The organism is Halomonas elongata DSM 2581, from assembly GCF_000196875.2.
Taxonomy (GTDB): domain Bacteria; phylum Pseudomonadota; class Gammaproteobacteria; order Pseudomonadales; family Halomonadaceae; genus Halomonas; species Halomonas elongata.
Map to the genome: position 1 here is coordinate 2,555,834 of NC_014532.2, position 922,746 is coordinate 3,478,579.

Here is a 922,746-nt window from a genome sequence, read left to right on the forward strand (position 1 = left end):
CCACCGCCTGCCCATCGGCAAGGTCGACCACGGCATAACAAAGCAACTCGCGGTCCTCACCCATGCGCGCCAACCAGGCCCGACAGCCGGCCTCGTCGTCGAACGGGCGGCCACCGAGATAGGTCCAGCGGGCACACGCTTCATGGTCGTTGTCGAGCGCCGGGGCCGGCTCCCGCCATGCTTGCCACAGCGACTCGGCATGGCGGCCGGCATCCAGTGGTTCCAGTCGGCAGAAGCGCCCTTCCAGACACTCGGCCTCGAGCGCCGACGGCGCTTTCCAGTGAGCGAGTTCGGGGCCGACCGGCTGACCGTAGTCATTGATGTCATGCGTCATGCCATCGCACTCTCAGACCGCCAGCAGGTAGGTATCGAAGGCCTCGTCGCGCTGCCAGCCAAGCGCATGATAACGGGCCTTGGCCGTCGCATTCTCGACCTGGGTGCGCAGCATCAATTGCGGCACGCCATGCTGGCGGGCCAGCTCGCGAGACGCCTCCAGCAAGGCGCTGCCGGCCCCCCGGCAACGCGCGTCGGGCATGACGAACAGATCGTTGAGAATCCAGCGCGATGCCAGGCCGGTCGTCGAAGGCACCGGAAAGAGTTGCGCGAACCCGACGGCATGGTCGTCTTCGTCGAGGGCCAGCAGCACATGCGCATCGCCCTTTGCGAAGCGTTCGTTCATGAAGCGGCGGGCGCCGTCGACATCGCCGGGTTGGCGATAAAACTGGCGATAACCGTCGACCAGGGGGACCAGGTCGTCGAGATGGGCCTCGGTGGCAGGGCAAATCGTGATCATGGCAAGACTCGCTTTCGAACATGACGAAGCCTCAGTCTGGCGACATAATGGTTCCCCAAGAAGAACCAATTCTGGCGACATATGGGGAACCAGTGGCCGACTCGAACCCGAATGCCCATCGACTCTGGATCCAGGAAGCGCTGAACCTTCAACTGGCCGAGCCGGACGAGCGAACGCTCGGCCAGCGCCTCTACGACGCCCTGCGCGGCGGCATCCAGCAGGACCGCTTTCCCCCGGGAAGCGCCTTGCCCTCGTCCCGCCAGCTGGCGAGCGAACTCGGCATCGGACGCAACACCGTGCTCGGCGCAATCGACCGGCTCATTGCCGAGGGTTTTCTGGTATCGCGTCCGGGGGCCGGCGTCTTCGTCGCCAACTGGCAATGGGAACCACGGCAGCGCCCCGCGGTTCAAGCGACACCGCCCGTGGCCCTCTCTCGCCGCGGCGAGCGCCTTCTCGATTTCGCGACTGCTGCACCGAGTGCGCAGTACACGGCCTTCGCCCCCGGTGTTCCGGCACTGGACCGCTTCCCGCGTGAACGCTGGCAACGCCTGCTGCGCCGTCACCAGCAGCGGGCACCCGTCGACTGGTTCGATTACCGGAATGAAGGCGGCGTGAGCGCTCTGCGCGAGGCGCTGTGCGATTATCTGCGGCTGTCGCGTTCAGTGCGCTGCCAGCCGGAGCAGATCCTGATCACCCAGGGCGCACAGCAGGGCTTCGAGTTGATCGCGCGCCTGCTCGCCGACGCCGGAGACAACGTCTGGCTGGAGGAACCTGGCTACGGCGGCGCCCAGGCCTGCTTCGCCTCGGCGGGGCTGACCCTGCAGCCGGTGACGGTCGACGACGAAGGCCTGAACGTCGCCTCGCTGCCCGCCGGGACGCCGCCACCCAAGCTGATCTATGTGACGCCGTCGCACCAGTATCCGTGTGGCGCGACCCTGCCGCTGTCGCGCCGCACGGCGCTGCTGGGGCTCGCCCGGCAGCATGGCGCCTGGATCATCGAAGACGACTACGACAGCGAATTCCGCTACACCAGCGCGCCGATCGCCTCGCTCCAGGGGCTGATGGACAACGCCCCGGTGATCTATGTCGGCACCTTCAGCAAGGTGCTCTATCCGGGGTTGAGACTGGGCTATCTGGTCCTGCCGCCATCGCTGGTGGCCACCTTCCAGCGCGTCAACGCCCGCCTGCACCGGGAGGGCCAGTACGTGGCCCAGGCGGCGCTGGCCGACTTCATCGACGAAGGGCACTTTTCCCGTCACGTGGCGCGCATGCGCAAGTGCTACCGAAGCCGCCAGACGGCACTACGCCGCGCGCTGGCACCGGCGGTTGCCCGGGGGCTCGAGCTCTCGTCCGGTCACGCGGGAATGCACCTGGTCGCCTACCTGGCCAGCCATGAAATGGAAGATGAACTGGTCCGGCGAGGACAGCAAGCCGGACTGCGCTTGTCGCCGCTCTCCGGCTATTATCTGCGTGCTCCCGGCCGGCCCGGGCTGGTCCTCGGCTATGCCGGCGCCACGGAAGCCGAGATCGAACACGCCGGCCGCTGGCTCAGCGACACCTGGCTCGCCCTGGCATGAGCGACATGCTCACCGCCGAGGATTATCGACCGGCACCGCGTAATGCGGCCAGGGAAGCGGCCAGCCGCTCGGTGCCCAGCGCCTGCATACGGGCTTCGTTACGCGCGGGGATGCCTTCGGGATCGGGATAATGGGCCAGGGCGCGCTCGAGCCCGGCCTCACGAATCAGATGCCACATCGGCCAGGGCGAGCGATTGGTGAAGTTGCGCGGTGCATCTTCGGTCTCGCCCTCGAACTGATAGTCGGGATGAAAGCTCGCCAGTTGATAGACGCCCTCATAGCCCTGTTCCGCCAGCAGCGTCTCGGCCAGGCCCAGCGCATCCAGATAATCGTCGAAGTCCGCCAGTCCTTCGCTCAACACCAGCAGGGTCGTCTCGGTTTCGGGATGCGCGTCGAGATGCCAGCACTCCTCCATCAGCCGCAGCAGGGCCGCGTCGAGCCGATTGGCCTCCAGCACCACGTAGCGAATGCTGTCGCGGGCCACCTCACGCCCGGCAAAGGGGCAGACCTCATGGCCGACCACGAAGGACTCGACCCAATGGCGGGTGGCGGCAAGCGGATCGTCGATATGTTCGGTCATTGGTCGGCTCATCAGGAAAATCGGGCCGCAGTATAGCCCGTTCGTCCAGCGATGGGGGATCAAGTGCTCATCCGTCTCCGGGATGATCGATTCGCCGGTAACGATATCCCACTCCGGCGACCGTCTCGATGCAGCTCGCGTCCTCTCCCAGCTTGCGCCGAAGCCCGACCACCACGGCATCGACCTTGTTGCTGAATCCCGTGTAACGGCTACCCCAGACATCGCTGAGCAGTCGTTCACGCGTGACCGCCTCGCCCTCGCGGTCCACCAGATAGGCGAGCACCCCGAACTCCAGCGGCGTCAGGGCGATGCGTCGATCCTGGAGGATCAGTTCATGTGCCTGTCGATCCAGCCACGGACTCTCGCCGGTCACCCCCAGCTCCATGGCCGCCAGCCACGCCAGCCAACCATCCACCGAACGAGGCCCGAAATCGAGTACCGCCGTAGTGTACTTGCGGCCGTCCAGAGATACGCCGCACTGCGGCAGTGGCTGGAAACCCAGGGTCTCGGCCACCGCTGCATAGGGAGAAAGATCGGCAAGCACCAGGTAGACACGACGCAGCGCCGGACGCATCTCCATGTAATCCCGCTTGAGGGCCAGCCAACAGGCAGCCTGGACCTCGCCCGGTCGTTCGCCGTCGTCGCGCCCCAGCCAGCGACGGATGAACAGCACCCGCTGCCCTTCAGGCACGGGGGAGGCCTTCAGAGCTTCGCACCAGGCCAAGCTGACAGGGTCTTCGGCCAAGCACCCGGCTGGGGCCTGTCGTGGATCGAAACGGCAACACAAGCCCTGGCATTGCCCAACGGCATCCCGCACCACGCAGAAAGATTCGGGCATCGCCTGCCACCAGCGCCACAGGATGCGTATCCCTTCGGGGCCTTCGTGGCGCTCGAGAATCTCCCGCAAGCTGTCGGCATCCGATGGTTGGGCCGGCTCCACCACCAGCTCGGAACGATCGCTGGGAAAGAAGGCCTCGCGCACGACAGGATTCTCGACCAGATAAAGGAGATCGGCGGTGTAACGCCACAGCTCGCTGCGTCCCGAGCCAGTCGTCTGGGCCGCCAGCGCCTGCCAGGCCCGACGACGATAGCTACCGTGACGCTGCGGGTCACGCGCCAACAGACTCCTGCCGAGCGCCTCGCGTACCATCTCGTGCAGACCCAACCCATCCGGCAGGGCCTCGACGACATCGAGCCGGCGCAGGCGGGCATAGGCATCGGCAGGCGAGGTCTCGGGGAACATCGCCTGCAGCAGCGGTTCGGTGATGCGACGCACCACACAGGCGCCTTCCAGCAGTCGACGCTGGAGAGCATCCGGGATATCCGCCAGATAGAGATCGGAGAGCTCATCCATGACGCGTTGCAGGGAAGCCTCGGGCAAGTGGAATTCTGGCCTTGCCGGCAGCGTCGCGGCCGCCATCCGGATCGCCATGGGATGACCATGCAACCGCCTGGCCAGAACGCTGGCCTGGGCATCGCTGAACTTCAGATGCTCCAGCCAGCGCTGCGCATCTCCCTTGTCCAGCGGACCCAAGGGCACCACGCGCACCTCGAGCCCCCTGGAGCCGACGAGCCAGCCCGTCGTCGGCCGATGGCGCCCACCGAACAGCAAACGCACGCCCTCGGGCAACCGGGGCACCAACGATGAACGCAGCCAGGTATCCAGCAGGCGAAGCGCCTCGACGGAGTCCAGGACGACGATCAGAGGCGCCGACTCCCGCCCCTCCAGAATCCCGGCCAGATCCCCGGAGGCCTGGATGCCGACCTGAGCCGCCTCACCCAGTGCCACCAGAAAACCCTCGGGCGTCGGTTCGACCTCCCGGCCGTCCAGATACAGGCAGCGTGCCCCGCACCGCTCGGCATCGTGGACGAAGCGCTGCAATAGAGCGCTCTTGCCGATACCCGCCACCCCATGTACCCACATCACCTTCGGCCCTGCCTCGTCGAGCAGGGTCGCCAGTTGCTCACGTTCCGCGTCCCGGCCCACCAAGTCACCGGCGAGACACGGGCCCGACCTTTCCAGCCCAGCCATCGTTTCCGCCCATATGCCATGCACCTTCAGCCTAGCAAGACCGTCTCATCGTCGTTCCACGCCGATTCTCATGGAATTCTCATCGTCTCCTAGCCCGCACTTCCAGCCGGGACGCTATAAGTGAGGGGCACGGCATCCCGCGATGCCTGTCACGCACCCAACGAAGAGGAGGCAAGATCATGACCCAGCAATGGCAAGTCGAGGGCACCTTCTTCGAGGCCTGTAGCTGCAAGGGAGCCTGCCCCTGCCTGTTCGCCGGAGACCCCACGGAAGGTACCTGCGATGCCCTGGTGGCATGGCACATCGAGCGTGGTGGCATGGGCGAGATTTCCCTAGACGGCTTGAATCTGGCCATGGCCCTGCACGCGCCGGGCAACATGACCGCCGGCGACTGGAAGGTGGTGGTCTACATCGATGACAGTGCCAGCCAGCAACAGCACGATGCTCTGGTGGAGATCTTCGGCGGATCCGCCGGAGGACATCCGGCCACCCTGGCCGATTTCGTCGGCGAGATTCTGGGCGTCGAGTCGACCCCGATGCGCTATGACATCGAGGGACGACACCATCGACTCGAGGTCGGCGAGATCGCCGAGGCATCGCTGACCGCCATCGAGGGCCAGAACGGCGAGGATGTCACCATCAGCGGCCATCCTGTCGCGGTGGCACCGGGCAATACCGGCACGGTCGCGCGTTCGGAGCGCATCGCGCACAGTGGCTACGGCCTGGACTGGCGCTTCGAGGGGCGTACCGCCTTCTATTCACCGTTCCAGTATCAGGCGGCGTAACGCTGCCGGGAGTCGCCCGGGATGCCAACCGTTCCTCTCCAGGCACTGCGCCACAGCCAAGCCCTGCTGCTCGCCTGCCTGATCCTGGCTAGCCTGCTGAGCTGGTGGTATCTGGTGCGCATGGCCGAAGGCATGCCGACACTGGATACCCCCATGGCCTTCCAGCCCTGGGCGACGTTCAGCATGTGGATGGTGATGATGGTCGGCATGATGCTACCCGGCGCGACACCCGGCATCCTGATGTTCGCCACTGCCAGGCCCCGCAGCGGCACGGGCGGAGCGCTGCCCTATCTGTTCACGCTCGGTTATCTGCTCGTCTGGGCGGGCTATGCGGCACTGGCCACGGCTGCCCAATGGGGCCTTCATGCATTGGGCCTGCTGACGCCCTCCCAGGCACTGAGCGGCCACCTTCTCGCCGGCGTGCTGCTGATGGCTGCCGGCATCTTTCAGTGGACGCCATGGAAGCAAGCCTGCCTGCGCTACTGTCGCAGCCCGCTGGGCATGCTCGCTGAAGGTTTCCCCGACAAACGGCATCGCGCCCTGCTCGCCGGCCTCCGGCTCGGCTTCTACTGCGCGGGCTGCTGCTGGGCATTGATGGCGCTGATGTTCGTCGGCGGCGTGATGAGCCTGGCGTGCATGGCGCTGCTGACGTTGGTCATCCTGCTGGAAAAGGTCATCGCCCCCTGGAAGCGACTGGACGACACGCTCGGCCTGGTGCTGGTGGCTGGCGGCGGCTGGCTGTTGTTCATGTAGGCCAGGCAAACGGATGCTGACGTCCTGAGACCGTTGTGCAGGGTATTCGCCGCTGGCCGATGATCGTCCCCGGATCTACCCTGACAGGATCGCCATGAACCGATGACCCACGCAATGAGCCCTCTCGAGTCCAAAGCCGCCATCTCCACCGGTGTCGTGCACGATATCCCCGAAGACTTGCGACAGAGCCTCGTCGATGACGAATCGGCGTTGGAACGATGGGAGGACATTACGCCCATCGCGCGCAATGAATGGATCTGCTGGGTCGAAGACGCCAAGAAACACGAGACGCGGCTCCGCCGCATCTCAAGGGTGAGTTCCGACCTCAAGGCGGGAAAGCGCCGCCCATGCTGCTGGCCCGGCTGCCCTCACCGGAACAAGGGGAAATAGCCTCAATCCAGGTGCCTTTGACGTCCCATGCCGCAGCGGAACCACCCGCCGAAAGCAGCCTCATCTAGCCTCGCCGCGACGCCAGCCGATCCGCCAGCCGGGTCGGTTCGGGCAGCTTGGTGCGTCCCAGGCAGGCCGTCGCCCAGTCCAGGGCCGTGGGCAGCGAGAGGCGGTGTCCCGGCGAGACGAACACCGGCTTGACGTTGGTGCGCGAACGCAGCACCGCGCCAATGGTGTCCTCGCCGTGCTTGAGTGGCGTCCAGTCGCCCTTCTCGTTGCCCGGCTCGGCATGGCGGCCACACAAGCGCGACTTGGCGATACCGAGAGTCGGCAGGTCGAGCCATAGCCCCAGGTGGCTGGCCACACCCAACCGGCGCGGGTGAGCGATGCCCTGGCCATCCACCATTATCAGTTCCGGCTGCGTCGTCAGCCTTGCGAAGGCGGCCAGGGCCGCCGGTACCTCGCGAAACGACAACAGTCCGGGAATATAGGGCATGCGCGTCGGCTCGCGATGCACCACCTGCTCCACCACCTCGAAGTCACCGGTGGCGATAGGCGGCCAGGCCAGCACGACCACCGCCGCCCGCGTGATCTCACCGCCCTCCTCGAAGCCGATGTCCACACCGGCGATCCGGCTCACCGGATCCAGACGATCCTCGAGCTCCACCCGACCGGCCAGCCGCTTCTGCAACTCGATGGCCGCCTGTGGCGCGAGGTTCCAGTCATGCAAGGGAGAGGTGGACATTCGAGCTTCCTGATTCATGGCCGTCACTCGGGTTAGACTACGACTCTTGATATGCGATGAGCCACCGGGGCGCCGATGCTGAAATTGATCCACACCGCCGACTGGCACCTGGGCCAGAGCTTCCACGGCCAGGAGCGCCACACCGAGCATCGTGCCTTCCTCGACTGGCTGCTCGAGACCCTGGTCGAGCGCGAGGCCGATGCCCTGCTGGTCGCCGGTGATATCTTCGACGTGGTCAATCCCTCGTTGCGCGCCCAGGAGCTCCTGTACGACTTCATCGTCGCCGCTCATGAGCGCCTGCCGCAACTGGATATCGTGCTGATCGCCGGCAACCACGACAGCGGCAACCGCATCGAGTTGCCCGCTCCGTTGATGCGCCGCCTGCGTACCCATGCACTGGGCCGCGTCGTGTGGCGGGAAGACGGCGAACTCGACGCCGACCGCCTGCTGGTGCCGCTCACCGACGCCACCGGCGCGACACAGGCCTGGTGCCTGGCGCTGCCCTTCCTGCGGCCTGCCGAGGTCACCGGTGGCGACGCCGACGACTATGTCAGCGGCATCTCGAGCGTCCATGAACGACTGATCGACACCGCCCGCCGGCGTCGCGAACCCGGCCAGGCGCTGGTCGCCATGAGCCACGCCCACCTGCATGGCGCCACCGTCTCCGAGGCCAGCGAACGGCCCATCGTGATCGGCGGCGAAGAGTCGATTTCCGCGGCCCTCTTTCCCGACGACATCGCCTATGTGGCGCTCGGCCACCTGCACCGTGCCCAGCAGGTCGGCGAGCCGCGTATTCGCTACAGCGGCAGCCCCCTACCGCTGGATTTCAGCGAGGTCGACTATCCCCACCAGGTGGTGGAGGTCAGCCTCGACGGCGAACGACTGGCCGGCAGCGAGACGCTCCGCGTACCGCGTCCAGTGGCCATGCACCGCCTCGGCCCGGCACCGCTGGACGAGGTACTCGCCGAACTGGATGCCCTGGCCGATGACCCGACCCTGCCCCGCGAACGCTGGCCATGGCTGGAAGTCACGGTCGCGCTCGATACCCCGGTGCCCGACCTCCGCGCCCGTGTGGAGTCGGCCCTGGAAGGCAAGGCCCTGCGCCTGCTGCGGCTCTCGCGCCGCCTGCCCCACAGCGAAGCCGACACCGCCTCGAAGCGCGTCGACCTGCAGACGCTCGGTCCGCGCAAGCTCTTCGAGCGCACCTGGCGCGAACGCTGGGACTCCCCGCCCGACGACGACGTCCTGGCCGACTTCGACCGCCTGCACCAGGAAGTGCTCGACGACCCGGAGGCCGGCGCATGAAGATCCTCGCCCTGCGACTCGCCAACCTGGCCTCGCTGCCCGGCCCGCTGGAGCTCGACTTCGCTACCGAGCCGCTGGCCTCGGCCGGCCTGTTCGCCATCACCGGACCCACCGGCGCCGGCAAGAGCACCCTGCTCGATGCCCTGTGCCTGGCGCTCTACGGCAACACGCCACGCCTGCGCCAGGCTCCCAACCGTGACAGCCAGGTCGACGATCCCTCGGGCCAGGCTCTCACCACCAGCGACCCGCGCACCCTGCTGCGCCGGGGCACCGCCAGCGGCCATGCCGAGGTCGACTTCGTCGGCCGCGACGGTCACCGCTACCGTGCCCGCTGGGCGGTGCGTCGCGCCCGCGACAAGGCCGACGGCCGCCTGCAAGGCGCCGATCAGTCGCTGCGCGATCTCGACGACGACCGCCTGCTGACCACCCAGAAGCGCGAATTCGAGCGCCTGCTGCCCGAGCGCCTGGGCCTGACCTTCGAGCAATTCACCCGCGCCGTGCTGCTCGCGCAAAGCGAGTTCGCCGCCTTCCTCAAGGCCGACGACAACGAACGCAGCGACCTGCTGGAGCGCCTGACCGGCACCGCCGAGTACTCGGCGATCTCACGCGCCGCCTACCGCCGGGCCAGCGAGGCCAGAAAAGGCGTCGAGACGCTCGAGGCCAAGCTCGCCGACGACCTGCCCGCCGAGACGGAGGCCCGCGCGGCGCTCGAGCAACAGGCCGAGACCGCCCGTCAGGCCCTGGCCGACCTCCAGCAACAGCAAGCCCGGCTGGACGACCGCCAACGCTGGCACGACACCGACACTCGCTTGCGCGAGGCACTCATCGAAGGCCAGCGACAGCACAAGGATGCCGAGGCCGACTGGCAGGCGCTGGCCGATGCCCGCGCCGACCGACAGTGGCGCCGCTTGATCCTGCCGCAGCGTCACCGCCTCGAGCGCCAGGCCGCCCTGCCCGACGAGATCGCCACGCTGGACGCCCGCCACCACGAGACCCTCAAGGCCCTCGAGGCGGCGGAAGCGACACACCACCAGGCCAGCCAGACTCATACTGAAACCGAGCAAGCGCTCAATGCAGCCCAGGAAGCGCGTCGTCAGGCCGAGCCGGCGCTGCGCGAGGCCCGGGAACAGGCCCAGCAGCTCGCCGGCATCGAGCAGCAACTCAAGCGAGACGAGGCAACCCAGGCCGAACGCCAAAGGCAAGGCACCGAGCTCGACAGCCAGTACCGGAACGCCAGGGCCGCACATGACGAGCGCCGCCGGCAACGCGACGCCTGGCAGGCAACGCTCGCGCAGTTGATGGGCGATCACCAGCACCTGGAAGATGCCCGTCAGGCCGCCCAGCAGCTTCTCGACCGGGCCGCCCGACGCCGCCTGGCCCTGGACGAGTTGACCAGCCGCTGGCAACAGGTCAGCCACGCCGCCGAGGCGCATCGACGACTGACCGAACAGCGACACGACGACGAACGCCGCCTGGCGAGCCTGCTGGAACAGGGCCAAAGCGCCCGCCGACAGCTCGACGAAAAGCACAGCCACTACATCAGCGTCGCCGCCGTCATCGAACGCAGTCGCGCCGTGCGCAGCGAAAGCGTGGCGATGCTGCGCGAGGGCCTGCAAGAGAACGAACCCTGCCCCGTCTGCGGCGGCCTCGATCATCCCTGGCGCCATCAACCGCCGCCGACGCCGGAAGCCGCACAACTGGCCGCCCAGCAACAGGAGGAAGACCGCCAGTTGAGCGAAGCGCAGGAAGAACGTGACCGGGCACAACAGCAACGCGACCATCTGGTCGGCGAATATCGCGCCCTCGAGGCTGCCCTCAAGCAGCGCCAGCAAGACGCTCGCGCGGCCGAGCAACAGCTCGACGAGGCGCGCCAGGCCCTGCACGAACATCCCCTTCATGCGGAACTCGCGGCCATCGACGAGACCCGGCGCGACGCCTGGCTGGCAGAGCAACGCGCTGACAGCGAAACCCGCCGGGCGCATCACCAACAGGTGCTGGACGACCTGACCAGGGCCGAAACCGAACTGGCGCCTCTCGACAAGGCGTTGCAGCAGGACGAACTCGTCCTCGCCCGCCTCGGGACCCAGCAAGAAGCGCTCGACAAGGAACTGGCCGAGCTGGCCGAACGGCTGCCGCCGCTACAGGCGCAACGCGACGACCTCGCGCGTCGACTCCAGGCCCGTCTCGGCGAACACGCCTCGCCGGACGCCTGGCAGCAACACCTCGACAATCGGCAGGCCCAGGCTCATCAAGCCCGCGATACCGCGCTGAGTCAATTGCATGACGCCAGGCAGGAAGTGCAACGCCTCACCCAGCAGCGCGACCATGAACGCCAGCGCCTCGACGCCTTGCTCCGGGAGCGTGACAGCCTGGACGGCGAGTTGGCTGAATGGCGTCGGGCCCACCCCGAACTGGACGACGCCACCCTCGCCCGCTTGCTGGATCAATCCGACGACGAGGTGAAGCGCCAGGAGCAACAACTGGACGCCGCCGAGCGAACGCTCCAGCAGGCCGACGCCGCCCTCGCCGAGCGCCGCCAGGCACTGCTCGCCCACCGCCGCGACCAGGCGCTGGGCACGGACGACGCAACCGATGAAGACGACACGCCCCTGCTGGGCGACAGCATCGAGACAAGGATTCGCGAACGACGCGCGGCGCTGGCCAGCGAACGTGAGGCCCTCGCCCCCGCTCTGGAGGCCGCCCAGCAGCATCGCGACGAGACCCAGCATGCCCTGCGCGACGACGACCGCAAGCGAGCACGCCAGCAGCAAGGTCAGGCCGAACTGGAAACGGCCCGCGCCGAATATCGCCGCTGGGGACGGATCAGCGAGTTGATCGGCTCCGCCGACGGCAAGACATTCCGACGCATCGCCCAGGCCTACAACCTCGAACAGTTGCTGGAACACGCCAATGCGCACCTGACCGGCCTCAGCCGACGCTATTGCCTGGTGCGCGGCGGCAGCGAACTCGGCCTGCTGGTCGTCGACCGCGACATGGGCGACGAACGCCGCTCGGTCCACTCCCTCTCCGGCGGCGAGACCTTCCTGGTCTCGCTGGCCCTCGCCCTGGGGCTGGCCTCGATGGCCTCCGGCGAGCTGACCATCGAATCGCTGTTCATTGACGAAGGCTTCGGCAGCCTCGATCCCGAATCCCTGGCCCTGGCCATGGAAGCGCTGGACGGCCTTCAAGCCCTGGGCCGGCGCGTCGGCGTGATCTCCCACGTCCAGGAAATGCACGAACGCATCCCGGTGCAGATTCACGTCGCCCCCATCGGCAACGGCACCAGTCGCGCCAGGCTGGTCAGCGGATGAGTGCAGCCACCGGAAGGTGGAATCCAGATCGACACACGGAGGCACAAGGATGCCAGACACCCCAGAGACGACGGCACGCAGCCTGCTGATCACCGGCTGCTCGAGCGGTATCGGCCATGCCGCGGCCCATGCAATGGCGGCGCGCGGCTGGCGGGTCTTCGCCACCGCCAGGAAGGACAACGACGTCGCACGGCTCGAAGAAGAAGGCCTCGAGGCACTATGGCTGGATCTCGCCGACAGCGCCTCGATCGAGACCGCGGTGGCGGAAGTGAGCCAGCGCACCGGCGGCGCGCTGACGGCCCTTTTCAACAACGGCGCCTACGGCCAGCCCGGCGCGGTGGAAGACCTGACCCGCGACGTGCTCCGGGCACAGCTGGAGACCAATCTGCTCGGTACCCACGAGCTGACCACCCGCGTATTGCCGATGATGCGCGCCCAGGGCCATGGTCGCATCGTGCACAACAGCTCGGTGCTGGGCTTTGCCGCCTTGCCCTATCGCGGCGCCTATGTGTGCTCCAAGTTCGCCCTCGAAGGCCTGACCGACACCCTGCGCCAGGAGCTGATGGGCAGTGGTATCCACGTCAGCCTGATCCAGCCCGGCCCGATCACCAGCCGCTTCCGCGAGAACGCCCACCGCGCCTTCAAGGCGAATATCGACACCGCCCACAGCGCCCATGCCGACACCTACGAGAAAGTGGAAGCCCGGCTGGCCAATCCGGACGGCAAGACGCCTTTCGCGCTTGGTCCCGACGCCGTGGTGGAAAAACTCATCCACGCCCTGGAACACCCGCGCCCCAGGCCCCGTTACGCGGTAACGCTGCCCACCCACCTGTTCGCCGCACTCAAGCGAGTGCTCAGCACCCGAGGCATGGATCGAGTATTACTGCGCTCGACGAAAAGCGAGCGAGAGTGAGTGCTGAAAACCGGGCCTTCTTGCGTGCTGGTGCTCGACCTGAGCGAACGTGATCCGTGTCATCGAGTGGCATTGCCTGTTTCGAGTACAGGCCCCACTGATGGGTCGATGACGTCGTTCAAAGCCCGAGCTCTGGGCGGGATGATGGGCGAGCACGATGTCATGGATGATCGGCAGCAGCCACGGGGCCAGAGCCGAGCCGCTCAGCGCTGAAACAGCATGGCGATTCGGGCCGCGACGAGCTTTCCGATGAGCTTGAAGGGGTAGGCCGAGTAGCTCGGTGCGTCGTCGGGGAGCGTGCTGCCTTCAGGCTTGAAACGGGTTTGAATGCGCACCTGCAACGGCCAGTCATCCTCGACGAACCGGTCTCGGCTCATGGACAACCAGTGCCCCCTCTGGAAGTCGAGGTACATGAAGGTATTGCAACAGCTCGCCACGACACGGCTCGTGGGTGACGTGCTCTTCAGCTTGTGGTCGCTCAAATGCTCGTCTCCCCTGGGGCATCTGACACGATCTTTCCGATAGAGCAGGTAGGCGGTCCCACCTGCCGAGTCCAGGATCTTCGGCGCATTGGGCAGTCGTTCGAGCTGCTCGGACCCTGCCTGACAATCATCGCAGTGACAGGCGGCACTCAAGATGGGGTGGCCGGTCATTTCAAGCTCGACTTCTCCGCATGTGCAGCGCGCAACGGTCCGCGACTCGGCCATGAGAATCTCCTGTTTCTGTAGTGCTCGACATGTGTGCCCGGCTTTATTCGCCACCGGCAAAACGGGACGAATCCGCTCACTCGACACTCGGTCCAGCATGGCCCCGCAGCAGCCTCCACAATCGCCCCAGACCGACAGAAAAGACGAACAGGGCGAGGCCGACGACTACCGATACACCACCTTGCCAGAGAACGGCATGGCTGGCCGAGGCCATTTGCGTGGCCAGCGTGACCACGCCACCGGCGAGATGATAGATACCGACAATGGCCGCTCCCACTGCGACCAGTGTTTCGGTGGATGCCGAGGCATCGGTCGGCGCGGGCGACAGCCAGGCGGCGAGCGGCTTGCGTGCCAGGATCAGCGCCAGCCCCAGCAGCACACCGACCAGAAAATGCACGCTTTGCAGGAACAGGATGTTCGGGCCATCGGCAGCTTGTCCCGGTATCGAATTCGACCACGTTACATACAACGAAGCGGCATAATCCGGCATGCGCCTGACCACCAGCCAGATACCCAGCACGGCCAGCAACACTTCGGCCAACTGACGGGAATGATAACGGGGCATTTGCTGTCCTCGAGCCGCTTGATGAGGCCTCTCTGACACCCGGAAGATCCCCGAGTGACTTCATCATCATGCCACACCGCCTTGACACATAAAGCCCGGCACGCTGGCCGGGCTGATGAACGAACCTGAACGGAGATTAGGTCACTGCCTTCAGGCAGTTTGGTCATGGCCGTTGTCGAGGAAGGGATAGTCTGTGTAGCCCTGCTCGTTGCCGCCGTAAAAGGTGTCCTGATCCGGCTCGTTGAGCGCGGCACCGGTGCGCAGGCGCTCGGGCAGATCGGGATTGGCGATGAACGGGCGACCGAAGGCGATGAGATCAGCGGTGTTTTCTGCCAGGCGCTGTTGAGCACGTTCAGCGTCGTAATGGCCGCAATAGATGAGCCCGCCACTGAAATGCTCACGCATCCGCCCGCGGAAGCCCTCCGGGAAGGTGGTATCGCCACCGGCCCAGTTGGGCTCGTTGAGGTGGATGTACGCCAGGCCACGTCGATCGAGTTGCTCGGCCAGATAGAGGGCCATCGCCTCGGGCTCATCGTCGCTGAGACCGAAAATCTCGATGAAAGGCGTGAGGCGAATGCCCACACGATCGGCGCCGAACACCTCGGTCACGGCATCGATCACCTCCAGCGGGAAGCGCGCACGATTCTCTATCGAGCCGCCATAGCGATCGGTTCGCAGGTTGGTGCCGGTGGCGAGGAACTGGTTGAGCAGGTACGCATTGGCCGCATGCACTTCCAGCATGTCGAAACCGGCGCGCTTGGCCCGCACGGCGGCTTGCCGATAGTCCTCGACGATCCCCGGGATCTCGTCGGTCTCCAGCGCCCGCGGGGTACTGGTGGGGTGACGTCCGGCAGTGCCATCCTCGAACTCGACGAAGCACTGGGCGCCCTCGCCCTTGAGAGCGCTGGGTGCCACGGGTTGCTGGCCATCGGGCTGAACCATCTCATGCGAGACACGACCCACGTGCCAGAGTTGCAGGGCGATGCGCCCGCCCTTGGCATGCACGGCGTCGACGACCTGCCGCCACCCCGCTTCCTGCTCGTCGGTCCAGATGCCGGGGGTGTAAACATAGCCACGAGCCGTCGGCGAGATGTTGGTGGCTTCGCTGATGATCAACCCGGCCCCCGCACGCTGCTCGTAGTAGACCTGCTGCAGCTTGCCGGGCACGCTGTCGGGCGTTCTCGCCCGAGTCAAAGGCGCCATGATGACGCGGTTGGGCAGGCTAAGACTGCCCAGTTGAAAGGGGGTGAAAAGTGTCGTGTCGGTCATCGATTCGACTCCTGTGGCGAACGGGCGTTGGCTGTTATGGCGACGCCCGGGTCGGAAAACAAGTGATGCGCACAATAAGCTTGTTAATTATTTTCGCAAAGGTCAGTGTGACCATTGACCCGATAGTCGGGGTTTATCATGACGACCCCAAGTGCCCCATCGCGCAGCGCTCGCACACCAGACACTGCGGCAGGCCCGGCCCTCGTGATAATCTCCCACCAACCCTTGAGACGAACACTTGACCAGGAGTGCGCCGTGACCGCTGTCGAGATACTGGAACGCCTGGTGGGCTTTGCCACCGTGTCACGAGATTCCAACCTGGCCCTGATCGAATGGGTCGAGGCCTGGCTCGACGACCATGACGTCGAACATTGGCGCATCGAGAGTGACGATGGCGGCAAGGCCAACCTGCTGGCCCGCATCGGGCCGGCGGTGGAAGGTGGTGTGGTGCTTTCCGGACACACCGACGTGGTGCCGGTGGTCGGCCAGCCGTGGTCGAGCGATCCCTTCGTGCTGCGCGACGGCAACGACGGCCGCCTCTACGGCCGCGGCACCTGCGACATGAAGGGCTTCATCGCCTGCGTCCTGGCGGAAGTGCCCAATTGGGTGGAAATGACGCTCGAACGCCCCCTGTGGCTGGCCTTCTCCTACGACGAGGAGATCGGCTGCGTCGGGGCGCCGCGCATGATCGAGCGACTGATGTCCGACCACCCTCGCCCCTCGACGGTGATCGTCGGCGAGCCGACCCTGATGCAGCCGGTGGTGGCGCAAAAAGGTGCGACCAACCTGCGCACCACGGTCACCGGCCGTGCGGCGCACTCCAGTCAGGTCTATCAGGGCGTGTCGGCCATCCATGTGGCGGCCCGACTGGTGACGAAGATCGAGGACGTGATGGCCGAACTCAAGGCCGAGGGGCGCGTCGACGAGGCCTTCAATGTGGTGCACTCCAGCCTGCATGTCGGTCGCATCGAAGGCGGCACCGCGATCAATATCATGGCCCGGGAATGCACCTTCGAGTGGGAGGTGCGTCACCTGCCGAGCGACAACGTCGATGAACTGCTCGGGCGCATCGATGCCTACGCCGCCGAGCTGCAGGCCGAGATGCAGCAAACCGCGCCCGAGGCCGGCATTGCCACCGAAGCGCTCAACGTTACGGTGCCCGCCCTGGCCGACCGCGACAACGATGAGGTGCTGACCCTCTGCCGCTCCCTGTTGGGCGACGACATCGACACCTCGGCCGTCGCCTACGCCACCGAGGCCGGTCAGTTCCAGCGCCAGGGACTGTCCACGCTCATCTGCGGCCCTGGCAGCATCAGCCAGGCCCATCAACCGGATGAATACATCGAGCGTGAACAGCTCGAGGCGGGACAGCGCTTCATGGCGGCACTCGGTGCACGCCTGTCGAGTGGGGCGAGCGCATAAAGCTCTGGATCATCAAGACCGGCGACACCGAAACGCCCGATGCCGCCGCCCTGCTGGCTCGATTTACCGGCCTGGTGGTGTCTGGTGAGCGGACAACACCAGCCGACTAGTCGGCGTTCTCCGCCTCGCGCATGGCCTCTTCCTGGAGTAGGCGCTCGTCCGGGGCGCCGGCGGCAGCCTTGCGGCGTTGCCGATGGAGATCGCGCAGCCCGCTGGTCAGCATGGCAGCGACGATCATGCCGCCGCCCACGAAGGCCAGCGGTGGTGGCACCTCGTCCAGCCACCACCACACCAGCAAAGCGCCGACCAGGGTTTCCAGCAGCATCACCAGGCTGACCTCGGCGCCGGGCAGATAGCGCGGGCCCGTCTGGATCAGGAAATAGGCGGCCGGCAGGAACAGTGCCAGCAGTGCCAGGCGCGACACGTCCTCGGGCGGCGGCAGTTGCACGCCTCCCAGCAACACCGCCGGCACCAGCATCGCCAGGCAGCCCAGTGGCAGCACGACGGTGGTATCCACCCCACGCTGGCGGTCGCCGCGCTGCACACTCGCCACCGTGGTATTGACGGCAATGGAGATCGGCACGAACAGGGCGATCGCCAGTCCCAGCGGACTCCCCTGGCCGATTTCGCCCGCCGCCATCAGGCAGGCGCCGGTCACGCACACGGCGATCACCACCCAGGTCTGACGTCGCAACCGCTGCCCGAAGACGACCATGCCGATCAGCCCTGCCACGAGCGGCGCCAGGTTCATCATTACCAGTACGTTGCCGGCGGCGGTCAGGCGCGCGGCACCGACGAAGGCCCAGGCGCTGCCGGCGAACGCCAGCGGACACCACCAGGCAGCGGCGCCGCAGGCACGAATGGCACCCGGCAGTCGCGAGCGATAGCGCAAGGTCGCGATCAACAGCAGTACGCTCCCCAGCAGCAGGCCGCGCCAGAACATGAAGGTCGCCACCCCGGCCTGGGTGTCCTTGATCAACAGGGCATCCGGCGACAGCAGCAGCACGCCGGTCATGGTGATCAGATAACCCCGAAGGCGGAACGGCAGTCGCTTCCACATGGCTGGTCCCTCAGCGTTGTTTACCCGACATCATCTCTAATGGGCACATAAAAACAGGCAGGCCGGGGAATGCCCCGGCCTGCCTGGATGCCTTTCAGCGACCGCCCTTGTCGGGCGGTGCCATCATCAGGCCCGTGCGCGACGGTCCGAATCGTCATCGCGCTGGCGACGCGGTGCGCGATCCTCGCTGATCTCCAGCGGACGACCGCCAACCCGGGCGCGTGCCATCTTGGTCAGAATGCTGGATGGCAGACCACTCGGCAACTCGACGACGGAAAACGCATTGCGGATGTCGATCCGGCCAATCCGGTTGCCCTCGATACCGCCTTCGTTGGCCAGGGCACCGACCAGTTGGCCCGGCTTGATGCCATCCTTGTGGCCCACGGCGACGCGGTAGCGCGTCATGCCCTCGCTGGGTCCACGCTCGCGGCGCGGCTTGCTTTCGCGGGGGGCACGCTCCTTGCGCGGCGCCTGCAGGCGACCGATGGGCGCTTCGTCGGCACGCGCCAGGGCAGCGAAGGCACAGGCCAGCTCGATCGGATCGTAACCTTCCTCGACCAGGCGCTCGACCAGGTCACGCTGGGAATCGGCGTCCTTGGTCAGCGAGCCGATCACGCGCTGCTGGAAGATCTCGTCGCGATGGGCGCGGATGGCAGCCTCGTCGGGCAGTTCCATGTCGTCCATCTTGCGGCCGGTGGCACGCTCGAGCCAGCCGACCTTGCGCCCTTCGCGGTTGCCGGCGAAGGTGATGGCCACCCCGGCACGACCGGCACGACCGGTCCGGCCGATACGGTGGGTATAGGCCTCGGCGTCCTGGGGCAGGTCATAGTTGATGACGTGGGTGATACGCGGCACGTCCAGGCCACGCGCGGCCACGTCGGTGGCGATCAGCACATCGATCTTGCCGCGCTTGAGACGCGTGATGGTGCGTTCGCGCAGGCTCTGATCCAGGTCGCCGGACAGGCTCGCCACATTCAGGCCACGCGCCGAGAGCTGCTCCATCAGGGTGGTGCAGGCCGCCCGGGTGCGCACGAAGACGATCGCGGCATCGACGGGCTCCACTTCGAGGATACGTGCCAGGGCTTCGAGCTTGGCACCGCCATCGATGCGCACCCGGCGCTGTTCGATGTTGTCGCCGCTGGAAGCGCGCGACTCGATGGTCACCTTGACCGGCTCCACCAGGTACTGGTTGACGATGCGCTCGATCTCGGTGGGCAGGGTCGCGGAGAAGAAGACGCGCTGAGCGTCCACCGGGGTATCGGCGACCACGCGCTTGACGTCGTCGATGAAGCCCATGCGCAGCATCTCGTCGGCCTCGTCCAGCACCAGGGCCGAGAGCCCGCCGAGCTTGAGGCTGCCGCGATCCAGGTGGTCGATGATCCGACCGGGCGTACCGACCACGACCTGGGCGCCACGGCGCAGGGCCTGCATCTGGTCACGGTATTCCATACCGCCACACAGGATCGCCACTTCCAGGCCCTTGAGGTTCTGGCCGTATTTGGAGAAGGACGCGGCTACCTGCTGCGCCAGCTCACGGGTCGGCGCCAGTACCAGCACCTGGGGCTCGCGACGATCGAGTTCGAGACGCGAGAGAATCGGCAGGGCAAAGGCAGCGGTCTTGCCGGTACCGGTCTGGGCCTGGCCCAGCATGTCGCGGCCTTCCAGCAGTGCCGGAATGGTCTGTGCCTGGATCGGTGACGGCGTTTCGTAACCGAGTGTCTCAACAGCGGAGAGAACGGCGGGCAGCAGGGCCAGATCGCCGAAACTCGGCGAGGCGACGGAAGTCGAGGTCATGAATCACACCTTGGTAGGCCGGGATCACCGGCAAAAAACATCAGTCATGGCGTCCCGTACACCTGGCATACAGTCAAGATCCCGAACATTGCGGGCATCTTAAGCGGAGTCGGGGACGCCGGTCGCACCTAGCATCCGATACTTACCCGCCAGCTCGGCGAGTGCATCGTCGTGGCGACCGTCTGCGCCGAATTCGCCCGGGTGGCGAACTCTCGTCGGCGCTCCATCTACACAGTTCAAACGCTTTGGGCCTCGGCCCGGCGTTGTCGACCACCGCGTTCACGTCGGTGAACGGGTCGCGTCGTCATGATGGTGGGGTCAGCACATGCGAGGAGCGCGCATGCTACCATCGTCGCGCCACCCTGGCCAACCTTTTTCCTCGAGGTACCCTGATATGCCCAACCTGTGGGTCGATGCCGACGCCTGCCCCCGAATCGCCCGCGAGATCATCGTGCGCGCCGCCGAACGGACCGCCACCCCGACCACCTTCGTGGCGAATCATCAAGTGCCGCTCCCTCCCTCGAAGTGGGTCAAGGGGCTGACGGTGAGCCACGGCTTCGATGCAGCCGATGACGAAATCGTCGACCGTCTCGCCGAGAAGGATCTGGTCATCACCTCCGATCTGCCCTTGGCCATGGCCGCCATCGAACGCGGCGCCAGCGTCATGACCAGCCGGGGGGAAGCCCTGAACGAGAGCAACATCCGCGCCCGGGTCCAGATGCGGGATTTCATGGAGACTCTAAGGGCCAGCGGTGAACACACCGGCGGCCCCAAGGGTTATTCGGACGTGGACCGACGCGAATTCGCCAACGCGCTGGATCGTTGGTTGGCGCGTAACGCGCCCTGAGAACGCGGCTACGCCGCTGGAAGGGATAAGGACGGTGCTTCACGCCTTTTACGCTTTGTAAGAGGGAAGAGAAAACCTTTGGCCTCTTCCCTCCTGCGATTTGCGCGGTCTCAGCCGCGCTGGCGTATCCCCTGCCCCGGCAAGCGTTCGCGATCGTGAGGGCGCTCGAGATCCAATAGCGGGCCGGCGGGAACGATGCGCGTCGGATTGATGTTGCCGTGACTGACGTAGTAATGACGCTTGATGTGATCGAAGTTCACCGTCTCGGCGATCCCCGGCCACTGGTAGAGCTCGCGCAGATAGTGGGAAAGGTTCGGGTAATCTTCCAGGCGGCGCAGGTTGCACTTGAAGTGCCCGTGGTAGACCGCATCGAAGCGCACCAGGGTGGTGAACAGCCGAATGTCCGCCTCGGTCAGCCATTCGCCGGCCAGGTAGCGGTGCTCGGCAAGACGCGCCTCGAGACGGTCCAGCGACTGGAATAGCGCGCTGACGTGCTTCTCGTAGACCGACTGCTCGGTGGCGAATCCCGCCTTGTAGACGCCGTTGTTGACGTGATCGTAGACCTCGGCGTTGACGGCATCGATGGTCTCGCGCAGATCCTCGGGATAAAGGTCCAGGCGATTGCCGGTCAGGTCGTCGAAGGCGCCGTTGAACATGCGTACCAGCTCCGCCGACTCATTGTTGACGATGCGCCCCTCATGCTTGTCCCACAGCGCCGGTACGGTCACGCGGCCGGTGTACCGGGGATCGGTCAGGGTATAGAGCTGGTGGTGGAATTCGACATCGTTGAGCGGGTCGCCGCTCGAGCCCTCGTCGCGATGATAGCTCCAGCCCTGGTCCAGCATCAGCGGACTGGTCACGGACACGTCGATCAGCGACGTCAATCCCTTGAGGCGACGCATGATCAGGGTGCGATGCGCCCAGGGGCAGGCCAGCGATACATAAAGATGGTAGCGCCCCGCCTCGGCGGGCAAGCCGGGTTGTCCATCCGGCCCCGGGCTGCCATCGGCCGTCACCCAGTCGCGCAGCTTGGCGGATTCACGGACGAACTCTCCGCCATGCCGCTCGGTGTCGTACCACTGGTCATGCCAGCGCCCCTCGATCAGAAGGCCCATGTCGCCACTCCTCTCTCATAGTCAATATGACCTCAGCTTAATCCGAAATTATTGACGCTCAAGCGCAGTTTTTGGCGACATTCATTCGATTTTATCGATTCGAATGGAAGCGCGGATTTATGTCGTGAGCGATGAGAGGCTGGTCGTCGCCGGAACGGAAGAACCGCAGTTTACATGACGGTAAATGAGGATTTGACCGGGCTCGCGCACGAGTACCGCCGGCGACCAGGATCTCGAGCGCAGCAATAAATCAGAGGTTCCTTCTTGCGTCGGGGCAGACCGCCACTTCATCACGCAAATGCTGCGCCATGGCACGGGTCGCCGGTCCGGCGCGATCACGATCGCGATGGATCAGCTGCATGGGCGCTTCCCGTATGCCACCGGCCGATAGCGGCAATGGCTTGAGCCGGCCACTTGCCAATGAGGTCTCGATCAGCGTCTCCGGTACCCAGGCGAATCCCAGGTTGCGTTCGAGCATGTCGATGGAGGTGCTGAGATGGCTGACCGTCCAGCGCTGTTCGGCCTTCAACCAGCCCGCATCCAGCGACTGGCGCTGCGCCGAGTCCCTTACCACCAGTTGGCGGTGCTGCTCCAAGTCACGCAGGTCCAGCATGCGATCCAGCTTGTGCAGGGAATGCTCGGGATGCGCCACGGCGATGAAACGCACCGACACCAGCGGCTCCCCCAGAAACCCCTGGGCGGCGAGCCCCGAGACGACAAGATCGGCGGAGCCGTCATACAACATCTCGACCCCGCCATTGAGCACCGACTCGTGAAGCTGCACCCGCACATGCGGATAGTCGCGGGAAAAGGCCTCCATGGCACGTGCCAGGACAACGGGAGGAAAGATCTGATCGACACTCAGCACGATCTCGGCTTCCAGCCCCTCGCCAAGCCGTTCGGCGACATCCTCCAGGGCCTCGGCCCCCTCCAGGAGCTGACGGGCGCGGCGCAGCAGCAGCTCTCCCGCCTCGGTCAGGCGCACCTGCCGCCCCACCGGCTCGAGCACCTCGACACCCAACTGCTCCTCCAGCTTGTGAACCGCATGGTTGAGCGTGGAAGGACTCTTGTGAATGGCCTCGGCGGCACGGGCGAAGCCCCCATGATCGACCACCGCAGCAAGCATCTGCCATTGCGCAAGCGTGACACGCGACATTTTCGATTCCCTCGAATGCTAAGTCCAAAACTATGCGCTTAATTTTCGAAAATATCGGCCTAAAATGCCAGTCATAACCTCCACTATTCAGGAGATGCCTTCATGAACACCCCAACTCCACGCCACGTGACCCGCCGCCAGCGCAGTCAGCCCAGCCGCGACGGTGATGGCGTCGACATCCTGCGCCTGCACGATTTCGGCGGCGGCCTCGACCCTTTCCTGATGCTCGATGAACTCATCGCGGCACCGGGAGACGATACCATCGGCGGCTTTCCGCCCCATCCGCATCGCGGCATCCAGACGCTCACCTATGTGGTGCATGGCGGTCTGCGTCACGAGGACCACCTCGGCCATCACAGTAGCATCGGTGCCGGCGGCGCCCAGTGGATGCATACCGGACACGGCATCATCCACGGCGAAACGCCTTTCACCGATACCGAAGGGCTGCATGCCTTCCAGCTGTGGATCAATCTGGCGGCCCGCGACAAGCTGAGCGAGCCCACCTATCGCGATGTGCACGCCGAGGACATGCCTCGCCTCACGACGCCCGGCACGGAGCTGATCGCTCTGGGCGGTACCTGGCAAACCACCGATGGCCACACCCTCGAGGGGCCCCTGGATGCCCTGGCCGGCCAGGGCGCTGTGGCCCATCTTCGCCTCGACGCGGGCGCTTCCCTGTCGCTGGAAAGCCACGCCACGCAATTGCTGGCATTCGTCTTCGACGGCAGCCTGACGGCAAACGGCGACGATTTGACGCATGGTGAACTGGCCAGCTTCGGCGCGGGCGATATCCTGGAACTGCATGGCACCGAAAACGCCCAGCTCCTGTTACTCGCCGGCGAACCTCATCACGAACCGATCGCCCATCACGGCCCTTTCGTCATGAATCACCGACACGAGCTGGAACAGGCCATGCGGGATTATCGCGATGGAACCCTGGCGGTTTCCCCGACCGAGAAAGGGCTTGCCAAGGATCGTTGAGACATGGCATCGTCGCTCTTAACAAACAGCGTTCGATTTCCTTTGCGCTGCTCGCCCCGCCTGATAACGGGGCGAGACGGCCGTCTACTGTATAAACGTATAGACTAGGCACTCCCAGTTTCATGGGTTATGGTTCTCATGCCTTTTTATATGTCATTTATGTTTATTCATTCAGTCACGACGGCCCAAATTCATGATGCGAATCCTCCATTCGCTGCCCCGCACGCACAAGTTACTATTGTTACCCGTTGCCACCATGGTTACCGTGCTGGGCGCTCACAAGATAGTCTCCACCCTGGACGACACCCGATACGAGCATGACGCGGCACAAACCGACACTCTGCTCGTCCCTCTCGACCCCGACACCAGCCCGGGCGTCCCCTCGCTGACCCTGGACCGCACGCCCGTTTCCCAGGCGATCGATGTCGCCTCCCGCGCCGTGGACGCCACTCGCGAACATGTGCCGCTCTCGCAATTGACCGCCAGTGAAGTCGTCGACATCGACTTCATCGATGCCGCCAAGGCCGGCCGCGACAGTCTCGTTTCGATGACCGATACGCCCGACAGCGAATCGACGCCGCCCATCGACGAAGGCGCGCGCCACATCGCCGTCGTACTCGGCACGGTAGCCAGCGGCATGCTGGCATCCAACAGGCGCCTGCTGGACGACGCCACCTCCTACGAGGACGTCAGCGAGGCCGAGCTCGAGCTGTTCGATGAAGGCCCGATCATCCTCGAGGAAGAGATCGCCGCCAACGAACCCTTCGTGCCCGAATGGCAGACCTATACCGTGCAGCCCGGCGATACCTTCACGGTCCTGGCGCAGGAACGCTTCGGCATGGGTTACAGCGAGGTCATGGCCCTGCTGGATGAAATGCCGGAACCCAAGCTGCTGACCCAATGGAATGTCGGCACTCGCTTCGATTACCAGCTCAATGCCGAGGGCAAGCTCGCGACATTGCGCATCATGAGCAACCCGCGCGACGGGTATCTGGTCAAGCGTGAGGATGGCGACACCGAGGTATCGACCATCGAACGCGCCGGGGAGGCGACCCAGCGCTTGTTCGCCGGCACCGTCAGCGGCAGTTTCGCCCGCTCGGCACAGGCGACCGGCCTGACCAGCTCCGAGGTCAGCGAACTCTCCCATGTGCTGGAAAAGAAACTCGACTTTCGCCGCGACACACGTCGCGGCGATCGTTTCGAGGTCCTGGTGGAATCCGACATCATCGACGGCGAGAGCCTCGACCCGCGCATCCAGGCCGTCAGATACGACGGCTCGCGCATGGATCTCACCCTGATACGCAATCCTCAGGACAACCAGTTCTACACGCCGGATGGCCAGGGCCTCAATCCTTCGTTCAACCGCTACCCGTTCGAAGGCCATTACCGGATCAGCTCGCCGTTCAACCCGCGCCGCCATCATCCGGTGACCGGCCGTATCAGCCCTCACAAGGGCACCGACTTCGCCATGCCCGTCGGCACCGCCGTGAAGGCGCCGGCCAACGGCCGCGTCGAGAAGGTCGGCAATCACCCGGCGGCGGGACGGTACATCGTCATTCGCCACGACAACGGCTACAAGACGCGCTACCTGCACCTCTCGAAGCCGCTGGTCAGTCGCGGGGATCGCGTCACCATGGGCGAACGCATCGCCCTGTCCGGCAATACCGGGCGCAGCACGGGGCCGCACCTGCACTACGAAGTACTGGTCGACAACAACCAGGTCAATGCCATGAAGGTCGCCCTGCCCGAAGGCGGCAGTCTGAGCGGCCAGGCCCTGGCCAGTTTCAAGCAACAGGCCGAGCCGGTACTCGCAGCCCTGGACAGCGGCCAGACCGGCACGGTCGTGGCCAGCACACAGGCCAAGGACGAAGACGACGACGAAGGTTGACGCGTCTCGCTTCGCCAGGCCTATGAACTCGCCGCCCCACCCTTTTCACGGTGGGGCGGCGTCGTTTCCGAGGCAACGATGTCACCCAGTTCCGCCAGACGCCGTTCGAGAAAGGCGCGCTCGGGGAGCTGTTCGCTGAGTTCCAGTGCCTGCCGGTAGGCAACCCGGGCACGCGCATTGTCGCCGAGCCGGCGACACAGGTCGGCGCGTGCCGCGTAGGCCAGGTGATAATCGGCCAGTTCCCCGCGAGCCAACAGCGCGTCGACCAGGGCCAGCCCCGCCTCGGCACCATCACGCATGGCCACGGCCACGGCCCGGTTGAGCTCGATGATCGGCGATGGCGAAGCCTGAGCCAGGACATCGTAGAGACTGGCGATACGCGCCCAGTTGGTCTGCTCGGCACTGGCGGCCTGGGCATGAACCGCCGCGATGGCGGCCTGAAGGGTGTAGGCTCCGACTTCCCCGGAAGCGAAGGCGCGCTCGATCAGCGCCCGCCCCTCGGCAATCATGGGGCGATTCCAGAGGCGTCGATCCTGGTCGGCGAGCAGTACCGGCTCACCTGCCACATCGGTGCGCGACACACGACGCGCTTCGTGCAACAGCATCAACGCCAGCAACCCCATGACTTCCGAGTCCGGCAGCAAGTCCAGCAGCAGGCGGCCCAGCCGTATGCCTTCCTCGGCCAGCTCGCCTTGCGTCATCCGCTCTCCGGTCGAGGCGGCATAACCTTCGTTGAACACCAGATAGATCACGCTGAGCACGCTTTCCAGGCGTTCTGCCAGCTCACTGGCCTCGGGTACCTGATAGGGGATTCCGGCATCGCGGATCTTGGCCTTGGCCCGCACGATGCGTTGCGCCACGGTGGCCGGTCGGGTCAGGAAGGCGTGGGCGATCTGCTCGGTGGTCAGGCCGCAGATTTCGCGCAAGGTGAGCGCCACCTGCGCGGACGCCGGCAAGGCAGGATGGCAACAGGTGAAGATCAACCGCAGCCGATCATCCTCCACGGCATCGATATCGGCGGGATCTCCCATGCCTCGCGGGGCCTCATCGAGCCGCTCCGCCAGCGCTCCCTGCGATGCATCGAAGCGGGCCCGCCGGCGCAGGCGGTCGATGGCCTTGAAACGTCCTGCCGACACCAGCCAGGCGCGAGGACTGTCGGGAACGCCCTCCCGCGGCCACTGGTCCACCGCCGCCATGAAGGCATCGTGCAACGCCTCCTCGGCGAGATCGAAGTCCCCCAGGTAGCGAATCAGGGTCGCCAGCACGCGGCGCGACTCGTGGCGGTAGATTCGCTCGACCAGAGCGTGCACCCGGGCACTCATGTCCGCCTTCTTCCGGGCACTTCCATCGACCACCAACGCCCATGACAACTTCGTTGCATGCTTTCCTCCCCTCGCGTCTCGGCAACGCTTCGGCATGGCGTCATCAATCAGCAGGGAACGGCGATCGCCAGGCATCCAGCGCGTTCAACTGGTCATGCCAAGGTTGCACATCGGGAAATTCTTCCAGCGGAAGCCTCGCCTGATCAGCGTAGGGGAGCGTCACCGCCACGGCAAAGTCCGCCCCGCCGAGCGCCTCTCCCACGCCCCCGCAAATGCGCGTCGAGAACGGCCGCGTGGCGCCTGACATCCGCCAGCGCGGACTCGACTTCCCTTCAGCCAGCCGCCTCGCAATTGATCATCCAGGGCGTGCCGAAGCGATCGACCAGCATGCCAAAGCGTATGGCCCAGTGGGTCTGTTGCAGGGGCATCTCGACCTGGCCGCCGGCGGACAGAACGCTGAACAGGCGCTCGGCCTCCTCGATATCCTCGACGTGCACTGCGACCGAGAATCCCTGTGGCGTCTTCATGTAGGCAGGAGGACAATCCGAGCCCATCAGCATCCAGCCATCCGCCACCAGTCGCGCATGCATGATCTTTTCGGGATCCAGGGACATCTCGCCGTCACACTGCGGGCCGTTGCCGTAACGCTCCATCGCCTCGATGCGACCGCCGAAGCATTCCGCATAAAAGGTCATGGCAGTCTCACAGTCGCCATCGAACATCAAATAGGCATTCATGTGCATGCCGCGCCCTCCTCATCCACGCTCGCCGGCAGCCGAGCGTGCCGGTACTTCCAGCTCGCGCACCGGACGCACCTCGATGCTGCCCACCCGCGCCGCCGGAATGCCGGCCGCGATGTTCAACGCCTCGTTCAGGTCCCGCGCCTCCACCATGTAGAAACCGGCAAGCTGCTCCTTGGTCTCGGCGAAGGGGCCATCGGTGATGGTCGTCTTGCCGGTGCGCACCCGTACGGTGGTCGCGGTCTGCACCGGGGCCAGGGCCTCACCGGCGATCAGGCGGCCACTTTCCTGGACACTCTCGGCATAGGCCAGGCATTCCTCGTCCCTGGGGCTCTCCGGCAGGCTGTGCAGGAGTTCCTCGTCGCTGTAGACCAGACATAGATACTTCATGACGTTTCCCCTTTCCGGTGGCTATCACGTACCGCTCGGTCATGAGTCGTCTGGCGGGACGCAAAATCGACATGCATCGCCGAGGACTGATCCCGAAGCTCGTGACGCGCCGAGCGAGAAGATGACTAACGCATGCCCCGGAAAGTATCGACCACATGCCCGGCCAGCACATCCGTGGCTTCTCCGCCACGCCCGGAGCGCAGCAACAGTACATGGTAATCGCCCAGCGGCGGCAGTCCCGATTCGTCGCCGAGAACGCTCAACGGCGCACGCACCAGGTTGCGTGGCAAGGGCGCCACGGCCAGATCCGCCAGCAACGCGGCCTCCTGACCGGAGCAGTTCTCGCTGATATAGGCGATACGGTACGCCAGGCCGGCATCGTCCAGTGCCGACAAGGCCATGCGTCGCCAGGCACAGCCGTGATTGGCCATCGCCAGCGGCAGCGGCGAACGCTCCAGCGCCACGCCACCTTCGCGCCCCGCCCAGACCAGCGGTTCGGTATGCACGACCTCGCCGCGGTCGGCGGGAAAACCTTCGTTGCCTGCCGTGGCCAGCACCAGGTCGAGCTCGCCCTTGTCCAGACGTTCCAGCAGCTCGATGCTGCGCCCGACCATGACATCCACCTGTACGGCGGGATGCGAACGCGCGAACTGCGACAGTACCCGGGGCAGAATCCGCGACCCCACGTCATCGGGAGTGCCGAAGCGCACCGTGCCTTCCAGGGACGGTGTCAGGAACTGCGTCACCGCTTCCTCGTTGAGTCGCAGCAACCGACGGCTGTATCCCAGCAGCATCTCCCCCTCGGGCGTCAACCGCACCTGACGCGCCTCCCGCACGAACAGGGACTGCCCCAGCGTCTCCTCGAGACGCTTGATCTGCATGCTGAGCGCGGATGGCGTACGAAAGACATGATTGGCCGCCCGCGTGAAGCTGCCACTCTCGGCAATGGCGACGAAGGAACGCAGCACATCGGTATCGAGCAGTGGCAAGGCCGTGGGACGCGAGGTAGAGGGAGCGGTGTCCATGACATATCACCTTTCAGAATTTCTGAATCGTGAATGTAGACCTTTTCGTTGGATTGAACAAACTCCACCGACCATCCTGAGCACCGAGGTCGCGACCCCTGGAATCTTTCCATCGACCCATGCCCCGCACTGGGGATATACGCGAGAGGTGCTGTCATGAACGCTTTCAACACGCCGCAATGCCGCGACGCACACCATGCGCCCGACATCGAGGTGCCACCACATGCCGAAGGCGGCAAGCGGCCACGCAACCAGCCACCGTCACTCTACATGCCGGCAATGCCGCCTCTGGGGCTGATCGACGCTCTGGAAGGCTGGATCGTCGACCGTGCACGCCAATGGCGACGCCGCCGTGAATTCCGTCGTCAGGTCGCCAACCTGCTGGCCCACGACGACCGAATACTGGCTGATCTCGGTCTCGAACGTGACGAGATAGAGCAGATTTCGCGCCTGCCGCTCAAGGAAGATGCCTGCCGGGCACTGCTCGATCGTCAGGCGGATCGCCGCCCCGACTCGGCATGAAGAGGAAGGAACATGCAGGGCCGACATCCTCCGTCGGTCCTGCGCTGTCTCGTGGCCCTAGGGTCAGACGACGCGCCCGGTACTCTCCCGCACCACCAGTTCGAAGGGCATGATGCGGTGCCGGTCCGCTGCGCCATCCCGGTCATCGATGATATCGAGCAGCAGGGAAACGGCCTCGTGGCCGAATTCCTCGGCGGGCTGGGCGATGGTCGTCAGGGAAGGATCGCAGAAGGAAGCGAAGGCGATATCGTCGAATCCCGCCACCGAGATATCCTCGGGCACGCGCAGCCCCGCCTCCCTGATGCGCCGCATGGCGCCCATGGCCATTTCGTCGTTCTCGCAGAAGATCGCCGTGGGCGGGTCGGTCCGTGCCAGCAGGTCTCCAGCCGCTCGATGGCCCGAAGGCGGTGTGAAGTCACCGGGACACCACAGGCTCTTGTCCGGCGTCAGGCCGGCGGCCGCCAGGGCATCCTGGAAGCCCAGCAGACGATCCCGGGTCAAGGGGCTGTTGCGCGGCCCCTTGATCATGCCGATACGACGATGCCCCAGCGACAGCAGATGCTCGGTCACCGTTCGGGCTGCCGCACGGTTGTCGAGCTTGACGGTGGGGCACGGGGCCTCGTCGAGCACCTCGCAGGCATTGACCATCGGCGGGCGCGACTCGCCGTTCAATGACGTGAAGGGATCGTAGGCGCGCAACTGGATGAGGCCATCGGCCTGCCGGGTCGACACCATGCCGGCATAGGCCTGCTCGGTGCGTTCGTCGCCCAGGGTGTTGCACAGCAGGATGCCGTATCCCCTGCGTTGCGCCGCTTCCTGGATGCCGCCGATCACCCGGGCAAAGAAGGTATTGGCAATGGTCGGCACCAGCACCACCAGATTGCGCGTCCGCTGGGAGCGAAACTGCACCGCCATCATGTTCGGCCGATAACCGGCCTGCTCGACGGCGGCCAGCACCCTGTCGCGCGTTTCCGGCGACACGATATCGGGCGTTTTCAGGGTACGTGACACCGTCGCCACCGAGACATCGGCCAGTTCGGCCACCTTGCGAATGTTGGTCATGCCGGGTTGTGATCCTCCTCGATCTCGTCGCACGCCTCGGCGTCGCCATGCCGGCCAGTCTACTGCATCGTCGCATCACGCTCATTGCCCGATTGCCATGCACCTCTGCGACCTAGGTCGCATTGATCCCGAACGCTTGGCTGACTAGTTTGCAATGTAATGTAACCGGTTACATCAATGCAAAGAGCGACTCGAGACGAGTCAGGGAAACGCGGCATCAATCAGCGAGCGTCGTGCGGCTCCTGGCGCACGACGCGCATCCCCGTGGAGGACAAATGACGACGGCAAAACGACGCGTGCGAATGGGCATGATCGGTGGCGGTGAAGGCGCCTTCATCGGCCAGGTCCATCGCCTGGCCGCCGCCCTGGATGGCGAGCTGGAGCTGGTCTGCGCCAGCTTCAGCCGCGATCCGGACAACAACGCCCGCACCGGCGAGGCCTGTGGCCTGCCGGAACGACGCCTTTACCCGGACTGGCAGTCGCTGATCGACGGTGAACGCCAGCTTGCCGATGACGAGCGCATGGACGTGCTGGTCGTGGTCACGCCCAATCACCTGCACGTGCCCATCAGCCAGGCGGCGCTCGAGGCGGGCTTCCATGTCTTCTGCGAGAAGCCGGCAGCGACCACCCTGGCCGACGCACGACGACTCGCCGCCACCCTCGACGCCGGCGACTGCCTCTACGGCCTCGCCCACACCTACCTCGGCTACCCCATGGTCTGGCAGGCACGCCGCCTGGTACGCGATGGCGAGCTCGGCCGCCTGCGCAAGATTCACGTCGAGTATCCCCAGGGCTGGCTCGGTACTCGCCTCGAGGCCACCGGCAACAAGCAGGCCGGCTGGCGCACCGACCCCGATATCGCCGGGGCCAGCGGCTGCATGGCGGATATCGGCACTCACGCCTTCGGCCTGGCCGAATTCATCTCGGGCCACCATGTCAGCGAGCTGTGCGCTTCACTCGGCGTTCATAACGAACAGCGGCGCCTCGATGATGACGGCGACGCCCTGTTCCGCACGGCCGAGGGCGCCAGCGGCACCCTGACGGCCAGCCAGGTCTGCACCGGCGAGGAGAATGCCTTGAAGATCCGCCTGTATGGCGACCAAGGTGCGCTGGAATGGCGGCAGATGGAACCCAACACCCTGGTGCAGCGGCGCCTCGATGAACCCATGCGCGTGCTGCGTGCGGGCATCGACCAGCCCGGCCTGGCACCGGAAACCCTGGAGCGCCTGCGCCTGCCCGGCGGCCATCCCGAAGGCTATCTGGAAGCCCTGGCCAACCTTTACCGCGACTTCGCCTGCGCCATTCGACGTGGCGAGCGCGGTGCCGCCGTGGGCGTGCCCGGCATGACCGAAGGCCTGCGTGGCATGGCCTTCATCGAAGCGTTGCTGAAAAGCCAGGCCAGCACCGCCAAGTGGACACCGCTCGACGAACAGCCTCGCCAGGATGATGCGGAGACGACGACATGACGAATGCGCACGACCATGGCATCAAGGGACCGGCGCTCTTTCTCGCCCAGTTTCTCGACGATCGCCCGCCCTTCAACGATCTCGACTCGATCACCCGCTGGGCCGCCTCGCTGGGGTATCGCGGCGTGCAAATGCCGACCGTGGACCCGCGCCTGATCGACCTCGAACTCGCCGCCGAAAGCCAGGATTACTGTGACGAGCTGAACGGACGCTGCGCCGAGGCAGGCGTGGCGATCAGCGAGCTTTCCACCCACCTTCAGGGGCAACTGGTGGCGGTGCACCCCGCCTTCGACGAACTGTTCGACGGCTTCGCTCCCGCTCACCTGCATGGCCGCCCCGATGCACGGCGCCACTGGGCCGAGGAGCAGCTCAAGCTCGCCGCCCGCGCCAGCCGACGCCTGGGCCTCAGGGCGCACGGCACCTTCTCCGGCGCCCTGCTGTGGCCCTACTTCTATCCCTGGCCGCAGCGCCCGTCGGGGCTGATCGAGGAAGGCTTCGCCGAGCTGGCCCGTCGCTGGCGGCCGATCCTCGATGTCTTCGACGAACAGGGCGTCGACCTGTGCTTCGAGATTCATCCGGGCGAGGACCTGCACGACGGCGCCACCTTCGAGCGTTTCCTCGAAGCCGTGGACGACCACCCCCGGGCAAAGATCCTCTTCGATCCCAGCCACATGGTGCTGCAACAGCTCGATTACCTGGGCTTCATCGATCGCTACCACGAGCGGATCGGCATGTTCCACGTCAAGGATGCCGAATTCACGCCCAGCGCCCGCAGCGGGGTCTACGGCGGCTATCAGGGCTGGGTCGATCGCCCCGGTCGCTTCCGCTCGCTGGGCGATGGCCAGGTCGATTTCAAGGGCATCTTCTCGCGGCTCACCCAGTACGGCTACGACGGCTGGGCGGTGCTCGAATGGGAGTGCTGTCTCAAGGACGCCGCCCAGGGGGCCGCCGAGGGCGCTCCCTTCATTGCCCAGCACCTGATCCAGCGCGCCGACAAGGCCTTCGACGACTTCGCCGACACCGGCTCGGACCCCGGGCGCAACCGGCGCCTGCTGGGACTCGGCGACCCTAGCTAGCCACCAACACGACACAACAACGGGAGCACGCCATGCTACGCACTCGGCTCGGCATCATGATGTTTCTGCAGTTCTTCATCTGGGGTGGCTGGTTCGTCACCCTGGGCACCTTTCTCTCCCAGAACCTGGACGCCACCGGAGGCCAGATCGGCATGGCCTTCTCGACCCAGTCATGGGGCGCGATCATCGCACCCTTCATCATCGGCCTGATCGCCGATCGCTACTTCAATGCCGAACGCATTCTCGCCATTCTGCACCTGGCCGGGGCCGCCCTGATGTTCGGCCTGTACCGTTCCCAGGACTTCGCGTCCTTCTATCCGCTGGTCCTGGTCTACATGATCCTCTACATGCCCACCCTGGCTCTGGTGAATTCGGTCTCCTTTCGCCAGATGCGCGACCCCTCGCAGGAATTCGCCAAGATTCGGGTCTGGGGCACCATCGGCTGGATTCTCGCCGGCCTGGCGATCAGCTACCTGTTCTCCTGGGACGGCGCCGAGGCCATCGCCGGCGGCGCACTGCGCAATACCTTCCTGATGTGCGCCATCGCCTCGCTGGCACTGGGCGTCTACTGCTTTACCCTGCCCGCCACGCCCCCCAAGGCGGACACCCGCAAGGGCGGCCTGAAGGAGATTCTCGGGCTTGATGCTCTGCAACTGCTCAGGGACCGCAACTACGCGATCTTCTTCATCGCCTCGGTGCTGATCTGCATCCCGCTGGCCTTCTATTATCAGAACGCCAACCCCTTCCTGGCGGAGATCGGCGTGGCCAACCCCACCGGCAAGATGACCCTGGGGCAGATCTCGGAAGTCCTGTTCATGCTGTTGTTGCCGGTGTTCATCCACCGCTTCGGCATCAAGATTACCCTGATCGTCGGCATGCTGGCCTGGGCGGTGCGCTATGCCCTCTTCGCCTTCGGTGATGCCGGTGAAGGCGTTTACATGCTGTTGATCGGCATTGCCCTGCACGGCGTCTGCTACGACTTCTTCTTCGTCTCGGGGCAGATCTACACCGATGCGCGCGCCGGCGAACGCTTCCAGAGCGCGGCCCAGGGCATGATCACCCTGGCCACCTACGGCGTCGGCATGCTGATCGGCTTCTGGGTCGCCGGCCTGGTCACCGACCACTACGTCACCGCCGAGGGCCACGACTGGTACGGCATCTGGCTGTTCCCCGCCCTTTTCGCCCTCGCCGTCCTGTTGCTGTTCCTGGTGGCCTTCAAGGACAAGGACTCCACCAGCACGAAGCCCGAGGCCAGCCGCACCTGAGAATGCCCGGTCAGTTCGCCGGTGCCATGACGGAAGACTCGACCGGGGTTTCACGAATCGGCCAGTGCAACACAACTGCCACCACACCGAGTGCTACGCCGGTCCACCAAAGACCGGCGTAGCTCCCAGTAGCCTCGAACAGCCAGCCCCCTAGCCATACTCCCCAGAAGCTGCCCAACTGGTGACCGAGAAATACCACTCCATACAGGGTGGCCATATAGCGCGTGCCGAACATCGCCACAACCAATCCCGTGGTCGGAGGCACGGTAGCCAACCAGAGGAATCCCATCACACAGCTGAAGATCAACACCGACGGCAGACTGAGCGGCACCAGCATGAATAGGGTAATAGCGATAACTCTCGTGGCATAAATGCCGATCAGTACACTGCGCATGGCCATTCGACCTGACAGTACGCCGGCCAGGAAGGCGCCTATCACGTTGCACAGCCCAATCAAGCTGATCGACCAAGCAGCAACCTCGGAGGAGAACCCCGCATCCGTCAAGAACGCCGGCATGTGCACCGTAATGAACGCAACGTGAAAGCCGCAGACGAAAAACCCCAGGGTCAGTAGCCAGTAGGAGCCATGGCCGCGAGCCATTCTCAAGACCTCGCTCATTCTGAGCCCGTAGTCGACACTCTCGGTAGGGGCGCTGGTTCGCGCCAATGGCATGGCCAATAGCGCCATGAACAGCGCCATCACCGCCATCGCGTTCAAGGCACCGATCCAACCGAAGGCCTCGACCAATTGTTGGATTACCGGCACGAGGACGAACTGGCCCATCGAGCCTGCCGCTGTACCAATTCCCAGCACCGCCTGCCGCTGTGACGGCGAAACCGCTCGCGCCATGGCCGGCAATACCAGACCAAAAGCGGTGCCCGCTATCCCCGCTCCCACCAGGAATCCGACGCCGGTGTGCAGCACCCAAACCTGCTCGACACCGCCGACAAGCCAGATACCTAGTGCATAGAACAAGGCACCGGCGACGATGACTTTGACGGTGCCGAAACGATCGGCAAGCCCACCCGCCAACACGGCGACCAGGCCCCAGACCAGATTCTGGATGGCCAACGCCAGACCGATGACATCACGCCCCCAACCATTGAGCTCATCGAGAGGCTCGACGAATAACCCAAAACTCGAACGCAATCCAAAGGAGAACATCAGTAAGACGCAGCCACTGGCGATCAAAAAGAGACTGGCAGCAGGTGGACGATGTGCGAAAAGTGATGACGACATCTGGAAACTCCTCTGTTGAAACGCTATGAATGTCGCCATCATCGTGAATCAGGAATGCTATCGACAAACCTGTTATTCCACCCACTTGAATGAGAATTTCTCTTTCATGAACCAGCCCCCTCTCAAGGCCATGCAGTGTTTCTGCCTCTCCGCCCACCATCTCAGCCTCAAGCGGGCCGCCCATGAGCTGTCGGTGACGCCTGGTGCGGTCAGCCAGCAGGTCAAACTGTTGGAACACTGGCTGGGCTTCGCACTATTCCATCGGCGGGCTCGTTCCATCACTCTGACCGAGGCCGGCAATTCTTACTTTCGACGCATCGCGCCCCAGATGGACGAGTTGGTCAACATCAGTCATTCGGTGAAACAGGTCGACCGCATCCAGGTCGTGCGCCTGAGCCTGCCGCCGAGCTTCGCCATGCAGTGCATGCGCCGGTACCTGCCTGCGCTGCGCCGCGACCATCCCGATATCGATCTGCGCTTGCACGCCTCAGCGATACCACAGGCAGTACAGGAATCCGGGGAGGATATTGCACTGCGCTACCTGGCCTGCGCTGATCCGGCACTGGACTGCACACGTCTTTTCCACTTCGAGGTCTTTCCCGTATGCAGCCCGGCTTATCTGGACGCACACCCGTCACTCGCCTCGGGAAGGCTGGACGGTATCACGCTGATCCACGACATCCTGCACCAGGACTGGCATCGCCTGATTCAAGCCCAGGGCCTCTCCGACACAGGGACCGATAGCCTGCATTGCGACCAGGCGATGCTGGCCCTACAGGCGGCGGAGAGTGGCCTGGGCATCGCCCTCTGCGATCCATTACTGGCCCGCGAGGCGCTACAGGAACAACGACTCGTTATCCCCTTCGAGGCCAGGTTGGAAGCCCGGCGCCACTTGTTCCTGGTACATCGCCGCCATCCACCGATCAGTCCCGCTGCCAGTCAGGTCAAAGACTGGCTCGTGACAGCCTTGATGCAGGGTGGCAACAGCGCACCGCTAGATACTTCAAAGCGTCACTGACCGATCCAGTGCCTCGATCAAGGCATCGTCGCGATCATAGATATCCGGCCGGAAGGCAAGCTCTCCATCGGGCTCGGGCTGCACGGTCCAGTAATGCAGCACGACCGGCACGTGACGCGCCAGCAGCACGTTGCGGGTCTTGCCATCGGCGATCAAGCGACGGACATTGGCCTGGGTGCCGGTATCGTCGAACAGCAGCTGAGCCAGCTCCAGCACCCCCTCCACGCGAATGCAGCCGGAACTGAGCGCCCGCTGTGAGCGACTGAACAACCCCCGCGATGGCGTATCGTGCAGATAGACCAGGTGGTCGTTGGGGAAACGCACCACCAGTTGCCCGAGCGGATTGTTCGGCCCGGCCTGCTGGCGCAGCATCACTCCGCCGGGATTCGACCAGTCGACGCTGGCCGGGTCCAGTTGTTTGCCCGAGGGGCTGAGTACCGAGAGGTTCTTGGTCGCCAGATACCCGGGATCGCGCCGCACCTTGGGCAGCACGTCCTCGCGCATGATGGTCGGCGGCACCGTCCAGGTCGGATTGATGGTCAGGTGGGTGATCTCGGAGCGCAGCGACGGCGTTCGCCGATAGGGTTGCCCCACCACGATTCTGGCCCGCCAGGTGTCACCGTTGGGGCGAAAATAGCGCAGGTCATAGCCCGCGATGTCGACCAGCACGAAGGATTCCGGCAGCCCGTGCAGCAACCATCGGGCACGCTCCATGTTGGCGCGAATCTGGTCGATGCGACGCTCGACGCTCATGTTCAAGGCCTTGAGCGTGCGCGGTCCCACCACCCCGTCATCGGCCAGCAGGTGGTGACGCTGAAAACGTCGCACGGCCTCGACCAGGGCCTCGTCATAGACCCTCGGTTCGGGAGCCTGCAACTCGATGGTCGGATAATAGCCCTCGTCGGCAGCCACCAACTGATCATTGCCGATCGCCGCCAGACGCTCGCGCAATGCTGTCACCTCCGTGCCCGTGTCACCGGGGCGCAGCGGGTCCTCGACGTTCATCAGTGCCGGCCAGCCGCCCTGACGTTTGATCTCCCGGTAATGGGCCAGGCCCTCGCGCAATTGCTCATAGGGTTCATAGGGAGGTCGCGCCAGGTCGATCGCCGCGGACACGTCACCGTCGTCCAGTGCCCGCGAGATAGCGGCCAGATCGAGCGAGGGCGGCTCGATGGATAGATCCCATTCGTCATTGATGCGCTGCGGGTCGACCTTGCCGCGCTGCAGGTGCGTCAGGGCCGTCAGCAGGGTACGGCTGGCCCGCAGCTCGAAGCGGGCCCGTGTCCCGGCGTCGGCCCCCTCCATGAGGGCCGCCCGGGACGCCGCCTGGAGATCGTCGGGCCGATAGTCGCTCGGTACGAGGCCGTCGGCGTCCAATCCTTTCAGCGCCTCGACCAGGGCATCCACGCTATCGGCATCCTGCCAGATCGGACGATCGCCCCGCACCGCATAGAGGTTGCGCAACCGGGAGGAGGACTCGCTCAGGAGTTCACTCACTTCCGGGCCAATGCCCGAGGGCTCGGTGGCCTCCGACTGAGCCATGGCAGGGCCGCTCAGTGCCAGCCAGGCTCCGAGGATCCAGGCGCCTCGATGAAAACGTGTATACCGAACCTCGGTGGCGAACATGACGTGACCTCCCTGCGAATCGTCGACAAAATTGGCCATCCAGGCCAGTATCGTCATAATAATGCCAGACGGCGCACGATGGGAAAGCGTCGCAGGAAATACAAACGGGGCCCTGGACGATCTTCTACCGATCGATACCGGTCCTGAATATCATCGACGGGAACTCGCGGGATGCCAAATTGCAAGCTCCGCCGATCGATCGGCTTCTTACTGACCGGCGCCTTGATGTTACTCGCTTCCCCGCTGCAGGCGGGGGACTTCATGGTCCGGGCCTTCACGCCCCAGCAACTCAACCAGCCTCCCCTGGCACAGCAGCTGACCCGCATGGCGCCCCGCGCCAACCCTGGCGTTCTCCATCTGGCTGCTCGAGCGCTCAACTGCGCCGACCCGGGCGCCGACCGCCTGGCCGTGATCGACTTCTCGCTGCCCTCCACCGAGCCCAGGCTGTGGGTTTTCGACCTGCGCCACGACCGCCTGCTGTTCCGCGAACTTGTCTCGCATGGCCAGGGATCCGGCGACAACATGGCCACGGCCTTCTCCAACATTCCCGAGAGTCACCAATCCAGCATCGGGCTGTTCCGTACTCTCAACAGCTATGAAGGCAGCAACGGCTATTCCCTGCGTCTCAAGGGGCTGGAGCCGGGCGTCAACGACCAGGCCTACAAGCGCGCCATCGTGATGCACGGCGCCGACTACGTCAGTGAAGACTTCATCGAAAAGGTCGGCCGCCTGGGCCGCAGCCACGGCTGCCCGGCCGTACGCGAGGAGGTCGCCGTCCCGTTGATCAACAGCCTCAAGGACCATCAATACCTCTTCACCTACTACCCCGACCAGGAATGGCTCAGCCAGTCCACCTACCTGCGCTGCCCCGGCAGCGATTCACGGCTCGCCATGCAATGAGTCGAACGCCCCGCCCAACGGCACCAGGGCGGGGCGCTGTCACGCCCCTGCGCACTCTCTTGCACCATGAACCCCCGCCCCAAGCCGAACCACCTCACCACAGAACCTTCATAACTACCTGAATATAAACGCCATATAAAATCATGGCAGGCCATGTGCTTGGTTCACACCACAGAAGCGGTGGACGTGGACCAGGCCCCTCGCGGTACGAGTGCGTCGAACCCGACCTTCAACGATGAAGGCCCGGCTCGTGTTGTTCGACCATCACTCGACGAGGCACTCCATGGAAATCCGCAACAAGGCCAACAGAATTCGCCTGTTCACCCTCAAGACACCGCAGATGCGCGCCTTCCACTTTTCGTGGTTCGCCTTCCACATCTGCTTCTTCGGCTGGTTCGGCATCGCACCGCTGATGGCAGTGGTCCGCGACGACCTCGGCCTGACCAAGACCCAGATCGGCAACACCATCATCGCTTCGGTGGCCATCACCGTGATCGTGCGGCTGGCCATTGGCGTGCTCTGCGACCGCATCGGCCCGCGTCGCGCCTACACCTGGCTACTGTGTCTGGGCTCGCTGCCGGTGATGAGCATCGCCCTGGCCGACAGCTTCGAGGCCTTCTTCCTCGCCAGGCTGGCCATCGGCGCCATCGGCGCTTCCTTCGTGATCACCCAGTATCACACCTCGATCATGTTCGCCCCCAATGTGGTCGGTACCGCCAACGCCACATCGGCGGGCTGGGGTAATCTGGGCGGCGGTACCACCCAGATCCTGATGCCGTTGATCTTCTCCGGCATGCTGATGCTAGGCGTCAACGAGGCCCTGGGCTGGCGCCTGGCCATGGTGGTGCCCGGCGTGGTGCTGTTCCTCTGCGGTATCGCCTATTACTTTTTTACCCAGGACGCTCCCGACGGCAATTTCGACGAGCTTCGCGCACGCGGCGAACTGCCGCCGGTCAGCGGCGAGAACGGCATGGGCCGCAGCTTCGCCGCTGCCGCCAAGGACGTCCGCGTCTGGGCACTGTTCGTGGTCTATGCCGCCTGCTTCGGGGTCGAGCTGACCATCAACAACATCGCCGCCATCTATTACTTCGACAACTTCGACCTGACACTGGCCACCGCCGGCTTGATCGCCGGTCTGTTCGGCCTGATGAATATCTTCGCCCGCACCCTGGGTGGCATCTTCTCCGATCTGTTCGCCCGCAACGGCGGCCTCAAGGGTCGGGTTCGCTGGTTGTTCATCGCCATGCTCTGCGAGGGCGTGGCCCTGATGTTCTTCTCGCAGATGCAGATCCTGGCGCTGGCCATCGCCATCATGCTGGTGTTCAGCCTCTTCGTGCAGATGGCCGAGGGCGCCACCTTCGGCATCGTGCCCTTCGTCAACAAGAAGGCGCTCGGCGCCGTGGCCGGCATCGTCGGCGCGGGTGGCAACGCCGGTGCCGTGGCGGCCGGTTTCCTGTTCCGCTCCGAATCGCTCAGCTACCAGCAGGGGCTCTTCTACCTCGGCATCGCCGTGGTGATCGCCGCCCTCTGTACCCTGGTGGTGCGCTTCTCTCCCGAAGTCGAAGCCGAGGAAACCGCCGCCTATCGCGACGCCGCCGGCGACAGCGGCTCCGGCGCCCTCTCGCTGCGCTGATAGCGCCCTTCCCGGAAACGCCCTCGCTGCGGCAACGCATCGGGGGCGTTTTATGCTTTCTAACCCCATGCGACGTCACCACTAACTATCTGGGAAGCGCTACACAAATCGGCGAGCGGGGCAAAGCACAAGGCGCATGGAGCGCAGGAACCGGAGCCTATAGGGTATAGGTGAGGATTCCGAGCACCACGCAACATAGTGATTTGCCCGCGCAGTCATTTATGCAGTGTTTCCCCTCACGTTGCAGAGCCACTCATATACGCCCATGCTGGAACCTGCAATACGGCGGCTTATCGCCGTCTCCATCCAATCCGAAAGGAGCCTGAAATGACGATCGCCATCGGTGACCGCATCCCCGACATCACACTCAAGACCAACGGCGAGCAAGGGCCGGAGGACATCTCCACCGGCGAGCTGTTCGCCGGCAAGCGCGTGGTGCTGTTCGCGGTGCCGGGCGCCTTCACCCCCGGCTGCTCCAACACGCACATGCCGGGTTTCGTGGTCAACGCCGACAAGCTGCTCGACAAGGTGGATGTCGTGGCCTGCATGGCCGTCAACGACGCCTTCGTGATGGATGCCTGGCAGAAGGACCAGAATGCCGAACGCATCACCATGCTGGCCGACGGCAACGCCGAGTTCGCCCGCGCCCTGGGCCTGGAAATGGATGTCAGCGCAGGCGGCATGGGCACGCGCAGCAAGCGCTTTGCCCTGATCGCCAATGACGGCGTGGTGGAATATCTCGGCGTCGACGCCAAGGGCGTGGAGCAGAGCAGTGCCGAAACGGTCCTGGCACAGCTCTGAGAGAACGTAGCAACATCATAATGGCCGACACTCGGCCACCAAGGAGATGACCATGAACGATGCCATGACCCTGCGCGGCAGTTGTCTGTGCGGCGCCGTGACGCTCTCCGTCGAGGCCGAGCGCCAGAATGTCGCCGCCTGCCATTGCCAGATGTGCCGCACCTGGGGCGGCGGCCCCCTGCTGGCCATGGAGTCGGTGGGCCGCGTCACCCTCGAGGGCGAGGATCAAGTCAGTATCTACGCCTCATCCGACTGGGCGGAACGCGGTTTCTGCCGACACTGCGGCACCCACCTCTTCTACCGGCTCAGGACCGGCGAACACTACGCCGTCCCGGTGGGCCTGGTCGACAGTGGAGAGGCCTGGACCTTCGACTCGCAGATCTTCATCGACGAGAAGCCCGGCTGGTATCACTTCGGCAACGCCACCAAGGATCTCACCGGCCAGCAGGTCTTCGAGGCCTTTCAGGCCGGCGAGGAGTAGCCCCGGCCATTCGAGCGGGGAGCCCCTCCCCGCTCGCTCCCGCCAGTCATGCCTGAACCATTGAGCCCTTTCCCTCTCCGAACGACATGCAGGATCACATCACCGCTGCCATATCACGGGGATCCCATGAACCTTCTTATCAATATCGATGTTCCGGAACTCGGCCCGGCCGTCGATTTCTATCGTGATGCCCTGGGGTTTACGCTCAACCGCTTTCTCGATGACGATGTCGCCGAACTTACCGGGGCCTCGTCGCGCCTCTATCTGCTGAAAAATGAGGCCGGCACGTCCTCCTCGACGCCAGGATCGGCGCCTCGTCACTACACACGACACTGGACGCCGATACACTTCGACGTTGTGGTCGATGACCTGGAAGCGGCTGCGCGGCGTGCGGAACACGCCGGTGCTCTCCGTGAGGGCGAATGCCGGGAATGGCTCGGGTCACGTTGCATGACCTTTTCCGACCCTTTCGGGCATGGCTTCTGCCTGATCGAGTTTACAAATGATACCTATGCCTGAGGCGAAACTTCCTCCCCTCATGATCGACGCGCCAATGCATGCGAGACTGTAGCACCGGACACACTCGACAGCCGACGATCATGACACCGAGAAAATACACCGAAGACGATGAACCCAGAGTCGCGGCCCTCTGGCGGGCCAACTTTCCCGACTACACGGGCTACAACACCCCCGAAGCAGTGCTCCGCGCCAAGCGCCTGGTGGACGACCACATCTATGTGCTCGAGGACGACGGCGAGATCATTGCCACCTGCATGGCCGGTTACGACGGTCATCGCGGCTGGCTGTATTCGGTTGCAGTAGCGGCTTCACGACAAGGAGAAGGCCTCGGCAGGCGCATGGTCGAGTTCGCCATCGAGCGACTGCGCGAACTCGGCTGCGTCAAGGTCAACCTGCAGATACGAGGTGGCAATGAGGAGGTGGCGGACTTCTACCGCCGCCTCGGCTTCAACACCGAGGACCGGATCAGCATGGGGCTGATCCTCGACCCCTGACGCAAGAAGCCCCCGGTGACGCATCACCGGGGGCTTACTTTCAGCGCTTTTCAGGCAGGTACGACGCAGGACCTAGGTCTTGTACGAAAAGTCTTGCAGGCACTTTTCATACGGACCTTAGACTGCGATCTCGCCACCATCCTCCCTCTGAATCACCACCGTCGAGGCCCGCGGACGAACGGTCCCCTGCGTCTCGGCAGTGGCATCTTCCGCGGAAGGCCAATTGCTCGGGTGCTGGATGTTGATGAACATCGCGGTCCTGTCCGGCGTGAAGAAGATACCGGTCACCTCGCAACCGTTGGGGCCGACGGCGAAACGCTTGAGCTGCGCCTGATCGCCACCGCCGATCACGGCGGCGTCGCCCTGGGCCTGGCTGACGTTCTGGGGCACCACCGCCAGCACCTGGTCGTTGGTGTAGTCCGTCACGTTGTCATAGCCATTGTCGGTCTGGATCCACAGGATGCCCTGCTCATCACCGCGATCATCGTAGTGCAGGCCATCGGGGCTGGCGAACTGGTTGAGCTCGGTCAGGCCGGAGTAATTATCGGCATCGTTGACGGCGGCACCGAACACGAACACTTCCCAGTCGAAACGTGTCGCATCGCCGCCTTCACGCCAGCGAATCACCTGCCCGGCGCTGTTATCGGCACGCGGGTTGGGCGCATTGGTCGGCGCCGTGCCATATCCCACACCCAATTCGTCGATATCGCTGCCGCCATTGGTGTAGGTCGCGGCCGTGTCCTCGGCGGTCCGGTCGGAATTGTTGGTCAGGGTCATGTAGACATCGCCGGAGGCCGGGTCAACGGCGCCCCACTCCGGGCGGTCCATGGGCGTGGCGCCCATCAGGTCGGCGGCATCGCAGGTATTGATGATGACGCCGGCCAGATCGTTGGCGGACAGATTCAGCGCCTGAGCCAGGGTACGGCCGTCCTGTGTCTGCGCATCCGGGGTCAGCGGCAGCCACTCGCCAGAGCCATCGGCATTGAAGCGGGCCACGTAGAGCGTGCCCTTGTCCATGTACTTGGCGCCGATCGCCAGGCGATCATAGTTGGCACCCGGACGATTGGCATCCGCCGGATCCCAGACGGCATCCGAAACGAACTTGTAGATGTACTCGTTGCGCGAGTCGTGCCCGGAATAGAACACCACCGGCTCGCCCTCGACCAGCTTGCCCGGCCAGCAGCCTTCGTGGCGGAAGCGTCCCAGCGCCGTACGCTTGACGGCACGCGCCCCGGTATAGGGATCGATCTCGACGATGTAACCAAAGGTGCGCGGCTCATTGCGGTAGTCGTCGGTGGCCGAGTTGCCCGTCGGTGTGGCGTTGAAGCGAGTGAATTCATCGTCCACTTCACTGGCATCGCCGGCGGCGGTTTCCCAGCCGTAACGACCGCGTCCCTCGGAAATGCCGATGCGATTGTCATCCATTTCGCGACCGGCATCCTTGATGAAATAGCCCGGCCAGTTTTCCTCACAGGTCAGGTAAGTGCCCCAGGGCGTATAGCCATTGGCACAGTTGTTGTTGGTGCCACGGGTCCTGGTGCCATCCGGCGAGTACTTGGTCTTGACATAGTCGCTGCCGGCCACCGGACCGCCCAGCTCCATCTCGGTGGCACTGGTATAGCGGCGGTTGTAGGACGAGTTGGGCATGTGACGCCAGCGGCCATTTCCAGCCTTCTTCATCTCGACGATGGTGACACCGTGCGCATTGATCTCGGTGCGCACTTCATCGGCCGGGCGAGCCCCGTCGGAGGCATTGGTCGCCCCCCCCTGCGGTGCCCAGAGCGCTCCCTGGTCGATGTATTCGTTGTTCAGCGCCAGCAGGAAGTTTCTGGAAGCATTTTTCTCGTCGAGGGCGAAATTGTGCATGCCGTCGTGATGCATGCCGACACTGTTGGCCTGGATCTCCGGGGTGAAGCCCAGGTCTTCACTCCATGACGGAGCCTGGCTGTTCAGCGGAGTCCCCCAGGGAATCAGTACCTGAGCGGTATAGCCGGCCGGCACGGCCACGGCATCCGTCAATGAACCGCGAATGGCATCGAAGGCCAGCGACAGCGGTGTCTTCTCGGAACCCGGGGTGGAGGTATCGCCGTCGCTGGAATCACAGCCGGCCAGGCCGAATCCGCCCAGCACCGTCATGGCTGCCATGCCAAGCCCCCCCTGCATGACACGGCGCCGCGATACATGCTTCTCCAGTACCGAGGAGAATGGCTCGTTATCGCTCGGATTCAACAGGCGATGGTCCTCGATTTCCTTGCTCATTCCGGTCTCCTCATCGTCATTTTTTTCGATAGATCTAGGTGCGATTACAAACTTTCAGCAGCGACTCATTTGTTTCGGCCACAGTAGGCTGCTGGTTATAAATGACAGGAGAATGACGAAAAAATGGATACCCGATCACGACTCCCCTCTGGCAGCTTGATTTAATAATTCTGAAATAACAGTGCCGCAATATACGCCGACCAAGAAAATGCAGGCATCCAGGCGGTGTTTCCCCATGGATCTCATACGAAAAGCTGCCGAACGAAGGTGCATTTCGTGCAGACCCCAAAGCTGGCAACGGACAGGCACGCCAGACCGCTACAGCGGCGAGGCTTCGATTGATCACCACTATGACCGACTCTTCTCCGGAACATCGCACGTCCCTCCATCGACCGGCCCCGGCAGATATCGACTCCACGACACTGAGTGACCACGGCCGATACCGACGGCGTTTCCTGGGATTCGGCGGGGTACTTGCCGCCACCGGATTGAGCGGTTGCGCCACGGGGTTCTCCCGCTCCACAGCCGAGGCGCCCCGCCACGGACTGCCGGACCAGAGCGGCCCAACCCTGCTGCTCTATGCCGATGTGCTCGATGCCCATCAGCCGGAATATCCGGCCACGCCCGCGACCCGCCTCGGCCCGGCCGCCGCCCTGGGCCGGGCACCCTGGGCCACGGGCCGCAGCCTGGAGACTCTGTCGGGCGTCACCACCGAGGCCACGCGCGCGTTGATCGGCTCGCCACTCGGTCAGCGACCTATCGGCGGCAGCAGCGCCCTGGCCACCACGCTCTGGGACTTGCGTCGCCGCCTCCCGGCGGACGCCACCCTGACACTGGAAAACGGGCAATGCTGGAACGGCGGCGGCCTGGGTTATCTGACCCAGGGCGACTCGGGCGTCACCCTGAGCCAATGGCTGAACGCCGACGTGCGGGTCAGCAGCGACGAGCGCCACCTCTGGCCGGAGCGCACCGCCAGCCTGTATCGCCGCTTCGCGCGACCGGTCGTCGGCTGCCTGGATGAACGCCGCAACCCCGAAAGCCTGGTTGCCGACTTCGAACTTTTCGAGCGCGGCGGCGCACGGCTGGCCGTGGTCGGCGCCACCGACCCGCATGCCACGGATGAGCCCCGCCAGCTCGACGACTGGTTCCATGCCATCCAGGCCGCCAGCCAGTCGGCCCGTGACCAGGCCGACCTGGTGATCATCCTGGCCGACACCGGCAGTGGCCCGGCCCGCTGGCTTGCCGAACGGCTCGATGCCGCCGACCTGATCGTCGCCGCCCGCGGCCAGGATTTCTGGCCGACCCTGGTCGAGGTGGAGCGACGTCGCGGCGACACTGTGCCGCTCTGTTTTCCCGGCAGCCGGGCGACCGGCGTCTTCCAGATCGCCTGTCGCGCCCGACACGGCCGATGGCGTTTCGAGTCCCGATTCGTGCTCGCCGACCCGGCACCACGCGACGCCGGCATGGCCGACCGACTCGCCGAACACCAGCGCCAGTTGGATGCCCTGCGCGCGCCTTACAGCGACTGGCTGGATCGGCCCCTGGCCGTGGCCCCCGACTGGTTATGGCGACGCGACACCACCGGCGGTAGCTGGGACGCCCTGATCGTCGCGGCGCTGCGCGAGAGCGCCGGCGACCAGGCCATCGCCCTGGCGCCGGGCCTGCGCCATGACCGCCGAGTGGCGCCGGGCGAAACCATCACCCGCGATCACCTGCTGACCCTGAGTGGCGGGCATCCGGGCGCCGTCACGCGCCGCGACGCCGACAGCACCGCCCTGCGCGGCCTGCTCGAGCGGGCGGCCGACGCCTGTTTCGGCACGCCCATGCTGCTCGACACCAGCCAGGACCTGCCACGCCTGGCCGGCATCGGCTGGCGCTGCCGCTACAGCCGCGAGACCGGACAGCGCGTCGATCTGCAAGGCAGTGTCCCGGGCACGGTGGTGACCTGGAATCCCGATATTGCGTCTCAGGCCGGGCCGCCACTCTGGCAGTTACTGGAGGATTACCTGTCGAGCATGGGCCTTGCCAGCCTGCCGCCACGGCCCGAGGCCGAGCTCAGTTTCGTCGAGGGCCATCCCGGCTGGCATCCCGAGGACCGGCCGAGCCGATGAGCGCCGTCACCGCTCAAGAGCGCTTCCGCCGGTGGGCCGGCGTGCTCGGCAACATGCTGCTGGCCTGGCTCGCCGCGCTGGTCATCGCCGATCTGGTCGCACTGAACCAGCCAGCGCCAGGCGTGCGAGGTCAGGACACGCCGCTCGCCTCGTCGGCACCTCTGCCGATCGTCGCCTCGCGGCTCTGGCAGGCCGAGCGCCAGCCCACCAGCGGGCTGAACGATACCCAACTGCCCCTGAGCCTCGTCGGCAGCTTCCGCGCCGACCCGCTCAGCCGCAGCCTGGTGGTGATGGCCACGCCGCACGGGCAGGTCGCCGTCCGCCCCGGCGACGTCATCATGAACGGAGTGAGGCTGGCCGGAATCGACGAGCAAGGGCTGATCCTCGACAACGAAGGTCGTCGCGAACGCCTGCGTGCATCAGGCGACGACGACGCCACGATCATCGGCATCCGGCGCCTGAATGCGCCTTGATGCCCCATCCGGAGCTTTTTCATGACCGCCACGACGCCCTCCCGGCACAGTTCGTTGTCCGCCCCGGCCATACGCCTGGCCCTGCTGCTGTGCACGGCGTTGCCCTCGGCTTCCCTGCTGGCCCAGAGCGACCCGGCTCCGGTCTATGGCGTCAGCTTCAAGGAGGTCAGCGTCGCCGAGTTCGCGGCCGGCGTCAGCGACATTACGGGCACCGATTTCGTCATCGATCCCCGGGTGCGCGGCACCCTTTCGGTGGAAAGTCCCAAGCCGGTCACCGCCGATGAGCTCTACGGGCTCTTCCAGGACACCCTGCAGAACCACGGCTACGCCACCGTGCGGCTGCCCGACAATCGCGTGCGCATCGTGCCGGAGCAGGTGGCACGCACCCAGCCCTTGCCGGTCGGCCTGGATGACGCCCAGGGCAACGAGATCGCCACCGAAGTCCTGCACACCGAGAACCTCGCCGCGGCAGAGCTCGCCGGCATCCTCGAGCCGCTCATCGATGCCAATGTCGGTACCCTGACGCCCAACCCCGGCAGCAACTCCGTGGTCGTGACCGATTGGAAGGCCAATCTCGGGCGCCTGAAGCGGCTCACCGAACGACTCGACGGTTACCGCCAGGCCGACACCGAGGTCTTTCCGGTCACCCATGCCAATGCCAAGCGCCTGGTCCAGACACTCAAGGACGTGTTGAGCGACGACGGCAGCACGGCCACCGTGGTCGCTGATGCCCGCGCCAATGCGGTGGTGGCTTTCGGCACCCCGAGCCAACGGCGCCAGGTATCGACCCTGATCGCGCGCCTGGATGCTCCCCAGGACCACGACACCACCACGGCGGTCATTCCCCTCAGCCATGCCGATGCCGCCGATGTGGCCAAGGTTCTGGGCGACCTGGCCAATAGCGTCTCCGGCGCCCGGGCGGTCCCGACCCGGAGCGGCAGCGACGGCGCCGACGCTACCGAAAGCCAGGCCGGGAGCCAGTCGCTGGCGGCGACGTCATCGGGCAGCGGGCTCGATGGCGTCGCCTTCGCCGTGCATCCCTCGACCAACGCCCTGGTCCTGAGCGGCCCGCCCAGCGCCCTGGAGGGCTATCGCGAACTCGTTTCCCGCCTCGACATGCGCCGCGCCCAGGTGGCGGTCGAAGCGATCATCGCCGAAATCACCGAAAGCCGCGCCAAGGAACTCGGCGTGCAGTGGCTGTTCGGCGACATCAGCGGCGAGGGCACGGTCCCGGCGGGCGGCGTCAACTTCCCCTCCGCCTCGACGCCAGGCATCAACCAGATCGCCGCCGCCGCGGCCAGTCAGGACGCTTCCGCCCTGGGCTCCCTGCTCGGCAACCTCAACGGCGTCACCGCCGGCGTGGGCCGGCTTTCCTCGGGGGGCGTGAGCTTCGCCATGCTGCTCAATGCGCTGCGCAGCGATACCCAGACCAACCTGCTGTCGACACCCTCGCTGACGACCCTGGACAACGCCGAGGCCTCGATCCTGGTCGGCCAGGAAGTGCCCTTCGTCACCGGCTCCACCACCGTCGACAACACCAACCCCTTCCAGACCATTCAGCGCGAGGATGTCGGCGTCAAGCTGAACATCCGCCCCACCATCGGCGCCGACAACAGCATCCGCCTGGAAATCGTCCAGGAAGTCTCCTCCATCGATGAAGGCGTCAAGGCCAGCGATGTGGTCACCAACAAGCGCGAGATCGAAACCACGGTCCTGACCCAGGATGGCGGCATCATCGTGCTGGGTGGATTGATCAGCGACGAGAATGCCAATGCCGAACAGAAGGTGCCGCTGCTGGGCGACATCCCCGGCGTCGGTCGCCTCTTCCGTTACGACCGCGATACCCAGGACAAGCGCAACCTGATGGTCTTCATCCGCGCCCGGGTACTGCGCGATGCGCCGCAGACCCAGCAGATGGCCCACCAGCAATACACCCGCATGCGCCAGCACATGCTCAAGGCCGACCTGCCGGGCGATCAGACCCTGCCGGAATTGCCTTCGGCATCTGCCACCTCGGCGAGTGGCATGTCGGGTACGTCGGTATCGGGAGCCTCGGCGTCCGGCAACAGCCTGCAGGCGCTTTATCCATCGGCACGCAGCCGCCTGGGGAGCCTGGCGCAATGAACGCCCCGCAGCCCGCGACCACCGCCAGTCTCATGCCGTATCGACTGGCCCAGCGCAGCGGCGTGGCCATCGACTGGCAGGCCGAGGGCTATCACCTGCTGGCCCGCCGCGATGCCGATCCCTTGATTCTCCAGGAGCTGAGGCGCAGCCATGGCCCCCCGGCAGAGATCGAATGGCTCGACAGCGAGGCCTACACCAGCCGTCTGGGGCGTCTCTATGACGCCCAGCGCGAGACCAACAACCGCTTGATCGAGGGGCTCGCCGAACACGTCGACCTCGACGGCCTGATGCAGGAGCTGCCGCGCACCGAAGACTTGATGGACGCCGAGAACGAGGCGCCGGTGATCCGGCTGATCAACGGCATCTTTTCCGAGGCGCTGCGCCTGAGCGCCTCGGACATTCACATCGAACCCTTCGAACGCGAGCTGATCGTGCGCCTGAGGGTCGACGGCGCCATGCGCGAGATCCTCGACCCGCCACGCGTGCTGGCGCCGATGCTGATCTCGCGCATCAAGGTCATGGCCGGGCTGGACATCGCCGAGAAACGCCAGCCCCAGGATGGCCGCATCACCGTTCGCGCCGCCGGGCGCCCGGTGGACATTCGCGTCTCGACCCTGCCCGGCATCCACGGCGAGCGGGTCGTGATGCGCCTGCTCGACAAGCAGGCCGCGCAATTGACGCTCGACGCCATCGGCATGCCGCCCGACACCCTGGCGGCCTACCGCCGCGCCCTGGCCCGCCCCAATGGCATCCTGCTCAATACCGGCCCCACCGGCTCAGGCAAGACCACCACCCTCTACGCCAGCCTGACCGCGCTCAACGATCGCCGGCGCAACATCCTCACCGTCGAGGACCCGGTCGAATATGCCCTGCCCGGCATCGGGCAGACGCCGGTCAACCCGCATGCCGGCGTCACCTTCGCCCGCGGTCTGCGCGCCATCCTGCGCCAGGATCCCGACGTCATCATGATCGGCGAGATCCGCGACCTGGAAACCGCCGCGACCGCCGTGCAGTCGAGCCTGACGGGCCACCTCGTGCTCTCGACGCTGCACACCAACAGCGCCCTGGGCGCCATCGCCCGGCTGCGCGACATGGGCATCGAACCCTTCCTGCTGGCCACCAGCCTCAAGGGCGTCATGGCCCAGCGCCTGGTGCGCCGCCTGTGTCCCGACTGCCACCGCTGGCGCGCCCCCAGCGACGCCGAGTGCCGACAGTTCCAGGGGCTCGAGTCCCTCTCGCGCATCGCCGAGCCGCTCGGCTGCGACGCCTGCGACCACACCGGCTACCGAGGGCGCCTGGGGCTCTACGAGTTCATCGCCATCGACGACACCCTGGCGGCCATGATCCACGACGGCGCCAGCGAAGCGGCACTCGCCGCCCATGCCTTCCAGCAGACCGGCTCGCTGAGCGATGCGGCCCTGGAACGGCTCGCCGATGGTGAAACCAGCCTCGAGGAGGTGCTGCGTGCCATTCACCAGTGATCCACTCGTCCGTGACCCGGGAGCCACCCGCTGATGCCGACCTATCGCTATCTGGCGCTGGATCTCGAAGGCCGTCGCCGTCGCGACGTCATCCAGGCCGAGAACGAGCGCCATGCCCGAGAACTGCTCAGCGACCGGGGCCTGTTCGCGCGCCGCCTGGAGGAGATACGAGGCGCCCGGCAACGCCGCCGCGGCCAGCGTCTCGATGCCGAACGCCTGACGCTGCTGACCCGTCAACTGGCGACCTTGATCGATGCCGGCATCCCCATCGGCCAGGCCCTGGAGGCGCTGGCCAGCCAGGCCGACCGGGAAGCCGCCCGCGCCCTGTTGCTGTCGCTGGTCAATCGGGTCCGCGAGGGTTACAGCCTGGCCGATAGCCTCAAGGCCCACCCCGCCAGCTTCGACCGTCTCTACGTGGCCCTGGTCGCCGCCGGCGAGCGCGCCGGTCAACTACCCCAGGTGCTCGAACGCCTGGCCGACCATCTCGAACGCAGCCAGCGGCAGCGCCAGAAGGCCAAGGGCGCGCTGGTCTACCCGCTGGTGCTGGTGCTGGTCTCGGTCGGCGTGGTCAGCGGCCTGATGACCTATGTCGTGCCGCGCCTCGCCGCCCAGTTCGAGCGTTCCGACATGACCCTGCCCTGGCTGACGCGCGGCCTGATCGCCCTGGCCGACGCCATGCAGAGCCTGGGGCCCTGGCTGCTCGCCACGCTTCTGCTGCTGGGGCTGGCCGCCGCCCGCTCACTGCGTCGGCCCGCCATCCGGCTGAAGGTCGACCGCCGCCTGCTGACGCTGCCGCGCCTGGGCGAGCTCCTGCTGCTGCTCGACAGCGCCCGCCTGACGCGCACCCTGGCGATTCTCACCCTGAGCGGCATTCCGCTGGTCGATGCCCTGCGAGTCAGCCGCGACACCCTGGCCAACGCCTGCCTGCGCCATCATCTCGGCGAGGTCGAAGAAGCCGTCACCAGCGGCGTCAGCCTGCACCGCGCCCTGGCCGATACCGGGCGTTTTTCTCCGACCCTGCTGCACATGGTGGCCAGCGGCGAATCCAGCGGCCGCCTCGGCGAAATGCTCGAACGCGTCGCCGCCACCCAGGAAAGCGCCTTCTCGCGACGCGTCGACATGGCGCTGGCGCTCTTCGAACCGCTGATCATCCTGGCCATGGGCGGCGTGGTACTGACCATCGTCCTGGCCATCCTGCTGCCGATCATGAGCCTCAACAGCGCCATGGCGCTCTAGCCACCGTTTCATCATCCACCAGGAGGAATTCCATGACAGCTCCGCACCGCTCACCCAAGACCCAGGCCGGCTTCACCCTGCTCGAGGTCATGGTCGTGATCTTCATCCTCGGGCTGCTGGTCGCCATCGTCGCGCCCAACGTGCTCAGCAACCAGGACAAGGCCATGCAACAGAAGGCCAGGGCCGACATCGCCACCCTGGAGCAGGCCCTCGACATGTATCGGCTCGACAACCATCGCTATCCCACCAGCGAGCAAGGGCTCCAGGCGCTGGTCGAGGCGCCGCGCCAGGAACCACTGGCCACCAATTACCGCCAGGAAGGCTATGTGCGTCGCCTGCCGGATGATCCCTGGGGCAACCCCTACGACTATCGCAATCCCGGCGAGCATGGCCGCATCGATGTCTTCAGCCTGGGCGCCGACCGCCAGGCCGGCGGCGAGGGCAACGATGCCGACATCGGCAACTGGATGCTGTAAGCCCCACAGATGGAGTCATTCCTGCGTTCGCTCGCCATCCTCGAGAGCCCCGAGCAGTCCGGCCGAGCCGGAGCCCAGTCGGGCTTCAGCCTGCTGGAGCTGTTGATCGTGCTGACGATCGTCGCCGCGCTGACCGGACTCAGCGTGGCCTGGCTGGAAGGCGGCAGCGCACCGAGCCTGGACAGCGCCCGGGAGCGGCTGCGCACCGACCTCGAACGGGCCGCCATCCAGGCCATGGAACAACAGCAGGTCATCGGGATGCGACCCAACGAGACGGGATACGAGTTCGTGACCCGCGACACCGGCAGCGCCGAATGGCGGACGCTCGAAACGAGCGACCTGCCCGCCCGCCGCTGGCCACTCGATATCCACCTGCAACGCGCCCCGGCCGCCCCCGAGGACCAGGCGACGCCCTGGCTGGTCTGGTGGCCCGATGGCGAGGTGCTGGGCGGGCGCCTGAGCCTGACGACCGGCAACCGCCAACGCCACCTGCTCATCGACGCCCTGGGGGTACGGGAAGCAAGGGAGCGAGACGATGCCTGAGCCCCGCAAGGCCGACGGATTCACGCTGCTCGAGGTCATGGTGGCGTTGTTCATCTTGGCGGTGATCGCCGCCATGGTCAGCCAGGCCGTGCATCAGCGGAGCCGCACGGCCCAGTTGGAACGCGAGCGGCTACCGCTGGTGATGTGCGCCCGCGCCCTGAACAACGAGTTCAGTCTCGCCGGTTACTGGCCGAGCGTCGGTCGCCACGAGGGGCAACGCCAGTCGAGCGGGCACGACTGCCATTGGCGCCTGGAGGTCGTGAGCACGCCGGTCAAGCAGTTGCGTCGCGGCACCCTGAGCGTGGCCGGCGAACCCTTGCCGGCACCGCACAGCCTCGACTTCACGGTGTTCCTGGCGCCATGAGCTTGAGACCGACCTTGAGAAAGCCCATGAACGAGCATCGCCAGGCCGGCTTCACCCTGCTCGAGGTGGTCATCGCCATCGCCCTGACGGCCCTGATCGGCGTCGCCGTGGCGGGACTGGTCAATGGCCTGGTCAGTGCCGAGGAACGCTTCGCCACGCCACCCGACGAGCGCCAGGACATGCGCTTCGCGCGCCGCCTGGAAGACCGCCTCCAGGCTCTGGTCGAGCGTTCCCTGCATGAAGGCGGGCAGCCGCTGCTCAACCCTCGTCTCGACTACCGCCCCGAGCCGGGCCTGCTGGAATGGGTCGCGCTGGTCGGCGCGCCCGTCGCGCTGGGCGACCGCGTCAGTCGTCTGCGCCGCCAGCGCCTGAGCTGGAATCTCGAGCGCGGCGAACTGCAACTGGCCTCCACCGGCCTGCTCGATGCCGCAGACGCGCCTGAGTGGCAGCAGGATGCCCGGCTGACCGGCATCGAGACCCTCGAGATCGCCTTTTATGAACACGGCCAATGGCGCCAGACACCGGCCACCGCCAACGCTCGGACAGTGCGTGGACTGCGCCTGCGCTGGCAGCGTCATGGCCGGGCACACGACATCGTCGTGCGACTGCCGGAGGTTCAACCATGAATCGCCCGTTGCCCCCCGGCACGCGCCAGGACGGCGCCGCCCTGCTGATGGTGCTGCTGTGCCTGGCACTGGTCAGCCTGACCCTGACGAGCCTGAGCGAACAGGGCCGCCGGGACCTGGCCCGCCTGAGCGAGCTCCAGGCGCAGACCCAGGCCGACTTCTATGCGCAAGGCGCCGAGGTGATCGCCCGTCGCGCCCTGACCGACGCCGCCGTACGCCAGGCGGGGCTGTGGTGGCAGAGCCTGCGCGGGCGCTCGCTGTCCTACCCCACCGACCATGGCCGGATTCACCTCAATGTCGAGGATCTGCGAGGCTGCCTCAACCTCAATGCCCTGGCAGGCCCCGACGCCGACCTGGCCCGGCGCCAGTTGACCCACTACATCGATCACCATCTCCAGGGACGTCCCGTGGCGGGCCTCTCGACCGACGCCTTGCTTGCGCGGCTGATGGACTGGATGGATGCCGACGGCGTGGCCCGCTCCGGCAGCCTCGACGGCCCGGACTATGCCAACGATGTCCGCGCCGGCCTCGGGCCACGCACCACCGCCAATGCCCCCCTCGCCGACATCAGCGAGATCAACTGGCTGGCCCCGCTGGACAGCCGACGCTCCCGTCGCCTGCCCGAAGGGCTGTGCGCCTATCCCGACACCGGGCCGCTTGCGCTCAACCTCAACAGCCTGCCCGTCGAGCGGGTCGCGCTGCTCGATTCCCTGCTCGAAGGCCGGGTGCCGCGTGGCCGGCTCGAACGCCTGCTGAGATCGCGCCCCGCCGCCGGCTACCAGAACGTCGACGCGGTGCGCAGCGCCCTGGGCGATCCCGATGACTTCAACGAGCTCGCCCGCCGCCTGACCCTGACCCCGGACCTGCTGCGCCTGCATATCCGGATCGAGATCGGCGACCGCCAATACCGCTATGTGCGCCTGCTTCAAGCCGAGGGGGTGAGCCCCTGGCAACCTCGAGTGCCCGCTGCCCGGGTGCGAATTCTCCAGCGCTATCGCGGTGAAGCGCCCCATTCGCCCTTCCCGACATCTTCCCCCGAGGAGGCTTCATGACATCGCTGCCGATTCGACTGCCTCGACATCAAGGCGGCCGCAGGATGCCTCGGCCCCGGCTGCTGCTGATGCCGCCAGCCGCGCCCCACGATCATGCGGCCCCCTGGAACTGGACGCTGCTCGACGCAACGACGACACCGCCGGGCGGCACCTGGACACCCGGCGAGCCCTTGCCCGAGGCCTTCCAGTCGGCCGGCCACGAAACGATCCTCGTGTTGCCGCCGGCCTCGACGACCCGCTTCGAGCTCACCGCCCCCAAGGGGCTCAAGCGCGACGAGTGGCCACTGCTCGTCGCTCGGTACCGCTGCGACGAGGGCAACGGCGAGCCGCTGACACTGGCCCGGCTCGACCATGTCCAGGGCCGCCTGGTGCTGGTCGGCGTGGCACGTTCGCGACTGCAGGACTGGCAGGCCACGCTGGCCCGGGCCGGGCTCTCTCCGACGGCCTGGGCTCCGGCCTTCATGGGCCAGCCCGCCCCTCCCGAGCGCGCCCTCTGCGCCCTGCCCGCCGGCGACGACTGGATGCTGCGCTGGCATGACGACGCGGAGGATCAGGCGCCAGGCCGTTGCCACTGGCTGAGCTGGCCACGCAACACCGCCCTGCCCCCCGCCCTGGCCGAGCGCGAGTGGTATCAGCCGCTCGCCGACGAAGGCGAACTGGCCTGTCTGGCCTTTCTCGGCCGCCATCTGCCACGTCGCTTGCCGCGTCCCGAGGCGGGACCGGCCAAGCCCGGATCACGCCGTCGCCTGCCGATCTCGCTGGCAGGCGCCAGGGCCTGGCTGCCGCTGCGCCGCTGTGGGCTGATCGTGGCACTGCTCCTGCTGCATGGCGGGCTCGTCGCCTGGCAAGGCCATCAATCCACCCGTGAAGCGGCCGAGCGGCAACTGGCCGCCCGCTTCGTTTCGCAACCCGCCAGCGCGAACGATGCCGGCCAGCGCCTGGCGGAGCGGGTTTCGGCCCTGGCCGATCTGGCCCAGCGCCGCGCGCGCATCGAGGAACATCTGGCCGCCCTGAGCGACCTTCCCGACCAAGCCAGGCTGCAACAGCTTGAGGTCTCGGGGCAGCGGATGCGCCTGGGCTGGGCCCCGGAGGCGCTGAGCGCCGCCGAGCTGGAGGCCCTGCGCACCCGGCTCGACGCTCTCGGCCGAGTCACCGACACCCCGACCCGGCTCACGCTGGAGATCGACCTTGCCTCCGCATCCAATGGAGGACAGACGCCATGAGCTCGTTGACGTCCTTGCTCTCGCCGCTGCAACGGGCCTGGCAGGCTCGCGATCCCAGGGAACGCCGCACCCTGGCCATCGGCGCCGGCATCATCGTCCTGCTGCTCGGCTATCTGGCCATCTCGCGGCTGGCCGCTATCGACGTTACCGACGACGCCGCTCCACCGCCGGCGGCCGCCTCCCGTCTTCCGGCCATCCAGCCACTGACGCAGCAGCGCTGGCTGGCCGCCGCCGAGCGGCACGGTATCGACGCGCCGCGCCTGGAATCGCAGGCCCATGGCCTGCGCCTGCAAGGGCGAGTGCCACAGCCGCAGAACGTCACGACCTTCGCCCGCTGGGCGGCGCAGCATGGCTGGTGGACCACCGAGTGGTCGCTGGCACGGGAATCGGACGGCGGCCTGGCGCTGGACATGACCCTGGTGGCGGAGCTCGAGCGCCAGCCCATCGCCGAACATGACGAGGCCACGCCATGAAGCGCTACATCGGCCGGGCGGCCCAGGCCATCCTCCTCGTCGGCATTTTCTGTCTGACCCTGCTGTTCACCCTGCCGCTCGGCGCCCTGTCGGGCCTCATCGCGGCCAATCTGCCCGAAGGAGTCGACCTGGAAGAGCCCCACGGTCGGCTGCTGGATGGTCGGGCCACGGCGTTGATCGTCGAGCCCCGCCCCGGCTGGCCCCTGAGATTCGAACCGCTGAACTGGCACCTGGGACTGGATGGCTGGCGCCCTGAACTGCACCTGGGCATCGGCGATGGCTGGTCGCTCGGCGCACGACTGGAGGGCCTGAACGTAGCCTGGCAGCTCGAAGGCGGAGACCTGGCCGCCCTCGACACTTCGGCATTGCCCCTGGGGGGTGGCATCGGCCTCGACGGCAAGCTGGAAGGACAATTGGAAGGCCGGATGGGACCGAGCGGTTGCCTGGCAGCCAAGGGGCAGCTCACCAGTCCATCCCTGCAACTGAAAGCGCCCGAGATCGTCCCCCTGGAAAGGGCGACCTTGAGCCTCGCCTGCGCCCAGGGCCAGGACGCGTGGCAATTCACGCTCGGCGAACCAGATGATGCGCGGCTGCGTGCGACTCACTCGCTGCTCGGCGGCCATGGCGAACTGAACGCCCGGCTTCCGGCCGATCATCCCTTGCTCACCTACTGGCGACTGCTCGACCCGAGCGTGACGCCCGGTGGGCAATCGCGTCAGTGGTAGGCGGCATCCTCGCGGTACATCACCGCCGTGTCGACCAGCCGGCGCGCCTCGGCGAGGCGTACCACGCTGCCCACGATGATCAGGCAGGGCGACGGCAGCGGATGGTCGGCAAGCCGCTCGGGCATGTCGGCCAGGGTGCCGACGAGCGCCTCCTGTCCGGGCAGGCTGGCATTGGCGACCAGCATGATCGGCCATTCATCGGGCAGCCCGGCGCCGCGCAGACCGTTGCAGATGACCTCGACGCGGGACAGCCCCATATAGAACACCAGGGTCTCGTCGCGACGCGCCAGGGCGGGCCAGTCCGGCTCGCCTCCCTCGCGACACTGCTGGGCGGTGATCAGGCGAAGCTGCTGGGCATGGCCGCGATCGGTAAGCGGAATGCCCATGCTCGCGCAGGCCGCCGAAGCGGCGGTAATGCCGGGCACGATCTCGCTGTCGATCCCCGCGGCGTCCAGCGCGGCCAGTTCCTCGCCCATGCGCCCGAAGACGCCAGGGTCGCCGCCCTTCAGCCTGACGACCCGCTTGCCCTCGCCGGCCAGGCGCACCATCAGCGCACCGATCTCGGCCTGGGCGACACTGTGCTGCCCCCGCGCCTTGCCCACGTAGTAGCGCTCGCGTCCGGCGGGAATCAGGGCCAGGATCTCGTCACCCACCAGGCGATCGTAGACCACGGCATCGGCGTCGCGCAGCAGGCGGGCGGCCTTGAGGGTCAGCAGTTCGACATCGCCGCTGCCGGCACCGACCAGAAACACCCGGCCGGCCCGCTGGCCATGACAACGCCCCGCAGCGTTGTGCGCCTCCCGCCATGGGCGCCGCGCCTCCCACCATGAGAGGGCGACGCGCGCCAGCGAGTCCACGGGGCGCAGGATGCCCTCAAGCCGGCTCGACATCAGGGATGGGATGAGACGCATGGGCCCTCTCCTCTTCGATGAGTGATTTCAATTCGGGAATGCAACTGCCACATTGGGTGCCGCAGGCCAGCCGGGCGCCCAGCGCCTCGACACTGGTATCGCCTTCGCGGATCGCCGAGGTGATGGCGCCCTGCCCGACCTGATGACAACTGCACACCAGGGGGCCATCGTCGGCGGCGCCGTCCTCGCAGGCGGCCAGAATCCGCCGCCGTTGGCCCGCTTCCAGGGCGATGCCCTCGGCGGCTTCGGCGAAGCGCTCATCCAGCCAGGCCAGTCCCGGCAGCTCGGCCGGCGGACCGACCATCAACCACCAGCGCAGGCGACCCGCCTCGATTCCCGCGGCACGCAGCCGGCCGTCGGCCGGATCGTCGCACCACAGCGAGGCCGCTACCGGCAGGGTCTCGGCCAGCCAGGCCAGCCAGTCGCGCCCGGCGGCGGCAGGGTCGCCGGCCAGTTGCCAGCGTTCGGCATGGGCCATGGGAATCCGCGCCCAGTAGCCGGTCTCCCGGCGCACCCGCGCGTCCACGTCGAGGTCCTCGGCGACCACCAGGGTGGCCTCCCAGGTGCTGGGTAATGCCGCCAGGGCCACGGCGCCGTGCTTAGACTCGGGCTGGCCGGACAGCGGATCGACATGCGACGCCAGCAGTGCGCCGGCCAGCGCCGAGGCGCTGAAGCGATCGCTCCAGTGGATGGGCACGAACAGCTCGCCGCGCCGCTGCGCTGGCGAGATGCGGACCCGGCCCCGATAGTCGCCGCCCTCGCCCTCGAGTCGCGCCAGCGCCTGATCGGCCAGGCCCAGCTCTCGGGCATCCTCGGGATGCACCTCGATGAAGGGTTCGCTGCGGTGGTTCATCAGCCGCGGCGCCCGGGCGGTGCGCGTCATGGTGTGCCACTGGTCGCGCACCCGGCCGGTGTTGAGGCGGAAGCGGCGGCGCTCGCCGAGCGCCTGGACGGGGCCGCGCGGCGACACCGGCAACAGTCGGGCGCGTCCATCGGGCGTGGCGAAATGACCATCCTCGAACAGCCGTGGCGTTCCCCGCGGCGCCTGGCGGGTCACCGGCCACTGGATCGGCGCCAGGGCGTCATACCCCTGGCGATCGAGCCCGGCCAGCGCCGAGATGTCGAAGCAGCGCCGCCCTTCTCCCTCGTTCTCGAAGCCGGACAGGCGCGCATGTTCGACGAAGATATCGGCCGGATGCCCATAGTCGAAGGCCTCGCCGAAGCCCAGGCGCCGCGCCACCTCGCTGATGATCCACCAGTCGTGGCGGGCCTCGCCCGGCGGCGCCATCAGGCCGCGCTGACGCGAGATGCGGCGCTCGGAATTGGTCACGGTGCCGTCCTTTTCCGACCAGCCGGAAGCCGGCAGCACGATGTCGGCCACCTCCAGCAGGTCGGTATCGGCCATGCACTCCGAGACGATCACCAACGGGCAGTTGGCCAGCGCCGCGCGCACGCGATGGGCCTCGGGCAGGCTGACCGTGGGATTGGTGGCCATGATCCACACCGCCCGGATCTCGCCGCGCTCGATGGCCTCGAACAGCTCCACCGCCTTGTGCCCCGGCCCTTCCGGGAGACGCGGAACGAGCGAGTCGGTACTCCAGAAGCGCGTCACCCGGTCCAGGGCGCCGGGGCTTTGGTAATCCATGTGGGCGGCCAACTGGTTGGCCAGGCCGCCCACCTCGCGCCCGCCCATGGCATTGGGCTGGCCGGTGATGGAGAAGGGACCGGCGCCGGGCAAACCGATCTTGCCACCCGCCAGGTGGCAATTGATGATCGCCTGGCACTTGTCGGTACCGCTGCTCGACTGGTTGATGCCCTGGGAATATAGCGTCACCACGTGGAGCTGGCTGGCGAACCAGTAGAAGAAGGTCTCCAGGCGCTCGGGGTCGACATCGCAGTCGGCGGCGATGGCCTCGATCGAGACATCGTCCTGACGGGCCTCGGCCAGGGTTTCCTCCAGCCCTTGGGTGTGGCGTTCCAGATAGACGCGATCGAGCTTGCCGCGTGCGGCCATCCAGGCCAGCAGCCCGGTGAACAGGCGGGCATCGCTGCCGGGACGCACGCCCAGGTAGAGATCAGCCAGCTCGCAGGTGTCGGTGACGCGCGGGTCGATCACCACCACCCGCAGCAGGGGATTGCGCGTCTTGGCGACGCGCAGCCGCTGGAACAGCACCGGGTGATTCCAGGCCAGGTTCGAGCCCGCCAGCACCACCAGCTCGGCGTCCTCCAGGTCCTCGTAGTTGCAGGGCACGGCATCGGCCCCCAGCGAGCGCTTGTAGGCGGCCACCGCCGAGGCCATGCAAAGCCGCGAGTTGGTATCCAGATGCGGCGTGCCGAGAAAGCCCTTGAACAGCTTGTTGGCGACGTAATAGTCCTCGGTGAGCAGCTGCCCGGAGAGATAACCGGCCACCGCCCCGGGGCCATGTTGGCGCTGCGTCTCGGCCAGGCGCCCGGCCACGGCGTCCAGGGCGGTGTCCCAGTCGACCTCGGCGCCATCCAGCCGCGGCTGTGTCAGCCGCCCCTGTTCACCCAGCGTTTCGTGCAGTGCCGAGCCCTTGACGCACAAACGGCCATGATTGGCCGGGTGCTCGGTGTCGCCCTCGACGCCGACGATGCGGCCCTGCTGCATCTCGGCCCGCACGCCGCAACCAACCCCGCAATAGGGGCATGTGGTGCGTGCGTCTTGCGTTGAGGCCCTGGACATGACGCTTTCCTCCCGTCGTGAACGACTTGCCGAAACGACGACGCCCACCGCCTCACGGCAGCCGAAGCTGCGGAGAAGCGGTGGGCGTCTTTGCCGATGAATGGATCACCCTTGATCCATCCTGGTCATTTGTTATCTAGCAAGCCCCGTGCCAGGAATGCCCGGTCCCCGGGATGCCGCGCTCCGTGACGATCTCGCCACAGGTAAACGGGAAGCTTGCCGCACAGGTCGGGCGCATCTCACCAACCCGCTCGCACCGACTCGGTGCAATACCAGGCCGTTGCGCTTCCTGCCGCTGCCTCCGGGAAAGCACATAGCTGCCATTCATGGGGATTTCCGACAACTGGAACGCATCTTGCAAAAGATCGGGCAACGCCCCTATGCAACGAGCTACGCCACCATGCCTCAGCCCTTGAAAGTCCTCCTGGTCGACGACGAGATCGTGCGGGCCGCCATGGTCGAGGAAGCCCTCGCCAACGAGGGCCACGAGGTCATCTGCCGCCTGCAGGCCCCGACGAGCCTCAACGAGATGGTCGCCCGCCATCAGCCCGATGTGGTGATCATCGACATGGAATCCCCCGATCGCGACACCCTCGACAGCATGTCGCTGCTCAACCGCGAGAATCCACGTCCGGTGGTGTTCTTCGCCGACCAGCATGACCCCGAGACCATGCATGCCGCCCTCAAGTCCGGCGTCAGCGCCTATGTGGTGGACGGCCTGGTGCCGGGCCGGGTCAAGGCGGTCATGGAAGTCGCCATCGCCCGCTTCGAATCCTTCCAGTCGATGCGCCGCGAACTGGACCAGGCCCGCACCCAACTGGCCGAACGCAAGCGCATCGAACGCGCCAAGGGCCTGTTGATGAAACATCAGGACTGCGACGAGCCCCAGGCCTATCGCATGCTGCGCAAGCTGGCCATGGATCGCGGCCAGCGTATCGGCGATGTGGCCAGCAACGTGATCGACATCCTCGAACAACTGGAGAAGGGACGATGAGCACGCCCGAACTCGAACGACTGACGCTGGGATTCATCCCCCTGCTCGACGCTGCCCTGCCGATCATCGCCCGCGAGGCCGGCTTCTTCGCCGACGAAGGGCTCGAGGTCGCCCTTTCGCGCGAAAATGCCTGGTCGACGCTGCGCGACAAAGTCGCCTCCGGCCTGCTCGACGGCGCCCACATGCTCTCGCCCCTGCCATTGGCCATGAGTCTCGGCCTGTCACGTGCCCCCTGCGAGACCCTGGCGCCGTTCATCCTCGGCCGTGGCGGCAACACCATCGTGCTGTCGCGGCGCTGGTCCGAGGACATGGACGACATCGGCGAGGATCGCGACCCACGCGACAATGCCCGACGCTTCGCCGCCCGACTGCACGACCACCGCGGCGATCCCCCCAGGCTGGCGATGGTCTACCCCTACTCCTGCCAGCACTATCAACTGCGCGAATGGCTGGCCAGTGCCGATATCGACATCGATCGCCAGGTGGCACTGGGCGCCCTCCCCCCGCCCCGCATGGTCGAGGCGCTGGAAAGCGGCGAGATCGACGGCTTCTGCGTCGGCGAGCCCTGGGGCAGCCTGGCCCGGCATCGCGACGTCGGGCGTATCGTCGCCAGCGGCGCCCAGCTATGGCCGGCGCATCCCGAGAAGGTTCTGGGCGTGACGGCCTCCTGGGCGCTGCGCTATCCCACTACCCTGGCGGCAATGATTCGTGCGCTGCACAAGGCCAGCCAGTGGCTCGACGCCTCGCCGGAGCATGCCCGACGCGCCCTGGGCTGGCTGGCGTTGCCGCCCTACCTGGATCGCAGCGTCGAGCACCTCGAGACCCTGGCGCCCGATGCCCCGCCGGCGTGGCAGAGCCTGGTCGGCGATCCCCGCCCGACCGCCGAGATCATGTCCCATGTCGCCGAGCACCTCGACCAGCACATGCGCGAGAGCGGTCGCGTGCTCGACATGCGCACCCTCTCGACCTGCTACAGCCCCGCGCATTTCGATGCCGCCACGCACCAATGACGTGCACGAGACACGACCTGAAACAGGTAAAGGATCCCCACAGTCACTTGTAACCAGATGATATAAAAGCACTCTCAAGAACATGGCGTAGAACTTGAAAGACGCTTGAGCGAACAACGCCGATCCGCGAGCTTCTTTGCCCCGGACCGGCACCCGGCGATCAACGGCGATCGCCACGCTTTCGGACAAAGACGTCTCAGCGCCCCCGATGTCGGGGAGCGCAGGGACGTCTTTTTGCGTTTTCAGGAGGTTGCGATATGCGACCCGATGCCACCACAAGCACCGACAACCGGGGCCCCATCGATCATCTGGTGATCGTCGGCAACGGCATGGCCGCCCACCGTCTGGTCGCGACACTCTGCGACAAGCCCCGGGCGCCCCGCCGAATCACCGTCATCGGCGAGGAAACCAGCGACGCCTACAACCGTATCCTGCTGTCACCCTGGCTGGCCGGCGAAATGCAGCGCGATGCCCTGCACCTGCCCGAGCACGCCGCGACCACGCAGACCGGCACACGCATCGAGACCCGGCTGGGCGAGCGCGTCACCGCCATCGACCGCAAGGCACGACGGGTGACCACCGACCGGGGCGCGAGCCTCGACTACGATCGGCTGGTGCTGGCCACCGGCTCGCGTTCCGCCATGCCGCCGGTGCCCGGGATGACCCTCGACGGCGTGCATGGTTTTCGCGATCTGGGCGACGCCGAGGCCCTGGCCCGGGCCGCCCGACACGGTGGCCGCGCCGTGGTCATCGGCGGCGGCCTGCTCGGCCTGGAAGCCGCCGAGGGGCTGCGCAAGCGCGGCATGCGGGTCCGGGTGATCCAGCGCAGTTCCCGCTTGATGAACCGCCAGCTCGACGCCACCGCTGCCGGGCTGCTGCGCGATGAACTCGAGGCGCGAGGCCTGGAAGTGATCACCGAAGGCCACCTGAGCGAGCTGGAAGACAACGGCCAGGGCCGGGTGCGTGCCGTGATTCTCGACGATGGCACCCGGCTGGCCGCCGATCATGTGGTGATCGCCACCGGCATCGCCCCCAATGTCGAACCGGGGCGTGCCGCCGGGCTCGACTGCGACCGCGCCATCCGCGTCGACGAGTGGCTGACCACTTCGGACGCCGCCATTCATGCCCTGGGCGAATGCTGTCAGTTCGGGTCGAGCACCTTCGGGCTGGTGGAACCGATCTGGCAGCAGGTCGAGGTGCTCGCCGCCCGCCTGGCCGGCGAGGCCGGCCCCGGCTATCGCGACCGTCCGACCGCCACCAAGCTCAAGATCAGCGGCGTGTCGCTGTACGCCTTCGGGCCCATCGAGGCCACGCCGGAGCACGACGTGCTCACCTATCACGACCCCGAGCAGGGCGAGTATCGCCGCCTGTTGCTGCGCGACGGCCGCATCGAGGGTGCCGTGCTCTACGGCGATACCGCCATGGGGCCCTGGCTGTTCGACCGTTCCCGGGACGGCATGCGCTTCGGCAGCGCGCGCCGCGCCCTGCTGCTCGGCCAGGTCGATACCGAGACCCTGCTCGACGACCAGGCAAGCGCCCCCCAAGCCACCGACACATTCGACCAGGAGGCCGCATGAAGGCATCGAACTCCGCTCCCCAGGACCTGATCATCGTCGGCAACGGCATGGTCGGCCATCATCTCGTCGAACAGCTCGTCGAACGCGACGCCCATCGGCACTATCGAATCCGGGTGTTCGGCGAAGAGCGCCACCTGGCCTACGACCGGGTGCACCTTTCCGAGTACTTCAGCGGTCGTGACGCCGACGACCTGGCGCTTTCAACCGCCGACTACTACGCCGAGCACGGCATCGAGCTGCACCTGCATGAAGCGGTCACCGACATCGACCGTGACGCCCGCGAACTGGTCACGCCCCAGGGGCGGTATGCGTACGATCGCCTGGTGCTGGCCACCGGCTCCTACCCTTTCGTGCCGCCGATCCCCGGCGGCGACCGGGACGGCTGTCTGGTCTACCGCACCCTGGACGATCTCGACGCCATCCGCGAGGCCGCCCGCTCGGCTACCACCGGCGTGGTGGTCGGTGGCGGCCTGCTGGGCCTGGAAGCCGCCAACGCCCTGCGCGGGCTCGACCTGGACACCGCCGTGGTGGAATTCGCGCCGCGCCTGATGCCCATGCAGGTCGATAACGAAGGCGGCGAGCTGCTGCGCGAGAAGATCGAGGCACTGGGCGTGCAGGTACTGACCGACCGGGCGACCCAGCACATCGAGGATGGCGACACCAGCCGCCACCGCATGGTGTTCCAGGACGACAAGCTGCTGGAGACCGACCTGATCGTCTTCTCGGCGGGCATTCGCCCGAGGGACGAACTGGCCCGCAATGCCGGCCTGGAAATGGGCGAACGCGGCGGCGTGGTCATCGACGATCGCTGCCTGACCAGCGATCCGGCGATTCTCGCCGTCGGCGAGGTCGCACTCTGGCGGGGCAGCATCTTCGGCCTGGTGGCACCGGGTTACCAGATGGCCAAGGCCGCCGCCGACACCCTGAGCGGTGGCGAGCTGACCTTCGAGGGTGCCGACATGAGCACCAAGCTGAAGCTGCTCGGCGTCGATGTCGGCGCCATCGGCGATGCCCACGGCGACCGCTCGCCCGGCGCCCGCCAGTTCCGCTACTGCGACCAGATCAAGCAGGAGTACCGCAAGCTGGTCGTCTCCAGCGACGGCAAGAAGCTGCTCGGCGCCATGCTGGTCGGCGACAACGCCACCTACGACACCCTGATGCAGTACTACGCCAATGGCCTGGAGCTGCCGGAAGATCCCGCCTCGCTGATCCTGCCCAATGTCGAAGGCGCCCCGACCCTGGGCCCCGACGCCCTGCCCGACACCGCCTCGATCTGCTCCTGCCATAACGTCACCAAGGGCGCGATCTGCGAGGCCATCGACGCCGGCTGCAACGACCTCGGTGCGGTCAAGGGTGCCACCAAGGCAAGTACCGGCTGCGGCGGCTGCGCGGCGCTGCTCAAGAGCGTGGTCGACAGCGAACTGGAGGCGCGCGGCGTCGAGGTCGACCAGTCGATCTGCGAGCACTTCGCCCATACCCGCCAGGAGCTCTATTCGATCGTGCGGATCGAAGGCATCAAGACCTTCGGCGAGTTGATCGAAAAGCACGGCCATGGCCTGGGCTGCGACATCTGCAAGCCGGCGGTGGCCTCGATCCTGGCGTCCTGCTTCAACGAACCGATCACCGATGCCGCCCACGTGCCCCTGCAGGACACCAATGACACCTTCATGGCCAACATGCAGAAGAACGGCACCTATTCGGTGGTGCCGCGCGTGCCCGGCGGCGAGATCACGCCCGACAAGCTGATCGTGCTCGGCCAGGTCGGCGAGAAGTACGGCCTGTACACCAAGGTCACCGGCGGCCAGCGCATCGACCTGTTCGGCGCGCGCCTGGAGGATCTGCCCAGTATCTGGGGCGAGCTTCTCGAGGCAGGCTTCGAGACCGGTCACGCCTACGCCAAGTCGTTGCGCACGGTGAAGTCCTGCGTGGGCAGCACCTGGTGCCGCTACGGCGTGCAGGACAGCGTGGGCATGGCGATCCGCCTCGAGAATCGCTACAAGGGGCTGCGTTCGCCGCACAAGCTCAAGTTGGCCGTCTCCGGCTGCACCCGGGAGTGCGCCGAGGCGCAGAGCAAGGATGTCGGCGTGATCGCCACCGAGCACGGCTGGAACCTCTACGTGTGCGGCAACGGCGGCATGCGTCCGCGCCATGCCGAGCTGTTCGCCACCGACCTCGACGACGACACCCTGATCCGTTACATCGACCGCTTCCTGATGTTCTACGTGCGTACCGCCGACCGGCTGCAGCGCACCTCGGTGTGGCGCGAAAACCTCGAAGGCGGGCTCGACTATCTCAAGGAGATCGTGATCGACGACAGCTTGGGGCTCGGCGATGAACTCGAGCGCCAGATGCAGACGGTGATCGACAACTACGAGTGCGAGTGGGCCGGCGCCCTTTCCGACCCCGAGAAACTCAAGCGCTTCCGCAGCTTCGTCAACGACGAGCGGCCGGACCCGGACATCATCGTGACCGAGGAGCGTGGCCAACTCAGACCCGCCTGAACGACGCTTTCGCTACGGTTGGTCCTCATGCCAACGAGGGGCGCCGGGGACAGGTCGAAGAGGAGGTCCTACGCCATGAATGGCGTAGGTAGCGCCCAGGGATGGGTTCACAGCGCCTCCTCGAAGACCTGTCGACGGATCAGCCCCGAGAGAGCAAGTCGCCGCCGGCTCCCTCAGGCCCGCAAGTCCTGGCCACCGGCCTGTCTCCTGAACAACCGGGATTTCCAGAACAACCAAGGAGCTCTCCCATGACCACCGCCACCGCAGAAGACCTGACCACCTCCAACGACTGGCAGTCCCTGTGCACCAGGGACGACCTGGTCGCCCACTCCGGCATCGCCGCCCGTATCGAGACCCGTGACGGCCCCGCCCAGGTGGCGATCTTCTACCTGCCCGGCCATTCCCCGGAACTCTACGCCATCGACCATCACGACCCCTTCTCCGGCGCCAACGTCATCGCCCGGGGCATCGTCGGCGACGTGGTGGGCGAGCCTGTCGTGGCCTCGCCGCTCTACAAGCAGCACTTCAGGTTGCGCGACGGGCAGTGCATCGAAGACGAGCAAGTGAAACTGCGCACCTGGCGCGTCGCCCTGCGCGACGGACACGTTCTCGTGCAAGGCTGACACCGCGGCCTCGCCAACCGGCGGGGCCGTTTCGTTGGCGCTTGCGTGGAGGCCCTCTACTTGCAGACTTGACGATATGGTCCATGCTAAGAAAGTGCTGACGGCAATGCCGACTTTGCACCCTTTGGTAGCATCCAATGTCCAACGCAATAGAAAGGAGGCCAACACACCGTACGATCAGGGAGACACGTCACGCCCTGTCACAGATCTGACATTTTGCGCTGACAGTGTCGACATCGAGGCGTCATGTTGGTGACGCCGATCCGGTGACAATCAGGAGAGCTGCGCCGATGGTACGCATCGACAAGAAAGCCACCCGGCTTTACGTGCTGGACACCAATGTCCTGATCCACGACCCCGCCGCCCTCTACCAGTTCGATGAGCACGAAGTGGTGATCCCGATGACCGTGCTCGAGGAGTTGGACAAGCACAAGAACGGAATCCGCGAGATCGCTCGCACCGCCCGGCAAGTCAGCCGCACCCTGTCGGACCTCACCGCCAACGTCGATATCGACCAGATTCGCGACGGCATCCCCATCCCTCGTCTCATCGGCCCCGAAGGCCGTCTCCGCCTGCTCTGCTACAACGACCTCAAGCCCATCGACCCGCTCGAGGACAGTCCCGACAACCGACTGCTCACCGAAACCTGCCGGCTGCGCGACGAGCGTCCCGACGCCTCGGTCGTGCTGGTCACCAAGGACATCAACCTGAGGGTCAAGGCGGCAGCGCTCGGCGTGCCGGTGGAGGACTACCTCACCGATCGTGCCTTCGACGACAGCGACGCCATGATCAGCGGCGCGCATATCTATCCCGAGGCCGGTCACGACGGCAGCGGCCTGTGGGAAACCCTGCGTGCCGACGTCAAGGTCGACCGTGAAGAAGACCGCGTGGTCTATCGCCTCAACGGCGAGATCCCGGAGGACTGGCACCTGGGCATGCTGGTCTCGGACAACGACAACGGCGCCAGCTTCGAGGCCGTGGTGCGTGAAGTGAGCCCCCGGAGCGCCCAGCTCGAGCTGCTCACGGACTATCGCCACGGCGCCAGCGTGTGGGGCGTCCACGCCCACGACAGCCGCCAGAACTTCACGCTCAACCTGCTGATGGACGACGACATCGACCTGGTCACCATCGCCGGCAGCGCCGGTACCGGCAAGACCTTCATGACGCTCGCCGCCGCCTTCCAGCAGACGCTGGACACCAAGCGCTTCGAGCGAGTGGTGTTCACCCGGGCGCCGATCTCGATGAGCGAGGACATCGGCTACCTGCCCGGCACCGAGGAAGAGAAGATGTCGCCCTGGATGGGTGCCTTTCACGACAACATGGACAACCTGCTGCGCGACGAGCACGACGGCAGCACCACCTGGAACCAGGAGGCCACTCGCCAGTTGCTCGGCTCGAGAGTGCAGATTCGCGCCCCCGGCTTCATGCGCGGCCGTACCCTCAACGACACCTTCCTGATCATCGACGAGGCACAGAACTTCACGCCCAAGCAGCTCAAGTCACTGATCACCCGCGCCGGGCGCAACACCAAGATCGTCTGCCTGGGCAACGTGGGGCAGATCGATACGCCTTATCTCACCGCCAACACCTGCGGCATGGCCGCCGTGGTGCAGCATTTCCGCGACTGGGCCCACGCCGGCCACGTCACCCTGATGAGCGTCGAGCGTTCGCGCCTGGCACTCGCCGGCGAGGAACTGCTCTAGCCGCGATACGGCCATGAGGCCTGCAACGCAAGGGGCCGGCGTCCAGACGCCGGCCCCTCGTTCATCTGACGGGCAACACGATCCCCCGGTGGAGAGGATACTGCGACTCAACCGCCGCGATTCACCGCCTTCTCGATCAACGCCTCGCTGTCGCTGCCCGGCCCTTGTTTCAACACCGTGCAGGCCTCGTGGTAGAGACACACGAAACGCTGACAGGAAGCACAGTGCACCTTGTCGTCGGGATTCTTGACGCTGGGAATCCGCATCAGATGGCTGCCGCAATTCGGACAGGCCACGGGTAAACGTAAATCCTCCGATAACGCCATGTGCGTCTCCTCCATGCCGGTTCACGCTGGTGCCAGTCAAGCAGCCCCATGTCGCCAGGGTCTTCGATAGACCTTACCGGGCCGGGTTGCGTTCGCCAAGTCACCCATCAAGCGAGCCGGGCGGACAGCCAGCGACCGATATCAGCGACCTGTTGCGGGCAGACGGCATGGGCCATGGGGTATTGCCGATACTCGACCGGATATCCCATGTCGCGCAGGCGGTCGTGGGCAGCACGACCCAGCGACTCGGGCACCACGGGATCGAGATTGCCGTGATGCACCTCGATGGGCAGGTCGCGATTGGCCTCGGCGTACTCGAGGCTGTCGGCGGTGGCCAGGTAGGTCGACATGGCCAGTAATCCGCCCAGGCGCTTCGGGAAGCTCAGGGCCGCGTGATAGGCCACCGCACCTCCCTGGGAAAAGCCGGCAACGATGATGCGCTCGGGAGCGATGCCATGCTCGATCTGCTCATCGATCAGACCCTGAAGACGTTCCGCGGACGCCTTGAGCTGGGTCTCGTCGACCTGACGATCCAGGCTCATCTCGGTGATGTCGTACCAGGCGGGCATCACCATGCCACCATTGATGGTGACCGGCAGCCGAGGCGCATGGGGCAGGATGAAGCGCACACTGGCGTCGGCGGGCAATTCAAGGGCCGGCACCAGGGGTTCGAAGTCATGGCCGTCGGCACCCAGGCCATGCAGGATGAAAACGCAGGCATCGGCAACCTTGCCGTTGGCCGGCTCGATGATCAACTCGTCGGGTGCGCTCATGGCGACATCATCTCCACAGACAAAAGCCACACCCTAGCGTAACGGCGCTACCGAATAAATCGCGGCAGGCTCCGGGCGCGGCATTCCTTCCCACAAACGAAAGCGGGGCCCGCTTTCGCGGGCCCCGCCAACCAACCACCCCGAAGGTGGTCTATCCTGCATCAGGACAATCGACGATCAGTCGACAACCTTGATGTTGGACGCCTGCAGGCCTTTCTTGCCCTGGGTGACGTCGAAGGAGACCTTCTGGCCGTCCTGCAGGGACTTGAAGCCTTCAGCCTGAATCTCGGAGAAGTGAGCGAACAGGTCGTCACCGTTGTCGTCCGGAGAGATGAAGCCAAAGCCTTTAGTGTCGTTGAACCACTTGACAGTACCGGTAGCCATTTTTCGAATTCCTCAAATAGCATTGATTTGCCGGGAAATACCCGAGTTGCAGTGGGTAAAACAAGAAACGTTTCACCGGGAAATCGATGCCTGAGCGTTTCGATGACCACTTGCGATGTTCGACTTGCCAACCTACTGCTACCTAGCATGCGCCTGTGCGGGGCGCAGGTCAAACACTATTTGCCATGTATGACGAGATCATGACGTCTCGTCGAGAATCCAGCCCGCCGCCTTCTCGGCGATCATCAGGGTCGGCGCGTTGGTATTGCCGCTGGTGATGGTCGGCATCACGCTGGCGTCCACCACCCTGAGCCCCGAGACGCCACGCACCCTGAGGTGCGAGTCGACCACCGCCGACGGATCATCGACACGCCCCATGGCAGCGGTTCCCACCGGGTGAAAGATGGTCGTGCCGATATCGCCGGCCAGGCGCGCCAGTTCCTCGTCGCTTTGATAGCGCTCGCCCGGCTTGATCTCCTCCGGCCGATACTTGGCGAAGGCCGACTGGGCGACGATACGCCGGGTGACGCGCAGCGAATCCGCCGCGACCCGTCGATCCTGCTCGCTGGCCAGGTAATTCGGCGAAATGAGCGGCGCCAGGGAAGGATCCCGGCCGGCGATGCGCACCTGGCCCCGGCTGGTCGGATTGAGATTGCACACGCTGGCGGTGATCGCCGGGAAGTCGTGCAGCGGTTGCCCGAACGCCTCCAGGCTCAGCGGTTGCACGTGATATTCGAGGTTGGCGTACGGCTGATCGGGATCACTGCGCGTGAAGGCACCGAGCTGGGAGGGCGCCATGCTCATCGGCCCGGAACGCCGCAGCAGGTATTCCAGACCGATGCGCGCCTTGCCGAGCCAGGAACCGGCGCGGGTGTTCAGGGTATCGGCGCCGTCGACGCGATATATCGAACGAAGCTGCAGATGATCCTGCAGGTTCTCGCCCACGCCCGGCAGGTCGGCAATCAGCGGAATGTCGTGCCTGGCGAGCAGTTCGGCCGGGCCGATGCCCGACAATTGCAGCAACTGCGGCGAGCCGATGGCGCCGGCGCACAGCACCACTTCCCGCGCCGCTTCCGCATCGACGATCTCGCCGCCCCGCCGCACACGCACACCGGCGCAACGCGGCCGCTCGGACTCTTCCTCGTCGAATCCCAGGCGCTGCACCTGGCTCGAATGCCACAAAGTCAGGTTGTCGCGCCCCTCGATACCGCGCAGGAAGGCCTTGGCGGTATTCCATCGCCAACCGCCACGCTGGTTGACCTCGAAGTAATCCACGCCCTCGTTGTCGCCGCGATTGAAGTCGTCGATGCGGGGAATCCCGGCCTGCTCGGCGGCCAGGGCAAAGTCGTCGAGCACCGCCCAGTGCAGCCGCTGACGCTCCACCCGCCATTCGCCGCCGTGGCCGTGAAAGTCACGGTGTGCGGCATCGGCGCCGGCCTCGTCATCGAGCCGATGATGATCCTCGTGGCGCATGAAATCGGGCAGGCAGTTCGCCCAGCGCCAGGCATCGTCGCCGGTCACCTCCGCCCAGTGATCGTAATCCCGGGCCTGGCCGCGCATGTAGATCATGCCGTTGATGCTGGAGCAGCCTCCCAGCGTCTTGCCGCGCGGATAGACCAGTCGCCGCCCGTTGAGCCCGGGCGACGGCTCGGTGCGAAAACGCCAGTCGGTACGCGGGTTGTCGATGCAGTAGAGATAACCGACGGGAATGTGAATCCAGGGGTAGGTGTCGCGTCCGCCCGCCTCGATCAACAGCACGCGCCGTTCGCCGTCCTCGGTCAGGCGCTTGGCGAGCAGGCAACCGGCGGTGCCGGCGCCGACGATGATGGTGTCGAAACGATGGCGCTGCGTCATGACTCTGCTCTCCCGACCGGACGATGACTGCCTGACACGCTAGCGCTCGACGGTACTGATTGACAGTCGACCTTCCGCGACATGCAATAGCCGGACCCTCATCGCAAGGAGAGCGTATCCATGTATCGCCTGCCGAGCCGCTACGGCGCCTATGCCATCAGCCTCGCCGGCCTCGTCGTCTGTCTGCTGGGGCTGGCCTTGCTCCATGCCTGGCCCTGGGGGCTCGGTGTTCTGGCCTTCGGCCTGCTGGCCGCCCTGGGTACCCACGACCTGTTCCAGCATCATCACACCGTCAGCCGCAACTACCCGATCCTGGCTCACCTGCGCTACTGGCTGGAGTCCATCGGCCCCGAGATCCGCCAGTATTTCATCCAGTCGGACACCGAAGAACGCCCCTTCTCCCGGGAACAGCGCAGCCTGGTCTATCGACGCGCCAAGAACACCATCGACAAGCAACCGTTCGGCTCCCAGCGCGACATGCAGGCCCCGGGCTATGAATGGATGAATCATTCCCTGGCGCCGACGCGCATCGAGGATCACGACTTCCGGATCGTCATCGGCGCCGACCGGCCCCGCCCCTACTCCGCCAGCGTCTTCAACATCTCGGCGATGAGCTTCGGCGCGCTCTCGGCCAACGCCATCCGCGCCCTGAACGAAGGCGCGCGGGACGGCGGCTTCTATCACGACACCGGCGAAGGCGGCCTGTCGCCCCATCATCGCCAGGGCGGCGACCTCGTCTGGGAACTCGGCTCCGGCTACTTCGGCTGCCGCGACGCCGAGGGTCGCTTCGATCCCGAGCGATTCGCCGAGACCGCCGGGCTCGAGGCGGTGAAGATGATCGAGATCAAGCTTTCCCAGGGCGCCAAACCCGGTCATGGCGGCGTGCTGCCCGGCCCCAAGGTGACGCCCGAGATCGCCGCGACCCGCGGCGTGCCGGAAGGTCTCGACGTGATATCGCCGGCGGCCCACAGCGCCTTCAGCACACCGCGCGAGATGATCGCCTTCATCCAGCGGCTACGCGAGCTTTCCGGCGGCAAGCCGGTAGGCATCAAGCTGGCCATCGGCCATCCCTGGGAATGGTTCGCCATGGTCAAGGCCATGCGCGAGGAAGGCGACCATCCGGACTTCGTGGTGGTGGATGGCGGCCAGGGCGGCACCGGCGCCGCGCCGCTGGAATTCGTCAACCGCCTCGGCATGCCGCTCACCGAGGCCCTGTTGCTGGTGCACAACACCCTGGTCGGCGCCGGCCTGCGCGACAAGGTCCGCGTGGGGGCCGCCGGCAAGGTCATCAGCGCCTTCGACATCGCCCGCACCATGGCGCTCGGCGCCGACTGGTGCAACGCTGCGCGGGGTTACATGTTTGCCCTGGGCTGCATCCAGGCCCAGAGCTGCCACACCGACCGCTGTCCGAGCGGCGTAGCGACCCAGAACCCGCAACGCGGCGGCCGACTGGACGTGCCCCTCAAGGCCGAGCGGGTGCGGCACTTCCACGCCAACACTTTGAAGGCACTGGCCGAAATGCTGGCCGCCGCCGGTCTCAATCACCCCGGGGAGCTGGGTCCCGAGCATGTGATTCGCCGGATCTCCCGCCATGAGGTTCGCAATCTCGCCACCCTGTTCGACTTCGTGCCACCAAACGCCTTGCTCTCGGGCGGCGCGGCACAGCATCCGGTCTTTCGCGACTACTGGGAACTGGCCGACCCCGACAGCTTTGCCCCACCAGCCAGCGTATGGCAACTGCGCCAGAGCAAGCTGGTATAGCAACGCCGTCACCGGGCGCGTACTACTTCTGGTGCCGAATACGACGATTGCAGATCATGAAAAAACGGCAGGCGCGATGCCTGCCGTTTTTCTGTGGCGTGCTGCAATAAAGAGCGTCAAGCAACGACTCAGTCGCGCTCCACGCCAAGCACGCCGTCCTGGCCCTGACGCGTGGTGATCTCGAGCTCACGACCGTTCTGACCGCGCCCTTCGATCTCGATGTAGCCCGCTTCATTGATCTGCAGGGTCTCGAACTCCGTCATACCCTCGGCGCTTGCGGCCGCGAGGGCCTGACGCACATCGTCGGCAGTCATGCCCCAGGCACTGGTGACCAGACGCTTGCGCTCTTCGCGCAGAACCTCGTCACTGTTCAGGGCAAGCCAGGCGTCGGCATACCACTCGTCGTCCAGCCAGCCTTCAACCTCGATGGCATCGCGACCCTTGGCCTCGATCTCCTCGATGTGGGTGAAACCGAAGGCCTGGGCCCGCTCGAGTATCGCGTCTACGCGATCCAGGCCGAGGCTACCATCGGCCTGGGCACTTCCGGCGACCAGGGTCAGGGCGGTGGCGGATGCGATCATCAGGGTCTTGAATGTCATGGCAACGTCCTCTCTGTTGGTTCAATCATCGTGACGACAGGGACTTTATATCAGCGCCTACCTTGCCGAGAGCTGACAGCACCGTTCATGCTGCATTCATGTCATGACTGGCAACCTCTGGGCCATGATGATCACGCGCGCGTTTTCCATTGTTCACCAAAACCGAGCGCTTCGCCGCTTGTACCGCACGTCGTGCGGTGCTCTGCTGTGCATCGCATTCTCGACACCCGCCCTCGGCGACGAGCACTGGCAGAGTCTGCACGACGATGTGCGCCGTGGAGAACTGGTCGAACTGCCGGTGATCCTCGACTGGCTACAGGCGCATTACGCCGGCGAGATACTGGAAGTCGAGCTCGAGCGCGACGACGGCTCGCCGACCTACGAGATCGAGATGCTGGGCCCCCAGGGCCAGGTGGTAGAATTCGAGTTCGATGCCGGTAATGGAGAATTGGTCGGCATGGAAGGCGTGAACATCAATGCCATGAGGAAGGCGCAATGAAGGTCTTGCTGGTAGAGGACGATGAGCCGCTCGCCGAGGCGCTGAGCGCAGCACTGGCCGAAGCCGGGGTACTGATCGAGGCAACCGCCAGCGGCACCGAGGCCGACTTCCTGGTACAGACCGAACGCTACGACGCCGTCATCCTCGACCTGGGGCTGCCCGACGGCGACGGTACCCGCTGGCTGGCCCAGTGGCGGGAAGCAGGCATCGATCTGCCCGTGCTGGTGCTCACCGCGCGCGAACGCTGGGCGGACAAGGCCGCCGGTTTCTCCGCCGGCGCCGACGATTATGTCACCAAGCCCTTCGAGACAGCCGAGGTGCTGTTTCGACTGCGAGCCCTGGTGCGCCGCAGCCACGGCCACGCCCATCCGATACTGCGCGTCGGCGACCTGGCCCTGGACACCCACACCGGCAGCGTGACGCTCGCCGGCCGTCCGATCAGCCTGACGTCCCAGGAATCCCGGCTGCTGGCTTACCTGGTGCACACCGCTCCTCGGGTGGTCAGCCGCGCCGAACTCGCCGAGCACGTCTACGATCGCGACCACGAACCGGATTCCAACGTCATCGACGTGCAGATCAGCCGACTGCGCCGCAAGCTCGGTAGCCAACGCATCGAGACGTTGCGTGGCCAGGGATACCGGCTGATCGACCTCGACGAGGCTTCATGAGCCGGCGCTGGCGCGATAGCCTGGCCCGGGCCTCGGTCGCCACTCGCCTGCTGCTGGGCGCACTGCTGCTCATCGGCCTGTTGTTGCCGCTCGCCGGCCTGGGTCTGGCCCATCACTTTCGCGACTCGGTCACCACCGTCTTCGACGAGCGCCTCGAGTCCCTGCTCAATGTGGTAATCGCCGGCGTCCGCTTTGATGAGGTCGAGCAGCGGCTGATCCATGAACGCACCCTGGACGACCCGCGCTTCCGTCAGGTCTTCTCGGGCTGGTACTGGCAGGTCAGTGACGGTGACGCCCGGGTACTGACCTCGCGCTCGCTGTGGGACCAGCGCCTGACGCTCGATGACGCCACCGCGCCCCGCGATATCGTCGGCCCCCGAAACAAGCCGCTGCGCGTGGTTTCGCGAGAGATCCGGCTGGCGTCGCTGAATACCCCGTTGCGGGTCAGCGTGGCCGCCCCTCGCAACACCATCGACCTCGAAGCGTCACGCTTCAATCGACTGCTGGGCTTCTCGCTGGCCGGGCTCGGCCTGCTGATACTGCTCGGCCTGGCGGTGCAGATCCGCTGGGGCCTGGCGCCCCTGCGTCGTCTGCGCGACGATCTCGGTGCCGTGGAGAACGGTGACGCCGAGCGGCTCGGTACCCGGCTGCCCGCCGAACTGGGCCGGCTGGCCGGCGCCATGAACGCCGTCCTCGAGCGTGACCGGCGCCGTCTCGAACGCGCCCGCCACGCCGCCGGCAACCTCGCCCATGCGCTGAAGACCCCGGTCAGCGTGCTGACCACCCTGGCCGATGGCTTTCCCGAGGACTCGCGGCGTCGGCTCAAGGGCGAGTTGACCCGTATCGACGACGCGGTACGCCACCATCTCGCCCGCGCCTCGGCCGCCGGCGACGGCCCCCTGAACCGACCGATTCGCTGCCGCGATACTCTCCAGCCGGTGCTGGAGGGCCTGACACGTCTGGCCGAGCGGCGCGGCCTGCACCTGGAACACGACCTTCCCGAGTCGCTGAGCGTGCGCCTGGACCCGCAGGACCTGCAGGAAGTGGTCGGCAACCTGCTGGACAATGCCCTGCGCTGGGCCGAACAGCGTGTGCGCTTGAGCGGCGACGCCGATGCCAGTGGCGCCTGGCTGCTGGTCGAGGATGATGGCCCCGGCATGAGCGAGGCCGACTGCCAGGCCGCCCTGGCGCGAGGCGCGAAACTCGACGAACAGCGCTCCGGCAGCGGGCTCGGGCTGGCCATCGTCAACGACCTGGTCACCCTATACGATGGCACCCTGACTCTGGAGCGCGCCGCCTGGGGCGGTCTGGCAGCCAGGGTGTGGCTGCCCGCTCATCCCTGGTGAAGGGTCGAGGGCCGCAGCATAAGCACATGACGAATAGTGCTTTGCCATGCGGTATCGCCGCTGGCAGAATCTGCCGCCCTCTCTCGTGAAAATCATTTCTGCAAATGAAATCGTATCTTGCCAAGATGCGTGGATCCCGCGCGTCCCGACGTGATATCGACTGGCACGATGCCGCCTGGTCCTGGCTTGGCGCCTTCGTCGGCATGGGAGCCGTGACCATGCTCGGCGAACGCTGGCTCACCGACCAGCTACTCGTCGTCGGCTCGTTCGGCGCAACCTCCGTGCTTCTGTATGCCGCGCCGGAGAGTCCCTTCGCCCAGCCCCGCAACGTGTTGCTCGGCAGTCTTCTCTCGGCACTGGTCGGCGTCGCCTGCTTCGAGTGGTTCGGCGCCACGGCCCTGGCCGTGGCACTGGCCGTCTCGCTATCGGTCCTGGTGATGCAGCTCACCCACAGCGTGCATCCTCCCGGCGCCGCTGCCGCCTTGATCGCCGTCATCGGCGGCGCAGACGTGCATGCCCTGGGCTGGTGGTTCCCGATCATTCCGATCGCGCTCGGCTGCAGTGTCATGCTCATTGTCGCCATGCTGGTCAACAACCTCGCTCGCCACCGGCGCTATCCCCATTATTGGTAGCGCGGGTGATCGTGAATTCCACGACGCCCCATCGTGATATCCTTTGACTCGCGGGTGCCTTCAAGGGTCGCCCGATGACTGCGACGAGAAGGGATTCACGACATGACGACAGCGGAAGACGCATCCCGGCCCCTACCTTCCGTACTGGCAGGCCCCCTGCTGAGGCGCCTGTCGAGCGAGCGGCTACTGTTCTGGCTGGTGGGCAGCCGCCCCCTCGACATGCAGCTTGTCCTGCAGCCCGATGGCCAGCCTCCGCGTCGCCTGGCGCTCAACGACAAGCGGGTGCACTGCCTGCCTCTGGGGCGTCATGCCTATCTGCACCTGATCGACGTCTCGCTGGGCACGCCCCTGCCCCAGGACGTGCGCATCGATTACGACCTGCGCCTGCCCGACGAAGGCGGCATCGCCGACTGGGCGCCCCACCTGCTCCATGAAGGCGCCCGGCGCCCCGGCTTCGTTCTCGCCTCCACCCAGCGCCGGCTGCTCCATGGCTCCTGTCGACGCCCGCACCATGACGGGCCGGACGGCCTGGCACGCGCCGACGCCTGGCTCGCCGAGCGGCGCGACGACACCCAGCAATGGCCCGCCTGGCTGTTGATGACCGGCGATCAGGTCTACGCCGATGATGTGGCCGGTCCCATGCTGGTAGCGATCCACCAGTTGATCCAGCGCCTGGGGCTGTTCGACGAACCTCTGGACGGCGCCACCGTCACCGATAGCCGCGCCCTTTATACCACCGACACCGCCTACTACCGTCGCGACTCCCTGCTGCCGGATGTCACCGAGAGCGGCGAGTTGCGCAAGCGCTTCTTCGGCGGAGCGAAGAAACCGATCTTCACCTCGGCCAACGCCTACAACCACCTGATCAGCTTCGGCGAGATCATCGCCATGTATCTGCTCGTCTGGTCGCCCACCCCATGGCGCCTGGTGGAGATGACACGGCCCGCCCTCGACGAAGCCAACAGCGAGATCTTCGACAACGAACTCGGCATCATCGAACGTTTCGTCGACGAGCTGCCCGCCGCGGCACGCCTGATGGCTCACCTGCCGACTCTGATGATCTTCGATGACCACGACGTCACCGACGACTGGAACCTGACCGCCGCCTGGGAAGAAACCGCCTACGGCCACCCTTTCTCGCGGCGCATCATCGGCAACGCCCTGATGGGCTATCTGCTCTGCCAGGGCTGGGGCAACGACCCGGACCGTCTGGCCGGCCCCATGCAGGAAGTCACGACACTGCTAGAAACTGCCGCGCGCGAAGACGGCTGGCTGCCCGCCGAGCCGCACGATGCTTTCCTGCGCTACCTGCAGCGTTTCGAGGGCTGGGAATACCAGGTGCCCGGCACTCCCAAGCTCGTGGTACTGGATACCCGCACGCGCCGCTGGCGCAGCGAGCGCCAGCTCGGGCGCCCTTCCGGGCTCATGGACTGGGAAGCGCTCTCCGAACTGCAGCAGCAGATCCTCGACGCTCCTTCGGTGGTGATCGTCTCGCCGACACCGATGTTCGGCGTCAAGCTCATCGAGGTGGTGCAGAAACTCTTCACCCTGGCCGGCAAGCCATTGCTGGTGGACGCCGAAAACTGGATGGCCCATCGCGGCGCGGCCAGCGTGATGCTCAACATCTTCCGCCACTCGCGCACGCCCGGCCACTACGTGGTGCTCTCCGGCGATGTGCACTATTCCTTCGCCTACGATATCCAGATCCGCCATCGGCGGCATGGCTCGCGAATCTGGCAGATCACCTCCAGCGGCGTGAAGAACGCCTTCCCCGACACCCTGCTGGATGCCTTCGACCGGGCCAATCGCTGGCTCTACGCTCCGCGTTCGCCGCTCAACTGGTTCACCAAGCGGCGCCCCATGCGCATTCGCCCGCGCGACCCGGATCGCGCCAAGGCCGGCGAACGGCTGTGGAACGGCGCCGGCATCGGCCTGGTCGTGCTGGACGAACAGGGCCGCCCCGAGGACATCCGTGAACTCGATGCCCGGGGCTTCGACGTGGTCTTTCCGCCGCCCCGGGGCGACGCCTAGCGCCGGCCCCGATGACGACCGCTCAGGACTCGCGCAGCACGTGCTCGAGGATCTTCACCACCTGATCGGTCGTACGGGCCCAGGCCATGGCCTCGGCGTCGACCTCCTTGAGCGGGTGGACGATCTCCTCGCTGTGCAGCGTCACATAGGGCTTGCCCAAAGCCGCGCAGTAACCGGCGTCGAAGGCGGCGTTCCACTGCTTGTACTTGTCACCGAAGCGCACCACCACCAGGTCGCTGGCAGCAATCAGCGTGCGGGTACGAATGGCGTTGACCTTGGATGAGCGGTGATCGCGCCAGAAGCCTTCGCGCTCTTCACCGAGATGGTCGCCGGCTGCATCGCTGGCGTCATGATCGGTCACCGGCGAGGTCAGCACCACATCCAGGCCAGCCGCCTCGACACCGCGACGAATCTCGTCGCGCCAGTCGGTGTGAATCTCGCCGGACAAATAAACCTGAAAGCTCATAATCGCTCCTCATTGTCATGATTATCGTGTCATGGTCGGCGCCCTCACCGACCTTCCTTCATTCTAACCGCGCCAATTTTGTATACAACAAAGGCCCACATTGAATACGCATCACTTCCCTTTCGACAAGGGCTCATGAACATCGCATGATGGAATGCACTGCGCCCGACAAGTCAGGCGCGCCACTCTCGTCATCGACACGATACTCGACATGGTTCTCGACACCACTCAACAGAATCGACGCATGACCCAATTCGATGGTCACGAATCCATCTGGCTGTTCGGCTACGGCTCGCTGATCTGGAAGGCCGGTTTCGATTATCTGGAACGCCGCCCGGCCTATATTCACGGCTGGACGCGACGCTTCTGGCAGGGCTCCCACGATCATCGCGGCACCCCGGCGGCACCGGGTCGGGTCGCGACCCTGCTGCCCGCCCCCGAGGCCATCTGCCATGGCATGGCCTACCGCATCACGCCGGACACCCTGGGTCCGCTCGATGTGCGCGAGAAGAATGGCTACCTGCGCGAGGTCGTCACCCTGCACTTCGCCGACGGCGACACCGACCAGGGGCTGGTCTATGTCGCCACCGAGGACAACGCCGCCTTCCTCGGCGATGCGCCGCTGGAATCGATCGCCCGGCAGATCGCCGAGTCGCATGGGCCCAGCGGCCCCAATCGCGATTATCTGCTGAACCTGGACGAGGCCCTGCGCGCACTCGAGGTGGAAGATGCGCATGTCGCCGAGCTGGCCCGGTATGTCCGCCACCTCGACGGCGAGGCCGCCGAGACGATGTCCGATGACACCCTGACGCCATGACCGACTTTCTGGAGAACTCCCCGCATGACCGTCAATCTGGATGACGTACAACGCGCTGCCGAGCGCACCCGAGACCATCTCGTACGCACGCCCTGCCTGCACTCGGCCACGCTCTCGAAGCTGACCGGCTGCGAGCTCTACATCAAGTTCGAGAATCACCAGTTCACCGCCGCCTTCAAGGAACGCGGCGCCCTGAACCGCCTCCTGCAGCTCTCCGAAGACGAGCGTCGCCGGGGCGTCATTGCGATGTCGGCGGGCAACCATGCCCAGGCCGTGGCCTATCACGCCGCGCGCCTGGGCATCCACGCCACCATCGTCATGCCGCGCCACACGCCCAATCTCAAGGTTCGCAACACCCGCAACTTCGGTGCCGAGGTGCACCTGGAAGGCAACGGCGTCGACGAGGCCGGCGCCTATGCCCAGCGCCTGGCCGAGCAGCGCGACCTGGTCTTCGTACATCCCTACGACGACGAGCACATCATCGCCGGCCAGGGCACCATCGCCCTGGAGATGCTCGAGGAAATACCCGACCTGGAGAGCCTGGTGATCCCGATCGGTGGTGGTGGCCTGATCAGCGGCAATGCCGTGGCCGCCAAGGCGCTGCGTCCCGACATCGAGATCGTGGGCGTGCAGACCCAGCGCTTTCCCGCCATGAAGCAGGCCCTGGCCGGCGAGCCGGTCCATTGCGGCCTGGCCACCCTGGCCGAGGGCATCGCCGTCAAGCAGCCGGGCGAGCTGACCCGGGAACTGGTGCGCGAGCTGGTCAGCGACATCACCCTGGTGGACGAGCCGGAAATCGAGCGCGCCATCCTGATGCTGCTGGAAATCGAGAAAACCGTTGCCGAGGGCGCTGGCGCCGCCGGCCTCGCCGCCCTGCTCACCGAGCCGGAACGCTATCGTGGCCGCAAGGTGGGGCTGGTGCTGTGCGGCGGCAACATCGACATGCTGGCCCTGTCGTCGGTGATCCAGCGCGGCCTGGTGCGCTCCGGGCGCATCGTGCGGGTGCGGGTCGGCATCTCCGACGTGCCCGGCGCCCTGTCCGAGCTCACCAACCTGCTCGCCGAACAGCGGGCCAACGTCATCACCATCGCCCACCAGCGCACCTTCACCGACCTGTCGCTGCGCGCCACCGAGGTCGAGGCCACCCTCGAGACCCTCGGCCGCGAGCATACCCGGGATGTCATCGAAGCGTTGCGTGCCGAAGGCTACGATCCCGTCCTGCCGGCCAATGAAGTGCACCCCGATGAGCGTTGGGCCGACGACCCCGAAGGCCATGGATAGTATAATGGCCCGTGAATGAAGCGACGCGTGCTTTGCTCGCGGGCCCTCGACGCCCATACCGCACTTGGCGTCACCCGCCCAGGCCAGGCCCGTCCATGATGACGGTGCGTCGCCGGTGAATCGTGACAACTCTCGCGACGACCGGCTGACGCAAAACGCCAACCCATCGCAATACGAGACGCGCAATGAGCAGAAAGATCAACGTGGCCTCCCCGCTTGTCATCCTGCATGGCGACGAGATGGCCCAGGTGGCCTTCGAACGCATCCTCGAGACCTTCGTGACCGCTCCGCTGGACATCGATCTTGTCGAAATCGACCTGACCGCGGAAAACCGCCTCGCCACCAACGGCCAGGCGGTGATCGATGCCATCGAGGCCCTCAATCGCCATGGTGTGGGCGTCAAGAACGCCGGCATGACGGTCAACCGCGAACAGCTCGATGCGCTGCTGGCCGAGCGTCCGGAACTGGACCGTGCCAGCCTCCATCCGCTGGCCACCAAGTCGCCCAACGGCGCCATTCGCAAGGGTATCGGCGGCAACATCACCCGCGAGGACATCGAGTTTCGCAACCTCCGGGTCGAGCGTCCCGACTGGATCGGCCGCGACATCGAAGTCGACACCATGGATGACGGCGGCATCAAGGACAGCCACAATGCCCTGGCCGACGCCACCGGCATGGTCAAGCTGCTGTTCGTGGGCGAAAGCGGCGACCCGGTGGAGCTGCACCGCCGCGAGGTCCACAAGGGCGATCCCTGGCTACTCGCCACCAATGATCTCGAGGACGTCAAGGCCTGGGCGCACCGCTTCTTCCAGCGCGCCATCGACGAAAAACGCGACATCTACCTGGGACTGAAGGACACGGTGATCGCCGGCTATGACGGCGTGATGCGCGCCGCCATCGAGGACATCTTCCGTGCCGATTACCAGGCCAAGGCCGAGGAGCTGGGGCTCGAGTACCATTACGAGCTGATCGACGCCCAGGCGGCACGCATCGTCTCCAATCCACCGGAGCGGGCTCTCTGGGGCGTGCCGGACAACACTTCCGGTCGCAAGCTCTACAAGCTGGTGGAGCAGCTCAAGCGCCATGGCATCCCCGACCGCAAGGCGCAGGTCTCGATCTCGCGCATGAGCGCCGGCGGCGGCGACCAGTACGGCAGCTACAACGCCCCGGCCGAAGAGGATGGCATCCTCAAGGTGGTCGTCGACGGCGAGGAAAAGCACGCCCGCCACGTGAAGAAGGGCGACCCCATCCTGCTGATGTCCAACGACCGCGCCGCCATCAAGGATTGGGTCCTGCAGGTATTCCGCGATGCCTCGCGCAAGGACAAGGAGGTCTACTTCGGCCTCAAGCGCGAATACATGGATTACGACGAGGTGTTCAGCGACGTCATCACCGAGGCGCGTCGTGAACTCGCCAAGGCCGACACTCCGCCGCCCTCGTTCATGATCATGCGGCCCTCCCGCCAGCTGATCAAGATGATCACCGATCCGCCCAGGAACGCCCTCTACCCGGCGCAGAACCTGGACGGCGACATCTTCTCCGACATCTCCGCCGCGCTCGGCGGCAGCCTGGCCACCGCCAGCTCCATCATCGAGAGCAAGAACGGCACCATGCTGTTCGAGGCGCCCCACGGAACCGCCCACGATCTCTATCTCAAGTACCTCGAGAGCGACGGCAAGGAGGCCCACTTCAACTCCTCCGCACTGATCTATGCCGTGGGCAACGCCCTGGAGACCCTGGCGGAACGCGAGAACAACGCCGAACTCGGCGACTACGCCACCCGCCTCAAGGCCGCGCTGATCGACACCATCGGCGACGGCATCGTCACCGGCGACCTCAAGGGCAAGACCACCGAGCCGGACAAGGAAACCGTGGTCGACATGCAGGGCTTCCTCGACGCCGTGGCGCAGCGCCTGGCCGCGTAAGCGCGATATGCAGGCAATGGAACGCACGCCCCCGGCCCGTGGCCGGGGCACGCCGAGAGGCAATGAGCGACCATGACCACCCTGGCCCTCTACCTCGCCGCCGCCCTGGCCGAGATCGCTGGCTGCTTCAGCGTCTGGGCCTGGTGGCGACTCGACAAGTCCATTCTCTGGCTGCTGCCCGGCGTGGCCAGCCTGCTGCTGTTCGCCTGGCTGCTCAGCCTGAGTTCCGCCGACTACGCCGGTCGGGCCTACGCGGCCTACGGCGGCGTCTACATCGTCGCCTCGCTGGGCTGGCTATGGCTCGTCGAGCAACGCCTCCCCGACCGCTGGGACCTGATCGGCGCCACCATCTGCCTGGCCGGCGCCGGCATCATCCTGCTCGCCCCCCGGGGCGGATGACCCCCTGGCATGCCTCGGCATGCTCTGCTACTCCTCCCCTTGACCCTGACACTAGTGTCAATGCGTCAGCCTTGTCCGGGTAAAGGAGGGAGTCATCCATGCAGACCCATGAAGCCGCCGAACGTCTGGGCATCAGCGCCCGCCGCCTTCGTCATTACGAGAAGGCGGGGCTTCTGGAAATCGACCGCGACGCCAACGGCTATCGCCGCTTCTCACCGTCGGACCTGCGTCGGGCCGGCCGCATTCGTGACCTGATCGCCACGGGGTTCTCCACCCGGGAGATACAGGCCATGGCCCCCTGCCTCAGCGACGAAGGGGCGGGTCCCTGCGAGGCGGGTCTGGCCGATCTCACCCATAAGCTGGAACAGATCGATCGTCTGCTGGAGGAGCTGCAACAACGCCGCGCCTCCACCCTGGCGCGCATCGAGCACTTCCGTGACTCCCTTTCGCCACACCCCGAAACGGAGTCTCCCGGACATGAGAGCGCAAACGATCCTTCTGTTTCTGATCGCCTTTCTGGTCGGCAGTGACGAGTTCCTGCTGGGCCCCATCCTGACACCGATCGGTGCGGACCTTGGTGTCGCCCCGGAACGCATTTCACTATTCGTCGGCGCCTATGCAGTGCCCCTGGCGCTGCTGGCCCCCTTCTTCGGTGCCCTGTCAGACCGCCATGGCAGACGCGCCGTACTGCTGCCGGCATCGCTCGTCTTTGCCCTGGGTTCGCTCGCCACGGCGCTGGCACCGACCTATTCGCTGGCCCTGGCCTCTCGTATCGTGACCGGCGCCGGCGCGGCAGGCATGCTGCCCGTCGCCTTCTCGCTGGCTGCCGATGGCGGTGACAAACGTGCCGACCGGGACATCGCCGCCGTACAGGCCGGATTGACCCTGGGCATCATTGCCAGTCCGGCGTTCGGTGCCTGGGTGACCGAGGCATTCGGCTGGCAGGCAGCCTTCGCTACACTGGGGACCCTCGCCCTGCTGCCCCTGGCTGGCACCCTTCGACTTGGCCAAAGCACGCCCGCTGCCACAGGACATCCAGAAGCAGGAGAGGGGGTCTGGCCACCCGGGGCACCGAGCGCCATCCTGAGCATGGGACTCGGCCTGGGAGGTGCCGTCGGCATCTACGTTCTGGTCGGCGAGCGACTCCGCGATCTTCATCAGCCGGACACCGAATCTCTCGGCCTCATCTATGCGGGCTTCGGCCTGGTCACCCTCGCCGGCAACCTGATCATGCCTCGCCTCATGACACAATTCGGCAGTGGCCGACGCGTGATGCGCCTGTGCCTGATTGGCGTGCTGGCGGCCATCATGGCCCTATTCGCCATCCCGCTCAGCATGGTAGCGGCCTGTATCATGCTCGGCCTGTGGGCTCTACTGGGTGGCATCGGTGCACCAGCGCTGCAGGCCCACCTGGCGAGCCTCTCCGATGCCCGGCGTGGCACCTTGATGGCGCTCGGCGCCAGCGCCATGAACCTGGGCGTAGCGACATGGTCGGCAACGGCCTCCACCCTGTTCTCGCACAGCGCGACCCTCGTTGCCCTGTTGGCACTGACGATCATAGGCACAGCCATCTGCCTGCTCGGACCGACACGCTCGAAGTTCCTGACGACCTGAAAGGAGGCGGCCGGCGCAGGTAGCGCTGGCCAACGTCCTCTGCCAGCCAAGAGGACATGTCGTCTCACCGACCAAGATCTCATCTGTGCTCGCCGATCACTCCGGCCCCAGGGTATTGGACTCGGCGATCTCGATCAGGCGTCGTACCGCGGGTAGCCCGGCGTCACGCCGCCACACCAGCATCAGCGGCAACACCATGTCCAGATCCTCGATGCGATGACTCACGACGCCTTCGGGAGATCCTGCCATGGTCATGGCGGGCAGGATGCTGCAGCCCATGCCGGCGGCTACCAGGCACAGCATCGTGGCATTGTCGGCGCCCTCCTGTACCACGTTGGGCGTGAAGCCGACCCGCTGGAACGCATGGATCAGCTTGTCGTGGTACGTCGGCGTGGCGCTGCGGTCGAACCAGATGAAGTCCTCGCCGTTCAGCTCAGCGAGCCGGCGCGGCGGATGTCGGGCGAGGGGCGATGAGGCGCTGGTGACCAGCACCAGGTGATCTTCGTACAGGCAGTGGTGACAGAGGCTGTCGTCCTCCTCGGGAGGGAAGTACAGCATTCCCGCATCAAGCTGCCCCTGACGCAGGGCCTCGACCTGGGGGCCGGAGAGCAGTGACACCACCTGCAGCGTGACGCCGGGATAGCGCTCACGGAACCGATTGAGCAGGCGCGTGATCTGCGGGACCCAGAGGTGCATGACCGTCACCCCCAAGCGTAACCGGCCCAGGTGACCGTCGGCGATGCGGCGGGCATTCTGCTTGGCCTGCTCGAAGTCGGCGAGCAGGCGTCGGGTATCCCGCGAGAAGGCCTCGCCGGCAGCGGTCAGGCGGACGCCGTGCCGAGAGCGACTCAGCAGTGGCGCACCCACATCTTCCTCCAGCAGCTGCAACTGTCGGCTCAGGGCCGGTTGGGCCAGGGGAATCCGACGAGCCGCCGACGAGATCGCTCCCTCTTCCACCACTGTCAGGAAATACTTCAACTGCTTGAAATCCATACATCCCCTGGAGCGCCGACATTTCATCCAATAATAGTATGGAAAGGGCAAAAAAATACTATTTTCTCTATGTGAAACACGGGACCAAGATGAAACCTGTCCTTCACAACCATCCAGGCCGCCATGACACATCATATCGACCCACGCTTCTTCGACAGGATCCATGCCGAGCTGACGAGCCTGCGCCATGACCTGCATCGCCATCCGGAACTCGGCTTCCAGGAACATGCCACGGCCCGGCGCATCGCCGCTGAACTCGAACGTCTGGAACTGCCCTTCGAGACGGGCATCGGCCAGACCGGCATCGTGGCCACCGTACACGGCCAGAACGCCGACAACGGCCGCCGCATCGGCCTGCGCGCCGACATGGACGCTCTGCCGATCCAGGAGTTGAGCGATCACGCTCATGCCTCTCAGGCACCGGGCCGCATGCATGCCTGCGGCCACGACGGACATACCACCATGCTGCTCGGCGTGGCCCGCTATCTCGCCGCACACCGCGACTTCGCCGGGACTCTCTACCTGGTATTCCAGCCCGCCGAGGAAGGATTGGGTGGCGGGCGCGCGATGGTCGAGGACGGGCTCTTCACCCGCTTCCCCATGGACGAAATCTACGCTCTGCACAACTGGCCGGCAATGCCCGCCGGACAGGTCGCGGTGCGCCCGGGCCCGATCATGGCGGCGACCGACCGGCTGGACATCACCGTGCGCGGCAAGGGCGGCCACGGCGGGGTCAACCCGCATCTGTCGACGGATCCGGTACGTATGGCCGGAGCCCTGATCCAGGCCCTGCATAGCATCGTCTCGCGGGACATCGACCCGCTCTCCCCCGCGGCCCTGAGCCTGTGCGGCTTGCAGGGCGGCGATCTCGACGGCTTTGCGATCATTCCCGACGAGGTCCGGATCAGCGGCACGGCACGCACCCTCGACGCCGAAAGCCGAGACCGCATGGAGCAGGCCGTGCGTCGCGTCTGCGATGGCATTGCCACGACCCATGGCGGCGAGATCGAGCTGGCCTACCAGCGCATCTTCCCGGCCACGGTCAATGCCGAAGCGCCGACCCGCCATGTCGAGACCACGGTCGTCGAGACGCTCGGCGAAGCGGCCCTGGTGCGCAACGTACCACCGAGCCTCGGTGGCGAGGATTTCTCCTTCATGCTCGAACAATGCCCGGGAGCCTATTGCTTCCTCGGCACTGCCGAGGACGAGGGAACCCCGCCGCTGCACAACGCTCGCTTCGACTTCAACGACGCCGTCATCCCCACCGGCTGTCGGCTCCTGCTGGCGCTCGGCCTCCGGGCACTGGAAACCACACCGGCGTCCGCTTCATGACCTTCTGAGACGGACCACCGGCAACGCCCATTCCCCAACAACAAAAGAGGTATGCCATGAACGCCCCACCCAAGCTTCCCTCCGTCGGGATGCTCATCTACTTCGCGATCTGCGCCCTGGCCCTGGTCTGGCCTGGCGCCCTGTTGGCCAATCGCATCGAACCCCTGGTGATGGGCCTGCCCTTCTTCATTTTCTGGTATGTCGCCTGGGTCTTCGCCCTGTTCGTCGGCCTGGTGATCGCCTACCGCCGCGAATCGATGGAGGAGGCCGATGATGACTGACTCACTGCTGATCACCGGCATCACGCTGGGCTACCTGCTGGTCGTGCTGGCCGTCGGCCTGCGCGCCCGACGCGGCCAAGGCTCGTCGCTGGAGGGCTATGTCGCCGGGGGGCGTCATATAGGCCTGCTGGTGCTGTTCTTCATCCTCGGGGCCGAGATCTTCTCCGCCTTCGCCTTTCTCGGCGCGCCCGGCTGGGCCTACAGCAAGGGGGCCCCGGCGCTCTACATCATCGCCTACCTGGCCCTGGCGGTGATTGTCTGGTGGCTGATCGCCCCCTACATCTCGCGACTGGGACGTCGGCACGGTTTTCTCACCCAGGCCGAATTCCTCACGGCCTGCTACCCGACCCGCGGCAACCTGCTGGGACTGTTCATCGGCATCGTCAGCGTTCTGGCGATGATCCCGTACCTGACCATCCAGATCGCCGGCGCCGGCATGCTGTTCGAGGCCGCCACCTCGGGAACCATTCCCTTCTGGCTCGGCAGCCTGCTGGCCTGCGGCGTGGTCGCGGCCTACGTCTACGCCAGCGGCCTGCAGGGCATCGGCTGGACCAACCTGCTGCAGGGCGTGATGATGGTCGTCGTCGCCTGGTTCCTCGGGCTCGCCACTGCCGACCAGTTCTTCGGCGGGGTTGGCGAAATGTTCCGGGAGATCCAGCGTGAGGCACCGGAATACCTGACCATGCCGGGGGCCAGCGGCATGGGATGGGGCGCCTTCTCCACGGCCATCCTGGTCAGCGCCCTGGGCTGCGTGATGTGGCCGCACATCTTCATGAAGTTCTACAGCGCCCGCAGCGAGCGGACCCTCAAGCGGGTCTTCGTGCTTTACCCGCTTTACAGCTACCTGCTGATCCCGCTGTTGATCATCGGCTTCGCTGGCGTCGTGCTGCTCAAGGATCGCCCCCTCGACTCACCCGACCAGGTTCTGCTGACACTGGTGGTGGAAATGGCCGACTTCCCGGCATGGCTGATCGGCCTGGCCTTGTCCGGTGCCCTGGCAGCAGCAATGTCCACGGCGGCCAACCTGGCCCACACCTCGGCCACCATCCTGATCCGCGACGTTGGCCAGCACTTGCCATCGCTGCGCGGCATGGACGATGGCAAGGCACTCCGGCTGACCCGTTATGGCGTGGTGGTAGTCTCGCTTGCCGCCTACCTGTTGGCCCTGGTCAATCCCGGCTCCCTGGTCGCCCTGCTGCTCGGCGCCTATGGCATCGTGGTGCAACTCTTGCCGATGCTGCTCGGCGCACTGTTCTGGCGGCGCGCTTCGCGCATCGGCGCCTTCGCCGGCCTGGCCATCGGCGCCGTTCTGACCCTGTACTTCCAGTTCAGCGGCAGCACTCCCTTCGACTGGCATGCCGGCTTCTGCGGCCTGGTGGTCAATGCCCTGGTGTTCGTGGGCGTGAGTCTCTCCGTGAGCCCCGTGACACAGCACACACCGGCCGAAGCCCTCGGCCCCCAACCCTGACCCGCCCGACGGCGCCTTCACCCCGTGAGCGGTGAGGGCGCCATCAACACTCCACTGTTCACCCGACCGCCACGTCGGGAAGCCAGCCAGAGGCGTTCTCGCCAGGCAGCTAACGCGCTATCCCATAGCGCTTGATGCGCCGCATCAACCACGACTGGGAAACGCCCAGCGCTCGGGCGGTGCGACGCGTGCTTCCCTCCCGCTCCAGCGTTTCGATGACGAGTCGGCGCTCCAGCTCGGTCATGCGTTCGGGCAGGGTCTCGCCATCTTGCAGTCCCTCTTCTACCGGGAATGGCGAAGCCTGCTCGTGAGATACCTCGAGCTCCAGGTCGTCGGCGGTAATCGTGGTCGCATCGCACACCACCGTCATGCGCTCGAGCAGGTTCTCCAACTCGCGCACGTTGCCCGGCCAGGAATATTTCAGCAAGGCACGCAGGGCACTGCGATCCAGTTGCATCGGTCGCTGCAGACGCTCCCCGACACGCATCAGGAGATAGCGCGCCAACGCCAGGATATCCTCGCGTCGTTCGCGCAGGGGCGGCACTCGGACGGGGATGATGTTGAGGCGATAGTAGAGGTCGGAGCGGAAGCTGCCCTCCCGAACTTTCCCGGCCAGATCGGCATTGGTAGCGGCCACGATGCGCACATCGGCATGGGTCGGTTTACCGCCCAGGGGATGGTAGACACGTTCCTGCAGCAACTGCAGCAGCTTGGGCTGCAGAGTGGCAGGCAGGTCACCGATCTCATCGAGAAACAGGGTGCCACCCTCGGCCAGCGCCACATAGCCCTCCCGTCCCTCGCGACTCGCGCCGGTAAAGGCTCCCTTGACGTGTCCGAAGAGCTCGGCCTCGAGCAACGCCTCGGGAATGGCCGCGCAATTGACATGGATCAACGGCTTGTCGTGCCGAGCACTCAGCTGATGCAGGCGACTCACCAGCCAGCTCTTGCCCACCCCGGTCTCGCCGGTCAGCAATACCGTGGTATCGGCAGCAGCAGCTCGCTCGATCAGATCGAGGCAGCGCCGATAGACAGGGCTCCTGCTGAGACGCGCATCCTTGTCGAGGGGACGCACCTGCTCCTGACGAACCTTCCTGAGTTGACGCAGAGCATAATCCAGCAACGCCTGAGTTTCGTTCGGCGCTCGCGTGGCCAGCACATCCTCACCGAGGTTGCGAGTCTGTACGAGCACGGCATCCGGTTCCCCGCCATAGAGCGAGAACAGCCGGCCATTGACCAGATAATCCTTGCCCCGATATCGGTGCACGACACTCACCGGGCGACGCTCGTCGATGACGAAGCGGGTGACCGAAGGCGAGAAGATCCCCTCTTCTTCCAGGCGATAAACATCGCTCGCAAAAAGGTGTGTCTCGCTGCAAGCCAGCTGGTCGAGGCTGGCCCGGTTCACCCAAAGCGGTCGGCCCATGAGGTCGGTGATGAAGATCCCGTCCTCCAGGGCATTGAGAATCGACAGTAACTGGTCCTGCATGGGAAATCGCTCGGCGGGCATCGGCGCATTCCGGGTCGGAAGATGGGCATGGCGCCCATCTTCCGTTGCCCCTCGCACCCTGTCCAGAACCCTCAGAGGCCCAGCTTGACGAACAGATACCCCCACAACGCCAGGGCAATCAGCACGAACAACAGCATGATGCCCCATACCCGCCGATACTCGCGCACCAACTGACGAGCGCCGCCTTCGCGGGCCAGGAAGTCACGCATGGTGGAATCGGAAAGACGCTGGGCCCGCAGCGCCTCGAAGCTGGCCACTTCGTGTTCGGAAGGGCTGCACGTCAGGCCAACGACGACCAGAGCCAGAGTCCCGAGCACGATGGCGATCATCAGGTTGTCGATGTGGGCAGGCAGGGTGATCCAGTCATGGCGCTGCAGTTCGCCGATGACAATGAAACTGATCGACCCGACCAGCATGCAGGCCAGAGCCGCCCGAGCGCTCATGCGACGCCATTGCAAGGCCGCCACGATGGTCGGCAGCCAGGCAACGGCGAAGATCGCCCCGGCATAGATGGAGATCCAGTAGATGCCCGCCGGACGCGAGATGGCCACCACGCATACGATGATCGCCACCAGCGCCTGGGAGATCCGTCCCAGCATGACGCCGCGACGCTCGCTGACCTGGCGGTCGAACAGCTTCTCGTACAGATCCCGAGCCAGGGCGAAGCCGGTCAGCACGAACAGCGTCGATGCCGTCGACATGATGGACGCCATCAGCCCTGCCAGACCGACGCCTGCCAGAGCGGGGTTGGTATGCTCCATGAAACCGACCACCATCGCTCGATCGGCCGGCTCGATCCCGGGCTCCAGCACCTGCATGGCCCCTGCCGCCAGGAACACCAGCAACTGCATGGCCGGCGCGAAGAAGACGCCGATGACCGCGACCTTGAGAATCACGAAATCATTCTTGGCAGGAAACACGCGGGACACCAGCGCCGGCGTACAGGCGAAGAACAGGATCCACACCAGGAACTGGGAGATCGACCATCCCAACGGGCGGTCATTTGCTCCGCCCAGCGTCCAGAAACCCGGCAGCTTCTCGCTCAGACCGCGCATGGCCTCGAAACCGGCATCGTCGATCAGCATGGGAGCGATCACAAAGGCGATCGCCAGCATGGTGAAGAACATCATGGTGTCGGTGTAGACGACGCCATACATTCCCGAGAGGCTGCAGAACACCAGCAGTGCCAGGGTGAAGGCGACGATGATCACCGGAAAGGGAATATCGATGATCTCGGCCAGCACCAGGCCGGCACCGATCAGCTGGATGATGCCGTACCCGAGCAGGCCGATGACCATCAGGATCAGGGCGACCACGCTGACCCACTTGTTGTCGAAACGATTGTCGAAGAAATCCATCATCGTGCGGCAACCCATGGCCTTCAGCTTGCGGCCGATGAATACCACAGCGATCAAGGTGCCCACCCAGGCGCCGAACGATCCCAGAGCTCCGATCACCAGTGGCCCTTCGCTGTAGGAGATACCGGCAATGCCCATCAGTGTCACGGCACTCAGGAAAGTGGCCGCCAGAGTGCCGACGATCAACAGGGTCGAGCCTTGCTGGCCCATGACGTAGAAGTCGTCCTTGTTCTTGATGAAACGCGCCAGGGATGCCGCCACTACCACGTAAGCGGTCAGCACCAGGCCAAAGATCCACAGTGTCATAGCGATGTATCCTGATTGTTGGAAGTATTGGTCATTCGCGATGCGGCAAGGCATCGGCACCCTGAGCGGGCTGCTCCGATTCCCGTGATGACTCGTTTTCCCGGGTCAACCGCTTGATCGTCGGCCGATATTCGCGGACCAGGATCCAGGCCACGATGGCGACCGACAGAACGGTGGTCAGAAAGGCGTTGCCGAACAGCAGCAGCAGATGAGGATTGAAATTCACGCTTTCACCTTTTTGTCGTTTGTCTTCATGGGTGTCTTGTTGTCAGGGCATGCCTCGAGTCATTCGTCGTGCCCGCACCAGCGCAGCACGGCCAGGGCAATGATCTCGGCGACATCGAAGACATCGTCCAGCCGGATATGCTCATTGGGAAAATGTGCCAGCCGGGTGATGCCGGGGCCGAACACCAGGGCAGGTATGCCGTACTGCGTCATCAGCCCGCCGTCGGTGCCCCAGGGCGACGCCTGAATGCGTGGTGACTCGCCATGGACCTCGCGATAGGCGGTGGACAGCATGTCCAGCAACGGATCGTCCGTCGCGATGCCTCCTGGCTGCCAGCAAGCGCCGAACCACTCGATGTCCACCGGATGCTCGCCAAACCAGGAGTCTCGCTCCGCCAGGGCGGCAAGGGCCGATTCGACATCACGCTGGGCGTCGGCCACGGTCTCGCCGGGGCCGACACCGACCCGCCCCTCCAGGGTGATCTCGTCGGGCACGCTGGAAGGCCAGTCCCCCCCTGCGATGCGCCCGACGTTGATCGGCAACGGAATCGGCACGCCATCGTAGAGCGGATCCTCCAGCTCATCGTTGCGCCGCTTCTCGAGTTCCTGCAGTGCCTCGAGTACCGACATCGCTTTCTCCAGGGCGCTGACCCCCTCATAGCGTGTCCCGCCATGCGCCTTGATGCCGACGACCCTGAGCCGAAACCAGCGGGAGCCCTGCTGGCGGGGGAAGATCATCTGCTCGCTGGGCTCGGGGATCAGTGCCGCATCGGCACGATAACCGCGCTCCAGCGCGGCCAGGGTGCCGGCGCCCCCTGCTTCCTCTTCGATCACGCTCTGCAGAATGACGTCACCCTTGAGCTTCACGCCCAACGACTTGAGCGTGGACACGGCGATGAAGGAAGCCATATTGCCTCCCTTCATGTCGGTCACGCCGCGCCCGTAAAGGCAACCGTCGAGGATTTCGCCCGAATAGGGAGGCTGCTCCCACTGGGCATGATCGCCCTCCGGCACGACATCCACGTGCCCATTGAGAATCAGCGAGCGACCGCCCCCGCTGCCCTTCCAGGTACCCACCACATTGGGACTGCCCGTGAAGTCTTGACGATGGCTGTTGAACAGCGGGTTGTCGCGCAATGCGGCAATATCCACTTCCCAGTAGTCCGTATCGAGGCCCAGCGACTGGTAGAGGTCGCGTATCTTGGCCTGATGTGCCGCTTCCTGGCCGGATAGCGTGGCATCGCGCACCCAGTCCTGGAGCAGGCGTGTGTAATCGTCGCGATGCGCGCGAATGAAGGTGCGGATCTCATCTGGCAAGGACATGCTCATCGCCTCCCGAGTTGGTTTCGATTCATTGTGAGTCTATTCCGGTTCAAGCACGGTTCGCCCGGGCCAGGATCGCATCGCACAGTACCTGGGCTCCCAGAGCACAGTGCTCGGGTTCGGCGAATTCGGCCTCGTTGTGACTGATGCCGTCACGGCAGGGGGTGAACAGCATGACCGTGGGGGCGACATGGGAGACGTTCACGGCATCGTGCCCCGCCCCGCTCATCATGTGAGGAAGCGACAGGCCACGCTCCCTGGCAGCGGTATCCAGCGAGGCGATCAGGTCGGGATCGAAAGGCGTCACCGGGGACCGCCAACGCCGCTCGATGTCGACCGATACACCGGCCTTCGAGGCCGCTGCATCGAGCCGCCGATACAGCATGGCCTCCAGCTCATCGAGTCGGGTGTCGTCGACATGACGCAGGTCGATCGTCAGGTTGACCTCGGCGGGAATCACGTTGCGGGAAGGTTCCGTCACCTTCAGCTCACCGATCGTCAGTCGAGCGTCCCCGGACGGGTCCGCCTCGACGTCATCGCGTATCGCCACGAGGCCATCGGCGGCAGCCAGCAACGGGTCGCGTCGATGCGACATCGGCGTCGGGCCGGCATGCGCCGACTGCCCCGAGATGCGCACGTCAAACCAGCGAATGCCCTGTACGCCGGTCACCACCCCGAGAGGATCACCGCTCTGTTCAAGTGCGGGACCCTGCTCGATATGCAGTTCGAAATAGGCATCCAGCACCGGTGTGCCGAGGGGCAGATCGCCGCGCTGGGCACTCGCCTCCAGGGCATCCGCCAGACGGATGCCATCGGCATCTTCCGCACGAAAGAAGTCGGACGTCTCGAGTCGCCCCGCATAGACTCCGCTGCCCCCCATGGCCGGTGCAAAGCGGCTACCCTCTTCGTTGGTCCAGACCACCAGTTCCAGAGGGCGCCGGGTCCGAACGTCGCGCTCATGCAGACTACGCAGAATCTCCAGCCCGGCCAGGACGCCCAACACACCGTCGAACCGGCCGCCCAGAGGCTGGGTGTCCAGATGGCTGCCGAAAGCCACGGGCGCCAGGCTCGTGTCACGGCCCTCGCGTCGCACGAACAGATTGCCCGCTTCATCGAGACGACAGCGACAGCCCAGGGCCTCGACCCACTGCCGAAACTGAAGCCGACCGGCGATGTCTTCCTCGGTAAGAGCAAGGCGACGGCTCCCTCCATTCGGCGAGGGGCCGATTGCCGCCATGTCCATCAACGAGCGCCAGAGCCGCTCGCCATCAATGTTGATCCGCGTCGATGCGGTTGTCGTTGGTTGCATCATGATCTCCGCAGGTATGCCGGGAGATCATTGAGCACATTTCATGCCATTAATAAGAAATTTTTGTTTATCATCATGTTATAAAAAAAGCCGCCGGGAGAGATGTCCTCTCTCGGCGGCTTTTGAGTCACAATCGACTCAAGCCAGAGCCTGTTTCGTCCCCCGCCTCCTGACCAGGGCGTCCACCACGGCCATGACGATCATCGAGGCGCCGACCAGCGGGAAGATCACGCCGCCGATGGCGAGCAGCGCCAGCACGCCCCTCAGACGACGCGGGTCACTGGGGGCCGGAGGTACGCCCAGACGACCCGCGGGGCGGCGCTTCCACCACATCACACCCGAGGACACGCACAGCAGCACGATGCCGGCGCAGGCCAGGGCCAGGATGAGTTGATTGGCCAGGCCGTATTGCTGCCCCATGTGCACATTGATGCTCCATTCGAGACCGCGCCCCAGCGGGCCATAATCGGCATAGCGCATGTCCAGCAGCGGCTCGCCGCTGTACTGGTCGAGATGCACGACCCGCTGACGGCTCAGGTCGTCCGGGTAGATGGAGCCTGTGTAGACGCCCTCCGGCCCGCTCGGCAGGCTGACCGCATAGCCCGGCGCCAGCCCCATGTCATCGAAGGTGGCCACGGCCCGGTCGAGCCCGATGGAGGGCGACGCGGAATCGGCCGATGTCGGCAGTTGCGCCTGTTCCAGCGACCAGGGCGTCTTGGTGTTCGCGGCCAGCCGCTGCTCGGACATCGGCACATTGACGCGCACGCCGTCGGGATAGCCGAAGTTGTGGCCATTGGCCAGTTCGTTAACCTTGCTGCCCCATACCGTCGACCAGGGCATGCCGGTGACGGCCAGAAACAGGATGAAGCCACCGACGAAGATACCGGTCACGGCATGCAGGTCGCGCCAGAACACGCGCTTGCGCGGTCTTCCGCGTACCGACATCACGCCACCGCGTCGCCTTCTCGGCCACCACAGGTAGAGACCGGTCAGTACCAGCAGGATCGACCAACCGGCGACGATCTCGATGATCATGCTGGCATTGGCACCAAAGAAATTGAGGCTGTGAAGCTGGCGGATCGTCCACATGACGCTGCCCTGATAGGGCATGTCGCCGGTCACCTCGCCGCTGTAGGGGTCGACGAACACGGCGACCCGAGTGCCATCCGGACGACGCACGTCGACCTCGCCGGCCAGCTCCGCGGCGGGCGGCGGCACATAGCGAAACGCCTCGCCGTCGACCGATGCCAGGGCAGCCTCTCTCTGCGCCTGCGGCGACACCATGACGCCCTCCTGCGCTTCCACACGCATCAGGTCGGCGTACAGCCAGCGGTCGATCTCGTCCTTGAACAGGTAGAGTCCACCGGTCACCGCCAGCGAAATCAGAAAAGGAATGGCGATCAGCCCGGCATAGAAATGCCAGCGCCAGACGGCGCGATAGATATCGTTGCTCTTGTCGCTCATGCAGGCCCCTCGGAAGCAGAAAATCTCGATGCCTGTCCAGCGACAGGCCCGGCGCACGAACGGCCGCCCCGTCGATTGGTGCAACGAAAGCGAAGCAGCGTGCGCGATGGTCTTGATGGATCAGCTCAGAGCGGGAGGAGCCCGGGTCAGCGCCTGGGGAAAGACTGCCGGCCCACCATGCGCAGTACGCGTGGCAACCACCGGGGCCGTGATGGCATGCGATGCCATCGGCACGACGCGCGGCAGCATCGCCATGAGCACAGGCATCTGCTGGAAGAGCGAGCAGTAGCCGCATTGCACCTGCCAGTGAAGCACCGCCGCATGATGCGGCGTGCCATGGTCGGTCTCGCCCGATGCCGACATCGCCATGTGCGGCGACGTCTCCATGGTGTGTCCGACATGCGTGGTGTGCCCGGCATGATCATGCACACCGGCCGCGCTCACCTGCCCGATCAACGGGCCGATGACCAGCAGCAGCATCGCCAGCAGCGCGAAACGTGCGAACAGGCGGGAACGATGATGCTGGAAGCGATGCAGCATGGGCAATCTTCAGGAAATCGGCACAGAGCAACGTGCCATGATAACGCACTTCATGCCGCGAGGGTCGGCGCCCGACGCGGTGCCTTGTCGCACTCGGCCCGCGACGTCATCGATTCAGGACGCCATCCTCCGGGGCCGTATCGCCGCCGCTGAACCGATCGCGGCAACCGCGAGCAGAACCAGCAGCAAGAAGGCCTCACCATGGCCACCGCTCCCAGGGCCACTTTCGCCTGCCCGCTCCGCCTGGGCAAGCAACACCACCATCGCGATGGCCCCCAGGGCTCCGCCGGTTCGCTGCACGACGTTGACGATGGTCGTGGCGTCGCCCATCTGCGCTCGCGTCACCGACGTATAGGCCGCGGTCATCGCCGGCATCTGGGCCAGCGCCAGCCCGGCACCGCGCACGACCAGCAACATGGCCAACTCCCCCCGGGTCAACGCTACCCCCAGTGCCAATGGCAAGGTCGCCAGGGCCAGCAGTGCGGCCCCCACCATGGCAACACGGCAGGCATCCAGACGATCAGTGAGCGCGCCGGCCACCGGCAGCATCAGGGCACTGCCCAGCCCCATCGCCAACAACTGCATACCGGTACTTGCCGCACTCTGGTGGGCGGCCGTCTGCAGATACAGCGGCAACACCAATAGCCCGCCATACATGTTGGCCCCGGCCAGGCCGGCGGTCAGTGTGGCGGCGGCGAAGCGCCTGCCGTGCAGCAAACGTACATCGATCAGCGGATGACGCTGGCGACCGGCATGCCATACGAAGACCACCGCCAGGACGATGCCCAGCGTCACGGAAGATAACGACACCACTTCCACATCTCGTTCGCCCAATCGCATCGCCCCGTAGAGCAACGCCGGCAGTCCCGCCACGATCAGCAACAGTCCACGGCCATCGAGGGGGCTATGCGGGTCGGTATCACCACCCGGCACCAGGGGCCGGGCAATCAGCAGTGCGGCGATGCCGACCGGCACGTTGATCCAGAACAGCCAGCGCCATGAGGCGATTTCCAGCAGCAGACCACCCAGGCCAGGGCCCACGGCCGGTCCCAGGGCGACGACCAGCCCGAGCGTGCCCATCAGGCGACCCAACTGCCGTGAATCGGCCATCGAGCCGATGACCGCCTGCCCGGCCGGCACCATCAGTCCGGCCGCCAGTCCTTGCAACACGCGAGCGCCGATCAGATTCCAAGGCCCCGGTGCCAGGGCGCATCCCACCGATCCGAACACGAACAAGACCATGGCGGCACTCCACAGCCGGCCGTAGCCATGACGACGCCCCAGCCAGCCCGCCACCGGCAGCGACACGGCCAGGGCGACCAAATAGCCCGTCGCCACCCACTGCACCAGGGCCAATGACACACCGAAGTCACGTCGGATGGCCTCGATGGCGAGATTGGCCACCGTGGCATCGAGCATCGCCATGAAGGCACCGGCACCGGTGACGGCAGCGATCTTCCAGGTGCGCCCGGAAATCCCGGGCAGGCTGTCTGCCCGCATTCTCCCTCCTTGCTCCCCGCGCCCTCGTTCATTTCGAGCGCCCCGGCCGCTGGCTCAGACCGTTCGGCCCCTTGGCCACGGATTCTTGTACTATCGATGCATCAGGGTGCAGCGATTCTTGCTGCCTTTATGGCAAACGAAAGTCTCACCTCCTGCCACCGCATACAATGTTAGACTGCCGCGCATTCGGCAGGCGTCTAGTCCGCGCGCTCTGGCATGGTGCGTATCACTGGCCTCTCCTTCCAATGTCACTCCCGTGTCGGCAAGCCGGGGCGTCCGCCGTCGTGATTCCCGTTCATCCATCCCAGCTCGAAACTCCCGAGAGACCTTTCATGATCGCAACTGTCAACGCCCTGTTCCGCCCCATCCGGCGGCTGGGCCTGATCCCTCAGATCGCCATCGGCATCGTCTGCGGCGTCCTGCTCGCCTCCCTGTCGCCGGAACTGGCCCAGTCGGTCTCGCTGCTCGGCCAGTTGTTCATCTCCGCGCTGAAGGCGGTCGCGCCGATCCTGGTGTTCATCCTGGTGGCGGCCGCCATCGCCGGCCATCGGCAGGGCCAACCCACCCACATTCGCTCGGTGCTGGTGCTCTATCTGATCGGCACCCTGGTGGCCGCCCTGGTCGCCGTGGCAGCGAGCTTCGCCTTCCCCACGACGCTGATCCTGGATGCTCCCGAAGTCAGCGGCAATCCGCCGGGAGGCATCGTGGAGATTCTCCGGAACCTGCTGATGAACGCGGTCGCCAACCCGGTCAGCGCACTGATGGAAGCCAACTTCATCGCCATCCTGGCCTGGGCGGTCGGACTCGGCATCATGCTGCGCCACGCCAGCGACACCACTCGGACCCTGATGGGCGATCTCTCCGACGCCGTGTCGCGAATCGTCAAGGTCGTGATTCGCTTCGCCCCGCTGGGCATCTTCGGGCTGGTCGCCGGCACCCTGGCCGAAGCCGGCATGGACGCCCTGCTCGACTATGCCCACCTGCTGATGGTGATCATCGGCTGCATGCTGTTCGTCGCCCTGGTCACCAACCCGTTGATCGTCTTCTGGAAGACGGGCCGCAATCCCTATCCGCTGGTCTTCGCCTGCCTGCGCGGCAGCGCCATCACGGCCTTCTTCACGCGCAGTTCGGCGGCCAACATCCCGATCAACCTTGAGCTTTGCCGTCGCCTCAAGCTGCACGCCGACACCTATTCCATCTCGATCCCGCTGGGCGCGACCATCAACATGTGCGGCGCTGCCATCACCATCACGGTGATCACGCTCTCCGCCGCTCATACCCTGGGCATCGGCGTCGACTTCCCGACCGCGCTGCTGCTGTGCATCGTCTCCGCCCTGGCGGCCTGCGGCGTCTCAGGGGTGGCCGGCGGCTCGCTGCTGCTGATTCCCATGGCCGCGAGCCTGTTCGGCATCTCCACCGACGTGGCCATGCAGGTGGTGGCGATCGGCTTCGTGATCAGCGTGGTGCAGGACTCCACCGAGACGGCGCTCAATTCCTCCACCGATGTACTCTTCACCGCGGCAGCCTGCCGCGCCAAAGGTGCCGACCTCGACGACGACTGAACAGATCGTCGCCGCCATGGCCCGTACGTGCACACTGCCCGGGCCATGGCGTCATACCCACCTTTCGCTCATCAGCGCTCCGACGAGGCGGCCCACAGATTGATGCCGCCTTCCACCGCGTGACGATCGATCTCGCGCAACTCCTCTTCGGTGAAGTCCCGCCGCTCCAGGGCGCCCAGGCAGTCGACGACCTGCTCCGGACGGCTGGCACCGATCAGCGCCGAGGTTACCCGGCCGCCGCGCAACACCCAGGCAATGGCCATCTGCGCCAGGCTCTGGCCGCGTTGCCGGGCGATCTCGTTGAGAGCCCTCACGTGTTCCAGGTTTTCCGGGGACAGGTGCGAGTCCTTGAGGGTCGCGCCGCGCGAAGCACGACTGTCGTCGGGTACTCCTGTCAGGTACTTGTCGGTCAGCAGCCCCTGAGCCAGCGGAGAGAAGACGATCGAGCCGGTACCGAACTCCTCCAGGGTGTGCAGCAGGCCGTCGTCCTCGATCCAGCGATTGAGCATCGAATAGCTGGGCTGGTGGATCAGGCAGGGCGTGCCCAGCGACTTCAGGATCTCGATGGCCTCACGAGTGCGTTGGGCGTTGTAGGAGGAGATGCCTGCATACAGCGCCTTGCCCTGACGCACCGCCTGGTCGAGGGCCATCATGGTCTCCTCGAGTGGGGTCTCCGGGTCGAAACGGTGCGAATAGAAGATGTCGACGTAATCGATGCCCAGCCGCTCGAGGCTTCGATCGAGGCTGGAGAGCAGATACTTGCGGCTGCCCCACTCGCCATAGGGCCCCGGTTGCATCCGGTAACCCGCCTTGGTCGAGATCACCAGCTCATCGCGATAACCGGCGAAGTCCTGCTTGAGGATGCGACCGAACAGCTCCTCGGCACTGCCCGGCGGCGGCCCATAGTTGTTGGCCAGGTCGAAGTGGGTGATGCCACGGTCGAAGGCCGTGCGACAGATCGCCCGGGCGTTGTCGGGATTGGCGTTCTCGCCGAAGTTCTGCCACAGGCCCAGTGATATGGCCGGTAGTTTCAGGCCGCTGCGTCCGCAGCGATGGTACGACATGCGCTCATAGCGATGCTCCGAGGGCATATAGCTCATGGTGGCTCCATCACGTTGAGAGACAAGGCTGGCCCGGGACAGCACCGGCCCGGACCGCAGTTGCGTTCTCCATTATGCGAACTCCTGGCGCAGAAGAAAGCGGCGCCTTCCCGTGCCACGTCATTTGACAGGTGACTGTTCGTTATATAGAACGTTCCATATAACGAACGAAATGGGAAGACGCCATGAGCGACATGGACAAGCTCTCGCTCAGCACCCTGGGCCAGCACCTGCAGACACTGCGGCGTGCCCGGGGCTGGTCGTTATCGCAACTGGCCACCGCCGCCGGCATCGCCAAGTCGAACCTTTCACGCCTCGAACAGGGCGACGGCAACCCCACGCTGGATACGATCTGGCGCCTGGCGGTACAGCTGAATGTTCCCTTCGGCACCCTGGTCGCGCCGATCAAGGTGCCGCTGGGCGAAGACGGCGTGGAAGTGCGCCTGCTCGATCAGGGCCAGGACGCGCCCCGCGTCGACGCCTACTGGATGCGCTGCGCACCGCACATCACCCGCCACGCCGAGGCACACTCGCCGGGCGCCCGGGAATCGCTCACCGTCGTCAGCGGCCGGCTCGAGGCCGGCCCCGAGAACGAGGCTCGAGCGCTCTCGGCAGGCGACACCCTGAGTTTCGAGGCCGACCAGCCCCACCTCTACCGCACGCATGACACCTGGGCGACCTTGCTCATGACCATCGTGTACACCGACACCGAGGCCGTACCATGACCACACGCACCCATCCGCTGCGCGCCACACCCTGGCTGACCGGCATGCGCGAAGCGATTCCCCTGCTGGGTGGCTACATCCCGGTCGCCATCTCCTTCGGGCTGATCGCCATCCAGGCCGGCTTCACCGCCTGGGAGGCCACGCTCATCTCGGTGCTGGTCTATGCCGGCGCCTCTCAGTTCCTGTTCATCGGTATGGCCGCCGCCGGCGCGCCACTATGGCTCGTCGTCGCCATGACCCTGCTGATCAACGCGCGCCACGTGGTCTATGCCCCGAACCTGGCTCCCTGGCTCACCGCGAGCCGGCACTGGCCCTGGCTGATGCACGGCCTCACCGATCAGGTCTTCGCCCTGGCCCACAGCCGCCTGCCGCAGTTACCGGAACATCAGCGCCTCGGCTGGTACACCGGCGCCGCCTTGCTGGCCTGGGCGAGCTGGATCGCCGGCACGCTACTCGGCGCCGTCGCCGGGGACTGGTTGATGTCGCAATGGCCACTGCTGGGCGAGGTCATGCCATTCGCGCTACCGGCCCTGTTCCTCGTGCTGGTCATGCCCCGCTTCACCTCGCGGCGCTGGGCGCTGGCCCTGTGCCTGACCATCGTCACGGCCATGATCTGCACCCTGGCCGGCTTCACCAACCTGGGCATTCCACTGGCCGCCCTGTGCGGGGCGCTCTGCTTCTACCTGGTGAAGTTCGATTCACGACAAGCAGGAGGCTCTCATGAGTAGCGCCCTCTGGCTGGCCGTACTGGCCTCCGCCCTCGGCACCTACCTGATACGCGTACTGCCTCTGCTCTGGATGCGACGCCGCCTGCGGCGTCTCGGGGAAGACGACAAGGTGGACGCCATGCCCCAATGGCTCGGCATCCTGGGCCCATTGATGATCGCCGCCCTGCTCGGCGTCTCGCTGGTACCGCGCCACCCTGACGCCACGGCCTGGCTCGCCACGGCCGTCGGTGTCGCCATCACCCTGCTCGTCTGGTATCGCAAGCGCTCGCTGGGCTGGCCCGTCGCGGCCGGCGTGGCGACTTATGGTGTCGTGATCGTACTGGTGGGAATGTAGCGCCCGGGTACGCTTTCAATACCCCGGGACACTACGGGGCCGGCATGTCGGGGCGAGGCCGGCCCGTGTGCGGGAATCGCTATGAACGGTTGCTCTTGTTCAGGGGCAAACTGCTCTCCAGACGCTTGAGCCCTGCCGTCACGGATGCCGACATGCGCGATGCCAGGGGCGTGCACAGCACCCAGGGCAGCAGCAGCAGACAGATCGACAACGACCCGACGAGCACGTCGCTGAGCCAATGTGCGCCCACCATGATGCGTGGCACGATGGCGAGAAGGGTCAAGGCGATACTGGCCAGGCGCGTCAAACGGTCGCCAAAGGTCAGCATGAATCCTGCGAAGATCATGGACATGATGCCGTGATCCCCCGGGAAGCTATTCCCCGCCTGATCTTTCGTGACAAATTCCACGAAGGAAGAGGTCAGGTTGACCTCGTCGAACGTCACGGTCGGGCTGGGGTGGCCATAGGTGATGACATGACGAACCATCTCACTGATCAGCCCGGCGGTGATCAACATGGTGACGCCGATCCCGAACCAGCGCCGCCACCCGCCTTGACGATCGCGATAGCTGGCCCAGCCCATGATGCCCAGCATGCAGAGAATGGTGAAAATATCATAACGGCGGCTGTTGAGCGCCGCCAGAATCTCGGTCCAGCGGAGGTGGTCGTCGCCGATGGTCTGGTTGAACCACCAGAACACGGCATCATCGAGCGTCGACCAGAATGTGAAATACGGCACCCACCAGCTGGTGATGAGCAATACGCCAAGGGCGTTGAGAAGCAGGATTCGGGAAAAGTTCATCGTTGATACTCTCAAGAACATTTATCTTCCAGAACGTTCAGCGAGGTGATCCCCCGCCCTGGCGTCTCGCTGCCAACGCCAGTAATGGGTAACCAGCCCCCCCACCACCAGGTTATGCACGTAGACGCCCGTCCAGAAGGAATTGTATGACTCGAACTGGTTGACCACTATCCAATAAAGGAAAAAGCCGGCGCCGAACAACGCCATGTCGCCCGGGAGTACGCCGCCACGCCAGGCCCGCCATGTCGCCATGCCGACCCATGAGGCCAGCGCCGCGATCAAGGCCAAGCCAATCAAGCCGTAGGCCACCCATATCTCGAGGAAGTAGTTGTGCAGGTGGCCAAACACCTCCTTGACCGACTCCGGCAGCCAGGGGGTATGCTCGATGACCAGACTGCGCCCCGTGCCTCCCCAGCCGACGAGCGGGCGTTCCTGTATCCATTCGAGCGCGGCCTGCCAGGTATGGATACGAATGCCGATGCTGGTATAAGGCATCTCCTCGACATCGCCTTCGAGCAGCATGTTGATGACCTGGGATTCCTTGCCCACCCGCTCGACGATCGGGCCCTTGAGCAAGCTGCCGGCGCCCAGCACGACGAGTAGCGCCATGCCGCCGCCCACCAGCAGGCATCGACGGTTGGGACGACGCCCATCTCCCAGCAAGCGCGTGTTCAACAACCAGACGACGAGCATGAATGGCAAGGCCAACGCCAGCGCCAGCCACACCGCTCGCGTCTGACCGATCAAGACCGCGATGACCGTCAGCAGGAACATTAGGCACCAGCCACTGATCCGTGCGGCACGCCAGCGACCGGGCGCCACGATACGAGGCGCGAATACTGCCAATCCCAGCAGTGCCACCCCGAACAGCATGGCGCCATGCTGGTAATTGCGGACACCAAACCCGACACGGTGGCCTTCGAGGCCACGGAGCCACTCCTGGAGCCCATCTCCCTGGACGACACTGGACAGCAGCAAGGCGATGACCGCCAGCCCCCAGACCAGCAAGGTATTGCGGGTGCTGCCTCCCAGCCACCACGCCACGGCAATGAAGATGAACAACTTGGCGAGACGATCGACTTCTGGATTATCCGCCACCCACTGAGGATGATGGAAATAGCCCAGCGTCCAGGACAACACCTGCACCATCACCGCGGCGAGCAGCAGCCAGAGCGCCGCACTGCTGCGGATGCCCTGCCCCTGGACCAGCACCATCACCAGCCCGAGCAGCGCCATGGTCGTTTCCGCAGACGACCCCACATCCGGCCAGAGTATCCGCCCACCCGCATAGAGCATCAGAGCGATGACACCCAGCGCCCAGATCCCCCGCGAGCATGACCACCCGATGGGAGGCTCCCAGATGTGTTGCGGTTTCACAATATTTTACCTTACGTGTTCGGAGGCGCGTACCTTACCGAAGCGAGCAGGTCGAGTACATAGGCACGACAGTCGCCCCGAACAAGCTTCAAGGGGGACCGTCACAGGGCAGCATCACAGGCCTCGTCGTCGGGTGGCATACCGAGCGAGAGACAAAACGGGTAGTATATGCCCCGGGTGCCTCCCGGCGTCGGCGACGACCGTTCGAAGGTTCCATTCGCCAGGTGGTTAGTCCATTGCAATCCCGGTTTTCTCCCTCCATGCGAATCCTGATTACCCTGCGCCGTCTCGGTACCGGCGGTATCGAACAAGCCACTCTGACCTTGGCCAATGCCATGGCAGCGTCAGGGCATGAGGTCCACCTGCTGGTCCTGAAAGGACAGCCGACCCACCATCCTCACCCCGATGTGATCGTCCACTGCCGAGATCTCGACAGGGAACAGCGCGGCAGCATCACAGGCATGGCCTGGCATCTGCTCAGCCGCCTGGTACTCGCCCCGCTCCTGCCCCGCTCGGGATTCGTCTGGCAGGGATGGCGCTGCAGTCGAGCCTTCGATGCCTTCGTCGCCGACACCGAGCGTCAATACGGCGCTCTGGATCTCATCCTGCTGCGTGGCCAGGGCGCCTTCGAGATGCTGTGGCGGGTGCGCGACCCCCGCGCCTGGCGGGTCGTGGAAGCGGTAACCGGACGCTTCTCCCGGAATGCCCTGGGCCGCTGGCTGACGCGCCGTCTCTTTCAGGACAAGCGCGTGGTCTGCGTATCGGAAGGCGTACGCGAGAGCCTGCATGCCTATCTGGCCGAACAAGGAGTGACGCTCGACGCCACCCGGGTCATCTACAACGCCGTGCCCATCGACGAGTTGCGCCGCAAGGCACAGGAGACACCGTCTCCAGTCATCCCGGAACCTTTCCTGGTGCATGTGGCACGCCTGGTCCCCGTGAAGCAGCAGTCTCTCCTGCTCGAGGCCTTCGCCAAGGCACGCCACCAGGGAATGACGCATCGGCTGGTGATCATCGGCGATGGCTCGGAGCGCCCCAGGCTGGAAGCCCTGACCCGGCAGTTGGGCCTCGGGGAAGTCGTCCACTTCCTCGGGCAACAGGCCAATCCCTACCCCTGGGTGGCGCGCGCTGACGCCTTCGTGCTCAGCTCTCGCTTCGAGGGGCTGGGCATCGTCCTGATCGAGGCCCTGGCTCTCGGCACCCCCTGCGTGGCCGCCCAGGCACCGGGAGGCATCGCGGAAGTGCTGATCGACGAACAACGGGATTTCATAACCGAGCCCACCGCCGCCGCGTTGGCCGAGGGCATGCTCAAGGCGGTAGCATCGCCCATCACGATTCGGCCCGCCTGGGTGGAACGCTTCGCCGAGCCCCGAATCGTGGGCGAATTTCTCGACCTCATCGACAACCGAAGCGAGTCAGCCGATGCCCCGAGTTCATGATCACTACCTGCCGCTGGCCCCTGAACGCGACATGGAAGCCAGCATCGACGACCAGGGGCAACTGCGAACGGATTCCACCGGGCTGACTGCGCAGGGCTGGACATGGATGCTGGAGGTCCACTACACGGCTCGCGGGTACTGGCGGCTCCCCGGCATCACGGTGAAAGAAGGCGGTCAGCCACGTTTCACCCAATACCTTGAGACGCGACAATCCGGCAAGCGTCTGCTCAATCTCAACGGCATCGAGGATCTGGCGAACGTCACTCTCGATCTCCAGAACTGCCGTCTGTCCTCCCGGGCACGCCTGCTCGGCTTTCCTCGTCCCCCGCTGGATGACGGCCCCCTGGTGATCATTGCGCCTCACCCGGACGACGCCGAACTCGCGGCCTATGGCCTCTATCGCCAGCATGCCGAACGCGCCTGGATCCTGACCCTGACGGCCGGCGAGCGGCACAAGCGTCTCGATCGGCAATACCTGCCCTTCCTCGACCCTGACCTGCAAAGCGCCAGCCGCCGCAAAGGCTGGATCCGCGCCTGGAACAGTGCCACCACGCCCATGCTGGCCGGCCTGGCGCAGCAACGGCTGTACATGCTCGGTTACTTCAATGACACCCTCGGCGCCCTGTTGAAGGCACCGACCGAGCACCAGCCATCGTTCGGCGACGAGACGCTCACTCCCGCCGATTTCCGGGAATGGAACCTGCACCCGCTGGCCTCCGACGAACAAGCGAACGGCGCTGCCAATCGCGGGGTCGACCTGCTGGCCGATCTCGAGCGGCTGCTCGACGAGATCCGCCCCAGCACCGTGGTAACGCCACATCCCGAGATCGACTCCCACCCCGACCACCGGGCGGCCTCCCAGGCGCTGGCCATGGCCATGCAAAACACCCGCCACCGCCCGCAACGCGTGCTGCTGTACGTCAACCACCTGAAGAGCCAACGGGGCTTCCCTCGCGGCCCGGCCCATGCCGCCGCTGGCGTCTGGCCGGTGCAGTATGCCCAGTCTCGTTTGGGGCCCGCCCCTCTCTACAGCCAGCCACTCGACCTGGAAACCCAACGCGAGAAGGCCGTGGCCATGGACAGCATGCACGACCTCAGGGACAAGCCGGGGTTGGAACGCCGCCTGAAACGCGCCGTGAAACGCCGACTGAGCGGGATTTCACCTCGCCAGTGGCCACGCTATGGACAGCACGACTACTTCCAGACCCACATCAAGGCACATGAAGTCTTCGTCCAGGTGGACGCCGAGGCGTTCCAGGCATCGTTCGACGAGCCGTGAGCCCGACGGCAAGACCTGGCCGCTGACGCCTCGCCTCGAGGGCCCGGGGAGGAGTACTCCCCTCCCCGGGTCGAGCTAGCCTTCATCCCACGGCCTCGTAAAAGCTTCCAAGTCGCACGATCAAGCGCGCGACATCAGCGGCCCCGGGTTCTTCAGGTAATCCTCCTTGATCTTCTTGGCCGACCAGTAGGTCAACGCAGCGATCAGATCGGTCGGATTGGCCTGGAAGTTCTGCGGGAAAGCATTGCCACCGGGCACGAAAACGTTGTGCACGTCCCAGCTCTGCAGATAACGGTTGAGCGCGGAATTACTCGGATCGGTTCCCATGACGGCGCCACCGACATTGTGCGTCGAAACATAGCTGGTCACCTTGAAGTGATCGCCGCTCAACCGGAAGCTTTCCTCCATGTGGTTCGGTTTGAGCACATCAGCAATCTCGCGCAACCGATCACGCATGAAGCGCGACAACTTCAGCTCGTTTTCCTTCCAGTCGAAGGTCATGCGCAGCAGCGGCATGCCATAAGGATCCTTCCAGGTCGGGTCGAGATCGAGCATGTTGGTGCGATAGGACATCACGCTGCCGGTCATCGACAGCTTCATGTGATGCCCATAATACTTCTGCAGCGCATCCTTGTAGCCTTGCCCCCAGCTCGGCGTGTCCTTGGGTAACGGCGTATTGATCGGCGTACCGCTGGCCTGCGAGGAGTGCATCTTGGCACCGCCGATGAAACCGTGCGACGCACTGTCGAAATTGCCCGGCGAGAAGTCATTGAACATCCTGCCGGTAGCACCCGCAGTGGCGAAGGGGTTGAACTCGATATCATCGAAGTACATGTGGATACCCCCGCCGATCTGGTAGGAGTAATTGCGCCCTACCGTACCGGTGCGCGACACGGGATCATACATCTGGCCGATGCCGGAATTGAGCATCAGACGCACGTTGTTCAGCGCGTAGGAAGCCAGAACAACCATATCCGCTGGCTGGAAAACTTCCTCGCCATTCTCGTCGATATAAGTCACGCCGGTCGCGGTCTTGCCGTCCGCGGCCAGCTCGACACGAGTCACATTGGCATGGGTGCGATAGGCAAAATTGCTGCGCTGCTTGAGCGCATTCAAGATGCATGTCTGCGGCGAGGCCTTGGAGTAGTTCACGCAACCGTAGCGGGAACAGAAGCCGCAATAGTTGCATGGGCCCAGTTGCATGCCATAGGGATTGGTCCAGGCACGCGAGACGTTGGCCGAGGGATTGGGGAATGGGTGATACCCCAACTGGCGCGCGGCCTTGTCGAACATCTCGGTATTCTGGGTGTCCTGCAACGCCGGTAGCGGATAGGGCTCGCTGCGCGGCCCTTCGAACGGGTCACCGCCCTCCTGGATCTCGCCGCGCAAGTTGCCGGTGGTACCGGACTGGCCACAGACTTTCTCGAAGAAAGTGAAGTGCGGCTCCAGTTCGTCCCAGGTCACACCGAAGTCCTGAATCTGCATGTCGTCCTGCAGCACGCCGGGCTCGAAGGCCTGGTCGGCGAAGCTTTTCAGTTGCAGGTCGGTCGGCGTTGGGCGAATCAGTACGCCGGTCCAGTGCGCGCCGGCACCGCCCACGCCGTCACCAGGCAGAAAGGCTCCCAGCTTGCGCTGCGGAAGCGCCCGCTCGTCGAGATTGCGACGAATGGTGACCGCCGATTGCTTCGGCTTCTGCATCATGGTGTGACGGATACCGTACTGCAGTTCGTCTGCCGCCTTGGGATAGGCAAAATCGGCGTTGCTGCGATCGGCACCGCGTTCCAGCGCCAACACATTGAGCCCCGCATCGGTCAGCTCCATGCCCATGATGGAACCGGTCCAGCCCAGGCCGACAATGACGGCATCGACACGTGGTTGTTGCTTAGCCATGCGTTAACTCCTCAATTCATTCGGCGTGTACAGCGACACGCCAGCATGGCCGCCTCTCCGGGCGACCCGCCCTTCGTTACTGGTCGCCATCTTCATGGTTGAGCGAGCCGTTCGGATCCGGAGCCCGGCTCAGCGGGGTGTCCCCGAGTGCGTCGCGCACCTCGTCAACCTGCTCGGCTGTCACCGGACCGGCGTCGTTACTCCAGGCGCCGCGCACGAAGGTAGCCAACGAGGCGATTTCCTCGTCCGACAGACGCCAACTGAAACCAGGCATCGGCAGTTGGGCAGGAATCTTCGACGTCGCCGGTGGCCGGGCGCCAGCCAAGATGGTGTGAATCAAACCAGCGGGATTCTCGGCATTGGTCAGCGAGTTGCCATCGAGCTGCGGGAAGACGCGGTCGGCGCCCTCGCCGGCGTTGAAGTGGCATGCCGCACAATTGTCTACATAAAGACGCTCGCCCTCGCTCAGATTCTTGGCTGCAGTGAGGTGAGCGGCGGTCTCGTCGGTGGCCTGTTCACGCACTTCGGTCGAAGCGGCATCGTCGCTGGCCGGGTTGGCCGGCAGTGACTTGAGATACTGGGCAATGCCCATCAGGTCCCGTTCGCTCAGGTACGAGGTGCTGTGGGCAATGACAGAGGTCATCTCGCCACCCACGGTGGCGTGAACGTTGCGACCGGTCTCGAGGTAATCGACGATCGCCTGGGTATCCCAGCTCTCGATGCCTTGACCGTCGCCGCCGTCGCCAGCGCGCAGCGAGGGCGCCCACCAGCCATTGAGATTGGCACCGGCAAGATACGCCTCGCTGTCGCCACCCAACGCCTTTTCCTGCTGAGCAATACCGCGCGGCGTATGGCAACTGCCACAGTGGCCGAGCCCCTCGACCAGATAGCGACCGCGCTCGGTCAGCTCGTCATGACTGGCCTGCGGTGTGAAGGGCTCCGCATCGGCGAACAGCCAGTTCCAGGCAGAAATTCCCCAACGCTGGTTGAACGGAAAACCGAGCGATGTCTTCGGTGGCTGGGAAGCCACGGGCTCTACACCCTGCATGAAGTAGGCGTAGAGCGCGTGAACATCCTCATCGGTCAGGTTCGCATAGGAGGGATACGGCATCGCCGGATACAGGTTTGCGCCATCAGCACGCTTGCCTTCACGCAGGGCAGCGGCGAACTGTTCCTCGGTATAGCTACCGATGCCGTTTTCCTTGTCCGGGGTGATATTGGTCGAATAAATGGTACCGAAGGGGCTTTCGATTCTCAGACCTCCGGCAAATGGCTTGCCCTGCGGCGAGGAGTGGCAAGCGACGCAATCGCCGGCACGCGCCAGGTAAGCGCCCCGTTTGACGATGTCATCGTTGTCGGCGAATGCAGGCATGGCGGACAGCAGTGTGCCTCCCGCCAACAGCGGAATCAGATATCTTGTAGTCACGATGGAAGTCCTTTTTCTACCCGGGAGACGAGCGATGGCATGCTGTTATGCATCCCTCGTTCAGCCGCGCTCACCGTTGAGGCTGACGGGGCCCAGCGGATACTCGACGTCGTGCTGGTCGACCCAGTCACGGTAGCTGGCACGAGCACCGGGGAAGCCGACCATCTTCCACGCCGCCATGTGTTTATTGCCGCCATGGATAGGATCGGAGAGGTAACCCTCCTTGGTGTTCTCCAGAAGGTGCGAGAAAAAGTCCGATGCCTGCATCTGACGTTCGCCCAAGCTCGCGAAATCGATATCATTGGCTTCCAGCCCTTTCAGAACGGCGTCCTGCGTATCACCGTCGAGCTGCTCGAAACGCTTTCCATGCTCCTGCCGGCAGTACTGCTGCGTCATCGCGATGCCTTTCTGATAGACCTCACGCGGCGAATAGGAATACTGAAAGCCCAGATCGGGCGAGCCATCGAGATCGAAGGGACCTTCCATGTACCAGCGCTCGGCATGGCCATAGGGAGAATCCATCTGCCGATCGAGAAAGATCGGCACATTGGTATCCAGAGCTCCGGGGCCCGAACCAGCGTGTTCGCCAGGGATCAGGCGGTCACAGGCGGCGAGCAGAAAGGACCACTCGTCTTCGCCGAAGAACACGGGCTGATATTCGCTGAGATTGGGAGCGGGCTCGTCTGCCTGGACGGTGAGACTGACGCCGCCGGCCAAGCCGACAGTCGGGATGAGAGTCGCGGAACCGCGCAGGAAAGCGCGTCGCGACATGTTATCGGGCTGAGACGCCATAGGCACTGTATCCTTTTCGTCGACGGTCTTTATGTGGTGATAGCTCAGCAACGGGTCCTGCCGGAGCATCGTCAGCGACCCCGAAAACCACCCAGACAGACGGTTTTCGACAGCGAGATGACATCACATACCAAAGCGTACAAATTAATAGCAAGCTACTATATTTTAATCGAATTCGTGCCGGGTGTAGAGCCCTGGAATGGGCATTGCCGATAGCGACAACAGGCAGGGCCGCATGGCGTTCGGCCACGAGGCGATGGCCCGGAGCCATGGTGGCGCCGGAGAAGGCAGGAGGCATCGCGTGCTTGCCCCACAGAGACTGGCAACGCAACTGGGCAACCAAACCAAGGGGCCGCCCACAGAGGCGATCCCTTTCGTTTTCCATGACAGTCGGAGATACGGGAAACCGTGGTCGCCCCGAGATCAGGACATTGTCTCTTCGCCCTCCTCTTCCCTCCCTTCACGCTGGGTAACGTGCGTCACGGAAGAGGCTTGTCGAACATCCCGGGATGCTGAATTCAGTCGGTTATCGATTTGACCCAGCACCAGAAGCTGTACCACCAGAAACGCAAAGCAGATAACGATACCTTTTATCATTTGAATGCCTGCGAAATGAGCCATGAGAGGGAACAGAAAAGCAGCACAACCTATAATACCGCCTCGCGCTGCCGATAGTTCAGGAAATTATCAAAGCAAAGCGCCCCCGGCTCGGAGCCATCCGAACAGAACGGCAGCAAACAGGGAAGAAAACGAATGAGGCCGAGAAAGCCCCATCCGGGAAAGCCCCACGCTCGATCATCACAGGACATCGCCTACAGCATGGTCTCCGCCAATTCCAGCACTGTCGGCTATACCGACTTGATTGGAGTGGCTACCGCCAAAGGGGGAGTCGATATGATGGCTCGCAACCTTGCGGTTAAATGGGGGAAAGACGGCATCAGAGTCAATACGCTCAATCCGGGCTTTACTGAACATGTTCCCGAAGATGGGATCAACGTCGCTGCAGGTGACGGCGACCTGGAAGAGGATATTCGAACCGCTACCCCATTGGAGCGCCGAGGGCGTGTCGAGGAATTTGCCAATCCTGCCATCTTCTTGGCCAGTGATGCCTCAAGCTATGTCACCGGACACAATTTAGTTGTCGACGGTGGTTACTCGGTTAAGTGACCCCAAGAAGCCCGCAATAGCTGGCCCTTTCCATTTTGTCCTCAAGGCCACCACTCGGTGGCCTTTTCTGTTTCAAGGCAATCAACAGACATATCGGTGACTCGGATATAACCAGACAAGACATCCAACAGAAATAAAAAAGGCCACACATTTTCACAAGCATTGTTACAAATCCACGACCTCATCCATATCCTCAAATAATTCAGCATCTTACCCAACAACATCACATTTCGTTTCTAACATTAATGGAACATGAACGCTGATGTCAGCTTACCGACAGAAGCCTCCTCCCACACTATTTTTCGATCGCTGACGATAGATAGTTGATACAAGTGCGCGCCATCAAGGACCGATCACCCAAGGAATCGACGTCATGAAAACACCTCTGACGCCCGGATGTTCGATCCAGATCAGTGCAGTTCCCACTTCAATTGCTGACGATCGAAAGGCCGACTGCATCCATCTCTTCAAACACCAGGTCAGTGGCGTATCAATGGAGCTTGTCTCAGCCCCATGCCTGCCATGGCCATTTCGTCCGTCCCATCAGCAAGGAAGCATCACCATGCAGGAACCTGAAAGGAAGCTCATTCATCGGCCTCAAGGCCCCGATGCAACACTGATGCTCCCCATAGCAGACTTCCAGTGCTCTCGCCGGGACGTTGATCCGCCGCAACAGGCGTTATTCAAACGTCAGGCCACTACCCAGCAATCTCACTCCTTATTCATTGCCAGTGCCGATTCGCGCATGACGCTGGAGTGGATCGAGCAGAATCTTCCAAAAATGCTGCTCGTTTCCCGCAGCTTGGTGCAGCCCCACTGTCACTGCACCAGCCACGTAGCCCCGGGCATCCACTACCACTGATTTACCTTGGCTGGAGAGAGCCTTATGACTGTATCCCGCCTATTGTCACGCGATGCCCTGGCATCCGTGGTGGTCTTTCTTGTCGCCCTGCCTCTCTGCATGGGGATCGCCATTGCATCAGGCATGCCACCTGCCAAGGGCCTGATTACCGGCATCATCGGCGGTCTCATCGTCGGTTTCCTGTCAGGGTCGCCACTGCAGGTGAGCGGCCCGGCTGCTGGTCTGGCAGTGCTCGTGTTCGAGTTGGTCCGCACCCACGGCATGGCCGCTCTCGGGCCGGTGCTGTTGCTGGCTGGCCTCATCCAGTTGCTGGCGGGCATGCTACGGCTGGGGGGCTGGTTCCGTGTCACGGCTCCGGCCGTCGTGTCCGGCATGCTGGCCGGCATCGGTATCCTCATCGTACTGTCACAGCTCCATGTCATGATCGATTCCTCGCCTCTGGCCTCCGGACTGGATAATCTGCTCGCCTTCCCTGGCGCGCTAATGGACGCCTTCAGCCAGGCCAACGGAGGTAGTGCATCAGCGGCCGGCGTGACAGGTATTGGCACCATCGTCTGCATGTGGCTATGGGATCACCATCACCCCAAAGCGCTGAATTTCCTGCCTGGCGCCCTGATCGGCGTAACCCTGGCCACACTGGCCAGCATGTGGCTGGCATTACCGATCAAGCGCGTCGAACTGCCCACCAACCTGAGCCATGCCATCGACTGGACCACCCCGCATTCCCTGAGCTCGCTGGCCGACCCGCAACTACTGATCGCCGCCCTGGCCATCGCCTTCATCGCCAGCGCCGAGACTTTGCTGTCGGCAGCCGCCGTGGATCGGATGCACACGGGCCCACGCTCGCAGTTCAATCGCGAACTCTCGGCACAAGGGGTCGGTAACATGCTCTGTGGCGCCTTGGGTGCCTTACCGATGACCGGTGTCATCGTGCGCAGCTCTGCCAATGTCCAGGCCGGCGCACGCGGACGCACCTCCACGATTCTTCACGGCCTCTGGCTATTGGCACTGGTCAGCCTGTTCCCAGAGATCCTGCAGAACATTCCGATTGCCAGCCTCGGCGGCGTACTGGTCTATACCGGCTTCAAGCTGGTCGACCCAAAAGCGATACGCAACCTCGCCCAATACGGACGCATCCCGCCTCTGATCTACATCATTACTGCGCTGAGTATCGTGCTCACCGACCTGCTCACTGGAGTACTGACAGGCTTTGTACTGACCCTGCTGAAACTGCTCTGGAGTGCCTCGAGGCTGCACATAACGCTGGCGACTACCGGGCCCGGACAGGCCAGGTTACATTTGCATGGTGCAGCTACCTTCCTGCGTGTGCCCCAACTGGCCAAGGCCCTTGCCGACATCGAGCCGGGCACTCACCTGCGGGTCTGCATGGATCGACTCAGCTACATTGACCACGCCTGCATGGAGTTGCTGGAAGACTGGGGACGATCTGCCCGCACCCAAGGTGGAGAACTGGAAATCGCCATAGACGAGCCCCTGAAGCATCGAGTGGAAGGCCGGCAGCGGACAGTTCTGGTATAGGTTCATAAAGTGCATGACAGAGGCCGGTGAGGGTCGTTCGAACCCTCACCGGCCCTGAGCAAGACCTCCACTTCCTTCATTGCACATGCACTTCTCTTGCGCAAATCGTTCGAGAAGGCAAGAAGCTCTTCATCGACCCGACCTCTACCTACATGGCTTGTGACACTGCTACTAGCCAGTAAGGGAGCAGCCTTTTGGTCCGTATCCGGGAATGCTCAACCCGGAACGCCAGTGGCCAATATCCGCCTGGCCACCTCCATGGAACAACAAGAACAACAGCACTGCTGGATAGTACAGGAGGGGCATTGACCAGCATCCCAAGCTCCATGAGGCACACTTCTGCATACGTAATCACTCCATAATACTAAAGTCTATTCAGTTAATTATCAGATAGTTACTCTGAATATCACAAGCAACATCCAGCCGCATAATTGCATACGTATTCATACTTCACTAGAAATAGTAGGTGTTCATGAAACGTAATGCTCATACGCCTAACCCAATTACAAATCGAACAGCCCTAAAGCTGGGCCTACATCAGGAGTCAGCAATGCCGTCATCGATCAGGAACTTCCACTTAGCAGCTCTCACTGGTGCCATCGCCTTGGCAACATCAACGAGCATCCTTGCGGAACCAGAGCGTGTTATCGATGTGAGCCTCCCGCTCGGCCCCGAATCGCAGCAAGGTGTCGGGGTGCTCAAATTCGGCGAAGAGCTCGAGCGCCTATCTGACGGTCGTCTGGCTATCGAGCCCCACTACGACAACGCTCTGGGTGCCGAGCGTGAGGTCATCGAGGGCATGGGCTTCGGCACCATTGATGCTGGCATCGCCTCCACCGGCCCCATGGGCGGCTTCGTCGACCAATTCTTGCTCTTCGACCTGCCCTATATCTTCGAAAACCATGAGCATGCCTATGCTTTCCTGGATAGCGAATATGGCGACGGGCTCGCCCAATTGGCCGAAGAGCAAATGAACGTCAAATTCCTGGCGTGGATGGAGAATGGTTTTCGGCACGAAACCAACTCGGTACGCCCTATCGAAACGCCAAGTGACCTGGAGGGAATCAACCACCGTACACAGGAGAGCCGCGTCCAGGTGGATACTTGGGAAGCGCTGGGAGCCAATGCAACCCCCATGGCATGGACTGAAGTCTACACCGCCCTCCAGCAGGGCGTGATGGATAGCCAGGAGAACCCCTTGGCCACCATCTATGACGTGAACTTCTATGAAGTTCAGGACTACCTGAACATGACCCAGCACGTCTACTCCCCGGCACCACTGATGATGGGCCTGGATCTCTTCAACTCATTCAGCGAAGAAGATCAAGCGATCATCATGGAAGCAGCTCAAATCGCCCTGCCGGTGCAGCGTAAAGCCAGCCAAGAGCTGGAGCAGCGCTACCTCGATGAACTCGAGAAACTGGGCATGACAGTGACACACCCAGACCTCGCCCCCTTCCGCGAAGCGGTCAAGCCCGTCATCGACGAGTGGGCCCCCACCGTCGGTAAGGACTTGGTCGACGCTGCCATCAACTACGAGTACTGAGCCTACGACGCCCGCAGGTGGCACGACCTCCTGCGGGTTCTCTACCAACGCATGAGGCAGCCATGAAGACTTATCTATTGCTAGCCAACAGGGCTATCGATCAGTTCAACCGTCTGATCGGCTGGGTGCTTGCCGCCCTCTTGCTACTGATGACCGTGCTCATCTTCTGGCAGGTTTTTGCCCGATTCGTGGTGGGTAGCCCGTTATTCTTCTCCGATGAGATAGCCCGCTTCTCAATGCTCTGGCTGACATTCCTCGGGACCGGTTACGCCTATCGCAAAGGCATGCTGATATCAGTGGATATTGCCTTGGAGTATGCCAATAAAACGCTGAGTAGCCTTCTGCGAATTGTCATTATTCTGAGCTCACTTTTGTTCGCTTTCATCATGGTCAAGTACGGCTTCGATCTAGTGGATCGCGTCTCCCGTCAAACAGCTCCCAGTACCCGTATTTCCATGATGTGGCCCTACATGGCCGTTCCCGCAGGCGGCGTGGTCATCATGGTCAACAGTCTGGGGCTATTGCTCGATGAAGCTCTTGGCACCCTTCCCCACACGAAACAGGAGACGAACTGACCATGGCACTGCTCCTGTTCCTGTTACTTATCTCGCTGTTCATCATTGGTGTACCCATTGCCTTCTCTCTCGGACTGGCCTCCGCCGTGACCGTATGGCATGGCGACCTGATGCCGATGCTGATTGTCGCTCAGCAACTCATCGCCTCAGTAAATTCGTTCCCGTTGATGGCGATCCCCTTCTTCATCCTCGCGGGATTTCTAATGCAGGGCGGCGGCATTTCCCAGCGCCTAGTCGACTTCTCCAACACCCTGGTCGGTAGCATGACGGGGGGACTGGCAATGGTGGCTATCGTCACCTCGCTGTTCTTCGCAGCTATCTCGGGCTCGGGGGCAGCCACCACCGCAGCGATCGGCTCGATTCTTATCCCGGCAATGCTCTCCAAAGGCTACCCCGGGGGGTACGCGGCCGCCAACCAGGCCGCTTCCGGGGCCCTTGGCGTGATCATCCCGCCCAGCATCCCTCTCATCCTCTATGGTATTGCCGCTAACGTATCCGTGGGGGATATGTTCATTGCCGGCATCTTGCCTGGTGTCCTGGTCACCCTGACACTGCTGGTCTTCGCCTACTTTTTCGCCAAGGCCAACGGTCTGGGTGGAAACGAGAAGAGCTCCCCAATGGACGTCCTGCGCGCCGGGCGCAAGGCCATTCTGGCGATACTCATGCCGATCATTATTCTGGGCGGCATTTACGGCGGCATTTTCACCCCGACCGAAGCTGCGGTGATTGCCGTGGCCTACTCCTTCCTTATCGGCTTTGTCATCTATCGAGAAATCAAGCTGAGCAGCCTGGTCGATATTCTCAAGCAGTCAGCGGTTACGACCGCCGTGGTGCTCAGTATCATCGGCGCAGCAGGACTCTATGGCCGCATCCTACAAAGCCTGCGAGTGCCGGATATGATCTCCCAGTTTGTGATCTCGGCCATCGACAGCCCGCTGCTGTTCATCATCCTGGCCAACCTCCTCCTGCTGGTGGCCGGCATGTTCATCGAGGCGGCTGCAGCGATCCTGATTTTCGTGCCGATTTTGCTGCCTATTGCGGTCAGTTACGGCTTCGACCCGATCCACTTCGGCATCATCATGGTGGTCAACTTGGCCATGGGTATGTTCACCCCGCCAGTCGGCCTCAACCTCTTCGTGGCCTCCCAGATCACCCACATCGGCATCGCACGCCTCACCTGGGCCGTGATGCCCTTTGTGGCCATCGTACTCATCAATCTGCTGATCATCAGCCTGCTGCCCTTCCTGTCTACTTGGCTGCCTTCGCTGTAACCCCCGCAAGGAGAGACGCTCATGACCGTTGTAGAAAGCCTGGCACCACGCCACGGACTCCGAGTACTGATCACCGCCGGCGCTAATGGCATTGGCCTGGCGATCGCCAAGGCCTTCCAGGAAGCAGGAGCCCGTGTACACGTCTGCGATATCGACACCCAGGCTCTGGCTGCCCTTCCCGAGGGCATTACCCACACCCAGGCTGACGTCAGCCAGGCAGCAGACGTCGACCGGCTCTTCCAGGATGCCACCGCCCTGGGTGGGCTCGACGTGGTGATCAACAACGCTGGCATTGCCGGGCCCACTGCCAGCATCGATGAAATCGATAACGAGAGCTGGAGCCGCACCATAGACATCAATCTCAACGGTCAGTATCGGGTTGCCCATCACGCCACACCGCTGCTGCGCGAGAGCCAGGGGCTGCTGATCAACCTGGCCTCGGTGGCCGGCCGCCTGGGCTTTGCCTATCGCACCCCCTATGCCGCCAGCAAGTGGGCGATCGTCGGCCTGACCAAGAGCTTGGCCTGCGAGCTCGGCCCCGAGGGGGTAAGGGTCAACGCCATCCTGCCCGGCATCGTGAGAGGGCCACGCATCGAGAAGGTCATCGAGGATCGCGCCGCCAAGCGCGGGATCAGCTATGCCGAGATGGAGCAGGAGAACCTCGCCAAGATCTCCATGCGTCGCATGGTGGCTCCCACCGATATCGCGGCCATGGCGCTTTTTCTGTCCGCCCCCGGCGGCGCCAACATCTCGGGCCAGGCGCTGAGTGTTTGCGCCAACGTCGAATCCCTGTGACTGGCACAGGAGCCTCCTTATGACAACTCGCATAGGTATCCTCGGTGCTGGCCTGATCGGCCGCGCTTGGGCCATCGTCTTCGCCCGGGCCGGCATGCCCGTTACCCTCTACGATGTGGATGACGATGCCCTGGACACTGCCCGAGAGGCCATCCGCCAATCCCTGACCAACCTTCAGTTGGCCGGCCTGATTGAAGACGCAGAACCCCCTCTGGCACTTATCAGGACGGAGAACGATCTGGCACGTGCCATGGCCGATACAGCCTACATCCAGGAGTGTGGCCCCGAGAACGTCGAAGCCAAGCGACGCATCTACACCGACCTGGAGACAGTGGCTGCCAAGGACACCGTACTGGCCAGCTCTACCTCGGGTATCGCCGCCTCGCAGTTCACCGAACACCTGCACCATCCCGAGCGCTGTCTGGTCGTACATCCGGTAAACCCGCCCTACCTGATCCCGCTGGTCGAGGTCGCCCCATCACCACTCACCTGGAAGACAGTGGTGGACCGCACCATGCACCTCATGGAGCAGGTCCAACAGGCGCCAATTCTGGTGCGAAAAGAGATTCAGGGCTTCATCCTCAATCGCCTGCAGGGTGCCCTACTCAACGAGGCATTGCGCCTGTTCCGCGACGGCTATGTCTCCGCCGAGGATCTCGACAAGACCGTCAAGCACGGGCTAGGCCTGCGCTGGTCCTTCATGGGGCCTCTCGAGACCATCGATCTCAACGCACCAGGTGGCGTAGTCGACTATGGCCAGCGTTATGCTCCCCTCTACCACGATATCGACCACCAGCGCGGCGATGACGAACCCTGGGCTCCCGCGACTCTGGCTGCACTGGACGAAGAACGTCGGGAGCAGCTTCCGACAGCCGACCTCGCCGACCGACAGGCCTGGCGCGACCGTCGGCTCATGGCACTAATCGCACATCAGCGCAGCTTCTCCATTTCCTGATCCGACACCTACCACCAGGAGAGATATTCCCATGGCTACTCAACGCAAGGTCATCATCACTTGCGCCGTGACCGGCGCCATCCACACCCCCTCCATGTCACCACATCTGCCGGTCACCCCGGAGGAAATCGCCGAGGCAGGCATCGCCGCCGCCGAGGCGGGCGCCTCCATACTGCATCTTCACGCACGTGATCCCGATACCGGCAAGCCCACTCAGGATCCATCGGTCTTCGAGCGTTTCCTGCCGCGTATCAAGGCCTCCACTGATGCGGTCATCAATCTCACCACCGGCGGTAGCCCACATATGACGGTGGAGGAACGCATGCGCCCGGCCATGGAATTCAAGCCGGAGCTCGCCTCGATGAACATGGGATCGATAAACTTCGGTCTGTTTCCCATGCTCAATCGCTACGACAGCTTCCAGCATGAGTGGGAACGCGCCCATCTCGAGAACAGTCGTGATCTGGTGTTCAAGAATACCTTCGCCGACATCGAGACGGCGTTGACGCTCGGCGGCAAGAACGGGACCCGCTTCGAATGCGAGTGCTACGATATCGGCCATCTCTACAGCCTGCGCCACCTGATGGAACGCGACATCATCAGCGGGCGCATCTTCGTGCAAAGCGTGTTTGGCATCCTAGGCGGCATCGGTCCCCATCCAGAAGACGTAATGCACATGCGCCGCACCGCCAACCGGCTGTTCGGCGATGACTACGAGTGGTCCGTGCTAGGTGCCGGCAGCGGACAGATGCGCATAGCCGCGCAAGCGGCAGCCATGGGTGGCCATGTCCGCGTGGGTCTCGAGGACTCGTTGTGGCTTGCGCCGGGTAAGCTAGCCGAGAGTAATGCCAGCCAGGTAGCCAAGGTCCGTGAGATTCTCGAAGGCCTCTCCTTCGAGGTGGCGACGCCCGACGAGGCACGCGAAATGCTGCAGCTCAAGGGTGCCGACCAGGTCGGCTTCTAAGGAGACCTATCCATGCCTGTCTATCGACTCGAGGGGCACGCGCCCCACATCGACCCTACTGCCATGGTGCTGGATGAGGCCACGTTGATCGGTCGCATCCATCTGGCCCCCAAGGTCACCGTCTGGCCCGGGGCAGTCCTTCGCGGTGACAATGAACCGATCACGGTGGGAGAAGGCAGCAACCTGCAGGATGGCTGTGTCGTGCACACCGACCCCAGTTACCCGGTCACTCTAGGCCGTCAGGTAACCGTTGGTCACTTGGCCATGCTGCACGGTTGCCACATCGGTGACGGCACGCTAGTGGGCATGAATGCGACCTTGTTGAACGGCGCCGAGATCGGTGATTTCTGTATCATCGGTGCCGGCGCGCTGATCACCTCCGGTAAACGCTTCCCACCACGCTCACTGATCGTCGGCGCCCCCGCCAAGGTGGTCAGGGAATTAACCGACGAGGAGGTGCAATCGGCTCTAGACAACAGTCGTGTTTATGTGAAAAAGATCGACACCTACCGCTCTCTGGAGCGTGTTGAGCCCTTCTCATCATAAACCCAGTCTCCCTATAATCCTGGCAACTAGCGAATCGATGAAAAGAAAATCCGTTACCTCACGTGATGTCGCCCAACTGGCCGGTGTCTCACAGTCTGCCGTTAGCCGTAGCTTCTCTCCGAATGCGAAAGTCTCGGAGAAGACGCGAAAGAAGGTAATGGATGCCTCCCGTGAACTGGGCTATCGCCCCAACACGATAGCCCGATCACTTATCACCCGCTCGAGCCGCACCATCGCTGTAGTGACTTATAGTCTGGAGAATCCCTTCTACAGTTCCGTGCTGGAACAAGCCTCTCGCTTCTTCCAGGCACAGGGGTACCACCTACTGATGTTCTTCGCCCCACCAGGTGGCAGTTTCGACGCTGTACTCGATGACATCATTCGTAGCCAGGTCGAGGGGGTGCTGATGCTGGCCATCACCATGACTCAACGTCAGGCTGGACTAGTGGACGACTTCGGTATTCCGGTCGTCATTATCAACCGCACGGTGGACTATGCCGGTATAAGCCAGGTAAGCAGCGACAACGTTCAAGGAGGCTACTGGGCCGGTCGCCACTTGGCGTCTCTCGGCCACCAACGTATTGCGTACTTGGGCGGCCTGCCGGATTCCTCAACCCATCAGCAGCGTGAGGCTGGCTTCCTTGAGGGCCTGCACAGCATGGAGCAGGCCTGCTCAGCGATTGAGATTGGTAACTATCGCTATGAGGACGCCTGTGAGGCAACTCGCCGCCTATTCAGCGCACCCATGCCACCAGACGCCCTCTTCGCTGCTAATGACTTGATGGCACTCGCCGCGATGGAGGTCCTGCGCCACGAATTCAACCTCCGGGTACCTCGTGATGTCTCGATTATCGGCTTCGACGATGTCCCCATGGCTGCCTGGCCCAGCCACTCGCTTACCACTGTCAGACAACCCGTCGACCTGATGATCCAAAAAGCCACTGAACTGTTAATGAAACAGGTGGCCCAGGAGGAGACGCAGCCTGAACATCTCATCCTTCCTGTCACGCCCATGTTACGGAAAAGTACGCGGCATCATGCAGACCACAACTAGAGTCCTCTGACAAGGAGATAAGCCGTGCGTATTCTGCTCGCACCAGATAGTTACAAAGATTCTCTTTCGGCCAGTGAAGCAGCCGCTGCTTTGGCTAAAGGAGTAATGCGTGCGGCGCCTCAAGCCGAAATAGATGAATGTCCGATGGGTGATGGAGGTGAAGGAACACTCGATGCCTTATTAACGGCAACATTAGCCGAGCAACGTATAGCCATCGTCAATGATGCATTAGGAAGGGCTTGCAAGGCACGTTGGGGATGGGACCCAGAAAGCCAGACAGCTTTCATCGAATTGGCGGAGGCTTGTGGCCTACAAAGACTCTCAACGGAAGAACGAACTGCATTATACAGTTCCAGTTATGGATTTGGCGAACTCATAAAAATCGCTCTCGATCATGGTGCCAAACGGCTTGTACTGTTACTTGGCGGTAGTGCAACCAATGATGCTGGCGCCGGCATGTTGCAGGCACTAGGTGTACAACTGGTGAATAATGAAGGAACTTCATTGTCAGCCGGTGGTATCAATTTATCAGATTTGAAGCAAATTGGTTGGGATAAGTTAGATACCAGACTACATGAAGTCATCATCGAAGCCATCCTAGATGTAGACAACCCTCTGGTTGGAAAGCAAGGCGCCAGTGCCGTCTTTGGCCCTCAAAAGGGAGCGACCCCAGAGGAAGTAGAGCGGCTAGACAAAGCCTTTTGTCACTTTGCTGACGTCGTCAGTGACAACCTTGGCCATGACTATCGAGACATCGCCGGTGTTGGCGCAGCAGGTGGTTTGGGGTTTTCTGCAGTTGCTTTCCTGAAGGCCAAGCTCTGCCCGGGTATTGAACGGGTAATGTCACATGTAGGATTTGAGGACAGGCTGTCTAATGCAGACTTGGTCATCACGGGTGAGGGGCGCTTAGATATACAAAGTCTCTCAGGAAAAACGCCGATTGGCATTGCTCGTCAGGCAAAGCAAGTTGGCGTACCTGCCGTTGTGATAGCCGGGCACCTTGGTGCCGGATGGGAAAAAGCTTATGAAGAAGGGGTAACATCTGCCTTTTCGCTTGCTGATGGCCCTATAACCTTAAACGATGCAACTTCCAGATGTGGTGAGCTACTAACCACTCAGGCAGAGAGCATCACAAGGCTATTTATTAAGAGAAAATAAAATCCCATATAACTTTATCACCAAAAATCGGTCCGCCGTCAATGAGGGATTTCCACCACGTTTACTCTGATAGCAAAACCTCGCACGGGAAGTGTAACCGACGTACCGAAAAGCAGAGCATCAGCATCCTGAAAGCCAACGAGAACAGTGTATCGATCACCAAGCTGGCCTAGTATGGTCAATGACTCATCAGGTCGTCGGTGGTTTGGGGATCGGAGAGCGTGCCCAGGGCGAGCGCCGAGGCCCATCAAAGGGACGAAATCTCTAGAGACGACCTTTTGCTGGTTGCGCGGCGCGGGCGATGAATGGAGTCAAAGCATGAGCCAGCCGACATGCCGGTCGGCTCACTGCGAACGTCGCATACAGAAGCGCCACAATCGCTACGTGACGATTGCGGCGCTTTCGTCCGGCAGCGGCTTAGCCAGACGTCACATTCAATGCGTTTTCCCTAGGCTTGCGAATCACCATGAAGTAGAAGAAGACGGCTGTCAGGGCGATAAAGAACAGGCTATCCAGACTGGTCAGGAAGACCATCGGATTACCATCGTTGATCGACAGTGCGCGACGGCAGTATTCCTCCAGGCTCGGCCCGAGAACAAAGCCCAGCAGCAGGCAGACGGTGGGATATTTCTGCTTGCGCAGGAAGTAGGCCAACACGCCAAACACCAGTGCCAGTGCCATCTGGAAGGTCGAATAGGTAGCGACGTAGCTGCCTACCAGCGCCACCACGGCGATGCTCGAATAGAGAACGTCACGGCGAATCGACACGATCTTCAGGAAGTACGGCCCCAGCAGGTAGAGCGTCAGAGGCACAAGGATCAGTGCACTGACAAATAGCGAGGCAAACATCGGAGCGACCAGGTCGAGTTGCTGGGTCATGAACTGTGGCCCGGGCTGCAGACCATTGATCACCAGCACGCCGAGAACGATGGCCGTGGTGGGATCACCGGGAATTCCGAAGGTGAGCATGGGGACGAATGCACCGCCACACATGGAGTTGTTGGCACATTCGGAAGATGCGATGCCTTCTGGATTCCCTTTGCCATACCGCTCCGGATGCTTCGAGGAACGCATGGATTCTGCGTAGGAGACGAAAGCCGCCATCGAGCCGCCAGCGCCAGGCAGGATACCAACCGAATAACCGATGAGCGCGCTCTTCAGATAGCGCAGAATGCCGATTTCCCGGACTTCCGACAGCGGTGGAATGAAGTCGCGGCGGCGTACCTTTGCAGCCTGCAGTTTGCTGGGATCCACGGTACGGGCACTACGACTGTCGGCCTGAATCAGCAGCTCGCTAATGGCGAACGTACCGATGATCAGCGGCATCATGTCGATCCCCTGAACCAGCACGCTGCTACCGAAGGTGAAACGCGCCACCGGCTGCACCACATCGATACCAATAGTGGCCACCATCACACCAAGCAGGGTGGCAATCATTCCCTTTGTGATCGACCCTCGCTGGGAGATGATGATCACGACGAGAGCGAAGGCGATCAGGGAAAACTTGCCAGGCGTGCGGATCAGCAAGGCAATATCGGCGGCCAAGGGCGACATTACCATCAACAGCAGAGCACCCACGGAACCACCGATCATCGACCCGAGAGCGGCATGCCCCAATGCCTTGGCACCTTCGCCACGCTGCTGCATCGGATAGCCTTCAAGCGCTGTCATCATCGATGAAGGCGCGCCAGGGATATTGATCGTCGTCGCCGTGATGCTCCCGCTGCACATGCCCGCCATGAAGATACTAGCGCAAGCGACCAGTGCCGTGGTGACATCAAGGCTGTAGGTCAGAGGAAGCAGAAGTGCGATAGCCAGCACTGACGTCAGCCCCGGCACGGCCCCGAACAGGGTGCCAATCAGAAATCCGCCTATCATGTAGAGCAATGTTTCAGGGTTAGCTAGGGCAGAGAACCCGCCCAGTAGTCCATATAAAGATTCCATGATCCTTAACCCCATAACGTCGGAAGACGAACCTGGAAAAAGACTTCGAAAAGCAAGAACCCAGCACCAGTAACAATGAACGTGGCGATCAGTTTCATTGGCAAACTTTTCACCGAGAAACTACCGAACTGAAACATCAACAGCAGAACATAGAGAAAGGTCGAGACGAAATATCCGATCAGATCGAAAGCCAGAAGATATCCGGCCGTCAGCAGAGCGACGCAGATCGCACCCAATGAGATCCCAGCAGCATTTTTTCCTTCTTTCTCGCCCTCTTCACTGCCAGACGCCTCGCCTTTTTTCTCAGTATCAATACTGCGAGCCCGGCGAATCTCCTGGACCATTGCACAGACCAGAGCAATCAGCATGATTGCCGCTGCTGTTATAGGAAAGAAAGAAGGTGTCATATTTCCATCTTTCATCGGCGTGCCGATCTGCATCGCAGAGACAAGGTAGACTAGTGTGATGATTGCCAGGACTGCAGGAACATAGAACCCACCATCCAGCGAAAGCCGTTTCGAAGACATATGAGAACCCCTTATAAAACCACTACGCCATGCAATGTGCACGGCGCAGCGACAGTATGATCATGAAGAGGACACCTACTTTTCTAGCACGCCTTTTTCAACCAGGTTATCCATGGTGTTAAAGAGCTGCTGCTGAGTGTCACGCGACCATTCCGTGACATCTTCCGACCCTAGCCATGCCGGCGTCACACCGATCTGAGTCAGCCACTGCTGGAATTCATCGGTTTCGTAGGCCTCATGATAGGTGGTCTCCAGCTTATCAATCACATCGTCCGGTGTACGTGCAGGGGCAACCAGGGTGATAAAGCTGCCCATCTGAAGATCCAGCCCGGTATCTGTCTCTGTCACCGGCGGAACATTGGGAAAGCCTTCGTTCTGAGTATCAGAGAACTCGACCAGACCACGAGCCTGACCGGACTCGATCAAAGGCGCGAGATCCCCCAGGCTGGTCACGACAGCATCGACCTCACCGTTGAGAAGCGCCTCTTTCTGAGTGGCGGCGCTGTTGTCGTAGGAAACGATCTTGAATTCTGCACCGGTCTGATCCTGAAGCTGCAGCAATGTCAGGTGGGTTCTGGCCCCCATATTCTGGATGCCGATCCGTATACTTCCGGGATTCTCCTTGGCGGCGGCAATCATATCGCCAAGAGACTGATAAGGCGCATCTTCCGCCACGGTGATGGCATCGGCTTCCTGAGTGATACGCGCGATCATCCGCATACGGTCCATACCAAAGCCCGGCAACATATCCTTCCAGGGAATGGTAATGATGCTGTCATAGGTGATGGCAGCAATCGTCTGCCCGTCCGGGCGCGCATCCATTAACTGCAACAGGCCGGTGGCTGTCATTCCGCCCGCGACGTTTTCTACATACATCGAGACCGGCATGGATTCTTCAGCAAGATTGGTAATCTTTCTCACGATAGCGTCTGTACCACCGCCAGCGGCCGCAGGCACGATGACACGAATATCGCGATTCGGATAATCCGCTTGGGCGGCACCAGCAGCAAGTGCCGACATACAGGCCATTCCCAGCAGTGTTTTTTGTAATTTCATCCCGAACTCCTTGCTGTGTTAATCGTATTACCGACTTCTTCATGGTGAAGCATCGGTATCACCTTCGAACTTGTTTCAATCAGACATGACGGTCAGAAGCTGAAACAGCAATACTCAGCCCTTATCTTCTACTGGCTTGATTCGTTAGCTCATCAGCCGAGCGAATAGGACTTTTAAGAAAGAAAAGGACCTTCATGTAATACATCATACAAATAAAGGTAGGGGCCAAGCTCCCGATGATCAATACACCAAAGGTCTCATATGGACGAAATTAATGCGTGCGAGGAAGTTCTCCCCCCGGAGCCGGTGAGAGGCGCCATGCTGGGGCTAACAAGGTTCGAGAAACACGGCCACCGATATGGCACGGCTTAGGTGGCATTGGTTCGGAGCTGGTGCACGAGAGCCATCGCTACCCTATCAGTTTCCGCCACGTTGCGGGGCTCAAGGGCATGACAGGGAGAAATTTCAGAGGAGCAACCAAGCTTGATCGCGAGGTGAAAGCTGGTGGGCCCAAGCGGACTCGAACCGCCGACCTTGGGATTATGAGTTGGCTTTTAAAGCCATAAACTACTGACACACAAGGAAAACCAACCGTAATCGAGCGAAAGGTACAGTTCTTTGAAATCAGTAGCTTAGCGAAGGTTGAAGATAGCACAGGAAGCTAGTGTGTGTACCGCTGCTGCACCGCTCAAGGGCCTCCCCCCTCTTAAGCAGCATGCCTATGAGGGGCGCATGGGCGCAAGATCGCTTCTCTCAGAGGCATGCTGACCGCCTACGGCCAGAAGCTGCCTTTAAGGAGATTCTGATATAGCGCTATGCTCAGGTGCATTGGACGCCGGGTAGAGCCTTATCGAAGAAAAAATGCGAATCGGGTCCAACGCCACTTTCTACGTATTGTTATATTTCATTTTTCGCAAACTTTTTCCAAGCTTCATTCTCTACCAAAGTTGATCTGTAGATCTTTATCTTACTGCATCCTCGTATGGCTCGAAGGGCCGACTTAACCTGATTTGCGACTTCCTTAGGGAGCCAAGGGCTTAACATGATTCGACTGATTGTGTCGAGGCCAACTGGAATCTTGAGTGAGACCGTCTCGTGATTGGTGCGAGCAACGAAAAGACGATACTCCATTTCATCGCCAAAAGCATGTCGCTTAATAAATGGAAGTTCCTCGGTTTCTGGCGGCTTTGAACGCATATCATCTAACGTTCTGTATATGACTGGTTCTGCTCGTAAGCCTTCCACTCGCCTCACGCGATCCAAAAACATTCCTTTATGAAACTCGATGCAAACGCCACTGGCTCCATGTGAAAAAACCCTCCAGTGATGATAAGTTTCGTTAGTTTCAGTTAGGCACAGTGAATAGATTGAGCTAAGCCCAGTAGCTACCCCATATTGCTGCAAATAATATGAGTCATTACGATCATCCCAATACTTCGGATTGAGAAGTGTGATATTTTTTGTTTCGAGAAAGTCGATCAGAAACGGTAGCTCAGTGTACCGGCGAAGGAACCTCCCCTTGGAACTGTCTTTCATAACGCATAAATCCTTAAATAAAAAGCAAAGTAGCGATGAGCTGGATAGATAGGGGTACACTCCCTACTACCCCGCTGATTTGGGGCATCAGCTGCCACACCAGTTCCATCAGCGTGATCTAAAGTTCGACATCCGGCCAAGAGTGGTCGTTCAGAAAAGCTTGATTTAGGTGCGCCGTAGGCGTCATCCTGAACCACTTGTTATGCATTTTTAGCCTGTGCAACTGGAAAGTATCTGGTTGTTTCCAAAAACCGTTTAGAGCTAAAGCTTGTATTCAACCTACTTACGCAAAAACCAGAAACTTGGCGGAATAGGTAATCGGTAATGTCTGCACGCAGTCAAGAACATAGGAATCAAACCAGTCCTAACTGCACTAACATCACTTATGGCAGCACAAGTTTCTATAGCTTTGTTTAATGTTTCCACCAATGCTTCATGGCCATTATGAGGCGATACATCGGTCACGCAAATGCCGTGATGCGTCTCACCACACCACATTAAATCATCGGACTCCTCATCTGGAAACCATGCTTGATGAGTACAGTTTGGTATCTTCTTCTTTAGACGTTCAGTGAATTCTTTTATCTCCCTCTCATCGGCTACGTACTGCATCCAAAAATAGATATAGGGATATAAAATACTGCCCACACATGCTTCATCAAGGTACGATTGATCCGCACTTTCCGGATGCGCTAGAAGATCGGCGTAGTCTCTCAGACATGTGGGGTACTGAGAGTTCGTGATAAGAGCGAAAGTTGTTCGGTGAGAAATGGATTTCAACCATGGCAGAAAGCGAGACTCTGACTGCGTTAACTGAGCAAGATACAGAACTAACGCAATTTCAATCATGTGGTCATCTCGAATCGGCGAACTGAGAGCCGGATTAGAATTGATCACCGAAACCAATGTATCCAATGTTCGGTTAGTACTCTCTGTCAAAGATTTCAAGAAATATGGATCGGCATCTGGTAAACGTTTTGATAATAGATCAGTCCAAATTCCACGCGTAGCCAATCTGCCCAAGAGCTCAAACATTGCCAGATTAACATCAACCGACTCCCGTGATCGTACAGCTACAGAGAGTGCGTGCGGCGTCCCGCCATGGGCATATGCCGTTTTTTCTAAGTACATCTCCGATGTTGTCAGATACAGCTTTAAAAACTGATCAAAAATAAACGTTAAGGTCTCTTCATGTTTAGTTGGCCTTTTCTTTGGCTCTCTCTTCCGAATTAAATTCCAGCAGAACAGCATACCAAGTTCGGAAACCCTGTATGTGCTTTCTAAGTTATTTGCCTCAATCGCCCAAGATATCACTGCATGTAAGCAGATAAACGATTGGCGCAAGCGAAGAAGTTGATCTTTCTGAGATGAGTGCTCTTCTAGTAGAAGGTTTCCGAGAAAGGCACGCGTGTACTCATAACAAACATTAGGTTCATTGACCATTGCCACTGCTTTTTGGAAGTTACGACGTGGTTCCTCTTCTAAAAGCTCACGGGCCAAGAGGCATCGCATCATGAGATCGGCTAGTCGATCTCCATTCCACTCTTCGTAGCTTATTTTGTCCGTCGTGTACCGGTCAGTGTATCCTGCCCAGTTCATAAGAGCTGTTTCCTCTAGCTCTCCTCCGCAGCACAGGCAGATTTTAATCGGAAGATCTGCGTGCTCTCGGGCCACGTTGCTCCGCAGATAAACGTCTCTAATTTCATCCAATTCCGGGCGGACAGCCTGAACTCCCGCTGACCAGTCGCTACGAGAAATGTTTCCCGCCTTGATACAGAATAGGTATAGATATCTCTGCTTTTCCTCGCCTTTTATTTTTCCAACAGCTGCTATGTCTACACCATTCTGCCTCGTCCCTATCATTGGCGTGTTCAGTACGCGCAGTCCGATTTCAGAGAGCAGGTTGGGCAAAACAGATTTATCTAGATCTCCACGCTCCTTAAGCGACGCGAGGTACTCTTTCAAAATAATCTTCATTGCGAAACCTTTTTCTCAATTCGAAATATTGTGAGCATCTCGTTAAAACCCACGGGGTCAACCACAGAAAGTCGTGGAAATTCGGCACTATAGGAAAACTCTGACAATGGCGTGACGCTGGGTACTTTCTTGCCACCCTCCCCGTGTATTAGGGAAAAGCTTTTCTTTCCGTAAAGAAGGGTTTGGCAAGAAACTAATTGGAAAAATACCGATCTCTCATGTGCTTGTTTTTGAATTTCTTTATTGCGCTCACGATCCTTAATCGCTGCGGTACGTCGTTGCTCAATAGTGGGGCAAAATTCGACCAAGTGTTCCGTTGACTTAAGACCTTCTAGGTAAGCATCATGTCTTTTTATAAGGCGCTTAATACAACCAGAGATGCGCTTTGATGGTTTTTTGCTTTGTTCGTCAAGGAAGCTTCGAAGAGCACCACTATAGCTAAGTAGCAGAGGGTTATATAACAATTCTTCGGCCTCTTCTCGCGCTAACTTCTTCCCGTTTTTTACGATACTCAACAGAATGGACGCGGCGGTAACTTCATGATGCCATAGAAAACCAACGCACTTTCGTGCCAAGAAAACCTGATCGTTCAAATCATTCGGCAACCTGGCCCTAGAAATTTCAAAAATGTTGTTTTTCTTGCCGCCTTCTCCAACCATATCCGCGAGAAATTTGCATAAATCAAACTGACCGCTAACAAGCCAACTCGAAAAAAGTTGGGCTGCATTGTCAGGACCTCTCCATATCCACTGGCAAAAATTGTGAAGCTGACTGGGTTCGATTGAGTTTTCCAGCTTCGGAATTTGAGCGGCGAAGACATCTATGACTTTAGTTAGGTCCCATCCTTCGTCTTTCGCATGTAAGGCATGGTCCAGCCAATGAAGGGTTGCCTGTGGATTTGAAACTTCTCCAGCGAGAGCCTCCAAAATAATATCGATACTCTCAGCCACAACGCCCTTTGAGTGATAAAATAGAGCAGCTGATAACTGAACTAATTCGTCACCCTCCTTTGCATTGATAATAGCTTCAAGGAACTCCTGTTGTCGGTATGGCTCCAACGAACCAAATTTCCCCCAGGTATTGAAAGCAGTTTCGATAGCGGAAGATCTTACGTCCTGATCTTTTTCAATAGCGATGACTTTGCAGCACTCGTCTATGACGCGTTTAGCAATTGTTTCACTGCCCACCTCAAGCCTCCCAAGAGAACGCAGCCCCACCGCGACAACAGCTTTATCTGAGTGCCCTAGCAACTCGAACGCAAGCTCTATGCTCCCAAGAGCTTGAACCGCAAAAACACAATGCGAAAGGCATAATTTATCGAGAGATATAGCCCCATCGACGATCAGTTTAGCCTTTTCAGGATTGACTTTGCACCATTTAACCAGCGAAATATTTGGCATGCCTGCCGCGCCGTCAGATCCAGCTTTACTAACAAGAGTGTGGACCAACCTCAGTACGTCTCGAATCGAACAATCCAGTTCGGGGATCGCCTGGTCAAATAAATGTACAATCGACCAAAACTCGTTGTGATCAAGGTCCTCAACAACGGCCAGGTTATGATCTGACACCAGCGAAATTTTCCCTGAATTATGAAGCTCGCATAATACTGGGCCGTATTCCTGCCTACGAATACGACTCTCAAGCGAAAGAAGGCAAGGAATCAAATCACCACGACGATCAGCATATTCCAGTTGCTTGTGAATAGGGGATTTGGTTTTCACTGATTAATCACCTTAGAAGGCTATTTCTCGCGGCTAACACGGTGGCAAACTAATCATCCCGCCAGCTACATAACACGAATCGACGTGCCCACTGGACCTACCAGCATGTCGGCTTTGGGTCATCAGGCGCCGCAAAAGCACCTTCAGCATAGCCTGAAATTCAGCATCCGGCCAGAAGCTGCCTGTTAGGCGTCTCTGATATAACGCTGAGGTAACCGGCGCCGGAGCGACAGCGGAGGGAACCAAAAAGCGGGACGCTTTTGGCGTCCGGTTGACCGTATGGTTAGGCATCTTCGCCGCCGGAATCCCGAGCGTTTACGGCCACGCACTTCGTCTTTATATCTAATTGGCGCGCTCGCTCTTGGAGCTCTGACGGCAGCTTTCTCTCAGTCACGAGAATCGCCTCTATGTCCGCTTCATACGGATATGTCTCTGCTCGCTTAACTTCCCGGTATTTAACGCATTGATAGATGCCCCGCCGTAAATCATCGTCACTTGAGCGTATTGATTTCACCTCGACAGCCCGAAATGTCCCCTGGTGAGTGAACATCACATCAACCTCATCTCCTGAAAGCAATCGAAGCTCAGGCTCACCGACACCGTAGGCTTGCTGCAACCCGATCTGTTTTGGGTTATTTGACACCCACTCTTTCAACTTCTTATGTTCTTCGCTTTCAGCAGCCCCGCCCCATCGTGTAGTAACGAAATCACTTTCGGCTTCGGGGGGGCGGCACAACTTTTTCCGCGCTGAATCACCAAAAAGCTCACTGTTTAATTTTTTCCACTTCCGGTAGCGAAAGACCTTTTTTCTCTCACGATCTACCAACTCTAACTTCTTTTTTTTACTGATATTATTCCAATCTTTCAGGGAGGCTTCCCCATACCGTTCTGCGAGATACCAACCAGCACCTATACCCGGGATTCCATCCGCTCTTGTGATGAGAACGTTAATTAGTGGAGCCTTCGGGTCGAGTTGGAGAATTTGATCCATCATCGACCCAGCTACGTGACCAATCTGTGTTGGAAAAATCCTCTCGATATTCAGTTGATGCTCTAGCTCAGCTCGAATTTCTCCGTAGGTGACGAACAGTTTACCGTGGCTAATGGACTCCATTAGCAAAGCCATTGCGAAAGGCGGGCCGTCATCGGCGAGCTGCTGGATCGAATAATTTGCCATCGAGTTATCCAGGTTTGATGCCTAACGTTTGCAGCAGGGGCGCGACGTCAGGAGCGTCCCTTGCCTGCACTTGTTAGGCTTATAGTCCATCTAAATTTATTTCTACACTATCGCCTAGCCAATAGGCATATTTCGTATGATCTGCCAGATCATCACCCGTTAAAGCGTGAACCAATACACTTAAACTCCCTCTATTCTCATCCAGCCAGGGAATGAACTCATCAAAGGACTTGTGGCTAAAAGTAATCTGACAACTCCACTTAGCATGAGGCCCAACTAACTTCTGATGAACGCGCCCGACCTTCAACCCAAACCCATCTCCTGCTTCTTTACAAAGTTTAGAGGCAAAATCCAATGTTTCTTGGTCAAAATAGACATGAGCATGATACCCTTTGTGTATATTGATTGGCCTTTTGGGATTACTCACTTTAACTTCACCTTAGAATAAAATTGTATGGAAGCCTAACGGTCAAGCTCAGGCGCCGGGTGCGAGCGCAGCGAGTAGCCGGTCGGCTGGAGCGCCTTGTTGGGCAACATAGTCATCAAATTATCAATCGTTTGTAGGACAGGGGGATTGGAAGTCCCTTGTTCAAGGCGTGCAAATACGCGCGGCCCGATTCATCAAGCTCCGGCTCTCCAACTATGACAAGTTCCGTTGGTAATTTCGCACCGGGCCATAGTGAATACTCCAGGAGCTGGCCGACCGCTTCCCTGATGACGCCCTGAACAGAGAGCCCTACCTTAATCTCGTAGAAAGTATAACTATGCCCTTCGCACGAAACGACATCGATCCGGCCTCCAGTACCACTGGGCACTTCGGTGCCGACATTGCTTGAACCAAATCTCTTGCATAGCTCTCGATACAGGGCATCCTGCATATCGTTGTGCCTGAGATCAATGGAAAGCGCCCGCTCAATCGTGCTTCCGATAGCTAGGGATTTCTTCGAAGCATTGCCAGGACGGAAGGCGAAGTCACTCGTCGTGTGGGCGTGCACACCACCACCTTCCACGAAGCGATAAAGCGGGAGCAGCCTGTCAAACGCTGAAAGAACCTCGCTTGCGCTGACCGTACCGGACGGCGAATATGCACCGAGGAAAAAAAACGTACCAACGTCTACTAAATCGGCCGATATGGGTGTAGGCGTCCGATTAGCCGACCGAACTCCATTGTGGAAGTGCCACATCTCGAAGCCGGACAGCACATCAAGATTGGTCCTCACGTACTCATTGAACAAGATTACCTTCGGTACCAATACATCGATCGTTGGGAGAGAGCGGCTTGTCTCAAAGGAGAAAGCTACTCCATATCGAGTAATAGCAACATCCCCAACCTGTTCGGCACCAATGTTGAATTGAAGCTCAGATCGACCGCCATGGTGGAAGGCCCAATCATCGAACGTAGTCTGGGAGCTGAAGATTGCTGAGCCAGGAATCCGTTTCAAGCCTTTGAGTTCCGCCCGTAGCTCCTGTAACCCGCCCACCGAATATGCGCTGGACTCTGAGTTGACAGCTTGTGCAAGAGTCGTTATATCCATTGTGCGAACATTGCCTCTGGTGTTGCCCAACGCTCCGGTTCAGCGGCGGCGGAGCGCCGTCCGCTGCAACCGATTGTTATACAAATTATTGCTCAACTCCTCGCAGGGTCTCTTCAATGTCATCACCCAACTCATCACGAATGGCCCGCTCTCCTCTCGCCAAATCATAGTCGGGAGCCTCTCGCACCCCAACTCTCCGGCGATCTTCGTCTGTTTTCCAAAACTCCACATGATCAATGTTTCGCAAACGCGGCTCCATGAACAAGGAAAAATCTAGAGTGTACGCCTCAAATCGACCTTTTCGCCCCGAAGCAGCCGATGTGTCAGGTTCGATGACATGAATTAGCTTAAAGTCCATCAACTGCAATATGAGCTCATGGATACTAGGCTTTTCCTGCGCAGCCTCTTGAGAAACAAGAAACCCTGTTTTCCTCTTTTCTTTCAGACAAAACTTAACTAGATCTCTGTATACTTTCTCTAAAGGCGAGGCGTCGGAAACCGCCTCATCTCTTAAATTAGTTAGCTTAGTCCTATACGATAACCGACTCGCACCTTTCCAAATATACGTTGGCGTTAACCAGCGCACATTGTTTTCAGATACCGAAGCTGATATTGCTTCCACAAAGATGTTTAAGAAATCTCTCGGGACGCCCCCTGACGCCAAAACAAGAGCATGAAATGCATCAGGGTTAAATAGCTTCTCCTTTGAGTCATCAAGGCCTGCGGTAGAAGCCAGGGCTTCCAGCATGCGACCCAGATATTCACTGGTCGACTCGACATCTTCTAGGGTTCTATCTAGATTTATTTCCTCAACATCCTGATGAAGCTCTACACCAATCGTGTGCTCATCATTTCGTATGATCGTGGTCCTGTGCCTTACCGTTCCAATCTTTAGGTAAAAATCAGTTCCTCGCAGCAGGCGATGCAGATAGTCGATTACGTCAGGTTGACGGGTTCTTGGGATAAGATAGAAATCATCTAGCAGTATAAATGAAAAGTCATAACCAGATTTTTTCAGCTCATCATCAATAGCGTTTTTGTAATCGGATAAACTACGCTCCAGTTGATCTAATTTTGCTTCCCTAAACTCGCTCTGACGTTCCTGGCTCTTGGACCGTTTACCCCCTGCTCCAATGTAATCATTCCCAGCGTTTCCGCTAGCTTCCGACGTCGTCCCGTCAGTGGCTCGAACATCGGCCTCATCAGCTTGTGAGAGAAGATGCCTGAGCTCATCGATATGGTGCTGCACAGCGCTTGGCCTTCTAATCCATTTCCTCCACCATTGATCAGAAGATGGCATATTTTCGAAGATCTTAAGCAACAATCGGATTAAAAGGTTTGGATAAGACAGTCGCTTAAATTCATCACCTTCTATGTATATAGGAAGCACGCCATTCCGTGCGTGTTCATCATGCAAGAAGTGTACAAACAAACATGACTTACCTGACCCTCGTCGGCCAAAAACGATCTGGTGCTGGTGAGATCGCAACCGGGCTAGATGGTCAGCAACATCCACATAAGCCGGGTTATGATTGGGTCTAATTCGGAACGAATCTTTGATATTATTTGTCAGAATCCCGACTTCTTTTGAATCAAGCACATGATCCTCCATTTGTATAACGCCGGAGCGCACCGGCGCATTTTAGTGCGTCCGCGTGGCGCGATTTGTTAGGTGTAACATAAACCTATGCCTGATTATTTTCAACAAATGCTCGCATTCCGCCAATGGAGTCTTGAAGTTCTTCGTTTGAAAATCTCTGGTTGTGAGTATTCTCAGGGTGATGAATTTGGTGTCGAATATATTCACTAATAACTTTGTGTTCGTTTACCGTGTCTCCATTCGGCCGCAACCTTATATATGGAATCGTTGGCTTTCCATCTTTGTAATCGTTTAGCCACCCCTCACTCTCTATAAAGCCATATAACTCATTATGGTATTCCTCATTAGATTCGCCGAAAGCCAAATAGTTGACTTCGTTTAAAGATGGATAGGGCAAATCTCCCCGCTCAACATCCACAACCTCTTTTGCAGCCCCCCCTTTCACTAGCTTAATGTGCTCGAAGTCCAATAGCTTTACGATAGAAGGGCTGTGAGTGGTGAGAAGAATCTGGGTATTATCGGAACCTGCTAGCTCAATAAACGCCTCTATTAACGCTCTTTGGTGACTAGGGTGTTGTGACGTTTCTGGCTCCTCAACGGCATAGATTATTGAGGGAATATTTTCGTCATCTCGCCTCCTTTCTGCTTCCGCTCTAAAAAAATTTAGCAGAACCAACCTCTTTACACCACTTCCCCGTTTGTTAATGGGAATATCATCATCACCACTTATCGATACATTCTTAAAAACATCTGGCCATTTTAGGCTGGCTGCTGGCGGTATAACTGGTGACAAACTATTTGCCACCTCCGGATTCATTTCTCTGAGCTTTTCTAGGGTCTTACCGGAAACTTCTTTTAGCTTTTCCTCAACACTCTCTGCTACGCTATCAAGCGCTCGCCGTAAATCCTCATCTTTCAATATCTCCTGAACTGCGAGTTTCATTGGATCTTGAATCTCGTTATCACCATCGCTGTTCTTTCGATCCGATTGAAAAAGAGTATAGAGTGGAAGGTAGTTTTTTACCCGTTCCCATGTATTTTTCGCTTCAAGCTTTGCGAGCTCGATCTCAATCTCAGCAAGCTGCAGGTCAGCAGAGTAGTTCTCCCAAAGAGATTTTCTGATCTCAGCGCTTTTTGACCGGTTTTCACAGGCCATGTCTTCGGTCAGTAATTTTTTAAGATCGGCATGTTTTTTCAACAACAAGTTCGAACACTCAGGGTTCGTAGGATGATAAGCCCTTACGAATACCTTTTCTTTTCCTGCATTGGGATACTTTTTAACGACCTCTAAGAGACCATCTTGGTTCAATAGGTATTCTTCTCGAAAGGTGGTTGGATTGGTTGAGTCGATCGTGAGAGAATCTGGCAATTCGCTAAAAATAACACTTATCTTAATTTCTGTGTCATCGACATCGATCCCTGCCTTGTTGATATCATCTTTATCGATCTTTACAACGCCTTTGTTTTCATTGAAAAAAATATCTAGGGCTTCAAGAATCGTAGACTTTCCTATGTCATTCTTACCAACAAAAACATTCAAGTCATTGAAGTCGACTGAAATTTCTTCACGATAAGACCTGAAGTTTTGGATTTTTATTTTTTCTATCTTCATTTTTGCAGCTCCTTGCGAAAGCCCAGCATTTAGTCACCTAACAGGTATTAGATAGCCCGCTCGTTTATTGACTTGAACGAGCGGGCGCGTTCAACATTCTTATGCCGCCACATCAAACCATTGTTTTTTCGATGTTTTTCCGCTGGCGTGGCTATATAATACCAATAAACGAGCATGCTGCCTTTGCCAGCAGGGCCGCTTTGGGTCGTTATCAGCCATAATAGGCCTCTTCTGTAGCTTGCATTGCTCGACCTCCCCGCCAGCAGCTTCAGTATCAACAACGCAAACCGCCTACCAGTCTCTTCATCCCCCAGCTGCGGCATGCTTTGCTTCTCGTGGTCGCTGAGGACGTAGAGCACGGCGTCAGGGACCTTCTCGGGGAAGAGGCCGTGCATCACCTGGCCTTCGCTTTGGTTGCGCACCTGGGCCATCACCGCTTCGTCACGTTCAATGCGGTCGGCGATACCGTTGGCAAACGCTGACCTCAGCGCTGTAGAGGTCGTTGAGTCGGTCAATGATATCGGCCAGGCGCTGCTTCTCGGGGTCGTGGGGCTTGCCTGAGCGGACATCGCTGACTGAGGTAAGGCCGTAGTCCTCCCCGGCCACTTCCAGGCGCAAGCGTTCTTCCTCACGCTTGATGAGGAGATAGTGGGGCAATTCCAACCAGCTGACGTACTCCCAGCCGCCGGCAGACATGGCCTTGGTGATGTTCCACTGGAACAGAGCTTCCCTGCTGTTCGCCATGTCATCCCCTGCACGTAGCGCAATTATGCGTAACAGCCTAGCGTTTAAAGGATATAAGGAGAAGTCTACTTAAGAAGGTACGTCGTAGGGCTATTGAGCATTAGCTCCGAAGACTACCCAGAGCCTGCTCCAAGAGCCCCAGAGACTGACGATGCTTGTCAGCCCCCATCTTCTGGATGTTAGCGAGCTTCCAGCGCACGGCAGGCAGTCGATCGACGCCCGTCAGCGGAAGCAGCGCCCAGTCAGGCGCCCCCTGCTTGAAGGACAGAAAGAAGCGAACGTCTTCATCCGTCATCAGCTGGCCCAGCCGCGTCAGAAGTTCGTGCCGGACGTCCTCGAGCTGCTGCAACGGGATATCGGCCCTGGCCATCCCGACAAACTCCTGTCGGTAGACGTCGTCCAGCGGTTTTTGTCGCGGGTTGATCACTTCGTTCAAGGGTCTGGGATGTCCCAGCAGATAGACCAGGAAGCCTTCGAATACGCTTCGATCCAGGCCGCCCTGGTTCAGCAGCAGCTTCACATCGAAGAGATCTCTGGGGTGCTGGCGATCCAGCGCGGCGCAGATCTTGCCGCCATACAGGTCCGGCAGTGACACCACCTGCACCGCAGCAAAGCCGTAATCGTCTTCCACGGCCTCAACGACATCGCGCTCCTGGGGCGGGTGCAGAGTGCCACGCAGTACTGGCGATACCTCCACCTTCACCTGGCTACGCCCCCGGCGCACCAGGATTCTCAGCTCGTCTCGGCGATTAACCTGAAGCTCGGCGCGTACGCCTGGCAGCCGAGAGTTGAAGGCCTCTGCGAGGCGCTTCAGCGCCTCGCGACAGCGTCGTAGTGCCTCGTCACGGGGCTCCAACAGCAGGTAGGCCAGGTCGATATCGACCGATAGACGGGGTAATGGCTGCACGAAGAGGTTGATGGCCGTACCACCCTTCAGGGCGAAGCACGGCTCATCATTGAGAAACGGCAGCAGCGAGACCAGCAGCCTGACCTGTTCGTGGTAGCGAGCTTCAATCGGCATGCAGGAACGCCTCCGGCACCGTCACGTGATATTCCCTATCCAACTTGCCGCCCTGGCAGAGCTGCCGCTTGCCTTTGCCGAGGTCCAGCCGGCGTGGTTCCAGACGACCGTACCAGGCATGCCCGGCGTGGCGAGCCAGCACCAGGAAGGCACGCTTCGTTCTCACCGAACGGCATCCCTCCAGCAATGCCTGCAGCCGGCGCGGACGCAGCGTATTGAGCCCGCCGAAGGTGTCGACCAGCTCACTGTTGAACAGCAGCTCGTTCGGCGTCACGGCGACCCACTCCAGGACAGCTCGCTCGGGGGTTGATACCTGCAAGCTGAAGGCCCTGCCATCCGGCGCGTAGTCCGTGAAGCTGCCGGGAATCTGCACCGGCAGGCCCTTTTCGGAGTGGAGCACCATCCGCCCTGCCCACTCGGCATCACTCAACCACCGGGGCAACCGAACGGCTTCCTTGCCATACAGGTGCGTTGTGCTCTCCCCCATGGGCAGATAGTGGGCAAAGCCATGCAGTGCCAGGGCCGTTTGGCCACCCGGCCAAAGCGGTGGTAAGCCCGTGTCGTCGCTCGCCTGCAAGGCGAAAACAGCGCTCTCCCAGGTAAGAGGCTCCCCCGCTTGGCAGTAGGCGCCGTGCCCCACGCGTTGCAGCCAGCCACTGCCAGCCAGCTTACGCGCCTGATCAGAGGTGACGCCGTGTGACGCCAGCCAGGCGGTCGTCACGACGGCGCCATACGGGATCTTGTGCAGCAGCTGGTTTATTTTCACGTTAAAAAGCGGCCTTAAATTCCGTCTTCAGAGTGAATAATAAACCACGTTGGTTTATCTTCAAGCACAAACTCGCCATTCATGGCCGCTTTTAGCGCAGCTTTTAAACCGAAAGCTGAGTATCCGGCCCTGCTTGAGCCCGAATTCAGCGGGAGGTAGCTTGAGGGACGAAGCTAGCAGAGAAGGCCGCTACAGGGGACAAAGCGGCCACACATCACATTAATCCTGATAGTGCGTGTACTTTTTTGCACTTCCCTTCACCTGGCCGGCGGGATATTTCTCCGCATTCTTCTCCATCTTCGCCCGGCATGCCGCTTCGATATCCACGTCCAGCTTGCCCGCCAGCCGGATCAGGTAGAGCTGAACATCGGCAATTTCATCGCGCACGGCGGCCAGTTGCTGCTCATCCAGCTCCCTGGACTGCGCCTCGGTCAGCCACTGGAAGCACTCCTGCAGTTCAGCTGCCTCCACCGTCAGCGCCATGGCCAGGTTCTTGGGCGAGTGGAACTGGTCCCAGTCGCGCTCGGTGGCGAACTGGTCCATGGCGTCACGAAGCTGCTTGAACGGGTCTGACATCTAGGGCTCACCTGGTTCTTCGGTATCGGATAGCGGTGAGCATGCCTGCTCTGCCGCTCGCTATCCAGCCAGCATCGGCATAGGCGGCTATCCGGCCGCCTGCTTGCTCACAGCACGGAGAGGAATTCGCCGATGACCTTCAGGTCCTCAAGCTCGTCCTCGAGCACAATGTCCTTGTAGCCGAAGGCGTTGGTCTGGGGCTTCAGCACGATGCGCTGGTTCACGAACTCGCCGTACTCCTCGACCTTCTCGCTCTGATACTGCTTCACCGTGAAGCTGCCGCCGTGGTCCGGGTCCTCGATGGCGCGATGCTGCACCACGACGACCTTGCCTTGCCGAGTGCCGCCGGGGTTGGTACGAAACAGGCACCAGGCGCCATTGGGGATGCGCCGGTTCATCGACTCCCCCACTACCCGGCTGACGAACAGATCGGGGCTCGCACGCATGACGTCCGGCAGCTCGACCCAGTGCTCGGCGTCGGCGATTTGCATCTCGCTGAACTCGCCGGCGGCGATGCTCAAATCGTACACGGGCACATGACGCTCGAACGGCACTGCCTCATCACGCGTCACGATGGGAAGATGCAAGCCATCCAGCGTCTCGGCCTCTTCAGCCAGATCGGCATGCTCGGTGGCCGCCTGCGCACGAGCGAAGGCCGCAAAGTACTCTCGGGTCTCGGGGTCTGTGGCATAGACGTAACAGCCCTTCTGGCCCCGCGTCATCAGCGTGCGATAGGTGTTCTTGATGATCTGGTCCGCCAGGGCACGGGCATGCTCAGGCAGCTCCTTGAGCATCTTCTTGTAGCCATGCACCGAGCGGTCCTGCCCTGCCCGCTTGGCCGCGTCCGTCACCACGCGGCCGTCACGAATCACGAAGTCGTCGCCGATGATGACGCCGACGTAGTCGAATTCGAGCCCCTGGCAGGTGTGGATACAGCCGACCTGCTCTGCTGATCCATCGGCGATCGCCCACAGCATGCCGTCGTCATCGAGGTTCCACTGGGCCGCGAAGCCATGTTCGGGAAACACGATGTCCATGGCCTGCTTGTCCTTCTTGCTCGCCCATGGCCAGCAGTAGCCCGCCACCATGCGCGCCTTGTTGGCCTTGCGGTTCTTCTCGAGAATCGCCCGACGCATGGCACTCGGGTCATCGAACACCTGGAAGTCGTAGTCGATGTCCTCCAGGTCGGTGTTGGCCGTGGTGCGAATCTGCAGCGCATGATCGAGCCAGGCCAGGTAGCCATCCGAGCCGTTGCAGCGAAACTGCGATGCTAGCTCAAGCTCCTGAACCTCGGCGCCACACTCGGCCGCACGCCGCCGGATCTCCTCGACCGTCCCCACATCCTTCAGCGTCACACGCTGCGCCTCATCGATGAAGAAGATCGAGAAGCGTGACGCAGCGATCACCTCCATGATCTGGCTCTCGCCCAGGTTTTGATACATGCCGGACTTCTCGTTCAGGCGGTGCGCCTCATCGACGATCAGCGCATGGAAGGTATCCGGCTCGGCGCTGACGTAGCTGCCCGAGCCTTTGAACAGGTTGTCGATGTGGGTCTTCTTGCGCGTCCCGGTCAGCTTCTTCTTGAAGACCTCCCGAGGGGCCGAGTTGCGCGACACGTACTGGGTCATCATCTCGCGCTTCGTCAGCTCCACCAGCAGGTTGATGGCCACCACCGACTTGCCGGTACCCGGCCCGCCCTGCACGATCAGGCACTGCTTGCTGCCGCTGCCTGCACGATGCGCAAGATCGAGCGCGGTTTCATAGACTAGCTTCTGCTCGTCGATCATCAGGAACTCGGCGTTGCCCTGCATCATCGATGCCAGCGCATCCGCCAGGTTCTTGCTCGGCTTGATCACACCGTGCTCGATGCGATACATGATGGCGTTGCTGTCGCCGTACTTGATGTGCTGGCTCAGAAACTTCGAGAGCTTCAAGGCATCCTGCGAGATGAAGACCGGGGCACGGCTTGTGTGGTGCTCGTAGAAGGGATCATTGATGGCGTGCCCCTGCTTCATGTTGTGCAGGTAGGCGCAAGGCACCAGGCGGATCGACTCGGAGCGTACCGTCTCGTTGTAGTCCTCTATCAGCGCGCCATAGGACCACGCCTGATACGACGGATGGTTGGTCTCGCGCACGCCGCCGCCCAGCTGGGTGCGCACGATGGCATCCTTCTTCGTCACCTCGACGGACTGCCACTGTTTCAGTTCCACGATGACCGCCGCATCGTCCCGCTGGTGGTTCTTGCCAGTCAGGATGAAGTCCACACGGCGATTGGTCAGCGGAATGTTGTACTCAATGGCCACTCCCGCCGATGCGGGAATGCCCTCGTCGAGCAGAACGCTCATCATGAAGCGCAGGGAGTTCTCCCACGACGTCACCTCACTGCGCGGCGAGTTGCGGTTCAGCCTGCGTGCCACCTCGTTCTCGATGGCGTCGGTGATGACGTTGGCTCGCACATCGTCGATAAACTGCTGCTTGGTGGCGTTATAGACCAGCATTCCCTATAAACTTCCCTTTATAAACAGACGGTTATGAATTTTTCATACTCATACATCTAGCAATTATGCACGCTTGGGGGCAGCAACAGCACAGATCAGAGTCAAAGAAGACTTGAGTCTGTGCCCGCTGGCTTCAGCGACCAGCCTATCTACCTGCTATCTTAGCCAGCTCAACAGCCGTTCCTGTCGCCAGAGAGGCTGTCCGGCTATATCTGCCACTCCCCCGCCACCCAACGAGCCAGAACTGGAAAAGCCTGCTGCCTAGGCAGACGAGGTGTCACCTGTGCCAGCGTTGTCGCCGCCAGAACGGCTACCACTCCAGCTACCACTATTATCACCTCCACTGCCGCCAAAGCCAGGCATTGACCTCCCGGACGTGGCCGCCTAGGCCTTCTCAAAGGCCGCTTTGACGGTGCTAACTTCACCAGCCATATTGGTTGTTCTAGCCATTTCGGAGCCTCTCAGTGCGGCACCACCCGACGCGATAACTGATTCCTAAGCCACTAGGAAGAGAACAGCCAAGCCTTGCCTTAATATTGATGCTCAGGGAGATCTCTCGATGAAAAATATTCTACACCAACACCAAATTTAGTTTCCTCTCCTTTCATTGTTCCTAAGATGCTTCCAACACCATATGTATTGGGGTGTGTAGTATCACGAAAGTCTTCCAGCACCTCTCTTGACGGAATTGGGGTTTGATCAAATGGGAGAGGGCTAATATCTCCATAGCTCACACCCAGAGGATTGTATGCCAAATAAATATTGCGATAATTCCCTGGATTACCCAAATAGACTCCCTCACTATATTGAAAATACTTTGATGAAAGCGCTGCCTCTGGAGCTTCATAAGCTTCCGAAATTTCAGAAAACTTCATGCCTAGGCTACCATTCACGTATGGAACCCTCGGTTTAAAACCAGAATCCTTAGAAGTCACTGCATAAAAAACCACTTGATTATAAATTTCATTAAACACAACCTGCAGATAAAACCTTTTAAATGAATATACGTATTCAGCAAGATCTCCACTCTCATCATGACTCTCTAAAACAGGGGCACCAAAAACAGACTCTACATGTTTAATAGAAACCCCAGAATTCATCATCTTCAAGCCATCCTCCGCCCTCTTCTGCTTTAAAAAATCCTTATAAAAACCCAAGAAATCTTTCATCCCTCCCACAACTAAAAAAGCACCGAGCAATACTGGCCAAAACCATTTAAAAAACTTTTTAAAAAATCTAAAAAACAACATATCACTCCTCATAAAAGCACCACAAAACCATCCGAAATCACCAGACCACTTTAGTTCTGGCCACTCGATTCTTATTCTCCGTTTCAGCTCATCCCGCGGCAAAGATGATATCTTGGACATACCCCCACAACACAGTTATTTCATCTGAGGCCATACGACGTGGAGGGGATGCGCTCCCAGTTGTGTTGCAGAGACAGGTGTCCACCAAGACTCGCCTATCGTTCGTCTTGATAATCCTGAGCTCTACCTTCCACTTTCCCCTGGCACGTTTGAGCACTCCGTTGTAGCCGCTCCACAATCTTCTCCTGAAGTTCGTGTCGTTTGGTCTTCATAGAAGGCATGGAGCCTACAAAAGCCGTGATGCATTTGGCCAGTTCCTGGTCATCGGAGTCGTGGCTCTGAGCCAAATCTTGGGCCGCCGTCAGCCAGGCCTTGCGAACATAGGTCTGGCGCTCCTTAATACGGTCCTCCCAAGGGCGTGGCTTCGGTGCTTGACCGGCTCGCTGGTCGCGGAAGTCTTCAAGGACCTCCCGGACCTTCGCCTGGTCCACCTGTGGCGTCTGGCCTTTCTCGCGAATGTGGTGCACCACTTGGCTAACGCCCTTCTTGATCACGCCACGGGTGGCACGCGGTGTGGCCTCGGCCTCAACCCCTCGGCGCTCCAGCTCAGTGGCGAAGGCCTCTCGCCACTTCTGCGGGTCGCCCTTCTTCACGTTCAACCGACGGCCGTCATAGCCCAGGCTCTTCACCGTCAGGTGGATGTGGGGGCTATCCGTGTCGGTGTGCAGCGCCATGACATACTGATGATTCTGGCCAAACTGTCGTTTGGCGAATGCTCGGACGGCATTCTTCACGTCACGCGGCTCAGTGCCGGCCGGCATGGACATGATGATGTTGGTCGTGTCGCGGGTGTTCTTCCGGCGTTTGCCCTGGTCCTGCGCCCAATCCTTGGCCAGGGCGCGAACCTCGTCTTTCCCTTTGATCACATCGCCATGTTCGTCCTCGAGCTCCAGGTTGCCATTGCGGCTGATGTAGTCCAAGTGGGATTGGACATGATCGGCTCCCTTGGCATTACCGGTGATCTTCACCATGACCTCGGGCGCATAGTTCACAACTCGCCGGGCACGCGCATGATTGCCGGTTCGTCCGCCCTTGCTCTTGACCGGGCCTTCCAGCAGGTCAGCAATCGTGTCGTCAGCCAGACTACCCATCTTTCCTCCTTCGGGTGGCCTTTAATGTGGCTTTCGCTTCCACCCCGCACCGTTCCAGCTCGTCTGCAAAGACCTCCCGCCACTTCTGCGGGTCGCCCTTCGCCACATGCAACCGACGCCCATCATTGCCAAGATTCCGCACCGTAAGTTGGACATGCGGATTGTCGGTGTCCGTGTGCAGGGCCATGGCATACTGATAATTCTGACCAAATTGCCGCTTGGCGAACGCCTGGGAGGCCCTTTTTAGCGCCTGCGGGTCGGTTCCGGCCGGCATCGACAGAACGATATTGGTGGTATAACGAGAGTTCTTGCGCTGCAGACCTTGAAACCTCGACCAGTCTCTAGCCAAGTCACGGACCATATCTTCCGTGAAAGAGAACTGGCCGCTTTCGTCCTCAAGCTCCACTGCTCCGTTCTTACTGATGCGAAGCAAATCGCTCTCAACTTGGTCCGCATCGTATGCATTACTGACTATCCGCACGACGACTTCCGGCTTATCCATCATCCCTCCATCGATTCATGTTCCTGGACAGCAGACTGGCCACCCGGTCCTTGTGCTGCTCAATTCTCTCGGCCAGCGCCTCGATGGCCTCTCGCTTGAGCTTGTCGCTCTCACGAAATTCGATGTTCAAAACCTTGGCGACCTGGTTCAGGTTTTTACCAATGGCACGCAATTCCCTGTTTGACTCCCGCAAGACGGCCACCTCGGCGTCCGTCAGCACGGGCTCTTGATACAGTTCAGCCATGACCATCGACGTGACCCAACTGGTACGGCTGGGATAGCCCTCCTCTTGAGCACGTTGTGTTAGCCAGCGTTCCTGAGTGGGTGATAGGCGGATGGTGAGCTTTCGGGACCTAGCTTCGTCCTCTTGGTCGTCCGCCATTACAGTCACAGCCCTGCCGGCAACGCGCTGAATCATTCGCCGCAGCATGTCCGACTCGCGTAGGCCGTTGGCCTTGCAGAACTGCGCCCAGGCGTTCTTCTCGATTTCTGTCAGGCGTGCTTCAACTCTCGGCATAGTCCAGTTTTCTCCACCGCTGAGAGGTGGGCTAGGCAAGTTTGCCGGCATACGCCAGCACTTGCCGAATCCTGCCCTAGCTCTAAATCCATACATTCTTTTCGTACGCACGAAAAATGGCTGGCATTCCAAATGGGATAAACAGCAACAGGTAAGAGCGCTAGGCTTCGCCATTAGTAATACGGACGGACCTGTCTCAAACCTACTCGTTGCCTGGGGCTGATCCAGAGGCTCCGCCATTAGACATAGGGGAGGGACTTTGAACACTCTCGGTTGATCCGGCTCCCGGTGGTGAAGCTTCAGTTTCAGTACGCACGCGCCGACGCCTGGCCATTTCAGCTTTCATCCAATGGCCAGCGGCACGCATCTCAGCCCGCAGGTCCTCGATCTCCTCGGGTGTCAAACGATGGTAGCTCACTGGGTCTCCTCCTAAGATGTATCACGCCGGAGCTGCGGATATATCGCTGCCCTAGCCCTAGGTCTCAAGTCCCCCAATCTTTTCGTACGCACGAAAAACATTACAGCCCAGCGACCGCAAGTACTCCCCATTAGTCGTTGTTTCTGGGGCCCACAAAAGTCCCGCTCCTTGCGAGACTCGATCCAGCCGGTGGCTCAGCATGTTCGCGCCGACGCTTGGCTAGTTCGGCCTTTGCCCACTGCCCGTCCTGTCGCATCTCTTGCCGCAGAGCCTCAATCTCGGCCGGGGTCAGCCGCCGCCACCCAGGATCCTCATTCGGCGTCATGAGCGTTTCCCCCGCGCATCGCGGCGAAGATGGGGATAAACCGCATTGCGCCATCGCCACTGGAGAACGCACACGGCCACGCCAGCTCCACCGACGAACAAGGTTCGGACGGCCTCGCCATCGCCGGTCAATGCATTCCAGATCATGTCAGGCAGTCCAGGGAGCAGGGCCACGAATAGCGTGACTCCCATGACCAGCAACAGGCCAGAAAACACCAGGTCCCACCCACGTTGAATGCGTGCCCAACGGGCGCGCCAGATACCCTTTTTCCCCTCCATGCCGTTATCCTCCCGTGATGGTGTTCGCACCGAAGCGTTTCTGGTATGCCCGATGGGCAGCTTTGCCGGCCTTGTAGGCGCCTTTGGCAGGGGCAGCAGCAGCACTTCCCGCCAGACGGGCGTCATGGCTAACACGGCGAGCCTGACGACGCATCGTGGTAGGCCGCATGGAGCTCATCGCAGACGACAACGCTCCCTGCGTTGCCAGGGCGACCCCACCGCCTAGACCTGACGCGATGGCCGGTACCTGTTTGATGACCAGGCCGGCGAGGAAAAAAAATGCGCACAGATATGCGGCTGAGGTCATGCTGGTCATATCGCTGGTAGACGACTCAACCAGGGTCATGAATGCCTCACTGGTGTCGACAGCCATCCGGCCAATAGATGAACCCAGGATCAGGATCATGCCGAAATTCATGACCTGGGCCAGCCAGGCCTCGAAAAATTTCTGAGTTGCATTGAACAGCAGGCCGATGATGAACAACGGCCCGACAGCGAGCAGGCCAGCCGTCACAATTTTGCTGGCTAGGATCAAGAATGCCACGATGACGGTGACGGCGGCACCAAATACCATAATCAGGGCGCCGACCAGGTACATGCCAAAGTCCCCATCGAGGACCCCGGCTTCCTCCCATGCTTCATCTGCCAGCCCCAGTACGCGGGAGAATAGCTGATCCAGGAGCTGGGCAGATCCCCCATCGGTGCCAGTCACAACAGCAGCGACGGTCCCCGGACCTTGGGCCAACATATCCACGACGACATCCATATAGGTGCCGACAGTCAGGCCCAGGGCCATGATAAAGCCGATGCGTAGAATCCGAAAAACCCCTTCCTGTAGGGGCTCAGCGACCTTGCCGAACATCATTGCGTAGCCCCAGATGGCGATCCAAATGATCAACATGGAGGTGAAAATGGGGCTGAGGAAGGCGATCAAATCACCTACGGTGCTGTAGACATAGCCGTCCAGTGTATTGTCTACAATCCGAAAAATGCCCTCGAACACATTCATGGCTAATCCTCCCCGTCTTCCAGGGTCGACAGATCGAGTTCAAATTCCTCGCCGCTACTCAGCAACTTCATCGCCTGCCGAGCGTTAATGCAGTTGGAATCGTCTTTCAGTTCGCCTGGATTATTACCGCATTTTTCCAGCATCACTTGACGCTCGGCGTCATGCGCTTTGTACCAGTCCACGGGCTTGATTGTTCCGGTATCCGGGGTGTCGTCGAAGCACCCGGTCAACGCGACGCTGACCAGGGCCACAGCGGCAAAATTTCGTGCGCACGAAAAACCCATCATTTGTCTCCTTACCATTTTAGCTCGAACGGCTCGCCCGAGTTCTGGATACGCATTTGCCGTGCTCGTCGTTGCTGAACGGCCTGGTTGGCCGTAGCCACGGAGCGCAGCATGGTCAGCTTGGCCATCTCGTTTTGCAGCAGCACTTCCTCGGCGCCAATGCGTGCCTGAAGGTCCAGAATGTCCTTCTGGTCCGGGCTGTTGTTGACCTGGGCCACCAGGCCGGTCAGCTCGCTGAAGCGTTCCTGGGCCTGTTCCAGGCTTTTTTGGGACTGAGCCAGCCACTCGGCCGCATGATTGTTGCCGGCGTCGTAAAGCTCGCCAGCATCACCCGACAAGCCGAGATCGCCGCTACCTTGAATGCCGTAGCGGTTCAGGACGTCTTCCGGGTCGACCTTCACTGTTCGGTCGTAAACGGAATCAATGACATTCGCCAGGCCGCGAGACCCGCTCATGTTGTCCAGTTGCCGGTTAGCCGTCGCGAGTTGGCGTTTCATCTTGTCGATTTGGTTCAGCATGTGCTGGACCTGTGCAATCGACTGAGTCAGGTTCGACACATCGATGACCGGAATCCCGCCGGCCATCATCGGCTGGGACAGGCCGATGGAGGTCGCCAGGGCCAAACCGGCGACCATTTTTCGTGCGCACGAAAAATTTATGTTCATGATTCGGTCTCCTAGTGGTGCGCGGGCTTGTCTCGCAGGCGGCTACGTTTCCGCTGGAGCGTCAGCGCCCTTTTCTCATACTGCAATGATTTCGTATCAATGGATTCCATTACCTCGGTCAGTTCCTCGACGCAGGTTGTGAAATCCTTGGGGGGCAGGATGGCTCCCTCATCCAGGTAGTCGCGAGCATGACTAGCGATGGCTATCAGCGTTCTGATCTCGTTATCAAGATAGAGACGCTCGACTTCCTGGTCCCGCACCAATCGGGAAAGGTCGTTGTCTGTGATACACTCTTAATTAGCCATAATTGCCTCCTGGTCAGGCAGTTGTGGTTAGGTGCGGTTGCCGGGGCCGTCATCCCCGTTGCCGCGCCGTCTCATCTCGTCATTGCTCATGGTCGAGTCCCTTCAATGTTTCGCGCATCGCCTCCACCGCAGCGGTGCCAACTAGATCACTCCCGTAACGCCTGGCGATGAGGTCGGCTTGCTGCTGGCCCAAAAGCTCCGCCAACTCTGCTCGTGTCAGACCCGAACTTTTTTTATCTGTAGTCTTCTCTGTAGTCATCTCTGTAATAGTTCCAACCTTTGGTCGCACCAAGGGCATCCTACAAAGAGAATCAAGGTTCTCCGTAAGGGAGCTTCTAGATTCTCCCTTTGGGAGAGTCTGGGAAATCCCAGAACCCTCAGGCCCATTATCATCCAGTGCCTCAGCTAAAAGCTGGGCGAGGCGGTCACAATTGATCCGATACCATGTCCTTGCCGGAACACCTCTGCGATCTTCTTCCAACACGCCAATAGCCGATAGTGAGCGGCGCGCTGACACCTGCTGTTTTGGTGATAACCCAGTCTCGGATTCCCAGCTGTCCTCATTCCCAGACTGACTCTTATAAAACCATCCATTGCGTTTCTGGACAGTGGGGGTTCTCGTCCAAAAAAACGCTTGACTGAGAAAAACGGCCCCGGTTACCGTCACTCCTGGAAGGAGAGTAAAAACAGCATGATACGCAACAGTACGCCCCAGCAACGCCGGCAATAGGGATGCATCTATCGCTGCCATGGCATACCTCGTCCCATGTCGATGACAGTATCGTCCATAGTGGCCCTCAAGATTCGTCAATAAGCTCAGCAACGTCACTTGCGCGGAAATAAACACGCCTTCCCACCTTCCGCTTGGCGGAATTCCATTTCACAGCGAACTCAGATTGACTACTCAAAGCTATTCGGAGACCATCTGGACTACGCTTAAGCAATTCAGATAGTTCGACCAAAGAGAGCAACGGTCCGTAACGCTCGAGAAGTTGTTCTTCGGTAGTCATCAGCTTCCTCCTGGTTACCACGTCTCGAGTTTCTAATGATACGATAGGCTTCGGTAACCACCATTTAACGAAAGGTTTCACCATGGATAAAGGCATAAAAACCTCGAGTTTCACGCAAAAGGAAACCAAGCCGTGCCGAAACCGTGGGCGTCCACAACGCCATGAGTGCGAGAGAATGAAGACAATCGCTTGGTACCACTTCTTGGCAGGAGAAATGAGCCCCAGAGAAATGTGCGAGTGCTGGCTACCATTGAGCGACCTTGATCAAGCCACGATATATCGATATCGACGTGGAGATATCTCACCAGGGCAAGACATTCTGGAAGCGGAGGACGAAATATTCCAAGCAGCACGACACGTGTACAACATCGGGCCACTCGAAATGCCACTATGGGACGCCCTGTGGGGTAGTATTACACCATCTGACTTTCGGCTGGCTGATCGCATGATGCCAAGCGGGGACTGGCCAAAAGAAGATACATTAAGTAAAATTTTCTTTGACGACGTAACCCTCGCACGAGTCATCAGCTTTCAAAATACATACCTCTTTGGGCGCTCCAAAAGCCATTCTCCTGGATTAGAAACGCTTATTGCTTCAATACGAGTGTGCCGTTCCTGGATATTACAGGGAGAAGGTAACTCCGCTGCTTTACGAGTGCTCATGGAGGGCTGCATGTCACTACCTGACACGCGGGAACTGCTGAAGCGTCATGGATTGATAAGACCGCTCCAGAACTGGATTTCTTCCCAATTCAGAGCACCTAAGTCTTCGAAACAAGGTTTTTCTTATTGGGCACCATGGATGAGCGACGATGAAGAATTTATGCAGCAATTGGTGATCGCAGATGAGCGAAAGCTTCAGGTCAAGAATACTCTTTTACAAGACTTATTCTCATACGATACATCGAGACTAGGTCAGGATGAATTTTAAACACCTAGCAATAAAATACTAATATAAACAAAAATATGACTCCAGCGCCCTAATAAAAAACACCAATATCATGCATCAAGACTACCAATCCTTATCAAAACATCAAAAAAACCTTTGTTAAATTTATATATGGCTTTTGTCCATTCACAGGTTCAATTTGTTCACACAACCCATCAATTTTTCTGTCGCCATAAATTAAAAAAAGCATTATTTTTGGTTCCTATCCAGTAATATTATCCAATTTCCCAACCAAATCTTCCGCCCTTAGATGTGTATACCGCCGCAGCATCTGCATGGACTTGTGACCACTGATCGTGGCGACCTCCTGATCGGATAGCCCCGCCTCCACCAGCCGGCTGACGGCTTCATGACGTAGGTCATGAAAGCGAAAGTCATCGAGCCCAGCCTGCTTCTTTGCTTGGTTCCAGAGCTTGGTGTAGGCATAGGGGCCGCGCTTGCCGTCCTTTCCAGGTTCGCCGAAGAACACCAGGTCGCAGTCGAATGGCCGCACGGGGTTGTTGAGCGCCTGCTTGAACACTTCCGTGGCAGCCTGAGTCAGCGGCACCAAGCGAGCTTCGTTGTTCTTGGTGTCCGTGAGGCGCACCACGCGGCGCTTCACGTCGACCTGGGAGCGAGTGAGGGTCAGGATCTCTGAGGAGCGCATGCCCGTCTCCAGGGCGATTCTGGCGATCCAGGCCAGCATGGGGTTGCTGTGCTGCCGGAGCACGGCGAACAGGCGCTTCTCCTCGTCGGCGCTCAGGCGCCGGTCGCGCCCTTCTCCAGGGCTGGGTTTGCGGATGTTTTGGACGGGGTTGTAGGTCAGGCCCAGACCCCATTCCTGGATGGCCACAGTATAGAGATGGCCAAGCAGAGCGAGCTCCAGCCGCACGGTATTGGCGCTGATGGGCTGCCCCCGGCGCCCCAGGCTGTTGAGCCGCGTGTCACGGAAGTTGGCGATCAACTCCGGCGTCAGGGCCGCGAGGGAATACTTGCCCAGGTGCTCAATCAGCGTATTGGCCTTGTGGCGTTCGCTCTTCTGGGTGCTGGGCTTCTTGGTAGGGGTAACGTCCGCTAGGTAGCGCTTGAGCGCGGCCTCGAGCGTCATGCGCTCCGAGGCACTGCGCTGGATATAGACGCCACGCACCATTTCATCTTCGGTGCGGCGTGCCCAGTCCTGGGCGTCGCGCTTGGTGCGGAAGGTCTTGGCGGTGGTGGGCCAGCCGGTCTTGCGGATGACGGCTTTCCAGCTACCAGAAGGGGTCTTGACGATGGTGGCCATGAAAATCTCCAGGGGACTGAAGAATCGGTACTGTACCGAAACTGTACCCTTGGACTATGGGACTCACCAGAGAGAATTCGTAAAATGCTGATTTTATTGGTGGGCCCAGCTGGACTCGAACCAGCGACCAAGGGATTATGAGTCCCCTGCTCTAACCAACTGAGCTATAGGCCCGCATCAGCGGTGACGCATGATATCGAAAGCCGCCGGCCGAGGCCAGCGGCGATTCGTTCAAACGAGGCCGAGGATGGTGTAGGGAGCTTCGCAGGCGTGGCGCTCGTCGCGTTCATCGACGCTGCCGAGTTCCATGTTGCGGTCGTTGTCGTAGGCCACGAACAGGCGCTCACGATCGAGTACCGCCAGGCCTTCGGCCTTGTGTTCGAACTCCAGCGGCGCGCCGTCGGGCGTGGTCACCATTTCGGGCGCCCGGCCCTCGCGGAAGTCATCGAGTTCCACCACCCACAGATAGCCGCCGATGCGCTCCTCGCCCGCTTCCTCGGTCTCGAAGCTGGTCAGCAGGTAAAGCCGCGCGTGATAGGGATCGTACTCCAGGCTGGAGAGGCCACACGCGAAGCGCACGCCATCATGCTGGTCGGGATCGAACTGGTAATGCTCGCGTACCGCATCGATGAACTCGATGTTGCCCTGATCGTTGATCTGATAATGGGCGCCCACCAGGCGGCTCACGTATTCGAAATCGTCATGGGCATTGCCCTGCTCGCGCACGCCGAACAACAGCAGGCCGTCGCCTCGTTCGCCCGGCACCGCGGCGAGCCCCTCGATCTTGTAATACGGATGACCGATGGCGCCATTCAGCTTGCGGCGCAGCTCCAGCGACCCTTCCACGCCATCGCGTGGGTCCGGATCCACGACCTGCACCTCATCGGGGCGCCCCAAGGGCCAGATCAGCAGGTGATTGTAATCGTTGAGATCGTTGGTCACCGCATCGATGCGATCGAAACCGGTGGTGGCCAGCACATGGCGGCCGTCGGTAGTCAGCGCCAGATCCTCGTACTTCACGGCCTGCCTGAGCCGTTCGGTGGTCAGGTACTCGAGCCGGGAGTCATCGGGGCCATCGGCGTTCAGCGACAGGGCGAAGATGGCGGAACGCCCTTCCCCGGGAATCGGCTTGTCGCTGGCCAGCAGCAGCCGCGAGCCGTCATAGAGCACGGCAGATACCTCGGCGTTGACCAGCTTGCCCGCCTCGTCACGCAAGCCGGCGGGGAAACAGTGAATGGTGCCTTGCTGTTGAATGCGGGCGTGCGTCATGCGGCCTCCTGGCGAACATAGTGAATCCTCAGTCGCCTACGAGGCCCAAAGGTGCAAAAAGTTCCCCGACCCGCCGTTGATAATGCTTATCAAAGTCATGTTCATTCATTATAATCCCGCCCGTCCCGAAACATTCCGTTCCGTTCTGCTCAACACAAATTACAAGGCACGACATGCATTCCATACGCTTGACAGCCGGGCTCACGGCACTGGTCGGCACCCTGCCCGGCCTGGCACTGGCCCAGGAGACCACCGAACAAGACACCATGGTCGTGGTCGGCTCGCGCACACCTTCCGAAATCAGCCAGATCCCCGGTGCCGTCTGGGTGATCGGCCAGGAGGAACTGCAGGACCAGGTACGCGCCGGCGCCGATCTGAAGACCGCACTCGGCAAGCTGGTGCCGGGGCTGGATCTCGCCCCGCAAGGTCGCACCAACTACGGCCAGAACATGCGCGGTCGCACCGTCCAGGTCCTGATCGACGGCGTCTCGCTGAACAGCTCGCGTGGCATCTCGCGGCAGTTCGATTCCATCGATCCGTTCAATATCGAGCGTGTCGAGGTGCTCTCCGGTGCCAGCAGCCTGTACGGTGGCGGCGCGACCGGTGGTCTGATCAACATCATCACCAAGAAGGGCGAGCGCGAGGGCTTTCACCTGGCCACCGAGACCAGCGTGACCTCCGGCTTCAACGATGATAACGACCTGCGCTACCGCCTCGCCCAATCGATCAGTGGCGGCACCGAGAAGGTCAAGGGCCGCATCGCCGCTGCCTACGAAGACAATGGCCGCCACTACGACGCCAACGGCCAGGAAATCTTCCCCGACATCGCCCAGACCGATCTGCAGGACAACCGCAGCATCGATGTAATGGGCAGCCTTGATATCCGCCTGGCCGAGCAGCAGACCCTGCAATTCACTGCTCAGATCTACGAGTCCGGCTACGAGGGGGATCGCGGCGTCTACTTCCCCAACCTGGACGCCCCCACGCCGAATCTCGACGATGCCGAGATCCGCGACGGCTACGACTCCGACCGCGACCCGGCCACCGACCGCAAGATGGTCAACCTGCAGTACCACCATGGTGACCTGCTGGGCCAGGACTTCTATCTGCAGGCCTATCATCGTGAGGAGGAAGCCAGCTTCCAGGCCTTCCCCTATCCGGTCGATGGTGGCTATCAGTTCAAGGTCTCCAAGCAGAACACCGATCTTTCCGGGCTCAAGGCACTGTTCGATGCCGACCTGACCGACAACCTGTCGCTGACCTACGGAATGGACCTGGACCGCGAAACCTTCGACGCCAACCAGATGTCGTTCAGCAAGGCGGCCTCCGACGCCAGCGGCGGCCTGGTACAACGGGATGCCGGGACAGAGCCGCGTTATCCGAGCTACCAGGTCGACGGCATCTCCGCCTTTGCCCAGAGCGAATGGCAGGTCACCGAAGGGCTTAAGCTCTCCGCCGGCGTGCGCCAGCAGCACATGGACGTCGAGGTCGAGGACTTCAAGGGCATTCCCGGCGGCAAGAATGACTATGACGCCACCCTGGTCAACGCCAGCGCCCTCTACGACTATGGCAATGGCCACCAGAACTGGCTGCAGTTCAGCCAGGGCTTCGAGCTGCCCGACCCGGCCAAGTACTATGGCAAGAGCGCCGAGGTGAACGTGGCCGAAAACCCGCTTTCCGCCATCAAGACCGATCAGGTCGAGATCGGCTGGCGCTATCGCGGAGCCGACTGGATGACCCAGGCGGCCCTCTATTACGCCTGGTCGGACAAGGCCGTGGAGAACGCCGAGGACCTCAGCGTCAGCGTGATCGATCAGAAGAAGCGTGACTACGGCTTCGAAGGCTCGGTGACCCGTTATTTCGATAATGGCCTCGAGGTCGGCAGCACCCTGCACATGGTCCGTTCCGAGCAGAAGAACGACGATGGCGACTGGGAAAAGCGCGACGCCCGCTATGCCTCGCTCTCCTCCGCCACGGCCTACGTCGGCTGGCATGATCCGAATGGCGAGCGTTCCGCGCGTCTCCAGGCCAACCATGCTTTCGACCTGGAGGATGCCGAAGACCGCGAGATCGAGGGCTACACCACCCTGGATCTGTCGTTGAGCCAGCGCCTGCCGGTGGGCGAACTCAGCCTCGGCGTCTCCAACCTGCTCGACAAGCAGTACTCCACGGTCTGGGGCCAGCGCGCGGCGATGTTCTACTCGCCCTACTACGGCCCGGAATACCTCTACGACTATCAGGGACGCGGGCGCACCTTCACGCTCGGCTGGTCGATGGCTTACTGAACCACGACCTGCCAGCACCCACCGCCAAGTATCCCGCGTGGCGGCAATATTCGGGGACGACACCAGTCGTCCCTTTTTTGCACCTGGCCATCACGCAAGCACGCCGTTATTTTGATAACGATTCCCATTTGTTTTAGTATTCCGACACCTTCATCTTCGACGGTGTCCCATGTCCTTCGCGCTGTCATCGCTGTACATCGGCCCCATGGAGCAGTTGACGCCACCGCGCGTATCGACTCGCGCCACGCCCGATACCATTGCGGCCGCCGAGCTTCTGGACCCGGCCCGCCTCGAAGCGTTGATGGCCGATTTCAGCGCCCGCTACCCCGGTGGTGACCGCCGAGCCCTGGTCTCGCTATGGACGAAGTGGCATTTCGCCACCCTGGCCGCCACGACACTGGCCGCCAACCTGATCCTGGAGCGCGACCTACCCCTGGGGCTGGACGACCTGCGCCTGATCCTGGCGCCGGAAGGCCATATCGCAGGCCTGTGCCTGAAGAATGAGGGCCGCCCCCTGGCCGAGCTGGACGGCACCGCACGTTTCACCACCCTGATCGATGATCACCTGACACCCTTGATCGAAGGCCTGGCAGCCTATTCCGGGGCCTCGCCCAAGGTGTTCTGGAGCAATGCCGGCAACTACTTCGAGTATTTCGTCAGCGCCCTGCCGACTCACCCAATGGCCTCGGAGGCGATGACTGAACCGGCCCAGCGGCTGATGGCATCCCGCACCCTGGCCGATGGACGCCGCAACCCGCTGTACCAGCCGGTGCGTTATGTCGATACAGACCATGTCGAAACGGACCATGTCGACGCGAACGACGAGGCCGCTCCCAGGCGGGTGCGCCGGCTGTGCTGCATCCGCTACCTGATCGACGAACTCGGTTACTGCGGCAACTGTCCGCTGGAGTGCCGGCGTCGCCCGGTGGAGGCGACATGACGAGCCTCTCTGCCGAGTGCCAGCGCGTCCGGGCGCATACCTCGCAGGATCTCAGGGCCTATGGACGGCACTACGGCATCGATTACCACTTCCCCCATCTGGACGACCGGCCACGGACCGTGCTGCACGGCCGGGTGCAGGAACTGACTCCCGGTCCCGGCATGCAGTTGGTGGCTTCCGACATCGAAGTGCTGGAACGCTACGACTCTCGCTCCCGAGTCCCGGCGCCGCTGTCGATCATCGTCATGCTGGAAGGTGAGGCTGAGGTCAGCCTGGCGCAGCATCGCCTGACACTGCGCCCCGGCATGGCGCTCAGCGTCCAGCTCGACGACCGGCACGGTCTAGGCGCCGTGCAACCTGCCGGACAACGCATCCGCGCCCTGACCCTGGGGCTCGACGAATCCCGGCTGACCGCCCTGGTCGGTGAATCCGTTCCCTATCAGGGCTCGCGCATGCGTGCCTGGCGCCTGCCGGCGACACTGCGCAGCGCCCTCGATGAGGCCATCGACACGCCCCTGGGCGACACCGCGCAACGCCTGCAGCTCGAGGGCCTGAGCCTGCAACTGCTGGCCCATGGACTGCCCGACACCCGCCAAGCATCGCCACCCGCCACGGCCCCGCCCCCGGGCGAACGACAACGTCTCGAGCGGGTCCGCGAGGCCCTGCGAGCCGACCCGACCCGGGAACACCGCCTCGAGTCCCTGGCCAGGCTCGCCGCCATGAGCCCCGCCAGCCTGAGACGCAAGTACCGCGCCGCCTTCGGCAAGAGCGTCTTCGACGACCTGCGCGAATACCGGCTCAGCCTGGCACGCGACTACCTGACCCGAGGCTTCAGCGTGCAGCAGGCCGCCCATTTCTGTGGTTATCGCCACGCCAGCAACTTCGCCACCGCCTTCCGACGCCATTACGGCGTCGCGCCGAGTTCCCTCGCCGAGCATCTCTGAGCACCGCGCATAAGCAGGTGAGCGCCCTGCATACTCATGACGGCCCATTAAAGGCAATAATTCTCATTATATTCAACCTCCTTGGTCCGACAACAGCATAACCCCACAGGATACCCTGCATGTTCCGACCCACTCCCCTGGCGCTTGCCATCGCCCTGGCAACCTCCGGTACCACCCTGATCGCCCAGGCCCAGCAGGCCGAACAGCTCGACACCGTGACCGTCACCGGCACGGCGGCGACCAAGACCGAAACGCCCTTCAACGAGACGCCCCAGGCCACCTCTCGGGTCGAACGCGAAGACTGGGAGGAAAAAGGCGCCGAGACAGTACAACGCGCCCTGAACTATACGGCGGGGGTCTACGCCAACCAGGTCGGCGCCTCCAATCGCTACGACTACATCGTGATGCGCGGCTTCTCCGACGGTAGCCTGAGCAACACCTTCCTCGACGGCCTCAAGCTGATGGGCGATGCCAATTCCTACAGCTCGCTGGTCATCGATCCCTACTTCCTCGACAACCTCGAGGTGGTCAAGGGACCGGCCTCGGTACTCTATGGTCGCGCATCTCCCGGCGGCCTGGTCTCGATGACCAGCAAGCGGCCCGAGTTCGAGGACAGCGGGGAGATCCGTGTCGGCGTGGGCAACAATGCCCAGCGCAGTGCCGCCTTCGATCTCACCGGACCGCTGGACGACGAACGCCGCCTCGCCTTCCGCCTGACCGGCAAGGCCAGCGCCGCCGACACCCAGTTCGGCCCGGTCGAGGAAAAGCGCTATGCCATCGCCCCTCAACTGACCTGGGACATCACCGATGCCACCAGCCTGACCCTGCACGCCTATCTGCAAAAGGATCCCGAGGGCGGCTATCACTCCGGCGTGCCCTATGAAGGCGCGGTGAAAAGTCGTAACGGCCGGAAGATCGACAACAACTTCTTCGACGGCGAGGACGACTACGACAAGTTCGAGCGCACCCAGCGCCTGATCGGCTACGACCTGGAACACCGCTTCAACGACGACTGGACAGCGCGCCAGAAGCTGCTCTACCTGAATACCGATGTTCATATGGATCAGGTCGCGCAGTTGGGCTGGATCGATGAAACCAATGAGCTTTCCCGCGCTTATTACGGCGCCGAGGAGTCACTCCAGGCATGGACACTGGATAACCAAGTCGAAGCCAACCTCAACAGTGGCTTCATCGACCATACCGTGCTGCTCGGAGTGGATTATCAGAAGCGCAAGAACGATGTGGTGCATTCCACCACTGGGGCTTCCTCCATCAATCCGTTCGACCCGCAGTACAGCGGCAGTCTCACCGGCGATGCTTCCGTTTATGCCGACGAGCGTCACGAACTGAGCCAGACCGGGGTCTATATCCAGGACCAGATGGCCATCGGCAACTGGCGCCTGTCTCTCGGCGGCCGCTACGACTGGGTCGACATCGAGAACACCGACAAGGACAGCGGCGCCACCAGCAACCTGGACGACACCCAGTTCAGTGGCCGCGCCGGCCTGCTCTATGCGTTCGACAATGGCGTCTCGCCCTACATCAGCTACTCGACCGCCTTCACGCCGACCAGCTTCGTCGACGAAAACGGCGACCTGCTCAAGCCCATGGAAGGCCAGCAGCTCGAGGCCGGGGTGAAGTACCAGCCCAACGGCACCCAGGACCGTTACAGCCTGGCGCTGTTCCATATCGATCAGGAGAACGTGGCCACCAAGGAGCAGCCCGCCGATCCCTACGAGGCCATCGGCGAGATCGAGTCTCAGGGCGTCGAGCTCGAGGCCCACACCCAACTGACCGACAACCTGCGCCTGCAGGCCAGCTACAGCTTCACCGACATCACCTATGCCAAGAGCGACGACGGCAACGAAGGCAACCGCGCCATCTATGCGCCGCGTCACCAGGCATCGGTCTGGGGCCATTACCGCTTCCACGGCGGCACGCTCGCCGGTCTCGGTGCCGGCCTCGGCGTTCGCTACCGCGCCGATATCCAGGCCGACCGTGCCAACACCGAGACAGTGCCGGACTACACCCTGGTCGACGCCGCCCTGAGCTACGACTTCGCCAATGTCGGCCTGAAGGGCGTTACCGGTCGTATCAACGTCAACAACCTGCTGGACAAGGAATACGTGGCCTCCTGCAACTCGCTGCAGTACTGCTACTTCGGCGCCGAACGCAGCGTGAAGGCCACCGTCAGCTACGCCTTTTAATTGCTGCGCTCCCTGAGCGTTGAGTCGTCGTCCGCCAGTTGGAATCATCCAACACCTTGACCTGATACCCCGGTGTGGCCTCCTCCCACCGGGGTTGATCTCTTCCCGGCCCTGGCAATACTGGGGAAAATGGACTTTCTCCATTTCCAGCCAACCGGTGAACGCCATGATCGACACGATATTGATGCATGAACCGGCGATCCGGCTCGGCGTCTTCACCGGCGTCCTGGCGGCGATGGCACTCTGGGAAATCGCCGCACCGCGTCGGCCCCAGCACTACTCCCGCCGGCAGCGCTGGCCACACAACTTGATGATCGTGGCACTCGACACCCTGGCGGTACGCCTGGTCTTCCCGCTGGCAGCCGTCGGAGCCGCCCATGTCGCGGCCGAGCGTGGCTGGGGGCTGTTCAACACCCTGGCGTCTCCGGGCTGGCTGGCAGTCGTGGTGTCGTTCGTGGCGCTGGACATGGCCATCTACTTCCAGCATCGGCTGTTCCATGCCGTGCCCTGGTTCTGGCGACTGCATCGCATGCACCATGCCGATCTCGAATTCGACGTGACCACCGGACTCCGCTTTCATCCCCTGGAGATTCTGCTCTCGATGGTCATCAAGCTTGCCGCGGTTACAGCGCTGGGCGCACCGGTGCTCGCGGTGCTGATCTTCGAGGTCGTGCTCAATGCCACCTCGATGTTCAACCATGGCAATGTGCGCCTGCCCGGCTGGCTCGACCGGCACCTGCGGCGGTTCGTGGTCACTCCGGAGATGCACCGTGTGCATCACTCGATCATCCCCCGGGAGACCGACAGCAACTTCGGCTTCAACCTGCCCTGGTGGGACCACCTGTTCGGCACCTACCGCGCCCAACCCGCTGCCGGCCACCTCGGCATGACGATCGGCCTCGAGGCGTTCCGGAACGCCCGCGCCCTCAGGCTGGATCGCCTGTTGATCCAGCCGTTTGTCGACACGTCTCGTCACGAGAGCGAGAGCAAGCCGCGGTCCTGAACAGGTACCGGGCACGACCATCGGACAACGGGAGGCAACGGCATGGTAGAGTGCCGGCAGCCCCCGAGAATCGGGATGCAATCCGCAATGGTTGGCAATGCCTGATGTCCTTTTACGAGAATCGTGTTCTGCCTCACCTCCTTCACCTGGCATGTGGCAACAAGGTGATCGAGCGACAGCGAGCGGCCCTGGTGCCGGAAGCACAAGGGCGAGTCCTCGAGGTCGGCATGGGGTCCGGGCTCAACCTGCCCCACTACGATCCCCGGCGAGTCGAACTGGTGTGGGGACTCGAACCCTCCGCGGGCATGCGCCGCAAGGCCCGCCGCGGCGTCGCCGACGCGCCGTTCGAGGTACGCTGGCTGGACCTGCCGGGCGAGGAAATCCCGCTGGAAACCGACAGCGTGGACACTGTGGTACTCACCTATACCCTGTGCACGATTCCGGACTGGCATCGCGCTCTCGAGCAGATACGCCGAGTGCTCAAGCCGAACGGTCGGCTGCTGTTCTGCGAGCACGGCATGGCGCCCGATGAGGCCGTGCGACAGTGGCAGGATCGCGCCGATCCCTGGTGGGGCCGGATGGCCGGCGGATGCCATCTCAACCGCGCCATCCCCGACCTCATCGAGCGTACCGGCTTCGGCATTCAAGACCTGGAAGCGGGCTACCTGCCAAAGGTTCCGAAATTCGTCGGCTTCCATTTCCGGGGCGTCGCCATTCCCCGCTGACGCCGCCGACCACGCCATAGGCCGGGCGGACACCCTCCCTGGGCGTTACCGCCCCCCGAACGTGTTCGCCCCGATGCACGCGACCGCGCTCGCGTCAGGCCGACAGCGCCGCCCCGATCTCGCCGGTCTGCACCCGCCACTGGGCGGCATAGCGCCCCTCCTGCGCCAGCAGCTCGTCATGACATCCACGCTCGACGACGCGCCCGGCCTCGATCACCGCGATCTGGTCGGCATGCACGATGGTCGAGAGCCGATGGGCGATCATGATCACCGTGCGACCGTGGCCGATCCGCGCCAGCGAACGTTGGATCGCCGCCTCGGTCTCGTTGTCCACGGCACTGGTCGCCTCGTCCAGCACCAGGATCGGCGGATCCTTGAGCAACGCCCGGGCCAGCGACAACCGCTGGCGCTGCCCCCCGGAAAGCCGCACGCCGCGTTCGCCGACCGGCGTATCGAGCCCTTGCGGCAAGGTCTGGATGAAGCCCCAGGCCTCGGCGGTGCGCGCCGCCTTGATCACCTCGTCCTCGCTGGCCTCGGGGCGGCCGTAGGCGATGTTGTCGCGCACCGAGCCCTCGAAGAGATAGACATCCTGGCTGACCAGGCCGATGGCCTCGCGCAACGAGGCCAGGGTAAGCGACTCGACCGGCTGGTCGTCGATCAGCACCCGGCCCTCGGCCGGATCGTGGAAGCGCAGCAGCAGCTTGATCAGCGTCGACTTGCCCGACCCGGTGGCCCCCACCAGCGCCAGGGTATGACCGGATGGCACCTCGAGGTCGACAGCCTCGACACCGGCACCGGACTCGGCATATCGAAAGCTCACCCCGTCGAAACGCACCGCACCGCGCACCGGTCGCGCCAGCTCGGTACCGCCGGCGTCATGCACCTGGATCGGCGTGGCCAGCAGATCGAGGATGCGCCGGGTACTGGCCATGGCCCGCTCGAACAGGTCGATCACCTGGGCCAGCCCGGTCAGCGGCCACAGCAGCCGCTGGGTCAGGAACACCAGCACGCCGTAGGCGCCGACATTGAGGTCGCCACGCAGGGCCATCATGCCGCCCACCGTGAAGGTCGCCAGGAAGCCGGTGAGGATCGCCATGCGGATCACCGGGATGAAGGCCGAACTGATGCGGATCGCACGCCGATTGGCGTCCACGTAGGCCTCGCTGGCCCGACGCAGGCGTTCGGCCTCGCGCGCCTCGGCGGTGAAGCTCTTGATGGTGGCGATGCCCGCCAGGTTGTTGGACAAGCGACTGGCCAGCTCGCCGACCCGCTCGCGCACCTCGGCGTACAGCGGCCCGGCCTTGCGCTGGAAGAAGAAGGCACCCCACACGATCAGCGGAATCGGCGTGAAGGCCAACAGCGCGATCAGCGGCGACAACACGAAGAACACTGCCCCCACCGCCACCACGGTGACGACGACCTGGACCATGGAATTGGCGCCACCGTCCAGGAACCGCTCGAGCTGGTTGACGTCGTCGTTCATGATCGCCACCAGGCGCCCCGAACTCTGCGACTCGAAGAACCCCATGTCGAGACGCTGCACGTGCTCGTAGGCATCCTGGCGCAACTCGGCCTGCAAGCGCTGGGCCAGGTTGCGCCACAGGATCTGGTAGAGATACTCGAACAGCGACTCGCCGGCCCAGATCAGGAAGGTCAGCACGCCGAGCACCAGAATCTGCTCCCGAGCCGAGGTGAAACCCAGCCCGGCAACGAAGCTGTCTTCCTGATTGACCACCACGTCGATGGCCACCCCGATGAGAATCTCCGGGGCGATATCGAATAGCTTGTTGATCACCGAGCAGACCGTGGCGGCGACGATGTGCCGCCGATGCCCTCGGGCATAACGCAAAAGGCGGCCCAGGGCCTGGAAACTACTCCGGCTCGACATGCATGGCTCTCCTTGATGGCATGGGGGCGAATCGACGTAACGAAAAACGCCAGGGCCGGCGCAATGCCGACCCTGGCGAATCTGCTGTCACCACGCCCGGCAAGGGCGCGGGTTCAGGCGATGCCTCAGGCAGTGGCGGCCTGGTAACGACGCTCGACTTCGTCCCAGTCGACCACGTTGAAGAAGGCCGCGATGTAATCGGGACGCTTGTTCTGATACTTCAGGTAATAAGCGTGCTCCCACACGTCCAGGCCCAGCACCGGGGTGTTGCCGTGCATCAGCGGGCTGTCCTGGTTCAGGGTGTTCTCGACCACCAGCTTGCCTTGCGGGTCGACACTGAGCCAGGCCCAGCCGCTGCCGAAGCGACCCAGGGCCGCCTTGGTGAAGGCATCCTTGAAGGCGTCGAAACCGCCCAGCTCGCTGTCGATGGCCTCGGCCACCTTGCCCTTGGGCTGACCGCCGCCCTGCGGCGACATCATCTGCCAGAACATGGAGTGATTGGAGTGGCCGCCGCCGTTGTTGATCACGGCCTGACGCTTGTCGTCGGGCACGCGATCGAGATTGGCGACCAGCTCGTCCACCGGCACTTCCTCGAGGCCAGTGCCCTCGAGTGCGGCATTCAGATTATTGACATAAGTCTGATGGTGCCGCGTGTGGTGGATCTCCATGGTCAGAGCATCGATATGGGGTTCCAGGGCATCGTACTGGTACGCAATCTCGGGCAGTGAATGCGGCATGATGAAGCATCCTCCTCGTTGATGAATGGTCGCGGGACCGCGACTCGGCGCATACAAGAGTATGGCAAATCAGGATCCTAGACACTAACGCAAAATGATTATCAATTTTCCATAGAATTTCTTCATCGACCTCATTGGACGAATATTGATAACCATTCTTATCTGCTTTAGGCTAGCCAGGCGCGAGGCGGTCGACGACGCTCTCACGCTCCCCAAGAGATGTGGAGTCCATCATGTTCGAAGTCAAGGCCGCGACCTTCGAGGTCAACGGCAGCCGACTGTTGCACCCCACCGACCTGAGCTTCCGCGAGGGCCAGGTCTACGGGCTGATTGGCCACAATGGCTCCGGCAAGTCGACCCTGCTCAAGCTGCTGGCCCAGCAGCAGCCCGCCAGTTGCGGCGAGGTGCGCTTCGATGATCGCCCCCTGTCCCATTGGGGGAACCGGGAATTCGCCCGTCAGGTCGCCTATCTGCCCCAGCACCTGCCCGGTGCCGAGAACCTGACCGGCCGCGAATTGATCGGCTTCGGCCGCTACCCCTGGCACGGACTGCTCGGACGGCACACCCGCGAGGACCGTGACCAGGTCGAGCGTGCCATCGAACTCACCCACACCCAGGCATTCGCCGACCGCCTCGTCGACACACTCTCCGGCGGCGAGCGCCAGCGCGTCTGGCTGGCCATGCTGCTGGCCCAGGGCAGTCGTTTCCTGCTGCTCGACGAGCCCCTGGCGGCGCTGGATATCGCCCATCAGGTCGAGGTCCTGGCACTGGTGCGCCAGCTGTGTCGCGAGCTCGGCCTGGGCGTGGTCATCGTGCTGCATGACGTCAACATGGCCGCCCGTTACTGCGATCACCTGGTGGCACTGCACAGTGGCCGAATACTTGCCCAGGGCAGCCCCGGGGAGATGATGGACGATGCCACCCTGGAGGCCATCTACGGCATTCCCATGCGTGTCATGCCCCACCCCGCCGGGCAGCATCCCATCGCCGTCGTTCATTGAACCCAAGCCATGCCTTCATGACCGAGAGACCCGGCCCAACACTCCGCATTCCGGCACCCCGTCGCGCCGCCTCGCGCTGGCTGGCTGCCCTGCTGACCCTCTGCTGCCTGGTCGGCGCATCGACTGCCCTGGCCGCCGATCCGCCGCGCATCGCGACCCTCGACTGGACCCTGGCCGAGACCCTTCAGGCACTGGGTACGCCGCCCGAAGCGGTCGCCCAGGTCGATGCCTATCATGCCTGGGTCGGCGAGCCCCACCTGCCCGGTAGCGTGACCGACCTCGGCCTGCGTACCCAGCCCAATCTCGAGCTACTGTCGGATCTCGCCCCCGACCAGATCCTGATCTCGCCGATGTTCGCCAACCTGAAACCACGCCTGTCGCGCATCGCGCCGGTGCAGAACTTCACGCTCTACACGCCCGGGCGTGACACCTGGCAGGAAATGCGCGAACTGACACACGGCGTCGCTGAACTCGTGGGTCGCCCCGAGGCCGCCGACCGGCTGATCGAAAGCACCGAGGCACGCATCGACGAGCTGCGTCGACAACTGCCCGATGACGTTCCGCCGCTGCTGGTCGTCCAGTTCATGGACGCGCGCCACGTTCGCGTTTTCGGTGACAACGGTCTGTATCAGGCGGTGCTGGAACGCCTCGGCCTCGACAATGCCTGGCCCGGCAAGACGAACGCCTGGGGCTTCTCGCTGACCGGCATCGAGGCACTGGCGAATCTCGACGCCCGCCTGGTGGTGGTCGAGCCCTACCCCGCCGGCGTCCACGAGACGCTCGAGAAAAGCGGGCTCTGGCAGGGGCTGATTCGCGATAGCCGAGGCGAGCCTCTGGTACTGCCGCCGGTCTGGAGCTTCGGCGCTCTGCCCTCGGCACAGCGCTTCGCCGAGCAACTCACCGCCGCGCTGGAGTCGCCTCATGCTCGCTAGGCCAGCCTTCCGCCTGACCCCGGGCGTCGCCTGCATCCTGCTCTGCCTGGCCCTCGTGGCGCTGGCCTCGACGAGCCTGAACGATGGCGCGGGGCTCACCGCCGGTCTGCAGGCCCTGTTCGGCAGCGCCAATCCCACGATGGACACCCTGGTGCTGCATTTCAGCTGGTGGCCGCGGCTGGTCATGTCGCTGCTGGCCGGCGGCGGCCTGGCGCTGGCCGGCGTGCTGATGCAGCAGGTATTGCGCAATCCGCTGGCGGCGCCCACCACCCTGGGCGTGGCCAGCGGCGCCAACCTGGCACTGATGACCGCTACCCTGTTGGCCCCCGGACTGCTGGGGCTGGGGCGCGAATGGGTCGCGCTGGTCGGCGGCGGGCTGGCCATGGCGCTGGTGTTCGCCCTGGCCTGGCGACGCGGGCTGGCCCCGGTGGTCGTGGTGCTCGGCGGTCTGGTGGTCAACCTCTACCTGGGGGCGCTGGGCATCGTGCTGCTGCTCTTCCATCAGGAGGAACTCAAGGGGTTGCTGATCTGGGGCGCCGGCTCGCTGGCCCAGAACGACTGGAGCGGCGCGGCCTTCCTGGCGCCCCGTCTGGCCATCGGCGCCCTGGCGGCCTGGTTGCTGCTGCGCCCCCTGGCGGTGCTCGAACTCGACGACGCCAGCGCCCGCAGCCTGGGCGTCTCGCTGCGTGCCCTGCGACTGGCCGGCCTCGGCCTGGCGGTCTTCCTCACCGGCTGCGTGGTCAGCGTGGTCGGCGTGATCGGCTTCATCGGCCTGGCCGCCCCCAATATCGTCCGCCTGGCCGGCGCTCGTCGTCTCGGCCAGCGCCTGCTCTGGTCGACGCTACTGGGTGCCCTGCTGCTGGCCACCACCGACCAGTTGCTCCAGCGTTTCACCGGCCAGGTATCGGGCCTGATCCCCACCGGCGCCGTCACCGCCGCCCTGGGCGCGCCCCTGTTGATCTGGCTGATTCCACGCCTGAAACTGCGTGGCGACCAGCCTCCCGGTACGGCCTCCGCGCCGGCCGGCCGCCACCCCGCGCCCAATCGCCTGGCGGGCGGGCTGGTTCTGGGATTGCTCGGCGTGACGCTGGTAGCGCTGCTCGTCGGCCAGACCGCCAACGGCTGGTCCTGGCTCTCGCCCGGCAACTGGGAGGTACTGCAGTGGCGGCTGCCCCGGGTCCTCGCCTCGGCCGGCTGCGGCGTGATGCTGGCACTGGCCGGCACCCTGATCCAGCGCGTTACCGCCAACCCCATGGCCAGCCCCGAGGTACTGGGCATCAGCGGGGGCAGCGCCATCGCCCTGATCCTGGCCATCTTCCTGCTGCCCGCGCCCGACAACCTGACGCTGGTCGGCGTGGGTACCCTGGGGGCATTGGCCAGTCTCGGCGTGCTGCTCCTGATCAACGGTCGCAGCGGCCTGTTGCCCGAGCGACTGCTGTTGACCGGGGTGGCGATCACCGCCGCCTTCGACGCCGTACGCGCCATCGTGCTGGCCGGCGGCGACCCGCGCGGCCAGCAGGTCATCGCCTGGCTGTCGGGCTCCACCTACTACGTCGACCTGACCAGCGCCCTGATCGTCGTCGCGCTGGCCCTGGTGCTCGGTCTGATGACCGGCCCGCTGGCCCGCTGGCTGGATATCCTGCCGCTGGGCGCCGCCACCTCCCGGGCACTGGGCATCGGCCTGAAGCGCTCTCGCCTGGTGCTGTTGCTGCTGGTCGCCCTGCTCACCGCCGCTGCCACCCTGGTGGTCGGTCCGCTTTCCTTCGTCGGCCTGCTCGCCCCGCACCTGGCCCGCCTGCTGGGTTTCTCCCGGGCAAGCATGCATCTGCTGGGCGCGGCCCTGGCCGGCGCCCTGTTGATGGTGCTGGCCGACTGGGTGGGACGCCAGTTACTGTTCCCGCAGGAGATTCCCGCCGGCATCGTCGCCTCCCTGCTGGGCGGGGCCTATTTCATGTGGGGGCTGCGCCGGCTCTAGTTACCGGGGCAACCGAGGTGGACGGAGGCCATGCCATGACAACGGAAGATATCCGATATCACAGCAGCCATTGGGGCACCTTTTCGGCCCGGCATCGCAATGGCACGCTGGAAATCACGCCGTTCGCCAAGGATCCCGATCCCTCCCCCGTTCTCGATAACATTCCTGCCGCGTTGAACCACCCGGCACGCTTGAGCAAGCCCCTGATACGTCGTGGATGGCTGGAAAACGGCCCGGGCCCGGACAGGCGTCGGGGCGAGGATGACTTCGTCGAAGTCGAGTGGGACGAGGCCCTCGACCTGGCGGCGAAGGAACTCAGGCGACTGGGTGCCGGGCCCGAGCAGTGCCAGGATGGCCCTGTCGCCGGCGCCCAGGTTTTCGGTGGTTCCTATGGCTGGGCCTCGGCCGGTCGCTTTCATCATGTCCAGAGCCAAATCCACCGCTTTCTGAATTCCGTCTTCGGCGGTTACGTCGGCTCGGTCGACAGCTATTCATCGGCGGCTGGGGGCGTCATCCTGGACCTCGTCTGGGGCAACCCGCTGAACCACCCTCCCAGTTGGCGAGAGATCGCGGAAGATACCGAACTGCTGATCGCCTTTGGCGGCCTGGCCCTGCGCAACCATTCTTCCAGCCCCGGCGGCACGAGCCAGCACGTTGCCCGGTCGGCACTCGAAGCCGCCTCCGCCCGGGGCTGTCAATTCGTCTCGGTCAGCCCGCTGCGCGACGATTTCGCCGACCTGCCCGAGGTCACCCGCCTGGCCCCGCGTCCGGCGACCGACGTCGCCCTCATGCTGGGGATGGCCTGGCATCTGCATGCCAGCGGCCGGGTCGACCACGACTATCTGGCCCGATACACCCGAGGCTATGAACATTTTGAGGCCTACCTGACAGGCAGGGCCGATGGTATTGCGAAAACCCCGGAATGGGCAGCGGAGATCTGCGACCTGCCTGCCGGGCAGATCGTCGACCTGGCCGAACGCGCCGCCAGCAAGCGCACCCATATCACCGTTGCCTACTCGCTGCAGCGCTCGCGCTACGGCGAAGAGCCGATCTGGATGGCCCTGACACTGTCCGCGATGCTCGGCCAGTACCCAAGCCCCGGCGCCGGTTTCTCCTACGGGCTCGCCTCGATCGGCAACCTGGGCAAGCCGCCTCTGGATGTGCCGCTGCCTGTCCTGCCGCAGGGTCGCAATCGGGTGGATGACGTCATCCCGGTAGCGCGCATCGCCGAGCTATTGCTGAATCCGGGCGAGCCCTACACCTACAAGGGTGAAACGCGCCACTACGCGGACATTCGGCTGGTCTACTGGGCGGGCGGCAATCCCTTCCATCATCATCAGGACCTGGAAAAACTGCGCGAGGGCTTCACCAGGCCGGACACGGTCATCATCCACGAAAGCGTCTCCACCGCCTCCACTCGCTACGCCGACATCATCTTTCCGGCCACGCTGAGCGCGGAACGCGAAGACATCGGTGCCAGCAGCCGCGATCCTTTCATGGTCCCGATGCAACAATTGGCGCCGCCACGCCACGAGGCCCGCGATGACTACGCCATCTTCACCGAGCTGGCCACCAGGCTGGATTGCCAGGAGTCCTTCACCGAGGGGCGAACCAGCCGGGAATGGCTGCGCCATATGTACGAGCCCACCCGGCGGGCACTGAGCCAACGTGGCCTGCCGGCCCCCGATTTCGATGAGTTCATGCAAGGTGAGCCGCTTGAGCTGCCGGTTGCACCGGCCCAGGGGCGCATGACGCGCTTCCACGAGGATCCGGATGCCAACCCTCTGGACACCCCCAGCGGCAAGCTCGAGATCTGGTCGGACATCGTCGCGAGCAGCGACTTGCCGGGGCATCCCGCCTGGATCGAACCGGAAGAGTGGCTCGGCGGAAAACTCGCCCGCACCCATCGTTTCCAGTTGGTGGCCAACCAGCCGAAAGGACGCCTGCACAGTCAGTTGGATTTTGGCGCGACCAGCATGTCACTCAAGCAGGATGGCCGGGAGTGCGCCCGCCTGAATCCACAGGATGCCGCACGCATGGGCATTCAGGATGGCGATGTCATCCGCTTGTGGAACCAGCGGGGCGCAACCCTTGCCGCAGCGCGCATCAGCGACGACCTGCCGCCCAGCATCGTCCAGCTCTCCACGGGCGCCTGGTATGCACCACGGAATCTCCAGGGCTCGGGCATGACCTGCGTCAACGGCAACCCGAACATCCTGACATCGGATATCGGCGCATCCGGGCTCAGCCAGGGCTGCGCCGGACAACTGACCCTGGTCTCGATCGCCAGGTGGGACGCGCCGCTACCCGATGCTGTCCCCCACGAGGCGATGCTCGAGATTGCCCGTCGGCGCCCCCGTGAAGCATCGCCGGACGTTACTCCGTCCGGCGATGCGTGATGCCTCCTACCAACGATAGCTCAGGCTGCCGATGACACTGCGCGATTCGCCGTAGTAGCACCAGAAGTCGCAACTGGCCACATACTCCTTGTCGGTCAGGTTGTTGACGTTGACCTGGGCACGCCAGTGATCGGCGAAGTCGTAGCTGGCCATGGCATCGACCAGGGTGTAATCCGGCACCGTGATGTCGCCATCGACGCTCTCGCCGACATAGCGTACCCCGCCACCAAGCTTGAGCCCTCGCAGGGCACCCTGCTGGAAGCCGTAATCCAACCAGGCCGAGGCCTGATGACGCGGGATCAAGGCGGCACGATTATCGTCGGCGTCACGGGCATCGGTGTAGGTGTAGGACGCCGTGAGCTGGAGTTGATCGGTCAGATACCCCACGCTTTCGATCTCCAGGCCCGTGGCACTGCGTTCGCCGGCCTGAGCCTGATAGCCAGCCGGGGTGGTTTGGAAGGAATTGGACTCCTCGATGTCGAACACCGCCGCGCTGACATAGCCATCCCAGGAGAGCGGCGCGTACTTGATGCCGGCTTCCCACTGTTTGCCTTCGATTTCCTCGAAGATCGCGCCGTCCACATTGGTCTCGGCCTGCGGGCTGAACGACTCGGTATAGCTCAGGTAAGGGCTGATCCCATTGTCAGCCAGATACATCACACCGCCGGAATAGGAAGTGTGCGACTGGGTCTCATCGACGGTGACATCGAGGGACTGATTGGTATTTTCCACATCGGCACTGTCGTGACGAACGCTACCCAGCAGCACCCAACGATCATCGATGCGCAACTGATCCTGCACATAGATGCCAAGCTGCTGCTTGTCGATCTGTCGACCGAAGAGCTGGCTCCGATCCACCGGCGTGATGGAGGTATCGGGATCGAAGATATCGACGGTGTCATAGGTGAAGTCGTCGAATTCCTTGCCGTCGAGGCTCAGTTCCTGATAGTCGACCCCGAACAGCAAGGTGTTTTCCGTGCGTTCGGTGTACCACTTGCCGATCATGCGGTTGTCGACCGTCAGGTTGTCGATCTCCCCATCGCGCTGCAGATGCCCACGATAGGCCGTGCGGCCATCGCCGGTGGCGAAATCCATGTAGGTGCTGCGCAGATCCAGATCGAGATGGCTGTAGCGGAAGTTCTGTTCGAACTTCCAGGTGTCATCAAGCCGATGGCTCAGCTCATAGCCGAGGCTCACCTGGGTGCGCTCGTCCTTGTCGTAGTCCGGCGCCCCATAGTTGGTCTCGGGGTCGACCTTGCCGAAAGGCGTATCCTGAATCGTGCCATAGGCCAGCTTGAAGGGGTTTTCCGGGACACCGTCGTCCTTCTGGATACTGGCCAGCAGGGTCAGCTCGGTGTCATCCGAGATGTCCCACTCAAGGCTCGGCGCGAAGTAGTAGCGCTCGTTGTCGGTACCGTCCAGGTCACCATCGCGCTCCTTGTAGAGCCCGACCATGCGGTAGCGGACATCGCCGCTCTCGGTGACCGGCCCAGAAGTGTCGAAGGCCAGTTGACGATGCTGCCGATTGCCGGCCTGGATGTTGATTTCACCGCGTGGCTCGGCCGTCGGTCGCTTGCTGACGGCGTTGATCAGGCCACCCGAAGGCGCCTCGCCGTAGAGGATCGACGCCGGCCCCTTGAACACATCGACGCTTGCCAGACCATAGGGCTCCGGCGTCCACTCGTAATACCCCGGATCGAACAGGCGCAGGCCGTTCATGTAGGTTGCCTGATCGAAGCCGCGCACCTTGAACCAGTCGGTATTGTTATCCGCGCCATAATGCCCCGACAGCACACCGGCGCGATAACGGAAGCTCTCGTCGAGGCTCTGGACATTGCGCTCGTCCAGTTCCTCCCGCTGCACGCTGGATACCGAGCGCGGCGTCTCGGCAAGCGGCACCGCCACCTTCAAGGCCGTGGCGGTAACCACCACAGTCTCGGACTCGACGCCATCATCCTGAGCCAGGGCACTCATCGGCAACCCCAGCAGTGCGCCGGACAAGGACAGTCCCAGCGCACGCCGAACGGCAATCGCCATCGGTGAGCGGGATGGAGCGGAAGAACGTGAATGTGGCATCGGCAGGCCTCGGTGGTAAGAATGGCAGCACAAGAGTGACATCGTGCCGATATCGACGACATTCGGCACACGGATGTAGATGATAATTATTGTTACCTAGATTCACAATTATTGCCACATTCCACCACCGGTTCGATATCCCCACATCGCGAGCCCGATGGCCGGCACGGCGAGGAAATGATGATGCGGCGATGGGACAGAGACGCATTCCTTGCTACGCTCATTTTCTTTTCAAGGGTGCTGGTCAATGCAACGCATCATGATGGGCGCCGGGATTCGGCGCCTGGGGCTTGGAATGGCCCTGCTCCTGCTGCCCTCGATGGTCTCGGCACACCCGCATGTATGGGCGGACCTCAGCGTGAAGGTGATCCTCGATGATCAGGGCCGCGTCGAGGCATTGCGTCAGCGCTGGCGACTCGACCCCTTCTACAGTCTGGTGCTGATGGAGGAATTGAAGGCGGCCGAGGGAGACGCCCCCATGGAGGCCCGCCTCGACCAGTTGGGCTCGGAGATTCACGACAACCTGGCACCCCGGGGCTACTTCACCGAAATAACCCACGACGGCGAGCCGGTCGAGACGGACGACGTCAGGGAGTACACCACCATGGCCCACAATGACCGGGTGGAGTTCATGTTCCTGCTGCCCCTGGCCCATCCCCTGGCACTGGGCGAAGCCCCTCTGCGTTACCGGATCTATGATCCGAGCTACTACATCGAGATGGTCCACGAGGTCAACGACGACCAGACGCCCCGGGCGGATGCCCTGGTGGTGACGGGAGCCGAGTGTACGACCCGCATCATCGCCGCCGATCCCGATCCGGAGCAGGTCGCCAAGGCCTCCCGCCTGGACCGCACCGACGAAGCCCCGGATGGCCTGGGCCGCTTCTTCGCCGAAACGGGAGAAGTGCAATGTACGTCGCCATGATGCCCGACCAAGAACCCCACCGTTCCACCGCAACCTGGAGACGATACGATGCGCGACGCCTCCGATAAGCCGCCACGCTTCTCCGGATGGTGGATCGGAGCCCTGCTGCTGGCCGCGCTTCTCTGGCTACTGTGGCAGTATGGCCAGCCTCTCGGCCTGCAACTGGTGGCCTGGCAGCGCGATCTGCATCGCGCCCTGACCCTCTCGATCAGCGAGCTTTCGGGAGCGCCCTCTCCACAGACCTGGAGCCTGCTGCTCGCCCTCAGCTTCGGCTACGGCGTTTTCCATGCCGCCGGTCCCGGCCACGGCAAGGCAGTGCTCAGCACCTACCTGCTCACCCAGGGCGGGGCCCTGCGACGCGCTCTCACCCTCTCGTGCGCGGCCGCCCTGCTGCAGGCGCTGGTGGCGATTGCGCTGGTAGCAGTACTGGTACACGGTCTTGGCTGGTTGACGCGCCAGGCCCTTGGCTCGGTGGTCTGGGTCGAACGCGCCAGCTACCTGACGATCAGCCTGCTGGGTGCCTGGCTGTGCTGGCGGGCCATCCGGCAACTGCGCCACGCCCATCACCACCATGCCACTCATGACCACTCATCATGCGATTGCGCCCATCACATCACCCCGAATCAGGCAACCGACTGGCGCACCGCCCTGCTCACGGTGATCTCCATCGGCATTCGCCCCTGTAGCGGTGCCGTTCTGCTGGTGGGAGCCGCCTCGCTGCTCGACCATTTCTGGGTCGGCGTGCTGGCGGCCTTGACCATGGCGGCCGGCACCGCACTGACGGTTTCGACCCTCGCCCTGGCCAGCGTCACGGCGCGAGGCTGGGCGGAACGCCGCCTGGCCCGGCAATCCCGTTCCGGGCACCTCCAGCGGCGACTCGGCTGGGCTGCCCTGGCCGGCGGCCTGCTCATCCTGCTGCTGGGCATCGGTCTGCTCCTGGTCGACGGAACGAGCGACCGGGGCTCACTGCCCCTGCTGGAGACACCGCATGCAGGGTCACAAACGGCCACGCCGCGTTCGCCTCTGGGCGGCTGATCCGCGAACAATATCTCGCGATCCATGATGCGGCGCGGCTGACCGCTGCCAATACCAAGTCCTCCCTCACCCTGGAGAACTGCCATGAGCAAACCCGACACCGCGGCACCGGCCAGAGACTTCGGCAAGGCGCGACGCTCCTCGCTGATCGCCGCGATCTTCCTGATGGCCACATCGGCGACGGGACCGGGCTTCATTACCCAGACGGCCACTTTCACCGCGACACTGGGTGCGGCATTCGCCTTCGGCATTCTCGTCTCGATCCTCATCGACTTCGTGGTGCAACTGAATATCTGGAACATCGTCGCCATCACCCGCATGCGCGCCTCGGACTTGGCCAATGCCGCGGTGCCCGGCAGCGGCTATCTGCTTGCCGTACTGGTGATCTTCGGTGGCCTGGTGTTCAACGTCGGCAACATCGCCGGGGCGGGTCTCGGGCTCAACGCCTTGCTGGGGCTCGACGTCAAGCTGGGCGGCGCACTGAGTGCCATGATCGCCATCGGCATCTTTCTGTCCCGCCGTGCCGGCATGGCACTGGATCGCCTGATCGTGGCACTCGGCATCCTGATGATGGGATTGGTGGTGTTCGTCGCCTTCGCCTCCCAGCCACCGGTGGGTGAGGCGCTGCGCCAGACGGTGCTGCCGGATACGCTCAACTTCGCGGCCATCACCACCATCGTCGGCGGCACGGTCGGCGGTTACATCACCTACGCCGGTGCGCACCGCATCCTCGACCAGGGGCTGGGCGGCGCCGAGAACGTCGCCAGCGTCACCAAGGGCGCCCTCAGTGGCATCCTGGTCACGAGCATCATGCGCTTCATTCTGTTTCTCGCGGTGCTCGGCGTCGTCGCCAGCGGCGTGACCATCGACATTTCCAGCCATGCCGCCAATCCGGCCGCCCAGGCCTTCCAGGCCGCGGCCGGTGAATTCGGCCTGCGCGCCTTCGGGCTGATCCTGTGGGCTGCGGGCATTACCAGCGTGATCGGCGCAGCCTACACCTCGGTGTCATTCGCGCCGGTCTTCAAGCGCGACCTCTCCGATGCCGGCCGCAATCGCATCACCGTCATTTTCATTGCCATCTCCCTGGCGGTCTTCCTGTTGCTGGGCACACCGCCCGCCGCCCTGCTGGTCTTCGCCGGTGGCTTCAACGGCCTGATCCTGCCGCTAGGTTTGACCATCTTCATGTATGTGGGCTGGTGCCGCCGGGACCTGATGGACCACTATGCCTACCCACGCTGGCTGCTGGTGCTCGGCTCGATCACCTGCCTGCTGACCTGGTACATGGGCATCGAGTCCATCGGCCCCATCTTTGCCTTCCTGAGCGCCTGAGGGGCAACGACCACACCGCACCCGGGCTTTCAACGAACGGAGTCCTCGCGATATATAGAGGAAACGATTTCATTGCACGTGCTCGAGCAGCAGGTACGTGATTCGCCCATCCCTCCTCGCCTGATACGCCGAGGCATCTCGGCGTCGAACAACGAGGAAACTGGCGGCAACCGATGTTAATCGACGGCGCCAGCACCGGACGGGTCTCCCGACACCTCGTCACAGGCCCCGGGCTCAGCGATGGCACCTGCGAGCCGACAGAGCGCAATGGCAGCCAGGCCACACAAGGCCAGCACCAGGGGCATGACATGAGGCCCTTGCACGACCAGGCTGGCGAGGTAGCCCACCATGGCTGCTACCAGGTAGTGCAGGGTGCCCATCAGGGCCGATGCCACGCCGGCCCTGACGCCGCCGGCGTTCATGGTCAGCGCCGTCAGGTTGCCGAACACCAGGCCGAGCGCGCCGATCGCCACGGCCAGCAGGGCGGCATAGGCCTCGAGGGTGGCCATGCCCGTCATCACGGCCAGGAACAGCAGCGTACCGGCCAGGGCATGCAGGCCGAGCCCGATGAAGGTGATCCGCGCGGGCGTCATGCCGCCCGCAGCCAGCTTGTTGGCCAGGGTGCCGCCGATGATCAGCCCCACCGAGTTGGCGGCGAACAGATAGCTGAAGTGGGTCGGCGTCATGCCGAAATGCTCGGTGAACACGAAGGCAGCGGCACTGATGTAGGTAAACAGCGACCCCAGCACGAAGCCGCCGGCCAGCGTATAGGCCATGAAGACTCGGCGGCGTGATTGGGCAAGATAGCCGCGCATCACGCTGCCGGCGTTCAACGGAGTGCGCCGCTCCGGGGCCAGAGATTCGGGGATGGCCACCAGGCTCCACACCAGGCCGATACCGCCGAACGCCGCCAGCACCCAGAAGATACCGCGCCAGCCACCATGCTCGAGCAGGAAGCCGCCCATCATGGGCGCCAGCACCGGCGCGACCATCATCACCTGCATCAGCAGCGAAAAGATCCTGGCAGAGCTTTTCACGTCGCAGAGGTCGGCCACGATCGCGCGCGGTGCCACCAGGCCGGCGGCCGCACCGATGGCCTGGGCGAAGCGGGCGACCAGCAGCCACTCGAGGGTCGGCGCCAGCGCCGCGCCCACCGAGCCCGCCACGAAGATCACCAGCCCCACCATGAGCGGCATCCGGCGCCCGAAGCGCTCCAGTAGCGGGCCATACAGGCACTGCCCCAGTGCCAGTCCGGCCAGGAACACGGACAGCGTCTGCTGGACGCTGCCGGCCGAGACACCGTAGGTCTGCGCGATCATCGGCATGCCGGGCAGGTACATGTCGATGGCCATGGCATCGAGTGCCGTCAGCAGGGCGAGCAGCACCACCAAGGCCATGCCCACGGTGCCCGGACGCGTCGTCGCTTCAGTCATGGCGCGCTCCAGCTACGAGACGTTCGATACTTTCGTTCATGAGACGCTCCAGAGCATCGACGCGCGCCTCGAAGCGCTCCTGGCCGATATAGATCAGCGCCACGTGCAGGCTGTCGACCAGTCCCATGTAGGCATGGCCCATGACCTCGGCGTCCTGATCGGCGAGCCCCCCTCCGACGTGGCGACGCAGCGCCGCTGTAAAATCCATCAACAGCTGCTGCATGTAACCTTCATAGCCCTCTTGCAGCTCATGAAAGAGCGACTCGGGAGGGATATAGGAAGTGCGCAGTAAAAAGCGGAAATGGTCGGAGTCGGCATAGCGGGCCAGCAAGGACTCGCAGTAACGGAGTCCCGGCAAAGTGGGCTCGGGCGCTTCGAAGCACTCATGAGCAAAACGTGCTTCGACCTCCAGGGCGTCTTCGAAGACCGCCAGAAACAGCTCATCCTTGCTTTTTACATGCGAATAAAGCGATGCCTTTCGAATGCCGGCATCGGCCGCGATGCGGGACAGCGAGGCCCCCTCATAGCCATGCCGGGCGAACTGCACGACGGCGGCATTGAGTACCCGTCGCAGCGCAGGCGTCGTGGTGGATGACATCACGTTGCTCCAGTAAATCCAGGCCTTGATGACGCTCGCCTGAGGGGCTCTTGGCGTCGGGGTGGTATCCTAACCCAAAAAGGCTACCGACCGGTAGGTAGTTTTTGTGTTCATCAAAAAATGGCCTTTCCGCCCGTCGGCCAGCCGGTCACGCTCGATACGATCGTGACCGGCGCCTTGCGACATTATTCTTTTCAAAACATGGTGTTGTCGTTGGCAGAATCTTCCGGCACCGGCTGGATCACGTCCCAGTGCTCGACGATCTTGCCCTCCTCGACGCGGAAGATATCGACCACGGCCTCGCCGCGATCCTCATCGCCGTTGGTCGAGTGGACGTGCAGCCAGACCAGGTCACCATCGGCGGCACTGCGCACGATCTCGCTTTGGTAGTCGGGGTTTTCCTTGAAGTAGCCGGCAAAGTAATCCACGAAGGGCGCCTTGCCGTCAGGCACTCCCGGATTGTGCTGAATGTAGTCCTGCGCCAGCACGCGTGAGCTCTGCTCGGTCTCGTGCTCGTTGAAGAACTGATTGTAGAACTCGGTGACCAGCGCCCGATTGGCCTCTTCGGTCTTTACGTCACGCTCGGGTTGAGCAAAGGACGTGACAGGCATGGCGAGTAACAGCGCGGCGGTGGCCACGCTCAGGGATTTCAGGGCCGACATGGGAATACTCCAGTGTTGGTTGAGTCGATCAATAGCCGACGGTGAAGCGCTGGCGCGAATGGGCGGGCGTTTCCAGCTCATCCACCATCGCGATGGCATAGTCTTCGAAAGAGATGCTGGAGCCGGCATCATGGGTCAGCAGCTGGTCCTGCCCGAGACGAAACTTTCCGGTACGCTCGCCGGGCACGAACTCGGCCGAGGGAGACAGGAACGTCCAGTCGAGATCATCGACGCCGCGCAAAAAGTCCAGAAACTCGCCACCGGCATGCGCTTCGGGCTTGTAGGCGTCGGGGAAGCCCGGCTGGTCGATGACCTTCTCGCCGGGCGCCACTTCAAGGCTGCCGGCCCCGCCCACCACCAGATAGCGTGCCACGCCGGCATCACGCACGGCTCCCACCAGCGTTCCGACATCGCTTGCCGTGAAGGGTACGGCGCTGATAACGGCGTCGTGTCCCTTGAGCAGTGCTGCCAATGCCTGCCGGTCGTTGGCATCGCCCTGCTTCGGCGTGACGCCGGACAAGGGGGCAATCCTGTCCGTATTGCGAGCAATGGCGGTCACCTGATGCCCCCGATCGGACAGTTCGGCGAGAATACGCGAGCCTGCATCGCCCGACGCCCCGATAAGCGCAACTTTTGCCATTAGGAATCTCCTTGAGTTCATTTCTGACACATGGTCTACAAGGCAGACCATGGGATAAACTTATGGGAGTTCCTGTAATGGCACAAGAAGTCATCTTCACCTGACACGGTCACCTCAATGTGACCACTGAACGACCATCCATGGAGAGATCATGACGACCAAGCCTGACGGCGAAGAGGTGATTTTCGAACAGCCCTGTCCGATTCGCGACGTACTCGACCGCATCGGCAACCAGTGGAGCCTGCTGATTCTGGAAGCCCTGGCGCCCGGCACCCTGCGCTTCAATGCTCTGATGCGCGAGATCGGTGACATCTCGAAGCAGATGCTCTCCCGTACGCTCAAGCAGCTGGAACAGGATGGCTTCATCACGCGTACGCTCTACCCCGAGGTTCCCCCGCGGGTGGAATACACGCTGACCCCGCTGGGGCATTCCTTTCTCGAGCCGATGCAGCGGCTCGTGAACTGGGCGGATACCCATCACCACGCCATCGTGGCCGCTCGGGCCCGGTATCAAGCCGAGAACGATCAGGCCTGATAGCAGCGGGTACAGTTCTCGGCTTACCCCACCGTTCAGACGCTATCGAGGCTTCCCACCGCATCCTGGCTGGCCCGCTGGCGCTGCTGGCCGGTCAGTTCACGGAGCTGGCCATCGCGCATCTCGAGCAGGCGATCGGCGTGACCGAAGTAGACATCGTCGTGACTGACGGCCAGCACCGTCTTGCCCAGTTCGCGAAGCCGAGGCAGCAAGGCCTGGTAGAAGGTGCGGCGGAACTGTGGATCCTGGTCGGCGGCCCACTCGTCCAGCAGCAGGAAATCACGCTGCTCGGCCACGGCCAGCAACAGCGCCAGGCGCTTGCGCTGTCCCTGGGAGAGTTGCGGGTTGGTGACGCGATCGCCGTCGAAATGCAGCTTTTCCTCCATGGCCAGCCGCTCCAGCCAATCCTCCACCAGGTCGGGATCGGGCGACGCACCCTCCCGCCCTATCAGGCGATCGAAGAGATGGAAGTCGGTGAATACCGCCGAAAAGCTGCTGCGGTAGGCCTCCCACTGATCCGGCTCGAGCGGGTGGCCATCGAGCAGGATCTGACCGTCATGGGGACGATAGAGCCCGGTCAACAAGCGGGCCAGGGTCGACTTTCCGCTGCCGTTGCCTCCGATCAGGAACACCTGCTCGCCGCGTTTCAGGGTCAGGTCGATGGGCCCGACCGCGAAGCCCCGGCCCTGCTCGCCGTCAGCGTAGCGGAAGGTCACGCCGCGCAGTTCCAGGGTCTGCCAGTCCGACAGGGGCTCTCCGCTGGCGAAGGCCTCCCGGTAATCGGCCAGTTGCAGGCTTTCGAGCTTGTCGAAGGCGACCTGGGCGCCCAACAGGGTCGGCAACGCGCCCACCGCCTGGATCAGGGGCGTGCGTAGAAACAGCAGCGTCAGGGAATAGGTCGCCGCCACATTGGTGTTGGCCCAGCCGAGCCCGTTGGCCAGGAAGAACGCCAGGCCGATGGCCCCCAGCATCATGATGTTGGACCAGTTGACGGCGCTCAGGTGGAAGGTGTCGGAGCGGATGATGTGGTGGCGATACTCGCGGGCATTGCGGGTGTAGACCTCGTCGAACAGCCGGCGCGCACGATCACGGTTGAGCGCGAGTTCCTTGCGCCCTTCGATCACCGCCGCGTAATCCTGATAGAGGCGATCCTCGGTCTCACGCACCCGCCCGAGATGCCGATAGACCCGTGAGACCAGCAGCCAGCCGACGATCACGGTCACCGCCACCCAGACAGCGGTGACCGCCAGCATGCCGGGCGACAGCCAGGCCAGGTACAGGGCCGACCCCAGCGTCAGGATCACGCCCTGCACCAGTTCGGGCAAGCGCACGAAGGCAATGGTGATCTGGCGCACATCGCTGGAGAGACTGGCCATGAGGTTGGCGCCGCCCAGCCGCTCGACACGCTCGATGTCGGTATCGAGGATCCGCTTGATCAGCCGGCCGCGCAGCCGGTAGACGAAATGGTGCCCCAGGGTGGTCAGAGCCAGCTGCGCCCCGAGGGTGATGCCCAGCAACAGCACGATCAGCCCGATGAACTGCGGCAGCACCACCAGCGGGTCGCCATGGGCCTCGATCAACCGTCGGTTGATGAAGGCGATGACGCCGATCCCCAGGCCGGCGCTCGCCAGGCTGAGCGCCATGACGGCGATGAACGGCCAGCGGTAGTGGCGAAAGACGACGCGCAAGAGTTCCACGGGCGATCCTCGTCGGGACAATGGCGGGGCATTGTGGCGCATTGTCTCGGCAAGTCAACGGCGCCCCGGCGGTCTGGCATACCAGATTCGCCACTGAAGACAGTCAATCATTTGCACAAGAAAATGCAAAACATTATCATTCGCCCCGCGTATCGGGTAACGCAACGCTGCGTACTGCCCAGCACAACAACCACCGATAATTTTTGCCCTGAGGGGAGCGCTGATTTATATCGCGAGCGATGAGAGGCTGGTCGTCGCCGGAACGTGACACCGAGTGAAGCGACAAACATCCGAAGGATGGCCCCGTAGGGGTGAGGAACCAAAGGTTCCGAATAAACCGGAGTTTACGTTTCTGTAAATGAGGATTCGACCGGGCTCGCGCACGAGTACCGCCGTCGGCCAGGATATCGAGCGCAGCAATAAATCAGTGTTTCCCTGGATCGATCAAGGAACGCTTGCCGTATGTCCATCACCTCCCAGCCTCGTCCAGCGCGACTGCGACTGCTCCTGCTGTGTACCGCCCTGCCCGCTTCCGCTGTCGCCCAGACAACCACGAGCGATGCCAACGCGCCGTCGGGCGCCGATGACCTCTCCCCGGTGGTCGTCACTGCAACCCGCAACAAGAGCGTCGCAGGCAAGACCCCACAGAAGGTCACCATCATCACCCGCGAGCAGATCGAGCAGCAGCTGGCGATCACCCAGGACCCCAGCCAGGTACTCAGCAACCTGGTTCCTTCCTACTCGCCCAGCCGCCAGAAGCTCAACAATACCGGCGAGACCTTCCGCGGCCGCTCGGTGCTGTTCATGATCGACGGCGTGCCCCAGTCCAACCCTCTGCGCGATGGCGGGCGGGACAGTTACGCCATCGATCTCTCCATGGTCGAGCGCATCGAGGTCATCCATGGCGCCAGCGCCGAGCATGGCCTGGGTGCCACCGGTGGCATCATCAATTACGTGACCAAAGGCTCCGAGGGCGCCGGCGTCCATCAGCATGCCGGCATCAGCCTGACCAGCGATGATGACTTCAAGTCGGACGGCCTCGGTCACAAGCTGAATTACCGGCTCAGCGGCCAGCAAGGCGACTGGGACTATCAGTTTGCCGCCAGCCGCGAGGAACGCGGCGTCTTCTACGACGGCAACGACGAAATCGTCGGCATGGCCTACCACGGTGAAATCCAGAACTCCACCAGCTACGACCTGATGGCCAAGGCGGGGTACTGGTTCGACGACAACCAGAACCTCGAGTTCTCCCTCAACCATTTCGACCTCGATATCGGCGACGACTATGTGCCGGTGTCCGGCGATCGTGACGCCGGCATACCGACCACGGCTCGCAAGGGCAGCCCCGATAGCGACCCGGGCTACAACGAGGTCACCACCGCCCGGCTGTCGTACTCCCACGCCGACTGGCTGGGCAACGATGTCGACGCCCAGCTCTATACCCAGCGCTTCCGCGCCCAGTTCGGTGCCACCGGCCTCGGCTCCTTTCCCTACCAGGATGACGCCGGCAACACCCTTTATGACTACACGCGCAACGAGTCCGACAAGGTTGGCGCCAAATTCACCCTGAGCCGCGACGGCCTGCTGGATGACCGCCTGACCCTGACCACCGGCCTCGACCTGCTGCAGGACGAGACCCAGCAGGTTCTGGTGGAAACCAACCGCAACTATGTGCCCGAGAGCCAGTTCCGCAATTATGCGGCCTTCCTGCAGGGCGACTACGACCTGACCGAGGCGCTGAGCCTGCATGCCGGGGTCCGTCAGGAGCATGCCAAGCTGAACGTCGACGACTACTCGACCGTGGATCGCAGCACCAGCGTCGAGAACGACCTGGTCTCGGTGAACGGCGGCTCCCCCAGCTTCGACGAGACGCTGTTCAACGCCGGCATCGTCTATCAGGCCACCGACTGGGCCCAGCTCTACGCCAACTATTCCGAGGGCTTCGGCATGCCCGACGTGGGCCGGGTGCTGCGAGGCGTCAGCACGCCTGGCCAGGACGTCGACACCCTGATCGATCTTTCGCCCATCGTCACCGACAACCGCGAGATCGGCGCACGCTTCAACTGGGATCGCTACGGGCTCGAACTGAGCTACTACGAGTCGAATTCCGACCTCGGCCAGCGCATCCAGCCCGATGCCCAGGGCAACTATCGCGTCCAGCGGGAGAAGACCGAGATCCAGGGCATCGAGATCACCGGCGAGGCCCGGTTGAACGATGCCCACGACCTGCGCCTCTCCTATACCCATGCCGAGGGCAAGTCCGACACCGACGGCGATGGCAGCGTCGATACCAAGCTGACGGGCCGCGACCTGGCGCCGGATACCCTGAAGCTGGCCTGGAGCGCGTCCTGGAACGACAAGCTGTCCACTCACCTGCAGTACAGCCGCTACTTCGACCGCAGCTTCGACGATCCGGCGATCGAGTTCGACGGCTATGGCCTGCTCGATGCTTCGCTGGCCTATCGGCTGCCGGTGGGCCGCGCCAGCCTGGGCATCGAAAACCTCACCGACGAGGACTACTTCACCTACTACTCGCAGTCATTCCCCCAGTCGTCCGCGCTCGAAGATGATCTGTACTTCAAGGGCCGGGGGCGCACCCTCACCCTGAGCTACCAGCTCGATTTCTAAGACGACCTTCCCATTGATCTAGCTTGTTGAGCGGTGCCCTTCGGCACCGCTTTTTTTGGCTCCTGGCATGCCGGTCATCGAGGGAAGGTTCACCCTTCCACGCAATTGATAATGTTTTGCATTTGACTTTTCGCCATGTCATCATCCTGCCCCCATGACGCACGTAACAGCGGCGTTCCGTCAGGCCAACGCCGTCTGTGTTCCCGCTGAGTGAGAGTCCATGCCGAATGCCCCCGGGCATGGCGGAAAGGTACTGGTCAGTGTGCTGCTGGGAACCTTTACCGTCAGCCTCAACAACAGTGCCTTGAACCTGGCGGTGGCCGATCTGATGGCAACCTTCGAGGCCAGTGCCACGGATGTCAGCTGGGTGGTAACCCTGTTCATGATCACCATGGGCATGACCATGCCGCTCACCGGCTACCTGGCCGACCGTTTCGGCCGCAGACGCATCTACCTGCTCGGCCTGTGGGGCTTTCTGGCCGGCTCCGCGCTCGGCGCCCTGGCACAGAGCCTGGCCGGCATCATTTTTGCCCGCGGGCTGCAGGGCGTGGCCGCAGGGCTGATGATTCCCTTGTCCTTGTCATTGATCTTCTCGGCCTACCCCGCCGACCAGCGGGGTCGCGCCAGCGGAATCTGGGGATTCGCGGTGATGATCGCCCCGGCCATCGGCCCGAGCGTCGGCGGGCTGTTGCTCGAGATCAGCCACTGGCGGGCGCTGTTCCTGATGAACATGCCATGCGCGCTGCTGGGGCTGCTGTGCAGCTATCGATACCTGCCGGCGGAAGCCGCCAACCGTCGGCGCCGGTTCGACCTGCCTGGCTTCGCGCTGATCACTCTGGGCATGGGCGCGATATTGTCCTCGCTCGGCCAGGTGGACACGCTGGCGGACCTTCTGGGCATGCGAACCCTGCTCCCGCTCACCGCCGGTCTTCTGGCACTGTTGCTCTTCGTGCGCGTCGAGCGAAGCGCCGACACCCCCCTGCTCGACCTTTCCCTGTTTTCCTACCCGGGATACCGCCTCAGCGTCATCCTGGCCTGCCTGCAGTCGATCATCCTGTTCGGCTGCATCCTGCTGGTGCCGCTGTGGATGCAGAATGCGCTGGGCTTCCGTCCGTTGACCACGGGGCTGGTGTTCCTGGCCACCGCGCTGGCCGCCTCCGCCTGCTCGCCCATCGCAGGACGCCTGATCGACCGCTATCCACCGCAATGGTGCATCGGTGCCGGACTGTTGATCACCATGGCCAGCCTGCTGGGGCTCGCCACTCTGACGGAGGCCACCCCGGTCTGGATGATCGGTACCTGGATGGGCCTGCGTGGCCTCGGCCTCGGCTGCGCCTATCTGCCCTCCACCACGGTGGGCATGCGGGACCTGCCCGAGTCACAGGTCGCCCAGGCCTCGGCCATGAACAACATGTCCCGGCGCCTGATCTCGTCGCTCGGCATCGTCGCGCTGTCCATTCACTACGACACGGCCGTGCAGGTTGCGCTGCAAGAGGGCGTTCCCTATACCGAGGCGAGCGCCACCGCCCTCCACCATGCCTTCCTGGCACTGGCGGCACTCGCCGTGCTCTGCCTGCCATTGAGCTGGCAGCTTGGTCGCGCCGTGACACGGCAAACGCCAGCGTCGACGGACAAGGCGTCATTCCCCATCCATACCCACGAGCATTCCCTGAAGACTGCATCCTCCAGGAGGCCGGAATGAAGACTCGCTCCCGGATCCAGTGCCTGTGGCAGACGCTATTGCTGGCCTCCCTCATGTCGCTGGGGACCAGCGCCGATGCCCGAGACGGGCACACCATCGCCAATGCCTTCGGCGACACCCGGATCCCCGATGCCCCGCAGCGCGTCGTCACCCTCTACCAGGGGGCGACGGACAGTGCGGTCGCGCTCGGCATCACGCCGGTCGGTGTCGTCGACTCCTGGCTGGAAAAACCCATGTATCGCTACCTGCGTGACGCCCTCGACGGCGTGGAGCACGTCGGCCTGGAAACCCAGCCCAACCTGGAGAAGGTCGCCTGGCTGGACCCGGACCTGATCGTGGCCACGCGTTTTCGGCACGAGCGGGTCCGACCGCTGCTGGAACGCATTGCGCCGACGATCGCCACCGGCAGCGTCTTCGACTTCAAGGCCACCCTGTCGCTGGTGGCCGAGGCCACGGGGCGGGAGTCCCGCGCCCGCGAACTGCTGCAGGCCTGGGACACTCGCGTGGCGGACTTTCGCCGCAAGATCGCCGATCGACTGGGCGACGATTGGCCGCAGAAGGCCGCCGTGGTGCGTTTCAAGAGCGATCATCTGCGTATCTATTCGACGGGATTCGCCGGCTCGATCCTCGATGAACTGGGCTTCGAACAGCCGGCATCCGTCCAGGACCAGGGCTGGGGAATGAAGCTGACCAGCGAGGAAAACATCCCGGTCATCAATGCCGACGTGATCTTCGTGTTGCTCGAACCGGACGACCCCGCCATCGCCCGGAACTACCGGCACTGGACGTCGCACCCCCTCTGGCAGCGACTGGATGCCGTGCAGAACAACCGCGTCTTCGAGGTGGACGCGGTGAACTGGATCATGGGCGGCGGCATCCTGGCCGCCAATGCCATGCTGGATGACCTCTACGCCCATTACCGGCTGGACAACCCCGGCGGGGCCGCAACACTCACCGCCGCCTGCTCCATGGATAGCACCGCGGGGCCCCGCGCCCGGGACGAGGAGCCCGACGCATGCTGAACCAGCGTGTTTCACGGATCGCGGGGCTGCTGCTGGGGCTGGTGCTGGTCGCGGCAGCCTTCACGGCCAGCGTCATGCTGGGCACCACGGAGATTGCCCCGCCGACCTTCGTCCAGGCGCTGATGCACTACGACCCCGCTCGGGTCGCGCATATCATCATCGTCACGGAACGCCTGCCACGCGCGGTCATCGCCGCCCTGGTCGGCGCCAGCCTGGCCATCGCCGGCGCCCTGATGCAGACCATGACCCGTAATCCCCTGGCCTCGCCGGGTATTCTGGGGATCAACGCCGGAGCCATGTTCTTCGTGGTCATCGCCGTCTCGCTACTGCCCCTCCACACGCCGGCCGAGTATGTCTGGGCGGCGCTGCTGGGAGCCCTGGTCGCGGCCTGTCTGGTGGTGATGCTGAGCCGCGGTCGCCAGGGCGAGCTGTCGCCGCTGCGGGTCGTTTTGGCGGGCGTGGCCATCACCGCCATGTTCGTCTCGTTCAGCCAGGGCCTGCTGATCATCGACCGCCAGAGCTTCGAGAGCGTGCTGTACTGGCTGGCCGGCTCTGTCTCCGGGCGCGAGCTGTCGCTGGTGGTGCCGCTGCTGCCGCTGTTCGGCGGCGCCCTGCTGCTTTGTGCGCTGCTCGTCCGCCACGCCAATGCCCTGCTGCTGGGCGACGACATGGCCGAGGGCCTGGGCATGCGTGCCGGCACCATCAAGCTGCTGCTCGGCCTGGTGGTGATCCTGCTCGCCGGCAGTTCGGTCGCACTGGCCGGCATGATCGGCTTCGTCGGGCTGATCGTGCCCCACATGGCCCGGGGGCTCTTCGGCGTCGACCACCGCTGGCTGCTGCCGGCCTGTGCCCTGCTGGGCGCCAGCCTGCTGCTGCTGGCCGATGTGGCCTCGCGCTTCCTGATGCCCCCGCAGGATGTACCGGTGGGCGTGATGACCGCCCTGATCGGCACGCCCTTTTTCATCTACCTGGCACGCAGGAAGCAGGCCTGACCATGACTCATTCCGCTTCCCTGAAACAGCAGGGCGATGGCACCGTCGATGCCCGCGCGACCCGCTATCCGGGTATCGCCGCCCTGCTCGTGCTGGTCCTGCTGGCCAGCATGGGCCTGTCACTGAGCCTGGGCAGTTTCCCCACCCCGTTCGGCAGGGTGCTGGACGCGCTGGTCGAGCCCCGGGCAAGCGACATCGCCTTCATCGTCTGGGAACTACGCCTGCCGCGCATCCTGCTGGCCGTGCTGGTGGGTGCGGCCCTGGCCGTGGCCGGTGCCATCCTCCAGGGCATCGTGCGCAATCCGCTGGCCTCCCCGGACGTGATCGGCATCACCAGCGGCGCCGCCCTGGCCGCCGTGGCCTTCATGGCATCGTTCGGCGCCGGCCTGAGCCTTCATTGGCTGCCGGCCTCCGCGCTGCTCGGCGCGCTGCTGTCCGCCCTGCTGGTATTCCTGCTGGCCTGGCAGCGGGGCATTGCGCCCTCGCGCATGGTGCTGGTCGGTATCGGGCTCTCCGCCGCCATGGGAGCCGTGACCACCCTGCTGATCGTGGTCAGCGACGATGCCGCCGCCATGACAGCCTATGTATGGCTGACCGGCAGCCTCTATGCCGCCCAATGGCAGGACGTGCTCGGCATGCTGCCCTGGCTGCTGATCGCCATCCCCCTGTGCCTGACCCGGGCGCGGCACATGGATGCCATGGCGCTCGGCGATCACGTGGCCCTGGGACTGGGCGTGAACGTCCTGCGCAGCCGGCTGCTGCTGATGGCCTGCAGCGTGGCACTGGCGGGGGCGGCCGTGGCTTTCGCCGGAGGACTCAGCTTCGTGGGTCTGATCGCTCCCCACATCGCCGCCCGCCTGGTGGGGCGGGGCTTCGCCAGGCTGGTCCCCACCGCCGCCCTGGTCGGCGCCCTGATCGTGCTCTACGCCGATCTCCTCGGCCGGGTGGCCTTCCTGCCCGAGGACCTGCCCGCCGGCATCTTCGTCTCGGGCGTGGGCGCGCCCTTCTTCGTCTATCTCCTGCATCGAACCCGGCACCGCCGTTACTGAATCGGCCCGTTCCTCATCACTAGGGTTTGTACGAAAAGTCGCCGAGCGATGGCCAGACAAGGCAAAAATCAGCGAAGAAGCGGAGTTTACAAGGGCTAAATGAGCATTTTGAGCTGATTTTTAACGCCGTATGGGCGCGCGCAGGCATTTTTCGGACAAAGCCTAAAATCCATGGCAAGAGCAGGGAAAGTCCATGTTTCATATCGCACCCCGTCAGGACACCATCACGGCACAGCAACGGCAACGCTATCGAACCCTTGCCACCTCCACCCTGGGACATTTCACCGACTTCGGCGCCATCACCTCCCTCTCCCCCATCCAGCGGCCTGTCCGACTTCTCGGCACGGCCGTGACGGTCAGGATTCCCCATGTCGACGGCAGTATCATCCGCGAGGCCCTGAAGATGGCCTGCCCGGGTGATGTGCTGGTGATCGATGTGTCCGGCGACCACCGGCGTGCCTGCTGGGGCGAGTTCCGGGCCTATGCGGCGTTGCGCAAGCAGCTCGCGGGTGTCGTCACCAACGGCGCCATCACCGACTGGGACGCCCTTTCCCGGTTGAACCTGCCCATCTACTCACGGACGACCAGCCCGCTGACCACCAGAGCATTGGAACTGGAAGGCGAGATCAATACCCCGGTCGCGATCGACGGCGTCACGATCAATCCGGGCGACCTGGTGGTAGGCGACGACGATGGGCTCTTCATCATTCCGCCGCAGCGTGCCGACGCACTGGCCGACGCCGCAGAGAACAAACAGGTACAGGAAGAGGAAAAGCGAAACGCCGTCGAGGCCGAATTCCCCGAGTGGTTCCGCTGAAAACACCGCCCGACCTATCGTCGGGCGGTGTGTGCATCAGGCCGTAGACGCTGTACGTTTCAGGCCTCGTTCAGCGCCTCGGCTGGCATTGCCGCATCGGGCAGCCCCACCCGAACGAACGGATTGCAGGTCGCACTGGTACCGAAGGGCATGCTGCCCGGGCCCCCGGCGCGCTCGATGATCGGCGTGATGAGACGCTTGTAGGGCCATTGTTCCCTCTCGAAGAGCTGCGCCTTGAGCATCCCGCGGTCGCGGTCGTCGAAGGGGATCGCATCGATCCGGGCCTCGAGGCGAGTCGCCATCTCCCGCCAGAGATTCCGGGCCGGCAGCGCGTAATGATCCGCCAGCGTCTCGATGATCGCCCGCAGGTTGACCTGTATCGCCAGGGTCTGAAGCCAGAACAGCAGGGCCTCGAGACTGTCGTGGTAAAGGGTGTTGGAGTGACCGGGCTTGATGCAGTAGCACGGATCCTGCATGCCGTACCGCTCCAGGCGCGCGACACTGATCCGCAGCGAGTCATGATCGCGCAGCAGCAACCCGTCACAGCGACCTTCCCTGAACACCAGAACGGCATTCTGGCCATGCACTTCCGCCAGCATGCCGAGCCGGAACATGCGCAGGTTGATGTCGAAGAACGTATCGCACAGCTCGCCCAACAGCGCCTGAACCGAGTCGGGGCTGGCCGTCATGCCACGCTGTGCCAGCCAGTCGTCGAACACATGGTGCTCGCCGCCCGGCAGCGGCGTTCCCAGGGTGGCCATGGGCACCAGGCGCACGCTCGAGTCCTCCAGCAACGCGCTGGGGTAGCTGCGCACCATGGCGGACAAGTGTCGCGGGGCTTCGTCGAACAGCGTCGCTCCCTCCGGCATGTAGGCCCACCACTTGCCTTCATCGCACAGGTAGAGCCCTTCGGCGAGCCGGGTATCCTTCTCCCTGGCCTGGTGCAACAGGCGGGCGCTTAGATCGCCATTGAACATCTTGACCGCCGGCAGGTAGCGCGAGGCACCCAGGGAATGGATGGCCATCGGCAGCTTCAGGTAATGCGGACTCGCCGTGGTCGGGGCCAGCGAACGCAGCGAGGACGTCGCGAGCCAGGGCTCGGTGACCGAGGCCAGCGAGACGCAGTCGCCCGCCGCGAAGGCCGATTCCAGCCAGTGGGGCAGCGCATGCTCGTGCTGCCAGGGATGCACGGGAATGGCGATGTGGGTCCGAGCCAGCCCCCGCGAGTTCATCTCCTGCTCCAGCGCTTGACGGCCCTCGTCGCCGACGAGCCATGCCACCGGCACCGGGCCGTCTTCCTCGACACCGGCGCCGGTCATCACCCGGTCGCGGGCGATCGCGACCCAGCGCAGCGTGATGGGCGCATTGAACTCGGCCATATAGGCTCGATACTCGTCCTCGCTGAGCCCCTGCTTGGCCTTCGCCGTGGGGTGGTAGGGTCGGTCGAGCAACGACGCCCACTGCTCCATGATCGCAAAATGCTCGGCCGTATCGCGGCGCAGCAGGTCGCGTGTCTCCACCCGGTGCTCCACCGAGCTTTCCGCCTGCCAGAGGCTGTCGGACAGCGCCTCGAGAAACACCTTCTGTCCCTGCTCCAGGGCCTGATCGTCGTCGGCACCGAAGACACGGCGCATGAAGGCGACCGGATCGAGTGGCGTCCACTCCCCGCTCTCATGATCCACCAGGATCACCGGGGTCCGGGGCACCTTTTCCCATGCCTGGACGATACCGGGCTGCAGCAGCATGACCACGCCTTGGTGCCGATCCTGCGGCCAGATCCAGAACCACCGTGAGCAATGGCCTCCATCCAGGGCCTGGAACACCGGCAACCGGATGAGCCAGTCGTCGGCCCTGGAGGCGTCCTGCCAGACTGCGCCAAGGTCATCCAGCATGCCCTCTACCAGCAGACCATCCACCAGCGACTGCATGATCTGCGCCTGGGCATGGTGCTGGGCATTAAAAGGTTCCATGGTCGTGAACTCCGCAACGGTGTCAGTACGCTCGAGCGAGGCAAGCTGGCTCGCCTCGCGAGAAGAAAGGGAACAAGTCGTCATCGGTGAACTCATGAACGGGAGGTCCCGTGCTGTTCAGGCGCCCTGGCCTCGCCGAGCGCCTTCTGCAGGGCGCGAAAGGCGATGCCGCGCTCGTCGCCCAGCATGAAGGCGTTGACGCCGCACGCCTGCCATCGGGCCTTGGCGTCCGGGTGACGCAGGAAGGCGCAATAGGGAAGCTGCCGTGCACTCGCCGTGCGCTGGACCTCCTCCAGCGCCTGGACGACATCGGGGTGTCCGGGCTGCCAGGTCACGCCCATGGACTGGGACAGGTCCGCCGCCCCCTCCAGTACCATGTCGAGGCCCGGCACCCCGCAAATCGCCTCGATTCTCGCCACACCCTGGCGGCTCTCGATCATGGCGACCACCATGATCTCCCGATTCGCCTGCACGACGTATTCCGCCAGGGAGGATTTGCCGAAGGAGCCGGGACGCCCGGCATTGAGGCTGCGCTCGCCTTCCGGCGCATACTTGCACGCGGCCACGGCCCGCTCGAGGGTCTCGGGGTCTTCCACCCTGGGCAACACGATTCCCTGGGCTCCGCCGTCGAGCAGACGCAGCAGCGTCTTGGGATCGGCGTCGGCTACCCGCACCAGCGGCGTCAGCCGGTAGCTCTCGGCGGTACGAATCATGTGCTCGACGGTTTCCGGGTTGATCAGCACGTGTTCGGTATCGATCACCACGAAGTCGAAGCCCGCCTCGGCGATCAGCTCGATGGAGGCGGCCGTGGGCAGGGAGGCCATGACACCATGGACTTCCCGCCCTTCGGCCAGCGCCCGCTTCAATCGATTGGTCCTCAGCATGACGCCGCCTCCCCTGGCGCGTAACTGGCCAGCGGATTGGGTACATGCTTGACTTGGGGGACGTCATCGCCGAAGAGACGACGACGCGTCAGGGCTTCCACTTCCCAGCGAGGCGCGAAGACATCGAAGCAGCGATAGCGCTCGCCGTGCTGCGGATTGGCACGCTGATAGTCCTTGATCACGTCCGCCGTCATGGCCCAGAAACGCGATTCCTCCAGCCCGAAATGCCGATGCAGGAAGACGGCCATCTCCGCCAGGGCGATGAAGAAAAAGGCATCACAGGAATAGTCGCGCACCGCGTCCAGGTCATCGGTGACGATGAAGGAATTGCGGTTGAGGGCGGCATGGCGTTCGGGCACGGGTTCCAGGACAGGGGCCAGCTCGGGTCGTGCCAGATGCGAGCTGCTGAAGCGCACGCCGTCATGGAAATCCTTCAACGCCACCCTGAGCGGCCAGCCGTCACGATGAATGACCACGATATTCTGGCCATGGGACTCCATCCCCACGCCCTCGGCGAACAGCATGTGGATGATCGGCAAGGTGGCGACTTTCACGAGCTGCCGGGTCCAGGCTTCCAGCCCATGACGTTCCACCCAGGGGGCGATGAAGGGGCTGACGGGCTCCCCTTCGGCATTACGCATGAGCTGGCTCAGCCCATTGAAGGGCACGGCCCGCTCGCCATCCTGCAGGAACTCGCCGACGTTCTGCCGCCAGATGGCACCGACCTTGCCATAGACGTCGTTGTATCGGGCCTCGGGAAAGGCGCGCTCGTCCAGCGCCACGCCGGCCACCTCGCCCAGGATCACGAACCCCGCCGCCCTGGCGGTCGCATCCGTGTCGATGAGCCGTTGAAGCCACTGGGTAATGATCGGCCCATTGGTCACGGTATGGCGCGCCAGGATGCGCGTGCTGGATGTATTGGTGATGCTCATCGCCAGCTTGAGATACGGCTTGCCCGTATCCTGCGGGGCCAGGGTGCGGATCGACTGCTGAGCGGTATAGGTCGTCTCCCCTTCGCCCAGCAGGGCGATCTCGCCGCTGGCAAGCTCGGGGTAGAGCACCGGAACCAGCGCGTTTTCCCACTGCCAGGGATGCACCGGCATCAGCACGACCTCGTCCCGCGCCAGTCCCCGCCGCTCGAGGTAGTCGTCCAGACTCGCCAGTACTCGCGGCCCGGCATCCTCCGCTATCCGGTCGGCCAGCGCCATCCCGCCGACTGCGCCCTGATGTGCCAGGCATACCGGCACGGCAAGCCACCAGACCTGAAGCGGCTGGGCGAACTCCGGCCCATAACGCTGGTTGTCCCGCAGGGAAAAGCCTAGCCGCGACTTGTAGCAGGGGTGATAGCTGTGCGCGTCGGTGAAGTACTGCTCCAGGGCATCGGCATCCAATGCCTGCGGTGTCTCATGGAAGGGCATCGGCCAGGCGGATGACTGCACGTCCTTGATCAGCGTCTGCGTCAATTCGTTGACGAAGCCAGGCTGAATCGCAAGATCTCCCAGCGCCGCCTCGAGGTCCCCGAGAAACCGCTGCAGGCTCAACGGCTCCGGGGTCCCCTCATGGTCCTCGACCACCAGAGTGGAATGCTCGAGACGGATCAACCGGAAGCTGTGGCATTGCCAGCCGCTCACCCGGTAGTGACGCGCGCCCAGGGTCAGCGAGAACGACGTGGCACCGGAATCACCGGACGCCGGCTCGGCGATGGCCTCGTGGGAAAGCACGTCTTCATAGAGCAGGGTCTGCAATAGCTGACCGACGACGCGTTGCTCGACACGGGCGTGATGCCGCCAGTGCTCCGGGAAGGCGAAGGGCATGGAGACACAACCCAAGGCGTCCGAGGCGCCCACCGTTGCCGCGGCCTGCGGCAGAACACGTTCATGTGATGACATGATGTACCTTCAAAACCTGATAAATGGACCAGCGGTTCCCTCGGTCAGTCCACCGGCTCGGCGCGCCGGTGACCTCCCGTTTCGGGGACGCTGCTCTCGCGACTTTCGCGAACGAAGACCTGATCGGGGCGTGGGTGGCACAGGAAGTCCGCGTGAGAAATGTTGTAGCCATAGGCACCGGCCAGCGGCAGCACCAGCAGGTCTCCCGCCTCGACCCCTTGCAGCTCCTGCCGGCGACTCAACACATCCTTCGGGGTACACAGCTGCCCCACTACGGTCCAGGGTCGGCTCTCACCTCCGAGCGCCCGCCGAGGGGTGCGTGGCAGGTGAATGACCGGGTGGTCGTGCCCCTGGGCCGCGGGCAGGCGAAACTGGTGAGTGCCGCCCCGGCAGACGAGAAAGCCTTCCCCATGGCTGACTTTGGTATCGATCACCTCAATCGCGTAGTAGCCACAGAAGGCCGAGAGGAAACGCCCGATCTCGAAGCGCACCAGCGGGGGCTCGTGCATGGCCGCCAGACGTTGCTCCAGGGCCCGGCACAGGCCAGGCCAATCGAACTGCTCGGACGGCTGGAGGTAGTTCACGCCGATACCGCCCCCCACATTGAGCTGGATCACCTGCTCGGGATGACGGGCCAGCGCTCGCCACCGGGGCCAGCGCTCCAGATAGGACGCCAGGAGCCGCTGGTGCCGCCGCTCGCATTTCTGGTGCGACATGGCATGCACGTGGAAGCCGACGAGCGCCAGGTTCGGAGCGTCATCCACCGCCCGCACGGCGTCGGCCAACTGGGCCTCATCGATACCGAAAGGCGTGGCGGTGCCGGCCATTCTCAGACGACTGGAGAGATCCTCGGGAAGCGAGGGGTTGATGCGCACGAGCACGGGCTGCACGCGATCCAGGGATGCCGCGATCGTCTGCAGCCGAGCCACTTCGCCGAGACTTTCGACATGAAAGGCCTCGACCCCTCGCGTCATGGCCGCACGCATGTCGGAATCGAGCTTGCCCGGTCCGGAGAGCACCCAGGGGCGCGGCGTCGAACAGGCGCAGGCACGTTCGATCTCGCCGCCGGACGACAGCTCGAGCCCATCCACCACAGGCGCCAGCGTATCGATGATGGCCGCCTCGCTGTTGGCCTTGATCGCATAGTAAAGCTCGACGCCCGGCGGCAATGCCGCCTTCATGGCGCTTCCCTGCGCCGCAAGCGCCGGCAGGTCATAGAAGAACGCCGCCATGGGATCGTGGCACGCCTGCCGATACGCCTCGATGGCGTCGCGGATGTGTTCGGGGATCCCGAAGTGCTCAGCCATAGGCCACCTCCCTGTCCACCGCCCGGGCGACCTGCCAGGGGCTGGGCAATGCCACGTACTGGGCCTGCCGGTCCGCCTGTGCCATGAGCCTCAACTTGAAGTTGGTCTTGCAGGGCAAGTCCCCTCCCGCCAGCAACGCATCCAGCTCGGGAGTCGGCATCTCCAGGGTCTGCCGAACGCGCCGCAACTCGTCCAGGGTGTCCTGCCATAGCGCATCGCCCAGGTCGGGGCGCTGCCAGCTCAGCGCCAGGATCGCCTCGGCGACATGATTGACGAGCAGGCAATAGGCGATACGGTTCCACCCCTGCTCGCGGCGGTAGGTCATCGATTTCCTGACGCGGGGATGCAGTGACTCCCCCGCGAGCCAGTCCACGCCCTTGTCGTCGGTCAGTTTGACCCCTTCGAAGTCACGCAGCAGCATCTTCCGGGGCATGCCCTCGTCGTGGATCAGCACGCAATTCTGCAAATGGGGCTCCATGACGATGCCATGGCGGAAGAACAGTCCCATGACCGGCGCCACCAGCGTGCGCAGATAGGCCTGGAACCACTGTCGAACCCGGTGTTCCGACGGCAGTGCACGATCTCCATCACTGGGCGTCGTACCCTCGATGAAGGGCAGTACCATGGGAACCAACTGAGTATCACGGGCGAACAGCGTCGCGCTGAGCAGGCAGCGGTCGGGCGAGAACCGCTGACAGAAGTTCTCCCGCAGGATCATGCCGGTCTGCTCCCGGAACCAGCGCTTCAGGTCATCGTCACCCTCGGTTGGCGCCCAGTGCACCGTCGCCGGTTCCTGTGCCACGCACAACGCCTCCAGTACCGAATCCTTCTTCTGGGCGAGCCGATGCATGATGCGGTCGATGACCAGCGTACTTTCCAGCTCGTACCAGGCGTTCTTGCGCACGCAATTGGTGATGCGCACATTGAGTGATCCCTTGAGGAACCAGGGATGACCCTCGATGTACCAGGTACGCATGGAAGCGGTGGGCACGGCAGGCCAGCCGCTCTGCCCGAGATCGCCGATGATGCCTTCCCGAATCATCTCCGCCACCCGGGCATCCCGCCGGAAGAGGTCGGCCTGCACCGGGTGCATGCTGAGCACCCCTCGCTCGTCACCCTCGGCATGGGTCTGGTCCGCCACGTTCGACAGCACATCCAGGTCACTCAACCGATTGGCCTGGACGCTCAGCCCCTCCATCGGAAAGGAAAACTGGTGCAGGGCCGTCGTGGCACTGAATTCCGGGGCATAGGCGGGTCTGTCCTGCAACAGATGGGGCGGCCATTGCCTGGCCTTGGGCGTGGGATGGTTGGGATGGCCAAACCATAGTCCCTGCTCACTGCAACGATAATCCGTCAATGGATGAAGTCTGGGCTGCTCGACGGCATGCGTGACGATCGCCGTCATGATGTCCTGGCTTTGCACGACCTGATCGCACAGCTCCCGATTGAGCGTCCCGTCATGCCACTGGCAGTGCTCCAGCAGTGAGGAGATCAACTCCGCCATCCCGGGGGCATGCCAACCGGCAGCTCCCGCTTCCCGAAGATAGGTGTCGGAGAGGTAGAAGTGGCTCCCGATCACCGAACGCCGGTCCACCATCACGAACAGCGACAAGGATGCCGACCATTCGATCAGCAGAGGCGTGCCATGCAGGTGCTCCGGCAGGCCCTCCCGTCGGTCCGGCCATCGATAGGTCATGGCGTCATGAGGAATCGCCACTTCCTTGATAATGCAATTCAGCAACGCATGTGTGGATGCATGTCGGCTCGTCTCGCCAGGCAGGCGAGAGAAACGGGCATAGCTCATATGGCCTCCGCAAGAATGCCGTCCTTTAAAAAAACCACCTGCCTTGCCGTCTGCCGTGCCGGCAGCGGAAGCCCCGCCCTCTCTTCGTCGGGATGCTCCGCCACCAGCCTCCGGCACCCGCTGGCAGGTCAGTCAGCGCGTCCCTCGCTAGCCACGTTGCGAAGTTGTCTTGGAATGGTTGTGCTTGTTTTGTGTCGATCGAATCAGTGAGAGCCACCGCTTCCCTGACACAAGGAGGCTCCCGGCGCCTTAGCGTCGCGAATGAGAACAATTAATATAATCGTTCAGGAAAACAGTGTCCATGAGGCCCGAACGTTCCGTTCGCTATATGCTGACACCACATCATGCAGGAAGGGTCGGGCAAGCAAGCCCGATTCATTGAAAATGAGAACTTTTTGTCTTACGGTCTTGTCCCCGCTACCACACCGACGAGTCGCCCCATGCCCTCGATCCCTGCCAAGCCACCGCGACTGACGGGCGAAGCCCTGTGTGCCGGCTACGATTCCCGGCGCGTGCTGGACGGTGTCGATCTGACGGTGGCCGAGGGCAAGCTGACGATATTGCTCGGCCCGAACGGCAGCGGGAAGTCGACGCTGCTGAAGACACTGGCGCGCACCCTGACGCCCAGCGCCGGTCGTGTGTACCTCGATGGCCAGGACATCCATCGCCGCAACACGCGGGAGGTGGCCCAGCGCCTGGGCATCCTGCCGCAAGGCCCCTCCGCACCGGAGGGGCTGACGGTCAGGCAACTGGTCGGCATGGGCCGCTTCCCCCACCGGCGGCTCTGGCGACAGGATGCCGAGCGCGATGCCCGCGCCATTCGCGAGGCCATGGCCCATGCCGACGTCACCGAGTTCGCCGAGCGCAGCGTCGACGCGCTCTCCGGCGGCCAGCGCCAGCGTTGCTGGATCGCCATGGTACTGGCCCAGGAGACGGACCTGATCCTGCTCGACGAGCCCACCACCTTTCTCGATCTCAAGGTGCAGGTGGACCTGCTGGAACTGCTCTCGCGCCTGGCCCACGAGCACGGCCGAACCCTGCTGGTGGTGCTGCACGACCTCAACCTGGCCGCCGCCTACGCCGACACCCTGGTGATGATGCGCGACGGCGCCATTCTCCGGCAGGGCGCCCCTAGGGACGTTTTCACCGCCGCCAATCTCAAGGCGGTCTTCGATCTCGATGCCAACGTCATCCGCGATCCACACTCCCGCCGCTTGGTGTGCGTGCCCACGCCGGGCGTGCACGCAGCCGCGACGTCCTCGCCGGCCATTGAAGGGGTCGCGCCATGAACCAACGCTTCTGCGCCGTGGAAAGCCGCGCCATCGACGACCCGCTGGTCGGCAGCGGCGCCCATCTCGAACGCAACCTGCTGCTAAGTTGGCCGCGCCCCAAGTGGCAACGCAACCTGCGTCAGGCCAGCGACATGCCCGAGGCCCTCTTGGCGGCCCTGCACGCCCTCCCCGACGAGGGGCGGCGCGTCAATCTGATCCACCGGCGGGAGCAGCCCGAACGACACCATCGCGTCTTCCTGATGCCGGAACGCCAGGCCTTCGATGTTCCCCGCGAGGCGCTGGTCGACTTCATCGCGGCGCTGCGACGCGGCGACGACCTGACCGCCTGGCGACCCGAGCCGGTCGACCGTTCCCTGGTGCTCTGCTGCACTCACGGCAAGAAGGACAAGTGCTGCGCCAAGTTCGGTTTCGCCACCTACAAGGCCATGGCCGAGGCGGTGCGCCACCACGACCTGCCCTTCGATGTCTGGGAAAGCACCCACCTGGGCGGCTGTCGGCTGGCGGCCAGCGCCCTGGTGCTGCCGCAGTTGCGCAAGTATGGACGTATCGGCGACGACGACATCCTGCCGCTGCTGGAAAGCGAGGCCAGGGGGCGTCCTTATCTGCCCTGCTATCGCGGCGACTCGCGCCTGACGCCGCGACGCCAGTGCGCCCAGGTCGCCGCCCTGGAATGGCTGTCGGCCCAGGGTCTGGAAGCGGACATCGAGGTCGACGACGCCGAAGAAACCGACGCCCCCCATCATGAGGTGGCGGTGAAATGGCAGGCTGCACACCGGCAAGGCTGGCTGACCGTCACCTGCCACGCCCTCGAGCTGCTGCGCTACGACACCTGTTCCGACCTGGCGGATGGCCCCTCGCCGAGCCGGGTATGGCGTGCCGTCGAGGTCCGCGAGAGCACCCCGACCCCGGCGTGATCCGGATGGCGGCTCAAGGAGCCGTCGTGGTCAGCGATCCGGTGCCGTTGCGCGTCGGTTCGAGAATTTCCCGGGCCATCTCGCGGCCCGCAGCGGTGAGCATGAGCGTCTCGCCCCGGCGTTCGATCAGGCCTTCGGCACAACTGCGCTCGACCACCCGATTCGCCTTGGCGACATCCCACAGCAGGTGCTCACTCAGCGCCCGGGTGACATTCTCCACCCACTGCTCCGGGCCGTCCTCATGATTGTAGAGATGCACCGCCAGGGTGCGGATCTCGTTGACCCGACGCTGGCCGCGCCGCCGCAGCACCTGGGCGACCATGCCGTAGCGCGGCCCGACCAGGAAGGCCAGCAGCAAGAAGACGCCTGTCATCACCGCCATCATGCCGCCGATGGAAACGTTCCAGGCCACGGCCAGGAAGTAGCCCGAGACACTGGAGGCGATCGAGACCAGGGCGCCATGGATGAACATCATCCACAGACGGTCCGTGAGCAGATAGGCCGTCGAGGGCGGCACGATGACGAAGGCCACGAAGAGCACCGCCCCTACCGCGTCGAAGGCGGCCACGGCAGTGCCGCTGGTCAACAGCAGCAACAGGTAGAACAGCACGCCGGGAGCCAGCCCCAACGCCTTGGCCAGGGCCTCGTCGAAGGTGGCGAGCTTGAGTTCCTTGTAGAAAAGCGTGACGAAGGCACCGTTGATCAGCGTCATGGCACCCATCCACACCAGCGACTGGGGCACCCGGTAGTCGCCGATCGTCAGGGTATCGAGCCACACGAAGCCGATCTCGCCGAGCAGCACCGTGTGAGTGTCGATATGCACGTCCCGTGCGTACAGGTTGAGCAGCAACACCCCCGCCGAGAACAGCACCGGAAACACCAGGCCGATGGCGGCGTCCTTCTTGACTCGCCGCGTGCTGACCAGCAGCTCGGTGAGAAAGACGGTGAGCAGTCCCGTCAGGGCGGCGCCGACGATCTGCACCGGCCCGCTCTGCTGGTGGGTCAGCAGCCAGACGACGACGATGCCGAAGACGATGGAGTGGCCGATGGCATCGGACAGCATGCTGACGCCACGCAGCACCAGGAAGGTACCCACCAGCGAAGAGGCGATGCCGACCAGGGAGCCGACCAGCATGATCATCAAGGGGGCGTTGTCGAACAATGATGCCAGCATCAGAATTCCTCCCGACCCAGGGAGTCGAGGATGCGCTTGGCTTCTTCATGGCCCCTTGCCGTCAACACCCAGTGCTTGGCCCCGCCGGGCTCGTCGGGTGGTGCCGATCGCCACTCGACCAGGCCGCGCTTCTGCAACTGACGCAGCGCCGTCCGGGTACGATGCCCATGGTAGGTATCCAGCATGCCCTGTTCGGAACGGAACACCGGGTCGGCGTGATGCATGGCGAGGCGATAGAGCGTGGTCAGCACCTGCTGGTAGCGCAGTCGGCGCCGACCGCGCCACAGTCGCACGCCTTCCCAGACGAACCCGCGCCCCGGCGCCAGCAGCAACGACACCATCACCACGCTGGACACGCTGAGAATGATCAGGGGGCCGGTGGCCAGCCCGCGCGACAAGGCACTCAGCACGGCGCCGAATACCCCGCCCGACACACCGATCACGGCGGCAAGCATCACCATGCCCTCGAGTCGCCGGCTCCACTGCCGTGCCGCCACCGCCGGGGCGATGATCATCGCCGCCATCAGCACCACACCGACCATCTGCAAGCCGACCACCACGGCCAGGGCGATCATCACCGTGAGTACCACCTCGAGCCACATCACCGGCATGCCGAGCGAGGCGGCGAACTCGGGATCGAAGGACACCAGCTTGAATTCCTTCCACAGTGCGCTCACCAGCACCAGGGCCACCAGCGTGATGCCGCCCATGATCCACAGGTCGCTGCGCAGCGTCGCCGCGGCCTGGCCGAACAGGAAGGCGTCGAGACCACCCTGGGCGGCATTGTTCATGTTCTGGATATGGGTCAGCAGCACGACCCCCAGGGCGAAGGAGGTGCTCAGGGTGATGCCCAGCCCGGCATCGGTCTTGAGCCGGCTGTTTCGCGTCAGCAGCAGCATCACCAGGGCGGCCAGTGCGCCGGTGGTCAGCGCGCCCAGCAGGATAATGCCCATCTCCCGGGCACCGGCGATGATGAAGCCAATGCACACGCCGGGCAGAGCCGCATGGGACATGGTGTCGCCGAGCAGGCTCTGCTTGCGCAGCACGGCGAAACTGCCCAGCACGCCGCTGATCAGCCCCAGCAGCGCCGCGCCGATGGCCACGTTGCGAATGGTGTAGTCGTGCAACAGTTCGAGCGGCGACATCGTTACGTCTCCGCGGTCTTGTCGGCAGGCATGAAGGCCGCCTCGTCGAGCAGGGCGATCTGCCCGCCGTAGGCGCGGCGCAGATTCTCGGCCGTGTAGACGTCTTCCACATGCCCCTGGGCGATGACCCGGATATTGAGGATCAGCAGCCAATCGAAATAACTGCGTACCGTCTGCAGGTCATGGTGGACGACGATCACCGTCTTGCCGTCGTCGCGCAGGCGACGAAGGATATCCACGATGGCCCGTTCGGTGGTGGCATCGACCCCTGCCATGGGTTCGTCGAGGAAATAGACATCGGCCTGCTGCACCAGGGCCCGGGCCAGGAAGACCCGTTGCTGCTGCCCGCCCGAAAGCTGGCTGATCTGGCGATCGGCGAAGTCCTGCATGCCGACCATCTCCAGTGCCTGCATGGCTTCCCGACGCTCGCCCCGGCCCGGTCGCTTGAGCCAGCCGAGCCGGCCATATAACCCCATGGTGACCACATCCAGAGCGGTGGTCGGAAAATCCCAGTCGACACTGGAGCGTTGCGGCACATAGCCCACCCGCCGGCGACGCGACCGGTAGGGCCGGCCGAACAGGGTGACATGGCCCGCCACCGCAGGCACCAGGCCCAGCACGCTCTTGATCAGGGTACTCTTGCCGGCGCCGTTCGGGCCGACGATGGCCGCCATCACACCGGGCGGCACGTCGAAGTCGATGTCCCACAGCACCGGCTTGCTGTGGTAGCTGACGGTCAGATCCTCGACGTGCAGGGCCAGATCCGGTTCATGCAGCGGCGTTATCATGGGCGAAGCGGACTCTCGTATAACAGTGGTAATGTCGGGGAAGCGCCGAAGGCCTCATGAGGAGGCGATGTCCCAGCGCGCGGCCCAGTCGTCGAGGGCCTCGGGCAGTGCCGGCGTCTCGCCGCCGAGTGCCTCGACGATGTGCTGGGTATTACGATACAGCATGCCGATGTAGGTGCCATCGGCGGTGCCCGCTTCGCCCATGGCATCCGAATAGAGTTGCCCGCCGACGGACACCTCCTGCCCCTTCTCGCGCGCAGCTTCGATGACGGCCTGCACGGTTCGGGGATTGATGGTGCTTTCGACGAACACCGCCGGCACGTCGCGATCCACGACCACCTGCGCCATCTCGCGGATGTCCGCCACGCCGGTCTCGGTCTCGGTACTGATGCCCTGGATACCGGCTACCTCGATGCCGTAGGCACGCCCGAAATAGTTGAAGGCATCATGCGCGGTGACCAGGATGCGCTGCTGTTCGGGAATCGACGCGATGCTCTCCTTCACCCACTGGTGCAGGGCCTCGAGCTGCTCGGTGTAGCGCGACGCATTGTCCTGAATCCGCGATTGGCAATCGGGTCGGGCCTCGCTCAGCGACTCGGCGATGGTCGGCACGATCTGCGACCACAGGGCGACATCCATCCACAGGTGGGGGTCGATGCCATAGACATCCTGGACGGTGATCAGGCTGCCCGTGTCGATGGATGACGGCGCCACCGCCACCGTCGGCTTGATCTCGGAGAAACGCTCCAGTACATCGCCGAGCTGGCCTTCCAGGGAATAGCCGGAATAGAAGATCATCTCGGCCTGCTGGAAGGTGGAAACGTCACGGGCGCTGGCCTGGTAGAGGTGAGGGTCGACACCCGGCCCCATCAAGGTCGTGACTTCGACGCACTCACCGCCGACCTGGCCGATCACGTCTCCCACCATGCCGGTGGTGGCCACCGCCTGCACCGGCGCCGATTGCTGCGCCATGGCCGGCGCGGCAACCAATGCCGCCGCCATCGAAAGTCCTGCTGCCATCAGCCGAATTGCCATCCTGTCCTCCCATGCGTGAGCGCGAGCACGCAGGTATAGCATTGGCCAGGCACTCGAGTAAAAGCCGTTGCATCAATCGGTGCGATATATGATCTTAAGGAGGTCGCCTGGACGGAACTTCCCGCGACAATGCCACACCCATCGGTCGTCGATTGTTCGGCGCCAAGGATCAAGGAGAGACCCTAATGACCTCACGCACCCCTCTCAGCACCGCCATTCGCCCCGTCCTGTTCGGTGCCGGCCTGCTGCTGTCGGCCAGCGCGATCGCCGCACCCCAGGGCCTGTATTCCGCCAACGAACTGCTCGATGCGGATGTCTACGCCAAGTCCGACAGCGCCAAGGCCATCGGCGAGGTGGAAGATGTGCTGCTCGACAATGACATGCGCGTCCACTCCCTGGTCATCGATACCGGCGATCTGCTCGATCTGGGCGACAAGCAGTACGTGGTCGACGCCGAGCACTTCACCGTCGAAACCCGCAACGGCGACAGCCTCGAAAACATCGAGTACAGCGTCCACCTCGATCTCGATGCCCAGGCCCTCGGCGAGCAGCCCGAATACACCGATACCTGGTGGAACCAGGCCAAGGACAACCTCCAGCAGGCCTGGAGCGACACCAAGGAAGGCGCCGCCAGCGCCTGGGAAACCACCCGCTCGGCCACCAGCGGCGCCCTCGACAAGGCCGGCGAGGCCCTGAAATCCGTCGGCGAGAAGACCCAGCAGGCCGCCGACGACGCCGCGCAGTAAGTCACACGCTCACCGCCCGGACCCGGCAGCCAGCCGGGTCCGGGCGTCGGCACCGCTGGCCCCGTTTGCTTAGCGAATCCGCCGCAACCCCGTCAATATCGGCGCTCCGCTCTGCGGATCATGCATCAGGGTGCAGTCCACGCCGTAAAGCTCGCGGACCAGCTCACGCGTGACCACTTCATCGGGCGGTCCCGCCGCCACCACCCTGCCCTCGCGCATTGCCACCAGGTGATCGGCATAGCGACAGGCAATGGGCAGGTCATGCAGCACCATCGCCAGGGTTCGTCCCTCCTCGGCCAATTGTCGCACCAGCTCGAAGACTTCCAGTTGATGCCCCAGGTCGAGGGCCGATGTCGGCTCGTCGAGCAACAGCAATGACGTCTGCTGGGCGATGATCATGGCGATCCAGGCACGCTGGCGCTGTCCGCCGGAAAGCGAGTCCAGCGGGCGATCGGCCAGGGCGTGCAGGTCCGCCGCGGCCAACGCCTCATCCACCACCCGGCGATCCTCGGCCGACCATTGCCGCAACCAGCTCTGATGCGGCTGGCGACCGAAGCCGATCAACTCGGCAACGGTCAGCCCTTCCGGCGCTCGGGCCTCCTGGGGCAGCAACGCCAGCCGCCGAGCCAGCTCCCGGGCCGGTAGCCGGACAATTTCGTTGCCGTCGAGCAGCACATGACCGCCCCGCGGCGTGTGCAGACGCGCCAGCCCCGCCAGCAGGGTCGACTTGCCGCACCCATTGGGACCGACGATGGCGGTCACCTTGCCTGTGGGCAGGCAGAGGTCCAGGTCGACGACGACCGGCGTGCGGTCGTGGGCGAGCGTCAGTTTGCGAGCCTCCAGGGAACAAGCCACGGCATTCATCTCAGGCGACTCCTTGTGAACGAGGACGAATCAGGATCCACAACAGCCAGGGGCCACCGACCACGGCGGTGACGATGCCCACCGGAATCTCGAGCGGCGACAGCATCAGGCGCCCGGCCAGATCGGCCAGCACCATGATCAGGGCGCCGGCCAGTGCCGATGCCAGCACCGGCACGCAACGCCGCGAGGCCAGGTGCCGGGCCAGCTCCGGGCCGAGCAGGCCGACCATTCCCACCGGGCCAGCCACGGCTACGGCCAGGGCGGTCAGCGCGACCGAGGTGATCAGGACCTGGGCTCGACGCCGCCCCAGACGGCTGCCCAGGCTACGGGCCACGGATTCGGAAAAGCTCATCAGGCTCAGGGAACGGCCCAGGGCCAGTGCCGCCGGCAGGCCCAGCACCAGCCCGATGGTCAACGTCCACACCGCGCCCTCGGGTCGGGCGCTGAGCGAGCCCACCGTCCAGGGATAGGCGGCATTGGCCACATCGATGGCGACCCGTGCCAGCAGCAGGTTGGTGAGGGCCCCGAACACCGCCCCGACGCCGATGCCGGCGACGATGAAGCGATAGCCCCGCGTGCCGCCCCCAAGCACCAGGCCGAAGGTCAACGTCGTGGCGGTAGCAGCACCGGCCAGCGCCATGGCCGGCGGCGCCAGGCCGAAACCGAGCCCCACCACCGAGGCCACGGCGAACGCCGTGGCACCGTTGTCGATACCGATGATGCCCGGCGTGGCCAGGCGATTGGCGGCCAGGGTCTGCATCAGGCAGCCCGCCAGGGCGAAGGCCGCGCCAGTGGCGAGCGCCGCCCCGAGACGCGGCAGGCGCAACGCCGAGACCAGAAAGGTCGACAGACCATCCCCCGTGCCATGCAGGGCCGCCAGCACTTCGACCGGCGACAGCGTACGCTCGCCGAAACACAGATAAGCCAGCGATGCCGCCAGCACCAGCAACAACAACAACAGGTTGGCGGCCAGGGTGCGCCGATCCAGCAGTACACTGAAACCGCCCCAGGCCAGCCGTCGGGTTCCCCTGGGCGGTACGACGGCATCCTCGGTTTCGACCCGACCCAGACGGGGCGACGATTGAACGAGCAGACTCATGCGTTTCCTATAACGTCGGCAGCCGGCGGCGTCTCACCACGGCGACCAGCACCGGCGCACCGCACAGCGCGGTCAGCACGCCGAGCGGCAGTTCCGAAGGCGCCACCACCCGCCGCGAGATGACATCGGCGACGAGCACCATCAGCGGCCCCAGCAACAGGCACAGCCAGAGGCTGCGGCGAATGTCCGGCCCCGCCAGGGCCCGAGCGGCGAAGGGCACCACCAGGCCGACGAAGGCAATGGGGCCGGCAATGGCCGTGGCGCCGCCCACCAGCAGCGCGACCACCAGGATCGCCAACAGGCGAACCCGGCCGGGATGATGGCCGAGTCCGGCGGCGAGCCGCTCACCCAAGGCCAGCGCAGCCAGCGGCCGAGCGATCAGCAGGGTGATCGCCGCGGCCACCGCGAAGCTCGGCAATATCGCCAGCAGATCCGCCAGTTGTCGACCAGACAGGCTGCCGACCACCCAGAAGCGTATCTCGTCGGCGGCGCGTTGATCGAACAGCAGCAGCAAGGTCGTCAGCGCCGCCAGCAGGCCCGAGAAGGCTGCGCCGGCCAGGACCAGGCGCACCGGATCGTGCCCGAGGCCACGAAAGCGCGCCACGCCCAGCACGCAGAGGCAACCGAGCAAGGCACCGAGCTGGGCCACACCGACCCTCAGCGTGGCCGCCGAGGTTCCCAGCAGCAGGGCAATGGCCACCGCGAAGGCACTGCCGGCGCTGACGCCGAGCAAGCCGGGCTCGGCCAGCGGATTGCGCGACACCGCCTGCAGCAAGGCACCGGCAACACCCAGTGCCATGCCCACGGCCAGGCCGACCAGGGTCCGCGAACCACGCAGGGTGCCGACCACGAAACGCGCCTCGGCATCGCCGTGCCCCATCAGGACCGCCAGAGCGCGTTCCGCCCCCACATCACCCGCGCCCCACAGCAGGCTGGCCAGGCAGGCCAACAACAGCAAGCCGGCCAGGAGCATGCCCTGGCCGGCCAGACGCCGATGAACGGCACTCGCGATCATTGCCCGTCGGACAGCAGGGCCGCCTCGATGTCGTCGAGGACGGCCTGAGCGGCCAGGGGTCCGGAAGCGCTGGTCCAGAGCTGGCCGTCCACCGGGATCACGTGGTCGCGCTTGGCCACCTCGAGCTGGGAGAAGGCCGGCGACTGGCGCGCAGCCTCCAGAGCCTCACGGCCATCCTCGTTGAGCGTGGCCATGAACAGCAGGTCCTCATCGACCTTGCCCAGGTTCTCCAGGCTCAGCGGATCGCTGTGCGGCCGCCCTTGCTTGACCAGGCCGGCATCGGTGACATCGAAACCGGAGGCCGCGAGCATCCCCGTGGAAAACAGCTCGGTCGACATCACCAGCGGCCCTTGCGGCATCCAGCGCACCAGTGCCACTGACGTGCCCTCGTTATCCAGGCGCGCGGCGAGATCGGCGGCCCGGGTCTCCACGGCCTCGATGGCGGCATCCACCTCCTCGGCATGGCCGAGCGCTTCGCCATACAGGCGTGCCTCGCTTTTCCAGCCATCCGTCGAGAAGCCTTCGCTCTCGGGTACCACAGTGGGCGCCAGCTGTGAGATCAGCGCGTACTGCTCATCGCTCAGGGTCGGCGAGGCGAGGATCAGATCCGGGTTCTGGGTGGCGATCGCCTCGAGATTGAATTCCCGGCTGGTACCCACCATGGCGATGTCCGGCACCTGCTCGCTCAGATAATCGGCCACGCCCTCGCCGCCGCGCGTGGCCACGGCGGCCAGCGGCGTGACGCCGGCCGCCAGGGCGGTATCCAGCGCCCCTTCGTAGAGCGTGACGACACGCGACGGCTGACCGTCGATTTCCACCTCGCCATGGGCGGTGTCGAGGGTCCTGGCCTGGACGGGGCCGGCGGCAACGGCGAGCGCCGCCATCAGGCAAGCGCCCAACAGGGGAGTTGTCTTGGGCAGGGAAAGTGACATGATGCCTCCTCGGCTCACCGGGCCCACCCGCCACGGCAGCGTGGTGCCCCAGTGTTGATGGGTCTCGAAGGGTAAGGTGTTACGGCGTCGACAGCGCCTGGGTGATCTCGTCCATCTGAGCCCGCACGCTCTTGAGGCCGTCACCGGAGAGATACCAGAGCGTCGGGGACAGCACCTCGACGCGGATCGCCTCGCCTCCCGCACTGCCAAGTGCCTCTTTCAGCGTCGCCGGGTCCAACGGGGTATCGCCGATGGCTGCGCTGCGATCGACGACGAACAGCACATCCGGCGACATCTCGGCGATGGCCGCCGGTTTCAGCGGATAGAAGGTGCGGGAGCCATGGCTCACCGGCTCGACGGAGTCCGGCAGCGCCGGTTGCGGGATCTGCAGCAGCTCGCGGACCACCGGCTCCTGGCGCAGTGAATAATGGCCATCGTTGTGCGTCACCACCACCGCTTCGGTACCTTCCGCCAGGCTCGCGCGTGCCGATTCGATATCGGCGTGCAGCGTCTCGAGCCGCTCTTGTGCCTGAGCTTCGGCGCCATACAACGCGGCCAGCCCCATCACCTTGTCACTCAGCGCATCGAAGTAATCGCCCTCGCCCAGGGTAACGTCACGCGTCTCGGCCACGGCTTGCAGGTCTTCCTGCGACGCCGACTGGCGACCGGTGATCAGAATCATCTCTGGCGACAGTTCAGCGATGGCGTCGAGATCCGGGGACTTGAGCCCTCCGACATCGGCGCGCCCTTCCAGAAGGTGCGAGATATAGTCCGGCGCGGCCTGGTACGGCACGCCAATGATATGCGACTCGAGCCCCAGTGCTTCCAGGGTATCCACGGCCCCCCAGTCGAAGCTGACCACGCTGGGGCCATGCTCCGCCGATGAGGATTCAGCCTGGGCACCCAGGGGCAGAACCGATACCAGCAGCGCGGCTGCAGGCAGAACCCATCCAGAACCTCGCATCGAAACCTCCTGGAAAAATAATGCGAATCACTCCTATGAAGGTCCGCACACTACCACGCCGTCCTAACTACCGGCCGCAACGCTGAGTTGCATGATACGCAACCCTGCCGAACGACCGCGCCCTCAGGCAGTTGCCATCCACGCAACGACGCATTCCAGTAATAGCACTTCCCAAGGCAAATGCGAATCTTTATCGTTTTTAGTCGATGAAGCACGCCCTGTCAGGCAGCCATCAAAATAACGCAACGAGATCGATACCCCACCATATCCTGGGGAAATGCTGATAAAGAGTCGCGTGTCGCCGCTGAAGCGCAAGGCAGATGTCAAAAGAATGCCGAGCATGACAGTCGGTTGGATGCGCGTTTCCCTGAGCCGCGCCCGGCTTCGCCAGAAGCAAATGTGAACCGTCGACAGAACGGGCCTGCAGAATGGCTGCCAGGGATGGCGGTGATGGCTCGGCGATTTACTCGCCCCGGCAATTCGGCAGTGTTTCCCCAGAGCAAGGAGCTAGGAACATGCAGGATTCGTCCCCTCTTCCCTTCGCCCGTACGGCGCTGGCCTTCGGCATCGCTTGCGCCAGCACCACGGCGCTGGCCGATGAAACCGCCGAACTGGAACCGGTGGTGGTCACGGCGTCGGGTTACGAACAGGTGCTTTCCGACGCACCGGCCAGCATCTCGGTGATCAGCGGCGAGGAATTGAACAAGCAGTCCTACTCCGACATCACCGACGCGATGGACAACATTCCTGGTGTCTATGTCACTGGAGGGGGTGGCTCCAAGGACATCAGCATCCGCGGCATGGACAGCAGCTACACGCTCTACCTGGTCGACGGTCGCCCGATCTCCGACGGCCGCTCGGTCAACACCAACGGCAGCGACGGCGGCAAGCAGATCGGCCTGCCGCCGATCTCGATGATCGACCGCGTCGAGGTGATTCGCGGGCCCATGTCCTCGCTGTACGGTTCCAGCGCCATGGGCGGGGTCATCAATATCATCACCAAGAAGACCACGGATGAGTGGTCGGGCTCGGTGACCACCGAGTACACCCACTCCCTCAACGACATCAACAACGATGGCCAGCAGGTCAGCTTCGTCACCGGCGGCCCGCTGATCGAGGGACTGCTGGGCGTCAGGGTGCACGGCAGCTGGATCGGCACCGAGGAAAGCGACCTCATCGGCGGGTCCGACAACGCCGAGAGCACCCCCGATAGCGATACCCGCCAGGGCGGCGCGGAATTCACCCTGACCCCCGATGACCGGAACGAGTACACCCTGGGCTACACCTCGTCGACCAAGGAATACACCCACACGCCGGGCAAGAGCATCGGCCTGCTCGATGCCCGCGGGAATCCCAATACCTCGAACACCAGCCGCTACGACAAGGACGTCTACACGCTCGGCCACAAGGGCAGCTACGGCGCCCTGCTGACCGACACCTACCTGCGCCACGACGTTTCCGAACGCGTACTGGACACCGACGACGAGAAGCGCGAGAAAGTCACCACCTTCAACAACCAGAACACCTACTTCTGGGGCGACCACATGCTGACCTTCGGCGGTCAGTACAAGCTGGAGGATTTCACCGACGAAACCAACGGCCTGCTGGACGCCGACGTACCCGGCGCCGTGAGCAATGTCGACCGCTGGATCGGCGCGCTGTTCGTCGAGATGGAGTGGAGCGTCACTGACGACCTCAACGTGACCACCGGCCTGCGTTACGACGACGACGAAAATTTCGGTGGCCATTTCTCGCCGCGCGTCTATGCCAACTACCATCTCGATCCGCAGTGGACCCTCAAGGGCGGCGTCTCCACCGGCTACAAACAGCCCGGCCTGGCGGCCGCCACCGAAGGATTCGGACGTCCGACCGGCCGCGGCAGCGCCGTGATCATCGGCAACGAGAATCTGGATCCGGAGACCAGCACCAACTACGAGCTGGGCTTCGTGTTCGACAACGCGCAGAACGATTTCACCGCCAGCGCGATGCTCTTCCACACCAAGTTCGATGACAAGATCGCCGAGGAGCGGCTCTGCCAGGGGCCCAGCGAAGGTTTCTCCGATCCTTCCTATCGGGAGTGCAACTACGCCGGTACCGATTACTACTTCGTGAGCACCTATCGCAATATCGCCGAAGCCGAAATGCAGGGCGCGGAGCTGACGCTCGACTACGACATCACGCCGCGCCTGGGGCTGAGCTCCAGCTACACCTACACCGAGTCCGAGCAGAAGAGCGGCGAGTTCGAGGGCGAGCCGCTGAACAAGACCCCCAAGCACATGGTCAACGTCGCGCTGGACTGGGCGGCCAGCAAGAGCCTCGACCTCTGGGTGCAGGGCAATTACCGCGGCAAGACCAGCGACTACCTGAGCCGCAACAGCATGGGCGACGGCACGCCAGGCTATGGCTTCGTCGATGCCGGCCTGGTCTATGCCCTCAACGACAATGCCCGCGTCAAGGCCGGCATCTACAACATCGCCGACAAGGAAGTCACTTCCGACGACTACGGCGTGGTGCTGGACGGCCGCCAGGTCAACCTGGGACTGACCGTGGATTTCTGACGTCGTCCCTTCTCCGAGACGATGCGTTTCGATCCTCCTGTGCCCCGGCTCTGCCGGGGCTTTTTCATGCCTCATCATGTCTCGACGTTTGCGCCTCGAGGCCCAACACAAACAACAATGATTTTTATCTGCATGATGATCTGGCACAATAGCCTGCTAATTTCCGATGCCGGGGCCGCCACCATGCACGATGCCGATGAACTGGTCGCCTTCGCCGACGTCATGGACAGCGGCAGCCTGACACTCAGCGCTCGCCGGTTGGGCGTGGCGAAATCGACCCTGAGCCGCCGCCTGCAGCAGCTCGAATCGCGCCTCGGCCAGCCGCTGATGCGTCGCCAATCCAACCGCTTGCTGCCCACCGAGGCCGGCCGTGTCTTCCATGACTATTGCCTGCGCATCCTCGACCTGGCGGATCAGGGACACAAGGCACTGGAAGAGTTGCGCGAAGAGATCAGCGGCGAATTGACCCTCGAGGTGCACGACGCCCTCGGACGTTCCTGGATTGCCCTGGCCATCGAAACCTTCATGCAGCGCCATCCCGGCGTGCATGTCAGCCTGATGATCCGCGAGAACCTGCCCGAACGCCTGGATCCGCAGTCGGTCGTGGTCTGGTTCGGCGAAACCGGCGAGGTCGGCCTGCGCCAGGAGCCCCTGGCACTGTTGTCGTGCGGGCTCTACGCGCACCCCGAGTACCTGGCCAGGCACGGTCGCCCGACACATCCCCACGAGTTGGAACGCCATGACTGGATCGATCTGCTCGGCGAAGCCGAGCACGGCCTGGTATTGCGTCATCCGCACCACGGCCAGGTCGATATCCGCCCGCCCGGATCGCGCCTGCGGGTCAATCGGCTGGTGCTGCAGTCCGATGCCATCGCGCGTGGCCAGGGTCTCGGCGTGATGCCCAACTGGATGGCCGAGCGACGCAACGCGGCACACCCCGGTCAGCTCGAACGCTGTCTGCCCGACTGGCAAATCCCGCCCACGCCGGTCAACCTGCTCTATGCGCACGGTCACCAGCCGCGCAAGATATCGGCGCTGCTCGATTTCCTGCGCGGTGCGCGTCCCGCCGAATGGCAGCACAGTACCCAGCGGCACGCCAGCTGACGCTTCCTCCCCCGTTCAAGCCGTACCCGAGAGTCCGTCGTGCCCGCGCCGCCGGAAATTGCTACCATGAGGTACTTCGCTAGCGACTGATACAGGGGCGGCCATGGGCCTTCGTGAAATCGCCTTCGGTGGGATCTATCTTTCCCCCATGCTGCTGTACGCCCTGCTCGGGTTTACCTCGGCATTGCTGATCCGTGTCGTCTTGCACCGACTGGTCGGCTCGATGCGGCCCTGGTTCGAAGCCTGGTTCGACACCGCCCTGTTCGTCGTCTGTACCGCCGCCATCGCCTATCTGGCCTCCGCGTCCGTGGAGATTCTCTGAACATGATGCGAACCTTCCTCCGCAGCCTCGTCACCCTGGCCATCGTGGTCCTGGCCATCGCCGCCGGCCTGTGGCTCTGGCACTACTACCTCTACACGCCCTGGACACGCGATGGCCGGGTTCGCGCCGATGTCATCACCATCGCCCCGGACGTTTCGGGACGGGTCGTCGACCTGCCGATCACCGACAATCAGCAGGTCGCCAAGGGCGATCTCTTGTTCCGCATCGACGATACCCGCTATCAGGCCGCTCTGGAGAAGGCCAAGGCCGTGGTCCAGCAACGTCAGGCCGAGCTGGAGTTGAGCCAGCACGAAGCCTCGCGCCGTAACCGCCTGAGCCGTCAGGCGATCAGCGCCGAGAGTCAGGAGACGGCGCAGATCAACAGTCGTGTCGCCTCCGCCCAGTTGGGACAGGCGAAGAGCGCGCTGAACAGCGCACAGATCGACCTTGAACGTACCACCGTCCAGGCGCCCGCCGCCGGCCATGTCCTCAATCTGCAACTGGCCGAAGGCAATTACGTCAACACCGGCACCCCGGTGATGGCGCTGGTCAAGGCCGATTCCTTCTACGTCACCGGTTATTTCGAGGAGACCAAGACGCCGCACATCCGGGTCGGCGATCCGGCACGCGTCATCCTGATGAGCGGCGATGTCGAGCTGGAGGGTCATGTCGCCAGCATCGGACGCGGCATCGCCGACAGCAACACCTCGACCGACAACCAGTTGCTGCCGCAGGTACAGCCCACCTTCAGTTGGGTCAGGCTCGCCCAGCGCATCCCGGTGCGCATCGAGCTCGACGAGATCCCCGAGGAGGTCACCCTCAGTGCCGGCATGACGGCCACCGTACGCATCATCGAGAACGCGGAGTAACGGCGCATGTCGCCCTGGCTGCAAGCCTACCTGACCCCCAGCAAGCAGGCCGTCCAGTTCGCCGTCAAGGCAACCCTGGCCATGCTGCTGGCGCTGTACGTGGCGCTATGGTGCGATCTGGAACGCCCCTACTGGGCGCTGATCTCGGCGGCCTTCCTGCAGATTCGACCGATGAGCGGCATGGTGGTCGAAAAAGGCCTGAGCCAGATCGTCGGTACGGTGATCGGCTGCGCCGCCGGCATTGCCATCATGGCGCTGTTCGTCCAGGCCCCGGTGCCCGCCCTGGTGGTCCTGACACTGTGGATCATGCTGTGCACCTACGGCAGTTCCCTGCTGCGCAACAATGCCTCCTATGGCTGCATCATGGGCGCCGTCACGGCCATGCTGATCGTGGTCATCGGGGCCTCCCAGCCCAGCGGCATCTTCGGCATCGCCGTGGCACGCCTCTCCGAACTGGCGCTGGGCGCTCTCTGCGCCACCCTGGTCAGCTCGCTGCTGTGGCCGATCAAGGTCCGCGATCACCTCGGTCAGCAGGCCGACGCGGTCGTCAACCAGGCCTTCCAGCACGCCGCACGCCGGCTGACGGACTCCTCCGATCTCGGTGAACTGCAGACCACCCTCACCGGCAGCCTGGAGCCGCTCACCCAGCTCGAGATCGACAGCCAGGCCGCCCGCTACGAGGGCCCCGAAGGCGCCGGGCGCATCCGCGCCAGCCATGTGCTGACACGCCATACGCTACGCCTGATGGCGACCCTGCACGCCCTGCAGCAACTCCTGCACCACTACGGCGACCGGCTCGACCCCGCCATCCACGAGCTGGCCGACGAGATCGCCGAGGGATTTCGCCTGTCTGCGGAAGCCAGCGGTATCGGTCAGGCGCACCGCCGCCTGCACGACCTGCGTCATCGCATCCTGGAATGCCCGGACGAGAATGCCTCGCCGCTGCAGTTGCGGGTCATCATCGGGCTACGCGAGGCGCTCGGCCATGCCCTGGTGATGCTCGACGCCCGCGACGCCATTTCCCGACCCGGACGCAAGCGCCTGCGCGGCGGTGCCCTGGCCTGGCACCGCGATCACCTGGCCGCGGGGCTGAACGCCGTGCGTGCCGGTATCATCTTCGCCACTCTCGCCAGCTTCTGGATGGCCACCGCCTGGAACAACGGTCAGGTGGCCATGCTGCTGGGCACGCTGTTCTCGGCCTTCTTCGCCAGCCGCGACAACCCCGTCATGATCTGCATGATGTTCGCCAAGGGCATGCTGGCAGCCATCCCCAGCGCCTTCCTGTTCGGCCATGTGCTGCTTTCCCAGGCCAGCGGTTTCCCGATGCTGGCGATGATCTTTCTCCCTCCCCTGTTCCTGGGGCTGCTGGGCGCCGCCAATCCACGCCTGATGGGCTACTGCCTGGCCTTCACCATCGGCAACATCCTGCTGACCATGCCCGGCAACGGCATGGATTTTTCCTTCGACAGCTTCATCAACCGGGCCATCGCCGTGATGATCGGGCTGGCCACGGTGGTGACGGGCTTCCGGCTGATACCCGGTTTCGGCCCCACCCTGCGCAAGAAGCGTCTGGTCGGTGCTATCGTCCGCGACCTCCGGAATCTCCCGAACCGCCCCATTCACGAGGCGGAGACCCGCTTCATCGGCAGCATGGCCGACCGCCTGCTGCATCTGGCCAAGCACGATGACATGCTGCCCGAGGACCAGCGGCACCTGTTCACCCTGGGGCTGACCGGCCTGGACATCGGCTACGCCTGCCTGCAGTTGCGTCGGCGGCTCGACGACCTGCCGAACACGGAACTGCACCGCGCACAGCGGGATTTCTTCGCGGCGCTGGCCCGGGCCTATGCCGCCAGCGCCAAGGGGCACGCCTCCGACGAGGTACGCCGGGCCGGCGATGCTCTGATCGAGACGCTGCACGACCAGCCATCGCTCAGCGAGCGACGTCGTACCCTGCTCGCCGGCCTGGTGGAGCGCCTGGATCTGTCGTTGCAGCGCCAGGCCGAGCGCGCCCGCACGTCGCGAATGCCCAGCAGAGCGGCACAGGCCGGCCCGGCCTGATTCCTGCCCCACCCGACACCCGCCGCATGGAGGATGAACCTTGTTCGCCGAACTCTTCGCCGTGATGGCGCCCGTTCTGGCCGGTGCCGGCCTCGGCTTCACCTGGATTCGCCTCGGTCACGATTATCCCGTCGCCTTCGTGACCCGCCTGGTCTTCAACATCGGCACGCCGGCCCTGGTCATCGCCTCGCTCTCCGGTGCCGACATCGATGCCAGCAGCTTCGGTCGCACCATGCTGGCCGCCGCGCTGGTGATCACCCTCATGGCCGGCGTGTCCTTCATACTGGCACGCCTGCTGCGCAAGGACTGGCGCGTCATGCTGGCCCCGTCGATGTACCCCAACACCGGCAACATGGGGCTGCCGGTAGTGCTCTACGCCTTCGGCGAGTCGGGCTTCGCCTTCGGTATCACCGTGATGGTGACCGTGTCGCTGTTCCAGTTCACCCTGGGCACGGTGCTCGCCAGCCGCGGCAATCCACTGAAGTCGCTGGCCAAGACGCCGACGGTCTACGCCATCCTGATCGCCCTGACGCTGCTGCTCACCGACACCGAGCTGCCGCTCTGGCTGGCCAACAGCGTCGACCTGATCTCCGGCTTCACCGTTCCCCTGATGCTGATCACCCTGGGCGTCTCGCTGGCCAGCATCCAGGTCCGCAGCCTGCGCTCGGGCATCGGCTTCAGCCTGCTGCGCATCCCGCTGGCCGCCCTGGCCGCCTGGGGCATCGGCAGCCTGCTGGCGCTACCGCCCATGGCGCATGGCATCCTGATCCTGCAGATGAGCATGCCGGTCGCGGTATTCAACTACCTGTTCGCCCAGCGCTCCCGGCGCGAACCGGAATACGTCGCCAGCCTGGTGTTCTGCTCGACCCTGCTGTCGCTGATCTATCTGCCCATATTGCTGGCGATATTGATGTAGGGAACCGACCGGGAAGGGAACACGGCGCCTTACCGGCAGTCTCTATGGCGAGCCAGCCTTCACGCCAAGGAGGATCGGATGCGCTGCACGCCTCTGTTGCCCGCCATGCTGTTGAGTACGACAACATTGTTTTTCGGTTCGGCCCAGGCCGACGATGCCCGTATCGAACACGTGGCCACCGCACACCACGAATTGCGCCTGGAACGCCTGGCCACGGGGCTGGAGCATCCCTGGGCCGTGACCGAGATGCCCGATGGACGCTACCTGGTCAGTGAGCGACCAGGCCGGCTGCAACTGGTGACCCCTGAGGGCGAAAAGACCCGGGTGACAGGAGTCCCGGAGGTCTCGACCCGCGGCCAGGGTGGCCTGCTCGATGTCTCGCTGCACCCCCGGTTCGGAGACGGCGAGCACGACTGGATCTATTTCACCTGGAGCCGGGCCGGTGACGGCGGCACCGCCACCAGTCTCTCCCGCGCCAGGCTGGCAGGTGAACGTCTCGAGGACATCGAACACCTCTTCACCCAGGATCGCTTTTCCGCACCGGGACGCCACTATGGCTCGCGGCTGGCCTGGCTCGATGACGGCACCCTGCTGATGAGCATCGGCGACCGCGGCGTCGATGCCGAACGCGCCCAGGACGGTGGCGATCACGCCGGCAGCCTGCTGCGCCTGACCGACGAAGGCGGGATTCCCGACGACAACCCCTTCGTCGGCGATCCCGATGTCGATGACGCGATTTTCAGCCTGGGCAACCGCAACCCTCAGGGCCTGATCGTTGCCGAGGATGGCACGCCCTGGTCGACGGAACATGGGCCCCGCACCGGCGATGAACTCAACCGAATCGTTGCCGGCGACAACTATGGCTGGCCACAGGTCACCCGAGGTCGCGACTACGCCACCAACCTGCCCCTCGGCGAGGACAGCGCCCCGGGCATGCGCGACCCCGTGCATGTCTTTGCGGGCCGCTTCGCACCCTCCGGGCTGAGCGAAGTCACCGGCGATGCCTTTCCCGGCTGGCGAGGCAACCTGCTGGCCGGCGGACTCGCCAGCGAGAAGCTGGTCCGGCTCGCGCTGGAAGGCGACAACGTGACGGCCCGCGAGGTGATCCTCGACGGCGAGATCGGCCGAATCCGCGATATCCATCAAGCTCGCGACGGCTCGCTCCTGCTGCTCAACGATGCTTCCGATGCCGGCCTGTATCGCCTGACACGTAGCGACTAGGCTCGCTTCTCTCTTGGCTCGGCGGGCGCGCGGATCGACCCGGCCCGTCGTCCTGCACCATCGACTATCCTTTTCAGGGTTTGCTCTTCAGGCATTCCACTCACTGATCAGGATCCAAGCGATGAACGAGAACTCGACAACCTCCCCCCGCGGCCTCACCGAACGCCGCCGGCAACCTGCTGCACGAATTCTGAGCAGGCTCGAAATCAGCCGAATCCTCGCTGTCCACCGGGAATCCGGCGGTGGCCCGGACTTGCTCAATGACGCTGCCAACGGTAGCCTCCTTCGGCTGTTGCCGATGGCACCGGCAATGGGAGGCGCGCCGTATCCTGCTATTCCCGAGCGTTCATGGGTCCCCTGCGAATTTGAATCATCGTTCAAGCAACGCTAGGGTATGCCGCCTCGTGCCGCGTCAACACTGCCGTCTGGCATCCTGATGCGATCCCTCATCCCAACCAGGCACCGACCACGGCGTGCGCGCCATGGTCAGGGGCTACTAAGGCACAGCAATGAGTGACAACCGAAACGTCAAGATTCGGGTCCGCAACCTCAGCAAGGTCTTCGGCAGCCAGCCGAAGAAGGCGCTCGAGTTGCGCGACCAGGGCCTGAAGCGGCCCGAGATCCTCGACAAGACCGGCCAGACCCTGGGCCTATCCAATATCGATTTCGATGTTCACGAGGGTGAACTTCTGGTGATCATGGGGCTTTCCGGTTCGGGCAAGTCGACCCTGATCCGCTGCCTCAACCGGCTGATCGAGCCCACCGAAGGCGAGATCGTCATCGACGGCGAGAACATTCCCGATCTCAAGGAAAAGGAACTGCTGGAATGCCGCCGTCGCCATTTTTCCATGGTGTTCCAGAACTTCGCCCTCTTCCCCAACCGCACCGTGCGCCAGAACGCCGAGTTCGGCCTGGAAGTGCGCGGCATCGACATGGCAACGCGTCGGGAAGCAGCGGACAAGGCCCTCAAGCAGGTCGGCCTGGACGGCTGGGAAGACGCCTATCCCAACCAGCTCTCCGGCGGCATGCAGCAGCGCGTCGGCCTGGCACGCGCCCTGGCCAACGACGCCACCGTGCTGCTGATGGACGAGGCCTTCTCGGCACTCGACCCGCTGATCCGCGGCGACATGCAGCAGGAACTGCTGGCCCTGCAGCACCGCATGCAGAAGACCACCGTCTTCATCACCCACGATCTCGACGAGGCGCTGACCATCGGTGATCGCATCGTGCTGCTCAAGGACGGTGAAGTAGTGCAGATCGGCACGCCCGAGGAGATTCTCACCAAGCCGGCGGACGACTATGTGCGGCGCTTCATCGAAGGCGTCGATAAGTCGCGCATCCTCACCGCCGAGAGCGCCATGCGCAAGGTGCGCTCCACGGTTCGCGAGAGCGACGGACCGCGTACCGCACTGCGCAAGATGCGCGAGCACAGCCTCGACTCCATCTACATCCTCGACCGTGAACGCCGCCTGATCGGCCTGATCGATGCCGACGCCGCCAGCGAAGCGCTGGAGCAGGGCAAGGACAAGGTCACCGAGGCCATGACCCAGGACTTCCGCAGCGTGACGCGGGAAGAGCCGCTGCACAACCTGTTCGCCATGTTCAGCGAGAACCGCTTCCCCATCGCCGTGGTGGACGACGACAAGGTGCTTCAGGGCGTGGTGGTCAAGGGCGCCGTCCTGGATGAACTCGCACAGGCAGGAGAAGACTGATGGCTATCGAAATCCCGCGTATTCCGCTGGGCGACTGGATCGAGGGTGCCCTGAACTGGTTGACCAGTGAATACTCCATCGTGACCCGCGGTATCTCCCGAGTGACGCAGACCGGTATCGATGGCCTCAACGATGCGCTGATGTGGCTGCCCGACTGGTCGCTGCTGGCGATCATCGTGGCCTTGTGCTGGTGGCTGGCCAACTCCCGCCTGGCCATCGGTGCCGCTGCCGGCCTGGCGCTGATCTGGAACCTGGGTCTTTGGGATCCGATGATCGAGACCCTGACCCTGGTGGTGATCGCCACCCTGGTGGCAGTGGTCATCGCCTTGCCGGTCGGCATCGCCGCTGCGCTCTCCGAACGTCTGTATCGCACCATCATGCCGATACTGGACTTCATGCAGACCATGCCGGCCTTCGTCTATCTGATTCCGGCGATTCCGTTCTTCGGCATCGGCTCGGTGTCGGCGATCTTCGCTACCGTGATCTTCTCCATGCCGCCCGCCATCCGCTTCACCACCCTGGGCATCCGCCAGGTGCCGGTGGAGCTGGTCGAAGCCGCCGACGCCTATGGCGCCACCCGTAGCCAGAAGCTGATCAAGGTCCAGCTTCCCATGTCGCTGCCCACGGTCATGGCCGGCATCAACCAGACGATCATGCTGGCACTCTCCATGGTGGTGATCGCGGCCATGATCGGCGCCGATGGTCTGGGCAGCGAAGTCTGGCGCGCCATCCAGCGCCTGCGTCCCGGCGACGGCTTCGAGGCCGGCATCGCAGTGGTCATCCTCGCCATGATCCTCGACCGCGTCACCCAGTCGCTGCGCAAGCAACGCAAGTCCTGATCCCGCGGCAACAGTGCGTGGAACACGAATCGGGGAGGCGCCTTTCGGTGCCTCCCCTTCGACATGGTCACCCGAACGATCATGAACGCGACATGACATGGCTATTCCCGCCCTGAGGTGTTGCCAAACGCAGACGATGCGCATGAGATGGTGTACGGTAGGCTGCGATTCGTGGCGAAACAGTCCGTTGAAAACGATGACCGACGCAATCATCATCAAACGGCCACACTTGTCGTGTACTCGACAGGCGGGGTACCAGAAAGGAGCACTGCGTATGTTAAAGCGGATCATGAGGCCCACGGATCCAGCACTTGCGGAACCCATCGACGTGGTCGGTAGCCACCGGCCGCCGCCGGGTTCCCGTTGTCGAGCCTGTCCCTCGCCCGACGGCTATCTCATCGCCACTCATGCCGAGGTGTCGGAAGCCCTCGCGCCCCGAGCGCGCGACTGAGGCTCGCTTCCCACCCGTTCATCGACGCCAACAAGGAGAAGTCCCGTGACGAACGACGATAAAGCCCCAGAGGCCAACGCGGGATCCGAGGGCATTCCCGCCCCGGACGGACCCGCCAACCTCATCGATACCGATTACGTCATTGGTCAGGACAACATCACCACCAACAAGTTCGGCCTGGATGTGGACCTGCATGGCAAGGTCTTCACCGTGTCGTCCTTGGTGATCCTGGTATTCGTAATCATCACCCTGGCACTGCAATCCGAGATCGAACCCGTCTTCGATGCCATCTTCAGTTTCTTGACCAGTAACCTGAGCTGGGTCTTCCTGCTCGGTGGCAACGTTTTCGTGCTGGTCTGCCTGGCGCTGGTCGTCTCGCCACTCGGCAAGGTGCGTATCGGCGGCGCCAAGGCTACGCCGGACTTCAGCTATGCAGGCTGGTTTGCCATGCTGTTCGCCGCCGGCATGGGCATCGGCCTGATGTTCTACGGCGTCTCCGAGCCGCTGACGCACTTCGGCACCGCCGTGGGCGGTACCAGCATGGAGAATGGCGTACGAACCGACTGGGCGCCTCTCGGCGGTGCCGCAGGCGATGAAGCCGGCGCCCTGAGACTCGGCATGGCCGCCACCATCTTCCACTGGGGCCTGCACCCCTGGGGGGCCTACGCCGTCGTCGGCCTGGCGCTGGCGATCTTCGCCTTCAACAAGGGCCTGCCGCTGACCATGCGCTCGATCTTCTACCCGATCCTGGGTGAGCGCGTCTGGGGTTGGCCGGGGCACCTGATCGACATCCTCGCCGTCTTCGCCACTCTGTTCGGTCTGGCGACCTCGCTGGGTCTCGGCGCCTCCCAGGCGGCGGCAGGGCTCAGTTACCTGTTCGGCCTGCCGGAAAGCAACGTGACGATGATCCTGCTGATCGTCGGCATCACCGCCGTGGCGATGTGCTCGATCCTGCTCGGCGTCGACAAGGGCGTGCAACGCCTCTCGCAGCTCAACATGGCGCTGGCCTTCCTGTTGCTGCTGTTCGTGATCATCGTCGGCCCGACCCTGCTGATCGCCACCGGCTTCTTCAAGTACCTGGGCGCCTACATCATGGAGCTCCCGGCCCTGTCGAACCCCTTCGGCCGTGAAGACGCCAACTTCTCCCAGGGCTGGACCGCCTTCTACTGGGCCTGGTGGATTTCCTGGTCACCGTTCGTCGGCATGTTCATCGCGCGGGTCAGCCGTGGCCGTACCGTGCGCGAGTTCCTGATCGCCGTGCTGCTGGTGCCGACCATAGTATCGGTGCTGTGGATGACCGCCTTTGGTGGCACCGCCATCGACCAGGTCATCAGCAATGGCTTCGAGGGCGTGCAGGACGCCGCACTCGAACTCAAGCTGTTCGCCATGCTCGGCCAGTTGCCGCTTGCTTCCATCACTTCCTTCGTCGGTATCGTGCTGGTCATCGTGTTCTTCGTGACCTCTTCCGACTCGGGTTCGCTGGTGATCGACTCGATCACCGCCGGCGGCAAGGTCGACGCTCCCAAGCCGCAGCGCATCTTCTGGGCCATCATCGAAGGGGCCATCGCCATCGCCCTGCTGCTGGGCGGCGGCCTGACGGCCCTGCAGACGGCTTCCGTCTCCACTGGCCTGCCCTTCACCATCGTGCTGCTGGTCGGCTGCTACGGCCTGGTCAAGGCACTGATGAGTGAACCCAAGAGCGTCTGATCGGCACCCGGCGCTACGGCGCTGATGCCTTCAAGGCCCGATCGCCCCGCCTCGCGCGGGGCGATCGCGTTTTCGGCCCCACCAACGAAAACGCCGCCCACCGAATACCGGTGGGCGGCGTTTTTTGCCGTCGAGGGCGACGTTATTCGGCGAAGGGATTGCGCAGGACGATGGTCTCGTTGCGATCCGGACCGGTCGAGATGATATCGATCGGCGTGCCCACCTGCTCCTCGAGGAAGTGGATGTAGGCACGGGCATTGGCGGGAAGCTCGTCGACGCTCTTCACGCCGATCGTCGACTCGTTCCAGCCCGGCAGGTCCTCGTAGACCGGCTCGATCGCTTCATAGCCCTCGGAGTCCACCGGCGCGTCGAGGACATCGCCATCCTTGCTGCGGTAACCGACACAGACACGGATGTTCTCCAGACCGTCGAGCACGTCCAGCTTGGTGAGGCAGAGCCCCGACACCGAGTTGATCTGCACGGCATGGCGCAGCGCCACGGCATCGAACCAGCCACAACGACGGGCGCGACCGGTGGTGGCACCGAACTCGTGGCCCTTCTCGGCCAGGTGGCGGCCATGCTCGTCGAACAGCTCGGTGGGGAAGGGACCGGAGCCGACCCGAGTGGTGTAGGCCTTGGTGATGCCCAGCACATAGTCGAGATACAGCGGCCCCACGCCGGAGCCGGTCGCGGTGCCGCCGGCCGTGGTGTTGGAGCTGGTCACGAAGGGATAGGTGCCGTGGTCGATATCCAGCAGCGACCCCTGGGCCCCCTCGAAGAGGATGTTCTCGCCGGCCTTGCGCACATTGTGCACCAGGGTCACGGTGTCGCAGACCATGTCACGCAGCTCGTCGGCCATGCGCATGGCATCGTCGAGCACCTGCTGGAAATCCACCGCCGGCTCACCGTGGTACTTGGTCAGCACGAAGTTGTGGTAATCCAGCACCTCGCCGAGCTTGGAGGCAAAGCGTTCACGGTGCAGCATGTCGCCGAGACGCAGGCCACGACGCGCCACCTTGTCCTCGTAGGCCGGCCCGATGCCCCGGCCGGTGGTGCCGATCTTGGCCACGCCACGCGCCTTCTCGCGCGCCTGGTCGAGACGCACATGGTAAGGCAGGATCAAGGGGCAAGCCGGCGACAGGCGCAGACGTTCGCGGACCGGCACGCCCTTGGCCTCCAGCTCGCGGATCTCCTCGATCAGCGCTTCCGGCGACAGCACCACGCCATTGCCGATCACGCAGGTCTTGTCGTCACGCAGGATGCCGGAGGGAATCAGGTGCAGCACCGTCTTCTCGCCATCGATGACCAGGGTATGGCCGGCATTGTGCCCACCCTGGAAACGCACCACGGCATCGGCGGATTCGGTCAGCAGGTCGACCACCTTGCCCTTGCCCTCGTCACCCCACTGGGTGCCCAGTACGACTACGTTCTTGCCCATAGTGTCTCGTCTCTCGTTGCAGCACACCGGCGGTCGGCCGGAATCGAATAAAGCGGTTCGCCTGGCATCAGGTCGGGTCGTCGGAGGCCGGCAGGGCCTCAACTCGCCAGCCGTCGTCGGCCGGCACCAGATGTCGCTGACAGTCATGTTGCTCGGGGCCGGTCCGCTGTCCCGGCAGCGCCTGGACGACGCGTTCGCCTCGCTGGCGCAGCGCCTTCACGGCCTCGGCCAGCCCCTCGCCCTCGGCCGGTGCCCAGATGCCATCACCACGCGGCTCTCTCGGCGTCAACGTGGCCAGCAGCTTGAGCTCCAGGGAAAAGCCGGTGGCAGGCCGGGCCCGTCCGAAGGCGCGCCCGGTATCGTCGTAACGCCCGCCCTTGGCCAGGGCCTGGCCGTAACCGGGCACATAGGCGGAGAACATCATGCCGGTGTGGTACTGATACCCGCGCAGCTCGGCCAGGTCGAAATAGAATTCGACCTCCGGATGCTCGGCCATCACGCCACGGTGCAGCGCCCGCAACTGATCGAGGGCGGCCCCTACCGCCTGAGGCGCTTCGGCGAACGCTTCTCGCGCCTCGTCGAGCACTTCGGGGCCACCGTGGAGCCTTACCAGGGCGCGGAACATGTCGGCCAGGGCCGGGTCGGCGACGCACTCTTCGACTCGGCTCGACAAGGCACCCGGTGATTTCAGCTCGAGGGCCTCGAATACCGCGCGCTCCTGCTCCGATGACAGTTCGGCGGCTTCCACCAGGCTACGATAGATGCCGATGTGTCCGAGCGCCAGGTGGACCTCACCGGCACCGGCAACGGACAGGCTGGTCAACGCCAGTCGCAGGATCTCGAGATCGGCCTCAAGGCCGGCGTGGCCGAAGAGTTCCAGCCCGACCTGGACCGGGCTGCGGCCGCCCTGATACTGGTCGGCCTTGGCACGCAGCACATTGGCGCAATAGCACAGCCGCACAGGTCCCTGCCGCTTGAGGGAGTGGGCGTCCATGCGCGCCACCTGGGGAGTGACATCGGCACTGGCCCCCATCATGCGGCCGGTCATCTGATCGGTGAGCTTGAAGGTCTGCAGATCCAGCTCGGTGCCGGTACCGGTAAGCAGGGAGTCGAGAAACTCCACGGGAGGCGGCATTACCTGGTCGTAGCCCCAGCCGTGGTAGAGATCGAGCAGCGCCCGGCGCAACTCCTCCATGCGACTGGCCTGGGGCGGCAGCACTTCGTCCATGCCGTCGGGCAAGAGCCAGCGGTCAGCGATGGTCATGTCGTTCTTCCTGCAAGACAGTGGTTGGCCTGTGGCAAGCCTCGCGGCCTGGCGGAACATAAGCATGGCGGGAAGCCGGAGGAAGCTCGCCGGATGAGGAGAGGCCACAAAAAAACCGGGCCACGCCCGGTTTACCGATTCTAGCACGTTTGGCGCCTGGATGAACCCTGGCGCCGATGCCCGATTGGCACCGGCGCCCATCTCGGTTCACCGCCGACATCAGCCGGCCTGTCGGTTCATTCGCTGATCGGCGTCGGACTCTTGAGATACTGGAAGAAGTCGCTGGAGGGATCCAGCACCAGCATGTCGCCGTCACCCTTGAAGCTGTCGCGATAGGCATCGAGGCTGCGCCAGAAGGAGAAGAACTCTTCATCCTTGCCGTAAGCCTGCGAGAAGATCCCCGCCGCTTCGGCGTCGCCCTCACCACGCAGGGTTTCGGAGCGCTCCTGAGCCTGAGCCAGCAGCACCTGGCGGCGGCGGTCAGCATTGGCGCGGATACGCTCGGCTTCCTCCTGACCCTGGGCACGCCATTCGCGCGCCTCACGCTCGCGCTCCGAGCGCATGCGATCGTACACCGCCGAGGAGACATCCTCGGGCAGGTCGATGCGCTTGACGCGGATGTCGAGCACGGCCACACCCAGCTCGTCACGCATCAGCTCGTCGAGATCCTGGGTCGGGCCGGTCATCAGTTCATCGCGTTGCTCGGAGATGATCTGCTGCAGGTTCAAACGGCCGAACTCGTTACGCAGACTCTCGTCGACCCGCGGCTGGATCAGGCGCACGGCCTGCAACTCGTCGCCGGCGGTGGCCTCGTAGTAACGGGTCGGATTGACCACCTGCCACTTGACGTAGGAGTCGACGATCACCGCCTTCTGCTCCAGCGTCAGGTAACGGCTGGCATCGGTATCCAGGGTCAGCACCCGGGTATCGAACTTGCGGATCGTCTGGGTGATCGGGATCTTGAAGTGCAGTCCCGGCTGGATGTTTTCCTCAATGATCTCGCCGAAGCGCAGCTTCACCGCGCGCTCGGTCTCGTCGACCACATACAGGCTGCTGCTGGCCAGCCAGGCAACGGCGGCCAGGCCGCCGACAATGAGCAGGGAACGATTATTGATCATTTCAGCGACCCTCCCTGCGAACGCTGCTACTGCTGTTGCTGCTGTTCGAGCTGGATGAGGACTGGGTGGAACGCAGACGCTCAAGCAGTTGCGGGTCCACCTCGGCCTCGCCGTCGCTCGACTTGCTGTCCGTGCCGCTGCGCTTGAGGCGATCCATCGGCAGGACCATCAGAGGACTCTGCTCGCTGACGTCGACCATGACTTTCGGCGTCTCGCTGTAGACATCGGACAAGGTATCCAGATAGAGGCGTTCACGCATGATCGCCGGTGCATCCTGATACTGGGTCAAGAGAGCATTGAAGCGGTTGGCCTGACCGCGCGCCTCGGCCACCACCGATTCGCGATAGCCCTGGCCCTGCTCGACGATACGCTGGGCCTGGCCCTGGGCGGCGGGAATCACCGCATTGGCATAGGCCATGGCCTGGTTGATGGTGCGCTGACGGTCCTCGCGGGCCCGGATCACGTCATCGAAGGCATCCTGCACGGCGTCGGGGGGCGAGGTGGACTCGACGTTCAACGTCTGCAGCACGATGCCGGTGCCATAGCTGTCCAGATAGGACTGCAGGCGGCTGTTGACCGAGCTGCCGAGAATCTCGCGGCCCGAGGTCAGGATATCGATCATGTCGGTGCCGCCCACCACGTGGCGCAGCGCGGAGTCCAGCGCATTTTCCAGGCTGAGCTCGGGGTCGCGCACATTGAGCACGTAACCACGCGGGTCGGAGACCTGATACTGGGCCGAGATCTCGACGGAGACGATGTTCTCGTCCTGGGTCAGCATCGACTGGGTCTGGCTGACCGAACGCACCCGGGTCACATTGACCATGCGGACGTCATCGATCAACGGCGGATTCCATTGCAGACCCGGCGTCACGGTTTCCTGGTACTTGCCGAAACGCAGCACCACGCCACGCTCGGACTGGTCGACCAGGTAGAAGCCCGAGGCGGCCCAGACGGCCAGCGCCACGATCAGCAGCAGCCCCGGCAAGGCGAAGGTATTGCGCGGCTTGCCACCACCGCCGGAACCGCCGCCATTGCCGCCGCGCTTGCCGCGACCGCCCAGCATGCCGTTGAGCTTGTTCTGAAATTTCTTCAGGGCCTCATCGAGATCCGGGGGGCCCTGATTGCCGCCCCCCTTGCCTCCATTGCCGTTGCCACCACGGCGGCCCCCACCACTCCAGGGGTCATGCTGGTTGCCGCCACCAGGCTCATTCCAGGCCATACGTCGTCTCCACTATGCGTTGCGTGCCGTCGCATCGCGACGGGCATCGTTGCGATCCTTGTAGCGTCATCGATGTGGGTGGACACCGATCGACGCCCGAAGGCGACTCACTGTTCCCAGACGGGACCTTCCTGCAATTCCTCCGGCAGGTAATCGTTGGCGCTCTCGCCAAGACGTGCCATCAATTGCAGGAAATCACGTCGCGGCAGCCGTATCTCGAGCAGGGTCCGCCCCTGCTCGTCGAAGCGTTCTTCGCGCACCGCCCCCAATTCGTGAAGGCTGGCCCGCAGCTTGCCCTGGGCAGGTGCCAGGGTGATGTCGAAGTCGATGATATCGTCGGCCAGGCACTCCGAAAGAGCCTGTTCGAACAATTCCAGCCCGCGACCGTCGCGGGCCGACAGCCACACCGCCTCGGGTCGTCCCTCGGCATTGCGCTCGATGCGCGGCGCGCTGTCGAACAGATCGACCTTGTTCATCACCTTGAGCGTCGGCACGTCCAGCGCACCGATCTCATCCAGCACCTCTTCCACCTGGGTCACGTTGAGGTCGCGATCCGGGTCCGCGGCGTCGATCACGTGAACCAGCAGGCTCGCCTCGGCGGCTTCCTGAAGGGTTGCCTGGAAGGCTTCCACCAGCTTGTGCGGCAGATGCCGGATGAACCCCACGGTATCGGCCAGCACCACCGGCCCCACGTCTTCGACCTCGAGACGCCTCAAGGTGGGGTCGAGGGTAGCGAACAGCTGGTCCGCCGCATAGACCCTCGACTCGGTCAGAGCGTTGAACAGCGTCGACTTGCCGGCATTGGTATAGCCGACCAGCGACACGCTGGGAATCTCGGCACGCGAGCGGGCACGGCGATTCTGACCACGCTGGCTACGCACCTTGTCCAGGCGCTTGTGAATGGCCTTGATGCGGCCACGCAGCAAGCGACGGTCGGTCTCGAGCTGGGTTTCCCCCGGGCCGCGCAGACCGATACCGCCCTTCTGACGCTCCAGGTGGGTCCAGCCACGCACCAGCCGGGTCGACATGTACTCCAGCTGGGCCAGCTCCACCTGCAGCTTGCCCTCATGGGTCCGCGCCCGCTGCGCGAAGATATCCAGGATCAGCCCGGTGCGATCCAGCACACGGCACTTGAGCGCCTGCTCGACATTACGCTCCTGGGAGGGGCTGAGGGCGTGATTGAAGATCACCAGCTCGGCCTGGTGGACCGCCAACGCTTCGCGAACCTCTTCCAGCTTGCCCGAACCGATGAAGAAACGCGGATCGGGCCGGCCGCGACTGCCGGTCAGCAGCGTGGCCGGCTCCGCGCCGGCCGAGCGCACGAGTTCGAGAAATTCCCCGGAATCCTCGCGCTCGTTTTCGTCCTGGAAGTCCACATGGACGAGTACCGCCGTCTCACCGGCGTCGGGACGTTCGAAAAACAATCAATACCTCACGCGTTGCTATCCGACTGCTCGGACACGTCGCTCGCCGGCAGGCGCACGTTACGCGACGGCACCACCGTGGAGATGGCATGCTTGTAGACCATCTGGCTGACCGTGTTGCGCAGCAGGATGACGAACTGGTCGAAGGACTCGATCTGGCCCTGCAGCTTGATGCCGTTGACCAGGAAGATCGACACCGGAATGCGCTCCTTGCGCAGTACGTTCAGGTATGGATCTTGAAGGGACTGTCCTTTGGACATGTTGCTCTCCCTAATTATCTCTTATGGGGTTGATAGTGTTATTGGGTGCCCACCTCATTTCCCGAGGTGGCACTCTTGCCCGGTGGAGCCCGATCGACCGGTCTCATGGAACGCTCATCTTACGCTAACTGCTGAATTCACGCACCAATTTCAAGACACGATCGAGTGGTTCGCCGGCCAGGATGTCGACCCAATGCAGTTCTGGCCAGCCACGCATCCAGGTCAACTGGCGCTTGGCCAGCTGCCGCGTGGCAACGATCCCCCGGCGCCGAAACGCCTCTCGGTCGCCCTGTCCTTCCAGGTACTCCCAAGCCTGACGATAGCCCACGCTCTTCATCGCCGGTAGTCTCGCATGCAGGTCGTCCCGAGCCTTCAGGCCGGCCACCTCATCGAGAAATCCCGCCTCGAGCATGGCGTCGAAACGTGCCGCTATCCGTGAGTGCAGCACACTTCGATCAGCCGGAGCGAGCCCTATCGACAGCACTCGCCAGGGAAAGGTTTCCGGCTGTTGTTCATCCCAGTGCTCGGTGAGCGGGCGCCCGCTGATTCGATAGACCTCCAGCGCCCGCGTCAGGCGCTGGGGATCGTTGGGATGAATGCGTCGCGCGGCGCGCGGATCGACACGTGCCAATTCTTCATGCAGCTCGCTCAGTCCGCGCCTTTCGACTTCCCGGTCCAGCTCGGCCCGGATCTCCGGATCCCCCGATGGCAGATTGGGCTCCCCCACCCAGAGTCGCTGGTAGTACATCATGGTGCCACCCACCAGCAAGGGTACACGACCGGCGTCGGTGATGCGGCGCATCTCGCGACGTGCATCCTCGCGAAACGCCGCCGCCGAATAAGGATCGGCCGGATCGCGGATATCGATCAGGCGGTGCGGGGCCCGCGCCAGCTCCGTCGGCGACGGCTTGGCACTGCCGATGTCCATGCCACGATAGACCATCGCCGAGTCGACGCTGATCAACTCGCAGCCCAGTCGTTCGTGCAGGGCGATGGCCATGTCGGTCTTGCCCACGGCAGTCGGCCCCATCAGGAAGATGGCCGGCGGGCGAGTGTCGCTCATGAAGTCTCCGTCGGATCACTGGCCTCTCAGGAACAATCGATCCAGTTCCTTGAGACTCATCTCGGTCCAGGTGGGACGGCCATGGTTGCATTGGCCGCTGCGCTCGGTGCGCTCCATGTCACGCAGCAGCGCGTTCATCTCCGCCGTCGTCAGCTGGCGGTTGGCCCGCACGCTGCCATGGCAAGCCATGGTCGACAGCAGTTCGTTGATATGAGCCTCGAGCCGGTCGGAACGCCCGTAACGCTCGAGATCGCCCAGCATGTCGCGCACCAGCGGCTCGACATCGGCATCGACCAGCAGGGCCGGTACCTGGCGCACCAGCAGCGTCTCCGGGCCGGCCACGTCGAGCTCCACACCCAGACGCGAGAAGGCCTCGCGCTCGGCCTCGGCGGTGGCCACTTCGGCGGCGCTGGCTGCCAGGGAAACCGGCACCAGCAGTGGCTGGGCCTGCAGGCCGCCTCCATTGCCGGCCTCGCCATGCACCTGTGCCTTCATGCGTTCGTAGACGATACGTTCATGGGCGGCGTGCATGTCCACCACCACCAGGCCACGCTCGGTCTGGGAGAGGATGTAGATGCCGTGCAGCTGGGCCACGGCATAGCCCAGGGGCGGCGCCTTGGTGGCATCTTCCTCTGGCATCGCCGGGGCGGGGGCCGGGCTGGATGTCGCCGCCGCAGGCGATGCCTCGCGTTCGGCCAGCGCCACCTCGGCGGCATTGCCGCCCGCTCCCGGCGCGGACGGCTGCGGGGTCAGCAGGCTCTCTTCATGCTCCGGGTGCAAGGCGCGATAGCCTTCCATGAAGGCCCGCACCCGATCCGGCGTCACCTTCTGCCCGTCACTCTCGTCACGCCCGTGCAAGGCCATCGGCTGCTGCTGCCAGCGTCCGGCGGACTCGGCCACCTCGCTGGCCGCTGGCGCTGAGGCTTGCGACGCACTCTCCCCGGCCGGCGACTCTTCCGTCACCCGTCCCTCTCCCGGCTGGCCGGCGCGTGCCTCGCCTAGTGCCCGATGCAAGCTGGAAAACAGGAAGTCGTGCACCATGCGGCCATCGCGGAACCGCACCTCATGCTTGGTCGGGTGCACGTTGACGTCCACCACCGTGGGGTCGACCTCCAGATACAGCACGAATACCGGATGCCGGCCGTGGAAGAGCACATCGCGATAGGCCTGACGAATGGCATGAGCCACCAGTCGGTCGCGCACGACCCGGCCATTGACGAAGAAGTATTGCTGGTCGGCCTGGGCCCGGGAATGGGTCGGCAGGCCGACCCAACCCCAGAGGCGCAGGCCACCGGTCTCGATGTCCAGGTGCAGGGCGTTTTCCAGGAAGGCCTTGCCGAGCAGCGCCTGCAGGCGACGCTCGTGACCGACCAGATCACCGCCCGGGCTCAGTTGGTGGATGGTCTTCTGGTTGTGGCGCAGCACCCAGCCGAGGTCCAGGCGTGACAAGGCCTGGCGGCGAAACGCCTCCTCCACGTGACCGAACTCGGTCTTCTCGGTGCGCAGGAACTTGCGGCGTGCCGGCGTATTGAAGAACAGGTCGCGCACCGTCACCGAGGTGCCGCGCGGGTGCGGTGAAGGGGTGACCCGAGGCTCCATTCGGCGCCCTTCCACCACCACTCGCCAGCCGCTGGTCGGGTCGTCATCGACATTGGACATCAACTCCAGGCGCGACACCGAACTGATCGAGGCCAGCGCCTCGCCCCGAAAGCCCAGGCTCGCCACGCCCTCGAGATCATCCAGGGAGGCGATCTTGCTGGTGGCATGGCGCGACAGGGCCAGCGGCAAGTCCTCCTCGCCGATACCGACACCGTCATCGCGCACCCGGATCAGCCGCGCCCCGCCAGACTCCAGCTCCACCTCGATGCGTCGGCTACCGGCGTCGATGGCGTTCTCGACCAGCTCCTTGACCACCGAGGACGGCCGCTCGACCACCTCACCCGCGGCGATCTGGTTGGCCAACCGCGGATCGAGAACCTGGATATGCTGTCTGTCTGTCATATTACTCCACTCGATCCGTAAGCCGGATGCTCAATCCACCTTGTCTTGATGCAAGAGGTTCTCTTATAGCTTGAAGCTTACGGCTTCACGCTCTCCAAAGGGATCAAGAACTCGGTATCCTCAGCACCTGCCCGACCCGAATGACATCGCCATTGAGCTCGTTGGCCTGGCGAAGCTGGCCTACCGGCACGTTGTGTCGGGCAGCGATCTCGGACAGGGTATCACCGGGCTGAATCCGATACTCGTCTCCGGCACCTCCTCTGCCCTGATCACGCTGCCATGCCAGCAGGCTGGCCGGCGGCGGGTTGCGCTCGAAATGCGCCCGAATGCCACCGAAGACCGCCTGCATCATGCGCTGCTGATAGCCACCATCACGCAGCCGTTTCTCTTCCTGTGGATTGGAGATGAACCCCGTCTCGACCAGCAGCGAGGGAATGTCCGGCGACTTGAGTACCACGAAACCGGCCTGCTCGACCCGGGACTTGTGCAGATCGTTGATGCGTCCCAGGCGATCCAGCACCTGTCCTCCGATGGTCAAGGAATCGTTGAGGGTTGCGGTCATCGTCAAGTCGAGCAGCACGCCGCGCAGCACCTCATCCTTGTCGTCCAGCGACAGGTTGCCATCCACGCCACCGATCAGGTCCGAGCGATTCTCCGTTGCCGCCAGCCACTTGGCGGTCTCCGAAGTCGCACCACTCTGGGAAAGCGCGAATACCGAGCTGCCATGCGGTCGCGGGCTGTTGAAGGCGTCAGCATGGAGCGAGACGAAGAAGTCGGCCTTCTGCTCCCTGGCAATATGCGTACGCTGACGCAGCCCGACATAATAGTCGCCGTCGCGGATCATCACGGCCTTGAAGCCTTCGGCGGCATTGATCAGTCGCGACAGGCGCTTGGCCATCTCCAGCACCACGTCCTTCTCGCGGGTGCCGCTGGGTCCGGTGGCACCGGGATCCTCGCCGCCATGCCCGGCATCCACGGCGATGATGATATCGCGCTTGGGATGCGGCTGGGCCTTCTCGACCACCGGCGTCACGGTATCCGGGTCGCGCCCCTCGGCCACGGCCTCGGTCTGGGCACGTGAAGCGGCAATCTCCTGCTCGCGGATCTTGGCCTCGATGGGATCGATGGGGTCCTCCACGGCGCTCTCGCCGGGGTACTCCAGATCCACCACCAGGCGATGGCCATACTGTTCGTTGGGCTCCAGGGTGAAGTGGCGCGGCTCGATCGGCCGCGACAGCTCCAGCACCACCCGCAGGTCATCGCCATTGCGCACCCCAGAGCGCACCTCGCTGATGGCGCTGCCGGACAGATCCAGGTGATCGATATCGGCCTCGAGATGACTGTCCTGCAGGTCGATGACCAGCCGACGCGGATCGTCCAGCGTGAACACCTCCGCCGAGGCCGGTGCCGACAGGTCGAAGACCAGGCGCGAGTGGTCGGGCGCCGCCCAGAGGCGCAGGTTGTCGACACTGGCGGCCTCGGCGCACAACGGCACCAACAGCGCCAGCGACACCAGCCAGCGAAGCATGTTACGACGCAATATCCTTTTCCTCATGAAACGTCTTCGTCCGTGCCGGCAATGGAACCATCGATCCGGGCGACATCCGCCGCCAGCCGCTCAAGCACTTCGCGCCCTTTCTCGGTCTCGGCCGACAGGCTCGCCAGGCGCCCCTGCCCTTCCAGCGTCAAGTGCACCCGCAGGTCGGGCGCGGGCAGCCAGCCCTCTCCCCTGCCGGGCCACTCGATCACGCACAACGCGTCTTCGCCGAGCAGGTCACGCCCGCCGATAAACTCCAGTTCCTCGGGGTCACCGAGGCGATAGAGATCGAAGTGGTGCACTCGCGCCTGGGCCAGCTCATAGGGCTCCACCAGCGTGTAGGTGGGACTCTTGACCGCGCCCTGGTGACCATAGGCACGCAGGATGCCACGAGTCAGCGTCGTTTTCCCGGCGCCGAGCTCCCCTTCCAGGTAGACCCGCCCCCGGCCGGCCAGCGCCCGACCGAGGCATTCGCCCAGCGCGACCTGGCGGTCTTCATCAGCGAGTTGCAACCGCATCGTCTTCGTCCATCGTCGGGTTGACCAGAATTCGCGCACAGGATGCCAGATCGCCGGCCAGCAGGCCACGCTCACCGCCTTGCCGGGCCGCCATGTCGGCGGCCAGGGCATGCACCAGCACACCAAGACGGGCAGCCATCTCCAGCGACAGCCCCTGGGCGACCAGGGCCCCGAGCATGCCGGAGAGCGCATCGCCCATGCCGCCACTGGCCATGCCCGGATTGCCGCAGGGGCACACCGCCAGTCCGGCGGGGCCGGCCACCAGGCTCCCGGCGCCCTTGAGCACCACCACGCCACCGAAACGCTGTTGCAATGCCTGGGCCGCCGCCGGTCGGTCCGCCTCCACGTCGGCCGTGCCGATGCCCAGCAGGCGAGCCGCCTCGCCGGGGTGCGGCGTGAGGATCCAGTCATCGCGCCACTGCCCGGCCAAACGCTCGGCGAGCAGGTTGAGAGCATCGGCATCCACCACCAGGGGGCGTTCGGCGGCCAGGGCCGCCTGCAGCATGGCCTGCCCCCAGCTGCCGCGCCCAAGGCCCGGGCCGACGACCAGCACATCCGCCTTTTGCGGCAGCTCACCGAGATCGGCGAGACCACGCACTCCATGCGCCATGACCTCGGGCCGGCGAATCAGGCTCGCGGCGACATGGGCGGGATCGGTGGCCAGGCTCACCTTGCCGGCGCCGAGCCGGGCGCATGCCTCGGCGGCCAGCAGGCCCGCACCGCCCATGCCGGTCGCACCGCCGAGCACCAGGGCGTGTCCCATCGCGCCCTTGTGGGCATTGCGCTCGCGAGGCGGCAACAGCGCCGCGATCAGGGCCCGGCCGAGCCGCCATGCCGCCGGTGTCATACCCTCGAATGCCTCGCGGGGTGCCGCCAGATCATCCACGACCAGTTTGCCGACCCGGGCCGGCCCCCGTCCGGTATGCAAGCCGAGCTTGTCGCCGATGAAGGTGATGGTATGGGTGGCGCGCACCGCCTCGCCCAGTTCGGCCCCGGTGTCGGCATGCAGTCCGGAGGGAATGTCGATGGCCAGCACCGGCCGACCGCTGGCATTGATGGCCGCGATGGCCGAACGGGATGCCCCGCGTACCTCGCCGGCCAGCCCCGTGCCGAGCAGGGCATCCACCACCAGCTCGCCGCTCAGCGTCGTGCCGTCCTTCCATGGCTGACGACCGACACCGGCGGCATCGGCCATCTCGGCGGCCCGGCGGGCATCGCCCTCGAGCGACTCCACGGGCTTGACGAGGATGCGTTGTACCGAGAGCCCTTCGGCGGCCGCCAGGGCGGCCAGCACATGACCATCACCGCCATTGTTGCCGCCACCGCACAGCACGCTCAGGTGGCGCACCTCCGGCCAGGTGGCGCGCAGGTAGCGCCAGGCCGACGCCGCGGCACGCTGCATCAGCGCGAACCCCGCCACGCCGGAGGCGATGACGCGCCGATCCAGCTCGCGCACCTGCTCGGCACGATACAGCGCTCGGCCCCTGTGATCTTCCGGTGGCGCTTGTGTCATTCGCTATTCCCCCAGCACACGATGCTTTACCATGTGAAGTGTGTCTTTTCCCCCGCCGGACGCCAAGCGTCGTGGCGCCATTCTGCGTGGTGTTTGCTCGATCATGTCCCAGCCGTCTGCTCAAGGCGACGCCTCTCCCGACCTCCAGGCCCTGGCCGAGTCGATCAAGACCTGGGGCCGTGAACTCGGTTTCCAGCAAGTCGGCATCACCGATGTCGACCTGGCCGAGGACGAGGCCCGCCTGCAACGCTGGCTGGACGCAGGCCACCATGGCGAGATGCACTTCATGGCCAAGCACGGCACCAAGCGCACCCGCCCCGAGGAGCTGGTGCCCGGCACGGTGCGGGTGATCAGCGTGCGGCTCGACTACCTGCCGCCCGAGGTCGAAACGACCCGAATGCTGGCCCGCCCGGAGAAGGCCTACGTCTCGCGCTATGCCGTGGGGCGCGACTACCACAAGCTGATGCGCAAGCGTCTGGCCACGCTGGCCAAGCAGATCCAGGACGAGATCGGTCCCTTCGGCTATCGCGCCTTCGTCGACTCGGCGCCGGTGATGGAACGCGCGCTGGCGCGCAAGGCGGGCCTGGGCTGGGTCGGCAAGAACGCCATGATCCTCAACCCCAAAGCGGGCTCGCTGTTCTTTCTCGGCGAACTCTACACCGACCTGCCCCTGCCGGTGGATCCGCCCTATGAAGGCGCCCACTGCGGCAGCTGCAACGCCTGCCGCACGGGCTGCCCCACCGATGCCATCGTCGAGGATGGCGTCGTCGACTCACGCCGTTGCATCTCCTATCTCACCATCGAGCTGCATGGGGCGATTCCCGAAGAATTCCGCGCCGCCATGGGCAATCGCGTCTTCGGCTGCGACGACTGCCAACTGGTGTGCCCCTTCACCCGCTTCACCCGGGTCAGCCGCGAGCGTGACTTCGCGCCCCGCCACGACCTCGACCGCGCCGACCTGGTCAGCCTGTTCGCCTGGAGCGAGGAAGAGTTTCTCGACAAGACCGCCGGCAGCCCCATTCGGCGCATCGGCTACGAGCGCTGGCTACGCAACCTGGCGGTGGGCCTGGGCAACGCGCCCTGGAGCGAAAGCGTCGAATCCGCCCTGCGGGCGCGTCTGGCCTATCCGTCGGACCTGGTGCGCGAGCACGTCCGCTGGGCCCTGGAGCGCCAGCGGGAGAAGCGTAATGATGTGATCGCCGTCGAGGCTTCACCCCTCACGCAACATTGATCGTTTCCATGCCGCCCATGTAGGCGCGCAGCGCTTCGGGCACGCTGATCGAGCCATCGGCGTTCTGGTGATTCTCCATCACGGCGATCAGGCAGCGCCCCACCGCCAGCCCGGAACCGTTCAGGGTGTGCAGCAGCTGCGGCTTCTTCTCGTCGGGATGACGGAAGCGCGCCTGCATGCGGCGGGCCTGGAAGTCTTCGCAGTTGGACACCGAGGAGATCTCGCGGTAGGTCTCCTGGCTCGGCAGCCAGACTTCCAGGTCATAGGTCTTGGCGGCACCCGCGCCCATGTCGCCGGTGCACAGTGTCACGACACGATACGGCAGATCGAGCGCCTGGAGGATCGCCTCGGCGTGACCGCGCATTTCCTCGAGGGTGTCATAACTGGTCGACGGCTCGACCAGTTGCACCATCTCGACCTTGTCGAACTGGTGCTGGCGAATCATGCCCCGGGTATCGCGCCCGTGGGATCCGGCCTCGCTGCGGAAACACGGCGTATGGGCGGTCAGCCGCACCGGCAACGCCTTGTGCTCGATGATCTCGTCGCGCGCGAAATTGGTCAGCGGCACCTCGGCGGTGGGAATCAGGCGATAGCCGCGCTCGTCCTCGAGGCGGAACAGGTCCTCGCCGAACTTGGGCAGCTGGCCGGTTCCGTACAGCGAGTCGTCGTTGACCATGTAAGGGACATAGCACTCCTCGTAGCCATGCTCGAGGGTCTGCTTGTCAAGCATGAACTGGGTGAGAGCGCGATGCAGGCGGGCGATGGTGCCTCGCATCACCGCGAAGCGCGCGCCAGTCAGCTTGGATGCCAGGTCAAAGTCGAGCTGGCCGGTCTGGGCGCCCAGGTCGACGTGATCGCGAATCTCGAAGTCGAAGGTGCGCGGCGTGCCCCAGCGATGCAGTTCGACGTTGTCATCCTCGCTCTGCCCCTCCGGCACGCTCTCGTGGGGCAGGTTGGGCAGGCCGCTGACCTGCTCGTCCCACTCCGCCTGTACCTCGGCGAGACGCGTCTTGGCCGCGTCGAGGCGATCGCCGAGATCGCTCACCTCGTCGAGCAGCGGCTGAATGTCCTCGCCATTGGCCTTGGCCTTGCCGATCGACTTGGAGCGCGTGTTGCGCTCGTTCTGCAACCGCTCGGTCTCGGCCTGCAGTTCACGGCGCCGGGACTCCAGCGCGGCAAGTCGTTCGGTATCGAGAGCGAAACCTCGCTTGGCCAGTCGTTGGGCAACGCCCTCGAGGTCGCTGCGCAGCAGTTTGGGATCGAGCATGGAATCCTGTCCGTCGATGAAGTAAAGCGGCAAACACAAGGCGCCCATTGTAGGCAAAAGCCCGCCCTCGCGCCACGCCGCCGGGGCTCAGGCACGGCAGCATGGCACTCGATCAAGATACTTCATCGCGCCGATGGATTGCATGTCGGAGTCGACGACGCTAGGCTGCGCGGCCCCTTGTTCTCCCCGACTTGTTTCCCGAACTGATGGAGCGCGACACTCATGGAGCATGCCGGCTTCGACCTGGCAATGATCGGCCTGCTGGCGCTGGTCTGCCAATGGCTTGCCTGGCAGCTTAAGCTGCCGGCCATTCTGATGTTGCTGGTCGCCGGCATCGCCGCCGGTCCCGTTACGGGTCTGCTCGATCCCGACGCCATGTTCGGCGATCTGCTGTTTCCGCTGGTCTCGCTGGCGGTGGCAGTGATCCTCTTCGAGGGCAGCCTGACGCTGGACTTCCGCGAACTTGGCGGCCATGGCCGCACGGTACGGCGCCTGGTCACCTGGGGCGCCCTGATCACCGCGGTGATCGGTACCGTCGCCGCCCACCTGCTGCTGTCGCTGTCATGGGAGATGGCCAGCGTGCTGGGTGCGCTGCTGGTGGTCACCGGACCGACCGTGGTCCTGCCCATGCTGCAGACCCTGGGGGCCCGCCAGCACCTGACCCAGATCCTGCGCTGGGAAGGCATCCTGATCGACCCGGTGGGCGCCATCGGCGCCGTGCTGGTCTATGAGTACGTCGCCCTGGGCTCGGGGTCGACGGGGGCCGCCACCCACACCCTGGTGCTGTTCGGCAAGACGGCCCTGATCGGCTTCGGCCTGGGGGTCGGTGGCGGCTATCTCTGGGGACTGGTACTGCGCCGCCACTGGCTGCCGCGTCAGTTGCACAGCTTCGGCACCCTGATGATGATGCTGACGCTGTTCTCGATCTCCAACCTGCTGTTCCATGAGTCGGGCCTGCTCACGGTCACGGTCATGGGCGCCTGGCTGGCCAATATGCGCGGCGTGCCGACCCGCCCCATCATCGAGTTCAAGGAAACGCTCTCGGTGCTGCTGATCTCGGGCCTGTTCATCCTGCTGGCCGCGCGACTCACCGTGGAGCAATTGGCACTGCTGGGCTGGCCGGCCTGGGCCTTCCTGTTCGTGCTGGTCGGCGTGGCGCGCCCGCTGATGGTCTGGGTCTGTACCCTGGGCAGCCACCTGAATCTTCGCGAGAAGGCCCTGCTGGCATTCATCTCGCCGCGCGGCATCGTGGCCGCCGCCACCGCTTCGCTGTTCTCCCTGCGCCTGGAAGAGATCGGCATGCCCGGCGCGGAAATGCTGGTGCCGGTGACCTTTCTGGTGATCATCAGCACGGTGGTCGGCCAGAGCCTGCTCTCCCGGCCGCTGGCGGACTGGCTGGGCGTACGTCGCCCGTCGCCGGATGGCGTGCTGATCATCGGGGCCAACCCGGTGGCGCGACAGGTCGGCCAGCAGTTGCGCGCCTCGGGTGTCAGCGTGGTGCTCACCGACAGCAACTGGGACGCCATCCAGGAAGCCAAGGCGCTGGGGCTGACCACCTACTACGGCGATCCGCTGTCGGAACACGCCGCCCAGCACCTGGAGCTCAGCAACATCGGCTACCTGCTGCCCTTGTCGCCCTATCGGGAGCTCAACGACCTGGCGGCCCTGCACTTCGAGCATCTGCTGGGGCGCGATCGGGTATTCCGGCTGGCTGTGGATGAAGGACGCAGCGCCAACCGTCCTCACGGTCAGGCCCTGAGTCACCTGCCGCTGCTGTTCGGTCGCGACGTGACGTTCGCCCGTCTCTCGCGACTGGTCGCCGAGGGCGGCGAAGTGCAACGCATCCACTTCGGCGAAAAGTGTCGCCTGGACAAGCAGCGGCGCCGGCATGCCGGACGCTGGCTGCCACTGCTCAGCATCGGCCAATCGGGGCGGGTACGCCTGGCCACCGCCGAAAGCGGGGTAGCCCCCAAGCGCGGCGATACCCTGGTCAGCCTGATCTTCGCCGACTCGCCGGCACTCGATGAACCCCTGATGTCCTGACCCGCGATGACCGGCCGCCGCTGGCGGCCGGCTCGCTCGACAAGACCTGGCGGTTCAGAAGAACAACCGGCGCAGCGACTCTCCCGGATCCTCCTCGCGCATGAAGGCCTCGCCCACCAGGAAGCCGTGCACATCGTGCTCGCGCATGCGCAGGACATCGTCCCGGGTGTGGATGCCCGACTCGGTGACCACCGTGACATCGGCCGGAATCCGCCCGAGCAGCTCCAGGGTCGTTTCCAGCCGGGTCTCGAAGGTGTGCAGGTCGCGGTTGTTGATGCCCACCAGCGACAAATCCAGCGCCAGCGCCCGCTCCAGCTCATGGACGTCGTGCACCTCGACCAGCACGTCCATGCCGAGCTCGCTGGCCTGGCGGTGCAAGTCGGCCAGACGGGCATCGTCCAGCGCGGCGACGATCAGCAGGATACAGTCGGCACCGATGGCGCGGGCCTCGCTGACCTGATAGCCGTGGGTGATGAAGTCCTTGCGGATCACCGGCAGCGAGCAGGCCTCGCGGGCCGCGATGAGGTCGTCCTCGTGGCCCTGGAAGAAATCGGCGTCGGTGAGCACGGAAAGGCAGGCGGCGCCCCCTGCCTCATAGCGCGCAGCGATCTCGTCGGGCCGAAAGTCCTCACGAATCACGCCACGCGAGGGCGAGGCCTTCTTGATCTCGGCGATCACGGCCGGGTCGCCGTCGAGCATGCGCGCTTCCAGGGCGCCGATGAAGCCGCGCGGCGCGCTCATCTCACGTGCCAGGGACAGCAGCTCGGGCTCGGATACCGCGCGACGGCGCTCGGCAACTTCCTCGTCCTTGCGGGCCAGGATGCGGGTCAGAATGGTGGGTGTGGTCATATCATGCTCCGGGGAAACGGCCCTACTGGGCGAAGACGCGCGTGAAGTTGGCCAGTTCCTTGAGTTTCTCCAGGGGCAACTTGGAAGCCTGGGCATCCTGGGCCATGGCCACCCCTTCCTTGAGGGTATCGGACACGCCGGCGGCATAGAGCGCCGCGCCGGCATTCAGTGCAACGATATCCGCCGCCGGGCCATCGCCCACCAGGGCCTTCTCGACCAGGCGCAGGCTGTCCTCGGCCGTCTGCACCTTAAGCGCTTCCAGCGACTGGCGCTCGATGCCGAAGTCCTCGGGGGCGATAGTGTACTCTTTGATCTCGCCGTCCTTGAGCTCGGCGATCCGCGTCGGCGCGGCCAGCGAGATCTCGTCCAGCCCGTCCTCGGCCCACGCCACCAGCACGTGCTCACTGCCCAGGCGTCGCATGACGTCCGCCATCAGCGGCACCAGCTCGGCTGAATACACGCCCAGCAACTGATTGGGCGCTCCGGCCGGGTTGGTCAGCGGCCCGAGGATATTGAACAGGGTGCGCACCCCCATCTCGCGACGCGGCCCCACGGCATGGCGCATGGCCGGATGGTGATTGGGCGCGAACATGAAGCCGACACCGACCTCTTCGATGCAGCGCCCCACCTGGACGGGATCCAGATCCAGCCCGATGCCCGCCACGGAGAACAGATCGGCACTGCCCGAGGATGAGGAAACGCCCCGATTGCCGTGCTTGGCGACATGGGCACCGCCGGCGGCAGCCACGAAGCTGGAGGCGGTGGAAACGTTGAACAGGTTGGCGCCATCGCCGCCGGTACCGACGATGTCCACCACGTTCTCGACGTTCAGCGTCACCGGCTTCATCAGCTCGCGCATCACCTGAGCGGCGGCGCTGATCTCTTCGGCGGACTCGCCCTTCATCGCCATGCCCATCAGGAAGGCGGCGACCTGAGCGTCCGAAGCCTCACCGGTCATGATCGCCATCATCACCCGATGGGTCGCGTCATAGCTCAGATCTTCCCGGCGCATCACCGCGCCGATGGCATCTCGCATCTGCATGGCAGGTTCTCCTTGCCTTTCCTTGATCCGACGTATCTCGGAGGATAGTCAGATTGGTCGCTCCCCAGAGAAAGCGCTGATTCATGTCGTGAGCGATGAGAGGCTGGTCGCCGCCGGAACGCAAAAGCCGCAGTTTACATACCAGAAAATGAGGACATTGAGTACCGCCGGCGGCCAGGATCTCAAGCGCAACAATAAATCGGTGTTTTCCTAACCGCGCTCGAGAAAATTCATCAACAACTCATGGCCCTGGCGGGTCAGGATCGATTCGGGATGAAACTGCACGCCTTCGATGTCCAGCTCGCGATGGCGCAGCCCCATGATCAGCCCCGGCGTGACGTCGTCTTCATCGGTCCAGGCCGTCACTTCCAGGCAATCCGGCAGGCCGTCGCGCCCCACCACCAGGGAGTGGTAACGCGTGACCTCCAGGGGATTCTCGAGTCCGGCGAACACGCCGCGGCCATCGTGGCGAATGCGCGATGTCTTGCCATGCATGACCTGGGGCGCCCGCTGCACCTCGCCACCATACACCTGGCCAATGGCCTGGTGGCCAAGGCAGATGCCGAGGATCGGCAGCCGGCCGGCGAAGTGGCGCACGGCCTCCATGGAGATTCCCGCCTCGTTGGGCGTGCAGGGACCGGGCGAGATCACCAGATGGCTGGGCGCCAGCGCCTCGATCTCCGCCACGCTGATGGCATCGTTGCGATGGGTGACCACCTCCGCCCCCAGCTCACCGAGGTACTGGACGATGTTGAAGGTGAAGCTGTCGTAGTTATCGATCATCACGATCATGTCGGGCATAAGCTCCTGATTCTAATAAGCCATTCGGCTCGATCACTGGGATCTTACTCACATTCTTACCCATATGCCCGAATCATCCTTTCCGCGAGCCGACAGATACAAAAATGCCGCCTCGCGGGCGGCACTGATGTTCAGACACGCGAAAGCCGCCCCTTCAATCGTAGAGGCGCCACTGCTTTGAGCTTGCTGTAGTGGATATAGTCATGGCGATATACTGTGGCGCTGGACAGGTGCTGTCAAGACGATCTGCCTCGATGGCAGCTATCCACTTCCCGCCCTCTGTCTCACGAGTCGCCAACTGTTTCACGCTAACGCCGGGTGGTATCGGGCCCTTTCTCTCCCCCAACCACACCCGAGCCCAAGAGCAAAATTGTGAAGCCATACATCGACGGCTCGATACCACGCCCTTTAGCAGTCCATCGATGCACTCGCAGGCACCGCCCCCAGGCATAGGCACTCTGGTGCCTTGATCACTCAGGACCAGCAGGGCAACACAGGACCCAGAGCAGCGATGACCTTGTCATTATGAGCCGGCCGGGCCGCACATTTCGTTCCGAGACGTTGACAGTCAACCTTCAAACACCGATGAAAACATGAACTTTTTTGGCCATTACAGCGACCCAAGCCTTCGATAGGCTACTGGCCAATGGGAATGAATGCATCCAAGGTGATGAGATGAGGGGTGTTCGGCACCCCTCCATCTTCTGGCACATCGATCGTCTGTTTTTTCGGCAACAACACACCCATTTCCTGAGCTTTTCCTCGACATTGAGGCTGGTGATGCGCATAGCTCGAATAGGCTCTGAATAGCGTAATAAAACGAAGAACTACATTAGGGGCGGGGGAGATAATGTCAATCGCAAATGATCTTTTTGAGCAACTTCTAGCAGATAATTGGCAGGAAGTCATGCCAGGCGGGGAGAGAGGTCCTAACACGAAGACCCCCATGACCATTGAAGTGGCATTACTACGAGAGCTCAGGTCATTACGACTACATGGCAAGCTCATTCTGGATAAATATGTGATTACGTGGCCAACAGATGCCTCCGATCAACGCAATCTTTCATCCTTTCTCGAAACGGGGCCGCAGGGGGTGATTCGCCGCGTCGCATGGCGAAGACACATCAAATACTACTAAAGTCATTGACGAGACTGCGAATCGGTCATCACAAGGCTCTCATGACATGTCGTCTTGGCGGCAGACCTGGCCCGGCCATATGACGCAGGCATCACACTCCGAGCATCGCATCCCCCATGTGAGCCACTCAGGATGCCTGAACCGTCGTGTACAAAATTTCGACACTCCGAACTTCGGGCATTTCTGCGTATCCAGACCTCATGAATATCGTTTCCGCTCCCGAAGCGACCCTCCCTCCCAGATCTTCTGATCCTTTCAACAGCGGGCTCCAGCTATAGTCGGGGATATCACCAACGAGCGCGTAGTGGATTTGGCCAGCTATCGGTCTCAGGTGAACCAGCTGAACACTTCACAATGACCAGGCTGTGAGACTGGACAGTTCGGGACGTTCGGTCTTCTCAGGCAATTTCCGTCGCCAGCTGTACCGCCACTGTCTGCATACGACGAGCTTCACCCGCCCTCCATCTTCCGCGCCCGCGTTACCCAAGATCGAAAAGAAACGCTTCAGGGCAGGCGGTCGATGTCACATCTCCCCCTGAAGCGATAGATACAAAAATGCCGCCTCGCAGGCGGCACTGATGTTCAGACACGTGCAATTAGAGGTCTGTAGTGGAGATAGCAGTCAAGGCGCTCACGAGAGGTTGTCCAGGCCGCGCTCGGCCATGGCCACGGCGCGGAACAAGGCACGACGCTTATTGATGGTTTCCTGCCATTCGTCATCGGGGTCGGAGTCGGCAACGATGCCGCCGCCGGCCTGGACGTGCAGTTCGCCATCCTTGATCACTGCGGTGCGGATGGCGATGGCGGTATCCATGTTGCCATGCCAGGAGAGATAGCCCACCGCGCCGGAATAGATGCCGCGCTTGACCGGCTCCAGCTCGTCGATGATCTCCATGGCACGCACCTTGGAGGCCCCGGACAGGGTTCCCGCCGGGAAGGTGGCACGCAGGGCGTCCATGGCCGTCATGCCTGGCCGCAGGCGGCCGGTGACCTGGGAGACGATGTGCATGACATGGGAGTAGCGCTCGATGGCCATGTTGTCGGTGACCGTTACCGACCCTGGCTCGCAGATGCGCCCCACGTCGTTGCGGCCGAGGTCGATCAGCATGACGTGCTCGGCGATCTCCTTGGGGTCGTTCAGCAGGTCGGCCTCCAGGGCCCTGTCCTGCTCCTCGGTGGCGCCGCGCGGCCGGGTGCCGGCGATGGGCCGCACCGTGACCTCGCCTTCCTCGAGTCGCGTCAGGATCTCCGGCGACGAACCGACCACATGATGGTCGCCGAGGTTGAGGAAGAACATGTAGGGCGACGGATTGAGACTGCGCAGGGCGCGGTAGAGATCCAGGGGCGGCGCCTGATAGGGAATGGACATGCGCTGCGACGGCACGCACTGCATCACGTCGCCGGCTTTCACATATTCCTTGATGCGCTCCACCGCCGCCTTGTAGCCCGCCTCGCTGAAGCTGGCGTGGAAGTCGTCCTCCGAGATGTCATGACGGCCGGTACCGGGGCTGCGGCCCTCCAGCACCACGCCACGCAGCCGCTCCTCCAGCGCCTCGAGCCGCTCGACCGCCCGGGCATGGGCGTTCGGCTCGGCGGGGTCGGCGTGAGTCCACAGTGTCAGGCGCCCCGAGAGGTTGTCGAAGACCACCAGATCGTCGCAGACCATCAGCAGGATATCCGGCACGCCGAGCGGGTCGGGCTTCTCCACGCCGCGCAGCCGCGGCTCGATGTAGCGGATGGTGTCGTAGCCGAAGTAGCCCACCAGGCCGCCGTCGAAACGCGGCGTATCATCCAGTTGAGGCACCTTGAAGCGTGCCTGGAACTCCTCGATCCAGGTCAGCGGGTCCTCGACCTCGACGGCACCGCTACCCTGCCCATCGACGATGTGCTCGACGCTGAAGCCGCGCACCTCGATGCGTTCGCGGCACGGCAGGCCGATGAACGAATAGCGCCCCCACTTCTCGCCGCCCTGGACGGACTCCATCAGGAAGGTCCAGGGCGCGTCGGCGAGCTTGAGATAGGTGGAGAGCGGCGTATCGAGATCCGCCAGGACCTCGCGGGTGACGGGGATGCGGTTATAGCCGGCGTCGGCCAGCTCTTGAAAACGTTCGGGGGTCATCATCTGCCCTGTGCCTCACGGTGGCGAAAAACTCGCGGTGAAGAGAAACGTGACGGGTCGAGTGACGGCAGAGCCGCCTCAGCGTGCGAGCGTCACCATCGCCAAGCGCCCTTCAGCATGCAGGGCTCGAGAGATCTTGCGGCGTCACGGAGGGCAAAGGCATCCAGCGTCATGCGGGTGTCCATACGGGCAGGTAATCCGGAAAACCCGGGGCATAATGGTTGGGCCCAAGGGCTCGTGGCAGGGGCCAGAATCACCCTAAACGAGTTCCTTCAGCGATTCAACCACGCCATCCGGCCCGCTGGCAGCCACCGGTTCACCGTGATTGTAACCGTAAGGTACCGCCAGGGTGCGAAAGCCTGCCGCCCGTCCGGCGGCGATATCGTGTCGCGAGTCGCCGACCATCAGACAGCTCGAGGGCGGCACCGCGAAGCGCTCGGCGGCATGGGTCAACGGCAGAGGATCGGGCTTGCGGCGCACCAGGCTGTCGCCGCCCAGGCAGAGCGAGAAATGCCCGCCCAGCTCGAAATGCTCGAGGATCGGCGCGATGAAGGCCTCGGGCTTGTTGGTCACCAGCACCAGAATCCTCCCCGTGCCGCGCAAGGCATCCAGCGCCTCGCGCACGCCGGGATAGAGCCGGGTGGCGCTGCAGGGCCGTTGTGCATAGTGCACCAGGAAACGGTCATGGGCCTGCCGGCAAAGTTCGGGATCGGCATCCCGCCCCTGGGTATCGCGCAGGGCCCGCTCGATCAGCACCATCGAGCCATTGCCGACCCAGTCCCGCACCTTCCGCTCTCCCGGTGCGGGCATTTCCAGATCACCCAGGGCGTCATCCACCGCTGCCGCCAGATCGGGTACGGAGTCCACCAGAGTTCCGTCGAGGTCGAAGGCGACGAGTCGAATCCCGTCGAGCAGTGGGTGCATGCCAATGTCTCCTTTCATTCGGCTATATCCCGGATGGGGAATGGGCAGGACCCGTCCGGGCGCTTATGCTGGTACTCCCATTTTCGCAGGAGCTTATCAAGATGAGCATACCAAGAATCGTGGTCGTCGGCGGTGGTGCCGGTGGTCTGGAGCTGGTGACCCGCCTGGGGCGCCGCCTGGGTCGTCGCGGACGCGCCGAGATCGTGCTGGTGGATCGCCACGCCACGCACATCTGGAAGCCCTTGTTGCATGAAGTGGCTACCGGCGTCCTGGATTCCGGGCTGGACGAGATATCCTACCAGGGCCATGCCCGCGCCAACGGTTACCGCTTTCAGCGTGGCACTCTGGAGGGGCTGGATCGGGAAGCGCGCACCCTCACCCTGGCCCCGATTCTCGATGACGACGGTCAGGAAGTGCTTCCGTCACGTACCCTGCCCTACGACGAGCTGGTCATGTCGGTGGGCAGCGTCAGCAACGACTTCGGCACGCCGGGCGTCAGCGAACACTGCCACTTCCTCGACAGTCCCGGCCAGGCCGAGGCATTCCGCAAGGACATGCTCAATGTATTCTTGCGCTACAACGCCCCGCAGCAGGACACCCAGACCCGCATGGTGGTGGGCATCGTCGGCGCCGGCGCCACCGGAGTGGAGCTTGCCGCCGAGCTCTACGACGCCTCCCAGATGCTGCACAGCTACGGCTTTACTCCCCTGGAGAGCGAACACCTCGAAGTCCACCTGATCGAGGCCGCACCGGGCATCCTGCCCGCCCTGCCAGACCGCATCAGCCAGGCAGTGCACACCGAGCTCGAGCGCCTGGGCGTGCAGGTCCATGTGTCGACCCGCGTGACCCGGGTCGAGCCCTCGGCCATCATCACCGCCGACGATCAGCGTATCGAGACGGACCTGAGCGTCTGGGCTGCCGGCATCAAGGCACCCGCCTTCCTGTCCGAGTTGGGGCTCTCCACCGAGCGCAACCACCGCATCAAGGTCGAATCGACGCTGCAGAGCATCGACGATCCGCACATCTTCGCCTTCGGCGATTGCGCAAGTTGCCCCCAGGAGGATGGTTCCCAGGTGCCGCCGCGCGCCCAGGCCGCCCACCAGCAGGCCAACCGGCTGTACAAGAACCTGCTCGCCCGACTCGACGGCAAGCCGCTCAAGCCCTTCGTGTTCCGTGATCGCGGTTCGCTGATCTCGCTGGCACACTTCGACGCCGTCGGCAGCCTGATGCGCGGCGCCTCAGCGCGCAGCCTGTTCATCGAGGGCCACCTGGCGAAGTTCTTCTATGCCTCGCTGTACCGGATGCACCAGCGCGCCATCCACGGCTCCCTGAAGACCGGGCTGATGGTCGTGGTGGACGGCCTCAACCGCTTCTTGAAGCCGCGCATGAAACTCCACTGAGCGCGACGCTCGGCATCATACGAAAAGGGCCGCCGGCATAGCCGGCGGCCCTTGTCATTGGGACCACGGTGGAAGGCGGCGGCCGGCGACAGGCCTTTGCGAGGGCGCTGTGAACCCTTCCCTGGGCACTATATCCGCCATCCTTGGCGGATGACCCTCGCATCGCCCTGTCCCCGGCGCCGATTGGCACCGAGAGTCTGAAATGCTGCTTAGCCGATCACGTCGGTGCCGTTCTTGTTTTCCCCGTGGTGATAGACATGCACGTCGCGCTGGGGAAAGGGAATATTGATGCCTTCGCGATCGAAGCGGCGCTTGATCTCCTCGGTCATCTCCCAGTAGACATCCCAGTAGTCGGCGGCCTTGACCCAGGGACGCACGATCCAGTTGACGCTGGAATCCCCCAGCGAGCCGATACGAATGTTCGGCGCCGGGTCGGCCAGGACCCGTGCATCGTCGGCGACCACGCCTTCCAGCACGCGCCGCACGGTATCGATGTCGTCGCCATAACCGACCCCGACGACCAGATCCACGCGCCGGGTGGCATGCGCCGAATAGTTGGTGATGGCGTCCGACAGCATCTGACCGTTGGGCACGATGATCTTGCGGTTGTCGGGCGTGCTGAGTTCGGTGGTGAAGATCTGCACCTCCTCGACGGTGCCGGATACTCCGCCGCCCTCAATATAGTCACCGACCCGGTAGGGCCGGAACAGCACCACCATGACGCCGGCGGCAAAGTTGGCGAGCGAGCCCTGCAGCGCCAGCCCGATCGCCAGGCCGGCGGCACCGAGTACCGCGATCAGCGAGGTGGTCTGGATACCGAGCTGACCGATCGCCGCCAGCACCACGGCGAACATCAGCAACACATAGAAGATGTTGCCCGCGAACGTCACGATCAACGGATCGGTCTTGGCCCGCTTCATGGCCTTGGTCACCAGGCGATGCAACAACTTGGCAACCCAGCGCCCGATCACGAAGATCGCGATGGCCGCCACCAGGTTGATCGCGAAGCTCGTTCCCTGCACCTGCAGGAACTCCACTGCCTGCTGCAATTCCATATCGCCTCCCTTGCTTCTGCCTCAATGAAAGAATGGTTCCTGCGGATGGCATGTTCTCAGGCGTCCACGCGGCGCTCCGCCACCCAGCGCCGCTTGCCCTGTGCCGACATCCGCTTGACGCCGGCTTCGAGTCGCAGCGCTTCGCCGCGATTCCCCACAACCTGCTGATATACCAGATGCAAGGGGCCCTTGCCACGCAGCGCCTTGGCGCCACGTCCCGTTCGATGCTCGGCGAGACGCCGCTCGACATCGGTGGTGATGCCGGTGTAGAGCGCGCCACTGGCCGTCTCGATCATGTAGAGATGCCACTGCCGAGAGGCTGCACTCTCCACACTCTCGGCATCCTCCACACTCCCGCTCTTCACGCTCACGCCTCGGCCAGTGCCCGACGGAAGTCCTCGATCACGCCATCATAACGATGCGGATCCTCGGGATTGCGCGCCTTGAAGACCGCCGATCCGGCAACGAAGGTATCGGCGCCAGCCCGGGCGATCTCGGCGATGTTGTCGATCTTGACGCCGCCATCGATCTCCAGGCGGATATCACGCCCCGAGGCGTCGATGCGGCGGCGCGCCTCGCGCAGCTTGTCGAGGGTGCCGGGCAGGAACGACTGGCCGCCGAAGCCGGGATTGACGCTCATCAGCAGGATCATGTCGACCTTGTCCATCACATGATCCAGAAAGCTCAGGGGCGTGGCCGGATTGAACACCAGGCCCGACTTGCAACCGCCATCGCGGATCAACTGCAGCGAGCGGTCGATATGTTCGGAAGCTTCCGGATGGAAGGTGACATAACTGGCGCCGGCATCGATGAAGTCACCGATCAGACGATCCACCGGCTTGACCATGAGGTGCGCGTCGATCGGCGCGGTCACGCCATGGCGCCGCAGCGCTTCGCAGACCATCGGCCCGATGGTCAGGTTGGGCACGTAATGATTGTCCATCACGTCGAAGTGCACGATATCCGCCCCCGAGGCAAGCACATCATCTACCTCTTCGCCCAGTCGGGCGAAATCGGCGGAAAGAATCGAGGGGGCGATCAGGTAGTCAGGCTTCGTAGCGGTCATGGGGCTCCCTGGCAGACGATCAAATGTCACGATGGCGCCCATTCTAGCAGGATCGGCGATACAACTCGTGACTTGCAGGATCGTCGCACACCATCAATAGTGAATTGCCGTCATACACAACAACGCGACAAGGAACCGTCATGATTCCAAACTGGCTACGACACCCCCTCAACGCCGGCCTGCTGGCCGGTACCCTGCTGGCCACCCCCATGGCCCTGGGCCAATCGGCGATCCTCGAGGGCGAACGCTTCCATCCCGAGGAAAGTACCGACGGCATGGTGGCGACCAGCCATTTCCTCGCTTCCCGGGTGGCGCGCGATGTCATGGCCGAAGGCGGCAACGCCGTGGATGCCGCCGTCACCGCCGGCTTCGCCCTGGCCGTCACCCAGCCCCGCTCCGGCAATATCGGCGGCGGCGGTTTCATGCTGATCTCCGACGAGAACAGCGGCGAGGTCATCGCCATCGATTATCGCGAGACCGCACCGGCCGCCGCCACCGAGACCATGTTCCAGGACGAAGACGGCAATGCCGTCGCTGAGTGGTCGCGCTTCACGCATCGCGCCGCCGGGGTACCCGGTACCGTGGCCGGCCTGGCCCTGGCGCTCGAGAAATACGGCACCATGAGCCTGGCCGATGCCCTGGCACCGGCGATCCGGCTCGCCGAAGAGGGCTTCGAGGTGCCGCCACGCTTCGTCGCCGGGGTCAACGATGCCCGCGAACGCCTCGAGAAGTGGGAATCGAGTCGCAAGATGTTCTTCAAGGAGGACGGCAGCGCCTACGAGGTCGGCGACACCTTTCGCCAACCGGAACTGGCCGCGACGCTCAAGCGCATCGCCGAGCAGGGCGCCCGGGAATTCTATGAAGGCGAGACTGCCGAGCTGATCGCCGCCGAGATGCAGCGCCACGATGGCCTGATCACCCTGGAGGACCTGGCCGGCTACCAGCCAGAGATCCGCGAACCCAGCCACGGTACCTACCGGGGGCATGACATCTACGCCATGAGCCCGCCCTCCTCGGGTGGCGCCCACATCGTGCAGATGCTCAACATTCTCGAGGACTACCCGATCTCGGAGATGGGCTTCAATTCCGCCGATACCATCCATGTGATGGCCGAGGCGATGAAGCGTGCCTATGCCGACCGTTCGGAGTATCTGGGCGATACCGACTTCGTCGACGTGCCGCTCGAGGGCATCACCTCCAAGGCCTATGCCGACGAACTGCGCGAGCAGATCAACATGGACAGCGCCACGCCGAGCAGCGAGATTGCCCCCGGCAAGCCGCTGCCCTATGAGTCCAACGAAACCACACACTTCTCCATCGCCGATGGCGACGGCCTGGCGGTCTCCAACACCTACACCATCAACTTCAGCTACGGTTCCGGTATCGCCGTGGAGGGAGCCGGCTTTCTGCTCAACAACGAGATGGACGACTTCTCCGCCAAACCGGGCGTGCCCAACGCCTATGGTCTGATCGGTGGAGAAGCCAACAAGATCGAGCCCGGCAAGCGCATGCTGTCGTCGATGACGCCGACCATCGTCAAGCGCGACGGCAAGAACTTCCTGATCACCGGCAGTCCGGGGGGCTCGCGTATCATCACCACCACGCTGCAGGTGTTGATGAACGTCATCGACCACGACATGAATATCCAGTCGGCGGTCAGCGCCCCGCGCATCCATCACCAGTGGCTGCCCGACGAGATCCGCATCGAGGCCGGCATCAGCCCGGACACCCTCGAACTGCTGGAAGACAAGGGCCATACCATCAGCCAGCAAGCCGCCATGGGCGCCGCCCAGTCGATCATGATCGACGACGGGCTTTTCTTCGGCGGCGCCGATCCCCGCCGTTCCACGTCATCAGCCATCGGGCTTTGACGCTCCCCGCCCCCGGCCCGCGCCGGGGGCTCGGTCATCGTCCCGGTGCCGCATTGCCGCAACTCGCTCTCCCCCCCCTCACACTCATAGCTCGTCCACTCGTAGCTCGCACCCTAGGCTCCCCCTTCGATATTAATAGTCCAAAAAAGAATAACCCAAACACTTGTAATTCCATTTGGCGATTACTACCTTAGCGATCCAAGTAAATCCATCAAGGATCCAAGGAGTCGTCATGTCGCCGCTGCCCTTCGTACGTCGCACCTTTACCGCCTCCATCGTCGCCGCCGGCCTGGGCATCGGTCTCGTCACCCCGGCCATGGCGGCCGAGCGCGAGCTGCTCAACTCCTCCTATGACATCGCCCGCGAGCTGTTCGCCGAGATCAACCCGGCCTTCAAGGAACACTGGGAGGCGAACCACGACGATACCCTGACCATCAAGCAGTCCCACGGCGGCTCGTCGGCACAGGCCCGCGCCATTCTCCAGGGGCTCGGCGCCGATGTGGTGACCTACAACCAGGTCACCGACGTTCAGGTGCTCGCCGATGCCGGCCTGGTGGCCGAGGACTGGCAAGCTCAACTGCCCAACAATGCCTCGCCCTACTACTCCACCACCGCCTTCCTGGTGCGCAAGGACAACCCCAAGGGCATCGAGAGCTGGGCCGACCTGGCCAGGGAAGACGTGGAACTGGTCTTCCCCAACCCCAAGACCTCGGGCAACGGCCGCTACACCTACCTGGCCGCCTGGGGGGCCGCTGAGCGCGCCTTCGACGGCGACGAGCAGAAGGTCAAGGACTTCATGCGCACCTTCCTCGGCAACGTCAAGGTGTTCGATACCGGCGGTCGCGGCGCCACCACCAGCTTCATCGAGCGGGGCATCGGCGACGTGCTGATCAGCTTCGAATCCGAGGTCAACAACATCCGCCAGGAGTACGGCAGCGACGATTACGAGGTGATCGTGCCGCCGGTCAGCATCCTCGCCGAATTCCCGGTGGCGGTGGTCGGAGAGAATGCCGAGAAGCACGGCAACACCGAGCTGGCGCAGGATTACCTGGACTACCTCTATAGCGAAGAGGCTCAGCGTATTCTTGCCGGCTTCAACTACCGCGTGCATGACGAAGCCGTGGTCGAGGAATTCAGCGATCAGTTCCCCGAGACCGAGTTGTTCGAGGTCCAGGATGTCTTCGGCGGCTGGGACCAGGCCATGGAGACACATTTCGAGAGCGGTGGGATGCTCGATCAGTTGCAGCGCCGCTGAGTAACCGGATGAACGAGAACCCTTCATGAAAGCAGCAGCTTTCTCCTTGCCCCTTCCCCGGGCCCGGCAGCGTGTGCTGCCGGGCTTCGGCCTGTCTCTGGGCATCAGCCTGACCTTCGTGTCACTGGTTCTGCTGCTGCCGTTGACCGGCCTGGTCGGCCAGCTCTCCGGCCTGTCGCTGGCCGAGTACTGGGCGATCATCAGCGAAGGCCGAGTCGTCGCCAGCTATGTGACCACGATCGGTGCAGCGGCGGTCGCCGCGGTGATCAACGCCATCTTCGGGCTGCTGCTGGCCTGGGTGCTGGTGCGCTACGACTTCCCGGGCAAGCGCCTGCTCGACGCCCTGATGGATCTGCCCTTTGCGCTGCCCACGGCGGTGGCCGGCATCACCCTGGCCACGCTCTACTCCAGCAGCGGCTGGATGGGCAAGGCACTGGCCCCACTGGGCATCGAGGTCGCCTATACCTGGGTCGGCATTGCACTGGCCATGGCCTTTACCAGCATTCCCTTCGTGGTGCGCACCGTACAGCCGATCCTCGAGGATCTGCCGGGAGAGATCGACGAGGCGGCCATGGCACTGGGCGCCCGCGATGGCGTGGCCTTCCGCCGCGTGATCCTGCCTCACCTGTGGCCGGCGCTGGTCACCGGCACGGGGCTGGCCTTCGTGCGCTCGCTCGGCGAGTTCGGCGCGGTGATCTTCATCGCCGGCAACATGCCTTACGAGACCGAGATCACCTCGCTGATGATCTTCGTCAAGCTGCAGGAGTACGACTATGTCGGCGCCTCGGCCATCGCCTCGGTAGTGCTCGCCACCTCGCTGATCCTGCTGCTGGCCATCAACCTGTGGCAGGGCCGCTTCATCCGTCGCCTGCACGGAGGTAGCTGATGCAACGAATCGGAGATGCCCCCGTCCTGCGCCGCGTTCTCATCGGTGCCGCCGTGGCACTGGCCGCGCTCTTTCTGCTGCTGCCACTGGTGGCGATCTTCGCCCAGGCCTTCGCCCAGGGCCTCGGCGGCTTCTGGAGCAATGTCAGCGACACCTACACCCTGTCCGCCATCGGCCTGACCTTGTTCATCACGGCCCTGACCATTCCGGTGAACCTGGTGTTCGGGGTGATGCTGGCCTGGCTGGTGACGCGTTTCCAGTTCCCGGGACGCCGCCTGCTGCAGACGCTGATCGACATTCCCTTTGCCATCTCGCCGGTGGTGGCGGGCCTGGTCTATCTGCTGCTGTACGGCCGCAATGGCTGGATCGGCGGCTGGCTCAATGCCCATGACATCCAGTTGATGTTCGCCTGGCCGGGCATCCTGATGGTCACCATCTTCGTCACCTGTCCCTTCGTGGCCAGGGAGCTGATTCCATTGATGCAGGCCCAGGGCTCGCGGGAAGAAGAAGCGGCGGTCACCCTGGGCGCTTCGGGCTTCACGCTGTTTCGCCGGGTCACCCTGCCGAACATCCGCTGGGCATTGCTGTACGGGGTGATCTTGACCAACGCCCGGGCGGTGGGAGAATTCGGCGCCGTCTCCGTGGTCTCCGGCGCGATTCGCGGCGAGACCAATACCCTGCCGCTGCACGTCGAACTGCTGTATCAGGACTACAACACCGTGGGCGCCTTCGCCAGCGCCGCCCTGCTGGCCCTCATCGCCCTGTTCACGCTGGCCGCCAAGGCCGGCCTGGAGTGGCGCGCCACGCGCCGGGAGGCTTCCGCATGAGCATTCATCTCGAGAACATCGCCAAGCACTATGGTCGCGGAGGGCGCCATCAGGCCCTGGCGCCGCTGGATCTCGATATCCAGCAGGGCGAGCTGATCGGGCTGCTCGGCCCCTCCGGCTCCGGCAAGACCACCTTGCTGCGCATCATCGCCGGGCTCGAGGCCCCCGACCACAAGCCCGCCGGTCGCATCCTGTTTGGCGAGCGCGATGTCACCCAACTGCACGTGCGTGACCGGCGCATCGGCTTCGTCTTCCAGCACTATGCGCTGTTCCGGCACATGACGGTCTACGACAACGTGGCCTTCGGCCTGACGGTGATGCCGCGTCGCCAGCGGCCCTCCAGCGGCGAGATTCGCGCTCGGGTGCACCGCCTGCTGGAAATGGTCCAGCTCGAGAAGCTGGCGGGGCGCTACCCGGCCCAGCTGTCCGGCGGCCAGCAACAGCGCGTCTCCCTGGCGCGCTCCCTGGCCCTGCGCCCCGACGTCCTGCTGCTCGACGAGCCCTTCGGCGCGCTGGATGCCAAGGTTCGCCAGGAGCTGCGCCGCTGGTTGCGGCACCTGCACGACGAGTTGAACTTCACCAGCGTCTTCGTCACCCACGACCAGGAAGAGGCGCTGGAACTCTCCGACCGCGTGGTGGTGATGAGCGATGGCCGCATCGAGCAGATCGACACGCCTGAGGCCTTGTATCGCGCCCCGGCCAACCGCTTCGTGTTCGAGTTCCTGGGCGATGCCAACCATCTCGAGGGCGAGGTGCGCGACGGCGTACTCACCTGTGGCGACGCTCGGCTCGATGTCGACCTGCCCGACGGCCCGGAGGACCTGCTGCTGCGCCCCCATGAAGTGGCGCTGGACACCGCACCGCGCGAGTCGGCCCATCTGCCGGTGACCGTGACCGCCATCTCGCCGGTCGGCGCCGAGGTGCGCGTGGAACTGGCCGCCGACTGGCTGCCCGGCCCCTGGCTTGCCACCGTGCGTCACGCCGATTTCGAGCGCCTCGCGCTCGCCCGTGGCCAGCGGCTGTTCGCCCTGCCGCGCCGCTGGCATCGCTTCGCGGACAGCGCACCGGCGACACGCGACACCTCGGCCCTGCTCACCGGCTGAATCGAATGCACGAGCTTCGGTGACGGGGCTATACTCGGTCCCCGTCGCCATTTCAGGAAGGAAGTGCCATGCAACGTCGACGTTTTCTGAAGCTCACGGCCCTGATGCTGACCCTCACCTGGCTCGCCGGCTGCTCGTCTCCCCAGTACCTGCAACCGACGCCCGAGCGCACCGCCACGGTGCCTCACATCGGCCAGGGCCAGGCAGTGACCGTGTCGGTGGTGGATGGTCGGGACAGCCCGCAGATCGGTACCCGCAGCGGCAACGCCATGTCGACCTCGGTGATCACCGTGGAAGCCGAGCCCTTGATGCCGAAGCTGCAGGCAGAGGCCGAACGCGCCCTGCGCGACATGGGCTTCCAGCCGACCAGGGAGGCCGCCCAGGGACGCCCTCGCCTGACGCTGACCCTGCAGCGCCTCGCCTACGGGAGCGGCCAGAGCCAACCGCTGATCGACGAAGCGCGCCTCGAGTCCGTGCTGGTCGCCAAAGCCGAAAACGACGGCGCGACCTACACCGGGACCTACACCTCACGGCGCACCCAGGGTTATGCCGTTCGTCCGGGCTTCGAAGCCAACACGAACATGGTCGCCGAGCTGCTCTCGGACGGGTTGAACCGTGTCTTCAAAGATCCCGAGCTGGGGCATTTCCTGGCACGCTGAGCCCACATAGCAGGACACTGCCCGAGCAGTGTCCTGCCGGTGTCGACAGGCAGCCTGGCTTCAGCGTCCGGGCCCCCGCCGCACCAGCTTCCAGATGCTCTCCCGGAAACCGCTGCCAGGCTCGCGCTCCCCATCCTCCAGATGGGTCACCTCGAAGTTGGGCGAGAAGCGTTCGTGCACCTCGTCGGCCGTCACCTCATACGGTGGACCTCCCGAATCGCCCGGTGCCCGGGTCAGGGTGATCAACAGCCCCCGGGCGCCGGGCGGCAGCAGTTGAGCCAGATGGAAGGCATAGCGCTGGCGCGCGGCCTCGGGCAGGGCAATCAAGGCCGCCCGGTCATAGAAGGCACCAATCTCCGCCGCCTCGTCGATGTGCAAGTGGAAGAAATCCCCGCACCATAGCTCCACGTTCCCCTGGCGGCTGACGGCAAAGTGCGCGTGATGGTAGCGGGATACCTCGCCTGCGCCTTCCGCCAGGAACTGCTCGATGGCCTCCTCGGCCAGTTCGATGCCCAGCACCGGATGGCCGCGATCGGCCAACCAGCGCATGTCCAGGCTCTTGCCGCACAAGGGCACCAGCACCTTGGCCCCCTCGTCGACACCGAGACCGGGCCAATGACGCTCGAGCGCGGGATGCACCGCCTCGCGATGAAAGCCGATACGACCTTGCTGCCAGCGCTGTCGCCAATCCTCGACCATGCCGCCCTCGCTCAGAACCAGCGGTCGCGCTTGCGTCGACGGCGCGGCAGGTGCGGTACGATCAGCCCGACCAGCAAACCGGCGCCCGCCACGCCTCCGCCATACATGAAGTAGCGCATCAGCAGGTCCTCTTCCTGGGTTTCCAGGCGAGCCTGCAGGTTGCGAATGGTGTCGCGGGACTGTTCGGCCTCGCTGGAGAGCTTCTGATTGCGGCTCTCCAGCTCGGCGATGCGCTGCTCGCGCACCGCGAGCGTCTCGCTGAGCGCATTGATGCGACCTTCCCAGGTGTCATTGATGCCGGACAGTTCCGCGCTCAACTCCTCGACCCGGGACTCCAGTGCTGGCAACTGCACCCGGGCACTGGGCGTATCCTGGAGCTGGTCGCTCGGCACCCAGACTTCATCGCCGCTTTCGCTGCGCACCTCGGTATAGTCGCCCTCGGTATCGAGCACTTCCACCGGCTCGCCGGCCGTCAGGCTACCGACGATGCGATAGCCATCGGTAGGACCGCTGCGGACATAGGTGGTCAAGTCATCGGAAACCCAGCGCGAGGCGTCGTCTCCACCCTCCTGCTGGGCGAGCGCCGGCAGGGCCAGGGCCCCGAGCAGCACGCCCAGTGTCACTTTCTTGCTTCGTTGCATCATGCCGTCATCCTGGCTATCCAAGGCTCTGTGTGCGGTGTACCAAGGCAATGGTGACCGTGCCGATCTCCCTTCCGACCCGATCCGCGATGAGAGCGACCTTCCCGAGACATCATCCACAGTTGCTGTGGACAAGTGTCGGGAAAACCGCTGGAAACCACCGGCCAGGCGGCGTGCTGTCGGCATGGTCGCGGTATCGATCACATCATGACCAATCGCGCAGGCCGCCGGGACCGGCACAAGCGCCAAAGGTACCATAGACATGCCACCGCCGGCAGCGCACGACGCTGGCCCCCGGCGTCAAGCGCGCGTATAATTACGGCCTCGGAAGACAGCACGTCTCCCCCCACGAACACTCAACGTTTCCCTCATCCACCGGTGCAATCCGTCGGGCCTCGACGCCACGACCAGACTCTTATGGCGAAGAAACTCTTCATCAAGACGCACGGCTGCCAGATGAACGAGTACGACTCCGCACGCATGGCGGATCTGCTCGGCGAATCCCATCAGCTGGAGCTCACCGACGACGAGCATGATGCCGACGTCATCCTTCTCAATACCTGCTCGATCCGCGAGAAGGCCCAGGAGAAGGTCTTCCACCAGCTCGGCCGCTGGAAGAAGCTCAAGGACGCCAATCCAGACCTGGTGATCGGCGTCGGCGGCTGCGTGGCCAGCCAGGAAGGCGAGGCATTGCGCAAGCGCGCGCCCCAGGTGGACATGGTGTTCGGTCCCCAGACCCTGCACCGTGTGCCGGCCATGCTCGACGCACGCCAGGACGACAAGATCTCGGTGGTCGATGTCACCTTCCCGGAAATCGAGAAGTTCGACCACCTGCCGAAACCGACCTCCGACGGCGCCACCGCCTTCGTCTCGGTCATGGAAGGCTGCTCCAAGTACTGCACCTTCTGCGTGGTCCCCTATACCCGGGGCGAGGAAGTCTCGCGTCCCTTCGAAGCGGTGATGGATGAAGTGATCCATCTGGCCGACCAGGGCGTCCGCGAGATCAACCTGCTGGGGCAGAACGTCAACGCCTATCGCGGCGAGAACCAGCTCGGCGACGAGATCGACCTGGCCGAGCTGATCAGCTGCGTGGCCGCCGTCGACGGCATCGACCGCATCCGCTTCACCACCTCGCATCCGGTAGAGTTCTCCGACAGCCTGATCGAGGCCTATGGCGAGATTCCGGAACTGGTCAGCCACCTTCACCTGCCCGTACAGGCCGGCTCCGACAACGTCCTGGCGGCCATGAAGCGCGGCCATACCGTCGAGGAATACGTCGACAAGCTGGAACGCATCCGCGCCCTGCGCCCGGACATCAGCTTTTCCTCGGACTTCATCATCGGCTTCCCCGGCGAGACCGAGGCGGACTTCGAATCGACCATGGATCTGATCCATCGCATCGGCTTCGATGTTTCCTTCAGTTTCGTCTACTCGGCGCGCCCCGGTACGCCGGCAGCGGCGCTGCCCGACGAAACACCGGAAGCGGTCAAGAAGCAGCGCCTGGCGATCCTGCAGGAACGCATCAACCAGCAGGCCATGCAGATCAGCCGACGCATGGTGGGCACGACCCAGCGCATCCTGGTCACCGGCTTCTCGCCCAAGGATCCGGGCCAGCTATCCGGACGCACCGAGAACAACCGGGTGGTCAACTTCCGCGCGCCCAATCCCACCGAGCTGATCGGCTACTTCGTCGACGTGGAAATCACCGAGGCGCTACCCAACTCCCTGCGGGGCGATCTGGCCTCTCCGGAGCGCTTCTGATTCCTTCCGCGGCCGGGGACGGCTCATGAATTTGCAGGCCCGCATCGGGCACTCTCGTGACACGGCGTGTCGTTCAGCATGCTGAATGAACACGCCGATCACGTTTTCAACGCTGCATGGCCGACGCCCGGCCCTTCATGGACCGTCTCCCGCGCATTGCTCCGCCCCCCAAGGTGGCAGTAAGCTGACGACGACATTCATCAACCCATGGACCCGCCTGTCTTGAGCCAGTCATCCACACCGGCCAATCGCATCATCACGCTCAATCTCGAGCCCAACGACCCGCGCCGCCTGGCCAACCTCTGCGGGCAACGCGACGAGCACCTCAAGCTGATCGAGGCGCGGCTCGGCATCACGCTGCGCAATCGCGGCAACACCTTCCAGCTGGCCGGCCCGGGAAATCGGGTCAAGGCCGCGTCCAATGTCGTCGAACACCTCTATCGCGAAACCGAGGCCAGTGATCTGACCCCGGACACCGTTCACCTGTTCCTGCAGGAATCGGGACTCGAGGCGCTGGAAGAAGAGGAAGAAGCGCAGGGCGGCGAGGACGAGGGACTGATCCGCACGCCCAAGTCTCTGATCAAGCCGCGCGGTTTCAACCAGCAGGGCTACGTCTCGAGCATCCGGGCCCATGACATCAACTTCGGCATCGGCCCGGCCGGCACCGGCAAGACCTACCTGGCCGTCGCCGCCGCCGTGGAAGCGCTCAACCAGCAGGAAGTGCGTCGCATCCTGCTGGTACGCCCGGCCGTCGAGGCCGGCGAGAAGCTCGGCTTTCTGCCCGGCGACCTGGCCCAGAAGATCGACCCCTACCTGCGCCCGCTCTACGACGCCCTCTACGAGATGATCGGCTTCGAACAGGTGGCCAAGCTCATCGAGCGCCAGATCATCGAGATCGCGCCGCTGGCCTACATGCGCGGCCGCACGCTCAACAATGCCTTCATCATCCTCGACGAGAGCCAGAACACCACTCGCGAGCAGATGAAGATGTTCCTGACGCGCATCGGCTTCGGTTCCACGGCAGTGATCACCGGCGACATCACCCAGGTCGACCTGCCCCGCGGCCAGACCTCGGGACTGATCCAGGTCCTCGATGTACTCAAGGATACCCCCGGTATCGGCGTGACCCACTTCGCCGCCAAGGACGTGGTACGCCATCCCCTGGTACAACGCATCATCGAGGCCTACGATGTCTTCGAGGCCGAACAGGAAGCCGAGGCCAGGGCCAAGCGGGAAGCCCGCGAGCAGGAACGCGAGGCACAGCGCCAACAGCGACAGGAGCGCCGTGACGACGGCGGCACCGGAAACTCATGAGCTGCTCACCGGATATCGATCGCCAGGTCGCCCTGGAAGTCGAGGATCTGCCACGACAGGCGGACCTCGAGGCCTGGGTGACCGGCGTGCTGTCTCGTCACCCCGACGAGACGCGTCACGAGCTGACGATCCGCTTCGTCGATGCCGAGGAAAGCCGGCACCTGAATCGCGACTATCGCGATCGCGACCGCCCGACCAATGTGCTCTCCTTCCCCTTCGAGAGCCCGCCGACGGTCGCCCTTCCCTTGCTCGGCGATCTGGTGATCTGCCATCCGGTGGTCGTCGACGAGGCCGAGACGCAGCACAAGTCCCTGCTCGATCACTATGCCCATATGGTCGTGCATGGCACGCTGCACCTTCTGGGCTACGATCATATCGAGGACGATGAGGCAGAGGTCATGGAAGCCCTCGAACGCGAGATTCTCGCCGAACTGGGCATCGCCGATCCCTACGCAACCTCTAGCCCTCCCCCGCGTGACATCGATACCGAGGACGAGAGAGCCGACGCATGAGCGAAGACCGATCGAGTAGCCAGGGCAACAGGTCCTGGCTCGATAAATTGTTCAGCGCACTTACCAGCGACAGCGACGAACCCAGCTCCCGGGACGAACTCTTGGAGTTCCTCCGCCAGGCAGCGACCCGGCTCAAGCTCGAGCAGGACGCCATGATGATCATCGAGGGCGCCCTGAACATCAGCGACCAACAGGTTCGCGAAGTGCTCATCCCGCGCTCTCAGGTCAACGCCATCGACCTCGATCAACCGCTGGAAGAATACCTGCCGGTGATTCTCGAGACCGGCCATTCGCGTTATCCGGTCATCGGCGAGAACCTCGACGAGGTCAAGGGCATCCTGCTGGTCAAGGACCTGCTGCCATTGCTGCAAGGCAGCCAGGACAACGGCCATGCCTTCCAGCTCGAGGAGGTACTGCGCCCGGCGATGTTCGTGCCGGAATCCAAACGGCTCAACAGCCTGCTCAAGGAATTTCGCGACACCCACAATCACATGGCCGTGGTGGTGGACGAATACGGCGGCACCGCCGGCATCGTGACCATCGAGGACATCCTCGAGGAAATCGTCGGCGACATCGAGGACGAACACGACACCGACGAGGAAGCGGACATCCGCGACCTGGGCGACGGCCGCTTCGCCATCCGCGCCCTGACGCCCATCGAGGAGTTCAACGAACACTTCGGCACGCGGCTTTCCGACGAGGAATTCGACACCCTGGGCGGCCTGATCATGCAGCGTTTCGGCCACCTGCCTGGACGCGGCGAACACACCAGGATCGGCGACTGGCGCTTCACCGTACTCAACGCCGACAATCGTCGCATCCGCCTGCTGGAAGCCGAGCGGCCTACCGACGACGACCAGTGACGCTCCCGCTCTCCCGAACCTGACGACCATGGACGGAACCATGCCCGCCTTTCGCTCCAGCCCCCTGCTCGGTTGCCTGGCCGCCCTGGCGGCCGGGGTACTGACCACGCTCTCTGCCGCCCCCTTCATGCTGTGGTGGCTCGCCCCGGTGGCCGCCGGCCTGCTCTATGCGGGCCTGCCGGCCCTGTCGCCACGTCAGGCGGCCTGGCGTGGCTGGTGCTATGGCCTGGGCCTGTTCGGTACCGGTGTTTCCTGGGTCTATGTCTCGATCCACGACTACGGCTACACCGGCGTTCCCCTGGCCGTCTTCCTGACGACGCTGTTCGTGGCCACCCTCGCCTTGTTCTTCGCCGTCACGCTCTGGCTCTATCGACGTCTTGCCGGCCCCCGCTTCGCCGTGCTCACCTTCGCCGGCGCCTGGGTGCTGGGCGAAGCCCTGCGCACCTGGCTGTTCACCGGTTTTCCCTGGCTGCTGCTGGGCAGCGGTCAGGTGGATTCCCCCCTGGCGCCGTGGGCGCCGGTGGGCGGTGTCTACCTGCTGTCGCTGATCACCGCCCTGAGCGGCGCACTCGGCGTGGAGCTGCTGCGCCGTCGCTGGTGGGCCGCCCTGCCCCTCGCCGGCCTCTGGCTGATACCCCTGGCACTGCCGCTGCAATGGACCCATCCCGCCGGCGACCCGGTGCGCGTCGCCCTGTTGCAGGGCAACCTCTCGCAGTTGATCAAGTGGACTCCGGAAGGCCAGCGCACCGCCATCGATACCTATCGGCGCCTGACCCGGGAACTGGGCGACACACCGCTCGACCTGGTGATCTGGCCGGAAGCGGCGCTGCCGATGTTCGAGGACCAGGCCCGGCCAGTGCTGGAGCGCGCCCAGGCGAGCCTGCCGGACGATACCCAGTTGCTCACCGGCATTCTCCAGCGTGATGAGCAGGGCAACTTCTACAATAGCGTGGTCGGCCTGAACGGCGTGCAGGGTGAATATCGCAAGCACCATCTGGTGCCCTTCGGCGAGTACTTGCCACTGGAAAGCCTGTTGCGCGGCGCCATCGCCTTCTTCGACCTGCCGATGCCGGCCATGACGCCAGGCCCCGACGGCCAGCAACCCATGGTCGCCGCCGGCACCCGCATCGGCAATGCCATCTGCTACGAGATCATCTACGCCGATCTGGTGGCCAAGCAGGCACGTCACGCCAACGTACTCCTGACGCTTTCCAACGATACCTGGTTCGGCGATTCCCTGGGCCCTCAGCAACACCTGCAGATGGCCCGCCTGCGCGCCCTGGAAAACGGCCGCTACGTGGTCAGGGCCACCAGCAATGGCGTCACCGCCATCGTCGACCCACAGGGACGCATCACCGGCCGCCTGCCCCAGTTCGAAGCCGCCACCCTGGTCGGGGAATACGTTCCCATGGAAGGCCTCACCCCCTTCACCCGCACCGGCAGCTGGCCGATCTGGCTCCTCGCGGCGCTGATGGTACTGCCCGGCATCCGGCTAAGCGCCGCCGTAAGCCGTAAGCCGTAAGCCGTAAGCCGTAAGCCGTAAGCCAGCATGCTGCCACCAGACCAACGAGAAGGGTCTTTCTTGAAGCTTGCAGCTCTCCACTTACGGCTCCGGGCGCAGTCCGGGGTAGTTTTTTCTTAAAACTTAAAGCTTATAGCTTACAGCTAACTCCCGGCTTCGCCGGGAGCCAGCACCTCGGGAATCGTCATCTTCACGTACCGCCCCGGTGCCGGCTCGAGGATATCGAGCTGGCCTTCGCCGGGTTGGCGGGCCGGTACCAGCTTGTCGGGATCGGCGTAGCCGTTCTCGGTCATCCAGGCCTGCCAGTGCGGCCACCAGGAGCCTTCATGCGCCTCGGCTCCCTCGAGCCAGGCTTCATGATCGTCCGGCAGTTCCTCGTTAGTCCAGAAACCGTACTTGTTCTTGTGGGGCGGATTGACGATGCCGGCAATATGCCCGGACCCGGCCAGCACGAAGGTGACCGGCCCCTTGGGCAGCAAGGCACCATAATAGGTGCTGTTCCACTTGGCGATATGGTCCTCGCGGGTGGAGACGAAGTAGCTGGGAACCGAGATCTTGCGCAGGTCGATCTTCACGCCGTCGAGTTCGATGCCACCCGGCTCGACCAGGCGGTTCTCGCGATACAGGTGCCGCAGGTACCAGCCGTGGGTGCCCGCCGGCAGGTTGGTGCCGTCGGTGTTCCAGTACAGCAGGTCGAAGGGAGCCGGCGCGTCGCCTTTCAGATAGTTGTTGATGTAGAACGACCAGAACAGATCGTTCTCGCGCAGCAGGTTGAAGGAATAGGCCATGACTCGGCCATCCAGATAGCCGTCCTGCTCGAGTTTTTCTTCTATGCCCCTGAGCACCGGCTCGGCAAGGAAGACGCCCAGCTCGCCGGGATCGCGGAAGTCCTGCAGAGTCGCCATGTAGGTGACCGAGCGCACCTTGCGGCCGCGCCGGGTGCTGGTCAGGTAGGCCACTGTCGAGGCCGTCAGAGTCCCGCCGACACAGTAGCTCAGCAGGTTGACCGACTTTTCGCCCACGGCCTGCTCGATGGCTTCCATGGCCGCAATGGGCCCCATCTGCATGTAATCGGCCCAGGTCAGATCACGCTGCTCGGGACCGGGATTGCGCCAGGAGATCAGGAAGACGCTGTGGCCCTGATCCACCAGCCACTTGACCAGCGAGTTCTCCTGACGAAGGTCGAGCACGTAATACTTGTTGATCCAGGGCGGCACCACCAGCAACGGCGTCTTGAAGACCTTCTCGGTGCTGGGAGTGTACTGGATCAGCTGCATCAGCTCGTTCTCGAAGATCACTGCTCCAGGGGTGACGGCGATGTTCTCGCCGACCTCGAAGGCCTCGCGGTCCGTCATGGTGACATTGAGCCCCTCGACGGAATTGGCGAGATCCTCGCGCAACCGGGCCAGGCCATCCACCAGATTCTGGCCTCGCGTTTCCAGGGTACGCCGCATCACTTCGGGGTTGGTGGTGACGAAGTTGGTCGGCGACATGGCATTGACCAGTTGCCGCGCGTAGAAGGCGAGGTTGCGTCGATGGTCGTCCGACAGTCCCTCGAGGCTGTCCACCAGGGACTCGACGCGACGTGCGAACAGCAGGTACTGCTGCATGATCGACATGTAGAAGGGATCGCTGTGCCAGGCCTCGTCCTGGAAACGCCGATCCCCCTTGCCGGGCGTGACCAGCGGTGCCACCGACTCACCGGACAATGCCTTGAGCCCGTTCTGCCAAAGCTGGTATTGATCCTCCATCAAGCGTGCCTGGGTCTGCCACAGCAGGGAAGGATCGCGATTCAGCGCCTCGGCGCCGGCCCGAAAGCTGTCGTGCATGTCGGCATAGACGGACTCGGCGGCGGTATCGGGCACCAGGCGCGGCAGTACGTCCTCGATCAAGGCGCGATATTGCTCGCCGATCAGCCTGGCCTGCTCGCCCCACGCCTCGAGCTCCTCCTGTGACGGTGCATGATTCCCTGGCTGCATCACTCCCTCCCATGACCTCGACGCACGGTCGCCGCCCGCTCGTCACGAGCCGACAGCGACCCGGGTGTTACATGGAGAACGCTCAGCTACGCTTGCGCGCCGCCTGGCTGGTGGCCTTGGCCGGCCCTTCAGGCTCTTTGGCCGGTCCTTCAGACTCCTTGGTCGGCTCGGGCTCGGCGGCGGACGCCGCCTGCTCGGCCATCGCCTGGCCGGACTCGCCATAAAGCGCCTCCAGCTCGCTCTTGAAGCGCAGGCTCATCTCGCTCATGGCCCGGGCATCCTCGAGCATCTGGTTGGACAGCTCGGTCATCATCTCGACCTGCCGGGTGCCAAAATCGCGAACCCCTTCGACATCGCTGATATCGGTGGCATCCCGCAGGCGCGAGGTGCCCATCTGGCTGTAACGCTTCATGGCCTCCAGCTGGTACTGGGTCACACGTTCCATGTTGTCCAGCATCAAGGCATTGAACTTGCGCATCGGCGTGAAGAATTCCCGCGCCTGCTCGTTGAACGCATCGATCATCTTGTCCTGCATGGCCTGATCCTCCTCGAGGAATGCGGATAACACTCGTGCTGCACTGCACAAAGACTAGTCTGGCACGCCGACCGTTGCAAGATAATGACGATACGCTCCAACCAGAGAGCAGCGACTCAGCTCTTGCGCCGGCTGCGAGACTGGGCGCTGGCCGAGGAGGCCTTGCCGGCGCCTTGCCCGGACGCCCCGGAGGGCGGCTCATCCGGATCGTTTTCCTGGCTCCGGGTGGCCCCGGACGCAGCACGGCTCAGCATATCCATCATCATCTGCTGATAGTTGCCGAAGTTGGCCATGCCCTGCTGGAAGAGCGGTTGCTGGAGGAAGGGCTGCATCAGGCTCATGGGGTCATAGCCCTCGACACCGGATTCCATCTGCTTCTGGATGCGCTCCAGCAAATCCTGCTGAAAGGCTTCCACATCGGGCAGTCCGAGTGCCCGGCGGAATTCATCTGGCGTCAAATCGAACTCGACGTTGATCTTCATGGGGGCGCCTCACCTGGCCGAAGTGAATGAGATGATACGCCCCAAGTGTAGCAGTCCGACCGTTGAGGACGGTTCGCTCAGGCCGTTTTCAGGACAGTCTTGGCGTCGATACCTCAACGTCCTGATTCTGGCCTCGATGCCGCAGCAGATGATCCATCAGGGTCAGCGCCATCATCGCCTCGGCGATGGGCGTGGCGCGAATGCCGACACAGGGATCATGACGCCCGCGGGTGACGACCTCCACCGGTGCGCCAGCGACGTCAATCGAGCGCCCCGGGATGGTGATGCTGGAGGTCGGCTTGAGCGCCAGATGTGCAATGATCGTCTGGCCGCTGGAGATGCCGCCCAGGACGCCACCGGCATGATTGGACAGAAAGCCCTCGGGCGTCATTTCATCGCGGTGCTCACTGCCCCGCTGGGCCACCGAGGCGAAACCGTCGCCGATCTCCACGCCCTTCACGGCGTTGATGCTCATCAGGCCATGCGCCAGCTCGGCGTCGAGGCGATCGAAGACCGGCTCGCCAAGGCCAGGCGGCACGCCCTCGGCGACCACCGAAATGCGCGCGCCCACCGAGTCCTGATCGCGCCGCAGCTGATCCATGAAGGCTTCGAGCTCGGGCACTTTTTCCGGGTCGGGACAGAAGAAGGGATTGTCGTCCACCGCCGCCCAGTCGCGAAACTCGATGGCAATGGGCCCGAGCTGGCTCATGTAGCCACGCACCCGGATGCCCTGACTGGCCAGATACTGCTTGGCAATGGCGCCGGCGGCCACCCGCATGGCGGTTTCGCGGGCACTGGAGCGACCGCCGCCCCGATAGTCGCGAATCCCGTACTTGTGGTGATAGGTGTAGTCGGCGTGGGCCGGGCGAAACTGGTCCTTGATCCGCGAATAGTCCTTGGAGCGCTGGTCGGTGTTCTCGATCAGCAGCCCGATGGACGTTCCGGTGGTCACGCCCTCGAAGACGCCGGACAACAACCGCACCCGGTCGGGCTCGCGACGCTGGGTGGTATGCCGCGAGGAGCCCGGTCGACGCCGGTCCAGATCACGTTGCAGGGTTTCCTCGTCGATCGGCACGCCCGGCGGACAGCCATCGACGATGGCGCCGAGCGCCGGGCCATGGCTCTCGCCGAAGGTGGTGACGGTGAACAGCTTGCCGAAGGTGTTGCCGGACATGGGCGTTCCTCAATGACGAATCAGGCGAAGGACGCCGCATGGGCGTCGAGTTCCGCGGCGGTCAGCGCGAACACGCCCTGACCGCCGCGCTCGAATTCCAGCCACATGAAGGGAACCTCGGGGAAGGCGGCCTCCAGGTGACGATCAGAGTTGCCGACCTCGACGATCAACACGCCGTCGTCGGTCAGGTGCTCGCGGGCCTCGCGCAGGATACGACGCACGATGTCCAGGCCATCGGCCCCGGCGCCCAGCGCCAGTCCCGGCTCGTGACGGAACTCGGCGGGCATGGTGGCCAGATCCCGGGCATCGACATAGGGCGGGTTGGAGACGATCAACTCATAGCGCCGCCCCTCGAGGCCGTCGAAGAGGTCCGAGGCGACGGCTCGCACGCGATCGCCGACATCGTGGCGCGTGATGTTGAGACGCGACACCTCCAGAGCCTCGGCGCTGACATCGGCCAGGTCGACCTCGCAGGTGGGCAGGTGCAGGGCGGTGGCGATGCCGATGCAGCCGGAGCCGGCGCACAGGTCCAGCACTCGCGCCGGCGGTTCGACGGGGAACCAGGCGCCGAAGCCATGCTCGATCAGCTCGGCGATGGGCGAGCGCGGGATCAGCACCCGCTCGTCGACACTGAAGGGCACGCCGGCGAAGAAGGCCTCGCCCAGCAGGTAGGGCAAGGGACGACGGCTGCCGATTCGCTCCCTGGCGAGCCCGACGATACGGCGGCGCTCCATGGGCAGCAGGCGCGCATCGAGCACGCCGGGATCGACGTTCCAGGGCAGGTGCAGGGCACCCAGCGTCAGGGCCACTGCCTCGTCCCAGGCGGAATCGGTACCATGACCATAATGCAGGCCGGCCAGATGGAACTCGCTGGTGGCCCAGCGCAGGCAGTCACGCAGGGTGATCAGCCCCTCGGCCAACTCGGCGTCGTCGAGGGTCAGGGTGGAAGTCGATGAAGAGCAGACGGAATCGGCCACGGGGCATCCTGTTCGACGTTTGCATGGGAAAGCGGCTGAACCCCGATTGTACCCTCGGCAGCGGTTCACAGCCACGTCAGGGCCGGTATACTGGCCCCCTTTCAGGAGCATGCGAGTCACGACATGAGCCGACGCCGCCACCAGCCGGACGCCGATGACGTCAGTGCCTTCCGCCGGGCACTGAGCGAGGCCGGTGTGCGCCCGCTGCAGCACAACCGCGCCGATCCCGGTCGCCCGCGCCGAGAGGACGAAGCCGCCCGGGCACGACGCGCGGCGGCCGCCGACGCCGGCTCGGACAACGTCACCGGCCGCACTTCCGACGGCCGCGTCGAGGCAGTCCGGCCTTCGGCGTATCTCGATTTCGCGCTGCCCGACCTGCCCTATCGCACCCGCAGCCAGCTCAAGCGCGGCCAGATCGCCTGGGAAGCGGGGCTGGATCTGCATGGCTATACCGTCGACGAGGCCCGACTGGAACTCGAGACCTTCCTGCACGATGCCGAAGCCGAGCGCGCCCGTTGCGTGCTGGTCGTGCATGGCAAGGCCTGGGGCGCCACCTCCGATTACCCGGTGATCAAGAGCCACGTCAACGCCTGGCTGCGCGAATGGCCAAGCGTACTGGCCTTCTGCTCGGCCACCGATGCCGATGGCGGCACCGGTGCGGTGTATGTGCTGTTACGGCGGCAGCGTTAGGTTTTCCCCCGCATATCGAGTTCACGCTCGCGGCGGTCCAACGCGTCCTTGGCCAGATGCCTCCCCAGGCATATCAGGGCCTCGGCGCGGTGGAACTCGTAGGCGCCGCAGACCGTCTTGGGAATCTCGACCAGCACGTCCGGCGGATAGCCCGCCAACCGGTAGTTGGCAATCGCGCCCTGGGCGATGTCGAAGGATGCCAGCATCATGTCGAGGCGCCCCCAGGCATGACGATCGCGTTCCTGCTTGCCCTTTTCGGCGTCGTCCTCGTCACCGCTACCGAGACCATCGAAGAGCCGGCGCGTGGCGCCCCGCACGCCTTCCATCCAGCCGGTAAAATCGACCGCCCCCGCTCGATCGCGTTCCGCCTCACGAGCCTGTTCCTCGGCGGCCTCCTCGGGCGGCAGCAGGGATTCCAGTGTCACCGGCCGTGAGGTGTGGGCAGTGGCATTGACCGCCATGAGGAAATCCGCACGCGCGCCCACTGCCGGCATCACCGGCAAGGGGTTGAGCAGGCCGCCATCCACCAGCACCTGGGCGCCCCGGTAGACTGGCGTGATGACGCCCGGCACCGCGATGGAGGCCCGAATGGCCTGCAACAGGCTCCCCGACTGGAACCACACTTCGCGTTGGCGAGTCAGGTCGGTGGCCACGGTGGTCACCGGGACCGGCAGGTCCTCGATCAGGGTGTCGCCGACCAGTTCCTCGAGCTTGCTCATCACCTTGCTGGCCTTCATTGCCCCCATCGGGCTCCAGGTGACATCCACCAGGCGCAGAACATCGAAGTAATCCAGGCGACAGACCCAGTCACGATAGGCATCCAGCTCACCCGCCGCGTAAATACCGGCCACCAGAGCGCCCATGGAGCAGCCCGACAGCGCCACGATCTCGTAACCGCGCGCCTCCAGCTCCTCGATGATCCCGATGTGCGCATAACCCCGCGCACCGCCGCTGCCCAGCGCCAATACCACACGCCGGCCGGTATCCTCGTCGGGAGATCGTTCGGCCATGGTCATCTCCTCCCTCAGGTTCGATCAGTTCCCCGGACATGCGCCACAATCGTCTCGGCAACGGCATCCACCCGTTCCGACTCCAGATGCAGGTGGTGGCCACCCGCCAGCACCCGCCTCGTCAGCTCGGCGACCGCAGCCCTTCTCGACGTCATGCCCTCGCGCTCTCCCAGGATGCCTTCCTGACCCTCGACCAGCAGAACATCGCAGCTCATGGCGCCCAGTGCGGCCAGCACCTGATCGGGCGTCAGGCGAACCGGCGAGGCCCAGCGCAGGCGCGGGTCGCTGCGCAGCCGCCACTCGCCCCATGCCAGCGCCTCCAGATTTCGCTCGACCAGGGGCCTGGCGGTTTCCGCGTCGATCGGCGAGGCACTGCCGGCCACCCGCGCCGCCACGGCGCTCTCGATATCAGCATAGCGAGGCGCCGACGCGCAGGGCCGTCGACGGGCTTGCAGCCCCTTGCGCAACTGGCGTGGCAACGCCGACGGCGCAGTGGTCACGGCACCGAGGCCATCGATCAGGACCAGCCGCTCGACGCGTTCCGGCAGGCCGGCGGCAAGCAGGCAGGCCACCCCGGCACCCATGGAATGCGCCAGCAGCGGGGCACGCTCGAGGCCCAGCGCATCGAGGGCATCGAGCACGTCATGACAGTAGTCCCAGAGGGCATAGCCCCCGTCCCCGACCAGATAACGCGAGTGCCCATGGCCCGCGAAATCGAGCGCCACCACCCGGATGCCCAAGCTCGATGCGAGGCGCGGCGCCAGGCGCGAGAAACTGGCGGCATTGTCCAGCCAGCCATGCAGGGCGAGCCAGGTCGGCGCCCGGGCCTCGCCCCAGGACAGGGCAGCCAGGCGACCGTCGGCAAGACGCATGGGCTCTCCCTGTGTCATCGTTCACCTCCATCCAGCAGGGTATCGAGCATGGCCAGCAGGGCCTCGCGAGTCGCTTCGGGGTGTTCCATGGGGAACATGTGGCCGCCGGGCACCTCGGCGACCCTGACACCTCGACGCCTCAAGCGACGTCGCCGACGCGACGTGAGCAGATCGGACTCATCACCGGCCAGCACGCCCAGCGGCACCCTGGCACGCTCGGGGAGAGCGTTCAGGTGATCGGGCAGGTGGCGGAAGATGTCGACTTCGATATCGGGGTCATAGCGCAGAACCACCCCACCCTCCTCGAGCTCCCGGGTACCGCCCTCGATGTAATCATCCAGGGCCTGGTCGGTGAAACGACGAAACAGGCTGCGGCGACGCAGATAGTCGCGCATCGCCGAACGGTCCGACCAACGGGAACGGCGCCCCAGGGTCCGCCCCGCCGGGGTGACCCGATCGACGAAACCGAGGCGCTTGGCCAGCTTCATGGCCATGGCGTCGACGCCCAGCATCAAGGGAGGATCGAGCATCACCACACAGCGGAAGCGTTCCGGCGCCTGCTCGGCGGCCATGGCCGTCAGCACGCCGCCCATGGAATGCCCGACGCCGATCACCGGTTCGGAGAACGCCTGTAACTGCTCCAGCAGTTCGTCGCGCAGCGCCAGCCAGTTGTGGCCCACGGGAAAGTCGGGATGATGACCGAGCTGCTCCACGGGATGCATGTCGAAACGCGCCTCGAGCGGCGCCAGGAAACTGCGGTAGCTTCGGCCGGGAAAGCCGTTGGCATGGGCGAAGACAAGAGGCGTGGCGGTAGCAGGCTGGGGCATGGCATCTTCCGGTTTGGCGGGCCGTCTGGTGATAGCAGGCTAACGGGAATACCATGGTGCGCCAAGTCGCCTTTCGCCCCATTCATCCGCTACCAGGAGTCAACGTGACGCACCGCCCCGACAAGCCCCGCCGAGACACCCGCCTGCGCAACCGGGTCTTTTTCGCCACCGTGGCCATTGCCGTGGTCGTCGGACTCTGGCTGGCACGCTAGGGTCTATTCCTCGAGATAGCGCGCGTACATCTCCTTCGAACGGTTGAGATGGTCATGCATCGCCGTGCGCGCCGCCGGACCGTCCCGCTCGAGAATCGCCTCCAGGATCCGGGCATGTTCCTGCTGCACCAGTTCGAGGTAACGTGCCGAGGAACTGGGATCGATGTCGATGCTGAGCAGCTTGGAGCGAGGGATCATGCTTTCGCTGAGCGGCTCGTAGAAGCGGTCGAAGAATACGTTGTGCGTCGCCTTGACGATGGCGTGGTGGAAGGCAAAATCCTCCCGGCGCGCCTGAGACTGACTGGCCTGAACCGCCGAGAATTCCGCATGTCGCGCCTCCAGGCGCGCCCGGTCTTCCGCGTCATGGCGTAACGCGGCCAGCTCGGCGGCGCTGGGTTCCAGCGTCAACCGCAGCTCCAGGACCTGGAGAATGTCCTCGACGGTTGTGGGGCTGATGTGCACGGCCGGCCGCGGCTCGACCACATCGGTACGCAGCACCGTCGTCCCGACGCCACGTCGAGTCTCGACCAGGCCGAGCGACTTGAGATGCGTGATGGCCTCGCGAATCACCGTGCGACTCACCCCGAAGGCGTCACACAGCTCGCTCTCGGTGGGCAGCTTGCTGCCCACCGGCGTGTCCCCCGAGGTGATCCGTCGCTCGAGTTGCTCCAGGACCGCCTTGGACAAGCTGCCCTCGCGAGTAATGCGCTTGACGCCCCATGAATTCGACACCGCCATCTCACATCCTTTTGCCATTGAACCACCGCGTCATATCACGCACGCAGTGCAGTCAAATCATCGTCCGGGCCAGCGATCGGTCCTTTCCGTATCGTATCATCGAAACAGCGCAGGACCATTGCCCCTTACCTCTTTTTCATCATACATCACACTCAAAAATGTTACCGACCATGCCGCCATGATCACGTGCCGGGGCCCTTCGGCTGGCGCAGTCGATCCAGCTCCTGATACAGCGTTGCCGGGATCGTCACGCCAATCTCCCGGCTACGGCGGCGCGCCTCGTGGCGACGCTGCGAAGGAAGTCGCGCCCCCTGTGCCAGCACGCCCTCGAACAGCGCCTCGGCATGCTGCATATGCCGCTCCCGATCCGTGCCCAGCAAGGTAGCGGGATCGATGGCCAGCAGCAGTTCTCCGTGAAAGGGCTTCCCCTGACCATCGGCATTGGCCGGTTGGGTCTCATGGCCCAATAGATCACCGATCAGCGGGCCGGCCAGCAGTTCGATCATGATCGAGAGCGCCGAGCCCTTGTAGCCTCCGAACGTCAGCATCGCACCTTCCAGCGCCGTCGCGGGATCCGTCGTCGGCTCTCCCTGCCGATCGACCGCCCAGCCCTCGGGGATCGCCTCGCCGGCACGACGATGCAGCTCGATTTCGCCGCGCGCCACTACGCTGGTGGCGAAATCGAAGGTATAGGGGAAAGTACCGGGGCGCGGCCAGGAAAAGGCAATGGGATTGGTGCCGAGCAAGGGCGCCTGGCCACCCGCCGGCGCCACGAAGGCATGACTCGGCGTCATCGCCAGCGCAACGAGTCCCTCTTCCGCGAGGGACTCCACTTCAGGCCACAGGGCCGAAAAATGAAAGGCGTTGTTGAGCGCCAGCATGGCGATCCCGTTGGTTCTCGCCTTGTCGATCAGCGCAGGACGCGCCTGCTCGAAGGCCAGCAAGGAACATCCCTGTCGAGCATCGGCACGCACCACGCCAGGGGCGATATCGATGATCTCGGGCGTCGCATCGGGGCTGACACCACCATGATGCAACGTATCGACACAGCCGATCAGCCGATACAGCCCATGGGAATGGCATTCATCGCGCTGTGCCGCGACCACGCTGCGGGTGATGGCACCGGCATGCGCCTCGTCGAAGCCATGCCGGGTAAGCACTTCCCGACTCAGCGCCTCCGCCTCATCCAGCGTCAGAGTGACCGTATCGTCCATTTGGCACCTCTTCTGAAAGGCCGGCTCCCTCAATCGTCCGGGTGACCCTGAGCCGCGAATTTACCGCCCTGATAGACGACCGTCGGATCATCGGGATCGATGGCCCCGGCCTTGGCTTCGACCTCGGCACGCCATGGCTCGGAAGTGTCGCGCGGCGCCCAGCCGAGAAACGAGGACTTGCTGTTGTCCCACCAGGTCTCGTTATTGGCAGAGGCGCCATAGACCACGGTATGGGCCAGTTTGGGAGCCACGAAGGCACGCTCGAGCAGCGCGACGAAGTCCTCGACACTCAGCCAGGTTGCCATCATGCGCGTGTCCGCCGGCTTGGGAAAACATGAGCCGATGCGCACGCTCAGTGTCTCGACGCCGAACTTGTCGTGGTACAGGCTCGCCAGATCCTCCCCGAAACACTTCGAGACCCCATACAGTGAATCGGGACGATGGGGCACTTCGGTGTCGATCTTGGTGGTACGCGAATAGAAGCCGATCGTGTGGTTCGAGCTGGCAAACACGATACGCGGCTTGCCCAGCTTGCGGGCCGCCTCATAGAGGTTGTAGACCCCGATGATGTTCGACTGGAGAATGCCCTCCCAGGGCTTCTCCACCGAGACGCCGCCCAGATGAATGACACCATCACAACCATCGACCAGTTCCTTGACGGCCTGCGCATCGGCCAGATCGCACGGCACGATCTCCTCGTGCTCGGCCGCCTCGCCCAGATCGGCGACATCCGATAACCGCACCTGATGGGCCAGGCGCTCGAGATGCGGACGAATGGCCTTGCCGACACCACCGGCCGCCCCGGTAACCAGAATCCGATTCAGCATCATGTTGCTCCTTTGGTCTCGTCGCGCGATTCCTCTGCTCGGGAATCGTTCTATAGGTTGATGAAAGACTCTCTCCGACAGCCGACGCGCCGTCAGGCCGCCTCGAACCCGTACAACGCCGCCGGATTGTCGACCAGGATCTTGTGCCGCACATCCGGACTGGCCCACTCGACCAGTACATCGAGCTGTTCGGCATCATCCGGGTATTGGGAGCGCGGCACGCCGACATGGGGCCAGTTGCTCCCCCACAGGATGCGCTCCGGGGCATGCTCGATGACACGCCTGGCAATGGCACCGACATCAGCGTAATGGGGGCCACCCTCCAGGCTCGCCTCGTATCCCGCACAGATCTTGAACCAGGCATTGCCGCGATCGAGCAAGCGCAGAAGCTCGTCGACACGCGGATCGTCGGCCGGCACCGGATCCATGAACTTGCCGATATGATCGATGATGTAATCGCCCTCGATGCGGCGCAGCTCATCTCGATAGTCGTCGAGATGGCGGCCATTGAACTGCACCATCAGATGCCACCCCAGCGAGCGGATCCGTCGCTCGACATCGAGCATCCGGTCAATCTTCACGGCACCGCCCGGCAACTGCATGATGCGTGCGCCACGCACGCCGCGTTCATGCCAGGCCTCGAGCTCATGGTCCGGCGTATCCGGCGTCACCACCGCAACGCCTCGGGCCGTCTCGGGCCCCAACTGCGACAGGGCATCGAGCAAGGCGCTGTTATCACACTGGTAAGCATTGGACTGGGTCACCACGACCCGCTCCAGCGACAGGCGACGCTGAACCTGCCGGTAGTCTTCCACTGTGGCCAGTTCGGGGATCGGCGGGCCACCCGGCTGGGCCTGATAGCCCGGCAGATAGAGATGGATATGGCAATCGGTGGCCCCGGGCGGTGCCTGCAAGGCCGGCGCCGCTCCATCCAGCGGTCGAGTGTTGACGGGAATCCCGGACACGATCAGTCCTCCTTCAGCGCATGGTGACGCAGGGCGTCACGATCGATGGCAATACCCAGCCCCGGCCCGTCGGGAATGCGCACGACGCCCGCCTGATGCTCGATGGGCGTTGTAACGACGGCCTGACGGAAAGGATTCTTGGTACGGTCGAACTCCATGATGGGTTCGATCGGCCGACGCCGCGGCGGGTTGGGCGGCAAGGCCGCCATGAACTGCAGGCTGGCGGCGATGCACACCGCCGTTCCCCAGACATGGGGCACCAGGCGCACACCGAACATGGCCGCCATGTCCGCGACACGCCGCATCTCGGAGAAACCGCCCACCCCGCATACATCGGGCTGGGCGATATCCACCGCCCGAGTGGAAAGCGGCTCGAGCATGGCGTAGCGACCATGCCAGTTCTCGCCGCTGGCAACGGGAATCGGCTGTCCTTGTCGAACGGCTCGATAGGTATCGATCTGCTCGGGTAGCACCGGCTCCTCGAACCAGTCGACCCGATACGGCTCGGCACGCCTGCCGACCTCGAGCGCCTCGAGCAGGTCATAACCATGATTGGCGTCGATCATCAGGCGGCGCTCCGGGCCGATCGCTTCCCGGGCGGCGGCGATCGCACGCAGATCCTCCTCGACATCGAAACCGATCTTGATCTTGACGCCATGAAAGCCCTCCCGGGCATATCCGGCGACCTCTTCGGCGACATCCTGGACCCGATCGACGCCATCGCGACGAAACGAGCCAGTGGCATAGGCCCGAACTTCCTCGCGAAAACGACCACCGAGCAGCTCACTGATCGAAGCACCGTAGTGCTTGCCCTTGATGTCCCAGAGTGCGATGTCGATACCGCTCAGGGCCGTCATCGTCAGGCCACGCTGCCCTTGATCGCGCAACCGGTTATAGAGATCGAGCCAGAGCTTTTCGGTCTCCAGGGGGTTGGCCCCTACCAGGGCACCGGCATAAAGCCCTACCACCGTGGCATTGGCCTTGGCCGGCCCCAGGCACTCTCCCCAGCCCACGGTGCCGTCGTCACAGACCACCTCGACCAGGCAATGCTGGCGTCGTTCGAAACGCATCGATGCGCTCTCGAAGGCCTGCTCGAGCTGGTAGTCGAGAATATGCGTATGCACGCTTGCGATCTTCATCGTTGCATCCTGATTGACCGTTATATGAAGAAGCGTTACTCGAAAAAGGACGGCAGCATCAGCGATACCGCGGGCACGTAAGTCACCAGCATCAGCACAGCGAACAAGGCCAGATAGAAAGGCCAGATGGTGCGCACGGCCTGCTCGATCTTGATCTTGCCGATCACGCTACCGACGAACAGGCAGGAACCGACCGGAGGCGTGCACAGCCCCAGCCCCAGATTGATCATCAGAATGATGCCGAACTGGATGGGGTCCATGCCGAACTGGGTCGCTACCGGCAGGAAAATCGGCGTACAGATCAGGATCAACGCCGCCATGTCCATGATCATTCCCAGGCCGAGCAGCAGCAGGTTGAGCATCAATAGAATGACGTAGGGATTGTCCGAGATCGCCAACAGCGCCTCGCTCAACAGCTCCGGCACGCTGTACAGGGCGAGCAGGTAGGAAAAGGCCGAGGCACAGCCCACCAGTATCATCACCAGCGAGGTCGTACGCACCGACTGATAGACGGCCTGCTTGAAGGACTCCCAGCGCAGCTCACGATAGACCAGCCCCGTGACCACGATGGCATAAATGGCACCGAAGGCACCGGACTCCGTCACGGTCAGGATGCCCGACAGGACACCGCCGACGATGATCACGGCCGTCAAAAGACCTGGCAGTGCCGCCGCGAAGCTGATGATCAAAACGTGCCAACCCGGGAACTCTTCACCGGCATAACCGCGCTTCACGGCGACCACATAAGCCGCGACGGCCAGCGCCAGACACATCAGGATGCCGGGCACGATCCCCGCGATGAACAGTTGGGTCACCGAAATGCCCCCGCCTGCGGCCACGGCATAGAGAATCATGTTGTGGCTGGGCGGAATCACCACCCCGGCGACCGATGACGTCACGGTCACATTGACCGCATAGTCGGCGTCATAGCCTTTCTCCTTCATCACCGGCACCAGAATCGACCCCAATGCCGAGGTATCGGCGACCGCCGAGCCGGAAATGCCGCCGAACAGCATCGAAGAAGAGACGTTGACCAGCCCGAGCCCTCCTCGCACGCGACCCACGGCAGCCGATGCCAGGCGCACCAGACGATTGGAAATGCCCCCGTGGAGCATCAGCTCGCCGGCGAGGATGAAGAAGGGAATCGCCAGCAGCGAAAACACGGAAATACCCGACAGGATTCGCTGAAAGCCGACGAAGAGAGGCAAACCTTCATAGATAAAGGTGACGACCGATGCCAGCCCCACGGCAAAAGCCACCGGTGCACCGACGATCAGGCCAAGGAAAAAGACACCAAACAGAATCAGCAGCCCCATGATGTTACCTCCCCAGGTGCGTCACGAGACGCTGAACGATAGTGACGATCGAAAACAGCATCATCAGCAGGCCGCTGACCACCAGAGGGGCAGCACGCCAGCTTTCGGAAAGGCCAATCATCGGAATGGGACGACCGAGATTTTCCAGCACCATGACACCGCCCTGCCAAGCCATGAAGGCACCGAAAAGCATCACGAAGATATCGGCGACATAGCGCATCGCATCTCGCGGCAAGACCGGCAGTCCTTCTCTAATGAACTCGATACTCAGATGTGTCTTGTTACGCACCCCGGCGGCCGCCCCGAGACAGGTGACATAAACGACGATCAACAGCGATGACTGCTCCACCCAGGTCGGTGTGTCGTTGAGGACATAACGACCGAAGACGAGCCATCCGAAGGATGCAATCAGAAAGACCAGCAGTACACCCGAGAAGACGATACAAGCTTGAGCGATCCCATCCAGCAAGGCATCGAAAGAGGATCGTTCCCCAGTATCATCGCTTGCCAAACCGTGGGTATCGTCAGAATAATTGCTCACGAACTGTCATCCTTTAAAGGGCGCCCCGGCGCCATAACCGGCACCGGGGTTTCCGAGAAAATTCACAGGATCATTCCTGAGCGGCCTGTATATCCTTCACCAGGGTTTCTAGCTCCGGGTTTTCCTCGACGAAATCGTCATAGATAGGCTGCATCTTGTCCTGGAAAGCCGCCTTATCGTCGACCTCGTTGATTTCCACACCGGACTCCAGCACCAGCTCGCGACTCTTCTGGGCACGTTCTTCCCACAACTTGCGCTGCTCCTGGGCAGCATTCTCGGCGGCCTCGCGCACGATACCCTGGTCTTCCTCGGACATTTCATCCCAGGTTGACTTGGCAACACACAGGCACTCGGGAAGAATCAGATGCTCGGTCAGCGAGTAATATTTCGCCACTTCATAGTGGCCGCTTGACTCATAGGAGGGATAGTTGTTCTCGGCACCGTCGATGACGCCGGTCTTGAGAGACTGATAGACCTCACTGTAGGCCATGGGAGTGGCATTGCCGCCCAGTTCATCGATCATCTGCACATAGAGATCGTTGTTCATGACACGGAACTTGAGACCATCGACGTCATCGGGCGTCTTCACAGGATGATCGGTGTTGTAAAGACTTCTGGCCCCGGAGCCGAACCAGGAAAGCGCGACAAGATTCTTCTCGGCCAGTGCCTCGGCGAAGCGCCCTCCAATATCCCCATCCATGATCCGATACATATCTTCCGTACTATTGAAGATAAACGGCAACGACAGGATATTGGTCGCCGGAACGATCGGCCCCATCGGTCCCATGTTGAAATTGGCGAAATCCAGGGCACCGCTTCTCGTCTGCTCGATGGCATCCGGCTGAGCCCCCAAGACAGCATTGTGATAAACCTTGGGCTCGATACGGCCCTCGGTTTTCTCGGCGACTTCTTCGGCAAAACTCTCCAGCGCGACGCTATTGGGATAGCTCGGCGGATGAATATTCCAGCCGCGCCATTGTTCCGCCTGTGCAGGCAACGAAACAACCGCCAGTATTCCGGATACCGCTGTCAGTTTCAGGCAGTTGCTGATGATTGTCTTGTTGGTCAGCATGACATTCTCCATCTTAGTGGGACTGGCAGATCTTGTGCTTCTATTGGCCAGCGAGCTGCATTTCAGCGCTCAGGAGTCCAAAAATTCTCTTATAATACATCATATGAATGACAAGCTAGCCATCCCCTTGACGACTGGCAAGTACTCATCGGCCGATTCATACTAAAGTGTTATCAATCCAGAACGGCGACCAGCAAATGGATTGCATGATCGGTACCACTCGACGCCTTGAAAATCGCATAAAAAAGGCGGCCCGAAGGCCGCCGAATACTTACTGCTTGCCAAGTTGAATGTCTTGCTCTCAGGCTTCGCGCTTGCCGTCGACCAGGCGGCTGACGCCGGCCGGGCTGCCATCCTTGAGTGCTTCGGGCAACAGGGCCTCGGGCAGGTTCTGATAGCACACCGGACGCAGGAAGCGGTGGATGGCGGCACTGCCCACCGAGGTGGTGCGTGAGTCCGAAGTGGCCGGATACGGGCCGCCGTGGACCATGGCGTGACACACCTCGACCCCGGTGGGCCAGCCATTGGCCATCACGCGGCCGGCGCGACGCTCGAGGATCGGCAGCAGGCCACGGGCCGTTTCGGCATCGGCATCATCCATCTGCAAGGTGGCGGTCAGCTGACCTTCCAGGTGTTCGGCCACGCGCTTGACCTCGTCCTGATCGGCACACTCGACGACCAGCGAGGTGGCACCGAAGACCTCGGCCTGCAGGGCCTCGTCGGCTAGGAAGTCCTTGGCGGAGGCCACGAACAGACCGGCCTGGCACTGGTTGGCGCCCTCGCCGACCGGCCCGCGGGCCACTTCGCGAGCCTTGTCGCTGGCCACCAGGCTATCGACCCCCTTGTTATAGGCTTCATGAATCCCCGGGGTGAGCATGGTCTGGGCCGCCGCCCCCTTCACCGCCTCGCCGGCGGCTGCCACGAAGGCGTCGAGGCCCTCGCCCTTCTCGGCGATGACCAGGCCGGGGTTGGTGCAGAACTGGCCGGCGCCCATGGTCAGCGAGCCGACGAAGGCCTCACCCAGCGCCGCGGCCCGGGATTTCAGCGCTTCAGGCAGCAGGAACACGGGGTTGATCGAGCTCATTTCGGCATAGACCGGGATCGGCTCGGGACGCGCCTGGGCGGCGGCCATCAGCGCGGTGCCGCCGGAACGCGAACCGGTGAAGCCCACGGCCTTGATGCGGGAATCCTTCACCAGGCCCTGCCCCACTTCGCGCCCAGAGCCATACAGCAGGGAGAAGACACCTTCCGGCAGCTCGCACTTCTGCACCGCGCGCTGAATGGCACGGCCGACCAGCTCGGAAGTTCCCGGATGTGCGGAGTGGGCCTTGACCACGACCGGGCAACCGGCGGCCAGCGCCGAGGCGGTGTCGCCACCGGCCACCGAGAACGCCAGCGGGAAGTTCGAGGCACCGAACACCGCGACAGGGCCCAGGGCGACGTGGCGTTGGCGCAGGTCGACCCTCGGCATCGGCTGGCGATCCGGCAGCGCCGGGTCGATACGCACGTCGAGCCATTCACCGGCACGCACGACGCTGGCGAACAGGCGCAGTTGGCCGCATGTCCGACCGCGCTCGCCCTGGATACGCGCTTGCGGCAGCCCCGATTCCGCCACGGCACGCTCGATCAGCGGCTCACCGATGGCCTCGATCTCATCGGCAATGGTTTCGAGGAAGGTCGCACGGGCTTCGAGGCCGGTCTCGCGATAGGCATCAAAGGCCGCCCAGGCCAGTTCGCAGGCCCGCTCGACTTCGGCCTTGCCACCGGCGGGATAGCCCGGGTCGAGACGCTCGTTGGTGGCGGGGTTCACTGCCTGGATCACAGCGCCTTCAGCCGAGACGGCCTGGGCACCAATCAGTTGCTTGCCTTCGAGTGTCATCATTTCTCTCCTGTCGAGGGAAGCAGTGATACCGCCGGTATGGCCGTATCACTGGAAGTGAGCCGGCGAAGAGGGGGCACCCCGCTCCGCCGGATGGCACGGTGCTGCTTCAGCGCACCAGCGCCGGGCGCTTGGGATCGAATTCCCAGCCCTTGATCAGATACTGCATGGCCATGGCATCGTTGCGCTGGGTGACATCGAGGCGCTTGTACTTTTCGTGAGCCTCCATCAGCTTGTCGTCGTCCAGCTCGACACCAAGGCCCGGCGTGGACGGCACCTTGAGCTTGCCGTCGCGGATCTGGAAAGGATCGGTGGTGATGCGCTGGCCGTCCTGCCAGATCCAGTGGGTATCGATGGCCGTGATCTCGCCCGGGCAGGCGGCGGCCACGTGGGTCATCATGGCCAGCGAGATATCGAAGTGATTGTTGCTGTGCGAGCCCCAGGTCATGCCCCACTCGTTACACAATTCGCCTACCGCCACGGCGCCCTGCATGGTCCAGAAGTGGCAGTCGGCCAGAGGGATATCCACCGAGTTGAGCTGCACCGCCAACTGCAACTGCTTGTAATCGGTCGCAATCATGTTAGTCGCGGTGGGCAGCCCGGTACGCTTCTTGAACTCGGCCATGGTCTCGCGACCGGAGAAGCCGCCTTCCTGGCCACAGGGGTCCTCGGCGTAGCTCAGCAAGTGCTTGATCGGCTCCAGCACGCGCACTGCCTCGTCCAGCTTCCAGGCTCCATTGGGGTCCAGCGTCAGGCGGGCTTCGGGGAAGGCCTCGTGGAGCGCGCGGATGCAATCGGCTTCTTCTTCACCGCGCAGCACGCCACCCTTGAGCTTGAAGTCACGGAAGCCATAGCGCTCATAGGCGGCCTTGGCCAGATTGGCAACGGCCTCGGGCGTCATGGCTTCGCGATAACGCACTTCGTCCCAGGCATCGACCGGGTCGGTGGCCTTCGGATACGGCAGATCGGTCTTGTCGGGATCGCCGAGCAGGAACAGATAACCGAGCGCCTCGACCTCATCGCGCTGGCGACCGTACTGGCCCAGCAGGTCGGCGACCGGCATGCCCAGCGCCTGGCCGAAGAGATCGAACAGCGCCGACTCGATGGCCGTGATGACGTGCACCGCCACCCGCAGATCGAACGTCTGCTGGCCACGCTCTTCCGGCCCTCCCTGAGCCAGCAGGTTGCGTGTCCGGCTCAGCACCTGCTTGACCTCGTTGACCCGCGCGCCTTCTACCAGCGGTCGGCACTTTTCCAGTCCCTTCAGGATTCCGTCACTGGAGGGAATCTCACCGACCCCGCGATTGCCGGACTCGTCTTCCAGCACCAGCACGCAACGGATGAACCAGGGAGCGTGACCACCGCTCAGGTTGAGCAGGAAACCGTCTTCGCCGGCCACCGGCACAATGTTCATCTTGGTGATCTTGGGGAACATGGACTTTGCCTCTTGTGAGAATCGAACGGGTTCAGGTCACCGGCGCCGGATTGAACAGCACCAGGTCGTTGTACAGGCCGAGTCGGTCGGCGGCGACCTGGCGACGGCCACTGGCCACCTCGAGGATCAAGTGGAAGAGTTCCCAGCCCAGTTCCTCGATACTCGCCTCGCCGGTGGCAATACGCCCGGCATCGAGGTCAATCAGGTCATGCCAGCGGCGCGCCAGGGTGGAATTGCTCGACACTTTGATCACCGGCGTCATCGGCAGGTTGTAGGGCGTGCCGCGCCCGGTGGTGAAAACCTGCAGGTTCATGCCGGCAGCGGCCTGCAGGGTGCCACAGATGAAGTCACTGGCCGGGGTGGCAGCGAAGGTCAGGCCCCGCTTGCGCAGCCGCTCTCCCGGGCCGATGACATCGACGATCGGCGAGTCGCCGGACTTGATGACCGAGCCCAACGCTTTCTCGACGATGTTGGAAAGCCCGCCTTTCTTGTTACCGGGCGAGGTATTGGCGCTACGGTCCGCCTGCCCCTGGGAGAGATAGTCGTCGTACCAGGCCATTTGATCGACCAGCGCCTGGCCGACCGAGCGGTCCACCGCTCGCGGCGTCAGCAAGTGGATGGCATCGCGTACCTCGGTGACCTCGGAGAACATCACGCTGCCCCCGGCACGCACGATCAGATCGGTGGCGAAGCCCACGGCCGGATTGGCGGTCAACCCGGAAAAGGCGTCGCTACCGCCACATTGCATGCCCACCCTCAGCTCGGACACCGGACAGGTCTCGCGACGACGACGATCGAGACGCTCGAGGTGACGCTCGGCCATGGCCATGATGCCATCGATCATTTCCTCGAACCCCTGGAAGGATTCGTCCTGCAGGCTCAACACATTGGCCTCGGGATCGGCAGACTCGGTGTTCTCGTACACCTTCACCGGCCGATCCTCGACCAGGGTCGAGGGCTGCAGTTTCTCGCAACCGAGCCCGATGACCATGACCTCATCGCCGAAATTGGGGTTCTGGGCCAGGTGCTTGAGAGTGCGGATCGGGATCACCGCGGCCGGTGCATTGATTGCCACGCCGCAGCCATAGCTGTGGTTGAGCCCCACCACGTCATCGACGTTGGGGAAGCGCGGCAGCAGCTCGCGCTTGATACGCTGGACCACATGGTCGATGGTGCCCGCCACGCACTGCACGCTGGTGGTGATGCCCAGCACGTTCTTGGTGCCAACGCTGCCATCAGCATTGCGGAAGCCCTCGAAGGTGTAGCCCTCCAGCGGAGCCACTTCTGGGGCGGAGCGCGTCGCCAGCGGCAAGTCCTCCAGCGCCGGCGGCGTGGGCATGTGCAGATTGGTCTCGTTGACGTGGCCGCCCTGCGGGATGGCCGTGGCTGCCGTACCGATGACCTCGCCGTAGCGGATCACCTCGTCGCCCTCAGCCAGCGCCACCAATGCCACCTTGTGGCCCTGAGGCACCTTGGCCTTCAACTCGATGCCATCGTCGAGGCGCTCGCCAGCGGCCAGGCCACCCTGGCCGACGACCACCGCGACGTTGTCACGCGGATGGATGCGGATTACCCGAGGAGCCGATGTTGAATGTGTCATGACCAGGCCTCGTGGTTGTGCGGATGACAGGAATTCATGAGGAAGTCTCCAGGCGACGCTTGGCGCGGCTCTTCATCCCCATCACCAGGGAGAAGGCCACAGACGCGGCGATCAGCAGCCAGAGCACCACGGCAATGGGGCTCTTGGTGAAGAAGATCGAGTAGGTGCCGAAGGACTCCAGACTCTTCACGAAGTAGACTTCCGCCTGACCACCGAGAATGAAGCCGATGATAAGCGGCGCGACCTCGAGCCCAACCTTCTGGATCAGGTAGCCCAGCACGCCGAAGATCAGCAGGGTCCAGACGTCGAACATGATGCCGTAATTGATCGCGTAGGCGCCGACCACACACATCATCACGATGATCGGGTAGAGGATGTACTTGGGCACCAGCACCACCTTGGCGATGTGCTTGATGGCATAGAACATCAGGAAGAACATCACGAAATTGGCGAACACCAGGGCGATCATCATCACGTACCAGGTGTCGGCGTTCTCCGGGATGAACAGCGGGCCAACCTGAATGCCCTGCAGGGTGAAGGCGCCGATCAGGATCGCGGTGGTGGAATCGCCCGGGATGCCGAGCGACAGCAGCGGGATCAGCGCGCCGCCGGTCAGGGCATTGTTGGCGGACTCGGAGGCAATCAGGCCCTGGGGTGCGCCCTTGCCCATCTCGCTGGAATCGCGGGAGAGGTTACGCTCCTGGGTGTAGGCCAGCACCGAGGCAGCGCTGCCGCCGACGCCCGGCAGCATGCCGACGAAGGTACCGATGAAGGACGAGCGTACCAAATTGGTCAGCCGTCCCCTGAAGATACCGAAGGAGAAGCCGCTCCCCTTGCCGAATTTGATGTTCTTGCCGGCCAGGCCGCTCTTCACGCCCTCCTCGGCCTCCAGCAGGATGGTAGCGATGCCGAAGATACCGATCAGCACCGGCAGCAGGGAGAAGCCCTCGAACAGGTACGGCTCGAGGAAATCGAACATCAAGCGGGTATGGCCGTTGCCGCCGTCCGAGATGCTGTAGGTGCCGATCAGGCTCAGCCAGATGCCCAACACGCCGCTGAAGATACCCACCAGCATGTTGCGTGACATGGAGGCGATGACGGTCAGGGCCAGCAGGATGATCAGAAACTTCTCGACGTAGGAGAACTTGATCGAGAACTCGGCCAGCATCGGCGCGAACAGGAACAGCACGATGGCGCTGATGAGGCCACCGATCAGCGAAGCCACCACACAGACCCTCAAGGCACGCTCGCCCTCGCCCCTCTGGGCCATGGGAAAACCATCGAAGGTGGTGGTGATCGAGGATGGCGTGCCAGGGATGTTGAGCAGCACCGCCGGCACCATGCCGCCGGAGATGCCCCCCACATAGAGCCCCAGCAACAGAGCCAGACCATGATTGAGACCGAGCGCGTAGGTCAGCGGCAGACACACCGCCACGGCCATGGTAGCGGTCATCCCGGGGATAGCCCCGAAGATGATCCCGACCAGGGCCCCCAGGGCTGCCAGCAGGAAGAAGGTGATATCGAGTAATGACAGGATATCGAACATGAAAATATGTCTCCGCTACGGCAGGGTGATCTGGAACAGCTTGGCGAGGATGAACCACGCCAGGCTCGGCGCCACGAGTGCGTTGATGGCAGCCGTGATGACCTTGCGCTTGGTCCTGGTGTGCATGTACATCAGCGACATCAGGAAAAGGAAAGCCATCGATACAAACAGGAAGCCGTAGCCCGTATAGGGAAAGAGGTTGCCGACCACCGACATCAGATAGAAGTAGACGACGATCAGCACCAGGGTTCCGAAAAAACGGAACTTGTCCATGGACTCGCCCAGGATCGGCAGCGTCCGCTCCCCTCGCCTTACGGCGGCAAGGAAAGGCGCCACGTTAAACACCAGGATCACGGCGAACAGCCCACCCATCAGCCAGTGAATGATATGGGGAAAGAACAGATGGGAGGTCTCGAAGTCGATCGAGACGCTCAACAGGGATGACAGTCCTGATTCCATGGCGGCTCCGGTAAAGGCTCTCGTCAGGCGGCCTTTCGATCGTTATGGGGACAAAGCAATAGCCGCGAGCGCCAGCGGGTCTCCCCGCCGGCGATACCGCCTTACTGGATGTTGGTGATGATGTCCTCGTAGACGGACATCTTGGTCTCCAGGTATTCAGCGGCTTCATCAGACGGCTTGAAGTTGGGGATGAAGAAGGAGTTCTTCTGGGTTTCCTGGATCTCGCCCTCGGCATAGATCTCGGTGAGCGCCTGATCGATCTGGTCGACGATGGCCTGATCCATGTCCTTGTTGTAGAGGAAGAAGAATTCCTTATCGAAAGTGAAATTGTCGCCGTTGCCCATGGGTACGGAGACATTGGGCTCGACGTACTGCAGCAGCTGCTCACGAGTGGTCTGGCCGAGGCCGTCTTCCGGCGCCTGCTCGATGGTGCTGTTGCGTGCCGTGAGCCAGAGGAAGCGCATGGCCTTCTGATCATCTTCGGGCAGGCGAGTGTACTGTTCGTTGGCCTGTACGGTGCCGTTGATCATGTCAGCCTGGTCGTCAAAGAGCTGCTGGTTCTTGTCAGCCTGAGAACCCGTGTTGACGGCCACCAGGTTGTCCTCCATGCCCGGATGCTCGATGGCGATGGCGTTCTTCAGCGCACTGAAGCCGATCTCCGAGACTCCCCCAGGCTGGATGGCGACGCGTACCTCTTCGCCGTTACCCACCGCCTCGATCACGTCATTCAGGGTCTGGTAAGGCGAGTCCTTGGGTACCAGATAAGCGTTACCGGGGTTGATGGCGACGGTCGGCCCGATGGTGTACTTCTCGAAGATGTCGTCATACCCCTGAACACCGTACAGGTGCCCGAGGTAGGACTGATCGTGGAAGATCATCAGGGTGTTGCCGCGGGAATCGCGATCCAGGAAGCGGAACGCCGAGCTCGCGCCGACGGCATCCACCTTCATGTTGATATCGAGGTGTTCGGCCAGGGCATCGGCGACGATACTGGAGTTCTGATAGGTATCGCCCCCGGTGGAGGTCGAGCCGATCACCACGCGGACGTTGCCGCGCAGCGGGCCATCAGCGGCCATGGCGGCGGCGCTGCCGAAGGCCATACCGGCCATTAGCACAGAGGTTCCAAGTGTCTTGTAGATGCTGGGCATGCTCATGAAATTCACCTCTTCGCTGTCATTGTTGAGTTGGGTGAAGGTGGACTCTCAGAAGCCCTTGGCGACTTCGACCAGAGATTCCAGTCGAGCTCGCTCCTCGGCACTGGGCATCTCGAGTGGCGCGCGTACGCTACCGGAGGGACGCCCAATGATCTCGGTGCCGGCCTTGATCAGGCTGACCGCATAGCCGGCCTTGTTGTCGCGCAGATCGACGAAAGGCAGGAAGAACTCGCGTGAGATGCGTCGCACCGTATCGCTATCGCCAGCCCGCAGTGCCTTGTAGAAGGTCACCGCCATATCCGGCACGAAGTTGAACACCGCGCTGGAGTAAGTATTCACTCCGACGGCCAGGTACGCTTCGGCCATGATCTCGGCGGTGGGCACGCCGCCCACGTAGGCAAGTCGATCGCCGACGGTCTTGATGATCCGGTTCAGGGCCTGCATGTCGCCCTTGCCGTCCTTGAGACCGATCAGGTTGGGGCAGGCATCGGCCAGACGCTGCACCGAGGCTGGTTTCATCACGCCATTGCCGCGGTTGTAATAGATCACGCTGATGGAGATCGAGTCACAAATCTGGCGTGCATACTCGACCAGGCCGTCCTGGGGGCATTCCGTCAGATAAGGCGGCATCAGCAGGATACCGTCGGCGCCCTCCTCCTCGGCGATCCTGGCGAAGGCGCTGCCCGTGGCCACGCTGAGGCCAGCGCTGGCGATCACCGGCAGCTTGCCGTCGACCACCTTCACCGCCAGGCGTACGATCTCCCGGAACTCGTCCTGGGAGAGGTTGAAGAACTCCCCGGTCCCCCCGGCGACGAACACCGCCGAGATCTCGTGGCTGATGAACCACTCCAGTCGCCGGCTGTAGCTCTCGGCATCGAAGCGCCCCTCGGCATCGAAATCGGTGACCGGGAAGGACAGCAACCCGTCGCTGATCGCCTGTTTGACATCTTCGCGTGTAAAGTTCACCTGATCGTCCCCTTGTTCTGCCTCACGGTGACATGAGGCACTCAAGACCTCATGTAATACATCATACAAATGACAAGCTAAACGGCACTGCAATGACTGACAAGCAATCACATGGTAAAATTAAACTAAAGTTTTAGCTCTTGAGTATCCCCGAGGACGGGGTCAGAACCGACACAGGATGTCCGCATGTCCCTGATCGATATTTTCCTCGGCACTCTCGGCATCACCCTTCCCGTCTTCGCCATGGTGTTCATCGGCATCGGTCTCAAGCGCCTGGGCTGGATCGATCAGGCCTTCGTCAACACCGCTTCCAGGCTGGTCTTCCGGGGCACTCTGCCGACTCTCATCTTCCTGAGCCTGATCGGCGCGGATCTGGAAAACACCTTCAACCCCTGGTTGCTCGTCTTCTTCGCCCTGGCGACCCTGGCCAGTTTCCTGTTGTCCTGGGCGTGGTCGACTTGGCGCCATCCCCGTCACCTGCGCGGTGTCTACGTCCAGGGGGCGTTTCGTGGCAACTGCGGCATCGTCGGCATGGCCCTGGCCAGTGGCATGTACGGCGAGGCCGGGCTGTCCATTGGCGGGCTGCTGCTGGGCGTAGTGATCCTGACCTATAACGTTCTGTCGGTGGTCGTGCTCAGCTTCTACCGACCGAGGGAAAACGGTGCACGGCAAGTCCAGTGGCGAAGCATCGCCAAGCATATCCTGACCAATCCCTTGATCCTGGCCGTCCTGCTGGCCACGCCCCTGGCACTGCTCGAGGTTCGGTTACCGCACTGGCTGGCCACCACCGGGGACTATTTCGCCTCGCTGACGCTCCCGCTGGCCCTGATCTGCATTGGTGCCACCCTATCGACCCGCGCCCTGAAGAAGGGATATGGACCCGCACTGGGCGCCAGCACCTGGAAGATGGTCGGCATTCCCTTCATGGCCACAGCGGCGGCCTGGTCACTTGGCTTCGAAGGGCGCGAACTGGGCGTGATGTTCCTGTTCTTCGCCAGCCCCACAGCGGCGGCGGCTTTCGTCATGGCCAAGGCGATGGGCGGCGACGAAACGCTCACCGCCAACATCATCGCCCTCACCACACTGATGGCGAGCATCACGATCACGGCCGGCGTCTTTGTCCTGCGCGTGGCGGGGTTGATCTAGACGTTCGCGGCAGTATCAGTGCCCTCCACCACCTCGAATTGCTCGAGGCCACCGCCCTCAGCTGTCGCCTCGGGCGGCATCGGGTTGGCGTGGGCTCGCTTGAAGTCGTCGCTGCCCACCCAGGTACGAAAGGCCTCCTGGCTTTCCCACTCGGTCTCGACGACATAGGGAGCCTGGTTGCCCTGCGGGCGCAGCACCCGCATGGCAACGAAGCCGGGCTGCTTGTCGATCTCGCCGGCACGGGCGCGAAAACGAGCCTCGAATTCGGCCTCGTAGCCAGGATTCACATGGACACGGTTATTGACGATGAAGCTCATGATCGAATGACTCCGGATCGTGGGAGATCGTCGGGCATGGTGAGGCGAGTCAGGCGTGCGCAGCCGGCCGCCGGCACGTCGGCGACCAGTTCGGCGATACCGGCGGTGGGCAGGCCAAGGCCATGGTCGCTGCGGCCTTCCACCAGCAACCCGGCCAGGGCGCCGACCAGCGGCATGTGACTGACCAGCATGATGGGCGTTTCGGGCGGCGACTCCAGCAGCCAGTCAAGCACCGCGCCGGGCGGATCGTCGGGGGTAATCAGCGACAGGGACTACGCGGTCACTCCCAAGGCGTCGGCAATGTGCTCAGCGGTCTGCTGGGCACGACGATACGGGCTCGTCAGCAAGCGCAACCGAGACAGATCCAGGTCATCGCGTCCGGCCAGCCAGGCCGCCATGCGGGCCGCCTCGCGATGGCCCCGGTCCGTCAGTTCACGCGCAGGGTCGGGACTTCCCGCTCTCGCCTCGCCATGGCGCATGATCAACAGGGTTTCAGCCATTCTCGTCTCCGGAATCTCGGTGATCGCGCTGCACATTCTCCCTGGATAAGACGAATTCCACGTCGCTGCTCTGTTCGCCCAGCATCAGCAGACGCGCCATGTCCCTGGCCGGCACATCCCGGAACAGCACTTGATAAAGTCCTTCGGCAAGCGGCATGTAGACGCCTTCCTGCCGAGCCATGTCACGCACCAGTCGTACCGTGTTGACGCCCTCGGCCACCTGGCCGAGCGATTCGATTGCCTCGTCGAGGTTGCGCCCCTCGCCCAGGGCGAAGCCTACGCGATAGTTGCGCGACAGGTTCGACGAGCAGGTAACGATGAGATCGCCCACGCCGGCGAGTCCCAGAAAGGTCATGGGGTTGGCGCCCTGGGCCACGGCGAAGCGGCTCATCTCGGCCAGCGCCCGCGTCATCAGCATGCTGCGGGTGTTCTCCCCCATGCCCAGTGCTGCCGCCATCCCCGCGGCGATGGCATAGATGTTCTTCAGGGCACCGCCAAGCTCCACGCCATAGCGGTCGTTGCTGGCATAGACGCGAAAATAGTCGCATCCCAGCGCGGTCTGGACGCGGGTTCGGGTCAAGGGATCATGGCTGGCGATCACCGTGGCGGTCAGTTGGCGCTCGGCGACCTCGGAGGCCAGGTTGGGCCCCGAGAGCACCCCGATATGCCGGCCGCCAGTTTCCTCCTCCAGGATCTGGCTCATCAGCTTGAAGCCCTCTTCCTGGATGCCCTTGGTAGTACTGACCAGAATGCATTCCGGATCCAGCCAGGGGCGCGCCTGGCGTACCACGTCGCGAAATCCCTTGGAAGGAATCGCCACCAGCACCAGGCCCGAGCCCTCGAGCGCTTCACTCAGTTGAGTATATGCCGATACAGCGGGGTTGATGGCGTAATCGGGGAGATAACGGCCATTGCGGTGTTCACGATTGATCTGTGCGGCGAGTTCGGGATCGCGCAGCCACTGACGCACCTCGAAGCCATTGTCGGCGGCGATACTGGCGAGCGCGGTACCGAAACTGCCACCGCCAAGCACCGTCACCCTGTTGCACTCGTCAGACATGGTCATCCCAGGCAGAAAATGATGCTGGGATTGTAACGAAAAACGCCCCGGGACGGGGCGTTGAAAATACGCTGAAACGGGCCGACACCTGCCGGCCCGATCGCTCACTCGATCAGCGGCACCAGGGTATCGATGCTCGAACGGGCGTCGCCGTAGAGCATGCGCGTGTTCTCCTTGAAGAACAGCGGGTTCTCGATACCGGAGTAACCGGTTCCCTGACCTCGCTTGCAGACGAAGACCTGCTTGGCTTCCCAGACCCGCAGCACCGGCATGCCGGCGATGGGGCTGTTGGGGTCCTCCTGGGCAGCCGGATTGACGATATCGTTGGAGCCGATGACGATCACCACATCGGTATCGGCGAAGTCGTCGTTGATCTCGTCCATTTCCAGCACGATGTCGTAAGGCACCTTGGCCTCGGCCAGCAGCACGTTCATGTGCCCCGGCAAGCGCCCCGCCACGGGATGGATGCCGAAGCGCACGTCCTTACCGGCGCTGCGCAGCTTGCGGGTCAGTTCGCTCACGGCGTTCTGCGCCTGGGCCACCGCCATGCCATAGCCCGGCACGATGATCACGCGGTCGGCATCGTTCAGAGCGCTGGCCACGCCACCGGTATCGATGGCCACCTGTTCGCCTTCGATCTCCGCGGCCGGTCCCTGACTGCCGCCGAAGCCTCCCAGAATCACGTTGATGAAGTTGCGGTTCATCGCCTTGCACATGATGTAGGAGAGGATGGCACCCGAGGAACCCACCAGAGCACCGGTGACGATCAGCAGGTCATTGGAGAGCGTGAAGCCGATGGCTGCCGCCGCCCAACCGGAATAGCTGTTGAGCATCGACACCACCACCGGCATGTCGGCGCCGCCGATGCCCATGATCAGGTGATAACCGATGAACAAGGCCAATGCGGCCAGCAGCAACAGCGTCCAGAAACCGGCGCCGTTCAGGTAGAGAATGGCCAGCAGCAGTGCCAGCACCGCCGCACCGGCATTGAGCAGATGCCCACCGGGCAGCTGACGCGGCTTGCCATCGACCTTGCCGGCCAGCTTGCCGAAGGCGATTACCGAACCGGTAAAGGTCACCGCGCCGATGAAGACCCCCAGTACCACCTCGATCTGCAGGAAGGTCAGCTCTGCCGGCGTCTTTTCGGCAACCAGGGCGGCAAAGGCCGAGAAGCCCTCGCTGGCGCCATCGGCGGCCAGTACGCGACGACGTTCCAGATCGGCATTGAAGCCGACGAACACCGCCGCCAGGCCGACGAAACTGTGCAGCGCCGCCACCAGCTGCGGCATCTCGGTCATGTCGACCTTCTTCGCCACATAGACGCCGATACCGGCCCCGATGATCATCATCGGTACCATCCACCAGTAGCCGCCGATCCCTGGCCCGAAGGCGGTGAACAGCACGGCCACGGCCATACCGACGATGCCGTACCACACCGCGCGCTTGGCCTTTTCCTGGTTACTCAACCCCCCGAGCGAGAGGATGAACAATACACTCGCCGCGATCGCCGCGGCGGACACGAATCCTTGACTCAACATGGTGTCTCCCCGCGGCTTATGATTTCTGGAACATGGCCAGCATCCGGCGTGTCACCAGGAAGCCGCCCACGATATTGATGGTCGCGATCAGTACCGAAATCGCCGCCAGCAGCCCCACCAGGACGCTGCCCGAACCGATCTGCAGTATCGCCCCCAGCACGATGATGCCGGAGATCGCATTGGTCACTGCCATCAACGGGGTATGCAGGGAATGGCTCACGCCCCAGATGACCTGGAAGCCGACGAAACAAGCCAGCACGAAGACGATGAAGTGCTGCATGAAGGAGGTCGGCGCCACCTGGCCGAGCAGCAGCATCAGCGCACCACCAACGGCGAGCATGCCCACCTGACGCTTGGTCTGGGTGACGAAGGCGGCGTGCTCGGCGGCCTTCTTCTCCTCCGGGGTCGGCTCCTTCTCCTTGGGCTTCGGCTTGGCCGCCCCGATGGCCTGCACCTTGGGCGGCGGCGGCGGGAAGGTGATCTCGCCCTCGTACGCCACCGTGGAGCCGCGGATGACATCGTCCTCCATGTCGTGATGGAGCTGGCCATCCTTCTCCGGAGTGAGGTCGGTGAGCATGTGACGGACGTTGGTGGCATACAGCAGCGAGGCCTGCGTCGCCATCCGCGAGGGAAAGTCGGTGTAGCCGACGATGACCACGCCGTTGTCGGTCACGATGCGCTGGTCGGGCTCGGTGAGATCGCAGTTGCCGCCCCGCTCGGCGGCCAGGTCGACGATCACGGAACCCGGCTTCATGGCCTTGACCATGTCCTCCAGCCACAGCTTGGGTGCCGGCTTGCCCGGAATCAGGGCCGTGGTGATGACGATGTCCACGTCCGGAGCCTGCTCGCGGAACAGCGCGAGCTGCTTCTCGCGGAACTCGGGGCTGGAAGGCTTGGCATAACCACCGCTTTCCGAGCCATCCTCGGCATCATCGAAGTCGAGGAACAGGAATTCGGCGCCCATCGACTCGATCTGCTCGGCCACCTCGGGCCGCACGTCGAAGGCGCGCACCACCGCCCCCAGGCTGGTGGCGGTACCGATAGCGGCCAGCCCGGCCACCCCGGCGCCAACCACCAGCACCTTGGCCGGCGGCACCTTGCCCGCTGCGGTCACCTGGCCGGTGAAGAAACGCCCGAACTGATTGCCCGCCTCGATCACCGCCCGATAACCGGCAATATTGGCGGTGGAAGACAGGGCGTCCATCTTCTGGGCCCGGGAAATGCGCGGCACCATGTCCATGGCGATGACATTGGCACCGGTGGCACGGCAACGCTCCAGCAGTTCCTCGTTCTGGGCCGGCCAGAAGAAGGAAATCAGCGTCTTGCCCTGCCGCAGGCGCCCGGCCTCTGCATCGGAAGGCTCGCGCACCTTGATGACGACATCGGCCGCTTCCCACAGCGCCTCGGCACCTTCGATCACTTCGACGCCGGCCTCGCGATAGGCCGTGTCGTCGAATCCGGCCGCCGCTCCGGCGCCGGTTTCCACCAAGCATGTGTGTCCAAGCTTCTGGAGATGCTGGGCGCTCTCCGGGGTCAGCGCGACACGCGCTTCCCCTTCAGCGCACTCCTTGGGTGCACCAATCTTCACGTTGGATCTCCCCTTTCAGGTTTATCGTTATTCACGACTCGAGCCGGCTATCATTACCTGAGACGGGATCCTTTCTCAAGGCGATGACGTCGATGCCATCGTCGACGACGTTCCTGAAGGGCCGGTCGAACCACCGCCCAGACACGACACGACCCCGCCTTGGCGGGGTCGTGCGTGTTACTGAAGTTTTTTCGACTTGACGTCTACGTCAAGCACTCAGCAACGTATTGAGGCGCTTGACGTACGCTGCAGGATCGTCGAGGTGACCACCCTCGGCGATGACGGCCTGGTCGAGCAGGATCCGCGCCAGGTCCTCGAAGCCTTCGCCCTCGGCCGATTCGAGTCGGGTCACCAGGGCATGCTCGGGATTGAGCTCGAGGATCGGCTTGACCTCGGGCAGCGGCTGACCGGCGGCTTCCATGATGCGACGCATCTGATAGCCCATTTCGTGTTCGGGCAGCACCACACAGGCCGGGGAATCGGTAAGGCGATGGGTCACCTTGACCTCCTGCACCGCCTCGCCCAGCGCTTCCTTGACGCGCTTGACCAGATCTTCCTTGGCCTTGGCGGTCTCTTCCTGGGCCTTCTTCTCTTCCTCGTCCTCGACCTCGCCGAGATCGAGGTCGCCCTTGGCCACATCGACGAAGGACTTGCCTTCGAACTCGGTGAGGTGGCTCATCAGCCACTCATCGATACGGTCGTGGAGCAGCAGGACCTCGATGCCCTTCTTGCGGAAAATCTCCAGGTGCGGGCTGTTCTTGGTCGCATTGAAGCCATCGGCAACGATGTAGTAGATCTTCTCCTGGCCTTCCTTCATGCGCCCGATGTAATCGGCCAGTGACTGGTCCTGGGTGGCGCTGTCGGTATGGGTGGTGGAGAAGCGCAGCAGGCCGGCGATCTTCTCGCGGTTGGCGTGATCCTCCGCCGGACCCTCCTTGAGCACGCTGCCGAAGGTATTCCAGAACGTCTGGTAGGCTTCGTCGTCCTTGGCCAGCTTCTTGAGCATGTCCAGGGAACGCTTGGTCAGCGCCGACTTGATCTTGTCGACCTGCGGGTCCTGCTGGAGCAGCTCGCGGGAGACGTTGAGCGACAGGTCGCGCGTATCCAGCACGCCCTTGATGAAGCGCAGGTAAAGCGGCAGGAACTGCTCGGCATCGTCCATGATGAAGACGCGCTGCACATAGAGCTTCACGCCACGGGCGCCATCACGCTCGTACAGGTCGAAGGGCGCGCGGCTCGGCACGTACAGCAGGCTGGTGTACTCCAGCTTGCCCTCGACCTTGTTGTGGCTCCAGGTCAGCGGATCGGAGAAGTCATGGGCCACATGCTTGTAGAAGGCCTTGTACTCCTCGTCATCGATCTCCGACTTGGGCCGGACCCAGAGCGCAGTGGCCTCGTTGACGGTTTCCCAGGTCGTGGTCTCGCTGCCCTCGATCTCGTTGCCCTCTTCGTCGCGGGCCTTCTCGACCTTGGGCATGCGCACCGGCACGTCGATGTGATCGGAGTACTTGCGCACCAGACTCTTGAGCCGGAAGTCATCGGCGAACTCGCGGGCATCCTCCTTGAGGTGCAGCACGATCTCGGTGCCATGACGCTCGAGCTCGATATCCGCCACGCTGAACTCGCCCTCGCCCTGAGAGCGCCACTCGACACCGTCGCCAGCGTCGGTGCCCGCCTTGCGGGTACGCACCGTGATGTCGTCGGCGACGATGAAGCCGGAGTAGAAGCCGACACCGAACTGGCCGATCAGCTTGGCGTCCTTCTGCTGCTCGCCGGACAGCTGCTTGAGGAACTCGGAAGTGCCACTGCGGGCAATGGTGCCGAGATTCTCGATCACCTCGTCGCGGGTCATGCCGATGCCATTGTCGCGCAGCGTGATGGTCCCGGCATCCTGATCATGCTCGATCTCGATGCGCAGGTCGCTGTCGCCTTCGAAGATGGCATCGTTGTCCAGCGCCTCGTAGCGCAGCTTGTCGCAAGCATCGGCGGCGTTGGAGATCAACTCGCGCAAAAAGATTTCCCTGTTGGAGTACAGGGAGTGAATCATCAGGTGCAACAGCTGTTTGACTTCGGTCTGGAAGCCAAGCGTTTCCTCATGGGTGGCAGTGGTCATCGATCTCGGACCCCTTTCTCGACATGACAGTGGTGGCGGTGGCAACGGCCACCAGTGGATAACTGTCGTCGATATGGGGCTTGCCGAGTGTTTTTCAAGCGTCTGGCGTCGTCACCCCGCCCAATGCGAAATGCAGCCGCGCAGTGGCAACCGGGGCACTCTCTTCTTCCTGCCAGGCCCAGACCCGCACATTGGCCATGCGACGCCCCTCGCGCAGCAGCTCGCAACGCGCCAGTGTCGGCACCACCCTGGCCGTGCGCAGATAATCGATCGAGACATCGACGACACGCGGCAGGCGTGGCTCGCGTACTGCCAGCATCAAATCCAGGGTCGCGGCGGTTTCCATGAAGGCTGCGACCACACCGCCATGCAGGGCTGGCAACAGCACGTTGCCGATGTTGTCCTCGCACGGCGCCAGACGAAACAGCAAACCGTCGCCATCCGTTGCGTTCTCGACCGACACGCCGATACGGCGGGCATAGGGAATCCGTGCCAGCCAGGCCGCCACATCGCCCCGTTGCCGGGTACGCGCCAGCCACTCGATATCCTGGTCATTCATGGTCGTGCTCCGCCGCGAACAGGGCCTGCTTGAATCCCGGAGGCGTATTGCGCGCCCCGAGCCGCATGAAATTGGCGATACCCCGCGCTACCGGCCGCTCGGCGCATTGCCACAGCCGCCCCTCGGTGAACACCACCGAGGCGGTGACCGAGACCACACGGGCCTCGACATGCAGATCCCGACCTGCCACACCGGGGCGATAATGGTCGACTCGCAGGTCGAGGGTCGGACACACCTCCGGCTCGGGCAATGCCGGCAGTACCGCCGAGCCGCAGGCCGTATCCAGCAGCATGGTCGCCACACCGCCATGCAGCAGGCCACGCGTCGAGTCGCCTAGCAGATCGTCATCCCAGGGCAGGCGCAGCAACACCCTTTCGGGGCCCGCCTCGAGCACCGTCAGGCCGAACCCTCGCGTGTGGGGAATCACCGTGACGAAACGTGTGATGGCACGCCGCCAGGCGGCGGCGTCGGGAGTATCGGAAGACATGGTTGACCCGTAGCAAACGAACGTTTGATCAAAACTAGCGCATCACGCTCCCGCCTGCCAATGCATCATACCCGCTCGACATTCTCACCTTCCCTCCAGAGCCGATACTCTTCGAGCGCGCGGTCGACCTTCGTCAGCAGCCAGCCGACCACGACCACATCGTCGGCCAGGCCCAGCAGCATCACGAAATCAGGAATCAAATCCAGCGGTGACACCAGATAGGCCAGCGCCAGCAGCATCCATCCCATAGCCGACCAGGGCACGGGGCGGTAGCGGCCACGCACCACGTCGACTAGCATCGGAGCGAACAGCGTCAGGGCTCGTCGCATCCGCCCCAAGACTCGGGAGCGGTGCCTCAAGCGCTGGAACAGCGACAATCCTTTGAATCGAGCCATCATGATCTCCTGAGACGCAGCACACTGCCAGACGATAGGATATCCTCACCGGGACGCCCCGGTCTTGTCGACGACATCGACCCAGAGCCAAATCGTCTGTTTCATTCACCCTCGGCTCATGCCGGCGAACCAACGAGAGACCCCGATGCTCCGGACCCCGTCCTTCGCCTCCTGGAAAGCCTTGCTGACCACCGCCCTGCTGTGGCTGCCGATGGCCGCTTCGGCCGATGACCGTGCCATGCACGACGCCCTCCAGGCGGCACGCGACCAGCGCTGGCACGCCATCGACCAGGCCGCCATCGAACACCACGTGCTGGCCGGCTACGTCGATTATCATCGCCTCAAGGCGCGCCTCCCCGCGGCCAGTCCCGAGCGCGTGCTGCACTTCATCGATGCGCACGCGGACTCGCCACTGGCGGGCTGGATGCGTGGCCAGGCCATCTCGGCCTACGGTGAAGCCGGACGCTACGGCGATCTCCTCGCGGTGGCCGATGGCGTGCCCGGCAGTACCGAACGTCAATGTCACTATTATACCGCCCTGCTGGGCAGTGCACCCGCGAAGGCGGCGCAAGGCGGACGCGAACTATGGCACGAAGGCCGCTCCCAGCCGGACGCCTGCGATCCGCTGTTCGATACGCTGCGCGCCCGCGGCGATATCGGCTCCCTGGAAATCTGGGAGCGCATGATGCTGGCCTGGCGCAACGGAGAAACGGGGCTCGCCAAGTATCTGGGCCGCATGCTCGGTCCCGACTGGGGCGACGGCAAGGCCGCCATGGGTCGCCTGCAGGCCGACTACTCGGCCATCACCACGATTCCCACCTGCATCGGCCCCGGTTGCCAAGGCAGTGGCGCGCTGTTCGAGGCCGCCATGCACGGTTTCACGCGGGCCGATACCGAGGCCGCCCTGGAAGCCTGGCGCAAGATATCGCCGCACCTGTCGATCGACACAGCCCATCGCCACTCGATCGAACACGACCTGGTCTTCTACTCGCTGGTTCGCGATATCCGCCAGAACCGAGCCTGGGTGGATGACGCCATACCACGTCTGGCCGACGACGACCTGCTCGTATTGCGTACTCGGGTCGCGCTGGCAGACCGTGACTGGCACAGCGTGATCGGCTGGATCGACAGGATGACAGCGGAGCAGCGCGACAAGGCGCGCTGGCAGTACTGGCTGGGTCGCGCCCACGAACAGCTCGGCGACGACGCCACGGCCCGCTCCGCCTATTCGCGCGCCGCCACCGAGCGCGATTTCTATGGTTTCGCCGCCGCCGACCGCCTGGGCCAGCCCTATGCCCTCGACATGGCTCCCACCCAGGTCGATCCGGCAGTGCGCCAGCGCGTCGCCGACTGGCCGGCAGTACGCCGCACCGAGGCCCTGCTGCGCATCGATGAACCCGGCCTGGCCAACAGCGAATGGTTCGCCGCCGCCGCACGCGCCTCGACCGAGGAAGCTCGCGCCCTGGCCGACTACGCACAACGCCGCGGCTGGCATGCACGCCTGGTGCAGACCACCATCGCCGCCAAGTTGTGGGACTCGCTGCCGTGGCGGTTCCCCGAAGCCTATCGTGCCGATTTCATGCGCTGGGGAGAGCGCACCGGCGTCGACCCTTATCTACTGATGGGCATTGCCCGCCGCGAGAGCGCCTACAATCCAGAGGCCCTGTCGCCGGCCGGCGCCCGAGGCCTGATGCAGCTGATGCCGGGCACCGCCGCCACCGTCAGTCGCAAGCTGGGCCTGTCGGACCCCGGCCCTTACGGCGTGCTCGACCCGGCTCTCAACATCCGCCTGGGCAGCGCCTACATCGACGAGATGCTCGACCGCTACCGCGGCAATCGCCTGGCCGCCACGGCGGCCTACAACGCCGGTCCACACCGTGTCGACCGCTGGCTGCGCGATGCCCCTCAGGCCTTCGACCTCTTCGTCGAGAGCATCCCGTTCCGCGAGACCCGACATTATGTCCAGGCCGTGATGACCTACCGGGTGATCTTTGAAAGCCTCGCACGGGGCGGAGACACGCGCGGCGTCGCCCTGCTGACTCCCGCGGAACGACAAGGGCAGTATGACGGATCGCTGCTGGCGAGGAATTGAGAGAAAGAAGGAAGAAGGAAGAAGGAAGAAGGAAGAAGGAAGAAGGAAGAAGACAGGCTAGTCCCGGGGATGGGAGGTCAAGGTTTACTCTTCTCTCTTAAAGGCCCGGGGCGCCGCTCTTCCTTCTTCCAACGGCACAGCCGCGTTCTTCACACTCCCGGCGAAGCCGGGGGCGTCAGCCGGGGGTTCGCGTCAAGGCAAGCTTGACGCCGAACCCGATCAACACGCCGCCGGTCACTCCGTTCAACCAGCGCGAGAAGGCGGGGCTCGCCAGCCAGCGACTGGCACTGCCCACCATCAACACCACGCCGATCTGCCACAGGTTGGCGACGATGAAGTGGACGCCCGCCAGCCACAGCGACTTGACGAGCGCGGGGTCGCCCGGCGAGATGAACTGCGGCAGGAAGGCCATGTAAAAGACCACCGTCTTGGGATTGAGGACGTTGGACAGCAGCCCTTCGCGCAGTGGACGCCAGACAGGCACCGCCCGGCTTTCCTCCTCGATACTAGCTACCGGCAACCCCTGGCCTCGCCGTGCCGCCATCAGGCCGTTAAAGCCCAGCCAGATCAGATAGGCCGCCCCCACCAGCTTGAGCACCCCGAACGCCCAGGCCGACTGCAACAGGATCAGCGAAATGCCCAGGGCCGAGACGGTGGCATGCACGAAGAGTCCGCTGCAGATCGCCAGGCTGGTCAGGATGCCGTCCCGAACCCCACCACGGCTGGTATTGCGAATGACCAGCAGGGTATCGACTCCCGGCGTGATGCTGAGCAGGGTGATCGCTACCAGAAAGGGCCAGAACTGAGAGTCGAAGAACATTGCCATGCCTCAGCCGTTGAAGATGCCCCGTTCAGTATGGCGCATGGAGATCTGGTCGTTGAGCGTCCAGAAATCGTACAACACGCCAAGGCCGAGCAGCCCCAGGGTACAGAGATAGAGGATGCCGGTGAGCCACTTGCCCTGATAGAAGCGGTGAACCCCCAGGGCCCCCAGAAAGGTCAGCAACAGCCAGGCCAGGGAGTAATTGATCGGGCCGGCCTGGAAGCGCAGGTCCGCCTGGCGGTCCATGGAGGGGATCAGAAACAGGTCGATCAACCAGCCAATGCCCAGCAGTCCGAAGGTGAAGAACCAGATCGTACCGGTGACCGGCTTGCCATAGTAGAAACGGTGGGCACCGAGAAAGCCGAACAGCCAGAGCAGATAGCCGATCAGCTTGCTGTGTGTGCCTTCCGAGGAAATGTTCGTGTGGTCCATGAGCCTGTCTCTCAATAAGCCTTGCAGTCAGCCCCGGGCCGCTGGACGACCGGGGTCTTTCGATCTACAGTGACCAAGGGTGGAGGTACCAGTCTCCCTGCGCCACTCTGTTGACGCAACCTTGGTGCTGGTGCACCATCCAAGGCGTTGGTCAGCAAGTAGAAAAGTCGTCAGTTGTACGTCGATCCCTTCGATACACCCAGTGCGCACTTCTTTCTTGTCTTGCCCACGCATTTGGGTCACGGCGCGGTAAATGGTCGTCCGACCCAGCATCATCATCTAGTTAGTTAAGGAAATCGACAATGGCAACTGGCACTGTCAAGTGGTTCAACGACACCAAGGGCTATGGCTTCATCTCTCCGGAAGACGGCGGCGATGACCTCTTTGTCCACTTCTCCGAAATTCAGGCTGAAGGCTTCAAGTCTCTGCAGGATGGCCAGAAGGTCTCCTTCGAAGTCACCCAGGGCAAGAAAGGCCTTCAGGCCTCCAACGTCCGGGTCACCGACTGAGGTCTACGACCTCTGATCCGGAGTCGCCGTCATTCGACGCGATCTCTTTGCGAAGGCCCACCCCTCAGGTGGGCCTTTTTCATGCCCCTATCGTCGTCACGGCGACTCTTCCGGCTCCAGGGTCGAATCGCTTATCTCGTCGGGCACCTGACGCTCGGCCTGTTCGAACTGCTGGTCGATTTTCTTGCTGGCCTCCTCGAAGCGCCGTTCCGTTTCCTCCAGGATCGCCTGTACTTCCGGATCGGAACTGCCCTCTTCCAGGGTGGTGGCATCTTCGGGCAGCTCGGACGGTGACTCCAGAGCGGCGTCGAGATCCGTGGATGCCTCGGATTCCGGCGTCGTCGTCGGCTCGGGAATATCCTGTTCGGCTTCCTTGAACTGCTCGTCGACTTTCTTGCTGGCCTCCTCGAAGCGCCGTTCGGTCTCCTCGATGATGGCGTCGACATCGTCGCTGCTGGTCTCGCCCGGCATGGCCTCCGATTCATTCAGGACCTCGCCCTCATCCGGAGGTTCGATGGCCGAAGGCTCATCGGCGATGTCGGCGACTTCGCCCTGCGACGCTGCGGAGTCCGGCTCGGACGCCGATGCATCCGCGGTGTCATCCGCCGTCTGCTGCGAGTCGCCATCCTCGGCATCACGCGCGACCCGTTCGCTCTGTGTCGCGCTTTCCTCCGTGGTGGACGTCTGTGTCTCTTGCTGTTGCGTGTCGGTGCCCTGTGACACACTCTCTTCACTCGATGGGGCGCTCTCGTCATCTCCACACCCGGCAAGCGCCAAGGTGGCAGCCAGTGCGAGCGGTCCCCAGAATTTCATCGCCATCGTTACCTCCCAAGAAACGAAGCGACATTGCACCAGAGCCCCCGAACCATCGCAAGCGGCGTCGCGAAAGCCATGGTCACCAAGCGCCATGTCGCCTGGTGCTATGTCGCGAACAGCTGTCCCTGAATATCCCGGAACGCCTTGAACTCGATGGCATTGCCACTGGGGTCACGGAAGAACATCGTGGCCTGTTCGCCGGGCTCTCCCTGAAAACGCACGCAAGGGGCGATATCGAAGCGGATGCCCGCCGTGGTCAAGCGATCGACCAGGGCCTCCCAATCCTCCATTTCCAGCACCACACCGAAATGTGGCACCGGAACGCCATGCCCATCCACGGGGTTGCGATGATTCTCGACCCCCGCTTCGCCCAGGGCGGGATTTAGGTGGCAGACGAACTGATGACCATAGAGGTTGAAATCGGCCCAGGTGTCGCTGGATCGGCCCTCGTCGCATCCCAGCAGCTCACCATAGAAACGCCGGGCCTCGGCCAGGTCACGCACCTGAACGGCGAGGTGGAAAGGTGTCAGCATGATGGCTCCTCCGTGAATGGCAACATCGCCACCTTCATGATGCCGCGCGGGACCAGGACTCGCCAGCCCCGTTCGAGCGATGAGAGAACAAGGGACAGTCCTCGGGCACCACGAGTTCCAGTGCGCCCGAGTTGATCTCGGCATGGAAGCCAGTACGACTCATGGGCTCACCATCCAGGGTCAATGGCAGATCGTCGGCACCCTCGAAGCTCAGCCAGGGGGTACGGAAGGTCTCGACGAATTCCCCTTTCCGGGGGCGTTCCAGCAGCTCCCGACGCATCGCCAGCATTTCCCGCAGCGAGTTGAAATCGCGTACCAGCAGAATATCCAGCAGACCGTCATCGAGACGAGCCTCGGGCGTCAGTCGCTGGCCGCCACCGGCCTGAGTGCCATTGCCCATGGCCAGCACGAACAGCGAGGCATCGCTCTGCCCTTCCGCCCAACTCAGACGCCCGGCATAGGGGTGATGCTGCCAGGCCTTGAGCGCGCCGATCAGCGAATAGGCGCCGCCACCCAGCAATCGCTTGAGACTCTTGGGCGTGGAGGAGGTTACCTCGGCCCCGAAGCCGCCAGTGGTCATGTTGAGGAAATAGCGATCATCCAGGCGTGCCACGTCGACGGGACGCGACGACAGGTGGAGCGCCGCTTCCAGGGCCGCGCCGGGCATCAACGGCAAGCCCAGCGACGTCGCCAGGTCGTTGGCGCTGCCCAACGGCAGGATGCCCAGTGCCGGGCGCCGCTCCGGCGACAGGCGCATCAGGCCATTGACCACCTCGTTGACGGTGCCATCACCACCGCCGGCGATCACCCGCGACCGGCCGGCATATCCTGCCTGTTCGGCCAGCAGGGCGGCATCTCCCTGCTCCCAGGTCACCAGTACTTCCAGCTCGGCGCCGGCATTCCGGTGGGCGAAGACGGCCTCACGCACCTGGGGCAATTGCGCTACCTGGCCATTGAGAATCAGTCGGATCATGCCCTCCCTGCCTCCTTGAAGACTCCCGGATGCGTCACTCCCGTTTCACGGCGCTGCGATACAGTGCAATGATGAATGCCATTCACTTTACGACTTCCTTACACTATCTGTCTGCATGCCCTCGGTACAGCGGAGCCTTCATGATCGACCCGGCCATCATCATCGCCGCCTTCCTCGGCGGCCTCGTCGCCCTGAGCCTGCATCTGCCTCCTCTGGTAGGCTTCCTGGCCGGTGGCTTCGTGCTCAATTTCCTGGGCGTCGAGCCGTCTCCCCTTCTCGGTGCGCTGGCCGATATAGGCGTGACTCTGCTGCTGTTCACCATCGGCCTAAAGCTGGACATACGCACCCTGTTACGCCGTGATGTGTGGGGCGGCGCCAGCCTGCACATGCTCGTCTCGACACTGACCCTGGTGGCCATCTTCGCGATTCTCAAGGCAGCGGGACTGCCACTGCTGGCCAGTGTCGCCCCGAGCACCCTGCTGCTGCTGGCCTTCGCGCTGTCCTTTTCGAGCACGGTGTTCGTGGTCAAGGTGCTGGAGAAACGCAGCGAGACCCAGGCTGCCTATGGGCGCCTGGCCATCGGGGTGCTGATCATGCAGGACATCTTCGCGGTGGCCTTCCTGACCGTCTCCAGCGGCACCCTGCCCAGCCCCTGGGCGCTGGGACTGGTGCTGCTGATTCCTCTGGCACCGGCGCTGCGCGCCTTGCTCGACCGGCTGGGCCACGGCGAGATGCAGATGCTGTTCGGCATCCTGCTGGCTCTGGTACTGGGCTATGCGCTGTTCGAGGCCGTCGGCATCAAGGGCGACCTCGGCGCGCTGCTCATCGGCTTGCTGCTGTCTCCTCATCCGGCGGGCCAAACGCTGGCACGCTCGATGTTCAGCCTCAAGGAGCTCCTGCTGGTGGGCTTCTTCCTGAGTCTTGGCCTGACGGCACTGCCAAGTTGGGAACAGTTGGGGGTAGCGACGCTGCTGGTCCTGTTGCTGCCCTTGAAAGGCCTCCTCTACCAATTGGTCTTCATGCGCTTTCGCATGCGTCACCGCACCTCCCTGCTGGCGTCGCTGAGCCTGACCAACTATTCGGAATTCGGCTTGATCGTCGGCGCCATCGCCGTCAGTGCCGGCTGGCTGCCCGCCAGGTGGCTGGTGATCCTGTCCCTGGCAGTGGCCATGAGCTTTGCCGCCTCTTCCCTGCTCAATGCCTTCAGCGAGCGGCTCTACCGTCGCCTCGAGCCCCTCCTGCCGGCCATCGATACCGCCGCTCTCACGCCCAGCGATCGCCCCATCGAAGTCGGCGATGCCGAGGCCGTCGTGCTCGGCATGGGGCGTATCGGGCGCAGCGCCTATCGACGCCTGCAGAAGGAATACGGACTCCAGGTACTGGGCATCGACAGCAATCCCAAGAGCGTTGCCCGACTGAGCGAACGAGGCTTCAACATCCTGGAGGGGGACGCCGTGGACTCCGACTTCTGGGACAAGCTGCTGATGTCCCCCGAAGTACGCGTGGTGGTGCTGGCCATGCCGCACCACGCCGGTAACCTGGCGGCGCTGAAGCAACTCCGTCGGCGCCACTTCCCCGGCCACATCACCGCCGTGGTGGAATATCCCGAGGAAATCGAACCGATACGCGAGCTCGGCGCCCATGCCGTCTTCCACGTTTATGACGAAGCAGGCCGGGCACTGGCCGACAGCGCCGCCGAGGAGGCCGGCATCGATTCGAAGATCGGCCAACTCGGCTGAGCCTTGCCCCCGTTGCCCATGAGCCGCGATACTGACGGCCGATTCAGCCCAGCGACGGACGCTTCGCTCATGGAAGATCTCTTCGCCTTCATCAGCAATGCCCTCGGCGAGGGCATTCGCCTGATCGTCGACCTCTTGACCGGCCTTTTCACGCATCTCGACGATGCCGTCGACGGCCTGTTGAACGGCCTGTCCGGCTCGCTCGGCATCTCGCCCTCTTTGCTCAGCCTGGCCATCCTGGTGTTCGGGCTCTGGCTGCTGTGGCGCGGCTTTCGCGCCCTGATGCAACGCGCCATCATCGCCGCTCTACTCTGGTGGTTGGTGGGGTTGCTGGTGCTTGGCTGGCTGATCAACTAGGCACGCGACGCTGGGCATCATGCCCCGTTCGGCGGTTTCCCGATAAAACGAAGGCGCCGCTCCAGCAGGGGCGGCGCCTTTCAGTGACGAACGATCACGAAGGAAGCGCTGGACGTCAGGCCAGGGCTTTCTCGACCACCTCATACACATTCGGCGAGAGATCCTCGGCGCGAATGCGCTCCAGTTCGGCCTTCATCAGTTCCTGACGGGTTTCGTCATAGCGCGCCCAGCGGGTCAGCGGCGTGATCAGGCGCGCGGCGATCTCCGGGTTCAGGCGATTGAGCTTGATGACCACATCGGCCAGCAGCTTGTAGCCCTCGCCGTCGAGACGATGGAAGTTGACCCGGTTCTGGGCGAAGGCGCCGATCAATGCCCGCACCTTGTTGGGATTGGTCAGCGAGAAGGCCGGATGATCCATCAGGAACTTGACCCGCTCCAGGGCATCCTCCTGGGGACGCGAGACCTGGATGCTGAACCACTGGTCCATGACCAGCGGGTCATGCGCCCACTTCTGACCGAAGGCCTTGAGCGCGGGGTCAGCAAGGTCGTCGCGGCTGCTGTGCGTCAGCAGGGTAAGCGCATGACGCACATCGGTCATGTTGTGCTCGGCCTCGAACTGGCGCTGCGCCAGTGCCACGCCCTCTTCGTCCTCGATGCTCATCAGGTAGGACAGCGCCACGTTCTTCAGGCTGCGCGCGGCGATCTGGTCGGGCTCGGGGGCGTAGGGCGAGTCATCGCGGTTGGCCTGGTAGACCGCCAGGAATTCATCGCGCAGGGACCTCGCCAGGGACTGCTTGACGAACTGCCGGGCGGCGTGGATGGCATCCACATCGACCAGCGGCTGCTGTTCGGCGATATAGGCCTCGGAGGGCAAGGTCAGCATCTCCGCCAGCACCGCCTTGTCGTCGGTATCGCTGGTCAACAGGGTCCGGAAGGCATCGACGACGCGATTGTCCATGACCTTCTCGACACCATTGCGATGCGCGGCGATCAGATCGTCGAGCGCCAGCAGCGCCAGACGCTGGCCGGCATCCCAGCGATTGAAGCCATCGCTGTCGTTGGCCAGCAGGAAGGCCAGATCCTCGCGGGAATACGGGAAGTTCAGCTTGACCGGCGCCGAGAATCCGCGCGCCAGCGACGGCACGGGCGCCTCGGCGAGATCGGTGAAGACGAACTCCTGCTCTTCCTCGCGCAGATGGATCACCGCGTCACGACCCAGCGACTCGCCATCCAGGGTCAGCGCCAGGTCGCGGCCGGACTTGGTGCCCACCAGCCCCAGCCGTACCGGGATGTGCAGGGCCTGCTTGTCGGGCTGGCCCGGCGTGGCCGGAGTGCGCTGGCGCAGGATCAACCGATACTCGGCGCGCGCATAGTCGTACTCGCCGTGGGCATCGATTTCCGGCGTGCCGGCCTGGGAGTACCACAGCATGAACTGATCCAGGTCTTGGCCGGAAGCCTCCGCCATGCAGGCCACGAAGTCCTCGATGGTCACCGCCTGGCCATCGAAGCGCGAGAAGTAGAGATCCGAACCGCGCCGGAAGGCCTCCCAGCCCACCAGGTTGCGCAGCATGCGCACGATCTCGGCGCCCTTCTCGTAGATGGTCAGGGTGTAGAAGTTGCCGATCTCGATGTAGTGATCCGGACGCACCGGATGCGCGGTGGGACCGGCATCCTCGGCGAACTGAGCGGTGCGGAAGAAGGAAACGTCCTCGATGCGCTTGACCGGCGCCGAGTTCACGTCGGCGGAAAAACTCTGGTCACGGAAGACGGTGAAGCCTTCCTTGAGCGACAACTGGAACCAGTCACGGCAGGTCACCCGGTTGCCGGACCAGTTGTGGAAATACTCGTGGGCAACGATGCCTTCGACCCGCTGGAAGGCAGCGTCGGTGGCGGTATCCGGGTGGGTCAGCACCGCCGCCGAATTGAAGATGTTGAGCCCCTTGTTCTCCATGGCGCCCATGTTGAAATCGTTGACCGCCACGATCATGAACAGATCGAGGTCGTATTCGCGACCGTAGGTCTCCTCGTCCCAGCGCATGGCGCGCTTGAGCGAGGCCATGGCGTGATCGGTCTTGCCGAGGTTTTCCTTTTCGACCCAGATCTGCAGGGTGACGTCACGACCGCTCATGGTGGTGAAGCGATCCTCGACCTGCTTCAGGTCGCCGGCGACCAGGGCGAACAAGTAGCAGGGCTTGGGATGCGGGTCTTCCCAGGTGACGAAGTGTCGCCCGTTCGGCAGCTCGCCCCGCTCCACCGGATTGCCGTTGGAGAGCAGCACCGGCAGGCTGGCGGCATCGCCGACCACCGTGGTCGAGAAGGTCGCCATGACATCCGGCCGATCCGGGTAGAAGGTGATGCGACGAAAGCCTTCCGCCTCGCACTGGGTACAGAACATGCCGCCGGAGCGATAGAGCCCTTCCAGGGCGGTGTTCTCCTCGGGCGAGATTTCCACCTCGGTGTCCAGCGAAAAGCTCGCTGGCACGTTCTCGATCCGCAGCCCCTGCTCGGTGAGTCGGTACTCGTCCTCGCCCAGCGCCTGGCCATCGATAGCGATGGACTTGAGCGTCAGTTGCTCGCCGTCGAGTTCCAGTGCCTCGCCGGCCTCGCGCTCGGGATGGCGTTCGAGGTGCAATCGCGCCTTGACGCGCGTGGCGGAAGGATCGAGCTCGAAGGTCAGCTCGGTATGGGTGACACGGTAGGCGGGCGGACGATAGTCGCTCAGGTGAATCGCTTGGGGTTTGGACATCGAGGATGGCTCCTGTCGAAAATTGCCATCCATTGTACGGCTCGGCGAGCCCGAACCTCAAAGCGTGATATGCATTGCCCTGTTCAGGATTCCGTGGCCGGCTCCGGCCGCGTCAAAATCCAGACACCCAGCAGCGCCAGCCCTAGGATCAACGACAGCTTGAGCCACACCAGGCTGACGGTGAAAGCCAGCACCACCATCGACATGGCCAGCATGATACCGGCCAGCCACTTGGCATGGCGGGGAATCGCCCGCTCGGCTTCCCAGGCCGTGACCGTGGGGCCGAAACGCGGGTGGCGACGAATCCAGGCGGCGAATCGTGGAGAGCTGCGGGAGGCAAGCCAGACTGCCAGCAGCATGAAACAGGTCGTCGGCATGAGCGGCAGGAAGGCGCCGATCAGCCCCAGCACGAAACAGATACCGGCCAGGGCCATGAAAACGACACGGCGAGCATGTGACATGTGGCGCTCACTCCCTGTGGCGGTAAAGAAGGTGCTTCCCATTGAAGCGCATCGCCGTGTGGACTGCCAATCGGCATCGTCAATGAGGGCGGCAAAGGACGGCTATGACCATTGTTTCATCCGGCCCGGGTCATGGCCAGTTCCTTGATCATCCGCCAGGCGGCACAACCATCCTCATAGTAATCCGTCAGCCAGGCGTCGGGTCTGAATCCTTCGCTGTGATACAGCCCCAGGGCCACCGGATTGTCGACCCGCACTTCCAGTACCAGCCGATCACAGCCGCGCTCCATCGCCGCGGCGGTCAGCCATTGCAGCATCCCCCGCCCTACACCATGCCCCCGGGCTCCGGGGTGCACGCAAAAGGAATAGAGCCTGGCCTGGGTGCTGTTACGCCGCAGCAACAGGGTACCGTAACCCAGCAGATGCCTGGCATCCCCTTCCGCCACCAGGGTCAGGGCATGGGCACGGTGCAGCAGATGGTGGAACTGGCGCCGACTGAAGCGATCGCCATTCAGGGCGATCTGCTCGAGATGGCACAGAGAATGAAGGTCATGGCTCGCGGCGAGACGCAAGTTCGGTGTCATGATGCGGCACCCAGTGGCTCCGACACGATTGTGGCGGGCCACGATGCCCTTGTCAGCCATGCGCACGTGAAGGTTGCTCATGCATTACCTGACCGAGCATGAAGCCATCGACGTTGTCTGCCGGGTCACGTAACCTGCCCGTCACCCTCTACCTCCATGCCAAGCACGGATACCGCGCATGACAGATCGTGACGCCCGCCACCGTCGGGCCATGCAGAAACTCAAGTCCCATGTCGACGAGCGTATTGCCGAGGCCAGCGAACAACGCGGTCAATTGCTGGTCTTCACCGGCAACGGCAAGGGCAAGACCACCGCTGCCTGGGGCACCGTGACCCGCGCGCTCGGCTACGGCTATCGTGTCGGCGTGGTGCAGTTCATCAAGGGCACCTGGGAATGCGGTGAACGCGAGCGCCTCATCGATGATGCCAACCTCGAGGTGGCGATCATGGGGACCGGTTTCACCTGGGAGACCCAGAATCGCGATGCCGACACGCGCGCCTGCCAGACGGTATGGAGCGAAGCGAAGCGCCTGCTCGACGATCCGAACGTCTATCTCGTGGTGCTCGACGAAATCACCTACATGCTCAAGTTCGGTTACCTGGACGTCGACGAGGTCCTGGAAGCCCTGAACGGCCGCCCGGCGGAACAGACGGTGATCGTCACCGGGCGCAACGCCCACCGTCGACTCCTCGAGGTCGCCGACACCATCAGCGAGATGCAGGAAGTGCGCCACGCCTTCAACGCCGGGCTGCAGGCCCGGCGCGGTATCGACTACTGAGGCGTCACGTCCAGAGCTGGCCGATCGGCATCTCCGGCTGATAATGATTGGCGATCTGGGCCTGCAGCAGCTCCGCCGTGGCCAGGGCGTCGGTCAGGGCGTGGTGGCCCTGGTAGAGCGGCAGGCCATAGCGGGTTCGACTGTCATAGAGGCGAATCGAGGCAGGCGGCCGCCCTATCCAGCGCTTGAACCTCGCCAGCCACGACTGGCGATGAAAGCGAGCTTCCACGGCCATGGTATCGATCATGGGAAACATCAGCCCCTCGCCCAGGCGCGCTTTCACCGAATCGTCGAGGAACAGGCGCTCGATGTGTCGATAGTGCACCACCACCAGCCGACCGGCCAGCACCTCCAGCAGGTCGCCGAGGATCTCTCCGAACTCGGGGGCCTGTTCGATATCGGTATGGGTGATGTGGTGAAACGTCACCGACTCGGCATGCAGGGTGCGCTGCGGCCTGACGATCCAGTAACGCCGCTCGCGCAGGGCAATGCGCCCCAGCGTGAAGGGCACCACCCCGATACTGACGATGGCATGACGGCGTGCATCCAGCCCCGTGGTTTCCATGTCCAGGGCCACCATCGGCGTCTCGCCGATCGGCGTATCGGGCCCGGGGATACCGGCGGAGAAGAATTGCGCGAGGCGCGGATCCTTTGCCTTTTCGGCATGCCGCGCCAGATAGGCCGGCCAATCGGGAACCTGAGGTCGACGAGGAACGAGCATCGTCATCTAGCGTGGCCTCGACGACGGCATTGGATAACGGAACTTGAGGAACTTCTGGGCGTGGCTCAACGCCTGGAAGGCCTCCTTGAGATTGTGGCGCTCTCGGCTCGACACGTTCTCCGGCTCGATGTTGTTGTCCGGGGGCTGCTCATGCTCGAGGTCGATGACCTGATGGCGAATGCGTGACATCGACATCAGCTCCAGGGAGTAGCGCAGCCGGTCGCTGACACCAGGCGCCAGCAGCGAGGTCCGATCGATGTCGTCGAGACGATCGAAACTGTTCTGGGAGCGGGAACCACAGGCCAGGGCATGCACCCGGATCAGGTCGACCAGGGGCGCGGTACCGCGACGCTTGAGGTTGATCGAGTTGTTGTGCTTGCCGTCCTTCTCCATCACGAAGGTGCGGAAGAACCCCAGCGGCGGCGTGCGGTTCAGGGCGTTGCGCGCCATGGCCGCCAGAAAGAACGGGCTCTGGGCGGCCTTTTCGGCCACCAGGTCCTGCAGTTGCTCGACCATGACGTTCTCGCCATACACGCTGTCCAGATCGAAGAATATCGAACTGTGCAGCAAGCGTTCGGGGTTCGGCTGCTCGATCCACTCGGTGAAATAGCGCTTCCAGACCGCCAGCGGCTGCCGCCATTGCTCGTTGGTGGCCATGACGTCGCCCTTGCAGTAGGGATAGCCGCAGGCATCCAGGCCATCGCTGACGATACTCGCCATCTCGCGGAAATACTCGTCGTGCTGCTCGGGAACGAAGTCGTCCGACAGGACCAGGGCGTTGTCCTGGTCGGTGACGATTGATTGCTCGTTACGCGCCATGGAGCCCAGAGCCATGAAGCAGTACGGCACCGGCGGCGGTCCGAGCGTTTCCTCGGCCAGCTCCAGCAGGCGGCGGGTGAAACTGCGACCGATGGTCGACAGGGCACTGCCGACCATGCGTGAGTCCGCCCCCTCCTCGACCATCCGCACGAAGGCAGCGCTGACATCCGGTGCCAGACGTGCCAGCCCCTCCACACTGGGCTGGTGAAAGATATTGCTGACCAGATAGAGGCTGCTCTGGGTCTCGTAGCGGATGATATCCGACAGATGCACGATACCCACCGGCCGCCGCCGGTGCATGACCGGCAAGTGATGAATATTGTTGCGCAGCATGCACAACATGGCCTCATGGACCGACTCATCGGACTGGATGGCGATCACCTTGTTGGCGACCACATCCCCCACCGGCGTATCCGGTGGACGTCCTTCGGCCACGACACGGGTACGAAAATCGCTGTCGGTAAGGATGCCCCGCACTTGCCAGGCACGATCCTCGCTGTCGCGAAAGGTATAACGGGGATTGTCGCCGGGCTCGTCCAGAACCAGCACCGCCGATGCCTGGAAGTCACCGATCTGGCGGGCGGCTTCCTGAACCGTGGTGGAAGCTTCGACCATCACCGGATAGCGGGTCAGCAGCTTGCGCACCCGTGTGACGATCATGTCGTTGTTCTTCTTCTGCTGCTCTACCGCACTTTCCATGCGCGGCCGCTGCAGCTCGACGAAATCGGCGAACTCGTCATCGACCTCGCAGAGTCGCTGGAACATCGCTTCGGGGATGAAATAGATCAGAGTATCTTCCATCGCCGTGGCGGGATAACGCACTCGATGGTGGCGCAACAGGCTCAACTGGCCGAAGATATCACCCTCGCCGAGCCGATTGTGAAGCTCCCCACCGCGACGGAACACCTCCACCGCACCACTGCGGATGTAGCACAGCTCGTGCAGCTCCTGGTCCAGAGAGAGAATTTCTTCGCCGGCCTTGAAGTACGCCACCTCGACGCTGTCGACCACCTCATCGAGCATGGCGTCGGACAGTGTCTCGAAAGGCGGGAAACGCCCCATGTGCTGGCGAATCTCCAGCAGTTCCACATCCATGTCCCGACTCCGATCGAGAAAGATTGGCTTCAGTTTGAAAGGCTCGTCATGGGCTGTAAAGCGCCAGCCTTCAACCCTACGAAAATGGGCCACCCGAAGGTGGCCCATTCGCTGGTCCCCGCCGTTGCGGGAAGGAGGTCATGCGGTTCACTGACTCTGGGTCATATCCTGAACCTGCTTCATCAGCTCGGGATCCTGCTGGATCGCCTGACCGATGGAATTGAAGGTCTCCACGTCGAGGCCACTACCTTCGACCGCCTCGACCATCTTGCCGTTGGCTTCCTCGCGGATGGACTGCTGGGCCTCTTCGCCCTCGGCACCCTGCAGCTTCTTGGTGTAATCCTGAGAAATCACGGCGATTTCCTGAGAGGCATCGGCAAACTTCTGCAGCTGCTCATCGGAGAAGTTCTGTGTCTGGGCCTGAGCCTGGGTCTGCGCCTGATCGCTCGCAGTGGTCGACTCCTGAGCCTGGGCAACGCCTGCCATCAACCCGGTGGTAAGTACAGCGGCAGACAGCAAGGTAGTGAATCGTTGCATGAAGATCTCCAGTCATTCATTGGGTGCGTTTTCTGATTGCGCTTCCCTGTGACGCCCATGGGAAGTCCGAGTTCAGCAAAAAATGTAACAGTTTGTAACCGGACCTCACAACAAGTCTGCCACCATGCCGTCGCAAGTGCCACGCCGCACGTCAACGAGTGAAGACCACCGTTCGCTGATCATTGAGGAAGACGCGGCGCTCGACATGATAGGCGACGGCCCTCGCCAGGGTCAGACGCTCGATATCACGCCCCTTCTCGACCAGATCCTCCGGATAGTCGACATGGCTGACCGACTCCACGCCTTGGGTGATGATCGGCCCCTCGTCCAGGTCATCGTTGATGTAATGGGCGGTGGCGCCAACCAGCTTGACCCCCTTGGCATAGGCCTGGTGATAGGGCTTGGCCCCCTTGAAGCCAGGCAGCAGCGAATGGTGGATGTTGATCGCCCGCCCCGCGAGCCGCTCGCATAGCTCGCTCGAGAGCACCTGCATGTAGCGCGCCAGGATGACCAGTTCTGCTCCGGTTTCCTCGATCACGCCCCAGACACGGGCTTCCTGCTCCGCCTTGGTCTCCGCTGTGACCGGGAAATGGTGGTAAGGCAGGCCGTGCCAGTCGGCGAGGGGTTTCAGGTCAGGATGGTTGGACACCACCGCGCGGATCTCGATGGGCAACTGCCCGGTGCGGTAGCGATACAACAGGTCGTTCAGGCAATGATCCGCCTTGGAGACCATGATCACCACCGGTACGCGGCTATCCGGAGCGGTCAGGTCGAACGCCATCCCGAACTCCGCCGCCCGGGGCGCAAAGCGGGCATGGAAGTCCTCGGGGTCGAAATCGGCATCCAGCGGCCGAAACTCGGTGCGAATGAAGAAGTGTTCGGCCAAGCTGTCGTCGAAGGACTGCTGCTCGGTGATATAGCAACGGCTTTCCTTGAGAAAGCGCGTGACCACGTCCACGGTGCCCAGTCGACTGGGGCACTGGGCGGTCATGATCCAGGTATCGGCGCTACGACTCATGGCGAAATCTCCTGATAAAAGCGGGCCGGGGCATGCCCCGGCCCTTGGCGGAAGATACTCCGCGACGGATCAACGCACGACGCCGATGGCGTATTCTTCCCCGGCATCCAGCAACCATCGATAGATGTAATCGGCGAAGCTGCGCCGTACCACCAGTTCCCAGCGTGTCTCGGAGGAGCGCCGCAGGATCACCGAGGTCTTGGCGAAGATCGTGGTCACACCCTTGCCCACCGGAAAATGGTTGGGATCGGCGTCATAGATCACCGACTTCATCAGCAGCTCACTGACCGCGTCCCCTTCCAGTTCGAGCAGGGTCTGGCCACCGCCGATGTTGGAGATGGCGAAATGCGCATCCCCCAGCGCCTCGCGCAGACGATTCTCCAGCTCGAACTCCTCGCCACCGGGCACGATCAGCAGCCACTCATCGGGCGATATCCACTGCACACTGCGCTCGCCGCTGGCATCAAAGACCAACGCCTGGGGCTCACCCGGCAGGGAAATGTCGAGCACCTCGCGCAGCGCCTCGTCGAGGACGATAGCTCCGCCGCGCAGCACCAGGTGACCGAGGAACGGCCGTTCGCGCACGGTCACGCCACTGTCCTTGCCGGGCGCCGGAGCGCCCGAACGTCGATAGGAATAGGCCAGCGGCGACTCCACCGGCACCTTGGCCTCGGTGCGGGTATCGAAGGTTTTGACCTTGTCATCAACAGTGTTAGACATTCTGGCGCTCTCCCTTGGGATCGACGAAGATCGGGCTGACGATCTCGGCTTCATGGACCTGGCCGTCGGCCATCGGTAGATAGACGGTCTCGCCCATCCGCTGCTGACCGCCCTTGACCACGGCCAGGGCGAATCCGCTGTCCAGGGTCGGGCTGTAATAGCTGGACGTCACATGCCCCTTCATGGGCATGGGGATCGCATGGTCGGGATCGAAGACGATCTGCGCACCTTCCTCGAACACCACCTTGGGATCGCGGGGCTTGAGTCCCACCAGCTGCTTGCGATCGGTACGCGCGGTATCGGGGCGCGTCAGGGCACGCTTGCCGATCCACGAGAACGGCTTGTCATAACCGATCGCCCAGTGCATGCCCAGATCCTCGGGCGTCACCGATCCATCGGTGTCCTGGCCGGCGATGATGAAGCCCTTCTCGGCCCGCAGCACGTGCATGGTCTCGGTGCCGTAGGGCGTCAGATCGTACTTCTCGCCATGGGCGAACAGCGTCTCCCAGACATGCAGCGCATAGTTGGCCTGGACGTTGATCTCGTAGGCCAGCTCGCCGGTGAAGGAGATGCGGAACACCCGCGCCGGCACATCGGCCACCCTGCCCTCGCGCCAGTCCATGAACTTGAAGGCCTCGCGATCGAGATCGATATCGGTGATCTCGGCCAGCAGCTTGCGCGCTTCCGGACCGGTCACGGTCATGGTCGCCCAGTGATCGGTCACCGAGTTGAAGTAGACCTCGAGCTCGGGCCATTCGGTCTGATGCCACACCTCGAGCCACTCCAGCACAGTCGCGGCGCCGCCGGTACTGGTGGTCATCAGGAAGTGGTTCTCGGCCAGACAGCTGGTGGTGCCGTCGTCCATCACCATACCGTCGTCCTTGCACATCAAGCCGTAACGCACCCGGCCGGGCGCCAGCTTGGCCCACTTGTTGGTATAGACCCGCCCCAGGAACTCACGGGCGTCCGGGCCCTGGATGTCGATCTTGCCGAGCGTCGAGGCATCGAGGATACCGACCTTCTCGCGTACCGCGCGGCATTCCCGGGCCACCGCCTCGCGCATGGTTTCCATGCGACCTTCGACGCGGCGCGGGAAGTACCAGGGGCGCTTCCATTGACCGACATCCTCGAACTCGGCGCCATGTTCCACATGCCACTGATGCATGGCGGTATAGCGCTCGGGGTCGAACAGCTCGCGGCAATGGCGACCGACCACGGCACCGAAGGTCACCGGCGTGTAGTTGGGACGGAACACCGTGGTGCCGACCTCCGGGATCGAGCGTCCCAGAAAGCGTGCGGCGATGGCCATGCCGTTGATGTTGCCGAGCTTGCCCTGGTCGGTACCGAAGCCCATGGCGGTGTAGCGCTTGACGTGCTCGATGGACTCGAAGCCCTCGCGAGTCGCCACCTCGATGGCGGCCGCCGTCACGTCGTTCTGCAGATCGACGAACTGTTTCGGCCCGCGCAGGGTCGGCTTCTCGTGAGGCACCTGGTAGAGCGCCACCGGCTTGCCGTCATGGCGTGTCCCGACATTCGGCAGACGCGCCTCGACGGTATCGAAGCCAACCTCACCGGCGGCCCGGCTGCCCGCTTCCCAGCCATCGGCCAGCACCTCGCCAGTGGCATAGACGCCCTGGGCGCCGCCGGCCGCCAGCACTCCTTCCACCAGGTTCGGCACGAACCCGAGGATGTCGTCGCGCCAGGTGGGACGCGCACCGGTATGCGACGCCAGGTGAATCACCGGGCTGTAGCCGCCGGAGCTGGCGATGGTGTCGCAATCGAGCGATTCGGCGTCGCCGCTCACCCGGAAGCCTTCGAGGTCCACTCGCGCCACTCGGGCGCCGGTCACGCGGCTCTGTCCTCGCGCCTCGAGCACCGCCGAGCCGGGGATGATGCGAATGCCCTTGGCACGGGCCTGCTCGACCAACTCGCCGTGGGGCTCGGTCCGCGCATCGGCAATGGCCACCACCTCGCGGCCGCTTTCCACCCAGTCGAGTGCGGCGCGGTAGGCATGATCGTTGCTGGTGGAAAGCACCAGCTTGTTGCCGGGCACGACCCCGTAGCGACGGATGTAGGTGGAGACGGCACCGGCCTGCAGGTTGCCCGGCACATCGTTGTTGCCGTAGACCAGCGGACGCTCATGGGCGCCGGTGGCCAGCACCACCCGTCCGGCCCGGACGCGATGCAGGCGGGAACGCGCCTGGCGGCGACCGTTCTCGCGTGGAGCTGTTTCGGCCAGATGCTCTGTACGCCGCTCATGCAGCGTCACGAAGTTGTGATCGTGATAACCGTTGGCGGTGGTACGCGGCAGCAGCAGGACATTATCGAGTCCGGCAAGCTCCTCGAGTGCCTCGGCCACCCACTGATCCGCCGGCCGCTCATCGAGCAGCTCGCGGGAGTCGAGCAGTGAACCGCCCATCTCCTCCTGCTCGTCGGCCAGGATGACCCGAGCACCGCTGCGAGCGGCCGCCAGCGCTGCCGCCAGCCCCGCCGGTCCGGCGCCGATCACCAGCACCTCGCAATGGCGATTGAAGTGATCGTAGATGTCCGGGTCCTTTTCCATCGGGCTGCGCCCGAGTCCGGCGCTCTTGCGGATGTACTTCTCGTAGGTCATCCACATCGAGGCCGGCGCCATGAAGGTCTTGTAGTAGAACCCCGGCGGCATGAACTGGCCGCCCAGCTTGCCGATCACGCCCATCAGGTCGCGCTGCACATTGGGCCAGCCGTTGGTGCTGCGCGCCTCGAGGCCATCGAACAACGCCTGTTGCGTGGCCCGCACATTGGGTACCTGGGCCGCTTCGGTGCTGCCCAGTTGGATCACCGCATTGGGCTCCTCGGCACCGGCGGCGACGATGCCCCGAGGCCGGGAATACTTGAAGCTGCGGTTGACGATATCCACGCCGTTGGCCAGCAGGGCCGAAGCCAGGGTATCGCCGGGATGCCCCCGGTAGGACTTGCCGTTGAAGGTGAAGCTCAGCTCACGGGAACGGTCGATGCGCCCGCCCTGGGCGAGTCTGTTGGACTGGCTCATGCGCGGACTCCTTCCTGTTTCTCGGCGGTTTCAGCCTCGGCCGCGGCCCGATCATCACGGGATTCGGCCGTGATGGACGGCGCTTCACCCATCTTGTACGTCTCGAGGATCTCGTAGGTCGCCGTGTTGCGGGTGATGTTGAAGAACTTGCGGCAGCCCACGGCGTGCACCCACATCTCATGGTGGATACCGCGCGGATTGTGGCGGAAGAACAGGTAATCGCCCCACTCCTCGTCGCTGCACGTCTCGGGATCCTCAGGACGCACGATATGAGCCTCGCCCTTGGGGTGAAACTCTTCTTCTTCCCGGTACTCGCCGCAATAGGGGCAGTAGATATGAAACATTTTTCTCGTCCCTCCATCACTCAGGATGAAAGCGAAGCATTCTTTCTGTGCTCCAGGCGCTGAACGACGATCCTCGAGCACAGACCATTTTTGTAGGGCCTAGTGAGCCACCCCGGCTGCCCCATGCTCATCGATCAACGCCCCAGTATTGAAGCGGTCGATGGAGAACGGCGCTGCGAGCGGATGCATCTCCCCCTTGGCGAGGCTGGCGGCGAATACATGGGCCGAGCCCGGCGTGGCCTTGAAGCCGCCGGTTCCCCAGCCGCAGTTGAAGTAGAGCCCTTTCACCTTGGTCTTGGAGATGAGCGGGCAGGCATCCGGGCAGGTATCGACGATGCCGCCCCACTGCCGGTTCATGCGCACCCGGGAGAAGATCGGGAACATCTCGACGACGGCCTGCAGGGTGTGCTCCACGGTCGGGTAGCTGCCTCGCTGACCATAGCCGTTGTAGCCATCGATACCGGCGCCGATGACCAGGTCGCCCTTGTCCGACTGACTGATATAGCCGTGCACATGGTTGGACATCACCACGGTATCGAGCACCGGCTTGAGCGGCTCGGAAACAAGCGCCTGCAACGGATGCGACTCCAGCGGCAGCTTGAGCCCGGCCATCTTCGCCAGCACCCCGGAGTTGCCGGCGGCCACGCAGCCGACGGTCTTGGCCTCGATGTCGCCGCGAGTGGTGTGCACTCCATAGACCTGGCCATCGCGAATCTTGAAGCCGGTGACCTCGGTCTGCTGCAGGATGTCCACGCCGAGAGCATCGGCGCCTCGGGCATAGCCCCAGGCCACGGCATCGTGGCGCGCCACTCCGGCGCGGGGTTGCCAGGAGGCCCCCATCACCGGATACCGGGCGTTCTTGGAGCAATCCATGATCGGCACCAGCTCCTGCACGCCCTTGGCGTCGAGCACCTCGCCATCGATGCCGTTCAAGCGATTGGCGTTGACCCGGCGCTGGATATCACGCATGTCCTGCAGGGTATGCCCGAGGTTGAGCACGCCGCGCTGGGAGAACATGACGTTGTAGTTGAGGTCCTGGGACAGCCCTTCCCAGCGTTTCATGGAATGCTCGTAGAGCGCGGCGGCCTCGTCCCACAGATAGTTGGAACGCACGATGGTGGTGTTGCGCGCCGTGTTGCCGCCACCCAGCCAGCCTTTCTCGATCACCGCCACATTGCGGATACCGAATTCCTTGGCCAGGTAATAGGCGGTGCCGAGGCCATGGCCACCCCCGCCGATGATGATCACGTCGTACGCCTTCTTGGGCGTGGGGTTACGCCACTGGCGCTGCCAGTTCTCGTGGTGGCTCAGTGCGTGCTTGACCAGCCCGAAGCCTGAATAACGTTGCATGGGATCTCTCCTACTGGACTCCCGCCCGAATCGGGCGGGAAGGCTTCACGCGATGGACGCGGCGTCGGCCTGACTTTCCTGACCAGCGCCATAGACCGGATGGCGGGCGCACAGCTCGGCGACCTTGCCCCGCACCTCGGCTTCAATCTCGGTGGTGTCCTCTTCCTTGGCCAGCACATCGAGGATGTCGCAGATCCAGCCGGCCAGGGCCTCGCAATCCGCCTGATCGAAGCCTCGAGTGGTCACCGCCGGGGTACCGATGCGCAGGCCAGAGGTCACGAAGGGGCTCTGGGGGTCATTGGGTACCGCGTTCTTGTTGACGGTGATGTGCGCGCGCCCCAGGGCAGCATCCGCGTCCTTGCCGGTCACGCCGAGCTTGATCAGCGACACCAGGAAGAGGTGATCGTCAGTGCCACCGGAGACCACATCGCAGCCGCGCTCGATGAAGACCTCGGCCATGGCGCGGGCGTTGTCGATGACCCGTGCCTGATAGCGCACGAAGTCCTGGCTCATGGCCTCGCGGAAGGCCACCGCCTTGGCGGCGATGACATGCATCAGCGGGCCGCCCTGCTGGCCGGGGAAGACTGCGCCGTTGAGCTTCTTGTAGAGCGCCTCGTCGCCGCTGGCGGACAGGATCAGGCCGCCGCGCGGGCCACGCAGGGTCTTGTGGGTGGTGGTGGTCACCACATGGGCATGGGGCAGCGGGCTCGGATAATGTCCGGCGGCCACCAGGCCGGCGATGTGCGCCATGTCGACCAACAGCCAGGCTCCCACGCGATCGGCGATATCGCGGAAGCGGCGCCAGTTGATCACCCGGGAATAGGCCGAGAAGCCGGCGATGATCAGCTTGGGCTGGTGCTCCTCCGCCAGGCGCTCGACCTCGTCATAGTCGATCTCGCCGGTCTCGGGATTCAGGCCATACTGCACGGCGTTGTAGTACTTGCCGGAGAAGTTCGGCGCTGCACCGTGGGTCAGGTGGCCACCATGGGCCAAGCTCATGCCCAGCACGGTATCGCCCGGCGAGACCAGGGCCATGAAGGCCGCGGCATTGGCCTGGGCGCCCGAATGTGGCTGGACGTTGGCGTAGTCGGCGCCGAACAGTGCACAGGCACGCTCGATGGCCAGGCGCTCGACCACATCGACATGCTCGCAGCCGCCGTAGTAACGCTTGCCGGGATAGCCCTCGGCATACTTGTTGGTCAGCTGAGTGCCCTGGGCCGCCATGACCTGCGGACTGGCGTAGTTCTCCGAGGCGATCAGCTCGATATGGGCTTCCTGGCGCGCCACTTCGTCAGCGATAGCGGCAGCGATCTGCGGATCGGTCTGGGTAAGGTTGTTGTCGTTCATGGCATCACCTGAGGGTTGGCTTCACAACGTTAAGAAAAAGTGGATCGCACAGCATTCTGCAAACGACACCACCGTCTCCATCAAAGACACCGGCCCTCGACGGCATCGAGGAGCGTCCAGCGAATAGGGGTATTAATAGCCAAGCCCGCCCGGCAAAACTTGAACAAATGCGACAAATTTACCGACATGTTCGCGACAAAATATATAAGATGCTGTTTTTAAATGAATTTAAATGCGCGTCGTTTTTGTACTTATCCTCTGAAACACAAAGGGCTGGCCTACCGAGCCAGCCCTTCGTTTGCGGGATGATCGCCTACCCCGCCGCCTGGGTACGCGGCCCGACATGCAAAAAGAAGGGATCCACCGGGGCCGCGCCCTCCCCGGCCGTCTTGCGCACCGCTGTGGGCGTAGTCCCGAAGGCATCACGAAAGTGGCGGGAGAAATGGGCGGTATCGGCGAAGCCACAGCGCTCGCCGATCTCGGTGACGCTCTTGGCGGTGTAGTGCAACAACCAGAGGCCATAACGCAGCCGCAGGTCGCGGGCGAATTTCTGGGGGCCGACGCCCAGCTCCTCGCGGAACTTGCGCTCGATGTTGCGCCGCGAGGTGCCGATGCGCCTGGCCAATTCATCCACCGTTATCGTCTGGCCCAGGTGTTGTTCGATGATGTCGATGGCCCGACGCACCAGCCGATCGGCCACCTTGTCGAAGATCACCGGCTGGGGCTGTGGATGGTCCCCACGGCGCGCCTCGTCGATGAGCATGATGTGCAGGCTCTTCATGGCCCAGGCCTTGCCCAGGTGACGTTCCACCAGATAGGCCGCCAGGTCGGCGGCGGCGGTGCCTCCGGCGCACGTCAATCGATTGCCGTCATCGATGAACAGGCGATCCGCCACCGGCTCGATATCGGGGAAGCGCCGCGTCAGATCGCCATGGTGATACCAACTGACACAGCAGCGGCGCCCGCCCATCACCCCTGCCTTGATCAGCGCGAACACGCCGGTGCACACGCCGACGAGCGGCACGCCCGCCTGGGCAGCCCGACGCAGGTAGGCAATCGCCGTTTCGTCCACATCGTCATGTTCGTCCTGCACGCCGCCGATGGTCACGATGTAGTCGAATTCCGTCGGGTCACGGAAGGCCGTACAGGGCGTGATCGCCGCCCCGCAACTGGAGATGGCATCCTGACCGGCACTGGTCATGAACACCCAGTGGCAGCGTAGCTGCCGACTGCGGTCGCCCTCGTCCGCGGCCAGCCGCAGGCAATCGACGAAGGCTGCGAAGGGCAGCATCGTGAAACGGCGCAACAGCACGAAGCCGACCGAAAGCGGCGGCGCGAGAGAATCGGTCATGATGGCCTCTTGAACGTATACGACCGGGCACTTTTCAGTGTCCCGGTCGTTGGACGATGGCGCAATCCCTTGGGCGAGAGTCGACTCAGAAGTCTACTACCACATTGCCCAGGGGCTTGCTGCAGCAGGAGAGGATGTAACCTTCCTCGATATCCTCCTCGGTGATCCCGCCATTGTGCTCCATCTCCACCTGGCCGGCGGACAGCCCCACCCGACATGTGCCGCAGATCCCCATGCCGCACGCCTTGGGAATGTGCAGGCCAAGCTTTGAGGCAGCGGCATGCACGGTTTCGCTTGGCAGGATCTTCACGCTCTTGCCGGTGGAGCTGAACTCGACGGTGACCAGGTCGGCGGCATCGACTTCTTCCGCCTCGGCCTCGGCCTGCTCGACGTTCTCGATGACCTCTTCCTGGACATCCATCGGCGTGGCACCGAAGGACTCCTCATGGTAGTGGTCCATGTTGAAGCCGTTGGCCTTCAGCAACTGCTTGACGGCATTCATGTAAGGCGTGGGACCACAACAGAAGATCTCCCGGTCCATGAAGTCCGGCGCCATCAGCTCGAGCATCGCCTGATTCAGGTAACCGCGGAAACCCGACCAGGCCTCGCCCAGCTCGTCGCCCCGCTCACAGACGATATGCAGCTTGAATTCGGGGATCCGCGAGAAGATGTGCTCCAGCTCACGATGGAAGATCAGATCCTTGGGCGTGCGCGCGCTGTGCACGAACTGCAGATCGACGGCAGCGTTGGTATCGAACAGCCAGCGCACCATGGACATCAGCGGCGTGATACCGACGCCGCCGGAAAGCATCAGTATCTTGTCGGTCGGATAGTCGATGATGTTGAAGTTGCCGACCGGGCCGTGCACCGCCAGTTCGTCGTTGATGCTCAGGTTGTCGTGCAGCCAGTTGGATACCACGCCGCCCGGCATACGCTTGACGGTGATCGAGAAGCTATAGGGAACCGACGGGGAACTGGAAATGGTGTAGGAGCGCATGATCGGCTCGCCATTGATCTCCAGTTCCAGGGTGACGAACTGCCCCGGTTTGAAGAAGAACATGACCGGCTGTTCGGCCATGAAACAGAAGGTACGGGTATCCCAGGTCTCCTGGATCACCTTGACGCAACGCACCAGATGGCGGCCATTGGTCCAGGTCTGGGTGGTGACGGGGTTGAGAAAGTTCATTGTCATCGTCGCGTCGCCTAGGCTGCAGCATGGAGGTGTCCGACCGCGGTGCCCGCCTGCCGTTGAGCGAATTCTGCGCAGCCCCTCGCTTGTCGGCTTGCCTGTCAGCGACACAGGCATATCCGTGGCATCCAGAGGCATCAATTTTTCTCGCATCCGGCGTCGCAACTGCATCGACTGGCGTCGTCGGTGGACAACTCCCGCATCCTGCGCTGTTCCACACTCGCTTCCAATCCGCCACGACCTACACCGTCGCGCGGCCCACACGACCCTGACCGGCTCCCAACCCTACAATCCCGAGGTCACGCGAGTGGCCCTGCAATGAGGAAGTGCTTCCATGGATTCCCTGTCCCTCGCCCGTCTGGATGATCCCCTGGCTGCGGCTCGCGATGCCACAGCCGAGATGTTGACGCAGCGCCGTCGCCACTTCTCGTTGCCACAGCCGTTCTACAACGACGAACGGTTGTTCCAGCTGGATATCCAGGAGATCTTCTCGAAAGAGTGGCTGTTCGCCGGCCTGACCTGCGAGCTTCCCTCCAAGGGTAATTTCATCACCCTTGAGATCGGGGACAATCCGGTGGTCATCGTGCGCGGCAACAACGGCGAGATACATGCGTTCCACAACGTCTGCCGGCACCGTGGTTCGCGGCTGTGCGTGAAGGAAAGCGGCAAGGTCGCCAAGCTGGTCTGCCCCTATCACCAGTGGACCTATGAACTCGATGGGCGCCTGCTGTTCGCCGGTACCGACATGGGATCGGACTTCGACCTTTCCGCCTATGGCCTGAAACCCGTGCATGTCAGGACCGCCGGCGGCTACATCTTCATCAGCCTGGCCGAACAACCACCGGCCATCGATGAGCTGCTGGAGACTATGGAGAATTACCTCGACCTCTACGACATGGACAACGTCAAGGTGGCCGTGGAATCCAGCATCGTCGAGCAGGCCAACTGGAAACTGGTGATCGAGAACAACCGGGAATGCTACCACTGCAACGGCGCGCACCCGGAACTGCTCAACTCCCTGCAGGAATTCGACGACAGCGAGGATCCTCGCGCCACACCGGCCTACAAGGAACTGGTGGCGCGCAAGCAAGGGGAATGGCAAGCCATGGGCGTGCCTTGGGAGCTCAAGCGGCTAGGCCGGCGCAACCGTCTGACCCGCACTCCCCTGCTGGACGGCACCGTCTCGATGACCATGGATGGCAAGCAGGCCTGCAAGAAGCTGATGGGAAGGTTGCCGAGCCCCGACCTCGGCGTGTTGCGCATCCTGCACCTGCCTAATTCCTGGAACCATTTCATGGGCGATCACGCCGTGGTCTTCCGGGTCCTGCCGCTGGGACCGCAGAAAACGGTGGTGACCACCAAGTGGCTGGTGCACAAGGATGCTGTCGAGGGCGTCGATTACGATCCCGAGCGGATGCGTCGCGTCTGGGACGCCACCAACGACCAGGATCGTCGACTCGCCGAGGAGAACCAGCGCGGCATCAACTCCTCCGCCTATGAGCCGGGCCCCTACTCCGAGACTTTCGAATTCGGCGTGATCGACTTCGTCGACTGGTACAGCGAACGCATGCTGGAAAATCTGGGCTACACCTCCCACCTGAGCCTGGCGGAAGGATGATCGCAGCCTGACGCTATCGTCGGCCCCGTTTCTCGGGGCCGGCGGATTCAGGGCCGAATCAACTCAACGCAGTCCGGGCAGAAGAAAGCGCTCGATGGCCGCTCTCACCGAGGGCAGCAACACATCCGTCTTGCCCATCATTTCGCGCACCAGTTCCTGCAGCCCCGGCACTCCCACTTCCATATGCTTGCGCAGCGCCATCCGCGCACAGGTCTCGGGACAGGCGTGCTCCGGGATGCGAATGCCCAACGCGACCAGCCGGTCGCGAAAGTCGTCCCCATCGATCAGCTCAACGATCATCATCGCGTCATCCTCCCTTCGGCCATCGCCGCACCGACGTATCCCGGCACGATGCCGGGCCGCGATGCGCGTGACGCTTTGCTATTGACGAAGATTGGCATCGTCCCGCGGGACAGGCAATGCCAAAAGAGGTCCACCCGGAAAACCGGGTGGACCTCGTCGAGCCACCATATCGTCGCCTTCGATCTCAGGCAGCGACACTGCCATGAGGATCCATGACGAATTTCTTCGCCGCGCCACCGTCGAAGTCGGCATAGCCCTTGGGCGCATCATCCAGAGTGATCATCTGGACATTGACCGCGTCAGCGATCTTGACCTTGTCGAACAGGATCGCCTGCATCAGCGGACGGTGATATTTCATGACCGGGCACTGACCGGTATGGAAGGAATGGGATTTCGCCCAGCCCTGACCGAAGCGCATGCTCAGAGAGCCTTGCTTGGCCGCTTCGTCAGCGGCGCCGGGATCCTCGGTCACGTACAGACCCGGAATACCGATCTGCCCGCCGGCACGAGTCAGCGACATGGCGGAGTTCAGCACGGCCGCGGGCGCCTCCTTGCCGTGATTGCAGCCACAGGCATGGGCCTCGAAACCGACACAGTCGACGAAGGCATCAACCTCGCGCTCGCCCAGGATCACCTCGATCTTGTCGGCCATGTCGCCATCCTGGGTCAGGTCGATGGTCTCGCAACCGAAGCTGCGGGCCTGAGCCAGGCGCTCCTCGATCATGTCGCCGACGATGACGCAGGCCGCGCCCAGCAACTGCGCGGATACCGCCGCGGCCAGACCGACCGGACCGGCGCCAGCGACATAGACGGTGCTGCCCGGACCAACGCCAGCGGTGACACAGCCATGGAAGCCGGTGGGGAAGATATCGGACAGCAGGGTCAGGTCACGGATCTTCTCCATCGCCTGATCGGCATCCGGGAATTTCAGCAGGTTGAAGTCGGCATAGGGCACCATGACGTAGTCGGTCTGGCCACCGACCCAACCGCCCATGTCGACGTAACCGTAGGCGGCACCGGGACGAGCCGGATTGACGTTCAGGCAGATACCGGTCTGGCCTTCCTTGCAGTTACGGCAGCGACCGCAGGCGATATTGAAGGGTACCGAGACCATATCGCCCGGCTTGAGGAACTCGACATCACGTCCGGTTTCAATGACGATTCCAGTGATTTCATGGCCGAGAACCAACCCCTCGGGGGCCGTGGTGCGGCCTCGTACCATGTGCTGGTCACTGCCACAGATGTTGGTGGTCACGACCTTGAGAATCACGCCGTGCTGGCATTTGCGATTGCCAAGCGCAAGTTCCGGGTAGGGAATCGACTCGACGGCGACTTGCCCTGGGCCCTTGTAGACGACACCGCGGTTGGCTGTGCTCATGGTTATCTTCCTTCGGCTTGTGGTGAGAGGCGGAAGCTCCGCCTCTCGACCATAGCCCCTCCACGGAAGCGCACTGTTCCCAGCGAGTCACTGTCATGTCAAAACGAGACATCGCGCGTCGGGCCGGCGCTGCCACCAATGGCCCATTCGCCGATTCCATTAAGTTCCTTATAGTATGCTGCCAAGACGTTATATCGGATTGAATCGGAGCCGACCCGTCACAGGAGCCCGACATGGAGGCAACGACCACCGCGACAGCCACGCCCCCTTCGCGCCCCGGGCGCCTGACCGGCATGAGCTGGGCCCACTTTCTCAATGATGGCGCCGCCAACTACCTGCCTGGCGTACTGCCGGCGATCCTGATCTCACTCAACCTGTCGGTGGCATTGGCCGGCACGATCATGGCAGCCCTGCTGATGGGCCAGGCCTTGCAACCTCTGGTAGGTATCTTCGCCGACCGGGTCGGGGGACGCATCATGATCGCCCTGGGACTGGCCGGCTCCTCGCTGGGCGGCGCCCTGGTGGGCCTGGTATCGGGCTTCTGGTCCCTGCTCGGCGTGCTGGTACTGATCGGCGTGTCCAACTCGTTCTTCCATCCCCAGGCACTGGCCGGCATCCGCCAACTGGGCGGTGAGCGTCCCGGTACCGCGATGTCGATCTTCATGGTCGGCGGCGAGGTCGGCCGCGGCGTCTGGCCGGCCCTGGCAAGCTGGGTGGTCGTACAGTGGGGACTGGGCTACCTGTGGGTCCTCGCTCTGCCCGCCCTGTGCACCCTGCCCTTCCTGTTACGCTGGGCGCCGCGGCTGCCGCCACGCGCGGCGAATGCCACGCCCATCGCCTGGCGTCGGCACGCCGCCCCCCTGACGCGGCTGGTGGCATTCTCCACCCTGCGCTCGCTGATGATCCTGTCGGTGGTGACCTATGTGCCCCTGATGTGGACTCAGTCGGGAGGCTCCCTGACCACAGGCGCCAGCTTCATTACCATCATGCTGGTCATCGGCGTGATCGGTAACCTGGGAGGCGGGCGACTTTCCGATCGTTTCGGACGCCGTGCTCTGCTGGTCGTGGCCATGAGCGTTGCCGTCATCATGCTCGGCGCCTTCCTGCTGGCCTCGGGAATCTGGCTGTGGATCGCCCTCGGCGTGCTCGGCATCTGCCTGTTTGCGACGCTACCGCTGGGCATTCTCATCGCCCAGGACATCCTGCCGGAGAACCGTTCGCTTGGTTCGGGCATGGCACTGGGGCTCTCCAATGCCCTGGCGGCGCTCGGCGTGATGGGACTGGGACCGGTCGCTGCGTTCTGGGCGCCTTCCACGCCACTGTGGATCGCCCTGCTCGGCGGTATCGTCAGCGTGCCACTGGCCATCGGCCTGCCCGAACACGAGGCACCCTCTGCCTGATAGCCGACAGACATCACCAGTCCCTCCGCCAGTTCGGTGGGATCAGCGGAATGAAGCGACGGGGCCGTTACCTCGACCCCGTCGCTTCGTCTAAGTACCGCGGCCGCATCCAGCGACCGCGGCGTCCCTAGGTCAGGGCCATGCCACAATGTGGACAGACCTCGGCACCGCTGCGCCGCGCGCCCACCGGCGGAGTGCCGGTCAAGGGAGCGGCGGCATCCGTGCGACGAGGGGCCGGCACAATGCCCGGATCGAGCGGTCGAACGACGCCGCCTTCGACATGCAACCCGATGTCACGCAGCAGGTGCGCGTTGAGCCGGGTCAAGGGTTCGGGGGATGCACGACGGCGTGAGCCGCCCAGATACCGGGGCAGGCGACGGAACAGTGAGAAAAGCATCATATCTCGGTCTCCTTCGTTGAATGTCGAGGAGGCCGGGATCTTGTCGAGGCAGGTGGTGATCACCCGAACAGCATTGCACAGGCCGCGGCAAGATCCGCGGCCTGCGAGGAGTCAGACTCGTTCGACAGCACGCGGACAGGCATGGGCTCGCGAATCATGCTGTTGCATGACGGCGAGGCCATAACCTGCTGCTGTGCTCGGATGAACCATGTCATCGACTCGTCTGAAACGTGGGTTATCACCGGTCCCGAATATGAACCGGTACTTATCTTTTACTTCGCTGATCGAAGCGCTGTCAACCGCTCGGCTGAAAATCAGGGGCATCCACGACATCGACGCATGTCGCGACGTCATCCATTTGCGTTTTTCACCCTTGTTCAAGCGACTGCGGTTGCCCGACACGGGGACATTGATTTACAAAGAGTCTCGAGATGAACGGGTGCGTTTCCGGTCATGGCCAGGGCATGGAATTGTCCCGATACGGGAAGCCACCGACATTGCCTCCTGGCGAATTTGCTGTGGAGGTGATAGTCATGTTGAACAACCCCAGCGATACGGATTCGCTGCCACCACAGGAGATCACCGCATATGTTTGACCGTCTCGCACCGCGCCTCTGCCTTGCCGCGTTGCTTTCACTGATGGCCTTCGTGCCCCAGGCCTTCGCCCAGCAACAGCCGACGGGCAATGCCAACGTCAATACCCAGCAGTTCCAGGATTGGGAGGTGATCTGCCCGCAGGATGCCAGCCAGGGGCCCTGCACCATGAATCAGGTCATCAACAATGCCGACAGCAACCAGCCGATGATGCGTGTGGTGATCGCCAACCCGCCCCAGATCGATAACCCGGTGATGACCTTCCTGATGCCGCTGGGCGTTCGCCTGGCACCGGGCCTGCAGCTCAGCGTCGGTAGCGGAGAACCGGTGCAGTTCCCCTACCAGGTCTGCCAGCAACAAGGCTGCCGTGCCGATCTGCCGCTCCAGCCCTCGCTGCTGCAAAGCCTGCGTGGCGGCACCACCGCGACCCTGAGCCTGATCGCACCCAACGATCAACGCATGGACGTGGACATTTCGCTGATGGGCTTCACCGACGCCATGTCCCAGATCTGACCCTCCCGGATCGAATAGCGACGATACACAAACGGCGGCCCAAGGGCCGCCGTTTGTGTTTGCTCGCGCCACCCGGCGCACTGTGTTCGTCACCGCAGAACTTCTTCCTCACGCAACAGCTTGAGGATCGCCTCGGCTCCCTGCTCCGGCGTGACATCCGTCAGCACCTGACCGCCACCGCCTTCGGCCTTGGCCGCCGCGGCCTTGAAACGATCCCGCGCCGATGCCGCCTTGACGATCTTCAGACGCTTGGGGCGCTTGCGGGCGGGCTGTACCTGCCACTCGTCCCATTCCTCGTCATGGCTGACCGAGCCAGCGATCGTCTCGAAGCTTCCGCGGCGCGCCGGTCCATAGGCACTCTGGCGGGGCGCGGGAGCCGCACCGTCGACGGTGACGATGGCCGGCAGGCGCACCTTGAGACGCCGCCGCTGCCCGCGCGGCAAGGCTTGCAGCAGGGTCGCCACGCCATCCTCGACGCTTTCCACCGCCGCCAGGCCACTCACCAGGGGCCATCCGAGACGCTCGGCCAGCAGGTAGGGCAATAATCCCGAGCCTTCCCCGCATTCGGCGCGTTCGCCGGTGATCACCAGATGCGGCGAAGCCGCGTCCAGGGTTTCGGCAAGCGCGGGAAGAACATCGGCGCCTTCGGGCTGCTCGAGCAACGACAGCTCGGAGAAGCCCATACCCAGATAGCCTCGCAACGCCGGCTCGTTCGCGTCTGCCAGCTCACCGGCATGCAACAGGCTTACCTCGGCGTTCGCCAGCGACCGCGCCAGTTCCACGCCCCGGGCATCCTGATCGGCACGCCTCGCCCTGCCGGTCACCGGATGACGACCGATGGAAACCAGCGCCGTCACCTCCAGCGCCGGCGTCATGGTTGTGTCAGGCCGCATCGCGTTTCTCCTCTCGCGCTTGTTCCACCAGGGTGACCAGGGCCTCGAGTATCCGGGCCGAGTCGCCGATCACCGCCAGATCGGCACGCTTGATCATGTCGCACCCCGGATCCATGTTGATCGCCACCACTTTCTCGCACGTCTGGATGCCCTGCAGATGCTGGATGGCACCACTGATGCCCACGGCCACATAGACCCGGGCCGTCACCCAGGTGCCGGTGGCGCCGACCTGACGGTCGCGCGCCATGAAGCCATCGTCCACCGCCACTCGGGACGCCCCTTCGGTGGCTCCCAGTACCTCGGCGGCATGATGAAAGCCTTCCCAATCCTTGACGCCATTGCCGGCGGACAGGATGAACTCGGCCTCGGACAGGGCGACGCCGGATGGATCGACCGGCACCTGGCCGAGATCCTCGATACGCGACAGCATCGACGGCAACGGCTGGGGCAAGGCCAGCTCGGCGGCGGCATGGCGCGTCTCGCTGACCGGTTCGGCACATTCGGCCAGGGCCAGCGCGACCCGCGGCAGGGGGCGCTGGATATCCACCGACTCCGCCGCGCCCCGCGCGATGCAGCGCCATCCCGAGGGCATTTCCGCATCCGCCTCGACTTGCCAGACCCCCGTCGCCGGTCGCTCGCCGAGGCGCGCCGCCAGGCGCCGTCCCATCTCGCCACCGCCCAGCTTGGAGTCCGGCAGCAGCCAATAGCGGGGCGCCCAGGCCTGCTCGACCATTGCCAGAGCGCCCAACCGCGCCTCGGGCGCATAGCCCGTCACGTCCGGCGAGTCGAGATGCAGCAGGCGGTCGATGCCCGCCTCGTCGAAACTCGTCTCCTTGTGGGAACCGAAAATGACGGCCACGACAGCGCCCTGCTCATCCGGGTTCGCATCGGCAAAGCGGCGCGCCAGACCGAGCAGGTCCCGGTCATGGCTGCTCAGACGGCCACCCGCCATGTCCGGCACCACCACGACCGTGAAGGTCGGGTCATCGATCTCGACCAGCGGCTTCTGGACCACGCTCGATGTCGAAGCTCCGCCACCAGCCACGCCCTGCTGGGCACCGCTGCGGTCGATTCGCTTGATGCCGTTGGGGCCGATGAAACCTATCGCATGAGGGTTGCGACGGAGCACGCCGTTCGGCCCCATCCATTCGCTGGCCGCCCCCTGGCCCAGCTCCGCCAGGACTTCCAGGTGCTGCGGATGCAGGCGATTGCGGGCGATCCATTCCTTGCGCGGGTCGCGCCGTTTGATATCACTCATCACGCCACCTCCTCAGCCAATGGCTGCCGGGTCGACGCCGGTCCGGGCGTGCTGGAGGGTGCGCCTTCGACCAGGGCATCCGCCACCAGCTCGGCGATGTCGCGGACCTCGGCATCGCTGTCGACCACGCCTTCCAGCATGGCCGTGCACTGCGGACAGCCAACGGCGACCAGGTCGGCACCGGTCTCCTGAACGTCGCCCATGCGCATGTCGGGAATCCGCTGCTTGCCGGGCACATCGGTGATCGGCGCTCCACCACCGCCGCCGCAGCAGCGCGAACGGAAACCGGAGCGTTGCATCTCGGCCACCTCGATGCCCAACGCCTTGAGCACATTGCGCGGCGCCTCGAACTCGCCGTTGTAGCGGCCGAGATAGCAGGGATCGTGATAGGTCACACGCCCTCCTTTCCAGGCGCGGAAATCGAGGCGTCCAGCATCGTACAACTCGGCGATGAAGGTGCTGTGGTGGGAGACCGCATAGTCGCCACCCAGCTCGCCATACTCGTTGCCCAGCACATGGAAGCTGTGCGGATCACAGGTGACGATGCGCTCGAAGCGATACTTCGACAGCGTGGCGATGTTGCGACGGGCCAGCGACTGGAAGGTTGCCTCGTCGCCCAGTCGGCGCGCCACATCGCCGCTGTCCCGCTCTTCGTCGCCCAGCACCGCGAAGTCGACACCGGCGGCACGCAGCACCTTGATCAGGGCACGCAGGGTCCGCTGGTTACGCATGTCGTAGGCGCCGTCACCCAGCCACAGCAGCACTTCGGCCTGGCCGCGCTGGGACATCAACGGCAGCTCCAGGTCGGCGGCCCAGTGCATCCGCGCGCCGGGGTCGAAGCCGCCAGGGTTGTCGGTGGCGATCAGGTTATCGAGCACTTCGGCGCCCTTGCCAGGCGTCTGGCCATGTTCCAGGGTCAGGAAGCGCCGCATGTCGACGATGGCATCGACGTGTTCGATCATCATCGGACATTCCTCGACGCAAGCCCGGCAGGTGGTACAGGACCACAGCGTCTCGGCATCGACCAGCGCCTTGCCTTCCCGGGCCACGATGGGGCCGTGGGGCGAGCCCTGATGCTCGCCTACCGGCCGATCCGGATAGGGGCTGCCGGCATACTGGGCATCGCTGCCACCGGCCATGCCCACCACCATGTCCTGGATCAGTTTCTTGGGGTTGAGCGGCTGACCGGCGGCGAAGGCCGGGCACACTGCCTCGCAACGCCCGCACTGTACGCAAGCGTCGAATCCCAGCAGCTGGTTCCAGGTGAAATCGGCAGGCTTCTCGACGCCGAGCGGCGCCTCGGGATCCTCGAGATCCAGCGCCTTGAGGCCGGTCGAGCGTCCTTCCCCGCCGCGACGGGTGGAGAAGCGTTCGGGCCGGCGGTGGAAAGCCAGGTGCAGCGCCCCGGCGAAGGCATGCTTCATCGGGCCGCCCCAGCCCATGCCGATCAGCATCTCGGCGAGTCCCCAGGCCACCACCAGAAGCAGCACGAAGGCCAGCAAGACGCCACCCGTGCCCGCAAGCAGGCCCTCGGGCAGCAGGCCGACACTGGGTAGAGTGATGGCGAACACGCCAAGCGAGAAAGCCATCAGACTCTTGGGCAGGCGCATCCAGGGCCCCCGGGAAAGGCGGGCCGGCGGGTTGCGGCGACGGCGTGCCACGAACAGGCTGCCGACGAACATGACGCCACTGGTCAGCAGCAGCAACCAGCCGAGCACGCCCTCGGCCAGCCCGAAACCATGCACCAGGATCATCAGCACGGCAGCGGCCACGAAGCCACCGGCGGTGGCCACGTGGGTATTGGACATCACTTTGTCGCGCGCCACGACATGGTGCAGATCCACCAGATAGCGGCGCGGCATGGACGCGAGTCCCTTGAGCAGTTCGACCCGGGCGGGGCGTCCCTGACGCCACAGGCGGACGCGTCGTACGGCGCCGACCGCGGCCAGCGCCAGGACAGAGAAGATCAATATCGGCAGGAGGGTGTCGAGCATGGTGCTCACCTCGTCTCAGGAGCCATGGGCTTTGTCATCTGGGCATTTCCGGCGACAGGCCTGCGCAAGGGCGTGCGCCCCATTCCTGGGACGACACTTGCCCTGCGACGTGCTTGCCCTGCGACGCGAATAGTGTCTTGCGCCGCCTGCAGGGCCCGGGCTGGCTATCCTGGCCAACCCGCTCGGCGGAAAGCACCTCCACTGGAGGTGCTTCTCCTTCCGCCTCGCCCCTGGCAAATGACCGTCGCTACGGCCTGTCCTCGGTGCCCCTCTTTGTTGAGGCTTTCGCTCAATCAGAAGTCTTTACAAAGCCGAAGCGCATCGTAGATGGCCGCGTGGGTGTTACGCGGCGAGGTGCAGTCCCCCAGACGGAACAGCAACAAGCCGTCTCCCTCCTCCGACAGGCAGGGCTGCGGCTGGATGGCATAGAGGGCCTCGAGATCCACCTGGCCCTTGTTGCGTGACTGGGGCTTGAGGGCATAGTAGAGCGCCTCGTCGGGCCGTACGCCGTTCTCCACCACGACCTGATCGACCACCCGCTCTTCCTGGTTGCCGGTGTACTCGTTCTCGAGCACCGCCACCAGGGATTCGCCTTCGCGATAGACCTTGTGCAGCCCCAGATCGGAGGACATGATCACCTCCTTCTCGTAGAGGCTGCGGTAGTAGGTCGGGAAGGTGGTGCCGCCCACCGCGGAACCCGGCTTGATGTCATCGGTGACGATCTCGACCTTGGCGCCCTTGTCGGCCAGATAGTCCGCCGCCGAGACGCCGGAAAACTCGCAGATGGTGTCGTAGATCAGGACGTTCTTGCCCGGCTCGACACGACCTTCGAGGATATCCCAGGTGCTGACCACCAGACTCTTGTCGGTATCCTCGTCGTAGCCCCACTCCTCGTACTGATCGAGATAGGGTCGTCCACCAGTGGCCAGCACCACGATGTCCGGCCGCAGGTCGAGGATGGTGGCCTCGTCGGCCCGCGTCCCCAGACGCTGATCGACGCCCAGTCGCGCCAGTTCGAGCTGATACCAGCGGGTGATGCCGGCGATCTGGTCGCGCTGCGGCGCCTTGGAGGCGATGGTGATCTGCCCGCCGAGCTGCTCGGCGGCTTCGAACAGGGTCACCTCGTGCCCGCGCTCGGCGGCGACACGGGCCGCTTCCATGCCACCGGGACCACCGCCCACCACGACGACACGTCGCTTGGGACCTTCGGTGGTCTCGATCTCGTGCGGCAGGCCCATGTATTCACGCGAGGTGGCAGCATTCTGGATGCACAGCACGTCCAGGCCCTGATACTGGCGATCGATGCAGTAGTTGGCGCCCACGCACTGCTTGATCCGATCGACCTGATCCATCTTGATCTTGGTGATGAGATGCGGATCGGCGATATGCGCGCGGGTCATGCCCACCAGATCGACATGCCCGCCCTCGAGGATCCGATTGGCCTGATTGGGATCCTTGATGTTCTGGGCATGGATCACCGGTACATTGACCACTTCCTTGATGCCCGCCGCCAGGTGCAGGAAAGGCTCCGGCGGATAGGACATGTTGGGAATCACGTTGGCCAGGGTGTCGTGCGTATCGCAGCCGGAGCCGACCACGCCGAAGAAGTCGACCTGGCCTGTGGCATCGTAATAGGCGGCGATCTGCTTCATGTCATCGTGGGACAGGCCGTCCGGGTGGAACTCGTCACCACAGATGCGCATGCCCACCACGAAATCGTCGCCGACTTCCTCGCGAACGGCCTTGAGCACCTCCATGCCGAAACGCATGCGGTTCTCGAAACTGCCGCCCCACTGGTCGGTACGCTTGTTGACGCGAGGACTCCAGAACTGGTCCATCAAGTGCTGGTGGACGGCGGAAAGCTCGACGCCATCCAGTCCACCTTCCTTGGCGCGACGCGCGGCCTGGGCGAAGTCATCGATGATGCGCCAGATGTCTTCTTCCTCGATGGTCTTGCAGGTCGAGCGGTGAACGGGTTCACGGATGCCCGACGGCGACAGCAGATGCGGCCAGTCGAAGCCGTCCCAGCGCGAACGCCGCCCCATGTGGGTGATCTGGATCATGATCTTGCCGCCGTGCTTGTGGACGGCTTCCGACAGATTCTGGAAATGCGGAATGATCCGGTCGGTGGCAAGGTTCACCGAACTCCACCAAGCCTGGGGGCTATCGATCGACACCGGCGAGGAGCCGCCGCAGATGCACAGGCCACAGCCGCCCTTGGCCTTCTCCTCGTAGTATTTGACATACCGATCCGTGGTCATGCCGCCATCGGTGGCATGAACCTCGGCATGGGCGGTGCTCACCACCCGGTTGCGAATGGTCAGGTTGCCGATCTGGATCGGCTGAAACATCGCATCGAACGCCATGGTCTTTCTCCTCAGCCTTGATCCCGGGTATCGCGCGGCACGGTGACGAAGTAACCGACGTCACAGCCCTCTTCGGCGGCACTCTGGGTCTGTTCAGCGATGGTCCGCAGCCGGCTGCCCCGTGCGGCGAGAATCTGGTCCATGGCACCGGCGAACCAGCCGGTGAACATGTACTCGACCTTGCGTCCGACCTTGCCCAGTTGATAGACGAAAGCACTGTGCTCGAGCCGCACCCGGCAGGTACCGGCCTCGAGGTCGATGTCCTCGGTGATGAACCGGCCCCAGCCACGCTGGGAGAGGCGCGTCATGTAGTGCTCGAAGACAGCTTCATCTTCCAGGCCATGCAGCTCCGCTTCCTTCTCGCACCAGTGCCAGGCGCTCTTGTAGCCGGCGTGGTAGAGAATCTCGGCGTAGGTCTCGACGCCGAGCGCTTCCTCGACCGCCACATGGTTGTTGATGAAGAAGTGGCGCGGCACATAGAGCATCGGCAACGCATCGGTGGTCCAGACGCCGGTCTCGGCATCCACCTCGATGGGCAGTTCGGGAGCCATCTTGGTCACGGTGTCATTCCTCAAAATTGTCGTTATAAAAAAGACATAAGAAACAAGGAGCAAAAATCGAGGGGAAGAGACAAGAAAGTCTTTCCCTCTTGCTTCTAGCTTCCCCAGACATCCTTCAGCACACGCATCCAGTTCTCGCCCATGATCTTGCGCACCTGGGGCTCGCTGAAGCCACGCCGCAGCAGCGCCTCGGTGAGATTGCCGAACTCACCGATGGTGCGAATGCCTTCGGGATTGATGATCTGGCCGAAGCGGGTCAGACGACGGGCGTAGCCCTTGTCGTGGGTCAGCCATTCGAAGAAGTTATGGTCCTGCCCCTGAGTGAAGTCGGTACCGATACCGATGGCGTCCTCGCCGACGATGTTCATCACGTATTCGATGGCTTCGACATAATCGTCGACGGTCGCGTCGACACCGGCACGCAGGAAGGGCGTGAACATGGTGACACCGACGAAACCGCCATGATCGGCGATGAACTTCAGCTCCTCGTCGGACTTGTTGCGGGGGTGATCCTTGAGCCCGGAAGGCAGGCAGTGGGAATAGCAGACCGGCTTCTCGGAGGCCTCGATGACTTCGGTGGACGTCTTCTCGCCGACATGGGAGAGATCGCACATGATGCCCACGCGGTTCATCTCGGCGACGATCTCGCGTCCAAACCCGGACAGGCCGCCGTCACGCTCGTAGCAGCCGGTGCCCACCAGGTTCTGGGTGTTGTAGCACATCTGCACGATGCCGACCCCGAGGCGCTTGAAGATCTCGACGTAGCCGATCTGATCCTCGAAGGCGTGGGCATTCTGAAAGCCGTAGATGATGCCAGTCTTGCCTTCTTCCTTGGCCCGGGTGATGTCCGCCGTGGTGTGCACGGGGCGCACCAGATCGCTGGACTCGGCCAGCAGGGCGTTGGTCGCGACGATATTGTCGACGGTGGCCTGGAAACCCTCCCAGACGGAAACGGTGCAGTTGGCAGCCGTCAGTCCGCCCTTGTGCATATCTTCGAAGAGTTCACGATTCCACTTGGCGATGATCAGACCATCGATGACGATGGCGTCCTGGTGCAGCTCGACGGGGGTCATGGCGGGGCTCCGGTTGATACATGATCATGCCGGCAGCATAGCCCTCGCCTCCCCTGGCTCGGCGCCTGGGAGCGACCGGGAAAATCCCAAAAACGTCATGGGCGTCGCGATCGCGACAGCTGGACGGAACGCTTTACAAACGCTCCAGATAGGCATGGCCCAGATTGCGCATCTGGCCACGGATCCAGTCGCTGCGCTGGAGCACGTAGGAACTTGGGCGGGAGGCGCTCCAGCCACGAGGATTGGGCAGGATGGCCGCCAGACGGCTGGCCTGAACAGGCGTCAGTGCGGCGGCGGGAACACCGAAGTAGTGCTGCGCCGCCGCTTCCAGGCCGAAGACGCCGTTATCCCATTCGGCAATGTTGAGATAGACCTCGAGAATGCGCTCCTTGGGCCACAACAGCTCGATGAGCAGGGTGAACCAGGCCTCGAGCCCCTTGCGCACCCAGTTGCGGCCGGTCCAGAGAAAGAGGTTCTTGGCGGTCTGCTGGCTGAGGGTACTGGCACCGCGCAGATCGCTGCCCTTCAGGCTCGCCATCACGGCACGCCGCATCTCGACGAAGTCGAAACCGTGATGGCTCGGAAAGCGCTGATCCTCGGCAGCGATCACCGCCAGCTTGGCGTTGTCGGAAAGCTGCGACCAGGGGCGCCACTGCTGGCGAATGTCCAGGGATTCACCGGCGAGCCAGGCTTCCACCTTGCGCTCGACCATGACCATGGAACCGCCGACCGGCACCACTCTGAACATCAGGACCAGCAGGACGGACAGCCCTACCCACCCCAGCAGCGCGAGCCCCAGGACTCGAGCCGCCCGTCGCAGCCACTCCCGCATCACACCTCTCTCATGTCATGTCCTCAACCTCACGCTGGCATACGTCGGCTCGCCCCGCGCCTGATCCAGGGCCGTCATGGCAGCGGAGACCGGTTCATTGGGCAAGGCCTCGAACGCGGATGCCGATTGCAGCATCGAGGCGGCGTCCTGATCCAGCCGCACCGGCGGCACCAGTTCCACGGCGCTGCTGCTCAACCGCTCGTCGCGAGGCGGAATGCCGAAATACTCGCGGTAGCACTTGGAGAAGTGCGGCGTGGACACGAAACCACAGGCCGATGCGACCTCGATGATCGACATCGGGGTCTGCTTGAGCAGCTGGCGAGCCCGAGTCAGGCGCAGTTTAAGGTAGTAGCGCGACGGGGAGCAATGCAGGTTCTTCTGGAACAGTCGCTCAAGCTGGCGACGCGAGACATTCACGTAATTGGCCAGCTCGTCGAGGCTGATCGGTTCCTCCAGGTTGGCCTCCATCAGCGCGACGATCTCCAGCAAGCGCGGCTGGGTGGTGCCCAGCACATGCTTGAGCGGCACGCGTTGCTGATCCTGCTCGCCGCGCACGCGGTCGTAGATGAACATCTCGGAGATGCCCGCCGACAGCTCGCGGCCATGGTCCCGACCGATCAGCGTCAGCATCATGTCCAGCGGCGCGGTGCCACCGGACGACGTGGCCCGGTCGCGATCGATGGAAAACAACCGGGTGGTCAACGACACCTTGGGAAAGGCCTCCTGCATGGCGGCCAGGCACTCCCAGTGGACGCTGGTCTCGAAGCCATCCAGCAGACCCGCCCGGGCCAGCGCCCAACTTCCCGTGCACACCGAGCCCAGTCGGCGAGAGCGACGCGCCTGGGACTGCAGCCAGGCGACGTGTTCGCGCTGGACACTGCGATGCGGGGCCACACCGCCACAGACGATCACCGTATCCAGCGCCAGCGGTACCGTGGTAGAGGCATCAGGCGTTACCTGCAGGCCATCACTGGCGCGTACCGCACTGCCATCCACCGTCAGTGTGTACCAGCGATAAAGTTCTCGACCGGCCAGCTGGTTGGCCATACGCAAGGGTTCGATGGCAGAGGCCAGCGAGATCAGGGTGAAGTTTTCCAGCAGCAGGAACCCCAGGGTCTGGGGAGTGGCCTTGGGCGGGGCCTGGGTAGCGGTTGTCATCTTGAAACTCCAGCACGGTTGTCATGGACCATCTTGTTATTGTCGAGGGGCGTCTGACGCCGCCGACTGAGCCGTCTGTCGCGATCAGACAAGCTCTACCGAGAATGTAATCTTTGTGTCGTTTTCGGGCATGTCAAATTTGCCTATCGACGCCGCTTTCTCGGTATTCTGCGACAATGATGTCGCTCCCAGGCATGCAGACGCCGCTTGGGAGTACGACACGACATCGCCAACGAAAGCGCCGGCCCATGAGAGGGCCGGCGCATATCGAGACGACGAAATTCCTGGTACTGCATCGTCGGGAAACTGCCTGAGCTCGCCGACTTTTCAGGCAGTGCCTAGGCTTGCAAGCGTTCGGCGTGATAACGCAGATGATCGTCGATGAAGCTGGCAATGAAGAAATAACTGTGGTCATAGCCGGGCTGGCGGCGCAGCGTCAGCGGATGATCATGCTCGGCGCACACCGCCTCCAGCCGCGCCGGACACAGTTGTTCCTCCAGGAAATCGTCGGCTTCCCCCTGATCGATGAACAGCGGCTGTCGGGAGGCGCCGCGCGCCACCAGCTCGCAGGCATCATACTGGGTCCAGCGGCTGACATCCTCGCCCAGATAGGCGCTGAAGGCCTTGCGCCCCCAGGGACTCTGGGTCGGATTGACCACCGGGGCGAACGCCGATACCGAACGATAGTGGCCGGGACGACGCAGGGCCATGATCAAGGCCCCGTGCCCTCCCATGGAGTGCCCGCTGATCGACTCGCGACCATTGACCGGAAAGTGCTGGCGCACCACTGACGGCAGCTCCTCGGCCACGTAGTCGTACATCCGATAGTGATCCTTCCAGGGCGCTTCGGTGGCATTGACGTAGAACCCCGCCCCGGAGCCGAAATCGTAACTGTCATGCTCGCCCGGCAGATCCAGGCCCCGGGGGCTGGTGTCGGGGCAGACGATGGCGATGCCCAGTTCGGCGGCCAGGCGCTGGGCACCGGCCTTCTGCATGAAGTTCTCGTCGGTGCAGGTCAGCCCCGACAGCCACCACAGCAGCGGCACGCGTTCGGTCTCGGCCTGCGGCGGCAGGTAGATGGCGAACACCATCTCGCAGTCCAGCGCTCGCGAACGATGGCGGTAGCGCTTGTGCCAGCCACCGAAGCTGCGGTTGGCCGAGACCAGCTCCAGATGCTCGGTCATGGTCATGGATCAGTCTCCTCGACGACGGAAATCGGTTCAGTCCTGACCCGGCAAGCCTGTTGCCGGGTCAATGGCGGTACGCGAAGGCACCGCCGCCGGACGCCAGGCCGGCACGAGTCGCACCACACCAGCAGATTCACCCAGCGACCCGCGTGGTGCAACCGGCAATCAATAGTGCAGCACGGTGCGGATGCTCTCGCCGCGGTGCAGCAGCTCGAAGGCCTCGTTGATTTCCTCGAAAGGCATGTCGTGGGTGATGAAGTCGTCGATGTTGATCTCGCCGTTCATGTAACGCTCGACATACCCCGGCAGCTCGGTGCGGCCCTTGACACCACCGAAGGCGGAGCCCTTCCAGACGCGGCCGGTGACCAGCTGGAACGGACGGGTGGAGATTTCCTCGCCGGCACCGGCCACGCCGATGATGATCGACTCGCCCCATCCCTTGTGGCAGCACTCCAGCGCCGAACGCATGACGTTGACATTGCCGATGCACTCGAACGAGTAATCGACACCGCCATCGGTCATGTCGACGATCACTTCCTGGATGGAACCGGAGTAGTCCTTGGGATTGACGAACTCGGTGGCACCGAACTGCTCGGCGAGCTTGAACTTCTCGGGATTGACGTCGATGGCGATGATGCGGCTCGCCTTGGCCATCACCGCGCCCTGGATCACGGCCAGGCCGATGGCTCCCAGGCCGAACACCGCCACGGTGCTGCCGGGCTCCACCTTGGCAGTGTTCATGACCGCGCCGATACCGGTGGTGACACCGCATCCCAGCAGGCAGATCTTGTCCATGGGTGCCTGCTTGGACACCGATGCCAGCGACACCTCCGGCAGTACCGTGTACTCGCTGAAGGTGGAAGTCCCCATGTAATGATGAAGCGGCTTGCCTTCCAGGGAGAAACGGCTGGTGCCATCCGGCATCACGCCCTTGCCCTGAGTGGCGCGAACCGAGCCACACAGGTTGGTCTTGCCGGACAGGCAGAACTTGCACTTGCCGCATTCGGCCGTATACAGAGGAATGACATGATCGCCCGGACGCAGGCTGGTGACGCCCTCGCCCACTTCCTCGACGACACCGGCACCTTCATGGCCCAGCACCGCGGGAAAGTTACCCTCCGGGTCGGCACCGGAAAGGGTATAGGCATCGGTATGGCAGACACTGGTGGCGGCCATGCGCACCAGCACCTCGCCGGACTTCGGGCCCTCGACATCGATCTCGGTCAACTGCAGGGGCTGACCCGCTTCCAGGGCCACGGCGGCACGAGACTTCATGATCCATCCTCTCGGTGGGTGATTGACATCCTTGCAGTCTAGGCAAGAGTGGCGGTCACTATAAACCGCATCAAACGCATGACATTATTGTCATCTGGCAATAATCGAGTGGAGACGCCAACATGCAACGCTGGGATCGTGTCGAAGCCTTCATCGAGGTCGTCCGACTCGGCGCCTTCAATGCCGCCGCCGAGCGGCTGAGGGTCTCGAGTTCCCATGTCAGCCGGCTGGTCAGCCAGTTGGAGAGCCAACTGGATACTCCCCTGCTGTACCGGACCACGCGCCGCATACGCCTGACCGAGGCGGGCCGACTCTACTATCAGCACTGTCATCATCTATTCGACGGCTTCCGTGAGGCCGAAGCGGCCATCAAGGAACTCCAGACCCGTCCCAGCGGCCTGCTCAGCCTCACCAGCGCCACCACCTTCGGCGAACGCTACCTGGCACCACTGGTCCACGACTTCATGCGCCTGCACCCACAGCTCGAAGTGAACATGCACTTCACCAACCGGCGAGTCGACATCATCGACGAAGGCTTCGACATCGCCATCCGCATGGGTACGCTCCAGGATTCCTCACTGATCGCCAGGCGACTCTGCGAGCGCCGCGAGTACGTGGTCGGCTCGCCGGACTATTTCACCCACTACGGCCAGCCACACGCCCTCTCCGAGCTGTCGCGCCATCGCTGCCTGGCGGGCACCCGTGACCATTGGCGCTTCGACGTCGATGGCGTCCGACGCGAGATACGCATCGACGGTCCCTGGCGCGGCAACTCCGGACCGGCATTGCTCGACGCTACTCTCAAGGGCCTGGGGCTCGCCCAGTTGCCCGACTACTATGTCGACCAGCACCTGGCACGCGGCGAGCTGATCAGCGTGCTCGATGCCTACCGCCACGACGACACCGCGGTCTGGGCCGTCTATCCGCGTCACCGGCATCGCTCCCCCAAGGTCCGCCAGTTCCTCGACTACCTGGTCACCGAGCTCGCCCCGAGGCTTCCCAGCGCTTCAGCATCCTGAACGAGCACAAAAAAGCGCGACACCCGCAGGTGCCGCGCCGAAGGTGACCGCCCCAGGCGGCCCGGCAAGAAAAAGGTTCAACACTCGATGGCATTGACGGCCAGACCGCCCTTGGAAGTCTCCTTGTACTTCTCCTGCATGTCGGCGCCGGTATCGCGCATGGTGCGGATGGCCTTGTCCAGCGAAATGAAGTGCTCACCGTCGCCACGCAGGGCCATCTGGGTCGCATTGATCGCCTTGACCGAGGCGATGGCGTTGCGTTCGATGCAGGGAACCTGGACCAGCCCGCCGACCGGGTCGCAGGTCAGCCCCAGGTTGTGCTCGAGACCGATCTCGGCGGCATTCTCGACCTGGGCGGCGCTGCCCCCCATCACCTCGGTGAGTCCGGCGGCGGCCATGGCGCAGGCCGACCCGACCTCGCCCTGACAACCGACCTCGGCGCCGGAAATGGAGGCATTCTTCTTGCACAGGATGCCTACCGCACCGGCGGTCAGCAGAAAGTCCACCACGTTACGCTCGCAGGCACCCTGCTGGAACTTCATGTAATAGTGCAGCACCGCCGGAATGATCCCCGCCGCCCCATTGGTGGGTGCGGTGACCATGCGGCCGCCGGCGGCGTTCTCCTCGTTCACCGCCAGGGCGAAGACATTGACCCAGTCCATGGCGGAGAAAGTCGAGGTGATCAGGCTGGTATCATCCTCCATCGCCTCCAGTCGACGATGCAGGGACGCCGCGCGCCGCTTGACCTCGAGACCGCCGGGCAGAATGCCCTCGTTGGCGAATCCCTGGTTGACGCAGTCCTGCATGGCTTCCCAGATGCGCCACAGGCCAGCGCGGATCTCGGATTCGTCCCGCCAGGCCTTCTCGTTCTCCATCATCAGCTCGCTGATGCGCAGATCATGCAGCCGGCACAGGGCCAGCAATTCGGCGGCGCTGTTGAACTCATAGGGCAGTGCCGTGGTATCGGAATCCAGCTCGTCGCGATCGACCTGCCCCTGGTCGACCACGAAGCCGCCGCCCACCGAGTAGAAGACGTTGCGATACAGTTCATCGGCATGGCCATGCGCCACCAGCGTCATCGCATTGGGATGATAAGGCAGGCTCTCGTCATGCCATTGCAGGTCGCGCGCCCAGACGAAGGGAATCGCCAGATGGCCATCGAGCAGCAGGGTCTGGGACTCCAGCAACTCCTCGATGCAGGGCGAGACGATCGCCGGATCGATGCTTTCGGGGCTTTCGCCCATCAGCCCCATGATGGTCGCCCGGTCGGTGCCGTGTCCCTTGCCGGTGGACGAAAGCGAGCCATGCAGATGGATCTCGATCCGCGCCACCCGTTCGAGCAGGTCACGGGCACGCAACGCCTGGACGAAGTCATGGGCCGCGCGCATCGGGCCCACCGTATGGGAGCTCGACGGTCCGATACCGATCTTGAACAAGTCGAAGACGCTGATTGCCATGGTGGTGCCTCATTGCGTGACCGGGTAAAACCGGTGGTCAGGATCTGGTGGAAGGCATTTATTCAGGTGCCTTTCTCTATGGCTTTCTGTCAGTCAGGCTAAACCCAACTGGCATTCACCTCATTTGACCCTTATGTTGGAGGCAGGTTTTGCCCCCGGCAATCGAGAATATCTCGCTTTCAGTATAGTATGACTAAACCATGAGCCGTCTTCTCAATTCTCAGACCCACGCCTGGCTGAAGGTCTTCGCCGTCAGTGCGCGCCATCTCTCGTTCACTCGGGCGGCGGAAGAACTGCACGTCACCACCGGCGCGGTCAGCCAGCAGATCAAACAGCTGGAGGACAGGCTGGGCTTCAAGCTGTTCCGGCGCCTGCCCCGCCGCCTCGCCCTGACCGAGGAAGGCAGGCGACTGGCCACCGTGGTCGACGATGCCTACCAGGCCGTGGGACTCGAGGTGAAGCGACTGCGCAGCGGCGTCATGAGCGGCATCATCCGGCTGCGCAGCGTCCCCTCTTTCCTCAACAAGTGGCTGATGCCCCGACTGCCCCGGCTCCAGGCGCGCTTCCCCGACATCGAGCTGCACGTCACCGCCGAGGACAGCAGCACCTCGCTGCGGGAAGGCGATTTCGATCTCGCCCTGGATCTCAACGACGGCCAGACGCCGGGACTGGCCATCACGCCACTGATCGAGGAAACCATCTTCCCGGTCTGCTCGCCCTCGCTGCTGCGCGGGCGTCCGCCCCTGCGCCGCCCCGAGGATCTGGCCTGGTATCCGCTGCTGCACGACGTCACCGCCTGGCGCGGAAGCCGCGACTACGGCGAATGGGAACACTACCTGGAGGCCATCGAGGCACCTTCGGTGAACGTCCATCGCGGCTATACCTTCAACCGCAACCACCTGACCATGGAGGCGGCCATCGCCGGCATGGGCGTGGCCATCGCCCGCCAGACCCTGATCACCAACGAGTTGGAGACCGGCGCCCTGATCGCGCCCCTCGAGCGGCGCGTCGCCACCGGCATGCACTATGGCATCGTCTATGCCGCCGGCGCCCTGGACGACCGTCGCGTACGGGCCGTGCACGACTGGCTCGTGGAGGAAGCCAGAAGACCCCAGCCAATTCGTTAGCAGGCGAGCTATATCGACGCAAAATGCGTACAATGATCGCCTTCGATACACCACGCCACGAGAAGACGGATGTCCAACACGCCCCCTGACCGGATCAGCTTTCGAGCCACCTGCCTGCGAGCCCTGGCTTACCTGGTGATCATCGCCGCCTTGATGGAAGGCGTCATGCAGGAAGCCCTACAGCTCGACTACACCCAGTTTTCGGAATCTGGCTTCACCGAGCTCACCCAGTCCGTACTGCTGCTGCTGTCAACGGGGCTGGCACTCTCCGTACGCGTCTGGCAACGCCAGCTACCCCACGTTTCCCTGCTGCTGGTCGGCCTGCTCGGCGCCTCGCTGATCCGCGAGCAGGACGCCTGGCTCGACAGCTATGTCTTCGATGGCGCCTGGCAGACGCTGGTCACCCTGCTGGTGCTTCCCGTGCTGTTCGTGGTGATCCGCCACCGCCGGGCCTTCGTGACCGAACTCGAGTCGATCACCGGCACCTTTTCCTTCGGACTATTCGCGGCCGGCTTCCTGACCACCTACGCCTTCTCCCGGCTGTATGGTCGCAGCGCCCTGTGGCAGGAGATCCTTGGCGAGCACTATCTGCGCGCCTTCAAGAACGCGGCGGAAGAAGTCACCGAGCTGTTCGGTTACACCCTGATGCTGTTCGCCATGCTGGAGCTGGTCCTGCTGGTGCGGCGCCGGCTAATCGCCGGGCGCTGAGCCTTCCACGTAGAGCAGGCTCCGAAACGACGACGCCCGCGGAAAATCCGCGGGCGTCGTGCATTGCGCCTGAGACTCGCTATCGCGACTATTCGTCGAGGAAGGAGCGCAGCGGCTCGGAACGCGACGGGTGGCGAAGCTTGCGCAAGGCCTTGGCCTCGATCTGACGAATCCGCTCGCGCGTCACATCGAACTGCTTGCCGACCTCCTCGAGGGTGTGATCGGTGTTCATGTCGATGCCGAAGCGCATGCGCAGCACCTTGGCCTCGCGGGCCGTCAGGCCGCCGAGCACGTTGCGAGTGGCCTCGATCAGCCCCTCGCCAGTGGCCGAGTCGATGGGCAGCACCATGGTGCCGTCCTCGATGAAGTCACCCAGGTGCGAATCGTCGTCATCGCCGATGGGCGTCTCCATGGAGATCGGCTCCTTGGCGATCTTGAGCACCTTGCGCACCTTGTCCTCGGGCATCTCGAGACGCTCGCCAAGCTCCTCGGGGGTCGGCTCGCGGCCCATCTCCTGCAGCATCTGGCGCGAGACGCGATTGAGCTTGTTGATGGTCTCGATCATGTGCACCGGAATACGGATGGTCCGCGCCTGGTCAGCGATCGAGCGGGTGATCGCCTGGCGAATCCACCAGGTGGCGTAGGTCGAGAACTTGTAGCCGCGACGATATTCGAACTTGTCCACGGCCTTCATCAGGCCGATGTTGCCTTCCTGGATCAGGTCCAGGAACTGCAGGCCCCGGTTGGTGTACTTCTTGGCGATGGAGATCACCAGTCGCAGGTTGGCCTCGACCATCTCCTTCTTGGCCCGACGTGCCTTGGCCTCGCCGATGGAGAGCTTGCGGTTGACCTCCTTGAGATCGGTCACCACCAGCGCAACCATCTCCTCCTCGAAGGCGATCTTGCGCTGGGCACGCTGGATGTCGCCCTTCAGCGGCGCGAGCCGGTCGGCATACTTGGCGTTCTCGGCCATGAAGCTATCCAGCCAGTCCTGGCGGGATTCATTGCCCGGGAAGGACTTGATGAAGGTCTTGCGCGGCACCTTCGCCTTCTTGACGCACAGCTGCATGATCGCCTTTTCCTGGGCACGCACCTGCTCGACGCTGATGCGCACCTGGCCGACCAGGCGCTCGAAATGCTTGGGTACCAGCTTGATCGGCGAGAACAGCTCGGCGAGACGCGCCAGCTCGTCCTGGGCCTGCTTGGCACCGCGACCATGCTCCTCGATGGCGCGACGCGCCGCCTCGTTCTGCTCGCGGATCTGCTCGAAGCGCGCCCGCGCCTCTTCGGGATCCGGGCCACCGCCGGATTCCTCTTCCTCGGCGTCGTCATCCTCGTCGGACGCCTCGCCGTCAGCGGCACTCTGCTCGGGCTCGGGCTCCGGCACGTCGGCCTCGGCCACGCCAGGAATCCCTTCGTCGGGATCAATGAAGCCCGAGAACAGGTCGGACAGACGCCCCGGGGCCTCTTCATCCTGGGTGGCATCATAGGCCTCGAGGATGGAATCCACGGCGCCGGGCAGGTAAGCCAGCGCCGACATGACCTCGCGGGTCCCTTCCTCGATGCGCTTGGCGATCTCGATTTCGCCTTCGCGGGTCAACAGCTCCACGGTTCCCATTTCGCGCATGTACATGCGCACCGGGTCCGTGGTGCGACCCACGTCGCTTTCCACCGCCGCCAGCGCCGCCACGGCCTCCTCGGCCGCCGACTCGTCGGTGGATTGATCGGCCATCATCAGGGTGTCTTCGTCGGGGGCTTCCTCGACGACATTGATACCCATGTCGTTGATCATGCCGATGATGTCTTCCACCTGATCCGGGTCGGCGATATCCTCGGGTAGATGGTCGTTGACCTCGGCATAGGTCAGGAAGCCCTGTTCCTTGCCGCGCGCGATCAACTCCTTCAGACGTGACTGCTGCTGCGCATTTCCAGCCATAGAAACCCTATCTCGACGAAGAAGAATGAAGCACCTGAAGCACTTGAGGCGGAGAAAACTCGATAAGCCGAACAGTATAGCGGTTTAGCCTACTGTTTTGCTAGTTCGGTGTATTTGCGCGGTCATTCAGGTGTGTTAGTTTGTCCGGTTGCGTCTCGCTCGGTTACGCTCTTAATGTGGTGATGGTAGGAGAGAATTCAACCCTAGCGCCACTTTTCCGGCGCCCTCCCGGGCGTGCTGCCAGGCTGCGAAACGCCTCTCATCCCTTCAGTTCCATCAACAGTTCGTTCAGCCGCTGGCGCTCTTGCTGCGACAGCCGCTCACCGGTACGACTCCGGGCCAGCAGGGCGTCGAACTCCTCCTGGGGAGAACGCTGCCGGCGATGGCGCTGAAAGTACGCCACCCAATTGTCCAGTTCGGTACCGCGCAACCCCTTGGGAACCAGGGGCTCGCGGCGCGCCAGCTCCGCCAGGCGTTCGCCTTCCGGCGTGCCGTGAAAATGCGCCAGCAGTACCTGGGCACTGCGATAGCGTCCGGCCTTGAGCAGACGCACCACCTCGCGGCACAGCCGAGCATCGCCATCCTCATGGGAACACCAGTCGTCGTTGTCCGGCAGGCGCTCGACCAGTCCCGGCTCATGCACCAGCAACTGCAGCGCACGCGCCATCAAGCCGAGCGTTCCACGGGCCGCCGGCGCCCCTCCTCTCGGTGCCTCGCCCACCACCGGTGCCGCTTCGGCCATCGGCGGTGGTGCAGACTCGTCCGACACCGATCGACCAGCGCTCTCCGGGCTGGCATGACGCGCCATCAAAGACTCGAAGCTTGACTGGTCGACGCCAGTACGCCGCGAGAGTTCCGTCAGCAGCAGAGACTTCAGCATCCCCTCGGGCAGCAGCCCGATCGCTTCCAGCACCTGGCTGGCGTAACGCTCGCGCTCCTCGATGCGCGCCAGGTCACGCCCCTGCGCCGCCAGCTCGAACAGGAATTCCGACAGCGGGCTCGCACAGGTGACGCGATCCTCGAAGGCATCGGCCCCCTCGCGCCGCACCAGGGTGTCCGGATCCTCGCCCTCGGGCAGGAACAGGAAACGCGCCTGACGTCCGTCGATCATCATCGGCAGCGCCGTACGCAGGGCACGATCCGCCGCCTGGCGACCCGCACGGTCGCCGTCGAAGCAGAACACCACTTCGTCGACCACGCGAAACAGCCGCGACAGATGATCTTCGGTGGTCGCCGTGCCCAGCGTGGCCACTGCATTGCGAATGCCGAACTGGGCCAGGGCCACCACATCCATGTAGCCCTCGACGATCACCACACGATCCAGCCGGGCATTGGCCTGGCGCGCCTCGTAGAGACCGTAGAGCTCGCGCCCCTTGTGAAACACCGGCGTTTCCGGCGAATTGAGGTACTTGGGCTTGGCATCGCCCAGCACCCGCCCGCCGAAGGCCACGGTACGACCACGAATATCGCGGATCGGGAACATCACCCGGTCGCGAAAGCGGTCGTAGGTGCGCCCGCTGTCCTCCCGATGCACAAGCAGGCCGTACTCGATCTGTACGGCCTCGCTGATGCCGCGCTCGCCAAGGTGACGGCGCATCGCCTCCCACTGTGCGGGCGCGAAGCCGATGCCGAAATCGCGCACTACCTCGGGCGAGAGCCCCCGCTTGTCGAGGTAGGCCCGTGCCGCCTCACCTTCCGGCATCTTCAGGCGCTCGCGGAAGAAGCTCGCCGCCAGCTCCAGCAGATTGACACCTTCCTTGCGCTTGCGCTCGCGCGCCTGCTGATGGGGATCGTCGTCCCCCTCCCGGGGAACCTCGAGTCCCAGCCGCGCGGCCAGATGCTCCACCGCCTCGGGGAAACGCAGGCGGTCATACTCCATCAAGAAGCGCAGGGCGTTACCGTGGGCACCGCAACCGAAGCAGTGATAGAACTGCTTGTCGGCGCTGACAGTGAACGACGGCGACTTTTCCTGGTGGAAGGGACACAGCCCGGAGTGATTGCGCCCCGCTCTCTTGAGCTTGACCCGCTCGCCAACGATCTCGACCACATCGGTGCGGGCCAGCAGGTCATCGATGAAACGTTGCGGAATCTGTCCGGCCATTCAGGCTATCCCGAAAGCGGAAAAACGAGGGTGCGGATGCGACGACGAACAGCGCAAAAACAAGCGGCCACCGATTGGCGGCCGCTTGGGCGTCCTCCCGAGACGACCCGAGAAGGGCCGCCCCAAGTACGGATCAATAGAGCCGTTCGAAACGCTTGCGCTCACGCTGGAGCTTCTTGGCGTGACGCTTGACGGCAGCTGCCGCCTTGCGCTTGCGCTCTGCGGTCGGCTTCTCGTACTGTTCGCGACGGCGAACCTCGGAGAGCACGCCGGCTTTTTCACAGGAACGCTTGAAGCGACGCAGCGCGACGTCAAACGGCTCGTTATCGCGTACTTTGACAGAAGGCATTAAGCACTCACCTACCTTGAAAACTTGAGTTCGGTTTGAACGCACGCCCTGAGAACTCTCATCACGCCTCGCCCGGACGAACCGTAGCGTGGTGAAAACGAAAAACGCGAGCCTCGGGCGCACGACCCAGTCTTGCAGCGCACAGTATTCTAGTCGTCGTGGTGCTGCCATGCAAACCGTTTCGCCAACCGGCCCCTGCCGCCCCGCGCCCAAAACGCGTAGAATACCGCCATTTCCGATCCACCGAGCCATGACCATGCGCGTACTGGGCATCGAGACTTCCTGCGACGAAACCGGCGTCGCCCTCTTCGACACCGAGCGGGGCCTTGCGGCCGACGCCCTGCACAGCCAGATCGCCATGCACGCCGAATACGGCGGCGTGGTGCCCGAACTGGCCTCCCGCGATCACACCCGCCGCCTGCTGCCCCTGATCCAGCGCGTGCTCGACGATGCCGGTGCGAGCCGGCAGGACCTCGACGCCATTGCCTACACCGCCGGTCCGGGCCTGGTCGGCGCGCTGATGGTCGGCGCCAGCACCGCCCACGGCATGGCCCGGGCACTCGGCGTCCCGGTGCTCGGCGTGCATCACATGGAGGGCCACCTGCTGGCTCCCATGCTGGAGGACGATCCCCCCGAGTTCCCCTTCGTGGCCCTGCTGGTCTCCGGCGGCCACACCCAACTGGTGGAAGTCGCGGGCATCGGGCGCTACCGGCTGCTCGGCGAATCGGTGGACGATGCCGCCGGCGAAGCCTTCGACAAGGCCGCCAAGATGCTCGACCTGGACTACCCCGGCGGCCCGGCGGTGGCCCGGCTCGCCGAGCAGGGCGATCCCGGCCGGCTGCGCTTCCCGCGCCCCATGACCGATCGCCCGGGCCTGGATTTCAGCTTTTCCGGCTTGAAGACCCACACCCTGACCGCCATTCGCCAGCTCGAGGCCGAAGGCGCACTCGACGACCAGGCTCGCGCCGATGTGGCACGTGCCTTCGAGGATGCGGTCGTCGATACCCTGGTGATCAAGTGTCGTCGCGCCCTCGACGCCACCGGCCTGACGCGGCTGGTCGTCGCCGGCGGGGTCAGCGCCAACCAGCGGTTGCGCGAGCGCCTGGCGCACGAAGCGGGCAAGCGCGATGCCCGGGTGTACTATCCGCGCGGCCGCTTCTGCACCGACAACGGCGCCATGATCGCCTATGCCGGCGCACAACGCCTGCGCGCCGGCCAACGCGACGAACCCGGGCAGATGCAGGCCGTGCCCCGTTGGCCGCTGGAAACCCTCGGCGAGCCCTGACTATTCATCCCGCCCGGACCACCGCCGCAGATAGAAGGCATGCCGGATCAGCACCAGCAGGGTGAAGACGATCACTACCTCGGTATAGGCCGGCGCCAGCCAGAGCGTGAACAGCGGCGCCAGGGCGGCGCTTGCCAGGGAGGCGAGTGCCGCGGTCCGGCCGCTGGCGGCCAGCAGGCACCACAGCAGCGCACAGCACAGTGCCACCCAGGGCGTCAGCACGAGCATCACGCCGAAGGCGCAGGCGACCGCTCGCCCACCCCGAAAGCGATACCAGACGGGATAGCTATGGCCCAGCATGACGCCGAGCCCCACCAGCCCCTGCGCCCAGGGCGGCAGATCCCGAAGCAACGCCAGGCCCAGCACCGGCATGCCCTTCAGGGTATCCACCAGCAGGGTCGCCAGCGCCAGACGCATGCCGTGCAGACGCAACACGTTGGAAAAGCCGGGGTTGCAGGAACCGGCCATACGGGGGTCGCTCACGCCGGCCAGGCGGCACACCGTCAGGGCACCGAGCCAGGTTCCACTGAGATAACCCAACGCCATCAGCGGCAGGGTCGTTTCGAGTGTCGTCAGCACGACCGCGCCTCGAAGAAGGGTTTAACGGGCCATTCTGCCAGCCACATGCCGCCGAGAACAGCGCCCCGCTGTCGTCGGCGATCGGGCTCGCGTACAATCGGCCGCGCCTTCACCGTCAAACGCGTCAGGAACTGCGATGGACCTCGTACTGATCGAAGCCCTCAAGGTCGACACCGTGATCGGCGTCTATGACTGGGAACGCACCATGACCCAGACACTGGTGCTGGACCTGGAAATGGCCACCGATATCCGCCCCGCCGCGGCTCGCGATGCCGTCGACGAAACCCTCGACTATGCCGCGATCAGCGAACGCATCGCCGACTTCGGCGCGACCCAGCGATTCGAGCTGGTCGAAACCTTCGCCGAGCGTCTTGCCGAGACGCTGCGCCACGAGTACGCCATTCCCTGGCTGCGCCTGACGCTGCGCAAGCCCGGCGCGGTACCGGCGGCCGGAGCGGTGGGCGTGCGTATCGAACGCGGCACGCGAGAGGAAACGCCCTGATGGCCCGTGTCAGCGTCAGCATCGGCAGCAACATCGAGCGCGAGCGCCATATTCACGCCTGCCTGGATGCCCTTGCGGAAACCTTCGACGACCTGCGCGTCTCGAAGGTCTACGAGAGCGAGCCGGTGGGCTTCGAGGACGGCCGCAACTTCTACAACCTGGTGGCGCTGTTCGACTGCGACTGGACGGTGGGCGAGCTGCAGGCCTGGTGCAAGCGCCTGGAATTCGCCAACGGCCGGCATCCCGACAGTCCCAAGTTCAGCCCCCGCACCCTGGATGTGGATCTGCTCGACGTGGGAGGGCTCAGCGGCGAACACGACGGCGTCAGCCTGCCTCGTGCGGAAATCCTGCATCACGCCTTCGTGCTCAAGCCCCTGGCCGAACTGCTGCCCGACACGCCCCATCCGGTGAACGGCAAGCGCTACCGCGATCTCTGGAAGGCCCTGGATGCCCACGACCAGCACCTGTGGCCGGTGAGCTTCGTCTGGCGGGGGCGCGATTTGTCCCATGACTAGCCCGAGCACTGCTCGGAACTAGCGCTCTGTCTCCATCACACCATCGATCGCCTCGCGACGCCGGCGCGCCAGTTCCTCCCCCAGCGCCCGGCCCTTGTAGCCTTCATCGACCAGGCTCTTCGGCAGGATCTGCGTCGCCAGGCGCCAGGCCAACGCCAGGTCCTCGGCCAGGCCGGCATCATCCAGGCTGACCAGGGCGATCAACGACGGCACACGCTCGCTGCGGCGCCAGGCATCGATGCCCTCTAGCCAGGCCATCACCCGTTCGCCATCGACCACGCCCGTTTCGTGGACCAAACGGTGCGTGTGCGCGGCCTGATCGGCCAGACGACTCACTGCCTTGGGGAGTCTCAGGCGTTCAGTCAGTCGACGGCGCTGCTCGGGCGTCAGATGCTCCACCAGGCGCGCCCAGCGCCAGAAAGCCGCGTCCCGGGAATCGATATCCTCGGGCAGGCGCTGCAGGCGTCCCAGGGCCTCGTCCAGTTGCGCGGCATCCTCGACCAGCTCCGGCATCAGCGCCGCCAGGGCACCGCAGTCGTCGAGCGTCTGGAAATAGACATCGGGCCAGGGCTCGCCCAGCGCCTTCTCGGTTTCCGTCCAGACCCGCTCGGCGACCAGGTGGGCGATCTCGCCGCTCGTCACCAGCCGCCGCATGAGGGTCAGGGTTTCCTCGGCGATGACGAAGCCCAGGCCCGCATAGCGCGCCAGAAAGCGCGCGACCCGCAGCACCCGCAGCGGATCCTCGATGAAGGCCGGCGAGACATGACGCAGCACCCGCGCCTCCAGGTCGGCACGGCCGCCGAAGGGATCGACCAGTTCACCCGACGGCGTCTCGGCCATGGCATTGATGGTCAGGTCGCGGCGCGCCAGGTCCTCCTCGAGGGTGACCGATGGACTGGCATGGATCTCGAAGCCGGTATAGCCATGCCCCGACTTGCGCTCCGTGCGCGCCAGAGCGAATTCCTCATGACTGTCGGGATGCAGGAAGACCGGAAAATCGCGCCCCACCGGCTTGAAGCCACGTTGCTGCATGGCGTCGGGCGTGGCACCGACCACTACCCAATCGACGTCGGTGACCGGCCAGCCCAGCAGGGCATCACGCACGGCACCGCCGACCCGATAGACATCGAGGCCGGCGAGACGACGATCAAGCTCCGTCGACATTACCCGATGCCACCCGCTCGGGATGCTTCGACCGCCAATCGGTGAAGCCGCCATCCAGGCTGTAGACGTCCTCGAAGCCCTGGCCGGCCAGCCAGGCGGCGGCCTGCTGGCTGGAGTTGCCGTGATAGCAGACCACCACCAGCGGTGTCTCGCGCTCGGCCTCGGCCAACAGCGCCGGCACCCCGTCGTTGTCCAGATGGCGACTGCCGGGCAGGTGGCCGGCGGCGAAGCTTGCCGGGTCGCGAATATCGACCAGGGTCAGTGGACGCGCCGCATCCAGCCAGTCGGCCAGGGTGGCGACGTCCAGATGCTGAAAGGAAGAGGATGTCATGCGAGCCTCCGTCGTCGGAAGAAAGTGTCAGTGCCAGCCGGGCACGCTGATGCGTTCGCCGGTCTCGAGATTCAGGGCGGTCAGCTCGCCGCCCCACACACAACCGGTATCCAGGGCCTCGGCATGTACCCGACTGCCCGGCGTACGCCCCTCCAGCGCCGCCCAGTGGCCGAACAGCAGGCGCACCGGGTCACGCCGGGCAAACTGAAACCAGGGAGCAAAGCCCTCGGGCGCACTGTCGAGCCCTTCCTTGGCGGCGAAGTCGAGGCAGCCCTCGGCATCGATGAAGCGCATCCGCGTGAAGGTATTAACGATCATCCGCTGGCGCTCGATGCCCTCGAGGTCGTCCCGCCAGCACGAGGGCTCGTTGCCGTACATGCGCTCGAGGAATTCCCCGGCACGCTCACCGCGCAGGCAGGTCTCGACTTCGCCGGCCAATCGTTCGGCCTGGTCGGCATCCCAGCGCGGCGGCACACCGGCATGCGTCATCAGCGTAGCGTCCCGGCGCACCAGCAGCGGGCGACTCTGCAGCCAGTCTAGCAGCGTCTCGCGATCGGACGCCTCGAGGATGGCCGCCAGGGTATCCTTGCGCTTGAGCCCGGCGCCACCGCGTGCCACGGCCAGCAAGTGCAGATCATGATTGCCCAGCACCACCTCGGCACTCGCGTCCAGCGCCATGACCTCGCGCAGGCAATCGAGCGAGCCCGGGCCACGATTGACCAGGTCGCCGGCCAGCCAGAGCCGGTCGCGGCGTGGATCGAATGACAAGCGTTCGAGCAGGGCGACAAACTCGGCGTGGCAGCCCTGCAAGTCACCGATGGCGTAGGTGGACATGCTCTCTCCTGTCGTGGTGAAGGCGTGACCTCAGTGCACCTGATTGGGACCGGCCAGTCGGAAAGGCGCGATAGGCACCTCGAAGGGACGCTGGGTGGCGGTGTCGACGCAGGTGAAAGCGCCCTCCATGACACCCACCGGGCCATCGAGGATCGCCCGGCTGGTATAGCGAAAGGTCTGGCCGGGGCCGATCAGCGGCTGCTGGCCGACCACGCCCTTGCCCCGGACTTCCTGTACCTGGCCACTGCCCTGGGTGATCGTCCAGTGACGCGCCATCAACTGCATGCTGTGCCGGGAATGATTGTGCACGGTGATGGTATAGCTGAACACATAACGCTGCTCCGACGGCGCCGACTCCTCGGCGCAGAAGGCCGGTTCGACATCGACATGCACCTGTTCACCCTGAGACGAGGTCTCCATCAACTCCCCTCCTTCGCCAGGTGATCGGCAATGCGCACGAACTCCGCCACCGAGAGGGTCTGCGGGCGACGCCCCGGATCGATGTCGAGCGCCGACAATGCCTCGCCCGACAGGCGCGACTTGAGGTTGTTGCGCAGCGTCTTGCGCCGCTGGGCGAACGCCTCGCGAACCACCTCGAACATCAACGACTCATCCAGGGCGCGATGCGGCGGCGTCTCGTGCGGCGTGAGTCGCACGATGGCCGATTCCACCTTGGGACGCGGCACGAAGGCCTCCGGCGGCACGGTGAACAGCGACTCGACGCGGCAGTGATACTGGGCCAGCACCGAAAGACGGCCACGTTCGGTACCACCGGGCTCGGCGGCAAGGCGCTCGACCACTTCCTTCTGCAGCATGAAGTGCATGTCCGACACGGCATCGCCGGCCGCCAGCAGGTGGGAAATCAGCGGCGTGGAAATGTTGTAGGGCAGATTGCCCACCACGCGCAACGCGGGGCCGTCGCCGCGCAGCTCACGGAAATCGAACTTGAGGGCATCGCCCTCGTGGATGACGAATCCCGGCTTGTCGAAGAACTGCACGCGCAGCCCCGGTATCAGGTCGCGATCCAGTTCGATGACCTCGAGGTGGCCGTCGGCCGCCTCGAGCAGGGGCTCGGTGAGCGCGCCCTGACCGGGGCCGACTTCCACGAGCCGTTGGCCGGGTCTGGGACCGATGGCACGCACCAACCGGGAAATGATGCCGGGGTCACGCAGGAAATTCTGGCCGAAGCGCTTGCGCGCGCGATGACCCGTGGGGCGGGATGTCATTCACTATCGTCCTTCTTGCTGATCGATCAGGCGAGCTCGCCTCGGCGGACCATGCCAATGGCCTGCGTCACGGCGGCGGACAGGCTGCCCGGGTCGGCCTCGCCACGACCGGCGAGATCCAGCGCCGTGCCATGATCCACCGAGGTACGCACCAGCGGCAGTCCCAGGGTGATGTTGGCGGCGCGTCCGAAGCCCGCGTACTTGAGTACCGGCAGCCCCTGGTCATGATACATCGCCAGGACGGCATCGGCCCGGGCCAGATGATGCGGGGTGAACAGGGTATCTGCCGGCAGCGGGCCGTCAAGCGTCAAGCCTTCGTCGCGCAAGGCCTCGAGGGTCGGAATGATGACATCGAGCTCCTCGCGGCCCAGGTGCCCTCCTTCACCGGCGTGGGGATTGAGCCCACAGACCAGGATACGGGGCGACAGAATGCCGAAGCGATGCCGCAACTCGGCATCGAGGATACGCAGGATACGCGTCAATCGAGGCCCGGTCACGGCATCGCTCACCTCGCGCAGCGGCAGGTGCGTGGTCGCCAGGGCGACGCGCAGCGCCGTTGAGCCATGCCATGAGGGAGAAGCAGTGTGCAGGGCATGCTCGGTGGCGAGCATCATCACCACCTCGTCGACACCACAGGCATCGCGCAGATATTCGGTATGCCCCCGGAAATCGGCATGACCGGCCTCGATGATCACCCCCTTGTGCAAGGGCGCGGTGACCATGCCCGCCGCCTCGCCGGCCTGGCAGGCATCAACCGCCATGGCCAGGGTATCCAGCACGTAAGCGGCATTGCGCGTGTCCAGCGTTCCGGCCTGACACGGCGCCCGCAGCGAGACCGGCCACACCGGCAACACGCCCGCCCGGGGCGGCGGCGGCGCCTCCCCCGGCGACAGCGTGCGTACCGTGACGGAACGGCCGATGGCGTGGGCGCGTTCCTCGAGCAGTGCCGGATCGCCCACCGCCACCACTCTGGCCTGCGGCGGCGCCTCGCCGGCCATCATCACCGCGAGCTCGGGACCGATACCGGCCGGCTCGCCAGTGGTCAGGGCAATAACGGGTAAATCGGTGTCGCTCACGACCCCGAACCGAGACGCTCGTCGACGAAGGCCTGGGAGCGGATCTCCTGCACCCAGGCTTCCATCTCGTCGTTGGCCTTGCGCTGGAACAGCGCCTGACGCGCCTGCTCGGCCGTCACATTGCCCCCCTGCTGCTCGATGAAGCGATTGACCTCGGCCTCGGAGATGCTGACCCGGCTGCCGACACGGCGTTGCTGGATCTGGCGCATCAGGAGTTCGCGCCGCACCTGGTCGCGCACCACGCCGAGCGACAGGCCATCGGCCTCCAGGGCGTCGGCGAACTGCTCCAGGGTCATGTCATTGTTCTGGGCGATGGCCCGCACCTGACGGTTGAGTTCGGTGTCATCCACGCTGAGATTGGCTTCCCGCGCCATCTGCAGCTGGATTTCCTCGATGACCAGTCGATCGAGCACCTGCTGGCGCAGGACATCGTCCGGCGGTACCTCCACGCCCTGGGCTTCCATCTGGGCACGGGTGCGCGCAACGCGCTCCTCGAGCTGGGAGTTCATGATCGCGCCCTCGTTGACCACCGCCACGATGCGGTCCAGAGGCTGACGTGCATCCTGGGCCATGACGCCCACCGGCGCCAGTCCGAGGCACAGGGCCAGTGTCAGGGTGGCGAGTTGTCGGCTGCGCATGTCTATCCTTCCTTTCGTCATGAGTAGTTGCGGGAGCGTCTGCCGGTGGAGTCTGTCCAGGTGTCCTTCAGCGCCGGTCAAGGTCGGTGCCGCGGTAGCCGGGAACCGCCGATGCGAAAAAGTCCCCGGTCTCGCCGCCGACGCCGCCCAGTCCCTTGAACACGAAACGCAGGAAGAGCCCGCGATCCGTGGTGTCGTCCTCAATGGTGTTGGCGGTGCCCTCGTCGTCGATCCACTCGCGCCACACCAGCTGCAGACCATAGCAGCAGTCGTTCCACTGCACACCCGCCAGTTGCTCGAGCATGCGGTCGTTGGTGTTGTCGTAACGCACTCCGCCGATCAGGTCCAGGCGATTCATCGCCTTGTAGGCGAAGGACGCGGAGAACTCTTCAAGATCATAGGTGCGTGTGTCCTCGAGATCCTCGGCGGGCTCGAACCCTTCGAGTTGCCAGCGGTAGCCGAGGTTCAACACGTGTCCGGCCTCGGCCCGGTATTGCACATCGAAGCCCGTGCTCTCGGTACGGCTCTTGTGGTCGTCGTAGAGCCATTCCCAACGGGTACGCCAATGATCGTCGATCTGCCAGTCGAGCTGCGTCACCCAGGGCGAACGCTGGCGAGTGGCACGATAGCGATCTTCCGGATCGTCGGGCAGGGTATCGGAATCGCCCTGCATGTCGACGTGGCGATCCTCGAAGTAGGCCGCCTGGCCCACCCCGAAAGACAGCCGCTCGCGACCGCTGCGATCCTCGAGAAAGCGGCTTTTCACCCCGTAGGAAAGACGGTTGAGATCACCGACGCGATCACCGCCGCTGAAACGATAGGGCGACCACAGCTGGTTCCAGGAAAAGGCCAGCTCCGAGGTGTCGAAATCGGGGAATTCGCTCTGGTCCCGGGCCGGTACATAGGCATAGTTGAGACGGGGCTCCAGCGTCTGGCGATAGGCGTCGCCGCCAACGTCGAGATCCCGCTCGAAGACCAGGCCAGCATCCACGGAGGCCACCGGCAATGTGCGCGTCAGACTCTCGTCACGCTCGGTGAGACGATCCCCGTAATCCAGCTCGTAGTTGGTATGGTGCAGCTGCAACCGCGGCTCGAGAAAGCCCCAGGTCGTGTCGGCCCGCCAGCCGACGGCCGGGGTCAGTTGCAAACGGGCCCCGTTGGCCGCTTCGCGCAGTGGTACCTGCCGTTGCTGGTCCTTGAAATCGTAGAAGCCCTGCTCATCGCTCTCGATATCGCGCCAGAAGTAGGTGGCATTGGCGTTCCACTCCTCGTAGAAGCCGACATCCTGCTGCCAGCGCGCCTGGGCAGTCAGGCTCGGCAGCCGATAGAACGGCTTGTCGTTCTCCTTCAGAGGATCGTCCAGGACCTGATAGCCCTGGGCCTTGCCCTCCAGGCGCCAGGTATCGCCTCGATATTCGATCAGTGCCAGGCGTTCCATGTTCTGGGTATCGGACTTACCGAACGTCTGGCCGAAGTCATCGAAATAACGGCCATCGCTGGCGGCGCCGTAGCGCAGCCGGTAGTCGGTACGCTCATCGACGCGACCGGCGTGGCGGTAATCGAAGTACCAGCGAGCATCGCCGTTTTCCAGCGACGAATAGGTCGAAGCTTCATCGCCGGCGCGCCGGTCGTCGGCGATGTAGGCACCTTCGACAGTGCCGGCAGCGGAGGGCAGCAGGTAACGATATTCACCACCCAGCAGCAGGCCCCGGTCGCTGATCACGCGCGGTGTGATGGTGGCGTCCTGATTGGGAGCGATATTCCAGTAGAACGGCTGGGCATAGTCGAGGCCGTTGCCCGAGGTGCCGAGGGTCGGCCACAAAAAGCCGGTCTGACGGCGATCGTCGATGGGAAAGCGCACCCAAGGCCAATAGAAGACCGGCACCTCGCCGACCTCGAGACGGGCATGTCGAGCGGTACCGAAACCGCTCTGCCGATCCAGCACGATATCATTGCCCACCAGGCGCCACAGGTCGCTGCCCGGCTCGCAGGTGGTGAAGCTGGCCTCGGTCAGTTGGTAGCGCCCCTCGGCGACGCGTGCCAGCTGCACGGCATCGCCGCGCAACCGCTGCTCGTGGGCCACATAGTGAGCCTGGTCGATGCTCGCCGCCTCGCTGTCCAGCGAGAAGGAAGCGGCATCGCCACGCACCAGCAGATTGCGATCGCGCAGCGCCAGGGGCCCCTCGGCCGTCACGCGCTCGCGGGAGGCCGGCACCCGCACCTGCGGCGCCTCCAGTTGGGTATCGTCGCGACGCAGTACCACCTCGCCACTGAGGACCGTCTCGCCATCCTCGCCGTACTGGCCGTCATCGGCTTCGCTTGCCACCTTGCCTTCGGCCGGTGCCTCCAGCCGATACGCCGGCATCTGGTAGTATCCACGACACACGGCGCCCTCGGGGCGATCCTCGCCCCAGGGGTGCCAATCCAGTTGCGCGGCCGGCAACGACTCGGGCGGCGCCGCCCATAGCGGGGCAGTCACCATGCTCGAGGTCACGAGGCCGGCCAGGGCCGTCCAGGAGGATCGATTGCCCATGTTCAACGATGTCCTTGGCGGAGTGAATCGGTATTATACAGCCCCAGAGCGAGCTGTCCCGCCGACGAGCCCCTGTCATCGCCGACGACGTCGGGCTTCAGCATGCGGCGACGCCATGGGGTCGTCAACCGAAGGACGCCCCGCACACAGACGAAACATGAGGTGAAGATGCCAGAGGCCGACACGACCTCGCGCCAATCCGCCCTCCGCCGGTGGGCCGCCGAACGTCACGGTATCGCCCCCGATGCCCTCGATCTGCGCCTGGCCGCCGATGATGCCAGTTTTCGACGCTACTTCCGGCTGACACTGGCCGACGGCACCCGCCGCATCCTGATGGACGCGCCGCCGGACAAGGAAGACAGCGCGCCCTTCGTGGCCATTGCGCGCCGCTGGGCGGACGCCGGCCTGCCGGTTCCTCATCTCCATGAAGTGGATCTGGATGCCGGTTTCCTGGAGATCGAGGACCTCGGTGACACGCCCCTCCAGCATTGTTTCGAGGCCTCCGAGGCCCCGACCACCCTGGCCTGGCACGACCGGGCCCTGACACTGCTCGACGCGCTGCAGAACCGAGCCGACCCGCAAGGCCTGCCGGCCTATGACGCCGACCTGCTGGGGCGTGAGCTGGATCTCTTCACGACCTGGTGTCTCGATCGCTGGCTGGCACTGGCCGCACCGCCGAGTTGGCCTGCCCTTCGTCAGCGGTTGATCGATACCGCCCTGGCCCAGCCGGTGGTCACCGTGCATCGCGATTTCGACGCCATGAACCTGATGGTCGTCGACGACGCGCTGTACCTGATCGATTTTCAGGATGCCGTGGCCGGCCCGCTGAGCTATGACCTGGTCTCGCTGCTCCACGGCCGCTATTGCCGCTTCCCGGCGAGCCGTCGCCGTGCCTGGATCGAGGCATTCCGCCAGCGAGCCATGACCGACGGCCGCCTGAGCGACATCGAGCCATCACGGTTCCACCACTGGGTTGCCTGCATGGCCGCCCAGCGTGCTATCAAGGTCATCGGCATCTTCTGCCGACTGACCCTGCGCGACGGCCGCCAGGGCTATCTCGCCCGCCTGCCGCATTTTCTCGATCACCTGGAAGATGACCTGGCGGAACTGGACGAATTCACCGATTTTCGCGTCTGGGTCGCCGACATCCTCCGCCCTGCCCTGCTGGCCAGGCTGGAGGCCCAGGGCGTCGCCTGGGAGAGCGTGGCATGAAGGCGATGATCCTGGCGGCGGGGCTCGGCACCCGCATGCGCCCGCTCACCGACCACTGCCCCAAGCCACTGCTGGAAGCTGGCGGCAAGCCACTGATCGTCCATCATCTGGAGCGGCTCGCGCGTGCCGGCATCCAGGAAGTGGTGATCAACGTCAGCTACCGTGCCGAGCAGATCGTCGACGCCCTGGGCGACGGCAGCGCCTACGGCGTTTCCATCGCCTGGAGCCATGAAACGACGCCCCTGGAGACCGGCGGAGGCATTCGCCAGGCCCTGCCACTGCTCGGCGACGCCCCCTTCCTGCTCGTCAACGGCGATGTCTGGTGCGACCTGGACCCTGCCACCCTGCCATCATCGCTGGGGAACGACCTGGCGCGGCTGGTGCTGGTCGACAACCCCGACCACCATCCCGAGGGCGATTTCCGCCTCGATGCCGATGGGCGCGTTCGCGAGGGGGAAGGCCCGCGCCTGACCTATGCCGGTATCGCCCAGATCGCCCCGGCGCTGGTGGCCGATCACTCCGAGGGCGCCTTCGCCCTGGCGCCGCTGCTGCGCGCCGCCATGGCCGACGAGCGCGTCGCCGGTCATCACCACCGAGGGCGATGGGTCGATGTCGGCACCCCCGAACGACTCGCCCTTCTGGACCAGGCCCTGCGAGGCTGAGACGCAGACGGGCAGCTGCTATGCTGCCCATCCCTACTCGTCCTTCAATCAAGGAAACCTTGCCCCATGAAAGCCAGCGTCAAGTGGACAGACGGTCGTCAATTCGTCACCGAATCCGGCAGTGGCCACAGCGTGGTCATCGACGGCCCGCCCGACCATGGCGGTCGCAATACCGGCCCCCGGCCGATGGAGATGTTGTTGATGGGACTCGGCGCCTGCACGTCCTTCGACGTGCTGGAGATCCTCGAGAAGTCCCGCGCGCCGGTATCGGACTGCGTGGCCAGCATCGAGGCCGAACGCGCCGACAGCGTGCCCAGCGTCTTCACCAAGATCCACGTACACTTCACCGTCAGCGGCCAGGGACTCAAGGAGAAACAGGTCAAGCGCGCGGTGGAACTCTCCGCCGAAAAGTATTGCAGCGCCTCGATCATGCTCGCCAACGGCGGGGTCGACGTGACCCATTCCTTCACCATCGTCGAGCAATGAGCCCCATCGCCCCCGCCAGGATACGCTGAACGGTCGCCAGGGAAGGCGACCCTGGTGTCGAGACCCGCACCCAGGCTTCCCGCCGTGTCGCGGGAAAAAAACATGACTCTCCAGGTGCGCGGTCATCGATGGCTGTGCATAATACGCGCCTTTCCATCGCCACGCGGGTTCCGGCGCCGCTCGTCGGGATGAACACCATCAGCCATATCGAAGGAGGCTCGGACGTGACCGACAATCTCCGACTCCACGGGTTCAACAACCTGACCAGCTCCCTGAGCTTCAACATCTACGACATCTGCTACGCCAAGACCGAGGAGCAGCGGCGCGCCTACATCGATTACATCGACGAGCTCTACAACGCCGAACGCCTCACGCAGATCCTCAAGGATGTCACCAACATCATCGGCGCCCAGGTGCTCAACATCTCCCGTCAGGACTACGAGCCCCATGGCGCCAGTGTGACCATCCTGATCGCCGAGCATGAACTGGAAGAAGCCGCGCCCGAGCAGATAGCTCCCGGCCCCGGCCCCTTGCCCGAGACCGTGGTCGCCCATCTCGACAAGAGCCATGTCACCGTCCACAGCTATCCGGAATCGCACCCCGACAACGGTATCAGTACCTTTCGCCTGGACATCGACGTTTCCACCTGTGGCCAGATCAGCCCGTTGAAGGCCCTCAACTACCTGATCCACAGCTTCGACTCCGACATCGTCACCATGGACTACCGGGTACGCGGCTTCACCCGGGACGTGGACGGCCGCAAGCTGTTCATCGACCACGACATCACCTCCATCCAGGACTACCTGGCCGAGGACACCAAGCGGGCCTACCAGATGATCGATGTCAACGTGTATCAGGAGAACATGTTCCACACCAAGATGCTGCTCAAGGACTTCGAACTGGACAACTACCTGTTCGGCACCTCGCGCCGCGACATCTCCTTCGAAGAAGCCCGCGACATCGAAGGACGACTGCGCAAGGAGATGCTCGAGATCTTCTACTCGCGGAACATGGATTGACCCGCGCAGAGCGCGGGAGCTGTAAGCGGGAAGAGGGAGCTGTAAGCTTTAAGAAAAACCAAAACCCCCATCGGCCAGCTCGTACCGATGGGGGTTTCCGTCTTGAAGTTGGTCCTGGGGTTACTTACCGCTTATAGCTCGCCCAGAAGGGGCTGACAGAAGTGCTGAATAAATCGCCGAGCATCGTGAAGTGCAAGGCGCACGGAGCACAGAAAGCGAGACATAACGAGATGTTAGGCGAGCTTGCGAGCACCGCGCAACGCAGCGATTTGCATGCGCAGGCATTTATGCAGTGCTTCCTCAAAGCCTATAGACAGACTTAGTCATCACCTTGGACATCAGCGTCATGCCGGCCTTGACCGGCGCCGGGAAACGCGCCCCGCCAGCTTCCAGCGCCTGATGGGCATGATGCGCCTCGTCGATGGCCATCTGGCGGAGCACCGCCCTGGAACGGCGGTCGCCGGGCGGCAGCTTTTCCATGTGCTCATCGAGATGGCGCCCCACCTGCTCCTCGGTGGCAGCCACGAAGCCCAGGCTGATGCGATCGCCCACGGCCCCTGCCACGGCCCCGATGCTGAAGGATGCCGCATAGAACAGCGGGTTCAACAGGCTGGTGCGACCGTCGAGTTCCTGCAGGCGCGCATCGCACCAAGCCAGATGATCTACCTCCTCCTGGGCCGCCTCCTCCATCTGGCCTCGCACCTCGGGCAGCTTGGCGGTCAGCCCTTGCCCCTGGTAGAGCGCCTGGGCACAGACCTCGCCAGTATGATTGATGCGCATCAGTCCTGCAGCATGGCGCCGCTGCTCATCGTCGAGCATCTCGTCCTGCACATCCTCGGTGGCGGGAGAAGGACGCGAAGGCTGAGCCGCCTTGGGCACCAGGGTACGCAATACGGTATCGAACTGGTGGATCAGGTCGTCGGCGCGGGAATATTGGCGAGTCATGGTACCCCCCTTGTGCGATCGGTGATGCCATTGTAACCGAGCGCCTCGCCGTGCACAGCGCCCAAAACGCAAAACGCCGCCTCGAGGGCGGCGCAGATGCACCTGATGCGTCGAACGCTTGCGGCAGCACGGCCTGGCGCCGCGCGGGTTCCGGCTATCCAGCCGGCCAAGTGAAGCGACGACCGCCCATCAGGTGCATATGAATATGATAGACCGTCTGGCCGCCCTGGTCATTGCAGTTCATCACCACCCGATAGCCATCATCGGCGAATCCCTGTTCCTTGGCCAGACGCGCGGCGGTGTATTGAAGGCGCCCCACCAGGGCCAGATCGCCCTCCTCGATGTCGTTCAGGGTCGCGATGTGCTTCTTCGGCACCACCAGCATATGGATCGGCGCCTTGGGATCGATATCGTTGAAGGCCAGGACATCATCGTCCTCATAGACGATATCGGAGGGAATCTCGCGATTGATGATCTTGCAGAACAGGCAATCCATGTCGGGCTCCGGTCTGGTTGAATGCTGAATGGTGCTGCCAGGCCATGAGGTTACCCCTCGATCCCCTCTCTGTCAGTCCTCATGAGTGTGTTCGAGGTCCAGGGCGCTGTCAGCCCATCCGCTAGACATTGGTCGAAACGCCATTGCCTCGGGCGAACCTGCCGCCTAGGCTTCAAAATGTTGACGTCAACATTCAACAAGATCGCCAAGGCTCCATGCCAGATCAAAATTCGAATCAAGCCCGACATCGACCGAACTCGTGAGTCCTGCCCCAAGGCATCTCGGTCATCAGGCGCGTGGTTCCCTGACAAGCCCTCGGCGATACCCCGTATTCGGAATACCATGCAAGCAAGGAGATGACGAAATGGCGAATGAATTGACTGGCAAGGTGGCGGCCGTTACCGGCGCAGCATCGGGCATCGGGCTGGCCAGCGTCAGAGCGATGATTGCTTCCGGTGCCAGAGTGGTCATGATCGATCGTGACGCGACCGCCCTGGCAGAAGCCTGCGAGCAGCTTGGCGATGCCGCGATTCCACTGGTCATCGACCTTCTCGACCCGCAGGACTGCAAGACGCTGTCGTCCCAGATCCTCGAGAAAGTCGGACAGCTCGACATCTTCCACGCCAATGCCGGCAGTTACATTGGCGGCGACCTGCTCGATACCGATCCCGATGCCATCGACCGAATGGTCAGCCTGAATGTCAGTGTGGTGATGAAGAATGTCCACAATATCCTGCCGCACATGATCGAGCGCGGCACGGGGGACATCATGGTGACGAGTTCGGTAGCCGGGCATTTTCCCGTCCCCTGGGAGCCGGTCTACGCCTCTTCCAAGTGGGCCATGACCAGTTTCGTCCAGACCGTCCGTCGTCAGGTCCTGAAGCACGGCATCCGGGTCGCATCTGTCTCGCCGGGCCCCGTCAACAGCGCTCTGCTCGCCGACTGGCCGGAGGATAATCTACGCAAGGCGAAAGAATCCGGCAGCATCATCGAGCCCGCCGAAGTGGCCGATGCCATCCTGTACATGCTGACCCGCCCTCGCCATGTGACCATTCGCGACATGGTGGTCCTGCCCAGCAACTTCGACCTTTAAGCAATCGACCGATCGTGTGATGTCTGGAGCATCAGTCCCTTGTCCGATAGGAGCCTGCCCATGACTAGACATTGGTCGAATGTCCATTGACCCGTCTATCGAGGCTTTCTAGCCTCCTTTATGTTGACGTTAACATTTCAGTGGTTTCAACAACGCAACGTCCTATAACGAGACAAGAACAAACCGGGAGCAAACATGAATATCCGCAAGCTCACAGCACGTTGCCGCCAGGCCGCGCTCATCACTGCCTGTGCAACGCCTCTTGCCGCAGCTACCGCCTCGGCCGACGAGTCGGACCTGACAATCGGCATGTCCTTCCAGGAACTCAACAACGAATACTTCGTGACCATGCAGGAAGCGCTCGAGAGCGCTGCCGACAGCCTGGGAGCCGAAGTGATTACCACCGATGCCCGCCATGACGTCGCCAAGCAGGTCAGCGATGTCGAAGACATGATCCAGCAGGGCATCGATATCCTGTTGCTCAATCCCGCCGACTCAGTCGGTGTCGAGACGGCGGTTCTGGCTGCCAAGGAAGCCGGCGTTACCACGATCGCCATCGATGCCCAGGCCAACGGCCCGGTGGACGGCTTCGTGGGTTCCAAGAACTACGACGCCGGCTACAAGGCCTGCGACTACCTGGCACAGCAGCTCGATGGCACAGGCCAGGTGGCCTTGCTGGATGGCATTCCGGTCGTTCCGATCCTGCAGCGCATAGAGGGCTGTACCGCGGCACTCGACGAATACGATGGCATCGAGGTGGTCGACAAGCAGAACGGCCGCCAGGAACGCACCCACGCCATGACGGTGACCGAGAACATCATTCAGGCCAACCCGGATCTCGACGGCCTGTTCAGCGTCAACGACATTGGTGCCCTGGGCTCACTGATCGCCATCAACTCCAGCGGCCAGGACATCAAGCTGGTCAGTGTCGACGGACACCCCGAGGCCGTTGCCGAGATCCAGAAGCCCGACTCCCCCTTCATCGCCACCTCGGCTCAATATCCTCGCGACATGGTTCGTCTGGGGCTCGGCCTGGGGTTGGCAAAGTACTGGGGCGCCGACACGGCCCCCGCCGAGATCCCCATCGACGTGGAACTGATCGATCGCGACAAGGCCACCGACTTCAGCTGGTAACCATCTACCCCAGACGCTGACAACGTGTGCCGCCCAGGGCGGCACACGAGGATCCCCCCATGACGCCACTACTCTCCCTGAGACACATCTCGAAGTCGTTCCCCGGGGTGAAGGCCTTGCAAGATGTATCCCTCGATGTCCATGCCGGCGAGGTACATGCCCTGCTTGGCGAAAACGGGGCCGGCAAATCGACCTTGATGAAAATCCTCTGCGGCATCTATCGACAGGACGAGGGAGACATCGTCATCGATGGCCAGACGCGCGACTTTCACGGTTATCAGGATGCCCTGGATGCCGGGGTCGGTATCATCTTCCAGGAATTCAGCCTGATCCCCGACCTGGATGCCGTGGACAATATCTTCCTGGGACGGGAGAAACGTAACCGTTTCGGACTGCGCGACCGATCCACCATGATCCGCGAAGCGCAACGCTTGTTCGAACGCCTCAGGGTCTCGATTCCACTGGACTGCCCCATCGCCGAACTGAGCATTGCCGATCAGCAGTTCATCGAGATCGCCAAGGCCTTGTCACTGGATGCCCGACTGCTGGTCCTGGACGAGCCGACCGCCACCCTGACGCCCAGCGAAGCCGATCACTTGTTTGCCATCATGCGGGCGCTGCGCGACCAGGGCGTCGGCATGGTGTTCATCTCGCATCACATGGAAGAGATCTTCACCATCTGCGATCACGTCACCGTGATGCGCGATGGCAAGAAGGTCGACGACTGCCATGTCGCCTCGACCTCCCCCGATGATCTGATCGAGAAGATGGTCGGTCGCCGCGTCGAAAACATTTTCCCCGAACGCCGTTGCGATGCCGACTATGACGATGTCGTGCTGGACATCCAGTCCCTGCGCCTCGATCCCAACGGTCCCGAACACTCGCTGAAGCTCCATCGTGGCGAGATTCTGGGCTTTGCCGGTCTGGTGGGCTCCGGTCGCACCGAACTGGTCAGGGGACTGATCGGCGCAACTCGTCCCGCCCACGCCAGAATCAGCATCGAAGGCAAACCGGTAAGACTCCGGCACCCCGCTGCCGCTCTCGAACAAGGTATCGGATTACTTCCGGAAAACCGCAAGACACAGGGACTGGTCCTGCCGTTCTCGTGTCGCGACAACATCTCGTTGAACAACCTGGCACAGTTCCAGGGGAACTTGCCGCTGCTGCGACGCGGGCAGGAGGCACGTACCGCCACCGACTTGATGGCAGCCGTGCGCGTCAAGGCCCCCAGCCCCGAAACCCCGGTCGGAGAACTCAGCGGCGGCAATCAGCAAAAAGTCGTCATTGCCCGCTGGCTGGGCCATCAATGCAAGGTGCTGATCTTCGATGAGCCTACCCGGGGTATCGACGTCGGCGCCAAGGCAGAGATCTATGCCCTGATGAAAGAACTCACCGCCCAGGGTGTCTCCATCATCATGATCTCCTCGGAACTCCCCGAAGTGCTCGGCCTGTGCGACCGTGCCGCGGTTTTCTACCACGGCCGGATTGCCGCCGAACTCGAGGGCAGTGCGCTCGACTCACAATCCATCATGCATCATGCCACGGGGGGACTCAGCTCATGAGCCAGCTCGCCTCAACTCCCGGCGCCAACCGCCAGCCCCTCAAGACACGACTGGCGCGCTGGCGGCGCACCCCGATCTTTTACCCATTGATCGGTTTCATCGTCATCTTCTTCGCCATGGCGGTGATCAACGACAACTTCCTGACCTCAAGCAATCTCGTCAATCTGGCTCGACAGGCATCCATCATCGCGATCATCGCCGTCGGCATGAGCCTGGCCATTCTCACCGGCGGCATCGATCTTTCAGTCGGTCCGGTGATGGCACTGTCGGGCACCATCATGGCCGGCCTGATGGTAGCCGGCGTCCCTCCGGCACTGGCCATCATCCTGGGCCTGCTGGTGGGAGCCGCCTTCGGCGCTTTCAACGGCCTTTTCGTGGCGTTCGCCGGCATGCCTCCGATCATCGTCACCCTCGCTACCATGGGCATCGCTCGCGGACTCGGGCTGATCTATACCGGAGGTTATCCGATTTCCGGACTCCCCCCGGAATTCGCCTTTTTCGGGCGTGGCACTCTGGCCGGCATCGAAATGCCGATCCTGATCATGATCGCCGTCTATGCACTCGGATATGTATTGCTCGGCCATACCGCGACCGGACGCTACCTGTATGCCATCGGCGGCAACGAAGAAGCCACCCGTCTGTCCGGCATTCGCGTCTCGCGCTACAAGCTGCTGGTCTACACCTTGAGCGGCACGACCGCCGCCATTGCCGGACTGATCCTGACATCGCGCCTGATGAGCGGCCAGCCCAACGCCGGTGTCGGTTTCGAACTCGATGCCATCGCTGCCGTGGTTCTGGGAGGTGCTGCCATCACCGGCGGGCGCGGCATGATTCTCGGAACCCTGATCGGCGCCCTGCTGCTCGGCGTACTCAACAATGGCCTCAATCTGTTGGGGGTATCGCCCTATCTCCAGAACGTCATCAAGGGGCTGATCATCCTTCTGGCGATCTACATCAGTCGCAAACGCACTCCCTGACTCGCGACTCGCACAGGGCCGTCCTCGAGCAGAGTGGAGGAAAGTCATATGGACACCGTTATCGGTATCGATATCGGAACCCAGAGTACCAAGGCGCTCGTGATCGATCGCCATGGCCGAATCCTGGCCGAGCGCAGTCAAGGGTATCGCGTCGATACCCCCCGCCCCCTCTGGGCCGAGCAATGGCCGGATGTATGGTGGGAGGCCATGATCCAGTGCCTCGGGGACTGCCTGGAAGACCCCGAGGTCGATCCCCGCAGCGTCAAGGGCCTGTGCGTCAGCAGCCTCTATGGCGGATCGGGCATCCCGGTCGATGCCGACATCCGGCCGGTCCATCCCTGTCTGATCTGGATGGACCGTCGGGCCGAGGCCCAGGTCCAGTGGGTGAAGGAACATATCGACATGACCCGTCTGGAAGCCATTACCGGCAATGGCGTGGACAGCTACTACGGTTTCACCAAGATGATGTGGCTGAAACAGGAACGGCCGGAAACATGGGCCCAGACCCACTACTTGCTGCCCCCCAACAGCTATATCAACTATCGCTTGAGCGGTGAAATCGCCATCGACCACAGTTCGGCCGGCAACATCGGTGGCATCTACGACTTGGCGGCACGCGACTGGTCGACGGAAATGCTCGATGCTCTGGATCTCGACCGGGACAAGCTCCCGAGCCGATTGGTGGAATCGCAAGCTCCTGTCGGTGGTCTACTGCCGTCATTGGCCGATTCGCTTGGCCTGACGGCCAATATCCCCGTGGTCGCCGGCGGCGTCGATGCCGCGATGGCCACGCTGGCTGCGGGCGCAACCCGACCCGGAAATCACGTCGCCATGATCGGTACCAGCATGTGCTGGGGCGTCATCAACCAAAGCGTCGAGGCGGGTGAAGGACTCATCAGCATGCCGCACGTGCTGAACGGTGGCCACGACCTCTATACCTTCGGCGGCGCACTGACCGCCGGTGCCGCCGTCAGTTGGTTCGTCGATACCTTCGATGGTGAAGACCCGACCGTCGGGGAACGTGGCGATGCCTATGAACGACTCGAGCCGCCTGCCCGGGCGCTGCCACCAGGTGCCGAAGGCCTGCTCTTCCTCCCCTACCTGATGGGGGAGCGCAGCCCGGTCTGGGACGCCCGGGCCAGCGCCTGCTTCATCGGTCTCAGCCTCTATCACCAACGACATCATCTGTACCGCGCCGTACTGGAAGGCGTGACCTTCGCCCTGCGACACAACATGGAAGCAGGCAAACGTCAGGGAAGCCCCCTCGATTCGCATCTGATCGTGGTCGGTGGAGCGACCCGCTCGGACCTGTGGATGCAGATCATCGCCGACGTGACCCACATGCCGGTCTATACCTATCGCGAGAACGTGGAGGCGGCCCTTGGCGCTGCCCTGCTGGCCGGACAGGCGGCCAGCCTGATCGATCTCGATCAACCGCTGCGGCATGGCACCCTGATCAAACGCGCCGTGCCTTCCGATACGGCAATACGCCGATACGACGATCTCTTTTCCCTTTATTGCCAGCTCTATCCGCGGCTCAAGCCAATCATGCATCGGCTCAACATCAACAATCCCCCCGAGAGCGATCCCATATCATGAATTTCGAACTCCAGAACCACCGCATTCTCGTCACGGGCGCGACCAGCGGGATAGGGCTCGACATCGCAAGGTCACTCGACGAGCTCGGTGCTGACCTGGTGCTGCTCGGTCGCAACCGGGACAGGCTTGCCGAACTCGAACAAGAGCTGGGAGCCCACACCCTGGCCGTCGACATCACCGACGAAAACGCCGTCTCCATGGCTTTCGCCGACATGCCCGTCCTGGATGGACTGGTCAATTGCGCCGGTATCTCGATCCTCGACAGTGTCCTCGACGTCAAGGCCGAGGACCTCGAGCGGATCATGACCACCAACGTGACCGCAAACGCTGTGGTGGCACGGGAGGCAGCTCGACACATGCTCGCGCACGGCCGTCAGGGCAGCATCGTCAACGTCTCCAGCCAGGCGGCGATGGCCGCCCTGCAGGGCCACCTCGGTTACTCCGCCTCCAAGGCGGCCCTGGATGCCATGACCAGAGTGCTGTGCCTCGAGCTTGGTCCCAAGGGCATCCGCGTCAACAGCGTCAATCCGACGGTGACCCTGACTCCCATGGCAGAACGCGCCTGGTCGGACCCTACCAAGCGCGATCCAATGCTGGCCGCTATCCCCCTGGGACGCTTCGCCACTCCCCGGGAAGTCGCTCTGCCGGTGGCTTTCCTGCTGAGTCCGGCCGCGTCGATGGTCAGCGGCGCCTGCCTGCCGGTCGACGGTGGCTTCACATCCCATTAATCGCCTCGTGCCTGACGGCCATGCATCGGCGGCTCTCCAGGCTCAAGCGATCCATCACTCACTCGAGCAGGGTATTCCATGACACATCGCCTCGACGCACTTCGTCGGCACTCCCTGGTGGTCGCAGACACTGGAGACCTGGATGCCATCCGGCGCTACCAGCCCCACGACGCCACCACCAATCCCTCGCTGATTCTCAAGGCCTTCGACTTGCCGGGCTACCAGTCGTTGATCAATCAGGAACTCGCTGCAGTCAAGGCCGAGAACAGTGATCACCGGGAAGAGCATGCCGTGGACCGACTCTCCGTGGCCATGGGAAGCGAGATCGCCAAGGTGATACCCGGCCGAGTATCCACCGAAGTGGCCGCCCGACTATCCTTTGATACCCAAGCCAGTATCCACAGAGCTCACAAGTTGATGGCACTCTATGAGCAACATGGCGTTTCCAGAGATCGTGTCCTGATCAAACTCGCCTCGACCTGGGAAGGTATTCGCGCCGCCGAGGTACTGGAAAGAGAAGGCATCAACTGCAACCTGACTCTGTTGTTCAGCGACGCTCAGGCTCAGGCCTGTTTCGATGCCGGCGTCTTCCTGATCTCGCCCTTCGTCGGGCGGGTCTCGGACTGGTACAAGAAGGATACTGGCCGGGACTTCACTCCCGACACCGACCCCGGCGTACAGTTCGTGCGTGGCGTCTGTCAACGGGCCACCCAGGGCGGCTACGACACTGTGGTCATGGGAGCCAGTTTCCGCAACACTGGTCAGGTGCTGGCTCTGGCGGGATGTCCACGATTGACGATCGCACCACCATTGCTTGAGGAACTCGCCACCACGCCAGGTACCGTCACTCCCAGAATGCTCATGGCACGCGGTGGTGGCCCCCGTCCGTCCCCGCTCACGGAATCCGCCTTCCGTTGGCATCACAATCAGGATCCCATGGCCAATGACAAGCTGGCCGAGGGCATTCGACGTTTCGACGCGGATCAAGAATGCCTGGAGGCAAGGATCGCCGACCGTCTGGCATCTTTCTGATACATCGAGCGTCCAGCAACCGCCCGGACATATCCGGCCCCGACTCGCTGTGATGATGAGCACCGTGGCAGGTGCGCTTCATGACGAAAGAAGCACTAGTGCATCAAGGAAGCCGAGACAACGACCTCGCGACCCGCCACCGTGGGATCCTTGATCTGTTCGAAGAGCAGGTGAAAGGCCTCATGTCCCGCCCGGTAGGTGTCGTGTACCGCACAGGGCACCGACACATCAAAGATGTCGGCGTAAGGCAGCCGATCGATCCCTGCCACGAGGACATCGTCTCGCGACACATGGGCGTCATGCAGGGCTCGCATTGCCCCCAGGGTGATCAACTGATTGAAACCGAACACAGCCTCGGGGACCTTGCTGTGACGCATGAAGTCCGCCATGTCGCGATAGGCAGGCTGCAGGGTGTAATCGCCCGGCCGCTGTTCCAGCCTCAATGGGATGCCCGCACTATCATAAGCCTCCTTGAGGCCGGACAGGCGATGCTGCGTGATCCGCGAGCCCCGCGGGCCAGTCAATACCAACACCTGGCGGATACCCTCATTCACCAGCGCCTCACCCACCAGACGGCCGGCCAGGCGGTTATCCAGCACTACCCGGCTGAAATCCTCCACATTCAGGATACGATCGAGCATGACAACCGGTAACTTGGCGGCCCTCAAGCGTTCTAGATAGGCGGGCTGGTACGCCGCGTCATCGGAAACAGGGGAGAGGATGACACCGGCGACCTGATAGCTGAGCAGGGTCTCGATCGCCACCTCTTCACGCTCCGGCGAACCATCGGTGTCGATCAGCATGATCGTATAGTCATGCTGTTCGGCCGCCCGGGAAATCGCCTTGATGACTTCGCTGTAGAAAGGGTTATCGACACTGGCCGTCACCAGGCCGATGAGACGGTTCTTGCGGCTCCTGAGATGACTGGCAAAGGCATTCGGCACATAGCCCAGTTCCCGGGCCGCGGCCAGAATCTTCTCCCGCGTCTCCGGCTTGACCTTATCGGGGTCCTGGAAGGCACGCGACACCGTCATGTTGGTCATGCCCACATGTCTGGCGATGTCGTTGATAGTGACCTTGCTGCGTCTTGCCATGTTGCTTACCCGGCTCCGGTCTTCGACGCCGCTCAGCGAAAACGCCGCTGAGCCAGCAGGTGTCGCACCAGAGGAGCCAGGATCAGCTCCATGGCCAGCGACAGGCGCGACCCGGGCACCACCAGGGTGTGGGGGCGGCTCATGAAGGAGTCCTGGATCATCGCCAACAGATACGGGAAGTCCACCGTGGCGGGGTCGCGGAAGCGGATCACCACGAAGGACTCGGCATCCGTGGGGATGTCCTGCACCTCGAAGGGGTTGGAGGTATCCACCGTGGGCACGCGCTGGAAATTGATATGGGTCCGCGAGAACTGGGGCAGGATGTAACGCACATAGTCGTCCATGCGACCCAGAATGGTGTCGATCACCGCTTCCTGGGTGTAACCCCGCGCCTGGATGTCGCGATCGATCTTCTGGATCCACTCCAGGTTCATGGTCGGCGCCACGCCCACCAGCAGGTCGACATGCCGGGCGATGTCATGCTCGGCAGTGACCAGGCCACCGTGCAGCCCTTCGTAGAACAGCAGGTCAGTGCCCGAGGGCAGTGACTGCCATTCGGTGAAGGTGCCGACCTGATAGCCGGCCTCGATCATCGACTTGTCCTCGGCATGGATGTAATGCCGATAGGTGCCGACGCCGTTTTCGCCATACTCCAGGAACAGTTCCTCGAGCTTGTCGAGCAGATTGGCTTCCACCGCGAAATGCGAGAGTTCGTCCTTGCGCTCGGGCTCCTCGCGGAACATGCGCGCCAGTTCCTGGCGGGTATAGCGATGAAAGGCATCGCCGTCGACGAAGGCCGCATGCACGTCCTCGCGGGCGAACATGCGCTCGAAGGTGCGTTTCACGGTGGTCGTACCCGCCCCGGACGAGCCGGTGACGGCGATGATCGGATACTCCCGGGACATCAGTCATTCCCCATCAGACGGTCTGCCAGGGTAGCGGGTACCGGCGCTGGGCGTCCCGTATCGGGATCAATCAGCATCAGGTTAAGACGCGCGGTTGCCACGCTGCGGGCATCCGACTCACGGCGCAGGCGATGATAGACCGCGATAGCCTTGCGCGATGGGGCCGGAATGGCGGTATCGACCACCAGGGAATCCGGCCAGCGTGACTCGGTCTGATACTGCACCGCCAGATCCGCCACCACGCAGAGATAGCCCTCCATGTCACCCTCGGAAAGCCCCAGACTGGCCAGGGCTTGAACGCGCGCCTCGTGCATCAACGACACCGCAGCGTCATGACCGAGGTGACGTCCGTAATTCATGTCGGTGATACGCACCGACATGGGATGGCGATGGCGAATGTCCGCTTCGGGAAATTCGAGCCTGACGCGCTCCATGTTGCGGCCTCCTGGATGTTCTCGCGAACGGAATGTCACGCGTGACGCAAAATCTCAGCCGTCGTCGCGGCCGATGGCGCGATGAGCGATGTCGCGACGATAGGCGGCGTCGGGCCAGTCGATCTCAGCCACGCCCCGGTAGGCCAGGTCCCTGGCCGCCGACACTCCTTCGCCCAAGGCCGTCACACAGAGTACCCGACCGCCGGCGGTGACCACCTCGTTGCCCTCGCCAAACCGAGTACCAGCATGGAAGACCTTGCAGCCGGTGGCTTCGGCAGCCTCGAGGCCGGTGATGACATCGCCCTTGCGATAGTCGTCGGGATAACCGCCGGCGGCCATCACCACCCCCACGGCATCGCGCTCATCCCAGTCGCAGGCGAGCCCTTCGAGTTCTCCCCGGGCACCGGCCAGGCACAGCTCGGCGAGATCCGAGGTCAGGCGCATCATGATCGGCTGGGTCTCGGGGTCGCCGAAACGACAGTTGTACTCGATCACCTTGGGATTGCCTTCGGCGTCGATCATCAGGCCCGCATAGAGAAAGCCGGTATAGGGGTGGCCTTCCTCGGCCATGCCCTGCACCGTGGGCTCGATGACACGGGCCATGATCCGCTCATGGATCTCCCGGGTGACCACCGGCGCCGGCGAATAGGCGCCCATGCCGCCGGTGTTGGGTCCGGCATCGCCATCGAGGGCACGCTTGTGATCCTGGCTGGTGGCCATGGGCAGCACCGTCCGGCCATCGACCATGACGATGAAGCTGGCCTCTTCGCCTTCGAGGAACTCCTCGATCACCACGCGGGCCCCGGCATCACCGAAGGCGTTGTCCTCGAGCATGTCGCGAATCGCCGCCTCGGCCTCGGCCTCGGTCATGGCCACGATGACGCCCTTGCCGGCGGCCAGGCCATCGGCCTTGATGACGATCGGCGCGCCCTTTTCGGCGAGATAGTCGAGCGCCGGCTCCACCGCAACGAAGGTGCGATACTCGGCGGAAGGAATCGCATGGCGCGACAGGAAGTCCTTGGTGAAGGCCTTGGAACCCTCGAGCTGAGCCGCCCCGGCGGTGGGACCGAAGATCGCCAGGCCGGCTTCGCGGAACCGGTCCACCACGCCATCGACCAGCGGAGCCTCGGGCCCGACGATCGTCAACTCGATGCCCTCGTCACGCGCGAAGGCCACCAACCCTTCCAGGTCGTCGACACCGATCGCCACATTCTCGAGCCCCGGCTCGCGGGCGGTGCCGGCATTGCCCGGAGCCACATGGACGGTCTCGACCCGGGGCGACTGGGCGACCTTCCAGGCCAGGGCGTGTTCGCGGCCACCGCCGCCGATGATCAGAACCTTCATCCGCTGCTCTACCTCAATACCTCGGGGAAACATCGCGGCATTATGTCAGAAACTCGCCTCGACCGCCGCCCGGTCACGACTTGTCGTCGTCATCCTGCCCATGGCGACCGCTGCCTCCGAGGTTCTGCTGCCAGAAGCGCAGGTTCTCCTCGGCCAGTTCGCGCATCAGTTCCATGGGAGTGTGCCGCATGGCCTGCTGCCACTGGTCCTGCATGTGCTTCTGCTGCTCCATCATCAGACGCGTCCCCTGCTCCAGGTAACGTGCCAGGGGCAGCGGCTTGGCCATGTCGTAGACGCGGATGAACTGAGCCAGCAGGTCGTTGGAAAAGACTTCGGCCTCGCCATCGGCCTGTTCCTGCTCGATGATGATCGACAGCAGGATCGTACGCGTCAGATCCTCGCCGGACTTGGCGTCCTCGACCCGGAAGGGCACCTCATCGAGCACTAGGTTGCGCAGGTCCTCGAGAGTCACATAACGGCTCTGTTCGGTATCATAGAGCCGACGATTGGCATACTTGCGTATCACGCGCACGGCGCTGCTCCTTGTCATTGTTGACTGGGCGATCGCCCTTCATTCGAGTATTGTGCACCGCGCCACCTGCCATGCAAGGCACCCGCCGCCCCTTTCATTGCCACAAGGTACCACGAGACACCATGAACCTGATCCTGCTCTCGCCCGAGGACCTCGAGAATGGATGCCTGGCCCGGGTCCGCGACCCGCGCCGCCTGGCGCATCTCAGGGACGTGCATCGGGCGCGCGCCGGCGACACCCTGACACTGGGCGTCGAAAACGGCCTGCTGGGGCGCGGTACCCTGCTCGAGTACCGCGACGACGAAGCCCTGTTCGACATCAGCGGCCTCGTGGAAACGCCTCCGCCGGCGCTACCGGTTCATCTGGTCCTCGCCCTGCCTCGTCCGCGCATGCTGGCGCGCAGCCTCGAACACGCCACGGCCCTGGGCGTGAAAGCCCTGACCCTGCTCAATACCCGCCGGGTGGAAAAGAGTTACTGGCAATCGCCGGAGCTCGGCGCGGAAAAGATCCGCCGACATCTCGTGCTGGGCCTGGAACAGGCCCGGGACACGCAAATGCCGGAGGTGACCCTGGCCAAGGGCTTTCGCCCCTTCGTCGAGGATCGGCTGCCCAAGCTGCTGGCGAGCAGTCGCGGGCTGGTGGCCCACCCCGGCATGCCGGAGGCCTGCCCACGCGGCGTCGACGAACCGGTTACCCTGGTGATCGGCCCCGAAGGCGGTTTCATCCCCTGGGAAGTCGACAAGCTGCTCGAGGCAGGCTGCCGGGGCATTCACCTGGGGCCACGCATCCTGCGGGTGGAGACCGCCGTCACCGCCCTGCTGGCGCGCCTCGCCTGAGGCTCTCCAGCACACTCATCAGCCTTCGGCATCAAAAGACTTCAACGGCGAATCGGCGTCACAATCCGGCTTGGTGGTAAAGGTCTCGCGTACGTCCAGCACGCCGAGATGGCCGATCGAGCGACGTCCCAGCAGCATCGGATAGTTCATTTCCCCACGGTCGCGCAGGCTGAACTGCTCCTCGTAGCGCGTGTCACCGACACAGACCTCGAGCACCACCACCGGCCGCTCATCCCGACCGCCTGCGCCACGTACCGCCAGGTCACGGTAAAGCGGCCGCTCCAGGGTCTTGGAGAAAGACTCGCCGTTGGCCTCGTCCTCGAGATCGAGCCGGAAGCGCACCCACTCCTCGCCATCCTTCTCGAAGACCTCGATGTCACGGGCATCCATCGACGAAGTCAGGGCACCGCTGTCCAGCTTGGCCTTGATCTCCACATCCCAGGGCTCGAGCGTGACCTTCTCCACCCAACCGAGAGCCCGATCCGCATCGGCCTCATCGGCTGCCAGCGCCCAGGATGGCAGCAACACCAGGGTCAACAACAAAGGACGCAGAATGGCATGCATGAGAGTCGTTCCTTGTATCGTTCGTACCAGTGATCCGGTGCTTCCCTAACGGCGCAACCGTTCCAGCAACGCCTTGGTCGCAAAACCGTCGGGCGTCACGCCGATCTCGCGCTGGAAGGCACGCAGACCACGACGGGTATTCGGACCCAGAATACCGTCGGGCGTTCCCACGTCGAAGCCCCGGGCATCGAGGAGCTGCTGCATTTCCCGCACCTCACTGCGCTTCAGGGCCGGCTGTTCGCGAGGCCACTCGCCCTGAATGCCGGCACGCCCCGCAATGGCATCGCTCAGCGTGGCCACTGCCAGCGCGTAACTGGTGGCATTGTTGTAACGCAGGATGACCCGGAAATTGTGGCCGACCAGAAAGACCGGGCCCTGGGCGCCGGCCGGCGCAATCACCGAGGCGGAAGCGAAATCGGGCAGCGCATGGCCATCCCGTGAACGCACACCGGCTGCCGCCCACTCGGCGGAGGAACGCCGGATGTCGGGCTCGGTCAGGGTATAGTCGAAGCCTTGCGGCAGGCTGACCTCGGTCCCCCAGGGTTCGCCTTCCCGCCAGCCGGCCTCGTCGAGATAGTTCGCGGTGGATGCCAGCACATCGGCAATGCTGTTCCAGATATCCCGACGCCCGTCGCCATCGCCGTCCACGGCATGGGCCAGAAAGCTCGAGGGGATGAACTGGGTATGCCCCATGGCGCCGGCCCAGGAGCCTTTCATGCGCTCCGGGGAGATATCGCCGGCCTCGATGATGCGCAGCGCAGCGAGCAACTCGCCTCGGGCAAAGTCGCGGCGGCGGCCGTCATAGGCCAGCGTGGCCAACGCTTCCAGGGTCGAGAAATCACCGAGATAGTCGCCGTAGCTGCTCTCGATGCCCCAGATGGCCACCAGCACCTCGCCGGGTACTCCGTATCGCTCGGTCATCTGCCGGACCGTATCGCGGTATTCGGCCAGGCGTTCGCGCCCCTTCTTGACTCGCGACGCCGACACGGCGCTGTCGAGATATTCCCAGATCGGCCGCACGAACTCCGGCTGGGAGCCGTCCAGCTCGATGACTCGAGGCCGGTAGCGCAGCCCGTCGAGGGCCCGCGCGAGGGTCGCCTCGTCGATGCCCTCGCCACGAGCCTGGCGGCGAAAGTTTGCCAGCCAGGTCTCGAAGTCGGCTTCCTGCGCTTCGGAAACGGGAGCTTCAGCGGTCGGCGCGGCGCTTTCCGCCGTCGCGGGGGATTCGGCCCGGGCATCCCGGGACTGGGCGCTCTGGCATCCGACCAGGGCAGCGCACAGGACGGCGAGAGGGAGCAGCTTGAATGTCATGGCATCGCATTCCTTGGCGGTGTCGGCCCCGATCATCGCTTACAACGACGTCGGACGCCAGCCCATCGCCTCGGCTCTCATCATTCTTCACGGCCGCGCTCATCGGCCTTGTCGCCCTGCTCGCTTTCCAGCCCGCTGTCCAGGCGGTGGCTCAACGGATCGTAATGCGGCTTGAGTTCATCCTTCACGGTGCCGTCCCACAGGCGGGCACCGACGAAATAGCCGGCGCGGCCGATGATATGCGCCGCCACCGGCGCAGTCATCATGATGAACAGGATGATCCCGAAGGCCCGGGCCACCACCGCCTCTTCGGCGAAATGGACGGCCACCCCCAGCATGGTCAGGGAAACGCCCAGGGTGGCCGCCTTGGTCGTGGCGTGCATGCGCGTCAGCAAGTCGGGCAAGCGCACTATGCCCAGAGCCGCCAGACACATGAAGACCGCCCCCATCAGGGCCAATCCTGCGACGAGCCATTCAGTCATCACGACGTCCTCCGCGTTCGAGGAAACGCGCGAAACCGATCGTCGCCATGAACCCCATCAACGCCACGACGATGGCCACATCCAGCAGCAGGGCCTCATCGGCGGCAATCGCCACGACCCCGATGATGCCGACGAGAATCGAGGAAAACAGCTCCATGGCCACCACCCGGTCGGGCAGGCTGGGGCCGCGAAACAGACGAATGAAGGTCAGGCAAAGCGCCAGCGCCATCACCGCCAGACTGATCAGGATCACGGTCGACATGCATGTCCCCCTTAACTACCGGAAAAGCGCCAAGGCTCGACGTTCCAGCTCAGCCAGGCTACGCCTGAGCGCCGGCTCGTCATCGAGAAACATGGCATGGATATACAGCACCCGCCGGTCATCGGATACATCCAGGCTCAGGGTTCCCGGCGTCAACGAGATCAGGTTGGCCACGAAAGCGATCTCGATCTCCGTCCGCGCCTCCAGAGGCATGGCGATGACCCCCGGTTTCATGTACCAGGGCGGCGTGACGATGTCGTAGGACACCTTCCAGTTGGCCAACACCAGTTCCTTGAGGAAGAAACCGACGAAACGCACCAGGCGAGGCAGTCGCTGGGCATAGCCCGCCAGTGCCGGCACCTGGGGCTGAATCAGCGCCAGCACCAGATAGCCGAAGACCAGTCCCGCCAACAGGTTGCCGCCGCTGAAGTCCCCGGTCAGCACGACCCAGGCCAGCCCCAGCAGCAGATGCCAGGCCGCTCCGATCATCGCTCTCCTCCTCCGGCATTGCCGAGTACGGCCTCGATGTAGCGCTCAGGCGCCAGCAACTGGCCGGCCGAAGCTTCGGCCAGGGAATACAAAGGCCCGGCATTGAGCCCGATGAACAGGGTACAGAGCGCCAGCCCCGCCACCGGCGTCAGCATCAGCCAGAGTTCGCCTCGCCTGGGAGTCGGGGGCGCAGTGTCAGCATCCTCGCGGGGGTCGGCCTTCCAGAACACTTCAGCCCACAGCTTGATCATCGAGTACAGCGTCAACAATCCCACCAGCAAGGCGATGAAGGTAACCCCATAGGCACCCGCCTCGAGCCCGGCACGAATCACGATGAACTTGGCGAAGAAGCCCGACAAGGGCGGCATTCCGGCCAGCGACAGGGCCGAGATCAGAAACAGTACCGCCAACCACGGGTGCCGGCGATACAGCCCCCCCAGAGCCTCGAGCCGATAGCTGCCTTGCAGCCGATGCACGATGCCGCTGACCAGAAACAGATTGGCCTTCACGATGATGTGGTGTGCGATGTAGAAGACCCCACCGATGATCGCCAGAGGCGTGAACAGCGCCAGCCCCAGGATCATGTAACCGATCTGGCTGACGATGTGGAACGACAGGATGCGCCGGAACTCGAACTGCGCCGCGGCCCCCAGTACGCCGGAGAGCATGGTCAATGCAGCGCCCCACAGCAGGATTTCATGGGTATAACCCGGGTTGTGGTAAAAGATCAGCGTGAAGACACGATAGAGCGCATAGACACCCACCTTGGTGAGCAGACCGGCAAACAGGGCCGATACCGCCACCGGAGGCGTGTGGTAGGAAGCCGGCAGCCAGAAGAACAGCGGAAACGCCGCCGCCTTGATGCCGAAGGCGACCAGAAACATCATCGCCAGCGCATCGACCATGCTGTTGTCGTCCAGATGCGCCAGACGCTGGGCGATGTCGGCCATGTTGAGGGTGCCGACCATGCTGTACAGCAGGCCGATCGTCACCAGGAAGATCACCGATGACACCAGGTTGAGCGTGACGTACTTGATCGCCCCCTCCATCTGCGGCTTCTCGCTGCCCAGGATGAGCAGCGCAAAGGACGCCACCAGCATCACCTCGAACCACACATAGAGGTTGAAGATATCGCCGGTGAGGAAGGCCCCCGCCACCCCGGCCAGCAGCAGGTGCATCAGAGGAAAATAGCCGAAGGCCTCGTGGCCGCGCCCGGTGGTGGCCAGCGAGTACAACGCCACCGCGAAACCGATGATTCCGGTCAGCACCACCATGATGGCGCCCAGCAGGTCGGCCACCAGGCTGATGCCGAAGGGCGCTACCCAGCCGCCCATCTGCATCACCTGGATACCGTCGCGATTTACCGAGACCAGCAACCCGATACTGGTGATCAGCAAGGCGGCGGTACCCAGCACGGCGATGAGGCGCTGCATGGCCCGGGAGCGCCAGAAAACCAGCGATACGGCCCCGGCCAGCAGGGGAATCAGGATGGGCAGTGCGATCTGAGGATTCACGTATCGGTATCCTTCATCCGGTCGAGGTCATCGGCACGCACGACTTCCCAGGCCCTGCGCACCAGCACTACGGCGAAGGACAGCACGCCAAAGGCAATGACGATGGCGGTGAGCACCAGGGCCTGCGGCAATGGGTCGGCCACCGCCCCCGGCGGGGTCGACAGCCCCTCGGGTATCAGTGGCGGCACTCCACGCACCATGCCCGCCATGGAGAAGATCAACAGGTTGGCGGCATTGGAAAGCAGCATCAGGCCGATCACCAGCTTGACGATGGAACGGCGCAGCATCATGTAGATCGCCGCGGCGAAGAGCACCCCGATCGCGACTGCCATCAACGATTCCATAGCTCTCTCCTCAGTCTTGCGACTCGTCGGCGTCCGTATCGACCAGGGCGGTGATCGCCGTCAGTACCGAACCGACGACCGCCAGATAGACCCCGATATCGAAGATCAGCGGCGTGGACACCTTGATGCCGATCACCGGCAACGTCCACCACTGGGCGGTGAAGAAGGGCTCTCCGGCCCACCAGGCTGGCAGGGTCGAGAGCACACCGAGCAGCAGTCCCATGGCGACCATATCGCGAGGGGACACCTTGAGCATCTCGCTCAGGGCACCGCGCCCATAGGCGAAGAAATAGAGCGTGAAGGCACCGGAGGCCACCAGACCGGCGATGAAACCACCGCCCGGTTCGTCGTGGCCACGCAACAGCAGAAACACGGAGAACAACAGTTGCAGGGGCAGCAACAGGCGCGCCGCTACACTGAGAATCAGGGTGCCCGATCTAACCATGGTCTTCTCCCCTTCCACTCAGGCCGTGGCGGGCATCATGCTCGGCGGCATGAAAGCGCAGCATCGCATGCACGCCGATCGCGGCCAGCGCCAGCACGAACATTTCACCCAGCGTATCGAGCGCCCGGAAGTCCACCAGAATGACGTTGACGATGTTGTGGCCATGCCCCAGCGGCTGGCTGTTGGCCACCATGTACTCGGAGATACGCGGCAACTGCTCCTCATTCAGCACCGACAGCATCAGCAGCGTCATCAGCGTGCCGAAGCTGCCCGCCACCACCAGATCGCGCCAACGCTCTTTCGGCGTGGACAGTGTTGCGAAGCGCGGTAGGCGGAAGAGCACCAGCACCAGCAGAACCACGGTCAGGGTCTCCACCAGCAATTGCGTGATCGCCAGGTCCGGGGCGCTGAACAGCACAAAGATCAGGGCAATGGAGAACCCCATGATGCCGACTGCGGCCACGGCGGCCAGTCGCGAACGCATTACGCAGGCCGCCAGCGCGCCGGCGATCATCAGCCCCGCCACGACCACCTCGTGGAAGTAGGCATCGACCGAGAAACCGATCTCCAGGGGGTGGCGAACGAGCAGCGCATGGCCCACCAGGCCCAGCAGCACCAGCAGCGTCATGACCAGATAATTGCGCACATAGCCATTCTGGAGGAGCCGGGTCTGCCACTCGGCGAAGCGCACCATGCCGGCCATCAGCATCTCATAGCCATGCTCGGGGCCGCGGTGAATGAGCGGATCGAACTTAGCCAGCCGCCCCCGGATGCCGTCCCAGTGGCGGAAGACCAGCGTCCCCAGCAGCAGGCTCGCCACCGAGAGCAAAAGCGGCAGATTGATGCCATGCCATAGCGCCAGGTGCACGTCCGGCTCGACGACACCCAGGCCGCTCACGGTGGTCGCCACCAGGGAATCGAGCATGCCGGGCGCCAGGCCGAACAACAGGGAGAGCGCGGCCAGCAAGGCCGGGCCGACGAGCATGCCGGCAGGGGATTCATGAGGCGCTCTGGGCGTATCGCGCCTCGGCCCGAAGAACGGCCTCAGCGTCACGATGGCCGCCACCGCGAGCGTCAAGAAGGCGCCGGTGAAGGCCAGCAGCAGGATCAAGCCGCCGAAATGATCGGCCGCCAGGACCGATGTCAGCATCAATTCCTTGCCGATGAACCCCAGCAGCGGAGGCAGGCCGGCCAGCGACAGCGACGCCACGCAGGCCACCACTGCGGTTCTCGGCATCACGCGCCGCAAGCCGCCCATGGCGGTGACATCCTTGGTACCGGTCTCGTGATCGAGAATGCCGGCCACCATGAACAAGGCGCCCTTGTACAGCGAGTGGGCCAGCAGGAAGGTCACGAAGGCGATCAAGGCGCCTTCGGTGCCGATCCCCAGCAGCATGGTCAGGGTGCCCAGCGCCATCACCGTGGAGTAGGCGAGGAGTTTCTTGATGTTGGTGTTGCGGATGGCCAGGAAGGCACCGGTCAGCATGGTCACCGCCCCCACCAGTGAAAGCGTCACTTCCCAGGACTCGGTCCCCCCCAGGGCCGGGTGCAGGCGCGCCAGCAGATAGACACCTGCCTTGACCATGGTGGCGGAGTGCAGATAGGCCGAGACCGGCGTGGGCGCGGCCATGGCATTGGGCAGCCAGAAATGGAAGGGAAACTGGGCCGATTTGGTGAAGGCGCCGATCAAGACGCAGATCAGCAAGGGCGTGTAGAGAGCGTGCCCGGTGAGCTGTTCGCCGCGCTCGTTGAGCACCGCCAGCGACCAGCTATCGCCAGCCTGGGCCAGCATGACGAAGCCCGCCAACAGTGCCAGCCCGCCCCCGACGGTGACGAAGAGTCCCTGCTGCGCCGACTTGCGGGCCGCGGGATCGGTATGCTGAAAGCCAATCAGCAGATAGGAGGTAATGCTGGTGAGTTCCCAGAAGACGAACAACGCCACCAGGTTATCGGCCAGCACCAGGCCCAGCATCGACATCATGAAGGCGGTGATCACCACCAGAAAACGCGGCAGGTCACGCTCGCCTTTCAGGTACTCACCCGTATAGACCAGCACCAGCGCCCCGATCACGGTGATCAGCATGGCGAACAGCCAGGCAAGGCCGTCGATCAGAAAGGTCAGGGTGATATCCAGCCCCGGCACCCAGGCCCACTCCAGCAGGAGCGGCTCGCCATCGGCGAGAGACGGCCACAGACTCGCCAGCCACACGGCGAAAGCCGCCGGCAGCATGGCCATCAGCAAGGGGGTCCTGTCCCCGAGCCAGCGGTGGAGCAACGGCGCCACCCCTGCTGCAACAAAACCTGCCAGTACCGCCAGTTGCATGCTGCCCTCCATAGCCGACCGGCTCGTTTCACAGGCCAAGCTCGACTCTAGAGTGGTTCATGGTCATAAGACAAGAGAGGGGGCGAGACGCGTCCATTTTGCGTTAGAGTAGGCGGCGAATGCCATTGATGGGCCTGTTCACCCAGGGACGGACGCGCAGCCCTGCGCTTGTCGTCGATCGTTCCCTCGGGGACAGAACCCTTGGCCTCACGCAAACGCGCAGGATGACCGATCGATGACATTGCTCTGGATAGCGCTGCTTCCCCTTCTCGGCGTGCTGGTACCGGCGTTCGGTGCACGTCTCAAGCGCCCGGCCTGCTCGCTGATAACGGCGCTGCTGCCGGCCGTGGCCCTGTTGCTGACCCTGGCACAGATTCCCGCGCTCGCCGATGGCGAGACACTGCGTTTCGCTGTCGACTGGGTACCTGCATTGGGGATGGAATTCGCCTTCAGGCTGGATGGCCTGTCGGTGCTCTTCAACCTGCTGATCCTGGGCATTGGCCTGCTGATCCTGCTCTATGCCCATTACTACCTGGCGCCAGAGGAACCCTACGGGCGCTTCTATGCTTATCTGATCCTGTTCATGGCCTCCATGGTCGGCATCGCCATGGCCGACAACCTGCTGCTGCTGTGGATGTTCTGGGAGCTCACCAGTCTGTCGTCCTTCCTGCTGATCGGCTTCTGGTCGCACCGCAGCGATGCCCGCAAGGGCGCACGCATGGCACTGGCGGTCACCGGCGCCGGTGGCCTGGCCCTGCTGGCCGGGCTGCTGCTGCTCGGCGACATGGTCGGCAGCTTCGACATGAACCGGGTACTGGCCAGTGGCGACATCATCCTGGCCGATGACCGCTACCCACTGGCTCTGGGCCTGATACTGCTCGGTGCCTTCGCCAAGTCGGCCCAGTTCCCCTTCCACTTCTGGCTGCCCCATGCCATGGCCGCGCCCACGCCGGTCTCGGCCTATCTGCACTCCGCCACCATGGTCAAGGCGGGAATCCTGTTGATGGCCCGCCTCCACCCGGCCATCGCCGGCAGCGAGCTCTGGACCCTGGTGGTCACCCTGGTCGGCATGACGACGCTGGTCTACGGCGCCTGGTTCGCGCTATTGAAGACCGATCTCAAGGGTATCCTGGCCTTTTCCACGGTCAGTCACCTGGGCCTGATCACCGCCCTGCTGGGCATCGGCACGCCCATGGCGGTACTGGCCGCGCTGTTCCACATTCTCAATCACGCCACCTTCAAGGCGGCGCTGTTCATGAGTTCGGGGATCATCGATCACGAGGCCGGCACCCGGGAACTGTCACGCCTCGGCGGTCTGCGCCGGGCCATGCCGGTCACCGCCCTGCTGACCTCGATCCTCGCGGCGGCCATGGCCGGGGTTCCCTTGCTCAACGGCTTCATCTCCAAGGAGATGTTCTTCACCAGCTCCACCGAAGCCAGCATGCTCGGTGGGATCAGCTGGTTACTGCCGGTGCTGGCCACGCTGGGCGGCATCCTCTCGGTGGCCTACTCGCTGCGCCTGGTGTATGCGGTCTTCTTCAAGCCCGCCCGTGAGGCACCGCCCAAGTCACCTCACGAGCCGCCTCGCCTGATGCGGGCGCCAGTCGAACTGCTGGCGGTACTCTGCATCCTGGTGGGGGTGCTGCCCTCGCCGCTGGCCGGCGGTTTGCTCGACCTGGCCACCCGGGCGGTGCTCGGCGAACCCATGGAGTTCCACCTGGCCATCTGGCACGGCGTCAACCTGCCACTGCTGATGAGCGTGATCGCCCTGGTCGCCGGCGTCGGCACCTATCTGGGGCATCGTTACCTGCGGCGCTTCCACAAGGGCTTCAAGCCGGTGGATGCGCGCCAGGTGTTCGAAGGCTCGGTCCAGTACGTCGGCCGCCATGCCGAGACACTGCTCGGGCGCTTCGACAACGCCTCTCTACAGCGCTACATGAGCCTGCTGCTGTGTACCGCACTGGTACTGGCCGGTCTGGGGCTGTTCATGATGCCGGACCTGGCCGGGGACCAGCCCACCGGCGAGGTCGACGGCGTGCTGCTGACCGGTGCCATTCTGCTGATGTTCAGCGGCATTGCCACGGTCGCCACCCATCGCTATCGCCTGATATCGCTGCTGATGCTGTCGATGGTGGGGCTGCTGGTCTCGCTGACCTTCGCCCGTTTCTCCGCTCCCGACCTGGCCCTGACCCAGCTCTCGGTGGAAGTGGTGACCATGATCCTGCTGATGCTGGCACTGTTCTTCCTGCCCCAGAAGACGCCGCGGGAATCCTCGATGCCGCGCAATCTGCGCGATGGCGTGCTGGCCTCCCTGCTGGGCACGGTCATCGCCAGCCTCAATTACGCCGTCCTGACCCGCGACAACGCCAGCATATCCGGCTTTTTCATCGACAACAGCGTGCCCGGCGGCGGCGGCCATAACGTGGTCAACGTCATCCTGGTCGACTTCCGCGGCTTCGATACCCTGGGCGAGATCACCGTACTGGCCATCGCCGGCCTGGCCATCCTGAAGCTGCTCAACCGCCTGCGCCTGTTCATGCCGCACAGCGATTCCGAGGGCCGGCTCTGGTCACCGGATCGTTATCCGATGATCCTGACCACCATCTCCCAGGCCTTGCTGCCCCTGGCCCTGCTGGTCTCGGTATTCATCTTCCTGCGCGGCCACAACCTGCCCGGCGGCGGCTTCATCGCCGGCCTGATCACCGCCGTGGCGCTGATCCTGCTCTACATGGCCCGAGGCGTGGAGTGGGCCCAGGCGCGTCTCGACTTCCAGTACCAGCCCGTCGCCATCACCGGGGTCGGCCTGGCCACCCTGACCGGCGTCGGCAGTTGGCTGTTCGGCCAACCCTTCCTGACGTCGTCATTCGGACACTTCCATCTGCCGGTGATCGGCGATTTCGAACTGGCCACCGCCATGATCTTCGATCTCGGTGTCTACCTGGCCGTGGTCGGCGCCACGCTGATGATCCTGGCCAACCTCGGCAAGCTGACCACACCCCACCGACCGACCAAGGACAGCGGCACCGCTGCCCCCAGCGAGGAGACGAGTTGATGGAAAGCCTCTATGCCATCACCACCGGCGTGCTCAGCGCCTGTGGCCTCTATCTGACACTACGGGGCAGGACCTTCCCCGTAGTGGTCGGTCTGACCCTGTTGTCCTATGCGGTCAACCTCTTCCTGTTCTCCATGGGCGGACTGACCACCGACGGCGCTGCCGTCGTCAACGGCGAAGGCAGCTATGCCGATCCGCTCCCCCAGGCCCTGGTGCTGACCGCCATCGTCATCGGCTTCGCCATGACTGCCTTCGCGGTCATCCTGGCCATGCGCGCCCGGGGCGACATGGGCAATGATCATGTCGATGGCCGCAAGCATGAGGATCGAGAGGAGACGCGTCGGTGATACAGCATCTGATCGTCCTGCCCATCGTCCTGCCGCTCATCGTGGGCATCGTGCTGCTGCGCTCGCGCTTCGGCAGCTCGCGTTTCAAGCGTATCGCGAGCGTCATCGCCACCCTGGCACTCGCCGCCATCTCACTGGCCTTGCTGCTGCGTGCCGCCGATGGCGAGATCGCCTACTACGCCCTCGGCGGCTGGCAGCCTCCCTTCGGCATCGTGCTGGTGCTCGACCGGCTCTCGGCCCTGATGGTGATGCTCACCTCGGTGTTGGCGATCGGTTGCGTGATCTTCGCCTGTGGAGGGGACGACGAGAAGGGCAGCAATTTCCACGGGCTCTTCCAGCTCCAGTTGATGGGCATCAACGGCGCCTTCCTGACCGGCGACCTGTTCAACCTCTTCGTCTTCTTCGAGGTGCTGCTGCTGGCCTCCTATGCCCTGCTGCTGCACGGCGGCGGCAAGTCGCGCATCCAGTCGGCCGTGCATTACGTGGTGCTCAACCTGGCCGGCTCGGCGCTGTTCCTGATCGCCGTGGGCGTGCTCTATGGCGCCACCGGTACCCTCAACATGGCCGACATGGCAGCACGTCTGGGCGAGTTGCCCGCCGAACGCAGCGGACTGGTCACCGCCGGCGCCCTGCTGCTGCTGGTGGTATTCGGCCTGAAGGCCGCCATCCTGCCACTCTACTTCTGGCTGCCGCGCGCCTATGCCGCCGCACCGGCACCGGTGGCGGCGCTGTTCGCCATCATGACCAAGGTCGGTGTCTATGCCATCCTGCGGGTCTACTCACTGATCTTCGGCCAGCAGGCCGGCGAGCTCGCCTCCCTCGAGCAACCCTGGGTATGGTGGCTGGCACTCGCCACCCTGGTCGCTGCCACCATCGGCGTGCTGGCGGCCCGTGACCTGCGCCTGCTGGTCGCCTATCTCGTCCTGGTATCCGCCGGCACCCTGCTCGCCGGGGTCGGCATGGACACGCCCGAGGCCACCGCCTCGCTGCTCTATTACCTGGTGCATACCACCCTGGTGACCGGCGGTCTCTTCCTGCTGGCAGACATGATCGGCCAGCAGCGCGGCAAGGCCGGCACCCGCATCGTCAAGGGCCGCCCCCTGGTCCAGGGCGGGGCCCTGGCAGGGCTGTTCTTCCTCGGTGCCTCCGCCGTGGCCGGCCTGCCCCCGCTGTCCGGCGCCATCGGCAAGGCACTGTTGATGCATGCCGCCGATGCCGGGCAACGCCCCTGGCTCTGGCCCATCCTGCTGATCAGTGGCCTGTGCGCCATCATCGCCCTTTCCCGGGCGGGATCGACGCTGTTCTGGCGCAGCAACGAAGGTGAACCGGGCGGAGACAGGCTCCCGCGCCAACAATGGATAGGCGTGACCCTGCTGCTCGCCACCTCACCACTGCTGGTGGCCCTGGCCGGACCGGTCAGCGACTACACCCGGGCCACCGCCGACCAGCTGGCCAACCCCGATGCTCTGGTGAGCGCATTATTGCCCGACAACGGAGGCGCCCCATGATCAAGCCGAGACGCTGGCTCCCCATTCCCCTGTTGTCGTTGCTGCTGCTGGTGGTCTGGCTGCTGATGGTGCGCAGCCTGTCGCCGGGCCATATCCTGCTGGGCAGTGCCCTGGCGGTGGCCATCCCGCTGTACACCTACCGCTTCTGGGACGTCCAGCCGAGCGTTCGTCGTCCTGGCCTGCTGCTGCGCTTCGTGCTCCGCGTGCTGGGCGATATCATCATCGCCAACTTCCATGTCGCCTGGTTGATCATCAACCCCTGGCGACGCACGCGCCCGCACTTCGTGGAATATCCGCTGATGCTGCAGGAGCGCTTCACCATTACCCTGCTGGCCAACACCATCAGCCTCACGCCGGGGACGGTCTCGGCCAACCTGCGCATGGATGGCAAGACCCTGCTGATCCACGCGCTGGACGTGGATGATGACGAAGCGCTCATCGAACAGATCCGCGAGCGCTACGAGCGACCGCTCAAGGAGATCTACGAATGCTAGACATCGCGCTGAAGATCAGCCTGGCCCTGGTGCTGGTCGCCATTCTGCTCAACACCTATCGCCTGTCGGTCGGCCCCGACATGCCGGACCGCATCCTGGCGCTGGACACCATGTACGTGAACTCCATTGCACTGATCGTGCTGATGGGGCTGTGGCTCAATACCAAGACGTACTTCGAGGCCGCATTGCTGATCGCCATGCTCGGTTTCATCAGTACCGTGGCCGTGTGCAAGTATCTGTTGCGCGGCGACATCATCGAATAGCGGGAGCAAGCCACCATGTCGATCTATGTGATCCTAGAAGGCGTGATTTCATTCTTTCTGATCGCCGGCGGCGCCTTCATCTTCATCGGCTCGCTGGGCATGACCCACCTGCGGGACTTCTACATGCGCCTGCATGGCCCGACCAAGGCCACCACCATGGGCATCGGCTGCATCCTGGTGGCCTCGATGCTGTACTTCGGCATCATCGACAACTATCCCGTGGTCCAGGAATTGCTGATCACCCTGTTCCTGTTCATCACCGCGCCCGTCAGCGCTCACCTGCTGGCCAAGACGGGCCTGCACCAGCAGCTCAAGCATGTGGACAAGACCCAGGGCCAACCGGCCGAGTTGCGGGACGAGGAAGTCGGGAAGAAGCCGGTGCCGCACCATCCCGATGCCGGACACGACTAGCGAACTAGCGGGGCATGCACTGCCGGCTCAGAGCCAGCCGGCAAGCTCCCGTTCGACGATGGCCGTCAGCGCCTGGATATGGTCATCGCGCGCATTGAGGCACGGCACATAGGTGAAGGTCTCGCCACCGGCATCGAGAAAGGCGCCGCGAATTTCCTCTTCGATCTCCTCCAGGGTCTCCACGCAGTCGGCGGAGAAGGCCGGTGACACCACGGCAATGTGCCGGATACCCTGCCGGGCCAGCTCGGCGACATGCTCCACGGTGGCGGGCCCGACCCACTCCTCGGGCCCGAACTTCGACTGGAAGGTAGTGACGATGGCATCGTCATCCAGCCCCAGTTGTTCCTGCAACAGCCTCGTGGTCTTGCGGCAATGGCAGTAGTAGGGGTCGCCTTCTTCGAGAAAGCGCTTGGGGACGCCATGGTAGGAGGCCACCAGTACCTCGGGACGGGTCGTGGCGGCAGCATAGGCTTCACGCACCGAGGCGCTCAGGGCCTCGAGGTAGGCCGGATGCTCGAAATAGGCCGGCACGGTCCGGATCGCCGGCTGCCACTTGAGCTTCATCAGGGTCCGGAAGGCCTGGTCATTGGCCGTTGCGGTCGTCGGCGAGCCGTACTGCGGGTACAGCGGAAAGAACAGGATTCGCTCACAGCCATTGGCCTGCAAGCGTTTCAGCACGCTCTCGGTCGACGGATTGCCGTAGCGCATGCAGAACGCCACTTCGACCCGCTCCCCATAGACACGCTCGAGTTCCACGGCGAGCTTGTCGGTCTGCTCGCGGGTAATGGTCAGCAAGGGACTTTCGTCCCGTTCCCGGTTCCAGATACCACGATAGGCCTTGCCAGAGGCAAAGGGACGGCGGCTGAGGATCACCAGTTGCAGCAGCGGCTGCCACAACCAGGGCGAATAGTCGACGACACGACGATCGGAGAGAAATTCACTCAGATAGCGCCGCACCGACCAGTAGTCGGTCGCGTCCGGGGTTCCGAGATTGGCCAGTACCACACCGACCTTGCCGCCTACCGGCTCGGGATGCCCGTCAGGCACCTGATGCAGGGGCGCCATTTCCTCGGAAGCTGCCATGTCGAAGTCTCCTGTTGCGGGCCATGGGCGGACCACAAGGATACCATCGGCGCCTCGAGCGGCGGAATAGAGTTATACTATCAAACCAATTTGTACAAGATTTGACCAAGAAAAAGTCCTGCCCGGCAATCCCGATCCAGTTCTCCGACGGCAGTACAACAGCGGGGTCCGTCGCGGCCCATGTACCGGCGGCCCGACGGTCATTGCGTCCATTCGAGCTGGACGTCCATTCATGCGGGAAATGGCGGGAGAGAAAATATCGGCTCGTCAGGGTCGGAGCCGAATGTAGTGGTCAGGAAATCAGAATGGGCGGGATGATACGGATGGTTGCCGGGTCGGCTCAGAAGGCCAGCGGCATGCGTGCGTTCAATGGATCGCGATATCGGGCCCGGTGGCCGATCATCTCGTCCTCGGGTGCCTGTTCCACCAGGTAGGCGCGATGAATGTCGGCGCGCTTGAGTTCCAGATAGACATCGTCCAGCGTCCGGAACAGCACCGGCTTGCCGGCACGGGTCAGCATGTGGCGCTGCCCTTCCACGTCTTCGAGTTCCACCTGGTAGAAACGGTTGCCCGCATGACCGATCACGCGGATTTCGAAATTGTCGTGCCGGGCCACGAAGGCCTTGAGGTCGTTGAGGTCCATGAGTCCCTCCATCAGGGAGTCGGCTTGAGTGGATCGGCTCCAGACTGAGGATGTCGCATGACATCCGGATGACCGATCCGTGTCGCCTGTGTGACTGATGGCGGGCTCAGGGGTTCCGCTACTGGTACTCCGAGGGATCGATGGCCTTGCCCAGAGAATTGCGGTCGACCCAATTGCCGGCCTTGGTCTCCTTGTAGCGCAGCACCACCCGGTCGCCGACCGCGACGGGCAGTTCGGCATCCTCGGTCTGATAGCTGTAGTGCTCGCCATCCACGACCAGTTGATAACGATACAGATCGGGCATGCCCAGCCATTCCTTGAATGGCCCTTCCCGTTCCACCGATTGCAGTTCGCCACGCGCCTCGAGCTTCGGGGCGCGGCGACGGTTGCCGCGTCGGAATCCGCCTGCCATGGTGCTCCTCCAGTATGCTGTTGGGGGGTCGGATTATACGGGGCTCGCCCGCCGGCTCAAGCGTCGCGACTCATTCGCCGAAATCGCCTCCATAGCTGTCGGGTGCGAGATCCTCGAAGCGTGTGTACTTGCCGATGAAGGCCATGTGCACCGTACCGATGGGACCATTACGCTGCTTGCCGATGATGAATTCCGCCAGCCCCTGATTGTCCGGGTTATCCGGATTGTAGACCTCATCGCGGTAAACGAAACCGATGATATCGGCATCCTGCTCGATGGCGCCCGACTCGCGCAGGTCCGACATCACCGGACGTTTGTTGGGCCGCTGCTCCAGGGAGCGGTTGAGCTGGGAGAGACACACCACCGGACAACCGAATTCCTTGGCCAGGCCCTTCATCGAGCGCGATATCTCCGAGATCTCGCCGGTGCGATTCTCGGAGTAGCCGGGAATCTGCATCAACTGCAGGTAGTCGATCATGATCAACGACAGGTTGCCGTGCTCGCGCACCACCCGCCGGATGCGCGAGCGCATCTCGTTGGGTGACAAAGCCGCCGTGTCGTCGATGAACAGCTTCTTGTCCTTGAGCAGGTTCACCGCCGAGGTGAGCCGTGGCCAGTCCTCGTCCTCCAGCTGGCCGGTACGCACCCGTGTCTGGTCGATGCGTCCGAGGGACGACAGCATCCTCAGCATCAATGCCTCCGCGGGCATCTCCATGGAGAACACCATCACCGGCTGGTCGCTGGAAATCACCGCATGCTCGACCAGGTTCATGGCGAAGGTGGTCTTGCCCATCGAGGGTCGTCCGGCAATGATCACCAGGTCGGACGGCTGCAGGCCGGACGTCATGTCGTCGAGATCACGGAAGCCGGTGGACAGACCGGTCATCTCGCCCTGCATGTTGAACAGCTCGTCGATACGGTCCACGGCCTTGGCCAGCAGATCGCTCATGCCGATGGGACCACCGGACTTGGGCCTTTCCTCGCTGATCTGGAAGACCAGTCGCTCGGCCTCGTTGACGAGCTCGTCGGCAGGACGCCCCTGAGGCGCGAAGGCACTTTCCGCCACCTGATTGGCGGCGCGGATCAGCTTGCGCAGGGTGGCCCGCTCGCGAACGATATCGGCATAGGCGCGGATATTGCTCGCCGAAGGCGTATTGCGCGCCAGCTCCGCCAGATAGGCCAGGCCGCCCACGGTATCAAGCTGGTCGCGACCTTCCAGCGCCTCCGACAGCGTCACCACGTCCATGGGACGAGCTTCCTCGGCAAGCTGGCCCATGACGTTGAAGATCAGGCGATGTTCGTAACGGTAGAAATCATCCGCCACCAGCCGATCGGCGACATTGTCCCAGGCGGCGTTATCGAGCATCAGGCCGCCGAGCACCGACTGTTCGGCCTCCAGCGAATGAGGCGGCACCTTGAGCGCCGCGGTTTCCTTGTCGAGCTCGAGGGATTCATTCATGACAGCGAGGGCCCTTGGCGAAATCGGCGCCACCATTCTACCCGAAGGGGATAGATGACCCCACGCCCGGGAGGTGACACGCAAACGATCAACAAACGATCAAAAAAAGGGGCGCGAGGATAGCCCTCGCGCCCCCTGGACATCCACGTGGACGTCGCCGGTCGGGCTTACTCGCCCACGACCACGATGCGCACAGTGGCGTCGACTTCGGCATGCAGGTGCAGTTCGATGTCGTATTCGCCGGTCTGGCGAATCGGTCCCTGCGGCATGCGAACTTCGCTCTTGGCCACTTCGATGCCGGCAGAGGAGATCGCCTCGGCCAGATCCCGCGGACCAATGGAACCGAACAGCTTGCCTTCGTCACCGCTCTTGGCGACCAGCGACAGTTCGATGTCGTTGAGCTGTTCGGCGCGGGCCTCGGCCTCGGCCTTGCGCTCGGCCGCTTCGGCCTCGAGCTCGGCGCGCTGGGCTTCGAACGCTGCGATGTTGTCCTTGGTGGCCGGCACGGCAAGGCCGTAGGGCACCAGGTAGTTGCGGCCATAACCGGGCTTGACGTTGACCTGGTCACCCAGGCCGCCCAGCTTGCCAATCTTGTCGAGCAGAATGACTTCCATCTCGTTAACCTCTTGTCAGTTGCCGCGGCCGAGTCGCGCACGGAAATTCGCGAACGAATCCAGCAGGGCCACGAGCAGCACGATGAGAATCATGGGCCAGGTGAAGATCAGCAGCACATAGAAGATGCCCAACCACAGCCCATGCATTCCCTTCAATCCAATAAAACCGTGTACCAACGCGATACCGGCCACCAGCAGCGGAACCCAGACCAGCATGCCCAGCCCGGGCAGGTTGAGCACCACGCCGACTACGCCGACCACGAGCAGCACCAGCAACTCGCGCGGCGCCAGCCGCAGAGCGTGAAACTCCTCGCGAAAGCCGCCAGGGTTGTAGAGCCCGGCCTGCCAGGCCCTGGCCAGCGCCAGACACCCCACTGACACCAGCAGCACCACCAGGCCGGTGACACCGCCGATCAGCAGATTGGCGAGTCGGCTGGTATCCACGCCCTGGCTGGCCATGTCGTCGAGCATCGCCGAGATCTCCGGCGCGCCCTGGCGCAATTGCTCCAGCAAGGGCTCGACGCCGCCAGGAGGCAGGAAGATCCCCGACTGAATCATCAGCGCCCCTCCCAGGGCTCCGACGATCAGAGCCTCGCTCCAGCGCATCCGGGAGCGCAGCACCACCGCCATGAGCGTCACCAGCAGGACGCTGGACAGGGGAATCACGTCCCCCTGGCTCCACCACCATCCCGCCGGCAAGGCGGCGGCGACGATCACCGGCAGAGCCGACGACAGCCCCCTGCGCAGCGTGACCAGTGCCGCAATGGCGGCCCCAAGCCAGAACAGCCAGGGCACCAGAGTGCCGACGGCTGCCCCGATCATTGCCTGGGGCAGGCCCTGCATCAGCCATCGAGCGACAGGCAGCATCGGGTCGGCAGCTTACTGGTGGCTATCGGTGTAAGGCAGCAGAGCCAGGTAGCGTGCCCGCTTGATGGCGGTGGACAGCTGACGCTGGTAGCGAGCCTTGGTACCGGTGATACGGCTGGGAACGATCTTGCCGGTCTCGGTGACGTAGGCCTTGAGCGTGTCCAGATCCTTGTAATCGATCTGCTTCACGCCTTCAGCGGTGAAACGGCAGAACTTGCGGCGACGGAAAAAGCGTGCCATGTGAAGACTCCTTCAAACGTGCGACGGTTGGGCTCAGGCGGACTCGGCGGTGCGCGGCTTTTCGTCGCGACGCGCGCGCTTGTCCTCGGCCGGCTTCATCATCGGTGAAGCTTCGGTGATGGCTTCCTTGCAGCGCACCACCAGGCTGCGAATGATGGCATCGTTGAAGCGGAAGATGTTCTCGATTTCCTCGAGCGTCTCGCCGCTGCACTCGACGTTCATCAGCACGTAGTGAGCCTTGTGGATCTTGTTGATCGGGTAGGCCATGTGGCGGCGGCCCCAATCTTCGAGACGATGCACGGTTCCGCCGTTCTCGGTGACGATGCCGGTATAGCGCTCGACCATCGCGGGGACCTGCTCGCTCTGGTCCGGGTGGACCATGAAGACGATCTCGTAATGACGCATGGATTCTCCTTGCGGTTTGGCAGCTTCCGGTGGAGGCGTTGTGCACCCCAGGGGAAGCAAGGAGGTGATTCTCGAATATACGATGCCCGCTCGCAGGACGAACGGGCGCAAGTATTCTATAGACTGCGCGGGACACGCGCAAGGATGGGCTGCGGACAGGCCTGCCCCGGCCCCGATACCTGGATTATTTTTCGCTCGAGGCCCGCGACTTGCCGCTAGCGGCTCGCTGCCGCACCGCCTCGAACAGGCAGATGCCGGTGGCCACCGAAACGTTGAGGCTGGCCACCTGCCCCGCCATGGGCAACTTGACCAAGCCATCGCAGGCTTCCCGGGTCAGCCGGCGCATGCCCTTGCCTTCGGCGCCCATCACCAGCGCCGTGGCCCCGGTGAAATCGGCATCATAAACGGACGCCTCGGCCTCGCCGGCGGTCCCGGTCACCCAGACGCCCAATTCCTTCATTCGCGCGAGCGAACGCGCCAGATTGGTCACCCGATAGACCGGCACGCTCTCGGCGGCGCCGCAGGCCACCTTGCGTACCGTGGCGTTGAGCGGCGCGGCCCGGTCCTTGGGCACCACCACGCCATGGGCACCGGCGGCATCGGCGCTGCGCAGGCAGGCCCCGAAGTTGTGCACATCGGTGATGCCATCGAGCACCAGCAACAACGGCGCCGCCTCGACCGACCAGCCCTGGAGCCGATGCCACAACGATGCCTCGGCCTCGAAGGCCAACGGCGGGCAGAAGGCCACCACGCCCTGGTGCACGGCCCCCTGAGCGAGCCGATCGAGGGTGTCGCGCGGTTGGTTCACCACCTTGGCGTTACCTTTGCGGGCGAGCGCGACCAACTCGGCCAGACGCTCGGAGGCGTCCCCATCCTGCACCCAGAGTTCGCGCGGCATCTCGCCACGCTCGATCAGCGCACGCACGGCATGAACGCCGTATACCGCATCTAGCCCGCCGGGGGCCTTGGGCCCTCGGCGGTGGGATTGCTTGCTCATGAGAAAGATCTCGTCGCGGGAAGAGGCATCGCCACTCAGCGGCGACGCGAACCACGGCGGCGGCGTTTCTTGCCACTGCCCTCTTCGCTGTTGCTGCCCTCGGAGGCCTTGCCACTCTTGCCGTCACCGGCACTCTTGCCGCCGTCGCCGCCCTTGGCATGTGACGGGGCCTTCGGCTTGTCGGTGGCGTCATTGCGCTTGGAGCGGCGCTTGGGCGCGCGGCGCGGGCGCGGCTTTTCGTCGGCCAGTTCGAAATCGATCTTGCGGTCGTCCAGATCGACCCGAGCCACCTGGACGCTCACACCGTCGCCGAGCCGATAGCTCATGCCGCTGCGCTCGCCCTTGAGGCGGTGCTTTTCCGGCTCGTAGTGATAATAGTCGGAAGGCAGCGAGGTGACGTGCACCAGCCCTTCGACATAGACCTCGTCGAGGCGCACGAAGATGCCGAACTGGGTCACCGAGGCGATGGTGCCGTCATAGACCTCACCGAGCTTGTCGGACATGAACTCGCACTTGAGCCAGCCTTCCACGTCGCGCGTGGCGTCGTCGGCGCGGCGCTCGGTCATCGAGCAGTGCTCGCCCAGCTCCAGCATCTGCTCGAAGGTATAGGGGCACCACTTGCTGGGCGGCTCCACCGGGGGATTCTCGGCTCGCAGCACGGTGTTCGTCTGACGCGGCCCGCGGATCACCGAGCGGATGGCACGGTGCACGAGCAGGTCCGGATACCGGCGGATCGGCGAGGTGAAGTGCGCATAGGCCGGATAGGCCAGGCCGAAGTGCCCCTCGTTCTGGGGCGAATAGACGGCCTGGCTCATGGAACGCAGCATCACCGTCTGGATGATGTCGGCGTCATCGCGCCCCTTGATCGCTTCAGCCAGGTCCCGGTAATCCTGTGGCGTCGGTTCGTCGCCGCCGCCCAGGGACAGGCCGAGTTCGGCCAGGAACAGGCGCAGCTTGTCGAGCCGCTCCGGCGAGGGTCGCTCGTGGATACGGTACAGCGCCGGCAGGTCGTGCTTGTCGAGGAAACGGGCGGTGGCGACGTTGGCCGCCAGCATGCATTCCTCGATGATCTTGTGGGCGTCATTGCGGGAACGCGGCACGATCTTCTCGATCTTGCGCTCGTCGTTGAAGACGATGGCGGTCTCGGTGGTCTCGAAGTCGATGGCGCCCCGCTCCTCGCGCGCCTGGCGCAGCAGCTTGTAGAGCGAATGCAGGTTCTTCAGCGAGGGCACCAGCTCGCGATATTCCTCGCGCAGCGCATCGCCTTCTTCGCCCTCGTCCTCGAGGATCGAGGAGACCTTGTTGTAGGTCAGTCGGGCATGCGAGCGGAAGACCGCCTCGAAGAAGCGATAGCGGCTGATAGCGCCCGTCTTGGAGATGTTCATCTCGCAGACCAGCGCCAGGCGGTCGACATCGGGGTTCAGTGAGCACAAGCCATTGGAGAGCAGCTCCGGCAGCATCGGTACTACTTGCCCCGGGAAGTACACCGAGTTGCCCCGGGAGATGGCTTCCTGATCCAGGGGGCTGCCCGGACGCACATAATGGGAAACGTCGGCGATGGCCACCAGCAGCTTCCAGCTCCCGGACTTGGTCTTCCAGGCGCAGACGGCATCATCGAAGTCCTTGGCGGACTCGTCGTCGATGGTCACCAGCGGATAGTCGCGCAGGTCGATCCGCTGCTGCTTGTCGTCCTCGGCAACCTCGTCGGACATGCTGGCGATCTGGTCCAGCACCTCCGGGGGAAACTCCGAGGGAATCTCGTAGCTGCGCAGGGCGATGTCGATTTCCATGCCGGGATCCATGCGCTCGCCGAGCACCTCGCTGACCTCGCCGACCGGCTGCACTCGGGTGGCAGGCTGCTTGACGATGTTCGCCGAGACCACCTGGCCATCCTGTGCACCGCCATTGGCGTTATGCGGGATGATCACTTCCTGAGTGATGCGCGAGTTCTCGGGAATCAGCACCCCGAACTCGGGCGTGTTCTGGCGATACACGCCGACGATGGTCTGGGTATTGCGCGCCAGCACCTCGACGATGGTCGCTTCATCACGCCCCCGCCGGTCGCGACCGCTGACGCGCACCAGCACATGGTCGGCATGGAAGACGCGGCGCATCTGGCGCGGCGGTATCACCAGGTCGGGCTTCTTGCCGTCGTCACGCAGCAGAAAGCCGAAGCCGTCACGATGGCCGAGCACCTTGCCCTTGACCAGGTCCAGCTTGTCGATCAGGGCGTAGGCGCCACGGCGATTGCGCAGCACCTGGCCATCGCGTTCCATGGCTGCCAGACGCCGCCGCACGGCTTCCTGGAGATCCTCGTCCTCGAGGCCCAGCATCTGGCTCATGGCTTCGTGGGTAATGGGTTTGCCGTATTCTTCCAGACGCGCCAACAGGTATTCACGGCTGGGAGCGGGTTTATCGTACTTGTGAGCCTCGCGACTGGCGTGCGCGTCGTCTTCGAGCGTCCAGTGGGTCATGCGGAAAGCATCCTTGGCAGGGTCGGGGACGGCATGCGTTGCGTGACGCGCGGGTGCCGCGGGCAATCATTGTTGCGATCGAAATATGGTGTCATGGGCGGCAGTATAGCGCCGCCATGTCCATCACCCAACCATACTGTAGAGACCGGTGCGTCTCGGACAGCACCCGACAACGCACATGGGGCTTGCATTATCGCCAGAATTCGGTAACATACGCGCCACTTGCCCAGATGGCGGAATTGGTAGACGCGCTAGCTTCAGGTGCTAGTGTCCTTACGGACGTGGAGGTTCAAGTCCTCTTCTGGGCACCATCGATACCCTGTCGACCGAGATTCGGGTATCCTGCTCTTTATCAGCTCGATTCGTTCGTGTTCGCCCAGGTGGCGGAATTGGTAGACGCGCTAGCTTCAGGTGCTAGTGTCCTTACGGACGTGGAGGTTCAAGTCCTCTCCTGGGCACCATAATCGCGCAAGCGATGCCCGGAACACGACGATGCATGATGCGCCCAGGTGGCGGAATTGGTAGACGCGCTAGCTTCAGGTGCTAGTGTCCTTACGGACGTGGAGGTTCAAGTCCTCTCCTGGGCACCACATCCCGCGTCATGCAGCTGTAGCTTCAAGAGCCTTTATCAGAACGCCCCACAGGAAACCGCGACATCCAGATCGCGGTTTTTTTGTGCCCATTTTTTGCGCCCCTGCCACACATCGACGCAAGTCATTCCCGGCCCGTTCAGAAACGCCCCGGCAACCGCGCGACTTCCTCGAGCCCCCAGCCCTCGGTGGACACCCCGGCCTCCAGTGCCTCGGCCGCCGACGGCGAGAGCTGCGGAAAGAAATCCAGCCCGGTGCGCGCCTCGATCTCGTCGATGCTGACCACGAAGCGATCCAGGGGCTCGTCGCCGTTGACGTCCTGGGGCATCACGAAGGCCAGGGCCCTCGGCTGCTCGCCCGGCACCACCAGGATCTTGTAGAAGGCCTCCGGTACTTCCACCAGCCCCACGCGATCGAGCATACCCTGCAGGAAGTCGTCGTCGAAAACCGGCCCGGTGATGACCTGCAAGCGACCGAAACGCGGCACGAAGCGATCGATCACCACTTCCTCGAGGCGCTGCCATAGCCGACGATTCAGGTCCGGGCGCTGCGGTGTCATGTTACTCATCAGAAAGGTATCGCGCTGAGCATCGCGGCCATGCACGACGGCGATGGCATAGTTGGGCGCCAGGTGCCCCCGGTCATAGCCGCTGTGCGAGTAACTATCCGGCGTGACCGGCCAAAGGGAACGCCAGTCGCGCTGAAAGCCGGGGCGCTCCCCTGCCTGGGGGTTGTCCACCGCACGCAGGGTATAGCTCGCCCATAACGGACTCACCCGCACATCCGACCAGCCGATCAGATAACCATCGTTACGCAGCACTCGATGCAGGCTCAGCGGCGTCAGCTCCGACCAGGTCGGCACGCCCATCCAGCTCAGCCGGTCGCGCACCTCGCGCTCCTGCATGTACCAGAGCCCGCTGCCGACCGCCGCAAACAGCACGGCAATGCCGGCGCGCCGCATCATGCGGCGCAGGAAAGTATGACGAAACATTCAGGGAATCCGTTCCTGTCAGGGACAAAGGCCGTCTCGTGACGGCCGAGCGGGCTTACCAACCGAGCGAGAACATGGTCTCGAGATCGTGGCGGGAGTGCACCTGCATGGCGTTGAGGGTTTCGGTCTCGCGTATGCCTTCCACTTCATCGAGGCGACCGGTCACCAGTTCGGCCAGGCTCTCGAAGTCCCGAGTGCGGGCGATGGCCACCAGGTCGTAGCGACCGCAGGTGGAAAAGACCTCGCTGATGCCCTCGACATCCGCCAGGCGCTCGGCCACCGACTGGATCTTGCCCTTCTCGGCATTGATCAGGATCACGGCATTCTGCATCGGGCACTCCTCGGCTGTCCTTGGCTGAACGACACGCGATGGAGCGAACCACCGCGACTGCGGCGATTATAGCAGTGTCGAGCCTCCCGATCAGCCAGACTCGGGCGCGTCCTCGCCCTCCGGCAGCGGCCAGTGATAACGACGCACCACTTCGCCCTGCTCTATCGATTCCAGCTTGACCGGGAAGCCCCACAGCTGGTGCAGGTGACGCATCACCGGGTAGACGCTGCGCGCCAGGGGACGCCGATTGTCCTGGACATGACGCAGCGTCAGCGAGCGATCGCCTCGAATGTCCGCCGAATAGACCTGAATATTGGGCTCGCGCACCGACAGGGCGTACTGGGCCGCCAGGGCCTCGCGAATGCGCCGATAGCCACGTTCGTCGTGTATCGCGGCCACCTCGAGCATCTCGTCCTGGTCGTCATCCACCACCTTGAACAGCTTGAGGTCGCGAATCACCTTGGGCGACAGGAACTGCTGGACGAAGGATTCGTCCTTGAAGTTGCGCATGGCGAAGTGCAGCGTGTCCCGCCAGTCGCTGCCGGCAATGTCCGGGAACCACGCGCGATCCTCCTCCGTGGGCTCCTCGCAGATGCGCCGGATATCGGAGAACATCGCGAATCCCAGTGCATAGGGATTGATGCCATTGAAGGCCGGGCTGTCGAAGGCCGGCTGCTGCACCACGGCGGTGTGCGACTGGAGGAACTCCAGCATCAGCCCTTCGTCCACCACCCCATCGTCGAACATGCGGTTCATCAGGGTGTAGTGCCAGAAGGTCGCCCAGCCCTCGTTCATCACCTGGGTCTGGCGCTGCGGATAAAAATACTGGGCCAGCTTGCGCACGATGCGCACCACTTCGCGCTGCCAGGGCGCCAGCAGCGGCGCGTTCTTCTCGATGAAGTAGAGCAGGTTCTCCTGAGGCTCCGGCGGGTAACGCCCACCGGCATGCAGGCCCAGGGGATCGTTCTCGTCATCGCCCTCTCCCAAGCCGTCACCTTCCGGCATGCGCCCCGGAATCGTGCGCCACAGGGTATTCACCTGTGCCTGGAGATAGGCTTCCCGCTCCTTCTGGCGACGCTCCTCCTCCTCGGCAGAGATCGGCGAAGGCCGCTTGTAGCGGTCGACCCCGTGATTCTGCAGGGCATGGCAGGCATCCAGCAGCTGTTCCACGGCGGTCACGCCGTAACGCTCCTCGCACTCGGCGATGTAGCGACGGGCGAACAGCAGGTAGTCGACGATGGAGTCGGCATCGGTCCAGGTACGGAACAGGTAGTTGCCCTTGAAGAAGGAGTTGTGCCCGTAGCAGGCGTGAGCCATCACCAGCACCTGCATCATCAGGGTATTTTCTTCCATCAGGTAGGCGATGCAGGGGTTGGAGTTGATCACCAGCTCATAGGCCAGCCCCATCTGGCCGCGTCGATAGGCCTGCTCCACGGCCAGGAACTGCTTGCCGAAGGACCAGTGATGGTAGCCCACCGGCATGCCGACACTGGCATAGGCATCCATCATCTGCTCGGTGGTGATGATCTCGATCTGGTTGGGATAGGTGTCCAGTCGATACTCATCGGCCAGACGCGCGATTTCCTCTTCGAACTCGGTGAGGATCTCGAAGCTCCAGTCGGAACCGGTGGCGATGGGCTTGCGTACGGTCATGCTGCCTCCTTGGCCTCGCCTCAGGACTGGGCGGCGCGACGCCGGAACAACTCGCGGAACACCGGGTAGATGTCGCCGGCCTCGACGATCTGGCGCATGGCGAAGCGGTCGGCATACTCGGCCTCCACGCGCTCGTATTCCTCCCACAACGCCTGGTGGGCATGCGGGGTGATCTCGACATAGGTGAAATACTGCAGCCTCGGCATCAGCGACTTCACCAGCAGGTCGCGGCAGGTCAGGGAGTCGTCGTCCCAATTGTCGCCGTCGGAAGCCTGGGCCACGTAGAGATTCCACTGGCTCGGCGGATAGCGCGCCTCGATGATCTCGTCGACCAGCGTCAGGGCGCTCGAGACGATGGTGCCGCCGGTCTCCCGGGAATAGAAGAACTCCTCCTCGTCGACTTCCTTGGCGGCGGTATGGTGACGCACGAAGACCAGCTCGACCCGCTCGTAGTTGCGCTCCAGGAAGAGGTAGAGCAGCAGGAAGAAACGCTTGGCGATGTCCTTGTGGGCCTGGGTCATCGACCCCGAGACGTCCATCACGCAGAACATCACCGCCTTGCTGGACGGCTGGGGCTGATTGATCACATTGTTGTAGCGCAGATCATAGGTATCGATGAAGGGCACCGCCTCCAGGCGCTTCTCGAGACGCTCGATCTCGGCCTTGAGCTCGTTGATGCGCGCCGGGTTGCGCAGCACCGGGTCCTTGCGCTCCTCAGCCTCCAGTGCCTCGCGCGCCTCGCGCAGCGCGCGCTTGATCGGGCCACGCATGGCGATGCGGCGGGCATGGGCCTCGCGCATGGAGCGCACGATATTGATCCGCGCCGGCACCCCGTCCCGCGTCAGGCCGGCGCGCACCGGCTTGACCTCGTCGAGATCGACCAGCGGCTTGCGCTCCATATGCGGCAGTTCCAGGCCATCGAAGACGAAATCCAGAAACTCCTCGCGGGTCAGGGTGAAGGCGAACTCGTCCATGCCCTCGCCCTGGTTCGAGGCACCACCCTCGCCGGCGCCATCACCACCGCCGCCGCCTCCGGGCCGCCGCAGCCGATCCCCCTCGACGAACTCCTTGTTGCCCGGTGCGATGATCGAGCGCCGCCCACCGGGACCGTGCTGGAACACCGGCTCGGAAATGTCGCGGGTCGGTATCGAGACCTTTTCGCCACGCCCCATGTCGGTGATGGAGCGGCGGTTGACCGCCTCCTCGACGGACCGCTTGATATGGCTGCGGTAACGATCGAGGAACCGCTGGCGGTTGACCGCACTCTTGTTCTTGGCGTTGGCCCGACGGTCGATGAAATAGCTCATGCTGACCTCCTCTGGGCGCTGCTCACCACGGGGAACGACAGCCCAGACCGCCTTCCCCGTTCGTAGCGTTGAAGCAGCGAGAAGCGAGCGGCGAGCTTCGAAACTCGGTGACTGAAAGCTCGCATCTCGCGGCTCGTAGCTCAGGCTACTGCGACTTGCGCACCCTCAGATACCACTCGGAGAGCAGCCGTACCTGCTTCTCGGTGTAGCCGCGGTCGACCATGCGCGCCACGAAGTCCTCGTGCTTCTTCTGGTCGGCCGTCGAAGCCTTGGCGTTGAAGGAGATCACCGGCAGCAGCTCCTCGGTGTTGGCGAACATCTTGTGTTCGATCACCCCGCGCAGCTTCTCGTAGGACTGCCAGCTCGGGTTCATGCCATTGTTCTGGGCCCGGGCCCTGAGCACGAAATTCACCACCTCGTGACGGAAATCCTTGGGATTGGAGATCCCCGCCGGCTTCTCGATCTTCTCCAGTTCCTCGTTGAGAGACTGGCGATCGAACAGCTCGCCGGTCTCGGGATCGCGGTATTCCTGATCCTGGATCCAGAAATCGGCATAGGTGACATAGCGATCGAAGATGTTTTGACCGTACTCGGAGTACGACTCCAGATAGGCCGTCTGGATCTCCTTGCCGATGAAGTCCACATAGCGCGGCGCCAGGAACTCCTTGATATAGCGCAGATAACGCTCGAAGGTCTCGCGCGGCAACTGTTCCTGCTCGAGGCGCTGCTCGAGCACGTAGAGCAGGTGCACCGGGTTGGCGGCCACCTCGTGGTTGTCGAAGTTGAACACCTTGGACAGGATCTTGAAGGCGAAACGGGTCGAGAGACCGTCCATCCCCTCGTCCACGCCGGCATTGTCGCGATACTCCTGGATCGACTTGGCCTTGGGATCGGTGTCCTTGAGGTTCTCGCCGTCATAGACGCGCATCTTGGAGTAGATACTGGAGTTCTCCGGCTCCTTGAGCCGCGAGAGCACCGAGAACTGCGCCAGCATGCGCAGGGTATCCGGCGCGCACGGCGCCTCGTTGAGCGAGGAATGCTCGAGCAGCTTCTTGTAGATGTTGATTTCCTCGCTGACCCTCAGGCAATACGGCACCTTGACGATGTAGACGCGATCGAGGAAGGCCTCGTTGTTGCGGTTGTTGCGGAAGGTCTGCCACTCGCTCTCGTTGGAGTGCGCCAGGATGATGCCGTCGAAGGGAATCGCCCCCATGCCCTCGGTGGGGTTGTAATTAGCCTCCTGGGTGGCGGTGAGCAGCGGATGCAGCACCTTGATCGGCGCCTTGAACATCTCGACGAATTCCATCAACCCCTGGTTGGCCTTGCACAGCCCGCCCGAGAAGCTGTAGGCATCGGGGTCGTCCTGGGAGTAGAGCTCAAGCTGGCGAATATCGACCTTACCGACCAGCGAGGAGATATCCTGGTTGTTCTCGTCGCCCGGCTCGGTCTTGGAGATGGCGATCTGGTTGAGCCGCGACGGGTAAAGACGCACGACCCGGAACTGGGACAAGTCGCCACCGAACTCCTGGAGACGCTTGGCCGCCCAGGGCGACATCACGCTCTTCAGGCAGCGCCGGGGAATGCCGTATTCCTTCTCCAGCAACTCGCCGTCCTCCTCGGGGGAGAACAGGCCGAGCGGCGACTCCTGCACCGGCGAGCCCTTGAGGGCATAGAAGGGCACCCGCTCCATCAGCAGCTTGAGGCGCTCGGCGAGCGACGACTTGCCGCCGCCGACCGGCCCCAGCAAGTAGAGGATCTGTTTACGCTCCTCCAGCCCCTGGGCGGCATGCCGGAAGTAGGCGACGATCTGCTCGATGGCCTCTTCCATGCCGTAGAATTCCTCGAAGGCAGGATAACGACGGATCACCTTGTTCGAGAATATTCGCGCCAGCCGCGGATCCTTGGCCGTATCGATCACCTCGGGCTCGCCGATGGCCTCCAGTATGCGTTCGGCGGCGTTGGCATAGGCCGAAGGCTGCTCCCGGCAGAGTTCCAGATACTCCTGCAGGGTCATCTCTTCCTGCTGGGTGCGGGCATAGCGGTTCTGCACATGATCGAAGATGCTCATCGAAGCCTCCTTTAGACCCGGCGCCCCGGCCATGACTGTCGGCGAACCTGCCGGGGATCGGTAACTTCAGCGTAGACAGCATTAGCGGACAACGATTCTTCTTTTTCTTCTACCTCTTCAACGCAGCGCGCCCCTATCTTCTATGAACCCCGAGTCTCCAAGTCGTTTCGTTGAATTTCCCTCAGACGGCCAACGGCCCCGTCAAAGCGCCGCAGCGACCCGGGTCCCCTGGTCGATGGCCCGCTTGGCGTCCAGTTCCGCCGCCTTGTCGGCACCGCCGATGACATGCACCGAGACGCCGGCCTCACGCAACGCCTCGAGATCGTCGCGCACCGACTCCTGACCGGCGCAGACCACCACGGTATCCACCTCGATCAGGCGCGGTTCACCGTCCTGGCGAATGTGCAGGCCCTCGTCGTCGATTCCCACGTACTCGCACCCGACCAGCGTCTCGACGCCGCGGTGACGCAGCGAGGCACGATGCACCCAGCCGGTGGTGGTCCCCAGCCCCTTGCCGGGCTTGGAAGTCTTGCGCTGCAGCAAGGTGACGCGACGCGGAACCGTCGGTCGACGCGGCTCGCGCAGCCCGCCCGGCGTCGCCACCGTCAGGTCGACGCCCCACTCTTCGCACCAGGCCTCGACATCCAGGGCCGGATGCCCGGCATGGGTGAGCAGCTCCGCCACGTCGAAGCCGATGCCGCCGGCCCCGATGATGGCCACGCGAGGCCCGACCCGCTCGGCATGAACGATGGCTGCCGGATAGGACATCACCTTGGGGTGATCGATGCCGGGCAACTCCTCCAACCGTCGCGGCCGTACCCCGGTCGCCAGGATCACCTCATCGAAGGCACTCAGTTCGTGCACGCTGGGCGCCGTACCGAGGCGCACGCTCACCTGATGTCGATCCAGCATCACCCGGAAATAGCGCAGGGTCTCGTCGAATTCCTCCTTGCCGGGGATCCGCCGGGCATAGTTGAACTGGCCGCCCAGCTCGGACTGACGCTCGTACAGCGTCACCGCATGGCCCCTCTGGGCGGCGGTCACGGCGGCAGCCAGCCCGGCCGGCCCGCCACCCACCACAGCGATCGTGCGCGCCTCCTCGGCCGGCTCGATGACCAGCTCGGTCTCGTGGCAGGCCCGGGGATTGACCAGGCAGGACGTCAGCTTGCCCTGGAAGGTGTGATCCAGGCAGGCCTGGTTGCAGGCGATGCAGGTATTGATCTCCTCGCTCCGGCCATCCCTGGCCTTGGCGATCCAGGCCGGATCCGCCAGGAAGGGCCGCGCCATGGAGACCATGTCGACCTGCCCCTCGGCCAGCACACGCTCGGCCACCTCGGGCATGTTGATGCGATTGGTGGTGATCAACGGAATCGACAGCGCATCGCGCATGCGGCAAGTCACCTCGCTGAACGCCGCCCGCGGCACGCTGGTGACGATGGTCGGCACCCGGGCCTCGTGCCAGCCGATGCCGGTATTGACGACATCCGCCCCGGCCGCCTCCACGGCGCGTCCCAGCGCCACCACCTCCTCGAAGGTACTGCCCTCTTCGACCAGATCGATCATCGACAACCGGAAGATGATGAGGAAGTCGTCGCCCAGCTCGGCGCGTATGCGTCGCACGATTTCCACCGCAAAGCGAATGCGGTTTTCGAAGTCGCCGCCCCATTCGTCCTCGCGCCGATTGGTACGCCGGCAGATGAACTGATTGATGAGGTAGCCTTCGGAGCCCATCACCTCGACGCCGTCATAGCCTGCTTCGCGCGCCAGGCTGGCACAGCGCACATAGTCGTCGATGGTCGAGGCAACCTCATCGCGACTCAGTTCGCGTGGCATCGACGGATTGATCGGCGCCTGGATCGGCGAAGGCGCCACCGGCTCAGGCGTATAGGCGTAACGCCCGGCATGCAGGATCTGCAGACAGATACGCCCCTGTTCGGCATGCACGGCATCGGTCACCCGGCGATGATCGGCCACCTGTTCGGGCCGCTCCAGGGTCGCCGCGCCCTGGAAGACCGCACCTTCAGGGTTCGGTGCAATGCCGCCGGTGACGATCAGCCCCACGCCCTCCCTGGCGCGTTCGACATAAAAGGCGGCCAGGCGCTCGAAACCATTCGGCGCTTCTTCCAGGTTGGTATGCATCGAGCCCATCAGCACACGATTGGGCAGGGTCAGGTGTCCGAGCGTGATGGGGCGAAACAGATGCGGATATGCGGTCACGGTCGAGTCCTCGTGGTCGGGCAACGGAAATTCAAACAACTGTATGATAGTCGCTCGGGTTCCGCAAAGCCCGGGCATTCGCCCAAGGAGGATAGTCGATCTCGACGCCCACGCACGCGAAAGGCCCCGAGTCTTTCGACTCGGGGCCTGGAATTCGTGAGCAGATGGCGGACCGGACGGGACTCGAACCCGCGACCTCCGGCGTGACAGGCCGGCATTCTAACCAACTGAACTACCGGTCCGCGTGGTGGGCGGTACTGGACTCGAACCAGTGACCCCCAGCATGTGAGGCTGGTGCTCTAACCAACTGAGCTAACCGCCCACGCGTTTACTGCCTGGATTGTTGCGCTTGTCATCGTGGCGGACCGGACGGGACTCGAACCCGCGACCTCCGGCGTGACAGGCCGGCATTCTAACCAACTGAACTACCGGTCCACAAGATGACTGGCGACACAGGATGCGATGGCGGACCGGACGGGACTCGAACCCGCGACCTCCGGCGTGACAGGCCGGCATTCTAACCAACTGAACTACCGGTCCGCGTGCGCTACCTGCTACATGATCGGGCATGACTACGTCATGGTGGGTGGTACAGGGATCGAACCTGTGACCCCCAGCTTGTAAGGCTGGTGCTCTCCCAGCTGAGCTAACCACCCCCGGTCACGTGGCGCTGCATTCTACAGGGACGGCGCTCATTGTCAACGCGTTTTTTTCGTATCCCCCTGACTGACGCCCGTGAATAACCCCAACTCTATCATCCACTTGGAGCCATACAGCAGACGGGACACGGCGTCATGCGTGGCGCGCCATAAACTCGGCGATGCCACGAGCCCCCTCATGGATCAGCTCGATCCGGGTCAGCCCCGAGGCACGCCGCGGTCGCCAGTCATGATCACCGTCCTTCAGCCAGCGCACCTCGGCGACATCGGGCAGGTCATAGCCCTCGACCTCGTCCCGGGTTCCGAAGGGATCGCGCTCTCCCTGCACCACCAGGGTCGGGCAACGCAATTCGGGCCAGTGATCGAGCCGCTGCCGCTCCGGGCGACGCGGCGGATGAAAGGGATAACCGCACAGCACCAGGCCGGCCGCCCCGTCCCGAGCCGCCAGCATGCTGGCCACGCGCCCACCCATGGACTTGCCGCCCAGCCACAGCGGTGCCTCCAGATGGGGCGACAGAGCGTCGCGCCAACTCGCCAGTTCCTCGACCAGCTTCTCGACCCGAGGTGGCGGCCGGCGACGTCCCTCGCAGCGCATGCGGCGCAGATACGCGAATTCGATGGCCAGGGTCTGCACTCCGGCATTGGCCAGGGCACGCCGCAGCTCGACCAGGAAGTCGGAATCCTGCCCGGCCCCGGCACCATGCGTCAGCAGCAGGCGTCCTGTCCGGCATTCGCCCTGTACCTGGAGCGGGCCGAGTTCCTCGGGGCCTTCGACGCTTCCCGCGCCCTGCTCGAGCGCTCGCCTCAGCTCGACGGCATCGATACTTTCGTTGATCCTCATATTTTCTGTTGACACTGCATTGCCTATATTGTGTACCAAATGATTATATAAATGTATTCATTTACTGGATCGACTCGGCTAGACTCCTGCGAATCGGCACGCCGAGGCAAACGAGACCGACCAAGGCGCCGGTGCAGACTGAAGCTGGATGGAAACCCGCATGAACAACGCATTCGAGCACCCGAGTTACAACTACAAGGTGGTCCGGCAGTTCGCGGTCATGACGGTGGTCTGGGGCATCGTGGGCATGTCCTGCGGCCTCGTCATCGCCTCGCAACTGGTGTGGCCGCAACTCAACCTCGGCTTGCCATGGACGAGCTTCGGCCGCCTGCGGCCGCTGCACACCAACCTGGTGATCTTCGCCTTCGGTGGATCGGCGCTGTTCGCCACCTCCTACTACGTGGTGCAGCGCACCTGCCAGACCCGGCTGTGGTCCGACCGGCTCGCGGCCTTCACCTTCTGGGGCTGGCAGGCGGTGATTCTCTCGGCACTGATCAGCCTGCCGCTGGGCTACACCACCACCAAGGAATACGCCGAGCTCGAGTGGCCGATCAGCCTGCTGCTGGCCGTGGTGTGGATCGCCTATGCCATCGTCTTCCTGGGCACCATCAAGCAGCGCCGCACCTCGCACATCTACGTGGCCAACTGGTTCTTCGCCGCCTTCATCCTCACCGTGGCGGTGCTGCACATCGTCAACAACGCGGCCATTCCCGTCTCCGCGATGCACTCGATCTCGATCTACCCGGGTGCCATCGACGCCATGACCCAGTGGTGGTACGGCCACAACGCCGTGGGTTTCTTCCTGACCGCAGGCTTTCTGGGCATGATGTACTACTTCGTGCCCAAGCAGGCCGAGCGCCCGGTCTACTCCTATCGATTGTCGATCGTGCATTTCTGGGCGCTGATCATGGTCTACATGTGGGCCGGCCCGCACCACCTGCACTACACCGCCCTGCCCAACTGGACCCAGTCGCTCGGCATGGTGCTGTCGATCATCCTGCTGGCCCCCTCCTGGGGCGGCATGATCAACGGCATGATGACCCTCTCCGGTGCCTGGCACAAACTGCGCACCGACCCGATCCTGCGCTTTCTGGTGGTGGCGTTGTCCTTCTACGGGATGTCCACCTTCGAGGGCCCGATGATGGCGGTGAAGACCGTCAACGCCCTTTCCCACTACACCGACTGGACCATCGGCCATGTCCACTCCGGCGCGCTCGGCTGGGTGGCGATGATCACCATCGGCTCGCTGTATCACATGGTGCCGCGCCTGGTCGGGGAGACCCGGATGCACTCGGTGCGCCTGATCGCCGTGCATTTCTGGCTGTCGACCATCGGCACGGTGCTCTACATCGCCGCCATGTGGGTCAACGGCATCCTCCAGGGCCTGATGTGGCGCGCAGTCAATGACGACGGAACCCTGATGTACAGCTTCATGGAATCCGTCGAGGCCAGCGGCCCGGGCTATGCGGTACGCATGATCGGCGGCCTGTGCTGGGTGATCGGCATGCTGATCATGGCCTACAACGTCGCCATGACCCTGCGCCGCCAGCCGGCCGACGCCGAACGCCCCCTGCCGCAGACCGCCTGAGCCGACGGAGCATCCCATGAGACACGAGATCGTCGAGAAGAACGTAGGCCTGCTCGCCGTGCTGATCCTGGTGGTGATCAGCTTCGGTGGCCTGGCGGAAATCGTGCCGCTGTTCTTCCAGAAGCAGACCACCGAGCCCGTGGAGGGCCTCGAACCGCTTTCTCCCCTGGAACTGGCCGGCCGCGATATCTACCGGCGCGAGGGCTGCGTCGGCTGCCATTCGCAGATGGTGCGTCCCTTCCGGGCCGAGACGGAGCGCTACGGCCATTACAGCGTGGCCGGTGAATCCGTCTACGAATACAACTTCCTGTGGGGCTCCAAGCGCACCGGCCCTGACCTGGCCCGGGTCGGCGGCCGCTACAGCGACAACTGGCACCGTGCGCACCTCTACAACCCGCGTGACGTGGTGCCGGGCTCGGTGATGCCCGCCTACCCCTGGCTGTTCGACAACACCCTCGACGGCGCCCATATCGGCGACAAGATGCGCGCCCTGCAGACGCTCGGCGTGCCCTACAGCGACGAACAGATAAGCGGCGCCCAGGAAGCCGTCGACGGCAAGAGCGAGATCACCGCCCTGGTCGCCTACCTGCAACAACTGGGCACTGTGCTCGAGGACAAGCGCTGATCATGGATACCGGAACGCTGAACGGCATCGTCACCATCCTGCTGATCGTCGCCTTCATCGGACTCACCCTCTGGGCCTACTCGAAGGGCCGCCGGGAGGACTTCGACGAAGCGGCCCATCTGCCCTTCGCCGACGACCCGGCACCGGAGCGCGACACACCGGCCCAGCGGGCGACCGAGGAGCGACACGACAAGGGAGGCAGGAAGCCATGAATTCGCTTTGGGGAAATGATCTTTCCGGCTTCTGGAGCGCCTGGATCATCGTCATCACGCTGGGCACCATCGCGCTCAGCGCCTGGCTGCTGTTCGCCAATCGCAGAACCGACAAGCAGCCCGACGCCGAGGGCCGGGTAACGACCACCGGCCACGCCGCCGACGGTATCGAGGAATACGACAATCCCTTGCCACGCTGGTGGTTCAAGCTCTATGTCGGCACGGTGCTCTTCGCCCTCGGCTACCTGGCGCTCTACCCGGGACTGGGCAACTTTGCCGGCCTGCTGGACTGGAGCCAGGAAGCCCAATGGGAACGCGAGATGCATCAGGCCGAGGCCCGCTACGCACCGATCTTCGCCGGCTACGCCGAGCGTCCGATTCCCGAGCTGGCCGGCGACGCCGAGGCCATGCAGGTGGGTGAGCGGCTCTTTCTCAACAACTGCGCCATCTGCCACGGCAGCAATGCCCGGGGCGGCAACGGCTTTCCCGACCTCACCGACGACGCCTGGCTCTACGGCGGCGCGCCACAGGACATCGTCACCTCCATCACCCAGGGGCGCAGCGGCGTCATGCCGGCCTGGCAGCACCTGGGCGAGGCGACACTCGTCGATGTCACCCAGCACGTGCTGTCGCTGTCGGGCCAGGCCACCGAGCCGGCCCGGGCGGAAAAGGGCGCCGAGGTCTTCACCGCCATGTGCGCCAGCTGCCATCAGCCGGACGGCACCGGCAATCCGATGCTGGGCGCCCCGAACCTGACCGATGACGCCTGGCTCTATCGCGGCCCCGACCAGTCACTGGAAGCCGCGGTACTCGAGACCCTGCGCAACGGACGCAACGGGCAGATGCCGGCCCAGGTCGACTACCTCGGCGCAGACAAGGTCCATCTGGTGGCCGCCTATGTCTACCAGTTGAGTCGTCAGGGCCTAGGAAGCGCCGATTAGTTCCCCAACGAGTCGGCCGGCGACAAGCCTGCGCGAGGGCGCTGTAGACCCATCCTTGGGCGCTACCTTTGCCATCCAGGCAAAGGACCCTCGCTTCGCCTTATCCCCGGCGCCCATGACCATTAAGAGTTTGGCAATACGCTCCGAGTCGTTGGAGACGCGCCCCCGGGACGGGAGGACCAGATGAGCCAGGACATCCTCTACCGCGAAGCCGACGACCGGATACCGGTGACCGAGCTCGGTCATTCGCTCTATGCGCCGCGTCGGCATCTCCAGGTACGCGAGGTCCGGGGGCGTTTCCAGCGCTGGCGGCGCGGCCTCAATGTGGCGCTGATGTCGGCGTTCTTCGCGCTCCCCTGGGTCACCCTCGACGGTCGACCGGCGATCTGGTTCGACCTTCCCGGTCGCGCCTTCCACCTCTTCGGCATGACCTTCTATCCGCAGGAATTCATGCTGCTGTCGTGGCTGCTGATCATCGCCGCTTTCGCCCTGTTCTTCGTCACCGTGCTGGCCGGCCGAGTGTGGTGCGGCTATGCCTGCCCGCAGAGCGCCTGGACCTGGTGGTTCATCTGGGTCGAGCATCGGCTCGAGGGCCCGCGACATCGGCGCCTCAAACGCGCACGACGCGCCATGGATGTCGACACGACATGCCGCAAGGGGCTCAAGCACGCCACCTGGCTCGCCATCGCGCTGGCCACCGGCCTCACCTTCGTCGGCTACTTCACGCCGATCCGCGATCTGCTCACGGCCCTGCCACGCCTGGAAGCCAGCGGCTGGGCCTATGTCTGGCTAGGCCTGGTCGCCGCCTTCACCTATCTCAACGCCGGCTGGCTGCGTGAACAGGTCTGCCTGCACATGTGCCCCTACGCGCGTTTCCAGGCGGTGATGTTCGACCGCGATACCCTGACCGTTTCCTACGACGCCGGGCGCGGCGAGCCACGAGTTCCACGCCGCCGGGAGACCGGAACCGCGGAGGCGGGCGACTGTGTCGACTGCGGCCTCTGTGTCCAGGTATGTCCCACCGGCATCGACATTCGCGATGGCCTGCAGCACGCCTGCATCGACTGCGCGGCCTGCATCGATGCCTGCGACGGCGTGATGGACCGCCTCGGCCGGCCCCGCGGCCTGATCCGCTACACCACCGAGAACGCCCTGGCCGGCCAGCCGACTCGCATAGCTCGACCGCGCCTGCTCGGCTACCTGGTGGCGCTACTGGCGATGCTCGCCTTGTTCGCCGTGAATCTCGCCGAGCGCACGCCGCTGGATCTCGATGTGGAGCGGGACCGTCAGCGCCTGTTCCGGGTCACGCCCCAGGGCGATATCACCAACGTCTATACCCTGACCGTGCGCAACCTGGACAACGTCGACCATCGTTATCGCCTCGCCGCCTCGGGACTTGCCGGCCTGACGCTGGACAGGCAGCGACTCGAGGTGCCCGCCGGCCAGTCCCGTCAACTGGTGGTCGAGGCCAGCGTCGATCGTCATGCCATCCACCGGCCCAGCCATGACATCCAGTGGCATCTCGAGGCGCTCGATGCCGACATCTCGCTGGTCCGTGACAGCCGCTTTCTGGGAGGAACCCCCTGATGCCAATGGCCTCGCTCCCCACGCCCCCCTGGTACAAGCAATTCTGGCCCTGGTTCATCATCGCCCTGCTGGGCTCGTCGGTGATCTTCAGCCTGATCTATCTGGTCGCTTCGATCCGCTATTTCGACGGCACCGTGGCACAGGACTATTACCAGCGCGGCCTGGCGATCAACGAACAACTGGCCAAGCAGGAACAGGCCGACCGACTGGGACTGGCAGCGCGGCTGCGCGTCGACGATCTCACCGGCGACGTGATCGTCGACCTCGAGGGCCAGCGACGCCCCGAGCAACTGCATCTGGCGTGGATCTTCCCGACCGAACACGGCCGTGACCGCCACCTGACGCTGCAACGCGTCCAGCAGGGGCGCTATGTCGGCACCCTCGACGCCCCCCTGCGCTATCGCTGGTACCTGCACCTCCAGCCGACACCGGGCGACGATGCCGCCTGGCGCCTTACCGGCGAGGCCCGCTTTCCCCACTCGGGCGCCATCGCCCTGACACCGGGGATCTGAGTCATGACGGCCAGCGTCGCCTCCTCTGCGAGCGAGCTCCACGCCTGCTACCACTGCGGCGAGCCGGTGACCGAGCCCTCGCCCTGGACGCTCGAGATCGACGGCTGCCGGCATCCGCTGTGCTGCCCCGGCTGCCAGGCCGTGGCTCGCGCCATCGTCGACGGCGGCCTGGCGAGCTACTATCGCTTCCGCACCGCGCTGCCCGAACGCCCCCTGGATCGCCACGACGCCACGGCCGAGCAGTGGTCGCTGTTCGACGACCCCGGCCTGCAGGCCCGCTTCGTGCACGACGATGACGCCGGCGTCCACGCCAGCCTGTCGGTGGACGGCATCACCTGTGCAGCCTGCGCCTGGCTGATCGAGCATCGGCTCAACGCCCTGGAAGGCGTCACCGGCAGCGCCGTCGACCTCACCCACCATCGCCTGCGCCTGGGCTGGGATCCGCAGCGCATCACCCTTTCGCGCCTGCTCGCCGAACTGGCGGCCATCGGCTACCCATCCCGCCCCTTTGAGCCCGACGAGGCACAGCGGCGCCTGCAACGCGAGTCGCACCAACAACTGCGACGGCTGATCGTCGCCGCCCTGGGCATGATGCAGGCACTGATGTTCTCGCTGCCCTTCTACCTGGCAGGCGACACGGGCCTCGACGCCGACTTCGACCGCCTCTTCCACTGGCTGGCCCTGGCCTTGACCACCCCGGTGGTGCTGTACGCGGCCCAGCCCTTCTTCCTCCAGGCCTGGCGCGACCTGCGCACCCGCACCCTGGGCATGGACGTCCCGGTGTCGCTGGCCATCGGCTCCGCCTACCTGGCCAGCGCCTGGGCGGTCATCAGCGGCCGGGGCGAGGTCTATTTCGACTCGGTGAGCATGTTCACCTTCTTCCTGCTGTTCGGTCGCCATCTCGAGGCCCGCGCACGACGCCGGGGCGGCGCCGCCGGCAATGCGCTGGCCAACCTGCTGCCGATGTCGGCGACGCGCCTCGACGACGCTGGCGAGCCGCGCATCCTGCCTGCCAGCGAACTGCGCGCCGGCGACCGGGTACTGGTCAAGCCAGGCCACCGCGTACCCGCCGATGGCGTGATCGAGAGCGGCGCCTCCAGTCTCGACGAGTCGACGCTCACCGGCGAGACGCAACCCGTGACGCGACGCATCGGCGACGCCGTCACCGGCGGCAGCCAGAACCTCGAGAGCCCGCTGACCCTGCGCATCACCCGTGCCGGCAGCGATACCCGCGTCGCCGGCCTGCTCGACCTCACCGACCGGGCCTTCGCCGAGCGCCCGCGCATTGCCCTCAAGAGCGCCCGCCTGGCCCATCACTTCGTGCTTCAGGTATTGCTGATCGCCGCCGCCGTGGCACTCGCCTGGTGGTTCATCGCGCCCGAACGGGCCTTCTGGGTGACGCTGTCGGTTCTGGTCGTCACCTGTCCCTGCGCCCTGGCGCTGGCCACGCCCACCGCACTCACCGCCGCCCACGGCCGCCTGCAGCGTCGCGGCGCCCTGCTGACCCGCGCCGACGCCCTGGAGTCGCTGGCCGGCATCGATCGCGTGATCTTCGACAAGACCGGTACCCTGACCACCGGCGAGATTCAGCTCATCGACACCCGCACCGTCGAGGACGGTGACCCGCGACGCCTGCAGGCCATCGCCGCCGCGCTCGAGGCGCATTCGGAGCATCCCATCGCCCGCGCCTTTCGCGCACACCGCTTGCCCGGCGTGACCGCCGACGACGTCACTCGTCAGCCCGGCGCGGGCCTGGAAGGTCGCATCGCGGGCACGAGCTGGCGGCTGGGTCGCCCCGACTTCGCCGCCGACCAGGCGCCCGCCCCGCCCGACGACGGGCCCTGGCTGCTGCTCGCCGAAGAAGGCCGGCCCCGGGCCTGGTTCGCCCTGGACGACCGCCTGAGCGACGACGCCGACGCCACCCTGGCGGCGCTGCGCCTGGCCGGCATCGAAGTGGAACTGCTCTCCGGCGACGCCGAGCCCCGGGTCCGCGAGCTGGCCGAGCGCCTGGACATCGCCGACTGGCGGGCCGCGATGCGCCCGGAAGACAAGCTGGACAGGCTTCGCGTCCACCAGTCACGCGGCGAGCGCGTGGCCATGGTCGGCGATGGCGTCAACGACGTACCGGTACTGGCCGGCGCCGATGTGGCCTTCGCCATGAACGGCGCCACCGACCTGGCCCGCACACGGGCCGATGTGATCCTGCTCACTCCCCGACTCCAGCGCGTCGCCGAAGCGATCGGCCTCGCCCGCGCCACCCAGCGCGTCATTCGCCAGAACCTGGGCTGGGCTCTGCTCTACAATCTGCTGGCACTCCCGCTGGCGGCCTGCGGCCTGGTGCCTCCCTGGCTCGCCGCCATCGGCATGTCCCTGAGCTCGCTGGTGGTCGTGGCCAATGCCCTGCGCCTGGCCCGCCCCGGGAGATTCCACCACCCCACAGCTCCGGTGTCGTCATGAGCATTCTTTATCTGCTGATTCCGCTGTCGCTCGTTCTGTTCGGACTGGCCGTCTGGGCCTTCTTCTGGGCGGTGAGAAACGACCAGTTCGACGACCTCGAAGGACCCGCCTATCGCATCCTGTTCGACGAGGACGACCCGCCTCCGGCCGCCCGCCGGCAGGACGACGCCACCGCCGCTCGTCACGGCAGGGAAGAGGACACATGAACCCGACCGGCCTGGAACTCCCGCCCCTGGCGGCCGCCTTCGTCTTCGGTCTGTTGGGCGGTGCCCACTGCATCGGCATGTGCGGCGGCATCATGAGCGCCCTGACGTTTGCCGTGCCTCCCAGCATGCGTCAGCCGGCGCGCCTGGCCGGCCTGCTGCTGGGCTACAACCTGGGCCGCGTGACCAGCTACATGTGCGCCGGCGTCCTGGCCGCCACTCTCGGCACCCTGGTCGGCATCGCCCCCGGCGCCCGCCTGACACTTCAGGTCATCGCCGCCACGATGCTGATCCTGATGGCGCTATACATCGCCGACTGGTGGAAGGGGTTACTGCGCCTCGAAGCCCTGGGACGACACCTGTGGCGACATCTGGAACCTCTGGGCCGGCACCTGATGCCGGTGGTGACACTGCCACAGGCCGTGGCCCTGGGGGCCGTCTGGGGCTGGCTGCCCTGCGGCCTGGTCTACTCGATGCTGGCCTGGAGCCTGGCCACCGCCGACCCGCTCCAGGGCCTCATGCTGATGGGTGCCTTCGGCCTCGGCACCCTGCCGGCCCTGCTGGCAACCGGCCTGATCGCCCGTCGGCTGGGCACGTTGATCCGCCACCCCGCCACCCGCACACTGGCGGCGCTGGCGATCATCGCCTTCGCACTCTGGCAACTCTGGGCATTGCTGCCCACGGGCACGATGGACCACGGGCCGATGAACGGCCATGCGGGGCACTGATTCAAGGGGGAAGAGGGACTAGCCCCAGGGGTTGGGGCGACAAGGGAGTTCTTCCCTCTTAAAGGCGCGCAGCGCCGTTCTTCTCTCTTCCAGCGGCATTAGCCGCGTTCTTGGGGGTTCTTAGAGTTCCGTGAAATCAATGCGCGATGCCTGCATCCTCGCCTGCTTCTCCTCGAGGCCGGCGAAGTCGAAGAGCTCGCGGTCGGCGAGCTGCGACGGGGCCACGTTGGTCACCGCCTTGAACATGCTCTCCAGGCGTCCGGGATGCCGGGCTTCCCAGTCGGCCAGCATTTCCTTGACCACCTGGCGTTGCAGGTTGGGCTGGGAGCCGCACAGATTGCAGGGGATGATGGGAAATTCCATGCACCGGGAGAATTCGGCGATATCCGCCTCGCGGCAGTAGGCCAGCGGGCGAATGACGATGTTCTTGCCGTCGTCGGAGAGCAGCTTGGGCGGCATCGACTTCAGGCTGCCGCCGAAGAACATGTTGAGAAACAGTGTCTCAAGGATGTCCTCGCGGTGGTGTCCCAGGGCGATCTTGGTGGCGCCTATCTCTTCGGCGTATCCGTACAGCGAGCCACGACGCAGCCGCGAGCACAGCGAGCAGGTGGTCTTGCCCTCCGGGGTCTTCTCCTTGACCACCGAGTAGGTGTCGCGCTCGAGGATGTGATAATCGACGCCGATGCCTTCCAGGTACTCGGGCAGTACGTGCTCGGGGAAACCGGGCTGCTTCTGATCGAGATTGACCGCCACCAGCGAGAAGTCGACCGGGGCGTTGCGCTGCAGGTTACGCAGGATCTCGAGCATGGTGTAGCTGTCCTTGCCACCGGACAGGCAGACCATCACCTTGTCGCCCTCGCGAATCATGTCGTAGTCGATGATGGCGTTGCCGACCTGGCGCCGCAGGCGCTTCTGCAGCTTGTTGAACTCGCGCTTGGCCTTGGCGGCGTTTTTCTGAACGCCACCTTCACGGGTGTTCCGGTCGGTATGGGAGTCGAACATCACGGCATCTTGCATGGTCACGGCGCTGCCAGGGCATCTACGAAATTCGGGGCGCTCATCCTACCATCCCGACCGACACAGGCGAAGCGCCCTGCTCAGCTGCTGCGCCGCCGGGCGCTGTCATCGCGCATCAGACGCAGGTACATCAAGGCGGTGGTCACCGCATCGCCCAGCGCACTGTGGCGGCCCATCATCGGCACTTCGAGCCGCTCGGCGGCCTCTTCGAAACGCGGCCGACCCTCGAGCTGAGGATGACGATAGCGTTGGCGTCGCTGGTAGAGCGGTGCCACATCGATGGCCGCGTTGGGCAGGTCGAAACCGAAACGTGGCCGCAAGCCACGATTCAGCAGGGCCAGCTCGCCCTCCAGGTTCCACCCCACCAGGGGCCGATTCCCGACGAAATCCAGAAAGCGTTCCAGGGCCTTGTCCAGGGATTCGCCGTCATCCAGATCGATGCCGCGCAGCCCGTGTCGGCGCACGGTCTCTTGCGTGAATCCGGCCGGCTGGCGCACATGCAGGTCGAGCGACTCGCTGGTCAGGACCCGGTCACCGCTCAGCCGTACGGCGGCAATGGCCATCGGCTCGCCATGGCGCTCGGCCGGCTCGGTGGAGCGGCAAGCCACGGCGACCATTTCATCGCCGGTATAAGGTTGGAAGAGCCAGCCGTAGCGGCTATCGGCGTAGCGTCGTCGATCGGCCGCTCGTCGCAATGTCTTGAACATGATGCATTTCCTCCCTGTCGATCCCGATTCCCTGCCGGGCCGCCATGATTGACCTTCAGGCATATTCCAGGTGATAGCGATGGGACAACCGCTGCTTGAAGTCCTTGACGATGTGCAGTGCTTCGCGCAGCAGATCGCGTTCGAGCGACGACAGCTCCTGCACCACCACACGGTCCGGCTCGCCTTCCTTGCCATCGAGGCGTTCGAGCTGCTGTTTGAGGCGCAGCTCGGTGAACAGTGACAGCGCTTCGCCCAGGTCCTCGGCGAAGCGGGCTTCCAGTCGACCATCGGCCACCAGGGCGTCGAGTCGCTCCAGCGTCGAGGTCACCGTGATGTTGCGCTCCAGGGCCATGACCCTGACGCCGTGCACGACCGGGAAGATCCCGCCCTTCTTGATGTCGATGCCGTGCTGGGGCTTCTTCAACGAGCCGAACAGTGTCAGCGGCGTCGAAAAGCGCAGCACCGGGCGCGCGAAGTGCGACAGCAGGATCTCGTCCCCGGCGCAACGCTCGAAGAGCGCGTCTCGCAGCCGCGCAAGCAAGGCCGGATTGCCTGCCATGGCCTGGGCATCGAGCAGGATGGCCAGATTCATCAGCGAGTCCGCATCGCAGCGTCGCGCCCAGGTTTCGATACGCTCCCGCCACTGGGTCTCGCCGCCGACCCATTGTGGATTGGACACCATGATGCCGCCGGGACAAGGCGGATAACCGAGTTCGAGCAGCGCGTCACTGAAGGCGCGCATGCGCTCCTCAAGCTCCGGCCAGGCCAGGTCGTCCTCCAGGATCAGGCCATTGTCCTGGTCGGTCTTGAGTACCTGCTCCCCTCGCCCCTCGCTGCCCATGACCATCAGGCAACTCGCGCCGTGGTAGCGCTCGTCGATGAGAAAGTCCCATGTCTTGCCGATGATGCGTCCGTTCAACGCCGCCAGCAGGCCCATGACGAAACGGGGTTTGGCGCCCTGGGCCATCAATCCTCGCACCAGGTCGGGCATCAAGCGGCTGGCCTCCGACAGCGACGCCAGATCATCGGCCTGCTCCACGCGCAGGCTGACCACGTGGCTGCGGCTGGAAAAATGACTGAGCGCATCGGTCAACTCCACGACGCCCACGGGCGTGGAATCTTCCATGACCACGATCCGCTCGACACGGTGACGGGTCATCGCCACCAGTGCCTCGAACAGGTATTGATCCGGACGTGCCGTGACCAGCGCGAAGTTGGCAATGGAACGCACCGGCGCGTCCTGCGGCCACTTCTCCAGCACCAGGGCGTTGAGAAGATCGGTCTTGGTCACCATCCCCGCGCCGCTCTCGCCCTCGACCAGCAGGCTGTCGACATGCTGCGCGTCCAGCGTGGCCACCGCCTCGGTGATGGTGGCCGTTTTCGCCAGGAGATGCGGCCGGCGCATGCATTCCCGCGTCCGCGCCAGCATGGCGCCGGCCATGGCGCTACCGCCCGAGGCTCGCTGGGCAGCCAGCAAGCGCGTCTTGTGCGCCAGGTTGCGTCGAAAGCTCTCGGCAAAGGCCGGGTAGTCATCGCACAACGCCAAGAACTCCGCCCTGGGCAACAGATAACACAGGGTCTGCTGTTCGGCGCAGAAACGATATCGGCTCTGCCCGTGCAGGATGCTGATGGCCCCGAACAGGTCACCGGCGGTGTAGTGGCCGATGCGTTCCGGCTCACCCGGCTGGGTAACATCCAGCTCGGCGACCTCGCCCTTGTGGATCAAGAAGACGTTCTCGCCTGCCTGGCCGGCCTCGAGAATGATCTCATCCCGGTCGAAATAGACCAGATCGAGGCTGCCGCTCACCCGATTTCGCCCGGCATCGTCGAGCAGGCTGAACGGCAGTTGGGAAAGATCGACATCGACCATGACAAGAGCCTCGCGGCGTGATCATCACCCATCACCTTTTCAGGGTGTTCATCGGAAAAGCAGGATCATGCATTCACCATGGCACGAAAACACCCACCCGATGGAGTTCTTGGGATCAGACTAGCAAAGCCCTGGCCATGGCAAGAATCCATACCATGGTTCTATATGCCGAAGTCGTAGGGGTATTACGTCTAATCACAACGGCGTAATACTATCGTTTCATGCCAAGCAATCTTTCATTGCCTCAGCACCTATCCCGCCGCTATACCATGGTCCCATATCGACTTAAGGAGTATATATGGAAAATCCTCAATAACATCATAATCCATTGATTAAAAACAAATAAAAACAAACAACCACAAAATGTAACGCCCCTTGATACCAAAGTATGGGCTTTCTTTTTTCACATTATTGACCAGCATTACCCATGAATCCGTGGAGGGGGACTTCGGTCTCGTCGCCACGCCCGATGGGTGCAACTTTCCGACCTCGACAACAAACGGAGAGCAAGACAATGGCAGACAACAAATCCAATGCCGAAGCCTACTGGGCGGCCAACATACGACTGATAGCAGGGTGTCTAGTCGTCTGGGCCCTGGTGTCCTATGGCTGCGCCATCCTGCTGAGGCCGCTGTTGGCCAGCATCCCGATCGGCGGTACCGACCTCGGGTTCTGGTTTGCCCAGCAGGGTTCGATACTGACCTTCATCGGCATCATCTTCTTCTATGCCTGGAAGATGAACCGGCTGGATAAACAGTTCGGGCTCGAGGAGTAACCCAATGAGTCAATTCGCTATCAACATCCTCTTCGTGGGTGCCTCCTTCGCCCTGTACATCGGCATTGCCATCTGGGCCAAGGTCGGCTCGACCAAGGACTTCTATGTCGCCGGTGGCGGTATTCACCCGATCACCAACGGCATGGCCATCGGGGCCGACTGGATGTCGGCGGCCTCCTTCATTTCCATGGCCGGCCTGATCGCGGCCGGCGGCTATGCCAACTCGACCTTTCTGATGGGGTGGACCGGTGGCTATGTACTGCTGGCGACCCTGCTGGCGCCCTATCTGCGCAAGTTCGGCAAGTTCACCGTCCCGGAATTCATCGGCGACCGCTTCTACAGCAAACCGGCGCGCATGGTCGCGGTGATCTGTCTGATCGTGGCCTCGGTGACCTACGTCATCGGCCAGATGGCAGGTGCCGGCGTGGCCTTCTCGCGCTTTCTCGAGGTAGACGCCACCACCGGGCTGATAATTGCCGCCGTGGTAATCTTCTTCTACTCGGTACTGGGGGGCATGAAGGGCATCACCTACACCCAGGTGGCCCAGTACATCGTGCTGATCATCGCCTATACCATTCCGGCGATCTTCATTTCGCTGGAACTGACCGACAATCCCATTCCGCCACTCGGGCTGTTCTCCACCCATAGCGAATCCGGCGTACCGCTGCTGGCCAAGCTCAATGAAGTAGTGACCGCCCTGGGTTTCAATGAGTACACGGCGGACGTGGACAACAAGCTCAACATGGTGCTGTTCACTCTCTCGCTGATGATCGGTACCGCCGGCCTGCCCCACGTCATCATTCGCTTCTTCACGGTTCCCAAGGTGGCGGATGCCCGCTGGTCAGCCGGCTGGGCCCTGGTGTTCATCGCCCTGCTCTACCTGACCGCCCCCGCCGTAGCCTCCATGGCGCGTCTCAACATCGCCACCACGGTCTATCCCGAGATGGCCAGCCAGGTCGAGAACGTCGAGCAGGCCACCGCCAATCCGATTCTCTACGAGGATCGCCCCGGCTGGATCCGCACCTGGGAAGAGACCGGGCTGATCCAGTACGAAGACAAGAACGGCGACGGCCGCATCCAGCTCTACAACGACAGCGACTCCTTCGCATCGACCGCCGAGCAGCGCGGCTGGGAAGGCAACGAGCTCAGCGTCAACAACGACATCCTGGTGCTCGCCAACCCGGAGATCGCCAATCTGCCTGGCTGGGTCATCGGCCTGATCGCCGCCGGCGGGCTGGCCGCGGCACTCTCCACCGCCGCCGGTCTGCTGCTGGCCATCTCCTCGGCGATCAGTCACGACCTGATCAAGGGGGCGATCAACCCACGCATCACCGAGAAGGGCGAACTGATGGCAGCCCGGATATCGATGTCCGTTGCCATCGTCGTGGCCACCTATCTGGGGGCCAATCCTCCGGGCTTCGCGGCACAGGTCGTGGCACTGGCCTTCGGTATCGCCGCCGCCTCGCTGTTCCCGGCGCTGATGATGGGGATCTTCTCCAAGCGGGTGAACAATACAGGCGCCATCTCCGGCATGCTGACCGGCCTGATCTTCACCCTGGTGTACATCTTCATCTACAAGGGCTGGTTCTTCATCCCTGGTACCAACAACCTGCCGGATACGGCGGAACACTGGGTGCTGGGCATTTCCCCGCTCTCCATCGGGGCCGTGGGCGCCATCATCAACTTCGCGGTGGCCTTCACCATCTCCCGGATGACCGCGGAGCCGCCCCAGGAGATCCAGGATCTCGTCGAAAGCGTGCGCTATCCCAAGGGCGCTGGCACTGCCACCGGCCACTAGGCCATAATCCCACCTCGGCGTCGTCCGCGGCGCCGCTCACAACCCTTGCATCGGGCTTCCTTCGGGAAGCCCGATGACCGTCAGGAAGACCTACATGATTTGGCATTTGATCGCGGCGATCTTCGCCGGCCTGGGGGCAGCGGGGCTCGGACTGCTGTTGCGCACCCTGAGCGGCAAGCGGCTGCCGCGCTGGATCGTCCCCGTATGCGCCGGCCTCGGCATGCTCGGCTACCAGGTGCAGCATGAGTACGGCTGGTTCGAGCACAAGCGGCAACAGCTACCCGACTCGGCACGCATCGTCTCCACCACCCAGGAACCGGCCCTCTGGCGCCCCTGGACCTACCTGCTGCCGATGACCACGGCCTTCACGGTAGTGGATCGCGATGACCGCATCGTCACGACGGCGGACGGACAGCGACTGGTGGAATTCATTCTCTACCGCTTCACCTCCGGCGCCTCCGAACGCGTGATCCATCAGGCCCAGCTATTGAACTGCGACAGCCGCGAACTGGTCCCGCTCAGCGAGGAACAACGCCAGCCGCAGACCGACGAGCTGCGACGTCTGACGGACTCGGATCCGCTCTACCGGGAGATCTGCAATACCGATTAGACGGTGGGCAGCGCATGCTCTGAGCAACCGTCTCGAGCAGCGCTCCCCTCTCACCTGAGCATTACTCCGCGAAAAATACTCGCAGCACATGGTCAAGGTGTACTTCCATAGCCTGCCTCGCCGCGTCCGGGTTACGTGCTTCGATCGCTGCCACCAGACGCTCATGATCTTCCTGCGAACGCTGTGCCATGCCTGTTTCCATGAACAATTCCTGCAGACGTCTAAACATGACGCCATATTGATGACCCAACAAGTGCTTGATCAACAAAGCATAGGCTGCATTTCCTGAAGCCTCGGCGATGCGAATGTGCAACAGCCGGTCCCCCGCCAGATTTCCTCCTCCGTGATTGTTATCGTAGATGTTGCGCGTCAAAGCAGCGCGAATCGCCTCCAAGTCTGCGTCACTCGCGTTCATTGCCGCCAAGGCCGCATTTTCGGGCTCCAGATAACGCCGCGCCTGCAGGAGAGAAAACGGCGGTATTTCTTCGTCAAGATTGAGCTCGATTTCACTGGCGAACTCGGGATCGAGTGCCCATGGCTCCTTGCGTGCCGCAGCCCGCATCACCGAGCCCGGCGGCATGGCATCAACTTCCTTGACCAATACTCCATGCCCCACGCGCACCTCGACAATGCCCACGACCTCCAGGGCGATCAACGCCTCACGTACTGACGCTCGGCTGACACCTAATTGTTGCGCCAGATCCCGCTCGGGCGGTAATAGTGACCCCGGCGGGAACTCTCCGTCGCGTATCAGTTGTTGCAACTGATCGGCGATCTGCCGATACAAGCGTTGTGAGCGAATGGTTTGAATTGGCATCGCGTCGTCTCTCCGCACCGCGTTGCGACTAAAGTTGATAGCAATTGACTTGCCGCCGAGACCTAGCGCAGTAGATGATGGCCTGACCATTGGTCAGGCCTCTGGATCTTCGAATGGCTGGCCAAGTTATGTTCCCACGTTCAGCAGAGATCCGCCATACCATGAGACTTCAAGACAAGACGGCGCTGGTTACCGCCTCAGGCCAAGGCATCGGCCGCGCCACGGTGGAGCGCTTCCTCGCAGAAGGTGCCACCGTCATCGCTACCGATATCGATACCAGCCTGCTCGCCGACCTCGAAGACGCTCAGGTATATCGACTGGATGTCACGCAACGCGCCGACATCGCCGAGTTGGCACGCGAGCTTGGCGGTCTCGACATCCTGTTCAACTGCGCAGGTATGGTTCCGGGTGGCTCGATACTGGAATGCAACGATGCCACCTGGGAACACAGCTACGCGCTCAATGTCACCGCCATGTTCCATATGATTCAGGCCTTCCTCCCAGGCATGCTCAATCGAGGCGGCGGCAGTATCATCAACATGGCCTCGCTGGCATCCAGTATCAAAGGCATCCCCAACCGCTTTGCCTATGGCACAACCAAGGCAGCCGTCATCGGCCTGACCAAATCAGTCGCGGCCGATTTCATGACGCAAGGCATTCGCTGCAACGCCATCTGCCCTGGCACCGTCGAGTCTCCCTCTCTGCATCAACGCATCGAAGCCCAGGCCCAGCAACAAGAACGCGATCACTCAGCGGTCTTTCAGGATTTCATTGACCGTCAGCCCATGGGCCGACTCGGGCGACCGGAAGAAATCGCCGCGCTGGCAACATTTCTGGCCTCGGACGAAGCAGCATTCATTACCGGCACCACACAGTTGATCGACGGCGGCTGGGCCAACTGACACCCGATCTACACACCATGAACTCGCACAAGGACATCGCATGAAACTGCTACGCTTCGGCCCTCCGGGCCAGGAAAAACCCGGCTTATTGGATGCCAACGGCAAGATACGCGACCTCTCGTCACTAATTCAGGATGTCGCTGGAGAAGCACTATCCGATGCCACCCTGGCCCGGATCGCGCAAGCCGACCCAGCCAGCCTACCGGAGGTGCCCGAGGGCACCCGCCTGGGCCCTTGCGTGGGTCAGGTCGGCAAGTTCATCTGCATTGGTCTGAACTACTCCGATCACGCTGCCGAAACCGGCGCCGAGGTCCCGCCGGAGCCAGTCGTTTTCAATAAATGGACCAGTGCCATCTGCGGACCGAACGATGACGTGGAAATTCCCCGCGACTCACAAAAGACGGATTGGGAAGTCGAGCTCGGCGTGATCATCGGTAAACCCGCGCGCTATATCGACGAAGCAGACGCCATGGATCATATTGCCGGTTACTGCGTGGTCAACGATGTCTCCGAGCGGGAATTCCAGCTCGAGCGCAGCGGTAGCTGGGACAAGGGCAAGGGGTGCGACACCTTCGGCCCGCTCGGCCCATGGTTGGTCACACGCGACGAGATCGCCGACCCTCAAGCGCTCGATATGTGGCTGGAAGTCGACGGCAAACGCTACCAGGCTGGCAACAGCCGCACCATGGTCTATCAGATCCCTTACCTAGTGGCGTATCTGAGTCGTTTCATGAGCTTGCAGCCCGGTGACGTCATCTCCACCGGTACACCGCCGGGTGTGGGGGCGGGCCAGAAGCCTCAGGTCTTTCTCAGATCCGGTCAGACCATGCGCTTGGGCATCCAGGGCCTCGGCGAACAGTGCCAACGCACAAAACAAGCATAATGCACATGCTGGAGCCGCCGCGCCGACCATGGCTGCTCCAGCGCTAAGCGCTTAGCTTGAAGACGTTAGACATACCCTCACACGACCTATGTCTAACGCAAAACAGCCACTCTAAGCCTTGAGTCGGATCCACCGCTTGGGCATCGTATAAACCAATTGGCCTGACCTCTAGATCAAAAGACCTTTAAGAATGGGACTGACCAATTGGAGCCGTGAAGGAAATCTTTTTATGCAAACGATCGTCTGTACCCAGCCACAACACATGGAATTGCGCGTGGTGCCAGAACCGCACTGCGCGCCCGGCGAGGTCATGCTCAAGATTCGTCGTGTGGGCATTTGTGGTACCGATATTCATGCCTTCGGTGGCAACCAGCCCTATTTCTCCTATCCACGCGTGCTGGGTCATGAGCTTTCGGGCGATATCGTCGGGGTTGGGGAAGGCGTCGATGAAGCGCTCCTCGGCCACAGGGCCTATGTCATTCCTTATCTGCATTGTGGCGAATGCCGCGCTTGTCGGCAGGGACAAACCAATTGCTGTCAATACATGCAAGTCATCGGCGTGCATCGTGACGGTGGCATGGCAGAGTATCTCAGCGTGCCCGTGGCGCACCTGGTCACCTCAAGCATCCTAGACGCCGAGCAATTGGCATTGGTCGAGTGCCTGTCCATTGGCGCGCATGCTGTCCGCCGTAGTGCCATCGAGGCCGATGAGCTCGCCGTTGTGGTTGGTGCCGGGCCGATTGGCATCGGCATTGTGCAAATCGCCCAGAGTCGTGGCGCCCGGGTGTTGGTGGTGGACACCAATCGCGACCGCCTGGCCTTCTGTCGTGACATTTTGGACGTCGATGGCGTACTGCATGCGCTGGATGACGACGTGGAAACCGCTATCGAGCACCATAGTGATGGCGCCCGAGCCGATGTCGTGTTCGACGCCACGGGCAATCCCTCCGCCATGAATCGCGGCTTCGACTTTGCAGGCCATGGAGCTCGCTACGTGCTGGTGAGCGTGGTCAAGGCCGACATCACCTTCCACGACCCGGATTTCCACAAGAAGGAACTCAGTCTTCTGGGCAGCCGTAATGCCACGAAAGAAGACTTCGAGACAGTAGCCCGCCTGATGGAAGAAGATCGCTTGCAGTCAACGGCCATGATCACCCATCGCGGCCGTCATGCCGACCTTCCTTCATTGATGCCTCAGTGGTGCGATCCGGCAACCGGCGTCATCAAGGCAATGGTGACGTTCGACGACGCTACCGCCCAGGGAGAGCGCTTGGCATGACCCAGACTATCGCCTCCGACAAGCCTCAGCAGCCCAGTCTGCGTGTCCATGCCCACGATAACGTGCGTGTTGCGCTACGCGACCTGCCCGAAGGCATGGAGATCGACGACAACGGCCACCGACTGCGTCTGTCCGAAGCCGTACAGCACAAGCACAAGTTCACCTTGCAGGCCATGCAGCCCGATGACCTTATCGTGATGTATGGCGTGACCGTAGGCCGTGTCGTCCAGCCCATCGCCGCAGGCGCCGCCATCACCACATCCAACGTCGAACACTCTACCGCCAATGCCACGCCCCAAGGCCATCGCAAGCACTGGGATGTCCCCGATGTCAGCGCGTTCATCGGGCAAACCTTCAACGGCTACTACCGTTCCGACGGTCGCGTGGGCACCGCCAATCATTGGCTGGTCGTCCCCCTGGTATTCTGCGAAAACCGCAACATCGAGGTGTTGCGACAATGCGTCGAAGACGCCATCGGCGACGATCCCTACCGGGATTACAAGCGCATGGCACGCCAGATGCTGCACGGTGAAACTCAGGAGCCCCCTGCCCCGACATCCAACGCGCCCCTGTTTCCCAACGTCGACGGTGTGCGCTTTCTAACGCATACGCTAGGTTGCGGCGGCACTGACGACGATGCTCAGGCGCTTTGCCAATTGCTCGCTGGCTACATTTGCCATCCTAATGTGGCCGGTGCCACGGTACTCAGCCTCGGATGCCAGAAGGCCCAGATAGAGATGCTCAAGGCGGCGGTCGCTAAGCGCGATCCCGAGGGACTCCGGCCCGTCCATTACTTCGAGCAACAAGCTACTGACACGGAACCCGAGCTGATTCGTCAATCGCTGGGCAGCATCTTCGAAGGCCTCAAGGTTGCCAACGCTATCGAACGGCATCCCGCCCCTCTTTCCGAGCTCACCATCGGTGTGGAATGCGGCGGCTCGGACGGTTTCTCCGGGCTTTCAGCCAATCCTTTGGTCGGGGCCGTCATTGATCGGCTCGCAGCATTGGGCGGAAGCGGTATCTTGAGTGAATTTCCCGAGTTATGCGGCGTCGAGCATGAATTGCTGGCGCGCTGCCACGATGAAGACACGGCCTCGCGTTTCCAGCAACTGATGGAGGCCTATCAGCGACACGCCGCCTCGGCGGGTGCGCATTTCTCGATGAACCCCTCGCCTGGCAACATCCGCGATGGCCTGATCACCGATGCCATGAAGTCCGCCGGCGCGGCAAAGAAGGGCGGCGACAGCCCCATCGTCGACGTACTGGATTATACCGACCCCCAGGTGCGCAAGGGCCTCAACCTGCTTTGCTCACCAGGCAATGATGTCGAATCCACGACAGCTCTCGTAGGCTCCGGCGCCAACCTGGTGATGTTTACCACCGGACTCGGCACACCAACCGGCAACCCCATTGCGCCCGTCTTGAAGCTGTCCAGCAACAGCGAGCTCGCACGCCGCATGCATGATGTCATCGATTTCGATGCAGGGCCGATCATCCGGGGTGAAGCAGACATTGCCGAACTCGCTGACGAGTTATTGCGCCTATGCATCGATACTGCCTCTGGGCGTTATCGCACCAAGGCCATGCGTCTCTCACAACTCGATTTCATTCCCTGGAAACGCGGAGTCTCCCTGTGACGGCGCCATTGCTCTCCGATGCCGGTATCGTGCAATTCGGCACCAGCCGCTTCTTGCTGGGACATGTCGCGGCGTTCGTACATGCCTCGCGAAATAACGGGTACACGCGTGACAGGATCCTCGTGGTGCAGACCTCACCACGCGAGGCCGGCAAACAAAAAGCGCGCGACCTGCATGCGCACCGGCATTACCCACTGGTTATTCGAGGTCGTCATCATGGTCAAGACATCGACACCTGCGAGACCGTCACCAGTCTTGCCGGCTGCCTGATCGCTGATGAGCAGTGGCCCGAGCTACAGCGGCACTTCGTCGAGAATGCGCGCTTCGTGGTATCCAATTCCGGGGACAGCGGTTACCGCATCGACGATGACAGTGCGCTTTCGGCTATACCTCAAAGCTTTCCGGCCAAGCTCACCAAGTTGCTGTACGCCCGCTACACGTCGGGACACGATGGCCTGACCATGCTGCCCTGCGAACTGATCAGCCACAATGGCGAACGACTCAAAACCCTGGTGTTGAAGCTGGCTCAGCGCGACTACGCCGATACCCACTTCAGCGACTGGCTGACAACACGCTGCGTATGGGCCAACACTCTCGTCGACCGCATCGTCTCGGCGGCGCTGGAGCCAGTCGGTGCCGTTGCTGAGCCTTATGCACTCTGGACCATCGAAGATCAGCCCGGCCTCAAGCTCCCCTGCCAACATCCGGATGTGCAGCGAGTCGAGTCGTTGGCTCCATATGAGATGCGCAAGCTACATATTCTCAACCTGGCCCATTCCTACCTCGTTCATCTATGGAAAAGCGAGACGTATTCTCATATTCGATTCGTACGAGAGGCCATGGCAACTCCGGGTTGGGTCGAAGAACTATGCCAAGTACTGGATAGCGAAGTACTCCCTTCCTTGGCGAAACACATCGAGCCTACCTCCCTAGAAGCCTATCGCGACGCGACACTCGAGCGTTTTGCCAACCCTTACCTCGATCACGCCCTGCAAGACATCGCCCAGCACCACGCCATGAAGTGCGAGCGACGCCTTAGGCCTGTGGTCGAGATGGCGCGCCGACAAGGCATCGCCACACCGAGACTCGATGATGCTATATCGAGCTCACAATCCACGACGCATTCTCGGTACCCCCTACCGAACGACCGACAATAACCAAGGAGCACGACTATGCGTTTCAAGAAACTCACACTAATCGCCACCAGCCTTTCCATCGCCGGCTTGGGAAGTATCAACCTCACCCAAGCCGCTACAGAGATCCGCGTTGCCTACGGCAACCAACCAGGTGAGCCGGTCGATGTTGCCGTCAAGGAGTGGGCGAAAAACGTCAAGGAAGCCAGTGACGGGGAGCTCACGCTCAGCGCGTTTCCTGCCAGCCAGCTCGGTGCTGAAACGGATGTCATGGAGCAGGCCCGCTTTGGGGCGCCAATTATTACGATCACGGCCTACAGTAACTTCATGAGTTCGGTTCCCGATCTTTCGGTCCTCGACGCCCCTTACCTTGCCGAAAGCTTTGATGACAAACTCAAGGTCTTCGATTCAGAGTGGTTCGCCGAACAAAGCGATAAAGTCGAGGACGCCGGCTACCACATCGTCATCCCCAATGCCGTTTACGGCACACGCCACCTACTTTCGCGCGAGCCTGCAACCACACCAGAGGCCCTCGATGGCGTGAAGGTCCGTGTGCAGAACTCTCCGATGTACGTCGAGGCCATGCGAGCGATGGGTGCCACCCCGACCCCCATGTCTCTGGGCGATGTCTACCCGGCACTAGCTCAGGGCATGGTTGATGGCGTCGAAAACCCCACACCAGTATTGTTCGGCGGAAAGTTTCACGAGGTCGTCCAACACCTCAACCTCACTGGTCACATGAATACCGTCGCTCCCTTCGTGACCGGCAAGACATTCTGGAACCAGCTCAGCGAGGAAAATCAGAAGATCTTGACCGAAACAGGACAAGATATGGCTATTCATTTACGTGACCTGGTCGAAAGATCAAGTCAGCAATCACTGAAGAAATTAAAAGATGCCGGCGTTAAAGTTCATGAGGTGGACCCACAACCATTCCGAGAACGAGCCGCGGAGCAAGTCCCTGCTGCCTTTCCGCAGTGGAGTAACGGCCTGTACGAAAAGGTTCGCCAAATCATCAATGGGTAAACAGTGAACAATCGCCAGTGTCATATAGGCGAGTGGCACTGGCACGCATCACACTGACGGCAGCACCGAGAGCTGCCGTAACCGAGGAGTATGTAATGAAACGCGCACTGTCTTGGATCGACCGTATCATGCGACTCGATGAAGTACTGGCCAGCGTAGCGCTCTTCGCAATTTTTCTTGTCGCCATCAGCAACATATTCATGCGCTATATATTCAATACCCCTTTGGCCTGGACTGAAGAGGTCCTGCAATTGTTGATGGTATGGGCCACTTTCCTCGGTGCCAGCGCATTGGTTCGCCGCAACGAGCATGTTCTCATCGGCATGCTATCGGAAAAATTGCCAACCGCACTAGCACGCTGGAACGATCGTCTCTTCAACGTCGGTATGGTATTGATCGCGGCCATCGTGCTGGGCTACTGGGGATTCCAACTGCTCCCCTACTCCAATTTCCGCAGTACCCCGATGCTACAGATCCCTTACATGTGGATTCACGTCGCCATACCGATCAGTGCTGTCGTCATGGCATATCACTGCCTCATGCGCTTGGCTCGCGATACCTAAAGGATACTTCCCATGGCTGTAGGCATTGCACTCGGTGCGTTGTTAGTTCTTTTCGTGCTGGGCACCCCCGTCGCCTTCGCACTTTTCTTGTCGACCTTCCTGTATTTTCTATTCGGCGCCGACCAACCCACGATGCTGCTCATTCAACGCTTGGCAGGGGGGTTGGAATCCATTTCGCTACTGGCGATCCCATTTTTCATCATGGCTGGTGTGTTCATGAACCACTCTGGCATCACCGATCGCCTTTTGAAACTGGCAGAACTCATGACCCGGCGCCTGCATGGCGGCTTGGCCCAAGCCAACGTTCTGCTCAGCACCTTCATGGGCGGACTATCCGGCTCGAACATCGCCGATGCCGCCATGAATGCCAAGTTGCTCGTTCCCAGTATGACGGCAAGCGACTACCCCAAGTCGTTTTCCACCGCTATCACCGCCGCGTCCTCATTGGTGACCTCTACCATTCCGCCAGGGATAGCACTGATCGTCTATGGCTACGTCAACAATGTTTCGATCGGTCGCTTGTTCCTGGCCGGGGTTGTGCCAGGCATTCTGATGGCTATCTGCATGATGTTACTGGTCTCCCGGCAGTGCCGCCGCCAGGGATACCAGCCTCCCCGCAAGGAGCGGGTCTCACGGCGTGAATGGGTCAGCGTGACACGCGCCGGTCTCATTGCCTTGCTGCTACCGGTTGTGGTCATCGGCGGCATTCGTATCGGCGTTTTCACGCCGACTGAAGCCGGCGCCATGGCCGTGCTGTATGCCTTGATCGTGGGCATGTTCGTTTACAAGGAAATGGATGTGGGCAACGTCGCCGAAGCCACACGGGAATCGCTTTTCGCGTCGGTCAACGTCCTGTTCATCATCGCCGTGGCTTCGGGCTTCGCGCGCTTTTTGACCTGGGAACATATTCCTCAGGACATCGCCATGCTCCTCTCGTCCCAGGTCGGTAGTGCAGTGGCCTTTTTACTACTCGCCAATCTCATCCTGCTGGTGCTGGGCATGTTCCTGGAAGGCAATGCCATTCTCATCGTGCTATCGCCCCTGCTGGCGCCCGTGGCGGCCCAGTTCGGCATCGATCCGGTGCACTTCGGGATCATCTTCATTCTCAATGCTTCCATTGGTACGATCACGCCCCCCCTCGGTACGGTGATGTTTACCACCTGCAGCATCACCGGCATCAAGGTGCCTGATTTCATTCGCGCTATCATGCCCTACTGGCTGTTACTGATCGGGATACTGCTGGTTGTGACTTTCGTACCCGCTGTGTCGATGTCACTACCCAACTGGATTTTCTAACCTCGACGGTCTCCATTACGTCCATTGCCATCGTCGCCTGGGCATAACGCCCCCGGCCGGCCCTGCGCTACTACACAAGGACATCGGCCAAGTGACAGGCTTGGCCTGACTCACGCCTATTCCCACTAACGGAACCGCCCCACCAGGCTGCTAGAATGGCCGCATCAAGTAAGGGAGATGCGCATGTTCGCTGGCTGGCTACTGATCGTCGTTTCACTGTTGTATGTCGCCGTCCTGTTCGCCATTGCCTGGCGCGGCGACCGCCTGGCGCGAGCGCGCGGGGCCACACGACGACGCCCGATCGTCTACAGCCTAGCGCTGGCCATCTACTGTACTTCCTGGACCTTCCATGGCGCCGTGGGACAGGCCGCCACCTCGGGGTGGTCCTTCGCCAGCATTTTCGTCGGACCGATTCTCACCCTGCTGCTGTTCTGGCCGGTGCTGGCCAAGATGATCCGGGTCGCCAAGCATCAGAACGTGACCTCGATCGCCGATTTCATCGCCTCGCGCTACGGCAAGACCCAATCGCTGGCCGCCTTCGCCAGCCTGGTGGCGCTGATCGGCACCCTGCCCTACATCGTGCTGCAGTTGAAGGCCGTCTCCACCTCCTTCAGCGTGCTGACCTCCGAGGCGGACATCACCCGTGCGCCACTGTTCGGCGACACCGCCTTCTATGTAGCGCTGGTCATGGCAGCCTTCGCCATCCTCTTCGGCACCCGACACACCGACGCCACCGAGCACCACGAGGGCTTGATCCATGCCGTGGCCTTCGAGTCGCTGATCAAGCTGGTGGCCTTCCTGACGCTGGGCGCCTACGTGACCTGGGGCATGTTCGATGGCCTCGGCGATCTGCTGGCCTTTGCCGACATCCAGCTCGAGCTGCAGCGCCAGCTCGCCCAGCAGGACTTCGGCCAGGGTTTCTGGGCCCAGACCCTACTGGCCATGCTGGCCATCCTCTGCCTGCCGCGCCAGTTCCATGTGGCAGTGGTGGAGAACACCCATCGCGACGATGCCGCCAAGGCCCGCTGGCTGTTCCCGCTCTATCTGGTGGCCTTCGGCTTCTTCGTGCTGCCGCTGGCCGCCGCCGGCCTGACCATCTTTGCCGACACCAATGTGTCGCCCGACGCCTATGTCCTGGCGCTGCCCATGGCCGCCGGCAGCGAGTGGCTGACCCTTTTGACCTTCATCGGCGGCTTCTCGGCCTCCACCGGCATGGTGATCGTCGCCGCGGTGGCGGTGTCGATCATGATTTCCAACGAGATCGTCATCCCGGCCCTGTTCCGCCTGCGCTGGTTCGACACCAAGGCCCGCGACTATGGTCGCCTGGTGCTGCGTGCCCGGCGCATCACCATCGGCGTGATCCTGGCGCTGGCCTACGGCGCCTACCAGTTGATCGGCGACTTCAGTTCCCTGGCCGCCATCGGCATGCTGTCCTTCGCCGCCGCCGCCCAGTTCGCCCCGGCCCTGATCGGCGGCCTCTACTGGAAGCGCGGCAACCGCCTGGGCGTGATCGTGGGCATGAACGCCGGCTTCGCGATCTGGGCCTATAGTCTGCTGATGCCGGATCTGATCGCCGCCGGCGTGCTCCCCGAGGCATGGCTGTATGGCGGTCCGCTGAACATCGGCTGGCTCTCGCCCACTGCCCTGTTCGGCCTCAATGTCGGCGACAGTTTCACCCACGGTGTGATGCTGTCGCTGGGCGTCAATCTGGTCTCCTACATCTTCGTTTCCCAGATGACGCCACAGCGCGTGGTCGAGCGTATCCAGGCCTCGCTGTTCGTCGACAGCGTCGAGACCCGCCAGACCTCGGTGAACCGCCCCTGGACCGGCGCCACCACGGTGGGCGATCTCAAGGTCCTGTGCGAACGCTTCCTCGGTGCCGGCCAGGTCAGTCGTGCCTTCGACGACTATGCCCGCCGCATCGGCAAGCCACTGGAGGACAACACCCGGGCGTCCATCGACGTGATCCAGTTCACCGAACGCTTTCTGGCCTCGGTGCTCGGCGCCTCCTCGGCACGTATCGTGGTCAATTCGGCCCTGCAGGGCCGAGGCATCGGCATTTCGGACGTGATCTCCATCGTCGACGAAGCCTCCCAGGTACTGGAATTCAACCGCGCCCTGCTCCAGGCGACCATCGAGAACATCAACCAGGGCATCAGCGTGGTCGACCAGAATCTGCGCCTGGTGGTCTGGAACCAGCGCTACCTGGAGCTGTTCCGCTTTCCCGACCACCTGATCCGGGTCGGCGCGCCGATCGATCGCATCTTCCTCTACAACGCCCACAACGGCGAATACGGTCCCGGCGATCCCGAGGAACACGTCCAGTTGCTGCTCGACAACATCCGCGAGGGCCAGCCTCACCGCTATGTGCGCTACCGCCAGGACGGCAGCGTGCTGGAGGTGCAGGGCAACCCCATGCCGGGGGGCGGCTTCGTCTACACCTATCAGGACATCACCCAGCAGAAGCGCACCGAGGAAGCGCTGATCCGCTCGGAAAACAACATCCGCATCTATACCGACAACGTGCCGGCACTGATCGCCTATTTCGACAAGGATTGCCGCTACCTCTTCACCAACCGCGCCTACGAACAGGCCTTCGAGATCGATCGTAACGAGGTTATCGGCAAGCCCTTGCAGACGGTGATTCCCGAAGACATGGCGCGGGAGCGTGCCCCCTGGATCGACCGGGCCCTCGGCGGCGAGCGGGTCAGTTTCGAGGTCTCGCTGCAATTGCCCGAGGGCATCCGCTACATGCTGGTCACCTATACGCCGCACTTCGGCGACAGCGGCGCTATCCTCGGCTTCTTCGCCCTCTACCAGGACATTACCGAGCGACGCCGCGCCGAGATTGCCCTCAAGGAGACCAACGAGACCCTGGAGGAGCGCGTTCGCGAACGCACCCAGGCGCTCTCCGAGGCCAACGCCGCCCTGCGCCAGGAGAACCGGGTGCGCGCCGAGGCCGAGCAGGCCCTGCGCCAGGCCAAGCAGGTGGCCGAGGATGCCAACGCCTCCAAGACCCGCTTCCTGGCGGCGGCCAGCCATGACCTGCTGCAACCACTCAATGCCGCGCGCCTGTTCACTTCGGCCCTCACCCAGGAGATGGATGCCGACGACATGAAGCGCACCATCGGCCACATCGACAACTCGCTGCAGGCCGCCGAAGAGTTGCTCGGCACCCTGCTCGACATTTCCAAGCTCGACGCCGGCGCCCTGACGCCACGCCGCAGCCACTTCGCCCTGGCGGACATCTTCCGGCCACTGCGCGCCGAGTTCGAGGTGATGGCCGAGGACCGGGGGCTCGATCTGGTCGTCGTGCCCAGCCGTGCCTGGGTCGACAGCGACGCCCAGATGCTGCGACGCATCGTGCAGAACTTCCTCTCCAACGCCATTCGCTACACCCAGGAAGGCCGTGTGCTGCTGGGCTGCCGCCGCCAGGGCGAGCGGCTGTCCATCGAAGTCTGGGACAGCGGCCCGGGCATTCCCGAAGCCAAGCAGGCCGAAATCTTCCAGGAGTTTCGCCGCCTCGACCAGGCATCGCGCCACAAGGAAGGCGAAAAGGGGCTCGGCCTGGGCCTTTCCATTGCCGAGCGCATGAGCCGAGTGCTCGACCATCCCATTCGCGTGCGCTCCTGGGAAGGCGTCGGCACCGTCTTCTCGATCAGCGTGCCGGTCGTGGAAGCCCGCAGCCAGGAGGCCACCGAGGAGAGCAAACCGCGCCGTGTCGGCAACAAGCTGGCCGGCACGCGAATCCTGTGCATCGACAACGAATCGCTGATTCTGGAGGGCATGAAGGCGATGCTCACGGGCTGGGGCTGCGAAGTCTTCACCGCCACCTCCATCGGTGGTGCCAAGTCGGTGCTTCGCCACCTGGACACCGACCCTGACGCCATCCTGGCCGACTACCACCTCGACAACGAGGTCACCGGCCTGATGGCCATGGAAGCGCTCAGCGAACGGCTGCATGGCAACGTGCCTGGCATCGTGATCACCGCCGACCGCACCGAGGAGGTCGCCGAAACCGTCAAGCGCGCCGGTTATCACCTCTTGCTCAAGCCGGTACGCCCCGCCGCCCTGAGGGCTCTGTTAACCCGCACCCTGCAGGCCAGCCGAGCCGCCGCCCGCTAGCACTCCGCGCGGGGCGACGAGGGTCGCTCGTCCCGCGCCCCTCTCGATAGGCAGCAACAATCACGAGTACGGGAAATCGCTATTGGTCAACGTGGCGACCATGGATTAACTTATAGACCAGTTATTAACCACGGTTAATGAGTGTTTCCATGTTTTCCGCCATTTCCAACGACGCGATTCGCAACAAGGCCGACGCGACGCTGAGCGGGCGTCGTCGACGCTGGGGCTGGACGCCCTTCTTCGGCCCTGCATTGATCGCTGCCGTGGCCTATATCGACCCCGGCAACTTCGCTACCAACATCGAGGCCGGTTCACGGTATGGCTACGCCCTGCTGTGGGTGGTACTCGGCGCCAACCTGATGGCGATGCTGATCCAGACCCTGTCGGCGAGACTGGGACTGGCCACCGGTCGCAATCTGCCCGAAATCATCCGCGATCGTTATCCCCGCCCGCTGGTATGGTGTTACTGGGTCCAGGCCGAGATCGTCGCCATCGCCACCGACCTCGCCGAATTCCTGGGCGCAGCCCTGGCCTTCAACCTGCTCTTCGGCCTCTCGCTGATGGAAGGCGCCCTGCTCACCGGCCTGATCACCTACCTGGCCCTGCTGCTGCATCGCCAGGGCTTCCGCCTGATGGAGATCGTCATCGGCGCCATGATCATGGCGGTGGCCAGCGGCTTCCTCCTGGAAATGCTGCTCGGCACGCCCGATCCCGCACCACTGCTCGAAGGCCTGCTGCTCCCGAGCTTTCCCGACAGCTATTCCCTCTACCTGGCCGCCGGCATTCTCGGCGCCACCGTGATGCCTCATGTCATCTATCTGCATTCGGCGCTTTCCCAGAACCGCATCCAGACCCGCGACGAAGGGCAGCGCAAGCGCCTGATGCGCTATTACCGGATCGACGTCATCGTCGGCATGGCGATCGCCGGCCTGGTCAACCTGAGCATGCTGGCCATGGCGGCGGCGGTCTTCCACGCCCAGGGACGGCTCGACATCGCCACCATCAGCGACAGCTACCAATTGCTTTCGCCAATGATGGGCCAGCAACTCGCCAGCCATGTCTTCGGCCTGGCCCTGCTGCTGGCGGGCCTGTCGTCCTCGATCGTCGGCACCCTGTCGGGTCAGGTGATCATGCAGGGCTTCGTCAACTTCACCATTCCCATCTGGCTACGCCGGTTGGTCACCATGCTGCCCGCGCTGGCCGTCATCATGCTGGGCATCTCCGAACAGAAGGCGCTGGTTGCCAGCCAGGTCATCCTCAGCTTCGGCATCCCTTTTGCCCTGATCCCTCTGTTATGCTTTACGTCTGATCGCCGACTCATGGGCAATCTGGTCAACGGCAGATCCGTTACCGCCATCGGCGGGGCCATCTGCACGCTGATCATCGCGCTCAACGGCTATGTGCTGTTCTTCACCCTGACGGGTCACTGACAGGTCGCCAATGCCATCCTTGCCCAAGCATGAATATTTCCGGCGCGTTCGGCAGGACCACCAGACCGAGCTGGTCGAGGACTACGTCGAGGAAATCGCCCATCTGCACGCACTGCACGGCGAGGCCCGCGCCAGCGACCTCGCCGAATGCTTCGGCGTCAGTACCGCCGCCGTCTCCAAGGTGATCGCGCGACTCAAGCGCGATGGGCTGGTCATTGCCCGCCCCTACCGCGGCATCTTCCTGACGCCGCTGGGCGACGACATGGCCAGGCGGGTCGCCAATCGCCACACCGTGGTACTGGAGGTCCTGCGCAAGCTCGGCGTGCCCGAGGAGACCGCCCGGGCCGATTCGGAGGGCATCGAGCACCACTGCAGCGAGGCAACGGTGGAGGCCATGCGCCGTTACCTGAACGACGACTGACGCACTGCATTCCACCACCGAAAACCGAAAACGCCGCCCCGAAGGGCGGCGTTCGCATTGATGGCGGCTACATCCGACCAGGCGTCAGGACTCTTCCACCTTCGGTGGCTCGACCTCGAGCTTCTGGGCGGCGATGACCGCCTGGGTCCGCGAGTGCACGCCGAGCTTGCGCAGAATGGCCGTGACGTGGGCCTTGATGGTGGCCTCGGAGACATTGAGTTCGAAGGCGATCTGCTTGTTGAGCAGGCCCTCGGTGAGCATGTTGAGCACACGGAACTGCTGCGGCGTAAGCGAGGCGATGGCCTCGGCAAAGCGCGTGTCCTCTTCATCGGCCTCACCCAGGGCTTCGGCCATTTCTTCCGGCAGCCACACCTCGCCATCGAGGATCTCGCCCACCGCCTCGGCGATCAGCGCCAGCGACGCGGACTTGGGAATGAAGCCGGAAGCCCCGTAATCGATGGCACGGCGCACCACGTGCAGTTCGTCACTCCCGGACACCACCGCCACCGGAATGTCCGGCGTCTGACCGCGCAGTTGGATCAGCCCGGAGAAGCCATGGGCGCCCGGCATGTGCAGATCCAGCAGGATCAGGTCGGCATCCGGGTGACGGGTCACCACCTCGGTCGTGGCTTCCATGGTATCGGCCTCGACGATCTCGGCCTGGGGCGCCAACTGACGCAACGCCTGGGTGAGGGCCGCACGGAACAACGGATGGTCATCGGCGACGATGAATTTCTGGGCAAAAGCCATGGTTCTCCTCCGGTTCCGGAATGCAACGGGCGGGCCCGCCGCCTGCTGGACACTTGTAATTTACCGCATGTTACCCCATGGCCGAGGCAATGCCCAAGCGATCCATCTGAATTGTCGACACTTTCCGTCAACGTCATGAAAAAGCCGGCCCATGGCCGGCTGCGGTGAAGGACGATGGACGAGCGCGCCGCCCACCATCCAACAGGATACGTACTGACGCGACGCTCAACGATTGGCCCGGTGCTCGATCAACTCATCGACCACCGACGGATCCGCCAGGGTGCTGGTGTCGCCCAGGCCATCGCACTCGTTGGCGGCGATCTTGCGCAGGATACGGCGCATGATCTTGCCGGAGCGGGTCTTGGGCAGGCTCGGTGCCCACTGGATGACATCCGGTGAGGCGATCGGCCCGATATCCTTGCGCACCCACTGGGTCAGCTCCTTCTTGAGCTCGTCGCTGGGCTCGTGCTGGTCGTCCAGGGTCACGTAAATATAGATGCCCTGCCCCTTGATGTCATGGGGATAGCCGACCACGGCGGCCTCGGCCACGGCCTCATGCGCCACCAGCGAGGACTCGATCTCGGCGGTGCCCATGCGATGGCCAGAGACGTTGAGCACATCGTCGACCCGGCCGGTGATCCAGTAGTAGCCGTCCTCGTCGCGTCGGCAACCGTCACCGGTGAAGTACATGCCCTCGTAGGTGGAGAAGTAGGTCTGGACGAAGCGCTCGTGATTGTTCCAGATCGAACGCGCCTGCCCCGGCCAGGAGTCGAGCACCACTAGGTTGCCGTCGGTGGCGCCCTCGAGAAGATGCCCCTCGTTGTCGACCAGTGCCGGCTGCACGCCGAAGAACGGCAGGGTCGCCGAGCCGGGCTTGAGGTCGATGGCGCCGGGCAGCGGCGCGATCATGATGCCGCCGGTCTCGGTCTGCCACCAGGTATCGACGATCGGGCAGCGTTCCTTGCCGATCACCCGGTAGAACCACTCCCAGGCCTCGGGGTTGATCGGCTCGCCCACCGAGCCCAGCAGGCGCAGGCTGTCGCGCTGGCTGGAGTCCATGACATGGTCGCCATGGGCCATCAGGGCACGCACCGCCGTGGGCGCGGTGTACAGAATGCTGACCTGGTGCTTGTCGACGATCTCGCCCATGCGGCCATTGGTCGGATAACTCGGCACGCCCTCGAACATCAGGGTCGTCGCGCCGTTGGCCAGCGGGCCATAGACGATGTAGCTGTGGCCGGTCACCCAGCCCACGTCGGCGGTGCACCAGTAGACCTCGCCGTCGCGATAGTCGAAGACGTACTGGTGAGTCAGGGCGGCCTGCAGCAGATAGCCGCCGGTGGTGTGCTTGAGCCCCTTGGGCGCGCCGGTCGAACCGGAGGTGTAGAGGATGAACAGCGGATCCTCGGCGCTGACCTCCTCGGCCGGGCAATCGGTGGACTGCTTGTCGACCAGCTCGTGGAACCAGACGTCGCGGCCGTCCTTCCAGTCGATCTGCCCGCCGGTACGCTGGAGCACCAGCACCGTCTCGGCCACATCGGTGCCCTCGCGGGTCAGGGCCGCATCGACGTTGTCCTTGAGCGGTACCTGCTTGCCGCCACGCACCGACTCATCGGCGGTGATCACCACCTTGGAGGCGGCATCCTTAACGCGCTGGGCCAGGGCATCCGGCGAGAAGCCGCCGAACACCACCGAGTGCACGGCGCCGATACGCGCGCAGGCGAGCATGGCCATGGCCGCCTCGGGCACCATCGGCATGTAGAGCGTCACGGTGTCGCCCTTGCCGACGCCCAGTTCCTTGAGGGCATTGGCCAGCTGACAAGTACGCTCGTGAAGCTGGCGATAGGTCAGGGTCTTGGATTCGGCCGGATCGTCGCCTTCCCAGATGATCGCGGGCCGGTCGCCGCGGCTGGCCAGGTGGCGATCCAGGCAGTTGACGCTGGCATTCAGCTTGCCATCCTCGAACCAGCGAATATCGACGTTGTTCGAGGCAAAGGAGGTATTCTTGATGACACTCGGCGCCTTGAACCACTCCAGATGCCGGGCCTGCTCGGCCCAGAAACCGTCCGGATCATCCACGGAGCGCTGGTACATGGCCTGGTAGGTGTCCTTGTCGGCCCAGGCCTTGGCGGCGATGTCATCACGTACCGGATAGATATGCTGCTGATCGCTCATCGAAATGCCTCTGTCCTCGGGATGATCCCTTCAGGTGAATGATGCCGATCCAGCGCGACGCAGCGTCGACCGGCGCCATGTAAGCTGCTCCCAGCATACCCCTCTGCCGCGCCGGCTTCACTTTAGACATTGGTATGAACGATTTTCTTTTTTATAACAAATAGTTAAACCGAATCTTCAAGCGTCGAACGAGTCACATAGACCAAGGATTGGCCGCATTTTCGGCACTGGTACTGACGCCCCTGCCGGGCCAGACCATGACGACGCGCCGAAAAGCCATGCTCGCGACAGCCGCAGCGATAGAGGTAGGGTTCGGGACTGGCGCGCCCGGTATCGAAACGATGCGTGGCCTGCGGCACCAGGCCGAACAGCTCGCGCATCACCGTGCGCCATTCGTGGCCATGCGGACGCGCCCGATAGCCGTCCGCCAGGTGATGCACCAGCCAGTGAGCCATCTCGTGGGGCACCACCTCGACCAGGAAGGCATGACGGTTCTCGTCGTAGAGCACCGGATTGAACCTCAGGCCGCCACGCCCGAAATGAGCCTGACCGGCCCCCTTGCCGCGCAGGTCCAGCCAGACGGCAGGACGCGGCAAGGTGTCATGCACCTCGCTACACAGCCGCCAGGCGGCTTCGACCCGCTCGTGCAACGCACGCTGGCTGGCGGCTCGATCGAGGGAGTCGAGCCATGCGGGATCGGGTTCGGGCAACACGGGATGGATCATGGGGTGCTAGAATGGCGCCACGCCACGGCGGCGTAAAGTAAAGACTTCCCAGCCAGAGCCATGTCACCATGTCCGACACCGATACCCCCCAGCCCCAGCCGCTTCTCGACGACGAAGCCCTCGACCAACTCGACGATTTTCTCGAATCGGAAAGGGTCGACGCCGACGCTCTGGATCTGATCGGCGCCCACGGTTTCCTGGTTGCCCTGGCCGTGGCGCCGAGCGACGTTCCCGCCGCCACCTGGGTACCGGAACTCTTTCATGGCGAACCGGCCTTCGCGGACGATAGCGAACGGGAAGCGACACTGGCGCTGCTCGAGCAATTGCGCCACAACGCCATCCAGGTGCTGGAAGGCGGCGGCCTGCCCGAATTGCCATTCGACATGGAGCTGGGCGGCCTGGCACCGGAAGAGACGCCGATCGGTGACTGGTGCGCGGGCTTCATGGAAGGCGTATTCCTCGACGAGGCAGCCTGGTTCGCCGAGGACGAGGAAGCCGCCGCCACCATGCTGCTGCCCTTCATGCTGCTCTCGGGGCTGTTCGCCGACGAGCCCGACATGGCCGAGCTCGCCACCGACGGCCAACGTCTGGAGCGGCTGGTGGAGCAACTGCCCGAACTGGTGCTCGACCTCTACCTGCACTATCGAGTCCCCCCGGAAACCCCCAAGCCCAAACCCCGCCGCAAGGGACCACCCGGTCGCGGCAAGAAGACGCGCAAGAAGTAAGGCGGAAGGCGGAAGACTGCCACCCCGCAGCCCAACGGAAAGGGTTTTCTTAAAACTTACAGCTTATGACTTACAGCTCCGGGCCGGGCGCAGCCCGGACCGGGTCAGCGCAGCCTCGTCAACATCCCGTCCAGCGTGCCGAACAGCCATTCCTTGAAGCGTTGCAGGCGTGGCCGACGCGCCCAGTCGTCGTGACGCACTTCGTGGCTGGCAGCGAAATTGCGCTCGAACAGGGCCGCCACGTCGGTGGCGAAGTCCGCGTCATCCACTTCCTGGTTGGCCTCCAGGTTCCACTGCAGGCTCCAGTGGTCGAAGTTGCAGGAACCGAGACTCACCCAGTCGTCGACCAGCGAGAACTTGGCGTGGATGAAGGAGGGCTGGAACTCGAAAATGCGCACACCGGCCCGCAGCAGACGCCCATAGAAACGCTGGCCGGCGTAGCGTACACCGGGATGGTCATGGTCATCGCCCGGCAACAGCAGACGCACATCCACCCCGCGTCGTGCGGCACGCGCCAGCCGTCGTCGCAGGCTCAGGGTCGGCACGAAATAGGGCGTGCACATCCAGATACGACGGTGTGCTGCATCCACCCGACGATGCAGGGACAGCCGGATGGCCTGATAGCGATACCCCTGCCCCCAGACGACACGACCGCGCATCCCGCCCACCACAGATGGCGACACGCCAGGCAGCGGGCCTGAGGATCGCGCATCGCCCTTGCCGCCTCGCGTCACCGGCGAGTTCCAGAGCGATACGAACAGATGCTCCCAGTCGGCCACCACCGGACCTTCGATGCGCACCGCCACCTCGTACCAGGCCTCGAGAAAGTCATCGACCGCGCCGAAGCCCCCGGTGAAGGCCACCCGGCCGTCCACCACCACCAGTTTGCGATGATCGCGTGTCAGATTGCGCGCCAGGGAGTGCAGCCCCAGGGGATTGAACCAGCGCAGTGTCACACCGCCTTCCTCCAGGCGACGCCGGTCCGCCGTCGACAGGCCCATGCCACCATAGCCGTCGAGCATCAGCCGCACCGCCACGCCGCGCGATACCGCCTCCAGCAGCGCCTCGATCACCATCGTGGTCAGCCGCCCCGACTCCATCAGGTACAGCTCGATCAGCAAGGTTTCCCGAGCCGCACCGACGGCCTCGAACATGGCCGGCAGGAAACGCGCCGCCTCGGGCAGCAGCTGAAAATGATTGGCGTCCCGCCAGGCTCCCGCCATCGTCCCCTCCTCCATTACGCCCGGTTGCATGGATGCGTCCTTGCCCACCGGGAGCCCCCTGACCCTTCCGCGGGGCATCGCTATACTGGTCCCCCATCCTCCTCAAGAGCGACCGCATGGCCAACGCCACTTCCGTCAATCCGCTCCGCGCACCACTGCGCCGCCTGATCGACGCCTGGACCCAGGTGCGCCTGCTCGAACCCGCCTCGGAGGATCTCGGGCTCGATCCCGACTTGCCGACCCTTTACGTTCTGCCGCGCTCGTCCCTCTCCGACGGGTTGCTGCTCGAGGTTCTGGCCCGGCGACAGGGCCTGCCCGACGCCACCATGCCCAGGCAGCTCGGTGAGCGAACCCTGCCCGCCCAGCTCTCGCTGCCCACCACGCGCCGCCGCCTGTGGCAGCGTCGCAAGCGCTCACGTTCGCCTTTCCAGTCAGTTATCGAAGCACACCGCGATACGGGCTGCGACATTCAACTGGTCCCCGTCAGCATCTTCTGGGGACGCGCCCCTGGCAAGCGTTTCGGCTTCTGGCAGCTTCTCGCGGCCGACAGCTGGCGTCTCACCGGTCGATTGCGACGCCTGCTGGCGGTCATGGTCAACGGGCGCGATCTGGAGGTTCATTTCGGCGCGCCCCTGCGCCTCGCCGAACTCGATGACGGGCGCGAGCCATCCCTTACCGACCGCAAGGCCGCCCGCCTGTTGCGCGTGCATTTCCGACGCATGCGCTCCCGGGTGCTGGGGCCGGACCTGTCCCATCGTCGCACCCTGATCGAGGGCGTGGCACGCAGCGAGCCGGTACGCCGCGCCATCGCGGAGCAGGCCGGCCAGTCGCCTCGCCTGCGCGCACGCCTGACGAAACGCGCACGACGTTATGGCCGTGAGATCGCCTCCAGCATGAGCTACCCGGTGATGCGCTTCCTCGACGGCGTGCTGCGGCGGTTGTGGAATCGCCTCTACGATGGCGTCGATGCGCGAGGACTGGACAGCATCAAGGCTCTCGCCGGCGAGCACACCCTGGTCTATGTCCCCTGTCATCGCAGTCACATCGACTACCTGCTGCTGTCCTATGTGCTCTACACTCAGGGGTTGATGCCTCCGCACATCGCCGCCGGCCGCAATCTCGACATGCCGCTGATCGGCCCCTTGCTGCGGCGCGGCGGTGCCTTCTTCATGCGCCGCAGTTTTCGTGGCCAACCGCTTTACTCGGCGGTCTTCAAGGAATATCTGCACCGCCTGCTCAATCGCGGGCATCCGCTGGAATACTTCATCGAAGGGGGACGCTCGCGCAGCGGCAGAATGCTGCCGCCCCGCCCCGGCATGCTGTCCATGACGCTGGACTCCTTCCTGCGCAGCCAGCGGGAAGGCGGACAGTCGCTCGTCTTCGTGCCGGTCTACATCGGCTACGAGCGCATCCTCGAGGAAGCCAGCTATCAGCGCGAACTGGCCGGCGGCCGCAAGCGCAAGGAATCCCCCCTGGCCCTGCTGCGCATCGTGCGACGGCTGCGCGAGCCCCATGGGCGCGTGGCGTTGAACGTCGGCGAGCCGCTGTCGCTGTCCGACTTCCTCGACCGCGCCCAGCCCGACTGGCGCAGCGCGACATCGCCGGGCGAAGAAGCCCCCGACTGGAAACGCACCGCGGTCACCGAGCTCGGGGAAACCCTGACTCGGCGCATCAATGCCGCCGCCTCGCTCAACCCGGTGAACCTGGTCGCCCTCGGCCTCCTGGCCACGCCGCACCATGCCATCGAGGCCACACTGCTGGAGCGCCACCTGACACTGCTGGTCGAGCTGGGCCGGGAGAACGCCGCCGCCCTGCCATCCGGCGAGCCCGGCGACTGGATCGAGCAGACGCAGGCGCTGGGCATGCTCAAGTACCAGCCCCACGCCCTGGGCGACCTGGTCACCGCCGATCCTGCCCAGGCCACACTGCTGGGCTGGTACCGCAACAATGTCCTGCATCTCTACGCACTGACCGGCCTCACCGCCTTCGCCTTCCGCCACCAGGCCCGCCAGAGCCTGGATGACCTGGAACGCCTGCTGGCACCGAGCTGGCCGGTGCTGATGCGGGAATTCGCCATTGCCCCGCCGGCCTCGTTTCGCAAGGCGCTGGCCGACACCCTCGAGCGTCTCGCCGCCCAGGGGCTGCTCGAGCGCGACGCCGAGGCCTGGCGACGCACCGACTCGCTGACCGGCGAGGAACAGTTGCGCATGCTGGGTCGGCTCATGCAGCCGCCGCTGGAACGCGGTTACCTGCTGCTCTCGGTACTGCTGAACGAGGCGCCGGGACACTTCACCCACGACGCCCTGACCGAGCGCACCCGGCAGTTGGCCGAGCGCCTGGCACGCCTGACCGGACGCGATTCGCCGGAATTCTTCGACGCACGCCTGTTCGCGGGTCTGGTGCAGAGTCTCGAGGCTGAAGGCTGGCTACGCACCCGGGAAGGACGGCTCTATTACGGTTCGCGACTGCGTGAAGGTGCACGACGCGGGCAGACGCTGTTCGACCCGGCGCTGCGTCATCGACTGCAGCGAATCGCGCGCCATACCGAAGCGTGAGGTGGACCATCAGGTATTGTCTGAAAATTTCGGACAATACCTATGATGACGTCAGCGAGCGATGGACATACAGATCATAGCGACTGGTCTTGCCCTCGAGCACATGGCGCGGCGCCGGACCGTCGATGGGAGGAGCCTTGCGCGGCCGCTTGACGACCACGCGATGCGTTGCCACGTCCAGCGCCGCTTCCAGCAGTCGCGGGGCATCGGCGTCGTCGCCGGCCAGTTCGCGGAACAGCCGCATTTCCTTCTTGACCAGCGCCGACTTGGCGCGATGCGGGAACATGGGGTCCAGATGAATGACCTGAGGCGCGATGCCGCTCTCTGCCACCCGGCGGGCCAGGTCATGACCGGCGTCGCCATGCACCAAGCGCATGCGGGCCGCGATCTCGGCGGCATCGGGATCGACGGCGGCGCGCGCCAGGCCATCCTCCAGCAAGGCGGCAATGGCCGCCACGCGCTCGACCAGCAGCACCTCGGCACCGAGCGAGGCCAGCACGAAGGCATCGCGCCCCAGGCCGGCGGTGGCGTCCACCACCGAGGGCGTCACACCCTTGCCGAGACCGCAGGCCCGGGCGATCAACTGGCCACGACCGCCACCGAAGCGACGCCGATGAGCGGCCCGCCCGGCGGCGAAATCCACCGCCAGCGGATTGCCGTAATCGCGCGGATCACCGGCCAGTACCAGGCGTTCGTCCTCATGGCGCAAGACCAGGGGCGCGTCCGGGGCATCGACGCGCATCGGCAGCCCCCAGCGGGCGGCCAGGCGGGCATCGTCTTCGACCGCGACACGGGCGCTGCCAGTCATCGCGACTTGCGCCAGACGACCTGGTCACGCAGATAGACCGGCTGCACTTCGTGGGCCGGCCGACCCTCGCCGGCGGCGAAGTCATCGGCGGCCAGCAGCACCAGGTCCTCGGCGGCGACTTCCACATCCGGCAGGCACAGGCTCATCGCCACCTGCGTCTCGGCGGGCATCGACTCCCGCAGCGTCCACCCGGAGCCCACGCCCACCCAATCGTGATCGTCATGTCCTTCGGGCAGCCGCAGCCGCTCCGGCGGCAGCACTGCCTCCTCGTCCAACGGCTCGACCTGGTCCTGGTGACACCGCCAGCAGGCGGCATAGATCTCGCCCATGCGCGCATCCAGGGCCGTGACCAGATAACGATAGTGATGGCGACGATGGGCCCCCAGCACCAGGGCCCTGAGCGTCGAGATACCGAGCAGGGGGCGGTCCAGGCCGAAGGCCAGCCCCTGGGCGGCCCCCGCCGCGATGCGCAGGCCAGTGAAGGAACCGGGGCCTCGACCATAGGCGATGGCATCGAGATCGGCGGGTGTCACGCCGGCTTCGTCGAGCACCTCGTCGACCATCGGCAGCAGGCGGCGGGTATGCGCCCGGGGCGCGAGCTCGAAACGGGAGATCAACTCATCGGGATGATTCGCTCGGCGGCGCAGCAGAGCGGCGGAACAAGCGCTAGAGGAAGCGTCCAGGGCCAGCAGGATCGGCATGGGAGATACGCGATGATGGAAAATGTCGGGGCATTATACGACAACGGCCCGCACGATGCGGGCCGTTGTACTCAGTGATCACACAGAGTCAGCCCTCGAGGGCCTCGATCACCTGAGCAGTAATATCATCGACACTACCCACACCCTCGACGCGGTGATAGTTCGGCGCCACCTCGGGTTCCTGCTTGGCCCAGTCCTGATAGTACTCGACCAGGGGGGCGGTCTGATCGTGATAGACGGACAGGCGATTGCGCACCGTGGCCTCGCTGTCGTCGTCACGCTGGATCAGCGGCTCGCCGGTGACGTCGTCCTTGCCCTCCTCGCGCGGCGGGTTCAGGTCGACGTGATAGACCCGGCCGGAAGCGGGATGAACACGGCGCCCCGCCAGGCGGTTGACGATTTCCTCGTCGGGCACGGCGATCTCGAGGACGTGATCGATCTTCACACCGGCGTCCTTCATGGCATCCGCCTGGGGAATGGTGCGCGGAAAACCGTCGAACAGGAAGCCATTGGCGCAATCGGGCTGTGCGATGCGCTCCTTGACCAGGGAGATGATCAGATCATCGGACACCAGTCCCCCGGTCTCCATGATTTCCTTGACCTGCAGCCCCAGTTCGCTGCCTTCCTTGACGGCGGCACGCAACATGTCGCCGGTGGAAATCTGCGGAATGCCGAAACGTTCGCAGATGAACTGAGCCTGGGTGCCCTTGCCGGCGCCGGGAGCGCCCAACAGGATCAAACGCATCTAACTGCTCCTTGGAAAACGGGGAAGTGTCAAAGATTGAAAAAGGGAGAAGCGAACCATACCCGTGCCATTCCTGCCAGACAAGCGGCGCGCGTCAGAGAGCCGCCATTGTCGTGAAAAAAATCTGCAACACCAGGCAGTTAGGCTCACTAGGACTTTCGTCTGCCCGCCTGTCGACAGGTACCGAAGAAACCGCGAAAAAACGACGGCGCCTCGCGGCGCCGTCGTCTCGGTCATAGCCTGTACTGGCTTCGCCAACTATCAGAGCAGCAGGCGACGGATATCCGTCAGCACCTGTCCCAGGAAGGCGGTGAAGCGTGCCGCATCGGCGCCATTGACCGCACGGTGGTCATAGGACAGCGACAGCGGCATCATCAGGCGCGGCTGGAAGGCCTGACCGTCCCACACCGGCTTGGTCTGCGACTTGGAGACGCCGAGAATGGCGACCTCCGGCGCATTGACGATGGGCGTGAAGGCGGTGCCGCCGATGGAGCCCAGGCTGGAGATGGTGAAACAGCCACCGGTCATCTCCTCGCGCTTGAGCTTCTTCGACTGCGCCTTGCCGGCCAGCTCGACGGACTCCTTGGCCAGATCGATCAGCGACTTCTGGTCGGCATCACGAATCACCGGCACCATCAGCCCGTCCGGCGTGTCCACGGCGATGCCGATATGCACGTACTTCTTGTGCACCACGGTTTCGCCGTCGCTCTTCAGGCTGACGTTGAACTGCGGGAACTTGCGCAGCGCGAAGGCACAGGCCTTGATCAAGAACGGCAGCGGCGTGAGCTTGGCGCCCTGGGCCTCCGCCTCGGCCTTCATGGACTTGCGGAAGGCCTCGAGCTCGGTGATGTCGGCCTCGTCGAACTGGGTCACATGCGGCAGGTTGACCCAGCTGCGATGCAGGTTGGTCGCGCCCATCTTCATCAGGCGACCCATCGGCTTCTCTTCGACCTCGCCGAACTGGCTGAAGTCGACATCCGGCACCGGCGGAATGCCCGACCCGCCTTCAGCAGCCGCGCCACCGGCAGGCGTCTTGGCCTGACCGGCCATGACCTGCTTGACGTAGTTGTGGACGTCTTCCTTGAGCACCCGCTCCTTGGGACCGGTGGGCTGAACCAGCCCCAGGTCGACACCCAGCTCGCGGGCCAGCATGCGAACCGCCGGGCCGGCATGCACCAGCTTGCCGTCGCGGGGCTTGTGGGCCGCCATTTGCGCCTCGGGACTGGGGCGACCGGCCGGTGCGGCTGGCTTGTCGTCGCCCGACTCGCGCTTGGCGCTCGACGCCTCGGCTTTCTCAGCCGGCTTCTGCTCGGCCTTCTTCGGCGCGGGCTTGGCAGCAGCCGTCTCGATGATGGCGATCACATCGCCCTCGGAGACGCTATCGCCCTCCTTCACCTTCAGCTCGACCAGCTTGCCCTTGTGGGGGCTCGGCACGTCCATGGAGGCCTTGTCGGATTCCAGCGTGATCAGCGGATCCTCTTCGTTGACCTCGTCGCCCTCGGCGACCGCCACTTCGATGATCGGCACATCGCTGGAACCACCGAGGTCCGGCACGCGAACCTCCTTGCGCTCGGGCTCGCCCCCGGCAGACTCCTCCTCGGACTCGGCGGCAGCTTCCGGCTCGCTCGGTGCCTCATCGGCGGCCGGCGCACTCTCGCTCGCCTCATCGCCAGCCGACTCGCCGGCGACTTCCATGCTGCCGATCACATCGCCCTCGGAGACGGTGTCGCCTTCCTTGACGGTCAGGCTGACCAGCTTACCGGCATGGGGGCTCGGCACATCCATGGAGGCCTTGTCGGACTCCAGGGTGATCAGGGTGTCCTCGGCGTCGAGCGTGTCGCCCTCGCTGGCTGCCACCTCGATGATCTCGACATCGGACGCACCGCCGAGATCGGGCACCTTGATCTCTACCGTGCGCGAGCCGCCACCGGACTTGGCGGCAGGCTTGGCCGGCGCCTCGTCGGCCGGGGCTTCATCGGGCTCGGGGGCCGAGGCCTGCTCGGAGGCTTCCTCTTCCCCGGCGTCGTCGGCGTCACCGCCGCCCTCGGCCTCGATCTCGACGATACCGTCACCCTCGGAGACGGTGTCGCCCTCCTTGACCAGCACTTTCAGCACCTTGCCGCCCTTGGGCGACGGCACGTCCATGCTGGCCTTGTCGGATTCCAGTGTGATCAGGGTGTCCTCGGGCTCGATGACATCGCCTTCCGACACCGCGATCTCGATGATTTCGACATCGGTATCGCCACCGATGTCGGGCACTTTGATGATTTCGCTACTCAAGGTCGCGCTCCTTCAAACTCTTGACGGGGGCGGGCCCTGACGGCCCGCCATGCCACCGGATCGGTCGACGACTCACACCTCAAGCGGGTTGGGCTTGTTGGGGTCGATGCCGTACTTCTCGATGGCCTCGGCCACGACCTTGCGATCGATCTCGCCACGGTCGGCCAGCGCCTTGAGCGCCGTCACGGTGACGAAGTAGCGATCGACCTCGAAGAAGTGACGCAGCTTCTCGCGAGTATCGGAACGGCCATAACCATCGGTGCCCAGTACATGATAGTCGGTCGGCACCCAGGCGCGGACCTGGTCGGCGAACAGCTTCATGTAGTCGGTGGAGGCAATGGCCGGGCCCTGACGGCCTTCCAGGCAAGCGGTAACGTGCGGCTTGCCCGGCTCCTCGGCCGGCTTGAGGAAGGCCTGACGATCGATTTCCAGGGCTTCGCGACGCAGCTCGTTGAAGCTGGTGACGCTCCAGATATCGGCACCGATGCCCCACTCCTCGGCGAGCAGCTCGGCGGCCTCCTCGACCTCGCGCAGGATGGTGCCGGAGCCCATCAACTGGACGCGGGCCTTGTCACCCTGGGTTTCGCGCAGCAGGTACATGCCCTTGATGATGTCCTCGGTGGGCACCTCTTCCAGGGCCGGCTGCTCGTAGTTCTCGTTCATCACCGTCAGGTAGTAGAAGCAGTTTTCCTTGTCGGCGTACATCCGCTTCAAGCCATCCTGGACGATCACCGCCACCTCATGGGCGTAGGTAGGATCATAACTACGGCAATTGGGAATCATCGAGGCCTGGAGATGGCTATGGCCATCCTGGTGCTGCAGGCCCTCGCCATTCAGGGTCGTGCGCCCGGCGGTACCGCCGACCAGGAAGCCCCGCGCCTGCATGTCGCCGGCGGCCCAGGCCAGATCGCCGATACGCTGGAAGCCGAACATCGAGTAGTAGATGTAGAACGGCAGCAGCGGCAGGCCATGGTTGCTGTAGGAAGTCGCGGCGGCGATCCAGGACGACATGGCGCCGGCCTCGGTGATGCCCTCCTCGAGGACCTGACCCGCCTGATCCTCGCGATAGAACATCAGCTGGCCCTTGTCCATGGGCTCGTACTTCTGCCCTTCGGAGGTATAGATGCCGAGCTGGCGGAACATGCCCTCCATGCCGAAGGTCCGCGCCTCGTCGGGCACGATCGGCACGACCTGCTTGCCGACCTTCTTGTCCTTGACCAGACCATTGAGGATGCGCACGAAGGCCATGGTCGTGGAAACTTCACGGCCATTGGAACCCTTCAGCTGCGAGGCGAAGGTCTTGTCCTCGAGCGACGGGATCTCCAGGGCCTCGAAGTCCGGGTTGCGCGCCGGCAGGTAGCCGCCCAGACGCTCGCGCTGGAGATGCATGTACTTCATCTCCGGGCTGTCGTCGTCCGGCTTGTAGTAAGGCATCTCGTTTTCGATCTGCTCATCGGAGACCGGGATGCCGAAACGATCGCGGAAATCCTTCAGGACGTCCGGGTCGTCGATGGACTTGACCTGGTGGGCCTCGTTGTCAGCCTCGCCGCCGGCAGCACCCAGGCCATAGCCCTTGACGGTGTGCGCCAGGATGACGGTCGGACGACCGCTGGTATTGTGGAAAGCCTCATGATAGGCCGCATAGATCTTGAACGGATCGTGGCCACCGCGGTTGAGCTTCCAGATGTCCTCGTCGGACATGTCCTTGACCAGCTCGGCGGTCTCGGGATACTTGCCGAAGAAGTGCTCCCGGGTATAGGCGCCGCCGTTGGCCTTGTAGTTCTGGTATTCGCCGTCGACCGCCTCGTCCATGCGCTTCTGCAGGATGCCCTTCTTGTCCTTCTCGAAGAGCGGATCCCACAACCGGCCCCAGACCACCTTGATGACGTTCCAGCCGGCACCGCGGAACACGCCCTCGAGTTCGTCCATGATGCGCGAGTTGCCGCGCACCGGGCCGTCGAGACGCTGCAGGTTGCAGTTGACGACGAAGTTCAGGTTATCGAGCTTCTCACGGCTGGCGAGATGGATGGCCCCCAGCGTTTCCGGCTCGTCGCACTCGCCGTCGCCGAGAAAGGCCCAGACCTTGCGGTCCTGCATCGGCTGCAGGCCACGCTGATCCAGATACTTCATGACATGGGCCTGGTAAATGGCCATGATCGGCCCCAGCCCCATGGAGACAGTGGGCAGCTGCCAGAAATCCGGCATCAGCCAGGGGTGCGGGTAGGACGACAGGCCATCGCCATCGACTTCCTGGCGGAACTTGTCCATCTGCTCCTCGGTCAGGCGGCCTTCGAGGAAGGCGCGGGCATAGACACCGGGAGAGCTGTGGCCCTGGATGAATACCAGGTCACCCTTGAAATCGCCGTTGGCGGCGCGGAAGAAATGGTTGAAGCCCACGTCATAGAGGGTCGCGCTGGACATGAAGCTGGCCAGGTGCCCCCCGATACCCTTGTTGGCCTTGTTGGCCCGGGTCACCATGGCGGCCATGTTCCAGCGGATCAGCGAACGGATGCGACGCTCCATGAACAGGTCGCCCGGCATCGGCGCCTCACGATGCACCGGAATGGTGTTGCGATGCGGTGTCGTCACCGAGAAGGGCACTTGCATGCCATCGCGGCGATAGCGGTCCGCTAGCCGGTTCATGAGGTACCGGGCCCGGTCCTCACCCTCGCGATCCAGAACCGACTCCAGGGAATCCAACCACTCCTGGGTTTCGACCGGATCGAGATCTTCTCGTGTCTCAAGACTCATAGACGTCTCTCCGAATGACGGTGGGGCGACAGCCCCGCAGCGAGGGGCCTGTGGCGCTCTGTGGGAGGGCATGGAGTCGATTCCACGCCATCTGCCAGATTTGTAGTCGTTTTACAAGACAACGCGACCAATGTCGGTGGGTGCGCTGACGATACCGTAAACACTCACTGCTGCCAATTGAAACAGACATGGAAATTTTTTTCAAAACCTCCATGACGCCTATAACCCTTGGGTATCCCGCCCCTTCATAGTGGATCGCACCAAGAGAGCCGAGTTAGTAGAACAACTAGCTGGCTTGGGATCCCGAGGGTATCACCGGGCCAAATGTATGTTTTTTTACGTACTATCGAGTCATGTTTCCTACCGATTGGCGAAAATAGGCCCAATCGAAGGCCGCCCCGGGATCGCTCTTGCGTAGTGGCGCAACACGGGCATGACTGGTGATGCGTTCCGGTGTGATGGCCGGGTACCGTGCCAACAGTGACCGAGTGGCGCATGCCAGAGAGTGATACTGCGCCTCGGTGTAGGGCGTCACCTCATCCCCTTCCAGCTCGATGCCCACCGAGAAGTCGTTCAGCGCCCGACGCCATCGCTGCCCATCGCGCCACCATGAGCGGCCCGCGTGCCAGGCGCGCGCCGTGAACGGCACGAACTGCACACAGCCACCATCACGCCGGATCAACAGGTGGGCCGACACCCGCAGCCCACTAATGGCGGCGAAATAGGGATGCGCCTCGGCGTCCAGGCGATTGGTGAACAATCGTTCGATGGCATCACCGGAGAACTGCCCCGGCGGCAGACTGATGGAATGCAGGACCAGCAAGGAAATCTCGCCCTCCGGCCGCACGTCCTGATTGGGCGATACAAGGCGGCGCGCGCCCTCCAGCCAGCCCTGATCAATCGGCATGTTTACCCCCTGACGTCGATGCTGCGCTTTCCTCTATAATGAACGTCTCCCGCTTTCCAGCACAGAGACGAAGCCCCGCCATGCACTATCAGGATGCCCTCGCCGAAGAGATCCGCGAAAGCGCCGCCCGGCTGCTGGCCGAGGATGTCGGCCCCGGCGACATCACCGCCGAGCTGATCGCCGAGAAACAATGGGCCCGCGCCCGGGTGATCACCCGGGAGGACACCGTGTTGTGCGGCGTGGCCTGGGTCGATGAACTCTTCCGTCGCCTCGATCCCCGCGTCAGCCTGCACTGGCAGGCCGCCGACGGTGACCGGCTGAGCGCCGGGCAGGCCTTCCTCGAGCTCGAGGGCCCGGCACGCAGCCTGCTGACCGGCGAGCGCGCGGCACTGAACCTGCTGCAGACGCTTTCCGGCACCGCCACGCGTACCCGCCACTACGTCGACCTGCTCGCCGGCACCGGCGTGCGCATGCTCGACACCCGCAAGACCCTGCCGGGGCTGCGCCTGGCGCAGAAATACGCGGTGTCCTGCGGAGGCGGTCACAACCACCGCATCGGCCTCTACGACGCCTTCTTGATCAAAGAGAATCATATCGCGTCCTGCGGTGGGATCGCCGCCGCGGTCAAGGAAGCCCGGGACATCGCCCGGGATCTGCCGGTGGAGGTCGAGGTGGAAAACTTCGACGAACTCGACCAGGCGCTCGAGGCCGGTGCGGACGTGATCATGCTCGACAACTTCTCGCTGGACGACCTGCGCGAGGCCGTGCGGCGCACCGCCGGACGCGCCACGCTCGAGGCCTCCGGCAATGTCGACGAATCCACGCTCAAGGCTATCGCCGACACCGGCGTCGACTGCATTTCCAGCGGTGCTCTGACCAAGGACGTCAAGGCCATCGACCTGTCGATGCGCCTCATCGAGCAGCAGCAGAGCTGACGCCTTCAGGTCTCCACTGCCGCCAGCGACTTCGTCATGATCCACCGGCGCAGTCGCTGGCCGCCCCGTTCGACCCACTCTTCGCGTACGCGGCGCCAGCCACGATTTTCCAGGCCATCGGCCAGCACCAGGCTGGCGGTGATATCGACCCGGTCGGCTCCCTGCTCGACCAGCATGCGCTCGGCATGCACCAACAGGGTCGAGCCGATGCCGCGACGGGCCAGCGAAGGCCACACATAGAGCGACTCCACGCGAGCCCGCTTCAGGTCGAGTTCCAGAAACCCCACGCAACGGCCATCGCAAGTTGCCACCAGAGTGGTATAGAGCGCCTGCCGCGCCACCCAGGCACTACCGTCTCGGGGCAACACGGCAGCCCAGGCCTCGCGGGCTTCCTGCTCGTAATAGTCGCTGGCCCCCTGCATCACGGCATGATGGAAAACCTCGGCCTGATCGGCACCGTCCCGCGCCTTGGCGAGACGGTAGAAAATGCGCGGCGCTTTCCGCTTCTGGGAAGCATCGCGGCAGGGAGCCGCCGATGTAGGCTCGATGTCGGCATGACGCATGCGTGACTTCCTGAGATGATGAAACCGCCACGAGACTACACAAGCCAGGCGTCCGGGCCAATGCCCGAACGCGACACGCCCGGGAATCGAGCATGCCTGCATCCCCCAGCACCAGTGTGACCCTGACGCCCATCGGCCATATCGAAAGCGACTATCCCGACAAGTTCGGCGTACCGCGCCAGCCGGGGCTGGCCGAGGCCGCCCGGGCCAGCCTGGTACTGACGCCTCCTTTCGACGACCCTCTGACGGTGCGCGGCCTGGAAGCCTTCAGCCACCTCTGGGTGACCTTTCTCTTCCACCTCAGCCCCGAACGCTGGACGCCACTGGTACGCCCGCCACGCCTGGGTGGCAACACCAGGATCGGCGTCTTCGCCAGCCGCAGCACCCACCGCCCCAACCGGCTGGGGCAATCGCTGGTGGAACTGGAAGGCATCGACACCGACGCGGGAGTTCGCCTGAGACTGCGAGGCGTCGATCTGGTCGACGGCACCCCGGTACTGGATATCAAACCCTACCTGCCCTGGGTCGAATCCCGTCCCGAGGCCCGTGCCGGCTTCGCCCCCGAGGCCCCTGCCTCGCTGCCGGTACGCATCGCCCCCGAGGCCCAGGCAGCCCTGGCCGACCGCCCCGACGCCGACTCATTGCGCGAGCTGATCCACCAGGTGCTGGCCCAGGACCCACGCCCCGCCTATCGCCAGGGTGCGGAGGATCGCATCTACGGCGTACGGCTGCGCGACGTGGACGTACGCTTTCACGCCCTGGCCACGCCTGACGGCACCACGGCACTGGAAGTCACCGAAATCGTCGAGGTTTAAGTCGACCCAAGGAGCTAAGGAAGGAATCCTCCATTCAGAGCAATGAGAGGTGCTCCGACTCATATGGCCCAGAGCGCATTTCCAAACTTCCAATGCAATGGGCGCCGGGGATAAGACGACGCGAGGGTCATCCGCCATGGGTGAGGCGCATGCCGCCGAACGGGCTGGCCATGGAAGGCCAGCCCAGGTCCTGCAAGCGGAGCAGGCGGCGAGACGCCCAAGGAAGGGTTCACAGCGCCCTCGCGAAGGCTTGTCGCCGGAAAAGCCCACCTCCACCCGTTGGGTTTGAAGGGGGCTCTAAAGAATGCTCAGCTTCATGCTACGAGCAAAGGTAGGCTGACCGCCGCCAGAGTGTAGCCTGCTCTATGAGGATGGCGAGCACCGCCGGCGGCCAGGATCGCTAGGCACTTCCCGCGTCCCTGTGGGTCGTCTGAATCAGTACGTCCTCAGGAGAAATCGACGCCGATCCGGCGCCCCACTTCCTCATAAGCCTCGATCACACCGCCCAGGCCCTGCCGGAAGCGGTCCTTGTCGAGTTTCTCGCGGGTCTTGGCGTCCCACAGGCGGCAACCGTCCGGAGAGAACTCGTCGCCCAGCACGATCTCGCCGTTGAAGAGGCCGAACTCGAGCTTGTAATCCACCAGCAGCAGGTCGCCATCGGCGAACAGCTGCTTGAGGACATCATTGACCCGGTAGGTCAGCGACTTCATCTCGGCCAGCTGCTCGGGCGTCGCCCAGCCGAAGGTTTCCGCCAACGACTCGTTGATCATCGGATCGTGCAGGGCATCGTTCTTGAGGAACAGCTCGAAAGTGGGCGGCGCCAGCTCACTGCCCTCTTCCACGCCCAGGCGCTTGACCAGCCCCCCGGCGGCGATGTTGCGTATCACGCACTCCACCGGCAGCATGTCGAGCTTCTTGACCACGCTCTCGGTGTCGGAGAGCAGCCGCTCATAGTGAGTGGGAATCCCCGCCGCCTGCAGCTTCTCCATGATGAAGGCGTTGAAGCGGTTGTTGACCTTGCCCTTGCGCGCCAGCGACTCCATGCGCTCGCCATCGAAGGCGCTGGTGTCATCGCGGAAGTGCAGGATCAGACGGTCGGGGTCGTCGGTGGCATAAACCGACTTGGCCTTGCCGGCATAGAGTTCTTGACGCTTGTCCATGGGAGCCTCCAGGGCAATATGGTGAAGTAGCCCAGGCATTGCCCGACACCTCGGCGAGTGGTCTCGGGCGCCTGTGTATGTTCAGCGGATCATCCGCCAGTCCAGCCCCTCGTCCTGGGCGGCCACCGTCAGGCGGGACACTTCGCCGTCGAGCAACGGGTCCAGTGCCGCCAAGGCCAGCTCGGGGCGGTTGTTGTGTTCGGACAGGTGCGAGCAGACGATGTGCTGCAGACGATCCAGGCCCAGCCGCTGCAATAGCCAGGCGGCCTGTTCGTTGGCCAGGTGGCCCCAGCGTCCTCCGACCCGCCGCTTGAGACTCGGCGGATAGGGCCCCGTTTCCAGGAGTCGCACATCGTGGTTGCATTCCAGCACCACGGCATCGCAGCCCTGGAAGGCCTCGACCACATGGGAACTGGGATGGCCGAGATCGGTCAGCAGGCCGAGCCGTCGTCCAGCCGCGGAAAGCCGGAACTGCACCGGCTCCCGGGCATCATGGGGCACGGTGACCGGATCGATGTCGATCCCCTTGACCCGAAAGGGCGACTGGGGCGTTATCCAGTGGCGATGCGGTAGCTCGCCGATACGCCCCGCCAGCCAGGTCCCAGGCGTCAGATAGACAGGGACGCCGTGTTTCCTGGCCAGGGGGCCGACGCCGCGCAGGTGATCGCCATGCTCATGGGTCACCAGCAGGGCGTCGAGCTGGCGTGGATGCAGGCCGAGGCGCCCAAGGCGCTGCTCGGTTTCCTTGAGCGTGAAACCGCAGTCGACCAGCAGGGTCGTCTCGCCGTCGCTGACCAGGGTCGCGTTACCCTTGCTGCCGCTGCCAAGAGACGCGAAGCGCAGGTAACCCGAGTCAGCGCACGGCGCGGTCATCAGCGCAGCAGGCCTCCGATCCGCTCCAGCAGTTCACGCTCGTCGTCCGCCAGGAGCGCTTCGTCACCGGTTGCGCGGGCGCGTACCAGCGTCTGGTTCGTGCCCTGCCGGCTCAGTTCCAGGCGCACCCGCTTCGATTCCTCGCCGAAGTTCATCGACGCCAGCGAAGCCCAGACGCCGCGGCTGCGTTCACTGAACGGTATATAGTCGACCAGGAAGCTGTGCGAGCCCGCATCCTGTTCGACCAGCTGACGACGCCCTTCGAGGGAGAAGTCGGCCTGGAGTTGAGCGCTCAGCTCCGCCCAGGCGCGCTCGAGGCTATAGGGAAGCGCCAATTGCCACTCGCCATCGCGCTGCTCGAGGCGCGGAGGATGGCTCTGCTGTCCCATCTGCCCCTGGGCCGCGAGTCCGGATGCGGTGGCGCTGGCCAGGTTGCTGCGCTGCTCGAAGCGACGCTCCAGAGCATTCAGGCAGCCCTCCACCGGAACGCCCCCCTGCTCGCAACGAACCTCGCTTTCTCCCTGATGCAGGCCGGGGGACACACTGATGCGCCCCTGATCGGTCTCCAGCACGCCGCGGCTGTCATTGCGCGAGAGCACGTCGAGCCCCCGGGAAGCGGCGAAATCGTTGATCTCGGACCACACGACACCGGGCATGGCACCGACCAGCAACCAGCGCTGCTCACCGGCCTCGCGACGGGCCACCTCGCCGGCCGAGACACCGCTCCCGGCATTCAGGGCGCGCGGCGGGGGCGCATGAAAGTCGTCACCCTGGGATGCGAAGGCGCCGGGGACATCGGGTACCGGCATGACATCGCGGTAGCGCTGAGTATTGCGGGTATCGGGCAGCTCCAAGGGCGCGCTTTCCTCGGCCTTGGTATAATCGACGCTGCGGTTGTCGTAGTAGCCTTCTCGAGCGCAGCCCGCCACAGCCAGAGCGGCCACCAGCGGCATCCATTTCAGCGCAGAGTTCATGCGTCCACCTTGCGTCATATCTCATTGGGGATGGCCTCGGCCATCGCTCAGTCTTCGATCAGTCCCGCCAGCTGCAGGGCTTCGCTGACGGTCGAGTGATATTTCTCGGACAACCAGGTCAGCGGCAGGCGAATGCCCGGCTCCAGCATGCCCATCCGGTTCAGCGCCCATTTGACCGGAATCGGGTTGGCTTCGATGCCCAGATTGGTGTGCAGCGGCATCAGCCGGGTATTGATCTGATGGGCCTTGTCGGTTTCGCCGGCGACAGCGGCGGCGCACAGATCGTGCATGGCCCGGGGAGCGACGTTGGCGGTCACCGAGATGTCGCCGTGTCCGCCCATCAACATGAAGTCGCAGGCCGTGCCGTCATCGCCGGAATAGAGCATGAAATCGCTGCCCTCGAGGCGGGCGATCAGGTCCTCGGCGCGCTCCAGGTTGCCGGTGGCATCCTTGAGGCCGACGATGTTGTCCACCTCGGCCAGGCGCAGCACCGTCTCGTTGTAGATGTCGGAACAGGTCCGGCCCGGCACGTTGTAGAGAATCACCGGCAGATCGCTGGTCTCGGCGATGGCCTTGAAGTGCTGATAGAGACCTTCCTGGGTCGGCTTGTTGTAGTAGGGCGCCACGGTGAGGCAATAGTCGGCCCCGACTTCCTTGGCGTAGCGGGTCAGCTCCACCGCCTCGGTGGTGTTATTGGAACCGGTACCGGCAATCACCGGAATACGACCATCGACCTCTTCCACCACGGCACGAATCACGTCGAAGTGCTCGGCAAACGACATGGTCGTCGGCTCGCCGGTGGTGCCTGCAGCGACAATGGCATCGGTGCCGTTGTCGAGATGGAAATGAACCAGGCGGCGCAGGGCCTCCCAGTCGATGTCGCCGTTGACTTTCATCGGTGTCGCCAGCGCGACGATGCTACCCGTGATCATCCTCTACTCATCCTCCCGGCCTGCCTGGTATACGCGGCCTTCGCGCGCCGAAGGCCAGGCATCGCCCGAAAAGTGTCTGCACTCTTCAGCTTTGCGGATGATGCCTGGCATCCGGCGAGATCTCGCCGCCAAGAGCCAAATGGTACTCAGGCCGTCAAGGCCTGTACAGCGACGACTTTACAGTTGATCCACGGTTGCGTGTAATCAGGGGCCTTCATTTCTCATCACCCCAGGAGACACCATGAGCATCAGCGTAGGCCAGCCGGTCCCCGACTTCACCGCGACCGCCACCGGCGACACTCAGTTGAGCCTGTCGGAACTGCGCGGCAAGCAGGTCGTGATCTACTTCTATCCCAAGGCCAGCACCCCCGGCTGCACGACCGAGGGCGGTGACTTCCGGGACAACAAGGCGGCATTCGACGCCGCCAACACGGTCATCATCGGCGTCTCCCGGGACGGCATCCGTGCCCAGGAGAACTTCAAGGCCAAGCAGGACTTCAACTTCACGCTGATCTCCGACAAGGACGAGACCGTCTGCCGGCTGTTCGACGTCATCAAGCTCAAGAAGCTCTACGGCAAGGAGCACCTGGGGATCGAACGCAGCACCTTCCTGATCGATGTCGACGGCAAGCTCGCCCGTGAATGGCGGGGCGTCAAGGTCAAGGGCCACGTGGCCGAAGTGCTCGAAGCCGCCCAGGCACTGCACGCCGGCGAGTGAGGCACGCCCCGGCCGTCCTCCCCGGACGGCCGGACGCTTCACGGACGGCGCCGTTACTCGTCGGCGCCTTCCGCCTCGAGCGGCGCTTCCGCCGATACCTCCTCGCGTCGCTGCTGGATCCCCCTCGGCCAGGCATAGACCAGCGCCTTGAGCAGGGTGGCCAGCGGAATGGCGAAGAAGATTCCCCAGAAGCCCCAGATGCCGCCGAAAAACAGCACCGCCAGGATGATCGATACCGGGTGCAGATTGACCGCCTCGGAGAACAGCACCGGCACCAGGACATTGCCATCCAGCGCCTGGATCACTCCGTAGGCGATCAATACATAGACGAACTGGTCACTGATGCCGAAGTGAAAGCCCGCCACCGCCGCTACCGGCAGCGTGGCCACGGCGGCGCCGATGTAGGGGATCAGCACCGAGAGCCCGACCAGCACGGCCAGCAGCGCCGAATACGGCAGGCCGAAGAACATGAAGGTGAAGAAGGACACGCTGCCGACGATGATGATCTCGATGAACTTGCCACGCACGAAGTTGGCGATCTGGTCATCCATCTCGTGCCAGATACGTGTCATCAGCTCACGGCGCTGCGGCAGCAGCGATACCGCAAAGCCCACCAGGCGGTCGCGATCCTTGAGCATGAAGAACACCAGGATCGGTACCAGCACCAGATAGATGATCAACGACAACACATTGCCGAGCGAGGAAAGCGACAGTGACAGGGCACGCTGCCCGAGCTGGGTCACCTCGCGTCCGGCCATGCCGATCCAGGTCTGGATCTGGTCCGGCGTGATCAGTTGCGGATAGCGGGCCTGGAGGTCATCGAGCAGGGACTGTCCACTGGCGAACATGCGCGGCGTTTCCTGGAGCAGATTGACCAGTTGGTTCCAGATCAACGGCAGCAGGATCAACGCCATCGCCAGCAAGATCCCGAGAAAGCCCAGGAACACCAGCAGTACCGCCAGCAAGTGCGGCACGCGGCGGCGCGTCAGACCATTGACTGCCCCCTGCAGCAGAAAGGCGATGACCAACGCCGTCAAAAAGGGCGCCAGCATCTGGCCCAGCCATATCACCACGGCAAAGCCCAGTATCAGCACCAACAGCAGGATGACGGCTTCCTCGTCGGAGAAATAGCGCTCCATCCAGCCACGCAGCAGTGATCTCAGGGTCATCAGGCCGATTCCTCCGCCTTGCGGATCCAGTAGTGATAGACGTCGCCACGTTCCTCGCGAGCCACCATCTCATGGTGACTCTGCTCGATGAAGGTTTCGAAGTCTCGCCAAGAGCCCCCGTCGGTCGCCATTACTTCCAGCAGCGCCCCCGGCCCCAGTCGGGCCAGGGCCTGCTTGGCCTTGAGCAAGGGCAACGGACAGGGAAGACCACGTGCGTCGAGCACATCGTCGGGTTGCACAGTCATGTTGTCTCCCGGGAGAATGCTTGGGCATGTCGGACCGGCCGAGGCGCGCCGCCGACATGAACTTCTGGGATTTAAAGGCACTTTGTCGACTGAATCAATGTCGGATGGTGAGCGCCTCCCCCTGCTCCGTGATGAGGAAGCCATGCAACGTCGACACCTAACCTGCCTGGGCACCCTCGCCTTGTGCCTGGCCCTGGCGACCCCGAGCGTAGCCCTCGATCTTGACCTCGAACCACCCGAGCTGCCCAGCCTGGTCAATAGCGGCTCCCAAGCCGTCAGCGGAGAGGAAGTCCGGCTCGGCCGGACCTGGCTGCGCCAGTTCCGGGCCCGAGCTCCCATCTGGCAGGATCCCATCACTCAGGCATACGTGGACTCCCTGGTGGCACGCCTGCTGCCCTACAGCTCGCTCAGCGGCATCCGCCCGGTCACCACCCTGGTCGCCAGCGAGCAGCTCAACGCTTTCGCCGTCCCCGGCGGCGTCATCGGCATCAATGCCGGCCTGTTCGCCTTTGCCGATCAGGAGGCCCCGATGGTTTCGGTGGTCGCCCACGAACTCGGCCACCTTTCGCAGCATCATTATGCCCGCGGCAAGGCACGTGCCGAACAGACCCAGATTCCCACCATGGCCGCCATGCTGGCCGGCATGCTGCTTGCCGCCGGTAGCGGCAGCGACGCCGGCCTCGCGGCCGCCATGGGTTCCCAGGCCGCCTTCATCCAGGACCAGCTGGCCTACTCCCGGCGCTATGAACGCGAGGCCGATCAAACCGGCCTGCAGATCATGGCGGGAGCCGGCTACGATCCCCAGGCCATGGTCGACATGTTTCGTACCATGCAGCGCATGATCGCCCTGCAGGGAGGCAATCCACCGGAATTTCTGCTGACCCACCCGGTGACGGAATCGCGCATCAGCGATGCCCAGAGCCGCGTCGACCAGATGCACGCCGACGCTTCCCGAGAGCAAAGCCTCGAATACCAACTGGTGCGTGCCCGTGCCCTGCTGGCCATTCATGACCGAAACCCCAACCAGGCGATCACCCGCCAGAATCGCGATTCGACCCCCGAGGACGCCCGCCGCTACCTGCGAGCCCTGGTCGATGCCGAGCAGGGCCGCACCGACGCGGCACTGAACGCTCTGGACACCCTGTCACGCCAGCACCCCGATCTGGCGATGCTGCCGGCCACGGCCGCCCAGGTCGCACTGGAAGCCGGTCGAATCGACGACGCCATCGCCCGAGGCCGGCACCAGTTGCGCCTGATGCCGGGCTATGCGCCCACCACCCTGGTGCTGGGCGAGGCCCTGCTCCAGCGAGATGCCGATGCGGCCTACCGGGTGCTGCGCGAGCTGGCCGACCAGCACCCGGAGGATCCCCAGGTCTTCGCCCTGCTCGCCGAAGCCGCCGGTCACAGCGACCGCAAGGCCTGGGGCCACCTCGCCCGGGCCGAACAGCTACAGCTCACCGGCCACATCGACCGAGGCATCGAGCAGTTGGATGTGGCCAAGAAAGTCGCCGAGGAAACCGGCGACACCAACGCCCTGGCCCGCATCGAGCAACGCCGCGAAGCCTTCATCGGTTACCGGAAAACCATGGAGAAATTCCGCTGAGGGCCGGGGACCAGGGGCAGCGACCTGCCCCTAGCTCCAATTCTCCCTCTGCTTGAATCTCATAGCCCGCCGCTCGTGGTCGACTAGCCGAACACCACCTTGGCCACATCGCGATAGTGCTTGGCGAAATGCACCGTCATGCCGTCGCGCAGGTAGTCCGGCAGTTCCTCGTAGTCACGGCGGTTGGCGTCGGGCAGGATCACCTCGAAGATCTCGCTGCGTCGGGCGGCGATGACCTTTTCGCGAATCCCGCCCACCGGCAGCACCTGGCCCGTGAGGGTCAGCTCGCCGGTCATGGCCAGCGGCCTGTCGATGGGCTCGTGCCGCGCCAGCGACAGCAGCGCCGTGGTCATGGTCACGCCGGCCGAGGGACCGTCCTTGGGCGTGGCGCCTTCGGGCACGTGCAGATGCACGAAAGCCGAGTCGAAGAAATCCGGTTCAGCGCCATAGTCGCCGAGATGGCCCAGCACATAGCTGTAGGCGATATTGGCCGACTCCTTCATCACCTCGCCGAGCTGGCCGGTCAACTTGAAGCCACGATCCAGGGCATGCACCTTGCCGGCTTCCACGGAGAGGGTCGCGCCGCCCATGGCGGTCCAGGCCAGGCCGGTGACCACGCCCTCGCCCTTCATGACCTTTTCCTTGCGGAAGGTCGGTGCGCCGAGGAATTCCTCGAGATTCTTCACCGAGACCTTGATCGTCTGCTGGCCGTTCTCGAGCAGCTTGACCGCCGCCTTGCGCACGATGCGATGCAATTGCTTCTCGAGCTGGCGCACCCCCGCTTCGCGCGCATAGCCCTCGATGATCTGGCGCAGGGCCGCATCGGTAAGGTTGATGCGCTTCTTGGGAATATGGTCGCGCTTGAGCAGCTTGGGCCAGAGATGGTGCTTGGCGATGGCCATCTTCTCTTCGGCGATATAGCCGGAGAGACGAATCTGCTCCATGCGGTCGAGCAGGGCCGGCGGAATCGAATCCAGCGTATTGGCGGTGCACACGAACAGGACCTTGGACAGATCGAGCCGGACATCCAGATAGTGGTCGAGGAAATCGACGTTCTGTTCCGGGTCGAGCACCTCGAGCAGGGCCGAGGCGGGATCGCCCTGGAAGGACTGCCCCATCTTGTCGATCTCGTCGAGCATGATCACCGGGTTCTCGACCTCGACTTCCTTGATCGCCTGGACCAGCTTGCCGGGCATGGCACCCACATAGGTGCGACGATGGCCCTTGATTTCGGCCTCGTCGCGCATGCCTCCCACCGAGAAGCGATAGAACTCGCGCCCCAGTGCCTCGGCGATGGAACGTCCCACCGATGTCTTGCCGACGCCGGGCGGGCCGACCAGCAGCAGGATGGAGCCACCGACATCGCCCTTGAAGGTGCCCTCGGCGAGAAACTCGACGATGCGCTCCTTGACGTCCTTGAGGCCATCGTGATCGCGATCCAGTACCTGCCGGGCGTGCGCCAGGTCGAGCTGGTCATCGCTGGTGATCCCCCACGGCAGTGAGGTCAGCCAGTCGAGATAATGGCGAGTGGTCCCGTACTCCGGCGAGCCGGTCTCCAGCACGGAGAGCTTGTCCAGCTCGTCGTCGATGCGCTCCATGACGCGCTCGGGCACGACCTTGTCGGTCAGCCGCGCGCGGAAGGTATCGACATCGTTTTCCCGGTCGTCCTTGGAAATGCCCAGCTCGCGCTGAATCACCTTGAGCTGCTCGCGCAGGAAGAACTCCCGCTGACGCTCCTGCATCTGGGCGTTGACCTGCTCGCTGATCTCGCTCTGCAACTGGGCGACATCGATCTCCTTGCGCAGCAGCGGCAGCACCTTCTGCATGCGCTCGGTCACCGGCAAGGTCGCCAGCACGTCCTGCAACTCCGGCCCCTTGGCCGAGGTGATGGCCGCGGCGAAATCCGTCAGCGGCCCCGGCTCATGCGGACCAAAACGGTTGAGATAATGCTTGAGCTCCTCGCCATAGAGCGGATTGATCGGCAGCAGCTCCTTGATGCCATTGATCAACGCCATGGCATAGGCACGAGTCTCGTCGTCCTCGGCATCGACCGGCTCGCGCGGATAGCTGACCTCGACCAGATACGGCGGTTTCTTGGAAAGCCAGCGCTGAATGCGGAAGCGGCGCATGCCCTGGGCGATGAACTGCAACTGCGATTCCTCGCCCTGCAGCTTGTGCACCTTGACCGCGGTACCCACCACGGGGAAATCCTCGTGGCCGAGTTCTTCGACGCCGGTTTCACCGACGAAGGCCAACCCCACCATCTGGTGCGGCGTGTTGCCGACGCGGCGAATGGTCTCCTCCCAGCGCTCGCGATTGATCACCAGCGGCTGTACCTGGGCGGGGAAAAAGGGGCGATTGTGGATCGGCAGCAGATAGACCCGCTCGGGCAGGGTGTCACTGGCCGGCACCACGGCCTGACCCGATCCGCTACCGGGCTGGAATCCCTCGTCTTTCTCTTCGTCCTGGATCCACTCCAGGCCGTCCTGCTCGAAACCTCGATCGTTTTCGTCGCTCATGCGTACCTCATCCTGAAGGGCCGGGAGATTCGTCCCGTGATGATCTCGGAATGCGGGCGACGTGCGCGAACTTCAAGTCATGGCAAGCGTTGGGAAAGCGATGGCAAGGGCCGGCCATTGATGCGCACCTTGCCTCTCACCACGTCGATCTGCATGTCCTCGGTATCCAGCGGAAGCCCCAGCCATAGCGCTACCACCGCCGGCAGGTCGCGCCACAGGAAGTCGCCATCGAGGCGTTCGCGCCAGGCGCTCCGACCCTCGCTGGATTCCAGTGCTTCCGGGTCGAGTTCTTCCAGGTCACGGGCATCGAAGATCAGGGCGCCCTCGCCCTCCAGCGACAACCCGAGCATGGGACTGTCCAGGTCGACCTCGAGCAGGTCCAGGCGGGGCGAGTCTCCCATCAGAGCACGAATCTGGGGGGCCAACAGGGATAACAGATCGCGCCGCGTCACACCGCTACCGCCCCGGGCCGCCTCCGCCTTGAGGTGATTCAACAACGAACGCAAGGCATCGGCATTGATACGCGACAGCTCCCCCACCACCTTGCCGGTCATCAGCACCTGGTCGGCGGACATCACCTCGCCCAGGCTCAGTTCGCTGCGAATGCGCAGTTCCTGTTCGTCGAGGTCGGTCTTGCTGTGCAGCACCAGTTCGTCGGCATCCAGCGAGAGACTCGGCGAGCGCCAGTGAACGCCGTTGACCTTGAGCAGGTCCCGCTGCGTGAAATGATAGGCGCCGTCGATGTAGGTATAGCGACTCTCGAGCGTCACCGGCCCGGCCTCGAGGGTCGTCTCGCCATCGTCGAGACGGGCCGACTCCAGGCGGGCGTTCAGTTTCCAGTCCCCGAATTCGCCCTGCAGCGCGAGCCGGGCACCATGCAGGGCCAGCGTACGCTCTTCCTGGCGCAGGACCAGGGGAGACAGCTTCAGAGTACCGTCGAAGGTTCCCGACAGGGGATGATAACGGGCCTCCCAGGCCGGCGGCTTGCGAGCGATCTCGACACGCGCCTGGCCGGTACGTTCACGATGCTGCTGGAGGTAGCCGTCCATGCGCGTACTCAGCAGGCCGTGACGGGCCCGGTAGGAGATATCCAGGTGCCAGCCATCGCCGAACAGCGGTGCCAGGTGAATGACGCCCGTGGAGGTGAGCCAGCCCTGATCGGTCTCGCTGCGCCAGATCGACAGTTCACCTCGTGCCTGCAGGTCCTGAATGGCGCGTGCCAGCTCGCGTTCGAACATCAGGCTGGCGATCGTCTGCGCCACGGCCCAGGCCACGGCTACGGCCACGACCACCGGCACGATCAACCGTTCCTTGCGCATTCCCCCGCTCCTTGTCCTCTCTCGCGACGTCCTGTCACGACGACATCGTCCAGCCCCTACCGCAAGGCTCAGGTAGTCTGCGGCTCAATGCAACCAGAACCACAGGTGCATGGTACTCCAGGCATAAATGCTGGCCAGTACATCATCGATCATGATGCCGAAGCCGCCAGCGACGCGCCGGTCGGCCCAGCGAATCGGCCATGGCTTGAAGACATCGAAGACCCGGAAGACGACAAAGCCCCACAGGGCAGCCTCCCAGGAAAAGGGCACCGCGGTCATGGTCAGCCAGTAACCGACGAACTCGTCCCAGACGATGCCGGAGTGATCGTGAACCCCCAGGTCGCGGGAAGTCTTGTCGCACAGCCAGATGCCCCACAGAAAGGTCACCGCCACCACGACCAGGTACCAGCCCAGCGGCAGCTCGGACATCAGCCAGTAACAGGGAATCGCCGCCAGGGTTCCGAAAGTCCCCGGGGCAAAGGGCACGGCACCGCTGCCGAAGCCGAAGGCGAGAAAATGGGCCGGACGACGCCAGACACTCTGCGGAGCTCGATTCATGGCGTCTCTCCCGGAAAGTGCTGCCAGCCCGGTGACGACGCCTCGGCCCCCTTCAGGCCAGGCTCGGCGGTGATACGCCCGATCACCGTCAACGGCAGGTCCAGCGCCGCCAGGCGCTGCTGCGCCTCGTCGAGACATTCCGGCGGCAGGCTGATCAGTAGCTCGTAGTCGTCACCGCCGCGTAACGCCGCCTGCCGCGCGCCCTGCTCGCCCAACGCTGCCACGAGCCCATCGGCCAGGGGCAACGCCTCGGGCGACAGCTCCACGCCGACGCCGGAAGCATGGCGCAGGTGGCCGAGATCCGCCAGCAGGCCATCGGAGATATCGATGGCCGCACTGGCCAGGCCGCGCAGCGCCATTCCCGCCTCAAGCCTCGGCTGGGGCAGCAGGTAACGACGCAACAAGGGCATGGCGAGATCACGATCGCCAGCTTCCCAGCGGGCCAGGCCACCGGCCCCGCCTCCCAGCCAGCCGGTGACCGCCAGGCAATCTCCCGGTTTGGCGCCGGCACGGGTAAGCGCCGCGGCCGGTGGAACCTCGCCCATCACGGTGACGCCGATGGCCAGCTCGCCGCGACTCACGTCGCCCCCCGCCAGCGCCACGCCGGTGGTATCGCAGAGGGCATGGAACCCCTTGGCGAAGGTCGACACCCAGTCGCCATCGGCCTCCGGCAACGTCAGGGACATGACGCACCAGCGTGCGTGCGCCCCCATCGCCGCCAGATCGCTGAGGCTGACCGCCAACGCCCGGTGTCCGATGGCCTCGGCAGGCGCCTCAGCGGGAAAATGCACATCGGCCACCGAGGTATCGACACTGACCACCAGTCGCTCGCCTGGCGTGGGCTCGAACAGGGCGCAGTCGTCGCCGATCCCCAGTTCGACGCCGCCGGCGGCACCGGTCGATGCGGGCGCGAGAAAGCGGTTGATCAGATCGAATTCGCTATGCATCCGGTCAACAGCCTTCAGCGACGACGCGCTTCGACCTCGGCGGCACGCAGCCGAGCGGCCAGCTTGTCGAGAATGCCATTGACATACCTGTGCCCCTCGGTGGCGCCGAAGGACTTGGCCAACTCGACGCCCTCGTTGATGACCGCCCGGTACGGAACTTCGAGACGATACGCCAGCTCATAGGTTCCGAGGCGCAGAATCGCCAGCTCGATGGCATCCAGATCCTCGAGGCGACGGTCGAGCACGGGCGCGAGTTGTTCGTCGATCTTCTCGCAGTGCTGTGCCACTCCGCTCAGGAGTTCATGAAACAGTGCCAGGTCGGCAAGCTCCATGACCTTGTGCCAGTTCTCGTGGTCCTCCAGGTCCTCATCGGCGACCTGGCCACGGAACTCCGCCTCCACGGTGGCGACCGACTTGCCGGTCATCTCCCACTGGTAGAGCCCCTGGACGGCCAGCTCTCGAGCGGCACGACGGGACTGCTGGGCCCGGGAAGGTTCGCGCTCGCGTCCGCTCATTGCTCACCTCCGTCGGACGGCGTGTCGAAGTGGCGCATCAACGAGACCATCTCCATCGCCGCCATGGCGGCTTCAGTACCCTTGTTGCCCGCCTTGGTGCCGGCACGCTCGATGGCCTGCTCGATGGAGTTGACGGTCAGCACGCCATTGGCCACCGGCGTCCCGAACTCGAGCTGCAAGCGGCTCAAGGCGGAGTTGCACTCGCCGGCCACGTGCTCGAAGTGCGGCGTGCCGCCGCGGATCACCGCGCCCAGGGCGATGACCGCATCGGGACGCACCACACGCAGCGCCCGCTGAATCGCCAGCGGCAGTTCCCAGGCGCCGGGCGTGTGAACGATATCGATGTGTTCTTCATCCACGCCATGACGCACCAGGCTATCCACCGCGCCTTCCACCAGGCTATCGACCACATGATGGTTGAAACGACCGACCACGATCACATAGCGGCCGTCGACATCGACGAAGCTTCCTTCGACTTGAGAAATCGGTTGCATGGTTCTTTCCTGATGAATCCGATCATGCGCGCCCCCGAGGGGGCACGCTTGCGTGTATCCGACGCGGGGCGTTCAGATGCCGCCCTCGTCATTGTGCGTCGACGTCTCGCCGGGCTCGACCCGCTCGACCACCTCCAGGTCGAAGCCGGACAGCGCCGAGAAGCGCCAGGGCGAACTCAGCAGGCGCATGCGTCCGACGCCCAGATCGCGCAGGATCTGCGAGCCGGTGCCGATGGTCAGGTAATTGCCCGCGCCATCGGAATCGGTGGTGCGTGGCGCCCGGCGGCGTTCGAGAAAGAGATCGAGCAACTCGTGAAGATCCTGCCGGGGACGACCATCGTCGAGCAGCACGAAGACGCCGTGTTCGGCCTTCGCGATCTCGGCCACCGCCTCGTGGGCCGCCCAGCTGTCGTGCTCGCCCTTCTGCAACGACAGCAGGTCCCGCATGACGTTGACCAGGTGGACGCGCACCGTGGTGGTCGCTTCGGGACTCGGCTGGCCCTTGACCAGGGCCAGGTGATGCGCGCCCTGGATGCTATCCCGGAAGACGTGCAGGGTCAGCTCTCCATGCGGCGTCTGTACAGGCATGGCTTCCACGGGCTCGACGGTCTGCTCGTTGTGGATGCGGTAGTGAATCAAATCGGCAATGGTGCCGATCTTCAGGCCATGCTCCTGGGCGAAGCGCTCCAGCTCCGGCCGCCTGGCCATGCTGCCATCCTCGTTCATCACCTCGCAGATGACCCCGCTGGGATCCAGCCCGGCCAGGGCAGACAGGTCGCAGGCCGCCTCGGTGTGACCGGCACGCCGCAGCACACCGCCCGGCTCGGCCATCAGCGGGAAGATGTGGCCAGGCTGGACGATATCCTCGGACTTGGCATCACGCGCTACCGCCGCCTGCACCGTACGCGCCCGATCGGCAGCCGAGATGCCGGTCGTCACGCCCTCGGCCGCCTCGATGGAGAGGGTGAACTTGGTACCGAAACCTGAGCCGTTGTCGTTGACCATCAAGGGCAACTGCAGGCGTTCGCAACGCTCGCGCGTCATCGGCAGGCAGATCAGCCCGCGAGCATGACGCGCCATGAAGTTGATGTGCTCGGCCTCGACCTTCTCCGCGGCCATGATGATGTCGCCTTCATTCTCGCGATCCTCATCATCCATCAGGATCACCATCCGCCCTTGGCGGATATCCTCGATCAGCTCGGGAATGGGGGAAAGGCCCCCGGAAGATGAGTGCACCATGGAGTCTCCGTAATTGAGCGTGGCGGCTGTCGCATCGGGAAGACGCGTGGGTCGCCATCGGGCGTCGCCCGACTCGAAACCGCGTCAGGGTACCGTGGCAGGAACGCCGGCGCCAGTAAATCGGCTCGTGGATGCAGCAGGCGTGGCGTCAGGACGACGCCACAGCCGGGTCGCACCGACGGGGAACGGCGGTGATCCGCCAGTCGTCACCGACGGCACGGATATCGCGGATATCCAGCGGTCGCTGCTCGTCCATGCGCGTCAAACCCGGCAGTTCGAAAAGTGGCCGGGCCTCGCCGCCGAGCAGGGTCGGCGCCACGAACAGTTGCATCTCATCGACCAGGCCGGCATCCAGCATCGCACCGGCCAGGGTGGCGCCCGTCTCCAGAAGCACTTCATTGGCCTCCTCGTGACTGGCCAGATAGGACAACAGCGCTTCCAGATCGACACGACCGCCCTCTTCCGCCGGCAACACCACGACCTCGGCCCCGGCCTGCTCCAGCTTCTCACGATGCTCATCATCGTGCCCGTCCACCGTCGCCACCAGGGTACGCCCCGGTTCGCGCAGGCAGGCCGCCGCCAGCGGCAGGCGCAGGCGGGAATCCACCACCACGCGCATCGGCTGGCGGCTGGCGATCGCCTCGGCATTGTCCAGCTCGAGTTGCTCGGCGCGCACGGTGAGCCGCGAGTTGTCGAAGATGACCGATTCGACGCCGGTCATCACCACGCTCGAACGCGCCCGCAGGCGCTGAACCTCACGCCGGGCGCAGGGGCCGGTAATCCACTGGGACTCCCCGGAGCGCATCGCCGTGCGGCCATCGAGACTCATCGCCATCTTCATGCGCACGAAGGGACGCCCCCTGGCCATGCGCGCAATGAAACCGGAATTGAGCGCATGGGCCTCGGCTTCGAGCACGCCCTCCTCGACCTCGATGCCCGCCTGGCGAAGACGCTCGATGCCGCGCCCGGCCACCTGGGGGTTGGGATCACGCATGGCCACAACCACCCTGGCCACCCCAGCCTCGACCAGCGCCACCGCGCAAGGGCCGGTTCGCCCCTGGTGGGAACATGGCTCGAGGGTCACATAAGCCGTGGCACCCCGCGCCGCTTCCCCGGCGTTGCGCAAGGCATGGATCTCGGCATGGGGCTCGCCGGCACGCTCATGCCAGCCTTCGCCGATGACTCGCCCTTCCTTGACCAGGACACAACCGACACGAGGGTTGGGCGCGGTGGTATAGAGCCCATGGCGAGCCAGCCGGAGCGCGCGCGCCATCCAGCGTTCGGGCGGTGTAGGCGACATCATGATTCTCCCGATTCGTCCGGACGAAAACTGGGCTCCTGGGCCAGGCGATCGATTTCGGCGCGAAATTCATCGATGTCCTGAAAACTGCGATACACGGAAGCGAAGCGAATGTAGGCCACCTGATCGAGACGCTTCAGGGCATGCATCACCTCCTCGCCGACATCCCGAGCATGCACCTCGCGCTCGCCTCGCGCCCTGAGGGTCTGGCGAATGCGCTCTACGGCAGCCTCGATGGACTCGGCGCTGACCGGCCGTTTTTCCAGGGCGCGAAGCATGCCGGCACGCAGCTTGCGCTCGTCGAAGAGCTCCCGGGAACCATCCGACTTGATCACCCGCGGCATGACGAGCTCGGCGGTTTCATAGGTGGTGAACCGCTCGCCGCAGCCCGCGCACTGACGACGGCGACGGACCTGATCGCCATCCGCTACCAGACGAGAATCGGTCACTCTTGTGTCATTGGCGCCGCAGAAGGGGCAGTGCATGGCGATCACCCGGCATCGATTTGAGGACGTGACGTGTCGCCGTATTGTAACGGCTTGGCGCCGAAGCGCCCAGTTGCGCGCTCGCCCCCAGCCATGTCACTGCATGGCCTGGACGATGCAAACCACATCGATCGATCAGCAATACCCATCGGCATTCATCGACTGCCAACGCCAGGTATCCGCCATCATCTCATCCAGGGTTCTTTCGGCTGTCCAGCCAAGCTCATCTTTGGCCTTGGTCGCATCGGCCCAAAAACTGGCCAGATCTCCTGCTCGACGCTCGCCGAAGCGATATGCGATGTCCACCCCGGTGACCCGGGTAAAGCTGTTGACCATTTCCATGACCGAAATTCCCTTGCCGGTTCCCAGGTTATAGATCGACACCCCTGACCGGCTCACCTGAAGCGCCTTGAGGTGCCCCACGGCCAGATCCACGACATGGAGATAATCTCTTTCGCAAGTGCCATCGGCCGTCGGATAGTCATTACCGAAAATCGTCAATTCCTCACGCCGGCCAACCGCCACCTGGGCAATGAAAGGCATCAGATTATTGGGAATGCCTCGAGGATCCTCACCAATGAGGCCGGATGGATGCGCACCGATAGGGTTGAAATAACGCAGTAGCGTCACCGACCAACTAGGGTCAGCATCGGCCAGGTCTTCCAGTACACGTTCGACCATTCCCTTGGAAGTGCCGTATGGGTTGGATGTCGTCCCTCGCGGCATGTGCTCCAGATAGGGAACCGGAGCCTCGATACCGTACACGGTCGCCGAGGAACTGAAGACGATGCGATATACGCCTGCCGCCGCCATGGCCTGACAGAGCACCAGGGTGCCATTCACGTTGTTTTCGTAGTAGGCAAGTGGCTGCTCAACGCTTTCGCCGACTGCCTTGAGCCCGGCAAAATGAATCACGGCGTCGATCTCATGCTCGCCGAACACGCTATCCAGGGCATCGCGATCACGAATATCACACTCCACGAAAGCGACGGGCTTTCCCGCAATGCGTTCGACCCGGGAGATCGCTTCCCGAGAGCCATTGCACAAGTTATCCACCACCACGTCGTGACCTGCCGCAAGCAACTCGACAACGGTATGTGATCCGATGTAGCCCGCGCCCCCCGTCACCAGAATTTGCATAAATTGTTCGCCTTTGTTCGGTCGTTCTTGCCGGCTCATCGAGCGTTGGGATGAAAGATGCCGCGCCATACTGTAAGAAAGAGAATCTTGAGATCCAGCCAGACCGACCAGTTATCGATGTACCAGAGATCATGCTCGATGCGTGCTTTCAGATCCGTGTCCCCTCTCCAGCCATGCACCTGAGCCCAACCGGTAATACCCGCCTGCACCATGTGTTTCTGCATGTAACCGGGAATCTCGTGCTTGAATCGCTCGACGAAAACGGTACGTTCAGGACGAGGACCGACCAGCGACATCTCGCCCTTGACCACATTGATCAACTGCGGCAACTCATCGAGACTGGCGCGTCGCAAAAAGCGTCCCACCGGGGTGGCCTGCTTGCCCTCCGCATTTCCCCAACTCACTCCATCACGCTCGCTATCCACCGCCATGCTGCGAAACTTGAGCATCTGAAAGCGTCGCCCGTTCCAGCTCATTCGTTCCTGGCGATACAACACCGGCCCCCGCGATGTGAGCTTGACAGCGAGTGCAATGACCAACATCAGCGGCGACAGCAGGACCAGCGCCACTCCGGCTAGTAGCTTGTCCTCCATGAGCTTGATGAAACGCGCCCTTCCGCTCATGGGACTGCAACTCATATCGAACGCATACAGCCCAGCCACCGTGGAGATATCATGATTCAGCAGGCGGATGCCCTGCATGTCCGGCATATAACGGATATTGCCGATGCAGTGATCTAGGTCGTTGAGCAGCCGCTCGACCAGGTTGCCCCGTGACAGCGGCAGGCACACCCAGATCTCGTCACAGGCCAGGCTGGCATCCGCCTCGCTGTCGAACGTGCGACAGTCATCGACGTTGAAACGCTCGCAGCCGCTGGCATCCATCAGGCGCACGGCTCGGATGTCGAAGCCCGCCGACGGCTGAGCGGTGATCTGTCGGTGCGCCCTCAGACAAGATTCCAGGTCACCGATCAGAATGACGCTCTTGCGGTTGCGGCCATGACTTCTCAACCGATTCAGCAATGGATAGGCAACAGTCCGAATGCCGACGCTCATGACGAAGGCACTGAGCAGCCACATCCCGAGCCATAGACGCGAGAACTCGGCCCCGGTCTTGGTGAAGTAGAGATACGTGAAGATGGTACCGCCCAGGATGACAAAAGCGTGCACGATCCTCACCACCAACTTGACACGCACCGCGCCACGCCAGGAACGATAGAGACCGCAAGAGCCGAAGATCACCATACCCAGCAACATGCCGGACAACATCATCCACTGGTAACGCTCGACCATGCTTTCGAGAGAACCGAAACGCAGCCAGTAGGCCAGGAAGCCGCCGGCCAGTAACGAACACGCATCAGCGAAACGTGCCGCTATATGGGAATAGGCTTCGAAGCCCGAGAGAGTCTTGGCGGTTCTTGGCATATCAGGGATACCGCCTTGTCAGATCATCATGCGAACAACCCGGATGCCTGCGCAGGCCATCGCGAAATGCCTCCCCGCATAGCCTCAGATACCGCCGTTTCTGCGGGTAATGGCGCGCGGCCCACAGCCAGCTAAGCATCTTGACCGGTACGACCAATGGAAACCAGCCTCCCGCCGCAATTCGGTACATCACCAAGCCATTGCGATAAGCATAAAATGCCTTCCATAGCGGCGTGATCCGGGCAGTACCTCGTAGATCAGCCGAGCAATCATGCACGAACCGCACGTGTGGCAGAAAGACATGACGCCCCCCAGCCTTGCGCAAGCTCAATGTGTAGATGACATCGTCGCCATAGATGAATAACTCGCCTCGCGGCAAGCCAATTCGCTCCACCGCTTCCGCACGTATGAAGCACCCCACGAAGGAGGAAGAATCAATTTCCAGTGGCTTTCCTTCGACATAGTGACGATCCGCCAGATGAAACCCTTCACGGGCTCGACCGGTCAACGTGCCCAGCAGCGTTCGCCACAGCAGTCGCCCATGCCAGAACGGGTTCCAACTGGGCCGGTTCATTTCGCAGATGCCGCCATCCGGGTAGTAGACTGCTGCCGCAGCTCCATCGATATCACCCAGGTCCTGCTCCATGAAGGCACGAAGCGCATCAGGTGCCGGGCGCGCATCGTCGTCGAAACACACCAGCCAATCAGCCTGAAAGGTTTCGAGCGCTACCTTGAAACCAAGTTCGAAACCTCCGGCTCCTCCCAGGTTGCGTTCGGGGGTCACCACTTCGAGACGCGGCTCATCCAGGCTGGCCAGCCATTCCCGACTGCCGTCGGTGGAACCGTTATCCACCACCACCAGCCCGGCAACAGGCTCATCAAGCACCGCCGCAATGCCCTGCTTGAGATGCTCGCAACGATTAAAGGAAACGATGACGGCCACCAGCCGGATGGAGGCCGGTGGCGGCATCGGGGTCGTCTTTTTGTCAGCCATTCCGTCCACTATATGGCCTATACGTCGACGAAGAACGCTGGAACAGGCTCGCTATTCTCGACGCGATCGAGGAAGCCACGGGCTGTATCCAGCGCCTCTCGAATGGTTACGTCCATATCGAGATAGCGGTAGGTACCCAGGCGTCCTACGAACGTCACCTTGTCGAGTTGGCGAGCCTTTTCGACATACTTGGCCAATAATGCCTTCTCGTCTACCAGCCGAATGGGGTAGTAGGGCACATCCTCCGGCTCGCAGGCTCGACTGTATTCACGATAACACACGCTACCTTCGTGCTCTTCCCAGGGCGAGAAATGCTTGTGCTCGGTGATGCGCGTGTAAGGCACTGATTCTTCGCCATAATTCATCACCGCACAACCCTGATAGTCGCCCTTGTAGGTGAAGCGCTCAAAATCCAGGGTGCGATAGCCAAGTCGCCCCAGATCATTGTCGAAAAAGCCATCCAATGGCCCCGAATAAAAGACGTGGTCATACTCATCAACTTGCTCGCGCTCGAAGCGAGTATTCAGGTGCAAGCTGATATTCGGATGATCGAGGATTCCCTCCACCAGCTTGGTATATCCCTCTTCCGGCATACCCTGAAAACGATGGAAGAAGTAGTTGTCGTTATAGTTAAAGCGCACCGGCAGCCGCTTGAGGATACTGGCCGGCAACTTGCTGGGATGGCAGCCCCACTGCTTCTGGGTATACCCCTTGAAGAAGGCTTCGTAGAGATCCCGGCCGACAAAACGCAGCGCCTGCTCCTCGAAAGTCTGCGGATCCTCAATGGAAGTATCCGCCTGAGCCTCGATGAACTCACGTGCCTCATCGGGCCTCATAGTCTTGTCGAAAAACTGGTTGATCGTATGAAGATTGATCGGTAACGAAAAGACCTGCCCCTTGGAAGTCGTCTTCACCCGGTTCACATAGGGTTTGAAGGTCGTGAACCGATTGACATACTCCCACACTTCCTGATCATCGGTATGGAAGATATGCGGACCATAGACATGGACCATCACCCCTGTCTCCGCATCACGCTCGGTATGGCAGTTGCCGGCAATATGCGAGCGTGCATCCACGACGGTGACCTTGTGCCCTGCCTCGGCAAGCTCGCGACCAATCACTGCACCAGAAAAGCCGGCACCCACTAGCAATAACTCTTTTGACACACTCCTCTCCATCTCTATCCTCGAAAAATTTTGCGAAACATCTTAACAAAGAACGCTTTTCTCTTAGAAAAAAGACCACCCTTAGCCCCTTCTATCCTGTGCAACCTTTTATTAAGATTCTCTATACGCCTCTGCTGATTACCACATATCATTGAGAGATAAGTTACAAAAACCTCCGGATCAAAGACATAATCATCCACTTCTCGAACAGGACGTTCAGAAAAGAATCCCTCATCCCCTCTCAGCCTCAGCGATAGAGACTTATTATCTTCATAAAACTTATGATACAATCTCTCTCTTGTAGAAAAACTCACAAAACATTCATTACTCTCTGAAAGCTCCTCAACTCCTGCATCCTTAATAACGTCAAGAAAGGCAGAAGGAAGAACCTCTTCTTCAAACCCTCGATTATACAAAGAAACCATCTTACTCAGAGAAACACCCAAAGACTCATGGACATTCTTATATCCATCAAAACTTTTCTTATAATCTATAGAGAACCGCTCACAGAAAAAATTTATCATTCCTCCCTGCTTCATGACATCATCATAAGAGACGACATCCAGAAACCCTTCATCATACATCCAATCATCGACAACTTTATTGTAATCCAACAAACGAATATTATTATCAACAAACTCATCGGGAGTCATTATCCTACGGCCATGATTAGTCTTGTGCTTCATAGCCCACTGCTTGTATGCAGACTCCACCCACTCATCCTGCCGTCTCAGGACCAGCAAAAACTTTATCGAGGTAAAAATCTCCGAACTATCAACAAAATCTATCAAACACCTAACTACCTCTCTAGGGTTATACCCCATAGAAAATGCTTCATTAGACCAAACAACACTTTTAATACTACCAGCCCCTCTAGAAAGATTCTTCTCTAGAAGGGACAACCCTCTTTCCAGCAACGAAACTCTATTCACATCCCCTTGATGGTATATAGGGGTATCCTTTATAGCATTTTGAAGCCGCGTCCCAACATATACAATACCATTCCGACGAAGCTCTTTTTCCTCACTATCCAAAAAATACTGTAATGCTGAAGTTCCCGTCTTACCCATCCCAACATGAACAACAAGTTTCATAAGTCACCTAAAAGCCTTTCCCGAAAACCAAAACTTCGCCTTTCGGTACACATACAAAGACCTAAAATAAAACTTACTCAAGACCATTCTCCCACGGCTACCGTGAGGAAAAGCTTTATTAAAAAACGGTTTCAAAAAACTGCGAAACCTTTCTTCTTTGCTCAAAGATTTTTTTGGAACTTCATGCACAACTTTTTTATCATGCAGCTTTCCGGTAACAAGGGTGCTGACACGCTCTTCATACCAAGGCGTCCCTCGTAGTGCATTCCAATACATATCAGAAAAGTCTACGCTTGGATTATTCCAAGGTTTCTGGTCGCCAGCATAATGAACCATGGAAGGGTTCTTGCGCGCTTCCAGGAACTCGGAAAATGTAGAAAAATTCAGCCCTGGAAAGAAATCAAAAGTATTACCATTTCCATGAAAAACATTCCAACTCAGCGGTAGATACCTGACTCTTCCTTCGAAAACCTTGTTCATGATATCTTGATCAAGAAACCAATAAGGCTTTAACCTCAGCGCCTCCATAAGATGATCAAAAGTACCTTCCTCTCTCATCTTATCGAGATTAAACATGATCAACCCTGCCTGAAAGTACCCCACCCCATCTTTCAGTCCAAGATAGTCTGTCAAATAGTCCCTGGCTTCCAGAGCCCCTGTATGATGATCTGAAATCGCCTTAAACTTGACGAAGCCTTCCATCACGATATCTTTTACCGCAGCAACAAGATTGTCTTCGAGATCGACATCAAACAGGTTCGCAATATCATCATTGACTACAGTATCCGCATCAATGAATAGAACCTTTTCTTGCTCTTTAAAGACTTGAGGTATAAAAAGCCTAGCATATGTGGCAGGACTAAAATGCGCTCTGGTATGAACGTCTTTTATTTCATCAAAAGCGTTTATATTAAAAAATCTTATATTGAAATTATCGCAACCATCAAACAGGCTCTTCAATCTCGCTTTATTTCTGTTCGATACCCCATTCTCCAGAACAAGGATATCGTAATTCTTATCGGGATTAGCGTTATTCTTTATCGAATTAAGGAGCGCGCCGCCGGAGTGCGAGTAATTATCATCAAAACATATAACAACCGGGTGATTATTTTCACCATACCAAGGGACAACCCCACCATTGAACCCTTCCTTAGATAGAAAAGTTCTACCGACTTCTTTTATATTTAACCCTTCATTCCGCTTCTTCGTGAAATAAATCCCAAGCAGTCGTTCTGAAATATGGCCAAAAACACGACTCTGCTGTTGGTTATAGCCTTGCAAGGAGAGCTTATCCTCCAGCTCATCCAGGATATCAAACAGCCACCGAGAGTAGTCGTCAAAAATGTCGCGTTTCATCACGAACATATTTGTATAATAACCCAACGGACTACCATTGTACTCTTTTACTGCATCATAAAAATCCGGATGCTGTTTAAGCAGGGCATTCACAGCTTCCTGATAATCACTTATAAATAAATCAGGCGAATTCCCATAATGCTCATAGTTGTTTTTACTTCCTGCATTTCTCACATCCCACTTTTCAGGAAGAATGACATCACAATTACCAAGCTTTTCAAGCACGGCATCTCTATTTAATCCATGCTTGGCTTGGTAAGCCTCATCCAGTTCCTCTTCTACAATGACACCCCACTGATCTCTCCTGAAACCATCGGGTTCAGAAAAGCTCAAATGCCTTCGGTAATGCATCAAGCCAACATAATCAGAGGTAAGATCATTCTTCCATATCCAATACTGAGCTGTCAGCTCGCAATAATACGGGTTTTTCAGGGAAATATTACAGCCAGTGTCATCCCCTCTGCAGCCAATATCGTTGTAGCTATTTGCCTTTCCAACGTGGATAGGGCAAAAAACACTATCAGCAAGAAAAGCACTTTCTTTATGGTGGCATGTATAAATACTAATTTCCATCACAAATTCTCAATCACCCAAAAAACAAAAACAGATCAAAGCTCAATTTTCCGCTCACAAATCCTATCCACTTGCGCTTGCGAATGTGATACAAGCAGAACAGTCTGGTCCGAGTGAATCTTACTCATCATCTCTTTTTCTGCCTTTTCCTTGAACTGCTTATCGCCTACGCTCAACACTTCATCCAGAAGCAGGACATCAGGCGTCATATACATGGCCACTGAAAAACCCAGACGAGCCCGCATCCCCGAAGAATACGTTTTGACCGGCTCATCCATGAAGTTACCGAGTTCCGAAAATTCAGCAATATCATTCAGCTTCTTTTCCACTTGTCTTCGGGTATATCCCATCAACATACCACTGAGGATAGCATTGTCGGTACCAGGCAGCTCAGCATCGAACCCAGCCTGCAAAGCTAGCAAGGAGACGGTGACACCATGGTTGATGACTTCGCCACTATCCGGTTGAATGATACCGGCAACGACTCGTAGCAGAGTCGATTTTCCAGCACCATTTCGCCCCAGAATCCCCAGGGTTTCTCCCCTATGTACATCGAAGTTCAGCCCTTCCAGGGCCTGGAAATATTCCGGTTTTTGAAACAGCCCACCGCGTCGCTTATAGCGAACGCCCACATTCCGAAGGGAGATGATGACCTCTCCCCTGTTTTCTGATACTGCATCACTCATTCGATGACAACCCTCGGGAAGATAGGCTCGAAACGTCGATACAGAAAGACCACAAGTAACAGTCCTAGCCCGCATCCCAAGGCCACCCAGCCAAGGCCACTCCAGTCCGGCCATTGGTTTTCCACCAATACCAACCGATACTGATAGAGAATATTGGCCATGGGGTTGAGAAAGAACAACGACCGCCATTCTTCCGGAATGCGCTCAGTGGTATAGAAGATACCACTAGCAAACAACAGGAACTGGATACCGGTGGGTACCAGATTAATCAGGTCTCGCACGAAGGGGACCAACATAGCCAACAGACAACTTACAACCGTCATCAACAGCAATTGCACTAGAACAACGGGAATAAAGGCCAACCAATGAATGGTAGGTGGCAAACCGTAAAGAGTCAGGAAGATCCCCAACATGGCAAAGACCAGAAATTGTTTTCCGGTATTCTGCACAACACCTACTAGCGGAAAGAACAGCGGCGAGATTCGGACTTTATGCATCAACCCCTTCCCCCCCACTATGGAATTTGATGTATGTTGAACTGTCTTGGCAAACCATTGAAAGGGCACTAGCCCTGTCAGCAAGTAAGCGATGAACCCTTCCCCTCCGCGCTCCATCAACAATCCAAAGACGACATAAAAGACTGTCATGTAGAGCACAGGGTCAAGAATCCACCATAGATAGCGCAAATGATTCTGACTGGCTTCACTCTTCAGGTTCAAACGCGCCTTCGTCCAGACAAGATCCCAGAACATCCTCAGAGTTCTGCGGCGAGGAGGATTAATCACTTCGCCCGCATCTTCTGCTTGGTTGGCTTCCTTCTCGAGCCAATCATTGCCATATTCCTGGGCCAGCTTTAACTGTCGCGAGTATCGCACTTGCCCCATCGCCTCGGCCGCCTCCGCCGCACGAATATACCCCTGGGCATGATCGGGAAAACGAGAACGCACATCTGCCCAACGCTCCAAGGCCGTCGGCCAATCGCGCGCTTTCATGGCCATCTCGGCATATTGCACCCATGGCAGTGGACGGTCGGGACAATGTTCCCGGGCATGACGGTTCATGGTTACCGCCTCGTCATGTCGACCAAGTCGCTCCAGTACATCTGCGGCCCTGGCCCACCCAACGACATGCCCGGGAAAGTTGTCTCGCAACATCTTCAATCGTTCTAGCGCTGATGCGAGATCATCGCGGTCGATGTCCAGCTCACTCCACTGGGCAAGAACACTAGCGTTGAGAGGAAAACGCTCCCAGGCTTCACGAAGGAGCCTTTCGCTTTCTTCATATTCTTTTAACTGACGATGTGCGATACTCGACTGTACCCAAACAGCGACACCATTCGGGTAAAGGCGACGCAAAACATTCCATCTTTCGATGGCAACGCGCCACTGGCGCTTTTGCATCGCTTCCATGCCCCAGTCGACCACGTTCTCCAAAGGAGGGAGCGAGTCGGTCATCGACGCTTCGTCGGTTGATGAACTATCTTTCATACCCGAATATTCAACTTTGAATTCAAGACTCTAACCCCGTGAACCGTCATATTCATGGCAAGCCATTGCCAATCAATCATCCTCTGCCTGCCCGAGAAAATGTCCAGCAGGTGAAAGATAGCTGACTTATACTGCCTTAATGGATAACCAGCCGCTTCATTAGCATTAAAAGCGAATCGATATTTGCAGCCTAATATTCACGAGCCCAAAAGGTACAAACCCTTCAGGATACCACTCCAAACCTCATAGGCCTATTGTGGGTAGCTAGTGCACCGCCTTCCTTGCAAGGCAGGGAACCAAAAGCATCGGGGCCCAGCATGGCAGGGCCCCGATGCTTTCGGAGAAGGGTCAGTGATCGTGGTGCCTATCACCGATACACGGGCAACCGGGTGCACACCTGCTCGACCTTGGCCTTCACCTCGGCCTCGATGGCGGCGGTGTCTTCACCCTTGACCATGACGTCGAGGATATCGCAGATCCAGCCGGCGAGCTCACGGCACTCGGCTTCACCGAAGCCACGAGTGGTCACTGCCGGCGTGCCGATGCGCAGCCCGGAGGTCACGAAGGGGCTCTGCGGGTCGTTCGGCACGGCGTTCTTGTTGACGGTGATATGAGCACGGCCCAGGGCGGCGTCCGCGTCCTTGCCGGTCAGGCCCTGCTTGACCAGCGACAGCAGGAAGAGATGGTCCTCGGTGCCACCGGAGACGATGTCGAAGCCGCGCTCGACGAACACGCCGGCCATCGTCTGGGCGTTCTTCACCACCTGCTGCTGATAGGTCTTGAAGTCGGGCTCCATAGCCTCCTTGAAGCAGATCGCCTTGGCGGCGATGACATGCTCCAGGGGACCGCCCTGCCCGCCGGGGAAGACGGCGGATTGCAGCTTCTTCTCGATCTCGGGGTCATTCTCGCTGGAGAGAATCAGGCCGCCGCGGGGGCCACGCAGGGTCTTGTGGGTAGTGGTGGTCACCACATGGGCATGGGCCATCGGGCTCGGATAGACACCGGCGGCCACCAGGCCGGCGATGTGGGCCATGTCGACCAGCAGATAGGCGCCGACCTCATCGGCGATCTCGCGGAAACGGGCCCAGTCGATGATCTGCGAGTAGGCAGAGAAGCCGGCGATGATCATCTTCGGCTGGTGTTCGCGCGCAAGCCTGGCGACTTCGTCATAGTCGATGCGGCCGCTCTCGTCGATGCCGTACTGCACGGCATTGTAGTGCTTGCCGGAGAAGTTGGGGCGGGCACCGTGGGTCAGGTGACCACCGGCGTCCAGGCTCATGCCGAGCACCGTATCGCCCGGCTTGACCAAGGCCTGGAAGACGGCGCCGTTGGCCTGGGAGCCGGAGTGCGGCTGGACGTTGGCGTAACTGGCGCCGAACAGTTCCTTGGCGTAGTCGATGGCCAGTTGCTCGACGATATCGACATACTCACAGCCACCGTAGTAGCGCTTGCCAGGATAGCCTTCCGCATACTTGTTGGTCAGCTGGCTGCCCTGGGCTTCGAGCACCCGGGGGCTGGCGTAGTTCTCGGAGGCGATCAGTTCGATGTGAGCCTCCTGACGCGCGCTCTCCTTCTGCATCGCATCGAACAGGACATCATCGAAACCGGCAATCTGCATATCACGGCTGAACATCGGCGCAAGACCTCGCATCACGGGAAAATCGGAGGCGCTCATCATACCCCAGCCCATGACGGCTTTCACATGAAAGGCCGTCATGGTTGAGCGCATCATTTCTCATGCGAGCTTGAGAAATTCTGAAGGTACCTTCCGCGCGGTCAGCGGGTATGCACTTGCATCGACAGCTTGCTCGGCAGCACCAACGGGTCGTCGGCCAGGGCGTCCAGATCCTGCTCGTCGCCTTCCGGTAGGGTGAAATGCACGACCAGCTCACTGGCCTTGCCTTCCATCATGTCGACCAGGCCACCGAACAGAGTGGCGAACTCCGGGCCGAACAGGCTACCGAGCCCCTTGGCCTGGGTACGCGCCTGCGCCATGAACTCTTCCTCGCTCATGCCCTGGCTGGTCGCGATCACCGCCGGTAGGCGGCCGAACAGGCCAAGATCGGTCAGTGTCGTCTCGACCTCGCCGCCCAGCAGAGTGACATCATCGAGGCCCTTCACCTCGGCGAAATAGGTCGACGGATCGACACCCTCCGGCAGACGGGCCGGGGTCTCGCTGTCGAAGGTCCAGCGGAAAGCATCGTCGGCGGTCACCCGGCTCTCGCCGAGCAGCATCGCCCGGCGGTCGTCCAGCGACTTCCATTGCCCATCGAAAGCGGCATCGAGCGTCAGGCGACCGTTGCCGCCGGTAAGCACGTTGCTCATCATGCGTAGCCGGGTACGTTTCTCGGCCGGTGCCAGCTCGATCATCCGCGCCAGGTCGAGATCGAGCGATTCCAGCCACAGGCCGCCGGCGCCATCCGCCATGTCACCGTCGACCAGCAGGCGTTCGAGGGTTGCCACCAGGCGCTGTGCTTCGATGTCCAGGTTCTTCAGCTCCACGCGGTCGGCCCGCGCCTCGGTCTGGCTCTTCAGGTCGTGCAATCCCTCGATGTTCAGGGCGCCCAGCGTGAATTCGCCATCGCCGATCTCGCCGAAGGCCTCGCCGCTGCCGGCGATATCGGTCGCTTCCAGGCTACCGATGGTATCCGGGGCAAGATCCCTGACATGCAGGCGCTCGACCGTCAGGCGGGGATTGGTGACGCTGCGCGGTGCCTCGCCGGCCGTATCGAGCACGGTGCGGCCACTGCGCGCGATCACCAGTTCTTCGGCGGTCAATTCGGCAGCCTCGAGGCCATCGGCCAGCACGCCCCGGGGAGAAAGCACCGGGCGAGAAGGCTCGACGACCACCAGGCGATGCGCGGTAATCGTCCCCGTCTGCCCGTCCTCTTCCTCGGTGACTTTCAGGCCCTCCAGAACCACTCGGTCGGGATCGTCGTAATCCCCTTCGACGACATAGCGATCGACATGCACCCGCTCGCCCCGCTCACTAACGTACTCCAGGCCTTCCGCACGGGTTTCACCGCCCAGCAAGCTCTCGGAAACATCCCCGATGGTCAGCTCTCCCGGTTGGTCGGCGAACAAGGCACGCAGATCCGCCTCGAGCTTCTCGGCATCCGCCAGGGCAGGCCCGGCGATCGGAACGGAAAGCACCATGGCTAACGCCAGGCGGGACAGGAAAGCACGGCTAAGACGCATGATGGGATTACCTCCTCTGTAATCTGGGCAGAATGCGTCCTGCCAGTCTAGGCTTTGTTCGCACAGTGTCTACGCTCGGTTATACGACGTTGAAACTCTGCTCAACATGCTCCGGGTCAGGTCTCGCCGAGCAGGCCAAGGCTCGCCGCCGGCGCTCGACGCCGCAGCCCGCGCGAGAGCCACTGACCGATCCCCCCGACCAGCAGCACGCCGCCCAGCGGCAACCAGGCCCACAAGGCGGGATGCCAGCGTGGTGCCAGGTCCAGCCAGGCCATGTAGATCCCGGCGGCGGCCAACTCCGCCAGCACGGCGGCCAGCAGGCCGCTGGCCAGTCCCAGCAGGGCGAACTCGGCCCCCTGAATGCGCGACAACAGCCGGTCGCCGGCGCCGAACACACGCAGCAGCCCCGCCTCATGCGCCCGGACCGGCAGGCTCGCCACCAGGGCGGCGTAAAGGACGCTGACACCGGCCAGCAGCACGAAGACCAGCACCAGTTCCACTGCCCGGGTCACCTGGTCGAGCACCTCGCAAACCCGCGACAGGATCGACTCGACATCGAGCAGTGTCACCGCCGGGAAGTCACGCATCAGCTCCCGCAGGATGCCGCGTTCGCCATCATCGAGATGGAAGGCGGTGATGTAGCTGTGGCCGAATGCTTCCAGTACGCCAGGCGGGAAGATGACATAGAAGTTGGGGCGGAAACTGTCCCAATCCAGATCTCTCAGGCTGGCGACGCGCCCCTGCAATGTTTCGCTGCCGATCGTGAAGGTCAGGGTATCGCCGAGCGTCAGCCCCAGGCGCTCGGCGAGTCCGCTCTCCAGCGAGATCGGCGCGACGGGATCGGCGGCGACGGCACCCAGCCAGCCTTTGGCCGCTGATGTCGACGGCAGCGAGAACCATTCGCCGGCCACCAGCCGATTGCCGGTCGGCAGCTCGTCACTCCAGGTCAGGTTGAGCTCGCGGCGCAGGGCATTGTCGCCACGCGACGCTTCCGGAACCACTTCGCTCGGCGGCTGCCCCTGGATGGCGGTGATACGCCCGCGCACCATGGGGTATAGCGCACTGCGCGACTCGGTGGCCCCGGCCAGCGCTGTCTCGAAGGCATCGCGCTCGGTGGGTTGAATGTTGATGGCGAAATGGTTCGGTGTATCTTCGGGCAATTGCGCCTGCCAGGTATCGAGCAGATCGCCACGTACCAGGGCGATCATGCCCATGGCGAACAGTGCCGTCGCGAAGGCCAGCAACTGACCGAGACTGGCCGTGCGACGCCGCGCCAGTTGCTGTCCGCCCAGCCTCAAGGCTCGCCACAGGCCATCGTGGGATACCGTCTGGCGTGGCAGCCGTGCGCAGAGCCTGGCCAGCAGGGCGAGCAATGCGCTGCCCAGCCCCCAGAGCACCAGCAAGGCCGCCAGCCCGCCGAACAGCAGCCCCATGGCCAAGGCGATATCGCCGGAGTACAGCCACAGCAGGCCGCCGAACACACCGGCCGCCACGATCACCACCCACCAGGCCGAAGCCGGCAGCGGATCGAGCTCCCGGCGCAGCACCTTCAGGGCGCTGACGCGGCGCAGTCGCAGCAGGGTCGGTCCGGCGAAGCCCGCCAGCACTGCCAGCGCAGTAAAGACGCCCATGCCCAGCGGCAGAATGCCCGGCGGCGGCAGCTCGATCGGCATGACCGCACCCAGCCGGGCCAACAGCGCCGCCTGCCCGGCCAGCCCCAGCACGGCGCCGAGCAGCGAGGCCGCCAGGGCCAGCCACAAGAGCTGCAGCACGAAGATCCACACCAGTTCGCGTTGGCTGGCACCAAAGCAGCGTAACAAGGCCGCGGTGTCCAGATGTCGCTCGACGTAACGACGCGTCGCCATGGCCACGGCGACCCCGGCCAGGAGTACCGCAGCCAGTCCTGCCAGACTCAGATAACGGTCGGCACGCTCCAGGGCGCTGCCCAGCCGGGGCCGATCCTGGCGTACGTCCCGCACCTCGACGCCTTCGCCGCGCAATCGCTCGAGCAGCGGCACGACCTGTTCCACCGACTGCGCCGGCCCTGCGGCCAGCAGCTCATACTCGATGCGCGAGCCTTCCTGCACCAGCCCGGTGGCCGGCAGGTCATCGACATGCATCATCAGGCGCGGGTTGAAGCTACCGAAGCCAGCCGAAGGATCGGCCTCGCGCTCGATCACCGCGCCGACGCGGAACTCCCCGCTTCCCACCCGCAGGCGGTCACCGGCCTCGACATCCAGCAGCATCGCCAGACGAGGCGCGACCCACACTTCGCCACGCGGCGGCCCGGCGGCCACTTCCTCGACCTCGCCGCCCCGCGAGATGCGCGAGACGCCATAGTGCGGATAGACATCATCCACTGCCTTGAGGCTGACCGATTGAAAGGCATCGCCCCGGCTGACCATCGACACCATGTCGACCTGGTCGGACAGCGTCAGGCCCGCCGCCTCCAGCGTCTCGCGCAGCTCGGCCGCGAAGGGGCGGGACTGTTCGAGCACCACATCACCGCCCAGCAGTTGGCCCGCCTGGCGGGTCAGCCCCCGGTCGAGGCGATCGAGGAAGAAGCCGATCATGGTCGAGGCGGCCACCGCCAGCGCCAGCGCCACGAACAACGCTCGTACATCGCCGGCTCGCAGGTCGCGCTTGAGGCCGCGCCAGGAAAGGCGCAGCAGACGGGTCGGATCGTTCATGCGCCGACCTCTTCGCGGGCCATCTCGACGAGCCGGCCATCCACCAGACGCAGGCAGCGATCGCAGCGACGCGCCAGGGCATGGTCGTGAGTCACCAGCACCAGGGTGGTGCCGGCCTCGTGATTCAACTCGAACAGGGTGTCGATGATGCGCTCGCCGGTCGCCGGATCGAGGTTTCCGGTGGGTTCGTCGGCGAAGACCAGTTCGGCGCCCGTAACGAAGGCCCGAGCCAGGGCGACGCGCTGCTGCTCGCCGCCGGATAGCTGCTTGGGCAGATGATCGAGGCGTTCTCCCAGGCCGACCCGGGTCAGCCAGTCCCGGGCCCGCGACTCGGCATCCGTCACCGCCGTGAGCTCCAGTGGCATGAGCACGTTCTCCAGCGCCGTCAGGGTCGGCAACAACTGGAAGTTCTGGAACACGAAACCGACCCGACCGGCGCGCAGCCGTGCCCGACCATCCTCGTCCAGCTCATTCAGGGCCTGGCCGAACATCGCGAGCCTGCCGGCGCTGGGCGCGTCGAGCCCGGCCAGCAGGCCAAGCAGGGTCGACTTGCCTGCCCCGCTCTGACCGAGGATGGCCAGGCTCTCGCCGGGCAACACCGCGAGATTCAGATCCTTCAGGATGGTCAGATGCCGTTCGCCGCTGACGACCTGCTGGGTCAGGCCCTCGGCGTGTAGAATCGGCTCAATGGCATTCTCGTGCGAGGAGATGGACATGCGGCAGCGTTCCCCCGTTGATCGAGTTCACAACCCCCATCGGCGGCTTCTATGGCGCATCTGTCTGGCCCTGATGCTATGCCTGATGGTGGGCCCGGTACTGGCTGCGCCACGCCCGCTGATCCTGGTGATGGGCGATAGCTTGAGCGCCGCCTACGGTATCGAACGCCAGGACGGCTGGGTCAGCTTGCTGACCGATCGCCTGGCAGGCAAGGCCCGGGTCGTCAACGCCAGCATCAGCGGCGAGACCACCGCCGGCGGCAAGACCCGGCTGCCCGAGCTGCTGAGACAGCATGACCCGGACATCGTTCTGCTCGAACTGGGCGGCAACGACGGCCTGCGCGGGCTGCCGCCCGCCCAGATGCGCAGCAATCTGGCGGACATGATCGAGGCCAGCCAGGCATCCGGCGCCGAGGTGGCACTGCTTGGTATCGACATTCCGCCCAACTATGGCCAGGCCTATCGCGAGGCCTTCACCGGGGTCTTCACGGCGCTCGCGGAGCGTTACGAGGTTCCCCTGCTGCCCTTCATGCTCGACGACGTGGCCCTGCACGACGAACTGATGCAGGACGACGGCATCCACCCCACCGCCGCCGCCCAGCCACAGATACTCGACAACGTCTGGCCGGTGCTTGCCCCGCTGCTGGAGAACTCGGGTGCCGAACTCGCCGAGCGCCAGGGCTGAGCCCATCCAGGCCGAACTTCAAGACCGAACGTCAAGATTTAGCCTCGGCAGGCTCGGCCGGTGTCTTCTGCCGTTGCTGCAGGCCGAGTCCGCCGAGGATCAGTACCAGCCCCAGCAGCGTCGAGGGCAGGACCGGCTCGCCGACGATGAAGAACAGCAGTACCAGCGAGATCGGCGGCGAGAGGAAGATCAGGTTGGAGATCCTGGCGGTACGCGAGACCGTGCGCATCGCCAGTTGCCATAGCACGAAAGCGATGCCCATCTCGAACAACCCCACATAGATGCCGGCGGCAAGCCCGGTGGCACCGACCCACTCCACCTCGGGGCCCAGCAGCAGGATCAGGGTGAGCACCGGCACGCCGACGCTGAAATTCTGCCATTGCGCCACCAGCGGCGAACGCCGGTCGCGGGTGTTGAGCAACCAGTACAACGCCCAGATCAGCGTCGAGACCAGCGCCAGGCCGACGCCCAGCGGATCGGCGAAATCCACGTCGAGCACGCGCCCCCGGGTGGCGATCACCCAGACCCCGGAATAGGCGATCAGGCCGGCCAGCACGTCCATGCGCGTGAGTCGCTGACCGAGTATCGGTACGGCGAGAAAGGCCATGGTCAGCGCCCAGGTGTAGTTGAGCGCCATGGCTTCCTGGCCCGGCAACCGGTCATAGGCCGCGAACAGCACCAGATAATAGGCCACCGGATTCATCAACCCGGCCCAGGCGGCGGTCCCCCAGCCATGGCTCAGGGCTTCCCGAAGCTGCCCGCGACGCAGCACCAGCATACCGATCACCGCCCAGGAGACCAGTGAGGCGATCCACATCAGGGTCAAGGGCGACATGTGGCCAAGCGCCACCTTGAAGGCCGTGGCCACTGTCGACCACAAGCCGACGGCTCCGATGCCATAGAGAATGGCGCGACGATCCGCTGTCATGAGTCTCTCCCTGTTCAGATATCAACGCTCAAGCCCACAAGGTCCCTCTCATGGCGCTTCGCGCGTAACTCGTGGCCCGTAGCCCGTAGCCCGTAGCCCGTAGCCCGTAGCCCGTAGCCCGTAGCCCGTAGCCACTATCGATCGACATGCCCCAGGTCGCGTTCCGGATCCAGCCGGTCGCGCACCATCCGCTTCAGAACCTTGCTGTCGGGAAAGCCGCCGTCGCGCTTGCGCTCCCAGAGGCTCTCGTCATCGAAGAAGATCTCGAAATGGCCGCCGTGGGAAGGCGCCAGCGCCACTTCCTCGAGCGCCTCGCCGAAGGTGGAAAGCAGCTCCTGCGCGTACCAGGCACTGCGCAGCAACCACTGGCACTGGGTGCAGTAGTGAATGCGTATACGGGACATACAACCTCGACTGCCGTATGGATTTCACTCCATGTTACCGCCAAGCGGAGACACCGGCACAGCGACAATCAAGCTCTTTTCGGCCACCTCGTCGCGTGCCGTTCTACAACAGGGCTTGCACTGTGCGAGATCTCGTCTTATATAGCCGGCAGATGCCCACGTTGATCGCCGGCTTGAGGCCCGGCACAGCGGGTGGCAAAGCCAGCGATTGGCCATGGGAGGAGTTCGCATGCGCCCCGATTCCCTTCACGACGAGTACTACGACGATTCCGAACAGGACGTCGACAACGATGCCGAAGCCACCCCAGAGCGACCGACCAGCCGCGCCGAGCGATTGCGTGCCCGACGCCGCCTGGAAGACCTGCTGGAGGAGCGACGCCTGCGCCGCGCCATCGGGGACGACTGGGACCTGGACGAAGAGGAATGACGACCGCCCCTCCATGGAAGGAGCGGTACGGGATATACGGACGCCCCACAGACGACGCGGTCTAGCCTTTCCATCGCCCGACCACTATCATCGGGGACCAGTGAGTGCTCCAACCCCGAACCTCCAACCCTAGTGAGATTCCATGGCGCAATACGTCTACACCATGAATCGGGTGGGCAAGGTCGTGCCCCCCAAGAAACAGATTCTCAAGGACATTTCCCTGTCCTTCTTCCCGGGCGCCAAGATCGGCGTGCTCGGCCTCAATGGCGCGGGCAAGTCGACCCTGCTGCGCATCATGGCCGGTGTCGACACCGAATTCGAGGGCGAAGCCCGCCCGATGCCGAACATGAAGATCGGCTATCTGCCCCAGGAACCCGAGCTCGACGACGACAAGAACGTCCGCGAGACCGTGGAAGAAGCCCTGGGCGAGATCAAGGAAGCCCAGGAGAAGCTCGACGCCGTCTACGCGGCCTATGCCGAGCCGGATGCCGACTTCGATGCCCTGGCCACCGAACAGGCGCGCCTGGAGAACATCATCGAGGCCGCCGATGCCCATAACCTGGAGCGCAAGCTGGAAGTGGCCGCCGAGGCCCTTCGCCTGCCGCCCTGGGAGGCCAAGGTCGGCAACCTGTCCGGTGGCGAACGGCGCCGCGTGGCGCTGTGCCGCCTGCTGCTCTCCAGCCCCGACATGCTGCTGCTGGACGAACCGACCAACCACCTCGATGCCGAATCGGTGGCCTGGCTGGAGCGCTTCCTGCACGACTACACCGGCACCGTGGTGGCCATCACCCACGACCGCTACTTCCTCGACAACGTGGCCGGCTGGATCCTCGAGCTGGACCGCGGCGAAGGCATTCCCTTCGAGGGCAACTACTCCCAATGGCTCGAGGCCAAGGAAAAGCGCCTCGCCCAGGAAGCCAAGCAGGAAGCCTCGCGCCAGAAGGCCATCAAGCAGGAGCTCGAGTGGGTTCGCTCCAATGCCAAGGGCCGTCAGGCCAAGAGCAAGGCGCGCCTCAACCGCTTCGATGAGCTGCAGTCCGGCGAATTCCAGCAGCGCAACGAGACCAACGAGATCTACATTCCGCCCGGCCCAAGGCTCGGCGACAAGGTCATCGAGTTCCACGGCGTCTCCAAACGCTTCGACGACAAGCTGCTCTACGAAGACCTGAGCTTTACCATTCCCCCCGGTGCCATCGTCGGCCTGGTCGGCGGCAACGGCGCGGGCAAGTCGACCCTGTTCAAGCTGATCGAGGGCAAGGAAACGCCCGACACCGGCGAAGTGATCAAGGGCGAGACCGTGGACATCGCCTATGTCGAGCAGTTGCGCGACGATCTGGACAACAAGCAGACGGTGTGGGAAGCGGTCTCCGACGGCCAGGACATCCTCAACATCAATGGCTATGAAGTCTCGTCCCGGGCCTATGTGGGACGTTTCAACTTCAAGGGCAACGACCAGCAGAAGCGCCTCTCGGATCTCTCCGGCGGTGAGCGCGGTCGCCTGCAGCTCGCCCAGACCCTCAAGCAGGGCGCCAACGTGCTGCTGCTCGACGAGCCGTCCAACGACCTGGACATCGAGACCCTGCGCGCCCTCGAGGAAGCCCTGCTGGCCTTCCCCGGCTGCGCCATGGTGATCTCCCACGATCGCTGGTTCCTCGACCGTATCGCCACGCACATCCTCGCTTTCGAAGGGGATTCCCACGTGGAGTTCTTCGAAGGCAACTACACGGAGTACGAGGCGGACCACAAGAAGCGCGTGGGCGACGATACCCCGCACAGGATGAAGTACAAGCGCATCGACGCTTGACCGGCTTCGCCGGTCGGCAGCCTTACGCGATAAGCTTCAAGCTGTGAGTTGACCCCCAAGGCCTCGTGCCTTTGGGGGTTTTTCATGGTTACCGACCCAGGTGGCTCGCCATGACAGTCGCCCATTCATCCGGCCCGCTGTCATTCATCGCTGTGCCGTAACAACCGTACTCACCCGACGGTGACCGCATATGGCGTTCCCTTGCGGTGTATACCGCCTGCGTCATGGTCCTGCATTGTCTGTCGCTGTTCGTCTACTTCATCCACAGCGTGTCACAGTCGATTCAGATCGATGCCGTCATCACCGGCCTGCATGCCGAACGGTAACCACCGCCCCATCGATCCACGGCATAGCGCTATCTGCCTGCTATGGAGTGCGCTCCTGGCTCACACATCGTATAGCTTGGGCTCGCCTTCGGGGCGGGTCTTGAAGCGCCGGTGCAGCCACAGGTACTGCTCGGGATGGCGGCGGATGGCGGCTTCGATGACGGCATTGATGCGGGCGGCGTCTGCCACATCGTCGCCGGAGGGGAAATCTTCCAGGGCCGGCAGGTATTCCAGGCGATAAGTGTAATCGTCGGGATTGCGATGAAAGATCAAGGGCATGACCGGCGCTCCGGTCATGCGGGCGATCTTGGCGGTGAGCTTGATGGTCGCCGCTTCCACGCCGAAGAAGGGAGCGAACACACTGGCCTCGCGACCGAAGTCCTGATCCGGCGAATACCAGACATGATGTCCCGTCTTGATGCGGCGTACCACGCCCCGCAGGTCATGTCGGTCGATGGCGGTGCCGAAGATGCGGTTGCGCGCCCGGGTCATGAAACGCTCGAACAGGGCGTTGTCGTGGGGCCGATAGACCACGTCGGCGGGAAAGAACAGCGAATGCAGGGCGCCGCCGAGATCCAGCGTCGAGAAGTGAATGCCGATGATCAGCGCGCCCTTGCCCTCGGCCTGCACCCGGGCCATGTGTTCCTGGCCTTCGAAGACGACGCGATGACGCAGGTGCTCGGGGTCGCGGCACCAACCGGTGGCCGTCTCCAGAATGCCGATGCCGTTGGCGATGAAGGCATCCTTGACCAGCCGCTGCTGCCGCGCCTCATCGAACTCCGGAAAGCACAGCTGGATATTGGTCTCGGCAATGCGGCGTCGCCGCTTGGCAAAGCGCCAGGCGGCAAGCCCGATGAGCTTGCCGACCCAGAGCTTGAGTCGCCAGGGCAGCCAGGCGCCGACATGCATGGCACCGATCGCCAGCCAGGTCGGCCAGTAACGGGGATGAAGAAAGCGACTCGAGGAAGCTTGCTCGGACATGGGGCTCTCACACTCGGATTCAGCCGCTATGATACCGCCTGGGCACCCTCGGCAGCACCCCGGTCAGCAGCGTATAGCTGATGGTATCGCAATGGCGGGCCACCTCGTCCACCGAGAGCACCTCGCCATTGGCGGCACGGCCCCATAGCACCACCTCGCTGCCGATATCGGCCTCGGGAATATCGGTGAGATCCACCGTGAGCATGTCCATGGAGACCTTGCCGACGAGGGTCGTACGACGCCCGGCGACCAGAGCCGGTGTGCCGTCGATGGCATGACGGTCGTAACCATCGCCATAGCCGCAGGCCACCACACCGATGCGCGACGGGCGCGGTGCCCGCCAGCGCCCGCCATAGCCGACCGGCTCGCCTTCATCGAGGTCACGCACGGCAATGAGCTGTGAACGCAGGGTCATCACCGGCTCCAGCTCGCGACTCGCCGAGTTGGAGGCCTCGAGGGGATCGCTGCCATAGAGCATGACGCCAGGACGATTCCAGGCTCCATGACTCTCCGGCCGGGCCAGGGTCGCCGGCGAATTGGCCAGGCAGGTAGGCGCATTCAGTGTCTCGGCAAGTGCGTTCAGGGTGCGCATCTGGTGCTCGAAGTAGGCCGTGTCGGCATGATCGGCGGTAGCGAAGTGGCTCATCAGATGCAGATCGCACGCCTGCGCCGGGGCCGCGCTCAGGCGCGCCCAGACCGACGCCGCCCGTTCGGGAGCAAATCCCAGGCGATGCATGCCGGAATCGACCTTGACCCAGGTGGGAATCGGCTCCGCCGGTCGATGGGAGAGCAGCGCCTCGACCTGCCAGTCGCTGTGCACCACCGTCCCCAACTTCAGCGCTTCCACCCGCGCCAGCTCATCGGCCGAGAAGATCCCCTCCAGCAGGACGATCGGTGCCGTGATGCCACCTTCGCGCAGGGCTTCCGCCTCTTCGAGGCAGGCCACGGCAAAGGCCGGCGCCAGCCCTTCCAGCGCTCGGGCGCAGGGCACCAGGCCGTGGCCGTAGGCATCGGCCTTAAGGACCGCCAGCGACCGGCTGGTCGGCGCCAGGTCCCGGGCGAGACGGTAGTTGTGGCACAAGGCATCGAGGTCGATGTCGGCACGCAGGGGTCGAGCCATGAGTTACTCCAGTGGGGCGGGATATTTGTTCGATGCTTCCCTAATCGGCGATCGTGCATCAGCATGCCACGCCTGCTGCCGAACAAGGATCCAAATTCTCTACGCCATACAGGACATAACACCAATATTACAAAAAATGCCAGACCATCATTCTTTTAAAAACAAAAAAGCCAGGACATAGCCCTGGCTTTTCCGCTTTATCTTGGCGCGAGATCACTCGAAGATGGCGTCCAGATCGAGCCCTTGCTTGTCGAGCATGCGGCGCAGTTTCTTCAGCGCCTCGACCTGGATCTGGCGCACGCGCTCCCGGGTCAGGCCGATTTCCTCGCCGACCTGTTCCAGCGTCGAAGCCTCGTGGCCACGCAACCCGAAGCGTCGTACCACCACTTCGCGCTGCTTGTCCGTCAGCTCGGCCAGCCAGTCGTCGACATGCTGCTTGACATCGCCGTCCACCAGGGTCGATTCGGGGCCCAGGTCGTTGTCGTCGGTAAGCGTCTCGATCAGGGGCTTGTCGCTTTCGCTGCCCACCGGGTAATCCACCGAGGACACCCGCTCGTTGAGTCCCATCATCCGCTTGACGCTCGCCACCGGCTTGTCGAGATGATCGGCGATTTCCTCGGCGGTGGCTTCGTGGTCGAGCTTCTGGGTCAGCTCACGCGCTGCCCTCAGGTAGATGTTGAGTTCCTTGACCACATGGATGGGCAGACGAATGGTGCGGGTCTGGTTCATCAGGGCCCGCTCGATGGTCTGGCGAATCCACCAGGTGGCGTAAGTGGAAAAGCGGAAGCCTCGCTCGGGATCGAATTTCTCGACGGCGCGAATCAACCCCAGATTGCCTTCCTCGATCAGGTCGAGCAGGGTCAGGCCACGATTGAGATAGCGCCGCGCGATCTTGACCACCAGACGCAGATTGGACTCGATCATCCGCGAACGCCCCTGCGGGTCGCCCTGGCGAGCGAGACGCCCGTAGTGGACCTCCTCCTCGGGCGTCAGCAGCGGCGAGAAGCCGATCTCGTTGAGGTAGATCTGCGTGGCATCCAGGCTGTGATGGTGGTGGCGATCCTCGCGGCTGAGCGCCTTCTCGAAAGCCTCGTCACTGTCATCGGCCGCGCCGGCTTCTATCTCTACCGTCTCGACGGCATCGTCATCCGCCTCGGCGGCCGATTCCAGATTCACATCCTGAAGGTCCCGTTCAAGCATGCTCATCGATTACTACCCCATGGTTGCGGCTGGACATCGTTCATCACGCTGATCACGATCAATGCCCGAGATTATTATTGTATGACGCTCCGGTGGCGATACGAGGGAAACACTGTATAAACGCCTACGCATGCAAGTCGCTGCGTTACGCGGTGCTCAAAAGCTCGCCTAACCTCATGTTATGTCTCGCTTTCTGTGCTCCGAGCGTCTTGCGCTTCACTATGCTCGGCTATTTATTCAGCATTTCCCGAGAGAGGCTCGCTGGACACGCCATTCAACGTGCAGGCAGATACTCCAGGGGATCCTGAGGCTGGCCGTCCTTGCGAACCTCGAAATGCAGCCTGACATCCTGGGCATCGCTGTCGCCCATGGTAGCGATCACCTCGCCGGCCTGGACAACGTCATTCTCCTTCACACGCAAGGTGTCGTTGTGGGCGTAGGCACTCAGGTACTCGTCGTTGTGCTTGAGCAGAATCAGGTTGCCGTAACCGCGCACCCCGCTTCCCGCATAGACCACGATGCCTGGCCCGGCTGCCTTGACAGGTTGCCCCTTTTGACCATCGATATCAATGCCGGCGGTGATACTGTCGCCTTCACCGTAATTGCCCACGACACCGCCATCGGTCGGCCACTGCCAGGGCACCTCGTCCACCGGGGTATAACGACGCGGCTCATTGCTTTGCGTGTCCTGGGAAGCCGTGGCGGACTCGGTGCGCTCCTCGGTCGCGGCGGTCTCGCTCGACGAGGACTCGGTATCGGCGCTCTCGTCGGTTTCGGAGCCGGTGGACTCGCTGTCACCGCTTTCGCCTTCGTCGTCGGCCGTCGCGCTGTCATCGGAGGCCGCGTCATCCTCGGCGGATGCCACCTTTTCGCCATCCTCGTAGACGGGCCCGGGTGCACCGGCATTCGAGCCATCCGCGTTCGCCGAGCCGTCGGAGGCGGCGTCCTCGGGCAGCAGCCAGTCCAGCGAACCATCCTCGCCGCCACTGGTGCTCCCGCTCTGGGTGCCGCTGGTCACGGCACCGGCGGCCGCCACGCCACTGGCCACGGCTGTTCCCCCATCGGCACCGCTCCCGGCTTCGCTCGACGCAGTCGCTCGACCGGCCGAGCCACCATTGCCGCCCAGCACCAGCCGCTGACCAGGCTGGATATTGTAGGGCGGGCCGATGTTGTTCATCTCGGCCAGGTCGCGATAATCCATGTCGTGTCGCCAGGCGATCCCGTACAGGGTGTCACCGGACTTGACGGTATATTCGGCGGGTGTCGACGCCGCCCGGCCGGCCGACAGGTCCTCGACCTGTACCGGCGGTGCCTCGCTCTGGGATGTGGCACAACCGGCCAGTGCCAGCGCAAGCCCCGAGATCAGCAGCCCCTTATGCATTGGAACCATCCTCCTTGTCCTTGTCTACGCTATCACGCCCACCGGCTCGTGGGGTATCGGTGCCGCGGTTGAAGCGATCAACGCACAGCACCAGCCCGGCGCCGACCAGCATCAATGCCAGCACGGCCGGTAACTGGACGGGATCACCGGTGACCACACCGAAGTTTCCCGGGGTCAGATAATGATACTCCAGCGGGATCATCTGCCCATCCGGCCCGAGCTGGTAAGACGCCAGTTGACGCCAGGGCCAGAGGGTCGGCAATGATCCCAGAATAAAGCCAACCAGCATCTGCAGCGTGGCGCCATGGCAATGCCGAAGCAACCAGGACAGCAGACGCGAGAAGACGAACAGCCCGAGCAGGCAGCCGCCGCCGAACACGGCGAGCAAGCCCACGTCGAAATTCCGCACGCCTTCCATCACGGTGCCATAAAGCCCCATGGTCAGCAGCAGAAAACTGCCGGAAACTCCCGGCAGCAACAATGCGCTGATGGCGATGGCGCCTCCCGCCGCCAGCATCAGGTTCATACTGCCCAATTGCGATACCCAGGGCATCAGGGCAGGCAGCCATTGCGCCAGCAGCAGTCCGAGGACCAGCGGCACCAGGTACCACCATCGCCACGCCACGGGATGACGCCAGACCACCAGCGCCGAGGCCGCCACCAGGCCGAAGAAGAAACCGTCGAGCAAGCGTGGCTGCGCCTCCATCAACCACACGACCAGATGGGCGACGCTGACCAGGCTGAGTGCGATGCCGACCAGCAGAGGCACCAGAAAACGCAGGTTGAGATACTCGACCAGAGCGGCCAGCCCCTGGCGGCGCCATACGACGATGGCCTCCGGGCCGAAACACTTGATGGTGTGGATCAACTCTTCGTAGATACCGGTAATGAAGGCGATGGTACCGCCCGAGACTCCGGGCACCGCATCGGCGGCTCCCATGCCGGCACCCTTGAGCAAGAGACCAAGATGACGCTTCAACGAATGACTCCTTCCAGCAACGGTACGAAACGTACCGGCTCCAATCTCTCTCGCTCGAACTGATTCCCGTTGCGGCGTACCCGCACGAGCCACTGTCGACCGCCCTTGTCCGCCACCGGGGCGATCATGACACCGCCATCGGCCAGTTGGGCCAGCAACGGCATGGGCATCTCGCTGGCGCAGGCCGTCAGCAGGATGACATCGAAGGGGGCCGCCTCGGGCCAGCCGTGTCCTCCATCGGCCAGTCGCAACTGGACATTGTCCGCTGCGAGCAAGCGCAGCCGTTCGCCGGCACGGCGGTGCAGTGCATTGATTCGCTCCACCGACCAGAGTTCCTCGACCAGCCGTGCCAATATCAGTGTCTGGTAGCCGGAGCCGGTGCCGACTTCCAGCACCCGACTCGGCTCGGCCTGGACGACCAGCTCGCTCATGCGCGCCACGATCCAGGGGCGCGACAGGGTCTGGCCGTGGCCGATGGGCAGGGACGTATCCTCGTAGGCGCGGTGGGACAGCGCCTCATCGAGGAAGAGATGACGCGGTGCCCGGGTCATCACCTCCAGCACACGCTGATCGCGGATGCCCTGGTAGGCCAGGCGCTCCACCATGCGGTTCCGGGTCCGCTGCGAGGTCATGCCGATCCCCTGCAGCAGAGCGGGGCGAAAATCAGGTGAGTGCATTCAGCCAGTCCTGCACGTCGTCGCGCGCTGCATGCCGGGTCAGGTCAGTCTGCAGCGGCGTAATGGACACGAAGCCGGCCTCCACGGCGGCGAAATCGGTATCCGGGCCATCATCGGCGTTCTCGCCCACCGGAGCAATCCAGTAACGCTTGTGGCCCCGCGGATCTTCCACTTCCAGGGGACGAGCCGCCGGCCCCCGGTAACCCATTCGGGTCACCCGGAAGCCACGCAGCTCCTCCCAGGCCAGGTCGGGCACGTTGACGTTCAGCAGGCTGCGGGGCGGCAACGAGAGCTGATCGGCGGCACCGACCAGGCTCGCCGCCACCCGACCGGCCGTATCGAAGTGATGGCGCCCCACCAGCGACATGGCAATGGCCGTCATGCCCAGGTTGCGACCTTCCATGGCCGCCGCGACGGTGCCGGAATAGAGCACGTCGTCACCGAGGTTGCCGCCATGGTTGATGCCGGAAATCACCAGGTCCGGACGCTCCGCCCAGACGCCGTTGACCCCCAGGTAGACACAGTCCGCCGGCGTGCCGTCGACGCTGTAGAAGCCGTTCTCCAGGGCGGACAGCGCCAGCGGCCGCGTCAGGGTCAGCGAATTGCTGGCACCGCTCTTGTCGCGGTCGGGCGCCACCACGCGCAGGCGGGCGTGCGAGACCAGTGCATCGTGCAGCGCCCTCAGGCCAGGGGCATGGACACCATCATCATTGGACAGCAGCAGTCGGCGCATCCGAAGCTCCTCGTTCGTCGTCCCCGGACGGGGACGGCTGGAAATTCAGGGTCGGGTGATCGATCAGTTCGCGCAATACCGAGGTGGCATAGGCCCCGGGCGGCAACTCGAATGACAGCCATATCGCCCCTTCGGCATCACGCTCGAGGCCTGGAGAGGCTAGACGCAGACGCAAGGGACGCCGTGCCATGCGTGCCCCGGCGCGTTCCAGGCCCTCGCAGAGCGGCTGGTGCGCCGCAAGCGCATCGCGCTCGAACGCCAGGGCCGCCTCCCGGGCCACCGATTCGCCGCATCCCCACAGCACCCCGCTGGGGTGGATATCCAGGCGCGCCGCCCTGTCGCGCAACTCTTCGTCGAGCCGTTCGATGACGAACTGGCTGCTCGAGCCCTCCAGGATCACGGCCTCGCCCTCGAGCGGCGAGCCCCATGAATCCCGCTCGATGCGCGCCGCCAGTTGAACGTTGAACAGATAGCTGCGCGCCGCCGAGAGCAGCATCCCCTGGGGGTCGTCACGCTTTCGCCAGCCGCGCGCCAGCAGCGATGCCGCCCGGTGCAGGTTGCGGCCATCGGGGCCGAAACGCTGGGGGCCGAAATAGTTGGGCACACCGTGCCGGCACAACCACGCCCAGCGCTCGTCCAGCCCGGGCGAGGTCGTGACCTCTCCGGTCAGCCGCAACCGAAAGCGATTGCCACGATGCGCGCCGCGTTTCAGTTTACGCGGATGCCGATGGGTCTCCAGCAGCGTCAGGGGCTGCCCCGCCAGGCGCGCCGGCAGGTCGGCCGGCATCTCGCGACCGGGCAGATGGACCGAGAACCACTGCCGGGTCACGGCAACGCGGTCCTTCAGGCCCGCATAGCCGATCGCGCGAGGCGCGACCTCGCAGGCCCGCGCCAGCTCCCGCGCCACCATGGCGGTGGTCATGTCGCGCTTCTCGACCCATAGCCAGAGATGCTCCCCCTGCCCTTCCGGCGCGAAGCCGAGGACTTCCTCCACCTGGAAATCCTCGGGGCGTGCCCGGTAGGCTCCGGGACAAGGCGGACCGAAACGGGCATCGAGGGCCCGCGGCCAGCGTGGCGGCCAGGCGGGACGCGTCTCAGTCATGCGCGCGCTCCGTCAGCAGAACCACCGCCTCGGCGGCCACGCCTTCTCCACGGCCGGTGAAGCCGAGCCGCTCGGTGGTGGTCGCCTTGACGTTGACCGCATCGCGCTCGATTCCCAGGTCCTCGGCGACATGGGTGACCATGGCGTCGATATGCGGCGCCATGCGTGGCGCCTGGGCGATCACCGTGGCATCCAGGTTGCCGACCTGCCAGCCCCGCTCGGCGACCAGCGCCATCACATGGCGCAGCAGCGCTCGGCTGTCGGCACCGGCCCAGGTCGGGTCGTCATCCGGGAAATGGCGGCCGATATCGCCCAGGGCGCAGGCGCCGAGCAGGGCATCGCAGACCGCGTGCAACAGGACGTCGCCATCCGAGTGGGCAACGAAGCCATGCGAGTGGGGAATGGCGACACCGCCGATCTTCAGGTGGTCACCTTCGCCGAAGCGGTGCACATCGAAACCGTGGCCGATTCGCATCATGATGTCAGCGGCACTCCTCATGGCCGGTTGGAACCGTCCCCGACGCCTGGGCGGCCAGGATCTGCCCGGCCAGGGCCAGGTCTTCGGGATGGGTGATCTTGAGATTGTCGCGACGCCCGGGGACCAGTCGCGGCGACAGCCCCAGGGCTTCCACCGCCGAGGCCTCGTCGGTCACCGCCACGCCTTCGGCATGCGCGCGTGCCAGGGCTCGGCGCAGCACCCCCAGGCGAAACCCCTGGGGCGTCAGGGCATGCCACAGGCCGGCACGCTCCTCGGTGTGCGCTACCCGGCCGGCAGCGTCGTCGCGCTTCATGGTGTCGGCCACCGGTGCGGCCAGCAGGCCACCGACGGGATCGTCGCGTACCACGGCGAACAGCCGCGCCAGGTCGGAGGCATCCACGCAGGGGCGTGCCACGTCATGCACCAGCACCAGCGCCTGGTCATCGGCGCCCTCGGCAACGATGGCCTCCAGGGCATTGACCACCGAGTCGACACGTTCCGCGCCGCCGTCGACCCGGCGCCAATCGCTGAATGGCACCCAGGCGGGGTCGAAATGGTCGTCCTCGGCATCCAGGCACAGGCACAGGCGCGCTTCAGGAAAGGCGGCATGCAGGCGTGACAGGGTATGCGCCAGGACGGTTTGCCCTCCCAGCGTCAGATACTGTTTGGGCCGATCGGCGCCCATGCGACGACCGCATCCCGCGGCGGGGACCACCAACCACGGTGTCGGCATCACCGAGCCGCCTCCCCATCTCCCGCATCGGGCACCCAGAAGAACTGCTCGTCGCTGCGCACCATGCCCACTTCATTACGCGCGCGTTCCTCGATGGCATCCAGGCCAGTCTTGAGATCCACGACCTCGGCGGCCAGGCGCTCGTTGCGCGCCCGCAATGGAGCATTCTCGGCTTCCAGGTTCTCCACGCGTTGCCCCACGTCGGCGAGCTCGCGCACACTGCCCTCGCCCAGCCACAGGCGATACTGCAACAGCGCCAGCAGTGCCACGAGCACGACGGCCAACCATTTGAGCATGCAAGAATTCCGTCAGCAGTTTGCAATGGCGGCATTATGCCATCTTCCCCCGCCGGCCTCATCCACGAAACGGCGCTCTCTGCCCCACCAGACGCAAGACGGCGACCAGGATATGTCCTGATCGCCGTGGTGACATCGTGCTTCACACCGTCACGTCTCGGTTGCCACAGCCCGAGCGTCATACCCGAATGTCATAGCTGGAAGGGCATACGGAAGGTCAGGCTGATGTCGGACGCGTCATCGGTCAGACCGATGCCCAGGTTGGTCACGATGGAAGTCGAGTCGTTCAAAGCATAGGTACCGCCGATATTGAAGACACCGACATTGGCATCACTGTCGATGACCTTGCTGGTACTGCCATTGGAAGTGATCTCAGATTTGCGAATATGCTCGTGGGAGTAGGAAAGCGCCAGGCTGAGTCGCTCATTGAGCGCGAAGGCCGTACCGAAACCGACCTGGATACTGTCGCCCAGGTCAACATCGCCGGGTTGATCGCCCGAGGATGCCGAAATATCGTCGAAGGATTCCTCGAAATTGTAGGTATATCCCAGACTACCGAAGACGATGGCCGGATCCAGCGTCTTGAGTAGCGATACACTGGTTGTCGCCGCCCAGACGCCATTACCGGTAGGCAGCTCGGTCGGCACTATCAGATTCGTGTTGTCGTCCTCGCGCAGACCGATGCCGTAAGGATCCTTGCCGGTCGGCGCACGAACCCCCGCACTGATCACGACATCGGGACGTGTCGGGGTTTCCGGCAGCAATCGATAGGATAATGTCGCCGAAATATCGCCCAATGCCGCTTCATCGACATTCACTTCGCTTTCCCGCTCCGTGGAAAGATCATCGCCGATGGACTGATAGGTCGTGCTGCGATACACGAAAGGTATCGTCACCCCCAACTCCAGGCGGTTGGAGAAGCCATAGCGCATGTTGAGATCGAAGGTGGTGATATGCGTTTCCACCCCGTCCAGGTTCAATTCTCCCAAAAAGATCGCATCCAGGGCGAGAAAGCCCCTCAGCGCCAGTTTGGAACGATCGGAATAGGAGTAATTGATGCTCGGCTCGATGGAGAACCGATTATCGAACAGGGTATGCTCCTCGCGCAGCACGTCTTCAACGCTCTTGCTGGGTCGCGCCTCGCGAACGACCCCACCGTCACCTTCTTGTGCCACGGCCGGTGTGGCCGAGAGCCCCGCAATGCCGATGGCGACCAGGCTCCATTTCACCCTTGCTTCCTGGGCTGACATATTATTATTCACGATCACCCTCCTTCCCCTCGGAATATGATCCCAGGCATACCATTCGAGCACCCCGCCGGATGTCGGGGCATGCCTTCCTGAATCAGCCTAGTAGTCCCTGGAAAATTAGTTCGCCCACCTCTTTTACGGTGTCTTCAACGACGCAATTGCGAAGCCATCCTCATGGCACTTCTGATCCCCATCGATCGCTCTATCGTCGGCCGATTGTTCATGTAGAGTTGCAGGCGAGTCAGGTTATGCACCCGCTGCAGGCTGCTGGACAGCTGGATACGCTGATGCAGCCCCTGCCCCGGCAGGATTGCCTGTGATACATGGCCGATTCCAGGCACCTTCATGTCGACACTGAAGTCGTTGCCCGACGCACTGACCGCGACGCGTGTCCCCGAGGTCAAGTGCCGCTCGACGCGAGAAACGCCTGCCGACCCCGTCGGCACGGAAGTGCCGGCGGCATCCAGGATATCGACCTGCAACTCGTTGGCCGCCGTGTTGAAATCCCCCCCGGCCTGGATCGACTGCACGACCCCTCTGGCATTGGGCGTCCCGCCATCGACCACGACGGCGCCATTGCCCACCGAAGCCGCCAGGCCGGGCCCGTCGACCACCGAAATGACGGGCTCGAACGAGACACGTGGCGTGCCGCCACTGAGATCGCCCATCACCCCCGCCCTGGCCCGGATATGCTCACCGGCGGCCGTTCGCCATTCACTCGACATCTGCACCCCGAAGTACATGAGCCGCCCTCGATCCACGAAGCGCCCTCGCATGATGCTCAGTTCATCATCACTGAGCTGCCGGGCCTCGGAGAACGGCTCGAAGCTCGAGGTAGCCGCCTGGGCCGAAGGTATGCCCGCTTGCGACATCGCCAACAGCAGCGGCGTGGAGAAAGCTAAAATACGCCAGGTATTCGTGCCCCTTTTATATTTGCCGATCATGACCGTATCCCCTTGAGTGACATACCAAACCGACGAGCCCGCAGCTCAGAACAGCTCGGCGTGCCGAAAACCGAAATCGATCAGTTGGTCTCGCGGTGCTGGAGAGAAGACGTCCTGCAGACGATGCGCGGTCAATGGCTGACGCGGATCGAGCAGGACCGTATAACGGTCATAACCTTCCCCCACCACGGCAAAGATGATGTTGTTCCACGCAGTCATGAAGTCGTCGCGCGACATCACGCGATTGCCCAGCGCCGGATCACCGACGTAGACGCGATCCCCCCGAGCCTTCTTCATCACCACGAAATGCTTGTAGCCTTCCAGATCGAGCAGCACGATCACCGGAATCGATATTTCATCCAGCGTATCGGGATCGACCTCATAGCCACGTCCTCGGTATCCGTTCGTTTCCACATAGCGCTTCAGGTCAAGCAAAGAAAAGCCGCGCTGACGCACGACTTCGGGATCGGATACTTCGAGCATGCCCGCCAGGACATCATTCTCGGTGATTTCCGCACGGCCATAGGCATACTTGAGTACCGTGGCCAGGGCCGCGGCCCCACAGGAAAAATCGGTATGCTGTTCGACCAGGTCCTCGTAACGCCTCTCGCGTATGGATTGGACGTCCTTGCGTACCATGGTGTCGGACAGGACATTGCCCAGGCTCATGCTGGCTGCCAACGCCATATCGGCAGATGCCACGCTGATACAGATGCCCGTCACCATCGCCGTGAATAGCCGCAAACGCTTGAAACTCATGCGCTTGAAATTCATGGTGCGCTCCCGGTACCCCATCGCCGGAGACACGCTGGCAGCGTCGCCCGACGAAGAATAGAGTCTCCCGACCCGCATCGCGGGTCGGGAGTGTTGACCTGTCATCACATCTCGCTGGAGGTCATGCAGCGACGAGCGAATTATTCGCTGCCGCCACCAGCCCCGCCACCTGCGGCGGACGATGCAATGGACAGGGAGTTGCGCTGCAGGTTGTTGGTACCGGCGGCGACGTTGACGCCGATGTTGCCGACCGCACCACGCAGGGCGTTGCCGCCCAGCTCGGCGTTGTTCTCGTTGGCCACGTACACGGTATTGGTCGCCGTGACGCTACCGGAGAGCGTGCCGCCCATGGCCATCAGGCCCGCTTCGCGGAAGCCCAGCCGGCCACGATATTGCCCTTCTGTGGTGCCGTCCTCGTTGAAGGCAAAGGCCCCGCCATCACCATTGAGGTCCTGGGCAAATTGTGCATCGGAGTCAACGTCGATGTGGCCGGTAGAAGTCCCTCCGGTATGCGTTGCACCACTCCAGGTATCCAGATAGACATCACCAATCTGGTCGGACTGGCCGGTATACGTGCCATTGTAAGTACCGGACTCACGACCGCGACCGACACCGGCATAGCCGCCCACCATCACACCGGACACCGTAACGTCAGTGGTGTTGGTGAAGGTCTCGGTATGGCCACTATTGGCGGTGTGGTTGCCATAAGTGGTCTGTACTCCACCGGTCGTGGCATCAGCCGAGCCGCTGGAGGTATTGACCGCAGCCGCCAGGCTGTTCTGCTGGCCATTGCCGACACCGGCGGCAACGTTCACCCCAATGTTGCCGCTGGCGCCAAGCAGAGCGTTGCCACCCATGCGAGCGTTGTTCGGGCTGCCACTGTTGATGGTCACGTTGTTCGAGCTGGACTGAGCCGAGAAGGCAGCAGCCTGACCGAACACACGAGCCGCATCCGAAGCGGCAAGTGCCGCATCATTGGCTTGCTGGTTGTTGTCGCCCGCCGCCACGTTGACGCCGATATTACCGGCGGCATTGCGCAAGGCATTGCCATCCAGGTCGGCGTTGTTGGTGGAGACGGTATTATCGACACCGTTGCCATTGATCAGCTGCTTGCTGTCCACGGTGGCACCGGCATAGTTGGGATCACTGGTCCGCACCCTGACATCGACCTTGAAGTCCTTGTAGGTATCGCTGTCATGGTTGAGTTCGACATCGATGTTGTTATCGAACTTGGAATCGATCTCGCTATCGGTATCGAAGTCATTGCCCGAGTTCCAGGCAAATGCCGCGGGAGCAGCCATCAGTGCGGCGACAGCCAGAGCGAGCGGAGCTTTTTGGAATGTTTTCATGGTCCTTCTCCTGAATGAGCCGTTGTAATGCATTTTTTGCTTCTTGATTTACGCTACTGCCCCAGCGCCATGTTCATGCGGAAGCTGTTGCGCGTAGCGTTTCCCTTACCGGCTGACTGGTTGACCTGAATCACCCCGCGAGCACCGCCGAAGGTCGTGTTGTCTATCTCGACCCTGCGACTGGCGTCCTCGGCGGAATCATCACCGCCACCGTTCAGCCCCTGCTGACTCGCCAGCACCTGTTGCAGGTTCCTGTCATCCAGGCTGCTGACGTTGATGCCCAGAGCCATGCCGAATGCATTGCTCTGCACATTTCCTTGACCCGCCGCCTGATTGATCGACATCCAGCCGCTCGCCTGACGGAAGGCCTTGTCCTGTATCTGCACGTCGTTCTGCAGGCTGATCAGGCTCTCGTCGATACGCGCCTGCTGAACCAGTTGACCGGACGTGCTGGACGCTCTCCCGATGGATAGAGCGCCGCTGTTGGCTTGCCGGTTACCTTCCCCGGCCGCCATGTTGGTATTCGCCACGCCACTGACATGGCTCAGGGCACCGCCCTGGAGAACCGTGCTGTTGCGTAGCCCGATGTCCTGGGCATCGGCCGTATCGAAACCGGCCATCATCAGCCCCAGGCAAGTGGCGAAGAGCGTGTGCCGCACGAGAGCTCGCGCTTCGAGACGCCCGGCCATCGGTTGAGGTGTCGCGATGAGTCGCAGCATGATCAGCGCTCCCCCGTGAGAGGCGACAATGCGCCTTTGACGGTATCGGCCAGCCCCGAAGTGATACCGACCACGCCACCACCTACCGAGCCGCCGCCAAGGCTACCCGCAGCCTGCCCGGACCTGGCGGCGCTCGAGTACCCCGACGCATCGGTCCCAAGCCCCCGATGCAACTGGGGCATTCCCAGGCTCTTGCCACTGCTGATCCCCGCCGCCCGCGCATCGGTCAAGGCCACGGCCCTGACACCGGAAAGCTGGCGCTGCGTCTCCTGCGTTACCGTTTCATTGAGCTCGGTATTGCGACGCAGATCCGCCCGGGCCCTGATCGGCCCGCCGACACGGTCCGACTGGCCAAAGGCCGCCGGCTCGACCTCGCGCAGGATGATCACCTCGCCAGGCCTGACCCCGGGGCGAAGATTCTGCTGCCCCAGGGCCTCCTCGACTCCCGGGCCCACCAGCATTGCTGCGACCATGCCGACTGCCCCCAGCACGATTCGCCCCCTCACGACACGGACGGTGCTGCTTGTCATCCCCTGCGTTGTCATGTCGTTCACCTGTTATTTATTGTCTCGTTGACTCATGGTGTGGTTACGCTGCAGGTTGCCAGCGCCTTCCATCAGTTGTGCTTGCCCGCCACGATCGACGCCCCCCGCATCGTGTCCGGGACGTTCATCCCAGAGGATGACCTGCCCCGCGCGCCGCACCTGCCATTCCGGCGTATAGCGCCCCTGGATCCCGTCGAGAGCTTCGTTCGTCAGCGCCACCTGGTGCACGGACGCCGACTGCTCGAACACCTCGGGTATTTCCGGACCACGCTGTTCGGCCGCGACGCTCGATGCCATGCCCAGTCCCGCGAGGACGGCATACCGCCATAGCCAGCACGTCTTGCGAACTCGATGAGTCATGGTGGTGTCCTCGCATCTGCCAGGGTCCAGCATCGTGTCTCCTTGTATGGAGCAAGGAGTGTGCCAAACATGATTTCCCTTTATTTACAGACGGTTAGACAAAACGTGCGGAGAGAAAGTGTTAACCCCATGAAACATTCCAGGCTCGAGGCGTCGCCCCGAACCGGGGGAGTCTTATCAATGCCTTGTTGAATCAACGCATTACGATAAGTGTTAGGGGATTGAAACAACGGCGGGTACGAGACAGGGGAAAAGGACACAACGCACGACGCCCGCCGAGAAAATGGCGGGCGTCAGACATGATGGGGAATGGAGGATTTGAGCGGCGAATGCTCGATACAAACTACAGGTGTGCCGAGGAGGTTGATCTCCCAAGCCCACTTGCCGACTCCCCCGGTGAGCGGGGAATGCCATGCTTGTTGAGCAATCGATACATCGTGACGCGCGACACACCGAGTTCGGCAGCGGCAGGATGAATTCGATACTTGTTGCGCGCCAGGGCTGCCAGCAGGGAATCGCGCTCGGCACGCTCCCGCGCTTGCTCCAGCGTCAGCACATGACGATGGATACGGCGACGCTCGATGCCCAGGTCCTCGGGCTGAATCAGCCGACCTTCGCACATCACCATCGCGCGCCTCACCCGGTTGATCAGTTCACGGACATTGCCCGGCCAGGCATATTGCTGCATCACAGCGAGCGATTCTCGGGAGAAGCCCTTCAGGCATGCCGGCTTGTCGCCGGCAAAGCGCTTGAAGAAGAAGTGGGCCAGAATCTCGATATCTTCGGGATGCTCCCGCAATGCAGGCACCGTGATCTGCAGGACATTGAGTCGGTGGTAGAGATCTTCACGAAAGCGCCCTTCGTCGACGGCCTTGGCGAGATCGACATGGGTGGCGGCAAGAACCCGCACATCCACGCTGATCTCGTTCAGTCCACCGACGCGTTGCAAGCGTCGCGTCTCGAGAAAGCGCAGCAGGTTGACCTGGAGCTCCAGAGGCAGATCCCCGATCTCGTCGAGAAACAGCGTGCCTCCACTCGCGGCCTCGATACGCCCGATCTTGCGCTGCCCGGCTCCTGTGAAGGCTCCCTTCTCGTGGCCGAACAGCTCGGATTGAATCAGATTATCGGGCAAGGCGCCGCAGTTGATCGCATGGAAGGGCCCGTTTGCCCTGGGAGAACGTTCGTGAATCGCCTGGGCGGTCAGTTCCTTGCCGGTACCCGACTCGCCATGAATGCAGACGGAAGCATCCACTGCTGCAATCTTGCGAATCGTCTTGAACAACTGCCACATGGCCGGCGTGGTGCCGACCATCTCATACTCGCCCGAATCCGCACCCGCCTCGGTCGCAGCCTGCTTCTGAGACTCGCTCTCCCGTCGTTGCAGGCGCATCAGGTCGGCCGCTGTCCATAACAACCCCTCGATCCGGTCGGCATCCACGGGCTGCATCGCATAGCCCAGGCAAAGATTGATGATCAGCCGACGCGTATCGCCATCGGCCAGTCCCGACTCGTCCACCAGGCCGATCCATGGGCAACGGCTCTTGATCATCGAGGCCTCGAGTCGCCGCAGCTCATCGGACGACAGGGCATCGAGCATCATGAGCCCCACCTCGTTCTCCGTGACATGTTCATGGCAGCAACAGACGCCGGATGACTCGAAAATAGTGTCGTTATGTACCTGCCAACCGCGTTGTCGCAACGTATCGCCAAGTGACGCGTCCCGGTCACTATCCCTGCAGAACAGCCTCACACTTGCTGGAGACTCCATCGATCACCCCTCCCCGCGAGCCGGGTGAATCATGAGGCACGCCCACTCGCTGTCGGATATGCCTCGTAGAGCGTCAGGAATGCACTGCGCCAAGGCCATTGTGTGAAATTCGTCACACAGCGACGCGAGAAACCCGCTGTACAGGTCCTGACTTATTGTTATTTATCGTTTGCCCGCCTTGTGGCTCATCGTCTCGCCCATCACGACGCACAGCGATTCACCACATACTGTCGCGGCCAAGTGGCATGTCACTGGTTTTCTAGACCACTTGGAGCGCACTCGCCACCCATGCAGAGCAAACTCATTTTCATACTAGCCCTTGTACAGCACCCATCATTGTTTAAATTTTAAACGGCAGTGCCCGCGCGGCCGCGTCATGGTAAGCCGACACGTGAGCGCTTTCCTCGTCGCAGAAGCGCGCCACGCCATCGCGCAGGCGAGGATCCGCGATATGGTGGAGCGATGTCAGTCGGCGCGGCGCGAACCCTCTGGTCAGCTTGTGTTCGCCCTGGGTACCGGGATCAAACAGGGTCAGGCCCGTTGCCAGACAATGCTCGATGCCCTGGTAATAACACGCCTCGAAATGCAATCCATCGGCCATCACTTCGCTGCCCCAGTAGCGACCGTAGAGGGTCCGGGTCCCCTGCAGACACAACGCCGCCGCCACCGGGCGCCCCGCCAGGCGGGCCTGGACCAGCAACAAGGATTCGGGCAGGTCGCGGCGCAGCCGCTCGAAGAAACTCTCATCGAGATAGCCACGCTGCCCACGTTCCAGGTAGGTGAGCTGATAGCAGCGAAAGAAGTGCGCAAGATCCTCGTCACCGATCTCGTCGCCCTGGAGACGGTGCAGACTCAGCCCTTGTTCGGCGATGCGTCGGCGTTCCCGCCGAATGGCCTTGCGGCGCTTGGAGGTCAGGCTCGCCAGGAAGCCCTCGAAGTCGCCGAACCCGCGATCTTGCCACTGAAACTGGACACCATGGCGGGGAATCAACTCGGGACACGCCTGTCGCCAGGCATCGACCTCGGCCTGCTCGGCGAACAGCAAATGCCAGCTCGAGACATCCTCCGACTCCCAGGCCTCGGCCAGCAAGCGACGCGCCTGCAGCGGGTCGATGTCCTCGGCCAGCAGCAGTCGAGGCCCCGGCGCCGGGGTGAAGGGAATGGCGCTGAGCGCCTTGGGATAGTAACGTCCCCCGGCACGCTCCCAGGCATCGGCCCAGGCCCAATCGAAGACATATTCGCCGAAGGAGTGATACTTGAGATAATGCGGCAGGACACCGACCAGCTCGTCTCCCTGCCACAGGGTCAGGTGACGCGGAACCCAGCCGGTATCGGCGCTCACGGCCCCGCTATCCTCCAGGGCGGACAGAAACTCGTGGCGCAGGAACGGGTAGTCATCACCGACCAGGGCATTCCAGGACGCCGGTGGTATCGCCCCGATGGGTGACGGCGTTCCAAGGCGTAATCGAGTCATGGTGTCTCCATAGCGGTGGACGAGCCGGCTGACAAGCAACCAGCGCAACGCCTACATTGTGCGTAGCCCCACCCAGGTCTCGCCACCCGCCACCCTCGCGAACATCGCGACGATGCGGCGACCCGGGACGCCATTTTCCGACCATCGAGGGAAAGGCACCATCGCCTCATCCTTTTGGGTAAAATAATTACAAAAATCATCTCAAAGGCCCTATCATGGCCGAGTGATTGGCAAAATTTTTGTTAAATTTACCAAAATTTATTGATAACGCTGCCGAGGTGCCCCATGGCCCAAGCCCCCACGCCCCTCAACGCCACCGTCCAGCAGGTAACCGAGCGTATCCGTGAGCGCTCGAGTGAACGCCGTGCCCTCTACGAGCGGCGCATGGAGGACCAGCATCGCCGCGGCGTGCATCGTGCCGAGCTCTCCTGCGGCAACCTGGCCCACGGCTTCGCCGCCTGCGGTGCCGAGGACAAGAATTCGCTGAAGATGCTGAACAGCGCCAACCTGGGCATCATCTCCGCCTACAACGACATGCTCTCCGCCCACCAGCCGCTGGAGACCTTCCCCGAGACGATCAAGTCAGCCGCCCGCGCCATGGGCTCCACCGCCCAGTTCGCCGGCGGCGTGCCGGCCATGTGCGACGGCGTGACCCAGGGCCAGCCGGGCATGGAACTGTCGCTGTTCTCCCGCGACGTCATTGCCATGGCCTCCGCCGTCGGCTTGTCCCACAACATGTTCGACGCCGCCCTGTATCTGGGCGTGTGCGACAAGATCGTCCCGGGGCTGTTCATCGCCGCGGCACGCTTCGGCCACCTGCCGGCGATGTTCGTGCCCGCCGGCCCCATGCCCAGCGGCCTGCCCAACAAGGAGAAGGCGCGTATCCGCCAGCTGTTCGCCGAAGGCAAGGCGAGCCGCGAAGACCTGCTGGAAGCGGAATCCGAGTCCTATCACAGTCCCGGCACCTGCACCTTCTACGGTACCGCCAACTCCAACCAGCTGATGATGGAGATGATGGGCCTGCACCTGCCGGGCACCTCCTTCGTCAACCCGGGTACCGAAATGCGCGAAGCGCTGACCCGCTTCGCCACCGAGCAGGCGATCCGCAACACCGAGCCCGGCGGCGACTATCGCCCCTTCTACAGGCAGATCGACGAGCGCGCCATCGTCAACGCCGTGGTCGGCCTGCTGGCTTCCGGCGGCTCCACCAACCACACCCTGCACCTGGTGGCCATGGCAGCGGCGGCAGGCCTCACCCTGACCTGGGAAGACTTCACCGACCTTTCCTCGGTGACGCCCAGCCTGATGAAGGTCTATCCCAACGGCCAGGCGGACATCAACCACTTCCAGGCCGCCGGCGGCATGAGTTACCTGTTCCGCGAGCTGATCGGCGCCGGCCTGATCCACACCGACATCCCCTCGGTGTTCGGCACCGACATGACCGCCTACACCCAGGAGCCCTTCCTCGAAGACGGCAAGCTGATCTGGCGCGAAGGCCCGGAGCAGAGCCTGGATGAAGATGTCCTGCGCCCGGTGGCCAATCCCTTCACGCCCACCGGCGGCCTCACTGTGCTCGACGGCAACCTGGGCCGCGGCGTGATCAAGGTCTCGGCGGTCGACGAAGAACATCGACTCGTGGAAGCTCCGGTCAAGATCTTCGAGGACCAGAACGAACTCAAGGCGGCCTTCGAAGCCGGCGAGCTGGACCGCGACGTCATCGCCGTGGTGCGTTTCCAGGGGCCCAAGGCCAACGGCATGCCCGAGTTGCACAAGCTGACGCCCTACCTGGGCGTACTGCAGGACCGCGGCTACAAGGTGGCGCTCGTCACCGACGGACGCATGTCCGGTGCCTCCGGCAAGGTGCCGGCGGCCATCCACATGAGCCCCGAAGCGCTGGACGGCGGCCCGCTGGCCAAGCTGCGCGACGGCGACATCGTGCGCCTGGATACCAACGCCGGAACGCTGGAAGCCAAGGTCGACCCCCGCACCTGGGCCGATCGCGAGAAGCATGTCGCCGAGCTTGACCACTACCACGTGGGCCTCGGCCGCGAACTCTTCGCCGGCTTCCGCCATCTGGCCATGCGCGGCGAAGAGGGCGCCGGGGTCTTCGGCGGCTTCGAGGCCGACGACCTGGCCCGCCAGCAAGGACAGATCCACGACGAAGACGCCTGAGACGCCCCATGACCCGACCCGCTCTGATCGGCGACATCGGCGGCACCAACGCCCGCTTCGCGTTGGTGACGCCGGGCGCCTTCGCGCCCCACGACATCCATAGCCTGCCCTGCGCCGACTATCCCGGCATCGTCGAGGCAGCTCGCGATTACCTGACCCGCGTCGGCGCCACCGGCGACCAGGCCCCTCGCGAGGCCTGCCTGGCCTTCGCCTGCCCGGTGCATGACGAACGCGTGGTGATGACCAACAACCACTGGGACTTCACCAAGACGGCCGTGCGCGAAGCGCTGGGCCTCGATCTGTTCAAGGTCATCAACGACTTCATGGCCCAGGCCCTGGGCGTGCCCCACGTCGCCGACGACGAACTGGTCACCCTCCAGCAAGGCACGACAGCCCCGCACGCCGCACGCCTGGTGATCGGTCCCGGTACCGGCCTCGGCGTGGCCGGGGTCTTCCCCGGGCGCCACGACTGGATCCCGCTGCCCACCGAGGGCGGGCACGTGACCTTCGCCCCCACCGACGAGCGCGAACAGAACCTGCAGCGCCACTTCCGCAACCGCTATGGCCGCATCTCGGTGGAGCGCCTGCTCTGCGGCCAGGGCCTGCTGGATCTGTATATCGCCCACTGCTCGCTGAAGGGCGCCAACCCACGCTACCAGAAGCCCGCCGAGGTCACGGAAGCAGCCGGCAGCGGCGACCCGGTGGCACGTGATACCCTGCTGCGTTTCCTGAAGATCCTCGGCGACGTCAGCGGCGATGCCGCGCTTACCATGGGCGCACGCGGTGGCGTCTATCTGTGCGGCGGGATACTACCGCGCCTGCTGGACTGGCTGCCGGAGAGCCGCTTCCTGGAGGCCTTCGCCCACAAGGGCCGGATGAGCGCCTACACCGCGGAGATCCCGGTGCACGTGGTCACCGCCCCCTGGACGGGCCTGCTGGGCGCCGCCGAGGCTCTGCACAATCCAGAGGTCGAATGACCCTCGAGGAGGTCACATGATTCCCGAAACACTGCGCGCCCTGCTGGATGCCACCCAGGGCCAACGCCGCGCCGAATGGGCCGGGCGCGAAGTCTGGCTGGCCAACGAAGCCTGGGGCGAACTCGCCGTGTCGCTCCAGGGCGCCCAAGTTCTGCACTATCTACCAGCGCCCGAAGCCGCGCAAGCTGAAGGCTCTTTACCAGCGCCCGAGGCCGCGCAAGCTGAAGGCTCTGTACCAGCACCCGAAGCTGCGGCAAGCGAAGACGCACAACCGACCGAAACGCCGGAAGGCATGGTGGCCGGTGGTTGGTTGTGGGTGACGCCCACGCCCCAGGAACTGCCCGGCGCGATCCGCGGCGGCATCCCGCTGTGCTGGCCCTGGTTTGCCGACGAACGTACCGCCGACGAATCCCCCGACCGCTCGGGTCCCATGCACGGCCCGGCGCGCACGGCCGACTGGCGCCTCGATGCCGTGGACGAGCACGAGGAAGGCGTGGAGCTGCATCTCAGCCCGCTCGAGCGCCTGCACACCCAGCTCGTGCCCCGCGCGGTGATCCAGGCCAACGCCCAGCGCCTGCACGTCGAACTGATCACCGAGCATACCGGGGAGACCCCGGTGAAGATCACCGGCGCCCTGCACAGCTATCTCGCGGTGGCCGATGCCTTCGCCTGCCGCGTCGAAGGCCTGACGGGCGCCCGCTATCTCGACAAGCTCAAGGACTTCGCCGAGAGCGAACAGCAAGGCGAACTCGGCGTGCGCAGCGGCATCGATCGCATCTATCACAGCAACGAAGAAAGCGTGCTCGACGATGGCCACCGACGCCTGCGCATCGCCCGCCAGGGCAGCGACTCGGTGGTGGTGTGGAATCCCGGCGATGCGCCGCCCGACGACACCTCGCTGGCCGCCGCGCGGCGTTTCCTGTGCGTCGAATCGGCCAACACCCGGCTCGACCCGGTGTGGCTGGTGCCCGGCGCCCAGCACCTGCTGGGCACGACGCTGTCGCGGGCGATCTGATCGCCTCGACGCCGTCACGGCGATCACTACTCCCGACAATCACAAGCTAAGAGGGATACCCCCGATGCACCGACTGATCGCCTTCGGCGAGGCCCTGGTCGACATGCTCTCCAGCCGGCTGGGCGACACCCATGAAGGACCGGAAACCTTCACGCCCTATGCCGGCGGCGCCCCGGCCAACGTCGCCGTGGCCTGCGCCCGGCTCGGCCTGCCGAGCCAGTTTCTCGGCATGCTCGGCGAGGACTACTTCGGCGACTTCCTGGCCGACGAGTTGGCCGCCCATGGCGTCGATATCTCCGGCGTGCGGCGTACCCGCGAGGCGCGCACGGCACTGGCCTTCGTCTCGCGCGATGCCAATGGCGAGCGCACCTTCGACTTCTATCGTCCGCCCGCCGCCGATCTGCTGTATCGTCTCGACCACCTCCCCGCCGGCATCTTCGGCGAATCCGCCCTGCTCCACCTGTGCAGCAACAGCCTGACCGAACCGGACATCGCCGAGACCACCCTGGCCATGGCCGACATGGCCCGCCGCGCCGGCTGTCTGGTCAGTGTCGACGCCAACCTGCGTCACAACCTCTGGGCAAGCGGCGAGGCGGACATCGGCCTGGTCACCCGGCTGCTGGACAGCGCCGACCTGCTCAAGCTCTCCAGCGATGAGCTCGATTACCTGCGTGCCGATCATCCCGAGGACGACTGGCTCGCCCAGCGCCTGGCCGCCGGCACCAAGGCCATCGTCATCACCGACGGGCCCGGCGAGGTCAGGCTCAAGCGGCTGGAGACCGAGACCCGTGTGGCCCCGCCACGCGTACAGGCGGTGGACACGACCGCCGGCGGCGACGCCTTCATCGGCGGTCTTCTGGCTCGGCTCGCCGAACGCTACCACGACGACTGGCATCGCGACGCCGACTTGCTGGAGGATGCCCTGACATTCGCCTGCCGCTGCGGCGCCCATGCGGTGGCCCGCCCCGGCGCCTACTCGGCCCTGCCGAAACGGGCGGATGTGGAGTCGTAGACCGCAAGGCCGAGCTCCCGAGCTGACCCGCAAATCATCGACAGGGGCTCGCGGGGCTCGAGGACTCGCATCCCGGGCCCGACCGGGCCCGGGATATCGTTGACGGTCCACCCGTCAGGCAAGAAAGGTCAGCGTCAGGTTGAACACCACCGCGACGACGAATCCCAACGGGGCGGCACGAAACAGCAAGCCGTTGAGCAAGGTATTGCGCTCCTTTTCCAGCGGGGCTGAGCCGAGAATCAAGCTGCCGCCGGAGGAGAAGGGAGAAATTGCCGTCGCCTGGGCGCCGACCACGATGCACACGAAGATGATCATCGGATCGATCATCAGTGTATTGGCAATCGACGGAACGATCGGGAACAGTGCCGGCGTGACAACGCCCAGCGTGCTGGCAAACAACGACATGAAGGCCGACACCACCCCGAACACCACCGGCACCAGCACAACGGGAATACTAGTGCCGATCCAGGAAGCCAACTGATCGATCGCCCCGGCCTCGATGGCCACCGAGATCAACATGCCCACACCGCAGATCATGATGATCGTGCCCCACGGCAGCGCGGCCACGGCCTTTTTTTCATCTCCGAGCTTCATCAGCAGCGCAATCACCGAGAAAATGCTCGCAATCAGCCCGATATTGACCCGGGAGTTGATGAAGGCAATCACCTCATTGCCTGGTGCCAGAAGCTGCAGTATGGGAGGCAGCAGTACGCAGGTCATCATGATCAACGTCAGCGTCAGGGTGGCTTTCTGCTCGCGAGTCAAGGGAGTCGGCCTGGCAATATCACTCAAGGAGTCGGCCATGGCTTCCTTGCTGCGAGTAAAGAACACAAGGCCGGTAATCACGATCAATGGAATGACGGTAGTACTGGCAAAGATGGCCAGACCATTGATGAAGGCCTCACCCTCCGAGAAACCCGCATTGACCATCAGGCCCTGGAAGATGATACCGCTCTGACTGGAGACGAAATTGGCCCCGGCGAGCGCGCCATAGTTAACGGACATGCCACCGGCAATCAGACTCAGCCGGGTTCTTTCGCACAGCAACAAGGTAACCGGTGCCATGAACGCCAGCACCGTGTAGTAACCCGCCCCCATCGCGGCAATCAGCAAGGAGGCCAGAAAAATGGCGTAGGGCATCATGTGCGGGAAGCGCCGGCAACGATACATCATGTGCTCGGCCAGTTTTTCGAGCGTGCCATTGACGATGGCAAAGCCATAGAACAGACATACCGAGAAGATGATGAAGAATATCTTCAGCGGCCACATCAGAATGATATCGGTAGGCTTCAACCCCATCCCGAAGCAGCCAATCAAGTAGGCGAAGGCAATCGCGAACAGCCCGATGTTGATTCGGGTGCGATAGCCCAGCGCGATGGACGCCACAATGGCGGCGACAACAATGGCACTCATCATGAGGCGGTACTCCTGAATGGATCCGTGCAGTGCAAGATGTTCACAGCCCAAATATCTCGCGCGGGTTATCGACCAGAATCTTCCGCCGCAGCGACGGATCCATGACCAATCTTTCCAGCAACTGCCACTGGCCCCGATAGTTCTGCTGCGCCTCATGGCGCGTATGCGGCCAGTCGCTGCCCCATAGCAGGCGCTCTTCCGCGAGCCCCGCTCGCAACATCTCCTCCAGCCACTCCCCTGCCCGCTCAAGCGTCAGGTCACTGCGATACATCGCCGATAGCTTCACCCAGACCCGATCATCGGCAAGCCGTTCGAGGAAGGCTCGATGGCCATTGGTCGTCCCCTTCCGCATGTCGGCGGGAAGACCAAAGTGGTCGACCACCACCGCGGCGCCGGATGGCAACACCATCTCCATGACTTCGGAGAGATCATCGATCTGGCGCTGAATCTCGATCTGCCAGTGACGTGCCGCTACACGCTCGAACAGCCGGCGCCACTCGACTCCGGTGTAATCCGAAAGCGACTTGCCGACCAGGTTGAGGCGAATACCGACCACACCGACGGTATCCAGTTCGTCCAGGACACTGTCGGTGACATCCGGCGCCACCACGGCCACCCCTCGCAACCGCCGGGGATGCGCGCGCAGGGACTCGACCATGAAGCTGTTGTCGGTGCCCAGAAAGCTGGGCTGGATCAGGACGCCATGCGACAGGCCAGCATGATCCAGGTGAGCCAGATAGCTATCCACCGATGCCGAGTAGTCAGGGTTGTAGCGTCGATCTGCCGCCAGCGACAAACCGGGCTGGAAGACATGCGCGTGACTGTCCACGCCAGTGACTGAGGGAAATGGTGCAGGCCCCATGAAAACCTATCCTCCGTAGGGTAAGCGCTTGCAGCGTCAAATTCATATATTCATATATTCATCTATATGAATAGCACCCTACCAAAGATATGGCCCCAGAAGTCGAGGACTACGACTAAAGGTGGTAACGTCAGTATCACCCTGCTGCCTTGTCATATGGATATCTATATGAAAACCCGTACGTTACGCGCCGATGAGCGGCTACCGCTGTATCAGCGGCTGCGCGAAGAAATTCAGGCGCGTATATCCTCCGGCGAATGGAAGCCCGATACCCCCATCCCGACGGAAGCCGAGCTTGCGCGAGAATATGGCGTAGCCGTAGGCACCGTACGCAAGGCAGTGGACACTCTGGTCAACGACGGATTGCTGCAACGTAACCAGGGGCGCGGCACCTTTGTCAGGCGCCCGGATTTCGAAAGTTCCTTTCTGCGCTTCTTTCGTCAGACCAATGCCGCGGGTGAGCGCACTGTTCCGGAAGGTCAGGTGATCGAACGCCGCATTGCCGTACCTCCCGGCTATGTCAGTGACGCACTCGACCTCCCACCGCAAGCCGAAACCATCCATCTCAAGCGCATCAGACGCATCGAGGGAATCCCGACCCTGTGCGAGGACATCTGGCTGCCCTACAGCCGGTTCCAGGCACTGGCCGAGATTCCGTTGCAGTCCTTCGGCAACCTGCTCTATCCCTTCTATGAGCACGAATGCGGTCAATTGATCGCGGCGGCCAAGGAATCACTGCGCGTTTCATGCGCCGACCGGCAGACCGCTACCGCTCTGGAGATCACCGTGGGTTCCCCCGTGGTGATCATCGACCGTATCGCTCAGGGCTATGACCATACGCCGCTCGAATACCGGCGCTCCCGCGGCGGCGCCAGCACCTTTCATTACCAGATAGATATTTCCTGACCCAAGTCGGCTTTATACGGTCGTCAGGTTCGCGAAAGCATCGTCAGGCGCGAGCCACACCGCCCCCTGAACCACGGGGACCGTCGAAAGATCAGCGATAAAAAAAGCCGGCCCTGAGGGCCGGCAAGAAAGAGACAGCTCCAGGCTGCCGAGAGAGATCGTGGAACCACGATTCAGATCATCGCGGTTCAGTGGTGAAAACGTTGCGCCGCTTCCTTGGCCAGCTCACGGATGCTGTTCCAGTCTCCGGCTTCGACCAGCGGAGTCGGCGTCAACCAGGAACCGCCCACGCACATCACGTTGTTGAGCGCCAGGTAGTCATCGGCGTTGTCCAGGGTGATGCCGCCGGTGGGGCAGAAACGAGCCTCGGGAATCGGTCCGGCGAAGGCCTTGAGCGCCTTGACGCCGCCACTGGCCTCGGCCGGGAAGAACTTGAAGCGGCGGTAGCCGAACTGCCAGCCGATCATCAATTCGGAGACGGTGGCCACGCCGGGCAGCATCGGCACCGGGCTGCTCACGCCATGGCGATACAGCGCCTCGGTGGTGCCCGGTGTCACCACGAAATCGGCACCGACCTGCTCGGCCTGACGGTACTGGGCGGGTGTCAGCACCGTACCGATCCCGACGCTGGCCTGGGGCAGCGCTTCCTTGATGCGACGCGTGGCTTCCAGGGCGCAGTCGGTGCGCAGGGTGACCTCGAGCACGCTCAGCCCCCCTTCGACCAGGGCCTTCGCCAGCGGCACGGCATCTTCCACGCGCCGGATGGCCAGCACCGGAATCACCTCGGCCTTGAGGCAGATGCTGTCGAGTTCGGTGGTTCGCGTGGACGGCAGTTGCTTGTCGATGGTCATGTGATTCTCCGTGATGCGGGGCCGGTGACGGTATGGTTCAAGGGGCCCAGTAGATACCCAGCGGGCTGGCCAGAAAGGCACGGATCGGCAACGCCCGGGTGTCATCGCCGGCCAGCGCCTTGCCCAGCACATCGCGCTTCGACTCGCCGGTGATGTGCAGGAAGTGTCGGTATGCCTGATGCAGCCTGTCGGCGCTCAGGCTGATGCGGGGCTGCGGCTGGCTGGGCGTGCGCACTGCCACCACCGGCTCGGCGGTGGACAGCGCCAGGTCCAGCTCGCGACTGTCCGGAAACAATGAGGCGGTATGGCCGTCGCCACCCATGCCCAGCACCACGGCACTGGCCGGCCAGGCCAGGCCGCTGACGCGCTCGGCCACCTCGGCCACGCCTTGCTCGGGCGTGGCGGCCTCGCTGGTCAGGGGCACGAAACGCGCCTGACGCGCCTCGCCGCGCAGCAGGTGCTCACGCACCAGCCGTGCATTGCTGTCATCGTCGCTCTCCGCCACCCATCGCTCGTCGGCAAGGGTCACCTCGACGCGCGACCAGGGCAGCGGCATATCCGCCAGGGCGCGCAGGAAAGGCACCGGGGTCGAACCGCCGGATACCACCAGCAGCACCTTGTCCCGCTCCGCCAGATCGCTCCTCAGGGCCTCGGCCACGGCTTCGGCGAGCTGGCCGGAGAGTCGTTCGCGTGGAGCCTGCTCGAGTGTCATGTCAGTAATCCTCATACCAGCTACGGCCATCCTGGGTGATCATGGCGATCGAGGCCACGGGCCCCCAGGAACCGGCCGGATAGCGACGGGGCAATTCATCGCGCTCCCGCCAGGCGTTGATCAGGCTGTCGCACCACTTCCAGGCATGCTCGACCTCGTCGCGGCGCACGAACAGATACTGCTGTCCCTTCATTACTTCCAGCAACAGACGCTCGTAGGCATCGGGAATCCGCGTCTTGGAAAAGGCGCTGTTGAAATCCAGGTGAAGCGGGCCGGGGCGCAGCCGCATGCCCTTGTCCAGGCCGCTATCCTTGGTCAGCACCTGAAGGGCGATTCCTTCGTCCGGCTGCAGGCGGATCACCAGCTTGTTGGCGGCCAGGGCGCGCTGGTCGGGGTCGAAGATATAGTGCGGCTGCTGGCGGAAGTGAATGACGATCTGCGAGAGCTTCTCGGGCATGCGCTTGCCGGTGCGCAGGTAAAAGGGCACGCCCGCCCAGCGCCAGTTGGACACTTCGGCCTTCATCGCCACGAAGGTCTCGGTATGGCTCTCGGTATTGGCATCGGGCTCTTCGAGATAGCCCGGCACATTGACGCCATCGCTGGTGCCGGCGATGTATTGGCCGCGCACCACGTCGCGCCCCAGCATGTCGTCGGTGAACGGCTTGAGCGCCTTGAGCACCTTGACCTTCTCGTCGCGAATGGCATCGGCATCGAGGTTAGCGGGCGGATCCATGGCGATGAGGCAGATCAGCTGCAGCAGATGGTTCTGCACCATGTCGCGCAGTTGGCCGGCCTGGTCGAAGTAGCCCCAGCGACCCTCGATGCCAACCTTCTCGGCCACGGTGATCTCCACATGGGAAATGTGGCTCTGGTTCCACTGGGTGCCGAACAGCGGATTGGCGAAACGCAGCGCGATCAGGTTCTGGACGGTTTCCTTGCCCAGGTAATGATCGATGCGATAGATGCGGGACTCGGGGAAGACCGCGCCGATGGCGTCATTGATCTCGGCGGAAGACTCCAGGTCATAGCCGATCGGCTTCTCGACCACCACGCGACTGCGCTCGTCGAGACTGCCACTGTCCTGGAGATAACGGCAGATATCGCCATACAGGCTGGCACCCACCGCCAGGTAGATGACCATGGGGCGTTCGCCGGCACCCTGACGCCATTCGCGGATCTCTGCATAACCTTCGGGCTGGGTGGCGTCCAGGCAGCGGTAATCGAGCCGGGTCAGGAAGCGCTTGAGCGAGGCACGATCCAGTTCCTCGCCGGGAACGTACTGCTTGAGCGCCGACTCCACGCGGGACTTGAAGCCATCGAGGCTCTCATCCTGGCGCGCCACGCCAAGCAGCCGGGTGCTCGTGGCCAGCAGGTTCTCCCGCTCGAGATGATACAACGCGGGGTACAGCTTGCGCTGCGACAGATCGCCCAGCGCGCCGAACAGCACGAAATCGACCTCCGTTCCGGCAGCGTCGGAGGACCGCGCCGACCGGGACCGCGTGTCTTGACTCATGTCCGCCCCCATCTGGTTAACTTAACAAAATAATAGCGCATTTCAGCGCTAATCGACAAAAATATTCTGTAAAATTACTACTAAAGACAAAGCGTTCATCACCCGTTCAGTGACTCACTATGGCCTCTTCTTGCGCTGCCGCGCTAGGATACCGAGCATAATGTAGTTAAATCACCACCTGGGTGGTGCCGTCAGTCCGGGCATCGGCCCGCCATCATGGAGACTTTTCTGCCCATGGTCAGTCACGATCTGCTGGACCGCATTCGTCACCGACTCGACGAGCTCAATCGCTCCGAGCGCAAGGTCGCCGACGTCATCCTCGCCGACCCGGGCGCCGCCACCAGCATGAGCATCGCCAGTCTGGCGCATGCCGCTTCGGTCAGCGAGCCCACGGTCAACCGGTTCTGCCGCAGCTTCGATGCCAAGGGCTATCCCGACTTCAAGATCAAGCTGGCACAGAGCCTCGCCGGCGGCACGCCCTATGTCAGCCAGGCGGTGGAACCCGGCGATAGCGCCGAGGGTTACACCAGCAAGATCTTCGGCGCCACCATCGCCGCCCTCGACCTGGCCCGGCGCGAGACCGACTCGGCCCGGGTCGAGCGCGTCGTCGACTACCTCACCCAGGCCAAGCAATTGCACTTCTTCGGCCTCGGCGCCTCCGGGGCCGTGGCCCAGGATGCCCAGCACAAGTTCTTCCGCTTCAATATTCCCGTCTCGGCCTATATCGATGTGCTGATGCAACGCATGGTAGCCGCCGCCTGCCATACCGGCGATGTCGTGGTCGTGCTCTCCTACACGGGACGTACCCGCGAGCTGGTCGACATCGCCGCCCAGGCCCGCGCCAATGGCGCCATCGTGCTGGGCATCACCGACCCGAACTCGCCATTGGCCGACCAGTGCACCGAGATCCTGGCGGTCAGCGCCCCGGAAGACACCGAGCACTACATGCCGATGACCTCGCGCATGATCCAGCTGGCCTTGATCGATGTCCTGGCCACCGGCGTCACCCTGCGGCGCGGTGAGGACTTCCTGCCGCATCTGAAGAAGATCAAGGACAGCCTGAAGGAAACGCGCTACCCGGCATCGCGTTGAGGGCCGCTTGCCAAGTCATCGGCGAGCCACAACAATGACGTCTTCTTTCCTTTCAGGAGACCGCCGATGCGCTGGATCGCCGCCACCGCCGCTGCCCTGGCCCTGCTCGCCCAAGGGGCGCAGGCCGAGGAGACCTTCCGCTTCACCGCCATTCCCGACGAGGACCAGTCGCGTCTGGTCGAACGCTTCTCGAAGGTCGCCGACTATCTCGAGGAGCAGTTGGACGTCGAAGTCGAGTACGTGCCGGTGAAGTCCTACGGCGCTGCGGTCACGGCCTTTCGCAACGATCAGGTGCAACTGGCCTGGTTCGGCGGCCTCTCCGGCGTTCAGGCGCGCCGCCTGGTGCCGGATTCCCGGGCGCTCGCCCAGGGCAAGGAGGATGCCGAGTTCAAGAGCTATTTCATCGCTCACCGCTCCACCGGCCTGGAACCCGCCGACGAGCTGCCGAGCGACATTCATGATCTGAGCTTCACTTTCGGCTCCAAGACCTCGACCTCCGGCCGGCTGATGCCCGAGCACTTCCTGCGCCAGCGCTTCGACGAGGCGCCCGAGGCGATCTTCTCGCGGGTCGGCTTCTCCGGCGACCATTCACGCACCATCTCCCTGGTCGAGTCCGGCACCTACGAGCTCGGCGCCGTCAACTACGCCGTCTGGGAGGCCGCCGTCGAGGACGAGCGCGTCGATACCGACAAGGTCGAGGTGATCTGGTCGACACCCAGCTACCCGGACTACCAGTGGACCCTGCGCGGCGATGCCGATGAGCGTTTCGGCGATGGCTTCGGCGACCGGGTCCGCGATGCCCTGCTGTCGATGGACGATCCCGAGCTGCTCGAGAGCTTCCCGCGTTCGGCCTTCATTCCCGCGGACAACGCCATGTACGCGCCCATCGAGCAGGTGGCGGAATCCCTCGGCCTGCTGCGCTGACATGCCGGAACGTCACGCCCCGCTCCTGGCCCTGGAAGGCATCGACCTCGGCCACGGCGACCAGGTGGTGCTGCCGCGCCTGAGCCTGACCCTGCGCCCCGGCGAGCGCGTCGCCCTGCTCGGCCCCAGTGGCGCCGGCAAGTCGACGCTGCTGGCAGCACTGCGCGCCCGGCTGGGCGATGACGTTGCCTGGTGCCCGCAACATCATGGCCTGGTGCCGGGGCTGGCGGTGTATCACAACATCTACATGGGGCGTCTGGCCGAACATTCGGCCCTGGCCAACCTGTGGAACTTGGTGCGCCCGTTGCGCGGGCCCTGGCGAGAAATCGCCGAACTCTGCGGGCAACTCGGTATCGCCGAGCTGATGCGGCGTCCGGTGGGGCAACTGTCCGGCGGCCAGCGCCAGCGCACCGCCATCGGCCGCGCCCTCTACCAGCGACGCCGCCTGTTCCTTGGCGACGAGCCGGTGGCCAGCGTCGACCCTCACCAGGCGCTTCGCCTGCTCTCATTGATCGATGCGCAGCACGACACCTGCGTCATCGCCCTGCATCAACGCGAACTGGCGCTGTCCCATTTCGACCGGGTCTGGGGGCTGCGAGACGGCCGTCTGGCGCTCGACGCGCCGGCCGACGAGTTGAACCTCGACGATCTGGATGCACTTTATCCCGACGCCGAGACGCCGGCGCGTTCCGTCCAACAGGAGACGCCGGCGACGCGCCCGCTGCCCTGCTACCGGGGGCGCGTGTGAGCTCGAGCGCCACCCCGCCCGCTCGTCCGCGCTGGCTCACCGGCAACGCCCAGGGGCCTCGCCTGGCCCGCCATACCCTGACGCTGGTGGCACTGGCGCTGCTCCTGCTGCCCCTGGCGGACCTCTCGGTGATCACCCGAGAGCCATGGACAGAACTCGCGCGCATGGTCCAGGGGCTCGCCTGGCCGGCCTGGGGCGCCGTGGAATCGCCCATTCATGCCCTGGGCCTGACCATCGCGGTCGCCCTCTGGGGCACACTGGCCGGGGTGGTGCTCGGCTTTCCCCTGGCATTGCTTTTCGCCCGGTCGCGCCTGGTGCGCGCCGGCTGTGCCTTCCTGCGCGCCATTCACGAGCTGTTCTGGGCCTTGCTGTTCCTGCAGGTGTTCGGGCTCTCGGCCCTCACTGCCCTGGCCGCCCTGGCCATTCCCTACGCCGGCATCTTCGCCAAGGTCTATGCCGAGATCCTCGAGCAGACGCCCCGGGCACCCGGCGATGCCCTGCCCCCCGGGGTCGGCCGGCTCGTCCGCTTCGCCTATACCGAGTTACCGCTGGCCTGGCCACGACTGGCCGCCTATACCCGCTACCGCTTCGAGTGCGGCCTGCGCGCCAGCGTGCTGCTGGGCTTCGTCGGCCTGCCGACCCTAGGGTTCCAGCTCGAGACCGCCTTCCGCGAAGGCCGCTACCACGAGGCCGGCGCCCTGCTCTGGCTGTTCTATCTGCTGATCGCCAGCCTGCCCTGGTGGAGCCACCGGCGCTTGTTGCCGGTACTCGCCATCGGTGGCGCCTTGTTGCTCGGCCCCTGGCCGTCGGTGGACGGCGCCTTGCTATGGCGCTTCGTCAGCCAGGATATCTGGCCCCGCCCGCTGCTCGAAGGCGACTGGCCGGGGCTCGTCACCTGGCTGACGCGGATCCCCGACCTGGCTCCGGCCATCGGCAACACCCTGCTGCTCGGCCTGCTGGGGACGGTGGGCAGCCTGCTGGTGGCACTCGCCATGTGGCCGCTGGCCAGCCGCCACTTCGGCAATCGCGTCTCGCGGCTGGCAGGCAAGGGGCTGCTGGTGCTGCTGCGTTCCACGCCGGAGCTGATGCTGGCGTTCATCTTCCTGCTGCTGCTGGGCCCCTCGATGCTGCCGGCCTGGCTGGCGCTGGCCCTGCACAACGGCGCCCTGATCGCCTTTCTCATCGCGCGTCATGCCGACAGCCTGACGCCCGGCATGGCCAACCTGCCCGCCTCGGGGCGCCTGGCCTACGAGCTGCTGCCGCGCCTCTACCCGAGCCTGCTGGCACTGCTCTACTACCGCGCCGAGGTGATCCTGCGCGAAACGGCGATACTCGGCATGCTGGGCGTGGCCACCCTGGGCTACTACATCGACGAGAACTTCCAGTACCTGATGTTCGACGTAGCCTGCTTCCTGCTGCTGGTGACCGCCGCTCTCAATATCGCCGTGGACGCCCTGTCGCGACGCTTCAGGCCGAAGGAAGCTCCACTGGAAGTACCCGGGATGGATGCTTAGGCTTTTACCAGGGCAGTAACCGTGATCTCCACCTTCAACTCATCGGCGGGCATCGGCGCGCAGACACAGGTGCGAGCCGGGGCGTGACCTTCGGGCACCCAGGCGTCCCAGACGGCGTTCATGGCGGCGAAGTCGCCGCCATCCTTGAGATAGATGGTGGCCGAGAGCAGGTGCTCGCGGTCGGAGCCGATCTCGGTCAGCAGGGCATCGACGCGGGCCAGCATGCTTTCGGTCTGGGCGGTGATGTCGCCATGGCGCGCCTCGGGACCGGCCACCTGGCCGCACAGATAGGCGACGCCGTTGTGGATGACGGCGCGGCTCATGCGGGCCTTGGTGTCGTGGCGTTGAATGCTCATTCGGTTTCTCCTGGATAAAGTGGGTCGAGGCGGCATATTACCCTAGAAAAGCACGAACAAGCAGCGCACATCACCCGCTCAATCGGCACAGTCGATGCATTTCAATGCCAGCGGATCTCAGTTCAGGTGCTTGGCGCCGATCCACTCGCCGCACTCAAGGTGACACAGCTCTATCTTCTGCCCTATGTGGCGGCGCTGCTGGCCGGCGGCTGGGGAATCGCCCAGCCGGTACTGGCCACGCCGGACACCCGGGGCGCCTGACGCTCATCTAACGCAACAGCAATACGGGCACCTCGGCCCGTTGCAGCATGACCGTGGTGGTGCTGCCCACCAGCAGGTGCCGGATGCGGGAATGGCCGTAGGCGCCCATCACCAGCAGGTCGATGTTCTGTTCTTCCTGATAGGCGTGCAGGGTCGGCTCGACATCGCCGGCACGAATGGCGCCTTCTGCCTCATGGCCGGCGTCGCGCAGCGTCTTCAGGGCCCAGTCGAGTTGCGAGCGGTTGTCGCCGGTTTCGGCGCCGACGATCACCACGTGCACCGGGATGCCCTGGAACAGCGGGCTCTGCGCCAGCATTTCCACGCCCTTGCGGGTGGTCTTGCTGCCGTCGAAGGCGATCATAACCCGCTCGGGGCGCTTGAACGTTTCCGGCACCATCAGGATTGGCCGATGCAGGCCGCGCACCACGCGCTCCAGGTTGGAACCCAAATGTTCGCGGGCCTGATGCGCCGTCTCGCCGCGCTTGCCGATCACCAGCAGGCGGATTTCCTCTTCCAGCTCGTCCAGGGTCTCGACGAGGGTGCCATTGCGCTGACGTGTCGCCGGCTCGGCCACGCCATCCTCCACGGCGCGTTCCTTGGCGGCCTGGAGCATCAGTCGCCCCCGCTCCTGGGCGATCTTGGCACGCTGTTCGTCCAGGTGCGAAAGCTCCTCGAGCAGGTGCTCCCGGGCGCCCAGGCCGATGTTGCCGGAGAGGTCCGCCTCGGCGGTCTGGGGGTGGTTGTCGACCACGTGCAGGAAGGTCAGCGGCGCATCGAGCGCCAGACTGGCCCAGGCCGCGTAGTCGCAGACACCCTCGGAAACTGGCGAGCCGTCGATGGCGGCCATGACTTGTTCTGTCATTTGTCTGTCCTGAACTGGCGTGTGTTGTCTCGTTACTCACGTTCTACACCATCGCAGCCACCACGTCACAGGGATGGCGGACACTGCGACAGTGTGCCTTCCACGCGCCACGGCCGACAGTTCCGCGCCCAGCCGTGAGCCTGGAAGAGGGCCTCAGTGTCCGCCCATCAGCTTTTCGACGGCCTCGGGATCATCGTGTATGGCATAGCGATCGACGATGGTGGCACTGGCCTCGTTCAGACCGATCAGCTCTACTTCGGTCCCTTCACGGCGGAACTTGATCACCACCCGGTCCAGCGCCTGCACGGCGGTGATGTCCCAGAAATGCGCCCGGGATAGATCGATGGTGACCTTCTCCACGCTTTCCTTGAAGTCGAAAGCGGCTGCAAACCGCTCGGAGGAAGCGAAGAATACCTGGCCAACCACCTTGTAGACCCGGCTGTGCTCGCTCTCACCTTCCTCGACGCCGATATAGAGGATATTGCCGACCTTGTTGGCGAAGAACAGCGCCGCCAGCAACACGCCGACGAAGACGCCCATGGCCAGGTTGTGGGTGCTCACCGTGACGGCCACGGTGGCCAGCATCACGATATTGGTCGAAAGCGGGTGCTTCTTGAGATCCCGGATCGAGGCCCAACTGAAGGTCCCGATGGAAACCATGATCATCACCGCCACCAGCGCGGCCATGGGAATCTGCGAGACCCAGTCGGCGAGAAATACCACCATCAGCAGCAGCATGACACCGGCGATCAGCGTCGACAGGCGGCAACGCCCGCCAGACTTGATGTTGATCACCGACTGGCCGATCATCGCGCAGCCCGCCATGCCGCCGAGCAGCCCGGCACCGATATTGGCAATGCCTTGCCCCTTGCACTCGCGATTCTTGTTGCTGGAGGTATCGGTCAACTCGTCGACGATGGTCGCGGTCATCATCGACTCGAGCAGCCCCACCACCGCCAGCATCACGGAATAGGGGAAGATGATCGACAGGGTTTCCAGGTTGAGCGGTACATCCGGCCACAGGAAGATCGGCAGGCTGTCCGGCAACTCGCCCATGTCGCCCACGGTGCGAATCTCCATGCCGGTGGCCAGATACACCCCGGTCAGCACCAGAATGCAGACCAGCGGCGACGGCAGCGCCTTGCCGATCACCGGCACATAGGGAAACAGGTAGATGATGGCGAGTCCCGCCGCGGTCATGGCGTAGACGTGCCAGGTCACGTTGGTGAGCTCGGGCAGCTGTGCCATGAAGATCAGGATCGCCAGCGCGTTGACGAAGCCGGTGACCACCGACCGCGACACGAAGCGCATCAGGTCGGCCAGACGCAGGTAGCCTGCGATGATCTGCAGCACGCCGGTCAGCAGAGTGGCAGCCAGCAGATACTGGAGCCCGTGCTCCTTGACCAGGGTGACCATCAGCAGCGCCATGGCGCCGGTGGCCGCCGAGATCATGCCCGAACGCCCGCCGGCAAAGGCGATGATCACGCAGATGGCGAAGGAGGCATAGAGGCCGATTTTGGGATCGACGCCGGCGATGATCGAGAAGGCAATGGCTTCGGGAATCAGCGCCAGGGCAACGACGATACCCGAGAGAATGTCACCCTTGAGGTTGGAGAACCAACCCAGCTTCATTTTTTCGTACATGCTACGGTCCAGTCAGGGGATGGAGGATCGTGTCACAGGACGCCGGGGGGCGAGTCATGCGCGCCTCGTCCAGCCACCTTGGCGGTGTTGTCGTCATCGATCGGGAATGGGCGAGAATCGCCCAGGCGAATGCAGGAGCATCCGGGATATCGGTGCGATATCCATGGCACCGCGGACAGCGAGGTCGCGGCTTGGAGAGGGGAAACGCTAGGGCGGCGTGGCCAGCCCTGCCAGAGGAGTCATCACGGTAGTTCGATCCCTTGCTCTGGTTTATCGGGCATGCTCTTGACCCAGCATCAAGAAGCTTCCCGGCGAGAGCGGCGCATATTATCAGAGTTCATGCCACGCCGCACTCACTCGGCTCGAACCACCGCGACGCGGTAACGTTCCGGCTTCGGCAGTCACCGGGCCATCACGGCTCGGATGCGTCATCAGCCGCTGGCGATGGCCGCGAGGACGGTTTGGCGCCGGAACCCTTGACCTTCTGGAAAGCCTCCATGATGTCGATGGGCAGCGGCACCACGATGGTGGAGGCGTTCTTGTTGCTCATGTCGTTCATCGTCTGCAGGTAACGCAACTGCAGGGCGGCCGGGTTCTCCGACATGATGTTGGCGGCCTCCACCAGCTTCTTCGAGGCCTGCAGTTCGCCCTCGGCATGGATCACCTTGGCACGCCGCTCACGCTCGGCCTCGGCCTGGCGGGCGATGGCCCGGATCATGCTGTCATCCAGGTCGACGTGCTTGATCTCCACGTTGGCCACCTTGATGCCCCAGCCCTCGGCCGAGGAGTCGATGATCTCCTGGATGTCGTCGTTGAGCCTGTCGCGCTCGGAGAGCATCTCGTCGAGGTCGTGCTTGCCCAGTACCGAGCGCAGGGTCGTCTGGGCCAGCTGGCTGGTGGCACTGACGAAGTGCTCCACCTGGATGATTGCCTTCTCCGGGTCCACGACCCGGAAATAGAGCACCGCATTGACCTTGACGGTGACGTTGTCCTGGGAGATCACGTCCTGCTCCGGCACATCCATGGTAATCACCCGCAGGTCGACCACCTGCATCTTCTGGATGGCGGGAATGATGATGACCAGCCCCGGCCCCTTGACGGACTGGAAGCGGCCCAGGAAGAACACCACGCCGCGCTTGTACTCCGGCAGGATGCGAATCGAGGCCGCCAGCAACAGCAGAACCAGGACGGCCGGCACGAGATAGGAAAGCATCATGACGCATTCTCCTCATCGTTGACGCCCGAGGGGCCCTCCCCCGAGGCGGTATCGGTGGGCTCGACCACGACCGTCAGGCCATCCATGTCGACCACCCGCACGACCTGCCCGGGCTGGAGGAATACCTCGCTGCGGGCATTCCAGCGCTCACCGTGCAGTCGCACATGGCCCTCGCCCCGGAACCCTTCGAGCGCCCGGGCCTCGCTGCCCAGCAGCTCTTCCTGCCCGGTGCGCGCGGGGCGTCGGCGCAGGCCCATGAAACGGGTCACGACCCACAGCATCAAGCCTGCCGCCACCAGAGCCACGCCGCCGATCAGGGGCAATGATATGTTCAGGGTATCTGCGTCCATCAGCATCACCGATCCGATAACGAAGGCCACGATGCCGCCCATGCCGAGGATGCCGAAGCTCGGCATCAGGGCTTCGCCGACGATCAGCCCCATCCCGACCAGGATCAATGCCAGGCCGGCATAGTTAACGGGTAGCACCTGAAAGGCGAACAACGCCAGTAACAGCGAGATGATGCCCACGGTACCGGGCACCAGGCTGCCGGGATTGGAAAGCTCGAAGATCAGGCCGTAGAAGCCGATGATCATCAGGAAATAGGCGACATTGGGATTGGTGATCACCGCCAGCAGCCGGGTACGCCAGTCCGGGTCGAAGCGCTGGATGGCCAGCCCTTCGGTGGCCAGGGTGCGCTGGCCATCGGCCATGACCACCTCGCGGCCGTCGATCTGGGTGAGCAGGTCATCGAGGTCGCTGGCCACCACATCGATGACATTACGCTCCAGCGCCTCCTTGGCAGTCAGGTTGTGCGCCTCGCGCACCGCGGATTCGGCCCAGTCGGCGTTGCGTCCGTGCCGCTCGGCCAGGGAGCGGATATAGGCGACGGCATCCTCCAGCACCTTGCGCTCCATGGCGGTCTCGCCACGACGCTTGTCCGAATCGCCGTTCTCCGAGGCCTGCGGCGTGTCGGATGTTTCTTCCGCTTCGGTGCCACCGGCATCATCGCCGGCGGCCTCATCTTCGTCCGGCGTTTCGGGCTCGCCGCCGATGCCCGGCACGCCACCGCCCCCGAGCTGGACCGGCGTGGCCGAGCCCATGTGGGTCGACGGCGCCATGGCCGCCACATGGCTGGCATACAGCAGATAGGTACCGGCACTGGCAGCCCGGGCACCGGCAGGCGCGACATAGAAGGCTACCGGCACGTCGGACGCAAGCATGGCGCTGATCATGTCGCGCATCGAGGCATCCAGGCCGCCCGGTGTATCGAGACGCACGATCACCAGTTCGGCGCCGTCCGCCTCGGCGATCTCCAGTCCGCGCTGGAAGTAATCGCTGGTGGCGGGACCGATGGCTCCCTCGAGCGTCATCACCAGCGCCGAGCCTCTCTCCTGCCCGCGCTCCGCCTGCTGGGCCACGGCCTGCCACGCCAGCAGGGCGCCTGCCAACAGCAGGCAGGCCAGGCACAGCCAGATGACGGAACGCCGCTGATGCTGCCTCGGCTCGCGATACATGCGCCTCACCTCGACACGGGAGACAAAGTGAACCGCCCCGCCGTTCCCTCGGCTCTCAGCGCTCGGGATTCATCGCCAGCACATCGGCGCGAATCACCTTCTGCTCGGCGATCAGTTCGTTGACGATCGCGCGACTCTCCTTGTAGTGGGACGTTTCCTTGTGGGCCACCAGGGCCTGTTGATCAGTGTAGATCTCATAGAGGTGAATGAGGTCCGGTTCATCGCGATCTTCGATCACATCGAAGGCATGGCAGCCGGGCTCCTCGCGCACCGACGCCTCGGCATTGGGCAGCATGGCCTCGAGAAAGCGCTCCCGGGTGCCGGGCTTGAGGCGGGTCTGGACGATGATGCAGTACATGGCGATCTCCCTGGGGTTGTGGAACGATGCTATTTATGAAAATATTTTCCACTATACGTTTCAACCTCGACCGCGCACAAGGAGGCCCCATGCAACGCCCCGCTCCGTTCAACGGCATGCGCCATATCGCCCTGCAGGTTCAGGATCTCGAAGCCTGTGAACGCTTCTACGTCGAGATCCTGGGCATGGACATCCTGCGGCGCGCCCATGCCGACCTGGTCTACCTGACGCTCGGCAACGACAACGTCTCCCTGGCCCGCGCCAAGCAGGACACCGGCGGCGACCCGCAACGCCTCGACCATCTCGGTTTCGTCGTCGACGAGCGCGACGACATCGACGCCTGGCACGACTACCTGGTGTCGCAGGGCGTCGAGGTAGTGCGCGGCCCTCACGACCATGCCGACGGCGGGCGCAGCCTCTACTGCAAGGACCCTGACGGCAACACCGTGCAGCCGCTGTTCCATCCCAGCGTCTCGGGACAACGCCTGAGCTGAAGGCCCCTGAAGCGACGCGACGCACAGCATTCAAGCAGCTCTCTCTCGTGGCGGCCCATGCCGCCTCACCCCTGCATGCCTGGCATGCTGGCTCGTTGGCGCCCCGTTTTCGGCGGCGCCCTTTTTCTTTGCCCCGCAGCGGTTACCATCAAGGGACTCCCTCGACCAGGATGCCGCCGATGCCACGCCGTTTCGCCCTAGCCCTAGCCCTCGCCCTGGCCGGCGCCGCGCTCGCGACGAGCCTGGCCGCCGACGACACCTCGCCGCTGAATGCCTCCTGGTCCGCCATCGAGCGCCAGGCCCGCGGCCAGACCGTCTACTGGAGCGCCTGGGGCGGCGATCCCGCCATCAACCGTTACATCGGCTGGGTGGCCGGGCGGATGGACGAACGACACGACCTGGAGGTCGTGCACGTCAAGGTGGACGACATCGCCACGACGATATCCCGGATCGTCGCCGAACAGGCCGCGGGCAACGACGCAGCGGGCGCCGTCGACCTGATGTGGATCAACGGCGAGAACTTCGCCGCCATGAAAGAACGTGACCTCCTGTTCGGGCCCTTCGCCCGCCGACTGCCGAACTTCGCACTGACATCGCCCGACGACAATCCCGAGATGCTCACCGATTTCACCCTGCCGACCGAGGGCTACGAGTCGCCCTGGGGCAAGGCGCAGCTGACCTTCTACCACGACACCGAACGCGTCGCTGAACCACCGCGCAGCTTGTCGGCATTGCTGTCCTGGGTCCGCGAGCATCCCGGGCGATTCACCTATCCCCTGGTGCCCAACTTCCTGGGCAGCACCTTTCTCAAGCAGGTACTGCTCTCGCAGGTCGAAGACCCGTCAGTGCTGGCCGAACCGGCCTCGCGTCACGACGTCGAGGCCGTGACGGCACCGCTCTGGGACTATCTCGATGCCCTGCATCCCCACCTCTGGCGCCAGGGGCGACACTTCCCCTCCGGCGGCCCCGAACTCAAGCGCCTGATGGGCGATGGCGAGCTGTCGCTGGCCTTCACCTTCAACCCCGCCGAGCCGGCCGCCGCCGTGACCGCCCACCAGTTGCCGCCGAGCACCCGCAGCTACGTGCTCCAGGGCGGCACCCTCGGCAATGTCCATTTCGTGGCGATTCCCTTCAACGCCCGCCACAAGGCTGGCGCCATGCTGCTGGCCAACTTCCTGCTGTCGCCCGAGGCCCAGGCCCGCAAGCAGGATATCGATGTCTGGGGCGATCCCAGCGTACTCGACATGCGCCGTCTCGATGCCGACGAGCGTCAGGCGTTCGAGGGCGAGCGTCATCCCGCGAGCCCGCCTCCCGAGGCCTTGCAACGCACCCTGCCCGAACCCCACCCGAGCTGGGTCGAGGCCCTGGAAGCACAGTGGCAGGCGCGCTATGGCAACGGCTGAAGCGAGGACGAGAGCCCAATGCCGAGCTTCGTGACGGCGATACGCGCCGCGCCCGCCATGACCCTGGCGCTGTTGATCCTGCCGGTCCTCCTGGGACTGGCCGGCGTGATCGCCCCGGCCTTCGGCTGGCATCCGGCACTGGGCGGCGAGACCTGGACGCTGAACCACTGGCGGGCGCTCGGCGACACACCAGGCCTGGTCGAGATGGGGCGCCTGAGCCTGTTCACCGGAATCGCCAGCGCCCTGGCGGCGTTCGTCAGCGTGGCGCTGTGCCTGGCCACCTTCCTCGAGACGCGCTTCTTCGGCACGATACGCCGCCTGCTCTCGCCGTTGCTGGCGGTGCCCCACGCAGCGGCCGCCATCGGGCTGGCCTTTCTGCTGACGCCCTCGGGACTGGCCAGTCGCCTAGTCTCGCCCTGGCTCAGCGGCTGGAGCCAACCGCCCGACTACCTGTTTCCCGGTGACGAGGCCGGCCTGGCCCTGATCCTCGGGCTGACGCTCAAGGAGATTCCCTTCCTGCTGTTGATGAGCCTGGCCGCCCTGCCCCAGTGCCGGGCCGGGGAACGCCTGATGATGGCGCGCGCACTGGGCTACGGGCGGCTCAACGGCTTTCTCAAGGGCGTGATGCCGGCCCTGTATCCGCTGATCCGGCTGCCGCTCTACGCGGTCATCGTCTTCGCCACCGCCAACATCGAAGTGGCCATGATCCTCGGCCCCTCGACGCCACCAACCCTGGCCGTGGCCGTGGTGCGCTGGCTGGGGGATCCCGACCTGACAATGCGTTTCCAGGCCGCCGCGGGGGCGCTGCTGCAGATCGGCGTCACCGCCGCTGCCCTGCTGATCTGGTGGCTGGGCGAACGGCTGGTCTCGCGGCTGGGAGCCGCCTGGCTGCGCGATGGACACCGACGACGCGGCGAATACCTGGGGCGAAGCCTCGGCGGCCTGGTGACCTGGCTGGCCATCGGTGTATTGCTCGCCGCCCTGGCGGGCCTCATCCTCTGGTCGCTGGCCGGTTACTGGCCCTTTCCGGACGCCTGGCCCGCCACGCCGACGCTGCATGCCTGGCGACAGGCCACCATGGGCCTCGGGGCATCCCTCTCGAGTACCGTCACCATCGGACTGGCCGCCACCGGCATCGCCCTGGCGCTGACCCTCGGCTGCCTGGAGGCCGAAACCCATCGTCGACGGCCGCTGGGCGCCGGCGCTCAGTTGATCCTCTACCTGCCCTTGCTGGTCCCCCAGGTGGCCTTCCTGCAGGGGCTCGTGCAGTGGCAGGCCCAGATGGGGCTCGCGCCCGGCTGGCCGGTGGTCACCCTGGGCCATGTCCTGTTCGTGCTGCCCTATACCTTCCTGTCGCTGGCGGAAAGCTATCGCCGCCAGGATCCCCGCTGGCGCCAGGTCGCCGCCACGCTCGGCGCCTCGCCCGCCAGCATCTTCCTGCGCGTTCGCCTGCCCATGCTCGCCGCACCGATCCTGGTCGCCGGCGCCGTGGGCTTTGCCGTCAGCGTCGGCCAGTACCTGCCGACCCTGCTGCTCGGTGCCGGACGCCTGACCACCCTGACCACCGAGGCGGTGAACCTGGCCAGTGGCGGCGATCGACGGCTCACTGCCGTCTACGCCCTGTACCAGCTCGCCCTGCCGGCACTGGGCTTCCTGCTGGCCACGGCCCTGCCCCGCCTGTGGTGGCGAGACCGCCGCCAGATGCTCTCCGGAGACGCCGCATGACCACCGCCCCCTTGCGACTCGACGAGATCGTCATCACGCATGAAGGAAAGCCCTTGATCGAGGTCTCGGCCCGTATCGAACCCGGCGAGATCCTGACCCTGATGGGGCCGTCCGGCGTCGGCAAATCGACCCTGCTGGCCCATGTCGCCGGTTTCCTGCCGCTCGGCTTTCGCGCCTCGGGCCGCATTCGACTGGGCGAGACCGAGCTTGGGCGGCTGCCGCCGGAACGTCGCGGTCTCGGCCTGCTGTTCCAGGATCCCCTGCTGTTTCCCCATCTCGATGTGGGCGGCAACCTGGCCTTCGGCATGCCGGCCGGCGGCGCACGTCGACAACGCCGCAGCGAGGTGGAAGCGGCACTCGACGACATCGGCCTCGCGGGTTTCGCCGAACGCGACCCCGCCACCCTTTCGGGCGGTCAACGCGCACGGGTCGCCCTGATGCGGGTCCTGCTCGCCCGCCCCCGCGCCATGCTGCTGGACGAGCCCTTCTCCAAGCTCGATACCACCTTACGCGACGAGATGCGTCGCCTGGTATTCGAGCGCATCAGGCGCGACGCTCTGCCGACCCTGATGGTGACCCATGATCGCGCCGATGCCGAGGCCGCCGACGGGCCGATCATCGAACTGTGAGGCGCCGACCACCGCGACTTGCATGGCATCTGTAAGGTTTCGCCGCCTGCTCCGACACAACAATGCCCATCGACGTATCGATCCGATGCCCGAGGGCCACCAACAACGCAAAAATGCACGGAGACAGACCATGAAACATTCCATGCTGATGGCTGCCGTCATCACCACCGCCATTGCCCAAGCCGGCGCCATGGCGACCACCTACGCCGGCGACGAAGAATCCGACGAGCAGGCCATGGAAAAGTGTTATGGCGTTGCCCTGGCCGGCCAGAACGATTGCAAGGCGGGCCCCGGCACGACCTGCGCCGGTACGTCCACCGTCGACTATCAGGGCAATGCCTGGAAACTGGTTCCCGAGGGCACCTGCACCAGCATCGAAACCCCGCATGGCAACGGCAGCCTGACCGAGATCGACCGGCCCTGATTCTGTCCAACGGCTCGCCCTCCGGGGCGGGCCGCGACTCTGGAGACCTCATATGTCGATGGATGTCACTGGCCTGCCATGGGCCGCTCAGGGTATCGGCCTCAAGCATCAGCACGTTGCGGAGCTCCTGGCACAACGCGCCGACGTCGATTTCCTGGAACTGCACGCCGAGAACCACATGAGTGCGGGAGGTCCGTTCCGCGACGACCTCGCCGCCATCGCCGAGCGCTATCCCCTTTCGGTGCATGGCGTCGGCTTGTCATTGGGCAGCGCCGAACCGCTGGATACCGCCCACCTGCGCCGGCTCGTCCGTCTGGTCGACGAACTGCGCCCGGCGCTGGTCTCGGAGCATCTCGCCTGGAGCCGTCTGCAGGGAGACTGCTACAACGACCTGTTGCCGCTGCCGTTGACGGAGGAGAGTCTGGCCGTGGTGGTTCGGCATGTCGATGAAACGCAACAAGCGCTGGGGCGCCGTTTGCTGGTCGAAAACCCCAGCCTCTATGTGCATCTCGACAACACCCTGGAAGAAGCCGATTTTCTCGCCGAGCTCGTCGACCGGACCGGCTGCGGCTTGCTGCTGGACATCAACAACGCCTACATCAGCGCCCACAACCTCGGACGGGATCTCGATGCCTACCTCACCGCCTTGCCGCTATCGGCCGTGGGGGAATTCCATCTCGCCGGGCACCATCTCGATACCGATGTCACCCCGCCACTGCGTATCGACGATCACGGCAGTCCCGTCTCCGACGCCGTCTGGCAGCGCTATGCCCAACTGTCACGCTGGTTACCCCAGGTGCCGACCCTGATCGAGTGGGACGCGCGCATCCCGGCCCTGTCTCGCTGGCTCGAGGAAGTCGACCTGGCGCGCTTTCACCATTCCGCACATCGAGTGCCGGCCGCCACCGCGGAGGGCGGATCATGACCTCCCTGGCCGAGTGGCAGCAACGCTTCGCCGAGGCCCTGCGGGCTCCCGACGCCGCGGATAGCGGCCCGAGCCGGCAGCAGGGGTTCGCCGTCTATCGCAACAACGTCAGGCAGAGCCTGATCGAGGCGCTGGCCGCAACCTTCCCGCATACCCGCACACTGCTTGGCGAACGCTTCTTCACCTCCGTGGCGAACGATTACGCGCGCCATCATCTCCCCGATGAGCCACGCCTGATCCGCTACGGGTACCGCTTTGCCGACATCCTCGACAGCCTGCCGGCGATGGCCGATTACCCCTATGTCATCGACATCTGCCGCCTCGAGCGCGCCCGGCTCGATGTCAGCCATGCCGCCGCCGCACCGCCGCTGGATGCCGAACGACTGGCCCGGGCGCATGACCCTGACGCCCTCCAGTGCAAACCCTGCCCCGCCTCGCACCACCTGATCGGACGTCATGACGTGCTCGACTTGTGGCAAGCCCTGGAACGGGGCGAAGCCGGCGCCCCTGTCGGGGCCCGGGGCCAATGGCACTGGCTGCTGGTACGCCACGGGCGACGTGTCGACATCCAGCCGGTCACGCCGACCTGTGGAGCGCTCTATCACGCCCTCGAGGCCCGACCAGCCCTCGGCGAGGCCCTGGCGGCCTGCAGCCAGCGCCATGGTCAGACCGAAACCGGCGAGGCGCTCGGCACGCTCATCGGCCTCGGTGCCCTGATGCGGCTCCATGACGAGGAGGCACCATCATGAAGCTTCACTTGCTCAAGCCCCTGGCAGGCTATTATCGACACCTGACACCCTGGCTGGACCACTTGCCCCTGGATGCGGTCCTGCTGCTGATGCGTGTCGTCCTCGGCAGCGTCTTCTTCCTCTCGGCCCTGACCAAGGTGGATGCCGGCGGCATCAGTCAGAGCACCTTCTTTCTGTTCGCGAATGAATACGACCTGCCCTTGATTCCCCCTGTCCTGGCGGCATATCTGGCCACGATCGCCGAGTTCAGTCTGTCGCTGGCATTGTGGACCGGCCTCGCCACCCGGCTCGCCGCCACGGGACTGCTGTGCATGACCCTGGTGATCCAGGTCTTCGTCTATCCCGGTGCCTGGGTCACTCATGGGCTCTGGGCCAGTAGCCTGCTGGTTCTGATACTACGCGGCCCGGGCATCGTCTCCCTGGACTGGCTGGTCAGCGCCTGGCTGTCCAGCACACGGCGTTGACGTCACATTTCGTTTACCCTTGTCGATGTATGGGCGCGATGGACGGTCCGATGACATCCCACGACAAGGGGGCGACTCGTGAACGACGGAACTGAGACCATTGCCGACGATCAAGGGTATGGAAAACGACTCGAGGCCGTGCGGCCCCGCCTGGTGTCCTTCGCCCTCCTGCATCTACGCGACAAGGCCCGGGCCGAGGATACCGTTCAGGACGCCCTGGTGACCGCCATGGAAAAGACCGACACCTTCTCCGGACGCTCCGGATACGAAACCTGGGTATTCGGCATCCTCAAGCACAAGATTCTCGATGCCATGCGCGACCAGCGCAGCAGCGGCCAGTGGCAGCCGCTGGATGACGAGCCCCGCGACGATGTCATCGACCGGCTCTTCCAGCGGAACGGGCGCTGGGAGCCTCACGCCCGTCCATCCTGCTGGGGAGATCCCGCAGCCACGCTGGAGAACGAAAGCTTCTGGCAGGTCTTCGATACCTGCATGATCGGCTTGCCGGACAACCTCGCCCGAGTCTTCTCGCTGCGGGAGCTGATGGGACTCTCCACCCGTGACATCTGCCACGAAACCGGCATCAAGGAAAACAACTGCTGGGTGATGCTGCATCGGGCCCGGCTGAGGCTGCGTACCTGTATCGAAAGTGGCTGGCTGACGGAGAATCCCCAATGCTGATGTGCAAAGATGCCACCCGCCTGATGTCGATGAAGCGCGACCGCGCCCTGACACTCCGCGAGCGCCTGTCGCTACGCTTCCACCTGACGATGTGCAGCGCCTGTCGCGAGTGCGACCGACAATTCGGGCTGCTGCATCAAGCGGGTCGACACTTCGAGCCCCCGGCGGAAGACCACACCGCCGGGCACTGAGCGACTCATCTCTCGGGGGTTTCCTTTTCGGGGCTGGCAGCTCAATTCAAGTAGTCGACCAATCCCTCGAGATCGGAAACCGTGATGTCGGGATCGATGCCCCAGGAATCGAAGGGCGCCTCCGGGCTGCGCCGGACCCAGGCGGCATGCAGCCCGGCATGGCGCGCACCGATGACATCGAAGGCATTGCTGGAAATCAGCCAGGTATCGCCGGGCTCGACCTCGAGGCGCTGACGCAGATGGGCATAGACCGCCGGGTCCGGCTTGAAGCGCCGGACCTCTTCGACGCTGACGATATCGGCGAAATACTCGCTCAGGCCGGCACCCTCGAGCAGCCCGCTCACCGCCTCGCGACTGCCGTTGGAAAAGGCCACGCAGGTGACATGGGTCTCGGCGAGACGGGCCAGTGCCGCCTTGACATCGTCAAAGGCGGGCAGGCTCGCATAGGCGCCCATCAGGTGTTCCCTGTCGGTATCGGACAGGCCGACGCCCAGCACCCGATCGGTGAAGTCCAGTGCCTCCCGGGTACAACGCGCGAAATCCACATAGGCGCCCATCAGCCCCCGCCGAAAGCTGTACTCCAGCTGCTTGTCGCGCCAGCGCCGCGAAAACTCCATCGCCATGGACGGATCGCCCAGGCGGGACTGCAACTCGGCGACCACGCCATGCGTATCGATCAGGGTGCCATAGACATCGAAGGCCAGTACGCGCCTGCTCATCACGATCTCCTCGACAAGGGGTTGATGCGGATGTCCTCAAATTCAAGATTGGTCGCTTTGCCCATCATCGGCAAGCTCGATGACAGATGCCACACCCGATGACAACGGGGCTCGCCAGGCTTCGTTCGAAGCCTGCTACCCCGACAACCGGGTCAGGGCGTAATCGGCGATGGCGGTATCCTGCACGCCGGTGCCGGTGAGGTCACAGACCGTGATGGTGGCTTCCGACAGCCGCAGCATCTCACGGGCCGCAATCACCTGCCCCAGTTCGTGAACCTTGAAAGGCGTTTCACGACCGGCGAAGGCCTTGAGTTCGCCGTTGACCTCGCTCTGGGCCCGCGTATCGCAGACGAAGGCATCGGCACGGGTCAGTACCGTGGTATCCAGTTCACGCTTGTCGGGGCTGTCGGCGCCCATGGCGGTGACATGCACGCCATCCGGCAGATCCCGGGCCCGCAACAGCGGCTCCCGGGACGGCGTGGCGGTAACGATGATGTCGGCCCGCTCACAGGCCGTCGGTATATCGTCGTGCACCTGCACCTCCAGGCCACGACCGCGCAGCGTTTCGGAATATGCCTCGGCGGCTTCGCGGCGCCGAGCCCAGACATCGACGACCCGGATATCGCGCACCAGACGCAGCGCCTCCACCTGCCGCTCGGCCTGCTCACCGGCACCGAGCACGGCCACGCGATGACTGTTCTCCCTCGCCAGGTGCCTGGCGGCGATGGCGCCGGCCAGGGCCGTCCTGATCATGGTCAGATAGCCCTCGTCGAAGAGTACCGCCTCCACCAGTCCCGTCCTGGCGGAGAACACCATCATCAGGCCGTTGAGGCTCGGCAAGCCGAGCCGGGGATTGTCGAAGAAGCCCGGGCTGACCTTGATGGCAAAGCGCTCGGCGCCGCGAATGTGCGCCGTCTTGACGTCGACCTCGCCGTTGGCCTCCTCGATGGCCATGGACAGGATCGGCGGCTGTACCACCTCGCCCCGTCCCAGGGCGGCGAAGCCGGCCTCCACCGCCGCCAGCGCGTCATGATCGAGGGTCACGGCTCGGGAGATGGCATCGCGCTGATAAAGCTGCATGGAAAACCTCCAGGGGAGAAGAAAGAGCGCAGAGTGAAGAATGACTCAAAGCCCGAAGCTCATCGTCCCGCCAGGACTCGGGCACGATCAAGCGTTTCCAGCGACACGCCGTTGCCGGAGAGCACCAACGCCACCTTGCGACCGCGTACGTCCAGCTCGTGTTCATTCAGGGCCGCCAATCCCACGGCGGCAGCACCCTCGACGAGCAGTTTCTCGTGTTCGAGCAACTCGACCATGGCCGTGGCAATGGCTCGCTCGGAGACGCGCCAGTGCGAGTCCATGACCTCGCGCACCAGCGCGAAGGTGCAGCGATTGTCCAGCCCGATGCCACCGCCCAGCGAATCGCCGAGGCTCTCGACTTCCTCGACCGCCACCGGATGACCGGCCAGCAGGCTGTCATGCATGGCCGCGCCTTGCGACAGGCTCACGCCGGTCACCTCCAGCGAGGGACGGATGGCCTTGAGGGCAGCGCCGATGCCACCCAGCAGCCCTCCCCCGGAAAGCCCCACCAGCACGTGATCGAGATCCGGCGCATCTTCCATCAACTCCACGCCGATGGTGCCCTGGCCGGCAGCGATCAAGGGATCGTCGAAGGGCGGAATCGCCACCATCCCGTCTTCGGCCACCAGCCGCTCGACCTCACCGAAGGCCTCGTCCTGGCTGTCTCCGACGCGCCGCACCTCGGCGCCCAGGGCCTCGACGGCCGCAACCTTGTTGTCGGGCACCCGACGCGACAGACAGATCACCGCCGGCAGGCCTAGCCGTGAGGCAGCATAGGCCACCGCCCGACCATGATTGCCCGTGGATGCGGTGGTCACGCCCGCCGCCAGCGCCTCGCGGCCGTTGCGTTCCAGCAAGGCTGCGATCATGTTGGCGACGCCACGCAGCTTGAAGGCACCGGTGGGCTGCAGGGTCTCCAGCTTGAGCAGAATCTCGGCATCGAAGCGTCGCGACAGGGCCTCGGAGCGCACCAGCGGCGTGCGCGCCGCCTGCCCGGCGATACGCCGACGCGCCGCGTAGATTTCGGCCAATGTCACGCCATGTGCAGGCTTCGACATCTCACCTCCTCTCTCCTCGCGGATCATGCAACGCCAAAACACAATCGCCGCAGGGAAAACCCTACGGCGATTATTGTCACATCGCAGTGACCTTCAACGCTTGCACCAGCTTCAGGCGGCCTGGATGGCACCTTCCCGCGTCAGCGCATCGGTCACCTTGTTCACCGCCCGCTCGGTGCGCGCGACGATCTCGTCGACTTCCTCGCGAGTGGTGGTCAGCGGCGGCGCGAAGCCGAGGATATCGCCCTGCGGCATGGCGCGTGCGATCAGGTCTTCCTCGAGGGCGGCGGCGGACATGCGCGGCCCGACCTTGAGGGACGGATCGAAGTGACGACGCGCCGCCGGGTCGACGGAAAACTCCAGCGCCGCCATCATGCCCACGCCACGCACCTGGCCGACGACCGGATGGTCGGCGAAGGCAGCCTTCATGCGCTCCTGCAGGTAGGCGCCGGTCTCGGCGGCGTTGGCGGTGAGGCCTTCGCGTTCGATGATCGCCAGGTTGGCCAGCCCGGCGGCACAGCCCAGGGCGTGGCCGGAATAGGTCCAGCCGTGGCCGATCGGGCCGTATTCGCCGGTGCCCTGCTCGAGCACTTCCCAGACGCGGTCGCCAACGATCACCCCGGAGAGCGGCTGATAGGCGCTGGTCAGGCCCTTGGCGATGGTGATCAGGTCCGGCTTGATGCCGTAGTGATGGCTGCCGAAGTCGCTGCCCGTGCGACCGAAGCCGCACACCACTTCGTCGGCGATCAGCAGCACGTCGTACTTGGTCAGCACCGCCTGGATCTCGTCCCAGTAGCCTTCGGGCGGCGGCACGATGCCGCCGGTGCCGAGCACCGGCTCGCCGATGAAGGCAGCCACGGTGTCCGGTCCTTCGGCCAGGATCATCTCCTCCAGCTTGGCGGCACAATGCTTGGAGAACTCGCGCTCGGTCATGCCTTCCTGCTCGGCGGCACGATGATAGTAGTACGGCGCCTCGGTGTGGCGGATCGTCTCGATCGGCAGGTCGAAATGATCGTGGAACGCCTTCAGCCCGGTCAGCGAGCCGGAGGCGATGCCGGAGCCGTGATAGCCGCGCATGCGCGAGATGACTTTCTTCTTCTGCGGGCGGCCGAGCACGTTGTTGTAGTAACGCACGATCTTGAGCTGGGTCTCATTGGCGTCGCTGCCGGACATGCCGTAGTAGACCTTGGACATGCCGGGGCCGGCCAGCTCGAGGATCTTCTCGGAAAGCGCGATCTGCGGCTCGTTGGAGTGGCCCACATAGGTATGGTAGTAGGACATCTCCAGGGCCTGCTGATAAATCGCCTCGGCGACCTCGCTGCGGCCGTAGCCGATGTTGACGCAATACAGGCCGGCGAAGCCGTCGATGAACTCGCGGCCGTCCTTGTCGACGATCTTGATGCCCTTGCCGCCGGTGATCACCCGGCCCGGCGCGTCGCCATGGGCGAAGTCGCGCAGGTGGGTGGAGGCGTGGAAGGTCACCTTGCGGTCGCGATCGATCAGATCCTTGTGAGTGGTCATGCGCTTCTCCAGTAAAGCTCCCCGGCTCCGCCGGAGAGAAGGTTCATCGAATTCGGTTTGTCCCGGCGATTCCTGAGCTCGGCGACTCGGCAGCAGGTTACGCAGTACTCCAGGCGAAAGAGCTCTGCGAGCGAAGGCCTGACCAGGCGGGCCCGACGGAGAACAGCGGAGTTTACTGGCCGTAAATGAGCATGTTCGATGTCGGGCCCAACGCCGTCAGGCCGAGCGCAGCTAGCTCTCGGAAAAGCTAGCTCCCGGAAACGGAGCCCAGGGCACCCAAGCAGTAATACTTCGTCTCCAGATACTCATCGATACCGGTCACGCCACCCTCGCGGCCCAGCCCCGACTGCTTGACGCCGCCGAAGGGCACGGGCGGACCGGTCATCTTCACCGAGTTGACCGAGACCATGCCGTACTCCAGCGCCCGCAGCAGTTTCCAGATGCGACGGATGTCGTGGGTGTAGACATAGGCCGCCAGGCCGTACTCGGTATCGTTGGCCATCTCGATGACTTCGTCGTCGTCGCGATAGGACGTGATCCCCGCCACCGGCGCGAAGTTCTCCTCGCGCCACACCTGCATCTCCGGCGTCACACCGGTGAGCAGGGTCGGCATGAAGAAGTTCGGGCCGGGCGCCTCACGCTGGTCGCCCGCCACCAGGGTGGCCCCGCGAGACAGTGCGTCGTCGACGATGGCCGAGGCCTTCTCGACCGCCTGGCCGTGGATCAGCGGGCCCAGATCCACTTCGCTTTCCAGGCCGTTGCCCACGGTCAGCGCCGCCATGCGTTCGGCGAACTGCTCGACGAAGGCGTCGTGGATCGACTCGTGGACCAGGATGCGGTTGGCCGCCAGGCAGTCCTGGCCAGCGGTCTGGAACTTGGCCGCCACCGCCGCGAAGGCGGCTTCCCGCGGGTCCATGTCCGGCCCCACGATGAAGGGGGCATTGCCGCCGAGCTCCAGCGACACGCGCTTGACGGTGTTCGCGCTCTGCTCCAGCAGCAGGCGACCGACCCGGGTGGAACCGGTGAAGGACAGCGCCTTGATGCGCTCGTCATCGCACAGCAGCTTCGACACCTCGGCCGCCTCGCCCAGCACCACGTTGAACACCCCGGCGGGGATACCGGCGCGCTCGGCCAGTTCGGCCAGCGCCAGCGCCGAATAGGGCGTTTCGTGGGCCGGCTTGACGATTACCGGGCAGCCGGCAGCCATGGCGGCGGCGGCCTTGCGGGTGATCATCGCCAGCGGGAAGTTCCAGGGCGTGATCAGCGCGGCGATGCCCACCGGCTCCTTGATGGTACCCAGGGCAGCGTTGGGGATATGGCTGGGGATGGTGTCGCCGAAGGTGCGCTTGCCTTCCTCGGCGAACCAGCGCACGAAGCTGGCACCGTACTCGACCTCACCACGGGCATCGGGCAGGGGCTTGCCCTGCTCCAGGGTCATGATGGTGGCCAGGTCCTCGCGGTTGGCCTGCAGCAGGTCATACCAGGCCAGCAGACGCTCGCAGCGCTCGTCGGCGCGCAGCGCGCGCCACTGCACGAATGCCGCCTCGGCGGCGTCCACCGCACCCCGGATCTGCTCGACTTCCAGCACCGGGATATGGCCGATGGCCTCGCCAGTGGCGGGATCGAAGACGGCCTCCTCACGACCGGCATCGCCGTGAGTCCACTTGCCGTCGATATAGGCATACTGACGGAATAGTCGCAGATCGCTGAGTTGGTTGGACAGCGTCATAAGCACCTCCCCTGACGCGCCGACGTCCATGCGACGCCGACCATGAAAACAACCGCGGCTCCAGCCGCGTGATGTCTCCATGGTAAGGGAGATGAAGGGTCAGGACTTTTCGAAGCACGACGCTGGAAGGATGAGGATTTTTTTTCCGACGTGGGCAACTTGGTGTTTTTTCTGCAAGCCCGCCGGTTCTCTCACTTCCCTCTCACATGTCGTTAGGCGAGCTTTCGCGCACCGCGTCACGCAGCGATTTGCCCGCGCAGGCATTTACGCCGCATTTCCTTCACGTCGCGAGATCATCGATGGAAATACTCGCCGAAGGCCGTTTGACGGTCTTGGTGACGATGTAGGTGAAATAGCGCTCGATGCCGACGTCGGAGACCAGCCATTCATCGATCAGCCGCTGATAGGTATCGATCGTGGTCGCCTCGAACTTGACCAGGTAATCCACGCCTCCGCCGACGGCCACGCACTCGGTGACCTCCGGCGTGTCGTGTACCAGCGCCTCGAAGCGCGCGAAGCTCTCGGCATTGTGGGCCTTGAGTTCGATCTGCACCCAGACCGGAGTGCGCTTGACCAGCACATCGGTGTTGAGACGGGCGCCGTAGCCTTCGATGACACCGGCCTTCTCGAGGCGTCGTACGCGCTCCCAGCAGGGGCTGACCGAGAGGTTGATGGCCTCGGCCAGCTTCGATTTGGTGATACGACCGTCTCGGGAAAGGATCTCGAGGATCTTCAGATCATAGCGATCGAGCTTCATGGATCTACCTGATTGTCAGTTTCAGCCGAGCGACTCGACGACCTCGGCGATCACCGCAATGGTATCACCCATGTTGACACTGGCCGGGAAGCGACGTGCGGCCAGCACGCCGTCGCGTTCGGCCCGATACTCGACAGGCGCGACGCCACTGCGCGTCATGTCATAGACCCGGGCGATGACCTGCCCCTGTGTCACCGGATCGCCCAGTGCCACGGTCAGCTCGAGCAGGCCGGTGTGCTCGCTCTGCACATAGCAACTGGCATCGGGCATGTCGAGATAGATCTGGGGCTCGTCGGGCACCTGGAGTTCGCCCTCGACCAGGCCGTAGTGCACCAGGAAATTGTCGATGCCGCGCTCGGTGATGGCCAGGCTCTCGGGCGTCGAGGTGCCGCCGCCACCGAGTTCGGTGGCCACGAAGATCTTGCCCTGGCGCTCCACGGCGGTATCGAACAGCGCCTCGGCGTCGAGCTCGAACATCATGATGGCATAGGGCGCGCCGAAGGCCTTGGCCCCCTCCAGGGCACGACGTTGCTGCTCGGCGTCATCGAGCACGTGGGAGGCGGCGAACGGAATGATGTCCAGTGTTCGTCCGCCGGAATGCAGGTCGAGCACGACATCGCTCATCGGCACCAGCACGCGGGTGAAGTAGTCGGCGATCTTCTCGGTGACCGAACCGTCCGGATCCCCCGGGAAGCTGCGATTGAGATTGCCGCCGTCCATCGGCGAGGTCCGGCGGCCGGCCGTGCAGGCGGGCGTGTTCATCATCGGCACGATGATCACCCGGCCCTGGACGTCCTCCGCCCGCAACCGGCTGGAGAGTTTCTGCAGGGCGGTGATGCCTTCGTACTCGTCGCCGTGGTTGCCACCGGTCAGCAGCGCCGTGGGTCCTTCGCCGCGCTTGACCACGGTGACAGGAATCATCACCGCGCCCCAGGCGGACTCGTCATTGGAGATCGGCAGCTTGAGAAAGCCGTGCTGGACGCCATCGGCCTCGAAGTCGACGGTGGCGGAAATCGGGCTGGGCCGCTGCTGGCCGGGTTGCTTGCTCATGGTGACTCCTTACTTGACGAACAGCTGGCGCGGGAAGTCGGCCAGCGTCTCGCAACCGCTTTCGGTAATCAGGATACTCTCGGTGATCTCGAGGCCCCAGTCCTCCACCCACAGACCGGGCATGAAATGGAACGTCATTCCCGGCTCGAGGATCGTCTCGTCGGAGGGACGCAGACTCATGGTGCGTTCGCCCCAGTCCGGCGGATAACTGATGCCGATAGGGTAGCCGCAGCGCGCGCCCCCCCGGTCGAAACCGTACTTGTCCATGGCCGCACCCAGCGCCATGGCGATATCGGCCGTGCGATTGCCGGGCTTGGCCACCTCCAGGCCGTTCTCGATGCCCTCGAGCAGGGCCGATTCGGCACGCACGAACTCGGAGGGCGGCCGTCCCAGATAGACGGTGCGCGACATCGGCGCGTGATAGCGCTTGTAGACCCCGGCGATCTCGAAGAAGGTTCCCTCGCCCTCGCGGAACGGCGAATCGTCCCAGGTCAGATGGGGCGCCGCCGCATCCTTGCCCGTGGGCAGCATCGGCACGATGGCCGGATAGTCGCCGCCGAACACCTTGCCCTCGGGCGATGTCCAGCCCTCGATGCCGACCCGGTAGATTTCCGACACCAGCTTGCTCTTGGGCAGGCCCGGCTCGATGACCTCGAGGATGCGCGAATGCATGCCGGCGACGATCTTGCCGGCGACGCGCATATATTCGATTTCCTGGGGCGACTTGATGGCGCGACACCAGTTGACCAGCGAGTTGGCATCCGCGAAGCGCGCATGGGGCAACTCCCTCAGCAGGCACTGGTAGGCCTTGGCCGAGAAGTAGTAGTTGTCCATTTCCATGCCCACGACACCCTCGTGCCAGCCGCGATCGGGCAGGATCGTCTGGGCCAGGTAATCCATGGGATGCATGTCCGGATTCTGGACGTAGTGATCCGGGTAATAGGTGATGTTGTCCGGATCCATCCAGCAGGTACGCAAGGCGCCATTGGCGTCCATGCGTCGCCCGTACCAGACCGGTTCGCCCTCGAGGCCGAGCAGCACGCACTGATGCACGTAGAACGACCAGCCATCGTAGCCGGTCAGCCACGCCATGTTGGACGGGTCGCTGATGACCAGCACATCGATACCCCGGCTCGCCATTTCGGTGCGCACCTTCCATAGCCGGCCAGCATATTCCTCGCGGGTGAAGGGTAATGAAACCTGAATCATGAAATCGCTCGCCAAACGATCATGTCACCGATATCCGGCTGCCTCTTGCCCGAGGCACCGGGGCATAGCGCTAACTTGCCGACCGTGTCAGGGCCATGTTCATTGTCATGACATTTGTTAACATGTCTCATGACAATTACCGGCCAATATCGCTAGTCTGATACTATCACCACCACTTGGCGGGCGGTCAAAGGCTTTATTGAATCATGACAATCGACCTGACGCCTTATCTCTCCGAGACGGGCCCCAAGTACCTTGCCATTGCCCGGGCACTTTCCGAGGCAATTCGCCAGGGCGAGCTGACACCCGGCACCCGCTTGCCGCCGCATCGTCAGCTGGCCGACACCCTGGGCGTCAGCGTCCAGACCGTCTCCCGCGCCTACGCCCAGGCCGAAAAGATGGGGCTGGTCCAGGCACGTACCGGCAGCGGTACCTGGATCAATGCCCTCGACGATACCCGGGAATCCGCCTATCTGCGCAATTCCGAACCCCGTCCCGAGGATGCGCTGATCGACCTGTCGATCGCCCATCCGGTCTGCCCGCCGGGCCACCACCTGCGCTTTCGCGAAACCCTGGCCCTGCTCGCCGAGCAGGCCAGTCCCGATGTAGTGACCGCCAGCCGCCCGATCGCCGGACTTCCCCATCAGCGCGAAAGGGCCAGCGAATGGCTGTCCCGACGCCTCGGCGTCCCCGGCGACCCGGATGACCGCATCCTCTGCAATGGCGCCGCTCATGGCCTGCTGCTGGCGATCTCCACTATCGTCCAGCACGGCGATTTGGTGCTGACCGAGGCACTCTCCGATCATGGCCTGATCGCCTTGTCCCGCACCCTGGGCTTCCAGTTGCGCGGCGTGGCCATCGACGACCAGGGAGTGCTGCCCGAGGCGCTGGATATCGCCTGCCGACGCTTCAAGCCACGGGCCGTCTGCCTGACGCCCACCCAGCTCAACCCCACCGGCGCCACCATGAGCGAGGAACGCCGCGATGCCGTCGCCGAGGTGCTGGAGCGTCATGGTGTCTGGCTCATCGAGGACGATGTCCACGCCCTGCTCGAGATGCCCGGCCTGACGCCCCTCACCGCCCGAGTACCGCATCTGGGCTTTCACATCACCAGCCTGACCAAGGCCACGGTACCGGGCTTGCGCGCCGGCTACCTCAGCGTGCCGCGCGGACAGTTGCACCACACCTTGCCCCGCATGCGCGCCACCACCTGGATGGCCACGCCGCTGATCTTCGAGATCGCCGATACCTGGATCGCCGACGACACCCTGGAACACATGGCCAGCGAACAGCGCGAACTGCTCGCCGAACGCCAGCGCCTCGCTTCCCGGCTGCTGAGCGGCCACGCGCGCACGGCCCGTCCCACCAGCCTGCATGTCTGGCTGGCGCTCCCCACCGCCTGGCGCACCGAGGAGCTCCAGCAGCAGGCCGAACAGGAAGGCGTGGCCATCACCACCGCCGTTCCCTTCATGGTGGAGCAGACGGCGGCTCCCCGCCGGGTGCGCCTGAGCGTCGGCGCCGAGCCCGACATCGAGCGTTTCGAGGAGGGCCTGAAACGCCTCGCCGACTTGCTCGGCGAGGCGCCGCCCCCCATGATGCAATTCGTCTACTAGGCAAGCAGGAGCAGGACATGATGCGCGTACTCGTCCACCACGACCGCGCCGACGACTGGCGCGAGGCTCTGGCCCGGCGCCTGCCGGACGCCGAGATCCTGACCGGCGAGGCCAGTGCCGAGCAACGCCGCGACGTCGACTACCTGGCCGCCTGGAAGCCCCCGGCGGAACTGTTCGCCGAACTCGGTCGGCTCAAGGGCATCGTCAATCTCGGTGCCGGCGTCGATGCCCTGCTGAACAACCCCGCCCTGCCCCGCGACGTGCCCATCGTCAAGCTGCGCGATGCCGGCATGGCCGGCCCAATCGCCGACTACGTCCGCTACGGGGTACTGCACTTCCAGCGCGATTTCGATCACTACGCCCGCCAGCAGGCCGCCGGCGAATGGCGCGAGCGCCCCATGACCGACAAGGCGGACTGGCCGGTGGGCGTGCTGGGACTCGGCGCCATCGGCGCCAAGGTCGCCACCACCCTGGCCGCCGACGGCTTCCCGGTACATGGCTGGAGCCGTTCACCCAAGCAGCTCGACGCCGTGACCTGCCACCATGGCGAGGCAGGACTGGACACCCTGCTCGGCCAGGTACGCAGCCTGGTACTGCTGCTCCCGGACACACCCGCGACCCGCCACCTCATCGACACACGAACCCTCGGCCTGCTGCCCGAGGGCGCCAGTCTGATCAATCCCGGGCGCGGTTCGCTGATCGACGAGACGGCACTGCTCGAGGCCCTGGATGCGGGACGACTGCGCGGTGCCCTGCTCGATGCCTTCCCGGTGGAGCCACTGCCCGAGGACAGCCCGCTATGGTCGCATCCCCGCATCCTGATCACGCCGCACATGGCCGGCCCCACGCCCCTCGGCGATGCCGTCGACCAGGTCGCCGAGGCCTTGCGCGCCTTCGAGAACGGCACGCCCCAGCCGACCATCGATCCGGCGGCCGGCTACTGACGCCACGGCCTACACGAACACCCGTGCACGCGATACGCTGATGGATAGCGGGGGCGATAGCGACGCACGCCCTCATTGGCTGACACCCACCGATTCCCCGTGAAGGAGGTGCGCGATGTCTCAGCTCACCCAGGACTACGACCACCGCGATGCCCTGCTGGTGGTCGACATGCAGAACGACTTCTGCCCGGGCGGCGCCCTGGCCGTGGCCGGCGGCGACGCACTGGTTCCAGGCATCAACGCCGAGATGGACGCGGCGCAGCGAGCCGGCGCCCTGGTCGTCGCCTCCCGGGACTGGCACCCGGTGGACCATGCCAGCTTCGCTCATCGGGGCGGCCCCTGGCCGGTGCACTGCGTGCAGGACACGCCGGGTGCCGCCTTCCACGCCGACCTGGCGCTGCCCGAGACGACCATACGCGTCAGCAAGGCCACCGCCTTCGACCGCGATGCCTACTCCGCCTTCGACGACACCGGACTCGGCGACTACCTGCGCGAACGCGGGATCGAGCGCGTCACGGTCTGCGGCCTGGCGCTGGATGTCTGTGTCAAGGCCACCACGCTCGATGCGCTGCGCGAGGGATTCGCCACGCGCCTGCTCGAAGACTTGAGCGCAGCGGTGGATCCCGACGCCATCGAGGAATGTCGCGATACCCTCGCCGACGCCGGTGCCGAACTATGCCGATGAGCGCCCCGCTGACAGTGGAAGAGGACGAGCTGGCGCTGCTCACCGACCTCTACCAGTTGACCATGACCCAGGCCTACTGGCGCGAAGAAATGAACGCCCGGGCGACCTTCAGCCTGTTCTTCCGCCGCCTGCCGGCCGAACGCCGCTTCATGCTCGCCTGCGGCCAGCAGCATGCCGCCGAGCGGCTCAGCCGGCTACGCTTCGGCGAGCGCGCCATCGCGTGGCTGGCCGAGACAGGACGCTTCGACACGGCCTTCCTCGACTGGCTGGCGAACTGGCGCTTCGAGGGCGACATCTGGACCCTGCCGGAAGGCACGCCGGTCTTCGCCAACGAGCCCTTGCTGGAGGTCGACGCGCCCATCGCCCAGGCCCAGTTGCTCGAGAGCCTGGTCATGAACCTGGTGCAACTGGAGACGGTCCTGGCCTCCAAGGCGGTGCGACTGGTCATGGCTGCCCGGGGGCGCCCGGTGGTCGACTTCGGCCTGCGTCGCATGCACGGGATCGACGCCGCGGTACGCGGCGTGCGCGCCTACCGCACCGCCGGCCTGGCCGGCACCAGCAACGTGCTCGGCGGCCTGCGCCACGACCTGCCCCTCAACGGCACCATGGCGCACAGCTACATCCTCGCCCACGACAGCGAGCGCGAGGCTTTTCGCGCCTTCGCCCGCCACATGCCCGACACCACTCTGCTGGTGGATACCCACGACACCCTGACGGGCGTGCGTGAAGTCATCGACCTGCTGCACGAGGAACCCGACCTGCGCGTCGGCGCCGTCCGGCTCGATTCGGGCCGCCTCGAGGAACTGGCCCCCGCCGCACGCCGACTGCTCGATGACGCCGGCCTCGGCGACGTGAAGATCATCGCCAGCAGCGGCCTGGACGAGCATGCCATCGACGCCCTGTTGAAGGCCGACGTCCCGATTGACGCCTTCGGCGTCGGCACCCAGATGGGCGCCTCGACCGACGCCCCGGTCATCGATCTTTCCTACAAGCTGGTGGAATACGCCGGCAGGCCCCGGGTCAAGCATTCGCCGGGCAAGGCCAACCTGCCGGGCCGCAAGCAGGTCTATCGCCACTTCGACGCTGCCGGCTATTTCGTCGGAGATACCATCGCCGGCCGCGACGAACGGCTCGCAGACGGGACACCGCTGCTGGTGCGCAGCGTGGCGCAGGGCCAGCCCGATCCCGAGGTCATGGCACTGGCGGATTCCGCCCGGGAACGCGTGGCACAGGCCCGCCAGAGCCTCCCGGAAAGCCTCACCCGCCTCACCCCGGGCGACGAGGCTTACCCGGTGGCACTCAGCAAAGCCCTCGCCGCCCGGCGATGAGCCCAACGACCGGGGCCGCCAGAATCGGCGGCCCCGGCTACCCATCGGCGATGCAGCGGCGAATCAAAGCAGTTCGTTGAAACGCGCCAGCCAGGCCGGATGCGCCGGCCAGGCGGGAGCGGTCACCAGCTTGCCGCTGGTGATGGCTTGATCGACCTCGATCTGGGCATAGTCGCCCCCGGCCAGCGAAACCTCCGGCGCACAGGCCGGATAGGCCGAGACCCGGAAGCCCGAAAGGGAGATGGCAGCGGCCAGCAACTGGGCGCCATGGCAGATGGCGGCCACCGGTTTTTCGTGCTCGAAGAAGTGACGTACCGCCTCGAGCACGCGCTCGTCCAGGCGCAGATACTCCGGGGCACGCCCGCCGGGAATCACCAAGCCGTCATAGTCGGCCGCCGACACCTCGGAAAAGGTGGCATTGAGGATGAAGTCATGTCCGGGCTTCTCGGTATAGGTCTGATCGCCCTCGAAATCATGGATGGCGGTACGGATCCGATCGCCCTCGCGCTTGTCGGGACACACGGCGTCCACCGTGTGGCCCATGGCCTGCAGGGCCTGGAAGGGCACCATGATCTCGTAGTCCTCGACGAAATCGCCGGCGATGAGCAATAACCTGGCCATAGGGATGAACCTCCTCGGTGGATGGAGTGGCACTTCTGCCGCCAGCATAGGCCATGTTCGGCGAGGCGACGAGCGCATCGGGGCCAGGGCGAACCGCATGAAACTGGCCATGGCCGCCGGTTCTGCCTATCCTCGGGAACCCCGCGCCTCCCTTCGCGTTCCCAAGGCTGTCGACACCGAGAGGATCTTTCATGCCTGCCTTGCCGCTACGCCCCTCGTGGCTGCTGCTGCCACTGCTCCTGCTGCTTGCCGGTTCCGCCGCTGCCGCAACGCCACCGCAGCCATTCGATGCCCGCTACCACCTGCAGGTGTCAGGCTGGCCCGATGCCGACATCCAGCATCAGTTGCAGCGCACTGGTATCGGCTGGCAGAGCGAGATGAGTACCAAACTGCCGGGCATCAGTGGTCATGAGATGGGGCGCTTCCGTCTCGGCGAGGATGGCCGGGTTCACTCGTTCTACTACGCCTCGGGCTACTCGCTGCTGGGCATCCAGCGTTCCTACCGACTCGAGCGCGACGCCCTGCAGACATGGCCGGACCGCCAGAGCGCCCTTGTTGCCCTGTCCCGGCAGGCCATCGACGGGAACTGCACCTCGGACTGCCGGGTGCACTATCTCGACCATCGCGGGCGCGAGGAGCGCATCGACTACCGCCTCCTGGGACGCGAGACGCTGGATCTCCCCGCGGGCCGGTTCGAGGCGCTGCGCGTGGAAGTGACCGAGCCGGACGAACCGGACCGCCGCCTGGTCTTCGACTTCCTGCCTCGCCTGCCGGGATTGCTGCTGTCCGTGGCCTACTACCGCGACGGCGAGCGGCGCAGTCACCTGACGCTCACCCGCCTCGATTCGCCTTGATCGCCGGCCTTCCGCCACACCTCGAAAACGCCTAGAGTGGAGGATTTGCCGGTAGCCTGGAAGCCGGCAGCGTATCTCTCCAAGGAAGGAATGTCGCGATGTTGAGTGGCCTGTTGATCGTCCTGCTGCCCCTGGTGCTCGGCTATCTGGTGCGCGTGCGCCACCCGACGCTCATGGCCGGAATCAATCGGGGCGTGAACGTCTCCATCTACGTGATCCTGCTGCTGATGGGCATCAGCCTGGCCGGACTCGACGACCTCGGCGGCAAGCTGACGCAACTGGGCGGCCAGTCGCTGCTGCTGTGCGTGGTGATCTCGGCCTGCAACCTGGCGGCCCTGGCCTGGCTGTCACGCCGCCTGCGCCTCGAGGTCGACGCTTCCCGGGCAGTGGCTGGCGCGCCCACCAGCAAGCTGGCTGCCATGGCGGGCTCGCTGTCGTTGATCGGTGTGGTGCTGGCCGGCGTCATTTTCGGCCTGGTGGCAGGAGGAGCGCTGGGCGAGCCCCTGTTTGCCTGGGCCGAGACGCTTTCCGAATGGGTCCTCTACGCCCTGCTGGCCCTGATCGGCTGCCAGCTCAGAAACTCCGGCATGCCGCTCAGGCAGATCCTGCTCAACCGCTTCGGCCTGGCCATCGCCAGCGTCCTGGCGGCGAGCTCGCTGATCGGCGGGCTGCTGGCCGCCCCGCTGCTCGACCTGCGCTGGAACGAGGGCCTGGCGATGGCCGCCGGCTTCGGCTGGTACTCGCTGTCCGGCATCCTGATCGGCGACCAGTTGGGGCCGCTGCTCGGCGGCATCGCCTTTCTCAACGACCTGTTCCGCGAACTGCTGGCCTTCGTGCTGATTCCCCTGGTCATCCAGCGCCACGCCGCCCTGGCCATCGGCTATGGCGGCGCCACTTCCATGGACTTCACCCTCCCGGTGATCCAGCAGCACGGTGGTGTCGCCTGCGTGCCGGTGGCGGTGGTCAGCGGCTTCATCCTCTCGCTGCTTTCACCCCCGCTGATCCTCTTCCTGCTGACATTGTGAGCACGTTTTCATGCCATGAAAAAGCCCGCGCAAAGGCGGGCAAGGCATCACGACACAGGGCAAGACACAGGGAAAAGATCCTTAGAACCAGACTTCCGACTGCACGCCAAAGGCCCACTCGCTGGCCGTAAAGCCTGTGCTGCCGAAGGCGTCATTGGCGCTGTAGTCGTTGAGCTCCTCATCCCAGTCGCTCCAGGAAGCGAAGACACGCAGTTCGGGGCGCTTCCAGAAGCCGCCCACCTCAGGCTTGAAGGTCGGCGCGATGGTCAGCTTGGTGTAATCCCCTTCCACGGCATTGTTGCCGCCGAAGCCTTCGGGCGAGATATCCATCCACTGGTAGCTGCCTTCATACTGCATCTCGAAGTTTTCGGTCAGCTCGTTGGCCAGGCGAACATTGAACGTTGCCCAGTCATACTGGTCGCCCTCGACGTAACGGTCTTCGCTGGTTTCGGCCAGAATCGCCGGCGCCACACGCCACCCGGGGGCCATGTAGGTCGTGCCATAGAGGCCCAGGCGAGTGGCGGTCGCATCCTCGCTCAACCGGCCATTGGCCCCGAGGCTCTTGGTCTCGGCACCCAGCCCCCGACCATGCATCACTGCTGCCTTGAAGTTGCCGTCATTCAGGCCGAAGAAGCTGTCACCATGGTAAGCCACCATGGTGTGTACGCCGTGATCCGCGGCGCTGATGTTGCCTTCGGTCCGACGCTTATCGTTGTCGGTGGCACTCATGCCGTTGAGCATCCACTGCCAGTTACCGAAGTAGTTATTGGAGGTGAGAATCAGGTTGTCGGTACTGCCGGAATCCTCGGCCGGATTATGGCTATCGACCGGGAAATCGCTGAAGCTGCGACCATAGATGGAAAGGTTCGATTTCCAGTTATCGGCAAACTGCATGTCATAGATACCGCCGCCGGTACCGGCCAGGAAAATGAAATCGCTATCGAGCCAGTGAATATCGAAGTTGTCACGGTCGAAGCGCTTCCCCGCCCAGATGGAGGCGTTCTCGAAGGCACCGGTAAAGCTCGGCAGATCGCTGAACTCGGCATAGACCTGGCGCACATTGAGACTCGACTCGTCAGCCGTCCAGTCATTACTGGTGGTGACGCCATCGGCGATCATGGTGGTGTACTTCGCCCTGGCGCCGTTATCGAAGCGCATCCTGTAGTTGAAAACCGCCTCGGCATAGGTATCCGGCTCGTTGCCCAGGCGCCCCACGGCACCACCCTGCTGCCCGGCAGGCGTCAAGTAGGGCCCGCCCTCGGTGCTCTTGCCATCTCCACCGATCAGCAGGCCGGAGCGTGCATAGACGTTGAAGGAAAAGCCTTCTTCACCATTGGCATGGCGCTCCACCTTGGCAAGACGCGACTCGATGTCCTGACCGACAGGCCGAGAGTCGTCGGCCTGCTCCCGGGCCATTTCCCGTTCAGCCTTTTCGGCCCGCCTTTCCGCGGCGGCGGCACGCTGCTCGGCGGCCACAATCCGTTGCTCCAGTTCGGCCAGACGCGCCTCGAGATCACTGTCCGCTTGAGCGTTCGCCAGCGAGCTGGCCGTCATGGCAGCGGCGGCAACCGCCAGGACAAGAGGGGACTTACGCAGGCGTTGGGTCGCAAATGTCATCTCATTCAAAGCCTTTGTTGTTGTCACGGGAAGAGACCAACCGGCGACGTCTGTCGCGCACCCCAGTGCCTGGGAGGCACATCAGTGGAACACCGATCTTAATCGATTAAGACGATACCCTCGTTGTGGCCAGTTCCTAAATACCACCTATGTCTAATCACCTTGCCGACTTCTCTATAAAAACAATTACTTTCAAACAGTTATAGAGAAAATCGCTGTATGCCCCGGCGTATTGGAAGGGCCACCACTACGACAAAAGTTCATATTGCAGAACCCTGGTTTCATCGCTTAACTGATGGCAAGTCTTAATCGTTTAAGATGATCAATTCATCACGCCGAATTCGATGACGCCTTGGACGCCACCAACGTCGAAGCCGCACAACAAGAAATTCTCCCGAGGAGCGCTATGAACAGCAAATGGATTCCCGCCATCGCCCTGGCTGGCTTGGCTGCCCAGACAGCTCACGCAGAACAACTGACCATTTCCTGTGGCGCCGTAGGGGCCGAGCTGCAGCTCTGCGAGCAGGGCGTCGAAGCCTGGGAAGAGCAAACCGGCCATACGGTCGAGATCGTTTCCACGCCCAATTCTTCCACCGAGCGACTGTCGTTCTATCAGCAGATCCTCTCGGCTCAGTCGGGTGATATCGATGTCATGCAGATCGACGTGGTATGGCCCGGCCTGCTGGCCAATCACCTGCTCGACCTGAACGAGACCCTGGGCGAGCAGGCCGCCGACGGTCATTTCGAGGCCATCGTCGCCAACAACACCGTGGACGGGCGCCTGGTCGCCATGCCCTGGTTCACCGACGCCGGCGTGCTCTACTACCGCCAGGACCTGCTCGACGAGTACGGCTTCGAGCCGCCGGAAACCTGGCGCGAGATGACCGAAATCGCCCGTGAGATCAAGGCCGGGGAGCGCGCAGCCGGCGACGACGACTTCTGGGGCTACGTCTTCCAGGGGCGTGCCTACGAGGGCCTGACCTGCAACGCCCTTGAGTGGATCGCCGGCAGCGGCGGCGGCACCATCGTCGATGCCGAGGGCGAGATCACCATCGACAACCCCGAAGCGGCCGAGGCGCTGGACCTCGCCGCCTCCTGGATCGGCGACATCTCCCCGAATGGCGTGCTCAACTATACCGAGGAAGAGGCCCGGGGCGTCTTCCAGTCCGGCAACGCGGTCTTCATGCGCAACTGGCCCTATGCCTGGGCACTGGCCCAGAGCGAGGCCAGCGAAGTACGCGGCAAGGTCGGCGTGGTGGCCCTGCCGCACGGCGAGGGCGACAGCAGCGCCGCAACGCTGGGTGGCTGGAACCTGGCCGTTTCACGCTATTCGGAGAATCCGGACCTGGCCGCTGACCTGGTCGCCTTCCTGACCTCCGAGAAGGAACAGAAGCGCCGCGCCATCGAGGCATCCTACAATCCGACCCTCGCCACCCTGTACAAGGACGAGGAAGTCCTCGAGGCAGTGCCCTTCTTCGGCACCCTCTACCCCGCCTTCACCAACGCCGTGGCACGGCCGTCGTCACCGACCGGCGACAAGTACGGTCGAGTGAGCAACGCTTTCTTCAATGCCGTGCACAACGTGCTGTCCGGCAACCAGAGCGGGGCCGAAGCGGTATCGCAGCTGGATAGCGAACTCTCGCGCCTCAAGCGTCGCCGCTGGTAAGCCTGGAGGTCACATGTCTCATCCCGTCGCCGAGCGCGCCCCCCACAGCGGGGGCGCCGCCAAGTCCGGCCATCGCGGCACCAAGGTGCGCCGCCAGCGAGTACGCGCGGCCTGGCTGTTCCTGGCGCCCATGCTGGTGACCCTGGCCATGGTGGCCGGCTGGCCGCTGCTGCGCACCTTCTACTTCAGCTTCACCGATGCCTCCCTGGCCGATACCGGCCGGGCGGCGCTGATCGGTTTCGAAAACTACCTGGTCTACGACGACGGCGCCTGGTACGGCCTGCTCACCGATCCCGTCTGGTGGACCTCGGTCTGGAACACCGTGTTCTTCAGCGTGACCTCGGTATCGCTGGAGGTGGTCTTCGGGGTCATCGTCGCCCTGCTGCTCAATGCCGAATTCCGGGGACGCATGCTGGTGCGCGCCGCCGTGCTGATTCCCTGGGCGATTCCGACCATCGTCTCGGCGAAGATGTGGGCCTGGATGCTCAACGACCAGTTCGGAATCATCAACCACCTGTTGATGATGCTGGGCATCATCGACGCTCCCCTGGCTTGGACCGCCGACGCCGACCTCTCGATGTGGGCGGTGATCATGGTCGATGTCTGGAAGACCATTCCCTTTGTCGCCCTGCTGGTATTGGCTGCCCTGCAGATGCTGCCGAGCGACTGCTACGAAGCCGCCGAGGTCGACGGCATCCACCCGGTCAAGGTGTTCTTTCGCGTCACCCTGCCGCTGATCACGCCGGCCCTGATGGTCGCGGTGATCTTCCGCCTGCTCGATGCCCTGCGCGTGTTCGACGTGATCTACGTGCTGACCTCCAACTCGACCAACACCATGACCATGTCGATCTACGCCCGACAGCAGCTCGTCGAGTTCCAGGACGTCGGTTACGGCAGCGCCGCCTCGACGCTGCTGTTCCTGATCATCGCCCTGATCACGGTGCTCTACCTCTACCTGGGCCGCCGCCAACTGGGAGTCGACCAATGAACCGGACCGTACTCCGACTGCTCAAGCGCCTCGGCTTCTATGCGCTGATCGCCGTGGTGCTGTTCTACGCCATCTTTCCTTTCTACTACGCCGTGATCACCTCGCTGAAACCCTCCAGCGAGCTGTTCCGCGTGGATTTCTGGCCGTCATCCTTCGATCTGGTCAATTACGCCCGGATCCTCGGCGAGAAGAGCTTCGTGCGCGCCATCCTCAACTCCATCCTGGTGTCGTTCAGCGTGGTCTTCATCGCCCTGCTGCTGGGCCTGACGGCCTCCTATGCACTGGGTCGCGTGCGCTTCCGGGGCCGTACTTCGGTGCTGCTGATCATCCTGGGCGTCTCGATGTTTCCCCAAGTGGCGGTACTCTCGGGGCTGTTCGAGGTGATCCGCGTCCTCGACCTCTACAACAACCCCGCTGGCCTGGTGCTCAGCTACACCATCTTCACCCTGCCCTTCACGGTCTGGGTACTGACGACCTTCATGCGCCAGCTTCCCCAGGAACTGGAAGAAGCCGCCATCATGGACGGCGCCACGCCCTGGATCACCCTCACTCGCGTTTTCCTGCCGTTGATGTGGCCGGCCATGGCGACGACAGGGCTGCTGGCCTTCATCGCCGCCTGGAACGAGTTTCTGTTCGCCCTGACGTTCACGCTCACCGACGACCAGCGCACCGTTCCGGTGGCCATCGCCCTGATCTCCGGAGGCAGTCAGCACGAACTGCCCTGGGGCCCGATCATGGCCGCCTCGGTCACCGTCACCGTGCCGCTGGTGGTGCTGGTGATGATCTTCCAGCGGCGCATTGTTTCGGGGCTCACCGCCGGCGCGGTCAAGGGCTGAATCTCTTTAGTAAGGAATACAAGATGCAGGACAACACCTTCTGGTGGCACGGCGGCGTGATCTATCAGATCTATCCCCGCAGTTTCATGGATGCCAGCGGCAACGGCATCGGCGACCTGGCCGGTATCACCACCAAGCTGGAGTACGTGGCGAGCCTGGGCGTCGACGGCATCTGGCTGTCGCCCTTCTTCACCTCGCCGATGAAGGACTTCGGTTACGATGTCAGCGACTATCGCGACGTCGATCCGATGTTCGGCACCCTGGACGACTTCGCCGACCTGGTGGAGCGCGCCCACAGGCTGGGACTCAAGGTGATCATCGACCAGGTACTCAGCCACTCCTCGGACCGCCACCCCTGGTTCCGGGAGAGCCGCTGGGACCGCGACAATGCCCGGGCCGACTGGTATGTCTGGGCCGATCCCAAACCCGATGGCACACCGCCCAACAACTGGCTGTCGATCTTCGGCGGTCCGGCCTGGACCTTCGAGCCACGGCGCCGCCAGTACTACCTGCACAACTTCCTGGCCAGCCAGCCGGACCTCAACTTCCACAACCCGGAAGTGCGACAGGCACAGCTCGACAACATGCGCTTCTGGCTGGACCTGGGCGTCGACGGCTTCCGCCTGGACACCGTGAACTTCTACTTCCACGACACCGCCCTGCGCGACAATCCGCCGGTGCCGGAAGGAGCGCCCAAGACCCTGGGCGCCCCGGACAGCAATCCCTACACCTGGCAGCGCCACCTGTACGATATCAGTCGCCCCGAGAATCTCGACTTCCTGCGCGAACTGCGCGCTCTGATGGACGAGTATCCCGGCACCACCACGGTGGGCGAAATCGGTGACGACACCCCGCTCGAGCGCATGGCGGAGTACACCGAGGGGGGCGACAAGCTGCACATGGCCTACACCTTCGACCTGCTCAACGAGCCGCACTCGGCGGCCTATATCCGCGAGGTGATCGAGCGTTTCCAGAAGTTGGCCGGCGATGCCTGGCCATGCTGGGCGCTCTCCAACCATGACGTCGTGCGCAGTGCCAGCCGCTGGGGCGGGTCCGAGGACCCGGATGCCTATCCGCGGGTGGCCCTGGCGCTGTTGTTTGCGCTACGCGGCAGCGTCTGTCTCTACCAGGGCGAGGAACTGGGACTGCCGGAGGCCGACGTGCCCTTCGAGCGCATCCAGGACCCTTACGGCAAGGTGCTGTGGCCGGAATTCAAGGGGCGCGACGGTGCCCGCACGCCCATGCCCTGGCGTTCCGCCGAGTTCGGCGGCTTCTCGACGACCGAGCCCTGGCTGCCGCTGGACAGGCGCCACCTGCCGCTGGCCGTGGAGGAGCAGGAGCGCGACCCTGGCTCCACGCTCAACGCCGTACGACGCCTGTTGAGCTTCCGGCGCCGTCATCCCGCCCTGCGCGACGGCGACCTCGAGCTGATCGATGTGGGCGAAACGCTGCTCGGCTTCATCCGGCAACATCGCGACGAGCGCCTGTTGTGCGTGTTCAACCTGACCGGCGAGACGCAACGTGCACGACTGCCGGCCACGGGACGCCCCCTCGACGATCATGGATTCAGCGCCGCGCTGGACGGCGAGACCCTGACGCTGCCGCCCTACCAGGCCGCTTTCCTGCACCTCGATTCATCCCCCCAGACAGCCGGAAACACAAACCGGCAGGGAGTCGCCACATGGCAAGCGTGACCCTCGACAAGCTCAACAAGGTCTTCGGCAACACCCATATCATCAAGGACGTCGACCTGACGATCGGCGACGGCGAGTTCGTGGTCTTCGTCGGCCCTTCCGGTTGCGGCAAGTCGACGCTGCTGCGCTTGATCGCCGGTCTCGAATCGATCACCGACGGCGAGCTGTCCATCGGCGAGCACGTCGTCAACGACCTGCCGCCCCGCGAGCGCGGCGTGGGCATGGTGTTCCAGTCCTACGCCCTCTACCCGCACATGACGGTCTACGACAACATGGCCTTCGGGCTCAAGCTGGCCAAGGCCGATAACCAGACCGTCGAGCAACGCGTCATGGAGACCGCTCGAACCCTGCAACTCGAGACACTGCTCAAGCGCAAGCCCAAGGAACTCTCGGGCGGCCAGCGGCAGCGGGTCGCGATGGGCCGTGCCATGGCGCGCAACCCGCAGATCCTGCTGTTCGACGAGCCGTTGTCCAACCTCGATGCCTCGCTGCGCGTCCAGATGCGCAACGAGATCGCCCAGCTCCACCACCGGCGCGGTTCCACCGTCGTCTACGTCACCCACGACCAGGTCGAGGCCATGACCCTGGCCGACAAGATCGTGGTGCTCCGGGACGGGCGCATCGAGCAGGTCGGCAGTCCACAGACGCTCTACCAGCGACCGGCGACACGCTTCGTCGCCGGCTTCATCGGTTCGCCGACCATGAACTTCCTGCCCGCCGAGTTGTGCACCTCGAATCGCGATGGCTGCAGGGTGACGGTCGCCGGCATCGGCGAACTCGAGCTGCGCCAGGAGGCCGACGAGTCGGCGCCCGGGCAACGGCTGACCCTGGGCATACGCCCCGAACACCTGAGGCTCGATACCGCCGAGGGCGACAACCGCTTCACGATCGTCAATGTCGAGTACCTGGGCAACGAGGTCTATGTCTATCTCGAGCCACGGGAAGGCGACACCCTGCTGATCCACCGCAGCGAAGCGCCCAGCGACTGGCAGGTCGGCCAGGACGTCGCCCTGCGCGTCGATGTCGAGCATGCTCACCTGTTCGACGCCTCCGACCGGGCACTGGCCATCGCCACGCAGCGCCACGCTGCCTGACAGGGAGACATCACCAATGGGACACCTGACACTCACCGGCATCGGCAAGGACTACGACGGCGTCGAAGTCTCGCGAGACATCGACCTGAGCATCGAGGATGGCGAATTCGTGGTCTTCGTCGGCCCCTCCGGCTGCGGCAAGTCGACGCTGCTGCGCATGATCGCCGGCCTGGAAGAGATCAGCCGGGGCGAGATGTGCCTGGACGGCGAGCGTCTCAACGAGACGCCGCCCCAGGAGCGCGATATCGGCATGGTCTTCCAGTCCTACGCGCTCTATCCCCACATGACGGTGGCGGAAAACATGGCCTTCGGACTGAAGCTCGCCCACGCCGACAAGGCCGAGATCAAGCAACGGGTCGAGGCCGCCGCCCACACCCTGCAGCTATCGCCACTGCTGGATCGCCGCCCCAAGGCACTGTCCGGCGGCCAGCGCCAGCGGGTGGCCATCGGCCGCACCCTGGTCAAGCAGCCCCGGGTATTCCTGTTCGATGAGCCGCTGTCCAACCTCGACGCCTCGCTGCGCGTCGAGATGCGCGTACAGCTCGCCGAACTGCATCGCCGGCTCGGCGCCACCATGGTCTACGTCACCCACGACCAGGTCGAGGCCATGACCCTGGCGGACCGGATCGTCCTGCTCAGCAGCGGTCGCATCGCCCAGGTCGGCGCACCGCTGACGCTCTATCACTTCCCCGAGAGCCTGGAAGTCGCCGCCTTCATCGGCTCGCCTCGCATCAACACCCTGCCGGTCACGGTCATCGATCCCGGCAAGCGGCGCACCGGCGTGCGACTGCCCAACGGCGAGACACTGCCCGTGGCGGTGGATGGTTCGCGCCTGACGGCGGGCGACACGGCCACCCTGGGCATTCGTGCCGAGGATTTCGTCACGCCGGATACGGCCGATGCCCTGCTGCAAGGTCGCCTGGGCGTCGCCGAACGGCTCGGCTACGAGACCCTCGCCCACATCGACGTGGACGGCGTCGAAGGCACCGTGACCCAACGTCTCGACCGCCTGGCGTGCCTCGAGCCCCGACAAGCCCTGACGCTGGGTCTGTCCGGCGAGCAGTGCCATCTGTTCGATGCCGAGGGGCAGGCCTGTCCCCGCCAGGTGGAGATCCCCGGCATCGCCCGATGACGCGAGCCGCCCCGGTGCGCTCTGCACCGGGGCCTGCCGGGTGCCTGGCGGGCCTGACACCGAGCGACTGCTGATCCGGCTTCTCGTCACGATCGGCCAGGCCCGTCAGGTTACTGGAGAAAGGAGAAGCCGGGCGGATACCGGTGATAGCCATCGAAATCCTCCTTGCCCAGCGGAACGCCCTCCGCCCTGGCGATGGCATAGACCATCGACAGGTGGAAGAAGAAGTTCGGCAGGGCGAAGGCCTGGATGTATTCGTCCATGGGCAGGGAGATGGCCGCGTGTCCCGCCGTGTCTTCGCCCGGCGGCGAGTCCACGGGATCCCGGGGAATGGAAAGCGTCAGGATGAACTCACGGCTGCGATCGAGCTGCTCCCGAACGCTGGCGTAGCGATTGACCTGGCCATCGCCTCGGTCGTCGCCGGCGTCGAAACAGACCTCCGGGACCCTGGCCAGCCGGCAGCAGGCGCGGAGCGCGAAGTTTGCCGCGATCCTGGCCTGGGTGTGCAAGGGGAACATATCCGGCGCCAGGCTGGCCTGCAGAATGCCGTGTTCCGCTGTATCGTGTCGCTCGATCTTCTCCATGAGCGCCGTCAGGCGCTCCAGGTAGTGAACCAGGGTGTCCTGCACCGTCACGGTTATCCCTCCTCTCCCTCGTCGCGTCTCTTCCCGCCAGCGCCGACGGTGGCCGTCAGCGCCGCTCCAGGCGTTCCGCCAGCCAACGCCGGGTGCCCGATTCCCCGGCACGTTCGGCATGCTCGGCCAGTGTCATCGCCAGCTCCAGGTCACCGCTATCCAGGGCGGCCCGGATCATGCGTCGCCAGTCGAGAGGTGCCGACTCGACCGGCTCGTGCTCAGGAGGTGGCTCGCTCGTCGGTACCGCCTCGGCGCCACCGCTGCCCAGCAGCGGCTTTAGCAGACCATCGCTCTCGCCCAGCGGCCTCACCCGCAGCGATACCTCGCCACTGGCCAGGTGCGGCGCCACCGGATCGACCACCGCCGGCTCGGCGAGATGACGTGCCCGGGCCTGGGCTCGTGCCGGGTGCAACAGTTCGCTTTCCGCGGCCCGAGCGGCATCGGATGTCAGGACCACCAGCCGGTCGGCCCTGGCCGAGGGCGTGATACCGAAGCTCAGGTGAAGGCGGTCGTCGTTCAGGCCCCGTGCCGGCTGGTAGGTGAATTTCCGCCAGTCGAAGCGGCGCTGTATCGCGCCCGTCTCGTCGAGGATCAACACCAGGGGCGCGAACAGCGACAGATGCCCCTGATCGTCGCGCCGCACACGGCTGATCAGTTCCAGGCGCAGCGGCCCCATGCCGCGCGGCAGCTCCATGGCGTGAAAGGGGCTGGGACCGGTATCGAAGCGGTGAACCGGCGTCTCGGGGCCAAAGCGTAAGGTCCGCTCGTCATGGCCGGCCAGCGGCGATAACGGCAGGGAATCGAGCCCTCGACAGCAATCGCTGGCACTCTCGAGCCAGGCCTCGTCGGGCCGGTGCTCGGTGGCCGAAGGCGTCGTGGCGCAGCCGCCGAGCAGCAGCGCTCCCAGGGCGCCTGCCAGGGCGAGACGGCGCCTGGCCGCTCTGTGGGAAACTTCGATGGACATGTCATGACCTCGTGGGGTGGCAAGAAAGCAGTGACAAGGAAAAATGCCGGTGCCCCAGGGCACCGGCCAACGATCAGCAAGCTGTCATCTCACGCCATGCGTGAGGCTTACCACCAGGCCTCGGCCTGCAGCCCCACGGTCACGCCGTCGTCCTCGCCCATGTCGATGGACTCGCTGGCAGCGTTGTAGACATCGCCATCCCAGTTGGCATAAGTCACGAAAGCGCGCAGCACCGGACGCGCGAAGGCACCGCGTCCCGCCGACCACTGCTGGGCCAGGGTCAGTTTGGTCAGGTCGGCGGTTTCCATGCCGTCATTCTGAGGGTCGATACGGTCGTAGCCGAGTTCCAGCGCCGTGCTCTGGGTGTCGGTCCAGTAATAGGTCGGTCGAACGCCGGCCGACAGCCAGGTCTGCCCCTGGCCATTGTCCAGGTCCCGGTCCTCGTAGATGGCGGCATAGAGCATGTCGATATCCGGTGTCAGGTTGACCTGACCGTGATCGAGCACGCGAATCATGTCGCCCTCCGGCGTGGTCGACGCCGTGTTGGTACGACCGGAACCGCCGATGATGCCGTCGGTGGCATACTGCACCGCGAACTTGTTGTAGCCACCGAACCAATCGCCCTGGGTATGCTGCAAGGTCACCATGTGCCCCTTCTCGGGATCGATGCCGGCGCGGTCCTGGGCATCGGTGAGCGTCGCCGCGCCATAGTCGTAGCCGATCTCGAGGCTACCACCTGGATTGGTCGCGATGTCCGCCAGGCGAATGTCGAGGGTGTTGTTGGCGAGGTTCTGGCGCCCATCGGGGAACTCGGTGTCCTCGCTGGTGTTGCGCAACCAGGCCAGGCTCAACTTGCCGAAGCCCAGGTCGATGTTCTCGATACCGCCACCGGGCCCCGAGAGGTCCCAGTAGTAGTAGTCGTTCATGTGGATGTCGTGACGCTGGTAGAAGCGCTTGCCGGCCCAGAGGGTCGCGTTGGGCAGCGCCTCGATCACCCCGGTCGCCTGGACGTTGAGCTGGCGCAGCGCAATGGTGTTGCCATCGTCGCTTTCGCTGTCCAGGCCCTCGAAGTCGTTGCCCTGCTCGTTGACATAGGCCACCAGGCTGTCGAAATAGAAGGTCTTGCCGTCCTTCTCGTAGAGCGTCGAGCCCAGGCCCAGCTCGGCGTAGGTCTCGCACTCGTTGCCGAGGCGGTACTTGGCCGGCGCGCCGGCTGCCTGGAAGCACGCCTGGTCGCCACCGCCGGTGGTCGAGCCGATTCCCGAGCGACCGTAGCCGTGGAAGTCGACGTCGGCGGCCTGTGCAGCCCCGGTCGCCCCCAGGGCGATGGCGGCGGTCAGGGTGGAGAGCGTAAAGCGTCGTGTCCTGAGTGAGGTCATGATGATCCCTTTATTGTTGTGCATGGCAAAGCCGGGCTTGAAACCCATGCGCTCTTGAAGCCCGGTCGGGCGTTAGCGGCGACAGCTCCCTGACGGGATGCCGCCGTGATGTCACTGTGTCGGAAAGGAGGCGCCCTGTTGTCCTCCCCGCCCCATGGATGAGGGGCGGGGGAACGGGGCGTAGGCGACAATACGCGGAGGAGGAGTGTCAGCCCTTCACGCCGCCGGCGGTCAGGCCGCCGACGATCCAGCGCTGACAGAGCAGGAACACCAGGGTAATGGGCAGGCCGGAGAGCACCGCCGCCGCCGCAAAGTCCCCCCAGCGCTGGTTATGCTCGGCGAGATACTGCTGGGCGCCCACCGCCAGCGTCAGCTTGTCCTCGTCGAGCAGCAGCACCGAGGCCATGGGATACTCCATGATCGACATGATGAAGGCGAGGATGAACACCACCATCAAAATCGGCACCGACAGCGGCAGCAGAATGTGCCGGAACGCCTGCCAGGTGCTCGCCCCATCGATCATGGCGGCTTCCTCCAGGGAGCCGTCGATGGATTCGAAGTAGCCCTTGATGGTCCAGATATGCAGGGCCACCGCGCCGAGCGAGGCGAGAATCAGCGAGCCATGGGAGTTGATGCCGAGCCAGGGCACCAGTTGGCCGAGCCGGTCGAACAGCGCATAGAGCGCCACCAGCGACAGCACCGGCGGGAACATCTGGAAAATCAGCATCCCCTTGAGCAGCCCCGCCTTGCCGCGAAAGCGCATACGGGCGAAGGCATAGGCGCTGGTAGTGGCGAGCAACAGGATCAGCACCGAGGACACCGCCGCCACCTTGACCGAATTCCAGAGCCACAGGAGCACCGGAAACGGTGGCTGTACGACGCTGCCATCGGCGCGCTCCCAGGGAATCCCCAGCGCCAGCGACCAGTGCTCCAGGGAAAAGCGTTCGGGAATCAGGTTGCCGGTGGCGAAATTGCCCTCGCGAAAGGAGATCGAGATCACCAGCAGCAAGGGAAATGCCACCAGGGCGACGACGCCCAGCAGGGCGAGATGCGCGGCCAGCTTGCGCGCACGGATGGAACGCGGTTGAACCATGGCCATGGAAGAATCCTCCTGGAATCCGGACCTACACCTCGACCCGGGAGAGCCGCAGGTTGAGCAACGACAATCCCATCACCAGCAGGAAGATCAGAGTGGCGATGGCCGCTGCCAGCCCAAAGTCCTGCCCGGCATCCTGGAAGGCGATGCGATAGGTGTAGCTGACCAGCAGATCGGTGGTGCCTGCCGGCGTACTCGCCCCGAGAATGTCCGGGCTGCCGCCGGTGAGCAGGGTGATCAGCACGAAATTGTTGAAGTTGAAGGCGAAGGCAGCGATCAGCAGCGGTGTCAGCGGCTTGATGATCAGCGGCAGGGTGATCCGGAACATGTTGGTCAGGGGGCCCCCGCCATCCACCGCCGAGGCCTCGTAAAGATCACGCGGCACCGACTGCAAGAGCCCCATGCACAACAGCAGCATGTAGGGATACCCCAGCCAGGTATTGACGATCAGCAGCATGGTCCTGGCCATGGCCGGATCGGTGAACCAGTTAGGGCGGATGCCGAACAGCCCTTCGAGGATCAGGTTTATCTCGCCGTAGGACTGGTTGAACATGCCCTTGAAGATCAGGATCGAGATGAAGGCCGGCACGGCATAGGGCAGGATCAGCAGCGTGCGATACACGGCCTTGCCCCGCAGTTGCTCCCACTGCAGCAACGAGGCCAGCACGAAGCCCACCGCCAGGGTGAAGAGCACCGTGAGACCGGCGAAGACGAAGGTCCAGACGAAGATGGCCAGGAAGGGGCCCCGCACGTCGGGATCCAGCAGCACGCGTGCGTAATTGTCCAGCCCCACCGCCACCGGCCAGCCCGGCGTCAGGCGTTCGCCCTCCCCGTCGACGAAGAAACCATGCTCGCGATCCGGCGTCAGTCGAGTCCCGTCACGTAGATCGGTGAGGCTGCCATCGGGGTTTTCCGTGTAGCGCGGCAGAATCGGCGCGAAGTGCCGCAAACCGGCCATGCGCAGCTCGACGCCCTCGGGAGTGGTCAGTACCAGTCGCTGGAGGCGCTCGCGCTCGGCGATCACCTCGCGCATGCCCAGGACCTCTCCAGCAGGTGGCGACTGGGCGGGATGCACCGCCAGGGAGCCGCCCGACTCGCTGTCGACCAGGGGCTCGGATATCAGGCGCGACGCCCCGATACTCGTCTCCTCCCCCTGGGCCTCGAGATAGAGCCAAACACGCTCGCCTTCGCGGTAAAGCCGGAAATCGAAGGCGCTGCCCTCGGCCTGATAGGTACGCTCGAGAAACTGGGCACGCACCCGCTCCTCACTGAGCAGGTTGCTCGAACTGTAGTTGCTGAAGCTGATGCCGACGGTATACAGCAGTGGAAAGATCACGAAGACGCCCATGCCGGCCAGTGCCGGAAAGACGTAGCGATGACTCATCAGCTCGCGCCTGCCGAACACTACCGCCAGGGAAGCCCCCAGCACCAGGAACAGCAACGCGAACATCCACTGCCCCCGCAGGTGGAACGCCACCACCAGCCACAGCAAGGACACCACCAGCGCCGCCACCAGGGCACGGGAAATCCAACGGCGATAGCGCTCGGCAAGAGAGCGGGAACGATGGCGCGGCAGGCCGCGTGAAGCATTGGTCGTGAACATGGCCGGTCACCTGCCGCCCGCGACCGGACCGGAGCCAGGACGCGGGCGAACGTTGGGAAGGATCACTGAATCGAGGTACGCATGCGCTCGGCGGCAGCATCGAGCGCGGCCTGTGGTGCCTGGCGGCCACTGCCGATGTTCTGCAGCGCCGGCTCCATGGCCGACCAGAAGGCCCCCATCTCGGGAATGTTGGGCATGGGGTCGCCGATCTCGGCGTTGGCCAGGGTGGCCGCGATATTGGGGTTCTCGCCCAGTTCCGCCTGATAGGCCCGATGCGCCACCGCGCCCAGCGAACCGTCGCTGTTGAAGGTCCGCAGCCCTTCTTCATCGAGCAGGTAGCCCTCGAGGAATTCGGTGGCCAGGAAATCGTTGGGCGAAGCGGCATTGATCATGGCCGCGGTCACCCCGAACAGCGGCTTCGCCCTTTTCTCCCCCACCTTGGGCAGCGGCGCCACGCCGAAGTCGATGCCGCTCTTTTCCAGGTTGCTCCAGGCCCAGGGGCCGCTGATCATGGTCGCCACCTCGCCACGATTGAAGCGCGAGGCCATGACGTTGTAGTCGGTTCCCTCGGGCAGCACGCCGGAGTCGATCAGCTCGCGCAGGCGTTGCGCACCCTCCACGGCCCCGGCATTGTTGACGCCGATGTCGCCGACGTCATATCCCTCGGCGGTCCGCTTGTAAGGATAACCACCATTGGCGGCCAGCAGGGGCCAGCCGTAATAGGGTTCGCCGTAGTCGAACAGGATCGCCTTCTTGCCCTCCTCGCTCAGTTCGGCGTCGAGCTCGGCCAGGGCCTCGAAACTTTCCGGCGGTGTCTGGACGATATCCTTGTTGTAGATCAGGCCCAGCGACTCCACCGAAATGGGATAACCGTAGGTTTCGCCATTCCAGACCATCGCGTCCCAGGTGAAATCGAAGTAGCGCTCGCGATACTCCGTCGACGGCGACATCGTCTTGATCAACCCGCTCTGGGCCCATTCGCCCATGCGATCATGAGCCCAGATGACGATATCCGGCCCCTTGCCGCTGCCGGCGGCCTGCTGGAAGCGATCGGTGAGGTTGTCGGGATTGACGATCTCGACGTCGATGCCCGTCTCCTGCGTGAAGCGCTCGGCCACCTCGCGGATGCCTTCCGGCCCCTTGTTGTCCCCCATCCAGATCGTCAGGGAGTCGTCCTCGAAGGCCAGTGCCGGCGATCCCCCCAGGGCGATCGCCGCCAGGCAGGCCGGCAGTGCGTAGCGTCGTGTCATGGCATGGATCCTCTTGTTATGGTCTCGCAGGTACCGCTCGCGCCATGGACCGGTACCGCGTCGCCCAAGACTCCACCATCCTCGCCACGACGTGCTCATCCCGCAGGCCCGCGAAGGTGGCGTAGCCCAGGGGCGTAGAAGGACCATGCCGGGCGGCTCGCCATGACAGTGCCCGGGCCAGGCGTCTACCACCTTGGTCGCAAATCGCCCCACGAACCGATAATTCGCGCCATACTGGAAGCATCTGTAACGATTAAGATGCCCAGGTGCCGCATGCCGTTGATCCATGACAAGCTGATGGCTCCCGCTCTGCCCCCGACCACTGTGGCCCGCGAGCGGCTCAACGACCATTTCGCGCTCAGCGAGCATACGCGCTTGATGGTGGTCCAGGCCCCCTCCGGCTACGGCAAGAGCACCCTGATGGCCGAACGGCTGCCGGCCCTGGAGCAACCCGCCGCCTGGCTGCGCCTGGAGGCCCAGGACGACGATCCGCTGCGCTTCGCGCGCTACTTCGCTGCCGCGCTGGGGACGCTCTGTCGCCAGCATCTCGGCCTTTCCCTGCTCGAGGACGACGAGACCCAGCCGCTGGCCTCACGCATCGACGGCTGGCTGACGGTACTACCCGACCGGGCGCCCCCCTGTCGCCTGGTCATCGACGAGTTCGAGCACCTGCGATCGCCGGAGTTGCTGGAGGACCTGCGCTACTGGCTGCGCCATCAGCCGCGCTGGTTGACCCTGACCGTTATCTCCCGCTCACGCCCGGATCTCGGGCTCGCCGCCCTGCGCCTGCGCGGTGAACTCGAGGAAGTCGGCCCGGCGCAACTGGCCTTCACCCTCGATGACAGCCGCACGCTGAGCGATCAGCAACTGAGCTTCCCGCCCACCCGGGTCAGCCTGGAGCGTGCCCTGCGGCTCACCGGCGGCTGGGCCATGGCCATCAACTGGCTGTTCGAGCGCACCACCACCACCGCCAGTTTCGATGCCCTGCTGGAACGCCTGGACGGTGCCCATCCCGATTTCGTGGCCTGGTTCGACGACCTGATGCACGAGGCCCTGGAGGAATCGGACCGCGTGCTGGTGCACCAGCTCGGCGTGCTCGAGCGCTTCTCCCCTCACCTGGTCGCCCGGCTGCTCGAAGGTGAGCAGGCTGGACGCCGTCTCGAGGCGCTGGAGCAGGCCGGAATCTTCATCGAACGCGACGATCCCCACTCGACCTGGTGCCGCTTCCATCCCTTGTTCGCCCAGTACCTGCGCTACTGTCGCGGCGAGCTCAGCCTGGAGGCCCAACGCGATCTGCACCGCCGCGCCAGCCATGCCTGGCTGGCCATGGGCGATCCGGCCCTGGCGGTGACGCAGATGACCGCGGCGCACGACCCCGAGACACTGGCCGCCCTGGTCGAAGCCGAGGGACCGGGGCTGCTCGATCGCGGACAGTGCGCTCCTCTGGCCCGCGCCCTGGACGCCCTGGGCGACGCTCGCCTGTCGGCGTCTCCCCGCCTGACGCTGTTGTGGGGCTGGGTCACCCACGCCCAGTACCAGTTCTCGCACACCGAGCGCGTCATCGGCTGGATCGAGGCGCGACACGACCAGGACGAATGGCAGGAACTGACCGCCGAGTTCGCCACCCTGCGCGCCCAGCTCGCCATCAACCGTGGCGAGGCCCAGCACGCCGCACCGCTGGCCGAACGCGCCCTGAACCTCCCCGCCACCTACCTGCCCGGCACCCCCTTGGCCGCCGCCGCCATTCTCTGCGAATCGCGTTTCGTGCAGGGATACCTGGAGGAGTCGCTGCGTCGCGTTCGCGATGTCGCGGCCGAGGCTCGACGACGCGGCGACGATCAGCGCCTGCTCTGGGCCCACTGCCATGAATCGGAAACCCTGGTCGCCATGGGCCGGCTGCAGGCCGCCCACGACATCCAGCAGCGTGCCGTGGCGCATATCGAGCACCATCGGCTGCAGCACCTGCCCATCGTCGAATTCGTGCATCGCATCCGCAGCCAGCTGCTGTGGGAGTGGCACCGGCTCGACGAGGCCGAACAGGCCGCGCTCGACGGTATCGCCGTACTCGACAGCCAGGGCGAACACTGGACCCTGCAGTGCCATGTCAGCCTGGCCAAGACAGCCCTGGCGAAAGGCGACCATACCCAGTGCGGCGACCATATCCGCCGTATCCGCAAGGTCCTGGCCGAAGGCGACTACCATATCGACTGGCGGGCCAATGCCCACGCCACCCTGCTCGCCTGGTGGGCGGGCCAGCGCGACCTGGAGGCCATCGAACGCTGGCGTCAGGAAGCCCCGGCGGCGAATCCGGCCGGCGCCACCAACCACTTCACCCAGTGCAATGCGCGCAATCACGCACGAGCCCTCATGCACCTGGGACGCTTCGAGCCGGCACGCGAGCTGCTCGAGGCCCTGGAAACGCAGACGCAACGCCTGGGGCTGGTGACCGACGCCAATCGCAATCGGCTTTGCCTGGCCCGGCTCGAGTGGCTGGACGGCAATCGACAGGCCGCCCTTTCGCACCTCGCTCAGGCACTCGAACTGGCCTCGCGCACCGCCCTGGTCGGCAGCTTCCTGCGCCTCGAGGATGACCTGGCACCCATGCTCGATCGCCTGCTGGAAAATGACGGCCTGAACGACCTGACGCGCCAGCGTGCCGAACGCCTGCTCGATCTGGTGCGGCGGCGTCGCGACTACGGACGCGCGGTCCGTCTGATGTTCGACGATGACGTGATCGATGGCCTGGTCGCGCGCCCCGATGTGCCCGAACTGATCCGCACATCGCCGCTGACGCGTCGCGAGTGGCAGATTCTCGGCCTCATCCACGCCGGACTCTCCAACGAGCGGATCGCCGAACGCCTGAGCGTGGCCCCCACGACCATCAAGACCCACATTCGCAGCCTGTATCAGAAGCAGAACATTCGTCACCGCGACGAAGCCATCGCCCTGGCGGGCCAGTTGCTCGAACGCATCCAGGGCGAGGCACCGGCTCCCGCCGTCGCCTCCACCCCGCCTCCTCCCCCGAGCTACGCCTGACGGGGAGGAGGTCGAGCGCGTTCCGGACCGTCACCATGCCTCTTGCCAGGCGGAGCCCGTCGTACCCGAACCGGGCTTCGCGTCATCGAACAGGAGGACTCGGGCATGACCCGGACGACGCGAATCGACAAGCATGGACCGGAGTGGTGGCGTGGCGCGGTGATCTACCAGGTCTACCCACGCAGCTTTCAGGACACCGGCGACAATGGCGTGGGAGACCTGCGCGGCGTGACCGAGCGGATGGACTACATCGCCTCGCTGCACGTCGACGCCATCTGGCTATCGCCCTTCTTCACCTCGCCGATGAAGGACTTCGGCTACGACATCAGCGACTATCGGGACGTCGACCCGCTGTTCGGCACCCTCGAGGACTTCGACCGCCTGGTGGAGGCCGCCCATGCCAGAGGGCTCAAGGTCATCATCGATCAGGTGCTGTCGCACACTTCCGACCAGCATCCCTGGTTCGTCGAGAGCCGTCAGGATCACGACAATCCACGCGCCGACTGGTATGTCTGGGCCGATCCGCGCCCCGACGGCACGCCGCCCACCAACTGGCAATCGATCTTCGGCGGTGCGGCCTGGCAATGGGATACCCGGCGCCGCCAGTACTACCTGCACAATTTCCTGGCCGAGCAGCCCGATCTCAACTTTCGCCATCCCGAGGTCGTCGAGGCCGTCCTCGGCGAAGTGCGTTTCTGGCTGGATCGAGGCGTGGACGGCTTCCGTCTCGACGCCATCAATTTCTGCACCCACGGGGAGCTGCGCGACAACCCGCCACGGGAGGCGCTCGAGGAAGGCTTCATGGGCGTCCGCCCGGACAACCCCTATGCCTTCCAGCACCACCTGCACGACAAGACCCAGCCCGAGAACCTGGCCTTTCTCGAGCGCCTGCGCGCCCTGCTGGACGAATACCCCGGCACCACCTCGGTGGGCGAGGTCGGCGACGACGATTCGCTGACGGTGATGGCCGACTACACCCGGGGCGGCAAGCGGCTGCACATGTGCTATTCCTTCGACCTGCTGGGCGAACGACACGACCCCGACTACCTGCATCACACCCTGGCCACCATGGAAGCCCGTCTCGACGACGGCTGGCCCTGCTGGGCACTCGGCAACCATGACGTGACACGGCTGGCCACGCGCTGGAATGCCGAGCAAGACGCGGCGGCCCTGCGCCTCTACATGGCCTTCCTGCTCACCCAGCGCGGCAGTATCTGCCTGTATCAGGGCGAGGAGTTGGGATTGGGCGAAGTGACGCTGGACTTCGACTCCCTGGTCGACCCCGCCGGCATCGCCTTCTGGCCCGCCTACAAGGGACGCGACGGCTGCCGTACCCCGCATCCCTGGCGACACGACGCCGCTCATGGCGGCTTCTCGACGACCGCCCCCTGGCTGCCGGTCGCCACCGAGCACCTGGCCCTGGCCGTGGACCGCCAGGAAGACGATCCGGCTTCACTGCTCAACGCCTATCGCGCCTTCCTCGCCTTCCGCCGTCACCATCCCGCCCTGATCGAGGGCGAGGTCGTTCATCACCCGGTACGCGACGGCGTCATGCGCCTGGAGCGTCGGCACGACGACGAACGTCTCCTGGTGGCCCTCAACTTCACCGACGAGCCCCGCACCCTGCCCGCCCCGACGACCACCACGCCGCTGGACGACGCGCCGTCATGCGTCAACGGCCGGTGGGAAGCCGGCAGCGTGACGCTGCCGGCGCGCGGCATCGCCATCACTTCGGCCGCCGATGGCTGGCCGGATAGCTGACATCGCTCGCCCCACGCGCTCGGCACCGAACATGGACGAGCCCCGAAGGGCGGATCGGTGGATCCGGCATGGCCGGGACTGGGCCAGTCCCGGCCATGCCGGTATGCTGGGCACCCAACGCATTCGGCATGGAACTCCGCTGTGACACCTCCCTCCCGGCATATCACACTCAAGGACCTGGCCCGCGAACTCGGCGTCTCGACCGCCAGCGTTTCCAACGCCTTCAATCGGCCGGACCAGCTCTCGCCGCGCCTGCGCGAGCGCATCCTCAGCGAGGCCCAGCGCCTGGGCTATCAAGGACCGGATGCCCGCGCCCGCACCCTGCGCACCGGCCGTTCGCGGATCATCGCGGTAGTCCTCGCCGAGACCCTGACCTACAGCCTGAACGACGCGGTATCCAGCGAGCTGCTGACCGGGATCGCCGAAGTGCTCGACGATCATGGCCATACCCTGCTGCTGCTGTCGGGCCGGCAACCCGGTTCGCGGCAGACCTCCGGCACGGCCAGCATGGCCGACGGTTTCATCGTCTATGGCCTGATGCCGAGCGCGATGCTGCTCAACGAACTGCCCTCCCAGCGCCCCCTGGTCGCCGTGGATTTCAACATCGATGGCCAGCCGATGGTGCACATCGACAACGAGCCCGCCAGTCACGACATCGCCTGCCATGCCCTGGCGACACCGCCACGTCGCATCGGCGTGCTCACCCTGCGACTCACCGAGACGCCCTGCAACGGGCGGGTGACCGAGGAACAACCCTGGCTGACCGCCGAACGCACCATTACCCGCGCCCGTCTCGATGGCTTCCATCGCGCCTTCGCGGAACACGGCATCGACCCGGCGTCGGTGCCGGTGTGGAATATCGAGGAGAACACCCATGACGTCTGCGCTCCGGTGATCGCCTCCATTCTCGACCTGCCCGACGACGAACGCCCGGATCTGCTGCTGTGCATGTCCGACCGCATTGCCCTCACCGCCCTGACCCTGGCCGAGCAGCGCGGCCTGCGCGTGCCCGAAGATCTTCGCCTGACCGGTTTCGACGGTATCGCCGAAGGCCAGTACCGGGCGCCGCGCCTGACCACCATACGCCAGGACAGTGTCGAGAAGGGCCGCGTCGCGGCCCGCATGATCCTGGGGCTGGAAGCGCCCCGAGCCCAATTGCTGCGCACCGAACTGATCGTCGGCGACAGTTGCCCCTGATCGACCGGTGACTTTCACCGGGATTGCACGATGCGCACCGCCCATGGCGGTATCCTGAGGCGACGTCCCTGCTCGAGGAAGCCCCCGTATGCGCCCGCCCCGCCCTTCCTTCTCGCGACTCGGCATCAAGCTGTTCGTGATCATCCTGGTGGTCAATGTGGCCATCGCCGGGCTGGTGTTCATCGCCGTGTCGCGCAGCCTCGATCAGGGCTTCATCGAATACCTCGACCGCACCCAGACACGGCGTGCCGAGACACTGGCCGAAGGCCTCGCCGATGAATGGTCGAGGCGTGGCGACTGGCAATGGCTGCGTCAATCGCCGCGCGCCTGGCACCACCTGGTGCGCCGCCAATTGTGGCCCGGCGATGCCCCGCCACCGGAAGGCATCGAGCGTCGTCTCGGCGACCCCCGGGACTTCGTGCTCCACGACGCGCGTGGCCTGCCGGTGATCGGACTGCCTCCGGACAACGGCCCGGACGCCGCCGAGCTGCGCTGGCTGCCGATCCTCCACGACGGCGAGAAGGTCGGCACCCTGGGCTATCGGCCGCCCCAGCAGCTCATGGCGCGCATGGATCGCATCTTCCTTTCCCAGCAACGCCGCAACCTGGCGATCATCGTCGCCGCCCTGGGCCTGGCGTCGCTGTTGCTCGCCGGCGGGCTGTCGTGGTGGCTGGGCCGTCGGACCGGCAGCATGACGCTGGCCACGCGACGCCTCACCGAGGGCGACTACAGCACCCGGCTGACCGAACGCGGCGGCGACGAACTGTCGCGCCTGGCCCACGACTTCAATGTCCTGGCCGCCACCCTGGAGGCCAGTCGCGAGGCCCGCAGCCGCTGGGTCTCGGACATCGCCCACGAACTGCGTACCCCGCTTGCCGTGCTGCGCGGCGAGATCGAAGCCATGCAGGACGGCGTGCGCCCCCTGAACCTGGACAGCCTCGGCTCGCTGGGCCAGGAAGTCGGCCAGCTCGAGCGCCTGGTCGCCGACCTGCGCCTGCTGTCCCAGAGCGATGCCGGCGCCCTCGAGGTACAGCTGGCACCTCTCGACCTGGCCGACAGCCTTGCCTCGCGCCTCGACGAGGCCGAGACCTGGCTGGCCAACGGCGGCTTCACGCTCGAGACCGACATCGACGGCCCGGCCTGGATTCGCGGCGACACCCAGCGCCTGCGCCAGCTCTGGACCAACCTGCTGGACAATACCTGCGCCTATACCAGTTCACCCGGCCATCTAAGGGTCACGCTGGCTCGCCAGGGCGAATCCTGGTGCCTGCGCTGGGAGGACAGCCCACCCGGGGTGTCACAAGCCGAGCTGCCACGCCTCACCGAACGCCTTTACCGGGTCGAGGGATCGCGCAGCCGCGCCAGCGGCGGCAGCGGCCTGGGCCTGTCCATCGCCAAGGCCCTCGCCCGGGCCCATGGCGCCGACATGACGCCCAGCGTTTCGGCGCTGGGCGGGTTATGCTGGACGCTGACCTTTCCGGCCATTACCGACCACCAGCTCAGAGGGAATGACACATGAGCCGCATCACCACCGACAGCGTCCTGATCGTCGAGGATGAACCCAAGATCGCTCGCCTGGTGGCCGATTACCTGGAGGGTGGCGGTTACGAGACTCACCACATCGACCACGGCGATGCGGTACTGCCCTGGTTCGAGTCCCTGGAGGCTCCGCCCGAGCTGGTCCTGCTGGACCTGATGCTGCCGGGCACCGATGGCCTGACCCTGTGCCGCGAGATCCGCCAGCGCTGGCCGCGGGTGGCGATCATCATGCTCACCGCCCGGGTCGAGGAAGTCGATCGCCTGCTGGGGCTGGAACTCGGCGCCGACGACTACATCTGCAAGCCCTTCAGTCCCCGCGAAGTGGTGGCCCGCGCTCGCGCCGTGCTGCGCCGCAGCCGGGCGGCCGAGGCCGACCAGCACACCGGCGTCGACGACCTGGTCCTCGACGACGATGGCTGGTGCGCCCTGGCCGATGGCCACGACCTGGCCCTGACCGCGGTGGAATTCCAGCTATTGCGGGTGATGATGCAGTCGCCCGGGCGCATCTTCTCCCGCGAGCAGTTGATGGATCACATGTACCGCGACCACCGCATCGTCTCCGAACGTACTGTGGACAGCCACGTCAAGAAACTGCGCAAGAAGATCGCCGACATCTGGCCGGATCGCGAGATCATCCGCTCGGTCTATGGCGTGGGCTACAAGTATCAGCCCGAAGAGTGACGAATGGCGCCGGTCCTTCCCGGGGGCTAGTCTGAAGATTCCAGACGAGGGAAAGCGATATGGAACGCCATCGGGACGTCATGCGCTTCTGGCGTGACACCACGCTGCCATTTCTCGAGGCACGCCGGGTCACCGACGGGCGTCGCGTCTGCTATGCCAAGCACAGCCACGAGACCTTTTCGATCGGCGCCATCACCGGCGGCCACAGCACCTACTGGAATCAGGGCCACACGGAAACCGTCACCCCGGGCAGCGTCGTGGTCATGAATCCCGAGGAAGTGCATGCCTGCAACCCCATCGACGACTGCCCCTGGTCGTATGACATGCTCTATCTCGACTGCGACTGGCTCGCCGGCCTGCAGCAAGAGCTCGGCGCCCCCGAGCACCTCGGCTTCCAGACCTTCGCCGCCCGTTCGAGCCGTCACCCCGCGTTGTACCGGCGAGTCACCGGTCTCTGCGATACCCTGTTCGCCCCTGATGCCACACGCCTGGCCCGCGAAACCCGGGCCATCGAGCTGGTCGTCGAGATGCAACGCCGACTCGCTCCCCGGCTGCAGCCCCTCGAGGCGCATCCTCTCGGCCTGCAACGCGCGGCGGAGTACATCGATGCCCACTGCACCGAGGCCATCGGCCTGGACGACATCTGCCATGCCGCCGGCCTGTCGCGTTCCTACCTGGTACGCCGCTTCAAGGCCCACTACGGCATAACGCCGCACGCCTTCCTCATCAACCGCCGCATTCAGCTTGGTTGCGCCAGGCTGCGTGCCGGCCAGCCCATCGCCGACGTCGCGGCCGACTGCGGCTTCGCCGACCAGGCGCACTTCCAGCGCACCTTCAAGCGCCTGCGGGCCACCACACCAGGCCATTACCTCGGCGGTACTGTCTGATTTCCTCAGGCTCTGTCTGCATGTCCCAGGCTTGGTCTGAAAGGGCAGCGAGCGAAGGTCAGACAAGGCAAAAATCAGCAAAAAAGCGGAGTTTACGAGTGTAAATGAGCATTTTGAGCTGATTTTTAACGCTGCATGGCCGAGCGCAGCCAGCTTTCAGACAAAGCCTACAGACGAGCTACCACCAAATACCCCGCACTAACCACCAACAACAACGCCAGGGCGCGATTGACCAGTCGCACCTGAGCCGCATCGCGCAGCCAATGCCGCAGGAAAGCGCCGGCCACGGCCCAACAGGCGATCGACAGATAACAGATCACCAGATAGAGCAGCGCGAAACGTAGGATCAGCCCGACCTCGCCATTGGCGGCATAGGCCCCCATTCCCGCCAATGAGGCCAACCAGGCCTTGGGATTGACCCACTGCATGATGGCGCCCTGCCACATGGAGGGGCCCCGGGTGTCACCACCCTCTCCCAGCCGACCATCGTCGACACCGAGCTTGATCGCCATGTAGACGAGGAAGGCCACCCCGGCCCAGCGAACGCCCTCGATGATCGATGGCCAGCTTGCCAACAGCTCATGCAGGCCGAGTCCGATCAACAGCAGCAGCAGGGTGAATCCCAGCGAAGCGCCGGCAACATGCCGCATGCTGGCACGCAGGCCATGCCGGGTGCCGGACGACAGGGCCACGATGTTCACCGGCCCCGGCGATATCGATGCGGCCAGGGCGAAGGCCGACATGGAAAGCAACAAGCTGAATGTCATCACGAGTCTCCTGTTGACTGGATCCTTCCTGGCAACACTAGGCGTGAAACGACGGGCAGTATTGAACGTCATTGCCCTCCGCCTCCTTGGTGTTTGCACGCTGGGTACACCGACCTTGCACGCCGGGCGCCAATACTGACCGTGTCACTTCAGGACACAAGGAGTCTGTTCATGACGACATCGATTTCCCGCAAGCTGCTGATGCCCGCCCTGCTGGCCGCCTTCGTCGCGCCGCTTTCGCTCGCCGCCAGCGCCTCCCCCGATCACCCGCCCCGGCCGGGCGAGCATCGCGAAGACCTCCGCCAGGAAGCATTCGAGCGAGCCGGCATCGACCAGCAGACCCGCGACGAACTCAAGGATGCCCGCGAGGACTATCGCAACGCGATGAAGGATCTGCGTGACGAACATCGCCAGCAGGTCGATGAGATCCTCGGGGAAGACGGCAAGGCTGCCCTCGAGAAGGCCCGGCAGCAGATGCATGAAGAATATCGCGCCGAACAGCAGCAGGCACGCGAAGCGCGCATCGAGGCCCTGTTCGACGAGTGGGAACTGTCCGAATCGACCCGCGAGGCCCTGGCCAAGCAGCGCGATGACTTCCGCTCTGAAGCCGAGGCACTGAAAGCGCAGGAGTTCGAAAATCCCGAAGAACGCCGCCAGGCCTGGAAAGATCTGATGCAATCCCAGCATGACGCCCTCTCCGAGCATCTGAGCGAGCAACAGATCAAGGAACTCGGCGATGCCCTGCGCCCCGAAGGCCATGGCCCCGGCAAACCCCATGATCATGGGCACGGCCCCAAGCATCCCGAGCCCATGGACGGCTGATCCCGGCCTTCCGACACTTCCCGATACCTCTCCAGACGCCCGGCCCCGTGCCGGGCGTCTTGCGTCGTGCCCCGCTCTCTCGGCTACAGCTCCCGCCATCCGGTCGATTCCGCCATTCGACTTGCAGTCAACGAAGGATGTGCGTATTTTATTTGAACATTCATTCAAAAAAGAGAGCGGAAGAGGAAATGTCGAATGTCGGATAACCATGCCATCCCCGAGAGACGCGACCGAATCAACCGCACAGTCTTCCACGGCAGTGTGGTTGGTATCCTGGTCTTCCTGGTCCTGACCATGACGTTCACCGAGGAGGCCGGCGCCTTTTTCGACGCCGGCCTGGCCTGGGTGAACGATACCTTCGGCTGGTATTACATGCTGGCCGCTGTCGTCTATCTGGTCTTCGTGATCGTCATCGGCTGCTCGCGCGTCGGCAGCATCCGCCTGGGTCCCGACCACTCACGGCCTGAATTCTCGCTGATCTCCTGGGCCTCGATGCTGTTTGCCGCCGGCATCGGTATCGATCTGCTGTTCTTCTGTATCGCCGAGCCCCTGTCGCACTATCTGACACCCCCTGACCTGGCGCCGGAGAGCAACGCGGCAATGCGTGCCGCCGTGCCGCAGACCTTCCTGCACTGGGGCCTGGCCGGCTGGGGCATGTATGTGCTGATGGGCATGGCGCTGGCCTATTTCAGCTATCGGCATCGCCTGCCGCTGGCCATTCGCAGCGCCCTCTTCCCGCTGCTCGGCAAGCGTATCCACGGTCCCATCGGCAATGCCGTGGACATCACCGCCGTGATCTCCACGGTGTTCGGCATCGCCACCAGCCTCGGCATCGGCGTGATGCAGCTCAACTACGGGCTGACCTTCATGTTCGGCGTGCCCGAGAGCCTGGCCACCCAGGTGGTCCTGATCGTGCTGGTGGTGATACTGGCGACCATTTCCGTGGTCACCGGCGTGGAGAAGGGCATTCGTCGCCTTTCCGAGTTCAACATGGGCCTGGCGACGCTGCTGCTGCTGTTCGTGCTCTTCCAGGGCGACACCCTGCACCTGCTCGATGCCCTGGTGCTCAACGCCGGCGATTACCTGAGCGGCGTGGTCGGCAAGAGCTTCGATACCTATGCCTTCGCCGGTGCGGATGCCCAGCAGTGGAAAGGCTGGTGGACCATCTTCTTCTGGGGCTGGTGGATCGCCTGGACGCCCTTCGTCGGCCTCTTCCTGGCGCGCATCTCGCGCGGCCGTACCATTCGCGAATTCGTCATCGGCGCCCTGCTGATTCCGCTCGGCTTCATGATGGCCTGGATGTCGATCTTCGGTAACAGCGGCATCGAGATGGTCGCCAATCAGGGCGTGGTCGAACTCGGCAAGGAAGCGCTCAATTCGCCGCAGACCACCATCTATACGTTCCTCGAGCAGTATCCGTACATCGGCGTCACCGCCTCGGTGGTCACCCTGCTCGGCGTCGTGTTCTTCATCACCTCCGCCGACTCCGGCGCCCTGGTGCTGGCGAACTTCACCTCGATCCTGTCCGACGTGAACCACGACGCCCCGATCCGCCTGCGCATCTTCTGGTCGGTGGCGATCGGCCTGGTCACCGTGGCCCTGCTGATGGCCGGCGGCCTGTCGGCCCTGCAGAGCGCCGTGGTCATTACCGCTCTGCCCTTCTCGCTGGTGATCTTCGCCATCATGGCCGGCATGACCCGTGCCCTGAAGCTGGAAAACACCAAGGCCGATGCACGCCAGCACGTCAGCGGTGCCGCACCGGGCGGTGACTGGCGCGAGCGCCTGGACCGTGCCCTGGACACCTCCAACCGTGCCGGTGCCGCCGCCACCATCGAGCACGCCATCCGTCCGGCTCTGCGCCAGTTCGCCGAGGAACTCGAAAGCCGCGGCCAGACGGCGACGGTGACCGAGGAGACGGTCGAAGGTGAACCCTTGCCTTACCTGACGCTGCAAGTGGGCTTCGACGACGCCGCCAGCTTCGTCTATCAGGTTCGCGCGCACCGGCTGCGCACGCCGAGCTTCCTGCCGGTGGATGACGACTACTATGTGCGCCTCGATGTCTATCTGACCGAAGGCGGCGCGGACAAGGACCTCAACGGCTACACCCGCGGCCAGGTGATCGGCGACGTGCTCGCCGAGTACGAACGCCACCTGCACTTCCTGGCGCTGGCCGGGGAAGGCGGCAACGTACAGGCCATGCCGGGTTCGGTGGGCGAGCCACCCGAGGAAATCGCGCCGGCCTGACGGCGATCACTCACCCAGCCATGAAAACGGCGGCCCTCGGGCCGCCGTTTTCTTTCATGGACGAAGAGCAATGCTGCACCGTCTTGCCTGTTCTGGACCGCGATCCGGATGAAGGATATCCCCGGCTCGGGTAGCCTGGGCAAAAACCCCACGAGGAACGACCGGATGACCGACACCTCTCCTGCCCGGGACATCAACCCGGCTTGTATCCGCTACTATCATGCCCATCTCTACTACGAAGACGCGGCGGGACTGGCAGCCGCCCGGCAACTGGCCGAGGCTGCCGCCGCCCGTTTCGAGCTCCGGGTGGGCCGTTTCCACGAGAAGCCGGTAGGCCCCCACCCGAAATGGAGCTGCCAGTTGTCCTTCGCCCCCGAGCACTTCGGCAAGATCGTGCCCTGGCTGGCCCTCAACCGTGGCGAGCTGGACATCTTCGTGCACCTCGGCACCGACGACGACCTCTTCGACCATACCCAGGGCGTGATCTGGCTGGGCCACAGCCATCCGCTCGACCTGAGCGGCTTCACTGCGGACACCTGACCGAAGGGGGCCCCGGCCGGGGCCCTCGAGTCCTCAGAAGAAGCCAGGGGATTGGTGGCGCAGCAGATCAGCAGATTCTTGGTCTGCTGATAGTGCTCCAGCGCTATCTTGTGGGTCTCGCGACCGACACCGCCTCAACCTTCCGTTGCCACCGACATCGCCTTGTCGCCACGCTTGAGCATGGCATAGCCCAGCCCGGTGACCAGTGAACCGGCGACGATGGCCAGCAGGTAAGGCAGCACCGGCGTGATGGCGTTGGGAATAAGCAGCACGAAGATGCCGCCATGGGGAGCCATCAGCTTGGCTCCGAACAGCATCGTCAGCGCGCCGGTCAGGGCGCCCCCGACCATGCTGACGGGGATCACCCGCAGCGGATCCTTGGCGGCGAAGGGAATGGCCCCCTCGCTGATGAAGCACAGGCCGAGCACGAAGGACGCCTTGCCCGCCTCGCGCTCCGGCTCGGAAAACTTGCCGCCGGCGACGAAGCTGGCGATGCCCATGCCGATGGCCGGCACCATGCCGGCGGCCATGATCGCCGCCATCGGCGCATAGCTCTCCGAGGCCAGCAGCCCCACGCCGAAGGTATAGGCGGCCTTGTTGACCGGCCCGCCCAGGTCGAAGCACATCATGGCGCCGAGCAGGGTGCCCAGCAGCACGGCGTTGGCCGAGCCCATGTTCTCGAGAAAGGCCGTCAGGGCGGCGAGAATGCTGGCCACCGGCTCGCCCACCACGTAGATCATCACCAGGCCGGTGACCAGGCTGGCCAGCAGCGGGATGATCAGGATCGGCTTGAGCGACTCGACGCTGGCCGGCAGCTTGATGTAGCGGGTCACCGCCTTGGCCGTGTAGCCGGCCAGAAAGCCCGCCAGGATGCCACCGATGAAGCCGGCGCCGATGCTGGACGCCAGCATGCCGCCGATCATCCCCGGCGCGATGCCGGGGCGGTCGGCGATGGAATAGGCGATATAACCGGCCAGTACCGGAATCATCAACGCGAATGCCGTGTCACCGCCGATCTGCATCAGGGCAGCAGGCAAAGTGCCCTCTTCCTTGAAGGCCTCGATGCCGAACACGAACGAGAGCGCGATCAGCAGGCCGCCGGCGACCACCATCGGCAGCATGAAGGAAACGCCGGTCAGCAGGTGCTTGTAGACGCCCTTCTCCTTGATGCTCTTCTTGGCTTCGCCGCCGCCGGACGTTCCCTCGCTTTCCACCTCGGCCTCCGCCAGGGCCGCCTCGATGGTCGGTCGCGGCTTCTTGAGGGCATTGCCGGTGGAAGTACGATAAGTGCGCTTGCCGGCGAAGCGAGTCGGGTCCACTTCGATGTCGCAGGCCAGGATCACCACATCGGCGGCGGCGATCTCTTCTTCGGTGAGCGCGTCCTGGGCACCCACCGAACCCTGGGTTTCCACGCGGATCGCGTGGCCCAGCGAGCGTCCCGCCTCGGCCAGCGCCTCGGCGGCCATGAAGGTATGCGCCACGCCCGTCGGGCAGGCGGTCACGGCGACGATGCGCTGTCCTTCGGCCCCGCTCGCCGACGTTTCTGCCGTCGCCTCCTCGGGCTCGAAGGGACGAGCCTCGCGCTCGGCGCGCGCCAGGAAGGCCTCGGGATCGGGCAGCGCCTGGTCGATCGGCGCCTGGAAGACGCGCTTGCCGGCGAAGCGCGCGGCCTCGGGAATGCGCTCGGCCGCCACCACGACCAGTTCGGCGGCCTCCAGGGTTGCGTCGTCGACCGGCGTGACGGGCGTCGCCTCGCCATGCGCCTCGACCGTGACATGCCAGTCCAGGCGCTCGGCGGCGCTCTGCAGGCGACGCGCGGCGAGATAGGTGGTGGCCATGCCGCTCGGGCAGGCGGTGATCAGGATCACATTCATGCAAGCGCTCCCCCTGCGTCGTCGCCTTCATCCAGGCGGCTCACGCGAGTCTGTCGTTGGAGTTCGGAAAAATCGGCGGCGTCCGGGCGTCCCACGCCGACATGCCTTACGGCCTCGGCGGACAGGGCCGTGGCCAGTCGCAGCGCGTCGTCGGGCGATGCCTCCTCGAGCACGCCATGCAGCAGCGCCGCAACCAGGGTGTCGCCGGCCCCCACGGTGTTGACGGCCGTCACCCTCGGCGGCACGGCTTGCCAGTCACCATGTCGTCCGAGCCACAGCACCCCTTCGGCACCGGCGGAGACCACCGCCTCCTCGACTCCGGCATCGCGCAACCGGCGTGCCGCCGCGTGACGTGCCGCGCCGTCCAGCGCCGACTGGCCGGCCCAGGCGGCGAGTTCATGTTCATTGGGCTTGACCGCCGTGGCTCCCGCCACGATGGCGGCATCGAGCGCCGGGCCGCTGGTATCCACCCATGCCGGCAGCCCCGACTCGCGCACCCGGGACACGAGCTCGCCAAGCTTGTCGGGGGTCACGCCGGGCGGCAGGCTGCCGGCGATCACCACCGCCCGGGGGCGACCGGTCGATGCCGTGAGACGCCCCTCCAGCTCGCCGACCAGCCGCTGCCAGGCCTCGGCGTCGATGACCACGCCCGGGCCGTTGATGTCGGTCACGCGGCCATCGTCCTCGGCCAGCTTGACGTTGGTGCGGGTCTCGCCGGGAACGCGCAGGCAGGCATCCTCGACACCCAGGGTCTCGAAGGCGCGACGAAAGACGCCGTCGTTGTCGCTGCCGAGAAAGCCCGACAGCGTCACCCGGTGTCCCAGCGCCACCAGCACCCTGGCGACGTTGACGCCCTTGCCGGCGGCTTCCAGGTGCGTCTCGCGAGTGCGATTGACGCGGCCGGGCGTCAGGCGCTCGAGGCCGACCGACAGGTCGAGCGCCGGATTGAGGCTGAGCACGAGCACCGGCGCCATCATGTTTCCTCCAGGGCGTCGCGCACCTCGTCGGCCGTGGCCCGGGTCAGCGCGCGTCGCGCCTGATCGCGGGCATCCGCCAGGTCGAACTCGCGCAGCCGCGCCTTGACCATCGGTACCTGGCGGGCGCTCACCGAGAGCTCGTCGACGCCGAGCCCCACCAGCACCGGCACCGCCGCGGCATCCGAGGCCAGCTCACCGCACACCCCGACCCACTTGCCCTGGGCATGGGCCGCCTCGACGGTCATCTCGATCAGCTTGAGCACCGAGGGATGCAGGCCGTCGGCCTGGGCGGAAAGCTCGGGATGCCCGCGATCGATGGCCAGGGCGTACTGGGTGAGGTCATTGGTGCCCACCGAGAAGAAATCCGCCTCCACGGCCAGGCTCGACGCCAGCAGGGCGCTGGAGGGCACCTCGATCATCACGCCCAGTTGAACGTCGGTGGATCGCTCGTGCTCCGGCACCTCGGCGAGCAGGCGGTCGAGCATCGCCCGGGCGGTGCGCAGCTCGGCGACATCCTTGACCATGGGCAGCATGATGCGCAGCGGCCTGCCGATGGCCGCCCTCAGCAGCGCCTCGAGCTGCGTTTCCAGCACCCCGGGACGCGTCAGCGCCAGGCGAATGCCGCGCAGCCCGAGGAAGGGGTTGTCTTCCTGGGGAACCGGCCAGTACGGCAAGGGCTTGTCGCCCCCCACGTCCAGGGTCCGCGCCACCAGGGGACGGCCGTCCAGGGCATCGAGCGCCTCGCGATACTCCGCCATCTGGGTATCGAGATCCGGTGCCTCGGCATGGGCCATGAACAAGAACTCGGTGCGCAGCAGGCCGACTCCTTCGGCGCCCCGTGAGACCGCATCGGCGGCGTGCGCGGTATTGCCCAGGTTGGCCGCCACCTCGACGCGATGCCCGTCCCGCGTGCGGGCCGGTTCGAAGCGCGCCTCCCAGGCCTCGCGCTCACGACGCTGACGATCCGCCAACCGGCGCTCGGCACGCTGGCGTCGCTCCTCCCCCGGAGCCGGCACGACCTGGCCTCGTTCGCCATCGAGGATCAGCGGAGTCCCGTTCTCCAGCGACAGGATGCGCTCGCCGACACCGACCACGGCGGGAATCCCCAACGCCCGGGCGAGAATCGCGCTGTGCGCCGTGGCGCCGCCCCTGGCGGTCAACAGGCCACGCACCCGCTCGGTATCGAGGCGGGCCACATCCGAGGGGCCGACATCGTCCATCACCAGGATGTAGGGATGCGTCGGCGGCTCGGGCAAGGTCACATCGCAAAGCCGCCCCAGCACCCGTCGTCCCACATCGCGCAGGTCGGCGGCACGCTCGGCGAGCAGCCGGTCGGCAAGCATCTCCTGGGCACGGGCGGCGGTATCGATGGCCTCCCACCAGGCAGCCTCGGCAGAACGCCCTTCCTGAATGCCTTCGCGGGCGGCCTGCAGCAACTCCGGATCGTCGAGCATTTCCTCGTGCATGGAGAGAATCTCGGCGACCTCCCCGCCCCGCGCGCTGCGTGCCAGCGCCGCCAGTTGCTCACCGCCTTCGCGGACCGCCGCTTCGAGTCGCTGCGTCTCGGCGGCGGGATCCTCGGCAAGCTCGGGATAATCGAAGCGCGGCATGCGCATCACGAATACCGGCGCAATGGCCAGGCCCGGCGAAGCGGCCACCGCCTGATAAGCGGTGTCTTCCGGCAAGGGCTGAGGCGCGTCTTCCTCGTCGGTCGTCACCGCCGCCTGCACGGACTCGCGGCTGTCGTCGAAGGGCTCCACCGCTTCGCCGAGTCCATCGGCGACGGCCTTGTCGATGGCCGCCAGCGCCTGTTCGGCATCCTCGCCCTCGGCAGAAAACACCAGCCACTGGCCACGCCGCGCGCCGAGTCCGATGACCTTGGTCAAACTGGTCGCCGAAACCGGCTCGGCGCCGCCTTCCGCCAGACGCACCCGGATCGGCACGGCCTGTTCCCGGGCCACCTGGACGAGTTGCTTGGCCGGGCGCGCATGCAAGCCATGGGCGTTGAGCACCCGCACGCGTTGCGTGTGCGCCGCCGCCGCTTCTCCCACCAGTCGTGCCAGCACCGTTTCGGCATCGCCGCGTCGCAGGGTTTCGAGCTCACCGCCTTCCAGCAGGTTGGCGATCCGCTCCAGCAGCCCCAGGTGTGCGTCCTCCCGCGCCGCCAGGCAGAACACGCCATTCACGCCCTCGCCCTGTACCTCGAGAGCCGTGGCAGGCGTGGCCAGCGAGAGCGCCGGAACCGAGACATCGCGCCGGGCCATGGCCAGCCAGGCGCCCTGACCCAGCCGCCGGGGCATCGACCCCGCGATCTCGGCAATGAAGCCATCCTCGACACAGCCGGCCTGTCGCAGCCGGGCCGCGCCGGCCAGCGCCAGCTCGCGAATGTCGCGCGCGGGCACTCCCAGACACAGGGTATCGGCGTCGAGCCGCGCCTCGACGGGGACGCGGGACAACAGCGCCACGACCTCCCCGGCATCATCGGCATTGGCCAGACGCTCGGCGACATCGTCGCGATCCAGCACGTGCGTCAACTGACGCAAAATATCCAGGTGTTCGTCGTTCTGGGCGGCGATGGTCACCAGCACGTGCACCCGCTGGCCATCGTGCCACTCGATGCCCCCGGGGAACTGCAGCACCCGCACGCCGGTGCGCAGCACATGGGTGCGGCTCTCGGGCGTGCCATGGGGAATCGCGATGCCATTGCCCAGATAAGTGGAAGATTGCGTCTCCCGGGAAAGCAGCCCTTCCCGGTACGCCGGCTCGGTCAGTTCCGCGCCGACGAGAGACTCGGCGGCGAGGTCCAGGGCCGAACGCCAGTCCTCGGCCCGGCAGCCGAGCAGAATGTCGCTCTCGCATAGCGTCAGCATGGGTGTCTCCTGTGCGATGGTGACGCGAGCGGGGTCGCCCTGATGCTGAATCGTGTCACCTTGATGATTTCAATGCTGGATCGATTCATACTGTATGGCAAGCTTGAACATCTACGACTTTGGCAGAAATTGGGCACGACCTCGCCACCGTCACCGATCGCCACGCACCGGAAGGACCCATGACGCTCGCAGAAATCGCACGTCTGGCCGGGGTCTCGCGCACCACCGCCAGCTATGTCATCAACGGCAAGGCCCGGGAGCGCCGTATCAGCCAGGATACCGTCGACCGGGTCATGGCCGTGGTGGGACGCTACCATTATCGGGTCGACGCCCAGGCCGCCGCCCTGCGTCGCGGCTCCAGCCGGCTGCTCGGACTGATCGTCCCCGACCTGGAGAACGCCAGTTATGCGCGCCTGGCCAAGCTGCTCGAGCAGGAAGCCCGCCAGCGCGGCTATCACCTGCTGATCGCCGGCTCGGATGACGAAATGGCACGCGAGCGCGAGCTGGCCCTGGCCCTGAGGGCCCAGGGTTGCGATGCGCTGATCACCGCCAGTTGCCTGCCGATGGAAGCCCCCTTCTACCGGGACCTGATGGAGAGCGGATTACCGGTGGTGGCAATGGACCGGGGCCTGGACCCGACACATTTCGCCAGCGTGGTGAGCAATGACCGGCAAGCCGCCGAGCGACTCACCCGTGTGGCGCTCGATGCCCCGGTCCAGCGCGTCGCCTGGTTCGACGCCGTGCCGGCCCTGTCGATCAGCCGCGAGCGTCGCGCCGGCTTTCAGGACGCCCTGGCCCGGCACGACATGGAGGCCAGCCTGCACAGCGCGGAACGCTATGACCGCGCCGCCGGCGCTGGGCTGATGCGGTCGCTGCTCGACGAGCACGGCCTGCCCGACGTTCTGATCACCGCCTCCTATGCCCTGCTCGACGGGGTCTTCGATGTCCTGCTGGAAGACGGCGGCCTGCCCGACGGCCTGCGTCTGGCGACCTTCGGCGACAACCGGCTGCTCGATTTCCTGCCCCTGGCGGTGGACTCGGCGGTCCAGGACCACGCCCGCATCGCGGCCACCACCCTGGCCTGCGCCGAGGCGGCGGCCAATGGCGACTATCGCCCCGGCCACCAGGTCATCGGCCGAACACTGCACCGGCGCTCGGCGCCCCTGAACCCGCGGCAGGGAGCGCGCGCCTGACACAGCCGCTCCGGCGCGTTAGCGGAGCGACGCGCCCAGCTCGTCGAGCGCCTGCAGGGTATCTGCGAGCACATCCTTCAGTCGCTGCACATCGGCCGGAGCTCCATCGAGTTCCCCATCCTCGCCGGCCTGCTCCAGGCGCAGGGCCGTATCGGCGACCTTCACCGCGCCCAGGCTGGCGGACTCGCCCTTGAGCTGATGGGCCTGATGGCGGACCTCCCCGGCATCGCCGTGCGCCACGGCGTCGTTCAGCGCCGCCAGATGCTCACGGGCCTGCCCGCGATAGCGCTCTACCAGCGCCGCCAGCTCGTCGCTACTGAGACTCGCCTTCAGGGCCTCGATGACCTCGCCATCCAGCAGCGTCTCCGGCCCCACCACCGCCGTCCGTGTCACCGCTTCGTCCGCTCCCCGCTGCAGATGACGTCGCAATATCGCCTGCAGGACGTCCTGGAACAACGGCTTGACCAGATAGCCATTCATGCCCGCGGCCAGGCAACGGGCCTGATCGCCACCGGGACCGCCGGCGGTCATGGCCACGATCGGCACCTCGGCCATCCAGTCGCCGCGCTCGCGGAGCCGGCGCGTCACCTCCAGGCCATCCATGTCGGGCATCTGGACATCCATGAAGATCAGATCGAAACACTCCGTTTCGACACGTTCCAACGCTTCACGACCGGAACAGGCCACACTGACCCGGCATCCCAGCTTGGTCAGCATGGCGCTGGCAACCTGCTGGTTGACGGGATTGTCTTCCACCACCAGCAGCCTGGCGCCGCTCAGGGCCTTGTCGTCCTCGTGATGCGTGTCGACCTCCAGGGCGGCCGTCTCCTCGGCGCCCGCCACCAGGGGCAGCCGAACCCAGCAACGACTGCCGAGATGCGGTTGACTCTCCATGCCGATGCGGCCTCTCAGGGCCTCCACCAGGCGCTTGCAGATGGCCAGCCCCAGCCCCGTGCCGCCGAAGCGCCGGGCGGTGGATGGGTCGCCCTGTCGGAAGGGTTCGAACAATTGCGCCTGGCGCTGCTCGTCGATGCCGCAACCGGTATCGACGACATCTATCCCCAGCTCGCCATCATCGGCGACGAATGCCGACACGCGCACCTCACCGCGCTCGGTGAACTTGATGGCGTTCGACAGCAGGTTCAACAGGATCTGCCGCAAACGCCCCGGATCGCTGACGATATGGGTCGGCAGGGCCGGGTCGATCCATGCCACCAGATGAATACCCTTGGCTTCGGCATGGGGGGCGAAGAGCGACAGCGCGCCATTCACCAGCTCGGAGAGCGACAGTGAGCGGGTTTCCAGGTCGAGCCTTCCGGCCTCGATCTTGGAGAAATCCAGAATGTCGTTGATCAGTTCCAGCAGGCGTTGCGCACTGTCGTGGATAGTGTCGGCGTAATGCCGGGCGCCGTCCGGCAAGTGGTGCTCCGACAGCAATTCGCTCATGCCGATCACGCCGTTGAGCGGCGTGCGAATCTCGTGGCTGACGGTTGCGAGAAACTCCGACTTGGCCTGGCTGGCCGACTCGGCCCGGTGCGCCGTGACCTCCAGTTCGTCGCTGAGCGCCTCCAGGGCGCGACGGGCGGCGGCGTTGTCACGGGACTCGCGAATCAGGAAGGTCACCACCATCATCGCTGCCACGCTCATCGCCAGAATCAACACCAGCAACAGCCCGTACAGCCACTTCAATCGGCTACGCTCACGGGTCGAGGCCTCGGCCAGATGACCGTTGATGGTCACGACCATGCGTTCGGTGGACTCGCTCAGGGCAGCCAGCTCGCGGCTCATCCTGTCCAGAGTCTCAGCGTCCAGGGTGTCGGCCTCGCTCAGGATGGCATCGAGCGTCTCGAGATGGCTCTCGATCTTGCCCGAAAGGCGCTCGGCCAGCGGGATCGATGCGATGAGCCCGGAGATATCACCACCCTTCAGCAGGGTGAGTCGGCTGTAGAGCAATTCGAAACGCAGCCGGGCATCCTCGAGCGCGGCCTCATCGGGTTCATGCAAGGCCAGGTAGTTGCGTAGCTGCACGACGTCGCGATCCAGCTTGTAGGCATGCCAGGTGGTATCGTCGCCCACGCGCCAGATCAGGCTGTCCTGTCGCCAGGCCACCAGCCCGACCACCAGCAAGGCGGCGGCGAACAACACCAGGGCGGAAATGGCGCCGAGCTTGAGGCGCAGGGGGTATTGCTGAAACACCGGCTCCTCCAGACAGGCTCAGTACACGACGATACGATTCACCTGCCACACCGAGCGAAAGCGAATGGCCTCGGTCCTGAGCTCGGGATGCTGGTCGAAGGGATACACCACGAACAGGGGGCCGAAGTCCCTGATCGGCATCGGCTCGCCATTGCGCCGCATGGCCAGGATGACGTCATAACGCTTGAAGTCACTGATCGGAATACTGGCCTCGAAGCCATTCAGGGCCACGACCCTCACTTCACTGCCGTTGGCGCCCACGGCATCCAGCAGGGCCGAGAAGAGCGGCCCCTCGAAACGCCCCGGACCGGGGTGCCAGGGCGTCGTCGTGACGATGGAACGCGATGGAAGGCGATCGAGCATGGCACGATCGAAATGCGCTTCGTCACCAACATTGGGATGCGAAATATCGCCGCGAATGGTCAGGATCACCTTGCCACTGGGCGATGGCAGAGGCGCTGCCTGAACGGCGACACCCATGGTCGCCACCACCAGGCCGACGATCACCGCAAGCACGAACCTGAAAGACATGAGGAGACATCTCGGTTACTGGTCGTGTCGACAAGCCTACGTGATTCGGGTGCCACATGCAGTGACAGTCTTGTCGCATCGCGCCCCGGACGATACCGACACCCGGGGCGCGAAACGCCGATACTGGACCGATCAGCGCACGATCATCACCGATACCTTGCTGTGGTGCACCACATGCTCGGCGTTGGGGCCGAGGACATAATCGACGAACTTGCGCTTGGTGTGCGAAGCCATGACGATCAGGTCGGCCTCGATCTTCCTGGAAGCCTTGATGATCGCCTCCCAGGGCGAACCGTCGACGATCACGCACTGGACCTGGATGTCCTCCGGCACCTTGTCGCGAATGAACTCGTGCTGTGCCTTGCTGACCGTCTCACGGGCCTTCTCGGCGAACCCCGGGGGGAAATAGCTTCCCACCAGGGGCATCTGGTAGTCCGGCAATACCGTCACGACATGCAACGAGGCACCGAAACTGCGGCACAACGTCAGGGCCGTGGGCAGTGCCTTGGACCAGGATGCCTCTTCGTTGAGGTCCACCGGCAACAGGATCTTGCTGTACATGCCTCACCTCCTCAGGCCGACACCGGCTCGCTACCGCGATCCCGACGCCGGCGCTGCAACAGTACCACCAGCGCGAATATCAGGAAGGCGGGAATCCACATCCATTCCTTGGCCCAACGATCCACCGGCGCCAATACCTGGATGATCTCCTGGTCGAAATCGAAACCGAGCTCCTGGGCCTGGCTGCCGAAGGTCACCATATCGACCACCGCTCGTTCATCTTCGACAAGCAATTCCAGCCCCAGATTCTCCAGACGCTCCTCGCCACTGTCGCCATCCGGCACTGGCATGGTCATGTAGGTCGTCAACGGATCCCCCAGGTCATCCTCGCCCAGGATCTGCAACCGCAGGGTGCTGTCCTCGTCGACGTTACCCAACGCCTCGACGAACTGCGCCGGCGGGATCTCCCGATAGGGGTCGTGGATCATGTCCATCCAGAACCCCGGACGGAACAGCGTGAAGGCTACCAGCAGCAGCAGGATCGACTCGTACCAGCGATTGCGCGCGATCATGAAGCCCTGGGTCGCCGCTGCGAAGATCAACATCGCCAGCGTCGCCACCACGAAGATCATCACCCCCTGCAGGAAGGAGACATCGATCAACAGCAGATCGGTGTTGAAGATGAACAGGAAGGGCAGCGCCGCAGTACGCAGGCTGTAATAGAACGCCTGGAAGCCGGTGCGGATGGGATCGCCTCCCGATACCGCGGCTGCGGCGAAGGAGGCCAGGCCCACCGGCGGCGTGACATCGGCCATGATGCCGAAATAGAAGACGAACAGGTGCACCGCGATCAGCGGCACCAGCAGGCCGTTCTGTTCCCCGAGGGTGACGATCACCGGCGCCAGCAGCGCCGACACCACGATGTAGTTGGCCGTGGTGGGCAGCCCCATGCCGAGGATCAGGCTGAGCACCGCAGTGAACAGCAGAATCAGCATCAGGTTGCCCATCGACAGGATCTCGACCACGTCGGCCAGCACCAGGCCCACCCCGGTCTGGGAGACGGCGCCGACGATGATCCCGGCGGTGGCCGTGGCGATACCGATGCCGATCATGTTGCGGGCACCGGTCACCAGGCCACTCCACAGGTCCAGGAAGCCCTCGCGGATATCCGCCCCGATGTTGCTTCGATGCCGGAGCAGCGCCGTGATGGGGCGCTGGGTCAGCATGATGAAGATCATGAAGACGGTGGCCCAGAAGGCCGACAGCCCCGGCGACAGGCGCTCCACCATCAAGCACCAGATCAGTACGATCACCGGCAGGATGTAGTGCAGGCCGACCATCACCGTGGGCCGTGTCTGCGGCAGCGAGTAGATCGGTTCATTGGGATCGTCGAGCTCGAGTTCGGGATAACCGGCTCCCAGCTTGAGCAGCACGATATAGATCGCCGCCAGGACCAGGGAAACCACCCAGGGCGCAGCATCGCCGAGCACCGGCTTGAGCCAGCCCAGGCCGTAATAGACCGCGATGGCCGTGACCATCATCAACAACAGGCCACCGAGGAAGCCGATCACCTTGCGCACCAGCGGCTTGGCCGGATTGCTGCTCTCCAGGCCCTGCATGTTCGCCTTGAGGGCCTCGAGGTGCACGATGTAGATCAACGCGATATAGGAAATCAGCGCCGGCAGGAAGGCGTGCTTGATGACCTCGACGTAGGAAATGCCCACGAACTCGACCATCAGGAAGGCCGCCGCGCCCATCACGGGAGGCATGATCTGACCATTGACCGACGAAGACACCTCGACGGCACCGGCCTTCTCCGAGGAGAAGCCGACCCGTTTCATCATCGGGATGGTGAAGGTACCGGTCGTCACGGTATTGGCGATCGACGAGCCGGAAATCAGTCCGGTCATGCCGGAAGCCACCACGGCCGCCTTGGCCGGACCGCCCTTGTAGTGGCCCAGCAGCGAGAAGGCCACCTTGATGAAGTAATTGCCGGCACCGGCCTTGTCCAGCAAGGCGCCGAACAGCACGAACAGGAACACGAAACTCGTCGACACACCGAGCGCTATGCCGAACACCCCCTGACCGGTCAGCCATTGGTGATTGATCAAGCCATAGAGGCTCACGCCACGGTGCGACAGGATCCCCGGCATCCAGGGACCTGCCAGCGAGTAGATGATGAAGATGCTGGCGATGATCGCCAACGGCGGCCCCAGAGCCCGGCGCGTGGCCTCGAGCAGCAGCAGCAGGCCGATCACCCCGACGATCACGTCCTGCAGGATCGGTGCTCCGGGCCGCTGGGACAGTTGCTCGTAGAACACGAAGGTATAGGCGGCAGCCGCCATGGCCAGGATGGCCAGTCCCCAGTCCATCAAGGGGATACGATCCCGCGGCGAGCCTTTCAACGCCGGGTAGGCCATGTACGCCAGAAGCAATGCAAAGGCCAGGTGAATGGAGCGTGCCTCGGTGGCATTGAAGACCCCGAATCCCAGCACGAATGGCAGAGGAGACGCGATCCACAGTTGAAAGAGCGACCAGGCCGCGGCAATGCTTACCAGCAGTTTGCCAGGCATTCCCGCCGGCTGGCGGGAACCCGAGTCGCTCGAGGAGACCATGTCCTCGAGATCGACCTCGGTGTCCGGTCCTCTCTTGTTATCCTCAGTCATATGCGTGTCCTGCTCTGACTCGGTTGACACTTCCCATGCGTCGCCGGCGACCGACCGGCACCGCCAACGTAAAGCGCGGCCCCTCGGCAAGGGACCGCGCATCCTGCGACGAGATGCATGATCTCATTCAGATCCGATCACTCGATCCAGCCCTGCTCGCGATAATAGCGCGCGGCGCCTTCATGCAGCGGAGCTGACAGGCCTTCGGACACCATGTCCTCGGGTTCCAGGTTGGCAAAGGCCGGGTGCAGCTTCTTGAAGCGATCGAAGTTGTCGAACACCGCCTTGACGGTCTGGTAGACGACATCGGGGTCGGTCTCGGCGGAAGACACGAAGGTCGCCGCCACGCCGAAGGTCTCGACGTCATCCGGATTGCCCTTGTAAAGCCCGCCCGGGATCGTGGACATGGAGTAGTAGGGATACTCTTCCACCAACCCCTGGATGGTCTCGTCGTTGAGCGGAATCAACTTGGAGTCGACTGTGGTGGTGGCTTCCTGAATGGCCCCGTTGGGGTGACCGACCACATAGGCCATGACGTCGATGTTGTTGTCGGCGAGGGCGGAGGCCATCTCGGCGGCATCCAGTTCGGAGGCCAGGGAGAAGGTATCCTCGGTCCAGCCCTTGGCATCCATCACCACTTCCATGGTGTTGCGCTGCCCGGACCCCGGGTTGCCGATGTTGACGCGCTTGCCTTCCAGGTCGTCGAGGGTCTCGACGCCGGAATCGGCGCGGGCCAGCAGGGTCAGCGGCTCGCCATGGACGCGGAACACCGCGCGCAGGTCCTTGTAGGCATCGCCCTCGAAGTTGCCGGTGCCATTGTAGGCCTGATACTGGACGTCGGACTGGGCGACCCCCATGTTCAGCTCACCGCTGCGGATGCCATTGATGTTGGCCACCGAACCGCCGGTGGAGGGAGCGTTACACTTGATGTTGGCGTCTTCCAGACGATTCACCAGACGACACACCGACTGACCGACCACGTAATAGACGCCGGTCTGGCCACCGGTGCCGATGGTGATGAACTGTTCTTCTTCCTGCGCCATGGCCGGCGATGCGAACATCGCGGCCCCGAGCAGGGCGCCGGAGAAAGTGGCGGCAGAGAATACATGGCGTTTCATGAACACACCTCATTGTGACGTTATGGTCGAAGCGTTCGATCGGCGATCTCGTGTCGACGATCGTCGGCGGCTTGCCCGCCCCTTCCTACTTTAGCGAAAACCGCAGCAACATGGTGCGGCATCTTGGCTGCCGTTGCCGTGACAGTCTAGCCGGCCACAACGTTTAGCGTTCGTTAATTTTCATGCCTGACGGTCGACGACGCAACTACACATCCCGGCATGGCGGTTGCCGTTGCCTCGCCATTGCCCCCAGACTACTCATGAAGAATAGCTCCGAACGAGGAGACCGACATGCAGACTCCCGCCCCCTTCATCGAATGCTGTCAGGGCGACATCGCACGTCAGGACGACATGGATGCCGTGGTCAACGCCGCCAATGCGGCCCTGCGCAGCGGCGGCGGCGTTGCGGGCGCCCTGCATCGCGCTGCCGGCCCGGCTCTCGCCGATGCCTGCCGCCCCCTGGCGCCGATCCAGCCCGGCCAGGCGGTGATCACCGAGGCCTTCAAACTCCCCAACCGCTATGTCATCCACTGCCTGGGGCCGGTCTACGGCGTCGACGAGCCATCCGACACCCTGCTCGCCGACTGCTACCGCAATGCCCTGCATCTGGCCCAGCAGCATGGCATCGCACGCCTGGCCTTCCCGGCACTGTCCACCGGCGCCTTCGGTTATCCCGCTTCCGAAGCGGCGCGCATCGCCCTGTCCACGGTGCTCGCCACCCTGCCCGACTGCCCGGCCGTACGCCAGGTTCGCTTCGTGCTGTTCGACGACGCCAGCCGTGCGCTGCATCAACAGTGGCTCGACGCCCTGGTCGGCGACTAGACCACGAGTAACGGGCCACGAGCTGCGCCCCCAAGAGCGGCAACCCGAGACTCGTCGCCCGTCGCCTAGACGTTATAGCCGAGTACGCCCGGCAACCACAGCGCAATGCCCGGGAAAACCACCACCAGTGCCAGGGCGACCGCCATAGCGAGAACGAAGACCATCGCCCAGCCGATGGTCTGCTCCAGACGCACTCGGGCCACCTCGGTGGTCACCATCAGATTGACCGCCACCGGCGGCGTGAACTGGCCGATGGCGATATTCATGGCCAGCAGGATGCCGAACCACACCGGATTCCAGTCGAAATGCTGCATGACCGGTATCAGGATCGGCATCAGGATCAGGTAGATCGAGATGGCATCCAGCAGCATTCCGGCCACCAGCACCGCCAGCATGATCAGCGCCAGCAGCAGGACACCGTTGTCGGACAGGCCGATCACCCATTCCGCCATGTGGCGGAAGGTCCCCAGCATGGTACCGGCCCAGGCGAAGATTCCGGCCAGGGCGATGATCAGCATCACCACCCCGGAGATCACCGCCGCTTCACCGAACAGTTCCCAGAGGTCGCGCCAGCCGAGTTCGCGGGTCAACCAGAGCCCGACCACCACGCCGTAGGCGACCGCCACCACTGCCGCTTCGGTGGGCGTGAAGAGACCGCTGCGCAGGCCGCCCAGGATCAGTATCGGCGCGAACAGGGCCGGAATGGCCTGACGAAAGCTCTCGGCAAGCGGCGGGCGCTCGACATTCTCCGGTGCCTCCCAGCGATAACGACGCGCCAGCCACCAGGCCGGCACCAGCAACGCCGCCCCGGCCAGCATCCCAGGGAACAGCCCGGCAGCAAACAAGGCGCGCAGGTCCACCCCCGGCACCACGATGGAGTACAGGATCAAGGCCACCGAAGGCGGGATCAGGATGGCCGTGGAAGCCGAGGCGGCGATCAGCGTCGCCGAGAAGGGCCGCGGATAGCCGGCCCGGGTCATGCTGGGCAGCATCACCATGGCCACGGCCGCCGCATCGGCGGGCCCCGAGCCACTCATGCCGCCCATGATCATGCACACCAGCACCGCCACCAGCGCCAGCCCGCCGTGGCGCGGGCCGATCAGCGCCTGGGCGAAGCGCACCAGACGCGCCGCCACCCCGGCGCGCTCGAAGATCAGCCCGGTGAGAATGAACAGCGGAATGGCGATCAGGGGATACTTGGCAACACTGTTGTAGGTGTTGGTGCCCAGCGTCGACAGCATCGAGGGAGAAAGCCCGGCGACGATACCCACCGCGCCGGACAGGCCCAATGAGAAGGCCACCGGCACGCCGGCAATCAGCAGGCCGGCAAAGGCCAGCAGCATCCAGAGATCAGGACTCATCGTCGAGCCCTCCGCGCAGGCGCTCGAAAGTCTGCTGGCACTGCCGCCACAGCATCAGCACGGCCAGCAGCGGCAACCAGACCAGATACCACCACTGGGGCAACCCGAGCCCCGGTGAAAGCGTCTCCCACTGATACTCCTGCCAGGCCAGCTTGGCACCGAACCAGGCGATCAGCCCCAGCACGATGAGGCCGCAGAGCCCCTGGAAGAGGATCAGGACACGCCGCGCCGCGGGCGGCAAGGCCCGCTCCAGCAGGCCGATGCGAATATGGCGATGGCGACGCAGGGCCACCGAGGCGCCAGCGAAGGTCAACAGCACCAGTAGAAAGACCGAAAATTCCTCGGTAAAGGCAAAGGAGGCGTCGGTGACATAACGCACCACCACATTGGCCAGGCTGATCAAGCCAATGATCAGAATGGCCAGGGTCGCGAGCACACGCTCGAGTCTTGCATCAGGACGTTTCATGACGGGGGGTTCTTGGCGGGTGAGCGGTAGCGCCCGGCACGCCGACCGGGCGCATTCAGCGCATCATTCGGACGCGTCGATATCGCGGCGGGCCGCCTCCACGATCTCCTCGCCGATACGCGGCACCCACTTGTCATGGACGCTCTCGGTAGCCTCGACGAAGGCCTGGTGCTGCGCTTCGGACAGCTCGGTGACATTCACCCCGCGCTCACGGATCGCCTCCAGCCGCGCGGCCTCTTCCTCACGCGTCTTGGCGATCTCCCAGGCTCCGGCCTCGACGGCCGTCTCGCGCAGCATCTCGCGCTGCGACTCGGAGAGCGAACCCCACACCTGGCGGTTGGCGGCGAACACCAGCGGGTCGTTCATGTAGTTCCACAGGGTCAGGTGCGTCTGCCCCACCTGGTCGATGCGCGCCACATCGAATACCGACAGGGGATTTTCCTGGCCATCCACCGCCCCGGTGGTCAATGCCGGCTTGGCATCGGCCCAGCTCATCTGGGTCGGATTGGCCCCCAGGGCGGTGAAGGTGTCCTGGAACAGCGGCGAGCCCACCACACGGATCTTGAGCCCCTCGAGATCGGCCGGCTCGTCGATGGTACCGCTGGAGTTGGAAAGCTGACGGAAGCCGTTCTCGCCCCAGGCGAGCGGTACCACGCCCTTTTCCTCGATGGCGGAGAAGATCATCTCGCCGGTTTCGCCGCCGGTCACCGCATCGACGGCCTCTGCATCGGGCAGCAGGAAGGGCAACGAGAACAGGTTGAGCGCCGGCACCTGGGGCGACCAGTTGATGGTCGAGCCGACCGCCAGGTCGATCAACCCGGAGCGCATGGCAGAGAACTCCTGGGTCTGGTCACCGCTGACCAGTTGGGCATTGGGATAGACGCGCAGCGTCAGTTCGCCGTCGGAGCGTTCTTCCACCAGCTCGGCCCATTTCTGCGCGGCCTGTCCCCAGGGAAAGGCGTCGGACAACACGGTGGAAACGGAAAGCTCCCGGGCCTGGGCGGTCAATGCCGAGGTCAGGAGGGCGGCGCCAGCCAGGGTGGCGACGAATCGTGAAAGGGGGCGGGTCGTTGGCATGACGTGTCCTTGGTATCCGCGTTGCGGTTATTGATTGTCGGGCCGGCTCCATCTTCTCCAGATGCCAGAGGGCCTTGTTGTTCACAACGTTTAAATATGCATGCAAGACACCGTCCCTCACAAGGGCCGGCTCCCAACGTGGCCAAGCGACAGACACTTTTGTACACAAAAACCATTGCCGATGGGCGCTATAGATTTTATAACTGTATACAAGCACTGTCAGACAATGTGACGCTCACTTGTCTACAAACAATGACACAACAACAAGCTTCGACAGCGCCCCTCTGCTACCCAGCGTGGCGCTCCTGCCACCGACAGTGCCGGGATCCCTCCAACGGCAGGGCCGCTCGAGGCATCGACCCGCTCCAACGACAACATCCAATGAACAGCGGAGACTCATGATGCTCAACAAGACACGACTCGTCCTGGCCACCGCCGCCGCTTCGATGTGCCTGGCTCAGGGCGCCAATGCCGCCCAATACAGCACCACCAAGGTGGAAGCGTTGTATGGCTGGAATTACGAGAGTCAGGCCGGAGCCGGTTTTCCCATCGACAACGAGGAACACGCCATTCTGACCCTGGCCAACGCCACGGGCTGGACCTATGGCGACAGCTTCTTCTTCGTCGATGTCACCAACCTGGATCATGGCAGCGAGGGCGAGGACGACTACGGCAGCGTGCACGCCGAGTGGAACCTGCGCGGCAACATCGGTGAGCTCAGTGGCCACGACCTGTCCATCGGGCCGGTCAGCGACTTCTATGTCACCGGGCAACTGGACATCGATCGCAACTCCTCGGTACGCAAGACCACCCATATGGCCGGCCTGTCCGCCGACCTGCAGATACCGGGCTTCCAGTTCTTCAAGCTCTTTGCCATGTATCGCAACGACGAGAGCAGCGCGGCCCGCGGCAGTTCCGAGCAGTACACGGCGGCGTGGAACCTGCCCTTCACGCTGGGCGGCGCCGACTTCAGCTTCGAGGGCTTCATCGACTACATCACCGAGGAAGGCGACCTGGAAGCCCAGTTGCTGACCCAGCCGCAACTGGTCTGGCACGCCACCGAGCATCTCGGCATCGGCATGGAATATCAGCACTGGGAAAACAAGTTCGGCCTGGAGGACACCGACGAGTCCTTTCCACAGGCCATGGTTCGCTGGACCTTCTAGGCACTATCCGGAAAGTGTCTACGCTCGGTTATACGACGCTGAAAATCCAATCAAAATGCTCATTTATTCCCTGTGAACTCTGCGTTTTGACTCGTGACATCCCTGTCACTCGCGGGTAGAGCCGAGCGGCTCTACCCGCGCCCCTGCCCGCGCACGCCACCTCGTCTGCTATGCTGGCGACTTCCTGCTCGCCATCGACCGAGGAAGCCTCGTGCCACTTCGCGACCTGTCCATCGGCCTGGGTGTCATCGTCATCTGGGCGCTGAACATCATCGTCATCAAGGTCGGCGTGGCCGACATGCCACCCCTGCTGCTGACCACGCTGCGCTTTGCCCTGGTGGCCCTGCTGCTCGTGCCCTTTCATCCGGTCGCCCGCCACCAGCTGCCCTTTCTGGCCTTGCTGTCGCTGACCTTCGGCACGCTGCACTTCGCCCTGCTGTTCATCGGCCTCGGTCAGGCCGAAGCGGGAACCGGCGCCCTGCTGGTACAGATGGGCACGCCCTTCGCCACCCTGCTGGCGGTGATCGTGCTCAAGGAGCGCCTGGGGTTCCGCCGCCTGACGGGCCTGATCCTCTCCTTCGCCGGCATCATGGTGCTGGCCGGCGGCCCGACATTGCCCGCCCCGCTGCCCACCGCCCTGCTGCTCACCAGTGCTCTCGGCTGGGCCATCTCGCAGTTGCTGATCAAGCGCGGGCCCAATGTGCCGCCCCTGGCACTGGCCGGCTGGGTGGCCCTGTTCGCCATCCCACAGGTCGCGCTGGGGTCATGGTGGCTCGAACGGGACCAACTGGCAGCGCTCGGTGACGCCGGCTGGATCGGCTGGGGGGCAGTCTTCTACACGGCGGTGATGTCCTCGATCGTCGCCTATGGCGCCTGGTATGGCTTGCTGCGCCGTCACCCCGTCAATCGCGTGGTGCCGTTGACGCTGCTGGTTCCGGTACTCGCGGTGGGGCTCGGCGTCTTGCTGCTCGGCGATTCACTGGGCCCCCACAAGCTGATCGGGGGCGGCCTGGTGATCGTCGGCATCGGCTTGATCGTGCTGCGCTTCAGGAAACGGGGTGGCACGCCGCGTCGAGCGTCGTGAAGGCCCGGCACACGGCCGGACCAGGGGAGATGCGTCACGCCACAGCGGGACGCTTTGCGACAGTTATTCCTGGAAGGGAGCGATATCCCCGCGTCCCTCGCGGACGATCTGCGGCGGAAGTTCGCGCAGATCGATGACGCTGGTCGGTTCCAGGTGACAGGCGCCGCCATCGATGACCAGATCCAGGTGCGCGCCGAAGCGCTCGCGGATTTCCTCGGCCTCGGTCATCGGCTGCTCTTCCCCCACCGGGATCAGCGTCACGCTCATCAAGGGTTCACCCAGCTCGGCGAGCAGCGCCCGGGGAATCGGATGGTCCGGCACACGCACGCCGATGGAGCGACGCTTGGGATGCAGCAACAGCCGCGGCACCTCGCTGGTGGCCTGGAGGATGAAGGTATAGGCGCCGGGCGTATGCGCCTTGAGCAGGCGAAAGACGGCGTTGTCCACCTTGGCGTAGGTGCCGATCTCGGACAGGTCCGAGCACACCAGGGTGAAGTTGTGCTTGTCATCGAGGGAACGCAACCACTTGATGCGCTCGATGGCCTTCTTGTCGCCGAGATGGCAGCCCAGGGCATAACCCGAGTCGGTGGGATAGGCGATCACGCCGCCATCGCGGATGATACGGACCGCCTGATCGATGAGTCGCTTCTGGGGATTTTCGGGATGAATCTGGAAGAACTGGCTCATGGGCGCTCCCTGTTCTGTCGGGGACATTCGCCGGCTCAGGCCGCCGGCATGGAGCGGCCGAACGTGGCCGCGAGACGAGGATGGGTCCAGACCGGTGCCACCGCCGTACGCGGCACCGCTGTCATGCTGCCCGGTGCCAGGTGGCCGCCGGGGAAGTGGAAGTCGCTGCCGAGCGAGGCCAGCAGGCCCCGCTCGTCCAGTTGGCGCGCCAGGTCGCGCGTGACATCGGGATTCTGGAAGCCGCTGACCAGCTCGGAGGCCTGGCCTCCGGCGGCATGGAAGTCGTCGAGCAGTTGCCCGCGCTTGCGACGGGTCAGGCCGTAACGCAGCGGATGCGCCAGCGCCGCCACGCCGCCGGCATCGAGCACCCAGGCCACGACCGTGGAAAGCGGCGGCCAATGGGCCTTGATGTCCCCCGCCTTGCCGTTGCCCAGATGACGACGAAAGGCAGTGGCCATATCGGGGACCAGCTCCGCCGCCACCAGCGCCCGCGCGAAGTCCGGGCGGCCCAGGGGGCGATCCGAGCCAGCCTGTTCCCGGGCTCGCTCGAGGGCGTTCGCCAGGCCGATCCGTTCCATGCGCGCGGCGATCTGCACGGCACGGCGCTCGCGCGCCTCGGCCTGATGCTCCAGTCCCACGGCAAGCTCGCCCTGAACGCCCGCCGGCAGCAACCCCACCACATGGATGTTGAGGCCCCGCCATTGGCAGGACAGCTCGGTGCCGGGCAGCACCACCACGCCGTGACGCTCGCCGGCAGCACGCGCCCGTTCGACACCGGCGACGGTATCGTGGTCGGTCAATGCCATGTGGGTCAGCCCACGCGCCGCGCACGCCTCGACCAGCGCCTCGGGCGACAGGGCCCCATCGGACGCGGTGGAGTGCATGTGAAGGTCGATGGAGAGCGCTTCGCCCTCGAAACGCTCGGGAAGTGCATTCATTGGCATGACGCCGGCAGGTGTCTTTGTCAGAATAACGTCCATGTTGCTCGCGCGGCCCATGGGGGTCAATGCTGAGCCCTCTCGTTCACGCGGTGCAAGCCGCTTTACCGAGGACTATCCGAGATGCTCTACGCCATCATCAGTGAAGATGTGAATGACAGCCTGGAGCGGCGCCTGGCCGCACGTCCCGACCACCTGGCCCGCCTCGAGGCGCTGCGCGACGAGGGTCGCCTGGTGCTGGCCGGCCCGCACCCCGCCATCGACAGCGAGTCGCCGGGCGACGCGGGTTTCAGCGGCAGCCTGGTGATCGCCGAGTTCGACGACCTGGAAAGTGCACAGGCCTGGGCCGACGCCGACCCCTTCGTCATCGCCGGCGTCTACGCCAGGGTCACCGTGAAGCCCTTCAAGCGGGTGCTGCCCTGATCCCGGCGACGCCTTGAGTTATCCACCGCGGATTTCCCACAGATACTGTGGATAACATTGTTGAAACGCCGCGGACGCATCTCCCAGGCCCGGTCGCCATGCCGCCATGACGACATCGATCAAATTTTGACCAACAGACGCGGAGTCACGTCTTGCCCCCCGCCCATGATCCGTTGCCGCCGCTCGCCGGCCTGACCCGGGCCCACCTCGACTGGCGACCCGACGACGGCGGGGAAGACACGCCGCACTCGAGCGAATTCGACGATGTCTATTTCTCGCGCCATGACGGACGCGCCGAGACCGAGCACGTCTTCCTCGACGCCAACCGCCTGCCCGAGCGTTTCCAGGACTGGACGGAAGACCGTCCATTCGTCATCGGCGAGACCGGCTTCGGCACCGGGCTGAACATGCTGTGTGCCTGGGCCTGTTTCGATGCCCATGCGCCCGCCCGCGCCAGGCTGCACCTGGTCTCCACGGAGCTCTACCCGCTCGACCGTCGTGACCTGGCCAGGGCTCTGGCCGCCTGGCCCGACCTTGCCGACCGCGCGGCGGTGCTGCTGGCCCAGTGGCCCGAGCCGGTCAGCGGCGTGCACCGCCTGTGGCTCGACGCTCGCGTGACCCTGGACCTGCACTTCGGCGACACGGCCGAGCGCCTGCGATGGCTCGACGGCCGAGTCGATGCCTGGTTCCTCGATGGCTTCGCCCCTGCCCGCAATCCCGACATGTGGCAGCCGGCGCTGTTCGCCGCCATGGCGGCGCGCTCGCGCCCCGGTGCTACCTTCGCCACCTTCACCTGTGCCGGTGTGGTCAAGCGCGGCCTCGCGGCCGCCGGTTTCGCCTGGCGCAAGGTGCCCGGCTTCGGTCGCAAGCGCGAGATGCTCGCCGGCGAGATCGCCACGCCTCCGGCGGACGAACGTCGTCGTGCCACGCCCTGGTTCACACCGCCCGCCCCTTGCCCGAGGCGGCGAGTGGCGGTCATCGGCGGCGGCATCGCCGGCACCAGCGTGGCCGCCGCCCTGGCCCGGCGCGGCGTGGCGGTGACGCTGATCGACCGCGAAGGCCCCGGTGCCGGTGCCTCCGGCAATCGCCAGGGCGTGCTCTACGTCAAGCTCGCCGCCGAGACCAACGACCAGAGTCGCTGCTATCTGGCCGGCCTGCTGCACAGCCGACGCTGGCTCGATGCACTCGACCCCGATGGCAGCCTGTGGCAACCCTGCGGCGTACTGCAGCTTGCCACCACCCCGCGCGAGGCGAAGCGCCAGACCGCCTTCCTCGCCAACCATCCGCTGCCCGACAGCGTGGTGCGCGGCGTGTCCTCGGAGCAGGCCAGCCAGCTCGCCGACATCCCGATCGAGAATGGCGGCCTCGAGTACCCGCTTGCCGGCTGGGTGCGGCCGGATGCGCTGTGTCGACGACTCGCCGCCACGCCCGGCGTGACCTTACTGCGCGCCGAGGTCGACGACATCACCGCCACGCCCGAGGGATGGCGGCTGTCGATGACGACCGACCAAGGGCCAGACGAGTTCGATGCCGATCAGGTGGTGATCGCCACGGCTAGCCTGGCCAACCGTTTCACCCAGACCGCCGACCTGCCACTCCAGCCGGTGCGCGGCCAGGTCTCGAGCCTGACGCTGCCCGAGAACGCCCCCGCACCGAGCCGGGTGATCTGCGCGGGCGGCTATGTGGCACCGCCCCGGGAGGGCCGGCTGACCTTCGGCGCCACCTTCCGCCCCAACGAGACGGATACCCGGGTGAGCGACGCCGACCACCGGGCCAACCGCGACGAACTGACCCGCACCCTCCCCGGCTATGCCGCGGCCCTGGAAGGATCGGGAGCACCGCTCGACACGGCGGCATTCGACGGGCGCGCTGCGGTGCGCGCGGCGAGTCCGGACAAGACACCCTACGCCGGTCCCGTCCCGGACGCCGCCGCCTGGCGCCAGGCCTATGCGCTGCTGGCCAAGGACGCCACCCGGATTCCCGACCTCGCCGGACAGCATCATCCGGGGTTGTGGATCAGTGCCGCCCATGGCTCCCGAGGACTGGCCAGCGCCCCGCTATGCGCCGAGGTCATCGCCTCGCGCATCTGCGACGAACCGATGCCCCTGGAAGCGCCCCTGGTCGACCACCTGCATCCGGGACGACGACTGATCCGCGAGCTGATTCGCGGCGGCTGAGAAAGAGACTCTATTAGTTATCGGCCAGCCTCCCCAACGAGCGCCGGTCGAGACACCGATAAGTGAAGGAAGGCCGCCCCACCTGACCGTAGTGGAAGGATTCGTCGAGCAACTCGATGTCGGTCAGGTACTTGAGATACTTGCGCACCGAGACCCGCGACATGCCGGTGGCCGGCAGCAAGGCCTCGGTGGTGAAGGCGTCGTCATCGAGTTCGAGGATCGCCCTCGCCACTCGCGTCAGGGTCGGCACGGTCAGTCCCTTGGGCAGATCGCCTGCCCGACGCGGCGCGGAAGGCTGAGCCGGCTGGAACAACCGATCAATATCGCGCTGGGCCACCTGGCTCGGCAGTTCGGCCAGGGCGTCGCGTGCCTGTCGGCAGGCCAGCAGAGCATCGCGGAAGCGCTCGAAGGTGAATGGCTTGACCAGATAGTCGCTGACCCCCAGGCGTCGCGCGGTGCGCACCATTGCGGTCTCGGCGGCGGCGGTGATCAGCACCACCTCGACATCGCGTCCGTTGCGCTGCAGATACCGGACGACCTCGAGGCCGCTGCGATTGCGCAGGTAGATGTCGAGCAACACGAGGTCAACCGCCTCGCGCTCGAGCACATCGATCGCCGCCGGCACGCCATCGCACTGGGCGACCAGTTGCATGTCGTCCAGTCGATTGAGGTACTCGACATTGAGGCGCATGACCATGGGGTCATCCTCGACGATCAGCACGCGCATCATCCTTCTCCTTCGCCGCTTTGCGAAGCCACCGGATAAGGCAGCTCGACTTCGAACAAGGCGCCCCGGCCCGTCTCGCTGTAGACCGCCAGGCTGCCGCCGCACGCCTCGACCCGTTCACGTACCGCACTCAACCCCAGGCCACGACGCACGCCCTTGGTCGAGACACCGGGCTCGAACAACCGCTCGCGAACCCGGGGCGCAATGCCATCGCCGGTGTCCTGAACGTGCACGTCGAGCAGGTCTTCGTCCCAACTCAGCGTCAACGTCACGCACCGTTCGTCTCGGCCCTCGACGGCATCGAAGGCGTTTTCCAGCAAATTGCCCAGCACCGTGACCAACGTATGCGCCGATGCCGACTCGGCCGGCGTGGGCAGGCTCGACTCGAGCAACACCTCGAGGTGCAGATTGCGCTCCCGGGCCTCACTGCACTTGCCGAGCAGAAAGCCTGCCAGCACCGGATCTTCGATGTCCGAAGCCAGGACCACCCCCTGTGTGACGTGATGATCGACCAGTTCCCCCAGATAGCCGCGCAGGCTGTCGAGATCTCCCATCTGCGCCAGCCCCAGCATGACATGGCGCTGATTCTTGAACTCATGGGTGGTAGCGCGCAGGGCCTCCGCGTAGCGACTGACGCCGGTCAACTGCTCGGCCAGGGCATTGACCTCGCTCTTGTCGCGAAAGGTAGCGATGGCGCCGATCACTTGCCCACGATGATGGATCGGCAGGCGATTGGCGAGCACCACCTGGCCGTTGAGGTCGAGTTCCCGATCGAGCTTCTCGCCATCGCCGGCGAGCACCTCGGGCAAGCCGCTGTGCGGCAGATAGTCGGCCACCGCCTCGCCCAGGGGCGGCGACCCCAGCCCGGCACCGGCCAGCAGTTGCCGGGCAGTCGGATTGGCCAGGGTGATGCGCGCTTCGCGATCCACCGCCAGGATCCCCTCATGCACTGAAGCCAGCATGGCCTGGCGCTCCTCCACCAGGCGCGTGATCTGATAGGGCTCGAGCCCCAGTAGTACGCGTTTGATGTAGCGTGCCAACCAGCGTGCGCCCAGGGCACCGACGATCATCAGCAGGAGCACCCCGACCATCACGTCACGACGGTTATCGGCGAGCAACGCCCCCAGGGAATCGAGCGTCACTCCCACCGCTACCGCGCCGATCACCTCGCCCTGGTCATCGCGAACTGGCGCGAAGCCACGGATGCTGGTGCCCAGGGTACCCTCCGCCCGCGAGTGATAGACCTCGCCGGCCAGAGCCCGGTCTTCGTCGCCACCGCGGAAGTGGTGACCGATGCGTGACGGCTCCGGGTGAGTCAGACGCGTCGAACGGTCGTCCATGACCACCATGAAATCGACGCCCAGACGTTGCCGCAGCCCGTCGATACGCGATTGGAGGGCAGCGTCCCCCGTAGCGACGGCTGGCTGCCGGCGTCGCTCGAGCAGCGCCGCACGCACTCCAGATTCGTCGGCCAGGGTCTGGGCCAGGTCGGTGACACGCCTCGCCTGCGACTGTTCGAGCGCTTCATCCAACTGGGCGGTGAACAGCCACAACGCCAGGCCCAGCGAGAGAATCACCATCACCGCCACCAGCAGGAAGATCAGACTGTTCAAACGCAGGTGGGGGCGTGGCATGGAAACGGCTCCGGACAGCAGGACATGACAGGAAGACATTCGACCTTGGTGGCATTCCAGGCACCCTGCCGCTATGCCGTCAAGCGCGCTTTGACTTTCAATATTTTCAAAACGCTTTAACAACTTCCCCAATCTTGGCGCGGTGCGTGAGAGGCCTATCCTCGTCGCCAGCCATCAGCAGTCGACGGCCAAGACAGGCTGTCCGCTCACCGTCATCTCGCACGAAATGACCCGCTCCAAGGAGAATCCCATGAGTCAGTCCCTGACGGAGCAGGCCGCGCCGCACACCGCGACGTCGCATGCCTGGCTCGCTCAGCGCATCTTCGGCATGCCGTTGCCCATCTTCGCCCTGGCCCTGGCGGTCATGGTCGCAGCCATCGTCACAGACAGCCTGCCCACCGGCATGATCGGCGCCCTGCTGGTGATGATGCTGCTCGGCGAGTGCCTCGGCTTCATCGGCGACCGTCTGCCGATCCTCAAGACTTATCTGGGCGGCGGCGCCATCCTGGCGATCTTCGGTGCCGCCAGCCTGGTCTATCTCGGCTGGCTGCCCGCCCCGGTGGTCGACAACGTCACCGACTTCATGAAGGGCGGTGGCTTTCTCAACTTCTATATCGCCGCGCTGATCACCGGCAGCATCCTGGGCATGGATTCCGGAGTGCTGGTCAAGGTCGGCTCGCGCTACGCACTGCCGCTGCTCTGCGCGGTACTGGGCGCTGCCTTGTTCGCCATGGCGGTCGGCACGCTGCTGGGCTTTTCCGCCCAGGATGCCGTGGTGGTGATCACCCTGCCGATCCTCGGCGGCGGCATGGGGGCCGGCGCGGTGCCGATGAGCCAGATCTATGAACAACTGCTGGGGCAACCGGCCAGCTACTACATCTCGATCCTGGTGCCGGCACTGGCGCTGGGCAACGTCTTCGCCATCATCGTCGCCGGACTGCTCAACGGCCTCGGCAAGCGCTTCCCCGGCTTGACCGGCGATGGCCAGATGATGCCTGGCGTCGAGGTCGAGGAACACCAGAGCACACCCGAGTTGGGCAAGCTGGGCGTCGGCGTGGTGGCGGCCCTGACGCTGTTCACCGCCGGCCAGCTGCTGGGCCTGGTCATCCCGCTGCATCCTTATGCGCTGATGATCGTGCTGGTCGCCGTACTCAAGATCCTCGACGTAGTGCCGGACTCGATCAACGACTCGGCCGCCCAATGGTTCCAGTTCGTCGCCCGCAACTGGACCTTCGCCCTGCTGTTCGGCATCGGCATCGCCTATACCGACCTCGGCCAGGTGATCGACGCCATCTCGCTGACCTATGTGATGATCGTCTTCGCGGTGGTTGCCGGGGCGGCCTTCGGCGCCGGTCTGGTCGGCAAGCTGGTCGGCTTCTACCCGATCGAATCGGCGATCACTGCCGGGCTGTGCATGGCCAACATGGGCGGTACCGGCGACGTCGCGGTGCTCTCCGCGGCACGTCGCATGTCGCTGATGCCCTTCGCACAGATCTCGTCGCGGCTTGGCGGCGCCTTGATCCTGCTGATCTCGAGTATTGCCGTACCGCTGCTGGTTTGAGGAAGCGCTGCGTCAAGGGTTCCCTTCATACCCAATGGGTAGAGATGGACTTGTCCGGCGACGAGTCTTCGCGAGAGCGCAGTACCACTTCCCTAGGTGCTACATCCGCCGTTCACGGCGGATGACCCTAGCTTCACCTTATCCCCGGCACCTATCTCGTAGCGCGGCCTACCCCTCTTCCTCGTCGTCGGCGAGGTCGCGGCCGAAGGCGCGCCACTGCGCCAGCGTCATGACCTCGGTGGTCTCGGTCTCGAGGTCGTGGGCGATCAACAGCTCACCGCTCTCCAGTTGTCGCTTGAGCTGCGCCGTCCAGCCGGTCATGCCCTGCTCGGTGTCGCTGGTGTCGTATCCCTGACGGGTCACGAAGGCTTCCAGCAGGGCATCCAGAGTCTCCGCCGGCAGCATCCGGTGCGGTACCTCGATAAAGCGCTCACCCATCCTGTGCGTCTCCTTTCTCCCAGGCTTCCAGGCGTTCAAGGAAGGTCGCTTCGTCGATGACTTCCACGCCGAGTTGTTCGGCCTTGGTCAGCTTGCTGCCGGCGGCCTCACCGGCCACCAGGCAGGCGGTCTTCTTCGACACGCTGCCGGCCACCTTGGCGCCCAGCGCCTGGAGGCGAGCCTTGCCTTCGTCCCGGGTCATGCTCTCCATGGTGCCGGTCAGCACCCAGCTCTGCCCTTCGAGCAGGGTCGGGCCGATCTCGACCTCGGCTTCTTCCCAGTGCACGCCGGCCTGGCGCAGTGCCGCGATGGTGTCGCGGTTGTGCGGCTGGCGGAAGAAGGTATGCACATGGGCGGCCACGATGGGACCAACATCGTCCACCTGCTCCAGGGCATCGCGCTCGGCATCCATCAGCGCTTCCAGGGTGCCGAAGTGGCGCGCCAGATTGGCGGCGGTGGCTTCGCCCACTTCGCGGATTCCCAGCGCGAAGATGAAGCGTGGCAAGGTCGTCGCCTTGGCCTTCTCCAGGGCCGTCACCAGGTTCTGCGAGGATTTTTCGCCCATGCGCGGCAGGGTGGCGAGACGCTCCGCCTCGAGGGCGAACAGGTCGGCCGGTGTCTGTACCCAGTCGAGTTCGACGAGCTGGTCGATCAGCTTTTCGCCCAGCCCCTCGATGTCCAGGGCACGCCGACTGGCGAAGTGCTTGAGGGCTTCCTTGCGCTGCGCGGCACAGTACAGGCCGCCGGAACAGCGCGCCACGGCCTCGTCCTCGAGTCGCTCGATCTGGGAGTCGCAGACCGGGCAACGCTCGGGAAAGACGATCTCCCGGGCGTCGTCGGGTCGATCCTCCTCCTGTACACGCACCACCTGGGGAATCACATCGCCGGCACGCCGGATCGCCACCGTATCGCCGATCATGACGCCTAGCCGGGCAATCTCGTCGGCATTGTGCAGGGTGGCGTTGGAGACCGTGACCCCGGCCACCGAGACCGGCTCGAGCCGTGCCACCGGCGTGATGGCACCGGTGCGACCGACCTGGAATTCCACGTCGTTGAGGCGCGTCACCTGCTCCTGGGCAGGAAACTTGAAGGCGATGGCCCAGCGCGGTGCCCGGGCCACGAAGCCCAGTTCACGCTGCAGGCGCAGGTCGTCGACCTTGATCACCACGCCGTCGATGTCATAGCCCAGGGCATCGCGCTTCTCGCCGAGCGCCCGGCAGTATTCGATCACGCCCTCGGTTCCGCGCACGACCCGAAGCTCAGCGCTGGTGCGAAACCCGAATTCACTCAGGCGCGCCATCAGGGCACTGTGGCTGGCATCGCCGGCATCCGGCTCGATGCGCGCCGCCTGATAAGCGCTGAATTCCAGCGGGCGCTGGTCGGTGATACGCGGATCGAGCTGACGCAGGCTGCCGGCGGCGGCATTGCGCGGGTTGGCGAACACCTTGCCGCCCTCTTCCCGGGCCTTGTCGTTCATGGCCTCGAAATCGGCATGGCGCATGGTCACCTCGCCGCGCACTTCCAGTACGTCCGGCCAGTGCCGGCCACGCAGCTTCAGCGGGATCGACTTCAGCGTCCTGAGATTCGAAGTGATCCCTTCGCCAGTACGGCCGTCGCCACGGGTCACGCCGGCGGTCAGCTCGCCCCGTTCGTAGACCAGGGACACCGCCGCGCCGTCCAGCTTGGGTTCACAACAGAAGGCAATCGACTCGCCATCGATTTCGAGGCGATCGGCAACACGCTTGACGAAGGCGGCCAGCTCGTCCTCGTCGAAGGCATTGTCCAGTGACAGCATCGGCACAGCGTGCTCGATCTCCGGAAACCCGTCGGCAGGTGCGGCACCGACCCGCTGGGTGGGCGAATCGGGCCTGACGAGTTCGGGATATTCGGTCTCGATTTCCTGCAGACGCCGCAACTTGCGGTCATAGTCGGCGTCGGTCATGCGGGGTTCGTCGAGCACATAGTAACGATGATTGGCATCATCGAGTTCGGCACGCAGGCGCGCCGCCTCGTCCTGAATCGTGGGATCGGGCTGGGTCATGTCATCCGTGTCTCGATTTATGGCGAAGGCCCCGAAAAGCTCGAAGGCCTGCATGATTGCCTAGCTTACCAAAGCAACAACCCCCGCGGGATGACCTCACGGGGGTTGCTCTTCCAGCTTCCGGTTCAGGCGTTAATTCACCTGATAGCGATGCAGCCGATTGCGGCGCTCGAATTCCTGCACGCGCTGGCGGGCGAATTCCACGGTCTGAGCGGTCATCACGCTCATGTTCTCGTCCTTCAATTCACCGCCCAGGTGACGGACGATGACCATGGCCGTCTCGACCATCGCCTCGAAGGCCGCGGAGGTGTCGCTGGCACTCGGCAGCGGCATCAGCAGGGTGACGCCCGGCGTGTGGAAGTCATCCATGGAATGGATGGGGAAGGTGCCGGGCTTGACCACATTGACCATGGAGAATTGCAGCGGGCTTTCGGCATCCTCGGTCTCGAAGCGATGGAAGATGCCCATGTCGCGCCCGTAACGCAATCCGCAGGCCAGCATCAGGTCCAGCAGGGCCGCTCCCGAGAAGCCCTGTTCATCGCGCGACATCACGCTGATGACGATGACTTCTTCGGCGTGGCTCAAGGCCTGGCGGGCGTGCTCGGCGTTCACGTCGTGACGCATGGCCTTCTCCAGCACCGGATGCGCCTTGACCACATCGTCCTCGCGCGGCCCTTCCGCCATCTCGGCCGCTTCCTCGTCATAACGGGCATCATCGAACAGGGGATCATCGTCACGCTCGGCAGTCTCGGCCTCGAAGCGACGACGCTCCGCCTCACGTGCGGCCTGGGCCTCGGCGGCCTCCCGATCGTGACGAGCCTGCTCCTCGCGTTCGGCCTGCTCACGCTGCTTGCGCTCCGCACGCTCCTGTTCCTTGCGCGCCCGTTCCTGGCGCTTGTTGTCACGCCGTTCGGCGAGCGTCTTCTGCAGGGAGGAACCGAAACGTTGCATGGAGGACCCCACTCGCTTGGAACCGCTCTTCAAGGAGTCGCCCATGCCTTCAAGGTCGACCAATCGATAGCGGTCGTCATCATCGTAGGCTTCGTGATCGTCGGGATCGGCCGCCAGAGGCTCGGGGGCGGGATCGTCCGCGCGACGCTCGGCCCTCGAGCCGGCATCAATGTCGAACTCGGGCTCGCGCCGTTCCCCTCTCGCTTCCTCTTCTTCACGCGCTTCGCGATGCGCGCCGGGCATCGTCGCCACGTCGGGCGGCGGCGTCGTGACATCATCGTCTCGCGCCATTGCCGACGCACCGCTCCCACCGCCTCCCGAACGCACATTGGCATCCGGGGCGGCGCTCATGGTCGCGGCGCTCGCAGCCGAAGCGGCGGCCATGCCCCCGACCGCCGGCGCTTCGTCGTCATCCCGGCGTTGTTGCCGGAATTCGGAAAGCACCCGGGAGGGGCCGGGATGGTCCTGTCGCTGCAATTTCGGCTTGGGCTTCACGTCCGACTGCTCAGCCGGCCTGACGACACGTGCCCCTCCATTGGGCAGTTCCCAACTGAGCTCGGCTTCGCGAGCCGCCGCCTCGGGGTCTTCATCGGGATCCGCCGTCGCGCCGGCCGCCGGCTCGTAACCGGCCCGGTCGAGACGCGGTACCTGACGTTGGCGCTGGAGGCGACGTACCCCATCGATCACGATGAGGGTCACCAATGCCAGCCCAAGAATGATCAGCCACTCTCTAAGTTCCATGGGTCGTCATGCCTTTTGCTAAGGCGCCATGCCTGAAGGTTGTTCGACAACAGCATAGCGCGATTGCCCGAAAAAAGGCCACTTTTTTTGTTTGTCAAGCTCGGATTTTTTTCACCGAGTGTCGACAAGGCCCTTCGCAATCGCCCTTCATCAATCCCTTTGCGTACCTGCAGTGCAATATTGTTACCTTCCTTGTAAACCCTTTCACCATTATCGTTCAAGCCCATCAGGCCTCGGCAAGAGCCGCCGCCTCCTCGACGCCAACCGAGACCAGACGCGATACCCCTGGCTCTTGCATGGTCACCCCCATCAAGCGTTCCGACGCTTCCATGGCGATCTTGTTATGGGTGATATAAATGAACTGGACCGACTCCGACATTTCCTTAACCAGTTTGGCGTAGCGCCCCACATTGGCATCATCCAATGGCGCATCCACTTCATCCAGCATGCAGAAGGGCGCTGGATTGAGCTGGAAGATGGCAAAAACCATGGCCAACGCGGTCAGTGCCTTTTCGCCACCCGACAGCAGATGAATAGTGCTGTTCTTCTTGCCCGGGGGCCTGGCCATGATAGCGACCCCGGTCTCCAGCAAATCGTCGCCGGTCAGGGTCAACCATGCGGTCCCGCCGCCGAATATCTTGGGAAAAAGCGTCTGCAGACCCGTATTGACTCGCTCGAAAGTATCGCGAAAACGCGTCCGGGTTTCCTGGTCGATGCGCCGAATTGCCCGATCCAGCGTCTCCAGCGCCTCGCTGAGCTCGACATGCTGGGCCTCGAGATAGTCGCGCCGTTCGGCCTGCTGGTCGTACTCCTCGATGGCCGCGAGATTGATCGCACCGAGCCGGCGAATACGCTCACCGACCTCTTCCAGACGCGTCTGCCAGGCGGACTCGGTCGCGTTCGGGTCCAGCGACTCGGCCAGGGCATCGGCATCGTGTCCCAGCTCGCGTAGCTGCTCGTCCTGGGACTCGGCCTTGAGCGCCAGGGCCTGAACCTGCATGCGCGACTCCTGGAGACGCTCGCGAATGCCTTCGAGCTGACGCTCATGTCCCTGGCGTGCCTGCTCATCCTCGCGCAGCCGTTCGACCAAGGCAGCAGCACGGGAGCGGGCCTCGTTGAGTTCCCGTTCCTCGCGCTCACGACGGTGCAGCAGCTCGTCGAGCCGTTCGCGGCGTTCCTCATCGGGCTCATGCAGTCCTTCGCGTTCCTCTTCCAGTTCGCTGCAACGTTGTTCGAGACGCTGGCGTGCCTCGCCGGAGCGCCCCTGCTGTTCCGCCAGCCCGGCACGTTCGGTGGTCAGGCGCTGATGTTCCAGCGCCAGGCGCTGGGACTGTTCGGCGAGCGGACGCTGCTGGCTGCGCAGCGACGTCAGCCGTTCGCGGGCCTCGCGACGCTCCCGCTCCAGACGTTCGCGCTTCTCGGCGCCTTCCTCCAGCCGGGCCATGGCAGCCTGCCAGTGCTCCCGGGTTTCCTCGATGGCCTGGCGCGTTTCCTCGGCGGACGCTTCCAGCCCCTCGACTTCCTCGGCGAGCTCGGCGGCTCGCCCCTGGAGATGCTCCAGGCGGCTGGCCAGCCCGCTGTCCTGAACGGCCAGTTGCTGACGCTGTTGCTCCAGATCGCGCTGCTCGACCCGCACGGCCTCCAGGCCGGCTTCGGCCCGCTCGACCTCCTCACCGGCCTCGGCGAGCTGCGCCTCCAGCGTCTCGAGTCGCGCCTCCACCGTTGCCAGTTCCTCGCGCACCTCGGCCTCGCGGCGGCGGCTGACCAGCAGGGCATCCGGCCCGTCTTCCTGACCGCGATGCCGGGCCCAACCGTCGCCGACCCAGAGGCCATCGGCGGTAATCAGGCTTTCGCCGGGCGCCAACGCCGCCTGGCCGGCCCAGGCCTCTTCCCGGGTGGCCACGCAGCGAATGGTCGCCAGCCACTGGGCCGCCGCGCCGGCGCCCTTCACCTCGGCGGCGAGACTGCCGGGCGGCGCCTGGCGCTCCTCCGCCGACAACAGGCCCAACTCGGTGGCCAGTTCCGAGGCGAGGACACGGGCCCCGTCATCCGGCGACGCCATGCGAGCCTTGAGCCAGGGCGCCAGCACCCAGGAGACCACATCTTCCCAGCCCGGCGTGACATCGAGCCGTTCGCCGAGACGGGCGGCACCTTCCAGGCCATGCTCGGCCAGATGCGTGTCCAGGTGCTCATCGTGATCGGCGAGCGCTGCCTGGATCAGCGCCTCGAGCGACGCCAGCTCGCCCTGCAGGGTGCTGCGTCGCTGGCGATCCAGCTCGCGCGCTTCCTCGGCATCACGGACCCGCTCGCGGGCGGCGTCGCGACTCTCCTGCCAGGCGGCACGCTTTTCCTCGCTGGACGCCAGGTGCTCCTCGAGCTCGGCCAGACGCTCGGCGACTTCGCTTCGCTGGGCTTCGAGTGCCGCGAGGTCGGGAAGTTCCTCACGCTGCTGACGACGCTTGCGCGTATCGTCCTCGATGCGCTCGAGACGCGACTCCTGCTCGCGCAAGCGATCCTGTGCACGTTCGGCCTCGCGACTGTCTTCCTGCCAGCGCTCGCCGAACGCCTCCCAGGCGGCATCGGCCTCCTCGGCGAGCGGTTCGGCCTCCTCAAGGGCGGCCTCCAGTTCGGCGAGCCGCTCGGCGACCTCTTCCTGTTCCGGGCCCAGGGTCTCGAGGCGTTCGTCGAGCCGCGTCAGGCGTTCGCCGTCGTCCTCGCCCACCCGTTTCAGGTCGTCCAGTTCACGGCGGGCGCTTTCCAGGTCCCGGGCCAGTTGCTGGTCCCGAGCACGGGTATGTTCGAGGTCCTGCTCCAGGCGGGCGATCGCGGTGGTGGTCTCGTGGAAGCGCGCCTGATAGCCCTCCAGCTCGGAGGCCAGGCGATCGTGCTCGGCCCGCGCTTCCTCCAGCCGCGTCTCGCATTGGCGAAGGCCCAACACCTCGCGCTCCACGGCGGTCTCGAGCTCGCCGACCCGAGCTTCTTCCTCGTCCTGGCTGGCCTTCAGGGCACGGCCGCGCAACAGCGCCAACTCGCCCTTGAGCCGGTATTCCTCCTGCTTGAGGGTCTGGTAGCGCCGCGCCGCATCGGCCTGGCGCTTGAGCTTGTCCAACTGCTTGTCCAGCTCTTCGCGGATGTCCTCGAGACGCTCGAGGTTTTCCTGGGTCCGGCGCATGCGGTTCTCGGTCTCGCGGCGCCGCTCCTTGTACTTGGAGATGCCGGCCGCTTCCTCGAGGGTCGCGCGCAGTTCCTCGGGCCGCGACTCGATCAGCCGCGAGATCATGCCCTGGCCGATGATGGCGTAGGAGCGCGGCCCCAGGCCGGTACCGAGGAACAGATCGGCGATATCGCGACGACGACACTTCTGGCCATTGAAGAAGTAGCTGGACTGCCCCTCGCGGGTGACCTGCCGTTTCACCGAGATCTCGGCATACTGGGCATAGGGGCCGCCCATGGAGCCGTCGCGATTGTCGAACATCAGCTCGATGGAGGCCTGACCCACCGGCTTGCGGCCGGTGGAGCCATTGAAGATGACGTCGGCCATCGACTCGCCGCGCAGGGTCTTGGCCGAGGATTCCCCCATCACCCAGCGCACGGCATCGATGATGTTCGACTTGCCGCAGCCGTTGGGCCCGACGATGGCCGTCATGTTGCCGTCGAAGGGCACGCTGATGGGGTCGACGAAGGACTTGAAGCCGGCCAGGCGAATGGATGTCAGGCGCATGAATCAGTCGACCACCCTGTCGATGGCGGCATCGGGCGAGGCGCCGCCATTCGTTTGCGTATTGCCTGGCTTCCCGTTGCCCGCCTGTCCGCTGGCCTCCAGGCGTCGCTGCGCGGTCTCGATCCCCTGGCGCAGGGCATCGGCGGAGCCTGTGTCGCCCATGCCGGCAATGGCCCGGCGCCAGCGGTCGATGGCCAGTCGATAATCACCGCTCTCGAAAGCGTCTATCCCCAGCATGCCCAGTACCGTGGGCTGGTCGGGGGCCTCGGCGAGCACTTCGTCGACCAGCGCCTGAACGTCTTCGTCGAGCGTGCGTCCCGCGGCGAAGTAGCGCAACTGCGCCAGCTCGGCCAGCAGCGCCGGACGCCGGCCCTCCAGTTCGATCAGTCGCGTCAGGGCCGACTCGGCGTCCTCGACCCGCCCGGTATCGCGATAGAGCGGGAACAGCGCACGCCAGACATCGGCGTTCTCCGGCTGTCGCGCGGCCTGGATCTCGAGCGCCTGGACCAGCTCGCTCACCGATGCATCGGGTTTCTGCAGGACCTGCTGCTGGGCGGCACGCAGTGCCAGGTCGTCCTCGGCGCCCTCGTGGCGATACCAGAACACGCTGACCGCCACCAGGACGATCATCGTCACCGGCACCAGCAGGCGCCCCGACAGGGCAGACTTCAAGGGTGAGCGACGCGAACGCTCGGTGTCCTCGAGCAGGCCACGCTCCAGCTCCAGGCGGTCCTCCTCGAAACGCTCGGCATCGATATCCCCCCGTGCCAGGGCCGCTTCGAGCGAGGCCAGGCGACGCCGATAGATCGACACATTCTGCTCGGTACCCGGCTCGTCCTGCTCGGCGGCACACTGGGCCGCACGCACGCCCTCGGCACGGCGCAGGGGCACGATCAGCAACCACAGGGCCGGCAGCAGCAGGATGGCGAAGGCGAGCCAGAGCTGAGTCATTCGTTCCTCTCGTGATGAGCCGGGTCGTGATGAGCGGCGTCTTGATGAACGGTATCGTGGAGCGCTCCCGGGCGATTGACCAGGGCATCGAGGCGGGCACGCTCGGCCTCGCTGAGCCCGCGGGCGGCAACATGGCGACGCGCCCGCACCAGCAGGATCACCAGCACGAGGCCGAGCACCACCAGGGCCGCGGGCAAGCCCCACAGCAGGAGCGTGCGTCCTTCGAGGCGCGGATTATAAAGCACATAGTCGCCGAAGCGATGCACCATGAAGTCGAGAATTTCCTTGTCCGAACGCCCTTGCTGCAACTGCTGGTAGACGTGCTCGCGCATGTCGCCGGCGATGGGCGAGTCGGAGTCGCCGATCGACTGGTTCTCGCACTTGGGGCAGCGCAGCGTCGCGGTGAGATCGTGGTAGCGCTGTTCCAGGACCGGATCGTCGAACTGGCGCACTTCCACGGCGGCCAGGGCCGGCAGCGCAAGCGCTGTCAGCAGGATCAGCAGCCAGACACTCACTCGCGCCATTTTTCCACCTCCGGCATGATCACGCGGGACACGTCCTTCGGGGCAATGTAGCCGGTGTGGTGATAGCGGATCACCCCGTCGGCGTCGACCAGGAAGGTCTCCGGTGCGCCATAGACACCGAGATCGAAGCCCAGACTGCCTTCCGGGTCGAAGATGTTGACTTCGAAGGGATTGCCGAACTCCTCGAGGAAGGCCTGCCCCTTGGCCCGGGTATCCTTGTAGTCGACCCCCACCAATCGTACGCCGCGCTCGGCCAGCTCGAGCAACTGGGGCATTTCCTGCTTGCAGGTCGGGCACCACTCGCCCCAGACATTGACCAGGGTCACCTCGCCCTCGAGCAGCGAAGCATCCACCCGACGCTCGGGATCGGCCAGGGTGGCGAGATCGAACGCGGGGAAGTCCCGGGCCACCATGGCCGAGTCACGGTGCGACGGATCCATCGACAGGCCGCGATACAAGAAGCCTCCCAGCACGAGAAACCCCAGCAACGGCAGCAACAGCAACAGGCGACGCTTCATGCACTGGCCTCCCGCGCATTCGTCAGGGCGGCACGTTCCGGGTCGCGGGCGGTGGCTGCGCGACGATAGCGGCGGTCGATCACCGCCAGGATGCCACCGATGGCCATCAGCAGACCGCCCAGCCACAACCAGCGCACCAGCGGCTTGTACTGGAGGCGCAAGGCCCAGCTGCCATCACCCAGATCCTCGCCCATGGCCACGTAGAGATCCCGCAGCGGTCCCGGGCGCAGGGCGACATCGGTCATCGGCATGCCGGTGGCAAGATACAGGCGCTTCTCCGGCATCATCACGAAGTGGCGATCGTCATCGCCGCGCTGCACCTCGAGGCGGGCCGTATCGGCGATGAAATTGGGGCCGCGACGCTCACCGAGCTCGGTCAGGGTGAAGGTGTAGCCGGCCAGGCTGGCCGTATCGCCGACGCCCATGCGGACATTGCGCTCGACGGAATAATTGGCGACCACGCTGACCCCGACGATGGTCACCGCCACGCCCAGGTGCGCCAGCAGCATGCCCCAGTAGGCCAGCGACTGCTTGCGCAGGGCGGCCAGCTTCGAGGTGCCCTGGTGCATCCTGTCCAGCAGGCCGCGCAGCATGGGCAACACGATCCATAGCGCCGCCGCCAGCCCCAGCGAGACCCGCAGGTTCCACTCGCCGTCGTACAGCAGCGGTATCGCCCCGGCGATGATCAGGGCCATGCCACCGGCCAGCCAGGTGCGCTGCCAGAGCGTGCGTGTGCGCGTACGTTTCCACTGCGCCAGCGGCCCCAGTCCCATGAAGATGCAGAGCAGCACCGTCAGCGGTACGAACAGGGCGTTGAAATAAGGGGGGCCGACGCTGATCTTGCCCAGCCCGAAGGCATCGAGCAGCAACGGATAGAGCGTGCCCAGCAGCACGGTGACCGTCATGATCACCAGCAGGATGTTGTTGATCAGCAGCAGCGCATCGCGGGACAGCCAGGCAAAGCCCGTTCGCTGGCTGACTCGGGGCGCACGCAGCGCGAACAGCAGCAAGGACGCCCCCACGGTGATGCCCAGCAACACCAGAATGAAAAGCCCCCGCGACGGGTCGTTAGCGAAGGCGTGCACCGAGGTGAGCACGCCCGAACGCACCAGGAAGGTCCCCATCAACGACAGCGAAAAGGTCGAGATGGCCAGCAACACCGTCCAGCTCTTGAAGCTCCCGCGCTTCTCGGTCACCGCCAGGGAATGGATGAGCGCGGTACCGGCCAGCCAGGGCAGCAGGGAGGCATTCTCCACCGGATCCCAGAACCACCAGCCGCCCCAGCCGAGTTCGTAATAGGCCCACCAGCTACCCAGCGCGATGCCCACGGTGAGGAAAGCCCAGGCGACATTGGTCCAGGGCCGTGCCCAGCGGGTCCAGGCGGCATCCAGGCGACCGCCAAGCAGCGCGGCGATGGCGAAGGCGAAGACCACCGAGAAACCGACATATCCCATGTAGAGCATCGGCGGATGGATGATCAGGCCGAAGTCCTGCAGCAGCGGATTCAGGTCGGCGCCATCGGACGGCACGTTCGGCAACAGCCGCGCGAAGGGATTGGACGTCGCCAGCACGAAGGTCAGAAATCCCGTGCTGATCAGCCCCATCACCCCCAGCACCCGGGCCAGCATGTCCCGGGGCAGCTCCCGGGAAAAGCGCGAGACGGCGTAGGTCCAGGCGCCGAGGATCAGGCTCCACAACAGTACAGAGCCCTCGTGGTTGCCCCAGACGGCACTGAACTTGTAGTACCAGGGCAGCATCGAGTTCGAATTGTTGGCCACCGTGGCCACGCTGAAGTCATCCAGCAGATAGCTGGCCGTCAGGCAGGCATAGGCAACGACCAGAAAGGCGAACTGGCCGGTCGCCATGGGACGCGCATAGGCCATCCACAACGGCCGACGGGTCGCGGCCCCGGCCAGCGGCACGCACCCCTGCACCGCCGCCATCAACAGGGCGATGATCAAGGCGAAATGGCCGATCTCGGGGATCATTTCGATCAGCATGGCGACTCCGCATCACTCCTGGTCGGCACGCCGCCCGGCGTCCAACCGTTTCCCCACCTCGGCGGCCTTGTCCTGATAGTCCTCCGGCGCATAGCCGGCATCTTCCAGGGCCTCGGCCACCTCAGGCGGCATGTAATTCTCGTCGTGCTTGGCCAGCACCTCGTCGGCACGCACCCAACCCTCCGGCTGCAGCCGGCCGACCACCACCACGCCCTGCCCTTCGCGGAAGAGGTCGGGCAGGATGCCGCTGTAACGCACCCTGACGTCCTCGACGTAATCGGTCACGGTGAAGGTCACGTCCAGGCTTTCCGGATCGCGCTTCACGGAGCCTTCCTTGACCATGCCGCCGGCGCGAATCTGACGTTCCAGCGGGGCGTCTCCGGCGACGATCTGCACCGGGCTGAAGAACAGGTTGATATTGCTGCGCAGGGCATAGAGCGTAAGCCCCACCGCGACCGCGATCAGGGCGACCATTCCCAGGACGACGAACAACTTCTGCTTGCGTCTGGCCCTCATGACCTCACCTCCCTGTTCGCGTCCGCGTTACGCACCTGCCGCTGCTCGCGTCGAGCTCGGCGGCGCAGCTCGCGCCACAGCCGGCGGCGTTCCAGGCGCAGGTGCAGCACCACACCCAGCAACAACAGCATGGTGGCGCCATAGGCAGGCCAGACGTAGGCCGCGTGACCGCCCATGGCCAGGAAGGCAGCGAATGAATCGAAGGCCATCAGCCATCCTCCCCGGCCAGCTCGCGTACCCAGCGCTTGGCGGATTCGCGATGCAGGATCACGCTGCGAGTCCGTGTCAGGGTCACGGCGATGAAGAAGCTATAGAAGCCCAGCACCATGATCAACAACGGCAGCCACATCTCGACGGGCATCGCCGGACGCGAGGTAATGGAAAAGGTGGCGGGCTGGTGCAGGGTGTACCACCACTCCACCGAATACTTGATGATCGGGATATTGATCACGCCGACCATGGTCAGCACCGAAGCCGCCCGCGCACCGCTGTCGCGACCGTCGAAGGCGCCCCGCAGGGCGATCACGCCGATGTATAGAAAGAACAGAAGCAGCATCGAGGTCAGGCGGGCGTCCCACTGCCACCAGGTTCCCCAGGTCGGCACGCCCCACACCGCGCCGGACAACAGCGCCACGAAAGTCATGCCGGCGCCCAGCGGAGCCATCGCCGTGGCCGCCATGTCGGCCAGCTTGATCTTCCAGACCATGAACACCAGCCCGGCCAGCGCCATGGCGACGAAGATCGACTGGGCGAGAAAGGCCGCCGGCACATGGACATAGATGATGCGAAAGCTGTTGCCCTGCTGATAGTCGGCCGGCGCGAAGGCCAGCCCCCAGACGATGCCCGTCCCGATCAGCAGCGCCGCCGCCGCCCAGAACCAGGGCGAGAGCCGGGCGCTCAAGGCGTAGAAGCCTTTCGGGGAAGCGAACTTGTGAATGAAGGCCCACATTGACGTGACGATACCTCAACCGTTGAGACTGATACGCAGCGACGCCGCAATCGCCCAGGGCGCGAACACCAGCGCCGCCGCCAGCAATGCGCCGAGCAGGGCCAGATGCGCCGCCACGCTGGTGCCCGCGATCGCCGCCTGGACGGCGCCGGCGCCGAAGATCAGCACCGGTACATAAAGTGGCAACACCAGAAGCGACAACAGAACACCGCCCCGGGAAAGGCCGACGGTCAAGGCCGCTCCGATCGCACCGATCAGGCTCAACGTGGCGCTGCCCAGCGCCAGCGACAGCACCAGCACGGCGTAGCTGCCGGGCGGCAACGACAGCATGACGCCCAGCACCGGCGCCATCAATGCCAATGGCAGGCCGGTCGTCAGCCAATGCACCGCCACCTTGGCCAGCACCAGCAGCGCCAGGGGCTGAGGCACCAGCAACAACTGTTCGAGGGTGCCATCCTCGATGTCGTCGCGGAACATGCCGTCCAGCGACAGCAAGGCGGCGAGCAACGCCGCCACCCACAACAGGCCCGGCGCGATGGTTGCCAGCAAGTCCGGGTCCGGCGAGATGCCGATCGGGAACAGGGTGATCACCAGGGCAAAGAAGGCCAGGGAGTTGAACGCCGCACCGGGGCGTCTCAGCACCACCACCAGGTCCCGACGCATGAGTGCGAACAGGGCCAGCGCCATGCCGGCCTCCGGCTCCCGGCCGGGCACGCAGATGTCCGAACTGGCCTCAGGACGCGACATAAGCCATCCCCTCGCCCAGCCGCACGCGACGCATCGGCACCGACACATCCAGAGGCTGATGGGTCGTCAGCACCACGCTTCCCCCGTCTTGCACATGCGCCGCCAGCCGCATTTCCAGATCGGCCACGCCCTCACGGTCAATAGCGGTGAAGGGCTCATCGAGCACCCAGAGCGGACGCGGCGTCGACTCGAGGCGAGCCAGCGCTACCCGCCGCTGCTGGCCGGCGGAAAGCTGGCCGGCGGGCACATCCTCGAACCCCGCCAGCCCCACCGCCTCCAGGGCCGACATCCGTTGCGCCTCGGTGCCGGCGACGCCGGCCATGGCCTGATACCAGGCCAGGTTCTCGAGCGGAGTCAGGGCGGCCTTGATGCCGGGAGCATGACCGAGATACAGCAGGCTGGCGAGGAAGTCCCGGTGAACGCGTCGCAGCGGCGCGTCCCGCCAGAAGATAGAGCCCTGATGATCCGCGAGTTGCCCGGACAGAATCTTGAGCAGGGTCGTCTTGCCGCTGCCGTTCGGCCCTTCGACACGCAGGATCTCGCCGCCGCGGATCTCCAGGTCGAGATCGCGAAACAGCCAGCGACCGTCCCGTTCACAGGCCAGCTTTCGGGCTTGCAGGCGCAGGCTCAAGGTGCTCTCCGAACCAGGGGAATCTGGCCCAAAACTGTACACGGAAAAGGTTTTCATCGCCAGTATACAAAGATGCCGAAAAGGTGAGCCCATGATGCTCGACGCCAGCGAAGACAGCCTTCTCTTGCCAGATTCATATCGCCTGCTATGCTGACCAAGTACTGTATGAATCGACAGTCATCGCCAACGGAGAGACGTCGCGCCATGCCAAGTCCCACAACACAAGCACAGTACCTGTTCCGCCAGCCCAACCTGCCCCTGGCCTCCTCATGGTTACCCATCGACGCCGATGAGCTGGTGGAGATCCCCCTGCTCGGCCGCGTCTCGGCCGGCATGCCCATCGAAGCTTGCCTGGACGCCGGCAGCATCGAGGTGCCCACGCGCATGGTCAGGCGCAACACCTACGCCCTGCGGGTGCACGGCAATTCCATGATCGATTGCAACATCTTCGACGGGGATGTGATTATCATCGAGCGTCGCGAAAGCGCCGAGAACGGCGAAACAGCGGTGGTGATGATCAACGATCAGGAGGTTACCCTGAAGAAGCTCTACATCGAGAAGTCCGGCGTACGGCTGCAACCGGCCAACGAAGAGATGGCGCCCATCTATCTGCGCAACAGCGATATCCAGGTATTGGGCCTGGTGATGGGTGTGGTGCGACAGCCGGATCTGGCCGCCTGATGCGCTACGCCGTTCCCGACCTCGCCGAGGGCACCTGGCGCGAAACCGAGCTGGAAATCGAGCGCAGCCGCTTCATCACCTGGACCGCACACACCCCGGACGCGACCGCCTTCGAGGCCCTGCTGGCCGAGGCGCGTCGCGCCCACTCCGGCGCCAGCCACCATTGCAGCGCCTTCATTGCCGGTCCTCCCGGCGAACAGAACGCCATCGGCTTCTCCGACGACGGCGAGCCCGGCGGCACTGCCGGCCGCCCCATGTTCCAGGTGCTGGAAGGCGCCGGGCTCGGACAAGTCGGCTGCGTGGTCATCCGCTATTTCGGCGGCATCAAGCTCGGTACCGGTGGCCTGGCACGTGCCTATGCCCAGGCGGTCAGCGAGGCGCTCGACAGCCTGCCCAGGCGTGAGGTCGTCGAACGCATGCCCTTGAGCCTGAAGGTCGACTTCGCCGGCGAAGCCGTGGCCCGCGCCTGGTGTGGCGAGCACGACATTCCCATCGTACATGCCGACTACCAGGCCGACGGCGTGACGCTGACCCTCGGCTGGCCGAGCGACGTCGAGCGCGACCTCGAACCCCTCAACGCCCGGCTCAAGGGGCGAATGACACTGATCGAGCCCGCCTAGTCGCCTGCTCGATGCCTGCCTGGCTCTCGGCGTCGCCCCTTGCCGTATCGCCGATATAGCGCGCTCGCTTCTCCGGCTTGAGCCGGGTGACGTCGACCACCACCAGGCCGTCGGTGCAGTAGCCGAAGCCGGCGTCCACGCCGAAAGCCAAAAAGCGCGCTCCGCCGGGCTCGGCGACATCGATGTACTGCTTGTAGAGGGCCGGCACGCCGGCGCCCATTGCCTGAAGGGCATGGCGCAGGCGCCGGAAATCCTCCTTGGCATCGTCACCCCGCAGCAACCGCTCCACTTCCTGCTGCCCGGCCCGCGACAGCCGGAAGGGAGCCCGAGGCCGGATCCGGGCCTCGCCGTCGCCATGGTAGTGCTGGTAGTAGCCCACCAGCAGCTCCTTGGCCAACGGCGGCATCAGGTTGGGAATGGTCACCGGCCCGAACAGCCAGCGTACCTCGGGGTGCTCGCGCAGGTAGGCCCCCAGGCCAACCCAGAGATAATCCAGGCTGCGCCGCCCCCAGTAGCGCGGCTGCACGAAACTGCGTCCCAGCTCCAGGCCATGACGCCACTGCTCCCAGGGCGCCTGCTCGAGCTGGAAGATCGTCGAGCCATAGAGGCCTTCCGGGCCATGACGGTCGAGGATCGCGCCGACCTCGCCCAGCCGGTAGGCGCCAGCAATCTCGAGATCCTGTTCGTCCCACAGGATCAAGTGGCGATAGTGATTGTCGAAATCGTCCAGATCGCGCTTGTTGCCCGTCCCCTCGCCGACGCGGCGAAAGGTGATCTCGCGTAGACGGCCGATTTCGCGCATCACCGCCGAGTCGGGCCGGCTATCGAACAGCAGGATCCGCTTGCCGTCCGCCGTCTCGCCCAGGCGACGCGCCTCGCGCAGCTCCTCGCGCAGGCGCTGGCGGCTCTCCGGCCGGGCAATGCCGGTCTCGCTGACGAACACGCCCTTGCGGCCACGTCCCAGTCGATACACATGCTTGCGCAACAGCTTCAGCTTGACCGGCGTGGTCAGGTCGTCACGATCGAAGCGTTCCAGCGGAATCAAGCCGCCCACGCGCAGGGCGATCTGACGGTCGCGCTGACGGAACATCTCGCTGGGCAACATCAGGGTCCCGAGCGGTGCGCTCAGCGATGCCAGGCTGTAGAAACGCGAAGAATTGCGACCGCCCACGTGCACCGGCAGGATCGGCGAATTGGTGCGCCGCGCCGCATGCAGAAAGCCCGACAACCACTTGCCGTCGCGAATCCCGGCGGGGCCGGCCCGCGACACCTCGCCGGAGGGGAAGACGATCACCGCCCGATCCTCCTCCAGTGCACCGATCATGCGCTCCAGGCTGCGCCGAAAGCCCTTCCGCGACAGGTTATCCACCGGCAGCATCACTTCGCGCAACGGCTCGATCTGCAGCAAGAGGTCATTGGCCAGGATCCGCACATCGGGACGCAGCTCGGCCACCATCTTGATCAGAGCCAGGCCATCCAGAGCCCCCATGGGGTGATTCGCCACGATCACCACCCGGCCGGTGGCGGGAATGTTGTCGCGATCCCGGGACGACAGAGTGTAGCCGAACCGGAAATAATCGAAGACCTGGTCGATGAATTCGAGCCAGCCCAGCCCTCCATAGCGGGCCAGGAAGTCGTTGACGTCACGCTCGTGCACCAGCCGGCGCAGGCCGGCAACCAGTGGCCTGCGCACCCAGGCAGGCCAGGCCGCGATGCGGGGGGACTTGCCCAGCAGGGCGCTTTCGATATCGATCATCCGACACTCGCTCCAGTCGGGCGCCACAGCGCCGATGCCTCAAGGCTAGGAGCGAAAGATGACAGGAGGATGGCGACCCCGGAACGCGATACGGCGCCCCGAAGGGCGCCGTATCGTCATCACGGCAGGCAAGGATGCCCCATGCAGGGTCAGCCGAGATACTTGATCATCACCCCGGCGGCCACCGCCGAGCCGATGACGCCGGCCACATTGGGCCCCATGGCATGCATCAGCAGGAAGTTGTGGGGATTGGACTCCAGCCCCACCTTGTTGGAGACCCGCGCCGCCATGGGCACCGCCGAGACCCCGGCGGAGCCGATCAGCGGATTGATCGACTGCTTGCTGACCGCATTGAGCAGCTTGGCCATGAGAATGCCGCAGGCCGTGCCGATGGCGAAGGCCACCATGCCGAGACCGAGGATACCCAGGGTCTCGAGGGCCAGGAAGCGGTCCGCCATCAGCTTGGAGCCCACCGAGAGCCCGAGGAAGATGGTCACGGTGTTGATCAGGGCATTCTGGGCGGTATCGGAGAGCCGTTCGACCACACCGCACTCGCGCATCAGGTTGCCGAAGCAGAACATCCCCAGCAGGGGCGCGGCATCGGGCAGGAAGAGCACGACCAGGATCAGCAGCGCCAGCGGAAAGACGATCTTCTCCAGCTTGGACACCGGCCGCAGCTGGGTCATGGTGATCTCGCGCTCCCGGGTCGAGGTCAGCGCCCGCATGATCGGCGGCTGGATCAACGGGACCAGCGCCATGTAGGAATAGGACGCCACGGCGATGGCCCCCAGCAGCTCCGGTGCCAGCAGGCTCGAGACATAGATCGAGGTCGGCCCGTCGGCGCCGCCGATGATGCCGATGGCAGCGGCCTGCTTGAGCGAGAAGTCCATCACGCCCATCGCCGAGAGCCCCACCGCACCGAGCAGCGTGGCGAAGATACCGAACTGGGCGGCGGCCCCCAGGAACAGCGTGCGCGGATTGGCCAGCAGTGGGCCGAAATCGGTCATGGCGCCGACGCCCATGAAGATCACCAGCGGCGCCACACCGGAGGCGATCGCCACGCTGTAGAACTGATGCAGCATGCCGGGGGCATAGCCAGCGCTGACAGCCGCGTCGTTGGCGGCGCGCACCAGTGCCGGCGAAGTGTCGCCGTGCAGCGTCTCGGTCAATAGATGCCGCGCACTCTCGATTCCGGCGGCCGGGTCCAGTGCCACGCCGAGCGCCGAAGCCAGGCTCTCGAGCACCTGGGGACCGGCCTGGTGGGCGGCCTGTTCGGCGGCCGACAGGGCCAGCCCAGCCTCGGGGATATTGGCCAGGATGCCACCGAAACCGATCGGCACCAGCAACAGCGGCTCGAACTTCTTGTTGATCGCCAGGTAGAGCAGCACCAGCCCGACCAGGATCATCACGCTCTGGCCCCAGTCCAGGTTGTAGAGCCCGGAGCCGTGCCACAGGGTCAATAGCTTGTCTGTCATGAATCCATCCTTGAGGAAGTGCCGAAGGCTTTCTAGAGAACGATCAGCTCGTCGCCCACGGCCACGCTGTCACCTTCGCTGACCTTGATCTCCGAAACAGTGCCGGCACTGGCGGCACGCACCTCGGTCTCCATCTTCATGGCCTCGAGGATGATCACCACATCGCCCTCGGCGACGCTGTCGCCCGGCTTGACGTTGACCTTGAAGATATTGCCCGCCAGGGGCGCCGTGATGGCCTCGCCCGAAGAGGCGGCCGGCGCCGACGCGGCCTGAGGGCTCGCGGCCTGCTCCTCCACCCGGCCGATCTCGCCGCCCTCGGCGACCTCGACCACATAGGTCTTGCCGTTGACCTTGACGGTATAGGTCTCGGGACCGGTCGAGTCGGCGGCCGGCACCTGGGCTTTCGCCGGCGGCGTGGTCGTCGGAGCGGAGCCATTCTCCGGTGCCTGGGGCGCCGGCTCGAAGGCCTCGGGATCGTCGCGATTGGCGAGGAACTTCAGGCCGATCTGCGGGAAGAGCGCATAGGTCAGCACATCATCGATACGCCGCTCGCCCTCGGCCAGGCGGATCTTGTCTTCGCTGGCCTTGTTCGTCAGTTCCTCGGAAAGCCGCTCCATCTCCGGCGACAGGCGATCGGCCGGACGCTCGGTGATGGGCTCGGCGCCTTCGAGGACGCGTGTCTGGAGCTCCTGGTCGAAGGCGGCGGGCGCGGCGCCATACTCGCCCTTGAGCAGGGCCTGCACTTCCTTGGAGATGGACTTGTAGCGTTCACCCATCATCACGTTCATCACCGCCTGGGTGCCGACGATCTGCGAGGTCGGCGTCACCAGGGGGATGTAGCCCAGATCCTCGCGCACCCGGGGAATCTCGGTCAGGACGTCGTCGAGCTTGTCGCCGGCGCCCTGTTCCTTGAGCTGGCTCTCCATGTTGGTGAGCATGCCACCCGGCACCTGCGCCACCAGAATCCGCGAGTCGATGCCCTTGAGCGCACCCTCGAAGGCGGCGTACTTCTTGCGCACCTCGCGGAAATAGCCGGCGATGTCCTCGAGCAGTTCAAGGTCGAGCCCGGTGTCGCGTTCGGTGCCCTTGAGGATGGCCACCAGCGATTCGGTCGGGCTGTGGCCATAGGTCATCGACATCGAGGAAATGGCGGTATCGACGTTGTCGACCCCCGCTTCCACGGCCTTGAGCGCGGTGGCCGTGGACATGCCGGTGGTGGCGTGACAGTGCAAGTGGATGGGAATGTCCAGCGCCTTCTTCAGGCGCGACACCAGTTCGAAGGCATCGTAGGGCGTGAGCAGGCCCGCCATGTCCTTGATCGCCAGGGAATCGGCGCCCATGTCGGCGATGGAACGCGCCAGCTCCACCCAGCTTTCTATGGTGTGGACCGGACTCACGGTATAGGAAATGGTGCCCTGGGCATGGCCTTCGTTGGCTCGCACGGCCCGGATGGCACGCTCCAGGTTGCGCGGGTCGTTCATGGCGTCGAAGATGCGGAAGACGTCGACCCCGTTGGTCTTGGCACGCTCGACGAAGCGATCGACCACGTCGTCGGCGTAGTGCCGATAGCCGAGCAGGTTCTGGCCCCGCAGCAGCATCTGCTGGGGCGTATTGGGCATGGCCTCTTTCAACGCCCGTATCCGCTCCCACGGATCCTCGCCGAGATAGCGGATACAGGCGTCGAAGGTCGCGCCACCCCAAGACTCCAGCGACCGGAAGCCGACACGATCGAGCTTCTCGGCAATCGGCAACATGTCGTCCAGGCGCAGGCGCGTGGCAAACAGCGACTGATGAGCATCGCGCAGCACTACATCGGTGATGCCGAGCGGGCGTGCGTTTTCATTCATGCGGGTTTCCTTATCGTTGTATCTGAAATGAGTCGTCATGAAACGAAGGGCAAGGAAAGCGGTTCTCTTATCGCTCAGCGTCGGTGACGGCGGCGATGGCGGTGCACGGCGGCGCTGATCGCGGCCATGACGTCGTCATCGCGCGCCGCCGCCGAGCGACCGGAGGTCGAGGCGGGATGGGCCGGCGCCGGCTCCGGGAAATATCGCCCGATGATCCGGGACATCAGGGTCGTGGTGATCACCAGAACGGTCAGGAAGACGAATACGAACCCCATGCCGAGCCCCATCAGGGCAAAGCCCTCGTTCAATAACTGCGTATCCTGCATGCGGTCTGCTCCTCGTTCGCGCTGCCACCCTTACATGCCGATGACAAGCGCATGAATGCTGAGGCTATAACCTGCCAACCTCGCAATGAATTACAATGACGCCATGGTGGAAGTCGACGTTGTTAATTTACTACATGATGGTCGCATCGGCCTAGCCCCTATGGAAGGGGTCATCGATGCCGCGACACGCGACCTGCTGACCCGCACCGCCGGCATCGACTGGACGGTGACCGAATTCGTGCGCGTGGTGGACGCTCGCCTGCCGCCACGCGTCTTCCTGCGCCACTGTCCCGAACTGGCCGGCGGGGACCCTCGCACGCCCAGCGGCGCTCCCGTGCACCTGCAATTGCTGGGCTCGGACCCCGTGGCGCTGGCGGCCAACGCGCGTCAGGCGCTCGCGCTCGGCGCGACGAGTCTCGATCTCAACTTCGGCTGCCCTGCCAAACTGGTCAACCGACACGACGGGGGCGCTTCCATGTTGCGCACCCCCTGGCGCCTGCGCACTGCCGTCAGCGCCGTCCACGACGCCGTGGGCGACGTCATTCCGGTAACGGCCAAGATCCGCCTGGGATTCGCCGACCGCCGACTGGCACTGGACTGCGCCCGTGCCACCGAGGACGGCGGCGCCAGCCAACTGGTGGTCCACGCCCGCACGCGCAACGAGGGCTATCGCCCGCCGGCGCACTGGGAGTGGATCGGCCGCATACGCCGCCGACTGTCGATCCCGGTGATCGCGAACGGCGACATCTGGACCCTCGAGGATTACTGGAAGGCCCGCACGCTCTCGGGCTGCCGCGATGTCATGCTCGGTCGCGGCGCCCTGGCCGACTCCGGCCTGGCGCCCCGCATCCGCCACTGGCAGGGCACCGGCGAACACCTTCCCCCGACCCCATGGGCCGACAAGGCCAGTCTGCTGCTCGATTATGCTGCAATGCAGCGTAGCATACTTTCATCCAAGACGGTGGTGGCGCGACTAAAGCAGTGGATGAACCACATGCGTGGACGGGACCCCGAGGCGGCACGCTGCTTCCAGGCACTGCGTCGCATCACCGAGCTGGATGACTTTCTGGCAGGACTACGGGCGTCGATGACTTCCGAGGCGCCGGCCTTGCCGGCATGACGGGAAGAAAGCCTTAGAGACGACGAGGCGCGGACCCATGGCCCGCGCCTCGAATGGTTCATACAAGGATGGCGCCATTCACGCCTGATAGCCTTCCGCTTCCGGCTGCGCCCGCTCGCTGCGCGTCACCAGCTTGCGCAGCGCGACATAGAACACCGGCGTCAGGAAGAGCCCGAACAGCGTCACGCCGAGCATGCCGGCGAAGACGGCCACGCCGAGCGCCTGACGCACCTCGGCACCGGCGCCGCTGGCCAGCATCAGCGGGACCACCGCGGCGGTGAAGGTGATCGAGGTCATGATGATCGGCCGCAGGCGCAGACGGCAGGCTTCCAGCGCCGCCTCGACGATACCCCGCCCCTGGCGCTCCAGTTCCCGGGCGAACTCGACGATCAGGATGGCGTTCTTGCATGCCAGGCCGATCAACACCACCAGCCCCACCTGAACGAAGATGTTGTTGTCGCCCTTCATGAACCACACCCCGAGCAAGGCCGACAGCATGCACATCGGCACGATCAGGATCACAGCCAGCGGCAGGGTCCAGCTCTCGTAGAGCGCGGCCAGGGCCAGGAAGACCAGCATCACCGACAACGGGAACACCACCAGCGCGGCATTGCCCTGGGTGGCCTGCTGATAGCTCAGATCCGTCCACTCGATGTCCATGCCATTGGGCAATACCTTGGCGGCGAGCTCCTCGAGTGCTTCCATCGCCTGTGTCGAGGACAGTACGCGGGGATCCGCCTCGCCGGCCAGGTCGGCAGCAGGATAGCCGTTGTAGCGCAGCACCGGATCCGGGCCGAATGTCTGGTCGATCCGCACCATCGAGCCGATCGGCACCATCTCGCCGTTCTCGTTGCGGGTACGCAGGTCGGCGATGTCCTCGACATCATCGCGGAAGGAAGCATCGGCCTGGGCGATCACCTGCCAGGTGCGGCCGAACCGATTGAAGTCGTTGACGTAGGTCGAGCCGAGATAGGTCTGCAAGGTATCGAACAACGCCGTCAACGGCACGCCCTGGGCCTTGGCCTTGATCCGATCGACCCCGGCGTCGAGCTGGGGCACGTTGGCCTGATAGCTGGTGATCGGAAAGCCCATCCCCTCGGTCTGAGCAATCGCTCCCTGAAAGCCCTGTACCGCGTTCTGCAACGCCCCGTAGCCCAGGCCGGCGCGATCCTCGACGAACATCTGCCAGCCATTGCCATTGCCCAGCCCCAGGATCGGCGGTGGCATGAACGAGAAGGTGAAACCGCCCTGCAGGCCGGCGATCTTCTGGTTGATCTCGGCGTTGATCTCGGCCGCCGAGCGACTTCGTTCGTCGAACGGCGACAGGGTCAGGAAGACCACACCACTGTTCGGCGTGTTGGTGAACTGCAGCGCATTGAGCCCCGGGAAGGCGATCGAGTGCGTCACCTCCTCGCTCTCCATGGCGATATCGCCGACCTGGCTCAAAAGCTCATCGGTACGCGACAGAGAGGCCCCTTCCGGCAGCTTGACGCCAGCGATCAGGTACTGCTTGTCCTGGGTCGGAATGAAGCCCGGCGGAACCGCCTGGAACATCAGCCCGGTCCCCGCCAGCAACAGCGCATAGACCACGAACACGGCACCCCGCCGATGCAGCGATCGCGCGACCGCCCCCTGATACTTCTCCGAGCTGCTGCCGAAGAAGCGATTGAAGGGACGGAACACCCAGCCGAGCAACAGGTCGATCAAGCGCGTCAGTCGATCCTTGGGCGCATCATGTGGCTTGAGCAGCATCGCCGCCAGGGCCGGCGACAGGGTCAGCGAGTTGATCGTGGAGATGACCGTGGAGATGGCGATGGTCGCCGCGAACTGGCGGTAGAACTGCCCGGTGACACCGGACAGAAACGCCATCGGCACGAAGACCGCGCACAGCACCAGGCCGATGGCGATGATCGGGCCGGAGACCTCCCGCATCGCCTGATGCGCGGCCGCCAGTGGTGCCAGGCCTTCCCCGATGTTGCGCTCGACGTTCTCGACCACCACGATGGCGTCGTCGACCACGATGCCGATCGCCAGTACCAGGCCGAACAAGGTCAGGGTATTGATCGAGAAGCCCAGCAGGTAGAGCACGGCGAAGGTACCCACCACCGATACCGGCACTGCGATCAAGGGAATGATCGAGGCGCGCCAGGTCTGCAGGAAGAGCGTGACCACCAATACCACCAGCAGCACCGCCTCGAGCAGCGTCTTGATCACCGACTTTATGGAGTCGCGCACGAAGATGGTGGTGTCGTACACCGCCTCGTACTCGACACCTTCCGGGAACCACTGGGACAGTTCGTCCATGGTATCGATGACCTGCTCCTGGATCTCCAGGGCATTCGCGCCCGGCGCCTGAAAGACGCCGATGGCGACCGCATCCTTGCCATCCAGTTGAGAGCGCAGGGTGTAGTCGCCGGCGCCGAGTTCCAGGCGAGCGACATCGGCCAGCCGCACGATTTCACCATCGGCGCTGCTCTTGAGCACGATGTCGCCGAACTCCTGCTCAGTAGCCAGGCGCCCCCGGGCATTGATCAGGGTCAGGAAGTCACTGTCGGGCATGGGCTCGGCGCCGAGCTGGCCGGCCGAGACCTGAACGTTCTGCTCGCGTATCGCCTGCACCACATCGCTGGCCGTCAGTCCCCGCGCGGCAACCTTGTCCGGGTCGAGCCAGGCCCGCATGGCGTAATCGCCACCACCGAAGATCTGCGCCTCCCCGACCCCCTGAAGACGTGCCAGCGCATCCTTGACGTGCAGCCGTGCATAGTTGCGCAAGTAGAGCGTGTCGTAGCGACCATCGGGCGAAGTCAGATGCACGACCATCAAAAAGGTCGGCGACTGCTTTTGCGTGGTCACACCCTGTCGTCGCACATCCTCGGGCAACCGCGCCAGCGCCTGGCTGACCCGGTTCTGCACCTTGACCGCCGCGTCGTCCGGATCGGTACCGGGGCGGAAGGTCACGGTCATCTGCAGCACGCCGTCGGAGCCGGCCACCGACTTGAGGTACATCATGTCCTCGACACCGTTGATCGACTCTTCCAGCGGGGTGGCCACCGTCTCGGCGATGACCTTGGGGTTGGCCCCCGGATAGGCCGTGCGCACCACGACCGAGGGCGGTACCACGTCCGGATACTCGCTGACCGGCATCAGCGGAATGGTGATCACGCCGGCGACAAAGATGAGAATCGACAGCACCGCGGCAAAGATCGGGCGGTCGACGAAGAACTTCGCAAAATCCATGGCAATGCCTCCCCTTCAGGCCGGACGCGCGGCGCCCACCCCAAGGTCTGTACGAAAAGTGCCTGCACTCGGTGATGAAGTCCGATCGGCCGCCGACACCTGGAGCGTGCGGCGACCACGCTGGAAGATATCGAGTCGAAGCCTAGTGGGCGGCCAGTTCGGCGGGCCTGGACGCTCCCCTCATGTCGACGCTTTCCGCCGCCACCTGCATGCCCGGATAGAAGATCCGATGGGCGCCCTTGACCACCACGCGCTCTCCCGGCTCCAACCCCGTCTCGATCACCCTGAGCCCATCGGCCATGCGCCCCGGCCGAATGTCCTTGCGCAGGGCAACCCCCTGATCGTCGACGACGTAGACATACTTGCGGTCTTGATCGGTCAACACCGCCTTGTCGTCGATCAGTACGGCATCTTCGGCACTGCTGCCGAGCAGTTGCACACGGGCGAACATGCCCGGCGTGAAGCGCCCCTCGTCATTGTCGAGCACGGCGCGGACCATCATGGTGCCCGTGGTGGCATCCAGGCTGTTATCGACGAAGTCCACCTCGCCCGCGTATGGATAGCCGGTGTCGTTGGCCAGCCCGACGCGCACTGGCGTTCGCTCCTCGCGAGAACTCGAGCGTTCGCCGGAACGCGCCAGTTCGCCGTAGTTCAGGAAGGTCTGCTCGTCGCTGTAGAAATGGACATGGACCTTGTCCAGCGAGACGATGGAGGTCAGCGGCGTGGCATCCGACACCAGGTTGCCGACGGTCACCAGGGCGCGCCCCGTACGCCCCGAAATGGGCGCTCGCACCTCGGTGAATTCCACATTCAGGCGCGCCCTCTCGACCTCGGCCTGGGCAGCCAGGATATCGGCCTCGGCCTGGGCGGCGGTGGCCCGGCGTTGATCCAGCACCTCGCGGGAAATGGAGCGGGACTGAGCCAGGGTCTCGGCCCGGGCGGCCTCGCTGCGGGTCAATTCGGCCCTGGCGCGGGCACGCTCGAGTTCGGCCTCGGCGCGGGCCAGATCGGCCTGGTAGGGGCGTGGGTCGATGGTGAACAGCACCTCCCCCTTCTCCACGGTCTGGCCCTCGCTGTAGTGGATCTCATCCAGGTAACCCGAGACGCGCGGACGCAACTCCACCTCATCCACCGCATCGATGCGTCCGGTGAATTCGTCCCAGAAATTCACGTCCTTGACCACGACCTCAGCCACGCTAACCTGAGGAGGAGGTGGTTCCTCCGGGGCACTGTCGGCCTGGCTGTCGCAACCGGCCAGTACGCTTAATCCCATTCCCATGGCGGCCACCATGGGGAGATGCTGACGCAACGATGGCAAGAACATCTTGTGGACGTCCATGGCAGTCCCTCGATCGACTCGTGACGGCGAATGCATAGCCGGCAACCGCCAGGTCATGGCGGATGAAATGTCGTGAATGCCCTTCTAATCGTATGGGATGAAGGAAAATCGACATCGTCGGCATGCGCTGCAGCACACCACCTTAGAAGCCGAAGGGATTTTTGATTAGCCGGGATATCAGGGAAATACTGTTCCACTGACGGAACAGTTAGCCGGCTTACACAGGACGCCGATGATGCAGCAAGATCTCAACGATGCCTTGATCTTCGCCAGAGTCGTGGAACAAGGCAGTTTCACTGCAGCCTCCAGATTGCTGAGCATTCCCAAGACCACCGTGAGCCGCAAGATTCAAGCGCTGGAACTGCGCCTGGGAGCACGCCTGCTGAACCGCACCACCCGCCGGTTGAGCCTGACCGAGGCCGGTGGTGTCTATTACGATTATTGCCACCGTATCGTGGAGGAACTCGGCGAAGCCGAGAGCGCCGTGCAACGGCTCGAAGGCAATCCGCGCGGCTGGCTGCGGGTCACCGCGCCCTTCACCATGTGCACCGACTTCACCTCGGCTCTGATGCGGGATTTCCGCACCCTCTACCCGGAAGTGAAGATCGACCTGGTGCTCTCCAATGAACGACTCGACCTGGTCGCCCAACAGATCGACGTCGCCCTGCGCATCGGCCCGCTGCCGGATTCCAGCCTGGTGGCTCGCCCCCTGGCTCGATACCGCTCCTTCATCTATGCCAGCAGCCGCTATATCGCGCGACACGGCGAGCCACGGGAACCGGCCGACCTGGCCTACCATCCCACCCTGGCCCGGAGTACCGACCAACGTGGGCAGCGTTTCTTCTGGCAGTTGCACAAGGGCATCCAGCAGCAGGAAATCGAGCTGGACCCCGTTGCCGTCGCCAACGATCCTTTCGTGCTGCGGGGGCTATTGCTCGACGGCTCGGGTCTGATGCTGGCCAGCGAGGCCGTGGCCTGCCTGGGGCCGGAAGAACACCAACTGCGGCGTATTCTGCCGGAGTGGGAAGGCCCGGAAGTCGAGTTCAACGCCGTCTTCCCGGGAGGGCGACTCATCTCGCCGAAGGTCCGCACCTTCGTCGATTTCGTCGTGGAACGGACGAGCCTCACTCACATCGCCCCTCCCGCCGCAATGCCTCCCGAGCCAGCGAATTCGCGTCACGCCAACGCCCTGGACGAAACGGTCTGAATCGGATACGAAAGGGATCAAGAGAAGGAATCAAAAAAAGAGGCGCTCGTCGCATTGCGACGGCGCCTCGAACGATCTCAGGACCCCGCTCCTCCAGAGTAAAGGGCCCAGCTAATGGCAAGCCTGCCATGAAACCAAAAGACCCGCCCTCGCGTGGAGGACGGGTCGGGATCTGGCGCGCCCGGGAGGATTCGAACCTCCGACCGCCTGATTCGTAGTCAGGTACTCTATCCAGCTGAGCTACGGGCGCAGCACACAACGAACGAGTCGTTGAAATTGACGGTGAATCTTCCTAGGCTCGATGGATGGGGACCCATCTTGAGGAAAGTGGCGCGCCCGGGAGGATTCGAACCTCCGACCGCCTGATTCGTAGTCAGGTACTCTATCCAGCTGAGCTACGGGCGCAACCTTCACCGTGCCGAACAATGGCGGAGAGGGAGGGATTCGAACCCTCGAAGGGGCTATTAACCCCTTACTCCCTTAGCAGGGGAGCGCCTTCAGCCACTCGGCCACCTCTCCCTCATCGGCACGGTGCGCATCCTACCGATTTAAAAGGCCATTGTCCAGCACCCGGAGAACTTTTCTCGCTCGATCCGGCGTCGGTACACGCCGGTATCGAGATTCAAGGCGTCTCGTCGTCGACATCGTCGTCGGATTTCTCGCGCTGGATGCGCTGATAGATCTCTTCGCGGTGCACGGCGACATCCTTGGGTGCGTTAACACCAATGCGGACCTGGTTGCCCTTTACCCCAAGGACAGTGACGGTGATGTCGTCACCGATCATCAGGGTTTCGCCGACGCGGCGGGTCAGGATGAGCATGACTGATCTCCTTTTCAGACTTCTGGCTACGGGATGCTGCCACCTACGGGGACGACGGCGCATCACACCATGGCACGATGTCGCCCCCGAGCCAATAGCGCCGACCATGACACTGGATCGTCACGTTGAAGGGAAGCCCTTTCACCCCAGTGTCATGGACTCCCTATCAGCGTAGAAGCTGTCGGCGAACCCCGATGCCGTTATTCACTTTCGATATCGGCCTTGTCGAGCCCGAAAGCCTTGTGCAGGGCGCGTACCGCCAACTCCATGTGCTTCTCGTCGATCACCACGGAGATCTTGATCTCGGAGGTGGAAACCATACGGATATTGATGTTCTCTTCCGACAGCACACGGAACATCTTGGACGCCACGCCGGCATGGGAACGCATGCCGACACCCACCAGCGAGACCTTGGCGATGTTGTCGTCACCCTTGACCTCGCCCTCGCCCAGCGCGGGCAGCACCTGCTCCTCGAGGATGCGCAGGGTCTGCTTGTAGTCGCTCTTGGCCACGGTGAAGGTGAAGTCGGTGTAATCGCCGGCCGGCGCCACGTTCTGCACGATCATGTCGATCTCGATGTTGGCATCGGCGATCGGCCCCAGGATGCGCGATGCCACACCGGGTACGTCCGGCGTGTTGAGCAGGGTCAGCTTGGCCTCGTTGGCGGTGAAGGCGATACCGGAGATCAGCGGTTCTTCCATGGAGTCCTCGTCTTTGTCGGAATCTGCGACGATCAGTGTGCCGGGGCCGTCCTCGAAACTGGACAGCACGCGCAGCGGAACATTGTATTTGCCGGCGAACTCGACGGCGCGGATCTGCAGGACCTTGGAGCCCAGGCTCGCCAGTTCCAGCATCTCCTCGACGGTGATGGTGTCCAGGCGCTGGGCCCGGGAGCAGACCCGCGGGTCAGTGGTATAGACGCCGTCGACATCGGTGTAGATCTGGCACTCGTCGGCGCCCAGCGCCGCGGCCAGGGCCACCCCGGTGGTGTCGGAGCCGCCACGGCCGAGGGTGGTGATGTTGCCTTCCTCGTCGACGCCCTGGAAACCGGCGACCACGGCGACCTGGCCGTCGTTCAGGTCCTGGCGCATGTCCTCGGTCTCGATGCGCTGGATACGCGCCTTGGTGTGGGCGCTGTCGGTCATGATGCCGACCTGGGAACCGGTATAAGAGGTGGCCGGCACGCCGAGCTTGTGCAGTGCCATGGCCAGCAGCGAGATGGTCACCTGCTCGCCGGTGGAGACCAGCATGTCCATCTCGCGCGGCGTCGGCTCGTCGTTGATGTCGTTGGCCAGACCGATCAACCGGTTGGTCTCGCCGCTCATCGCGGAAACCACGACCACGACCTGGTGCCCCTCGTCACGGAAGCCCTTGACCTTTTCGGCCACGGCCTTGATACGCTCCACGGAGCCCACCGAGGTGCCGCCGAACTTCTGTACGTATAGTGCCATTTTATCGTTGTCCCTCGTATCCGGGTTAACGTTCGAATGAAAACGGTTGGCTTTATAAACCAGGGGCCGAAGGCATCCCGCCTTCGGCCCCGATGATCATCAGAGCTTCGACTCGACCCACACGGGCACGCTATCCAGCGCACCGGGCAGGGCCGGGACATCGCTGCCACCGGCCTGGGCCATGTCGGGGCGTCCCCCGCCCTTGCCGCCGACCTGCGAGGCCACGTGATTGACCAGCTCACCGGCCTTGATCCGGCCGGTCAGGTCATCGGTGACGCCGGCGATCAGGCTGACCTTGCCGGCCTGTTCATCGCCCACGCCGAGCACCACCACGCCCGAGCCGAGCTTGTTCTTGAGCTGGTCGAGCAGGCCGCGCAGCTCCTTGCCGGAGACGCCCTCGAGGCGCTTGGCCAGCACCTTGATGCCCTTGACCTCGTGGGCTTCGCCGAGCATGTCGCTGCCGGCGGCGCTGGCCAGCTTGGCCTTGAGGCGCTCGAGTTCCTTTTCCAGCTCGCGGTTGCGCTCGACCAGCGAGGTCACGCGCTCCTCGACCTGCTCCGGCTTGGCCTTCAGACGCTCGCCGATGCGCGCCACTCGCGCTTCCTGCTCGCGGAAGTAGGCCAGGGCGCCTTCACCGGTGATCGCCTCGATACGGCGCACGCCACTGGCGATGCCGGCTTCGGCGACGATGTGGCAACAGCCGATGTCGCCGCTGCGCGCCACGTGAGTCCCGCCGCACAGTTCGATGGAGAAATCGTCGGCACCGATGGTCAGCACCCGCACGCTGTCGGCGTACTTGGCTTCGAACAGCGCCGCCGCACCCTTTTCCTTCGCCTCGTCGAGCGTCATGTGCTCGATGCGGGTCGGCGCGTTGGCCAGCACCTGCTCATTGACCAGTCGCTCGACCTCGGCCAGCTGCTCGGCGGTCATCGGCTCGAAGTGGCTGAAGTCGAAACGCAGCCGCTCCGGAGTCACCAGCGAGCCCTTCTGCTGAACGTGATCGCCCAGCACCATACGCAATGCCTGGTGCAGCAGGTGGGTCGCCGAGTGGTTGCGTACCGTGGCGGCCCGCAGGCTCGGGTCGACGCGCGGCGTCACGCTGGCGCCAACCTCGAGCTCGCCTTCGAGCAGGCGCCCCTGGTGCAGATGATGCCCTGCCTGCTTCTGGGTGTCCTCGACGAGGAAACGCCCGCCCTCGAGCTCGAGATAGCCGGTGTCGCCGACCTGGCCCCCGGACTCGCCATAGAAGGGCGTGCGGTCGAGCACCACCACGCCCCGCTGCTCGGCCTCGAGCCGTGCCAGGGCATTGCCCTGCTCGTCGACCAGGGCCACCACGGTGGCGCGATCCTCGAGCCGGTCGTAGCCGGTAAAATCGGTCTGGCCCTCGAGCTCCAGCGCCGCACCGTAGTCGACGCCGAACTGGCTGGCTGCCCGGGCGCGCTCACGCTGGGCCTCCAGTTCGCGCTCGAAACCGGCCTCGTCCAGCGAGACCCCGCGCTCGCGGCATACATCCGCGGTCAGGTCGAAGGGGAAGCCATAGGTGTCATAGAGCTTGAACACCGTCTCCCCGGGCAGGGTATCGCCCTCGAGGGCATCCAGCGCTTCCCCGAGCAATCCCATGCCATGCTCCAGGGTCCGCGCAAACTGCTCCTCTTCCTTGAGCAGCACGCGCTCGATCTGATCGCGGGCCTCGCGCAGCTCCGGATAGGCCTCGCCCATCTCGGCGTCCAGCGCCGCCACCAGCTTGTGGAAGAAACAGCCCTGGGCTCCGAGCTTGTGACCGTGACGCACGGCACGCCGGATGATGCGCCGCAGTACATAGCCGCGCCCCTCGTTGGACGGCAGCACGCCGTCGGCCACCAGGAAGGCGCAGGAGCGAATGTGATCGGCGATCACGCGCAGCGAAGGCGCGGAGGTGTCATCATGCCCGGTGGCTTCGGCAGCGGCGGCGAGCAGGTTCTGGAACAGGTCGATCTCGTAGTTCGAGTGCACGCCCTGCATGACCGCGGCGATGCGCTCCAGCCCCATGCCGGTATCGATGGACGGCTTGGGCAAGGGGTTCATGTTGCCGGCGGCATCGCGGTCGTACTGCATGAACACCAGGTTCCAGACCTCGATGTAGCGGTCGCCGTCCTCCTCGGGGCTGCCGGGAGGTCCACCCCACACCTCGGGGCCATGGTCGAAGAAGACCTCGGAACTCGGCCCGCAGGGGCCGGTATCGCCCATCTGCCAGAAGTTGTCCTCATCGAGACGGGAGAAGCGCTCGGGGTCGATGCCCACCTCGTCCTTCCAGATGCGTTCGGCCTCATCGTCGCTGACATGGACGGTGACCCAGAGCTTTTCCCTGGGCAGGCCGAGCACCTCGGTGAGGAAGTTCCAGGCAAAATGAATGGCATCGCGCTTGAAGTAGTCACCGAAGCTGAAGTTGCCCAGCATCTCGAAGAAGGTGTGGTGACGCGCGGTATAGCCGACGTTGTCCAGGTCATTGTGCTTGCCGCCGGCGCGCACGCAGCGCTGGGCCGAAGTCGCTCGCACATAGGGGCGCGGATCGCGCCCCAGGAAGACGTCCTTGAACGGCACCATGCCGGCATTGGTGAACAGCAGGGTCGGGTCGTTGTCCGGCACCAGGGAGCTCGACGGGACGATGGAGTGCCCTCGCTCCTCGAAGTAGCTCAGAAAGGCCTGTCGGATGTCTGCACTTTTCATGGAATATCCGTGACGATAAGCATGGTGGCCCTCCGAGCGGAGAACGCCGCTCGGGGCACTGGGAAGCACTCAATAAATCGGCAAGCGTGCTCGAGCACGCGGCGCTCGGGATATTGCGACCGACGCTGGCGGGATTGGCCGAGATCTCGGCCGGGCCGGCGGCCATCGCGCAGCGATCGAGGCGCCGAGCCACGCAGGCATTTAGTCAGTGTTTCCTCCGCAAAGGGAGCCATTATAGCGCAGTCGTCAAGCAACGACAGGGCGGGAGGAGGCAGGATTGTCTCAGATATCGTCCCAGGCATGGGTCAGGGCGTGCCGGAGCTGCTCGAAATCGAACCCCCGGCCGGCCAGGAAGCGCTCCCTTCGGGCCCGCTCCCGCGGCGTCTCGCCTGGTCCCGTGAAACGGCGCGCCAGCACCTCGGCGGCCAGCTCGAACCAGTCGACCTCGGAGGCCAGCTCGGCGAAGGCCTGGCGCGCGATGTCATCGTCGATGCCACGCCGACCGAGCTCGGCACGTAACTTGATCGGCCCCTGCCCCCGGGCAACCCGGGAGCGCAGGAAGCTTTCGGCGAAACGCGCATCGGACTGCAGGCCCTGCTCTTCCAGCTCGAGCAGGCAGGCCTCTACGTCTTCGGCGGCATGGCCCTTCGCGGCCAGGCGCTCGCGCAACTCCCCCCGGGCATATTCCCGCCGCGCCAGCAGGCGGATGGCATCGTCCCGGGGTGTGCTCTCGGCCGTTTCGCGCATCTTTTACAGCAGGCCATCCTCGCGTTCGCTGCCCTCGCCGATCGGCGCCTCGGCCTCGCTCTCTTCCTCGCGAGGTTCCGGGGTAGCCAGCAACTGGGCGCGAATCTGGCTTTCGATCTCTTCCATCACCGCCGGGTTGTCCTCGAGGAACTGGGCGGCGTTGGCCTTGCCCTGGCCGATCTTGTTGCCCTGATAGCTGTACCAGGCGCCCGCCTTGTCGACCAGGCCACACTGGACGCCCAGATCTACCACTTCCCCGGCGTGGTAGATGCCCTTGCCATAGAGGATCTGAAACTCGGCCTGACGGAACGGCGGCGCTACCTTGTTCTTGACCACCTTGACCCGGGTCTCGTTGCCGACGACCTCGTCGCCCTGCTTCACCGAACCGGTGCGACGGATATCCAGGCGCACGCTGGAATAGAACTTCAGGGCGTTGCCGCCGGTGGTGGTCTCGGGGCTGCCGAACATCACGCCGATCTTCATGCGGATCTGGTTGATGAACACCACCATGCAGTTGGCGTTCTTCATGTGACCGGTCACCTTGCGCAGTGCCTGGGACATCAGGCGCGCCTGCAGGCCGACGTGGGAGTCGCCCATCTCGCCCTCGATCTCGGCGCGCGGCGTCAAGGCGGCCACCGAGTCGATGATGATCACGTCGACACCGCCCGAGCGCACCAGCATGTCGCAGATTTCCAGCGCCTGCTCACCGGTGTCGGGCTGGGAGACCAGCAGGTCGTCGAGATTGACGCCGAGCTTCTCGGCATAGCTGGGATCGAGGGCGTGCTCGGCGTCGATGAAGGCGCACGTCTTGCCCTGCTTCTGCGCCTCGGCGATGACCGCGAGCGTCAGGGTGGTCTTGCCCGAGGACTCGGGGCCGAAGATCTCGACGACGCGGCCGTAGGGAAGACCGCCGATGCCCAGGGCGATATCCAGGCCCAGCGAGCCGGTGGAGACCGATGGCATCGCCACACGCGGCGTGTCGCCCAGCCGCATTACGGTTCCCTTGCCGAACTGTCGATCGATCTGGGATAGCGCGGCGTTCAGCGCCTTGGAACGATTTTCGTCCTGAGCCATGACAGGCCTCCTAAGCGATAGCGAATAATCGAGAGCCGGCCGGCAGCCATGCCCTCTTCACTGTATGGTTGCACAGTAGTATGACGAAAAAAGCGCCGCTCGACCAGCCCCGCACGTGCTAGCTATTCGTGCGGCGTCAGCCAGCGGATCAAACCCACCAGCGCCTCGCGAACCGCCGCTTCGCGCACGGCATCGCGATCGCCGGGGAAGTGCCGACATTCGGCCGCGCGCTGCCAGCCGTCGCCCCAGGCCAACCATACGGTGCCCACCGGCTTGTCGTCGGTGCCGCCGCCCGGGCCGGCGACGCCACTGATGGCCACGGCCAGGTCGGCCCCGCTCTCGGCGCAGGCCCCGGCCACCATGGCCTCGACCACCTGTCGGCTGACCGCGCCATGTTCGGCCAGCATGGTCTCGGAGACACCCAGCAGGCGCGTCTTGGCGGTATTGGCATAGGTCACGTAGCCGGTCTCGAAGTAATCGGAGCTGCCGGCCACCGAGGTGATGGCGCTGGCCACGCCACCGCCGGTGCAGGATTCCGCGGTACTGACCACGATGCCCCGCTCGCGGCACAAACGTCCCAGGTACTCGGCGAGTCTCGCCGGATCGAGGGGATCCGGACTTTCGGCATGTACCGCCATGGGATGTCCTCCAGACCGTTGGTGACTGGACGACGACGCTCCTGACGCCGAACGTCCTTGAGCGTAGAATACTGCCTTTGCCCGCGACATGCATGACATGCGCGTCGCCATGATTCCTCTGTCGTTCTTCGCACCATCACCACCGGCAAGCCAAGGAAGCCCATGTCACAGGCCAGCGCCCAGCACACCCCGATGATGGCCCAATATCTGAAGATCAAGCGCGAACATCCGGACGTGCTGCTCTTCTATCGAATGGGTGATTTCTACGAACTGTTCTTCGATGATGCCAAGCGCGCCGCCGCCCTGCTCGACATCACCCTGACCCAGCGCGGCCAATCGGCGGGCAAGCCGATCCCCATGGCCGGCGTGCCCTATCACAGCGCCGAGGGCTATCTGGCGCGCCTGGTCGCCGCCGGCGAATCGGTGGCCATCTGCGAGCAGATGGGCGATCCGAATACCACCAAGGGCCCGGTGGAACGCAAGGTCGTGCGCATCGTCACGCCGGGCACCCTGTACGACGAGGCGCTGCTCGACGCCCGACGCGACAACCTGGTGGTCGCGCTGCATGCCGCCGGCGAACACTGGGGTCTGGCCTGGCTGGAGCTGTCCAGCGGGCGCTTCAGCGTGCTCGAGGTCGAAGGTGAAGCCGAGGCGATGGCCGAGCTGACTCGCCTGGACCCGGCCGAGTTGCTGGTCGCCGAAAGCCTGACCCTGCCGCCCGGCCTCGAGGCGCATCGGGGCCTGCGTCGGCAGAACGACTGGCTGTTCGACCTGGAAAGCGCCACGCGCACCCTGTGCGACCAGTTCGCTGTCCAGGATCTGAGAGGCTTCGGCTGCGCGCATCTGGAAGCCGCCATCACCGCTGCCGGCGTGCTGATCGACTACGCCCGCGACACCCAGCGCTCGCAGTTGCCCCATGTCACCGCCATCGGCGTGGAGAGCCGCGACGACGCCGTGGTGATCGACGCCGCCAGCCGCCGCAACCTGGAGATCGGCGTCAACCTGGGAGGCGGCACCGACAACACCCTGGCCAGCGTACTCGACACCACCTCCACCGCCATGGGGTCGCGCCTGCTCAAGCGCTGGCTCAATCGGCCACTGCGCGATCGCGCCCAGGTATCGGGTCGCCAGGCCGCCGTCGCCGCCCTGCTCGACGGCGACGGCTTCGTCGCACCCCGCGAGGCCCTCAAGGCGATCGGCGACGTGGAACGCATCCTGGCCCGGGTCGCCCTCTACAGCGCCCGCCCCCGGGATCTCGCCAGACTGCGCGACGCCTTGAACGCCCTGCCCGAGCTCGAGGCCGAACTGGCCCGCTTCGACGAGGGCACCGCCCTGGACGATCTCAAGCGGCGCATCCATCCCTACCCGACGCTGGCCGATACGCTGAGCCGGGCCCTGATGGAGAACCCGCCGGTGGTGATCCGCGACGGCGGCGTGATCGCCGAAGGATTCGACGCCGAGCTCGACGAACATCGCGGCCTGGCCGAGCACGCCGGCGATTACCTGATCGAACTGGAGACTCGGGAGCGCGAACGCACCGGCCTGCCCGGCCTCAAGGTCGGCTACAACCGCGTTCACGGCTACTATATCGAGATTCCCCGCGCCCAGGCCCGGGATGCGCCGGTAGACTACATCCGTCGCCAGACCCTGAAGAACGCCGAGCGCTTCATCATCCCCGAGCTCAAGGAATTCGAGGACAAGGCGCTATCGGCCAAGTCCCGTGCGCTGGCCCGCGAGAAACTGCTCTACGATGGCCTGCTCGACGACCTCAACGCCGAGCTTTCCACCCTCCAGGCTACCGGCCAGGCGCTGGCGGCACTGGACGTGCTCGCGACCCTGGCCGAGCGCGCCCGGGCGCTGGACTTCGTGCGTCCAGAGCTGCCCGAAACGGCAGGCTTCAGCATTCGCGGCGGCCGCCATCCGGTGGTCGAGCAGGTCAGCGAGACACCTTTCGTGCCCAACGACCTGAACATGGATGACGAGCGGCGCATGCTGGTGATCACCGGCCCCAACATGGGCGGTAAATCGACCTACATGCGACAGGCCGCCCTGATCACCCTGCTCGCCCACACCGGCAGCTTCGTGCCCGCCGACGCCGCCTCTATCGGCCCCGTGGATCGCATCTTCACCCGCATCGGCTCCTCGGACGACCTGGCCGGCGGGCGTTCCACCTTCATGGTCGAGATGACCGAGACCGCCAACATCCTGCACAACGCCACCGATCACAGTCTGGTGCTGATGGACGAGATCGGGCGCGGCACCAGCACCTTCGATGGGTTGTCGCTGGCCTGGGCCAGTGCCGAGCAGTTGACCCGCAGTCGCGCCTTCACGCTGTTCGCCACCCACTACTTCGAGATGACCGCACTGGCCGAACAAGCCAGCGGCGTGGCCAATGTCCACCTGACGGCCACGGAGCACAAGGAAGGCATCGTCTTCATGCACCGGGTGGAAGACGGCCCGGCCAGCCAGAGCTACGGCCTGCAGGTCGCCCAGCTCGCCGGCGTACCCCAGGCAGTGATCGCCCGGGCGCGGGAAAAGCTTGCCAGCCTCGAGCAGCAGGAAATCGACCAGGGCCAGCGCAGCCTGTCCACGGACGACAGCGCCGCCTCAGGCAGCGCCCCGCAACAGGCCGACCTGTTCGCCAGCGCGCCGCATCCCATGCTGGAAAGCCTGGGAAGCCTGGGACTGGACGACATGACGCCGCGTCAGGCGCTGGAGTGGCTCTACCACTGGAAGGAAAGGCTGTAATCGCCTTGCGGTTGGCGTGGCGGCCCGACTAAAATGGGGCCAACAAGCTCACTATATTATAAAAGCAACAGTTTTTATAACCCAAATTCATCATACGAGACCGACTGGCCGCGGCGCCACCCGGCCCGAGGAAGGGAGACAGACATGACATTCGTCGTCACCGAAAACTGCATCAAGTGCAAGTACACCGACTGTGTCGAGGTCTGCCCGGTGGACTGCTTCTATGAAGGCCCCAACTTCCTGGTGATCCATCCCGACGAGTGCATCGACTGCGCCCTTTGCGAACCGGAGTGCCCGGCCGAGGCAATCTATTCGGAGGACGAGCTCCCGGAGGGACAGGAACAGTTCATCGAGATCAACGCTGAACTCTCCGAGACCTGGCCGAACATCACCGAGAAGAAGGATCCACCGGAAGACGCCGAGGAGTGGGACGGCAAGACTGGCAAGCTGGAGCACCTGGAGCGCTAGCGAAGCACGCTCGGGGAAACGCTGAATAAAACGCCGAACGCCGCTCAGGCATTCGATCAGCGTTTCCTCGGAACCGTGCCATTGGCTGAATACAACAGCGCCGAATGTCTCTCGACATTCGGCGCTGTTGCGTTTGCCTTGAATGAACGCAAGGAGAACATCAGACAAAAAAAGGCGGCCCGCAGGCCGCCCGCTCCTAGCCAATCCTTGAGCGAATCCCTTCGCTCATCGTCCTGCGAGTGCTGTCCCTGCTCGGAGGCGACTTCCTGTCACACCGAGCGCACTCGAGACTGCATCCCGTGGCATCCTGCCGGAAGAGCTCCGCTCTCCCTTGTCCCGAGTGCATTGTGGCACGCCTGAGGAGCTTCTCAAGTGGCCCCGATGGCATCATGACGAGCGCAGCGTCCGGCTCCGTTTTTAAAAACCCTCACAATATCAAAAAGATAAAAAAAGACCGCTGCAAAAAGCAGCGGTCTTCGTAGGAATTTTGTCGTTAATGTCTTCGGCTATCTGTAGGAAATCTCCTACAAAGCGAAGAGCTAATCACAACAATGCCCGCTTATTGACCTTTAATGGCGCTGCGCCCGGGATAGGCCACGCGCTCGCCAAGGTCGCGCTCGATCACCAGCAGGCGATTGTACTTGGCAACCCGGTCGCTGCGGCACAGCGAGCCCGTCTTGATCTGGCCGGCGCTGGTGCCCACGGCCAGGTCGGCGATGGTGGTATCCTCGGTCTCGCCGCTGCGATGCGAGATGACGGCGGTGAAGCCGGCATCCTGGGCCATGCGAATGGCATCCAGGGTCTCGGAGAGCGAGCCGATCTGGTTGAACTTGATCAGGATGGAATTGCCGATGCCCTCGTCGACGCCGCGCTTGAGGATGCGCGTATTGGTGACGAAGAGATCGTCGCCGACCAGTTGCACGCGGTCGCCGAGCTTGTCGGTCAGCGCCTGCCAGCCGTCCCAGTCGGACTCGTCCATGCCGTCCTCGATGGAAACGATGGGATACTGGTCGCACAGCTCGGCCAGATAGTCGACGAAACCGGCGGCGTCATAGGACTTGCCCTCGCCGGACAGCGCGTACTGGCCATCCCGGTAGAATTCGCTGGAGGCGCAATCCAGCGCCAGCGTGACATCGCGACCGAGTTCATAGCCGGCATCCGCCACGGCCTGCTTGATCACCGCCAGTGCCTCGGCATTGGAGTCGAGGTTCGGCGCGAAGCCCCCCTCGTCGCCCACGGCGGTGGCCAGGCCACGCGCGGCCAGCACCTTCTTCAGGGCGTGGAACACCTCGGCGCCCATGCGCAGGGCCTCGCGGAAGCTCTCAGCGCCCACCGGCTGGATCATGAATTCCTGAATGTCGACATTGTTGTCGGCATGCTCGCCGCCGTTGAGGATGTTCATCATCGGCACCGGCATCAGGTACTGGCCCGGCTGGCCGTAGAGCTCGGCGATATGGGCATAGAGCGGCATGCCCTTGGCGTTGGCCGCTGCCTTGGCGGCCGCCAGGGAGACCGCGAGGATGGCGTTGGCGCCCAGCTTCGCCTTGTTGTCGGTGCCATCGAGCTCGAGCATGGCTTCGTCCAGGCCCCGCTGATCGCGGGCGTCCATGCCCAGCAGGCGCTCGCGAATCTCGCCATTGACGGCCGCCACGGCCTTCGACACGCCCTTGCCAAGGTACCGGGACTTGTCACCGTCGCGCAGTTCGAGGGCCTCGCGGGAGCCGGTGGAGGCCCCGCTGGGCGCGCAGGCTTCGCCCACGGCGCCGCTTTCCAGGCGCACTTCGGCCTGCACGGTCGGGTTACCACGTGAATCGAGCACCTCGAGGGCGCGGAGTTCGACGATCTTGGTCATAGGTCGTGTCGTCCTTAAGCGAGTCAGTCAGCGTTGAAAGAATCAGGCAATCTCGAGTGGTTCAAACCCCTTCACCAGGTCGTCCAGTGCCTTGAGTTGCGCCAGGAAGGGTTCGAGCTTGTCCAGTGGCAAGGCACAGGGGCCGTCGCACTTGGCATTGTCGGGGTCGGGGTGCGATTCCAGGAAGAGGCCGGCCAGGCCCACGGCCACGCCGGCACGTGCCAGCTCGGCGACCTGGGCGCGACGCCCGTCGGCACTGTCGGCACGCCCGCCGGGGCGCTGCAGGGAGTGGGTGACATCGAACAACAGCGGATAGCCGGTCTGCTTCATGTCACCGAAGCCGAGCATGTCGACCACCAGGTTGTTGTAGCCGAAGCTCGAGCCGCGTTCACAGAGGATCAGGCGGTCGTTGCCGGCTTCCTCGCACTTGCGCAGGATGTGGCGCATCTCATGGGGCGCAAGGAACTGCGGCTTCTTGATGTTGATCACCGCGCCGGTTTCGGCCATGGCCACCACCAGATCGGTCTGGCGGGCCAGGAAGGCCGGCAACTGGATGACGTCGGCGACTTCCGCCACCGGCGCGGCCTGCCAGGGCTCGTGCACATCGGTGATCACCGGAACCCCGAAGCGCTCCTTGATCTCGGCGAGCATCGCCACGCCATCCTCCAGGCCGGGGCCACGGAAGGAATGGATGGAGCTACGGTTGGCCTTGTCGAAGCTGGCCTTGAACACATAGGGCATGCCGAGCCGGGAGGTGACCTCGACATAGGCCTCGGCAACCTCCAGGGCCAGCTCTCGGGACTCCAGCACGTTCATGCCACCGAACAGGGTCAGCGGCTGGGAATTGCCGACCCGAAGGCCGGCGAATTCGATGAGGCGTTCGGGGTCGGTCATCGGTCTCACTCCTGTGGGGCGGACTGGGCGCGACTGCGCTCCGCCTTGTGCTCCAGTGCCGCACTGACGAAGCCGGTGAACAGCGGGTGGCCGTCACGGGGCGTCGACGTGAATTCCGGGTGAAACTGGCAGGCCACGTACCAGGGATGGTCGGGCAGCTCGATCATTTCGACCAGGGAGCCATCGACGCTCTTGCCCGAGACCACCAGGCCGGCCTCTTCCAGGCCCTCGACGAACTGGTTGTTGACCTCGAAGCGGTGACGGTGACGCTCGACGATCTCGTCGTCGCCATAGGCCTCGCGGGCACGGGTTCCCGGTGCCAAGCGGCAGACCTGGCCGCCCAGGCGCATGGTGCCGCCCAGGTCCGAGGCCTCGTCGCGCAGCTCGATCTTGCCTTCCGGGCTGAGCCATTCGGTGATGAGCCCGACCACCGGGTGCTGGGTGTCGCGGGTGAATTCGGTGGAGTTAGCGTCTTCCCAGCCGGCCATGTGGCGGGCGAACTCGATCACCGCCACCTGCATGCCGAGGCAGATGCCCAGGAAGGGAATCTTGTTTTCCCGGGCAAAGCGGGCCGTGGCGATCTTGCCTTCCACGCCGCGTTCGCCGAAGCCACCGGGGACCAGGATCGCATCCTTGCCGGCCAGTCGCTCGGGGCCGTGGCGCTCGATGTCCTCGGAATCGACGTAGTCGATGTTGACCTTGATGCGGGACTGGATGCCGGCGTGGGTCAGTGCCTCATTGAGCGACTTGTAGGCGTCGAGCAGCTCCATGTACTTGCCGACCATGGCGATGTTGATCGACTTGAGCGGGTTGAGCTTGGCATCGAGCACGCGGATCCATTCGCTGAGATCCGCTTCGCCGGCCTCCAGGCGCAGCTTGTCGCAGACGATCTCGTCCAGGCCGTGTTCGTGCAGCATCAGCGGGATACGATAGATGGTATCGGCATCCTGCAGCGGCACGACCGCACGCTCTTCGACGTTGGTGAACAGCGCGATCTTGCGACGCTCGCTTTCTTCCAGGTCGACTTCGCTCCGGCAGATCAGGATGTCCGGCTGGATACCGATGGAACGCAGTTCCTTGACGCTGTGCTGGGTCGGCTTGGTCTTGGTCTCACCGGCGGTCTTGATGTAGGGCACCAGCGTCAGGTGCATGAAGATCGCCCGGCTGGCGCCCAGCTCACTGCGAATCTGGCGAATCGACTCGAGGAACGGCAGCGACTCGATGTCCCCCACGGTGCCGCCGATCTCGACCAGCGCCACATCGAAGTCCTTGCCACCCTCGTAGACGCGGCGCTTGATCTCGTCGGTGATGTGCGGGATCACCTGCACGGTGCCCCCCAGGTAATCCCCGCGACGCTCCTTGCGCAGCACGTGTTCGTAGACACGACCGGTGGTGAAGTTGTTGGCCTGGGTCATCTTCGTGCGAATGAAGCGCTCGTAATGCCCCAGGTCGAGGTCGGTCTCGGCGCCATCCTCGGTGACGAACACCTCGCCATGCTGGAATGGACTCATGGTGCCCGGATCCACATTGATGTAGGGATCGAGCTTGAGCATGGTGACCTTGAGGCCGCGCGCCTCGAGAATAGCCGCCAGCGAGGCCGACGCGATGCCTTTGCCGAGTGAGGACACAACGCCGCCGGTCACGAAGATATATCGTGTCATGGAGAACCTGTCGAAACGTGATCGGTAGGCCCGGCAGGAAGCCGCGCCAGGATGGGACCACAGAGTAGCAGATGACGGCCTCGTGCTCAATTTTGTCCTGCCACGGCTTCCCGGCGGCAGTTCTACGCGGAGGCGCTGTAAACCCTTCCCTGGGCGCTACCTTTTCCATCCATGGAAAAGGACCTCCGCTCCGAACTGCCACCGGTGCCGCCGACCATCAGTGCTTCCGCCACAAACGTCGAGTGACAGACTGCCGGCTCGGTGTTCGGGTTTTCTTCCCTCTTCCAGCCCGGACCACGTCCGGGCGTTCTTTCCTCTTCCCTCTTTTTCCTTCCCTCTCCTGAACAACGTTCAGGACTTACACATCCAGATAGTCGAGGATGCCCTCACCGGCCTGGCGGCCTTCGAACACGGCGGTCACCACCAGATCCGAGCCACGCACCATGTCGCCGCCGGCGAAGATCTTCTCGTTGGTGGTCTGGAAGGCGTAGGCGCCTTCCTCGGGCGCCTTGACCCGCCCCTTCTCGTCGAGCTCGATGCCCACGGTCTCGAACCAGGGTGCCGGGCTCGGCTGGAAGCCGAAGGCGATGACCACTGCATCGGCGGGCACCACCTCTTCGGAGCCGGGCACGACCTCGGGGCGCTGACGACCGTTTTCGTCGGGCTCGCCAAGGCGGGTCCGCACCACCTTGATGCCCTCGACCCGATCCTCGCCGATCACTGCCACCGGCTGGCGGTTGAACAGGAAGTCCACGCCTTCCTCCCGCGCATTGGCCACTTCCTTGCGCGAGCCCGGCATGTTGTCTTCGTCGCGGCGATAGGCGCAGGTCACGGACGCCGCACCCTGGCGGATGGCGGTGCGATTGCAGTCCATGGCCGTGTCGCCGCCGCCCAGCACCACGACCCTCTGGCCCTCGAGGGACACATAGTCCGCCGGGTCCGTCTCGAAGCCCAGGCAGTGATTGACGTTGGCGACCAGGTAGTCGAGCGCCTTGTGCACACCCGGCAGGTCCTCGCCGGGAAAACCGCCCTCCATGTACTTGTAGGTGCCCATGCCGAGGAAGACGGCGTCATACTCTTCGAGCAGTTGCTCGAAGGGCATGTCGCGTCCGATCTCGACGCCGAGGCAGAACTCCACGCCCATCTCCTCGAAGACCGCCCGACGCCGCTCCATCACGGTCTTCTCGAGCTTGAACTCGGGAATGCCGAAGGTCAGCAGGCCACCGATCTCGGGGTACTTGTCGAACACCACCGGCTTGACGCCGTTGCGCACCAGGATATCGGCGCAACCGAGCCCCGCCGGGCCGGCGCCGATGATCGCCACCTTCTTGTCGGTCCAGGTGACCTTGGACATGTCCGGGCGCCAGCCCATGGCGAAGGCGGTATCGGTGATGTATTTCTCCACCGAACCGATGGTCACCGCGCCGAAGCCATCATTGAGCGTGCAATCGCCCTCGCACAGCCGGTCCTGGGGGCAGACCCGGCCACACACCTCCGGCAGCGAATTGGTGCGATGGGAGAGCTCGGCGGCCTCCAGGATGTTGCCCTCGCTGACCAGTTGCAGCCAGTTGGGGATGTAGTTGTGCACCGGGCACTTCCACTCGCAGTAGGGATTGCCGCAGTGCAGGCAGCGGTGTGCCTGGGCCGCCGCGTCCTGGGGCTTGTACGGCTCGTAGATCTCGGCGAACTGCTTCGCCCGGGTACGCGCCGGCTTCTTCTCGGGGTCCTGACGACCCACGTCGATGAACTGGAAATCGTTGTTCAAGCGGTTGGCCATGTTCTGTGCTCCTCTAGTACGAACCTGATCGCCTCATTCACTCCGGCTGACGCCGGGACTGGTCCAGCAGGCTGGCGAGACTCGCCGCCTTGGGTTTCACCAGCCAGAAGTGGCGAATGAAGTCGCTGAAGTCCTCGAGGATGTCGCGGCCGCGCTGCGAGCCGGTCTCGGCGACGAATTCTTCGATGACTTCCCTCAGGTGTCGACGATGGGCCTCCATGGCCTCGGTGTTGACCCGGTGGATCTCCACCAGTTCGTGATTGTACTTGTCGACGAAGGTGCGGTCCTCGTCGAGCACATAGGCGAACCCTCCGGTCATGCCGGCGCCGAAGTTGACGCCGGTCTCGCCGAGCACGGCGACCAGACCGCCGGTCATGTATTCGCAGCAGTGATCGCCGGCGCCTTCGATGACCGCCTGGGCACCGGAGTTGCGCACCCCGAAGCGCTCGCCGGCGGTGCCGGAGGCGAACAGCTTGCCACCGGTGGCACCGTACAGGCAGGTATTGCCGATGATCGCTGTCTTGTGGCTTTCGAAGCGGCTTTCGCGCGGCGGCACGATCACCACCCGGCCACCGTTCATGCCCTTGCCGACGTAATCGTTGGCATCGCCTTCCAGGTAGAGGTGGAGCCCGCGAGCGTTCCAGACCCCGAAGCTCTGGCCGGCCACGCCGCGGAAACGCGCGGTCACCGGCGCATCCTCGAGCCCTGCCTCGCCATAACGCTTGGCGATGGTCCCGGAGGCCAGCGCCCCCACGGAGCGGTCGCAGTTGGTGATGGCAAACTCGAACTCCCCACCGGATTTCTGCTCGATCGCCGTCTTCATGGCGGCGAGCACTTCCTGGTTCTTGGCGCCCGGATCGTGGGGCACGTTGCGATCGACCTGGCAGAACTGTGGCGCCTCGGCCGGCACGAAGTCGTTGGTCATCAACGGCGACAGGTCCAGCCGGCGCTGGGAAGGTGTCACGCCCTCGATCGCCTCGAGCAGATCGGTGCGGCCGATCAGATCGGTGAGCTGCCGCACGCCCAGCATGGCCATCAGTTCGCGCACTTCCTCGGCGATGAAGCGGAAATAGTGCTTGACCATGTCCACCGTGCCGCGGAAATGCTCGTCGCGCAGGACCTGGTGCTGAGTGGCGACGCCGGTGGCGCAGTTGTTGAGGTGGCAGATACGCAGGTACTTGCAGCCCAGTGCGACCATCGGCGCGGTACCGAAACCGAAGCTCTCGGCGCCGAGGATTGCCGCCTTGATCACGTCCAGGCCGGTCTTCAGGCCGCCATCGGTCTGCAGGCGAATCTTGTCGCGCAGGCCGTTGATGCGCAGCGCCTGGTGAACCTCGGGCAGGCCGAGCTCCCAGGGGCTGCCGGCGTGCTTGATCGAGGTCAGCGGGCTCGCCGCCGTGCCGCCGTCGTAGCCGGAGACGGTGATCAGGTCGGCATAGGCCTTGGCCACGCCGGTGGCGATGGTGCCGATGCCGGGCTCGGACACCAGCTTGACCGAGACCTGGGCGTCGGGATTGACCTGCTTGAGGTCGAAGATCAGCTGCGCCAGGTCCTCGATGGAATAGATGTCATGGTGCGGCGGCGGCGAGATCAGCGTCACCCCGGGCACCGCATAGCGCAGCCGGGCGATCAGTTCGTTGACCTTGCCGCCCGGCAACTGGCCGCCTTCGCCGGGCTTGGCGCCCTGGGCCACCTTGATCTGCAGCACTTCGGCATTGGCCAGGTAAGCCGGCGTGACCCCGAAACGCCCGGAAGCGATCTGCTTGATCTTGGAGCTGCGGATGGTGCCGTAACGGACCGGATCCTCGCCGCCCTCGCCGGAATTGGAGCGCCCACCGGTCTCGTTCATGGCCTGGGCCAGAGCCTCGTGGGCCTCCGGCGACAGGGCGCCGAGCGACATGCCGGCGCTGTCGAAGCGCGGCAGCAGGTTCTCGACGGGTTCCACTTCCTCCAGCGGCACCGGCGTCTCGGCAGGCTTGAGCCTGAGCAGGTCGCGAATGGTGGCCGGATCGCGCTCGTTGACCAGGGCCGCGAACTTCTTCCACTTGGTGTAATCGCCCTCCTGCACGGCCTCCTGCAGCGCCTTGATCACATCCGGGTTGTAGGCGTGGTACTCGTGGCCATGCACATACTTCATCAGGCCGCCGTGGGAGATGCTCTTGCGCGGCTTCCAGGCATCCTTGGCCAGCAGCTCCTGTTGCAGCTGCAGCTCGGCAAAGCCGGTGCCCTCGATGCGCGAGGCCATGCCGGTGAAGCACATGTCCATGACCTCGGACGCCAGGCCCACGGCCTCGAACAGTTGAGAGCCACGATAGGAGGCCAGCGTCGAGATGCCCATCTTCGAGAGGATCTTGAACAGCCCCTTCTGCAACCCCTTGCGATAGTTTTCCCGGGCATCGGCGGGGTTACCGACCAGCTCGCCGGTGCGATGCATGTCGGCCATGACCTGATAGGCCAGCCATGGGTAGACCGCCGTGGCGCCCACCCCGAAGAGCACCGCCATCTGGTGGGCATCGCGGGCGTAGCCGGTCTCGACGATCAGGTTGACGCGGGGGCGCAACGCCAGGCGTCCCAGGTGATGATGCACCGCACCCACCGCCAGGGCGGCATGAATGGGCAACTGTCCCTTTTCCAGATTGGCGTCGGACAGCACCAGCAGCACCTTGTCGCCGCGGGCGGCTTTCTCGGCCTCGGCGCAAAGCGCCTGCAACGCGTCCTTGAGCCCGGTGGTCTCGGGATCGTAGGCCAACGACAGCGTCTGACTGGCGAAGGCCGGGTCTTCCTGGGTCACCAGGGCGGTGAACTTGCGCGGCGACAGTACCGGGGTGGTCAGAATCAGGCGATGCGCATGCTCCGGCGTTGCCTTGAAGACATTGAGTTCGGCGCCGATGCAGCTTTCCAGCGACATCACGATCGCCTCGCGCAGCGGATCGATGGCCGGATTGGTGACCTGGGCGAACTTCTGGCGGAAATAGTCGGTCAGCAGCCGCTGTTTGGTGGAGAGTACCGCCATGGGCGTGTCATCGCCCATGGACCCCACCCCTTCCTGACCGCTTTCGGCCAGGGGACGCAAAATCTGGTCGCGCTCCTCGAAGCTGATCTGGAACATCTTCTGCTGCACGGCCAGGGTATCGGCATCCATGTTCTGGAAGCGCGCCAGCTCGGTGAGCGCCGATTCCAGGTAACTGGCCTCCTGCTTGAGCCAGCGCTTGTAGGGATAGGCCGACTTGAGTCGCGAGTCGATGTCCTCGGTATGCAGGACCTCGCCGGTTTCGGTATCCACGGCCAGGATCTGGCCGGGGCCGACACGCCCCTTGGCCACCACGTCCTCGGGCCGATAATCGTAGGTGCCGATCTCGGAAGCCAGGGTGATGTAGCCATTGCGGGTGATCACCCAGCGCGCCGGGCGCAGGCCATTGCGATCGAGCATGCAGACCGCCTGGCGGCCATCGGTCATGACCACGCCGGCCGGACCGTCCCAGGGCTCGGCATGCATGGAGTTGTACTCATAGAAGGCACGCAGGTCGCCGTCCATGATCTCGACGTTCTGCCAGGCCGGCGGCACCATCATGCGCACCGCCCGATGCAGATCCATGCCACCGGTGAGCAGCACCTCGAGCATGTTGTCCATGCTCGAGGAGTCGGAACCGGTGGTGTTGACGATCTCGTCGAGCTCGGCGATGTCGGGCAGCCGCTCGCTGGTGAAGTTTTCCTTGCGCGAGTTGGCCCAGCCACGGTTGGCCTGGATGGTGTTGATCTCGCCATTGTGGGCCAGCAGCCGGAACGGCTGGGCCAGCGGCCAACGCGGCGCGGTGTTGGTCGAGAAGCGCTGGTGGAAGACGCAGATGGCCGTCTCCAGGCGGGTATCGCCCAGGTCGTGATAGAAGGCGGGAAGATCCACCGGCATCACCAGCCCCTTGTAGGACACCACCTCGGGCGACAGCGAACAGACATAGAAGTCCTCTTCGTCGCGCAGGGCCTGCTCGGCATGACGGCGCGCCATGAACAGGTCGACGTCGAAGGTGTCGCCGGTCTCCTCGCCGGGCTCGACGAAAAGCTGCCGGATGCGCGGCAGGCAATCCAGCGCCATGGGACCACAGACACTGGGGTCCACCGGCACCTCGCGCCAGCCCAGCACGTTCAAGCCGCGCTTGGTCAGTTCGGCTTCCAGGGTTTCCCGCCCCTGCGCTTCCCGGGCATCGTCGTCGGGCAGGAAGATCGAGCCGACCGCGAAGCGCTCGCCCAGTTCGACGCCGAGCGCCTCACGCGCCACTTCGCGCATGAAGGACTCGGGCATTTTCAGCAACAGGCCGCAGCCGTCGCCGGTCTTGCCATCGGCGGCGATGCCGCCACGGTGTGTCATGCAGGTCAGCGACTCGATGGCGGTCTTCAGCAAGTCGTGGCTGGCCTGCCCCTCCATGTGGGCGATCAAGCCGAACCCACAGTTGTCACGGAATTCGTCGGGCTGGTGGAGACCTCGGTTCATGGACGTGCCTCAGCTACGAAGAGTTTTATTTGCAGAAATTATGTGTTATATTTTTATGTTTTTCTTTTTACACAGAGACGCTGATCGGGTCTCTAGACTGCACGGCAAAAGGCCGTCCAGAATAGCCAGCCCCTACTCTCAACGCAACGCCCTCGCCCCTCCACTACCCGCGTTTTCTCCAGCAAATCCGTGACTTGCACGCCCGCTCAATAAAAAAAGCCTACCAACTCAACAGTTTGCAAAGCGTTGGCTCGACACTCTGAGCCTCATCACCCATGATGAGACTTTAGTCGCATACCCTCACGAACCCCCATGCCGATATGGCATATGGCATGCGAATTCATGCAAGACACGCGAACGGACACCCCGAAACGACGACGCCCGCGGCAAGGCGCGGGCGTCGTCGTGCGAATGGTTGGAAAGAGGCCTTCCTAGGCCTTGCCTGAAAAGTCGACGAGCGAAGGCAGGCACTTTTCGGACAGTGCCTAGCGGCGCGGAAAGGCCTCCAGAAACTCCCTCAGCATCTCGGGCGGCGTCTCGTCATGAATGCAGGCGTCACCGAGTCGACGCAGCAGGATCAAGCGCAACCGCGCATCCAGGTTCTTCTTGTCCAGGCGCATGAGCGCCAGGAAGTCCTCCGCCGTCATGTCGGCCGGTACCGCCAGCGGCAACGACGCCGCCTCGATGATCGCGCGAACCCGCGCCACGTCGGCCTCCGCGAGCCAGCCCAGCCGATGCGAAAGTTCCGCGGCCATCAGCATGCCGGCCCCCACGGCCTCGCCATGCAGCCAATGCCCATAGCCCTGATGGGTTTCGATGGCGTGACCGAAGGTGTGCCCCAGGTTGAGCAAGGCCCGCACGCCCTGCTCGGTCTCGTCCTCGGCGACGATCTCGGCCTTGAGACTGCAACTGCGCTCGATGGCGGTCGTCAAGGCGGCGGCATCGAGACGACGCAACGCCGGCATGCGCTCCTCCAGCCAGGACAGGAAGTCGGCATCACGGATCAGCCCGTACTTGATGACTTCGGCGAGCCCGGCGGAAAGCTCGCGGGGCGGCAGGCTTGCCAGGGTGTCCGTATCGATCAGCACCGCCCGAGGCTGCCAGAAGGCACCGATCATGTTCTTGCCGCGCGGATGATTGACCCCGGTCTTGCCGCCGACCGAGGAATCCACCTGGGCCAGCAGGGTCGTGGGCACCTGGATGAAGGCCACGCCGCGCTGATAGCTGGCAGCGGCATAGCCGACCATGTCACCGATCACGCCGCCTCCCAAAGCGATCAAGGTGCACCGCCGATTGAATCCGGCCGCCAGCAGCGCGTCCCAGATGCGCTCGACGCTGGCCAGGTTCTTGGTCGCTTCGCCGTCGGGCAACACCAGCTCGCGCACCTCCAGGTCGTCCGGCAGGCCACGCTTGAGCGCCTCCAGATACAAAGGCGCCACCGTCTCGTTGGTTACCACCATCACCTGGCGACCGGCAAGATGGGGCGTCAGCCACCGGGAGTCGCCCAGCAGCTCGGGGCCGATATGGATGGGATAGCTGCGCTCGCCCAACGCCACTCGCAGAGTGCGCAGGGCATCATGGGATGACGGGACTTCGGGAGATTGCGTCATGGCATCAGGCCTTGCATTGAAGTGGGTCGACCAGGCGCTCCACGCGACGCAGGATGTCGCTGGCCACGGCACGCGGCCCCCGCCGGTCGGTACGCACAATGATATCGGAGGTCGCCCGATAGAGCGGATCACGTAGCACGAACATCTCCTCGAGCACCTGACGGCGATCGTCACGTTGCAGTAACGGACGGTTGCGATCCTTGGCCGTGCGCCGCAATTGCTGGTTCACGGTGGTATAGAGATAGATGACGGTGCCGCTTTCGCGCAGGACCCGACGATTTTCCTCGCGCAGCACGGCCCCGCCACCGGTCGCGATGACCACCTGCTCACGCTCGGCCAGCTCCCGGATCATCTGGGATTCGCGGTCACGAAAACCCGCCTCGCCCTCCACATCGAAGATCCAGGGGATATCGGCGCCGCAACGCGCCTGGATCTCGTGGTCGCTGTCGAGGAACTCCCGCGACAGGTCGGTCGCCAGCAGGCGGCCGATGGTGCTTTTTCCGGCCCCCATGGGACCGACCAGAATCAGATTGGGTAATGCCGGCATCAGTGCGTCGCCAGGTTGTCGTCCAGTATTCGGGGCGTAATGAATACCAACAACTCTACCTGATCGCTGCTGTTCTCGGTATAGCGAAATAGGTGGCCGAGCAGCGGTAGATCACCCAGCAGCGGCGTCTTGAACAGCTGACGCACCTGCTCGGTGGTGAGAATCCCACCGAGCACCACAGTATCGCCGTCGTCGACCAGTACCTGGGTGGCGATCTGGTTGGTGTCGATGGCCGGGGCTCCGCCGAAGGTTTCCTGGGCCACGGTGTCGTTGTTGATGACGAGCTCCATGATGATGCGATCGTCGGGCGTGATCTGGGGCGTGACCTCCAGGGACAGGACCGCCTCCTTGAATTCGACATTGGTGGCACCGCTCGATGTCGCCTCCTGATAGGGAATCTCGGTGCCCTGCTTGATCAACGCAGTACGCTGATTGGCGGTGATCACCCTGGGCTGGGAGATGATCCGGCTCTTGCCTTCGCTTTCCAGGGCACGCAGCTCCAGATCGAGCAGCACATCGCCGGACAGGTAACCGAAACCGAAGGTCGTGGCCGGTGACCGGGCGCTCCCCAGATCCACGGCCAATCCGCCCGTCTCGGCCACGCCACTGGAAGCACCGGCGGCATTGAGCCCGCTCGGCGTGCTGCCCTCATTGGCGGACAGCCCCCAGGAAACACCCAGCTCGCGTGCCACGCTGTCCCGGGCGATGACGATACGCGCCTCGATGCGCACCTGACGTACCGCCACATCGAGACGCTCCAGCATCCGACGAATCGCGGCGACACGCTCGGCGGTATCCTGCACCAGCAGCGTATTGGTGCGCGCATCCACGGCGACCCGACCACGCTCCGTCAGCAGGCCGAGGCCCGTCTCGCCACGCAGCATGTCCGCCAGATCCTCCGCCTTGGCGTACTTGATGCGCAGGTGCTCGGTCACCAGCGGCGCCTCGGGCGCGGCTTCCCCGCCGCTCCCCTCCAGCGCCCCGTGCCTGGCCAGCTCACCGGCAGGCGCCACCATGATGACGTTGCCCTGCCGGCGGCTGGCCAGCCCGTGACTCTCGAGAATCAACGCCAGGGCTTGCTGCCAGGGTACTTCCTCGAGATTCAACGTGACGCGCCCGGACACATTGTCGCTGGCCACCAGGTTGAACCCGGTGACATCGGCGATGGCCGCCAGGGCGGTGCGTATCGAGACATCCCGCAGATTGAGCGAGATGAGGCGTGTGTCAGCACCAGCCTCCTCACCTGCCCCCTCCATCGCCCGCCCATGGCAGGGCAGCACCGCCACGACCATCACCAACAAGACGGCGCCCAGTGCGCCGCTTCGCATCCATGCCATTTCCCCAGCCTCCATGCCGTGAACGCGACGCCTCAATCATCCAGCTCCAGCGTGACGTCGCGCTCGATCCAGCCCCCATTGCCATCGGGGCGCCTCTCCACCAGATGCACTGCCGCGCCGGAGATCGCGACGATACGCCCCCGGTGGCGCCCGAGACGGCTGCCGACGCCCAAGCGGTGCACCGTTCCCTCCGGGGTCCTGACCAGCGCCCAGGCGGCACCCGAGGCGCTCAGCGTACCCACCAGCGTCAGCGCCTCCAGCGCAACCTGCTCGAGCGGCGGCCGCGCGGTGCTGCCCGATGGCCCTCCAGCCTCCATGCCCCCGCCTTCCCCCTCCGACTCTCCGGTCGAGAAAGGGCCGGAGGAGTCGACGAAGCGATAGCTCTCAGGCGCCAGCGTCGGCGCTGCCGACACCTCTTTCACTGCCGGGGCAACTGCATCGGCGCGCCATGCCAAGAGCCGCTGCTCCAGTTCTTCGAGACCGGCGTCATGACAGCCCACCGAAAGCGCCCCCAATCCCAGAGCGCCGACTCGCCCCCAGCGCATCATCCATCCTCCTTGGCACTCGACGATTCGACGCTGTAGGCCCTCGCCTGTACGGACAGGTGCAATCGCCCCTCTTCCACGGCCAGTCGAACGTCATGCAGGGTGACCAAGCGTGGGATATTGGCGACATCGGCAACGAAGCCTCCCAGCCGATTGAAGGATCCCGTCACCCGGACCGAAACGGGATGCACGACGACGAGCCCTGTTTCGACGGCGCTTCCAAGCCGCAGCGTCTCGATCGTCAATTGGCGCTCGAGCGCCGCTGCTCCGATGTCGTCGATCAGCGACGCCCTGCCGGCCATCTCGGGGAAGGCGAATTCCAGCTCGAGCAAGCGCTGCTCGAGTGCTGCCACCTGCTCGCGCAAGTCCGGCAGATGCGCCGCACGGGCAGCGTCGTGGCGGTACGCCTCCAGCAACCCGGCCTCCTCCCGTTTCGCCTCATCCAGAGCCTTCAAGGTCGGCAACGCCAGAATCACGTAACTTGCGGCGCACACCACGACCGCCAGCAGAGCGCAGCACAACCCCTGCAGGCCGAGCGGCCAGCGGTCGGCGTCGCGAACGTCCAGCTCGCGCCATTCCAGTTGCCGCAGATGCTGCCAGGCCGACATCCGGCTCATGACGAACGTCCTCCCCGGCCTGCCCACACCAGGTTCAGCCGGAACCGCCACCCCCGGGACAGAGGCGCCACTTCCGATAACGAGGGCGCCGCAAAGACGGGGGAAGCCTCAAGTGCCCGTAGCTGCGCGGCGATCCGCCGGTGGTTGTCGGCCGAGCCCGTCAAGACCAGCAGCCCTTCCCGCTGCACGAGGCTCGAATAGCGCACGCCCTCCATCCGTGTGGCGGCCAGGCCATTGAAGAGGGCCAGGACCTCACCGCGCTGTTCGAGTCGCTCTTTCAGCTCGGCCAGACGCCGTTCCAGATCGGCCACCCGCACCTGCCGACGTTCGACCGCCTGAACGTCGGGTCGCAAGGCCTCGACATGGCGAGCGATGAGCGCATGGCGACGCTGCTGCGCCTCGAGCCCGGCGGCGTGGTAGCGCTCCAGACCATACCCCGCCGCCACACCGAACAGCAGGGCGCCCAGCAGCATGACCCGCCAGCGACGACGACGCCTCTCCCGCCGCTCATCGCGCCATGGCAGCAGATTGATCTCGACGCTCATGGCCGCCCCCGCATCGCCAGACCGCAGGCAGTCAGCATGCTCGGGGCCGCCTCGGTCAGGCGACGGGCATCGACGCGCGAATGCCGTCTTACACCGTGCAACGGATCGACCACCGCCACCCGCAGCTCGCTCTTCTCCGCCAGCTGTCCCACGAGCCCCGGCAGCACGCTGACGCTTCCCGCCAACGACATGTGCCGTATCTCGAGCCCCTGCCCCGCGGCATGATAAAGCTGCAGGGCACGGCCGATCTGCCCTGCCAGGGCATCGACGAAAGGCGCCAGTGTGTCGTCCGGCAAGCCATGGCCATGCTCCGCTCCATGGCGATCACTGAACCCCTCGATCAGCATCCGACCGCCCAGGGCAATGTCATGTCGATAGACGACGCGCCCACGCTGCAGGATGTAGAAAGCGCTGCTGTCGGCACCGACATCCACCAGCGCCAGCCCTCCGCCGTCTTCCCCGGAGGACGAGGAACGGATCCAGGGCGCGCTCATCGCCCGTTCCACGGCAAAGGTATCGACATCCACGGCCACGGGCATCAGTCCGACCCGGCGCAACAGTCCGGCACGTTGCTCGACGGCCTGACGCCGACAGGCGACCAGCAGCACCGCTTGCTGGTCGACAGCATCGTCACAGGGCCCCAGCGACTGGAAGTCGAAGGTGATGTCATCGAACGGAAAGGGAATATGCTTGTCGGATTCGAGTTGAAGTCGGGACTCGATGTCGTCCTCGTCCAGCGAGGCGGGCAGGTTCAGGGTTCTGACGATGGCAGCCCCGGCCGGCACGGCGACACAGGCCCGCTTGCCGAGGGGCTTGGCAACGGCCAGAGCACACGACAGGGCATCGGCGACAACGTCATCATCATGGATACGATTCTCGATCACGGCCCCCGCCTGCAAGGGCGCCACCCCGAGTCCCGATACCCGGGGCCCGCCACCCTTGAAGCGAAGCTCGACGATATTGACGGTCGACGAACCGATATCGACACCGATCAAGTCCTGAGCGGCTGTCTTGAATCGCCACATTGCTCACACCCTCCGGTGCGAGTCATGCCACGGACCTCCAGTGCGTCCCTGCACCTCGGCGACCACATCGCACGCCCGTTCTCGAAGGTTAGGCGCAAATGACAAATTCCACACAAAAACACTGTCGCCACCGGTCAACGCTGGTGGTCCCTTCTCCGTCTTCCTATAATGGCCGTCGCATCGCACGACCACACTGCACATCTCGCTACGACGTTCTTGTTCTCAGCACGGATACCGCGTTTTCATGAAGTTCCTCAGAACCCTGGTCTTTTCAGCACTCTGGCTGCTGGTTTCGCTTACCACCGCCTCGGTGCTGGCCGTGGTCGGCGCGGCACTGTATTTCGCCCCGGGGCTACCGGACGTCCGCCAGTTACAGGACTTCGAGCTGCAGACCCCGCTGCGCATCTTCACCCGCGACGGCAAGTTGATCGGCGAATTCGGCGAAGAGCGTCGCATGCCGGTGGCCTTCGACGAGATCCCGAAGGACATGGTCAATGCCCTGCTGGCCGCCGAGGACGCCAGCTATTTCGATCACCACGGTGTCGATCCCAAGGGGCTGGCCCGCGCCGCCGTCGAGCTGGTCGCCAGCGGTGGCGACATCCAGTCGGGGGGCTCGACCATCACCATGCAGGTCGCACGCAACTATCTGTTGACCCTCGACCGGACCTATATCCGCAAGGTCCGCGAAATCCTGCTGTCGCTGGAGATGGAACAGATCCTCAGCAAGGAGCAGATCTTCGAGCTCTACGTCAACAAGATCTTCCTCGGCCACCGTTCCTACGGCATCGCTGCCGCCGCCGAGGTCTACTATGATCGGCCGCTGGAGGAACTGACCCTGGCCGAGCAGGCCATGATCGCCGGCCTGCCCAAGGCGCCCTCCACCTTCAACCCGCTGGCCAACGCCGAGCGCGCCTTGATCCGTCGCAACTGGATCCTGTTCCGCATGCGGGATCTCGGCTTCATCGATCAGGCCGCCTACCAGGAAGCCGTGCAGGAACCGATCACCGCCCGCCGCCATGTCGCCAAGGCCGAGGTCCGGGCCGACTACGTCGCCGAAATGGCGCGCCAGTTCGCTACCGAGCGCTTCGGCGACAAGGCCTATACCGGGGGCTATCGCATCACCACGACCCTCGACAGCGAACTCCAGCCCATGGCCCGGCAGGCCCTGGCCAACGGCCTGATCGCCTACGATACCCGCCACGGCTGGCGTGGCCCCGAACAGACCGACATCCCGCGCAGCCTGGCCGAAGCCCAGGAACGCACCGAGCGCCAGGGGCTCGAGGAAGAGCTCTCCGAATCACCGGAGGTCATGGAAACCGCACGGCGCGCCGCCGAACGCAGTCAGACCGAGGTCGAAGGCATCGAAGGCGACGTCAGCAACTGGCTGCAGGTACTCGAGCGCACACCCGAGCTCGGCCCACTGCAGCCGGCCATCGTGGTCGAGAGCCAGGGCCGCGAGATGCGCGTGCTGACCAGTGACCGCGAGGTCAAGACGCTAGACTGGGACGGCCTCAAGTGGGCCCGTTCCTATCGCAGCGCGCGCAGCCGTGGCGCCGCACCCAACAGTGCCGCCGACATCGCCGCCCCTGGATCGCTGGTACGCATCATGCAGCGCGAAGACGGCAGTTGGCGGCTTTCCCAGCAGCCCGATGCCCAGGGCTCGCTGGTCGTCATGGAGCCCCGGACGGGCGCCATCCTGGCACTGCAGGCCGGTTTCGACTTCGATGCCAGCAAGTTCAATCGCGCCGTCCAGGCTCGTCGCCAATCCGGCTCCATCTTCAAGCCGTTCATCTATCTAGCAGGGCTCGACAGTGGCGAGGTGACCCCCGCCACCGTGATCAACGATGCGCCGGTGGTCATGCGCGATGGCAGCAACGAGCTGTGGCGTCCCAGCAACTCCAGCGGCGACTTCCTGGGGCCGACCCGGCTGCGCGTGGGCCTGGCTCGTTCCCGTAACCTGGTGACGATTCGCCTGCTGCAATCCCTGGGGCTCGATCGTACCCTCGAGTTCCTCGATGAGTTCGGCTTCAACCCCGAACGCCTGCCCCACGGCCTCTCCCTCGCCCTGGGCAGTGCCAGCCTGACACCCCTGGAGATGACCCGTGCCTACGCGACGCTCGCCAACGGCGGCTTCCGCGTCAAGCCCTGGTTCATCCAGCGCGTGACCCGAGGGGAACACCACACCCTGGTGGAAAAGGCCGACCCCAAGGTGGCCTGTCGCGATTGCGCCCCCGACCAGACGACCACCGAGATCGATGGCGAGACCTACCGGGTCGCTCCGCGCATCGCCGATCCGGGCGCGGTCTACATCCTCCGCGACATGCTCCGCGAAGTCGTCGAGAGCGGCACCGCCCGCGGCGCCCTGGCGTTGGAGCGCAAGGATATCGTCGGCAAGACCGGTACCACCAACGATCAGCGCGACGCCTGGTTCGCCGGCTTCAACATGGATCTCGCCACGACCGTCTGGGTGGGCAAGGACGACAACTCGCCCACCGCCGAGTACGGCTCCCAGGCCGCCCTGCCGATCTGGGTGGACTTCATGGGACAGGCCCTTGAAGGACGCCCTGAGCGACTGCCCGAGCGTCCCGAGGATGTCGTCGAGCGGCGTGTGGACCCCAACACCGGCCGCCTGCTGCGCGACGATCAGGGTGGGGGCATCCTGGAGCTGTTCCGCGCCGACCACCTGCCCAGCTACCAGCCACGGCGCGTGGAACAGGAAGTCGAACAGGAAAGCGGCTCGCAGGGCACCGGCATCTACGAAGCCATCTTCTGATCCCGTGGTGGGGCGGCAGGATGCCGCCTCACCCCTCATCGCCGAACGTCACTCCAGCTCCCATCCACGATGACCGGGAGATCATCATGCGTTTCAAGGTGCGCCATGTCCTATGGACCAGCCTGGGGCTGCTGGCACTCGTCGGCGACGCCAGCGCCCGCCCCTTCTATTCGCCGCCCCCTCCCGCCGAGGATACTCCGACCTGGAGCGGCACGGCCGAGCTCGGCTATACCAGCCTCTCCGGCAACACCGACAGCCAGACATTGATCACCAAGGGCCACCTGGCCTGGCTGACCGGCGACTTCACCCATAGCCTGCGCGGCGAGATACGTCACGTTACCAAGGATGACGAGACCAGCGCCGAGCGCTACCAGGTGACCGCCCGGGAGCGTTACGATCTCAATGGCATGGACTATCTGTTCGGCTTCACGCGCTGGGACAAGGACCGGTTCAGCGGCTACCACTACCAGATCACCGCCATCGCCGGCTATGGCCGCCGCGTGCTGAACGACGACCACCAATCACTGGCCCTGGAAGCCGGACCGGGCTACCGCCACGACAGCCTGCCCGACACGAGCGACCGCCACCTGGGCGTGGCCTATGGCGCCCTGGACTACCAGTGGAAACTGTCCGAAACCGCCAGCCTCGGCCAGGAGTTCTCCCTCGAGCACACACGCGAGAACCTCACGTCACGCTCGCTGACCTCGCTGACCGCCAGAATCAACGATCACCTGGCCCTCAAGCTTTCCCATGAGCTCGAGCGCAACTCCCAGCCGCCCGAAGAGGCAATGGCCAAGACCGATCGCACCACCACCGCCTCGCTGATCTACGACTGGTAACCCATGAAACGACGCCGCCGGCCCTGGGGCCGGCGGCGTCGTCTTGCATTGTGCGGGATGTGGGAGCGCAGGCTCAGCCGCCGCATGGAAATGCTGAATAAATAGCCGAGCGTCGTGAAGGCTAGGCCCGCTCCCGGCGGGCCATCGCATTTCCCACATCCCCGTGGGTCACACAAGGCGCCCGGAGCACAGAAAGCGAGACATAACATGTCGTTAGGCGAGCTTTCGCGCACCGCGTCACGCAGTGATTTGCACGTGCAGGCATTTAAGCAGTATTACCCATAAACATCATCCACCGTCTTCAGCGGATAATGAGCCGGATAAGGACGGCGCGCCACGCCGGAATCCACCGCCGCCTGAGCCACCGCCGAGGAGACGCGCTCGAGCAGGCGTACATCGATCGGCGTGGGAATAATGTAGTCACGACCGAAGCTCATGGCGTCCTTGTCGTAGGCCTCCAGCACTGCCTGGGGGACCGGTTCGCGGGCCAGGTCCTTGAGCGCATGGACTGCCGCCACCTTCATGTCCTCGTTGATGCGGGTCGCCCTCACGTCCAGGGCACCCCGGAAGATGAAGGGGAATCCCAGCACATTATTGACCTGGTTGGGATAGTCGGAACGCCCCGTGGCCATGATCACATCCGGGCGGGTTTCCCGCGCCAGGTCCGGATGGATCTCCGGGTCGGGGTTGGTGCAAGCGAACACCACGGGATTGTCCGCCATCCGGCGGATATGCTCCTCCGTCATCAGGCCGGGGCCTGACAGCCCGACGAAGACATCGGCCCCCTCGATGGCATCAGCCAGGGTGCGCTTGTCGGTATCGATGGCAAACATCGCCTTGTACTGGTTGAGATCCTCGCGACCGCTGTGGATCACGCCCTTGCGATCCAGCATCACCAGGTTCTCGGAGCGCGCCCCACAGGCGACCAGCAGCTTCATGCAGGCAATCGCCGCCGCGCCGGCCCCCAGGCAGACGATCCTGGCGCTCTCCAGCGACTTGCCGGCGATATCCAGGGCATTGAGCATGCCCGCCGCCGTGACGATGGCAGTACCATGCTGGTCGTCGTGGAACACCGGGATGTTGCACTGCTCGACCAGGGCTCGCTCGATCTCGAAGCACTCCGGAGCCTTGATATCCTCGAGATTGATGCCTCCCCAGCTATCGGCGATGCGCGCCACGGTGTCGATGAAAGCCTGAGGACTCTCGGCATCGACCTCGACATCGATGGAATTGATCCCGGCGAAGCGCTTGAACAGTACGCCCTTGCCTTCCATGACCGGCTTGCTGGCCAGAGGCCCCAGATTGCCCAGGCCAAGGATGGCGCTACCGTCGGAAATGACGGCAACGAGATTGCCCTTCCCGGTGTAGAGATAAGCGTTTTCCGGGTCCCGCGCGATCTCGCGGACCGGTTCCGCCACGCCCGGGCTGTAAGCCAGGGCGAGATCCCGTGCAGTGGCGGTGGGCTTGGTCAGCTCCACCGACAGCTTTCCGGGAATGGGTTTCGCGTGATAGTCCAGCGCCGCCTGTCTCTTCGCGTCTGTCATGCTGAGGATCCGATCTGCGATTCAATAGATACTCAGATTATAGAAAAAACTTCCATTTCTCAACTTTATGAAACTAGGCAGTTTTTCACGCCAATTCAGCGCTGATGACGCTTATTTGTCGAATCTTATAGCAAAACACCTCATCCATAATGCATTCCTTATTGCTGCATTGCAGCTTGCAGATATGAGATGGCCGTCATCCGGGATGCTCGCCCGGAAAGACGGCCACAAAAAAAAGAACCCGCCTCCTGGGCGGGTTCCTCTCGTCTTCTCCGGCACATGGCCGCGAGACAGCGACTCAGCGCTTGAGGGCAGCACCGAAGCGCTTGTTGAAGCGCTCGACACGACCACCGGTGGTGGCCTGCTTCTGCTTGCCCGTGTAGAAGGGGTGGCACTGAGAGCAGACGTCCAGGTACAGCTCCTGATCGGCGGTGGAGCCCACCTCGAAGGTGGCGCCGCAGGAACAGGTCGCGCTGACCGTCTTGTAATTCGGATGGATACCTTGTTTCATCTTGAGCCTCGCAAAGCTGTATGCCGCCACCTGATCTTCCGCCAGGCACCGCATACGGTTTATCGGAACGTGCAAACCGGCTGCCCGCGCCATTCAGGGTGACGCGGCGGCGGAGCATTCTAGCAGAGCCGGCACCGGAGGCCAATTGCCCGATTCCCCTCGTCCCATTCCCCGTGTACTAGGGATCGCCATCCCCTCGCCACTGCGCCGGCTTTTCGACTATCTCCCCGCCGGCCCGGCCCCCTCGGACGGCTGGCAACCGGGACTGCGGGTACGCGTACCCTTCGGACGACGCCAGGTGGTCGGCGTGGTCATCGAGTGTCGCGACGCAAGCGAACTCCCGCTGTCCAACCTCAAGCCGATCGACGCCCGCCTGGACGACACCCCCCTGCCCGAAGACTGGCTCTGGCTGTGCCGTTTCACCGCCCGCTATTACCAGCATGGCATCGGCGACACCCTGCACCATGCCATGCCGGCTCTGCTGCGTCAGGGCCGCGCCCTGACCGCCCGCACCCGCGAGCACTGGAGCGTCACCGAGGCGGGGCATGCCGATGCCCCGTCAGGACTCGAGCGCGCCCCGCGACAGGCCGAGCTGCTGAGCATGCTGCGCCAGCATCCGCATGGCCTGGTCACCCAGGCCGTGCTGGCCCAGTCCTTCACCCGTGAGCAGCTCAAGGCCCTGGTCAGCAAGGGGCTCATCGAGTGTCACGAACAGCCCGTGACCGGCGGCGAGGCGCCGAAAGGCCCTTCGCTGGCCGAGCCGGCCCTGCCCCTGAACGGCGAGCAGGCAGCCGCCATGGGCGCACTTCACGAAGGGCTGGACGCCTTCCACCCCTGCCTGCTGCACGGCGTAACGGGCAGCGGCAAGACCGAGGTCTATCTGCAGCTGATCGAAGCAGTCGTCGGCCGTCAGCGTCAGGCGCTGGTCCTGGTCCCCGAAATCGGCCTGACGCCCCAGACCCTGGAGCGCTTCCGCAAGCGCTTCCAGGTCCCGGTGGTGGCGCTGCATTCCGGCCTCACCGACCACGAGCGCCTGGACGCCTGGGAAGCCGCCGCCAACGGCCGGGCGCCCATCGTCATCGGCACCCGCTCGGCGATCTTCACGCCCTTGGCCCGCCCCGGTGCGATCATCGTCGACGAGGAACACGACGGCTCCTTCAAGCAGCAGGAAGGGCTGCGCTATCACGCCCGGGACCTGGCGGTAATCCGGGCCCACCGGCATGGCATTCCGATCGTTCTGGGCAGTGCCACCCCTTCGCTGGAGTCCCTGCACCGCGCACGGGCCGGCGACTACCGCCACCTGCGCCTGACCCGCCGCGCCAGCCGCCATGCCCCGGCCCGACTGGAACTGGTCGACCTGCGCGGCCGCCCCCGCAAGGGCGGCCTGATCGCCCCCGTCCTCGACGCCATCAAGACGACCCTGAACGCCGGGCACCAGGTCCTGGTGTTCATCAATCGCCGCGGCTTCGCCCCCACCCTGGCCTGTCACGCCTGCGGCTGGCTGGCCGAGTGCACCCACTGCGATGCCCACATGACCCTGCACCGCCAGCCGCCGCTGCTGGCCTGCCACCACTGCGATCACCGACGCGGCCTGCCCGATGCCTGCCCCGATTGCGGCAGTGCCGACCTGCGCCCCCTGGGCAGTGGCACCGAACGCACCGAAGAAACCCTGGCGGAACGCTTTCCCGACATCCCCGTGCATCGCATCGACCGCGACAGCACCCGGAGACGCGACGCCCTGGAGCGCACTCTCGGCGAAGTGCGACGCGGCGAGCCCTGCCTGCTGGTGGGCACCCAGATGCTGGCCAAGGGCCACCACCTGCCGCACGTCAACCTGGTCATCGTGGTCAACGCCGACGCCGGCCTCTATGCCAGCGACTTTCGCGCCCTGGAGCACAGTGCCCAGCTACTCGAGCAGGTCGCCGGCCGCGCCGGTCGCTCCTCCCACCCCGGGCGCGTGCTGGTACAGACCCTGCACCCCGACGACCCCAACCTCCGGCTACTGGCGGCCCGTGGCTATGACGCCCTGGCCGAGCAGTTGCTCGAGGAAAGGCGCGCCGCCAGCCTGCCGCCCTTCCGCTTCCTGGCCCTGCTGCGGCTGGAAAGTCCGCGCGAAAGCGACGTCAACGCACTCGGCGAGCGAGTCGCCGAGGCCACCCGCGAGCATATCGAGCAACGCGGCCTGGAGGTCGACTGTCTCGGTCCGGTACCCGCTCCCATGGAACGCCGCCAGAACCGCTATCACATGCAGGTGATGCTCGGCGCCGACAAGCGCAGCCGCCTCCACGAAGCCGGCGCCTGGCTCATCGCCTGGCTGGAAGCCGAACCCGCCGCACGGCGCGTACGCTGGTCGCTGGATATCGACCCGCAGACGCTCAGCTGAAAGCCGTAAGCCGGCCGAAAAATACCCCGAAACTTCCGGGAACAAGGTTTTTGTTTTGTCTTACAGCTTAAAGCTTAGGACTTACGGCTTCGGGCGCAGCCCGGTTATGACTTACAGCTCCGGGCGCAGCCCGGCTCAACCGGCCCGGGGTTTAAAGCCGCGTCACAATTGTCGATAATATGTGCCCAATTGCCCATTGACGGGCGAGCGCCAGGAAGACACGACTCAATGCCCATGCGGGCGATGGGGTCAGCGTCTTCCCACGAGCCCGCGCCACAGGACATCGAAGACTTTCCATGAAAGACACCATCATCTCGCTTCTGGAGCGCGCCCTGGAAGACCTCCAGCGCCAGGCGATACTGCCCTCCGAGCTCGCCCCGACCATCAAGGTCGATCCCGCCAAGGACAAGGCCCACGGCGATTACGCCACCAATCTGGCCTTGATGCTGGCCAAGCCGGCCGGCCTGAAACCGCGCGAACTGGCCGAGAAGCTGGTGGCGGCCCTGCCCGACAGCGAAGCCGTCAGCAAGGTCGAGATCGCCGGTCCCGGGTTCATCAACTTCTTCGCCGCCACCGATGCCGCCGCCCAGGTGGTCCGCGAGGTGCTCGACGGCGGCGATGCCTTCGGGCGCAGCCTGACGGGTCAGGGCCAGAAGGTTCAGGTGGAATTCGTCTCCGCCAACCCCACCGGGCCGCTGCACGTCGGCCATGGCCGTGGCGCGGCCATCGGCGACTGCCTGTGCCGCCTGCTGGAAGCCACGGGCTTCGACGTCACCCGCGAGTTCTACTACAACGACGCCGGTGCCCAGATCAGCAACCTGGCCCTGTCGGTGCAGGCCAGGGCCAAGGGCGTCACTCCCGAGGACGACGCCTGGCCCGCCGACGGCTATCGGGGCGACTACATCACCGATGTGGCCAAGGCCTACCTGGCCGGCGAGACCGTCCATGCTGACGACCGCCATGTCACCGCCAAGGCCGACCCGGACGACCTGGACGCCATTCGCGACTTCGCCGTGGCCTACCTGCGCCGCGAGCAGGATCTCGACCTGCGCGCCTTCGGCGTGGCCTTCGATGTCTACTTCCTCGAGTCATCGCTGTACCGTGACGGTAAGGTCGCGGACACCGCCAAGCGCCTGGCCGAGCAAGGGCACACCTATGAACACGACGGCGCCACCTGGCTGCGCACCACCGACTTCGGTGATGACAAGGACCGGGTGATGCGCAAGCGTGACGGCGATTACACCTACTTCCTGCCCGATGTCGCCTATCACCTGGACAAGTGGCAGCGTGGCTTCACCACGGTGATCAACGAACAGGGCGCCGACCACCATTCCACGGTGACCCGGGTGCGCGCCGGCCTGCAGGCGCTGGGCGTCGGCATCCCCGAGGGCTGGCCCGACTATGTGCTGCACCAGATGGTGCTGGTCACCCGCTCCGGCGTCGAGGTGAAGCTCTCCAAGCGGGCCGGCAGCTACGTCACTCTGCGCGACCTGATCGACGAAGTGGGCCGCGATGCCACTCGCTTCTTCCTGGCCGCGCGCCGCGCCGACTCCCAGTTGACCTTCGACATCGACCTGGCGCGCTCCCAGTCCAACGACAACCCCGTCTATTACGTCCAGTACGCCCACGCCCGGGTCTGCAGCATGCTGCGCAAGGCCCAGGCCGACGAGCGGCCCTTCGATCACGAGCTGGCCATGGACAACCTGGCCCTGCTCGATACCGAGCAGGAAAAGGCCCTGCTCAATCGGCTGGCGCGTTATCCCGAGGTCGTCGAGCGCGCCGCCCTCGCCCGGGAGCCGCAGCAGATCGCCCAGTACCTGCAGGATCTCGCCGCCGAGTTCCATACCTGCTACAACGCGGTGAAGGTGATGGTCGAGGACGACGCTCGACGCAACGCTCGCCTGGCGCTGGGCCTGGCGGCTCGCCAGGTGCTGCGCAACGGCCTCGACCTGCTGGGCGTCAGTGCCCCCGAGGAGATGTAGGCCATGGCGACCCGCAAGAAGACGCCTCCCCGCAAGCGCGGCGCTACCAGCCAGCGCCGCTCGTCGAAGAGCAAGGCGCCAAGCCGCGGAGTGCCGGGCTGGCTATGGGGGCTGGCCGGCCTGGTGGCCGGCTTCCTGATCTCCCAGCACCAGCATGGCACCGCTCCCTGGCAGGACGAGCCGGAAACGCCCCGGGCCCCGGTGGCATCGTCGTCTTCCGACGCCTCCTCGCAGGACGAGAAACCCGCCAAGCCGGAAGCGAAGTCGGACGAGTCGCCCATGCCGACCTTCGAGTTCTATACCCTGCTGCCGGAATCCGAAGTGGTGGCGCCGGGCGGCCAGATGCCCGAATCGACGGCTTCGCGTCCGGAGCGGACGACCTCGACATCGCAGGACGACGAGGCATCCGATGAGGCACCGGCGGACGACCCCATCGCCCAGGTCATCGCCGCCAACACCACTCAATCCTCGTCGGCACCGGCCGATGAGCCGGAGGTCGATGACGACGGCCGCTACATGTTGCAGGCTGCGTCCTTCCGCTCGACCGCCGATGCCAAGAAACTCGCCAACCGTCTCAAGGACTTCGGCCTGCTGGCCAATATCACCGAGGTCAAGACCGGCGATGGCGCCACCTGGCACCGCGTCCAGGCCGGCCCCTATACCGACCGCAACGAGCTATCCCGTGCCCAGGATCTCATGATCACCCAAGGCATCGAGCCCTTGCTCATCCAACTGCAGAACTGAGCGGCGGCGGCCCCGCCGCCGCCCTCATGGGCGGTTGAATTTCCTCCCCACTGCCCGCACCTACTCGAACAACGCATTCTCACGGCGCCAGCCAGACGGCGCCCAAAGGGAATCGCTGCACGACTCGGCGAGCGGACTGAAGCGCAAGGCGCATGGAGCAGAGGAACCGGAGCATGGGCGAATGCCATGCAAGGATTTCACGCACCGCGCAACGCAGCGATTCATCCGTGCCGACATTCGTGGAGCCTTTCCAAAGTCATCGGGAGCCCTGCTCCCCTAAGGAGTCCCCTCCATGACCACGATCGTTTCCGTGCGTCGCGGCGACCAGGTGGCCCTGGCCGGCGATGGCCAGGTATCACTGGGCAATACCGTGATGAAAGGCAACGCCAGCAAGGTGCGTCGCCTCTACCGCGGCCAGGTACTGGCCGGCTTCGCCGGCGGTACCGCCGATGCCTTCACCCTGTTCGAGCGTTTCGAGGCCCAGCTCGAGAAGTATCAGGGCAACCTGGTCAAGTCCGCCGTGGAGCTGGCCAAGGACTGGCGAACCGACCGCGCCCTGCGCCGCCTCGAGGCGCTGCTGGCGGTAGCCGACAAGCACGCCTCGCTGATCATCACCGGCAATGGTGATGTGGTCGAACCGGAGCGCGGCATTATCGCCATCGGCTCGGGCGGCAACTATGCCCTGGCCTCGGCGCGCGCCCTGCTCGAGAACACCGAGCTGTCAGCCCGCGAGATCACCGAGAAGTCGCTGGAGATCGCCGGCGATATCTGCGTGTTCACCAACCACCACGTCACGCTGGAAGAGCTCTGATCATGACCCAGATGACCCCCCGCGAGATCGTCCACGCCCTGGACCAGTACATCATCGGCCAGCAGGACGCCAAGCGTGCCGTGGCCAGCGCCCTGCGCAACCGCTGGCGTCGCATGCAGCTCGACGAAGAGTTGCGCCAGGAAGTCACGCCCAAGAACATCCTGATGATCGGCCCTACCGGCGTGGGCAAGACCGAGATCGCCCGCCGCCTGGCCAAGCTCTCCGGCGCTCCCTTCATCAAGATCGAGGCAACCAAGTTCACCGAGGTGGGCTATGTGGGCCGCGATGTGGAATCGATCATTCGCGACCTCACCGAGGCCGCCATCAAGCTGGTCCGCGAGCAGGCCAAGGACGAGGTGCGCCATCGCGCCGAGGATGCCGCCGAGGATCGCATCCTCGATGCCCTCTTGCCGCCGCCGCGCGGCCAGGAAGGTCAGCCGCGTACCGACAACGCCACTCGCCAGGCCTTCCGCAAGAAGCTCCGTGAAGGCCAGCTCGACGACAAGGAGATCGATATCGAGGTCACGCCCCAGAGCCAGGGCGTCGATATCATGACCCCGCCGGGCATGGAAGAGATGACCAGCCAGCTGCAGAACCTGTTCTCCAGCATGGGCAAGCAGAAGACCGAGACCCGCCGGGTGGCGGTCAAGGACGCCTTCGCCCTGCTGCGCGATGAGGAAGCCGCCAAGCTGGTCAACGAGGACGACATCAAGCAGCGCGCCATCGAAGCGGTGGAGCAGCACGGCATCGTCTTCCTCGACGAGCTCGACAAGGTGGCCAAGGGCAGCGGCCAGTCCAGCGGTGGCGAGGTCTCCCGCGAAGGCGTACAGCGCGATCTGCTGCCGCTGATCGAAGGCTCCAGCGTGTCCACCAAGCATGGCATGGTGAAGACCGACCACATCCTGTTCATCGCCTCCGGCGCCTTCCACCTGTCGCGCCCCTCGGACCTGATCCCCGAACTCCAGGGCCGCCTGCCGATCCGCGTCGAGCTCAACGCCCTGACGCCGGACGACTTCAAGCGCATCCTCACCGAGCCCTCCGCGGCGCTGACTCGCCAGTACACGGCGCTGCTCGCCACCGAGGACCTCAAGGTGGAATTCACCGACGACGGCATCGAACGCATCGCCGAGATCGCCTGGAAGGTCAACGAAGGCACCGAGAACATCGGCGCCCGCCGCCTGCACACGGTGATGGAGCGCCTGCTCGAGGACGCCTCTTTCAAGGGCTCCGACCTCGGTGAGACCCTGACCATCGACGCCGCCTACGTCGACTCCCAGCTCGGCGAGCTGGCGATGGACGAAGACCTGTCGCGGTATATTCTCTAACCCCAGCTTTAAGCCGTAAGCGATAAGCTGTAAGCAAAACCAAGGTGCAGTGCCCACAGCTGGGGCCTGCACCTCGCCAAGGTTCAGCAACGACCAGCAGTTGTCCGACCCTAGACGCTAGAAGCCTCCTCGGGCCAGCCTGGGGTGTACTTACGACTTACAGCTTAAAGCTCCGGGCGAAGCCCGGCGCCGGAGGTGCCCATGTCCGCTCCGATTCCTACCAAGGTGCATTACCACAAACAGGCCCGCGAGCTCGAGATCGGCTATGCCGATGGAACGAGCCATCGCCTCTCGGTGGAGTATCTGCGCGTTTTCTCGCCTTCGGCCGAAGTGCAGGGGCATGGCGGCCCCGAGTCCGCCACCCTGCAGGTCGGCAAGAAGGATGTCGGGTTGGCCAACATCTCGCGAGTCGGCCGCTACGCCATCAAGCTGCACTTCGACGATGGCCACGACAGCGGGCTGTACAGCTGGGATTACCTGCATGAACTCATCCAGCACCGCGAGGCCAACTGGGCCGATTACCTGAAGCGCCTGGAAGAGGCCGGTGCTTCGCGGGAGCCGCTGGGCATCGAGATCAAGCAACTGTAGAAAAGAGGCTTTCCCTGCGAGGTGACCGACCTCCGCGTCAAGACAAGGACGGTCACGGGGCGCTACAATGTCGCCCCATCGAGCGAGGCCAGGCCTCGCCTCCTTCAGTGCAGCTGATTCGGGAGCCCCTCGCATGACCAGCGACAAGCACACCACGCATTTCGGCTACCAGGAAGTCCCGGTCACGGAGAAGGCCTCCCGCGTGGCGGACGTCTTTCACTCGGTGGCATCCCGCTACGATGTCATGAACGACCTGATGTCCTTCGGCATCCATCGGGTCTGGAAGCGTCTGACCATCGAGCGCGCCGGCGTGCGACCCGGCCACAGCGTGCTCGACATCGCCGGCGGCACGGGCGACCTGACCTTCAAGTTCTCGCGTCTGGTCGGCCCGCGCGGCCGCGTGGTACTGGCCGACATCAACGAATCCATGCTGCGGGTCGGTCGCGACAAGCTGCTCGACCGGGGCGTGGGCGGCAATGTCGAGTACGTACAGGCCAACGCCGAGACCCTGCCCTTCCCCGACAACAGCTTCGATTGCATCACCATTGCCTTCGGCCTGCGCAACGTTACCGACCAGGACGCCGCTCTGCGCTCCATGACGCGAGTGCTCAAGCCCGGCGGCCGCCTGCTGGTCCTGGAGTTCTCCAAGCCGCGCAGCGCCCTGCTCAACCGCGCCTACGACGAATATTCCTTCCGCCTGTTGCCCCGCATGGGCGAATGCGTTGCCGGCGACGCCGACAGTTACCGCTATCTGGCCGAGTCGATCCGCATGCATCCCGACCAGGAAACCCTCAAGGGAATGATGGAAACCGCCGGCCTGGAGCGCGTCGAGTACACCAACCTCACCGGCGGCATCGTCGCCCTGCATCGCGGCATCAAACTGTGAGGCCGAGATGACATCGACCCTGTTGCTGGCCGGCCTCGAACGTACCCTCAATGCTCTGCTCGCCCGCGACCCCGCCGCGCCGTCACGATTGGCGCGACTGGCCGGGAAGCGCATCCTGCTGCGCCTGGAGCAACCACCCCTGGCACTGAGCGTTCACTTCCATGCCGAGGGCATCGACCTGCTGCGCCCCGACGATCTCGACGAGGCCGCCTTCGATGTCACCGTAGAGCTCGACACCGAAACACTCGGCGAATTGCTGGGCGGTGCCTCCATCGAACGCCTGATGTTCCAGGGCAAGCTGTCCGTCAGGGGGCGTGTCCACCTGCTGGAACAGGTCCGCGACCTGCTGCTGGATCTCGACCTCGACTGGGAAGGCGAACTGGCGCATTGGCTCGGCGATGTGCCCGCCCATAGCCTGGCCGAAGGCATGCGCAGCGTCGGTCGCTGGGGCCTGCGTACCCAGCGCGAGCTGCGCGCCGACGTGGCCGAATACGTCTTCGAGGAAGCCCGGCTGCTGCCCGGGCAGCATCAGTTCGAGGTGATGCGCGATCACCTCACCGAACTCGAGCTCGCCACCGACCGCCTGGAAGCGCGCCTCGAACGACTGCGTCGCCGACTGACTGCCCTGGGGGCCTCGGCATGATCCCGCGCCTGCTGCGCATCATCTGGGTCATCAGCCGTTACCGGCTGGATACCCTGTTGCCATTGGCACGCATGCCCTGGTGGCTGCGCGGGCTCTTTTTGCTGTCGCCGCTGCGCCTGATTCCCACCGGCCCGCGCTGCCGCGGCGAGCGACTGCGCCTGGCCCTGGAGACCCTCGGCCCGATCTTCGTCAAGTTCGGCCAGATGCTGTCGACCCGTCGCGACCTGCTGCCGCCGGATATCGCCGACGAACTCAAGCGCCTCCAGGACCAGGTGCCGCCCTTCCCCGGCGAGCAGGCCAGCGCACTGGTGGAGCAGGAACTCGGCATGTCGCTCGACGACGCCTTCGCCCGTTTCGCCACCGAGCCGCTGGCATCGGCCTCCATCGCCCAGGTTCACGCCGCCACCCTGCACAGCGGCGAGGATGTGGTGGTCAAGATCATCCGCCCCGGCATCGAACGGGTCATGCGCCAGGACATGGCGCTGCTGTACCGGCTCGCCGCTATCCTGGCGCGGGTTCCCGAGGCACGCCGCCTGCGACCGGTGGAGGTGGTACGCGACTACGAATCGACGCTGTTCGACGAACTCGATCTGACCAAGGAAGCCGCCAACACTTCCCAGCTCAAGCGCAACTTCCAGAACTCGCTGCTGCTGTACGTGCCGGCAACCCACTGGGACCTGACCCGCCACCGGGTCATGGTCCAGGAACGCATCCACGGCGTGCCGGTGGCCGATACCGAGGCGCTCGAGGCCCAGGGTACCGATCTCAAGAAACTCGCCGAGCGGGGCGTGGAGATCTTCTTTACCCAGGTCTTCCGCGACAACTTCTTCCACGCCGACATGCATCCGGGCAACATCTTCGTGGCACGCGAGACGCCCTGGGATCCGCAATACATCGCCATCGACTGCGGCATCGTCGGCAGCCTGACCCGCGAGGACCAGGATTACCTGGCGCGCAACCTGCTGGCCTTCTTCCACCAGGACTACTATGAAGTCGCCGCCTTGCACATCGAATCCGGCTGGGTCGGCGAGGATACACGGGCCAACGAATTCGCCGCCGCGGTTCGCACCGTCTGCGAGCCGATCCTCGAAAAGCCCTTGAAGGACATATCCTTCGGTCAGGTGCTGCTGGGCCTGTTCCAGACCGCGCGTCGCTTCAACATGGAAGTCCAGCCGCAACTGGTGCTGTTGCAGAAGACCCTGCTCAATATCGAGGGCCTGGGGCGCCAGCTCTATCCGGACCTGGACCTGTGGGCCACCGCCAAGCCCTTCCTGGAACAATGGATGCGCGAGCGCGCCGGCGCCCGCGGGCTCTGGGAATCGCTCAAGCGCCAGGCCCCGGAACTTTCCCGCCAGCTACCGGAACTCCCCGTACTGGCCCACCAGGCACTGTCCCGGGCCGAACACGGCCATCAGCATCAACGCCGTCAGTCCGAGGCGGTGGACGACATCCGACGCCGCCTCGACCGGCAGAGTCGCAGCCAGCGGCGATTGCGCCTGGGCGTCTTGCTGGTGGCGGCAGCTCTGGCCTGGCAGCCGTTGGCCGAATGGGCCGGCGGACAACCCTGGCCGGTGCTCGGCGCCGCCCTGCTGGGCGCTCTGTTATTGGTCTGGAACTGACAACCCTGTAACGGAATCTTAAACAATGAGCGATATTCTCGAACGCCTTCACGACGTGCTCGAAGAGCGCCGCCACGCAGCTCCGGAAGATTCCTACGTGGCCGCCTTGCATCACAAGGGCTTGAACAAGATACTCGAGAAAGTCGGCGAGGAAGCCACCGAGACCCTGCTGGCGGCCAAGGACGCCGAGGGAGGAGGAGACGAGCAGCGCCAGGCGCTGGTCGCCGAGACCGCCGACCTGTGGTTTCATAGTCTGGTGATGCTCTCGCATCTGGATCTGGACCATCGCCAGGTGCTCGACGAACTGGCTCGCCGCTTCGGCGTGTCAGGGCACGACGAGAAGGCCTCGCGATAACACTCCCGATCCCGGTGTCGCGTCGGCATCGTCTCGATTCGCACTTTCGCTTCGGCACGTCCGGAGCCAAAACCTGAGGAAGTCTCCATGTTAGGTGGTATCAGTATCTGGCAACTGCTGATCGTGCTCGGCATCATCATCCTGATCTTCGGCACCAAGAAGCTGCGCAACGTGGGCGGCGACCTGGGCGGTGCCGTGAAGGGCTTCAAGAAAGCCATGGACGAGGGCGAAAAGGAAGACACCAAGAGCCAGGACGATCCTCAGGCGCGAGTCAGCCATGACGACGAAGGCACGACCTACGACGTCAAGGCCGAGCGCAAGGCAGAGGAACAGGACGAGCGCAAGTAAGCCGCCATGTTCGACATCGGCTTTCTCGAACTCCTGATCCTCGGCATCGTCGGCCTGCTGGTACTCGGGCCCGAGCGACTGCCCAGGGCGGTCCGCACCGTCGGCCTGTGGATCGGCCGCATCAAGCGCGTCGCCTCCGACATGCAGCGGGAAATCAACAGCCAGCTCGAGGCGGAGGAGCTGCGCCGCAAGCTCGACGAGCAACAGAAAAAGCTCGATGAGGGCGTCGATCGCGTCAAGCGTGACGTCGAAGGTCTTGCCGAGCGCGATACCCGCGCCACCGAGGAGACCTCCCCGACCCGGCACGATTCCTCGCCCGAGGCGGCGACCGAGCCCTCCCCCGAACCTGCCGACACCGACCGACGCCTCGGCGAGTCCGCCCCTCAAGATGCCGACAAGGACGCCACCCCCCGATGAGCCAACAGGAGCAAAAGCAAGCCCCGCTGATCGAGCACCTGGTCGAGCTGCGCTCGCGGCTGATGCGGGCCGTGGTGGTCATCCTGGTGATCTTCCTGGGGCTCTATGCCTTCGCCAACGATATCTACACCTTCGTTGCCGACCCCTTGATGGCACTGCTGCCGGAAGGCTCGCAGATGATCGCCACCGAGGTGGCCTCGCCCTTCCTGGCGCCCTTCAAGCTGACCCTGATGGTGGCCTTCCTGATCGCGGTGCCCTTCGTGCTGCACCAGGCCTGGGCCTTCATCGCCCCGGGGCTTTACGACAACGAAAAGCACCTGGCGCTGCCGCTGCTGGTCTCCAGCATCGCGCTCTTCTACGCCGGGATCGCCTTTGCCTACTATGTGGTCTTCCCGCTGCTGTTCCAGTTCTTCACCCAGGCCGGGCCGGCAAAAGTCGCGGTGATGACCGACATCCAGCAATACCTCAACTTCGTTCTCAAGCTGTTCTTCGCCTTCGGCGTGGCCTTCGAGATTCCCGTCGCCACCTTCCTGCTGATCCTCTCCGGCGCCACCACGGTGGAAAGCCTGTCCCGCAAGCGGCCCTACGTCATTCTCGGCTGCTTCGTCATCGGCATGCTGCTGACCCCGCCCGACGTCGTCTCCCAGAGCCTGCTGGCGGTCCCGATGTACCTGCTCTACGAAGTGGGGCTACTCTTCGGCCGACTGGTCAAGCGGAAACGCGACGCGGAAAGTGAGGAAGAGGAAGAGCCGTAAGCCGTAAGCCGTAAGCCGTAAGCCGTAAGCCGTAAGCCGTAAGCCAGCATGCGGCCACCCAGACCAACGAGAAAGGCGTTACTTAAAGCTTACAGCTCTCAACTTACAGCTCCCGGGCAAAGCCCGGGCCGGCTACAGGTCCATCAATTCGTCGATGCGGTCGACCAGCTTGAAGATGCCGGTGGCGGCTTCGCCGATGCGGGTCGCCAGCATGTAGGCCGGTGTGGTGACGACGCGATTCTCGAAATCCACGACGATATCCTCGACACCGCAGCTGCGATGCAGCCCGCCCATGGCACTGATGGCACCGGCCACGCCCGGGTCATGGCCAATGGTCACGGCGATGCCCGGCCCGAGCAGCCGCGGCACCATCACCGGCGCGATGCACATCAGGCCGATCGGTTTGCGATCCTCGTAGAAGCCCGCCAATGCTTCCTGCAGTCCCGTCTGGACGACCATCTCGGCACCGTCCTCGGCGAAGGTGGAGAGATTCTTGGCCACTCCGAAACCACCCGGCAGGATCACGGCATCGAACTCGTCGGACTCGAGCTCGTCGATAGGCATGATATCCCCCCGGGCGAGACGCGCCGCTTCGACGAGCACATTGCGACGCTCATCGTCCCGGGCCTCTCCGCTGCGGTGGTCGATCACGTCATGCTGATCGATGTCCGGGGCGAAGCAGCGATAGCCGATCCCCAGTTGATCCAGGCGCAACAACGTCAGGGTGGTTTCGTAGATCTCCGAGCCGTCCTGCACCCCGCACCCCGACAGAATCACCGCCACCTGCTTGCTCATGCTCGTCTCCTTGAACGCGTGTTCCCACCGGTTTACCGGACGGGGGTCAGTCAATATGAACCCTTCACTGTAGAGAGTCGTCACGGGTGCGACAAGACGCATCTTTCGACATCGAGACGCACTGATATACTCGGGACATTGTCATCATAATGTCATCTTGAGCTTCCAGACTTTGCCTGGCGGCCAAGGTCACCAGCCGGAGAAGCAACCTTGAGTCTCATGACCTCACGCCAGTTTCCCGATACGCGCATGCGCCGCATGCGGCGTGACGATTTCTCGCGCCGCATGATGCGCGAGAACACCCTGACACCGGCCGACCTGATCTGGCCGGTTTTCGTGCTCGACGGCGAAGGCCGGCGCGAGGCGGTGCCCTCCATGCCCGGCGTGGAGCGGCTGTCCCTGGACCTGCTCATCGAGGAGGCTCGGGAAGCCCGCGACCTGGGCATTCCCGTGCTGGCGCTCTTCCCGGTGGTGGATCCATCGCTGAAGAGCGAGCTGGCCGAAGAGTCCTACAGCGCCGGCGGACTGATCCAGCGCAGCGTCCGCGAACTCAAGCGGGCCGTCCCTGAGCTGGGTATCATGACCGACGTGGCTCTGGATCCCTACACCAGTCATGGGCAGGACGGCATTCTCGACGCCGATGGCTACGTGCTCAACGACCGCACCGTGGAGACTCTGGTCAAGCAGGGCCTTTCCCACGCCGAAGCGGGCGCCGATATCATCGCCCCCTCCGACATGATGGACGGGCGCATCGGCACCATCCGCCAGGTGCTGGAGAAGGAGCAGTTGCACAATACGCGGATCATGGCCTATAGCGCCAAGTATGCATCGAGCTATTACGGCCCCTTCCGCGATGCCGTGGGTTCGGCCAGCAATCTGGGACGCGCCGACAAGGCCTCCTATCAGATGGATCCCGCCAACGGCGACGAAGCCCTTCATGAGGTGGCACTGGACCTCGCCGAAGGCGCCGACATGGTGATGGTCAAGCCCGGCATGCCCTATCTGGACGTGGTCCGCCGCGTGAAGGACGAATTCCGGGTGCCGACCTTCGCCTACCAGGTCAGCGGCGAATATGCCATGCACATGGCCGCCTTCGACAACGGCTGGCTGAACGCCGACGCTGTCATGCTGGAATCGCTGATGTGCTTCAAGCGCGCCGGTGCCGATGGCGTCCTGACGTATTTCGCCAAGCGAGCGGCTCGCCTGCTCGCCGATGGTGCCAACGCAACCTGAGTGCCGGATGGGAGCCCCCCGCCGGCCGACGACAGCAGGGAACTCCCATGGAAGAATCGTACAGCCCCAACGCCAAGTCCGATCTGGAGATCACCCCGAGCGGCGAGGTGCCGACGCCACGGCTCAACCAGACCCGGACCGGCATCAAGCCCAAGGCGATGCCGGACCCGGAGGCCGATCTCACCGACCCGGGCCTGTACTTCAACCGCGAGCTGTCACACCTGCAGTTCAATGTCCGGGTTCTCGAGCAGGCGCTGGACGAGGCGCATCCGCTGCTCAATCGGCTGATGTTCCTGCTGATCTTCTCGTCCAACCTGGACGAGTTCTTCGAGATCCGGGTGGCGGGCCTCAAGAACCAGATCGCACTGGGCGACGAGACGACCGGCGCCGATGGCCGCTCGCCGCGCTCGGTGCTGAGCGAGATTTCCCAGATCGCTCATGAGCAGGTCGAACGCCAGTACCGGATCCTCAACGACCACCTGATCCCCGAGCTGGAACGACAGGGCCTGCGTTTCCGTCGCCGTGGCGACTGGAGCGAGGCGCAGCGCGACTGGGTGCGCAACTACTTCGAATCCGAGATCATGCCGGTGATCAGCCCGATCGGGCTGGATCCGTCGCACCCCTTCCCGCGGTTGGTCAACAAGAGCCTGAACTTCATCGTCGAGCTGGAGGGCAAGGATGCCTTCGGGCGCGAGGGCGGCATGGCGATCCTGCCGGCACCGCGCTCCCTGCCCCGGGTGATCGCCCTGCCCGGCGAGCTGTGCGAGGAAGGCTTCACCGAGTACGTCTTCTTGTCGTCGATGATCCACGCCCATGCCGAGGAAGTCTTTCCGGGCATGTCGGTGCGCGGTTGCTACCAGTTCCGCCTGACCCGCAACGCCGATCTCTCTGTGGATCCGGAAGACGTCTCCGACCTGGCCTCGGCACTGCGCGGCGAGCTGCTTTCGCGTCGCTACGGCAGCGGCGTGCGGCTGGAAGTGGCCGACAACTGTCCCGACGAACTCGTCGACTTCCTGCTCAGGCAATTCGAGCTGAGCGAGGCGGATCTCTACCGGGTCAACGGTCCGGTGAACCTGACCCGCATGATGTCGGTGCTCGGCGATGTGGACCGCCCCGAACTGCTCTATCGCGCCTTCACTCCGGGACAGCCCAAGGCGCTCAGCAAGCGCGACAGCGTGCTGCACGCCATGGCCGAGGGCGATATCCTGCTCCACCACCCCTTCCAGTCCTTCGCTCCCGTGGAGGAACTGTTGCGCGAAGCCGCCCGGGACCCGGACGTGCTGGCCATCAAGCAGACCCTCTACCGCACGGGGGCCGACTCGCCGATCGTTAACGCCCTGGTGGAGGCCGCCGGCAACGGCAAGGAAGTGACCGTGGTGATCGAGTTGCGGGCACGCTTCGACGAGGCCGACAACCTGGCCCTCGCCTCGCGCCTGCAGGAAGCCGGCGCCATCGTCATCTACGGCGTGATGGCCTACAAGACCCACGCCAAGATGATGCACATCGTGCGTCGCGAGCGCGGCGAACTGCGCCACTACGCCCACCTCGGCACCGGCAATTACCACTCCAAGACCGCCAAGCTGTATACCGACTACAGCCTGCTCACCGCCAATCCGGTGTTGTGCGCCGACGTTCACAAGGTCTTCCAGCAGCTCTCCGGCATGGGCCGGGCGCGCAAGATCGAGAAACTGCTGCACGCGCCCTTCACCCTGCACGAGCGCCTGGTGGAAATGATCGACCGCGAAGCCGCACATGCCCGCAAGGGCAAGCGCGCTCACCTGATCATCAAGTGCAATTCGCTCACCGAGCCCAAGCTGATCCAGGCTCTCTACCGTGCCTCCCAGGCCGGCGTGGAATGCGATCTGATCATCCGCGGCATGTGCTGCCTGCGCCCCGGCCTGCCCGGCATCTCGGAATCCATCCGTGTGCGTTCGATCATCGGCCGCTTCCTCGAGCACACCCGGGTGTTCCACTTCCACAACGACGGCAAGCCGGAAACCTGGGGCTCCAGCGCCGACTTCATGGCACGCAACATGTTCCACCGCGTGGAGACCTGCTTCCCGCTGCTCGACAAGAAACTGGCGGCCCGGGTCCGCAAGGATCTCGAAACCTACCTGGTGGACAACTGCCAGAGCTGGCTGCTGCAGGGCGACGGCACCTACGTCAAGCAGACGCCCGGCGACGCCGCCCCGATCAGCGCCCAGGAAACCCTGCTCTACGCCTACGCGGCACGAGCCTGAAAGCCGTAAGCCGTAAGCCGTAAGCCGTAAGCCGTAAGCCGTAAGCCGTAAGCCAGAATGCGGCCACACAGGCCGACGAGAAAGGTTTTACTTAAAGCTCACAGCTCTCAACTTACGGCTCCGGGCGTACGGGCGTAGCCCGGGCAGGTTTTTCTTAAAGCTTACCGCTATTAACTTACAGCTCCGGGCGTAGCCCGGCGCAACTTCTCGGCTGCTGTCATCAACAGGTGCTCGGTCGTTTCCCAGCCGATGCAGGCGTCGGTCACCGAGACGCCATAGCGCAGATGACCGGGTTCGAGCGGCTGCTTGCCCTCGTGAAGGTGGCTCTCGAGCATCAAGCCGATCAGGGCGTCGTCGCCCGCCAGGCGTTGCCCCAGCACGTCGAGCATCACTTCACTCTGGCGGCGATGGTCCTTGCGCGCATTGGCGTGACTGCAGTCCACCATCAGGCGCGGCGGGAGCCCCGCATCCGCCAGGGCCCGGCGGCTGGCCGCCACCTGGGGCGCCCGATAGTTGGGCTCGCCGTGTCCGCCGCGCAGCACCACATGGGTATGGGCATTGCCGGGCGTCTCCCGCACCACCGGACGACCGTCCGGCGCCATGGCGAAATGCTGATGGGGATGTCGTGCGGCGTGCATGGCGTCCAGGGCAACCCCGAGATCGCCATTGGTGGCATTCTTGAAGCCCACCACGGCCTCGAGGCCACTGGCCAGTTCGCGATGCAACTGGGACTCCGTGGTCCGTGCCCCGATGGCAACCCAGGACAGCAGGTCGTCCAGGTAGGCGGCCAGCATCGGCTGCAATAGCTCGGTGGCCACCGGCAGCCCCAGTTCGGCGATGTCACGCATCAGCCGGCGCGACAGCGAAAGTCCCCGGGCCATGTCACCGCCGCCGTTCAGGTCGGGATCATAGGCCAGGCCCTTCCAGCCCACGGTGGTGCGGGGCTTCTCCACATAGACCCGCATCACCGGCAGGATACGGTCCTCGATGTGCGGCGTCAGTTCAGCCAGGCGACGCGCGTAGTCGAGAGCGGCCTCGGGGTCGTGGATCGAACAGGGGCCGACGACCACCAACAGGCGATCGTCGCGACCATCGAGGATGTCGCGGATGGCCTGGCGCTGTTGGCGAATACGACCGGCAAGCGGGGCGGCAAGCGAGATGTCGCGATGCAGCGCTTCCGGGGTGGGCAGGACAGTGTCGTCGTCTCGGGCGGGCAGGGCCGCGTGTTGGGAAAGCGAGGAAACGGGGGCATTCATGGGCTTCAACTCCGTGAGCGTGAACATCGATTGGCTGTCGTCGCGCCACCGGCAAGCTCACGGTCGGAGGTGGCATCCAGGCCCGACCGCGCAACGCTAAATCGCCAGCCGTAGCCGTAATAGTCCCGTCCCAGGATACGGCGGTCGGCGTAAAAGCGATGGTTGACGGTCATGGTCGTTCTCCTCGATGAAAGCATGGGGACAAAACGCGAAACCCCCGGGCGGGGTTGCCGTCCGGGGGTTTCGTCGATGGAGGCAACCCTTGGTGGGGCGTGCCTCGCGGTCGTGTCCTTCGCTGAATTGGCGTCAGGACACGACCGCCGGCACGCCGTCGCTAAACCAATAGCGGTAGCCGGGCCAACGGCCCTCGAAACGTTGCTCACGAGCACACGCCGCCTGCGGGGCGGGAAGTGGCTGTCGGGGGCAACGGTTCGTGTGCATGGTCGTCTCCTGAGGTCTCCCGACATCCTGCCGTGTCACGACGCCGATGACAAGTGTTCGGTGGCGTAATGCCTTCTCAACGCAAGTGCCGGCCGCCATCCACCGGCAGGGTCGTCCCGGTCACATAGCGGTTGTCGAGCAGGTAGCGCAGGCTTTCGTAGATCACCCCGGGGCCGGGTATCGTGCCCAGCGCCGACTTGGCCCTGGCCTTCTCGGCGTAGGCCTCGTCGTCATTCTCGCCGAGCATGATCATAGCCGGCGCGATGGTGTTGACCTGGATCGAGGGGGCGTAACGGGCGGCGAAGGACAACGTCAGATTCTCCAGGCCCGCCTTGGAGGCCGCATAGGCAATGTGCTTGCGCGAGCCCCGGGTCGCCACGTAATCGGTCATGTGCACGATGTCGCGCAAAGGCTCGCCGCAGGCCTCGAGCAGATCGCGTGCCTCGAGGTTGATCAAGTAGGGCGCCAGCATGTGCACCCGGAACAGGTGCTCGAAATTGTCGGCAGCCTCGTCGCCCTCGGCGTCGGGCAGCCAGTCGCTGGCATTGTGGACGATGGCCCGCAGCGACGAGGTGGTTTCCCGCAGCCGCACGATGAAATCGCGAATGCCCGCCTGGTCGCCGAAATCGGCCTGCAGGGTAACGACGCCACGCGCGCGCAATGCCTCCAGCGCCGGCCGTTCGCGACGGTAGGTGATGATCACCGGGTGTCCGTCGTCGCACAAGCGTTCGGCGCAATGCCGCCCGAGCCGCTGCGCGCCCCCCGTGATCAGGATCGGCGCCGCACTCATGCCCGCTTCTCCCTGACCAGGCTCCCCACGGTCGGTACCAGCGGCTTCCTGGGCGCATAGGCAAAGACATCGGAGAACACCCGCGACGGCACCAGCCCGAGCGATGCCAGGACATCGACACAGGCGTAGACCATGCCCGGCGAGCCGGAAAGGTAGACATCATGGGCGGAGACATCGGACAACTGCCGTGCCAGCACCTCGTCCACGCGTCCGTGATGGCCGCTCACTCGTTCGGCATCGAAGTCCTCCGCCACGCCGGCTTCGCTGACCCCATGGAAGTGGACATTGGGATGCTGCTCGGTCCATTCCCGGGGCAAACGTTCCAGATAGAAATCGCGCCGCTCCTTGGCGGCCCACCACAGCTCGACATGACGCTCGTGATCCTCGGCCAGGGCCTCTTCCACGATGGCCTTCATCTGCGCGAACCCGGTGCCGGCGGCGACCAGCAGCAACGGACGCCGGCTGTCGGGGTCGAGAACGCAATCGCCGCCGGGCAGGCGCAGCGTCAGATGCTGAGCCTCGACCAGCAGTTCACGCAACCTGGCGGAGTTGCTGCGTTCCGGCCAATGCTGAATATGCAGCTCGATGCGGCCATCCCCGCCATGGGCATTGGCAATGGAGAACGGCACCCACTCGCCGTCGCCGATATCGATTTCGAGATACTGCCCGGCGGCGTGAGCCACGGCCTCGGTGCGCCCTTCCAGGTAAACGCGGAAGACGTCGGGCGTGAGGTCTTCGACCTCGATCACCCGGCAGGTCAGGGTCCTGGCTGTCATGCATGCCTCTTGTCGGTGTCGGAAAGTTCGATGCCGAATTCCGCCCAGCGCTCGCTGACCCTGGACTTCACGGCCTCATCCATGACGATGGGTCGCCCCCACTCGCGCTCGGTCTCGCCCGGCCACTTGCTGGTGGCATCCAGCCCCATCTTGGAACCGAGGCCCGCCACCGGGGAGGCGAAGTCCAGATAGTCGATGGGCGTGTTCTCGACCATCACGGTGTCCCGGGCCGGATCCATGCGCGTGGTGATGGCCCAGATGACGTCCTTCCAGTCCCGGGCGTCCACATCGTCGTCGAGCACGACCACGAACTTGGTGTACATGAACTGACGCAGGAAGCTCCATACGCCCATCATCACCCGCTTGGCATGGCCCGGGTACTGCTTCTTCATGGTTACCACCGCCATGCGGTAGGAACACCCCTCGGGCGGCAGATAGAAGTCGACGATCTCGGGGAACTGCTTGCGCAGGATGGGCACGAACACCTCGTTGAGCGCCAGCCCGAGCACCGCCGGCTCGTCGGGGGGACGTCCGGTATAGGTGGAGTGATAGATCGTCCCCTTGCGCATGGTCATGCGCGTCACGGTAAAGACCGGGAACTCCTCCACCTCGTTGTAGTAGCCGGTATGATCGCCGTAGGGACCTTCAGGCGCCGTGTCGCCGGGGTGGATGACGCCCTCGAGGATGATCTCCGCCGAGGCGGGCACCTCGAGATCGGAATGGCCGCACTTGACCAGTTCGGTGCGCGAGCCGCGCAGCAGGCCGGCAAAGGCGTACTCGGACAGCGTATCGGGCACCGGCGTCACGGCACCGAGAATGGTCGCCGGATCGGCGCCCAGCGCCACCGCCACCGGAAAGGGTTCACCGGGATGCGTCTCGCACCATTCCTGATAGTCCAGCGCACCGCCCCGGTGGGACAGCCAGCGCATGATCAGGCGGTTGCGCGAAAGCTTCTGCTGGCGATAGATGCCCAGATTCTGGCGGGACTTGTGCGGCCCTCGGGTCACCACCAGGGGCCAGGTGATCAGCGGCGCGGCATCGCCTGGCCAGCAGTGCTGGATGGGCAGACGATCGAGATCGACCTCGTCGCCTTCATAGACCAGCTCCTGCACCGGCGCCTTGCGTACCGTCTTGGGCCCCATGCGCATGACCTGCTTGAAGACCGGCAGCTTGTCCAGGGCATCGCGGAAGCCCTTGGGCGGCTCGGGTTCCTTGAGGAAGGCCAGCAGCTCGCCCACCTCGCCAAGCGCTGCCACCGACTCCTGCCCCATGCCCATGGCCACCCGCTTCGGCGTGCCGAACAGGTTGCCGAGCAGCGGCATGTCGTGCCCCTTGACGTTCTCGAACAACAGGGCCGGGCCGCCGGCACGCAGGGTGCGGTCACAGATTTCCGTGACCTCCAGATAGGGATCCACCTCGGCGGTCACGCGCTGCAGTTCACCCTGCTGCTCCAGGGCCGCGATAAATTCGCGCAGGTCCTTGTACTTCATGCGGCCTTCCCGTTTCCTGAACGACAAAAAGCAAGAAGGGCAGCATATCATGCCGCCCCTCCTTACTGCGCCCGGCCTTGCCAGCTCCAGGCTAGCGCCGCTCGCACGATAAGGCTTTCAATACCGTATCGTCGAGCGCGGCAGGCCAGAATCAACGCCGTTTCATGGCCTCGAAGAATTCCAGGTTAGTCTTGGTATCCTTCAGGCGATCGATCAGGAACTCGGTGGCCGCCACGTCTTCCATGGGATTGAGCAGCTTGCGCAGGATCCACATGCGCTGCATTTCATCCTCGGAGGCAATGAGATCCTCGCGGCGCGTGCCGGAGCGACGGATATTGAGCGCCGGATAGACACGCTTCTCGGCAAGCTTGCGGTCCAGGTGGGCCTCCATGTTGCCGGTGCCCTTGAACTCCTCGAAGATCACCTCGTCCATCTTGGAGCCGGTATCGACCAGCGCCGTGGCGATGATGGTCAGACTGCCGCCCTCCTCGATGTTACGCGCCGCGCCGAAGAAACGCTTGGGCTTCTCCAGGGCGTGGGCATCGACACCACCGGTCAACACCTTGCCGGAAGACGGCACCACGGTGTTGTAGGCCCGGGCCAGGCGCGTGATGGAATCGAGCAGGACGACCACGTCGCGCTTGTGCTCGACCAGCCGCTTGGCCTTCTCGATGACCATCTCGGCGACCTGGACGTGACGTGCCGGCGGCTCGTCGAAGGTCGAGGCCACCACTTCGCCACGCACCGTGCGCGACATTTCGGTGACCTCCTCGGGCCGCTCGTCGATCAGCAGCACGATCAGGTGGCACTCGGGATTGTTGCGGGTGATCGACGTGGCAATGTTCTGCAGCATCAAGGTCTTGCCCGCCTTGGGCGGCGACACCAGCAGGCCACGCTGCCCCTTGCCGATGGGCGAGACCAGGTCGATGATGCGTGCCGTCAGATCCTCGGTGGAGCCGTTGCCGATCTCCATGCGCAACCGTTCCTGGGGGAACAGCGGCGTGAGGTTCTCGAAGAGGATCTTGTGCTTGGCATTCTCCGGCTTGTCGAAGTTGATCTGGCTGACCTTCAACAGCGCAAAGTAACGCTCCCCTTCCTTGGGCGGACGAATCTTGCCGGAAATGGAGTCGCCCTTGCGCAGATTGAAACGCCGAATCTGGGAAGGCGAGACGTAGATATCATCGGGGCCGGCCAGATAGGAACTGTCGGCGCTACGCAGGAAGCCGAATCCGTCCTGCAGGATCTCCAGCACACCATCCCCGTAGATGGCCTCGCCACTCTTGGCGTGCTTCTTGAGAATGGCAAAAATGATGTCCTGCTTACGGGAGCGCGCCAGATTGTCGATGCCCATGTCTCGGGCAATCTCCAGAAGTTCCGGCACGGGCTTTTGCTTGAGTTCGGTAAGATTCATCGGTGTGTTCAGACGTTGCTCTTGAAAGCCGGGCGGTATGCGCCGCGATGGACAGGAGGCGAGACGGAAACGCCATAGTTGGATGCGTTCAGAGCCCGGAGCAGGCTGCTCTCGTTTGCGTGAATCCTATGGCCATGAATGGACAACCACCGAGTATGGGGATGTCTACCATGAGCGTATATCGAGGGAGCAGGTTAGTTTCGCCTGAATCAGCGGTTCCGGGCCGAAGGCCAGAATCACGAGCTGATGCAGTGGGCTATCTGACGACTTGGAGTTTGACCGCGGCGCCGTCGCCGTTGAGCGGTCGGAAAGCATTCGGAACAGGCGAACGCCCCGATACTAGTCAACGCCACGATGAAACGCAAGCCCTCGCGCGTGGCGATTGACAAGCTCAGGAGGGACCCGCAACCTTTGACCAGTCAACCTGAAGGACCCGCCATGACAGCGCTCAAGGACAGCCCGGACACTGCCCCCGACGACAAGGCAGCCCCCACGCCCGGCGAGCCGCGGCGCCTCGCCGCCATCGATCTCGGCTCCAACAGCTTCCACCTGTTGGTGGCCAACTATCAGCACGACCGGCTGCAGGTGGTCGCCCGCCAGGGAGAAAAGGTCCAGTTGGCCGATGGAGTCGGCGACGATGGCCTGCTCGACGAGGCCGCCATGACCCGCGCCCTCGACTGCCTGGCGCGCTTCGCGCCCTTCCTGGAAGACATCACGCCGCACGACCTGCGCGTGGTCGGCACCAACGCCCTGCGCAGCGCCGACAACAGCCAGGAGTTCATCGAGCGGGCCGAAGCCTTGCTGAACACCCGCATCGAGGTCATCGCCGGCCGCGAGGAAGCGCGTCTCATCTACCTCGGCGCGGCACATGCCCTGGCCGAGGACGGACGCCGCCTGATCGTCGACATCGGGGGCGGCTCCACCGAGCTCATCATCGGCGAGCATTTCGAGCCGCAGGCGCTGGAAAGCCTCAGCATGGGGTGCGTGACCTTCACCCGACGCTTTTTCAGCAATGGCGAACTCAGCGAGAAACGCATGCGTCGCGCCGAACTGGCCGCGCTCTCCGAACTCGCCCATATCCGTCGGCCCTACCAGAAGGTCGGCTGGCTGGACCCGGTGGGCTCGAGTGGCACCATCAAGGCCGCCGCCAGCGTGATCGCCGCCACCGGCAAGTCGCCCGGCGGAGTGATCACCCGCGAAGGCCTGCTCGACCTGCGCAAGCGCTTGATCAAGACCAAGCGCCTGGACAAGATCTCCCTGAATGGGCTCAAGGCCGACCGTGCCCGGGTCTTTCCCGCCGGGGTGGCGATTCTCGTCGCCATCTTCGAAGCCTTCGGCCTGGAGGAAATGCGCTACGCCGACGGCGCCCTGCGCGAGGGCGTGCTCTACGATCTGGTCGGCCGCAACAGCCCGGAAGACCCGCGCTTCAAGACCCTGGAGGCCCTGCAGCACCGCTACGACGTCGATATTCGGCAGGCCGACAACGTCGCCACCACGGCGCTGGGACTACTGGAACAGGTACGCGACGCCTGGCAACTGACCGACGACCAGGCACGTTTCCTGGCCTGGGCAAGCCGGCTGCACGAGATCGGCCTGGCCGTCTCGCACAGCCAATTCCATCGCCACGGCGCCTACCTGCTGGAACATTCCGACCTCTCGGGGTTCTCGCGGCCCGAGCAGCGCCTGCTCGCGTTTCTCGTCCGTGCCCACCGGCGCAAGTTCCCGATCAAGGAATGGCAGGCCCTGCCCGCCTCCGAACGGGTTTCCCATGGACGCCTGGCCCGCCTGCTGCGCCTGGCGGTGCTGCTCAACCACTCGCGCCCCGAGCAGCCGCCCGCCCTGCCCGAGTTGCGCGCCTCGGGCGAAGCGCTGGAACTGCACTGCGACGAGAGCGACGACCCCAACCTGCTGCTGGCCGACCTCGAACAGGAAATCGCCTACCAGCAAGCCGCCGGCCTGGAACTGGCATTGCGCTGAACTCAGGGCGCTCGCCAGCCCTCGGCGAGCGCCAGCCACCCTTCCGGGCCTCCCAGCGCCACCACAGTCTCGCCATACCAGGCCACCCATGACCGGTCGCGCTGCCAGGGCGGCACGTCCAGTTCCTGCAGCAGGCGCTTGAGATCGCGCCGACCGCGCCCCGGCAATCGCAAGCGCTCGCCACCGAGACGCGGCGCCAACGTAAGGCTCGCAGGCGAGCCATCCGCGCGCACGAGATCCATGCGGAATTCACCCAATGGCGTCACCAGCGGCGACCGCCCGTCCCACTCGGCCCGCCAGGCAGGCGGCAGCGGCACGGGCGTCGCCATCAGATACAACGCCTTGCGCCAGACCCGCGCCTCGGCGCCCTCCCAGACGATCCGCACCTCGGCATCGTGTCGCGCCTCGAGCTGGCCGAGCAGACTGTCCAGCCGCCTGGCCGGCGGGGACGACAGCCCCAGGCGGCTCAGGCAATGCCGAATCAGCAGGCGACGCCGCGCCGCCGACATGACCATCAGGGAATCGACGACCAGGCGGCCGGGATCGCCCCCCAGCCTTTCCAGATCCTCGGCAGCGAACTCGTCGAGCAGGCCGTCGGCCTCGCCGGCCAGTTCGGCACTGCGCGCCAAGGCTGCCCCGGCCCCGGGCCAGCGCGCCTGCAACGCCGGCATGACGCGATGGCGAAGGAAGTTGCGATCCTGAACGGTCTCGGCGTTGCTCGGATCCTCGACCCAGGTGAGCCCCCGGCGCGCCGCCTCGGCCTCCAGGGCCGCACGGGACACCCCGAGCCAGGGGCGTGCCAGCCGGAACCCGGCCTGTCCGCGCTCGACGGGCATGGCGGCCAGGCCACGCGGACCGGCACCGCGCAGCGCCGCCAGCAGAAAGGTCTCGGCCTGATCGTCGCGATGCTGGGCAAGCCACAGAGTGTCGCCCGCCTCCAGGCAGCGCCGAAAGGCCGCATAGCGGGCGTGCCGCGCCGCGCCTTCCAGGCCTTGGCCACCGGACACATCGACATCGACCCGCTCGACGCACAGCGACACTCCCAGGCGCTCGCAGAGCTCGCGACAATGGCGCTCGAAGTCGTCGGCGGCGGCCTGCAGGCCATGATGAATGTGCAAGGCACGCAGCGGCCGCGGATGGCGTCGACTCGCCTCCACCGCCAGCGTCAACAGAAGGGAAGAATCGAGCCCGCCGGACAGCGCCACCCAGACCGCACGCCCCGGCGGCGTCGCCGCCAGGGCATCGTCGATCAGGGCTTGCAGGGCAGAAGGCTCGGCGCTCATGGGCAGGGAAACCGCTCGGACGGAACGAAGCGATGGATGGGCTCGCTGAACGTCCCTTCAAGGATGGCAGCCATCCAGCGAACCCGCGGCCTCTTCGAGCGACGATCAAGGGCCAGGCTCGTTCCCGACAGGCCAATGCACTTCCCGCATCGCCGTGGGTCGCAAGGCGGCGAAGACCGAAGCCGCGGAGTTTACATGCGGGTCAACGCGCCGGCTGAGGTCTTCACCAACGCCGCCTGGTCGAGTGCGGACAGGCCCGGTATCAAACAGGGGCGCCGTAGGACATCAACCGCTCATACCGCCGCTCCAGCAGCGCATCGGTCTCCATGGTCTCGAGGCGATCCAGGCTCTCCAGCAGGGCCGTCTTGATTCGCTCGGCAGTGGCCGACGGCTGGCGATGGGCGCCGCCCAGGGGCTCGGGGATCAGGGTATCGACGAAGCCCAGTTCCTTGAGACGCTCGGCGGTGATGCCCATGGCCTGGGCCGCCTCGGAGGCCTTGTCGGCACTCTTCCACAGGATGGAGGCGCAACCCTCGGGCGAGATCACCGAGTAGGTGGAATACTGCAACATGGCCAGCTCGTCGCAGACGCCGATGGCCAGGGCGCCGCCGGAGCCGCCCTCGCCCACCACGGTGGAGATGATCGGCGTCTTGAGGCGCGACATCACGCCCAGGTTGTAGGCGATGGCCTCACTCTGTCCGCGTTCCTCGGCGTCGATACCGGGATAGGCGCCCGGAGTGTCGATGAAGGTCAGCACCGGCATGTGGAAGCGTTCGGCCATCTCCATCAGCCGGCATGCCTTGCGGTAACCCTCTGGGCGCGGCATGCCGAAGTTGCGGCGTACCTTCTCGTGCACGTCGCGGCCTTTCTGATGGCCGATGACCATGACCGGCTTGTCATCCAGGCGTGCCACACCGCCGACGATGGCCGCGTCGTCGGCAAAGCGACGATCGCCATGGAGCTCGTCGAAGTCGGTGAAGACGTGTTCCAGGTAATCCAGGGTATAGGGGCGCTGCGGGTGGCGGGACAGCTGAGAGACCTGCCAGGCGCTCAGGTCCTTGAAGATCGACTCGGTGAGCTTGCGGCTCTTCTCCTCGAGCCGGCCGATCTCGTCGCTCAGATTGACCTGGCTGTCGTTGCCGACCATGCGCAGTTCTTCGATCTTGGCCTGAAGCTCGGCGATGGGCTGTTCGAAATCGAGATAGTTAGGATTCATGGATTAGCCTTGTCTCGTCGGCCGCGGGATGACCGAGGGAAAAATCGTCGAATGCCGGGCATTATCGCACCCTGACAATCCCACGCAAGACGAGTCCCGTACACGATACACAGACCCGCAAGCCCGCAGCCGGGTTATCGATACTTGAGGCGAACGCCATCCTGTCCCTGCACCTCGCGCAGGGCGATCAGCAGTTCGTCGGTTGGCTGGACCCGCCACTGCTCGGCCAGTTCCAGCCAACCGGTGGCTTCGGCATTGCGATAGCGCAGCCGCACCGGCAGCCCTTCACCATTGCAATATGGGGCGAGGCTGTCACGCAGGCTGTCCACCAGTCGACCGTTGACGGCGGCTCCATCGAGCGACAGTTCCACGGCCTGGCCATAGCGGGTCCGGGCATCGACCATCAGGGTGACATCCTTGCCGCGCAGTCGAAGTCCGCCGGAATAGTCGTCGGTGGAGACCTCGCCTTCGATGATCAACACCTGGTCGGTATCGATACGACCGCGCAGGGAATCGAACAGCTCGCCGAACAGCGACGCCTCGATGCGACCGGTGCGATCGTCCAGGGTCACGAAGGCCATGGTGTCGCCGCGCTTGGATTTCATGGTGCGCACCCCCACCACCAGGCCGGCTACCCGTTGCGGCTCCCGGGATGGCTTGAGATCGACGATCCGGGTCGAGACGAAGCGCGACAGCTCATGCTCGTACTCGTCGATCGGGTGCCCGGTGAGATAGAGCCCGAGGGTATCCTTCTCGCCGGCCAGGCGTTCCTTGTCGGACCAGTCGCGCACGCGGCGATAATCCGCATAGGCATCGGCGGCATCGTCGTCCGGCTCATTGGCGAAGGCCTCGCCGAACATGTCCATCATGCCGAGATTCTGGTTGGTCTGGCTCTGGGCGGCAGCCTTGAGGGCATCATCCAGCGACGCGGCAAGCACCGCACGGCTGGGGCCCAGGTTGTCCAGAGCGCCGGCGCGAATCAGCGCCTCCAGGGTGCGCTTGTTCATGCGCTGGGGGTCGACGCGCCGGCAGAAGTCGAACAGATCGCGGAAGTCGCCTTCCGCCTCGCGCGCCTCGACGATGGCCCCGATGGGCCCTTCGCCCACGCCGCGGATCGCTCCCAGGCCATAGATCACCCGGCCCTCGGCGTCGACGGTGAACTTGTAGCCACCGACATTGACGTTCGGCGGAGTCACGGTGAGCCCGAGCGACCGGCACTCCTCGATCAGCGGCACCACCTTGTCGAGGTTGTCCATCTCGGTGGACAGAACCGCCGCCATGAAGGGCCCAGGGTAATGCGCCTTCAACCAGGCCGTCTGATACGAGACCAGGGCATAGGCCGCCGAGTGGGACTTGTTGAAGCCGTAGCCGGCGAATTTCTCCACCAGGTCGAAGATGTTGCCGGCGAGATCCTTGTCGATACCGTTCTCGGCACACCCTTCCATGAAGCCGGCGCGCTGCTTGGCCATCTCCTCCGGCTTCTTCTTGCCCATCGCGCGGCGCAGCATATCGGCCTGGCCCAGGCTGTAGCCGGCCATCACCTGGGCGATCTGCATCACCTGCTCCTGGTAGAGGATGATGCCGTAGGTGGGCTCGAGTACCGGCTTGAGCAGTTCGTGCTGGTAGTCCGGGTGGGGATAGGAAATCTCGGCCCGACCGTGCTTACGGTTGATGAAGTCGTCGACCATGCCCGATTGCAGCGGGCCCGGGCGGAACAACGCCACCAGGGCGATCATGTCCTCCAGCGAGTCGGGCAGCAGGCGCTTGATCAGCTCCTTCATGCCGCGGGATTCGAGCTGGAAGACCGCCGTGGTCTCGGCCTTCTTGAGCATGTCAAAGGTCGGCACGTCGTCGAGCGGGATGGCATCGATGTTAAGCGGCTCTTCCCCTCTGGCGGCACGCACCTTGTCGACCATCTCCACCGCCCAGTCGATGATGGTCAGGGTACGCAGGCCCAGGAAGTCGAACTTGACCAGGCCGGCGTCCTCGATGTCGTTCTTGTCGTACTGGACCCGCAGCCCGCTGCCGTCCTCGTCGCACAACAGCGGGGAGAAGTCGGTCAGCTTGGTCGGCGCGATCACCACGCCGCCGGCGTGCTTGCCGGTGCCGCGCGTGATGCCCTCGAGCTTGAGCGCCATTTCCCAGATTTCCTGGGCTTCCTCGTCGGCCTCGAGAAACTCCTTGAGCTGGGGTTCGTCCTCGATCGCCTTCCCCAGCGTCATGCCGACCTCGAAGGGGATCAGCTTGGAGAGCTTGTCACCCAGCGAATAGGGCTTGCCCTGGGCCCTGGCAACGTCGCGAACCACCGCCTTGGCGGCCATGGTGCCGAAGGTGACGATCTGCGAGACCGCATTGCGCCCATAGCGCTCGGCCACGTACTCGATCACCCGGTCGCGCTTCTCCATGCAGAAGTCGACGTCGAAGTCGGGCATCGAGACACGCTCGGGGTTGAGGAAGCGCTCGAACAGCAGGTCGTACTCGAGGGGGTCCAGATCGGTGATCTTCTGCGCATAGGCCACCAGTGAGCCGGCACCGGAGCCCCGCCCGGGCCCGACCGGGACATCGTTGTCCTTGGCCCACTGGATGAAGTCCATCACGATCAGGAAGTAGCCGGGAAAGCCCATCTGCAGGATGATATCGAGCTCGAAGTCGAGCCGCTTGCGATAACGGGCATCGATCTCGGCGTATTCGGCGCCGTCCCGGGGATAGCGTTCGGCCGGATAGAGGAAATCCAGGCGTTCGGTAAGGCCATCGTGGGAGATCTTGCGGAAGAACTCCTCCTGGGTCATGCCCTCGGGAATGCCGTATTCGGGCAGGAAGATCTCGCCCAGGCGCACATCGACGTTGCAGCGCGCCGCGATCATCACGCTGTTCTCGAGCGCCTCGGGAATGTCGGAGAACAGCTCGGCCATTTCCTCGGGCGTCTTGAGATACTGCTCCTCGGTGTAATGGCGCTCGCGCCTGGGATCATCCAGCGCCTTGCCTTCGCCGATCGCCACCCGGGTCTCGTGGGCCCAGAAGTCTTCGCGCTCGAGGAAGCGCACATCATTGGTGGCCACCACCGGTGTCTGCGTCTCGACGGCGAGATCCACCGAGAGGTGCACGCATTCTTCTTCCAGGGCCCGGCCGGTGCGCGTCAGTTCCAGGTAGTAACGCCCGGGAAAGGCCGCGTTCCATTCGTCGAGCAGGGCGCGCGCCTCGGCGTGGTGATCGGAAAGCAGGTGACGGCCGATGTCGCCTTCACGGCCGCCGGAAAGCGCGATCAGTCCCTCGCTCTGGGCCATCACCCAGGAACGCTCGAGCAGCGCCCGGCCCTGGCGCTGGCCTTCCACCCAGCCGCGCGAGATCAGTTCGGTGAGGTTGCGATAGCCGGTCGCGTCCATCGCCAGCAGCGTCAGGCGATACGGATGTTCCTCGTCATGGGGGTTGGCCAGCCACAGGTCGCTGCCGATGAGCGGCTTGAGACCGGCTCCCTGGGCGCCGGTGTAATACTTGACCAGGGCGAAGAGGTTGGCTTCGTCGGTCAGCGCCAACGCCGGCGTGCCCTGCTCCACCGCCGCCTTGATCAGCGGCTTGAGGCGGATCAGGCCGTCGACCAGGGAGAATTCACTGTGAACGCGCAGATGAACGAAGGGTGTGGTCATGGTGAACTCGGGCTTGGTGAATCAGAACAGCGCCAGCTGGCGTTTCACTGGGCCAAAGGAACGTCGGTGCTCGGGCAGAGGCCCCAGGCGCTCCAGGGCGGCCAGGTGCTCGCGGGTCGGGTAGCCCTTGTGCCGGGCGAAGCCATAGTCGGGATGCCGGGTATCCAGGGTCTGCATGCCGGCGTCCCGGGCCACCTTGGCCAGGATCGAGGCGGCGGCAATCGCCGCATGGCGAGCATCGCCCTTGACCACCGCCTGCCCCGGCACATGATGCCCGGGCAGTCGGTTACCGTCCACCAACAGATACTCGGCGGCGGGATTCAGGGCATCGATGGCGCGCCGCATGGCCAGATGGGTGGCGTGATAGATGTTCAGCGCATCGATTTCATCGGCCGATGCCTCGGCCACCGACCAGGCCAGCGCCCTTTCTCGGATCTCGGCATCGAGCGACTCGCGTCGCTTGGCGGACAGCTTCTTGGAATCGGTGAGCCCGTCGATGGGATCGCGGGGATCGAGGATCACTGCCGCCGCCACCACCGGCCCCACCAGGGGGCCGCGACCGACCTCGTCGACACCGGCCAGCCGCTCGCCTTGATACTCGATGACCAGTGGCGGCAGTTCCTTGGCACTCATGAACCGATCTCCTCCATACGGTCGCCCTCGGGCGCTACCGAGGCCGGCAACGCGCGTCCTTCCACCAGCGCCTCGATGGCGTCGCAGGCTCGCCGACTGGCGTCCCGGCGCAGCTCGGCATGCATGGCGGCGAAGCGTTTTTCCAGGGCCTGGCGCGTCTCGTCATCATCGAGGAACCCTGCCAGCCGAGCGGCGATGGCATCGGCGCTGGCCGCCTCCTGGATCAGTTCGGGGACCAGGCTTTCGCGAGCGATCAGGTTGGGCAGCGAGATCCATTCGGTCTTGACCAGGCGCTTGGCCAGGAAGTGCGTCATGGGCGCCATGCGATAGGCCACCAGCATGGCGCGATGGCATAGCATCGCCTCCAGCGCCGCGGTTCCCGAGGTCAAGAGCACAAAATCGCTGGCCACCATGGCGTCGCGCGAGCGGCCATCGACCAGTGTCACGCGACCGCGAAGGGCCTCACGCTCGGCCAGCAGCGCCTCCAGCTCTTCTCGACGGGCCGGCGTGGCGGCGGGAATGACGACGTTCAGTTCCGGGCGCTCGGCGCACAATCGTTCGGCGGCTTCCAGGAAGGTCGCCCCCAGGAAACGCACCTCATTGGAGCGCGACCCCGGCAGCACGGCCAGCATGGCGCCCTGGGCCGGGAGCCCCAGCGACTCGCGGGCGGCGAGCCGATCGTTGCTCAGCGGCATTTCGTCGGCCAGGGGATGCCCGACATAGGCCACCGGCACCCGGTGGCGGGCATAGAAGGCAGCCTCGAAGGGCAGGAAGGTCAGCATGGCGTCCACGGCACGCGCGATGCCCTTGACCCGCCCCTGGCGCCAGGCCCAGACGGAGGGACTGACATAATGCGCGGTGGTCAGGCCGGCGTCCCGCAGTTGGCGCTCCAGCCCCAGATTGAAGTCGGGCGCATCGATGCCGATCATGATGTCCGGCTGCCATTCGAGGGCGTCGCGACGAAGGGCGCGGCGGACGCCCACGAGCCTGGGCAGGTGCTTGATCACCTCGACCAGCCCCATCACGGACAGCGTCTCCAGCGGGAAGCGGCTGTCGACACCCTCGGCGATCATGCGCGGCCCGCCGATACCCCGGAATTCCACCCCGGGATGGCGCGCCTTTAGCTCACGGACCAGCCCGGCTCCGAGAATGTCGCCGGACAGTTCGCCGGCAACCACATAGATGCGTTGCATGCCCATGGCACCGCCTCGCTCAGCGAATGATGCCCCGGGACGATTCCTCGATGGAGGCCACGAAGGTCTCGGTCTCCGGCAGCGAGTAGCGCGAGCGTATGGTGCTCAGCGCCTGCTCGACGGTCAGCCCCTGACGGTAGACCAGGCGATAGGCATCGCCCAGGGCCTTGAGCGCCTCGTTGCTGAAGCCGCGGCGCCGCAACCCGATCAAATTGAGGCCATGCACCTGGGCGGGGTTGCCATTGATCATCACATAGGCCGGGGTGTCCTTGGTGATAATCGAACCGCCTCCCGCCATGGCATGCTCGCCGAAATGACAGAACTGGTGCACGGCCGACAGGCCGCCGAGAATCGAGAAATCACCCAGCGTCACGTGCCCTGCCAGGGTCACCTGGTTGGCCAGGATGCAGTCGTCGCCGATCATGCAGTCATGACCGACGTGCGCATAGGCCATGAACAGGTTGCGCGAGCCGATGGTCGTCTCGGCTCGATCCTGAATGGTGCCGCGATGCAGGGTCACGCCTTCGCGCACCACATTGTCATCGCCCATCACCAGGCGGGTCGGCTCGCCTGCATATTTCTTGTCCTGGCAATCCTCGCCGACCGAGGCGAATTGAAAGATGCGCGTGCGCTCGCCGAGTCTCGTCGGGCCCTTGATCACGACATGGGGCCCGATGCGGGAACCGGCGCCGATCTCGACATCCGGGCCGATCACCGTGAAGGGCCCGACCTCGACGTCATCGGCCAGGCACGCTCCGGGATCGACGATGGCGGTGGGATGAATCAAGCGACCTTCCTCTCGGCACAGATGATCTCGGCCTCGCAGGCCACGTCGCCGTCCACGGTGGCCTTGCAGGCAAATTTCCAGATACCCCGCTTCTCGCGCTCCACCAGCGCTTCCAGGCGCAGTTGGTCGCCGGGCATCACCGGGCGCTTGAAGCGGACATTGTCACTACCTACCAGATAATAGACGTACCCATCGGCGGGCAGCTTGTTGACGGTCTTGAACCCGAGGATACCGCACGCCTGCGCCAATGCCTCGATCACCAGCACGCCCGGCATGATCGGATGATGGGGAAAGTGGCCGTTGAAGAACGGCTCATTGATACTGACATTCTTGTAGGCAACGATGGATTCGCCGAGGGCAATTTCCGTCACCCTGTCCACCAGCAGAAACGGGTAGCGGTGGGGCAGATATTCACGAATTTCATTGATGTCCATTACCATCGTAGCGACCTCTGACATGACAGGTGGCCCGCCCCACGCGACGGGCATGACCATCGGCTCCTGGCCGACGGGAGGGCGGGGATTATACCGCCCCTCGGCGCGGCCTCAAGCGCCGCGCTCGGCTTTTTCCAGGCGACTCAGGCGACGCGCGATGTCGTCCAGTTGCTTGAAGCGCACCGCGTTGCGCCGCCATTGGGCGTTGTCCATGGCACCGGTGCCCGAAGAGTAGATACCCGGTTCATGGATGGAGTTGGTGACCAGACTCATGCCAGTGACCTGGACGCCATCGCAGATCGTCAGGTGGCCCGACAGCCCCACGCCGCCGCCCAGCATGCAGTGGCGTCCGACGCGCGTGGAGCCGGCGATACCGACACAACCCGCCAGAGCACTGTGCTCGCCGATCTGCACGTTGTGCGCAATCTGCACCTGACTGTCGATCTTGACGTCATCGCCGATCAGCGTGTCCCCGAGAGCGCCGCGATCGATGCTCGAACAGCTGCCGACCTCGACATCGTCACCCAGCACCACCCCGCCCAGCTGGGCGATCTTGTGCCAGCCCTTGCCATCGTGGGCGAAGCCGAAGCCATCGCCTCCGATCACGCAGCCACTGTGCAGGATGGCCCGAGCGCCGATGACCACACCATGGTAGAGGGTGACATTGGCATGCAGCCGGGAGTTAGCCCCGATCCGGGTGTCGGCGCCGACCACGCATCCCGGCCCGATGATCACCCCGTCGTCGAGGATCACGCCGGACTCGATGACCGCCTGGGGGCCAACGCTCACCCCTTCGCCCAGTTGGGCGTCTTCGGCGACCACCGCCGAGAGGTGTACCCCGGCCGATTCGCGGTTGGCCAATGGATCGAACAGGCGAGACAGTTCGGCATAGCCGAGATAGGGGTTCGCCAGCGTCAGGCTGGCCACCGGGCAGGTCTGCGCATGACTCGGATGCAGCAGCACGGCGGCGGCCCGGGTGTCCGCCAGATCCTTGAGGTAGGCCCGATTGGCCAGAAAAGTGATGTGCTCCGGCCCGGCATCACGCAGCGTGGCCAGGCCACTCACCCGCTGCGCACCGTCGCCCCGGAGCTCGGCTCCCAGGCGCGTGGCGATTTCGGCAAGTGTCAGGGAGTGGGCGTCTTGGTTCATGGAATTCCGGTTCTGGAAGGCTGAGCCCGGTCAATTGAGCGAGTTGAGAATCGCGGTCACCTCACCGGTCAGGTCAGGGAGGTCACCCTCGGCGTGCACCACCCCCTGTGGAGTCACCAGCACTTGGACGTCATGACGATCGATGACCCGCTGCACGGCCTGATCGAGCTTGGGCTCGGCATCCTGCAGGAAGCGCTGTTCCGCCTCCTGGCGAGCCTGGAGAATCTCCCGACGCAGTTGCTCGAAGCGCTGCCGCTTGGTCTGGAACTCCTGTTGTTCCGCCTGGCTCGGCTGCCCGCCGTCCTGGAAGCGCTGCTGCATCGACTGCAGAGAGCGTCCCAACGACTCGGCCTCCTGCTGCTTGGCATGAGTACGGTTGCGGAACTGGTTCATCGAACGCTGGGCGGCATCGGTCTCGAGCAAGGCCTTCTGCCAGTCGAGCGTGGCGACCTCGGCGGCCTGGGCCTGAAGGGGGCCGCCAAGGGCCCCCATCAGCCCGAGACACAGAGCAGCGGTCAACTTGCGCATGTCATCGACTCCTTGTGCCGTGTCCCGGGATCAGAAGGTCTGCCCCAGCGAGAACTGGAAGAACTGGGTATCGTCGCCACTCTTGTCGTTGAGCGGCTCGGCGACGCTGAAGGTCAACGGCCCCACCGGGGTCAGCCAGGAAACCCCGACGCCGGCGCTGTAGCGCAGCTCGCCCAGATCGACACCGGAACTGCATTTGGAATTGTCGCCATCGAGCACCGGATAGCATTCGGTGAGGAAGGTATTGCCGGCATCGATGAAGACCGAAGGCTGCACCGAACGCTTATCCTCGACGAAGGGCATGGGGAAGATGAGCTCGGCGCTGCCCTCGACCAGCACGTTGCCGCCGAGCGTCTTGTCGTCGCCACTGTTGCGGGCCGTGGTGGCGGTACCCAGGGTATTGGTGGTGAAACCACGCACCGAGCCGAGGCCACCGGCCAGGTAATTCTCGTAGAACGGATAGGGGTCATCGCCCCCCAGGGTATCGGCGTAACCGACCTCGCCGCGGAACTTGAGCGACCAGGTCTCTTCCTCGTTCATCGGGAAGAAGTGACGGGCCTGGGCGCGCGCCTTGTAGTACTCGGCATCGCTGCCCGGTGCCGTCGTTTCCAGAGACAGGCGTTGATAGTTGCCCGCGGTAGGCATGATGCCCCGGTTGAGGTTGTTGCGCGTCCAGCTGGCGGTGAGCTTCAGCGCCTGGGCATGGTCGCCCTGGTCCTCGACATAACGCTGGATCTCGGAAGGCGTGTCCCGATAGGTATTGACCGTAAGGTCCTCGACAGTGGCGCCGAAGTTCAGGCGGGTCAATTCGTTGATCGGGTAGCCGAAGTTGATGCCGGCCCCCAGAGCATCCGTCGAGTAGGTCGAGATGTCGGAATCTTCGTAATCGGTCTTGCGGTAGTACAGGTTATAGCCGCGCGAGATGCCGTCGAGGGTCCAGTAGGGATCGGTGAAGCCGAGATTGACATTGGTATAGGTGTCACTTTTCTGGGCACCGATATTCACGCGGTTGCCGGTCCCCAGGAAATTGTTCTGCGACAGCGAAGCACCGTAGATCACCCCGGCACTCTGGGAGAAACCGAGACTCGCCGATATCGAGCCGGAAGGCTGTTCCTCGACCTTGTAGGTGACATCGAGCTGGTCATTGGCTTCCGGCACCGGCTCGGTCTGCACCTCGACCTGCTTGAAGAAGCCCAGGCGCTCCAGACGCTGACGGGATTGGCTGATCGACTCGGTGGAGGCCGGCGCCCCCTCCATCTGAATCATTTCCCGACGCAGCACCTCGTCCTGAGTCGTGGTGTTGCCGACGAACTCGATACGGCGCACATAGGCGCGGCGCCCCGGTTCCACCTGGAAGGTCAGGTCCACCGTCTCGCCGTCATTGCGAACCTCGGGGATACCGTCGACATTGGCGAAGGCAAACCCCTCGGCCCCCAGGCGCGAACGAAGCGCCTCGGAGGTAGCGATGACGTCGCTGCGCGAGAAGATATCGCCGCTGTGCACCTGGAGCAGATCCCGCGCTTCGCCCTCGGGAATGCGCAAATCGCCGGCAAAGCGAATGTCGCCCAGGCGATAGCGTTCGCCTTCGTTGACGTTGATGGTGATGAAGATCCGCGACTTGTCCGGCGCCACGGATACCTGGGTCGAATCGATGTCGAAGTTGACATAGCCGCGATCCATATAGAAGGAACGCAGGCGCTCCAGGTCTCCGGACAAGGCCTCGCGGGAATAGGAGTCGTTGGTGAACCAGCCGAAGAACCAGCCGGGCCGGTCCTCGAGCTCGAAGACATCGCGCAGCGTCTCGTCGTCGAAGGCTTCATTGCCGACGATGTTGATCTCGCGGATCTTGGTGACATCGCCTTCATCGATGTTGATATTGACCTGCACCTGGCCCGCGCCGACCTGCTCGACCTCTGCATCGATGGTCGCGTTGTAGCGCCCCTGGGACTGGTAGAGCCCGGCCAGTTCACGCTGGATTTCCTCGAGCGTGGAAAGCTGCAGGACCTGCCCCTCGACCAGGCCGGCCTGGCTCAATCCATTGCGCAGGTCCTCATCCTGAATCTGCTTGTTACCCTCGATGTTGAGCCGGGAGATCGTCGGCCGTTCCTCCACCTGGATGATCAGCACATCGCCTTCGCGCGCCAGGTGAATGTCATCGAAGAGCCCGGTCGCGAACAGTTCGCGTGCCGCCGATGCCAGTTCATGGTCATCGACCCGTTCCGGGGCACTGACAGGAAAGGCATTGAACACCGAGGCGGCCGAGACCCGCTGCAGGCCTTCCACCCGGATGTCGGAAACTTCGAAGGATTCGGCCTGTGCCGTATTGGCACCGGCAAGCAGCAGCGCCGCCATTCCGATGGTCTTGATCTTCATGCAGTCATTCGCTCGCGTTGATCTGCCTACCTGTCCAGACAGGCACCTTATACATTTGTACGGGCAACTGACAAGCCGCAGTGCGGTTTTACCAGAGCCGCATCAGGTCGAAATACAGCGCCATCAACATCAGGGTTCCGACCAGTGCCAGCCCGATTCTCAGGCCAATGGCCTGGGCGTGCTCGGAGACCGGTCGGCCACGTACCACCTCGACGACGTAATAGAGCAGATGCCCACCGTCGAGCACCGGGATGGGCAGCAGGTTGAGCACCCCCAGGCTGATCGACAGGTAGGCCAGGAAACTGACGAAACTCTCCAATCCCGAACGCGCCGAGTCACCGGCGATACGTGCGATGGTGATGGGACCGGAAAGATTGGAGGGAGAGATGAGTCCCACCAGCATCTTGCGGACGGCATCGAAGGTCAGCAGCGTCATGTCGCCGGTACGACTCGCGGCCTGCCCCAATGCCGCCAGAGGACCGTAACGGATCTCGCGCCGATATTCCTCGGGCCAGGCCACCGGCGCCACGCCGGCGCCGATATAGCCGACACTGGCGCCATCCTCGCGATCCCGGGCACGCGGCGTCAGCGGCAGGGTCAGGGTCTCGCCGTTGCGCTCCACCTCGATGTCGATGCGCTCGCCCGGGCGGGCCTGCACTTCCTCGACGAAGTGCGACCAGTCCTTCACCGGCTGGCCATCCACCGCCAGGACCCTGTCGCCGCTCTCGAGCCCGGCTGATGCGGCCGGTTCGCCCTCGGCGACGCGATCGATCACCGCCGGCACCTCGGGGCGCCAGGGCGTGACCCCCAGGGTCGCCAGCGGGCGGGGCGGATCCTGGCGCACCAGCCAGTTCTGTACGGGCAGGCGATGTTCGCGCGCGACACTGTCACCCTCATCGCGCGCGGCAACGCTCAACTCGCCACTGACCCCGATGGCGGAGACCAGTTCGAGGTTGACCTCCTCCCAGGAACGCACCGCCTTGCCCTCGACCGCCGTGATCTCCTGCCCGGCAGCGAGGCCGCCCTCGGCGGCCGGCGAGCCTGGCGTCACTTCGCCGATCATCGGTACCACTGTCGAGGTTCCGGCGACGAACAGTGCCCAGTAGGCCACCAGCGCCAGCAGGAAATTGGCCAACGGCCCGGCGGCGACGATGGCGATACGCTGCCAGACGTTCTTGTGGTTGAAGGCGCGATGGCGTTCCTCGGGCGGTACCGGCCCCTCGCGCTCGTCGAGCATCTTGACATAGCCGCCCAGGGGAATCGCCGCCACGGCGAACTCGGTGCCATGACGGTCGCAGCGCGACCACAGCGGTTTGCCGAAGCCCACCGAGAAACGCAGGACCTTGACGCCACAACGGCGCGCGACCCAGAAGTGGCCGAACTCATGGAAAGTGATCAGCAGGCCGAGCACCACGATCACGGCCAGCACGTTCTGGATCAGGCCCACGGCAGTCTCCTGTTAACTTGGCAACCCAGGCACTCGTTGCTTACGAGCGCAAGACGCGCCGACTGAATCGTCGAGCGGTCGAACCGGCTCATCGGCGCTCTAGCCTTGCCCGCGCCTCGTGACGTGCCCGATCGTCGGCTTCGAGGATGCCTCCGAGCTCATCGGCCGACTCCACCGGACAGGCATCGCGCACCCGCTCCACCAGCTCGCCGATCCCGGCAAACCCCAGCCGCCCTTCGAGAAAGGCCTCGACGGCCACCTCGTTGGCAGCATTGAGCACCGCCGGCGCCGTTCCGCCGGCGGTGATGGCCTCACGCGCCAGGCGCAGGCAGGGAAAGGCCGACTCATCCGGGCGCTCGAAATCCAGCCGCGCCACTTCGAACAGGTCCAGCGCCTGCACGCCTGACTCGATGCGTTCCGGCCAGGCCAGCCCGTGGGCGATCGGCGTGCGCATGTCGGGATTGCCCAACTGGGCGATCACCGAGCCGTCGTTGTAGGCGGCCATGGAGTGAATCACGCTCTGCGGATGCACGACCACCTGAATCTGATCAGGACGGGCATCGAACAGCCAGCAGGCCTCGATCAACTCGAGTCCCTTGTTCATCAGGCTGGCGCTGTCGACCGAAATCTTGCGCCCCATCGACCAATTGGGATGGGCGCAGGCCTGTTCCGGCGTCACCTCCGCCAGCCGCGACGCCTCCCAGCCCCGGAAGGGTCCGCCGGATGCCGTCAGCAGCAGCTGCGTGACGCCGTGTCGTGCCAACCCCCCACGATGCTCGGTGGGTAGACACTGATAAATGGCGTTATGTTCAGAATCGATGGGCAGCAGGGTGGCGCCGGAGCGCGTCACCGCCTCCATGAACAGCCCCCCGGACATCACCAGGGCTTCCTTGTTGGCCAGCAGCACGCGCTTGCCGGCCCGCACCGCCGCCAGGGTCGGCAGCAGGCCGGCGGCACCGACGATGGCCGCCATCACCACATCGACCTCGCGCGCCTCGCTGATCTCGATCAGCGCCTCGGCGCCGGCCCGGACCTCGGTATCCAGTCCCGCGTCGACGAGTTGCTCGCGCAGCCAGGCGGCATCCTCCTCGCGCTCCAGCACGGCCACTCTCGGCCGATGCGTCCGGCACTGCGCCAGCAGACGCTGCCGGGCACGATTCGCCGACAGGGCATGGACCCGATAACGGCTCGGGTGACGCGCGATGACATCGAGGGTGCTGGTGCCGATGGAACCGGTCGCCCCCAGCACGGTCACGTCAAGCGTCGGAGTGGTGGGCATGGTCAAGAGACTCCCAGGTGCAGCAGGGCGAACAAGGGGACGGCCGCGGTCAGGCTATCGATGCGGTCCAGGATACCGCCATGGCCGGGCAGCAACTGACTGGAATCTTTCAGGCCCCGATGGCGCTTGAGCATGCTTTCCAGCAGATCGCCGAGCACCGAGGCCAGCGTCACGACGATCGTCACGGCGAGCAGGACCAGGCCGCCGATCACGCCCAACCCCTGCCAGGCGGCGAACAGCACCGCCAGCAGCGCACTGACCAGCACGCCACCGGCCACGCCTTCCCAGGACTTGCCGGGACTGACGCTCGGTGCCAGCTTGCGCCGCCCCAGCGCCCGACCGACGAAATAGGCGCCGATATCGGCGCCCCAGACCAGGAGCAGCACGAACAACAACCAGACCGCCCCGCTCTCGCGCAGCACGCTGAACCCCACCCAGGTCGGCAGGAGCACCCAGGCGCCCATGGCCAGCCGCGCGCCGGTGGAATGCCACTGCACCGAGCGTGCCGGATAACCCGTCACCCAGTAGAGGTTGAGCAGCCACCCCAGGGCGCCCAGATACAGCGGCCAGATCGCCTGGGTCGAACCCGCCAGGCCGAGCAGCAGCATGGCGCCCCCGAGGGCGGCGACTGCCAGCCCGCGACAGCGCGGTGATTCCAGGCCGGCCAGCCGGGTCCACTCCCACCCGGCCAGCAGCACGACAACTGCCGTGAACAGCGCAAAGGGAGTGCCCTCGAGGCCGAACAGCCCGAGCAGGGTCAGCGGTGCCAGCCAGGCGGCGGTGATGATGCGTTGCTTAAGCACCGTGCGCCTCGACCTGCTCGTCGGTCATGCCGAAGCGCCGCTGGCGACCGGCAAAATCCACCAGGGCCTCATCGAAGGCCTCGGCACCGAAATCCGGCCACAGCACCGGTGTGAAATAGAGCTCGGCGTAGGCCATCTGCCACAGCAGAAAGTTGGAGATACGACACTCGCCACTGGTGCGAATACACAGGTCCACCGGTGGAGCGTCGCCGAGGCACAGCTCGGACTGCACGGCCCGCTCATCGATGCTGGCCGGGTCCAGTTCACCTGCGCCGACGCGTTCGCCGAGCCGGCGGGCGGCCTGGGCGATATCCCAGCGGCCGCCATAGTTGGCGGCGATCACCAGGTGCAGGCCGGTATTGCCGGCGGTCAGGGATTCCGCCGCTTCGATGTGCTTCTGGATCGTCGAGGAGAACCCCTCGCGCTCCCCGACGACCGACAGGCGGATGTCATGCTCGTGGAGCTTCTTTACCTCGCGTTTGAGCGCCATCAGGAACAGCTCCATCAGAGCGTGAACCTCGGCGGCCGGGCGCTTCCAGTTCTCGCTGGAAAAGGCGAAGAGCGTCAGGGTGCCGATGCCGCGCTCGGCGGCCCGGCGAATGACCGCTCGCACGGCCTCGACGCCGGCGTGATGGCCCCGCACGCCGGACAGGCCATGCGCCTTGGCCCAGCGGTTGTTGCCGTCCATGATGATGGCCACGTGGCGCGGAAGGGGGGCGTCCCCGGAGGGCGGCAGGTGAAGGGACTGCGGTGACGTCATGATGTCTCGCATGGCGAATGGAACACAGGCGTGCAGGTTTCGGGGGGCGGCGCCCTCGCGGGGCACCGCCTCGCCCTCAGACCTGCATCAGGTCGTGCTCCTTGGACTCCAGAGCCTTGTCGATCTCGCCGACGATCTTGTCGGTGAGCTTCTGGATCTCGTCCTCACCCTGGCGCTGGTCGTCCTCGGTGATGTCCTTGTCCTTGAGCAGCGTCTTGATCTCGTGGTTGGCGTCGCGACGCACGTTACGCACCGCCACCCGAGTATTCTCGGCTTCCTGACGCGCCTGCTTGATGTAGCCCTTGCGAGTCTCCTCGGTAAGCATCGGCATCGGCACCCGGATGACATTGCCGGCACTGGCGGGGTTGAGACCCAGCTCGGCGGTCATGATGGCCTTTTCCACCTTGGGCACCATGCTCTGCTCCCAGGGCACCACGGTCAGGGTCCGGGCATCCTCGACGTTGACCGAGGCCACCTGGTTGATCGGCATCTGACTGCCGTAATACTCCACGGTCACCGCATCCAGGATGCTCGGATGAGCGCGTCCGGTGCGGATCTTGTTGAAGTTGTTGTGAAGCGCCTCGAGGCTCTTCTTCATGCGGCTTTCCGCATCCTTCTTGATGTCGTCAATCACGATTTCACCCTCTGTCAATCAGCGTGCCTTCCCTGCCGCCCACCACCAGGTTCAGCAGCGCCCCAGGCTTGTTCATATTGAACACGCGAACCGGCATGTCATGGTCCCGCACCAGGCAGATGGCGGTCAAATCCATGACGCCGAGCTTCTGGTCGAGCGCATCGTCATAGGAAAGCTGCTCGTACTTGACCGCGTCAGTGTGCTGGACCGGATCCTTGTCGTAGACGCCGTCCACCTTGGTGGCCTTGACCACGACATCGGCATCGATCTCGATACCGCGCAGGCAGGCAGCGGAATCCGTGGTAAAGAAGGGATTGCCGGTGCCCGCCGAGAACAGCACCACATCACCGGATGTCAGGTAGCGGATGGCGGTGCGTCGGTCATAATGCTCCACCACCCCACTCATGGGAATCGCCGACATCACCCGCGAGCGGATGTTGGAACGCTCCAGGGCATCCCGCATGGCCAGGGCATTCATGACCGTGGCCAGCATGCCCATGTGGTCACCGGTGACGCGCTCCATGCCCGCCTCGTGCAGGGCGGCGCCACGGAACAGGTTGCCGCCGCCGACGACGATGCCCACCTGCACACCGATGCCGACAAGCTGGCCGATCTCCAGGGCCATGCGATCCAGCACCTTGGGATCGATGCCGAACTCGGCGTCGCCGGTCAGGGCTTCACCGGACAGCTTGAGCAGGATGCGCTTGTATTTCGAGACGTCGGCGCGGGGCTTGTCGGACTTGGCTGGAGCGGTTTGCTCGGCACTGCTCATGCGTGGATCTCCCGGAACTCGGCGAATGGACGTGAGTGGTCGGATATACCGACCGGATACGCGATGGCGTGCGCCATCGCGCACGCCATCGTCATGCTGGAACCTCTGACCTCAGCTACGCTTGGCCTGTTCCATCACTTCCTGGGCAAAATCGACTTCTTCCTTCTCGATGCCCTCGCCCACCTCGAAACGGGTGAAGCCGATCACTTCGCCGCCGGCGGCCTTGACGTACTCGGCGACGCTCTGGTTCGGATCCTTGACGAAGGCCTGTTCGGTCAGGCTGTTCTCGGCCAGGAACTTCTTCAGGCGACCCTGGACCATCTTCTCGGCGATCTGCTCCGGCTTGCCGGCCATGTCCGGCTGGGCCAGGATGATCGCCTTCTCTTCGTCCAGCTTCTCCTGAGGCATGTTCTCGGGCAGTGCGACGGCCGGGTTGAGCGCGGCGACGTGCATGGCCACGTCCTTGGCGACCTCGGCGTTGCCGCCGTTGAGCACGGTCAACACACCGATACGACCGCCATGGACATAGGCGCCGACCAGGCTACCGCCCTGGGAAGCGGCCTCGACGACCACGCTGCGACGCACGCCGATGTTCTCGCCGATCTTCTGCACCAGCTGCTCGCGATCGGCTTCCAGCTCGCCTTCCATGATGGCGGCGACGTCTTCGCTCTTGGCGGCGAAGAAGGCATCGGCCACCTTGTTGGCGAAGGCGATGAAGTTGTCGTCACGGGCCACGAAGTCGGTCTCGGAGTTGATCTCGACCATCACGCCGTAGCTGCCGTCTTCCGCGACGCGGGTGACGACGGCGCCTTCGGCGGCGGTACGACCGGCCTTCTTGGCGGCCTTGAGACCGGAGTTCTTGCGCAGGTTCTCGATGGCGGTGTCGATGTCACCACCGGCTTCGGTGAGTGCCTTCTTGCACTCCATCATGCCGAGCCCGGTACGCTCGCGCAGTTCCTTGACCTGAGAGGCGCTGATAGCTGCCATGGGTAGTGTCCTCTGAATGGTTCGACCTGGAAGATGGGAGCCGGGCGAACCCGGCGAATCCCGTTTCCGTCCCGGGGCGCAAGCAAGGGGGCCGGAGCCCCCTTGCGCCGTCACGGCGACGGATCGCCGACAAGCGGCGCGATTTCACGGCCCTGCCGGGCCCTCGATCACTCGGCAGCGGCGGCGTCGTCGCCAGCGCTTTCCTCGGTGACCTCGACGAATTCGTCGGGACGGCCTTCCTTCGCACGGGCGCAGGCATCGGCAATCGCCTTCACGTAGATCTGGATGGCGCGGATGGAGTCATCGTTGCCCGGGATCACGTAGTCGACGCCGTCCGGATCGGAGTTGGTATCCACCACGCCGATGACCGGAATACCCAGCTTGTTCGCCTCGTTGATGGCGATCCGCTCATGATCGACGTCGATCACGAACAGCGCATCGGGCAGGCCACCCATGTTCTTGATACCACCGATGGAACGCTCGAGCTTGTCCTGCTCGCGAGTCGCCATCAGCACTTCCTTCTTGGTCAGCTTCTCGAAAGTGCCGTCCTCGTGCATGGTCTCGAGTTCGCGCAGACGCTTGATGGACTGACGAATCGTCTTGAAGTTGGTCAACATGCCGCCGAGCCAGCGATGGTTGACGAACGACTGACCGACGCGGTTGGCTTCTTCCTTGACGATCTTGCTGGCGCTGCGCTTGGTGCCCACGAACAGGATCTTGTTGTTCGCGGCCGCCATCTTCTCGACCACATCGATGGCCTCGTTCAGGGCCGGAAGCGTATGCTCGAGGTTGATGATGTGAATCTTGTTACGTGCGCCGAAGATGTACTTGCTCATCTTCGGGTTCCAGTAACGGGTCTGGTGACCGAAGTGAGCGCCTGCCTTCAGCAGGTCACGCATATTGACGTGTGCCATGGATGACTCCTGGAAAATCGGGTTAGGCCTCCATGCACCCCATGGATCCGACCGCCGGTCGCGCCGACAGCACCCGGGACCATGTGCCGGTGCATGTGTGTTTTCAAGGCGTTGCGTTTAAATTGGCACCTTCCGGCCGTAAACCACTCGACACCTTGGGGACGAGAAGGATCGGCGATTGCAGGAAGGCGCGCAGCTTTATACCATGGATTACCTTCGAGATGAAGTCGCCCGACGTCCCTCCTCCGTGATTGGCGCGTTGCAGGCGGCCATGCCACCCCTGAATCCGAGCTTCCATGAACGTACCCATCAAGACGCCCGACGAGATCGAGAAGATGCGCGAGGCGGGCCGACAGGCCGCCAGTGTGCTGGAAATGATCACCCCCCATGTGCAGGCCGGCGTCAGCACCGGTGAACTCGACCGGCGCTGCCACGACTATATCGTCAACGAGCTGGGCTCCACGCCCGCCCCGCTGAATTATCACGGTTTTCCCAAGTCGATCTGCACCTCGATCAATCACGTGGTCTGCCACGGCATCCCCGATGACGCCAAGAAGCTGAAGAAAGGCGACATCATGAACATCGACATCACGGTGAAGACCGCCGATGGCTATCACGGCGATTCCAGCATGATGTTCATCGTCGGCGAGACCATCCAGGGCGAGCGCCTGTCGCGCGTCACCCAGGAATGCCTGTACAAGAGCATCGCCGCGGTACGCCCCGGCGTTCGGCTCTCCGAGCTGGCCCGCGTCATCCAGCAGCATGCCGAAGCCAACGGCTATTCGGTGGTTCGCGACTTCTGCGGACATGGCATCGGCGCCGGCTTCCATGAAGAACCGCAGATCCTGCACTACGATGGTTACGCCCCCGAAGCGGACATCACCCTCGCGGAAGGCATGTGCTTCACCATCGAGCCGATGATCAACGTCGGTGATCACCGCACCAAGGTGCTCCGGGATGGCTGGACCGCCGTGACCAAGGACAAGGGACTCACCGCCCAGTGGGAGCACACCCTGCTGGTCACCGCCACCGGCGTGGAGGTCCTCACCGCTCGACGCGACGAAGACCTCTCGTTCCTCGACCACTGAGCCGGCCCATCATGCTGCTCCACCACTATCGGTTCGAGCCCGACGAGACGCTGTTCGACATCGAGAAGTTCCGCACCGAGCTCGGCGGCAGCCGTTCGCCCATCGCGCCCTTCAAGGCTGCGCTGGGCGAGATCCAGGCACGGCTCGACGAACGCTTTCGTGCCGGCGCCGACATTCGCGACCTGGTGCATGGACGCGCCTGGTGCCTGGATCGCCTGCTGGCGATCGCCTGGGAGCTGCATGACTGGCCCGACGACGGCATCGCCCTGCTCGCCGTCGGCGGCTACGGCCGCGGCGAGCTGCATCCCCATTCGGACATCGATCTGCTGCTGCTGCTCGAGCAGGATGACGATACGCCCTACCGCGAACCGCTGACCGCCTTCATCACCTTCCTCTGGGACATCGGCCTGGAGATCGGCCACAGCGTTCGCTCGCTCACCGACTGCTCCCACGAAGCCGCCGCCGACGTCACGGTGATCACCAATCTGATCGAGACGCGCACCCTGGCCGGCCCCGAGCGACTGCGCGAGGCCATGCAGCAGCGTCTGTCGCCGGACCGGCTGTGGCCGGCGGATCACTTCTTCGAGGCCAAGTGGCAGGAGCAGATCAGCCGCCACTACCGCTTCAACAACTCCGAATACCACCTGGAGCCCAACATCAAGAGCTCTCCGGGCGGGCTGCGCGACATCCAGATGATCGGCTGGGTGGCCAAACGACACTTCGCCACCCAGCGCTACGAAGACCTGGTCGCCCATGGCTTCATGAACGACGCCGAGCTGCACATCCTCAGCCAGGGGCAGGCCTTCCTCTGGCAAGTGCGCTATGCGCTGCACATGCTCAGCGGCCGGGCCGAGGACCGCCTGCTGTTCGACCACCAGCGCACCATCGCCGAGCTGTTCGGCTACCACGACACCCCGGAGCGCCTGGCCGTCGAGCAGTTCATGAAGCGCTACTATCGCCACGTCACCGCGCTCGCCAGGCTCAACGACATGCTGCTGCAGCACTTCGACGAAGCCATCCTGCACGGCGGCGAGTCGTTCGAGACCGTCCCCTTAAACGAACGCTTCGAGATCAAGGGCGGCTACATCCAGGCCCGCTCGCGGACGCTCTTCCAGGAACACCCCTCGGCGTTGCTGGAACTCTTCCTGCTGATGGCCGAGCATCCCGAGATCGAGGGCGTGCGTGCCGACACCATCCGCCTGATCCGCGATCATCGCCACCTGATCGACGACCGTTTTCGCGCCGACCCTCACCACCAGCGTCTGTTCATGGCGCTGCTGCGCTCCAGCGGCAACGTCGCCCGCCAGTTGCGGCGCATGAACCGCTACGGCGTGCTCGGCAAGTATCTGCCGGTCTTCGGCCAGGCCGTGGGCCTGATGCAACACGACCTCTTCCACATCTACACCGTGGATGCCCATACCCTGCGGCTGCTGAAGTGCATCCACGGCTTCCGCAAGCCCGATGCCCGGGAAAGCTTCCCCGTCGCGGCCGAACTGGTCCAGCAACTGCCCCGGCTGGACCTGCTGTGGATCGCCGGCCTGTTCCACGACATCGGCAAGGGGCGCGGCGGCGACCATTCGCTGATCGGCGCCCGGGATGTCGAGGCCTTCGCCCACGATCACGGCCTTTCCGAGCGTGACACCCGGCTGGTGAGCTGGCTGGTCGAGCATCACCTGCTGATGTCCATGGTGGCCCAGAAGCGCGACATCACCGATCCCGACGTGATCAGCGACTTCGCACGCTGTGTCGGTGACGAGACCCGGCTCGATTACCTCTACGTACTGACGGTGGCCGACATCAATGCCACCAACCCCACGCTGTGGAACGGCTGGCGCGCCTCGCTGCTGCGCCAGCTCCACGGCGAAACCCGACGCGCCCTGCGCCGCGGCCTCGAAAATCCCATGGAGCGCGACGACTCGGTGCGCGAGACGCGCGACGAGGCTCACTCCCTGCTGGCCACGGTCGGTGCCGACATGGAAAAGGTCGATCGCCTGTGGGCCTCGCTGGGCGAAGACTACTTCCTGCAGTACGCCCCCAGCGAGATCGCCTGGCAGACCCAGGGCATCCTCGGCCACGCCGGCAGCGAGCTGCCGCTGATCCTGCTCAGCGCGCCCACTGCCGACATGGCCGAGGGCGGTACCAAGGTGTTCATCCACACCCGCTCGGTGGACGACCTGTTCGCCGCCACCTCGGCGGCCATGGAACAACTGGGGCTATCGATCCACGATGCCCGCATCGCCACCTCGAGCAACAACTGGACCCTCAACACCTTCATCGTTCTCGACGACCATGGCCACGCCATCCGCGACCCCGCTCGACTGGAGGAAATCCGCCACCATCTGGTGGAAGAACTCGACGATCCCGACGACTACCCGCAGATCGTCACCCGCCACACACCGAGGCAGCTCAAGCATTTCCGCGTGCCCACCGAGGTCTTCATCCGCCAGGACCCAGCCAATGAACGCACCCTGCTCGAGCTCGTCGCCCCGGACCGCCCGGGACTGCTGGCACGCGTCGGGCGCATCTTCATGGAACAGGACATCGCCCTCTCGGCAGCCAAGATCGCTACCCTGGGCGAACGTGTCGAGGACGTCTTCTTCATTACCGACAAGGCCGGAGCGCCGCTCATCGACGCTGAACGCCAGCGCCGCCTGCGCGAGCGCCTGATCGAGGTACTCGACGTCAGCGGCTGAGCGGAATGCCGAGCAGCGCGTTTGAGGCCCATCCGGGGCTTCCCTATAATCGGCGTCCTGCCTGCGCGACACGACACAACACAACGACGCCGATCACGGCCCTCGACTGGACACCCATGAACCCCGACCTCGACGCGCTCCAACCCTATCCGTTCGAGCGGCTCGCCTCCCTCAAGGCGGGCATTACGCCGCCCGATGATCTGCCCCATATTCCGCTGACCATCGGCGAGCCTCGCCATGCCCCTTTCGAGGGCGCCCTGCAGGCACTCGTCGACCAGCGCCACGAAATGGCCCGCTATCCGGCGACCGGTGGGCTCGTCGAGCTGCGCCGCGCCATCGCCGACTGGGCAAGCCAGCGTTTCGGCCTCGACGACCTCGATGCCGATCGTCAGGTCCTGCCGGTCAACGGCACCCGGGAGGCGATCTTCGCCTTCGTCCAGGCGGCCCTGGATCGGACACGCCCCGCGCGGGTCGCCGTGCCCAATCCCTTCTATCAGATCTATGAAGGCGCCACCCTGCTGGCCGGCGGCACGACGCTCACCCTGGACTGCCGGGCCGAACACGACTTCCGCCCCGACCTGGAGGCCGTACCGGCCGCGACCTGGCGCGACGTGCAGATCGTCTTCGTCTGCTCGCCGGGCAACCCCACCGGCGCGGTGACGCCGCTCGCGGATCTCGAGCGCCTGATTCAACTGGCCGACGAATTCGATTTCATCGTCGCCGCCGACGAGTGCTATTCGGAACTCTACCTGGACGAATCCGCCCCGCCGCCAGGCTTGCTGGAAGCCTGCGCGCGACTCGGCCGCCAGGACTACCGGCGCTGCCTGGTCTTCCATTCGCTCTCCAAGCGTTCCAACCTGCCGGGGCTGCGCTCGGGCTTCGTGGCCGGCGACGCCGAGCTGATCTCGGCCTTCCGCCGCTACCGCACCTACCATGGCTGTGCCATGTCGCTGCCGCTGCAGCACGCCTCCATCGCCGCCTGGCGCGACGAGGCCCATGTGCGCGCCAACCGCGACGCCTATCGGGAGAAGTTCGCGGCGGTGACCGAGATCCTCGCCCCGGTGATGGATTTCCCCACGCCCGAAGCCAGCTTCTACCTCTGGCCGTCGGTGCCCGGCGGCGACGACGAGGCCTTCGCCCGAGCGCTGTACGCCGAGCGGCACGTCAGCGTACTGCCGGGCAGCTACATGGGCCGGCCCGGTTTCGACGGCGACAACCCCGGCGCCGGCCGGGTCCGTCTGGCCCTGGTCGACGACCTGGACGCCACCACGCAAGCGGCCAGGCGCATGCGCGACCTGATCGAGAAAACCGTCAGCTGGGAGACGACGCCATGATGATGCTGATGATGATCAAGAATTGCGACACCTGCCGTCGCGCCCGCAAGGCCCTGGAAGGCAAGGGCATTCCCTTCCAGACCCACGACCTGCGCGAGGACGGCCTGTCCGCGGCGCTGCTCGAACACATCCTCGAGCATGTCCCGGTCATGACCCTGCTCAACAAGCGCAGCACCACCTGGCGGCAACTCGACGACGCCGACAAGGCCGACATCGACGCCAACAAGGCCCGCGAGTTGATGCTGGCCAACCCCACTCTGCTCAAGCGCCCGCTGCTGGACACCGGCGACGACATCCTCGTCGGCTTCCGCGATGGCGACTACGACAACCTGTGAGGCGCCCCGGCGCCACTGCACCCGAGAGGATCCCCACATGCTCAGCTTTGCACTCGGAATCGGCACCCAGAACACCCAGGGAGACTGGCTGGAGATCTACTATCCGGCGCCCCTGCTGAACCCCGAGGCCAGCCTGGTCGAGGCCGCCGCCAAGGTACTGGACGCCCCCGCCGGCAACGCCGCGGTCAGCTTCCTGCCGGAACACTGCGCCGAGCTCGCCGGAGCGCTCAAGGCCGCCGGCCATGAGGCCCAGGCCGAACTCGCCGAATCCCTGGCCTCCAGCCAGCGGCCGCTGGTCGCCACCTTCATCGCCGAGGACGACGCTCCCCAGAGCGCTCCCGAGGTCTATCTCAAGCTGCACCTGCTCTCCCATCGCCTGGTCAAGCCGCACGGCATCGACCTGACCGGCATGTTCGGGCTGCTGCGCAACATCGCCTGGACCAACGAAGGCGCCATCGATATCGAAGAGCTGCCGGCACGGCGCCTCAAGGCCCGCCTCGAAGGCCGGACCCTCTCGGTGGATTGCGTCGACAAGTTCCCCAAGATGACCGACTACGTGGTGCCCGGCGGCGTACGTATCGCCGACACCGCCCGGGTACGCCTCGGCGCCTATCTCGGCGAAGGCACCACGGTGATGCACGAAGGCTTCGTCAACTTCAACGCCGGCGCCGAAGGCCCCGGGATGATCGAAGGCCGGATCTCGGCCGGCGTGCTGGTCGGCAAGGGCTCCGACCTGGGTGGCGGCTGCTCCACCATGGGCACGCTGTCCGGCGGCGGCAACATCGTCATCAAGGTCGGCGAAGGCTGCCTGATCGGTGCCAATGCCGGCATCGGCATTCCGCTGGGGGATCGCTGCACCGTCGAGGCCGGGCTCTACATCACCGCCGGCGCCAAGGTCACCCTGCTCGACGACCAGGGCCAGGAAGTCCGCACCGTGGCGGCCCGCGAACTGGCCGGCCAGGACGACCTGCTGCTGCGTCGCAATTCCCAGAACGGCCGCATCGAGTGCCTGACCAACAAGAGCGCCATCGCCCTCAACGAAGCGCTGCACGCCCACAACTGAGTCGCTCCCGGGCGCTGCGGCGCCCGGGGCCGGCCCACCGGAATCCCGCATGACCTCATCCGAGACCGCCAATACCCTGTCCCCCACGCTCGAGCTCGCCATGGAGCTCATGCGACGCCCCTCCGTCACCCCCGACGACCAGGGCTGTCAGGAGCTGATGATCGAGCGCCTCGCCCGGCTCGGCTTCCAGATCGAGCGGCTGCCGTTCGGCGACGTCGAGAACTTCTGGGCCGTGCACGGCCATCACGGCCCGGTACTGGCGTTCGCCGGCCATACCGACGTGGTGCCCAGCGGCCCCGAGGTGCACTGGCAATATCCGCCCTTCGAACCGCGCATCGACGACGACGGCATGCTGTGCGGGCGCGGTGCGGCAGACATGAAGGGCAGCCTGGCCGCCATGCTCACCGCCGTGGAGCGCTTCGTCACCGAGCATCCGGATCATCCCGGACGCATCGCCTTTCTGATCACCTCCGACGAGGAAGGCCCGGCGGTGGACGGCACCCGCGCGGTAGTCGAGCATCTCCGCGAGTCGCACGATCGCCTGGATTACTGCATCGTCGGCGAGCCCTCCTCCACCGAGCAACTCGGCGACGTGATCAAGAACGGCCGCCGCGGCTCGCTCGGCGGCGTCCTGCATGTGCGCGGCACTCAGGGCCATGTGGCCTACCCGCACCTGGCCCGCAACCCCATCCACCAGGCCGCGCCGGCACTCGACGCCCTGGTGCGCGAGCACTGGGACGGCGGCAATACCTTCTTCCCGGCCACCAGTTTCCAGATCTCCAACCTGCGTGCCGGCACCGGCGCCACCAACGTGATTCCCGGCGACCTGGAAGCGACCTTCAACTTCCGCTACTCCACCGAGGTCACCCACGAGGCGCTGCAGCAGCGCACCGAGGCCATCCTCGAGGCTCACGGCCTGGATTTCCACATCGACTGGACCCTCAACGGCGAGCCTTTCCTGACCGCCGAGGGCGAACTGGTCGACGCCGCCCTGGCCGGCGTCGAGGATGTACTGGCGCGGCGGCCCGAACTCTCCACCTCCGGAGGCACCTCGGACGGCCGCTTCATCGCCAGCCTCGGCAGCCAGGTGGTCGAACTGGGGCCCCTGAACGCCACCATCCACAAGGTCGACGAGCGCGTCAGGGCCACCGATCTCGATGACCTGAGCCGTATCTACGAAGCTATTCTCGCCCGCCTGTTCGTCAACGGCACATCACGGCCCTGAGCCGGAGGTAGTCATGGAAGCGTATCCCGACATCGAGATCTACCTGGCCCATGTCGACCCGGAGGCGTTGAACGCCTGGCTCGGCGACACCCTCGGCACCCCGCCACTGGCCTCGGCCGGCAAGAATCGCTGGCGTGCGCAAGGCCAGCATGACGGCCATGACATCGACATCCTGCTGGTGCTCAAGGCAGCCGACGGCTTCGCCAGCCTGTGGTTCGACAGCCCCGACACCCCCTGGGCGACGGATACCGACTGCGCCCGCGAAGCCGCCGGCCGGCTGGGCTGCGAAGTTCGCTGTTCGCTGGGAGGCTGGCAGCCCGGCGACGACCCGGACCGCTTTCTGCAGGTCCTGCCCGACGGCCAGGAAACGACCATCGAATGGCCGGATTCAGGGCAGTAAGAAGGAAGAGGGAAGAGGGAAGAGGGAAGACAGATTGGCCCCGGGGTTTGGAGCGTCAAAGATTTCCTTCCCTCTTCCTATGACGTTGGTTCAGGTGGAAGAAAACCGCGCCGAACGAAGATCAGACAAGGCGGAAGGTCGCCGAGAGAGCGGAGTTTACGAGCTGCTAAATGAGCATCTCGAGACGACCTTCCAACACAGTATGATCAAGTGCAGGCCGGTTTTCAGGTAATGACGGTGACATCGTCGGCCTGCAACCCCCGCTCATTGCGCGACACCTGATACTTCACCTTCTGGCCCTCGGCCAGGGTGCGATGTCCACGCCCGCGAATGGCCCGGAAGTGCACGAACACATCCTCGCCACTGTCACGCGTGATGAAACCGTACCCCTTGTTGACATTGAACCACTTGACCTCGCCGATCTCGCGATCATCGTCCTCGACCTCGGCCAGATTGACCAACTGAGGCGTCAGGGCGTTGACTGCCAGGGTAGCGATCAGCAACAGGACGAAAACCGCCAGGGCCACGGCCAGATAGACGGCACCCACACCCCCTATCTCGAGACTGGCGAATATCTCTCTGGACATGGCGCCACCGGCAAGATGCACGAACAAGGCCACCAATAGCGGTGACGGCGCGGCCAGCAACAGGCTGATGAGACTGCAACGCAACACGACCTTTCGATTCATAAACTTCTGATGCTCTCTTTGTCGTAATAGAAAGGAAGGAATTCAGGAAATGCTGAATAAATAACCGAGCGTAGTAAAGTGCATGGCACCCGGAGCACGGAAAGCGAGATATAACATGTCGTTAAGCGAACTTTCGCGCACCGCATCACGCAGCATTTTACCCACGCAGGCATTCAAGCAGTGTTTCCATAACGCGGCACGAGGCACTGTACGGCGTGACACGCCGCCCCCGAACCTAGACCGATGCCACGGTGAACGGTGGCATGCAGCACAAGGATTCTATCATGAACCACGATGACACGCCTTCCGATCTCCAGGCCCGACTGACTGCCCTGGAAAGCCGCTACGCCTATCAGGAAGACTGGCTGGATACCCTGGACCGCACCGTGGCACAGCAGGAAAAACGCCTGGCGCAGCTCGAGAGACTCAACGAATTGATGCAGCGCAAGATACGCGACCAGCAACGCGCCCTGCAGGAAAACGACGCGGCGACACCCCGCCCCGAAGACGAGATGCCGCCGCATTACTGAAAGCCGTAAGCCGTAAGCCGTAAGCCGTAAGCCGTAAGCCGTAAGCCGTAAGCCGTAAGCCAGGCTCGAAGCCAATCGACGCCCCATCAAGGGGTTTCTTATAGCTTACAGCTTACCGCTCCGGGCGAAGCCCGGTCACAGCTCGTCGAGATACCGCTCGGCGTCGAGGGCGGCCATGCAGCCGCTGCCCGCCGACGTCACGGCCTGGCGATAGACATGGTCCATGACGTCGCCGGCGGCGAAGACACCGGGCACGCTGGTGGCGGTGGCGTTGCCCTCGAGCCCCGACTGGACCTTGATATAGCCGCCGGCCATGTCCAGCTGGCCTTCGAAGATGCCGGTGTTGGGGCTATGGCCGATGGCGATGAACACGCCCGGTGCATCGAGCTCGCGGGTACTGCCGTCCTCGGTGGACTTGAGCCGGGCCCCGGTCACGCCGGTATTGTCGCCCAGCACCTCATCGAGAGTGTGATTCCAGATCACTTCGATGTTGCCGTTCTCCACCTTGTCGAACAGCTTGTCCTGGAGGATCTTCTCGGCGCGCAGGCTGTCACGGCGATGCACCAGCGTCACCTTGGACGCAATGTTGGAAAGGTACAGCGCTTCCTCGACGGCGGTATTGCCGCCACCGACCACCACGACATCCTGGTTGCGATAGAAGAAGCCATCGCAGGTAGCGCAGGCCGACACGCCCTGCCCCATGAAGCGGCTCTCGGATTCCAGGCCCAGGTAGCGGGCACTGGCTCCCGTGGCGATGATCAGCGCATCGCAGGTGTAGGTACCGTTGTCACCCTTGAGCGTGAAGGGACGCTCGCGCAACTCGACCTCATGGACATGGTCGAACAGCACCTCGGTCTCGAAGCGCTCGGCATGTCGCTTCATGCGCTCCATCAACTCCGGGCCCTGGACCCCGATGTCATCGCCGGGCCAGTTGTCCACATCCGTGGTGGTGGTCAACTGACCGCCGGCCTGGATACCGGTGATCAACAGCGGCTTGAGATTGGCCCGGGCCGCATAGACGGCCGCCGTGTAACCGGCCGGCCCGGAACCTAGGATGATCAGGCGTTCGTGGCGCGCTTCGCTCATGGGATACCTCGCAACTCTGGCAATGGGTAACGCAACGGACTGGGTGATGCCGATGCCCCATCGGCATGACGCAGGCCACTGCGGGCTGAGACGCTGCAAGGCAACCGGGCGCTGTACGTCCAGGCCAGACGCTCATGGCGTCTCCTTTCAGGCATTGTGTGATCAATGATGAAAAATGGGATACCACACTAGGCCAGTCAGCGCCGTCGGACCATTCTCTCGACGCTATGGCATGCATAGCCGCGGCCTATTGTGCCGTGCACGACAGGGTTGCGCCAGCGGACACCTTACAGCACGTCGTCATCCCGCCCCAGGGTCACCGACTCCAGTTCACCGCTGATCGAGGACACCTCGATACGCAGCTGGATGGGGGCGCAGCAGCGCGGGCAATCCTCCCAGGTCGCGTGACTGCCCTGAGAGGCGTCGACCTGTAACGCGAAGGGCGTGTCGCAGTAGGGACAACGAACCGATCGACTCTCCAGTGCGTCCTCGTGCACGATTCCTCCAGACAACAAATCACCCGGTGCATGTGGGGATGACCCGCCTCGTTATCAAGACCGATCGCCGGGCGCAGTGGTTGAAAAGCGCTTCTATCATGACCATGTAAGAACACGAACCCAGGATGGTTCGACACTCCCCGTGACAGGAGGATAGCAATGAGCACCGAGTCCACACCGGATACCTTGCAGACCTTCGAGGCCGCCGGCACTACCTACCACTATTACAGCCTGCCGAAAGCCGCCGAAGCCCTGGGCGACATCGACCGCCTGCCGATGACGCTCAAGATCCTGCTTGAAAACCAGTTGCGCTTCGCCGACGACCCCAGCGTCGCCCGCGAGGACATGCAGGCACTGGTCGACTGGCAGCAGGACGCCTCGTCCGATCGCGAAATCGGCTACCGCCCGGCCAGGGTCCTGATGCAGGACTTCACCGGCGTGCCCGGTGTGGTCGACCTCGCTTCCATGCGCAACGCCGTCGAGCGCCTCGGCGAAGACCCCTCGCGCATCAACCCGCTGTCGCCGGTCGACCTGGTCATCGACCATTCGGTGATGGTCGACAAGTTCGGCAATCCCACGGCGTTCCGCGACAACGTGGCCATCGAGATGGAGCGCAACCGCGAGCGCTACGAATTCCTGCGCTGGGGTCAGCAGGCCTTCGACAACTTCCGTGTCGTGCCGCCGGGCACCGGTATCTGTCACCAGGTCAACCTCGAATACCTGGGCAAGACGGTGTGGGCCAAGGAAGAAGACGGCAAGACCTTCGCCTATCCCGACACCCTGGTGGGCACCGATTCCCACACCACCATGATCAACGGCCTGGGCGTGCTCGGCTGGGGCGTGGGCGGCATCGAGGCCGAGGCCGCGATGCTCGGCCAGCCGGTGTCGATGCTGATTCCCGAGGTCGTCGGCTTCAAGCTCACCGGCAAGCTCCGCGAGGGCATCACCGCCACCGACCTGGTGCTGACGGTGACCCAGATGCTGCGCGAGCGCGGCGTGGTGGGCAAGTTCGTCGAATTCTACGGCGACGGCCTGGCCGACCTGCCGCTGGCCGACCGCGCCACCATCGCCAACATGGCCCCCGAGTATGGCGCCACCTGCGGCTTCTTCCCGGTCGACGACGAGACGCTCAACTATCTCCGCCTGACCGGTCGCGACGACGCCCAGATCGAACTGGTCGAGACCTACTGCAAGACCCAGGGGCTGTGGCGCGAACCCGGCCACGAGCCGATCTTCAGCGATACCCTGCAGCTCGACATGAACGACGTGGAACCCAGCCTGGCCGGCCCCAAGCGCCCCCAGGACCGCGTCGCCCTGAAGAACATGCCGACGGCCTTCGCCAAGGTCATGGAAGAAGACGGCAAGTCGTTGTCGACCACCGAGAAGGGGCGCCTGTTCTCCGAAGGCGGCCAGACCGCCGTGGGTGTCGAGGAAAGCTATGAGCATCACGACAGCCAGAAGGTCGACATGGAAGGCGATGCCTTCCGGCTCGATCCCGGCGCCGTGGTGATCGCCGCCATCACCTCCTGCACCAACACCTCCAACCCCAGCGTGATGATGGCCGCCGGCCTGCTGGCGCGCAACGCCCTGGCCCGGGGCCTCAAGACCAAACCCTGGGTCAAGACCTCGCTGGCCCCCGGCTCCAAGGTGGTGACCGACTATCTCGCCGCCGGCGGCGTCCAGGACGACCTGGACACACTGGGCTTCAACCTGGTGGGCTACGGCTGCACCACCTGCATCGGCAACTCCGGACCGCTGCCGGAAGCCATCGAGAAGGCCATCGAGGCCGGCGACCTGACCGTGGCCTCGGTGCTGTCGGGCAACCGTAACTTCGAGGGCCGGGTGCATCCGCTGGTCAAGACCAACTGGCTGGCCTCGCCGCCCCTGGTGGTGGCCTACGCCCTGGCCGGCAACGTGCGCAAGGACCTCGCCAACGAACCGCTCGGCACCGGCGACGACGGCCAGCCGGTCTACCTCCAGGACATCTGGCCCAGCCAGGCAGAGATCGCCGAGGCGGTGGAGAAGGTCAAGACCGAGATGTTCCGCAAGGAATACGCCGAAGTCTTCGACGGCGACGACGTCTGGAAGTCCATCGACGTGCCCGAGAGCCAGGTCTACCAGTGGTCCGATGACTCGACCTACATCCAGCATCCGCCCTTCTTCGAGGGCATGGGCCGCGAGCCCGCCGCCACCGAGGATGTCGAGAGCGCTCACATCCTGGCCCTGCTCGGCGACTCGGTGACCACCGACCACATCTCACCAGCCGGCGCCATCAAGCCCGACAGCCCCGCTGGTCGCTATCTCCAGGAGCGCGGCGTCAAGCCGGTGGACTTCAACTCCTACGGCTCGCGTCGCGGCAACCACGAGATCATGATGCGCGGCACCTTCGCCAACGTGCGTATCAAGAACGAGATGCTCGATGGCGTGGTCGGCGGCGAGACTCGCCATGTGCCCTCCGGCGAGCAGATGTCCATCTACGACGCGGCCATGCAGTACCAGCAGGAAGGCACCCCGCTGGTGGTGATCGCCGGCAAGGAATACGGCACCGGTTCCTCGCGCGACTGGGCCGCCAAGGGCACCCGACTGCTCGGCGTACGCGCCGTGCTGGCCGAATCCTTCGAACGCATTCACCGCTCCAACCTGATCGGCATGGGCGTGGTGCCTCTGCAGTTCACCGAGGGCGACACCCGCGAGACCCTGGGTCTGACCGGCGATGAGCGGATCTCGATCTCCGGACTCTCGGAGCTGACCCCGGGCGGCAAGGTCGAAGTGACCATCACCAGTCCCAAGGGCGAGAAGCGCATCGAAGCCCTGTGCCGCATCGATACCGCCAACGAGCTGGAGTACTACCTCCACGGCGGCATCCTGCACTACGTGCTGCGCAAGATGATCGGCGCGGCCTGATCGCCGTCAACCGACCCGCATGACGCAAAAGCCCCCGCCGGTATGAACCGGCGGGGGCTTCTTGTTGGAGCGGACTGCGACTTACCCTCGGCCCCGATACAGGCATGCCTGCACGTTAACCGCCCGTAGCCCATGATTCGCTTCATGGGGAAAGGCGGCATGCACTGGCGAACACCGCGTACAAATTCGCCAGGAGCGAACTTGAACCGCCTCTTAGACGGGGCTCAAGGGTAGTCGCCAAGGATGGCGACGATAAATCAGCGATTCACACGCGCAGACATTCAAGCAGTGTTTCCTCAGAATGACCGGCGCCGATAATCCCGATACTCCGGATACCAGAAGTGACGCTCGATGGCGGCACGAATCTCTTGCTCGTCGCTCTTCAGCGCGACGTCCTCTCGCTGTGCCTCCAGCGCCACCTCGAAGGCGATCGCCTTGGACAGCTCCCGAATCTTCGACAACGCCGGCAACACCGCGCCCTCGCCCGTCTTGGCCACCGGCGCCTCGGCCGCCAGCGCACGGGAGGCCGCCATCAGCATGCCGTCGGTGACCCGGCGAGCGCCCGCCGCCACCACGCCAAGCCCGATGCCCGGGAAGATATAGGCGTTATTGCACTGGGCGATGGGATACTGGCGACCCTGGTGTTCCACCGGCGCAAAGGGGCTGCCGGTGGCCACCATGGCCTCGCCATCGGTCCAGCGGATCACATCCTCCGGCAGTGCCTCGGCACGCGAGGTCGGGTTGGACAGCGGCATCACCAGCGGTGAGGGGCAGCCGGCGTGCATGGTGCGGATCACCTCCTCGGTGAACAGGCCCTGCTGGCCGCACACGCCGAGCAGTACCGTCGGGCGCACCTGCTTGACCACCTCGAGCAGCGACTGCCCGTCCCAGTCGTCGACCAGCGAGGGCTCTTGGGCCAGCCTACGCTGGAAGTCGCGCAGCCACTCCTGATCCGACGTGACGAGCCCCTCACGATCGACCATGAAGACACGTGCCCGTGCCTCTTCCTCCGACAGGCCCTCGGCCTGCATGGCCACCACGACCTGTTCGGCGATGCCGCAACCGGCGGAGCCTGCACCGACGAAGACCACGCGCTGATCGGCCACGTCCTCGCCTCGCGCCTTGCACGCCGCCATCAGGGTGCCCACGCAGACCGCGGCGGTGCCCTGGATGTCGTCGTTGAAGCAGCACAGCTTGTCGCGATAGCGCTCGAGCAGCGGCATGGCATTGGCCTGGGCGAAGTCCTCGAACTGCAGCAACACCTGGGGCCAGCGGCGCTTCACCGCGGCAATGAACTCCGCCATGAAGGCATCGTATTCTTCCTGGGAGACACGCGGATGCCGCCAGCCCATGTACATCGGGTCATCGAGCAGGGCCTGGTTGTTGGTACCCACATCGAGCGTGATCGGCAGCGTATAGGCCGGGCTGATACCGCCGCAGGCGGTGTACAGGGACAGCTTGCCGATGGGAATTCCCATGCCGCCGATGCCCTGGTCGCCCAGCCCCAGGATGCGCTCGCCGTCGGTGACCACGATCACCTTGACCCTGTCCTTGGTGGCACTGCGCAGGATGTCGTCCATGCGATCCCGGTCGGGATAGGAAATGAACAGCCCGCGGTGATTGCGATAGATGTTGGAAAACTCTTCGCAGGCCTGTCCGACCGTCGGGGTGTAGATGATCGGCAGCATCTCCTCGAGATGCTCGGAGACCAGGCGAAAGTAGAGCGTCTCGTTGTCGTCCTGAATGGCTCGCAGGTAGATGTGCCGGTCCAGGTCGTTCTGGCACTGGCGATACTGGCGATAGGCCCGCTCCACCTGCTCTTCGATGGTCTCGACGTTCTGCGGCAGCAGACCGATCAGGTTGAACTCGAGGCGTTCCTCGCGGGTGAAGGCACTCCCCTTGTTGAGCAGCGGCATCTCGAGCAAGGGGGGCCCGGCATAGGGGATATAGAGGGGGCGCTTGGCTTCTCTGGTCATCGGTTCGTCTCTACTGTCTCTGGGATCCGGGCCGTGACGCTCTGTGGCGACTTGGCCGCTACTCTACCACGTCGATACGCCGACCATGGAGGCCGGCGCATCGCGCAGGGTGCAGAATCAGACGAAGCGCCCCAGCCCCACCGCCTGGCGCAGCCGATCCATGAAAGGCGCGGCCTCGGCACGGGCGCGATCGGCCCCCTGGCGCAGCACCTCCTCGATATGGGCAGGATCCTCCAGCAGCGCCTGATAGCGCTCCCTCGGCTCGCGCAGCTGCTCGTTGAGGTACTCGAAGACCCGGTTCTTGGCCTCGCCCCAGCCGATCCCGTTCTCATACTCGGTGCGCATCTCGGCCGCCTCCTCCTGACTGGCGAAGGCCGAGTAGATCTGGAACAGCGTGCAGCTATCCGGATCCTTGGGTTCACCGGGCTCCAGCGAGTTGGTCTTGATCTTGCGCACCAGCTTGAGCAGCTTCTTCTCGGAGACTAACAGCGGGATGGTGTTGTCGTAGCTCTTGGACATCTTGCGTCCATCAAGCCCGCCCAGGACCTCGACCCGCTCGTCGACCACCGCATCGGGCAGGGTGAAGTACTGGCCCTTGAAGAGGTGGTTGAAACGGCCGGCCATGTCGCGCGCCATCTCGATGTGCTGGATCTGGTCGCGCCCCACCGGCACGCGCTGGGCGTTGAACATCAGGATGTCGGCGGCCATCAGCACCGGATAGCTGAACAGCCCCATGGTCACCCCCTTGTCCGGGTCCGGGTTGCCGGCCGTCTCGTTGTCGGCCACGGCCGCCTTGTAGGCATGGGCGCGATTCATCAGACCCTTGGCGCAGACGCAGGAGAGCATCCAGGTCAGTTCGGGAATCTCGGGAATGTCCGACTGCCGGTAGAAGATGGCGTTGTCGGTATCCAGCCCCAGGGCCAGCCAGGTGGCGGCGATCTCCAGGCGCGACTGCTGGACCCGCTTGGGATCCTGGCTCTTGATCAGGGCATGCAGATCGGCGAGGAAATAGTAGGACTGGACGCTCGGGTCCTGACTCGCTGCGATGGCCGGCTTGATGGCGCCGACATAGTTGCCCAGGTGGGGAGTGCCGGTGGTGGTGATGCCCGTGAGCACACGGGTCTTGTCGGATGCTGCAGTCATGAAAGCGGGACTCTGCTGACTCTGGAATGCCCGCCATGGTAACGCGAGGCCCCGATCAAGGCGACCTGCCGGGAACAAGTCGCAGGGCGAGTGCCACTGGATCTGACGAGGGGCGCCGGGGACAAGCCGAAGAGGAGGTCCGACGCCAGGGAAGGCGTCGGTAGCGTACATGGAGGTATTCACAGCGCCTCCTCGCAGGCTTGTCGACGGATCAGCCCCGAGCGATACCGCTACCCGAGCGATACCGCTCTCCACGAAGCCCTGGCCTTTCGTCGACAAGTCGGTCCCGCCTCAGCCGATCAAGCTGGCGGCTTCCACATACTCCAGCCCGAAGGCTTCGGCCACGGCACGGTAGGTGAGCTTGCCGTCGTGGACATTGAGCCCCGCGGCGAAGTGGTCGTCGTCGGCCAGCGCCTTCTGCCAGCCCTTGTCCGCCAGAGCCACGACGAACGGCAGGGTGGCGTTGGTCAGCGCCTGGGTGGAGGTCCGGGCCACTGCGCCGGGCATGTTGGCCACGCAGTAGTGCACCACGCCATCCACCACATAGGTCGGTTCGGCATGGGTGGTGGGCTTGCTGGTCTCGAAGCAGCCGCCCTGGTCGATGGCCACGTCCACCAGCACGCTGCCGGGCTTCATGTCGGACAGCATGTCGCGCGTGATCAGCTTGGGCGCCGCGGCTCCCGGCACCAGCACGGCACCGATGATCAGATCCGACTCGCGGACCGCCTCTTCGAGCGCATCGGCAGTGGAGAACACCGTCTTCATGCGGCCCTGATAACGATCGTCCAGGGTCTCGAGGCGCGGAATGGACTTGTCCAGAACCGTCACCTCGGCGCCCAGCCCCAGTGCCATGCGAGCGGCATTCTCGCCGACCACGCCACCGCCGATGACCGTGACCCTGGCCGGTGCCACGCCCGGCACCCCAGGCAACAGGATACCGGCTCCGCCCTGGGCCTTCTCGAGGCTGTGCGCGCCGGCCTGGACGGCCATGCGGCCGGCCACGGTGCTCATCGGCGCCAGCAGCGGCAGGCCACCCTCGGGAGCGGTGATGGTCTCGTAGGCAATGCAGGTGGCACCGCTGTCGAGCAGCCCCTTGGTCAGCGACTCCTCGGCCGCCAGATGCAGATAGGTGAACAGCGTCTGCCCGGCAGACAGCCTGGCGACTTCCTCGGCCTGGGGCTCCTTGACCTTGAGGATCAGTTCGGCGTCATCCCACAGCTTGGCCACATCGGCTTCCAGGCGAGCGCCGGCCGCTTCGAAGTCGGCGTCGCTGAAGCCCGCGCCCTCGCCAGCGGCGGCCTGGACGATGACGTCATGACCACGCCCGACCAGTTCACGGGCCCCGCTGGGGGTCAGGGCAACGCGATATTCATGGTTCTTGATTTCCTTCGGCACGGCGATCTTCATGGGATTCCTCCGATGCATGAACGGTGAATGACGGCGGATTCACCTCATTACAGCACAACAGTGCATACACGCAGAGATCACGGAAGAAAAACAAAAAATATTCGGAAAACAAGCCACCGACATCGAAAATACGACTGTCAAAAGAAAAGCAAACAGAAAGTCTTCCGCCCGCCGATCACTCGCTGATCAAGGCTGCCCCGTAGCAATGCCGGAATTCGTCCGGCAGGCGTCGGGGACGGCCACTGGACAGTTCGATGCAGGCGAAGCGCGTGCGTGCGCGCAACAACGTCCGGCCGTCCTCGCGTTGCCTGAGCTGGAAGCGGCGCGTGAGCGTCAGGCGATCGTCGCAATCGACGATCCAGGTGGCCAGTTGCAACCTGTCGCCTTCGAAGGCCGGCGCCAGGTAATCGAGTTCGTGACGATGAACGGCCATGGCGCGATCCAGCTCGCGGTAACGCGCCAGGCTGAGCCCCAGATGCTCCGAATGGCGCCAACTGATGCGTTCCACCCAGCGCAGGTACTCGGCGTTGTTGGCGTGACCATAATCGTCGATGCTCGACGGCTCGACCTCGAGGTCGATGATGAAGGGTTCGGGCAGATCCCAGGACATGACGGCATGCTCCCTGTCGCTTGACGGATTCGAGATCCAGGCTGGCGGCGACATTATGGCCGATCGCGACCACAGTTCCAGCAGCGGTCGAAGACGCCTTCGAGCGCTTCGCCACAGCCGGGGCAGACCCAGTCGGGACGCGCCTCGCCCTTCTCGGTCTCGCGAATCAGCGCCTCGGCCCGCGCCCGATTGTGCGGCGCCACCCAAACCTCGGGCTCGCACTCCGCAGGCGGCAGTTCCCCCGAAGCGCCGCCCAGCGTCATGTTGCGGCGCTCCACCGGAATGCCGGCCGACTCGAGCAGGTTGGCCACATGGCTGACCAGCAGTGGATTCGAGTGCGCGAAGACGCGAACGAAGTCGAAATCCTTCACGACGCGACCTTCCTCATGATGATCGATCCTCGGCACAGCCAGAAAAGGCGACGAGCCCAGATGCTTTATACAAGGCCTAGTCGCGGAAGACCCGCACCCCCAGCGCCTTAAGATAAGACGTCTCGGGAATCGCGGGGTGCACCGGATGGTCCGGCCCCTGGTGCCCCTGGAAGATCACCTGGCCATGGCGGTCCTGGTGACGGGCTGCGCCGCGCACCACGTCCGTGAGCCGGTCCATGCCCAGGTGCATGGAACAGGAGGCCGAGACCAGCAGGCCATCACGCCCCAGCAGGCGCATCGCTTCCCGATTGAGTCGGCCATAGGCGCGCTCGCCGGCGGCCATGTCCTTGCGCTTCTTGATGAAGGCCGGCGGATCGAGGATCACCACGTCGAATCGCTCGTCGTCGGCCTTGAGGGCGGCCAGCGCCTCGAAGGCATCCCCCTCGCCCACCGCGACGCGCTCCTGGAGCCCGTTCAGCTCGGCGTTCTCGGCCACGCCCTGCAGCGCCCGCTCGCTGGCATCGACGCACAGCACCTCGCTGGCGCCGTGGGCGGCCGCCTGTACGCCCCAGCCGCCGACATAGCTGAACAGGTCCAGCACCCGCTTGCCGGCCACCAGCCCGTTGAGCCAGGACCGGTTGGCGCGATGATCGAAGAACCAGCCGGTCTTCTGGCCGTCCATCACCGGCGCGATGAAACGCACGCCGTTCTCTTCCAGTTCGACGCTCTCGGGCGGTTCGTCGCCGAGCACCTCGACGCCTCCCTCGAGTCCTTCCATACGGCGTCCGCTGGTGTCATGACGCAGCACCACCACCCGCGGCGACAGCACCTTGTCCAGGGCATCGAGCAACGGCTCGCGTACCGCTTCCATGCCGGCGGTATTGAGCTGCACCACCAGGACATCATCGAAACGGTCGATCACCAGCCCCGGCAGCAGGTCGCCTTCGCCATGCACCAGGCGATAGAACGGCTTGGCGAACAGGCGCTGGCGCAGGGACAGCGCCTGGTTGAGGCGATGCACCAGCAGCGAACGGTCGAGGACGGTACCGGCATCGCGGGACACCAGGCGCGCGCAGATCAGCGAATGGGCGTTGACATAGGCCACGCCCATGGCCTTGCCGTTCGCCGCTTCCACCACCGCCTGCTCGCCTGGCGCGAAGTCCTTGAGCGGCGTAGCAGCGATATCGATCTCGTTGGAATACAGCCAGAGATGACCGGCTTTCAGTCGACGGTCGGCGTTCTTCTTGAGGCGCAGGGAGCGTAGGGCGGTCATCGGGAATCTCGTGATTGGAAATGGGTATTGGGCGAAGCGGGCAGCACCCGGATCAGCGCTGGCAGGCGGCACAGAAGACACTGGCACGCTGCCCCAGGGTCACCAGGCGCAGCTCGGCACCGCAGCGCCGGCAGGGTTCGCCATCGCGGCCATAGACATTGAGCCGCTGGGCGAAATACCCCGGCTCGCCGGTGCCACTGACGAAGTCGCGCAGCGTCGTGCCTCCCTGGGTGATGGCCGCGGCCAGCACCTCGCGGATGGCCTCGGCCAGGCGCGTATAGCGCTCGCGCGAGATGCGCCCCGCCTCGCGGCGCGGATCGATGCCGGCCAGGAACAGGGCCTCGGCGGCGTAGATGTTGCCGACACCGACCACCACGGCGTTGTCCATCAGGAAAGGCTTGACCGCCAGCCGTCGCTTGCGGGACATCGCATAGAGCCGCTCGCCATCGAAGGCCTCCGAGAGCGGCTCCGGCCCCAGTTTCGCCAGCCGACGGTCCCGCGCGACATCGCCATCCAGCCAATCGATGAAGCCGAAGCGACGCGGATCGTGATAGCGCAGGATAGCCCCGTCGTCGAGCACCAGGTCGACATGATCGTGCTTCTTGGGCAGCTCGCCCAGCCGTGCGATGCGCAGGCTGCCGGACATGCCCAGGTGGCACAGCAGGGTTCCGCCCCGCTCGCCGACCACCGGCATCAGCAGGTACTTGGCGCGACGATCCAGCCGGCCCAGATGCGCGCCCACCAGACGGTCGGCGAGATCCTCGGGCACCGGGTGGCGCAGGCGCGACTGGCGCACGATCACCTCGCGGATCTCGCGCGCCTCGACATGCGGGGCGATGCCGCGTCGGGTGGTTTCGACCTCGGGAAGCTCGGGCATGGCGGGATATCCAGCAGCGGGACGACATACGCAAGAACCCGACCATCGGGCCGGGTTCGGGCGGACAGGCTCTAACCTGCGGAAGGAAGCCATCGAGCGACCCGGCGCGCTTTCGCGGGCGGGGCCGACGGCCAGGATGCCGAGCGCGTCAGCGCACCGGCATCGCGATCACTTGATCTTGGCTTCCTTGTAGATGACGCGCTTGCGGGCCACCGGATCGAACTTCTTCATTTCGAGCTTGTCCGGAGTGTTCCGCTTGTTCTTGTCGGTGGTGTAGAAGTGGCCGGTACCGGCGCTGGACACCATTCTGATCTTGTCACGCATGACTCTTCTCCCTCATGGATCGGGCGCTGGAGTGTCTTAAACAGTCTCGCCGCGCTTGCGGATATCGCTGAGCACCGCGTCGATACCCTTCTTGTCGATGATGCGCATGCCCTTGGTGGAAACGCGCAGCTTGACGAAGCGCTTCTCGGCTTCCACCCAGAAGCGATGGGTGTGCAGGTTCGGCACAAAACGACGCGGGGTCTTGCGCTGAGAGTGGGATACGTTGTGACCAGTCACCGGGCGCTTGCCGGTAACCTGACATACTTTGGACATGAGAGCCTCCAACCGCTTGGCCAGGGTATTAACCTGAGTGTTCAAAACCTGTCGGGCAAACCGGGACGACCCGTGTCATTTGACCCAAGGGAATTCAAAGGCTGCACTTTATACCAGAGTTGGCCGGGCCAGACAAGCGAGAGACGAGATTATAACAGGCCACGCTCGGCAAATGACACCACTTCTCCATCTCCCACCACAAAGTGATCCAGCACCCGGACCTCGAACAACTCCAGCGCCTGCCTGAGCCGCTCGGTGATGCGCCGGTCGGCGTCGCTCGGCTCGGCCACTCCGGAAGGATGATTGTGCGCGAAGATCAGCGCCCCCGCCCCCAGCTCCAGGGCACGACGCGCCACTTCGCGGGGATAGACCGAGGCGCTGTCCAGCGTGCCCCGGAACAGCGACTCGTAACGGATCACCCGGTGCTGGCTGTCGAGGAACAGCGCGGCGAACTCCTCATGCCCGAGGTGGCGCAGTCGCGACGTCAGGTAGTCGCGGACCAGCCCCGGCGAGGTCAAGGCCGCCTCGCGATCCAGCCGACTGGCCAGGTGGCGTCGCGCCAGTTCCAGCACTGCCTGTAGTTGAACGTACTTGGCCTGCCCCAGCCCGCGCCCGGCGCAGAAGGCCCGTTCATCGGCCTCCAGCAGGGGGCGCAGGCCACCGAAGGCCGTCAGCGTGTCCCTCGCCAGGTCCACGGCGGAGCGTCCCGGCACCCCGACGCGCAAAAAGATCGCCAACAACTCGGCATCGGAAAGCGCCTCCGAGCCCAGCGCCAAGAGTTTTTCCCGGGGGCGCTCGCCCTCCGGCCAGTCGCGAATCGACATCCTTGCCTCCCGTACATGTCCAGTACCCTGGTCATGCACGCCGCCCCTGCCCCTTCTCGGCATCCCTTCGCCATCCAGTGTAGTCGCCGTGCCTCGTCCGCGCGGGGCCGGCTACGCAAGCCACACCGCGAGTGGTAAGGTAGACGACCGGATTCACGCTTGGACACCGCCATGTCTGCATTGCCCGGAAAACGCATCCTGCTCGGGATCGGCGCCGGTATCGCCGCCTACAAGAGCGCGCACCTGGCTCGCCTGCTCAAGCAGGCGGGCTTCGAGGTTCGCGTGGTCATGACCGAAGGCGCCCAGGCCTTCATTGCGCCCCTGACGCTCCAGGCCCTGACCGGCGAAGCGGTGCGTACCTCGCTGCTCGATCCCGAGGCCGAGGCCGGCATGGGCCACATCGAACTGGCCCGCTGGGCCGATCGCATCCTGATCGCCCCCGCCACGGCCGATCTGATGGCACGCCTGGCCCATGGTCAGGCGGACGACCTGCTCACCACCCTGTGTCTGGCCAGCCGCGCCGAAAAGTTCATGGCACCGGCCATGAACCAGGCCATGTGGAGTAACCCCGCCACTGCGCGCAACGCCCACCGGCTCGCCGAAGACGGCTGGCAGCTGCTCGGCCCCGACAGCGGCGATCAGGCCTGTGGCGACGTGGGGCCGGGCCGCATGCTCGAGCCCGAGGACATCTTCGCCGCCCTGGCCGGGACGGCCGAGCGGCCCGCCGAAGGGCTGAAGGTGGTGATCACCGCCGGGCCGACCCGCGAGCCCCTCGATCCGGTGCGCTACCTCTCCAACCACAGCTCCGGCAAGATGGGCTACGCCCTGGCCGCCGCCGCCGTGGCCCTGGGCGCCGAGGTGCACCTGATCAGCGGCCCGGTAGCCCTGGCCACGCCGTACGGCGTGACCCGGCACGACGTGGAAAGCGCCAACGACATGTTGGCGGCCGCCGAACGTCTCGCCGATGACTGCGACCTCTTCATCGGCTGCGCCGCCGTGGCCGACTACCGCGCCGAAGCCCCGGCCGAGCACAAGCTCAAGAAGCGCGATGACGAAGACGCCATGACCCTGCGCCTGGTCAAGAATCCCGATATCATTGCCCGCATCGCCGCCCGGGACGACCGCCCCTTCGTCATCGGCTTCGCCGCCGAGACCCGCGACCTCGAGCGTTACGGCCGCGACAAGCTGACGCGCAAGCAGCTCGACATGGTGGTGGCCAACGACGTTTCCCAGGATGGGCTCGGCTTCGGCGCCGACGACAACGCCGCCGTGCTGCTCTGGAAAGACGGCGACGCCATCGACCGCGACGCCCAGCCCCCGCAACCCAAGTCACGACTGGCCGAGGCCGTCCTGAAGCGGGCACTGAGCCGCCTGAACACCACTCACCACGCCTGACACCCCGATTCCGGAAGACACCCGATGCCGACTTTTCCCGACCGCCCCCGCCTCGCCGTCAAGCTGCTCGACGAGCGCATGCGCGACTATATGCCCCATTACGCCACCGCCGGTTCGGCGGGCATGGACCTGCGAGCCCTGCTCGACGCCCCCCTGACCCTCGAACCCGGCGACTGCGAACTGGTGCGCACCGGACTCGCCATCCACATTGCCGACCCGGGCCTGGCCGGCATGGTCCTGCCCCGCTCGGGGCTCGGCCACAAGCACGGCATCGTGCTCGGCAACCTGGTGGGCCTGATCGACTCCGACTACCAGGGAGAGTTGATGGTCTCGGTCTGGAACCGGGGCGACACCTCTTTCACCCTGGAGCCCTTCGAGCGCCTGGCCCAGTATGTTCTGGTACCCGTGGTGCAGGCCGATCTCGAGGTCGTCGACGACTTCGACGCCAGTGCCCGGGGCATGGGCGGCTTCGGCAGTTCCGGCCGTCACTGACCCGGCTATCACTACTGGCCCGACAGCGCCATTGACTTCATTCACGATCAAGGACCGATGACATGACGACAGACAAGGCCCATATCGCCCCCGCCTCCATCTTCCGCGCCTACGACATTCGCGGCGTGGTCGACGACACCCTCACCGAGCCCGGTGTCGAAGGCATCGGCCGGGCGATCGGCAGTGCCGCCAGGGCGAAGGGCGAATCCCGCGTGATCGTCGCCCGCGACGGCCGCCTCTCCGGCCCTCGCATGCTCGCGGCGCTGACCCGCGGCCTGACCGCCTCGGGCTGTGACGTGATCGATATCGGCATGGTGCCCACCCCGGTGCTCTACTTCGCCACCCACGTGGTGGAAGGCACCACCTCCGGCGTGATGGTCACCGGTAGCCACAATCCGCCCGACTACAACGGCTTCAAGATCGTGCTCGGTGGCGAGACGCTGTCCGGCGAGACCATCACCGACCTGCACCGCCGCCTGGAAGAAGGCGACCTGACCGAAGGCCAGGGCCAGGTGAGCGAGCAGGACCTGCGCGAGGCCTATCTGGAACGCATCCTCGGCGATGTCGTCCTGACGCGGCCGATCAAGGCCGTGGTGGACTGCGGCAACGGCGTGGCCGGTGAACTCGGTCCGAAGCTCGTCGAGCGCCTCGGCGCCGAGACCATCCCGCTCTATGCCGAGATCGACGGCACCTTCCCCAACCACCACCCGGACCCCGGCAAGCCGGAAAACCTCAAGGACCTGATCGCCGAGGTCCAGGCTCGCGGCGCCGACATCGGCCTGGCCTTCGACGGCGACGGCGACCGGCTGGGCGTGGTCACCCCCTCGGGCAAGATGATCTACCCCGATCACCTGATGATGGCCCTCTCCGAGGACATGCTGGAGCGCAACCCCGGTGCCAGGGTGATCTTCGACGTCAAGTGCACCGGCAACCTGGCCCGGGTGATCGAGGAAGCCGGCGGCACGCCGGAGATGTGGCGTACCGGCCATTCGCTGATCAAGGCACGCATGAAGGAAACCGGCGCCCAGCTCGCCGGCGAGATGAGCGGTCACATTTTCTTCAAGGAGCGCTGGTTCGGCTTCGACGACGGCCTCTACGCCGCCGCCCGCCTGCTGGAAGTGCTGTCGCGCCAGTCCCTCGACACCGACGCCTTCTTCGCGCGCTATCCCCAGGATATCGGCACCCCCGAGATCAACGTCACGGTCACCGACGAGACCAAGTTCGACCTGGTCGAGCGCCTGGCCCGGGAAGGCGATTTCGGTGACGAAGGCGTCAAGACCACCCTGGACGGCATTCGCGTCGACTACCCCGACGGCTGGGGACTGTGCCGCGCCTCCAACACCACGCCGGTGCTGGTGCTGCGCTTCGAGGGCAAGAGCGAGGAGGCGCTGCAGCGCATTCGCAGCCGTTTCGCCGCGGCCCTCGAGCAGGTCGACCCGACGCTCGAGATCACGCTCTGACGCTTCCCCGACACGACACGGACCCGACATGACCGAACAGACTCGCGACCCGCGCCAGGTAGTGGAAGTACTCTCCGAGGCACTTCCCTACATCCAGCGCTTCTCCGGCAAGACCGTGGTGGTCAAGTACGGCGGCAACGCCATGACCGAAGACCCGCTGATCGACTCCTTCGCCCGCGACATGGTCCTGATGAAGGAAGTCGGCATCAATCCGGTGGTCGTTCATGGCGGCGGCCCGCAGATCGGCGAACTGCTCGAGAAGCTCAACATCGAGTCGCGCTTCGTCAACGGCATGCGCGTCACCGACGCCGAGACCATGGACGTCGTCGAGATGGTGCTCGGCGGGCTGGTCAACAAGGGCATCGTCAACCTGATCAACCAGTGCGGCGGCAAGGCCATCGGCCTGACCGGCAAGGACGGCGCCCAGATTCGCGCCCGCCAGCTGAAGGTCGAGCACCAGAGCCCGGAAATGACCGCCCCGGAGATCATCGACATCGGGCATGTGGGCGAGGTGGAACACATCTCCACCGATCTCATCGAGATGCTCGCCAGCCGCGATTTCATTCCGGTGATCGCCCCGATCGGCGTCGATGCCGAAGGCCGCAGTTTCAACATCAACGCCGACCTGGTGGCCGGCAAGGTGGCCGAGGCACTGGACGCCGAGAAACTGATGCTGCTGACCAACGTGGCCGGACTGATGAATGCCGACGGCGAGGTGCTGACCGGCCTCAGTACCGCCCAGGTCGACGCCATGATCGCCGACGGCACCATTCATGGCGGCATGCTGCCGAAGATCCGCTGCGCCCTGGAATCCGTGAAGGGCGGCGTGGCCAGCGCCCATATCATCGATGGCCGGGTGCCTCACGCCACCCTGCTCGAGATCTTCACCAACGCCGGTGTCGGCACCTTGATCACCAATGCCGGAGACGAGCCCCACGACGACTGATCCTTTCCCAACGAGCGATAAGAAAAGCACACCATGACGCAGGAAGCTTCCCCCTCCAGCCGTCGCGACCAGATTCTGCAAGGACTGGCGCTGATGCTGGAGGAAGACAGTGGCAAACGCATTACCATCGCCGCCCTGGCCCGCCAGATCGGCGTTTCGGAAGCGGCTCTCTACCGCCACTTCCCCAGCAAGGCACGCATGTTCGAGGGACTCATCGAGTTCATCGAGCAGACGCTGTTCGAACGCATCGCCCGCATTCTCGAGGAGGTGCCCGAAGCGGTGCCGCGCTGCGGCCAGATCCTCACCCTGTTGCTGGGCTTCGCCGAAAAGAACCCCGGCCTTTCGCGCCTGCTGGGCGGCGATGCCCTGACCGGCGAGACCGCCCGGCTGCGACAGCGCATCCATCAACTGTTCGAACGCCTGGAAACCCAGCTCAAGCAGGTGCTGCGCGAGGCCGAGCTACGCGAAGGACGGCGCCCGGCGATGCCGATTCCCGCCGCCGCCAACATGCTGCTGGCCCACGCCGAGGGGCGCATCTCCCAGTACGTACGCAGCGACTTCAAGCGCCGCCCCACCGAACACTGGGACGACCAGTGGCCAGCGCTCTCCGCCCGCCTGCTGCGCGAGGCGCCGCAGCCCGCCTGACACCTTACGAGAGCCCCGTAACGCAAACGCCCCGGCCAATGGCCAGGGCGTTTTTCCATGCCGCCTGCGACGGCGAGATACCGACTGTCAGGCAATCAGCACACCATCATGCAGCCAAGGTATCGCCGATACTCTGCCGAATCTTCTTCATGGCGTTCTTCTCGAGCTGACGGATGCGCTCGGCGGACACGCCATAGACATCGGCCAGATCATGGAGCGTCGACTTGTCGTCGCTCAACCAGCGACGCTGGAGGATATCGCGGGAACGCTCATCCAGCTCGGACAGGGCCGCCTGCAGGCGCTGGGTGGAGTCTTCCTCCCAGTCGCTGTCCTCGAGCTGCGTGGCCGGATCCTGGGAGGCGTCGTCCAGATAATGGACCGGCGCCTGATAGGCGGATTCCTCGTCCTCGCCGGGCGCGGCATCGAAGCCGGCGTCGTGGGCAGAAAGACGGCCTTCCATCTCGCGCACCACTTCGGGCTTGACGTCGAGATCCTTGGCGATGGCCTCGACCTCGTTGCTGTTCAGCCAGGCCAGGCGCTTCTTGGCGCCGCGCAGGTTGAAGAACAGCTTGCGCTGGGCCTTGGTGGTGGCGACCTTGACGATCCGCCAGTTGCGCAGCACGAACTCGTGGATCTCGGCCTTGATCCAGTGCACGGCGAAGGATACCAGGCGCACGCCCTGATTGGGGTCGAAGCGCTTGACCGCCTTCATCAGGCCGACGTTGCCTTCCTGGATCAAATCGGCCTGGGCCAGGCCGTACCCGGAATAACTCCGCGCAATGTGCACGACGAAACGCAGGTGAGACATCACCAGACGGCGCGCCGCCTCGAGATCGCCCTCGTCGTGCAGGCGGAAGGCCAGCTCACGTTCCTCGTCCACGGTGAGCATGGGAATGCCGTTCACCGCCTGGATGTAACCATTGAGGTCGTGACCCGGTGAAAGGTGGCCCACCGGCAGAAGACTGGTGCTCATTTGCAGGTTGTCTCCCTCGAAACCCAAGTGTGGATCGGTAATCGCTGCTTTTGACGGCAATAGACCGAGTTGGTTCCGGCTCGCAATGAATTTGCCATGATGCTTTCGTGACAGCTTCCCTCATGGCATCAGCGGGGACGGATCTGCGCCAGATGACGACTGACCGCGATCCAGGCTCCCAGCCAGCCAAGTAGTGTACTACAGGCCAGAAGCGTTGCCGAGCCCCCGATCCCCAGGGTCGGCAGCGCGAAACTGGCGCCATAGCTGGCCGCCAGCGCCGAGACCGGCCCGGACAGCCAGTCGCCGCCGAGCGTCAACAGTCCCCAGGCCAGGACACCGCCTCCCAGGCCGTACCAGGCGCCGCTGTACAGGAAGGGGCGCCGCACGAACGGATGCGTGGCACCGATCAGCGTCACCACCTCGATCTCCTGACGGCGGTTCTCCACGGCCAGCCGGATGGTATTGCCCACCACCAGCAGCACGCCCATGCCGAACAGCACGGCCAGCGCCAGGGTGACCCGCTGACCGAGTTCCGCCAGATGGCGCAGGCGTTCCAGCCAGGCCAGGTCGAGCCGCACCTCCTCGACGCCATTCAGCCCCTCGAGCTCATCGGCCAGCCGACGCACGGCCTCCGGCGAAGGATCGACGGGCGAGATCACCACGCTTGCCGGCAGCGGGTTGTCGGGCAGGCGCGCCAGGGCATCCTCGAGCCCCAGTGACTGCTGAAACTCGGCCATGCCCTCGGCGGCGGTGATCAAGCGAGTATCCGCCACGCCCTGCTGGGCCGCCAGCGCTTCCTCGATGCGTCCGGCCTCGCCGTCGTCGACCCGCTCGGCGAGATAAGCCGTCAGGGTGGCACTCTCGTCGAGTTCGGCATCGAGCAGCCGGGCACCGTCCAGGGCCAGCCACAGGCCGGCCGGCAGCACCAGGGCGATCGCGATGGCCAGCATGGTCAGCAGGCTACTCAACGGATGGCGCAGCAGGCGCATCGCGCTGTCCCGGGCCATGGCGCGATGGTGACGTCCCCAGCTGCGCCAGCGCCCACTGGCGCCGGCTCGATAGGCCCGGGCGCCACGCTGGGCCGGCTTTTGTGCCTGACGGCTCATAGGGCCTCCTCGTCGGCCACCAGGCGCCCTTCGTGAAGGCGCAGGGTACGGTGCCGCAGCCGGGCGATCAGCGCCAGGTCGTGACTGGCCACCATCACCGTGGTGCCGATCCGATTGAAGTCCTCGAACAGCGACATGATGTCGGCCGACAGTTGAGGGTCGAGGTTGCCCGTCGGCTCGTCGGCCAGCAGCAGGGCCGGCTTGTTGACCACCGCCCGGGCGATGCCCACCCGTTGCTGCTCGCCGCCCGACAGCTCGATGGGCAGGGCCCGCTCGCGATGCAGCAGCCCGACCTTGTCGAGCGCCGCCCGGACACGGCGCGAGGTCTCCCTGGGCTCCATGCCCTGAATCTCCAGCGGCAGGGCCACGTTGTGGTAGATCGAGCGGTCGAAAAGCAGCTGGTGGTCCTGAAAGACCACGCCGATCTGGCGCCGGTAGAAGGGCACCTGGGTATGATGCAGGCGATCGATGTCATGGCCTGCCACCAGGATGCGCCCCCGACTGGGCCGCTCGAGGCGGATGATCAGGCGCAGCAGGGAACTCTTGCCGGCCCCGGAGTGACCGGTGAGAAAGACCATCTCGCCACGCCCGACCCGGAAGTTGAGATGGGCCAGCGCCTCGAAGCGCCCTCCATAGCGCTTGCCGACGTGTTCGAAGGCGATCATGCCGCGGCATCGTCCCTGTCGAAGAGCGCATCGACGAATTCGCGGGCCGCGAACGGGCGCAGGTCATCCAGCGTCTCGCCCACGCCGATGAAGCGAATCGGCGTGCCGAGCTGCTGCGCCAGGGCGAAGATGATGCCGCCCTTGGCGGTACCGTCGAGCTTGGTCAAGGTGATCCCCGTGACCGGCACCGCCTCGTTGAAGGTCGAAGCCTGGGACAGGGCGTTCTGGCCGGTGCCAGCATCGAGCACCAGCATCACCTCATGAGGCGCGTCGGCATCGAGCTTGCCCATCACCCGCCGTACCTTCTTCAGCTCTTCCATCAGGTGCGACTTGTTGTGCAGGCGTCCGGCGGTGTCGGCAATCAGTACGTCGACGCCGCGCGCACGGGCCGCCGCCAGGGCATCGTAGACCACGGAGGCGCTGTCGGCGCCGGTATGCTGGGCCACCACCGGCACACTGTTGCGCTCCCCCCACACCTTGAGCTGCTCCACGGCAGCGGCGCGGAAGGTATCGCCGGCGGCCAGCATCACGCTGCGCCCCTCGCGCTGGAAGCGCTGGGTCAGCTTGCCGATGGTGGTGGTCTTGCCCACGCCGTTGACGCCGACCACCAGGATGACGAAGGGACCTTCACCCTTGGGCGGCAGCTCCAGGGGCTGGGTGACGCCATCGAGCAGGCTCGCCAGCTCCTCCTGGAGCGCCTTGAACAGCGCCTCCGGATCCTTGAGTTCCTTGCGGGAGACCCGCTCGGTGAGTCGGTCGATGATCTCGGTGGTCGCCTCGATCCCCACATCGGCCATCAGCAGCTGGGTCTCGAGTTCTTCCATCAGATCGTCGTCGATCTGCTTGCGCCCGAGAAACAGCCCGGCCAGGCCGTCGGTCAGATTGGCCCGTGTCTTGCCGAGCCCATCCTTGATGCGAGCGAACCAGCCCTTCTTTTCACCACGGGGCTTTTCCCGAGGTGCCGCGGCGGCCGGCTCGGGCGTCGGTTCCGGTTCAGGCTCGATCTCGGGAGCGGGCTCCGGCTCCACCTCGGGTGTCGGTTCAGGCTCGACCTCGGGAGCGGGCTCCGGCTCCACCTCAGGCGTCGGCTCGGGTTCAACCTCGGGAGCGGGCTCCGGCTCCACCTCGGGCGTCGGCTCGGGCTCGACCTCGGGAACGGGGTCCGGCTCCACCTCGGGCGTCGGCTCGGGCTCGACCTCAGGGGCGGGCTCCGACTCGACCTCGGGGGCGGGCTCGGGTTCGACTTCGGGAGCAGATGCCGCTTCCTCATCGGCGAGCGCCGCTTCGTCGCGCTCGACCTCCTGCTCAGGCGTCTGGGACGCCTGTTCTTCCTGCTTCTTCTTGCGCTTGAAAAAACCGAACATGGGGGGATTCAGCCTCGCGGGTGAACGAATCGTCACATCCTACCATCGCGCACCATGACTGTGGACAAGACGCCCGCTACAATCGGCCCTCATGACTCGACGCCGCTCCCCTTCCCGCCCATCGCGCCACTCCCGCGCCCCCCGTCGCCGAGACGGGAATCGCGGCCGGGGCCAGTTGCGCATCATCGGCGGCGAGTACCGCCGCCGCCTGCTCCCCGTGATCGACCTGCCGGGGCTGCGCCCCACGCCGGACCGTGTCCGGGAGACGCTCTTCAACTGGCTTGGGCCCGGCCTCGCCGGCGCTCGGGTCCTGGACCTCTTCGCCGGCACCGGCGCCCTCGGCCTGGAAGCCCTGTCGCGTGGCGCCCATGACGCCATCCTGGTAGAGCTCGACGCCCGGGCGAGCCGCGCCCTGGAAGACAACCTGGCCACGCTCGGCATTACCCATGCCCGAGTGGTCAATGCCGACGTCATGCGCTTTCTCGACGCCGAACCGACGCCTCATTCGCTGGTCTTCCTCGATCCGCCCTTCCGCCAGGACCTGGCGGCCGCCTGCTGCGCGGCCCTGGAAGGCGGCTGGCTGAGCGACGATGCCAGCATCTACCTGGAGACCGAATCGACCCTCGCCCCGGAAGTGCCGGCCAACTGGATCCTGCATCGGGAAGTCCGCGCGGGCGACAGCACCGGACGACTGTATCGGCGCCGGCCCACGGGTGAGGATTCACCCACCGAAGACGCTTGCTGAGCCCCCTCGGTGGCGTTACGCTGCCGATGGCAGGACGCTTTCGGCGGGCCGGGCCCGACTCAGCAGGACATCATCAGGAGAAACGGATGAGCATCGAACTCTTCAACCAGCTCGAACAGAAAGTCTCCAGCGCCGTCGAGGCCCTGGAGTTGATGAAGATGGAAGCCGAGGAGCTGCGCGAGGAAAACGCCCGCCTCAAGCAGGAACGCGAGGAGTGGGAACGTCGCTTGTCGGCGCTGCTGGGCAAGTTCGACGATGTCGAGACCGAGCAGTCATCGCAGCAAGAGCAGCCGGCGCCCCAGCAGCAGCCAGGCTGAGCCCCGGTTCACGCCCCGCCCAGGTGGCGTGACATCAGCAAGGCGTCCTCCCGCCCGGCGCCGTCCAGCGACGGGTAATAGTCGCGACGGCGCCCATCCTCGGCAAACCCCATGCGCCGGTAGAGCGTGATCGCCGGCGCATTGGCTTCCCTGACCTCCAGCAGCAGCCGCTCGCTCTTCCAGGCTTTCGCCTGGGCGATTACTGCCTCCATCAGCGCCACCGCCAAGCCACGACGACGCGCATGGCTAGCCACCAGGATGGACTGAAGCTCAGCATCGAAAGGCAGACGCGAGAGAATGGCATAGCCGAGCAATTCGCCGTCTTCCTCGAGACCGAACACCACATCGGCTCCATCCGTCAGCGCCGCCTTCAGCCGGGCCGCCGACAAGGGGTAGGTCTGGTACACGCGCTCCAGCTCGACCAGGGCCGCCAGGGCCGAGCGCCCCAGGGGCGCCGGAGAGGGATCAGGCATCGGCTCGACTCTCCTCGTCGCCGACACGCCAGTCGCGCTTCCAGCCCTGCATGCGGGGCCACAGTGCTCGCTTGGCCTCGGCGCCACTCGCCAGTTCCTTCAGGTCGGGGCCCTGCCACACCGGCATCGACAGCAGGCCACTTTGCCCTTCGGCGAGCGCCAGCAAGTCGTTCAGGACAGCGTCGTCACCGAACACCAGCAGCCGCTCCGGCACCCAGCCACGCTGCCGGCGACCGTTGAGGAAGGCCCGCAGCCCTTCCTGCGCTTCTTCCAGAGGCGCCTCGACCGGCAGGCCCTCGAGCTGCGGCCAGCGGAAGGTCTCGAAGCTCGGCGGCCGGGAAGGCACCACACCGGCCGCCCGCAACAGGTTGCCGAGCAGGCGATACTCCACATCACTGGGACCGACATCGCGGGGCAGAACCACCAGCCAGCGCCCATCCAGGCAGGTCACCTGCCAGGTGAAGCGCAACGCCTCGGCGGGCGCCTCGGTCGGTGTGGAAACCGGCGGAGCCGGAGGCGGTGTGGCGGTCGAAGCGGACGCCTCCCCCGGCACCAGATCCCCCAGCAGGGCGCGGGCCCTGCCCTGTCCTGCCGAAGGCCGGGTCGTCGACTCATTCGACGGCGCTGACGTCGATGACGCCTCGGCGGCATCATCCAGCAACGCGTGCAGGCGTTCGCCGGGAGCACGGGAGCCGGCCTCCCCGGCCGGCTCCGGCTCCCACTCGCAAGCCTCGGTCGGCCGAGCGTTGGGCAGGCGATAGCGCGCCACCCAGGCCGTCAGGCCCATGGCCTCCAGATATTGCAGCCGATGCGGCTCGGTGGTCACGAGGCCCCGCCGCCCCGGCAGTTCGGCGAATCAGGACGCGCCTCGCCCCGCGACTGCCATTCTTCCGGGGTGTAGGGGTGCAGCGCCAGGGCGTGCACGGGACCGGCCAGTTCATCGGCCAGCAGGGCGTAGATCTGCTGGTGCCGCTTCACCGGCATCATGCCCTCGAAACGCGACGATACCAGGGTCACCTTGAAGTGGGTCTCGGCGTTCGGCGGCACATTGTGCATATGGCTCTCGTTCTCCACCGTCAGCAAGGTGGGCTCGAGGGCCTGGAGCTTTTCCTCGATGATCGACTGGGTGCTCATGTCGGCTCCCCGATGGTGAATGTCGTCCTCATTGTACGCGTTCGCTGGCGGCACGACGACGTGTTCGCGCTGCCTCGCCAGCCAACGAAACCCGGCCGAAGCTCGCCAGCAAGGCCAGCCCCCCGGCCACCGCGCCACCCCAGAGCGCCGTCTGGACCGGCGCGCCCACCGACAGGCAAGCGCCGACCAGGGCCACGCCCAGGGCTTGTCCCACGGTGCGTGTGGTACTCATCACGCCGGAAGCATTGGCGCTGCGCTCGGCCGGCACGCTGGCCATCAACTCGCGATTGTTGGGCGGTTGAAAAATGCCGAAGCCCAGCCCGCATAGCGCCGTGCGCCACAGGCAGTCGACCACGCCGGCCTCGGCCTCGAGGTCGGCAAGCGCGATCATCCCGGCGATCAGCACCACCAGCCCCAGGCAGGACAACAGGCTGGGATTGACCCTGTCGGCGAGTCGGCCCGCCAGCGGCCCCGCCACCATGATCGCCAGCGGCCAGGGAGTGAACAGCCAGGCCGTCTTCAGGGGCGAAAAGCCCATGCCCTGTTGATAGAGGAACGACAGGGCCACGAAGGCCAGCCCCTGGCCGATGAAGGCGAGCCCCGAGGCCGACACCGCCAGGCTGAAGCGACGCTGGCGAAACAGCGTCAACGGCAACAGCGGATGGGGAGCGCGCCGCTGGCGCCACACGAAGAATCCAGCGACGACCAGGCTCAACGCCAGCCAGCCCAGGGACTGCCAGACGGGCGTCTGATGGCCCACGCCATCCATGGCCAGAAAGAGGGCACCGAGCGCAAGGATCGAGCAGCCGGCTCCCGCCGCGTCGAAGCCTCCACGCCGGCCCGGCTCACGGGGCAGGGCCCGCCAGGCCAGGATCACGGCGACGACGCCGATCGGCACTGGCAGGGCGAAAAGCCAGGGCCAGTCGGCCACGGACAGCACCAGGCCGCCGATCGCCGGCCCCGCGGTATAACCGGTGGCCACCACCAGGGAACTCAACCCCAGGGCGCTGCCCAGCAGCCGCGATGGAAAGATGGTGCGATACAGCGACGGTCCGATCGACAGGGTCGCCGCGGCACCCAAGCCTTGCAGGGCGCGAAACGCCAGCAGGGTGTTCAGATCGCGGGACAGCGCGCTGCCCGCCGCCGACACGGCGAACAGCGCCAGCCCCGCAACATAGAGACGACGACGCCCGACCACCTCGCTCAGCCCGGAGAACACCAGCAGAAAGGCAGCGCAGGTCACCTGGAAGATATTGGTGACCCAGACGGCGCTGGCCGACGCCACCTCGAGATCCGCGGCGATGGAAGGCAACGCCAGATTGATCATGGTGGCGTCCACCACCGCCATGGTGGTGCCGAAGATCAACGCCAGCACGGCCAGCCGGCGCTCGGGGCCGGGCAGACCATCATCACCCTCTCGGGTCGCGAAGAGTCGACTCATGAACCAGGATCCATTCCACGGAAAAACCGGCGCCGGGCCGGTTTCACCTTTCAAGAGCGAGTGACAGGGATATCACGCATCAAGGCACGGAGCTTGGGCGCACCTTGAACTTCCTTCAAAACCAATCGAAGGGGAGCGGCGCTTTCCCGGCGCCCCTCATCAGACTCAATGGTACCCGCCCTATCACCGGCGGGACCGGCACCCTACATACAAGCCCGCTGGTCTTGTACGAAAAGTCAGTGAGAGCAGACTCTTCTCGTCAAGAACTCAGCACCTTGGAAACACTGGATAAATCACCTAACCGTGCGAAAAGTCAGCGAAAACAGACTCTTCTCGCCAAGAATTCAGCACCTTGGAAACGCTGTATAAATCGCCGAGCGTAGTGAAGCGCAAGGCGCCCGGAGCACAGAAAGCGAGACATAACGATTAGTTAGGCGAGCTTTCGAGCACCGGGCAACGAAGCGATTTGCACGCGCAGGCATTTAAGCAGCGTTTCCTCAGTCTTGGTCGGTCTCCAGCAGCATACTGTCATCCACCTCAGCAACCTCCAGGGCCGCCTCATCATCGAGGTCGATGGCCAGATAGCTGTGCTCGATGCACAGGAAGCGCTGGAAGAGCGCCCAGTCCAGCGTCTCGGGCCATTGGCGCTCGTCCTCTTCCCAGGCGCGCAGCTCGGTCTCGAGGATCTCGAGATAACGTTCGCGCACGAAGGCCTCGAGATTTTCGGGCGTGTCCATCTCTGGAATCAGGTAGACGGTACTTTCCCGTTCGACGTCCTCCAGGGCCAGGTCGTCGTCGCCCACGGTGGGCTCCAGGGCGTTGATCCAGTCGACGAAATGCTGGGTCGGCCTGACACTCAGGGCGGAGCGGTTGAGCAGTTTCATCACGGTCTCCTCGACGTCGAAACGCTGACCATTATGGGCGCCAGGGGCGCCCCTTACCAACATTTCCCGACCGGTCACTCGCATGAGGGCCAAAATGGCCGCCTGCGAAACGATCGAAAGGCGGCGAGCCCGGTCCAGGCCAGGCGCGCAGCGTCTTCAGTCCGCGGAAGGCCGCATGGCCGGGAACAACAGCACATCACGGATCGAGGCGCTGTCGGTGAGCAGCATCACCAGGCGGTCGATGCCGATGCCCTCGCCCGCCGTGGGCGGAAGGCCGTACTCCAGGGCGCGCACGTAGTCGGCATCGTAGTACATGGCCTCCTGGTCGCCGGCGTCCTTCTCCGCGGCCTGGGCGGCGAAGCGCTCGGCCTGGTCCTCGGCATCATTGAGCTCGGAGAAACCATTGGCCAGTTCGCGACCGCCGACGAAGAACTCGAAGCGCTCGGTGACGAAGGGATCGGTATCCTTGCGGCGCGCCAGCGGGCTGACCTCGGTGGGATAGTCGATGATGAAGGTCGGCTGCTGGAGACGATGCTCGACGGTCTTCTCGAAGATCTCGATCTGGACCTTGCCGAGCCCCCAGCCATCCTTGACGTCGATATCCAGGCGCTCGGCGATCTGCCGCGCCGCGGCCTCGTCGGCCAGTGCCTCGGCGGTGATATCCGGGTTGTAGGCCAGGATGGCGTCGAACACGCTGAGGCGCTCGAACGGCTTGCCGAAGTCGTACTCGAAGGTTTCGAGCACTTCGCCCTCGCTGTCACGCACGGTGCTGACCACGGTGGTATCGCCCAGCACTTCACGGGTCACGGTACGCAGCATGGCCTCGGTGAAGTCCATGAGATCCTGATAATCCGCGTAGGCCTGGTAGTACTCGACCATGGTGAACTCAGGGTTGTGACGCGTGGACAGCCCCTCGTTGCGGAAATTGCGGTTGATCTCGAAGACCTTCTCGAAGCCTCCCACCACCAGGCGCTTGAGGTAGAGCTCCGGGGCGATGCGCAGGTACATGTCGATGTCCAGCGCATTGTGATGGGTGATGAAGGGCCGGGCCGTCGCGCCGCCGGGAATCGGCTGCAGCATCGGCGTCTCGACTTCCATGAAGCCGTGATCCTCGAAGAAGCGACGCATGGCGCTGATCACGCCGGCGCGCGTCTCGAAGACCCGACGCGAGTCGGGGTTCATGATCAGGTCGACGTAGCGCTGACGATAGCGGGCTTCCATGTCGGTCAGGCCATGGAACTTGTCGGGCAGCGGCCGCAGGCTCTTGGTCAGCAGGCGCGCCTCTTCCATCATCACATAGAGATCGCCCTTGCCCGACTTGTGCACCGGGCCGCGGCCGGCCACGATGTCGCCGATGTCCCAGCCCTTGATGTCCTCGAGGGTCTCGGCGGGCAGCCCCTTCTTGTCGACGTAGAGCTGGATCTGGCCGGAGGCGTCCTGGATGACGATGAAGGGCCCGCGCTTGCGCAGGATCCGCCCCGCCACGGCGGCCGGCCGCCCTAGCGACTCGAGCTCGGCCTTGTCCTTGTCGCCCAGTTCGGCGGCCAGTTCGGCGGCGAGGCTGTCGCGGCGGAAGTCATTGGGGAAGGCGCTGCCACCGCTGGCGGCGGCCTGCTCACGGCGCGCGGCCAGCTTGGCCCGTCGTTCCGCGATCAGGTGATTCTCGTCCTGGGTCCCCGCAGGGGCTTGCGAATTGTCCTGGTGGGCCATATTGCTACCTGTAAGAATGGGCTTCGGGCTGTCTCTAGCTCCCTGGCTCTCGAGTTGCGAGCCGTGCGTATCCCGCCGCTCGCAACTCGTGGCCCGCTGCTATAAACCCTGTTTCAAGCTGGCTTCGATGAACTGGTCCAGATCTCCGTCCAGCACCTTCTCGCAACTGCTCGACTGAACGCCGGTGCGCAGATCCTTGATGCGCTGGTCGTCCAGCACATAGGAACGGATCTGGCTGCCCCAACCGATGTCTGCCTTGGAGTCTTCGGCGGCCTGCTTGGCGGCGTTGCGCTTGTCCATCTCGTGTTCCCACAGCTTCGCCCGGAGTTGTTTCATGGCGAAGTCGCGGTTGGCGTGCTGGCTGCGCTGGCTCTGGCAGGCCACCACGATGCCGGTCGGCTCGTGGGTGATCCGTACCGCCGAGTCGGTGGTGTTGACGTGCTGACCGCCGGCGCCGCTGGAACGATAGGTATCGACGCGCAAATCCGACGGGTTGATCTCGACCTCGAAGCTGTCGTCGACTTCCGGCGACAGGAAGACCGAGGCGAAAGAAGTATGCCGACGGCCACCGGAGTCGAAGGGGCTCTTGCGCACCAGCCGGTGCACGCCGGTCTCGGTGCGCAGCCAGCCGAAGGCGTATTCGCCCTGGATATGCACCGTGGCCGACTTGATCCCCGCCACCTCGCCGGCGGACAGCTCGATGAGATCGGCCTTGAAGCCATGGTGCTCGGCCCAGCGCAGGTACATGCGCAGCAGCATGTTGGCCCAGTCCTGGGCCTCGGTGCCGCCCGAGCCTGCCTGGATGTCCAGATAGGCGTTGTTGGGGTCCATCTCGCCGGCAAACATGCGCCGGAACTCGAGCTTCTCGAGATCGGCCCGGAGGCTTTCCAGCTCGCGGCTCACCTCGTCGACGGTGTCCGCGTCCTCCTCCATCTCGGCCAGTTCGAGCAGGTCGCGGTTGTCGTTCAGGCCGCGCTCCAGGGTATCGATGGTGTCGACCACCATCTCCAGGGTCGCCCGTTCCTTGCCCAGCTTCTGGGCGTAATCCGGGTCATTCCAGACCTCTGGATCCTCGAGCTCGCGGGTGACTTCCTCTAGCCGTTCTTTCTTCTCGGCATAGTCAAAGATACCCCCTCAGGACATCTGTCCGCTCAGACAGGTCCTTGATGAGGTGGTTGATGGGATTGACTTCCTGCATGGCGTTCGCCTGATTGCGCAAAGAAATGTCCGCCGGACGAAGCCCGGCGGCAGGGAAAGAGGAGCATTGTAGCCAAATGCCCTCACAGCGTCATCCCGTCCCGCACGAACGTCCGTCCAGACGGCGCCAGCTCGGGATCATGCAGGATACGTAACACGCTATGTAAAATTTCACATGGACTTCTTGCCGGGCTCGTCCGAAGGTCGAAGAGAGCGGCACCGACCTCCTGTGCCGACCACAACAACAACGTCAGGGAAGAAATCCATGACCCACAACCGCACTCCCCTGGCGGGCGCCATCGCGCTCGCTGCCGCCCTTGTGACGACGCCCGCATGGGCACAGACGCTCAACCTGGGCGTCACCGGTGAACTCGCTTCCTTCGATACCTCCCAGGTGTCCGGTGGTATCTGGGAATCCCAGATCCTGATGGACGTCTACGAAGGCCTGGTCAAGAAGGCCCCGGACGGCGAGGTGCTGCCCGGCATGGCGACCTCGTGGGAGGTCTCCGACGACGGCAGGACCTATACCTTCCACATCCGCGAGGACGCCGCCTGGTCCGATGGCGAACCGGTCACCGCCGAGGATTTCGTGTTCGGCTGGCAACATCTGCTCGACCCGAAGAACGCCTCCAAATATGCCTACATGCTCTATCCGGTCGTCAACGCCGAAGCGGTCAACACCGGCGAGAAGCCCCTGGACGCCCTGGGCGTGGCCTCCCTCGATGACGGCCGTACCTTCCAGGTCGAGCTCACCGCGCCCACGCCCTACTTCATCCAGTTGCTGACCCACTACACCGCCTACCCGGCACCCAAGCACGCCGTCGAGGAATACGGGAGGAAGTGGGTCAAGCTCGACAACATCGTCACCAACGGCGCCTTCACCCCCGAGGAATGGGTCTCGCAGTCGCGCATCAGCGTGAGCCCCAATCCCGAATACTACGACGCCGACGAGATCGCGCTGGACGGGGTCAACTACTACACGGTCGAGGACCGCAACGCCGGCGTCTCGCGCTTCCGCTCGGGCGAGCTGGACATCATGCGCGAATATCCCTCCAGCTTGTACGGCATGCTGCAGGAGGAACTGCCCGACGCCACCCACATGGCGCCCTACCTGGGCAGCTACTATTACGTCTTCAACCATCGCGAGGGCCACCCGACTGCTGACCCGAAGGTGCGCGAGGCGCTCAGTCTCGTCGTGCGCCGCAAGGTACTTTCCGAGCAGATCATGGGCGGCACCTTCCTGCCCTCGCGTTCCTTCGTGCCCGAGGGCATCCACCATTACGACGTCCAGCAGATGCCGCAGGAAGGCAGCATGGACGAACGCATGGAACGCGCCAGGCAGCTGCTCGCCGAGGCCGGTTATGGTCCCGACAGCCCGCTGCACCTGCGTCTGCGCTACAACACCAACGACGAGCACAAGAAGATCGCCGTCGCCCTGGCTGCCATGTGGCGCCCGCTGGGCGTCGAGATCGAGATGATCAACTCGGAAGCCACGGTGCACTACCAGACCATCGCCGAGGGTGACTTCGACATCGCCCGGGCCGGCTGGATCGCCGACTACAACGACGCCGAGAACTTCCTCAGCCTGCTGCACAGCGGGGTCGGCAACAACTACGGCGCCTACTCCAATGCCGAGTTCGACGACCTGACGGACCAGGCCTCCCATACCCTCGATGCCGACAAGCGCGAATCCCTGCTCGAGCAGGCCGAACAGACGGCCCTGAACGACTACGCGATCCTGCCGCTGCTCTATTACGTGTCGCGCAACCTGGTCAACCCGGCCATCAGCGGCTGGGAAGACAACGTCGAGGATGACCATCCCTCGCGCTGGATCTCGTTCGACAAGTGACCCTCAGGCTGTCGAGGAAACGCTGAATAAATCGCCAAGCGTCGTGAAGCGCAAGACGCACGGAGCACAGAAAGCGAGACATAACAATTAGTTAGGCGAGCTTTCGAGCACCACGCAACGCAGCGATTTGCACGCGCAGGCATTTAAGCAGTGTTTCCTGAACGGTGCGCTCCCCGGTCGAGCGCACCATACCGTCAATGTTGACTCGCGAAGGAATGCCCCATGTTGTCTCACCGTTTCACGCGTGCGGCGCTGCTGGCCACCCTGGTGGCCGGCGCGGCGCAGAGCGCCCCTGCCGCCGTCCTGCAGGTCGGCAATGGCGCCGAACCCGGTACGCTCGATCCCCAGAAGACCAATGGCGTCTGGGAGACCCGCATCACCCGTGAGCTGTTCGAGCGCCTGGTCACCTATGCCGCCGATGGCAGCCTGGTCCCCGGCCTCGCCGAGTCCTGGACCATCAGCGACGACGGCACCACCTACACCTTCCATTTGCGCCAGGCCGAGTGGTCCGATGGCACGCCAATCACCGCCGACGACGCCGTCTTCGCCCTGCGGCGCCTGCTGAAACCGGCCATCGCCAGCCACAACGCCAATCTCTATTACCCGATAAAAAACGCCCGGGCAGTCAATACCGGCCAGGCCGAGCCGAGCGAGCTCGGCGTTTCGGCAGCGGACGAACACACCCTGGTCATCCAGCTCGACGAGCCCACCGCCTACTTCCTGCAGGCGCTGGCCATGACCGAGGCCGCTCCGCTGCCCCGCCATCTCGTCGAAAAAGCCGGAGATGAATGGACCCGCCCCGGCACCATGGTGTCGAGCGGCGCCTTCACCCTGCGGGAATGGCGCCCCCAGGCACGCATCGACCTCGACCGGAACCCGCACTTCCACGACGCCGACACAGTCTCCCTGGACGGCGTGACCTTCTATCCCATCGACGACACCGGTTCCGCCCTCAACCGCTTCCGCGCCGGAGACCTGGACATCTCCTACTCCGGCGTGCCCGCCTCGCGTTTCGACTGGGTGAAGGACAATCTCGGCGAGTCCCTCCGCGTGGGGCCGCTGGTCGCCGAATACTTCTACATGTTCAACCTGCGTGACGGCCAGCCACTGGCCGACGAACGCGTGCGCGAGGCCCTCAGCCTCGCCGTGCGTCGCGAGGTGATCACCGACCGCATTCTCGGCATGGGACAGCGCGCCTCGTACTGGTATGTGCCGCGCGCTGCCGAGGGCGGCACCCGAGGCTCGCTGGATGTCGCCGAGCAGCCGATGGAGCAACGACTGGCGCGGGCCAAGCGCCTGATGCAAGAGGCCGGCTACGGCCCCGACAACCCGCTGCACGTGACGTTGCGCTACAACACCCTCGAGGACCACAAGAAGATCGCCGTGGCCGTGGCCGCCATGTGGAAGCCGCTGGGCGTCGAGGTGGAACTGATCAACGCCGAGGCGGCCGTGCACTACGCGACGGTCAACGAGGGCGACTTCGAGATCGCCCGCTACGGCATGGTCGCCACCATCAACGACCCTTACGACTTTCTCAACGCCTATGCCAAGGGCGGCTCCGCACAGCGCAGCACCGGCTACCGCAACGACGCCTACGACGCCCTGGTCGAGCGCAGCACCCGGGAGCTGAACACCGAGCGCCGCGCCGAACTGATGACCCGGGCCGAGCAGATGCTGCTCGACGACCACGCCCTGCTGCCGCTCTACGACTATGTCAGCGCCCACTTGGTCTCACCCGAGGTCAAGGGCTGGCAGACCACCGCCATCGACGTTCACCCACTGCGCTACATCCAGCTCGAGGACTAGCACCGTGATGTTTCACCTCTCCCCACACCATCGGCCCGTGCCCCGGAGGCCGTCATGCTGAGCTATACGCTGAAACGGCTGCTGCAGGCCATTCCCACGATGCTGATCGTGATCACCATCTCGTTCTTCCTGATGCGCATCGCCCCCGGCGGGCCCTTCGACGGCGAGCGCGCTCTGCCGCCGGAGATCGAGGCCAACCTGATGGCCGCCTATCATCTGGACGAGCCCCTGCCGATGCAGTACCTGCGCTACATGGGCAATCTGCTGCAGGGCGACTTCGGTCCCTCCTTCAAGTACAAGGACTTTTCGGTCACCGAGCTGATCATGCAGGGCTTCCCGGTCAGCCTGGAGATCGGCGGGCTGGCGATCCTGCTGGCCCTGCTGCTCGGCCTGCCGCTGGGCGTGATCGCCGCACTGAAGCGCAACTCGACCATCGACTACCTGGTGATGGGTACGGCGCTGGCCGGCATCGCGATTCCCAACTTCGTCATCGCGCCGATCCTGGCGCTGGTGTTTGGCGTGCTGCTGGCCTGGCTGCCGGCCGGCGGCTGGAACGGCGGTGCCCTGCCCAACCTGGTGCTGCCGGTCATCGCCCTGTCGATCCAGCAGATCGCCTACATCGCACGGATGATGCGCGCCAGCATGATCGAGGTGCTGGGCAGCCACTACATCCGCACCGCCCGAGCCAAGGGGCTGGCCGAGTCCCAGGTCATCTGGCGTCACGCGCTGCGCCCGGCGTTGCTGCCGGTGACCTCCTACCTCGGGCCGGCCGTCGCCGGGATCATCACCGGCTCGGTGGTGATCGAGCAGATCTTCGGCATCCCCGGCATCGGTCGCTACTTCGTGCAGGGCGCGCTCAACCGTGATTACACCCTGGTGATGGGCACGGTGGTGTTCTACGGCGCGCTGATCGTGCTGATGAATCTGCTCGTCGACCTGATCTATTCCGCGCTGGATCCGCAGATCCGCCATGACGACTGACCCGCAGGGAGCGGATAGCCATGACCACTGAACCCCTTACCCACGACGGTGACCGTCATGCCCCGGGCGATGATCTCGCTCCGGGTGCGGCGCCGGCAGCCGGCGAGAGCCTGACGCGCGACGCCTGGCGTCGCCTCAAGCAGAACCGCGCGGCCATGGTCAGCCTGGTGATGCTGAGCGTCATCACGGTGATATGTGTCTTCGGCCCCTATGTATTGCCCTGGGGCCTGGCCGATGTCGACTGGAACGCCTTCAATGCCCCGCCCAGCATCGAGAACGGCCACCTGCTGGGCACCGACGCCAATGGCCGCGACCTGCTCACCCGCACGCTGTACGGCGGCCGGGTATCGCTGTCGGTTGCCCTGGTGGCGAGCCTCGTCAGCCTGGTGATCGGCGTGCTCTACGGCGCCATCTCCGGTTATCTCGGCGGGCGGGTGGACAACATCATGATGCGCTTCGTCGACATCATGTACTCGCTGCCCTTCATGTTCCTGGTGATCCTGCTGATGGTGGTGTTCGGCCGCAACATCCTGCTGATCTACGCTGCCATCGGCGCCGTGGAGTGGCTGGACATGGCGCGCATCGTGCGCGGCCAGACCCTGGCACTCAAGCAACGCGAATTCGTCGAGGCGGCCCACGCCCTGGGCGTGCGCGACTCCAGAATCGTCACCCGCCACCTGATTCCCAATGCCATCGGCCCGGTGATCGTCTACGTCACCCTGACCGTACCCAAGGTCATCCTGCTCGAGAGTTTCCTGTCGTTCCTCGGCCTCGGCGTGCAGGAACCGCTGACCAGCTGGGGCGTGCTGATCTCCGAAGGCACCGACATGATGCAGAGTTCTCCCTGGATGCTGCTGGTGCCCTCGGTATTCCTGGCGATGACGCTGTTCTGCCTCAACTTCCTGGGCGATGGATTGCGCGACGCCCTGGACCCCAAGACCCGCTAGGAGGACGCCATGAGCGACACCCTGCTCGAGATCGACAACCTGAGCGTCGACTTCCAGCTTCCCGATGGCACCGTCCCGGCGGTCAAGGACGTGAGCTTCGACATCCGTGCCGGTGAGACGGTGGCGCTGGTCGGCGAATCCGGCTCCGGCAAGTCGGTCTCCTCCACCGCCGCCATGCGCCTGCTGCCCGAGCTGGCCCAGGCCCGCGGCGCGATCCGCTTCCGCGGCGAGGATCTGCTTGCCGCCACGCCGCGCCGCATGCGACGCATCCGCGGCAATGCCATCTCGATGATCTTCCAGGAGCCGATGACCTCGCTCAATCCGCTGCACCGGATCGGCGCCCAGATCATCGAGGTCCTGACCCGGCACAACAAGGCCAAGGGCCGGGCGGCCCGCACCCGGGCCATCGAGCTGCTGGAACAGGTCGGCATTCCCGAGCCCGAGCGACGCATCGGCAGCTATCCCCACGAACTCTCCGGCGGCCAGCGCCAGCGGGTGATGATCGCCATGGCACTGGCCTGCGAGCCGGAACTGCTGATCGCCGACGAGCCCACCACGGCCCTGGATGTCACGGTCCAGGCGCAGATCCTGCAACTGCTCAAGTCGCTGCAGGCGCGTTATGGCATGGCGATCCTGTTCATCACCCATGACCTGGGTATCGTGCGCCACTTCGCCGACCGGGTCTGCGTGATGCGGCGCGGCGAGATGGTCGAACGCGGCGACACCGCCGAGGTCTTCACCAATCCCCGCCACGACTACACGCGCATGCTGATCGACGCCGAGCCGCGCGGCGGCAAGTCGCCGGTCGAGGCCAGCGCGCCGGTCCTGCTGGAAGCGCGAAACCTGCGCGTCCGCTTCGCTCTCAAGAAGCGCCTGTTCCGGCCCAGCTCGTACTTCGAGGCGGTACGCGGCATCGACCTGACCATCCAGCGTGGCCAGACCGTCGGCGTGGTCGGCGAATCCGGCTCCGGCAAGTCGACGCTCGGCCGCGCCCTGCTGCGCCTGCTCAAGAGCAGCGGCGACATCCGCTTCGACGACAGCGACCTCACCGCCCTGGATGGCGCCGGCATGCGCCCGCTGCGTTCGCGCCTGCAGGTCGTCTTCCAGGATCCCTTCGGCTCGCTCTCGCCACGCCTGACCGTCGGTGAGGTCATCAGCGAAGGGCTACGCGTCCATCACCCGGAACTCGACCGGCGCCAGCGCGAACGCCGGGTCATCGAGGCCCTGGAGGAAGTGGCGCTCGACCCGGCCATGCGCAACCGCTATCCCCACGAGTTTTCCGGCGGCCAGCGTCAGCGCATCGCCATCGCTCGCGCCCTGGTGCTCAAACCGGAGTTCCTGCTGCTCGACGAACCGACCTCGGCACTCGACCGTTCCGTGCAGGTCACGGTGATCGAACTGCTGCGTAATCTCCAGGCGAAATACGGCCTGACCTACCTGTTCATCAGCCACGACCTCGCGGTGGTACGCGCCCTGGCCGATACCGTGATGGTGATGAAATCTGGCCAGGTCGTCGAACAGGGACCGACCGAGGCGATCTTCGCCAACCCGCGCGAAGCCTATACCCGGGAACTGATGCGGGCGGCCTTCGTCGACGACGCCGCCTGACGAGCGACGGATTCCGACTCCCCCATCCGGCCGCGGGCGCCCTCAGGCGCCCGCCAGGGGCGACTGCGGCCATACGCCAGGGCTTTGCCCTCCATTCACCCGCAAAGGAGACCGCCCATGCAAGACGGCATGATCACGGCAGGCGTACCGCCATGACGAGCCCGGCAGCATTTCACTCGCTGTCGGCCGATCCGACCGTCAACGAGCCGCTCCGCCATCCGCGGATTCACAAGAAACACAACAACCCACAAGGTTTGGCATGTTCCATCATTACAAGCTGACCGGGCTGGCCGTCGCCATCGGCGCCGCCCTCTCGACCCAACAGGCCCTGGCCGTCACGGCCTACGAAACCGACCAGGACAAGCTCACCATCAGCGGGCGCATCGCCGCCGGCAGCAGCTTCATCGACAACGTCGATGATGACCACGACCCGACCAATGCCGGCTCGCGCATTCGCCTGATCCACGAGCATGAATTCGAGCACGGCTGGTCATCCGTGGCACGCGCCGAATGGGGCTTCGACCCCTTCTTCGAGCACGGCAACGACGGTCATTACAAGCGCATGCTCTACGCCGGCGTCCGCCATGACGACTACGGTACCCTGCTGATCGGCAAGCAGTATTCGCTGTGGTACGACATGGTCGCCTACTGGACGGACTGGTTCTGGTACAACGGTGCCACCGCCCAGGGCAGCTTCAACGGCGCCTTCGGCGACGGCGGCTTCGAAGGCAATGGCCGCCCCGACAATGCGGTTTCCTACAAGAACACCTGGGGCGACTGGAGCCTCGGGCTGCTCTACCAGACCTCCCGCGACGACGTGCCGACCGGTGCCGGCTATACCGGCAACCTGACCGGATTCGAGCGCGACTATACCGCCCAGGGGGCCGCCGTCTGGCAGCCAACCGAGGATCTGTCGCTGGGCGCGACCTACACCCACAGCGCCATCGACGGCAAGACCGCCGGCGGCGGCAAGCGCTCGAAGAACGTCGATGCCGGCCTGCTCGCCGCACGCTGGACGCCGGGCAACTGGTACTTCGCACTGACCGGCGGCCGCTACGACAACCTGGTACGCGACGGCAATTTCAGTGGCGTCAACACGACCGACGGCATCGTCGACGAGGCCCGGGGCGTCGAAGGGGTGGCGCTGTACAACCTCAAGGGTCAGGTGCCCGGCAAGGTACAGCTCTACACCGGCTTCAACCGCCTGGAGGACAGAGCCTCCGAGGCGCGCAGCGCTTTCTACCTGGCCGGCGCGGCCTGGCTGACCTTCGACGAGAACCTGATCATCGCCCTGGAGCGCAAGTTCGACGACTCCGTCGATGCCGACGGCGCAAGCGACATCGGCAACGACGAGACGAACCTGCTGGTGCGCTACAACTTCTGAGCAGCGCTCTAGCGTCACGGTCGGGCCCGAGGCCCGGCCCCTCCGGGGCGATCCCTCGGGGGCAAAACGCAAAAGGGCAACGAAACGACGGGACCCGGCCAAGGCCGGGTCCCGTCGTTGTCACGAAGCGCGAAGGGCGCGCCGTTAGAAGCGGTAATCCACCGAGAGAGCGAAGACGTTGGCATCGACCTCGTAGGTGCCGGACAGGTCGCCGCGAGTGGCATTCTCGGGCTTGGCGCCAGACTGATCGATGTCGCCATCATCGCCGAACACGCGCATGTAGCCTGCCGTCACGCCGAGGTCCGGCGTCGGCATCCAGGTCGCGCCGAGCGTCGCCCAGCGGCGATCGGCATCCGGCACACGCGGCGTACGGTGCTCGCTGTCCGGGACCGGCGATTCGTCGACCCCCAGGCCGGCCCGCAGGAGCCACTCCCGATTGAGCTGGTAGTTGGCCCCCACCGAGAAGGCCCAGGTATCGTCCCAGTTCTCGGTCGTGGTGCTCAGGTCCTGGCCACCGGACTTGACGACCAGCTTGTCGAAACTGCTCCACTCGGTCCATTCGGCATTGGCCATCACGGCGAAGCGGTCGGTCAACTGATGATAGACGCCCAGGTTCATGTTGGCCGGCGTGGTCAGATCCGCCTTGCCCCCGGCATCACGCAGCTGCCCCATGGCCTGGGCGCCTGCCAGAATCTGCCGGCCGGCAGCATTGCTGGCGCTGTAGTTGACATCGCCCTCCAGCGTCAGGTCGACCTCGGAGCGATAACTGATCCCCAGACGGGTACGATCGGTGGCCTGGAACAGCGCCCCCAGGGTATAGCCATAGCCCCAGTCGTCGCCGGTGACCTCGGCCTTGCCATCGGCATTGCCGACCAGGGCCGGATTACCGGACATGCCGCCGAGATCGATCGCATTGGAAAGCGTTGCATCGGCATACTGGGCCCTCAGCCCCACGGCGAGGTTGAGACGATCGGTGGCGCGATAGTTCAGCGTCGGCTGGATATCGATGGTCTGCAGGTCGGTCTCGATGGCGTGATAACGGCCGATCCAGTTCTTGTCGTACTCCGTCGAGAGGCCGTACGGCGCCGACACCGACAGACCGAAGTCGAACCGGTCATCGAGCTGCGTCTTGAAAGCGAAGCTGGGCACCCAGGCTTCCTCGCCCCCTTCGCGAGAGCCACCACGGTCATAGCTCAAAGGCAGCCCGGCGGGGCCCGCCGAGGCGTCGGTCAACTCGAAGTTGGCATCGATATAGGAAATGCCGCCGGCCACCTGGGTACCGTCGACGTTGCCGATGGCCGCCGGGTTGAAGGTCATGTAGCTGACATCCTCGGCACCGGCTGCCGCCCCGGCCATGGCGTTGCCCAGCGCCTTGGCGCTCTGTTCACGAACCTGGAAACCCGACGCGGCGGCCTGACTGGACGCCAGCACGGCGGATGCCAGGGTCACGGCGACGGTGAGCTTGTTGAGCTGGTTTTGCATGAGCAGACATCCCTAGTCGTGATGGGTGATTGTTATCTCGCTAGCCACGAGGGGCGGTCACGTGGCCTCAGTGTTTGCTAAACCCGTATCGGCGATCAAGTCCAAACGTTCGTTTTAACGCAAAACACGCTCATACTTTAGTCACACGAACGTTTGTCTTCTGTCTTTTCAATCAGTTATGCAAAGCGCCCAACGCGCGCGACTTGTTGCCTCGTTGCCGCCTTGACCTTTGTGTGACACAAAGGTTTTACACTGCGCCAACGTGACCATGCCACTGGAGGCATCATGAAAGTCATCGACCTGGCACGACGAGCCGGCGTCACCGCCGAAACCGTGCGTCATTACACCCGCGAGGGCCTGCTCGCACCGGAGCGCGATCCAGACAACGGCTACCAGCGCTACGACAGCACCGACCTGGAACGCTTGCGCTTCATCCAGCGCGCCAGGACGCTCGGCTTCAGCGTGGCCGAAATCCGCCAGATCCTCGAACACGCCGACCATGGCGACTCGCCCTGCCCGCTGGTCCGCGACCTGATGGCCGAGCGCCTTCCGGAAATCCGCGCCCGGATTCGTGAACTCGAGGCGCTGGCATCGCGCATGGAACAGGCACTGGAAGCCTGGTCCGACATGCCCGATGGCACGCCGGACGGCCATAGCCTGTGCCGGCTGATCGAGAGTTTTCCCGAGGCACTGGCAACCGCAGACGACACCACGACACCTCGCCAGGAGGCTTCTTCATGAGCACCCGATATGAGCGCCAGATTCCCGGCATGAGCTGCCAGGGCTGTGTCAGCCGCATGCGGAGCGCCATCCAGGCCCGCGACAGCGAGGCCGAGGTGGTCGGCGAACCCGCCGACAAGCGCCTGACGGTCACCACCTCGCTGGACGACGATGCGCTGGACGAGACCCTGAGCGAGGCCGGCTATCCGCCCGGCCCTGCCGCCGCCGACGACGCTACCCCGGCGTCCGACGAGCCGGCGCCGGCCTCGGCGTCGCACGAAGCTCAAGCGGACACCGGCGACATCCGGCGACTTTCGATTTCCGGCATGACCTGCGCCAGCTGCGTACGCACCGTCCAGGGGGCGCTGGAAAGTGTACCGGGCATCACCGAGGCCAGTGTCAACTTCGGCACCCACACGGCCCAGGTGCGGGGCTCCGCCGATTTCGACGCTCTGGTCGGCGCCGTGGAAAGCGTCGGCTATGGTGCCGAACCCGTGCTCGACATGCGCGAGGCGGAGCGTACCCGTGCCGAGCGGGAAGGCGTCGAATATCGCCGCCTGATGCGTGGCGCGGCCTGGTCCCTGGCGCTGGCCGTACCGCTGATGGCCAGCATGCTCTTCTTCCATCCCCAGCCGATCGGCGCCGGACGCCTCTACTGGCTGGTGGTGGGCATGCTGACGCTGGCCGTGATGGTGCTGCCCGGTCGCCACTTCTTCCTCAATGCCTGGAAGAACCTGCGCCATCGCCAGGCCAACATGGATACCCTGATCGCCATGGGTACCGGCACCGCCTGGCTGTATTCCATGGCGGTGGTGGTCTTCGCCAGCGCCCTGCCGGAGGCCGCGCGCGGTATCTATTTCGAAGCCTCGGCGATGATCATCGGCCTGGTGCTGCTGGGCAATGCCCTGGAGCTGCGTGCTCGCGGTCGCACCAGCGAGGCATTGCGGCGCCTGCTCGACCTGCAGAGCCGCACCGCGCGGGTGATCCGTGACGGCGAGGAGCGCGAGGTCGATATCGACGCGGTACGCGAGGGGGATCACCTGCGCGTGCGCCCCGGCGAGCGACTGCCGGTCGACGGCGACGTGCTCGAGGGTTCCAGCCATGTCGACGAGTCCATGCTCACCGGCGAACCGCTGCCGGTGGCCAAGGCGGTCGGTGACGAAGTCAGCGCCGGCACCGTCAACGGCAAGGGCGGCCTGGTCTATCGCGCCACCCGGGTCGGCGCCGATACCCGCCTCGGTCGCATCACCGAGCAGGTGGCCAGCGCCCAGAACTCGCGACCGCCCATCGGCCAGCTCGCCGATCGCATCTCCAGCATCTTCGTTCCCGCGGTGATGATCATTGCCGTGATCACTGCCCTGGTCTGGTTCAACCTCGGCGCCGAGCCCCGGATCATCCATATGCTGGTCACCGCCACCACGGTACTGATCATCGCCTGCCCCTGCGCCCTGGGACTGGCCACGCCGATCTCCACCATGGTCGGCGTGGGCAAGGCCGCCGAACACGGCGTGCTGGTCAGAACCGGCGAGGCGCTGCAGACCGCCAGTCGCCTGACCACGCTGGTGGTCGACAAGACCGGCACCCTGACCGAAGGCAAGCCCAGGGTCACCGAAACCGAGATCCTCGACGGCGACCGCGATCAGGTGCTTGCCCTGGTGGCCGCCCTGGAGCGTGGCTCCGAACATCCGCTGGCCAATGCCCTTCTCGCCTACACCGAGGAAGCGGGGGTGGAAGCCGCAACCATCCATGACTTCCAGTCGGTGACCGGCGGCGGTGTCACGGCCCGCACCGAGCAAGGCACCGCGCTGCTGCTGGGCAATGCCCGACTGCTGCGGGACCAGGACGTCGCGCTCGACGCCGGCCAGGATATCGCCGAACGCTTGCAGCGCCAGGCCCGTAGCGTCGTCCACCTGGCCATCGATGGCCGGCTCGCCGCCATCTTCGGCATCAGCGACCCATTGCGCGACGACAGCGTGGCCGCCATCCAGCGCCTGCAGGCCGACGGCCTCAAGGTGGTCATGCTCACCGGCGACAACGCCCACACCGCCGAGGCCATCGCCCGCGAGGTCGGTATCGACGACTTCCGCGCCGATCTGCTGCCCGAGGACAAGCACGCCGAGATCGAACGCCTGCAAGGCGAAGGCGAGGTGGTGGGCATGGTCGGCGACGGCATCAATGACGCCCCGGCCCTGGCGCTGGCCGATGTTGGCTTCGCCATCGGCCAGGGCACCGATGTGGCCATCGAGAGCGCCGGCATCACCCTGATACGCGACTCGCTGCACGGCGTGGTCGCCGCCATCGAGATCAGTCGCGCCACCCTGCGCAACATCCGCCAGAACCTGATGGGTGCCTTCGGCTACAACCTGCTCGGCATTCCCATCGCCGCCGGCGTGCTCTACCCGCTCACCGGCACCCTGCTGTCGCCGATGATCGCCGGCGCCGCCATGTCGCTGTCATCGATCACCGTGGTCGGCAACGCCAGCCGGCTGCGCCTGTTCACGCCGCGCGATGCGACCGACACTCGGGAGACGACATCATGAGCTGGATCATCAACCTCATCGGACTCGGCCTGATCGCCCTGATCGTCTGGTGGTTCTGGCTGGGTTGAGTACAGGGACTGCTAAGCTGATAGGCAGGCAAGCGCGAACGGAGGCGATACCATGCCCAGACTCGACGGTGTGCTGGAAACGGCCCTGTATGTCACCGACATGGTCCGTGCCCGGGCCTTCTTCGAGGAGGTGATGGGGCTCTCGGCCTTCACCGCCGACCAGCGCTTCACCGCCTACGATGCTGGCGGCGGCACCGTCCTGCTGCTGTTTCTCGAAGGCGCGACGCGCGACACCGTGGTCCTGCCCGATGAAATGGGCACCATTCCGCCCCACGACGGCACCGGGCGCACGCACATGGCCTTCGCCATCGGCGCCGAGGCACTGGCGGAATGGGAACGCCGCCTGACGAGTCATGGCATCGAGATCGAGGGGCGCACGCACTGGCCCCGGGGCGGCGAGAGTCTCTACTTCCGCGACCCGGACGGCCACCTGCTGGAACTGGCGACCCCGGGCGTCTGGCCGACGTACTAAAGGGTAGGAGTAAGGGGTAAGAGGGAAGAAGTAAGTACGACGCTGCGCGTCTTGAAGAAGACGCAACAGGAAAATGGCCTTACGTTGCGCCCTTCTTTCCTCTTCCTACTTCCCTCTTCCTGCTTCAGTGGGCTCCGCATGCTCGATGATCAGTTGCAACGACTCCCGCCCCCGCCAGCGGTTGCGGTTGAGCTTGTAGGCGCAGCGCAGCAGGTCGCCGGCATCGAAGGCCGGCATCTCGCCAGGCGTCAGGGCACGGAACCAGATCGCCCTGATGCTGGTGGCGCCGCTGGATAGCTCGAGCATCAGGTGGCTGCCATCGGCACCCACGGTACGCAGGCTCTCCGCCCGCAGCACGCCTTCGAAAAGCGGTGCGTCGAACTCACGGCCAAAGGGACCGAGCGCTTCCAGTTCGTCCAGCGTCTCCAGGGCCAGTTGATCGGCCTCGAGTTCACCGTCGGTGAAGACTCGCGGCCCCAGCTCCGTTTCTCCCAACTGCTCGCTGACCGCCTGGAGCAGCGCCTGACGAAAGTCGTCAAAAGCTTCCCGGGGCACGCCGACACCGGCCGCGCCCCGATGCCCGCCGAAGCGCGGCAGCGATGCCGGTGCCAGCTCGTAAGCCCGTTGCAGTGCATCGCGCAGGTGCAACGCCTCGATGGAGCGCCCTGAGCCGGTGAGCATTCCGGGTTGCGCGGCCGGCGTCAGCACCAGGGCGGGTCGCCCGAAGGCCTGGACCAGCCGCGAGGCGACGATGCCCTGCACGCCCGGATGGCCTTCCTCGAGCAGCACCACCAGTAGCGGTGCCCCGGCCTCCAGCTCGGCCATGGCCAGGCCGCGGGCGCGTTCGGTCATCTCCGCCTCGATGGCCTTGCGCGACTGATTGTCCTGATCCAGCGTTTCCAAGTGACGCGCCGCCGTGGCGTCGTCCGCCGCCAGCATGAAGTGCAGCGCGGCATAGGGATCGTCGAGCCGCGAACGGGCGTTGATCCTCGGGCCCATCTGGAAGGCCAGGGTCTCGGCGTCGAAGGGCACGCTGTCGTCCCCCAGCCGCTGGGCCATGGTCCGCCAGCAGGCCGCCTCCATGCGATTGATCAGCGTCAGGCCATGGGCGACCACGGCTCGATTGGCCGCACTGCCGCCCAGCGAGACGCAGTCCGCCACCGTACCCAGCGCCACATAGGAGAGCCAGGGCGACAGCTTGGGCGTGGCCGGTTCGAGCACGCCCCATTCGATCAGCACGCTGCGGGTCAGCGACATGACCAGCCAGGCGACCATGCAGCCGGCGATGGTCGGGTCGGGGTAGGTGCAGTCGTCGCGGGTGGGATTCACGGTGGCGAAGGCCGAGGCCGGCGGCCCTTCCGTCGGCAGGGCATGGTGATCGCTGACCACCACGTCGATGCCGGCCTCGCGCAACCTGGCGATGCGCGGCTCGTCGCTGCTGCCGCAGTCGGCGGTGATCACCAGGCTCGGGCGCGGCGAGAGCGACAGGGTGCGCTCCACCAACGGCAGGCTGATGCCGTAGCCATCGTGAATCCGGTGACCGATCAGGCTGTGCAGGCGGTTCTCGGGAATGCCGAACAGCTCGTTGAGCGTCCGCCGAATCACCACATGCGAGGTGATGCCATCGACGTCATAGTCGGTGAGGATGCCGATGTGCTCGCCCTCGGTCACCGCCCGGGCGATGCGTTCGGCGGCACGGCGCCCGTCCTGGAGGCGTTCGGGGTGCGCCAGGTAACGCAGGCTCGGCGCCACCAGCGGCGCCAGTTCGCCCGTGTAGCCACCCAGGCGACCGGCCAGGATCCGCGCCTGCAACGGCGTCAGCCCCTCGGCCAGGGCGCGCTGCTCCACGGCGGCATCCCGCGGGCGAGGCAGAATACGCGGCTTGAGGGATTCATGCAGATCGACAGGGGCGTTCACGCCTGGCTCCTCTGAGTTAGGGGAAACACTGGTCTATTGCTGCGCTCGTCGCCCCACAAGGGGGAGGGAAGTATGAAGGCCCGCAGGAACGAGCCTAGCTAGAGGCGCCGGGGACAGGTCGAAGAGGGGGTCCGATGCCATGGATGGCATCGGTAGCGCCCAGGGAAGGGTTCACAGCGCCCCCTCGTAGACCTGTCGACGGATCAGCCTCGAGCGGGCGGGGCTAACGGCGGTTCTCGGCAACGAACGCCTGCACCGCGGAAAGCTCCGCAGGCAGAACCGTATAGCGCTCTTCTCGCTCCAGCAGATCATCCATGTGCGGCGGCAAGGGCACGCCGGGGAAGCCGGCCTTGACCACCGCCTCGGCGAACTTGGCCGGATGAGCGGTGGCCAGCGTCACCATCGGTACGGCCTCATCGCCCCGCTCGCGCTCGGCGGCGCGATAGCCGGTGGCGGTGTGGGGATCGAGGATCTCCTGGGTACGCTGGTGCGCCTCGCGAATCACTTCCAGGATGGTGGCATCGTCGATGCTGTGGCTGGCGAACACCTCGCGCAACCGTGCCAGCGGCGCTTCGGCCAATGCCGAGGGCTGCTCCTGAAAACGCTCGAGCAGCTCGGCCACGGCCTTGCCATCACGCTGATAGGCCTCGAACAGCAGGCGCTCGAAGTTGGACGACACCACGATGTCCATCGAGGGCGCCAGGGTGGCGACCAGGTCGCGCTTGGAAAAGTCGTTGTCGGCCAGCGTGCGGTGCAGGATGTCGTTGGCGTTGGTGGCAATGACGAAGCGCTCGACTGGCAGCCCCATGCGATACGCCATGTAGCCGGCGAAGACATTGCCGAAATTGGCCGACGGCACGCAGAAACTGACCTTGCGATGCGGCGCGCCCAGTGCCACGGCAGAGGCCACGTAGTAGACGATCTGGGCCATGATGCGCGCCCAGTTGATCGAGTTCACCGCCACCAGTCGGGTCCCGTTGAGGAAGGACTGGTCGGCGAAGCTCGCCTTGACCATCGCCTGGGCATCGTCGAAGTTGCCCTCGATGGCGATGTTGAAGACGTTGTCGGCCAGCACCGAGGTCATCTGGCGTCGCTGCACTTCCGAGACCCGCTCATGGGGATGCAGGATGAAGATGTCCAGGTTGTCGCAATGCCGACATCCCTCGATGGCCGCCGAGCCGGTATCGCCGGAAGTCGCCCCCATGATCACCGCCCGTTCGCCGCGCTTGGCGAGGAAGTGATCCAGCAGCCGGCCGAGCAGTTGCAGGGCCACGTCCTTGAACGCCAGCGTCGGGCCGTGAAACAGCTCGAGCAGGAAATGGTTGGCATCGAGCTGGTTGAGCGGCACCACGGCATCGTGGCTGAAGGTGGAGTAGGCGTCGCGGACGATGCGACGGAAGGTCTCGTCGTCGATCTCGCCGCCCACATAGGGCTTCATCACCCGAAAGGCGATCTCGGCGTAGGAACACCCGGCCATGTCGGCCAGTTCCTCATAGCTGAGCTGAGGCACCGCCTCGGGTACATAGAGCCCGCCGTCGCTGGCCATGCCGGTGAGCACGACCTCCTCGAAGGAAAGCGCGGGCGCCTGCCCGCGGGTACTGATATAACGCATTGCTCCACTCCGTGAGACTCGAGCGACGAGCAGCGAGACACGAGTCTTTCATTGCTCGCTTCGCGTAACTCGCCACTCGAGGGCAGCGAAGGCCCGGTGCTATCGGGGCCAAGCTTGTTCTTACCTCTTCAAGCTTAAGGCTTACAGCTCCGGGCGCAGCCCGGTCTTATTCCTGCTCGTCGAGGCTCTCCACCCGGATTCGGGTCACCGAGCCGGCAATGTCGGCCATCGACTCGATACGCCGGATCGCTTCGTTCATGTACTTCTCGCGAGTGCTGTGCGTCAGCAGGATGATCGGCACCAGTTCACCCTCGGTGGCCTCCTTCTGGATCAGCGCCTCGATGGAGATCCCCTCCTCGGAGAGGATGGTCGCCACCCGGGCCAGCACGCCAGGACGATCCACCGCCAGCAGACGCAGGTAGTAGGCGGTGTCGATCTCCTCCATCGGCATGATCTGCGGCTGGTCGTCACCCTCGCCGATGCCGCTGAAGGCCAGATAGGGAACGCGATAATGGTGATCGGTGGTGATATCGCGGGCCACGTCGAGCACATCGGCGACCACCGCCGAGGCAGTGGGCTCGGCACCGGCACCGGCGCCGTAGTAGAGGGTCGGGCCCACGGCGTCGCCCATCACGGCGATGGCATTCTTCACGCCATGCACATTGGCCAGCAGCCGCTCCTTGGGGATCAGGGTCGGATGGACGCGCAGCTCGAGACCCGCGTCGGTGCGCTTGGAGATCCCCAGGTGCTTGATGACATAACCGAGATTATCGGCCTGCTCGACGTCCTCGGCGGTGACCCGGGAGATGCCCTCGGTGTAGGCCTTCTCGAACTGCAGCGGCACGCCATAGGCGATGGAGGCCAGGATGGTCAGCTTGTGCGCGGCATCGATACCCTCGACGTCGAAGGTCGGATCGGCCTCGGCATAGCCCAGCGCCTGGGCCTCGGCGAGCACGTCCTCGAAGGCCCGCCCCTCGTCGCGCATGTGCGTGAGGATGTAGTTGCCGGTGCCGTTGATGATGCCGGCCAGCCACTCGATGCGGTTGGCGCCAAGGCCCTCGCGCAGCGACTTGATGACCGGAATGCCGCCGGCCACGGCGGCCTCGAAGGCCACGATCACGCCTTTCTCGTGGGCGGCCTGGAAGATCTCGTTGCCGTGTACGGCGATCAGCGCCTTGTTGGCGGTGACCACGTGCTTGCCGTTGTCGATGGCGGTCAGCACCAGCTCCCGGGCCACGTCATAGCCACCGATGAGCTCGACGACCACGTCGATGTCGGGATTGGAGGCCAGTTCGAAGACGTCCTGGGTGGTCTTGATGCCGGTGATGTCGCACTCGGGATTGGGGCTGCGATAGGCCACCTGTTCAATGACGATGGGCCGCCCCGCCCGACGGGCGATCTCGTCGGCATTGCGTGTCAGCACGTTGAAGGTCCCGCCTCCGACAGTGCCCAGGCCACAGATTCCCACTCTCACCGGTTTCAATGTCACTCCCCCTAGTTCTGGCATGTGTCCAAGCGATGACGGGGACAGGCCCCGCCTTCCGCGTTCATCGACGCGGTTGTGTCAGTCGTCCAGCCCCAGCATGGCGGCCAGGCGCTCCGCCGGTACGTAACCGGGGACCAGGCTGCCGTCGGGCAGGATGATGGCCGGCGTACCCTGCACGCCGAGTTCCAGTCCCAGATGATACTGTTCCTCGACCGGATTGTCGCAGGTTGCGTCACTTTCCAGCGATTCATCACGGAACGCGGCCGACAAGGCCTCGCTCGAATTGTCCGCGCACCAGACCTGCTCCAGCTCCCGGGCACCGGGCGAGTTCATCCCACCTCGGGGAAAGGCCAGATAGTCCACGGCGATTCCCAGCTCATTGAAGCGCGGCACTTCCTCATGGAGTCGCTGGCAATAGGGGCAGGTGGTGTCGGTGAACACCACGACCCTGGCCTTGGGCGTTTCGGCACCACGGAAGGTCACACGCTGGTCGTCGGGCACCTCGTCCACCCGGGCGCGGCGTTCGGCATTGCGCGCCTTCTCGGTCAGATTGACGAGCCCGGTGTCGGTCTTCTCGAAGAGATCCCCCACCAGGAAATAATTGCCCTCGGCGTTGGTGTAGAAGGTTTCCCCGGTCTCCAGGCGCACCTCGTAGATATCCGCCATGGGGGTCTCCCGCACGTCCTTGACCGGCATGCTGTGCCCCGACACCTCGATGTTCTCGAGGGACTCGGGCGCGGCGGCCCAGGCCATGGTGGGCAATGTCAGAGCGGCGGCCAGCAGGCCACCGGCCAGGGAAAGGGTCGATACTTTCATGATTCAGCCTCGGGGGTGGTGTTCGGCATGCAGGGCCTCGAGCCGGACCTGCGCCACATGGGTGTAGATCTGCGTGGTCGACAGGTCGCTATGACCCAGCAGCAGCTGTACGACACGCAAATTGGCCCCATGATTCAACAAATGGGTGGCGAAGGCATGTCGCAGTGTATGCGGCGACAAGGAACGATCGATACCGGCACTTCGAGCATGCGCCTTGATACGGTACCAGAAGGCCTGACGGGTCAGGCAGGCGTCGCCTCGTCCCGGAAACAACGCGGGGCGTGTCACGTCGCGCATAAGGGCGCCTCGAGCGCTGCGCAGGTAAAGTGACAGCCAGTCCACGGCTTCCTCGCCGAGCGGCACCAGCCGTTCCTTGTCGCCCTTGCCGCGCACCCTCACCACGCCCTGGCGCAGGTTGAGGGCATCGGTGGTCAGTCCCACCAGCTCGGTGACCCGCAGGCCGGCGCCGTAAAGCACCTCGAGCATGGCGCGATCACGCAGCCCCAGCTCGGTGTCGACATCCGGTGCCTCGAGCAGGCGCTCCACCTCGCCCTCCTCCAGCGTATTGGGCAGCGAAGGCGTCACCCGGGGCAGCTTGATCTCGGCGAGGGGATCGTACTCGATCCGCCCCTCGCCCAGCGCCCAGTGGTAGAAGCGCCTCAGACTGGAGAGCAGCCGGGCGTTGCTACGCAGCTTGTAGCCTGCCTCGCGCCGCTCATCCAGCCAGTCCGGCAGGGCCCGCGGCGGCGGCGCCAGCAGAGTGGCTCCAAGCCCGGCGAGCCGCGCCTGCCAGGTGTTCAGGTCGTGACGATAGGCCGCCAGGGTGTTGTCGCTGGCACCTCGCTCCAGCCACAGGCCGTCGAGGAAGGCATCGATCAAGGCTGAGTCGTCGAGAGCGGTCGACATGCGGTCAGTTCCTCGCGTGCGCGTCGCCAGCGCTTGTCCCGAAACGTGAAAAACCCCGCCCCGCATGAGCGGTGACGGGGTATCGCCGGACGCGAGCCATCGGCTCCGTCATGCCCGCAAGGCGGGCCTCAGGCCAGCTTTTCCTTGATGCGGGCGGACTTGCCGCTGCGCTCGCGGAGATAGTACAGCTTGGCCTGGCGGACGTCGCCGCGGCGCTTGACGCTGATGGAGTCGACCAGCGGGCTGTAGGTCTGGAAAGTCCGCTCGACGCCGACGCCGTGAGACACCTTGCGCACGGTGAAGGCGGAGTTCAGGCCACGGTTGCGCTTGCCGATCACCACGCCTTCGAAGGCCTGGAGACGCTCGCGGTTGCCTTCCTTCACCTGAACCTGGACCACCACGGTATCGCCCGGGGCGAATTCCGGCACGTCCTTGTTCATCTGCTCGGCTTCGAGCGCCTGGATCACCTTGTTCTTGCTACTCATGACAAAACTCCTCGATAACGTTACGTGACCCACCGGACCGGCAGTGGATGGCCGGTGAGTCGTGATCCCGGCGCTCGAACGAGTCGAGGCACGGGAGCGTCGTTGGTGACACAGGTCCGCTTCTTCGCCCGCAATGGGCTGCGTCCTGCACCTCCGCCCTGACCGGGAGAAATCCTGCCTGAATGCCTCGCGAACTCATGTCCGCGCGGCTCTTCATTCAGCATTTCCCCGATGCTCGGTCGGGGCGTATTCCTCGATGAACTCCTCGAGCAGTTCACGTTGCTCGTCGTTCAACGTCCTGCCTTCCAGCAGGTCGGGGCGCCTCAGCCAGGTCCGCCCCAGCGACTGCTTCAAACGCCAGCGCCGGATGGCACCGTGGTGACCGCTGAGCAGCACCTCCGGCACCCGCCGTCCCTCGACATCCTCGGGACGGGTATAGTGCGGGCAATCCAGCAGTCCGTCGTTGAAGGAGTCCTCGAGCGCGGAGTCCTGATGCCCCAGTACACCGGGCACCAGCCTTGCCGCTGCGTCGATCAACACCATGGCTGGCAGCTCGCCGCCGCTGAGCACATAGTCGCCGATCGACCACTCTTCATCGATGTCGGCTTCCACCACCCGCTCATCGATGCCTTCATAGCGTCCGGCCACCACCACCAGGGGCGGGCCCGACGCCAGCTCCCCGGCGCCACGCTGATCGAGGCGGCGTCCCTGGGGAGACAGGTAGATCACCTTCGGCCGCTGGCCGGTGGCGATCTCCGCTCGCGAACGCGCATCATGAATGGCCGCACGCAGCGTATCGACCTTCATCAGCATGCCCGGGCCGCCGCCATAGGGGCGATCGTCCACGGTGCGGTGCCGATCGGTGGCATAGTCCCTGGGATTCCAGAATTCCAGGTCGATGCGCCCCTTTTCCACGGCCCGTCCCGTCACGCCCTGGCGCGTCAGCGCCTCGAACATCTCGGGAAACAGGGAAACGACGCCGATCCACATCGCCGCGTCGCTGCGACTCAAAACGCCGGGTCCCAGTCGACGACCATCCGGCCGGCCTCGAGATCCACCTCCCTCACGACTTCGTCGGGGAGGAAGGGCAACAGGCGCTCGCGAGCATCGATACTCTCGCCATCGCGCCCCTTGATGACCATGACATCGTTGGCGCCGGTCTCGAAGAGGTATTCGACGCGCCCCAGGGCGACGCCCTCGGTGGTCACGACGGAGAGCCCCTCGAGCTGATACCAGTAGAAATCGTCGTCTTCGGGAAGCTCGGGCAATTCGGCCGTGGGCAACAGCACCTCGGCCCCTGCCAGCGACTCGGCCTGATCGCGGCCATCGACGCCTTCGAGCCGGGCGACCAGTCCCTTGCCATGCAGACGCCCCTGAGCGAGTCGATAACGCGACTCGACGCCCCGATGGCGCAGCACCCACTCACCGTAGTCGAGGATGCCCTCCATGGGGCTGGTGTACGAATACACCCGCAGCCATCCCTTGACGCCATACGGGCTGGTCAACTTGCCCAGTACGACATGCTCGGGAGGCGTCTTGCGCTCGGCATTCATGCTCATCATCGACCCTGCATCGGCCATGCGCTCGCGTCAGGCGATTCAGGCCTGCTTGCGGGCTTCCTTGACCAGCTCGGCGACACGGTCGGAAAGCTGCGCGCCCTTTTCCTGCCAATGGCTGATGCGGTCCAGGTCGATGCGCAGACGCTCTTCCTGGCCACGCGCCACCGGGTTGAAGAAGCCCAGGCGCTCGATGAAACGACCATCGCGAGACTTGCGCGAATCGGTCACGGTCAGATGGTAGAAGGGACGCTTCTTGGCGCCACCCCGTGCCAGACGAATGGTAACCATGCGTTGACTGTCCTTCGGTTGATTTACGGAGGTTGTCGATCGAAGGCTCGCCCTTCGACAATCGGTTCGGCGGCGGTTTCACACCCGTCGCCGAGTCGTTCGGTCACGACGATGCCCGCGATTCGACGCGGACCTGCCAGTGAAGACGCAGCATTTTACGGAAATCTCCCCGGCTTGGAAACCTTTTTGCACTACCCCGGCCGCGTTCAGCGCCAGGGCATGCCACCGGGACCACCCATGCCGCCCGGGCCACCGGGCCCGCCGGGGCCTCCCTGACCACCGCCCATCATGCCGGGCATGCCGCGCATCATCTTCTGCATGCCGCCTTTCTTGCCGGCCTTCTTCATCATCTTCTGCATCTGCTTGTGCTGCTTCAGCAGTCGATTCAGGTCGGGCACCTGCAGACCGGCACCGGCAGCGATGCGACGCTTGCGCGAACCATTGATGATCTCCGGGCGGCGACGCTCTTTCGGCGTCATGGAGTTGATCAGCGCCTCGAGCTTGCCGAATTCCTTCTCGGGACCCGGCCCCTGGGCCATCTCGGCCATCTGCCCCATGCCCGGCAGCTTGCCGAGCAGACCGCCCATGCCGCCCATCTTCTTGAGCTGCTGCAACTGGTCACGGAAATCCTCGAGATCGAAGCCGTCACCCTTCTTGACCTTCTTGGCCAGCTTTTCGGCCTTGCCCTGGTCGACGGTCCGCTCGGCTTCCTCGATCAGCGACAGCACATCGCCCATACCGAGAATGCGCGAGGCGACCCGATCGGGGTGGAAGGGCTCCAGGGCATCGACCTTCTCGCCCACGCCCATGAACTTGATCGGCTTGCCGGTGATGTGGCGGACCGACAGGGCCGCACCGCCACGGGCGTCACCATCAGCCTTGGTGAGGATCACACCGGTCAGCGGCAGCGCCTCGTGGAACGCCTTGGCGGTATTGGCGGCATCCTGGCCGGTCATGGCATCGACCACGAACAGCGTCTCGTCCGGCGAGACGGCGCTGTTGAGCGCCTGGATTTCCGCCATCATCGCCTCGTCGATGGCCAGGCGGCCGGCGGTGTCGACCAGCACCACATCGTGAAACTGAATCTTGGCATGCTTGATCGCCGCCTCGGCGATGTCCACCGGCTGCTGATCGCTGCTCGAGGGGAAGAAATCGACTTCCACCTCCTTGGCGAGCGTCTCGAGCTGGTCGATGGCCGCCGGGCGATAGACGTCCGCCGAGACCACCAGCACCTTCTTCTTCTCGCGCTCGCGCAGGTAACGCGCCAGCTTGGCCACCGAGGTGGTCTTGCCCGCACCCTGCAGGCCGGCCATCAACACCACGGCGGGCGAACCCTTGAGGGCCAGGCCTTCGTTGGCCTCGCCCATGATCGCCTCGAGCTCCTGCTGAACGATCTTGACGAACTGCTGGCCCGGCGAGAGGCTCTTGGACACCTCCTGGCCCACGGCACGCTCGCGCACGCGGTCGATGAACGCCTTGACCACCGGCAGCGCGACATCGGCCTCGAGCAGAGCCCGGCGCACCTCGCGCAGGGTATCCTTGACGTTGTCTTCGGTCAGGCGAGCCTGACCCTTGATGGACTTGAGCGTCTGGGACAGACGATCACTGAGATTCTGGAACATGGGCCTCTCCGCAAACGATGGCCTGGGAAGCCACGGCTTCCCCGCAATGGCCAAAAATTATACGCCTTGTAGCCACGAGTCTCCATGCGTGAGCGCCGTCATCTTTCGTACGCGGCTGTCAGGCATCGCGACGATTCGGTATAGTGAGCGTTCCATTTCATGTCACCAGGCGCTGGCGAAAGCGCACGGATAGCATCGATGCACGCGCTCCCTCTTGCCGTCATGGCCTTCATCCTCTACGTCGCGGCCGCCTCCTGGCAGGGCTTGACCCTGGCCCGTCGCGTGCCGCCACGCACTGCACTGGTGCGCAGCTTCGGCCTGCTTGGCCTGCTCTGCCATCTGCCGCTGGCCATCGGCCTGCTCGATCAGGGCGCCTCTCTGCTGCCCGGTCTGTCCACCAGCGCGGTGCTGGCCAGTGGCTTGGCCGTTCTGACACTGCTGGTGATCAGCCTGTTCAAGCCGGTACTCAACGTGGCCACCGGCCTGTTTCCGCTGGCCGGCCTCACCCTGCTGCTGGCCGTCGGGCTGCCGAGCCCGGAGCGCCATCCCGGCATGACCCCGGGCATCGCCCTGCATGCCCTGAGCTCGGCGCTGGCCTTCGCTTTCCTGGCCATTGCCGCCTTTCAGGCGATTCTGCTCGGGGTGCAGAACCAGGCGCTGCGCCATCATCACATCCGCGGCGTTGTGCAGTCGCTGCCTCCCCTGACCAGCATGGAACGCATCCTGTTCGAGCTGATCTGGGCCGGCATGGCCCTGCTGAGCCTGGCGATCGCCAGTGGCTTCGTGTTCGTCGATGACATGTTCGCCCAGCACCTGGTGCACAAGACGGTGCTTTCACTGCTCGCCTGGGTGATCTTCGCCACCCTGCTGGTCTGCCATCACTGGCTGGGGTGGCGCGGCATGCGAGCCGTGCGCTGGACCCTGGTCGGCTATCTGGTGCTGCTGCTGGCCTACTTTGGCAGCAAATTCGTTCTCGAGGTCTTGCTGAACCGGGGCTGAGCCGCCTTGACAGTATCCGGCCCAGTCCCTACAACTCCAGCCTGACCCGCGATTGAGGATCCTTAGACTTGAACGACGATTTCCCTTTGGGATTGCTGTTCGGCCTACTGCTGCTGCTCATCTGCCTTTCCGCTTTCTTCTCCAGCTCCGAGACCGGCATGATGTCGCTCAACCGTTACCGCCTGAGCCATCGGGCCAACAGCGGAGAGAGTCGTGCCCAGCGCGTGACGCGCCTGCTCAGTCGCCCCGACCGACTGATCGGCGTCATCCTGATCGGCAACAACTTCGTCAACAACCTGGCGGCCTCCATCGCCACCATCATCGCCATCCATTTCTTCGGCGATGTCACCGGGCCGGCGGTTGCCACTACCCTGTTGACCATCGCGATCCTCATCTTCTCCGAGGTCACGCCCAAGACCTACGCCGCGGTAAAACCCGAGCGCATCGCTTATCCGGCCTCGCTGGTCCTGGAGCCGATGCTCAAGCTGCTCTATCCGCTGGTCTGGCTGGTCAATGCCATTTCCAACGGCCTGCTGCGCCTGCTCGGCGTGAAAAGCATCGAGGGGGATGGCGACAACCTGACCCGGGACGAGCTGCGCACCGTGGTCCACGAAGCAGGGCCGCTGGTTCCGAGCCGTCACCAGGCCATGCTGGTCTCGATCCTCGATCTCGAGAACGTCACGGTCAACGACATCATGGTGCCCCGCCACGAGGTCTCGGGTATCGACCTCGATGACGATCTGGACGACATCCTCACCCAGATACGCACCAGCCAGCATACCCGGATGCCGATCTTCAAGGGCGACATCAACAACATCATCGGCATGCTGCACCTGCGCAATGCGGCCCGCTTCCTGTCGCGCAGCGAGGTGACCAAGGCGGCCATCGTGCAGGAAGCCCGGGAACCCTATTTCATTCCGGAATCGACGCCGCTGCACACCCAGCTACTCAACTTCCAGAAGCAGAAGCGGCGCATCGGCATCGTGGTCGATGAATATGGCGACGTGGAAGGACTGGTGACCCTGGAGGACATCCTCGAGGAGATCGTCGGCGAGTTCACCACCGACGTGGCCAGCCAGAATCAGGACATTCATCCCCAGGAAGACGGCAGCCATGTCATCGACGGCACCGCCAACATCCGGGATATCAATAAGTCGTTGGGCTGGCAGCTACCCACCGACGGCCCCAAGACCCTCAACGGCCTGATCCTGGAACACCTGGAGTCCTTCCCCGATGGCCCCGTCTGCCTGGAGATCCGGCCGGTTCGCATGGAGATCCTCGAGGTCCGCGACAACCTGATCACCGCGGCACGTTGCTGGCAGGCCGTGCGTCGCACGACGACCTCCTCCTAGGCGCGTCGCCCGCTTTCCACCCAGGCGTCCGCCTCTGCCTTGAGGGCTCGCACCCGGGCCTCGATACGGTCGCGCTCGGCCTGTTCGGGAGGTACTGGCTCCCCGAAATACAGCGCGACCCGCGCCCTGAAGCGGCGCGGGAACTTGCTCAATGCCGGACCGTTGCAATGCGACGTCCAGGAGCCCCACAGGCCGGCCAGGCCGGCCGGCACCACGGGCACCGCATCCCTGGCCAGGATCAATTCCAGACCGCGCCGAAAGGGCTGAACCTCGCCGTCGGGAGTCAGGCGTCCTTCGGGAAACAGCATCACCACCTCGCCATCACGCAGGGCCTCGCTGACCTGCTCGAGCGCACGTCGTAAACCGCCCGGATCGCGGCGATCGGAATCGACGGGGATCGCACCCACCAGTCGGAACAGCCAATTCAGCCAGCGCGATTCGTAGATGGGGCGATCCATCATGAAACGCAGCGGACGCGGACTGGCTCCGCCGATCACCAGGGCATCCACGAAACCGACATGGTTGCAGACGACCAGGGCGGGCCCATGGGCCGGAATATGACGACGTCCCTGAAAGCGCATGCGATACATCAGGTGCACCGTCATGAACACCATCCGCCGGATCAAGGTGCGTGGCGAGCGGGCGATCCACCAGAGCAGTGCCGCCAGAGCCAGTAGCGGCACGCCCCATGTCATCAGGGCGGTCACGACGATTCGGGAGGCGACTTCAAGCCGGCCAGCATGGTGGTCGACAGCTGATCGAGGAGCTCTTCGACCTCCAGCGGCTCGCTCTGCCAATAGCCGAGGCGCTCGTTGAGCCCGAGCTGCACCAGGCCATGCACACTGCCCCACAGCGTGCGTCCCAGGCGACGTGCCTGCATGTCGTCCAGCGCCGGCTGGTGCTCCTTCAGGGTGTTCTCAACACGCAGGAACAGGGCCTCGATCATGTCACTCTGGCGACGATCCAGCTCCCCCTCCTGGGCCAGGGGATAATCGAACAGCAGTTGCCAACGATACGGATCCCGGCGAGCGAATTCCCAATAGGCCAGTGCCAGCGCCTTGAGGCGCTGCTCCGGCGTGCCATCGCTGAGCAAGGGGTCGATGGCGACGCGCAAGCGGCCCAGCGACTCGATATTGACGTGCTGCAGGAGGTTGTTGAAGCTGCCGTAGAGCTTGAGCAGCGTGCTCGGCGCGCAGCCGATCTCACGGGCCAGGGAGCGCAACGACAGCGTGTGTACCGGGCGCTCCTGCAACCAAGCGTCGCAAGCTTCCATGACCTGCGCATGAAGCGTCTCGGGGGCATGCTGTCTGGGTCGGGCCATCGGCTTCCTCGCGGGGTATGGACAGGGCAGCAGTTCGCTCCAGCCATGCGGAATCGGGCACGCCTGGAAGCGAACACTGTTTCCAATAGCATATCGTCCCTGCGGAGCAACGCAAGCCCGATGACCACAGCGGCTTTTCTCGCTTCGGCGTCTTGGTTACCCTGTCGCACCGCATCCCGGAGGTCTCATGGCCGGCCGACTCTACATCCCCCACCTCGCCCTCGAGCGCCTGCTGCCGGAACTGGTGGTGGACGAAACACTGCTCACGGGCACCAATCTCGCGCCCCGGCAACCCCTGCCTCTGATCCGTCTGGAGGCTGGGCGACCACGGCTGGGCCGTGCCTTCTGGGGGCTGACGCCACCCTGGCTCAAGGTGCTCGACCATGCGCCCCACTGCGCACGGGCGGAGTCGCTGGAATCACGCGCCATGTTTCGCGACGCCTTTGCGGCTCGCCGTTGCCTGATACCGGTCGGAGGCATCTACGTCTGGCGGCCCATGCCCCGGGCCAAGCAGCCCTACCTGGTCACCCGGGTCGATCGCGGCCCCCTGCTGCTGGCCGGCATCTGGTGCCGTTTCCATACCACCCTCACCGAATACAACGATTCGCTGGCGCTGATCACGGTTCCCAGCCCTGCCCTGCTCGCCCCGCTGAGTGACAGGCTGCCGGCGGTGATCGAGCCCGCCGATGCGGTCCGCTGGCTCGACCCGCAGACGCCGACCGCCGACGCCCGCCAGCGGCTGACACCGCCCCCGGAGGAACTGTTGGGCGCTTTTCCTGTATCAAGAGGGGTGAATGATCCCGGCAACCAGGAAGCTTCCTGCGCCTATCCCATCGGCCCCATGCTACGCAGGACATCCGAACAGGAGACACGATGATCCGTCCATCACGCCCATGCCTGGCCGCGTCGCTGACGCTGGCCATGCTGCTGCCCGGTGCCAGCATCGCCCAGCAGGCCACCCACGAAGCCGAGCAGGCCATGACACCCCGAGTCAGCCCCCACGACGACCGCGACTACCGCGTCCTGACCCTGGACAACGGACTCACCGCCCTGCTGGTCAGTGACAGCGAGGCCGACAAGGCTGCCGCCTCGCTGAACGTGGACGTGGGCAGTGCCCAGGACCCCGACGACCTGCCCGGGCTGGCCCATTACCTTGAACACATGCTGTTCCTGGGCACCGAAAGCTACCCGGAGGCCGATGCCTACCAGAGCTACCTGACACGTCACGGCGGCCAGCACAACGCCTTCACCGCCTCCCAGGACACCAACTACTTCTTCTCCATCGAACCAGACGCCCTGTCCGGTGCCCTGGATCGCTTCAGCCGCTTCTTCGTCAACCCGTTGTTCAATGCCAACCGGCTGGAGAACGAACGCAAGGTGGTACATTCGGAGTACATCGCCCGCAAGCGCAACGAGGGACGTCGACGCAACGACGTGCTGGATCAACTGCTCAATCCGGAGAACCCCACCACCGGCTTCTCGGTGGGCAGCCTCGAGACCCTGGCCGACAGGCCCGAGGGCGAGCCCGGACTGCGCGAACGCATCCAGAGCTTCTACACCGACCACTATGGCGCCAACGTCATGCACCTCGCCGTCGTGGCGCCGCAGCCACTGGACGAGCTGGAATCGCTGGTGCGCGACAACTTCACTGACGTGCCGGACCGCGGCCTGTCGCGCCCGACCATCGAAGAGCCACTGGTCGACAAATCGAGCCTGCCCACTGCCGCCAAGCTCCAATCGCTGCGGGACAGCCGCCAGTTGAGCTTCTACTTTCCGGTTCCCGACCCGATCACCGATTATCGCCACAAGCCGGCCAGCTATCTGGCCAGTCTCCTCGGTCATGAGGGCGACGGCAGCCTGCTTGCCGTATTGCGCAAGGCCGGCTGGGCCGACGGCCTCTCCGCCGGCGTGTCTCGCGGCGATGGCCAGCACGCCCTCTTCCAGGTGGATATCAGTCTGACGCCGGAAGGCGCCGAGCATCAGTCACGCATCCAGGCCAGCCTGTTCGCCGCCATCCGCGCCATTCGCAACGGTGGTGTCGAGGCATGGCGCTACGACGAGCAGGCCCAGCTCGCCGAGCAGGCCTTCCGCTTCCAGCAGCACGGTTCCGCACTGAACGATGCCATGCGCCTGTCGATGAACCTTTCCCGCTATCCCGTCGAGGACGTCAACTATGCGCCCTACCGCATGGATGGCTTCGACACCTCGCGCATCGACACCTGGTTGTCGGCACTGCGTCCGGACAACATGCTGAGGCTCTATAGCGGCCCCGAGGTGGAGGGCGAACGCACCTCCCCCTGGTTCGACACCCCCTGGTCGCCGGTCGCCCTCGGTGACGACGACACCCAGCCCCTGGCCGGCCTGTCGCTGCCCGAGCCCAATCCCTACATCGCCGAGAATCTCGAACTGCTCGGCCAGCAGGACGAAATACCGCAGAAGCGACTCGACGAACCGGGCTTCGAGTTCTGGCACATGCGCGACGCCAGCTTCGACACGCCCAAGGTCGAGTGGCGCTTCAGCCTTCAGAACCCCGAGGCCAGCCATGATGCCCGCAAGGCGGCACTGTCGCGCCTGCTCGCCGGCTGGCTGCAGGACAGCCTCAATGAGGCCCTCTATCCGGCGCGCCTGGCCGGCCATGGCTTCGAGGCCTATGCGCACGCCCGGGGCATTACCTTGTCGTTCTCCGGCTGGCGGGATCGCCAGGACCGCCTGATCGAACGCGTCCTCGAGCAGCTTCAACACGGCAAGATCGAAGCCGACAGCGTCGAGCGCGTCCGCGAAAGCCTGCGACGCAACTGGCGCAACGCGCCCCAGGACGATCTCTATCGCCAGGCCGGCCGCACCCTGACCGAGGCCCTGATCAGCCCGCAGTGGTCTCCCGAAACGCTGCTCGAGGCCAGCAAGGACCTGGACACCCAGGCATTGCGCGATTTCCGCGAGGCCTTCCTCGCCGATCTGCATCTCGAATCCATGGCCGTCGGCGATCTGGGCACCGAGCAGGCAGAACGGCTGGCCCGGCACGTCGCCGACAAGCTGGCCCCGGCGCTGTCCCATGAAGCGATCCCGCAACTGGTGACCTTGCGCGCCAGCAACGATCTCCCCACCCTGACCCCTGATACCAAGCGGGACGAATCGCTGGTCATGCGCTACCTGCAAGGCGAGGATCGCGCCCTGGCCACCCAGGCCAGGCTGTCGGTGCTGGGCCGGCTGCTCGAGACACCCTTCTACCAGCAACTGCGTACCGAACAGCAGCTGGGTTACGTGGTCAACGCCGGCTATCGCCCGCTGCTCGATGCCCCCGGCATCACCTTCCTGGTGCAGTCCCCGGACACCGACAGCCAGACCATCCAGTCGCGGATCGACGCCTTCATCGACGACTTCGGCAAACGCCTCGACGATGTGCAAGACAGCGACCTGGCTGCCTATAGACAAGCCGTGCGCGATGACCTGCTGCAGCGCGACACCAGCCTGTCCGGCCGCACCAACCGCCTGTGGCAGGCACTCGCCCTCGAGGACACCGGCTTCGACCACCGCAGCCGGCTGGCCGAACGCGTAATGGACGTCACGCCCGAGGCGCTGCGCGAAACCTGGCGCGACCTGGCACAGGGGCCCGCGGTCAACATCGTCCATGATCCGGGCGACAGCGCCAGCAACGTGCTGTCTCTAAAGGCGGACCTGACACCACTGCCGAAACAGGCACGCTGAAATAGCGAGCCACAAGGAAACGCTGATTAAGGATTCGCTGATTTATGTAGCGAGCGATGAAAGGCTGGGCGCCGCCGGAACGGAAGCACCGCAGTTTACATGGTGGTAAATGAGGATGTTGAGTACCGCCGGCGGCCTGGATCTCGAGCGCAGCAATAAATCAGTGTTTCCATAATACGATATCGCCCGGCACAAGCCGGGCGATATCGTATTGAAACTATCCCTCAGGCGCCGATCGCCCGCTGGTCAGTCGAAGGCCTGGGCCGGCATGATCGCTTCCACATGCATCACCAGTTCCTCGAGGATCTGGCGCTCTCGATCCGCCAGGGACACCTGGTTGAGCCGCTCGATCTCGCGGGCGAACTCGGTCAGCGTGAAGCCGGCAACCGCCGGATCGTTCATGCGCTCCCAGCGGAAGGCCTCCCAGCGCGCCTGTTCCTCGCCGGTCAGGGTGTCCGGATAGCTGCGGGCCCGATAACGGAACAGCATTTCCTCGAGTCTAGGATCCTGGAAGGCGAAGCGGGCCCCCACCAGATCCCAGGGATCGCTGTCGCGTACCCGCTGCATCTGCTGTCGGTCGGAAGGTGAGAAGAAACCGCCGGAATAGAGCATCAGGTCGGGATCATGGGGCGACTCCGGCGGCGGGCCGGCGAATACCTCGGCCACCCGGGCCGAGACATCCGGGCTCGCCGCCAGCGCCTTCCAGTGACGACGACAGGACGCCACGTCCACGCCCAGGCGCTCGACGATCTCGCCATACTCTCCGCGATGCGGGCCACTGGCATCCTTGAGCGCATTGGCCGGCATGATCACCGGACACTTGTTGATATGGATGACCTTGAGCGGAATGCGCGACTCGCCCTCGGCCAGGTCATCGTTGCTGACGAAGACCCGATCGCGGATCTGCTGCGCATCCAGTGACAACAGCGGTTCCGGGTCCACCGCGAGGTCGTAGACGATGACGCCGTTGGGGTTGGTCGGATGCTCCGCCAGCGGCATCACCAGGGCGCTGCACCCCCGGCTCGCCGGGTATCGGCGCGAAATGTGCAGGACCGGCTTGCGCGACGCGACATCGATGGCCCGGCCCACGGCGCGCTTGCCGCGCATGCCCAGCAGATAATCGAACAGGTTGGCGTTGCTGCGTCGCAGCAGCCGCGCCAGCTCGATAGTCGCCCGCACATCGGCCAGGGCGTCGTGCGCGCCCGCATGCTCGATGCCGTTGGCGGCGGTCAGGTCCTCGAGCTTGAAGCTCGGCGTACCGTCATCGCGGGTCGGCCAGGTGATGCCATCCGGGCGCAGGGCGTGAAAGGCGCGCACCACGTCGATCAGATCCCAACGGGAGTTGCCGTTCTGCCACTCCCGGGCATAGGGATCGATCAGGTTGCGGTAGAAGAGATGGCGCCCCACTTCGTCATCGAAGCGCAGGTTGTTGTAGCCCAGCGCACAGGTGCCCGGCTCGCTCATCGCGGCCTGGACACGGCCGGCGAATTCCGCCTCGGGAAGGCCGCGCCGCTTGGCCTGCTGCGGCGTGATGCCGGTGATCAGGCAGGCCTGGGGATGCGGCAGGTAATCGTCGGCGGGCTTGCAGAACAGCTCGATGGGCTCGCCGATCTCGTTGAAATCGGCGTCGGTGCGAATGGCGGCGAACTGTGACGGCCGATCACGACGCGGGTCGGCCCCGAACGTCTCGTAATCGTGCCACAGGAAGGTCAGCGGGGCGGCTTTCTTCTGCGCCATGGGCGGTGCACTCCGAGCAGGCTGGGACATGAAGCCCCCAGCCTAGCACAGCCCCGCCGACGGCTCAGCCGCCAATCTCACGCCCGGGGAAGGGTAACGTTCAGCTCCAGCACGGAACAGTTGTCCTCGCTGTCCAGGCTGATATTGATGGCATCATCCTCGACCTGGACATAACGGCGGATCACTTCCAGCAGTTCCTTCTCGAGCATCGGCATGTAATCCGGTTGCCCGCGCTGGCTTCGCTGATGGGCAACGATGATCTGCAGCCGCTCCTTGGCGACGGAGGCAGACTGCTTGCGCTCGCGCTTCAGGAAATCGAGTAGCTTCACCGGCGGCCTCCTCCGAACATGCGGCTCAACAGGCTCTTCTTCTGGTACTCGTGGAAACGCAGGGGCACGTCTTCACCCAACAGTCGCGAAACGGTGTCGGCATAGGCCTGACCGGCATCGCTGGAGTCGTCGTGGGTGACCGGAACGCCCTGGTTGGAGGCACGCAGTACCGCTTCGGACTCTGGAATCAGTCCCACCAGGTTGATGGCCAGGATCTCGCGAATGTCCTCGAGATTGAGCATGTCCCCCCGGTCCACACGATTCGGATTATAGCGGGTGATCAGCAGGTGTTCCTTGATCGGGTCCTCACCGCGCTCGGCACGCCGGGTCTTGGAGGACAGCAAGCCGAGAATGCGGTCGGAGTCGCGCACCGAGGACACCTCGGGATTGGTCACCACGATTGCCTCGTCGGCGAAATACATGGCCAGCTGCGCCCCGCGTTCGATGCCGGCGGGCGAATCGCAGATGATATAGTCGAAATCCTTGTTCAGGGTCTCGAGCACCTGCTCCACGCCCTCCAGGGTCAGGGCGTCCTTGTCCCGGGTCTGGGAGGCCGGCATGATATGCAGGTTATCGATCCGCTTGTCGCGGATCAGTGCCTGATTCAGCCCCGCCTCGCCCTGAATGACATTGACCAGGTCGTAGACCACGCGGCGTTCGCAGCCCATGACCAGGTCGAGATTACGCAGCCCCACGTCGAAGTCGATCACCACGGTCTTCTGCCCGCGCAGGGCCAGGCCCGTGGCGACGGCGGCTGCACTGGTTGTCTTGCCGACCCCACCCTTGCCGGAGGTCACAACGATGATCTTTGCCAAGTGTCACATCCTGTTGTCATGTTGGGAGAAAGGGCGACGGCACGCGCCGCCGAATCGTCGTTGTGTGGCCGTCAGTCCAACGGCGTGATACTCAGTTGCGCCTCGCTCAGCCGCACCTGTATGGCGGTGCCCAGCAGGCGCGGGTCGATATCCTCGAGGCGCTTGTAGTTGCCGGCCACGGACAACAGCTCGGCACGCAGCTCGCGACAGAAAATGCCCGCCTGGGTATTGCCATGGATACCGGCCAGGGCACGACCACGCAACGGCCCATAGACATGCACGCTGCCGCCGGCCAGCACCTCGGCGCCGGCATTGACCGCACCCACCACGACAAGATCGCCCTCGGGAGAGGTAATCTGCTGGCCTGAACGCACGGTGCCCCGGAAGATGCGGCCGCCCGCCATTTCATCGACCACGGGCGGCGTTGCTTCCTCCGCACCGGGCTCGGGTGCCTCGCTCACCGGCACGCTCTCCAGGGGGCGCGGTCGGTCGGCCTCCTGCGGCGGGAACCAGCCGAGGCCCAGCGCCCAGGCCGATTGCTTGACCGGATCGGGACCGCCGCGCACGGCCACCGGCAGCAGCTTGTGGGCGCGGCATACCGCACAGATCCGCTCGAGCGCCAGATGCGGTTCATCGAGGCGCTCGACGTTGAGCACCACCGGGGTATGATGAAAGAAGGCCGGAGACTGACTGAGCTTGCCGGCGAGTTGCTCACGGATGTGCTCGGGATCGGCACTGGCCAGTTCCATGACCGTCATCGGCAACATGCCGCCCTTAAAGGTGAATGCCATGCCGTCTCTTTCCACTTTGAGACTCATTGCCGAACTCCACGTCGGGTGATGGTCGGGATACAGCCCCCAAGCTAAGCGAGAGCCCCGGACCCTGCAACTGATCATAAGCCCAGCACCCCCTGCTTGTCAGTGTCTCAGAACAGCAACACCCATGCCCGATGCCCTTTTCTGCCGCGTCGACGCGTGCTTAGATACTCGATGGGCCGCTATCGCGCCCCGAACGCCGTTCACCTGATTCGCGCCCCTGCCGCGACCTCATCGGAACCATCATGCCAGGACTGATACGCCGACTTTTTGCCCCCCGCTGGCGACACCCGGATCCCGACATCCGCCGCCAGGCCAGCCTCCGGCTCGATCCCGAGCGCGACGATCAGCGCCAGGCGCTGGAACAACTCGCCGTCGACGCCGATGGCGGCGTGCGTCGCGCCGCCCTGGAAAGGGTCGATGATCCGGAACGGCTAATGGCCCTGCGCGCCGAACACGGAGAGTCCAAAGAGTTGCGTGAACGCCTGCTCATGCTGCTCACCGGGCGGGCCGGACATCAGGACCTGGGCCGACGCATCGCCCTGACCGAGAGCCTCGACGACCCGACGATGCTCGAGCGTCTCGCCCTGGAAGGCGACAATCAGCAGTTGCGCCTTGCCGCCCTGGCTCGCCTCGACAGCGAAGAGGCCCTGATCCGACAGGCCTGCGAGAACGGCATCGCCGCGGTTCGTCATGCCGCCGCCGAGCGAGTCACCAGCGAGGCCGGGCTGGCCCGGCTGGTCAACGAGGCACGCCGGGATCGCCGGGTGATGCGCCGTGCGCGCGAACGTCTCAACCAGCTACGCGCCGACGCCGCCTCCCTGGCAGCAGCCCGGGAGCGTCGCCAGACCTTGCTGGCAAAACTCGAGGCACACGCCGCCGGCGCCTGGGAACCGCTCTACGCCGGACGCTTCCGTCACCTGATGCGCGAATGGGCACAACTGGAAGACATCCCCGACGCCGAACAGGAGCGCCGCTATCAGGACGCCTGCCTGCGTTGCCGCAAGGTCATCAGCGACCACGAAGCACACGAGCATGCCCAGGATGCCGCCGAACGCCAGCGCGAGGACGCCGACCAGGCCCGCGAATCCCTGGTCGAGGCCCTGGAGGAAAGTCTCGACGCCCTGCGCCACGGCGAGCGGCTCGCCGACCAGGACATCGCCAGCCTGCGCTCGCAGAAGCAACTGATGGCCAACCGCTGGCAAGCGCTGTCCGAAAAGCATCTCACCGACGATGCCCTGCGCCAGCGTTATGATGCGGCCCTGGCCAGCTATGACCGTATCGTCCAGGCCCGGGTACGTCTGGACGAACGCGCCGACGACATTCTGCAGGCCCTGACCGACGGCGATGACGAACGCCTCGCTGCTCTGGTCGACGCCTGCGGCTGGCCCGACGAGCTGCCGCCCTCCCCGCTGCTGCAACGTGCCCACGACCGGCTCGAACGTCAGGAAACGCCGACTGACGACAATCTCGAGGCGCGCCTGACGCACTTCCACGATGACCTGGAGCGGCTCGAGCGCCTGCTGGAAAGCGGCTCTTTCAAGGGCGCCAGCCGTCTCCACCAGCGTCTGCGCCAGCAGGCCGACGAGCTTCCCGGCAAGCGCATCGATACCGCCCGGCTCAAGCGCCTGGGCGCCCGGCTCGCCGAACTTCGCGATTGGCGAGGCTTCGTCGCCGGCCCCAAGCGCGATCAGCTCTGCCAGGACATTGCCGCCCTGGCCGACGACCGCACCCTCAGCGATACGGAGCTGGACCGCCGCCACCGCCGACTCATCAAGGAGTGGAAAGACCTTGGCGATGCCGCCGCCAATCGCGAACAGGCGAGGCAATTCCGCGCTGCCTCCGACCGCATCCACGAACGCCTGGGGCCGTGGCGCCAGCAACAACAGGCACAGCGACAGCGCAACCTGGAAGCGCGGGAAGCCCTGTGCGAGCAACTGGAAACCCTGCTCGACCAGCCTTCGAGCCATGCGGACCCCGATGCCCTGCGCGAAATCCGCGACCGGGCCCGCAAGCAATGGCGACAGCATTCGCCGGTGCCCCGCGACCAGGCAGAAGCCATCGGGCGACGTTTCGGGCGTATCCGCCACGCGCTCCAGGCCCTGATCGAACAGCGCGCCGGCGAGGTCGCCGAGGCCAAGCGGCAACTGATCGATGAAGCACGCCAACTGCGCGACAGCGAGCAAGCTCCCGCCCAACGGGCGGAAAACGCCAAGGCGCTGCAGAAACGCTGGCGCGCCCTCGGCCGAGCCCCCCGCCAAGAAGAGAAAGCCCTGTGGCACGACTTCCGCCACATCTGCGACGAAATCTTCGCCAGCCGGGATGCCGCTCGCCAGCAGCATGACAAGAGCAACAAGACCAAGCTCGAGGCCATGCAGGCCCTGATCGACCGCCTGGATGCCTGGCACCCCAGCTCCAGCGACGACACCTCCCGGCTCGACGACGCCATCAACGAGGCCCTGGCGCTGGAACCTCTGCCCCATGGACGCCGCAGCGAAGGCATGCGCAAGCGCTGGTCGGGCATCATCCGCGCCCGGCGCGAACGCCTGGCACGCCTCGCCCTGGCCGAAGAGGTCCACCGCTGGCACCGGGTGCGGCCGCTGCTCGACGCCCACCTGCAAGCAGATGCCGCCAGCCTGCAGGGCGAGACGCCAGAGGACGTCCAGCATACCGGCGAGCCCGCACTATCGAGCGATCTGCAACGCGCCCATGCTCGACGCAACGAAGCCCGGCATTTCCCGCCGGACCAATCCGACGTCGAGGAGCGCCTGGCGCGCATCCGTATTCATCTGGCGCTGCTCGCCGGAGGGCGGGTCGCCCAGCGGGACGAACCCCTGAGGCTGGCCATTCAGGTCGAACGCCTGAATGAGAACCTGGGACGGGAACCCTCGCAGGCCGAAGAATTGCGCAGTGTGCTGTGTGAATTGCTCGCCACCGGGCCTATCCCTCCGGCCTTGTGGGAGCGGGAGGTCGGCGAGCTGGATCGCAGCCTGGAGAGCCTGACCCAACTCCCGCCTCCCTGAAGGCCCCTGCACCGCAGAAGGGTGAAAGGGGCCGGCGTTCAGCCCATGAACTGCCCGCCGTTGATATCGATATTGGACCCGGTGATGAAACCGGATTCCTCGGCGGCCAGAAACGCCACCAGCCGACCGATCTCCTCCGGCGTGCCGAAGCGTTTCATGGGAATCGACTCGCGGATCGACTCACGGACCTTCTCCGGGATATCCATGATCATGTCGGTGGCGATATAGCCCGGCGACACCGTGTTGACGGTGATCCCCTTGGTCGCCGTCTCCTGCGCCAGCGACATGGTCAGGCCATGCATGCCCGCCTTGGCCGCCGCATAGTTGGCCTGCCCGAATTGTCCTTTGCGGCCATTGATCGACGATATGTTGATGATACGGCCATAGCCATGCTCGAGCATTTCCTCGATCACGCTGCGACAGGTGTTGAACACGCTGTTGAGATTGGTATCGAGCACCTCGTGCCACTGCTCGGATGTCATCTTCTTCAGGGTGCCATCACGAGTGATGCCGGCACAGTTGACCAGCACACTGATCGGCCCATGAGCCTCCCGGATTTCCTGGGTTCCCTTCACGCAATCCTCATAACGGGAGAGGTCGACACCAGAGAGCGCAATATTCGCGTAACCATCGGCCCGCTGCGTCTCGAGCCAGTTCCTGGCCTTATCAGGGTTGCGATACCCGGCGACCACCTGGTACCCGGCATCGGCCAGGGTGCGACAGATGGCGGAACCTATTCCACCGGTACCCCCGGTTACCCAGGCGACAGTCGTTTCTGTTGTCATAGGGCAGCTCCCTTTCCGGTTCACACCATGCCTGGAGGCATCCTCCAAGCCTCAATTACAGTGTCGTTCCTGTTAGGGTCATCCGTGTGACACTCTTTCGAGTATGGACCAACGCTGCCCAAACGAAATCACCTGCGAAAGCCGTGGTTGACGCAGCGCTCAGGATGTGTAGAATACGCCACACGTTGATGCGGGGTGGAGCAGTCTGGTAGCTCGTCGGGCTCATAACCCGAAGGTCATCGGTTCAAATCCGGTCCCCGCTACCAAATATCGAGAAAGCCGGTTCCTCAGGGAGCCGGCTTTTTCTTTGGGTGTCCCATCACCTCCGGAAGGTCATCGGTTCGCTCTTGTTTCAAGGTCAGCGGTCCCCGCTACCCAATACCGAGAAAGCCGGTTCCTCAGGGTGCCGGCTTGTTCTTTGAGTGTCCGATCACCTTCGGAAGGTCATCGGTTCGCTCTTGTTTCAAGTTCAGCGGTCCCCGCTACCCAATACCGAGAAAGCCGGTTCCCCAGGGGGCCGGCTTTTTCTTTGGGGACTCCGCATCCTCTCGCCAGGTGGCGGCTCGGCCACGCATACCCGGCAACCTGTGGCCCGAAGCCCGCTCGAGCACCGTCGATCTGGACGCGTCCCCTTGAATCCCTCGCGCTTCACCCGCATCTTCCATGGCAAACTCACTCGCATTCAAGGCTTGAACACCATGCCGATCGTCGATCCTCGCACCGGCGAGCCGCTCACTCCCAGCGGCGACGCGGAACAGAACACCGCCCCATCCCAGGGCCAGCCATCCGACGCCGATATCATCATCGATGTCGACCGCAGCAATATCCAGCAGTTGCTCGAGGCCTCCATGCAGGTTCCCGTGCTGCTGTGCTGCTGGGCGCCTTCCTCGGAGCCCAGCAAGCATCAGGTACCCGTGCTGGAGAAGCTGACCCGGGAGCACGGCGGCGCCTTCATCCTCGGCAAGCTCAATATCGACGACAACCCGGATATCGCGGGGCAGTTGGGCGTCCAGTCGGTACCGGACGTCAAGCTCGTCAGCCAGGGCGGTCTGGTGGACCAGCTCCAGGGCGCACAGCCGGAACAGCAAGTCCGCGAGTGGCTCGGCAAGTACTTCCAGGCACCCGAAGGCGCGCAGCAGAGTCCGGAGGAGCAAGCTTCCGCCGCTCTCGAGGCCGGCGACAGCGCCACTGCCCGCCGTATCTACGAAGAGCTGGTCCAGCAGTGGCCCGACCATACTGCCTATCAGGTGGAATTGGCCCGCGCCCTGGTGGCCGACGGCGAGCCGCAACAGGCACGCCAGTTGCTCGAGGCCCTGCCGCCGGAAGAACGCGATGCCCCTTCGGCACGCGGAGTGCGTGCCAGCATCGAGTTTGGTGAGCAGGCGCTTTCCGCCGAGGAGATCGCCGCCCTGGGAGACCGCGACGATAGCGAAGCCCGCTATCAGCGCGCCCTGCGCCAGGTCGCCGATGGCCAGTACGAAACCGGCCTGGAAGGCCTGCTGGCGCTGATGCGTTCGGATCGTGCCTATGGCGATGATGCCGCCCGCAAGACGCTATTGCGCGTCTTCGATGCCCTGGGGGCCGATCATCCCCTGACCGTTGCCTACCGACGCAAGCTGTTCGCCCTGCTCTACTGATTCCTGGCGAGCGCATCGTCCCTTCCGCGCGGCCGCCTCAGGCAGGTGGCCGCGCGGTCGCATCAATTGGCGCGCTGGAAGCCCCCCAATACACGCTGATCGGGACCGAAGAACACCAGCCTGTCGTGGTCGATCAGGTAACGGTAAGCCGTGTCGAGCATGTCCGTGACACGCCTGGCATCGGCCATGTTCGGACACGCCATCATGGTAGAGGCCAGATCGCCGAATTCGATGCGATTCTTGTCTCCCAGCTCGACGGTGCCGCCGAACTGATTGCAGCCGTCATGACCGCTGACCCGCCCATCGGGAGTGATCCGAAAATGCGGCGTGGGCGACAGGTCGAGCCGCTCGCTGGTTCCCACCAGCAGCAGATTCCAACGCGGCCCCACCACCGGTCCAGAAACCTCGCCGTCCGGAGCGATGTCCGTCCCCGGCTCGCTGGCACAACCGGCCAGTCCCACGGCAATGGCAGTCATCATCAGGATACGGCGTAACGTGATGGTCATCGTGCTATCTTCCTTGCGATTGAGGAATGCGGGTCGGAAAGCCCCCGCATGGACGCCTCAGCTTGCCCCAGCACGCAGTTCAGAACAATGCTGGTACCAGCGAACTCGATGAAGGAAGACACCATGCTCGACGTCCTGCGCAACGACGCCCTCGGCAAACTGATCCTGCGCCTCGCCGTGGGTGGGCTGATACTGCTCCACGGTATCGCCAAGCTGCTCGACCCCAGCACTCTGGGGTGGATCGAGAACCTGCTGGCCAACCATGGGCTGCCGTCCTGGCTGGCCTATGGCGTACTGATCGGCGAGGTGCTGGCCCCGGTAATGGCCATCCTCGGTTGGCGGACCCGACTGGCGGGGCTGCTGATGGCCGGCAACATGCTGGTTGCCGTGATCCTGGTGCACACGGGCGAACTCTTCCGCCTAGGAGACAGCGGCGGTTGGGCGCTGGAATTGCAAGGCATGTTCCTGTTCAGCGCCCTGGCCCTGGTGTTCCTCGGCAGCGGCCGCATGGCCATGCGGCCCGACTGAGGCCGAGCCGCCGGCGGCATTGCCGCGCCCATGACGCGTGACAACGCAGCGAGCCAAGGCAAGAGCTGACGTTGTCGCGCGATACCTCACCAGGTGCCGGTATTCTCCATGGACGCCCAAGGCTCCCGCGGCTCCTGGGCCTCGCCGGCCTGCAGCAGCTCGACAGAGATCCCGTCGGGGCTGCGCACGAAAGCCATGTGACCGTCGCGCGGCGGCCGATTGATGGTCACGCCATTGTCCTGCAGGTGCTGGCACAGCGCGTAGATATCATCGACGCGATAGGCCAGGTGGCCGAAATTGCGCCCACCGGTATAGGTTTCGGGATCCCAGTTGTAGGTCAGCTCGAGTTCCGGGGCCTGGAGTTCCGTCGAACGCGCCTCGTCGGCAGGTGCCGCGAGGAACACCAGGGTGAAACGCCCCTTCTCGCTTTCCTTGCGGCGCACTTCCTTGAGGCCCAGCAGGTCGCAGTAGAAATGCAGGGAGGCCTCGAGATCGGCGACCCGAACCATGGTGTGCAGATATTGCATGAGAATCTCCTTGTTCACAGTGGGAGCGAATAGGGGCATTCTGTCATCGATCCGCCACTCTCGCGACGAGATCGACAGCCCATGAGCGACTATTGTGACCTGGCACCGGCCCATCCGTTTCACGGCCCCTATCATGACCACGAGTACGGCTTCCCGGTGAAAAGCGACGACGCCCTCTTCGAGCGCCTGGTACTGGAAATCAACCAGGCCGGCCTGTCGTGGCTTACCGTCCTGAAGAAGCGCAACGCCTTCCGCACGGCCTTCGAGGACTTCGTCATCGACCGGGTGGCCGCCTATGACGACACCGACCGTGCCCGCCTGCTGAGCGACGCCGGTATCATCCGCAACCGCCTCAAGGTCGACGCCGCGATCCACAACGCCGGCGTCATCCAGGCACTGCGCCAGGAGTATGGCAGCTTCCACGCCTGGCTGGACTGGCATCACCCGCTGGCGCACGCCGACTGGGTGAAGCTGTTCAAGCGTACCTTCCGCTTCACCGGCCCCGAGATCGTCGGTGAATTCCTGATGAGTACGGGATACCTGCCCGGCGCCCATCGCGACGACTGCCCGGTTCAACGCCGCGTCATCGCCGCCGCGCCACCCTGGACCCGCGAGACCTGAGACCGCCATGGATTCCGTGACGCAAGCCGCACTGGGTGCCGCCATCGGTGGCGCCGTGCTGGGTCGGCGCCTGGGGCGCCGGGCCGTGCTGTTCGGAGCCGTACTGGGCACCCTGCCGGACCTGGACGTGGTCATCGACTACGGCGATGCCGTGGCCAACGTCACGCAGCACCGTGGCTTCAGCCATTCGCTGTTCGTCCTGGCCGGCCTGGCCACGGCGCTGGCCCTGCTCGCCCGACAGCTGACACCACTGCGTGAAATCGGCCTCGGTCGCTGGCTGGCCTTCTTCGGGCTGTGCTTGCTGACTCACCCATTGCTCGACGCCCTGACCACCTACGGCACCCAGCTCTGGTGGCCCCTGGATGCGCCACCCGTGGCCGCACCGCTGGTGTTCATCATCGACCCGCTCTACAGCCTGCCATTGCTGATTGGCATCAGCGTGGCACTGATCACCGGCAACGGCGTCCGTGCCCCGGCCTGGGGGCTGGCCCTGTCCTGCGCTTACCTGGTCGCCTCGCTGGGCGCCAAGACCCTGGTCGAGCAGCGTCTGGCACCGGTACTGGCCGAACGCGGCCTCGGCGAAGCACCACGCCTGGTGCAGCCGACACCGTTCAACATCCTGCTGTGGCGCGCCACCATCATCGAGGGAGGCGACTACCACGAGTCGCTGATCGGCGTCTTCGACGGCGACCATTCGCCGAGCCTGGAAACCTTCTCGCGAGGCGCCGAGCTCGAACCGGCAGCACTGGCCAGCGCAGCCGGTCAGCGGCTGGACTGGTTCGCCGGCCCCTATCTGCGCTACGAGGTCATGGAACGCAATGGGCAGGACATCCTGGTGGCCACCGATCTGCGACTCGGTTTTCCTGGATTCCACCCCTTCCGTTATGCCCTGGCCAGCCGTCAGGAAGCTGAGTGGCATCCCCTGGCGACGACACGGCAATTACCCGAGGCTGGCGGTGACGATCGTTCAGCCATGCGCCACCTCGTGGGTCGCATCCTGGCGCCGGAGCCCATGCTGTGCACCAGCCGCTTCGTATCCCGGGAATGGATCGTCGAGGTACCCGCCGAATGCCAACAGCCTGGCCCCAACGACAAGCGGGCGGTCGAAAGACCGCCCGCCGAGCGCGCTGGATAAGGAGAAGCGCCTCAGAGGCGTTCCGCCAATCCCTCGATCGCCTGACGCGCCTCGCCCATGGCCGCTTCATGCAGCTCCTCGCCCATGGCCAGCCCCTCGGCAAACACGGTATCGACCTCGGTGATACCGATCAGGCCGAGCATGTGCTTGAGATGCGGCGTCTGGCTGTCGAGCTCGGTGCCGGCATACTGGCCGCCCCGCGCCGCGAGAATCATTGCCCGCTTACCCTCGACCAAACCCTGGGGCCCATTCTCGGTATAGCGGAAGGTGACGCCGGCCCGCAGGATGCGGTCGAACCAGGCCTTCATCTGTGACGGAATGCCCAGATTGTAGAGCGGCACCGCCAGCACCAGGACATCATGCGCCTGGAGCTCATCGATCAAGGCGTCGGAACGCGCCGCCAGTTCACGCTGCTCGGGCGTGCGCTCGCCTGCCGGCACCTGCCAGCTGGAAAGCTCCGGCAGCCCCAGGTGGGGCAGCTCATCGGCGATCAAGTTGCGCGTGGTGATGGCAACATCGTCACGCCCGGCAAGCTGAGCCTTGAAGTGCTCGGCCAGTGCCAGGGAATTGCCATCGAGGATGGAAGACGTCAGAACGAGAACGCGAGTGGTCATGGTGATCTCCTTCATACAGCAGACATGGAAGAATGATCACCAGTATATGTTCGTTTTTGTCGATGATAAGCGGTAAAAACCGCACCTAACTTTCGAAACAATCGAACCAATCTGTCTTATGCGGTATCCAGAAAGCACTGGCAACCCCGATGGCCATGGCCACCGGGGATAAGCCGAAGCGAGGATCATCGGGCATGCATGCCGAAAAGTCGCCGAGCGCAGACACTTTCCCTCTAAGGGGCGATGCCTTGCCCACACCCCCGATACACCCGATCATTCAACGTCAGGGTCACTCGGGCCGGCCAGGGCTGCCCGCTCATGTCGTCGAAGCAGGCTCGCGCCTCGATGCGCAGCTCGAAAGGCCGCGCCGCCTGACCGCTGGCCAGGGTCACACTTCCCGTCTCGTTGTCGAGCGAAGTCACGCGATACGGCAGGGTGACTTCACGCTCGCCATAGTCCAGCGTCATCTTGATCCGTGGCGTGTCATTGGCCAGCTCGATGTTCCACCCCGGCTCGTTGCCATTGGCCCGGAACATCACGCCGGGGTGCGTCTCCCGGGTCAGCACGCGATGCCGGGTGTCCTGCTGGCACTCCAGGCGTCCCCTGTCACTCTCGACCACCGCCTCGTCACCCTTTGACCAGAAGCTCAGGTCCCCTTGCTCGTAACGGGTGCCGCTGGCCACCACGGACGGCGTCAGGCGATAGGCGCCATGCGCCGACCACAGCCGAAGGTCATCCTCATTGTGAGCGGTCACCAGTTCCTGATCCGGCGTGCATCGCCAGCCGACGAAGTGCTCGGCGTCACCGGGAAACAGCGCCGAGGGTAGCAGGGGCGCCTTGGCCGTATCACCGGAAGCCTTGGCATCCGACGACGGCGCAACACCGGGCTCGTGAGCGGAAGTGGCACAACCGGCCAGGCCAAGGACCAGCAGAGAAGCACCGAGACGCCGCAAGGCGACGAAGGGAATGCGTGGCATGGCAAATATCCTTGTAGGGTTGATGTCCATCGAATCTACAGGATAACAGCCGCCGAGCAGCTTGACTCCGCCCGGCGGCTGTTCGTCACGCATCCCTGTCGGTTCCGGGCCGTCAGCCCTCAGGCATAACGCTTTCGCAGCCGTTGTGCGGCCTCGACCATGTTGGCCAGCGCCGGCTCGACCTCGACCCAGCCGCGGGTCTTGAGACCACAGTCCGGATTGACCCAGAGGCGCTCGACGGGGATCCGCTCGGCCGCCTTTTCCATCAGTTTCACCATCCAGTCGACCTCGGGAATGTTCGGCGAGTGGATATCGTAGACGCCCGGCCCGATCTCGTTGGGATAGTCGAAATCGCGGAAGGCATCGAGCAGCTCCATATCGGAACGCGAGGTCTCGATGGTGATAACATCGGCGTCCAGTGCGGCGATGGACGCGATGATGTCGTTGAACTCCGAATAGCACATGTGGGTGTGGATCTGGGTGGCATCATCGGCCACGGCGGCACTCAGCCGGAAGCAGTCCACCGCCCAGTCGAGGTAGCCCTGCCACTCGGCCTGGCGCAGCGGCAGCCCTTCGCGCAGCGCCGGCTCGTCGATCTGGATGGCACGAATGCCCGCCGCTTCCAGGTCGGCCACCTCGTCACGCAGGGCCAGGGCAATCTGCCGGCAAGTGGTCTCGCGGGGCTGGTCGTCGCGCACGAAGGACCACTGCAGGATGGTCACCGGGCCGGTCAACATGCCCTTCATCGGCTTGTCGGTCAGCGACTGGGCATAGCGGCTCCAGCGCACGGTCATCGGCTCGGGGCGCGCCACGTCGCCGAACAGCACCGGAGGTTTGACGCAACGGGAGCCGTAGCTCTGCACCCAACCGAAGCGAGTGAAGGCGAAGCCGTCGAGCTGTTCGCCGAAGTACTCGACCATGTCGTTACGCTCGGCCTCGCCATGGACCAGCATATCGATGCCCAGGGCTTCCTGGCGTGACACTGCCTCGGCGATCTCGGCCTGCATGCGCGCTTCATAGTCGGCGGCGGACAGCTCACCCTGCTTGTAGGCCCGACGCGTCTGGCGAATCTCGCTGGTCTGCGGGAAGGAGCCGATGGTCGTCGTCGGGAACAGCGGCAGCGCCAGATGCTGGCGCTGGACACGCGCCCGCTCCACATAGGGATGGTCACGCTCGCTGTCGGCGCGGCTCACCGCCGACAGGCGATCGGCCACTGCCGGGCGATGGATGCGCGGCGACTCACGACGCGCGGCCAGCGCGGCGGCAGCATCGGCCAGGAAGGCTTCGTCGCTGGCCGTGAGGCGATCGCCCAGGGCGCGGCCGAGCACCACCGTTTCATCGAGTTTCTGGCGAGCGAAGGCCAGCCAGCTCTTGAGCTCGGCGTCGAGTTCGGTCTCGGCGCTCAGATCCACCGGCACATGCAGCAACGAGCAGCTCGGCGCCACCCAGAGGCGCTCGCCCAGACGCGCCTTGAGCGGTGCCAGACGCTCGCGCAGCGCCGCCAGATCGGCCCGCCAGATGTTGCGGCCATCGATGACACCCAGCGACAGCACCTTGTGGGGCAGCAGTCGATCAACCACGGTTTCGACCTGGTCCGGCGCCCGGACTGCATCCAGGTGCAGGCCCTCCACCGGCAGTCCGACGACCAGCGAGAGGTTGTCTCCCAGGCCACCGAAGTAAGTTGCCAGCAACAGCTTCACCGGCGCCGACTGCAGGCGGTGATAGGCGCGCTCGAAGGCCTGTCGCCACTCCGCGGGCAGATCCTGCACCAGGGCGGGCTCGTCGAGCTGCACCCACTCGACGCCCTGCTCGGCCAGCCTGGAGAGTACCTGGCCATAGACTTCCAGCACGCCATCGAGCAGCGCGAGACGGTCGACGGCCTCGGCATCGTCACCACGTCCCTTGCCCAGCCACAACCAGGTCAGCGGACCGGTCAGCGCCACCTTGACCGCATGGCCCTCGGCCTTCGCCTCCTCGACCTCGTCGAACAGTCGCGAACTGGCCAGCCGGAAGCGCTGGCCGGCATGCAGCTCGGGGACCAGATAGTGATAGTTGGTATCGAAATACTTGGTCATCTCGCAGGCGGCGGCGGGCTCGCCACTGGGCGCCCGGCCCCGGGCCATGCGGAAGGTGGTGTCCAGATCCACTTCGCCACGGGCCAGTTCATCCTCGGCGCCGAAGCGCGCCGGTACCGCACCCAGCAGTACCGAGACATTGAGTACCTGGTCGTAGAAGGCGAAGTCGCCCACGGTCACCAGATCGAGACCGGCGTCACGCTGCGCCGCCCAATGACGCTTGCGCAGCTCGCGACCCTCGGCCTCGAGGGCCTGGCGATCGAGATCGCCTTTCCAGTAGGCTTCGGTGGCCTTCTTCAATTCGCGGTCCGCGCCGATGCGCGGATATCCGAGTACGTGAGTCTGCGTCATGGTGAAATCCCGAGCGGTTTATTGGATTCCGGCCAGTCTCGCTAGCCACCACGACTGAATCAAACTAAACTTACTAATCTTGAACATGAAAAAAGCTCAGGATCATGCTCGAACTCCGCCACCTCCGCACTCTGGTCGCCCTGCGTGACGCCGGCTCCCTGGTGGAAGCCGCCGAACGCGTGCACCTGACCCAGTCCGCCCTCTCCCATCAGATCAAGGACCTGGAGGAACGGCTGGGCAGCCCGCTCTTCCTGCGCAAGACCCGCCCGGTGACCTTCACGCGTGCCGGCCTGCGCCTGCTGGCCCTGGCCGAACAGGTGCTGCCCCAGGTACGCATGGCCGAACGCGACCTGGCACGCCTGGCCGGCAACGAACAGGGCCGGTTGCACATGGCCATCGAATGCCACAGCTGCTTCCAGTGGCTGATGCCGACCGTGGATCATTTCCGCGACCACTGGCCCGAGGTGGAGGTCGACATTCCCGGCGGCCATCATTTCGAGCCGCTTGCGGCCCTGGCCCGCGAGCAACTCGATCTGGTGATCACCGCCGATCCTCAGCCCTTGCCCGGCGTCCATTACGAGCCCTTGTTCCGCTACGAGGGATTGCTCGCGGTCTCCCGCCAGCACCCCCTGGCCGGACGCTCTCATGTCACGCCCGAGGCGCTCGCCGACGAGACACTCATCACCTATCCCGTCGAACATGCCCGCCTGGATGTCTTCACCCAGTTCCTCGACCCTGCCGGTATCCGGCCCAGGGAGATCCGTACCGCCGAGCTGACCATCATGATGATGCAACTGGTCGCCAGCGGCCGGGGCGTCTGCGCGCTGCCCAACTGGGCCTTGACCGAGTACCTAGAGCGCGACTACGTCAAGGCGGTGTCGCTTGGCGAACGCGGCGTATGGAGCACTCTGTTCGCAGCCATCCGCGATGACACCCGGGAGGCGCCGTGGATGGAGGACTTCCTGCGCACTGCCCGGGAAACTTCTTTCGCGGTTCTGGAAGGCATCAAGCCGGCGTGAGGCCCGCCCTCGTCACGCCCCCCGAACAGGGGCGGTGTCCCGCCGAGGCAGCAGCAAGGTGAAACGCGCCCCGCCCAGTGCCGGGCTGGTATCCACCATCACGCTGCCGCCGTGCCAGACCATGACCCTGTGCACGATGGACAAGCCCAGCCCATAGCCGCCCGAGCGACGGTCGCGGCTGTCGTCGAGCCGGGCGAAGGGCTTGAATATCTCGTGACGCGACCGCTCCGGAACCCCGGGGCCATCGTCCTCGACATCGAAGCGTACCAGGCCAGGCTCGCCTTCCACGCTCACCCGCACCCGGGAGACGGCATGGCGACAGGCGTTGGTCACCAGGTTCTGCAGGGCTCGCTGCAGATAACGAGGCTCGGCAGTGCACTCCACCTCGGGACCGGCCACCAGGACGATGTCGAGATGCCCATGCAGATCGCTCACGGATGCGATGACCCGCTCGCTCAGTACACGCCCCTCCATCGACTCGGTCTCGAGCCCGCCGCCATTGGCCGCGTTGGTGTCGAGTCGCGCATAGGTGAGAATCTCGTCGATCAGGGCGTCGAGTTCGGCGATATCGCCATCCACGCCGCGCAGTTGATGTCGCACCGCTGGGTCGTCGGTCATATCCTCGACCATCTGCACCGCGAAGCGAATCCTTGCCACCGGTGTGCGCAGCTCGTGGGACACCGCCCGGGTCATGTCCTGCTGGGCCCGCAGCAACGACTGCACCTGCGCGGCCATGCCATTGAAGGCCATCCCCAGGCGACCGAGGAAGTCGCCGCTTTGCACCTTGACGCGGGTATCCAGACGCCCGCCGGCGATGCGCGTGGCGGCCTGTTCGAGACGCGTCATGCGCGATTCCACGCCACGCACGATCAGATAGACGACCACCGACAGGATGCCGAAGACCATCACCACCACCAGTGACAACACCGGGACCGGCGGCGGTTGATAGGGCTGCAGTGGTCCGACGGTCAACCACTCGGCCTCGGGCACAGCACCGGATACCAGCCCATGTGAAAACGGCCAATACAGCGACAGGGCCCCTTCCGCGGGGTGCGAGCGTGACACGACGTCGCTCCCCGACACCGTGCCGCTCGTCTCTTCCGGCGGCCCGTCACCAAGCGCCAATGGCACCGCCGGATTGCTCAGCCGCTCCAGCCACCTTTGCCGGGCCGACGGGGAGAGTGTCTGCAGCCACTCTCCCGACACGCGCACCAGCTCCCGCAACTGGGCCTCGCTCACGTCGCCCAGCTCGGCCCGCAACAGCCAGTCCTCGCCGGGTAGCCGCCGGTGCAACTCCCAGTTTCCATCCAGGGTACGCCCCACCAGGGTATGCCCCTCGGACAGGCGCAGGCGCTCGAAATAGCCCATCGGGTAGTCGCGACTCTCGTGCAGGGTCAGGTCGGCGGCAAGCCGGTCGCCACGACTCTCCAGCCAGTCGGCCCGGCGCGCCTCCGGCATCGCCACCAGGCGTTGCGCGAACAGCGTCATCGGAACCTCGGCCAACCGTTCGTGGTACTGCTCGCGGCGCACCTTGTCGACCAGCGAAATGGCCGACAGGGAGAGTCCGAGTGCCAGTGCCAGGGCGATGGCCAGCAGCACATAGACGCGCAGGAAGGTACTGTCGACCAGGGTGCGTGGCAGTAATCGCAACAGTGGCATCAGGCGTCTCGAACGAATAGGTACCCCTTGCTGCGCACCGTCTTGATACGATGCGGATGATGCGGGTCATCGCCGATCTTGGGCCGGATCCGCGATACCCGGACATCGATGGAGCGGTCCTGGCCGTCATACTTGATGCCGCGCAATTGCGCGAAAATCTCTTCCCGCGTCAGAACGCGCCCGGCGTGACTGGCGAGCAGCCAGAGCAGATCGAATTCGGCACTGGTCAAGTCGATGCGTTCACCTCCCAGCCAGGCCTCACGGGTGCCGCTGTCGATTTCAAGATCGCGAAAGAACAGGCGATCCTCGCCATTCCCATTGCCCGATGTCTCGCTCTTTCGGCGCAGCAGGGCTCGCATGCGCGCCAGCAGCACTCGGGGCTGCACCGGCTTGGCCACATAGTCGTCCGCCCCCATTTCGAGTCCCAGCACCTGATCCATGTCATCGGTACGGGCCGTAAGCATCAGGATCGGGCCGGGATAGTCGGCTCGTACCCGGCGGCAGATCGACAGGCCGTCCTCGCCCGAAAGCATGAGATCCAAGATCACCAGATCCGGCTGCAGGTCGAGGATGCATTGCGCACCTCGGGCACCGTCGGCTTCCAGTGTCACACGAAAGCCATTGGCGACCAGATAGTCTCGGGTCAGTTCGGCCAACCGCTCATCGTCCTCGATGATCAGCACATGTTCCATGCCAGGGGAATCCACACTAGCTTCCATTCTAAGTCGTTACCTCGACAGGCAGTGGTCGGTCAACGGAGCGTCGTCGGCTGTACGACATCCTGAACAAGCGCCTCCGTCCAAGGGATCCGGTCGTCATCGGCACCGGGCAGTCCGATCCCGTTCGTCGGCCGGGAAAGGAGGCTCAAGGTGAAAGGATACTCGACATACGCATCTTTCGCTCATCCGGACACACATTGAAACCTCATGAGCGGCTCAACCATGCGGGCTCGTCGAGCCCTCGAAAAATGCCCCCCGAAAGGCCACAGGCCGTCCACAGTTTATCCACTTGATGGGCCGAAGAAAGCACACTATCTTGTGTGCCAGTTCCGCTGGCACACAAGATAGTGTGCCTTAGCAATTTTTGAAAAACCTGTCAACAACCGCTCAACGGCGGCTTTCATCATCCACTTTCGACTCCTAAGGTAGGGAACCCCGGCGCCATGGATACCCCCGTTACTCAGGACCATCCGTCCGTCTCCGTTACCGCCCCGCAGACGCTGCGTGTCATCAAACGCACCGGCGACGTGGTGCCCTTCGACAGCGGCAAGATTGCCGTAGCCCTGAGCAAGGCCTTCATCGCCGTGGAGGGCGACAACGCCGCGACGTCCTCGCGTGTCCGCGACTTCGTCCAGCGCGCCTCGGAGAACATCGAGCAGGCCTTCCTGCGCCGCATGCCCGACGGTGGCACCCTGCACATCGAGGACATCCAGGACCAGGTCGAGCTGGCACTGATGCGCGCCGGCGAGCAAAAGGTGGCACGCGCCTATGTGCTCTATCGTGAGGAGCACGCCCGGGCACGGGCCGAATCCGGCGCCGATATCACCAAGCCTCACCCCACGCTGAACGTCACCGCCCCCGACGGCAGTACCCGCCCGCTGGATCTCGGCCGGGTCGAGACCCTGGTATTCGACGCCTGCGAGAACCTGGCCAACGTCGAACCGGGCAAGATCGTCGAGGACTCCCTGAAGAACCTCTACGACGGCGTGACCGTGGACGGCGTCTCCCAGGCGCTGATGATGACCGCGCGCACCCTGGTCGAGAAGGATCCCAACTACACCTACGTCACCGCCCGCCTGCTGCAGGACAACCTGCGCCGCGAGGCACTGTCGTTTCTGGGTATCGCCGAGGAAGCCACCTACCAGGAGATGGCCGACTACTACAAGCCGGCCTTCCAGGCCTACATCGCCAAGGGCATCGAGTTCGAACAGCTCGACCCGCGACTGGCGGAATTCGACCTCGAACGTCTGGGCGATGCCCTCGATCATACCCGTGACGCCCAGTTCACCTACCTGGGTCTGCAGACGCTCTACGACCGCTACTTCATCCACCGCGACGAAGTGCGCTACGAGCTGCCCCAGGTGATGTTCATGCGCGTCGCCATGGGCCTGGCACTCAACGAGGACGACCGCGAGGCGCGTGCCATCGAGTTCTACGAGCTGCTCTCCAGCTTCGACTACATGGCCTCCACGCCGACGCTGTTCAACTCGGGCACCGTGCGCAGCCAGCTCTCCAGCTGCTACCTGACCACAGTGCCGGACGACCTGGACAACATCTACAGCGCCATCCGCGACAACGCCCTGCTCTCCAAGTGGGCCGGCGGTCTCGGCAATGACTGGACCCCGGTGCGCGCGCTGGGCTCCTACATCAAGGGCACCAACGGCAAGTCCCAGGGCGTGGTGCCCTTCCTCAAGGTGGTCAACGACACCGCAGTGGCCGTCAACCAGGGCGGCAAGCGCAAGGGCGCGGTCTGCGCCTACCTCGAGACCTGGCACCTCGATATCGAGGAGTTCCTCGAGCTGCGCAAGAACACCGGCGACGACCGCCGCCGCACCCACGACATGAACACCGCCAACTGGGTGCCGGACCTGTTCATGAAGCGGGTCTTCGACGATGGCGAATGGACGCTGTTCTCGCCGGCCACCTGCCCGGACCTGCACGACCTCTACGGCGCGGCCTTCGAGAAGCGCTACCAGGAATACGAAGAGATGACCCGCAACGGTCAGCTCAAGCTCTTCAAGCGCGTCCGTGCCAAGGACCTGTGGCGTCGGATGCTGTCGATGCTGTTCGAGACCGGTCATCCCTGGATCACCTTCAAGGATCCGTGCAACCTGCGCAGCCCCCAGCAGCACGCCGGTGTGGTTCACAGTTCCAACCTGTGCACCGAGATCACGCTGAACACCAGCCCCGACGAGATCGCGGTCTGCAACCTGGGCTCCATCAACCTCGCCCAGCACGTGACGGACGGCCAGTTCGACGGCGACAAGCTGAAAAAGACCGTGAAGACCGCGGTGCGCATGCTCGATAACGTCATCGACATCAACTACTACGCGGTGCCCCAGGCAGAGCGTTCCAACTTCAAGCACCGCCCGGTGGGGCTCGGCATCATGGGCTTCCAGGACGCGCTCTACGCCCAGGACATCGCCTACGCCTCCGACGAGGCCGTGGCCTTCGCCGACACCTCCATGGAACTGGTCAGCTATCACGCCATCGAGGCCTCCAGCGACCTGGCCGCCGAGCGTGGACACTATGAAAGCTACGAAGGCTCGCTGTGGAGCCAGGGCATCCTGCCCATCGACTCCATCGAGAAGCTGAAGCAGGAGCGCGGCGAGAAGTACATCGAGGTCGACACCTCCACCACCCAGGACTGGGACCGCATCCGCGAGAAGATCGCCGTTCAGGGCATGCGCAACTCCAACGTCATGGCCATCGCCCCGACCGCGACCATCTCCAACATCTGCGGTGTTTCGCAGTCCATCGAACCGACCTATCAGAACCTGTTCGTCAAGTCGAACCTGTCGGGCGAGTTCACCGTGGTCAACGCCTACATGGTCAACGACCTCAAGGAACGCGGCCTGTGGGACGAGGTCATGATCAACGACCTCAAGTACTACGACGGCAGCGTTCAGGCCATCGACCGCGTGCCCGAGGACCTCAAGGCCAAGTACGCCACCGCCTTCGAGACGGAGCCCAAGTGGCTGGTGGAGGCCGCCGCACGTCGCCAGAAGTGGATCGACCAGGCCCAGTCGCTGAACCTCTACATTCAGGGCGTCTCCGGCAAGAAGCTCGACGTGACCTATCGCATGGCCTGGTTCCGCGGTCTCAAGACCACCTACTACCTGCGCGCCCTGGGCGCCACCTCGGTGGAGAAGTCGACGGTCGACCGCGGCAACCTCAATGCCGTGAGCAACGCCTCGCCTTCCACTGCTCCGGCGCCGGCCCCCGAGGCCACGCCCCAGGCGCAGGAGCCACGCGGCGTCGACGATTTCCTGAAGGGCAAGAGCGGCAGCGGTTCCCGGGCGCCCTCGGCGGGCGAGATCGACGAGCTGGGCTGCGAGGCCTGTCAGTAACGACCAAGAAGGAAGAGGGAAGACGGCGCTACGCGCCGATGAGCAATGAAGGGAGCAGCCTCCTTCTTCAGCCCGCAGGGCGCTTCCCTCTTATCTCTTCCACCTCCGAGGAACGAGGAAGAACATGATCGATTGGGACGATTTCCACGAAGACGACAGCGCGGTGGCCGAGCAGCCCCAGCCGGCTCCTGCTCCGCAACCGGCCGCCCAGCCAGCCCCCGAGGCCCCCGCTGCGGAAGTCCGTGACAGTGCCGGCGCCTACCAGGCCGCCGAGCAGGACCGTCTGACGCGTGCCCGGGCCTCTCTGGACGAGCTCGACGTGGCTGCCGGCCTGGAAGAGCTGGAGATGGGCGCGGCGCGCATCGAGGTCGACGACAAGCAAATGATCAACGCGCGCGCCGACCTCAACCAGCTGGTGCCCTTCAAGTACGAATGGGCCTGGCAGAAGTACCTGGACGGCAGCGCCAACCACTGGATGCCCCAGGAAGTGAACATGAACGCCGACATCGCGTTGTGGAAGAGCGCCGACGGCCTCACCGACGACGAACGGCGCATCGTCGAGCGCAGCCTGGGCTACTTCTCCACCGCCGACTCCCTGGTCGCCAACAACCTGGTACTGGCACTCTACCGCCTGATCACCAACCCCGAATGCCGCCAGTACCTGCTGCGTCAGGCCTTCGAGGAAGCGATCCACACCCACGCCTACCAGTACTGCGTGGAGTCGCTGGCCATGGATGAAGGCGAAGTCTTCAACATGTACCGCGAGATTCCCTCGGTGGCCGCCAAGTCCGCCTGGAGCCTCAAGCATACCCAGTCGCTGGCTCGGCCGGACTTCCACACCGGCACGCCGGAGACCGACCAGGAGCTGCTGCGCAACCTGGTCGCCTTCTATTGCGTGACCGAGGGCATCTTCTTCTACTGCGGCTTCAGCCAGATCCTCTCCATGGGCCGTCGCAACAAGATGACCGGCGTCGCCGAGCAGTTCCAGTACATCCTGCGCGACGAATCCATGCACCTGAACTTCGGCGTCGACATGATCAACCAGATCAAGATCGAGAATCCGCACCTGTGGACGCCGGAATTCCAGGACGAATGCACCCAGATGATCCTCGAGGGCACCGAACTCGAGATCGCCTACGCTCGCGACTCCATGCCGCGCGGCGTGCTGGGCATGAACGCGGCGATCATGGAGGAATACCTGCACTTCATCTGCAATCGCCGCCTGGCCCAGATCGGCCTCAAGGAGCAGTTCCCCGGTGCGCAGAACCCCTTCCCCTGGATGAGCGAGATCATCGACCTGCGCAAGGAGAAGAACTTCTTCGAAACCCGCGTCACCGAGTATCAGGTCGGCGGCGCGCTGAGCTGGGACTGACCGGCATATCGACGGGAGGTAGCAACATGGTGGCAACCTCGCATCTCACCGCACGGCCTCGACAGATCGCGCGTACCCACCGGTCGCTCGCTCCCTTTCCGATGATGACGCCCCACCCGGCCCCGCCGGGCGGGGCGTTTTTCATGGCTCCCGGCGGACTCGCTGCCACCGGCACCCACGCCGTCCGGGCAAGGCCCTGGCACAGGTGTATCAATGGAGGGCAATCCGATGCATGTATCCCAAGCTAACGGTACCCAACGCGACTCCCATGACTGGCAGTCGGCCCTGGATCGCGCCCTGGCCGCACATGGCGGCGAAGACGCCTTCGCTCACTACCCGCATGTGGCCTACGCCTTTCCCTCGTCATCGCCGAATCCCTACACCCGCGAGTACCCCTTGCTCGACTATCGAGGGCTCAAGGAATGGGCAACCCACCGCGGCTGGCGCGTCCGCCCCGCTCCCGAACGCGCCCCCGAAGGCGAAGAGTACAGCCCGCCGGTGCGCTTCACGCGCCTCGAGGCCGAGACCCGGCGCTACCACTGATCACCCCGCCACCGTCCCCGCTCATGGGGATGGTGGCCTCCTCCCTCATCGAACACGATGCTGGGGCCACCTGGGAATCCCTGGCCCCACGTTTCGTGTAGTCGTTTCCTCACCCGAGCAGTATCGATTCATCTCGATTTGTCGCGAGTGCTTTCCAGTGAGATCATTTGCGCCCTATCATTCTTCGCCGTCTATTGAGGTTGCCTCATGCCCCTCCGCGCCGCGCCTTCTCTCCTCGTCGCCGGTACCCTGAGCGTTTCCGGGATGGCCCAGGCCGAGCCCGTCACGCTGGATACTCTCGAGGTCACCGCCCCACGCCTGGACCGCGAGCTCTACGACACGCCCGCTGCCGTCTCGGTGGTGGATCGCGAGAAGATCGCCCAGGGCCAGCAGCGCGAGCGTCTCGATGAATCGCTGGCGACCGTGCCCGGCGTCTATCTCCAGAATCGCCATAACTTCGTCCAGGGCGAGCGGGTCTCGATCCGCGGCTTCGGCGCCCGCACGCCCTGGGGGGTGCGGGGCATCAGGGTGCGGGTCGACGGCATCCCCTACACCCTGCCCGACGGCCAGGCCCAGCTCGACGCCATCGACCTCGACAGCGCCCAGCGCATTGAAGTCATGCGCGGTCCGGCGGCGGTGCAGTACGGCAATGCCGCCGGCGGGGCGATCGACGTGACCACCGCCGACGGCGAGAGCGACCCCGGTACTCGCCTGCGCGTCGAGGGCGGCAGCAACGGCTATCGCAAGCTGAACGTCAGCAACGGCGGCGTCGAGGGCCCCTGGTCGCACCACATCGACGTCTCGGCGCTGGGCATGGACGGCTATCGTGACCACAGCAGCGTCGAAAAGTACCTGCTCAACGCCAAGCTGAAGCGCGAACTGGACGCCGACCGCTCTCTCACCGCCATCCTCAACCTGCTCGACAACCCCCGCTCGGAAGATCCCGGCGGATTGACCGCCGAAGCCGTGTCCGAGGACCGGCAAGGCACGATCGACAGCAACTTCTACTCGCCGACCCGCATCGACGCCGGGCAGTCGGTCGACCAGCAGGTGCTCGGTCTCGAATACGAGGACCGTGCCGCCGGTCCGGGTGAGCTGACGCTGCGCGGCTTCTACCTGAAGCGCGATTTCGAGCAGCAGCTCGCCTATGCCGGCGACAGCTTCGTCGCCTATGACCGCGACTACTACGGCGCCAATGCCGAATACCGCCAGTCGCTGTCACTCGGCGAACTGCCGATGCGCTACGTGGCCGGGGTCGAGGTGGCCCGCCAGGAAGACGATCGTTACCGCGACGACGTCACCATCGATGGCGACCACCAGGGCCGCGTCGCCGACGAGACCCAGACCGCCACCTCGCTCGGCGCCTTCGCCCAGGGCGACCTCGACCTGACCGACCAGTGGAGCCTCTCGCTCGGCACCCGCTTCGATCACATCGATTTCGATATCGACGACAACTACCTCTCCGATGGCGACGACAGCGGCGATCGTACCTTCAACCAGTGGAGCGGCAGCGCCGGCTTGAACTATCGCTACCGCCCCAATCACCAGGTCTATCTCTCGGTGGGCACCGCCTACGAGACACCAACCTTCACCGAGTTCGCCAACCCGGCCGGCGTCGGCGGCTTCAATCCCGACATCGAACCGCAGAAGGCCTGGAATCGCGAGCTCGGCCTGCGCGGCAACTTCGTCGACAGCGGCCTGGACTACGATGTCGCCCTGTTCTCGACCCGGGTGCGCGACTCGCTGATCGCTTACAAGAACAGCGACGGCCGCGACTTCTATCGTAACGCCGGACGCAGCCGCCAGGACGGCCTGGAAGTGTCCCTCGGCTGGGACTTCGCCGAGAACTGGCGACTCGACAGCGCCCTGACCCTGGCGCGCTACGAGTTCCAGGACTATGTGGACGACGACGGCAACGATCACGCCAACAACCGCATCCCGGGCCTTCCCGAGCGCACCTGGGTCAACCAGTTGACCTGGCAGGGCGTCGGCGAGCGCTTCGCTACCCTGGAGACCCGCTACGTCGGCTCGATGTATGCCGATGACGCCAACAGCGTGAAAGTCGACGACTACTGGCTGGCCAACCTGCGCGCTGGCGACGGCTGGCGGCTGAGCAACGACACCCTGCTCAAGGCCTACGTCGGCGTGCAGAACCTGTTCGACCGCGAGCACTTCGACAACATCGTCATCAACGACCAACGCGGGCGCTACTTCTCCACGGCGCCGGACCGCAGTGTCTATGCGGGAGTCGAACTGGCCTTCTGACAGCTCGATTCTGCGCGCTTCGCTGGGTGAGATTGCAAAGCCAGCAGCGGAGTGCGCCGCCCCACCCGGTGTCCTTTACTCGGCACATGGCCCACAATGAAAGGACACCGGGATGAACCTCACCATGGCAACACAGCGTCCCTGCGACACCGAACGCGACCGCCGCTGGCAGGCGGTGGTGCAACGCGACGCCTCGGCGGACGGCAGCTTCGTCTACGCGGTGCTGACCACCGGCGTCTATTGCCGCCCCTCCTGCCCGTCGCGCCGCGCTAAGCCGGAGAACGTCTCCTTCCATGACAGCCCGCAAGACGCCGAAGCGGCGGGTTATCGCCCCTGCAAGCGTTGCGCGCCGGACGCCCTCTCGTCCCCGATCGCCGTGCTCGTCGAACGAGCCTGCCGGATCATCGAACAGGCCGATGAACCGCTCGGTCTGCTCGAACTCGCGGAACGGGTCGGCCTGAGTTCTTCCTACCTGCACCATCGCTTCAAGGCCGTCACCGGCCTCACGCCCCGGGCCTATGCCAAGGCCCATCAGGCGCATCGGGTACGCGAGGCGCTGAGCGATCCGGACGGAGACGTCACCCAGGCGATCCACGGCGCTGGCTTCCGCTCGAGTGGCCGCTTCTACGAAAACGCCGATGCCATGCTCGGCATGACACCGACGACCTACAAGCGTGGCGGCCGGGACACTGCCATCCGCTTCGCCGTCGGCGAATGTTCGCTGGGATCGGTGCTGGTGGCATGCAGCGCACGCGGCGTGTGTGCCATCCTGCTGGGCGACGATCCCGATGACCTGGTCCGCGATCTCCAGGACCGCTTTCCGCAGGCCGAACTCGATGCCGGCGAAGCATCCTTCGAGTCCTGGGTCGCCCAGGTGATCGGCCTGATCGACGATCCCGCCCTGGGCACCGAACTTCCGCTGGACATCCGCGGCACGGCGTTCCAGCAACGAGTCTGGCAGGCGCTGCGCGAAATTCCCGCCGGCACCACCGCCAGCTACACCGAAATCGCCGAACGCATCGGCTCGCCGGCCGCGGTACGGGCCGTCGCGCGGGCCTGCGCAGCCAACCCGCTGGCCGTGGCGATTCCCTGCCATCGGGTCGTGCGCCAGGACGGCAACCTCTCCGGCTACCGCTGGGGCATCGAGCGCAAACGAGCCCTGCTGGAACGGGAGGCCGACGCATGACCATGCCAGATACCTCCTCACGCACCGAGCCCTTTCTGCCGACAGCCGTCACCCGCCTGGCGACTCTCGATTGGCAGCATATCGAGAGCGATCTCGATATCCGAGGCATGGCCATCCTGCCGGGACTGCTCGATGAGGGCGAATGTCGGCTCCTCGGCGGGCTCTATGCCCGCCGGGAGCTCTTTCGTCGTCATATCGAGATGGCCCGCCACGGTTTCGGGCACGGCGAGTATCGCTACTTCGCTTATCCGCTCCCCCGCCTCGTGGCCGAGCTGCGTGCGGCCCTCTACGTGCGACTCGTCCCCATCGCCAACCGCTGGAATCTCGCGATGCGACAGGAGCGGCGCTATCCCCGACAACACGTCGACTTCCTGGCGGAGTGCCACGCTGCCGGCCAACACCGCCCAACCCCCTTGCTTCTGCGCTACCACGCCGGGGACAACAACTGCCTGCACCAGGACCTGTATGGCGATCTCGCCTTTCCCCTCCAGGCAGTGATCCTGTTGACGGAACCCGGTCAGGAACATGAGGGAGGCGAGTTCGTGCTGAGCGAACAGCGACCGCGACGTCAGTCCCGCGTCGAGGTGCTCCCGCTGCATCGGGGCGACGTGGCCATCTTTGCCAGTCACCACCGGCCAGTGCAGGGAACTCGGGGCATCTATCGGGTCAAGATGCGCCATGGTGTCAGCCAGGTACGTGCCGGTCAGCGACTCGCCGCCGGCCTCATCTTCCACGATGCCGAATAGGCGGCACCCTGCATGTCATGACGCCCCATCCTTCTCGAGATAGGGCGCCATCATGGCAGCGAACCAATCCATGAAGACATCGATGCGCACTGCACGGTGCCGTCGATGCGGATAGAGCACCGAGACGTCCATGCCTTCGGCTCGGCTCTGGGGCAGTACCTCGACCAGATCGCCGCCACGCAGCAGGTCGTCGACATCGAAGCGCGGTACCTGGATGAGGCCAAGCCCGGCCCGGCAGCAGGCGATGTAGTTTTCGGCGTTGTTGACCACGACCCGGCTCGCCAGCGCGATATCCCGTACCTGGCCGTGTTCGACCACCTCGAAGCGTTCCTCGCGGCCACTGTGAGGAGAGGCATAGCCCACCATGAGATGCCCTGCAGCGAGATCCTCGGCCTGGCGGGGCATGCCGTGGCGTTTCAGGTAATCGGGGCTGGCGCAGTTCACCAGCGCCACCCGCCCCAGTCGACGCGCGACCAGATCGCTGTCCTGCAGGGGACCGAAACGCACGACACAGTCGACTCCCTCGGCCACCAGGTCGACATGGCGATCCGAGGACCCCAGCACCACCTGCAGACGGGGATGCCTTGCCAGCAACTGCCCCAGCGCCGGCGCGACGAGTCGTCTGGCCACACGACTCGGCACATCGACGACCAGTCGCCCCGTTGCTTCTTCGCTCGGCTGCCGGAACAGTCGCTCGAGCTCTTCCGCTTCCGCCACCAGGGTCCTGGCTCGTTGCAGGAAACGTTCGCCGTCCGGCGTCAGTCGCACCTTGCGCGTCGTGCGGTGCAACAGCCTCACGCCGAGGGTTTCCTCGAGGCGCCGCACGGCAAGCGACACGGTCGCCCTGGGCCAGGCCAGGGCCACGGCGGCCCGAGTGAAGCTGCCCATTTCCGCCACCCTGATGAAGGCCTGCCACTGATCGATCCTGTCCATGACGATCAGATCCGCAGCGCGCCCTGGCGCGACAACATCTCCCAGGTCCCCACGCCCAGCAGCAACACGGCGCTGGCTCCCTGCAACAGCAACGCACTGTGCGCGACCGTCAGGGGAATCAGGAGCGCCGGCATCAGCAACAGCCCGACCAGATGCGACAACGGCGGCCGCCCATAGACGACGAACTTGTAGATCGCCATGCCCGCCAGGAACGCCATCGGGCCGGCCAGTAGCACGCTCGTCACCGTAGTCGTCAGATGCCCGACAGGATGGGCAATCACCAGTTCGCTACCGACCGCGCAGAGGATCACGCTGCCCAGGATGATGACGTGGACATAATGGAAATAGGCACCGATCCGGCCAGGATCGTCGGATTCGGTAATCACCCGGGAGGCATCGCGAATGGCGATGTGGAAGTACACCCACCACATGGCCACGGTTTCCAGGAAGGCGACACCGAAGGCCAGCAGGGTGCCGCCGCTCCAGGTACCGGCCCCGGCCAGGGTGGCCCCGGTGATCAGGATCGTCTCGCCCAGCGCGATGATCATGAACAGCGCACACCGCTCGATCAGATGGCCGCCCTCGATGGTCCAGTGCCGCGTATATGACCGCCCGAGACCGGGCAGGCGAAAGCCGAACATCGGCGAGACATACTCGCACGCCACCGCCAGCGCCCAGAGGACGAGGCGTGTCGGCCCTTCCACCAGGCCGCCCGCCAGCCAGAACACGGCACCGATGCATGCCCAGCCCAGAATGCGCTGATAGTTTGCCGTCAGATCCGCGAGGGCATGCCCTCGCAGACTCAGCAGGATGAACAGCGACCGCCCCACCTGCATCGCTGCGAAACACCCGGCGAATATCAAGCCCCGATCGCCGAACGCCTCCGGCAATGCCGCCGCCATCATCAACGCCAGGGCCATGGTGACGAACAGCACCAGTCGAATGGGCGTGGTATCAGGATCGAACCAGTTGGTCATCCAGCCGCTGTACTGCCAGCCCAGCCAGACCGCGAACCACAACAGCAGCGCCTGCGCCGCGCCCAGCAGGCTCAAGTGTTCCAGCAGGAAATGTGAGACCTGGATGATGGCGAAGACATAGATCAGGTCGAACAACAGCTCGACGTAGCTGACGGCGGCCTCGTGCCCATCACGGGGTCGCATCAAGGGATGGGGACGTTCCGATGTCATGCAGGCTCCCGATAACGCTATAAACGAAAGAGGATGTCATGCCGGTGCGGCGGTCCCTCATGGAGGCGGCGGCACACGACGCCCGAGCCGCCACCACGCCAGCCCGACAGGGATGACGAACAGCACGGCATGAATCGCCAGTTCCTCGCCGAGCGCGTACCCGTGCGAAAGCCCGATGACGAGATTCCAGCCACAGGCCAGCAGCCAGACCAGCGAGAAGGCCACCGCCGCCGGGCGCCTGTGCGCTCGCGGACAATAGCGGGCCAGCAGCCACACCGCCACGATGCCTATCAACAGAATCAACAAGGTGCGCATCTGTCCTCCCTGAAAGCCGGTTACACCTTTTCACGCTACCTTTTAAGCCTAGCCACATTTCCCAGCCTAGCCGTTGAATGCCGACAGGCGCACCAGGCTCGCACGGGCAGGAAAACAGCGGCCAGGCATCTCGCCCGGCCGCCTTCGGCTCACTTGGTGGTGTAGCCGCCATTGGTCAGCAGGGTCTGGCCGGTCATCCACCAGCCATCGGTCACCAGGTGGCGAATCAGCGGCACCACGTCCTCGATATCCGTCAGCCCCGTCTTGCTGAACGCCGACAACGCGGCGGCGCTCTTGTGGAAGGCCACTGCATCCTCGCCTTCCTGGCCATAGAAGAAGGGGGTGTCCATCGGCCCGGGGCCGACAGCCGTCACCGAAATGCCACGCTCGCCGAACTCCTGAGCCGCCGCACGCGTGAAATGCTCCACCGGCGCCTTGCCACCCGCATAGGTCGAATAATAGGACGTGAAAGCACCGAGCAGCGAAGTCACCAGCGTCACGATCTTGCCGTGATCCTCCAGCACTCGCCCGGCTTCCTTGAGGAAGAAAAAGGCACTCTTCGAGTTGATGTCGAACATGGTGTCGTACTCGGCCTCGCTGATCTCCAGCATCGGCTTCTTGAGCACCATGCCCACAGTGTTGATGGCAATGTCCACCTTGCCGAACCGGCTCGACACTGCATCGAACAGCGCGGTGACGTTATCGGCGCGAGTCAGATCGCCCTGAAAGAGTTCAGCGTCGGCGCCCAGTGCCTTGACCGACTCCCGGGTTTCCTCGGCGGCCTGACGCGTAGCATCGCTGTTGTAGTGAATGGCCACCGCAGCGGCACCGTTTTCCGCGAGATCCCGCGCCAGCAAGCCGCCGAGGTTCTTGGCACCGCCAGCGATCAGAACCACCTTGCCTTCGAGTGTACGATCCACCATGGGAAGTCTCCTTTGCTGTACCAGACAATGACGGGAGACAGTCTAGGTGGCCAGGCGAGCAAGATAATTCGCTCATATTGTCAGCAGCGTCCATAAACCGCCAACAATCCAGCATGACCTCCCTCCTTGCACCGACCAGCGCCGCTTTGCCATATTTTTCAAGAATAATATTGATTCTCACCCAGCTTTCTGGCTAGGGTACGCCTTGGTACCGTTGCGTTGACGGCTGGCAAGGAGGTTCCCATGAGTGAACGCAAGAGCGTCATCAAGCGCGTCTACGTCCCCACACATGTGCGTCAAATGCCCAATGGCGACCGTGTCACGGTGCCCGGGCACTACCGGAAGTCCGACGATAGCTGAAGCCCGCGGCTTTCGGTCGGGCCAGCGGCCCGCATACCGCCGGCCCGTCGAAATCAGTTTCCCCGAAGACCAGGATATGAATCCGGCGGGCTCTGCTGCCTTTTTTGTCTCTTGCGATTTAATCAGTTGATTAATACACTGCCTCGAGACTTTGGGCGCCTCGGCTGCGCCTGACCGTTTCGTTCTCGAGGATCGCCACCATGTTCCGCGCGCATCGACCGTCGGTTCTTGCCACGCTGCTATTCGGCCTCGCCCTGTCACTGGCCGGCTGCTCGCCGGAGACATCATCCACCACCGAGATTCCGACGGTGGTGGATAGCTACACGATCCAGGCCGGCAACGGGCGCGAACTCACCCATATTTCGGGCCGGGTGCGGGCCGCCGAGCGCACCAAGCTGAGCTTCGAGATTGCCGGCAAGCTCGAAAGCATCGATGTCGACGTGGGCGACCATTTCGACGCCGATCAGACCCTGGCGACCCTCGATGACGAGCGCTACCGCCTGGTGGCCCAGCAACGTCGTGCCGAAGCCCGCGAGGCCGAAGCCTCGTTGCTCGAGAAACGCCAGGACTATCGCCGCCAGTCGAGTCTCGCCGACAAGGGCTATGTCAGCGACACCCAGCTCGATACCGCCCGGGCCGGGCTGGACACCGCCGAATCACGTCACGCTTCGGCGGTCGCCGCCCAGGAGCTCGCCGAGCGCGACCTCGAGCAAACCACCTTGAGCGCGCCTTTCGCCGGTTCGGTCAGCGCGCGTCAGGCCGAGCCTTCGGAGCGCGTCGGCGCCAATCAGGCGATTCTCGAGGTGATCTCCGATCGCGACGGCTTCGAAGTGGAGACCAGCGTGCCCGAGACCCTGGTCGACGCCCTGTCGACCGGTTCGACCCATGATGTCAGCCTTCCCGCGCTGGGCGGCGCCACTACGCCGGCCACGCTCACCCAACTGGGTACCCAGCCACGCTCATCCAACAACTACCCCATCATCCTGGCCCTGAATGAACCGCCCGCAGGCGTGCGCGCCGGCATGACCGCCGAAGTGGAACTGGCACTGGCCGAACCGGCTCGGGATGCATCCGTTCTGCCCATTCCCCTCACCGCCCTGGTCCATGACGACAGGCAACGTGCGCACGTCCTGCGCATCGACGAGAACGACCGCCTGGAAAGCGTCGAGGTGACGGTGGTCGATATCGGCCAGGAACGCGCCAAGGTACGCGGGGATCTGGCACCGGGCGATCGCATCGTCGCCAGAGGCGCCGAATTCGTCGATCCGGGCCAGCACGTGAGCCTGCTTGGCCAGGGTCCGGAACGTTACAACTAACGCGACAACGACCAGGGTTTCCATGAACCTCAGCCAGCTCGCCCATCGGCGCCGTCCCGTTCTCTACCTGGCCACTCTGGTGGCCATGCTCTACGGCATCTTCAGCTACTTCGCCATGCCCGCCCGGGAGGATCCGGAGATCACCATCCGCGAGGCCCTGGTGACCACCGCCTATCCGGGCCTGCCGGCGGAACAGGTCGAGCAGAACATCAGCAAGCCACTGGAGGAGAGCATCCGCACCATTGGCGAGGTGGAGCGTATTCGCTCGACCTCCATGCGCGGACGCTCGATCCTTCACGTGGAAATCAAGGACCGCTACTTCAATCTCGATCAGATCTGGGACGAGTTGCGCAAGAAGGTCGAGGCGACGACGCCGCAACTCCCCGAGGGCACCCAGGACCCGGTCATCAATGACGATTTCGGTGATGTGGCGGTGGTCACCGCGGCACTGACCGCCGACGATTTCCCCCAGGCCGACCAGCAGGAGATCGCCGAGCATATCCGCGCCGCCCTGTATGGCGTCGAGGGAACCAAGAAAGTCGAACTGCTGGGCGTTCAGGAGCAACGCATCTTCATCGACGTCGGCGAGGCACGCCTCGCCGAACTCGGCCTTTCTCCCTCCGAGCTGGCCGGCCAGATCCAGAGCCGCAACATCTATCCACCCGGCGGCATCATGGACAGCGGCGAACAACGCCTGGCCCTGGAGGTGACCGGCGAATTCGAGAGCCTCGACGCCCTGGGCGATACCGAGATTCGCCTGCCCGAAGGCGGCACCCTGAGGCTGCGCGACATCGGCGAATTGTACCGTGGCTATGAGGATCCGGCCGACCGCACCGCCTACTTCAACGGCAAGCCGGCCATCGTCTTCGCCATTTCCATGCTCGATGGCGAAAGCGTGCTCGACTACGGCCACGCCATCGAGTCGCGCCTCGACGAATTGCGCGACACTCTGCCGGCGGGCTATTCCCTCGACATCATGACCTTCCAGCCCGAGCAGGTCGCCAATGCCGTCTACGGCGTCACCTCCAGCGTCATGCAGACGCTGGTCATCGTGCTCGCCGTGGTGGTGCTGTTTCTCGGCCTGCGTACCGGCCTGATCGTCGGCTCGATCATCCCCGCGGTGATGCTGGTCACCCTGGCCATCATGGGCCTGACCGAGATGACCCTGCAGCGCGCCAGCCTGGCCACCCTGGTGATCGCCCTGGGCCTGCTGGTGGACAACGCCATCGTCATCGCCGAAGACTTCAAGACCCGGCTGGAAGGTGGTGCGACCCGCGACCAGGCACTGGCCGAGACCGGCGGCGAGCTGGCCATGCCCCTGTTCTCCTCGACCCTGACCACCATCCTGGTCTTCCTGCCACTGATGCTGGCCGAGCACGTCGCCGGCGAATATACCCGCTCGATCTCGATCGTCATCGCCATCACCCTGTTGAGTTCCTGGTTCCTGTCGCTGACGGTGACACCGGCCCTGTGCCACCGTTTCCTCAAGGCGCCCACCGCTCCTCGGGAAGACGCCGCTTCACCGCCCCTCTCCGACCGGCTGTTCCGCTGGATGTCGGGGCGCTATGCCTGGCTGTTGCGGCGCATGCTGCATCATCGCACGATCTTCCTGATCATCATGGGGCTGGCCCTGGTGGGCGGCGTGGGGCTGATGCAACTGGTGCCTCAGAAGTTCTTTCCCGACTCGGACCGTAACCAGGTCCTGGTGACCATCGACTTCCCCTCGGACATCGCCGCGAATGCCACCGACCGGCGCGTCAGCGAACTGAGCAAGGCCTTGCTCGAGGCCCCTTCTCTGCATGATGACCTCACCAGCGTTGCCGCCTACTCGGGCTTCGGCGGCCCGCGCTTCGTGCTCTCGCTGACGCCCATCGACCCGGCTCCCAACAAGGGCTTCATGGTGCTCAACGTGGCCGACCGTGACCGCGTCGACGCAGTGATCCACGCCACGCGTCACTACCTGGCCACTCATCACCCGGACATCTCGCCTCAGGTCACCCGGATGTTCCTGGGGCCTTCCGACAGCACCCTGCTCCAGGTCCAGGTCAAGGGCCCGGACCGTGAGGTCCTGTTCGATGCGGCCAAGCGCGTGAAGGGCATTCTCGCCGGCATCGACGGCTCCCAGGACATTCGCCAGAGCTGGGAAGCGCGCATTCCCTCGCTGACCATCGACGTCGACCAGGCCAGGGCACGCAGCGCCGGCATCACCTCAGAGGACATCGCCCGCTCGCTGAGTGCCGCCATCGATGGCTATCACCTCAGCCATTACCGCGAAGGCGACGACATCATCCCGGTGATGATGCGCTACGCCGAGCGTGAGCGCACCAGCATCGAGCGCCTCGAATCACTGACCGTCTATCCCGGGGAAGCCGCCGACGAGGGCGTGCCCCTGAGCCAGGTCGCCGAGGTACGGCTGGACAACGGCTACTACCGGATCGACCGCGAGAACCTGGTGCGCACCATCACCGTCGAGAGCCGTAACCGCCACCTGACCGCCGAGGACATGGTGCCCAGGGTCGAGCCGGCACTGCGGCAACTGGAAGATGACCTGCCACCCGGCCACTGGATCGAGTTCGACGGCGTGGTCAAGGAATCCGCGGAAGGCCAGGCGGCCCTGCAAGCCAACCTGCCGCTGTGCCTCGGTCTGATCTTCATCCTGCTGGTGGCCCAGTTCAATTCCTTCAAGCGGCCCCTGCTGATCGTCGCCACCATCCCGCTGGTGATCGTCGGCGTGGCATTGGGGCTACTGGCCACCCGGGCCGATTTCGGCTTCATGGTGATGCTCGGCCTCTACAGCCTGGCCGGCATCATCATCAACAACGCCATCGTGCTGATCGACCGTATCGACATCGAGCGCCGCGCGCTGCCCCCCGACCTCCCCGCCCGCGATGCCGTAGTGCGCGCCTCGGCGCGACGGCTCCGGCCGATACTGATGTCAGCGATCACCACGATCCTGGGCTTTCTGCCGCTGATCGTCGGCCGTGACCCGCTGTTCTACGGCATGGCCGCCGCCATGGCCTTCGGCCTGGGCGTCGGCACCATCATGAGTCTCGGGGTCGTGCCGGTGCTCTACACCCTCTTCTTCGGCATCGATACCGCAGACCACCACGGAGGTGCCTGAAGCATGTCCAGCGACGACACCACCCGTGATCGCCTGATCCAGGCCGGCATCCGACTGTTCGGCGAGCACGGCTACAAACCGACCACCACCCGCATGCTGGCCGATGAAGCCCAAGCCAACATCGGTTCCATCGCCTACTACTTCGACAACAAGCACGGCCTCTACCTCGCCGCGGCGCGCTACATCGCCGGCGCCCTGCGCGAGCGCCTGGGCATCGGCGCACCCGGCAGCGTACCCGACGACCGCGAAGCCGCCCGGGCGACCCTCGAAGACATTGTGCGGCGCATGGTGCGCACCTTCGCCACAGACCTCGAATGCCGCCACTGGCTGTTGATGGTGATGCGCGAGCAGCTCCATCCCAGCGAAGCCTTCGACATCCTGCAGAACCAGGCCTTCGGCGTGGTCCAGGCAACGCTGAGCAGCCTGATCGGCCGTCTCACCGGACGCGACGCCGACGACCCGGTCACCACCCTCGAGACCCACACCCTGGTCGGGCAGATCGTGTTCTTCCTGATCGCCCGGGAGCCCCTGCTGCGTCGCCTCTCCCTCGAGACCTTCGATGCCGAGACCCTGGCCACCGTCGAGGACGTGGTCGTCTCGCACCTGCGCCTCTACGATATCCCGGACCGGTAGTCGTCGATGCTAGAATGACGCGCTCATCACTGTCGGAGTTCGCCATGCCTGCTGCCGCGCCCACCCTGCATATCGCCGCCGCCCTGATCGAGGATGCCAGCGGACGACTGCTGCTGGTCCGCAAACGCGACACTACCGCCTTCATGCAGGCCGGCGGCAAGATCGAGCCCCATGAATCGCCGGCCGACGCCCTGTCCCGGGAACTGTTCGAGGAACTCGGCTGCCGGCCCCGCCACCTCGAGCCGCTCGGCGAATTCAACGCTCCGGCGGCCAACGAACCCGGCCATGGACTGCGCGCTCATCTGTTTCGCGTCGAACTGGATGGCCCGCCCCAAGCCGCCGCAGAAATCGCCGAACTGCGCTGGGTCTCGCCCGTCGATGCCGCGACATTGCCCCTGGCTCCCCTGACCCGAGACATCGTGCTGCCCCGGGCCGGCGCCCCGGCGGCCTGAAGCCCCCGGACCGACGCATGCATCAGGCCATCATCGGCTATCATCGCGACGAGGAGGGTCACTGGGTGGCGGAACTCGCCTGCGGCCATGACCAGCACATGCGTCACCAGCCACCCTGGACCGAACGCCCCTGGGTGTTGACCGAACGAGGTCGACGCTCCCGACTCGGCCTCGCCCTGACATGCCGCAAGTGCGAGCGTGGCGAACCCCGGGACCGACCTTGAATGCCAGCCCCATCGACGGAGTGATCACGTGGCCATCGACCTGCTCTACAACTGCCTGATCTTCCTCGCCGCCGCCGTGCTGATCGTGCCACTGGTCAAGCGCCTGGGGCTCGGCGAGGTCCTCGGCCACCTGATCGCCGGCGTCGTCATCGGGCCCTCGGTGCTGGGCCTGGTGCCCGATGCCGAGGCGGTACTGCAGTTCTCCGAGGTCGGCATCGTCTTCCTGCTGTTCGTGATCGGCCTGGAACTCAAGCCGTCACGCCTCAAGCTGATGCGCAAGCCGGTATTCGGGTTCGGCGGTCTGCAGATGTTGATCACCAGCCTGGTCCTGGGCGGTCTCGCCCTGATGCTGGGGCTGTCGCCGGCCCCCGCCCTGGTGGTGGGTTTCAGCCTGGGGCTATGCTCCACGCCCCTGGTGCTCCAGCTGCTCGGCGAGAAGGGCGAGCTGACCACCCGCCACGGCCGGCTCGGCTTCGCGCTGCTGCTGTTCCAGGACATGGCGGCGATTCCGGTACTGGCCGCCATTCCGCTGCTGGCCGGCAGCGCCGACATGACGGACGGCTGGGGTGCCATGCTACGCGACACGCTGATCGGCGTGGGCGCCTTCATCGCCTTGATCGTCGGCGGTCGCTACCTGCTGCGGCCACTGTTTCGCTTCGCCGCTGCCACGCGCAGCCGGCAGGTATTCGCCGGCACCTCCCTGCTGGTGGTGATCGGCGCCGCCCTGTCGATGGAGCTGGCCGGCCTGTCCATGGCACTCGGTGCCTTCATCGCCGGTGTGCTGCTGGCCGACTCCGAGTACCGGCACAGCATCGAGGCCGATATCGAGCCCTTCCGCGGCCTGTTGCTGGGGCTGTTCTTCATGGCCGTGGGCATGACCGCCCAGATCGGCCTGCTGGGCGAACGCCCCGGCCTGGTGCTCGGCCTCACCGCGCTGCTGCTGGTGGCCAAGTGGTCGAGCGTGATGATCGCCTCCCGCGCCTACGGCACCAGTTGGCGGGACGCCTTGAATCTCAGCGTGCTGCTGTCCCAGGGCGGCGAATTCGCCTTCGTGCTGCTCACCGCCGCCGGCGGCGCCGCCCTGCTGGCTCCCGACCTGATCGGCCTGCTGGTGCTGGTGGTTTCGCTGTCGATGGCTGCCACGCCGGTGCTCTTCCAGCTCCACGCCCGGCTGGTTCGTCCGCGGTTCGCACCGCCCGCACCGAAGCACGAATACGACCACCCCGCCGACACCTCACCGCAGATCATCATCGCCGGGTTCGGCCGCTTCGGCCAGGTCATCGGCCGCACGCTGCAGGGGCTGCACATCCCCTACACCATCCTCGACATCAATGCCGAACACGTCGCCTTCGTGCGCCGCTACGGCAACGAGATCTACTTCGGCGATGCCTCGCGACTCGACCTGCTGGAAGCCGCCGGCGCCGACCGGGCCCGCATCCTGGTGATCGCCATCTCCGATGTCGAGGCCTCACTGCGCATCGTACAGCGCGTCCAGCGCCGCTTCCCGAAGCTGCGCCTGTTCGCCCGCGCCCGCAACCGCCATCACGCCCAACTGCTGATGCGCGCCGGCGTTCAGGACATCGTCCGCGACCTGCTGCCGGCCAGTCTCGAGCTGACCCGGGAGGTGCTGGTCGCGCTCGGCATCGAGCGCCAGCACGCGCAGCACACCGTGGACACCTTCCGCCGTCACGACACGACGACCCTGATGCGCCAGATGGAAACCTTCGGCGACGAAGCCCAGCAGATCCAGACCGTACAGCAGGCCGCCAAGGAGCTGGAGGAGTTGTTCGAAGCCGACGAAGACGTGGTCACCGAGGCACCAGCGCCGGGCACCGAGACGCGAGATACGCATCATTGAAGAGGTAAGGGATAAGAGGTCAGGAGGAAGGCGAGTGGCGAGCAGTATGCTGGCACGTCGCAACCCGTAAACTAGACCTGCCACCAATCCGGTAACAACGCCCGATTTTCCCGCCGCGCGAAGCGGTCGTCCATCAGTACCACCACGCCCCGGTCGCCGGGGCCGCGAATCACCCGTCCGGCGGCCTGCACCACCTTGATCATCCCCGGCACCCGGTAGGCGTAATCGTCGCCACGCCCGAAACGGGCCTGAAGCCGCTGCTTGAGCGCCTCGTTGATCGGGTCGAAAGGCGGCAGCCCCAGGGTGACGACGAAGGCTCCCACCAGCCGTTCGCCCGGCAGGTCGATGCCTTCGGCGAAGGCCCCGCCGAGCACCGCGAAGGCGATGCCGCTGCCGCCGGGAGCGAAGTCGGCCAGAAATGCCTCGCGCTCCGCCTCGCTCATGCCGCGCCGCTGGGCCCTCACCGGCACCTCCGGATACTCGGCTTCGAGCCGCGCCCGGGCCGACTCGAGGTAGGCGAAGCTGCTGAAGAAGGCCAGATAGTGTCCCGGCCATCGGCGGTACTGCCCGGCCATCTCGTCGACGATCGGCGCCAGGGAGGCCTCGCGATCCTTGAGGCGGGTCGAGATATCGGTGCGACAGCGCACTTCCAGTTGTGCGGCGTCGAAGGGCGAGGCGACCCGGCGTACCACGCTGTCGGCCGGTAACCCCAGCAGGTCGCGATGATACTCGGGCGGGCTCAGGGTCGCGGAGAACAGCACCGTCGAGTGTGCCGCAGCGAAACGCGGCGCCAGGAAATCCGCCGGCACCAGATTGCGAATGCCCAGCTCCGCCTGACCACGGCCATTACGCCGCAGTTCGCAGAGGGAATGATCGCCAAAGCGCTCCGCCAACCGGGCGAAGGCCAGCGCCTCGAACAGGAAGTCACGCAGGGCCGGATCGCCGCCATCGGGGTGTTCGGCCAGATAGTCGCCGATCGCCGCGACGCTTCCCTGCAGGGCACCGAGCCAGCCGTCGGGCACCGCCGCCAGGGCCTGCCATTCGGTCTCCGGCATGTCGCGCAGCAGATCCCGCCAGCGACGTACCAATCGCCCCAGGGGGCGTTGCAGTGCCGGTGGCGCCTCGCGATGCAACCGATTGAGCCGCTTCTGGGACAGGCCGGCGCTGTACATGCCCCGCGCCCGCTCCACCAGGTTGTGGGCCTCGTCCACCAGCAACGCCAGCCGCCAGTCATCGGCGCGGGCGAGTCCGTGCAGCAAGGCGCCGTCGTCGAAGTAGTGATTGACGTCGCCGACCAGCACATCGCACCAGCGCGCGAGTTCCTGGCCCAGATAATAGGGACAGACGCCATGCTCCAGCGCCAGTTCGCGCAGCGCGTCACGATCCAGCCAGCCACGCTCGACCGCGGCCTGGCGTGCCTCGGGCAGTCGATCATAGAAACCGCGGGCCAACGGACAGGACTCGCCGTGGCAGGCTCGATCCGGATGCTCGCAGGCCTTGTCGCGAGCCACCAGTTCCAGCACCCGCAACGGCAGGCGCGTCTCGTCTCGGGCCTCGGCGCCGAGCGTCGACAGGGCATCCAGTGCCAGCCGCCGCCCCGGCGTCTTCATGGTCAGAAAGGCCAGCCGGTCGATGTGACGACGCGGCATGGCCATCAGGCTGGGATACAGCGCCCCCAGCGTCTTGCCGATGCCGGTGGGCGCCTCAGCCAACAGGCAACGACCGCTCGCCGCGGCCCGGTAGACGTCCTCGGCGAGCCCGCGCTGCCCGGGCCGAAAATCGTCGTGGGGAAAGGAAAGTCCGGCGAGTGCCGTGTCGCGCCGCTCGCGGTGCTTCGCCTCGCACTCCGCCCAGGCCCGGAAACGCCGACACAGTTCCGCCAGGAAGTCGAGAAGTTCGCCGGCCTCGGCCTCCCGGGTCAACACCGTCTCGGTGCCGGTGACGACATCCAGATAGACCAGCGCCAGCGTCACCCGCGTCAGTTCTTCGGCCTCGCACAGCAAGGCGCCATAGGCCGAGACCTGCGCCCAGTGCAGGGCGCGCTGGTTGTCGCCCATGCGCGAGAGATCGCCACGATGGGTCTTGATCTCCTCGACGCGCCGCTGATGCGGATCGAAGCCATCGGCACGTCCGCCGACGATCAGGCCCTCCACCCGGCCCGACACCGCCACCTCGGGCCGATACGCATCGCCGCGCCGGGCGACCACCCGGGCGTGCCCCTCGATGCCCTCGCGGGCGCTGGGCGCGGGCGTGAAACGATGATCCAGATCGCCTTCCCGGGCGGTGAACTCGCACAGGGCACGTACCGCCACCCGGTAACCGTCGCACGTCGTCATGACGTCTCCCGCCAGGCGACATGGCACACCGCCGCCGGAATGCCCCGTGTCTGGAAGAAGCTCAGCCAGCGGCGCTGGTTGTCCTGGAGGCGATCGCCCGGTCCCTTGACCTCGATGAAGCGATACCTCGGCGACTCGGCGTCGGGCAGGAACTGGATCAGGTCGGGCAGGCCGGAGCGATTCGCCAGGGGGTCGGCCAGCAAGCGCTCGAAGCAGGCACGCAGATGCGCCGCCGGCAGACACGCCAGGGCGAGCTCGACCAGCGGCAGCGGTAACCGCTCCCAGTCGACGAAGACCGCGGCCAGACCGTGCTTGGCGTGCCAACGGTCGAGGATGGTACGTCGATAGCGCCCGTCGTCCAGCTCGGCCAGGCAAGCCTCGAAGCGTCCGCGGCGCCGGGCCACGAAGTCCTCGCGCCCCAGGTCCGCCGGCCCGGCCTGGAAGGGATGGAAGAAGGCTCCGGGCAAGGGCGCGAAGATGACCTCCCAGCACAACAGGCCGAACAACCCGCAGATCAGGGCGTTCTCCACGAAATGGACGGGCGATTCGGGGCTGGCCAGATGCTCGGCCACGGCCCGTTCCACCCCGCCGGCATGGGGCGTCAACGCCAGGTCGAAGCGCCTGGGGCGTGGCTCGGGCGACTGAGAGGGCGGCGTCAGCCCGAGTCGACGGCACAGCCTCGGTCGCAGGCGCGACAGGGCCTGGGCCTCGTATTCGCCGACCGGGACCGCCTGCTCGAGCAAGGCATGCGCCCGCTCGTGCTCACCGCGTCGTTCCAGCAGGCGCAACCGACGAATGCGCCCTTCGCCATCCCCGGCCCGGGCGTAATACGCCAGGGCCGCCTCGCCTTCGCCGCGACGCTCGGCTTCCCGCCCCAGGCGCACCAGCAGTCGCGCTCGCCGGCTCGCCAGCCAGGTATTGCGCGCCGGCGCTTCGTCCAGGTGTTCGCCCAGAGCCAGCGGACACTCGCCCTCTTCGAGACGCTCGCGCAGCCGATGCAGGAAGACGTAATCCTCGACTTCCTCGCGGCAGCCGAACGCCCGCGAGTCGACATCGAAGGGCACCGTCTCGAAGCGCTGCACCCCCAGCTCGGCCAGCACGAACTCCGCCCAGTCCTGGCGCAGGTTGCCGAAGAACATCAGGCGCAGCCGGTCGCACAACGCCATCACCGTCAGGCGCACCAGGCGATCCGGGGCCTCGGGCCACCACTCGGTCAGCGGGAGCGGATCGGTCAACCGTGCTTCCAGCGCCTCCCGCAGCACCGCCTTGCCAAGCGAACGCGACAGACCGGCCGCGGCAATCTCCCCGGCCAATGCCTGACGCAGTTCGGGCAGGCGCAACTGGCGAAACAGTTCTCCGACATCGCATTCGGGATCGTCCTCGACCCAGCCCGCTTCGAACAGCGGCGCCAGGGCCGCCTCCACCGCGCCGATCTCGGCATATTCGAGCCTCGAGTACCGAAAGACCTCGCCCCGACGCATCACCATGCGCACCAGCAAGGCCCGGGACGCCACCGGCAGCCGGGGAAAGGACTCGAGGAAGTCCCGCTCGGCATCGTCCAGCAGGTCGTCGTGCCGTGCCGCGACCCAGTCCAGCACGAACTGGAAGTTGGTCAGGTAATAGCGCGGATCATCGAGAGACGCCGAGACGCGTTCAGTGGAGGAAGCACTGTTCATGCATACATGATAACAGGCTCGCCACGACCTGCCCTATTCCGAGGAGACGTCGGAAGGCACCCGCAGGGTCAGCCGGTCTCCGCTGATCGCAATATCGAAGCGCCCCAGGTAACTCATGCCCAGCAGGGCCCTGTCGCCCGGCAATCCGTTGCTGATGGAGCCGCGAACTTCCCGAGCGGTCAGACCGCCCAGGCTGACCGTGTCGAGAGTGGTCAGATGGCCTCGCGCCCGACCATTGGCCGTGGAGAACCAGGCCTCGCCCTGACGCTCCAGGTCGAGGCGCTCGGCCAGGGAGCCGGACACCGCCACGAAGGTGGCGCCGGTATCCAGCAGGAAGGGCACCGGCTCGCCATTGATGCGTCCGGTGGCAACGAAATGCCCCGAGGCGTTGCGCTCGAGCGTCAGCGTTTCGCCGGCTTCGACATTGACCAGATGGGCATTCGGGTTCTCCCGGCGCTCCAGCATGCCCTGCAGCCACCAGGTGCCGAGTCCCAGCAACAGCACCCAGAACAACAGCATCATGCCGAGACCGAATCGCCTCACCTCGCGCCGCTCGCTGCCCATGACTCCTCCTCGGCCCTTGCCATCCCGACACGACGAGCGCCCCCAACACTATGACACTGGACCCCGGGCGTGGCCCATGCTGGGATGAGGGCTTTCCATCGCCGCGGAGACCGACATGTCAGATACCCGGAAGGCCAGCGAACTCGGTGCCGACCTCCTCTACCGATTGTTCTCGGGCGCCATCGCGCCGCGTCCCATCGCCTGGGTCTCGACCCTGGACTCGGCCGGCAACGCCAACCTGGCACCCTTCTCGTTCTTCAACGTGGCCAGCGTCGACCCGCCCGTGCTGGCCTTCTCGCCATTGCTGGACGGCCAGGGCGCGGCCAAGGATACCCTGCGCAACCTCGACGAGGTGGCGGAATGCGTGGTGCACATCGGCGGAGAAGCGCTGGCCGAACCGCTCAATGCCACCAGCGCCAGCCTGCCCCGCGGCGATGACGAGTTCCTGCATGCCGGCCTGACCAAGACCGCCATGCCGGGATTGCAGGTTCCACGCATCAGCGAGGCCCCGGTGGCCTTCGGTTGCCGAGTGCGCGATGTGATCCGCTTCGGCGACCGCCCGCGCTCGGGCAATCTCGTGCTGGCCGAGGTCGTGGTGGTGCATGCCGACGCCGACGTCTGGGATGGCCGCCACGTGAACATCGAGGCGCTGCGCCCTATCGGCCGCCTCGCCGGCGCCGACTACAGCCGCACCACCGACCGCTTCGCCCTCGAGCGCCCCCGATGAGGGGATGAGCGAACGTCACTCGCCATTGCGAGCTTCCCAGTCGCGCGCCGCCTGCATGCCGCGCGCCTGGCTCACGCCCAGACAGATCACAATGGCGATGATGAACAGCGCCGCGCACAACAGGATCGAGGCCTGCAGGCCGACCACCGACTGCAACAGACCCAGGCCGATGATACCGAACACGCCCGCCAGCTTGTTGGCCAGGCCCCAGAAACCGAAGAACTCGGCGGCCTTGCGACGCGGCGAGAACAACCCCACCAGGGCACGGCTGGCGGACTGGCTCGAACCGAGACTGAGCCCCGCCAGGCAGCCGACCACCAGGAAGAGGTGCTGCGCCTCCCAGCCGAGGCCAAGGTTAGCGTTGAGCCAGGCGGTGAGTTCGGGCGTGGCCCAGATTGCCACGATCGCCGCGACCCACAGCGCCAGGGTGATCAGGTAGGTGAGCTTGGTGCCGATGCGGTCCTGAATGGCCCCGAAGCCCAGGGCGCCGGCGGCGGCGGTGATCTGGACGATGATGAACATGACATTGCGGATCGCGGCATCCCAGCCGATCACCTGGGCCCCATAGATGAAGGCGAAGGCGATGATGATGTAGACGCCGGCCATGGAGAACAGCAGGGAGACCAGGAAGGTTGCCAGGTCGCGAAAACGACGCAGGTCGTGAAGGGTCGTGGAAACCCGCTGCCAGGCGATCCGATGATAGGGCAATCCCGGTGGCTGTGGCGTGCCGCGCTCGCGCAGCCACAGGAAGGTGGGAATGGCGGTGACCAGGAAAAAGGCGGCGGCGAAGGGCCCTACCCAGCGTATACGCTCGAAGTTATCGGCAGTGGCCTCGCCCAGGGCCACCAGGGTGAAGCCGGCGGCAAAGAGCCCGCCCACGTAGCCCAGCGCCCAGCCGAAGCCCGATATGCGCCCCAGCGCCTCCGGCGGCCCAAGGTCGGGCAGGAAGGCGGCGATGAAGGACTCGCCCATCGAATAGGCATAGTTGGATACCACGATCAGTACCAATCCCAGCACCACGTAGCCGGGGGCCACGAAGTAGAGCATGGCGGTGGCACCGATGGTGGCCAGATAACTGGCAAACAGGAACCGCTTCTTGTCGGCCCGGTAATCCATCACCGCACCGCACAGCGGGCCGGTGATCACCACCAGCAGATAGCTGATCGCCAGCGCCAGGCTCCACAGGAAGTTGGCCAGCCGATAGCCATCGCCTCGGTCCCCGACGATCACGGTGGTGAACAGCTCGCCGAACACCACCGTGATGATCAGCAGGGTATAGGCCTGGTTGGCGAAATCGAACATCGCCCAGCCGAGGATTTCCTTGCGCGAGGCCCAGGGCTTCGCGGCCGCATCGGCGGTCGTCACGCTCATGGGGGCATCCCTGTCGAGAAAGGCTCAAGATAGCAGCTAGCCGCCCTCCTCGACCATCGTCCCGCCTCTCCGGCATGCCCCGTGAAGATGCCCGCTATACCAGATCCCGCGGAATCGTCTCGTCCCAGGTCTGGGCGTAGATCCGGGTCTCGCCTTCCCAGGCATCCAGGGTAGCGCGCAGCCGGAAATTGTCGGCGTCGCAGGTCATCAGTGTCCGGGTCAGGGTGCGCACTTCCCAGTCGTCGCGGCGGAAACTGCGCTCCCACTCGGTCCAGCCGCTGACGCTGTCATAGCGGCCATAGGAGTAGCGATAGCGCTCGGTGACCCGGGCGGCGATCTCAAGGTCAATATCGTCCAGGCGATAACGGCCTTCATCGTTGATGACCTCGAGCGTGGTCTGGTCATTGGCGAGATCGCGGATCACCTGCCAACTCTCCTGAGTGGGCTGGAGCAGGGTCTTGGCGATCGGCGGCGCCCCTTCCGGCTCGGGGAAGTCGGGAAGGCTTGCTTCCTCGGACGGGCGCGGCGTTCGCATCGGCAGAACGAGCCGGCTGCGCCCGGGGCACAGGGTCAGCGTGACCGGACGCGGCGCCGGCCAGGCCAACGGCCAGTAGCTGGTGGACAACGACAGGCGGATGGCATGGCCGACGGGAAACTGCTGGGCAATATGCTTGAGCGCCACTCGTACCCGATAGCGCTGCCCCGGCACCAGTGGTTCCGGCGACTCGTCACTGTCGCGATGCGTGAGGTTCAGCAGGCCATAGGAGACGCGCGTGGCCTTGTCGTCCTCGGCGACGTCGATCAGGCGCAGCGCCACCATGGCCACCGGTTGATCGACCTCGAGCTCCAGCTCGACCGCGGGCTGGCCACAGATCTCCACGCTTTCCTCGAGACGCTCCGTCTGGAAGACCAGCGCGCCCCCATCCTCGTCCCGCTGATCGTGGGGTAGATCAGGCGGGGCATTGTAGGAACACCACTTGCCGGCATAGAGCCCCACCGACAGAGGCGAACGAATGGTGAGCACGGCGTCGTCATCGTCGCCCTGCTCCTCGGGTAACAGGTCATGGCCCACGCTGAGCCGGAAGGACGCATCGACGATGCGCGACGACGGCCAGACGGGCTCGGAAACCCAACGCCCGGGACGCACTTCATAGCGCGCCGAGGGCGGTACCGATTCCTGCATCCAGACTCGCAACATGGGCTCATCCATGATGCCGGTGTCGCGCCCCTTGAGCCACTGGTCCCACCAGCGCAGCGATTCCTGCAGAAAGCCAATGGCCGGACCGGGAACGCCGAGGTGCGGATACTTGTGAGCCCAGGGTCCGATCAGCCCCTTGCGCGGCACCTCGAGGCCGGCCAGCAACCGGAAGACGGCATTGCAGTAGCCATCGGCCCAGCCGCTGATGGCATACACCGGGCAACGAATGGCGGTGAAGTCCTCGCCGACCGAACCGTGCTTCCAGTAGTCATCGCGGCGCTGGTGGGCGAGCCATTTGGCCAGCCACAGGCCGCTGCCTTCGAGGCGCTCGAGCCACATGTCCCGCCAGCGATCACCGACCAGCATCGGATCCGGCGGGCAGGCATTGCCGTCGAACATCGTCGACGCCCAGGATAGGTTGTCGCCCAACAGACAACCGCCCATGTGGTGGATGTCGTCGGCATAACGGTCGTCGGTGGAACACAGGGAGATCACCGCCTTGAGCTGAGGAGGGCCCAGGGCGGCGATCTGCAGGCCATTGAACCCACCCCAGGAGATACCCACCATCCCCACCTCGCCGCTGCACCAGGGTTGCGCGGCCAGCCACTCGATGATCGCCACCCCGTCGGCCAGTTCCTCGGGCAGGTACTCGTCGGTCAGCACGCCATCGGACTCGCCTGTACCGCGAATGTCGACCCGTACCCCGGCATAGCCATGGCCGGCCCAATAGGGATGGGTCTGGACATCTCGGGCGGCGGTCAGGTCGCGCTTGCGATAGGGCAGGTACTCGAGGATCGCCGGTACCGGATGTTGCTCGGCATCCACAGGTCGCCAGATCCGCGCGGCCAGGCGGGTACCATCGGCCATGGGAATCCAGGTTTCTTCCTCATGCACCGCACGGGGAAATGCATCGACAACGCGCATCCACGTCTCCTTGGTCAACCTTCGATCTCGTCGAAATCGAACATCAGTCGCGCTGCGAGTCGCTCGTAATCATCCAGCAAGCGTTCCTCGCTCTCGGCCCCCATCCAGATGTAGGCCAGGGCATAGCTATAGCTGTCCTGCTCGGGCATGTTCGACAGCCGCTGTCCCGGCTCCACCTGCAGAGCGATCACACTGCCCGGGAAGTCCGCCTCCAGGGCGTTGATCTCCTCGTCGCTGGGCACGCGGGTGACCACGGCGTCGACGAAGAACACCCGATAGAAGAACTTGGCCGCCACCGCGTAGTCGCCCCGGCGATGCGGCATGTCAGGGCGCCGCCCGAGCGCCAGATCGACGGTGACCTGCTGGTGGCTGACACCGTCGACCTTTTCGAAGAGATCGCAATGCGACTGGGAAATACGGGTATTGATCTCGAGCAGCCAGATGCGGTCCTGCACCTCGTCCCAGAAATACTCGATGTTGAAGGCCGAGTTATCGAAGCCGATGTGGCGCATCACCGTGTCGGTGAGTTCGCGCATCTTGTCCTGGACGGGATCGGGCAGCCCCGAGGGATAACGATAGTGAAAGAAGCTCAGCACCTGAGGATAGCGCAGTGAGTCGACAATACCGTAGCTGACCACCTCGCCTTCGAAGACATATCCCTCCACGGTGCACTGCCAGCCGCCGATAATTTCCTCGGCCATGCAGAAGTGGCCGTCCACGGCGGCGATCTCATCCGGCAGCCGAGCCTGCTCGAGCACGGTGTTGAAGGGGTCGGCAATCAGGCCGATGTCCTCGCGCAGCTTCTCGATGGCATGGTAGAAATCCTCGGGAGTATCGATACGGAATCCCAGCCGCGACCCCGAGGACTTGATCGGCTTGACGAAGAAGGGAAAGTAGAGCCCCGCCTCGCCGATATGGGTCAGGGCATCGTCGTCGAAGGGATCGAAGGCCGTGAAGGCCGGGATATAGTCAGGAATCACCTCCTCCTGTACCCGCCGGCTCCAGTACTTGTGCTCGCACTTGAGCAGACTCGACAGCGAAGGGGAACGCGTGCCGAAACGCTCGCAGAGGATCGGCAGCATGGTCGAGACGGGAAAGTCCATGTAACCGACGATGGCATCCACGCTGCCATCGAAGGCCTCCAGTTGCTCGGTCGCCTCGTCGAGCATGGAAGCGATGTCGAAGACCTCGGTGTCGTAGACCGCCTCGGGGTCGATGACCCCATGGAAGTGGCTGTCGCCGGCCCCCCTCAGGCTTTCGAGTCGTTCCCGGTTGGTATCGTTGAGTCCCACTACGAAGACATTGCGCGCTCTGGTATCCATGATCGCCCCTTGCGGCTCCAGGCCGCGTCGTCAAGGCATCGCGGACCATCCCGGACGCCTTCCAGGAGATGCAAGATTCAAGCATCGCTTTCTGCAGCATAGTCCAGAGCGAGCTCACACATCATGGCGGCGCTTGCCCATGATGTATCGAGATCCGTTCGTGCGAGAGTCAGATCGCAGCGTTCTTTTGCGCTCGAGCGGGGAACTCATGGCGACCGGCAGGATCGTCAAGAGAAGGCAGACAACTCTCTGTGGAGGAGCCCATGAATCAACGCGATGCCTTTATCGAACGCCTGAAGGAGAGCCTGGCCGAATGGAATGCCGAGATCGAGGCCCTGGCCGAGCGGGCGCGGCAGGCCGGTGACCGGACATCCGAGCGCCACCAGGAGGATATCGAGCGCCTGAAGGCACGACGCGACGAGGCCAGGCGCCGGCTCGACGAGCTGCAGGCCTCCGGCGAGGAAGCCTGGGACGACATGCGCCAGGGTGCCGACGAGGCCTGGGAGCACTTACGGGAGGCGTGGAAGCGGGCCAGCTCACGCTTCAAGTAGAAAGCAGCTTAGCGCGACTCGTCGTCGCCCGGTTCGCCCCGATCCAGGCGCTCGGTCGCCGACCGCCCCTGCTGCGCCAGGCCCTCCAGGCGCTCGATCTGTGACGCCAGTTGCGGCAAGGCATCGCGCCGGTAATGCGCCAGGTCGTCGATGGCGCCCATGACATCGCTGAAGGCACGCTCCAGCGACTGCATGTCCAGCGTCGCCGAGGAGGCCCGGGTCTGGATGTCCACGCCCTGTCGCTTCAGGGCCTCGGCGGTGCCGGCGATGGTTTCGGAGGTGGCGGCATTGAGCGACTCGATGCGTTCCAGCACCAGCCGCTGATTGGCCAGGGCCAGGGCCACCGTGGCCGCCACGCTGAGCGCCGAGACGGTGACGTTGATCGCCCGGTCCACGCCCCGCATCAACTCGCGGTTGTTGCGGATGATCACCTCGAGGGCCAGCACGCCCTGCTGGCTGACCGCCTGTTGCTGCTGGAGATCGAGAATTCGCTGGCGCAGCGGGAACAGCAGCTCCTCCTCGACGAAGCTGCGGCGCTGCTCATCGAGTTCCGGCAGGGCGTTTTCCAGGCGAGCGTCGATGGCGCGCCCCAGCGCGACCTGGCGTTCCAGTTGGCCGAGCGTCTCGCGCAGGGCCTGTTGATCGTCGCTCAGGGTCAGGTTGTCACGGGCCAGCCGATCACGGCCGCTTTCCAGGTCGGCGATGATGGCATCGAGTGCCTGCTGGGCCGTCTCGAAGCGCTGGAAGTAACGCTGAAGGCGCGTCCCCACGCCCGGAATCAGCCGCCGCACGCGGTCCAGCGGTCCCGGCTCCAGGCGGTGATGGCGCGGATCCAGCCGGGTCATCCGGCCCCGCAAGTCCCCCAGGGCCTTGGCGACCGCCCCGCCGTCTTCCCCTTCGCGGGCCAGCTGATGCAGCGGCGTCTTGAGCATCTCGCTCTGATGGGCAGCCTGACGCTGAAGGTCGAGCCCCATCTCGTCCACCGCACGGCGCTGCTCGGCGGCGGCGCTGGCGTTATCGCCCAGGATCTCCTCGACGAAGGCCTCTGCCATTGCCTCGAGCTCCGGGTCCAGCGTCTCTCGATGGTCCGCTTCGTCCCGCTCCAGCTCCTCGGCGATACGCTCCACCGGTGGCAGCGACAGGCGGCTACCCGGCTTGTCCGCGGAGGCATCAGTCATGGTGTTTCTCCTTTGTCAGCCTGGGGCTTGTCTCAATCGGATGAGTGCGGCTGTTGCCGTTGCCCATAACGCTCGGCCCCCTCGATGAAACGCCGCAGCTCGTCGCAGGCCCGTTCCGCGCCCAGGGCCGCCTTGGGGCGGCCGGTGACGACGCGTGACAGCGTCACCGCGGCATCGTCGAGCGCCGTCAGTGCCGCCTCGTTGCGCGCCGCGAGCCGTCGCAGGGCGATCTCGGTCTCCTCGATCAACGCCAGCCGTCGCCGCAGGGCTTCGGTCTCCTCGGCGGACAGGCGCACGGCATCCTTGGCAAGCCGGCTGCGCACGTAGTCGACATCCATGCCGCGAATGCCCTTCGCTCGGTCGACCATGGCGTCGAAATCGTCCACCGCCCCCAGGCTCACCTGCTCGACCAGCGAGCGAGCCCGCTCGAAAGCCAGCTCGCCGGGCTCGAAGCGACTCTCCAGCACCTCGTTGACGTGACGATAACGGCCATGGAGGCGATCGACCCGGGACGCCAGCTCGGGACGCTCGACGCCCAGCAGCTCGCCCTTGACGCGGCACAGGGCCTGGACGATCTCGTCGGCCCCCACCGGCGGACGAGATGGATCGAGCTCGACGACACCGGCCTCGGCACGTGCACGCTCGCGACGTCGGGCGGCCTCGAACCGACGCTGTTGGCGGCGCGTCCGCCAGCGACGCCAGCGCCGCTCCAGGGGCAGTTCGACGGCGATGGCCACCAGGCCCGCCAGCCAGCCCCACAGGCTGGGACCGAAACCGCCCCACAGCGATGTCAGCCACATCAACAGGCTGATGAAGGGCAGCACGGCGCCGTAGCGCACCAGCACGCGCCAGCGCTGCGGATGCTCGATGGGCAGTGCCAGCCGCGGATTCACCAGGCCGACCAGGCACCACGGCGGGCAAGTGAGGAACAGGCCATAGGCCGCTCCCTGCAGAAACTCCAGCATGGTGTCGTCGATCCTCCCCTTTTGCTCGTCCGGCCCCTTCATGATGCGGTGCACGGCGCCGCTTAGCCAGCCCGCATTGCAGGGCGGCTCACCGAACGCCGCCGTGATATGCTGCCGGATGCAGTTCGTCATCCATCAGTACGGTAATCCTCGTGACCCCGACCGAGCATCTCGCCAATGCCGCCAGCCTGACCTGGCACCGTCACCTGGCCCGCCTGTTCCAGGCCGCCGCCGGCAGCGGCTTTCCGACCCTGCTGGAACAGACACTGCGCGAGCTGGTCGGTTTCGACACCATCCTGATCAATACCTACAAGGGACAACGGCGACCGCTGCTGATTCACGACAATTATCCGCCGGCACGGCGCGAGCAGGGCATCGAACGCTACCTGAGCCAGGCCTATCTGCTGGATCCCTTCTTCAAGGCCGTGTACGACGGCCTGGAGAGCGGCGCGCATCGGCTGCGCGAACTGGCCCCGGACCGGTTCGAGAGCAGCGACTACTATCATCACTATTACCGTGCCCTGGGGCTCACCGACGAGATCGGCCTGTTCGCCAGGGTCGATGCCGACGTGGTGATGGTGGTGTCGCTGGGATTTCGCGATGACGCGCCCCGGGTCACTCGCCGGGACCTGCAGGCATTGCGCCACATCGCGCCGGTACTGGAAGTCCTGCTCGGCGAATACTGGAAATGGCAGGAGCATCGCTTCCACCAGTGCCTGGACGAACGGGAGCCGGTGGAAGAGGCCTTCGACAGCTTCGGCCAGGAGAGCCTGACGGCACGCGAACGGGAGATCGTGCGCCTGCTGCTGGCCGGCCACTCCACCAAGTCGGCAGCCCGCGAGCTGGGCATCAGCGACGGCACCGTCAAGGTCCACCGCAAGCATCTCTACCAACGCCTCGAGGTTTCCAGCCAGTCGCAACTCTTCCGGCTGTTTCTCGACCATGTGGCACTGGTCTCGCGTCAGCAGAGCGGCTGAGCGCCCCCTCCAACGGGTAGCGCCTCAGGTCAGGGCCACCCACAGGGCCATCCCGCCCCAGGCCACCAGAACGCCGCCCAGAAGGCGCCCCAGCCAGTGGCCGGCCGGAGCCAGCTTCTCGACCAGCACCCAGAGCGCCAGCCCGGCAATCCAGACCAGACTCATGACGCCGCCGACGAACAGCAGCAGCATCAGCATCCAGCAGCAACCGAGACAATAGGCGCCGTGATGCAGCCCCATCACCAAGGCGCCCCGCCTGCCCTCGCGCCACCGGGTGAGCACAAACTCCAGCGGCGAACGGCAATGGCGCAGGCAGGCCTCCTTGAGCGGCGACCACTGGTAGAGCCCGGCTCCGATCAGCACCAATCCCGCCACTCCCTGGCTGGTGAGAGCCAGCATCGGCGACAGCAGTACGGCCTGTTGCAGTCCATACTGCAGCAATACCGCCACCAGGCTGAACAGCATCCAGATGATCAGGTAGCCGGAGGCGAAGAGACCCGTCGCCGCGGCAGCCTCTCCACGGGCGCGACGTCGACGGGTCAGGGTGGCATGCAGCAGAAGCATGGGGGCAGCACTGGGCAGCATCATCGCCACCATCATCAAGCCCCACATCAACAACATCAGTCCCGCCTCGAGGAGCGTCCAGGCACCCCCCGTCGCGGTCATCAGCAGGCTCCCGCCACGTGCCATCAGGGCAGCCTCGGCGATCAAGTAGGTCCAGCACAGAACAATGACCAGGCTCAGGCCGCCAAGCATCCACCGCCGATCGTGGCGTAACAGCCGCTCCAGCGGGCTCGCTTGCATGTCGAAGCCTCCTAGGCGACGACTCCCTGGGGCGTCTGGATCACATGGGCCAGGGTGCTGTGGGACCCACGGGTCGTGAAGGCCAGATCACCGGTACTATCGATATCCGCCGAGGCCACCTCGCCCTCGAGATGCTCGAAGCCTTCCGGCATCACGACCCGAATGCGATGAGGCTCTTCGGTCACGGGGTTGCGGATCGGCGTCACTCGGGAGCTCAGGGCACCGGGAATCTCGATGCGGGCCGTACGCCCGGCCATGTCGAACTCGAACTCGATCGACGCGATGATGGGATCATGCAGCCGAGCCACGATCAGGCTGAAGATATGGAAGAGCGTGCCTTCGTTGGAATGCGCCCCGGAGAGGATCTCGGACAGCGCCTCGAGCTGCTCCGGGCTGGCGCTTTCGTCGATCAACGGCTGAGCATCCCCGTTGCCCTCGTGCAGCGGCCCCGGGAACTTCACTACCACGAAGAAACTCAGGCCGTCGAGGCGAGTGTCGCCGAAATGACCGGAGGCGATGTGCATGCCCAGAAAGCCCAGACACTCCCCCTCGGTGGGAGGTGCCAGGAAGTCGCAGGGACAACCGAAGGCGCAATTGCAGTTCTTTAGCCAGTCTCCTTCAAGACGCCAGTCTTGGCAGGACATGATGGAACCCTCCTCTTAGCCGTCGGACAACGGCCGGTGGCCGGATTGGTCGCCGGCCTGTGAGGCTCCTTCCGGGAGCAGGATATCTTTCTCCCTGTCTTGCACAGTGTAGACACAAAACCATCGTCTCCGGGCCATCGAACACCCTCGGCCCGATGAACCGGCTCTGCCCATTCCGCCCTTCGTCACCGATACGCGGCGTCAAGAACGGCGGCTTCTCCGAAGGGCTTGAGGATGATGCTGTTGGCGGCACCGGTCGCGCCACGAAAAAGCCGGCCCGAGGGCCGGCAAACGACGTGGAAAGCGTTCCCCAATGGCACGTCGACGAAACGGGAGGGGCCGCGGAGTCAGCGGCCTAGGGCCGGAAGTCCTCGGCACGATGGACGACGTCGCCGCCGACCATGGTCATCAGCACCCGGGTCTCGGAAATGTCCTCGGCCGGAATCTCGAAGAGGTTCTGATCGAGGATCAGCAGGTCGGCCAGCTTGCCCTCCTCGAGCGAGCCGGTGGCCTCGTCCTGGTGCATCGCATAGGCGGCGTTGAGAGTGATGCCACGGATCGCCGCCTCGAGCGACAGCGCCTGGCGTTCGGCATTGAGATCGCCGGCATAGCTCGGAAACTCCGGCCCCCAGTCGGCCTCGCGCAACACCGCCGCCTCGATGGCGAACCAGTGATCCAGCGGGTCGACAGGATAATCGCTGCCATAGGCGATCCTGGCGCCCGCCGCGGCGAGATCCCCCTCCGGCTCGTAACCGGCCCAGCGCTCCGGGCCGAGATAAGGCTTCACCGCATCCGTCGAGTCGGGCGCCGGCTTGGCCCATTGATAGGACATCACCGGCACGACGCCGAGCTGTGCAAAGCGCTCGTGGTCGGCCTCGTCGACCAGCTCGGCATGGGACATCAGCGGCCGTGATCCACCGGCACGCTCATAGCCGCTCGCCTCCGCTGCGGTCGTGTCCTCGGCCCGCAGCATGGCGAAGGCATCCAGGGTGTTGCGCACGGCACGGTCGCCGATGGCATGGATCTGCGTCTGGTAGCCACGCTCGGCGAAGCGCGATGCCATCTCGCCCAGCGTCTCGCCATCGATGTAGGCCTCGCCGCGATTGTCGCCAGGTATCCATCGCGGGCTCTCCTCGCTGCCCGCGTTGACGCGATAGGGCTCCAGCAGGGCCGCCGTCTGGGTGGGTGCCTGCAGGATGCCGTCGGCCATCACCTCGCCCACGCCATCGACGGAGACACCGGGCTCGGCCACCAGGCGCGGTCCTTCCGGAGATTGCGGACGCCAGGCGTAGACCTGTTGCGGCAATTGCCCGGTGTGTTCGTAAGCGTTGCGGATGGCATCGAGTTCGTCGATGAAGGCCGACAATTCCTCGCCGCGCCTGGCACCGGAATCGATCAGGAAGTGTGCCCGGGCCGTCAGGCCGTGGGCCTCGCGCAACCGGGCAAAACTCTTCACCGTCTCGCGCGACTCGCTCTGCGCCTGGAAGCTGGTGACGCCTTCCTCGGCGAGCACCTCCATGCCGCGCCGGGCCGCCTCGACGGGATCCAGCGGCGGCCGTTCGGGCATCGCGTCATCCACCAGGAACTGAGCATCGTCGTAGAGCCAGCCGTTCGGTTGTCCCCGATCGTCGTGCTTGATGACGCCGCCTTCCGGATCCGGCGTGTCGGCATCGATGCCAGCCAGTTCGAGGGCCCGGGAGTTGGCCAGTGCCGAGTGCCCCCAGACGTCACGGACGATGATCGGCCGGTCGGTGTCGAGCTCGTCCAGCACCTTCCGGGTCACCTGGGTGCCTTTCGGCTTGAGGAACTGCACGTACCAGTTCTCGACTACCAGCCAGTCGTCGCTTCCCGAGCCGAAATCAGGGTTGGCGAGGCAGCCCTCGATGTGCGAGGTGAACTCATCGACGCTCAGCGGCCGATAGTCGAGATCGCACTGGGCACGACCGGCGGTGATGCCATGGATGTGGGCATCCTGCAGCCCCGGCATCACCATCCGGCCTTCCAGGTCGATCACCCGAGTTTCCGGGCCGACATAGGCGTCGACGCCCGACTCGTCGCCGACGTAGGTGATCACGCCGTCGCGTACCGCCAATGCCGAGGCAGTGGAATGCTCGGCGTCGACGGTATAGATGCTGCCGTCGCGCAATACGGTATCCGCCGCCGACGGCGCATCAGCGGCGGCACCAACGCTCAGGGTGGCCAGTGCACCGGCGATCAGGACGTGACTCGGATTGGGAGTCAGAATGGTCATTGTTGTTGTCCCTCCGTTGGTAGTTGAGTCCTGCAAGTCCGCATGACGCTCAGGGCGCGGGAGTCAGCGACATCCAGACGGCCTTGAGGTCGGAGTACTCCTCCAGCGAGTGGTGCGACTTGTCGCGGCCGTTGCCCGACTGCTTGACGCCGCCGAAGGGCACCGTCTGGTCCATGTCCGCCCAGTTGTTGACGAACACCTGGCCCGAACGCAGCCGCCGCGTCACCCGCATGATGCGGTCGATGTCCTGGCTCCACAGCCCCGCCGCCAGGCCGTAGTCGCTGTCGTTGGCCAGACGCACGGCCTCTTCCTCGGTGTCGAAGCCGAACACCGCCAGTACCGGGCCGAAGATCTCCTCGCGGCCGATGGCCATACGGTCGGTAACGCCGTCGAACACCGTCGGGGCGATGAACAGCCCCTTGCCATTCTGCGCCTCGCCGTCCAGCGCCCGGCCACCGGTGCGCAGGGTCGCGCCTTCTTCGACGCCCCGGCGGATATATTCCAGGATGCGGGCATGCTGCGTTTCATCGACGATCGCGCCCATGAAGCTGGCCGGGTCCAGCGGGTCGCCGGGCTGCATGCGCTCGGCGGCGGCCAGCACCTTGTCGACGAAGGCCTCGCGGATCGAATTCTCGACCAGCAACCGCGAGCCGGCGATGCACACCTCGCCCTGGTTGTGGAAGATCGCCGCGGCGGCATGCTCGGCCACCCGATCCAGGTCCTTGCAGTCGGCGAAGATCAGGTTCGGGCTCTTGCCGCCGCACTCCAGGAAGACCTTCTTGAGGTTCGACTGGCCGGCGTACTGCATCAGCTGCTTGCCGACCCCGGTGGAACCGGTGAAGGCCAGGCAGTCGACCTCCATGGACAGCGCCAGCGCCTTGCCCACGGTATGACCGAAGCCCGGCAGCACCTGGAAGACGCCGCGCGGCAGCCCGGCCTCGCGAGTCAGCTGCGCCAGGCGCAGCGCCGAGAGCGGCGACTTCTCCGAGGGCTTGAGGATGACGCTGTTGCCGGCGGCGAGAGCCGGGCCGATCTTCCAGGCAGTCATCATCATCGGGAAGTTCCAGGGCACGATGGAGGCCACCACGCCCAGCGGCTCGCGCATCACCAGGCCCAGGCTATCCTCGCCGGTGGGGGCGATTTCGCCGTAGAGCTTGTCGATGGACTCGGCATGATGGCGAATGCAGCCGATGGCGCCGGCCATGTCGCCCATGGCGCTCGATACCGGCTTGCCCATGTCCAGGCTGTCGAGCAGCGCCAGCTCGTGGCGGTGCGCCTCCATCAGTTCGGCCAGGCGCAGCAGCACGGCCTTGCGTTCGCCCGGCGCGCGCCGCGACCACTCGCCGCCGTCGAAGGCGCGGCGGGCCACGGCCACCGCCGCTTCGGCATCGGCGGCGTCACAACTGGCCACCTCGGCGAGCGGCTCGCCGGTGGCCGGATTGGCGGTGGTGAAGGTCTCGCCGCCAATGGCCGCGACGAAGGCATCGTCGACATAGGCACGGGTCTCGAGCCCCCGCTCGGTTCGCAGGCGCTCGGCCAGCGCCCGCCAGTCGGCATGGGTTTCGGGCGCCTCGGTGGCGAGAATCGGCGTCTCGGATCGGGTCATGTCGTTCATGTCGACCTCCTGTTATCAGGACGCGCGGTTGGCGCGCTCGACAATGGCATCGCAGAGCACCTGGGCACCCGCAGCGCAGTGTTCCGGTGTGGCGTATTCGGCCTCGTTGTGGCTGATGCCGTCGCGACAGGGCACGAAGATCATGGCCGTCGGCGCGACCCGAGACACATAGACGGCATCGTGGCCGGCACCGCTCATCATGCGACGATGGGGCTGTGCCCGCTCTCGAGTGGCCCGCTCCACGGCGGCGACGCACTCGGGGGCGAACTCGACCACCGGAGAGGCCCAGATCCGCTCCTGGGATACCGTCACGCCGAAGCTCTCGCCGACCTCGACGAGCAACCGCTCGAAGCGCTCCTGCAGGGCATCCAGCTCGCTCTCCACCACGTGGCGCAGGTCGATGGTCAGCGTCACTTCGCCGGGCACCACATTGCGCGATGCCGAGACGATATCCAGGCAGCCGCAGGTCACCTTGGTGTCGCCGCTTTCGTCGGCCAGGGCATGGGTCTGCAGCCGGTCGATCAGGCGCGCCGCCGCGGCCAGGGCATCGCGTCGATAGCGCATAGGAGTGGGGCCGGCATGGGCCGACTGTCCCGAGAGGGTCACGTCGAACCAGCGCATGCCCTGGACGCCAGTCACCACGCCGATGGTCTCGTGTTCTTCCTCGAGCACCGGGCCCTGCTCGATGTGCAGCTCGAAGAAGCTGTCCAGGCGAGGTTCGCCAACCGGCGACTCGCCGGCATAGCCACAGGCATCGAGGGCCTCGCCGAATGTCACGCCGTCGCGGTCCTCGCGGGCCAGGGTCGACTCGACGCTGAACGCACCGGCATAAGTGCCGGAAGCGACCATGGCCGGTGCGAAGCGGCTGCCTTCCTCGTTGGTCCAGACCACCAGCTCCAGCGGTCGCTCGGTGACGATGTCCTGATCCGCGAGGGTACGGAACACCTCGAGCCCGGCCAGGACGCCGAGGATGCCGTCGAAGCGACCGCCCTTGGGCTGGGTGTCCAGATGACTGCCCATGGCCACCGGATCGAGGTCGTCGCGCTTGCCGGCGCGGCGGATGAAGAGGTTGCCGATGCGATCGACCCGCCAGGTGCAGCCGAGCGACTCGCACCAATCGAGCAGCAACCGCCGGCCGGCGGCGTCTTCTTCGGTCAGAGCAAGGCGGCAACTGCCGCCGTTCGCGGTGGGGCCGATCTCGGCCATGGCCATCAGGCTGTCCCACAGCCGCTGGCCATCGATGGAAATCGTCATGGTGAGCCTCTTCGGTCGTTGTTAGGAAGGCACCGCATCAATCCCTGCACATGCAAGTCACTTCGTTACGCGGTGCTGGTGCGCCAGCTCGGTCAAAAGCTCGCCTCTCCCACTGTCGAGAGGCGCCGGGGACAGGTCGAAGAGGAGGTCTTTTGCCATGGATGGCAAAAGTAGCGCCCATGGAAGGGTTCACAGCGCCTCCTCGGAGACCTGTCGACGGTTCAGCCTCCGAACGACAACGCAAACGGCGGCCTGGCGATCAGAGGCCACTGAGTGCAGTGAAATCACCTTACGAGGGCTCGAGCCGAGACCGATATACCCCAATGAGGATATGTTCGCCGACCGTCGGGGCTGGCTAGGCTGGCCGACACTCGACAGGAGGTATTGCCATGACCACAAGCACAACGCGTACCGAGCTCGGCGCCCAGACACTGTGGCGCCAGGACCGTGACCATTTCATCCATCCCTTCACCGATTACAGCACCTTCCATGAACAGGGCTGCGATCTGATCACCGACAGCGACGGTATCTACGTGCAGGATGCCCACGGCAACCGTTTCATCGATGGCATCGCCGGCCTGTGGTGTGTCAATGTCGGCCACGGTCGCGCAGAGATCGGCCAGGCCATGGCCGATCAAGCCACGCGGATGGCCTACTTCTCGACCTTCAACAACCTCTCCAACGCACCGGCCGCCGAGCTGGCCGCCAAGCTCGCCGAGCTGGCGCCGGCCCACCTCAACCATGTCTTCTACAGCTGCGGTGGTTCGGCGGCCAACGACGCCACCATTCGCCTGGTTCACTACTACTTCAACCGCCTGGGCAAGCCGAGCAAGAAGCGCATCATCTCGCGCAACAACGCCTATCACGGCACGACCTACATGGCCGCGACCCTGACCGGCATCGCGAGCAACAACTGGGAATTCGACACCCTCGATCACCTGGTGACCCACCTCAGCGAGGCGAACTGCTATCGTCGCCCCGAGGGCATGAGCGAGGCCGAGTATTGCGACCACCTGGTGGCCGAGTTCGAGGAGACGGTCGAACGTATCGGTGCCGACAATATCGCCGCCTTCATTGCCGAGCCGATCATGGGCGCCGGTGGCGTGCTGGTGGCGCCCGAGGGGTATCATGCGCGCATGCAGGCGGTATGCCGCGCCAACGACATCCTCTTCATCGCCGATGAAGTGGTGACCGGTTTCGGTCGCCTGGGGCACTTCTTCGCCTCGGAGAAGGTGTTCGACACTCAGCCGGACATCATCAACTGCGCCAAGGGACTTTCCTCGGGCTACGCCCCGCTGGGCGCGACCCTGATCTCCGACGAGCTCTTCGAGGTACTGGGCACGCCCCAGGGCAAGGGCGGCGTATTGAGCACCGGCTTTACCTACTCGGGCCACCCGGTGAGTTGCGCGGCGGCGCTCAAGAACATCGAGATCATCGAGCGCGAGGACATCTGCAAGAACGTTCGCGAGGTGGGCCCCTATCTGGAGGAGCGGCTCAAGACACTGTCGCACCACGCCACCGTCGGCGACGTGCGCGGCAGCCACTTCATGATGTGCCTGGAAAACGTGGCCGACAAGGCGACCAAGGAGCTGCTGCCGGTCGATGCGCGCGTCGGCGACCGGGTCGCCTTCGAGGCGCAGCAGCGCGGCCTGATCATCCGACCGGTCGGGCACCTCAACATCGTCTCTCCCCCGCTGATCTGGACTCGGGAAACCGTCGATCGCGTGGTGGACATCCTCGACGAGGCCTTCGCTGCCACGACCGAATCGCTGCGCGAAGACGGCTTCCTCTGAGAAGGCCCGATTTATTGCTGCGCTCGGGCCCTTGATGAAGAGAGCTGGCCGCCGGCGGTGCTCGCAATCCTCATTGAGCAAACTGTCAACTCCGGTTGCTGTGCTCCGGCGGCGGCCAGCCTCTCATCGCTTACGACATAAATCAGTACCTTCTCAACAGACAACCACCACAACGACAATAGAGATCGACCCATGGAAACCTATGGCGCCTGGAGCCTGATTCCCACACTGGTGGTGCTGGGAATGGCCATCCTGACACGACGCACCATCGAATCGCTGCTGACCGGCTGCCTGGTCGGCCTGTTGATGACCGATCCCATCCATGTCGTCTCCCGGGGCTCGGACATCCTGCTCGGCGTGCTCGGCAACGACACCGTCACCTGGATCATCCTGGTCTGCGGCCTGTTCGGCAGCCTGATCGCCCTGCTGGTCAAGACCGGCGGCGTGCTCAGCTTCGGCGATACCATGACCCGACGCATCCACAGCCGTTCCCAGAGCCTTCTGACCACCTGGTTCCTGGGACTGATCATCTTCGTCGACGACTACCTCAATGCCCTGACCATCAGCGCCTCGATGAAGAAGATCACCGACCGCTTCGGCATCTCCCGGGAAAAGCTGGCCTATATCGTCGACTCGACGGCCGCGCCGATCTGCATCCTGGTGCCCTTCTCCACCTGGGCGGTGTTCTTCGCCGGCCTGCTCGAGGAGAACAACGTGACCGGCAACGGCATGAGCCTGTACATCGACGCCATCCCCTTCATGTTCTATGCCTGGGTGGCCGCCGCCATCGTGCCGCTGGTAGCGCTGGGCTGGGTGCCCAACCTCGGCCCGATGAAGGCCGCCGAGGCCCGCGCCAACGCCGGCCAGCCGATGCCCGACGGGGTCGACGACGACGCCCTGGAAGTCGACGAGAACAAGCCGCGTCCTCATCTCCTCAACTTCCTCGTGCCCATCGTCACCCTGATCTTCTTCACCTGGTACTTCGACATCGACATCCTGCGTGGGGTGATCGTGGCGCTCGCGGTGACCCTTACGCTGATCCTGTCGCAGCGCCTGTTGAGCTTTCACGAAACCTTCGACACTGCCCTGGAAGGCTTCAAGGCCATGATCATGCCGCTGGGCACCCTGGTCGCGGGCTTCGCCCTCAAGGACGTCAACGACGTGCTGGGCCTCACCGACTTCGTGATCGGCACCGTGCAGCCGCTGATGACGGCCGGGCTACTGCCGGCAGTGGTCTTCATCACCATGGCCTTCCTGGCCTTCGCCACCGGCTCCTTCTGGGGGCTGTTCGCCGTGGCAATGCCCATCGTGCTGCCACTGGCGGAGAGCGTTCAGGCCGACATGCCGCTGGTAGTCGGTGCCCTGATCTCGGCCAGCGCCTTCGGCAGCCATGCCTGCTTCTACGGCGACTCGACAGTGCTGTCCGCCCAGGGCAGCGGCTGCTCGCCGATGGCCCATGCCCTCACCCAGTTACCCTATGTACTGATTGCCGCCGCCATCGCCACCGTTGTATTCCTGACCGTCGGTTACCTGTGAGAGAGCCCATGACCACCATGACATCCTCCGCCACTCCCGCTGCCCTCGGCTTCTCCATGCCGGCCGAGTTCGAGCCCCATGACGCCTGCTGGATGCTGTGGCCGCAACGCCCGGACAACTGGCGCTATGGCGCCAAACCGGCCCAGCAAGCCTTCGTCGAGGTCGCCACGGCCATCGCCGAAAGCGAGACGGTCTTCGTCGGCGTCAACGACGAGCAATACGAAAACGCCCGCAATCAGTTGCCCGACAACGTTCGCGTGGTGGAGCTTTCCAGCAACGACGCCTGGATGCGTGACGTCGGCCCGACCTTCCTGACCCACCCGGATGGCCGGCTGGCCCTGGTGGACTGGGAGTTCAACGCCTGGGGCGGGCTCGAGGGCGGGCTCTACTTCCCCTGGGACAAGGATCGCCGCATTCGTACCAAGATCGCCGAGATGCTCGGCGTGACGCGCTTCGAAGCCTCGGTGGTACTGGAAGGCGGCGCCATCCACGTGGATGGCGAGGGCACGCTGATCACCACCGAGGAGTGCCTGCTCAATGCCAATCGCAACCCGAATCTCTCACGGGACGACATGGAGCAGGTCCTGCGCGATACCCTGGGGGTGGAAACCATCATCTGGTTGCCGCGGGGCTGCTATCTGGACGAGACCGACGGCCACGTCGACAACCTGTGTTGCTTCATCGCTCCCGGCCAAGTGGCCCTGAGCTGGACCGACGACCCGGCCGATCCCCAGCACGCCATCTCCCGTGAGGCCCTGGCGATTCTGGAACAGGCCCGGGATGCCAAGGGGCGACCGCTCGAAGTGCACAAGCTGCCCCAGCCCGGACCACTGACCATCGATGCGGACGAAGCCAGCGGCATCGACCGACTCAGTCACTCCCATCCGCGCCGGCCCGGCGATCGCATGGCCGGCTCCTACGTGAACTTCTACATCGGCAATTCGGTGGTCGTGATGCCGCTGCTCGATCCGGCAAGGGACGACGAGGCCAGGGCCATCATCGAGAAGCTGTTCCCGACACGCCGCGTGATCGGCGTGCCGGCCCGCGAGATCCTGCTCGGCGGTGGCAACATCCACTGCATCACGCAGCAGCAACCTCGGGGACATCGCGGCCAGGCATGACAAGGAGAGCGACGGCCACGCTTCTCACAGCACCAGGTGGAGGATCAGCGCCGTCCCGCCCACCAGCAGGGCGGTGATCACGGCCAGCGTCACGATCCGATCCAGCCAGCGATCGAAACACGCCCAATCGCACCGCAACCGTCGGCTCGGCGCATGCCGCCGAGTCGCACCCGTTCGCTTGCGAGTCCGCGACATCCCCGCCATTGTGCTTCCACCCCCTTGAGCGCCCGCGTCACATCGCGCGACCGCCGTCATCCCTGTGGCCAATCTCGCCATCCTGGCGAAGAAATACGCCAATATCATGAGTATAAATAAACGTACGATGCATGACATGCTCGCCGCATCTCTTGTCAGCAGCATCGTACGTGCGAATTGCCCCTCCAAATCGTAGCCGGCCTGTTGTTTCTTCCTGGTGTCGCCCTCACCTACAAAGAAAGCATGCTAATTTTTGGAGCCTTACCCCATGCCCCGACTAGCCGACACGCCCCTCTCCGTACTGGACCTGGCCCCCATCCGGCAGGGCGGCAGCGCCGCCGACAGCTTCGCCGAGAGCGTCGCGCTGGCCCGCCTGACCGAACGCCTCGGCTTCACCCGTTACTGGGTCGCCGAACACCACAGCATCGATGGCATCGCCAGCGCTGCCACCGCCGTATTGATCGGACACCTGGCCGAACGAACCTCGCATATCCGCGTGGGCAGCGGTGGCATCATGCTGCCCAATCACCCGCCCCTGGTGATCGCCGAACAGTTCGGCACCCTGGAAACGCTCTACCCGGGCCGCATTGACCTCGGCCTCGGGCGTGCCCCGGGCTCCGACGGCGCCACCATGGCCGCCATGCGTCGCGACCCGCGCGCCGGCGTCGACGACTTCCCCCAGCGCCTCGAAGAGCTGCGCGGCTTCCTCGACGACGAGCGAACCGACCAGCGCGTGCGCGCCATCCCCGGTCAGGGCACCAAGGTGCCCATCTGGCTGCTCGGCTCCAGCGACTACAGCGCGCGGCTGGCCGCCCGCGAAGGTCTGCCCTTCGCCTTCGCCGCCCAGTTCGCCCCGGCCCAGTTGCACGATGCTTTGCGACTGTATCGCGACAACTTCCAGCCCTCCTCGGTACTGGACGCTCCCTATGCGATGGTCGGCCTGCCGGTGGTCGCCGCCGAGAGCGACGAACAGGCAGAGTTCCTCGCCTCGACGGCTCGCCAGAAGTTTCTCGGCATGATTCGCGGTCGCCGCACCAAGGCCCTGCCGCCAGTAGAACGACTCGACTGGTCTACCCTGGAGCAGGCACAGGTCGAGCAATTCTTCGGCGCCGCGGTCATCGGCGGCCCCCAGCGCGTCCATGACGGCCTCGAAGCCTTCCTCGACGCCACCGGTGCCGACGAGCTGATGATCCACACCGACGTCTACGCACAACAGGATCGCCTGCGCAGCTACGAAATCCTCGCCGAACTCTGGCAGACTGGCCGCACGGAACATTCATGAAGCGACGCTTTCCAAGTGGCAGTCATTCACGGCACGGTCGCGATGCGACCGGCCACCATGGAGATTCCCATGTCCAACCCCAATGACCCGCGCAGCAACGCCGCCTGGCGCGCCGCGCAACAGTGGCAGCAGCGTGCCCGCCAGGCCAAGCCCGGTGGCAATGTCAGCGGTATCAAGCTGCTGTTCACCTGGCTGTTCTTCGGTGTGATGATGATCATCGGCACCGTGATCGGCCTGGTATTCCTGCTGATCGGCTGGGCCATGCTGCCCTTCCTGCGTCACCGCATGAAGAAACGCATGGAAGCCATGCGCGCCGACCAGGCCCAGGATATCGGCGGAGGAACCTACCGCGAGCCCCGCTCGAACGACAGGGCGCGGGACCATCAGGTGCTCGAAGGCGACTACGAGACCCGCGACGACCGCTCGAACTCCTGATTCGGCCTGTGGTGAATGCAGTCAGCCCCTGATCAACGCTCGCCGGAGGGCGGATCACGCTCATCCCTGAGGGCCGCGACCTCCTGGCGAAGCGCCTGGATCTCGCCATACAGGTCGCGGATCAACTCACGACTGGCGCGGTGCTGACGCGCGTTTTCGTCATCCTGCTCCTCGACGAACAACGAGCCGACATAGGCGGCGAAGCTGCCGAACATGCCAACCCCGGCGACCATCAACATGGCCGCCACGATACGTCCCAGGGTGGTGATCGGATAATAGTCCCCATAGCCCACGGTGGTGACCGTGACGAAGGCCCACCACAGCGCCTCCTCGGCGGTGTCGATGCTGCTCTCCGGGTTGGGCCCTTCCACCATCAGGATCGTCATGGAACCGAAGGCCACCAGCAGCAGGGTCGCCGTGGTGACCGAGACGAAGAACCCTTTGGCGCGGTTGCGGAACAACAGTCGCCAGATCATGTGCAGCGACTTGATCGCCCGCAGCAGACGAATCACCTGCACGACCCTTACCAGGCGACCGGCGAACAACCAACCGGCGGGGATGCTCGCCAGCAGATCGATCCAGCCCCAACGCATGAAACGCCACTTGTCGCGTGCGGCCCGAAAGCGAATACAGAAGTCGGCCAGGAAGAACAGGCAGACGAACAGGTCGATGTAGTGCAGCAGTTGCGACATCTCGGGCGACAGATCGAACAGCACATCCGCCGCCAGCGCGCCGAGCACATAGATCGACAGCACCAGGATCAATAACTGGAAGGGGGATAGATGATCATCCATGGACGACTACCGAGTTGCGAACACAAGCCTTCGCCACCTTAACCGGCCATGTCGGGCTTGTCGCCCCGGCAAGGCCAGGTGGCCACTCATCCAGACACGATACACACGCTCATGGCACGTGGATCATGCCGGAATTCTCATCGGCTCTCCGTCTCATGCATCTTCTCCCCCGATGCTGACATCCGATGCCATGACCCGACTTTCGGCCTCATTCACCAACCATCTTCGCAGAGCCTGAATACCAGGATCTTTGCTATTGCGATGCGGATAGACCAGATGATAGGCATACTCATCTGCCACGCTGACACCGATGTCGAATAATCTCACTAGACGCCCCTGAGCCAGATCATTCTCGATCAGTGCCAATTCAACCAATCCAATGACATTGCTATCGACGACGGCCTGCACCACATGGCTTGAATCAGTAAAAGCCATACATCGGCTATCATCGAAATCATCGATGCCCGCAGCGGCCATCCAGGTCGACCAACTCGGCCAGATCATGTCGTCAGTCTGACAGTCGACATGGCAGAGAGTGTGGTATACGAGGTCTTTCGGCTCTTTCGGATTATCGCCAGCTTCCATCAGTTTTGGACTGCACACCGGGACAACATCAGTAGCGAATAAGCGCTCCGAACACGCCCCTGTGTAACGTCCCTTGCCGAAACGAATGGCAGCGTCCACATCGTCCAAGTCGAAGTCCCGTACTCGATCCGTAATATCGAACGTCAGCTCCAGGCCAGGATTCGCTTCCCGAAAACGCGACAGGCGGGGCAGAAGCCAGTGAGTGGCAAACCTTGGTCCCAGAGAGAGGCGTACATGAGCAGAGCCCCGAGCCACTTTTCGAGCGCGGTTGGCAGCCTGGTGCAAGTTATCCAGCGCATCGCCAACCGCCTCGAACAGAACAGTGCCAGCGGGTGTGAGTTGAATTCTGCGACTGGTGCGCGTGAAAAGCACAGTGCCAAGCTGGCCCTCGATCTCCTTGATCTGGGCACTGACGGCCGCCGGGGTCAACCCCAGCTCTTCGGCGGCACGGGTGAAGTTCAGATGTCGCCCGGCTGCTTCCAACGTCCTGAGCGCTCGGGTACCAGGGAGCATTCGCTGCATATACTTTCAAATTATTCTTAACAGTTCATCGAAAACTACTCGTTTCACAGCTCCAGCGCAATGGATCACAGTGCCTTTGTCGATTGATCTGCTAAAGGAGCTTTACGATGTTGAAGTCCAAGCTGACACATCCGCTTGCGATCGCCATGTGGGATTTCTCCTGGCTGGAGCGCCGCTGGCCTGGTGCTGGCTACGAGGATTGGGGCAAGGTTCTGGATGAGCTGAAGGAACGGGGCTACGACGCTGTCCGCATTGATGCCTATCCCCACCTGATTGCCTCTGACCCCGCGCGCGAATGGGAGCTGCTGCCGGTCTGGAGCCAGCATGACTGGGGAAGTCCCGCGCCAACCAGGGTCAGAGTGCAGCCGGCCCTGAACGAGTTCATCGGTCTATGCGCGGAACGGGGGGTGAAGGTCGCGCTCTCGAGTTGGTTCCGGCAGGACGAGAACGACGTAAGGATGCACATCAAGTCCCCGGAAGATCTGGGACAGATCTGGAAGAGAACCCTGGATACCATCGCCGAAGCAGGATTGATGGATAGCATCCTGTGGGTCGACCTCTGCAACGAGTGGCCGGTGCCCTTGTGGGCCCCATTCCTGAAATTCGCCTCTGAGGGTATTGATGGAGTACCGTCTCGTACCCAACCAGATATCAGGAAATGGATGGCAGATGCCATCTCCATACTCCGACAAGCCTACCCCAGTCTTGATTATTGCTTTTCGTATACAGGGGAATACACGAACTGGCGAGAACAGGACGTTTCTTTCATGGACCTTCTAGAGCCGCATATATGGATGGCCCAGGAAGAAGTGAGTGACTTTGAACCGAGAATGGGGTTCGACCTCGGTAAAGCAGGCTTCGATCCGGCAATGTACGACATCCTGGCCCGAAAGGCTGAGCCCCTTTATAGGGAGAACCCTGATCATTGGAAAAGTTGTTTGAAGGGCGGTATCGACCTATTGGCCGAATGGTCCCGCGAGACGGGAAAACCTTTAATTACCACTGAAGGCTGGGCCTTGGTTGCCTATAAGGATTGGCCCCTGCTGGATTGGGAATGGGTCAAGGAGCTGTGCGCATTCGGCGTAGAGGAAGCATCGAAGACCGGCCGCTGGATGGCGCTTTCCACTAGTCATTTTTGTGGTCCTCAGTTCGTGGGCATGTGGCAGGACATTGAGTGGCACAAACGCCTGACCGACTTGATCCACCAAGGCCACATTGAGTAAGTCTCAATGACATGAGTCGGGGCTATCTCATTCAGCCCCGGCTTGTCTGCCCTGTTACCGTCCCTGCCCTTCCCCCGGTGGAATAGCCTCACGCACAGAACGAAGGCGCCGCCGTTTCACGGATGTCTCCTGCCTCCGGCAGGTGTTTCTGCAACAGCTCGATACGCGACTCATGTGCTGGGTGGGTCGACAGGAATTCCGGAGGCTGGTCGCCCCCGGCGGCGGCCATGTTGCGCCACAGCGCCACGCTCTGGGCGGGATCGAAGCCCGCCTCGGCCATGATCATCAGCCCCATCAGGTCGGCCTCTTCCTCATGGGTGCGACTGAAGGGCAAGGCGATGCCCAACCGAGCTCCTATACCCAGCGCACGCTGCAACGGTTCCTGAGCAAGCTCGCCCTCGCCCAGCAGGCCAACCAGCAGCAACGCCGCCTTGATGCCCAATTGCTGGGTCATGCGCTCGTTTCCATGATCGGCCAGCACATGCCCGATTTCGTGCCCGATCACCGTCGCCAGTTGAGACGGTGATTCAGCCACCCTCAACAGGCCGGCATGCACACCGATGCGACCACCCGGCAAGGCGAAGGCATTGGGAGACGAGCGATCGAAGACCACCACCTGCCAGTCGTCGGGCATCTCCGCCTCCGGATACCGGCGACGCGCCGCGGCCACCAGAGCCTCGGCCACGCATTCCACCCGCCGATTGACCGTGGCCCCGGTGGCGATAGGCCCCTGCTGGCGCATCTGTTCGAAGGCATCCGCCCCCATCTGCGACATCAGCGTATCGGGCACCAGCGCCAATTGCTGACGACCGGTGGGCGTCTGATCGCAGCCGGTCAGCAGCACGCCCAGCAGGATACCCAGCCATATTCGCATCACGTTTCCTCAGCTCACGGATGAGGCCCGAACCAGCCCCCGACGTTCGCCATGGTCTCCCTATCCGGCCGAAGATGTCACGCACCGCTGCAATTCGATCCAGCACACGCATGTTCGGCTGACAGCGGGAAAAGATGCTTCGGGCCTCGATCTTCGCGAATGACATCGCTGAATGCTCGGTCCTGGCTATTCCAGCGACTCGTAGGGCAGGCCCACATAGTTCTCCGCGATGGTGGTCAGGCCCGCCTCGGAGCCGGTCACGTAATCGAGCTCGGCCTGCTGCATGCGGCTGCCGAAGTCTTCCTCGTCGGAGAACTTGTGCAGCATCGAGGTCATCCACCAGGAGAAACGCTCGGCCTTCCAGATACGCCTCAGGCAGGTGCGGGAGTAGTTCGGGATCAGGTCGGTGCGACCCTCGTGGTAGACCTTGACCAGCAGCCGATAGAGGCTGTTGACGTCGCTGGCCGCGAGATTGAGCCCCTTGGCCCCGGTCGGCGGCACGATATGCGCAGCATCGCCCACCAGGAAGAGCCGGCCGTACTGCATGGGCTCGACAACGAAGCTGCGCAGCGGCGCTATGCTCTTCTCCAGGGAAGGACCGGTGACCAGTTTCGCCGCCACGTCCTCGGGGACGCGACGCTTGAGCTCTTCCCAGAAGCGCTCGTCCGACCAGTCCTCTACCTTCTCCTCCAGCGGCACCTGAAGGTAATAGCGACTGCGAGTCTCGGAGCGCATGCTGCACAGCGCGAAACCGCGCTCGTGACGGGCATAGATCAACTCGTCGGCGACCGGCGGTGTATCGGACAGCAGCCCCAGCCAGCCAAAGGGATAGACGCGCTCGAATTCCTTGATGCGATCCTTGGGAATCGACTCGCGCGACACGCCGTGATAGCCATCGCAGCCCGCCACATAATCGCAATCGAGGCGCTGCGTTTCGCCGTGCTTGTCGACGAAGGTGACATAGGGGCGTTCGGTGTCGAGATCGTGAGGCTGGACGTCATCGACTTCATAGAGCGTCGTGCCACCAGTGGCCTGGCGCGCCGCCATCAGGTCGCGGGTCACCTCGGTCTGGCCGTAGACCATCACCTGCTTGCCGCCGGTCAGGCCGGCCAGGTCGATACGCACCCGACGGTTGTCGAAGGCCAGTTCGACACCGTCATGAGGCAGGCCCTCGGCATCCATGCGTTCGTCGACGCCAGCCTCGCGCAGCAGGTCGGCCATGCCCTGTTCCAGCACTCCGGCACGAATACGGCCAAGCACGTATTCCCCTGAGCGGCGCTCGAGGATGACGTTGTCGATGCCCTGGCGCTGCAGCAACTGTCCCAGCAACAGGCCCGAGGGCCCGGCACCGATGATGGCGACCTGTGTCTTCATGGGAAGTCCTCCCCCGGCAATGGTGGATAATTCTATGGCTTGCATTTTTCAATGAAGTGCTTGCCCGTATAAGGCAATATCCACATCACCATTTGGACATTTCCGGCATTTGCTACCTACATTGGTCGTAGGCCCACCGCCAGGACGCCCCATGCCCGACTCTCTCGTGCCCGTTTTCCAGCTCTATGGCGAAACACGCCAGTGGCCGACCCCCGACCTGCTGCACTGCGAATCGATCCCCGAGCGCAGCCGTCGTCATGACTGGCGCATTCGACCACATCGCCATGCCGACCTCTGCCACCTCCTGTATCTCGCCGAAGGCCGGGTGACCCTGGAACTGGAAGGTGGCGGTCGCTCTCTCGAGGCCCCACAGCTGATCGTGGTGCCGGCCATGAGCATTCATGGCTTCCACTTCTCGCCGGATACCCAGGGTCACATCATCACCCTGTCGCGGCCGCTGGTCGAAAGGCTGCAAGCCCGCCTGGACAGCCAATCCGGCGTACTGTCGAAGCCCGATGCCCATGCGCTGAGCACGACGCGGCACCATGGGCGCATCGCTACCCTGGTCGAGCAGATCGACGACGAGTATCGCCATCCCGCCCAGGGACGCTCGCACCTGCTGGAAGCCCTGATGGAAGCGCTGACCATCGAGACGGCCCGACTGGCCGAGACGGCCGCCCGGCAACCGTCCCGCGCGCGCCCTCGCCAGCGGGACAAGGCCAGGGAGCACCTGCAGGCCTATCAGACGTTGATCGAAGCTCAGTTCAGCCAGCAGCCCGGCATCGAGCATTTCGCCGAACAGTTGGGTGTGACCAGCGCTCACCTCAACACGCTCTGCCGGCGCCTGGCCGGACGCAGTGCCCTGCAATTGCTCCATGAACGACTGCTGCTGGAAGCCAAGCGCCAGCTCACCTATACCAACCTGACCATCGGCGAAGTGGCCGAAGGCCTGGGATTTTCCGAGCCGGCCTATTTCACGCGCTTCTTCAAGCGACTCACGGGACTGCCGCCCAAGGACTTCCGCCGACGCCAGGAAGCCGATGCGGCGGATCGCAAGCAACAATAGGCCGGCTACTACCGTGTTTCTCTCATAGCACTGCCCATCAAGGTGCCACCCCACACGTTCGTCGAATTGCAGGCCGTTCCACGCTTGCTAGGATCTTGGTCGAAGAGCAAACAATAGTTCGCATAATGAACACAACGCCCTCTTCGGCCCACCCTCATGCTCTGGACGTCGTCTCCAGAAGGAACAGCCCATGAAGAAATGCATCCTCCCGCTGGCACTGCTCGGCCTATCGGCGGTCGCTTCTCACGCCGCCCTCGCGAATACCCAGGTCATGATGCTGGGAACCGGCACCCCCGTCCCCGATGGAGAACGAGCCGGCTCGGGCATTGCCGTCATCCACGACGACGAGGCGTATGTCTTCGATATCGGCCCGGGCGTCGTGGAGCGGGCGACCCAGGCAGCCGAACGCTTCGATATCGAGCCGCTGACTCCCATCAACATCGATCACCTCTTCCTGACCCATCTGCACAGCGATCACATCCTGGATTTCCCCGAGCTGCTCGGCACCTACTGGTGGCGCCGCACCGATCAGCTTCAGGTCTTCGGTCCCGAAGGCACCCAGGCGATGAGCGAAGGCGCCTATTCCATGCTGGCCGACGACACCGAGACTCGCCTGAAAGACAAGAGCCCGGTGACCAATCCCGATGCGGCCTATGCCGACGTCACGGAAATCACCGGCGCCGGCACCGTGTTCGAGAAAGACGATATCAAGGTCGAGGCCTTCCCCGTTTCCCATGGCGACTGGGACAAGGCCTATGGCTACAAGGTCACGACACCCGACAAGACCATCGTCATTTCCGGCGACACTTCGATCAACGAGGAAGTCCAGCGCCAAGCCGCGAACGCCGATATCCTGATTCACGAGGTCATCAGCCGCCGCGGTTGGGAAGAGCTGCCGGAGCAATGGCAGGCCTATCACCAGTATGCCCATACGCTGACCGACGAACTCGCCGAGCTTGCCGGTGTAGCCGAGCCGGACCTGCTGGTTCTCTACCATGTCCTGCATTATGGGGCGCCGATCGAGTCGGTTCTCGACGAGGTTCAAAGCCAGTACGACGGCGAGGTGGTCCTCGCCAATGACCTCGACCTCTTCCAGTGAGGATCAGCACTCACACGAATGCCGGGCAACGCCATGAGCAGAAGCCCTGCCCGGTAAACACCAGAAGCCGCGTGGCCGACGCCGTCGAAGATACGGCATCGGCCCCCGCCTTCGGCATCAGATCGGATAGTGACGCGGGCCGAGCTGGACCGTCATCCAACGCAGCTCGGTGAATTCCTCGATCCCTGCCCTGCCGCCAAAGCGTCCATACCCGCTGGCCTTGACGCCACCGAAAGGCATCTGTGGTTCGTCGTGCACCGTCGGGGCATTGATGTGGCAGATACCCGAGCGAATGCGTCCGGCCACTCTCATGGCCCGAGCGGTATCGCGGCTGAATACCGCCGCCGAGAGGCCGTATTCACTGTCGTTGGCCACGCGCAGGGCCTCTTCCTCACCACCGACACGAATCACGGCCACCACAGGCCCGAAGGACTCCTCGGCGTAGAGCCGCATCCCGGACGTCACCCCGTCGACCACGGTAGCGGGCATGATCACCCCTTCCGCCTTGCCGCCGGCAGCGAGGCGAGCTCCCTGAGTCACGGCGTCGTCCAGCATGCCATTGAGCTTTTCGCCGATTCCGGCATCGATCAGGGTGCCGAGCTCATTGGCCGAGTCGCGAGGGTCGCCTGCCTTGAGGGTCGAGGCCCGGGCAGCCAGTTTCTCGACGAAGGTGTCGGCCACCGAGTCATCCACGATGAGACGCTCGGTGGACATGCAGATCTGCCCCTGGTTAAAGAAAGCACCGAAGATCGCCGCATCCACGGCGGCATCCAGATCGGCATCGTCGAGCACCAGCAAGGGAGCCTTGCCGCCGAGCTCCAGCAGTACCGGCTTGAGATGGGAAGCGGCCTTTTCGGCGATGATCTTCCCCACCCCGGTGGAACCGGTGAAATTGATCCGGGCCACGGCCGGATGGGCGATCAGGCTCTCCACCACGTCGGCGGCATTCGCCGGGTCATTGGTGATGAGGTTGACCTCGCCGTCGCCGAAACCTGCCTCCTGCAGGGTCTCGGCGATCAAGTGATGCGTGGCCGGACACTGCTCTGAGGCCTTGAGGATGACACTGTTGCCGCACGCCAGGGGCGTGGCGATGGCGCGAGTGCCCAGGATGATCGGCGCATTCCAGGGGGCAATGCCCACGACCACACCACAGGGCACCCGCACCCCCATGGCGAGGCTGTCCGGTACGTTCGAGGGAATCACATCGCCTTGAACCTGGGTCGTCAGAGCCGCCGCCTCACGCAACATGCCAACTGCGACCGAGACATTGAACCCGGCCCAGCCGGGCGTCGCTCCGGTTTCGTCCACCATGCGCTCGACGAACGCCGCCTGGCGGGCCTCCATCAGCTCGGCTGCCTTGAGCAGCTTGAGACGCCGCTCCTCGGGGCCGCTCCGAGAATAGGTCTCGAAGGCTCGACCAGCAACATCGGCAGCCTCGCGAGCATCCTCGACGCTCGCCGCCGCAGCACGGGTCACCACATGGCCGGCCAGGGGATTGGCGCGTTCGACGGTGGCATGGTTCGATGCGGGGCGCGACTGCCCCCCGATCAAGAGTTCGATTGCCTTCATGATGTTTCCTTTGCTTGTCACTAGGTGCTGTCTCTCGGGGAACGATTGATCACGCCTGGCAACGCTCACCAAGAGCCAATGCCTTTTCATAGACATCGCCGACGTCATCGAGGCCACGCTCCTCGAGGCTTTGCAGATAGTTCCGGGAGCCCTGCTTCAAGGGTGCTGCCCAGTCAGGGTCAGACAATGGGTCTTCGACGACATGGATGGTATCCCCCTGCGCAACCGCTTCTTCGCGCCCCTTCCTATCGAGTTCATCGAAGACCCGGCCTGCCACTCTGGACCACTTCATACCACTGTTTTTGTCGATCACGTTCTGCATATCCGACGAGAGGTCATCGTAAGAAGACTGGCTCATCGTGGCCACAATGGCACCAGCGTAATAAGGAAGTTCAAGATGGTAATTCACCAATTCATTGATACGAAATACCGTCATTGCTTCCCATGGAAAACTCAAGCCATCCATCACACCACGCTGCAACGCAGTATAAATGTCTGGCGCAGGCATGCCCAATGGCTGGGCCCCCATACTTGACAGCATTTCTCCCGCCACCGAGCTGGGTCGACGAATACGCAGGCCCTCCAGGTCACCAGGCTTCTGAATCTCAGCGTCTTGACTATGAAGGTAGGCGGGACCTGTAGTGAACAGAAACAGCACGCGAGTATCGGAATACTCCTCGGCGATGTCCCCCTCATCATACAGCGTCTGCAGAATACAGGATCCCTGCGATGCGCTGCTGACTACACCAGGTAGCTGTACGATCTCGGTCAGGGGAAAACGCCCCGCCGTATAGCCTTGCAACGTAACGGCAATATCGGCGATACCATTTGCTGCCGCCTCATAGGTCTTACCTGCCTGGCTCAAGGTCTGTGAGGGATAGATTTCTACATTGAGCTGACCGTTCGAGTCTTCTTCGACCTGCTTGGCCCAATCCTGGAATATCTTCTTGTTGACGACCGAACCAGCCGGCCACAGGTGAGCCATACGCAAGGTGGTTTCTGCGAAGGCCGAGCCGCACACTCCTAATGTTGACGCAACCAAGAGTAGAGATGATATCGCGAATTTCATGGGCATCCTCTTTTGTCATTTATTAGTCTTTCCCATTGTCAGCAGGTTCTGCCTAACGAATGTCTAACTCAGGGTTCGATGGTTGTCGTTGGCACTTCAATCAACATGGGACATGACGCATCAAGTGCCTGGGCCAATGCCTCTTCGAATTTCTGTCGAGTTTCGGCATGAGTAGCCTCGACACCGTACCCTCGTGCCAGCGCGCAGAAATCCAGCCCGGGGACGTCAATTCCCGGCGCACTCTCGGCATCCAGCATCTTCGAGAACCAACGCAGCGCACCGTAGGTTTCGTTCTTGAGAATGATGAAAATCACCGGAACATTGTATCGGGCAGCACTCCAGAGTGCGCTGATCGCATAATTGGCCGACCCATCACCGATCACTGCAATAACTCGGCGATCAGGACTGGCAAGCTGTACGCCTACTGACGCAGGCAAGCCAAACCCCAGCCCGCCTGCTGCAGGAAAGAAATAACTCCCAGGGTGTCGCATCTCCACACGTTGCCAGAAGGCCGTTACCGTCGACGTCGACTCCTTGACGTAAATCACGTCATCAGGAACCCGATCATTGAGGACATCGAAGACACTTTCAGGAGAGAGGCGACCGATCTCACCGGAATTGGTCGGCGACGGTATCGGTAACGGATCCGGCATGGTGCGGTCACTCTGGGCCAACTTAGGTAACAAGGCCTCCAGAACGGCGCGGATGTCACCCACCAGAGCATTGCCCATAGGGGCCCGGGCAGCCTCCTGCGCATCACTGGTGACATGTATCAGGTGTGCACCATCCGGTAGATAGCGACCCGGCGCATATTGGTGGTAGCGGAATACAGGGGCGCCGATCACCAGGATCAGGTCATGCCCAGCGAGCTGCTCCGAGATGCCCGAAATGGCTGCCGGCAATACTCCGCGAAAGCAAGCATGGCGATTGGGAAATGGGCAGCGCGAGGCGGATGGTGCTATCCAGACCTCCATGCATAGGCGTTCTGCCAACTCAATGGCCAAAGCGTTGGCACGCTCGGCATCGACTTCAGGTCCCAGTACGAGTACCGGATTGTCGGCCTCGTCGAGATGTTCGGCTAGCGCATCTATCTGGGTATCCGATGGTGCGCCCGCATGATGGACGTCACGCGGAGGCAGCAACGACGCCTCGTCCTCGACCTCGCATTGCCAATCATCATGCGGGATCGACAGGTAAACCGGGCCACGGGCCGGCAGACTGGCCATATGAATTGCCTGGCTCAAGGCTCGCGGAACGTCCTCGGGGCAGGAAGGCTCATAGCTCCACTTGACCAGAGGGCGCGGAAGAGATGGTGCATCGACATTGGCAAGCATCGACTCCACGCCGATCATCGAGCGTGCCTGCTGGCCTGCAGTGATGACCAAGGGGGAATGGGAATACCAGGCATTGGTCAGTGCTCCCATTGCATTGCCCGTTCCAGCCGCGGCATGCAGGTTGACCAATACTGACTTACCGCTCGCCAGAGCATAGCCATCCGCCATTCCCACCACGACACCTTCGTGGAGACCGAGAACATAGCGAAAATCCTCTGGAAAATCCTTGAGAAATGGCAACTCGTTTGAACCGGGATTTCCGAAGACGATATCAAGGCCTTGCTGGCGGAGAATACTGTAGCTGACGGAGTGTACGGACGGCATGTGCTTCTCTTAATTGACAACTTTCACTTCACATTAGCCACCCTGCTATAATCGATCAAATCAATATATTTTCTATAGAAAATAAATGGTGTTTATTTCATGCCATCACTCGACCTCAACCTGGTCAGGGTATTCGTGACGCTCTTCGACGCCAGAAGCGTGACCCTGGCCGCAGAACGGCTTCATGTCACTCAACCATCGGTAAGCTATGCCCTTTCACGGCTGCGTGATCTTTTCGACGACCGACTCTTCATCCGGTCTCGAGAGGGAATGGAGCCAACTTTTACAGCCATGCAGATTTATCCCTCCCTGCGTGACTCACTGGCACAGATAGACAACGTTCTGGAAAGCAACCGTGAATTCGACCCGCAACACTCCAGACGACGCTTTCGCCTGGCATTGACCGATCTCGGCGAGATGGCGTTATTACCACGCATCCTGGCTCATATACACCCTATAGCCCCGGATATAGAACTCGAGGTCATTGCCCTGGAAATCGACAAGGTCGGGGAGTGGCTGGCCACGGGAAAAGTCAATGCCGTCATCTGTAGCCGTCCGATAACGACTCCGGGGATAGAGCGCAGGGTAATCCTCAATGAACGCTATGTCTGTCTTCTCAATCGAGACCATACCAGCATCGGTAATCACTTGAGCCTGGAGCAGTTCATTGCAGCCAGGCATGCCGTAGTTGCCGCTTCATCGGGACATGGCCTGGCCGAAGATGTCATCCACGAGTTGGGCATCCAGAGAAAGGTCAGCCTGGTCGTTCCCCACTTTTCGATCCTCCCCAGGATCCTGCAGGAAAGCGACCTGCTGGTGATCTTGCCCCAGCAGATTGCTGCGGCGTTCGAGCGGGAAGCGCCACTCAAGGTCCTCGAACTTCCGTTCGAGGTTCCCCCTTTCGACGTGGCACTCTACTGGCAGGAATATACGACCCGATCACCAGCCCAACGCTGGTTCTGCGAGAACATTATCGAGGCTATAGCCAGCTCAGGTTAGGGCTTCACCGTATATGGCGAAGCCCTGACCCGGTGGCAAGTTCGGAAGTCCCCCCTCCGGCGCTTGCCTCCTACAGCAGAAACAGAGAGGTCAGCACCGGGAAGGCGATCAGCACGACCAGGCGCACGAAGTCCGAGACGATGAATGGCGCCACGCCGCGGAAGATCTCGCCCAACCCCACGTGCGGCGCCATCGCCTTGATCACGAAAACGTTCATGCCCACCGGCGGGGTGATCAGGCCCAGCTCCACGGTCAGCACCGTGACGATGCCGAACCACACCGGATCGATGCCCAGCGACTGGATGATCGGGAAGACCACCGGCACCGTGATCACCAGCATGGCGATGGAATCCATGAACATGCCCAGCACGAAGTACATCAGCAGGATGCACAGCACGACCACGATCGGCGCCAGGTCCATCCCGTAGAGGAAATCGCTGATCGAGAACGAGATCCGCGAAACCGAGATGAAATAGCCCAGCGCATCGGCACCGACCAGCATGAAGAACACGACCGTCGACAGCGCCAGGGTCTCCTGGACCGCCTGCCACAGCTCACGCCCCCGCAGGCCCTTGAACAGGGCGTAGAGCAGCGTGGCGAAGGCACCGACGCTGGCCCCTTCGGTCGGCGTGAAGACCCCGAAGTAGATGCCCAGGATCATCAGCAGGAAGACCGCGAAGAAGGGCACCAGCCCGCTCATCGAGGCCAGCTTCTCCCTCCAGGAAGTCGGCTCGCCGGCCACCGCCAATGAGGGCCTGAGGCGCATCACGACCGTCACGGTGAGCGAGTACATCACCAGCCCCATCAGCCCCGGCACCAGCCCGGCCATGAACATGTCGCCCACCGACTGCTCGGTCAGCACGGCATAGATCAGCAGCGCGATGGACGGCGGAATCATGATGCCCAGGGTCCCCCCGGCGGCCAGCGCCCCGGTGGCCAGGCCACGATTGTATCCGTAGCGTTCCATCTCCGGCAGCGCTACCCGGGTCATGGTGCTGGCGGTGGCCAGTGAGGAACCGGAGATCGCCGAGAAGACCCCGCACGAGCCCACTGCAGCGATCGCCAGCCCACCTTTCCAGCCACCGCAGATCACCCGGGTGGCCTGGAACAGCTTGCCGGCCATGCCGGAATGCGCCGCCAGCACACCCATCAGGATGAACATCGGCACGGCACTGAAGCTGTAGTTGGAAAGCACCTCCACTGGTACCGTCTTGAGCTGGGAGATGGCCGCGTCCCAACTGATCACCTGGGCGAATCCCACCACTCCGACGATCAGCATGGTCAGCGCCACCGGCACGCGCAGCACCATCAGGATCAGCAGTGCCCCGAGGCCCAGGGCTCCGATCGTTTCACTCGCCATGGGACACCTCCGACTCGCGTCCCCAGAACGCACCGAGCAGGGCATGCATCAGGCTGCGGATCCCTAGCAACAGACTGAGGACCGCGGCCACGTAATAGATGGGGCTCATCGGCAAGCGCAGATCCTGGGTCACCTCACCGTGACGCGCCGCCGCCGAGGCCGACTCGAGCAGGCCGAGAAAGAGGATCAGGCCAAGCACCGCGAAGCCCAGCAGATAGATACCATGCAAGCGATGCTTGAGGGCCGGCGACAGACCGTGGGAAAACGCCTCCACCACCACCTGGCTTTTCTCGACATTGGCCGCCATGGCCGCCAGCAGCGAGCACAGCATCAGATAGCTGACCAGCTCCACGCTGCCGGTCACTCGCAGGGCAATCGCCCCCTCGGTGAGGCGATACAGATAGCGGGTGCCGACATCGGCAATGGTCACCGCCAGCAGCGCCACCAGGGCGATACCGGCGACGACACGACAGACGAGGGCCAGCCAGTGGCTGACCCTTTCCAGTTGACTCGGCATGACGACTTACTCCTGAGCGCTGGCGCAGGACTCGCTGGCGTCCAGTGCCGCTTCGTAGACCTCGCGCCCTGGCAGGCCTCGCTCCTCCAGCTCGGCCAGATAGCTGTCGATGCCCGCCTGGAGCGGCTTCTGCCAATCCGGGTCCTCCAGCGGGTTTTCGACCTCGCGGATGGTATGGCCGGCCTCGATGGCTTCCTGCTTGCCCTCGCGGTCGAGCCGGTCGAAGACGGCACCGGCGTTCTCGGCCCATTGCATGCCGGAATTGTCGTCGATCACCGCCTGCTGTTCGGGGCTCAGGCTGTCGTAGGTGCGCTGGCTCATGGTGGCCACGAAGATCAGGGTGTAGAAGGGCACCTCGGTGTGGTAGTTGACCAGTTCGTTGATGCGGAACCCTTTCAGTCCTTCCCAGGGGAAGCTCAGGCCATCGACCACGCCGCGCTGCATGGCGGTGTAAATGTCCGGCGCCGGCATGCCGACCGGCGTGGCCCCCATGTTCTCGAGCATGTCCCCGGCCACCGAGGTCGGACGCCGAATGCGCAGTCCTTCGAGATCGGATGGCTTCTGGATATCGGTATCGATGGTATGAATGCCGCCGGGACCGGTCGTGAACATGAACAACGGCTTGGTATCGGCATACTCCCCGTCGAGATGCCCTTCGTCATAGAGCGTCTGCAATACACAGGCCCCCTGGGTGGCCGTGGTCGCCACGCCGGGCAGTTCAACGATCTGCGAAAGCGGGAAACGACCGGCCGCGTACCCCTGGGCCGTGGCCCCGACATCGGCAATACCGTTACCCACCGCCTCGTAGATGGCATCGGCCTTGGCCAGGGTGCCGGAGGGGTACATCTCGACCTTCAGCTCACCGTCGGACTCCTGCTCGACGGTCTCGGCCCAGGCTTCGAAGATATCCTGGTTGATACCCGAGGCACCGGGCCAGAAGTGGGCCATGCGAAGCGTGGTAGCAGCTTGCGTGGACGTGGCGGCCAGCCCGGCGAGCGAAGCCGCCAGCACACAGGCAGTAACCTTGGTCTTCATGGGATCCTCCGACAATCGGTGTCGTTATCGTTATCTGCTTCAAAGTTCGCATAGAGAACATGAGTTCGCACTATGAAGCAAAGATAAACCACCCCGGTGCGCCGTGAAAAACGACTTTCGTCTTACGCCCTGTCCGAAACCTGCCAGCACTCGCCCACTACGGCGCTCAAAATCGGCTGAAAATGCTCACTTACCCGCTAGGGGCGTGCCGGCCTACATCCAGCAACTCGGCATAGCGCAGTCCGATCAAGGCATGCTCGCGCATCAACATCTCGGCCCTGGCACCCTCGCCATGACGTAGCGCCTGGACCACCAGCTCGTGCTGAACCTGGGCCAGCTGTAACTTGCGGTATTCGCGATCGAGCGCTTCGCTGTCGATGATGATCGAATCCGCCGCCGCAAACGGTAGATGGTTGTTGCGGGCGATGGCATCTCCGATCACCGAACTGCCGGCCGAGCCAACGATGTTCTCGTGGAAATGCCGGTTGAGTTCGCTCCATACCTCGACATCCTGCTCCTCGAGGTATCCCTTGGCGAGCAGGTCCCGGCCCTTTTGGATCCAGAACTCCAGTTCGGCCGTCAACGCTGGCGACATTCCCTGTTCCGCCAGGCGACGCGCCGCCAGTCCTTCCAGGGCACCGCGCACTTCCACGGCGCAGAGCACATCGGCCTCGGTGAACTCGCGCACCCTGAAACCACGCTTGCCGGCCCGTTGCAGCAATCCCTCCTGCTCCAGGGTGCGGAAAGCCAGGCGTACCGGCGTGCGCGAGACGCCCAGCTGCTCGGCCATCGCCACTTCCCCGAGCCGCTCCCCTTGCTGGAAAGCGCCTTCGCCGATCAGCTTGCGCAATCGGCTCACCACACTTGTGTCGCTGTCACTCACTTGAATTTCCTATCGTCGCTGAGAGATGAGCCCTCGAATACAGCTGGATCCAACTAAAGCATAAGTTGACCAAATGATCGCTTAAGATATCTACTTTGGATCCAAAACAACAATTCCTGACCGTAGACAAGCGTGGATCCATGTCGCGACCGAAAGCATCTGATCGCAGACCGCCAAGCGCGGCAAGGCATCCATGCGGCCCGGAAGCACTCGAGGAGAAAACCGTGACACATCAAGCCCCCTATCCCAAGAATACCTGGTATGTCGCCTGCACCCCGGATGAGCTCGAAGACAAGCCGCTGGGACGTACCATCTGCAACGAACCGATCGTCTTCTTTCGCGGCGACGAAGGACGCGTGGCGGCCGTGGAGGATTTCTGCCCCCACCGTGGTGCGCCGCTGTCGCTGGGTTTCGTGCGCGACGGCAAGCTGGTCTGCGGCTATCACGGCCTGGAGATGGGCTGCAACGGCAAGTGTTCCAGCATGCCCGGCCAGCGGGTGCGCGGCTTCCCGAGCATTCGCGCCTACCCGGTGGAAGAGCGTCATGGCTTCGTATGGATCTGGCCCGGCGACCCGGACAAGGCCGATCCCGCCCTGATTCCCGAGCTGCACTGGGCCAACGACCCGGCCTGGGCCTACGGCGGCGGGCTCTACCACATCCACTGCGATTATCGCCTGATGATCGACAACCTCATGGACCTGACCCATGAGACTTATGTACATGCCTCCAGCATCGGCCAACCGGAAATCGAGGAAGCCGCCCCCGAAACCAAGGTCGAGGGCGACGAGGTGACGACCGGACGCCACATGCACGACATCCCGGCGCCCCCCTTCTGGCAGACGGCCTTGCGCGGCAATGGCCTGGCTGACGACGTGCCCGTGGATCGCTGGCAGATCTGCCGCTTCACGCCGCCGAGTCACGTGCTGATCGAGGTGGGAGTCGCCCATGCCGGCCACGGGGGATATGACGCTCCCGCCAACCTCAAGGCCTCGAGCATCGTGGTGGACTTCATCACTCCCGAGACGGACACCTCGATCTGGTACTTCTGGGGCATGGCGCGCAACTTCAAGCCGGAAGACCAGGAGCTCACCGACCAGATTCGCGAGGGCCAGGGCCAGATCTTCTCCGAGGACCTGGAGATGCTCGAGTCGCAACAGCGCAACCTGCTGCGCTATCCGGACCGCCAATTGCTCAAGCTCAACATCGACGGCGGCGGCGTCCAGGCACGGCGCGTCATCGACCGCATCCTCGCCGAGGAGCGTGAGTCACGCGATACGGAGGCCACGACATGAGCAACTCATCCCTCTCCCTGATCGTCGAGGTCAAGGCGCGGCACGAGGAAGCCCAGGACATCGTCACCTTCGAGCTGGCCGACCCGCATGGTCGGCCGCTACCGGCGTTCAGCGCCGGTGCCCATATCGATGTGCAGGTCTCATCAAAGGGCCAGAACACCATCATTCGCCAGTATTCGCTGTGCAACCATCCCGAGGAACGCGACCGCTACCTGATCGGCGTGCTCCGGGATCCAGCCTCGCGCGGTGGCTCCGTCGCCATGCACGACGAGATCCGTGTGGGCGACCTGATCCAGATCAGCGCCCCCAAGAACCACTTCCCGCTCGAGCCCGCCGAACGCACCCTGCTGCTGGCCGGCGGCATCGGCATCACGCCGCTGCTGTGCATGGCGGAACGCCTGGCTCACACCGACACCACCTTCGAGCTGCACTACTGCACCCGCTCGCCGGAGCGCACGGCCTTTCGCGACCGCATTGCCGCCTCCGGCTTCGCCGAGAAGGTGCACTTCCACTTCGATGACGGCCCGGCGGAGCAGAAGCTGGACCTGGAGTCACTGCTGGCCACGCCGGCCCCCGATACCCGCGTCTATGTCTGCGGCCCCACCGGTTTCATCGATGCCGTGATGTCGACCTGCCAATCCGCGGGCTGGCCCTCCGACCAGCTGCACACGGAGTACTTTGCCGGCGCCGTGGCCAATACCGAGGATGACGACAGCTTCGAGGTCAAGATCGCCAGCAGCGGAGCGACCTTGACCGTGCCGGCCGACAAGACCGTCCACCAGGTGCTGACCGAGAACGGCATCGACGTCATGGTCTCCTGCGAACAGGGGGTCTGCGGCACCTGCCTGACTCGGGTACTGGAAGGCGAGCCCGACCATCGGGATTTCTTCCTGGAGGATCACGAACACGCCGCCAACGACCAGTTCACTCCCTGCTGCTCGCGCGCCAAGAGCAAGGTCCTGGTGCTGGATCTCTGATTCAGCTGCCCGCTCCCAAGCACAACGACACCAACATAATCACAACGACACAACGAGGATGCCATGCGTCTCAACCCGATCGTGACCGGCCTGGCGGTGGCCAGCGCCCTGACCACCCAGGCCGCCCTGGCCGAGACCACCACCCTGCGCGTCGCCCATGTCTGGCCCGGCGGCTCGATGATCGACAAGGAACTCTTCCAGGCCTGGGCGACCAGCGTCGAGGAAGCCTCCCAGGGCCGCCTGGAGGTGGAAGTCTATCCCGGCCAGACCCTGACCAAATCCGACAAGACCTATGAGAGCATCGCCAACGGCATCGCCGATATCGGCGCCTCCGCTCAGGGCTATACCGCCGGACGCTTCCCCCTGACGCAGGTCATCGAGTTGCCCGGCGTCTCGGCCAGCAGCCGCCAGGGATCCTGCATCCTGCAATCCCTCTACGATGCCGGCCACCTCGACGCCGAGTATGCCGATACCCATCCCCTGTTCATGTTCACCACCGGCCCCGGTTACCTGCACACCAAGGCACAGCCGATCGAGACGCCCAAAGACCTGGATGGATTGCGCCTGCGCCGCCCCACTCCACTGGTCGGCGACATGTTCGAACGCCTCGGTGCCCAGGCCGTCGGCATGCCGGCGCCGGATGTCTTCACCGCCATGCAGCGCGGCGTGGTCGACGGCTTGAGCTTCAACTGGGAAGGCATGAAGACCTTCCGGCTCAACGAACTGGCCAATCACCATACCGAAGTCCCGCTCTACGACCTGTCGCTGTTCGCCACCATGAGCCAGCGAACCTACGACGCCCTGCCTGACGACCTGCAGCAGGTCATCGACGATCACAGCGGGCTTGAGTGGTCACTGCGCGCCGCCGAGGTCTACGACGAGCTGATTCGCCAGGGGCGCCAGGAAGCCGAGGCGGCCGGCGACGACTTCGTGGTCATCGACAACGCCCTCGAACATCCCGACTGGGGGCCCGTACTGCAGGAAACCACCGACCGCTATCTGGAAGAGATCGGCGACGAGGCCAGCACGGTCTACGACGAAGCCATGAGCCTGCAGGACAAGTGCTCCGCCTGACACACCCCCACCTCCCTCCTCTAAACGGCGACCCCAGGGTCGCCGTTTTTCTTTGCCTGCCCGATACCCGCCCCGACCAAAGACGTAGTACGCCAAGATGACCTGACGGCATATCTGTTGTAATCTACATATTGTTTATTATTACAACAGTATATCAATCAACATAAGTGCTGCCCCGACGCCAGGCCATCAGGAGCCAACATGACCACCGACAGAACGACACCAACCAGCGTCGAATGCTCCTCCGTCGCGGCACTCGGACTGACATCTCTTATACCGGCATGCCGGCCACGTCTTTCATCATTCACTATTCATTGAGTCCTTAACTTCCTATCGCCGAGGCCCATCATGACCGAGTCCCTCGTCAAGACATCCCTGGACGACAGCATCTACACCATCACGCTGGCACGGCCCGAGAAGCGCAATGCCGTCAGCGACCGCCTGCTGGGCGCCCTGGAGCAAACCTTGATCGCCACCCCGGAAGGCACCCGGGTGATCATCCTCGCCGCCGAGGGCAAGCACTTCTGCGCCGGCCTCGACCTCACGGAGCATCAGAATCGAGACCCCTTCGGCGTGATGCAGCACTCCCAGGGCTGGCACCGCATCTTCGACCGCCTGCAGAACGGCGGCATCCCGGTGGTCTCCGCCATGCAGGGCGCGGTGATCGGTGGCGGCCTGGAGCTGGCCACGGCCACCCATGTGCGTGTCGCCGAACCCAACACCATTTACCAGTTGCCCGAGGGGCGCCACGGCATCTTCGTCGGCGGTGGCGCCTCGGTGCGAGTGGCCAATCTCATCGGTCCCGGTCGCATGTGCGAAATGATGCTTACCGGCCGGATCATGGAAGCCGACGAGGGTCAGCGCCTGGGGCTTTCCCACTATGTGGTCGGCGAAGGCGAGTGCCTCAACAAGGCCCGCCAGCTTGCCGAGCGCATTGCCGAGAATGCGCCCATGGCCAACTGGGCCATGGTCTCGGCCATATCGCGCATCGACAACATGTCCAGCGACGACGGCCTGTTCGTGGAGTCGCTGACCGCCGCCCTGACCCAGACCAGCCCGGAGGTTGCCGAACGGATCGGGGAATTTCTCGAGCGCAAGGGCAAGGGCCCGCGCACCTGAGGAAAGGCTGATTCATTGCTGCGCTCGACGCCCCATATGGATGTGGGAAGTGCGAAGGCCCGTAGGGAACGGGCCTAGCCATCTTGGCCGCCGGCGGTGCTCAACATCCTCACCTAGTACCGCGTGTTCGCGCTCCGGCGGCGACCAACCTTCCTCGCTCGCGACATGACTCAGCGCTTACCTATCGACGTCGTTTACCGTTTCAGGAGAGAGCCATGAAGTTCCAGGACAACACCTTTATCGTCACCGGCGGCGCCTCTGGCCTTGGCGAGGCCACGGTGCGCGAACTGCACGAGGCCGGCGCCCGGGTGGTGATCGCCGACCTCAATGCCGAACGTGGCGAGGCACTGGCCACCGAACTCAATGCGCAAGGCGCGGGAGAACGTGCCGCCTTCCAGCGCACCGACGTCACCGACGAGGCCGATGCCCAGGCCGCGGTGGATCTTGCCGTGTCACGCTTCGGCGGCCTGCAGGGACTGATCAACTGCGCCGGCGTCGGCGATCCCGCCAAGGTCGTGAACCGTGACGGGGATCCCCTGCCCCTGGAAGCTTTCTCGCGTGTCGTCAACATCAACCTGCTGGGCAGTTTCAACATGCTGCGCCTGGCCGCTGCGGCCATGGCCAAGGGCGAACCCCAGGCCGATGGCGAACGCGGCGTGATCATCAACACCGCCTCGGTGGCCGCCTTCGACGGCCAGATCGGCCAACCCGCCTATGCGGCTTCCAAGGGCGGCATCGTCTCCATGACGCTACCCATTGCCCGCGAAATGGCCCGTCATGGCATCCGCGTGATGACCATCGCCCCCGGGCTGTTCAAGACACCGTTGATGGAGAGCCTGCCGGAAGAGGCTCAACAATCCCTGGCGGCCTCCATTCCCTTCCCTCATCGTCTTGGCCAGCCCGACGAGTTCGCCCGCCTGGCCTGCCAGATCGTCGACAACGTGATGATGAACGGCGAGACGATCCGGCTCGACGGCGCCCTGCGCATGGCACCTCGGTAAGGCCTCCTCGCACTCCCACACGCTGGTGGGCGCCGGATCAGCCCACCAGCGGGACGTTATCCGCCGACCCGGGTCCGGCCAGCATCAGCTTGAGGACGCCACCATGATCGATTACCAGGCTCCACTGCGTGACATGCAGTTCATTCTCGGCGAGCTCGCCGGCCTCGACGCCGTGGCCGCGCTGCCGGACTGTGAGGAGGCGTCCTCCGACCTGGTGAATGCCATCCTCGAGGAAGCCGGCAAGTTCGCCAGCGGTGTGCTGGCCCCGCTGAACCGCCGGGGCGATCAGGAAGGCTGCCGCCTGGAGGGCGAGCGCGTCGTCCTTCCCCAGGGCTGGCAAGCCGCCTACGACCAGTTCCGCGAAGCGGGCTGGCTGGGACTATCGCTGCCAGAGGCCTTCGGCGGACAGGGCCTGCCCAAGCTGGTTTCCACCCCCGTGTGGGAAATGTGGTTCTCCAGCAACATGGCCTTCACCATGCTACCGCAGCTCAATGTCGCCCAGGCCGAGGCACTGCTGTTTGCCGCCAGCGAAGCGCAGAAGGCCACCTGGCTCGAGAAGATCGTCAGCGGCGAGTGGACCGCCACCATGAACCTCACCGAGCCCCAGGCCGGCTCCGATCTGGCCGCCACCCGCATGCGCGCCGAGCCCGACGAGAGCGGCAACTACCGCCTCCACGGCCAGAAGATCTATATCTCCTACGGCGAACACGAGCTCACACCCAACATCCTGCACCTGGTGCTGGCCCGGCTGCCGGACGCTCCCGAAGGGGTCAAGGGGTTATCGCTGTTCCTGGTGCCCAAGTACCTGCTCGACGAACGGGGCGAACCTGGGGAGAAGAACGACGTGCGCTGCATCTCCATCGAGCACAAGATGGGCATCCACGGCAGCCCCACCTGCACGCTCAGCTACGGCGACCACGACGGCGCCATCGGCCAGTTGATCGGCGAGCCCCACACTGGCCTCAAGACCATGTTCATCATGATGAACGAGGCCCGTTTCGGTGTCGGCGTGCAGGGTCTCGCCCTGGGGGAGCGCGCCTACCAGGCGGCGCTGGACCATGCCCGGGAGCGCGTCCAGGGGCGCAATGTCGTCAGTGGCGAGATGGGGCTGCCGATCCTGCATCATCCTGACGTCAAGCGCATGCTGGTGGGCATGCGCGCGCGACTGCTGGCCATGCGCACCTTCCTCTACACTGCCGCCGGCTGGTTCGACCTGGCCCGCCACCACCCGGACGCCGAAGTGGCCGACAAGCATCGCCGCCACGTCGATCTGCTGATGCCAGTGGCCAAGGGCTGGTGCTCCGAGCTCGGCAACGCGCTGTGCGACGAAGCGATCCAGGTGTTCGGCGGCATGGGCTTCGTCGAGGAGACCGGTGTCGCCCAGCTGTTCCGTGACGCCCGCATCATCACCATCTACGAGGGCACCACCGGCATCCAGGCCAACGACCTGCTGGGTCGCAAGATACTCCACGACAACGGCGCCACGTTGCGCGAACTGCTCGACGACATCCGCACCTGCGCTCGCTCGGTTGGCGAGGACGCGCGCCTCGGCGATCTGGCCGAAAGCTTGAACGAACTGGTCTACGGCCTGGCGGCGACGACCGACTGGCTGCTCGCCCAGGGAGAGGAGCAAACCGCCGAACTCTACGGCGGCGCAGTGCCATTGCTGCATCAACTGGGCATCGTGTGCGGCGGCTGGCAGCTGGCCCGTGCCGCCGAGGCAGCACAGCGCCGACACGACGCCGGCGAAGGTGACGCCGACCACCTGGTCGGCATCATCGAACTCGCCCGCTTCTACATGGCCAGCGTGGCCCCCGAAGCCGACTCCCACGCCAGGGCTGTGCGCCACGGCGGCCAGGTACTGGCCCGCATTCCAGAGGCAGGCTTCTGAGGCGGCATGGTCTATCCGGAAGAGGCGTGTCATGAGCCTTTTCGTCACATCCCGAGAACATCAAAAAAGAACATCAAAAAAGGCGAACCATCAATGCATCTTGATGGTTCGCCCCAAGAATCGAAACAAGCAACCTGAATAAGGTTCAACTGCTTATCTGACGGGCTCGCGCTAGAACTTGTACTTCGCCATCACCTCGACTTGTTGCCCACCCGGACGAAGCGGCATGGTGAATGCACTGCGATCGCGCCATTCAACACCAAAATCCAGGTTGGGCAAGTACGTATAGATCAGATTGACGTTGATCTTCTCCAGGGTATCGTCGGGAACGCTCGGTGCTACCTCATCCGCCTTCACCTGTGCATAGCGGATGTTGCCTCGAAGCTTTTCGCTGAACCTGTGACTTACCCCTGTAGAAAATCCAGTCGTGCTCACCAGGTCACCCGAGGCATCGACCTCACCTCGAGCGGCGATGCTGCTTGGGTTGGTCGCACCGTTATAGCCCCATCCGGAATAAACGTTATTGCCCGTTCCCGTATAGCCGCTCAAGGCGAGAGAGGTGTCGCCGAAATTCAACTTCCCCGCCAGAGAGACCGCAGCGCCGAACTCCGAGTCATCTATATCAGTCTGCACTTCCCGCCCGGTCACCGCGGCGTTGAACGCGTGCCCGGCTTCGGTACGGTAGGTGTATGATGCCACCATGTCCGGCAGGTCGGCATCGTCATAGACCGGATCCTGAAGGCTGAAACGCCAGCCACCCGGCGTGTAATGCACGACGAGATCGGGGCGAACCACAGCACCACTGCCGGAAACGGTGCCGATACCCGTTCCATAGAAATCGAGAATCTCGACATCGAATGGCGCATTGGCATAGAACTGCCCGGTCCAGGTCTGGCCGAATGTCAGGTCGTCCACCTTGATATAGGCATGACGCAAACGCATGGCGTAGCTCGTGTCACTGGCATCGATGGCATTATCCCAGAAGTCACCCTCCACGAAGGCCGTTACATCATGCCCCTTGACCTCCTTGTTGATCTTCAGGTTGACCCTTGACTGGCGGGCACTGGAATCGAAATAACGATCACCTCCATCGGGATCGGTAAATATACCTTCCGCCTTGATATATCCGCCAATACTGACCTTGGTTCCATCAAACTCTCCAAGCTCAAGTGAATAGCTATTGCAGGAAATGCTAGAAAGCGCAATCGCCAGCACAATCTTGTTCTTGTTTACTCTCATTTGTATCTCCGCATTGTTTTAATAATGGAGATCCCAAACCTCAGGGAGACTTGAAATCCGATATAAGCATCGTGCGATTTCCATTCCCTGGCGTTTCATTTCTATGCCCGCCGAGTTCCTTGGCGGGCTTCCCGGTCTGCATCACCGGAAACGCTTCACCCCACCTTGACGATCAGCGCCGCCGCGGAGTCGCCGGCGGCGCAGCCAGTCACCAGGGCATGGCCACCACCCTTGAGGGCGGTCTCTTCGATGGCCTCGATCAGCAGGCGCGCCAGGGTCGGGCCCTGGGGATGCCCGAACACCAGCGAGGTGCCGTAGTTGTTGAAGGTCTCGGCATCGAGGCCCAGCGCCTTGGCCAGGTAGAGGTCGTTGACGATGAACGGCGAGTGGTTCTTGATCGTCTTGATCTGGTCGAGGGACAGGCCCGCCTGATCCAGCGCGCGCTGCACCGAGGCGGCCGGTGCCATGGGCATATGGGCCGGCTTGGTACGCGCATGCCCGTAGGCCACCACCTGTACCGCCATCCTGGGGTCGGTGCTTAGCTCGGCGGCCCGCTCCCGGGAGGTGACGATGATCCCGGCATTGCCGTCGGCCGGATGGGTCTGGGTGCCATACGTATGAATGCCTTCCGGCTGCACCGTGCGCAGCTTGGCAAGCCCTTCGGCGGTGGTCGGCATCACGCCTTCGTCGGCCTCGACGAGCCGGGTCTCCTTGCGTGACACCGGCACCTCGACCGGGAAGATGTAACGCCGCTGGAAGGCGCGCTCATCGGCCAGAGCCTCGCCATATTGCGCATAGCGACGCAGGGTCAGCTCATCGGCCTGGTCACGGGAGAAGCCATGCTCACGGGCCACATTCTCGGCGGTGGTCAACATGTCCTTGCCGGTGGCCGGATCGGCGGCGATGTTGTCCATGTTCCAGTTCTCGGCGATCACCTCGCCGCCCGGCCCGGCAGGATTCGGCCAGATGGTGTGGGGGCCGTTGGAGGTGCGGTCGGCGAGCAGGCAGTAGGTGGTCTCGAAGCCGCCGGCCTCCACGGCCAGGGCAGCATTGAACACCGAAGTGGTCGCAGTCGCGCAGGCCTGGGTGATGTTCTGACCCGGTGCCTGGCCGGCTCCCATCAGAGCCGCCGCCCAGGGAGCGCCGTAGAAGATCGACTTCTGGCCCACCGAGACCCCGAGATAGAGGTAGTCGATGATCGCGGGATCGATGTCGCGACTGGCGAACCACCGCTTGCTGGTGGCGGCCCCCAACTCGATGGAGTTGACGTTGGCCAGGCTGCCCATCCACTTGCAGAAGGGGCTGGAGTAGTAACCGCCATAGGGGATGTAGGCGTTCTTGAACATGCTCGACTCCTCGAAGGGGAAATACGGAGACGTGGTCCGACGGCTCAGTCGTTGATCAACCGCGCGCGCAGGCCACCCCAGCGGGGCTGAAAAAGCTCCATCGGCATTTCGCGCAGCTCATCGGCAATGCGTGGCACGAAATCCATGGCCGCCAGGATGTCGCGCTCGACGTCCAGGCCAGGCGCTATCTCGGTGAGGGTGACTTCGCCGTCGATCAGCTCGAAGACGCATCGTTCGGTGACGAAGAGCACCGGCTTGGCGGTCTCATGGGCATAACGGCCACTGAAGGTGATCTGATCGACGCGCTGTACGAACTTGCGTCGATGTCCTTCCTGGCGGATGACGAGACGACCGTCCTCGACCGCCACGTTTCCGCCGTTGGTGAAGGTGCCGCAGAACACCACCTTGCGGGCGTTCTGGCTGATGTTGATGAAGCCGCCCGGGCCGACCACCTTGTCGCCGAACTTGCTGACGTTGAGATTGCCTTCGTGATCGGTCTGGGCCAGTCCCAGGAAGCAGACATCCAGGCCACCGCCGTCATAGAAGTCGAACTGGTAGCCGTGATCGATGATCGCCTCGGCGTTGTAGGAAGTGGCGAAATCGCCACCACTGGCCGGCACACCGCCGTATGTGCCGAGTTCGGTGGTCAGGGTCATCAGGTCACTGACGCCCTCTTCCGCCGCCACGCTGGAAACGCCCTCGGGCATGCCGATGCCGAGGTTGACCATGCCGCCCGGCACCAGCTCCATGGCGGCACGTCGGGCGATCACCTTGCGCGGATCGAGCGGCATCGGCGCGATGCCGCCCAGCGGCACCTTGAGATCTCCGGAAAGGGCCGGGTTGTAGCCGGTAGAGATGGTCTGCATGTGCTGCTCGGGCTCGGCCACCACCACATGATCCACCAGATCGCCCGGCACCTTGACCCGCTGCGGGTGCAGACTGCCCCGCCGGGCCAGGTACTCCACCTGAGCGATGACGATGCCACCGCTGTTCTTCGCCGCCTGGGCCATGGAGAGCTGCTCGAGGAAGAGCGCTTCGCGCTCCAGACTCAAGTTGCCGCGTTCGTCGGCGGTGGTGGCGCGGATCACCGCCACATCCACCGGGAAGGTGCGGTAGAGCAGCCATTCCTCGCCCTCGAGTTCGACCGCCTTGACCAGATCTTCCTCGGCCGCCGTGTTGGCCTTGCCTCCGTCCAGACGCGGATCGACGAAGGTACCGAGCCCCACCTTGCTGAGCACCCCGGGCTTGCCACCGGCGATGTGACGCCATAGATGCGCCAGCACACCCTGCGGCAACAGGTAGCCTTCGATACGGTTCTCGCGGATCAGCTCGCCCATGCGCGGTGCCTGGCCGGTGTGGCCGCTGACCAGCCGCTTGACCAGGCCGGCATGGCCCAGGTGGTTCATGCCGCGGTCCTTGCCATCACCACAGCCACAACTGTGCGCCAGCGTCAGGTCGCGAGGGGCGCCGGTCTCGAGGAAGCGCGATTCCAGCGCCGTGGCCACCGCCTCGGCGAAACCGCACATTCCGGCGGTGGTCCAGGCGACGGTGTCACCGTCGCGAATCAGGCCGGCCGCGGTCTGGCTGTCGATCACCTTGTTCACTGTGGGCTCCTCAGGCATAAAAGTTGCCATTTAAAATATATTGTTTATATAACAAACAAATGCAGTGACACTTCGAGACACTCCGCCACACGGCACGGTCAGCCGCCGGTCAGCACCAATACGATCTGGGGATAAAAGATCACCAGGGCCACCACCAGGATGTCGGCGACCAGAAAGGTCGCGACGCCCTTGAAGATATCCATCAGCGATGCGTACTGGCCCGCGACACCCTTGATGACGAAGATGTTCATGCCCACTGGCGGGGTGATCATGCCGATTTCCAGCAGCTTGACCAGCAACACCCCGAACCAGATCAGGCTGACGTCATAGAGCTCGAAGACCGGCAGCAACACCGGCAGGGTCACCAACATGGCGCCGAAGGGCTCCATGAACAGCCCCAGGAACAGATAGATGCAGACGATCACCAGCATCAGTTCCAGGTAGGAGGGATCCCAGCCGGTCACCATGCCCGTCACCTGGCCTGCCAGCCCGCTCAGACTGAGAAACAGGGTGAACATGCTGGCCCCGACGCCGATGATCAAAAGCGCCGAGGTCGTCGACAGCGTCTCGAGCAGCGCTGCCTTCATCGACTGGCGATTCAGGCGCCCGAGCGCCAGGGCGACCAGGATCGCTCCAGCGGCACCGACCGCCCCCGCCTCGGTGGCCGTGAAGATCCCCGAGAAGAGGCCGCCGAATACCAGCACCCCCAGCACCAGTACCGGCCAGATATCGACCAGGGCCTCGCGGGCTCCCACCTCCCGGGCACCGACGGCCTCACGCGGCACGATGTCGGGCCGCAACCAGCTGACCGTCAGGATCACCAGGCTGTAGCTCAGTGCCGTCAGCAGGCCAATGGTGATGCCCCCGAGAAACACCTGGGTGATGGAAACCTGGGCAAAGACGCCATAGACGATCATCAGGATGCTCGGAGGAATCAACGCGCCGATGGTGCCTCCGGCGGCGATGGTGCCGCAGGCGAAGCTCGGCTTGTAGCCGCCGCTGACCATTTCGGGAATGGCGATACGCCCCATGGCCGCCGAACAGGCAACGCTGGAGCCGCTTACCGCGGCGAAGCCCGAACTGGCGACGATGCTCGAGATCGCCACGCCGCCGGGAAGCCAGCGAAACAGGACCTTGGCGGCATTGAACAACCCCTTGGTAAGCCCGGCATGAAAGCAGACGAAGCCCATCAGCAAGAACATCGGCACCGCACTGAGCGTCCACTTGGCGATGAACTCATAGGGTGCGGAGGACAGCATGCCGATGGCCGTATCCCAGCCCAGCATCAAGCTCATGCCTCCCATCGAGACACTGATCAAGGCCAGGGCGACCGGTACACGCAGGGCCAGCAGAACCAACAAGGCAATGAGGCCATAGACGCCGACAGTGACGGACATGAATCACTTCCCTCCTTGGGATTCGGGAGACGAAGGCGCGCCTCCCGCCAGGAAGGGCAAGCGAACCAGGCAGACCAGGGCCGCCAGGGCGAAGGCGAGGGGCAACACGAAATAGGTCGGCCAGACCGGCATGGGGAAGTTGAGCGACATCACATAGGACCCGATGTCGTACTGCTCCATGGCCTTGCCCCAGGTCGCCACGGCCAGGACGGTATAGATCGCCGCCGACAGCAACGACACCAGGACATCCGACAGGCGCACCAGCCAAGGGCCCATCAGTCCTTCCAGGGCCTCGACGGCTATCATTTCACGCCGCCACTCCACCCACCCCAGGGGCAGCAGTGCCATGGTGATCAGGTAATAGCGGGTCACCAGCTCCACGGTCGCCGGAACCGACACCGACAGAGTCGAGCGCAGCACCACATCCAGGGTGATGTGAATCACCATCAGCAGGATGCCGACAGTGCCCAGCAGCGCCAGCCCGACGGCGGCCCGGTTGGTCAAGCGGTACAACACGGCCATGAATTCGCCTCCTGCGTCCTCGGCGGTCCCGGGGCCGGCAAATTCCGGCCTCCGGGCATGACATCAGGTGCCGTAGGAGGAAAAGTCCACCTGGCTCCAGATCTCGCGCTCCATGGCCTCGGCGACCGCCTCGGGCTCCTCGCCGACGTCCTCGACGATACCGGTCCATTTCTCCACCAGGCCCTGGAAGCGCTCGATCTTCGACGCCGCATCTTCGACGCCATAGCGGTTCTCGGCCTGCTCGGCGGCGTAGGTCAGGTCCTCTTCGAGGAAGGCTTCGGTGGCATCCAGCAATTCGGGATCGGGCTCCAGAATCTCGATGTCGCTTTCCTGGGCGATTTCCCGAGCCTCATCTGCCATCTCGTACCCCCAGCGTTGGGTGATGGCAGCACTGGCTTCCACGGAGGACTCGACCACCGCCTTACGCTGCTCGGGAGAAAACGAGTCCCAGGCCTGCTGACCGACCGCGTGGGAGATGGTGCTGTGAAAAGTGCCGAGCTGGATGTCGGTGATATGGTTCAGCACATCATCCAGCCGGAAGGAGATGATATCGGCGACGGACGCGATGGTGCCCTCGATCACGCCCTGCGAGAGCGCTTCGTACTGCTCGCCCACCGGAATGGAGGCCGGCGATATGCCCATCGCCTCCGCCCAGCGGGAATACTGGGGACCACCGACTCGCATGCGCAGCCCCTGGAGATCGTCGAGGGAACTGGCCGGTTCGGTGCTGAGGATCCGATACAGGTCCGACGCATGGGAGCTGGTATAGACGATGCCCAGCTTCTTGAGCTCCTGCTGGCACTCGCCGCACGTCACGATATATTCGGTCATCGCTGCTCCCATGGCATGCGGATTCGTGCCAAGAAGCGCCAGGTCGCCCACCAGGTTGAACTCCGGCAGATCGGCCGGGAAGTAGGCCGGCAGAAAGAGCCCCACTTCCACCATGCCGCTGCGCAACGCGTTGCGCATGTTGCCGATGTTGGCCACCTCGGTGCCCAGCAGATTCCCCGTGAGCTCGCCGTCCGTCTTTTCCGCCAACCGCTCGGCAAACTCGGTGAACATCGGGTCATACGCCGGATGCGCCGGCGGCACCCCAGGCGCCATGCGCAGGTCTCGGGCCTGGGCCTGGCCAGCGAACGCCAGACTCCCCAGGGAGACGGCAATGACCAGGGGCGTGAGCAAGGAACGATGCATCATGGATCACCTCAGCGATTTAGCGAATTTGTAATTGTTGTGTATAAAAACAATAGATTTACACATCTATCTTGTTTCGGATTATAGTCCAGATCACCACTACTCCCGATACCAGACTTTGGTATACCGCAAGGGCCTGCTGTCCGATCGACCTGACAAGGACCCCGCAGGCAAGGCCTACCGCGCTCTACTCCGTTCCCAGCGCCACTCTCACTGCCTCCGGTACCGGCCGGGCCTGCAGACGCTGCGGGTCGTCCGGGTGCGGCCCCGCCCAGACACGAGTCACCGTGGCCTCCACGGCCAGGTCTGCGCCGCGATACAGGCGGTGGTGCACGTCGAAGCTGCTGTTGCGGAACTCGGCAACTCGCGTCTCGATACGCACCTCATCGCCGAAGCGGCAGGGCGTCGTGAAACGGCTGTGCAGATCGACCACCGGGTAGCCGAGCACGCCGAAACGTGCCTGCAGGGTCGTCAGGTCGAAGCCGGCCCTGGCGAACAACAAACAGGTCGCATGATCGAAGTAGGCCAGGTAGCGAGGATGGAAGACGATTCCCGCCGGGTCGCAGTCACCCCATTCGATGGAGCGGACATGAGAGTGGGTCAGCATGTAGTCCTCATCGGGCCCGGTTTCAATCGAGTCGAAGCACATCCTCGGAAGGCTCGACGGCGTAGAGCGCGTCCACTAGATCTGCCCGGTTCTCGAGCACGGCCCGCTGGTTGATGGATCCCTTGTCGGTGGCCTCGTTGGCATCCAGGCGCGGCGGTTCGGCAAGCAGCATCGCCCGCCGTACCCGGCTGGCGCTGCCTGTGCTCTCGCTGTCCAGGTCACGCAACAACTGCAGGAAACGTTCGCGCACCGGCTCGCTGGCCAGCACCGCGGCATTCTCGGCCCCGTTGCCCAGCCCCGCCAGTTCGCGGCACTTCGGCATATCCGGGAAGATCAGGATCGAGACATAGGAGCGGTCGAGTCCGGCGATCACCACATCCTTCACATGGGGAGCTCCAGCCTCGATGATTCGCGCGCGCAACGGGCCCACGCTGACCCAGGTGCCGGTATCCAGCTTGAAGTCCTCGGAGATACGCCCGTCGAAACGCATGCCGCGCTGAGGCTCGGCCGGGTCAATGAACTTGACCGCGTCACCCAGGCAATAGAAGCCTTCGTCGTCGAAACTTCTGGCCGTCACCTCGGGCTGACGCCAATAGCCCGGCATCACGCTGGGCCCTTTCACCCGGCACTCCAGCTTGCTGCCGTTGGGCACCAGCTTGACCGTGACCCCGCGCGCCGGCAGCCCCACCACACCGGACTGCGATTCTTCCAGCGAGGCAAACATGGCCGAAGGCGCCGTCTCGGTCGCCCCCAGGCCGGTCAACATGCCTACCTTGCAGCCCAGGGTCTGGATGGCCAGGCGGTCGAGTTCGTCCCAGATATGCTGGGATAGCCCCGCCGCGGCGAAGAACATCAGGTTGAGACGGGAAAAGAAGGTTTCGCGCAGAGCGTCGTCGCGCTTCAGGTGGTCGACCAGGATCTCGAAGCCCTTGGGAACGTTGAAGTAGACGGTCGGCGCAATGTCGCGCAGATTGGCGATGGTCTTATCGAATTCGCCCGGTACCGGGCGGCCATCGTCGATATAGAGACTACCGCCGTTGTAGAGCACGATGCCGATATTGTGGTTGCCGCCAAAGGTATGGTTCCAGGGCAGCCAGTCCACCAGCACCGGCGGTTCGTCGCGCAGGAAGGGCATCTGGGCTGCCAGCATCTCCTGGTTGGCGCAGAGCATGCGATTGGTGTTGATGACCCCTTTGGGCATGCCGGTGGAACCGGAGGTGAACAGGAACTTGGCGATGGTATCGGGAGTGACGGTTGCATGGGCAGCATCGACCGCTTCGCTCACCGGTGTGTCCAGCAACTCGGCGAAAGCGCGCGCACCGGAGATCGACCCGGGCTCCAGCGCCAGGCAGGTACCGTCATCGACCTGTACCGCCGCCAGGGCAGCGGCGAAGTCATCCGCCTGGTCGACCAGCACCATGCCCGGGGTCAGCAAGTCGGTGATATGACGTAGCTTGCCGAAGTCCTTGCTGACCAGTGAATAGGCAGGGGATATCGGCGCATAGGGGATTCCCACGTACATGGCCGCCATCGCCAGCAACAAGTGCTCGACGGAATTTCCGCTGAGGATAGCCAAGGGACGTTCGGCATTCAGGCCCGCATCGAGCAGCCCCTGGGCCAGGGAGCGAACCCTGGTCAGGGTCTCGGCATAGCTCAACCGCTGCCACTCGCCCGCCCCGTCGCGCTGCGCCACGAAACACCGATCGGGCGCCACCGCCGCCCAGTAATCCAGGCATCCCATCAGGGTTTCCGGATATTCGCCGAGCGGCTCTTCGACGCGCAGCAGTTGCACCCCGTCATCACGACGGGCCAGGTGGGCAGTCGCCGTTCCCAGACGGACATCGCGGAAGGAATCTAACATGATCGCACCCTGTCATTATGGTCATTGTCGAGAAGGGTCGACCTGCCCTACCCCGGGCGTCGACGCCTTGGTAGCATGGACTTAAAGACTTCCACAAATTGTTTACCACATAAACATTCTTAGTATTAAACATTGGTCTACAGCAATCAGGACAGCCACATGCACAGCGACGACAAGAACGGAATCGACTACTCGATGCTGCAGTCGCGCCTCGGCTACAAGCTGAGGCGCGCCCAACTGGTCTACTTCGACGTTTTCTCCGAAGCGTGCGCTCAGGAGGGCATCACCCCGGGGCTGTTCGGCATCCTCGCTATCGTCTACCACAACCCGGGGCTCACCCAGACGGCCGTATCGAACGCCCTGGATGTGGACCGCTCCGCCATGGTCGCGGCCATCGACAAGCTGGAAGGCATGGAGGTGGTGGAACGCCGGAAATCGAAACATGACCGCCGCTCTTACGCCCTGTACCTGACGGAGAAAGGCAAGGCCTTCACGGAGCGCCTCGACCGTCAGGTGAATGAAGGCGAGTCGGCCTTCGACAGCTTCCTGTCGGAAGAGGAGCGTCGGTGGCTGCTGGATACCCTGGATCGGATCATCCAGGCCAGAAAAGGAGGGTGAGAGGGCTCTCGGCGCCAAGGGCATGCCTGGCACCTGCTTGCTTTCCCCGGCGTTGCCGCCTCACATCTCGCTGAGCCGCCGCGGGCCACAGCGCACATGGCCGGATCGGGAGACCAGGGCAGCCATGCAAACGCTCGGGCCCCGTCGCAGGGCCCGATGACTACCGTGGCATTCGCTCATGAAGCGGGGCGTCTAGAAATCGAAGAACACCGTCTCGCCTTCGCCCTGCAGGCGGATATCGAAGCGATAACGCACCTTGCCGTCGACTTCCTCGCGCTTGGCGATCAGGGTCTGGCGACGTGTCGGCGACTCGATGGCACCCAGCACGGGACAGGCGGCATTGGCCTCGACCTCGTCCTCGAAATAGAGACGGGTCTGCAAGTGAATGTTGATGCCTCGGGCGAAGACCGCCAGGTTGATGTGCGGAGCCATCACCTTGCCGTCGCCGCGGGCCACGGGACCGGGCTTGATGGTGGTCAGCGACCACTCGCTGTTGCCCTCGGCAGTGGTGGCGGTCCGGCCGAAGCTGTTGAACGCTTTCTGCAGGTCGAACGCCGGCTGATACTGCCCGCTGGCATCGGCCTGCCAGGCCTCCAGCAGGGCATCGCGCACCGGATCGCCATTTCCGTCGATCACGGTGCCGATCACTTCGATATGCTCACCCTCGGCCTCGGGCTTGGCCATCCGGCTCCAGATTTCCTCATCGCGCTCGGGCAGGCCAGCCACGTCCAGGGCCAGGCCGATGTGCACATAGGGCCCGGCAGTCTGGGACGCGGTCTCGCGCAGCATCAGCTCGCTGCAAGGCTGGGAATTCGGCTGTCGCATGGTCTCGGCTCCCCTCACTGATTCTCGAAGTAGGTTTGAAGCTCGCCCCGTACCACCAGGTCGAACCGATACGCCAGGCAGTCCATGGGACGGCTGCGCGCCATGTCGAGACGGCCGATCATGGTCTCGACGGCCTCGGGGTCCTTGAGGGTCTGCACGATCGGGCAGAGCGGAATCAGCGGGTCACCTTCGAAATACATCTGGGTGATCAGACGGGTGGAAATCGATGGGCCCATCACCGACACGTGGATGTGCGCCGGGCGCCAGGTATTGATGCCGTTGCCCCACGGATAGGGGCCGGGCTTGATGGTGCGAAAACGATACCAGCCCTGCTCGTCGGTGAGGCAACGCCCCACGCCACCGAAATTGGGGTCCAGCGGTGCCAGGTAGCCATCCTTCTTGTGGCGATAGCGACCGCCGGCATTGGCCTGCCACATCTCCACCAGGGTATGCGGGACCGGCTTGCCGAACTGATCGACCACCCGGCCGAACAGGATGATGCGCTCGCCCACCGGCAGGCCCGCCGCTCCTGCCAGGGCGGGGTCCTCGCGGAAGTTCATCAGCAGGTCGTTATCATGGGGCCCCATGCGCAGCTGGCGAAAATCCGGCCCGGTCAGTTCGGAGACGCTGGACGTCTGCAGGCTGACCAGCGCCTGGCTCGGCGAACGAGCCACGGAGGTCTTGTAGCCGGGGGCATAGGCCGGTGGATGCCAGTCACGGTCGCGCTCCACGAAGCGTTTGTTATCGTCTTGCATCTTGGTGTCTCTTGCTGGCTGACAGAAGGCGACGCACCGCACCCGGCGGCTCGTCGGCCAATGATCGCAGTGTGGCGGCTGACCGTCAGGCTGCCAATTGACGTCTCGGCGAGAGGTCATAACCTAGTGGTTATGGACTCGGCAGCCACCTCGCGCAGTACCTCGCAGAATCCTTCCAGCGCCAGCGAGGGCTCCATGCTGGCGTTGGTGCATAACCCCACCGAACCGCCCTGCTGTTCCAGCCGCAGCGCCAGCTCGACGACACGGCCGGCCTCGAGATCGTCGATCACCGCTTCTCTCGGGGCCACCCAGATAGCGTCGCCATCCTGCGTGTAACGGTGACTGATCGGCAGCGACAGGGTTTCCAGCAGTTGAACGGGCAAGTCCAGCGAGTGGCGCACGCAGAAGCTGTCGACCTGCTGGCGCAGCGTGGTCTGCGGCGGCGGAATCACCCAGGGGAATTCGATCAGCCGACTGGGTGCCAGCGGCTCGATACCGGCCAGGGGATGGCCGGCACGCACCACCAGCACCAACGGCTCGTAGTAGAGATGCTCGAAGGTCAGGTCGCGGATCTCGCGCGCCTCGGTCATGCGCCCCACCACCAGATCGAGTTCACCGAGGCGCAGTTGAGAAAGCAGGAAGGCACTGCGGCCGGTCACCACATTGACGCCGACCCGATCCGCCGATTGGGAGGCCTGCCAACGCCGAATCGACATGGGCAGCAACCGGCTCTCCACGGTGGACAGCGCCCCCACGCGCAACCAGCGCGCGCCCTGATGGGCATCGCCGACCGCGCTGATGCCTTCTTCCAGCGTTCGGATCGCCGGCCCGGCATGACGCAAGAACGTCAGTCCCGACTGGCTCAACGCCACGCCCTGGGCACCACGCGCGAAGAGCTCGGTTCCCAGGATGTCCTCGAGTTCGCGGATGGTCTTGGACACCCCGGGCTGGGTGATCGCCAGGCTCTCGGCGGCACGCGCGAAACTGCGATGCTTGGCGACCTCGAGAAAAGCCTGGAGATGGCGCAGCTTGATACGCGGGCTCAACACACCTCAGCCTCCCGTTTGTGTCCGACTATCCAACGCCACGCCCCCGACACGGCCGATCGTGTCCTCATTCCCGGGTCTCGCCCCAGCCGAGTTGCTTGGCCAAGGCGAAGGCGTGGTTGGCCGCCGGCACACCGCCGTAGACCGCCACATGCATCAGCACCTGGCGTAGCTGGGCTTCGCTGAGGCCGATGCGCTTGGCCGTCTTGAGATGCAGCTCCAGCTCCTCGCGTCCCAGGGCGGCCAGGATGCCGGTGGTGATCATGCTGCGCTCGGCCCGGGTCAGGTCGCCGTTGCCCCACAGTTCGCCCCAGGCGAGGCGGGTTATCATCTGCTGGAAAGGGGCATCCAGCGAAGTGGCGTTCTCGGTCGAGCGCGCCACGTGCGCCTCACCCAGCACCTGCTTGCGGGTCTCGAGTCCCTCGGCATAGGCCACGCCCTGCTCGCCGACCCGGGAGCGATCCGGGGCCATCCACAGCAGCAGTCGCTTGGCGAGCGCCTCGGAAAACTCCACCGAAGGCACATGCCCCAGGTTCTCGATGATCTCCAGCGGCGCACCGCCGCACTCGGCCGCCAGGGCTTGCAGAGTCTCGGGCGGCGTCGCCATATCCTCGCTCCCGCCAAGCAGGTGCACGTCGACTCCCCCGGGCTGGGAACAAGCAGCCTTGAGCTTGCCGCGGAAGTCGGTGCGACCGAGCATTTCACAGAGCCGGGCATAGGATTCGGCATCGCCACGCCCCATGATGGTTCGCCAGCCCTCTGCCAGCGCCGGGTCGCGCTTGATCAGGTCGGCAGCGAACCAGCGCGGCACGATCTCTCCGGACAACGCCGCCAGGCCCTCGTCGCGCACCCGGCCCGCTCGTGTGTTCCACAGCTCGGCGTTGCCGATCACCGCCCCGGTGTTGGTCAGGACCGCCGACAACAAGCGATCGGCATGCTCGGAGAGCAATTGCTTGCCGATGACGCCGCCGATGGAGGTGCCGACGAAGTGGAAGCGCGTGTCGCCGGCCCGCTCAACCAGCGCCAGAGCATCGGCGGCCAGCGCGGCCGGGGTGATATCGCCACCATCTGCTGGCCAGGCCTCACTGGCACCATGGCCCGGCAGATCCCAGGTCAGCACCCGATAACGCGGCAGTAATGCCGGCAGAACGTCGTCCCACACCGCCTGGGTCATGCCCAGCGGATGCGCCAGGATCACCAGCGGATTGGCCTCGGCGCCCAGCAGACGATAGGCAACGTTGCGTCCGTTGACGTTGATAAAAGCCATGACTGACTCCTTGCTTGAAAGCGGAACTAGCCGAATACGGCCAATGCGACGAAAGTGCTGACAATGGCGATGCCGGAAATCCCCAACCAGATCACCAGGTATCCCATGATGTCGCGTGCCGACAGGCCCGCTACACCCAACAGCGGAAGCGCCCAGAAGGGCTGGATCTGATTGGTCCAGCCATCTCCCCAGGTGAACGCCATGATGGTTTGCGCCGGATCAGCCCCCAATGCCGCGGCCGCTTCCATCATGATGGGCCCCTGAATGGCCCACTGCCCGCCGCCCGACGGGATGAAGAAGTTCACGGCACCCGCGGACAGAAAGGTGAGTAGCGGGAAGGTCGCCGGCGTGGCGAACGAGATGATGGCCTCAGAGAACTGGGTGACCAGGCCGGCGCTGGTCATCATGCCGGCGATCCCCGCATAGAGCGGAAACTGGATGATGATACCGCGCGCCGCATGGACCGCTTTCTCGGCCGCGTGCAGGTAACTCGCCGGATTTTGGTGCAGCAGCAGCCCGAGGGCCAAAAAGACCAGGATGATGGTATTCAGATTGATGCTGAATCCTTGCGCAACAACCTTGTTCAGCAAGTAGCCCGCCGCCAGAAGCCCCATGAAGAGTGTCGGCCAGCGGCTGTTCTCGATCCGATCCGACGGCGTCTGGTGCGACTTGTCGACTGCCGTCTTCCCTTGCTCGTCCTCGCTGTCCACTCTCAGCCGGACGATCTTGTCAGGTTGTTTCTGCAACATGAAAAACAGCACCAGCAGGCCCAGTAATCCAGCGGTCAGCGCCATGTTCCAGACAGAGTAGAGCGTTTCGGCCACCGGCACGATACCGATGGCATCCTCCATGAAGTGATCGGGCGTCGCGATGACCAACGGGATGGAAGACGAAGGGCCGCGCACCAACTCTCCCCCGTAGGCCGCGGCCACGATAAGCGGAAAGTGAACGGCGACCCGACGCCCCATCTCCCGGGCCAGGATGGCGCCGGCCACCATCCCGAACCCCCAGTTCAGGTAGTAGCAGACGAAGCTCACCACGATCGTCAGCACCAACGCCTGTTTCGGCGTGTTGGCCTGCCGGGTCAATCCGGTCAGCAGACGCTGCACCGGCGCCGTCAGCGCCAGCACATATCCCGTCAGCAGTACCAGGGTCATCTGCATCCCGAACGTGAACAGGTTGGAGAAGCCGTCGCCCCAGTAATGCGCCATGTTCTGGGGCGACTCTCCGCCAACGGCCATCCCCAGTACAAAGACGATGGCGGTGAGCATTACCGCCAGAACGAATGCGCTCGGCAGATAACGCTGAACGACCCGTACGGAAAAGTTGGTTATTGCTTGCATTGGCCACTCGCCCAGCGCTTGGTCACACCCGCTCGATCAGCGTGGCGATGCCCTGCCCCACCCCGACACACATGGTGCACAGCGCATAGCGCTTGCCGGTGCGTTGCAGTTCGTGGGCGGCGGTCATCAGCAGCCGCGCACCGGACATACCCAGCGGATGGCCCAGGGCGATGGCGCCGCCGTTGGGGTTGACCCGAGGGTCGTCGTCTTCGAGCCCGAGATCGCGCATGCAGGCCAGTGCCTGGGCGGCGAAGGCTTCGTTGAGTTCGATGACGTCGATCTCGTCGAGGGAAACGCCGGTACGCGCCAGCAGGCGGCGCACGGCGGGCACCGGGCCATAGCCCATGATGCGTGGCTCCACGCCGGCGGTGGCCATGCCGACGATCCGCGCCATGGGCTCGAGCCCATACTGTTCCACAGCCTGCTGGCTGGCCACCAGCATGGCGGCGGCCCCATCGTTGACGCCGGAGGCGTTGCCCGCGGTGACGCTGCCGCCTTCTGCCTTGAAGGGCGTCGGCAGCTTGGCGAGTTTCTCGACAGTGGTGCCGGCACGCGGGTGCTCGTCGGTGTCGAAGACCAGCGGCTCCTGCTTGCGACGCGGAATCTCGATGGCAACGATTTCCTCGGCAAAGCGACCGGCCTGCTGGGCCTCGGCGACCTTGGCCTGGGAGCGCGCGGCGAAAGCGTCCTGGTCCTCACGCGAGATGCCGAACTGCTCGGCCACGTTCTCTGCGGTCTCGGGCATCGAGTGGGTATCGTAGACCTTCTTCATCAACGGATTGACGAAGCGCCAGCCGATGGTGGTGTCCTCGATCTGCTGCCCACGGGCGAAGGCGGTCTCGGCCTTGCCCATCACGTAGGGAGCCCGGGACATGGACTCCACGCCGCCGGCCAGTGCCAGCTCCATTTCACCGGCCTTGATGGCGCGAAAGGCCGTGCCCACCGCGTCCATGCCGGAGCCGCACAGGCGGTTGAGCGTGGTGCCGGGCACCGAAGGCGGCAGACCGGCCAGCAGCGACGACATGCGCGCCACGTTGCGGTTGTCTTCACCGGCCTGATTGGCGCAGCCCATGAAGACTTCCTCGATCGCCTCGGGAGCCAGACCGGGCGCCTGCGCCAGCACGGCCTTGAAGATATCGGCGGCCAGGTCGTCGGGGCGCACGCTTGCCAGGGTGCCGCCGAAGCGGCCGATGGCACTGCGGCGCGGATGACAGATGAAAGCGTCACTCATGATTCACTGATCTCCTGAAATTCGCCTCTAGAACACGCCGCTCTTACTGGCCGCCATGGGCACGAGCGGTCCTCTCCTTGAGCTCGCGCAGCACGTCGAGCTCGCGGGCACTGGGTACCGGTGTGCTCTCCAACGTCTCGGCGAAACGGATCTCCCAACCGGTGGCCTCCTGGACCTGCTCGGCGGTCACGCCCGGATGCAGCGACACCACCACCAGTTCCTTGGTCTCGGGATCCGGCTTCATCACGCACAGGTCGGTGATGACCCGGGTCGGCCCCTTGCCGATGTTGGGCACGCCATCGCGGCCCTTGCCGTCGCGGCCGAAGCCCAGGGTGGTGACAAAGTCGACCTCGTCGACGAAGGTGCGCTTGGAATGCTTGAGGGTAATGAACACCTCACCGGCGTTGGTGGCGATCTCCGGCGCGCCGCCACCACCCGGCAGGCGCACCTTGGGTGCGGTGTAATCGCCGATCAGGGTGGTGTTGAGATTGCAGTAGCGATCGATCTGGGCGGTGCCCAGAAAGCCCACGTCGACCTTGCCGCCCTGCAGCCAGTAGCGAAACATCTCGGGTACCGAGACGGTGGTCAGCGCGGTCTCGCACAGTTCGCCGTCGCCGATGGACAGCGGCAACACGTCCGGCTTGGTCTGCAGGGTCCCGGATTCATAGATCAGCACGACATCGGGGGCATGAGTCAGCCGCGCCAGATTGGCTGCCTCCGACGGCAGCCCGATGCCGACGAAGCAGGTCGTGCCATTTTCCAGGGCGCGCGCCGCCGTGACGGTCATCATCTCGGAGGAGGTGTATTCCGGGTGATTGTCGACAGAACTCATCAGGCATTACCCCCTGCGTTCATGACGTTGTCTTCGATCCACTGGGTGAAGGTATCGCGGTCGCGCGCGATGGCGTCCCACTCCTTGTAGAAGTGGTTGTCGCGCGGGTAGTAGCCATGCGCGTAGGACGGCAACGAGCCCTTCTCGGCGACGCTGATGGCATCGATCGCCCAGCCCGGAATCACGCAGGCATTGGGGTGCGCCTCGAGGTCGTCGACGATCTCCTCGACGGTGACGATGCTGTGCCTGGCGGCCAGCACGGCCTCCTTCTGCACGCCGACAATGCCCTCGACCAGCACGTTGCCGGCCCGATCGGCTTTCTGGGCGTGCACGATGGAAACGTCCGGCCGTACCGAAGGCACGGCGGCCAGACGTTCGCCGGTGAAGGGGCATTCGATGAACTTGATCTGGTCGTTGACGCGGGGCAGCTCGCTGCCCACGTAGCCGCGCAGCACGGCCAGCGGCAGCCCGGCGGCACCGGCCTCGAAGGCGCACGCCATGGCGGCGTGGCTGTGTTCGAGGATCTCGATCTTGTGCGGCCAGCCCTTTTCGACGGCGTCACGCAGGCGATGCAACGACCCGACGCCCGGGTTGCCACCCCAGGAGAAGATCACCTTCCTGGCGCAACCGGCACCGATCAGCTGGTCATAGACCAGGTCCGGCGTCATGCGGATCAACGTCAGATCGCGCTTGCCCTGGCGAATAATCTCGTGTCCGGCAGCGAAGGGAATCAGATGGGTGAAGCCTTCCATGGCCACGGTGGCGCCGTCTTCGACGTAGCGTGCCACCGCATCATGCAGGCTGAGGATCTCGGCCATGATGGTTTGCCTCTGGTTGAATCGCGCACCGGCGCTTGTCGCAACGCCTCATGGGCACCGAGACTCGTCACTCGGCAAGGTGCGCTGTACGAACATAGGTTTGTTATACGAACAAAATAATCCGCCAGCCCCGGCCCGTCAAACGCGCACGAAAAACGGGGGCAGGTGTTCCCTGCCCCCGTTCAGGACGCTCATTTCACTTGAGTTTCAGTATATTAGCGATCTTCCAACCAAGCCCGAGCGCGATCCACCTGTGCCTGGCTGCTACCAAGGTATAACGCCGGATCCGTGGCCGCCTCGAGATCCGCCCGTCCGATTTCGCCCGACAGCTCACCATGACGCGACGCCATCAACGCCTCGAGCGCATCGGCGTACGGGATCCGCTGCTGTCGTGCCTGCTCCGCCGCCTCCGCGGCCAGGGCCTTGGCCTGTTCCGTCCCCAGGTGAGGCGTCAGCAACCTGGTGACCGGCTCGGCCATGATCGCGCCGCCGGTCACCGTGAGATTGCGTTGCATGGCCTCGCCATGCACCTCCAGCCCCTCCAGCAGCACGGCAGCCTGTTCGAGGGCGCCCTCCAGCAATAGCGCACTGTCGAGCAGTGGTGCCCA

General features: G+C 64.2%; 819 protein-coding genes, 13 tRNA genes and 1 pseudogene (2 of these 833 only partly in view). 331 read left to right on the plus strand and 502 right to left on the minus strand.

The genetic code is table 11. The annotated features are described in order from the left end of the window. Together HELO_RS11980 and HELO_RS11985 are read right to left on the minus strand one after the other, a co-directional pair. A protein-coding gene (locus HELO_RS11980) for a GNAT family N-acetyltransferase (RefSeq protein WP_013332933.1) crosses the window boundary here: on the minus strand, positions 1–334 show its start. 422 nt of this gene lie to the left of the window's left edge; only the first 334 of its 756 coding nucleotides appear in the window; its start codon is at positions 332–334; its stop codon lies off the left edge, out of view. Between the two features lie 12 nt (positions 335–346). Continuing rightward, positions 347–793: a GNAT family N-acetyltransferase gene (locus tag HELO_RS11985; RefSeq protein WP_041602110.1), complete on the minus strand. Its 447-nt coding sequence runs from the start codon at positions 791–793 to the stop codon at positions 347–349. Between the two features lie 92 nt (positions 794–885). Here HELO_RS11985 and pdxR point away from each other — a divergent pair, with 92 nt between their 5' ends. Then, complete coding sequence (gene pdxR / locus HELO_RS11990) at positions 886–2,370, plus strand: MocR-like pyridoxine biosynthesis transcription factor PdxR (protein WP_013332935.1); 1,485 nt, start codon at positions 886–888, stop codon at positions 2,368–2,370. A gap of 22 nt (positions 2,371–2,392) precedes the next feature. On the opposite strand, the gene HELO_RS11995 is transcribed toward pdxR, so the two are convergent. After that, positions 2,393–2,950, minus strand: coding sequence for a DUF1415 domain-containing protein (locus HELO_RS11995; RefSeq protein WP_041602111.1), 558 nt, complete (start codon positions 2,948–2,950; stop codon positions 2,393–2,395). Positions 2,951–3,017: 67 nt separating this feature from the next. Beyond that, the gene (locus HELO_RS12000) at positions 3,018–4,937 is read right to left on the minus strand and encodes a winged helix-turn-helix domain-containing protein (protein WP_162301214.1); all 1,920 of its coding nucleotides are present in this window, start codon (positions 4,935–4,937) and stop codon (positions 3,018–3,020) included. A gap of 224 nt (positions 4,938–5,161) precedes the next feature. Between HELO_RS12000 and HELO_RS12005 the strand changes: the two genes are divergently transcribed. The 3 genes from HELO_RS12005 to HELO_RS12015 all read left to right on the plus strand — a co-directional run bounded on the left by HELO_RS12005 (position 5,162) and on the right by HELO_RS12015 (position 6,910). Further along, positions 5,162–5,767 carry a DUF1326 domain-containing protein gene (locus HELO_RS12005; protein ID WP_013332938.1) on the plus strand — a complete coding sequence of 202 codons (606 nt, stop codon included), beginning with the start codon at positions 5,162–5,164 and terminating at the stop codon, positions 5,765–5,767. A 21-nt stretch (positions 5,768–5,788) separates the two neighbouring features. Further along, positions 5,789–6,520 carry a DUF2182 domain-containing protein gene (locus HELO_RS12010; protein ID WP_013332939.1) on the plus strand — a complete coding sequence of 244 codons (732 nt, stop codon included), beginning with the start codon at positions 5,789–5,791 and terminating at the stop codon, positions 6,518–6,520. A gap of 114 nt (positions 6,521–6,634) precedes the next feature. Then, positions 6,635–6,910, plus strand: a complete 276-nt coding sequence (locus HELO_RS12015; RefSeq protein WP_041602574.1) for a YdeI/OmpD-associated family protein — start codon at positions 6,635–6,637, stop codon at positions 6,908–6,910. A 64-nt stretch (positions 6,911–6,974) separates the two neighbouring features. Here the strand turns inward: HELO_RS12015 and nfi are convergent, their stop codons facing one another. Then, entirely contained in the window at positions 6,975–7,655 is a 681-nt protein-coding gene (gene nfi / locus HELO_RS12020) for a deoxyribonuclease V (RefSeq protein WP_041602112.1), read from the minus strand. Positions 7,656–7,730: 75 nt separating this feature from the next. Between nfi and HELO_RS12025 the strand changes: the two genes are divergently transcribed. Genes HELO_RS12025 through HELO_RS12035 form a run of 3 tightly spaced genes read left to right on the plus strand, consistent with a single transcriptional unit; the run spans position 7,731 to position 13,184 of the window. Then, on the plus strand, positions 7,731–8,960 hold the full coding sequence (locus HELO_RS12025; protein WP_013332941.1) for an exonuclease SbcCD subunit D: 1,230 nt from the start codon (positions 7,731–7,733) through the stop codon (positions 8,958–8,960). After that, complete coding sequence (locus HELO_RS12030; RefSeq protein WP_013332942.1) at positions 8,957–12,271, plus strand: AAA family ATPase; 3,315 nt, start codon at positions 8,957–8,959, stop codon at positions 12,269–12,271. Before HELO_RS12025 ends, HELO_RS12030 begins: the two co-directional genes overlap by 4 nt. 49 nt (positions 12,272–12,320) lie before the next feature. Further along, complete coding sequence (locus HELO_RS12035) at positions 12,321–13,184, plus strand: SDR family oxidoreductase (RefSeq protein ID WP_013332943.1); 864 nt, start codon at positions 12,321–12,323, stop codon at positions 13,182–13,184. Between the two features lie 203 nt (positions 13,185–13,387). Here the strand turns inward: HELO_RS12035 and HELO_RS12040 are convergent, their stop codons facing one another. The 3 genes from HELO_RS12040 to HELO_RS12050 form a co-directional block, all read right to left on the minus strand. Further along, the gene (locus HELO_RS12040) at positions 13,388–13,891 is read right to left on the minus strand and encodes a GFA family protein (protein ID WP_041602113.1); all 504 of its coding nucleotides are present in this window, start codon (positions 13,889–13,891) and stop codon (positions 13,388–13,390) included. Between the two features lie 76 nt (positions 13,892–13,967). Continuing rightward, positions 13,968–14,456 (minus strand): hypothetical protein, encoded by a 489-nt coding sequence (locus tag HELO_RS12045; protein WP_013332944.1) that lies wholly within the window; start codon positions 14,454–14,456, stop codon positions 13,968–13,970. Positions 14,457–14,606: 150 nt separating this feature from the next. Beyond that, positions 14,607–15,725, minus strand: coding sequence for an alkene reductase (locus HELO_RS12050; protein WP_013332945.1), 1,119 nt, complete (start codon positions 15,723–15,725; stop codon positions 14,607–14,609). Between the two features lie 255 nt (positions 15,726–15,980). Between HELO_RS12050 and argE the strand changes: the two genes are divergently transcribed. After that, on the plus strand, positions 15,981–17,147 hold the full coding sequence (argE, locus tag HELO_RS12055; protein WP_013332946.1) for an acetylornithine deacetylase: 1,167 nt from the start codon (positions 15,981–15,983) through the stop codon (positions 17,145–17,147). A 106-nt stretch (positions 17,148–17,253) separates the two neighbouring features. Here the strand turns inward: argE and HELO_RS12060 are convergent, their stop codons facing one another. Then, on the minus strand, positions 17,254–18,207 hold the full coding sequence (locus HELO_RS12060) for a DMT family transporter (protein WP_013332947.1): 954 nt from the start codon (positions 18,205–18,207) through the stop codon (positions 17,254–17,256). A 126-nt stretch (positions 18,208–18,333) separates the two neighbouring features. Then, positions 18,334–20,001, minus strand: coding sequence for a DEAD/DEAH box helicase (locus HELO_RS12065; RefSeq protein WP_013332948.1), 1,668 nt, complete (start codon positions 19,999–20,001; stop codon positions 18,334–18,336). Between the two features lie 394 nt (positions 20,002–20,395). On the opposite strand from HELO_RS12065, the gene HELO_RS12070 reads away from it, so the two are divergent. After that, positions 20,396–20,848 carry a YaiI/YqxD family protein gene (locus tag HELO_RS12070; protein WP_041602114.1) on the plus strand — a complete coding sequence of 151 codons (453 nt, stop codon included), beginning with the start codon at positions 20,396–20,398 and terminating at the stop codon, positions 20,846–20,848. A 110-nt stretch (positions 20,849–20,958) separates the two neighbouring features. On the opposite strand, the gene HELO_RS12075 is transcribed toward HELO_RS12070, so the two are convergent. Both HELO_RS12075 and HELO_RS12080 read right to left on the minus strand, forming a co-directional pair. After that, positions 20,959–21,963, minus strand: a complete 1,005-nt coding sequence (locus HELO_RS12075) for a glutathione S-transferase family protein (protein WP_013332950.1) — start codon at positions 21,961–21,963, stop codon at positions 20,959–20,961. Between the two features lie 250 nt (positions 21,964–22,213). Further along, positions 22,214–23,119, minus strand: coding sequence for a LysR family transcriptional regulator (locus HELO_RS12080; protein ID WP_013332951.1), 906 nt, complete (start codon positions 23,117–23,119; stop codon positions 22,214–22,216). 102 nt (positions 23,120–23,221) lie between these two features. Between HELO_RS12080 and HELO_RS12085 the strand changes: the two genes are divergently transcribed. Together HELO_RS12085 and HELO_RS12090 are read left to right on the plus strand one after the other, a co-directional pair. Then, a complete protein-coding gene (locus HELO_RS12085; RefSeq protein ID WP_013332952.1) occupies positions 23,222–24,100 on the plus strand; it encodes a pirin family protein in 879 nt (292 codons plus the stop codon). 193 nt (positions 24,101–24,293) lie between these two features. Then, complete coding sequence (locus HELO_RS12090; RefSeq protein ID WP_013332953.1) at positions 24,294–25,988, plus strand: peptidoglycan DD-metalloendopeptidase family protein; 1,695 nt, start codon at positions 24,294–24,296, stop codon at positions 25,986–25,988. A 20-nt stretch (positions 25,989–26,008) separates the two neighbouring features. On the opposite strand, the gene HELO_RS12095 is transcribed toward HELO_RS12090, so the two are convergent. The 4 genes from HELO_RS12095 to HELO_RS12115 form a co-directional block, all read right to left on the minus strand. Further along, positions 26,009–27,310 carry an RNA polymerase sigma factor gene (locus tag HELO_RS12095; protein ID WP_049786232.1) on the minus strand — a complete coding sequence of 434 codons (1,302 nt, stop codon included), beginning with the start codon at positions 27,308–27,310 and terminating at the stop codon, positions 26,009–26,011. 332 nt (positions 27,311–27,642) lie between these two features. Then, positions 27,643–28,047, minus strand: coding sequence for a VOC family protein (locus HELO_RS12105; RefSeq protein ID WP_198410708.1), 405 nt, complete (start codon positions 28,045–28,047; stop codon positions 27,643–27,645). Between the two features lie 18 nt (positions 28,048–28,065). Next, positions 28,066–28,440, minus strand: a complete 375-nt coding sequence (locus HELO_RS12110) for a YciI family protein (RefSeq protein ID WP_013332956.1) — start codon at positions 28,438–28,440, stop codon at positions 28,066–28,068. Positions 28,441–28,565: 125 nt separating this feature from the next. Next, positions 28,566–29,465, minus strand: a complete 900-nt coding sequence (locus tag HELO_RS12115; protein WP_013332957.1) for a LysR family transcriptional regulator — start codon at positions 29,463–29,465, stop codon at positions 28,566–28,568. Positions 29,466–29,621: 156 nt separating this feature from the next. Here HELO_RS12115 and HELO_RS12120 point away from each other — a divergent pair, with 156 nt between their 5' ends. Continuing rightward, positions 29,622–29,987 carry a DUF1127 domain-containing protein gene (locus HELO_RS12120; protein ID WP_013332958.1) on the plus strand — a complete coding sequence of 122 codons (366 nt, stop codon included), beginning with the start codon at positions 29,622–29,624 and terminating at the stop codon, positions 29,985–29,987. 63 nt (positions 29,988–30,050) lie between these two features. On the opposite strand, the gene HELO_RS12125 is transcribed toward HELO_RS12120, so the two are convergent. After that, on the minus strand, positions 30,051–31,049 hold the full coding sequence (locus tag HELO_RS12125) for a LacI family DNA-binding transcriptional regulator (RefSeq protein WP_013332959.1): 999 nt from the start codon (positions 31,047–31,049) through the stop codon (positions 30,051–30,053). 275 nt (positions 31,050–31,324) lie between these two features. Here HELO_RS12125 and HELO_RS12130 point away from each other — a divergent pair, with 275 nt between their 5' ends. The 3 genes from HELO_RS12130 to HELO_RS12140 are packed head-to-tail and all read left to right on the plus strand — an operon-like array spanning position 31,325 to position 34,856. Further along, a complete protein-coding gene (locus HELO_RS12130; protein ID WP_013332960.1) occupies positions 31,325–32,515 on the plus strand; it encodes a Gfo/Idh/MocA family protein in 1,191 nt (396 codons plus the stop codon). Next, positions 32,512–33,591: a sugar phosphate isomerase/epimerase family protein gene (locus tag HELO_RS12135; RefSeq protein ID WP_013332961.1), complete on the plus strand. Its 1,080-nt coding sequence runs from the start codon at positions 32,512–32,514 to the stop codon at positions 33,589–33,591. The genes HELO_RS12130 and HELO_RS12135 overlap by 4 nt, the downstream gene beginning before the upstream one ends. Before the next feature lie 32 nt (positions 33,592–33,623). Beyond that, positions 33,624–34,856 carry a nucleoside permease gene (locus HELO_RS12140; RefSeq protein WP_013332962.1) on the plus strand — a complete coding sequence of 411 codons (1,233 nt, stop codon included), beginning with the start codon at positions 33,624–33,626 and terminating at the stop codon, positions 34,854–34,856. Between the two features lie 10 nt (positions 34,857–34,866). Here the strand turns inward: HELO_RS12140 and HELO_RS12145 are convergent, their stop codons facing one another. Then, positions 34,867–36,096 (minus strand): MFS transporter, encoded by a 1,230-nt coding sequence (locus tag HELO_RS12145; protein ID WP_013332963.1) that lies wholly within the window; start codon positions 36,094–36,096, stop codon positions 34,867–34,869. Positions 36,097–36,202: 106 nt separating this feature from the next. Here HELO_RS12145 and HELO_RS12150 point away from each other — a divergent pair, with 106 nt between their 5' ends. Next, positions 36,203–37,114, plus strand: coding sequence for a LysR substrate-binding domain-containing protein (locus HELO_RS12150; protein ID WP_109637676.1), 912 nt, complete (start codon positions 36,203–36,205; stop codon positions 37,112–37,114). Here HELO_RS12150 and HELO_RS12155 read toward each other — a convergent pair. Next, a complete protein-coding gene (locus HELO_RS12155; RefSeq protein ID WP_013332965.1) occupies positions 37,100–38,740 on the minus strand; it encodes a L,D-transpeptidase family protein in 1,641 nt (546 codons plus the stop codon). The genes HELO_RS12150 and HELO_RS12155 overlap by 15 nt on opposite strands. A 225-nt stretch (positions 38,741–38,965) precedes the next feature. Between HELO_RS12155 and HELO_RS12160 the strand changes: the two genes are divergently transcribed. The 6 genes from HELO_RS12160 (at position 38,966) to HELO_RS12185 (ending at position 43,568) form a co-directional block, all read left to right on the plus strand. Beyond that, positions 38,966–39,640: a murein L,D-transpeptidase catalytic domain family protein gene (locus HELO_RS12160; protein ID WP_396250978.1), complete on the plus strand. Its 675-nt coding sequence runs from the start codon at positions 38,966–38,968 to the stop codon at positions 39,638–39,640. A gap of 283 nt (positions 39,641–39,923) precedes the next feature. Continuing rightward, the gene (locus HELO_RS12165) at positions 39,924–41,273 is read left to right on the plus strand and encodes an MFS transporter (protein WP_013332967.1); all 1,350 of its coding nucleotides are present in this window, start codon (positions 39,924–39,926) and stop codon (positions 41,271–41,273) included. A 327-nt stretch (positions 41,274–41,600) separates the two neighbouring features. After that, complete coding sequence (locus HELO_RS12170; RefSeq protein WP_013332968.1) at positions 41,601–42,074, plus strand: peroxiredoxin; 474 nt, start codon at positions 41,601–41,603, stop codon at positions 42,072–42,074. 52 nt (positions 42,075–42,126) lie between these two features. Then, a complete protein-coding gene (locus HELO_RS12175; protein ID WP_013332969.1) occupies positions 42,127–42,555 on the plus strand; it encodes a GFA family protein in 429 nt (142 codons plus the stop codon). Between the two features lie 126 nt (positions 42,556–42,681). Continuing rightward, a complete protein-coding gene (locus tag HELO_RS12180) occupies positions 42,682–43,074 on the plus strand; it encodes a VOC family protein (RefSeq protein ID WP_013332970.1) in 393 nt (130 codons plus the stop codon). An 80-nt stretch (positions 43,075–43,154) separates the two neighbouring features. Then, a complete protein-coding gene (locus HELO_RS12185; protein WP_041602116.1) occupies positions 43,155–43,568 on the plus strand; it encodes a GNAT family N-acetyltransferase in 414 nt (137 codons plus the stop codon). 117 nt (positions 43,569–43,685) lie between these two features. On the opposite strand, the gene HELO_RS12190 is transcribed toward HELO_RS12185, so the two are convergent. Next, the gene (locus HELO_RS12190) at positions 43,686–45,827 is read right to left on the minus strand and encodes a PhoX family protein (protein WP_013332972.1); all 2,142 of its coding nucleotides are present in this window, start codon (positions 45,825–45,827) and stop codon (positions 43,686–43,688) included. A gap of 350 nt (positions 45,828–46,177) precedes the next feature. Between HELO_RS12190 and HELO_RS12195 the strand changes: the two genes are divergently transcribed. The 13 genes from HELO_RS12195 to HELO_RS12255 are packed head-to-tail and all read left to right on the plus strand — an operon-like array spanning position 46,178 to position 58,734. After that, entirely contained in the window at positions 46,178–47,938 is a 1,761-nt protein-coding gene (locus HELO_RS12195) for a bifunctional UDP-sugar hydrolase/5'-nucleotidase (RefSeq protein WP_013332973.1), read from the plus strand. Continuing rightward, positions 47,935–48,411: a hypothetical protein gene (locus HELO_RS12200; protein ID WP_013332974.1), complete on the plus strand. Its 477-nt coding sequence runs from the start codon at positions 47,935–47,937 to the stop codon at positions 48,409–48,411. Before HELO_RS12195 ends, HELO_RS12200 begins: the two co-directional genes overlap by 4 nt. A gap of 21 nt (positions 48,412–48,432) precedes the next feature. Further along, a complete protein-coding gene (gene gspD / locus HELO_RS12205; protein ID WP_013332975.1) occupies positions 48,433–50,535 on the plus strand; it encodes a type II secretion system secretin GspD in 2,103 nt (700 codons plus the stop codon). Then, positions 50,532–52,016, plus strand: coding sequence for a GspE/PulE family protein (locus HELO_RS12210; protein WP_013332976.1), 1,485 nt, complete (start codon positions 50,532–50,534; stop codon positions 52,014–52,016). The genes gspD and HELO_RS12210 overlap by 4 nt, the downstream gene beginning before the upstream one ends. Before the next feature lie 33 nt (positions 52,017–52,049). Further along, positions 52,050–53,252, plus strand: coding sequence for a type II secretion system inner membrane protein GspF (gspF, locus tag HELO_RS12215; protein ID WP_013332977.1), 1,203 nt, complete (start codon positions 52,050–52,052; stop codon positions 53,250–53,252). Between the two features lie 32 nt (positions 53,253–53,284). Then, the gene (gene gspG, locus HELO_RS12220) at positions 53,285–53,728 is read left to right on the plus strand and encodes a type II secretion system major pseudopilin GspG (RefSeq protein WP_013332978.1); all 444 of its coding nucleotides are present in this window, start codon (positions 53,285–53,287) and stop codon (positions 53,726–53,728) included. A 9-nt stretch (positions 53,729–53,737) separates the two neighbouring features. After that, positions 53,738–54,271, plus strand: coding sequence for a prepilin-type N-terminal cleavage/methylation domain-containing protein (locus HELO_RS12225; protein WP_013332979.1), 534 nt, complete (start codon positions 53,738–53,740; stop codon positions 54,269–54,271). Next, the gene (gene gspI / locus HELO_RS12230) at positions 54,264–54,635 is read left to right on the plus strand and encodes a type II secretion system minor pseudopilin GspI (protein WP_013332980.1); all 372 of its coding nucleotides are present in this window, start codon (positions 54,264–54,266) and stop codon (positions 54,633–54,635) included. Before HELO_RS12225 ends, gspI begins: the two co-directional genes overlap by 8 nt. A 26-nt stretch (positions 54,636–54,661) precedes the next feature. Next, on the plus strand, positions 54,662–55,261 hold the full coding sequence (locus HELO_RS12235; protein WP_049786233.1) for a type II secretion system protein GspJ: 600 nt from the start codon (positions 54,662–54,664) through the stop codon (positions 55,259–55,261). Next, positions 55,258–56,313, plus strand: a complete 1,056-nt coding sequence (gspK, locus tag HELO_RS12240) for a type II secretion system minor pseudopilin GspK (RefSeq protein WP_013332982.1) — start codon at positions 55,258–55,260, stop codon at positions 56,311–56,313. The genes HELO_RS12235 and gspK overlap by 4 nt, the downstream gene beginning before the upstream one ends. Then, positions 56,310–57,536: a type II secretion system protein L gene (locus tag HELO_RS12245; protein WP_013332983.1), complete on the plus strand. Its 1,227-nt coding sequence runs from the start codon at positions 56,310–56,312 to the stop codon at positions 57,534–57,536. Before gspK ends, HELO_RS12245 begins: the two co-directional genes overlap by 4 nt. Beyond that, the gene (locus tag HELO_RS12250) at positions 57,533–58,009 is read left to right on the plus strand and encodes a hypothetical protein (protein WP_013332984.1); all 477 of its coding nucleotides are present in this window, start codon (positions 57,533–57,535) and stop codon (positions 58,007–58,009) included. Before HELO_RS12245 ends, HELO_RS12250 begins: the two co-directional genes overlap by 4 nt. Continuing rightward, a complete protein-coding gene (locus HELO_RS12255) occupies positions 58,006–58,734 on the plus strand; it encodes a hypothetical protein (RefSeq protein WP_013332985.1) in 729 nt (242 codons plus the stop codon). The genes HELO_RS12250 and HELO_RS12255 overlap by 4 nt, the downstream gene beginning before the upstream one ends. Here HELO_RS12255 and cobA read toward each other — a convergent pair. Next, complete coding sequence (cobA, locus tag HELO_RS12260) at positions 58,725–59,645, minus strand: uroporphyrinogen-III C-methyltransferase (RefSeq protein ID WP_013332986.1); 921 nt, start codon at positions 59,643–59,645, stop codon at positions 58,725–58,727. The two genes, HELO_RS12255 and cobA, sit on opposite strands and share 10 nt — an antisense overlap. Beyond that, the gene (locus HELO_RS12265; RefSeq protein WP_013332987.1) at positions 59,608–62,349 is read right to left on the minus strand and encodes a nitrate reductase; all 2,742 of its coding nucleotides are present in this window, start codon (positions 62,347–62,349) and stop codon (positions 59,608–59,610) included. The genes cobA and HELO_RS12265 overlap by 38 nt, the downstream gene beginning before the upstream one ends. A gap of 400 nt (positions 62,350–62,749) precedes the next feature. Here HELO_RS12265 and HELO_RS12270 point away from each other — a divergent pair, with 400 nt between their 5' ends. The 6 genes from HELO_RS12270 to HELO_RS12295 all read left to right on the plus strand — a co-directional run bounded on the left by HELO_RS12270 (position 62,750) and on the right by HELO_RS12295 (position 70,757). Beyond that, on the plus strand, positions 62,750–63,343 hold the full coding sequence (locus HELO_RS12270) for an ANTAR domain-containing response regulator (protein ID WP_041602117.1): 594 nt from the start codon (positions 62,750–62,752) through the stop codon (positions 63,341–63,343). Beyond that, the gene (locus HELO_RS12275) at positions 63,340–64,353 is read left to right on the plus strand and encodes a CmpA/NrtA family ABC transporter substrate-binding protein (protein WP_013332989.1); all 1,014 of its coding nucleotides are present in this window, start codon (positions 63,340–63,342) and stop codon (positions 64,351–64,353) included. The genes HELO_RS12270 and HELO_RS12275 overlap by 4 nt, the downstream gene beginning before the upstream one ends. Positions 64,354–64,610: 257 nt before the next feature. After that, complete coding sequence (locus tag HELO_RS12280) at positions 64,611–65,930, plus strand: NAD(P)/FAD-dependent oxidoreductase (RefSeq protein WP_013332990.1); 1,320 nt, start codon at positions 64,611–64,613, stop codon at positions 65,928–65,930. Further along, a complete protein-coding gene (gene nirB, locus HELO_RS12285) occupies positions 65,927–68,431 on the plus strand; it encodes a nitrite reductase large subunit NirB (RefSeq protein ID WP_013332991.1) in 2,505 nt (834 codons plus the stop codon). Before HELO_RS12280 ends, nirB begins: the two co-directional genes overlap by 4 nt. A 248-nt stretch (positions 68,432–68,679) precedes the next feature. Next, entirely contained in the window at positions 68,680–69,054 is a 375-nt protein-coding gene (nirD, locus tag HELO_RS12290) for a nitrite reductase small subunit NirD (protein WP_013332992.1), read from the plus strand. 290 nt (positions 69,055–69,344) lie between these two features. Beyond that, positions 69,345–70,757: a PhoH family protein gene (locus tag HELO_RS12295; protein ID WP_013332993.1), complete on the plus strand. Its 1,413-nt coding sequence runs from the start codon at positions 69,345–69,347 to the stop codon at positions 70,755–70,757. Between the two features lie 107 nt (positions 70,758–70,864). Here HELO_RS12295 and HELO_RS12300 read toward each other — a convergent pair whose 3' ends face one another. The 4 genes from HELO_RS12300 to HELO_RS12315 form a co-directional block, all read right to left on the minus strand. After that, positions 70,865–71,083: a hypothetical protein gene (locus HELO_RS12300; RefSeq protein ID WP_013332994.1), complete on the minus strand. Its 219-nt coding sequence runs from the start codon at positions 71,081–71,083 to the stop codon at positions 70,865–70,867. Between the two features lie 107 nt (positions 71,084–71,190). Then, entirely contained in the window at positions 71,191–71,856 is a 666-nt protein-coding gene (locus tag HELO_RS12305; RefSeq protein ID WP_013332995.1) for an alpha/beta hydrolase, read from the minus strand. Between the two features lie 177 nt (positions 71,857–72,033). Next, positions 72,034–72,240, minus strand: a complete 207-nt coding sequence (locus HELO_RS12310) for a cold-shock protein (protein ID WP_013332996.1) — start codon at positions 72,238–72,240, stop codon at positions 72,034–72,036. A 198-nt stretch (positions 72,241–72,438) separates the two neighbouring features. Continuing rightward, entirely contained in the window at positions 72,439–74,094 is a 1,656-nt protein-coding gene (locus tag HELO_RS12315; protein ID WP_013332997.1) for a GMC family oxidoreductase, read from the minus strand. Between the two features lie 120 nt (positions 74,095–74,214). On the opposite strand from HELO_RS12315, the gene HELO_RS12320 reads away from it, so the two are divergent. Then, the gene (locus tag HELO_RS12320; protein ID WP_013332998.1) at positions 74,215–75,855 is read left to right on the plus strand and encodes an FMN-binding glutamate synthase family protein; all 1,641 of its coding nucleotides are present in this window, start codon (positions 74,215–74,217) and stop codon (positions 75,853–75,855) included. 128 nt (positions 75,856–75,983) lie between these two features. Here HELO_RS12320 and HELO_RS12325 read toward each other — a convergent pair whose 3' ends face one another. Next, a complete protein-coding gene (locus HELO_RS12325; protein ID WP_013332999.1) occupies positions 75,984–76,454 on the minus strand; it encodes a hypothetical protein in 471 nt (156 codons plus the stop codon). Between the two features lie 103 nt (positions 76,455–76,557). On the opposite strand from HELO_RS12325, the gene HELO_RS12330 reads away from it, so the two are divergent. The 5 genes from HELO_RS12330 (at position 76,558) to HELO_RS12350 (ending at position 81,630) form a co-directional block, all read left to right on the plus strand. Then, a complete protein-coding gene (locus tag HELO_RS12330) occupies positions 76,558–76,953 on the plus strand; it encodes a PepSY domain-containing protein (protein WP_013333000.1) in 396 nt (131 codons plus the stop codon). After that, positions 76,950–77,621 carry a winged helix-turn-helix domain-containing protein gene (locus HELO_RS12335; protein WP_013333001.1) on the plus strand — a complete coding sequence of 224 codons (672 nt, stop codon included), beginning with the start codon at positions 76,950–76,952 and terminating at the stop codon, positions 77,619–77,621. The genes HELO_RS12330 and HELO_RS12335 overlap by 4 nt, the downstream gene beginning before the upstream one ends. Then, complete coding sequence (locus HELO_RS12340) at positions 77,618–78,967, plus strand: sensor histidine kinase (protein WP_013333002.1); 1,350 nt, start codon at positions 77,618–77,620, stop codon at positions 78,965–78,967. The genes HELO_RS12335 and HELO_RS12340 overlap by 4 nt, the downstream gene beginning before the upstream one ends. 104 nt (positions 78,968–79,071) lie before the next feature. Then, positions 79,072–79,599 (plus strand): HPP family protein, encoded by a 528-nt coding sequence (locus HELO_RS12345; protein WP_013333003.1) that lies wholly within the window; start codon positions 79,072–79,074, stop codon positions 79,597–79,599. Between the two features lie 102 nt (positions 79,600–79,701). Further along, positions 79,702–81,630: a metallophosphoesterase family protein gene (locus HELO_RS12350; RefSeq protein ID WP_013333004.1), complete on the plus strand. Its 1,929-nt coding sequence runs from the start codon at positions 79,702–79,704 to the stop codon at positions 81,628–81,630. A gap of 22 nt (positions 81,631–81,652) precedes the next feature. Here the strand turns inward: HELO_RS12350 and HELO_RS12355 are convergent, their stop codons facing one another. Further along, positions 81,653–82,096: a YtoQ family protein gene (locus HELO_RS12355; RefSeq protein WP_013333005.1), complete on the minus strand. Its 444-nt coding sequence runs from the start codon at positions 82,094–82,096 to the stop codon at positions 81,653–81,655. Between the two features lie 211 nt (positions 82,097–82,307). Here HELO_RS12355 and HELO_RS12360 point away from each other — a divergent pair, with 211 nt between their 5' ends. The 6 genes from HELO_RS12360 (at position 82,308) to HELO_RS12385 (ending at position 88,132) form a co-directional block, all read left to right on the plus strand. Then, a complete protein-coding gene (locus HELO_RS12360) occupies positions 82,308–82,913 on the plus strand; it encodes a gamma-glutamylcyclotransferase (RefSeq protein WP_049786234.1) in 606 nt (201 codons plus the stop codon). Positions 82,914–82,937: 24 nt separating this feature from the next. Then, positions 82,938–84,194 carry a threonine ammonia-lyase gene (locus HELO_RS12365; protein WP_013333007.1) on the plus strand — a complete coding sequence of 419 codons (1,257 nt, stop codon included), beginning with the start codon at positions 82,938–82,940 and terminating at the stop codon, positions 84,192–84,194. A gap of 185 nt (positions 84,195–84,379) precedes the next feature. Next, positions 84,380–86,119, plus strand: coding sequence for an NADP-dependent isocitrate dehydrogenase (locus HELO_RS12370; protein ID WP_013333008.1), 1,740 nt, complete (start codon positions 84,380–84,382; stop codon positions 86,117–86,119). 72 nt (positions 86,120–86,191) lie between these two features. Continuing rightward, positions 86,192–86,518: a YnfA family protein gene (locus HELO_RS12375; protein ID WP_013333009.1), complete on the plus strand. Its 327-nt coding sequence runs from the start codon at positions 86,192–86,194 to the stop codon at positions 86,516–86,518. 98 nt (positions 86,519–86,616) lie between these two features. Then, positions 86,617–87,048, plus strand: coding sequence for a MerR family transcriptional regulator (locus HELO_RS12380; protein WP_013333010.1), 432 nt, complete (start codon positions 86,617–86,619; stop codon positions 87,046–87,048). After that, positions 86,996–88,132, plus strand: coding sequence for an MFS transporter (locus HELO_RS12385; protein ID WP_013333011.1), 1,137 nt, complete (start codon positions 86,996–86,998; stop codon positions 88,130–88,132). Before HELO_RS12380 ends, HELO_RS12385 begins: the two co-directional genes overlap by 53 nt. A 96-nt stretch (positions 88,133–88,228) precedes the next feature. On the opposite strand, the gene HELO_RS19185 is transcribed toward HELO_RS12385, so the two are convergent. Next, positions 88,229–89,125, minus strand: a complete 897-nt coding sequence (locus HELO_RS19185; RefSeq protein ID WP_041602118.1) for a LysR family transcriptional regulator — start codon at positions 89,123–89,125, stop codon at positions 88,229–88,231. A 123-nt stretch (positions 89,126–89,248) separates the two neighbouring features. Here HELO_RS19185 and HELO_RS12400 point away from each other — a divergent pair, with 123 nt between their 5' ends. The 3 genes from HELO_RS12400 to HELO_RS12410 are packed head-to-tail and all read left to right on the plus strand — an operon-like array spanning position 89,249 to position 92,206. Then, positions 89,249–90,457, plus strand: a complete 1,209-nt coding sequence (locus HELO_RS12400; RefSeq protein WP_013333013.1) for a M20 aminoacylase family protein — start codon at positions 89,249–89,251, stop codon at positions 90,455–90,457. Between the two features lie 56 nt (positions 90,458–90,513). Then, positions 90,514–90,738: a DUF3311 domain-containing protein gene (locus HELO_RS12405; RefSeq protein WP_013333014.1), complete on the plus strand. Its 225-nt coding sequence runs from the start codon at positions 90,514–90,516 to the stop codon at positions 90,736–90,738. Further along, complete coding sequence (locus tag HELO_RS12410; protein WP_109637682.1) at positions 90,731–92,206, plus strand: sodium:solute symporter family protein; 1,476 nt, start codon at positions 90,731–90,733, stop codon at positions 92,204–92,206. Before HELO_RS12405 ends, HELO_RS12410 begins: the two co-directional genes overlap by 8 nt. A 109-nt stretch (positions 92,207–92,315) precedes the next feature. Here HELO_RS12410 and HELO_RS12415 read toward each other — a convergent pair whose 3' ends face one another. The 8 genes from HELO_RS12415 to HELO_RS12450 form a co-directional block, all read right to left on the minus strand. Further along, the gene (locus HELO_RS12415; protein ID WP_041602119.1) at positions 92,316–93,713 is read right to left on the minus strand and encodes a sigma-54 interaction domain-containing protein; all 1,398 of its coding nucleotides are present in this window, start codon (positions 93,711–93,713) and stop codon (positions 92,316–92,318) included. A gap of 71 nt (positions 93,714–93,784) precedes the next feature. Further along, entirely contained in the window at positions 93,785–95,377 is a 1,593-nt protein-coding gene (locus HELO_RS12420) for a sodium:solute symporter family protein (RefSeq protein WP_041602120.1), read from the minus strand. A gap of 31 nt (positions 95,378–95,408) precedes the next feature. After that, positions 95,409–95,603: a hypothetical protein gene (locus tag HELO_RS12425; RefSeq protein ID WP_013333018.1), complete on the minus strand. Its 195-nt coding sequence runs from the start codon at positions 95,601–95,603 to the stop codon at positions 95,409–95,411. 59 nt (positions 95,604–95,662) lie between these two features. Beyond that, positions 95,663–96,925, minus strand: coding sequence for a peptidase (locus HELO_RS12430; RefSeq protein ID WP_013333019.1), 1,263 nt, complete (start codon positions 96,923–96,925; stop codon positions 95,663–95,665). A 49-nt stretch (positions 96,926–96,974) separates the two neighbouring features. Continuing rightward, on the minus strand, positions 96,975–98,234 hold the full coding sequence (locus HELO_RS12435) for a M20 family metallo-hydrolase (protein WP_013333020.1): 1,260 nt from the start codon (positions 98,232–98,234) through the stop codon (positions 96,975–96,977). A gap of 138 nt (positions 98,235–98,372) precedes the next feature. Further along, positions 98,373–99,698: a PepSY-associated TM helix domain-containing protein gene (locus HELO_RS12440; protein WP_013333021.1), complete on the minus strand. Its 1,326-nt coding sequence runs from the start codon at positions 99,696–99,698 to the stop codon at positions 98,373–98,375. Between the two features lie 120 nt (positions 99,699–99,818). Continuing rightward, a complete protein-coding gene (locus HELO_RS12445; protein ID WP_013333022.1) occupies positions 99,819–100,238 on the minus strand; it encodes a DUF2946 domain-containing protein in 420 nt (139 codons plus the stop codon). 114 nt (positions 100,239–100,352) lie between these two features. Continuing rightward, positions 100,353–101,738 carry a DHA2 family efflux MFS transporter permease subunit gene (locus HELO_RS12450; protein ID WP_013333023.1) on the minus strand — a complete coding sequence of 462 codons (1,386 nt, stop codon included), beginning with the start codon at positions 101,736–101,738 and terminating at the stop codon, positions 100,353–100,355. Between the two features lie 332 nt (positions 101,739–102,070). Between HELO_RS12450 and sstT the strand changes: the two genes are divergently transcribed. Then, positions 102,071–103,300 carry a serine/threonine transporter SstT gene (gene sstT, locus HELO_RS12455; RefSeq protein ID WP_041602121.1) on the plus strand — a complete coding sequence of 410 codons (1,230 nt, stop codon included), beginning with the start codon at positions 102,071–102,073 and terminating at the stop codon, positions 103,298–103,300. A gap of 71 nt (positions 103,301–103,371) precedes the next feature. On the opposite strand, the gene mgrA is transcribed toward sstT, so the two are convergent. Next, positions 103,372–104,400 carry an L-glyceraldehyde 3-phosphate reductase gene (gene mgrA, locus HELO_RS12460; protein WP_013333025.1) on the minus strand — a complete coding sequence of 343 codons (1,029 nt, stop codon included), beginning with the start codon at positions 104,398–104,400 and terminating at the stop codon, positions 103,372–103,374. Positions 104,401–104,594: 194 nt separating this feature from the next. On the opposite strand from mgrA, the gene HELO_RS12465 reads away from it, so the two are divergent. From HELO_RS12465 to HELO_RS12475, 3 genes are read left to right on the plus strand one after another with little or no spacing between them, the layout of a single operon-like run. Continuing rightward, entirely contained in the window at positions 104,595–105,125 is a 531-nt protein-coding gene (locus HELO_RS12465) for a helix-turn-helix domain-containing protein (protein WP_041602596.1), read from the plus strand. Next, positions 105,122–105,853 carry an AzlC family ABC transporter permease gene (locus HELO_RS12470; protein WP_013333027.1) on the plus strand — a complete coding sequence of 244 codons (732 nt, stop codon included), beginning with the start codon at positions 105,122–105,124 and terminating at the stop codon, positions 105,851–105,853. Before HELO_RS12465 ends, HELO_RS12470 begins: the two co-directional genes overlap by 4 nt. Further along, on the plus strand, positions 105,846–106,187 hold the full coding sequence (locus HELO_RS12475; protein ID WP_013333028.1) for an AzlD domain-containing protein: 342 nt from the start codon (positions 105,846–105,848) through the stop codon (positions 106,185–106,187). The genes HELO_RS12470 and HELO_RS12475 overlap by 8 nt, the downstream gene beginning before the upstream one ends. 79 nt (positions 106,188–106,266) lie before the next feature. Here HELO_RS12475 and HELO_RS12480 read toward each other — a convergent pair whose 3' ends face one another. Together HELO_RS12480 and HELO_RS12485 are read right to left on the minus strand one after the other, a co-directional pair. Then, complete coding sequence (locus tag HELO_RS12480) at positions 106,267–106,989, minus strand: phosphatase PAP2 family protein (RefSeq protein WP_041602122.1); 723 nt, start codon at positions 106,987–106,989, stop codon at positions 106,267–106,269. A gap of 21 nt (positions 106,990–107,010) precedes the next feature. Continuing rightward, positions 107,011–108,225: an O-antigen ligase family protein gene (locus HELO_RS12485; RefSeq protein WP_232519595.1), complete on the minus strand. Its 1,215-nt coding sequence runs from the start codon at positions 108,223–108,225 to the stop codon at positions 107,011–107,013. Positions 108,226–108,626: 401 nt separating this feature from the next. Between HELO_RS12485 and HELO_RS12490 the strand changes: the two genes are divergently transcribed. Both HELO_RS12490 and HELO_RS12495 read left to right on the plus strand, forming a co-directional pair. Next, the gene (locus HELO_RS12490; RefSeq protein ID WP_041602123.1) at positions 108,627–109,805 is read left to right on the plus strand and encodes a glycosyltransferase; all 1,179 of its coding nucleotides are present in this window, start codon (positions 108,627–108,629) and stop codon (positions 109,803–109,805) included. Further along, positions 109,789–111,084: a PIG-L deacetylase family protein gene (locus HELO_RS12495; RefSeq protein ID WP_013333032.1), complete on the plus strand. Its 1,296-nt coding sequence runs from the start codon at positions 109,789–109,791 to the stop codon at positions 111,082–111,084. The genes HELO_RS12490 and HELO_RS12495 overlap by 17 nt, the downstream gene beginning before the upstream one ends. A 120-nt stretch (positions 111,085–111,204) precedes the next feature. Here the strand turns inward: HELO_RS12495 and HELO_RS12500 are convergent, their stop codons facing one another. The 3 genes from HELO_RS12500 to HELO_RS12510 form a co-directional block, all read right to left on the minus strand. Next, the gene (locus tag HELO_RS12500) at positions 111,205–112,974 is read right to left on the minus strand and encodes a GMC family oxidoreductase (RefSeq protein ID WP_013333033.1); all 1,770 of its coding nucleotides are present in this window, start codon (positions 112,972–112,974) and stop codon (positions 111,205–111,207) included. A 76-nt stretch (positions 112,975–113,050) separates the two neighbouring features. Then, the gene (locus HELO_RS12505) at positions 113,051–114,400 is read right to left on the minus strand and encodes a cytochrome c (protein ID WP_013333034.1); all 1,350 of its coding nucleotides are present in this window, start codon (positions 114,398–114,400) and stop codon (positions 113,051–113,053) included. Positions 114,401–114,460: 60 nt separating this feature from the next. Beyond that, positions 114,461–115,192, minus strand: a complete 732-nt coding sequence (locus tag HELO_RS12510) for a gluconate 2-dehydrogenase subunit 3 family protein (RefSeq protein ID WP_041602124.1) — start codon at positions 115,190–115,192, stop codon at positions 114,461–114,463. An 819-nt stretch (positions 115,193–116,011) separates the two neighbouring features. Here HELO_RS12510 and HELO_RS12515 point away from each other — a divergent pair. From HELO_RS12515 to HELO_RS12570, 12 genes are all read left to right on the plus strand, one after another. Beyond that, the gene (locus HELO_RS12515) at positions 116,012–116,359 is read left to right on the plus strand and encodes an SDR family NAD(P)-dependent oxidoreductase (protein WP_065241335.1); all 348 of its coding nucleotides are present in this window, start codon (positions 116,012–116,014) and stop codon (positions 116,357–116,359) included. Positions 116,360–116,732: 373 nt separating this feature from the next. Beyond that, positions 116,733–117,221 carry a hypothetical protein gene (locus tag HELO_RS19190; protein ID WP_157953420.1) on the plus strand — a complete coding sequence of 163 codons (489 nt, stop codon included), beginning with the start codon at positions 116,733–116,735 and terminating at the stop codon, positions 117,219–117,221. A gap of 24 nt (positions 117,222–117,245) precedes the next feature. Then, positions 117,246–118,760: a SulP family inorganic anion transporter gene (locus HELO_RS12525; RefSeq protein WP_013333037.1), complete on the plus strand. Its 1,515-nt coding sequence runs from the start codon at positions 117,246–117,248 to the stop codon at positions 118,758–118,760. 550 nt (positions 118,761–119,310) lie between these two features. Beyond that, positions 119,311–120,306: a TRAP transporter substrate-binding protein gene (locus tag HELO_RS12530; RefSeq protein WP_013333038.1), complete on the plus strand. Its 996-nt coding sequence runs from the start codon at positions 119,311–119,313 to the stop codon at positions 120,304–120,306. Positions 120,307–120,368: 62 nt separating this feature from the next. Next, positions 120,369–120,881 (plus strand): TRAP transporter small permease, encoded by a 513-nt coding sequence (locus tag HELO_RS12535; RefSeq protein ID WP_013333039.1) that lies wholly within the window; start codon positions 120,369–120,371, stop codon positions 120,879–120,881. A 2-nt stretch (positions 120,882–120,883) separates the two neighbouring features. Further along, positions 120,884–122,152 carry a TRAP transporter large permease gene (locus HELO_RS12540; protein WP_013333040.1) on the plus strand — a complete coding sequence of 423 codons (1,269 nt, stop codon included), beginning with the start codon at positions 120,884–120,886 and terminating at the stop codon, positions 122,150–122,152. Between the two features lie 21 nt (positions 122,153–122,173). After that, the gene (locus HELO_RS12545) at positions 122,174–122,947 is read left to right on the plus strand and encodes an SDR family oxidoreductase (RefSeq protein WP_013333041.1); all 774 of its coding nucleotides are present in this window, start codon (positions 122,174–122,176) and stop codon (positions 122,945–122,947) included. A gap of 19 nt (positions 122,948–122,966) precedes the next feature. Continuing rightward, positions 122,967–123,902 carry a 3-hydroxyacyl-CoA dehydrogenase gene (locus HELO_RS12550; RefSeq protein ID WP_013333042.1) on the plus strand — a complete coding sequence of 312 codons (936 nt, stop codon included), beginning with the start codon at positions 122,967–122,969 and terminating at the stop codon, positions 123,900–123,902. 31 nt (positions 123,903–123,933) lie between these two features. Further along, positions 123,934–124,866: a BKACE family enzyme gene (locus tag HELO_RS12555; RefSeq protein ID WP_013333043.1), complete on the plus strand. Its 933-nt coding sequence runs from the start codon at positions 123,934–123,936 to the stop codon at positions 124,864–124,866. A gap of 12 nt (positions 124,867–124,878) precedes the next feature. Next, positions 124,879–125,412, plus strand: a complete 534-nt coding sequence (locus HELO_RS12560) for a gamma carbonic anhydrase family protein (protein WP_013333044.1) — start codon at positions 124,879–124,881, stop codon at positions 125,410–125,412. Positions 125,413–125,449: 37 nt separating this feature from the next. Further along, complete coding sequence (locus tag HELO_RS12565) at positions 125,450–126,466, plus strand: LacI family DNA-binding transcriptional regulator (protein ID WP_013333045.1); 1,017 nt, start codon at positions 125,450–125,452, stop codon at positions 126,464–126,466. A gap of 24 nt (positions 126,467–126,490) precedes the next feature. Further along, positions 126,491–127,624: a glycerate kinase gene (locus tag HELO_RS12570; RefSeq protein ID WP_109637480.1), complete on the plus strand. Its 1,134-nt coding sequence runs from the start codon at positions 126,491–126,493 to the stop codon at positions 127,622–127,624. A 417-nt stretch (positions 127,625–128,041) separates the two neighbouring features. Here HELO_RS12570 and HELO_RS12575 read toward each other — a convergent pair whose 3' ends face one another. The 27 genes from HELO_RS12575 to HELO_RS12715 form a co-directional block, all read right to left on the minus strand. Next, positions 128,042–129,568 (minus strand): tripartite tricarboxylate transporter permease, encoded by a 1,527-nt coding sequence (locus HELO_RS12575; protein ID WP_013333046.1) that lies wholly within the window; start codon positions 129,566–129,568, stop codon positions 128,042–128,044. A gap of 5 nt (positions 129,569–129,573) precedes the next feature. Next, a complete protein-coding gene (locus HELO_RS12580) occupies positions 129,574–130,095 on the minus strand; it encodes a tripartite tricarboxylate transporter TctB family protein (RefSeq protein ID WP_041602125.1) in 522 nt (173 codons plus the stop codon). A gap of 75 nt (positions 130,096–130,170) precedes the next feature. Then, complete coding sequence (locus HELO_RS12585) at positions 130,171–131,151, minus strand: Bug family tripartite tricarboxylate transporter substrate binding protein (RefSeq protein ID WP_013333047.1); 981 nt, start codon at positions 131,149–131,151, stop codon at positions 130,171–130,173. 897 nt (positions 131,152–132,048) lie between these two features. Then, positions 132,049–132,687, minus strand: a complete 639-nt coding sequence (locus HELO_RS12590) for a DUF2971 domain-containing protein (protein WP_109637481.1) — start codon at positions 132,685–132,687, stop codon at positions 132,049–132,051. 279 nt (positions 132,688–132,966) lie between these two features. Beyond that, positions 132,967–134,664, minus strand: coding sequence for a hypothetical protein (locus HELO_RS12595; protein ID WP_041602126.1), 1,698 nt, complete (start codon positions 134,662–134,664; stop codon positions 132,967–132,969). Continuing rightward, a complete protein-coding gene (locus HELO_RS12600) occupies positions 134,661–136,385 on the minus strand; it encodes a hypothetical protein (RefSeq protein ID WP_041602127.1) in 1,725 nt (574 codons plus the stop codon). Before HELO_RS12600 ends, HELO_RS12595 begins: the two co-directional genes overlap by 4 nt. A gap of 283 nt (positions 136,386–136,668) precedes the next feature. Next, the gene (locus tag HELO_RS12605; RefSeq protein ID WP_041602128.1) at positions 136,669–137,562 is read right to left on the minus strand and encodes a hypothetical protein; all 894 of its coding nucleotides are present in this window, start codon (positions 137,560–137,562) and stop codon (positions 136,669–136,671) included. Between the two features lie 79 nt (positions 137,563–137,641). Beyond that, on the minus strand, positions 137,642–137,989 hold the full coding sequence (locus HELO_RS12610) for a DOPA 4,5-dioxygenase family protein (protein ID WP_109637483.1): 348 nt from the start codon (positions 137,987–137,989) through the stop codon (positions 137,642–137,644). A gap of 115 nt (positions 137,990–138,104) precedes the next feature. Beyond that, the gene (locus HELO_RS12615; protein WP_049786236.1) at positions 138,105–139,097 is read right to left on the minus strand and encodes a hypothetical protein; all 993 of its coding nucleotides are present in this window, start codon (positions 139,095–139,097) and stop codon (positions 138,105–138,107) included. An 85-nt stretch (positions 139,098–139,182) separates the two neighbouring features. Beyond that, complete coding sequence (locus tag HELO_RS19195; RefSeq protein ID WP_157953421.1) at positions 139,183–140,697, minus strand: hypothetical protein; 1,515 nt, start codon at positions 140,695–140,697, stop codon at positions 139,183–139,185. A gap of 85 nt (positions 140,698–140,782) precedes the next feature. Continuing rightward, positions 140,783–142,309 carry an ATP-binding protein gene (locus tag HELO_RS12625; RefSeq protein ID WP_109637484.1) on the minus strand — a complete coding sequence of 509 codons (1,527 nt, stop codon included), beginning with the start codon at positions 142,307–142,309 and terminating at the stop codon, positions 140,783–140,785. A 47-nt stretch (positions 142,310–142,356) separates the two neighbouring features. Then, the gene (locus tag HELO_RS12630) at positions 142,357–142,740 is read right to left on the minus strand and encodes a hypothetical protein (protein ID WP_041602130.1); all 384 of its coding nucleotides are present in this window, start codon (positions 142,738–142,740) and stop codon (positions 142,357–142,359) included. 16 nt (positions 142,741–142,756) lie between these two features. Beyond that, positions 142,757–143,053 (minus strand): hypothetical protein, encoded by a 297-nt coding sequence (locus HELO_RS12635; RefSeq protein ID WP_013333048.1) that lies wholly within the window; start codon positions 143,051–143,053, stop codon positions 142,757–142,759. Between the two features lie 100 nt (positions 143,054–143,153). After that, the gene (locus HELO_RS12640; protein ID WP_013333049.1) at positions 143,154–144,074 is read right to left on the minus strand and encodes a nucleotidyl transferase AbiEii/AbiGii toxin family protein; all 921 of its coding nucleotides are present in this window, start codon (positions 144,072–144,074) and stop codon (positions 143,154–143,156) included. Further along, positions 144,064–144,840 (minus strand): type IV toxin-antitoxin system AbiEi family antitoxin domain-containing protein, encoded by a 777-nt coding sequence (locus tag HELO_RS12645; RefSeq protein ID WP_013333050.1) that lies wholly within the window; start codon positions 144,838–144,840, stop codon positions 144,064–144,066. Before HELO_RS12645 ends, HELO_RS12640 begins: the two co-directional genes overlap by 11 nt. Positions 144,841–145,059: 219 nt before the next feature. Next, complete coding sequence (locus HELO_RS12650) at positions 145,060–145,416, minus strand: nucleotide pyrophosphohydrolase (protein ID WP_013333051.1); 357 nt, start codon at positions 145,414–145,416, stop codon at positions 145,060–145,062. 107 nt (positions 145,417–145,523) lie between these two features. Continuing rightward, the gene (locus tag HELO_RS12655) at positions 145,524–147,914 is read right to left on the minus strand and encodes a DNA/RNA helicase domain-containing protein (protein WP_013333052.1); all 2,391 of its coding nucleotides are present in this window, start codon (positions 147,912–147,914) and stop codon (positions 145,524–145,526) included. Positions 147,915–148,444: 530 nt separating this feature from the next. Next, entirely contained in the window at positions 148,445–149,284 is an 840-nt protein-coding gene (locus HELO_RS12660) for an ETEC_3214 domain-containing protein (protein ID WP_198410710.1), read from the minus strand. Between the two features lie 95 nt (positions 149,285–149,379). Then, positions 149,380–150,375: a relaxase/mobilization nuclease domain-containing protein gene (locus HELO_RS12665; protein ID WP_013333053.1), complete on the minus strand. Its 996-nt coding sequence runs from the start codon at positions 150,373–150,375 to the stop codon at positions 149,380–149,382. After that, complete coding sequence (locus HELO_RS12670; RefSeq protein WP_232519596.1) at positions 150,368–150,880, minus strand: relaxase/mobilization nuclease domain-containing protein; 513 nt, start codon at positions 150,878–150,880, stop codon at positions 150,368–150,370. The genes HELO_RS12665 and HELO_RS12670 overlap by 8 nt, the downstream gene beginning before the upstream one ends. Next, a complete protein-coding gene (gene mobC, locus HELO_RS12675; protein ID WP_013333055.1) occupies positions 150,870–151,394 on the minus strand; it encodes a plasmid mobilization relaxosome protein MobC in 525 nt (174 codons plus the stop codon). Before mobC ends, HELO_RS12670 begins: the two co-directional genes overlap by 11 nt. Before the next feature lie 739 nt (positions 151,395–152,133). Next, a complete protein-coding gene (locus HELO_RS12690) occupies positions 152,134–152,415 on the minus strand; it encodes a hypothetical protein (protein WP_041602131.1) in 282 nt (93 codons plus the stop codon). Between the two features lie 4 nt (positions 152,416–152,419). Further along, positions 152,420–153,424, minus strand: coding sequence for a type IV secretion system protein (locus HELO_RS12695; protein ID WP_013333056.1), 1,005 nt, complete (start codon positions 153,422–153,424; stop codon positions 152,420–152,422). Between the two features lie 2 nt (positions 153,425–153,426). Beyond that, the gene (locus HELO_RS12700) at positions 153,427–153,711 is read right to left on the minus strand and encodes an EexN family lipoprotein (RefSeq protein WP_223287526.1); all 285 of its coding nucleotides are present in this window, start codon (positions 153,709–153,711) and stop codon (positions 153,427–153,429) included. A gap of 8 nt (positions 153,712–153,719) precedes the next feature. Next, the gene (locus HELO_RS12705; protein WP_013333057.1) at positions 153,720–154,373 is read right to left on the minus strand and encodes a type IV secretion system protein; all 654 of its coding nucleotides are present in this window, start codon (positions 154,371–154,373) and stop codon (positions 153,720–153,722) included. Between the two features lie 384 nt (positions 154,374–154,757). Next, positions 154,758–155,429 (minus strand): hypothetical protein, encoded by a 672-nt coding sequence (locus tag HELO_RS19200; RefSeq protein WP_145924101.1) that lies wholly within the window; start codon positions 155,427–155,429, stop codon positions 154,758–154,760. Between the two features lie 46 nt (positions 155,430–155,475). Further along, on the minus strand, positions 155,476–155,688 hold the full coding sequence (locus HELO_RS12715) for a plasmid-related protein (protein WP_082995255.1): 213 nt from the start codon (positions 155,686–155,688) through the stop codon (positions 155,476–155,478). Between the two features lie 175 nt (positions 155,689–155,863). Here HELO_RS12715 and HELO_RS19205 point away from each other — a divergent pair, with 175 nt between their 5' ends. Then, entirely contained in the window at positions 155,864–156,619 is a 756-nt protein-coding gene (locus tag HELO_RS19205) for a hypothetical protein (protein ID WP_157953422.1), read from the plus strand. A 220-nt stretch (positions 156,620–156,839) separates the two neighbouring features. Here HELO_RS19205 and HELO_RS12720 read toward each other — a convergent pair whose 3' ends face one another. The 3 genes from HELO_RS12720 to HELO_RS12730 form a co-directional block, all read right to left on the minus strand. Next, entirely contained in the window at positions 156,840–157,898 is a 1,059-nt protein-coding gene (locus HELO_RS12720; RefSeq protein ID WP_013333058.1) for a tyrosine-type recombinase/integrase, read from the minus strand. A 97-nt stretch (positions 157,899–157,995) separates the two neighbouring features. Beyond that, positions 157,996–158,072 (minus strand) — tRNA-Ile (locus HELO_RS12725). Positions 158,073–158,129: 57 nt separating this feature from the next. Next, on the minus strand, positions 158,130–159,167 hold the full coding sequence (locus HELO_RS12730; protein ID WP_013333059.1) for a hypothetical protein: 1,038 nt from the start codon (positions 159,165–159,167) through the stop codon (positions 158,130–158,132). Between the two features lie 173 nt (positions 159,168–159,340). Here HELO_RS12730 and HELO_RS12735 point away from each other — a divergent pair, with 173 nt between their 5' ends. From HELO_RS12735 to HELO_RS12760, 6 genes are all read left to right on the plus strand, one after another. Continuing rightward, complete coding sequence (locus HELO_RS12735; RefSeq protein WP_013333060.1) at positions 159,341–161,452, plus strand: TonB-dependent receptor; 2,112 nt, start codon at positions 159,341–159,343, stop codon at positions 161,450–161,452. 169 nt (positions 161,453–161,621) lie between these two features. Next, positions 161,622–162,392, plus strand: a complete 771-nt coding sequence (gene fhuF, locus HELO_RS12740; protein WP_013333061.1) for a siderophore-iron reductase FhuF — start codon at positions 161,622–161,624, stop codon at positions 162,390–162,392. Further along, positions 162,389–163,336: a helix-turn-helix transcriptional regulator gene (locus tag HELO_RS12745; RefSeq protein ID WP_013333062.1), complete on the plus strand. Its 948-nt coding sequence runs from the start codon at positions 162,389–162,391 to the stop codon at positions 163,334–163,336. Before fhuF ends, HELO_RS12745 begins: the two co-directional genes overlap by 4 nt. A 119-nt stretch (positions 163,337–163,455) precedes the next feature. After that, complete coding sequence (locus HELO_RS12750; RefSeq protein WP_013333063.1) at positions 163,456–165,543, plus strand: TonB-dependent siderophore receptor; 2,088 nt, start codon at positions 163,456–163,458, stop codon at positions 165,541–165,543. A gap of 166 nt (positions 165,544–165,709) precedes the next feature. Beyond that, positions 165,710–166,546 (plus strand): sterol desaturase family protein, encoded by an 837-nt coding sequence (locus HELO_RS12755; RefSeq protein ID WP_013333064.1) that lies wholly within the window; start codon positions 165,710–165,712, stop codon positions 166,544–166,546. 104 nt (positions 166,547–166,650) lie between these two features. Beyond that, entirely contained in the window at positions 166,651–167,271 is a 621-nt protein-coding gene (locus HELO_RS12760) for a class I SAM-dependent methyltransferase (protein WP_013333065.1), read from the plus strand. A 94-nt stretch (positions 167,272–167,365) separates the two neighbouring features. Here HELO_RS12760 and HELO_RS12765 read toward each other — a convergent pair whose 3' ends face one another. Next, positions 167,366–169,159, minus strand: coding sequence for an ABC transporter ATP-binding protein (locus tag HELO_RS12765; protein ID WP_013333066.1), 1,794 nt, complete (start codon positions 169,157–169,159; stop codon positions 167,366–167,368). A 125-nt stretch (positions 169,160–169,284) separates the two neighbouring features. Next, positions 169,285–169,896, minus strand: coding sequence for a superoxide dismutase (locus tag HELO_RS12770; protein WP_013333067.1), 612 nt, complete (start codon positions 169,894–169,896; stop codon positions 169,285–169,287). 233 nt (positions 169,897–170,129) lie between these two features. On the opposite strand from HELO_RS12770, the gene HELO_RS12775 reads away from it, so the two are divergent. Genes HELO_RS12775 through HELO_RS12790 form a run of 4 tightly spaced genes read left to right on the plus strand, consistent with a single transcriptional unit; the run spans position 170,130 to position 176,203 of the window. Further along, complete coding sequence (locus HELO_RS12775; RefSeq protein WP_013333068.1) at positions 170,130–170,897, plus strand: ATP-binding cassette domain-containing protein; 768 nt, start codon at positions 170,130–170,132, stop codon at positions 170,895–170,897. Positions 170,898–170,914: 17 nt separating this feature from the next. Next, on the plus strand, positions 170,915–171,829 hold the full coding sequence (locus HELO_RS12780) for an iron-siderophore ABC transporter substrate-binding protein (protein WP_013333069.1): 915 nt from the start codon (positions 170,915–170,917) through the stop codon (positions 171,827–171,829). Continuing rightward, positions 171,819–173,804, plus strand: a complete 1,986-nt coding sequence (fhuB, locus tag HELO_RS12785; RefSeq protein ID WP_013333070.1) for a Fe(3+)-hydroxamate ABC transporter permease FhuB — start codon at positions 171,819–171,821, stop codon at positions 173,802–173,804. Before HELO_RS12780 ends, fhuB begins: the two co-directional genes overlap by 11 nt. Positions 173,805–173,839: 35 nt before the next feature. Beyond that, complete coding sequence (locus tag HELO_RS12790) at positions 173,840–176,203, plus strand: molybdopterin-dependent oxidoreductase (protein ID WP_013333071.1); 2,364 nt, start codon at positions 173,840–173,842, stop codon at positions 176,201–176,203. 6 nt (positions 176,204–176,209) lie between these two features. On the opposite strand, the gene HELO_RS12795 is transcribed toward HELO_RS12790, so the two are convergent. Beyond that, entirely contained in the window at positions 176,210–178,279 is a 2,070-nt protein-coding gene (locus tag HELO_RS12795) for a TonB-dependent siderophore receptor (protein WP_013333072.1), read from the minus strand. Between the two features lie 247 nt (positions 178,280–178,526). Here HELO_RS12795 and HELO_RS12800 point away from each other — a divergent pair, with 247 nt between their 5' ends. The 3 genes from HELO_RS12800 to HELO_RS12810 all read left to right on the plus strand — a co-directional run bounded on the left by HELO_RS12800 (position 178,527) and on the right by HELO_RS12810 (position 181,568). Next, a complete protein-coding gene (locus tag HELO_RS12800) occupies positions 178,527–179,204 on the plus strand; it encodes a DUF1007 family protein (RefSeq protein ID WP_013333073.1) in 678 nt (225 codons plus the stop codon). A gap of 48 nt (positions 179,205–179,252) precedes the next feature. Then, positions 179,253–180,239, plus strand: a complete 987-nt coding sequence (locus tag HELO_RS12805; protein ID WP_013333074.1) for a nickel/cobalt transporter — start codon at positions 179,253–179,255, stop codon at positions 180,237–180,239. A gap of 84 nt (positions 180,240–180,323) precedes the next feature. Then, the gene (locus HELO_RS12810) at positions 180,324–181,568 is read left to right on the plus strand and encodes an NRAMP family divalent metal transporter (RefSeq protein ID WP_013333075.1); all 1,245 of its coding nucleotides are present in this window, start codon (positions 180,324–180,326) and stop codon (positions 181,566–181,568) included. 176 nt (positions 181,569–181,744) lie between these two features. Here the strand turns inward: HELO_RS12810 and HELO_RS12815 are convergent, their stop codons facing one another. The 4 genes from HELO_RS12815 to HELO_RS12830 form a co-directional block, all read right to left on the minus strand. Beyond that, complete coding sequence (locus HELO_RS12815; protein ID WP_013333076.1) at positions 181,745–183,001, minus strand: multidrug effflux MFS transporter; 1,257 nt, start codon at positions 182,999–183,001, stop codon at positions 181,745–181,747. Next, positions 182,994–183,599, minus strand: a complete 606-nt coding sequence (locus HELO_RS12820) for a TetR/AcrR family transcriptional regulator (RefSeq protein ID WP_013333077.1) — start codon at positions 183,597–183,599, stop codon at positions 182,994–182,996. The genes HELO_RS12815 and HELO_RS12820 overlap by 8 nt, the downstream gene beginning before the upstream one ends. Positions 183,600–183,793: 194 nt before the next feature. Continuing rightward, positions 183,794–184,261 carry a nuclear transport factor 2 family protein gene (locus HELO_RS12825; protein ID WP_013333078.1) on the minus strand — a complete coding sequence of 156 codons (468 nt, stop codon included), beginning with the start codon at positions 184,259–184,261 and terminating at the stop codon, positions 183,794–183,796. A gap of 28 nt (positions 184,262–184,289) precedes the next feature. Then, positions 184,290–184,901 (minus strand): NAD(P)-dependent oxidoreductase, encoded by a 612-nt coding sequence (locus tag HELO_RS12830; protein WP_013333079.1) that lies wholly within the window; start codon positions 184,899–184,901, stop codon positions 184,290–184,292. A gap of 151 nt (positions 184,902–185,052) precedes the next feature. On the opposite strand from HELO_RS12830, the gene HELO_RS12835 reads away from it, so the two are divergent. Then, positions 185,053–185,436: a winged helix-turn-helix transcriptional regulator gene (locus HELO_RS12835; RefSeq protein WP_013333080.1), complete on the plus strand. Its 384-nt coding sequence runs from the start codon at positions 185,053–185,055 to the stop codon at positions 185,434–185,436. A gap of 35 nt (positions 185,437–185,471) precedes the next feature. Here HELO_RS12835 and HELO_RS12840 read toward each other — a convergent pair whose 3' ends face one another. Then, positions 185,472–187,133 carry a multidrug ABC transporter permease/ATP-binding protein gene (locus HELO_RS12840; RefSeq protein WP_041602133.1) on the minus strand — a complete coding sequence of 554 codons (1,662 nt, stop codon included), beginning with the start codon at positions 187,131–187,133 and terminating at the stop codon, positions 185,472–185,474. A 462-nt stretch (positions 187,134–187,595) separates the two neighbouring features. Here HELO_RS12840 and HELO_RS12845 point away from each other — a divergent pair, with 462 nt between their 5' ends. From HELO_RS12845 to HELO_RS12870, 6 genes are all read left to right on the plus strand, one after another. Beyond that, positions 187,596–189,761, plus strand: a complete 2,166-nt coding sequence (locus tag HELO_RS12845) for a TonB-dependent receptor (RefSeq protein WP_013333082.1) — start codon at positions 187,596–187,598, stop codon at positions 189,759–189,761. Positions 189,762–189,981: 220 nt separating this feature from the next. Continuing rightward, complete coding sequence (locus HELO_RS12850; RefSeq protein ID WP_013333083.1) at positions 189,982–191,463, plus strand: DHA2 family efflux MFS transporter permease subunit; 1,482 nt, start codon at positions 189,982–189,984, stop codon at positions 191,461–191,463. Continuing rightward, entirely contained in the window at positions 191,460–192,485 is a 1,026-nt protein-coding gene (locus HELO_RS12855) for an ABC transporter substrate-binding protein (RefSeq protein ID WP_013333084.1), read from the plus strand. The genes HELO_RS12850 and HELO_RS12855 overlap by 4 nt, the downstream gene beginning before the upstream one ends. Further along, positions 192,479–193,477 carry a FecCD family ABC transporter permease gene (locus tag HELO_RS12860; RefSeq protein ID WP_013333085.1) on the plus strand — a complete coding sequence of 333 codons (999 nt, stop codon included), beginning with the start codon at positions 192,479–192,481 and terminating at the stop codon, positions 193,475–193,477. The genes HELO_RS12855 and HELO_RS12860 overlap by 7 nt, the downstream gene beginning before the upstream one ends. 2 nt (positions 193,478–193,479) lie before the next feature. Then, positions 193,480–194,526: a FecCD family ABC transporter permease gene (locus HELO_RS12865; RefSeq protein ID WP_013333086.1), complete on the plus strand. Its 1,047-nt coding sequence runs from the start codon at positions 193,480–193,482 to the stop codon at positions 194,524–194,526. A 193-nt stretch (positions 194,527–194,719) separates the two neighbouring features. After that, positions 194,720–195,343, plus strand: coding sequence for an RraA family protein (locus HELO_RS12870; RefSeq protein WP_013333087.1), 624 nt, complete (start codon positions 194,720–194,722; stop codon positions 195,341–195,343). A gap of 59 nt (positions 195,344–195,402) precedes the next feature. Here the strand turns inward: HELO_RS12870 and HELO_RS12875 are convergent, their stop codons facing one another. The 5 genes from HELO_RS12875 to HELO_RS12895 all read right to left on the minus strand — a co-directional run bounded on the left by HELO_RS12875 (position 195,403) and on the right by HELO_RS12895 (position 203,197). Further along, a complete protein-coding gene (locus HELO_RS12875) occupies positions 195,403–197,313 on the minus strand; it encodes an IucA/IucC family protein (RefSeq protein ID WP_232519597.1) in 1,911 nt (636 codons plus the stop codon). A 92-nt stretch (positions 197,314–197,405) separates the two neighbouring features. Next, positions 197,406–198,197, minus strand: a complete 792-nt coding sequence (locus HELO_RS12880; protein WP_013333089.1) for an HpcH/HpaI aldolase family protein — start codon at positions 198,195–198,197, stop codon at positions 197,406–197,408. Next, positions 198,191–200,086: an IucA/IucC family protein gene (locus tag HELO_RS12885; RefSeq protein ID WP_013333090.1), complete on the minus strand. Its 1,896-nt coding sequence runs from the start codon at positions 200,084–200,086 to the stop codon at positions 198,191–198,193. The genes HELO_RS12880 and HELO_RS12885 overlap by 7 nt, the downstream gene beginning before the upstream one ends. A 44-nt stretch (positions 200,087–200,130) precedes the next feature. After that, positions 200,131–201,393 carry a type III PLP-dependent enzyme gene (locus HELO_RS12890; RefSeq protein ID WP_013333091.1) on the minus strand — a complete coding sequence of 421 codons (1,263 nt, stop codon included), beginning with the start codon at positions 201,391–201,393 and terminating at the stop codon, positions 200,131–200,133. Next, complete coding sequence (locus tag HELO_RS12895) at positions 201,386–203,197, minus strand: IucA/IucC family protein (protein WP_013333092.1); 1,812 nt, start codon at positions 203,195–203,197, stop codon at positions 201,386–201,388. Before HELO_RS12895 ends, HELO_RS12890 begins: the two co-directional genes overlap by 8 nt. Positions 203,198–203,637: 440 nt before the next feature. Here HELO_RS12895 and HELO_RS12900 point away from each other — a divergent pair, with 440 nt between their 5' ends. Next, a complete protein-coding gene (locus HELO_RS12900; RefSeq protein ID WP_041602134.1) occupies positions 203,638–204,486 on the plus strand; it encodes an ABC transporter ATP-binding protein in 849 nt (282 codons plus the stop codon). Then, on the plus strand, positions 204,483–205,403 hold the full coding sequence (locus HELO_RS12905; protein ID WP_013333094.1) for a sucrase ferredoxin: 921 nt from the start codon (positions 204,483–204,485) through the stop codon (positions 205,401–205,403). Before HELO_RS12900 ends, HELO_RS12905 begins: the two co-directional genes overlap by 4 nt. 13 nt (positions 205,404–205,416) lie before the next feature. Here the strand turns inward: HELO_RS12905 and HELO_RS12910 are convergent, their stop codons facing one another. The 4 genes from HELO_RS12910 to HELO_RS12925 are packed head-to-tail and all read right to left on the minus strand — an operon-like array spanning position 205,417 to position 209,545. Then, entirely contained in the window at positions 205,417–206,577 is a 1,161-nt protein-coding gene (locus HELO_RS12910; RefSeq protein ID WP_013333095.1) for a metal ABC transporter permease, read from the minus strand. Beyond that, positions 206,577–207,722 (minus strand): metal ABC transporter permease, encoded by a 1,146-nt coding sequence (locus tag HELO_RS12915; protein WP_013333096.1) that lies wholly within the window; start codon positions 207,720–207,722, stop codon positions 206,577–206,579. Before HELO_RS12915 ends, HELO_RS12910 begins: the two co-directional genes overlap by 1 nt. Positions 207,723–207,724: 2 nt before the next feature. After that, on the minus strand, positions 207,725–208,510 hold the full coding sequence (locus HELO_RS12920; protein WP_013333097.1) for a metal ABC transporter ATP-binding protein: 786 nt from the start codon (positions 208,508–208,510) through the stop codon (positions 207,725–207,727). A gap of 54 nt (positions 208,511–208,564) precedes the next feature. Further along, positions 208,565–209,545 (minus strand): metal ABC transporter solute-binding protein, Zn/Mn family, encoded by a 981-nt coding sequence (locus HELO_RS12925; protein WP_013333098.1) that lies wholly within the window; start codon positions 209,543–209,545, stop codon positions 208,565–208,567. Positions 209,546–209,730: 185 nt separating this feature from the next. Here HELO_RS12925 and HELO_RS12930 point away from each other — a divergent pair, with 185 nt between their 5' ends. Further along, positions 209,731–210,291 (plus strand): PRC-barrel domain-containing protein, encoded by a 561-nt coding sequence (locus HELO_RS12930; RefSeq protein ID WP_013333099.1) that lies wholly within the window; start codon positions 209,731–209,733, stop codon positions 210,289–210,291. A 69-nt stretch (positions 210,292–210,360) separates the two neighbouring features. Here the strand turns inward: HELO_RS12930 and HELO_RS12935 are convergent, their stop codons facing one another. The 5 genes from HELO_RS12935 to HELO_RS12955 all read right to left on the minus strand — a co-directional run bounded on the left by HELO_RS12935 (position 210,361) and on the right by HELO_RS12955 (position 215,165). Next, positions 210,361–211,155, minus strand: a complete 795-nt coding sequence (locus tag HELO_RS12935; RefSeq protein WP_013333100.1) for an ABC transporter ATP-binding protein — start codon at positions 211,153–211,155, stop codon at positions 210,361–210,363. Between the two features lies 1 nt (position 211,156). Next, the gene (locus tag HELO_RS12940) at positions 211,157–212,254 is read right to left on the minus strand and encodes a FecCD family ABC transporter permease (protein WP_013333101.1); all 1,098 of its coding nucleotides are present in this window, start codon (positions 212,252–212,254) and stop codon (positions 211,157–211,159) included. Between the two features lie 7 nt (positions 212,255–212,261). Then, on the minus strand, positions 212,262–213,269 hold the full coding sequence (locus tag HELO_RS12945) for a FecCD family ABC transporter permease (protein WP_013333102.1): 1,008 nt from the start codon (positions 213,267–213,269) through the stop codon (positions 212,262–212,264). Continuing rightward, positions 213,266–214,201 (minus strand): ABC transporter substrate-binding protein, encoded by a 936-nt coding sequence (locus HELO_RS12950; RefSeq protein ID WP_013333103.1) that lies wholly within the window; start codon positions 214,199–214,201, stop codon positions 213,266–213,268. Before HELO_RS12950 ends, HELO_RS12945 begins: the two co-directional genes overlap by 4 nt. A 79-nt stretch (positions 214,202–214,280) precedes the next feature. Further along, positions 214,281–215,165, minus strand: a complete 885-nt coding sequence (locus tag HELO_RS12955) for an ABC transporter substrate-binding protein (protein ID WP_013333104.1) — start codon at positions 215,163–215,165, stop codon at positions 214,281–214,283. A gap of 515 nt (positions 215,166–215,680) precedes the next feature. Between HELO_RS12955 and HELO_RS12960 the strand changes: the two genes are divergently transcribed. From HELO_RS12960 to HELO_RS13005, 10 genes are all read left to right on the plus strand, one after another. Then, entirely contained in the window at positions 215,681–217,723 is a 2,043-nt protein-coding gene (locus HELO_RS12960) for a TonB-dependent receptor domain-containing protein (protein WP_013333105.1), read from the plus strand. Between the two features lie 132 nt (positions 217,724–217,855). Then, the gene (locus tag HELO_RS12965; protein ID WP_225884778.1) at positions 217,856–218,827 is read left to right on the plus strand and encodes a LysR family transcriptional regulator; all 972 of its coding nucleotides are present in this window, start codon (positions 217,856–217,858) and stop codon (positions 218,825–218,827) included. A gap of 103 nt (positions 218,828–218,930) precedes the next feature. Beyond that, positions 218,931–219,149: a DUF1656 domain-containing protein gene (locus HELO_RS12970; protein WP_013333107.1), complete on the plus strand. Its 219-nt coding sequence runs from the start codon at positions 218,931–218,933 to the stop codon at positions 219,147–219,149. Positions 219,150–219,154: 5 nt separating this feature from the next. Beyond that, positions 219,155–220,018 (plus strand): efflux RND transporter periplasmic adaptor subunit, encoded by an 864-nt coding sequence (locus HELO_RS12975; protein WP_041602608.1) that lies wholly within the window; start codon positions 219,155–219,157, stop codon positions 220,016–220,018. A 6-nt stretch (positions 220,019–220,024) separates the two neighbouring features. Further along, complete coding sequence (locus HELO_RS12980; RefSeq protein WP_013333109.1) at positions 220,025–222,079, plus strand: FUSC family protein; 2,055 nt, start codon at positions 220,025–220,027, stop codon at positions 222,077–222,079. Between the two features lie 40 nt (positions 222,080–222,119). Next, a complete protein-coding gene (locus tag HELO_RS12985) occupies positions 222,120–222,995 on the plus strand; it encodes an AEC family transporter (protein WP_013333110.1) in 876 nt (291 codons plus the stop codon). Between the two features lie 78 nt (positions 222,996–223,073). Further along, positions 223,074–224,216, plus strand: a complete 1,143-nt coding sequence (locus HELO_RS12990) for a PQQ-dependent sugar dehydrogenase (RefSeq protein ID WP_013333111.1) — start codon at positions 223,074–223,076, stop codon at positions 224,214–224,216. Between the two features lie 509 nt (positions 224,217–224,725). Beyond that, positions 224,726–225,928 (plus strand): quaternary amine ABC transporter ATP-binding protein, encoded by a 1,203-nt coding sequence (locus tag HELO_RS12995; RefSeq protein WP_013333112.1) that lies wholly within the window; start codon positions 224,726–224,728, stop codon positions 225,926–225,928. Positions 225,929–225,933: 5 nt separating this feature from the next. Then, the gene (locus HELO_RS13000; protein WP_041602609.1) at positions 225,934–226,767 is read left to right on the plus strand and encodes an ABC transporter permease; all 834 of its coding nucleotides are present in this window, start codon (positions 225,934–225,936) and stop codon (positions 226,765–226,767) included. A gap of 496 nt (positions 226,768–227,263) precedes the next feature. Then, positions 227,264–228,925 (plus strand): BCCT family transporter, encoded by a 1,662-nt coding sequence (locus HELO_RS13005; RefSeq protein ID WP_013333114.1) that lies wholly within the window; start codon positions 227,264–227,266, stop codon positions 228,923–228,925. A gap of 142 nt (positions 228,926–229,067) precedes the next feature. Here the strand turns inward: HELO_RS13005 and HELO_RS13010 are convergent, their stop codons facing one another. The 11 genes from HELO_RS13010 to HELO_RS13060 all read right to left on the minus strand — a co-directional run bounded on the left by HELO_RS13010 (position 229,068) and on the right by HELO_RS13060 (position 242,280). Next, positions 229,068–230,363 (minus strand): adenylosuccinate synthase, encoded by a 1,296-nt coding sequence (locus tag HELO_RS13010; RefSeq protein WP_013333115.1) that lies wholly within the window; start codon positions 230,361–230,363, stop codon positions 229,068–229,070. 67 nt (positions 230,364–230,430) lie between these two features. Next, positions 230,431–231,627, minus strand: a complete 1,197-nt coding sequence (locus HELO_RS13015) for an ATP phosphoribosyltransferase regulatory subunit (RefSeq protein WP_041602135.1) — start codon at positions 231,625–231,627, stop codon at positions 230,431–230,433. A 236-nt stretch (positions 231,628–231,863) separates the two neighbouring features. Continuing rightward, positions 231,864–232,745 carry a protease modulator HflC gene (gene hflC, locus HELO_RS13020; RefSeq protein ID WP_013333117.1) on the minus strand — a complete coding sequence of 294 codons (882 nt, stop codon included), beginning with the start codon at positions 232,743–232,745 and terminating at the stop codon, positions 231,864–231,866. Position 232,746: 1 nt separating this feature from the next. Continuing rightward, positions 232,747–233,964: an FtsH protease activity modulator HflK gene (hflK, locus tag HELO_RS13025; protein WP_013333118.1), complete on the minus strand. Its 1,218-nt coding sequence runs from the start codon at positions 233,962–233,964 to the stop codon at positions 232,747–232,749. Positions 233,965–234,071: 107 nt separating this feature from the next. After that, positions 234,072–235,388, minus strand: a complete 1,317-nt coding sequence (hflX, locus tag HELO_RS13030; protein ID WP_013333119.1) for a ribosome rescue GTPase HflX — start codon at positions 235,386–235,388, stop codon at positions 234,072–234,074. Between the two features lie 8 nt (positions 235,389–235,396). Beyond that, entirely contained in the window at positions 235,397–235,648 is a 252-nt protein-coding gene (gene hfq, locus HELO_RS13035) for an RNA chaperone Hfq (protein ID WP_013333120.1), read from the minus strand. 124 nt (positions 235,649–235,772) lie between these two features. Then, on the minus strand, positions 235,773–236,711 hold the full coding sequence (gene miaA / locus HELO_RS13040; protein ID WP_013333121.1) for a tRNA (adenosine(37)-N6)-dimethylallyltransferase MiaA: 939 nt from the start codon (positions 236,709–236,711) through the stop codon (positions 235,773–235,775). A gap of 15 nt (positions 236,712–236,726) precedes the next feature. Next, complete coding sequence (gene mutL / locus HELO_RS13045; protein ID WP_013333122.1) at positions 236,727–238,712, minus strand: DNA mismatch repair endonuclease MutL; 1,986 nt, start codon at positions 238,710–238,712, stop codon at positions 236,727–236,729. 103 nt (positions 238,713–238,815) lie between these two features. Continuing rightward, complete coding sequence (locus HELO_RS13050) at positions 238,816–240,240, minus strand: N-acetylmuramoyl-L-alanine amidase (protein ID WP_049786238.1); 1,425 nt, start codon at positions 240,238–240,240, stop codon at positions 238,816–238,818. Between the two features lie 23 nt (positions 240,241–240,263). Further along, positions 240,264–240,767, minus strand: a complete 504-nt coding sequence (tsaE, locus tag HELO_RS13055; protein ID WP_041602136.1) for a tRNA (adenosine(37)-N6)-threonylcarbamoyltransferase complex ATPase subunit type 1 TsaE — start codon at positions 240,765–240,767, stop codon at positions 240,264–240,266. After that, complete coding sequence (locus HELO_RS13060) at positions 240,748–242,280, minus strand: bifunctional ADP-dependent NAD(P)H-hydrate dehydratase/NAD(P)H-hydrate epimerase (RefSeq protein WP_013333124.1); 1,533 nt, start codon at positions 242,278–242,280, stop codon at positions 240,748–240,750. Before HELO_RS13060 ends, tsaE begins: the two co-directional genes overlap by 20 nt. A gap of 103 nt (positions 242,281–242,383) precedes the next feature. Here HELO_RS13060 and queG point away from each other — a divergent pair, with 103 nt between their 5' ends. After that, positions 242,384–243,511: a tRNA epoxyqueuosine(34) reductase QueG gene (gene queG, locus HELO_RS13065; protein WP_013333125.1), complete on the plus strand. Its 1,128-nt coding sequence runs from the start codon at positions 242,384–242,386 to the stop codon at positions 243,509–243,511. Here the strand turns inward: queG and serS are convergent. Beyond that, on the minus strand, positions 243,498–244,778 hold the full coding sequence (gene serS, locus HELO_RS13070) for a serine--tRNA ligase (protein WP_041602610.1): 1,281 nt from the start codon (positions 244,776–244,778) through the stop codon (positions 243,498–243,500). The genes queG and serS overlap by 14 nt on opposite strands. A gap of 222 nt (positions 244,779–245,000) precedes the next feature. Here serS and HELO_RS13075 point away from each other — a divergent pair, with 222 nt between their 5' ends. Beyond that, positions 245,001–246,821 carry a cation:proton antiporter gene (locus HELO_RS13075; RefSeq protein ID WP_013333127.1) on the plus strand — a complete coding sequence of 607 codons (1,821 nt, stop codon included), beginning with the start codon at positions 245,001–245,003 and terminating at the stop codon, positions 246,819–246,821. Between the two features lie 54 nt (positions 246,822–246,875). Here HELO_RS13075 and trpC read toward each other — a convergent pair whose 3' ends face one another. The 5 genes from trpC to HELO_RS13100 all read right to left on the minus strand — a co-directional run bounded on the left by trpC (position 246,876) and on the right by HELO_RS13100 (position 253,694). After that, a complete protein-coding gene (gene trpC, locus HELO_RS13080) occupies positions 246,876–247,670 on the minus strand; it encodes an indole-3-glycerol phosphate synthase TrpC (protein ID WP_013333128.1) in 795 nt (264 codons plus the stop codon). Between the two features lie 22 nt (positions 247,671–247,692). Next, positions 247,693–248,712, minus strand: coding sequence for an anthranilate phosphoribosyltransferase (gene trpD / locus HELO_RS13085; RefSeq protein ID WP_013333129.1), 1,020 nt, complete (start codon positions 248,710–248,712; stop codon positions 247,693–247,695). 210 nt (positions 248,713–248,922) lie between these two features. Continuing rightward, positions 248,923–249,504 carry an anthranilate synthase component II gene (locus tag HELO_RS13090; RefSeq protein ID WP_013333130.1) on the minus strand — a complete coding sequence of 194 codons (582 nt, stop codon included), beginning with the start codon at positions 249,502–249,504 and terminating at the stop codon, positions 248,923–248,925. A gap of 1,778 nt (positions 249,505–251,282) precedes the next feature. Continuing rightward, a complete protein-coding gene (gene trpE / locus HELO_RS13095) occupies positions 251,283–252,770 on the minus strand; it encodes an anthranilate synthase component I (protein WP_013333131.1) in 1,488 nt (495 codons plus the stop codon). 258 nt (positions 252,771–253,028) lie between these two features. After that, on the minus strand, positions 253,029–253,694 hold the full coding sequence (locus tag HELO_RS13100; RefSeq protein ID WP_041602137.1) for a phosphoglycolate phosphatase: 666 nt from the start codon (positions 253,692–253,694) through the stop codon (positions 253,029–253,031). 101 nt (positions 253,695–253,795) lie between these two features. Between HELO_RS13100 and HELO_RS13105 the strand changes: the two genes are divergently transcribed. After that, the gene (locus tag HELO_RS13105) at positions 253,796–255,094 is read left to right on the plus strand and encodes an NAD(P)/FAD-dependent oxidoreductase (RefSeq protein WP_013333133.1); all 1,299 of its coding nucleotides are present in this window, start codon (positions 253,796–253,798) and stop codon (positions 255,092–255,094) included. A gap of 209 nt (positions 255,095–255,303) precedes the next feature. Here the strand turns inward: HELO_RS13105 and HELO_RS13110 are convergent, their stop codons facing one another. Genes HELO_RS13110 through rpe form a run of 3 tightly spaced genes read right to left on the minus strand, consistent with a single transcriptional unit; the run spans position 255,304 to position 257,215 of the window. Then, a complete protein-coding gene (locus HELO_RS13110; RefSeq protein ID WP_013333134.1) occupies positions 255,304–256,149 on the minus strand; it encodes a mechanosensitive ion channel family protein in 846 nt (281 codons plus the stop codon). 56 nt (positions 256,150–256,205) lie between these two features. Next, positions 256,206–256,514, minus strand: a complete 309-nt coding sequence (locus HELO_RS13115) for a GIY-YIG nuclease family protein (protein WP_013333135.1) — start codon at positions 256,512–256,514, stop codon at positions 256,206–256,208. 2 nt (positions 256,515–256,516) lie between these two features. Further along, entirely contained in the window at positions 256,517–257,215 is a 699-nt protein-coding gene (gene rpe, locus HELO_RS13120) for a ribulose-phosphate 3-epimerase (protein WP_013333136.1), read from the minus strand. Positions 257,216–257,355: 140 nt separating this feature from the next. Here rpe and ggt point away from each other — a divergent pair, with 140 nt between their 5' ends. The 6 genes from ggt (at position 257,356) to HELO_RS13150 (ending at position 263,816) form a co-directional block, all read left to right on the plus strand. After that, complete coding sequence (gene ggt, locus HELO_RS13125; RefSeq protein WP_013333137.1) at positions 257,356–259,086, plus strand: gamma-glutamyltransferase; 1,731 nt, start codon at positions 257,356–257,358, stop codon at positions 259,084–259,086. A 232-nt stretch (positions 259,087–259,318) separates the two neighbouring features. Continuing rightward, positions 259,319–260,341 carry a thiosulfate ABC transporter substrate-binding protein CysP gene (cysP, locus tag HELO_RS13130; RefSeq protein WP_013333138.1) on the plus strand — a complete coding sequence of 341 codons (1,023 nt, stop codon included), beginning with the start codon at positions 259,319–259,321 and terminating at the stop codon, positions 260,339–260,341. A gap of 25 nt (positions 260,342–260,366) precedes the next feature. Continuing rightward, positions 260,367–261,227, plus strand: a complete 861-nt coding sequence (gene cysT, locus HELO_RS13135) for a sulfate ABC transporter permease subunit CysT (protein ID WP_013333139.1) — start codon at positions 260,367–260,369, stop codon at positions 261,225–261,227. Continuing rightward, positions 261,227–262,054 carry a sulfate ABC transporter permease subunit CysW gene (cysW, locus tag HELO_RS13140; protein ID WP_013333140.1) on the plus strand — a complete coding sequence of 276 codons (828 nt, stop codon included), beginning with the start codon at positions 261,227–261,229 and terminating at the stop codon, positions 262,052–262,054. The genes cysT and cysW overlap by 1 nt, the downstream gene beginning before the upstream one ends. Then, the gene (locus tag HELO_RS13145) at positions 262,051–263,157 is read left to right on the plus strand and encodes a sulfate/molybdate ABC transporter ATP-binding protein (protein WP_013333141.1); all 1,107 of its coding nucleotides are present in this window, start codon (positions 262,051–262,053) and stop codon (positions 263,155–263,157) included. Before cysW ends, HELO_RS13145 begins: the two co-directional genes overlap by 4 nt. A gap of 68 nt (positions 263,158–263,225) precedes the next feature. Beyond that, positions 263,226–263,816 (plus strand): YajG family lipoprotein, encoded by a 591-nt coding sequence (locus HELO_RS13150; protein ID WP_013333142.1) that lies wholly within the window; start codon positions 263,226–263,228, stop codon positions 263,814–263,816. A 60-nt stretch (positions 263,817–263,876) separates the two neighbouring features. On the opposite strand, the gene tmpT is transcribed toward HELO_RS13150, so the two are convergent. Next, positions 263,877–264,515: a thiopurine S-methyltransferase gene (gene tmpT, locus HELO_RS13155; RefSeq protein WP_013333143.1), complete on the minus strand. Its 639-nt coding sequence runs from the start codon at positions 264,513–264,515 to the stop codon at positions 263,877–263,879. An 11-nt stretch (positions 264,516–264,526) separates the two neighbouring features. Beyond that, positions 264,527–265,159: a TIGR04211 family SH3 domain-containing protein gene (locus tag HELO_RS13160; protein WP_013333144.1), complete on the minus strand. Its 633-nt coding sequence runs from the start codon at positions 265,157–265,159 to the stop codon at positions 264,527–264,529. A gap of 414 nt (positions 265,160–265,573) precedes the next feature. Between HELO_RS13160 and miaB the strand changes: the two genes are divergently transcribed. The 5 genes from miaB (at position 265,574) to lnt (ending at position 271,128) form a co-directional block, all read left to right on the plus strand. After that, a complete protein-coding gene (gene miaB, locus HELO_RS13165; protein ID WP_013333145.1) occupies positions 265,574–266,917 on the plus strand; it encodes a tRNA (N6-isopentenyl adenosine(37)-C2)-methylthiotransferase MiaB in 1,344 nt (447 codons plus the stop codon). 207 nt (positions 266,918–267,124) lie between these two features. Further along, positions 267,125–268,231, plus strand: a complete 1,107-nt coding sequence (locus tag HELO_RS13170; protein WP_013333146.1) for a PhoH family protein — start codon at positions 267,125–267,127, stop codon at positions 268,229–268,231. Continuing rightward, a complete protein-coding gene (ybeY, locus tag HELO_RS13175) occupies positions 268,228–268,743 on the plus strand; it encodes an rRNA maturation RNase YbeY (RefSeq protein ID WP_013333147.1) in 516 nt (171 codons plus the stop codon). The genes HELO_RS13170 and ybeY overlap by 4 nt, the downstream gene beginning before the upstream one ends. Next, positions 268,740–269,606, plus strand: coding sequence for an HlyC/CorC family transporter (locus tag HELO_RS13180; RefSeq protein WP_013333148.1), 867 nt, complete (start codon positions 268,740–268,742; stop codon positions 269,604–269,606). The genes ybeY and HELO_RS13180 overlap by 4 nt, the downstream gene beginning before the upstream one ends. Positions 269,607–269,646: 40 nt before the next feature. Then, entirely contained in the window at positions 269,647–271,128 is a 1,482-nt protein-coding gene (lnt, locus tag HELO_RS13185; RefSeq protein WP_041602138.1) for an apolipoprotein N-acyltransferase, read from the plus strand. A 143-nt stretch (positions 271,129–271,271) separates the two neighbouring features. Here lnt and phaC read toward each other — a convergent pair whose 3' ends face one another. The 5 genes from phaC to prmB all read right to left on the minus strand — a co-directional run bounded on the left by phaC (position 271,272) and on the right by prmB (position 276,386). Beyond that, complete coding sequence (gene phaC / locus HELO_RS13190) at positions 271,272–273,107, minus strand: class I poly(R)-hydroxyalkanoic acid synthase (RefSeq protein ID WP_013333150.1); 1,836 nt, start codon at positions 273,105–273,107, stop codon at positions 271,272–271,274. 82 nt (positions 273,108–273,189) lie between these two features. Then, positions 273,190–273,642, minus strand: coding sequence for a phasin family protein (locus HELO_RS13195; RefSeq protein WP_013333151.1), 453 nt, complete (start codon positions 273,640–273,642; stop codon positions 273,190–273,192). Between the two features lie 116 nt (positions 273,643–273,758). After that, positions 273,759–274,124, minus strand: coding sequence for a DUF6489 family protein (locus HELO_RS13200; RefSeq protein ID WP_013333152.1), 366 nt, complete (start codon positions 274,122–274,124; stop codon positions 273,759–273,761). Between the two features lie 88 nt (positions 274,125–274,212). Then, positions 274,213–275,298, minus strand: a complete 1,086-nt coding sequence (gene aroC / locus HELO_RS13205) for a chorismate synthase (protein WP_013333153.1) — start codon at positions 275,296–275,298, stop codon at positions 274,213–274,215. A 20-nt stretch (positions 275,299–275,318) separates the two neighbouring features. After that, entirely contained in the window at positions 275,319–276,386 is a 1,068-nt protein-coding gene (gene prmB, locus HELO_RS13210) for a 50S ribosomal protein L3 N(5)-glutamine methyltransferase (RefSeq protein ID WP_013333154.1), read from the minus strand. Positions 276,387–276,398: 12 nt separating this feature from the next. Here prmB and HELO_RS13215 point away from each other — a divergent pair, with 12 nt between their 5' ends. Beyond that, entirely contained in the window at positions 276,399–276,965 is a 567-nt protein-coding gene (locus HELO_RS13215) for a Smr/MutS family protein (RefSeq protein ID WP_013333155.1), read from the plus strand. Here HELO_RS13215 and HELO_RS13220 read toward each other — a convergent pair. From HELO_RS13220 to kdgD, 18 genes are all read right to left on the minus strand, one after another. Beyond that, positions 276,962–277,975, minus strand: a complete 1,014-nt coding sequence (locus tag HELO_RS13220) for a patatin-like phospholipase family protein (protein ID WP_013333156.1) — start codon at positions 277,973–277,975, stop codon at positions 276,962–276,964. The genes HELO_RS13215 and HELO_RS13220 overlap by 4 nt on opposite strands. A 14-nt stretch (positions 277,976–277,989) precedes the next feature. Beyond that, positions 277,990–278,865 carry an alpha/beta fold hydrolase gene (locus tag HELO_RS13225; protein WP_041602140.1) on the minus strand — a complete coding sequence of 292 codons (876 nt, stop codon included), beginning with the start codon at positions 278,863–278,865 and terminating at the stop codon, positions 277,990–277,992. Beyond that, positions 278,862–279,674, minus strand: coding sequence for an alpha/beta fold hydrolase (locus tag HELO_RS13230; RefSeq protein WP_013333158.1), 813 nt, complete (start codon positions 279,672–279,674; stop codon positions 278,862–278,864). Before HELO_RS13230 ends, HELO_RS13225 begins: the two co-directional genes overlap by 4 nt. A 215-nt stretch (positions 279,675–279,889) precedes the next feature. Further along, on the minus strand, positions 279,890–280,624 hold the full coding sequence (locus tag HELO_RS13235) for a FadR/GntR family transcriptional regulator (RefSeq protein ID WP_013333159.1): 735 nt from the start codon (positions 280,622–280,624) through the stop codon (positions 279,890–279,892). A gap of 182 nt (positions 280,625–280,806) precedes the next feature. After that, positions 280,807–281,838 (minus strand): Ldh family oxidoreductase, encoded by a 1,032-nt coding sequence (locus tag HELO_RS13240; RefSeq protein WP_013333160.1) that lies wholly within the window; start codon positions 281,836–281,838, stop codon positions 280,807–280,809. Between the two features lie 29 nt (positions 281,839–281,867). After that, positions 281,868–282,665, minus strand: a complete 798-nt coding sequence (locus HELO_RS13245) for an NAD-dependent epimerase/dehydratase family protein (RefSeq protein WP_041602141.1) — start codon at positions 282,663–282,665, stop codon at positions 281,868–281,870. A gap of 92 nt (positions 282,666–282,757) precedes the next feature. Continuing rightward, a complete protein-coding gene (locus HELO_RS13250; protein WP_013333162.1) occupies positions 282,758–283,630 on the minus strand; it encodes an amidohydrolase family protein in 873 nt (290 codons plus the stop codon). 2 nt (positions 283,631–283,632) lie between these two features. After that, positions 283,633–284,769, minus strand: a complete 1,137-nt coding sequence (locus HELO_RS13255) for a mandelate racemase/muconate lactonizing enzyme family protein (RefSeq protein WP_013333163.1) — start codon at positions 284,767–284,769, stop codon at positions 283,633–283,635. Positions 284,770–284,804: 35 nt separating this feature from the next. Then, complete coding sequence (locus HELO_RS13260) at positions 284,805–286,085, minus strand: TRAP transporter large permease (RefSeq protein ID WP_013333164.1); 1,281 nt, start codon at positions 286,083–286,085, stop codon at positions 284,805–284,807. Positions 286,086–286,089: 4 nt separating this feature from the next. Then, a complete protein-coding gene (locus HELO_RS13265) occupies positions 286,090–286,626 on the minus strand; it encodes a TRAP transporter small permease (protein WP_013333165.1) in 537 nt (178 codons plus the stop codon). 70 nt (positions 286,627–286,696) lie between these two features. Then, positions 286,697–287,698, minus strand: a complete 1,002-nt coding sequence (locus HELO_RS13270) for a TRAP transporter substrate-binding protein (protein ID WP_013333166.1) — start codon at positions 287,696–287,698, stop codon at positions 286,697–286,699. 301 nt (positions 287,699–287,999) lie between these two features. Beyond that, positions 288,000–289,577: an aldehyde dehydrogenase (NADP(+)) gene (locus HELO_RS13275; protein ID WP_013333167.1), complete on the minus strand. Its 1,578-nt coding sequence runs from the start codon at positions 289,575–289,577 to the stop codon at positions 288,000–288,002. 109 nt (positions 289,578–289,686) lie between these two features. Next, positions 289,687–291,012 carry an enolase C-terminal domain-like protein gene (locus HELO_RS13280; protein WP_013333168.1) on the minus strand — a complete coding sequence of 442 codons (1,326 nt, stop codon included), beginning with the start codon at positions 291,010–291,012 and terminating at the stop codon, positions 289,687–289,689. Between the two features lie 31 nt (positions 291,013–291,043). Beyond that, entirely contained in the window at positions 291,044–292,612 is a 1,569-nt protein-coding gene (gene garD, locus HELO_RS13285) for a galactarate dehydratase (RefSeq protein ID WP_013333169.1), read from the minus strand. A 34-nt stretch (positions 292,613–292,646) separates the two neighbouring features. Next, positions 292,647–294,158, minus strand: a complete 1,512-nt coding sequence (locus HELO_RS13290) for a tripartite tricarboxylate transporter permease (protein WP_013333170.1) — start codon at positions 294,156–294,158, stop codon at positions 292,647–292,649. A gap of 15 nt (positions 294,159–294,173) precedes the next feature. Next, entirely contained in the window at positions 294,174–294,617 is a 444-nt protein-coding gene (locus tag HELO_RS13295) for a tripartite tricarboxylate transporter TctB family protein (RefSeq protein WP_013333171.1), read from the minus strand. 101 nt (positions 294,618–294,718) lie between these two features. Beyond that, complete coding sequence (locus HELO_RS13300) at positions 294,719–295,771, minus strand: ABC transporter substrate-binding protein (RefSeq protein WP_013333172.1); 1,053 nt, start codon at positions 295,769–295,771, stop codon at positions 294,719–294,721. A 48-nt stretch (positions 295,772–295,819) separates the two neighbouring features. Continuing rightward, a complete protein-coding gene (gene kdgD, locus HELO_RS13305) occupies positions 295,820–296,737 on the minus strand; it encodes a 5-dehydro-4-deoxyglucarate dehydratase (protein ID WP_013333173.1) in 918 nt (305 codons plus the stop codon). A gap of 186 nt (positions 296,738–296,923) precedes the next feature. Between kdgD and HELO_RS13310 the strand changes: the two genes are divergently transcribed. Continuing rightward, complete coding sequence (locus HELO_RS13310) at positions 296,924–297,883, plus strand: AEC family transporter (RefSeq protein WP_013333174.1); 960 nt, start codon at positions 296,924–296,926, stop codon at positions 297,881–297,883. Here HELO_RS13310 and HELO_RS13315 read toward each other — a convergent pair. The 10 genes from HELO_RS13315 to HELO_RS13355 all read right to left on the minus strand — a co-directional run bounded on the left by HELO_RS13315 (position 297,880) and on the right by HELO_RS13355 (position 306,440). Beyond that, entirely contained in the window at positions 297,880–298,200 is a 321-nt protein-coding gene (locus tag HELO_RS13315; protein WP_013333175.1) for an antibiotic biosynthesis monooxygenase family protein, read from the minus strand. The genes HELO_RS13310 and HELO_RS13315 overlap by 4 nt on opposite strands. After that, positions 298,197–298,433: a hypothetical protein gene (locus HELO_RS19435; protein ID WP_013333176.1), complete on the minus strand. Its 237-nt coding sequence runs from the start codon at positions 298,431–298,433 to the stop codon at positions 298,197–298,199. The genes HELO_RS13315 and HELO_RS19435 overlap by 4 nt, the downstream gene beginning before the upstream one ends. Positions 298,434–298,472: 39 nt before the next feature. Then, the gene (locus tag HELO_RS19440; RefSeq protein ID WP_321464567.1) at positions 298,473–298,700 is read right to left on the minus strand and encodes a SixA phosphatase family protein; all 228 of its coding nucleotides are present in this window, start codon (positions 298,698–298,700) and stop codon (positions 298,473–298,475) included. Beyond that, the gene (locus tag HELO_RS13325; RefSeq protein WP_013333177.1) at positions 298,693–299,760 is read right to left on the minus strand and encodes an NAD(P)H-dependent glycerol-3-phosphate dehydrogenase; all 1,068 of its coding nucleotides are present in this window, start codon (positions 299,758–299,760) and stop codon (positions 298,693–298,695) included. Before HELO_RS13325 ends, HELO_RS19440 begins: the two co-directional genes overlap by 8 nt. A 104-nt stretch (positions 299,761–299,864) precedes the next feature. Then, on the minus strand, positions 299,865–301,298 hold the full coding sequence (locus HELO_RS13330) for an NAD(P)(+) transhydrogenase (Re/Si-specific) subunit beta (protein ID WP_013333178.1): 1,434 nt from the start codon (positions 301,296–301,298) through the stop codon (positions 299,865–299,867). Positions 301,299–301,314: 16 nt separating this feature from the next. Continuing rightward, positions 301,315–302,886, minus strand: coding sequence for a Re/Si-specific NAD(P)(+) transhydrogenase subunit alpha (locus HELO_RS13335; RefSeq protein ID WP_013333179.1), 1,572 nt, complete (start codon positions 302,884–302,886; stop codon positions 301,315–301,317). Positions 302,887–303,094: 208 nt separating this feature from the next. Further along, entirely contained in the window at positions 303,095–304,999 is a 1,905-nt protein-coding gene (gene htpG, locus HELO_RS13340) for a molecular chaperone HtpG (RefSeq protein WP_013333180.1), read from the minus strand. 94 nt (positions 305,000–305,093) lie between these two features. After that, complete coding sequence (locus HELO_RS13345; RefSeq protein ID WP_013333181.1) at positions 305,094–305,558, minus strand: PaaI family thioesterase; 465 nt, start codon at positions 305,556–305,558, stop codon at positions 305,094–305,096. Next, positions 305,551–306,045 carry a PaaI family thioesterase gene (locus HELO_RS13350; RefSeq protein ID WP_013333182.1) on the minus strand — a complete coding sequence of 165 codons (495 nt, stop codon included), beginning with the start codon at positions 306,043–306,045 and terminating at the stop codon, positions 305,551–305,553. The genes HELO_RS13345 and HELO_RS13350 overlap by 8 nt, the downstream gene beginning before the upstream one ends. Before the next feature lie 65 nt (positions 306,046–306,110). After that, positions 306,111–306,440: a YkvA family protein gene (locus tag HELO_RS13355; protein ID WP_013333183.1), complete on the minus strand. Its 330-nt coding sequence runs from the start codon at positions 306,438–306,440 to the stop codon at positions 306,111–306,113. Between the two features lie 145 nt (positions 306,441–306,585). Here HELO_RS13355 and HELO_RS13360 point away from each other — a divergent pair, with 145 nt between their 5' ends. Then, a complete protein-coding gene (locus tag HELO_RS13360) occupies positions 306,586–308,532 on the plus strand; it encodes a transglycosylase SLT domain-containing protein (protein ID WP_109637491.1) in 1,947 nt (648 codons plus the stop codon). 175 nt (positions 308,533–308,707) lie between these two features. Here the strand turns inward: HELO_RS13360 and HELO_RS13365 are convergent, their stop codons facing one another. Both HELO_RS13365 and HELO_RS13370 read right to left on the minus strand, forming a co-directional pair. Further along, complete coding sequence (locus HELO_RS13365) at positions 308,708–309,352, minus strand: LysE family translocator (protein WP_013333185.1); 645 nt, start codon at positions 309,350–309,352, stop codon at positions 308,708–308,710. A 9-nt stretch (positions 309,353–309,361) separates the two neighbouring features. Further along, entirely contained in the window at positions 309,362–309,787 is a 426-nt protein-coding gene (locus tag HELO_RS13370; protein ID WP_013333186.1) for a TM2 domain-containing protein, read from the minus strand. Between the two features lie 302 nt (positions 309,788–310,089). Here HELO_RS13370 and HELO_RS13375 point away from each other — a divergent pair, with 302 nt between their 5' ends. Next, positions 310,090–310,296 carry a cold-shock protein gene (locus HELO_RS13375; RefSeq protein WP_013333187.1) on the plus strand — a complete coding sequence of 69 codons (207 nt, stop codon included), beginning with the start codon at positions 310,090–310,092 and terminating at the stop codon, positions 310,294–310,296. Positions 310,297–310,392: 96 nt separating this feature from the next. Here the strand turns inward: HELO_RS13375 and HELO_RS13380 are convergent, their stop codons facing one another. The 3 genes from HELO_RS13380 to yegS form a co-directional block, all read right to left on the minus strand. Then, a complete protein-coding gene (locus HELO_RS13380; protein WP_013333188.1) occupies positions 310,393–311,115 on the minus strand; it encodes a hypothetical protein in 723 nt (240 codons plus the stop codon). 101 nt (positions 311,116–311,216) lie between these two features. Beyond that, on the minus strand, positions 311,217–311,645 hold the full coding sequence (locus HELO_RS13385) for a VOC family protein (RefSeq protein ID WP_013333189.1): 429 nt from the start codon (positions 311,643–311,645) through the stop codon (positions 311,217–311,219). A gap of 34 nt (positions 311,646–311,679) precedes the next feature. Continuing rightward, a complete protein-coding gene (gene yegS / locus HELO_RS13390; protein WP_013333190.1) occupies positions 311,680–312,618 on the minus strand; it encodes a lipid kinase YegS in 939 nt (312 codons plus the stop codon). A gap of 140 nt (positions 312,619–312,758) precedes the next feature. On the opposite strand from yegS, the gene HELO_RS13395 reads away from it, so the two are divergent. Next, a complete protein-coding gene (locus HELO_RS13395; RefSeq protein ID WP_013333191.1) occupies positions 312,759–314,357 on the plus strand; it encodes a cation:proton antiporter family protein in 1,599 nt (532 codons plus the stop codon). Positions 314,358–314,426: 69 nt separating this feature from the next. Continuing rightward, positions 314,427–314,714: a hypothetical protein gene (locus HELO_RS13400; protein ID WP_041602143.1), complete on the plus strand. Its 288-nt coding sequence runs from the start codon at positions 314,427–314,429 to the stop codon at positions 314,712–314,714. 115 nt (positions 314,715–314,829) lie between these two features. Here HELO_RS13400 and pepN read toward each other — a convergent pair whose 3' ends face one another. From pepN to HELO_RS13415, 3 genes are all read right to left on the minus strand, one after another. Then, the gene (pepN, locus tag HELO_RS13405; RefSeq protein ID WP_013333193.1) at positions 314,830–317,460 is read right to left on the minus strand and encodes an aminopeptidase N; all 2,631 of its coding nucleotides are present in this window, start codon (positions 317,458–317,460) and stop codon (positions 314,830–314,832) included. A gap of 83 nt (positions 317,461–317,543) precedes the next feature. Beyond that, positions 317,544–317,921: a YbaN family protein gene (locus HELO_RS13410; protein WP_013333194.1), complete on the minus strand. Its 378-nt coding sequence runs from the start codon at positions 317,919–317,921 to the stop codon at positions 317,544–317,546. Between the two features lie 116 nt (positions 317,922–318,037). After that, positions 318,038–318,586 carry a GNAT family N-acetyltransferase gene (locus HELO_RS13415; RefSeq protein WP_232519599.1) on the minus strand — a complete coding sequence of 183 codons (549 nt, stop codon included), beginning with the start codon at positions 318,584–318,586 and terminating at the stop codon, positions 318,038–318,040. A 97-nt stretch (positions 318,587–318,683) separates the two neighbouring features. On the opposite strand from HELO_RS13415, the gene cobO reads away from it, so the two are divergent. Further along, a complete protein-coding gene (gene cobO / locus HELO_RS13420; RefSeq protein ID WP_013333196.1) occupies positions 318,684–319,283 on the plus strand; it encodes a cob(I)yrinic acid a,c-diamide adenosyltransferase in 600 nt (199 codons plus the stop codon). 4 nt (positions 319,284–319,287) lie between these two features. On the opposite strand, the gene HELO_RS13425 is transcribed toward cobO, so the two are convergent. The 11 genes from HELO_RS13425 to HELO_RS13475 form a co-directional block, all read right to left on the minus strand. After that, positions 319,288–320,010 (minus strand): 3'-5' exonuclease, encoded by a 723-nt coding sequence (locus HELO_RS13425; RefSeq protein ID WP_013333197.1) that lies wholly within the window; start codon positions 320,008–320,010, stop codon positions 319,288–319,290. Beyond that, entirely contained in the window at positions 320,011–321,918 is a 1,908-nt protein-coding gene (locus tag HELO_RS13430) for a DUF294 nucleotidyltransferase-like domain-containing protein (protein ID WP_041602144.1), read from the minus strand. It abuts the gene before it with no gap. 147 nt (positions 321,919–322,065) lie between these two features. Next, the gene (locus HELO_RS13435) at positions 322,066–322,455 is read right to left on the minus strand and encodes a DUF4168 domain-containing protein (protein ID WP_013333199.1); all 390 of its coding nucleotides are present in this window, start codon (positions 322,453–322,455) and stop codon (positions 322,066–322,068) included. A gap of 151 nt (positions 322,456–322,606) precedes the next feature. Further along, positions 322,607–323,473 (minus strand): formyltetrahydrofolate deformylase, encoded by an 867-nt coding sequence (gene purU / locus HELO_RS13440; RefSeq protein WP_013333200.1) that lies wholly within the window; start codon positions 323,471–323,473, stop codon positions 322,607–322,609. A gap of 69 nt (positions 323,474–323,542) precedes the next feature. Next, positions 323,543–324,193, minus strand: a complete 651-nt coding sequence (locus HELO_RS13445; protein ID WP_013333201.1) for a sarcosine oxidase subunit gamma — start codon at positions 324,191–324,193, stop codon at positions 323,543–323,545. Continuing rightward, positions 324,186–327,224, minus strand: coding sequence for a sarcosine oxidase subunit alpha family protein (locus HELO_RS13450; RefSeq protein ID WP_013333202.1), 3,039 nt, complete (start codon positions 327,222–327,224; stop codon positions 324,186–324,188). Before HELO_RS13450 ends, HELO_RS13445 begins: the two co-directional genes overlap by 8 nt. Further along, entirely contained in the window at positions 327,221–327,568 is a 348-nt protein-coding gene (locus HELO_RS13455; RefSeq protein WP_013333203.1) for a sarcosine oxidase subunit delta, read from the minus strand. Before HELO_RS13455 ends, HELO_RS13450 begins: the two co-directional genes overlap by 4 nt. Before the next feature lie 99 nt (positions 327,569–327,667). Then, a complete protein-coding gene (locus HELO_RS13460) occupies positions 327,668–328,918 on the minus strand; it encodes a sarcosine oxidase subunit beta family protein (protein WP_013333204.1) in 1,251 nt (416 codons plus the stop codon). 45 nt (positions 328,919–328,963) lie between these two features. After that, positions 328,964–330,265 (minus strand): serine hydroxymethyltransferase, encoded by a 1,302-nt coding sequence (gene glyA / locus HELO_RS13465; protein WP_013333205.1) that lies wholly within the window; start codon positions 330,263–330,265, stop codon positions 328,964–328,966. Between the two features lie 313 nt (positions 330,266–330,578). Further along, entirely contained in the window at positions 330,579–331,616 is a 1,038-nt protein-coding gene (locus HELO_RS13470) for a GlxA family transcriptional regulator (RefSeq protein ID WP_013333206.1), read from the minus strand. Positions 331,617–331,701: 85 nt separating this feature from the next. Continuing rightward, positions 331,702–332,808, minus strand: a complete 1,107-nt coding sequence (locus HELO_RS13475; protein WP_041602145.1) for a hybrid-cluster NAD(P)-dependent oxidoreductase — start codon at positions 332,806–332,808, stop codon at positions 331,702–331,704. A 331-nt stretch (positions 332,809–333,139) separates the two neighbouring features. On the opposite strand from HELO_RS13475, the gene HELO_RS13480 reads away from it, so the two are divergent. Continuing rightward, the gene (locus HELO_RS13480) at positions 333,140–334,423 is read left to right on the plus strand and encodes an aromatic ring-hydroxylating oxygenase subunit alpha (protein ID WP_013333208.1); all 1,284 of its coding nucleotides are present in this window, start codon (positions 333,140–333,142) and stop codon (positions 334,421–334,423) included. Between the two features lie 63 nt (positions 334,424–334,486). Here the strand turns inward: HELO_RS13480 and HELO_RS13485 are convergent, their stop codons facing one another. Next, the gene (locus HELO_RS13485; protein ID WP_013333209.1) at positions 334,487–334,726 is read right to left on the minus strand and encodes a hypothetical protein; all 240 of its coding nucleotides are present in this window, start codon (positions 334,724–334,726) and stop codon (positions 334,487–334,489) included. Between the two features lie 184 nt (positions 334,727–334,910). After that, positions 334,911–336,104, minus strand: a complete 1,194-nt coding sequence (gene fdhA / locus HELO_RS13490) for a formaldehyde dehydrogenase, glutathione-independent (RefSeq protein WP_013333210.1) — start codon at positions 336,102–336,104, stop codon at positions 334,911–334,913. Between the two features lie 233 nt (positions 336,105–336,337). Here fdhA and HELO_RS13495 point away from each other — a divergent pair, with 233 nt between their 5' ends. Next, positions 336,338–337,504, plus strand: a complete 1,167-nt coding sequence (locus tag HELO_RS13495; RefSeq protein ID WP_013333211.1) for an MFS transporter — start codon at positions 336,338–336,340, stop codon at positions 337,502–337,504. 127 nt (positions 337,505–337,631) lie between these two features. On the opposite strand, the gene HELO_RS13500 is transcribed toward HELO_RS13495, so the two are convergent. Next, on the minus strand, positions 337,632–337,904 hold the full coding sequence (locus HELO_RS13500; protein ID WP_041602146.1) for a hypothetical protein: 273 nt from the start codon (positions 337,902–337,904) through the stop codon (positions 337,632–337,634). Positions 337,905–338,492: 588 nt separating this feature from the next. On the opposite strand from HELO_RS13500, the gene HELO_RS13505 reads away from it, so the two are divergent. After that, positions 338,493–339,011, plus strand: coding sequence for an invasion associated locus B family protein (locus tag HELO_RS13505; RefSeq protein ID WP_013333212.1), 519 nt, complete (start codon positions 338,493–338,495; stop codon positions 339,009–339,011). Between the two features lie 89 nt (positions 339,012–339,100). Here HELO_RS13505 and etfB read toward each other — a convergent pair whose 3' ends face one another. The 10 genes from etfB to HELO_RS13555 form a co-directional block, all read right to left on the minus strand. Further along, entirely contained in the window at positions 339,101–339,904 is an 804-nt protein-coding gene (gene etfB / locus HELO_RS13510; protein WP_013333213.1) for an electron transfer flavoprotein subunit beta, read from the minus strand. Next, positions 339,894–341,162 (minus strand): electron transfer flavoprotein subunit alpha, encoded by a 1,269-nt coding sequence (gene etfA / locus HELO_RS13515; RefSeq protein ID WP_013333214.1) that lies wholly within the window; start codon positions 341,160–341,162, stop codon positions 339,894–339,896. The genes etfB and etfA overlap by 11 nt, the downstream gene beginning before the upstream one ends. Further along, complete coding sequence (locus HELO_RS13520) at positions 341,162–343,156, minus strand: (Fe-S)-binding protein (protein WP_013333215.1); 1,995 nt, start codon at positions 343,154–343,156, stop codon at positions 341,162–341,164. The genes etfA and HELO_RS13520 overlap by 1 nt, the downstream gene beginning before the upstream one ends. A 293-nt stretch (positions 343,157–343,449) precedes the next feature. Then, positions 343,450–345,522, minus strand: coding sequence for a dimethylglycine demethylation protein DgcA (gene dgcA, locus HELO_RS13525; RefSeq protein ID WP_013333216.1), 2,073 nt, complete (start codon positions 345,520–345,522; stop codon positions 343,450–343,452). 11 nt (positions 345,523–345,533) lie between these two features. Further along, on the minus strand, positions 345,534–346,082 hold the full coding sequence (locus HELO_RS13530) for a DUF5943 domain-containing protein (RefSeq protein WP_041602147.1): 549 nt from the start codon (positions 346,080–346,082) through the stop codon (positions 345,534–345,536). Positions 346,083–346,177: 95 nt separating this feature from the next. After that, positions 346,178–347,155, minus strand: coding sequence for a dipeptidase (locus tag HELO_RS13535; RefSeq protein WP_013333218.1), 978 nt, complete (start codon positions 347,153–347,155; stop codon positions 346,178–346,180). 133 nt (positions 347,156–347,288) lie between these two features. Continuing rightward, a complete protein-coding gene (gene mtgA, locus HELO_RS13540) occupies positions 347,289–347,987 on the minus strand; it encodes a monofunctional biosynthetic peptidoglycan transglycosylase (protein WP_013333219.1) in 699 nt (232 codons plus the stop codon). A gap of 15 nt (positions 347,988–348,002) precedes the next feature. Next, positions 348,003–349,145 carry a choline metabolism transcriptional regulator GbdR gene (gene gbdR / locus HELO_RS13545; protein WP_013333220.1) on the minus strand — a complete coding sequence of 381 codons (1,143 nt, stop codon included), beginning with the start codon at positions 349,143–349,145 and terminating at the stop codon, positions 348,003–348,005. A gap of 338 nt (positions 349,146–349,483) precedes the next feature. Next, entirely contained in the window at positions 349,484–350,335 is an 852-nt protein-coding gene (fghA, locus tag HELO_RS13550) for an S-formylglutathione hydrolase (RefSeq protein ID WP_013333221.1), read from the minus strand. 162 nt (positions 350,336–350,497) lie between these two features. Then, a complete protein-coding gene (locus tag HELO_RS13555) occupies positions 350,498–351,607 on the minus strand; it encodes an S-(hydroxymethyl)glutathione dehydrogenase/class III alcohol dehydrogenase (protein ID WP_013333222.1) in 1,110 nt (369 codons plus the stop codon). Between the two features lie 122 nt (positions 351,608–351,729). Between HELO_RS13555 and HELO_RS13560 the strand changes: the two genes are divergently transcribed. Further along, a complete protein-coding gene (locus HELO_RS13560; RefSeq protein WP_013333223.1) occupies positions 351,730–352,626 on the plus strand; it encodes a LysR family transcriptional regulator in 897 nt (298 codons plus the stop codon). A 77-nt stretch (positions 352,627–352,703) separates the two neighbouring features. Here HELO_RS13560 and HELO_RS13565 read toward each other — a convergent pair whose 3' ends face one another. Then, on the minus strand, positions 352,704–354,083 hold the full coding sequence (locus HELO_RS13565) for an L-serine ammonia-lyase (RefSeq protein ID WP_013333224.1): 1,380 nt from the start codon (positions 354,081–354,083) through the stop codon (positions 352,704–352,706). Positions 354,084–354,283: 200 nt separating this feature from the next. Here HELO_RS13565 and HELO_RS13570 point away from each other — a divergent pair, with 200 nt between their 5' ends. Continuing rightward, positions 354,284–355,210, plus strand: coding sequence for a LysR substrate-binding domain-containing protein (locus HELO_RS13570; protein WP_013333225.1), 927 nt, complete (start codon positions 354,284–354,286; stop codon positions 355,208–355,210). Positions 355,211–355,279: 69 nt separating this feature from the next. Further along, positions 355,280–355,918 (plus strand): hypothetical protein, encoded by a 639-nt coding sequence (locus HELO_RS13575; RefSeq protein ID WP_013333226.1) that lies wholly within the window; start codon positions 355,280–355,282, stop codon positions 355,916–355,918. Positions 355,919–356,006: 88 nt separating this feature from the next. Here HELO_RS13575 and rpoD read toward each other — a convergent pair whose 3' ends face one another. From rpoD to rpsU, 3 genes are all read right to left on the minus strand, one after another. Then, positions 356,007–357,854: an RNA polymerase sigma factor RpoD gene (gene rpoD / locus HELO_RS13580; protein ID WP_013333227.1), complete on the minus strand. Its 1,848-nt coding sequence runs from the start codon at positions 357,852–357,854 to the stop codon at positions 356,007–356,009. Positions 357,855–358,113: 259 nt separating this feature from the next. After that, the gene (gene dnaG / locus HELO_RS13585; RefSeq protein WP_013333228.1) at positions 358,114–359,955 is read right to left on the minus strand and encodes a DNA primase; all 1,842 of its coding nucleotides are present in this window, start codon (positions 359,953–359,955) and stop codon (positions 358,114–358,116) included. 133 nt (positions 359,956–360,088) lie between these two features. Then, the gene (gene rpsU / locus HELO_RS13590; protein ID WP_013333229.1) at positions 360,089–360,304 is read right to left on the minus strand and encodes a 30S ribosomal protein S21; all 216 of its coding nucleotides are present in this window, start codon (positions 360,302–360,304) and stop codon (positions 360,089–360,091) included. 256 nt (positions 360,305–360,560) lie between these two features. On the opposite strand from rpsU, the gene tsaD reads away from it, so the two are divergent. Further along, a complete protein-coding gene (gene tsaD, locus HELO_RS13595; protein WP_041602148.1) occupies positions 360,561–361,589 on the plus strand; it encodes a tRNA (adenosine(37)-N6)-threonylcarbamoyltransferase complex transferase subunit TsaD in 1,029 nt (342 codons plus the stop codon). Here the strand turns inward: tsaD and HELO_RS13600 are convergent, their stop codons facing one another. After that, positions 361,590–362,168: a glycerol-3-phosphate acyltransferase gene (locus HELO_RS13600; RefSeq protein WP_013333231.1), complete on the minus strand. Its 579-nt coding sequence runs from the start codon at positions 362,166–362,168 to the stop codon at positions 361,590–361,592. A 136-nt stretch (positions 362,169–362,304) separates the two neighbouring features. On the opposite strand from HELO_RS13600, the gene folB reads away from it, so the two are divergent. Next, positions 362,305–362,670: a dihydroneopterin aldolase gene (folB, locus tag HELO_RS13605; protein WP_013333232.1), complete on the plus strand. Its 366-nt coding sequence runs from the start codon at positions 362,305–362,307 to the stop codon at positions 362,668–362,670. After that, on the plus strand, positions 362,670–363,185 hold the full coding sequence (gene folK / locus HELO_RS13610; RefSeq protein ID WP_013333233.1) for a 2-amino-4-hydroxy-6-hydroxymethyldihydropteridine diphosphokinase: 516 nt from the start codon (positions 362,670–362,672) through the stop codon (positions 363,183–363,185). The genes folB and folK overlap by 1 nt, the downstream gene beginning before the upstream one ends. A gap of 18 nt (positions 363,186–363,203) precedes the next feature. Here the strand turns inward: folK and HELO_RS13615 are convergent, their stop codons facing one another. The 8 genes from HELO_RS13615 to HELO_RS13650 all read right to left on the minus strand — a co-directional run bounded on the left by HELO_RS13615 (position 363,204) and on the right by HELO_RS13650 (position 370,987). Next, positions 363,204–364,349 (minus strand): polynucleotide adenylyltransferase, encoded by a 1,146-nt coding sequence (locus tag HELO_RS13615; RefSeq protein WP_013333234.1) that lies wholly within the window; start codon positions 364,347–364,349, stop codon positions 363,204–363,206. Next, the gene (gene glpE, locus HELO_RS13620; RefSeq protein ID WP_013333235.1) at positions 364,333–364,680 is read right to left on the minus strand and encodes a thiosulfate sulfurtransferase GlpE; all 348 of its coding nucleotides are present in this window, start codon (positions 364,678–364,680) and stop codon (positions 364,333–364,335) included. The genes HELO_RS13615 and glpE overlap by 17 nt, the downstream gene beginning before the upstream one ends. A gap of 27 nt (positions 364,681–364,707) precedes the next feature. After that, a complete protein-coding gene (locus HELO_RS13625) occupies positions 364,708–365,514 on the minus strand; it encodes a symmetrical bis(5'-nucleosyl)-tetraphosphatase (protein WP_013333236.1) in 807 nt (268 codons plus the stop codon). Positions 365,515–365,544: 30 nt separating this feature from the next. After that, entirely contained in the window at positions 365,545–365,934 is a 390-nt protein-coding gene (gene apaG, locus HELO_RS13630; protein WP_013333237.1) for a Co2+/Mg2+ efflux protein ApaG, read from the minus strand. Then, complete coding sequence (rsmA, locus tag HELO_RS13635; protein ID WP_013333238.1) at positions 365,934–366,740, minus strand: 16S rRNA (adenine(1518)-N(6)/adenine(1519)-N(6))-dimethyltransferase RsmA; 807 nt, start codon at positions 366,738–366,740, stop codon at positions 365,934–365,936. The genes apaG and rsmA overlap by 1 nt, the downstream gene beginning before the upstream one ends. A 26-nt stretch (positions 366,741–366,766) precedes the next feature. After that, on the minus strand, positions 366,767–367,816 hold the full coding sequence (gene pdxA, locus HELO_RS13640; protein WP_013333239.1) for a 4-hydroxythreonine-4-phosphate dehydrogenase PdxA: 1,050 nt from the start codon (positions 367,814–367,816) through the stop codon (positions 366,767–366,769). Beyond that, complete coding sequence (locus HELO_RS13645) at positions 367,813–368,454, minus strand: SurA N-terminal domain-containing protein (RefSeq protein WP_013333240.1); 642 nt, start codon at positions 368,452–368,454, stop codon at positions 367,813–367,815. The genes pdxA and HELO_RS13645 overlap by 4 nt, the downstream gene beginning before the upstream one ends. A gap of 67 nt (positions 368,455–368,521) precedes the next feature. Further along, a complete protein-coding gene (locus tag HELO_RS13650; RefSeq protein WP_013333241.1) occupies positions 368,522–370,987 on the minus strand; it encodes an LPS-assembly protein LptD in 2,466 nt (821 codons plus the stop codon). A 168-nt stretch (positions 370,988–371,155) separates the two neighbouring features. Between HELO_RS13650 and HELO_RS13655 the strand changes: the two genes are divergently transcribed. The 4 genes from HELO_RS13655 to speD all read left to right on the plus strand — a co-directional run bounded on the left by HELO_RS13655 (position 371,156) and on the right by speD (position 374,366). After that, the gene (locus HELO_RS13655; protein ID WP_041602149.1) at positions 371,156–372,199 is read left to right on the plus strand and encodes an aminoglycoside phosphotransferase family protein; all 1,044 of its coding nucleotides are present in this window, start codon (positions 371,156–371,158) and stop codon (positions 372,197–372,199) included. Beyond that, positions 372,196–372,861 carry an N-acetylmuramate alpha-1-phosphate uridylyltransferase MurU gene (gene murU, locus HELO_RS13660; RefSeq protein WP_013333243.1) on the plus strand — a complete coding sequence of 222 codons (666 nt, stop codon included), beginning with the start codon at positions 372,196–372,198 and terminating at the stop codon, positions 372,859–372,861. Before HELO_RS13655 ends, murU begins: the two co-directional genes overlap by 4 nt. A gap of 66 nt (positions 372,862–372,927) precedes the next feature. Then, positions 372,928–373,347, plus strand: a complete 420-nt coding sequence (locus HELO_RS13665; protein WP_013333244.1) for an OsmC family protein — start codon at positions 372,928–372,930, stop codon at positions 373,345–373,347. Positions 373,348–373,571: 224 nt separating this feature from the next. Beyond that, positions 373,572–374,366, plus strand: a complete 795-nt coding sequence (speD, locus tag HELO_RS13670; protein WP_041602618.1) for an adenosylmethionine decarboxylase — start codon at positions 373,572–373,574, stop codon at positions 374,364–374,366. A gap of 300 nt (positions 374,367–374,666) precedes the next feature. On the opposite strand, the gene coq7 is transcribed toward speD, so the two are convergent. Then, positions 374,667–375,311: a 2-polyprenyl-3-methyl-6-methoxy-1,4-benzoquinone monooxygenase gene (gene coq7 / locus HELO_RS13675; protein WP_013333246.1), complete on the minus strand. Its 645-nt coding sequence runs from the start codon at positions 375,309–375,311 to the stop codon at positions 374,667–374,669. A gap of 154 nt (positions 375,312–375,465) precedes the next feature. Continuing rightward, positions 375,466–375,807: a histidine triad nucleotide-binding protein gene (locus HELO_RS13680; RefSeq protein WP_013333247.1), complete on the minus strand. Its 342-nt coding sequence runs from the start codon at positions 375,805–375,807 to the stop codon at positions 375,466–375,468. Positions 375,808–376,171: 364 nt separating this feature from the next. Between HELO_RS13680 and HELO_RS13690 the strand changes: the two genes are divergently transcribed. From HELO_RS13690 to tal, 7 genes are all read left to right on the plus strand, one after another. Then, complete coding sequence (locus tag HELO_RS13690; protein WP_013333248.1) at positions 376,172–376,900, plus strand: SDR family oxidoreductase; 729 nt, start codon at positions 376,172–376,174, stop codon at positions 376,898–376,900. 195 nt (positions 376,901–377,095) lie between these two features. Further along, the gene (locus tag HELO_RS13695) at positions 377,096–378,034 is read left to right on the plus strand and encodes an ABC transporter substrate-binding protein (protein ID WP_013333249.1); all 939 of its coding nucleotides are present in this window, start codon (positions 377,096–377,098) and stop codon (positions 378,032–378,034) included. Between the two features lie 107 nt (positions 378,035–378,141). Then, the gene (locus HELO_RS13700; RefSeq protein ID WP_232519643.1) at positions 378,142–379,596 is read left to right on the plus strand and encodes a sugar ABC transporter ATP-binding protein; all 1,455 of its coding nucleotides are present in this window, start codon (positions 378,142–378,144) and stop codon (positions 379,594–379,596) included. Next, positions 379,593–380,573, plus strand: a complete 981-nt coding sequence (locus HELO_RS13705; RefSeq protein ID WP_013333251.1) for an ABC transporter permease — start codon at positions 379,593–379,595, stop codon at positions 380,571–380,573. Before HELO_RS13700 ends, HELO_RS13705 begins: the two co-directional genes overlap by 4 nt. A 48-nt stretch (positions 380,574–380,621) precedes the next feature. After that, complete coding sequence (locus HELO_RS13710; protein ID WP_013333252.1) at positions 380,622–382,172, plus strand: FGGY-family carbohydrate kinase; 1,551 nt, start codon at positions 380,622–380,624, stop codon at positions 382,170–382,172. Beyond that, a complete protein-coding gene (locus tag HELO_RS13715) occupies positions 382,169–382,900 on the plus strand; it encodes an SDR family oxidoreductase (RefSeq protein ID WP_041602151.1) in 732 nt (243 codons plus the stop codon). The genes HELO_RS13710 and HELO_RS13715 overlap by 4 nt, the downstream gene beginning before the upstream one ends. Before the next feature lie 78 nt (positions 382,901–382,978). Continuing rightward, a complete protein-coding gene (gene tal, locus HELO_RS13720) occupies positions 382,979–383,932 on the plus strand; it encodes a transaldolase (protein WP_013333254.1) in 954 nt (317 codons plus the stop codon). 95 nt (positions 383,933–384,027) lie between these two features. Here the strand turns inward: tal and HELO_RS13725 are convergent, their stop codons facing one another. The 5 genes from HELO_RS13725 to phaR all read right to left on the minus strand — a co-directional run bounded on the left by HELO_RS13725 (position 384,028) and on the right by phaR (position 388,241). Continuing rightward, positions 384,028–385,026 carry a LacI family DNA-binding transcriptional regulator gene (locus HELO_RS13725; protein WP_013333255.1) on the minus strand — a complete coding sequence of 333 codons (999 nt, stop codon included), beginning with the start codon at positions 385,024–385,026 and terminating at the stop codon, positions 384,028–384,030. A 32-nt stretch (positions 385,027–385,058) separates the two neighbouring features. After that, the gene (locus HELO_RS13730; protein WP_013333256.1) at positions 385,059–385,931 is read right to left on the minus strand and encodes a phosphoribulokinase; all 873 of its coding nucleotides are present in this window, start codon (positions 385,929–385,931) and stop codon (positions 385,059–385,061) included. Beyond that, the gene (locus HELO_RS13735; RefSeq protein ID WP_013333257.1) at positions 385,931–386,365 is read right to left on the minus strand and encodes an acyl-CoA thioesterase; all 435 of its coding nucleotides are present in this window, start codon (positions 386,363–386,365) and stop codon (positions 385,931–385,933) included. Before HELO_RS13735 ends, HELO_RS13730 begins: the two co-directional genes overlap by 1 nt. 54 nt (positions 386,366–386,419) lie before the next feature. Then, positions 386,420–387,709: a phosphoribosylamine--glycine ligase gene (gene purD / locus HELO_RS13740; protein ID WP_013333258.1), complete on the minus strand. Its 1,290-nt coding sequence runs from the start codon at positions 387,707–387,709 to the stop codon at positions 386,420–386,422. Positions 387,710–387,782: 73 nt separating this feature from the next. Further along, entirely contained in the window at positions 387,783–388,241 is a 459-nt protein-coding gene (gene phaR / locus HELO_RS13745; protein ID WP_041602152.1) for a polyhydroxyalkanoate synthesis repressor PhaR, read from the minus strand. 122 nt (positions 388,242–388,363) lie between these two features. Between phaR and HELO_RS13750 the strand changes: the two genes are divergently transcribed. After that, on the plus strand, positions 388,364–389,077 hold the full coding sequence (locus tag HELO_RS13750) for a 16S rRNA (uracil(1498)-N(3))-methyltransferase (protein ID WP_013333260.1): 714 nt from the start codon (positions 388,364–388,366) through the stop codon (positions 389,075–389,077). A gap of 18 nt (positions 389,078–389,095) precedes the next feature. Here HELO_RS13750 and rloA3 read toward each other — a convergent pair whose 3' ends face one another. The 9 genes from rloA3 to HELO_RS13795 all read right to left on the minus strand — a co-directional run bounded on the left by rloA3 (position 389,096) and on the right by HELO_RS13795 (position 396,811). Beyond that, positions 389,096–389,641, minus strand: a complete 546-nt coding sequence (gene rloA3 / locus HELO_RS13755) for a retropepsin-like aspartic peptidase RloA3 (protein WP_013333261.1) — start codon at positions 389,639–389,641, stop codon at positions 389,096–389,098. 45 nt (positions 389,642–389,686) lie between these two features. After that, complete coding sequence (locus tag HELO_RS13760) at positions 389,687–390,952, minus strand: lytic murein transglycosylase (protein ID WP_041602619.1); 1,266 nt, start codon at positions 390,950–390,952, stop codon at positions 389,687–389,689. Positions 390,953–391,032: 80 nt separating this feature from the next. After that, a complete protein-coding gene (mnhG, locus tag HELO_RS13765) occupies positions 391,033–391,434 on the minus strand; it encodes a monovalent cation/H(+) antiporter subunit G (protein ID WP_013333263.1) in 402 nt (133 codons plus the stop codon). Then, complete coding sequence (locus tag HELO_RS13770) at positions 391,427–391,696, minus strand: monovalent cation/H+ antiporter complex subunit F (protein ID WP_013333264.1); 270 nt, start codon at positions 391,694–391,696, stop codon at positions 391,427–391,429. Before HELO_RS13770 ends, mnhG begins: the two co-directional genes overlap by 8 nt. Positions 391,697–391,711: 15 nt before the next feature. Further along, positions 391,712–392,185, minus strand: a complete 474-nt coding sequence (locus HELO_RS13775) for a Na+/H+ antiporter subunit E (RefSeq protein WP_013333265.1) — start codon at positions 392,183–392,185, stop codon at positions 391,712–391,714. Next, complete coding sequence (locus tag HELO_RS13780; RefSeq protein ID WP_013333266.1) at positions 392,182–393,699, minus strand: Na+/H+ antiporter subunit D; 1,518 nt, start codon at positions 393,697–393,699, stop codon at positions 392,182–392,184. The genes HELO_RS13775 and HELO_RS13780 overlap by 4 nt, the downstream gene beginning before the upstream one ends. Then, positions 393,696–394,043, minus strand: coding sequence for a Na+/H+ antiporter subunit C (locus HELO_RS13785; RefSeq protein ID WP_013333267.1), 348 nt, complete (start codon positions 394,041–394,043; stop codon positions 393,696–393,698). The genes HELO_RS13780 and HELO_RS13785 overlap by 4 nt, the downstream gene beginning before the upstream one ends. 10 nt (positions 394,044–394,053) lie before the next feature. After that, positions 394,054–394,488 carry a Na+/H+ antiporter subunit B gene (locus HELO_RS13790; protein ID WP_013333268.1) on the minus strand — a complete coding sequence of 145 codons (435 nt, stop codon included), beginning with the start codon at positions 394,486–394,488 and terminating at the stop codon, positions 394,054–394,056. After that, entirely contained in the window at positions 394,481–396,811 is a 2,331-nt protein-coding gene (locus HELO_RS13795) for a putative monovalent cation/H+ antiporter subunit A (protein ID WP_013333269.1), read from the minus strand. Before HELO_RS13795 ends, HELO_RS13790 begins: the two co-directional genes overlap by 8 nt. A 235-nt stretch (positions 396,812–397,046) precedes the next feature. Between HELO_RS13795 and HELO_RS13800 the strand changes: the two genes are divergently transcribed. The 6 genes from HELO_RS13800 to HELO_RS13825 are packed head-to-tail and all read left to right on the plus strand — an operon-like array spanning position 397,047 to position 402,886. Next, positions 397,047–399,863, plus strand: a complete 2,817-nt coding sequence (locus HELO_RS13800; RefSeq protein ID WP_013333270.1) for a monovalent cation/H+ antiporter subunit A — start codon at positions 397,047–397,049, stop codon at positions 399,861–399,863. After that, positions 399,863–400,210, plus strand: a complete 348-nt coding sequence (locus HELO_RS13805; protein WP_013333271.1) for a Na+/H+ antiporter subunit C — start codon at positions 399,863–399,865, stop codon at positions 400,208–400,210. Before HELO_RS13800 ends, HELO_RS13805 begins: the two co-directional genes overlap by 1 nt. After that, on the plus strand, positions 400,207–401,718 hold the full coding sequence (locus tag HELO_RS13810; protein WP_013333272.1) for a monovalent cation/H+ antiporter subunit D: 1,512 nt from the start codon (positions 400,207–400,209) through the stop codon (positions 401,716–401,718). Before HELO_RS13805 ends, HELO_RS13810 begins: the two co-directional genes overlap by 4 nt. Further along, on the plus strand, positions 401,715–402,212 hold the full coding sequence (locus HELO_RS13815) for a Na+/H+ antiporter subunit E (RefSeq protein ID WP_013333273.1): 498 nt from the start codon (positions 401,715–401,717) through the stop codon (positions 402,210–402,212). Before HELO_RS13810 ends, HELO_RS13815 begins: the two co-directional genes overlap by 4 nt. Continuing rightward, positions 402,206–402,475: a K+/H+ antiporter subunit F gene (locus HELO_RS13820; protein WP_013333274.1), complete on the plus strand. Its 270-nt coding sequence runs from the start codon at positions 402,206–402,208 to the stop codon at positions 402,473–402,475. Before HELO_RS13815 ends, HELO_RS13820 begins: the two co-directional genes overlap by 7 nt. Before the next feature lie 15 nt (positions 402,476–402,490). Continuing rightward, positions 402,491–402,886, plus strand: coding sequence for a Na+/H+ antiporter subunit G (locus tag HELO_RS13825; RefSeq protein ID WP_013333275.1), 396 nt, complete (start codon positions 402,491–402,493; stop codon positions 402,884–402,886). Between the two features lie 27 nt (positions 402,887–402,913). On the opposite strand, the gene hemH is transcribed toward HELO_RS13825, so the two are convergent. From hemH to rnr, 10 genes are all read right to left on the minus strand, one after another. Next, positions 402,914–403,969: a ferrochelatase gene (hemH, locus tag HELO_RS13830; protein ID WP_013333276.1), complete on the minus strand. Its 1,056-nt coding sequence runs from the start codon at positions 403,967–403,969 to the stop codon at positions 402,914–402,916. A gap of 340 nt (positions 403,970–404,309) precedes the next feature. After that, a complete protein-coding gene (locus HELO_RS13835) occupies positions 404,310–404,612 on the minus strand; it encodes a DUF6482 family protein (protein WP_041602153.1) in 303 nt (100 codons plus the stop codon). Between the two features lie 118 nt (positions 404,613–404,730). Next, on the minus strand, positions 404,731–405,024 hold the full coding sequence (locus HELO_RS13840; protein WP_013333277.1) for a hypothetical protein: 294 nt from the start codon (positions 405,022–405,024) through the stop codon (positions 404,731–404,733). Between the two features lie 70 nt (positions 405,025–405,094). Next, positions 405,095–406,483, minus strand: a complete 1,389-nt coding sequence (gene dnaB / locus HELO_RS13845; protein WP_013333278.1) for a replicative DNA helicase — start codon at positions 406,481–406,483, stop codon at positions 405,095–405,097. A 167-nt stretch (positions 406,484–406,650) separates the two neighbouring features. After that, the gene (gene rplI, locus HELO_RS13850; protein WP_013333279.1) at positions 406,651–407,097 is read right to left on the minus strand and encodes a 50S ribosomal protein L9; all 447 of its coding nucleotides are present in this window, start codon (positions 407,095–407,097) and stop codon (positions 406,651–406,653) included. 15 nt (positions 407,098–407,112) lie between these two features. Beyond that, positions 407,113–407,964 (minus strand): hypothetical protein, encoded by an 852-nt coding sequence (locus HELO_RS13855; protein WP_013333280.1) that lies wholly within the window; start codon positions 407,962–407,964, stop codon positions 407,113–407,115. A 12-nt stretch (positions 407,965–407,976) separates the two neighbouring features. Then, the gene (gene rpsR / locus HELO_RS13860; protein ID WP_013333281.1) at positions 407,977–408,204 is read right to left on the minus strand and encodes a 30S ribosomal protein S18; all 228 of its coding nucleotides are present in this window, start codon (positions 408,202–408,204) and stop codon (positions 407,977–407,979) included. A gap of 33 nt (positions 408,205–408,237) precedes the next feature. After that, entirely contained in the window at positions 408,238–408,609 is a 372-nt protein-coding gene (rpsF, locus tag HELO_RS13865) for a 30S ribosomal protein S6 (protein ID WP_013333282.1), read from the minus strand. 184 nt (positions 408,610–408,793) lie between these two features. Continuing rightward, complete coding sequence (rlmB, locus tag HELO_RS13870; protein WP_013333283.1) at positions 408,794–409,606, minus strand: 23S rRNA (guanosine(2251)-2'-O)-methyltransferase RlmB; 813 nt, start codon at positions 409,604–409,606, stop codon at positions 408,794–408,796. 35 nt (positions 409,607–409,641) lie between these two features. After that, complete coding sequence (gene rnr / locus HELO_RS13875; RefSeq protein ID WP_013333284.1) at positions 409,642–412,080, minus strand: ribonuclease R; 2,439 nt, start codon at positions 412,078–412,080, stop codon at positions 409,642–409,644. Between the two features lie 224 nt (positions 412,081–412,304). On the opposite strand from rnr, the gene HELO_RS13880 reads away from it, so the two are divergent. The 3 genes from HELO_RS13880 to HELO_RS13890 all read left to right on the plus strand — a co-directional run bounded on the left by HELO_RS13880 (position 412,305) and on the right by HELO_RS13890 (position 412,670). Then, positions 412,305–412,391: transfer RNA gene (locus HELO_RS13880), tRNA-Leu, on the plus strand. 63 nt (positions 412,392–412,454) lie between these two features. Then, a tRNA-Leu gene (locus HELO_RS13885) sits at positions 412,455–412,541 on the plus strand. A gap of 42 nt (positions 412,542–412,583) precedes the next feature. Continuing rightward, positions 412,584–412,670: transfer RNA gene (locus tag HELO_RS13890), tRNA-Leu, on the plus strand. 139 nt (positions 412,671–412,809) lie between these two features. Here HELO_RS13890 and HELO_RS13895 read toward each other — a convergent pair. From HELO_RS13895 to HELO_RS13950, 12 genes are all read right to left on the minus strand, one after another. Next, entirely contained in the window at positions 412,810–413,661 is an 852-nt protein-coding gene (locus HELO_RS13895; protein ID WP_013333285.1) for a DNA/RNA non-specific endonuclease, read from the minus strand. A 55-nt stretch (positions 413,662–413,716) separates the two neighbouring features. Then, the gene (locus HELO_RS13900) at positions 413,717–413,992 is read right to left on the minus strand and encodes an Lrp/AsnC family transcriptional regulator (RefSeq protein ID WP_013333286.1); all 276 of its coding nucleotides are present in this window, start codon (positions 413,990–413,992) and stop codon (positions 413,717–413,719) included. A gap of 90 nt (positions 413,993–414,082) precedes the next feature. Continuing rightward, the gene (locus tag HELO_RS13905) at positions 414,083–415,645 is read right to left on the minus strand and encodes a SpoVR family protein (protein WP_013333287.1); all 1,563 of its coding nucleotides are present in this window, start codon (positions 415,643–415,645) and stop codon (positions 414,083–414,085) included. Between the two features lie 20 nt (positions 415,646–415,665). Then, positions 415,666–416,952 (minus strand): YeaH/YhbH family protein, encoded by a 1,287-nt coding sequence (locus tag HELO_RS13910; RefSeq protein WP_013333288.1) that lies wholly within the window; start codon positions 416,950–416,952, stop codon positions 415,666–415,668. Positions 416,953–417,097: 145 nt separating this feature from the next. Then, positions 417,098–419,020 (minus strand): PrkA family serine protein kinase, encoded by a 1,923-nt coding sequence (locus tag HELO_RS13915; protein WP_013333289.1) that lies wholly within the window; start codon positions 419,018–419,020, stop codon positions 417,098–417,100. Between the two features lie 201 nt (positions 419,021–419,221). Next, positions 419,222–421,237, minus strand: a complete 2,016-nt coding sequence (locus tag HELO_RS13920; protein WP_041602154.1) for an FAD-dependent oxidoreductase — start codon at positions 421,235–421,237, stop codon at positions 419,222–419,224. A 165-nt stretch (positions 421,238–421,402) separates the two neighbouring features. After that, positions 421,403–421,479 (minus strand) — tRNA-Asp (locus HELO_RS13925). Positions 421,480–421,482: 3 nt separating this feature from the next. Beyond that, a tRNA-Val gene (locus tag HELO_RS13930) sits at positions 421,483–421,559 on the minus strand. Positions 421,560–421,595: 36 nt separating this feature from the next. Further along, positions 421,596–421,672 (minus strand) — tRNA-Asp (locus tag HELO_RS13935). 28 nt (positions 421,673–421,700) lie between these two features. After that, positions 421,701–421,777 (minus strand) — tRNA-Asp (locus HELO_RS13940). Positions 421,778–421,817: 40 nt separating this feature from the next. Further along, a tRNA-Val gene (locus tag HELO_RS13945) sits at positions 421,818–421,893 on the minus strand. A 136-nt stretch (positions 421,894–422,029) separates the two neighbouring features. Further along, on the minus strand, positions 422,030–422,737 hold the full coding sequence (locus HELO_RS13950) for an alpha/beta family hydrolase (RefSeq protein ID WP_013333291.1): 708 nt from the start codon (positions 422,735–422,737) through the stop codon (positions 422,030–422,032). Positions 422,738–422,897: 160 nt separating this feature from the next. Between HELO_RS13950 and ccoN the strand changes: the two genes are divergently transcribed. From ccoN to HELO_RS13995, 9 genes are all read left to right on the plus strand, one after another. After that, entirely contained in the window at positions 422,898–424,325 is a 1,428-nt protein-coding gene (ccoN, locus tag HELO_RS13955; protein ID WP_041602155.1) for a cytochrome-c oxidase, cbb3-type subunit I, read from the plus strand. 16 nt (positions 424,326–424,341) lie between these two features. Further along, a complete protein-coding gene (gene ccoO / locus HELO_RS13960; protein ID WP_013333293.1) occupies positions 424,342–424,950 on the plus strand; it encodes a cytochrome-c oxidase, cbb3-type subunit II in 609 nt (202 codons plus the stop codon). A 2-nt stretch (positions 424,951–424,952) separates the two neighbouring features. Further along, complete coding sequence (locus tag HELO_RS13965; RefSeq protein WP_013333294.1) at positions 424,953–425,162, plus strand: CcoQ/FixQ family Cbb3-type cytochrome c oxidase assembly chaperone; 210 nt, start codon at positions 424,953–424,955, stop codon at positions 425,160–425,162. Further along, complete coding sequence (gene ccoP, locus HELO_RS13970; RefSeq protein WP_013333295.1) at positions 425,159–426,103, plus strand: cytochrome-c oxidase, cbb3-type subunit III; 945 nt, start codon at positions 425,159–425,161, stop codon at positions 426,101–426,103. The genes HELO_RS13965 and ccoP overlap by 4 nt, the downstream gene beginning before the upstream one ends. 183 nt (positions 426,104–426,286) lie before the next feature. Then, positions 426,287–427,690, plus strand: coding sequence for a cytochrome c oxidase accessory protein CcoG (gene ccoG / locus HELO_RS13975; RefSeq protein ID WP_013333296.1), 1,404 nt, complete (start codon positions 426,287–426,289; stop codon positions 427,688–427,690). Then, positions 427,690–428,202 (plus strand): FixH family protein, encoded by a 513-nt coding sequence (locus HELO_RS13980; protein ID WP_013333297.1) that lies wholly within the window; start codon positions 427,690–427,692, stop codon positions 428,200–428,202. The genes ccoG and HELO_RS13980 overlap by 1 nt, the downstream gene beginning before the upstream one ends. Positions 428,203–428,205: 3 nt before the next feature. Further along, complete coding sequence (locus HELO_RS13985; protein ID WP_013333298.1) at positions 428,206–430,659, plus strand: heavy metal translocating P-type ATPase; 2,454 nt, start codon at positions 428,206–428,208, stop codon at positions 430,657–430,659. Continuing rightward, positions 430,656–430,865: a cbb3-type cytochrome oxidase assembly protein CcoS gene (gene ccoS, locus HELO_RS13990; RefSeq protein WP_041602156.1), complete on the plus strand. Its 210-nt coding sequence runs from the start codon at positions 430,656–430,658 to the stop codon at positions 430,863–430,865. The genes HELO_RS13985 and ccoS overlap by 4 nt, the downstream gene beginning before the upstream one ends. Further along, entirely contained in the window at positions 430,862–431,590 is a 729-nt protein-coding gene (locus HELO_RS13995) for a sulfite exporter TauE/SafE family protein (RefSeq protein ID WP_041602157.1), read from the plus strand. The genes ccoS and HELO_RS13995 overlap by 4 nt, the downstream gene beginning before the upstream one ends. 120 nt (positions 431,591–431,710) lie before the next feature. On the opposite strand, the gene ttcA is transcribed toward HELO_RS13995, so the two are convergent. The 3 genes from ttcA to HELO_RS14010 form a co-directional block, all read right to left on the minus strand. Further along, entirely contained in the window at positions 431,711–432,592 is an 882-nt protein-coding gene (gene ttcA / locus HELO_RS14000; protein WP_049786239.1) for a tRNA 2-thiocytidine(32) synthetase TtcA, read from the minus strand. Positions 432,593–432,687: 95 nt separating this feature from the next. Next, positions 432,688–433,314 carry a 3'-5' exonuclease gene (locus HELO_RS14005; RefSeq protein ID WP_013333301.1) on the minus strand — a complete coding sequence of 209 codons (627 nt, stop codon included), beginning with the start codon at positions 433,312–433,314 and terminating at the stop codon, positions 432,688–432,690. Positions 433,315–433,369: 55 nt separating this feature from the next. Then, a complete protein-coding gene (locus HELO_RS14010; protein ID WP_013333302.1) occupies positions 433,370–435,184 on the minus strand; it encodes a putative nucleotidyltransferase substrate binding domain-containing protein in 1,815 nt (604 codons plus the stop codon). Between the two features lie 514 nt (positions 435,185–435,698). On the opposite strand from HELO_RS14010, the gene HELO_RS14015 reads away from it, so the two are divergent. The 3 genes from HELO_RS14015 to HELO_RS14025 all read left to right on the plus strand — a co-directional run bounded on the left by HELO_RS14015 (position 435,699) and on the right by HELO_RS14025 (position 438,367). After that, positions 435,699–435,959 (plus strand): DUF4212 domain-containing protein, encoded by a 261-nt coding sequence (locus tag HELO_RS14015; RefSeq protein ID WP_013333303.1) that lies wholly within the window; start codon positions 435,699–435,701, stop codon positions 435,957–435,959. A gap of 4 nt (positions 435,960–435,963) precedes the next feature. After that, complete coding sequence (locus HELO_RS14020) at positions 435,964–437,757, plus strand: sodium:solute symporter family protein (protein WP_013333304.1); 1,794 nt, start codon at positions 435,964–435,966, stop codon at positions 437,755–437,757. A gap of 94 nt (positions 437,758–437,851) precedes the next feature. Further along, positions 437,852–438,367: a hypothetical protein gene (locus HELO_RS14025; protein WP_041602622.1), complete on the plus strand. Its 516-nt coding sequence runs from the start codon at positions 437,852–437,854 to the stop codon at positions 438,365–438,367. A 61-nt stretch (positions 438,368–438,428) separates the two neighbouring features. Here the strand turns inward: HELO_RS14025 and HELO_RS14030 are convergent, their stop codons facing one another. Beyond that, positions 438,429–439,184, minus strand: coding sequence for a FadR/GntR family transcriptional regulator (locus tag HELO_RS14030; RefSeq protein ID WP_013333306.1), 756 nt, complete (start codon positions 439,182–439,184; stop codon positions 438,429–438,431). Between the two features lie 161 nt (positions 439,185–439,345). Here HELO_RS14030 and HELO_RS14035 point away from each other — a divergent pair, with 161 nt between their 5' ends. The 11 genes from HELO_RS14035 to mntR all read left to right on the plus strand — a co-directional run bounded on the left by HELO_RS14035 (position 439,346) and on the right by mntR (position 453,879). Continuing rightward, complete coding sequence (locus HELO_RS14035; RefSeq protein ID WP_041602158.1) at positions 439,346–440,086, plus strand: SDR family oxidoreductase; 741 nt, start codon at positions 439,346–439,348, stop codon at positions 440,084–440,086. Between the two features lie 40 nt (positions 440,087–440,126). Beyond that, positions 440,127–440,969 (plus strand): fumarylacetoacetate hydrolase family protein, encoded by an 843-nt coding sequence (locus HELO_RS14040; protein WP_013333308.1) that lies wholly within the window; start codon positions 440,127–440,129, stop codon positions 440,967–440,969. A 229-nt stretch (positions 440,970–441,198) separates the two neighbouring features. Then, entirely contained in the window at positions 441,199–442,248 is a 1,050-nt protein-coding gene (locus HELO_RS14045; protein WP_013333309.1) for a zinc-binding alcohol dehydrogenase family protein, read from the plus strand. Further along, complete coding sequence (locus HELO_RS14050) at positions 442,245–443,885, plus strand: UxaA family hydrolase (RefSeq protein ID WP_013333310.1); 1,641 nt, start codon at positions 442,245–442,247, stop codon at positions 443,883–443,885. The genes HELO_RS14045 and HELO_RS14050 overlap by 4 nt, the downstream gene beginning before the upstream one ends. Continuing rightward, on the plus strand, positions 443,882–445,042 hold the full coding sequence (locus tag HELO_RS14055; RefSeq protein ID WP_013333311.1) for a mannitol dehydrogenase family protein: 1,161 nt from the start codon (positions 443,882–443,884) through the stop codon (positions 445,040–445,042). Before HELO_RS14050 ends, HELO_RS14055 begins: the two co-directional genes overlap by 4 nt. Positions 445,043–445,057: 15 nt before the next feature. After that, on the plus strand, positions 445,058–446,044 hold the full coding sequence (locus HELO_RS14060) for a C4-dicarboxylate TRAP transporter substrate-binding protein (protein ID WP_013333312.1): 987 nt from the start codon (positions 445,058–445,060) through the stop codon (positions 446,042–446,044). Positions 446,045–446,139: 95 nt separating this feature from the next. Then, entirely contained in the window at positions 446,140–446,607 is a 468-nt protein-coding gene (locus HELO_RS14065; RefSeq protein WP_013333313.1) for a TRAP transporter small permease, read from the plus strand. Between the two features lie 12 nt (positions 446,608–446,619). After that, a complete protein-coding gene (locus HELO_RS14070) occupies positions 446,620–447,903 on the plus strand; it encodes a TRAP transporter large permease (protein ID WP_013333314.1) in 1,284 nt (427 codons plus the stop codon). A gap of 183 nt (positions 447,904–448,086) precedes the next feature. Then, positions 448,087–452,028: a hybrid sensor histidine kinase/response regulator gene (locus HELO_RS14075; RefSeq protein ID WP_013333315.1), complete on the plus strand. Its 3,942-nt coding sequence runs from the start codon at positions 448,087–448,089 to the stop codon at positions 452,026–452,028. A gap of 149 nt (positions 452,029–452,177) precedes the next feature. Next, on the plus strand, positions 452,178–453,458 hold the full coding sequence (locus HELO_RS14080) for an Nramp family divalent metal transporter (protein ID WP_109637492.1): 1,281 nt from the start codon (positions 452,178–452,180) through the stop codon (positions 453,456–453,458). Positions 453,459–453,468: 10 nt separating this feature from the next. Continuing rightward, positions 453,469–453,879: a manganese-binding transcriptional regulator MntR gene (gene mntR, locus HELO_RS14085; protein ID WP_013333317.1), complete on the plus strand. Its 411-nt coding sequence runs from the start codon at positions 453,469–453,471 to the stop codon at positions 453,877–453,879. Positions 453,880–453,963: 84 nt separating this feature from the next. Here the strand turns inward: mntR and HELO_RS14090 are convergent, their stop codons facing one another. The 3 genes from HELO_RS14090 to HELO_RS14100 form a co-directional block, all read right to left on the minus strand. Continuing rightward, the gene (locus HELO_RS14090) at positions 453,964–454,629 is read right to left on the minus strand and encodes a response regulator (RefSeq protein ID WP_013333318.1); all 666 of its coding nucleotides are present in this window, start codon (positions 454,627–454,629) and stop codon (positions 453,964–453,966) included. Positions 454,630–454,854: 225 nt separating this feature from the next. After that, positions 454,855–456,804, minus strand: coding sequence for an acetate--CoA ligase (gene acs, locus HELO_RS14095; protein WP_013333319.1), 1,950 nt, complete (start codon positions 456,802–456,804; stop codon positions 454,855–454,857). 164 nt (positions 456,805–456,968) lie between these two features. Beyond that, positions 456,969–457,529, minus strand: a complete 561-nt coding sequence (locus tag HELO_RS14100) for a SprT family zinc-dependent metalloprotease (protein WP_013333320.1) — start codon at positions 457,527–457,529, stop codon at positions 456,969–456,971. Between the two features lie 68 nt (positions 457,530–457,597). Here HELO_RS14100 and HELO_RS14105 point away from each other — a divergent pair, with 68 nt between their 5' ends. Then, positions 457,598–458,254 (plus strand): YecA/YgfB family protein, encoded by a 657-nt coding sequence (locus tag HELO_RS14105; RefSeq protein WP_013333321.1) that lies wholly within the window; start codon positions 457,598–457,600, stop codon positions 458,252–458,254. Positions 458,255–458,358: 104 nt separating this feature from the next. Here the strand turns inward: HELO_RS14105 and HELO_RS14110 are convergent, their stop codons facing one another. After that, on the minus strand, positions 458,359–459,477 hold the full coding sequence (locus tag HELO_RS14110; protein ID WP_041602159.1) for a phospholipase D-like domain-containing protein: 1,119 nt from the start codon (positions 459,475–459,477) through the stop codon (positions 458,359–458,361). 116 nt (positions 459,478–459,593) lie between these two features. Between HELO_RS14110 and plsB the strand changes: the two genes are divergently transcribed. After that, positions 459,594–462,032, plus strand: a complete 2,439-nt coding sequence (plsB, locus tag HELO_RS14115; RefSeq protein ID WP_109637494.1) for a glycerol-3-phosphate 1-O-acyltransferase PlsB — start codon at positions 459,594–459,596, stop codon at positions 462,030–462,032. A 40-nt stretch (positions 462,033–462,072) separates the two neighbouring features. On the opposite strand, the gene HELO_RS14120 is transcribed toward plsB, so the two are convergent. From HELO_RS14120 to ampD, 6 genes are all read right to left on the minus strand, one after another. Continuing rightward, positions 462,073–462,840 carry a class I SAM-dependent methyltransferase gene (locus HELO_RS14120; protein WP_013333324.1) on the minus strand — a complete coding sequence of 256 codons (768 nt, stop codon included), beginning with the start codon at positions 462,838–462,840 and terminating at the stop codon, positions 462,073–462,075. Next, positions 462,837–463,541, minus strand: coding sequence for a tRNA (adenosine(37)-N6)-threonylcarbamoyltransferase complex dimerization subunit type 1 TsaB (tsaB, locus tag HELO_RS14125; RefSeq protein WP_013333325.1), 705 nt, complete (start codon positions 463,539–463,541; stop codon positions 462,837–462,839). The genes HELO_RS14120 and tsaB overlap by 4 nt, the downstream gene beginning before the upstream one ends. 88 nt (positions 463,542–463,629) lie before the next feature. Next, positions 463,630–464,286, minus strand: a complete 657-nt coding sequence (gene adk, locus HELO_RS14130; protein WP_013333326.1) for an adenylate kinase — start codon at positions 464,284–464,286, stop codon at positions 463,630–463,632. A 261-nt stretch (positions 464,287–464,547) separates the two neighbouring features. Continuing rightward, a complete protein-coding gene (gene aceF, locus HELO_RS14135; protein WP_013333327.1) occupies positions 464,548–466,566 on the minus strand; it encodes a pyruvate dehydrogenase complex dihydrolipoyllysine-residue acetyltransferase in 2,019 nt (672 codons plus the stop codon). Between the two features lie 72 nt (positions 466,567–466,638). Further along, the gene (gene aceE / locus HELO_RS14140) at positions 466,639–469,317 is read right to left on the minus strand and encodes a pyruvate dehydrogenase (acetyl-transferring), homodimeric type (RefSeq protein WP_013333328.1); all 2,679 of its coding nucleotides are present in this window, start codon (positions 469,315–469,317) and stop codon (positions 466,639–466,641) included. 343 nt (positions 469,318–469,660) lie between these two features. After that, positions 469,661–470,224, minus strand: coding sequence for a 1,6-anhydro-N-acetylmuramyl-L-alanine amidase AmpD (gene ampD / locus HELO_RS14145; protein WP_013333329.1), 564 nt, complete (start codon positions 470,222–470,224; stop codon positions 469,661–469,663). A gap of 80 nt (positions 470,225–470,304) precedes the next feature. Here ampD and nadC point away from each other — a divergent pair, with 80 nt between their 5' ends. Then, positions 470,305–471,159, plus strand: coding sequence for a carboxylating nicotinate-nucleotide diphosphorylase (gene nadC, locus HELO_RS14150; protein ID WP_041602160.1), 855 nt, complete (start codon positions 470,305–470,307; stop codon positions 471,157–471,159). A 5-nt stretch (positions 471,160–471,164) separates the two neighbouring features. Here the strand turns inward: nadC and HELO_RS14155 are convergent, their stop codons facing one another. Then, positions 471,165–471,722: a GNAT family N-acetyltransferase gene (locus HELO_RS14155; RefSeq protein ID WP_013333331.1), complete on the minus strand. Its 558-nt coding sequence runs from the start codon at positions 471,720–471,722 to the stop codon at positions 471,165–471,167. 92 nt (positions 471,723–471,814) lie between these two features. On the opposite strand from HELO_RS14155, the gene tsaA reads away from it, so the two are divergent. Then, positions 471,815–472,537: a tRNA (N6-threonylcarbamoyladenosine(37)-N6)-methyltransferase TrmO gene (gene tsaA / locus HELO_RS14160; RefSeq protein WP_013333332.1), complete on the plus strand. Its 723-nt coding sequence runs from the start codon at positions 471,815–471,817 to the stop codon at positions 472,535–472,537. A gap of 446 nt (positions 472,538–472,983) precedes the next feature. On the opposite strand, the gene purC is transcribed toward tsaA, so the two are convergent. From purC to dapA, 4 genes are all read right to left on the minus strand, one after another. Further along, positions 472,984–473,697 carry a phosphoribosylaminoimidazolesuccinocarboxamide synthase gene (gene purC, locus HELO_RS14165; RefSeq protein WP_041602161.1) on the minus strand — a complete coding sequence of 238 codons (714 nt, stop codon included), beginning with the start codon at positions 473,695–473,697 and terminating at the stop codon, positions 472,984–472,986. An 81-nt stretch (positions 473,698–473,778) separates the two neighbouring features. After that, complete coding sequence (locus tag HELO_RS14170) at positions 473,779–474,570, minus strand: MBL fold metallo-hydrolase (protein ID WP_013333334.1); 792 nt, start codon at positions 474,568–474,570, stop codon at positions 473,779–473,781. Beyond that, positions 474,570–475,544: an outer membrane protein assembly factor BamC gene (locus HELO_RS14175; protein ID WP_013333335.1), complete on the minus strand. Its 975-nt coding sequence runs from the start codon at positions 475,542–475,544 to the stop codon at positions 474,570–474,572. The genes HELO_RS14170 and HELO_RS14175 overlap by 1 nt, the downstream gene beginning before the upstream one ends. A gap of 47 nt (positions 475,545–475,591) precedes the next feature. Then, complete coding sequence (gene dapA, locus HELO_RS14180; RefSeq protein WP_013333336.1) at positions 475,592–476,476, minus strand: 4-hydroxy-tetrahydrodipicolinate synthase; 885 nt, start codon at positions 476,474–476,476, stop codon at positions 475,592–475,594. Between the two features lie 241 nt (positions 476,477–476,717). Here dapA and HELO_RS14185 point away from each other — a divergent pair, with 241 nt between their 5' ends. Then, positions 476,718–477,194, plus strand: coding sequence for a peroxiredoxin (locus tag HELO_RS14185; RefSeq protein WP_013333337.1), 477 nt, complete (start codon positions 476,718–476,720; stop codon positions 477,192–477,194). Positions 477,195–477,247: 53 nt separating this feature from the next. On the opposite strand, the gene HELO_RS14190 is transcribed toward HELO_RS14185, so the two are convergent. Next, complete coding sequence (locus tag HELO_RS14190; protein WP_013333338.1) at positions 477,248–478,363, minus strand: AI-2E family transporter; 1,116 nt, start codon at positions 478,361–478,363, stop codon at positions 477,248–477,250. Then, positions 478,363–478,608: a sulfurtransferase TusA family protein gene (locus tag HELO_RS14195; protein ID WP_041602162.1), complete on the minus strand. Its 246-nt coding sequence runs from the start codon at positions 478,606–478,608 to the stop codon at positions 478,363–478,365. Before HELO_RS14195 ends, HELO_RS14190 begins: the two co-directional genes overlap by 1 nt. 142 nt (positions 478,609–478,750) lie before the next feature. On the opposite strand from HELO_RS14195, the gene HELO_RS14200 reads away from it, so the two are divergent. Continuing rightward, positions 478,751–480,211 (plus strand): M48 family metalloprotease, encoded by a 1,461-nt coding sequence (locus HELO_RS14200; protein WP_041602163.1) that lies wholly within the window; start codon positions 478,751–478,753, stop codon positions 480,209–480,211. A gap of 83 nt (positions 480,212–480,294) precedes the next feature. Here the strand turns inward: HELO_RS14200 and lon are convergent, their stop codons facing one another. From lon to HELO_RS14305, 21 genes are all read right to left on the minus strand, one after another. Then, positions 480,295–482,730 (minus strand): endopeptidase La, encoded by a 2,436-nt coding sequence (gene lon, locus HELO_RS14205; protein WP_013333340.1) that lies wholly within the window; start codon positions 482,728–482,730, stop codon positions 480,295–480,297. A gap of 77 nt (positions 482,731–482,807) precedes the next feature. Next, positions 482,808–484,049 carry a DUF945 family protein gene (locus HELO_RS14210; RefSeq protein WP_013333341.1) on the minus strand — a complete coding sequence of 414 codons (1,242 nt, stop codon included), beginning with the start codon at positions 484,047–484,049 and terminating at the stop codon, positions 482,808–482,810. An 84-nt stretch (positions 484,050–484,133) separates the two neighbouring features. Then, positions 484,134–484,607: a phosphatidylglycerophosphatase A family protein gene (locus tag HELO_RS14215; RefSeq protein WP_013333342.1), complete on the minus strand. Its 474-nt coding sequence runs from the start codon at positions 484,605–484,607 to the stop codon at positions 484,134–484,136. Then, on the minus strand, positions 484,604–485,554 hold the full coding sequence (gene thiL / locus HELO_RS14220) for a thiamine-phosphate kinase (RefSeq protein WP_013333343.1): 951 nt from the start codon (positions 485,552–485,554) through the stop codon (positions 484,604–484,606). The genes HELO_RS14215 and thiL overlap by 4 nt, the downstream gene beginning before the upstream one ends. A 14-nt stretch (positions 485,555–485,568) precedes the next feature. Further along, on the minus strand, positions 485,569–486,069 hold the full coding sequence (gene nusB / locus HELO_RS14225; RefSeq protein WP_013333344.1) for a transcription antitermination factor NusB: 501 nt from the start codon (positions 486,067–486,069) through the stop codon (positions 485,569–485,571). Continuing rightward, entirely contained in the window at positions 486,066–486,563 is a 498-nt protein-coding gene (gene ribH / locus HELO_RS14230) for a 6,7-dimethyl-8-ribityllumazine synthase (protein ID WP_013333345.1), read from the minus strand. Before ribH ends, nusB begins: the two co-directional genes overlap by 4 nt. A gap of 72 nt (positions 486,564–486,635) precedes the next feature. Next, on the minus strand, positions 486,636–487,802 hold the full coding sequence (ribBA, locus tag HELO_RS14235) for a bifunctional 3,4-dihydroxy-2-butanone-4-phosphate synthase/GTP cyclohydrolase II (protein ID WP_013333346.1): 1,167 nt from the start codon (positions 487,800–487,802) through the stop codon (positions 486,636–486,638). 148 nt (positions 487,803–487,950) lie between these two features. Continuing rightward, positions 487,951–489,102 (minus strand): bifunctional diaminohydroxyphosphoribosylaminopyrimidine deaminase/5-amino-6-(5-phosphoribosylamino)uracil reductase RibD, encoded by a 1,152-nt coding sequence (ribD, locus tag HELO_RS14240; RefSeq protein WP_049786240.1) that lies wholly within the window; start codon positions 489,100–489,102, stop codon positions 487,951–487,953. After that, on the minus strand, positions 489,102–489,587 hold the full coding sequence (gene nrdR / locus HELO_RS14245; protein ID WP_013333348.1) for a transcriptional regulator NrdR: 486 nt from the start codon (positions 489,585–489,587) through the stop codon (positions 489,102–489,104). The genes ribD and nrdR overlap by 1 nt, the downstream gene beginning before the upstream one ends. Positions 489,588–489,722: 135 nt before the next feature. Beyond that, positions 489,723–490,727 (minus strand): UDP-glucose 4-epimerase GalE, encoded by a 1,005-nt coding sequence (galE, locus tag HELO_RS14250; protein WP_041602164.1) that lies wholly within the window; start codon positions 490,725–490,727, stop codon positions 489,723–489,725. A gap of 35 nt (positions 490,728–490,762) precedes the next feature. Further along, on the minus strand, positions 490,763–492,151 hold the full coding sequence (locus tag HELO_RS14255) for an undecaprenyl-phosphate glucose phosphotransferase (protein ID WP_013333350.1): 1,389 nt from the start codon (positions 492,149–492,151) through the stop codon (positions 490,763–490,765). Position 492,152: 1 nt separating this feature from the next. Further along, entirely contained in the window at positions 492,153–493,145 is a 993-nt protein-coding gene (locus HELO_RS14260; protein ID WP_013333351.1) for a glycosyltransferase, read from the minus strand. A 17-nt stretch (positions 493,146–493,162) separates the two neighbouring features. Beyond that, complete coding sequence (gene glf / locus HELO_RS14265; protein ID WP_232519601.1) at positions 493,163–494,311, minus strand: UDP-galactopyranose mutase; 1,149 nt, start codon at positions 494,309–494,311, stop codon at positions 493,163–493,165. Between the two features lie 14 nt (positions 494,312–494,325). Continuing rightward, a complete protein-coding gene (locus tag HELO_RS14270; protein WP_157953423.1) occupies positions 494,326–495,405 on the minus strand; it encodes a hypothetical protein in 1,080 nt (359 codons plus the stop codon). Between the two features lie 3 nt (positions 495,406–495,408). Next, complete coding sequence (locus tag HELO_RS14275; protein ID WP_198410711.1) at positions 495,409–497,334, minus strand: DUF4422 domain-containing protein; 1,926 nt, start codon at positions 497,332–497,334, stop codon at positions 495,409–495,411. 35 nt (positions 497,335–497,369) lie between these two features. Next, positions 497,370–498,020, minus strand: a complete 651-nt coding sequence (locus tag HELO_RS14280) for an ABC transporter ATP-binding protein (RefSeq protein WP_041602169.1) — start codon at positions 498,018–498,020, stop codon at positions 497,370–497,372. Next, the gene (locus HELO_RS14285) at positions 498,017–499,474 is read right to left on the minus strand and encodes an ABC transporter permease (RefSeq protein WP_109637498.1); all 1,458 of its coding nucleotides are present in this window, start codon (positions 499,472–499,474) and stop codon (positions 498,017–498,019) included. The genes HELO_RS14280 and HELO_RS14285 overlap by 4 nt, the downstream gene beginning before the upstream one ends. 400 nt (positions 499,475–499,874) lie before the next feature. Next, the gene (gene glyA / locus HELO_RS14290; RefSeq protein WP_013333354.1) at positions 499,875–501,140 is read right to left on the minus strand and encodes a serine hydroxymethyltransferase; all 1,266 of its coding nucleotides are present in this window, start codon (positions 501,138–501,140) and stop codon (positions 499,875–499,877) included. A 143-nt stretch (positions 501,141–501,283) separates the two neighbouring features. Continuing rightward, positions 501,284–502,705: a hypothetical protein gene (locus HELO_RS14295; protein ID WP_013333355.1), complete on the minus strand. Its 1,422-nt coding sequence runs from the start codon at positions 502,703–502,705 to the stop codon at positions 501,284–501,286. A gap of 116 nt (positions 502,706–502,821) precedes the next feature. Then, the gene (locus tag HELO_RS14300; protein ID WP_013333356.1) at positions 502,822–505,395 is read right to left on the minus strand and encodes an ABC transporter permease; all 2,574 of its coding nucleotides are present in this window, start codon (positions 505,393–505,395) and stop codon (positions 502,822–502,824) included. Next, positions 505,392–506,111 carry an ABC transporter ATP-binding protein gene (locus HELO_RS14305; RefSeq protein ID WP_013333357.1) on the minus strand — a complete coding sequence of 240 codons (720 nt, stop codon included), beginning with the start codon at positions 506,109–506,111 and terminating at the stop codon, positions 505,392–505,394. The genes HELO_RS14300 and HELO_RS14305 overlap by 4 nt, the downstream gene beginning before the upstream one ends. Between HELO_RS14305 and HELO_RS14310 the strand changes: the two genes are divergently transcribed. Continuing rightward, complete coding sequence (locus HELO_RS14310; RefSeq protein ID WP_013333358.1) at positions 506,110–506,796, plus strand: arylesterase; 687 nt, start codon at positions 506,110–506,112, stop codon at positions 506,794–506,796. The two genes, HELO_RS14305 and HELO_RS14310, sit on opposite strands and share 2 nt — an antisense overlap. Before the next feature lie 31 nt (positions 506,797–506,827). Here HELO_RS14310 and HELO_RS14315 read toward each other — a convergent pair whose 3' ends face one another. Both HELO_RS14315 and HELO_RS14320 read right to left on the minus strand, forming a co-directional pair. After that, on the minus strand, positions 506,828–507,724 hold the full coding sequence (locus tag HELO_RS14315) for a DMT family transporter (RefSeq protein ID WP_013333359.1): 897 nt from the start codon (positions 507,722–507,724) through the stop codon (positions 506,828–506,830). Between the two features lie 134 nt (positions 507,725–507,858). After that, positions 507,859–508,128, minus strand: a complete 270-nt coding sequence (locus tag HELO_RS14320) for a SelT/SelW/SelH family protein (RefSeq protein WP_013333360.1) — start codon at positions 508,126–508,128, stop codon at positions 507,859–507,861. Between the two features lie 229 nt (positions 508,129–508,357). Between HELO_RS14320 and HELO_RS14325 the strand changes: the two genes are divergently transcribed. From HELO_RS14325 to HELO_RS14335, 3 genes are all read left to right on the plus strand, one after another. Beyond that, positions 508,358–508,555, plus strand: a complete 198-nt coding sequence (locus HELO_RS14325; protein WP_013333361.1) for a PA3496 family putative envelope integrity protein — start codon at positions 508,358–508,360, stop codon at positions 508,553–508,555. Between the two features lie 142 nt (positions 508,556–508,697). Then, positions 508,698–510,359, plus strand: coding sequence for an energy-dependent translational throttle protein EttA (gene ettA, locus HELO_RS14330; RefSeq protein ID WP_109637500.1), 1,662 nt, complete (start codon positions 508,698–508,700; stop codon positions 510,357–510,359). Between the two features lie 206 nt (positions 510,360–510,565). Next, positions 510,566–510,685, plus strand: coding sequence for a DUF2254 domain-containing protein (locus HELO_RS14335; protein WP_109637502.1), 120 nt, complete (start codon positions 510,566–510,568; stop codon positions 510,683–510,685). Between the two features lie 60 nt (positions 510,686–510,745). On the opposite strand, the gene lpxL is transcribed toward HELO_RS14335, so the two are convergent. From lpxL to HELO_RS14435, 20 genes are all read right to left on the minus strand, one after another. Beyond that, positions 510,746–511,666, minus strand: a complete 921-nt coding sequence (gene lpxL / locus HELO_RS14340) for an LpxL/LpxP family Kdo(2)-lipid IV(A) lauroyl/palmitoleoyl acyltransferase (protein WP_013333364.1) — start codon at positions 511,664–511,666, stop codon at positions 510,746–510,748. 19 nt (positions 511,667–511,685) lie between these two features. Beyond that, on the minus strand, positions 511,686–512,786 hold the full coding sequence (alr, locus tag HELO_RS14345) for an alanine racemase (protein ID WP_013333365.1): 1,101 nt from the start codon (positions 512,784–512,786) through the stop codon (positions 511,686–511,688). Positions 512,787–512,999: 213 nt separating this feature from the next. After that, positions 513,000–513,992 carry an RNA polymerase sigma factor RpoS gene (gene rpoS, locus HELO_RS14350; RefSeq protein ID WP_013333366.1) on the minus strand — a complete coding sequence of 331 codons (993 nt, stop codon included), beginning with the start codon at positions 513,990–513,992 and terminating at the stop codon, positions 513,000–513,002. 268 nt (positions 513,993–514,260) lie between these two features. Continuing rightward, complete coding sequence (locus tag HELO_RS14355) at positions 514,261–515,376, minus strand: peptidoglycan DD-metalloendopeptidase family protein (RefSeq protein ID WP_317616175.1); 1,116 nt, start codon at positions 515,374–515,376, stop codon at positions 514,261–514,263. Then, positions 515,360–516,346, minus strand: coding sequence for a DUF368 domain-containing protein (locus HELO_RS14360; RefSeq protein WP_041602170.1), 987 nt, complete (start codon positions 516,344–516,346; stop codon positions 515,360–515,362). The genes HELO_RS14355 and HELO_RS14360 overlap by 17 nt, the downstream gene beginning before the upstream one ends. Next, positions 516,343–517,023 (minus strand): protein-L-isoaspartate(D-aspartate) O-methyltransferase, encoded by a 681-nt coding sequence (locus tag HELO_RS14365; RefSeq protein ID WP_013333369.1) that lies wholly within the window; start codon positions 517,021–517,023, stop codon positions 516,343–516,345. Before HELO_RS14365 ends, HELO_RS14360 begins: the two co-directional genes overlap by 4 nt. Further along, entirely contained in the window at positions 517,010–517,756 is a 747-nt protein-coding gene (gene surE, locus HELO_RS14370) for a 5'/3'-nucleotidase SurE (protein WP_013333370.1), read from the minus strand. Before surE ends, HELO_RS14365 begins: the two co-directional genes overlap by 14 nt. Further along, positions 517,731–518,858, minus strand: a complete 1,128-nt coding sequence (gene truD / locus HELO_RS14375) for a tRNA pseudouridine(13) synthase TruD (protein WP_013333371.1) — start codon at positions 518,856–518,858, stop codon at positions 517,731–517,733. The genes surE and truD overlap by 26 nt, the downstream gene beginning before the upstream one ends. Continuing rightward, on the minus strand, positions 518,851–519,333 hold the full coding sequence (gene ispF / locus HELO_RS14380) for a 2-C-methyl-D-erythritol 2,4-cyclodiphosphate synthase (protein WP_041602626.1): 483 nt from the start codon (positions 519,331–519,333) through the stop codon (positions 518,851–518,853). Before ispF ends, truD begins: the two co-directional genes overlap by 8 nt. 7 nt (positions 519,334–519,340) lie before the next feature. Next, entirely contained in the window at positions 519,341–520,069 is a 729-nt protein-coding gene (ispD, locus tag HELO_RS14385; protein WP_013333373.1) for a 2-C-methyl-D-erythritol 4-phosphate cytidylyltransferase, read from the minus strand. After that, entirely contained in the window at positions 520,069–520,365 is a 297-nt protein-coding gene (gene ftsB / locus HELO_RS14390; RefSeq protein WP_013333374.1) for a cell division protein FtsB, read from the minus strand. Before ftsB ends, ispD begins: the two co-directional genes overlap by 1 nt. 191 nt (positions 520,366–520,556) lie before the next feature. Then, positions 520,557–521,627, minus strand: a complete 1,071-nt coding sequence (locus HELO_RS14395) for a transporter (RefSeq protein ID WP_146747539.1) — start codon at positions 521,625–521,627, stop codon at positions 520,557–520,559. A gap of 134 nt (positions 521,628–521,761) precedes the next feature. Beyond that, the gene (locus HELO_RS14400; RefSeq protein WP_013333376.1) at positions 521,762–522,559 is read right to left on the minus strand and encodes a hypothetical protein; all 798 of its coding nucleotides are present in this window, start codon (positions 522,557–522,559) and stop codon (positions 521,762–521,764) included. A gap of 45 nt (positions 522,560–522,604) precedes the next feature. Next, positions 522,605–523,333, minus strand: a complete 729-nt coding sequence (locus HELO_RS14405) for a C39 family peptidase (RefSeq protein ID WP_013333377.1) — start codon at positions 523,331–523,333, stop codon at positions 522,605–522,607. Between the two features lie 140 nt (positions 523,334–523,473). Continuing rightward, positions 523,474–524,682, minus strand: coding sequence for an autotransporter outer membrane beta-barrel domain-containing protein (locus tag HELO_RS14410; RefSeq protein WP_013333378.1), 1,209 nt, complete (start codon positions 524,680–524,682; stop codon positions 523,474–523,476). Between the two features lie 53 nt (positions 524,683–524,735). After that, complete coding sequence (locus tag HELO_RS14415) at positions 524,736–525,401, minus strand: hypothetical protein (RefSeq protein WP_013333379.1); 666 nt, start codon at positions 525,399–525,401, stop codon at positions 524,736–524,738. A 2-nt stretch (positions 525,402–525,403) separates the two neighbouring features. Then, positions 525,404–525,931 (minus strand): hypothetical protein, encoded by a 528-nt coding sequence (locus HELO_RS14420; RefSeq protein WP_146747540.1) that lies wholly within the window; start codon positions 525,929–525,931, stop codon positions 525,404–525,406. Positions 525,932–525,958: 27 nt separating this feature from the next. After that, positions 525,959–526,306: a hypothetical protein gene (locus tag HELO_RS14425; protein WP_146747541.1), complete on the minus strand. Its 348-nt coding sequence runs from the start codon at positions 526,304–526,306 to the stop codon at positions 525,959–525,961. 343 nt (positions 526,307–526,649) lie between these two features. Continuing rightward, a complete protein-coding gene (locus tag HELO_RS14430; protein ID WP_013333382.1) occupies positions 526,650–528,074 on the minus strand; it encodes a sigma-54 interaction domain-containing protein in 1,425 nt (474 codons plus the stop codon). A gap of 340 nt (positions 528,075–528,414) precedes the next feature. Further along, positions 528,415–529,548 carry a GNAT family N-acetyltransferase gene (locus HELO_RS14435; RefSeq protein WP_013333383.1) on the minus strand — a complete coding sequence of 378 codons (1,134 nt, stop codon included), beginning with the start codon at positions 529,546–529,548 and terminating at the stop codon, positions 528,415–528,417. A gap of 285 nt (positions 529,549–529,833) precedes the next feature. Here HELO_RS14435 and edd point away from each other — a divergent pair, with 285 nt between their 5' ends. The 4 genes from edd to HELO_RS14460 all read left to right on the plus strand — a co-directional run bounded on the left by edd (position 529,834) and on the right by HELO_RS14460 (position 534,724). After that, positions 529,834–531,720 (plus strand): phosphogluconate dehydratase, encoded by a 1,887-nt coding sequence (edd, locus tag HELO_RS14440; protein ID WP_013333384.1) that lies wholly within the window; start codon positions 529,834–529,836, stop codon positions 531,718–531,720. A gap of 8 nt (positions 531,721–531,728) precedes the next feature. Next, a complete protein-coding gene (glk, locus tag HELO_RS14445) occupies positions 531,729–532,697 on the plus strand; it encodes a glucokinase (RefSeq protein WP_013333385.1) in 969 nt (322 codons plus the stop codon). A 16-nt stretch (positions 532,698–532,713) separates the two neighbouring features. Further along, positions 532,714–533,712, plus strand: coding sequence for an aldose epimerase family protein (locus HELO_RS14455; RefSeq protein WP_013333386.1), 999 nt, complete (start codon positions 532,714–532,716; stop codon positions 533,710–533,712). 64 nt (positions 533,713–533,776) lie between these two features. After that, complete coding sequence (locus HELO_RS14460; RefSeq protein WP_013333387.1) at positions 533,777–534,724, plus strand: carbohydrate kinase family protein; 948 nt, start codon at positions 533,777–533,779, stop codon at positions 534,722–534,724. Between the two features lie 114 nt (positions 534,725–534,838). On the opposite strand, the gene HELO_RS14465 is transcribed toward HELO_RS14460, so the two are convergent. Next, entirely contained in the window at positions 534,839–536,140 is a 1,302-nt protein-coding gene (locus HELO_RS14465) for an SLC13 family permease (RefSeq protein WP_013333388.1), read from the minus strand. A 40-nt stretch (positions 536,141–536,180) separates the two neighbouring features. After that, positions 536,181–537,002: an amidohydrolase family protein gene (locus HELO_RS14470; RefSeq protein ID WP_013333389.1), complete on the minus strand. Its 822-nt coding sequence runs from the start codon at positions 537,000–537,002 to the stop codon at positions 536,181–536,183. Between the two features lie 168 nt (positions 537,003–537,170). Between HELO_RS14470 and HELO_RS14475 the strand changes: the two genes are divergently transcribed. Then, complete coding sequence (locus tag HELO_RS14475) at positions 537,171–537,908, plus strand: GntR family transcriptional regulator (RefSeq protein ID WP_041602173.1); 738 nt, start codon at positions 537,171–537,173, stop codon at positions 537,906–537,908. Positions 537,909–538,096: 188 nt separating this feature from the next. Here HELO_RS14475 and HELO_RS14480 read toward each other — a convergent pair whose 3' ends face one another. The 3 genes from HELO_RS14480 to zwf are packed head-to-tail and all read right to left on the minus strand — an operon-like array spanning position 538,097 to position 540,984. Beyond that, a complete protein-coding gene (locus tag HELO_RS14480) occupies positions 538,097–538,759 on the minus strand; it encodes a bifunctional 4-hydroxy-2-oxoglutarate aldolase/2-dehydro-3-deoxy-phosphogluconate aldolase (protein ID WP_013333391.1) in 663 nt (220 codons plus the stop codon). 37 nt (positions 538,760–538,796) lie between these two features. Continuing rightward, positions 538,797–539,471, minus strand: coding sequence for a 6-phosphogluconolactonase (gene pgl, locus HELO_RS14485; RefSeq protein ID WP_013333392.1), 675 nt, complete (start codon positions 539,469–539,471; stop codon positions 538,797–538,799). Between the two features lies 1 nt (position 539,472). Further along, entirely contained in the window at positions 539,473–540,984 is a 1,512-nt protein-coding gene (zwf, locus tag HELO_RS14490) for a glucose-6-phosphate dehydrogenase (RefSeq protein ID WP_109637508.1), read from the minus strand. Positions 540,985–541,218: 234 nt separating this feature from the next. On the opposite strand from zwf, the gene hexR reads away from it, so the two are divergent. From hexR to HELO_RS14510, 4 genes are all read left to right on the plus strand, one after another. Continuing rightward, the gene (gene hexR, locus HELO_RS14495; protein WP_013333394.1) at positions 541,219–542,076 is read left to right on the plus strand and encodes a transcriptional regulator HexR; all 858 of its coding nucleotides are present in this window, start codon (positions 541,219–541,221) and stop codon (positions 542,074–542,076) included. 66 nt (positions 542,077–542,142) lie between these two features. Next, positions 542,143–543,000 (plus strand): putative selenate ABC transporter substrate-binding protein, encoded by an 858-nt coding sequence (locus tag HELO_RS14500; protein WP_013333395.1) that lies wholly within the window; start codon positions 542,143–542,145, stop codon positions 542,998–543,000. 1 nt (position 543,001) lies between these two features. After that, positions 543,002–543,748 carry an ATP-binding cassette domain-containing protein gene (locus HELO_RS14505; protein WP_013333396.1) on the plus strand — a complete coding sequence of 249 codons (747 nt, stop codon included), beginning with the start codon at positions 543,002–543,004 and terminating at the stop codon, positions 543,746–543,748. Then, entirely contained in the window at positions 543,745–545,262 is a 1,518-nt protein-coding gene (locus HELO_RS14510) for a PhnE/PtxC family ABC transporter permease (protein ID WP_013333397.1), read from the plus strand. Before HELO_RS14505 ends, HELO_RS14510 begins: the two co-directional genes overlap by 4 nt. Here HELO_RS14510 and HELO_RS14515 read toward each other — a convergent pair. Further along, positions 545,259–545,618, minus strand: coding sequence for a RidA family protein (locus HELO_RS14515; protein ID WP_013333398.1), 360 nt, complete (start codon positions 545,616–545,618; stop codon positions 545,259–545,261). The two genes, HELO_RS14510 and HELO_RS14515, sit on opposite strands and share 4 nt — an antisense overlap. A gap of 126 nt (positions 545,619–545,744) precedes the next feature. Between HELO_RS14515 and HELO_RS19405 the strand changes: the two genes are divergently transcribed. Next, positions 545,745–545,879, plus strand: coding sequence for a hypothetical protein (locus tag HELO_RS19405; protein WP_013333399.1), 135 nt, complete (start codon positions 545,745–545,747; stop codon positions 545,877–545,879). Between the two features lie 7 nt (positions 545,880–545,886). On the opposite strand, the gene HELO_RS14520 is transcribed toward HELO_RS19405, so the two are convergent. The 5 genes from HELO_RS14520 to HELO_RS14540 form a co-directional block, all read right to left on the minus strand. Then, positions 545,887–546,741, minus strand: a complete 855-nt coding sequence (locus tag HELO_RS14520) for a universal stress protein (protein ID WP_013333400.1) — start codon at positions 546,739–546,741, stop codon at positions 545,887–545,889. A 153-nt stretch (positions 546,742–546,894) separates the two neighbouring features. Further along, positions 546,895–548,385 carry a SulP family inorganic anion transporter gene (locus HELO_RS14525; protein ID WP_013333401.1) on the minus strand — a complete coding sequence of 497 codons (1,491 nt, stop codon included), beginning with the start codon at positions 548,383–548,385 and terminating at the stop codon, positions 546,895–546,897. A gap of 412 nt (positions 548,386–548,797) precedes the next feature. Continuing rightward, positions 548,798–549,601 carry a slipin family protein gene (locus HELO_RS14530; RefSeq protein ID WP_013333402.1) on the minus strand — a complete coding sequence of 268 codons (804 nt, stop codon included), beginning with the start codon at positions 549,599–549,601 and terminating at the stop codon, positions 548,798–548,800. Beyond that, the gene (locus HELO_RS14535; protein WP_013333403.1) at positions 549,598–551,118 is read right to left on the minus strand and encodes an NfeD family protein; all 1,521 of its coding nucleotides are present in this window, start codon (positions 551,116–551,118) and stop codon (positions 549,598–549,600) included. The genes HELO_RS14530 and HELO_RS14535 overlap by 4 nt, the downstream gene beginning before the upstream one ends. 55 nt (positions 551,119–551,173) lie before the next feature. Beyond that, the gene (locus HELO_RS14540; protein ID WP_013333404.1) at positions 551,174–551,476 is read right to left on the minus strand and encodes a putative quinol monooxygenase; all 303 of its coding nucleotides are present in this window, start codon (positions 551,474–551,476) and stop codon (positions 551,174–551,176) included. 89 nt (positions 551,477–551,565) lie between these two features. On the opposite strand from HELO_RS14540, the gene HELO_RS14545 reads away from it, so the two are divergent. From HELO_RS14545 to HELO_RS14590, 10 genes are all read left to right on the plus strand, one after another. Beyond that, entirely contained in the window at positions 551,566–551,970 is a 405-nt protein-coding gene (locus tag HELO_RS14545; protein WP_041602174.1) for a VOC family protein, read from the plus strand. Positions 551,971–552,149: 179 nt separating this feature from the next. Then, entirely contained in the window at positions 552,150–553,373 is a 1,224-nt protein-coding gene (locus HELO_RS14550; RefSeq protein WP_013333406.1) for an ABC transporter substrate-binding protein, read from the plus strand. 18 nt (positions 553,374–553,391) lie between these two features. Next, positions 553,392–555,098, plus strand: a complete 1,707-nt coding sequence (locus HELO_RS14555) for an ABC transporter permease (protein ID WP_013333407.1) — start codon at positions 553,392–553,394, stop codon at positions 555,096–555,098. After that, the gene (locus HELO_RS14560) at positions 555,095–555,727 is read left to right on the plus strand and encodes an ATP-binding cassette domain-containing protein (RefSeq protein WP_013333408.1); all 633 of its coding nucleotides are present in this window, start codon (positions 555,095–555,097) and stop codon (positions 555,725–555,727) included. Before HELO_RS14555 ends, HELO_RS14560 begins: the two co-directional genes overlap by 4 nt. A 130-nt stretch (positions 555,728–555,857) precedes the next feature. Next, positions 555,858–556,151 carry a BufA1 family periplasmic bufferin-type metallophore gene (locus tag HELO_RS14565; protein WP_013333409.1) on the plus strand — a complete coding sequence of 98 codons (294 nt, stop codon included), beginning with the start codon at positions 555,858–555,860 and terminating at the stop codon, positions 556,149–556,151. 52 nt (positions 556,152–556,203) lie between these two features. Then, a complete protein-coding gene (gene bufB, locus HELO_RS14570; RefSeq protein WP_013333410.1) occupies positions 556,204–557,076 on the plus strand; it encodes an MNIO family bufferin maturase in 873 nt (290 codons plus the stop codon). After that, positions 557,073–557,825, plus strand: a complete 753-nt coding sequence (locus HELO_RS14575; protein WP_013333411.1) for an HvfC/BufC N-terminal domain-containing protein — start codon at positions 557,073–557,075, stop codon at positions 557,823–557,825. The genes bufB and HELO_RS14575 overlap by 4 nt, the downstream gene beginning before the upstream one ends. Further along, entirely contained in the window at positions 557,822–558,289 is a 468-nt protein-coding gene (locus HELO_RS14580; protein ID WP_013333412.1) for a DoxX family protein, read from the plus strand. The genes HELO_RS14575 and HELO_RS14580 overlap by 4 nt, the downstream gene beginning before the upstream one ends. 78 nt (positions 558,290–558,367) lie before the next feature. Further along, a complete protein-coding gene (locus HELO_RS14585) occupies positions 558,368–558,970 on the plus strand; it encodes a sigma-70 family RNA polymerase sigma factor (protein WP_013333413.1) in 603 nt (200 codons plus the stop codon). After that, positions 558,964–559,161, plus strand: coding sequence for a zf-HC2 domain-containing protein (locus HELO_RS14590; protein ID WP_041602175.1), 198 nt, complete (start codon positions 558,964–558,966; stop codon positions 559,159–559,161). Before HELO_RS14585 ends, HELO_RS14590 begins: the two co-directional genes overlap by 7 nt. Positions 559,162–559,202: 41 nt before the next feature. Here the strand turns inward: HELO_RS14590 and HELO_RS14595 are convergent, their stop codons facing one another. From HELO_RS14595 to doeA, 8 genes are all read right to left on the minus strand, one after another. Next, positions 559,203–559,880 (minus strand): haloacid dehalogenase type II, encoded by a 678-nt coding sequence (locus HELO_RS14595; protein ID WP_013333414.1) that lies wholly within the window; start codon positions 559,878–559,880, stop codon positions 559,203–559,205. A 135-nt stretch (positions 559,881–560,015) separates the two neighbouring features. Then, positions 560,016–560,960 carry a cyclodeaminase gene (locus HELO_RS14600; RefSeq protein WP_013333415.1) on the minus strand — a complete coding sequence of 315 codons (945 nt, stop codon included), beginning with the start codon at positions 560,958–560,960 and terminating at the stop codon, positions 560,016–560,018. Positions 560,961–561,019: 59 nt separating this feature from the next. Further along, entirely contained in the window at positions 561,020–562,018 is a 999-nt protein-coding gene (eutB, locus tag HELO_RS14605) for a hydroxyectoine utilization dehydratase EutB (RefSeq protein WP_013333416.1), read from the minus strand. A gap of 111 nt (positions 562,019–562,129) precedes the next feature. Beyond that, entirely contained in the window at positions 562,130–563,539 is a 1,410-nt protein-coding gene (locus HELO_RS14610) for an aspartate aminotransferase family protein (RefSeq protein WP_013333417.1), read from the minus strand. 247 nt (positions 563,540–563,786) lie between these two features. Continuing rightward, positions 563,787–565,268, minus strand: coding sequence for an NAD-dependent succinate-semialdehyde dehydrogenase (locus HELO_RS14615; RefSeq protein ID WP_013333418.1), 1,482 nt, complete (start codon positions 565,266–565,268; stop codon positions 563,787–563,789). A 280-nt stretch (positions 565,269–565,548) separates the two neighbouring features. Continuing rightward, the gene (locus HELO_RS14620; RefSeq protein ID WP_013333419.1) at positions 565,549–566,025 is read right to left on the minus strand and encodes an Lrp/AsnC family transcriptional regulator; all 477 of its coding nucleotides are present in this window, start codon (positions 566,023–566,025) and stop codon (positions 565,549–565,551) included. A gap of 21 nt (positions 566,026–566,046) precedes the next feature. Further along, on the minus strand, positions 566,047–567,075 hold the full coding sequence (gene doeB / locus HELO_RS14625; RefSeq protein ID WP_013333420.1) for a N(2)-acetyl-L-2,4-diaminobutanoate deacetylase DoeB: 1,029 nt from the start codon (positions 567,073–567,075) through the stop codon (positions 566,047–566,049). Positions 567,076–567,084: 9 nt separating this feature from the next. After that, on the minus strand, positions 567,085–568,284 hold the full coding sequence (doeA, locus tag HELO_RS14630; RefSeq protein ID WP_013333421.1) for an ectoine hydrolase DoeA: 1,200 nt from the start codon (positions 568,282–568,284) through the stop codon (positions 567,085–567,087). 206 nt (positions 568,285–568,490) lie between these two features. Here doeA and ehuR point away from each other — a divergent pair, with 206 nt between their 5' ends. The 4 genes from ehuR to HELO_RS14650 all read left to right on the plus strand — a co-directional run bounded on the left by ehuR (position 568,491) and on the right by HELO_RS14650 (position 572,854). Then, positions 568,491–569,897, plus strand: a complete 1,407-nt coding sequence (gene ehuR / locus HELO_RS14635; protein ID WP_013333422.1) for a MocR-like ectoine utilization transcription factor EhuR — start codon at positions 568,491–568,493, stop codon at positions 569,895–569,897. A 20-nt stretch (positions 569,898–569,917) separates the two neighbouring features. After that, positions 569,918–570,841: a 2-hydroxyacid dehydrogenase gene (locus tag HELO_RS14640; protein WP_041602636.1), complete on the plus strand. Its 924-nt coding sequence runs from the start codon at positions 569,918–569,920 to the stop codon at positions 570,839–570,841. Between the two features lie 115 nt (positions 570,842–570,956). After that, positions 570,957–571,526: a nicotinamidase gene (locus HELO_RS14645; RefSeq protein ID WP_013333424.1), complete on the plus strand. Its 570-nt coding sequence runs from the start codon at positions 570,957–570,959 to the stop codon at positions 571,524–571,526. Then, on the plus strand, positions 571,523–572,854 hold the full coding sequence (locus HELO_RS14650; RefSeq protein WP_109637705.1) for a nicotinate phosphoribosyltransferase: 1,332 nt from the start codon (positions 571,523–571,525) through the stop codon (positions 572,852–572,854). Before HELO_RS14645 ends, HELO_RS14650 begins: the two co-directional genes overlap by 4 nt. A 63-nt stretch (positions 572,855–572,917) precedes the next feature. Here HELO_RS14650 and HELO_RS14655 read toward each other — a convergent pair whose 3' ends face one another. Continuing rightward, positions 572,918–573,475 (minus strand): DJ-1/PfpI family protein, encoded by a 558-nt coding sequence (locus tag HELO_RS14655; RefSeq protein ID WP_013333426.1) that lies wholly within the window; start codon positions 573,473–573,475, stop codon positions 572,918–572,920. Positions 573,476–573,666: 191 nt separating this feature from the next. Between HELO_RS14655 and HELO_RS14660 the strand changes: the two genes are divergently transcribed. Then, positions 573,667–574,329, plus strand: a complete 663-nt coding sequence (locus HELO_RS14660) for a ubiquitin family protein (protein ID WP_013333427.1) — start codon at positions 573,667–573,669, stop codon at positions 574,327–574,329. 98 nt (positions 574,330–574,427) lie between these two features. Continuing rightward, positions 574,428–575,354, plus strand: a complete 927-nt coding sequence (locus tag HELO_RS14665) for a lysine exporter LysO family protein (RefSeq protein WP_013333428.1) — start codon at positions 574,428–574,430, stop codon at positions 575,352–575,354. Between the two features lie 81 nt (positions 575,355–575,435). Here HELO_RS14665 and HELO_RS14670 read toward each other — a convergent pair whose 3' ends face one another. Further along, positions 575,436–576,971, minus strand: a complete 1,536-nt coding sequence (locus tag HELO_RS14670) for a carbohydrate porin (protein ID WP_013333429.1) — start codon at positions 576,969–576,971, stop codon at positions 575,436–575,438. Positions 576,972–577,377: 406 nt separating this feature from the next. On the opposite strand from HELO_RS14670, the gene HELO_RS14675 reads away from it, so the two are divergent. From HELO_RS14675 to ugpC, 6 genes are read left to right on the plus strand one after another with little or no spacing between them, the layout of a single operon-like run. After that, the gene (locus HELO_RS14675; RefSeq protein WP_013333430.1) at positions 577,378–578,637 is read left to right on the plus strand and encodes an ABC transporter substrate-binding protein; all 1,260 of its coding nucleotides are present in this window, start codon (positions 577,378–577,380) and stop codon (positions 578,635–578,637) included. Between the two features lie 13 nt (positions 578,638–578,650). Further along, positions 578,651–579,625, plus strand: coding sequence for a carbohydrate ABC transporter permease (locus HELO_RS14680; RefSeq protein ID WP_013333431.1), 975 nt, complete (start codon positions 578,651–578,653; stop codon positions 579,623–579,625). Further along, complete coding sequence (locus HELO_RS14685) at positions 579,622–580,461, plus strand: carbohydrate ABC transporter permease (protein WP_013333432.1); 840 nt, start codon at positions 579,622–579,624, stop codon at positions 580,459–580,461. The genes HELO_RS14680 and HELO_RS14685 overlap by 4 nt, the downstream gene beginning before the upstream one ends. Before the next feature lie 23 nt (positions 580,462–580,484). After that, positions 580,485–582,155 (plus strand): alpha-glucosidase family protein, encoded by a 1,671-nt coding sequence (locus HELO_RS14690; RefSeq protein ID WP_013333433.1) that lies wholly within the window; start codon positions 580,485–580,487, stop codon positions 582,153–582,155. Beyond that, positions 582,143–583,249, plus strand: coding sequence for an ABC transporter ATP-binding protein (locus HELO_RS14695; protein ID WP_013333434.1), 1,107 nt, complete (start codon positions 582,143–582,145; stop codon positions 583,247–583,249). Before HELO_RS14690 ends, HELO_RS14695 begins: the two co-directional genes overlap by 13 nt. Positions 583,250–583,265: 16 nt before the next feature. After that, entirely contained in the window at positions 583,266–584,381 is a 1,116-nt protein-coding gene (ugpC, locus tag HELO_RS14700) for a sn-glycerol-3-phosphate ABC transporter ATP-binding protein UgpC (protein WP_013333435.1), read from the plus strand. 110 nt (positions 584,382–584,491) lie between these two features. Here the strand turns inward: ugpC and HELO_RS14705 are convergent, their stop codons facing one another. From HELO_RS14705 to malE, 6 genes are all read right to left on the minus strand, one after another. Further along, positions 584,492–585,016 carry a DUF1993 domain-containing protein gene (locus tag HELO_RS14705; RefSeq protein ID WP_013333436.1) on the minus strand — a complete coding sequence of 175 codons (525 nt, stop codon included), beginning with the start codon at positions 585,014–585,016 and terminating at the stop codon, positions 584,492–584,494. A 55-nt stretch (positions 585,017–585,071) separates the two neighbouring features. After that, positions 585,072–585,980: a MalM family protein gene (locus tag HELO_RS14710; protein ID WP_013333437.1), complete on the minus strand. Its 909-nt coding sequence runs from the start codon at positions 585,978–585,980 to the stop codon at positions 585,072–585,074. A 107-nt stretch (positions 585,981–586,087) separates the two neighbouring features. Next, positions 586,088–587,359 (minus strand): maltoporin, encoded by a 1,272-nt coding sequence (locus HELO_RS14715; RefSeq protein ID WP_049786305.1) that lies wholly within the window; start codon positions 587,357–587,359, stop codon positions 586,088–586,090. 208 nt (positions 587,360–587,567) lie between these two features. Further along, the gene (gene malG / locus HELO_RS14720; protein WP_013333439.1) at positions 587,568–588,458 is read right to left on the minus strand and encodes a maltose ABC transporter permease MalG; all 891 of its coding nucleotides are present in this window, start codon (positions 588,456–588,458) and stop codon (positions 587,568–587,570) included. A gap of 25 nt (positions 588,459–588,483) precedes the next feature. Then, the gene (gene malF, locus HELO_RS14725; protein WP_013333440.1) at positions 588,484–590,058 is read right to left on the minus strand and encodes a maltose ABC transporter permease MalF; all 1,575 of its coding nucleotides are present in this window, start codon (positions 590,056–590,058) and stop codon (positions 588,484–588,486) included. A 62-nt stretch (positions 590,059–590,120) separates the two neighbouring features. Beyond that, entirely contained in the window at positions 590,121–591,308 is a 1,188-nt protein-coding gene (gene malE / locus HELO_RS14730) for a maltose/maltodextrin ABC transporter substrate-binding protein MalE (protein WP_013333441.1), read from the minus strand. Positions 591,309–591,581: 273 nt separating this feature from the next. On the opposite strand from malE, the gene malT reads away from it, so the two are divergent. The 6 genes from malT to HELO_RS14760 all read left to right on the plus strand — a co-directional run bounded on the left by malT (position 591,582) and on the right by HELO_RS14760 (position 600,409). Further along, positions 591,582–594,344, plus strand: a complete 2,763-nt coding sequence (malT, locus tag HELO_RS14735) for an HTH-type transcriptional regulator MalT (protein WP_013333442.1) — start codon at positions 591,582–591,584, stop codon at positions 594,342–594,344. Between the two features lie 105 nt (positions 594,345–594,449). After that, positions 594,450–596,105, plus strand: a complete 1,656-nt coding sequence (locus HELO_RS14740) for an alpha-amylase family glycosyl hydrolase (protein ID WP_013333443.1) — start codon at positions 594,450–594,452, stop codon at positions 596,103–596,105. A 141-nt stretch (positions 596,106–596,246) separates the two neighbouring features. Next, a complete protein-coding gene (locus HELO_RS14745; RefSeq protein ID WP_223287577.1) occupies positions 596,247–597,302 on the plus strand; it encodes a LacI family DNA-binding transcriptional regulator in 1,056 nt (351 codons plus the stop codon). A gap of 88 nt (positions 597,303–597,390) precedes the next feature. After that, positions 597,391–598,821: an ATP-binding protein gene (locus HELO_RS14750; RefSeq protein WP_013333445.1), complete on the plus strand. Its 1,431-nt coding sequence runs from the start codon at positions 597,391–597,393 to the stop codon at positions 598,819–598,821. Next, complete coding sequence (locus HELO_RS14755; RefSeq protein WP_013333446.1) at positions 598,818–599,522, plus strand: response regulator; 705 nt, start codon at positions 598,818–598,820, stop codon at positions 599,520–599,522. The genes HELO_RS14750 and HELO_RS14755 overlap by 4 nt, the downstream gene beginning before the upstream one ends. A gap of 59 nt (positions 599,523–599,581) precedes the next feature. Further along, a complete protein-coding gene (locus HELO_RS14760) occupies positions 599,582–600,409 on the plus strand; it encodes an AraC family transcriptional regulator (RefSeq protein WP_013333447.1) in 828 nt (275 codons plus the stop codon). Between the two features lie 167 nt (positions 600,410–600,576). Here HELO_RS14760 and HELO_RS14765 read toward each other — a convergent pair whose 3' ends face one another. Then, positions 600,577–601,176, minus strand: coding sequence for a LysE family translocator (locus HELO_RS14765; protein ID WP_041602176.1), 600 nt, complete (start codon positions 601,174–601,176; stop codon positions 600,577–600,579). A 171-nt stretch (positions 601,177–601,347) separates the two neighbouring features. On the opposite strand from HELO_RS14765, the gene HELO_RS14770 reads away from it, so the two are divergent. The 3 genes from HELO_RS14770 (at position 601,348) to HELO_RS14780 (ending at position 604,782) form a co-directional block, all read left to right on the plus strand. Further along, positions 601,348–601,998 carry a hypothetical protein gene (locus HELO_RS14770; RefSeq protein ID WP_013333449.1) on the plus strand — a complete coding sequence of 217 codons (651 nt, stop codon included), beginning with the start codon at positions 601,348–601,350 and terminating at the stop codon, positions 601,996–601,998. A gap of 195 nt (positions 601,999–602,193) precedes the next feature. Further along, entirely contained in the window at positions 602,194–604,242 is a 2,049-nt protein-coding gene (gene betT, locus HELO_RS14775) for a choline BCCT transporter BetT (RefSeq protein WP_013333450.1), read from the plus strand. Positions 604,243–604,407: 165 nt separating this feature from the next. Next, positions 604,408–604,782, plus strand: a complete 375-nt coding sequence (locus HELO_RS14780; RefSeq protein ID WP_013333451.1) for a DOPA 4,5-dioxygenase family protein — start codon at positions 604,408–604,410, stop codon at positions 604,780–604,782. A 134-nt stretch (positions 604,783–604,916) separates the two neighbouring features. Here the strand turns inward: HELO_RS14780 and HELO_RS14785 are convergent, their stop codons facing one another. Genes HELO_RS14785 through ptsP form a run of 3 tightly spaced genes read right to left on the minus strand, consistent with a single transcriptional unit; the run spans position 604,917 to position 610,503 of the window. Next, positions 604,917–606,656: a PTS fructose-like transporter subunit IIB gene (locus HELO_RS14785; RefSeq protein ID WP_013333452.1), complete on the minus strand. Its 1,740-nt coding sequence runs from the start codon at positions 606,654–606,656 to the stop codon at positions 604,917–604,919. Then, positions 606,653–607,630 (minus strand): 1-phosphofructokinase, encoded by a 978-nt coding sequence (gene pfkB, locus HELO_RS14790; protein WP_041602645.1) that lies wholly within the window; start codon positions 607,628–607,630, stop codon positions 606,653–606,655. Before pfkB ends, HELO_RS14785 begins: the two co-directional genes overlap by 4 nt. Beyond that, positions 607,630–610,503, minus strand: a complete 2,874-nt coding sequence (gene ptsP / locus HELO_RS14795) for a phosphoenolpyruvate--protein phosphotransferase (RefSeq protein WP_013333454.1) — start codon at positions 610,501–610,503, stop codon at positions 607,630–607,632. Before ptsP ends, pfkB begins: the two co-directional genes overlap by 1 nt. 179 nt (positions 610,504–610,682) lie before the next feature. Between ptsP and cra the strand changes: the two genes are divergently transcribed. Beyond that, the gene (gene cra, locus HELO_RS14800; protein WP_013333455.1) at positions 610,683–611,696 is read left to right on the plus strand and encodes a catabolite repressor/activator; all 1,014 of its coding nucleotides are present in this window, start codon (positions 610,683–610,685) and stop codon (positions 611,694–611,696) included. Positions 611,697–611,714: 18 nt separating this feature from the next. On the opposite strand, the gene HELO_RS14805 is transcribed toward cra, so the two are convergent. The 5 genes from HELO_RS14805 to HELO_RS14825 all read right to left on the minus strand — a co-directional run bounded on the left by HELO_RS14805 (position 611,715) and on the right by HELO_RS14825 (position 618,708). Beyond that, a complete protein-coding gene (locus tag HELO_RS14805; protein ID WP_013333456.1) occupies positions 611,715–613,892 on the minus strand; it encodes an ATP-binding protein in 2,178 nt (725 codons plus the stop codon). A gap of 18 nt (positions 613,893–613,910) precedes the next feature. Then, the gene (locus tag HELO_RS14810) at positions 613,911–614,423 is read right to left on the minus strand and encodes a molybdopterin-dependent oxidoreductase (protein WP_013333457.1); all 513 of its coding nucleotides are present in this window, start codon (positions 614,421–614,423) and stop codon (positions 613,911–613,913) included. A gap of 132 nt (positions 614,424–614,555) precedes the next feature. Beyond that, a complete protein-coding gene (locus HELO_RS14815) occupies positions 614,556–614,984 on the minus strand; it encodes a universal stress protein (protein WP_013333458.1) in 429 nt (142 codons plus the stop codon). A gap of 11 nt (positions 614,985–614,995) precedes the next feature. After that, positions 614,996–617,590 (minus strand): TRAP transporter permease, encoded by a 2,595-nt coding sequence (locus tag HELO_RS14820; protein WP_013333459.1) that lies wholly within the window; start codon positions 617,588–617,590, stop codon positions 614,996–614,998. Between the two features lie 137 nt (positions 617,591–617,727). After that, complete coding sequence (locus tag HELO_RS14825; RefSeq protein ID WP_013333460.1) at positions 617,728–618,708, minus strand: TAXI family TRAP transporter solute-binding subunit; 981 nt, start codon at positions 618,706–618,708, stop codon at positions 617,728–617,730. 291 nt (positions 618,709–618,999) lie between these two features. Between HELO_RS14825 and HELO_RS14830 the strand changes: the two genes are divergently transcribed. Next, positions 619,000–619,530, plus strand: coding sequence for a macro domain-containing protein (locus HELO_RS14830; RefSeq protein WP_013333461.1), 531 nt, complete (start codon positions 619,000–619,002; stop codon positions 619,528–619,530). Between the two features lie 65 nt (positions 619,531–619,595). Here HELO_RS14830 and HELO_RS14835 read toward each other — a convergent pair whose 3' ends face one another. The 3 genes from HELO_RS14835 to HELO_RS14845 form a co-directional block, all read right to left on the minus strand. Next, positions 619,596–620,891 (minus strand): TRAP transporter large permease, encoded by a 1,296-nt coding sequence (locus HELO_RS14835; RefSeq protein ID WP_013333462.1) that lies wholly within the window; start codon positions 620,889–620,891, stop codon positions 619,596–619,598. Further along, positions 620,881–621,357, minus strand: coding sequence for a TRAP transporter small permease (locus HELO_RS14840; protein WP_013333463.1), 477 nt, complete (start codon positions 621,355–621,357; stop codon positions 620,881–620,883). Before HELO_RS14840 ends, HELO_RS14835 begins: the two co-directional genes overlap by 11 nt. Positions 621,358–621,420: 63 nt before the next feature. Further along, positions 621,421–622,434 (minus strand): DctP family TRAP transporter solute-binding subunit, encoded by a 1,014-nt coding sequence (locus HELO_RS14845; RefSeq protein ID WP_013333464.1) that lies wholly within the window; start codon positions 622,432–622,434, stop codon positions 621,421–621,423. Positions 622,435–622,832: 398 nt separating this feature from the next. On the opposite strand from HELO_RS14845, the gene HELO_RS14850 reads away from it, so the two are divergent. Together HELO_RS14850 and HELO_RS14855 are read left to right on the plus strand one after the other, a co-directional pair. After that, entirely contained in the window at positions 622,833–623,600 is a 768-nt protein-coding gene (locus HELO_RS14850) for an outer membrane protein OmpK (RefSeq protein WP_013333465.1), read from the plus strand. 211 nt (positions 623,601–623,811) lie between these two features. Next, positions 623,812–624,684, plus strand: a complete 873-nt coding sequence (locus tag HELO_RS14855; RefSeq protein ID WP_013333466.1) for a DMT family transporter — start codon at positions 623,812–623,814, stop codon at positions 624,682–624,684. A 63-nt stretch (positions 624,685–624,747) separates the two neighbouring features. Here the strand turns inward: HELO_RS14855 and HELO_RS14860 are convergent, their stop codons facing one another. Next, positions 624,748–625,371 carry an L-threonylcarbamoyladenylate synthase gene (locus tag HELO_RS14860; RefSeq protein ID WP_013333467.1) on the minus strand — a complete coding sequence of 208 codons (624 nt, stop codon included), beginning with the start codon at positions 625,369–625,371 and terminating at the stop codon, positions 624,748–624,750. Between the two features lie 35 nt (positions 625,372–625,406). Continuing rightward, positions 625,407–626,315: a PHP domain-containing protein gene (locus HELO_RS14865; protein WP_041602646.1), complete on the minus strand. Its 909-nt coding sequence runs from the start codon at positions 626,313–626,315 to the stop codon at positions 625,407–625,409. Between the two features lie 117 nt (positions 626,316–626,432). On the opposite strand from HELO_RS14865, the gene HELO_RS14870 reads away from it, so the two are divergent. Together HELO_RS14870 and mnmC are read left to right on the plus strand one after the other, a co-directional pair. Further along, positions 626,433–626,732, plus strand: coding sequence for a YciI family protein (locus HELO_RS14870; RefSeq protein ID WP_013333469.1), 300 nt, complete (start codon positions 626,433–626,435; stop codon positions 626,730–626,732). Between the two features lie 152 nt (positions 626,733–626,884). Beyond that, entirely contained in the window at positions 626,885–628,909 is a 2,025-nt protein-coding gene (gene mnmC / locus HELO_RS14875; RefSeq protein ID WP_013333470.1) for a bifunctional tRNA (5-methylaminomethyl-2-thiouridine)(34)-methyltransferase MnmD/FAD-dependent 5-carboxymethylaminomethyl-2-thiouridine(34) oxidoreductase MnmC, read from the plus strand. 13 nt (positions 628,910–628,922) lie between these two features. On the opposite strand, the gene HELO_RS14880 is transcribed toward mnmC, so the two are convergent. Then, positions 628,923–629,639: a response regulator gene (locus HELO_RS14880; protein ID WP_013333471.1), complete on the minus strand. Its 717-nt coding sequence runs from the start codon at positions 629,637–629,639 to the stop codon at positions 628,923–628,925. Next, entirely contained in the window at positions 629,636–631,270 is a 1,635-nt protein-coding gene (gene dcuS, locus HELO_RS14885; RefSeq protein WP_013333472.1) for a DcuS/MalK family sensor histidine kinase, read from the minus strand. Before dcuS ends, HELO_RS14880 begins: the two co-directional genes overlap by 4 nt. Before the next feature lie 250 nt (positions 631,271–631,520). On the opposite strand from dcuS, the gene HELO_RS14890 reads away from it, so the two are divergent. Beyond that, positions 631,521–632,831 (plus strand): 2-hydroxycarboxylate transporter family protein, encoded by a 1,311-nt coding sequence (locus HELO_RS14890; protein WP_041602177.1) that lies wholly within the window; start codon positions 631,521–631,523, stop codon positions 632,829–632,831. A gap of 168 nt (positions 632,832–632,999) precedes the next feature. On the opposite strand, the gene HELO_RS14895 is transcribed toward HELO_RS14890, so the two are convergent. The 14 genes from HELO_RS14895 to ccmA all read right to left on the minus strand — a co-directional run bounded on the left by HELO_RS14895 (position 633,000) and on the right by ccmA (position 647,559). After that, complete coding sequence (locus tag HELO_RS14895) at positions 633,000–633,269, minus strand: YheU family protein (RefSeq protein WP_013333474.1); 270 nt, start codon at positions 633,267–633,269, stop codon at positions 633,000–633,002. Further along, positions 633,262–635,310 carry an NAD-dependent DNA ligase LigA gene (gene ligA / locus HELO_RS14900; RefSeq protein WP_041602178.1) on the minus strand — a complete coding sequence of 683 codons (2,049 nt, stop codon included), beginning with the start codon at positions 635,308–635,310 and terminating at the stop codon, positions 633,262–633,264. Before ligA ends, HELO_RS14895 begins: the two co-directional genes overlap by 8 nt. 132 nt (positions 635,311–635,442) lie before the next feature. Beyond that, positions 635,443–637,002: a cell division protein ZipA gene (gene zipA, locus HELO_RS14905; protein WP_013333476.1), complete on the minus strand. Its 1,560-nt coding sequence runs from the start codon at positions 637,000–637,002 to the stop codon at positions 635,443–635,445. Next, on the minus strand, positions 636,981–637,229 hold the full coding sequence (locus tag HELO_RS19280) for a hypothetical protein (RefSeq protein WP_162301215.1): 249 nt from the start codon (positions 637,227–637,229) through the stop codon (positions 636,981–636,983). Before HELO_RS19280 ends, zipA begins: the two co-directional genes overlap by 22 nt. Further along, on the minus strand, positions 637,229–640,723 hold the full coding sequence (gene smc, locus HELO_RS14910; RefSeq protein ID WP_013333477.1) for a chromosome segregation protein SMC: 3,495 nt from the start codon (positions 640,721–640,723) through the stop codon (positions 637,229–637,231). The genes HELO_RS19280 and smc overlap by 1 nt, the downstream gene beginning before the upstream one ends. Before the next feature lie 3 nt (positions 640,724–640,726). Beyond that, entirely contained in the window at positions 640,727–641,674 is a 948-nt protein-coding gene (gene ccmI / locus HELO_RS14915) for a c-type cytochrome biogenesis protein CcmI (protein ID WP_013333478.1), read from the minus strand. After that, positions 641,671–642,198: a cytochrome c-type biogenesis protein gene (locus HELO_RS14920; protein WP_013333479.1), complete on the minus strand. Its 528-nt coding sequence runs from the start codon at positions 642,196–642,198 to the stop codon at positions 641,671–641,673. Before HELO_RS14920 ends, ccmI begins: the two co-directional genes overlap by 4 nt. Next, positions 642,186–642,716, minus strand: a complete 531-nt coding sequence (locus HELO_RS14925) for a DsbE family thiol:disulfide interchange protein (protein ID WP_013333480.1) — start codon at positions 642,714–642,716, stop codon at positions 642,186–642,188. Before HELO_RS14925 ends, HELO_RS14920 begins: the two co-directional genes overlap by 13 nt. Further along, positions 642,713–644,716: a heme lyase CcmF/NrfE family subunit gene (locus tag HELO_RS14930; RefSeq protein WP_013333481.1), complete on the minus strand. Its 2,004-nt coding sequence runs from the start codon at positions 644,714–644,716 to the stop codon at positions 642,713–642,715. Before HELO_RS14930 ends, HELO_RS14925 begins: the two co-directional genes overlap by 4 nt. Positions 644,717–644,728: 12 nt before the next feature. Continuing rightward, a complete protein-coding gene (gene ccmE / locus HELO_RS14935) occupies positions 644,729–645,232 on the minus strand; it encodes a cytochrome c maturation protein CcmE (protein WP_013333482.1) in 504 nt (167 codons plus the stop codon). Then, on the minus strand, positions 645,229–645,441 hold the full coding sequence (ccmD, locus tag HELO_RS14940; protein WP_013333483.1) for a heme exporter protein CcmD: 213 nt from the start codon (positions 645,439–645,441) through the stop codon (positions 645,229–645,231). Before ccmD ends, ccmE begins: the two co-directional genes overlap by 4 nt. After that, complete coding sequence (locus HELO_RS14945; protein ID WP_013333484.1) at positions 645,441–646,181, minus strand: heme ABC transporter permease; 741 nt, start codon at positions 646,179–646,181, stop codon at positions 645,441–645,443. The genes ccmD and HELO_RS14945 overlap by 1 nt, the downstream gene beginning before the upstream one ends. A gap of 15 nt (positions 646,182–646,196) precedes the next feature. Then, entirely contained in the window at positions 646,197–646,868 is a 672-nt protein-coding gene (gene ccmB, locus HELO_RS14950) for a heme exporter protein CcmB (protein ID WP_013333485.1), read from the minus strand. A 46-nt stretch (positions 646,869–646,914) separates the two neighbouring features. Beyond that, on the minus strand, positions 646,915–647,559 hold the full coding sequence (gene ccmA, locus HELO_RS14955; protein ID WP_041602180.1) for a cytochrome c biogenesis heme-transporting ATPase CcmA: 645 nt from the start codon (positions 647,557–647,559) through the stop codon (positions 646,915–646,917). 204 nt (positions 647,560–647,763) lie between these two features. Between ccmA and lexA the strand changes: the two genes are divergently transcribed. Together lexA and HELO_RS14965 are read left to right on the plus strand one after the other, a co-directional pair. Then, positions 647,764–648,240: a transcriptional repressor LexA gene (gene lexA / locus HELO_RS14960; protein ID WP_013333487.1), complete on the plus strand. Its 477-nt coding sequence runs from the start codon at positions 647,764–647,766 to the stop codon at positions 648,238–648,240. Further along, positions 648,240–648,860 (plus strand): IMPACT family protein, encoded by a 621-nt coding sequence (locus tag HELO_RS14965; protein WP_013333488.1) that lies wholly within the window; start codon positions 648,240–648,242, stop codon positions 648,858–648,860. Before lexA ends, HELO_RS14965 begins: the two co-directional genes overlap by 1 nt. Here HELO_RS14965 and HELO_RS14970 read toward each other — a convergent pair. The 4 genes from HELO_RS14970 to HELO_RS14985 form a co-directional block, all read right to left on the minus strand. Then, positions 648,826–650,616 (minus strand): GNAT family N-acyltransferase, encoded by a 1,791-nt coding sequence (locus HELO_RS14970; protein ID WP_013333489.1) that lies wholly within the window; start codon positions 650,614–650,616, stop codon positions 648,826–648,828. The two genes, HELO_RS14965 and HELO_RS14970, sit on opposite strands and share 35 nt — an antisense overlap. A 149-nt stretch (positions 650,617–650,765) precedes the next feature. Beyond that, positions 650,766–652,091, minus strand: coding sequence for a sodium ion-translocating decarboxylase subunit beta (locus HELO_RS14975; RefSeq protein ID WP_013333490.1), 1,326 nt, complete (start codon positions 652,089–652,091; stop codon positions 650,766–650,768). A 32-nt stretch (positions 652,092–652,123) separates the two neighbouring features. Further along, positions 652,124–653,938 carry a sodium-extruding oxaloacetate decarboxylase subunit alpha gene (gene oadA / locus HELO_RS14980; RefSeq protein WP_013333491.1) on the minus strand — a complete coding sequence of 605 codons (1,815 nt, stop codon included), beginning with the start codon at positions 653,936–653,938 and terminating at the stop codon, positions 652,124–652,126. Positions 653,939–654,012: 74 nt separating this feature from the next. Then, the gene (locus HELO_RS14985) at positions 654,013–654,264 is read right to left on the minus strand and encodes an OadG family protein (protein ID WP_013333492.1); all 252 of its coding nucleotides are present in this window, start codon (positions 654,262–654,264) and stop codon (positions 654,013–654,015) included. 160 nt (positions 654,265–654,424) lie between these two features. Between HELO_RS14985 and HELO_RS14990 the strand changes: the two genes are divergently transcribed. Next, the gene (locus tag HELO_RS14990) at positions 654,425–655,384 is read left to right on the plus strand and encodes a tRNA dihydrouridine synthase (protein WP_041602181.1); all 960 of its coding nucleotides are present in this window, start codon (positions 654,425–654,427) and stop codon (positions 655,382–655,384) included. 78 nt (positions 655,385–655,462) lie between these two features. Here the strand turns inward: HELO_RS14990 and HELO_RS14995 are convergent, their stop codons facing one another. Both HELO_RS14995 and HELO_RS15000 read right to left on the minus strand, forming a co-directional pair. Next, positions 655,463–658,621, minus strand: coding sequence for an efflux RND transporter permease subunit (locus HELO_RS14995; protein ID WP_013333494.1), 3,159 nt, complete (start codon positions 658,619–658,621; stop codon positions 655,463–655,465). Positions 658,622–658,763: 142 nt separating this feature from the next. After that, the gene (locus HELO_RS15000; RefSeq protein ID WP_049786306.1) at positions 658,764–659,945 is read right to left on the minus strand and encodes an efflux RND transporter periplasmic adaptor subunit; all 1,182 of its coding nucleotides are present in this window, start codon (positions 659,943–659,945) and stop codon (positions 658,764–658,766) included. Between the two features lie 247 nt (positions 659,946–660,192). Here HELO_RS15000 and HELO_RS15005 point away from each other — a divergent pair, with 247 nt between their 5' ends. Next, complete coding sequence (locus HELO_RS15005; protein WP_013333496.1) at positions 660,193–661,167, plus strand: LysR family transcriptional regulator; 975 nt, start codon at positions 660,193–660,195, stop codon at positions 661,165–661,167. Positions 661,168–661,340: 173 nt separating this feature from the next. On the opposite strand, the gene HELO_RS15010 is transcribed toward HELO_RS15005, so the two are convergent. The 9 genes from HELO_RS15010 to HELO_RS15050 form a co-directional block, all read right to left on the minus strand. After that, a tRNA-Arg gene (locus HELO_RS15010) sits at positions 661,341–661,417 on the minus strand. 78 nt (positions 661,418–661,495) lie between these two features. Beyond that, positions 661,496–661,572: transfer RNA gene (locus tag HELO_RS15015), tRNA-Arg, on the minus strand. Between the two features lie 21 nt (positions 661,573–661,593). Next, positions 661,594–661,686 (minus strand) — tRNA-Ser (locus tag HELO_RS15020). 103 nt (positions 661,687–661,789) lie between these two features. Next, positions 661,790–661,987 carry a carbon storage regulator CsrA gene (gene csrA, locus HELO_RS15025; RefSeq protein WP_013333497.1) on the minus strand — a complete coding sequence of 66 codons (198 nt, stop codon included), beginning with the start codon at positions 661,985–661,987 and terminating at the stop codon, positions 661,790–661,792. Between the two features lie 200 nt (positions 661,988–662,187). Then, positions 662,188–663,438, minus strand: a complete 1,251-nt coding sequence (locus HELO_RS15030; protein ID WP_013333498.1) for an aspartate kinase — start codon at positions 663,436–663,438, stop codon at positions 662,188–662,190. A 99-nt stretch (positions 663,439–663,537) separates the two neighbouring features. Continuing rightward, complete coding sequence (gene alaS / locus HELO_RS15035) at positions 663,538–666,144, minus strand: alanine--tRNA ligase (protein WP_013333499.1); 2,607 nt, start codon at positions 666,142–666,144, stop codon at positions 663,538–663,540. Positions 666,145–666,426: 282 nt separating this feature from the next. Then, a complete protein-coding gene (locus HELO_RS15040) occupies positions 666,427–666,891 on the minus strand; it encodes a regulatory protein RecX (RefSeq protein WP_013333500.1) in 465 nt (154 codons plus the stop codon). A gap of 3 nt (positions 666,892–666,894) precedes the next feature. Continuing rightward, positions 666,895–667,965, minus strand: a complete 1,071-nt coding sequence (gene recA / locus HELO_RS15045; protein ID WP_013333501.1) for a recombinase RecA — start codon at positions 667,963–667,965, stop codon at positions 666,895–666,897. 122 nt (positions 667,966–668,087) lie between these two features. Beyond that, entirely contained in the window at positions 668,088–668,603 is a 516-nt protein-coding gene (locus HELO_RS15050) for a CinA family protein (protein ID WP_013333502.1), read from the minus strand. A 162-nt stretch (positions 668,604–668,765) separates the two neighbouring features. Between HELO_RS15050 and mutS the strand changes: the two genes are divergently transcribed. Both mutS and fdxA read left to right on the plus strand, forming a co-directional pair. Then, positions 668,766–671,351, plus strand: a complete 2,586-nt coding sequence (mutS, locus tag HELO_RS15055) for a DNA mismatch repair protein MutS (protein ID WP_013333503.1) — start codon at positions 668,766–668,768, stop codon at positions 671,349–671,351. A 144-nt stretch (positions 671,352–671,495) separates the two neighbouring features. Then, positions 671,496–671,819: a ferredoxin FdxA gene (gene fdxA / locus HELO_RS15060; RefSeq protein ID WP_013333504.1), complete on the plus strand. Its 324-nt coding sequence runs from the start codon at positions 671,496–671,498 to the stop codon at positions 671,817–671,819. Positions 671,820–672,378: 559 nt separating this feature from the next. Here the strand turns inward: fdxA and eno are convergent. The 12 genes and pseudogenes from eno to pilM all read right to left on the minus strand — a co-directional run bounded on the left by eno (position 672,379) and on the right by pilM (position 688,715). Further along, positions 672,379–673,671 carry a phosphopyruvate hydratase gene (eno, locus tag HELO_RS15065; protein WP_013333505.1) on the minus strand — a complete coding sequence of 431 codons (1,293 nt, stop codon included), beginning with the start codon at positions 673,669–673,671 and terminating at the stop codon, positions 672,379–672,381. Positions 673,672–673,713: 42 nt separating this feature from the next. After that, a complete protein-coding gene (gene kdsA / locus HELO_RS15070; protein WP_013333506.1) occupies positions 673,714–674,565 on the minus strand; it encodes a 3-deoxy-8-phosphooctulonate synthase in 852 nt (283 codons plus the stop codon). A 5-nt stretch (positions 674,566–674,570) separates the two neighbouring features. Beyond that, complete coding sequence (locus tag HELO_RS15075; protein ID WP_013333507.1) at positions 674,571–676,226, minus strand: CTP synthase; 1,656 nt, start codon at positions 676,224–676,226, stop codon at positions 674,571–674,573. A gap of 358 nt (positions 676,227–676,584) precedes the next feature. Beyond that, on the minus strand, positions 676,585–678,003 hold the full coding sequence (locus tag HELO_RS15080; RefSeq protein ID WP_013333508.1) for an FAD-dependent oxidoreductase: 1,419 nt from the start codon (positions 678,001–678,003) through the stop codon (positions 676,585–676,587). Positions 678,004–678,040: 37 nt separating this feature from the next. Continuing rightward, positions 678,041–682,489: a glutamate synthase large subunit gene (gltB, locus tag HELO_RS15085; RefSeq protein WP_013333509.1), complete on the minus strand. Its 4,449-nt coding sequence runs from the start codon at positions 682,487–682,489 to the stop codon at positions 678,041–678,043. Between the two features lie 485 nt (positions 682,490–682,974). Continuing rightward, positions 682,975–684,099 (minus strand): 3-dehydroquinate synthase, encoded by a 1,125-nt coding sequence (gene aroB, locus HELO_RS15090; RefSeq protein WP_013333510.1) that lies wholly within the window; start codon positions 684,097–684,099, stop codon positions 682,975–682,977. Positions 684,100–684,103: 4 nt separating this feature from the next. After that, the gene (aroK, locus tag HELO_RS15095; protein WP_013333511.1) at positions 684,104–684,646 is read right to left on the minus strand and encodes a shikimate kinase AroK; all 543 of its coding nucleotides are present in this window, start codon (positions 684,644–684,646) and stop codon (positions 684,104–684,106) included. Then, positions 684,646–685,860: pseudogene (locus HELO_RS15100) on the minus strand (type IV pilus secretin PilQ); the annotation flags it as partial. The pseudogene HELO_RS15100 and the gene aroK, both read right to left, overlap by 1 nt. 155 nt (positions 685,861–686,015) lie before the next feature. Beyond that, complete coding sequence (locus HELO_RS15105) at positions 686,016–686,531, minus strand: pilus assembly protein PilP (protein WP_013333513.1); 516 nt, start codon at positions 686,529–686,531, stop codon at positions 686,016–686,018. Next, the gene (gene pilO, locus HELO_RS15110; protein ID WP_013333514.1) at positions 686,528–687,145 is read right to left on the minus strand and encodes a type IV pilus inner membrane component PilO; all 618 of its coding nucleotides are present in this window, start codon (positions 687,143–687,145) and stop codon (positions 686,528–686,530) included. Before pilO ends, HELO_RS15105 begins: the two co-directional genes overlap by 4 nt. Beyond that, positions 687,142–687,690, minus strand: a complete 549-nt coding sequence (locus tag HELO_RS15115) for a PilN domain-containing protein (RefSeq protein WP_013333515.1) — start codon at positions 687,688–687,690, stop codon at positions 687,142–687,144. Before HELO_RS15115 ends, pilO begins: the two co-directional genes overlap by 4 nt. After that, entirely contained in the window at positions 687,687–688,715 is a 1,029-nt protein-coding gene (gene pilM, locus HELO_RS15120) for a type IV pilus biogenesis protein PilM (RefSeq protein WP_013333516.1), read from the minus strand. The genes HELO_RS15115 and pilM overlap by 4 nt, the downstream gene beginning before the upstream one ends. A 244-nt stretch (positions 688,716–688,959) precedes the next feature. Here pilM and HELO_RS15125 point away from each other — a divergent pair, with 244 nt between their 5' ends. Both HELO_RS15125 and HELO_RS15130 read left to right on the plus strand, forming a co-directional pair. After that, complete coding sequence (locus tag HELO_RS15125; RefSeq protein ID WP_013333517.1) at positions 688,960–691,488, plus strand: penicillin-binding protein 1A; 2,529 nt, start codon at positions 688,960–688,962, stop codon at positions 691,486–691,488. Between the two features lie 86 nt (positions 691,489–691,574). Beyond that, positions 691,575–692,327: a DUF481 domain-containing protein gene (locus tag HELO_RS15130; protein WP_041602182.1), complete on the plus strand. Its 753-nt coding sequence runs from the start codon at positions 691,575–691,577 to the stop codon at positions 692,325–692,327. A gap of 275 nt (positions 692,328–692,602) precedes the next feature. Here HELO_RS15130 and HELO_RS15135 read toward each other — a convergent pair whose 3' ends face one another. Next, positions 692,603–693,871: a malic enzyme-like NAD(P)-binding protein gene (locus HELO_RS15135; protein WP_013333519.1), complete on the minus strand. Its 1,269-nt coding sequence runs from the start codon at positions 693,869–693,871 to the stop codon at positions 692,603–692,605. Between the two features lie 298 nt (positions 693,872–694,169). Beyond that, positions 694,170–694,382, minus strand: coding sequence for a 50S ribosomal protein L31 (gene rpmE, locus HELO_RS15140; RefSeq protein WP_013333520.1), 213 nt, complete (start codon positions 694,380–694,382; stop codon positions 694,170–694,172). A gap of 145 nt (positions 694,383–694,527) precedes the next feature. Here rpmE and HELO_RS15145 point away from each other — a divergent pair, with 145 nt between their 5' ends. The 13 genes from HELO_RS15145 to tatC all read left to right on the plus strand — a co-directional run bounded on the left by HELO_RS15145 (position 694,528) and on the right by tatC (position 707,238). After that, complete coding sequence (locus HELO_RS15145; RefSeq protein WP_013333521.1) at positions 694,528–696,765, plus strand: primosomal protein N'; 2,238 nt, start codon at positions 694,528–694,530, stop codon at positions 696,763–696,765. A gap of 296 nt (positions 696,766–697,061) precedes the next feature. Next, positions 697,062–698,747, plus strand: coding sequence for an arginine--tRNA ligase (gene argS, locus HELO_RS15150; protein ID WP_013333522.1), 1,686 nt, complete (start codon positions 697,062–697,064; stop codon positions 698,745–698,747). Positions 698,748–698,750: 3 nt separating this feature from the next. Then, positions 698,751–699,491 (plus strand): SPOR domain-containing protein, encoded by a 741-nt coding sequence (locus HELO_RS15155; protein WP_013333523.1) that lies wholly within the window; start codon positions 698,751–698,753, stop codon positions 699,489–699,491. Positions 699,492–699,783: 292 nt separating this feature from the next. After that, positions 699,784–700,302 carry an ATP-dependent protease subunit HslV gene (hslV, locus tag HELO_RS15160; protein WP_013333524.1) on the plus strand — a complete coding sequence of 173 codons (519 nt, stop codon included), beginning with the start codon at positions 699,784–699,786 and terminating at the stop codon, positions 700,300–700,302. A 2-nt stretch (positions 700,303–700,304) separates the two neighbouring features. Continuing rightward, positions 700,305–701,627 carry an ATP-dependent protease ATPase subunit HslU gene (gene hslU, locus HELO_RS15165; RefSeq protein WP_013333525.1) on the plus strand — a complete coding sequence of 441 codons (1,323 nt, stop codon included), beginning with the start codon at positions 700,305–700,307 and terminating at the stop codon, positions 701,625–701,627. Positions 701,628–701,828: 201 nt separating this feature from the next. Continuing rightward, positions 701,829–702,215, plus strand: a complete 387-nt coding sequence (locus tag HELO_RS15170) for a gamma-butyrobetaine hydroxylase-like domain-containing protein (RefSeq protein WP_013333526.1) — start codon at positions 701,829–701,831, stop codon at positions 702,213–702,215. Positions 702,216–702,348: 133 nt separating this feature from the next. After that, the gene (gene ubiE, locus HELO_RS15175; protein WP_041602183.1) at positions 702,349–703,101 is read left to right on the plus strand and encodes a bifunctional demethylmenaquinone methyltransferase/2-methoxy-6-polyprenyl-1,4-benzoquinol methylase UbiE; all 753 of its coding nucleotides are present in this window, start codon (positions 702,349–702,351) and stop codon (positions 703,099–703,101) included. A 7-nt stretch (positions 703,102–703,108) separates the two neighbouring features. Next, positions 703,109–703,744 carry a ubiquinone biosynthesis accessory factor UbiJ gene (locus tag HELO_RS15180; protein ID WP_013333528.1) on the plus strand — a complete coding sequence of 212 codons (636 nt, stop codon included), beginning with the start codon at positions 703,109–703,111 and terminating at the stop codon, positions 703,742–703,744. Further along, positions 703,741–705,363, plus strand: coding sequence for a ubiquinone biosynthesis regulatory protein kinase UbiB (gene ubiB / locus HELO_RS15185; protein WP_013333529.1), 1,623 nt, complete (start codon positions 703,741–703,743; stop codon positions 705,361–705,363). Before HELO_RS15180 ends, ubiB begins: the two co-directional genes overlap by 4 nt. Before the next feature lie 25 nt (positions 705,364–705,388). Beyond that, on the plus strand, positions 705,389–705,718 hold the full coding sequence (locus HELO_RS15190; protein WP_013333530.1) for a phosphoribosyl-ATP diphosphatase: 330 nt from the start codon (positions 705,389–705,391) through the stop codon (positions 705,716–705,718). Between the two features lie 87 nt (positions 705,719–705,805). Continuing rightward, on the plus strand, positions 705,806–706,066 hold the full coding sequence (gene tatA, locus HELO_RS15195; protein WP_013333531.1) for a Sec-independent protein translocase subunit TatA: 261 nt from the start codon (positions 705,806–705,808) through the stop codon (positions 706,064–706,066). A gap of 6 nt (positions 706,067–706,072) precedes the next feature. Then, positions 706,073–706,483, plus strand: coding sequence for a Sec-independent protein translocase protein TatB (tatB, locus tag HELO_RS15200; protein WP_013333532.1), 411 nt, complete (start codon positions 706,073–706,075; stop codon positions 706,481–706,483). Next, positions 706,480–707,238, plus strand: a complete 759-nt coding sequence (tatC, locus tag HELO_RS15205; RefSeq protein WP_013333533.1) for a twin-arginine translocase subunit TatC — start codon at positions 706,480–706,482, stop codon at positions 707,236–707,238. Before tatB ends, tatC begins: the two co-directional genes overlap by 4 nt. A gap of 132 nt (positions 707,239–707,370) precedes the next feature. Here the strand turns inward: tatC and elbB are convergent, their stop codons facing one another. Further along, on the minus strand, positions 707,371–708,033 hold the full coding sequence (gene elbB, locus HELO_RS15210; protein WP_013333534.1) for an isoprenoid biosynthesis glyoxalase ElbB: 663 nt from the start codon (positions 708,031–708,033) through the stop codon (positions 707,371–707,373). A 219-nt stretch (positions 708,034–708,252) separates the two neighbouring features. On the opposite strand from elbB, the gene hemB reads away from it, so the two are divergent. Together hemB and ppk1 are read left to right on the plus strand one after the other, a co-directional pair. Beyond that, entirely contained in the window at positions 708,253–709,266 is a 1,014-nt protein-coding gene (gene hemB, locus HELO_RS15215; RefSeq protein WP_013333535.1) for a porphobilinogen synthase, read from the plus strand. A gap of 47 nt (positions 709,267–709,313) precedes the next feature. Beyond that, complete coding sequence (gene ppk1 / locus HELO_RS15220; RefSeq protein WP_013333536.1) at positions 709,314–711,506, plus strand: polyphosphate kinase 1; 2,193 nt, start codon at positions 709,314–709,316, stop codon at positions 711,504–711,506. Positions 711,507–711,676: 170 nt separating this feature from the next. On the opposite strand, the gene HELO_RS15225 is transcribed toward ppk1, so the two are convergent. From HELO_RS15225 to rho, 6 genes are all read right to left on the minus strand, one after another. Beyond that, positions 711,677–712,762 (minus strand): 3-deoxy-7-phosphoheptulonate synthase, encoded by a 1,086-nt coding sequence (locus HELO_RS15225; RefSeq protein WP_013333537.1) that lies wholly within the window; start codon positions 712,760–712,762, stop codon positions 711,677–711,679. Positions 712,763–712,767: 5 nt separating this feature from the next. Next, positions 712,768–712,935: a hypothetical protein gene (locus HELO_RS19210; protein ID WP_157953424.1), complete on the minus strand. Its 168-nt coding sequence runs from the start codon at positions 712,933–712,935 to the stop codon at positions 712,768–712,770. 344 nt (positions 712,936–713,279) lie between these two features. Then, positions 713,280–713,993, minus strand: a complete 714-nt coding sequence (gene folM, locus HELO_RS15230; RefSeq protein ID WP_013333538.1) for a dihydromonapterin reductase — start codon at positions 713,991–713,993, stop codon at positions 713,280–713,282. Then, complete coding sequence (locus HELO_RS15235; protein WP_013333539.1) at positions 713,990–714,769, minus strand: NAD(P)H-flavin reductase; 780 nt, start codon at positions 714,767–714,769, stop codon at positions 713,990–713,992. Before HELO_RS15235 ends, folM begins: the two co-directional genes overlap by 4 nt. Next, positions 714,766–716,259: a 4-hydroxy-3-polyprenylbenzoate decarboxylase gene (gene ubiD, locus HELO_RS15240; RefSeq protein ID WP_041602185.1), complete on the minus strand. Its 1,494-nt coding sequence runs from the start codon at positions 716,257–716,259 to the stop codon at positions 714,766–714,768. Before ubiD ends, HELO_RS15235 begins: the two co-directional genes overlap by 4 nt. Positions 716,260–716,410: 151 nt before the next feature. Further along, positions 716,411–717,670 (minus strand): transcription termination factor Rho, encoded by a 1,260-nt coding sequence (gene rho / locus HELO_RS15245; protein ID WP_013333541.1) that lies wholly within the window; start codon positions 717,668–717,670, stop codon positions 716,411–716,413. Positions 717,671–718,108: 438 nt separating this feature from the next. On the opposite strand from rho, the gene ppx reads away from it, so the two are divergent. Next, positions 718,109–719,647, plus strand: coding sequence for an exopolyphosphatase (gene ppx / locus HELO_RS15250; protein ID WP_013333542.1), 1,539 nt, complete (start codon positions 718,109–718,111; stop codon positions 719,645–719,647). A gap of 2 nt (positions 719,648–719,649) precedes the next feature. On the opposite strand, the gene tilS is transcribed toward ppx, so the two are convergent. From tilS to rpsB, 18 genes are all read right to left on the minus strand, one after another. Continuing rightward, the gene (gene tilS, locus HELO_RS15255; protein ID WP_013333543.1) at positions 719,650–720,930 is read right to left on the minus strand and encodes a tRNA lysidine(34) synthetase TilS; all 1,281 of its coding nucleotides are present in this window, start codon (positions 720,928–720,930) and stop codon (positions 719,650–719,652) included. 262 nt (positions 720,931–721,192) lie between these two features. Beyond that, positions 721,193–722,146, minus strand: coding sequence for an acetyl-CoA carboxylase carboxyl transferase subunit alpha (gene accA, locus HELO_RS15260; protein WP_013333544.1), 954 nt, complete (start codon positions 722,144–722,146; stop codon positions 721,193–721,195). A gap of 134 nt (positions 722,147–722,280) precedes the next feature. Next, positions 722,281–725,790, minus strand: coding sequence for a DNA polymerase III subunit alpha (dnaE, locus tag HELO_RS15265; protein WP_013333545.1), 3,510 nt, complete (start codon positions 725,788–725,790; stop codon positions 722,281–722,283). A gap of 21 nt (positions 725,791–725,811) precedes the next feature. Continuing rightward, a complete protein-coding gene (gene rnhB, locus HELO_RS15270; RefSeq protein ID WP_013333546.1) occupies positions 725,812–726,423 on the minus strand; it encodes a ribonuclease HII in 612 nt (203 codons plus the stop codon). Then, positions 726,420–727,622 carry a lipid-A-disaccharide synthase gene (lpxB, locus tag HELO_RS15275; protein ID WP_013333547.1) on the minus strand — a complete coding sequence of 401 codons (1,203 nt, stop codon included), beginning with the start codon at positions 727,620–727,622 and terminating at the stop codon, positions 726,420–726,422. The genes rnhB and lpxB overlap by 4 nt, the downstream gene beginning before the upstream one ends. A 13-nt stretch (positions 727,623–727,635) precedes the next feature. Continuing rightward, on the minus strand, positions 727,636–728,403 hold the full coding sequence (lpxA, locus tag HELO_RS15280; RefSeq protein WP_013333548.1) for an acyl-ACP--UDP-N-acetylglucosamine O-acyltransferase: 768 nt from the start codon (positions 728,401–728,403) through the stop codon (positions 727,636–727,638). Continuing rightward, positions 728,400–728,843, minus strand: coding sequence for a 3-hydroxyacyl-ACP dehydratase FabZ (gene fabZ / locus HELO_RS15285; RefSeq protein WP_041602655.1), 444 nt, complete (start codon positions 728,841–728,843; stop codon positions 728,400–728,402). The genes lpxA and fabZ overlap by 4 nt, the downstream gene beginning before the upstream one ends. A gap of 105 nt (positions 728,844–728,948) precedes the next feature. Continuing rightward, the gene (gene lpxD / locus HELO_RS15290) at positions 728,949–729,986 is read right to left on the minus strand and encodes a UDP-3-O-(3-hydroxymyristoyl)glucosamine N-acyltransferase (RefSeq protein ID WP_013333550.1); all 1,038 of its coding nucleotides are present in this window, start codon (positions 729,984–729,986) and stop codon (positions 728,949–728,951) included. 30 nt (positions 729,987–730,016) lie between these two features. Then, positions 730,017–730,514 (minus strand): OmpH family outer membrane protein, encoded by a 498-nt coding sequence (locus HELO_RS15295; protein ID WP_013333551.1) that lies wholly within the window; start codon positions 730,512–730,514, stop codon positions 730,017–730,019. Between the two features lie 30 nt (positions 730,515–730,544). Next, the gene (gene bamA / locus HELO_RS15300; protein ID WP_013333552.1) at positions 730,545–732,887 is read right to left on the minus strand and encodes an outer membrane protein assembly factor BamA; all 2,343 of its coding nucleotides are present in this window, start codon (positions 732,885–732,887) and stop codon (positions 730,545–730,547) included. Between the two features lie 88 nt (positions 732,888–732,975). Next, positions 732,976–734,334 (minus strand): sigma E protease regulator RseP, encoded by a 1,359-nt coding sequence (gene rseP, locus HELO_RS15305; protein ID WP_013333553.1) that lies wholly within the window; start codon positions 734,332–734,334, stop codon positions 732,976–732,978. An 88-nt stretch (positions 734,335–734,422) separates the two neighbouring features. Beyond that, positions 734,423–735,613, minus strand: coding sequence for a 1-deoxy-D-xylulose-5-phosphate reductoisomerase (gene ispC, locus HELO_RS15310; protein WP_013333554.1), 1,191 nt, complete (start codon positions 735,611–735,613; stop codon positions 734,423–734,425). Between the two features lie 2 nt (positions 735,614–735,615). After that, complete coding sequence (locus tag HELO_RS15315; protein WP_013333555.1) at positions 735,616–736,416, minus strand: phosphatidate cytidylyltransferase; 801 nt, start codon at positions 736,414–736,416, stop codon at positions 735,616–735,618. Further along, positions 736,409–737,176: a polyprenyl diphosphate synthase gene (uppS, locus tag HELO_RS15320; protein ID WP_041602657.1), complete on the minus strand. Its 768-nt coding sequence runs from the start codon at positions 737,174–737,176 to the stop codon at positions 736,409–736,411. Before uppS ends, HELO_RS15315 begins: the two co-directional genes overlap by 8 nt. A 76-nt stretch (positions 737,177–737,252) precedes the next feature. Then, a complete protein-coding gene (gene frr, locus HELO_RS15325; RefSeq protein WP_013333557.1) occupies positions 737,253–737,810 on the minus strand; it encodes a ribosome recycling factor in 558 nt (185 codons plus the stop codon). Between the two features lie 4 nt (positions 737,811–737,814). Then, positions 737,815–738,582 carry a UMP kinase gene (gene pyrH, locus HELO_RS15330; RefSeq protein ID WP_013333558.1) on the minus strand — a complete coding sequence of 256 codons (768 nt, stop codon included), beginning with the start codon at positions 738,580–738,582 and terminating at the stop codon, positions 737,815–737,817. 111 nt (positions 738,583–738,693) lie between these two features. Further along, the gene (tsf, locus tag HELO_RS15335) at positions 738,694–739,569 is read right to left on the minus strand and encodes a translation elongation factor Ts (protein ID WP_013333559.1); all 876 of its coding nucleotides are present in this window, start codon (positions 739,567–739,569) and stop codon (positions 738,694–738,696) included. 167 nt (positions 739,570–739,736) lie between these two features. After that, the gene (gene rpsB, locus HELO_RS15340) at positions 739,737–740,483 is read right to left on the minus strand and encodes a 30S ribosomal protein S2 (RefSeq protein ID WP_013333560.1); all 747 of its coding nucleotides are present in this window, start codon (positions 740,481–740,483) and stop codon (positions 739,737–739,739) included. Positions 740,484–740,779: 296 nt separating this feature from the next. On the opposite strand from rpsB, the gene map reads away from it, so the two are divergent. The 7 genes from map to HELO_RS15375 all read left to right on the plus strand — a co-directional run bounded on the left by map (position 740,780) and on the right by HELO_RS15375 (position 748,621). After that, on the plus strand, positions 740,780–741,571 hold the full coding sequence (map, locus tag HELO_RS15345) for a type I methionyl aminopeptidase (protein ID WP_013333561.1): 792 nt from the start codon (positions 740,780–740,782) through the stop codon (positions 741,569–741,571). A gap of 11 nt (positions 741,572–741,582) precedes the next feature. Further along, the gene (locus tag HELO_RS15350) at positions 741,583–744,264 is read left to right on the plus strand and encodes a [protein-PII] uridylyltransferase (RefSeq protein ID WP_041602186.1); all 2,682 of its coding nucleotides are present in this window, start codon (positions 741,583–741,585) and stop codon (positions 744,262–744,264) included. A 116-nt stretch (positions 744,265–744,380) separates the two neighbouring features. Further along, a complete protein-coding gene (gene dapC, locus HELO_RS15355) occupies positions 744,381–745,598 on the plus strand; it encodes a succinyldiaminopimelate transaminase (RefSeq protein WP_013333563.1) in 1,218 nt (405 codons plus the stop codon). Further along, positions 745,595–745,933: a Spx/MgsR family RNA polymerase-binding regulatory protein gene (locus tag HELO_RS15360; protein WP_013333564.1), complete on the plus strand. Its 339-nt coding sequence runs from the start codon at positions 745,595–745,597 to the stop codon at positions 745,931–745,933. The genes dapC and HELO_RS15360 overlap by 4 nt, the downstream gene beginning before the upstream one ends. Before the next feature lie 37 nt (positions 745,934–745,970). Continuing rightward, positions 745,971–746,996, plus strand: a complete 1,026-nt coding sequence (gene dapD, locus HELO_RS15365) for a 2,3,4,5-tetrahydropyridine-2,6-dicarboxylate N-succinyltransferase (RefSeq protein WP_013333565.1) — start codon at positions 745,971–745,973, stop codon at positions 746,994–746,996. 49 nt (positions 746,997–747,045) lie between these two features. Continuing rightward, positions 747,046–748,221, plus strand: coding sequence for a succinyl-diaminopimelate desuccinylase (gene dapE / locus HELO_RS15370; RefSeq protein WP_013333566.1), 1,176 nt, complete (start codon positions 747,046–747,048; stop codon positions 748,219–748,221). A 13-nt stretch (positions 748,222–748,234) separates the two neighbouring features. Further along, on the plus strand, positions 748,235–748,621 hold the full coding sequence (locus HELO_RS15375; protein WP_013333567.1) for a hypothetical protein: 387 nt from the start codon (positions 748,235–748,237) through the stop codon (positions 748,619–748,621). 224 nt (positions 748,622–748,845) lie between these two features. Here the strand turns inward: HELO_RS15375 and HELO_RS19410 are convergent, their stop codons facing one another. Then, a complete protein-coding gene (locus HELO_RS19410; protein ID WP_013333568.1) occupies positions 748,846–749,310 on the minus strand; it encodes a cold-shock protein in 465 nt (154 codons plus the stop codon). A gap of 284 nt (positions 749,311–749,594) precedes the next feature. Here HELO_RS19410 and HELO_RS15385 point away from each other — a divergent pair, with 284 nt between their 5' ends. After that, positions 749,595–749,840: a SlyX family protein gene (locus HELO_RS15385; protein ID WP_041602187.1), complete on the plus strand. Its 246-nt coding sequence runs from the start codon at positions 749,595–749,597 to the stop codon at positions 749,838–749,840. Between the two features lie 135 nt (positions 749,841–749,975). On the opposite strand, the gene trxB is transcribed toward HELO_RS15385, so the two are convergent. After that, entirely contained in the window at positions 749,976–750,926 is a 951-nt protein-coding gene (trxB, locus tag HELO_RS15390; protein WP_013333570.1) for a thioredoxin-disulfide reductase, read from the minus strand. Between the two features lie 287 nt (positions 750,927–751,213). Next, positions 751,214–751,423, minus strand: coding sequence for a CPXCG motif-containing cysteine-rich protein (locus tag HELO_RS15395; protein WP_013333571.1), 210 nt, complete (start codon positions 751,421–751,423; stop codon positions 751,214–751,216). 159 nt (positions 751,424–751,582) lie between these two features. On the opposite strand from HELO_RS15395, the gene acnA reads away from it, so the two are divergent. Further along, positions 751,583–754,327, plus strand: a complete 2,745-nt coding sequence (acnA, locus tag HELO_RS15400; RefSeq protein ID WP_013333572.1) for an aconitate hydratase AcnA — start codon at positions 751,583–751,585, stop codon at positions 754,325–754,327. A gap of 296 nt (positions 754,328–754,623) precedes the next feature. On the opposite strand, the gene HELO_RS15405 is transcribed toward acnA, so the two are convergent. From HELO_RS15405 to radC, 10 genes are all read right to left on the minus strand, one after another. Continuing rightward, positions 754,624–756,303, minus strand: coding sequence for an NAD-dependent malic enzyme (locus HELO_RS15405; protein WP_013333573.1), 1,680 nt, complete (start codon positions 756,301–756,303; stop codon positions 754,624–754,626). 117 nt (positions 756,304–756,420) lie between these two features. Further along, positions 756,421–757,446, minus strand: a complete 1,026-nt coding sequence (trpS, locus tag HELO_RS15410; RefSeq protein ID WP_041602188.1) for a tryptophan--tRNA ligase — start codon at positions 757,444–757,446, stop codon at positions 756,421–756,423. A gap of 291 nt (positions 757,447–757,737) precedes the next feature. After that, the gene (ald, locus tag HELO_RS15415; RefSeq protein ID WP_013333575.1) at positions 757,738–758,853 is read right to left on the minus strand and encodes an alanine dehydrogenase; all 1,116 of its coding nucleotides are present in this window, start codon (positions 758,851–758,853) and stop codon (positions 757,738–757,740) included. A gap of 175 nt (positions 758,854–759,028) precedes the next feature. After that, positions 759,029–759,463: an acyl-CoA thioesterase gene (locus HELO_RS15420; protein WP_013333576.1), complete on the minus strand. Its 435-nt coding sequence runs from the start codon at positions 759,461–759,463 to the stop codon at positions 759,029–759,031. Between the two features lie 53 nt (positions 759,464–759,516). After that, positions 759,517–759,834 carry a putative signal transducing protein gene (locus HELO_RS15425; protein WP_013333577.1) on the minus strand — a complete coding sequence of 106 codons (318 nt, stop codon included), beginning with the start codon at positions 759,832–759,834 and terminating at the stop codon, positions 759,517–759,519. A gap of 76 nt (positions 759,835–759,910) precedes the next feature. After that, the gene (locus HELO_RS15430; protein ID WP_013333578.1) at positions 759,911–761,107 is read right to left on the minus strand and encodes a class I SAM-dependent rRNA methyltransferase; all 1,197 of its coding nucleotides are present in this window, start codon (positions 761,105–761,107) and stop codon (positions 759,911–759,913) included. Between the two features lie 52 nt (positions 761,108–761,159). Continuing rightward, the gene (mutM, locus tag HELO_RS15435; RefSeq protein ID WP_041602189.1) at positions 761,160–761,984 is read right to left on the minus strand and encodes a bifunctional DNA-formamidopyrimidine glycosylase/DNA-(apurinic or apyrimidinic site) lyase; all 825 of its coding nucleotides are present in this window, start codon (positions 761,982–761,984) and stop codon (positions 761,160–761,162) included. Positions 761,985–762,152: 168 nt separating this feature from the next. Further along, positions 762,153–762,308 carry a 50S ribosomal protein L33 gene (gene rpmG / locus HELO_RS15440; RefSeq protein WP_013333580.1) on the minus strand — a complete coding sequence of 52 codons (156 nt, stop codon included), beginning with the start codon at positions 762,306–762,308 and terminating at the stop codon, positions 762,153–762,155. A gap of 36 nt (positions 762,309–762,344) precedes the next feature. Next, positions 762,345–762,581, minus strand: coding sequence for a 50S ribosomal protein L28 (gene rpmB, locus HELO_RS15445; RefSeq protein ID WP_013333581.1), 237 nt, complete (start codon positions 762,579–762,581; stop codon positions 762,345–762,347). Between the two features lie 149 nt (positions 762,582–762,730). Next, positions 762,731–763,405: a RadC family protein gene (gene radC / locus HELO_RS15450; RefSeq protein WP_013333582.1), complete on the minus strand. Its 675-nt coding sequence runs from the start codon at positions 763,403–763,405 to the stop codon at positions 762,731–762,733. A 171-nt stretch (positions 763,406–763,576) separates the two neighbouring features. Between radC and coaBC the strand changes: the two genes are divergently transcribed. The 5 genes from coaBC (at position 763,577) to slmA (ending at position 768,343) form a co-directional block, all read left to right on the plus strand. Further along, the gene (gene coaBC, locus HELO_RS15455; RefSeq protein WP_013333583.1) at positions 763,577–764,800 is read left to right on the plus strand and encodes a bifunctional phosphopantothenoylcysteine decarboxylase/phosphopantothenate--cysteine ligase CoaBC; all 1,224 of its coding nucleotides are present in this window, start codon (positions 763,577–763,579) and stop codon (positions 764,798–764,800) included. A 24-nt stretch (positions 764,801–764,824) separates the two neighbouring features. Continuing rightward, positions 764,825–765,292 (plus strand): dUTP diphosphatase, encoded by a 468-nt coding sequence (dut, locus tag HELO_RS15460; protein WP_013333584.1) that lies wholly within the window; start codon positions 764,825–764,827, stop codon positions 765,290–765,292. Positions 765,293–765,354: 62 nt separating this feature from the next. After that, on the plus strand, positions 765,355–766,752 hold the full coding sequence (locus HELO_RS15465) for a phosphomannomutase/phosphoglucomutase (RefSeq protein ID WP_013333585.1): 1,398 nt from the start codon (positions 765,355–765,357) through the stop codon (positions 766,750–766,752). 28 nt (positions 766,753–766,780) lie between these two features. Beyond that, positions 766,781–767,698 carry an acetylglutamate kinase gene (argB, locus tag HELO_RS15470; protein ID WP_013333586.1) on the plus strand — a complete coding sequence of 306 codons (918 nt, stop codon included), beginning with the start codon at positions 766,781–766,783 and terminating at the stop codon, positions 767,696–767,698. Between the two features lie 33 nt (positions 767,699–767,731). Beyond that, positions 767,732–768,343 (plus strand): nucleoid occlusion factor SlmA, encoded by a 612-nt coding sequence (slmA, locus tag HELO_RS15475; RefSeq protein ID WP_013333587.1) that lies wholly within the window; start codon positions 767,732–767,734, stop codon positions 768,341–768,343. Between the two features lie 106 nt (positions 768,344–768,449). Here slmA and rpoH read toward each other — a convergent pair whose 3' ends face one another. The 4 genes from rpoH to ftsY form a co-directional block, all read right to left on the minus strand. Beyond that, the gene (gene rpoH / locus HELO_RS15480; protein ID WP_013333588.1) at positions 768,450–769,316 is read right to left on the minus strand and encodes an RNA polymerase sigma factor RpoH; all 867 of its coding nucleotides are present in this window, start codon (positions 769,314–769,316) and stop codon (positions 768,450–768,452) included. Between the two features lie 128 nt (positions 769,317–769,444). Beyond that, entirely contained in the window at positions 769,445–770,422 is a 978-nt protein-coding gene (gene ftsX, locus HELO_RS15485) for a permease-like cell division protein FtsX (protein WP_013333589.1), read from the minus strand. Beyond that, the gene (gene ftsE / locus HELO_RS15490; protein ID WP_013333590.1) at positions 770,419–771,087 is read right to left on the minus strand and encodes a cell division ATP-binding protein FtsE; all 669 of its coding nucleotides are present in this window, start codon (positions 771,085–771,087) and stop codon (positions 770,419–770,421) included. The genes ftsX and ftsE overlap by 4 nt, the downstream gene beginning before the upstream one ends. Then, positions 771,084–772,451, minus strand: a complete 1,368-nt coding sequence (gene ftsY, locus HELO_RS15495) for a signal recognition particle-docking protein FtsY (protein ID WP_013333591.1) — start codon at positions 772,449–772,451, stop codon at positions 771,084–771,086. Before ftsY ends, ftsE begins: the two co-directional genes overlap by 4 nt. Before the next feature lie 91 nt (positions 772,452–772,542). Here ftsY and rsmD point away from each other — a divergent pair, with 91 nt between their 5' ends. Both rsmD and HELO_RS15505 read left to right on the plus strand, forming a co-directional pair. Further along, positions 772,543–773,196 carry a 16S rRNA (guanine(966)-N(2))-methyltransferase RsmD gene (rsmD, locus tag HELO_RS15500; protein WP_013333592.1) on the plus strand — a complete coding sequence of 218 codons (654 nt, stop codon included), beginning with the start codon at positions 772,543–772,545 and terminating at the stop codon, positions 773,194–773,196. Between the two features lie 86 nt (positions 773,197–773,282). Beyond that, complete coding sequence (locus HELO_RS15505) at positions 773,283–773,513, plus strand: cell division protein ZapB (RefSeq protein WP_013333593.1); 231 nt, start codon at positions 773,283–773,285, stop codon at positions 773,511–773,513. A gap of 8 nt (positions 773,514–773,521) precedes the next feature. Here the strand turns inward: HELO_RS15505 and rimI are convergent, their stop codons facing one another. From rimI to prfB, 7 genes are all read right to left on the minus strand, one after another. Continuing rightward, positions 773,522–773,986, minus strand: coding sequence for a ribosomal protein S18-alanine N-acetyltransferase (rimI, locus tag HELO_RS15510; RefSeq protein WP_013333594.1), 465 nt, complete (start codon positions 773,984–773,986; stop codon positions 773,522–773,524). After that, complete coding sequence (locus HELO_RS15515) at positions 773,979–774,812, minus strand: hypothetical protein (protein WP_013333595.1); 834 nt, start codon at positions 774,810–774,812, stop codon at positions 773,979–773,981. Before HELO_RS15515 ends, rimI begins: the two co-directional genes overlap by 8 nt. Then, complete coding sequence (locus tag HELO_RS15520) at positions 774,809–775,120, minus strand: BolA family protein (protein ID WP_013333596.1); 312 nt, start codon at positions 775,118–775,120, stop codon at positions 774,809–774,811. The genes HELO_RS15515 and HELO_RS15520 overlap by 4 nt, the downstream gene beginning before the upstream one ends. 28 nt (positions 775,121–775,148) lie before the next feature. Continuing rightward, positions 775,149–776,561 carry an MFS transporter gene (locus HELO_RS15525; RefSeq protein ID WP_013333597.1) on the minus strand — a complete coding sequence of 471 codons (1,413 nt, stop codon included), beginning with the start codon at positions 776,559–776,561 and terminating at the stop codon, positions 775,149–775,151. A 497-nt stretch (positions 776,562–777,058) separates the two neighbouring features. After that, entirely contained in the window at positions 777,059–777,445 is a 387-nt protein-coding gene (locus tag HELO_RS15530) for a hypothetical protein (protein ID WP_041602190.1), read from the minus strand. 156 nt (positions 777,446–777,601) lie between these two features. Further along, positions 777,602–779,155 (minus strand): lysine--tRNA ligase, encoded by a 1,554-nt coding sequence (gene lysS, locus HELO_RS15535; protein ID WP_013333599.1) that lies wholly within the window; start codon positions 779,153–779,155, stop codon positions 777,602–777,604. 99 nt (positions 779,156–779,254) lie between these two features. Then, a protein-coding gene (gene prfB / locus HELO_RS15540; protein WP_095522731.1) for a peptide chain release factor 2 occupies positions 779,255–780,353 on the minus strand; the annotation gives its coding sequence in 2 pieces (ribosomal slippage) (positions 779,255–780,277 and positions 780,279–780,353; 1,098 coding nt in all). 264 nt (positions 780,354–780,617) lie between these two features. On the opposite strand from prfB, the gene HELO_RS15545 reads away from it, so the two are divergent. From HELO_RS15545 to HELO_RS15570, 6 genes are all read left to right on the plus strand, one after another. Beyond that, complete coding sequence (locus HELO_RS15545) at positions 780,618–782,201, plus strand: peptide ABC transporter substrate-binding protein (RefSeq protein WP_013333601.1); 1,584 nt, start codon at positions 780,618–780,620, stop codon at positions 782,199–782,201. 222 nt (positions 782,202–782,423) lie between these two features. After that, positions 782,424–784,007 (plus strand): peptide ABC transporter substrate-binding protein, encoded by a 1,584-nt coding sequence (locus HELO_RS15550; RefSeq protein WP_013333602.1) that lies wholly within the window; start codon positions 782,424–782,426, stop codon positions 784,005–784,007. A gap of 54 nt (positions 784,008–784,061) precedes the next feature. After that, the gene (oppB, locus tag HELO_RS15555) at positions 784,062–784,988 is read left to right on the plus strand and encodes an oligopeptide ABC transporter permease OppB (RefSeq protein ID WP_013333603.1); all 927 of its coding nucleotides are present in this window, start codon (positions 784,062–784,064) and stop codon (positions 784,986–784,988) included. A 20-nt stretch (positions 784,989–785,008) separates the two neighbouring features. Continuing rightward, positions 785,009–785,935 (plus strand): ABC transporter permease, encoded by a 927-nt coding sequence (locus tag HELO_RS15560; protein WP_013333604.1) that lies wholly within the window; start codon positions 785,009–785,011, stop codon positions 785,933–785,935. Positions 785,936–785,944: 9 nt separating this feature from the next. Next, entirely contained in the window at positions 785,945–787,543 is a 1,599-nt protein-coding gene (locus tag HELO_RS15565; RefSeq protein ID WP_013333605.1) for an ABC transporter ATP-binding protein, read from the plus strand. A 259-nt stretch (positions 787,544–787,802) separates the two neighbouring features. Further along, a complete protein-coding gene (locus HELO_RS15570; protein ID WP_013333606.1) occupies positions 787,803–788,927 on the plus strand; it encodes a porin in 1,125 nt (374 codons plus the stop codon). Positions 788,928–789,071: 144 nt separating this feature from the next. Here the strand turns inward: HELO_RS15570 and HELO_RS15575 are convergent, their stop codons facing one another. Continuing rightward, complete coding sequence (locus HELO_RS15575) at positions 789,072–790,409, minus strand: OmpP1/FadL family transporter (RefSeq protein ID WP_013333607.1); 1,338 nt, start codon at positions 790,407–790,409, stop codon at positions 789,072–789,074. 285 nt (positions 790,410–790,694) lie between these two features. Here HELO_RS15575 and HELO_RS15580 point away from each other — a divergent pair, with 285 nt between their 5' ends. The 3 genes from HELO_RS15580 to HELO_RS15590 all read left to right on the plus strand — a co-directional run bounded on the left by HELO_RS15580 (position 790,695) and on the right by HELO_RS15590 (position 794,209). Further along, complete coding sequence (locus HELO_RS15580) at positions 790,695–791,150, plus strand: MerR family transcriptional regulator (protein ID WP_013333608.1); 456 nt, start codon at positions 790,695–790,697, stop codon at positions 791,148–791,150. Continuing rightward, on the plus strand, positions 791,147–793,669 hold the full coding sequence (locus HELO_RS15585; protein WP_013333609.1) for a heavy metal translocating P-type ATPase: 2,523 nt from the start codon (positions 791,147–791,149) through the stop codon (positions 793,667–793,669). The genes HELO_RS15580 and HELO_RS15585 overlap by 4 nt, the downstream gene beginning before the upstream one ends. A 120-nt stretch (positions 793,670–793,789) precedes the next feature. Further along, positions 793,790–794,209 (plus strand): VOC family protein, encoded by a 420-nt coding sequence (locus HELO_RS15590; RefSeq protein ID WP_013333610.1) that lies wholly within the window; start codon positions 793,790–793,792, stop codon positions 794,207–794,209. A gap of 105 nt (positions 794,210–794,314) precedes the next feature. On the opposite strand, the gene HELO_RS15595 is transcribed toward HELO_RS15590, so the two are convergent. From HELO_RS15595 to ffh, 10 genes are all read right to left on the minus strand, one after another. Then, on the minus strand, positions 794,315–796,126 hold the full coding sequence (locus HELO_RS15595; RefSeq protein WP_013333611.1) for a single-stranded-DNA-specific exonuclease RecJ: 1,812 nt from the start codon (positions 796,124–796,126) through the stop codon (positions 794,315–794,317). 223 nt (positions 796,127–796,349) lie between these two features. Then, positions 796,350–797,738 (minus strand): threonine synthase, encoded by a 1,389-nt coding sequence (gene thrC, locus HELO_RS15600; protein WP_013333612.1) that lies wholly within the window; start codon positions 797,736–797,738, stop codon positions 796,350–796,352. Positions 797,739–797,904: 166 nt separating this feature from the next. Then, positions 797,905–799,221 (minus strand): homoserine dehydrogenase, encoded by a 1,317-nt coding sequence (locus HELO_RS15605; RefSeq protein ID WP_013333613.1) that lies wholly within the window; start codon positions 799,219–799,221, stop codon positions 797,905–797,907. An 81-nt stretch (positions 799,222–799,302) separates the two neighbouring features. Continuing rightward, the gene (locus HELO_RS15610; protein ID WP_013333614.1) at positions 799,303–800,040 is read right to left on the minus strand and encodes a DsbC family protein; all 738 of its coding nucleotides are present in this window, start codon (positions 800,038–800,040) and stop codon (positions 799,303–799,305) included. Positions 800,041–800,043: 3 nt separating this feature from the next. Further along, positions 800,044–800,946 carry a site-specific tyrosine recombinase XerD gene (xerD, locus tag HELO_RS15615; protein WP_013333615.1) on the minus strand — a complete coding sequence of 301 codons (903 nt, stop codon included), beginning with the start codon at positions 800,944–800,946 and terminating at the stop codon, positions 800,044–800,046. Positions 800,947–801,074: 128 nt separating this feature from the next. Beyond that, positions 801,075–801,431, minus strand: coding sequence for a 50S ribosomal protein L19 (gene rplS / locus HELO_RS15620; protein ID WP_013333616.1), 357 nt, complete (start codon positions 801,429–801,431; stop codon positions 801,075–801,077). Between the two features lie 213 nt (positions 801,432–801,644). Then, entirely contained in the window at positions 801,645–802,421 is a 777-nt protein-coding gene (gene trmD, locus HELO_RS15625; RefSeq protein WP_013333617.1) for a tRNA (guanosine(37)-N1)-methyltransferase TrmD, read from the minus strand. Between the two features lie 17 nt (positions 802,422–802,438). After that, positions 802,439–803,011 carry a ribosome maturation factor RimM gene (gene rimM, locus HELO_RS15630; RefSeq protein WP_225884421.1) on the minus strand — a complete coding sequence of 191 codons (573 nt, stop codon included), beginning with the start codon at positions 803,009–803,011 and terminating at the stop codon, positions 802,439–802,441. Between the two features lie 18 nt (positions 803,012–803,029). Then, positions 803,030–803,278, minus strand: coding sequence for a 30S ribosomal protein S16 (gene rpsP / locus HELO_RS15635; RefSeq protein ID WP_013333619.1), 249 nt, complete (start codon positions 803,276–803,278; stop codon positions 803,030–803,032). Positions 803,279–803,484: 206 nt separating this feature from the next. After that, positions 803,485–804,900 (minus strand): signal recognition particle protein, encoded by a 1,416-nt coding sequence (gene ffh, locus HELO_RS15640; RefSeq protein WP_013333620.1) that lies wholly within the window; start codon positions 804,898–804,900, stop codon positions 803,485–803,487. A 198-nt stretch (positions 804,901–805,098) separates the two neighbouring features. Between ffh and HELO_RS15645 the strand changes: the two genes are divergently transcribed. Together HELO_RS15645 and HELO_RS15650 are read left to right on the plus strand one after the other, a co-directional pair. Further along, positions 805,099–805,899: a cytochrome C assembly family protein gene (locus HELO_RS15645; protein ID WP_041602191.1), complete on the plus strand. Its 801-nt coding sequence runs from the start codon at positions 805,099–805,101 to the stop codon at positions 805,897–805,899. Between the two features lie 68 nt (positions 805,900–805,967). Beyond that, on the plus strand, positions 805,968–807,251 hold the full coding sequence (locus tag HELO_RS15650; RefSeq protein ID WP_013333622.1) for an HlyC/CorC family transporter: 1,284 nt from the start codon (positions 805,968–805,970) through the stop codon (positions 807,249–807,251). On the opposite strand, the gene HELO_RS15655 is transcribed toward HELO_RS15650, so the two are convergent. Beyond that, positions 807,248–807,946 carry a 1-acyl-sn-glycerol-3-phosphate acyltransferase gene (locus HELO_RS15655; RefSeq protein ID WP_049786308.1) on the minus strand — a complete coding sequence of 233 codons (699 nt, stop codon included), beginning with the start codon at positions 807,944–807,946 and terminating at the stop codon, positions 807,248–807,250. The genes HELO_RS15650 and HELO_RS15655 overlap by 4 nt on opposite strands. Positions 807,947–807,954: 8 nt before the next feature. Next, positions 807,955–808,572, minus strand: a complete 618-nt coding sequence (locus HELO_RS15660; protein ID WP_013333624.1) for a TetR/AcrR family transcriptional regulator — start codon at positions 808,570–808,572, stop codon at positions 807,955–807,957. A gap of 187 nt (positions 808,573–808,759) precedes the next feature. On the opposite strand from HELO_RS15660, the gene HELO_RS15665 reads away from it, so the two are divergent. Then, positions 808,760–809,449 (plus strand): SOS response-associated peptidase, encoded by a 690-nt coding sequence (locus tag HELO_RS15665; protein WP_013333625.1) that lies wholly within the window; start codon positions 808,760–808,762, stop codon positions 809,447–809,449. Then, positions 809,446–812,277, plus strand: a complete 2,832-nt coding sequence (locus tag HELO_RS15670; RefSeq protein WP_013333626.1) for an insulinase family protein — start codon at positions 809,446–809,448, stop codon at positions 812,275–812,277. Before HELO_RS15665 ends, HELO_RS15670 begins: the two co-directional genes overlap by 4 nt. Before the next feature lie 246 nt (positions 812,278–812,523). Here the strand turns inward: HELO_RS15670 and sbcB are convergent, their stop codons facing one another. From sbcB to minC, 4 genes are all read right to left on the minus strand, one after another. Then, positions 812,524–814,014, minus strand: a complete 1,491-nt coding sequence (sbcB, locus tag HELO_RS15675; protein ID WP_041602192.1) for an exodeoxyribonuclease I — start codon at positions 814,012–814,014, stop codon at positions 812,524–812,526. A gap of 77 nt (positions 814,015–814,091) precedes the next feature. Next, positions 814,092–814,343, minus strand: a complete 252-nt coding sequence (gene minE / locus HELO_RS15680) for a cell division topological specificity factor MinE (RefSeq protein ID WP_013333628.1) — start codon at positions 814,341–814,343, stop codon at positions 814,092–814,094. After that, on the minus strand, positions 814,340–815,158 hold the full coding sequence (gene minD, locus HELO_RS15685) for a septum site-determining protein MinD (protein WP_013333629.1): 819 nt from the start codon (positions 815,156–815,158) through the stop codon (positions 814,340–814,342). The genes minE and minD overlap by 4 nt, the downstream gene beginning before the upstream one ends. A 71-nt stretch (positions 815,159–815,229) precedes the next feature. Further along, positions 815,230–815,976 carry a septum site-determining protein MinC gene (gene minC / locus HELO_RS15690; RefSeq protein ID WP_041602193.1) on the minus strand — a complete coding sequence of 249 codons (747 nt, stop codon included), beginning with the start codon at positions 815,974–815,976 and terminating at the stop codon, positions 815,230–815,232. 242 nt (positions 815,977–816,218) lie between these two features. On the opposite strand from minC, the gene HELO_RS15695 reads away from it, so the two are divergent. Further along, the gene (locus HELO_RS15695; RefSeq protein WP_013333631.1) at positions 816,219–818,996 is read left to right on the plus strand and encodes a DUF349 domain-containing protein; all 2,778 of its coding nucleotides are present in this window, start codon (positions 816,219–816,221) and stop codon (positions 818,994–818,996) included. Positions 818,997–819,034: 38 nt separating this feature from the next. On the opposite strand, the gene phbB is transcribed toward HELO_RS15695, so the two are convergent. After that, the gene (gene phbB / locus HELO_RS15700) at positions 819,035–819,781 is read right to left on the minus strand and encodes an acetoacetyl-CoA reductase (protein ID WP_013333632.1); all 747 of its coding nucleotides are present in this window, start codon (positions 819,779–819,781) and stop codon (positions 819,035–819,037) included. Between the two features lie 189 nt (positions 819,782–819,970). Between phbB and HELO_RS15705 the strand changes: the two genes are divergently transcribed. Continuing rightward, positions 819,971–820,047 (plus strand) — tRNA-Met (locus tag HELO_RS15705). Between the two features lie 432 nt (positions 820,048–820,479). Next, positions 820,480–821,418, plus strand: coding sequence for a tetratricopeptide repeat protein (locus tag HELO_RS15710; RefSeq protein WP_041602662.1), 939 nt, complete (start codon positions 820,480–820,482; stop codon positions 821,416–821,418). Positions 821,419–821,480: 62 nt separating this feature from the next. Here the strand turns inward: HELO_RS15710 and HELO_RS15715 are convergent, their stop codons facing one another. Further along, positions 821,481–821,924, minus strand: a complete 444-nt coding sequence (locus tag HELO_RS15715) for an META domain-containing protein (protein ID WP_013333634.1) — start codon at positions 821,922–821,924, stop codon at positions 821,481–821,483. Positions 821,925–822,047: 123 nt separating this feature from the next. Here HELO_RS15715 and HELO_RS15720 point away from each other — a divergent pair, with 123 nt between their 5' ends. Then, positions 822,048–822,452, plus strand: a complete 405-nt coding sequence (locus tag HELO_RS15720; RefSeq protein ID WP_013333635.1) for a DoxX family protein — start codon at positions 822,048–822,050, stop codon at positions 822,450–822,452. Between the two features lie 86 nt (positions 822,453–822,538). Here the strand turns inward: HELO_RS15720 and HELO_RS15725 are convergent, their stop codons facing one another. After that, the gene (locus HELO_RS15725) at positions 822,539–822,979 is read right to left on the minus strand and encodes a VOC family protein (RefSeq protein ID WP_041602194.1); all 441 of its coding nucleotides are present in this window, start codon (positions 822,977–822,979) and stop codon (positions 822,539–822,541) included. A gap of 81 nt (positions 822,980–823,060) precedes the next feature. On the opposite strand from HELO_RS15725, the gene HELO_RS15730 reads away from it, so the two are divergent. Both HELO_RS15730 and HELO_RS15735 read left to right on the plus strand, forming a co-directional pair. Next, positions 823,061–823,600: a DNA-3-methyladenine glycosylase I gene (locus HELO_RS15730; protein WP_013333637.1), complete on the plus strand. Its 540-nt coding sequence runs from the start codon at positions 823,061–823,063 to the stop codon at positions 823,598–823,600. Between the two features lie 7 nt (positions 823,601–823,607). Next, complete coding sequence (locus tag HELO_RS15735) at positions 823,608–824,735, plus strand: metal-dependent hydrolase (protein ID WP_013333638.1); 1,128 nt, start codon at positions 823,608–823,610, stop codon at positions 824,733–824,735. Between the two features lie 11 nt (positions 824,736–824,746). Here the strand turns inward: HELO_RS15735 and HELO_RS15740 are convergent, their stop codons facing one another. The 3 genes from HELO_RS15740 to metE all read right to left on the minus strand — a co-directional run bounded on the left by HELO_RS15740 (position 824,747) and on the right by metE (position 828,752). Further along, positions 824,747–825,349 carry an FMN-dependent NADH-azoreductase gene (locus HELO_RS15740; RefSeq protein WP_013333639.1) on the minus strand — a complete coding sequence of 201 codons (603 nt, stop codon included), beginning with the start codon at positions 825,347–825,349 and terminating at the stop codon, positions 824,747–824,749. A 233-nt stretch (positions 825,350–825,582) separates the two neighbouring features. Next, entirely contained in the window at positions 825,583–826,326 is a 744-nt protein-coding gene (locus tag HELO_RS15745; RefSeq protein WP_013333640.1) for a COG3650 family protein, read from the minus strand. 119 nt (positions 826,327–826,445) lie between these two features. Continuing rightward, entirely contained in the window at positions 826,446–828,752 is a 2,307-nt protein-coding gene (gene metE, locus HELO_RS15750) for a 5-methyltetrahydropteroyltriglutamate--homocysteine S-methyltransferase (protein ID WP_013333641.1), read from the minus strand. Between the two features lie 104 nt (positions 828,753–828,856). Here metE and HELO_RS15755 point away from each other — a divergent pair, with 104 nt between their 5' ends. Continuing rightward, the gene (locus tag HELO_RS15755; RefSeq protein WP_013333642.1) at positions 828,857–829,771 is read left to right on the plus strand and encodes a LysR family transcriptional regulator; all 915 of its coding nucleotides are present in this window, start codon (positions 828,857–828,859) and stop codon (positions 829,769–829,771) included. Between the two features lie 12 nt (positions 829,772–829,783). Here the strand turns inward: HELO_RS15755 and HELO_RS15760 are convergent, their stop codons facing one another. Continuing rightward, positions 829,784–831,430: an ATP-binding protein gene (locus HELO_RS15760; RefSeq protein WP_013333643.1), complete on the minus strand. Its 1,647-nt coding sequence runs from the start codon at positions 831,428–831,430 to the stop codon at positions 829,784–829,786. Continuing rightward, positions 831,430–832,149, minus strand: a complete 720-nt coding sequence (locus tag HELO_RS15765; protein ID WP_013333644.1) for a winged helix-turn-helix domain-containing protein — start codon at positions 832,147–832,149, stop codon at positions 831,430–831,432. The genes HELO_RS15760 and HELO_RS15765 overlap by 1 nt, the downstream gene beginning before the upstream one ends. Before the next feature lie 443 nt (positions 832,150–832,592). On the opposite strand from HELO_RS15765, the gene HELO_RS15770 reads away from it, so the two are divergent. From HELO_RS15770 to HELO_RS15795, 6 genes are all read left to right on the plus strand, one after another. Continuing rightward, complete coding sequence (locus HELO_RS15770; RefSeq protein ID WP_013333645.1) at positions 832,593–835,499, plus strand: ribonucleoside-diphosphate reductase subunit alpha; 2,907 nt, start codon at positions 832,593–832,595, stop codon at positions 835,497–835,499. Between the two features lie 124 nt (positions 835,500–835,623). After that, positions 835,624–836,871 (plus strand): ribonucleotide-diphosphate reductase subunit beta, encoded by a 1,248-nt coding sequence (locus tag HELO_RS15775; protein ID WP_013333646.1) that lies wholly within the window; start codon positions 835,624–835,626, stop codon positions 836,869–836,871. A gap of 228 nt (positions 836,872–837,099) precedes the next feature. Next, positions 837,100–837,414 carry a hypothetical protein gene (locus tag HELO_RS15780; RefSeq protein ID WP_041602195.1) on the plus strand — a complete coding sequence of 105 codons (315 nt, stop codon included), beginning with the start codon at positions 837,100–837,102 and terminating at the stop codon, positions 837,412–837,414. Positions 837,415–837,621: 207 nt separating this feature from the next. Beyond that, positions 837,622–839,679, plus strand: a complete 2,058-nt coding sequence (locus tag HELO_RS15785) for a TonB-dependent receptor family protein (protein WP_013333648.1) — start codon at positions 837,622–837,624, stop codon at positions 839,677–839,679. Between the two features lie 124 nt (positions 839,680–839,803). Beyond that, on the plus strand, positions 839,804–840,865 hold the full coding sequence (gene ada / locus HELO_RS15790) for a bifunctional DNA-binding transcriptional regulator/O6-methylguanine-DNA methyltransferase Ada (protein WP_013333649.1): 1,062 nt from the start codon (positions 839,804–839,806) through the stop codon (positions 840,863–840,865). Further along, positions 840,862–841,611: a 2OG-Fe(II) oxygenase gene (locus tag HELO_RS15795; RefSeq protein ID WP_013333650.1), complete on the plus strand. Its 750-nt coding sequence runs from the start codon at positions 840,862–840,864 to the stop codon at positions 841,609–841,611. Before ada ends, HELO_RS15795 begins: the two co-directional genes overlap by 4 nt. A 15-nt stretch (positions 841,612–841,626) precedes the next feature. Here HELO_RS15795 and HELO_RS15800 read toward each other — a convergent pair whose 3' ends face one another. The 4 genes from HELO_RS15800 to HELO_RS15815 all read right to left on the minus strand — a co-directional run bounded on the left by HELO_RS15800 (position 841,627) and on the right by HELO_RS15815 (position 844,969). Beyond that, on the minus strand, positions 841,627–842,544 hold the full coding sequence (locus tag HELO_RS15800) for a LysR family transcriptional regulator (RefSeq protein ID WP_041602197.1): 918 nt from the start codon (positions 842,542–842,544) through the stop codon (positions 841,627–841,629). Positions 842,545–842,549: 5 nt separating this feature from the next. Beyond that, positions 842,550–843,731: a low temperature requirement protein A gene (locus HELO_RS15805; RefSeq protein WP_013333652.1), complete on the minus strand. Its 1,182-nt coding sequence runs from the start codon at positions 843,729–843,731 to the stop codon at positions 842,550–842,552. A 57-nt stretch (positions 843,732–843,788) separates the two neighbouring features. Continuing rightward, positions 843,789–844,046: a hypothetical protein gene (locus HELO_RS15810; protein WP_013333653.1), complete on the minus strand. Its 258-nt coding sequence runs from the start codon at positions 844,044–844,046 to the stop codon at positions 843,789–843,791. Between the two features lie 149 nt (positions 844,047–844,195). Next, positions 844,196–844,969, minus strand: coding sequence for an SDR family oxidoreductase (locus HELO_RS15815; protein ID WP_013333654.1), 774 nt, complete (start codon positions 844,967–844,969; stop codon positions 844,196–844,198). A 560-nt stretch (positions 844,970–845,529) separates the two neighbouring features. On the opposite strand from HELO_RS15815, the gene HELO_RS15820 reads away from it, so the two are divergent. Genes HELO_RS15820 through HELO_RS15845 form a run of 6 tightly spaced genes read left to right on the plus strand, consistent with a single transcriptional unit; the run spans position 845,530 to position 852,933 of the window. Further along, on the plus strand, positions 845,530–846,645 hold the full coding sequence (locus HELO_RS15820; RefSeq protein WP_013333655.1) for an efflux RND transporter periplasmic adaptor subunit: 1,116 nt from the start codon (positions 845,530–845,532) through the stop codon (positions 846,643–846,645). Positions 846,646–846,667: 22 nt separating this feature from the next. Further along, entirely contained in the window at positions 846,668–849,766 is a 3,099-nt protein-coding gene (locus HELO_RS15825; protein WP_013333656.1) for an efflux RND transporter permease subunit, read from the plus strand. Between the two features lie 3 nt (positions 849,767–849,769). Beyond that, positions 849,770–850,399 (plus strand): CerR family C-terminal domain-containing protein, encoded by a 630-nt coding sequence (locus HELO_RS15830; RefSeq protein WP_013333657.1) that lies wholly within the window; start codon positions 849,770–849,772, stop codon positions 850,397–850,399. Positions 850,400–850,413: 14 nt separating this feature from the next. Beyond that, positions 850,414–850,851 (plus strand): NUDIX hydrolase, encoded by a 438-nt coding sequence (locus HELO_RS15835; protein WP_049786242.1) that lies wholly within the window; start codon positions 850,414–850,416, stop codon positions 850,849–850,851. A 17-nt stretch (positions 850,852–850,868) separates the two neighbouring features. After that, positions 850,869–851,075, plus strand: a complete 207-nt coding sequence (locus tag HELO_RS15840; protein ID WP_041602198.1) for a DUF3565 domain-containing protein — start codon at positions 850,869–850,871, stop codon at positions 851,073–851,075. 28 nt (positions 851,076–851,103) lie between these two features. Continuing rightward, entirely contained in the window at positions 851,104–852,933 is a 1,830-nt protein-coding gene (locus HELO_RS15845; protein ID WP_013333659.1) for a monovalent cation:proton antiporter-2 (CPA2) family protein, read from the plus strand. Between the two features lie 71 nt (positions 852,934–853,004). Here the strand turns inward: HELO_RS15845 and HELO_RS15850 are convergent, their stop codons facing one another. From HELO_RS15850 to HELO_RS15860, 3 genes are read right to left on the minus strand one after another with little or no spacing between them, the layout of a single operon-like run. Beyond that, entirely contained in the window at positions 853,005–855,269 is a 2,265-nt protein-coding gene (locus HELO_RS15850) for an ATP-dependent DNA helicase (protein WP_013333660.1), read from the minus strand. After that, complete coding sequence (locus HELO_RS15855) at positions 855,266–856,945, minus strand: VRR-NUC domain-containing protein (protein WP_013333661.1); 1,680 nt, start codon at positions 856,943–856,945, stop codon at positions 855,266–855,268. The genes HELO_RS15850 and HELO_RS15855 overlap by 4 nt, the downstream gene beginning before the upstream one ends. 33 nt (positions 856,946–856,978) lie before the next feature. After that, entirely contained in the window at positions 856,979–857,509 is a 531-nt protein-coding gene (locus HELO_RS15860) for a retropepsin-like aspartic protease family protein (protein ID WP_013333662.1), read from the minus strand. Between the two features lie 115 nt (positions 857,510–857,624). Here HELO_RS15860 and HELO_RS15865 point away from each other — a divergent pair, with 115 nt between their 5' ends. Beyond that, entirely contained in the window at positions 857,625–858,236 is a 612-nt protein-coding gene (locus HELO_RS15865; RefSeq protein ID WP_013333663.1) for a flavin reductase family protein, read from the plus strand. Positions 858,237–858,251: 15 nt separating this feature from the next. On the opposite strand, the gene HELO_RS15870 is transcribed toward HELO_RS15865, so the two are convergent. The 3 genes from HELO_RS15870 to HELO_RS15880 all read right to left on the minus strand — a co-directional run bounded on the left by HELO_RS15870 (position 858,252) and on the right by HELO_RS15880 (position 863,051). After that, positions 858,252–859,607 (minus strand): MFS transporter, encoded by a 1,356-nt coding sequence (locus HELO_RS15870; protein WP_013333664.1) that lies wholly within the window; start codon positions 859,605–859,607, stop codon positions 858,252–858,254. Positions 859,608–859,701: 94 nt separating this feature from the next. Continuing rightward, positions 859,702–861,729, minus strand: coding sequence for a CocE/NonD family hydrolase (locus tag HELO_RS15875; protein ID WP_013333665.1), 2,028 nt, complete (start codon positions 861,727–861,729; stop codon positions 859,702–859,704). Between the two features lie 14 nt (positions 861,730–861,743). Then, entirely contained in the window at positions 861,744–863,051 is a 1,308-nt protein-coding gene (locus HELO_RS15880; protein WP_013333666.1) for an ATP-grasp domain-containing protein, read from the minus strand. Positions 863,052–863,314: 263 nt separating this feature from the next. Here HELO_RS15880 and HELO_RS15885 point away from each other — a divergent pair, with 263 nt between their 5' ends. Next, positions 863,315–863,602, plus strand: a complete 288-nt coding sequence (locus tag HELO_RS15885) for a sll1863 family stress response protein (protein ID WP_013333667.1) — start codon at positions 863,315–863,317, stop codon at positions 863,600–863,602. An 8-nt stretch (positions 863,603–863,610) separates the two neighbouring features. On the opposite strand, the gene HELO_RS15890 is transcribed toward HELO_RS15885, so the two are convergent. Further along, positions 863,611–864,780 carry a toxic anion resistance protein gene (locus HELO_RS15890; RefSeq protein ID WP_013333668.1) on the minus strand — a complete coding sequence of 390 codons (1,170 nt, stop codon included), beginning with the start codon at positions 864,778–864,780 and terminating at the stop codon, positions 863,611–863,613. Between the two features lie 32 nt (positions 864,781–864,812). Then, positions 864,813–865,877 carry a hypothetical protein gene (locus tag HELO_RS15895; protein WP_013333669.1) on the minus strand — a complete coding sequence of 355 codons (1,065 nt, stop codon included), beginning with the start codon at positions 865,875–865,877 and terminating at the stop codon, positions 864,813–864,815. A 20-nt stretch (positions 865,878–865,897) separates the two neighbouring features. On the opposite strand from HELO_RS15895, the gene HELO_RS15900 reads away from it, so the two are divergent. After that, positions 865,898–866,722 (plus strand): helix-turn-helix transcriptional regulator, encoded by an 825-nt coding sequence (locus tag HELO_RS15900; protein WP_013333670.1) that lies wholly within the window; start codon positions 865,898–865,900, stop codon positions 866,720–866,722. A gap of 24 nt (positions 866,723–866,746) precedes the next feature. Here the strand turns inward: HELO_RS15900 and HELO_RS15905 are convergent, their stop codons facing one another. From HELO_RS15905 to HELO_RS15925, 5 genes are all read right to left on the minus strand, one after another. After that, the gene (locus tag HELO_RS15905; RefSeq protein WP_013333671.1) at positions 866,747–867,526 is read right to left on the minus strand and encodes a DUF2182 domain-containing protein; all 780 of its coding nucleotides are present in this window, start codon (positions 867,524–867,526) and stop codon (positions 866,747–866,749) included. Between the two features lie 11 nt (positions 867,527–867,537). Then, a complete protein-coding gene (locus HELO_RS15910; RefSeq protein WP_013333672.1) occupies positions 867,538–868,170 on the minus strand; it encodes a DUF1326 domain-containing protein in 633 nt (210 codons plus the stop codon). Between the two features lie 355 nt (positions 868,171–868,525). Continuing rightward, complete coding sequence (locus tag HELO_RS15915; protein ID WP_013333673.1) at positions 868,526–870,421, minus strand: amidohydrolase; 1,896 nt, start codon at positions 870,419–870,421, stop codon at positions 868,526–868,528. A 49-nt stretch (positions 870,422–870,470) separates the two neighbouring features. Beyond that, positions 870,471–872,027 (minus strand): aldehyde dehydrogenase, encoded by a 1,557-nt coding sequence (locus tag HELO_RS15920; RefSeq protein WP_013333674.1) that lies wholly within the window; start codon positions 872,025–872,027, stop codon positions 870,471–870,473. A 24-nt stretch (positions 872,028–872,051) separates the two neighbouring features. Beyond that, positions 872,052–873,290, minus strand: a complete 1,239-nt coding sequence (locus HELO_RS15925; RefSeq protein ID WP_013333675.1) for a Zn-dependent hydrolase — start codon at positions 873,288–873,290, stop codon at positions 872,052–872,054. Between the two features lie 389 nt (positions 873,291–873,679). On the opposite strand from HELO_RS15925, the gene HELO_RS15930 reads away from it, so the two are divergent. From HELO_RS15930 to HELO_RS15955, 5 genes are all read left to right on the plus strand, one after another. Beyond that, entirely contained in the window at positions 873,680–875,083 is a 1,404-nt protein-coding gene (locus HELO_RS15930) for an aminotransferase (RefSeq protein ID WP_013333676.1), read from the plus strand. 192 nt (positions 875,084–875,275) lie between these two features. Further along, on the plus strand, positions 875,276–876,619 hold the full coding sequence (locus HELO_RS15935; protein WP_013333677.1) for a Na+/H+ antiporter NhaC family protein: 1,344 nt from the start codon (positions 875,276–875,278) through the stop codon (positions 876,617–876,619). 8 nt (positions 876,620–876,627) lie between these two features. Continuing rightward, positions 876,628–877,740, plus strand: a complete 1,113-nt coding sequence (gene aguA / locus HELO_RS15940; RefSeq protein ID WP_013333678.1) for an agmatine deiminase — start codon at positions 876,628–876,630, stop codon at positions 877,738–877,740. A 463-nt stretch (positions 877,741–878,203) separates the two neighbouring features. Continuing rightward, positions 878,204–879,217, plus strand: coding sequence for an LLM class flavin-dependent oxidoreductase (locus tag HELO_RS15950; RefSeq protein ID WP_013333679.1), 1,014 nt, complete (start codon positions 878,204–878,206; stop codon positions 879,215–879,217). Between the two features lie 69 nt (positions 879,218–879,286). After that, positions 879,287–879,652 (plus strand): hypothetical protein, encoded by a 366-nt coding sequence (locus HELO_RS15955; protein ID WP_013333680.1) that lies wholly within the window; start codon positions 879,287–879,289, stop codon positions 879,650–879,652. A 32-nt stretch (positions 879,653–879,684) separates the two neighbouring features. On the opposite strand, the gene HELO_RS15960 is transcribed toward HELO_RS15955, so the two are convergent. After that, positions 879,685–880,446, minus strand: a complete 762-nt coding sequence (locus HELO_RS15960; RefSeq protein ID WP_013333681.1) for an ion transporter — start codon at positions 880,444–880,446, stop codon at positions 879,685–879,687. 153 nt (positions 880,447–880,599) lie between these two features. Further along, positions 880,600–881,553 carry a LysR substrate-binding domain-containing protein gene (locus HELO_RS15965; RefSeq protein ID WP_013333682.1) on the minus strand — a complete coding sequence of 318 codons (954 nt, stop codon included), beginning with the start codon at positions 881,551–881,553 and terminating at the stop codon, positions 880,600–880,602. A 107-nt stretch (positions 881,554–881,660) separates the two neighbouring features. Between HELO_RS15965 and HELO_RS15970 the strand changes: the two genes are divergently transcribed. After that, entirely contained in the window at positions 881,661–882,776 is a 1,116-nt protein-coding gene (locus tag HELO_RS15970; RefSeq protein ID WP_109637517.1) for a cellulase-like family protein, read from the plus strand. Between the two features lie 88 nt (positions 882,777–882,864). Here HELO_RS15970 and HELO_RS15975 read toward each other — a convergent pair whose 3' ends face one another. Both HELO_RS15975 and pobA read right to left on the minus strand, forming a co-directional pair. After that, positions 882,865–883,650 (minus strand): M48 family metallopeptidase, encoded by a 786-nt coding sequence (locus tag HELO_RS15975; protein ID WP_013333684.1) that lies wholly within the window; start codon positions 883,648–883,650, stop codon positions 882,865–882,867. A 186-nt stretch (positions 883,651–883,836) separates the two neighbouring features. Continuing rightward, positions 883,837–885,024 (minus strand): 4-hydroxybenzoate 3-monooxygenase, encoded by a 1,188-nt coding sequence (gene pobA / locus HELO_RS15980; RefSeq protein ID WP_013333685.1) that lies wholly within the window; start codon positions 885,022–885,024, stop codon positions 883,837–883,839. 151 nt (positions 885,025–885,175) lie between these two features. On the opposite strand from pobA, the gene HELO_RS15985 reads away from it, so the two are divergent. Together HELO_RS15985 and HELO_RS15990 are read left to right on the plus strand one after the other, a co-directional pair. After that, complete coding sequence (locus tag HELO_RS15985) at positions 885,176–886,090, plus strand: helix-turn-helix domain-containing protein (protein WP_013333686.1); 915 nt, start codon at positions 885,176–885,178, stop codon at positions 886,088–886,090. Positions 886,091–886,280: 190 nt separating this feature from the next. Then, positions 886,281–887,189 carry an MBL fold metallo-hydrolase gene (locus HELO_RS15990; RefSeq protein WP_013333687.1) on the plus strand — a complete coding sequence of 303 codons (909 nt, stop codon included), beginning with the start codon at positions 886,281–886,283 and terminating at the stop codon, positions 887,187–887,189. A 117-nt stretch (positions 887,190–887,306) separates the two neighbouring features. On the opposite strand, the gene HELO_RS15995 is transcribed toward HELO_RS15990, so the two are convergent. The 3 genes from HELO_RS15995 to mdlC form a co-directional block, all read right to left on the minus strand. Beyond that, positions 887,307–888,758: an aldehyde dehydrogenase gene (locus HELO_RS15995; RefSeq protein ID WP_041602199.1), complete on the minus strand. Its 1,452-nt coding sequence runs from the start codon at positions 888,756–888,758 to the stop codon at positions 887,307–887,309. Between the two features lie 49 nt (positions 888,759–888,807). Continuing rightward, positions 888,808–889,827 carry a TRAP transporter substrate-binding protein gene (locus HELO_RS16000; protein ID WP_013333689.1) on the minus strand — a complete coding sequence of 340 codons (1,020 nt, stop codon included), beginning with the start codon at positions 889,825–889,827 and terminating at the stop codon, positions 888,808–888,810. 68 nt (positions 889,828–889,895) lie between these two features. After that, positions 889,896–891,485: a benzoylformate decarboxylase gene (gene mdlC, locus HELO_RS16005; RefSeq protein ID WP_013333690.1), complete on the minus strand. Its 1,590-nt coding sequence runs from the start codon at positions 891,483–891,485 to the stop codon at positions 889,896–889,898. 99 nt (positions 891,486–891,584) lie between these two features. Here mdlC and HELO_RS16010 point away from each other — a divergent pair, with 99 nt between their 5' ends. Continuing rightward, positions 891,585–892,484 (plus strand): LysR family transcriptional regulator, encoded by a 900-nt coding sequence (locus HELO_RS16010; RefSeq protein WP_013333691.1) that lies wholly within the window; start codon positions 891,585–891,587, stop codon positions 892,482–892,484. Positions 892,485–892,554: 70 nt separating this feature from the next. Here HELO_RS16010 and HELO_RS16015 read toward each other — a convergent pair whose 3' ends face one another. The 4 genes from HELO_RS16015 to HELO_RS16030 all read right to left on the minus strand — a co-directional run bounded on the left by HELO_RS16015 (position 892,555) and on the right by HELO_RS16030 (position 896,279). After that, entirely contained in the window at positions 892,555–893,844 is a 1,290-nt protein-coding gene (locus tag HELO_RS16015; RefSeq protein WP_013333692.1) for a TRAP transporter large permease, read from the minus strand. Then, a complete protein-coding gene (locus HELO_RS16020) occupies positions 893,834–894,361 on the minus strand; it encodes a TRAP transporter small permease (protein WP_013333693.1) in 528 nt (175 codons plus the stop codon). The genes HELO_RS16015 and HELO_RS16020 overlap by 11 nt, the downstream gene beginning before the upstream one ends. A gap of 6 nt (positions 894,362–894,367) precedes the next feature. Next, entirely contained in the window at positions 894,368–895,396 is a 1,029-nt protein-coding gene (locus HELO_RS16025; protein WP_013333694.1) for a TRAP transporter substrate-binding protein, read from the minus strand. A gap of 190 nt (positions 895,397–895,586) precedes the next feature. Then, a complete protein-coding gene (locus tag HELO_RS16030) occupies positions 895,587–896,279 on the minus strand; it encodes a GntR family transcriptional regulator (RefSeq protein WP_013333695.1) in 693 nt (230 codons plus the stop codon). 224 nt (positions 896,280–896,503) lie between these two features. Between HELO_RS16030 and HELO_RS16035 the strand changes: the two genes are divergently transcribed. The 6 genes from HELO_RS16035 to HELO_RS16060 all read left to right on the plus strand — a co-directional run bounded on the left by HELO_RS16035 (position 896,504) and on the right by HELO_RS16060 (position 903,633). After that, positions 896,504–897,571, plus strand: coding sequence for an aromatic ring-hydroxylating dioxygenase subunit alpha (locus HELO_RS16035; RefSeq protein WP_041602200.1), 1,068 nt, complete (start codon positions 896,504–896,506; stop codon positions 897,569–897,571). Then, positions 897,568–898,548, plus strand: coding sequence for a PDR/VanB family oxidoreductase (locus tag HELO_RS16040; protein ID WP_013333697.1), 981 nt, complete (start codon positions 897,568–897,570; stop codon positions 898,546–898,548). The genes HELO_RS16035 and HELO_RS16040 overlap by 4 nt, the downstream gene beginning before the upstream one ends. 63 nt (positions 898,549–898,611) lie before the next feature. After that, on the plus strand, positions 898,612–899,622 hold the full coding sequence (locus HELO_RS16045) for a TRAP transporter substrate-binding protein (protein WP_013333698.1): 1,011 nt from the start codon (positions 898,612–898,614) through the stop codon (positions 899,620–899,622). A 348-nt stretch (positions 899,623–899,970) separates the two neighbouring features. Continuing rightward, complete coding sequence (locus HELO_RS16050; RefSeq protein WP_013333699.1) at positions 899,971–900,741, plus strand: crotonase/enoyl-CoA hydratase family protein; 771 nt, start codon at positions 899,971–899,973, stop codon at positions 900,739–900,741. 215 nt (positions 900,742–900,956) lie between these two features. Further along, positions 900,957–901,742: a 3-hydroxyacyl-CoA dehydrogenase gene (locus tag HELO_RS16055; protein WP_013333700.1), complete on the plus strand. Its 786-nt coding sequence runs from the start codon at positions 900,957–900,959 to the stop codon at positions 901,740–901,742. A 103-nt stretch (positions 901,743–901,845) separates the two neighbouring features. Continuing rightward, positions 901,846–903,633, plus strand: a complete 1,788-nt coding sequence (locus HELO_RS16060) for an acyl-CoA dehydrogenase (protein WP_013333701.1) — start codon at positions 901,846–901,848, stop codon at positions 903,631–903,633. Positions 903,634–903,804: 171 nt separating this feature from the next. Here HELO_RS16060 and HELO_RS16065 read toward each other — a convergent pair whose 3' ends face one another. From HELO_RS16065 to HELO_RS16100, 8 genes are all read right to left on the minus strand, one after another. Continuing rightward, complete coding sequence (locus tag HELO_RS16065) at positions 903,805–904,872, minus strand: hypothetical protein (protein WP_013333702.1); 1,068 nt, start codon at positions 904,870–904,872, stop codon at positions 903,805–903,807. A gap of 155 nt (positions 904,873–905,027) precedes the next feature. Beyond that, complete coding sequence (locus tag HELO_RS16070; RefSeq protein ID WP_013333703.1) at positions 905,028–906,218, minus strand: thiolase family protein; 1,191 nt, start codon at positions 906,216–906,218, stop codon at positions 905,028–905,030. A gap of 44 nt (positions 906,219–906,262) precedes the next feature. Continuing rightward, entirely contained in the window at positions 906,263–907,822 is a 1,560-nt protein-coding gene (locus tag HELO_RS16075) for an acyl CoA:acetate/3-ketoacid CoA transferase (protein ID WP_013333704.1), read from the minus strand. A gap of 98 nt (positions 907,823–907,920) precedes the next feature. Further along, the gene (locus tag HELO_RS16080; RefSeq protein ID WP_013333705.1) at positions 907,921–909,219 is read right to left on the minus strand and encodes a TRAP transporter large permease; all 1,299 of its coding nucleotides are present in this window, start codon (positions 909,217–909,219) and stop codon (positions 907,921–907,923) included. Positions 909,220–909,222: 3 nt separating this feature from the next. Continuing rightward, the gene (locus tag HELO_RS16085; protein WP_013333706.1) at positions 909,223–909,741 is read right to left on the minus strand and encodes a TRAP transporter small permease; all 519 of its coding nucleotides are present in this window, start codon (positions 909,739–909,741) and stop codon (positions 909,223–909,225) included. A 63-nt stretch (positions 909,742–909,804) separates the two neighbouring features. Then, entirely contained in the window at positions 909,805–910,938 is a 1,134-nt protein-coding gene (gene dctP / locus HELO_RS16090; protein WP_109637518.1) for a TRAP transporter substrate-binding protein DctP, read from the minus strand. 184 nt (positions 910,939–911,122) lie between these two features. After that, the gene (locus tag HELO_RS16095; protein ID WP_041602669.1) at positions 911,123–911,542 is read right to left on the minus strand and encodes an acyl-CoA thioesterase; all 420 of its coding nucleotides are present in this window, start codon (positions 911,540–911,542) and stop codon (positions 911,123–911,125) included. Positions 911,543–911,564: 22 nt separating this feature from the next. After that, the gene (locus tag HELO_RS16100; protein WP_013333709.1) at positions 911,565–913,403 is read right to left on the minus strand and encodes a feruloyl-CoA synthase; all 1,839 of its coding nucleotides are present in this window, start codon (positions 913,401–913,403) and stop codon (positions 911,565–911,567) included. A gap of 159 nt (positions 913,404–913,562) precedes the next feature. Between HELO_RS16100 and HELO_RS16105 the strand changes: the two genes are divergently transcribed. After that, positions 913,563–914,021, plus strand: coding sequence for a MarR family winged helix-turn-helix transcriptional regulator (locus HELO_RS16105; protein ID WP_013333710.1), 459 nt, complete (start codon positions 913,563–913,565; stop codon positions 914,019–914,021). A gap of 192 nt (positions 914,022–914,213) precedes the next feature. On the opposite strand, the gene pcaG is transcribed toward HELO_RS16105, so the two are convergent. The 9 genes from pcaG to HELO_RS16150 all read right to left on the minus strand — a co-directional run. Next, positions 914,214–914,846 (minus strand): protocatechuate 3,4-dioxygenase subunit alpha, encoded by a 633-nt coding sequence (gene pcaG / locus HELO_RS16110; RefSeq protein ID WP_013333711.1) that lies wholly within the window; start codon positions 914,844–914,846, stop codon positions 914,214–914,216. A gap of 14 nt (positions 914,847–914,860) precedes the next feature. After that, entirely contained in the window at positions 914,861–915,601 is a 741-nt protein-coding gene (gene pcaH / locus HELO_RS16115) for a protocatechuate 3,4-dioxygenase subunit beta (protein ID WP_041602201.1), read from the minus strand. A gap of 116 nt (positions 915,602–915,717) precedes the next feature. Beyond that, on the minus strand, positions 915,718–916,650 hold the full coding sequence (pcaQ, locus tag HELO_RS16120) for a pca operon transcription factor PcaQ (RefSeq protein WP_013333713.1): 933 nt from the start codon (positions 916,648–916,650) through the stop codon (positions 915,718–915,720). Between the two features lie 64 nt (positions 916,651–916,714). Further along, positions 916,715–917,914 carry an alpha/beta fold hydrolase gene (locus HELO_RS16125; protein ID WP_013333714.1) on the minus strand — a complete coding sequence of 400 codons (1,200 nt, stop codon included), beginning with the start codon at positions 917,912–917,914 and terminating at the stop codon, positions 916,715–916,717. Between the two features lie 26 nt (positions 917,915–917,940). Then, positions 917,941–919,257 carry a short-chain fatty acid transporter gene (locus tag HELO_RS16130; protein ID WP_013333715.1) on the minus strand — a complete coding sequence of 439 codons (1,317 nt, stop codon included), beginning with the start codon at positions 919,255–919,257 and terminating at the stop codon, positions 917,941–917,943. Positions 919,258–919,279: 22 nt separating this feature from the next. Beyond that, a complete protein-coding gene (gene pcaF / locus HELO_RS16135; protein WP_013333716.1) occupies positions 919,280–920,488 on the minus strand; it encodes a 3-oxoadipyl-CoA thiolase in 1,209 nt (402 codons plus the stop codon). Positions 920,489–920,531: 43 nt separating this feature from the next. After that, positions 920,532–921,320 carry a CoA-transferase subunit beta gene (locus HELO_RS16140; RefSeq protein WP_013333717.1) on the minus strand — a complete coding sequence of 263 codons (789 nt, stop codon included), beginning with the start codon at positions 921,318–921,320 and terminating at the stop codon, positions 920,532–920,534. Further along, a complete protein-coding gene (locus HELO_RS16145; protein WP_013333718.1) occupies positions 921,320–922,138 on the minus strand; it encodes a CoA transferase subunit A in 819 nt (272 codons plus the stop codon). Before HELO_RS16145 ends, HELO_RS16140 begins: the two co-directional genes overlap by 1 nt. Before the next feature lie 215 nt (positions 922,139–922,353). Then, positions 922,354–922,746, minus strand: partial view of a class-II fumarase/aspartase family protein gene (locus HELO_RS16150; protein ID WP_013333719.1) — the 3' end only. It continues 960 nt past the right edge of the window; 393 of the gene's 1,353 nt are visible here — the last part of the coding sequence; its start codon lies off the right edge, out of view — the gene reads right to left on this strand; its stop codon occupies positions 922,354–922,356.

What these genes read in the sequence shown, in the direction of transcription:
- HELO_RS11985 (WP_041602110.1), bottom strand. Translation starts at nt 793, where the DNA reads ATGATCACGATTTGCCCTGCCACCGAGGCCCATCTCGACGACCTGGTC.
- HELO_RS11995 (WP_041602111.1), bottom strand. Translation starts at nt 2,950, where the DNA reads ATGACCGAACATATCGACGATCCGCTTGCCGCCACCCGCCATTGGGTC.
- HELO_RS12005 (WP_013332938.1), top strand. Translation starts at nt 5,162, where the DNA reads ATGACCCAGCAATGGCAAGTCGAGGGCACCTTCTTCGAGGCCTGTAGC.
- HELO_RS12010 (WP_013332939.1), top strand. Translation starts at nt 5,789, where the DNA reads ATGCCAACCGTTCCTCTCCAGGCACTGCGCCACAGCCAAGCCCTGCTG.
- HELO_RS12015 (WP_041602574.1), top strand. Translation starts at nt 6,635, where the DNA reads ATGAGCCCTCTCGAGTCCAAAGCCGCCATCTCCACCGGTGTCGTGCAC.
- nfi (WP_041602112.1), bottom strand. Translation starts at nt 7,655, where the DNA reads ATGTCCACCTCTCCCTTGCATGACTGGAACCTCGCGCCACAGGCGGCC.
- HELO_RS12025 (WP_013332941.1), top strand. Translation starts at nt 7,731, where the DNA reads ATGCTGAAATTGATCCACACCGCCGACTGGCACCTGGGCCAGAGCTTC.
- HELO_RS12030 (WP_013332942.1), top strand. Translation starts at nt 8,957, where the DNA reads ATGAAGATCCTCGCCCTGCGACTCGCCAACCTGGCCTCGCTGCCCGGC.
- HELO_RS12035 (WP_013332943.1), top strand. Translation starts at nt 12,321, where the DNA reads ATGCCAGACACCCCAGAGACGACGGCACGCAGCCTGCTGATCACCGGC.
- HELO_RS12040 (WP_041602113.1), bottom strand. Translation starts at nt 13,891, where the DNA reads ATGGCCGAGTCGCGGACCGTTGCGCGCTGCACATGCGGAGAAGTCGAG.
- HELO_RS12045 (WP_013332944.1), bottom strand. Translation starts at nt 14,456, where the DNA reads ATGCCCCGTTATCATTCCCGTCAGTTGGCCGAAGTGTTGCTGGCCGTG.
- HELO_RS12050 (WP_013332945.1), bottom strand. Translation starts at nt 15,725, where the DNA reads ATGACCGACACGACACTTTTCACCCCCTTTCAACTGGGCAGTCTTAGC.
- HELO_RS12060 (WP_013332947.1), bottom strand. Translation starts at nt 18,207, where the DNA reads ATGTGGAAGCGACTGCCGTTCCGCCTTCGGGGTTATCTGATCACCATG.
- HELO_RS12065 (WP_013332948.1), bottom strand. Translation starts at nt 20,001, where the DNA reads ATGACCTCGACTTCCGTCGCCTCGCCGAGTTTCGGCGATCTGGCCCTG.
- HELO_RS12070 (WP_041602114.1), top strand. Translation starts at nt 20,396, where the DNA reads ATGCCCAACCTGTGGGTCGATGCCGACGCCTGCCCCCGAATCGCCCGC.
- HELO_RS12075 (WP_013332950.1), bottom strand. Translation starts at nt 21,963, where the DNA reads ATGGGCCTTCTGATCGAGGGGCGCTGGCATGACCAGTGGTACGACACC.
- HELO_RS12080 (WP_013332951.1), bottom strand. Translation starts at nt 23,119, where the DNA reads ATGTCGCGTGTCACGCTTGCGCAATGGCAGATGCTTGCTGCGGTGGTC.
- HELO_RS12085 (WP_013332952.1), top strand. Translation starts at nt 23,222, where the DNA reads ATGAACACCCCAACTCCACGCCACGTGACCCGCCGCCAGCGCAGTCAG.
- HELO_RS12090 (WP_013332953.1), top strand. Translation starts at nt 24,294, where the DNA reads ATGATGCGAATCCTCCATTCGCTGCCCCGCACGCACAAGTTACTATTG.
- HELO_RS12095 (WP_049786232.1), bottom strand. Translation starts at nt 27,310, where the DNA reads ATGAGTGCCCGGGTGCACGCTCTGGTCGAGCGAATCTACCGCCACGAG.
- HELO_RS12105 (WP_198410708.1), bottom strand. Translation starts at nt 28,047, where the DNA reads ATGAATGCCTATTTGATGTTCGATGGCGACTGTGAGACTGCCATGACC.
- HELO_RS12110 (WP_013332956.1), bottom strand. Translation starts at nt 28,440, where the DNA reads ATGAAGTATCTATGTCTGGTCTACAGCGACGAGGAACTCCTGCACAGC.
- HELO_RS12115 (WP_013332957.1), bottom strand. Translation starts at nt 29,465, where the DNA reads ATGGACACCGCTCCCTCTACCTCGCGTCCCACGGCCTTGCCACTGCTC.
- HELO_RS12120 (WP_013332958.1), top strand. Translation starts at nt 29,622, where the DNA reads ATGAACGCTTTCAACACGCCGCAATGCCGCGACGCACACCATGCGCCC.
- HELO_RS12125 (WP_013332959.1), bottom strand. Translation starts at nt 31,049, where the DNA reads ATGACCAACATTCGCAAGGTGGCCGAACTGGCCGATGTCTCGGTGGCG.
- HELO_RS12130 (WP_013332960.1), top strand. Translation starts at nt 31,325, where the DNA reads ATGACGACGGCAAAACGACGCGTGCGAATGGGCATGATCGGTGGCGGT.
- HELO_RS12135 (WP_013332961.1), top strand. Translation starts at nt 32,512, where the DNA reads ATGACGAATGCGCACGACCATGGCATCAAGGGACCGGCGCTCTTTCTC.
- HELO_RS12140 (WP_013332962.1), top strand. Translation starts at nt 33,624, where the DNA reads ATGCTACGCACTCGGCTCGGCATCATGATGTTTCTGCAGTTCTTCATC.
- HELO_RS12145 (WP_013332963.1), bottom strand. Translation starts at nt 36,096, where the DNA reads ATGTCGTCATCACTTTTCGCACATCGTCCACCTGCTGCCAGTCTCTTT.
- HELO_RS12150 (WP_109637676.1), top strand. Translation starts at nt 36,203, where the DNA reads ATGAACCAGCCCCCTCTCAAGGCCATGCAGTGTTTCTGCCTCTCCGCC.
- HELO_RS12155 (WP_013332965.1), bottom strand. Translation starts at nt 38,740, where the DNA reads ATGTTCGCCACCGAGGTTCGGTATACACGTTTTCATCGAGGCGCCTGG.
- HELO_RS12160 (WP_396250978.1), top strand. Translation starts at nt 38,966, where the DNA reads ATGTTACTCGCTTCCCCGCTGCAGGCGGGGGACTTCATGGTCCGGGCC.
- HELO_RS12165 (WP_013332967.1), top strand. Translation starts at nt 39,924, where the DNA reads ATGGAAATCCGCAACAAGGCCAACAGAATTCGCCTGTTCACCCTCAAG.
- HELO_RS12170 (WP_013332968.1), top strand. Translation starts at nt 41,601, where the DNA reads ATGACGATCGCCATCGGTGACCGCATCCCCGACATCACACTCAAGACC.
- HELO_RS12175 (WP_013332969.1), top strand. Translation starts at nt 42,127, where the DNA reads ATGAACGATGCCATGACCCTGCGCGGCAGTTGTCTGTGCGGCGCCGTG.
- HELO_RS12180 (WP_013332970.1), top strand. Translation starts at nt 42,682, where the DNA reads ATGAACCTTCTTATCAATATCGATGTTCCGGAACTCGGCCCGGCCGTC.
- HELO_RS12185 (WP_041602116.1), top strand. Translation starts at nt 43,155, where the DNA reads ATGACACCGAGAAAATACACCGAAGACGATGAACCCAGAGTCGCGGCC.
- HELO_RS12190 (WP_013332972.1), bottom strand. Translation starts at nt 45,827, where the DNA reads ATGAGCAAGGAAATCGAGGACCATCGCCTGTTGAATCCGAGCGATAAC.
- HELO_RS12195 (WP_013332973.1), top strand. Translation starts at nt 46,178, where the DNA reads ATGACCGACTCTTCTCCGGAACATCGCACGTCCCTCCATCGACCGGCC.
- HELO_RS12200 (WP_013332974.1), top strand. Translation starts at nt 47,935, where the DNA reads ATGAGCGCCGTCACCGCTCAAGAGCGCTTCCGCCGGTGGGCCGGCGTG.
- gspD (WP_013332975.1), top strand. Translation starts at nt 48,433, where the DNA reads ATGACCGCCACGACGCCCTCCCGGCACAGTTCGTTGTCCGCCCCGGCC.
- HELO_RS12210 (WP_013332976.1), top strand. Translation starts at nt 50,532, where the DNA reads ATGAACGCCCCGCAGCCCGCGACCACCGCCAGTCTCATGCCGTATCGA.
- gspF (WP_013332977.1), top strand. Translation starts at nt 52,050, where the DNA reads ATGCCGACCTATCGCTATCTGGCGCTGGATCTCGAAGGCCGTCGCCGT.
- gspG (WP_013332978.1), top strand. Translation starts at nt 53,285, where the DNA reads ATGACAGCTCCGCACCGCTCACCCAAGACCCAGGCCGGCTTCACCCTG.
- HELO_RS12225 (WP_013332979.1), top strand. Translation starts at nt 53,738, where the DNA reads ATGGAGTCATTCCTGCGTTCGCTCGCCATCCTCGAGAGCCCCGAGCAG.
- gspI (WP_013332980.1), top strand. Translation starts at nt 54,264, where the DNA reads ATGCCTGAGCCCCGCAAGGCCGACGGATTCACGCTGCTCGAGGTCATG.
- HELO_RS12235 (WP_049786233.1), top strand. Translation starts at nt 54,662, where the DNA reads ATGAACGAGCATCGCCAGGCCGGCTTCACCCTGCTCGAGGTGGTCATC.
- gspK (WP_013332982.1), top strand. Translation starts at nt 55,258, where the DNA reads ATGAATCGCCCGTTGCCCCCCGGCACGCGCCAGGACGGCGCCGCCCTG.
- HELO_RS12245 (WP_013332983.1), top strand. Translation starts at nt 56,310, where the DNA reads ATGACATCGCTGCCGATTCGACTGCCTCGACATCAAGGCGGCCGCAGG.
- HELO_RS12250 (WP_013332984.1), top strand. Translation starts at nt 57,533, where the DNA reads ATGAGCTCGTTGACGTCCTTGCTCTCGCCGCTGCAACGGGCCTGGCAG.
- HELO_RS12255 (WP_013332985.1), top strand. Translation starts at nt 58,006, where the DNA reads ATGAAGCGCTACATCGGCCGGGCGGCCCAGGCCATCCTCCTCGTCGGC.
- cobA (WP_013332986.1), bottom strand. Translation starts at nt 59,645, where the DNA reads ATGCGTCTCATCCCATCCCTGATGTCGAGCCGGCTTGAGGGCATCCTG.
- HELO_RS12265 (WP_013332987.1), bottom strand. Translation starts at nt 62,349, where the DNA reads ATGTCCAGGGCCTCAACGCAAGACGCACGCACCACATGCCCCTATTGC.
- HELO_RS12270 (WP_041602117.1), top strand. Translation starts at nt 62,750, where the DNA reads ATGCCTCAGCCCTTGAAAGTCCTCCTGGTCGACGACGAGATCGTGCGG.
- HELO_RS12275 (WP_013332989.1), top strand. Translation starts at nt 63,340, where the DNA reads ATGAGCACGCCCGAACTCGAACGACTGACGCTGGGATTCATCCCCCTG.
- HELO_RS12280 (WP_013332990.1), top strand. Translation starts at nt 64,611, where the DNA reads ATGCGACCCGATGCCACCACAAGCACCGACAACCGGGGCCCCATCGAT.
- nirB (WP_013332991.1), top strand. Translation starts at nt 65,927, where the DNA reads ATGAAGGCATCGAACTCCGCTCCCCAGGACCTGATCATCGTCGGCAAC.
- nirD (WP_013332992.1), top strand. Translation starts at nt 68,680, where the DNA reads ATGACCACCGCCACCGCAGAAGACCTGACCACCTCCAACGACTGGCAG.
- HELO_RS12295 (WP_013332993.1), top strand. Translation starts at nt 69,345, where the DNA reads ATGGTACGCATCGACAAGAAAGCCACCCGGCTTTACGTGCTGGACACC.
- HELO_RS12300 (WP_013332994.1), bottom strand. Translation starts at nt 71,083, where the DNA reads ATGGCGTTATCGGAGGATTTACGTTTACCCGTGGCCTGTCCGAATTGC.
- HELO_RS12305 (WP_013332995.1), bottom strand. Translation starts at nt 71,856, where the DNA reads ATGAGCGCACCCGACGAGTTGATCATCGAGCCGGCCAACGGCAAGGTT.
- HELO_RS12310 (WP_013332996.1), bottom strand. Translation starts at nt 72,240, where the DNA reads ATGGCTACCGGTACTGTCAAGTGGTTCAACGACACTAAAGGCTTTGGC.
- HELO_RS12315 (WP_013332997.1), bottom strand. Translation starts at nt 74,094, where the DNA reads ATGACGCAGCGCCATCGTTTCGACACCATCATCGTCGGCGCCGGCACC.
- HELO_RS12320 (WP_013332998.1), top strand. Translation starts at nt 74,215, where the DNA reads ATGTATCGCCTGCCGAGCCGCTACGGCGCCTATGCCATCAGCCTCGCC.
- HELO_RS12325 (WP_013332999.1), bottom strand. Translation starts at nt 76,454, where the DNA reads ATGACATTCAAGACCCTGATGATCGCATCCGCCACCGCCCTGACCCTG.
- HELO_RS12330 (WP_013333000.1), top strand. Translation starts at nt 76,558, where the DNA reads ATGACTGGCAACCTCTGGGCCATGATGATCACGCGCGCGTTTTCCATT.
- HELO_RS12335 (WP_013333001.1), top strand. Translation starts at nt 76,950, where the DNA reads ATGAAGGTCTTGCTGGTAGAGGACGATGAGCCGCTCGCCGAGGCGCTG.
- HELO_RS12340 (WP_013333002.1), top strand. Translation starts at nt 77,618, where the DNA reads ATGAGCCGGCGCTGGCGCGATAGCCTGGCCCGGGCCTCGGTCGCCACT.
- HELO_RS12345 (WP_013333003.1), top strand. Translation starts at nt 79,072, where the DNA reads ATGAAATCGTATCTTGCCAAGATGCGTGGATCCCGCGCGTCCCGACGT.
- HELO_RS12350 (WP_013333004.1), top strand. Translation starts at nt 79,702, where the DNA reads ATGACGACAGCGGAAGACGCATCCCGGCCCCTACCTTCCGTACTGGCA.
- HELO_RS12355 (WP_013333005.1), bottom strand. Translation starts at nt 82,096, where the DNA reads ATGAGCTTTCAGGTTTATTTGTCCGGCGAGATTCACACCGACTGGCGC.
- HELO_RS12360 (WP_049786234.1), top strand. Translation starts at nt 82,308, where the DNA reads ATGGTTCTCGACACCACTCAACAGAATCGACGCATGACCCAATTCGAT.
- HELO_RS12365 (WP_013333007.1), top strand. Translation starts at nt 82,938, where the DNA reads ATGACCGTCAATCTGGATGACGTACAACGCGCTGCCGAGCGCACCCGA.
- HELO_RS12370 (WP_013333008.1), top strand. Translation starts at nt 84,380, where the DNA reads ATGAGCAGAAAGATCAACGTGGCCTCCCCGCTTGTCATCCTGCATGGC.
- HELO_RS12375 (WP_013333009.1), top strand. Translation starts at nt 86,192, where the DNA reads ATGACCACCCTGGCCCTCTACCTCGCCGCCGCCCTGGCCGAGATCGCT.
- HELO_RS12380 (WP_013333010.1), top strand. Translation starts at nt 86,617, where the DNA reads ATGCAGACCCATGAAGCCGCCGAACGTCTGGGCATCAGCGCCCGCCGC.
- HELO_RS12385 (WP_013333011.1), top strand. Translation starts at nt 86,996, where the DNA reads ATGAGAGCGCAAACGATCCTTCTGTTTCTGATCGCCTTTCTGGTCGGC.
- HELO_RS19185 (WP_041602118.1), bottom strand. Translation starts at nt 89,125, where the DNA reads ATGGATTTCAAGCAGTTGAAGTATTTCCTGACAGTGGTGGAAGAGGGA.
- HELO_RS12400 (WP_013333013.1), top strand. Translation starts at nt 89,249, where the DNA reads ATGACACATCATATCGACCCACGCTTCTTCGACAGGATCCATGCCGAG.
- HELO_RS12405 (WP_013333014.1), top strand. Translation starts at nt 90,514, where the DNA reads ATGAACGCCCCACCCAAGCTTCCCTCCGTCGGGATGCTCATCTACTTC.
- HELO_RS12410 (WP_109637682.1), top strand. Translation starts at nt 90,731, where the DNA reads ATGACTGACTCACTGCTGATCACCGGCATCACGCTGGGCTACCTGCTG.
- HELO_RS12415 (WP_041602119.1), bottom strand. Translation starts at nt 93,713, where the DNA reads ATGCCCGCCGAGCGATTTCCCATGCAGGACCAGTTACTGTCGATTCTC.
- HELO_RS12420 (WP_041602120.1), bottom strand. Translation starts at nt 95,377, where the DNA reads ATGACACTGTGGATCTTTGGCCTGGTGCTGACCGCTTACGTGGTAGTG.
- HELO_RS12430 (WP_013333019.1), bottom strand. Translation starts at nt 96,925, where the DNA reads ATGTCCTTGCCAGATGAGATCCGCACCTTCATTCGCGCGCATCGCGAC.
- HELO_RS12435 (WP_013333020.1), bottom strand. Translation starts at nt 98,234, where the DNA reads ATGCAACCAACGACAACCGCATCGACGCGGATCAACATTGATGGCGAG.
- HELO_RS12440 (WP_013333021.1), bottom strand. Translation starts at nt 99,698, where the DNA reads ATGAGCGACAAGAGCAACGATATCTATCGCGCCGTCTGGCGCTGGCAT.
- HELO_RS12445 (WP_013333022.1), bottom strand. Translation starts at nt 100,238, where the DNA reads ATGCTGCATCGCTTCCAGCATCATCGTTCCCGCCTGTTCGCACGTTTC.
- HELO_RS12450 (WP_013333023.1), bottom strand. Translation starts at nt 101,738, where the DNA reads ATGCGGGCAGACAGCCTGCCCGGGATTTCCGGGCGCACCTGGAAGATC.
- sstT (WP_041602121.1), top strand. Translation starts at nt 102,071, where the DNA reads ATGATCGCAACTGTCAACGCCCTGTTCCGCCCCATCCGGCGGCTGGGC.
- mgrA (WP_013333025.1), bottom strand. Translation starts at nt 104,400, where the DNA reads ATGAGCTATATGCCCTCGGAGCATCGCTATGAGCGCATGTCGTACCAT.
- HELO_RS12465 (WP_041602596.1), top strand. Translation starts at nt 104,595, where the DNA reads ATGGACAAGCTCTCGCTCAGCACCCTGGGCCAGCACCTGCAGACACTG.
- HELO_RS12470 (WP_013333027.1), top strand. Translation starts at nt 105,122, where the DNA reads ATGACCACACGCACCCATCCGCTGCGCGCCACACCCTGGCTGACCGGC.
- HELO_RS12475 (WP_013333028.1), top strand. Translation starts at nt 105,846, where the DNA reads ATGAGTAGCGCCCTCTGGCTGGCCGTACTGGCCTCCGCCCTCGGCACC.
- HELO_RS12480 (WP_041602122.1), bottom strand. Translation starts at nt 106,989, where the DNA reads ATGAACTTTTCCCGAATCCTGCTTCTCAACGCCCTTGGCGTATTGCTC.
- HELO_RS12485 (WP_232519595.1), bottom strand. Translation starts at nt 108,225, where the DNA reads ATGGCGCTGCTCGGGCTGGTGATGGTGCTGGTCCAGGGGCAGGGCATC.
- HELO_RS12490 (WP_041602123.1), top strand. Translation starts at nt 108,627, where the DNA reads ATGCGAATCCTGATTACCCTGCGCCGTCTCGGTACCGGCGGTATCGAA.
- HELO_RS12495 (WP_013333032.1), top strand. Translation starts at nt 109,789, where the DNA reads ATGCCCCGAGTTCATGATCACTACCTGCCGCTGGCCCCTGAACGCGAC.
- HELO_RS12500 (WP_013333033.1), bottom strand. Translation starts at nt 112,974, where the DNA reads ATGGCTAAGCAACAACCACGTGTCGATGCCGTCATTGTCGGCCTGGGC.
- HELO_RS12510 (WP_041602124.1), bottom strand. Translation starts at nt 115,192, where the DNA reads ATGGCGTCTCAGCCCGATAACATGTCGCGACGCGCTTTCCTGCGCGGT.
- HELO_RS12515 (WP_065241335.1), top strand. Translation starts at nt 116,012, where the DNA reads ATGGTCTCCGCCAATTCCAGCACTGTCGGCTATACCGACTTGATTGGA.
- HELO_RS19190 (WP_157953420.1), top strand. Translation starts at nt 116,733, where the DNA reads ATGAAAACACCTCTGACGCCCGGATGTTCGATCCAGATCAGTGCAGTT.
- HELO_RS12525 (WP_013333037.1), top strand. Translation starts at nt 117,246, where the DNA reads ATGACTGTATCCCGCCTATTGTCACGCGATGCCCTGGCATCCGTGGTG.
- HELO_RS12530 (WP_013333038.1), top strand. Translation starts at nt 119,311, where the DNA reads ATGCCGTCATCGATCAGGAACTTCCACTTAGCAGCTCTCACTGGTGCC.
- HELO_RS12535 (WP_013333039.1), top strand. Translation starts at nt 120,369, where the DNA reads ATGAAGACTTATCTATTGCTAGCCAACAGGGCTATCGATCAGTTCAAC.
- HELO_RS12540 (WP_013333040.1), top strand. Translation starts at nt 120,884, where the DNA reads ATGGCACTGCTCCTGTTCCTGTTACTTATCTCGCTGTTCATCATTGGT.
- HELO_RS12545 (WP_013333041.1), top strand. Translation starts at nt 122,174, where the DNA reads ATGACCGTTGTAGAAAGCCTGGCACCACGCCACGGACTCCGAGTACTG.
- HELO_RS12550 (WP_013333042.1), top strand. Translation starts at nt 122,967, where the DNA reads ATGACAACTCGCATAGGTATCCTCGGTGCTGGCCTGATCGGCCGCGCT.
- HELO_RS12555 (WP_013333043.1), top strand. Translation starts at nt 123,934, where the DNA reads ATGGCTACTCAACGCAAGGTCATCATCACTTGCGCCGTGACCGGCGCC.
- HELO_RS12560 (WP_013333044.1), top strand. Translation starts at nt 124,879, where the DNA reads ATGCCTGTCTATCGACTCGAGGGGCACGCGCCCCACATCGACCCTACT.
- HELO_RS12565 (WP_013333045.1), top strand. Translation starts at nt 125,450, where the DNA reads ATGAAAAGAAAATCCGTTACCTCACGTGATGTCGCCCAACTGGCCGGT.
- HELO_RS12575 (WP_013333046.1), bottom strand. Translation starts at nt 129,568, where the DNA reads ATGGAATCTTTATATGGACTACTGGGCGGGTTCTCTGCCCTAGCTAAC.
- HELO_RS12580 (WP_041602125.1), bottom strand. Translation starts at nt 130,095, where the DNA reads ATGTCTTCGAAACGGCTTTCGCTGGATGGTGGGTTCTATGTTCCTGCA.
- HELO_RS12585 (WP_013333047.1), bottom strand. Translation starts at nt 131,151, where the DNA reads ATGAAATTACAAAAAACACTGCTGGGAATGGCCTGTATGTCGGCACTT.
- HELO_RS12590 (WP_109637481.1), bottom strand. Translation starts at nt 132,687, where the DNA reads ATGAAAGACAGTTCCAAGGGGAGGTTCCTTCGCCGGTACACTGAGCTA.
- HELO_RS12595 (WP_041602126.1), bottom strand. Translation starts at nt 134,664, where the DNA reads ATGAAGATTATTTTGAAAGAGTACCTCGCGTCGCTTAAGGAGCGTGGA.
- HELO_RS12605 (WP_041602128.1), bottom strand. Translation starts at nt 137,562, where the DNA reads ATGGCAAATTATTCGATCCAGCAGCTCGCCGATGACGGCCCGCCTTTC.
- HELO_RS12615 (WP_049786236.1), bottom strand. Translation starts at nt 139,097, where the DNA reads ATGGATATAACGACTCTTGCACAAGCTGTCAACTCAGAGTCCAGCGCA.
- HELO_RS12625 (WP_109637484.1), bottom strand. Translation starts at nt 142,309, where the DNA reads ATGAAGATAGAAAAAATAAAAATCCAAAACTTCAGGTCTTATCGTGAA.
- HELO_RS12630 (WP_041602130.1), bottom strand. Translation starts at nt 142,740, where the DNA reads ATGGCCCAGGTGCGCAACCAAAGCGAAGGCCAGGTGATGCACGGCCTC.
- HELO_RS12635 (WP_013333048.1), bottom strand. Translation starts at nt 143,053, where the DNA reads ATGGCGAACAGCAGGGAAGCTCTGTTCCAGTGGAACATCACCAAGGCC.
- HELO_RS12640 (WP_013333049.1), bottom strand. Translation starts at nt 144,074, where the DNA reads ATGCCGATTGAAGCTCGCTACCACGAACAGGTCAGGCTGCTGGTCTCG.
- HELO_RS12650 (WP_013333051.1), bottom strand. Translation starts at nt 145,416, where the DNA reads ATGTCAGACCCGTTCAAGCAGCTTCGTGACGCCATGGACCAGTTCGCC.
- HELO_RS12655 (WP_013333052.1), bottom strand. Translation starts at nt 147,914, where the DNA reads ATGCTGGTCTATAACGCCACCAAGCAGCAGTTTATCGACGATGTGCGA.
- HELO_RS12660 (WP_198410710.1), bottom strand. Translation starts at nt 149,284, where the DNA reads ATGTCCAAGATATCATCTTTGCCGCGGGATGAGCTGAAACGGAGAATA.
- HELO_RS12665 (WP_013333053.1), bottom strand. Translation starts at nt 150,375, where the DNA reads ATGGGTAGTCTGGCTGACGACACGATTGCTGACCTGCTGGAAGGCCCG.
- HELO_RS12670 (WP_232519596.1), bottom strand. Translation starts at nt 150,880, where the DNA reads ATGATGGATAAGCCGGAAGTCGTCGTGCGGATAGTCAGTAATGCATAC.
- mobC (WP_013333055.1), bottom strand. Translation starts at nt 151,394, where the DNA reads ATGCCGAGAGTTGAAGCACGCCTGACAGAAATCGAGAAGAACGCCTGG.
- HELO_RS12690 (WP_041602131.1), bottom strand. Translation starts at nt 152,415, where the DNA reads ATGGAGGGGAAAAAGGGTATCTGGCGCGCCCGTTGGGCACGCATTCAA.
- HELO_RS12695 (WP_013333056.1), bottom strand. Translation starts at nt 153,424, where the DNA reads ATGAATGTGTTCGAGGGCATTTTTCGGATTGTAGACAATACACTGGAC.
- HELO_RS12700 (WP_223287526.1), bottom strand. Translation starts at nt 153,711, where the DNA reads ATGATGGGTTTTTCGTGCGCACGAAATTTTGCCGCTGTGGCCCTGGTC.
- HELO_RS12705 (WP_013333057.1), bottom strand. Translation starts at nt 154,373, where the DNA reads ATGAACATAAATTTTTCGTGCGCACGAAAAATGGTCGCCGGTTTGGCC.
- HELO_RS19200 (WP_145924101.1), bottom strand. Translation starts at nt 155,429, where the DNA reads ATGGCAGCGATAGATGCATCCCTATTGCCGGCGTTGCTGGGGCGTACT.
- HELO_RS12715 (WP_082995255.1), bottom strand. Translation starts at nt 155,688, where the DNA reads ATGACTACCGAAGAACAACTTCTCGAGCGTTACGGACCGTTGCTCTCT.
- HELO_RS19205 (WP_157953422.1), top strand. Translation starts at nt 155,864, where the DNA reads ATGAAGACAATCGCTTGGTACCACTTCTTGGCAGGAGAAATGAGCCCC.
- HELO_RS12720 (WP_013333058.1), bottom strand. Translation starts at nt 157,898, where the DNA reads ATGGCCACCATCGTCAAGACCCCTTCTGGTAGCTGGAAAGCCGTCATC.
- HELO_RS12730 (WP_013333059.1), bottom strand. Translation starts at nt 159,167, where the DNA reads ATGACGCACGCCCGCATTCAACAGCAAGGCACCATTCACTGTTTCCCC.
- HELO_RS12735 (WP_013333060.1), top strand. Translation starts at nt 159,341, where the DNA reads ATGCATTCCATACGCTTGACAGCCGGGCTCACGGCACTGGTCGGCACC.
- fhuF (WP_013333061.1), top strand. Translation starts at nt 161,622, where the DNA reads ATGTCCTTCGCGCTGTCATCGCTGTACATCGGCCCCATGGAGCAGTTG.
- HELO_RS12745 (WP_013333062.1), top strand. Translation starts at nt 162,389, where the DNA reads ATGACGAGCCTCTCTGCCGAGTGCCAGCGCGTCCGGGCGCATACCTCG.
- HELO_RS12750 (WP_013333063.1), top strand. Translation starts at nt 163,456, where the DNA reads ATGTTCCGACCCACTCCCCTGGCGCTTGCCATCGCCCTGGCAACCTCC.
- HELO_RS12755 (WP_013333064.1), top strand. Translation starts at nt 165,710, where the DNA reads ATGATCGACACGATATTGATGCATGAACCGGCGATCCGGCTCGGCGTC.
- HELO_RS12760 (WP_013333065.1), top strand. Translation starts at nt 166,651, where the DNA reads ATGTCCTTTTACGAGAATCGTGTTCTGCCTCACCTCCTTCACCTGGCA.
- HELO_RS12765 (WP_013333066.1), bottom strand. Translation starts at nt 169,159, where the DNA reads ATGTCGAGCCGGAGTAGTTTCCAGGCCCTGGGCCGCCTTTTGCGTTAT.
- HELO_RS12770 (WP_013333067.1), bottom strand. Translation starts at nt 169,896, where the DNA reads ATGCCGCATTCACTGCCCGAGATTGCGTACCAGTACGATGCCCTGGAA.
- HELO_RS12775 (WP_013333068.1), top strand. Translation starts at nt 170,130, where the DNA reads ATGTTCGAAGTCAAGGCCGCGACCTTCGAGGTCAACGGCAGCCGACTG.
- HELO_RS12780 (WP_013333069.1), top strand. Translation starts at nt 170,915, where the DNA reads ATGACCGAGAGACCCGGCCCAACACTCCGCATTCCGGCACCCCGTCGC.
- fhuB (WP_013333070.1), top strand. Translation starts at nt 171,819, where the DNA reads ATGCTCGCTAGGCCAGCCTTCCGCCTGACCCCGGGCGTCGCCTGCATC.
- HELO_RS12790 (WP_013333071.1), top strand. Translation starts at nt 173,840, where the DNA reads ATGACAACGGAAGATATCCGATATCACAGCAGCCATTGGGGCACCTTT.
- HELO_RS12795 (WP_013333072.1), bottom strand. Translation starts at nt 178,279, where the DNA reads ATGCCACATTCACGTTCTTCCGCTCCATCCCGCTCACCGATGGCGATT.
- HELO_RS12800 (WP_013333073.1), top strand. Translation starts at nt 178,527, where the DNA reads ATGCAACGCATCATGATGGGCGCCGGGATTCGGCGCCTGGGGCTTGGA.
- HELO_RS12805 (WP_013333074.1), top strand. Translation starts at nt 179,253, where the DNA reads ATGCGCGACGCCTCCGATAAGCCGCCACGCTTCTCCGGATGGTGGATC.
- HELO_RS12810 (WP_013333075.1), top strand. Translation starts at nt 180,324, where the DNA reads ATGAGCAAACCCGACACCGCGGCACCGGCCAGAGACTTCGGCAAGGCG.
- HELO_RS12815 (WP_013333076.1), bottom strand. Translation starts at nt 183,001, where the DNA reads ATGACTGAAGCGACGACGCGTCCGGGCACCGTGGGCATGGCCTTGGTG.
- HELO_RS12820 (WP_013333077.1), bottom strand. Translation starts at nt 183,599, where the DNA reads ATGTCATCCACCACGACGCCTGCGCTGCGACGGGTACTCAATGCCGCC.
- HELO_RS12825 (WP_013333078.1), bottom strand. Translation starts at nt 184,261, where the DNA reads ATGTCGGCCCTGAAATCCCTGAGCGTGGCCACCGCCGCGCTGTTACTC.
- HELO_RS12830 (WP_013333079.1), bottom strand. Translation starts at nt 184,901, where the DNA reads ATGGCAAAAGTTGCGCTTATCGGGGCGTCGGGCGATGCAGGCTCGCGT.
- HELO_RS12835 (WP_013333080.1), top strand. Translation starts at nt 185,053, where the DNA reads ATGACGACCAAGCCTGACGGCGAAGAGGTGATTTTCGAACAGCCCTGT.
- HELO_RS12845 (WP_013333082.1), top strand. Translation starts at nt 187,596, where the DNA reads ATGTCCATCACCTCCCAGCCTCGTCCAGCGCGACTGCGACTGCTCCTG.
- HELO_RS12850 (WP_013333083.1), top strand. Translation starts at nt 189,982, where the DNA reads ATGCCGAATGCCCCCGGGCATGGCGGAAAGGTACTGGTCAGTGTGCTG.
- HELO_RS12855 (WP_013333084.1), top strand. Translation starts at nt 191,460, where the DNA reads ATGAAGACTCGCTCCCGGATCCAGTGCCTGTGGCAGACGCTATTGCTG.
- HELO_RS12860 (WP_013333085.1), top strand. Translation starts at nt 192,479, where the DNA reads ATGCTGAACCAGCGTGTTTCACGGATCGCGGGGCTGCTGCTGGGGCTG.
- HELO_RS12865 (WP_013333086.1), top strand. Translation starts at nt 193,480, where the DNA reads ATGACTCATTCCGCTTCCCTGAAACAGCAGGGCGATGGCACCGTCGAT.
- HELO_RS12870 (WP_013333087.1), top strand. Translation starts at nt 194,720, where the DNA reads ATGTTTCATATCGCACCCCGTCAGGACACCATCACGGCACAGCAACGG.
- HELO_RS12875 (WP_232519597.1), bottom strand. Translation starts at nt 197,313, where the DNA reads ATGGAACCTTTTAATGCCCAGCACCATGCCCAGGCGCAGATCATGCAG.
- HELO_RS12880 (WP_013333089.1), bottom strand. Translation starts at nt 198,197, where the DNA reads ATGCTGAGGACCAATCGATTGAAGCGGGCGCTGGCCGAAGGGCGGGAA.
- HELO_RS12885 (WP_013333090.1), bottom strand. Translation starts at nt 200,086, where the DNA reads ATGTCATCACATGAACGTGTTCTGCCGCAGGCCGCGGCAACGGTGGGC.
- HELO_RS12890 (WP_013333091.1), bottom strand. Translation starts at nt 201,393, where the DNA reads ATGGCTGAGCACTTCGGGATCCCCGAACACATCCGCGACGCCATCGAG.
- HELO_RS12895 (WP_013333092.1), bottom strand. Translation starts at nt 203,197, where the DNA reads ATGAGCTATGCCCGTTTCTCTCGCCTGCCTGGCGAGACGAGCCGACAT.
- HELO_RS12900 (WP_041602134.1), top strand. Translation starts at nt 203,638, where the DNA reads ATGCCCTCGATCCCTGCCAAGCCACCGCGACTGACGGGCGAAGCCCTG.
- HELO_RS12905 (WP_013333094.1), top strand. Translation starts at nt 204,483, where the DNA reads ATGAACCAACGCTTCTGCGCCGTGGAAAGCCGCGCCATCGACGACCCG.
- HELO_RS12910 (WP_013333095.1), bottom strand. Translation starts at nt 206,577, where the DNA reads ATGCTGGCATCATTGTTCGACAACGCCCCCTTGATGATCATGCTGGTC.
- HELO_RS12915 (WP_013333096.1), bottom strand. Translation starts at nt 207,722, where the DNA reads ATGTCGCCGCTCGAACTGTTGCACGACTACACCATTCGCAACGTGGCC.
- HELO_RS12920 (WP_013333097.1), bottom strand. Translation starts at nt 208,510, where the DNA reads ATGATAACGCCGCTGCATGAACCGGATCTGGCCCTGCACGTCGAGGAT.
- HELO_RS12925 (WP_013333098.1), bottom strand. Translation starts at nt 209,545, where the DNA reads ATGGCAATTCGGCTGATGGCAGCAGGACTTTCGATGGCGGCGGCATTG.
- HELO_RS12930 (WP_013333099.1), top strand. Translation starts at nt 209,731, where the DNA reads ATGACCTCACGCACCCCTCTCAGCACCGCCATTCGCCCCGTCCTGTTC.
- HELO_RS12935 (WP_013333100.1), bottom strand. Translation starts at nt 211,155, where the DNA reads ATGAATGCCGTGGCTTGTTCCCTGGAGGCTCGCAAACTGACGCTCGCC.
- HELO_RS12940 (WP_013333101.1), bottom strand. Translation starts at nt 212,254, where the DNA reads ATGAGTCTGCTCGTTCAATCGTCGCCCCGTCTGGGTCGGGTCGAAACC.
- HELO_RS12945 (WP_013333102.1), bottom strand. Translation starts at nt 213,269, where the DNA reads ATGATCGCGAGTGCCGTTCATCGGCGTCTGGCCGGCCAGGGCATGCTC.
- HELO_RS12950 (WP_013333103.1), bottom strand. Translation starts at nt 214,201, where the DNA reads ATGTCACTTTCCCTGCCCAAGACAACTCCCCTGTTGGGCGCTTGCCTG.
- HELO_RS12955 (WP_013333104.1), bottom strand. Translation starts at nt 215,165, where the DNA reads ATGCGAGGTTCTGGATGGGTTCTGCCTGCAGCCGCGCTGCTGGTATCG.
- HELO_RS12960 (WP_013333105.1), top strand. Translation starts at nt 215,681, where the DNA reads ATGCAGGATTCGTCCCCTCTTCCCTTCGCCCGTACGGCGCTGGCCTTC.
- HELO_RS12965 (WP_225884778.1), top strand. Translation starts at nt 217,856, where the DNA reads ATGATGATCTGGCACAATAGCCTGCTAATTTCCGATGCCGGGGCCGCC.
- HELO_RS12970 (WP_013333107.1), top strand. Translation starts at nt 218,931, where the DNA reads ATGGGCCTTCGTGAAATCGCCTTCGGTGGGATCTATCTTTCCCCCATG.
- HELO_RS12975 (WP_041602608.1), top strand. Translation starts at nt 219,155, where the DNA reads ATGCGAACCTTCCTCCGCAGCCTCGTCACCCTGGCCATCGTGGTCCTG.
- HELO_RS12980 (WP_013333109.1), top strand. Translation starts at nt 220,025, where the DNA reads ATGTCGCCCTGGCTGCAAGCCTACCTGACCCCCAGCAAGCAGGCCGTC.
- HELO_RS12990 (WP_013333111.1), top strand. Translation starts at nt 223,074, where the DNA reads ATGCGCTGCACGCCTCTGTTGCCCGCCATGCTGTTGAGTACGACAACA.
- HELO_RS12995 (WP_013333112.1), top strand. Translation starts at nt 224,726, where the DNA reads ATGAGTGACAACCGAAACGTCAAGATTCGGGTCCGCAACCTCAGCAAG.
- HELO_RS13010 (WP_013333115.1), bottom strand. Translation starts at nt 230,363, where the DNA reads ATGGGCAAGAACGTAGTCGTACTGGGCACCCAGTGGGGTGACGAGGGC.
- HELO_RS13015 (WP_041602135.1), bottom strand. Translation starts at nt 231,627, where the DNA reads ATGACCATCGCTGACCGCTGGCTCTTGCCCGACGGCATGGACGAAGTG.
- hflC (WP_013333117.1), bottom strand. Translation starts at nt 232,745, where the DNA reads ATGATCAATAATCGTTCCCTGCTCATTGTCGGCGGCCTGGCCGCCGTT.
- hflK (WP_013333118.1), bottom strand. Translation starts at nt 233,964, where the DNA reads ATGGCCTGGAATGAGCCTGGTGGCGGCAACCAGCATGACCCCTGGAGT.
- hfq (WP_013333120.1), bottom strand. Translation starts at nt 235,648, where the DNA reads ATGTCCAAAGGACAGTCCCTTCAAGATCCATACCTGAACGTACTGCGC.
- miaA (WP_013333121.1), bottom strand. Translation starts at nt 236,711, where the DNA reads ATGAGCGACACTCGCCCGCCGGCCATCTTCCTGATGGGGCCGACTGCC.
- mutL (WP_013333122.1), bottom strand. Translation starts at nt 238,712, where the DNA reads ATGACAGACAGACAGCATATCCAGGTTCTCGATCCGCGGTTGGCCAAC.
- HELO_RS13050 (WP_049786238.1), bottom strand. Translation starts at nt 240,240, where the DNA reads ATGCTTCGCTGGCTGGTGTCGCTGGCGCTGTTGGTGCCGTTGTGCGCC.
- tsaE (WP_041602136.1), bottom strand. Translation starts at nt 240,767, where the DNA reads ATGCGGTTGCAACTCGCTGATGAAGACCGCCAGGTCGCGCTGGGCGAA.
- HELO_RS13060 (WP_013333124.1), bottom strand. Translation starts at nt 242,280, where the DNA reads ATGACACAAGCGCCACCGGAAGATCACAGGGGCCGAGCGCTGTATCGT.
- queG (WP_013333125.1), top strand. Translation starts at nt 242,384, where the DNA reads ATGTCCCAGCCGTCTGCTCAAGGCGACGCCTCTCCCGACCTCCAGGCC.
- serS (WP_041602610.1), bottom strand. Translation starts at nt 244,778, where the DNA reads ATGCTCGATCCCAAACTGCTGCGCAGCGACCTCGAGGGCGTTGCCCAA.
- HELO_RS13075 (WP_013333127.1), top strand. Translation starts at nt 245,001, where the DNA reads ATGGAGCATGCCGGCTTCGACCTGGCAATGATCGGCCTGCTGGCGCTG.
- trpC (WP_013333128.1), bottom strand. Translation starts at nt 247,670, where the DNA reads ATGACCACACCCACCATTCTGACCCGCATCCTGGCCCGCAAGGACGAG.
- trpD (WP_013333129.1), bottom strand. Translation starts at nt 248,712, where the DNA reads ATGCAGATGCGAGATGCCATCGGCGCGGTGATGCGCCGGGAAGATCTG.
- HELO_RS13090 (WP_013333130.1), bottom strand. Translation starts at nt 249,504, where the DNA reads ATGATCGTGATGATCGATAACTACGACAGCTTCACCTTCAACATCGTC.
- trpE (WP_013333131.1), bottom strand. Translation starts at nt 252,770, where the DNA reads ATGACCCCCGAACGTTTTCAAGAGCTGGCCGACGCCGGCTATAACCGC.
- HELO_RS13100 (WP_041602137.1), bottom strand. Translation starts at nt 253,694, where the DNA reads ATGCACCCACTGCTCGACGGGATTCGACTCGTCGCCTTCGACCTCGAC.
- HELO_RS13105 (WP_013333133.1), top strand. Translation starts at nt 253,796, where the DNA reads ATGAGCATACCAAGAATCGTGGTCGTCGGCGGTGGTGCCGGTGGTCTG.
- HELO_RS13110 (WP_013333134.1), bottom strand. Translation starts at nt 256,149, where the DNA reads ATGGAATTGCAGCAGGCAGTGGAGTTCCTGCAGGTGCAGGGAACGAGC.
- rpe (WP_013333136.1), bottom strand. Translation starts at nt 257,215, where the DNA reads ATGACCGCTACGAAGCCTGACTACCTGATCGCCCCCTCGATTCTTTCC.
- ggt (WP_013333137.1), top strand. Translation starts at nt 257,356, where the DNA reads ATGATTCCAAACTGGCTACGACACCCCCTCAACGCCGGCCTGCTGGCC.
- cysP (WP_013333138.1), top strand. Translation starts at nt 259,319, where the DNA reads ATGTCGCCGCTGCCCTTCGTACGTCGCACCTTTACCGCCTCCATCGTC.
- cysT (WP_013333139.1), top strand. Translation starts at nt 260,367, where the DNA reads ATGAAAGCAGCAGCTTTCTCCTTGCCCCTTCCCCGGGCCCGGCAGCGT.
- cysW (WP_013333140.1), top strand. Translation starts at nt 261,227, where the DNA reads ATGCAACGAATCGGAGATGCCCCCGTCCTGCGCCGCGTTCTCATCGGT.
- HELO_RS13145 (WP_013333141.1), top strand. Translation starts at nt 262,051, where the DNA reads ATGAGCATTCATCTCGAGAACATCGCCAAGCACTATGGTCGCGGAGGG.
- HELO_RS13150 (WP_013333142.1), top strand. Translation starts at nt 263,226, where the DNA reads ATGCAACGTCGACGTTTTCTGAAGCTCACGGCCCTGATGCTGACCCTC.
- tmpT (WP_013333143.1), bottom strand. Translation starts at nt 264,515, where the DNA reads ATGGTCGAGGATTGGCGACAGCGCTGGCAGCAAGGTCGTATCGGCTTT.
- HELO_RS13160 (WP_013333144.1), bottom strand. Translation starts at nt 265,159, where the DNA reads ATGATGCAACGAAGCAAGAAAGTGACACTGGGCGTGCTGCTCGGGGCC.
- miaB (WP_013333145.1), top strand. Translation starts at nt 265,574, where the DNA reads ATGGCGAAGAAACTCTTCATCAAGACGCACGGCTGCCAGATGAACGAG.
- HELO_RS13170 (WP_013333146.1), top strand. Translation starts at nt 267,125, where the DNA reads ATGGACCCGCCTGTCTTGAGCCAGTCATCCACACCGGCCAATCGCATC.
- ybeY (WP_013333147.1), top strand. Translation starts at nt 268,228, where the DNA reads ATGAGCTGCTCACCGGATATCGATCGCCAGGTCGCCCTGGAAGTCGAG.
- HELO_RS13180 (WP_013333148.1), top strand. Translation starts at nt 268,740, where the DNA reads ATGAGCGAAGACCGATCGAGTAGCCAGGGCAACAGGTCCTGGCTCGAT.
- lnt (WP_041602138.1), top strand. Translation starts at nt 269,647, where the DNA reads ATGCCCGCCTTTCGCTCCAGCCCCCTGCTCGGTTGCCTGGCCGCCCTG.
- phaC (WP_013333150.1), bottom strand. Translation starts at nt 273,107, where the DNA reads ATGCAGCCAGGGAATCATGCACCGTCACAGGAGGAGCTCGAGGCGTGG.
- HELO_RS13195 (WP_013333151.1), bottom strand. Translation starts at nt 273,642, where the DNA reads ATGCAGGACAAGATGATCGATGCGTTCAACGAGCAGGCGCGGGAATTC.
- HELO_RS13200 (WP_013333152.1), bottom strand. Translation starts at nt 274,124, where the DNA reads ATGAAGATCAACGTCGAGTTCGATTTGACGCCAGATGAATTCCGCCGG.
- aroC (WP_013333153.1), bottom strand. Translation starts at nt 275,298, where the DNA reads ATGTCCGGCAACACCTTCGGCAAGCTGTTCACCGTCACCACCTTCGGC.
- prmB (WP_013333154.1), bottom strand. Translation starts at nt 276,386, where the DNA reads ATGCTCCTGAAAGGGGGCCAGTATACCGGCCCTGACGTGGCTGTGAAC.
- HELO_RS13215 (WP_013333155.1), top strand. Translation starts at nt 276,399, where the DNA reads ATGAGCCGACGCCGCCACCAGCCGGACGCCGATGACGTCAGTGCCTTC.
- HELO_RS13220 (WP_013333156.1), bottom strand. Translation starts at nt 277,975, where the DNA reads ATGGCCGAACGATCTCCCGACGAGGATACCGGCCGGCGTGTGGTATTG.
- HELO_RS13225 (WP_041602140.1), bottom strand. Translation starts at nt 278,865, where the DNA reads ATGACACAGGGAGAGCCCATGCGTCTTGCCGACGGTCGCCTGGCTGCC.
- HELO_RS13230 (WP_013333158.1), bottom strand. Translation starts at nt 279,674, where the DNA reads ATGCCCCAGCCTGCTACCGCCACGCCTCTTGTCTTCGCCCATGCCAAC.
- HELO_RS13235 (WP_013333159.1), bottom strand. Translation starts at nt 280,624, where the DNA reads ATGGCGGTGTCGAATTCATGGGGCGTCAAGCGCATTACTCGCGAGGGC.
- HELO_RS13240 (WP_013333160.1), bottom strand. Translation starts at nt 281,838, where the DNA reads ATGGACGATACGGTCACTCTGACGCTGGATGAGGCGGAGGCGCTGAGT.
- HELO_RS13245 (WP_041602141.1), bottom strand. Translation starts at nt 282,665, where the DNA reads ATGCTGAATCGGATTCTGGTTACCGGGGCGGCCGGTGGTGTCGGCAAG.
- HELO_RS13255 (WP_013333163.1), bottom strand. Translation starts at nt 284,769, where the DNA reads ATGAAGATCGCAAGCGTGCATACGCATATTCTCGACTACCAGCTCGAG.
- HELO_RS13260 (WP_013333164.1), bottom strand. Translation starts at nt 286,085, where the DNA reads ATGGGGCTGCTGATTCTGTTTGGTGTCTTTTTCCTTGGCCTGATCGTC.
- HELO_RS13270 (WP_013333166.1), bottom strand. Translation starts at nt 287,698, where the DNA reads ATGCTGACCAACAAGACAATCATCAGCAACTGCCTGAAACTGACAGCG.
- HELO_RS13275 (WP_013333167.1), bottom strand. Translation starts at nt 289,577, where the DNA reads ATGACACTCGAAGGCAAGCAACTGATTGGTGCCCAGGCCGTCTCGGCT.
- HELO_RS13280 (WP_013333168.1), bottom strand. Translation starts at nt 291,012, where the DNA reads ATGTTCCCCAAGATCACCAAGATGAACATTGTGCCGGTGGCCGGCGAA.
- garD (WP_013333169.1), bottom strand. Translation starts at nt 292,612, where the DNA reads ATGACACATTCAACATCGGCTCCTCGGGTAATCCGCATCCATCCGCGT.
- HELO_RS13290 (WP_013333170.1), bottom strand. Translation starts at nt 294,158, where the DNA reads ATGTTCGATATCCTGTCATTACTCGATATCACCTTCTTCCTGCTGGCA.
- HELO_RS13295 (WP_013333171.1), bottom strand. Translation starts at nt 294,617, where the DNA reads ATGGAATCAGGACTGTCATCCCTGTTGAGCGTCTCGATCGACTTCGAG.
- HELO_RS13300 (WP_013333172.1), bottom strand. Translation starts at nt 295,771, where the DNA reads ATGAGCATGCCCAGCATCTACAAGACACTTGGAACCTCTGTGCTAATG.
- HELO_RS13310 (WP_013333174.1), top strand. Translation starts at nt 296,924, where the DNA reads ATGTCCCTGATCGATATTTTCCTCGGCACTCTCGGCATCACCCTTCCC.
- HELO_RS13315 (WP_013333175.1), bottom strand. Translation starts at nt 298,200, where the DNA reads ATGAGCTTCATCGTCAATAACCGTGTCCATGTGAATCCTGGCTACGAG.
- HELO_RS19440 (WP_321464567.1), bottom strand. Translation starts at nt 298,700, where the DNA reads ATGGCTGAAACCCTGTTGATCATGCGCCATGGCGAGGCGAGAGCGGGA.
- HELO_RS13325 (WP_013333177.1), bottom strand. Translation starts at nt 299,760, where the DNA reads ATGTCTGACGAGTGCAACAGGGTGACGGTGCTTGGCGGTGGCAGTTTC.
- HELO_RS13330 (WP_013333178.1), bottom strand. Translation starts at nt 301,298, where the DNA reads ATGTTGAGTCAAGGATTCGTGTCCGCCGCGGCGATCGCGGCGAGTGTA.
- htpG (WP_013333180.1), bottom strand. Translation starts at nt 304,999, where the DNA reads ATGACCACTGCCACCCATGAGGAAACGCTTGGCTTCCAGACCGAAGTC.
- HELO_RS13345 (WP_013333181.1), bottom strand. Translation starts at nt 305,558, where the DNA reads ATGAATGACCAGGATATCGAGTGGCTGGCGCGTACCCGGCAACGGGGC.
- HELO_RS13350 (WP_013333182.1), bottom strand. Translation starts at nt 306,045, where the DNA reads ATGTCTTCCGATACTCCCGACGCCGCCGCCTGGCGGCGTGCCATCACA.
- HELO_RS13355 (WP_013333183.1), bottom strand. Translation starts at nt 306,440, where the DNA reads ATGGCTCGATTCAAAGGATTGTCGCTGTTCCAGCGCTTGAGGCACCGC.
- HELO_RS13360 (WP_109637491.1), top strand. Translation starts at nt 306,586, where the DNA reads ATGCTCCGGACCCCGTCCTTCGCCTCCTGGAAAGCCTTGCTGACCACC.
- HELO_RS13365 (WP_013333185.1), bottom strand. Translation starts at nt 309,352, where the DNA reads ATGTTCTTCGACTCTCAGTTCTGGCCCTTTCTGGTAGCGATCACCCTG.
- HELO_RS13370 (WP_013333186.1), bottom strand. Translation starts at nt 309,787, where the DNA reads ATGGACCACACGAACATTTCCTCGGAAGGCACACACAGCAAGCTGATC.
- HELO_RS13375 (WP_013333187.1), top strand. Translation starts at nt 310,090, where the DNA reads ATGGCAACTGGCACTGTCAAGTGGTTCAACGACACCAAGGGCTATGGC.
- HELO_RS13380 (WP_013333188.1), bottom strand. Translation starts at nt 311,115, where the DNA reads ATGGCGATGAAATTCTGGGGACCGCTCGCACTGGCTGCCACCTTGGCG.
- HELO_RS13385 (WP_013333189.1), bottom strand. Translation starts at nt 311,645, where the DNA reads ATGCTGACACCTTTCCACCTCGCCGTTCAGGTGCGTGACCTGGCCGAG.
- yegS (WP_013333190.1), bottom strand. Translation starts at nt 312,618, where the DNA reads ATGATCCGACTGATTCTCAATGGCCAGGTAGCGCAATTGCCCCAGGTG.
- HELO_RS13395 (WP_013333191.1), top strand. Translation starts at nt 312,759, where the DNA reads ATGATCGACCCGGCCATCATCATCGCCGCCTTCCTCGGCGGCCTCGTC.
- HELO_RS13400 (WP_041602143.1), top strand. Translation starts at nt 314,427, where the DNA reads ATGGAAGATCTCTTCGCCTTCATCAGCAATGCCCTCGGCGAGGGCATT.
- pepN (WP_013333193.1), bottom strand. Translation starts at nt 317,460, where the DNA reads ATGTCCAAACCCCAAGCGATTCACCTGAGCGACTATCGTCCGCCCGCC.
- HELO_RS13410 (WP_013333194.1), bottom strand. Translation starts at nt 317,921, where the DNA reads ATGTCACATGCTCGCCGTGTCGTTTTCATGGCCCTGGCCGGTATCTGT.
- HELO_RS13415 (WP_232519599.1), bottom strand. Translation starts at nt 318,586, where the DNA reads ATGAGCAACCTTCACGTGCGCATGGCTGACAAGGGCATCGTGGCCCGC.
- cobO (WP_013333196.1), top strand. Translation starts at nt 318,684, where the DNA reads ATGACAGATCGTGACGCCCGCCACCGTCGGGCCATGCAGAAACTCAAG.
- HELO_RS13425 (WP_013333197.1), bottom strand. Translation starts at nt 320,010, where the DNA reads ATGACGATGCTCGTTCCTCGTCGACCTCAGGTTCCCGATTGGCCGGCC.
- HELO_RS13430 (WP_041602144.1), bottom strand. Translation starts at nt 321,918, where the DNA reads ATGGATGTGGAACTGCTGGAGATTCGCCAGCACATGGGGCGTTTCCCG.
- HELO_RS13435 (WP_013333199.1), bottom strand. Translation starts at nt 322,455, where the DNA reads ATGCAACGATTCACTACCTTGCTGTCTGCCGCTGTACTTACCACCGGG.
- purU (WP_013333200.1), bottom strand. Translation starts at nt 323,473, where the DNA reads ATGAGTCGTAGCGCCGATACCTGGATCATGACCGCCCAGTGCCCCAGT.
- HELO_RS13445 (WP_013333201.1), bottom strand. Translation starts at nt 324,193, where the DNA reads ATGTCTAACACTGTTGATGACAAGGTCAAAACCTTCGATACCCGCACC.
- HELO_RS13450 (WP_013333202.1), bottom strand. Translation starts at nt 327,224, where the DNA reads ATGAGCCAGTCCAACAGACTCGCCCAGGGCGGGCGCATCGACCGTTCC.
- HELO_RS13455 (WP_013333203.1), bottom strand. Translation starts at nt 327,568, where the DNA reads ATGTTTCATATCTACTGCCCCTATTGCGGCGAGTACCGGGAAGAAGAA.
- HELO_RS13460 (WP_013333204.1), bottom strand. Translation starts at nt 328,918, where the DNA reads ATGCAACGTTATTCAGGCTTCGGGCTGGTCAAGCACGCACTGAGCCAC.
- glyA (WP_013333205.1), bottom strand. Translation starts at nt 330,265, where the DNA reads ATGAACGACAACAACCTTACCCAGACCGATCCGCAGATCGCTGCCGCT.
- HELO_RS13470 (WP_013333206.1), bottom strand. Translation starts at nt 331,616, where the DNA reads ATGACCGATTCTCTCGCGCCGCCGCTTTCGGTCGGCTTCGTGCTGTTG.
- HELO_RS13475 (WP_041602145.1), bottom strand. Translation starts at nt 332,808, where the DNA reads ATGACAATGAACTTTCTCAACCCCGTCACCACCCAGACCTGGACCAAT.
- HELO_RS13480 (WP_013333208.1), top strand. Translation starts at nt 333,140, where the DNA reads ATGGATTCCCTGTCCCTCGCCCGTCTGGATGATCCCCTGGCTGCGGCT.
- HELO_RS13485 (WP_013333209.1), bottom strand. Translation starts at nt 334,726, where the DNA reads ATGATGATCGTTGAGCTGATCGATGGGGACGACTTTCGCGACCGGCTG.
- fdhA (WP_013333210.1), bottom strand. Translation starts at nt 336,104, where the DNA reads ATGAGCACAGCCAACCGCGGTGTCGTCTACAAGGGCCCAGGGCAAGTC.
- HELO_RS13495 (WP_013333211.1), top strand. Translation starts at nt 336,338, where the DNA reads ATGGAGGCAACGACCACCGCGACAGCCACGCCCCCTTCGCGCCCCGGG.
- HELO_RS13500 (WP_041602146.1), bottom strand. Translation starts at nt 337,904, where the DNA reads ATGATGCTTTTCTCACTGTTCCGTCGCCTGCCCCGGTATCTGGGCGGC.
- HELO_RS13505 (WP_013333212.1), top strand. Translation starts at nt 338,493, where the DNA reads ATGTTTGACCGTCTCGCACCGCGCCTCTGCCTTGCCGCGTTGCTTTCA.
- etfB (WP_013333213.1), bottom strand. Translation starts at nt 339,904, where the DNA reads ATGCGGCCTGACACAACCATGACGCCGGCGCTGGAGGTGACGGCGCTG.
- etfA (WP_013333214.1), bottom strand. Translation starts at nt 341,162, where the DNA reads ATGAGTGATATCAAACGGCGCGACCCGCGCAAGGAATGGATCGCCCGC.
- HELO_RS13520 (WP_013333215.1), bottom strand. Translation starts at nt 343,156, where the DNA reads ATGCTCGACACCCTCCTGCCGATATTGATCTTCTCTGTCCTGGCGCTG.
- dgcA (WP_013333216.1), bottom strand. Translation starts at nt 345,522, where the DNA reads ATGGCGTTCGATGCGATGTTTCAGCCGATCCAGATCGGCAACCTGACC.
- HELO_RS13535 (WP_013333218.1), bottom strand. Translation starts at nt 347,155, where the DNA reads ATGACCCCCGTCGAGCTGCACCAGGACGCCATCGTCATCGATGGTCTG.
- mtgA (WP_013333219.1), bottom strand. Translation starts at nt 347,987, where the DNA reads ATGCGGGAGTGGCTGCGACGGGCGGCTCGAGTCCTGGGGCTCGCGCTG.
- gbdR (WP_013333220.1), bottom strand. Translation starts at nt 349,145, where the DNA reads ATGACAACCGCTACCCAGGCCCCGCCCAAGGCCACTCCCCAGACCCTG.
- fghA (WP_013333221.1), bottom strand. Translation starts at nt 350,335, where the DNA reads ATGACCATGACCGAGCATCTGGAGCTGGTCTCGGCCAACCGCAGCTTC.
- HELO_RS13555 (WP_013333222.1), bottom strand. Translation starts at nt 351,607, where the DNA reads ATGAAGTCTCGTGCCGCCGTGGCCCTGGAAGCGGGTCAGCCCCTGCAG.
- HELO_RS13560 (WP_013333223.1), top strand. Translation starts at nt 351,730, where the DNA reads ATGCAACGCTGGGATCGTGTCGAAGCCTTCATCGAGGTCGTCCGACTC.
- HELO_RS13565 (WP_013333224.1), bottom strand. Translation starts at nt 354,083, where the DNA reads ATGGCAATCAGCGTCTTCGACTTGTTCAAGATCGGTATCGGACCGTCG.
- HELO_RS13570 (WP_013333225.1), top strand. Translation starts at nt 354,284, where the DNA reads ATGAGCCGTCTTCTCAATTCTCAGACCCACGCCTGGCTGAAGGTCTTC.
- HELO_RS13575 (WP_013333226.1), top strand. Translation starts at nt 355,280, where the DNA reads ATGTCCAACACGCCCCCTGACCGGATCAGCTTTCGAGCCACCTGCCTG.
- rpoD (WP_013333227.1), bottom strand. Translation starts at nt 357,854, where the DNA reads ATGGCTGGAAATGCGCAGCAGCAGTCACGTCTGAAGGAGTTGATCGCG.
- dnaG (WP_013333228.1), bottom strand. Translation starts at nt 359,955, where the DNA reads ATGGCCGGACAGATTCCGCAACGTTTCATCGATGACCTGCTGGCCCGC.
- rpsU (WP_013333229.1), bottom strand. Translation starts at nt 360,304, where the DNA reads ATGCCTTCTGTCAAAGTACGCGATAACGAGCCGTTTGACGTCGCGCTG.
- tsaD (WP_041602148.1), top strand. Translation starts at nt 360,561, where the DNA reads ATGCGCGTACTGGGCATCGAGACTTCCTGCGACGAAACCGGCGTCGCC.
- folB (WP_013333232.1), top strand. Translation starts at nt 362,305, where the DNA reads ATGGACCTCGTACTGATCGAAGCCCTCAAGGTCGACACCGTGATCGGC.
- folK (WP_013333233.1), top strand. Translation starts at nt 362,670, where the DNA reads ATGGCCCGTGTCAGCGTCAGCATCGGCAGCAACATCGAGCGCGAGCGC.
- HELO_RS13615 (WP_013333234.1), bottom strand. Translation starts at nt 364,349, where the DNA reads ATGTCGACGGAGCTTGATCGTCGTCTCGCCGGCCTCGATGTCTATCGG.
- glpE (WP_013333235.1), bottom strand. Translation starts at nt 364,680, where the DNA reads ATGACATCCTCTTCCTTTCAGCATCTGGACGTCGCCACCCTGGCCGAC.
- HELO_RS13625 (WP_013333236.1), bottom strand. Translation starts at nt 365,514, where the DNA reads ATGTCCACCTACGCCATCGGTGACTTGCAGGGCTGCCACGCCGAGTTT.
- apaG (WP_013333237.1), bottom strand. Translation starts at nt 365,934, where the DNA reads ATGGAGACCTCGTCTCAGGGTGAACAGGTGCATGTCGATGTCGAACCG.
- rsmA (WP_013333238.1), bottom strand. Translation starts at nt 366,740, where the DNA reads ATGACATCCCGCCCCACGGGTCATCGCGCGCGCAAGCGCTTCGGCCAG.
- HELO_RS13645 (WP_013333240.1), bottom strand. Translation starts at nt 368,454, where the DNA reads ATGCGCAGCCGACAACTCGCCACCCTGACACTGGCCCTGTGCCTCGGA.
- HELO_RS13650 (WP_013333241.1), bottom strand. Translation starts at nt 370,987, where the DNA reads ATGGGCAATCGATCCTCCTGGACGGCCCTGGCCGGCCTCGTGACCTCG.
- HELO_RS13655 (WP_041602149.1), top strand. Translation starts at nt 371,156, where the DNA reads ATGCCAGAGGCCGACACGACCTCGCGCCAATCCGCCCTCCGCCGGTGG.
- murU (WP_013333243.1), top strand. Translation starts at nt 372,196, where the DNA reads ATGAAGGCGATGATCCTGGCGGCGGGGCTCGGCACCCGCATGCGCCCG.
- HELO_RS13665 (WP_013333244.1), top strand. Translation starts at nt 372,928, where the DNA reads ATGAAAGCCAGCGTCAAGTGGACAGACGGTCGTCAATTCGTCACCGAA.
- coq7 (WP_013333246.1), bottom strand. Translation starts at nt 375,311, where the DNA reads ATGACTCGCCAATATTCCCGCGCCGACGACCTGATCCACCAGTTCGAT.
- HELO_RS13680 (WP_013333247.1), bottom strand. Translation starts at nt 375,807, where the DNA reads ATGGATTGCCTGTTCTGCAAGATCATCAATCGCGAGATTCCCTCCGAT.
- HELO_RS13690 (WP_013333248.1), top strand. Translation starts at nt 376,172, where the DNA reads ATGGCGAATGAATTGACTGGCAAGGTGGCGGCCGTTACCGGCGCAGCA.
- HELO_RS13695 (WP_013333249.1), top strand. Translation starts at nt 377,096, where the DNA reads ATGAATATCCGCAAGCTCACAGCACGTTGCCGCCAGGCCGCGCTCATC.
- HELO_RS13705 (WP_013333251.1), top strand. Translation starts at nt 379,593, where the DNA reads ATGAGCCAGCTCGCCTCAACTCCCGGCGCCAACCGCCAGCCCCTCAAG.
- HELO_RS13710 (WP_013333252.1), top strand. Translation starts at nt 380,622, where the DNA reads ATGGACACCGTTATCGGTATCGATATCGGAACCCAGAGTACCAAGGCG.
- HELO_RS13715 (WP_041602151.1), top strand. Translation starts at nt 382,169, where the DNA reads ATGAATTTCGAACTCCAGAACCACCGCATTCTCGTCACGGGCGCGACC.
- tal (WP_013333254.1), top strand. Translation starts at nt 382,979, where the DNA reads ATGACACATCGCCTCGACGCACTTCGTCGGCACTCCCTGGTGGTCGCA.
- HELO_RS13725 (WP_013333255.1), bottom strand. Translation starts at nt 385,026, where the DNA reads ATGGCAAGACGCAGCAAGGTCACTATCAACGACATCGCCAGACATGTG.
- HELO_RS13730 (WP_013333256.1), bottom strand. Translation starts at nt 385,931, where the DNA reads ATGTCCCGGGAGTATCCGATCATCGCCGTCACCGGCTCGTCCGGGGCG.
- HELO_RS13735 (WP_013333257.1), bottom strand. Translation starts at nt 386,365, where the DNA reads ATGGAGCGCGTCAGGCTCGAATTTCCCGAAGCGGACATTCGCCATCGC.
- purD (WP_013333258.1), bottom strand. Translation starts at nt 387,709, where the DNA reads ATGAAGGTTCTGATCATCGGCGGCGGTGGCCGCGAACACGCCCTGGCC.
- HELO_RS13750 (WP_013333260.1), top strand. Translation starts at nt 388,364, where the DNA reads ATGAACCTGATCCTGCTCTCGCCCGAGGACCTCGAGAATGGATGCCTG.
- rloA3 (WP_013333261.1), bottom strand. Translation starts at nt 389,641, where the DNA reads ATGCATGCCATTCTGCGTCCTTTGTTGTTGACCCTGGTGTTGCTGCCA.
- HELO_RS13760 (WP_041602619.1), bottom strand. Translation starts at nt 390,952, where the DNA reads ATGACATTCAAGCTGCTCCCTCTCGCCGTCCTGTGCGCTGCCCTGGTC.
- mnhG (WP_013333263.1), bottom strand. Translation starts at nt 391,434, where the DNA reads ATGACTGAATGGCTCGTCGCAGGATTGGCCCTGATGGGGGCGGTCTTC.
- HELO_RS13770 (WP_013333264.1), bottom strand. Translation starts at nt 391,696, where the DNA reads ATGTCGACCGTGATCCTGATCAGTCTGGCGGTGATGGCGCTGGCGCTT.
- HELO_RS13775 (WP_013333265.1), bottom strand. Translation starts at nt 392,185, where the DNA reads ATGATCGGAGCGGCCTGGCATCTGCTGCTGGGGCTGGCCTGGGTCGTG.
- HELO_RS13785 (WP_013333267.1), bottom strand. Translation starts at nt 394,043, where the DNA reads ATGGAATCGTTGATGGCAGTCGCGATCGGGGTGCTCTTCGCCGCGGCG.
- HELO_RS13790 (WP_013333268.1), bottom strand. Translation starts at nt 394,488, where the DNA reads ATGGTTAGATCGGGCACCCTGATTCTCAGTGTAGCGGCGCGCCTGTTG.
- HELO_RS13795 (WP_013333269.1), bottom strand. Translation starts at nt 396,811, where the DNA reads ATGCAACTGGCGGTACTGGCAGGTTTTGTTGCAGCAGGGGTGGCGCCG.
- HELO_RS13800 (WP_013333270.1), top strand. Translation starts at nt 397,047, where the DNA reads ATGACATTGCTCTGGATAGCGCTGCTTCCCCTTCTCGGCGTGCTGGTA.
- HELO_RS13805 (WP_013333271.1), top strand. Translation starts at nt 399,863, where the DNA reads ATGGAAAGCCTCTATGCCATCACCACCGGCGTGCTCAGCGCCTGTGGC.
- HELO_RS13815 (WP_013333273.1), top strand. Translation starts at nt 401,715, where the DNA reads ATGATCAAGCCGAGACGCTGGCTCCCCATTCCCCTGTTGTCGTTGCTG.
- HELO_RS13820 (WP_013333274.1), top strand. Translation starts at nt 402,206, where the DNA reads ATGCTAGACATCGCGCTGAAGATCAGCCTGGCCCTGGTGCTGGTCGCC.
- HELO_RS13825 (WP_013333275.1), top strand. Translation starts at nt 402,491, where the DNA reads ATGTCGATCTATGTGATCCTAGAAGGCGTGATTTCATTCTTTCTGATC.
- hemH (WP_013333276.1), bottom strand. Translation starts at nt 403,969, where the DNA reads ATGGCAGCTTCCGAGGAAATGGCGCCCCTGCATCAGGTGCCTGACGGG.
- HELO_RS13835 (WP_041602153.1), bottom strand. Translation starts at nt 404,612, where the DNA reads ATGGACCTCAACGACCTCAAGGCCTTCGTGGCCCGGCACGACAATTTC.
- HELO_RS13840 (WP_013333277.1), bottom strand. Translation starts at nt 405,024, where the DNA reads ATGGCAGGCGGATTCCGACGCGGCAACCGTCGCCGCGCCCCGAAGCTC.
- dnaB (WP_013333278.1), bottom strand. Translation starts at nt 406,483, where the DNA reads ATGAATGAATCCCTCGAGCTCGACAAGGAAACCGCGGCGCTCAAGGTG.
- rplI (WP_013333279.1), bottom strand. Translation starts at nt 407,097, where the DNA reads ATGGAAGTCATTCTGCTCGACAAGATTGGCAAGCTGGGCGGCCTGGGT.
- HELO_RS13855 (WP_013333280.1), bottom strand. Translation starts at nt 407,964, where the DNA reads ATGCTGCCTGTCGCTCGATGGCTGATGCAGGGCCTGCCCCAGGCAATG.
- rpsR (WP_013333281.1), bottom strand. Translation starts at nt 408,204, where the DNA reads ATGGCACGCTTTTTCCGTCGCCGCAAGTTCTGCCGTTTCACCGCTGAA.
- rpsF (WP_013333282.1), bottom strand. Translation starts at nt 408,609, where the DNA reads ATGCGTCATTACGAGATCGTCTTCATGGTCCACCCGGACCAGAGCGAG.
- rlmB (WP_013333283.1), bottom strand. Translation starts at nt 409,606, where the DNA reads ATGAGCAAGCAATCCCACCGCCGAGGGCCCAAGGCCCCCGGCGGGCTA.
- rnr (WP_013333284.1), bottom strand. Translation starts at nt 412,080, where the DNA reads ATGACCCACTGGACGCTCGAAGACGACGCGCACGCCAGTCGCGAGGCT.
- HELO_RS13895 (WP_013333285.1), bottom strand. Translation starts at nt 413,661, where the DNA reads ATGTTTCGTCATACTTTCCTGCGCCGCATGATGCGGCGCGCCGGCATT.
- HELO_RS13900 (WP_013333286.1), bottom strand. Translation starts at nt 413,992, where the DNA reads ATGCAGAATGCCGTGATCCTGATCAATGCCGAGAAGGGCAAGATCCAG.
- HELO_RS13905 (WP_013333287.1), bottom strand. Translation starts at nt 415,645, where the DNA reads ATGACCGTACGCAAGCCCATCGCCACCGGTTCCGACTGGAGCTTCGAG.
- HELO_RS13910 (WP_013333288.1), bottom strand. Translation starts at nt 416,952, where the DNA reads ATGAGCTATTTCATCGACCGTCGGGCCAACGCCAAGAACAAGAGTGCG.
- HELO_RS13915 (WP_013333289.1), bottom strand. Translation starts at nt 419,020, where the DNA reads ATGAGCATCTTCGATCATGTGCAGAACCGCTATGCCCGCACCCAGCAG.
- HELO_RS13950 (WP_013333291.1), bottom strand. Translation starts at nt 422,737, where the DNA reads ATGAGGATCAACGAAAGTATCGATGCCGTCGAGCTGAGGCGAGCGCTC.
- ccoN (WP_041602155.1), top strand. Translation starts at nt 422,898, where the DNA reads ATGAACAACGCATTCGAGCACCCGAGTTACAACTACAAGGTGGTCCGG.
- ccoO (WP_013333293.1), top strand. Translation starts at nt 424,342, where the DNA reads ATGAGACACGAGATCGTCGAGAAGAACGTAGGCCTGCTCGCCGTGCTG.
- HELO_RS13965 (WP_013333294.1), top strand. Translation starts at nt 424,953, where the DNA reads ATGGATACCGGAACGCTGAACGGCATCGTCACCATCCTGCTGATCGTC.
- ccoP (WP_013333295.1), top strand. Translation starts at nt 425,159, where the DNA reads ATGAATTCGCTTTGGGGAAATGATCTTTCCGGCTTCTGGAGCGCCTGG.
- ccoG (WP_013333296.1), top strand. Translation starts at nt 426,287, where the DNA reads ATGAGCCAGGACATCCTCTACCGCGAAGCCGACGACCGGATACCGGTG.
- HELO_RS13980 (WP_013333297.1), top strand. Translation starts at nt 427,690, where the DNA reads ATGCCAATGGCCTCGCTCCCCACGCCCCCCTGGTACAAGCAATTCTGG.
- HELO_RS13985 (WP_013333298.1), top strand. Translation starts at nt 428,206, where the DNA reads ATGACGGCCAGCGTCGCCTCCTCTGCGAGCGAGCTCCACGCCTGCTAC.
- ccoS (WP_041602156.1), top strand. Translation starts at nt 430,656, where the DNA reads ATGAGCATTCTTTATCTGCTGATTCCGCTGTCGCTCGTTCTGTTCGGA.
- HELO_RS13995 (WP_041602157.1), top strand. Translation starts at nt 430,862, where the DNA reads ATGAACCCGACCGGCCTGGAACTCCCGCCCCTGGCGGCCGCCTTCGTC.
- ttcA (WP_049786239.1), bottom strand. Translation starts at nt 432,592, where the DNA reads ATGTTCGACTCCCATACCGACCGGAACACCCGTGAAGGTGGCGTTCAG.
- HELO_RS14005 (WP_013333301.1), bottom strand. Translation starts at nt 433,314, where the DNA reads ATGTTCAAGACATTGCGACGAGCGGCCGATCGACGACGCTACGCCGAT.
- HELO_RS14010 (WP_013333302.1), bottom strand. Translation starts at nt 435,184, where the DNA reads ATGGTCGATGTCGATCTTTCCCAACTGCCGTTCAGCCTGCTCGACGAT.
- HELO_RS14015 (WP_013333303.1), top strand. Translation starts at nt 435,699, where the DNA reads ATGGCAGACAACAAATCCAATGCCGAAGCCTACTGGGCGGCCAACATA.
- HELO_RS14020 (WP_013333304.1), top strand. Translation starts at nt 435,964, where the DNA reads ATGAGTCAATTCGCTATCAACATCCTCTTCGTGGGTGCCTCCTTCGCC.
- HELO_RS14025 (WP_041602622.1), top strand. Translation starts at nt 437,852, where the DNA reads ATGATTTGGCATTTGATCGCGGCGATCTTCGCCGGCCTGGGGGCAGCG.
- HELO_RS14030 (WP_013333306.1), bottom strand. Translation starts at nt 439,184, where the DNA reads ATGCCAATTCAAACCATTCGCTCACAACGCTTGTATCGGCAGATCGCC.
- HELO_RS14035 (WP_041602158.1), top strand. Translation starts at nt 439,346, where the DNA reads ATGAGACTTCAAGACAAGACGGCGCTGGTTACCGCCTCAGGCCAAGGC.
- HELO_RS14040 (WP_013333308.1), top strand. Translation starts at nt 440,127, where the DNA reads ATGAAACTGCTACGCTTCGGCCCTCCGGGCCAGGAAAAACCCGGCTTA.
- HELO_RS14045 (WP_013333309.1), top strand. Translation starts at nt 441,199, where the DNA reads ATGCAAACGATCGTCTGTACCCAGCCACAACACATGGAATTGCGCGTG.
- HELO_RS14050 (WP_013333310.1), top strand. Translation starts at nt 442,245, where the DNA reads ATGACCCAGACTATCGCCTCCGACAAGCCTCAGCAGCCCAGTCTGCGT.
- HELO_RS14060 (WP_013333312.1), top strand. Translation starts at nt 445,058, where the DNA reads ATGCGTTTCAAGAAACTCACACTAATCGCCACCAGCCTTTCCATCGCC.
- HELO_RS14065 (WP_013333313.1), top strand. Translation starts at nt 446,140, where the DNA reads ATGAAACGCGCACTGTCTTGGATCGACCGTATCATGCGACTCGATGAA.
- HELO_RS14070 (WP_013333314.1), top strand. Translation starts at nt 446,620, where the DNA reads ATGGCTGTAGGCATTGCACTCGGTGCGTTGTTAGTTCTTTTCGTGCTG.
- HELO_RS14075 (WP_013333315.1), top strand. Translation starts at nt 448,087, where the DNA reads ATGTTCGCTGGCTGGCTACTGATCGTCGTTTCACTGTTGTATGTCGCC.
- HELO_RS14080 (WP_109637492.1), top strand. Translation starts at nt 452,178, where the DNA reads ATGTTTTCCGCCATTTCCAACGACGCGATTCGCAACAAGGCCGACGCG.
- mntR (WP_013333317.1), top strand. Translation starts at nt 453,469, where the DNA reads ATGCCATCCTTGCCCAAGCATGAATATTTCCGGCGCGTTCGGCAGGAC.
- HELO_RS14090 (WP_013333318.1), bottom strand. Translation starts at nt 454,629, where the DNA reads ATGGCTTTTGCCCAGAAATTCATCGTCGCCGATGACCATCCGTTGTTC.
- acs (WP_013333319.1), bottom strand. Translation starts at nt 456,804, where the DNA reads ATGAGCGATCAGCAGCATATCTATCCGGTACGTGATGACATCGCCGCC.
- HELO_RS14100 (WP_013333320.1), bottom strand. Translation starts at nt 457,529, where the DNA reads ATGATCCATCCCGTGTTGCCCGAACCCGATCCCGCATGGCTCGACTCC.
- HELO_RS14105 (WP_013333321.1), top strand. Translation starts at nt 457,598, where the DNA reads ATGTCCGACACCGATACCCCCCAGCCCCAGCCGCTTCTCGACGACGAA.
- HELO_RS14110 (WP_041602159.1), bottom strand. Translation starts at nt 459,477, where the DNA reads ATGGCGGGAGCCTGGCGGGACGCCAATCATTTTCAGCTGCTGCCCGAG.
- plsB (WP_109637494.1), top strand. Translation starts at nt 459,594, where the DNA reads ATGGCCAACGCCACTTCCGTCAATCCGCTCCGCGCACCACTGCGCCGC.
- HELO_RS14120 (WP_013333324.1), bottom strand. Translation starts at nt 462,840, where the DNA reads ATGACTGGCAGCGCCCGTGTCGCGGTCGAAGACGATGCCCGCCTGGCC.
- tsaB (WP_013333325.1), bottom strand. Translation starts at nt 463,541, where the DNA reads ATGCCGATCCTGCTGGCCCTGGACGCTTCCTCTAGCGCTTGTTCCGCC.
- adk (WP_013333326.1), bottom strand. Translation starts at nt 464,286, where the DNA reads ATGCGTTTGATCCTGTTGGGCGCTCCCGGCGCCGGCAAGGGCACCCAG.
- aceE (WP_013333328.1), bottom strand. Translation starts at nt 469,317, where the DNA reads ATGAGTCTTGAGACACGAGAAGATCTCGATCCGGTCGAAACCCAGGAG.
- ampD (WP_013333329.1), bottom strand. Translation starts at nt 470,224, where the DNA reads ATGCCGATTGATCAGGGCTGGCTGGAGGGCGCGCGCCGCCTTGTATCG.
- nadC (WP_041602160.1), top strand. Translation starts at nt 470,305, where the DNA reads ATGCACTATCAGGATGCCCTCGCCGAAGAGATCCGCGAAAGCGCCGCC.
- HELO_RS14155 (WP_013333331.1), bottom strand. Translation starts at nt 471,722, where the DNA reads ATGCGTCATGCCGACATCGAGCCTACATCGGCGGCTCCCTGCCGCGAT.
- tsaA (WP_013333332.1), top strand. Translation starts at nt 471,815, where the DNA reads ATGCCTGCATCCCCCAGCACCAGTGTGACCCTGACGCCCATCGGCCAT.
- purC (WP_041602161.1), bottom strand. Translation starts at nt 473,697, where the DNA reads ATGGACAAGCGTCAAGAACTCTATGCCGGCAAGGCCAAGTCGGTTTAT.
- HELO_RS14170 (WP_013333334.1), bottom strand. Translation starts at nt 474,570, where the DNA reads ATGACCGCGCCGTGCGCTGACTCGGGTTACCTGCGCTTCGCGTCTCTT.
- HELO_RS14175 (WP_013333335.1), bottom strand. Translation starts at nt 475,544, where the DNA reads ATGAACTCTGCGCTGAAATGGATGCCGCTGGTGGCCGCTCTGGCTGTG.
- dapA (WP_013333336.1), bottom strand. Translation starts at nt 476,476, where the DNA reads ATGATCACGGGTAGCATCGTCGCGCTGGCGACACCGATGAAAGTCAAC.
- HELO_RS14185 (WP_013333337.1), top strand. Translation starts at nt 476,718, where the DNA reads ATGAGCATCAGCGTAGGCCAGCCGGTCCCCGACTTCACCGCGACCGCC.
- HELO_RS14190 (WP_013333338.1), bottom strand. Translation starts at nt 478,363, where the DNA reads ATGACCCTGAGATCACTGCTGCGTGGCTGGATGGAGCGCTATTTCTCC.
- HELO_RS14195 (WP_041602162.1), bottom strand. Translation starts at nt 478,608, where the DNA reads ATGACTGTGCAACCCGACGATGTGCTCGACGCACGTGGTCTTCCCTGT.
- HELO_RS14200 (WP_041602163.1), top strand. Translation starts at nt 478,751, where the DNA reads ATGCAACGTCGACACCTAACCTGCCTGGGCACCCTCGCCTTGTGCCTG.
- lon (WP_013333340.1), bottom strand. Translation starts at nt 482,730, where the DNA reads ATGAGCGACGAAAACGATCGAGGTTTCGAGCAGGACGGCCTGGAGTGG.
- HELO_RS14210 (WP_013333341.1), bottom strand. Translation starts at nt 484,049, where the DNA reads ATGCGCAAGGAACGGTTGATCGTGCCGGTGGTCGTGGCCGTAGCCGTG.
- HELO_RS14215 (WP_013333342.1), bottom strand. Translation starts at nt 484,607, where the DNA reads ATGAATCGAGCTCCGCAGAGTGTCTGGCGTCGTCCGGCCCATTTTCTC.
- thiL (WP_013333343.1), bottom strand. Translation starts at nt 485,554, where the DNA reads ATGCATAGCGAATTCGATCTGATCAACCGCTTTCTCGCGCCCGCATCG.
- nusB (WP_013333344.1), bottom strand. Translation starts at nt 486,069, where the DNA reads ATGAGCGGACGCGAGCGCGAACCTTCCCGGGCCCAGCAGTCCCGTCGT.
- ribH (WP_013333345.1), bottom strand. Translation starts at nt 486,563, where the DNA reads ATGCAACCGATTTCTCAAGTCGAAGGAAGCTTCGTCGATGTCGACGGC.
- ribBA (WP_013333346.1), bottom strand. Translation starts at nt 487,802, where the DNA reads ATGGTGCACTCATCTTCCGGGGGCCTTTCCCCCATTCCCGAGCTGATC.
- ribD (WP_049786240.1), bottom strand. Translation starts at nt 489,102, where the DNA reads ATGTCGCCTACACCGCCCGAACGCTGGATGGCGCGCGCGCTCCGGCTG.
- nrdR (WP_013333348.1), bottom strand. Translation starts at nt 489,587, where the DNA reads ATGCACTGCCCCTTCTGCGGCGCCAATGACACAAGAGTGACCGATTCT.
- galE (WP_041602164.1), bottom strand. Translation starts at nt 490,727, where the DNA reads ATGCAAATTCTGGTGACGGGGGGCGCGGGCTACATCGGATCACATACC.
- HELO_RS14255 (WP_013333350.1), bottom strand. Translation starts at nt 492,151, where the DNA reads ATGCCAAGAACCGCCAAGACTCTCTCGGGCTTCGAAGCCTATTCCCAT.
- HELO_RS14260 (WP_013333351.1), bottom strand. Translation starts at nt 493,145, where the DNA reads ATGGCTGACAAAAAGACGACCCCGATGCCGCCACCGGCCTCCATCCGG.
- HELO_RS14270 (WP_157953423.1), bottom strand. Translation starts at nt 495,405, where the DNA reads ATGAAACTTGTTGTTCATGTTGGGATGGGTAAGACGGGAACTTCAGCA.
- HELO_RS14275 (WP_198410711.1), bottom strand. Translation starts at nt 497,334, where the DNA reads ATGGAAATTAGTATTTATACATGCCACCATAAAGAAAGTGCTTTTCTT.
- HELO_RS14280 (WP_041602169.1), bottom strand. Translation starts at nt 498,020, where the DNA reads ATGAGTGATGCAGTATCAGAAAACAGGGGAGAGGTCATCATCTCCCTT.
- HELO_RS14285 (WP_109637498.1), bottom strand. Translation starts at nt 499,474, where the DNA reads ATGACCGACTCGCTCCCTCCTTTGGAGAACGTGGTCGACTGGGGCATG.
- glyA (WP_013333354.1), bottom strand. Translation starts at nt 501,140, where the DNA reads ATGTTCAGCCGTGATATGCAGATTGCCGGTTTCGATGATGTCCTGTTC.
- HELO_RS14295 (WP_013333355.1), bottom strand. Translation starts at nt 502,705, where the DNA reads ATGCGTCTTAGCCGTGCTTTCCTGTCCCGCCTGGCGTTAGCCATGGTG.
- HELO_RS14300 (WP_013333356.1), bottom strand. Translation starts at nt 505,395, where the DNA reads ATGAACGATCCGACCCGTCTGCTGCGCCTTTCCTGGCGCGGCCTCAAG.
- HELO_RS14310 (WP_013333358.1), top strand. Translation starts at nt 506,110, where the DNA reads ATGCGGCAGCGTTCCCCCGTTGATCGAGTTCACAACCCCCATCGGCGG.
- HELO_RS14305 (WP_013333357.1), bottom strand. Translation starts at nt 506,111, where the DNA reads ATGTCCATCTCCTCGCACGAGAATGCCATTGAGCCGATTCTACACGCC.
- HELO_RS14315 (WP_013333359.1), bottom strand. Translation starts at nt 507,724, where the DNA reads ATGACAGCGGATCGTCGCGCCATTCTCTATGGCATCGGAGCCGTCGGC.
- HELO_RS14320 (WP_013333360.1), bottom strand. Translation starts at nt 508,128, where the DNA reads ATGTCCCGTATACGCATTCACTACTGCACCCAGTGCCAGTGGTTGCTG.
- HELO_RS14325 (WP_013333361.1), top strand. Translation starts at nt 508,358, where the DNA reads ATGCGCCCCGATTCCCTTCACGACGAGTACTACGACGATTCCGAACAG.
- ettA (WP_109637500.1), top strand. Translation starts at nt 508,698, where the DNA reads ATGGCGCAATACGTCTACACCATGAATCGGGTGGGCAAGGTCGTGCCC.
- lpxL (WP_013333364.1), bottom strand. Translation starts at nt 511,666, where the DNA reads ATGTCCGAGCAAGCTTCCTCGAGTCGCTTTCTTCATCCCCGTTACTGG.
- alr (WP_013333365.1), bottom strand. Translation starts at nt 512,786, where the DNA reads ATGGCTCGACCCCTGCGTGCCGACATCGACCTCGATGCCTTGTGCCAC.
- rpoS (WP_013333366.1), bottom strand. Translation starts at nt 513,992, where the DNA reads ATGAGCATGCTTGAACGGGACCTTCAGGATGTGAATCTGGAATCGGCC.
- HELO_RS14355 (WP_317616175.1), bottom strand. Translation starts at nt 515,376, where the DNA reads ATGGTTCCAATGCATAAGGGGCTGCTGATCTCGGGGCTTGCGCTGGCA.
- HELO_RS14365 (WP_013333369.1), bottom strand. Translation starts at nt 517,023, where the DNA reads ATGCACTCACCTGATTTTCGCCCCGCTCTGCTGCAGGGGATCGGCATG.
- surE (WP_013333370.1), bottom strand. Translation starts at nt 517,756, where the DNA reads ATGCGCCGACTGCTGCTGTCCAATGATGATGGTGTCCATGCCCCTGGC.
- truD (WP_013333371.1), bottom strand. Translation starts at nt 518,858, where the DNA reads ATGACTGAGACGCGTCCCGCCTGGCCGCCACGCTGGCCGCGGGCCCTC.
- ispF (WP_041602626.1), bottom strand. Translation starts at nt 519,333, where the DNA reads ATGCGAATCGGCCACGGTTTCGATGTGCACCGCTTCGGCGAAGGTGAC.
- ispD (WP_013333373.1), bottom strand. Translation starts at nt 520,069, where the DNA reads ATGCCGACACCGTGGTTGGTGGTCCCCGCCGCGGGATGCGGTCGTCGC.
- ftsB (WP_013333374.1), bottom strand. Translation starts at nt 520,365, where the DNA reads ATGCTCAAATGGTTGGCCGTCGTGCTCGTGGCACTGCTGGCGCTGTTG.
- HELO_RS14400 (WP_013333376.1), bottom strand. Translation starts at nt 522,559, where the DNA reads ATGATCGGCAAATATAAAAGGGGCACGAATACCTGGCGTATTTTAGCT.
- HELO_RS14405 (WP_013333377.1), bottom strand. Translation starts at nt 523,333, where the DNA reads ATGAATTTCAAGCGCATGAGTTTCAAGCGTTTGCGGCTATTCACGGCG.
- HELO_RS14410 (WP_013333378.1), bottom strand. Translation starts at nt 524,682, where the DNA reads ATGAAAACATTCCAAAAAGCTCCGCTCGCTCTGGCTGTCGCCGCACTG.
- HELO_RS14415 (WP_013333379.1), bottom strand. Translation starts at nt 525,401, where the DNA reads ATGCTGCGACTCATCGCGACACCTCAACCGATGGCCGGGCGTCTCGAA.
- HELO_RS14420 (WP_146747540.1), bottom strand. Translation starts at nt 525,931, where the DNA reads ATGACAAGCAGCACCGTCCGTGTCGTGAGGGGGCGAATCGTGCTGGGG.
- HELO_RS14425 (WP_146747541.1), bottom strand. Translation starts at nt 526,306, where the DNA reads ATGACTCATCGAGTTCGCAAGACGTGCTGGCTATGGCGGTATGCCGTC.
- HELO_RS14430 (WP_013333382.1), bottom strand. Translation starts at nt 528,074, where the DNA reads ATGGAGTCTCCAGCAAGTGTGAGGCTGTTCTGCAGGGATAGTGACCGG.
- HELO_RS14435 (WP_013333383.1), bottom strand. Translation starts at nt 529,548, where the DNA reads ATGACTCGATTACGCCTTGGAACGCCGTCACCCATCGGGGCGATACCA.
- edd (WP_013333384.1), top strand. Translation starts at nt 529,834, where the DNA reads ATGGCCCAAGCCCCCACGCCCCTCAACGCCACCGTCCAGCAGGTAACC.
- glk (WP_013333385.1), top strand. Translation starts at nt 531,729, where the DNA reads ATGACCCGACCCGCTCTGATCGGCGACATCGGCGGCACCAACGCCCGC.
- HELO_RS14455 (WP_013333386.1), top strand. Translation starts at nt 532,714, where the DNA reads ATGATTCCCGAAACACTGCGCGCCCTGCTGGATGCCACCCAGGGCCAA.
- HELO_RS14460 (WP_013333387.1), top strand. Translation starts at nt 533,777, where the DNA reads ATGCACCGACTGATCGCCTTCGGCGAGGCCCTGGTCGACATGCTCTCC.
- HELO_RS14465 (WP_013333388.1), bottom strand. Translation starts at nt 536,140, where the DNA reads ATGATGAGTGCCATTGTTGTCGCCGCCATTGTGGCGTCCATCGCGCTG.
- HELO_RS14470 (WP_013333389.1), bottom strand. Translation starts at nt 537,002, where the DNA reads ATGGGGCCTGCACCATTTCCCTCAGTCACTGGCGTGGACAGTCACGCG.
- HELO_RS14475 (WP_041602173.1), top strand. Translation starts at nt 537,171, where the DNA reads ATGAAAACCCGTACGTTACGCGCCGATGAGCGGCTACCGCTGTATCAG.
- HELO_RS14480 (WP_013333391.1), bottom strand. Translation starts at nt 538,759, where the DNA reads ATGACCATCGACAAGCAACTGCCGTCCACGCGAACCACCGAACTCGAC.
- pgl (WP_013333392.1), bottom strand. Translation starts at nt 539,471, where the DNA reads ATGACACTCGAGCAGGCTCCACGCGAACGACTCTCCGGCCAGCTCGCC.
- zwf (WP_109637508.1), bottom strand. Translation starts at nt 540,984, where the DNA reads ATGAGTCAAGACACGCGGTCCCGGTCGGCGCGGTCCTCCGACGCTGCC.
- hexR (WP_013333394.1), top strand. Translation starts at nt 541,219, where the DNA reads ATGGTCAGTCACGATCTGCTGGACCGCATTCGTCACCGACTCGACGAG.
- HELO_RS14500 (WP_013333395.1), top strand. Translation starts at nt 542,143, where the DNA reads ATGCGCTGGATCGCCGCCACCGCCGCTGCCCTGGCCCTGCTCGCCCAA.
- HELO_RS14505 (WP_013333396.1), top strand. Translation starts at nt 543,002, where the DNA reads ATGCCGGAACGTCACGCCCCGCTCCTGGCCCTGGAAGGCATCGACCTC.
- HELO_RS14515 (WP_013333398.1), bottom strand. Translation starts at nt 545,618, where the DNA reads ATGAGCATTCAACGCCACGACACCAAGGCCCGCATGAGCCGCGCCGTC.
- HELO_RS14520 (WP_013333400.1), bottom strand. Translation starts at nt 546,741, where the DNA reads ATGACAGAACAAGTCATGGCCGCCATCGACGGCTCGCCAGTTTCCGAG.
- HELO_RS14525 (WP_013333401.1), bottom strand. Translation starts at nt 548,385, where the DNA reads ATGTACGAAAAAATGAAGCTGGGTTGGTTCTCCAACCTCAAGGGTGAC.
- HELO_RS14530 (WP_013333402.1), bottom strand. Translation starts at nt 549,601, where the DNA reads ATGATGCTTTCCTATCTCGTGCCGGCCGTCCTGGTTCTGCTGTTGCTG.
- HELO_RS14535 (WP_013333403.1), bottom strand. Translation starts at nt 551,118, where the DNA reads ATGTATCGCGAGCCGAGGCAGCATCAGCGGCGTTCCGTCATCTGGCTG.
- HELO_RS14540 (WP_013333404.1), bottom strand. Translation starts at nt 551,476, where the DNA reads ATGTACTGCATCATCGTCCAGACCCGCCTCAAGCCCGGCACCCGGGAG.
- HELO_RS14545 (WP_041602174.1), top strand. Translation starts at nt 551,566, where the DNA reads ATGCAACGCCCCGCTCCGTTCAACGGCATGCGCCATATCGCCCTGCAG.
- HELO_RS14550 (WP_013333406.1), top strand. Translation starts at nt 552,150, where the DNA reads ATGCCACGCCGTTTCGCCCTAGCCCTAGCCCTCGCCCTGGCCGGCGCC.
- HELO_RS14555 (WP_013333407.1), top strand. Translation starts at nt 553,392, where the DNA reads ATGCCGAGCTTCGTGACGGCGATACGCGCCGCGCCCGCCATGACCCTG.
- HELO_RS14560 (WP_013333408.1), top strand. Translation starts at nt 555,095, where the DNA reads ATGACCACCGCCCCCTTGCGACTCGACGAGATCGTCATCACGCATGAA.
- HELO_RS14565 (WP_013333409.1), top strand. Translation starts at nt 555,858, where the DNA reads ATGAAACATTCCATGCTGATGGCTGCCGTCATCACCACCGCCATTGCC.
- bufB (WP_013333410.1), top strand. Translation starts at nt 556,204, where the DNA reads ATGTCGATGGATGTCACTGGCCTGCCATGGGCCGCTCAGGGTATCGGC.
- HELO_RS14575 (WP_013333411.1), top strand. Translation starts at nt 557,073, where the DNA reads ATGACCTCCCTGGCCGAGTGGCAGCAACGCTTCGCCGAGGCCCTGCGG.
- HELO_RS14580 (WP_013333412.1), top strand. Translation starts at nt 557,822, where the DNA reads ATGAAGCTTCACTTGCTCAAGCCCCTGGCAGGCTATTATCGACACCTG.
- HELO_RS14590 (WP_041602175.1), top strand. Translation starts at nt 558,964, where the DNA reads ATGCTGATGTGCAAAGATGCCACCCGCCTGATGTCGATGAAGCGCGAC.
- HELO_RS14595 (WP_013333414.1), bottom strand. Translation starts at nt 559,880, where the DNA reads ATGAGCAGGCGCGTACTGGCCTTCGATGTCTATGGCACCCTGATCGAT.
- HELO_RS14600 (WP_013333415.1), bottom strand. Translation starts at nt 560,960, where the DNA reads ATGCAGCTTTATCAGCGCGATGCCATCTCCCGAGCCGTGACCCTCGAT.
- eutB (WP_013333416.1), bottom strand. Translation starts at nt 562,018, where the DNA reads ATGTCGAAGCCTGCACATGGCGTGACATTGGCCGAAATCTACGCGGCG.
- HELO_RS14610 (WP_013333417.1), bottom strand. Translation starts at nt 563,539, where the DNA reads ATGACCACTCACAAGGATCTGATCGATCGCGACCGCAAGGTGACCTTC.
- HELO_RS14615 (WP_013333418.1), bottom strand. Translation starts at nt 565,268, where the DNA reads ATGACGCTGTCCAACCAACTCAGCGATCTGCGACTATTCCGTCAGTAT.
- HELO_RS14620 (WP_013333419.1), bottom strand. Translation starts at nt 566,025, where the DNA reads ATGAAGCTCGATCGCTATGATCTGAAGATCCTCGAGATCCTTTCCCGA.
- doeB (WP_013333420.1), bottom strand. Translation starts at nt 567,075, where the DNA reads ATGAGCAAGCAACCCGGCCAGCAGCGGCCCAGCCCGATTTCCGCCACC.
- doeA (WP_013333421.1), bottom strand. Translation starts at nt 568,284, where the DNA reads ATGATTCAGGTTTCATTACCCTTCACCCGCGAGGAATATGCTGGCCGG.
- ehuR (WP_013333422.1), top strand. Translation starts at nt 568,491, where the DNA reads ATGACAATCGACCTGACGCCTTATCTCTCCGAGACGGGCCCCAAGTAC.
- HELO_RS14640 (WP_041602636.1), top strand. Translation starts at nt 569,918, where the DNA reads ATGCGCGTACTCGTCCACCACGACCGCGCCGACGACTGGCGCGAGGCT.
- HELO_RS14645 (WP_013333424.1), top strand. Translation starts at nt 570,957, where the DNA reads ATGTCTCAGCTCACCCAGGACTACGACCACCGCGATGCCCTGCTGGTG.
- HELO_RS14650 (WP_109637705.1), top strand. Translation starts at nt 571,523, where the DNA reads ATGAGCGCCCCGCTGACAGTGGAAGAGGACGAGCTGGCGCTGCTCACC.
- HELO_RS14655 (WP_013333426.1), bottom strand. Translation starts at nt 573,475, where the DNA reads ATGGCCAGGTTATTGCTCATCGCCGGCGATTTCGTCGAGGACTACGAG.
- HELO_RS14660 (WP_013333427.1), top strand. Translation starts at nt 573,667, where the DNA reads ATGCCTGCCTTGCCGCTACGCCCCTCGTGGCTGCTGCTGCCACTGCTC.
- HELO_RS14665 (WP_013333428.1), top strand. Translation starts at nt 574,428, where the DNA reads ATGTTGAGTGGCCTGTTGATCGTCCTGCTGCCCCTGGTGCTCGGCTAT.
- HELO_RS14670 (WP_013333429.1), bottom strand. Translation starts at nt 576,971, where the DNA reads ATGACATTTGCGACCCAACGCCTGCGTAAGTCCCCTCTTGTCCTGGCG.
- HELO_RS14675 (WP_013333430.1), top strand. Translation starts at nt 577,378, where the DNA reads ATGAACAGCAAATGGATTCCCGCCATCGCCCTGGCTGGCTTGGCTGCC.
- HELO_RS14680 (WP_013333431.1), top strand. Translation starts at nt 578,651, where the DNA reads ATGTCTCATCCCGTCGCCGAGCGCGCCCCCCACAGCGGGGGCGCCGCC.
- HELO_RS14685 (WP_013333432.1), top strand. Translation starts at nt 579,622, where the DNA reads ATGAACCGGACCGTACTCCGACTGCTCAAGCGCCTCGGCTTCTATGCG.
- HELO_RS14690 (WP_013333433.1), top strand. Translation starts at nt 580,485, where the DNA reads ATGCAGGACAACACCTTCTGGTGGCACGGCGGCGTGATCTATCAGATC.
- HELO_RS14695 (WP_013333434.1), top strand. Translation starts at nt 582,143, where the DNA reads ATGGCAAGCGTGACCCTCGACAAGCTCAACAAGGTCTTCGGCAACACC.
- ugpC (WP_013333435.1), top strand. Translation starts at nt 583,266, where the DNA reads ATGGGACACCTGACACTCACCGGCATCGGCAAGGACTACGACGGCGTC.
- HELO_RS14710 (WP_013333437.1), bottom strand. Translation starts at nt 585,980, where the DNA reads ATGTCCATCGAAGTTTCCCACAGAGCGGCCAGGCGCCGTCTCGCCCTG.
- HELO_RS14715 (WP_049786305.1), bottom strand. Translation starts at nt 587,359, where the DNA reads ATGACCTCACTCAGGACACGACGCTTTACGCTCTCCACCCTGACCGCC.
- malG (WP_013333439.1), bottom strand. Translation starts at nt 588,458, where the DNA reads ATGGCCATGGTTCAACCGCGTTCCATCCGTGCGCGCAAGCTGGCCGCG.
- malF (WP_013333440.1), bottom strand. Translation starts at nt 590,058, where the DNA reads ATGTTCACGACCAATGCTTCACGCGGCCTGCCGCGCCATCGTTCCCGC.
- malE (WP_013333441.1), bottom strand. Translation starts at nt 591,308, where the DNA reads ATGACACGACGCTACGCACTGCCGGCCTGCCTGGCGGCGATCGCCCTG.
- malT (WP_013333442.1), top strand. Translation starts at nt 591,582, where the DNA reads ATGCCGTTGATCCATGACAAGCTGATGGCTCCCGCTCTGCCCCCGACC.
- HELO_RS14740 (WP_013333443.1), top strand. Translation starts at nt 594,450, where the DNA reads ATGACCCGGACGACGCGAATCGACAAGCATGGACCGGAGTGGTGGCGT.
- HELO_RS14750 (WP_013333445.1), top strand. Translation starts at nt 597,391, where the DNA reads ATGCGCCCGCCCCGCCCTTCCTTCTCGCGACTCGGCATCAAGCTGTTC.
- HELO_RS14755 (WP_013333446.1), top strand. Translation starts at nt 598,818, where the DNA reads ATGAGCCGCATCACCACCGACAGCGTCCTGATCGTCGAGGATGAACCC.
- HELO_RS14760 (WP_013333447.1), top strand. Translation starts at nt 599,582, where the DNA reads ATGGAACGCCATCGGGACGTCATGCGCTTCTGGCGTGACACCACGCTG.
- HELO_RS14765 (WP_041602176.1), bottom strand. Translation starts at nt 601,176, where the DNA reads ATGACATTCAGCTTGTTGCTTTCCATGTCGGCCTTCGCCCTGGCCGCA.
- HELO_RS14770 (WP_013333449.1), top strand. Translation starts at nt 601,348, where the DNA reads ATGACGACATCGATTTCCCGCAAGCTGCTGATGCCCGCCCTGCTGGCC.
- betT (WP_013333450.1), top strand. Translation starts at nt 602,194, where the DNA reads ATGTCGGATAACCATGCCATCCCCGAGAGACGCGACCGAATCAACCGC.
- HELO_RS14780 (WP_013333451.1), top strand. Translation starts at nt 604,408, where the DNA reads ATGACCGACACCTCTCCTGCCCGGGACATCAACCCGGCTTGTATCCGC.
- HELO_RS14785 (WP_013333452.1), bottom strand. Translation starts at nt 606,656, where the DNA reads ATGAATGTGATCCTGATCACCGCCTGCCCGAGCGGCATGGCCACCACC.
- pfkB (WP_041602645.1), bottom strand. Translation starts at nt 607,630, where the DNA reads ATGGCGCCGGTGCTCGTGCTCAGCCTCAATCCGGCGCTCGACCTGTCG.
- ptsP (WP_013333454.1), bottom strand. Translation starts at nt 610,503, where the DNA reads ATGCTGACGCTATGCGAGAGCGACATTCTGCTCGGCTGCCGGGCCGAG.
- cra (WP_013333455.1), top strand. Translation starts at nt 610,683, where the DNA reads ATGACGCTCGCAGAAATCGCACGTCTGGCCGGGGTCTCGCGCACCACC.
- HELO_RS14810 (WP_013333457.1), bottom strand. Translation starts at nt 614,423, where the DNA reads ATGTCTTTCAGGTTCGTGCTTGCGGTGATCGTCGGCCTGGTGGTGGCG.
- HELO_RS14815 (WP_013333458.1), bottom strand. Translation starts at nt 614,984, where the DNA reads ATGTACAGCAAGATCCTGTTGCCGGTGGACCTCAACGAAGAGGCATCC.
- HELO_RS14820 (WP_013333459.1), bottom strand. Translation starts at nt 617,590, where the DNA reads ATGACTGAGGATAACAAGAGAGGACCGGACACCGAGGTCGATCTCGAG.
- HELO_RS14825 (WP_013333460.1), bottom strand. Translation starts at nt 618,708, where the DNA reads ATGAAACGCCATGTATTCTCTGCCGCCACTTTCTCCGGCGCCCTGCTC.
- HELO_RS14830 (WP_013333461.1), top strand. Translation starts at nt 619,000, where the DNA reads ATGCAGACTCCCGCCCCCTTCATCGAATGCTGTCAGGGCGACATCGCA.
- HELO_RS14835 (WP_013333462.1), bottom strand. Translation starts at nt 620,891, where the DNA reads ATGAGTCCTGATCTCTGGATGCTGCTGGCCTTTGCCGGCCTGCTGATT.
- HELO_RS14840 (WP_013333463.1), bottom strand. Translation starts at nt 621,357, where the DNA reads ATGAAACGTCCTGATGCAAGACTCGAGCGTGTGCTCGCGACCCTGGCC.
- HELO_RS14845 (WP_013333464.1), bottom strand. Translation starts at nt 622,434, where the DNA reads ATGCCAACGACCCGCCCCCTTTCACGATTCGTCGCCACCCTGGCTGGC.
- HELO_RS14850 (WP_013333465.1), top strand. Translation starts at nt 622,833, where the DNA reads ATGATGCTCAACAAGACACGACTCGTCCTGGCCACCGCCGCCGCTTCG.
- HELO_RS14860 (WP_013333467.1), bottom strand. Translation starts at nt 625,371, where the DNA reads ATGAGCCAGTTCTTCCAGATTCATCCCGAAAATCCCCAGAAGCGACTC.
- HELO_RS14865 (WP_041602646.1), bottom strand. Translation starts at nt 626,315, where the DNA reads ATGCCAATGAATGCACTTCCCGAGCGTTTCGAGGGCGAAGCGCTCTCC.
- HELO_RS14870 (WP_013333469.1), top strand. Translation starts at nt 626,433, where the DNA reads ATGCTCTACGCCATCATCAGTGAAGATGTGAATGACAGCCTGGAGCGG.
- HELO_RS14880 (WP_013333471.1), bottom strand. Translation starts at nt 629,639, where the DNA reads ATGATGCGCGTGCTGATCGTCGAGGATGACCCCATGGTCATGCGCCTC.
- dcuS (WP_013333472.1), bottom strand. Translation starts at nt 631,270, where the DNA reads ATGCCACGCCCCCACCTGCGTTTGAACAGTCTGATCTTCCTGCTGGTG.
- HELO_RS14890 (WP_041602177.1), top strand. Translation starts at nt 631,521, where the DNA reads ATGAGTCAGTCCCTGACGGAGCAGGCCGCGCCGCACACCGCGACGTCG.
- HELO_RS14895 (WP_013333474.1), bottom strand. Translation starts at nt 633,269, where the DNA reads ATGGGTGAGCGCTTTATCGAGGTACCGCACCGGATGCTGCCGGCGGAG.
- ligA (WP_041602178.1), bottom strand. Translation starts at nt 635,310, where the DNA reads ATGACCCAGCCCGATCCCACGATTCAGGACGAGGCGGCGCGCCTGCGT.
- zipA (WP_013333476.1), bottom strand. Translation starts at nt 637,002, where the DNA reads ATGGAACTTAGAGAGTGGCTGATCATTCTTGGGCTGGCATTGGTGACC.
- HELO_RS19280 (WP_162301215.1), bottom strand. Translation starts at nt 637,229, where the DNA reads ATGGGCTTGAACGATAATGGTGAAAGGGTTTACAAGGAAGGTAACAAT.
- smc (WP_013333477.1), bottom strand. Translation starts at nt 640,723, where the DNA reads ATGCGCCTGACATCCATTCGCCTGGCCGGCTTCAAGTCCTTCGTCGAC.
- ccmI (WP_013333478.1), bottom strand. Translation starts at nt 641,674, where the DNA reads ATGACTCAGCTCTGGCTCGCCTTCGCCATCCTGCTGCTGCCGGCCCTG.
- HELO_RS14920 (WP_013333479.1), bottom strand. Translation starts at nt 642,198, where the DNA reads ATGGCGCGAGTGAGTGTCTGGCTGCTGATCCTGCTGACAGCGCTTGCG.
- HELO_RS14925 (WP_013333480.1), bottom strand. Translation starts at nt 642,716, where the DNA reads ATGAAGCGTCGCCTGTTGCTGTTGCTGCCGTTGCTGGGGTTTCTCGTG.
- HELO_RS14930 (WP_013333481.1), bottom strand. Translation starts at nt 644,716, where the DNA reads ATGCTGATCGAAATGATCCCCGAGATCGGCCATTTCGCCTTGATCATC.
- ccmE (WP_013333482.1), bottom strand. Translation starts at nt 645,232, where the DNA reads ATGAGGGCCAGACGCAAGCAGAAGTTGTTCGTCGTCCTGGGAATGGTC.
- ccmD (WP_013333483.1), bottom strand. Translation starts at nt 645,441, where the DNA reads ATGGCCTTCGATTCATTCGCTGCCTTCCTGGCCATGGGCGGTCACGCG.
- HELO_RS14945 (WP_013333484.1), bottom strand. Translation starts at nt 646,181, where the DNA reads ATGTGGGCCTTCATTCACAAGTTCGCTTCCCCGAAAGGCTTCTACGCC.
- ccmB (WP_013333485.1), bottom strand. Translation starts at nt 646,868, where the DNA reads ATGGCGCTGGCCCTGTTCGCACTCATGCGTCGGGACCTGGTGGTGGTG.
- lexA (WP_013333487.1), top strand. Translation starts at nt 647,764, where the DNA reads ATGCCAAGTCCCACAACACAAGCACAGTACCTGTTCCGCCAGCCCAAC.
- HELO_RS14965 (WP_013333488.1), top strand. Translation starts at nt 648,240, where the DNA reads ATGCGCTACGCCGTTCCCGACCTCGCCGAGGGCACCTGGCGCGAAACC.
- HELO_RS14970 (WP_013333489.1), bottom strand. Translation starts at nt 650,616, where the DNA reads ATGATCGATATCGAAAGCGCCCTGCTGGGCAAGTCCCCCCGCATCGCG.
- HELO_RS14975 (WP_013333490.1), bottom strand. Translation starts at nt 652,091, where the DNA reads ATGACAGACAAGCTATTGACCCTGTGGCACGGCTCCGGGCTCTACAAC.
- oadA (WP_013333491.1), bottom strand. Translation starts at nt 653,938, where the DNA reads ATGAATGAAAACGCACGCCCGCTCGGCATCACCGATGTAGTGCTGCGC.
- HELO_RS14985 (WP_013333492.1), bottom strand. Translation starts at nt 654,264, where the DNA reads ATGCAGGATACGCAGTTATTGAACGAGGGCTTTGCCCTGATGGGGCTC.
- HELO_RS14990 (WP_041602181.1), top strand. Translation starts at nt 654,425, where the DNA reads ATGGAAGGGGTCATCGATGCCGCGACACGCGACCTGCTGACCCGCACC.
- HELO_RS14995 (WP_013333494.1), bottom strand. Translation starts at nt 658,621, where the DNA reads ATGGATTTTGCGAAGTTCTTCGTCGACCGCCCGATCTTTGCCGCGGTG.
- HELO_RS15000 (WP_049786306.1), bottom strand. Translation starts at nt 659,945, where the DNA reads ATGTTCTTGCCATCGTTGCGTCAGCATCTCCCCATGGTGGCCGCCATG.
- HELO_RS15005 (WP_013333496.1), top strand. Translation starts at nt 660,193, where the DNA reads ATGATGCAGCAAGATCTCAACGATGCCTTGATCTTCGCCAGAGTCGTG.
- csrA (WP_013333497.1), bottom strand. Translation starts at nt 661,987, where the DNA reads ATGCTCATCCTGACCCGCCGCGTCGGCGAAACCCTGATGATCGGTGAC.
- HELO_RS15030 (WP_013333498.1), bottom strand. Translation starts at nt 663,438, where the DNA reads ATGGCACTATACGTACAGAAGTTCGGCGGCACCTCGGTGGGCTCCGTG.
- alaS (WP_013333499.1), bottom strand. Translation starts at nt 666,144, where the DNA reads ATGAAAAGTGCAGACATCCGACAGGCCTTTCTGAGCTACTTCGAGGAG.
- HELO_RS15040 (WP_013333500.1), bottom strand. Translation starts at nt 666,891, where the DNA reads ATGCGCGAAACGGCCGAGAGCACACCCCGGGACGATGCCATCCGCCTG.
- recA (WP_013333501.1), bottom strand. Translation starts at nt 667,965, where the DNA reads ATGGCTCAGGACGAAAATCGTTCCAAGGCGCTGAACGCCGCGCTATCC.
- HELO_RS15050 (WP_013333502.1), bottom strand. Translation starts at nt 668,603, where the DNA reads ATGGCGGTACATGCCGAAAGTCCGGATCCCCTCGATCCGGCGAGACTC.
- mutS (WP_013333503.1), top strand. Translation starts at nt 668,766, where the DNA reads ATGTCACAGGCCAGCGCCCAGCACACCCCGATGATGGCCCAATATCTG.
- fdxA (WP_013333504.1), top strand. Translation starts at nt 671,496, where the DNA reads ATGACATTCGTCGTCACCGAAAACTGCATCAAGTGCAAGTACACCGAC.
- eno (WP_013333505.1), bottom strand. Translation starts at nt 673,671, where the DNA reads ATGACCAAGATCGTCGAACTCCGCGCCCTCGAGGTGCTCGATTCACGT.
- kdsA (WP_013333506.1), bottom strand. Translation starts at nt 674,565, where the DNA reads ATGACCGACCCCGAACGCCTCATCGAATTCGCCGGCCTTCGGGTCGGC.
- HELO_RS15075 (WP_013333507.1), bottom strand. Translation starts at nt 676,226, where the DNA reads ATGACACGATATATCTTCGTGACCGGCGGCGTTGTGTCCTCACTCGGC.
- HELO_RS15080 (WP_013333508.1), bottom strand. Translation starts at nt 678,003, where the DNA reads ATGGCCAACCGCTTGAACAACGATTTCCAGTTCATCGACGTGGGTCGT.
- gltB (WP_013333509.1), bottom strand. Translation starts at nt 682,489, where the DNA reads ATGAACCGAGGTCTCCACCAGCCCGACGAATTCCGTGACAACTGTGGG.
- aroB (WP_013333510.1), bottom strand. Translation starts at nt 684,099, where the DNA reads ATGACGCAATCTCCCGAAGTCCCGTCATCCCATGATGCCCTGCGCACT.
- aroK (WP_013333511.1), bottom strand. Translation starts at nt 684,646, where the DNA reads ATGCCGGCATTACCCAATCTGATTCTGGTCGGTCCCATGGGGGCCGGA.
- HELO_RS15105 (WP_013333513.1), bottom strand. Translation starts at nt 686,531, where the DNA reads ATGATGCGCTGGGGGCGAGTCGGCGCTCTGGGATTGGGGGCGCTTTCG.
- pilO (WP_013333514.1), bottom strand. Translation starts at nt 687,145, where the DNA reads ATGAGCCGGATGTCGGCCTGGCAGCATCTGCGGCAACTGGAATGGCGC.
- HELO_RS15115 (WP_013333515.1), bottom strand. Translation starts at nt 687,690, where the DNA reads ATGAGCGTCGAGATCAATCTGCTGCCATGGCGCGATGAGCGGCGGGAG.
- pilM (WP_013333516.1), bottom strand. Translation starts at nt 688,715, where the DNA reads ATGTGGCGATTCAAGACAGCCGCTCAGGACTTGATCGGTGTCGATATC.
- HELO_RS15125 (WP_013333517.1), top strand. Translation starts at nt 688,960, where the DNA reads ATGAAGTTCCTCAGAACCCTGGTCTTTTCAGCACTCTGGCTGCTGGTT.
- HELO_RS15130 (WP_041602182.1), top strand. Translation starts at nt 691,575, where the DNA reads ATGCGTTTCAAGGTGCGCCATGTCCTATGGACCAGCCTGGGGCTGCTG.
- HELO_RS15135 (WP_013333519.1), bottom strand. Translation starts at nt 693,871, where the DNA reads ATGACAGACGCGAAGAGACAGGCGGCGCTGGACTATCACGCGAAACCC.
- rpmE (WP_013333520.1), bottom strand. Translation starts at nt 694,382, where the DNA reads ATGAAACAAGGTATCCATCCGAATTACAAGACGGTCAGCGCGACCTGT.
- argS (WP_013333522.1), top strand. Translation starts at nt 697,062, where the DNA reads ATGAAAGACACCATCATCTCGCTTCTGGAGCGCGCCCTGGAAGACCTC.
- HELO_RS15155 (WP_013333523.1), top strand. Translation starts at nt 698,751, where the DNA reads ATGGCGACCCGCAAGAAGACGCCTCCCCGCAAGCGCGGCGCTACCAGC.
- hslV (WP_013333524.1), top strand. Translation starts at nt 699,784, where the DNA reads ATGACCACGATCGTTTCCGTGCGTCGCGGCGACCAGGTGGCCCTGGCC.
- hslU (WP_013333525.1), top strand. Translation starts at nt 700,305, where the DNA reads ATGACCCAGATGACCCCCCGCGAGATCGTCCACGCCCTGGACCAGTAC.
- HELO_RS15170 (WP_013333526.1), top strand. Translation starts at nt 701,829, where the DNA reads ATGTCCGCTCCGATTCCTACCAAGGTGCATTACCACAAACAGGCCCGC.
- ubiE (WP_041602183.1), top strand. Translation starts at nt 702,349, where the DNA reads ATGACCAGCGACAAGCACACCACGCATTTCGGCTACCAGGAAGTCCCG.
- HELO_RS15180 (WP_013333528.1), top strand. Translation starts at nt 703,109, where the DNA reads ATGACATCGACCCTGTTGCTGGCCGGCCTCGAACGTACCCTCAATGCT.
- ubiB (WP_013333529.1), top strand. Translation starts at nt 703,741, where the DNA reads ATGATCCCGCGCCTGCTGCGCATCATCTGGGTCATCAGCCGTTACCGG.
- HELO_RS15190 (WP_013333530.1), top strand. Translation starts at nt 705,389, where the DNA reads ATGAGCGATATTCTCGAACGCCTTCACGACGTGCTCGAAGAGCGCCGC.
- tatA (WP_013333531.1), top strand. Translation starts at nt 705,806, where the DNA reads ATGTTAGGTGGTATCAGTATCTGGCAACTGCTGATCGTGCTCGGCATC.
- tatB (WP_013333532.1), top strand. Translation starts at nt 706,073, where the DNA reads ATGTTCGACATCGGCTTTCTCGAACTCCTGATCCTCGGCATCGTCGGC.
- tatC (WP_013333533.1), top strand. Translation starts at nt 706,480, where the DNA reads ATGAGCCAACAGGAGCAAAAGCAAGCCCCGCTGATCGAGCACCTGGTC.
- elbB (WP_013333534.1), bottom strand. Translation starts at nt 708,033, where the DNA reads ATGAGCAAGCAGGTGGCGGTGATTCTGTCGGGGTGCGGGGTGCAGGAC.
- hemB (WP_013333535.1), top strand. Translation starts at nt 708,253, where the DNA reads ATGACCTCACGCCAGTTTCCCGATACGCGCATGCGCCGCATGCGGCGT.
- ppk1 (WP_013333536.1), top strand. Translation starts at nt 709,314, where the DNA reads ATGGAAGAATCGTACAGCCCCAACGCCAAGTCCGATCTGGAGATCACC.
- HELO_RS15225 (WP_013333537.1), bottom strand. Translation starts at nt 712,762, where the DNA reads ATGAATGCCCCCGTTTCCTCGCTTTCCCAACACGCGGCCCTGCCCGCC.
- HELO_RS19210 (WP_157953424.1), bottom strand. Translation starts at nt 712,935, where the DNA reads ATGACCGTCAACCATCGCTTTTACGCCGACCGCCGTATCCTGGGACGG.
- folM (WP_013333538.1), bottom strand. Translation starts at nt 713,993, where the DNA reads ATGAGTGCGGCGCCGATCCTGATCACGGGGGGCGCGCAGCGGCTCGGG.
- HELO_RS15235 (WP_013333539.1), bottom strand. Translation starts at nt 714,769, where the DNA reads ATGACAGCCAGGACCCTGACCTGCCGGGTGATCGAGGTCGAAGACCTC.
- ubiD (WP_041602185.1), bottom strand. Translation starts at nt 716,259, where the DNA reads ATGAAGTACAAGGACCTGCGCGAATTTATCGCGGCCCTGGAGCAGCAG.
- rho (WP_013333541.1), bottom strand. Translation starts at nt 717,670, where the DNA reads ATGAATCTTACCGAACTCAAGCAAAAGCCCGTGCCGGAACTTCTGGAG.
- ppx (WP_013333542.1), top strand. Translation starts at nt 718,109, where the DNA reads ATGACAGCGCTCAAGGACAGCCCGGACACTGCCCCCGACGACAAGGCA.
- tilS (WP_013333543.1), bottom strand. Translation starts at nt 720,930, where the DNA reads ATGAGCGCCGAGCCTTCTGCCCTGCAAGCCCTGATCGACGATGCCCTG.
- accA (WP_013333544.1), bottom strand. Translation starts at nt 722,146, where the DNA reads ATGAATCCTAACTATCTCGATTTCGAACAGCCCATCGCCGAGCTTCAG.
- dnaE (WP_013333545.1), bottom strand. Translation starts at nt 725,790, where the DNA reads ATGACCACACCCTTCGTTCATCTGCGCGTTCACAGTGAATTCTCCCTG.
- rnhB (WP_013333546.1), bottom strand. Translation starts at nt 726,423, where the DNA reads ATGAGTGCCAAGGAACTGCCGCCACTGGTCATCGAGTATCAAGGCGAG.
- lpxB (WP_013333547.1), bottom strand. Translation starts at nt 727,622, where the DNA reads ATGGGCATGCAACGCATCTATGTGGTTGCCGGCGAACTGTCCGGCGAC.
- fabZ (WP_041602655.1), bottom strand. Translation starts at nt 728,843, where the DNA reads ATGGTAATGGACATCAATGAAATTCGTGAATATCTGCCCCACCGCTAC.
- lpxD (WP_013333550.1), bottom strand. Translation starts at nt 729,986, where the DNA reads ATGAACCAAGACGCCCACTCCCTGACACTTGCCGAAATCGCCACGCGC.
- HELO_RS15295 (WP_013333551.1), bottom strand. Translation starts at nt 730,514, where the DNA reads ATGCGCAAGTTGACCGCTGCTCTGTGTCTCGGGCTGATGGGGGCCCTT.
- bamA (WP_013333552.1), bottom strand. Translation starts at nt 732,887, where the DNA reads ATGAAGATCAAGACCATCGGAATGGCGGCGCTGCTGCTTGCCGGTGCC.
- ispC (WP_013333554.1), bottom strand. Translation starts at nt 735,613, where the DNA reads ATGCCCACCACTCCGACGCTTGACGTGACCGTGCTGGGGGCGACCGGT.
- uppS (WP_041602657.1), bottom strand. Translation starts at nt 737,176, where the DNA reads ATGACGTCACCGCAGTCCCTTCACCTGCCGCCCTCCGGGGACGCCCCC.
- pyrH (WP_013333558.1), bottom strand. Translation starts at nt 738,582, where the DNA reads ATGAGCAGTGCCGAGCAAACCGCTCCAGCCAAGTCCGACAAGCCCCGC.
- tsf (WP_013333559.1), bottom strand. Translation starts at nt 739,569, where the DNA reads ATGGCAGCTATCAGCGCCTCTCAGGTCAAGGAACTGCGCGAGCGTACC.
- rpsB (WP_013333560.1), bottom strand. Translation starts at nt 740,483, where the DNA reads ATGGCACACGTCAATATGCGTGACCTGCTGAAGGCAGGCGCTCACTTC.
- map (WP_013333561.1), top strand. Translation starts at nt 740,780, where the DNA reads ATGAACGTACCCATCAAGACGCCCGACGAGATCGAGAAGATGCGCGAG.
- HELO_RS15350 (WP_041602186.1), top strand. Translation starts at nt 741,583, where the DNA reads ATGCTGCTCCACCACTATCGGTTCGAGCCCGACGAGACGCTGTTCGAC.
- dapC (WP_013333563.1), top strand. Translation starts at nt 744,381, where the DNA reads ATGAACCCCGACCTCGACGCGCTCCAACCCTATCCGTTCGAGCGGCTC.
- HELO_RS15360 (WP_013333564.1), top strand. Translation starts at nt 745,595, where the DNA reads ATGATGATGCTGATGATGATCAAGAATTGCGACACCTGCCGTCGCGCC.
- dapD (WP_013333565.1), top strand. Translation starts at nt 745,971, where the DNA reads ATGCTCAGCTTTGCACTCGGAATCGGCACCCAGAACACCCAGGGAGAC.
- dapE (WP_013333566.1), top strand. Translation starts at nt 747,046, where the DNA reads ATGACCTCATCCGAGACCGCCAATACCCTGTCCCCCACGCTCGAGCTC.
- HELO_RS15375 (WP_013333567.1), top strand. Translation starts at nt 748,235, where the DNA reads ATGGAAGCGTATCCCGACATCGAGATCTACCTGGCCCATGTCGACCCG.
- HELO_RS19410 (WP_013333568.1), bottom strand. Translation starts at nt 749,310, where the DNA reads ATGAATCGAAAGGTCGTGTTGCGTTGCAGTCTCATCAGCCTGTTGCTG.
- HELO_RS15385 (WP_041602187.1), top strand. Translation starts at nt 749,595, where the DNA reads ATGAACCACGATGACACGCCTTCCGATCTCCAGGCCCGACTGACTGCC.
- trxB (WP_013333570.1), bottom strand. Translation starts at nt 750,926, where the DNA reads ATGAGCGAAGCGCGCCACGAACGCCTGATCATCCTAGGTTCCGGGCCG.
- acnA (WP_013333572.1), top strand. Translation starts at nt 751,583, where the DNA reads ATGAGCACCGAGTCCACACCGGATACCTTGCAGACCTTCGAGGCCGCC.
- HELO_RS15405 (WP_013333573.1), bottom strand. Translation starts at nt 756,303, where the DNA reads ATGACCAGAGAAGCCAAGCGCCCCCTCTATATCCCCTATGCCGGGCCC.
- trpS (WP_041602188.1), bottom strand. Translation starts at nt 757,446, where the DNA reads ATGACTGCAGCATCCGACAAGACCCGTGTGCTCACGGGCATCACCACC.
- ald (WP_013333575.1), bottom strand. Translation starts at nt 758,853, where the DNA reads ATGAAGATCGCCGTGCCGAAGGAAATCAAGAACCATGAATATCGCGTT.
- HELO_RS15420 (WP_013333576.1), bottom strand. Translation starts at nt 759,463, where the DNA reads ATGTCCTGGGATCTGCCCGAACCCTTCATCATCGACCTCGAGGTCGAG.
- HELO_RS15430 (WP_013333578.1), bottom strand. Translation starts at nt 761,107, where the DNA reads ATGACCGCCCTACGCTCCCTGCGCCTCAAGAAGAACGCCGACCGTCGA.
- mutM (WP_041602189.1), bottom strand. Translation starts at nt 761,984, where the DNA reads ATGCCCGAGCTTCCCGAGGTCGAAACCACCCGACGCGGCATCGCCCCG.
- rpmG (WP_013333580.1), bottom strand. Translation starts at nt 762,308, where the DNA reads ATGCGTGACAAGATCAGAATGGTGTCCAGCGCCGGTACCGGCCACTTC.
- rpmB (WP_013333581.1), bottom strand. Translation starts at nt 762,581, where the DNA reads ATGTCCAAAGTATGTCAGGTTACCGGCAAGCGCCCGGTGACTGGTCAC.
- radC (WP_013333582.1), bottom strand. Translation starts at nt 763,405, where the DNA reads ATGTCGATTCGCGACTGGCCGGAGGGCGAGCGCCCCCGGGAAAAACTC.
- coaBC (WP_013333583.1), top strand. Translation starts at nt 763,577, where the DNA reads ATGTCTGCATTGCCCGGAAAACGCATCCTGCTCGGGATCGGCGCCGGT.
- dut (WP_013333584.1), top strand. Translation starts at nt 764,825, where the DNA reads ATGCCGACTTTTCCCGACCGCCCCCGCCTCGCCGTCAAGCTGCTCGAC.
- HELO_RS15465 (WP_013333585.1), top strand. Translation starts at nt 765,355, where the DNA reads ATGACGACAGACAAGGCCCATATCGCCCCCGCCTCCATCTTCCGCGCC.
- argB (WP_013333586.1), top strand. Translation starts at nt 766,781, where the DNA reads ATGACCGAACAGACTCGCGACCCGCGCCAGGTAGTGGAAGTACTCTCC.
- slmA (WP_013333587.1), top strand. Translation starts at nt 767,732, where the DNA reads ATGACGCAGGAAGCTTCCCCCTCCAGCCGTCGCGACCAGATTCTGCAA.
- rpoH (WP_013333588.1), bottom strand. Translation starts at nt 769,316, where the DNA reads ATGAGCACCAGTCTTCTGCCGGTGGGCCACCTTTCACCGGGTCACGAC.
- ftsX (WP_013333589.1), bottom strand. Translation starts at nt 770,422, where the DNA reads ATGAGCCGTCAGGCACAAAAGCCGGCCCAGCGTGGCGCCCGGGCCTAT.
- ftsE (WP_013333590.1), bottom strand. Translation starts at nt 771,087, where the DNA reads ATGATCGCCTTCGAACACGTCGGCAAGCGCTATGGAGGGCGCTTCGAG.
- ftsY (WP_013333591.1), bottom strand. Translation starts at nt 772,451, where the DNA reads ATGTTCGGTTTTTTCAAGCGCAAGAAGAAGCAGGAAGAACAGGCGTCC.
- rsmD (WP_013333592.1), top strand. Translation starts at nt 772,543, where the DNA reads ATGACTCGACGCCGCTCCCCTTCCCGCCCATCGCGCCACTCCCGCGCC.
- HELO_RS15505 (WP_013333593.1), top strand. Translation starts at nt 773,283, where the DNA reads ATGAGCATCGAACTCTTCAACCAGCTCGAACAGAAAGTCTCCAGCGCC.
- rimI (WP_013333594.1), bottom strand. Translation starts at nt 773,986, where the DNA reads ATGCCTGATCCCTCTCCGGCGCCCCTGGGGCGCTCGGCCCTGGCGGCC.
- HELO_RS15520 (WP_013333596.1), bottom strand. Translation starts at nt 775,120, where the DNA reads ATGAGCACCCAGTCGATCATCGAGGAAAAGCTCCAGGCCCTCGAGCCC.
- HELO_RS15525 (WP_013333597.1), bottom strand. Translation starts at nt 776,561, where the DNA reads ATGAGTCGACTCTTCGCGACCCGAGAGGGTGATGATGGTCTGCCCGGC.
- HELO_RS15530 (WP_041602190.1), bottom strand. Translation starts at nt 777,445, where the DNA reads ATGAAACTGCTCAACCGCTCCGCCCTGAGTGTCAGGCCGACCCAGCAT.
- lysS (WP_013333599.1), bottom strand. Translation starts at nt 779,155, where the DNA reads ATGGCCCACCAGGACAATTCGCAAGCCCCTGCGGGGACCCAGGACGAG.
- HELO_RS15545 (WP_013333601.1), top strand. Translation starts at nt 780,618, where the DNA reads ATGACCCACAACCGCACTCCCCTGGCGGGCGCCATCGCGCTCGCTGCC.
- HELO_RS15550 (WP_013333602.1), top strand. Translation starts at nt 782,424, where the DNA reads ATGTTGTCTCACCGTTTCACGCGTGCGGCGCTGCTGGCCACCCTGGTG.
- oppB (WP_013333603.1), top strand. Translation starts at nt 784,062, where the DNA reads ATGCTGAGCTATACGCTGAAACGGCTGCTGCAGGCCATTCCCACGATG.
- HELO_RS15560 (WP_013333604.1), top strand. Translation starts at nt 785,009, where the DNA reads ATGACCACTGAACCCCTTACCCACGACGGTGACCGTCATGCCCCGGGC.
- HELO_RS15565 (WP_013333605.1), top strand. Translation starts at nt 785,945, where the DNA reads ATGAGCGACACCCTGCTCGAGATCGACAACCTGAGCGTCGACTTCCAG.
- HELO_RS15570 (WP_013333606.1), top strand. Translation starts at nt 787,803, where the DNA reads ATGTTCCATCATTACAAGCTGACCGGGCTGGCCGTCGCCATCGGCGCC.
- HELO_RS15575 (WP_013333607.1), bottom strand. Translation starts at nt 790,409, where the DNA reads ATGCAAAACCAGCTCAACAAGCTCACCGTCGCCGTGACCCTGGCATCC.
- HELO_RS15580 (WP_013333608.1), top strand. Translation starts at nt 790,695, where the DNA reads ATGAAAGTCATCGACCTGGCACGACGAGCCGGCGTCACCGCCGAAACC.
- HELO_RS15585 (WP_013333609.1), top strand. Translation starts at nt 791,147, where the DNA reads ATGAGCACCCGATATGAGCGCCAGATTCCCGGCATGAGCTGCCAGGGC.
- HELO_RS15590 (WP_013333610.1), top strand. Translation starts at nt 793,790, where the DNA reads ATGCCCAGACTCGACGGTGTGCTGGAAACGGCCCTGTATGTCACCGAC.
- thrC (WP_013333612.1), bottom strand. Translation starts at nt 797,738, where the DNA reads ATGCGTTATATCAGTACCCGCGGGCAGGCGCCCGCGCTTTCCTTCGAG.
- HELO_RS15610 (WP_013333614.1), bottom strand. Translation starts at nt 800,040, where the DNA reads ATGAAAGTATCGACCCTTTCCCTGGCCGGTGGCCTGCTGGCCGCCGCT.
- xerD (WP_013333615.1), bottom strand. Translation starts at nt 800,946, where the DNA reads ATGTCGACCGCTCTCGACGACTCAGCCTTGATCGATGCCTTCCTCGAC.
- rplS (WP_013333616.1), bottom strand. Translation starts at nt 801,431, where the DNA reads ATGAGTAGCAAGAACAAGGTGATCCAGGCGCTCGAAGCCGAGCAGATG.
- trmD (WP_013333617.1), bottom strand. Translation starts at nt 802,421, where the DNA reads ATGTGGATCGGCGTCGTTTCCCTGTTTCCCGAGATGTTCGAGGCGCTG.
- rimM (WP_225884421.1), bottom strand. Translation starts at nt 803,011, where the DNA reads ATGGCCGATGCAGGGTCGATGATGAGCATGAATGCCGAGCGCAAGACG.
- rpsP (WP_013333619.1), bottom strand. Translation starts at nt 803,278, where the DNA reads ATGGTTACCATTCGTCTGGCACGGGGTGGCGCCAAGAAGCGTCCCTTC.
- ffh (WP_013333620.1), bottom strand. Translation starts at nt 804,900, where the DNA reads ATGTTCCAGAATCTCAGTGATCGTCTGTCCCAGACGCTCAAGTCCATC.
- HELO_RS15645 (WP_041602191.1), top strand. Translation starts at nt 805,099, where the DNA reads ATGCACGCGCTCCCTCTTGCCGTCATGGCCTTCATCCTCTACGTCGCG.
- HELO_RS15655 (WP_049786308.1), bottom strand. Translation starts at nt 807,946, where the DNA reads ATGACATGGGGCGTGCCGCTACTGGCTCTGGCGGCACTGCTCTGGTGG.
- HELO_RS15660 (WP_013333624.1), bottom strand. Translation starts at nt 808,572, where the DNA reads ATGGCCCGACCCAGACAGCATGCCCCCGAGACGCTTCATGCGCAGGTC.
- HELO_RS15665 (WP_013333625.1), top strand. Translation starts at nt 808,760, where the DNA reads ATGGCCGGCCGACTCTACATCCCCCACCTCGCCCTCGAGCGCCTGCTG.
- HELO_RS15670 (WP_013333626.1), top strand. Translation starts at nt 809,446, where the DNA reads ATGATCCGTCCATCACGCCCATGCCTGGCCGCGTCGCTGACGCTGGCC.
- sbcB (WP_041602192.1), bottom strand. Translation starts at nt 814,014, where the DNA reads ATGGCGCAGAAGAAAGCCGCCCCGCTGACCTTCCTGTGGCACGATTAC.
- minC (WP_041602193.1), bottom strand. Translation starts at nt 815,976, where the DNA reads ATGAGTCTCAAAGTGGAAAGAGACGGCATGGCATTCACCTTTAAGGGC.
- HELO_RS15695 (WP_013333631.1), top strand. Translation starts at nt 816,219, where the DNA reads ATGCCAGGACTGATACGCCGACTTTTTGCCCCCCGCTGGCGACACCCG.
- phbB (WP_013333632.1), bottom strand. Translation starts at nt 819,781, where the DNA reads ATGACAACAGAAACGACTGTCGCCTGGGTAACCGGGGGTACCGGTGGA.
- HELO_RS15710 (WP_041602662.1), top strand. Translation starts at nt 820,480, where the DNA reads ATGCCGATCGTCGATCCTCGCACCGGCGAGCCGCTCACTCCCAGCGGC.
- HELO_RS15715 (WP_013333634.1), bottom strand. Translation starts at nt 821,924, where the DNA reads ATGACCATCACGTTACGCCGTATCCTGATGATGACTGCCATTGCCGTG.
- HELO_RS15720 (WP_013333635.1), top strand. Translation starts at nt 822,048, where the DNA reads ATGCTCGACGTCCTGCGCAACGACGCCCTCGGCAAACTGATCCTGCGC.
- HELO_RS15725 (WP_041602194.1), bottom strand. Translation starts at nt 822,979, where the DNA reads ATGCAATATCTGCACACCATGGTTCGGGTCGCCGATCTCGAGGCCTCC.
- HELO_RS15730 (WP_013333637.1), top strand. Translation starts at nt 823,061, where the DNA reads ATGAGCGACTATTGTGACCTGGCACCGGCCCATCCGTTTCACGGCCCC.
- HELO_RS15735 (WP_013333638.1), top strand. Translation starts at nt 823,608, where the DNA reads ATGGATTCCGTGACGCAAGCCGCACTGGGTGCCGCCATCGGTGGCGCC.
- HELO_RS15740 (WP_013333639.1), bottom strand. Translation starts at nt 825,349, where the DNA reads ATGACCACTCGCGTTCTCGTTCTGACGTCTTCCATCCTCGATGGCAAT.
- HELO_RS15745 (WP_013333640.1), bottom strand. Translation starts at nt 826,326, where the DNA reads ATGCCACGCATTCCCTTCGTCGCCTTGCGGCGTCTCGGTGCTTCTCTG.
- metE (WP_013333641.1), bottom strand. Translation starts at nt 828,752, where the DNA reads ATGACGCAGACTCACGTACTCGGATATCCGCGCATCGGCGCGGACCGC.
- HELO_RS15755 (WP_013333642.1), top strand. Translation starts at nt 828,857, where the DNA reads ATGCTCGAACTCCGCCACCTCCGCACTCTGGTCGCCCTGCGTGACGCC.
- HELO_RS15760 (WP_013333643.1), bottom strand. Translation starts at nt 831,430, where the DNA reads ATGCCACTGTTGCGATTACTGCCACGCACCCTGGTCGACAGTACCTTC.
- HELO_RS15765 (WP_013333644.1), bottom strand. Translation starts at nt 832,149, where the DNA reads ATGGAAGCTAGTGTGGATTCCCCTGGCATGGAACATGTGCTGATCATC.
- HELO_RS15770 (WP_013333645.1), top strand. Translation starts at nt 832,593, where the DNA reads ATGGATACCCCCGTTACTCAGGACCATCCGTCCGTCTCCGTTACCGCC.
- HELO_RS15775 (WP_013333646.1), top strand. Translation starts at nt 835,624, where the DNA reads ATGATCGATTGGGACGATTTCCACGAAGACGACAGCGCGGTGGCCGAG.
- HELO_RS15780 (WP_041602195.1), top strand. Translation starts at nt 837,100, where the DNA reads ATGCATGTATCCCAAGCTAACGGTACCCAACGCGACTCCCATGACTGG.
- HELO_RS15785 (WP_013333648.1), top strand. Translation starts at nt 837,622, where the DNA reads ATGCCCCTCCGCGCCGCGCCTTCTCTCCTCGTCGCCGGTACCCTGAGC.
- ada (WP_013333649.1), top strand. Translation starts at nt 839,804, where the DNA reads ATGGCAACACAGCGTCCCTGCGACACCGAACGCGACCGCCGCTGGCAG.
- HELO_RS15795 (WP_013333650.1), top strand. Translation starts at nt 840,862, where the DNA reads ATGACCATGCCAGATACCTCCTCACGCACCGAGCCCTTTCTGCCGACA.
- HELO_RS15800 (WP_041602197.1), bottom strand. Translation starts at nt 842,544, where the DNA reads ATGGACAGGATCGATCAGTGGCAGGCCTTCATCAGGGTGGCGGAAATG.
- HELO_RS15805 (WP_013333652.1), bottom strand. Translation starts at nt 843,731, where the DNA reads ATGACATCGGAACGTCCCCATCCCTTGATGCGACCCCGTGATGGGCAC.
- HELO_RS15810 (WP_013333653.1), bottom strand. Translation starts at nt 844,046, where the DNA reads ATGCGCACCTTGTTGATTCTGTTGATAGGCATCGTGGCGGTGTGGCTG.
- HELO_RS15815 (WP_013333654.1), bottom strand. Translation starts at nt 844,969, where the DNA reads ATGGTGGATCGTACACTCGAAGGCAAGGTGGTTCTGATCGCTGGCGGT.
- HELO_RS15820 (WP_013333655.1), top strand. Translation starts at nt 845,530, where the DNA reads ATGTTCCGCGCGCATCGACCGTCGGTTCTTGCCACGCTGCTATTCGGC.
- HELO_RS15825 (WP_013333656.1), top strand. Translation starts at nt 846,668, where the DNA reads ATGAACCTCAGCCAGCTCGCCCATCGGCGCCGTCCCGTTCTCTACCTG.
- HELO_RS15830 (WP_013333657.1), top strand. Translation starts at nt 849,770, where the DNA reads ATGTCCAGCGACGACACCACCCGTGATCGCCTGATCCAGGCCGGCATC.
- HELO_RS15835 (WP_049786242.1), top strand. Translation starts at nt 850,414, where the DNA reads ATGACGCGCTCATCACTGTCGGAGTTCGCCATGCCTGCTGCCGCGCCC.
- HELO_RS15840 (WP_041602198.1), top strand. Translation starts at nt 850,869, where the DNA reads ATGCATCAGGCCATCATCGGCTATCATCGCGACGAGGAGGGTCACTGG.
- HELO_RS15850 (WP_013333660.1), bottom strand. Translation starts at nt 855,269, where the DNA reads ATGACGACGTGCGACGGTTACCGGGTGGCGGTACGTGCCCTGTGCGAG.
- HELO_RS15855 (WP_013333661.1), bottom strand. Translation starts at nt 856,945, where the DNA reads ATGAACAGTGCTTCCTCCACTGAACGCGTCTCGGCGTCTCTCGATGAT.
- HELO_RS15860 (WP_013333662.1), bottom strand. Translation starts at nt 857,509, where the DNA reads ATGGGCAGCGAGCGGCGCGAGGTGAGGCGATTCGGTCTCGGCATGATG.
- HELO_RS15865 (WP_013333663.1), top strand. Translation starts at nt 857,625, where the DNA reads ATGTCAGATACCCGGAAGGCCAGCGAACTCGGTGCCGACCTCCTCTAC.
- HELO_RS15870 (WP_013333664.1), bottom strand. Translation starts at nt 859,607, where the DNA reads ATGAGCGTGACGACCGCCGATGCGGCCGCGAAGCCCTGGGCCTCGCGC.
- HELO_RS15875 (WP_013333665.1), bottom strand. Translation starts at nt 861,729, where the DNA reads ATGCGCGTTGTCGATGCATTTCCCCGTGCGGTGCATGAGGAAGAAACC.
- HELO_RS15880 (WP_013333666.1), bottom strand. Translation starts at nt 863,051, where the DNA reads ATGGATACCAGAGCGCGCAATGTCTTCGTAGTGGGACTCAACGATACC.
- HELO_RS15885 (WP_013333667.1), top strand. Translation starts at nt 863,315, where the DNA reads ATGAATCAACGCGATGCCTTTATCGAACGCCTGAAGGAGAGCCTGGCC.
- HELO_RS15890 (WP_013333668.1), bottom strand. Translation starts at nt 864,780, where the DNA reads ATGACTGATGCCTCCGCGGACAAGCCGGGTAGCCGCCTGTCGCTGCCA.
- HELO_RS15895 (WP_013333669.1), bottom strand. Translation starts at nt 865,877, where the DNA reads ATGACGAACTGCATCCGGCAGCATATCACGGCGGCGTTCGGTGAGCCG.
- HELO_RS15905 (WP_013333671.1), bottom strand. Translation starts at nt 867,526, where the DNA reads ATGCAAGCGAGCCCGCTGGAGCGGCTGTTACGCCACGATCGGCGGTGG.
- HELO_RS15910 (WP_013333672.1), bottom strand. Translation starts at nt 868,170, where the DNA reads ATGTCCTGCCAAGACTGGCGTCTTGAAGGAGACTGGCTAAAGAACTGC.
- HELO_RS15915 (WP_013333673.1), bottom strand. Translation starts at nt 870,421, where the DNA reads ATGACCATTCTGACTCCCAATCCGAGTCACGTCCTGATCGCCGGTGCA.
- HELO_RS15920 (WP_013333674.1), bottom strand. Translation starts at nt 872,027, where the DNA reads ATGACCCGATCCGAGACGCCGATTCTCGCCACCGAGGCGCCCGAAACC.
- HELO_RS15925 (WP_013333675.1), bottom strand. Translation starts at nt 873,290, where the DNA reads ATGACGATTTCCATCGATGGCCAGCGGCTGTGGGACAGCCTGATGGCC.
- HELO_RS15930 (WP_013333676.1), top strand. Translation starts at nt 873,680, where the DNA reads ATGACCACAAGCACAACGCGTACCGAGCTCGGCGCCCAGACACTGTGG.
- HELO_RS15935 (WP_013333677.1), top strand. Translation starts at nt 875,276, where the DNA reads ATGGAAACCTATGGCGCCTGGAGCCTGATTCCCACACTGGTGGTGCTG.
- aguA (WP_013333678.1), top strand. Translation starts at nt 876,628, where the DNA reads ATGACCACCATGACATCCTCCGCCACTCCCGCTGCCCTCGGCTTCTCC.
- HELO_RS15950 (WP_013333679.1), top strand. Translation starts at nt 878,204, where the DNA reads ATGCCCCGACTAGCCGACACGCCCCTCTCCGTACTGGACCTGGCCCCC.
- HELO_RS15955 (WP_013333680.1), top strand. Translation starts at nt 879,287, where the DNA reads ATGTCCAACCCCAATGACCCGCGCAGCAACGCCGCCTGGCGCGCCGCG.
- HELO_RS15960 (WP_013333681.1), bottom strand. Translation starts at nt 880,446, where the DNA reads ATGGATGATCATCTATCCCCCTTCCAGTTATTGATCCTGGTGCTGTCG.
- HELO_RS15965 (WP_013333682.1), bottom strand. Translation starts at nt 881,553, where the DNA reads ATGCAGCGAATGCTCCCTGGTACCCGAGCGCTCAGGACGTTGGAAGCA.
- HELO_RS15970 (WP_109637517.1), top strand. Translation starts at nt 881,661, where the DNA reads ATGTTGAAGTCCAAGCTGACACATCCGCTTGCGATCGCCATGTGGGAT.
- HELO_RS15975 (WP_013333684.1), bottom strand. Translation starts at nt 883,650, where the DNA reads ATGCGAATATGGCTGGGTATCCTGCTGGGCGTGCTGCTGACCGGCTGC.
- pobA (WP_013333685.1), bottom strand. Translation starts at nt 885,024, where the DNA reads ATGAAGACACAGGTCGCCATCATCGGTGCCGGGCCCTCGGGCCTGTTG.
- HELO_RS15985 (WP_013333686.1), top strand. Translation starts at nt 885,176, where the DNA reads ATGCCCGACTCTCTCGTGCCCGTTTTCCAGCTCTATGGCGAAACACGC.
- HELO_RS15990 (WP_013333687.1), top strand. Translation starts at nt 886,281, where the DNA reads ATGAAGAAATGCATCCTCCCGCTGGCACTGCTCGGCCTATCGGCGGTC.
- HELO_RS15995 (WP_041602199.1), bottom strand. Translation starts at nt 888,758, where the DNA reads ATGAAGGCAATCGAACTCTTGATCGGGGGGCAGTCGCGCCCCGCATCG.
- HELO_RS16000 (WP_013333689.1), bottom strand. Translation starts at nt 889,827, where the DNA reads ATGAAATTCGCGATATCATCTCTACTCTTGGTTGCGTCAACATTAGGA.
- mdlC (WP_013333690.1), bottom strand. Translation starts at nt 891,485, where the DNA reads ATGCCGTCCGTACACTCCGTCAGCTACAGTATTCTCCGCCAGCAAGGC.
- HELO_RS16010 (WP_013333691.1), top strand. Translation starts at nt 891,585, where the DNA reads ATGCCATCACTCGACCTCAACCTGGTCAGGGTATTCGTGACGCTCTTC.
- HELO_RS16015 (WP_013333692.1), bottom strand. Translation starts at nt 893,844, where the DNA reads ATGGCGAGTGAAACGATCGGAGCCCTGGGCCTCGGGGCACTGCTGATC.
- HELO_RS16020 (WP_013333693.1), bottom strand. Translation starts at nt 894,361, where the DNA reads ATGCCGAGTCAACTGGAAAGGGTCAGCCACTGGCTGGCCCTCGTCTGT.
- HELO_RS16025 (WP_013333694.1), bottom strand. Translation starts at nt 895,396, where the DNA reads ATGAAGACCAAGGTTACTGCCTGTGTGCTGGCGGCTTCGCTCGCCGGG.
- HELO_RS16040 (WP_013333697.1), top strand. Translation starts at nt 897,568, where the DNA reads ATGAGCAACTCATCCCTCTCCCTGATCGTCGAGGTCAAGGCGCGGCAC.
- HELO_RS16045 (WP_013333698.1), top strand. Translation starts at nt 898,612, where the DNA reads ATGCGTCTCAACCCGATCGTGACCGGCCTGGCGGTGGCCAGCGCCCTG.
- HELO_RS16050 (WP_013333699.1), top strand. Translation starts at nt 899,971, where the DNA reads ATGACCGAGTCCCTCGTCAAGACATCCCTGGACGACAGCATCTACACC.
- HELO_RS16055 (WP_013333700.1), top strand. Translation starts at nt 900,957, where the DNA reads ATGAAGTTCCAGGACAACACCTTTATCGTCACCGGCGGCGCCTCTGGC.
- HELO_RS16060 (WP_013333701.1), top strand. Translation starts at nt 901,846, where the DNA reads ATGATCGATTACCAGGCTCCACTGCGTGACATGCAGTTCATTCTCGGC.
- HELO_RS16065 (WP_013333702.1), bottom strand. Translation starts at nt 904,872, where the DNA reads ATGAGAGTAAACAAGAACAAGATTGTGCTGGCGATTGCGCTTTCTAGC.
- HELO_RS16070 (WP_013333703.1), bottom strand. Translation starts at nt 906,218, where the DNA reads ATGTTCAAGAACGCCTACATCCCCTATGGCGGTTACTACTCCAGCCCC.
- HELO_RS16080 (WP_013333705.1), bottom strand. Translation starts at nt 909,219, where the DNA reads ATGTCCGTCACTGTCGGCGTCTATGGCCTCATTGCCTTGTTGGTTCTG.
- HELO_RS16085 (WP_013333706.1), bottom strand. Translation starts at nt 909,741, where the DNA reads ATGGCCGTGTTGTACCGCTTGACCAACCGGGCCGCCGTCGGGCTGGCG.
- dctP (WP_109637518.1), bottom strand. Translation starts at nt 910,938, where the DNA reads ATGATGCATCGTTCCTTGCTCACGCCCCTGGTCATTGCCGTCTCCCTG.
- HELO_RS16095 (WP_041602669.1), bottom strand. Translation starts at nt 911,542, where the DNA reads ATGCTGACCCACTCTCATGTCCGCTCCATCGAATGGGGTGACTGCGAC.
- HELO_RS16100 (WP_013333709.1), bottom strand. Translation starts at nt 913,403, where the DNA reads ATGTTAGATTCCTTCCGCGATGTCCGTCTGGGAACGGCGACTGCCCAC.
- HELO_RS16105 (WP_013333710.1), top strand. Translation starts at nt 913,563, where the DNA reads ATGCACAGCGACGACAAGAACGGAATCGACTACTCGATGCTGCAGTCG.
- pcaG (WP_013333711.1), bottom strand. Translation starts at nt 914,846, where the DNA reads ATGCGACAGCCGAATTCCCAGCCTTGCAGCGAGCTGATGCTGCGCGAG.
- pcaH (WP_041602201.1), bottom strand. Translation starts at nt 915,601, where the DNA reads ATGCAAGACGATAACAAACGCTTCGTGGAGCGCGACCGTGACTGGCAT.
- HELO_RS16125 (WP_013333714.1), bottom strand. Translation starts at nt 917,914, where the DNA reads ATGGCTTTTATCAACGTCAACGGACGCAACGTTGCCTATCGTCTGCTG.
- HELO_RS16130 (WP_013333715.1), bottom strand. Translation starts at nt 919,257, where the DNA reads ATGCAAGCAATAACCAACTTTTCCGTACGGGTCGTTCAGCGTTATCTG.
- pcaF (WP_013333716.1), bottom strand. Translation starts at nt 920,488, where the DNA reads ATGAGTGACGCTTTCATCTGTCATCCGCGCCGCAGTGCCATCGGCCGC.
- HELO_RS16140 (WP_013333717.1), bottom strand. Translation starts at nt 921,320, where the DNA reads ATGAGTTCTGTCGACAATCACCCGGAATACACCTCCTCCGAGATGATG.
- HELO_RS16145 (WP_013333718.1), bottom strand. Translation starts at nt 922,138, where the DNA reads ATGGCCGAGATCCTCAGCCTGCATGATGCGGTGGCACGCTACGTCGAA.